The organism is Chryseobacterium indologenes (genome assembly GCF_002025665.1).
Lineage (GTDB): Bacteria > Bacteroidota > Bacteroidia > Flavobacteriales > Weeksellaceae > Chryseobacterium > Chryseobacterium metallicongregator.
Genome location: NZ_CP018786.1, coordinates 3575346 through 4498091 on the forward strand (window position 1 = coordinate 3575346; position 922746 = coordinate 4498091).

850 protein-coding genes, 6 tRNA genes, 1 other RNA gene, 2 pseudogenes and 3 riboswitches (2 of these 862 running past the window's edge) are annotated in these 922746 nt (G+C 35.3%); of the genes and pseudogenes, 392 read left to right on the forward strand and 467 right to left on the reverse strand.

Annotation, left to right across the window (positions count from 1 at the left end; genetic code table 11):
- The 4 genes in view from BUE84_RS16035 to BUE84_RS16045 are tightly spaced (at most 17 nt apart) and all read left to right on the forward strand, a layout consistent with a single transcriptional unit that may run on beyond the window.
- On the forward strand, positions 1 to 835 hold the 3' portion of the coding sequence (locus BUE84_RS16035) for an FAD-binding oxidoreductase (RefSeq protein ID WP_079242543.1). The gene continues 635 nt to the left of window position 1, outside the view; 835 of the gene's 1470 nt are visible here — the last part of the coding sequence; the start codon falls outside the window, past its left edge; its stop codon occupies positions 833 to 835.
- 3 nt (positions 836 to 838) lie between these two features.
- Complete coding sequence (locus BUE84_RS16040) at positions 839 to 1339, forward strand: DUF2199 domain-containing protein (RefSeq protein ID WP_079242544.1); 501 nt, start codon at positions 839 to 841, stop codon at positions 1337 to 1339.
- A gap of 3 nt (positions 1340 to 1342) precedes the next feature.
- Positions 1343 to 1567: a hypothetical protein gene (locus BUE84_RS24225; RefSeq protein ID WP_145953273.1), complete on the forward strand. Its 225-nt coding sequence runs from the start codon at positions 1343 to 1345 to the stop codon at positions 1565 to 1567.
- Between the two features lie 17 nt (positions 1568 to 1584).
- A complete protein-coding gene (locus BUE84_RS16045) occupies positions 1585 to 2037 on the forward strand; it encodes a hypothetical protein (RefSeq protein WP_079242545.1) in 453 nt (150 codons plus the stop codon).
- 45 nt (positions 2038 to 2082) lie between these two features.
- Here BUE84_RS16045 and BUE84_RS16050 read toward each other — a convergent pair whose 3' ends face one another.
- The gene (locus BUE84_RS16050; RefSeq protein ID WP_079242546.1) at positions 2083 to 2613 is read right to left on the reverse strand and encodes an NAD(P)H-dependent oxidoreductase; all 531 of its coding nucleotides are present in this window, start codon (positions 2611 to 2613) and stop codon (positions 2083 to 2085) included.
- A gap of 91 nt (positions 2614 to 2704) precedes the next feature.
- Here BUE84_RS16050 and BUE84_RS16055 point away from each other — a divergent pair, with 91 nt between their 5' ends.
- Positions 2705 to 3082, forward strand: coding sequence for a winged helix-turn-helix transcriptional regulator (locus BUE84_RS16055; protein ID WP_079242547.1), 378 nt, complete (start codon positions 2705 to 2707; stop codon positions 3080 to 3082).
- 75 nt (positions 3083 to 3157) lie between these two features.
- Here BUE84_RS16055 and BUE84_RS16060 read toward each other — a convergent pair whose 3' ends face one another.
- On the reverse strand, positions 3158 to 3718 hold the full coding sequence (locus BUE84_RS16060) for a DNA-3-methyladenine glycosylase I (protein ID WP_079242548.1): 561 nt from the start codon (positions 3716 to 3718) through the stop codon (positions 3158 to 3160).
- A 159-nt stretch (positions 3719 to 3877) separates the two neighbouring features.
- Between BUE84_RS16060 and BUE84_RS16065 the strand changes: the two genes are divergently transcribed.
- Genes BUE84_RS16065 through BUE84_RS16075 form a run of 3 tightly spaced genes read left to right on the forward strand, consistent with a single transcriptional unit; the run spans position 3878 to position 6253 of the window.
- The gene (locus BUE84_RS16065; RefSeq protein WP_079242549.1) at positions 3878 to 4792 is read left to right on the forward strand and encodes an alpha/beta hydrolase; all 915 of its coding nucleotides are present in this window, start codon (positions 3878 to 3880) and stop codon (positions 4790 to 4792) included.
- A 17-nt stretch (positions 4793 to 4809) separates the two neighbouring features.
- Entirely contained in the window at positions 4810 to 5187 is a 378-nt protein-coding gene (locus tag BUE84_RS16070) for a hypothetical protein (protein WP_079242550.1), read from the forward strand.
- A gap of 52 nt (positions 5188 to 5239) precedes the next feature.
- Positions 5240 to 6253 carry a TQO small subunit DoxD gene (locus BUE84_RS16075; protein WP_079242551.1) on the forward strand — a complete coding sequence of 338 codons (1014 nt, stop codon included), beginning with the start codon at positions 5240 to 5242 and terminating at the stop codon, positions 6251 to 6253.
- A gap of 122 nt (positions 6254 to 6375) precedes the next feature.
- On the opposite strand, the gene BUE84_RS16080 is transcribed toward BUE84_RS16075, so the two are convergent.
- From BUE84_RS16080 to BUE84_RS16105, 6 genes are all read right to left on the reverse strand, one after another.
- Entirely contained in the window at positions 6376 to 6972 is a 597-nt protein-coding gene (locus BUE84_RS16080) for a hypothetical protein (RefSeq protein ID WP_079242552.1), read from the reverse strand.
- A 391-nt stretch (positions 6973 to 7363) separates the two neighbouring features.
- Positions 7364 to 8941, reverse strand: a complete 1578-nt coding sequence (locus BUE84_RS16085; protein ID WP_079242553.1) for a DHA2 family efflux MFS transporter permease subunit — start codon at positions 8939 to 8941, stop codon at positions 7364 to 7366.
- 142 nt (positions 8942 to 9083) lie between these two features.
- Positions 9084 to 10187 (reverse strand): HlyD family secretion protein, encoded by a 1104-nt coding sequence (locus BUE84_RS16090; RefSeq protein ID WP_079242554.1) that lies wholly within the window; start codon positions 10185 to 10187, stop codon positions 9084 to 9086.
- Between the two features lie 16 nt (positions 10188 to 10203).
- Positions 10204 to 11520: a TolC family protein gene (locus BUE84_RS16095; protein ID WP_079242555.1), complete on the reverse strand. Its 1317-nt coding sequence runs from the start codon at positions 11518 to 11520 to the stop codon at positions 10204 to 10206.
- Positions 11504 to 12130 (reverse strand): TetR/AcrR family transcriptional regulator, encoded by a 627-nt coding sequence (locus BUE84_RS16100; protein WP_238594272.1) that lies wholly within the window; start codon positions 12128 to 12130, stop codon positions 11504 to 11506. The genes BUE84_RS16095 and BUE84_RS16100 overlap by 17 nt, the downstream gene beginning before the upstream one ends.
- Positions 12131 to 12456: 326 nt before the next feature.
- Positions 12457 to 13575 carry an ATP-binding protein gene (locus BUE84_RS16105; protein ID WP_079242557.1) on the reverse strand — a complete coding sequence of 373 codons (1119 nt, stop codon included), beginning with the start codon at positions 13573 to 13575 and terminating at the stop codon, positions 12457 to 12459.
- 394 nt (positions 13576 to 13969) lie between these two features.
- On the opposite strand from BUE84_RS16105, the gene mdlD reads away from it, so the two are divergent.
- The 4 genes from mdlD (at position 13970) to BUE84_RS16125 (ending at position 18449) form a co-directional block, all read left to right on the forward strand.
- Positions 13970 to 15289 carry an NAD(P)-dependent benzaldehyde dehydrogenase MdlD gene (gene mdlD, locus BUE84_RS16110; protein ID WP_079242558.1) on the forward strand — a complete coding sequence of 440 codons (1320 nt, stop codon included), beginning with the start codon at positions 13970 to 13972 and terminating at the stop codon, positions 15287 to 15289.
- A gap of 196 nt (positions 15290 to 15485) precedes the next feature.
- Positions 15486 to 16802: a hypothetical protein gene (locus BUE84_RS16115; RefSeq protein WP_079242559.1), complete on the forward strand. Its 1317-nt coding sequence runs from the start codon at positions 15486 to 15488 to the stop codon at positions 16800 to 16802.
- 1 nt (position 16803) lies between these two features.
- The gene (gene lptC / locus BUE84_RS16120; RefSeq protein WP_079242560.1) at positions 16804 to 17394 is read left to right on the forward strand and encodes an LPS export ABC transporter periplasmic protein LptC; all 591 of its coding nucleotides are present in this window, start codon (positions 16804 to 16806) and stop codon (positions 17392 to 17394) included.
- A gap of 11 nt (positions 17395 to 17405) precedes the next feature.
- Positions 17406 to 18449 carry an anhydro-N-acetylmuramic acid kinase gene (locus BUE84_RS16125; RefSeq protein WP_079242561.1) on the forward strand — a complete coding sequence of 348 codons (1044 nt, stop codon included), beginning with the start codon at positions 17406 to 17408 and terminating at the stop codon, positions 18447 to 18449.
- A gap of 6 nt (positions 18450 to 18455) precedes the next feature.
- Here BUE84_RS16125 and BUE84_RS25070 read toward each other — a convergent pair whose 3' ends face one another.
- Positions 18456 to 18593, reverse strand: coding sequence for a helix-turn-helix domain-containing protein (locus tag BUE84_RS25070; protein ID WP_079242562.1), 138 nt, complete (start codon positions 18591 to 18593; stop codon positions 18456 to 18458).
- A gap of 462 nt (positions 18594 to 19055) precedes the next feature.
- Here BUE84_RS25070 and BUE84_RS16135 point away from each other — a divergent pair, with 462 nt between their 5' ends.
- From BUE84_RS16135 to BUE84_RS16185, 10 genes are all read left to right on the forward strand, one after another.
- Entirely contained in the window at positions 19056 to 20696 is a 1641-nt protein-coding gene (locus BUE84_RS16135; protein ID WP_079242563.1) for a T9SS type A sorting domain-containing protein, read from the forward strand.
- Positions 20697 to 20703: 7 nt separating this feature from the next.
- Positions 20704 to 24129, forward strand: a complete 3426-nt coding sequence (locus tag BUE84_RS16140) for a hypothetical protein (protein WP_079242564.1) — start codon at positions 20704 to 20706, stop codon at positions 24127 to 24129.
- Positions 24130 to 24135: 6 nt separating this feature from the next.
- Positions 24136 to 27516 (forward strand): DUF6443 domain-containing protein, encoded by a 3381-nt coding sequence (locus BUE84_RS16145; protein WP_145953274.1) that lies wholly within the window; start codon positions 24136 to 24138, stop codon positions 27514 to 27516.
- Complete coding sequence (locus BUE84_RS16150; RefSeq protein ID WP_079242566.1) at positions 27476 to 27901, forward strand: hypothetical protein; 426 nt, start codon at positions 27476 to 27478, stop codon at positions 27899 to 27901. Before BUE84_RS16145 ends, BUE84_RS16150 begins: the two co-directional genes overlap by 41 nt.
- Positions 27902 to 28029: 128 nt before the next feature.
- On the forward strand, positions 28030 to 29205 hold the full coding sequence (locus BUE84_RS16155; RefSeq protein ID WP_079242567.1) for an RHS repeat-associated core domain-containing protein: 1176 nt from the start codon (positions 28030 to 28032) through the stop codon (positions 29203 to 29205).
- Between the two features lie 467 nt (positions 29206 to 29672).
- A complete protein-coding gene (locus tag BUE84_RS16165; protein WP_238594273.1) occupies positions 29673 to 30434 on the forward strand; it encodes an RHS repeat-associated core domain-containing protein in 762 nt (253 codons plus the stop codon).
- A gap of 1 nt (position 30435) precedes the next feature.
- On the forward strand, positions 30436 to 30900 hold the full coding sequence (locus BUE84_RS16170; RefSeq protein WP_079242570.1) for a hypothetical protein: 465 nt from the start codon (positions 30436 to 30438) through the stop codon (positions 30898 to 30900).
- A 592-nt stretch (positions 30901 to 31492) separates the two neighbouring features.
- Positions 31493 to 32341 carry a DUF4329 domain-containing protein gene (locus tag BUE84_RS16175; protein WP_238594429.1) on the forward strand — a complete coding sequence of 283 codons (849 nt, stop codon included), beginning with the start codon at positions 31493 to 31495 and terminating at the stop codon, positions 32339 to 32341.
- Between the two features lie 10 nt (positions 32342 to 32351).
- Complete coding sequence (locus tag BUE84_RS16180) at positions 32352 to 32654, forward strand: NTF2 fold immunity protein (RefSeq protein WP_079242572.1); 303 nt, start codon at positions 32352 to 32354, stop codon at positions 32652 to 32654.
- Between the two features lie 95 nt (positions 32655 to 32749).
- Positions 32750 to 33385, forward strand: a complete 636-nt coding sequence (locus tag BUE84_RS16185) for a hypothetical protein (protein WP_079242573.1) — start codon at positions 32750 to 32752, stop codon at positions 33383 to 33385.
- A 322-nt stretch (positions 33386 to 33707) separates the two neighbouring features.
- Here the strand turns inward: BUE84_RS16185 and BUE84_RS16190 are convergent, their stop codons facing one another.
- Positions 33708 to 34097: an orotate phosphoribosyltransferase gene (locus BUE84_RS16190; RefSeq protein ID WP_079242574.1), complete on the reverse strand. Its 390-nt coding sequence runs from the start codon at positions 34095 to 34097 to the stop codon at positions 33708 to 33710.
- Positions 34098 to 34241: 144 nt separating this feature from the next.
- Between BUE84_RS16190 and BUE84_RS16195 the strand changes: the two genes are divergently transcribed.
- On the forward strand, positions 34242 to 35384 hold the full coding sequence (locus BUE84_RS16195; RefSeq protein WP_079242575.1) for a tyrosine-type recombinase/integrase: 1143 nt from the start codon (positions 34242 to 34244) through the stop codon (positions 35382 to 35384).
- Between the two features lie 31 nt (positions 35385 to 35415).
- Here BUE84_RS16195 and BUE84_RS16200 read toward each other — a convergent pair whose 3' ends face one another.
- The 4 genes from BUE84_RS16200 to BUE84_RS16215 all read right to left on the reverse strand — a co-directional run bounded on the left by BUE84_RS16200 (position 35416) and on the right by BUE84_RS16215 (position 37079).
- The gene (locus BUE84_RS16200; RefSeq protein WP_079242576.1) at positions 35416 to 35739 is read right to left on the reverse strand and encodes a hypothetical protein; all 324 of its coding nucleotides are present in this window, start codon (positions 35737 to 35739) and stop codon (positions 35416 to 35418) included.
- A gap of 191 nt (positions 35740 to 35930) precedes the next feature.
- Entirely contained in the window at positions 35931 to 36233 is a 303-nt protein-coding gene (locus tag BUE84_RS16205) for a hypothetical protein (protein WP_079242577.1), read from the reverse strand.
- A 33-nt stretch (positions 36234 to 36266) separates the two neighbouring features.
- Positions 36267 to 36587, reverse strand: coding sequence for a hypothetical protein (locus tag BUE84_RS16210; RefSeq protein WP_079242578.1), 321 nt, complete (start codon positions 36585 to 36587; stop codon positions 36267 to 36269).
- A gap of 144 nt (positions 36588 to 36731) precedes the next feature.
- Positions 36732 to 37079, reverse strand: a complete 348-nt coding sequence (locus tag BUE84_RS16215) for a hypothetical protein (RefSeq protein ID WP_079242579.1) — start codon at positions 37077 to 37079, stop codon at positions 36732 to 36734.
- Between the two features lie 97 nt (positions 37080 to 37176).
- Between BUE84_RS16215 and BUE84_RS16220 the strand changes: the two genes are divergently transcribed.
- Positions 37177 to 37389, forward strand: coding sequence for a hypothetical protein (locus BUE84_RS16220; RefSeq protein WP_079242580.1), 213 nt, complete (start codon positions 37177 to 37179; stop codon positions 37387 to 37389).
- 69 nt (positions 37390 to 37458) lie between these two features.
- Positions 37459 to 37998 carry a hypothetical protein gene (locus BUE84_RS16225; RefSeq protein ID WP_079242581.1) on the forward strand — a complete coding sequence of 180 codons (540 nt, stop codon included), beginning with the start codon at positions 37459 to 37461 and terminating at the stop codon, positions 37996 to 37998.
- Between the two features lie 149 nt (positions 37999 to 38147).
- Here BUE84_RS16225 and BUE84_RS16230 read toward each other — a convergent pair whose 3' ends face one another.
- From BUE84_RS16230 to BUE84_RS16315, 18 genes are all read right to left on the reverse strand, one after another.
- Positions 38148 to 38588: a lysozyme gene (locus tag BUE84_RS16230; protein ID WP_079242582.1), complete on the reverse strand. Its 441-nt coding sequence runs from the start codon at positions 38586 to 38588 to the stop codon at positions 38148 to 38150.
- Positions 38585 to 39148, reverse strand: a complete 564-nt coding sequence (locus tag BUE84_RS16235) for a hypothetical protein (RefSeq protein WP_079242583.1) — start codon at positions 39146 to 39148, stop codon at positions 38585 to 38587. The genes BUE84_RS16230 and BUE84_RS16235 overlap by 4 nt, the downstream gene beginning before the upstream one ends.
- Positions 39099 to 39605, reverse strand: a complete 507-nt coding sequence (locus tag BUE84_RS16240; RefSeq protein WP_079242584.1) for a phage holin family protein — start codon at positions 39603 to 39605, stop codon at positions 39099 to 39101. Before BUE84_RS16240 ends, BUE84_RS16235 begins: the two co-directional genes overlap by 50 nt.
- 25 nt (positions 39606 to 39630) lie before the next feature.
- A complete protein-coding gene (locus BUE84_RS16245; RefSeq protein WP_145953275.1) occupies positions 39631 to 42393 on the reverse strand; it encodes a hypothetical protein in 2763 nt (920 codons plus the stop codon).
- A 10-nt stretch (positions 42394 to 42403) separates the two neighbouring features.
- A complete protein-coding gene (locus BUE84_RS16250; protein WP_079242586.1) occupies positions 42404 to 45316 on the reverse strand; it encodes a family 16 glycosylhydrolase in 2913 nt (970 codons plus the stop codon).
- 2 nt (positions 45317 to 45318) lie between these two features.
- Positions 45319 to 46335: a hypothetical protein gene (locus tag BUE84_RS16255; protein WP_145953276.1), complete on the reverse strand. Its 1017-nt coding sequence runs from the start codon at positions 46333 to 46335 to the stop codon at positions 45319 to 45321.
- Positions 46326 to 46799, reverse strand: a complete 474-nt coding sequence (locus BUE84_RS16260) for a hypothetical protein (protein ID WP_079242588.1) — start codon at positions 46797 to 46799, stop codon at positions 46326 to 46328. Before BUE84_RS16260 ends, BUE84_RS16255 begins: the two co-directional genes overlap by 10 nt.
- Positions 46799 to 51607, reverse strand: coding sequence for a tape measure protein (locus BUE84_RS16265; protein WP_079242589.1), 4809 nt, complete (start codon positions 51605 to 51607; stop codon positions 46799 to 46801). The genes BUE84_RS16260 and BUE84_RS16265 overlap by 1 nt, the downstream gene beginning before the upstream one ends.
- 6 nt (positions 51608 to 51613) lie before the next feature.
- On the reverse strand, positions 51614 to 51772 hold the full coding sequence (locus BUE84_RS16270; protein ID WP_238594274.1) for a hypothetical protein: 159 nt from the start codon (positions 51770 to 51772) through the stop codon (positions 51614 to 51616).
- Between the two features lie 71 nt (positions 51773 to 51843).
- Positions 51844 to 52335 carry a hypothetical protein gene (locus tag BUE84_RS16275; RefSeq protein WP_079242591.1) on the reverse strand — a complete coding sequence of 164 codons (492 nt, stop codon included), beginning with the start codon at positions 52333 to 52335 and terminating at the stop codon, positions 51844 to 51846.
- A 64-nt stretch (positions 52336 to 52399) separates the two neighbouring features.
- Positions 52400 to 52909 carry a hypothetical protein gene (locus BUE84_RS16280; protein WP_079242592.1) on the reverse strand — a complete coding sequence of 170 codons (510 nt, stop codon included), beginning with the start codon at positions 52907 to 52909 and terminating at the stop codon, positions 52400 to 52402.
- Positions 52910 to 52920: 11 nt separating this feature from the next.
- Positions 52921 to 53328: a hypothetical protein gene (locus BUE84_RS16285; protein ID WP_079242593.1), complete on the reverse strand. Its 408-nt coding sequence runs from the start codon at positions 53326 to 53328 to the stop codon at positions 52921 to 52923.
- The gene (locus BUE84_RS16290; protein WP_079242594.1) at positions 53325 to 53774 is read right to left on the reverse strand and encodes a hypothetical protein; all 450 of its coding nucleotides are present in this window, start codon (positions 53772 to 53774) and stop codon (positions 53325 to 53327) included. The genes BUE84_RS16285 and BUE84_RS16290 overlap by 4 nt, the downstream gene beginning before the upstream one ends.
- Positions 53765 to 54088, reverse strand: a complete 324-nt coding sequence (locus BUE84_RS16295; RefSeq protein WP_079242595.1) for a hypothetical protein — start codon at positions 54086 to 54088, stop codon at positions 53765 to 53767. Before BUE84_RS16295 ends, BUE84_RS16290 begins: the two co-directional genes overlap by 10 nt.
- Positions 54089 to 54412: a DUF6706 family protein gene (locus tag BUE84_RS16300; RefSeq protein WP_145953277.1), complete on the reverse strand. Its 324-nt coding sequence runs from the start codon at positions 54410 to 54412 to the stop codon at positions 54089 to 54091. It abuts the gene before it with no gap.
- Between the two features lie 3 nt (positions 54413 to 54415).
- Complete coding sequence (locus BUE84_RS16305; protein WP_079242597.1) at positions 54416 to 55630, reverse strand: major capsid protein; 1215 nt, start codon at positions 55628 to 55630, stop codon at positions 54416 to 54418.
- A gap of 10 nt (positions 55631 to 55640) precedes the next feature.
- Entirely contained in the window at positions 55641 to 55982 is a 342-nt protein-coding gene (locus tag BUE84_RS16310; RefSeq protein ID WP_079242598.1) for a hypothetical protein, read from the reverse strand.
- A gap of 17 nt (positions 55983 to 55999) precedes the next feature.
- The gene (locus tag BUE84_RS16315; RefSeq protein WP_145953278.1) at positions 56000 to 56656 is read right to left on the reverse strand and encodes a hypothetical protein; all 657 of its coding nucleotides are present in this window, start codon (positions 56654 to 56656) and stop codon (positions 56000 to 56002) included.
- Between the two features lie 59 nt (positions 56657 to 56715).
- On the opposite strand from BUE84_RS16315, the gene BUE84_RS16320 reads away from it, so the two are divergent.
- From BUE84_RS16320 to BUE84_RS16345, 7 genes are all read left to right on the forward strand, one after another.
- Positions 56716 to 56985 carry a hypothetical protein gene (locus BUE84_RS16320; protein WP_002984522.1) on the forward strand — a complete coding sequence of 90 codons (270 nt, stop codon included), beginning with the start codon at positions 56716 to 56718 and terminating at the stop codon, positions 56983 to 56985.
- Positions 56970 to 57257 (forward strand): hypothetical protein, encoded by a 288-nt coding sequence (locus BUE84_RS16325; protein WP_079242600.1) that lies wholly within the window; start codon positions 56970 to 56972, stop codon positions 57255 to 57257. Before BUE84_RS16320 ends, BUE84_RS16325 begins: the two co-directional genes overlap by 16 nt.
- An 84-nt stretch (positions 57258 to 57341) precedes the next feature.
- The gene (locus tag BUE84_RS16330; protein WP_079242601.1) at positions 57342 to 57605 is read left to right on the forward strand and encodes a hypothetical protein; all 264 of its coding nucleotides are present in this window, start codon (positions 57342 to 57344) and stop codon (positions 57603 to 57605) included.
- A 32-nt stretch (positions 57606 to 57637) separates the two neighbouring features.
- A complete protein-coding gene (locus BUE84_RS24455) occupies positions 57638 to 57790 on the forward strand; it encodes a hypothetical protein (protein ID WP_158521375.1) in 153 nt (50 codons plus the stop codon).
- Positions 57790 to 58179 (forward strand): hypothetical protein, encoded by a 390-nt coding sequence (locus tag BUE84_RS16335; RefSeq protein ID WP_079242602.1) that lies wholly within the window; start codon positions 57790 to 57792, stop codon positions 58177 to 58179. Before BUE84_RS24455 ends, BUE84_RS16335 begins: the two co-directional genes overlap by 1 nt.
- Before the next feature lie 63 nt (positions 58180 to 58242).
- Positions 58243 to 58470: a hypothetical protein gene (locus BUE84_RS16340; protein WP_079242603.1), complete on the forward strand. Its 228-nt coding sequence runs from the start codon at positions 58243 to 58245 to the stop codon at positions 58468 to 58470.
- Positions 58471 to 58646: 176 nt separating this feature from the next.
- Positions 58647 to 58838, forward strand: coding sequence for a YopX family protein (locus BUE84_RS16345; RefSeq protein WP_238594275.1), 192 nt, complete (start codon positions 58647 to 58649; stop codon positions 58836 to 58838).
- A 35-nt stretch (positions 58839 to 58873) separates the two neighbouring features.
- Here BUE84_RS16345 and BUE84_RS16350 read toward each other — a convergent pair whose 3' ends face one another.
- From BUE84_RS16350 to BUE84_RS16415, 12 genes are all read right to left on the reverse strand, one after another.
- Positions 58874 to 59068: a flagellar FlbD family protein gene (locus BUE84_RS16350; protein ID WP_079242604.1), complete on the reverse strand. Its 195-nt coding sequence runs from the start codon at positions 59066 to 59068 to the stop codon at positions 58874 to 58876.
- A 74-nt stretch (positions 59069 to 59142) separates the two neighbouring features.
- On the reverse strand, positions 59143 to 59463 hold the full coding sequence (locus BUE84_RS16355) for a hypothetical protein (RefSeq protein WP_079242605.1): 321 nt from the start codon (positions 59461 to 59463) through the stop codon (positions 59143 to 59145).
- Between the two features lie 2 nt (positions 59464 to 59465).
- Entirely contained in the window at positions 59466 to 59864 is a 399-nt protein-coding gene (locus tag BUE84_RS16360) for a hypothetical protein (RefSeq protein WP_079242606.1), read from the reverse strand.
- 116 nt (positions 59865 to 59980) lie between these two features.
- Positions 59981 to 61018 carry a hypothetical protein gene (locus BUE84_RS16365; RefSeq protein WP_079242607.1) on the reverse strand — a complete coding sequence of 346 codons (1038 nt, stop codon included), beginning with the start codon at positions 61016 to 61018 and terminating at the stop codon, positions 59981 to 59983.
- A gap of 277 nt (positions 61019 to 61295) precedes the next feature.
- Positions 61296 to 62531: a phage portal protein gene (locus BUE84_RS16375; protein WP_158521376.1), complete on the reverse strand. Its 1236-nt coding sequence runs from the start codon at positions 62529 to 62531 to the stop codon at positions 61296 to 61298.
- 114 nt (positions 62532 to 62645) lie between these two features.
- Positions 62646 to 64205: a hypothetical protein gene (locus tag BUE84_RS16380; RefSeq protein WP_079242610.1), complete on the reverse strand. Its 1560-nt coding sequence runs from the start codon at positions 64203 to 64205 to the stop codon at positions 62646 to 62648.
- Positions 64195 to 64704, reverse strand: coding sequence for a terminase small subunit (locus BUE84_RS16385; protein ID WP_079242611.1), 510 nt, complete (start codon positions 64702 to 64704; stop codon positions 64195 to 64197). The genes BUE84_RS16380 and BUE84_RS16385 overlap by 11 nt, the downstream gene beginning before the upstream one ends.
- Before the next feature lie 383 nt (positions 64705 to 65087).
- Positions 65088 to 65357, reverse strand: coding sequence for a hypothetical protein (locus BUE84_RS16395; RefSeq protein WP_079242613.1), 270 nt, complete (start codon positions 65355 to 65357; stop codon positions 65088 to 65090).
- Between the two features lie 28 nt (positions 65358 to 65385).
- Entirely contained in the window at positions 65386 to 65667 is a 282-nt protein-coding gene (locus BUE84_RS16400; protein WP_079242614.1) for a hypothetical protein, read from the reverse strand.
- Between the two features lie 171 nt (positions 65668 to 65838).
- Positions 65839 to 66123 (reverse strand): hypothetical protein, encoded by a 285-nt coding sequence (locus BUE84_RS16405; protein WP_079242615.1) that lies wholly within the window; start codon positions 66121 to 66123, stop codon positions 65839 to 65841.
- 13 nt (positions 66124 to 66136) lie between these two features.
- Positions 66137 to 66242, reverse strand: a tRNA-OTHER gene (locus tag BUE84_RS24285).
- A gap of 511 nt (positions 66243 to 66753) precedes the next feature.
- Positions 66754 to 67392, reverse strand: coding sequence for a recombination protein NinG (locus BUE84_RS16415; protein ID WP_238594276.1), 639 nt, complete (start codon positions 67390 to 67392; stop codon positions 66754 to 66756).
- Positions 67393 to 67491: 99 nt separating this feature from the next.
- Between BUE84_RS16415 and BUE84_RS16420 the strand changes: the two genes are divergently transcribed.
- The gene (locus BUE84_RS16420) at positions 67492 to 67743 is read left to right on the forward strand and encodes a hypothetical protein (RefSeq protein WP_079242617.1); all 252 of its coding nucleotides are present in this window, start codon (positions 67492 to 67494) and stop codon (positions 67741 to 67743) included.
- A gap of 28 nt (positions 67744 to 67771) precedes the next feature.
- On the opposite strand, the gene BUE84_RS16425 is transcribed toward BUE84_RS16420, so the two are convergent.
- From BUE84_RS16425 to BUE84_RS24460, 19 genes are all read right to left on the reverse strand, one after another.
- Entirely contained in the window at positions 67772 to 67981 is a 210-nt protein-coding gene (locus BUE84_RS16425) for a hypothetical protein (protein WP_145953279.1), read from the reverse strand.
- A gap of 29 nt (positions 67982 to 68010) precedes the next feature.
- The gene (locus tag BUE84_RS16430; RefSeq protein WP_079242619.1) at positions 68011 to 68244 is read right to left on the reverse strand and encodes a hypothetical protein; all 234 of its coding nucleotides are present in this window, start codon (positions 68242 to 68244) and stop codon (positions 68011 to 68013) included.
- Between the two features lie 191 nt (positions 68245 to 68435).
- Positions 68436 to 68993, reverse strand: coding sequence for a hypothetical protein (locus tag BUE84_RS16435; protein WP_079242620.1), 558 nt, complete (start codon positions 68991 to 68993; stop codon positions 68436 to 68438).
- Positions 68994 to 68995: 2 nt separating this feature from the next.
- Positions 68996 to 69454, reverse strand: coding sequence for a hypothetical protein (locus BUE84_RS16440; protein ID WP_079242621.1), 459 nt, complete (start codon positions 69452 to 69454; stop codon positions 68996 to 68998).
- A gap of 3 nt (positions 69455 to 69457) precedes the next feature.
- Positions 69458 to 69709, reverse strand: a complete 252-nt coding sequence (locus BUE84_RS16445) for a hypothetical protein (protein ID WP_079242622.1) — start codon at positions 69707 to 69709, stop codon at positions 69458 to 69460.
- Position 69710: 1 nt separating this feature from the next.
- A complete protein-coding gene (locus BUE84_RS16450; protein WP_079242623.1) occupies positions 69711 to 70022 on the reverse strand; it encodes a hypothetical protein in 312 nt (103 codons plus the stop codon).
- 38 nt (positions 70023 to 70060) lie between these two features.
- The gene (locus BUE84_RS16455) at positions 70061 to 70300 is read right to left on the reverse strand and encodes a hypothetical protein (protein ID WP_079242624.1); all 240 of its coding nucleotides are present in this window, start codon (positions 70298 to 70300) and stop codon (positions 70061 to 70063) included.
- 7 nt (positions 70301 to 70307) lie between these two features.
- Complete coding sequence (locus BUE84_RS16460; RefSeq protein WP_079242625.1) at positions 70308 to 70523, reverse strand: hypothetical protein; 216 nt, start codon at positions 70521 to 70523, stop codon at positions 70308 to 70310.
- A gap of 4 nt (positions 70524 to 70527) precedes the next feature.
- Positions 70528 to 70833 carry a hypothetical protein gene (locus BUE84_RS16465; RefSeq protein ID WP_079242626.1) on the reverse strand — a complete coding sequence of 102 codons (306 nt, stop codon included), beginning with the start codon at positions 70831 to 70833 and terminating at the stop codon, positions 70528 to 70530.
- An 11-nt stretch (positions 70834 to 70844) separates the two neighbouring features.
- The gene (locus BUE84_RS16470; protein ID WP_079242627.1) at positions 70845 to 71300 is read right to left on the reverse strand and encodes a hypothetical protein; all 456 of its coding nucleotides are present in this window, start codon (positions 71298 to 71300) and stop codon (positions 70845 to 70847) included.
- Positions 71297 to 72277 carry a phosphoadenosine phosphosulfate reductase family protein gene (locus BUE84_RS16475; protein ID WP_079242628.1) on the reverse strand — a complete coding sequence of 327 codons (981 nt, stop codon included), beginning with the start codon at positions 72275 to 72277 and terminating at the stop codon, positions 71297 to 71299. The genes BUE84_RS16470 and BUE84_RS16475 overlap by 4 nt, the downstream gene beginning before the upstream one ends.
- The gene (locus BUE84_RS16480; protein ID WP_079242629.1) at positions 72274 to 72606 is read right to left on the reverse strand and encodes a hypothetical protein; all 333 of its coding nucleotides are present in this window, start codon (positions 72604 to 72606) and stop codon (positions 72274 to 72276) included. The genes BUE84_RS16475 and BUE84_RS16480 overlap by 4 nt, the downstream gene beginning before the upstream one ends.
- A 2-nt stretch (positions 72607 to 72608) precedes the next feature.
- Positions 72609 to 73142, reverse strand: coding sequence for a hypothetical protein (locus BUE84_RS16485; protein WP_079242630.1), 534 nt, complete (start codon positions 73140 to 73142; stop codon positions 72609 to 72611).
- Between the two features lie 65 nt (positions 73143 to 73207).
- Positions 73208 to 73696: a hypothetical protein gene (locus BUE84_RS16490; RefSeq protein WP_079242631.1), complete on the reverse strand. Its 489-nt coding sequence runs from the start codon at positions 73694 to 73696 to the stop codon at positions 73208 to 73210.
- Between the two features lie 49 nt (positions 73697 to 73745).
- Positions 73746 to 74177: a YopX family protein gene (locus tag BUE84_RS16495; protein ID WP_079242632.1), complete on the reverse strand. Its 432-nt coding sequence runs from the start codon at positions 74175 to 74177 to the stop codon at positions 73746 to 73748.
- Positions 74178 to 74281: 104 nt separating this feature from the next.
- Positions 74282 to 74527: a hypothetical protein gene (locus BUE84_RS16500; protein ID WP_079242633.1), complete on the reverse strand. Its 246-nt coding sequence runs from the start codon at positions 74525 to 74527 to the stop codon at positions 74282 to 74284.
- On the reverse strand, positions 74508 to 74729 hold the full coding sequence (locus BUE84_RS16505) for a hypothetical protein (RefSeq protein ID WP_079242634.1): 222 nt from the start codon (positions 74727 to 74729) through the stop codon (positions 74508 to 74510). Before BUE84_RS16505 ends, BUE84_RS16500 begins: the two co-directional genes overlap by 20 nt.
- A 118-nt stretch (positions 74730 to 74847) precedes the next feature.
- Positions 74848 to 75069 (reverse strand): hypothetical protein, encoded by a 222-nt coding sequence (locus BUE84_RS16510; protein ID WP_079242635.1) that lies wholly within the window; start codon positions 75067 to 75069, stop codon positions 74848 to 74850.
- 2 nt (positions 75070 to 75071) lie between these two features.
- On the reverse strand, positions 75072 to 75245 hold the full coding sequence (locus BUE84_RS24460) for a hypothetical protein (RefSeq protein ID WP_158521377.1): 174 nt from the start codon (positions 75243 to 75245) through the stop codon (positions 75072 to 75074).
- Positions 75246 to 75330: 85 nt separating this feature from the next.
- Between BUE84_RS24460 and BUE84_RS16515 the strand changes: the two genes are divergently transcribed.
- Complete coding sequence (locus BUE84_RS16515; protein WP_079242636.1) at positions 75331 to 75543, forward strand: hypothetical protein; 213 nt, start codon at positions 75331 to 75333, stop codon at positions 75541 to 75543.
- Here the strand turns inward: BUE84_RS16515 and BUE84_RS16520 are convergent.
- The 14 genes and pseudogenes from BUE84_RS16520 to BUE84_RS16585 all read right to left on the reverse strand — a co-directional run bounded on the left by BUE84_RS16520 (position 75540) and on the right by BUE84_RS16585 (position 82870).
- Entirely contained in the window at positions 75540 to 76184 is a 645-nt protein-coding gene (locus tag BUE84_RS16520) for a helix-turn-helix domain-containing protein (RefSeq protein WP_079242637.1), read from the reverse strand. The genes BUE84_RS16515 and BUE84_RS16520 overlap by 4 nt on opposite strands.
- Complete coding sequence (locus tag BUE84_RS16525; protein ID WP_079242638.1) at positions 76181 to 77101, reverse strand: hypothetical protein; 921 nt, start codon at positions 77099 to 77101, stop codon at positions 76181 to 76183. Before BUE84_RS16525 ends, BUE84_RS16520 begins: the two co-directional genes overlap by 4 nt.
- Positions 77073 to 77945 (reverse strand): hypothetical protein, encoded by an 873-nt coding sequence (locus BUE84_RS16530; RefSeq protein WP_145953280.1) that lies wholly within the window; start codon positions 77943 to 77945, stop codon positions 77073 to 77075. The genes BUE84_RS16525 and BUE84_RS16530 overlap by 29 nt, the downstream gene beginning before the upstream one ends.
- A gap of 65 nt (positions 77946 to 78010) precedes the next feature.
- Positions 78011 to 78829 carry a DNA-methyltransferase gene (locus tag BUE84_RS16535; protein ID WP_202971501.1) on the reverse strand — a complete coding sequence of 273 codons (819 nt, stop codon included), beginning with the start codon at positions 78827 to 78829 and terminating at the stop codon, positions 78011 to 78013.
- Between the two features lie 9 nt (positions 78830 to 78838).
- Complete coding sequence (locus BUE84_RS16540; protein WP_079242641.1) at positions 78839 to 79261, reverse strand: helix-turn-helix domain-containing protein; 423 nt, start codon at positions 79259 to 79261, stop codon at positions 78839 to 78841.
- Positions 79262 to 79371: 110 nt separating this feature from the next.
- Positions 79372 to 79638 (reverse strand): annotated as a pseudogene (locus BUE84_RS16545) (DUF3127 domain-containing protein); the annotation flags it as partial.
- A 3-nt stretch (positions 79639 to 79641) separates the two neighbouring features.
- Positions 79642 to 80418 carry a hypothetical protein gene (locus BUE84_RS16550; protein ID WP_145953281.1) on the reverse strand — a complete coding sequence of 259 codons (777 nt, stop codon included), beginning with the start codon at positions 80416 to 80418 and terminating at the stop codon, positions 79642 to 79644.
- Between the two features lie 43 nt (positions 80419 to 80461).
- Complete coding sequence (locus BUE84_RS16555) at positions 80462 to 80974, reverse strand: hypothetical protein (RefSeq protein WP_079242644.1); 513 nt, start codon at positions 80972 to 80974, stop codon at positions 80462 to 80464.
- Position 80975: 1 nt separating this feature from the next.
- A complete protein-coding gene (locus BUE84_RS16560) occupies positions 80976 to 81251 on the reverse strand; it encodes a hypothetical protein (RefSeq protein ID WP_145953282.1) in 276 nt (91 codons plus the stop codon).
- Between the two features lie 19 nt (positions 81252 to 81270).
- Entirely contained in the window at positions 81271 to 81573 is a 303-nt protein-coding gene (locus BUE84_RS16565) for a hypothetical protein (RefSeq protein ID WP_079242646.1), read from the reverse strand.
- 65 nt (positions 81574 to 81638) lie between these two features.
- Positions 81639 to 81878, reverse strand: coding sequence for a hypothetical protein (locus BUE84_RS16570; RefSeq protein ID WP_145953283.1), 240 nt, complete (start codon positions 81876 to 81878; stop codon positions 81639 to 81641).
- A 79-nt stretch (positions 81879 to 81957) separates the two neighbouring features.
- A complete protein-coding gene (locus BUE84_RS16575; RefSeq protein ID WP_079242648.1) occupies positions 81958 to 82344 on the reverse strand; it encodes a hypothetical protein in 387 nt (128 codons plus the stop codon).
- 59 nt (positions 82345 to 82403) lie between these two features.
- Positions 82404 to 82601: a hypothetical protein gene (locus BUE84_RS16580; RefSeq protein WP_079242649.1), complete on the reverse strand. Its 198-nt coding sequence runs from the start codon at positions 82599 to 82601 to the stop codon at positions 82404 to 82406.
- Positions 82598 to 82870 carry a hypothetical protein gene (locus tag BUE84_RS16585; protein WP_079242650.1) on the reverse strand — a complete coding sequence of 91 codons (273 nt, stop codon included), beginning with the start codon at positions 82868 to 82870 and terminating at the stop codon, positions 82598 to 82600. Before BUE84_RS16585 ends, BUE84_RS16580 begins: the two co-directional genes overlap by 4 nt.
- Before the next feature lie 182 nt (positions 82871 to 83052).
- Here BUE84_RS16585 and BUE84_RS16590 point away from each other — a divergent pair, with 182 nt between their 5' ends.
- Positions 83053 to 83481, forward strand: coding sequence for a hypothetical protein (locus BUE84_RS16590; RefSeq protein WP_079242651.1), 429 nt, complete (start codon positions 83053 to 83055; stop codon positions 83479 to 83481).
- On the opposite strand, the gene BUE84_RS16595 is transcribed toward BUE84_RS16590, so the two are convergent.
- Both BUE84_RS16595 and BUE84_RS16605 read right to left on the reverse strand, forming a co-directional pair.
- Entirely contained in the window at positions 83474 to 83722 is a 249-nt protein-coding gene (locus BUE84_RS16595) for a hypothetical protein (RefSeq protein WP_079242652.1), read from the reverse strand. The two genes, BUE84_RS16590 and BUE84_RS16595, sit on opposite strands and share 8 nt — an antisense overlap.
- Positions 83723 to 84174: 452 nt before the next feature.
- On the reverse strand, positions 84175 to 84456 hold the full coding sequence (locus tag BUE84_RS16605; RefSeq protein WP_079242654.1) for a hypothetical protein: 282 nt from the start codon (positions 84454 to 84456) through the stop codon (positions 84175 to 84177).
- A 219-nt stretch (positions 84457 to 84675) separates the two neighbouring features.
- Between BUE84_RS16605 and BUE84_RS16610 the strand changes: the two genes are divergently transcribed.
- Positions 84676 to 85110 carry a hypothetical protein gene (locus BUE84_RS16610; protein WP_079242655.1) on the forward strand — a complete coding sequence of 145 codons (435 nt, stop codon included), beginning with the start codon at positions 84676 to 84678 and terminating at the stop codon, positions 85108 to 85110.
- An 8-nt stretch (positions 85111 to 85118) separates the two neighbouring features.
- On the forward strand, positions 85119 to 86033 hold the full coding sequence (locus BUE84_RS16615; RefSeq protein WP_079242656.1) for an energy transducer TonB: 915 nt from the start codon (positions 85119 to 85121) through the stop codon (positions 86031 to 86033).
- A gap of 92 nt (positions 86034 to 86125) precedes the next feature.
- On the opposite strand, the gene BUE84_RS16620 is transcribed toward BUE84_RS16615, so the two are convergent.
- Positions 86126 to 87043 (reverse strand): P63C domain-containing protein, encoded by a 918-nt coding sequence (locus tag BUE84_RS16620; protein ID WP_202971502.1) that lies wholly within the window; start codon positions 87041 to 87043, stop codon positions 86126 to 86128.
- A 391-nt stretch (positions 87044 to 87434) separates the two neighbouring features.
- Between BUE84_RS16620 and BUE84_RS16625 the strand changes: the two genes are divergently transcribed.
- Positions 87435 to 88043 carry an NUDIX hydrolase gene (locus BUE84_RS16625; RefSeq protein WP_079242658.1) on the forward strand — a complete coding sequence of 203 codons (609 nt, stop codon included), beginning with the start codon at positions 87435 to 87437 and terminating at the stop codon, positions 88041 to 88043.
- A 158-nt stretch (positions 88044 to 88201) separates the two neighbouring features.
- On the opposite strand, the gene murF is transcribed toward BUE84_RS16625, so the two are convergent.
- Positions 88202 to 89473 (reverse strand): UDP-N-acetylmuramoyl-tripeptide--D-alanyl-D-alanine ligase, encoded by a 1272-nt coding sequence (murF, locus tag BUE84_RS16630; protein ID WP_079242659.1) that lies wholly within the window; start codon positions 89471 to 89473, stop codon positions 88202 to 88204.
- A 150-nt stretch (positions 89474 to 89623) separates the two neighbouring features.
- Positions 89624 to 91225, reverse strand: coding sequence for a gliding motility lipoprotein GldJ (gene gldJ / locus BUE84_RS16635; protein WP_079242660.1), 1602 nt, complete (start codon positions 91223 to 91225; stop codon positions 89624 to 89626).
- Positions 91226 to 91389: 164 nt separating this feature from the next.
- Between gldJ and porU the strand changes: the two genes are divergently transcribed.
- Positions 91390 to 95292, forward strand: a complete 3903-nt coding sequence (gene porU / locus BUE84_RS16640) for a type IX secretion system sortase PorU (protein WP_079242661.1) — start codon at positions 91390 to 91392, stop codon at positions 95290 to 95292.
- A 60-nt stretch (positions 95293 to 95352) separates the two neighbouring features.
- Entirely contained in the window at positions 95353 to 96516 is a 1164-nt protein-coding gene (porV, locus tag BUE84_RS16645; protein WP_034699905.1) for a type IX secretion system outer membrane channel protein PorV, read from the forward strand.
- A 138-nt stretch (positions 96517 to 96654) separates the two neighbouring features.
- Here porV and blaCHM read toward each other — a convergent pair whose 3' ends face one another.
- Positions 96655 to 97413 carry a CHM family subclass B1 metallo-beta-lactamase gene (blaCHM, locus tag BUE84_RS16650; RefSeq protein ID WP_079242662.1) on the reverse strand — a complete coding sequence of 253 codons (759 nt, stop codon included), beginning with the start codon at positions 97411 to 97413 and terminating at the stop codon, positions 96655 to 96657.
- Positions 97414 to 97639: 226 nt separating this feature from the next.
- Here blaCHM and BUE84_RS16655 point away from each other — a divergent pair, with 226 nt between their 5' ends.
- Positions 97640 to 99904: an FUSC family protein gene (locus BUE84_RS16655; protein WP_079242663.1), complete on the forward strand. Its 2265-nt coding sequence runs from the start codon at positions 97640 to 97642 to the stop codon at positions 99902 to 99904.
- On the opposite strand, the gene BUE84_RS16660 is transcribed toward BUE84_RS16655, so the two are convergent.
- Both BUE84_RS16660 and BUE84_RS16665 read right to left on the reverse strand, forming a co-directional pair.
- Positions 99885 to 100499, reverse strand: a complete 615-nt coding sequence (locus BUE84_RS16660; protein ID WP_079242664.1) for a 4'-phosphopantetheinyl transferase family protein — start codon at positions 100497 to 100499, stop codon at positions 99885 to 99887. The genes BUE84_RS16655 and BUE84_RS16660 overlap by 20 nt on opposite strands.
- Before the next feature lie 258 nt (positions 100500 to 100757).
- Positions 100758 to 101276: a pyridoxamine 5'-phosphate oxidase family protein gene (locus BUE84_RS16665; protein ID WP_079242665.1), complete on the reverse strand. Its 519-nt coding sequence runs from the start codon at positions 101274 to 101276 to the stop codon at positions 100758 to 100760.
- Between the two features lie 167 nt (positions 101277 to 101443).
- On the opposite strand from BUE84_RS16665, the gene ahcY reads away from it, so the two are divergent.
- The 8 genes from ahcY to BUE84_RS16705 all read left to right on the forward strand — a co-directional run bounded on the left by ahcY (position 101444) and on the right by BUE84_RS16705 (position 111556).
- Complete coding sequence (ahcY, locus tag BUE84_RS16670; protein ID WP_079242666.1) at positions 101444 to 102757, forward strand: adenosylhomocysteinase; 1314 nt, start codon at positions 101444 to 101446, stop codon at positions 102755 to 102757.
- A 103-nt stretch (positions 102758 to 102860) separates the two neighbouring features.
- Entirely contained in the window at positions 102861 to 103658 is a 798-nt protein-coding gene (locus BUE84_RS16675; protein WP_079242667.1) for a hypothetical protein, read from the forward strand.
- Positions 103659 to 103777: 119 nt separating this feature from the next.
- A complete protein-coding gene (locus tag BUE84_RS16680; RefSeq protein ID WP_079242668.1) occupies positions 103778 to 104575 on the forward strand; it encodes a hypothetical protein in 798 nt (265 codons plus the stop codon).
- Positions 104576 to 104832: 257 nt separating this feature from the next.
- A complete protein-coding gene (yiaA, locus tag BUE84_RS16685) occupies positions 104833 to 105225 on the forward strand; it encodes an inner membrane protein YiaA (RefSeq protein ID WP_047434004.1) in 393 nt (130 codons plus the stop codon).
- 139 nt (positions 105226 to 105364) lie between these two features.
- Complete coding sequence (locus BUE84_RS16690; RefSeq protein WP_079242669.1) at positions 105365 to 106687, forward strand: BspA family leucine-rich repeat surface protein; 1323 nt, start codon at positions 105365 to 105367, stop codon at positions 106685 to 106687.
- 30 nt (positions 106688 to 106717) lie between these two features.
- The gene (locus BUE84_RS16695) at positions 106718 to 108391 is read left to right on the forward strand and encodes a BspA family leucine-rich repeat surface protein (protein ID WP_158521378.1); all 1674 of its coding nucleotides are present in this window, start codon (positions 106718 to 106720) and stop codon (positions 108389 to 108391) included.
- 30 nt (positions 108392 to 108421) lie between these two features.
- The gene (locus BUE84_RS16700) at positions 108422 to 109981 is read left to right on the forward strand and encodes a BspA family leucine-rich repeat surface protein (protein ID WP_079242671.1); all 1560 of its coding nucleotides are present in this window, start codon (positions 108422 to 108424) and stop codon (positions 109979 to 109981) included.
- Positions 109982 to 109996: 15 nt separating this feature from the next.
- Complete coding sequence (locus BUE84_RS16705) at positions 109997 to 111556, forward strand: BspA family leucine-rich repeat surface protein (protein ID WP_079242672.1); 1560 nt, start codon at positions 109997 to 109999, stop codon at positions 111554 to 111556.
- 53 nt (positions 111557 to 111609) lie between these two features.
- On the opposite strand, the gene purE is transcribed toward BUE84_RS16705, so the two are convergent.
- Positions 111610 to 112113: a 5-(carboxyamino)imidazole ribonucleotide mutase gene (gene purE, locus BUE84_RS16710; RefSeq protein WP_034699885.1), complete on the reverse strand. Its 504-nt coding sequence runs from the start codon at positions 112111 to 112113 to the stop codon at positions 111610 to 111612.
- Between the two features lie 223 nt (positions 112114 to 112336).
- Between purE and BUE84_RS16715 the strand changes: the two genes are divergently transcribed.
- The 5 genes from BUE84_RS16715 (at position 112337) to BUE84_RS16735 (ending at position 117827) form a co-directional block, all read left to right on the forward strand.
- A complete protein-coding gene (locus BUE84_RS16715; RefSeq protein WP_079242673.1) occupies positions 112337 to 113242 on the forward strand; it encodes a DMT family transporter in 906 nt (301 codons plus the stop codon).
- Between the two features lie 123 nt (positions 113243 to 113365).
- Positions 113366 to 114064: a hypothetical protein gene (locus BUE84_RS16720; RefSeq protein ID WP_079242674.1), complete on the forward strand. Its 699-nt coding sequence runs from the start codon at positions 113366 to 113368 to the stop codon at positions 114062 to 114064.
- Positions 114065 to 114134: 70 nt separating this feature from the next.
- Positions 114135 to 114701 (forward strand): hypothetical protein, encoded by a 567-nt coding sequence (locus BUE84_RS16725; RefSeq protein ID WP_079242675.1) that lies wholly within the window; start codon positions 114135 to 114137, stop codon positions 114699 to 114701.
- Positions 114702 to 114707: 6 nt separating this feature from the next.
- Complete coding sequence (locus BUE84_RS16730; protein WP_034699875.1) at positions 114708 to 116831, forward strand: cation:proton antiporter; 2124 nt, start codon at positions 114708 to 114710, stop codon at positions 116829 to 116831.
- A gap of 183 nt (positions 116832 to 117014) precedes the next feature.
- Complete coding sequence (locus BUE84_RS16735; RefSeq protein ID WP_079242676.1) at positions 117015 to 117827, forward strand: hypothetical protein; 813 nt, start codon at positions 117015 to 117017, stop codon at positions 117825 to 117827.
- A 190-nt stretch (positions 117828 to 118017) separates the two neighbouring features.
- Here the strand turns inward: BUE84_RS16735 and BUE84_RS16740 are convergent, their stop codons facing one another.
- Together BUE84_RS16740 and BUE84_RS16745 are read right to left on the reverse strand one after the other, a co-directional pair.
- Positions 118018 to 119130, reverse strand: coding sequence for a 5-(carboxyamino)imidazole ribonucleotide synthase (locus BUE84_RS16740; RefSeq protein ID WP_079242677.1), 1113 nt, complete (start codon positions 119128 to 119130; stop codon positions 118018 to 118020).
- Positions 119131 to 119154: 24 nt separating this feature from the next.
- Entirely contained in the window at positions 119155 to 119718 is a 564-nt protein-coding gene (locus tag BUE84_RS16745; protein ID WP_238594277.1) for a DUF1543 domain-containing protein, read from the reverse strand.
- A gap of 85 nt (positions 119719 to 119803) precedes the next feature.
- Between BUE84_RS16745 and BUE84_RS16750 the strand changes: the two genes are divergently transcribed.
- A complete protein-coding gene (locus tag BUE84_RS16750) occupies positions 119804 to 120634 on the forward strand; it encodes a sulfite exporter TauE/SafE family protein (RefSeq protein ID WP_034699871.1) in 831 nt (276 codons plus the stop codon).
- On the forward strand, positions 120634 to 121017 hold the full coding sequence (locus BUE84_RS16755; RefSeq protein WP_034699869.1) for a DUF1634 domain-containing protein: 384 nt from the start codon (positions 120634 to 120636) through the stop codon (positions 121015 to 121017). The genes BUE84_RS16750 and BUE84_RS16755 overlap by 1 nt, the downstream gene beginning before the upstream one ends.
- A 3-nt stretch (positions 121018 to 121020) precedes the next feature.
- Here BUE84_RS16755 and BUE84_RS16760 read toward each other — a convergent pair whose 3' ends face one another.
- Together BUE84_RS16760 and BUE84_RS16765 are read right to left on the reverse strand one after the other, a co-directional pair.
- Positions 121021 to 121398, reverse strand: coding sequence for a VOC family protein (locus BUE84_RS16760; protein ID WP_079242678.1), 378 nt, complete (start codon positions 121396 to 121398; stop codon positions 121021 to 121023).
- A gap of 31 nt (positions 121399 to 121429) precedes the next feature.
- Complete coding sequence (locus tag BUE84_RS16765; protein WP_079242679.1) at positions 121430 to 121870, reverse strand: nuclear transport factor 2 family protein; 441 nt, start codon at positions 121868 to 121870, stop codon at positions 121430 to 121432.
- Positions 121871 to 122021: 151 nt separating this feature from the next.
- On the opposite strand from BUE84_RS16765, the gene BUE84_RS16770 reads away from it, so the two are divergent.
- Positions 122022 to 123062, forward strand: a complete 1041-nt coding sequence (locus tag BUE84_RS16770; RefSeq protein ID WP_238594278.1) for an endonuclease/exonuclease/phosphatase family protein — start codon at positions 122022 to 122024, stop codon at positions 123060 to 123062.
- Between the two features lie 43 nt (positions 123063 to 123105).
- Here the strand turns inward: BUE84_RS16770 and BUE84_RS16775 are convergent, their stop codons facing one another.
- The 10 genes from BUE84_RS16775 to BUE84_RS16820 all read right to left on the reverse strand — a co-directional run bounded on the left by BUE84_RS16775 (position 123106) and on the right by BUE84_RS16820 (position 133011).
- The gene (locus BUE84_RS16775; protein ID WP_079242681.1) at positions 123106 to 124164 is read right to left on the reverse strand and encodes a diphosphomevalonate/mevalonate 3,5-bisphosphate decarboxylase family protein; all 1059 of its coding nucleotides are present in this window, start codon (positions 124162 to 124164) and stop codon (positions 123106 to 123108) included.
- Between the two features lie 130 nt (positions 124165 to 124294).
- A complete protein-coding gene (locus tag BUE84_RS16780; protein ID WP_079242682.1) occupies positions 124295 to 126064 on the reverse strand; it encodes an AMP-dependent synthetase/ligase in 1770 nt (589 codons plus the stop codon).
- Entirely contained in the window at positions 126061 to 127074 is a 1014-nt protein-coding gene (locus BUE84_RS16785) for an NAD-dependent epimerase/dehydratase family protein (RefSeq protein ID WP_079242683.1), read from the reverse strand. Before BUE84_RS16785 ends, BUE84_RS16780 begins: the two co-directional genes overlap by 4 nt.
- A gap of 258 nt (positions 127075 to 127332) precedes the next feature.
- Positions 127333 to 128337: an MvdD family ATP-grasp ribosomal peptide maturase gene (locus BUE84_RS16790; protein WP_079242684.1), complete on the reverse strand. Its 1005-nt coding sequence runs from the start codon at positions 128335 to 128337 to the stop codon at positions 127333 to 127335.
- Positions 128330 to 129286: an MvdC family ATP-grasp ribosomal peptide maturase gene (locus BUE84_RS16795; protein WP_079242685.1), complete on the reverse strand. Its 957-nt coding sequence runs from the start codon at positions 129284 to 129286 to the stop codon at positions 128330 to 128332. The genes BUE84_RS16790 and BUE84_RS16795 overlap by 8 nt, the downstream gene beginning before the upstream one ends.
- Positions 129287 to 129360: 74 nt before the next feature.
- Positions 129361 to 129585 (reverse strand): microviridin/marinostatin family tricyclic proteinase inhibitor, encoded by a 225-nt coding sequence (locus BUE84_RS16800; protein WP_079242686.1) that lies wholly within the window; start codon positions 129583 to 129585, stop codon positions 129361 to 129363.
- Positions 129586 to 129637: 52 nt separating this feature from the next.
- Positions 129638 to 129874, reverse strand: coding sequence for a microviridin/marinostatin family tricyclic proteinase inhibitor (locus BUE84_RS16805; RefSeq protein ID WP_034699857.1), 237 nt, complete (start codon positions 129872 to 129874; stop codon positions 129638 to 129640).
- Positions 129875 to 129990: 116 nt separating this feature from the next.
- On the reverse strand, positions 129991 to 130770 hold the full coding sequence (locus BUE84_RS16810) for an alpha/beta fold hydrolase (RefSeq protein WP_079242687.1): 780 nt from the start codon (positions 130768 to 130770) through the stop codon (positions 129991 to 129993).
- 102 nt (positions 130771 to 130872) lie between these two features.
- Positions 130873 to 131592 (reverse strand): pyridoxine 5'-phosphate synthase, encoded by a 720-nt coding sequence (locus BUE84_RS16815; protein WP_079242688.1) that lies wholly within the window; start codon positions 131590 to 131592, stop codon positions 130873 to 130875.
- A 150-nt stretch (positions 131593 to 131742) separates the two neighbouring features.
- On the reverse strand, positions 131743 to 133011 hold the full coding sequence (locus BUE84_RS16820; protein WP_079242689.1) for a mechanosensitive ion channel family protein: 1269 nt from the start codon (positions 133009 to 133011) through the stop codon (positions 131743 to 131745).
- A 257-nt stretch (positions 133012 to 133268) separates the two neighbouring features.
- On the opposite strand from BUE84_RS16820, the gene BUE84_RS16825 reads away from it, so the two are divergent.
- The 3 genes from BUE84_RS16825 (at position 133269) to BUE84_RS16835 (ending at position 135551) form a co-directional block, all read left to right on the forward strand.
- Positions 133269 to 134453: a carboxypeptidase-like regulatory domain-containing protein gene (locus BUE84_RS16825; RefSeq protein ID WP_238594279.1), complete on the forward strand. Its 1185-nt coding sequence runs from the start codon at positions 133269 to 133271 to the stop codon at positions 134451 to 134453.
- Between the two features lie 80 nt (positions 134454 to 134533).
- A complete protein-coding gene (locus BUE84_RS16830) occupies positions 134534 to 135025 on the forward strand; it encodes a DUF456 domain-containing protein (RefSeq protein WP_079242690.1) in 492 nt (163 codons plus the stop codon).
- 16 nt (positions 135026 to 135041) lie between these two features.
- Positions 135042 to 135551, forward strand: a complete 510-nt coding sequence (locus tag BUE84_RS16835; RefSeq protein ID WP_079242691.1) for a hypothetical protein — start codon at positions 135042 to 135044, stop codon at positions 135549 to 135551.
- Here BUE84_RS16835 and BUE84_RS16840 read toward each other — a convergent pair.
- From BUE84_RS16840 to BUE84_RS16850, 3 genes are read right to left on the reverse strand one after another with little or no spacing between them, the layout of a single operon-like run.
- Positions 135538 to 136179 carry a uracil-DNA glycosylase gene (locus tag BUE84_RS16840; RefSeq protein WP_079242692.1) on the reverse strand — a complete coding sequence of 214 codons (642 nt, stop codon included), beginning with the start codon at positions 136177 to 136179 and terminating at the stop codon, positions 135538 to 135540. The two genes, BUE84_RS16835 and BUE84_RS16840, sit on opposite strands and share 14 nt — an antisense overlap.
- A gap of 36 nt (positions 136180 to 136215) precedes the next feature.
- Complete coding sequence (locus tag BUE84_RS16845; RefSeq protein WP_079242693.1) at positions 136216 to 137220, reverse strand: acyltransferase family protein; 1005 nt, start codon at positions 137218 to 137220, stop codon at positions 136216 to 136218.
- A 39-nt stretch (positions 137221 to 137259) separates the two neighbouring features.
- Positions 137260 to 137787 (reverse strand): GNAT family N-acetyltransferase, encoded by a 528-nt coding sequence (locus BUE84_RS16850; RefSeq protein WP_079242694.1) that lies wholly within the window; start codon positions 137785 to 137787, stop codon positions 137260 to 137262.
- A 152-nt stretch (positions 137788 to 137939) separates the two neighbouring features.
- Between BUE84_RS16850 and BUE84_RS16855 the strand changes: the two genes are divergently transcribed.
- A complete protein-coding gene (locus BUE84_RS16855; RefSeq protein ID WP_079242695.1) occupies positions 137940 to 140087 on the forward strand; it encodes an endonuclease MutS2 in 2148 nt (715 codons plus the stop codon).
- Positions 140088 to 140156: 69 nt separating this feature from the next.
- Here BUE84_RS16855 and BUE84_RS16860 read toward each other — a convergent pair whose 3' ends face one another.
- Entirely contained in the window at positions 140157 to 141245 is a 1089-nt protein-coding gene (locus BUE84_RS16860; protein ID WP_079242696.1) for a GEVED domain-containing protein, read from the reverse strand.
- Positions 141246 to 141656: 411 nt separating this feature from the next.
- Here BUE84_RS16860 and BUE84_RS16870 point away from each other — a divergent pair, with 411 nt between their 5' ends.
- From BUE84_RS16870 to BUE84_RS16885, 4 genes are all read left to right on the forward strand, one after another.
- Positions 141657 to 142319: an ATP-binding cassette domain-containing protein gene (locus BUE84_RS16870; RefSeq protein ID WP_079242698.1), complete on the forward strand. Its 663-nt coding sequence runs from the start codon at positions 141657 to 141659 to the stop codon at positions 142317 to 142319.
- A gap of 30 nt (positions 142320 to 142349) precedes the next feature.
- Positions 142350 to 143150, forward strand: a complete 801-nt coding sequence (locus BUE84_RS16875; protein ID WP_079242699.1) for a hypothetical protein — start codon at positions 142350 to 142352, stop codon at positions 143148 to 143150.
- Positions 143151 to 143184: 34 nt separating this feature from the next.
- Positions 143185 to 143365, forward strand: a riboswitch (cobalamin riboswitch).
- 115 nt (positions 143366 to 143480) lie between these two features.
- Positions 143481 to 143864 (forward strand): acyl-CoA thioesterase, encoded by a 384-nt coding sequence (locus BUE84_RS16880; protein ID WP_034699813.1) that lies wholly within the window; start codon positions 143481 to 143483, stop codon positions 143862 to 143864.
- A gap of 174 nt (positions 143865 to 144038) precedes the next feature.
- Positions 144039 to 145412 (forward strand): DUF4932 domain-containing protein, encoded by a 1374-nt coding sequence (locus BUE84_RS16885; protein WP_079242700.1) that lies wholly within the window; start codon positions 144039 to 144041, stop codon positions 145410 to 145412.
- 59 nt (positions 145413 to 145471) lie between these two features.
- Here the strand turns inward: BUE84_RS16885 and BUE84_RS16890 are convergent, their stop codons facing one another.
- Both BUE84_RS16890 and BUE84_RS16895 read right to left on the reverse strand, forming a co-directional pair.
- Positions 145472 to 146062 (reverse strand): HD domain-containing protein, encoded by a 591-nt coding sequence (locus BUE84_RS16890; RefSeq protein ID WP_079242701.1) that lies wholly within the window; start codon positions 146060 to 146062, stop codon positions 145472 to 145474.
- Between the two features lies 1 nt (position 146063).
- The gene (locus BUE84_RS16895; protein ID WP_145953284.1) at positions 146064 to 146765 is read right to left on the reverse strand and encodes an XAC2610-related protein; all 702 of its coding nucleotides are present in this window, start codon (positions 146763 to 146765) and stop codon (positions 146064 to 146066) included.
- 517 nt (positions 146766 to 147282) lie between these two features.
- Between BUE84_RS16895 and BUE84_RS16900 the strand changes: the two genes are divergently transcribed.
- The 5 genes from BUE84_RS16900 to BUE84_RS16920 all read left to right on the forward strand — a co-directional run bounded on the left by BUE84_RS16900 (position 147283) and on the right by BUE84_RS16920 (position 151851).
- The gene (locus BUE84_RS16900; RefSeq protein ID WP_002977573.1) at positions 147283 to 147612 is read left to right on the forward strand and encodes a PadR family transcriptional regulator; all 330 of its coding nucleotides are present in this window, start codon (positions 147283 to 147285) and stop codon (positions 147610 to 147612) included.
- 11 nt (positions 147613 to 147623) lie between these two features.
- On the forward strand, positions 147624 to 149345 hold the full coding sequence (locus BUE84_RS16905; RefSeq protein WP_079242703.1) for a PspC domain-containing protein: 1722 nt from the start codon (positions 147624 to 147626) through the stop codon (positions 149343 to 149345).
- Between the two features lie 315 nt (positions 149346 to 149660).
- Positions 149661 to 150269: a 1-acyl-sn-glycerol-3-phosphate acyltransferase gene (locus BUE84_RS16910; protein ID WP_079242704.1), complete on the forward strand. Its 609-nt coding sequence runs from the start codon at positions 149661 to 149663 to the stop codon at positions 150267 to 150269.
- A gap of 26 nt (positions 150270 to 150295) precedes the next feature.
- Entirely contained in the window at positions 150296 to 150724 is a 429-nt protein-coding gene (locus tag BUE84_RS16915) for a PaaI family thioesterase (RefSeq protein WP_079242705.1), read from the forward strand.
- Positions 150725 to 150882: 158 nt separating this feature from the next.
- On the forward strand, positions 150883 to 151851 hold the full coding sequence (locus BUE84_RS16920; RefSeq protein WP_079242706.1) for a chorismate-binding protein: 969 nt from the start codon (positions 150883 to 150885) through the stop codon (positions 151849 to 151851).
- Here the strand turns inward: BUE84_RS16920 and BUE84_RS16925 are convergent.
- Both BUE84_RS16925 and BUE84_RS16930 read right to left on the reverse strand, forming a co-directional pair.
- The gene (locus tag BUE84_RS16925) at positions 151837 to 152721 is read right to left on the reverse strand and encodes a response regulator transcription factor (RefSeq protein WP_079242707.1); all 885 of its coding nucleotides are present in this window, start codon (positions 152719 to 152721) and stop codon (positions 151837 to 151839) included. The genes BUE84_RS16920 and BUE84_RS16925 overlap by 15 nt on opposite strands.
- 3 nt (positions 152722 to 152724) lie before the next feature.
- Positions 152725 to 153300, reverse strand: a complete 576-nt coding sequence (locus BUE84_RS16930; RefSeq protein ID WP_079242708.1) for a GNAT family N-acetyltransferase — start codon at positions 153298 to 153300, stop codon at positions 152725 to 152727.
- Between the two features lie 411 nt (positions 153301 to 153711).
- Here BUE84_RS16930 and BUE84_RS24640 point away from each other — a divergent pair, with 411 nt between their 5' ends.
- From BUE84_RS24640 to BUE84_RS16945, 5 genes are all read left to right on the forward strand, one after another.
- Positions 153712 to 153882, forward strand: coding sequence for a hypothetical protein (locus BUE84_RS24640; RefSeq protein WP_185116996.1), 171 nt, complete (start codon positions 153712 to 153714; stop codon positions 153880 to 153882).
- 12 nt (positions 153883 to 153894) lie between these two features.
- Positions 153895 to 154023 (forward strand): hypothetical protein, encoded by a 129-nt coding sequence (locus tag BUE84_RS24955; protein ID WP_262487962.1) that lies wholly within the window; start codon positions 153895 to 153897, stop codon positions 154021 to 154023.
- Positions 154024 to 154114: 91 nt separating this feature from the next.
- Positions 154115 to 154828 carry a type II CAAX prenyl endopeptidase Rce1 family protein gene (locus BUE84_RS16935; RefSeq protein WP_079242709.1) on the forward strand — a complete coding sequence of 238 codons (714 nt, stop codon included), beginning with the start codon at positions 154115 to 154117 and terminating at the stop codon, positions 154826 to 154828.
- Positions 154829 to 155043: 215 nt separating this feature from the next.
- Complete coding sequence (locus tag BUE84_RS16940) at positions 155044 to 156123, forward strand: HlyD family secretion protein (protein WP_079242710.1); 1080 nt, start codon at positions 155044 to 155046, stop codon at positions 156121 to 156123.
- A 45-nt stretch (positions 156124 to 156168) separates the two neighbouring features.
- Positions 156169 to 158328 carry a peptidase domain-containing ABC transporter gene (locus tag BUE84_RS16945; RefSeq protein ID WP_079242711.1) on the forward strand — a complete coding sequence of 720 codons (2160 nt, stop codon included), beginning with the start codon at positions 156169 to 156171 and terminating at the stop codon, positions 158326 to 158328.
- A gap of 109 nt (positions 158329 to 158437) precedes the next feature.
- Here BUE84_RS16945 and BUE84_RS16950 read toward each other — a convergent pair whose 3' ends face one another.
- From BUE84_RS16950 to BUE84_RS17000, 11 genes are all read right to left on the reverse strand, one after another.
- A complete protein-coding gene (locus tag BUE84_RS16950; RefSeq protein WP_047378522.1) occupies positions 158438 to 158638 on the reverse strand; it encodes a hypothetical protein in 201 nt (66 codons plus the stop codon).
- A gap of 5 nt (positions 158639 to 158643) precedes the next feature.
- A complete protein-coding gene (locus BUE84_RS16955; RefSeq protein ID WP_062674416.1) occupies positions 158644 to 159246 on the reverse strand; it encodes a MarC family protein in 603 nt (200 codons plus the stop codon).
- A gap of 44 nt (positions 159247 to 159290) precedes the next feature.
- Positions 159291 to 161030, reverse strand: a complete 1740-nt coding sequence (locus BUE84_RS16960) for a BatD family protein (RefSeq protein ID WP_079242712.1) — start codon at positions 161028 to 161030, stop codon at positions 159291 to 159293.
- Positions 161030 to 161773 carry a tetratricopeptide repeat protein gene (locus tag BUE84_RS16965; RefSeq protein WP_079242713.1) on the reverse strand — a complete coding sequence of 248 codons (744 nt, stop codon included), beginning with the start codon at positions 161771 to 161773 and terminating at the stop codon, positions 161030 to 161032. Before BUE84_RS16965 ends, BUE84_RS16960 begins: the two co-directional genes overlap by 1 nt.
- Positions 161774 to 161872: 99 nt before the next feature.
- Complete coding sequence (locus tag BUE84_RS16970; protein WP_079242714.1) at positions 161873 to 162880, reverse strand: vWA domain-containing protein; 1008 nt, start codon at positions 162878 to 162880, stop codon at positions 161873 to 161875.
- Positions 162880 to 163872 carry a VWA domain-containing protein gene (locus tag BUE84_RS16975; protein ID WP_079242715.1) on the reverse strand — a complete coding sequence of 331 codons (993 nt, stop codon included), beginning with the start codon at positions 163870 to 163872 and terminating at the stop codon, positions 162880 to 162882. Before BUE84_RS16975 ends, BUE84_RS16970 begins: the two co-directional genes overlap by 1 nt.
- Positions 163865 to 164761, reverse strand: coding sequence for a BatD family protein (locus BUE84_RS16980; protein WP_079242716.1), 897 nt, complete (start codon positions 164759 to 164761; stop codon positions 163865 to 163867). Before BUE84_RS16980 ends, BUE84_RS16975 begins: the two co-directional genes overlap by 8 nt.
- 57 nt (positions 164762 to 164818) lie before the next feature.
- On the reverse strand, positions 164819 to 165682 hold the full coding sequence (locus BUE84_RS16985) for a DUF58 domain-containing protein (RefSeq protein WP_079242717.1): 864 nt from the start codon (positions 165680 to 165682) through the stop codon (positions 164819 to 164821).
- A gap of 53 nt (positions 165683 to 165735) precedes the next feature.
- Complete coding sequence (locus BUE84_RS16990) at positions 165736 to 166194, reverse strand: GNAT family N-acetyltransferase (RefSeq protein ID WP_079242718.1); 459 nt, start codon at positions 166192 to 166194, stop codon at positions 165736 to 165738.
- Positions 166194 to 167198, reverse strand: a complete 1005-nt coding sequence (locus tag BUE84_RS16995; RefSeq protein ID WP_079243966.1) for an AAA family ATPase — start codon at positions 167196 to 167198, stop codon at positions 166194 to 166196. The genes BUE84_RS16990 and BUE84_RS16995 overlap by 1 nt, the downstream gene beginning before the upstream one ends.
- Before the next feature lie 264 nt (positions 167199 to 167462).
- Positions 167463 to 168770, reverse strand: coding sequence for a hypothetical protein (locus BUE84_RS17000; RefSeq protein ID WP_079242719.1), 1308 nt, complete (start codon positions 168768 to 168770; stop codon positions 167463 to 167465).
- A gap of 218 nt (positions 168771 to 168988) precedes the next feature.
- On the opposite strand from BUE84_RS17000, the gene BUE84_RS17005 reads away from it, so the two are divergent.
- The 8 genes from BUE84_RS17005 (at position 168989) to BUE84_RS17040 (ending at position 178345) form a co-directional block, all read left to right on the forward strand.
- On the forward strand, positions 168989 to 170323 hold the full coding sequence (locus BUE84_RS17005; protein ID WP_079242720.1) for a peptide-N-glycosidase F-related protein: 1335 nt from the start codon (positions 168989 to 168991) through the stop codon (positions 170321 to 170323).
- Between the two features lie 250 nt (positions 170324 to 170573).
- Entirely contained in the window at positions 170574 to 171047 is a 474-nt protein-coding gene (locus BUE84_RS17010; protein WP_079242721.1) for a DinB family protein, read from the forward strand.
- A gap of 114 nt (positions 171048 to 171161) precedes the next feature.
- Positions 171162 to 171911 (forward strand): 23S rRNA (guanosine(2251)-2'-O)-methyltransferase RlmB, encoded by a 750-nt coding sequence (gene rlmB / locus BUE84_RS17015; RefSeq protein WP_079242722.1) that lies wholly within the window; start codon positions 171162 to 171164, stop codon positions 171909 to 171911.
- Between the two features lie 3 nt (positions 171912 to 171914).
- Positions 171915 to 173033 carry a serine hydrolase domain-containing protein gene (locus BUE84_RS17020; protein ID WP_079242723.1) on the forward strand — a complete coding sequence of 373 codons (1119 nt, stop codon included), beginning with the start codon at positions 171915 to 171917 and terminating at the stop codon, positions 173031 to 173033.
- A 14-nt stretch (positions 173034 to 173047) separates the two neighbouring features.
- Entirely contained in the window at positions 173048 to 174097 is a 1050-nt protein-coding gene (locus BUE84_RS17025; protein WP_079242724.1) for a DUF6263 family protein, read from the forward strand.
- A 62-nt stretch (positions 174098 to 174159) separates the two neighbouring features.
- The gene (locus BUE84_RS17030) at positions 174160 to 174390 is read left to right on the forward strand and encodes a hypothetical protein (RefSeq protein ID WP_079242725.1); all 231 of its coding nucleotides are present in this window, start codon (positions 174160 to 174162) and stop codon (positions 174388 to 174390) included.
- Positions 174391 to 174421: 31 nt separating this feature from the next.
- Positions 174422 to 176962, forward strand: a complete 2541-nt coding sequence (locus BUE84_RS17035; protein ID WP_079242726.1) for a YfhO family protein — start codon at positions 174422 to 174424, stop codon at positions 176960 to 176962.
- Between the two features lie 90 nt (positions 176963 to 177052).
- Positions 177053 to 178345, forward strand: coding sequence for a glycosyl transferase family 1 (locus tag BUE84_RS17040; protein ID WP_079242727.1), 1293 nt, complete (start codon positions 177053 to 177055; stop codon positions 178343 to 178345).
- 69 nt (positions 178346 to 178414) lie between these two features.
- On the opposite strand, the gene BUE84_RS17045 is transcribed toward BUE84_RS17040, so the two are convergent.
- The gene (locus tag BUE84_RS17045; RefSeq protein WP_079242728.1) at positions 178415 to 179056 is read right to left on the reverse strand and encodes a hypothetical protein; all 642 of its coding nucleotides are present in this window, start codon (positions 179054 to 179056) and stop codon (positions 178415 to 178417) included.
- A gap of 131 nt (positions 179057 to 179187) precedes the next feature.
- On the opposite strand from BUE84_RS17045, the gene BUE84_RS17050 reads away from it, so the two are divergent.
- Positions 179188 to 180153 (forward strand): YpdA family putative bacillithiol disulfide reductase, encoded by a 966-nt coding sequence (locus BUE84_RS17050; protein ID WP_079242729.1) that lies wholly within the window; start codon positions 179188 to 179190, stop codon positions 180151 to 180153.
- A 92-nt stretch (positions 180154 to 180245) separates the two neighbouring features.
- Here the strand turns inward: BUE84_RS17050 and BUE84_RS17055 are convergent, their stop codons facing one another.
- Entirely contained in the window at positions 180246 to 181427 is a 1182-nt protein-coding gene (locus tag BUE84_RS17055; protein ID WP_079242730.1) for an MFS transporter, read from the reverse strand.
- Positions 181428 to 181733: 306 nt separating this feature from the next.
- On the opposite strand from BUE84_RS17055, the gene BUE84_RS17060 reads away from it, so the two are divergent.
- The 3 genes from BUE84_RS17060 (at position 181734) to BUE84_RS17070 (ending at position 185538) form a co-directional block, all read left to right on the forward strand.
- A complete protein-coding gene (locus BUE84_RS17060) occupies positions 181734 to 182612 on the forward strand; it encodes a helix-turn-helix domain-containing protein (protein WP_079242731.1) in 879 nt (292 codons plus the stop codon).
- An 89-nt stretch (positions 182613 to 182701) separates the two neighbouring features.
- Positions 182702 to 184630 (forward strand): oleate hydratase, encoded by a 1929-nt coding sequence (locus BUE84_RS17065; RefSeq protein ID WP_079242732.1) that lies wholly within the window; start codon positions 182702 to 182704, stop codon positions 184628 to 184630.
- An 11-nt stretch (positions 184631 to 184641) separates the two neighbouring features.
- Positions 184642 to 185538: a 3-hydroxyacyl-CoA dehydrogenase gene (locus BUE84_RS17070; RefSeq protein ID WP_079243967.1), complete on the forward strand. Its 897-nt coding sequence runs from the start codon at positions 184642 to 184644 to the stop codon at positions 185536 to 185538.
- 355 nt (positions 185539 to 185893) lie between these two features.
- Here BUE84_RS17070 and BUE84_RS17075 read toward each other — a convergent pair whose 3' ends face one another.
- On the reverse strand, positions 185894 to 187567 hold the full coding sequence (locus tag BUE84_RS17075) for a glutamine--tRNA ligase/YqeY domain fusion protein (protein ID WP_079242733.1): 1674 nt from the start codon (positions 187565 to 187567) through the stop codon (positions 185894 to 185896).
- Between the two features lie 153 nt (positions 187568 to 187720).
- On the opposite strand from BUE84_RS17075, the gene BUE84_RS17080 reads away from it, so the two are divergent.
- Positions 187721 to 188851: an alpha/beta hydrolase gene (locus BUE84_RS17080; RefSeq protein WP_079242734.1), complete on the forward strand. Its 1131-nt coding sequence runs from the start codon at positions 187721 to 187723 to the stop codon at positions 188849 to 188851.
- A gap of 448 nt (positions 188852 to 189299) precedes the next feature.
- Positions 189300 to 189467: a bacteriocin-like protein gene (locus BUE84_RS24465; RefSeq protein ID WP_156106428.1), complete on the forward strand. Its 168-nt coding sequence runs from the start codon at positions 189300 to 189302 to the stop codon at positions 189465 to 189467.
- A gap of 14 nt (positions 189468 to 189481) precedes the next feature.
- Here BUE84_RS24465 and BUE84_RS17085 read toward each other — a convergent pair whose 3' ends face one another.
- Complete coding sequence (locus BUE84_RS17085; protein WP_079242735.1) at positions 189482 to 190486, reverse strand: o-succinylbenzoate synthase; 1005 nt, start codon at positions 190484 to 190486, stop codon at positions 189482 to 189484.
- Positions 190487 to 191503 carry a class 1 fructose-bisphosphatase gene (fbp, locus tag BUE84_RS17090; RefSeq protein ID WP_034695188.1) on the reverse strand — a complete coding sequence of 339 codons (1017 nt, stop codon included), beginning with the start codon at positions 191501 to 191503 and terminating at the stop codon, positions 190487 to 190489. It abuts the gene before it with no gap.
- 324 nt (positions 191504 to 191827) lie between these two features.
- Between fbp and BUE84_RS17095 the strand changes: the two genes are divergently transcribed.
- The 4 genes from BUE84_RS17095 to BUE84_RS17110 all read left to right on the forward strand — a co-directional run bounded on the left by BUE84_RS17095 (position 191828) and on the right by BUE84_RS17110 (position 196673).
- Positions 191828 to 193066: an aspartate kinase gene (locus BUE84_RS17095; RefSeq protein ID WP_079242736.1), complete on the forward strand. Its 1239-nt coding sequence runs from the start codon at positions 191828 to 191830 to the stop codon at positions 193064 to 193066.
- A gap of 22 nt (positions 193067 to 193088) precedes the next feature.
- On the forward strand, positions 193089 to 194930 hold the full coding sequence (locus tag BUE84_RS17100; protein ID WP_079242737.1) for a lysophospholipid acyltransferase family protein: 1842 nt from the start codon (positions 193089 to 193091) through the stop codon (positions 194928 to 194930).
- Between the two features lie 108 nt (positions 194931 to 195038).
- Positions 195039 to 195111 (forward strand) — tRNA-Phe (locus tag BUE84_RS17105).
- A gap of 212 nt (positions 195112 to 195323) precedes the next feature.
- Positions 195324 to 196673 carry a DUF3472 domain-containing protein gene (locus BUE84_RS17110; protein ID WP_079242738.1) on the forward strand — a complete coding sequence of 450 codons (1350 nt, stop codon included), beginning with the start codon at positions 195324 to 195326 and terminating at the stop codon, positions 196671 to 196673.
- Positions 196674 to 196728: 55 nt separating this feature from the next.
- On the opposite strand, the gene BUE84_RS17115 is transcribed toward BUE84_RS17110, so the two are convergent.
- The 10 genes from BUE84_RS17115 to tssD (BUE84_RS17160) form a co-directional block, all read right to left on the reverse strand.
- Positions 196729 to 197898: a hypothetical protein gene (locus BUE84_RS17115; RefSeq protein ID WP_145953285.1), complete on the reverse strand. Its 1170-nt coding sequence runs from the start codon at positions 197896 to 197898 to the stop codon at positions 196729 to 196731.
- Between the two features lie 51 nt (positions 197899 to 197949).
- Complete coding sequence (locus BUE84_RS24865) at positions 197950 to 199170, reverse strand: hypothetical protein (protein WP_238594280.1); 1221 nt, start codon at positions 199168 to 199170, stop codon at positions 197950 to 197952.
- Between the two features lie 11 nt (positions 199171 to 199181).
- Positions 199182 to 200378, reverse strand: coding sequence for a hypothetical protein (locus tag BUE84_RS17125; RefSeq protein WP_145953286.1), 1197 nt, complete (start codon positions 200376 to 200378; stop codon positions 199182 to 199184).
- 51 nt (positions 200379 to 200429) lie between these two features.
- Positions 200430 to 201740: a hypothetical protein gene (locus BUE84_RS24870; protein ID WP_238594281.1), complete on the reverse strand. Its 1311-nt coding sequence runs from the start codon at positions 201738 to 201740 to the stop codon at positions 200430 to 200432.
- A 13-nt stretch (positions 201741 to 201753) separates the two neighbouring features.
- Positions 201754 to 205902 (reverse strand): TIGR02594 family protein, encoded by a 4149-nt coding sequence (locus BUE84_RS17135; RefSeq protein WP_079242741.1) that lies wholly within the window; start codon positions 205900 to 205902, stop codon positions 201754 to 201756.
- An 18-nt stretch (positions 205903 to 205920) separates the two neighbouring features.
- A complete protein-coding gene (locus BUE84_RS17140; protein ID WP_079242742.1) occupies positions 205921 to 206715 on the reverse strand; it encodes a hypothetical protein in 795 nt (264 codons plus the stop codon).
- Positions 206716 to 206747: 32 nt separating this feature from the next.
- Entirely contained in the window at positions 206748 to 207230 is a 483-nt protein-coding gene (locus tag BUE84_RS17145) for a hypothetical protein (RefSeq protein WP_079242743.1), read from the reverse strand.
- 48 nt (positions 207231 to 207278) lie between these two features.
- Positions 207279 to 208637, reverse strand: a complete 1359-nt coding sequence (locus BUE84_RS17150; protein ID WP_099049856.1) for a DUF3289 family protein — start codon at positions 208635 to 208637, stop codon at positions 207279 to 207281.
- Position 208638: 1 nt separating this feature from the next.
- Positions 208639 to 210519 (reverse strand): type VI secretion system Vgr family protein, encoded by a 1881-nt coding sequence (locus BUE84_RS17155; RefSeq protein WP_079242744.1) that lies wholly within the window; start codon positions 210517 to 210519, stop codon positions 208639 to 208641.
- Positions 210520 to 210644: 125 nt separating this feature from the next.
- Entirely contained in the window at positions 210645 to 211049 is a 405-nt protein-coding gene (gene tssD / locus BUE84_RS17160; RefSeq protein WP_079242745.1) for a type VI secretion system tube protein TssD, read from the reverse strand.
- Positions 211050 to 211590: 541 nt separating this feature from the next.
- Between tssD (BUE84_RS17160) and BUE84_RS17165 the strand changes: the two genes are divergently transcribed.
- Positions 211591 to 211663: transfer RNA gene (locus tag BUE84_RS17165), tRNA-Phe, on the forward strand.
- Positions 211664 to 211770: 107 nt separating this feature from the next.
- Here the strand turns inward: BUE84_RS17165 and BUE84_RS17170 are convergent.
- The 5 genes from BUE84_RS17170 to BUE84_RS17190 all read right to left on the reverse strand — a co-directional run bounded on the left by BUE84_RS17170 (position 211771) and on the right by BUE84_RS17190 (position 219025).
- Complete coding sequence (locus BUE84_RS17170; RefSeq protein WP_079242746.1) at positions 211771 to 212823, reverse strand: aldose epimerase family protein; 1053 nt, start codon at positions 212821 to 212823, stop codon at positions 211771 to 211773.
- A gap of 3 nt (positions 212824 to 212826) precedes the next feature.
- On the reverse strand, positions 212827 to 214110 hold the full coding sequence (locus BUE84_RS17175; RefSeq protein ID WP_079242747.1) for a galactokinase: 1284 nt from the start codon (positions 214108 to 214110) through the stop codon (positions 212827 to 212829).
- Between the two features lie 47 nt (positions 214111 to 214157).
- Positions 214158 to 215216 (reverse strand): UDP-glucose--hexose-1-phosphate uridylyltransferase, encoded by a 1059-nt coding sequence (locus BUE84_RS17180; RefSeq protein ID WP_079242748.1) that lies wholly within the window; start codon positions 215214 to 215216, stop codon positions 214158 to 214160.
- A gap of 19 nt (positions 215217 to 215235) precedes the next feature.
- Positions 215236 to 217119, reverse strand: a complete 1884-nt coding sequence (locus BUE84_RS17185; protein ID WP_079242749.1) for a beta-galactosidase — start codon at positions 217117 to 217119, stop codon at positions 215236 to 215238.
- Positions 217120 to 217297: 178 nt separating this feature from the next.
- Positions 217298 to 219025 (reverse strand): sodium:solute symporter family transporter, encoded by a 1728-nt coding sequence (locus tag BUE84_RS17190; RefSeq protein WP_079242750.1) that lies wholly within the window; start codon positions 219023 to 219025, stop codon positions 217298 to 217300.
- Between the two features lie 245 nt (positions 219026 to 219270).
- On the opposite strand from BUE84_RS17190, the gene BUE84_RS17195 reads away from it, so the two are divergent.
- Positions 219271 to 220269, forward strand: coding sequence for a GntR family transcriptional regulator (locus tag BUE84_RS17195; RefSeq protein WP_079242751.1), 999 nt, complete (start codon positions 219271 to 219273; stop codon positions 220267 to 220269).
- A 65-nt stretch (positions 220270 to 220334) separates the two neighbouring features.
- Here BUE84_RS17195 and BUE84_RS17200 read toward each other — a convergent pair whose 3' ends face one another.
- From BUE84_RS17200 to BUE84_RS17250, 11 genes are all read right to left on the reverse strand, one after another.
- Positions 220335 to 224147 (reverse strand): TIM-barrel domain-containing protein, encoded by a 3813-nt coding sequence (locus BUE84_RS17200; RefSeq protein ID WP_079242752.1) that lies wholly within the window; start codon positions 224145 to 224147, stop codon positions 220335 to 220337.
- A gap of 154 nt (positions 224148 to 224301) precedes the next feature.
- Entirely contained in the window at positions 224302 to 225954 is a 1653-nt protein-coding gene (locus BUE84_RS17205) for a RagB/SusD family nutrient uptake outer membrane protein (RefSeq protein ID WP_079242753.1), read from the reverse strand.
- Between the two features lie 21 nt (positions 225955 to 225975).
- Positions 225976 to 228867 (reverse strand): SusC/RagA family TonB-linked outer membrane protein, encoded by a 2892-nt coding sequence (locus BUE84_RS17210; RefSeq protein ID WP_079242754.1) that lies wholly within the window; start codon positions 228865 to 228867, stop codon positions 225976 to 225978.
- An 887-nt stretch (positions 228868 to 229754) separates the two neighbouring features.
- Positions 229755 to 231683 carry a glucosamine-6-phosphate deaminase gene (gene nagB, locus BUE84_RS17215; RefSeq protein ID WP_079242755.1) on the reverse strand — a complete coding sequence of 643 codons (1929 nt, stop codon included), beginning with the start codon at positions 231681 to 231683 and terminating at the stop codon, positions 229755 to 229757.
- A gap of 101 nt (positions 231684 to 231784) precedes the next feature.
- Positions 231785 to 232711: an NAD-dependent epimerase/dehydratase family protein gene (locus BUE84_RS17220; RefSeq protein ID WP_079242756.1), complete on the reverse strand. Its 927-nt coding sequence runs from the start codon at positions 232709 to 232711 to the stop codon at positions 231785 to 231787.
- Between the two features lie 143 nt (positions 232712 to 232854).
- Positions 232855 to 233769 carry an NDP-sugar synthase gene (locus tag BUE84_RS17225; protein WP_079242757.1) on the reverse strand — a complete coding sequence of 305 codons (915 nt, stop codon included), beginning with the start codon at positions 233767 to 233769 and terminating at the stop codon, positions 232855 to 232857.
- 663 nt (positions 233770 to 234432) lie between these two features.
- The gene (locus BUE84_RS17230) at positions 234433 to 235194 is read right to left on the reverse strand and encodes a LytR/AlgR family response regulator transcription factor (protein WP_079242758.1); all 762 of its coding nucleotides are present in this window, start codon (positions 235192 to 235194) and stop codon (positions 234433 to 234435) included.
- Between the two features lie 79 nt (positions 235195 to 235273).
- The gene (locus BUE84_RS17235) at positions 235274 to 236593 is read right to left on the reverse strand and encodes a RagB/SusD family nutrient uptake outer membrane protein (protein WP_079242759.1); all 1320 of its coding nucleotides are present in this window, start codon (positions 236591 to 236593) and stop codon (positions 235274 to 235276) included.
- Positions 236594 to 236605: 12 nt separating this feature from the next.
- Entirely contained in the window at positions 236606 to 239935 is a 3330-nt protein-coding gene (locus BUE84_RS17240) for a SusC/RagA family TonB-linked outer membrane protein (protein WP_079242760.1), read from the reverse strand.
- Between the two features lie 6 nt (positions 239936 to 239941).
- Positions 239942 to 242515: a zinc-dependent metalloprotease gene (locus tag BUE84_RS17245; protein ID WP_238594282.1), complete on the reverse strand. Its 2574-nt coding sequence runs from the start codon at positions 242513 to 242515 to the stop codon at positions 239942 to 239944.
- Positions 242516 to 242644: 129 nt separating this feature from the next.
- Positions 242645 to 244228 (reverse strand): histidine kinase, encoded by a 1584-nt coding sequence (locus BUE84_RS17250; RefSeq protein ID WP_079242762.1) that lies wholly within the window; start codon positions 244226 to 244228, stop codon positions 242645 to 242647.
- 296 nt (positions 244229 to 244524) lie between these two features.
- On the opposite strand from BUE84_RS17250, the gene BUE84_RS17255 reads away from it, so the two are divergent.
- Genes BUE84_RS17255 through BUE84_RS17265 form a run of 3 tightly spaced genes read left to right on the forward strand, consistent with a single transcriptional unit; the run spans position 244525 to position 246557 of the window.
- Positions 244525 to 245700 carry a thioredoxin family protein gene (locus BUE84_RS17255; protein ID WP_079242763.1) on the forward strand — a complete coding sequence of 392 codons (1176 nt, stop codon included), beginning with the start codon at positions 244525 to 244527 and terminating at the stop codon, positions 245698 to 245700.
- A gap of 13 nt (positions 245701 to 245713) precedes the next feature.
- Positions 245714 to 246346 (forward strand): DUF3575 domain-containing protein, encoded by a 633-nt coding sequence (locus BUE84_RS17260; protein WP_079242764.1) that lies wholly within the window; start codon positions 245714 to 245716, stop codon positions 246344 to 246346.
- Positions 246347 to 246350: 4 nt separating this feature from the next.
- Positions 246351 to 246557: a hypothetical protein gene (locus tag BUE84_RS17265; protein WP_079242765.1), complete on the forward strand. Its 207-nt coding sequence runs from the start codon at positions 246351 to 246353 to the stop codon at positions 246555 to 246557.
- Here the strand turns inward: BUE84_RS17265 and BUE84_RS17270 are convergent, their stop codons facing one another.
- On the reverse strand, positions 246558 to 247754 hold the full coding sequence (locus BUE84_RS17270; RefSeq protein WP_079243971.1) for an exo-beta-N-acetylmuramidase NamZ domain-containing protein: 1197 nt from the start codon (positions 247752 to 247754) through the stop codon (positions 246558 to 246560).
- 4 nt (positions 247755 to 247758) lie between these two features.
- Between BUE84_RS17270 and BUE84_RS17275 the strand changes: the two genes are divergently transcribed.
- Together BUE84_RS17275 and BUE84_RS17280 are read left to right on the forward strand one after the other, a co-directional pair.
- Positions 247759 to 248988 carry an ABC transporter permease gene (locus BUE84_RS17275; RefSeq protein ID WP_079242766.1) on the forward strand — a complete coding sequence of 410 codons (1230 nt, stop codon included), beginning with the start codon at positions 247759 to 247761 and terminating at the stop codon, positions 248986 to 248988.
- Between the two features lie 139 nt (positions 248989 to 249127).
- Positions 249128 to 250120, forward strand: a complete 993-nt coding sequence (locus BUE84_RS17280) for a PLP-dependent cysteine synthase family protein (protein WP_079242767.1) — start codon at positions 249128 to 249130, stop codon at positions 250118 to 250120.
- A 58-nt stretch (positions 250121 to 250178) separates the two neighbouring features.
- Here the strand turns inward: BUE84_RS17280 and BUE84_RS17285 are convergent, their stop codons facing one another.
- The 3 genes from BUE84_RS17285 to BUE84_RS17295 are packed head-to-tail and all read right to left on the reverse strand — an operon-like array spanning position 250179 to position 251967.
- A complete protein-coding gene (locus tag BUE84_RS17285; protein WP_079242768.1) occupies positions 250179 to 250709 on the reverse strand; it encodes a YcxB family protein in 531 nt (176 codons plus the stop codon).
- 37 nt (positions 250710 to 250746) lie between these two features.
- Positions 250747 to 251049, reverse strand: a complete 303-nt coding sequence (locus BUE84_RS17290) for a chaperone modulator CbpM (RefSeq protein ID WP_079242769.1) — start codon at positions 251047 to 251049, stop codon at positions 250747 to 250749.
- Between the two features lie 3 nt (positions 251050 to 251052).
- Complete coding sequence (locus tag BUE84_RS17295) at positions 251053 to 251967, reverse strand: DnaJ C-terminal domain-containing protein (protein ID WP_079242770.1); 915 nt, start codon at positions 251965 to 251967, stop codon at positions 251053 to 251055.
- Positions 251968 to 252060: 93 nt separating this feature from the next.
- Here BUE84_RS17295 and BUE84_RS17300 point away from each other — a divergent pair, with 93 nt between their 5' ends.
- Together BUE84_RS17300 and BUE84_RS17305 are read left to right on the forward strand one after the other, a co-directional pair.
- Complete coding sequence (locus BUE84_RS17300; RefSeq protein ID WP_079242771.1) at positions 252061 to 253260, forward strand: dicarboxylate/amino acid:cation symporter; 1200 nt, start codon at positions 252061 to 252063, stop codon at positions 253258 to 253260.
- Positions 253261 to 253288: 28 nt separating this feature from the next.
- Positions 253289 to 253801, forward strand: a complete 513-nt coding sequence (locus tag BUE84_RS17305; RefSeq protein WP_079242772.1) for a hypothetical protein — start codon at positions 253289 to 253291, stop codon at positions 253799 to 253801.
- Between the two features lie 32 nt (positions 253802 to 253833).
- Here the strand turns inward: BUE84_RS17305 and BUE84_RS17310 are convergent, their stop codons facing one another.
- The 3 genes from BUE84_RS17310 to BUE84_RS17320 form a co-directional block, all read right to left on the reverse strand.
- Positions 253834 to 254217, reverse strand: a complete 384-nt coding sequence (locus tag BUE84_RS17310; RefSeq protein ID WP_079242773.1) for a DUF779 domain-containing protein — start codon at positions 254215 to 254217, stop codon at positions 253834 to 253836.
- Positions 254218 to 254374: 157 nt separating this feature from the next.
- Positions 254375 to 255409: an alcohol dehydrogenase AdhP gene (gene adhP, locus BUE84_RS17315; protein WP_079242774.1), complete on the reverse strand. Its 1035-nt coding sequence runs from the start codon at positions 255407 to 255409 to the stop codon at positions 254375 to 254377.
- 208 nt (positions 255410 to 255617) lie between these two features.
- Positions 255618 to 257147 carry an aldehyde dehydrogenase family protein gene (locus tag BUE84_RS17320; protein ID WP_079242775.1) on the reverse strand — a complete coding sequence of 510 codons (1530 nt, stop codon included), beginning with the start codon at positions 257145 to 257147 and terminating at the stop codon, positions 255618 to 255620.
- A gap of 182 nt (positions 257148 to 257329) precedes the next feature.
- Here BUE84_RS17320 and BUE84_RS17325 point away from each other — a divergent pair, with 182 nt between their 5' ends.
- Positions 257330 to 258253, forward strand: coding sequence for an AraC family transcriptional regulator (locus BUE84_RS17325; protein WP_079242776.1), 924 nt, complete (start codon positions 257330 to 257332; stop codon positions 258251 to 258253).
- A 73-nt stretch (positions 258254 to 258326) separates the two neighbouring features.
- Here BUE84_RS17325 and BUE84_RS17330 read toward each other — a convergent pair whose 3' ends face one another.
- The 13 genes from BUE84_RS17330 to BUE84_RS17390 form a co-directional block, all read right to left on the reverse strand.
- Complete coding sequence (locus tag BUE84_RS17330; RefSeq protein ID WP_079242777.1) at positions 258327 to 259787, reverse strand: RagB/SusD family nutrient uptake outer membrane protein; 1461 nt, start codon at positions 259785 to 259787, stop codon at positions 258327 to 258329.
- A gap of 14 nt (positions 259788 to 259801) precedes the next feature.
- Positions 259802 to 262597 carry a SusC/RagA family TonB-linked outer membrane protein gene (locus BUE84_RS17335; protein WP_079242778.1) on the reverse strand — a complete coding sequence of 932 codons (2796 nt, stop codon included), beginning with the start codon at positions 262595 to 262597 and terminating at the stop codon, positions 259802 to 259804.
- Positions 262598 to 263147: 550 nt separating this feature from the next.
- Positions 263148 to 264734 carry a RagB/SusD family nutrient uptake outer membrane protein gene (locus BUE84_RS17340; RefSeq protein ID WP_079242779.1) on the reverse strand — a complete coding sequence of 529 codons (1587 nt, stop codon included), beginning with the start codon at positions 264732 to 264734 and terminating at the stop codon, positions 263148 to 263150.
- An 11-nt stretch (positions 264735 to 264745) separates the two neighbouring features.
- Positions 264746 to 267625, reverse strand: coding sequence for a SusC/RagA family TonB-linked outer membrane protein (locus BUE84_RS17345; RefSeq protein ID WP_238594283.1), 2880 nt, complete (start codon positions 267623 to 267625; stop codon positions 264746 to 264748).
- Positions 267626 to 268031: 406 nt separating this feature from the next.
- On the reverse strand, positions 268032 to 269360 hold the full coding sequence (locus tag BUE84_RS17350) for a hydroxymethylglutaryl-CoA synthase family protein (RefSeq protein ID WP_079242780.1): 1329 nt from the start codon (positions 269358 to 269360) through the stop codon (positions 268032 to 268034).
- Positions 269361 to 269529: 169 nt separating this feature from the next.
- Positions 269530 to 272040: a M1 family metallopeptidase gene (locus tag BUE84_RS17355; RefSeq protein WP_079242781.1), complete on the reverse strand. Its 2511-nt coding sequence runs from the start codon at positions 272038 to 272040 to the stop codon at positions 269530 to 269532.
- A 24-nt stretch (positions 272041 to 272064) separates the two neighbouring features.
- A complete protein-coding gene (locus BUE84_RS17360) occupies positions 272065 to 272283 on the reverse strand; it encodes a hypothetical protein (RefSeq protein ID WP_062674294.1) in 219 nt (72 codons plus the stop codon).
- Between the two features lie 232 nt (positions 272284 to 272515).
- A complete protein-coding gene (locus tag BUE84_RS17365; protein ID WP_079242782.1) occupies positions 272516 to 273310 on the reverse strand; it encodes a thymidylate synthase in 795 nt (264 codons plus the stop codon).
- A gap of 135 nt (positions 273311 to 273445) precedes the next feature.
- Positions 273446 to 273886, reverse strand: coding sequence for a hypothetical protein (locus BUE84_RS17370; protein ID WP_079242783.1), 441 nt, complete (start codon positions 273884 to 273886; stop codon positions 273446 to 273448).
- A 142-nt stretch (positions 273887 to 274028) separates the two neighbouring features.
- A complete protein-coding gene (locus tag BUE84_RS17375) occupies positions 274029 to 275378 on the reverse strand; it encodes an alpha-amylase family glycosyl hydrolase (protein WP_079242784.1) in 1350 nt (449 codons plus the stop codon).
- Between the two features lie 209 nt (positions 275379 to 275587).
- Positions 275588 to 276187 carry an IS1096 element passenger TnpR family protein gene (locus BUE84_RS17380; protein ID WP_034695121.1) on the reverse strand — a complete coding sequence of 200 codons (600 nt, stop codon included), beginning with the start codon at positions 276185 to 276187 and terminating at the stop codon, positions 275588 to 275590.
- A gap of 134 nt (positions 276188 to 276321) precedes the next feature.
- Positions 276322 to 277353 (reverse strand): sensor histidine kinase, encoded by a 1032-nt coding sequence (locus tag BUE84_RS17385; protein WP_079242785.1) that lies wholly within the window; start codon positions 277351 to 277353, stop codon positions 276322 to 276324.
- A 48-nt stretch (positions 277354 to 277401) separates the two neighbouring features.
- On the reverse strand, positions 277402 to 278076 hold the full coding sequence (locus tag BUE84_RS17390) for a response regulator (protein ID WP_002977493.1): 675 nt from the start codon (positions 278074 to 278076) through the stop codon (positions 277402 to 277404).
- Between the two features lie 325 nt (positions 278077 to 278401).
- Here BUE84_RS17390 and BUE84_RS17395 point away from each other — a divergent pair, with 325 nt between their 5' ends.
- Both BUE84_RS17395 and BUE84_RS17400 read left to right on the forward strand, forming a co-directional pair.
- Positions 278402 to 281191 carry a TonB-dependent receptor gene (locus tag BUE84_RS17395; RefSeq protein ID WP_079242786.1) on the forward strand — a complete coding sequence of 930 codons (2790 nt, stop codon included), beginning with the start codon at positions 278402 to 278404 and terminating at the stop codon, positions 281189 to 281191.
- A gap of 44 nt (positions 281192 to 281235) precedes the next feature.
- The gene (locus tag BUE84_RS17400; protein WP_079242787.1) at positions 281236 to 282645 is read left to right on the forward strand and encodes a hypothetical protein; all 1410 of its coding nucleotides are present in this window, start codon (positions 281236 to 281238) and stop codon (positions 282643 to 282645) included.
- A 402-nt stretch (positions 282646 to 283047) separates the two neighbouring features.
- Here the strand turns inward: BUE84_RS17400 and BUE84_RS17405 are convergent, their stop codons facing one another.
- The 7 genes from BUE84_RS17405 to BUE84_RS17435 all read right to left on the reverse strand — a co-directional run bounded on the left by BUE84_RS17405 (position 283048) and on the right by BUE84_RS17435 (position 291118).
- Positions 283048 to 284286 (reverse strand): amidohydrolase, encoded by a 1239-nt coding sequence (locus BUE84_RS17405; RefSeq protein ID WP_079242788.1) that lies wholly within the window; start codon positions 284284 to 284286, stop codon positions 283048 to 283050.
- A 79-nt stretch (positions 284287 to 284365) separates the two neighbouring features.
- Positions 284366 to 285211 (reverse strand): helix-turn-helix domain-containing protein, encoded by an 846-nt coding sequence (locus BUE84_RS17410; RefSeq protein ID WP_079242789.1) that lies wholly within the window; start codon positions 285209 to 285211, stop codon positions 284366 to 284368.
- 239 nt (positions 285212 to 285450) lie between these two features.
- Positions 285451 to 286782: an amidohydrolase gene (locus tag BUE84_RS17415; RefSeq protein ID WP_079242790.1), complete on the reverse strand. Its 1332-nt coding sequence runs from the start codon at positions 286780 to 286782 to the stop codon at positions 285451 to 285453.
- 329 nt (positions 286783 to 287111) lie between these two features.
- Entirely contained in the window at positions 287112 to 288401 is a 1290-nt protein-coding gene (gene hemL, locus BUE84_RS17420) for a glutamate-1-semialdehyde 2,1-aminomutase (RefSeq protein WP_079242791.1), read from the reverse strand.
- A gap of 74 nt (positions 288402 to 288475) precedes the next feature.
- Entirely contained in the window at positions 288476 to 289534 is a 1059-nt protein-coding gene (locus BUE84_RS17425; RefSeq protein WP_079242792.1) for a glucosaminidase domain-containing protein, read from the reverse strand.
- A 15-nt stretch (positions 289535 to 289549) separates the two neighbouring features.
- The gene (locus BUE84_RS17430; protein WP_079242793.1) at positions 289550 to 290458 is read right to left on the reverse strand and encodes a 1-aminocyclopropane-1-carboxylate deaminase/D-cysteine desulfhydrase; all 909 of its coding nucleotides are present in this window, start codon (positions 290456 to 290458) and stop codon (positions 289550 to 289552) included.
- 333 nt (positions 290459 to 290791) lie between these two features.
- Positions 290792 to 291118 (reverse strand): hypothetical protein, encoded by a 327-nt coding sequence (locus tag BUE84_RS17435; RefSeq protein ID WP_079242794.1) that lies wholly within the window; start codon positions 291116 to 291118, stop codon positions 290792 to 290794.
- Between the two features lie 40 nt (positions 291119 to 291158).
- On the opposite strand from BUE84_RS17435, the gene BUE84_RS17440 reads away from it, so the two are divergent.
- The 3 genes from BUE84_RS17440 to BUE84_RS17450 all read left to right on the forward strand — a co-directional run bounded on the left by BUE84_RS17440 (position 291159) and on the right by BUE84_RS17450 (position 294090).
- Positions 291159 to 291341: a DUF5522 domain-containing protein gene (locus tag BUE84_RS17440; protein ID WP_047434227.1), complete on the forward strand. Its 183-nt coding sequence runs from the start codon at positions 291159 to 291161 to the stop codon at positions 291339 to 291341.
- Position 291342: 1 nt separating this feature from the next.
- On the forward strand, positions 291343 to 291870 hold the full coding sequence (locus tag BUE84_RS17445; protein ID WP_034695094.1) for a DUF4136 domain-containing protein: 528 nt from the start codon (positions 291343 to 291345) through the stop codon (positions 291868 to 291870).
- Between the two features lie 429 nt (positions 291871 to 292299).
- Complete coding sequence (locus tag BUE84_RS17450) at positions 292300 to 294090, forward strand: endonuclease (RefSeq protein ID WP_079242795.1); 1791 nt, start codon at positions 292300 to 292302, stop codon at positions 294088 to 294090.
- Positions 294091 to 294276: 186 nt separating this feature from the next.
- Here the strand turns inward: BUE84_RS17450 and BUE84_RS17455 are convergent, their stop codons facing one another.
- The 16 genes from BUE84_RS17455 to namA form a co-directional block, all read right to left on the reverse strand.
- Positions 294277 to 294996: a hypothetical protein gene (locus BUE84_RS17455; RefSeq protein ID WP_145953287.1), complete on the reverse strand. Its 720-nt coding sequence runs from the start codon at positions 294994 to 294996 to the stop codon at positions 294277 to 294279.
- Positions 294997 to 295120: 124 nt separating this feature from the next.
- Positions 295121 to 295273 carry a hypothetical protein gene (locus tag BUE84_RS24470; RefSeq protein WP_158521379.1) on the reverse strand — a complete coding sequence of 51 codons (153 nt, stop codon included), beginning with the start codon at positions 295271 to 295273 and terminating at the stop codon, positions 295121 to 295123.
- Between the two features lie 11 nt (positions 295274 to 295284).
- Entirely contained in the window at positions 295285 to 295884 is a 600-nt protein-coding gene (locus tag BUE84_RS17460) for a hypothetical protein (RefSeq protein ID WP_145953288.1), read from the reverse strand.
- 268 nt (positions 295885 to 296152) lie between these two features.
- Positions 296153 to 296803 (reverse strand): hypothetical protein, encoded by a 651-nt coding sequence (locus BUE84_RS17465; RefSeq protein ID WP_079242798.1) that lies wholly within the window; start codon positions 296801 to 296803, stop codon positions 296153 to 296155.
- 65 nt (positions 296804 to 296868) lie between these two features.
- Positions 296869 to 297522, reverse strand: coding sequence for a hypothetical protein (locus tag BUE84_RS17470; RefSeq protein ID WP_079242799.1), 654 nt, complete (start codon positions 297520 to 297522; stop codon positions 296869 to 296871).
- A 9-nt stretch (positions 297523 to 297531) separates the two neighbouring features.
- Positions 297532 to 298347, reverse strand: coding sequence for a hypothetical protein (locus BUE84_RS17475; protein ID WP_238594284.1), 816 nt, complete (start codon positions 298345 to 298347; stop codon positions 297532 to 297534).
- Positions 298348 to 298355: 8 nt separating this feature from the next.
- Positions 298356 to 301016: an OmpA family protein gene (locus BUE84_RS17480; RefSeq protein WP_079242800.1), complete on the reverse strand. Its 2661-nt coding sequence runs from the start codon at positions 301014 to 301016 to the stop codon at positions 298356 to 298358.
- An 11-nt stretch (positions 301017 to 301027) separates the two neighbouring features.
- Entirely contained in the window at positions 301028 to 301516 is a 489-nt protein-coding gene (locus tag BUE84_RS17485) for a DUF4280 domain-containing protein (RefSeq protein ID WP_079242801.1), read from the reverse strand.
- Positions 301517 to 301545: 29 nt separating this feature from the next.
- Positions 301546 to 302589 (reverse strand): hypothetical protein, encoded by a 1044-nt coding sequence (locus tag BUE84_RS17490; protein WP_079242802.1) that lies wholly within the window; start codon positions 302587 to 302589, stop codon positions 301546 to 301548.
- A gap of 55 nt (positions 302590 to 302644) precedes the next feature.
- A complete protein-coding gene (locus BUE84_RS17495) occupies positions 302645 to 304057 on the reverse strand; it encodes a T6SS phospholipase effector Tle1-like catalytic domain-containing protein (protein ID WP_079242803.1) in 1413 nt (470 codons plus the stop codon).
- Positions 304058 to 304091: 34 nt separating this feature from the next.
- On the reverse strand, positions 304092 to 305066 hold the full coding sequence (locus tag BUE84_RS17500; RefSeq protein ID WP_238594285.1) for a DUF2931 family protein: 975 nt from the start codon (positions 305064 to 305066) through the stop codon (positions 304092 to 304094).
- Positions 305067 to 305127: 61 nt separating this feature from the next.
- Complete coding sequence (locus BUE84_RS24475) at positions 305128 to 305298, reverse strand: hypothetical protein (protein WP_156106421.1); 171 nt, start codon at positions 305296 to 305298, stop codon at positions 305128 to 305130.
- Between the two features lies 1 nt (position 305299).
- Positions 305300 to 307231 carry a type VI secretion system Vgr family protein gene (locus BUE84_RS17505; protein ID WP_079242805.1) on the reverse strand — a complete coding sequence of 644 codons (1932 nt, stop codon included), beginning with the start codon at positions 307229 to 307231 and terminating at the stop codon, positions 305300 to 305302.
- A gap of 148 nt (positions 307232 to 307379) precedes the next feature.
- Positions 307380 to 307784 carry a type VI secretion system tube protein TssD gene (tssD, locus tag BUE84_RS17510; RefSeq protein WP_034695070.1) on the reverse strand — a complete coding sequence of 135 codons (405 nt, stop codon included), beginning with the start codon at positions 307782 to 307784 and terminating at the stop codon, positions 307380 to 307382.
- Between the two features lie 290 nt (positions 307785 to 308074).
- Entirely contained in the window at positions 308075 to 308353 is a 279-nt protein-coding gene (locus BUE84_RS17515; protein ID WP_079242806.1) for a DUF2752 domain-containing protein, read from the reverse strand.
- A gap of 30 nt (positions 308354 to 308383) precedes the next feature.
- Positions 308384 to 309436, reverse strand: a complete 1053-nt coding sequence (gene namA, locus BUE84_RS17520) for an NADPH dehydrogenase NamA (RefSeq protein ID WP_079242807.1) — start codon at positions 309434 to 309436, stop codon at positions 308384 to 308386.
- 100 nt (positions 309437 to 309536) lie between these two features.
- Here namA and BUE84_RS17525 point away from each other — a divergent pair, with 100 nt between their 5' ends.
- Positions 309537 to 310019, forward strand: coding sequence for a cytidine deaminase (locus BUE84_RS17525; protein ID WP_079242808.1), 483 nt, complete (start codon positions 309537 to 309539; stop codon positions 310017 to 310019).
- Positions 310020 to 310234: 215 nt separating this feature from the next.
- On the opposite strand, the gene BUE84_RS17530 is transcribed toward BUE84_RS17525, so the two are convergent.
- From BUE84_RS17530 to BUE84_RS17565, 8 genes are all read right to left on the reverse strand, one after another.
- Positions 310235 to 310549 carry a barstar family protein gene (locus BUE84_RS17530; RefSeq protein WP_079242809.1) on the reverse strand — a complete coding sequence of 105 codons (315 nt, stop codon included), beginning with the start codon at positions 310547 to 310549 and terminating at the stop codon, positions 310235 to 310237.
- A complete protein-coding gene (locus BUE84_RS17535) occupies positions 310546 to 311169 on the reverse strand; it encodes a hypothetical protein (RefSeq protein ID WP_079242810.1) in 624 nt (207 codons plus the stop codon). Before BUE84_RS17535 ends, BUE84_RS17530 begins: the two co-directional genes overlap by 4 nt.
- Before the next feature lie 73 nt (positions 311170 to 311242).
- Positions 311243 to 311548, reverse strand: a complete 306-nt coding sequence (locus BUE84_RS17540; protein WP_099049858.1) for a GIY-YIG nuclease family protein — start codon at positions 311546 to 311548, stop codon at positions 311243 to 311245.
- 63 nt (positions 311549 to 311611) lie between these two features.
- Positions 311612 to 312115: a ribonuclease domain-containing protein gene (locus BUE84_RS17545; protein ID WP_079242812.1), complete on the reverse strand. Its 504-nt coding sequence runs from the start codon at positions 312113 to 312115 to the stop codon at positions 311612 to 311614.
- Positions 312116 to 312140: 25 nt separating this feature from the next.
- Positions 312141 to 312932 carry an NAD(+) synthase gene (gene nadE / locus BUE84_RS17550; RefSeq protein ID WP_079242813.1) on the reverse strand — a complete coding sequence of 264 codons (792 nt, stop codon included), beginning with the start codon at positions 312930 to 312932 and terminating at the stop codon, positions 312141 to 312143.
- Between the two features lie 13 nt (positions 312933 to 312945).
- The gene (locus tag BUE84_RS17555) at positions 312946 to 313479 is read right to left on the reverse strand and encodes a GNAT family N-acetyltransferase (RefSeq protein WP_099049859.1); all 534 of its coding nucleotides are present in this window, start codon (positions 313477 to 313479) and stop codon (positions 312946 to 312948) included.
- A complete protein-coding gene (locus BUE84_RS17560; protein WP_238594286.1) occupies positions 313476 to 314006 on the reverse strand; it encodes a GNAT family N-acetyltransferase in 531 nt (176 codons plus the stop codon). Before BUE84_RS17560 ends, BUE84_RS17555 begins: the two co-directional genes overlap by 4 nt.
- A 12-nt stretch (positions 314007 to 314018) precedes the next feature.
- The gene (locus BUE84_RS17565; RefSeq protein ID WP_079242815.1) at positions 314019 to 314657 is read right to left on the reverse strand and encodes a leucine-rich repeat domain-containing protein; all 639 of its coding nucleotides are present in this window, start codon (positions 314655 to 314657) and stop codon (positions 314019 to 314021) included.
- Positions 314658 to 314709: 52 nt separating this feature from the next.
- Between BUE84_RS17565 and BUE84_RS17570 the strand changes: the two genes are divergently transcribed.
- The 11 genes from BUE84_RS17570 (at position 314710) to BUE84_RS17620 (ending at position 325048) form a co-directional block, all read left to right on the forward strand.
- Positions 314710 to 315696: a gliding motility protein GldB gene (locus BUE84_RS17570; RefSeq protein WP_185116997.1), complete on the forward strand. Its 987-nt coding sequence runs from the start codon at positions 314710 to 314712 to the stop codon at positions 315694 to 315696.
- Between the two features lie 77 nt (positions 315697 to 315773).
- Positions 315774 to 316676 carry an ABC transporter ATP-binding protein gene (locus BUE84_RS17575; RefSeq protein WP_079242817.1) on the forward strand — a complete coding sequence of 301 codons (903 nt, stop codon included), beginning with the start codon at positions 315774 to 315776 and terminating at the stop codon, positions 316674 to 316676.
- Positions 316677 to 316682: 6 nt separating this feature from the next.
- On the forward strand, positions 316683 to 318884 hold the full coding sequence (locus BUE84_RS17580; protein ID WP_079242818.1) for a thioredoxin-like domain-containing protein: 2202 nt from the start codon (positions 316683 to 316685) through the stop codon (positions 318882 to 318884).
- Between the two features lie 31 nt (positions 318885 to 318915).
- Positions 318916 to 319239, forward strand: a complete 324-nt coding sequence (gene gldC, locus BUE84_RS17585; RefSeq protein WP_034695059.1) for a gliding motility protein GldC — start codon at positions 318916 to 318918, stop codon at positions 319237 to 319239.
- Between the two features lie 128 nt (positions 319240 to 319367).
- On the forward strand, positions 319368 to 320507 hold the full coding sequence (locus BUE84_RS17590) for a cystathionine gamma-synthase (protein WP_079242819.1): 1140 nt from the start codon (positions 319368 to 319370) through the stop codon (positions 320505 to 320507).
- Positions 320508 to 320574: 67 nt separating this feature from the next.
- The gene (locus tag BUE84_RS17595; RefSeq protein ID WP_079242820.1) at positions 320575 to 321021 is read left to right on the forward strand and encodes a GNAT family N-acetyltransferase; all 447 of its coding nucleotides are present in this window, start codon (positions 320575 to 320577) and stop codon (positions 321019 to 321021) included.
- 95 nt (positions 321022 to 321116) lie between these two features.
- Positions 321117 to 321629 (forward strand): DinB family protein, encoded by a 513-nt coding sequence (locus BUE84_RS17600; protein WP_079242821.1) that lies wholly within the window; start codon positions 321117 to 321119, stop codon positions 321627 to 321629.
- A gap of 254 nt (positions 321630 to 321883) precedes the next feature.
- Positions 321884 to 322312 carry an IS200/IS605 family transposase gene (tnpA, locus tag BUE84_RS17605; RefSeq protein WP_079242822.1) on the forward strand — a complete coding sequence of 143 codons (429 nt, stop codon included), beginning with the start codon at positions 321884 to 321886 and terminating at the stop codon, positions 322310 to 322312.
- Positions 322313 to 322591: 279 nt separating this feature from the next.
- Positions 322592 to 323140, forward strand: a complete 549-nt coding sequence (locus BUE84_RS17610; protein ID WP_079242823.1) for an L-threonylcarbamoyladenylate synthase — start codon at positions 322592 to 322594, stop codon at positions 323138 to 323140.
- Positions 323141 to 323247: 107 nt separating this feature from the next.
- A complete protein-coding gene (locus BUE84_RS17615; protein WP_079242824.1) occupies positions 323248 to 323592 on the forward strand; it encodes a nuclear transport factor 2 family protein in 345 nt (114 codons plus the stop codon).
- Positions 323593 to 323629: 37 nt separating this feature from the next.
- The gene (locus BUE84_RS17620; protein ID WP_079242825.1) at positions 323630 to 325048 is read left to right on the forward strand and encodes a CCA tRNA nucleotidyltransferase; all 1419 of its coding nucleotides are present in this window, start codon (positions 323630 to 323632) and stop codon (positions 325046 to 325048) included.
- 154 nt (positions 325049 to 325202) lie between these two features.
- Here BUE84_RS17620 and BUE84_RS17625 read toward each other — a convergent pair whose 3' ends face one another.
- The 3 genes from BUE84_RS17625 to BUE84_RS17635 form a co-directional block, all read right to left on the reverse strand.
- On the reverse strand, positions 325203 to 326258 hold the full coding sequence (locus tag BUE84_RS17625; protein WP_079242826.1) for a DUF5074 domain-containing protein: 1056 nt from the start codon (positions 326256 to 326258) through the stop codon (positions 325203 to 325205).
- Between the two features lie 19 nt (positions 326259 to 326277).
- Positions 326278 to 328104 (reverse strand): TonB-dependent receptor plug domain-containing protein, encoded by a 1827-nt coding sequence (locus BUE84_RS17630; protein ID WP_079242827.1) that lies wholly within the window; start codon positions 328102 to 328104, stop codon positions 326278 to 326280.
- 31 nt (positions 328105 to 328135) lie between these two features.
- A riboswitch (cobalamin riboswitch) is annotated at positions 328136 to 328314 on the reverse strand.
- Positions 328315 to 328448: 134 nt separating this feature from the next.
- A complete protein-coding gene (locus BUE84_RS17635; protein WP_079242828.1) occupies positions 328449 to 329762 on the reverse strand; it encodes a T9SS type A sorting domain-containing protein in 1314 nt (437 codons plus the stop codon).
- A 154-nt stretch (positions 329763 to 329916) separates the two neighbouring features.
- Here BUE84_RS17635 and BUE84_RS17640 point away from each other — a divergent pair, with 154 nt between their 5' ends.
- Together BUE84_RS17640 and BUE84_RS17645 are read left to right on the forward strand one after the other, a co-directional pair.
- On the forward strand, positions 329917 to 331533 hold the full coding sequence (locus BUE84_RS17640) for a helix-turn-helix domain-containing protein (RefSeq protein ID WP_079242829.1): 1617 nt from the start codon (positions 329917 to 329919) through the stop codon (positions 331531 to 331533).
- A complete protein-coding gene (locus tag BUE84_RS17645) occupies positions 331530 to 332660 on the forward strand; it encodes a tetratricopeptide repeat protein (RefSeq protein WP_079242830.1) in 1131 nt (376 codons plus the stop codon). Before BUE84_RS17640 ends, BUE84_RS17645 begins: the two co-directional genes overlap by 4 nt.
- 51 nt (positions 332661 to 332711) lie before the next feature.
- Here the strand turns inward: BUE84_RS17645 and pafA are convergent, their stop codons facing one another.
- On the reverse strand, positions 332712 to 334358 hold the full coding sequence (pafA, locus tag BUE84_RS17650) for an alkaline phosphatase PafA (protein WP_079242831.1): 1647 nt from the start codon (positions 334356 to 334358) through the stop codon (positions 332712 to 332714).
- 102 nt (positions 334359 to 334460) lie between these two features.
- Here pafA and BUE84_RS17655 point away from each other — a divergent pair, with 102 nt between their 5' ends.
- The 9 genes from BUE84_RS17655 to BUE84_RS17700 all read left to right on the forward strand — a co-directional run bounded on the left by BUE84_RS17655 (position 334461) and on the right by BUE84_RS17700 (position 339970).
- Positions 334461 to 335246, forward strand: coding sequence for a hypothetical protein (locus BUE84_RS17655; RefSeq protein ID WP_079242832.1), 786 nt, complete (start codon positions 334461 to 334463; stop codon positions 335244 to 335246).
- A 20-nt stretch (positions 335247 to 335266) separates the two neighbouring features.
- Positions 335267 to 335659 (forward strand): VOC family protein, encoded by a 393-nt coding sequence (locus tag BUE84_RS17660; protein ID WP_079242833.1) that lies wholly within the window; start codon positions 335267 to 335269, stop codon positions 335657 to 335659.
- Between the two features lie 17 nt (positions 335660 to 335676).
- Entirely contained in the window at positions 335677 to 336213 is a 537-nt protein-coding gene (locus tag BUE84_RS17665) for a GNAT family N-acetyltransferase (protein WP_079242834.1), read from the forward strand.
- A gap of 80 nt (positions 336214 to 336293) precedes the next feature.
- A complete protein-coding gene (locus BUE84_RS17670) occupies positions 336294 to 336527 on the forward strand; it encodes a hypothetical protein (RefSeq protein ID WP_079243975.1) in 234 nt (77 codons plus the stop codon).
- Positions 336528 to 336640: 113 nt separating this feature from the next.
- A complete protein-coding gene (locus tag BUE84_RS17675; RefSeq protein ID WP_079242835.1) occupies positions 336641 to 337192 on the forward strand; it encodes a putative glycolipid-binding domain-containing protein in 552 nt (183 codons plus the stop codon).
- 104 nt (positions 337193 to 337296) lie between these two features.
- Positions 337297 to 337485, forward strand: a complete 189-nt coding sequence (locus tag BUE84_RS17680) for a hypothetical protein (protein WP_079242836.1) — start codon at positions 337297 to 337299, stop codon at positions 337483 to 337485.
- Between the two features lie 46 nt (positions 337486 to 337531).
- Positions 337532 to 338449: an alpha/beta fold hydrolase gene (locus tag BUE84_RS17685; protein WP_079242837.1), complete on the forward strand. Its 918-nt coding sequence runs from the start codon at positions 337532 to 337534 to the stop codon at positions 338447 to 338449.
- A 664-nt stretch (positions 338450 to 339113) separates the two neighbouring features.
- The gene (locus tag BUE84_RS17695; protein WP_079242839.1) at positions 339114 to 339404 is read left to right on the forward strand and encodes a hypothetical protein; all 291 of its coding nucleotides are present in this window, start codon (positions 339114 to 339116) and stop codon (positions 339402 to 339404) included.
- Positions 339405 to 339418: 14 nt separating this feature from the next.
- Positions 339419 to 339970, forward strand: coding sequence for a hypothetical protein (locus BUE84_RS17700; protein WP_079242840.1), 552 nt, complete (start codon positions 339419 to 339421; stop codon positions 339968 to 339970).
- 141 nt (positions 339971 to 340111) lie between these two features.
- Here the strand turns inward: BUE84_RS17700 and BUE84_RS17705 are convergent, their stop codons facing one another.
- From BUE84_RS17705 to BUE84_RS17715, 3 genes are all read right to left on the reverse strand, one after another.
- Positions 340112 to 341038 (reverse strand): malate dehydrogenase, encoded by a 927-nt coding sequence (locus BUE84_RS17705; RefSeq protein WP_034699354.1) that lies wholly within the window; start codon positions 341036 to 341038, stop codon positions 340112 to 340114.
- A gap of 118 nt (positions 341039 to 341156) precedes the next feature.
- Positions 341157 to 341708, reverse strand: coding sequence for a biliverdin-producing heme oxygenase (locus BUE84_RS17710; protein WP_079242841.1), 552 nt, complete (start codon positions 341706 to 341708; stop codon positions 341157 to 341159).
- A 21-nt stretch (positions 341709 to 341729) separates the two neighbouring features.
- The gene (locus BUE84_RS17715; RefSeq protein WP_079242842.1) at positions 341730 to 343928 is read right to left on the reverse strand and encodes an ATP-binding protein; all 2199 of its coding nucleotides are present in this window, start codon (positions 343926 to 343928) and stop codon (positions 341730 to 341732) included.
- Positions 343929 to 344308: 380 nt separating this feature from the next.
- Between BUE84_RS17715 and BUE84_RS17725 the strand changes: the two genes are divergently transcribed.
- The 6 genes from BUE84_RS17725 (at position 344309) to BUE84_RS17750 (ending at position 351480) form a co-directional block, all read left to right on the forward strand.
- Positions 344309 to 345358 carry a linear amide C-N hydrolase gene (locus tag BUE84_RS17725; protein ID WP_079242844.1) on the forward strand — a complete coding sequence of 350 codons (1050 nt, stop codon included), beginning with the start codon at positions 344309 to 344311 and terminating at the stop codon, positions 345356 to 345358.
- A gap of 139 nt (positions 345359 to 345497) precedes the next feature.
- The gene (locus BUE84_RS17730; protein ID WP_079242845.1) at positions 345498 to 346664 is read left to right on the forward strand and encodes a porin; all 1167 of its coding nucleotides are present in this window, start codon (positions 345498 to 345500) and stop codon (positions 346662 to 346664) included.
- A gap of 18 nt (positions 346665 to 346682) precedes the next feature.
- Entirely contained in the window at positions 346683 to 348113 is a 1431-nt protein-coding gene (locus BUE84_RS17735) for an anion permease (RefSeq protein WP_079242846.1), read from the forward strand.
- A gap of 16 nt (positions 348114 to 348129) precedes the next feature.
- Positions 348130 to 348786 carry a succinate dehydrogenase cytochrome b subunit gene (locus BUE84_RS17740; protein WP_079242847.1) on the forward strand — a complete coding sequence of 219 codons (657 nt, stop codon included), beginning with the start codon at positions 348130 to 348132 and terminating at the stop codon, positions 348784 to 348786.
- 11 nt (positions 348787 to 348797) lie between these two features.
- The gene (locus tag BUE84_RS17745) at positions 348798 to 350714 is read left to right on the forward strand and encodes a fumarate reductase/succinate dehydrogenase flavoprotein subunit (protein ID WP_079242848.1); all 1917 of its coding nucleotides are present in this window, start codon (positions 348798 to 348800) and stop codon (positions 350712 to 350714) included.
- Positions 350715 to 350727: 13 nt separating this feature from the next.
- Positions 350728 to 351480 (forward strand): succinate dehydrogenase/fumarate reductase iron-sulfur subunit, encoded by a 753-nt coding sequence (locus tag BUE84_RS17750; RefSeq protein ID WP_079242849.1) that lies wholly within the window; start codon positions 350728 to 350730, stop codon positions 351478 to 351480.
- A gap of 91 nt (positions 351481 to 351571) precedes the next feature.
- Here BUE84_RS17750 and BUE84_RS17755 read toward each other — a convergent pair whose 3' ends face one another.
- From BUE84_RS17755 to BUE84_RS17770, 5 genes are all read right to left on the reverse strand, one after another.
- Complete coding sequence (locus BUE84_RS17755; protein WP_079242850.1) at positions 351572 to 352345, reverse strand: cyclase family protein; 774 nt, start codon at positions 352343 to 352345, stop codon at positions 351572 to 351574.
- Positions 352346 to 352427: 82 nt separating this feature from the next.
- Positions 352428 to 353279 carry a GLPGLI family protein gene (locus BUE84_RS17760; protein ID WP_079242851.1) on the reverse strand — a complete coding sequence of 284 codons (852 nt, stop codon included), beginning with the start codon at positions 353277 to 353279 and terminating at the stop codon, positions 352428 to 352430.
- A gap of 79 nt (positions 353280 to 353358) precedes the next feature.
- Entirely contained in the window at positions 353359 to 353505 is a 147-nt protein-coding gene (locus BUE84_RS24480; protein ID WP_158521380.1) for a hypothetical protein, read from the reverse strand.
- 331 nt (positions 353506 to 353836) lie between these two features.
- Complete coding sequence (locus tag BUE84_RS17765; RefSeq protein WP_079242852.1) at positions 353837 to 354799, reverse strand: hypothetical protein; 963 nt, start codon at positions 354797 to 354799, stop codon at positions 353837 to 353839.
- Positions 354800 to 354860: 61 nt separating this feature from the next.
- A complete protein-coding gene (locus tag BUE84_RS17770) occupies positions 354861 to 355874 on the reverse strand; it encodes a nucleoid-associated protein (protein ID WP_079242853.1) in 1014 nt (337 codons plus the stop codon).
- A 339-nt stretch (positions 355875 to 356213) separates the two neighbouring features.
- Between BUE84_RS17770 and BUE84_RS17775 the strand changes: the two genes are divergently transcribed.
- The 5 genes from BUE84_RS17775 (at position 356214) to BUE84_RS17795 (ending at position 358901) form a co-directional block, all read left to right on the forward strand.
- The gene (locus BUE84_RS17775; RefSeq protein WP_238594287.1) at positions 356214 to 356378 is read left to right on the forward strand and encodes a hypothetical protein; all 165 of its coding nucleotides are present in this window, start codon (positions 356214 to 356216) and stop codon (positions 356376 to 356378) included.
- A gap of 11 nt (positions 356379 to 356389) precedes the next feature.
- Positions 356390 to 356746 carry a hypothetical protein gene (locus BUE84_RS17780; RefSeq protein ID WP_079242854.1) on the forward strand — a complete coding sequence of 119 codons (357 nt, stop codon included), beginning with the start codon at positions 356390 to 356392 and terminating at the stop codon, positions 356744 to 356746.
- Between the two features lie 265 nt (positions 356747 to 357011).
- Positions 357012 to 357407 (forward strand): hypothetical protein, encoded by a 396-nt coding sequence (locus BUE84_RS17785; RefSeq protein ID WP_079242855.1) that lies wholly within the window; start codon positions 357012 to 357014, stop codon positions 357405 to 357407.
- A gap of 137 nt (positions 357408 to 357544) precedes the next feature.
- Positions 357545 to 358147, forward strand: a complete 603-nt coding sequence (locus BUE84_RS17790) for a hypothetical protein (protein ID WP_079242856.1) — start codon at positions 357545 to 357547, stop codon at positions 358145 to 358147.
- Positions 358148 to 358271: 124 nt separating this feature from the next.
- Positions 358272 to 358901 (forward strand): hypothetical protein, encoded by a 630-nt coding sequence (locus BUE84_RS17795; RefSeq protein WP_145953289.1) that lies wholly within the window; start codon positions 358272 to 358274, stop codon positions 358899 to 358901.
- A 37-nt stretch (positions 358902 to 358938) separates the two neighbouring features.
- Here the strand turns inward: BUE84_RS17795 and BUE84_RS17800 are convergent, their stop codons facing one another.
- On the reverse strand, positions 358939 to 359451 hold the full coding sequence (locus BUE84_RS17800; RefSeq protein WP_079242858.1) for a thioredoxin family protein: 513 nt from the start codon (positions 359449 to 359451) through the stop codon (positions 358939 to 358941).
- 165 nt (positions 359452 to 359616) lie between these two features.
- Here BUE84_RS17800 and BUE84_RS17805 point away from each other — a divergent pair, with 165 nt between their 5' ends.
- The 3 genes from BUE84_RS17805 to BUE84_RS17815 all read left to right on the forward strand — a co-directional run bounded on the left by BUE84_RS17805 (position 359617) and on the right by BUE84_RS17815 (position 361402).
- Positions 359617 to 360408: a helix-turn-helix domain-containing protein gene (locus BUE84_RS17805; protein ID WP_079242859.1), complete on the forward strand. Its 792-nt coding sequence runs from the start codon at positions 359617 to 359619 to the stop codon at positions 360406 to 360408.
- Between the two features lie 201 nt (positions 360409 to 360609).
- Entirely contained in the window at positions 360610 to 361029 is a 420-nt protein-coding gene (locus BUE84_RS17810; protein ID WP_079242860.1) for a DoxX family membrane protein, read from the forward strand.
- 19 nt (positions 361030 to 361048) lie between these two features.
- Positions 361049 to 361402 (forward strand): cupin domain-containing protein, encoded by a 354-nt coding sequence (locus BUE84_RS17815; RefSeq protein WP_079242861.1) that lies wholly within the window; start codon positions 361049 to 361051, stop codon positions 361400 to 361402.
- A 78-nt stretch (positions 361403 to 361480) separates the two neighbouring features.
- Here BUE84_RS17815 and BUE84_RS17820 read toward each other — a convergent pair whose 3' ends face one another.
- The 4 genes from BUE84_RS17820 to dnaK all read right to left on the reverse strand — a co-directional run bounded on the left by BUE84_RS17820 (position 361481) and on the right by dnaK (position 368329).
- Positions 361481 to 362590, reverse strand: coding sequence for a heparan-alpha-glucosaminide N-acetyltransferase domain-containing protein (locus BUE84_RS17820; protein ID WP_079242862.1), 1110 nt, complete (start codon positions 362588 to 362590; stop codon positions 361481 to 361483).
- A 459-nt stretch (positions 362591 to 363049) separates the two neighbouring features.
- Positions 363050 to 364096 carry a hypothetical protein gene (locus BUE84_RS17825; protein ID WP_145953290.1) on the reverse strand — a complete coding sequence of 349 codons (1047 nt, stop codon included), beginning with the start codon at positions 364094 to 364096 and terminating at the stop codon, positions 363050 to 363052.
- Between the two features lie 567 nt (positions 364097 to 364663).
- Positions 364664 to 365950: a helix-turn-helix transcriptional regulator gene (locus tag BUE84_RS17830; protein WP_158521381.1), complete on the reverse strand. Its 1287-nt coding sequence runs from the start codon at positions 365948 to 365950 to the stop codon at positions 364664 to 364666.
- Between the two features lie 483 nt (positions 365951 to 366433).
- On the reverse strand, positions 366434 to 368329 hold the full coding sequence (gene dnaK / locus BUE84_RS17835; RefSeq protein ID WP_079242865.1) for a molecular chaperone DnaK: 1896 nt from the start codon (positions 368327 to 368329) through the stop codon (positions 366434 to 366436).
- Positions 368330 to 368791: 462 nt separating this feature from the next.
- Here dnaK and ppk1 point away from each other — a divergent pair, with 462 nt between their 5' ends.
- From ppk1 to BUE84_RS17890, 12 genes are all read left to right on the forward strand, one after another.
- Positions 368792 to 370864 carry a polyphosphate kinase 1 gene (gene ppk1 / locus BUE84_RS17840; protein ID WP_079242866.1) on the forward strand — a complete coding sequence of 691 codons (2073 nt, stop codon included), beginning with the start codon at positions 368792 to 368794 and terminating at the stop codon, positions 370862 to 370864.
- Positions 370861 to 371745 (forward strand): exopolyphosphatase, encoded by an 885-nt coding sequence (locus tag BUE84_RS17845; RefSeq protein WP_079242867.1) that lies wholly within the window; start codon positions 370861 to 370863, stop codon positions 371743 to 371745. The genes ppk1 and BUE84_RS17845 overlap by 4 nt, the downstream gene beginning before the upstream one ends.
- A 309-nt stretch (positions 371746 to 372054) precedes the next feature.
- Positions 372055 to 372708, forward strand: coding sequence for an NAD-dependent epimerase/dehydratase family protein (locus BUE84_RS17850; protein ID WP_079242868.1), 654 nt, complete (start codon positions 372055 to 372057; stop codon positions 372706 to 372708).
- Positions 372705 to 372854: a hypothetical protein gene (locus tag BUE84_RS24485; protein ID WP_156106575.1), complete on the forward strand. Its 150-nt coding sequence runs from the start codon at positions 372705 to 372707 to the stop codon at positions 372852 to 372854. Before BUE84_RS17850 ends, BUE84_RS24485 begins: the two co-directional genes overlap by 4 nt.
- Before the next feature lie 141 nt (positions 372855 to 372995).
- Positions 372996 to 376034 carry a choice-of-anchor I family protein gene (locus tag BUE84_RS17855; RefSeq protein ID WP_079242869.1) on the forward strand — a complete coding sequence of 1013 codons (3039 nt, stop codon included), beginning with the start codon at positions 372996 to 372998 and terminating at the stop codon, positions 376032 to 376034.
- A gap of 92 nt (positions 376035 to 376126) precedes the next feature.
- Positions 376127 to 376954 carry an SIR2 family NAD-dependent protein deacylase gene (locus BUE84_RS17860; protein ID WP_079242870.1) on the forward strand — a complete coding sequence of 276 codons (828 nt, stop codon included), beginning with the start codon at positions 376127 to 376129 and terminating at the stop codon, positions 376952 to 376954.
- Positions 376955 to 377046: 92 nt separating this feature from the next.
- Positions 377047 to 377439, forward strand: coding sequence for a DUF3060 domain-containing protein (locus tag BUE84_RS17865; RefSeq protein WP_079242871.1), 393 nt, complete (start codon positions 377047 to 377049; stop codon positions 377437 to 377439).
- 143 nt (positions 377440 to 377582) lie between these two features.
- The gene (locus tag BUE84_RS17870; RefSeq protein ID WP_079242872.1) at positions 377583 to 377990 is read left to right on the forward strand and encodes an HYC_CC_PP family protein; all 408 of its coding nucleotides are present in this window, start codon (positions 377583 to 377585) and stop codon (positions 377988 to 377990) included.
- 70 nt (positions 377991 to 378060) lie between these two features.
- Positions 378061 to 379458, forward strand: coding sequence for a TolC family protein (locus tag BUE84_RS17875; protein ID WP_079242873.1), 1398 nt, complete (start codon positions 378061 to 378063; stop codon positions 379456 to 379458).
- Between the two features lie 2 nt (positions 379459 to 379460).
- On the forward strand, positions 379461 to 382613 hold the full coding sequence (locus BUE84_RS17880; protein WP_079242874.1) for an efflux RND transporter permease subunit: 3153 nt from the start codon (positions 379461 to 379463) through the stop codon (positions 382611 to 382613).
- Between the two features lie 12 nt (positions 382614 to 382625).
- On the forward strand, positions 382626 to 383708 hold the full coding sequence (locus BUE84_RS17885; RefSeq protein ID WP_079242875.1) for an efflux RND transporter periplasmic adaptor subunit: 1083 nt from the start codon (positions 382626 to 382628) through the stop codon (positions 383706 to 383708).
- 10 nt (positions 383709 to 383718) lie between these two features.
- Positions 383719 to 384150 carry a hypothetical protein gene (locus BUE84_RS17890; protein WP_079243976.1) on the forward strand — a complete coding sequence of 144 codons (432 nt, stop codon included), beginning with the start codon at positions 383719 to 383721 and terminating at the stop codon, positions 384148 to 384150.
- A 142-nt stretch (positions 384151 to 384292) separates the two neighbouring features.
- Here BUE84_RS17890 and BUE84_RS17895 read toward each other — a convergent pair whose 3' ends face one another.
- Positions 384293 to 384541 (reverse strand): NifU family protein, encoded by a 249-nt coding sequence (locus BUE84_RS17895; RefSeq protein WP_002977212.1) that lies wholly within the window; start codon positions 384539 to 384541, stop codon positions 384293 to 384295.
- Between the two features lie 47 nt (positions 384542 to 384588).
- On the reverse strand, positions 384589 to 385695 hold the full coding sequence (locus BUE84_RS17900) for an Mrp/NBP35 family ATP-binding protein (RefSeq protein ID WP_079242876.1): 1107 nt from the start codon (positions 385693 to 385695) through the stop codon (positions 384589 to 384591).
- Between the two features lie 151 nt (positions 385696 to 385846).
- Here BUE84_RS17900 and BUE84_RS17905 point away from each other — a divergent pair, with 151 nt between their 5' ends.
- Positions 385847 to 386302 (forward strand): hypothetical protein, encoded by a 456-nt coding sequence (locus BUE84_RS17905; protein WP_079242877.1) that lies wholly within the window; start codon positions 385847 to 385849, stop codon positions 386300 to 386302.
- Between the two features lie 135 nt (positions 386303 to 386437).
- On the opposite strand, the gene BUE84_RS17910 is transcribed toward BUE84_RS17905, so the two are convergent.
- Complete coding sequence (locus BUE84_RS17910; RefSeq protein WP_079242878.1) at positions 386438 to 388780, reverse strand: TonB-dependent receptor; 2343 nt, start codon at positions 388778 to 388780, stop codon at positions 386438 to 386440.
- 92 nt (positions 388781 to 388872) lie between these two features.
- Here BUE84_RS17910 and BUE84_RS17915 point away from each other — a divergent pair, with 92 nt between their 5' ends.
- A complete protein-coding gene (locus BUE84_RS17915; protein WP_079242879.1) occupies positions 388873 to 391674 on the forward strand; it encodes a GH92 family glycosyl hydrolase in 2802 nt (933 codons plus the stop codon).
- A 193-nt stretch (positions 391675 to 391867) separates the two neighbouring features.
- Here BUE84_RS17915 and BUE84_RS17920 read toward each other — a convergent pair whose 3' ends face one another.
- Both BUE84_RS17920 and BUE84_RS17925 read right to left on the reverse strand, forming a co-directional pair.
- Complete coding sequence (locus BUE84_RS17920) at positions 391868 to 392590, reverse strand: phytanoyl-CoA dioxygenase family protein (protein WP_079242880.1); 723 nt, start codon at positions 392588 to 392590, stop codon at positions 391868 to 391870.
- Positions 392591 to 392596: 6 nt separating this feature from the next.
- Positions 392597 to 393847, reverse strand: a complete 1251-nt coding sequence (locus BUE84_RS17925) for a dicarboxylate/amino acid:cation symporter (protein WP_047434424.1) — start codon at positions 393845 to 393847, stop codon at positions 392597 to 392599.
- Between the two features lie 220 nt (positions 393848 to 394067).
- Here BUE84_RS17925 and BUE84_RS17930 point away from each other — a divergent pair, with 220 nt between their 5' ends.
- The 4 genes from BUE84_RS17930 (at position 394068) to BUE84_RS17945 (ending at position 399946) form a co-directional block, all read left to right on the forward strand.
- Positions 394068 to 394559, forward strand: a complete 492-nt coding sequence (locus BUE84_RS17930; RefSeq protein WP_079242881.1) for a BON domain-containing protein — start codon at positions 394068 to 394070, stop codon at positions 394557 to 394559.
- A gap of 6 nt (positions 394560 to 394565) precedes the next feature.
- Positions 394566 to 394985, forward strand: coding sequence for an SH3 domain-containing protein (locus tag BUE84_RS17935; RefSeq protein WP_076596553.1), 420 nt, complete (start codon positions 394566 to 394568; stop codon positions 394983 to 394985).
- Between the two features lie 96 nt (positions 394986 to 395081).
- Entirely contained in the window at positions 395082 to 397850 is a 2769-nt protein-coding gene (locus BUE84_RS17940) for a TonB-dependent receptor (protein ID WP_167595397.1), read from the forward strand.
- A gap of 236 nt (positions 397851 to 398086) precedes the next feature.
- On the forward strand, positions 398087 to 399946 hold the full coding sequence (locus BUE84_RS17945; RefSeq protein ID WP_079242883.1) for a CocE/NonD family hydrolase: 1860 nt from the start codon (positions 398087 to 398089) through the stop codon (positions 399944 to 399946).
- 238 nt (positions 399947 to 400184) lie between these two features.
- Here the strand turns inward: BUE84_RS17945 and BUE84_RS17950 are convergent, their stop codons facing one another.
- From BUE84_RS17950 to speB, 3 genes are all read right to left on the reverse strand, one after another.
- Positions 400185 to 400796, reverse strand: a complete 612-nt coding sequence (locus tag BUE84_RS17950; protein WP_202971503.1) for an alpha-ketoglutarate-dependent dioxygenase AlkB family protein — start codon at positions 400794 to 400796, stop codon at positions 400185 to 400187.
- A gap of 184 nt (positions 400797 to 400980) precedes the next feature.
- Positions 400981 to 401823 carry a bifunctional helix-turn-helix domain-containing protein/methylated-DNA--[protein]-cysteine S-methyltransferase gene (locus tag BUE84_RS17955; RefSeq protein WP_079242884.1) on the reverse strand — a complete coding sequence of 281 codons (843 nt, stop codon included), beginning with the start codon at positions 401821 to 401823 and terminating at the stop codon, positions 400981 to 400983.
- A 69-nt stretch (positions 401824 to 401892) separates the two neighbouring features.
- The gene (gene speB / locus BUE84_RS17960; RefSeq protein ID WP_079242885.1) at positions 401893 to 402750 is read right to left on the reverse strand and encodes an agmatinase; all 858 of its coding nucleotides are present in this window, start codon (positions 402748 to 402750) and stop codon (positions 401893 to 401895) included.
- 180 nt (positions 402751 to 402930) lie between these two features.
- Between speB and BUE84_RS17965 the strand changes: the two genes are divergently transcribed.
- Complete coding sequence (locus BUE84_RS17965) at positions 402931 to 403590, forward strand: HAD family hydrolase (protein ID WP_079242886.1); 660 nt, start codon at positions 402931 to 402933, stop codon at positions 403588 to 403590.
- Between the two features lie 178 nt (positions 403591 to 403768).
- On the opposite strand, the gene BUE84_RS17970 is transcribed toward BUE84_RS17965, so the two are convergent.
- The 6 genes from BUE84_RS17970 to BUE84_RS17995 form a co-directional block, all read right to left on the reverse strand.
- Positions 403769 to 405163: an arginine decarboxylase gene (locus BUE84_RS17970; RefSeq protein WP_079242887.1), complete on the reverse strand. Its 1395-nt coding sequence runs from the start codon at positions 405161 to 405163 to the stop codon at positions 403769 to 403771.
- A gap of 122 nt (positions 405164 to 405285) precedes the next feature.
- Positions 405286 to 406161 (reverse strand): tyrosine-protein phosphatase, encoded by an 876-nt coding sequence (locus BUE84_RS17975; RefSeq protein WP_079242888.1) that lies wholly within the window; start codon positions 406159 to 406161, stop codon positions 405286 to 405288.
- A gap of 138 nt (positions 406162 to 406299) precedes the next feature.
- Entirely contained in the window at positions 406300 to 406947 is a 648-nt protein-coding gene (locus BUE84_RS17980) for a thiamine diphosphokinase (protein WP_079242889.1), read from the reverse strand.
- Positions 406937 to 407506 carry a cob(I)yrinic acid a,c-diamide adenosyltransferase gene (locus BUE84_RS17985; protein WP_079242890.1) on the reverse strand — a complete coding sequence of 190 codons (570 nt, stop codon included), beginning with the start codon at positions 407504 to 407506 and terminating at the stop codon, positions 406937 to 406939. The genes BUE84_RS17980 and BUE84_RS17985 overlap by 11 nt, the downstream gene beginning before the upstream one ends.
- Positions 407507 to 407681: 175 nt before the next feature.
- Positions 407682 to 410102 (reverse strand): TonB-dependent receptor plug domain-containing protein, encoded by a 2421-nt coding sequence (locus tag BUE84_RS17990; protein WP_079242891.1) that lies wholly within the window; start codon positions 410100 to 410102, stop codon positions 407682 to 407684.
- Positions 410103 to 410437: 335 nt separating this feature from the next.
- Positions 410438 to 411022 (reverse strand): hypothetical protein, encoded by a 585-nt coding sequence (locus tag BUE84_RS17995; RefSeq protein ID WP_079242892.1) that lies wholly within the window; start codon positions 411020 to 411022, stop codon positions 410438 to 410440.
- Between the two features lie 172 nt (positions 411023 to 411194).
- Between BUE84_RS17995 and BUE84_RS18000 the strand changes: the two genes are divergently transcribed.
- Positions 411195 to 411686: a DinB family protein gene (locus tag BUE84_RS18000; RefSeq protein ID WP_079242893.1), complete on the forward strand. Its 492-nt coding sequence runs from the start codon at positions 411195 to 411197 to the stop codon at positions 411684 to 411686.
- A 161-nt stretch (positions 411687 to 411847) separates the two neighbouring features.
- Here the strand turns inward: BUE84_RS18000 and BUE84_RS18005 are convergent, their stop codons facing one another.
- The gene (locus tag BUE84_RS18005) at positions 411848 to 412801 is read right to left on the reverse strand and encodes a helix-turn-helix transcriptional regulator (RefSeq protein WP_079242894.1); all 954 of its coding nucleotides are present in this window, start codon (positions 412799 to 412801) and stop codon (positions 411848 to 411850) included.
- 84 nt (positions 412802 to 412885) lie between these two features.
- Here BUE84_RS18005 and BUE84_RS18010 point away from each other — a divergent pair, with 84 nt between their 5' ends.
- Both BUE84_RS18010 and BUE84_RS18015 read left to right on the forward strand, forming a co-directional pair.
- Positions 412886 to 413458, forward strand: a complete 573-nt coding sequence (locus tag BUE84_RS18010) for a Crp/Fnr family transcriptional regulator (RefSeq protein WP_079242895.1) — start codon at positions 412886 to 412888, stop codon at positions 413456 to 413458.
- Between the two features lie 189 nt (positions 413459 to 413647).
- Positions 413648 to 414112, forward strand: a complete 465-nt coding sequence (locus BUE84_RS18015) for a carboxymuconolactone decarboxylase family protein (protein ID WP_079242896.1) — start codon at positions 413648 to 413650, stop codon at positions 414110 to 414112.
- 50 nt (positions 414113 to 414162) lie between these two features.
- Here the strand turns inward: BUE84_RS18015 and BUE84_RS18020 are convergent, their stop codons facing one another.
- Complete coding sequence (locus BUE84_RS18020) at positions 414163 to 415890, reverse strand: ABC transporter ATP-binding protein (RefSeq protein ID WP_079243978.1); 1728 nt, start codon at positions 415888 to 415890, stop codon at positions 414163 to 414165.
- Between the two features lie 504 nt (positions 415891 to 416394).
- Positions 416395 to 417120 (reverse strand): annotated as a pseudogene (gene lptB, locus BUE84_RS18025) (LPS export ABC transporter ATP-binding protein); the annotation flags it as partial.
- Positions 417121 to 417274: 154 nt separating this feature from the next.
- Between lptB and BUE84_RS18030 the strand changes: the two are divergent.
- Complete coding sequence (locus tag BUE84_RS18030) at positions 417275 to 417565, forward strand: TM2 domain-containing protein (protein WP_079242898.1); 291 nt, start codon at positions 417275 to 417277, stop codon at positions 417563 to 417565.
- Positions 417566 to 417644: 79 nt separating this feature from the next.
- Here the strand turns inward: BUE84_RS18030 and hemB are convergent, their stop codons facing one another.
- Positions 417645 to 418634 carry a porphobilinogen synthase gene (hemB, locus tag BUE84_RS18035; RefSeq protein WP_079242899.1) on the reverse strand — a complete coding sequence of 330 codons (990 nt, stop codon included), beginning with the start codon at positions 418632 to 418634 and terminating at the stop codon, positions 417645 to 417647.
- Between the two features lie 118 nt (positions 418635 to 418752).
- Here hemB and BUE84_RS18040 point away from each other — a divergent pair, with 118 nt between their 5' ends.
- From BUE84_RS18040 to BUE84_RS18050, 3 genes are all read left to right on the forward strand, one after another.
- Positions 418753 to 419103: a T9SS type A sorting domain-containing protein gene (locus tag BUE84_RS18040; RefSeq protein WP_034699180.1), complete on the forward strand. Its 351-nt coding sequence runs from the start codon at positions 418753 to 418755 to the stop codon at positions 419101 to 419103.
- Positions 419104 to 419211: 108 nt separating this feature from the next.
- Positions 419212 to 420123 (forward strand): ABC transporter ATP-binding protein, encoded by a 912-nt coding sequence (locus BUE84_RS18045; protein ID WP_079242900.1) that lies wholly within the window; start codon positions 419212 to 419214, stop codon positions 420121 to 420123.
- Positions 420124 to 420126: 3 nt separating this feature from the next.
- Positions 420127 to 421437 (forward strand): ABC transporter permease, encoded by a 1311-nt coding sequence (locus BUE84_RS18050; protein WP_079242901.1) that lies wholly within the window; start codon positions 420127 to 420129, stop codon positions 421435 to 421437.
- Between the two features lie 70 nt (positions 421438 to 421507).
- On the opposite strand, the gene BUE84_RS18055 is transcribed toward BUE84_RS18050, so the two are convergent.
- The 8 genes from BUE84_RS18055 to BUE84_RS18090 form a co-directional block, all read right to left on the reverse strand.
- Positions 421508 to 422179, reverse strand: coding sequence for a porin family protein (locus BUE84_RS18055; protein ID WP_079242902.1), 672 nt, complete (start codon positions 422177 to 422179; stop codon positions 421508 to 421510).
- Between the two features lie 15 nt (positions 422180 to 422194).
- Complete coding sequence (sucD, locus tag BUE84_RS18060) at positions 422195 to 423067, reverse strand: succinate--CoA ligase subunit alpha (protein WP_034699171.1); 873 nt, start codon at positions 423065 to 423067, stop codon at positions 422195 to 422197.
- 90 nt (positions 423068 to 423157) lie between these two features.
- Positions 423158 to 424060, reverse strand: a complete 903-nt coding sequence (locus BUE84_RS18065; protein ID WP_062674061.1) for an LpxD N-terminal domain-containing protein — start codon at positions 424058 to 424060, stop codon at positions 423158 to 423160.
- A 70-nt stretch (positions 424061 to 424130) separates the two neighbouring features.
- Positions 424131 to 424694, reverse strand: a complete 564-nt coding sequence (gene efp / locus BUE84_RS18070) for an elongation factor P (protein WP_079242903.1) — start codon at positions 424692 to 424694, stop codon at positions 424131 to 424133.
- An 84-nt stretch (positions 424695 to 424778) separates the two neighbouring features.
- Complete coding sequence (gene lpxA / locus BUE84_RS18075) at positions 424779 to 425573, reverse strand: acyl-ACP--UDP-N-acetylglucosamine O-acyltransferase (RefSeq protein ID WP_062674059.1); 795 nt, start codon at positions 425571 to 425573, stop codon at positions 424779 to 424781.
- On the reverse strand, positions 425574 to 426971 hold the full coding sequence (locus BUE84_RS18080) for a bifunctional UDP-3-O-[3-hydroxymyristoyl] N-acetylglucosamine deacetylase/3-hydroxyacyl-ACP dehydratase (protein WP_079242904.1): 1398 nt from the start codon (positions 426969 to 426971) through the stop codon (positions 425574 to 425576).
- Entirely contained in the window at positions 426964 to 427995 is a 1032-nt protein-coding gene (gene lpxD, locus BUE84_RS18085; protein ID WP_079242905.1) for a UDP-3-O-(3-hydroxymyristoyl)glucosamine N-acyltransferase, read from the reverse strand. The genes BUE84_RS18080 and lpxD overlap by 8 nt, the downstream gene beginning before the upstream one ends.
- Positions 427996 to 428066: 71 nt before the next feature.
- Complete coding sequence (locus tag BUE84_RS18090) at positions 428067 to 429293, reverse strand: HD domain-containing protein (protein ID WP_079242906.1); 1227 nt, start codon at positions 429291 to 429293, stop codon at positions 428067 to 428069.
- 294 nt (positions 429294 to 429587) lie between these two features.
- Between BUE84_RS18090 and BUE84_RS18095 the strand changes: the two genes are divergently transcribed.
- The 5 genes from BUE84_RS18095 (at position 429588) to BUE84_RS18115 (ending at position 434503) form a co-directional block, all read left to right on the forward strand.
- The gene (locus BUE84_RS18095) at positions 429588 to 431171 is read left to right on the forward strand and encodes a S41 family peptidase (protein WP_158521382.1); all 1584 of its coding nucleotides are present in this window, start codon (positions 429588 to 429590) and stop codon (positions 431169 to 431171) included.
- Positions 431172 to 431303: 132 nt separating this feature from the next.
- A complete protein-coding gene (locus tag BUE84_RS18100) occupies positions 431304 to 432848 on the forward strand; it encodes a bifunctional response regulator/alkaline phosphatase family protein (RefSeq protein ID WP_034699150.1) in 1545 nt (514 codons plus the stop codon).
- 121 nt (positions 432849 to 432969) lie between these two features.
- Positions 432970 to 433347, forward strand: a complete 378-nt coding sequence (locus tag BUE84_RS18105; protein ID WP_079242908.1) for an MliC family protein — start codon at positions 432970 to 432972, stop codon at positions 433345 to 433347.
- Positions 433348 to 433448: 101 nt separating this feature from the next.
- Positions 433449 to 433739, forward strand: coding sequence for a YciI family protein (locus BUE84_RS18110; protein ID WP_079242909.1), 291 nt, complete (start codon positions 433449 to 433451; stop codon positions 433737 to 433739).
- Complete coding sequence (locus BUE84_RS18115; RefSeq protein WP_079242910.1) at positions 433739 to 434503, forward strand: exodeoxyribonuclease III; 765 nt, start codon at positions 433739 to 433741, stop codon at positions 434501 to 434503. Before BUE84_RS18110 ends, BUE84_RS18115 begins: the two co-directional genes overlap by 1 nt.
- 70 nt (positions 434504 to 434573) lie before the next feature.
- On the opposite strand, the gene BUE84_RS18120 is transcribed toward BUE84_RS18115, so the two are convergent.
- From BUE84_RS18120 to BUE84_RS18300, 37 genes are all read right to left on the reverse strand, one after another.
- On the reverse strand, positions 434574 to 434945 hold the full coding sequence (locus BUE84_RS18120; RefSeq protein ID WP_047434513.1) for a septal ring lytic transglycosylase RlpA family protein: 372 nt from the start codon (positions 434943 to 434945) through the stop codon (positions 434574 to 434576).
- A 563-nt stretch (positions 434946 to 435508) separates the two neighbouring features.
- Complete coding sequence (locus tag BUE84_RS18125; protein WP_079242911.1) at positions 435509 to 436216, reverse strand: hypothetical protein; 708 nt, start codon at positions 436214 to 436216, stop codon at positions 435509 to 435511.
- A gap of 17 nt (positions 436217 to 436233) precedes the next feature.
- Positions 436234 to 436821, reverse strand: coding sequence for a hypothetical protein (locus tag BUE84_RS18130; protein ID WP_145953291.1), 588 nt, complete (start codon positions 436819 to 436821; stop codon positions 436234 to 436236).
- 394 nt (positions 436822 to 437215) lie between these two features.
- On the reverse strand, positions 437216 to 438517 hold the full coding sequence (gene rimO / locus BUE84_RS18135) for a 30S ribosomal protein S12 methylthiotransferase RimO (RefSeq protein WP_079242913.1): 1302 nt from the start codon (positions 438515 to 438517) through the stop codon (positions 437216 to 437218).
- 95 nt (positions 438518 to 438612) lie between these two features.
- On the reverse strand, positions 438613 to 439158 hold the full coding sequence (gene rfbC / locus BUE84_RS18140) for a dTDP-4-dehydrorhamnose 3,5-epimerase (RefSeq protein WP_034699135.1): 546 nt from the start codon (positions 439156 to 439158) through the stop codon (positions 438613 to 438615).
- Positions 439159 to 439172: 14 nt separating this feature from the next.
- Complete coding sequence (locus BUE84_RS18145) at positions 439173 to 439742, reverse strand: sugar transferase (protein ID WP_079242914.1); 570 nt, start codon at positions 439740 to 439742, stop codon at positions 439173 to 439175.
- A gap of 14 nt (positions 439743 to 439756) precedes the next feature.
- Positions 439757 to 440893 (reverse strand): aminotransferase class I/II-fold pyridoxal phosphate-dependent enzyme, encoded by a 1137-nt coding sequence (locus tag BUE84_RS18150; protein ID WP_079242915.1) that lies wholly within the window; start codon positions 440891 to 440893, stop codon positions 439757 to 439759.
- Positions 440894 to 440913: 20 nt separating this feature from the next.
- On the reverse strand, positions 440914 to 441507 hold the full coding sequence (locus tag BUE84_RS18155) for an acetyltransferase (protein ID WP_079242916.1): 594 nt from the start codon (positions 441505 to 441507) through the stop codon (positions 440914 to 440916).
- Positions 441508 to 441516: 9 nt separating this feature from the next.
- A complete protein-coding gene (locus BUE84_RS18160) occupies positions 441517 to 442119 on the reverse strand; it encodes a sugar transferase (protein ID WP_079242917.1) in 603 nt (200 codons plus the stop codon).
- 42 nt (positions 442120 to 442161) lie between these two features.
- Positions 442162 to 443343: an O-antigen ligase family protein gene (locus BUE84_RS18165; protein ID WP_145953292.1), complete on the reverse strand. Its 1182-nt coding sequence runs from the start codon at positions 443341 to 443343 to the stop codon at positions 442162 to 442164.
- A gap of 37 nt (positions 443344 to 443380) precedes the next feature.
- A complete protein-coding gene (locus BUE84_RS18170) occupies positions 443381 to 444625 on the reverse strand; it encodes a glycosyltransferase family 4 protein (RefSeq protein WP_079242919.1) in 1245 nt (414 codons plus the stop codon).
- Entirely contained in the window at positions 444625 to 446475 is a 1851-nt protein-coding gene (gene asnB, locus BUE84_RS18175) for an asparagine synthase (glutamine-hydrolyzing) (protein ID WP_079242920.1), read from the reverse strand. The genes BUE84_RS18170 and asnB overlap by 1 nt, the downstream gene beginning before the upstream one ends.
- A gap of 1 nt (position 446476) precedes the next feature.
- Positions 446477 to 447526, reverse strand: a complete 1050-nt coding sequence (locus BUE84_RS18180; RefSeq protein WP_158521383.1) for a glycosyltransferase — start codon at positions 447524 to 447526, stop codon at positions 446477 to 446479.
- Positions 447527 to 447726: 200 nt separating this feature from the next.
- Positions 447727 to 448992 carry a hypothetical protein gene (locus BUE84_RS18185; RefSeq protein ID WP_145953293.1) on the reverse strand — a complete coding sequence of 422 codons (1266 nt, stop codon included), beginning with the start codon at positions 448990 to 448992 and terminating at the stop codon, positions 447727 to 447729.
- 19 nt (positions 448993 to 449011) lie between these two features.
- Positions 449012 to 450844, reverse strand: a complete 1833-nt coding sequence (locus BUE84_RS18190; RefSeq protein WP_079242923.1) for a glucosamine 6-phosphate synthetase — start codon at positions 450842 to 450844, stop codon at positions 449012 to 449014.
- 101 nt (positions 450845 to 450945) lie between these two features.
- Positions 450946 to 451818 carry an O-antigen ligase family protein gene (locus BUE84_RS18195; protein ID WP_158521385.1) on the reverse strand — a complete coding sequence of 291 codons (873 nt, stop codon included), beginning with the start codon at positions 451816 to 451818 and terminating at the stop codon, positions 450946 to 450948.
- 393 nt (positions 451819 to 452211) lie between these two features.
- The gene (locus BUE84_RS18200; RefSeq protein WP_079242925.1) at positions 452212 to 453564 is read right to left on the reverse strand and encodes a polysaccharide deacetylase family protein; all 1353 of its coding nucleotides are present in this window, start codon (positions 453562 to 453564) and stop codon (positions 452212 to 452214) included.
- A 13-nt stretch (positions 453565 to 453577) separates the two neighbouring features.
- A complete protein-coding gene (locus BUE84_RS18205; RefSeq protein ID WP_079242926.1) occupies positions 453578 to 454759 on the reverse strand; it encodes a lipopolysaccharide biosynthesis protein in 1182 nt (393 codons plus the stop codon).
- Positions 454756 to 455499 (reverse strand): PHP domain-containing protein, encoded by a 744-nt coding sequence (locus BUE84_RS18210; protein WP_079242927.1) that lies wholly within the window; start codon positions 455497 to 455499, stop codon positions 454756 to 454758. Before BUE84_RS18210 ends, BUE84_RS18205 begins: the two co-directional genes overlap by 4 nt.
- Positions 455469 to 456536 (reverse strand): hypothetical protein, encoded by a 1068-nt coding sequence (locus BUE84_RS18215; RefSeq protein ID WP_079242928.1) that lies wholly within the window; start codon positions 456534 to 456536, stop codon positions 455469 to 455471. The genes BUE84_RS18210 and BUE84_RS18215 overlap by 31 nt, the downstream gene beginning before the upstream one ends.
- A gap of 108 nt (positions 456537 to 456644) precedes the next feature.
- Positions 456645 to 457655, reverse strand: a complete 1011-nt coding sequence (locus BUE84_RS18220) for a Gfo/Idh/MocA family protein (protein ID WP_079242929.1) — start codon at positions 457653 to 457655, stop codon at positions 456645 to 456647.
- A gap of 10 nt (positions 457656 to 457665) precedes the next feature.
- Entirely contained in the window at positions 457666 to 458238 is a 573-nt protein-coding gene (locus BUE84_RS18225) for an acyltransferase (protein ID WP_034699094.1), read from the reverse strand.
- A gap of 12 nt (positions 458239 to 458250) precedes the next feature.
- Positions 458251 to 459375, reverse strand: a complete 1125-nt coding sequence (locus BUE84_RS18230) for a DegT/DnrJ/EryC1/StrS family aminotransferase (protein WP_079242930.1) — start codon at positions 459373 to 459375, stop codon at positions 458251 to 458253.
- Positions 459376 to 459409: 34 nt separating this feature from the next.
- On the reverse strand, positions 459410 to 460600 hold the full coding sequence (gene lhgO / locus BUE84_RS18235; protein WP_079242931.1) for an L-2-hydroxyglutarate oxidase: 1191 nt from the start codon (positions 460598 to 460600) through the stop codon (positions 459410 to 459412).
- 6 nt (positions 460601 to 460606) lie between these two features.
- Positions 460607 to 461902, reverse strand: a complete 1296-nt coding sequence (locus BUE84_RS18240; protein WP_079242932.1) for a nucleotide sugar dehydrogenase — start codon at positions 461900 to 461902, stop codon at positions 460607 to 460609.
- Positions 461902 to 464289: a GumC family protein gene (locus BUE84_RS18245; RefSeq protein ID WP_079242933.1), complete on the reverse strand. Its 2388-nt coding sequence runs from the start codon at positions 464287 to 464289 to the stop codon at positions 461902 to 461904. Before BUE84_RS18245 ends, BUE84_RS18240 begins: the two co-directional genes overlap by 1 nt.
- Positions 464290 to 464295: 6 nt before the next feature.
- Positions 464296 to 465120: a polysaccharide biosynthesis/export family protein gene (locus BUE84_RS18250; protein ID WP_079242934.1), complete on the reverse strand. Its 825-nt coding sequence runs from the start codon at positions 465118 to 465120 to the stop codon at positions 464296 to 464298.
- A 39-nt stretch (positions 465121 to 465159) separates the two neighbouring features.
- The gene (locus BUE84_RS18255; RefSeq protein ID WP_079242935.1) at positions 465160 to 467088 is read right to left on the reverse strand and encodes a polysaccharide biosynthesis protein; all 1929 of its coding nucleotides are present in this window, start codon (positions 467086 to 467088) and stop codon (positions 465160 to 465162) included.
- Between the two features lie 357 nt (positions 467089 to 467445).
- Positions 467446 to 467904 (reverse strand): regulatory protein RecX, encoded by a 459-nt coding sequence (locus BUE84_RS18260; protein ID WP_079242936.1) that lies wholly within the window; start codon positions 467902 to 467904, stop codon positions 467446 to 467448.
- Between the two features lie 57 nt (positions 467905 to 467961).
- Complete coding sequence (gene glyA / locus BUE84_RS18265; protein ID WP_034699074.1) at positions 467962 to 469227, reverse strand: serine hydroxymethyltransferase; 1266 nt, start codon at positions 469225 to 469227, stop codon at positions 467962 to 467964.
- A gap of 150 nt (positions 469228 to 469377) precedes the next feature.
- The gene (locus BUE84_RS18270; protein ID WP_079242937.1) at positions 469378 to 470283 is read right to left on the reverse strand and encodes an NAD(P)/FAD-dependent oxidoreductase; all 906 of its coding nucleotides are present in this window, start codon (positions 470281 to 470283) and stop codon (positions 469378 to 469380) included.
- Positions 470284 to 470469: 186 nt separating this feature from the next.
- The gene (locus tag BUE84_RS18275; protein ID WP_079242938.1) at positions 470470 to 471996 is read right to left on the reverse strand and encodes a glycosyltransferase family 39 protein; all 1527 of its coding nucleotides are present in this window, start codon (positions 471994 to 471996) and stop codon (positions 470470 to 470472) included.
- Between the two features lie 56 nt (positions 471997 to 472052).
- A complete protein-coding gene (locus BUE84_RS18280; RefSeq protein ID WP_145953294.1) occupies positions 472053 to 472538 on the reverse strand; it encodes a hypothetical protein in 486 nt (161 codons plus the stop codon).
- A gap of 205 nt (positions 472539 to 472743) precedes the next feature.
- Positions 472744 to 473955 (reverse strand): efflux RND transporter periplasmic adaptor subunit, encoded by a 1212-nt coding sequence (locus BUE84_RS18285; RefSeq protein WP_034699066.1) that lies wholly within the window; start codon positions 473953 to 473955, stop codon positions 472744 to 472746.
- Positions 473956 to 474067: 112 nt separating this feature from the next.
- Positions 474068 to 475339 carry an ABC transporter permease gene (locus tag BUE84_RS18290; protein ID WP_079242940.1) on the reverse strand — a complete coding sequence of 424 codons (1272 nt, stop codon included), beginning with the start codon at positions 475337 to 475339 and terminating at the stop codon, positions 474068 to 474070.
- A gap of 79 nt (positions 475340 to 475418) precedes the next feature.
- Positions 475419 to 476648, reverse strand: coding sequence for an ABC transporter permease (locus BUE84_RS18295; protein ID WP_079242941.1), 1230 nt, complete (start codon positions 476646 to 476648; stop codon positions 475419 to 475421).
- A 91-nt stretch (positions 476649 to 476739) separates the two neighbouring features.
- Positions 476740 to 477429 (reverse strand): ABC transporter ATP-binding protein, encoded by a 690-nt coding sequence (locus tag BUE84_RS18300; RefSeq protein ID WP_034699055.1) that lies wholly within the window; start codon positions 477427 to 477429, stop codon positions 476740 to 476742.
- A 422-nt stretch (positions 477430 to 477851) separates the two neighbouring features.
- On the opposite strand from BUE84_RS18300, the gene BUE84_RS18305 reads away from it, so the two are divergent.
- The 3 genes from BUE84_RS18305 to BUE84_RS18315 all read left to right on the forward strand — a co-directional run bounded on the left by BUE84_RS18305 (position 477852) and on the right by BUE84_RS18315 (position 480939).
- Complete coding sequence (locus BUE84_RS18305) at positions 477852 to 478826, forward strand: ribonucleotide-diphosphate reductase subunit beta (protein WP_041461620.1); 975 nt, start codon at positions 477852 to 477854, stop codon at positions 478824 to 478826.
- 108 nt (positions 478827 to 478934) lie between these two features.
- Positions 478935 to 479225 (forward strand): hypothetical protein, encoded by a 291-nt coding sequence (locus BUE84_RS18310; protein WP_079242942.1) that lies wholly within the window; start codon positions 478935 to 478937, stop codon positions 479223 to 479225.
- 55 nt (positions 479226 to 479280) lie between these two features.
- A complete protein-coding gene (locus BUE84_RS18315; RefSeq protein ID WP_079242943.1) occupies positions 479281 to 480939 on the forward strand; it encodes a ribonucleoside-diphosphate reductase subunit alpha in 1659 nt (552 codons plus the stop codon).
- Between the two features lie 453 nt (positions 480940 to 481392).
- Here BUE84_RS18315 and BUE84_RS18320 read toward each other — a convergent pair whose 3' ends face one another.
- A complete protein-coding gene (locus tag BUE84_RS18320; protein ID WP_079242944.1) occupies positions 481393 to 484578 on the reverse strand; it encodes a TonB-dependent receptor in 3186 nt (1061 codons plus the stop codon).
- 318 nt (positions 484579 to 484896) lie between these two features.
- Between BUE84_RS18320 and BUE84_RS18325 the strand changes: the two genes are divergently transcribed.
- Together BUE84_RS18325 and BUE84_RS18330 are read left to right on the forward strand one after the other, a co-directional pair.
- Positions 484897 to 485787, forward strand: coding sequence for a DUF72 domain-containing protein (locus BUE84_RS18325; RefSeq protein WP_079242945.1), 891 nt, complete (start codon positions 484897 to 484899; stop codon positions 485785 to 485787).
- 141 nt (positions 485788 to 485928) lie between these two features.
- Positions 485929 to 486159 carry a hypothetical protein gene (locus BUE84_RS18330; protein WP_079242946.1) on the forward strand — a complete coding sequence of 77 codons (231 nt, stop codon included), beginning with the start codon at positions 485929 to 485931 and terminating at the stop codon, positions 486157 to 486159.
- Positions 486160 to 486203: 44 nt separating this feature from the next.
- Here the strand turns inward: BUE84_RS18330 and BUE84_RS18335 are convergent, their stop codons facing one another.
- The 6 genes from BUE84_RS18335 to BUE84_RS18360 form a co-directional block, all read right to left on the reverse strand.
- Complete coding sequence (locus tag BUE84_RS18335) at positions 486204 to 486797, reverse strand: hypothetical protein (RefSeq protein ID WP_079242947.1); 594 nt, start codon at positions 486795 to 486797, stop codon at positions 486204 to 486206.
- 224 nt (positions 486798 to 487021) lie between these two features.
- Positions 487022 to 487666: an HD domain-containing protein gene (locus tag BUE84_RS18340; protein ID WP_079242948.1), complete on the reverse strand. Its 645-nt coding sequence runs from the start codon at positions 487664 to 487666 to the stop codon at positions 487022 to 487024.
- Positions 487663 to 488508 carry a serine aminopeptidase domain-containing protein gene (locus BUE84_RS18345; RefSeq protein WP_079242949.1) on the reverse strand — a complete coding sequence of 282 codons (846 nt, stop codon included), beginning with the start codon at positions 488506 to 488508 and terminating at the stop codon, positions 487663 to 487665. Before BUE84_RS18345 ends, BUE84_RS18340 begins: the two co-directional genes overlap by 4 nt.
- Before the next feature lie 92 nt (positions 488509 to 488600).
- Positions 488601 to 489491, reverse strand: coding sequence for a ribokinase (locus BUE84_RS18350; protein WP_034699029.1), 891 nt, complete (start codon positions 489489 to 489491; stop codon positions 488601 to 488603).
- Positions 489492 to 489558: 67 nt separating this feature from the next.
- Positions 489559 to 490194, reverse strand: coding sequence for a DUF4241 domain-containing protein (locus BUE84_RS18355; RefSeq protein WP_079242950.1), 636 nt, complete (start codon positions 490192 to 490194; stop codon positions 489559 to 489561).
- A gap of 86 nt (positions 490195 to 490280) precedes the next feature.
- On the reverse strand, positions 490281 to 492896 hold the full coding sequence (locus tag BUE84_RS18360) for a valine--tRNA ligase (RefSeq protein ID WP_079242951.1): 2616 nt from the start codon (positions 492894 to 492896) through the stop codon (positions 490281 to 490283).
- Positions 492897 to 493024: 128 nt separating this feature from the next.
- On the opposite strand from BUE84_RS18360, the gene BUE84_RS18365 reads away from it, so the two are divergent.
- Positions 493025 to 493489, forward strand: a complete 465-nt coding sequence (locus BUE84_RS18365; protein WP_034699021.1) for a DUF1573 domain-containing protein — start codon at positions 493025 to 493027, stop codon at positions 493487 to 493489.
- A 321-nt stretch (positions 493490 to 493810) separates the two neighbouring features.
- A complete protein-coding gene (locus BUE84_RS18370) occupies positions 493811 to 494680 on the forward strand; it encodes a polyphosphate kinase 2 family protein (RefSeq protein ID WP_079242952.1) in 870 nt (289 codons plus the stop codon).
- Between the two features lie 97 nt (positions 494681 to 494777).
- Here BUE84_RS18370 and rnpB read toward each other — a convergent pair.
- An RNA gene (rnpB, locus tag BUE84_RS18375) (RNase P RNA component class A) lies at positions 494778 to 495101 on the reverse strand.
- 255 nt (positions 495102 to 495356) lie between these two features.
- On the opposite strand from rnpB, the gene BUE84_RS18380 reads away from it, so the two are divergent.
- From BUE84_RS18380 to BUE84_RS18390, 3 genes are read left to right on the forward strand one after another with little or no spacing between them, the layout of a single operon-like run.
- The gene (locus tag BUE84_RS18380; protein ID WP_062673949.1) at positions 495357 to 495848 is read left to right on the forward strand and encodes an RNA polymerase sigma factor; all 492 of its coding nucleotides are present in this window, start codon (positions 495357 to 495359) and stop codon (positions 495846 to 495848) included.
- A complete protein-coding gene (locus BUE84_RS18385; protein WP_079242953.1) occupies positions 495841 to 496515 on the forward strand; it encodes a beta-carotene 15,15'-monooxygenase in 675 nt (224 codons plus the stop codon). Before BUE84_RS18380 ends, BUE84_RS18385 begins: the two co-directional genes overlap by 8 nt.
- A 58-nt stretch (positions 496516 to 496573) precedes the next feature.
- Positions 496574 to 498196, forward strand: coding sequence for an AMP-binding protein (locus tag BUE84_RS18390; protein ID WP_079242954.1), 1623 nt, complete (start codon positions 496574 to 496576; stop codon positions 498194 to 498196).
- A 147-nt stretch (positions 498197 to 498343) separates the two neighbouring features.
- Here BUE84_RS18390 and BUE84_RS18395 read toward each other — a convergent pair whose 3' ends face one another.
- The 8 genes from BUE84_RS18395 to BUE84_RS18430 all read right to left on the reverse strand — a co-directional run bounded on the left by BUE84_RS18395 (position 498344) and on the right by BUE84_RS18430 (position 509235).
- Positions 498344 to 500491, reverse strand: coding sequence for a hypothetical protein (locus BUE84_RS18395; protein WP_079242955.1), 2148 nt, complete (start codon positions 500489 to 500491; stop codon positions 498344 to 498346).
- 184 nt (positions 500492 to 500675) lie between these two features.
- Positions 500676 to 502139: an RNA polymerase factor sigma-54 gene (rpoN, locus tag BUE84_RS18400; protein ID WP_079242956.1), complete on the reverse strand. Its 1464-nt coding sequence runs from the start codon at positions 502137 to 502139 to the stop codon at positions 500676 to 500678.
- A gap of 159 nt (positions 502140 to 502298) precedes the next feature.
- On the reverse strand, positions 502299 to 503747 hold the full coding sequence (gene asnS, locus BUE84_RS18405; RefSeq protein WP_079242957.1) for an asparagine--tRNA ligase: 1449 nt from the start codon (positions 503745 to 503747) through the stop codon (positions 502299 to 502301).
- A gap of 748 nt (positions 503748 to 504495) precedes the next feature.
- On the reverse strand, positions 504496 to 506238 hold the full coding sequence (locus tag BUE84_RS18410; RefSeq protein WP_079242958.1) for a helix-turn-helix domain-containing protein: 1743 nt from the start codon (positions 506236 to 506238) through the stop codon (positions 504496 to 504498).
- Positions 506239 to 506394: 156 nt separating this feature from the next.
- Entirely contained in the window at positions 506395 to 507036 is a 642-nt protein-coding gene (locus tag BUE84_RS18415) for a hypothetical protein (RefSeq protein WP_079242959.1), read from the reverse strand.
- Positions 507037 to 507043: 7 nt separating this feature from the next.
- On the reverse strand, positions 507044 to 508117 hold the full coding sequence (locus tag BUE84_RS18420; protein WP_158521386.1) for a fatty acid desaturase family protein: 1074 nt from the start codon (positions 508115 to 508117) through the stop codon (positions 507044 to 507046).
- Positions 508118 to 508135: 18 nt separating this feature from the next.
- Positions 508136 to 508600, reverse strand: coding sequence for a hypothetical protein (locus BUE84_RS18425; RefSeq protein WP_079242961.1), 465 nt, complete (start codon positions 508598 to 508600; stop codon positions 508136 to 508138).
- Positions 508597 to 509235, reverse strand: coding sequence for a hypothetical protein (locus BUE84_RS18430; protein ID WP_079242962.1), 639 nt, complete (start codon positions 509233 to 509235; stop codon positions 508597 to 508599). The genes BUE84_RS18425 and BUE84_RS18430 overlap by 4 nt, the downstream gene beginning before the upstream one ends.
- Positions 509236 to 509340: 105 nt before the next feature.
- Here BUE84_RS18430 and BUE84_RS18435 point away from each other — a divergent pair, with 105 nt between their 5' ends.
- The 5 genes from BUE84_RS18435 (at position 509341) to BUE84_RS18455 (ending at position 514861) form a co-directional block, all read left to right on the forward strand.
- Positions 509341 to 510270: a helix-turn-helix domain-containing protein gene (locus BUE84_RS18435; protein ID WP_079242963.1), complete on the forward strand. Its 930-nt coding sequence runs from the start codon at positions 509341 to 509343 to the stop codon at positions 510268 to 510270.
- Positions 510267 to 511073 (forward strand): helix-turn-helix transcriptional regulator, encoded by an 807-nt coding sequence (locus BUE84_RS18440; RefSeq protein ID WP_079242964.1) that lies wholly within the window; start codon positions 510267 to 510269, stop codon positions 511071 to 511073. Before BUE84_RS18435 ends, BUE84_RS18440 begins: the two co-directional genes overlap by 4 nt.
- A 120-nt stretch (positions 511074 to 511193) precedes the next feature.
- Positions 511194 to 512033, forward strand: coding sequence for an SDR family oxidoreductase (locus BUE84_RS18445; RefSeq protein WP_079242965.1), 840 nt, complete (start codon positions 511194 to 511196; stop codon positions 512031 to 512033).
- A 166-nt stretch (positions 512034 to 512199) separates the two neighbouring features.
- Positions 512200 to 513114, forward strand: coding sequence for a helix-turn-helix domain-containing protein (locus BUE84_RS18450; RefSeq protein WP_079242966.1), 915 nt, complete (start codon positions 512200 to 512202; stop codon positions 513112 to 513114).
- Positions 513115 to 513208: 94 nt separating this feature from the next.
- Entirely contained in the window at positions 513209 to 514861 is a 1653-nt protein-coding gene (locus BUE84_RS18455) for a serine hydrolase domain-containing protein (protein ID WP_079242967.1), read from the forward strand.
- A gap of 48 nt (positions 514862 to 514909) precedes the next feature.
- Here BUE84_RS18455 and rimM read toward each other — a convergent pair whose 3' ends face one another.
- The 5 genes from rimM to BUE84_RS18480 form a co-directional block, all read right to left on the reverse strand.
- The gene (rimM, locus tag BUE84_RS18460; RefSeq protein ID WP_079242968.1) at positions 514910 to 515452 is read right to left on the reverse strand and encodes a ribosome maturation factor RimM; all 543 of its coding nucleotides are present in this window, start codon (positions 515450 to 515452) and stop codon (positions 514910 to 514912) included.
- A gap of 14 nt (positions 515453 to 515466) precedes the next feature.
- Entirely contained in the window at positions 515467 to 516033 is a 567-nt protein-coding gene (locus BUE84_RS18465; protein WP_079242969.1) for a 30S ribosomal protein S16, read from the reverse strand.
- A 200-nt stretch (positions 516034 to 516233) separates the two neighbouring features.
- Entirely contained in the window at positions 516234 to 516746 is a 513-nt protein-coding gene (locus BUE84_RS18470; protein ID WP_079242970.1) for a nitroreductase, read from the reverse strand.
- Between the two features lie 105 nt (positions 516747 to 516851).
- On the reverse strand, positions 516852 to 517301 hold the full coding sequence (locus BUE84_RS18475; RefSeq protein WP_034698989.1) for a hypothetical protein: 450 nt from the start codon (positions 517299 to 517301) through the stop codon (positions 516852 to 516854).
- Positions 517302 to 517448: 147 nt separating this feature from the next.
- The gene (locus BUE84_RS18480) at positions 517449 to 517979 is read right to left on the reverse strand and encodes an SRPBCC family protein (protein WP_079242971.1); all 531 of its coding nucleotides are present in this window, start codon (positions 517977 to 517979) and stop codon (positions 517449 to 517451) included.
- Between the two features lie 213 nt (positions 517980 to 518192).
- Here BUE84_RS18480 and BUE84_RS18485 point away from each other — a divergent pair, with 213 nt between their 5' ends.
- The 7 genes from BUE84_RS18485 (at position 518193) to BUE84_RS18515 (ending at position 523575) form a co-directional block, all read left to right on the forward strand.
- Positions 518193 to 520211: a M3 family metallopeptidase gene (locus BUE84_RS18485; protein WP_079242972.1), complete on the forward strand. Its 2019-nt coding sequence runs from the start codon at positions 518193 to 518195 to the stop codon at positions 520209 to 520211.
- 13 nt (positions 520212 to 520224) lie between these two features.
- Positions 520225 to 520641 carry a hypothetical protein gene (locus BUE84_RS18490; RefSeq protein ID WP_079242973.1) on the forward strand — a complete coding sequence of 139 codons (417 nt, stop codon included), beginning with the start codon at positions 520225 to 520227 and terminating at the stop codon, positions 520639 to 520641.
- A 94-nt stretch (positions 520642 to 520735) separates the two neighbouring features.
- Positions 520736 to 521155: a DUF1801 domain-containing protein gene (locus tag BUE84_RS18495; RefSeq protein ID WP_079242974.1), complete on the forward strand. Its 420-nt coding sequence runs from the start codon at positions 520736 to 520738 to the stop codon at positions 521153 to 521155.
- A 51-nt stretch (positions 521156 to 521206) separates the two neighbouring features.
- A complete protein-coding gene (locus BUE84_RS18500; RefSeq protein WP_079242975.1) occupies positions 521207 to 521590 on the forward strand; it encodes a tetratricopeptide repeat protein in 384 nt (127 codons plus the stop codon).
- Between the two features lie 27 nt (positions 521591 to 521617).
- Positions 521618 to 521818 (forward strand): YqaE/Pmp3 family membrane protein, encoded by a 201-nt coding sequence (locus tag BUE84_RS18505; RefSeq protein ID WP_202971504.1) that lies wholly within the window; start codon positions 521618 to 521620, stop codon positions 521816 to 521818.
- A gap of 111 nt (positions 521819 to 521929) precedes the next feature.
- Positions 521930 to 522364: a methyltransferase domain-containing protein gene (locus tag BUE84_RS18510; RefSeq protein ID WP_238594289.1), complete on the forward strand. Its 435-nt coding sequence runs from the start codon at positions 521930 to 521932 to the stop codon at positions 522362 to 522364.
- 107 nt (positions 522365 to 522471) lie between these two features.
- Complete coding sequence (locus tag BUE84_RS18515; protein ID WP_079242977.1) at positions 522472 to 523575, forward strand: serine hydrolase domain-containing protein; 1104 nt, start codon at positions 522472 to 522474, stop codon at positions 523573 to 523575.
- 3 nt (positions 523576 to 523578) lie between these two features.
- On the opposite strand, the gene BUE84_RS18520 is transcribed toward BUE84_RS18515, so the two are convergent.
- The gene (locus BUE84_RS18520; protein ID WP_079242978.1) at positions 523579 to 524985 is read right to left on the reverse strand and encodes an MFS transporter; all 1407 of its coding nucleotides are present in this window, start codon (positions 524983 to 524985) and stop codon (positions 523579 to 523581) included.
- A gap of 39 nt (positions 524986 to 525024) precedes the next feature.
- A complete protein-coding gene (locus BUE84_RS18525; protein WP_079242979.1) occupies positions 525025 to 525588 on the reverse strand; it encodes a TetR/AcrR family transcriptional regulator in 564 nt (187 codons plus the stop codon).
- 204 nt (positions 525589 to 525792) lie between these two features.
- Here BUE84_RS18525 and BUE84_RS18530 point away from each other — a divergent pair, with 204 nt between their 5' ends.
- Both BUE84_RS18530 and BUE84_RS18535 read left to right on the forward strand, forming a co-directional pair.
- Complete coding sequence (locus BUE84_RS18530) at positions 525793 to 526173, forward strand: VOC family protein (RefSeq protein ID WP_079242980.1); 381 nt, start codon at positions 525793 to 525795, stop codon at positions 526171 to 526173.
- 94 nt (positions 526174 to 526267) lie between these two features.
- Positions 526268 to 526891: a hypothetical protein gene (locus BUE84_RS18535; protein ID WP_079242981.1), complete on the forward strand. Its 624-nt coding sequence runs from the start codon at positions 526268 to 526270 to the stop codon at positions 526889 to 526891.
- Positions 526892 to 527057: 166 nt separating this feature from the next.
- Here the strand turns inward: BUE84_RS18535 and BUE84_RS18540 are convergent, their stop codons facing one another.
- Positions 527058 to 527414 (reverse strand): hypothetical protein, encoded by a 357-nt coding sequence (locus BUE84_RS18540; protein WP_079242982.1) that lies wholly within the window; start codon positions 527412 to 527414, stop codon positions 527058 to 527060.
- Positions 527414 to 527548 (reverse strand): hypothetical protein, encoded by a 135-nt coding sequence (locus tag BUE84_RS24960; protein ID WP_262487963.1) that lies wholly within the window; start codon positions 527546 to 527548, stop codon positions 527414 to 527416. Before BUE84_RS24960 ends, BUE84_RS18540 begins: the two co-directional genes overlap by 1 nt.
- Positions 527549 to 527647: 99 nt before the next feature.
- On the opposite strand from BUE84_RS24960, the gene BUE84_RS18545 reads away from it, so the two are divergent.
- The 8 genes from BUE84_RS18545 (at position 527648) to BUE84_RS18580 (ending at position 534168) form a co-directional block, all read left to right on the forward strand.
- Positions 527648 to 528268 (forward strand): TetR/AcrR family transcriptional regulator, encoded by a 621-nt coding sequence (locus BUE84_RS18545; protein ID WP_079242983.1) that lies wholly within the window; start codon positions 527648 to 527650, stop codon positions 528266 to 528268.
- On the forward strand, positions 528246 to 528740 hold the full coding sequence (locus BUE84_RS18550; RefSeq protein WP_079242984.1) for a GNAT family N-acetyltransferase: 495 nt from the start codon (positions 528246 to 528248) through the stop codon (positions 528738 to 528740). The genes BUE84_RS18545 and BUE84_RS18550 overlap by 23 nt, the downstream gene beginning before the upstream one ends.
- 11 nt (positions 528741 to 528751) lie before the next feature.
- A complete protein-coding gene (locus tag BUE84_RS18555) occupies positions 528752 to 529570 on the forward strand; it encodes a helix-turn-helix domain-containing protein (RefSeq protein WP_079242985.1) in 819 nt (272 codons plus the stop codon).
- A 75-nt stretch (positions 529571 to 529645) separates the two neighbouring features.
- Positions 529646 to 530236 (forward strand): NAD(P)H-dependent oxidoreductase, encoded by a 591-nt coding sequence (locus BUE84_RS18560; protein WP_079242986.1) that lies wholly within the window; start codon positions 529646 to 529648, stop codon positions 530234 to 530236.
- A 481-nt stretch (positions 530237 to 530717) separates the two neighbouring features.
- Positions 530718 to 531917: a tyrosine--tRNA ligase gene (gene tyrS / locus BUE84_RS18565; RefSeq protein ID WP_079242987.1), complete on the forward strand. Its 1200-nt coding sequence runs from the start codon at positions 530718 to 530720 to the stop codon at positions 531915 to 531917.
- Between the two features lie 205 nt (positions 531918 to 532122).
- Positions 532123 to 532644, forward strand: coding sequence for a 3'-5' exoribonuclease domain-containing protein (locus tag BUE84_RS18570; protein ID WP_079242988.1), 522 nt, complete (start codon positions 532123 to 532125; stop codon positions 532642 to 532644).
- A gap of 25 nt (positions 532645 to 532669) precedes the next feature.
- Positions 532670 to 533110, forward strand: a complete 441-nt coding sequence (locus BUE84_RS18575; protein WP_079242989.1) for a GNAT family N-acetyltransferase — start codon at positions 532670 to 532672, stop codon at positions 533108 to 533110.
- 416 nt (positions 533111 to 533526) lie between these two features.
- Positions 533527 to 534168 (forward strand): T9SS type A sorting domain-containing protein, encoded by a 642-nt coding sequence (locus BUE84_RS18580; protein WP_079242990.1) that lies wholly within the window; start codon positions 533527 to 533529, stop codon positions 534166 to 534168.
- Between the two features lie 296 nt (positions 534169 to 534464).
- Here BUE84_RS18580 and BUE84_RS18585 read toward each other — a convergent pair whose 3' ends face one another.
- The 8 genes from BUE84_RS18585 to panD all read right to left on the reverse strand — a co-directional run bounded on the left by BUE84_RS18585 (position 534465) and on the right by panD (position 541944).
- Positions 534465 to 535979 (reverse strand): helix-hairpin-helix domain-containing protein, encoded by a 1515-nt coding sequence (locus BUE84_RS18585; protein WP_079242991.1) that lies wholly within the window; start codon positions 535977 to 535979, stop codon positions 534465 to 534467.
- A gap of 4 nt (positions 535980 to 535983) precedes the next feature.
- Positions 535984 to 537261, reverse strand: a complete 1278-nt coding sequence (locus tag BUE84_RS18590; RefSeq protein ID WP_079242992.1) for a PP2C family serine/threonine-protein phosphatase — start codon at positions 537259 to 537261, stop codon at positions 535984 to 535986.
- Positions 537261 to 538304 carry a TerY-C metal binding domain-containing protein gene (locus tag BUE84_RS18595; protein WP_079242993.1) on the reverse strand — a complete coding sequence of 348 codons (1044 nt, stop codon included), beginning with the start codon at positions 538302 to 538304 and terminating at the stop codon, positions 537261 to 537263. The genes BUE84_RS18590 and BUE84_RS18595 overlap by 1 nt, the downstream gene beginning before the upstream one ends.
- 17 nt (positions 538305 to 538321) lie before the next feature.
- On the reverse strand, positions 538322 to 538960 hold the full coding sequence (locus tag BUE84_RS18600) for a vWA domain-containing protein (RefSeq protein WP_034698937.1): 639 nt from the start codon (positions 538958 to 538960) through the stop codon (positions 538322 to 538324).
- Between the two features lie 86 nt (positions 538961 to 539046).
- Complete coding sequence (locus BUE84_RS18605; RefSeq protein WP_034698935.1) at positions 539047 to 539724, reverse strand: TerD family protein; 678 nt, start codon at positions 539722 to 539724, stop codon at positions 539047 to 539049.
- Between the two features lie 27 nt (positions 539725 to 539751).
- On the reverse strand, positions 539752 to 540327 hold the full coding sequence (locus tag BUE84_RS18610) for a TerD family protein (protein ID WP_034698933.1): 576 nt from the start codon (positions 540325 to 540327) through the stop codon (positions 539752 to 539754).
- 180 nt (positions 540328 to 540507) lie between these two features.
- The gene (locus BUE84_RS18615) at positions 540508 to 541590 is read right to left on the reverse strand and encodes a lysylphosphatidylglycerol synthase transmembrane domain-containing protein (protein ID WP_079242994.1); all 1083 of its coding nucleotides are present in this window, start codon (positions 541588 to 541590) and stop codon (positions 540508 to 540510) included.
- Positions 541591 to 541593: 3 nt separating this feature from the next.
- Entirely contained in the window at positions 541594 to 541944 is a 351-nt protein-coding gene (gene panD / locus BUE84_RS18620) for an aspartate 1-decarboxylase (protein ID WP_002976902.1), read from the reverse strand.
- A 399-nt stretch (positions 541945 to 542343) separates the two neighbouring features.
- Here panD and BUE84_RS18625 point away from each other — a divergent pair, with 399 nt between their 5' ends.
- Positions 542344 to 542634: an HU family DNA-binding protein gene (locus BUE84_RS18625; protein WP_002976900.1), complete on the forward strand. Its 291-nt coding sequence runs from the start codon at positions 542344 to 542346 to the stop codon at positions 542632 to 542634.
- 242 nt (positions 542635 to 542876) lie between these two features.
- Here the strand turns inward: BUE84_RS18625 and pdxH are convergent, their stop codons facing one another.
- Positions 542877 to 543518, reverse strand: coding sequence for a pyridoxamine 5'-phosphate oxidase (pdxH, locus tag BUE84_RS18630; protein ID WP_034696874.1), 642 nt, complete (start codon positions 543516 to 543518; stop codon positions 542877 to 542879).
- A gap of 24 nt (positions 543519 to 543542) precedes the next feature.
- Here pdxH and BUE84_RS18635 point away from each other — a divergent pair, with 24 nt between their 5' ends.
- Together BUE84_RS18635 and BUE84_RS18640 are read left to right on the forward strand one after the other, a co-directional pair.
- Positions 543543 to 544091, forward strand: a complete 549-nt coding sequence (locus BUE84_RS18635) for a YqgE/AlgH family protein (protein ID WP_034696873.1) — start codon at positions 543543 to 543545, stop codon at positions 544089 to 544091.
- 103 nt (positions 544092 to 544194) lie between these two features.
- Positions 544195 to 544776 carry an N-acetylmuramoyl-L-alanine amidase gene (locus BUE84_RS18640; protein WP_079242995.1) on the forward strand — a complete coding sequence of 194 codons (582 nt, stop codon included), beginning with the start codon at positions 544195 to 544197 and terminating at the stop codon, positions 544774 to 544776.
- Positions 544777 to 544861: 85 nt separating this feature from the next.
- Here BUE84_RS18640 and BUE84_RS18645 read toward each other — a convergent pair whose 3' ends face one another.
- The 9 genes from BUE84_RS18645 to BUE84_RS18685 all read right to left on the reverse strand — a co-directional run bounded on the left by BUE84_RS18645 (position 544862) and on the right by BUE84_RS18685 (position 555704).
- Positions 544862 to 545677, reverse strand: coding sequence for an aminotransferase class IV (locus tag BUE84_RS18645; protein WP_079242996.1), 816 nt, complete (start codon positions 545675 to 545677; stop codon positions 544862 to 544864).
- Positions 545678 to 545755: 78 nt separating this feature from the next.
- Complete coding sequence (locus tag BUE84_RS18650) at positions 545756 to 546142, reverse strand: START-like domain-containing protein (protein WP_034696870.1); 387 nt, start codon at positions 546140 to 546142, stop codon at positions 545756 to 545758.
- Between the two features lie 188 nt (positions 546143 to 546330).
- Positions 546331 to 547506: an aspartate aminotransferase family protein gene (locus tag BUE84_RS18655; RefSeq protein WP_079243979.1), complete on the reverse strand. Its 1176-nt coding sequence runs from the start codon at positions 547504 to 547506 to the stop codon at positions 546331 to 546333.
- Between the two features lie 96 nt (positions 547507 to 547602).
- A complete protein-coding gene (locus BUE84_RS18660) occupies positions 547603 to 549342 on the reverse strand; it encodes an OstA-like protein (RefSeq protein WP_079242997.1) in 1740 nt (579 codons plus the stop codon).
- 3 nt (positions 549343 to 549345) lie between these two features.
- A complete protein-coding gene (locus tag BUE84_RS18665; protein WP_002976876.1) occupies positions 549346 to 549819 on the reverse strand; it encodes a Fur family transcriptional regulator in 474 nt (157 codons plus the stop codon).
- 65 nt (positions 549820 to 549884) lie between these two features.
- Positions 549885 to 551879, reverse strand: a complete 1995-nt coding sequence (locus BUE84_RS18670; RefSeq protein WP_079242998.1) for a KUP/HAK/KT family potassium transporter — start codon at positions 551877 to 551879, stop codon at positions 549885 to 549887.
- Positions 551880 to 551993: 114 nt separating this feature from the next.
- Positions 551994 to 552974, reverse strand: a complete 981-nt coding sequence (locus BUE84_RS18675; RefSeq protein ID WP_034696867.1) for a pyruvate dehydrogenase complex E1 component subunit beta — start codon at positions 552972 to 552974, stop codon at positions 551994 to 551996.
- Between the two features lie 236 nt (positions 552975 to 553210).
- The gene (locus BUE84_RS18680) at positions 553211 to 553630 is read right to left on the reverse strand and encodes a DUF2147 domain-containing protein (RefSeq protein WP_079242999.1); all 420 of its coding nucleotides are present in this window, start codon (positions 553628 to 553630) and stop codon (positions 553211 to 553213) included.
- A gap of 145 nt (positions 553631 to 553775) precedes the next feature.
- On the reverse strand, positions 553776 to 555704 hold the full coding sequence (locus BUE84_RS18685) for an LTA synthase family protein (RefSeq protein WP_079243000.1): 1929 nt from the start codon (positions 555702 to 555704) through the stop codon (positions 553776 to 553778).
- Between the two features lie 89 nt (positions 555705 to 555793).
- Here BUE84_RS18685 and BUE84_RS18690 point away from each other — a divergent pair, with 89 nt between their 5' ends.
- From BUE84_RS18690 to BUE84_RS18710, 5 genes are all read left to right on the forward strand, one after another.
- On the forward strand, positions 555794 to 556507 hold the full coding sequence (locus tag BUE84_RS18690) for a CDP-alcohol phosphatidyltransferase family protein (protein ID WP_079243001.1): 714 nt from the start codon (positions 555794 to 555796) through the stop codon (positions 556505 to 556507).
- A 42-nt stretch (positions 556508 to 556549) separates the two neighbouring features.
- Positions 556550 to 557314: a 3'-5' exonuclease gene (locus BUE84_RS18695; RefSeq protein ID WP_079243002.1), complete on the forward strand. Its 765-nt coding sequence runs from the start codon at positions 556550 to 556552 to the stop codon at positions 557312 to 557314.
- Between the two features lie 2 nt (positions 557315 to 557316).
- The gene (locus BUE84_RS18700) at positions 557317 to 557715 is read left to right on the forward strand and encodes a DUF2007 domain-containing protein (protein WP_079243003.1); all 399 of its coding nucleotides are present in this window, start codon (positions 557317 to 557319) and stop codon (positions 557713 to 557715) included.
- Positions 557716 to 557802: 87 nt separating this feature from the next.
- Positions 557803 to 558408: a fumarylacetoacetate hydrolase family protein gene (locus BUE84_RS18705; protein WP_047434766.1), complete on the forward strand. Its 606-nt coding sequence runs from the start codon at positions 557803 to 557805 to the stop codon at positions 558406 to 558408.
- Between the two features lie 59 nt (positions 558409 to 558467).
- Entirely contained in the window at positions 558468 to 558905 is a 438-nt protein-coding gene (locus tag BUE84_RS18710) for a universal stress protein (RefSeq protein ID WP_034696860.1), read from the forward strand.
- Between the two features lie 83 nt (positions 558906 to 558988).
- Here BUE84_RS18710 and BUE84_RS18715 read toward each other — a convergent pair whose 3' ends face one another.
- A complete protein-coding gene (locus BUE84_RS18715; protein ID WP_034696859.1) occupies positions 558989 to 559222 on the reverse strand; it encodes a DUF6341 family protein in 234 nt (77 codons plus the stop codon).
- Positions 559223 to 559264: 42 nt separating this feature from the next.
- On the opposite strand from BUE84_RS18715, the gene BUE84_RS18720 reads away from it, so the two are divergent.
- A complete protein-coding gene (locus BUE84_RS18720) occupies positions 559265 to 560170 on the forward strand; it encodes a DUF6427 family protein (RefSeq protein ID WP_034696858.1) in 906 nt (301 codons plus the stop codon).
- A gap of 6 nt (positions 560171 to 560176) precedes the next feature.
- Positions 560177 to 560761, forward strand: a complete 585-nt coding sequence (locus tag BUE84_RS18725; RefSeq protein ID WP_034696856.1) for a DUF3109 family protein — start codon at positions 560177 to 560179, stop codon at positions 560759 to 560761.
- 81 nt (positions 560762 to 560842) lie between these two features.
- Here the strand turns inward: BUE84_RS18725 and BUE84_RS18730 are convergent, their stop codons facing one another.
- From BUE84_RS18730 to BUE84_RS18800, 15 genes are all read right to left on the reverse strand, one after another.
- Complete coding sequence (locus BUE84_RS18730; protein WP_079243004.1) at positions 560843 to 563686, reverse strand: M16 family metallopeptidase; 2844 nt, start codon at positions 563684 to 563686, stop codon at positions 560843 to 560845.
- Between the two features lie 301 nt (positions 563687 to 563987).
- Positions 563988 to 566852, reverse strand: coding sequence for a M16 family metallopeptidase (locus BUE84_RS18735; RefSeq protein ID WP_079243005.1), 2865 nt, complete (start codon positions 566850 to 566852; stop codon positions 563988 to 563990).
- Positions 566853 to 567006: 154 nt separating this feature from the next.
- A complete protein-coding gene (locus tag BUE84_RS18740) occupies positions 567007 to 567693 on the reverse strand; it encodes a hypothetical protein (RefSeq protein WP_079243006.1) in 687 nt (228 codons plus the stop codon).
- A gap of 194 nt (positions 567694 to 567887) precedes the next feature.
- Positions 567888 to 569222 (reverse strand): trigger factor, encoded by a 1335-nt coding sequence (locus BUE84_RS18745; RefSeq protein ID WP_079243007.1) that lies wholly within the window; start codon positions 569220 to 569222, stop codon positions 567888 to 567890.
- A gap of 138 nt (positions 569223 to 569360) precedes the next feature.
- Positions 569361 to 569948, reverse strand: coding sequence for a hypothetical protein (locus tag BUE84_RS18750; protein ID WP_079243008.1), 588 nt, complete (start codon positions 569946 to 569948; stop codon positions 569361 to 569363).
- An 18-nt stretch (positions 569949 to 569966) separates the two neighbouring features.
- Positions 569967 to 572360: a TonB-dependent receptor gene (locus BUE84_RS18755; RefSeq protein ID WP_079243009.1), complete on the reverse strand. Its 2394-nt coding sequence runs from the start codon at positions 572358 to 572360 to the stop codon at positions 569967 to 569969.
- A 249-nt stretch (positions 572361 to 572609) separates the two neighbouring features.
- Positions 572610 to 572966, reverse strand: coding sequence for a hypothetical protein (locus BUE84_RS18760; RefSeq protein WP_034696841.1), 357 nt, complete (start codon positions 572964 to 572966; stop codon positions 572610 to 572612).
- A gap of 149 nt (positions 572967 to 573115) precedes the next feature.
- Positions 573116 to 575044, reverse strand: a complete 1929-nt coding sequence (locus BUE84_RS18765; protein ID WP_079243010.1) for an ABC-F family ATP-binding cassette domain-containing protein — start codon at positions 575042 to 575044, stop codon at positions 573116 to 573118.
- A gap of 142 nt (positions 575045 to 575186) precedes the next feature.
- Positions 575187 to 575924: a hypothetical protein gene (locus BUE84_RS18770; protein WP_145953295.1), complete on the reverse strand. Its 738-nt coding sequence runs from the start codon at positions 575922 to 575924 to the stop codon at positions 575187 to 575189.
- A gap of 252 nt (positions 575925 to 576176) precedes the next feature.
- The gene (locus BUE84_RS18775) at positions 576177 to 577532 is read right to left on the reverse strand and encodes a T6SS phospholipase effector Tle1-like catalytic domain-containing protein (protein WP_079243012.1); all 1356 of its coding nucleotides are present in this window, start codon (positions 577530 to 577532) and stop codon (positions 576177 to 576179) included.
- Positions 577533 to 577683: 151 nt separating this feature from the next.
- Positions 577684 to 578361: a response regulator gene (locus BUE84_RS18780; RefSeq protein WP_079243013.1), complete on the reverse strand. Its 678-nt coding sequence runs from the start codon at positions 578359 to 578361 to the stop codon at positions 577684 to 577686.
- The gene (locus tag BUE84_RS18785; RefSeq protein ID WP_238594290.1) at positions 578330 to 578911 is read right to left on the reverse strand and encodes a sensor histidine kinase; all 582 of its coding nucleotides are present in this window, start codon (positions 578909 to 578911) and stop codon (positions 578330 to 578332) included. Before BUE84_RS18785 ends, BUE84_RS18780 begins: the two co-directional genes overlap by 32 nt.
- Before the next feature lie 200 nt (positions 578912 to 579111).
- On the reverse strand, positions 579112 to 579735 hold the full coding sequence (locus tag BUE84_RS18790; RefSeq protein ID WP_079243015.1) for a hypothetical protein: 624 nt from the start codon (positions 579733 to 579735) through the stop codon (positions 579112 to 579114).
- Positions 579736 to 579751: 16 nt separating this feature from the next.
- Positions 579752 to 580531 carry a hypothetical protein gene (locus BUE84_RS18795; RefSeq protein WP_238594291.1) on the reverse strand — a complete coding sequence of 260 codons (780 nt, stop codon included), beginning with the start codon at positions 580529 to 580531 and terminating at the stop codon, positions 579752 to 579754.
- A gap of 62 nt (positions 580532 to 580593) precedes the next feature.
- The gene (locus tag BUE84_RS18800) at positions 580594 to 581214 is read right to left on the reverse strand and encodes a DUF5715 family protein (protein ID WP_079243017.1); all 621 of its coding nucleotides are present in this window, start codon (positions 581212 to 581214) and stop codon (positions 580594 to 580596) included.
- 218 nt (positions 581215 to 581432) lie between these two features.
- On the opposite strand from BUE84_RS18800, the gene aqpZ reads away from it, so the two are divergent.
- Positions 581433 to 582149 carry an aquaporin Z gene (aqpZ, locus tag BUE84_RS18805; RefSeq protein WP_034696881.1) on the forward strand — a complete coding sequence of 239 codons (717 nt, stop codon included), beginning with the start codon at positions 581433 to 581435 and terminating at the stop codon, positions 582147 to 582149.
- Positions 582150 to 582200: 51 nt separating this feature from the next.
- Here aqpZ and BUE84_RS18810 read toward each other — a convergent pair whose 3' ends face one another.
- The 11 genes from BUE84_RS18810 to aceB form a co-directional block, all read right to left on the reverse strand.
- Positions 582201 to 582746, reverse strand: a complete 546-nt coding sequence (locus BUE84_RS18810; RefSeq protein ID WP_079243018.1) for a hypothetical protein — start codon at positions 582744 to 582746, stop codon at positions 582201 to 582203.
- Positions 582747 to 582919: 173 nt separating this feature from the next.
- On the reverse strand, positions 582920 to 583912 hold the full coding sequence (locus tag BUE84_RS18815; RefSeq protein WP_185116998.1) for an acyl transferase: 993 nt from the start codon (positions 583910 to 583912) through the stop codon (positions 582920 to 582922).
- 197 nt (positions 583913 to 584109) lie between these two features.
- The gene (locus tag BUE84_RS18820) at positions 584110 to 584880 is read right to left on the reverse strand and encodes a UDP-2,3-diacylglucosamine diphosphatase (RefSeq protein WP_079243019.1); all 771 of its coding nucleotides are present in this window, start codon (positions 584878 to 584880) and stop codon (positions 584110 to 584112) included.
- Between the two features lie 20 nt (positions 584881 to 584900).
- Positions 584901 to 585347 carry a 6-pyruvoyl trahydropterin synthase family protein gene (locus BUE84_RS18825; protein ID WP_034696824.1) on the reverse strand — a complete coding sequence of 149 codons (447 nt, stop codon included), beginning with the start codon at positions 585345 to 585347 and terminating at the stop codon, positions 584901 to 584903.
- A gap of 99 nt (positions 585348 to 585446) precedes the next feature.
- On the reverse strand, positions 585447 to 585833 hold the full coding sequence (locus BUE84_RS18830; RefSeq protein ID WP_079243020.1) for a hypothetical protein: 387 nt from the start codon (positions 585831 to 585833) through the stop codon (positions 585447 to 585449).
- A 9-nt stretch (positions 585834 to 585842) separates the two neighbouring features.
- A complete protein-coding gene (locus BUE84_RS18835) occupies positions 585843 to 587009 on the reverse strand; it encodes a hypothetical protein (protein ID WP_079243021.1) in 1167 nt (388 codons plus the stop codon).
- Between the two features lie 88 nt (positions 587010 to 587097).
- Positions 587098 to 587427: a hypothetical protein gene (locus BUE84_RS24235; protein ID WP_145953298.1), complete on the reverse strand. Its 330-nt coding sequence runs from the start codon at positions 587425 to 587427 to the stop codon at positions 587098 to 587100.
- 229 nt (positions 587428 to 587656) lie between these two features.
- The gene (locus tag BUE84_RS18845) at positions 587657 to 588046 is read right to left on the reverse strand and encodes an acyl-CoA thioesterase (protein ID WP_079243023.1); all 390 of its coding nucleotides are present in this window, start codon (positions 588044 to 588046) and stop codon (positions 587657 to 587659) included.
- Positions 588047 to 588175: 129 nt separating this feature from the next.
- Entirely contained in the window at positions 588176 to 588748 is a 573-nt protein-coding gene (locus BUE84_RS18850) for an OmpH family outer membrane protein (RefSeq protein ID WP_079243024.1), read from the reverse strand.
- Positions 588749 to 588927: 179 nt separating this feature from the next.
- The gene (gene aceA, locus BUE84_RS18855; RefSeq protein ID WP_079243025.1) at positions 588928 to 590208 is read right to left on the reverse strand and encodes an isocitrate lyase; all 1281 of its coding nucleotides are present in this window, start codon (positions 590206 to 590208) and stop codon (positions 588928 to 588930) included.
- A gap of 104 nt (positions 590209 to 590312) precedes the next feature.
- On the reverse strand, positions 590313 to 591887 hold the full coding sequence (gene aceB / locus BUE84_RS18860; protein ID WP_079243026.1) for a malate synthase A: 1575 nt from the start codon (positions 591885 to 591887) through the stop codon (positions 590313 to 590315).
- Between the two features lie 126 nt (positions 591888 to 592013).
- Here aceB and BUE84_RS18865 point away from each other — a divergent pair, with 126 nt between their 5' ends.
- The 3 genes from BUE84_RS18865 to BUE84_RS18875 all read left to right on the forward strand — a co-directional run bounded on the left by BUE84_RS18865 (position 592014) and on the right by BUE84_RS18875 (position 595341).
- Positions 592014 to 593495 (forward strand): helix-turn-helix domain-containing protein, encoded by a 1482-nt coding sequence (locus BUE84_RS18865; RefSeq protein ID WP_079243027.1) that lies wholly within the window; start codon positions 592014 to 592016, stop codon positions 593493 to 593495.
- A gap of 309 nt (positions 593496 to 593804) precedes the next feature.
- Positions 593805 to 594458, forward strand: a complete 654-nt coding sequence (locus BUE84_RS18870) for a ComF family protein (RefSeq protein WP_079243028.1) — start codon at positions 593805 to 593807, stop codon at positions 594456 to 594458.
- 196 nt (positions 594459 to 594654) lie between these two features.
- On the forward strand, positions 594655 to 595341 hold the full coding sequence (locus tag BUE84_RS18875; RefSeq protein WP_079243029.1) for an alpha/beta fold hydrolase: 687 nt from the start codon (positions 594655 to 594657) through the stop codon (positions 595339 to 595341).
- Position 595342: 1 nt separating this feature from the next.
- On the opposite strand, the gene upp is transcribed toward BUE84_RS18875, so the two are convergent.
- Positions 595343 to 595993 carry a uracil phosphoribosyltransferase gene (gene upp, locus BUE84_RS18880; RefSeq protein ID WP_062676151.1) on the reverse strand — a complete coding sequence of 217 codons (651 nt, stop codon included), beginning with the start codon at positions 595991 to 595993 and terminating at the stop codon, positions 595343 to 595345.
- Positions 595994 to 596154: 161 nt separating this feature from the next.
- Entirely contained in the window at positions 596155 to 597465 is a 1311-nt protein-coding gene (gene der, locus BUE84_RS18885; RefSeq protein ID WP_034696809.1) for a ribosome biogenesis GTPase Der, read from the reverse strand.
- Between the two features lie 364 nt (positions 597466 to 597829).
- Here der and BUE84_RS18890 point away from each other — a divergent pair.
- Positions 597830 to 597900: transfer RNA gene (locus tag BUE84_RS18890), tRNA-Gln, on the forward strand.
- 147 nt (positions 597901 to 598047) lie between these two features.
- On the opposite strand, the gene BUE84_RS18895 is transcribed toward BUE84_RS18890, so the two are convergent.
- Together BUE84_RS18895 and BUE84_RS18900 are read right to left on the reverse strand one after the other, a co-directional pair.
- The gene (locus BUE84_RS18895; protein WP_079243030.1) at positions 598048 to 598578 is read right to left on the reverse strand and encodes an antirestriction protein ArdA; all 531 of its coding nucleotides are present in this window, start codon (positions 598576 to 598578) and stop codon (positions 598048 to 598050) included.
- A gap of 1313 nt (positions 598579 to 599891) precedes the next feature.
- Positions 599892 to 600269, reverse strand: coding sequence for a helix-turn-helix domain-containing protein (locus tag BUE84_RS18900; RefSeq protein ID WP_079243031.1), 378 nt, complete (start codon positions 600267 to 600269; stop codon positions 599892 to 599894).
- A 100-nt stretch (positions 600270 to 600369) separates the two neighbouring features.
- Between BUE84_RS18900 and BUE84_RS18905 the strand changes: the two genes are divergently transcribed.
- The 13 genes from BUE84_RS18905 to BUE84_RS18965 all read left to right on the forward strand — a co-directional run bounded on the left by BUE84_RS18905 (position 600370) and on the right by BUE84_RS18965 (position 616562).
- The gene (locus BUE84_RS18905) at positions 600370 to 601548 is read left to right on the forward strand and encodes a T9SS type A sorting domain-containing protein (RefSeq protein ID WP_079243032.1); all 1179 of its coding nucleotides are present in this window, start codon (positions 600370 to 600372) and stop codon (positions 601546 to 601548) included.
- A gap of 302 nt (positions 601549 to 601850) precedes the next feature.
- Positions 601851 to 603260 carry a TolC family protein gene (locus BUE84_RS18910; RefSeq protein WP_079243033.1) on the forward strand — a complete coding sequence of 470 codons (1410 nt, stop codon included), beginning with the start codon at positions 601851 to 601853 and terminating at the stop codon, positions 603258 to 603260.
- A 6-nt stretch (positions 603261 to 603266) separates the two neighbouring features.
- Positions 603267 to 603902 carry a DUF6973 domain-containing protein gene (locus BUE84_RS18915; protein ID WP_079243034.1) on the forward strand — a complete coding sequence of 212 codons (636 nt, stop codon included), beginning with the start codon at positions 603267 to 603269 and terminating at the stop codon, positions 603900 to 603902.
- Between the two features lie 12 nt (positions 603903 to 603914).
- On the forward strand, positions 603915 to 604454 hold the full coding sequence (locus BUE84_RS18920) for a hypothetical protein (RefSeq protein ID WP_238594292.1): 540 nt from the start codon (positions 603915 to 603917) through the stop codon (positions 604452 to 604454).
- 16 nt (positions 604455 to 604470) lie between these two features.
- Entirely contained in the window at positions 604471 to 604989 is a 519-nt protein-coding gene (locus BUE84_RS18925) for a hypothetical protein (protein WP_145953300.1), read from the forward strand.
- 108 nt (positions 604990 to 605097) lie between these two features.
- A complete protein-coding gene (locus BUE84_RS18930) occupies positions 605098 to 606534 on the forward strand; it encodes a nucleotidyltransferase domain-containing protein (RefSeq protein WP_079243037.1) in 1437 nt (478 codons plus the stop codon).
- Positions 606518 to 608713: a peptidase domain-containing ABC transporter gene (locus tag BUE84_RS18935; protein ID WP_079243038.1), complete on the forward strand. Its 2196-nt coding sequence runs from the start codon at positions 606518 to 606520 to the stop codon at positions 608711 to 608713. The genes BUE84_RS18930 and BUE84_RS18935 overlap by 17 nt, the downstream gene beginning before the upstream one ends.
- On the forward strand, positions 608706 to 610043 hold the full coding sequence (locus BUE84_RS18940; protein WP_079243039.1) for an HlyD family efflux transporter periplasmic adaptor subunit: 1338 nt from the start codon (positions 608706 to 608708) through the stop codon (positions 610041 to 610043). The genes BUE84_RS18935 and BUE84_RS18940 overlap by 8 nt, the downstream gene beginning before the upstream one ends.
- A gap of 138 nt (positions 610044 to 610181) precedes the next feature.
- The gene (locus BUE84_RS18945; protein ID WP_079243040.1) at positions 610182 to 610877 is read left to right on the forward strand and encodes a hypothetical protein; all 696 of its coding nucleotides are present in this window, start codon (positions 610182 to 610184) and stop codon (positions 610875 to 610877) included.
- A 19-nt stretch (positions 610878 to 610896) separates the two neighbouring features.
- A complete protein-coding gene (locus BUE84_RS18950) occupies positions 610897 to 611166 on the forward strand; it encodes a hypothetical protein (RefSeq protein ID WP_079243041.1) in 270 nt (89 codons plus the stop codon).
- 419 nt (positions 611167 to 611585) lie between these two features.
- Complete coding sequence (gene dndC / locus BUE84_RS18955; RefSeq protein WP_079243042.1) at positions 611586 to 612926, forward strand: DNA phosphorothioation system sulfurtransferase DndC; 1341 nt, start codon at positions 611586 to 611588, stop codon at positions 612924 to 612926.
- Complete coding sequence (gene dndD / locus BUE84_RS18960; RefSeq protein ID WP_079243043.1) at positions 612926 to 615028, forward strand: DNA sulfur modification protein DndD; 2103 nt, start codon at positions 612926 to 612928, stop codon at positions 615026 to 615028. Before dndC ends, dndD begins: the two co-directional genes overlap by 1 nt.
- A complete protein-coding gene (locus BUE84_RS18965) occupies positions 615018 to 616562 on the forward strand; it encodes a DndE family protein (protein WP_079243044.1) in 1545 nt (514 codons plus the stop codon). Before dndD ends, BUE84_RS18965 begins: the two co-directional genes overlap by 11 nt.
- Positions 616563 to 616763: 201 nt before the next feature.
- Here the strand turns inward: BUE84_RS18965 and BUE84_RS18970 are convergent, their stop codons facing one another.
- The 4 genes from BUE84_RS18970 to BUE84_RS18985 all read right to left on the reverse strand — a co-directional run bounded on the left by BUE84_RS18970 (position 616764) and on the right by BUE84_RS18985 (position 620823).
- On the reverse strand, positions 616764 to 618242 hold the full coding sequence (locus BUE84_RS18970) for a hypothetical protein (RefSeq protein ID WP_079243045.1): 1479 nt from the start codon (positions 618240 to 618242) through the stop codon (positions 616764 to 616766).
- Positions 618243 to 618406: 164 nt separating this feature from the next.
- Positions 618407 to 618670 (reverse strand): helix-turn-helix domain-containing protein, encoded by a 264-nt coding sequence (locus BUE84_RS18975; protein WP_079243046.1) that lies wholly within the window; start codon positions 618668 to 618670, stop codon positions 618407 to 618409.
- Between the two features lie 186 nt (positions 618671 to 618856).
- Positions 618857 to 619360, reverse strand: coding sequence for a hypothetical protein (locus BUE84_RS18980; protein WP_079243047.1), 504 nt, complete (start codon positions 619358 to 619360; stop codon positions 618857 to 618859).
- A complete protein-coding gene (locus tag BUE84_RS18985) occupies positions 619360 to 620823 on the reverse strand; it encodes a tyrosine-type recombinase/integrase (RefSeq protein ID WP_079243048.1) in 1464 nt (487 codons plus the stop codon). The genes BUE84_RS18980 and BUE84_RS18985 overlap by 1 nt, the downstream gene beginning before the upstream one ends.
- A gap of 1234 nt (positions 620824 to 622057) precedes the next feature.
- Between BUE84_RS18985 and BUE84_RS18990 the strand changes: the two genes are divergently transcribed.
- Genes BUE84_RS18990 through BUE84_RS19000 form a run of 3 tightly spaced genes read left to right on the forward strand, consistent with a single transcriptional unit; the run spans position 622058 to position 627841 of the window.
- On the forward strand, positions 622058 to 622798 hold the full coding sequence (locus BUE84_RS18990; protein ID WP_079243049.1) for a hypothetical protein: 741 nt from the start codon (positions 622058 to 622060) through the stop codon (positions 622796 to 622798).
- 1 nt (position 622799) lies between these two features.
- Positions 622800 to 627638, forward strand: coding sequence for a CotH kinase family protein (locus tag BUE84_RS18995; RefSeq protein ID WP_079243050.1), 4839 nt, complete (start codon positions 622800 to 622802; stop codon positions 627636 to 627638).
- A 2-nt stretch (positions 627639 to 627640) separates the two neighbouring features.
- Positions 627641 to 627841, forward strand: coding sequence for a hypothetical protein (locus BUE84_RS19000; RefSeq protein ID WP_079243051.1), 201 nt, complete (start codon positions 627641 to 627643; stop codon positions 627839 to 627841).
- A gap of 311 nt (positions 627842 to 628152) precedes the next feature.
- Here BUE84_RS19000 and katG read toward each other — a convergent pair whose 3' ends face one another.
- Positions 628153 to 630432, reverse strand: a complete 2280-nt coding sequence (gene katG, locus BUE84_RS19005) for a catalase/peroxidase HPI (RefSeq protein ID WP_079243052.1) — start codon at positions 630430 to 630432, stop codon at positions 628153 to 628155.
- A gap of 431 nt (positions 630433 to 630863) precedes the next feature.
- Here katG and BUE84_RS19010 point away from each other — a divergent pair, with 431 nt between their 5' ends.
- Together BUE84_RS19010 and BUE84_RS19015 are read left to right on the forward strand one after the other, a co-directional pair.
- Entirely contained in the window at positions 630864 to 631331 is a 468-nt protein-coding gene (locus tag BUE84_RS19010; RefSeq protein ID WP_079243053.1) for a heme-binding domain-containing protein, read from the forward strand.
- A 4-nt stretch (positions 631332 to 631335) separates the two neighbouring features.
- Positions 631336 to 631746: a thiol-disulfide oxidoreductase DCC family protein gene (locus BUE84_RS19015; protein WP_079243054.1), complete on the forward strand. Its 411-nt coding sequence runs from the start codon at positions 631336 to 631338 to the stop codon at positions 631744 to 631746.
- A gap of 370 nt (positions 631747 to 632116) precedes the next feature.
- Here BUE84_RS19015 and BUE84_RS19020 read toward each other — a convergent pair whose 3' ends face one another.
- A complete protein-coding gene (locus tag BUE84_RS19020; protein ID WP_079243055.1) occupies positions 632117 to 633556 on the reverse strand; it encodes an alpha-amylase in 1440 nt (479 codons plus the stop codon).
- 187 nt (positions 633557 to 633743) lie between these two features.
- Here BUE84_RS19020 and BUE84_RS19025 point away from each other — a divergent pair, with 187 nt between their 5' ends.
- The gene (locus BUE84_RS19025) at positions 633744 to 634412 is read left to right on the forward strand and encodes a DUF4290 domain-containing protein (protein ID WP_079243056.1); all 669 of its coding nucleotides are present in this window, start codon (positions 633744 to 633746) and stop codon (positions 634410 to 634412) included.
- Entirely contained in the window at positions 634412 to 635719 is a 1308-nt protein-coding gene (gene murA, locus BUE84_RS19030; protein ID WP_079243057.1) for a UDP-N-acetylglucosamine 1-carboxyvinyltransferase, read from the forward strand. The genes BUE84_RS19025 and murA overlap by 1 nt, the downstream gene beginning before the upstream one ends.
- A gap of 228 nt (positions 635720 to 635947) precedes the next feature.
- On the opposite strand, the gene BUE84_RS19035 is transcribed toward murA, so the two are convergent.
- Together BUE84_RS19035 and BUE84_RS19040 are read right to left on the reverse strand one after the other, a co-directional pair.
- The gene (locus BUE84_RS19035; protein ID WP_079243058.1) at positions 635948 to 636259 is read right to left on the reverse strand and encodes an NIL domain-containing protein; all 312 of its coding nucleotides are present in this window, start codon (positions 636257 to 636259) and stop codon (positions 635948 to 635950) included.
- Between the two features lie 160 nt (positions 636260 to 636419).
- Positions 636420 to 637094, reverse strand: a complete 675-nt coding sequence (locus BUE84_RS19040) for a YiiX/YebB-like N1pC/P60 family cysteine hydrolase (RefSeq protein WP_079243059.1) — start codon at positions 637092 to 637094, stop codon at positions 636420 to 636422.
- Positions 637095 to 637195: 101 nt separating this feature from the next.
- Between BUE84_RS19040 and BUE84_RS19045 the strand changes: the two genes are divergently transcribed.
- Together BUE84_RS19045 and BUE84_RS19050 are read left to right on the forward strand one after the other, a co-directional pair.
- On the forward strand, positions 637196 to 637897 hold the full coding sequence (locus BUE84_RS19045; protein WP_079243060.1) for a response regulator transcription factor: 702 nt from the start codon (positions 637196 to 637198) through the stop codon (positions 637895 to 637897).
- Between the two features lie 31 nt (positions 637898 to 637928).
- Complete coding sequence (locus tag BUE84_RS19050) at positions 637929 to 639290, forward strand: ATP-binding protein (protein ID WP_079243061.1); 1362 nt, start codon at positions 637929 to 637931, stop codon at positions 639288 to 639290.
- Between the two features lie 247 nt (positions 639291 to 639537).
- On the opposite strand, the gene BUE84_RS19055 is transcribed toward BUE84_RS19050, so the two are convergent.
- Entirely contained in the window at positions 639538 to 640383 is an 846-nt protein-coding gene (locus BUE84_RS19055) for an EamA family transporter (RefSeq protein ID WP_079243062.1), read from the reverse strand.
- 405 nt (positions 640384 to 640788) lie between these two features.
- Between BUE84_RS19055 and BUE84_RS19060 the strand changes: the two genes are divergently transcribed.
- From BUE84_RS19060 to BUE84_RS19080, 5 genes are all read left to right on the forward strand, one after another.
- Complete coding sequence (locus tag BUE84_RS19060; protein ID WP_079243063.1) at positions 640789 to 641487, forward strand: MgtC/SapB family protein; 699 nt, start codon at positions 640789 to 640791, stop codon at positions 641485 to 641487.
- Positions 641488 to 641511: 24 nt separating this feature from the next.
- Complete coding sequence (gene mgtA / locus BUE84_RS19065; protein WP_079243064.1) at positions 641512 to 644184, forward strand: magnesium-translocating P-type ATPase; 2673 nt, start codon at positions 641512 to 641514, stop codon at positions 644182 to 644184.
- 61 nt (positions 644185 to 644245) lie between these two features.
- Positions 644246 to 645349, forward strand: a complete 1104-nt coding sequence (locus tag BUE84_RS19070; RefSeq protein ID WP_079243065.1) for an efflux RND transporter periplasmic adaptor subunit — start codon at positions 644246 to 644248, stop codon at positions 645347 to 645349.
- A gap of 26 nt (positions 645350 to 645375) precedes the next feature.
- Complete coding sequence (locus BUE84_RS19075) at positions 645376 to 648471, forward strand: efflux RND transporter permease subunit (RefSeq protein ID WP_079243066.1); 3096 nt, start codon at positions 645376 to 645378, stop codon at positions 648469 to 648471.
- The gene (locus BUE84_RS19080; RefSeq protein WP_079243067.1) at positions 648461 to 649726 is read left to right on the forward strand and encodes a TolC family protein; all 1266 of its coding nucleotides are present in this window, start codon (positions 648461 to 648463) and stop codon (positions 649724 to 649726) included. Before BUE84_RS19075 ends, BUE84_RS19080 begins: the two co-directional genes overlap by 11 nt.
- Before the next feature lie 297 nt (positions 649727 to 650023).
- On the opposite strand, the gene BUE84_RS19085 is transcribed toward BUE84_RS19080, so the two are convergent.
- Positions 650024 to 650479 carry a DUF1801 domain-containing protein gene (locus BUE84_RS19085; RefSeq protein ID WP_079243068.1) on the reverse strand — a complete coding sequence of 152 codons (456 nt, stop codon included), beginning with the start codon at positions 650477 to 650479 and terminating at the stop codon, positions 650024 to 650026.
- A 100-nt stretch (positions 650480 to 650579) separates the two neighbouring features.
- Positions 650580 to 653072 (reverse strand): GEVED domain-containing protein, encoded by a 2493-nt coding sequence (locus tag BUE84_RS19090; RefSeq protein ID WP_079243069.1) that lies wholly within the window; start codon positions 653070 to 653072, stop codon positions 650580 to 650582.
- A 225-nt stretch (positions 653073 to 653297) separates the two neighbouring features.
- On the opposite strand from BUE84_RS19090, the gene BUE84_RS19095 reads away from it, so the two are divergent.
- From BUE84_RS19095 to proC, 4 genes are all read left to right on the forward strand, one after another.
- Positions 653298 to 654503 carry a pyridoxal phosphate-dependent aminotransferase gene (locus BUE84_RS19095; RefSeq protein WP_034694997.1) on the forward strand — a complete coding sequence of 402 codons (1206 nt, stop codon included), beginning with the start codon at positions 653298 to 653300 and terminating at the stop codon, positions 654501 to 654503.
- A gap of 10 nt (positions 654504 to 654513) precedes the next feature.
- Positions 654514 to 654999, forward strand: coding sequence for a hypothetical protein (locus BUE84_RS19100; RefSeq protein WP_079243070.1), 486 nt, complete (start codon positions 654514 to 654516; stop codon positions 654997 to 654999).
- A gap of 3 nt (positions 655000 to 655002) precedes the next feature.
- Entirely contained in the window at positions 655003 to 656016 is a 1014-nt protein-coding gene (murB, locus tag BUE84_RS19105; RefSeq protein WP_079243071.1) for a UDP-N-acetylmuramate dehydrogenase, read from the forward strand.
- 290 nt (positions 656017 to 656306) lie between these two features.
- The gene (gene proC, locus BUE84_RS19110; RefSeq protein WP_079243072.1) at positions 656307 to 657110 is read left to right on the forward strand and encodes a pyrroline-5-carboxylate reductase; all 804 of its coding nucleotides are present in this window, start codon (positions 656307 to 656309) and stop codon (positions 657108 to 657110) included.
- On the opposite strand, the gene BUE84_RS19115 is transcribed toward proC, so the two are convergent.
- The gene (locus BUE84_RS19115; protein WP_079243073.1) at positions 657100 to 657513 is read right to left on the reverse strand and encodes a VanZ family protein; all 414 of its coding nucleotides are present in this window, start codon (positions 657511 to 657513) and stop codon (positions 657100 to 657102) included. The two genes, proC and BUE84_RS19115, sit on opposite strands and share 11 nt — an antisense overlap.
- Before the next feature lie 56 nt (positions 657514 to 657569).
- Between BUE84_RS19115 and lnt the strand changes: the two genes are divergently transcribed.
- Complete coding sequence (gene lnt / locus BUE84_RS19120) at positions 657570 to 659204, forward strand: apolipoprotein N-acyltransferase (protein WP_079243074.1); 1635 nt, start codon at positions 657570 to 657572, stop codon at positions 659202 to 659204.
- 157 nt (positions 659205 to 659361) lie between these two features.
- Here lnt and BUE84_RS19125 read toward each other — a convergent pair whose 3' ends face one another.
- A complete protein-coding gene (locus tag BUE84_RS19125; RefSeq protein WP_238594293.1) occupies positions 659362 to 661071 on the reverse strand; it encodes a T9SS type A sorting domain-containing protein in 1710 nt (569 codons plus the stop codon).
- 243 nt (positions 661072 to 661314) lie between these two features.
- Between BUE84_RS19125 and rpmB the strand changes: the two genes are divergently transcribed.
- The 7 genes from rpmB to BUE84_RS19160 all read left to right on the forward strand — a co-directional run bounded on the left by rpmB (position 661315) and on the right by BUE84_RS19160 (position 664862).
- The gene (rpmB, locus tag BUE84_RS19130) at positions 661315 to 661557 is read left to right on the forward strand and encodes a 50S ribosomal protein L28 (RefSeq protein WP_002976757.1); all 243 of its coding nucleotides are present in this window, start codon (positions 661315 to 661317) and stop codon (positions 661555 to 661557) included.
- A gap of 6 nt (positions 661558 to 661563) precedes the next feature.
- Positions 661564 to 661746 (forward strand): 50S ribosomal protein L33, encoded by a 183-nt coding sequence (rpmG, locus tag BUE84_RS19135; protein WP_027373683.1) that lies wholly within the window; start codon positions 661564 to 661566, stop codon positions 661744 to 661746.
- Positions 661747 to 661766: 20 nt separating this feature from the next.
- Positions 661767 to 661919, forward strand: coding sequence for a DUF4295 domain-containing protein (locus BUE84_RS19140; RefSeq protein WP_002976755.1), 153 nt, complete (start codon positions 661767 to 661769; stop codon positions 661917 to 661919).
- Between the two features lie 83 nt (positions 661920 to 662002).
- Positions 662003 to 662950 (forward strand): MBL fold metallo-hydrolase, encoded by a 948-nt coding sequence (locus tag BUE84_RS19145; protein WP_079243075.1) that lies wholly within the window; start codon positions 662003 to 662005, stop codon positions 662948 to 662950.
- A gap of 142 nt (positions 662951 to 663092) precedes the next feature.
- Positions 663093 to 663560 (forward strand): RidA family protein, encoded by a 468-nt coding sequence (locus tag BUE84_RS19150; protein WP_079243076.1) that lies wholly within the window; start codon positions 663093 to 663095, stop codon positions 663558 to 663560.
- 15 nt (positions 663561 to 663575) lie between these two features.
- Positions 663576 to 664529: a signal recognition particle-docking protein FtsY gene (ftsY, locus tag BUE84_RS19155; RefSeq protein ID WP_034694984.1), complete on the forward strand. Its 954-nt coding sequence runs from the start codon at positions 663576 to 663578 to the stop codon at positions 664527 to 664529.
- A gap of 72 nt (positions 664530 to 664601) precedes the next feature.
- Positions 664602 to 664862 (forward strand): GlsB/YeaQ/YmgE family stress response membrane protein, encoded by a 261-nt coding sequence (locus tag BUE84_RS19160; protein ID WP_034694983.1) that lies wholly within the window; start codon positions 664602 to 664604, stop codon positions 664860 to 664862.
- 77 nt (positions 664863 to 664939) lie between these two features.
- On the opposite strand, the gene sppA is transcribed toward BUE84_RS19160, so the two are convergent.
- On the reverse strand, positions 664940 to 666697 hold the full coding sequence (gene sppA, locus BUE84_RS19165) for a signal peptide peptidase SppA (protein ID WP_079243077.1): 1758 nt from the start codon (positions 666695 to 666697) through the stop codon (positions 664940 to 664942).
- 20 nt (positions 666698 to 666717) lie between these two features.
- On the opposite strand from sppA, the gene folK reads away from it, so the two are divergent.
- The 6 genes from folK (at position 666718) to fmt (ending at position 674555) form a co-directional block, all read left to right on the forward strand.
- Entirely contained in the window at positions 666718 to 667134 is a 417-nt protein-coding gene (gene folK, locus BUE84_RS19170) for a 2-amino-4-hydroxy-6-hydroxymethyldihydropteridine diphosphokinase (RefSeq protein ID WP_079243078.1), read from the forward strand.
- 17 nt (positions 667135 to 667151) lie between these two features.
- A complete protein-coding gene (locus tag BUE84_RS19175; RefSeq protein ID WP_079243079.1) occupies positions 667152 to 668267 on the forward strand; it encodes a flagellar motor protein MotB in 1116 nt (371 codons plus the stop codon).
- A 53-nt stretch (positions 668268 to 668320) separates the two neighbouring features.
- The gene (locus tag BUE84_RS19180; protein ID WP_079243080.1) at positions 668321 to 669847 is read left to right on the forward strand and encodes an OmpA family protein; all 1527 of its coding nucleotides are present in this window, start codon (positions 668321 to 668323) and stop codon (positions 669845 to 669847) included.
- Between the two features lie 212 nt (positions 669848 to 670059).
- Complete coding sequence (locus BUE84_RS19185; RefSeq protein WP_079243081.1) at positions 670060 to 671499, forward strand: OmpA family protein; 1440 nt, start codon at positions 670060 to 670062, stop codon at positions 671497 to 671499.
- A gap of 77 nt (positions 671500 to 671576) precedes the next feature.
- Positions 671577 to 673484, forward strand: coding sequence for an ATP-dependent DNA helicase RecQ (locus BUE84_RS19190; RefSeq protein ID WP_079243082.1), 1908 nt, complete (start codon positions 671577 to 671579; stop codon positions 673482 to 673484).
- Between the two features lie 123 nt (positions 673485 to 673607).
- A complete protein-coding gene (gene fmt, locus BUE84_RS19195) occupies positions 673608 to 674555 on the forward strand; it encodes a methionyl-tRNA formyltransferase (protein WP_079243083.1) in 948 nt (315 codons plus the stop codon).
- Between the two features lie 77 nt (positions 674556 to 674632).
- On the opposite strand, the gene BUE84_RS19200 is transcribed toward fmt, so the two are convergent.
- The 3 genes from BUE84_RS19200 to BUE84_RS19210 all read right to left on the reverse strand — a co-directional run bounded on the left by BUE84_RS19200 (position 674633) and on the right by BUE84_RS19210 (position 677512).
- A complete protein-coding gene (locus BUE84_RS19200; RefSeq protein ID WP_079243084.1) occupies positions 674633 to 675214 on the reverse strand; it encodes a Crp/Fnr family transcriptional regulator in 582 nt (193 codons plus the stop codon).
- A 103-nt stretch (positions 675215 to 675317) separates the two neighbouring features.
- Positions 675318 to 676439: a 3,4-dihydroxy-2-butanone-4-phosphate synthase gene (ribB, locus tag BUE84_RS19205; protein ID WP_034694964.1), complete on the reverse strand. Its 1122-nt coding sequence runs from the start codon at positions 676437 to 676439 to the stop codon at positions 675318 to 675320.
- A gap of 68 nt (positions 676440 to 676507) precedes the next feature.
- Positions 676508 to 677512, reverse strand: coding sequence for an LLM class flavin-dependent oxidoreductase (locus BUE84_RS19210; protein WP_079243085.1), 1005 nt, complete (start codon positions 677510 to 677512; stop codon positions 676508 to 676510).
- A 260-nt stretch (positions 677513 to 677772) separates the two neighbouring features.
- Here BUE84_RS19210 and BUE84_RS19215 point away from each other — a divergent pair, with 260 nt between their 5' ends.
- Entirely contained in the window at positions 677773 to 678621 is an 849-nt protein-coding gene (locus BUE84_RS19215; protein ID WP_158521388.1) for a M12 family metallopeptidase, read from the forward strand.
- A 36-nt stretch (positions 678622 to 678657) separates the two neighbouring features.
- Here BUE84_RS19215 and BUE84_RS19220 read toward each other — a convergent pair whose 3' ends face one another.
- Entirely contained in the window at positions 678658 to 680784 is a 2127-nt protein-coding gene (locus BUE84_RS19220; protein ID WP_079243087.1) for a helix-turn-helix domain-containing protein, read from the reverse strand.
- Between the two features lie 82 nt (positions 680785 to 680866).
- Here BUE84_RS19220 and BUE84_RS19225 point away from each other — a divergent pair, with 82 nt between their 5' ends.
- Positions 680867 to 681319 carry a hypothetical protein gene (locus BUE84_RS19225; RefSeq protein WP_079243088.1) on the forward strand — a complete coding sequence of 151 codons (453 nt, stop codon included), beginning with the start codon at positions 680867 to 680869 and terminating at the stop codon, positions 681317 to 681319.
- A gap of 148 nt (positions 681320 to 681467) precedes the next feature.
- Here BUE84_RS19225 and BUE84_RS19230 read toward each other — a convergent pair whose 3' ends face one another.
- Positions 681468 to 682004: a gamma carbonic anhydrase family protein gene (locus BUE84_RS19230; RefSeq protein WP_079243089.1), complete on the reverse strand. Its 537-nt coding sequence runs from the start codon at positions 682002 to 682004 to the stop codon at positions 681468 to 681470.
- A gap of 163 nt (positions 682005 to 682167) precedes the next feature.
- On the opposite strand from BUE84_RS19230, the gene BUE84_RS19235 reads away from it, so the two are divergent.
- From BUE84_RS19235 to hemH, 3 genes are read left to right on the forward strand one after another with little or no spacing between them, the layout of a single operon-like run.
- Positions 682168 to 683046, forward strand: coding sequence for an iron-sulfur cluster biogenesis protein NfuA (locus BUE84_RS19235; RefSeq protein ID WP_034694953.1), 879 nt, complete (start codon positions 682168 to 682170; stop codon positions 683044 to 683046).
- Positions 683047 to 683056: 10 nt separating this feature from the next.
- Positions 683057 to 683584, forward strand: a complete 528-nt coding sequence (locus tag BUE84_RS19240) for an NADPH-dependent FMN reductase (protein ID WP_079243090.1) — start codon at positions 683057 to 683059, stop codon at positions 683582 to 683584.
- A gap of 15 nt (positions 683585 to 683599) precedes the next feature.
- A complete protein-coding gene (gene hemH / locus BUE84_RS19245; RefSeq protein WP_079243091.1) occupies positions 683600 to 684628 on the forward strand; it encodes a ferrochelatase in 1029 nt (342 codons plus the stop codon).
- A 79-nt stretch (positions 684629 to 684707) separates the two neighbouring features.
- Here hemH and BUE84_RS19250 read toward each other — a convergent pair whose 3' ends face one another.
- Entirely contained in the window at positions 684708 to 686660 is a 1953-nt protein-coding gene (locus BUE84_RS19250) for a M4 family metallopeptidase (protein ID WP_079243092.1), read from the reverse strand.
- Between the two features lie 354 nt (positions 686661 to 687014).
- Positions 687015 to 688232, reverse strand: coding sequence for a DUF5103 domain-containing protein (locus BUE84_RS19255; protein ID WP_079243093.1), 1218 nt, complete (start codon positions 688230 to 688232; stop codon positions 687015 to 687017).
- A 70-nt stretch (positions 688233 to 688302) separates the two neighbouring features.
- Between BUE84_RS19255 and BUE84_RS19260 the strand changes: the two genes are divergently transcribed.
- Positions 688303 to 688941: an MBL fold metallo-hydrolase gene (locus BUE84_RS19260; RefSeq protein ID WP_079243983.1), complete on the forward strand. Its 639-nt coding sequence runs from the start codon at positions 688303 to 688305 to the stop codon at positions 688939 to 688941.
- A 377-nt stretch (positions 688942 to 689318) separates the two neighbouring features.
- Here the strand turns inward: BUE84_RS19260 and BUE84_RS19265 are convergent, their stop codons facing one another.
- From BUE84_RS19265 to BUE84_RS19275, 3 genes are read right to left on the reverse strand one after another with little or no spacing between them, the layout of a single operon-like run.
- The gene (locus BUE84_RS19265) at positions 689319 to 691760 is read right to left on the reverse strand and encodes a TonB-dependent receptor (protein ID WP_079243094.1); all 2442 of its coding nucleotides are present in this window, start codon (positions 691758 to 691760) and stop codon (positions 689319 to 689321) included.
- Positions 691761 to 691783: 23 nt separating this feature from the next.
- Entirely contained in the window at positions 691784 to 693265 is a 1482-nt protein-coding gene (locus tag BUE84_RS19270; protein WP_079243095.1) for a trehalase family glycosidase, read from the reverse strand.
- Between the two features lie 2 nt (positions 693266 to 693267).
- The gene (locus tag BUE84_RS19275; protein ID WP_079243096.1) at positions 693268 to 694497 is read right to left on the reverse strand and encodes an MFS transporter; all 1230 of its coding nucleotides are present in this window, start codon (positions 694495 to 694497) and stop codon (positions 693268 to 693270) included.
- A gap of 123 nt (positions 694498 to 694620) precedes the next feature.
- Between BUE84_RS19275 and BUE84_RS19280 the strand changes: the two genes are divergently transcribed.
- Positions 694621 to 695526, forward strand: a complete 906-nt coding sequence (locus BUE84_RS19280) for an AraC family transcriptional regulator (protein ID WP_079243097.1) — start codon at positions 694621 to 694623, stop codon at positions 695524 to 695526.
- 283 nt (positions 695527 to 695809) lie between these two features.
- Here the strand turns inward: BUE84_RS19280 and BUE84_RS19285 are convergent, their stop codons facing one another.
- Positions 695810 to 696364 (reverse strand): thioredoxin family protein, encoded by a 555-nt coding sequence (locus BUE84_RS19285; protein WP_034694944.1) that lies wholly within the window; start codon positions 696362 to 696364, stop codon positions 695810 to 695812.
- 319 nt (positions 696365 to 696683) lie between these two features.
- Between BUE84_RS19285 and BUE84_RS19290 the strand changes: the two genes are divergently transcribed.
- The 4 genes from BUE84_RS19290 (at position 696684) to BUE84_RS19305 (ending at position 703612) form a co-directional block, all read left to right on the forward strand.
- Positions 696684 to 697280 carry a TetR/AcrR family transcriptional regulator gene (locus tag BUE84_RS19290; RefSeq protein WP_034694942.1) on the forward strand — a complete coding sequence of 199 codons (597 nt, stop codon included), beginning with the start codon at positions 696684 to 696686 and terminating at the stop codon, positions 697278 to 697280.
- Between the two features lie 365 nt (positions 697281 to 697645).
- The gene (locus tag BUE84_RS19295) at positions 697646 to 698806 is read left to right on the forward strand and encodes an efflux RND transporter periplasmic adaptor subunit (protein WP_079243098.1); all 1161 of its coding nucleotides are present in this window, start codon (positions 697646 to 697648) and stop codon (positions 698804 to 698806) included.
- Between the two features lie 40 nt (positions 698807 to 698846).
- Entirely contained in the window at positions 698847 to 702029 is a 3183-nt protein-coding gene (locus BUE84_RS19300; protein ID WP_079243099.1) for an efflux RND transporter permease subunit, read from the forward strand.
- A 170-nt stretch (positions 702030 to 702199) separates the two neighbouring features.
- Positions 702200 to 703612: an efflux transporter outer membrane subunit gene (locus BUE84_RS19305; protein ID WP_079243100.1), complete on the forward strand. Its 1413-nt coding sequence runs from the start codon at positions 702200 to 702202 to the stop codon at positions 703610 to 703612.
- A gap of 275 nt (positions 703613 to 703887) precedes the next feature.
- On the opposite strand, the gene miaA is transcribed toward BUE84_RS19305, so the two are convergent.
- The gene (gene miaA / locus BUE84_RS19310) at positions 703888 to 704808 is read right to left on the reverse strand and encodes a tRNA (adenosine(37)-N6)-dimethylallyltransferase MiaA (RefSeq protein ID WP_079243101.1); all 921 of its coding nucleotides are present in this window, start codon (positions 704806 to 704808) and stop codon (positions 703888 to 703890) included.
- Between the two features lie 185 nt (positions 704809 to 704993).
- Here miaA and BUE84_RS19315 point away from each other — a divergent pair, with 185 nt between their 5' ends.
- From BUE84_RS19315 to nadA, 3 genes are all read left to right on the forward strand, one after another.
- Positions 704994 to 705851, forward strand: coding sequence for a YicC family protein (locus tag BUE84_RS19315; protein ID WP_079243102.1), 858 nt, complete (start codon positions 704994 to 704996; stop codon positions 705849 to 705851).
- 79 nt (positions 705852 to 705930) lie between these two features.
- A complete protein-coding gene (gmk, locus tag BUE84_RS19320; protein WP_079243103.1) occupies positions 705931 to 706497 on the forward strand; it encodes a guanylate kinase in 567 nt (188 codons plus the stop codon).
- 109 nt (positions 706498 to 706606) lie between these two features.
- The gene (gene nadA, locus BUE84_RS19325; protein WP_079243104.1) at positions 706607 to 707626 is read left to right on the forward strand and encodes a quinolinate synthase NadA; all 1020 of its coding nucleotides are present in this window, start codon (positions 706607 to 706609) and stop codon (positions 707624 to 707626) included.
- A 40-nt stretch (positions 707627 to 707666) separates the two neighbouring features.
- Here the strand turns inward: nadA and BUE84_RS24245 are convergent, their stop codons facing one another.
- From BUE84_RS24245 to BUE84_RS19340, 5 genes are read right to left on the reverse strand one after another with little or no spacing between them, the layout of a single operon-like run.
- Positions 707667 to 707876 (reverse strand): hypothetical protein, encoded by a 210-nt coding sequence (locus tag BUE84_RS24245; protein ID WP_145953301.1) that lies wholly within the window; start codon positions 707874 to 707876, stop codon positions 707667 to 707669.
- 12 nt (positions 707877 to 707888) lie between these two features.
- Entirely contained in the window at positions 707889 to 708092 is a 204-nt protein-coding gene (locus tag BUE84_RS19330) for a bacteriocin-like protein (RefSeq protein ID WP_079243105.1), read from the reverse strand.
- 29 nt (positions 708093 to 708121) lie between these two features.
- Positions 708122 to 708319: a hypothetical protein gene (locus tag BUE84_RS19335; RefSeq protein ID WP_145953302.1), complete on the reverse strand. Its 198-nt coding sequence runs from the start codon at positions 708317 to 708319 to the stop codon at positions 708122 to 708124.
- Between the two features lie 49 nt (positions 708320 to 708368).
- On the reverse strand, positions 708369 to 708539 hold the full coding sequence (locus BUE84_RS24490) for a bacteriocin-like protein (RefSeq protein WP_156106417.1): 171 nt from the start codon (positions 708537 to 708539) through the stop codon (positions 708369 to 708371).
- A 49-nt stretch (positions 708540 to 708588) separates the two neighbouring features.
- Positions 708589 to 708783, reverse strand: coding sequence for a bacteriocin-like protein (locus BUE84_RS19340; protein ID WP_079243107.1), 195 nt, complete (start codon positions 708781 to 708783; stop codon positions 708589 to 708591).
- 335 nt (positions 708784 to 709118) lie between these two features.
- Between BUE84_RS19340 and thrA the strand changes: the two genes are divergently transcribed.
- From thrA to BUE84_RS19385, 9 genes are all read left to right on the forward strand, one after another.
- A complete protein-coding gene (gene thrA / locus BUE84_RS19345) occupies positions 709119 to 711566 on the forward strand; it encodes a bifunctional aspartate kinase/homoserine dehydrogenase I (RefSeq protein ID WP_079243108.1) in 2448 nt (815 codons plus the stop codon).
- A 9-nt stretch (positions 711567 to 711575) separates the two neighbouring features.
- Positions 711576 to 712502 (forward strand): homoserine kinase, encoded by a 927-nt coding sequence (locus BUE84_RS19350; protein WP_079243109.1) that lies wholly within the window; start codon positions 711576 to 711578, stop codon positions 712500 to 712502.
- A 15-nt stretch (positions 712503 to 712517) separates the two neighbouring features.
- Positions 712518 to 713822 carry a threonine synthase gene (gene thrC, locus BUE84_RS19355; RefSeq protein ID WP_079243110.1) on the forward strand — a complete coding sequence of 435 codons (1305 nt, stop codon included), beginning with the start codon at positions 712518 to 712520 and terminating at the stop codon, positions 713820 to 713822.
- Between the two features lie 4 nt (positions 713823 to 713826).
- The gene (gene folB, locus BUE84_RS19360; RefSeq protein ID WP_079243111.1) at positions 713827 to 714195 is read left to right on the forward strand and encodes a dihydroneopterin aldolase; all 369 of its coding nucleotides are present in this window, start codon (positions 713827 to 713829) and stop codon (positions 714193 to 714195) included.
- A 36-nt stretch (positions 714196 to 714231) separates the two neighbouring features.
- Positions 714232 to 715596 carry a DUF4403 family protein gene (locus BUE84_RS19365; RefSeq protein WP_079243112.1) on the forward strand — a complete coding sequence of 455 codons (1365 nt, stop codon included), beginning with the start codon at positions 714232 to 714234 and terminating at the stop codon, positions 715594 to 715596.
- Between the two features lie 122 nt (positions 715597 to 715718).
- A complete protein-coding gene (locus tag BUE84_RS19370) occupies positions 715719 to 715886 on the forward strand; it encodes an RDD family protein (protein ID WP_238594294.1) in 168 nt (55 codons plus the stop codon).
- Positions 715887 to 716057: 171 nt separating this feature from the next.
- Positions 716058 to 716128 (forward strand) — tRNA-Cys (locus BUE84_RS19375).
- 94 nt (positions 716129 to 716222) lie between these two features.
- Positions 716223 to 716666, forward strand: coding sequence for a CPBP family intramembrane glutamic endopeptidase (locus BUE84_RS19380; RefSeq protein ID WP_079243114.1), 444 nt, complete (start codon positions 716223 to 716225; stop codon positions 716664 to 716666).
- A 986-nt stretch (positions 716667 to 717652) separates the two neighbouring features.
- A complete protein-coding gene (locus BUE84_RS19385; RefSeq protein WP_079243115.1) occupies positions 717653 to 718486 on the forward strand; it encodes a glycosyltransferase family 2 protein in 834 nt (277 codons plus the stop codon).
- 452 nt (positions 718487 to 718938) lie between these two features.
- On the opposite strand, the gene BUE84_RS19390 is transcribed toward BUE84_RS19385, so the two are convergent.
- Entirely contained in the window at positions 718939 to 719379 is a 441-nt protein-coding gene (locus BUE84_RS19390) for a hypothetical protein (RefSeq protein ID WP_079243116.1), read from the reverse strand.
- Between the two features lie 355 nt (positions 719380 to 719734).
- Here BUE84_RS19390 and BUE84_RS19395 point away from each other — a divergent pair, with 355 nt between their 5' ends.
- The 8 genes from BUE84_RS19395 to BUE84_RS19430 all read left to right on the forward strand — a co-directional run bounded on the left by BUE84_RS19395 (position 719735) and on the right by BUE84_RS19430 (position 729033).
- Positions 719735 to 720286 carry a YMGG-like glycine zipper-containing protein gene (locus tag BUE84_RS19395; protein WP_079243117.1) on the forward strand — a complete coding sequence of 184 codons (552 nt, stop codon included), beginning with the start codon at positions 719735 to 719737 and terminating at the stop codon, positions 720284 to 720286.
- A 56-nt stretch (positions 720287 to 720342) separates the two neighbouring features.
- Complete coding sequence (locus BUE84_RS19400; protein ID WP_079243118.1) at positions 720343 to 721980, forward strand: LIC_10190 family membrane protein; 1638 nt, start codon at positions 720343 to 720345, stop codon at positions 721978 to 721980.
- A gap of 50 nt (positions 721981 to 722030) precedes the next feature.
- Positions 722031 to 723101 (forward strand): chorismate synthase, encoded by a 1071-nt coding sequence (gene aroC, locus BUE84_RS19405; protein ID WP_079243119.1) that lies wholly within the window; start codon positions 722031 to 722033, stop codon positions 723099 to 723101.
- Positions 723102 to 723118: 17 nt separating this feature from the next.
- Positions 723119 to 723682, forward strand: a complete 564-nt coding sequence (locus BUE84_RS19410) for a thioredoxin family protein (RefSeq protein WP_079243120.1) — start codon at positions 723119 to 723121, stop codon at positions 723680 to 723682.
- A 9-nt stretch (positions 723683 to 723691) separates the two neighbouring features.
- Positions 723692 to 724231, forward strand: a complete 540-nt coding sequence (locus BUE84_RS19415; protein ID WP_079243121.1) for a TlpA family protein disulfide reductase — start codon at positions 723692 to 723694, stop codon at positions 724229 to 724231.
- Between the two features lie 83 nt (positions 724232 to 724314).
- The gene (locus BUE84_RS19420) at positions 724315 to 724656 is read left to right on the forward strand and encodes a YkvA family protein (protein WP_034694904.1); all 342 of its coding nucleotides are present in this window, start codon (positions 724315 to 724317) and stop codon (positions 724654 to 724656) included.
- A gap of 121 nt (positions 724657 to 724777) precedes the next feature.
- Positions 724778 to 726157, forward strand: a complete 1380-nt coding sequence (gene pyrF, locus BUE84_RS19425) for an orotidine-5'-phosphate decarboxylase (RefSeq protein WP_079243122.1) — start codon at positions 724778 to 724780, stop codon at positions 726155 to 726157.
- A gap of 53 nt (positions 726158 to 726210) precedes the next feature.
- A complete protein-coding gene (locus BUE84_RS19430) occupies positions 726211 to 729033 on the forward strand; it encodes an aminopeptidase (RefSeq protein WP_238594295.1) in 2823 nt (940 codons plus the stop codon).
- 184 nt (positions 729034 to 729217) lie between these two features.
- Here the strand turns inward: BUE84_RS19430 and BUE84_RS19435 are convergent, their stop codons facing one another.
- Positions 729218 to 730027: a T9SS type A sorting domain-containing protein gene (locus BUE84_RS19435; protein ID WP_079243124.1), complete on the reverse strand. Its 810-nt coding sequence runs from the start codon at positions 730025 to 730027 to the stop codon at positions 729218 to 729220.
- 155 nt (positions 730028 to 730182) lie between these two features.
- Entirely contained in the window at positions 730183 to 731052 is an 870-nt protein-coding gene (locus BUE84_RS19440; RefSeq protein WP_079243125.1) for a T9SS type A sorting domain-containing protein, read from the reverse strand.
- 155 nt (positions 731053 to 731207) lie between these two features.
- Here BUE84_RS19440 and BUE84_RS19445 point away from each other — a divergent pair, with 155 nt between their 5' ends.
- Positions 731208 to 734435, forward strand: coding sequence for a hypothetical protein (locus BUE84_RS19445; RefSeq protein ID WP_079243126.1), 3228 nt, complete (start codon positions 731208 to 731210; stop codon positions 734433 to 734435).
- 76 nt (positions 734436 to 734511) lie between these two features.
- On the opposite strand, the gene BUE84_RS19450 is transcribed toward BUE84_RS19445, so the two are convergent.
- Entirely contained in the window at positions 734512 to 736482 is a 1971-nt protein-coding gene (locus BUE84_RS19450; RefSeq protein WP_079243127.1) for a T9SS type A sorting domain-containing protein, read from the reverse strand.
- A 198-nt stretch (positions 736483 to 736680) separates the two neighbouring features.
- Here BUE84_RS19450 and dusB point away from each other — a divergent pair, with 198 nt between their 5' ends.
- A complete protein-coding gene (gene dusB, locus BUE84_RS19455; protein ID WP_079243128.1) occupies positions 736681 to 737676 on the forward strand; it encodes a tRNA dihydrouridine synthase DusB in 996 nt (331 codons plus the stop codon).
- Between the two features lie 50 nt (positions 737677 to 737726).
- On the opposite strand, the gene deoC is transcribed toward dusB, so the two are convergent.
- The 5 genes from deoC to BUE84_RS19480 all read right to left on the reverse strand — a co-directional run bounded on the left by deoC (position 737727) and on the right by BUE84_RS19480 (position 742220).
- On the reverse strand, positions 737727 to 738470 hold the full coding sequence (gene deoC, locus BUE84_RS19460; protein ID WP_079243129.1) for a deoxyribose-phosphate aldolase: 744 nt from the start codon (positions 738468 to 738470) through the stop codon (positions 737727 to 737729).
- A gap of 4 nt (positions 738471 to 738474) precedes the next feature.
- Positions 738475 to 738945 (reverse strand): Lrp/AsnC ligand binding domain-containing protein, encoded by a 471-nt coding sequence (locus BUE84_RS19465; protein WP_002976659.1) that lies wholly within the window; start codon positions 738943 to 738945, stop codon positions 738475 to 738477.
- Positions 738946 to 738972: 27 nt separating this feature from the next.
- Positions 738973 to 739908: an endonuclease/exonuclease/phosphatase family protein gene (locus tag BUE84_RS19470; protein WP_079243130.1), complete on the reverse strand. Its 936-nt coding sequence runs from the start codon at positions 739906 to 739908 to the stop codon at positions 738973 to 738975.
- A gap of 381 nt (positions 739909 to 740289) precedes the next feature.
- A complete protein-coding gene (gene trmD / locus BUE84_RS19475; protein ID WP_079243131.1) occupies positions 740290 to 740961 on the reverse strand; it encodes a tRNA (guanosine(37)-N1)-methyltransferase TrmD in 672 nt (223 codons plus the stop codon).
- Positions 740958 to 742220 (reverse strand): NAD(P)/FAD-dependent oxidoreductase, encoded by a 1263-nt coding sequence (locus BUE84_RS19480; RefSeq protein ID WP_079243132.1) that lies wholly within the window; start codon positions 742218 to 742220, stop codon positions 740958 to 740960. Before BUE84_RS19480 ends, trmD begins: the two co-directional genes overlap by 4 nt.
- A gap of 66 nt (positions 742221 to 742286) precedes the next feature.
- Between BUE84_RS19480 and BUE84_RS19485 the strand changes: the two genes are divergently transcribed.
- A complete protein-coding gene (locus BUE84_RS19485; RefSeq protein ID WP_079243133.1) occupies positions 742287 to 743150 on the forward strand; it encodes a glycoside hydrolase family 25 protein in 864 nt (287 codons plus the stop codon).
- Positions 743151 to 743266: 116 nt separating this feature from the next.
- On the opposite strand, the gene BUE84_RS19490 is transcribed toward BUE84_RS19485, so the two are convergent.
- Positions 743267 to 744922 carry an alpha/beta fold hydrolase gene (locus BUE84_RS19490; protein ID WP_079243134.1) on the reverse strand — a complete coding sequence of 552 codons (1656 nt, stop codon included), beginning with the start codon at positions 744920 to 744922 and terminating at the stop codon, positions 743267 to 743269.
- 121 nt (positions 744923 to 745043) lie between these two features.
- Positions 745044 to 745556, reverse strand: coding sequence for a 5' nucleotidase, NT5C type (locus BUE84_RS19495; protein ID WP_079243135.1), 513 nt, complete (start codon positions 745554 to 745556; stop codon positions 745044 to 745046).
- 218 nt (positions 745557 to 745774) lie between these two features.
- Between BUE84_RS19495 and BUE84_RS19500 the strand changes: the two genes are divergently transcribed.
- Positions 745775 to 747667: an ABC-F family ATP-binding cassette domain-containing protein gene (locus tag BUE84_RS19500; protein ID WP_079243136.1), complete on the forward strand. Its 1893-nt coding sequence runs from the start codon at positions 745775 to 745777 to the stop codon at positions 747665 to 747667.
- A 151-nt stretch (positions 747668 to 747818) separates the two neighbouring features.
- Here the strand turns inward: BUE84_RS19500 and BUE84_RS19505 are convergent, their stop codons facing one another.
- A complete protein-coding gene (locus tag BUE84_RS19505; RefSeq protein ID WP_079243137.1) occupies positions 747819 to 748874 on the reverse strand; it encodes a Gfo/Idh/MocA family oxidoreductase in 1056 nt (351 codons plus the stop codon).
- A gap of 181 nt (positions 748875 to 749055) precedes the next feature.
- Here BUE84_RS19505 and BUE84_RS19510 point away from each other — a divergent pair, with 181 nt between their 5' ends.
- The 3 genes from BUE84_RS19510 (at position 749056) to BUE84_RS19520 (ending at position 752758) form a co-directional block, all read left to right on the forward strand.
- Complete coding sequence (locus tag BUE84_RS19510) at positions 749056 to 751293, forward strand: TonB-dependent siderophore receptor (RefSeq protein WP_079243138.1); 2238 nt, start codon at positions 749056 to 749058, stop codon at positions 751291 to 751293.
- Positions 751294 to 751387: 94 nt separating this feature from the next.
- Positions 751388 to 751903 carry a membrane protein gene (locus tag BUE84_RS19515; RefSeq protein ID WP_047435058.1) on the forward strand — a complete coding sequence of 172 codons (516 nt, stop codon included), beginning with the start codon at positions 751388 to 751390 and terminating at the stop codon, positions 751901 to 751903.
- Positions 751904 to 752167: 264 nt separating this feature from the next.
- On the forward strand, positions 752168 to 752758 hold the full coding sequence (locus BUE84_RS19520; RefSeq protein ID WP_034694879.1) for a hypothetical protein: 591 nt from the start codon (positions 752168 to 752170) through the stop codon (positions 752756 to 752758).
- A gap of 96 nt (positions 752759 to 752854) precedes the next feature.
- Here BUE84_RS19520 and BUE84_RS19525 read toward each other — a convergent pair whose 3' ends face one another.
- Entirely contained in the window at positions 752855 to 753490 is a 636-nt protein-coding gene (locus BUE84_RS19525) for a peroxiredoxin (RefSeq protein ID WP_079243139.1), read from the reverse strand.
- Positions 753491 to 753584: 94 nt separating this feature from the next.
- Between BUE84_RS19525 and BUE84_RS19530 the strand changes: the two genes are divergently transcribed.
- Positions 753585 to 754469 carry a mechanosensitive ion channel family protein gene (locus tag BUE84_RS19530; protein WP_079243140.1) on the forward strand — a complete coding sequence of 295 codons (885 nt, stop codon included), beginning with the start codon at positions 753585 to 753587 and terminating at the stop codon, positions 754467 to 754469.
- A gap of 99 nt (positions 754470 to 754568) precedes the next feature.
- Here the strand turns inward: BUE84_RS19530 and BUE84_RS24250 are convergent, their stop codons facing one another.
- Positions 754569 to 754763 (reverse strand): hypothetical protein, encoded by a 195-nt coding sequence (locus tag BUE84_RS24250; RefSeq protein WP_145953303.1) that lies wholly within the window; start codon positions 754761 to 754763, stop codon positions 754569 to 754571.
- Between the two features lie 58 nt (positions 754764 to 754821).
- Between BUE84_RS24250 and BUE84_RS19535 the strand changes: the two genes are divergently transcribed.
- Positions 754822 to 755169, forward strand: a complete 348-nt coding sequence (locus BUE84_RS19535) for a hypothetical protein (protein ID WP_145953304.1) — start codon at positions 754822 to 754824, stop codon at positions 755167 to 755169.
- Positions 755170 to 755261: 92 nt separating this feature from the next.
- Here the strand turns inward: BUE84_RS19535 and sucC are convergent, their stop codons facing one another.
- From sucC to BUE84_RS19560, 5 genes are all read right to left on the reverse strand, one after another.
- Positions 755262 to 756452 (reverse strand): ADP-forming succinate--CoA ligase subunit beta, encoded by a 1191-nt coding sequence (gene sucC, locus BUE84_RS19540; protein WP_034694875.1) that lies wholly within the window; start codon positions 756450 to 756452, stop codon positions 755262 to 755264.
- A gap of 130 nt (positions 756453 to 756582) precedes the next feature.
- Positions 756583 to 757860 carry a chloride channel protein gene (locus BUE84_RS19545; RefSeq protein WP_079243142.1) on the reverse strand — a complete coding sequence of 426 codons (1278 nt, stop codon included), beginning with the start codon at positions 757858 to 757860 and terminating at the stop codon, positions 756583 to 756585.
- A 2-nt stretch (positions 757861 to 757862) separates the two neighbouring features.
- Entirely contained in the window at positions 757863 to 758249 is a 387-nt protein-coding gene (locus BUE84_RS19550; protein WP_034694871.1) for a DUF423 domain-containing protein, read from the reverse strand.
- Position 758250: 1 nt separating this feature from the next.
- Positions 758251 to 759321 carry a hypothetical protein gene (locus BUE84_RS19555; protein ID WP_079243143.1) on the reverse strand — a complete coding sequence of 357 codons (1071 nt, stop codon included), beginning with the start codon at positions 759319 to 759321 and terminating at the stop codon, positions 758251 to 758253.
- A gap of 166 nt (positions 759322 to 759487) precedes the next feature.
- Positions 759488 to 760816 (reverse strand): hydroxymethylglutaryl-CoA reductase, degradative, encoded by a 1329-nt coding sequence (locus BUE84_RS19560; protein WP_079243144.1) that lies wholly within the window; start codon positions 760814 to 760816, stop codon positions 759488 to 759490.
- Between the two features lie 156 nt (positions 760817 to 760972).
- On the opposite strand from BUE84_RS19560, the gene BUE84_RS19565 reads away from it, so the two are divergent.
- Both BUE84_RS19565 and BUE84_RS19570 read left to right on the forward strand, forming a co-directional pair.
- Positions 760973 to 762232, forward strand: coding sequence for a putative DNA modification/repair radical SAM protein (locus BUE84_RS19565; RefSeq protein WP_079243145.1), 1260 nt, complete (start codon positions 760973 to 760975; stop codon positions 762230 to 762232).
- Positions 762233 to 762405: 173 nt separating this feature from the next.
- A complete protein-coding gene (locus BUE84_RS19570; RefSeq protein WP_079243146.1) occupies positions 762406 to 763164 on the forward strand; it encodes a TIGR03915 family putative DNA repair protein in 759 nt (252 codons plus the stop codon).
- Between the two features lie 324 nt (positions 763165 to 763488).
- On the opposite strand, the gene BUE84_RS19575 is transcribed toward BUE84_RS19570, so the two are convergent.
- Positions 763489 to 764289: a DNA alkylation repair protein gene (locus tag BUE84_RS19575; RefSeq protein WP_079243147.1), complete on the reverse strand. Its 801-nt coding sequence runs from the start codon at positions 764287 to 764289 to the stop codon at positions 763489 to 763491.
- Positions 764290 to 764383: 94 nt separating this feature from the next.
- Between BUE84_RS19575 and BUE84_RS19580 the strand changes: the two genes are divergently transcribed.
- From BUE84_RS19580 to gap, 4 genes are all read left to right on the forward strand, one after another.
- Positions 764384 to 764725, forward strand: coding sequence for a winged helix-turn-helix transcriptional regulator (locus tag BUE84_RS19580; protein ID WP_079243148.1), 342 nt, complete (start codon positions 764384 to 764386; stop codon positions 764723 to 764725).
- Between the two features lie 82 nt (positions 764726 to 764807).
- Positions 764808 to 765686, forward strand: a complete 879-nt coding sequence (locus tag BUE84_RS19585) for a DUF4846 domain-containing protein (RefSeq protein ID WP_079243149.1) — start codon at positions 764808 to 764810, stop codon at positions 765684 to 765686.
- Between the two features lie 83 nt (positions 765687 to 765769).
- The gene (gene pfkA, locus BUE84_RS19590) at positions 765770 to 766756 is read left to right on the forward strand and encodes a 6-phosphofructokinase (RefSeq protein ID WP_079243150.1); all 987 of its coding nucleotides are present in this window, start codon (positions 765770 to 765772) and stop codon (positions 766754 to 766756) included.
- 32 nt (positions 766757 to 766788) lie between these two features.
- The gene (gene gap, locus BUE84_RS19595) at positions 766789 to 767793 is read left to right on the forward strand and encodes a type I glyceraldehyde-3-phosphate dehydrogenase (protein WP_034694859.1); all 1005 of its coding nucleotides are present in this window, start codon (positions 766789 to 766791) and stop codon (positions 767791 to 767793) included.
- A gap of 78 nt (positions 767794 to 767871) precedes the next feature.
- On the opposite strand, the gene BUE84_RS19600 is transcribed toward gap, so the two are convergent.
- Positions 767872 to 768762: a hypothetical protein gene (locus BUE84_RS19600; protein WP_079243151.1), complete on the reverse strand. Its 891-nt coding sequence runs from the start codon at positions 768760 to 768762 to the stop codon at positions 767872 to 767874.
- A gap of 158 nt (positions 768763 to 768920) precedes the next feature.
- Between BUE84_RS19600 and BUE84_RS19605 the strand changes: the two genes are divergently transcribed.
- Both BUE84_RS19605 and recA read left to right on the forward strand, forming a co-directional pair.
- Entirely contained in the window at positions 768921 to 770105 is a 1185-nt protein-coding gene (locus tag BUE84_RS19605) for an oxygenase MpaB family protein (RefSeq protein ID WP_238594296.1), read from the forward strand.
- Between the two features lie 463 nt (positions 770106 to 770568).
- Entirely contained in the window at positions 770569 to 771570 is a 1002-nt protein-coding gene (recA, locus tag BUE84_RS19610) for a recombinase RecA (RefSeq protein ID WP_034694853.1), read from the forward strand.
- A 260-nt stretch (positions 771571 to 771830) separates the two neighbouring features.
- Here recA and BUE84_RS19615 read toward each other — a convergent pair whose 3' ends face one another.
- Together BUE84_RS19615 and BUE84_RS19620 are read right to left on the reverse strand one after the other, a co-directional pair.
- Positions 771831 to 773264: a hypothetical protein gene (locus tag BUE84_RS19615; protein WP_079243153.1), complete on the reverse strand. Its 1434-nt coding sequence runs from the start codon at positions 773262 to 773264 to the stop codon at positions 771831 to 771833.
- Positions 773265 to 773407: 143 nt separating this feature from the next.
- Positions 773408 to 776302 (reverse strand): alpha/beta hydrolase family protein, encoded by a 2895-nt coding sequence (locus tag BUE84_RS19620; RefSeq protein WP_079243154.1) that lies wholly within the window; start codon positions 776300 to 776302, stop codon positions 773408 to 773410.
- A 152-nt stretch (positions 776303 to 776454) separates the two neighbouring features.
- Here BUE84_RS19620 and htpG point away from each other — a divergent pair, with 152 nt between their 5' ends.
- Positions 776455 to 778347 (forward strand): molecular chaperone HtpG, encoded by a 1893-nt coding sequence (gene htpG / locus BUE84_RS19625; protein ID WP_079243155.1) that lies wholly within the window; start codon positions 776455 to 776457, stop codon positions 778345 to 778347.
- Between the two features lie 476 nt (positions 778348 to 778823).
- Positions 778824 to 779216, forward strand: a complete 393-nt coding sequence (locus BUE84_RS19630) for a helix-turn-helix transcriptional regulator (RefSeq protein WP_079243156.1) — start codon at positions 778824 to 778826, stop codon at positions 779214 to 779216.
- Between the two features lie 89 nt (positions 779217 to 779305).
- Here the strand turns inward: BUE84_RS19630 and BUE84_RS19635 are convergent, their stop codons facing one another.
- Positions 779306 to 779602 (reverse strand): MGMT family protein, encoded by a 297-nt coding sequence (locus BUE84_RS19635; protein WP_079243984.1) that lies wholly within the window; start codon positions 779600 to 779602, stop codon positions 779306 to 779308.
- A gap of 74 nt (positions 779603 to 779676) precedes the next feature.
- On the opposite strand from BUE84_RS19635, the gene BUE84_RS24580 reads away from it, so the two are divergent.
- The gene (locus tag BUE84_RS24580) at positions 779677 to 779823 is read left to right on the forward strand and encodes a hypothetical protein (protein WP_165791608.1); all 147 of its coding nucleotides are present in this window, start codon (positions 779677 to 779679) and stop codon (positions 779821 to 779823) included.
- A gap of 329 nt (positions 779824 to 780152) precedes the next feature.
- Here BUE84_RS24580 and BUE84_RS19645 read toward each other — a convergent pair whose 3' ends face one another.
- From BUE84_RS19645 to BUE84_RS19665, 5 genes are all read right to left on the reverse strand, one after another.
- Positions 780153 to 781127 carry a deoxyhypusine synthase family protein gene (locus tag BUE84_RS19645; protein ID WP_047097747.1) on the reverse strand — a complete coding sequence of 325 codons (975 nt, stop codon included), beginning with the start codon at positions 781125 to 781127 and terminating at the stop codon, positions 780153 to 780155.
- A 442-nt stretch (positions 781128 to 781569) separates the two neighbouring features.
- Positions 781570 to 781950: a GreA/GreB family elongation factor gene (locus BUE84_RS19650; protein WP_079243158.1), complete on the reverse strand. Its 381-nt coding sequence runs from the start codon at positions 781948 to 781950 to the stop codon at positions 781570 to 781572.
- Between the two features lie 296 nt (positions 781951 to 782246).
- Positions 782247 to 782888 carry an outer membrane beta-barrel protein gene (locus tag BUE84_RS19655; protein ID WP_145953305.1) on the reverse strand — a complete coding sequence of 214 codons (642 nt, stop codon included), beginning with the start codon at positions 782886 to 782888 and terminating at the stop codon, positions 782247 to 782249.
- Between the two features lie 49 nt (positions 782889 to 782937).
- Positions 782938 to 783330, reverse strand: coding sequence for an alternative ribosome rescue aminoacyl-tRNA hydrolase ArfB (arfB, locus tag BUE84_RS19660; RefSeq protein ID WP_079243160.1), 393 nt, complete (start codon positions 783328 to 783330; stop codon positions 782938 to 782940).
- Between the two features lie 39 nt (positions 783331 to 783369).
- Positions 783370 to 784392, reverse strand: coding sequence for an AMP-binding protein (locus BUE84_RS19665; protein WP_079243161.1), 1023 nt, complete (start codon positions 784390 to 784392; stop codon positions 783370 to 783372).
- 98 nt (positions 784393 to 784490) lie between these two features.
- Here BUE84_RS19665 and BUE84_RS19670 point away from each other — a divergent pair.
- Positions 784491 to 784561: transfer RNA gene (locus tag BUE84_RS19670), tRNA-Gln, on the forward strand.
- Between the two features lie 90 nt (positions 784562 to 784651).
- Positions 784652 to 786187, forward strand: coding sequence for a T9SS type A sorting domain-containing protein (locus tag BUE84_RS19675; protein WP_079243162.1), 1536 nt, complete (start codon positions 784652 to 784654; stop codon positions 786185 to 786187).
- A gap of 246 nt (positions 786188 to 786433) precedes the next feature.
- On the opposite strand, the gene BUE84_RS19680 is transcribed toward BUE84_RS19675, so the two are convergent.
- From BUE84_RS19680 to BUE84_RS19715, 8 genes are all read right to left on the reverse strand, one after another.
- A complete protein-coding gene (locus BUE84_RS19680; protein ID WP_079243163.1) occupies positions 786434 to 786853 on the reverse strand; it encodes a DUF4279 domain-containing protein in 420 nt (139 codons plus the stop codon).
- A gap of 378 nt (positions 786854 to 787231) precedes the next feature.
- Positions 787232 to 787864, reverse strand: a complete 633-nt coding sequence (locus BUE84_RS19685; protein WP_079243164.1) for an HdeD family acid-resistance protein — start codon at positions 787862 to 787864, stop codon at positions 787232 to 787234.
- Between the two features lie 238 nt (positions 787865 to 788102).
- Positions 788103 to 789209, reverse strand: coding sequence for an agmatine/peptidylarginine deiminase (locus BUE84_RS19690; protein ID WP_079243165.1), 1107 nt, complete (start codon positions 789207 to 789209; stop codon positions 788103 to 788105).
- Positions 789210 to 789550: 341 nt separating this feature from the next.
- Positions 789551 to 790969, reverse strand: coding sequence for an amino acid permease (locus BUE84_RS19695; RefSeq protein WP_079243166.1), 1419 nt, complete (start codon positions 790967 to 790969; stop codon positions 789551 to 789553).
- 189 nt (positions 790970 to 791158) lie between these two features.
- The gene (locus BUE84_RS19700; RefSeq protein WP_079243167.1) at positions 791159 to 791983 is read right to left on the reverse strand and encodes a hypothetical protein; all 825 of its coding nucleotides are present in this window, start codon (positions 791981 to 791983) and stop codon (positions 791159 to 791161) included.
- 190 nt (positions 791984 to 792173) lie between these two features.
- On the reverse strand, positions 792174 to 792788 hold the full coding sequence (locus tag BUE84_RS19705) for a response regulator transcription factor (protein ID WP_079243168.1): 615 nt from the start codon (positions 792786 to 792788) through the stop codon (positions 792174 to 792176).
- On the reverse strand, positions 792785 to 795754 hold the full coding sequence (locus tag BUE84_RS19710) for a sensor histidine kinase (protein WP_079243169.1): 2970 nt from the start codon (positions 795752 to 795754) through the stop codon (positions 792785 to 792787). Before BUE84_RS19710 ends, BUE84_RS19705 begins: the two co-directional genes overlap by 4 nt.
- A 286-nt stretch (positions 795755 to 796040) precedes the next feature.
- On the reverse strand, positions 796041 to 796334 hold the full coding sequence (locus tag BUE84_RS19715; protein ID WP_079243170.1) for a helix-turn-helix domain-containing protein: 294 nt from the start codon (positions 796332 to 796334) through the stop codon (positions 796041 to 796043).
- A 184-nt stretch (positions 796335 to 796518) separates the two neighbouring features.
- On the opposite strand from BUE84_RS19715, the gene ccoN reads away from it, so the two are divergent.
- The 5 genes from ccoN (at position 796519) to BUE84_RS19740 (ending at position 808321) form a co-directional block, all read left to right on the forward strand.
- Positions 796519 to 798798 carry a cytochrome-c oxidase, cbb3-type subunit I gene (ccoN, locus tag BUE84_RS19720; protein ID WP_079243171.1) on the forward strand — a complete coding sequence of 760 codons (2280 nt, stop codon included), beginning with the start codon at positions 796519 to 796521 and terminating at the stop codon, positions 798796 to 798798.
- Between the two features lie 19 nt (positions 798799 to 798817).
- Entirely contained in the window at positions 798818 to 799705 is an 888-nt protein-coding gene (locus tag BUE84_RS19725) for a cbb3-type cytochrome c oxidase N-terminal domain-containing protein (RefSeq protein ID WP_062672552.1), read from the forward strand.
- A 288-nt stretch (positions 799706 to 799993) separates the two neighbouring features.
- The gene (locus BUE84_RS19730) at positions 799994 to 805021 is read left to right on the forward strand and encodes a translocation/assembly module TamB (RefSeq protein WP_079243172.1); all 5028 of its coding nucleotides are present in this window, start codon (positions 799994 to 799996) and stop codon (positions 805019 to 805021) included.
- Positions 805021 to 807348: a BamA/TamA family outer membrane protein gene (locus BUE84_RS19735; protein WP_079243173.1), complete on the forward strand. Its 2328-nt coding sequence runs from the start codon at positions 805021 to 805023 to the stop codon at positions 807346 to 807348. The genes BUE84_RS19730 and BUE84_RS19735 overlap by 1 nt, the downstream gene beginning before the upstream one ends.
- Before the next feature lies 1 nt (position 807349).
- The gene (locus BUE84_RS19740; RefSeq protein WP_079243174.1) at positions 807350 to 808321 is read left to right on the forward strand and encodes a YihY/virulence factor BrkB family protein; all 972 of its coding nucleotides are present in this window, start codon (positions 807350 to 807352) and stop codon (positions 808319 to 808321) included.
- 55 nt (positions 808322 to 808376) lie between these two features.
- On the opposite strand, the gene argS is transcribed toward BUE84_RS19740, so the two are convergent.
- The 6 genes from argS to BUE84_RS19770 form a co-directional block, all read right to left on the reverse strand.
- Positions 808377 to 810134 carry an arginine--tRNA ligase gene (argS, locus tag BUE84_RS19745; protein WP_079243175.1) on the reverse strand — a complete coding sequence of 586 codons (1758 nt, stop codon included), beginning with the start codon at positions 810132 to 810134 and terminating at the stop codon, positions 808377 to 808379.
- Between the two features lie 128 nt (positions 810135 to 810262).
- Entirely contained in the window at positions 810263 to 811627 is a 1365-nt protein-coding gene (locus tag BUE84_RS19750; RefSeq protein ID WP_079243176.1) for a SusD/RagB family nutrient-binding outer membrane lipoprotein, read from the reverse strand.
- Positions 811628 to 811629: 2 nt separating this feature from the next.
- On the reverse strand, positions 811630 to 814548 hold the full coding sequence (locus tag BUE84_RS19755) for a SusC/RagA family TonB-linked outer membrane protein (RefSeq protein WP_079243177.1): 2919 nt from the start codon (positions 814546 to 814548) through the stop codon (positions 811630 to 811632).
- Between the two features lie 332 nt (positions 814549 to 814880).
- Positions 814881 to 815330 (reverse strand): lipocalin family protein, encoded by a 450-nt coding sequence (locus tag BUE84_RS19760; RefSeq protein ID WP_079243178.1) that lies wholly within the window; start codon positions 815328 to 815330, stop codon positions 814881 to 814883.
- 57 nt (positions 815331 to 815387) lie between these two features.
- Complete coding sequence (locus BUE84_RS19765) at positions 815388 to 816848, reverse strand: SusD/RagB family nutrient-binding outer membrane lipoprotein (RefSeq protein WP_079243179.1); 1461 nt, start codon at positions 816846 to 816848, stop codon at positions 815388 to 815390.
- A gap of 3 nt (positions 816849 to 816851) precedes the next feature.
- A complete protein-coding gene (locus BUE84_RS19770) occupies positions 816852 to 819809 on the reverse strand; it encodes a SusC/RagA family TonB-linked outer membrane protein (protein WP_079243180.1) in 2958 nt (985 codons plus the stop codon).
- 696 nt (positions 819810 to 820505) lie between these two features.
- On the opposite strand from BUE84_RS19770, the gene BUE84_RS19775 reads away from it, so the two are divergent.
- Entirely contained in the window at positions 820506 to 821090 is a 585-nt protein-coding gene (locus BUE84_RS19775) for a ribonuclease HII (protein WP_079243181.1), read from the forward strand.
- Between the two features lie 130 nt (positions 821091 to 821220).
- Here BUE84_RS19775 and yidC read toward each other — a convergent pair whose 3' ends face one another.
- From yidC to BUE84_RS19790, 3 genes are all read right to left on the reverse strand, one after another.
- Positions 821221 to 823020, reverse strand: a complete 1800-nt coding sequence (gene yidC, locus BUE84_RS19780; protein WP_034696117.1) for a membrane protein insertase YidC — start codon at positions 823018 to 823020, stop codon at positions 821221 to 821223.
- 178 nt (positions 823021 to 823198) lie between these two features.
- The gene (locus BUE84_RS19785; protein WP_079243182.1) at positions 823199 to 824806 is read right to left on the reverse strand and encodes a CTP synthase; all 1608 of its coding nucleotides are present in this window, start codon (positions 824804 to 824806) and stop codon (positions 823199 to 823201) included.
- 226 nt (positions 824807 to 825032) lie between these two features.
- The gene (locus BUE84_RS19790; RefSeq protein WP_079243183.1) at positions 825033 to 825602 is read right to left on the reverse strand and encodes a YceI family protein; all 570 of its coding nucleotides are present in this window, start codon (positions 825600 to 825602) and stop codon (positions 825033 to 825035) included.
- Between the two features lie 140 nt (positions 825603 to 825742).
- On the opposite strand from BUE84_RS19790, the gene radA reads away from it, so the two are divergent.
- Both radA and BUE84_RS19800 read left to right on the forward strand, forming a co-directional pair.
- On the forward strand, positions 825743 to 827092 hold the full coding sequence (gene radA / locus BUE84_RS19795) for a DNA repair protein RadA (RefSeq protein ID WP_079243184.1): 1350 nt from the start codon (positions 825743 to 825745) through the stop codon (positions 827090 to 827092).
- A 131-nt stretch (positions 827093 to 827223) separates the two neighbouring features.
- Positions 827224 to 827817 (forward strand): ACP phosphodiesterase, encoded by a 594-nt coding sequence (locus BUE84_RS19800; RefSeq protein ID WP_079243185.1) that lies wholly within the window; start codon positions 827224 to 827226, stop codon positions 827815 to 827817.
- A gap of 55 nt (positions 827818 to 827872) precedes the next feature.
- Here BUE84_RS19800 and BUE84_RS19805 read toward each other — a convergent pair whose 3' ends face one another.
- Both BUE84_RS19805 and BUE84_RS19810 read right to left on the reverse strand, forming a co-directional pair.
- The gene (locus BUE84_RS19805) at positions 827873 to 828388 is read right to left on the reverse strand and encodes a DUF6702 family protein (protein ID WP_079243186.1); all 516 of its coding nucleotides are present in this window, start codon (positions 828386 to 828388) and stop codon (positions 827873 to 827875) included.
- Positions 828389 to 828468: 80 nt separating this feature from the next.
- Positions 828469 to 831684, reverse strand: a complete 3216-nt coding sequence (locus BUE84_RS19810) for a S8/S53 family peptidase (protein WP_079243187.1) — start codon at positions 831682 to 831684, stop codon at positions 828469 to 828471.
- 151 nt (positions 831685 to 831835) lie between these two features.
- Here BUE84_RS19810 and BUE84_RS19815 point away from each other — a divergent pair, with 151 nt between their 5' ends.
- The 5 genes from BUE84_RS19815 (at position 831836) to BUE84_RS24965 (ending at position 836310) form a co-directional block, all read left to right on the forward strand.
- Positions 831836 to 832414 carry a HupE/UreJ family protein gene (locus BUE84_RS19815; RefSeq protein ID WP_079243188.1) on the forward strand — a complete coding sequence of 193 codons (579 nt, stop codon included), beginning with the start codon at positions 831836 to 831838 and terminating at the stop codon, positions 832412 to 832414.
- A gap of 67 nt (positions 832415 to 832481) precedes the next feature.
- Positions 832482 to 834869: a M1 family metallopeptidase gene (locus BUE84_RS19820; protein ID WP_079243189.1), complete on the forward strand. Its 2388-nt coding sequence runs from the start codon at positions 832482 to 832484 to the stop codon at positions 834867 to 834869.
- 55 nt (positions 834870 to 834924) lie between these two features.
- Complete coding sequence (locus BUE84_RS19825) at positions 834925 to 835647, forward strand: hypothetical protein (RefSeq protein WP_079243190.1); 723 nt, start codon at positions 834925 to 834927, stop codon at positions 835645 to 835647.
- A gap of 155 nt (positions 835648 to 835802) precedes the next feature.
- Positions 835803 to 835940: a hypothetical protein gene (locus BUE84_RS24585; RefSeq protein WP_167348788.1), complete on the forward strand. Its 138-nt coding sequence runs from the start codon at positions 835803 to 835805 to the stop codon at positions 835938 to 835940.
- A 235-nt stretch (positions 835941 to 836175) separates the two neighbouring features.
- Positions 836176 to 836310: a hypothetical protein gene (locus BUE84_RS24965; protein ID WP_255812661.1), complete on the forward strand. Its 135-nt coding sequence runs from the start codon at positions 836176 to 836178 to the stop codon at positions 836308 to 836310.
- Between the two features lie 54 nt (positions 836311 to 836364).
- On the opposite strand, the gene BUE84_RS19835 is transcribed toward BUE84_RS24965, so the two are convergent.
- Together BUE84_RS19835 and BUE84_RS19840 are read right to left on the reverse strand one after the other, a co-directional pair.
- A complete protein-coding gene (locus BUE84_RS19835; protein ID WP_079243191.1) occupies positions 836365 to 837063 on the reverse strand; it encodes a LytR/AlgR family response regulator transcription factor in 699 nt (232 codons plus the stop codon).
- Complete coding sequence (locus BUE84_RS19840) at positions 837056 to 838024, reverse strand: sensor histidine kinase (RefSeq protein ID WP_238594297.1); 969 nt, start codon at positions 838022 to 838024, stop codon at positions 837056 to 837058. Before BUE84_RS19840 ends, BUE84_RS19835 begins: the two co-directional genes overlap by 8 nt.
- A gap of 295 nt (positions 838025 to 838319) precedes the next feature.
- Between BUE84_RS19840 and BUE84_RS19845 the strand changes: the two genes are divergently transcribed.
- The 42 genes from BUE84_RS19845 (at position 838320) to BUE84_RS20055 (ending at position 873947) form a co-directional block, all read left to right on the forward strand.
- Positions 838320 to 839015 (forward strand): DUF2490 domain-containing protein, encoded by a 696-nt coding sequence (locus BUE84_RS19845; protein WP_238594298.1) that lies wholly within the window; start codon positions 838320 to 838322, stop codon positions 839013 to 839015.
- Positions 839016 to 839038: 23 nt separating this feature from the next.
- Entirely contained in the window at positions 839039 to 840325 is a 1287-nt protein-coding gene (locus BUE84_RS19850) for a CitMHS family transporter (RefSeq protein ID WP_079243192.1), read from the forward strand.
- 52 nt (positions 840326 to 840377) lie between these two features.
- Entirely contained in the window at positions 840378 to 841589 is a 1212-nt protein-coding gene (locus BUE84_RS19855) for a cation:dicarboxylate symporter family transporter (RefSeq protein ID WP_079243193.1), read from the forward strand.
- Positions 841576 to 842367: a TerC family protein gene (locus BUE84_RS19860; protein WP_079243194.1), complete on the forward strand. Its 792-nt coding sequence runs from the start codon at positions 841576 to 841578 to the stop codon at positions 842365 to 842367. Before BUE84_RS19855 ends, BUE84_RS19860 begins: the two co-directional genes overlap by 14 nt.
- Before the next feature lie 115 nt (positions 842368 to 842482).
- The gene (gene groES / locus BUE84_RS19865) at positions 842483 to 842761 is read left to right on the forward strand and encodes a co-chaperone GroES (RefSeq protein ID WP_034696138.1); all 279 of its coding nucleotides are present in this window, start codon (positions 842483 to 842485) and stop codon (positions 842759 to 842761) included.
- Between the two features lie 53 nt (positions 842762 to 842814).
- Entirely contained in the window at positions 842815 to 843171 is a 357-nt protein-coding gene (locus BUE84_RS19870) for a four helix bundle protein (RefSeq protein WP_079243195.1), read from the forward strand.
- Positions 843172 to 843233: 62 nt separating this feature from the next.
- Positions 843234 to 844859: a chaperonin GroEL gene (gene groL, locus BUE84_RS19875; RefSeq protein WP_079243196.1), complete on the forward strand. Its 1626-nt coding sequence runs from the start codon at positions 843234 to 843236 to the stop codon at positions 844857 to 844859.
- 356 nt (positions 844860 to 845215) lie between these two features.
- Positions 845216 to 846580, forward strand: a complete 1365-nt coding sequence (locus tag BUE84_RS19880; RefSeq protein ID WP_079243197.1) for a hypothetical protein — start codon at positions 845216 to 845218, stop codon at positions 846578 to 846580.
- A gap of 196 nt (positions 846581 to 846776) precedes the next feature.
- Positions 846777 to 847718 carry an FRG domain-containing protein gene (locus BUE84_RS19885; protein ID WP_079243198.1) on the forward strand — a complete coding sequence of 314 codons (942 nt, stop codon included), beginning with the start codon at positions 846777 to 846779 and terminating at the stop codon, positions 847716 to 847718.
- 166 nt (positions 847719 to 847884) lie between these two features.
- A complete protein-coding gene (locus tag BUE84_RS19890; protein ID WP_079243199.1) occupies positions 847885 to 848370 on the forward strand; it encodes a hypothetical protein in 486 nt (161 codons plus the stop codon).
- Between the two features lie 234 nt (positions 848371 to 848604).
- The gene (locus BUE84_RS19895; RefSeq protein ID WP_079243200.1) at positions 848605 to 849012 is read left to right on the forward strand and encodes a helix-turn-helix transcriptional regulator; all 408 of its coding nucleotides are present in this window, start codon (positions 848605 to 848607) and stop codon (positions 849010 to 849012) included.
- A 19-nt stretch (positions 849013 to 849031) separates the two neighbouring features.
- The gene (locus BUE84_RS19900; protein ID WP_079243201.1) at positions 849032 to 849598 is read left to right on the forward strand and encodes an ADP-ribosyltransferase; all 567 of its coding nucleotides are present in this window, start codon (positions 849032 to 849034) and stop codon (positions 849596 to 849598) included.
- Complete coding sequence (locus tag BUE84_RS19905) at positions 849589 to 849948, forward strand: hypothetical protein (protein ID WP_079243202.1); 360 nt, start codon at positions 849589 to 849591, stop codon at positions 849946 to 849948. The genes BUE84_RS19900 and BUE84_RS19905 overlap by 10 nt, the downstream gene beginning before the upstream one ends.
- Before the next feature lie 211 nt (positions 849949 to 850159).
- The gene (locus BUE84_RS19910; RefSeq protein WP_079243203.1) at positions 850160 to 850609 is read left to right on the forward strand and encodes a hypothetical protein; all 450 of its coding nucleotides are present in this window, start codon (positions 850160 to 850162) and stop codon (positions 850607 to 850609) included.
- Positions 850610 to 850667: 58 nt separating this feature from the next.
- Entirely contained in the window at positions 850668 to 851237 is a 570-nt protein-coding gene (locus BUE84_RS19915) for a hypothetical protein (RefSeq protein ID WP_079243204.1), read from the forward strand.
- A gap of 45 nt (positions 851238 to 851282) precedes the next feature.
- Positions 851283 to 851915, forward strand: a complete 633-nt coding sequence (locus tag BUE84_RS19920; protein ID WP_079243205.1) for a tetratricopeptide repeat protein — start codon at positions 851283 to 851285, stop codon at positions 851913 to 851915.
- A gap of 233 nt (positions 851916 to 852148) precedes the next feature.
- Positions 852149 to 852736, forward strand: coding sequence for a hypothetical protein (locus BUE84_RS19925; protein ID WP_079243206.1), 588 nt, complete (start codon positions 852149 to 852151; stop codon positions 852734 to 852736).
- A gap of 96 nt (positions 852737 to 852832) precedes the next feature.
- Positions 852833 to 853474, forward strand: a complete 642-nt coding sequence (locus BUE84_RS19930; RefSeq protein WP_079243207.1) for a hypothetical protein — start codon at positions 852833 to 852835, stop codon at positions 853472 to 853474.
- Positions 853475 to 853743: 269 nt separating this feature from the next.
- Positions 853744 to 854127, forward strand: coding sequence for a nuclear transport factor 2 family protein (locus BUE84_RS19935; protein WP_145953306.1), 384 nt, complete (start codon positions 853744 to 853746; stop codon positions 854125 to 854127).
- A gap of 166 nt (positions 854128 to 854293) precedes the next feature.
- Positions 854294 to 854839 (forward strand): SMI1/KNR4 family protein, encoded by a 546-nt coding sequence (locus BUE84_RS19940; RefSeq protein ID WP_079243209.1) that lies wholly within the window; start codon positions 854294 to 854296, stop codon positions 854837 to 854839.
- Between the two features lie 69 nt (positions 854840 to 854908).
- The gene (locus BUE84_RS19945) at positions 854909 to 855841 is read left to right on the forward strand and encodes a Kelch repeat-containing protein (protein ID WP_145953307.1); all 933 of its coding nucleotides are present in this window, start codon (positions 854909 to 854911) and stop codon (positions 855839 to 855841) included.
- 147 nt (positions 855842 to 855988) lie between these two features.
- A complete protein-coding gene (locus BUE84_RS19950; protein WP_145953308.1) occupies positions 855989 to 857164 on the forward strand; it encodes a T9SS C-terminal target domain-containing protein in 1176 nt (391 codons plus the stop codon).
- Between the two features lie 47 nt (positions 857165 to 857211).
- Positions 857212 to 857718, forward strand: a complete 507-nt coding sequence (locus tag BUE84_RS19955; RefSeq protein WP_145953309.1) for a hypothetical protein — start codon at positions 857212 to 857214, stop codon at positions 857716 to 857718.
- Between the two features lie 142 nt (positions 857719 to 857860).
- A complete protein-coding gene (locus tag BUE84_RS19960; RefSeq protein ID WP_145953310.1) occupies positions 857861 to 858556 on the forward strand; it encodes a hypothetical protein in 696 nt (231 codons plus the stop codon).
- On the forward strand, positions 858546 to 859748 hold the full coding sequence (locus tag BUE84_RS19965; RefSeq protein WP_079243214.1) for a hypothetical protein: 1203 nt from the start codon (positions 858546 to 858548) through the stop codon (positions 859746 to 859748). The genes BUE84_RS19960 and BUE84_RS19965 overlap by 11 nt, the downstream gene beginning before the upstream one ends.
- 17 nt (positions 859749 to 859765) lie before the next feature.
- On the forward strand, positions 859766 to 860425 hold the full coding sequence (locus BUE84_RS19970) for a DUF2461 domain-containing protein (RefSeq protein WP_079243987.1): 660 nt from the start codon (positions 859766 to 859768) through the stop codon (positions 860423 to 860425).
- A gap of 6 nt (positions 860426 to 860431) precedes the next feature.
- Complete coding sequence (locus tag BUE84_RS19975) at positions 860432 to 860986, forward strand: hypothetical protein (protein ID WP_079243215.1); 555 nt, start codon at positions 860432 to 860434, stop codon at positions 860984 to 860986.
- A gap of 65 nt (positions 860987 to 861051) precedes the next feature.
- On the forward strand, positions 861052 to 862020 hold the full coding sequence (locus tag BUE84_RS19980) for a hypothetical protein (protein ID WP_079243216.1): 969 nt from the start codon (positions 861052 to 861054) through the stop codon (positions 862018 to 862020).
- Between the two features lie 63 nt (positions 862021 to 862083).
- Positions 862084 to 862725, forward strand: a complete 642-nt coding sequence (locus tag BUE84_RS19985; protein ID WP_079243217.1) for a hypothetical protein — start codon at positions 862084 to 862086, stop codon at positions 862723 to 862725.
- Positions 862697 to 863413 carry a hypothetical protein gene (locus tag BUE84_RS19990; protein ID WP_145953311.1) on the forward strand — a complete coding sequence of 239 codons (717 nt, stop codon included), beginning with the start codon at positions 862697 to 862699 and terminating at the stop codon, positions 863411 to 863413. The genes BUE84_RS19985 and BUE84_RS19990 overlap by 29 nt, the downstream gene beginning before the upstream one ends.
- A 91-nt stretch (positions 863414 to 863504) precedes the next feature.
- Positions 863505 to 864044: a dihydrofolate reductase family protein gene (locus BUE84_RS19995; protein WP_079243219.1), complete on the forward strand. Its 540-nt coding sequence runs from the start codon at positions 863505 to 863507 to the stop codon at positions 864042 to 864044.
- Positions 864045 to 864074: 30 nt separating this feature from the next.
- Positions 864075 to 864866, forward strand: coding sequence for a hypothetical protein (locus BUE84_RS20000; RefSeq protein ID WP_145953312.1), 792 nt, complete (start codon positions 864075 to 864077; stop codon positions 864864 to 864866).
- A gap of 1 nt (position 864867) precedes the next feature.
- Positions 864868 to 865413 (forward strand): hypothetical protein, encoded by a 546-nt coding sequence (locus tag BUE84_RS20005; RefSeq protein ID WP_079243221.1) that lies wholly within the window; start codon positions 864868 to 864870, stop codon positions 865411 to 865413.
- A complete protein-coding gene (locus BUE84_RS20010) occupies positions 865397 to 865900 on the forward strand; it encodes a hypothetical protein (RefSeq protein WP_079243222.1) in 504 nt (167 codons plus the stop codon). Before BUE84_RS20005 ends, BUE84_RS20010 begins: the two co-directional genes overlap by 17 nt.
- Before the next feature lie 530 nt (positions 865901 to 866430).
- Positions 866431 to 868041 (forward strand): serine hydrolase, encoded by a 1611-nt coding sequence (locus BUE84_RS20020; protein WP_079243224.1) that lies wholly within the window; start codon positions 866431 to 866433, stop codon positions 868039 to 868041.
- A 131-nt stretch (positions 868042 to 868172) separates the two neighbouring features.
- A complete protein-coding gene (locus BUE84_RS20025; protein ID WP_079243225.1) occupies positions 868173 to 868556 on the forward strand; it encodes a 5-carboxymethyl-2-hydroxymuconate Delta-isomerase in 384 nt (127 codons plus the stop codon).
- Positions 868557 to 868585: 29 nt separating this feature from the next.
- The gene (locus tag BUE84_RS20030) at positions 868586 to 869089 is read left to right on the forward strand and encodes a DinB family protein (RefSeq protein WP_079243226.1); all 504 of its coding nucleotides are present in this window, start codon (positions 868586 to 868588) and stop codon (positions 869087 to 869089) included.
- Between the two features lie 58 nt (positions 869090 to 869147).
- A complete protein-coding gene (locus BUE84_RS20035; RefSeq protein ID WP_079243227.1) occupies positions 869148 to 869921 on the forward strand; it encodes a hypothetical protein in 774 nt (257 codons plus the stop codon).
- A 747-nt stretch (positions 869922 to 870668) separates the two neighbouring features.
- Entirely contained in the window at positions 870669 to 871445 is a 777-nt protein-coding gene (locus tag BUE84_RS20040; RefSeq protein ID WP_079243228.1) for an alpha/beta fold hydrolase, read from the forward strand.
- Positions 871446 to 871454: 9 nt separating this feature from the next.
- Entirely contained in the window at positions 871455 to 871808 is a 354-nt protein-coding gene (locus BUE84_RS20045) for a DUF2200 domain-containing protein (RefSeq protein ID WP_079243229.1), read from the forward strand.
- 140 nt (positions 871809 to 871948) lie between these two features.
- A riboswitch (FMN riboswitch) is annotated at positions 871949 to 872074 on the forward strand.
- A gap of 92 nt (positions 872075 to 872166) precedes the next feature.
- Positions 872167 to 872814: a 3,4-dihydroxy-2-butanone-4-phosphate synthase gene (gene ribB / locus BUE84_RS20050; protein WP_034696171.1), complete on the forward strand. Its 648-nt coding sequence runs from the start codon at positions 872167 to 872169 to the stop codon at positions 872812 to 872814.
- 134 nt (positions 872815 to 872948) lie between these two features.
- On the forward strand, positions 872949 to 873947 hold the full coding sequence (locus BUE84_RS20055) for a T9SS type A sorting domain-containing protein (RefSeq protein ID WP_079243230.1): 999 nt from the start codon (positions 872949 to 872951) through the stop codon (positions 873945 to 873947).
- 57 nt (positions 873948 to 874004) lie between these two features.
- On the opposite strand, the gene BUE84_RS20060 is transcribed toward BUE84_RS20055, so the two are convergent.
- Entirely contained in the window at positions 874005 to 876089 is a 2085-nt protein-coding gene (locus BUE84_RS20060; protein WP_079243231.1) for an outer membrane beta-barrel protein, read from the reverse strand.
- A gap of 168 nt (positions 876090 to 876257) precedes the next feature.
- Between BUE84_RS20060 and BUE84_RS20065 the strand changes: the two genes are divergently transcribed.
- Together BUE84_RS20065 and BUE84_RS20070 are read left to right on the forward strand one after the other, a co-directional pair.
- Positions 876258 to 877010 carry a DUF3575 domain-containing protein gene (locus BUE84_RS20065; RefSeq protein WP_079243232.1) on the forward strand — a complete coding sequence of 251 codons (753 nt, stop codon included), beginning with the start codon at positions 876258 to 876260 and terminating at the stop codon, positions 877008 to 877010.
- Between the two features lie 108 nt (positions 877011 to 877118).
- On the forward strand, positions 877119 to 878414 hold the full coding sequence (locus BUE84_RS20070) for an MFS transporter (RefSeq protein WP_238594299.1): 1296 nt from the start codon (positions 877119 to 877121) through the stop codon (positions 878412 to 878414).
- 59 nt (positions 878415 to 878473) lie between these two features.
- Here the strand turns inward: BUE84_RS20070 and BUE84_RS20075 are convergent, their stop codons facing one another.
- Positions 878474 to 878689: a hypothetical protein gene (locus BUE84_RS20075; RefSeq protein WP_034696179.1), complete on the reverse strand. Its 216-nt coding sequence runs from the start codon at positions 878687 to 878689 to the stop codon at positions 878474 to 878476.
- Between the two features lie 218 nt (positions 878690 to 878907).
- On the opposite strand from BUE84_RS20075, the gene BUE84_RS20080 reads away from it, so the two are divergent.
- From BUE84_RS20080 to BUE84_RS20100, 5 genes are all read left to right on the forward strand, one after another.
- Entirely contained in the window at positions 878908 to 879582 is a 675-nt protein-coding gene (locus BUE84_RS20080) for a DUF4919 domain-containing protein (protein WP_079243233.1), read from the forward strand.
- Positions 879583 to 879799: 217 nt separating this feature from the next.
- A complete protein-coding gene (locus BUE84_RS20085; RefSeq protein ID WP_079243234.1) occupies positions 879800 to 880651 on the forward strand; it encodes an alpha/beta fold hydrolase in 852 nt (283 codons plus the stop codon).
- Positions 880651 to 881121 (forward strand): RNA polymerase sigma factor, encoded by a 471-nt coding sequence (locus BUE84_RS20090; protein WP_079243235.1) that lies wholly within the window; start codon positions 880651 to 880653, stop codon positions 881119 to 881121. Before BUE84_RS20085 ends, BUE84_RS20090 begins: the two co-directional genes overlap by 1 nt.
- Complete coding sequence (locus tag BUE84_RS20095) at positions 881111 to 881704, forward strand: hypothetical protein (RefSeq protein ID WP_079243236.1); 594 nt, start codon at positions 881111 to 881113, stop codon at positions 881702 to 881704. Before BUE84_RS20090 ends, BUE84_RS20095 begins: the two co-directional genes overlap by 11 nt.
- Entirely contained in the window at positions 881701 to 882315 is a 615-nt protein-coding gene (locus tag BUE84_RS20100) for a class I SAM-dependent methyltransferase (protein ID WP_079243237.1), read from the forward strand. The genes BUE84_RS20095 and BUE84_RS20100 overlap by 4 nt, the downstream gene beginning before the upstream one ends.
- A gap of 90 nt (positions 882316 to 882405) precedes the next feature.
- Here BUE84_RS20100 and BUE84_RS20105 read toward each other — a convergent pair whose 3' ends face one another.
- The 5 genes from BUE84_RS20105 to truA form a co-directional block, all read right to left on the reverse strand.
- Positions 882406 to 884163, reverse strand: a complete 1758-nt coding sequence (locus tag BUE84_RS20105) for an ABC transporter ATP-binding protein (RefSeq protein ID WP_079243238.1) — start codon at positions 884161 to 884163, stop codon at positions 882406 to 882408.
- Positions 884164 to 884294: 131 nt separating this feature from the next.
- Positions 884295 to 885065: an alpha/beta hydrolase gene (locus tag BUE84_RS20110; protein WP_079243239.1), complete on the reverse strand. Its 771-nt coding sequence runs from the start codon at positions 885063 to 885065 to the stop codon at positions 884295 to 884297.
- 86 nt (positions 885066 to 885151) lie between these two features.
- The gene (locus tag BUE84_RS20115; protein WP_034696189.1) at positions 885152 to 885739 is read right to left on the reverse strand and encodes a Crp/Fnr family transcriptional regulator; all 588 of its coding nucleotides are present in this window, start codon (positions 885737 to 885739) and stop codon (positions 885152 to 885154) included.
- 69 nt (positions 885740 to 885808) lie between these two features.
- Positions 885809 to 886150, reverse strand: a complete 342-nt coding sequence (locus BUE84_RS20120; RefSeq protein WP_079243240.1) for a hypothetical protein — start codon at positions 886148 to 886150, stop codon at positions 885809 to 885811.
- A gap of 23 nt (positions 886151 to 886173) precedes the next feature.
- On the reverse strand, positions 886174 to 886908 hold the full coding sequence (gene truA / locus BUE84_RS20125) for a tRNA pseudouridine(38-40) synthase TruA (RefSeq protein ID WP_079243241.1): 735 nt from the start codon (positions 886906 to 886908) through the stop codon (positions 886174 to 886176).
- A 109-nt stretch (positions 886909 to 887017) separates the two neighbouring features.
- Here truA and lpxK point away from each other — a divergent pair, with 109 nt between their 5' ends.
- The 6 genes from lpxK to BUE84_RS20155 all read left to right on the forward strand — a co-directional run bounded on the left by lpxK (position 887018) and on the right by BUE84_RS20155 (position 892908).
- Positions 887018 to 888043: a tetraacyldisaccharide 4'-kinase gene (lpxK, locus tag BUE84_RS20130; protein WP_079243242.1), complete on the forward strand. Its 1026-nt coding sequence runs from the start codon at positions 887018 to 887020 to the stop codon at positions 888041 to 888043.
- A complete protein-coding gene (locus tag BUE84_RS20135; protein ID WP_079243243.1) occupies positions 888027 to 888842 on the forward strand; it encodes a purine-nucleoside phosphorylase in 816 nt (271 codons plus the stop codon). Before lpxK ends, BUE84_RS20135 begins: the two co-directional genes overlap by 17 nt.
- 210 nt (positions 888843 to 889052) lie before the next feature.
- Positions 889053 to 889568, forward strand: a complete 516-nt coding sequence (locus BUE84_RS20140; RefSeq protein ID WP_079243244.1) for a TlpA family protein disulfide reductase — start codon at positions 889053 to 889055, stop codon at positions 889566 to 889568.
- An 89-nt stretch (positions 889569 to 889657) separates the two neighbouring features.
- Entirely contained in the window at positions 889658 to 890110 is a 453-nt protein-coding gene (locus tag BUE84_RS20145; protein WP_079243245.1) for a GNAT family N-acetyltransferase, read from the forward strand.
- 183 nt (positions 890111 to 890293) lie between these two features.
- Positions 890294 to 891391 (forward strand): DNA polymerase IV, encoded by a 1098-nt coding sequence (gene dinB, locus BUE84_RS20150; RefSeq protein ID WP_079243246.1) that lies wholly within the window; start codon positions 890294 to 890296, stop codon positions 891389 to 891391.
- 23 nt (positions 891392 to 891414) lie between these two features.
- Entirely contained in the window at positions 891415 to 892908 is a 1494-nt protein-coding gene (locus BUE84_RS20155) for an alpha-amylase (protein ID WP_238594300.1), read from the forward strand.
- 81 nt (positions 892909 to 892989) lie between these two features.
- Here the strand turns inward: BUE84_RS20155 and BUE84_RS24495 are convergent, their stop codons facing one another.
- The 3 genes from BUE84_RS24495 to BUE84_RS20165 form a co-directional block, all read right to left on the reverse strand.
- Positions 892990 to 893157, reverse strand: a complete 168-nt coding sequence (locus BUE84_RS24495; RefSeq protein ID WP_158521389.1) for a hypothetical protein — start codon at positions 893155 to 893157, stop codon at positions 892990 to 892992.
- A 246-nt stretch (positions 893158 to 893403) separates the two neighbouring features.
- Positions 893404 to 894744: a carboxylesterase family protein gene (locus BUE84_RS20160; RefSeq protein WP_079243247.1), complete on the reverse strand. Its 1341-nt coding sequence runs from the start codon at positions 894742 to 894744 to the stop codon at positions 893404 to 893406.
- 293 nt (positions 894745 to 895037) lie between these two features.
- A complete protein-coding gene (locus BUE84_RS20165) occupies positions 895038 to 895940 on the reverse strand; it encodes a helix-turn-helix domain-containing protein (RefSeq protein ID WP_079243248.1) in 903 nt (300 codons plus the stop codon).
- Between the two features lie 131 nt (positions 895941 to 896071).
- Between BUE84_RS20165 and BUE84_RS20170 the strand changes: the two genes are divergently transcribed.
- Both BUE84_RS20170 and BUE84_RS20175 read left to right on the forward strand, forming a co-directional pair.
- On the forward strand, positions 896072 to 896476 hold the full coding sequence (locus BUE84_RS20170) for a cupin domain-containing protein (RefSeq protein WP_079243249.1): 405 nt from the start codon (positions 896072 to 896074) through the stop codon (positions 896474 to 896476).
- 22 nt (positions 896477 to 896498) lie between these two features.
- Positions 896499 to 897551, forward strand: coding sequence for an NAD(P)-dependent alcohol dehydrogenase (locus tag BUE84_RS20175; RefSeq protein ID WP_079243250.1), 1053 nt, complete (start codon positions 896499 to 896501; stop codon positions 897549 to 897551).
- A gap of 52 nt (positions 897552 to 897603) precedes the next feature.
- Here BUE84_RS20175 and BUE84_RS20180 read toward each other — a convergent pair whose 3' ends face one another.
- Positions 897604 to 898032 carry a winged helix-turn-helix transcriptional regulator gene (locus tag BUE84_RS20180; protein WP_079243251.1) on the reverse strand — a complete coding sequence of 143 codons (429 nt, stop codon included), beginning with the start codon at positions 898030 to 898032 and terminating at the stop codon, positions 897604 to 897606.
- An 82-nt stretch (positions 898033 to 898114) separates the two neighbouring features.
- On the opposite strand from BUE84_RS20180, the gene BUE84_RS20185 reads away from it, so the two are divergent.
- On the forward strand, positions 898115 to 898993 hold the full coding sequence (locus tag BUE84_RS20185; RefSeq protein ID WP_079243252.1) for an NAD(P)H-binding protein: 879 nt from the start codon (positions 898115 to 898117) through the stop codon (positions 898991 to 898993).
- 98 nt (positions 898994 to 899091) lie between these two features.
- On the opposite strand, the gene BUE84_RS20190 is transcribed toward BUE84_RS20185, so the two are convergent.
- The 20 genes from BUE84_RS20190 to BUE84_RS20285 form a co-directional block, all read right to left on the reverse strand.
- Positions 899092 to 900375, reverse strand: a complete 1284-nt coding sequence (locus tag BUE84_RS20190; protein ID WP_079243253.1) for an ectonucleotide pyrophosphatase/phosphodiesterase — start codon at positions 900373 to 900375, stop codon at positions 899092 to 899094.
- 109 nt (positions 900376 to 900484) lie between these two features.
- Entirely contained in the window at positions 900485 to 901330 is an 846-nt protein-coding gene (locus tag BUE84_RS20195; protein WP_079243254.1) for a GNAT family N-acetyltransferase, read from the reverse strand.
- A 176-nt stretch (positions 901331 to 901506) separates the two neighbouring features.
- A complete protein-coding gene (locus BUE84_RS20200) occupies positions 901507 to 902292 on the reverse strand; it encodes a T9SS type A sorting domain-containing protein (RefSeq protein ID WP_079243255.1) in 786 nt (261 codons plus the stop codon).
- A 4-nt stretch (positions 902293 to 902296) separates the two neighbouring features.
- Entirely contained in the window at positions 902297 to 902821 is a 525-nt protein-coding gene (locus tag BUE84_RS20205; RefSeq protein ID WP_079243256.1) for an ankyrin repeat domain-containing protein, read from the reverse strand.
- Positions 902818 to 903363: a YceI family protein gene (locus BUE84_RS20210; protein ID WP_079243990.1), complete on the reverse strand. Its 546-nt coding sequence runs from the start codon at positions 903361 to 903363 to the stop codon at positions 902818 to 902820. Before BUE84_RS20210 ends, BUE84_RS20205 begins: the two co-directional genes overlap by 4 nt.
- Before the next feature lie 10 nt (positions 903364 to 903373).
- A complete protein-coding gene (locus BUE84_RS20215; protein WP_034693212.1) occupies positions 903374 to 903721 on the reverse strand; it encodes a hypothetical protein in 348 nt (115 codons plus the stop codon).
- Between the two features lies 1 nt (position 903722).
- Entirely contained in the window at positions 903723 to 904565 is an 843-nt protein-coding gene (locus BUE84_RS20220) for a DUF5777 family beta-barrel protein (RefSeq protein ID WP_079243257.1), read from the reverse strand.
- A gap of 125 nt (positions 904566 to 904690) precedes the next feature.
- Positions 904691 to 905341 carry a Crp/Fnr family transcriptional regulator gene (locus tag BUE84_RS20225; protein WP_062675830.1) on the reverse strand — a complete coding sequence of 217 codons (651 nt, stop codon included), beginning with the start codon at positions 905339 to 905341 and terminating at the stop codon, positions 904691 to 904693.
- Between the two features lie 179 nt (positions 905342 to 905520).
- The gene (locus tag BUE84_RS20230; RefSeq protein WP_027375539.1) at positions 905521 to 905826 is read right to left on the reverse strand and encodes a DUF3467 domain-containing protein; all 306 of its coding nucleotides are present in this window, start codon (positions 905824 to 905826) and stop codon (positions 905521 to 905523) included.
- 87 nt (positions 905827 to 905913) lie between these two features.
- Positions 905914 to 910179: a DNA-directed RNA polymerase subunit beta' gene (gene rpoC, locus BUE84_RS20235; protein WP_079243258.1), complete on the reverse strand. Its 4266-nt coding sequence runs from the start codon at positions 910177 to 910179 to the stop codon at positions 905914 to 905916.
- A 106-nt stretch (positions 910180 to 910285) separates the two neighbouring features.
- Positions 910286 to 914107 (reverse strand): DNA-directed RNA polymerase subunit beta, encoded by a 3822-nt coding sequence (rpoB, locus tag BUE84_RS20240; RefSeq protein ID WP_079243259.1) that lies wholly within the window; start codon positions 914105 to 914107, stop codon positions 910286 to 910288.
- Positions 914108 to 914548: 441 nt separating this feature from the next.
- The gene (locus BUE84_RS20245; RefSeq protein WP_079243260.1) at positions 914549 to 917143 is read right to left on the reverse strand and encodes a T9SS type A sorting domain-containing protein; all 2595 of its coding nucleotides are present in this window, start codon (positions 917141 to 917143) and stop codon (positions 914549 to 914551) included.
- 34 nt (positions 917144 to 917177) lie between these two features.
- Positions 917178 to 918311, reverse strand: a complete 1134-nt coding sequence (locus BUE84_RS20250) for a hypothetical protein (protein ID WP_079243261.1) — start codon at positions 918309 to 918311, stop codon at positions 917178 to 917180.
- Between the two features lie 129 nt (positions 918312 to 918440).
- The gene (locus BUE84_RS20255; RefSeq protein WP_079243262.1) at positions 918441 to 918911 is read right to left on the reverse strand and encodes a hypothetical protein; all 471 of its coding nucleotides are present in this window, start codon (positions 918909 to 918911) and stop codon (positions 918441 to 918443) included.
- Between the two features lie 271 nt (positions 918912 to 919182).
- Positions 919183 to 919548 carry a 50S ribosomal protein L7/L12 gene (rplL, locus tag BUE84_RS20260; protein ID WP_034693192.1) on the reverse strand — a complete coding sequence of 122 codons (366 nt, stop codon included), beginning with the start codon at positions 919546 to 919548 and terminating at the stop codon, positions 919183 to 919185.
- A 46-nt stretch (positions 919549 to 919594) separates the two neighbouring features.
- Entirely contained in the window at positions 919595 to 920182 is a 588-nt protein-coding gene (gene rplJ, locus BUE84_RS20265) for a 50S ribosomal protein L10 (RefSeq protein ID WP_062675819.1), read from the reverse strand.
- 17 nt (positions 920183 to 920199) lie between these two features.
- The gene (gene rplA, locus BUE84_RS20270) at positions 920200 to 920892 is read right to left on the reverse strand and encodes a 50S ribosomal protein L1 (protein WP_002976422.1); all 693 of its coding nucleotides are present in this window, start codon (positions 920890 to 920892) and stop codon (positions 920200 to 920202) included.
- 11 nt (positions 920893 to 920903) lie between these two features.
- Positions 920904 to 921347 (reverse strand): 50S ribosomal protein L11, encoded by a 444-nt coding sequence (rplK, locus tag BUE84_RS20275; RefSeq protein WP_047435399.1) that lies wholly within the window; start codon positions 921345 to 921347, stop codon positions 920904 to 920906.
- 270 nt (positions 921348 to 921617) lie between these two features.
- Positions 921618 to 922286: a hypothetical protein gene (locus BUE84_RS20280; protein ID WP_079243263.1), complete on the reverse strand. Its 669-nt coding sequence runs from the start codon at positions 922284 to 922286 to the stop codon at positions 921618 to 921620.
- Positions 922287 to 922293: 7 nt separating this feature from the next.
- Positions 922294 to 922746 carry the 3' portion of a hypothetical protein gene (locus tag BUE84_RS20285; RefSeq protein ID WP_079243264.1) on the reverse strand. It continues 195 nt past the right edge of the window, so only the last 453 of its 648 coding nucleotides appear in the window; the start codon falls outside the window, past its right edge; its stop codon occupies positions 922294 to 922296.

Genomic DNA, 922746 nt, shown 5'->3' on the forward strand with positions numbered 1-922746 from the left:
TTTCGGGATTATTCTTGACATTAAATTAAAAGTAGTTGATAATGTAGCACTTCAGTATAAATATATCCGTTTAAGTACTGATAAATATCCCAGTTATTATAAAAAATTCATCTCAGGAAACCCTGATGTCAACCTGGTTTTTGGAAGGTTGAGAATTTCTGATAAGCATTTCCTTGAAGAAGCAACCATTAATTATTTTGAGAAAGCCAATGAGAAACCTTTACCGCTTCCGCTTCAAAATGCTAAAAATGAAGAAACAAAACGCCTTGTATTCAGAAGTACAGTCAACAGTGAATATGGAAAAAGACTTCGCTGGGATCTGGAAACCGGACTGAATAAGATGACAAAAAATGCAGTATATTCCAGAGATGAGCTTCTGAATGACCATGTTTCACTCATTGAAAATAAAGACCCAAATTCTACAGATCTTCTTCAGGAATATTTTATTCCGGAGAGAAACTTCAGTCAGTTTATTAAAGATATAAAACCTGTTTTGAAAAGCTCCGGTTTAGATTTACTTAATATCACCATCCGTGCAGTGAATAAGGATGAAGACAGTTATATGAATTATGCAAAGGAAGAGGTATTTGGATTTGTATTTTTATTCAATCAAAAGAAAACGGAGAAACAGGAACGGGCCATGAAACTTCTGACCAATCATCTGGTAGATATTGCACTGAAAAACGAAGGTACTTTCTATCTTCCCTACCGCCTTCATATTGGCAGAGAGAAAATGAGAAAGGTATATCCGCAGGCAGAATCTTTTTTTGAACTGAAAAGAAAATATGATCCTTCGGAGATATTTGATAATAAATTTTACCAACACTATAAATAAAATATGACTAAATACATCTGCCAATGCTGTGGAGAAGAGAAAGAAGACTGGCCTGCAATAGCCTATTCATATCCTTATTTTTACTCCTGCTTATCTGAAGAAGAACTAAAAAATGTTGAACTCAGTTCAGACCTTTGCGTTATAAAAGAGGAAGAAAATACCCATAGATTTATCCGTACTGTTCTTGTACAGGAAGTCACAGATGATTGCAGAGATCTGGATTATGGAATCTGGGTATCCCTGAGTGAAAAGAGCTTTGATGAATATGTGGAAAATTATGACAATAAAGAATTTGAAGCTGAGTATTTCGGATGGCTTTCTACGTATCTTCCGGATTATGATTTTCAGGAAAGCATTCCTACAACGGTTGTGGTAAATAATGCTATCGGCCGTCCTTTTGTCTATCCTCATCAAAGCTATGATCATCCGTTTGTTGATGATTTTTATAATGGCATTACAAAGGAAGAAGCAGAGAAGAGAATTAATCGGATTTTAAATAAATAAAAAATGAAGTCAGTTTACAAGTATATCTTTTATATCGGATTATCATTGTTTATCCTATCCATTATAATGTTTTTTAGCTCTGTTGGATTATTTACGGCGAGAGGAAACTATCCTGAAATCATCATCAAACTAAGTGAAATTTCTTTTGTCCTATGGCTTCCTTTTCTAATCATGGGAATATTTTTAACCATTATAGGAATAGTTGGTAAACTGAGAAAAGTTCAATAAAAAAACCGGAATTGAATATGAAAAAATTTATCCTAGAAAAATTCCATATTATTCTTTTGGTACTCACTTTAGGATTAATCATATTCTGCATGGTAGACGAGAATTTATGGGTAAAAAAAATGCTCAAATCCCCTAAATATACAATTGGAGAAGCTGTTACGGATTGGCATCCAAAGAACAACAATGGTGTAGGAACAGATTACAAATATCAGGTTAGCAATAAGATATATTTTAAAACAACAAGTTATTCTTACAAAAAAGGAGATAAATTCCTCATCATTTTCGATTCTATAAAACCTAAAAATGCAAAAGTTCTTGGCATTTATTCTATTGAGAACTATCTTATAGATTTAAAAGTTCCTTCAAAAGGCTGGAAATATCAGGATGTGCCTTTTAATATTGATAGTAATACCATAAAGAAATATTTACAAGACTGGAATGTAGAACCTTTTGAATATATTCAGCAATAAAGTTGAACTCCTTTAATTCAAGAGTCCAACTTCATTTTTATATTGTTATAAATTATCCAGGAATTCCAGATACATCGGAACACTTCTGTTGATCCATTCATCGGAAGAATCTCTTTCAATTCCATAATAAACAAAAGGTTCTTTATAATCTGCCTTTATATAATCAAAAGTCAGTTCATAAGGTCGGAAAAGTTCCTTCATGGTATATTTATATTCTCCGGATGTACTGTACCCTTCTTCATCTATGCCTGCTGTAACAGCCAGTGACATTTTCTTTCCGGCAAGCTTGAAACCACTGTTGCTTCCATACGCCCAGCCATATAAAACCACCTCATCCAGCCATTGCTTTAAAAGTGGCGGACTGCTGAACCAGTAGAAAGGAAACTGAAATACAATCTTATCGTAAGATTCCATCAGCTTTTGCTCCTGAGCTATATTGATTTTTCCGTCAGGATAAGCTTCGTATAATTGATGAACAGTATATTTTTCAGGGTATTTTTTTAATTCGTCAATCCATTTTTTATTGATAACAGATTTTTCAATATCAGGATGGGTAACAATTACTAAGGTCTTCATTATGTTTAAATTTCTATTACAAAATTACAACACGTAACTTACATTTCGTACATTAGCAACCTATTGTACGGTACTATAAAAAATGTAAGTAATGACTAAAATAAAGGAAACTTCCACCAATTTTGCCAATAAAAAAGCGCTTGCCGATGAATGTCCGGAGATCTATGCTTCCAATATTATCGGGGGACAATGGGCATTGGCGATCTGCTGTTATCTGGTTAATGGAAAAATGCGTTTTGGAGAATTGAGAAAAAAGCTTCAGAACATTACAGAACGTATGCTTACCCTTCAGCTCCGAAGATTGGAAGAAGATAAAATCATCACCAGAACAGTATATGCTGAAGTTCCTCCACGGGTAGAATATGAACTTACAGAAATAGGCTACAAACTGAAGCCCATTATTCTGGAGTTTGAAAAATGGGGTAATGAGCATAAAGAACTGATGAAAGAGACTTCAAAGAATAATTGAGATTCCTACGGAATAACACAGTCTATGCATAATGTCAAATATTTCTCTTTGTCATTCCGTAGAAATCCAGCCATATTACTTAGCCGTTTTTCCCTTCCACAAAGGTTTCTGTTCTAATACTTTTGAGTGTATCGGACAGGTTTCATGGTGAGCCCCCTTGAGATATCCGGTGCTCATGAGAAACTCGTTTACAATTTCACCCCCTGTAAATTTGAAGGTTTTCTTGAATAATTTCATCCATTCCTGCAATATCATTGGATGATGATGTTCCAGCCATTTCTCGAACGAACCAAATTCCTTCTGTAATTCTATAATCGTTTTTGCATTTTCAATGGCAGCATTTATTTTCAGTTTATTCCTGATAATCCCCGGATCGCTTAACAGTCTTTCACGGTCTTCCTCCGTATAACCGGCTATTTTCTGAATATTAAAATTGTCATAAGCTTTTCTGAAGCTGTCTTCTTTTTTCAGAACGGTTTCCCAGCTTAATCCCGCCTGATTGATTTCAAGAATCAGTCTTCCAAACAACTCATTATCATCATGAATAGGAAATCCATAATAGTTATCATGGTAATTTTTGTGCAGTTCTTTTCGGCTTTCGGGCTGCATTCCTTCTATAGCTAAACAATAACTCATTGAAATATTCTGTTTAAATTCTAAATAATGTGGTAAAGATAAGACAGGTTTGTGACAACTGTACGTCAGTAGTATTTTAATATTAATAATAATTCCATGTGCTTCAGGTATTTCTTCTCAGAGAATATTTAGTAGTTTAGAGAACTTAAAAACAATATCATGAAATCTGTGTTTTCCCTTCTTTTTATTATATGTTCAGTCTTCTTCAAAGCACAGAATTTATATTCAAAAGCGTATGGAAATCCCAAAAAACCTCCCATTATTTTTATCCATGGCGGACCGAGCGGAAATGCCACTTTGTTTGAAGCAACTACCGCTCAGAAGCTTGCTGATAAAGGATTTTATGTAATTGTCTATGACAGACGTGGTGAAGGACGCTCAAAGGATGAGAATGCTACCATGACATTCAAAGAAAGTTTTGAGGATTTAAAAAGTATTTATACCACTTACCATATCAAAAAAGCCAATATTCTTGCCCACAGTTTTGGAGGAATTATCGGAACTTTATTTACACATCATTTTCCTGAGAAGGTAAAAAAGCTGACGTTGGCAGGAGCTTTATTTACCCAACAGGAAACCTATGATCATATTTTAAAACAGGCTAAAGAGCATTTTAAAAATGATCCTGCCCGGCTTAAAGAGATTTCAGAAATAGAAAGTCTGGACAAAAATTCTGCTGCTTATAGAAAAAGATGTTATGATATGGCTGGGAAACTTGGATTCTTTGATATGCTTCATCCTACTCCCGAAAGTGAAATGCTGAGAACAGAATACAAAGCAGGGGAATTTTACAAAAACAATATAAGAAATGCTGATTCTCCAATTAAATTCTATCAAAATGAACCTTTGAATAACCTGGATAACACAATAGTTTTAAAAGATATTCGAAAAAAAGGAACTCCCGTTTTTGCAGTGTATGGTAAGAATGACGGCATATTTTCAGAAAAACAGCTGAATGATCTTAAAAATATTGTCGGGAAGAACCATTTCAGGCTAATTGATAACTGTTCCCATTACTTATTTGTAGATCAGCAGGACAATTTTTTAGAATTTATTAAACTTACATTGAAATAAAATGTAGTTTTGTAATCATGCACAATTCAGGAGTCCATATGAAAACCTATAAAGCTATCATTACGATGCTTATTTTGGTGTTTTCATTATCTCCATGTTCTGTGAAAAGAAATGTTCTTGATATTTTTGACATTCAGTTCATCAGCGGACTGAATAAGATCAAAACTACCTCTTCACTTTCTTTCAGTTGTGATTCTGCATCAGCTACTTCCGGAATTTCAGTTTCAAAAAACAAAACTCAGAGCCAATACAGAAATTCTTTTTCTGAATTTTCTTTAACAACCGGAAATTCTGTTGAAAAAAAGATTTCTTTCAATAACTACTCAGGGTATTCTACAGGAAACAGCCCACCGAAGTATATTTTATTTAAAAGACTGAAGCTTAATCTGGTTTAATTTTTTTTAGCCTAATTAAAAATCAGTTTTTTACAATACAATATTAATTTCAATGAAACATATCTTAAACCGTCAGTCTTCAGAGCTGGCCGGATTATATACTTTATCCCTCCGCATGGTTATCGGATGGACCTACTTTTCAGCGTTCTGGCGCAGATTGATCCTCGAAAACAAGCTTATTCCTGATGAAAAGGGATATATCGGGGAAAAATTCAATCATTTCTTACCAAATGCTCTGGGAATAAAACCCATTATTGAATATCTTGTTACCCATCCGGATGCCTTAGAGCGCTCCATGATCATCTTTACCATTATTGAAGCGGTTGTAGGATTATTCATTATTCTAGGATTATTTACACGGTTAATGAGTATCGGAATTTTCAGTCTTGCCCTCGGAATATTACTGGGTTCCGGCTGGCTGGGAACAACCTGTCTTGATGAATGGCAAATAGGTGTTTTAGGTATTGCAGGCGGATTTGTACTGTTTCTTACAGGAAGCGGATCTTATTCTCTGGATTATTATTTCATAAAGAATAACAAAAAATTCACTCAAAAAAGAGCATTTCAATGGTTGGGATCAGGAACTTTTCCTGTCTCAAACCCAAAAGTTTTTGTGCTGGCAGGCTCCTTTATCATATTTAGTTTAACTCTTTTTACCAATCAGTATTTTCATGGAGGTGTATGGGGAACCCTGCATAATAAATCGGTAAAACCTAAGCTGGAAATTTCAAATATCTCTCATAATCATTCACAGTTAAGGTTTGAAGTCTACAGAACAGAAGGTGCTGATGTGTACGGTTCTTTTCTCATAGGTATTCATATTCTCGACAAAAACGGAAAGATTTTAAAGGAATTTGATCATAAAGAACTCTCCGGAATTCCTAAAGAAAATATACAGAATCATTACGTGGCCAAAGTAAAACCGGGAAAACACAGTCTGGTCATTCCATTGGGAGCAAAGGCTGATGTAACCGTGAGTATTGATGATATTCTTCAGAAAAGCGAAATTCATGCACTTAAACTGATTGATGTCAGCGGGATTGATTGGATAGAGAGGATTGATTAGGGATTCGCGGTGCGGGGCTTCGGTTTTATGCTTTGGCTGAAGCCGATCCTTCCTTATAATAGAGAAAGCGGACTAAAGTCCGCTTCTATTGATATCTGAAATTATTATTTCAATATTCTGCTCTATTTTTCTGCGATAACTACATGGTAACTGCATGAGCTATCCGGATCAAGCTTGAGTACTTTTACTTCAAGTAAAACATCCAGTCCCATAGTGTCGCAAATACCCTGTATAAAAGGTTTTATGACTGGCCATTTCAACAGCCCTGCAATTTGCAGACTATAAGTTATTTTATGGTAACGGTCTATGCCTTTAATGAGCAATTCGCATTTATAGTCATTTAATTCTTTAAATTCAAAATTATATTCGGGACTGGATGTAAAAATTGCTCCTATCAGTATTTTGGCTACAGCCGGAATCCCAGGCTGCAGATTAGGTTTTGCTTCGAGAGTTCTCAGTGTCATTCTGGATGCGAGATCATACATGAATGTACTGGAAAGCTGCTCAATTGCATCGGCTCCGTAAAGTCTGCCAATCTGCTTGAGCATTCCGCCATAAAAAGCTCCTGTAATATCTGACAGACGCTGGGTAAGTTCTGTAAAAGTTCCGGGAAAGAAATCTGCAATAATCTGAGCCTGGTTCATTTCAGGAAGATAGATATCGTTTTTTCTGAAATCGGATAATGCCACGTAGGTTTTCGGAAGTTGAATTTGATTCATAGTTAATAAGTTATTACTGTTATTAGTTCATCTTAAGTACAATAATGAAGAGAAAAGTCCCATCTATCCATCTGGAATTTTGTCATTATAGAATATAAAAACAAAGTAAAAAACTATTGGGTAAATGGATTTTAATAACTGATGTTCAGATAACAATCCGGTACTGCATTTTGGTCAATCCTTTTTGAAAGGATTGTTGAGAGATGAGGGAATCTATTCATATTTTTTCATTTGATATTGTAAAGCTAGAAAAAATAAATAAACTCTCCAATAAGTGATATTATTTTTTATTTAATAAAATGAAAACTAAAAGTTATTGGATTTTACTATTCTACATCAGAAACAGCATAAAAAAACCTTCGAAAATCTCGAAGGTTTTTTTATTTAAAATTTAGTGCATAGCTTCACTCAAATCTATTTTTTCTTTGCTCTTTCGTTCTTTTACGAGTAAGATAAACGGAATACATATCAGGAATATGATTCCAAGGTAAAGAAAGACATCCATATAAGATAAAACAGTTGCCTGTTTCGTTACGGATAGGTCGAGCATTTTATACGCGGCATTCATTGCTGCATCAGGAGTCATTCCTTTCGCTATAAAATTTGCTTTAAGGGCAGCAAGTCTTTGCTGGACATCAAAACTGTTTTCGTCCAGATGGGAAATTAAGTTATTCCTGTATTTCTGGCCTGCATTGGCAATAAAGGTTGTGATAGCTGCAATCCCGAAAGATCCTCCCAGCTGTCTCATCATCCCTGTAAAAGCGGCTCCCTGACCAATCTCCTGCCCTTTCAATGTACTTAATGACAAAGAGGTGATTGGAATAAATAACAATCCTAAACCTGCTCCTCTTACGATCAGCATCCAGAAGAAAGCTTCTTTACTGGTATCCGGTGTCAGAATTTTATATCCCCAGAAACTGTAAACGAAGAAAATAAAAAGTCCTAATGAAACCAGAATCTGTTGTTTTGCTCCTTTTGCCAGCAACCTACCAATGATAGGCATCATGAAAGCCGTCGTTAATGCAGCCGGAATCATCAAGGCTCCTGACTGAAGTGCCGTCCATCCCAAAATACTCTGAGTATAAAGAGGAACAATAAATGTAGAACCATACAATCCGAATCCAAGCACGAAAGACATCATAGTTCCAATTCTTAGGTTACTATTTTTAAGTACCCTCAGCTCAACGATTGGATATTTAAAGGTAAGTTCCCTCCAAAGGAATAAGATAAATCCTAAAACAGCAGCTACTGTAAACGCTACAATCATTCCGCTGGCAAACCAGTCTTCTTCATGACCTCTCTCAAGAATGAACTGTAGTGAACCTACTGTTACTGCCAGTAAAGCAATCCCAATCCAGTCAACATCCGAGACTTTACGTTTTTCTGCATATTTCGGACTTCTTACAAACTGCAGTGTCATCAATGTTGCTGCAATTCCAATCGGAATATTAATATAGAAAATATATGGCCAGCTGAAATTATCAACGATATACCCTCCAAGAGGTGGACCAAGTGTAGGACCGATAATTACTCCCAGACCATAAATAGCCTGAGCCATACTTCTTTTTTCAATCGGATAAGATTCCGTAATGATCGTTTGTGAAGTTACCAATAAGGCACCCCCACCGATTCCCTGCATCAATCTGAAAAACACAAGTTCCCAGATATTGGTCGCATTTCCACATAAAAATGAAAATATGGTAAATATAATGATGGATGCCGCAAAGTAATTTCTACGCCCAAACTGCTGGGAAAGCCAGCTCGTCATTGGTACTATAATTACATTACCAATGGCATAAGCCGTAATTACCCAACCCACTTCAGAAAGTGTAGATCCAAGATTCCCCTTCATTTCATTCAAGGCAACATTGACAATCGTGGAGTCTACAATTTCGAGAAGGGCACAAAGGATAGCCGTAATCGTAATGATTACTCTACGCGCTCCATATTCTACTAATGAATCTTGCATAAGTTTTTTTCGATGTAAAAAATCAATGGTGAATTTTGTTTCGCAAGTGAATGGTGAATTGTAAAGCAGTCTATTTTAAACAGGTAACAAAACTGATTCATTCTTCACTACGAAGTTCATTGACTTTCAACAATTTTAAATGTTATTTCAAAGCAACCTCTGCTTTCACGTTCATTCCTGTTCTCAGTCTTTTGGCAATATCTTTATCAAGATTTACAAAATCAATCTTTACAGGAAGTCTCTGAACTACTTTTACGAAGTTACCACTCGCATTATCCGGAGGAAGAATAGAGAAAGTAGCTCCTGTAGCCGGAGAGAAAGAGCTTACTACACCTTCAAATTCTTTATCAGGGAAGGCATCAATCTCAATTTTCACTTTCTGGCCTTCTACCATTTTATCAACCTGCGTTTCCTTAAAGTTAGCTACCACCCACTTCTGGTCGTTTTTAACCAAAGCAAACAACTGTGCCCCAGCCTGCAGATACTGACCTGCCTGTGTAGGCACTTTTCCTACGTATCCATCTTCAGGAGCAAGGATTACGGTGTATGATAAGTTCAGTTTTGCATTTTCTACATCTACTTCTCTTTGCTTAGCTACAGATCCTGCTACACTGATTTGTTGTGAGCTTGCAGCCGTCTGAGAAGAAGCAATGTGAGTTTGCTGAGCAATTTGATTTCTCTGGTCAACCAAAACCTGTAACTGTCTGTCTGCAGATTGTTTTGCCGCTAAAGCCTGCTCATATTGCTGTTCTGTAATAGAGTGATCTTTTACAAGATTAGCATATCTCTTCAAATCCTGAGAAGTTTTCCAAACGTTTACTTTTGCTGCTTCTATCTGAGCGTTAGCAGTTACTACCGCTGCTTCTGAAGAACCTATATTTTTTGAAGTCGCTGTGGTAGTAGCTTCTGCATTGGAGATATTACTTTTAGCTGTAGATAATGCTGCCTGAGCCTGGTCAAGAGCCATTTTCTGATCTCTGTTATCCAAAATCACCAATGTATCTCCTTTCTTTACAAACTGGTTGTCTTTTACTTTTACCTGAGCTACATAGCCGGAGATTTTAGAAATTACCGGTGCCATATTGGAAGTAATCTGAGCATCGTCTGTCTCTTCATGATACTGTCCATAAGTAAAGGCTCTGTAACCGTAGATTCCTCCTCCGATTACTACTGCTGCTAAAATGATAGGAAAAACTAAACTTTTTTTCTTTTTAGGTTCAGCTGCCTGTGTATTATTATTTTCCATTTTGGTTTCGATCTGATTATTTAATTGTTAAAGTTCCTGTTGTCTGTAATAGTTTTCTGTATGCCAGTGCAGCATCTGCCTTAGCATTGATCACTCCAACGTTGGCAGCAATCTGTGCCGCGTCTGCATCCAGTAATTCAGTCATGGTTGCAAGACCGTTATCGTATTTATTTTTTGTTATTCTGTAATTTTCATTAGCCTGCTCGGCAGATTTTTCGAAAACAGCAATTCTCTTTTTTGAATAGTCTGTGTTTTGGTATTCTCTGTTTACATCAAGCTTAATGTTATCATTCAGTAATTCATCCGTAGCAGCAAGCTGTTTTTCTCTCGCCTGCGATTGTCTCAATGAAGAATTTTCTTTCCACAGGTTAGATAAGTTGTAAGAAACTCCGATTCCTACGTTAATTGCATTGTATACGGTAAGAAACTTAGGAATATCAGCTGCTACATAACCTCCTGTAAAGGCAATAGAAGGAAGATTTTCTGCTTTTGCTGCTTTTGACCCCAATTCTGCCGCTTTTCTCTGTTGAGCCAAAGCCTGTAAATCTTTACGGTTTTCTCTGGCTTCGGTCACATAAAAATCAACAGGTTTTACGTCTGATCCTTCCTCTATATAATTTTCATCTACGGTAAGTTCCGTAGTTTCAGGAAGACCTAATAAAAGATCCATATTGATGTTGGCAATATTGTAGTTATTCTTAGCTTCTAATAGTTGAAGTTCAATATTTGAAGTCTGAAGGTTAGCCTTTAATCTGTCGTTTCTTGCAATCAATCCGTTGTTTTCCATTTTCAGGAAGGTTTCATCTCTTTTTTGAGAAGCGGCAAGATTTTCTTCAAAAACCTTGATAGACTGGTTCGCTTTAAACAGATTGTTATAAGCCTGAGCAACGTTGTAAGCAATGGCAATTTTATCATTCTCAGTGCTTAGTTTAGAAGCTTCTACCAGATATTTAGCGGATTGAATCCCATATTTGATTCTTCCGCCGCTGTAGATTGGAACGCTAAGATTAGCCGAACCGTAAAGTACCTGATGTACTTCAGGACCGCCTGCTCCGCCTGAAAGACCGGGAAGTTTGATATCAACATTCGGTTTTACCGGAAGGTACATATAGCTACCTGACACTTTTAATTCCGGTAGTTGTCTGTTTTTAGCCTCCAAAAGATCAGCTGTAGCCTCTTCGATCTTGGCTGCATCGATCTTGAGATTCTTGCTGTTCTGGATTCCCAGCTGCACGGCTTCGTCAAGAGAAAGTGTTTTTTTCTCCTGAGCATTTACATTTGCTATTCCTACGAATAGTGATAATGCAATCACTGAGTTATTTATTCTCTTCATAACCTAAAAGGTCTTTTAGTAAATATTTAATATGTTTATTAAGTTCTGTGTAGTATTTTTCATCAAAAGCTTCTTCATCTTCTGTTTCATTCAGGAACTCTTTATACATTTCTTTCGCATTGAATGCATAAAATAAGGTTCCGCTTACCGTGGAATGAAGCAGATAAATAGGTGGGTTTTTGGTGAAAATTCCATTTTTAAGACCACTTTCCAATATTTGGGAATACATAGAAAGGAATCCCATTTTGGTTTGCTTCAAAAATTCTACAATCTGAGGATTCTTTGTATGCAGCTGCTCTCTCTGCATAATTCTGTAGAAGCATTTTTGAGTTCTGATCTTGTGAGAAAACTGATCAATGACTTTTTCAATTTTCTGCCACTCGTTGATATCTGTTCTTCCCAAAAGATCTTTTGAAAAAAACTGACCTTCATTCATTCTGTATTCCACTAATTTCTCATAAAGTTTTTCCTTAGAGCCAAAATAATACGAGATCATAGAGATGTTTACATTAGCATCCTTTGCAATTTCTCGGGTGGAAGTCCCTTCGAATCCCTTTTCTGCAAAAAGCTTCTCGGCTGCAAATAATATATTTTCTTCTTTTGAAATCATGTTAGTGTTCATTTTTCAGGGCGCAAATGTACACAAGTTTTCATTCAAATCAAACGATTGATTGATTTTTTTATATAGATTTAATTTATTGCAAAGAAAAGACAGTTTCTATAATAGATACTAAAACCGAAGGAAAGGTGTTTTTAATGAAATAAAGCTCAGGATAAGTTCATATTCATTTAATAATTGAGAAAAAACTCAATGGAAAATTTTTAGTTTTAAGATCTTTTTACATTGAAGTATGTATAAAAAAAGAGGGAAAGTAGAAACGAAATGGCAATCTCTTTATCATAAAAACAAAACTCCGGCATTAACCAGAGTTTTATTTATGTGTTTTTATGTATATATCTTGATAGTTTAATTCCCAGATCCGTCCAGACAATTTTTGGATTTCCGTTTCTGGTCAGATGAAGATCGGCTGTATTAATTTCTTCTAAAATACTCTCTATATTGGCACCATTGATAAATTTTGAAAATCCACCCCAATTGAAGCCGTTCGCATTGATCTTTTTATAAACCAGATTCTCAGACTGATAATTCTGAAGCAATGCCAGCCTGAAAATTTCAGAACAATAATTAAGGAAGTTTTTCTGTTTCTCCCTGTTCCATCCTGCAATTTCTCTTGCCCAGACAATAATGCTTCTAAGATATTCCGGTTTCTTTTTTACCATAAAGGCATCTCTCACCCACTGTACAAAAAGCTTTTCAAACTCATTGCTTTTATCTCCAGAATTCAACAGTTTTATGGCATCATTGAGATCTCCCTGTGCTTCATGAACAATCTCTCTCACTTTTTCTTCAGAAACAGAAAAATTCTTTTTGAGATGATTTTCAATATCTTCATCATTAATTCTCGGGATCTCTACAATCTGTGTTCTGGAAAGAATAGTAGGAAGGATGTCGTTTGTGCTTTCAGCAGTAAGAAGAATGACAGTCTTTGCTGGGGGTTCCTCTAAGAATTTCAAAAACTTATTGGAAGCTGCTACATTCATTTTATCTGCTCTCCAGACGATAAGAATTTTGGTTCCTCCTTCAAAACTTTTTAAAGAAAACTTTTGATTCTGATCATCCACTTCATCTGCAGAAATAAATAACTGTTTATTTTCCGATTCTAAAAAGGCAGTCCAGTCATCATAGTTTGCGTAAGGAGAAGCCAGGATCATTTCTCTGAACTCATCAAATTTGTTTTTGCTTAATGAGTTTTTATTGTCCGTAAAAACCGGAAAACTGAAATGCAGATCCAGGTGATTGAGGTGTTCCACCTTCGCTGCAGCATGTTCATTTTCCTGACTGAAAATTTCCCGTGCATACGCCAATACCATAGGCAGTGTTCCGTATCCCTCTTTTCCTACAAAAAGTTGGGCATGGCTCACTCTGTTTTCAGCAATGCTTTCCCTAAGAAGTTTTTTCAGATTCGTCTGTCCGGCGATGTTCTCCCAATTCATGTTTCAAAGATAAAAAATCTTATTTCATTTCATAAAATTAAGTCTGCTTAAAATGCATAAAAATATAGATTATACATTTGAGTTTCTTTAAATCTATAAAAATACAGGACATAATAAAACCATTAAGAAGGATTGAAGAAATAAAGTATAGTTAAGATGAATCATTCTGATTTTAAGCTTAAAGCGAAGCTTATCTTAACACTCTTGGCACCTTCATAATCTTAATGGTTCAAAAGAAATACCTCATATTATAGGTAATATCAATAATAGGATTAGAATAAAACATGAAATTAAATTTTACACAATGTAATTTTATACAATACATTTGCCACGTGAAATTATTCGTAAATTTATTACCATTTCACACCAATTCAAATATTAAAATTACATACGAATGGATACAAACCTGGAACAAAAAATCAGAGGGATATTTCAGCAACAGAAAGCCTTTTTCAAAACCAATCAGACCAAAGATATTGAATTCAGAAAAGCACAATTAAGAAAATTCCGTGACGTTTTTCTTCACCATACCGATGCTCTTTGTGAAGCTTTGGATATAGATTTGGGGAAAAGCAGAAAAGAAGCGGAATATGTGGAGATTCAAATAGTAATCAGTGAGCTTGATTATTTGCTGGAAAACATTGATGAATGGGCAAAACCTACTTCCGTACCTTCAAAACCACATCCTTCAGGCGCTGAAGTTGAGAGCAAAATAACCTATCAGCCTTATGGAGTTACTTATATTATCGGACCTTTCAACTATCCTGTTCAATTGACATTCAGTCCGCTTATCGGAGCTTTGATCTCTGGAAATACCGCAATCATAAAGCCTTCAGAAAATACTCCCCATGTTGCTCAGGTGCTTGAAGATATTGTGAAAGAATCGTTTAATGAATCCTATGTCGCAGTTATTCAGGGCGCTATTGAAGAGAATACCTTATTATTAAGTCTTCCTTTTGATTATATTTTCTTTACAGGAAGTCCCAATGTTGGAAAAATTGTCATGAAAGCTGCTGCTGAACAATTAATTCCGGTTACTCTGGAACTTGGAGGAAAATCACCTACGATTGTTCATAAGGATGCAGATCTGGATAAAGCTGTAGCCAGAATATCTTACGGAAAATGGATTAATTGCGGACAAACCTGTGTGGCTCCTGACTATATTTATATCCATGAATCTGTAAAAGATTCTTTTATAGAAAAATTCAAAGCGCATTTAAATACAGCGTATGAAGGCAATTCTCTGGGAAAAATCGGAAAGATTGTTAGCCCGAACCAGATTAAACATCTGGCAGGTTATCTGGAGGCAGCTCCTGAAAAAGTAATCTACGGAGGAAATTACGATCTTGAGAGCCGTCACTTTGAAGCCACTTTAATGGATAATGTGAACTGGGATGATCAGGTAATGCAGCAAGAGATTTTCGGTCCTATTCTTCCTGTTATAACCTATAATGATATTGAGGAAGCATTGGAAGAAATCAACAGCCGTCCTAAACCTCTAGCATTATATGTTTTCACAGAAGATCAGGAATTTGCCGATTATGTTTTAAACCATACCACAAGCGGAGATGCTGAGATCAACAGTGCCATTATCCACGTGGGTTCTCATTATTTACCTTTTGGAGGAGTAGGAACTTCGGGAATGGGAAAATATCACGGAAAATTCAGTTTTGAATGTTTCAGCCACAGCCGTTCTGTTCTCCAGGTAAAATAATAGGATAAATACTCATTCTTATAAACTAAGACTGTTCATCATAGGACAGTCTTTTTTACAAAACAGAATTATTATTTTTATTACAGAAAATTTGCATTTTTCTTGTAAAGAAAAGCCCTTAACAAACTTTAACCACATATAATTTTTACAATTCATTAATATTTAAGATATTTGCGCATTGTTTTAAAAATAAAGAATGAAAAAAATCTTTGTAGTATCATTCATATCAGTTGGATATTTTCTGAATGCACAGAGTCTAAGCAACTCTCCTTATGCAACTTATGGAATTGGAGATGTGAAATATGATAATACGATCGAAACTACTTCTATGGGAGGTATATCTACTGCTTTTATTAGTGATTTTACCAGTAGTTTCAATTTTGCCAACCCGGCAAACAACGCCAATTTTGAACTTACGAGTATCAGACTGGAAGCTACCAACGAAAACAATTATTTCAAATCGAACTATAACGATATGAAATCTACAAAGCATTCTACGTATCTTTCCAATATTTCGATTGCATTTCCATTATCTTCAAAAGTGAAAATGGGAATCTCTTATCAGCCATACAGTTCTAAAAGCTACGACATCGTAACAGAACAGCTTGCCAGTGATAACACGACTCCTCTTTACAGAAATAACTTTAAGGGAAGCGGAACTTTGAACACGGCACAGCTTGCTGTTTCTTATAAAATTAATCAGGAATTATCTGTAGGGGCAAAAGCCAATCTTTATTTTGGAGACCTTAATGACCTTAATGAATTCCGTGCTTACAACAACAATCTTGGTACGTATGCCGGTGAATATGTTAATGGTTATGAAACTAAAAACAGAGTCCGAAACTTTAACTTTACACTGGGTACAAGCTACCAGACTTTAAATACGCGTACTGATAAGAAGTTTACAGTAGGTGCTACTGCTACTTTTGGGAATACAAGTAATATGACTACTCAGTACACCAACAGTACGTACAGATATTCTGATGCTCAGGAAACCACTAAACTTTCTGGTTCAGAAACAATCATCGAACAAAAAGAAACAAAATCTAAAAACCTTCTTCCATTACAGGCTTCACTAGGGGTTGGATACGGAAGTGAGAACCATTGGTTTGTATCAGGACAGGTAGACTATAAAAAAGGAGAAGATATCTCTTATTTTGGTAAAGATTTCAGTTACCAGGATACTTACAGAATTTCTGCAGGGGGTTGGTACCTTCCAAATTATAACAACTTTAGAAATTACTTCTCAAGAGTAATCTATAGATATGGAGCATTCTATGAAAGAGGAAATCTAAACCTGGAAGGGAACAGTATTAACAAATTCGGTATTTCTGCCGGAGTAATGTTACCATTTAAGAATAGTAGTATCACCAGAATGAGTGGTCTTGAAATCGGATTAGAAGTTGGTAAGAGAGGAACTCTTCAAAACAACCTGATCAACCAGAATTTCGTCAACCTGAGAATCGGCTTTAATTTTGCTGATAAGTGGTTCAGAAAGACTCTTTATAACTAAAATGAACTTTTCAAAAAAAATATCATATAAAAATATAGCATGCCTTTTTAGTTGTGCTATATTTTTTATATTGACATCCTGTGAGGAAGATCTTACCAAAAGAAATGGCAGCCAAAGCAAAAACTTTCCTTCACAGATCATCAACAATGCCAATATTATACAGCGTGATTCCGGCTTTATTACGTTAAAAGCCAAAGCGCCCATTATTGAAAAATACGAGCTGATTGACAGCCCATACGTGGTAGCCAGAAAAGGAATTGACATTGAGTTTTTTGATAAAAAGAAACCTAAAGTTCCTGGAAGGATTACCGCCAAATATGCCCGTATTTTTGAATATAAAAAATTCTATGAAGCTAAAGGTGATGTAAGGATAAAAACCAATGAAGGACAGAGATTTGCCATGCAGAGTATCTATTGGGATCAGAAAAAAAACAGAATCTATACCAAAGATACAGTTTATGTTACCATGGAAGACGGTTCTACACTGGTAGGTGCCAACGGAATGACCGCCAAGGATGACTTTTCCGAATACACATTCTATAACAACTCCGGAGATTTCAGTTCTAAAAGAATTTCTGAGAATAAAAAATAATTTCAAAAACAATGAAAGCTCTGGCTATTGGATTGATGTCCGGGACAAGTCTGGATGGTTTGGATATCTGTCTTGCTGAATTTGAAAAGCGGGACACATGGACCTTTCAAATCCTGAAAGCCGAGACACTCTCCTATTCTGAGGATTGGGAAACCCAACTTAGAAACTCTATTCATCTTTCTTCCGAAGATTTGCTGGAACTGCATTCAGAGTATGGTTTTTATCTTGGACAACAGGTTAAAAAATTTATTCATCAGCATCAGCTTGAAAACATCGACCTGATTGCCTCTCATGGCCATACAGTTTTTCATCAGCCTAAGAGAAAATTTACCCTACAGATTGGTGATGGTAAGGCTATAAAACTGGAAACCGGACTCCCTGTTATCTATGATTTCAGAAGTCAGGACGTGTTGATGAAAGGAAATGGAGCTCCTCTGGTCCCTATAGGTGATGAATTACTTTTCTCCGGATACAGTGCCTGTCTGAACCTGGGTGGATTTTCCAATATTTCTTTACGTTCGGAAGGAAAAAGAATTGCCTTTGATATCGCTCCGGTGAATATTGTTTTGAACTATTTAGCCCAACAGCTTCATAAAAATTTTGATGAAAACGGAGCATTGGCAGCAAAAGGGAAAATAGATGAAACTTTGCTGAATCAGCTTAACACTCTGGATTTCTATCAAATTTCACATCCAAAATCTTTGGGAATAGAATGGTGCCATCAACATATATTTCCGCTTCTTGAAAATATTGAAACATTGGATGCACTGGCTACTTTTACAGAACATGCTGCCCAGCAGATTGCCAATGTCATTAATGAGTATAGTATAAAAGACATCCTTATCACCGGAGGAGGTGCTTACAACACGTTTTTAATTGAAAAAATAAGAGCGAAAACACAAGCCGAAGTGATCATCCCCGAAAAAGAGATCATCAATTATAAAGAGGCCCTGATTTTTGCCTTTATGGGTGTTTTAAAAATGAATAATGAGATCAATGTCCTGTCTTCTGCAACAGGAAGTATAGCGGATCATTCCTCAGGAGTTATGGCATAGATATTTTCATACTTGTATGTCACCGATCAGCTCAGCCAATGAAATATCTAATGCATATGCTATAACAGATATAGTGAAAATACTGGAAGTAACCTTTCCTTTTTCAATTTTATAGAGATACTGTCTATCCTTCCCTATCATCATAGCAAGTTCCGTTTGTGAAAGTCTTTTCTCTTCACAGTATATCTTGGATGTATTAATTAAATATAATATCACGACAAGTTCTGTCGCCTCAAGAGAATATTTTTGTATTAAATCAAATTAATATCCGCTAAAACATGTTAAAAAACGTTAAATTTATAAGATTTCTATAAACAAGCCCATTAAGGCTAAAAAACAATAACTATGAAATTTTTATTCAGTTACATCCATTCGGTGTATACTCTTCAACTCCTTTGTAAATATTTAAAAACCAATTTCATGTGTACACATTCAGTTCGATGTTTATGCATAAAAAATACACTGTTTTTTGTACCTAAAGAATATTATATTTGAAATATTCTTTACCATATAAAGGGATCTGATTCTCAGAAACGGATAAGGATAAAAAAAACAATCTAACCATGATCTATCATAATAACTATGTCAACTTAAATAAACACGGGAATGAAAAAAATCTCTCTCAGTGCATTCATTCTATGCACAGCCCTAGGTGTATCTGCCCAGGAAGTGATGTGGCAGAAGGACATCCAATCCTCTACCCAGGATTTTCTAAGCCAGGTCACCACAACCATAGATCAACAGTATCTGATCACAGGTAGTTCTATTCAAAGCAATAAGCAGCAGGCTTCAGTCAGTAAGCAAAACAGCGGTTATGATTTTCACTTGATAAAACTCAATCAGCAGGGTCAAGAAGTCTGGGAGAAATATTTTTCAGGACAAAACCATGATTATCTGTCTGCTACTGTTACCACTCAGGATGGAGGTTTTCTACTAGCTGGAACATCTTATTCCGGAAAAGGATTGGACAAAAAAGACGATTCCAAAGGCGGTTCAGATATCTGGCTGATCAGAATCAATGAATTTGGAGATGAACTATGGCAGAAAACCTTAGGAAGCTCTTCGGATGAAGAAGCCAGAGCGGTTATCCAGACTACAGACTTCGGATTTTTTGTTGCCGGAAATATACAAACCCCACCAAAAGGTTATGGTTCTAAAGATATTTTGATCACACAACTCGACAAAGACGGAAAAGAGTTTTCACAATTGATTTTAGGCGGAAAAGGCTTGGATGAAGTGGAAAAGATGATTCCAACGAGAGATGGAGGTGCGCTACTTGGGATTTATTCGAGGAGTTCCGAGATTCGTGATTCGGGATCTGAACAAGGTTCGGGGATGCGAGGTGCGGGTTCTGCATCAAACGTTCAAAACCCGAACCCCGTATCCCGAAACTCGAAACAAACTGAAAACTTCGGTGAGGGTGACTACTGGATCGTAAAGCTCGACAAAAATGGAAAAGTGGAATGGGAAAAGAACTTCGGAGGCAAAGGAGATGATCATTTGAGAACCTTGGCCTTAACTTCAAATGGCTTTATCATTGGTGGAGAATCAAGATCAGAAAGATCAGGAAATAAAACCGTTGGATTGGAAGAAGGAACAGACCTTTGGCTGATTGCTTTAAACGAAAAAGGTGATGAACAGTGGCAGAAATCCTATAATTTCAAAAACAGAGACATTTTGATGGGGATGAGTGTGGTAAACGGGAGGCTGGAAGATGGAAGCGAGAAGTCTAAAGGAATTCTGTTGGGAGGTTACACCCAAGCTGAAGGAAGAATCCAAACAGATGATGAAACCTTCTGGATGTTGTATCTGGATCAGAATGGCAATGAACAATGGAGAAAACACGTAAAAGGTGAATCCAGGCAAAAAGAAGAAAGACTTTCTGATTTAAAGCTGAACAGAGACGGTTCAATTATTCTGGCAGGAACCAGCGCAGAAGAACTGGGTAAAGAAAACTGGAAGATTGTTAAACTGGGAGACAAACAGGTTGACCAGCTCATTGAAAAATATGATATCAAAATCTATCCGAATCCAGTATCAGATTATGCTTATGTAGAAATCGGATTTAACGACTTTAAAGAAGCAGATATTCTGTTGTATGATATGTCTGGAAGACAGCTTCAAAATCTGAAAACCATAAACAAAGTAACTAAGATTAATACCCAGAATTTGGTTCAGGGAGCTTACTTAATTACCATAAAAACAGATACCAATAAAACAGCAAGTGCTAAATTAATTAAGAAATAAAAACACAATGAAAAAAAATATAACCAGTTTGTTTTTTTGCTTATCCCTTGGAACAGCATTAGCACAAACTACAGGAAGCAAATCATCCACCCTTCCGAATATCATCCCACCATCAGCGGAGTCCTATAAACTGGGCTCCTTTGGAAACCTTCCGGTAAGTTTGTTTACAGGAAATGCTAATGTAGATATTCCTGTAACGTCCTTTGCGGCCGGAAATATTACTATTCCCATCGGACTTAATTATTTTTCCAATGGAATCAAAGTAGATGATATGAACGGTTCTACTGGACTCGGTTGGACTATGGTTTCAGGAGGAGTGATTACACGGGTCATCCGCGATCTTCCGGATGAAAACAATCTATCTAATGTTTCTATTCCGACCAATTTTGATGATATAGGGCCTAATAATCCTATTGCCATGCAATTTTTTCAGGATGCTTCCAACGATAATGTAGATACTGAGCAGGATTTATATATGGCTAACTTTGGTGGAATGCAAATCAAATTTGTGTTTGACAAGAAAGGAATTCCTGTTATTTATTCTCAAAAAGATGTCATTATTGAAGGGGTGAGCGGTGGAGATTCATTTACCATAACTGTAGATAATGGAACCAAATACTATTTTACTGATAAAGAGACGACATCTAACCGTACCGTTGGTGCAGGACATTCTCTCATATCCATTTCTACTACAGCCTGGTATCTGACAAAAATTGAGGATATTACCAGCGGAGAAACTTTATTTATTGAGAACGTAGATGGTGGGTATACTGGAACGATGAGCCAGTCACAGACCCTATCTTACACATCACCTAACGCGGGTCCAATGACATCAAGTTGTGGAAATCCTGCATTTATCCGATACCCTCAGGTCAGTGAGCTGATCAGCCATAACCAGACCGTTGCCGGAAAACAGATCAAGAGAATATACAGTAACAATCCTTCTTATGGAGAGATTATATTTGATTACCTACAATCAGGAGGCAGCAGTGATTATAAACGATTACAAAAAGTTACAAAAAAGGTTAATGGCAGTATAATTAATGATGTTACTCTTAATTATACACTTACCGCTAATAATCGCTTGTTTCTCACTTCAGTAGTGGATAGTGTTTTAAATGCCACTTATGGGTTTGAATATAATTTACCGGATGTATTTCCTCAAAGACTCTCCTTCAGTAGAGATAGCTGGGGATATTATAATGGTGTAACCGGCAACACCAATCTTGTCCCTTCCATATATGAGGTAGCTTTGTGGAGCTCATATAACGGAGCGTCGCAGCCAGTCAGCCCGCAACATACACCTATAGGGATACTTCAGAAGGTTATTTACCCTACTAAAGGCTCTACTGAATTTTTTTATGAAAATAATACTGCGATTGAGAAAAATGTGATGTTGAGCCCATCAGAAAGAACGGGGGTTCAGATCAAGGCAACTGCGGATGATAATAATGCTCATGTTGAAAATACAGTGGTTTTTACTCCACTAAAAACAGAAGAAATAAGCTTGGGAGGGAGTGCCCAGTTTAACAATACATGTGATCCGGCTGAACAAATCACCGGAAAGCACAGAGCTATTGTTAGTCTCTTGAAACCCGGTGGACAAGCCATGCCATTGTATTATAAAACTTCAACAGGGGTTGTTACCAATGCAGGTAATTCAGTTACTTTTCCTACCAATAATGGAGGAGGTATTTTTGCCCATGTCCAGAAAGATGAACCTTTAACCCTTAAGCTTTGGACACTATTTGTTTGTACCCGTTCCACAGCATCCGCAAGCTATACCAGTAAAGAGGCAGTTTATGGAGATAGAGAAGTGCCTATTGGAGGTTTAAGAATCGCTAAAATTGTAGATATCTCAGAAAATGGAGTAGCCAATACAAGAAAGTTTATTTATCGTGATTTAAATGAACAAAACACGGAAGCTACTGTATTAAGAACTCCGGCATTTCAGGAGCAGCTTCTTTATACCAGAACTTGTAGTACAAATAATCCCAATCTGCCAAGTGGATCAGTTCCTACAGGAGTAGAAAGGTTTCCCTATACAATGGTAACATCTTCCAATATTAATCAGCTATTTGCTACCCATCCCAATGTATTTTATAAAACCGTGCAGGAAATTGTAGAAGGAAAATCAAATATTATTCATAAATACTCTACCAATGCAGATGATTTCGGAAAAGTAATTCATGGAGATAATATCCGAAACTCTGTATGGACCAATTTTGGTTGGAATAATGGACGAGAAATTCTGACTCAATATCTTGATGCAGGAGGTAGTCCGGTACGCACCGTAGAGATGAATTATGAGGAGGATAACAGCAGAAAATATCAGGTGGATGGTTTTTCGATCAGAAAAAATTATGACAATCCTGTCACTAAGAATGATACCAAACTCTGCACAGCAGAAGATGTGATAAAAACCATTTCGTATAATTACTGTACTGCCAGCCATTCTCATAAATACAATGCTGTAGATGGGTATAAAAACTGTCAGGCAGCAGGGGCTCAAAATGTGACTCAAACGTATAATGATGTTTGTTTTGGTAAACCTGTAGGCCTGATTACCTATGAAGATAAGCTGGATAATCTTGATATTGTACAATACAAAAATATTTCTCATTTCGAGTACCTGAAGTCTCAGAAAACAACTGACTACCTGAACGGGACTGCCATGAAAACGGAAACCCAGTATTTCTACGCCAACCCCAAACATCATCAACTGACCAGTGAGAAAACGATTTTCCCTGATCTGTCTTCTGCGGGCAAAACATATCAGTACGCCTATGAGAAAAACAACCAGCTGATGATTGGTAAAAACATGGTGAGTATTCCATTGGAAACGAAAGCAGAACAAACGGTAAATAATATCACCAAAGTGACTTCCAGGGAAGAAACGAGTTATCCAACGGCTCTGCCTCATGCAATCACCGGAAACTTAGTGCTTCCTCTGTCTGAATATTCGTATGATACTTTAAACCCTACTGTTTCCTCTAAGGATGTCACGTATGAAAAATATGATGAAAAAGGAAATATTCTTCAATACAGGGAGAAAGACGGTACTCCGGTAAGTATTGTCTGGGGCTATAACAAGACCAAACCGATTGCCAAAGTTGTTGGCTCTACCTATAGTCAAATCGAAGGAATGATCAGTACTATTGTAACCAAATCCAATGAAGATGCTGCTGATCCAACGAAAGAGGCAGAACTCTTAGTGGCTCTTGATGCTTTTCAGCCCGTTGGAATGACAACCAAATATACTTATGATCCTTTGGTGGGAGTAACGACCATAACACCCCCATCAGGGAAAAGAGAACTTTATGTTTATGATACTGCTAACCGATTGAAACAGGTTCAGGTTAGAGAAAGAGACAACGCTGGAACGTACAGCTATAAGGTGGTTAAAGAATTCAAGTATAACTATAAGCAGTAAACACAAATGAAAAAAATACAATTATTAGGTCTGCTGTTTACGGCGATGATGACCTATGCACAAAGCACAACCGAAAATTACATACAATCCAAAACCTGCCTGAGTGGTGATTGCAGTAAGAAAACTGAAACCATTACCTATTTTGACGGCTTGGGACGACCCAAGCAGATTGTCAGTGTAAAAGCTACCTCTACCGGAAAGGATCTGGTGACTCCTATTACGTATGATGGGTTTGGAAGACAGGTTAAAGATATTCTTCCTGTTCCTGCTAATACTCTCAATTCTGCCATTCATACCGGGATTGTAAATGAAACTGCGGCAAATTCTTATTACGGGGCTACCAATGCTTATATAGAAAAAGAGATTGAAAATTCTCCCTTAGACAGGGTAAAGCAAGTTGCCCAGCCGGGTGATCCCTGGAAAATGGCAACCGGACATACCCAAAAGCTTAAATATGAAGTAAATCAAGGCTCAGAAGTAAAGAAATTTATCACCAATACAATAACTACAACGGTAGGAACAGATAAAAAAACTGTTTCCTCTGTATCCATAGTTCCAGGCAATGAATTTTATGGTGCTGGAACATTATATAAAAATTCGGTGACCGATGAAGATGGAACTCCGGTTATCCAGTTTCAGAACGGACGTGGTGAAACGGTGCTGGTACGAAGAACAGACGGAACCCAAAACGTTGATACCTATTATGTATACAATGAATACGGACAAAAGGCATTTGTGATTCCTGCACTGGCGGTAAAGAAAATTGAGCAGAATAACAATGTGGTGACCACCGATATTCTGAACAGCCTGTGTTACCAGTACAGATATGACGGTTTAGACCGACAGGTGGAAAAAAGATTACCCGGAAGAGACGATTGGGAATCTGTGGTGTACGATGCTGCCGACCGCCCGGTGCTTACCCAAGATGTGAACCTGAAGAATAAAGGACTGTGGCTGCTGACCAAGTATGATGCCTTTGGTCGCGTTGCCTATACCGGACTTATTACAGGTGGAGAAAGAGCTTCAATGCAAAGTCAACTTGCTTCTCAGGTGGTCAGTGAAAGCCAGACAGCCAATGGGTTTGATAAAAATGGCTTCATTGTATATTACACCAATAATTTTCTGTCAGGCTTTACGACGCTTTTAACGGTTAATTACTATGACTCTTACCCAAGGGATACAAAAGAGTTTCCACCTGCAAAAATCCTTGATCAATATGTAGTGAACGAAGACAGGGCTCTGAACGGAGGTGCCAATACCCAGGGGCTGCCTACAGCATCCTATGTAAAAAACATTGAGGACGATAACTGGACAAAAACCTATTTCTACTACAATACCAAAGGGGAAAAAGTAAGTGAAAAAAGCTGGAATCATTTAGGCGGATATACCAAAAAGGAATTCAAGCTTGATTTTTCCGGCGCGGTAGATGAAAGCTATACCTACCACAAAAAAGGGAATACAGATGTAGAAGTGGTGATCAAAGAGAGATTTGTATACGATGACCAGAAAAGACTGTTGAAGCATTATCATAAGGTAAACAGCCTGACAGAAGAACTTTTGGTAGAAAACACCTACAATGACCTGGGACAGCTTATTAATAAAAAGACAGGAAATACCACAGGTACTCCTTTGCAGTCCATACACCATGCCTACAATATCCGTGGATGGCTTACTAAAGTGAATGATCCTGCCAACCTGAACGGAAAGCTCTTTGCCTATGAAATTAAATATCACAATCCTGTTTATTCCACAGTTTCTACAGGAAAATATAATGGCAATATTGCAGAGATAGATTGGTCAAGTGCTGATAATGGAACGTTTAGAAGGTATAATTACCAGTATGACGGATTAGATCGCCTAAAAAATGGTATTTATTCTGAACCCAATGCCACTGTTCCACAGAACAATTATTATAATGAAGTCCTTACCTATGATCTAAACGGGAATATCCAAACCCTTAGAAGAAACAGGTTGCTACAAAATTTTGGAGCACAGCTGCTGGATGACCTTACTTATACTTACACTGGGAACAGGGTTAATACAGTAAGTGATGCTTCAAGTAATTATGGTGGCTATCCGGCTTCCATATCAACTGTAATTCCGTATGACAGTAATGGCAATATGATCAGCCATGAAGATAGAGGGATGTTGCAGATAGATTATAATTACCTTAATCTTCCCAATTACATAAAGTTTAATAAATTATATAATACTCATGATGGGAACAATACATTTAATGTTAACACAAAATACCTTTATAATGCTCAGGGAACTAAATTAAGAAAGATCTACACCTATGGACTAGGAAGAGGACAGCTTGAAACCATCAGCAAAACCGACTATCTGGATGGATTTCAATATACTGATGATGTATTAAGCTTTGTACCTACCTCAGAAGGGTATTATGACTTTGTTAAAAATATGTATATTTACAATTATACCGATCAGGTAGGAAACATCAGAGTTGCATATTATAAGGATGCTTCCGGAAACCTGAAAATTGACAGGACTACTCATTTTTATCCGTTTGGGTTAGAGTTTGGAGGACAGCTTGAGACCGTCAGCACAATAAACCCATCATATAGATACTCTACCCAGGGGCAGGAAAACCAGATTGATACTAAGTGGAGCTCTTACCGATGGAGAAATTATGATGCTGCAATGGGAAGGTTCTTTAATGTAGATCCTTTAAGTGAAAAATACACTTATCAGTCACATTATAATTTCTCGGAAAATAAAGTTATATCATATAGAGAATTAGAGGGTTTAGAAGCAATAGATGCTAATAAAGTTAGAGAAGCTTTTGATAATGGAAAAAAAGGGAAAAGCTATCAATTAGTTATTCATGTAGACCAACCGGGAAAGGGAGGAGATAGAACTGTATATCAAATTAGTCCAAATAGAGATTCTGGACATGCATTTATAACATTAAATAGGAAAAATACGGATGGTACAACAGATTCTAAAACTTTTGGGTTTTATCCTTATCCATCTAGTGTAAATCCTTTAGCATCAGAGGCATCAGGAAAAATAAAAGATAATTTTGGTCATGAACAAGAAGTAGTACAAACAAGGTCTATTAACGAGAAAAACTTTAATGATATTTTAGATTTTGTAGAATCAGATCAAAATACAAAATATGATCTAAATACCAATAATTGTGCTGACTTTGTTATAAATACTGCAGCAGCAGGAGGTGTCAAATTACCAAAAACTACGAGTTCATATGGTGGATTCAAAGGACATAATCCGGGTGATTTAGGGGAAGATATAAGAGAACAAAATAATAATATTCGCAAGGGAAAAACCCTTGAAGGTAATTCAAAAACACCAAAAAATAAAAATAATGAGAGCGATAACGATAGAGTTAAAGGTATTGGTTTGTAGTTTAGTAGTTGTTTTTTTCTGCTTTTGCTGCTCGAAACCAAAGCAACAGTATAGTAACCCGGTTTTTGCAACTTTTTTTAATGAATTAAGTAACGAGAGTGCAGAAAAATTTTATGACTCTTACTATAAAGATAAACCAAAAAACTATAAGGAGGGATATATTCAAGTATTAAAGCAATTTAAGAAATATAATTGTGAATTTACTATTACAGATTACAACTCTTATAAAAATGAAAAGCCTAATTTAGATGGCATAACTGAAGGTGTTTATATTCTAGAAAACAAAAATTTAAAAGATCCATTTTTTATTAAGATTGAAAATAATAAAGTACAATATTTACTTTCAATAGGCAAAGGTAAAGAAGATATTATCGGTTGGCTTTAAAACTATTTAGTTATTTGAATAATATAAACAAAATTGATAATCTAAAACTAAGGTAATAAAAACACATTTTTTCCAAACATTAGTTTCTATTATTAATGAGATAAATAATCCTAAAACGGGTAAACTACATGATTACCTGTTTTATTTTCTGGGAAAAATCAAAAGTTAACAACTATACAGATCAGGTCGGAAAAATAAGATTAGCGTATTACAAAGATGCTTCCGGTAACGTTAAAGTAGACAGAACCACCAATTACTATCCTTTTGGATTGGAGTTTGGCGGAGAATTAAGTACTGCCAACTCAATATCTCCAAACTACAAGTACTCTACCCACGGAAAAGAGAAACAGCAGGAGACCGGATGGAGTGATTTTGGAACCAGAATGTATATGTCAGATATCGGACGATGGGGAGTACCAGATCCATTAAGTGAAAAATTTGCGGGAGTTTCAACTTATAATTATGTTTTAAATAACCCACTTCGGTATGTTGATCCTGATGGTAATGCACCGGTTGATTGGGTTTTACAAAATATTAATGGTGTTTCAACATGGACATATATGGCAAATGTAAAGACTGTTTCTCAAGCTAAAGCAGCAGGAATTACAGATGCAGCAGCCGTATATTCTTATGCTAATATATCTGGGCAAGGATTTATGGGTACTGGAAAATATAGTTATTCATTAAACCAAGATGGTTCGGTAACAGATAATGTAAGTGGTAACAATTTGGGTGGAAGTTTTTCTACTCCAGCAGGAACAAATATATCTACTGGAGCATATGTAGGTAAATGGGATGGAGGAAGTAAAGGACTCTGGGGAGAATGGGCAGCTTCAAATAACTTTTTTGGAAAAATTTCATATAATGTCGCAAATAGTTTTTACTTAGGTTTTCAAGTTTTGGATACAGGTAATCTTATGGGAGGTAAACATACTTCAGGACTTACAGGTCAACAAGTATATAGTAATTTGGATGGATCAAATCAATATAATGAAGGAGATAGAGCTCTTGCATTTACCTCAACTTTTAATCCCTTATCATCAGAATTGAAAGTTGCTGGATTAGGTCAGCAGGTTCTTCCTAAAACAGCTTTTAAATTAGCTGATAATATTGGACCGTTAAATGCTGCAAAATTTTCCAGTACATTTAAAGGAACTGCAATTGCAAGAGCAGCTCCAGCTACAAGAGGAGCAATAAATAGATATTTAAACAAAGGAATAAATCTGGTTAATAACTTTGGAATGTTTAAGTTAGGTACAACAAGTTTAATAAAACCCTTATCAGAGGACAAACACAAAAACTAAAAATGGGAATTTTTGAATTCATATTTCAACAAATACTTATCAATGTAATTGGTAATGGTGTCTATTTTTTATTCCGTAAACTTATTGGGGATAGAAGAAACTATAAAGAAATACAAGATCAGACAGCAGGGTATATAAATTTTTTTACAGGCGTTGCATTTATTTTTGTAATTATAGTTTTAATGAAGAAGCTTATTAGGTAGAGAGAACGATATGGTATTTGGTTATAAAAATTTGGTCATGTTTCAAAAATATTGGTTTCCACTATTATTGGACTTTGGCAAAGAAAACTATAAATAAAATAATTTAAAAACAGGTAATCTAATGATTACCTGTTTTATAAAATTTACAATTATACCGATCAGGTCGGAAACATCAGACTGGCGTATTATAAAGATGCTTCCGGAAACCTGAAAATAGACAGAACCACCAATTACTATCCTTTTGGGTTAGAATTTGGCGGAGAATTGAATACTGCAAATTCTATTATTCCTAACTATAAATACTCTTCCCAGGGACAGGAGAAGCAAACGGAAACAGGCTGGAGTTCTTACCGATGGAGAAATTATGATGCTGCGATGGGAAGGTTCTTTAATGTTGACCCGTTAAGTGAAAAGTACTCTTACCAGTCTCATTATAATTTTGCTGAAAATAGAGTTGTTGATGCTAGAGAATTGGAAGGCTTAGAAGCAGTATTAATAAATGATACCACAATCGAATGGAGAGTAAAGATTGATAATAAGTTAGGAACTGATTATAATAAAACACTTTTGCAAGATACTTCGGCTATTTTAAGCCAAAATGGAATGACGGTGAATATTATTGAAGATGCTGATGCGAAATTTACGATTGAACTGGCTAAGCCTGTAGCAAAGTTTACTGCAGATGGAATGATTTCTATAACCAATGGATACAATATACCTGATGGAAATATTTATGATGGTCAAGTTACATCACAAGACAGTCCAAGAACATTAGCACACGAACTTGGACACAAATCAAGTTTACCACATATATTCGCTGAAACAAGTAAGGTTGAAAATACTAAAGAGAATCAAAAAAATTTGATGAATTCTGATGATAATAATAAGGTTGAATTACGAGATACATCAGGAACAAATCTAACTCCATCTCAAACAAAAGATATAAAGGATCACATTAGAATTACTAATGAAAATAGAGAAAGAAAAGAAAAAGAGCAACAAAGATTAAATCAAACCCCTAATTAGAATGAAAATTAATAAAAAAATATTTTTCGTTACAAGTTTTTTAATATTGAATCTTGTTTCGTGTCAGACTAAAAAAATAATTACTTATGCTAAATATGAAAATTTAGATACAGAAAAAAAGAAAGAAGTTGACAAAAGCCTCAAAGATATATTAGAGTATTTAGCAAAAAAAGAGAATGAGATTGTCTTATTATTTCAGTATAATTGTTTTTATAATAAAAAATTAGAAATTAATAATAAATATAGTTTGGATTTTCCTAAGGATTCAAATAATGATCATTATGGTCAAAAATTTAAATTGGTTAAAAAAGAAGAAGGAGCTATCAAAATAAAAGTATCTGATGGCAAAGAATTTTTAATCAATCAAAAAAAAGGGTTTGATTATATAGGTGTTTGTTACTATGAAAAAGAAGATAAACTATATGTAGAATACTTTGATTATCCTCGAATTTTAGCTATTGAGTAATTATAATTTTTCTGAAAACAGGGTTGTTAACGGTAAGGGAATTGGAAGGTTTAGAATCTATGAAAATAAATAAAACTACTGAAAATTTAGTTATTGTTAACCAAGGTTGGATAAGAGCATAGCATATGTAGAGAGAAAAATATCTTTACTTGAAATTATTTTTATTTTAATAAATCTAATATTAACTGGTTTAGTCTCATATTTATCATTAGTTTTTATACAATTGGATGTGAGGTAAATGGGAAAGAAAAAATATTAATATTACCAGCTACGCAAAGTCGGTAATGATTAAAACATGTTGGTAATAAATTAGAGTATTGAAAATCAATACTCTAATTTTAAAATATGCATAGAAATTTGAATTTGAAATGATATCATAGATAGCTGGCACAAAAGAAAAGAGAAAATAGGCTGTCTAAAATATTGAAAATCATATCATATGTTTCACATGTGTTGGTAAATAATAACTTAGGTAGGAAACATCAGATTAGCGTATTACAAAGATGCTTCCGGAGTTCTGAAAGTAGACAGGACTACTCATTTTTATCCGTTTGGGTTAGAGTTTGGAGGACAGCTTGAGACCGTCAGCACAATAAACCCATCATATAGATACTCTACCCAGGGGCAGGAAAACCAGATTGATACTAAGTGGAGCTCTTACCGATGGAGAAACTATGATACCGGGATGGCAAGGTTCTTCAATGTAGATCCGTTGGCGGAAAAGTATAATACATGGTCTCCTTATGCTTTTAGTGGAAACAGAGTCGTTGACGCAAGAGAGCTGGAAGGTTTAGAGCCCCACGTATTATTTAATACAAGAGAGAATGCAGCAGCAAATTTTGGACAGCAATATAACGGAAAGTCGATATTAGATAAACGTGAAATAGGAGCATTAATTTATTTTAAATATGTGGATGGCAAAAAATATTATGCTTATAATAATCCTACAACAGGTGAAGCTCATGGTATTCCACAAGGTCTAAATATGAAACTACCAAAAGGTGCAGCAGCTTCCGCTTATATTCATGCTCATGGTAATGAAGATAAAGAATATGATGATGAAAACTTTTCAGGAGATCCAAGTGGTGGCGGAGATAAAGGGGTTGCAAGCAGCCTTGGATTAGATGCGTTTCTTGTAACTCCTGGAGGTCAATTAAAATATTATGATTTAAGTTCTAATACAGAAAAAACATTAAGAACAAATATGCCAAGCGATCCTGCTTCACCAGAAAGAAAGAATAAAATTAATCCTATAGAAAGCCCCAGACCTTCTTTAGGAGATTATAGGGCTAAACCTAAACCTTTTCCTAATTTGGTCCCTGCTTCTGATTATCTTCCCAAGCCTGTTTTAGATGACGGTTTGAAATCAATAGAAGCTATGCGGCAAAATCGAGAACAGACGCCATTGATAGATAGAAAACAATTACCACGTCACCAATAAATAATTTAAAATGAAATATTATACTTTTATATTGCTACTTTCCCTTTGTTCTTGTGAACAGAGAATATCTAACAAAAGTGAAAATAACATTACTGATAAAGAGATTGCAATTTCTGCAGCTGAAGAAAAATGGAAAGAGATTTATGGAACATCAGCAATAAATAAACAAAAACCATTCGTTGCAGAAAGGAAGAACGATAGTATTTGGACTGTGCATGGAAATTTCCCCAGACCACCGGTAATAGGCGGTGTTGCTTATGCAGAAGTTAATATAAAAACAAAAGAAGTGGTTAAATATACCCACGGAGAATAAAATTAATAATCTTTGGGATTTAAAAAGAGACACTTAGAGTAAAAAATAAGTTTGAAATATTGAAGCTTATAGCAGGTCTTTTCGTAAATAAAAATATGATAACATACAAAGGGATTCAAATAAATTTAGCAGATAATCTTTACGTGGAAACAAAAGGATTAGATTCTTATATATCTAAAGAAATCAGAGTGATCATTGGTGAGCATCAACCTGAAGACTATGTAGATATTATTAAATACATGATCAATTATATTGTAGATAGTAAACCAATTATTTCTGAAAACCAAAATATTAGCTATTATTCATGGCTTTTACAATTTAGCCTGGATGAAGATAATTGTTATGATCTATATGAGGCAAACTCTGATGGAAGTGACTTTAATAAAGGCTGTGATACGGCAATTTCGGTTGTTAGAGAACAAAGTGAAGTATGTTGCCAACAAAATCTTATTCCTCTTTTTCCAAACTTCAATCAATCAGTTGTTATTTCAGATGGAGTTTACGAAGGAAAGGATATTGAAGGAATCAGATATGATTCGCCTCAGGACGAAAGTGGTTGGTATTTTATCACAGACGACTATAATGACGATATTAAATCATTGAAAATGGTTCATTTTTATCATGTTGCTTTTGCTCGTCCTGATATTTTAAAATATCTGGCAATACCTTTCGGATACAGATTTATCATGAAAAACGGAAATATTGAAATACATAAGGATGAAGAAGAATAATCCTCGGGCATGTTTCAAAAAAATTGGTTTCCATTACTAATAGGCATTGACAGAGAAAATTATAATAATTGACTTATCCTTTTAATTAATACTCAAGATTAGTAATTAACAAAGGTTTGTTATTGAGAGCCCTTCGAAAGGCTGAGGGTGACAGGTCGCATACCAGCCGAAATTTTTAAGCGTTGTCAGGCTAAGCCTGTCGAAACTGTTATTACTGAAAGAGATAGGCTAACATTAAAAAAACAGTAATTTATGGGTTGTCTGTTTTATTTTCGCCAAATTTCCTATAAATAAAAAAAACCTTCAGAAATGAAGGTCTTTTTTATTTATAAGCTTCGATTTTATCAGTAAGCGTATTGATAAAGTTCTGTAAAGGCTTTTCTACCATCATTTTGATGAATGGATTGAATTTTCCTTCAAATAGCATCTGAACTTCAGTCTGGTTTTCACTGATTGGGTTCAATGTAGCAGTTAATGAGAAGTCTAAGCTTGAACTTGCAGATCTTAAAATAGCTTTCTGATCGTCTACTTCATCAATTTTTAATGCGATTTCAGGCATACCCTGTAATCCAAATTTAAATCCGTTATCTCTTGTTTCAAATTTCTGAAGACCATCCGGCATAAAATCTTTATAATTTTCAGGTGATTTCAGCAACTCGGTAAGTTCTTTGGATGATTTATTGACAATAATCTTTCGTCCTTCTAAATTCATTTTTTATTTTTGTATTTAAATTCTTAACTATTACAAATGTATAAAGTTTTTGCGTACCTTTACTATTAACTGATAATCAATACTTTATTTACTACATAATTTTTTGATAGTAAAAAATAGTAAAAACCCAAAATATACATTTACATGAAAAATTTCGAAGTACGGGTATTTTCATCTAAAAATCTTGATGAAAAATGGTACGTCTACATTTACCACAATAGCAAAATTATAAAAAAAATCTACAAAGGCATCAATTCTGAAAGATCTTTTGAGGAAAGAATGATAAAAGCTGAAACGCTTAAAAGAATTATTGAGAAAGATATTAATGAAGGATGGAATCCGCAGGCTAAAAATAAAGTAAAAAAATTGTCTATTTTTGACGCTTTAGATTTCGCATTAGATAAAAAAAAATCCTCATTGAGTACTGGATCATATGGCGAATACAAAACTGCAGTATCGTTCTTTAAGAAATATGGCGAAAAAGAAGGATTTGGGAAAATTTCAATTGATAATTGTGAGAGGTATCATATAAAATCGGTATTAAATTTGGCGAGACATGATCGAAAATGGTCTGCACGAAACTATAATAAAACATTAGCAAGGTATAGCGCTTTGTTTTCTGAATTGATCGAATGGGATATTATAAACTCAAATCCGGCTAAAGATATAAGGCCAATTAAAGAAAGCGATACAGGAGGCTATGAAATAATGTCAGATGAAGACCATAAGGCTGTATTTGTCTACTTAAAACAATATAACTTTAATTATTATATTTTCTGTTCTGTTGTTTACTATATGGGGATTAGACCAGGAGAATTAATCAGATTAAAGTGCAAAGAGGTTGATATAAATAACGGTATTATAAGAATAACCTCAGAAAATTCAAAAACGAATAAAGTTAGGATAGTTCCAATGATAGGCACTGTTAAAGAACTACTTTCTACTTTTGATTTATCTAATGGGAATAATTTCCTTTTTGGATCTAATTCAGAAAACAAGATATATAAATTATCTGATAAAGTTTTCTGTCCTGGTGCTTATCACCTTAGACGTGCTTACCCTACAAAAATTTGGCAATACGAAGTAATAAATAAGTTAGGGCTAAAAAATAAACTATATTCTTTAAAGCATAAAGGGGCAAATGATAAATTAAGATCTGGACTTGATCTAAAAACCGTAAGCACAATTTTTGGTCATACTTCAACAAAGGTCACTGAAATATATGCCAACCACATTAATTCTATTCGTTTCGAGGAAGCAAGTAAAATCAAACTTGAAGAATATTAAAATTAAGGCGTAGCTAAAAAGTTACGCCTTTTTATTTTGGAATTCTAGAATCTTTACGAATCCATTCCACACCTATTATTGGATGATCTTTGGTTAGTATCAAATTTGGCTTAATGGGCTTTACTAATACTATTTGTGTTTCCTGCTTTTTTCCAACGGAAATACCCCTTAATACAATTTCAAAAGTAACCTGTTCACCTATATTTAAAAATCCGGTTCTGAATGAAAGTTTATTATAGCAATACACATCCAGCTCCTGATCTTTTTCAAATGACTTTATCCGGATGATTCTTTCTATGAAATCATCTTTTTCTGTTTCTTCGAAAATTTTTAAAACAACTCCAGAAATTTGCATAATTAAATTTACAATTTTCCGGCAAAGCAAAACCCTTTATACGACAGAACTTGACGCATTAAAAAGTTATCCACAAAAAAACCTCCCGAAGGAGGCAAACATAAATTAAGTAGAACTGAATGTTCAATTTTGTAAATATAAAAAATCCCCGGGAAACCGAGGATAAAAACTAATAACCATGAAAACTCAAATTAATGAGTTGTATTTTGTAAAACCTTGCAAAGAAAGTCATATTCAACAGCATCCGTGGTCAATAAATTCATCTTTAATCTACTTGACTTCTCAATAACCACCTTCATTCCTTCCAGCAACTCAGTCATAGATTTATTGCTTTCTTTTATTTGCAGGAATGACTTTGTATCAATTATTGTATTTCCGCCTTTAGCAAGTTGCATTTTTTGGACAATACGAATTATTTCATCCAAATCTTGTTCGAGCAAAGTAACATTATGCTCATTGCTCATATAATTAAATAATTCTTGATATTCTTCCATCTTCTTATATTTTGTGGAGACTACTCCGTGGGGTTAATTCATGCCTCTGCCAAAATAGCTGTCATGATTTTTAAAAAGGCGATTCTGAGCTCTAATATAGGTCGTGGATGTAATCTCACGCTTAACCTTAGTTTTCTCTGTTTTTTCAACAGGCGCTTTATTTTCTTTAATCTTATCAAGAAACTTAGATATTTTATGTCTATTAATTTCAAATAGCTTTTTATACTTATAATATTGTTCTTCATGAATTAATCCTAACGCATCTTTCTTCGCAAGCATTAAACCAAATCCAACATGCTTAAACATCATTTCTGATAAGTGCTCTTTTTCTTTATATAATTGTTCCAGATCCATGTTATGTAATTTTAGTTATTATATAAATAATTAAGATTGTAAAATATATCACGAATGCAACTTTTTCAATTGGCCATTTTGACCGTCCATTTGTTCCAAGCATACTCTATTCTTTTAGTCCTATAGCCTCTAAAGCGGAAGGGGTTAATGTTCTGTAAGTTTTATTCCACTGTTAGAATAATAATGTACACCTTTCAATTTTTCATTTATAATATTTGTGATTTCCGAAAAATCAATTTCCATTATTTTATCATAAACAATATTAGTATCATCACCCGTTTCGTCATAATATTGGCCATCTAGTTCATTAGCGATTAAATCCTTAATACTTTCCTCATCATGGCTAGGGCTACTGGATTCTTTAGTTACTAGCATAGGGATTTTTGTAAAATCAATTTCGTCCGTGTGTAAATCGTTCGTGGCTTGAAATCTATCTCCGTTTTCATAGATAAATTTTTCATACCCTTCTTGTAATGCTTGTTCTTTTGTCATGACTATTTGTTTATGTTTCTTTTACAAATGTACATAGTTTTATGTACATATACATATTTATATGTACTTATTTTGAAAAATATTTTACCTTTGCTTTATGACAGTGGAGGAATACCTTAAAACAAACAAAGCGGTTAACATTTCGGAGGTTGCAAAAATCATGTTCCCGAATAATAAAACGGCTGCTTTATATCTGACAAATAAGCTTAACAAAACAGCTGGACGAACGCTTACTAAGAAAGATTCAGTTGAAGCATTGAAAGCTCTTAAACAGCTTTATGGGGGTATAGAAGAATTAACTGTTGAATAAACCTAAATAAAAAACTATCAGGCTATTATGTGCTTTTTTGTATATTCGCAAAAAACTAAAATAGTAATCATGAGCAGTAATCAATTGATTGAAATAGGAATAAATATCCTAATTAATCTAATTTCTTCATTTTTCTTTATATTCATTCTTTTATCTTGTCTTCGTCCAAGGATTAAAATTGTGCCATTTATTGCAGAACAGAACTCTCCATTTGATAGCACCAATCAAACCTGTTACGGATTTAAAATAATTAATTCTTCTTTTTTTCCTGCTTATGATATTGAGGCAGAAGCCTCTCTGTACGAAATAAGACAGGGACAAAACGGAATAATAGATAAAATATACAAACCCATTCCGTTAAAGACATACAAAATAAGCCATTTACCACGTCGCCGCTTACTTGATAAAAAATATGGAGATCATTGCGTTCAGTTTTTCACTTATGAAGATGTGAAAAATGAAATGTGCATTGGCGGAACTATAGACTTTAAAATAACAGCTAAACATGGATTGACAGGGCTTTCAAATATAGTAAGCTTTTGCTACACAAACCCTAACGAAATAAAACAAGGAAAATTTAAGTCGGGAAATTATCAAGAAATAATATAAATTTGTATTTTAGCATAAATATTGCTTAATAATTAATAACCAATAAAATATTAGCGCTATGAAAAACGACATCATTGCAATCTAGGTAAATCAAACTAAATGTATAATCTCAAAACCTCTGTAATAGGAGGTTTTTAAGTGTTGATTTTTTATTTCTTAAAGAACAAATCAGCCTCCGCCTTTCTTCTGCGAATCAGTCCGTTTAATGTTTTTCCGCCAGCAGTAATGTATTTCGTGGTGAACCAATTTCTGATCTCTGTATCTGCAGCTCTTTTGTTGACCAAAGAAAATAGTCCATATGATCCTCCGGTATTGTAAGTGTGCGATACGAGAGCGTCAAACTGATTCTGTGTCAATGGAACTTTTACTTTTGAGTTCACTATTTTTTCATAAGTCGGTAAAACAGTTGAAAATAGCTCTATTCCTTTTTCTTTGCTGATCGCTGGATCCTTCATTGTTACTTTCTTTCCTCCCGGATAGTAAGTGTTGCCGTATCCAATTGTCGGAATTCCGGCAGAATCCAGATAAGGCTTTGCGCTGAAGCCTTCAAATGACACAATCAGATTTATTCCTTTTTGTGATGTTTTCATTTCTTAAAGTATTTATAAATTCCAAATATTACGATTCCAACGACTCCCAAAAGAGCCAATACAATCCACAATCCGGCCTGCAAACCTGTAGATTTTATTTCTTTTGTCTTCTGTTTTACTTCCTGAATCCGTTTTTTTATATTATTTTCTTCGACAATATTTTCTGAGAATTCTTTAACCTTTCCTATGAAGGATTCTGAATTGTATTCTTTCTTTACATGGTCCAAGTGAGATGATTTTGTCCTTATGTGAACATCTGCATTACCATTAACTCTAATGGCCTGTAATGTATCTCCATTTTGAACATTGTAGATTTCAATCGGCTTGCCAGTCTCAGCTTTACCTTTGACCTCCATGTCAGTCTGACTTTCTTTTTTTTGCTCTAAAACATCAGACTTTTTTAATTGCTGCTTATCTTCCGATTTTTCAACTTTACTTTCTACTTTTTTGGTGGAAATCTGTTGAATTTGCTCAACTTCTGTATTTTTTAAAGTGATAACTTTTTTAGTCTTACACCCCGTCAGAAGCATCATTATTACTATCAGTATTACTGCTCTCATTTTGATTTTGCTTTTTATAGTTTGCTAATAAGTCATGAAGAACATCTTCTCGCTTTTCCAGAATTTCAAGAACCTGGAGCATCGAAGCATTCGTTTTTCTTCGTAGCTTATTTTCAGCTTTTTCCTGTACTGATTTCGCCTCAGTGAATACTAGGACAACAGCTGCTAATAGTGAAACAATTGGTATTGCAGATATAGGAAATTCAAAAAAATAAGTGATTGGAACTATCGCGTCAAAAATGAAAGCATAAAGCAGCATCCCGAAATAATGATTAAATTTTCCAACACTTCTTTTATAGCCTTCAGAAGTTCGCATTTCACCTATCTGCTTTGCCTTTCTAATGCCAAAATAAAAATCAATTATCATTGCGATTAAAACAGCACTCCACAAAATACCAACAACGATTAACTTCATAATAATTGCGCTGTAGTCCTCTTTTATAAATTCTAATATCATAGTTATAATGATTGTTTTTGTTTATTTATCCTATCAAAAGCCCATTCTGGAAATAAACCGTCGATCCTCCAATTGTTAATTGCCCTGTATAGCCTTCTGCTAATGCTCCTCCTAAAGCTGGCACATATACTTTAAAACCTTTAAATCCCGATCCGCCTATATTATTTAAGAAAACATACCCATCGTTAACAGTAAGAGCGTTGTTATTACCTTGCGGACCTGTTGCACTTAATTCTAAGGCAGTATTTCCAACATTATTTCCTGATGCTGATATTGAAGCTCCTGTATTTATTACATTCCCGGCATCTTTTGATGAATTAATAATGAAATTACCGATGTACTGACTATTTGGGTGTACATCATTTGAGATCATTAGACCATCAACCAGATCACCATTACTATTGACGGTTCCGAAAAGAATTTTTCCAGTCGTACTGGTTAGCGTCGATGGTGTGATATACCATCCATTTACACCACCAATTGTTCCGGTTTCCGCTTCAATAATGCCTTTTATATTTGCATTTTGGGCTATCAACTTACCATTCTGAAGAACTTGAAACACCGCATCGTTTTTATGTGCATAGTCTGCTCCGGCTCCAAATCTGATACTATCGCCACCGGCATCCGTGACAGACGATATAAAAGCATTTCTTTCCGTTTCATTTCCAACTTCAATTACCTGAGACATCAGTAGACCATTGTCAATGGATGTAAAGCCGTCTGAACCGTCTGTGAACTTAATTTTCCCTTTTATTTCCTGGGTGTCCAGGTTGATTGTCATTTGGCCATCAAGAGAGGAAATTATGCCGGTTCTTATCAGTCCACCGTTTATGGTTGTTGTTCCAACTGTAATAGAAAGTACACGCACATTTTCAACAACTGAATGAAGAATTCCGATCAGGAAGTAATAATCATTCGCATCTGAATCGAATTTGTATTGCTCCTGCGAGAAAATTATTGATCCGGTCTGGTCAGTCTTAGAACATTTCCCGTAAACATATCTGAATTGATCATCTGGAATGGTCTCTACATTTTCCGGTATATTCCATTCTTTGTCGAAAGTTTGAGAATAGATGATTCCCGGATTCACTTTGATTTTGTTCTTATTGTTTTCATACATCACATAGAACACAACACTGCAGCTAATCTGCTGAGACCTTGCTCCAACGGAAAGCATGTTAGTTTCCACAGATCCTGGGCGGATGTTTTCCGGATCGAAAAAACCATCAGGATCAAATGTCAAATTCTTAAGTTCTTCAGTAGTCTTTAAACCTATCTTTGAATAGTTGATCTGTCCCAGATTCGTAATAGACATTACATTCTTGATCTGCTTTATGTCAAGGATAACCTGTGATGCATAGTTTATCTCATAAGAGTCAGCAATAACGATCTTCGTACGATATGGATTATAATCTCCACTTTGGATGAAATCAATAGTAGTTTGATTTACACGAAGAACCTTATCGATTCCCAAAACCGGATCATATACCTGAATGTAATCGCCAATATCAAATTTCCCAACTCCAATTTTTTCCATGTAAGCCGGATCGACGTTTAAGTCATAGGAAACTTTCGCATTCTTGTTTAGCTCAAATTGTTCCAAACCTTTCTGCAGAAGTTCGTTTTCGGCATTATCAATATAGGTTTTCGGCATGTTAATATCAATCAAAACATACTCATCTCCAACAGCGAACTGAAAAGCTTCTGTTTTTTCATCCGGAAAGCTTTGTCCCTGATCGTTTTTGAAAGGAATTATTTCAAAACTTTTCGTAGAATGGCTGTAGCCTCCTTTTTTTATTTCAAATTCATATCCTGCCAGATTGCCAGTATTGAAATGTACTTTGGCAGATGTTCCTGCAACAAGATATTTCGTAGTCACTCCGTCGGCTTCTTTCTCGTTGAGATCAAAATCCATCGTGGAATCCGAGAACTTAAATTTGGTATCTCCTAAGGACGTTATCTTTCCAGTTCTATGAGGAAATATATCATCGAATGTAATTGAACCCTCTTTCAACCCAAACGCTACTATTGATCCGGCATCTTCCAAATAATCTGCCCCTGGTAATTTTAATCGTTTGCTAAAATTCCGGTATTCATTTGGAATGTTGTTTGTGCCTCCAAAAACATATAGGCGGTTTACAATATCATTGTCATCAACATTATTTCGCGAAAGAGAATAAAGCCCCTTCCCTTTTCCGTACTCGAATTTTAAGGGGACTTTCTTACCGTAATCTCCGGTATGAATAACATACTTGCCGTTTTCGTACTTAATCCAAAAATCTGTCTTGAATTCATTACAGATCTTCTGCATTGCTGAAAGACAATTATCATCCCCTAAAGTAATTGTCTTAGTTTCACCGTTGGTAAAATTCCCCAGCTCCCAATTGGCAGCAAAACGCTTCATATTATTTTTCAGTGCCAACAGGAAAACTTCAATAGTTCCAATCAGCGGAAATTCCAGATCTGGACCGAATCCGGTTGCATCTGCATTAAAATACTTGCATCGCTGCATATCAAACATTAAGCCCTGAGCTGTAATATTGTACTCGTATGAGGTATTACTGTTTTTCACCAATGCCGGCAATGTATTGATACGATATACCGAATCGAACAAGACGAAATAATCATTGATCAAAATATCCAGTTTCTCCCGGGAATTCAGTTTGATCGAAACCGAATCATCCGAAAGCATAACCCGGTTAAGTGTTGCCGATTCAACAGAACGTTTCCCTCGCTCAATCAAATTGAACAAAGGAGATCCGTTTCTGTATAATTTTATATTATTCAAAGTACTTTATTTAATCATTGGCCTTGTAATATCTCACATACTCTACTTCCATAAAATCCTCAGGTTTCCCCAAAAGATCTGGTGTCGTGTACGGCAGACAGCTCAAAATAATTTCACAAGGATTTACAGAGAAGCCAATTAGCTCTTTGTAAGTTATAGTATTCACCAGAACACCGTTGAAGTACATTGCTATAAAATCCTTGGTTACCAAACACCCAAATCGGTTAAAATTCTGTGTATAATCATTCATGGTAGTGTTGAAGTAGTCCACTTTTGCTCCATAGCCTAAACTTGCATGACTTGGCGTCCAGCGGTGAATCGCGCTTAGCATGTTGAATCCGGTTGCCACAGTGTTACTTTTCATATCGAACTCAACAATATCAATTTCATTCTTTGTAAGCGATGATTCTCCGGAGTTTAAAAATGATTGCGTGGTCCAGAATGAGCTGTGCATGTAGTATGATGAAGGCATCTTAATTGAGGCTTCAAAATATCCATACTGAATATCATCAACTAAGCTAATTATGCCTCCTCCATTGAATGCCTTGGTTGTTAAGGTTCCGGTATTGTTTCCGTTTTCATCTTGGATGTATGAAGTATTCCCAGGAGTATTCGCCCAAACTCTAATTTTAAGATTTCCCCCAGCAAAAGTGATAGCCTCTTTAACATTGTTTCCATTGGATTTTTCACCCGTTCTATACTTCCATTTTTTGAGATCTAAAGTTGTCCCAGCGAATTCGTCCCCGAAATTATATGAGTACAATTCACTACCAATAAGCATATTATCACCGTTGTTTATTTGCCTTGTTTCCCTTGGTACAGTAGTTCTATTAAATTCGAAAGAATCTAAATCGTAGGAGTTTACATAAATGGTAGCTCTCGTAGAATAACTAAAGAAGAACGAAACTTCTTCACTGGTACTGTCTTCAAATCCCCATGTTTGACCCTGACGCACTATAAATGGATATTCTGGTGGTCTTTTAGTTTTTATATTCAATACATCCATTCCGGGCACGTACAGAAACTTAATAACATTGCATTTAGCATCATCGATTATGCTTCCACCCTTTAAAATTCTTTTTCCTTTAAATAGTTCGTATTCCTGCTTTTTAAGATAGAAATCACCGCTAAATCTGTTTGCAGTATAGAAATTACCGGAAGCATCAGCCGTATATTCCCCAACGTATAAGCCGTTAACCAAAGCCATATCAACTCGTTCTCCTGTGTCTTTCAGGAAAAAAGCATTATGCGAAGATTTATAGAAACACTTCTCCAAAGGTCTTAATCTACAGAATTGAGAAAACCCACCTCTGTACGCCTCGAAAAGCTTCGTGTCAGGATTCATTCTCAAATCCTTTGTTCTCTTTGAATCTACAAGGTTAGTGTCCGGCACCTGCATAACATCCTTCACGTAATCCTCCAATGATGTGAAATCGCCATAAACAATAGTTCTAATATTGAATGAACCGACGCCTAATGTGCTGCACGTAAACCGTACAAATCCATTAGCAGGAGGAATAAAACTGTATGTGCCCGCTGATGACTGGCTAGATCCAGTTCCCTTCACTCCGGAAACATAGGTGCTTTCATTTGCTGCAGTATAAAATGAAATAGCATTCGGTGTCGATGACATATACGCAATGCCGCTTATCAAATCGCCTTTTACTACTGGAATAAAACCCGTATATCTGTTGTTGACAGACTCTGCTTGTGCGACAGCAATTCCCTGGTCATTAATGTAACCACTATTAACATTTGATGCAAAACCAACGGTTACAGTTGTATCAGACACAATTTCTTTCGGCATCCAATCAAAAATTGGTGCTACTGTACTGTTTGCAATAGGACGATCACTGTTAACGTCAAAATCTTTATCTGTTTTTTCTTGTAGTACTTCTTCAAAAGGTTTTATTACTTGCTCATTAGGACCGGTAATTGTCGCTTGCGAATTTCTATTAGCATCCTCAGAAGCTGAAAGCCGAACAAATCCATCAACAGTAGCCGTATAATTTAATGTATGACCTGTATTGTTGTCAGACCCAACGCCTGGCACTCCTTCAACATAAGAACTAATGCTAGCTGCAGAATAAAAAGAAATAGCATTGTAGGTACTTCCAAGATAAAACAAGCCCGTTATGGTTGTTCCAGCTTTAACAAAAATAAATAGCGTTCTCCTTCCTGTACTTACAGATGCGAAATTAGTCCCGTTAGCATAAACTAGACCTGTCTCAGTATCATTTGTGTTAAAATTTACTGTTGTTATATTGATCTCTCCTTCTTTTTCAAACCAATCGTAGATGGGTGTTACTGCACTGTTAGCAATAGGTTTGCTGCTTGTCGCATCAAATTCTTTTTCGGCTTTCTCATTTAAAACAACAGCTTTCCATTTACTTGACAAGCCTGGTGTATCAGAGGGAGTTGTAGCAGAAGTTGATTCATAAATTGATTGATCTGAATAAATGACCTGTTTCCCAGTAGGATAACTTTGAGCAGACCACGTATCAATTTTATTAAGTGGTTCTGGCATTTTTACCTCAGACCTCGTCCATACTGAACCTTTTTTATAGAACATAGTTTCATAACCGGTCTTCGCTCTAAGATTTCCGGCATTAGGATATACTTTACCCCAATCCGCTGTACTGCTAGGATCTGATGGTTTATCGTCAATTGATGCTATTTCAGGTTTATAACTTCCGTCTTCCGTCGGAGCTGTATCGGTCGGCTTAATTGTTCCTTTAAAGTCTGTTTTAACTTCAGCTCTAACATCAGCTATCTTCGTGTTATAATCCTCCGTAAGTGATGCTGTTTTGCTATCTAATTGCTCTTTCGAAACCGCATTTCCTACTAGTCCGTCTTTATCGATCGTAGCTATATTAGAAGGCGGAATCAAGTCCGTTACCGTAATATTAACTTGCTCTATCATTTCTATATTTTTTCCCAAATTATCTCTGCAGGCGTTTGAAGGTTTTTCATATCTTCAATATTTCCTGCGATTATTATTATCTTCTCTTTTCCCAACATGTTTCGCCATTCTCCAATAACCTCAGCGGTTTCAACCCTTGTATTGCTATAAACAAGCCCCGGCACTTCGTTACCATCTGAATCCAAAACTTTCAATATGAATTTTCCGTAGTCCGGCATGTTTACCTCAGTAATTAGATGCAGTGTGTTATGGCCTATTGTGCCTTGAAAAACTAAACTCACTGCAATGGTTTCATATGAATTATCTAGCTTTCTGCCGATTACATATAACTTCAAATCTATACCAGCCTGCAATGTTACATCAACTGAGAACTGGTATGAAGTAGATTTTGTTGGAACAGAGCTTACTTCAAAAAACTGATTGTTTACACCACTCACACTAATAAGTGACAATCCAGAATTCTCATATGATGGCGTTGAATAGTCTTTTGTAAGACTGACGTTTCCCCGTCCTGTCTGCTTGGTGCCGTCTCCGAAGAAAATCTCTGTTTCTGAATCTATTTCGTAGGATAGTTTGAATGTGTCCAGATCGGTTTTTAGAATCTTTTTGATAGGATTAGGCTCAATCATTTTTAGCGTAAAAGAACCATACATTATTCCGTCCCTGAATTCCTTTGTAAGCTCTGCAGGTCCATTAAGTAATACTTCATAAGCATACTCTTTATTCCCAAAAGGTTCAATAGTAAAACGTTTTGTAGATTTAGTGTCAAATAAACTTAAAAATGAATTGAAGTTTTCTGTAATCCGATTAGAGTCAGAAGCTCTTAACCAACACTGAAGTTCCATTTCACGCGCTTCATAGAAAGGTTTAGATAAGTCGAATTGTTTCCCGTGATATTCAGCCCAGGTATAGGAATTTCTCTCACGTGGTTTTAATCCATCAAGAACACCTTTAGAATCTGAAACATTAATTCCAAAGTCCGCAAAATCCCTTCCATTTATTGACCACTTTAATCCCATATTTTTTGTTTTACCACACAATCTCCATTAACCACTCCTCCATATTGGTAAACAAATACCTCAGCATTTCCACTTCTTTCAATATTCAGCTCTGAATCATCTAAAACCGTCACAAATACTTTAGAATATCCGGTAGCTTTTATTATAATTTTAGAGTTTCCACGAATGAAAATCTCCGAAACATCAAATCCCGCGAATTCTATTTCAGATTCACTATCAAAGATAGCCAAATTAACAGCCTTGTTTATAGTGCTTTGACTATAGTAAAGCCCGTATTTTTCATAATAACCACGGTATTTTTCAAGTACTTCTTTTGATGGGAAATTTTGCTGTAACGCCCAATCAGAATTTGCAAAAAATAGTTCGCAAAGGTTCTTTATTGAAGTATCTTTATAAGCTTTCTCAAAGCCCTCTTTACAAGGGCTGAAAGCTTTGATTTCTTTTAAAATATATTCTGTATTCATTAGATTCCGGCTAAGCTGTTTTTAACTTTTGAATTAAGTTCTGATAGATCTTTTCTCATTTGGACAAGATTCCTTGTATTGCTTTCGATTTGAGTTAATTGCATTAACTGATTCTTAAATACATTCTGATTTTCTCTATGGATCTTTAATACTTCAGCGACATTTATTCGCATTGCATTGATTTGTCCTTCCAAAGCGCCGGCCGTCTTCTCGGTAATTCCTTTTATGTCTCCTTTAAGTCCTTGGGCATTATCCGCAGATTGACCGAATAAATCTTGGTATTGTTTAAGGGCTTCCATGTATTTTTTCATGGCATCCTCGCCCATTGCTTTTATTTTATCTCTCTCCTCTTTGGTGAGTCCGTCAAAGCTTCCAGCTACATTAGAACTTGCGATCTGTTGTTGTAGGGCAGCAATGACTTTTTCTAGCTCTTCTTTTTCAAATCTGGCTTTAATAGCGTCAGCACTCAATGGACTTCCGTTATTAATAAGATCATTGAGATATTTAAGTCTATCTTGAGCCTTTTTGAGTTCTTTTTGCAGATCTGCTGTATCTCCATTACCAAAGCCCATTGCGCTGTATAGTTCATCAACCATGTTCTGAGCAGCCTCGTCAAGGAACTTCATTTTTAAAGCGTTCTGTACAGCATTTTTCATTACATCATCAACAACCTTATCAAAGGAATTTGCCGCATCTTCTCCTTTTCCAAAGGCTTCTACTAATGCATCCGCCATTTTCTGTGCTAGATCTTTGAATTCAATGGTCGTAACCTTGTTTTTAAATTCATCAACCAGATCTGAAATTTTACTGTTTATATCTTCAATTTGTTGAGAGTAGGATGCAATTTTATCGGTATCCGAGCTTTTCTTTTCGTTTTCCATTCTACGCATCTTAATCAAAAGATCTTGCTGTTGTTTAAGATTTGCAATGAGATCACGCTGCATTTTTAATTGAGCTTCTCCTGCTGTCTTTTCAATGGCCTTATTAAGTTGTTGGTAAAGAGATTGTAGTTTTTCTACTTCTATTCCCCACTGCCTTATCGTGCTCGCTCTATCAACATCACCATTCATGTATTTAGCAATTGAAGTTACCATCTGTAGAATTCCTCCAGCCATTTTAGCATAGTCTCCGGATATATATCCTGTTACAGCATTAATAATCCCATCAAATAGCTGTTGAGCATCTTTAAGTGCTTGCTGAGATTCTTGAGAAAGCAATCCTAAAGCGGCACCAAGTTCTCCAGCAAACGAAATAGTCGCATCTGCAGCCGCTTGTGAAACTGTAAAAATTTGACCTAATGCAAACTTTGTATTATCTAACTGGTTGTTATATTGTTCACTATTTTTTCCATACTTTTTTTCTGCATCCGCTAACTTTTTCTTTTCATCGGCATATTTTCTTATTGCGTCACCTATTGCAGCAAACGGATTTCGTGACCTAACATTTTCATCCAATTTATTATATGCATCTTGAACAGTTTTAAGATCATCAGGTCTTAATGCTTTAGCGGCATCTGAATCTAAAAACTTCTTAAACTCATCACGCATTTTACGTAAGGTTTTAGGACCTACTCTCTCCAAATCACCAAAAGCCTTGACCCATAAATCTGTTTTCTGGAAAAGCTCAACTGACATTGAAGAAATATCCTTGGCCTGCGCTTTATTAGCTTCTTCTGTTTGTCTAGTCTTTTCTAAGTCCGAATCGTTTGATTTCTGTATCTTAAGACGGATGTCATCGTACTTCTTCGTAATTTCTGCCTTGCGCTGTTCAAAGGTTTGATGCTCATTAATAAACTGAGCATACTGTTCCTTTTGAGATTGTACAGCATTTCTTCTGAGTTCTTCCAGGTATTTTTTTTGATCAAGGAAATTTTGACTATTCCCTCCTTCTTTCTGGAACGCGTTATCTATTGCTTTATCGATAGCATCGATCTGATCAACGTACGACGGCATTAGTTTTAAAGTGTTTTCAAACTCTCTCTTGAAGACCTCTATCGGTTCTTCAATACCAATGAGACTATTTCTTGAACCTATGAGATTAAGCAAGTATTCATTATCGGATTTTCCTAATTTCTCACCTGCAAGCTTTCTCTTTTCAAGTGCTTCAATCTCGGTATCGATGTATTGAAGGAAGCTATTTGAACCTTTGAAAAGACCTTGATACATTTTATCAGCTTCGTCTTTTCCAAAATATTCAATTGATTTGTAGTAGTTTTCCCACTGCTTTTTCGCTAGATCAAATTTTTCTTGTGATGTTTTGTAGGAAATTTCATCATATTTTTCTTGAAGCGCAGCCCTTCTTTTGTTTGCATCTTCCAGGGAAATAATTTCACCTGTCAAAAATGGATTACCTTTTTTATCTTTATCGGCTCCATATTTATCAAGTTTTCTAATCTTTACCATCCCATTTTGCATAACTGCAATAGCATCATCTAACAACTGTATTTGTTGTTGAATTTGCTTCGGTGATCCTAATGGAAATATTTCAACTTGTTGCTTGTCTTCTTTTTGTTTTTTAGGGCTTTTTAAATTATTATATTTTTCAATTAATGCCTTGAGTTCAATCCATTTCTTTGAACCAACAACTGCTTTTTTCTTTAAAGCTTCTAATCTTTCTATTTCCTGATCATACCATTCTTCAGTAAATTTTGCAGGGGAAAAAGGCTTTTCTTCTTGTGCAGAACTACCTCCATTTATATCAAACCCTTCTTTAATCGCTTTTTCAACATCTTTCTTAGCATCTGAAATCGTCTTTTTTAAAGCAGCAATCTTTTCCTTTTTCTGATTCTCCGGGTTTGTAGACCAATAATCATCGTTAAATGGATTAAAGGCTTGTCCAAATGCTTCACCCCATGAAAATGATTTGACATCTTTTTCAAGACTCTTTAATTCTTCTTCCCATCGGGCAATCTCTTGAACCTTAAGCATTGCTTCAGCATTCTTATAAAGTGTCTTAGTATATGCCTGAACTGCTTTATCTGCTTGACCAGTTCTTATTGCTTCAACGGAGAGACCTTTAATTCTATTTTCAGTTACTTTATTAAGCTGATCAACCATTTTTTTTGCATCGTCATAAGATGTTTTTTGGTCTTTTATAGCCTTAATAAGAGTTTCTACTTTCGTTTTCTGTTCATTAACAGATTGATTTGTCCGTTTTAAATTATCATCGAATTCCTCTTGGATTTTTTGTAATTCCGATGTTGCAGAAGCTGCTTTATATATGCTGTAAGTCAAAACACCCAACAATACAATAACTGTTGCATATGGGTTTGACATTAAAGTGGCATTTAAAAATGCTTGCGCCCTTGCTCCCGCCAGGGTTGCTAATGTTTGAATTCTCTGAACAACGGTAAGTCTTGTTGTAGCTATTGTATTTGCATTTTTCGCAGCGATTTGAGCAGTTTCGGCTGCGGTTGCTGCGGTTTTTTCTGCAATTCCAACAGCTTGTGCTGTATTCTCTAATTGTTGTTTTGCTGCATTGAACTCCGTGGCTACTGCTAAGGCTCTTTTTCTAGCTATAGACGCGCTTTCCTGTGTCGCAATTACAGTATTTTGAGCCGTTACAACTCTCTTTTGCGCAATTTCAATTTCCCTCGCTGTTCCATTCGCCTGCACAGCTGTTAATTCCATTCTCGCTAATGACAATTGTACTCTTGCTTCCTGAGCTTTTGCCGCAGCAGTAATACCTGATTGTACAGCTGATTGTTTTTTAATCGCTAATGATGATACTTCAGCTTGTAGTGCTGAGTACTTTGCTCTTGTATTAGCAAGTTCAGCTGCGGCTTCTCTTGCTGTAGCTTCTGCTTGCCTTTGAGTTACAAGTGCTCTACCAAGTTTCATTTTTTCCGAGATCCCAAGAAGTGCAATTTCTGACTGAATTGTCATATTATACATTCTACCCAATGCATCAGTAGTAATAACAGCAGCTTTATACAACCCATATGTTGCAACAAGTTCAAGTATTGATTTACTTACCTGCTGATAATTTTCGACTAAATGTGATAGATAACTAATGCTTCCAGATAAGGCCGCCTCATTATTAGACCCTATTTCATTGAGCATCAATTCGAATTCGTGCTTCAGCCTATTAACGGCACCGGTTAGAGTAGTTGCCTGCTTACCAATCAGATTGTTGAATTTACCTCCTTCGGATGTTAAAGCATTCATCGCCTTTTCAACTTCAGGGAATCCAACTTTCCCGGCTTCAATTAACGCCTTCATCTCAGAAACGTTTACGCCCATTACTTTTGCCAGTTCTCCCATAATTGGAATACCTCGCATAGTGAACTGTAGAATATCTCTGGTATATGCTCTTCCTTGCGTTTTTAAAGTTCCATATACATACGCTATATCTCCAATTGGCGCGGAAACACCCGCAGCAACGTTACCGAGCATTTCAATATCGTGGGTCACTTTATTTACGTCAATACCATATGCTAGTAATTGCTTACCAGCCTGACCAATCTCTGAAAGCCTAAATGGAGATCTTAATGTCAAGTCTTTCCATTCGGCCATTAGTTGATCCATTTTAGATTTAGATCCGGTAATTGTTTCAATAGCGTTTTCCATCATCTGGAATTCCCCACGAACTTTAATTACTTCAAGTGTAAAATCTTTGATCGCATGGAAAGAAAAATAGCTTGAAACACCAACAGCAAGATTCCTAAATGAAGAATCCATCTGTGTTGTTTGCTGTGCTGTGAAATTATTGAGACCTAATAAATCTCTTCTTATCTGATCAAAATTCCTCCTCCATTCGTTCAAATTCAATGTTGCATTGAAATTTAAAGCTCCTCCTACATTATTCATTCTTCATTATTTATATTGCTCCAATTGTGATAAAAAACTTTCCTGAGATAATTCAGAGTAATTGAATGATTTCCCCTTTTTGGTGTCTTTTTTCACATCTTCATCTTTGTCGTAATCATAAGAAGGCGCATCAATAAGCATTCTCTGTAAAAATGCATAGTCCACCTCTTCAAGTAAATAATCGAGTGTCCATCCAAAGTGGTGACATAGTTGACCACATAGGCCATAAATAGTTTTTAGGCCGTTTTCTCTACCTTCATCGGATTCGTCACTCTTACTGCGCTTAGTAATGTGGTAGAGATCGTAAAAGACTGGTAATCGTTCAACGCAAGAACATTCTGCGTAAATTCAAGCAGTTCCCTTGAATTGATGTTATTGAAAATATGTTCAGTTAAAAGCTTTCGGAAAAGCCAGTTGTTCCATTTCGTTCCAAGAATTGTAATTGCAATGATTTCAGCGCATATTTTTGCGTTATCAGCAACTGAATTAAACTGTGAATTCAGTATTTCTTGGAAATCATTTTCCTGTTTCTCCTGGCTCACTTTAAGCTTAAAAAACCGGTAACTTTGAGCAAACATTACTTTCAAAGGAATTTTTTTTACCTTCCAAGCTATCTCTTTACCCCAAAATGATGTCTTTACGGTAAATCCAATCTGGTTTGCAACTTTAAGCTCCTTTTCTTCTGCAATTATCTTTTCTTCTTCGCTTAATATTCTCTCTTCTTCCATAATTGTAAATTTTGTAGTTAAAAAAAGCGCACCCACCTAGGCAAGTGCGCTGAAAAGAAAAATATTAAGGTGTCGGAATCGGGTATTTCACCAATTCAAACGAAGGTGTATTTTCTTTCGTCGGTCTGAGAACCTTTGCATTTACGGAAACACCCAGCAAGTTGTCTTTACCCATATCAGTAGTGAATTTGTAAGTAATAAGTGTTCTTACAACATCAAACCCAAATCCTATTTCTGGCGTAATTTTTAAAGATCTTTCTACGGTAACATTTCCGATCGGTGGAATGTAGTTTCCGTCAGCATCTTTTGTTCCGGCCCCAACCTCAACCAAGGTGTCGGCATCCGGATTCGCAACATCAAAGTCAAATGACATTGCTCCTTTAGTAGTCCTTGTAAAAATTGGATCATCATATTCTTCAACATTGAAATCGGTAGTCGTACCATCTTCCATATTGATTTTTAAAGTCCCAAGCATGGTTTCTCCTAATTTTTTAAAGACGGTGCCCATTCCCCCGTCTGATGCAACTGGTGCTAATTCAATTTTCGCTACACCATTGTTAATCTGTCCTGCCATTTTATTGAATTTTAATTATTATTAAATGCGTTTAATTTTAGTCTGAAATTGATATAGCAATCTTTGTCATCCATAATTGTTTGCTCAAATTCTATATCAACATTGTATTTTTCAGTGAATTTTCTTTCCAGAATTGGTTTTACTTTGTCGGAAACAGCTTTTAATCGTATTTCGTTTGGAACGTTTTGATCTATAGCATTAATCTTTACTTTCAAATAAGGTACATAGCAATTCACATTGAATGCACCGGTTTGAAAGAAAGTACTATTAAGAGTAATAGCATTTACAACAATATCTTCCTTGGTGCTGCCGGCCGGTCTAAAATCTTTATACAGATCTCCTGTAATAATAGAACCAACTTCCCCGTTTTTCAATTCATTATAAATCCACTGTTTGGCTTCTATTACTGAATTTCTCACCGTATACTATTTAGAAATTGATTGAGTTTTAATTTTGCTTTGAGTTCTGCACTGGTAAGGACATTACGCCCTCTACTTTCAACTGTTGACGCGTAGTTCATTCCAGCAACAATAACCAATGCTATTTCCGGAAGAGCTTTAGCAATATCAATCGCTAAATCATAACCTATCTTCTTTCCGTCTTTCGTTGCCGGTTGCGGGCCCTGTACTTTTTCAAAGTCTTGCCCAACTATCCTACCATTCAGAGTGATAACATATCCAATAGATGATCTTAGGTTTCCGGTTACGTCTTGCCAGTCATTCTGTTTAGCATAAGACCTAGCTTCGTTTACCGCATCTTCACCAACCACCCGCATAATTCTAATGATGTTCTGAATTTTTGCATCCAAAGCATCATTGATATACTGGTTTAAACCCGGCATGTTGAAATTTGCTCTTACACCCATATTCTACTGTGAAATTGATCGTATTTGACTCTTAAAACTTCTCCTTCAAGCCTTGTTTCGCCTTTTAATCCTATAACCCTTATACTTGAACCGACATCAATAGGCTTAAGCTTTTTAGGGCATTGAATTAGCCAGGTATACTCGTACTTAATCTGATCATTTGAAATAGTCTTGGTACTTGAAAGGCTATCTTCATCACGACATTTACCGAAGTCCTGCCATTCCTCTGTTCCAGGAATCCAGTTGCCGTTTTCATCTTTAACAGCATCTGATTTTACAAATACTTCTAGCTTATATGGATATTGAATTGCCATTTACCAAAGATTTGAACGATTACGAATTTTGTTTCTTTCCATGTTGTTTGGAAGCCCTAACTGGTCAGCAATCATACGATAAAACGCAAGCATTGCGTCTTTATCATATTCGATTGTAAACTGTCCTTCTGAAACTCTTTTTGGAGATAATAAAAGCTTAGGGATTAAATTGTAAAACAGCGTATTAGTTTTTACTTCTAATTCGGGTTCGTATTCAGAGTCGCCATTCAATCCTACATTTATCAATTCTGCATCAATAAGCGAATCGGACACTTCAACCGACCATAACTCAAGATTTGCTGACAAATAATCCCTAACTTTCATTTATTACTTTTTAGCTGTTTTCGCGGCAGTTTCTACCGTTACTTCTTCAGTCCCCGCTTCTTCTTGTGATTCTCCTTCATCTTCAATATCATTTGATTGTAGATCAAAAGAATTCAAACTCATTCTACCGGCTGATCCACCTGTTAATTTTAAGTGATAAACAGCATCAATTGCAGTAATTGAAGGAATAGCTAATAACTGACCTCTTGTAAACTCGTTAAGGGGTTCTGTTGTAGACCATTTTGCAATTTTAACTTTGTCAACGTTTGCATAAGTGTGTCCGCTAACCTGAGTAAGATCACCCTCTGTTACTAAAGCGTTTTTAACTTTTCCGAGCTCGCCCTGAGGAACGAAAACAATAACATCATCTGCAAAAGCTCTAAATGAACTTGTTACTCCATCCTCTTCAATGTTAAATAGTGAAGTTTGCAATTCAATTACTGGAAGTCCATTAGATTTCAAGTACTCATTTAAATTATCCTGAGTGACAAGAACCGGAACTCTGCCAACTGTATTTTTGAAAACATTCTGGATTTGCGCACTGTTTTTAAGTTTATTAAAAGTCGCACGCGTCATAATCATTTTTTCAAATACATCATTACCTTTTGATTGAGCAGCGTCTATAACGGCTTCAAAATCCTCTAGAGGTGTTGCTGTTGGATCAGTCCAGTCTTCAGATGTGTTAATTACGTTTTCCGTTGGCAATCCTACAGGTATTTCACCATAAGCAACTCCGTCTGGATTTCCGGTTGCTGAAAGATCGATAATACCCGTAGATAACGCTTGTAAGAACATTACATCTAATCTACCTGTACAACCGTTAGCAGCAAATTGAATGTCATTGAAAATTAAATCAATGATTTGTTTTTTCTTAGTATCATCATTGATATTACTCATATTCTGAAGAGATACATATGCTCTGTAATCAGAATTCTTCATAATATACTTGTGGGAAATAGTAGGAATAGAACCTTCAAACTTCGATAGCCCACTTCTGCTTCTAACCGGAGATACAGAGTCTTCTCCAACGACAGATGCGATTGTATCAAGTTTTGTTTTACCGATAACGTCTTTGAATGACAAATCAACCTGGGGAGTATCCCAGCTTAAATATTTGGAAAATTCTCTTGTTTTGAACTTATCCATTCTTTTATCGATGATAAGCTGTAAAGCCTTGCCTGTAGCATATTCACCGAAAATAGATGCTATATTACTCATACTTCGTTAATTATTTAGATTGTGAAAAAATGATTTGAGGCATTTTTGCTTTCAAAGCATCTGTAAGAGCCGGAATTCTTCTAGCATAAACAGTTCCTCTTAAAACAATATCAACAGAAGTATTATCGTCAATAACAACATCTTCGTACAATAACCCTTTAGGGTTTACGGAGTCCGGCTTCGCAAGTCTTGTAGCTTCATCATACGAAAAAGCCGTCCCTGCGACAATTTTATCTCCTTTTGTAAGCCCGGTAACATCTAAAGCAAAACCACCTAACGCGGTTTCCAAAACGTGAGCATAGATTGTCTTATCCCCTGCTACTTCCGTTCTCTTAAATCCTAATTTGCTCATTTTTTGTCTGTTTGTTTTTAAGCTAACCTTTCAATATCTTTCAAAGCTTGGCCTACCTGCTCGTTTCCTCCGGTTCCAATAGGTGGTTTTCCGCCCTGTGCTCCTTCAGTTGCAAAAGCCTGTTTGAAATCCTCAAATTCAGCTTCCATGGACTTCACGGTATCTTCTTCAGAATACCCTTCTCCATAGTCTACGGTTGTCAAAAATTTGTTGTAATACTTCTCTGGAATGTTTTTCGCAGCAAGTGCTTTTACAAGATTTCCTTTTTTGTCGTCGGTAGCTGTTTTGGTTACTAAAGCCTGCACTGATTGAGTAAGGGCCTTAACTTGCTCAGCTAATGTTTGATCCTGATTACCTGGTTTAGGTTCTGGATTTTGGTTAGGCTGTGCAGTTGGCTTTGGCTTTTCAGGATCTGGCTTTTGCCTCGCCTTATCCAAGCTTGATTGAAATGATTTTAATAATCCCCCTACACCGTCGACTACTCCATCAATAGTTTCATCAGTTGGGCTTACGGTTAAAATTAAATCTGCTTGCGACCCTAAAATTTCGTCTCCAAGACCCAAGTTTGCATACTTGTTTCTCAGCTTTTCAATTATAGTTTCTCTTGTCATATTAAAAGGTTTATTATTAATTACCGTAAATTTCGTCTGTAAAACGTTTATTTTCAATAGCATTTGTTGCTTTTACACTTTCATTTTCGTAATTTTACTATTATAACCACGGTATTATTTTTATGAGGGGAGATTTAGGAAGTATGAGAACGTCGGATATGACACTTAACGAACTTTTGGTAGCTTTTAACAGACTATCCATGGTTCAAAAAATCACAATGGATTTATCGGAGTTTTGCGAGGTAACAGGAAAGGGACAAAAAGAAGTCTATGCGCTTCTACGTTGTCAATATTATCCTGATGAACTGATCATAGGAGGCTATGAAGGAAGAAGGAGGAAAAAGAAATTATTGTTTGACACTCAAAAGGTTCTAGAATGGATGAGAAGGTGAGAATTGCAAATTGTATTGCAAAATTGTCTGTAATTAATTATATCAACTCGCTGTCTGCGGGATTTATGGATGTGTTGGCTATTAATGATAAAATTAAGATAGAGAGAAGAAAACTGGAAAAACTTGCAAGCAAGGAAAAAGCTGATCTCTATTACAATTATTTAGTTAAAATAGCCTATGAAAATCTATATGAATCTAATAGTAGTTTTATCTTAAAGAAACTCAGAGAAATAAATACAGCAATTGAATTAGACAACAATGCAGCCGATTAAATGTGGAAACTATTTTATAGTCCAGAATACTAAACTACTGGACAAATTAACTATCCAGTATTATGTTATAAATTTGAATTGATTATGGAAGAAATATTAAAAATACTTGATCTTAAACTGAAAATAGCTTACGGAGCTGGATTCAGTGATGGAGAAGAGATTGGATTGGAACAAGAAGATATATTCTTTTCTCGTTTAAAAGTAGATGATTTACAAAATGCTATTAAAGAATATGCAGAGAATTGTATTAAAGCATCTTTTGATAAACTATCTGAAAATGTAGTTGGTGAACATTGTTTCATTCATGTTTCTGAATTTAAAGACGATGATAATATAGTATTACTCTAATTTGAATTGAAATAAAAAAAGAAATTGAGGACTTGAAAACAGCCCTTAAAAGAAATATTGACGAATTTCTAAAATCGAATCCGGGGTTAGATCTGAATATTGAGATTGAAAAAGAAACGTTCGGATTTATAGGTGGTAATGCAGTATCAACCTACAATCCAAAAATAGAAGTAATTTTGAAATAATGGAAGCAAAATATATTAAAGAATTTAATCTAACCGGCAACAATATGGTTGATGTTGATAAGATTTGTAAAGACTGGAATGATAAATTTATTATTTCAACTTGGAACAATGATGGTGTCATTTCTTACGCCCTTCAAATATTTGGTAAAAAAGTAGGTGTTAGAATTTTAAAATCTCAAATTTCTGAGGAGCAAGCAAAACAAATAATTACCAACCTTGACTTAGTTTATGTTCATGCAGGTATTCCGCAAAGCGCGGGTTCTTACAAGACTAGAGCATTTATAGAGGAAGAAATTGAACGGCTTGAGTCCATTCAATCCGAAAAAGAAAATGAGCTTATTATTATCAACAGATTGATTTACAATCATAGAACAAGCATTGGAGTCTGAAATTAACTCCAAAACCTTTTCTTCGCACTTAAAGGAAAAGAGTTAACAATTAATATGTAAAGTATGGAAAAGAAAATCTACATGATTGTAGTAGGAGAATATGAGGATAGAGACATTGAAGCTGTTTTTGATAACGAAGGTGATCTTCAAGAGTATTTAAACAATTTTGACTGCCCTTGGACTGATAAAGTATATGTAGAAGTTAAATACTTAAACCCAATACCCGGCGGAAAAACTGAGCCGGATTACAACGATGAACGCTATCCGGCTTTTGAAAAGAAAAAGAGTTAAATTTGAAATAAATAATAAATATGAGAGAAATTAAATTTAGAGCGTAAACAAAAAGTCAAAACGAGTGGGTATTTGGCTACTTACACAAAGATAATTCTGGTGACACTTTTATCACTTCACTTAATGGCAGAGAAACTTCATTAGTTTGGGATGGGACAGTCGGTGAATATACTGGTTTGAAAGATAAAAATGGAAATGAAATTTATGAAGGTGATATAATCAAAGACATTCCAAATGACACTTGGAGTAAAGTTGGATATTTAACAGGACAATTTTATCCCTTGTTTGAAAAATCTTTGAAACTAAAAACTGATTTTGAAGTGATTGGAAATATACATGACAATCCTGACCTTTGGAGTGAAAGGTAACGATAAAGATAAAGCCCCATTAAGGGGCTGTTTTTTTATAATTTATTAAAATAAGCATAAGTAGACCTTATCTTTTTAAAAAGCGCATCTTGATCTTCTTTAGCCAACACAATATTGCTACTTGTCAACATTACCCTTGTTCCACCATTGGGTCTAGGTTCAAGCTGGACAATATGATTAACATTTAAAGTAATTTTCGTGTCGTTTTCAGTTTCAATTTGAATAAGCATAGTATTAATTTTTAGTTTTCTACAAATATAACAAAAAGCCCTCTTAAAGAGAAGGCTTTAAACTTTAAACAACATTATTTTTCATTATCTTGAATGTAATTTTGTACCTCATGTATAAATTCAAATTCATTGCATTTTTCAATATCAGCTGATGAATAAAACGGATCATAGACAATACGTAATGAATTTTCATCATTTTTTAAACCACACAATTCTTCAAAATACACCTTTTTCGGAAAGGCTTTTAATTCTTTATGCCACGATACAATACGAACCATTTCTTCGCTTTCAAAAACTTCTTCTATCGTGTAAATATCTCTATTTCCCCTTGAAATATTACCTTCATCTTGTTTAAGTTTTACAATATTTCCAACTCTTAATTCTTCTTTTTTCATAGTTATTTAATGTATTTAAAAAATTCTGATCTAAATCTAATTTCGGGAGTGTTTTCAACAACATCTTTCCAGTATGCAATGTTTTTAGCTTCGTATTCTGGCTGTCCTGAATGCGCTAATGGTTCTCGAAGTACAATAAGAGTGTTCACCACGTTATCCGACAACATTTTATGCTGCTGAACTTGCTTCAACAGTTTTACATGGAATTCACAAAGCATTTCATATTTTCGTTTAGTGTAATAATATGAATGAAAATGATAGCAAATAAACGGGAATTCCGGGTGAATATCTCCGGTAAGATTGCAGTCTTCAACCATTAGTAAAAGCTTGTCCGGAAGTGGCATAAAATTACAACCCTCCGTTAATTCATCATATAGTTTTTGTTCTTGGTGCGAGATCATCCAGTAAAGGTACGTAAATCAATTAAAAAAGTGATCACAACTTAATGCAATCACTTAATTCATTTTTTACTTTAGCAAGTAGTAAACTACCCACAACAGTACTGCAAATTTAGTTATTATTTTAGGTATTTCCTATTATCCACCATAAAAGACGGCTGAGTTTTCCAACTTTCCATTTTAGCCTTGTTTTCGTCCATGTACGTTTTAAACTGTTCAGGGACATCAGAAATATAATTCTCAGATCTTTCCGGTGATAAATTAAGCCCTTTGTTTATTTCATCAATTATTTCCTTGTCTGTTTTCCGGATGGTGAAACGTTGACACATGCAACCGATATGCCAACCACCCCATATAAAGTACTTTGGATAAATGCCTCGCAAATCATCACAAATATCAACAATCTTATGTCTGTTACTCAGTTCGATTCTATAGCCAACAATATCATTGTTCTGCATAATACGTAACTGATCAGATTCTCGATAAGCCAAATTATTTTCTTCTTTGGTTAAACGAATAGCATTTGCCATACTACTACGATATACACCTTGCCCAGGTTTATAAGCTTTAGCGTTCTTGCTTAAAGTCAAATTACCGTGCTTATCTCGCACTCTTCGATAAAGCCTGTCCGGTTCTCGCAGGTACTTTTTAATTTCCCTGGCTAATTGCTGAGCGCTTTTTCCTTCAGACAACCCTAAATCAAGGGCAAATTCCAGTTCTTTTTTTGTGTTCTGAGTAATTGACCATACGCGGTCTGAGATGGTGAATTTGCCTATCTTACGCTCTTGAAACGTTTTTAATGCTTCTGCGTTACGAGGCATGGGAGCTTCTTTAAGTCTATTCAATATTTCAGCCGGAATTTTCCCGGAAATGCTATTGAGTGTAGCCAGTTTTAAAGCATCATTCTTCAAGTCTCCAACATTCCAGGAGTAAGCTGTTGACACCGTTATCAATTCACGTAAATCCGAGTTGAATTGTTTAAAAACATCTTCAATATGCTTGGTGATCTTTGGATATTTCCGGAACTGAAAAAGCCCTTCCTTTAAAGTTGCTGGAAGGGACGAAAATACAATACTTTCAACAAGGTCATTGAAAAGCTTTTCAACGCGTCTTAAGTACTGCTCTACTCTTTTTCTATGTTGTTTGTCGAAGTCCATTACCTTTTTTTGGTTGATTCGGAACCTCCACCCAATATAATAACACATCCAAGCATAAAACCGAAATTGTACCAACCGCCATTATTGTTCGATTCGTAAATGCCTACAGAATCACTAAATAAGCTTATAATAAATGTTATAGGTGAAATAATACCATGCCATAGTCCGTACCAAAATCCTTTTTCATTGATAGATACACATTGCGTTAGGTTGTAAGTTTCAGCAGTGCAGCTAACTAAACAAATTGCAATTATTAAAATAAAAACTATAGACTTTTTCATAATCCAAACGTATTAGAGTTTTCAGTTTCCGCAGCATTATTATTCTCATCACGAATTCTCTTCATTTCTTCTACAGGATCATCAATACCCAGGTTTCGCATTGCCATTTCTACAGACATGATAGCCTGTCCACCCGTAGCATCCATCAGATAAGTAATCTTTTCTTTCATGTCGTTGATCATGTACGGATTGTAGACAATATCAACCTCTAATTCTTCCAGCTTTTTAGCATCTTTAGTACTTAATACGTTCGCAAGGAATGCCTTGATGATATTGATACGTCTCGCCAAATAATCATCCCATATTTCACGCTTCATTTCAACTTTCAAGTGAATATCCATGAAGTAATACTGCGCAGCTACTCCGGATATAGCTCCCATAGATTTAAGTTTGTCAAAGGAAATGTCAGGCGTTTGAGTCAATTTGAAAATAATATTCCAAAGGTTGTCAAATTCGAGCTTATAGGAGTCGGTATTGTTGTTCCAAGTCATATAATCGAGCTCAGCATCCTTATCCATTTCCAGAATGGTTCCCTTCTCGCCTTTTTTAGCAAATCCTTTAATTTCTCCTTTGGCCTTAATCTTCGGTGCCACGTGATAGTCATTAATTTCCGCATGACCGGAAGCAAGTTCTTCCAAACGCTCGATTAGCGGCTGAACAATATCCCATTCGGTTTTCTTTTGAGAACCATAAACAACCGGAATTTTACCAATGATGTTTCGCTCTCTACTTTCCTCAATCCATTGCGATTCCTTTTTAAGTATAATCTTTTCTTCAGCAGTGTAAATCTCCCTGTATTCGACTTCCTTGTCATTTTCGTCCTTTACTGTAATCTCACGAACAAATGCTGTCATATCTCCATTTTCAAATACAGGATAGAACACATCTCCCTCTGTAGGTAGGAGCTGCTTTACTCGCAATCTGTCCGCTTCTGGTGTTAAATACCAAATCTCAGCACCTTTGGTTGCTCCATAGATCTGACGAGCAATATTCCGAGTTAATGAAACGCTTTTATTTTGATCTAAAACTGATTGTACCAAAGGCCAGACTTCAGCATCAGTTGGAATGTAAGAAACAGGCTTACCGAAACCAAAAGCAACGATCTTATCAACAATCATCTGCTGGATAGCAAAACCGATTCTGTTAATAGGCTGCGAAGCCGTGCCTTCTTCTGTTTCCACCAGCTTATCCGGGTATTTAGTTTTATCAGTGAATATCTTGTGTGTTTCCACGTTGTATTGCAGAACAGCCTTCGATAAATAGTCCGTGTTCGGTCTTAGTTTATCCAGCTTCTTTACTATCTCCTCTGCATCTAATCCTTTCCAATCCATATATAGTAATTTTTATTATCCTAACATTCTGCCGAGCTTTTTGAGATCTGTCTTGTTTTTGACTACAATCGGGTAGAAAGTATTCGCAAGTGCATCAAATAAGTCAATAGACCGCCCTAGGCGTTTTTTTATATCTTCTTTTGATTCAATCTGTATTTTCCCATCACTTCGGAAAAACCATTTAATTTCTGTCGCCTCCTCTTTAAACATATCATTAGGAGGAAGCATGGCATTGTGGCCGTTTTTAGGATTCAACCAATCACGAACACACCAGAAAAGATAGGCCCGCATATTCAAGAACTCGTACTGTTCCGTCGCATCCTTTAGAGGCTTGTCGTTGAGTGATGCTTTCTCAGAAAATTTACAACTGATTGCATTTTCAAGTTTCAACTCTAGTAACCTTGAATAAACACCAGCTCCCTCTCCGATAGTATCAATAGAAGCATATGCATTGGGATTTGATTTAAGTACAGAAGCAAGTTTACCAGCAACCTTCATGTGATCTGCGACTCCTGCCGAATTTGTTACATCTATTTTATCGACATAATTGCCATATCTAAACACATCAACACTGTTATCCCTTCCCATGCCAGCTACATCACTGCCGATAACTAACCTACCTGACCTACCAGCTTCTTTATGGTTATATTCAATCCATCTTTTATTCGCTTCATCAATCCACTGCTCTGGTATAAGAGAATCCTCAGAAACCTTCGGAAATTTGCCCAGCACCTTAATCCTAAAAATATCAGTTGGACGGTAATAAATTCCATCATGTACAAAATCATCTTCTTCTAAACTAAATTCATTTGGTTGAATGATGGTGCACCAGTTATCAAGTTTATCCTGAATCCAGTTATGATCTACCTGTCCTGGAATAATTTCTTTTTTAGCAATAACATTAGGTGCATCAAGGCTATTTAATCGGTGTTTTGACCATCGTTCGCCCTTTTGGCTCTTTGCTGCATATCCGATTGTTGTGTTTGGGTTAAAAACAAGTAGAATTCTTGAATTACCTTGTAAGTTACCTTCAATAGCTCCAAAAGTGTCGTCTGAAATACCTGAAGCCTCTGTAATCGCAAACATTGTATTTACTGCGTGGAATCCTGACCACGCCTCATGATTATGTTCGTCGGCTTTAAAGCCTGTCAAAAACCACTCATCCCAATCAGTCCTAATGTCATAAGCATTCAATCTTCCCGGAAGCCCACCAATAAGCTTTTTTGCTTTGTTGAATAGTCGAGATATTTCAGGCATCATGATATTTTTAACCTGTCGATCCGTTGGAGCAGTTAATGCTACTTTAGTGTTTGCAATTAAATCACCTGCATCATTCCAACGAGGTGTCAAGTACATAAAGCATATTGCTGAAACTGCCGTAACGAAATCTTTTCCTCTTGCTGTTCCGGAAGCAACTGAAGTTCGTGGATTATATTGAACGGATTCAAGGATCTTTTGTTGTTCTTTATCGAGGTTTACCCCCAAAGCATCAGAGGCAAACTTATTCCAGTCGCCTCTCCATAGATCCACTTGTTGAATCCCTTTCAGTTCTATTTCTTTTTCACTAAGCCTCACTTCTGCCTGATTTCATTAAAAACGCCCCAAAGGTTAGTGTTTCTCCGTTACTTGTTAAATCTTGTTTATCGGAAATGCCTTGAAGTCTTGCCGTCAGGTTGGCATTAAAAGCTCCAACCATAGCTCCCTCGATCTGCTGATTGTTTATTTTTTCCCTCGCCCATGTTGTGACTGTAACAAACTCCGCTCTTGATTCATAGTCTTTCCATGCATTCAGAGATATTCCTAAGTAATGACATAACGCAATTAAAGTATATGGACGCTGAGTAGGAATTTGTAAAGGCGTTCCCGCAAACTCACCGCCTTTTACTACATCATTCTTTATCCATGGGTTTTTATCAGCCCATTCAAAATATCCATGTAAGAAAGGTTCAAGTTCATCAGGATTAGCAAATTTTAACGGCCGCCCACCTTCATTGCCTACGGAAATAGTATTCCCCTCCGCAAACTTTCCGTCCGGCTTTCTTCCTTCATTCTCTTCACTCTTCTTCTTTGCCATATCTAATTCAATTTAAACTGGTCCCACCAAAATCTGATGAATAATAAATCTAATATCAACGTAAATTTTTTATTTCTATCTGCAATTGCTGGCATTAGATCTATGTGCATCCCTAACCCTACTATGGATTTAGAAAACACTAGTCTGCCACGCCCATTTTTAGTTTTAAAATCTCTATACATTTCTTTTTGTTTATTCATTCACCGCGCTCCCTGTCACTCCCTCTGCCATAGAAAATTAGTTTAAACTTTTTAATTCCTCTTCTAACATTTCCATTCGCTCCATATATCCAATGGACATCAACGGATGGTCCTTAATCATATCAAGCAATATTTTCAATTCAATTATTTGAACTTTTAACCATGTTTTTCTATCCATACTCCCTAAATTAAAGCGTCTAACGCAATGTCTGTTATTACAAATTCCAGCAACATATCTTCATCATTCAATTCTTTTAAAAGAATAGCTTTTCTAACTTCTTGTCGAAAACCTTCATCATCTTTACCAAATACTTTATCACCTACTAATTTGAAATCATTAATCCACTTCATTTTCACGGCAATAATTTGATAGTATCTTTCTTCACCTTCTTTTTCTATAACTAAATTTCGAAAGTCAATTTTTGCTTGTGCTAATTCTTTTTCATTGTCCATTAATCCTCCCTAAATTAAAAACCAACAATTACTGAAAATAAAATACATACTTGTGCTTATCAGGCGCATCACTTTCTTTAACCCGGAATGTTGCCCATTCTTCAGAATCATATATTGTTGATCTAGGTTGGCTCTTTCTTTTAGCATATCCCTTATATCTCGCTCGTCTTATTGCATCAAAATGCGACCTTGCAAATACTCTCACACTTCCTTTCCAGTCCCAATTAAAACGACCAAATAACATGGTAGATTCATCTACATCATAATACCTGCATTCTTGTCTTAACTTTTTAAAATGTTTTGCTTTCATAATAATTAAAAACCCCGCTACCTATTACAGCAGCGGGACACCAAATCACAAAATATTAATATGAAAAATTCCTACTGCATTAAATCAATCTTAAACGATAGCTTACCTATCAGCAACCTTATTGCGAGTAAGGATTTAAAATGAAGAAATAAATATTCTATAAACAATATTTTAACAATCCCATTCCCATAATGCATCATACATTGCTTTTTGAATGCTTTGGTTTGGATTTGATTTTAAACTATTTAAAGCTTCATATAAAACCTCTAAAACCACCCCGCCTTCTTTGCTTCTTTTCAGGGCGTCTTTGATAGCTTCAAAATCCTTTCTTTGTTCTTCGGCCTTCAATTTGTCTTTAAAAACATCACTTTCTAAAAACTCTGCAACTTCCATTTGAGCAGATTGAGATTCCTTCAGCACATCTATGCCTTTTATCTTAAACTCATCAATTTTCATAATTTATTTTTAGTGGAAAAGGACGGATTCGAACCGCCGCCTCGCTTAACTTTCCAATGGATTAGGTTTCCCACCTATTTTAAAAGATTAAACTGCTCTACCTATTGAGCTACTTTCCCGATTTCGCAGAATTGCCGTTCTGCTTGTTCTTATCGTGAACCAACCGCTCGTTAACTGATTATAGCCATGAAGTAATATGACATATTGCAGACTATACGCATCAGTTATGTGTTTTACCCAACCTTCTGAGTTAAAGTTCAAGGGCCTCTACACGCAATATGCTTTTTGCTGATGCTCCGGACTCGAACCGGATTCTGTGTAGTGTTATCACCCGCCACCGCATTACCTATATGCTAGCATCACGTTTTATTCTTCTCTTGCTCTTTGGAAATTTCTACCTGCCTGATAACACAAGAAAAGACCAATTATATAATAAACACCATTAGATATAGTATTTAATTTTATATTGATGAAAACTAACCCCGCTCCGCATAAAAATTGGGTTAAAACTAAAATCCACTTCATAAATTATTTTTTTTAAAAAACACCAAGCACCCTCCTTCATCAACCAACGATCCACCCCTTCTGCACTCATCATCTGTGCTTGGTAATTAAACAACATAAATCATATCAAATACCGTCATATTCCTTCTTCATATCCTTAACTTTATTACGGTAATACTCAATCTTCTCTTTTATCTCTGGAATTGACAGCTTAACCGGATCATGTGGTCCTTCTAACCACTCTACAACTTCGACTCCGTATTTCTTAACAAGACCCTTACGGTATTCAATTAAATTTCCACCCCAATATCCATTGCATTTTCTGCATTGTAGGTTCACATTCTTTTCTTCAAAGCGTAACTCTGGATGAGCTCCTACACTCCGGTAATGTCCAGCATCTGTTGGGGATGGATTTGGACAACTAATACAAGTGTTGCCCTTTTGAGATAACCGGATAAATTCATTGAATACCTTTTGGAGATCTTGCAGCCAATTGCTTTGAGTTTTTAGTTTCTCCTTCCTGATCTTCTTCTCTTTCTGCCAAAGCTTAGCATTTTGCTTTTGAATATTTGATTTGCCGAGAGCAATTGCACAACTCCATCCACATACTTCCTGACCTATCCTAAATGGCTTAAAATCTTTCCCACAAACTGTGCAATTATCCGGCTTCAACCTCTTCATTCCCAACTGCTTTACAGTAAATTTACGAAAAGGAAAAACACGAAACAATAGCAATCTAACTTTTTTTATAGTTTTTACTAACATTTTTAATTCAATAATCTAACATGAATCCATATTGCTGAATTCCGGTATCAAAGAAAGTTTTCCGTTTATTTGCGGAAATTAACTTTAATACATTTTAATATGAAAGAACAAACGATAGAACCAATTTTTGAAATTATAGAGAATAACGAATCTATATTAGCTGCAAGAGCAATAGAGGAAGAAGTAATTATTGCCGTGGTGTACAATAAACAAACCTGTAAAGAAAGCGGTATTGACTCAATGGAGTTTACAGACATTTACTACCCTAAAGATGATCGGTATTTTCTAATAAAGTTAAAAAATAAACTTAACAAATGGCTGAGAGAAAACCATTCTGAAAAATTCATGTAAAAAAAACACCCCTGTTAATGCAGGGGCTTTATTTTGGAAGAGTTACTCTTACATTATTCAAGCTTTGGAAAATATGTATTTTCTTCTTTTTGACCATTATTTGCAGAAATTCGTTTCTTTCCTTGATGGGCAACTTTAAAATATGATCAAATGCTCCAATTGGTACGCCATTAGACCCTCCATCCTTTTTAAATTGTTCAGTAACTATTTCCAGTATTTTAGCTTCTATTTCTTCCATGTTTTCCATGGAGTAAAGATACAGAGAAATTAGATTGATTTTTTAAGTGCTTCAGCAAACTTTAATCTCTCATTTCGTAAATCAATTTCAGTATAATCTACATATTTTTCTGCAGAAGTATACTTTCTTTTTCCAGGTAGGCACTTTTGAACTGATTGTTGCCAATTAAGATAATAATCACTCCTGATGTCGCTCCATACATAGGTTAAGATCTTTATTTTAGTTCCGTCTTCTTTTTTAATAATACTTTCTAATGGTTTCATAAGTCAAATTTAATAATTAAAACAATATCCAGCAAAAGAAAGAGATCAATCCAATTACACTCAACCAGATAAAAAATCCGGCTGCCCTAATCTCCTTATCCTTGTGCTGGAAAAACAAACAGTCTTTAATAAATTCTTTCATACTTATAATTTAGTTTGGTTATTTGGTTTTGTATTGTGGGTTTCCAATTTTACAGAATCATACGATTTTTAATCGCTTCTATATGATCAGTCAAATACTTGTTATGTTCTTCTTTGTTTAAAGGGATTATTTTTAATTCCAGAATTCCTTTAGCATGCGAACAAGCATAATCCTTTGTATATACTCCTGCACCAAGTTTCGACTCAACATATCCACAACTATTGTCACGATAATAAAGCCCCCTTTTCATAATATGACAATGCGTAACCTCTGGATTTTCTAGAATTTCATCCAACAATTTTTGATGTTCTTGTCTTTTAATTTCTTCTCGAACTCTTGATCTAACCACATGGCCATCATTAAACAAAACTAAATCTGCCTCTTTACATCTAATTACCGGAATGTTTAAAAATGTCACTTCATCACCCCATTTGTTTTTCACCCCATCTAACTCAGACATGTTTATAAATTTATATTTAGCCTTTGATCGGTTCTCAGCTCTGCAATTTAAATCATCATAATACCAAGGCTCTTCTAATTGACTTGCACCTAATTTCCAGCCTTTTTCAATTACGGGCAATGATTCTATTAATTCTCCTGTATTCATTTCTAAATTATTTCAAATATTATACATTTTGATGGGTTGAAGGTCCTGGATTGGTATTTCTCCCATTTTTCATGTTCTAAATAGTATTGTGTAAAATCAGTTTCACAATCATCATTTTGATAATCATAATGCGATGGCTCCGGCTTCTCTCCCCAATGGTAGCCGTAAGCATAAATTACAGCATCGAATGCTTCTAGAGCTGTTTTATAGCAATATGTATTTACAGGAATATCTTTTACATAATGAGCAAATAGACCAGTGTGAAGTGACTGATGTAAAAATCCCTTCGCAATATCCTCTGTAAGCTCATCGCCTTTGCAGATAAGCTTTGTTGGCTCATCATCATCGGAACAAAATCTTACCCCTTGTTTATCGCATGATATTACATTTTCTAAATGTTCTTTATCATCAAACTCCACAATAAGGAGTCTTTTGTTTAGTTCTAATTGTAACTGCTTCATGATTTAATTTTCTGAATTTGTAATATTTATTGCCGTGAATTCTATCCATTCACCAAAATATTCTGAACCAAAGTTGCATGTATATCCAAACTTCTCACAGGTATTTTTTAGCAACTCTTTGTTTTCGATTCTAACAGGAAAGCCGTCATTTGTGACAACGGATTCTCTTTTTTCCATTCTACCATACAGCCTGCCATATTCAACACCAGATGTAAAGCTTTGTGACTGATCAGGAAATTTTATAAATAGTTTCATATTATTCTTTTATTGTTAGTTTTTCCCCAGTAAGCAGATTTATTTTTACATCCAATGTCATTAATGCTAAGTTTGCTATATCTGCACAATTTTCTTTAATTCTATCAACATCTTCATTCATAAGTGCAGACTGAAGTTTCCCAACATGGTAATATAATTCTGAAATCCAGAACTTATTGTCTTTTACTTCTAACCATCCTCCAGAGCCATTTCGATCTCCTTTCCGATAATTTGATTCGAGTTCTTTTTTCATGTACTTAACAAATGAAGCAGTTACTTCATTGTACATTTTATAATCTGGTTGTTTTTCCATAATTCTTGTTTTAAGTGCCACCCTAAGATGGCACGGGGTTATTCAGGAATATGAAATGTATATTTATAGTTTAGAATTCTACAGTCAGAATCATTATGCTCATCTTGTATAAAATCCTTAAGAGTTGAAACTTCTTCAAGTAACAATAATGTATCAACAGGAATTATATCTTTTGTTCTTACTATAGAAATATGATAGCCGTATTTTGCGGGTTGAGTCATGGCTTTATATTCCTTTAGTCTACTTAACTTTTTTGAAAATTTCTCGTGATTTTCCATTGCTTTATTATTTATTGGTTAAAGTTGCTTTTCTCCTTTTGTTCGTTTCTTTATAAAACATACTTTTTACAGCTGACAAGGATCTTTCTTTGAATCTTGGCGGTTCTTCTTCTAAATACAATTTGTATCTAGCAAATTCCAATTGTTCATCAAGGGTTTCAGAATCATCTGCAAACGAATAATCTAAGAGAAGGTCTTTTTCTTCTTGTGTCCATTTTTCCATTGTATTATTGTTTTTGAGTTAAAGTTGCTTTGTTGATGTATTCGGATTCCGGAAGTATGACACAATCTTTAAAATTTTCAAGCTCATTTCCGAATATGTGATAAATACTATCATAATCTTTTCTTTTTTCGTCCCAAACTGCTGGACAGAAGTCATCTTGCGTATAAAGTCCATTATCGTGCTCAAATGAACCCATTATTAGCGTTATAACTTCTCCCGGAATCCAACCACATGACTCTTTACAGAAAAGTTCACCTAATTGTATTCTTGATCCAACAATTAATTTTTCTTCTAATTCTTCTTTATTCATTGTTTTGTTTTTTAGTGGTTAATCAATCCGTGAAGGAAGTTTATTAGTTCAGGGGATTGGTCTTTGAGATAGGGATTTGATAAATTCCAGTGATTTATAATTTCTTTTGCCGTATGACTCCATACTAGTTCATGCATCATATTAATCCCGTCTTTCATGTCAGATTCTTTAAACCATAGTAAGACATCGTTAAGCATTGGTTCTTTGCCGATAATTTCAGCCTTTCTCTCGATCACATCAAGGTAGCATTGTTCTTCTATTCCATCATAGTCAGATGATATATCTAAATAGACGTCATCATAATCACCAGTATCAGCAATCTGACCGCCTCCATAGACTTGTAAAACTTTGTATTTAAAGTGAAATCCTGATTCGGTTTCCATAGAAAAATGACACCCTTCCGATAATTCTTTTAACCTCGGCAGCTTCTCCCGTATCTCCCGGGTTAGTTCTTCTAGTTCTTTCATTCGCAAATATTATAAACTGATTTACATCTAAACTGAGGTTCATCTTTAAATAAATCTCCAGTCGCTTTTCTGTCATTTATATACCTTATCACATCTTCAAATGTTGCATAGGTTTTCCCTTCTTTTGTTTTTTTGGAATGGTATCTTTTAGGTATCTTATCAGGCGGAAAAAATGATGAATCTGCTTGCTTTTCAGCATATTTAATTCTTTCAACTGTTGATGGTGAATTTTCAACCATAATAGAAATTTCGTCTATTTTTTCCATCACACATGGATCACAGCCAACTCTAGAATAACCACGGTAATATCTAGGATTTATGTCATAACCTCTGTTTAGAGAATAATATATTACTTCATCTGCTGTAGCGTAAAAGTGAGGTCTTATAACTGAATCATCATACTTTTTACACCATTCAAAAACATCTTTTTTTCTATATGTGAAATATTTAGCGTCTTCTTTTACTGTATCTAGTCTTTTTAAAGCATGTTCATATTTTTTTCTTTGTGACAATGTTGGATTTTCCAGCAATTCATAATCACTTACTATCATTGAATTTGTCAAATATGGCTCAAAGTAATATTTAAAATATCTACAATTAGGTTGCATTTTTGAACGCCTTGCTGATTCATCAGCTCTGATACCATCGATTAAAATTATATGGTCTTCAATTGATAAAACATAATCAATCATCGGCTTCACTTTTAATTCTTCAGTACAGAACCGAGCTTTTGTTGACGGAAATCGCCCTTTCTTAATTGCTAAGTCAATCATTCCATCGTACTTATTTGATGAAAGAATTTTAAAATCTACACCTGATTTTTTAACCAAATAATTAATATGAACATAAGTCTCATCAGCTTCCCATTTAACATCACAGAAACATGCTGTCAGACTTTTTAATCCAAATTTTTCAATAGCCCAAATCAATGCAGCTTGTGAATCTTTCCCTCCAGATGTTGGCACTAAAACTTTCATTTGATTAGATTTTCGGGATTAATGATTGAGGATTTGTCTATCTGTAAATTATCAGCTCCTATCTGATAGTATTTGGTTTGCTTATTTGATTTGTGAAACCCATCATGTAAAAGCATTTTTGCGTTCTCCGCTATTCTCTTCTGCTGTTCCTCCTGGACTAGATCGCAGGCAGCGAAAACTAAATCTCGGATTTGACTTACAGCTGTAAGGTTTGATATTTCGTTATCTCGTACTTCATACAAGGTATTTAGAATAAATTCTTCAAAGTTATCCTTGTACTTTTCTTTTGCGTATCGATCAAAGATCTCTTGTTTCTCTTGGTGACTCATAGCTAGTTTTCTTTAAGTTTAATCCAACCGTATTCTACAAGCTTTTCAACTGGTAATCCCATGTATGGAAACGCAAATCCTTTTGACCTGAAGAAATCCACAATTTGAATATATCCTACAACTCTTGAAGCTGAAAAATGTATTTCTCCAATATTCACTTTATGGTTTGAAGCTTTATCCCCAGACATTTCTTTGAAATGTAAATTGCAATTAATAGTTGCATATTTGAAGTTTAAGCAAACATGATATTCTCCGCTTGTTTCACTATTGACATACCAACAATGAATAATATCTTTTTCTCGTTTTATAGCGCATTTAAATTCTGATGAAATAGATTTTAAATTATGTGCTAATCTTAATACTTCGATTATTTCCTCATCAGTAATTGATGTAAGAGGTTTGAGTTCTAAAAAATCTCCATTATCACTCAATCTAGTTTTCATTGTTGCTGAATAAACTAATCCACTTCCATTTAATACCTCTTGCCCCCAATATTGAGCGAAGAACTTTGCTTTATTTTCTAATGTGTTTTCCATTGTTATTTTTTTTTAAATTTGACATGAGAAGGGTAAAAGGCCCCGGGGGGCCAATAGTCTAATTATTAAAGCCATGAATGAAGGTAAGCCATAGCACATTGTATCGCATAATTATGTGAACCTGGCTGCTGATAAGCATATTGTTCACCATTATCAAATGTATATACAGTAAATAATGTGCAATTTCCACTATTGCAAACATCTACAACAGCTATATTCATATTTCCTTCTTGTACAGAACATTTTACGTTTGCTACTATTCTTGATGTGCTACTGTTTTTTGAATTTACTGCGCTTGTAACCATATTGAATATTTCAGTTTTATTATCCACAGGTATAAATTCTACCCCCATATACACAGTCCTTAGCGTATTCTTCTCGATATGAAGATAACCATCGAGTTCATAGGGGTTTTGTGACGGCTTTTCCCATGATTCTCTTGCCATAGCCTTTTCCATAGTTACAGTGCTATTAGTTGGCACATCAGTTGTTTCATTTTGGCACGCAGCCAGTGTGATCAGTGCTAATGCACCGATGAAAATTGATTTTTTCATAAATTAAAATTTTAAATTATTTTCCCCTTTAGAATACGGAAGAGGCCGTTTATTTTAGTAGCTCCGGATTGGAGTGAATGTTGCCGATGACTTCTATATACTCAGCATTGTCCCAGTAATTGAGGAAAACATCGTTTGCCCATTGTTTTACAGACGGTGTATCATATATCTGTTTGCCAGGAATTTTTAAACTAAATTGCGGCGCAGTCCATTCTATAACTCCAACATGGATTTTATCTAAATTCCATTCCTGATCTAGCGCTGAGTAATCGTGGCATTTTACAATATCACCTTCGTATATCTCTACTCCGTTTTTGTCATTTAATGACGTAAACCATTCTGAATTACTCCAATTAAATTCAGAGCAAATCCTTTCAGAAATACATATTTTACATTCTAAATCTTTGAAATATCTTCCATTTTGGAAATAGAAGAACTTGTTTTCATTTATGTTCCAGCTTCTAACTTTAGTATTTTTCATTTTTTAATGGCTCTTGAAATGGTTCTGTAACTCACATTATATATTTCTACTATCTTTTTATTTTTAAAACTATGTAAGAATTTTTTTTCCATAATATTTTTGATTTAATTGTTTGCTTTTATTGAAATACCTTCATTACCAAATTTTAAAAATTGATAAGATGACTCATTTGTAATTATTTCTGCAGAGTTAACTCTTACGGGCTTAGTATCACCATTGGGGAATTTAAGCCACGCTTTATAATTCTTACCCTCATTGCATTTTAGAACTGCACCATCTATCATCTGATCAACGATTGATTTTTGATACTTGGTGAGTGAATTATAATATTTACTGTTTTTGATGTTCATTTTCAGAGATTTTTATGTTATAGTAATTTTCTAAATGATCAATTAATCTTTTACCATTTAATCTGCACAATTCTTCGATGTCATCAATCAGATGATCAATTAATTTATCACAATCTTCACCTTTTTTTACTGATGTTTCAGTTTCGTTTACTGTAACATAAATAATATCAGAGTAGGCCCCTTTTTTTGTAGTAATTTTCATAATATTTTTGATTTTAATTTTTAATAAAAACCCCGGCACAGTGGAACTTCTAAAACCAGAAGCCGGGGAAAACTAATAACCATGAGGCCGTTAAGGTGGCCAGCCTTGTTAAACACTTCTATATTTCATCGTCTGCAACCTTAATAAGTAGTTCTGCGTTTTCAACTATTTTTTTTAAATCATCTAAGGTTAATGCGCCATGAGCATCTAACCAGAAATATTCTTTAGTTCTCTTAGCGCCCTTTTCTCCTAATCTTTTAAACTCTAATTTTATAGGAATTCTTCTGCTTTTATCGGTTGATAAAAATTCTGTTTCTGATTGTGCAGTTGTTTTTGCCATGCCTAGTGATATTTAATTGTTGATTTTTCCCCAGCTCCGTGCTTTACTCCCACTGCATCAATTCCCACAAAGGTTTTTGATTTAACTTCTGTCTTAGCAGGATTTAAAATTGCTGCAGTTGCCAAGCCTCCGATTAATAATAGAGTGTAAGCGATAATAATGATTGTTGTTTTCATATTGTTTGTTTTTGTTGATACAAATGTACAATTATTTTTGTACAGTGCAAATTATTTTGTACATTTTTTTTTATATCTTTGCTGTATGACAGTTGAAGATTATTTAAAAAATCATTGTAAGGTTGACCTTTCGCACATTGCAAGTAGAATGTGGCCAACAAATAAGAACGCTGCTGCATACTTAAGCAGAAAGCTGAATAATGCTGATGGAAGATCTTTTTCTAAGAAAGATGCGGTTAAGGCTTTGGAAGTATTAAAGGAACTTTCCATTGAACTTAATGCTTTAACTGTTGACTAACCCTTCCTCAAAACTGACTCCTGGAATTTAATAACTCGCTGCTGCTGTTCTTCATTAGAAGTTAAAAACGTGAAAACAAAATCCTCAATACCAATTTCTTTTTGATCAAAGTTTTCATTTCCGGTGAAGTGCTTATTGAGCTGTTTAAATGCTGTGATCAGATCAAATACTCCATCACGGGAATGAATCAAACCTTTATTTTTTAGCATCTTGGTTCCGGTGTCGATTATCGTTGTTCCGATTGCGCAGAAACTTAACCATTTTTCTACAGAGTCCCTGTCTTTTTCATTGTAGTTTTGTGGACCTGTTAAAGGCTTGATCAGTGGCTTTTGTTTTACAGGTGCTGAATTGATAAACGAAACTGATACAGGTACGTTTCCAGTTCTGTTTTTTAAAAGTTTTGAGTAATTCATTTTCTTGATAAAATTCTCTTCGTTGAAATTTTTGATTCTATTTTTAAATTCCTGATTGAACTTTGAAAGTCCGTCATACTTTCGTATGTGATACAATACTGTGGAGTGATCCTTTTTGACAATGTGAGCAATATTCATCAGCGTATAACCTGCAGCACGTAAATTGTAAATGAATATCGAAAGATCATCCAGTAAATCAGTTGGCGTTCGGTTAACTTTTGTTTTCATTTTCGTAATGTTTCTCCTTTAAGTTCGATTATATTGTACATTTCAAACAGGCGGTCATAATTACGCTCTCCATAACGCTTGGCAAAAGCCTCTAAAGTGGAATCAATTGTATCTCCTTCGTAATTTAAACTAATAATAGTCTTTGCCCGGTTAGAATATCTTTTTTCAAAAATTTGTTTGAATAATTCAACCTTTCCAAAATTACTTGCGACCTTCTCCGTCATGACGTCATCGTAATATCTAAAACCTTTAGAGTGCTTTTTCCAGAACTGATCCCAAACGTAATCTTCATCTGAATGCTCATTTCTTTTAATTCCTTCAAATTCACTTACAACGTCGTTAGTTGTACAGAACGAGAAATAAATATCATACCAGCGCAATTGTTCAAATTCCCCAAGCTTATTTTTGATCCTGAAAGTATTATCCCTGGCATATTTAAAAATATTATGAAAGGTTTCAATTATTGAAGTTTTCCCAATTCCATAGGATCCTATAATCATAATTCCTTTATTTAAATTGGGCTGACTTTTGAAATCTCCTTTCTCATTTTTGCATAACAATGGCGATTTGTAAAAGCTTTTATTCCCGATAAAATATGAAACTAATGTTCTAGCTAGCTTCCTTGCTTCAAAATTGTTTAGCGATTCGTCAAATTCTTTAACAGCAACAAATTTGTAGTTTTCAACAAATGCTCCATAGAAATACTCTGGATCAATTGGTTTTAAATCAGGCTTTACAAATTCCTCTTTTGGCTTATTCTCATTCATAAATTCAGTAAATGCTTTGCCGTACTTTTCAAAATCTTCCAGATACTTCTTTGCAATAGGGTGATCAGGATTTATTTTCAACATAGCGTCAATTGCTGCGCTTTTTCTTGGAGGCAAATATTTACCTTCTTCTTGCTTGTGAACTTCCATTATTGTTTGCATTTACGTTATACTCTCTATTTTTGTAATTTCCCTCCATGATTTTGATAAAATTTGTAGGATTAAAAATCCAGTCAAAATCTGCTGTCCAATTTTTATGATTTTCCCCAGAAAGGAATCTTGATTCTCCAGCCATTTCTATTACTCGCAAAACATTATCTTCACCGTGTTCTTTCAAGCGCATTTTAAGGCTCGTTTTCCGCTTATCGCTCAACACCTGCACTCTAGGTAGGTTTTTACATTTTTCGTGGAAATAATCAACTATTTCGCTTTCTTTTTTTTGCGCAACTTTTTTTCTTTCTTTTTCTTCAGCTTTTAGCATTGTAGAAATAACAATTCCTTTATCTTCTCCATATCGATCAAAGAAACCTGTAAACTGATTTTCTTCAAAAAGTTGGGTGGGATCTTTTTTTTCTCCTTCGCTTTCTGTTTCTGTTTCTGTTTCTGTTTCGTTTCGTTTCAGGGAAGCAATTGATTCGCTATTGCTTATCATATGCGTAGCATCTGCTATGCATTCGTCAGGCGATGGATATTTAGTAGTTTTTTGCCTTAAAGTTTGTTTGAAATTTTCAATCTGTAAATAGCATTTCGATGCGACTGTATAGATAGTAATCAATCCGGCTTTCTCACACGCAGTGAGACAACGGGCAATGTCAGTATCTCTTATGTCGGATTTTAGCGGAAACAGTTGTGATTTCAATAATCTTTTATCAGCAGAAAACCTTCCAAAATCATCTACCTTCATGATAAGCCTAACGAAGAATCTTTCAGCGTGAACATCTAATTCGTCCACTATGAAACTGTCTGTCCAGTCTCGTAATATTCTATTAGGCATATCTTCATTTTAATTCTTATAATTCAATTTGGTTTTACCCATGCTAAAACATCACTAATGCATGGTTAAATAATTTCAGTAAATAAATTTGCTCCTTCTTCATCCATTTCGGTTTTAGCAAATCCATACTTGTCAATATCATTCTTTCTTTGGATTGTTTTTTCTATCCAGCTTTTAGCTTTTGGAAAAAATTCTTTATCAATTTCAAAGCCGTAAGCTTTTCTATTTAATTCAATTGCAGCAACTAAACTGCTCCCGCTTCCTGCACATGGATCTATGACTACTTCGCCTACATCTGTAAATAATTCAATAAGGCGCTTAAGCAATCCAACAGGCTTTTGCGTTGGGTGCAACTTTGGATAATTGTTATTATCTTCGTCTTCTACCCATTCAATACAATTCATTACCATTTTGCCTTTATTATTGAATTTTGGAAGCTTATCACGATACAGGAGAAGACCGTATTCACAATTTCCGACTATCTTCATATTTGCCTTTAACACCTGAGCTGAAAACTTTTTCCTGAAAATAAGAGGAATGTAATTATTTAACCCGTGCTTTTTCCCTAATTCAGCAACATCAAACATTTGGTTAAAGGCGCAAAAAATTATCATTGCTGGTGCTGTACCCTTTTCCTTTGGTTCTGGTTTTAGCATCTTTGAGCAGAAGTGCATAAATTCGGCAGGTTTAAAATTTTTATCTGTCATAAAAAATTCCTTTCCTGCTAATTCGCTTTCTCCATTACAATTATCTCCATCATTATACCAAGCCGGATTACTTGCATATGCTTTATTTCCTAAATTATATGGAATGTCAGCGATTATCAATTGCGCTTTTGGAATATGATACTGTTTATAATTTTGATGGTGATCTCTGTAAATCATATTTTGAATTTATAGTTTATCAATAGCTCTTTGTATTCTTAGTCTTTCAACTTCTTCCGGCTTGAAGAAATATCTACCGCCTAATTTTTCAGCTTCTACTTTTCCTGCGATTCTCATAGCGCTAAGGCTTGTTGGATGTACGTTCAAAATTTTAGCAGCTGCCAATGTAGATAGTAATCCGTCCTCTGGTTTTGAAGCTTTGGGCATTCTTTCTTTTTCCAGCTCCATTGTGTACTGGCATTCTCCGGGCCTTGCAAATCTGGCTTTACGATTAAGTGTTTTAGCGTAGATTAATGTTGCGGTTGCGTCAATTTTACCTAGTGCTTTTGAAACAGTGCTGTTTGGAATTTTATCACCCGGTAGATAACCTAATTCTTTACATAGGCTTGATTTAATAGTCTCAATTTCGGGGTTTAGTTTTGGATTTTTCATTAGTTTTCTTTTTGTCGTTGTCTAATCTGATTAAGCATTTTCGTTCCATTTGAATAGGCCGTTGCTGTCACGGCCTGACCAGTATCCGTCTTTTTCTTTCATCAGGAAAGCTTTTGAATTTTCCAGGCAACTATAGAGTTGAAGTATTTAGTTTCGCCCTGTGGAGAAACCCATTCTCTACCTCGGATATTAATTCCAACACTCACATTGTCTCCTTCTTTAACCGGATCCAAAATATCAATCTTGTCTCCCATCACTTCAATGTTTACTGGCTGCGGATACTGCTCTGTAGTAAGTATTACAAATTCTCTTTTTTGAAATCCTGACGCAAAAGTTTCAGTGTTTCCTATTTTTTTAATTGTTCCCTGTAGTTCCATAGTTTAAATCAATTTTAGATGTGTTGCTAATGTTGTGTTAAGTGAGTTTAGATATTCTCTTGCCATGATAATCATGCCTTTCATTTGGGCAATTACCTTTTCGTCTCGGTAAATGATAAATTCTTTTATTCTTGCTTCTTTGGGAATATCAGCATAAGTCATGTTGTTGGTTATTTCCTGATCTAAATCTTCCGGAAGGCCATCAATGAATCCCAACTTCCAACCGGTTTTTCTTTTTTCATCAAGGATTAATTCGTCTGGAGTATCAACAAGGCCATAAACTAATTTTGCTTTTTTTACGTTTGGCCTTAGATCCATGTAAGCCTGTAGCTGATACTCATAATCTTCATTTGGCACGTCATCTTTAAAAAGAGGAAATGTTTCATAATCCCATGAGCTTTTAAAATCTATTATTTCATCATCTTCCTCAATATCCATTTCTCCTGAAAAGAAGTCATTTTCATATCGAACCTCGTTCTTAATTAGAAAAGTCCCTTTTACTTCATTGTACTGATTGATGTTTTCCTCTTCAACAGATATTCCTTTTATTAGGTATTTGCTCTGTACATCTTTTTTCCTATTGAAAACCTTTTCCTTAAAAATTGTATCTAGATATGTTTTTGCCCCATCGGATAATTCAGGTTTCGCATCTCTCTTTTTAATCAAGTCCCCCAGTGTAACTATTTGCTTATCTGTAATTTTTCCAGAATAAATTTTTTCCATTAATCCCACCAACGTTTCTGACTGATTTTGCGTTAAAGGCTTTGGAAGTCCTTTCATTATTTTGCCAATAGCATGAGGACGGAATTTGTAATTTGAAAAATCATGCACTCTTAACATTCTCTAATTCTTTTTTACGTTCAGTTACTAATACTTTGTATCTCTGTTGTTGCTCTTTTGACATTTTTCCGAATAACTTACCAAGCTCAGAAACTTCTTTGCATGCGTTAATTTCGTTTGTCAAATCACTATCAATTATTGGCTGTTTCTTTACGATTCTAACGCCTCCTACAACATCACCTTTCATCTTTACTGTTGAATCAATAAATAATTCGATTAATAATCCTTTCCAGTCTTCTACGAATGACGAACCAGAGAACCCTTTCAATACTGCAGCGTTTGTTGCATTCAATACCAGTGGCTTAATATTTTCTTCAAAATATGCTATATTGAAGTTTCCCTTTTTCCCTGCTACACTTACTCCCAACTCCTGTTTAACTTCCCGTATTTTGAAAACAAGCCTTCTACCCTCTTCCATATAGTCTTCAAGATCCGCCACCCCCAAGTGATCAGATTTGTAAACTTTTCTGAAGTGTGTTTTAGATTGTTTTTCCATTTTAATTAATTGTTTTAGTGTACACGGCATACGAAGTATGTCCGTGTTTTTTTGATGATGTTTGAAATATCTTTTGCTTTGCTTTTAGCTCTGAGAACCTACCTGAAATTTTATGTATCGGAACTCCCAGTATATTTGCTATGTCTAAGGTTGAATTTATTCCATCCACAAGTTCATATACTTGCTGCTGCATTGTGGGAATTGTCACCTTTACTTGTTGAAATGCCAGTTTGGAGTTAGCGTTGTTCCGCCCCCGGCTGTAGTCTTGAATATCCATATCTTCATTTTTGATTTGGTTATAAATCGTAATAAACTCTTCCGTTTTCAGTCCATACATGACTGGCGTTTCGTCTTTGTTTCACAGAGTTTTTGTATATCTCTATTTCTTTTTTCAACTCTTCAATCTCACGTTTAAGTGCATTTGTTTCTTCGTTTCTAGGATAATGTGACGCAACGCTGTAACTTTCCATATCTCGCATCATACTAAGATGTGCTTGAAAATCTTCTGATGCTTTTTCGGCAGTTTCATAATCAATTCTAACATTGTATTCTTCTAAAATATCCATTAATGAATCTGCGTTTACTTGTTTTGTTGACATGATTATTGATTTGATTGTTTAAACAATGCCGGAATGGTTTTCTATTTTAATGATTGCTGAATGTGTCATGATAAAGTGTTTTGAATGGTTTCTAAAAACTGTGAGAACTGAGACTCACTTTCAATCTTAATGTCTTTTTCCCTACCTGTACCAATGCATATCGAAGCAGAATTATTATAGACATATACTATTACTGAAGGTTCTGAACTTGCTATCTGTAATTCGTAATAAACTTCATCAGATACTTTTTTCGTAAAGTCCTTATCAATTAGAAATTCAGGACTTAGTATTTCTGTTAGGTTCATGATCATTGTTTTTTAAGTAAGTATTCAATTAAACAGATGAACTGATATATAAACCAGCATTTGATTAGAAATAAAGCTTTCATGATGCTGTAAAATAATGGTTAAACGATATTCTGCCCCTCTGGATCATCTTTATCCTCAAACTATATTCAGCCTGTTGACACGCTTCTCTCATTGTTGAGATCCTTTCTCTGAAGAATGATTTACCGCCTTTTCTGTAAGTCTGAAACCATCTCGCAATCATTCGCTTTATTTGCTTATATCCGGGATTAGATTTTAAAACCGACCCTGACACCTGTCCTAATTCATTCAACTGTCTAAACTCATTAGGAACTACATGTATTCTATATCCTTCATCCAACCAAATAACTCCATGAACACGCATTCTGTTTACTCTGTGATCAAGCTGCTTATAAAATGCAAAACCTTTGATCTCTTTGTCTAAAATTTTTTTTACTTTTGCCATGATGTAGTGATTTTTTAATTACTATTTCGTTTTTGCCGAGTCACATTTGCCCAGGTGGCTCATTTTTTTAAATACTTTTCTTTAAAATCTTTGAATGACTTTGACTTGCTTAAGAAACTCGTATACTCTTCTTCAAGTTCTTTCTTTGTCTTCTTTCTAGTTTTCAAACCACTCAAAATACTCTTACATAATTCCTCTCTCGATTCTGAAGGAAGTTTTAATAAATAATCTTTTGCTATCTGGTAGTCTAGGTTCATGATTGAAGAATTAAACTAAGTTCTTTTTTACACTTAAGGGCTTCCTTTCTTTTTGCTTCTGCATTGTTGTAAGCCTTTTTAGCCAGAGAAATAATTCCCTTTTTGTTGTCTTCTGTCACATTGCCAACTCTTCTTTTTAAATAGTTCAATGTTGACACGCTAATTCCGGTTTCTGCATTTACATCTGCAATATCTTGGGCAGTTGTAAATTCTTTTAGAAAATGAGAAACCTCCGCTCTAATTGTCTTCCCTACTACTAAACTTTCCATACATTATTTGTTTTAAATAAAAATTAGTTTTATCACTGTTTTTTCACATCCAACAAAAAGATTAACTTTGCGTTGTTGTTTTGTTGAGACAAATATATAACAAGTTATATTACAAACCAAACTTTTTATATAATTTATTACATATATTATATAACTAGTTGATTTTCAATAATATTATTTTTATGGACAAAAGAGATGAATTACTAGAAGAAGCCCTAAAACTGATAAATAAATACTCCATAACCGCTTACGATATTTCGCAAGGGACAGGCATTTCAGCAGTTGGTATACAAAAAATTATAAATGGGGAGTCGAAACGTCCATTAGAAAGAACGCTAGAAACAATAACTAGTTATATAAAACAAAAATATGTTTCTGATGTTAAAAGTCACGATAATAATGAAGGTAGCGAAATAAAAAACAAGCCACATGACGAGCAAATGGCTATTCTTCATAAAGACATATTGGAATTAAAAAAAGAAAATGAGGAATTGAAAGATATGGTGGATGACCTGACTCTTAAAATAGAAATTTCACTTGCTCCAATCTTAAGGCATTTTAAATTAAAAGCAGATACGAAAGAAAAACAAAAAGACCGTTCTTCTAATTAAATCCCAAACGTGCTACCTGAATCCCGAGTCTAAATTTATTCAAGTCTATTTTTAATGCAATTGATTCAGCTAAAATAATTTTTTGCTCTTCGTTAATATTGCAGTACCTAACCTGTCTTAACAGAAGGAAATTATTATCTATGTATTCACTATATTCAATTAGGCCAAGATCATAGTAGTCTTCATTTCTATAATGAAGCTGCCTAATAAATTTGCGTTGCTCTCTATTAATTTTCTGCATCTTTATTTATTTGGCGGTTACGTTCTCTCTCTATAGTATTATATTGAATTTCCAGTTCAAGCTTCAAGTTGTTTACGTGTTCAATTAATCGATATACAACGTAAGCTCCTGGAATCATCATAAGTATCATTCCGATTCTATGGGGCCATTCTGGATCTAATTTAATACCCCATACAAATTGAAATAAGTACAGTGATGAACAATATATCGATGCAAATAAAGGGAAGAAAAAAGTTAACTTGTAAGCTTTCATGAATTGGCCTATAATAACTACAGGCGTAGTATAATAAATAGACAAAAGCCAATAATCATTTCTCAAAATACCGCCAATAGTATTTTGATAATTTGCAAAATCCGGATTATACCAGACTATAATATTGTCTAAGAACGGTAAAAAACCCGATAATATAACTATTATCGAGCCTATAATTTTCCATAGTATTAAACTATTTTTACCTCTTTGGCGGGGTGATTGTAGTCGGGTCTCCTCCATCTTCTGGATCTTCTGGTGGTATACCCAAGCCCGTATCGTTACTGCTCCTAATTCTAATAGTATCACTAGTTAGAGTCGATTCGCCTTCACGACTTTGTGCGCTTGGTTGGTTTAACTTTAAGTTTTGGTTACTAGCTTTGACCTTTTCAATTGCATCCTTTCTTACCTCTTCGTCTCGGTCAGAACATGAATAAATAATTGCTGCAGCTATTGCTGTCAAAATAATTAGTTTCGTTTTCATAGATAACTGTTTTTAAATTCATTGCAAAAATAACAATTCTAAAACGACCCTTATTATCATTTATCACTTTTTCATATCAGCTAATATAATATTTTATTTAACACACCACATAATGTGTTATTATATTTTTCAAATATTATAATTTTAATTGATATAAAATTACGGGTTTCCGTAAAATGTGAATATTTTTTAATTTTTATATTTGCAAAAAATTAAATCATGAAAAAATTTATTATCGCTTCATTTGTATTTACACTATCATTAATTACTTTATCAAGTTGTTCCAGTTCTGATGACACTCCAATTGAACAGAATAAGTTTGAGGATTCTCAATATATAAAATCTCAAATAATTGGCCATTGGGAGTTTTGGGGGCACAAATCTCCAGGCTATTGGGTTTACAACGGCGATGTAGATAAATCTACCTTTGATTTTGATAATGATTCAAATTACCAAAGTAAAAACGCAATGGGACAGATTCAGAAAGGAACATACATAATTATCGGAGCAACTAAAACCGACAATCCAGTATTATATCTTTCATACAAAGAAAGTGATAAAACCAAAATGAGAACCATTTATCTTAAAGAATTAGATGGGAATAAAGCAGTGATTTATGAATCTGGTTTTGATGTTAGGTATGATAAGAAATAGTTCTAACTATGAAAAAATTATTACTGATATTAATATCAAATATCATATTTGCACAGTCAATTCCTGAACCGAAGGAAATTGTATTAGTACCACCTGATTATAATTTAGAAAATGACCGTATAAATGAAGATATAAAAGACGCACTAAAACCATTTATTTTAACAAAAAAGTATGGAATTGGAATTGTCAGCTATCAAGCAACTGATGATAATTATACAACGGGAGCTAATTTCTCAATATTTAATCCATCTTCTAAGACAATAAAATATATATGGTTTACCGTTGCTGGCGAAAACCCTGTTGGTGATCTCGTTAAAACTAAAACAGGTTATTACAAAACTTTAAAAGGAATTGGTCCAATTGCGTCTAATAATATTGGGGAATGGTCGTTTGATTACGTATGGCTTACAGATGTAGTTGAATCTCTAAAAATATCTACAATAAAAATACAATATATGGATGGTTCATTTAAAACCATAAAATATAATGACCAGATGTACATCGGCTATGATGCTTATGAAAAAGCAATTAAAGTGTTAAATAAAGATTTAACAAAAGAAAAAGAACTTAATCGTACTAAAATTTTTCCATCAGTTTCCGAATCTGATCAGACAGTTTTTGCAGAGGTTGAGTTTAGTCCTGAATTTCCTGGAGGCATTGGGGCATTACGCAAAAGTTTCGGTGACCATTTCAACACTTCAGAAATGATAGGTCAAGCCGGTAGATTAGAGTCTGAAATATCGTTTATTATTGAAAAAGACGGAAGTATATCTAATATAACCGCTACTGGTAATAATGAGGCATTTAATAAAGAGTCCATCAAGACAGTTAAGTCAATAAGAAGTAAATGGTCGCCAGCTAAAATAAATTCCGTAAAAGTTAGATCACTTTATAAAACAAAATTTTCGATGAATTTTGAATAAGTTTATGCACTGATAATGCAACAACTGGTAAAAATAAAGCCCCAAACGGGGCCTTTTTTATGCAGATAATTTCTGGTTTAAAAACATACTGATTAAGCAGCAGGATCAACATCAAAGTTAATTTCCATTTGTCCATTATTTCTATCAACCATTTTATTAAACAAGGACTTGAATTCATCCCAATTATTAGAAATGTTCATAATTCCAATAACCTTATATATTTGAGCAGTTAATGATGGATGCCCCATATTAGGAGTTAGGCTTTGAAAGAATCGTGCAGTATAGTTTCCTTCTTCACTTCTTGGTGTAACTTTCTTAAGTTCTTCTAGAACACCTTTTGGAAGCTGTTGGTATATTAATTCATTAGTCCACTTCCCAATAACTCCTGGACGTTTATTTATTCCATTAACAGTATAATCCCACCTATTTAATCTAAATATCTCAAAATAAAAAGTATCTGGAAACATTTTTTGCCATTTTAGTAGCTCCTCATTAACATAAGCCTTTAATATTACTTGTAAGGCATCTTTTTCTCGATCGTATTGGTAACCTGTCGCCTCGTCAATTAAGGCAATTAACCCAACTTTAGCGAAAGACCTAATCAAGATCTCAGCCGTTTTTGCGACAACAAGCTGCGACTTAGTTAAAACACCACCATGATCTCTTGCTTTTAAATACAATTCACAAACAAGAGGAACAATTTCAGCTCTATAGCCATAGATCGTATTGCCATTTTTATTTTTAAATTCAATAGGGTTGATAGCATTACTCAAATCCCCATCAATAAAGGATTCAAGGTTTTTTGCATCCATAAAAGATGGCACTTTGATACCACTGTCTGAAATCCTTCTTACTCCTCTTTTCTTTCGTCCGAAAGCACGCAAAACACCGTTTTGAGAAATTACTCGTGTACCATCGCTAAGAATGTAACATTCAATTTCAGATGTTCCCAAATTAAATTTAGCTTCATGCGTGGCATTGATTTCAAAATTTTTCATTAAATTCGTCATACAAATAGTTTTAAAGTTAAAAGCCACAATAAGGGGTGTCGATACATCATACATTAGCAGTGTAACCCTTAAAGTGGCTTTTTATATTGTTTTAAAAGTAACTTTTTATTAGTGTAAGAAGTATCGACAATAGTAAATTTACGTAAAGAAGTAAAGGGAAACAATGCTTGTAATAAATTTTTATTAACATTTTTGTTAGCATTTTTTCAAAATGATAAATCAATACGCTAACCTTTTTTCAGAAATTCAACCTTTACTTTTAGCATTAATCTTTATATTTGCGATATAATTGTAGTAAAAAAATAGTAAAAAACATAGTAAAAACGACTGTTTTTGATGTTTTGAATTTTCACAAACTACTGATTATCAGCCATATTAAATTTCAAGTAAAATGTATAAAGTTTTTGTCAACGAAAAAAAATTATTACTGTCTAAGCATCCTGAAGAACTTGAAAAAAAGCTTGGATACGAAAATTATACAACTTTAGAGATCGCATTGGATCTTTTGGAGAATACTTCTGTGCAGGAACTGAATGTGTATGGAGAGAATTTGGAAGAAATCTGGCAGGAGTTTCAAAAGCTTTTCAGAATTATAGAGGCTGCAGGAGGTCTTGTTAATAATCCTGAAGGTAAAATTCTTTTCATCAAAAGACTCGGCAAATGGGATCTTCCTAAGGGTAAAATGGAAAAAGGAGAATCCAGAGAAGAGTCTGCTGTAAGGGAAATAGAGGAAGAAACAGGTTTGAGTGATGTTGAACTTGTACAATTTATTAATACTACTTACCATATCTATGTAGAAAGAAATGGTGAAAAAATCTTAAAATGTACGCATTGGTTTGAAATGAACTTTAACGGCGAAGATACTTCCAAACCGCAAATAGAAGAAGGTATTACCGAAGTTGCATGGAAAACGACATCAGACATTGAAAATGAAGTGTTCCCGAGTACTTTTAAAAACATCAAACTGATTGTAAAAGAATTCTGGGATTCGAAGAAATAAATAACAGAGCTAGAAGAGTGAAGCCGGAAGTTTGTATCCGGCTATTTACTTTTTCAGATAATTATTTAACAATGAAATTTTATAAAGTTGAATAAAAAAGAGAACACTCTTCAATTGCCTTCAAAAACTTCCCTCTCCCAGCTTCCAGCTTCCTTATTTTAAATAAAGTCAATCACTTTCTCCAGAGCAATTCCTCTGGATCCTTTCAACAATATATTTTCGGACTGAATTGTATTCTGCTTTAAATAGTCTGTTAATTCTGCTGTATTTTCAAACGCAAGGTCTGAAGAATTAACTGCTTTAAAATGTTTTCCAACAGTAATAATCTCATTGAAATGAAGGTCCTGAGCTAATTTTAAGATGTTCTGATGCTCTTTCTCACTTTCATCACCTAATTCCAGCATATCACCGATAATAATGGTTTTACTGCCTTCAAAACTGATAAAGTTATTCAAAGAAGCAGTCATAGAACTTGGATTGGCATTATACGTATCCAGAACCAAAGTTCTGCCCTCTTTTTTCACCACCTGAGATCTCATATTCGTTGGGGTGTAGAGTTCCAACGCATGTTTTATTTTTTCAAAACTGATTCCAAAATGAAGTCCTAAACTTGCGGCTGCACAAAGATTGGTAAAATTGTACTGTCCTGTCAATTTTGAAACCGCTTTCACTCCCTGATAGGTCAATCCTACAAAATGTTCTTCTGAAAAAGATTCAAAATGATAATCAGAGGTTTCTGCTCCAAAAGTAATTTTATGAGAATAGTTTTCAGTTTTCTCTACCTGGATAGGATCGTTTTCATTAACTACAATAGTTCTGTTATTGTTTTTAAGATAATCATAGAGCTCAGACTTTCCTTTGATGACACCTTCAAAACCTCCGAACCCTTCCAAATGAGCTTTTCCAAAATTGGTAATATATCCGAAATCAGGTTGTGAAATAGTACACAGAAATTCAATTTCTTTCTGATGATTAGCTCCCATTTCAATCACAGCCATTTCATGTTCCGGTTTAATGGAAAGAATAGTCAACGGAACTCCGATATGGTTATTCAGATTTCCTGCAGTATACTGAACATTAAATTTTTCAGAAAGAACTGCGTGAATCAACTCTTTGGTGGTTGTCTTTCCATTACTTCCCGTAAGTCCTATAAAAGGAATAGCAAGCTTGCTTCTGTGATAAATGGCCAGCTGTTGTAAAAACGCAAGAGTAGATGGAACATAGAAAATATTTTTATCTCTGTTTTCAAATTCCGGAAGTTCAACAATCGCTGCCAAAGCTCCGTCATCAATGGCTTTTTCCGCCAGCGTAGCTGCATTGAAATTCTCACCGGAAAAGGCAAAGAAAATATCATTCTCTGCTATTTTTCTGCTGTCAATAGTTACTTTTGCCGCCTGCAGAAATAAAGGATAAAACTGTTCTATATTCATGTGGAAATATATATATTTTTAGAAGTCATAAGAAATCGTTCAATCTATACGAGTGTTTTAGGCTTTTTAGCCCAAGCGATTTCATGGTTCAAAAATAAAAAAACCTTCCGAAAGTTCGGAAGGTTTTTTATAAGTATTTTTTGATAAATATTATCTTCTAGTTCTACTCTTATCGCTGGCTTTAGCATCCTGTGCAACACGGAATCCTACCCAACCATAAGCTCTGTTTTGATTTTTATATCTTCTTTGTCCCGGATCCAGCCAGTAAGCTGTATCCTGCCAAGAACCACCTTTTACTACTCTAACCTCGTTAGAAATTCCGGAAGTTCTGTCTTTAGTATCCTTCTGTAACTTCACTCTACCCGTTCCATCTACAACAAAGCTTTTCTTAGGAGCATTGTACATATCGAATCCTGCAGCAGAATCAGAAGCTCTGTAATATTCTAAAGAAGACTGTCTGTCACCATCTCTGTAATTTCTGTAGTCAGCAATAGTTTGTCTTTCGAACTGTCCAGGAAGACCTTTATATACTAATCTTCCGTCAGCTAAAGTGTCATATTTGATAGTACCTTCGTCGATCATTTTGTAAGTACCGTCACCGTTTCTTACGATCGCCTGAGGCATATTTCCTCTATAGTAGTTGAAATCGTTGTAATCTTCATCGATGATTGGTCTATAAACGTCAGCCGTCCATTCAGAAACGTTTCCGTACATTCCATAGATACCCAAATCATTTGATGGATATTGTCTTACATCAGAAGTCTGAGCAGATCCGTCATTCTTCCATCCAGCGATACCAGAATAGTCACCTTTACCCATTTTGAAGTTTTCAAGGAACATTCCTCTGTCTCTTCCTTTAGTACCTCTTAATCTTTCGATTTCAGGTTTTTTACCCAGATATTGGTTATATTCTCTGGTTTTAGCCATACCAAGAGCTGCATATTCCCATTCTACTTCAGTAGGAAGTCTGAACTTCTGTACCATGGCAGAATTTGGAGCTCTGTTAGCTGCAAGCAATCTCTGGTTGGTTGTTTTCATACCAGTTTTTTGCTGCATTCTTTTCTCATTAATGTATCCTTGCATTTCAGGATCATTCGCTTTGAATTTATCCATGTTGAAAGCAGTACCTCCCTGGTTGTTGGATTCGTTGATATACAAATCTTTAGCAATAATACCAGCCTGCATCAAAGCTTTTTCGTTCGCTCTGTCTGACAGCCATTCACAGTATCTGTTTGCCTGAGTCCAGGAAACTCCTACTACCGGATAGTAATCAAATTCCGGAGAACGTAAGTACGTTTCGTTATAATCGTTTCTTGCTAATTTGTTGTCCCATAATAAGGTATCCGGTAAAGCACCGTTATAGATCTCCTTAAAACTCGGGTCACTTGGTGGGAATACATACTTCAACCATGTAAGGTATTCGCGGTATTCGTAGTTAGTAATTTCAGTTTCACCGATAAAGAATGAACTTACCTGCATTCTGCGAGGTGTATTATTCCAATCGTGCATAACATCATCTTTCACTAATCCCATTGTAAAAGTTCCACCTTCTACATATACCATCCCAGGCCAACCCTTCTGCTTCTGTTGCTTTCCTGCAAAAAACCAACCCTGTTTTTCGTTTGGTTTCCAACCTGTTTTGCTGACAAATTTTTTGGTACCGCCACCTTTGCTGGTTCCTGATCCGCCACAGCTGGTTAATGCAAGTGTAGAACTTAATGCTATTAATGAAAACAACTTTAGTTTTTTCATAGTCGATATAAATATTTTCAAAGTACAAAGAAAAAATAAATTATTCAATAAATCAAGTAAACATTTGATTTTTTTGAAAAACGTTAACAAATTAATTTTATTGTATCACAATTTAATTCTAAAATTTTCATTTATTTTGTAATTTAGCAATTTCAATAGTAAACATGAAACGAAAAATTACGATTTTATCTTTAATCGCTTTTGCATCAACACTTTACGCCCAAAGAAACACCATTGAATGGAATGGTTCTAAAATTCAGGATTTTGGTGACACAAAATTAAATCTTCCCAATTTTAAAAATGAAGGTTTTTCTTTCAGCCAAAATAATGTTTTTATAGTAAGCAAGCAAAAAATCGGAGAAAAGCAATTAAAAATCTCAGACCTTGTTTGGGAAAACGTTTCTAACCAGGAATTGTTTGAGTTGGATAAAGGCAGGCTTCCTGATTATGATGTAGCAGATGTTTCCTATTATACTTTAGAGGGTGAAAGCTATGCCAGCATTAGTATTGCTTTATTTAAAAATGTAAAAGGGCGCGTTCAGAGATTATCTTCATTTAATGTTTCAGAAGCCTCTTCTTTTATCAATACAACAGGAACCGTTAATAAAATAGGTACTACCGGTAATCCTTTATCAAGTGGAAATTTTTATAAGATAAAGGTAGACAAGTCCGGAGTATTCAAAATCACTTCCCAGTTTTTAAAAGATAACGGAATTAATCCGAGTTCTGTAAATCCTAAAAACTTCAGGATTTATGGAAATGGAGGAGTAATGCTTCCTGAATACAACCAGGATCCAAGATACGGAGCTTTACAGGAAAACTCCATTCAGGTAGTAGGTGAAGATGATGGAGTATGGAATGATAACGACTATGCTCTTTTCTATGCGCAAGGGCCTGATGGGTATAACCTTTATGACACGGGCAATGGAAATGGTTTTAAAAGACATGATACCCGATTCAGCGAAAGAAGTAATAATGTCAAAAATATTTATGAAGATTTCTCTTATTATTATATCAATTTTGACAAAGGTGCGGGAAAAAGAGTTCCTACTGTAGACGGAAATCTTCCTGCCCAGCTGATTACAAGATATGACAGTTACCAGGTAATTAACAAAGATCAGAAAAACCTTTTAAAAGTAGGAAGAACATGGGTAGAGGATACTCCTTTCTCCAATGAAAAGACCATAACATTGACTACCAATTCACCTATACAGGCGAATGATGTAGTACGATACAGAACGCAGGTGGTGGCGTATAATTCTCAGCAGAATACGATGGATTTTAAAATCAATAATTTAAATCCACACCCACAGCAGGTAATTCCTATGGATACTCCTTCCTATCAGTATACCTTCTATCCTGTAACATATACCGGAACATTAACCAATCTTACCGGAAACCAGTTTACATTGGTTTATAATCCTGATATTTCCAAAAATCCAAATGGAACTTTCTATTTTGATTATCTGGAAGTTCAGTATAAAGAAAACCTTGCATTCAATGGTTCACAAATGAACTTCAGGGATTATTCAATTCTAAGTGGAAGCAATACAGACTACGGTTTCAGTATCACTAATGCAGCTAATATAGAACAGGTATGGGATGTAACGGATATTACCAACGTTAACAGAAGAGTGAATAAAGCAGGAGGTGGTTCTTTCAACTTTGCCTACACTGCTGCTGATCAGAATTTCAATAATGAATTTGTAGCGTTCCGTGCTGATGCTGCTTTTAGTCCACAATTTGTAGGAAGAATTTCGAATCAGAATCTTTCCGCAATACAAAACGTAGATTATCTTATCCTTACTGTACCTGAAATGATGGGGCAGGCACAAAGAATTGCCAGCTATCATCAGACCACTCATAACTACAAAGTAGAAATTGTTGACATTAACAAAATCTATGAGGAATATGGCAGCGGAAGTAAAGACCTTACCGCGATAAGAGATTTCGTAAGCAAACTCAATACTCCTCTGGGCAGACTTCAGTATGTATTTATTCTTGGGGATGCTTCATACGATTATAAAAACAGGGTTCCGAATAATTCAAACGTTGTTGCCAGCTACCAGAGTGAGCAATCTTCTGATTACGTATCATCATTTGTTACGGATGATTATATTGTCATGACCAAGCCACAGACTACATTATTAATTGAAAACAATTTACCGGATGTGCCCGTGGGTAGAATTCCGGCAGCTAATGTAAGTGAAGCCGGGGATATGATCAATAAAACACTGGCTTATAACAATTCTCTTCAAGGGCAGTCATCTCCTTTCGGAGACTGGCGTATGCGACTTGACTTTGTAGTGGATGATAATGAGGAAGGAGGAGGTCCTTTTCATAATGTAATGAACAATTCACTGGTGAATATTTTTGAACAGCCAGGCCAGCTGGATCTTAAAGAATATAATGTTAAAAAATTATATATGGATGCCTTTACCGCTCAGAGTACATCTGGAGGGCGAAGATATCCACAGGTAAACCAGGCTATTTCCAATGCGATCGGAAACAGTTTATATTTATTCTATTTCGGGCATGGAGGAATCAATGGTTGGGCACAGGAAAGAGTGCTTACCAGCACAGAGGTTCAAAATGCCAACAACTTCTCTAATGTATACAGCAGATTCCCTTTTGTCTCTACCATCACTTGTGAATTCACATTATGGGACGAACCTGCTACCAATTCTGTTGGAGAACAGTTTATAAAAATGAAGCAGGGAGGTGTTTCTACCATGATTACTTCCAGCCGTGCTATTGGGGTAGATTACGGACGTGATTTTACCAATACATTTACTCAGAATATTTTTAAATTAACCAATGACGATTTTAATTCTTTAGGAAATGCCCACTTAATTGCCAAAAAACAAAAAGGACCAAACAGCAACCATTTAAAAGTAAACTTCCTGGGTGATCCTGCTATGAAATTAAGCAGACCTCAAAGACTTTTGGTTATTGATAATATTGAAACTCCGGTTCCAGGATTGATCAGAGGTTTGGATTTTGTAAAAATTAAAGGACACATCAATAATCCGAACGGAACACTGAACAATACCTTCAACGGAAAAGTCAGCATTAATATTTTTGATAAGAGATTAAACAAGAAAACACTTAACAACAGTGGAATTTTAACTCCGGTTTTAGATTATACTGAAGAAGGAAGTGCGATTGTAAAATCTGCCGGAACTGCGGTAAACGGAGTCTTCACTGCTGAATTCTATGTTCCTAAAGATATTAACTATGCTGTAGGACAAGGAAGAATACTAGCCTATGCTGACAACAAATCAACGGATGTTTTTAACAACCAGGCCGTACAGGTGGGAGATATCAATCCTAATGGAATCAATGATAATCAACCTCCAAAAGTAAAACTGTATATGAACAACACCAACTTTGCAGATGGTGGAATCACCAATCAGAATCCTATGCTTCTTGCCTGTCTTACCGACGATACAGGAATCAACTCAACAGGATCCGGCGTAGGACATGATATTACAGTATATCTTGACGGACAGATTATCAATACCGTGGTCTTAAATGATTTTTATGCTCCGGGAGAAGGAAACGGATGCTTAAACCCAAGTCTTGCCGAATATCAGAAAGGGAATGTAACCTACCCTTTCAGAAATCTTTCCATAGGACAACATCAATTATCATTTAAAGTTTGGGATATAAACAATAATTCGACAACTGCTACGTTAAATTTTGAAGTTAAAGATGAGTCTGACCAACACCTGACGATCAACCGTCCGTTGAACTGGCCAAATCCATTCACCAATAAAACCTATATTCAGTTTGAACACAACTGTGATGATATTCTGGATGTAAACGTACAAATTTATACAATAACCGGAAGATTGGTAAGAACTTTATCGCAGCCAGTGGTTGCAGAACCGTTCCTACAGGGCTTTAGAACCCCTCGCCAGGCAATAGAATGGGATGGAAGAGATGATTTTGGATCTACAGTAGCAAAAGGTACGTATATTTTTAAGATATTTGCAAAAAGTCAAAATCAAGAAAAATGCAAAGGAAGTGCTACAGCTGTAGAAAAAATGGTACTTTTGAAATAATAAAACAGAACAATAGATAATAATATTAATAAAAAACTGATAATATATAAAAGACAACATATGAATTTAACTACTAAACTGCTATTAGGATTTGGTTTGAGTGCTGGTTTTTTAGGCTATTCGCAAGATTTAGGTAAAGTAAACCCAGTTCTTACCGGAGCTCCTTTCTTAAGAATTGCACCTGATGCAAGATCGGGAGGTATGGGAGATCAAGGGGTGGTAACCTCTCCGGATGCATTTTCACAATTCTGGAATGCGGCTAAATACCCTTTCAGCAGGACAAGTTCTTCCGTAGGTCTTAACTATACGCCTTACATGGGAAAACTTACCAATGATGTATTCTTATTATATGCTTCGTTCCATAAGTTTTTAGGGCAGGAAGAAAGATCTACAATCTCCGCGAGTATCTATTATTTCAATATGGGACAGGTAGACCTGACTCAATTGGTAGGTACAGAAATCGCTTCTATGGGTACATCAAAACCAAACGAATTCTCCATTGACGTTGCCTACGCTTTGAAACTTTCTGATTCATTCTCAGGAGCTGTTACCGGTAGATTTATCCGTTCAGACTTAGCCGGAGGATTCAACACAGATACAACACTTAAGGCTGCGAACAGTTTTGCAGTAGACGTTTCAGGATACTATACCTCTCCAAGATTCTCCAGTATTGGTGGATATGATGGTAAAGTAAATGCAGGTTTGGCTATTCAGAACTTAGGTCCGAAACTGGATTATACAGGAAATGAAGAATCAAGATCTTATCTTCCTACTATGGCAAGATTAGGGGTTGGATACGATATGTACCTGGATGATATGAACAGAGTGGGAATTTCTGTGGAAGGTTCAAAACTCTTAGTTCCAGGATCTGAGTATGCAGGAATAGACCCAAATACTAGACAGCCTATTTATCAGATCCCAAATGTAGGACCAATGGCTGGTATCGGAAAATCTTTCAAAAATAAAAACAGTATCATGTACAGTGGTGCTTTAGAATACTCTTATGACAATGCATTTTCTGTAAGAGGAGGTTACTTCCATGAAAGTGAAGAGCAGGGAGCAAGACAGTTTGCTACTGCGGGGGTTGGGTTAAGATACCGTTCTTTCGGACTTGATCTTTCTTACCTTATCAATATGTCTAAGATCAACAGTGCTTTGGACAACACTCTACGTTTCGGTCTTACATGGAACATTGGAGAAGAAACATCTAACAACGATCGTTAATAAAAGCAACAGCTACATAAAAAAAGCCTCATACATTGTATTGAGGCTTTTTTTATGTCAATGGTCAATTCGCTTCGTTTGTCAATTTCTTTTACGTACTGCAAACATTCACGATTCACTTTGCGAAGCAAAAATTCACTATTGACCTTTGAATAATGCAATAGTATAATCAAGCAGTTTTCCATCACCATACTCTCCATGTCCGGGAACTACAATTTTCACATCCGGATATTCTTTTTTTACTTTTTCGACAGTATTGGACCAGGCAGAAACATTAGCATCACCTAAATATCCTTTACCCGCCTCCTGCTCTTTTAATAAACAGCCTCCAAATAAAACATTCTCAACCGGGAAATACCCTACAACATTATCTTTTGTATGTCCTTCACCAAAAAATTTTGCGATAACATCTTTGTCTCCTACTTTTAGCTTTACAGCATCATTGAAATTATTTTCAGGGATAACAAAATTATTTTCTTTGGCTAATTCGATGGTTTTAGTATAAGCATAAGAGGGAATATTATGTTTATGAAAAGCCATCAATCCTCCTAAACTGTCATCATGAAAATGGGTTGGAATAATAGCCTTAATTTTTGCATCGAGCTTTTCATTAATCCATTGTATAAGTTCTTCTGAACTTTTGTCATTAGTAGGTGTATCAAAAACAATCGTTTCGTGATGGTCTTTCACAATTAATCCATTACAGGGTACATTCCCGAAATCATTCGTCTGTTTAAAGGAAGTATGAATAAAAGAATTTTCCGAAATCTGAGTAATGATCAGGTTTTTTGATTCATAAATTTTCTTTGCTTTAAAATGATCTTTGCTCTGCGAAGTACAACTTAGAATAATAAAAGAGCACAAAATGACAAGTATATTTTTAATAATGATCTTCATGAAACAATTATTTAAGATTGATAAGCTAAAGTAAGAATTCATGGAACAAGATTTGTTAGCTGTTGTGTTAAAAGTGATTGATTGTGAATTGTGAATCATTCCTATGTTTCCTCTGCCAGTTTATTTTAAATAGCATACAGCTCAATTAAAAAAAATATAACATTTAAGTTGTGAAAAGTCTCTTTTTTATGGCAATTTTCTTAAATTCAATAGCTATTTTTGTAGTATGAACTATTCGGCAGAACTAAAAAAATTTGTAACCAGTCAGTATGTATATTCTGCCATCAGAATTACATTAGCTACTGTTCTGCCTTGTTTAGTCCTCGCCCACTTCGGGATTTTGAAAGAATATTTCCTTTTTCCACTGGGAACCAGCTTTGTAGCCCTTACGGACCAACCCGGACCTTTTATCCGAAGAAGAAATGCCCTTACTTTTGCCATCTGCTGTTTTGTATTTGTAGCGCTCATTGCAAGTCTTGTGATGAATATCAAAGTACTGGTATTGCTGGAAGTCATTGTTTTCGGGATGTTTTTCTCCCTCATTGGCGTTTATGGGCAGAGATTGGCCGCTGTAGGTTCACTATCACTTGTAGTACTCGCGATCTTTATTGACGGCCACCTTACAGGAAGTAATATCTTTAAAAGTTTATTGATTTTCGCTTCCGGCTGTATATGGTTTTTGCTTATATTCCTTATTGTAACCACCATTCGTCCTTATAAACTGGCAAGCCAGATGATTGGAGAAAATTATCTTCAGCTGGCAGAGTTTTTAAAGATCAAAGCTAATTATTATCAGAAAAATCCTGATTTTAATAAGCTGACAACTCAGGTTATTGCCAAACAGATTGAAATAAAAAACCTTCAGGAGGATACCAGGGAAACGGTTTTTAAAACCAGAACCATCGTCAATGAATCTACAACCACCAGCCGTTTATTAATGCTGATGTTTCTGAACTCAATGGACCTTCATGAAAAGCTGATGACTTCTGAAAGTGATTATCAAAAGTTACAGCAGAGTTTTGAAGACAGTATGATCCTGGTAAATATCCATGATTATCTTAACCTTTTGGCAGAAGAGATTACCAATATCGGAATTGCATTACAAAGCGGTACCAGAGCAAAACCTATGTCCAATCTGGAACTGGAATTAAAGAACTTAAACTACAATTATTTCGAACTCAGAAATAAACAACTTTCACCTGACAACCTGGAAAATTTCATGATCCTGCGCCAGATCCTGATGCGTATCTATGAAATCACAAAAGAAATTAACGAGATCTATAAAGTATTTTCGCAGGATATAAAGCTGGCGAAAAGTTTATCTACAGGGTTGGATCTTAAGAAATTTATGCCTAATGAACCTAAACTTAATGCTAAGGTTCTAAGAAATAATATATCATTATCATCATCCCATTTCCGCCATGCCATAAGAATTACAACAGCATTATTGCTGGGATATGTTTTTTCTATGTTCGATTTTCTTGGACTGGGACACACCTATTGGATATTAATTACCATTACAGCAATCTTAAAACCTGCTTATTCCATCACTAAACAGAGAAACCTTCTCCGTCTCTATGGGACAATTGCAGGAGCAAGTATTGCTTATGGCATTCTCTATTTTATACATATTAACGGAGTTTTATTTGCTATTCTGCTCATTAGTATGATCATGTGTTTCAGCTTTTTGAAAGGACGGTATTTCTGGGCAGTATTATTCATGACGATCTATGTTTTCCTCAGCTTTAATTTTTTAAATCCCGGGAAAGTCAATATTATATTTAAAGATAGAATCTTTGATACTGCTATTGCCGGAATCATAGCTTTTGTAGTATCTTATATCGTATTGCCTGTTTGGGAACATACCCAAAATCTGGATCTGATGAAAAAGTCTGCCGCGGACAACCTTATTTATTTCCAGAGTGTGATTTCTAAATTTTTAGAAGGAAAATTCGATCTTGAAGATTATAAGGTAAAGCGAAAAAATGCCATTATTTCACTGGCTAATCTTTCCGATAATTTCCAGAGAATGATTTCCGATCCTAAAAACCAGCAGAAAAAACTGGAAGTTGTGCACCAATTTGTGGCTACATCACATCTGATTACGGCATATACCGCTTCCCTGTCTCAATACTCCAAAAGTAATGAGCAATATCCTGAAATAGATGCTGAAAGCTGGAGTAGAAAGATTGAAGCAGAAATGCAGCAGACCTCTACCCTTCTCAACGGAAATGATGTCAACGAAACATTGAAAATGGAAAGCCGTCTTGAGCCGGAAGATTCCTCCATTGAAGATATGCTTCTGAAAAGAAAGACTGAGATTGAGGAAAACGAAATTGTAGACCGGAGAGATCCTGATAAAATATCACATTTAACAGAGCTTAAAAACATCCACGATATTCTGGAGCTGATCTATGATGTCGCAAAGGAACAGAGAAAAGTGATCGAAAAATATAAAAACGAAACTGAGCCTACTCCTCCACAATCGTAAAGCAGTAATCGTCAAAAAACTCTACCCTCGCTTTGAACTCGTCTGAAAACTCATCATCATATACACGACAGCTTATTTTATGAAGGTGCTTCAGTTCAAAAGGCTTTACTTCATAATTCTTTTTTAAAGACCAGTATTTAGAGTGATGGATTTTGTACATACTTTCCTTTACACTCCATATAATAGTATAGAAAGTATCAGCTTTATCCTCAGGAATAAATCCACGCTCATTTTCATAGGTGAATTTATCAATTACCCTTAAAATTTTAGGATTGAATTTTTCAACATCGATTCCTATTTTATTTTTAGATATAGCAATCGCTGCAAAGGGAAAAGAATGCGTAATGGAAATTTTCGCATCATTGGGAGAAAGAAAAGGTTCTCTTTCTTTGTATAAAATTTTAGAATTCGGCTTCAACCCTTTCAGGAGCTTGCGTACCATAAGGACTTCCAATAATTTTTTAGGATGATAATCTTTTACCTTCTCGGCATTTTCAGGCTCCAGAAGTTGGTTGATATCAAGTTCTTCACTTTCATCGTACTTCCAAACCAGAATTGTGGCGTTATCATCTGAAAAATCTCTGTAGAGGGGCATTCTTTTTTTATTGGACAAAAATACTAAAAAAAAGCTTGAAGATGGGAGCTAGAGGATGGAAGTTACTATTTGTTATAAAAATAACAGATCAATAAAGTTAGAAGAATTCATTGATGAAAAAAAGAATGGAAGATGGATGCGGGAAGGCGGAAGTTACTATTCGTTATAAGAATAAATTAAAGATTAAATAAAAAAATGTTCATGAAAAACGGATTCTTTGTTTCCTTAATCTTTACAAGCTTCCAGCATCCAGCTTAATTATTTAGACTGATGATTCACATCATTTCTATGCTCTATAATTTCCAGATTCGAATCTACAAAATAAGCGCTTCCGAATCCGTTGACATACGACCCTTTTACAGGCTGAAGAGCAATTAAAATAAAATCTCCCATTTCGGAAATTACATCTACCACTTTGCCGTGATTTTCTTTAAGTTTAGCAACTACAGTATTCCATACTTCAGAATCTCTTTCAATCTGAGAAGTAGCTGCTTCAATTGTTAAACGTTCACGGGCATAAATCTGCTTGGTTGCTGATTCATCTTCAATAAACATAATGGATGTTTTTCTTCCGTCCGCAAGGTTTTTAGTATGTTTTGCCATGAAAGATACCAGAATATAAAAAGTCTGATCTACCTGTACAAAAGGAGCATAACTTGAGTTAGGATTTCCTTCTGCATCCACAGTAGCCAGAATGATGCTCTTAGATGCATTGATTAATTCTTTTACTTTAGGAGTAACTGGTTTGGATTTCTTTTCTGTATGAGTTTGATTCATAATATATTTATTTATCAGCTAAAATTAACTATTTATATTAAGACTAAATAATATTAACTCATGTTTAATCTCATAAAACTGATCTTGGTTTGTCGTTTTTATATCTTAATTATAAATCGTAATTTTGCCTTTCGTTATCAATTGAATTTAAAAACTATTCATTACATATGAGTACTACAACACAATACGTTCCTTATAAAGTTAAGGATATCTCCCTTGCAGAATGGGGTAGAAAAGAAATTACCCTTGCAGAAGCAGAAATGCCAGGTTTGATGGCTATCCGTGAAGAATACGGACCATTTCAGCCACTGAAAGGAGCAAGAATCGCTGGATGTCTTCACATGACAATCCAAACGGCTGTGCTTATCGAGACTCTGGTAGCTTTAGGAGCTGAAGTTACTTGGTCATCTTGTAATATTTTCTCTACACAGGACCACGCTGCTGCTGCTATTGCTGCTGCTGGAATTCCGGTGTATGCTTGGAAAGGGTTAAATGAGGAGGAATTTGACTGGTGTATTGAGCAGACTTTATTCTTTGGTGAAGACAGAAAACCATTAAACATGATTTTGGATGATGGTGGAGATTTAACAAACATGGTTTTTGATAAATACCCTGAATTTACAAAAGATATCAAAGGTCTTTCTGAAGAAACAACTACAGGAGTACACAGACTTTACGAAAGAATGAAGAACGGAACTTTAGTAATGCCTGCCATCAACGTAAATGATTCAGTAACTAAGTCTAAATTCGACAACAAATACGGATGTAAGGAATCTGCTGTAGATGCAGTAAGAAGAGCTACAGATGTAATGTTAGCTGGAAAAAGAGTGGTAGTTTGCGGATACGGAGACGTAGGTAAAGGTACTGCAGCTTCATTCAGAGGAGCAGGTTCTATCGTTACGGTTACAGAAATTGATCCAATCTGTGCACTTCAGGCTGCAATGGACGGTTATGAAGTAAAAAGATTAGACACTGTGGTAGACAATGCTGATATCATCATCACTACAACAGGTAACTTCAACATCGTTAGAGGAGAACACTTCCTTAAAATGAAAGATAAAGCTATCGTTTGTAACATTGGTCACTTTGATAATGAAATCGATATGGCTTGGTTAAACAAAAACTACGGTCAGACTAAATCTGAAGTGAAGCCTCAGGTAGATATCTATACAATTGAAGGAAAAGAAGTAATCATCCTTGCAGAAGGTAGATTGGTAAACTTAGGATGTGCTACAGGTCACCCAAGTTTCGTAATGTCTAACTCTTTCTCTAACCAGACATTGGCTCAGATCGAATTATGGAACAATTCTGCTGCTTATGGAAACGAAGTATACATGCTTCCTAAGCACTTAGATGAGAAAGTAGCTGCTTTACACCTTAAGAAATTAAGCGTAGAGCTGGAAACTCTTTCTCCTGAGCAGGCTGAATATATCGGAGTAGACGTAAAAGGACCATTCAAGCCTGAGTACTACAGATACTAAGATCTCAACAAAACATGATATGATCCCACTATTTCTAAGATAGTGGGATTTTTTTATGCTGAGAAATAAAGCATTCCTTATTTTTGTCAACTAAAAAAATAACATGAAAAAATTCTTATTTCTGGGACTCATGAGTTCTGTTGTATTCTTTAACAGCTGCAGCAGTAATGATGATAATGAGGGAAACAATACATCTTCTAAAGTATTATTGAGCAAAGTCACTATAGTTTATTATGACAATCCGGCTCAGCCACAGACAAGCATACAGACTCTGGAATACAATAATCAGGGTGAGCTTATCAAAACATCGACAGCTTTAGGTACTTCTAAGTTTGAATACAGTAACGGAAAACCTGTTAAAACTACTTATTATAAACCAGATGGTACGGTAGATTATTATTCAGCTTATACTTATAATGGTGATCTACTTACAACTGTTAGGGCAATCTATACTACTAATCCGGATTATAACAGAACCATTACTTATAATTATAATACCAACGGACAGGTAATTTCTTCATCCCTTTGCCAGTCACCAACCTGTTCCAATCCTATTGTAGATACTTTTACTTATGATGGAAACAATATTTCAACAGAAATTTCAGAAGGTGGAGGCTCCAGCTACAATACTAAAGTTGTTTACTCTTACGATGATAAACTGAACCCATACGTGAATATTAACAAATACATAAAAATTATGATGGGAAGAGCCTATGCGGTAAGTCAAAACAATTATCTGATAGAAAAGATAAGCTACAAAAGTAACGGAACCTGGATACAAAACCAGACCAGAACCTCTACGATACAATATAACAGCGCCGGTTTACCTACTCAGGTAGTCTCAAAAGAAGCCAACGGAAACCTTTCCGCTCAATATAACTACGAATACATTACTCAATAATACAAAGCTCTCCAATTTGGAGAGTTTTTTATGAACTAAATATTTTTTGTCCCCATTCTTATAGCTATTTTTACCAATGGATATATATTTAGTCCTTATTTAATGAAAACTTTTAATACATGAAAAACCAATTATTTATTGGGTTGATGAGCTCATTTTTATTCCTCAACTGCAGTAGCAATAATGACGAAAATAATGAACCCAATCCTTCGGATCCTCAAATATTATTAAGTAAAGTCACTACAGTTTATTATACAAGCCCATCCGGGCCGCAAACCAGCGTTACAAAATTAGATTATAACAGTCAGAAACAATTACTTAAAATTACATCAGAAAATACCACCTCCGTTCTGGAATATGACGGTGCCGGAAAACCTTCAAAAATTACTTACCATAAAGCAGATGGTACCGTAGCTTATTATAAAACCTTTACATATAATGGTGATCAGCTTACGATGATTAAGAAAATAGGTACAGATACTCACGATAACACAACAATGACTTATACCAATGGTAAAGTTACTGCCACTTCTACTTGTGAGTCTTCCAATTGTCCAATCCCGTCTACCATATCATATACTTATAGTGGTGATAATGTTTCGGAAGAAATCTCGGTCGGTGATGGTATTGGCGGTCCGCATACTAATAAAAAAGAATTTTCATATGATAATAAAGTAAATCCCTATTCTTTGATGGGCAAATATTTTAGAATGATTATGGGAGGAGCAGAGTTTTTAAGTCAAAATAATTATACCACAGTAAAAATAAGTGGCAAAGATGGCACTGGAAACTGGAGCCAAATTATGAATTTTACCTATCAGATAGAATATAATAGTAATCAATTGCCAACTCAGGTCATGGTAAAAGTGGATAATAATGATTATGCAAAATATACTTACGAATACATCACTCAATAAAACAAAGCTCTCCATTTTGGGGAGTTTTTTTATGAGCTGATTCCCGCTATCCGCTCATACTCCTCACGCCAGCCCAATCATTCAATAGGAACGGGCTTTAGCCCGTTTATATAAAATAAAAATAACATCCATCGGCTTTAGCCGAAACATAAACCTGCTTCATCCTTCTATTCAGTATTTTTCCCATATTTTCCCTTTGTCAGAGCTCTATTTATAAAAAATGAATATCTTAGCCCTCTTAAATAAAACATTAAACTATGAAAAAACAAAGAGTATCGAATGCATTCGTCGCTGCGTCGTGGGTAGCATTGGGAGCGGGAATGATTGGCTTTATTGTTGGTCTTGCAAGAGCAGAAATGCTGCTGAATGAGAAGGGATATTATTTCACCATCCTTCTTTATGGTTTATTTGCCGTGGTGTCTTTACAGAAAGCAGTACGTGACAAGTTAGAAAACATTCAGGTAACAGATATTTATTATGGAATCTGCTGGTTTGCCACATTATCATCTATTGTATTACTGGCCATCGGACTTTGGAATGCCACCATCCTTCCAAGCGAAAAAGGTTTTTATGCCTTTGCCTTTCTACTGGCCCTCTTTGGAGCCATCGCAGTTCAGAAAAACACCCGTGATAATATGCTTCAGGAATAAAGTAAACTCTCCAAAACGGAGAGTTTTTTATTTAAATAATTTCATTAAAATTTATAAATTACTACAAACTTTACATTTAAGTTAAAAATATATTAAGTTTTTTGCTATTTTAGTAGTGCTTATTTCACAAACTAATGACATGTACAAAAAACTATTAACTTCTTCTCTATGTATTCTATTATTTCAGCTTTCAAAAGCACAAAACGAATTTATCACCATTTGGAAAACCCAGAATGCACAACTCATTAAATTTCCCGGGAGAGGAACTAATTTCAAAGTCTACTGGGAGGAAGTAGGATATCCTCAGCATAACGGGACAATCAATAATGTAACTTCCACTACTGAATTTACCATCAACGTAGGAACACCTTTCAATCCTACTCCATCTCAAACCAGCTACAGAATTAAAATCAGTGACGGCAACGGAAGTTTTGATCAGGTGAGATTCTTTGACAATACATTAGTTCCAGCTTATAATGCTTCAGACCGTTCAAAAATTACTCAGATTACCCAATGGGGAAATATAAAATGGAAGAGCTTTGACAATGCTTTTGTGTACTGTGATAATATGGACGTAACAGCCACGGATGTCCCGGACCTCAGCATGGCCACCAGTATGCGTCAGATGTTTTATTTATGTACTTCACTCATCGGCAATTCTTCTTTTAATACATGGAACACCTCTACCATTACAGATATGTATTATATGTTTGGTGACGATAATCTCTTTAACCAGCCTCTGGGAGATTGGGATACTTCGAATGTTACAGATATGTCTTACATGTTTGATTATACAGGATTCAACCAATCTTTGAGTAAATGGAACACTGCAAAGGTGACCACCATGGAACACATGTTTCATGATTCAGAAAATTTCAACCAGGATATTCAGAACTGGAATACAGGGAGTGTCACCAATATGAACGAAATGTTCCGTGACACCGCTTTTAACCAAAATATAGGAAGGTGGAATCTAAGTTCATTAACAGCAGCTACCAATATGTTTCTCAATTCTGCTATGAGCTGCCTGAATTATGATAAAACACTTTTTGGATGGAGCCAGAGTTCTTCAACACCTAATAATATTGATTTATCAAGTGCTTCTCCATTAATTTACTCTCATGCTGATGCAGTAACTGCCAGAAATTATTTAATGAATAATAAAGGCTGGACTATATCGGGCGATGTTTACAACGGACTCTGCAACCAGACCCTTTCAACTTCTGAAAAGGATATAAACAACAAAGCCGCCATTTATCCCAATCCGGCAAAGGATATGATTTATCTGAAAAACATTCCACATCCGGTAAGCTTTATCATCACCGATATAAGTGGAAGAACTATTATCAAAGAGAACCTGAAAAACGATAAAATTCCTGTTCATGTTTTAAATCCGGGGAATTATATCTTACAGATTATGACAAAGACTACGGCTCATTCTTTTCCATTCATCAAGAAATAGTCATAAAACTAATAACCATAAACTATGAACATGATTTTAAAAAAAATTCCAATACTCATTTTTCTTTTGCTGATATTCATGGCAAAGGCACAAAATGAATTTATCACGGTATGGAAACCCAGTCTTACCCCACCTTCCTATCCTTATGCAGGAATTCCTGTTAACTCAAACAATAATCAGATCTGGTTTCCCGGAAGAGGAACGAATTATCAGATCTATTGGGAAGAAATTGGCTACCCTTCACACAATGCCACTTTAACGAATATAACTTCTACCTCTCAGCTTCTGATCGATTTCGGAGTTCCACAAAATCCCAATCCAGCAGATGCTACTTACCGGTTGAAAGTAAGCAATGGAAACGGAAATTTTCACCAGATAAGGTTTGCCGACTGGGACATGTACAATGATAACGGAATTGTAGGTGATGTACATAAAATACAATTAATAGAACAATGGGGAAATATTCAGTGGTCTTCTATGGAACAAGCATTTCAGGCATGCAAAATTTTAGATTTTACGGCAACAGATATTCCTGATCTGAAGGAGGTAACAGATTTGTCCTATATGTTTTCAGGATGTTATGGTTTAATAGGAAACCCAACAATCAACAACTGGAATACATCTAACGTAACAACATTGCTTGGAACATTTACAGGATGTTTTGTTTTTAATCAGCCGGTTGGAAACTGGAATACTTCCAATGTGACTATGATGGGAATCACATTCAATGTAGCTAAACTTTTCAATCAGCCATTAGACAATTGGGATACTTCTAAAGTAACTTCTACTACAGCCATGTTTAATGGAGCTGCTGAGTTCAACCGACCTATTGGAAATTGGGATATGTCTAATAATCTTGATGCAGAATTTATGTTTTCCGGGGCTACGAAATTTAATTATCCACTTAAAGACTGGAATACTTCAAAAATCATAGAAATGAATCACATGTTTAATGGAGCAAAGGCCTTCAATCAGGATTTATCTATTTGGGATACAAGCAGTGTCACCATTATGAGTGGTATGTTTTATAATGCTGAGAGTTTTAACAGCAATATTTCCAATTGGGATACAAGAAAAGTAGAATGGATGCAGGATATGTTCAACGGTGCCAAAAGTTTTAATCAGAATATAGCAAAATGGAATGTAGCTTTAGTAAAAAACATGAATAACATGTTCAGTAATGCCATTCTTTTCAACCAAAATTTAGGAAGCTGGAATTTGAGTTCTTTATTGAACGCTTCCAATATGTTTAAAAACTCTGCGCTGAACTGTCAGAATTATGATAGTACTCTTTACGGCTGGAGCCAGAATCCTTTAACCGCAGATAATATCAATCTGTCCTCAGTTTCACCACTTACGTATTCCCATAGTGCAGCAGTAACGGCCAGAAACTATCTGATTAACAACAAAGGCTGGACAATCAGTGGAGATACATATAACGCAGAATGTCAATCTTTCCTTGGAACTTCTGATGTAAAAGTAAAAGGCGAACTAAGCATTTACCCGAATCCTGCCAGTCATATTATTTATGTAAAGAATTCCAAAGCTAAAGACTTCAAAATTATTGATATGAGCGGCAGAATTGTTTTAAGCGGGAATTTGACAGATGCACAGATCAACATCCAGACTTTAACTTCCGGGAATTATATTCTACAGCTTTATTCAAAAGAAGATATCCAAAACCTGAAATTCATCAAAAAATAACTATACAACTAATACCTATAAATAATAGACATGATTTTAAAAAAGATTCCTACACTTATTTTTCTAATGCTGGCCTTCGTTGCGAAAGCTCAGGATGAATTCATTACCATCTGGAAACCCGCATCTACCGTATTACCAGCAGTAAATGTAGACGCTCCCTACCAGGCAACAACTCAGCAGATATGGTTTCCCGGAATTGGTGATAATTATGATATTTACTGGGAGGAAGTAGGCTATCCGCAGCACAATGGTTCCCTTCTCGATGTAACTTCCACAAAACAGGTTCTTATCGACTTCGGGACGTCAATCGCAGAAAAAAATGATGCCAAATACAGGGTAAAAGTTACGAATGGTAACGGAATTTTCAGGCAAATAAAATTTGGAACGCCTCAACTATTTCCTGGCCCTGAGCAAGTTTTTCCTATCTGGCAGATCAATGGAAGTTCAGATAAAATACTGGAAATAGAACAATGGGGTAATATTTCATGGACTACCATGGAGAGTGCCTTCAGCCTATGCAGACTTATGCAACTTACAGCAACAGATACTCCTAATCTTAATAACGTGGAGGATGCTTCTTTCATGTTTTATGGCACAACCAGTTTTATAGGTGCCAGCTCTATGCAAAACTGGGATACTTCGAAAATTAAGAATTTTAGTTTTATGCTCTCTCTTTTATTTGATGTGAATCCTTCTACTGCATTAACAGAGCAGTTCAACTCACCTTATCTGGACAGCTGGAATATGTCTTCAGCAACCAACCTCAGCTATATGTTGGGAAACAGAACCGTTTTTAACCAGACTCTCAATAGCTGGGATGTCTCAAAGGTGACGGATATGAGCTGGATGTTTGGACAATGTTTAAGCTTCAATCAGCGTCTGGATAACTGGGATACTTCAAGCTTAGAAGACATGCATTTTATGTTTCATATGATTCCTGTTTTTAATCAGCCATTAAACTGGAATACTTCCAAAGTGACCAATATGGCCCATGTATTTCATGGCTGTACAACCTTTAATCAGTCTTTAGACAATTGGGATATGACAAAAGTGACCAGAATAGACCAGATCCTTAATTTTGCTTCAGGTTTCAATCAGTCATTAGGAAACTGGAACTTAGTTTCTCTTACCAATGGTAATGCTGCTTTAACAATGTCTGGTCTTAATTGTGAAAATTACAGCAAAACCCTTCTGGGATGGGCAGACAATCCCAATACAGCCAACAATGTTTCATTAGGTTCTGTACAAGGATTAAAATATGCTTCCAATGTATCAGACAAAAGGGATATTCTCATTAATAAAAGCTGGTCAATAGTAGGTGATGCTCCTGGAAGCTGCCTATTATCTTCATCAGATATAAAGCTGAATAAAAAACTTTCGCTATATCCTAATCCCGCTGTGGATGACATTCACGTTGAAGGTTTAAGTGATATAAAAATTTATAAAATTTATGATGCCAGCGGAAGATTGGTAAAAGAAGGAAATCCCAATAATGACATCATCAATGTAAGCTCCCTGCCTAAAGGAAATTATATGATACAACTGATCATGAAAGAAAACACCTTCACTTCAAAATTCATTAAGAAATAACTATAAAATTTGTCTATGGTACTCAAAAGATTTTTGGTCGGCTTTTTTATTTTGCTGGCATTCATTGTGAAAGCCCAGAATGAATTTATCACCATCTGGAAACCTGCTTCTACTGTAGTTCAGCCAATCACTGTAAGTGCTCCTTATCAGGCAAGTACTCAACAAATATGGTTTCCCGGAATTGGTGAAAACTATGATATTTATTGGGAAGAAGTAGATTATCCCCAGCACAATGGTTCGCTTACTAATATAACCTCTACAAAACAGGTTCTTATTGATTTTGGTACATCAATCGCAGAAAAGAATGATGCAAAATATAGGGTAAAAGTAAGTAACGGAAATGGGATTTTTCAACACATAAAATTTGGAGATGTACAGGAGGTTCAGCTTCCGGATCAGATCTTCCCGGTGTGGCAGATCAACGGAAGTGCGGATAAGATACTGGAAATAGAGCAATGGGGAAACATTACCTGGACAACAATGAACAGTGCTTTCAGCCAATGTAAACTTGTTCAGCTTACTGCTCCAGACATTCCGGATCTTAGTAATGTTGAAGATGCTTCTTATATGTTTTATGGTGCAAAAACCTTTACAGGCGCAAGCTCCATGCAAAACTGGGACACTTCCAGAATTAAGAAGTTCAGATTTATGTTTGCTATTATCTTTGATAGTATCAATAACTCACTTCCCGATCAGTTCAATCCTCCATATTTCAACAGCTGGAATATGTCATTAGCAACTGATCTTAGCTTTATGTTTGCAGGGAGAGGGATCTTTAACCAGACATTAAACAACTGGGACGTTTCAAATGTCACTGATATGAAATGGATGTTTGCTCTCTGCCCAAACTATAATCAACCTATGGATAACTGGGATACGTCAAACCTTGAAGACATTCGGTTTATGTTCCATTTTGATTCTGGTTTCAATCAATCTTTAAATAATTGGAATACGTCTAAAATTACCAATATGGCCCATGCTATTCATGGCTGCACAGCTTTTAACCATTCTTTGGAAAATTGGGACATGACCAAGGTTACCAAAATAGACCAGATTCTGAAGGAAACGCCGAACTTTAATCAATCCCTTGCAAGCTGGAATCTTGCCAGCGTTAATAATGGAGCCCAGGCTTTGATGCAGACAGGAATGGATTGTGAAAATTTCAGTAAGACCCTTGCCGGATGGGCAGATAATCCTAATACTGCCAATAATGTTGATTTAGATATTGTAACACCTTTAGCTTATGCTTCCAATGCAGCAGATAAAAGGAATATTCTCATCAGTAAAGGATGGACAATGTCTGGTGATACAGTAGGAAATTGTTTACTCTATTCATCGGATGTAAAACTGAATAAAAAACTTTCACTATATCCCAATCCCGCTGTGGATGATATTCATATTGAAGGACTAAGTGACATTAAAAAGTATAGAATTTTTGATGCAAGCGGAAGACTTGTACTGGAAGGAAACCCCAATAAGGATATGATTAATGTAGGATCTTTACCCAAAGGAAATTACATTTTACAGCTCATTCTGAAAGATACTACCCTCTCTTCAAAATTCATTAAGAAATAAAACAAAGAAGCCTCGCTGAAAAGTGAGGCTTTTATTTTGAGTTTAAAACTCAACTATTTATCAAAATGATTAGGATGCTGGGCTTTGATATCATCTACCGTTCCCAACACTTTATCTTTTAAAGAATCCTGATATTTCTGAAGCTTAGCTGCTACTTCTTCATTACCACTTCCTAAGATTTTTGCTGCTAAAATTCCTGCATTCAAAGCACCGTTCAAAGCTACAGTCGCTACCGGAATTCCACCAGGCATCTGAAGAATAGACAACACAGAATCCCATCCGTCTATGGAATTACTGGACAAAATCGGAACTCCAATCACCGGAAGTGTTGTACAGCTTGCCACCATTCCCGGAAGATGTGCTGCTCCACCTGCTCCAGCTACAATGACCTTAAGCCCTCTTTCCTGAGCAGTCTTTGCATAATCGAACATTCTTTCCGGTGTTCTGTGTGCTGAAACTACAGTTAATTCATAAGGGATATCAAGGCTTTTAAGAAAATTTGCAGCCTGTTCCATGATCGGCAGATCACTCTGACTGCCCATAATAATTCCTACCATCTTCAATTTTATTAGATGTTCAAAGATAAAAAATAAAGATGGAAGTTGGAAGAAGGAGACTGGAAGTTCTTTTTGAACATCATCAAATACTTAAGTCTATACTAACATCAACCATTCAACTAGCAACTTTTCCTTGTTAATCTGTACCAGCAAAAAACAAAACAACTGTACCCATTATAATCATTTTAAAACCTCTACATTTGTTTGTTACACTTTATTTACGTTGAAAGATTATAAACTTATTTTTGCTGTTCTCACTGTTGCCATTGTCTGGGGAACGACTTTTTTGGCCATCCGTGTTGCTGTGGAAACAATTCCTGCATGGTTTGTTGCCGGAATCCGACAGTTTCTGGCTTCTGTTATCATGCTTGTCGTTCTTCTTTCGAGAAAGCAATTCAAGTGGATTGGCTGGAAGAGTTTAGGATACCAGATTATTTTCGCATCCCTGATGCTGGTCGTTGCCAATGGAATGACCACTGTGGCTGAAGAAACGGTTTCAAGCAGCCTTGCCTCGTTAATCAGTGCGTGCTCACCTATTCTCGTGTTCCTGGGAAGTGTGGCGGTAGGACTTCAGAAATTTAGTTTACGGGCGCTTAGCGGTGTTCTGCTTTGCTTCAGCGGAATTCTTTTTATCTTCTGGGACGGACTTAAAGATCTTGCCAATCCTGATTACAGAATGGGAATGATTTTCCTGTTCTGTGCCATTGCAGGTTGGGCTTCGGGAACTATTTTCACCAAAAAACTCAATATTCAGAGTGGAAATATAACATTGAATTTATTCTATCAGTTCCTGTTTGCAGGAGTAGTTCAGGTTATCCTTGCATTTCTGTTTTCTGAAAATTACAACTTCGAAAACTGGACTATTAAAAGTATTTCAGCCATGCTATACCTTTCTGTTTTTGGTTCTGTAGCTGCTTTTTTTGCCTTTCATTATGCCCTGACCAAAATTTCACCGGTTCAGGTTTCCATCCTTGCTTATATCAATACCATTATTGCCATATTTTTAGGCTGGCTGATTATGGATGAAAAAGTGACTTTCAAATTTATTCTTGCAACTGTCATGATCATTTGTGGTGTTTTTATTATCAATTACAAACCGGAAATGTTCAGGAGGCAGAAAGCATCATAATATGTAAAAATTTTCCTCAATTTTTTATTTGCTCTGTTGTATTTCTAACCATTAAAATCGGTTAAAATTTACAGGTAAGTATCAGAATTTCTTTACATTTGCCCAAACACAACGAGTATAACCATGAAGCAAAAACTATCCATCATTACTGTTTTACTTCTTCCTGCATTTTATTTTTCTCAAAAAGCAGAGCCTAGGGAAGATATCAAACTGAAAAGCTTTGATTACAAAATCTATATTCAAAACAAAAAAGACAAAGAAACCCATCAGGAATTATATCTGATTCCTAATAAAGGGGATACCATCAGAGAAAATGCTCTTGTTAAAAAAATATCAGGGGAAGAAACTCACAGAGGTATGTACAGAATGAACAACACAGAAATTCATTTTGTAGATATTGACCTTACCACAGAAAAAATCAACCATAAAATCTATAGCCCTAATAAAAAGGGAGTACTTACCTTAGTCAAAGAAAATTCAAATCTGGCCTCTTATCCAAAGGATCTTCCTCCAAAATTCAAAGACAATAAACCTCCGCATCCCGAATTCGCAGGTGGTGAAGCAGCATTGTATCAATGGATTGAAAAAAATATCTATCCGGTTCTGGAAAAGAAATATAAGAAAAAAGAGAAAGGGAATTCTGTTCTTATTTTAGATATAGACCCAAATGGAGTTCCAACTTTTGTAGAAATAAAAAATTTGAATATTTCTGATACCATCAAAAAACAACTCATCGATATCGTAAAAATATCTCCTGTCTGGAAGACCAATATACAAGGGGTTGACGTGTCTGGAATTGTCTTTATTCCTTTAGAATACTAAGGAGTATTGTCAGGGAGTATTTTTATATTTCCTTCATTTTCCTTATATTGTATACTCCAACCGATACAATATGCTGAAAAACACATTTTTTTTATTTCTGACCGCCTCTTTCCTTTTGATAAGCTGTGACTACAAAGAGAAAGAGAAGAACCTGACAGACAGGGAGAAACAACTTTTAGACAAAGAGAAACTATTCGCTAAGAAAGAATCCGAGTACCAGTCACTTCTGAAAATGAGGGACAGTATTTTTTCCAAAAAAGATTCTGTAGTAATTGCTGCTGTATGGCCTACGGAAATTTCCGGCCCATGGAATGGTAAAGTAATTTGTACAGAATCTAATTGCAGTGAATATGCAGTAGGTGACCAACGTACTGACATCTGGGAATTCGATAATGATTCTACCCAGCCCATTACCAAAATCATCAACAACAATAATCTGGTCAGGCTGTATACGGGCAAGTTTGAAAACAATGAGATCAGACTGTCTTTCAAAACCGATTCTACAGCCAAAAAGAATGTAGAAATGAGCGTTCTTCTTAATGATATTTCGGACAACAAGATCAAAGGAACCAGAACCATAACTTCTGATGGCTGTACCGCCAAGTTCTCTGTTGAATTAGTACGTTCCACAAAATAAACACATATGATTTTACTGAGTATACACAACCTGAGTCTTCCTATAGAAGATCCGGTACTGAAGTTCCTACTGGTACTGGTCATTATCCTTGCAGCACCATTGCTGCTTAATAAAATTAAAGTTCCACACCTTTTGGGGCTTATCATCGCTGGGGCTATCATCGGCCCAAACGGATTCAATGTATTGTCCAGAGACAGCAGTATTGTCGTAACGGGAACTACCGGACTTCTTTACATTATGTTTCTTGCAGGGCTAGAGATTGATATGGGCGACTTTAAAAAGAACAAGTGGAAAAGTCTCACCTTTGGTATCTATACCTTTACCGTTCCTTTTGTATTAGGATATCTGGGTGGATATTACCTTCTTCACTTTTCAATGCTTACTTCTATTCTTTTTGCCAGTCTTTTTTCTTCTCACACCCTTATTGCGTATCCATTGGTGAGCAAGTTGGGAATTGCAAAAAACAAGGCAGTTAATATCACCGTTGGAGGTACAATGATTACAGATATTCTTGCCTTATTGGTACTTGCCGTGATTGTGGGAATGTCTCAGGGAGATGTGGGAACAGAGTTTTGGGTTAAATTATCTGTTTCTTTTGTTGTATTTGCTCTGATTGTACTGATTGTATTCCCTATTATAGGCCGTTGGTTTTTCAAAAGAGTGGATGATAAAATCTCACAGTATATTTTTGTACTGGTTATGATTTACCTGGCGGCAATGCTGGCTGAACTGGCTGGTGTAGAAGCTATCATCGGGGCATTCTTTGCAGGATTAGCTTTAAACAGACTTATTCCTCACACGTCTTCTTTGATGAACAGAGTCGAATTTGTGGGAAATGCTATATTTATCCCGTTTTTCCTGATCAGTGTAGGAATGCTGATTGATTTTAAAGTGTTCTTTAAAAGCTGGGAAACATTGGAAGTAGCAGGAATTATGCTGGTAGCCTCAATCGGAGGAAAATATCTTTCTGCTGTGGCTACTCAAAAGACATTCAGGCTGACCAAAGAAGAAGGAAAACTGATTTTCGGATTAAGTTCTGCTTCAGCAGCAGCAACACTGGCTTCTGTAATGGTAGGTTACAACATTATCCTTTCTGAAACTGAAACCGGAGAACCTGTAAGATTATTGAATGAACATGTACTAAACGGAAGTATTTTACTGATTCTCATCTCTTGTACAATTTCCTCTTTCATTTCCATGGCAAGTGCCCAGAAAATTGCGGAAAGTGACAATGAAGATACAGTTTCCGGAAATACCCACGAAGAAGAAAGCATTCTCTTAGCGATCAATCATGAAGCAACGGTTGAGAGAATGGTAAATCTGGGAATCCTGATCAAAGCACATTCCAATACGGAAGATCTCTTTGCACTGAATGTTATCAATGAAGATAAAAATGAATCTTCCGTAAAGAATGCAGAGAAACTACTCCATCAGGCAGCAGATGCAGCAGCGGCAGCGGATGTTAAACTTCAGGCTTTAAAGAGATATGACAACGATGTGATCAATGGGGTAAATAATGTGATTAAAGAACAGAAAATCACAGATCTTATTATCGGACTGGAAGACGAAAAAGGGTTTTCTCCTTCTTTTGTGTATAATCTTTACAATGGTTATCTGCAGAATGATGATGTGAATGTACTGGTTTACCATGCTGCACAGCCGCTTTCCACTATTAAAAAATATGCTGTGATGATTCCCGAAAATGCTCATCAGGAAGCAGGATTCTTTCATGCATTGCTGAGAGTCTGGAATATTGCCAGAAATTCCGGTGCTACAGTTGTCTTTTATGCCCCGGAAAATATCCTTGATATTCTTCAGAAAATCATTAAAAAAGCCAATATAGAAGCTGAATTTATTATCATGAATACCTGGCAGGATGGTGAAAGAACCGCTGCCCAGCTGAAAGATGATGAAGCTTTAATTATTCTGATGGCAAAGCGCGGCATGAAATCTTACATTCCAAGAATGAGGCTGATTCCGGAACTTCTGAACAGAAATCTGAGCGATAACAATTATCTTCTCATCTTCCCTTTCTCAGAATACGATAAAAACAGCCCGGAAATACGTTCTGTAGGAAATCATGGAGATTTTGTGGAGATTGGAAATGTAATTCAGAAGATTTTTAAATAAGAAATTGGAAGCTGAAAGAGGGATGATGGAGGTTATTGATATATGAATAATCATTTTTATTAAATCATCAAACCATTCAGCCATCAATAGGATCGGGCTAAAGCCATTTAAATAGATAATTATTGATAAACGGGTTAAAGCCCATTCCTATTGAATTTCGTATTTTGGCCAAAAAAATAACCTATGAAACAAACTATCGGATTTTTCTTCTTTTTTATGTCCATGATTATTTCTGCGCAAAGCCTCACTCTTTCTGATAAAGAGCTGAAAAAGAAGCTGGATTCTATCAAAACTGAAGGAAATCTACTCTATTCTTACGAAAATGCATCATGGCATGCAGGAGATCTTGTCGGCAGTAATAAAAGACTTGCTGAAAATACCGGAAGCTATATAACCTATCAAAAAAATGACACTATAAAAACTTCCTTTCTTAATAAAGCCGGTAATATGGTGATCGCAGAACTTTCTTTCAAAAATAACCAAACAAAACCTGTCAAAGAAAATTTTAAGGAAAGGGTAATTAATGAAACTGAAGGCACTTTAAAAAATATCCGTTCAACTGTTATCCCGCAGCTATCCGATCCAAAATATGCGGTAACAGTACCACAAGGATATAGTCTTAATATGATTATTATTCCGTTTAATGAAAACTATAAAGTATATTTAATACCGGGTACCGCACAATCCGGAGTCATTCCTTTCGGAAATGATTATCTTTTTGTTTCTGATAAAAAAGGGAATATTATTTCCCATAAAAAATTTCATTCAAGACTTATTCCAACCTCTACAGTATTGGAAAATGGAGGAACAGTAACAATGTCTACTCACAGTCATTTGGCAACCAATCCTTTTATTTCGGCAACGGACATTTGTACGTTTAAACTCTATGCACCGCTTACAACGCTGGAAGAATTTTCTGTTTTATCAACAGCTTTAGGAAGTTATATTAAATACAATTATAAAAAAGACAATATCGAAGTGGTTAAGAACCCTTAATTATAAAAGCAATTATATCATAATAGGATCGGGCTTAGCCCGATGTAAACCATAACAAAAAATTGCCTTTAGCCAAACCTAAAATTAAGTTTTGGCCAAAGCCCATTCCTATTGAATTGTTTGTAGAACAACATAAAAAGGGAGCTGCTTTTATCTTTAAAACAGCTCCCTTTTTTATTGTAAAATGATATTACTCAGCAATTACTCTTACCATTCCTTTCACCTGTACAAGCTTTTCCATCAGCTCTTCCCTGGAATCTGCAAGGACATTGATGTGCCCCATTTTTCTTCCCGGCTTAGTTTCTGTTTTTCCATATAAGTGGATGTAAGTTTCAGGAAGCTTAAGAACATCATCCATTCCTTCATACACTACTTTTCCAGAATATCCTTCTGCTCCCACCAGATTCAGCATTCCGCTGTAAGTAATGGCATCCGTATCTGCTAAAGGCAAGTTTTTCACCACACGGTACATCTGCTCAAATTGTGAATTGGTATTTCCTTCCTGACTCTGGTGTCCGGAATTGTGTAGTCTTGGTGCAGTTTCATTCACCCATATTATTCCTTCTTTATCAAGGAATAATTCTATGGCAAATAATCCCGGAGAATTTACAGCCGCTAAAAATTTCTCTGTAATAGAATCAATCTGGTTCTGAACATCTTCTGTCAGAAGAACCGGACATACATTGAAATCTAAAAGATTCAGCTTTGGATCGGCAACCATTTCCGTTACAGGAAAAATATTGGTTTCTCCTTTTTCATTTCTTGCAACAATCACAGAAAGTTCTTTTTCAATGTCTACAAGGCTTTCAATAACAGATGCTTCAGTCCACAGATGCTGATAGTCTTCTTCCGTTTTAATCACCTGTACTCCTTTTCCATCGTAACCTCCGGTATTCATTTTCTGAACAAACGGCAATGGCATGATGATTTTTTCATCACTGTTCCATACCACCTGAAATTCCGGGCTTGGAATATCATGAGCTTTATAAAATTCTTTCTGAAGGATCTTTTGCTGAATTGTTTTGATGATATTGGCATTCGGAACCACTTTTATTCCTTGTTTTTCAAGTTCTGCCAATGCATCAGCATTTACGTGCTCAATTTCAATGGTGACAACATCTTTATCTTTTCCGAAGTTCAAAACCGTTTCATAATCATTGAAATTTCCCTGCGTAAAATACGAGATATTATGGCATGGTGCATCAGAAGCCGGATCCAGAGTATAAAACTCATCATCATACTTCAGTGCACTTTGTATCAACATTCTTCCCAGCTGTCCGCCTCCCAGAATTCCTATTTTCATTTTTTATTTTTATTAGATTTACTCTTATTGAATTTTATCAATTTTTAAATAGCCCAGTCCCATTGGGTTCTCCTGATTTTCTTCATCAGACTTTTGAAGAATGATAGTATATTTTTCTTTCATATAGGCCGGAAGGATATCACTTACATTGAAAATATCATCAATATCCACTCCATGCTTATCATCAATATGACTTACTGCACCTTCAAACCCCATGGTCTGATAAAATTCCGTAGCTTTTGCTCTTTTTATAATCTCTCCCATAGACTGTCCTACCATTAAGTGCTGCTCATGAAATTCTTCAAAGAAGCCTGGTTTATAACCTCCTAGATTCAGAAAAAACAATTGGTTTTCTGATGTTTTTTCACCTTTTTCTGCTATTTCCACCTTGTACCCGTCTGCAAATCTCACTTCCTGATAACAATCCAGGTGAATTTTTCCTTCTGCTTCCTTCCAAAATTCTTTCATATCAGGAATCAGATCTTTCAGATTCTCCGCTATTCCGAAGAAAACATCGTGCTGCTCTATATTTCTGCCTTTGGGTGTTGCCCCGAGGATGACATAAAATAATTTCAATTCATTTTTCATGCATACAAAAATACGTTAAATTTATCTTTTTCAAATGTTTGGCAGACTACTACAATAATTTTATATTTGTAGTATTATTTGTAGTATGTCAGAAATCATCATACTCTTCCTTGGCGCAATTTCCGCGGGTCTTTTAGGTTCACTTACGGGTTTAGGAGGAGGAGTTATCATCATTCCTTTATTAACGCTAGGTTTTGGCGTTCCAATGCATTATGCTATCGGTGCTTCGCTCATTTCTGTGATCGGAACCTCTTCCGGTGCGGCTGTAGCTTTCGTAAAAGAAGGTTTTACCAATATGAGAATCGGGATGTTTCTCGAAATAGCCACCACCGCAGGAGCTATTGTGGGCGCTCTGGTTTCAGGAATGCTTAACCCAAATACAATTGGAATTATTTTCGCAAGTATTCTTCTTTTAACGGTTATTTTAAACCTTAAAGGAAAACCAGATCATCAGGAACCTTTGGTGAAAGGAAGTCTTGAAGAGAAACTGAAACTGTATGGAACGTTCCCTGATAAAGGAGTTTTGAAAAGCTATTCTGCAAGAAATACCATTCCCGGATTTTTGATGATGATGTTTGCAGGGGCAATGTCCGGACTTTTAGGAATTGGTTCCGGTGCGTTGAAGGTCTTGGCGATGGACAATATGATGAAGCTTCCTTTCAAAGTATCTACAACTACCAGTAATTTCATGATTGGAGTAACGGCAGTAGCCAGTGCCCTGATCTATTTCCAGAGAGGTGAGATTATTCCGGTAATTGTAGCACCGGTATTGATTGGTGTTGTCATCGGAAGTTTTATCGGTTCAAAAACCCTGATGGTATCAAAGACCAAAAAATTAAAAGTATTTTTTGCCATTGTGATTACCATTCTTTCAATTTATATGATGTATAACGGTATCAACAAAAGCTTCAGATAATGAAAAAGAATTTTACAGATGTAGATCTGAACCGTTCGGTAGGAAACCTTCTGAGATTGGGTGTTATTCTTTCTGTGGCTACATCGCTTATTGGTTTTATCAAGTTATTTTTTGAAGGCTTTAAAATGCCCGAAAAATATACCAGCCTTGTTGTAGGTACTTCTTCTGAAAAGGTATGGGGACATTTTTGGGACTCTCTATGTAAAGGAGAAGGTACAGCTATTATTCAGCTAGGTATTCTTTTGTTGATTTTCACGCCCCTGATGAGAATTGTTTTCGCTTTAATAGGCTATTTAAAAGAAAAAGATTACGTATATGTAGTCATTTCTTCTATTGTTTTAGCAATTATGGCAGTGAGTTTCTTTGCAGGTTACGCACACTAATTTTTACATTTCATAGAACTCTAACGGCAGTTGGTCGGGGTCCTGGGTAAAGAAAAATTCTTTTCCGGTAAATTCATCTATGCGGATTTCTTCACAGATTAATCCTTTTGCTACCAGTTCATTTCGTTTTTCTGTAATATTCTCCACCGAGAAAGCAAGATGCCTTAATCCACATGCTTCGGGGCGTGACGGGCGTTGCGGCGGATCAGGAAAAGAGAATAGTTCTATTACATAATGCTCCCCGATTGCCAGATCAAGTTTATAAGACTGTCTTTCTTCACGGTATACTTCACGGATGATATTCAGCTCTAAAATTTCCGTGTAAAATTTCTTTGAAACAGCATAATCTGAACAGATGATGGCAATATGATGGATCTTCATTTTTTTAATTTTAATCTATTTCTTAATTCTACTATTGTATTTCTTTACAGTTATCTTTTCTTCTTGTGTCAATAATATACTGAATTTTCCATTCATTATTCTGCTTCACCAGTTGAAAACTATTAGCTCCACAATGTGATAATTTTCCTTTTAAATAAAAAGAGTAAGGCGTAAATACACTTGCCAGATTATCATCCGTATGAAGGGCTTCTACTGTAATTCTTTCTTCCAGATCTCCTTTTGAAAATTTGGAAACCGAGGTAATGAAATCCGTAATACTATCACTTTTCACAGAACCGTCTTTTGTGATGGTTTGGAGCACTGCATTCTCCGCAAAAGCTGATTTTACTAATTCCGGATCTGCATTTTTCATACCAAGGAATAAGTTACGGATAGGTTTTTCAATCTCTTTATTCTGCTGCCCGAAACCTGAAATACTGACGAGTAGAAGAATGCCGGCAATTTTTTTCATATGATGAATTTTAAGAAATAAAAATAGATAAAATAAAATTTAAATTGATTAACAAATTTTAAAATTCATTTTCCTTAAATTGTGGTCAAAATTATTTCAGAGCTTTTATATGTGGATTATTTATCTGACTTTGGCCATACTTCTTCTGGTCATGACATTATTACCAAAAATTCAGCATTCTCACTGGATATTCAGGGTTCCGGAATTTGCTAAAATACAGATTACTTATCTTACCTTTTTCACTTTTACATTAGGCTTTTTTACTGATTCTAAAGAATATTTATGGTATTATCAGGGACTTCTTCTGGTCTTATTTGTTCATCACAGTCATACCCTCATCAAATATACCCGTTTTTATCCTGTAAAAAAATACAGACAACGTCATAAGTCTTCTGATAGGCTGCATTTTATTTCTGCCAATGTTTATCAGTTCAATAAAGAGTATGAGAAATTCATCGGGCTTGTTAAAAAGCATAATCCTGATTTTTTCATGACCATGGAAAGCAATGGTGATTGGGAAAAGGCCATGAGATCTTTAGAAAAAGAATATACTTATCAGCATAAGGTAACTCTTGAAAATACCTACGGCATGCATTTTTATTCCAGGATTGAAATCAAAGAAGCAAAGACTCATTATTTTGTGGCTGATGATATTCCGAGTATTGAGATCCATATGAAAACAGCTGATGGCTTTTCTTTTGTTTTCTTCGGAGTTCACCCGCCGCCGCCAAGTCCTACGGAAGAAGAAACTTCAAAGGAAAGAGACGGTGATCTTCTAAGCACAGCCAAATGTGTAAAAGACATCAAAAAACCTGTTATTGTTGTAGGAGACTTTAATAATGTTGCATGGTCGAGATCATCTGTACTTTTCAGAAAAACAAGTCATCTCATAGACCCACGGATCGGGCATTCTTTTGTTTCTACCTTTCATGCGAAATACCGTCTTTTAAGGTTTCCTATCGATCTGATGTTTCACAGTGAAGATGTTTTTATTAAACAGCTGAAAACCTTGGAAAATTTTGGTTCAGACCACCTTCCGGTATATTGCGAGTTTTTCATAGATCATCACAATGATGAACAGGAAAAGCTTATAGAAACAGCAACTGCTGAAGAAAAAACAGAGGCTGAAATCATGATAGAAGAAGGGAAGAAAGAAGATGGAGACCGGGAAACTGTTGTTACTGAAGATTAAAAAAGTGGGCTAAAGCCCACTCCTATTGAATATTTATTCTTATTTAAAATTTCATTATATCCTTCACTACTCCATTCTTTTGAGTGTATTTTAGTAATTCAGTTTCAATGAAAGTTTTGATCTGTTCTTCAGAACCATTACTTGGAAACAGAAGGTGAACATTCGCTCCGGCATCCAATGTAAAGAATAAAGGAAGTCCGGTTTCTCTTCTGAAATCCCAGATTTTATTGATGACTTCCAATGTTCCTGTTTTCATCAGGATAAAAGCCGGATCGCTCATCATCATCATTGCATGTAGCGTAAGTGCTTCATGCTCTACCAGCTTGATAAAGCTTTCCATGTCACCGCTTTTAAGGATTTCTTTCATCGGAACAAAGTTTTCCCTTGCTTCCTGGAATCTTCTTTCTGCATAAGGATTAGTATTCATCAAACCATGTCCGACCGTTGAAGAAACACTTTTCTGGCCTTCATGAATCAATAAAACCCAGTCATTAAAGTTTTTGAAGACTTCATGAATTTCAGTGTCGGGATATTGTACACCGAACAAATCTGAACTTCCTTCTACCACATCCGTTTTTCCCCATACAATAAGACCATTATATAAGCTTCGGCATGCACTTCCACTTCCTAATCTTGCTAAAAATGAGGCTTTTCTCAAAGATTCTTCTTCAGAAGTTTTTTCTGTAAAGGAAGTATCCAACGCCATCAGACATTTTGCAATAGCTCCAAATCCTGAAGCTGAGCTGGCAATACCGGAACTGTGTGGAAATGTATTTTCAGTTCTGATAATATATTTTCCTTTTAAAATCCATGGAAGGTATTGCTCTATATTTCTGAAATATTTTTCAATTTTTTCGGCAAATTTCACTTCTTCGTTTCCAGCCAGGAAAGTCTGTACTGAAAAAGTTTCATTGGCTATAAATTCCATTGAAGTATTGGTTTTACAATGGTTTAAAGTATAGCTGACACTTGGGTTTGCAGGAATCTGATCAGCATATTTTCCCCAGTATTTAATCAGGGCAATATTAGACGGACAGCTTTCTGAAACCGTTTGGGTATGAATGGTGAAATTTTCTTTTCCTATAAAATCTTGTGTCGTCATAGTTTAATTTAAATCATTATTTTGAACCACCCTGTCAAAAATTTTTTTGAATTTTCGCTAGCTCTCCAAGGAAGGGGAATTTTCACATCTTCAGTTGTAATTGATGTGAAAACAGGGGGTCAAAAAAATTTTAGTACATCTTCTCTATAATATCTGCATATTTTTTAATAACCACATTTCTTTTGACTTTCAGTGTAGGAGTTATTTCTCCTGTATTGATATCAAATTCTGCCGGCATTAAAGTAAATTTCTTCACTTTTTCATAGTCTGCCAGATGGTCCTGTAATTCTTTTATTTTTTCTTTGTAAAGATGAACTATCTTTTCATTTTTTACAGCCTCTTCCCAATTGGTAAAAGGAATATTATTCTTTTTGATATAATCCTGTAAAAATTCAAAATTAGGAACAATCAATGCTGAAACAAACTGTCTTCCTTCCGCAATCAGCATGATCTGCTGAATAAAATTATTGTTGGTCAAAAGGTTTTCAATTTGTTGTGGAGCGATATATTTTCCGTTGGAAGTTTTCATCAGGTCTTTGATTCTGTCTGTGATGATCAGGTTTCCTTTATCATCAAACTTTCCTGCATCACCGGTTTTGAACCATCCGTCTTCCGTGAATACTTTCTGGGTTTCTTCAGGTTTGTTATAATATCCTTTCATGATTCCGTTTCCTCTGGCCTGAATCTCATCGCTTTCTCCGATACGCATTTCTACTCCCGGAAGAGGTTTTCCACTCGTCCCATGTTCAAAATGAGTAAGAGGAAAAAGAGTTAATGTAGCAGTAGTTTCCGTTAATCCGTACCCAACCGTCACATGAATTCCTACCGATTCAAAGAAACGAGTCACTTCCGGTGACAATGATGCTCCACCACAAGGTAAGAACCAAAGTCTGCCACCCATTTTTTCTTTTATTTTACTGAAAACCAATCGGTCTGCTATAGCTTCTTTGAATTTTAATCCAAAAGGAACTGGTTGTTCATTTCTTCTTAATTCGGCAGTCTCCCATCCGGTTTTAAGCGCCCAGTCGAAGATTTTCTTCTTTAATGATGAACCTTCTTCTGCTTTTTCCAGAACTCCTGCATATACTTTCTGGAAAAATCTTGGTACCGCACACATCATAGTAGGTTTTACTTCTTCCAGTGCTTTGGCAACATTTTTCGGGTCTTCAAGGAAATACACGCGGGCACCACCATATAAGCATAATAAACTCCAGCTTCTTTCAAAAACATGGCTTAACGGTAAGAATGCCAGTGAGAGCTCTTCTTCAAAGTTTTTAAACTTAAAAAATTCAAAGTGTGAGTCGAATGCTTTGATGAAATTCCCATGGGTAAGCATTACTCCTTTTGGGATTCCGGTAGTTCCGGAGGTATAGATTAATGTAGCGATATCATCATTTTCTTTCTTACAGATTTCCAGCTCCGGTGAAGCTTTCGCAATGAAATCTTCAAGATAAAAACTGTTGAATTCTTTCTTGATCCATACTGCTTTTTTGGAAACAATAATCGTTTCCAGATGATTGTCTTCTTTATGTAAAAACTCAAGACAGGCATCGTACTGCATCTGATTTCCTACTAAAACTGCTTTAGCTCCGGAATCGTTGATGATATGTTCTGCCTGTTCAGCATTATTGGTTGAATAAATTGGTACTGTGACTGCACCGATAGCCATTGATGCCAGATCCATGATCATCCATTCTGATGAATTATCTGAATAAATTGCCACTCTGTCATTCTCCTGAACTCCGGATTCTTGTAAGGCATTGGCTGTTTTAAAAATAATTTCACTGAATTTTTTCCAGCTCAGCTCTTTCCAGGCCGCATCTTTCTTTTTAAATCCGATGGCCGCTTTTATAGGATGTTTTTCTACATTTTTAAGGATAATTGCCTCTGCAAGATTCATTTCTTCAGCTTTTTGTCGTTAATATAATTATTCAGGTGAAAGTCAATACTTTCTTTTACGGGAATAAACTGATAGTTCAGTTTTTCTTTGACTTTGTGATTGGAAATGGTGTTGAATGAAGAGATGGCCTCAATGTTTGATTTAGTGACCATTTTCAGTTTTGGAATCAGCCATCCGAATAGAGTGTTGGCTATTCTTCCGATATTGAGTACAGATTGGGAAAGAATTCTTGCATCTTTAAGCCCCAAGCGGGTTCTTACCTGTTTGGCAAGGTCTGCATATCTGTTATTTTCAGCAACAATAATAAAACGTTCTCCGAAAAGGTTATTTTCCATTAATCCGATAGCTGTATTGGCAACGTCTCTTACGTCAACATAGGCAGAACCTCCTGAAAAGGTAAAACTATTGTCTTCAAAGGTTGAGAAAAGTTCACCGCTGCTTTGACTCCAGTTTCCGCTTCCTACAATCATTCCAGGATTGATGATCACCACATTCAGGCCTTCTGCTGACGCTCTCCATACTTCCATTTCGGATAAATGCTTAGAAATCGCGTATGCAGAATGTTCCAGTTTCGGATTAAAGTCAGAATCCTCATCCAGTTCTCCTTTTTCATTAAAATTATCGAGAACAGCAACAGAACTTACGTGGAGAAATTTTTTAACTTCCGATCCTTCACAGGCAAACAATAGATTTTCTGTACCCTTGATATTGGTATGGTACATTTCTTTTTCATCTTTCGGATGAAAGCTTACTTTTGCAGCACAGTGATACACCTCATCTACGCCTTCCAGAGCCGTTTTCAAGGAATCATGATCGTCAAAATCTACGTTTACCCATTCAATTTTGTTGAAAAAATCGTCAGGATTCTCCGTATAAAAGCTATATGAATGCTTTACTTCGTTTAAATTACTGCCCGGTCGTTTGGAAGCACGTACGTTTTCCCCTCTTTTAAGAAGTTCCAGTACAATTATTCTTCCCAGAATTCCGGTAGCACCTGTTACAAAAATCATTAATTATTTTCTTGATTGCTGACTAAAATATAACAATATTTTCTATCCGGCAATTCTTCAGGTTTCTGTAAAAATTACCCCGAAAAAATGCTTTTGCAAATTTGCGATTTTTAAAGCATAATTCAAGTTAATTTAACCAATATTATCATTCACAGAACAACAAACCGGAAAATTTTAACAACATCAGGGTATTAAATTTAAAAGTCCTGAAAGAATTGACAACTTTCAGGACTTTTATGGTTAAAAAACACTTTGTTTTTAAGCCATTACTTCATTATTTCTTCTTGGAGCTTTATCGCAAAGAACATCTGCAATACTCTTTGAAATAAGGTTTCCTTCTGTAAGATTATCCAGCCAGAAGAATTCTCCTGCAGCATTGATCTCTATGAAGTAATATTCATCTTCAGGAGAAACAATCATGTCTATTGCTCCGTAATCAACATTATAAATATCAAGCAGTTCTAGGAGTTTTGCTTCCACATCTGCCGGAAGTTCTGTTCTGTTCCATTTATCGATAAGATTCACACCATCTTTTCTCCAGTCTACTTTAGCATCTTCAGACTGCTGAGAATCTATTTCGAATGCAAAAACATCTCTTCCCACAATGGTAATACGAAGTTCTTTTTTCTTTTGAATCATCTGCTGAAACTGCATTGGACAGTACAACAATGAATCCAGTTCTTCCAGTTTATCTTCGCCAACAACGTTCGTAAACACTACATTTTCTACTCCTTCTTCATAAATGGCAAAACCGGTCTGCATTTTGGCCACCACATTTTGATGTTTTACAATAAATTTCCTTGCTTCATCCGGATTATTGGTAAGACAGGTTGCAGGAATTGTCAGACCTAATTTATCTGCAATTTTCAATTGTTCTTCTTTACTGTCGAGTCTTCTGTACACACTTGGTTTACCTAAGGAATAGGCATCTACAGATTCGAAGAAACCGAAAAGGGTATTACGGATTTCTCCCATTGCGGCACCGTAAAATTTAGTATCCATTTCTTCTCGCAGACCTTTTCCTATGTTGTATGCTCTTCTGTACCAGATGGCTGAAATATCATCCAGTCTGTGTTTTGCTTCAGGGGTTTCAAGAATACTTACCCATTCTCCATCCTGGAAAATAGTGGATAGTTTGTTTTGTAATGGATAAACGTCTACATCAAAGCGAATGACTTCACAATTATTTTTTTCAATGTATTCTGTTACTTTTTCAATGGAAAAATTATCTGCGGTATGGGTAATTATTAAAATTTTATTCATGGAAATTGATTCTTTTGATAAGATTGTCGGCAATTCTTTCTGCAATGGGAAACCCCAGTTCTTTTTGCAGCATTCCCCATTCTCCCTGAGGATTGACTTCAAGGAAGTAATAAATACTGTCTCTTCCCTTGATCATATCGATCGCTCCTATATAAAGTCCCATTTCTTTCATCATGGAAGTGAGATTGGCTTTAACAGCATCAGGTAATTCATATGCTTCCCAGAAATAGCCATCACGGGCTACTCTCCAGTCTGCATTTTCACTGTTATTGATTTTTCCTGTGAAGAACTCACCATCTACATATACTATTCTTAATTCATATTCTTTGTCAATGTAGGGTTGAAAAATCATCGGACAGTAAGCAATATCTGAAAGGTGTTCTAAAGATTCTTCCTCAATAACTGTAGTGGAAATCATGTTTTCCCCTGACATTGTTTTGGCAGTAACTCCGTGAAGCTTCGCAATGGCTTTTCCCCGGCAGTATTGATAGAAAAATGTCGTTATTTTTTCTTCATCATTGGAAAAAATGGTTTTGGGAATGGTTAAGTTATTTCTTTGTGCTATTTTCAGCTGAAATATCTTATTTCCATCTATTTTTTTTTCATTTTCATAAGGGTTGATCCAGGGAATATGTTCTAAAGCAGTCATCAGATTATACCTCAGGCTTCCATATTCATTGAGAAAGATTTTTTCATAATCCAGATCCAGCTCTTCGGGAGCGCTGATCCTCCAGGCTTTTCTGTGCCATACGCCTTTTATAGTGTCAGAATGGATCGTATTTCCCGATTCATCCGTCAGTTCAAATGAATTTTCATGAATACTAATTTTCTGAAGGTGATTCAGACGATCGGAATTCAATCTGAAATAAGGAATATTTTGGGAGTTCAGATATTCGAAAAAAAGATCAATATTATAAAAATCCTGTGAATGGGTGATGCAGAGAATCATTTGCCGGTTGTATTAAAAAGGGAAACTTACTATTTAAGTTTCCCCTACTATTTTATTTAAAATTCTTTCTGATCTTACAATGGAAGAGTGATTGTATCATCATCACCATCAGAAGGATATTTCAGCGTGTGCATCATATCATCTTTTGGAGAAGTTACCGTATCTATTGTCGGTTTTGTGATCAAATCTCTTTCAGCAAGTGTAATGTCACTTCCTCCTTTTACCGTTTCCGGATCTTTAACCTGTTTTTCTAAGAATGATGCGAAAAACGGCTTCTTCTTTGAGTTGTTGCTTTCCATAATGTTTTAGTTTTGGTTTGATATATAATTTAGCTTAAGCTTTAGTATATTTCTATGCTTCTAAAACATCCTCATCACCGTCAGAAGGATATTTCATCGTTACATTGTCATTGTCAGGTTTTGTAACATTATCCTTAATAGGAGTAGTAATCTGATCCTGAAGAGATGTAGTAATCTGATCTGCCAATACAGAAGTAATACCCCCTCCTTTTACTGTTTCAGGGTCTTTAACCTGTTTTTCTAAGAATGATGCAAAAAATGGCTTCTTTTTTGAATTTTTGTTTTCCATAAGTTAATATTTTTATTGTTTTTTGAAAATCCAAAGTACAAAAAATTCAAATCATGGAGAAATAATATTACGTTTTAATAAAAATTTAACATAATATCGTAATTCAAAGAATAAAATTAATTCAAACCCAGAAACTCCTTAACTACATTTGCAAAATCGACAGGATTTTCCGCCTGTACCCAATGTCCTGCATTTTTTACCGTCACTATTTTAGCTTTAGGGAATTGCTGCTTGATTCCGAATTCGTCCTGTGGCAGGATATAATTGGATTTTGCCCCTGCTATAAACAAGGTTTCACCTTCAAAAACTCCGAATTTAATCGCATTGGAAACAAATTCAGTATATTTTTCAGATAAAGTATTAAGATTGAATCTCCAACCCAGTTTTTTATTGTCATCCCAATACAGGTTTTTCGTTAAAAACTGCACGGTAGATCTTTCCGGAATATATTGGTTCAAAACAGCTTCTACTTCATTTCTTGAAGATACTGTATCAAAGTCTACTGTTTCCAGCGCTTTGATAATTCCCTGATGATGTGGTGGATATGCTTTAGGTGAAATATCTACAACAATCAGTTTTTCAACACGTTCAGGATATTTTACAGCAAACTGCATTACTGCTTTTCCGCCTAAAGAATGCCCTAAAACATGTGCTTTCTGAATGCCATAATAATCCATATAACGGGCTATATCATCTGCCAGATCATCATGAGACATACTCTCTGAATGAAAGCTTCTTCCATGGTTTCTAAGATCGATCAAGTGTACCGGAAGATATTCTCCAAGATCTTTTCCGAAACTTCCCCAGTTGTCAAGCATTCCGAACAATCCGTGAAATACAAGAAGTGGCGTATTCGTTACATTTTCGCCGAATATTTTTGAATTTAAAATTTCCATATTTTTAGAAGTTAGATGTGAGAAATCAGAAGTTAGATAATATAAGAGATAAGAAACAAAGTTGTACTAACTTCTAGTATCTAGCTTCTAATTTCTTATTTATTACCATTTTGCCAGTCTCTTCAGATAAGCCTGAACAGTGTTTTCCAATCCCATGTAAAGTGCTTCTGAAACCAAAGCATGCCCAATAGATACTTCCAAAAGGTTGGGAATGGTATCTGCAAAGTACTTCAGATTTTCTAAACTCAGATCATGTCCGGCATTGATTCCCAATCCTAATTTGCTGGCTTCAACAGCCGTATCGTAATAAGGTTTTATGGCCTGTTCTTTATTGATAAGATAATTTTTTGCGTAAGCTTCGGTATACAGTTCAATTCTGTCTGCTCCTGTTTTAGCTGCATATTCTACAAGCTCAGGTAAAGGATCCAAGAAAACAGAAGTACGGATTCCTGCTTTTTTAAATTCAGCAATGATCTCTGTAAGGTAATCAAGATGTTTTTTGGTATCCCAACCTGCATTGGATGTAATAGCATCATCAGCATCCGGTACCAGAGTCACCTGTTCAGGCTTCACTTCCAATACCATGTCAATAAAATCCTGATGAGGATTTCCTTCAATATTAAACTCAGTCGTAACCAATGGCTTCAGATCATAGACATCTTTTCTTGTGATGTGTCTTTCATCAGGTCTTGGATGGATAGTAATCCCCTGTCCTCCGAATTCCTGAATTTTTACAGCAGCTTCTGTAACACTGGGGGTTTCACCTCCTCTTGCATTTCTTAACGTTGCAATTTTATTAATGTTTACGCTTAGTTTTGTCATTTTTTATTTTAGATGTTAGATATGAGATGTTAGAAGTCAGAAGCTTGGGGTTGGACTAAAATCCAGACTTTACACTTCTTTTGGTCTTCTAATTCGTTATCATTTAAAAGTTTATTATAAATTTATTTAAACGGGCTGAGCCTTCCAGCTTTATACTTTCACGCTTACCTGCATCACCTGAAGTTCAAATTCTTTTGAAGCCACCAATAAATGGTCAAAAATATCGGCCTGAATCTGCTCAAAACGCTCCCATTTGGAATCATTGGCAAAACAGTAAACCTCAAGAGGCAGCCCTTGTGGGGTAATCTCCAGCTGACGAACCATTCTGGTTCCGTTTTTATCTATATCAGGATCATTTTCAATATATTTCTGTGCATAATATCTGAAAACACCGATATTGGTAAGCTGTCTTCCATTCACGATTTTATCTTTATGTTCAAGGCTTTCTTTTTCTTTTTTGATCTCTGAAGCTCTTTCTTCGAGATAATCTGAAATTAAATTAATCTCCTTTAAACGCTCCACATCTTCGTCCGTCAGAAATTTAAAAGAATTGATGTTAAAGTAGATTGATTTTTTTATTCTCCTTGTATTGGATTCAGACATCACCTGCATATTTTTGATCTCAGTGGTCATCAGATCATAAGTGGGAATCGTTGAAACGGTTTTATCAAAATTGGTGATTTTGGTAGTCAGAAGATTGATTTCCGTAATATTTCCTTCGATGCTGTATTTAGGAATGCTTACCCAATCTCCTACTTTTAAATTTTTAGAAGTAGCTACATGCAGACCGGTTACAAACCCCAGAATAGTATCTCTGAAAACTAATACCAGCACCGCTGTAATGGCCCCAAGACTTCCTACAATAGTGGTTCCCTTGATTCCGAAAATCACACAAAGTCCTACTACAGTAAATATAAAAAGTCCTAAGATTTTTACGGTTTCTGAAATGGCATTCAGTGCCATTATTTTATAGAAATCCTGTTTGATGCTGAAATAATTTCTGAAAGCAGTCAATGATCTGTACAGCATTCCTGCTAACATGAGTACCAATCCCAGATTGATACATCGTATAATAAAAATGGTTGTTTTTGGCAATGCATTTTCCGGAAATATGGATCCCTGTATGCCGGCAACAGCAATCAAAGCTGCAAAATGTGCTACGGAGTTGGTGATTTTGGCCTGATAAATAGATTTTAAAATGGGAAACTTCTGTTCATTATGAAATAACCTGAAGACAGAATTAATGATGAATTTAAAAATAAAATCAGTAATAAAAAACAGGACAAGAAGTAAACTTAATTTTACAATAATATGGAAAACCCAGTCCAGCCCGGAAGGTGATATCTGGGTAATATAAATGTAAAGCTGTTCGCTCAGCTCCTGTATAAAGTTTTTAGTTTCTTGTAACTGGTCATTCATTACAGCAAATTTATGAAATTAAGAATCATCATTTTACTATTCATAATCAATTTTCATCCCAAAAAGCAGTAAACGAAAAATATTGTGAATCAATTTTTAAAATATCAAATCTTCGACAACCCTTAATTATAAATGAAAAATCAACTACAAATAATCAATTTAAGTAAAAAATATTAAAATAAATTACAATTTTAATGTTTTAATATTAAAAAATTATTACATTTGATTAAAACTAAACCCATCAAAACCAATTAAATATGAAACAAAATTACTTGTTCATCATGCTGTGTAGCCTTGTTCTGTTAGTAAACTGTAAAGGCGGTGATGACCCAATCAATCCCGAAGATTCCAAAACAATACCCACCGGAACAATAGAAGGTAAAGTATTTGCTAAAAACGGAACAAAACCTATTGGCGGGGCTATTGTATTCACTATTGACAGTAAAAATCAGGTTTACCATACCTATTCCAATGCTGACGGAACATTCAGCCTAACGGCACCTGAAGGAAACTCTACCCTTCACATTCAGACAGGGAATGGTTTAAACTTCAGAACAGAAGTTCCTGTTACCGTTAAAAAAAATGAAACCACCAGTGTGGCCGACAAAGATTCAAAACTGAATCAGATTGCAAAAATAGCTTATGTAGAAGGCAGTTATGACGAAATAGAAAGTATAATTACAAGTCTTGGTTATACAGCAACCGAAATTAGCTATCAGGATTTAAAAAATTTCAACACCATTTCTCAGTACGATATTATTTTTCTGAACTGCGGTTCCCGTAACTTCACTTACTCAGGAACCAACACACCGAGTAACGACCTTTCCATTTTCAGTAATCTCTCTACTTTTATCACGAATGGCGGAAGCATTTATACTTCAGACTGGGCAGCTGCCTATCTGGTAGGTGGAGATAAAAATGCTCCGTACTGTGGTGTTTATGGAGGTTTTCTGGATCTTACAAAGATATGCTTTAATACCAATGGTAATAGTGCAATGTATAACAACTGCAGCGTTTCCAATGCTGCTATGGCTTCAGCAATAGGATTTAGCACATTAGATATTCAGTATGATCAGCCTTTGTGGCAAAAAATCCAGCATTATGATCCTTCGTTCTGGGAAGTATTGGTACAGAAAGGTAATGAACCATTGATGATAAGAACCAATAAGTACGTCAATACAACAGCTCCTAAAACACCTGTGGGGACATCGCTAAACAATAATCAGATGACCATCTGCCATCAAACGGCAAATGGCAACAATATTACCATTACCATTAATCAGAATGCATGGAACGCTCACCAGGCGCATGGTGATTATGTAGGATCATGCTCAGCAACTACCAGCAGCGGAAATATCTACTATACCACATTCCATAACCACGCCAGTGGAAATATTGGTAAATCAGGACCGATTCTGGAATACGTAATCTTAAATTTGTAATAAAATTTTATAACTCAGTTCTCAAAGTGGTCTTTTATAAGGCCACTTTTTTTATATTGCATGTATATTTTTTTAAAAGAATGGATACAACGATTATTAATATTTTCTGCCTTATTCTCTTATTTATCGGGATATTGGGAACATTTCTTCCTGTATTACCCGGGCTTTTGCTGAGTATCTGCGGACTGCTGATCTATAAATTCGGGACGGATGCTGATCTTTCCATGATTTATGTCTGGGCATTCGGAATTCTTACACTTGCTTCTGTAGTGTTAAGTTATGTAATTCCGGCAAAGACCAACAGAAAATATGGAGGCACGCGTTGGGGAAGTATCGGTTCTGTCATTGGAACTATTGTTGGGATATTTATTCCGATCCCGTTGGGATTTCTGATAGGAATGTTTGCAGGGGTATTTATTGGTGAATTACTTCACGACAGTAAGGATATGAATAAAGCCTTACGATCCACTAAAGGAGCGCTGATTGGATTCATTTATGGAACCGGATTCAGTTTTGTGGTAGGAGTGGCAATGTTTTTGGTAGTATTACTTAATATGTTTAACGTCATTTAATTAAATATAAGAAACTATGTTCCATAAAATTGTCATACTCAGTCTGGGAATATTTGCATTAACAGGATGCGATGCCCAAAAGAAATCCAGAATTAATACAAAAGCTACTGAAATGTCCACAGGTACAAAAACAACAAGCTCTGATCATCAGAAAGACGGTGTTATTTATCTGACTGAAGGAGAAAATAAGTTTTTACGAGAATACCAGATGAATGTGACATTCAAAGGAGTTTCTGAAGACAGCCGTTGTCCGGAAGGAGCTCAATGTATATGGGCGGGTGTTGCTCTTGCTCAGGTGGAAGTAATGGGAACATCTACCCGACCGATGACTCTGAACCTAGCCAGTGCAGATTACCCGGCAAGAAATTATCACCAGTCGACAGAATTCAACGGATATACTATCACATTACAGGACATTGCTCCTTATCCAAAATCACAGGATGGAACAAAAGCATTAGCCGGAAAATATAAAATCGGAATTAGGATAAAAAAAGCAGATCAATCTGCTGATTCTACCAGGAAATAGGATTCTTCCCTTTGGAAACAAGATATTCATTAATTTTTGAGAAAGGCTTGCTTCCAAAAAAACCTCTGTAAACAGAAAAAGGAGAAGGGTGTGCCGATTTAATAATAAAATGTTTAGCCGGATCTATAAGTTCGGCTTTTTTTTGTGCAAAAGCACCCCATAAAACAAAAACTACATTCTCTTTTTTATCTGAAATTTCCTTAATAATGAAGTTGGTGAATTTTTCCCAGCCAAGGTCTTTATGAGAATTAGGTGTATGTGCACGAACCGTTAGCGTAGCATTCAGCAATAAAACGCCCTGCTTTCCCCAGTCATCAAGCTCTTTAGAGGTTCTTACCACTCCCAGATCATCTTTTAATTCAATAAAAATATTCTTAAGTGACGGTGGTGCTGCCACCTGCTCAGATACAGAAAAACATAATCCGTTCGCCTGATAGTCATTATGGTAAGGATCCTGGCCAATAATCACAACTTCCACATCATCAAAAGCCGTAAGCTCCAATGCTCTGAAAATCTGATTTTTTGGTGGAAAAACTTTGGTTGTTGCATATTCATTCTTCACTTTCTCCCAAAGGGTGGTAAAGTATTCCGTACTTTTTATCGGGGCTAAAATTTCTGTCCAGGTCATAGTGCAAAAATAATAATATTAAAATAAGAGCTTCAGTTATACCTTAAATATCTTCACTTTTCTTTCTATCAGCATATATGAAAAATAGGACAGCAATAATGAAAGGGAAATTAATAACAGATTATTAAGATGATAGGAATTCACAATAACGAAATTCTGTTTCTTCACCATATAATGGATAATGTATAACGAGTAGGAAATATTTCCTAAAAAATATACGGCCTTTGTTTCTAAAAATGTTTTTAGATAGTTAGGCTTTCCTTCATACAGATATTTGATCATCAATGCTGATAATAAAGGGATAAACAAGATCCCTTTTTCAATAAATAACATGAACATAAACAATATGAGAATGATATAAATAATCAGGTTTTCTTTCTTCATTTTAAATGCTGGTAAAAGGGCAACTCCAATCCCAAGGAAATAGGAAGAAATTGTTCTCAGAAGAGAAACCAGTCCATAAGGAAGATCAAGATATCTTGGTGATTCCCCTACTTGCATTGGATGTTCAGAACCTATATATAAATGATCGGGAATATAAGGTAGCACAAACCTCAAAACCAAACTGGCAATAATTAAAATTTCGCTGCGTATTTTATAATGCAGGACAAGCCATAGCATAAAAGGGAATATTAAGTAACAAACCCATTCTGTACTTAGCGACCAATAGACTACATTCAGCAGATAATCAGGATCAAAAAAACATTGTAATAATGTAGCATTAATCAGAAATCCCGCTATAGAAGTCTTCACCAAAAACAATGCAATAAAAATAACCGATACAATGTATACAGGATAAATTCTATTGATTCTTTTTTTATAAAAAACCTCTATTATTTTATAATTCAGATTCTTAAGCTTCCCGGAATAAGAAACCGTAAGCAAAAAAGCACTTAATACAAAAAAAATATCAACCGCTACATACCCCTTTCCTACTATATCCTGAATGAATTCATTCCTGAAAAAACTAAAATGAAAAAACGCTACCCATAATGCAACAATCCCTCTAAGTCCCGTTAAAGATTTTATTTCATTTTTCATATGTAATTTCAATCGGCGATAAAGATAGAGAAAAACCTATTAGATTTCATAGAAACCGCCAGAGACTCTTTGTAGGCGAAAAATAATATTATCCGGAAAACCTTCATCCTGCTTCCCTTCTTCCAAAATAAAATGATGTTTTAAAAGAAGTCCCTTCGAGTTTTCATTGAACTTATGGGTGATCGCCAGAATTTCCTCTACCTTCAATTCATTAAACCCAAAATCTAAAACAGCTTTCAAAGCTTCAGACATAATGCCCTGCCTGTGATATTCGGGTAAGAGTTCATAACCAACTTCTGCTGTTTTCCGGTCTTCAGAAAAATTCCAAAGGCAGATCGTTCCGATAAGATTCGGCTGATCTTTTAAAGAAATTCCTAAATAAACAGTTTGGTTATTGTGAGTTCTTTCTTTAATGGTTAAAATAAACTGAAGGGCATCATAATTATTTTTGGGCGATTTTCTTAAAACGAACTGATTGATCACTTCATTGCTTCGAATCCGTAAAATATCCTCAACGTGGCTTTCGTTGATATCTCTCAGTAATAATCTTTGGGTTTCCAGTTTCACATTTCAAATGTAATAAAAGAATATCATCTTATTTTTAACATTCCCATCTTTTTCAGAAAAAAGTAACACCATAAAGTTCAAATTCACAGGTAATTTATTCTGTAAATCTCTCAGATATACGTAATAATCAAAATTCTCACTAAATTTGCACTGTGTATATAGATAAAGAAGATTTAGACGAATTAGAGTTTCCGCAATTGCTCGCGGAAATCTCCCCATTTGCGTACTCTCCGAAAACAAGAGAAAAAATTCTTCAACTTCGTCCGATGGAAATTGACGAGGCGGAACTTTCATTAAAAAAAACTTCGGAATATCTGTCGAGTTTTGAAAGTTCAAATGCGATTCCGTTTGATGAATATGAAGATATTGAAAGTGAGCTGAAATTGATGCTGATTGAGAACTACCGTCTGGAAAATGCTGCTTTCATCAAAATAAAAACCATCACGGAACAGATCGGAAGACTTCAGAAATTCTTCCCTACCATGCCGGAAACGTTTCCTAATTTATTAGAAGAAGTTTCTGTACTGGAATTCAGAAAAGAGATCATCGAGAAGGTAGATAAGGTTTTTAACCGTTTTGGTGAGGTAAAAAATGAAGCTTCTCCAGCTTTGAAAGGCATAAGAACTGAAATTCAGCTTGCTAAAAAAGCAATTCAGGAAAATTTCAACCGTGCCCTTACCACGTATGGACAGAGTGACTTTCTGGATGATATTCGGGAAACAATTATTGATGACCAAAGGGTTCTGGCTGTAAAATCAGGATTCAAAAAAAGGGTTGCCGGAAGAACATTAGGAATTTCCAAGACAGGTTCCATTACTTACATTCAGCCGGATAGTGTTGTGAAGCATTATTTCAAACTCCGTGAAAATGAAGAGGAAGAGAAAAAAGAAATTGACAAAGTTCTCCGTAAACTGACTGCAGAACTGGCAGAATTTCAACCTCAGCTGTGGAGATATCAGATTTATATTTTTGACCTTGACCTTGTAAGAGCCAAAGCAAAGTTTGGTGAATTGATCAACGGAGTTCTTCCGAAAATCAACCATCATAAAACACTGAGATTAAAAGATGCTTATCATCCTCTTTTATGGTTAAGAAACAAAGTTGAGAATAAAATCATTCACCCTCAAACCCTAACTTTAACAGATCATAACAGGATTATCTGTATTTCCGGTCCAAATGCCGGTGGAAAATCAATTACCCTGAAAACAGTTGGACTATTGCAGCTGATGATTCAGAGTGGTATTCTGGTTCCGGTTCACCCTAAGTCTGAAATGTTTTTCTTTGAGAAAATTATGACTGATATTGGGGATAATCAATCCATTGAAAACCATTTATCAACCTACTCATCAAGATTGAAGAAAATGTCCGGAATTATCCGTGAGGCTGATGCCAATACTCTTTTATTGATTGATGAATTCGGTACGGGTTCTGATCCTGAGCTTGGAGGTGCGCTGGCAGAAAGTTTCATGGAGTTTTTCTATGACAAAAAGAGTTTTGCCATCATTACCACTCACTATACCAATATTAAACTGGTAATAGAACAGCTTCCCAATGCCCAGAATGCAGCCATGCTCTTCAATGAAGAAACATTGGAACCGATGTATAAACTGGAAGTAGGACAGGCAGGAAGTTCATTTACTTTTGAAGTTGCGGAAAAGAATAAGATTCCAAGGTTCATTATCCATTCTGCCAAGAAAAAAGTAGAACATGATATTGTTAATCTTGACAAAACGATTGTAAAACTGCAGCAGGAAAAATTTGAGGTTGAAAAACTGAAATCTGATCTTGCAGAGAGGAAAGAATCTGTAGAAGATAAACGTGATAATCTTCAGAAACTGAATGAGCAGCTTCAGCAGAAACTGTTCAATTTCCAGAAGTTGTATGAGGAAGAACACCGTAAACTACAGTTCGGGAATAAGATTGAAACATTCATCGACAGCTATACCAAAGGAAAATCCAGAAAGGATGTTGTAAAAGATTTTGTAAAACTTCTTGAACAGGAGAAATTCAGAAAACTGGGTAGTGATAAGGATGAAACTAAACGTCTGCAGGTGGTTAAAAGAAAAATCACTCAACAGCTGAAAAAGGAGGATGTTATTGAAAAAATTGCTGAAACCAATGAAAAACTGGAAGAGAAACGTAAAACCGACCGTGCAGTGTGGATGAAAATCGGGCAACGTGTTCGTATTACAGGAAGCACCAGTGTAGGAACCATTGAAAAAATTTCCAGAAATAAAGTGATTGTCAATTACGGAACTTTCAAGACTACGATTGATGCGGATGAACTTGAAAGAATTTAATGAATAACAAATTAAATTAACGCAAATATAAAGAGAGAGCACCAGAAGGTACTCTCTCTTTTTTTATTTTTACTTCTTAATGAATTTTAATCGGGTTACCTTTTCTTTATCTTTCAGCTGGATAAAATAAATTCCTTTGGACAAACTACTAAGGTTTACTTTATGGTCAGAAGCTTTTCCTTCTCCCGTTTTCTGCCCCACCGCATTATAAATTTCATAATCTGCTGCTTCTGAAATTCCTGAAATGTTTAAAACATCAGATGCAGGGTTAGGATAAATTTCAGGTTTTGCAGACTTCCCTGATTCTTCCACTCCAAGGGTGAGATTGAGTAAATCTACGCCATAATCTTCAACTTCTCCGTAGGTAAACGTACTACAGCCATCTGCAGGCATTGTTTGACTGGAAACAATCCTCATGGTTACACCACACAGTGTCACTGCTGCCAAACTTGGAATTGTAAAAACAGACACTGCCGGAGCAGCCTGGGTGATATTATTCGCCACCATAACTCTTTCGGAGGATTCAAAAATTCCGTTGGCATTAAGATCTATCCACGCTGTTACTGTTGTTGTCCCTGGTGTCCCCATCCACGTATTGGTTACTGAAAGTGTATTTCCTGCACTTCCTATAAAAAATTTGACCTTACGGCTTACATCACTTCTGTAATCTGTATAATTGGAAGGTCCGGAATTGCTGACCATTGGAGTGGTAATTCCGGCAGAATTTACGGTCACATTGGAAATATGCATCAGGCTGGTATCTGTAGATGCACTTGCACAATAATTAAGTGTTGTTGTAAAAAATACGGGATTAGACCATGTTCCCTGTACAGTACACAATTTTACCACCTGCACTTCATAAGTTGTACAAGGCTGCAGATTAGTAATAGTATAAGAATTTTGCCCAGCTACAGGAGTAGCAACCATCCAGATAATGGTTCCAGGTATTCTATATCTGATAAAATTATTCGGAGTATTGGGATCAGCAGTCCAGGTAACAGTTCCTGAGGTAAGAGTTGTAGTAGACACCTGCACGCCGGTGGGAGCATTGGTATCACAGTAAAATAAAGATTGGCGTTCTTCTTCTATTTTGTGAGTTGCCTGAAAGTTGGATATTCCCAAAATAAAAGAGAATACAAAAAGTAGTTTTTTGGTCATGTTTATTAGTTTTAAAATTTTCTTGAAAAATAGGGTATTTTTTCAAATATAGCTTAGACTTTCTTCATATAGCATTGTATTTTTTAATATATTTGATAATAAAGTGTAAAACACACAGAAACTTCATGCTTTTAATATGTTCAAAAGTATTTCTACTCTCTGGATTTTTTATAAAAAAATAATAATTCCCACCTTGATATTTTCTTTATTAGCTTCTTGTTTATCCTCTTTCAGTATTGAGAATTTTGGATTGAGTTTTCTTTTAATATCTCCTGTCCTTCATTACTTTATATATGAACTCCGGTTTAAAAACGAATATTACTTTTATGCCAATTTAGGATTTTCCAGAAGTTTCCTTTGGGGATTCACGGTATTTGTCTGTGTAATGGTCAAAATAATAACAGGAATTTTATGAGTAAGCTTCATATTGACAGCATAACCAAGTCTTTTAAAGATCATAATATCCTGCAAGATATTTATTTAGGATGTGAAACCGGGCAGATTATTGGAATTCTGGGCAGAAATGGTGTTGGAAAATCAACATTATTAAAAATTATTTTTGGAACTGTCAGTAGTGATACTCAGTTTATAAGATACAATGACAAAGTTCTGAAAAGTATTTCCGATAGAAAAAACAGAATTGCTTACCTGCCACAGGACATTTTCTTGCCGAAATACAATACCGTTAAAAGCTTAATTCCTCTTTTTTGTAATAAGAAAAATACAGATCTATTATTCACTTCAGATCTGATCCGTCCTTTTTTGTCAGAGAAACCTAAAAATCTTTCCAGAGGTGAGCAAAGGGTTATTGAAGCTTTAATGATTATTTATTCTGAAGCAGATTTTGTTTTACTGGATGAACCCTTCCATAGCCTTTCTCCGAAAATATCTGCAGCATTGAAAACAGCGATCATTGAACATTCTGCGAATAAGGGATTCATTATTTCTGATCATAATTATCAGGAAGTTCTTGATATTTCAGACCGAATATATCTTCTGCGTGAAGGCTATCTGAAACAAATACAAGATTTAAAAGAACTGCAGCGGTATAATTATCTTCCGAAAAGCATTTAATTTATATATTTGAGGGATCAAAAAATTTTCATGATGACTTTCATAAATAAAGCATTCTATTTATCCGCCTTCAGTATTTTATCCATTGCTTTTGTAAAAGGGCAGACTAAAGTTCCTTTTGGAGTTGTAAAAGCTGAGGAAGGATATGCCAACGTACGTGTACATAAAGACGACTACCGAAAAATTGTAGACAAGATCCGTATGCGTAAAGGAGATGTTTTTGTTTATGTAAAACCTGCTCCGGGAGAAACAGAATGGATCTGGATCAAATATCCGGAGAAACAGGATGACGACAAACCTTTTGTACGTTATGAAACTCTTGATAAAGAAGGAATGGTGAATAAAGGACGTATTGCCTATGTGGACCAGCTTCCTGCCTACACTCCTTCTAAATCTAAAAACGGAAAATCCCTTATTTTCACTGACAATTCTGACCCTAAGATTCCTACTGCCCAAAGAAGCAAAGTAGTGATTGATATTTATCCTTCCAATGCCGGATACCGTAAAAAGGAAAAAGATGCTGAAGGAAAAATTCTTACCATTGATAAAGTAAAACCATGGGGAATTGGGAATGATCTTCCTGAAGGAATGACTGAAATCAAATCCATAAGAGTCCAGCAACCCGGAAGAGGATCTGTTTTTGTACGAGAAGCCATTAAAAATATGTTCCAGCCTACCATGGATTTTGAGAACATTGGAGTTACTTCCCTTGACAACGATAATATTTTCCTTTATATGATAAACGGTTCAGGAGAAAACAGATACACTACACTCTGGACGATCAAGAAAGGAAGAGTAATCAGCCAGATTATTTACCATAATCCGGAATAAATTCATTATTTTTGCACCCGAAAAAGTTTTACACTTATTCATCACAGAAATTGGTTCTGCATCACTGCAGATTAAAAGGGAACCGTGTGAAAATCACGGACTGTCGCGCAACTGTAAGTAGCTGAAATCTTTATCAAAGATCCACTGTGCGAGGCATGGGAAGGAGATAAATGATGCTACAAGTCAGGAGACCTGCCTTTTTCTTAAACATGTAACTTTCGCGATTTGAAGTTGTATTGATCTGATGGATTGTTTCAGGAGTTCTGTAAGTTCCTGTCATTATTCTGTTGTTTTAATATCATTTCTTATCGCTTTAATTAATAATGATATATGACTACAGAAGAAAGAATTGAAGCATCCGAAACCAGAATCTTTAAAGCGGTTTTCCCTAATACAACCAATCATTATGATACTCTTTTTGGAGGTACAGCGATGCAGCTGATGGACGAAGTAGCTTTTATCACAGCAACCCGTTTTGCCAGAAAAAGAGTGGTAACGGTAAGCAGTGATAAGATTGATTTCAAAAAACCTATTCCTGCCGGAACCATCGTTGAGCTGATCGGAAAAGTTTCATACGTTGGAAAAACCAGTATGAAAGTAAACGTTGAAATTTACACAGAGCAGATGTATTCCTATGAAAGAGAAAAAGCAATTATAGGTGATTTTACTTTTGTAGCGATTGACGAATTCAAGAAACCAATTCAGATACTATAAATAATAAAGCTTCGGGCGGCCATTGGCCGCCCGAAATTTTCACCTTCAAAAACAACATATTATTTCTCAGCCAAAAATTGATTGAAATTCATTTGTTTTTTATTTACTTTTAGCATGGCAAAAAAATTATTTTTACATTGCTGTCACTAAAAACTATAGAAGAACCGATATTTCATGAAAAAGATTATTTTAATCATTACTCTTATCCTTTCAATTTCATTAAGAGCACAAAAAGACGTAAAAATTGAACTTTCGGAAAGTTACGAATTGGGAAATATTATTCTGGCCCTCACTGAATATGGCAGAACAGATCCTTATGATGTTCAGAAAATCCCACCGTATTACGATGAAATTATTACATATTTTGAACCTGTAAAAGATCATCCTCTGCTGAAACAAGTCAATTATTCAAGAAAAGACTGGAAAAAATTCTTAGGCTTCCGAACTGATTTCTATGCATTTTCTTTTGATGAAAAAGGTTTACTTAAAAGAGACTTTCCTTTCAATTCCTTTGGTCCTAAAGAAGTAGATGAAAATCTGGAGCTTATCAATGATTTTGTAAAGAAATCGAATTACAGAGCCTTTTATAAAAATCATCAACAGTTTTATAATACTTTAATTGCTAATTACAAAGAGTATTATTACATCAATGATACCTACGCATTCCTGGATAAAATTGCCGGACAACCTAAAAATAAAAATACTAAATCCTATGTTATCGCCATTTCTCCTTTAGTAGGCGGACAAAATTGCCACAGAGAAATCAATAGCTCATTAACCGTTGATTTTCCTGATATCGGAAAAGATCTTATTCTTGGAAATTTAAAAAATAATATTGCCAGGAGAATTCTTGATAATCACACTGTATTTTCAGAAATCGATCATGGATATGTAAATCCTATTTCAGAACACTATTCAAAGGAGATAACGGAAAGCTTCAACCTTACGAATTGGGATAAAAAATCAGGATACGTGGGAATAAATTCATTCAATGAATATATGACATGGGCTGTTTACGATTTATTCATTAAAGAAAATTTTCCAAAGGAAAAAACAGACAGCCTTTCAGCAATCTACCATAAAGTGAATATCCGACGCGGTTTTATTGCTCAGAATTTATTTTCTGAGAAGCTTATAGAACTTTATAAAAAAGAAAAGAACCTGGAAAAATTATATGTTCCATTATTAAAATGGACGAAGAAAATAGAAAACCAAATTTCCCAGCCTTCCGTTCTCAATTCCAATAGCAAAGACTTTGAGAAAGCTGATCTCAATAATATCGTGGTAAAATTCACAGAGCCTATGAAAAAAACAAAGACTCTTCAGCTCAAATTATATGAATACATTGATGGAAAAGAAACCCGCAATACAATCATTATCGTTAAAAATCCGGTCTGGTCTAAAGATGGAAAAGAAGTAAAATTCAAACTGGATACTTCTTATAAGAATTTTGTACTGGGATTTTATGTACCGAACAATATGACGGGGTTTTATTCTAAAAAAGGAATTTTATTAAATCCCGACAATTACTTATTACTATCCTCTTAAAACGTTTCAGATGATCTATAAAAAGACACTGCTCAGTAACCGGGCAGTGTCTTTTTAAATTATTTCAATACTTTTTCTGTTTCCAGGCTTTTACTCAATAAAAGCTCAAAAGCCTCTCCCATTTCATCTGATGCTCTGCTGATCGCATTTTCAAGCATATTTCGGATTTGTCTTTCAGTCACTCCAGCCTCAGTCCAGCTCTTTCCGGAAGTATGAGAATTTAAGATAAACGGCATGATTCTGTCGATCCCACACGCAAAAATAGCATCAGGAGTTTTCTCATCCTCAAATTCAAGCCATAAATTAAAAAATTCTGTGCGCAAAGGTTCATCCAGAATTCCAAAGATTTTCTGAGCAGAAGCTTTCTCTCTTTCAAACTTTCCTACCATTGCTTTTTCATCAAAAATAAAAGTATCTCCGGCTTCAATCTCCACAAGATCATGAATGGAAAGCATTCTTATTACTCTCAACAAATCAATATCCGCACGGTTTTTAGCATAGGGATAAAGAATCTGAGCCAGAATAATAATCTGCCAGGAATGTTCCGCCGTATTCTCTCTTCGGGAATCATCTGCATTATAATTTCTTCGTTGTACATTTTTAAGCGCATCTACTGCCAGGATAAAATCGATCTCTTTCTGAATTTTCATCTTACTTCTTATTTCTGTTATATTGATCTGATGGATATACCTTTGTTTTGGTAATCCATTTATTATTTATCTTTTCTTTAGTGGTCACTTTTACAGAGCCTTCAACACTCATATCCTCTTCTTTTTCAAAAACTTTATCAAGTCCTTTATTCGGAATTACGGCATATTCTGTTGTAAAAATATCACAACAGCCAGACTTTCCATAAGAAATAAGACGTTTACGCTGGGCATCGACATCAAAAATATCAAGACCGTTTGACCCCAGCTCTGTAAGTTCCTCGCTTTTTACAAACCCCATTCTTGTTTTGTTGAAGACATATACATCATAAGATGCCCCGCTATAATTTCCCATATTTCCGTTTCTTATGGCAACATCTTCCGTTCCATCGAAGTTAAAGTCATCTAGGATCACAGCACGTTGATCTTTCAAAAGTGGAATCAATTTCCCCTGGATAGGTTTTTTACCTTGTTCTGTATATAAAACCAGATCATCAGAAATAAAAGTCTGTACCTTGCTATTCTTATGATCAAACAATTCCACCGTTCCCTTTCCTCCACATCTGTCATCATAACAATTTTCTATCTGGATGACGGCATCATAGCTTTTTGATACATTTTTAACCTCAAATTGATATTGCCCGAAACTTAAAGGACCCAATAAAAGAAATACCGATAAATGCTTGTACTTATTCAAAATATTCATGGTAATAGTAAATGATTTAGGTGTTTTTTTATTTCTAACAAAAATACGAATCATAATAGCGATCTCAAAATCCCGGTATCATTATCTGTCAGAATTACCTTTTCAATAAGAGTGTATTCATAAATAAGAAGCTGTCTCCCGCTATCCGCTCATACTCCTCGCTCCTGCCCCAAAGCCATGGCTGCTGTGGGGTAACCGCTGCTATCGGGGCTAGAGCATGAGTGATAAGTGATAAGTGATAAAAGATCTTTTTTTCTGTCCAATTTTCAAAATTCTATTTAAAAATTTAAAAATTTTCAGACATTTTCTTCTAAAATCCGTTTTACTCAAAATTCATAATTAAAATTATTATACTGATTATCAATACTTTGAATAATTTATTTTAAAAATTTCACTACTTTGTATTGCATAATACCATTTTATTTACATATCTTTGTAATGTAAAATCGAAATAGGTACAACTAGCTAGGTTCCGAACTTCGAAAATTATATAACTAATTAACAAAACTTATCAAAGATGAATACCGAAAATACCAAAGCGCAAATGCGAAAAGGAATTCTGGAATTCTGTATTCTAAGTCTCATCAATAACCGTGAAATGTATGTTTCTGATCTTATTGACGAACTGAAAAAAGGAAAACTGGATGTAGTAGAAGGAACCCTCTACCCTCTTCTTACAAGACTTAAAAACGGAGAGTTTCTCTCTTACAGATGGGAAGAATCTACAGGAGGACCACCCAGAAAATATTATCAGATTACAGAAAAAGGAAAACTTTTCCTGGATGAACTTCTCAATACATGGAATGAACTGACAGCCTCAGTAAACCAAATCACCCAACAAAATTAAAAAACAAAGCTATGAACAAGACACTCTCAATAGGACTCGCAGGTTTTTCTTTTACCATAGAAGAACACGCATATATAAAGCTCAGCGATTACCTGAATGCACTGAGAAGCTCTCTGGATGCTTCTGAGGCTGATGAAGTAATGCATGACATAGAAATAAGAATGGTAGAGATCTTCAAAGATTCTTTAGGAAAACGTGAAGTGATTAACGATACCGATGTAGAAAAGGTAATCGCACAAATCGGAAGCCCTGAAAAAATCGAAGAACAGGAAGAAGCTTATTTTTCTGAAAAAACATCTACCAGAAAAGAATATTCAGGATCCAATTATACCGATAAAAAGCAACTGTTCCGTGATCCGGAAAAACAAAAAGTAGCAGGGGTTTGCGCAGGTTTAGCTCAATATGTAGGAATGGATATTACTACCATGAGAGCAATCTGGCTGGGAATCTTCGTATTAGGAATTTTTACCGCAGCCATTTCCTCTTCATTAATAGGTCTTTTATATGTAATCCTTTGGATCGTACTTCCAAAAGCTGAAACAGCAGCAGATTTCCTGAAAATGCAGGGAAAGCCTATGAACTTCGACAATCTTAAGAACGAGTCTAATAAATTGGTACAATTTGCCAATGAATCTACTCAGAGGGTCGGAGAAATCTATAACGAAAACAAACCTTACATCAGCAACGCGAGCAGCGGAGTTTGGAATGTATTCAAGTATATTGTAGGAGGATTCTTTGTATTGATGGCTGTAAGTAGCATTATCGGAGTATTTGTATTATTTGCCCTTTTCGCAATGGATACAGACTTCCCGGGAGCTAATGAAATCAGATTCTACATGGACGATCAGGGACTTGATAAAGTACTGGCTGCCATGATGGTGATCGGAAGTTTAATCCCGGCAATCCTTTTCAGCTTATTAAGCATCAAAATATTCTCACCAAAAACAAAACTGAGAAATATCGGATGGGTTGTAGGTGGTTTATTCCTTCTTTTAATCGGACTGGGAACTTACTTCGGAATCAGCATGGCTAAGAAAGATATGATCTACAGAGGAAGCAAGGAAGATGTAGAAAATGTTGCTATCAACACCACTTCAGATACAGTGTATGTAGATATAAAACAGATCAACATTCCACAGAATTTCAAAGGTTACAACAATGATATTTATTCAGATAAAAGAACAGTGTATGAAGAAGATTATATTTCTGTAGATGTAACCAGAAAACCAGATATTAAAACACCTTATCTGATCATTAAAAAAGAAGGAAAAGGATATAACTTCCCTATCCAGATGACAGTTCCTGTAGAAATTGTGAACAACAAAGTATTACTTCCCAACTACATCAAATATCCGTACGAGCACAGATTCAGAGATTACAGCCTTGATTATGAACTTGTGGTTCCGCAAAAAGCAGTGGTTATCTCTATGAATAAAGACCGCATTCACATGGACGGAGATTTAGACGGAGATGGCATCAATGACGATGATCAGGACAGAGATGAAGACCATAACAATGTCCGAATTGAAAAAAATAAAATAACGGTAAACGGTTCCAGTATCGAATACAACTCTGATGACAAAGACAGCATCATTGTAAACGGTAAAAAAGTTCCGAACAACCAGGCAAAGAAAGTTATTGATTCTGCAGTGTCTACTATCAAAAAATCAAATAAAGATATGGACATCAAAATCAAAGACGGAAAAAACGAAATTTCCATACAAACTAAATAATTAACTTCAGAGAGTGGTAGAAGGTGTGGGTGGATGGCAACCGTTTGAAATTCACACCCTTCTTCTCTCAGAAAAGTGAAAATAAAACTACATTTAGTTTCTTATGTGAAAAAAAAGTTTTAATTTCGTAAAGCTAAAATTTAATAACCAAACAATCAAAAACACAGCCATATCATGATACAATTTGCAATGGAATTCGTAATGAAAATCGTAGATTTAATTAGCGGTTTGTTTTAAGAGCAATAATATTTCAATATATTTGTAAAGTATAACCAAAGTTTGGTTATACTTTTTTGTTTTTAATTCAAGAAATCTATGAAAAAGCTGTTAGGCAAAGCAATGTTAAAAGTATTAGGTTGGAAAGTCGTTCTTCAGGGCGATGTCAACAATCTAAACAGGTGTATCCTGGTGGTAGCCCCACATACCCATAATATGGAATACATTTTAGGAAATTTCGCCTATTGGTCTTTGGAGAAACCTTTAAAAATCATCATTAAAGATGCCCACACCAAAGCCTGGTATGGAAGTATCGTAAAAGGACTTGGTGGTATTGGGATCGACAGAAGCCAGAAAAACGATCTTGTAAATTTCGTAGCCAATCAGTTCTCCAAAGAAGATTTCAGTCTTGTGATTACTCCGGAAGGAACCAGAAGCTGGGTACCGAAATGGAGAAAAGGATTCTATCATATGGCTTTGGCAGCAAAAGTTCCTATCGTTCTGGCAGCAGGTGATTTTAAAAGACAAATTGTGTACCTGGGCTACACCATTCCTTATGAAAGAATAGCATCAGTTCCTTTTTCAGAAATCATGCAGGAAATTCAGGACTATTATGTAAAAAATGATATTGTTCCTAAAGTACCGGAAAACTGGAATCCTAATATTATGGGAACCGGAAATGAAACGGACAGCTTAAAACAAGATTAATCAATCATCATTTATCAATTATTAAAATGAAAGGTCAGACAAAAGAAGAAATATTAGCATTCATCAATAACTGGGGAGATGTAACTCTTGCCAAAACACTTGAAATCAAATTTATCGATATTGATCTCGAAAATGAAACCCTTACCGCAACAATGCCCGTTCTTCCAAGAACTCATCAGCCTTTTGGAATCATGCATGGAGGAGCAAGTTGTGTTTTAGCTGAAACCTTAGGGTCAAGCCTGTCTAATATTTTTATCGATGGCGAAAAATATTATGGTGTAGGAACCAATATTAATTCTAACCATTTAAGAAGCAAAAAAGACGGTATTGTAACTGCTACAGCACGTTTTATCAGAAAAGGTAAAACAATGCACGTTTCTGAAATTGAAATTCGTGACGAAAAAGGAATTTTGATCAACCATACTACGATGACGAATAATATCATCAATAGATAGTAAGTTACAACAACATAAAATAAAGAGCTTAAAATAAATTTAAGCTCTTTTTATTTTGACATCTTTAAGACTAGTAATACCTTTGTAAAAAGGAAAGTTACACTGGAAATTTCCTATAGTATTTCCGGCTGTTGATTTTCAAAATTCCTTCATAGCTCATGATTTATTTCAAACTTCCTTTCGACGAAAGATTATTGTCTGCAGACAAAAAAAATACTAAAAATGCAGTTAACTTTTTTTCTTATAATGGCTTAGATGAGATTAGCTTCAGCGGAGATATTTTTGAAATAAATCCCGCTGAATTTAACCAAACTTTGATTACCAGTGAAGTACTGAATAATGATACCACAAATTCTTCCGCTGAAACAAAAGAAGAATATTGCCGCACTTTACAGCAGGTCATTGAAATCATCAAAGAAAATAATCTGCCAAAGCTTGTTTATTCAAGAAGGAAGATCTTTACAGATTTTAATACAGTTAATTATACAGAGAGTTTTCAAAACTTATGTAATTCTTATCCCAATGCTTTCAGATATCTGTTTAATGATGGGAAAAATGCCTGGATGGGAGCTTTCTCGGAAGTATTAGGGAAGTTTAATAAAACTACTCACGAGTTTGAAACTATGGCCCTTGCCGGAACTCTTCCGGTATCTGAAGAATGGTCTGAAAAAGAAATTGAAGAACAAAAGCCGGTTACCAATTATATTCAGAATATTCTGACAAATTATTCTGACAACATAGACCAGTCAGAAACATATGACCATATTTCCGGTAATATCAAACATTTACGAACAGATTTTAAGACCAATATAAAGCCTGAAGATCTTGACAGAATTATCAAGGATCTGCACCCTACTCCTGCAGTCTGTGGTATTCCCAAAGATTTTTGCAATGAGAATATCCGTAAATATGAAAAATTTCCCCGTGAATTTTATGCCGGCTATATCAAGGTTGAAACGGATGAGAGTATTCTGTACTATGTCAATCTGCGTTGTGCAAGACTTTATAAAGACTCAGTCCATGTTTTTGTAGGAGGCGGAATAACAGCTCAAAGTAATCCGGAAAAGGAATGGAGAGAAACAGAACTGAAGTCTGAGGCGATATTGAAAAATCTATTTTTTACCTAGTCGTATTTTATTGTTTTCAATTTTTGTAATAAGCCCTTTTTTTCCTTTTACATCAACTTTCTTATAAATATTAGAAAGGTGTGTAGAAACTGTTTTTTCAGAAATATTTAATTTACTGCCTATTTCAACATATTTAATATTCTTATTCTCAATTATTAAATTAACTATTTCAGTTTCTCTTTCTGTAAGGTCGGATAGGAAACCCCAGTTTCTTCCTTTTCCCTCATAAAAAAAATATTCTATTCCTATAAAAAAATAACCTATCGTAAATAAACTCTGCTCTATTGATTGATTATCTCCCAATAATAACATCGTAGCCGGAACAGATACAACACTGAAAAGACCTAATAATCCAGCAACAGCATGAAATTTTCTAAACTGATCATAAAATCCTAAACAATCTTCAGTTTTATTCTTATAGATGATATAAATAAGAAATAAAATAAAACAAACAGGAATAATCAGAAAAAACTTACGAGATATTTCAAGATTTCCTGTAATTACATAAGGAATAATAAAACCGACAACTAAATTTACAGAGAGACAAATAATGACATAATTAAAATGCAAATAGTTTTTAAAAGTCAGACTGTAATATTTTGACAAAAAATAAATATAATATCCAATTGTTATAAAACCTATCGTATATGCTATTACATTTTGCGATAAAATATTAATATCAAAGTTTTTATCTGGTAAAAGTCCAGAACTTACATTATTCACAATGACGGCAAATGTTAATAATAAAAAATGAAGATCAAAACTTTTATTGCCCTCTTTAGCAGAAATTCTTATTAGTGCAAATCCTAATATTAAGATCAGTAAACATATGTATATAAAAGTAATAATATGAATTTCAGTGCCAAACATCACCTATAAATATTTTATCAGAAAATAAAATCTGAAGCCAAAATCTTCTTCATGATAAATTTTAAAACCAAATTTTTCATAAAAAGGAAGATTTATAATAGTTGATGTTTCCAAACAAATAGCTTGTTTCTTTCCTGAATAATAATTAATAATTTCACTCATGAAAGCACTACCAATACTATTACCCTGCGAATTAACATCTACCCCGATAAACCAAAGATGGATATAGTCAATATTTTTGGGCAGGTGCATTTGTGTCATTTTTTCTTTATAAATGACTTTTTTAAAATTATGTAATCCTACAACATTTTTGATAAGCAAAATATCTAACCAAAGCGAATAAAGAAAGTCTTTCTTTGTTTGCAGTGGATCTAATAATATACAGCAGGCATTATTTAAATCATTAAGCCAAACTTCCCCGTAGAGTTTTGCTTTTGCAATAGAATAATCCATAAGTTTTGAAATCAACACTTTTTCATTTTTTATTTTAAGAATATAATTCACTGACTTATTATTATAAAAAGCCCCACTTAGTATTGTATTTGCAATAGGCAACTCATTTTCTTGTATTTTTTTCATTTAAAATTAATTAACATGTTTTCAATATTCATCAAAAGCAAAAAAGTAAAGTAAAAAAACTTAAATAAAACACAAATAACTGAAAAACAAAAAATTACACCATTTTATTCAAGTACTAATTTACAAAAAAAGTAAAATTTTGCAGACATATTAAGCCTGAAAATCTATTTTACAAAATGCTAAAAATCAACAAAGTAAAACCCTTAGATTCTCTACACAGTGAAATTAAGGGTAAGTTAAGTAAGAAATTTTATGTTTTTTTTCAGATACTGGGTAAGTTTGAACAAACAAAATATAAATGTTTATTTTTTGTATGTGTACAGTACAAAGTATAAATATGATGCTGATCAGCAAAAACCTAAGCCAAGGATTATATGGCAATGTAAGTATTAATTAAAAAAAACTTAAAAAATGAATTTAAAAAATTTAAATGTAAGTGAGCTTAACGCTCAGGAAATAATGACTACTGAAGGAGGAGCAATGATCCATCCTTTACATGGTGTATTAAATGAAATCAGAGGTTTTTGGAACGACTTTATTGATGGTTTCAATGATGGTTCTGGAGCTAATTGTGGAAAATAAAAATCATAAAATATGAAAAATCTTAGCAACGCTGAATTAACTGAAATAAATGGAGGAGATAATTGTCCCGCCAAAAAAGACCAAGGTGTGGGTTATTATATTGGATATAGCATAGGATGGCTTGTAGAAGTTTTCCATTAACACAAATCTAATTAATCATTATTGGATACTGTAGGCTTTTTGCCTGCAGTATCTCTCTAATAATGGTTTTTGATTAAAACTTATTCCCATCATGATAAACTTTATAAGTGAATTATTTAGTTTTTTGAAAAAACCAACAGTAGCTTTTTCAACTAAACTGAAAACCAACAAAATAATAGTATATACTTTTATCCTTTACTATGTATTAATATTATTATCGGCTTTTTTATTTAAATACCTGGATTCTATCGTAAAGCTTCCTCCACATAAAATAAATACCAACGATTATCCGATTATAGAAACAATTGCTTTTGGGGTATTTATCGCTCCGTTCATGGAAGAGATAGCTTTTAGACTTTATCTGAAATTTTCTGCATTGAATATTTCAGCTTCTATAGCAATTCTATTAAATATTATAATATCAGCAGTAACAAATACAAAGATTTTTCAATTCAATTTATTTTCATTGTATAAAATCATTTTTTGCTTATCTGTATTTTTTATATTAAAATATCTGATCAATAGAAATTGGAATAAGACAGAAATAATATTTATTAAAAATTTCAATTATATATTTTACACATCTGCAATTATTTTTTCTTTATTACATCTTCAAAACCTAGAGTTTAATAATTCTATTCAATATTTTTATATACCCATATTAATTTTCCCTCAATTTTTCTTGGGCTTGATTTTAGGATATTTAAGATTCGAAAAAGGATTTATCTATTCTTTTCTAGCTCATATTTTAATAAATACCCCTATCGTTCTATTAAACATTTTAGCTAAAAATTCATTACCGTGACATAAAAAGCAACAAATATAGATTTATCAATATTAAAATATACTTTCTTTATTTTTCGATGCATTTACCTGCTCGACAGATTTTTCAACTTATCTGTCCACATCCCAAAATCTTATGCTTTTTTTAAGATTTCTCATTACCAGAAATCAGGAACTTCTCAGACAATTCATTAATGCACTTATTTTACTTTTCGCTTATTCAAAACAAAAATACAGATGAAAAATATAATTTATATAGGAATTTTAATTCTTGTAGTTACCTTACTATGCACTTTACCAATAATAAAAGTCCCCATTTCCTCTTCATCAAGAGGAGTAATACGATCTGTGCAGGAGAACACAAAAATTTCTGCTATTGTTTCAGGGAAAATTATTTATAGTAAACTAGAAAAGAATAATCAGGAACTCAAACAAGGTGATACTTTGCTTATTGTAACAGCAGAGCAGCTGGATACTCAAAAGAATTTACAAAACAGCCAAAGCTCAGATTATTCAGCACAATTACAGGACCTAAATAAGCTGACAAGAGGACAAATTTCTGGTTTACAAACCGGGCAATACCAAAGAGAATTATTTGCCATGCAGGAGAAAATTGCTCAGGTACAAACACAATTGTCTTTAGCTCAAAAAGATTTTGACAGGGCAGCAACTCTTTACAATCAAGGGGTAATTCCAAAGGCAGAGTATGATAAATTTTTCTACAATCTTCAAGGACTTAAAAATCAGATTGCCGGAATAAGAGAACAACAAATTGCCCAATGGCAAGCGCAGAAAAGAGAAGTAGAAAGACAAATCCGTTCTTTAGGTTCAGAAGTGCAGCGTATTAATCAGGAACAAAAAAACTATATCATTACAGCTCCCATTTCTGGAAGGCTTGTAAAGTTCTCCGGAATACAGAAAAACAATTTTATGACGCAAGGACAAGAGATAGGAGAAATTTCTCCGGAGGTTTTCCTGGTTGCAGAATGTTTGGTTTCACCAAAAGATATAGGTTTTATTCATAACGGTCAGAATGTAAAATACCAAATCGACACTTATAATTATAACCAATGGGGATTATTGGAAGGCAAAGTTTCTGAAATTGATCAGAATATTAAAATTAATGAACAAACCGGAGAAGCTTTCTTTAGGGTTCTCTGTCAAATGGATAAAAACTATTTACAATTGAAAAACGGCTACAAAGGACAGGTCGATAAAGGAATGACTTTTACAGCACGCTTTCATCTCATTGACCGCACATTATGGCAATTATTATTTGATCGCGTAGACGATTGGTTCAATCCAAAATTGAAATGATAAAATCAAAGATTCCATAAGGCCAATAAAAATAAACATAAGCAGATGAAAAAAAATATATTGATAAAACAGCACGACATCAAAGACTGTGGTGCTGCTTGTCTTGCTTCCGTTGCCATCCATTACGGATTAAAAATGCCCATTGCCAAGATCAGGCAGATCTGTCATACTGATACAAGGGGAACGAATGTTTTAGGTCTAATACAGGGGTTGGAACAAATGGGTTTCAATGCAAAAGGTGTAAAAGGAGGTGTTGATGCTTTGCCGGAACTTCTATTGCCAGCTATTGCCCATGTTATTGTTAACGGACAAATGCATCATTATGTGGTCATTTACAAAGTTGGGAAAGATAAAATAACGGTGATGGACCCCGCAAGAGGAAAATTAGAGGAATACAAAATAGAAGAGTTTTCAAAAATATGGACAGGAGTGCTTATTCTATTGGAACCTAATGAATATTTTGAACAAAAAGATGAAAAAACAAGTCTCTATAAAAGATTCTGGAACTTAGTTCAGCCACACAAAAGTATCTTAATCCAAGCTTTATTAGGCGCATTGATGTATACCATTTTGGGATTATCAACCTCTATTTATATTGAAAAAATAACAGATTATGTGCTTATAGACGGAAACAAACGTCTGCTCAACTTACTTTCTGTGGGAATGATTGTTATATTGTTGTTTCAAATTTTTATTGGGGCCATGAAAAGTGTTTTAGTCTTACAAACCGGGCAAAAAATGGACAAACACCTTATTCTCGGATATTACAAACATTTGCTAAAACTTCCGCAGCGCTTTTTCGATACCATGAAAGTCGGAGAGATCATTTCAAGGGTGAATGATGCCGTGAAAATAAGAACGTTTATCAATGATGTTTCGATACAGCTTTTTGTCAATATTTTCATTATTATTTTTTCATTTGCTTTGATGTTCACCTATTATTGGAAACTGGCATTAATTACAGCATTAGTGATTCCTTTTTATTTTTTAGTGTACTGGATCACCAATAAATTGAATAAAAAAGCAGAAAGACAATTGATGGAGGAAAGTGCAAAGTTAGAATCTCATTTGGTTGAATCTATCACTTCTGTAAAGACTATCAAACAATTTGGAATAGAAACTTTTGCTAATAATAAAACGGATAATGCTTTTTCAAAATTATTAAAAACAATTTATGCTTCGGTAATGAATGCTTTATTTTCCGGCAATTCTTCAGAATTTTCATCCCGAATATTTACAATTGTATTACTTTGGGCAGGTTCAGGGTATGTAATTGACCGAGTGATCACTCCCGGAGAATTATTATCATTTTATGCTTTGATCGGCTATTTTACAAGCCCTGTATCACAATTAATCGGAATGAACAAAACCATTCAGAATGCTTTGATTGCAGCCGATCGTCTTTTTGAAATTATGGATCTGAAACGTGAGGAAAATACAGATAAATTAGATTTAATAAAAGAAAATATTGGAGATATTGAGTTTAAGGAGGTAAGTTTTAGCTATGGGAGTAGAACCGAAGTTTTTACCAACTTCAGCTGTCTCATAAAAAAAGGAGAAACAACGGCTATTGTTGGAGAAAGCGGCAGTGGTAAAACAACTTTAGTTTCTTTAGTTCAAAATTTATATCCTCTTAAAACAGGGAAAATCATGATTGGAGATTATGATATTAACTACATTTCCAACTATTCTTTAAGGAACTTAGTTTCGGTAGTTCCGCAGCAAATCGATTTGTTCTCTGGAAATGTGATTGAAAATATAGCTTTAGGGGAGGATTTTCCAGATATACAAAGGATTTTAAACATCACGAAAAACCTGGGCATATTGAGTTTCGTTGAGAAATTACCCAACGGTTTTCAAACGTATTTAGGGGAAAACGGAGCTTTGCTTTCCGGTGGTCAGAAACAGAGAATTGCCATTGCAAGAGCTTTATATAAAAATCCAGAAATATTAATACTGGATGAAGCTACTTCCTCTCTTGATACAGAATCTGAATTAGTTATTCAAAATACGCTACAGGAATTTAGAAATCAAGGCAAAACTATGATTGTGATCGCACATCGACTGAGTACTATAGCCAATGCTAATACTATTTTAGTGATGAAAGATGGACAGATTATTGAAAAAGGAAATCATAGTGAACTTATTTCTAAAAATTCTATTTACAAATCGATGTGGGAAAAACAAAGTAAAAATCTGAACTAACTTTCACAAATAAACTGCTTTTGCTTATTTTCAAATTTCTATATCAGTAAAAATCATAAAAAAACCTCCTTCAAAAAGAAAGAGGCTATATTTATATTGAAATATTCAATTATTTCTTTAAACCGATTCTACTCCAGGTATCCATTACGAAAAGCAGGATAAGACCTATTGCAGCAGCACCCGCTGAGAATGCAAATCTAACGTTATCTTCATCTCCAAGAATATCTGTCGCTTGCCAGTTGATAGCATAAAGATTGATGGTGATGAATACAATAAACAGTACTAAAAATACTTTATAAAACTTCTTCATGACTCTTAAAAATTAATATAATTCTGCACCAACTGGGCAAAATTTGCGGTGAATAATTTAATTGAAATTGCCAAAAGGATAATTCCGAAAACTTTCTGAAGGATCATCAAAGTAGCATCCCCAATTTTCTTCTCCAGCCATTTCGCTGATTTCAGCACCAAATATACGAAAATTGTATTAAGAATAATTCCGCAAATAATATTAATATCATGAAATTCAGCTCTAAGAGAGAGTGCAGTGGTTAACGTTCCAGCTCCTGCAACCAGCGGAAATGCGATGGGTACAATGGATGCAGCCTTTGCCTCGGTGGTTTTATTAATTTCAATTCCTAAAATCATTTCCAGTGCTATGACAAAAATCACAAAAGCTCCGGCAATCGCGAATGAATTTACATCAACTCCAATAAGCTTAAGAATCTTATTTCCTACGAACAGGAAAACAATCATAATAGCTCCGGCAGTAATGGCAGCCTTTCCGGCTTCAATCTGTCCAAACTTCTGCTGAAGGCTTACGATAATAGGAACTGAGCCTATGATATCGATAACGGCAAAAAGAACCATAAAGCTGGTAACAATCTCTTTAAAAGAAAAACCATCAAAAATTTCCATCTATTTGTAATTAAAAATTTCGCAAAAATATGAAAATAAACTGATTATTTGTTAATTTGTGAATATAAATTAACAATAGTTTTCAAAAGTTCTTCAAGAGCTTCAGCAGATTTCACAGGATTGTATTTTTCCATTTGAACTTTCTGCTGCAGTTTGCTGTATTCTTCTGCTACCAAAGAACCTTTGTGCTTTTCAAGAAATGTCTTAAACTCCGGAGTAGAGCTCTGAAAATACTGTCCTCTTACTTCTTCATCCAATTCTTCCAGAGTTATAAAGAACTTTTCATACTCTCCATTATCTTTAAGATTTTCCAGATATCCGAAATAATCATTGATATCCGTTTTCATCGATTCTCTGATCTCTTTTTCTGTTTCGGCTACTGAACCTAAAGGTTTCGATGGTACAGTTTCCCTAACTAATGTACGTTTTTTTTGCCAATTTTTAAATAGCAGATACCCAACAAATAAGCTGATCAGAATAGCTATATTGGTCAAAAGAATATTCCAGTGGAATTTGCTTTTTTCTTTTACTTTAAATGAAGTGGTTTTTAATACCGGAGTATTTACCGTCTCCAGAAGATTATTGGTGTATTCGTTTACCTTTTCTACGGTAGAACGTGCCTCCAGAATCTGGTCGTGAGAAAATGCATTCAGAGCCAGTGTTTTCTGTCCAAGGTCTACATATTCTTTACTCTCAGGGTCAAAGAAAGCAAATTGTTCTGTTTTAATTGAAATGGCACCTGATTTTTTAGGAATAATCACATAATTAGCCAGGATTTCTCCTTTCATTCCTGAAGTTCCCGGAGCTACTTTAGAGGTAATTTTCGGGGCAAAAACTTCATAATCCGGAGAGGCAGCAATTTTAGGAAGTTCCATATCCGGTAAGTTACCTTCTCCTGAAACTTTTACCACCACATTCAAAGGTTTTTTTGCTTCCGGTTTTTCCTTGGAAGCATTATATACGTTGACATTAAAGTTTCCAACGGCATTTTTAAAACATTCGGGAGCTCCTTCAGGAAGCTTTCTTACGTTGATTTTAACTTTATTGGAAACAATTTTTGTTTTATTTGAATAGGTATTTACTGAAGCTGATACACCAGGAACTTCCACATATCCTGCTTCATTCGGAAACACCATAAACATAGCCAGAACCTGTGAAGGCATATTTCCATATCCGGAAGGATCTATCTCAGACTTATCAAAATTGATAGGATGTACGTTGATATTATCCTGCTGTGGAAGATGGATATTTTTCACCTTTCTTAGGTTATCCATATTTCTTGAATACACTCTCAGAACGGCTATAGTAGGCTGATCCTGATATACATCCCGATCATCAATTTCCATATTCAGATAAACATCATTGGAAGTATTCGCAGCCAAAGATCTTCTGTCTACAATATCACGGATATTGACATCAAAAGGTTCTGTTTTATAGATTCTGTTATTTACGGTAACGAGAACGGAACCGATTTTTATTTTCCCTTTTTTCTTAGGTTCAAGGGCAATTCTGGAAACTTTCTGGGTAATTAAAGTATTGGTAGCCGGATCAATTACAGTATTGGTAACAGATCCGCTTCCTATAATATTAAATTTTGAAAGATCCGGAAGCTGGAAACCTGTTTGCTGTACTAGGTCACTTCCGTTAAGTTCAAGAACAATGGTCAGATTGATGATATCCTTACCCGCATATTCGGTTTTATCTGCATCCATAGATAGATTTACCTGTCCGTAAGTAATTACGGATGCCAAAGTAAGCAATATGTAAATCAATTTGTGCTGCATCACCAATCTTTCTCGTTGCTTTCAGGCATCGAATAAGAATTTTTGTTTAAAATTCTTCTGGCGGTTTCTTTTTCTTTTTCGTTTATTTTATCTAAGATCGCATTTTCAAGATTCTTAGGCATTCTGCCTTCATTATTTTGATCCTGCTTAGGATTGTCGCCCTGGTCACCTTTACCTTGGTTTTGAGGGCCGCTACCCTGATCCTGTTTTTTGTCTTTGTCGCCTTTCTGATCATCTCCCTTGTTCTGATCATTTCCGCCGCCACCTTTTCCTGAGTTATTCTGTTCGTTTTTTTGCTGTTGTTTTTCTTTCTCTTTCAGTTTGGCAATCTCATAATTTTTTCTGGTTACCTCACTGTGGGGATCCTGCTTCAAAGCTTTCTTGTAGTAGTCAGCGGCTTTTTCCGGCTGATTCATCTGCATATAAGCATTCCCTAAATTATGAAGCGCAGCAGTTTTGTCCGGAAGTGTTTGTGAAAGTTTTTCCGCTTTTTCAAACTCTGCTTTTGCCTCTTCATATTTTTTACTTTTATACAACGCATTCCCCATATTGTAGTGAGCGGTAAAATCTTTATCATTGGATTTTATCGCTTCCATGTATTTTGAGGAGGCTCCATCATAATCTTTACCGTCAAATTTCTGATTGCCTTCATACACTAAATTCCTATAGCTTTCCTGCCCAAACATGAAGCCTGAGAATGAAATGGCAACAATAAACGATAAAAATATAATTTTAGTATTCATCACTTGCAAAATTATTCCTTTATATGTTAAGAAACAGAGTTTTATTTGTTAAAATTCGGTTAAAGTACCTGTAGAATTTCTTCTATAAATAAAGGAATTCTACACATTAAAGTCTTTTTTTGGATTAAAAATATAAATTAAAAAGAAAAACAGAAGAGATACCGCAAGAAAATATTGATAATAATGATTGGCATTCTGCGATTTCACCATCGTTTCAGCACCTGCCGATTTTTTATTGACAGCATCTACAATCCTGTCCGGAGCTTCATTGATATTATTTCCATCAATATAAGTTCCGTCTGTAGATTCCGCCATTTTCTTTAATGCTTCCGTCTGTCTTTTTGAAATAACCGTACCTCCGTTGGCATCGGTTTTATATCCCATCAATTGTCCGAACACATATTCCGGAACCGGAGCACCTTCATCTGTTCCTACACCTACAGAAGTAATGCTTATTCCTTCTTTATTAGCTAATCTGATGGCAGCGTTATCATTTCCTTCGTTATCCTCACCATCACTCAGTAGAATCACTTTTCTTGATCCTTTGCTTACATTTTTAAATTTTTCAGCAGCAGCCTGCATTCCTTTCAGAAAATCTGTTCCCTGAATCTGCATAGAACTGGTTTCAATACCGCTGATATAAGTTTCTGCAGAATTATAATCTGTTGTCAGAGGCATAATAGACATTGCATTCCCAGCAAAAATCACAATACCTACCTTATCATTATTCATTTTATTCATGGTAGCCAGCATCAGATTTTTGGCTTCCGTCAAACGGCTTGGTTCTATATCCTCAGCATTCATAGAATTGGATACATCCAGCATAAAGATTACATTATTCAGTTTCTGGGTACTTTTCACTTCTTCTGAACCGTTCAAAAGGTCAATGATAGAAAATATCAGAAATAATGTTCCCAATAAGTATAATGCAGGAAAAAACTTTGTAAATCCTGATCTTTTTTCAAATAAATTCTCATGAAACTGGCTAGCGGCAAAAATTTCTCTTTTTTTATTTCTCCATTGTAAAAAACGGATCAAAAAGATAGCTAACAGCGGCAGAAGCAACAGTAAAAATAAATACCAATAATTTCCTAAAGACCAACTCATCAGCTTAAAATTTTATAAAAAACCCATCTCAGCAATGCATCCAACACCAACATAGCAAGCGCAATCCAAAGGAATATTTTGAAATACTCTTCATAATTGTACAGCTTGGAAACCTTCACATCAGATTTTTCCAGTTGGTTGATTTCATTGTATACTTCTTCCAGACTACTGTTTGAGGTAGCTCTGAAATATTTACCTCCCGTTGTTTGTGCTATTTCTCTCAAGGTATTTTCATCGATGGTAACCTCTGTTTCGGTAAAGATAAGCTCTCCAAAAATGTCTTGCGATGTAGGCATCAGCGCATAACCATTGGTACCGATTCCGATTGAATATACCTTTATATTATTATTTTTTGCCAGTTCAGCAGCAAGCTGTGGAGGAATTGCATTCTGAATATTGCTTACTCCATCCGTCATCAGGATGACCACTTTACTTTTGGCTTTGCTTTTAATCAAATGATTCACTGCTACGGAAAGACCTTCCCCGATAGCTGTTCCGGGTTCAAGACCTGCAGAATTCAGATTTTTAATTTCATCAATAACAACCTGATGATCTGAGGTTACCGGAACTTTAGTAAAAGCTTCTGCAGCATATGCTACCACTCCTATCCTGTCATTCGGGCGTTTCTGAACAAATTTTACGGCAATATCTTTCAAGGCGGTAATTCGGTCCGGGCTCAGATCCTTCGCCAGCATACTTAAAGAAACGTCGATAGACAACATAATATCCACTCCCTTTGTATCATCTCTGTCCTGAGAAATAGTAAACGTTCTCGGCCTTGCCATGGCAATAATCAACGCAGAAAGAATGATATATTTTGATATTTTCAGTAAAAAAAGTATTCCTTGGATACTCCCGCTGTGATCCATGTTTTTTATGGTAGGAACTTTTATACCTTTTCTTTTATTTCTTCCAATATCTTTAATTAAAAGTGGAATAAACAGCAGAAAAAGCAGCAAAAACCATGGGCTGTAAAACTCAAAATTAAACATCCTTTCTTAAGTTTTCGAATTCTAAATCTTTGGATGATCTTTTCACAAAATCCCTGATATTGGCAAAATCTCTTTCCATTGTTTCCTGATCCGGGAATGTTTTGGCAAATTTCACCAGGTCTCCTCTAAGGAAAACATCTTCTATTATTTTTTCGTTGTCCTGCGAGATTGTATTATTTTTTTTCATGACATCTATAAGATCATCAGTAAGAAGTACATCTGCCGGAAGGCGATATTGTTTTGTAATGAAGGTTCTGGAAATATCAATCAGTTCCACATAAAACGAACGGAAGTTTCCTCCTTCAATATATTTTTTCTTTTTAAGAGAATCAAGCTCTTTTAATGTCTGATTGGTAGCCACTACAGGAGAACTCTTTGATTTTCTTCCCCATTTTACAAACATAATAATGGCAATAACCAGTGCAATACCAGCCAATGCTGCAAGAATATAAAACTTGTAAAGCTCCCAATAATCCTTAGGCTCAAGTTTCACCTGCTTATTATTCATAATGTCATTGATCTGATCTGCTTTTTGAGCCGTATTAATGACATCTATTTCATAAGGAATTGTTTTAAGAATTTTATCTCCTACTCTAAACTCCAGTTCAGGAATGGTAAATTTTCCCTCTTCAAAAACAGCAAATTCTATCTTTCTTTCATAGGTATTAGCCGTTTGCCCGATACTATCTTTCGTTTCTTCAAAATGGAAAGGTAAGAGTTCATTCTTAGCTGCTGAAGTAACCTGCTGCTCATTAAGGTTATCAATCTTTATGGTAAGATGATTGATTTCTCCCAGAGCGAGGGTTTTCTTTTCTACGTTAGAGGATAATATCTGTGAAAAAGCATTTGCACAGATCAGAAAAGATAATATTAAAAGTATTTTTCTCAATGTTAAAATAATAAAGGCAAAACGCCTTATGTTTTTAGTTACGAGCTCAGCCCGATGTTATTTTTTCTGAAAGTAATTATACAATAATTTTGAATAATCTGAGCCTGTATTAATATTCATAAAACTGGCAGAGCTATTGGCAAAATCTTCTTCCAGAGCTCTCAGTTTTTGTTTTTGAGCTTCAGCGAAGGTGTAGCGCCACCTTGCACTGGAAGTATTGGCCCATATTTCTTTTCCGGTTTCCACATCCATTAAACGGGCATAGCCTACATCAGGAATCTCATTATCTTTTTCATCATAAATCCTCATTCCCAACAGCTGGTGTTTTTTTGAAGCTACTCTCAGCATTTTGGAATCATATGCATCTTCAAAATCTGAAAACAGAAAAACCAGAGATTTCCTTTTGAAAATCCCCATCATATATTCCATTGCCTTATCTATTTTAGATTCTGCCGGAACATAATCTGCTGTGAGAATATTGCTGATAATAGAAAGAATATGTTTTCTCCCTTTTTGTGGAGGAATGACTTTATACACTTTATCGGCAAACAAGATCAATCCTACTTTATCATTATTGCCAGCGGCTGAAAATCCTAAACTGGCAGCAATTTCGGCTACATATTCTCTTTTCAGCTGAACTTTTGTTCCATAATCCATGGAAGCAGAAATATCTACAAGAATCATCATCGTAAGTTCCCTTTCTTCTTCCATTACTTTTACGAATGGCTCACGGAAACGTGCGGTTTTATTCCAATCGATTCTTCTTATCTCATCTCCAAACTGATAGGGACGAACTTCCGAGAAAGTCATACCCTGCCCTTTAAAGGCGCTGTGATATTGCCCCATTAAAGCAGCCTCCGTCTTTTTTCTGGTACGGATTTCAATCTGCTTTACTTTTTTTACAATATCTTTTATCTGCATAGACGAGTTCAAGGTTTAAAATTCAAAGTTTAATGTTGAGTACGGGTTTCTGGTTAATCTTTAAACTCAATGGATACGTTCGACCACTCATTGTCAAACTTTGTGTTGTATTTTTTATAAAAATTGATGGCAGGCTCATTCCAGTTTAATACCTGGAATACCATTCCACTGTAATTATTGCTTTTACCATATTCCAGTGTTGCATCAAATAATTTCTTTCCAATCTGCTTTCCTCTCAATCTTTCTGTTACAACAAGATCTTCAAGATACAGCCTTCTTCCTTTCCATGTTGAATATCTGTCATAATACAGGGATATTCCAACTATTTCACCTTCATATTCTGCCACGAAAGCTCCCCACACAGGAGAAGTTCCGAAACCATCCTGAATAAAATCATCCAAAGTCACGGTTACTTCGTGCAGCGCCTTTTCATATTCCGCCAGTTCTTTAATTAAATTAAGCATGGAAGAACAGTCTTCCAGAACAGCTTTTCTTATGATTACATCACTCATTATGGTGCCTGGATTTTTGCTAAAATTCTATTGATAATTTCTTCTGTTGAAATCTCTTCTGCTTCAGCTTCAAAGGTTAAGCCCATTCTGTGCCTCAATACATCTTTTGCCAATGCTTTTACATCTTCCGGAATGACAAATGCTCTTCCTTTTAAAAACGCATAGGCTCTTGAAGCAATAGCAAGGTTAATGGATGCTCTTGGAGAAGCTCCGAAACTGATATAATTTTTAAGTTCAGAAAGCCCATAATTTTCCGGATAACGTGTTGCAAACACCATATCCAGGATATATTTTTCAATTTTCTCGTCGAGATAAATCTGATTGATCAGTTCTTTTGCATCTACAATATCCTGAAGAGAGATTACAGGTTTTACCGTTGGCTGATGCGAAGTTGAAACCATTCTCATCACCTGTCTTTCATCCTCAAAAGCAGGATAATCTATAGTACATTTCAACATAAAGCGGTCGCTTTGTGCTTCAGGCAGCAGATAAGTTCCTTCCTGATCAATCGGGTTTTGTGTTGCCAATACCAGGAATGGTTTTGGAAGCTTCATTGTTTCATCACCAATCGTCACCTGTTTTTCCTGCATAACCTCCAGAAGCGCTGACTGTACTTTTGCCGGTGCACGGTTGATCTCATCTGCCAAAACAAAGTTTGCAAATACAGGTCCTTTTTTTATAGAGAAATCATTGTCTTTGATATTAAAGATCATAGTTCCTACTACATCTGCAGGAAGTAAATCCGGTGTAAACTGAATCCTTGAGAAATCTCCATGAACAGCATCAGCCAGTGTTTTTATCGCTAAGGTTTTAGCCAACCCTGGTACCCCTTCAAGAAGAACGTGACCATTCCCCAAAAGCCCTACCAAAAGACGGTCTACCATGTATTCCTGTCCAATAATAACTTTGTTGATTTCCTGTCTCAGAAGAGAAAATAAGTAGTTTTTTTCTTTTACTTTTTCCGTCAATTGGCGGATATCTTCAGCTTGATATATCTCTGACATAGCTTGGTTTAAAATAAGTGGTAAATTTCTGATAAATACTTGCATTAATCAACATAATAAATGCCATTTTTGAGTTAAAGTTTGTTAAAAATCCGGCATTGACAAGATATTTAAAGCTATAACGCTGAATTTCTTATGTATAAACAAATTCAAAAATTCAAATTAAAGCAAGCTATATCTCTATTTTCACTATCATTCACAAAAAATGTCACAAAATTATTTTTGCAACATTTTTATTTTAATCAGAAACTTGATTATTTAATTTTAAAGCTTAGTTATTGTAATGGTGAATATATTTTCAGGAGCATCAGTAGTATCTTCATACGCTCCGACATTTATAAAATATTCTGTTCCAGATACTGTGGTAATGGTAAGCGTTTCCGCAGCACCTCCGCCACCATTGTCTACGGTTCCGGTACATGACAAATTACTACAGCTGCCACTATACACGCCTATCTGCGGATCATAGCTACTACCAGAAGGCATTGTCGCTTTAATGGTATACTGACTTCCATCACCAGTAAACTTAAACCAGGTACCATCATTCATTCCTGTATCTCCATTACTTGTACATACACTTATATTTCCTGTGTTATTGGTTGTAGATACAGCGTCATTCTGAGTGTAACTGTAAGGAAATACGGATACCGTCAACGCTCCCGCACATGCATCGTTTACAGGTATTGGGGGAACAGTTTTAAAAACAAGTTCAGAACATCCTGAAGATTCTGTATTCCCGGAAACTGATGTTACTTTTAAATAATAAGTTGTTCCGGCTGTAAGCGCTGTGGAAGGGGTAAAGCTATTTCCTGAAACGGTCTGCTGATTAATAATATCAGAGCTTCCTGAACTTGTTCCCAACGAAACTTTATAGGATGTAGCCCCTGAAGCCGGAAGCCAGTTGAAATTGGGAGTTAAAGAAATATTCTGAGTATTATTTACCGGATAAACAACAAAAGGACATGCCGGTCCGGCACTTGGTGTAAGGCCTGAAATGGTAACCGACGATTTATAATCCGCCCTGATTCCTCCCGGAGGAGATGCAATATCCACTACTGCACGATCTCCTTTATAATACAGCGTTGAGTAAGGGATATGAGGGTAGACATGAAAAGCTTCATCAAAATTATTGATATCGATATTCGGAGAATTCTCTTTTGCTGCAATAACCAGATTATCAACATTATTATAAGCAAATGGTGTTGTAAAAACAACTTCAACTTTATTATTGTTCTTGGTTACAGCTCCTGTGAACACCTGAGTCAACTGTGCAGCAGGAATCCAGTCTGTACCGGAAGCAAAGGCTGTTTTTGATGTATGTCCGAGATATACGGTCCAGTTTGAAGATTCAGTAATTGTAGAGGAAGGATCCACATAAAATGTAAGGCCAGTAATATTGCCTGCAGCATTGGCATTAACTTCCTGCTTAGGATATATCTGCTGTACATAAGAATAGGAAAAAAAACTGCTTACAGGAGCAACACCAACATTTGGGCTCCCAATATTGATATTGATTTGGGCGTTCATTACCTCCACTACAAAAAACAAAGCTAAAAGTAAAATTCTTTTCATTATTAATAACATTAATCTGGTATACCATGCTAATTTAATAATAAATACTTTGATTCTAGCAATAAAAAAAATATTTCATCATACAATTTAACACAAACATATATTAAAATCAAAAACAATCAACAATCAACAATAAAATAACCACAAAACATAAAAATAAAATAAACTAAAGGTAATTTTGATATACATTTCATATATTTACACTAAACATCCATAACATGTATAAAAGACTACTCTTTTTCAGTTTTTTCATTACCCATCTCGTTTTCGCCCAAACGACAATGACAAATATAATTTCAGATGCTGTCTATTATGACGGTTATGCAGCTACAGTATCCAACCCTGTTCCTGCAGGTTTAACCAGACTGACGAATGCCAGGTATACAAGAAAACTCACTGATGCAGAATTAGATGCTTTTAAAGCCAAAATTGCGATGCGTGTAACCATTGCCCCATTGTGTGATAATTATGACCGTCTTGGGGAAGTCTTTTTGGCTATGGTTCCTAAAAACCAAGCTACTTATACAATCAATGACGCTAATGTCAAAAGAATTGAAATAGGCAGATATATTACTCCTTTCATGAATAAAAACAGAACTCCTTCAGAAGTTCCTTACACTTATGATGTCAGCAATTTATACAGCATATTTCATGATACAGCATTGCGTGCCATGTATGATCTTTATATGGAATTGGATGTTTTCGGGGTTCCTTACGCAGCTCAAACCCAGGTTTCAGGCTGTGCAAACAGAATTGATGTTTTTTCGGGAACTCTTACCTTTTTCTCAACGGATACAGGAGCAACCCCTACAGACACCAACAGCATTGCACCTATATTAAGTTATAACACCCTTAATAACTATAACAGCACCGATATTGCCGGAGAAACCGTTAGAATTGTCACTTTTAATCTTCCAAACCCTGTTACCAATGCCCGCTTCTTTGTAATATCTACTCCTCATGGCGCCAACAGTGGCGGTGAAGAATATATCAGAAGACAAAACTACACCTATATAGATGATGTACAAGTACTCACCTATACTCCCGGAGGTATTTCATGTGAACCGTACCGTGTATACAATACTCAAGGAAACGGAATCTATGGTTCTACTCCTAAAACTTTTGCTGACTGGACCTCATGGAATAACTGGTGTCCCGGAAATTCTGTTCCTATCAGAGAATTTACATTACCCAACTTAACTGCAGGCAATCATACTTTGAAACACACAATTCCAACAGCAGTTTTCAATCAACAGCAGGGATATGTCATGTTATCAGTTTATATGCAGGGGAAAAGCAATACAGCTTTGAATGTAAAAGAGATCAAAACAGTAGATGTGAATATTTACCCCAACCCTACTTCTGACTTTGCCAATGTAAAATCAAAAGTAGAGGTCAGCTCAATAAGTCTTTTCAATATAGAAGGAAGAAAACTTTCCGAAACTTACAAAGAGAACAGAATAGATCTTTCCTCATACAGCACAGGAGTCTATTTTTTACATATTGTTTTAAAAGACGGAACTACCTTTAAACACAAAATCATAAAAAAATAACGGGACATATCTTTTGAAATAAAACAATAAAAACCCTCTCTGAAACTTCACTCAGGAGGGTTTTTCTATTGATCATCATATAAAATTAAATGTAAAAAAACATTCTGATATCAATAAAAACCAATTAAAAAAACAACCTTAATTCACTCTTTTTTCCAATAGTTAAAAAATTTTAACTTTAATCCTCTAGTCAAAAAAATTGTCATTTCCAGTTTATTAAACTATTTTTGGTGATTAAAAATTTTGCAAAATGAATTATCATTTTCAAGCACACAGACAAGTAAGAAAGAACCTTTTAGATATCCTTCAGAATACATCTCATGAAGATTTGATTCTGATTCCGGATGGTTTCAACAACAATATTTACTGGAATATTGCACATACCGTTGCTACACAGCAGCTATTGCATTATTACCTGAGCGGAAATCCGTTCCGTATCGACAAATATTGGATTGAAACTTACAAGAAAGGAACTTTACCCAACTTAGATGTTCAAAAATCTGAAGTGGAAGATTTAGAATTTTTGCTTACAGAAACTTCAAAGATTTTAATGAAGGATTATGACAGTGATTTCTTCTCAGATTACACTCCTTACACCACAAGTTTCGGAATGGATCTGAAAAGCATCCAGGATGCCATTATCTTTAACAATATGCACGAAAGCCTTCACTACGGATATGTGATGGCGCAGAAAAGAGCAATTTTAGGAGAGAAAGGGAGATAGTGAATCTTGCTGTGCAAATCAATGGTCAAATGTGAATATATGCACATCAGAATTGACTTACAGCGTAAAATTCACGATTGACAATTCACTCTATAACTATATAATAAATTTTCAATGAAAGACGATTTTATTTTCGGGCTGCGTCCCGTGATTGAAGCAATTGAAGCGGGAAAAACGATTGACAAGATCTTTGTGCAAAATGCACTTCAGGGTCCTATTTATGCTGAATTAAAAGCCATTTTAGCGAAAAATAAAATCCGTCCCAACTATGTTCCGGTTGAAAAACTGAACCGTTTTACAAGAAAAAACCATCAGGGTGTGGTAGCTTTTATTTCGGATGTACCGTTTCATAAAGTGGAGGATATTGTTCCACAATTATTTGAACAGGGAAAAACACCTTTTCTTTTGATTCTGGACAGACTTACTGATGTAAGAAACTTCGGAGCCATCTGCAGAACGGCAGAATGCGTAGGTGTTGATGCTATAATCATTCCGGAAAAGGGTGCGGCTCCTATTAACTCTGATGCGATAAAAACTTCTGCAGGTGCTATTTACAATATTAAAATATGTAAGGAAAATAACCTGGCTCATGCTGTGGATTTTCTTCAGCAAAGTGGAATTTCCGTATATGCAGCCAGTGAAAAAGCTCAGAAATTAATCTATGATGTTAATATGACTGAGCCATGTGCTATCGTTATGGGAAATGAAGAAACCGGAATTTCTAAAGAAGTATTACATCATGCTGATGAAAAAATAAAACTTCCTATTGAAGGAAAAACTCAATCCCTGAATGTTTCTGTAGCATGTGGAGCGATTTTGTATGAAGCGGTAAGACAGAAAATGTCCGTGGTACCTAATCCATAAACCATGAAAATACAATCACTTTTACCATTATTTTTTGTGCCGTTAGTTTTTAATGCACAGACGAAAAATGTAGCTACAGACAACCGTCTTACGACTGATCTTGATAAGATGGTTCAGAAAGAAGCTCTCGCTTATATGCAGAATCCTGCCCGTGTAGGACTTTCAATAGGTGTTTTTAAAAATGGTAAAAGTTATTTCTATAATTATGGTACAACGGAGATAGGAAAATCAGAACTTCCAACATCCAAAAGCCTGTACGAGATTGCTTCCATTACCAAAACTTTTACCGGAACACTTCTGGCTCAAGCTTTAGTAGACGGAAAAATTAAAATGGATGATGATATCCGGAAATATATAGGAAATTATCCTAATCTTGAATTTGAAAAGCACCCGATAACGATCGGTAATCTAACCAATCATTCATCAGGATTGCCACAGTTTCTGCCGGATCAGTCTGAAACATTCAAAAAAACAATGGACTCTGTTGCTATGGCACTGTCTGATTTTTATAAAAACTATTCAAAGAAAAACTTTTATGAAGATCTTCATCAGGCCAAAGTGGATTTTGTACCCGGAACAGAGTATAAGTATTCCAATGTAGGAACACAGATTGCCGGGGATGTCCTTGAAAAAGTATATCATAAAAGCTATGAAAACCTGCTTTCAGAGTATATTACAAAGCCACTGAAAATGAATCATACCATTATTGGTACGAATTCTGCACAGCTATTGACTCGTTATAACGAAAAAGGAAAGGTAATGCCCAGAAATTTCACTACAATCTTTGCTCCTGCAGGAGGAATTTTGTCCACTACGGAGGATCTGGTGAAATACATACAGTATCATCTGGATGAGAATAATAAATATGTGAAAGCATCCCATACTCCTTTTGTAAAAAGTAAAGGAGATGCTATTGGATTATATTGGAGATTGCACACCTATGAAGATGGTACCCAAACCATTTATCATACTGGAGGTACATTTGGCTTTTCAAGTGTGCTTCAGATTTATCCGTCAAAAAACATGGGAGTGGTAGTACTTTCCAATGAATCTGATGGAGAATCTCAGGGGAAGCTGCACGATATCGCAGATAATTTATTAAGAAATAGTAGTAAAAAATAAAGTTAAAAAATCAAATGAAGAACATTGCAGCGCTTGCGCTTATATCATCAATAGCCCTTGTATCTTGTAAAAAAGAAACAGCAAAAATAACGAAAGTAGATCCTAAAACCGGAAAAACAGTAACTGTAGAAGTTCCTGCTGATTCTGTAGCAAAAGTTTCAGAAAACCCTGCAATCAAAGATTCTGCGGGTGTGATTACACAGACTTTTAAACTTGAAAAAGGAAAAACATATCCTCTTACCACTTACCAGAGAGATGTAAAAACGATGACGGATCCTCAGGGGAAATCTATCACAGCAACAAGTGAGTCTACAGATGAAATGAATTTTGTAGTAGATGATATTAAAGGAAATGTATATGAAATGACCCTTAACCTTGTAGCAAAGAGAAATTCTCAGTCTGCACAGGGAAAAACGGTGGTAGTAGATACCAAGCTTCCTCTTCCTAAAGAAGACGATCTTAAAATGATCTGGAATGTAAACAAAGCACTTACCGGAAACAAACTTCAGATGAAGATGGATACAAAAGGGAATGTAATTTCTATTACAGGATTTGATGCTGTTTACACGAAAGTAGGTAATGCAGTAGGTACGCTTATCAAAGATGCCAATGAAAAAGCAAGCGTAGTAGCAAGTCTTAAACAATCATTCAACGAAAAGGTATTGAAAGATCAGTTCCACAAAAATCTGATGATTATTCCTAAAAAAGGAGTAAAAATGGGAGAAAAGTGGTCAACGTCTGAGAATGCAGACCCAAGCGGAAGCGTAAAAGTAACATCTAATTATGTACTGAAAAGCCTAGGAAACGGAGCTGCAGAAATTGCAGTAACCGGAGGTATTCCTAAGAAAACCGAAAAGAAAGCTCAGGGACCAATCACGCACAGCCTGAGCAGTGAACTGGTTCAGAACGGAACCATTAAGTTTGATGAAAGCACAGGATGGATTACCAACCAGAATATCAACGTAAAAACAACTCAGATAGAAACCATTTCAGATGGAAAACAATCTCAGTCTATGAAAAGCGTTTCCAATTCTTCGGTAATGGTAAACCCATCTGCTAAATAACTGAAGTAAACATTCAGGGTTTACAATATACTTTAAACCCTGAACTTTAAATTTTTTAAATTATGAAGTACATTCTTGAGTTAGTACTCACTGCCATTATTATTTTCTTTGTCTGGAATATTCTGAAAAGAATTTTCTTTAAGACATTTTACAGCTATCGTTTCAATAATGATAACCAGAATAACAGACAGCAGGACCTACACAACTCGAATAAGAATAACCAACAAAACCTTAAGTGGGATGCAGAAACTGTAGACTACGAAGAGGTGAAAGAGAGTAAGGACAAAAGGTAAAAATTCCAAGAAATAAAAGATAATAACCAGCATGGCAAAAAATAAAAACTTAATTTATATTGCAGCTTCATTAGTAATATTTATAGTTTTAGCATTTTTATATTCCACTCCTGTATTTTCAGGAAAACAGCTTTTCCAGCACGATATTGTGCAGTACAGAGGAGGAGCAAAAGAACTGCTCGACTATAGAGCCAATACCGGAAATGAAACCTATTGGAGTGATTCCATGTTTGGAGGAATGCCGACTTATCAGATGGGAAGCCAGTTCAAAGGTGACATCATCAAAAAAATCGACAGCAATCTGAATTTCCTGCCAAGGCCGGTTAATTATCTCTTCCTGCTATTTGCAGGTTTTTTCCTTTTGGGAATGGTAGTGGTCAGAAACTGGAAATATGCTCTTTTAGGGGCCACTTTCTTCGGGCTTTCAACCTATTTTTATATTATTATTGCAGCCGGACATAATGGTAAAGTCAATACCATTGAATATTTTGCCCCGTTACTGGCCGGTATTTTACTGGTGTATATCAGAAAACAATACATCTGGGGGTTTATTGTCACTACCCTTTTTATGGGTCTTCAAATTGCTGCCAACCACCCACAGATGACCTATTATCTGTTCATTGCGTTAGGATTCTTATTCCTTTCTGAACTGATCAGAGCTATCCAGAAAAAAACACCGATGAAGCATTTCCTTATTTCATCAGGAATTATCGCAGCATCATGTATTATTGGAGTTGGAATGAATTCACAAAGAATCATGGCTAATTCTGAATATGTAAAAGAAACCGTTCGTGGAAAACAAATTTTAAATAACGACAGCCATACTTCAGGAAAATCCGGAATGGACAAGGAGAGTATGCTAATGTGGAGCTATGGGCAACTGGAAACTTTAAACCTTTTTATTCCGAGATTAATGGGTGGAGGAAGCCAGGAACCTGAAGGAAAAGAAATCATGAACAGAGTTCAGGAACTGGTTCAGGAAAATGTAGGCTCACAAGCTGAAATGGATAGAATTTCCAAAGGTTTCAGCGGGGTAACCTACTGGGGAGACCAACCGGGAACTTCAGGACCTGCTTATCAGGGAGCTATTGTATGTTTCCTTGCCTTATTAGGATTCTTTTTTGCTTCGAAAAAATATCGTTACTGGATTTTGGGAGCTTCCATCCTGACTATTTTACTGGCTTGGGGAAGTAACTTTATGCCGTTATCCGATTTCTTTATTGATTACGTACCGTTCTATAATAAATTCAGAGCTCCTTCTTCAATCTTAGTTGTAGTAGAATTGTTATTCCCATTAATTGCCATTCTGGGATTATACAGATTCTTTACAGATGAGAAACTGACCGAAGAATACAAACAAAAGACCCTTCTTTATGTAGGAGGTGGAACGTTAGGATTTTTATTGATTCTTTTAATCTTTGGAAAGTCATTATTAGGCTTTGCTACAGAAAGTGAAAAGACCTACTTCCCTCCTTTCTTACTTGATTATCTTGTAGATGAAAGATATAAACTATTCAGAATAGATGCCATAAAAGCATTCATTTATGTAGCCATTACTGCAGCTGCGTTATTCTTAACTTTAAAGAAAAAGCTGAACCAGAATATTGCTTTGGTAGTGATTGGACTTGTAAGTTTATTCGACCTCTGGACGGTAAACAAACGTTATCTGAATGACGAAAACTATGTAGATAAAATCTTCGCAGAAAATCCTTTCCAGACAGAAAGCTCAGACCTGTTGGCTGAAAAAGTGCAGGGAAATCCAAATCTGGAGTCTATTTTATCCAATGTCAACATCAACAAAACATTGGAAACTATCGCTGAAAAAGATAAAACGCACTACAGAATTTACAACCAGACATTGGGAGTAACCAGCGAAACCAATACCTCATACTTTAAGGCTTCCATTGGAGGCTATCACGCTGTAAAATTAAGAAGATACGATGATGTATTGAATGAGTACATCAATAGTATTGACAGTGTAAAAACACCTAATGTATTAAATTTACTGAATGCAAAATACATGGTTTTCGGAGGTCCTGAGCAGCCACAGGTTGTTCCTAATCCTAAAGCCAACGGAAATGCATGGTTTGTAAGTGATTTAAAATTTGTAGATACTCCTAATCAGGAAATTAAAGCTATCGGAAGTATTGACAACAAAAAAACAGCTGTCATTGCTTCATCTGACAAATCATATTTTGATAACAAACCTGTTCAGGCAGATTCTACAGCATTTATCACTCTTACAAAATACCAGCCTAACGAACTTGAATTTAAATCTCAGTCTAAGACTCCTCAATTGGCTGTATTCTCTGAAGTGTATTATCCTCACGGATGGAAAGTATTGGTAGACGAAAAAGAAGTTCCGTACATCAAAGCAGATTACTTACTTCGTGCAGTACATGTTCCGGCAGGAAATCACCATATCAGAATGGTTTTTGAACCTGAAGTGATTGAAAAAGGAAAATGGCTTTCGCTTCTTTCATTCGGATTATTTATCCTGTTGGCTGCATTTGGAATTTTCTGGATGAATAAAAACAAGAAAAAAGAAATTGTAGCAGAACAAAAAGCTTAAATAGTATAATAAGGTTTTTAAATAATATTACGAATGTTATTCTTCACTACGCTTCTGCTTCGTTCAGAATGACATAGGAATCAATTAAAAATGGAACAGAAGAAAATATTGATTATCACCTATTACTGGCCTCCTGCGGGAGGTCCTGGTGTTCAAAGATGGCTGAAGTTTGCAAAATATCTACCTGATTTTGGTTGGAAACCGATCATCTATACTCCGGAAAATCCAAGCTATCCATTGCTGGACGAAACATTGATGAAAGATGTTCCGGAAAACATCGAGATGGTAAGAACCAAAATCTGGGAACCTTATCAGCTTGCTGAAAAACTGAATAAAAGCAATAAAAAATTCAAAGCAGGACAATTTGATGTAGGTAAAAATCAAAGCTGGAAATCCAAACTTTCGATTTGGGTAAGAGGTAATTTTTTCATTCCTGATGCCAGAGTTTTTTGGGTAAAACCATCCGTTACATTTCTGGAAAAATACCTGAAAGAAAATAAAATAGATACAATCGTTACTTCCGGCCCACCTCACTCACTTCATCTGATTGGTTTGGGACTTAAAAGCAAAATGCCAGATCTGAAATGGATTGCCGATTTCCGTGATCCATGGACAGAAATTTCTTATTATAAGCATCTGAAATTAACCAAAAGTTCAGATAAAAAACATCGTCAATTGGAAAGTTCTGTATTTAAGAATGCAAATATCACTTTGGCTACAAGTTATACTGATGCTGAAAATTTCAGAAAAGCAGGAGCTAATGCAGTTTGTATCACAAATGGATTTGATGAAAGTGATTCAGGCAAAAAAGTGGAAAGACAAAAGGGTGAAAACAAATTCACCTTAAGCTATATCGGGGTTTTGGAACAGTTGAGAAATCCTGAAAATCTATGGAAAGTACTCGACGAATTGGTGAAAGAAAATCCTGAATTTGCAGCTGATTTTAAGCTGAAATTTGTAGGAAGAATAGATGATAAAATCCTTCAGACTATAGAAAATTCAAGTCTGAAAGATCATATTCTGAATCTTGGGTATCTGGCTCATGGGAAAGCTGTAGAAGAAATGCAAAACTCAGATATTCTTCTTATCACTAATTTCCCGAATGATTCTTCAAAAGGTATCATCCCTGGAAAAATATTTGAATATCTGGCTTCAGGAAAACAGATTCTGTCTTTCGGTCCGGATAAAGCGGATGCAGCAAAAATTCTGGAAGAAACGCAGGCAGGAAAACATTTTAATTATCAGGATGCAGAAACTATCAAAAAGTTTATTCTTGAAAAATATGAGCTGTGGAAAAATGACAGCCTTCTTGAAAACACCCAGCATATTGAACAATTCTCAAGAAAAAATCTTACTCAGCAACTGACTGAAGTTTTGAAATAAAAAGAGAGAGAAAGTTAGAAGCTGGAAGTTTATTCCATTTCCCTGCTTCTAACTTCTAAATTCTAGCTTTTATATTGTCCATTGGTCATTCACAACAGCAATCAGATAATATTTACCCTGAAATTCTTCAAATACAAAACGAACGGTTTTCCAATCCATTTCGCTATATTTTTCGGTTCCTTTGATATAATTTTCGGTGAAATCAGCTTTAGGATAAATCTCTTTTAAATTATTCAGAGAATTCCCTCCACCTATAAATTTATTCAGTGAATATTGTGATGTTGTAAAATCTTTAGAAAACACCCACTTACCAAGATAATCATTGATTGTTGCTTTATAAGGATCCCCTGAACCGTCATGTGCGCCCCAGGTAAACAAGGTTTTGGTAGGCTGATATTTTTCAAAATCTGCTTTAGAAAAATGTTTATCTTCCTTCAGATTAACAAAAGCATACATTGAAAACCGGATTCCTTTTTCCGGATGAATCAAGGATGCAAAAGTTGCATAATCTTTAGCTTTCAGCGCTTTCAAAACCTCATCATTGGTTTGCTTTAAAACCGCTTCTTTATTAGGATTATTCTGAATGGTGTCTGTAGTGGCTGTTTTATTTTGTGCGATGGAATCTATTTCACTGGGAACAGGTTTCCCTACTTCTTTCTTACAGGCAACAACAATACTCATAGCGAAAACCGCAATCAATAATTTTTTCATATTTTACATTTTGAAATTGGTAAAAAACACCAAAACTGATGCCAAGCAGTAAATGATGTAAAGAGATAAAGACTATGAGACTTGATGGGTTTTGCCTTCTCATTTTAAAAATTACATCGTACATTTGTTAGATGGAAATGTTGGATATTCTGATTATCGGGGCCGGACCCATCGGTTTGAACTGTGCCCTTGAAGCTCAAAAAAACAATCTCAGTCATATAATTATAGAAAAAGGAACTATTGTCAATTCACTATACAATTACCCTTTATATATGCGTTTCTTCTCTACTGCAGAAAAACTGGAAATTGACGAAGTGCCATTTATTTCTACTGCTCCAAAGCCTGGAAGACAGGAAGCTCTGGAATACTATCAGGGCATTACAAGACAAAAAAATCTGAATATCAATCTTTATGAAAGAGTTTTGAATGTCCTGAAAAAGGATGAAATATTTGAGATCAAAACTACCAAAGCAATCTATCAGGCTAAAAATGTAGTTATTGCTACCGGATTCTATGATATTCCCAATCTCATGAATATCCGAGGCGAAAATCTTCCAAAAGTTAAGCATTATTATACAGAACCTTATCCATATGCAAAACAGAAAATTGTTGTTGTAGGATCAAGCAATTCGGCTGTAGATGCAGCATTAGAAACCTACAGAAAAGGAGCTGAAGTAACCATGATTGTCCGTCATGCTGAGATTTCAAAAAGTGTAAAATATTGGGTAAAGCCAGATATAGAAAACAGAATTGCAGAAGGCAGCATTAAGGCTCATTTTAATGCAGAAATGATCGAAATTAAAGAAAATTCTGTGATTTTTAAAGATGAGAAAGGAGAAACACACGAAGTTGAAAATGATTTCGTACTGGCTATGACGGGTTATCTTCCGGATTTTGATTTTCTTAGAAATTCAGGGATTGAACTTCATGGAGATTGTATGAATCCTTTTTACCATCCTGAAACCATGGAAACCAATATTTCTAATCTCTATCTTGCAGGAGTAGTTTGCGGAGGAAAAGACACTCACCTCTGGTTCATTGAAAATTCCAGGGTTCATGCGAATATGATCATCAATTCGATTATTTCAAAATTTTAATCGTAAACGACTAAGATATATTAAAAAGGCTTCGGGCAATTTCTACGAAATTGCCCGAAGCCTTTTATTTTAAAATTCATCAATCAAAACCATTATATCATCTCTTCTTCAGCTTTATTTTTATCTTTAAGCATCCACGGAATGATAAAATAAAAACCAATGGCAATAAATACGGCAAGCAGTCCGGTTCCGATCCATAATACATTGAATCCTAATTTTTCGGCAATGAGTGTTCCTATATAAGGTGTAATGATAAATGCAATGGAAAATGATATCCCGTTCAATCCCATGTAAGCCCCTTTATTGTGCTCTCCCGAGCGTAATGCTGTAATTGTAGACATAAATGGAAGTGTCCATATTTCTCCTACACAAAGTAAGGTCATAGACAGCACAAGGGTAATCATACTGTAATCAAACGCCAGCATTGCATAGGAAATACCACACAGGAAAGTCCCGAACAGCATTGTAAAAGCTAAAGTAAAATATTTCTCAGCGATTTGTACCAGTCCCATTTCAAGCAGTACGATCAGAAAACCGCTATATCCCAAGATATATCCAATGTTTTGCTGACTTAAATGTGCTGTATCCTTATAAAATATCGTCAGAGTACTGAACAACTGGAAGAAACATATGGAAAACAACATACAGAATACACAGTAAATCAAAAATTTACCATCGCGGTAAGGCGAACTTTCTTTTTTAATAATGATAACTTCTTTTACTTTTTTCGCTTTCTCTTTCGCCAGTCTTGCACGGTCTTTGAAGAACCAGATATACATCAATCCCGCCAGCAAAGCAGCTAGTGCATTACTGAAAAACAGAAATTCATAAGAAATAGCTGACAAAATACCACCCAGCGCAGGACCAATTGAAAACCCAAGATTTACAGCCATACGGTTTAGAGAGAAAGCTCGGGTGATATTTTCAGGTTTTGCATATTTGGTAATTGCCACGGAGTTTGCCGGACGGAAAGTTTCACTTACAATACTTTGGGCTAAAATAATTCCTGCCAGGCCAGCTTCTGTTGTAAAAAGCGGAATTAAACAAAATAAAGGAACACTGAGCAATAAACTCAGACTCTGTACCCTATATTCCCCTATTTTATCCGTAATCATTCCTCCCAGCCAGGATCCGATAACGGAACCTATACCGAAAAAGCTCAGTACAATTCCTGAATTTTCAATACTGAAATGTAAATGATTGGTCATATAAACTCCCAAAAACGGAAGCACCATAGAACCGGCTCTGTTGATGAGCATTACCAACGCCAGCATCCAACTCTCTTGCGAGAGTCCTTTAAAAGAACTCGTATATACGTTAATTAGTTTCACAATAATATTTTGGAGGGGAAATTCGAAAGTGCAAAATTAGATAAAAATAACCCAAAAACCCTTGTTTAAACCCTGTTTTTATAAATAAAGTCTATAAAAACAGACCATCATCTGTATCCTTAAAAAACATTTTTTTTTTACTATATAAAACTCTAAGAGCTTTATAAAAATCGTAAATTGCAGTAACAACAGGTATTTTGAGCTAAAAAAGACTCTAAAACATAATAAAAACTTAACCAATACGTAAGAATGATAACCTACGAAAATTTGCATGATACCCTATCTTTTTACAGTATTGACTGCCGCCAATCTTATTATATTTCTTCAGGAAAACCCATTTTTGAATTTCCCAAAGCGCCTTTCAGAATGGATTATTATGCACTCTGCATTTGTACCGCAGGAGAAATCAATATTGAGATAGACCGTCAGAAATATAAAGTGGATGTTCACAGTTTTTTGATGGCAGCTCCTTCCACCATTGTAAAGTTTGGAAAAACCAGTGATGATTTTACGATGAAACTGTTGTTTTTTGACAAGAATTTTCTGATTAAAAATATCTCTAATCCTTTCATCATCGAGAAAATGAATCTTTTTTCCAAAGGTTCGTACAGCATTGTAAAAACGTCTGCAAAAAATTCTTCGCAGCTGCAAAATCTTCTGGATTATCTTGATAAAAAATCGAAGAAACAGGGAAAATTTACAGAAGAAATTATCCGTACCATTATTTTCAATCTGTTGTTGGAGACGGCTGAGATTATGGAACATCAAAACACATCAAATCCGGCAAAAGAAGAAGGAAAAAAAGATCTTTATCTGAAGTTCAGTAAGTTGATCAGAGAAAATATCAACAGGGAACGAACCGTTCAGTTTTATGCAGACCAGCTCCATGTTTCCAATAAATACCTCATAGAAATCATAAAAAAAGCAAGCGGAAAAACACCTCATGAAGTGATTGATGAAGCCTTATTGAAAGAAGCCTTTGTCATGCTCGGAAATCCTGATATAACGATTTCGGAAGTTGCATTTGAACTCCAGTTCAATTCTGCTTCGGCATTCGGCCGTTTCTTTAAAAAACATACTACGCTTTCCCCTTCAGAATACAGGATTAAAGAAAATATTCAGTCATGAGAATTTGGGGATAATAATTCTGAACTTGGGGATATATATTGCTTTGTGAATAGAGCTACCTTTATACTGTTAATTAAAAACAATACAAAATGAGTACGATCAATTCAAAATTCGACAAAGTTTTAAATGCCTCTGAGCAGTTTGGAAAAGTGAACCACGAACCGGATTCAAGTAAAGAAGTTCAGATTAACACTCCTGAAAAAACTATGCCTTTCTCCGACCAGATCGGAAACTATCAACGTAATAAAGGAATTCCTTTACAGTCTTACGAAAACAGTAAAATCTATATTGTAGGAAGCGGAATTGCCGGTATGTCTGCCGCTTATTATTTTATCCGTGACGGCCGTGTACCGGGCAAAAACATTATTTTCCTTGACCAGCTGAATGTTGAAGGCGGATCTCTGGATGGAGCCGGTAATGCAAAAGATGGTTACATCATCCGTGGGGGTAGAGAAATGGATATGACTTATGAAAATTTATGGGATATGTTCCAGGATATTCCTGCTCTGGAGCTACCTGCACCCTACAGTGTCTTGGATGAATACCGCCTTGTTAATGACAACGACCCAAATTATTCTAAAGCAAGACTAATCCACAACCAGGGACAAATTAAAGATTTCAGCAAATTCGGTTTGGAGAAAAAAGATCAGCTGGCAATTGTAAAATTGCTGTTAAAGAAAAAAGAAGAGCTGGACGATCTTACCATTGAAGATTATTTTTCTGAATCATTCCTTAACAGTAATTTCTGGTTCTTCTGGCGTTCTATGTTTGCCTTCGAAAACTGGCACAGCTTACTGGAATTGAAGCTGTACATGCACAGATTCCTTCATGCTATTGACGGAATGAAAGACTTCTCATGCCTGGTTTTCCCAAAATACAACCAATATGATACCTATGTAACACCACTCAAAAACTTCCTGGTAGAAAAAGGGGTACAAATCCAGTTTAATACTTTGGTAAAAGATCTTGACATTCACATCAATACAGAAGGAAAAACAGTAGAAGGTATTATTACAGAACAGAACGGAGAGGAAGTAAGAATTCCAGTGGGTAAAGAAGATTACGTTATCGTAACTACCGGATCGATGACTGAAAGTACTTTCTACGGCGACAACAATACCGTTCCTGAAGTGACAATAGATAACAGCAATGCCGGACAAAGTGCAGGATGGAAGTTATGGAAAAACCTGGCTGCAAAATCTGAAATATTCGGAAAACCTGAAAAATTCTGTAGCCATATTGAAAAATCTTCATGGGAATCTGCTACATTAACCTGTCGTCCTTCTGCTTTTACAGAAAAACTGAAAGAACTGTGTGTAAATGATCCTTATTCAGGAAGAACAGCTACAGGTGGTATTATTACCATTACAGACTCTAATTGGGTGATGAGCTTTACCTGCAACAGACAGCCTCACTTCCCTACTCAGCCGGATGACATCCTTGTAGTATGGGTATACGCTTTACTGATGGATAAAGAAGGGAATTACATTAAAAAAACAATGCCTCAGTGTACCGGAAACGAGATTCTTGCCGAGCTGTGTTATCACCTTGGAATGACTGATCAACTGGATAATGTCATAGAAAACACCATTGTACGTACAGCATTCATGCCTTACATCACTTCTATGTTTATGCCGAGAGCGATGGGAGACCGTCCGAGAGTAGTTCCTGAAGGATGTACCAACTTAGGCCTTGTAGGGCAGTTTGTAGAAACCAATAATGATGTTGTCTTCACTATGGAAAGCTCTGTGAGAACGGCGAGAATAGCTGTTTACAACCTTCTTAATCTCAACAAACAAGTTCCGGATATCAATCCGTTACAATATGACATCCGACATTTATTAAAAGCTACCCAGGCTTTGAATGACTATAAGCCTTTCTTAGGAGAAGGAATTTTAAGAAAAATATTAAAAGGAACTTATTTTGAACACATCCTTGTAAACCGTCCGGAAGAAAAAGAAGAACACGAGTCTTTCTTAACCAGATTTCAGGAATGGGTAAAAGGAGTAAAAGACTAAAAATAAATCTCATGGATTTTAAAAATATAACGATAGCAGGAAGTGGTGTATTGGGATATCAGATCGCCTTCCAGACTGCCTATCACGGTTTCAACGTTACCGTATATGATATCAATGATGAAGTATTGGAAAAAGCCAAAGGTAAATTCACTGCGTTAAGTGAAGCTTACCAGCAAGATTTGGGAGCAACAAAGGAACAACTTGATGCCACATTTAAAAATATCAATTATTCATCAGACCTTGCTGAAGCGGTGAAAGATGCCGATCTTTTGATAGAAGCAGTTCCTGAAGATCCGACTATCAAAACGGAATTCTACCATAAGCTGGCACAGGCAGCCCCTGAAAAAACAGTATTCGCAACGAACTCTTCTACGCTTCTTCCAAGCCAGTTTGCTGAAGATACAGGCAGACCGGAGAAATTTGTAGCCCTTCATTTTGCCAATGAAATCTGGAAGCATAATACCGGAGAAGTGATGCGTCACCCTGGAACTTCGCAGGAAGTATTTAATTCAGTTATCCAATTTGCAAAAGATATTGGAATGGTAGCATTACCTATTCAGAAGGAACAACCTGGATATATTGTCAATTCACTATTGGTTCCTTTGCTTGGTGCAGCTGTCAATCTTTGGGTTGATGAAGTATCAGATATAGAAACAATTGATAAGACATGGATGGTAGCTACAGGAGCACCTGCAGGACCTTTTGGTATTCTGGATGTTGTGGGAATTACAACGGCATATAATATCAATAAAATGGAAGCTGAAGAAACTCAGGACCCATTAAAGATCAAAGCTGTAGAAAAATTAAAAGAAGATTATATTGCCAAAGGAAAACTGGGAGTACTGACCGGGGAAGGATTTTATAAATATCCCAATCCTTCATATCGCGACAAAGATTTTCTGAAATAGAATCTTATACTTCAGATTTTAAACTATTAAGAAAGCAGGCCTTATTATAGGTTCTGCTTTTTGTTTAAGATTGATTCTCTTCTAAAATATCTGTTGGAAAACGCAAAGGCGCAAAATAATTTTTCCGAAACGTTTTAAAGCGCAAGGATTTTATCTCCGATAAAATTGAACACTGTTGATTTCTAAAGTTAAAAATATTGATTGATTAGATTGTATTACACTTGCTGGAAATCTTCGGTTTCCTTGCTCCTTAAATATTCACCCATGTATAAAATTCTTAGCGCCTTTGCGTTTTCCAACAAAAAAAGCAGAACTTCAATGAAGTCCTGCTTTATGTATTATATATTTCCGAAAATTATTCCGGTTTAAAAGAATCTTTTAACGTTACTGTACGGTTAAATACCAAAGTATCTTCTGTAGAATCCTGATCTTTTGTAAAGTATCCGATTCTCTGGAACTGTAATGGCTCTCCAACAGCAACATCTTTCAGGCTTGGCTCAGCAAATCCTTTTACCGTTGCTACAGATTCAGGATTGATGAAGTTTAAGAAGTCTACATCTTTTTCAGCGTCAGGCTGTTCCACTGTAAACAGTTGGTTGTAGATTCTTACTTCTACAGGAATAGCATGCTTCGCAGATACCCAATGTAAAGTTCCTTTTACTTTTCTCAAACTTTCTTCTGTTCCGCTTCCTGACTTACTCTTCTCATCATAAGTAGCATAAATGGTAGTAATCTCACCATTTTCGTCCTTCTCTACTCTTTCAGCTTTTATGATGTAAGCAGATTTCAAACGAACTTCGCCACCTAATTTAAGTCTGAAGAATTTATTGTTAGCTTCTTCTTTGAAGTCTTCACGTTCTATATAGATTTCTCTTGAGAATGGTATTTCTCTTGTTCCTGCATTTTCCTGTTCAGGATTATTCTCAGTTTCTAACCACTCTTCTTTGTCTTCCGGGTAGTTTTCGATCACCAATTTTACAGGATCTACCACTGCCATTACACGCTTGGCAACCTTATTCAGATCTTCACGTACACAGAAGTCAAGCAACTGGATTTCGATAAGATTTTCTCTTTTCGCTACTCCTACTTTCTCAATAAAGTTTCTGATAGAAGTAGGAGTAAATCCTTTTCTTCTCATCCCTGAGATAGTTGGCATTCTAGGATCATCCCATCCCGTCACTACTCCCTCAGCTACCAATCTTTGCAGCTTTCTTTTGGAAGTAATCATATAGGAAACATTCATCCTTGCAAATTCTCTCTGCTTGTTTTTAACATTTCCTTCTTCGTAAACCTGATCTAAATACCAGTTATACAAAGGTCTGTGATTTTCAAACTCCAAAGAACAAAGTGAATGCGAGATTTGTTCGATATAATCAGATTCACCATGAGCCCAGTCGTACATTGGATAAATTTTCCATGCTGTACCGGTTCTGTGGTGAGGCTTATTCAAAATTCTGTACATCACAGGGTCACGCATATTCATGTTGGGTGAAACCATGTCAATTTTTGCACGAAGAGACATTGAACCACTTTCAAATTCTCCGTTTTTCATCCTTTCGAATAAATCTAAAGATTCTTCAACAGGACGGTTTCTGTATGGAGATTCAATTCCCGGTTCTGCAGGATTTTTTCTCTGTTCAGTAATTACTTCAGAAGGCTGCTCGTCTACGTAAGCTTTTTCTTCTTTAATTAACTGAACGGCCCAATCGTAAAGCTGCTGGAAGTAATCGGATGCGTACAAAACTTTATCCCATTTGAAACCTAACCATTCAACGTCTTTCATGATAGAATCTACGAATTCCTGTTCTTCTTTTTCAGGGTTCGTATCATCGAAACGAAGGTTTACGGGAGCATTGTATTTTTCACCCAGACCAAAGTTGATGCAGATCGCTTTTGTATGCCCTACATGCAGATAACCATTAGGTTCAGGTGGAAAACGGAAACGGATCTGATCTCTTTTCAAACCGTTTGCCAAATCATCTTCTATAATTTGCTCAATAAAATTGAGTGATTTTTTTTCTTCTTCCATTAAAGTAGCTTTTATTTTTTTGCAAAAAAAGTTTCACAAAGTTACGGAAAAATAAGCTTTTGTAAAAGTGATAATTTAAAAGCCTTATGTATTGTATTTCAATATTTTTCACTAATTTCGGGATGCTAATACCATTTTAACCAATTAACCGTCATGGCCGTTTATATCTTAAGCAACCGGAAAATTATCCGGCACAAAGGCGAAAGAGTAGACTCTTTTTCCAATGAAGAATACTCGATTCCTAATTTCAGGATCGCCAAGTGCGATTTTGACAATTATAAGGAACCTACCGCACAGGTCAAAAAGAAGAAAGATTATACCAACAGAAATATTCTGAATTACAAGCTCTTTTCCGAACCCGAAAAACAAGGGTATGAAGAAGTCTTAGATGTTCTGTTAAATGAAAAAGGAATCAAAAAATCCTCTCTTACAGCCAATAATCTTGGCGGAACCCAAAGAATGTTTTATGAATTGTACAAAAATATGTCTTCTACCAAAGACAGAAGTGATGTACTGATATTCATCCATGGTTATTTGTATGATTTTGATGATGAATTAAAGGCCATACTTGATCTAAAAAAAATATTCATTGATAATCCGGCATCTCCTGTAGAGCATATCTTATTTGTCAGTTGGCCCGCTTCCGGCAGTATGATCCCTTTGAGTTATTTTGATGATAAGGCTTCCAGCATCAATTCCGGAACTTCTCTGGTAAGATTGTTTTATTTCTATACTCAGTTTTTAAAAGATATTTTTTCTAACCGAGATCTTGCTCCCTGCAATCAAAGAATACATCTTATGGCTCACTCTATGGGAAACAGAGTCCTTCAAAGTATGTTATACAGCCTTAAGAGAGAGAATATACTGCGCGTTATTGACCAGGTTCTCCTGTTGAATGCGGATGTGAGTTACAAAGTGTTTGAAGATTCTGAGGATTCATTCAATAAACTGCCATTATTAGCCAACCGGATTTCTATTTACTTAAACAGACAGGATATTATTCTGGGGGCTTCTCAGTTTACCAAAAATATTCTTACCCCAAGGCTTGGTAAAAATGGACCAAGTGATATTGCTCATTACAAAGATATTGTGTCTATCATTGACTGTACCTTTGTAAAGGATGATCTTCTCAACAGTCTTAAATATGAAGTAGGAAATCATTGGGGATACCTTTCCAGCTCGCAGGTACAGAAAGATATCTTTCAAAATTTAAACGGAATTGACAGAAATCTTATCACCAACAGATCAAAGGATAACGAAAATATTTTCACAATTATTTCTTAACAAATAATTAAAATAATTCTTAAAAAATGAACTCTGTGTTAAAATTAGCCTCAATTTACAGTATGGCACAGAGATTGCTAATTCAAACGTTAGGGAATTACAATTTTTTATTATGGGACAGATTAAAAAAAGGTTTTCTGATATATTAAACTATATCAAGAAAGCCATCTTCGTAAAAGATGTGATTTAACTGAGTAACAACCTCTAAATCAACAAAATATTCGATACACAACTACTACATCCTCATAAAGACCGGATTAAAAATATCCCTCACCTATTCTGCATAGGAAGGGATTGCTAAATTGAAAAACCGGAACCATTACCTTTAGATTTTAAACAATACAAGCTTTTTAGTAAAATTGTTAAATATTACTAAATAATTCCCCATGTGTTGTATAATTAAAAAAAGTTATCGACATTTACTTACCAATCAAATAAAATCAATAACATGAAAAATCTAAAGAAAATCAAAAGAGGAGAATTAAAATCCATCAAAGGAGGAAGACCACCTCTTGGATGCAACAGCTGGAATCCGGTTGCTATGTGCTGCAGATCATGGGCACCTGACTATTGTGGGCAAACTACTTGTCCAGATTCACCTCCACCATTATGCTAATTAATTTTTAACAGTTATATTTTGAACCACAGCAGCTCATTTCTGAGTTCTAAATCGGATTCAAAATTATTGACAAATAAAGCTCCAGTGCCTAAACCTTGAGGCATTGGATTTTTTTTAGTAAAGGTATACTGAGCAATAGCATTTAAGCCGATATTACTTTCCAAAGCTGAAGTAATCCACCAGCCTATATTCTGATTTTCTGCTAGAGAAATCCATTCATCTGAACCAGAAAATCCTCCCACTAAAGCAGGTTTTAGAATAATATACTGAGGATTTATCGTTTCTAAAAGTTGTTTCTTTTTTTCAGGATCAATAATTCCGATCAGTTCTTCATCCAATGCAATGGGAGTAGGTGTTTTTGCACATAGTTCAGCCATATCATTCCAATTTCCGGCTTTAATAGGCTGTTCAATAGAGTGAATATGAAGATCAGCAAGCTGCTGTAACACAATGACCGCTTCCTCTTTACTGAATCCACCATTAGCATCCACACGAAGTTCCAGCTGATCTTTGGAGAACTTTTCTCTTAATTTCTGGAGAATAACATGCTCAGATTTCCAATCGACACCAATTTTTAATTTGATACAATGGAAACCTTTTTCCAGTTTCTCCTGAATCTGTTCTTCCATATATCCAGCATCGCCCATCCATATCAGCCCGTTGATGGTAATAGCAGATTTTCCTTCGGTAAATTCACCAGGAAAATAAAGACTGTCTCCATATTTCAGATTCTGAACTGCCTGCTCGTATCCAAACCAGATGGAAGGAAACTCTTTCAGTTCTTCTTTTAAAAAAGCTGTATCCTGATTGATATTTTCACAAAGCCACTTCAGTTTTTCTTCGTAATCAGGTCGGTCATCAAAACTCAGTCCTCTGAAAATGGCACATTCCCCTACTCCTTTTTTTTCGTTTTCCGAAACTGTAAGAATATAGGTTTCTTTATCAAGCAAAACGCCGCGAGATGTTCCACTCGGGCGTTTAAATTGTAATAAATATTGTAAGTACGTTGCTTCCATTTATTTTACGCTGTCGATACGCATAAATTCTTCTGCTTTCTCCACCATTTCAATGCTTCCGCAGAAGAAAGGAATTCTCTGGTGAAGTTCTGTAGGTTCTATTTCCAGAATTCTTCTGAATCCGTCTGTTGCTTTTGCTCCGGCTTGTTCAGCAAGGAATGCCATTGGATTACATTCGTATAAGAGTCTTAATTTACCATTTGGAGCCTGTGAATAAGAAGGATAAATATAAATCCCTCCTTTCAGCATATTTCTATGGAAATCTGCAACTAATGAACCGATATATCTTGAAGTGTAAGGACGATCACCTTCTTCCATCTGGCAGTACTTAAGGTAGTTTTTTACTCCCTGAGGAAATTTGATATAGTTTCCTTCGTTAATAGAATAGATCTTTCCTGTTTTTGGGAAAGTCATGTTAGGATGAGAAAGATAATAGGTTCCCAAGGATGGATCCAATGTAAATCCGTTTACCCCATTTCCTGTTGTATAAACAATCATGGTAGATGAACCGTAAATAACATATCCCGCTGCAATCTGATTGATTCCTTTCTGTAAAAAGTCTTCCAGCTGCACTGGAGTTCCAGGTTCGGTAACTCTTCTGTAGATAGAGAAAATAGTTCCTACGGAAACATTTACATCAATATTGGAAGATCCGTCTAAAGGATCGATCAGTACAACATATTTACTTAAATGACCATTTTCACCGCATTTGATATCAATAAAATCATCATTTTCCTCAGAAGCAATACCACAAACAACCTCTCTTTGAGACAAAGCCGTAATAAAAATTTCATTAGCGATTACATCCAGTTTTTGCTGCTCTTCTCCCTGAACGTTTTGGTTTCCCGCAGCTCCTGTAATATCTACAATTCCCGCTTTATTTACTTCTCTGTTTACCACTTTCGAAGCCAATCTTATTGCACTTAGAAGACGAGAAAATTCACCTGTAGAATATTGAAAATCGTCCTGTTTATCTATAAGAAATTCTCCTAAAGTCTGTAATGGTTGATTTGACATATTTTTCTTTTTACGTTTTGCCCAAATTTCGGAAAATTTATCGCATTAAGAAAATTTAATTAAAAAAGAGGTTAATCACTGTATTTCAACTAAATACAAACACAACATAACATAATACCAGATCTTTATTGAAAATTAAGTCTCCAAATTTGTTACATCAGACTCGCGAAAAATTAAAATTATTTCATTATTTGTTGATTTTAAGGAAATCTTAATTCTATCTCCTCACTAGGCTATTTCATATCTCGTTGTAAATTTATAATTTTGACGTCCGTAAAAAACTCATGTAATTTTTTATCTAACAATTTTATTTTTAACAATTTAATGAAAATTTTCAAGTTTGGTGGAGCATCGGTAAAAGATGCTGACAGTGTAAAAAACGTGTCCATGGTTCTAAAAAGCCAGGGATTTGCCAAATGTTTGCTGGTAATTTCAGCAATGGGCAAGACGACAAATGAGTTGGAAAAAGTTGTAGAACTTTATTTCAAAAAAGATAACTATCAAACTGAGATTGAAAAGATAAAACGAAAACACATGGAGATTGCGGAAGGACTATTTCCTGAAAATCATGCGGTTTTTGCTGAAATCAATCTCTTTTTTGATGATATTGATTCTTTTTTACGAAGAAATAAATCTCCTAATTACAACTTTGTGTATGATCAGGTGGTAAGCTGCGGAGAAATGATTTCTACTAAAATTGTGAGTGAGTATCTGAATGAGATCCAATTTACGAATCAGTGGCTGGATGCCAGAGATTATGTAAAAACGGATAATTCTTACAGAGAAGGTACGGTAGACTGGACAAGAACAGAAGAATTTATTTCTCATCTTAATCCTGAAATCTGCTATGTAACTCAGGGATTTATCGGTTCTGACGACAATAATTTTACGGTGACGTTAGGAAGAGAAGGATCTGACTATTCAGCTGCTATTTTTGCATATTGCTTAAATGCTGAAGCAATGACGATCTGGAAAGATGTACCTGGAGTAATGACCGGAGATCCGAGAAAGTTCAGTGATGTAACTCTTCTTTCCAATATTTCTTACGAAGAAGCAATTGAGATGGCTTACTATGGAGCAAGTGTTATTCACCCAAAAACATTACAGCCACTTCAACAAAAAAATATTCCTTTTTATGTAAAATCTTTTGTAGATCCTACTAAAGAAGGAACAAAAGTAGGTGCTTCCGAAAAAAACCAACAGGAAGAATCTTATATTCTAAAAGAAAACCAGGATCTTTTGAAAATCTCTACAAGAGACTTCTCTTTCATTGCAGAAGATCATATGAGCCTGATTTTCGGATTTTTATCTAAATATAAGATCAAAGTTTCCCTGATGCAGAATTCTGCGATCTCTCTGGCATTGTGCCTTGAGGATAAATTTAACCATCTTGATGAGCTCAACGAAGAGCTTCAAAAAATTTTTAAAACCGAAGCAATTAAAAATGTATCTTTATTCACAGTAAGAAATGCGAAGAAGGATCACATTGATAAATTTTACCATGAAAAAAATGTATTATTGGAACAAATCTCCAAGAATACTCTTCAAATGGTAACACAATAATATTAATTGCGACTAAACACACATGAGTTTAATTTCGAAAAACGATCTGATCAAAGCTTCCGGCTTAAGTAAACTTGGGTTCCTCAAGAACCCAGTAGCATCTGCTGTGATGAGCATTGCTAAAATAAACGAAGTAAATAAATTATACGATAAATTAAAAGACAAGGAAGGCAAAGACTTTTTCGACTCATTTGTGAGAGAAAGAAACCTAAGCTATGTAGCTTTTGAAGAGGATCTGGCAAAGATTCCGAAAACGGGACCATTTGTTTTGGTTTCCAATCACCCGCTGGGTGCTATTGACGGGATTCTGATGTGCAAGGTCTTATCAGAGGTTCGTCCGGATTTTAAGGTAATGGGAAATTTCCTTTTGGAAAAGATCAAACCTATGGAGCCGTATGTAATCGCTGTAAATCCTTTTGAAAACAGAAAAGAAGCTTACAGCAGCTCTTCAGGAATGCGTGAAACACTCAAGCATTTACAAAACGGAGGCTGCGTAGGTATTTTTCCGGCAGGAGAAGTTTCCAACAAGAACAATCCTTACGGAGAAATTTTAGATAAGGAATGGGAAAAAACGGCACTTAAGCTTATCAGAATGGCTAAAGTGCCGGTAGTTCCTATGTATTTCCACGCTAAGAACAGCCGACTTTTTTATCAGGTGGCTAAACTTCACCCGAATTTGCAGACTCTTATGCTTCCAGCAGAAATGATGAATGACAGGGAAAAACCTATCAGAATCAGAATCGGGCGTCCTATTACCGTAAAGGCAATGGACGAAATGGAAACGATTGAGGAGTTGGGAGAGTTTTTGAAACGCAAGGTTTATATGATGAAATCTTACTATGAAAAGAGAAAATCCCTTGCTCAAAGTATCAATCTCCAGAATTTATCTGTCAAATTTCCTTTATTGAAGGAAGAAAACATTGTTCAGAATATCATAGATGAAACTCCTCTTGAAGACATTATTAAAGATGTTGATAAATTGAGAGGAACGGATAAAATGCTGTTCAGTAACGGAAATTATGAGATCTACTTTACGACTTATGAGGAAATTCCTTCTATTATGAGGGAAATAGGACGTCAGAGAGAGCTTACTTTCCGTGCGGTAGGTGAAGGAAGTAATCTTCCGTTTGACCTGGATGAATATGATAAACATTACCACCATCTTTTCCTTTGGGATAATGGGGAGAAAAAACTGGCTGGAGCTTACAGAATGGCACTGGGTAGAGAGGTAATGAAGAAATACGGTATTAAAGGCTTCTATACAAGCTCTTTATTTGAGTTTGAGCAGGACATTCATCCTTTCTTCAAAAAGGTAATTGAAATGGGTCGTGCTTACATCTGTCAGGAATATCAGCAGAAACCACTTCCGCTTTTCCTTTTATGGAGAGGAATTGTACATGTATGCCTGAGAAATCCTGATCATAAATTCCTTATGGGTGGAGTGAGTATCTCGAATAAATTCTCAGAGTTCTCGAAATCACTGATGATTGAATTTATGCGTTCTAATTATTTTGATTCTGCAGTAGCTCAATATATCACTCCAAGGAATGAATACAAAGTAAAGCTTCGTGACAGGGATAAAAACATTTTCTTTGAGGAAATGGAATCTGACCTTAATAAACTGGACAAGATTATTGATGATCTTGAACCAGAATTGAGACTTCCTGTTCTGATCAAAAAATACATCAAACAAAATGCTAAAGTAATTGCTTTTAATGTTGATCCCAACTTTAATGATGCAATTGATGGATTGATGTATATCCGAATCAGTGATCTTCCGGAAAACACGATCAAACCTGTATTGGAAGAGATGAGTGAACAGATCAGAAAGGAGCAGGAAAATAATCCGGCTGATAATCAGTAAGTTTTAATTTTATTCAAAAAAAGTACGATGAATACTTGCTTTGTATACTAAAACTTACTACTTTTGCATCACTTTAAAACAACGAAGTAAGTCAAACAAAAATATAATGGTTTCTTAGCTCAGTTGGTAGAGCAATGGATTGAAAATCCATGTGTCCCTGGTTCGATTCCTGGAGAAACCACTTTAAAACCTCTAATTCATTTTAGAGGTTTTTTTGTTTTTTTATCTATGCCTATTTTCTTACGTCTACCCTCTTACTGCTCTAGTAAAATATAAACTTCGTTATTTATTTGTTCAAAAAATAAAAAATTAATCAAAATTATGGGAATTATTTCTTTCCTATTTAATGAGTAAAGCTTAATTTAGTAGGAGAAACCTAATACAAATACAATTATGAGAGTAAAATTATTAGCCAATACTTTTCTGGGTATTGCCACTCTGCTTATTTTTCAATCATGTGCAGAAACCCCTATGGCAACAGAGGACACCGTTGCAGCACAAAAAAATACATCAGCTTTAAAAAATACATCATCCTTCAACGTTCCGGTTGCAGGAAATTCTTTTTTAACGGTAAAACCATCGGGAGCCAGTGAAGTGATCACCTCTACTAACTTAGGGAACTGGACTAACTCCAATACTGTTATCAGTACTTATTTCAGAGTGAGTAATACAGGAACATTAAACCTTGGATTAAAAGCTTCTGTCCCATCAGGAACAAGTGTTGTAAAAATAACGGTAGGAAATACATCCAAAAATGTGACTCTAACAGGAGCTTCGAATAAAGAGTATACTGTTGGAGATTTTACCGTTTCTACTCCAGGCTATGTGAAAGTTGACCTTCAGGGAGTTTCAAAAACCGGAGGATATTTTGCAGATGTTACAGATATTACTTTCAGTGGAGCAGCTTCTACAGGAGCCAATATTTACAGCAATGATCCGTCATACTATTATTGGGCACGCAGAGGACCTTCCTGCCATCTGAACTATGTAGTTCCAACAACCAATAATGTTAGCTATTATTACAACGAAGTAACAGTTCCTGCAGGAGAAGACAAAATTGGCTCTTATTTTATGGCTAATGGCTTCAGTGCGGGCTATTTTGGAATGCAGGTGAACTCTGCCACAGAAAGAAGGATTTTATTCTCTGTATGGAGCCCATTTGATACTGACGATCCCAATAATATTCCTCCTGACCACAAAATTATTCTCAACAGAGCAGGTACCGGAGTAACTATTGGAGAATTTGGCAATGAAGGTTCGGGCGGACAAAGCTATTATAAATACAACTGGAGTGCCGGGCAAACCTATAAATTCTTATTAAAAGGGGAACCGGATGGCAGCGGAAAAACAGACTTCACCGCCTGGTTTTTATTTCCGGATACTACCACATGGAAGCTAATCGCCAGCTGGAAGAGACCCCAAACCAGCACTTACCTTAAAAGCTTCTATAGTTTCGTTGAAAATTTCAATCCCGAGAATGGATATCAGGGCAGAAAAGCAGAATTTAAAAATCAATGGGTAAGAACTTCCGCTAGTAACTGGATTGCCATTTCAGGAGCAAAGTTTAGTGTGGATAATACCTACAATGCACAGCAAAGAATAGATGCAATGGGAGGAACAAGCGGTAATGCTTTCTTTTTACAAAATGGAGGATTCTTTAACACAACTGTTGTGCCTGGCTCACAGTTTTCTGTTACCGCACCTACACAAGCTCCTAATATCAATTTTTCAACCCTTCCTTAGCATTTTATCCTAAAAATAATCAGCCAGTTACTTTAAATAAGAGCTGGCTTTTTTATTATTCTGTTTCATGGTCTATACTTGCCTGAACTCGGTGTAAACTTTCTTTTAAATCAGAAAGTCCATAATATTTATTTTTATGAAATACTAAGATGATTTTTTTATCTTTTACAACACTATTATAAAGTAAACTTTCAGCATTCCATATGGCATTCCCAGAATTAACCCCAGCAAAATTCAAATAAAATGGATCAACTGTATTCCCAATATAAGCAAGAATTTTATATTTTTCTTCTGATGTAAACTTGGTATTATCTTTCAATGCATATCCAAAATTCTCTAAAGCATTCAAAAGCCTATTTTCGTCTGATTTTGTGTGCTCTTTTATATACTTTAACAAGTCAACTCTTATTTCTAATTCTCCCTTACAATTTTTAACAAAAATAATATCACCAATATCAGAGGAATTTTGAAAATTACTCAAATAGTCATTCATCGTCAAATCATTGAACTTTGGTTCTTTAGTATATCCAAAAGTTTTTACCATTAATTTAATAAAACTTATATCATTACTTATCAACCAGTCAACATAAGATTTATTATCATTAAACAGGTACATATTTCTAGCAACAATTGTTTTAATATTTTGCTTCCTTATATTTTTTAAATCAGCTATATCTTTCCAGTAATATATTTTCACCTCTGCTGCATGATTATTATTCTCAGCATCTTTTTCATATTGCAATAATTCAGAATCTTTAGTATAATCCAGTATTTCAGGGATGTTGTATAAATCCGAAATGAAAAGTCCATTTTTAAAAACATACGTACTGTATGGATTAACATCAATACTATTTGAGTTTTTAAAAAGATTAAAGTCTTTTGAACATTTATCTTCAAAATTAATATGCAAATACTTTGACTCTGATCTCGGATCAATTATCCTATTGAATACTTTATTGACCATATTAGCAAAGTCTTCTTTATCTGGCTTTTTGTATCCATTGTCTTCTAATTCTTTTGATATGATAGATTCTGTAGCTTCTAAATCTTTTAATGTAAATTGATAGGTTGGATAATCTGTTTCACTTTTTTCTCCACTTACTCCAGCTGACAGCTGTGATTTAAGAACAGGTAGAAAAGCGTTTTTTATGCCCAATAACATATTTTGTGAATAAAATTCACTCGATATTAAGATAGCCAGAGAAATTATAATCTTCTTTATCATTGTTGTGTTTTTAAAATAAAAGCACAGTTAAATTTAACTGTGCTTTATATATTATTTTTTAGGATGTTGTTTTCTCCATTCTGTATAGTCCATAGGTTGGTATCCTGAACCGCAGCTTCCTTCATATTCGCACTCGCCTACATAATAAGCATCATAATCTGTATTATCCCACCACTCTTTAAATTTTGGAAGACTGAAAAAATTATTTTCTTTTATAACCTTGAAATCAGCATCATTCAAAAAATAACGAAGTCTAGCCATCATCTTATTATCATCATTAAATTTTTTATCATAATTATACTGTTCAGCAAAATATGCCAAGTTAGCCATTAGTTTTAATTTTTCATTTCTTGTAAGATCAGTGGATTTATCACGTCCCAAAAATTCTAAATAGCTTTTGATATTATCAATAATAAATCTATTTTCAGATGGGTCATTAGGTATATGAATTTTTTGTAAAAGCTTGAAGGTATCTGCATGCAGTTTGAATTTTCCATTACACACTTTAACCCAAAAAAGCTTACCAAAATCCCGAGGATCCTTTTCATCAAACTTTGTTCTTTCAGTAACCCATTTTAATAAATCAGGATCTTGTGTATACCCGAAAGTTTTTACTAAACTCTCCATGAAATTTTGATCATTTAAAATAAGCCATTTGAATTGTGGCTTACTATCATTAAAAAGGTACATATTACGGGCAATAATATATCGTGGAACTTTAATTTTAAAAGAATTATCACCATTAATATTTATTAGTTCCTTTAATAAAAGCATTGGAAAAATAAATTGTTTATTAGTATTAATGAAAGTATTCTGAGTAGTTGAATAAAGTTCATACTTATTTTGTTCAAGTGTCATAGGATTGCCATCAGGATGATTACCAAATACTGTTATGTACCCATTCGTTTGATCGATACTCACGCATTTATTAGAACTATGACTGATTGAAAAAATAGTTTCAATTTTATTTTTAAAGGATTCAGCTTTTGGTTCAATATAACTGTTACTGATCAAATCATCATAGATAATAGAAGAAGCTAATTTTAGATCTTCTACATTCAAATTATAAGGATCATCATATTCCACTTCATCAGACTCAATTTTTTCTTGTAGTTTAATATGTTTTTTAATGTTTTCAACATCAATTTTGCTATCTAAATTTTCTGATTTTGCATATTGTCTATTTGCAGTGCTCATATTATTGTCTTGTCCCTTATAGTTACAAGCAATCAATAGTAGAATAATTGTGAAAACATTTGAAATTTGTATCATTAATTATGAATTTAATCCGGAGCGCCTACACTATCAAATCCCTCTGCGTAACTAATTACTTCTTTTAAATTTGAAAGATTATAATAATTATTTTTCTGCATTTCTTCTTTTAACTTAGGCCATTTAATCTTACTTCTTGAATCATCTTCAAAATATGCTCCTAAAATATTCCATCTAGGATCCCAGCCATCCTGATTCCTATGATTTTTTTTGAACAGGAAATCATAAGTATTTGCAAGATAAGCTACCATTTTAATTTTTTCATTCTCTGAATAATTATTGTATTCATCTGTTTCTAATAATTTTGAACCAAACTCCATTAATCCATATAAATCTTTAGGATTTGAACTTTTTCGATAAGCATCAGTCAAACTTTGTAATATTCCATCTCGTTCTTCTAATTCTTTATTACAATTTTTAGCAAATACAAGTTCACCTATTTTATATTGATCTTTAGATTGAATATATTCATTAATAAGCATTTCATTAAATTTTGGTTCTTTATCGTATCCAAAAAACTTGATAAGATTTTTAATGAAAACTTGATCATTCTGTACCAGCCATGCCGTGTATGATTTATTATTATTAAACAGGTACATATTTCTAGCAACAATTGTTTTAATACTTTGTTTCCTTATATTTTTTAAATCAGCTATATCTTTCCAATAACATATCTTGACATCTGCTATATGATTATTATTCTCAGCATCTTTTTCATATTGCAATAATTCAGACTCTTTAGTATAGTCCAGTATTTCAGGGATGCTGTATAAATCTGAAATGAAAAGTCCATTTTTAAAAATATACGTACTGTATGGATTAACATCAATACTATTTGAGTTTTTAAAAAGCTTAAAGTCTTTTGAACATTTATCTTCAAAATTAATATGCAAATACTTTGATTCTGATCTCGGATCAATTATTCTATTGAATACTTTATTGACCGTATTATCAAAGTCTTCTTTACCTGGCTTTTTGTATCCATTGTCTTCTAATTCTTTTGATATGATAGATTCAGTGGCTTCTAAATCTTTTAATGTAAATTGATAGGTTGGATAATCTGTTTCACTTTTCTCTCCACTTACTCCGGCTGACAGCTGTGATTTAAGAACAGTTAGAAAAGCGTTTTTTATGCCCAATAACATATTTTGTGAATAAAATTCACTCGATATTAAGATAGCCAGAGAAATTATAACCTTCTTTATCATTGTTGTGTTTTTAAAATAAAAGCACAGTTAAATTTAACTGTGCTTTATATATTATTTTTTAGGATGCTGTTTTCTCCATTCTGTAATATTCATAGGTTGGTTATCTGGACCGCAAGTACCGTTGTACTCACATTCTTCAACAAAATATTCATCATAGTCAGCGTTATCCCACCATTCTTTAAATTTTGGAAGGTTGAAATAATTATTTTTCTGTAAAATATTTACTTCCTCCTGATCTAAAAAGAATCTTAACCTTCCCATCATTTTAGAGTTATCTCCATAGCCTGAAACAAATCTTTTATCATACTTATATTGTTCAGCAAAATAAACAATATTTGCAAGTATTTTCACTTTATCTTCCTTTGAAATGCCAGTTTCTTTGTTATTAAAATCAGCAAAATATTCAAGATATCCTTTAATATGATCAAGTAAAAATCTATTCTGATTTGACATATCGTTTGTTATATCTGGAGTATAAATTTCTTGTAAAGTTTTAAAAGTATTAGCATGGATTTTTACTGTTTCATCACATTGCTTTACCCAAAACAACTTTCCATAGTCTTGTGGATCGTTTTTGTTAAACTTCGTTCTTTCAATAACCCACTTCAACAAATCAATATCCTGAGTATAGCCAAAAGTTTTTACTAAACCATCCATAAAATATGAATCATTAAGGGTAAGCCATTTGTATTGAGACTTATTATCATTAAACAGATAAAGATTACGCGCAATTAATGTTTGTATATTTTTCTTTCTCTGCTCCTTCAGATTGGACGTATCTTTCCATAAATATTTCTTAACTTCATTGCCATTTGCATCTTTATAATTTTTAGAAGCCAAATTTTCTTCCTGAGCTGCTTCACTATATGTTTTTTGATAATCAATAATCGTGGGAAGTGGATAAAGATCAGTAATAAAGTTCTGATTTTTAACTACGAATATCCCATTATTTTCTGCATCATTTGGAAAGAAATTCAGCTCCTTATCACACTTATCAATAAAATTGATATAAAGAAATTTACTTATTGAATTTTTATCAATAGTCCGGTTAAAAATCTGTTTTATTTTATTATTAAACTCTTCATTACTGATAGCTTTATAACCATTATCTAGAAGTAATTGGTTCAGTATTGGAGTTGTTACTTCCAAATCTTTATCGGAATACTTGTATGGATTATCAAAAGAAGGTATTCCGTATTCTAACTGTTTTTTTAGCATAGTATTAACATCTTGATTAAATTGCAGACCTGCTGAACTTTCTGTAATAGTTGTCACATTCTTATTACTTTCAACTTTTTTATCCTGACATGATACAAAAGCGGAAGAAATAAAAAGCAGGCTCATTAAAATTCTATATTTCATTTTCATTTTTTATTTAAAGTTCAGATCCTTTTGCACCAGGATTTCCTTTATATTCCGGTAAATTATAATCTGCATCTGTAATTTCGTAATTTGTTGGCACTACATAGGCATAATAATCAGAAATTTCATAAGCTACACAATACAATTTCTGCGATTGATTACCTCCTAAAATAACGACTTTATTTCCTTTTTTTCCAGCAACAAAACCTACATGCCCTCCGCCGGTTCTTGTTTTCACGGCAATTGCTCCGTAAACAGGTCTTTTCAGGTCTTTTCCTTCTGCCCATGTTGCCCATTTTAATGCTCTCACAGCATCATATCCTTTATCGGTAGTAACTCCTTCGTAACCATAATGTTTCATAATCCAGTTGACAAAAGCCGCACACCATGCAATAGTTGTTTCATTTTCTGTACCATTTTTCATTGCATTTTCATAAGGAGTTCCATCAAAAAACTTCTGGATTTCTTTATTTGTACCGGTTTCAACAAGATTCTTAGCTTCTTCTTTCCAAACCAGTTCCATCCATAGTGCCCTTCCCTCAAGGTTTGGCATGGCCACTACTTCTCCATCGCAGACTTTTTTATCATATTTAAACCATGTTTTAAGATTGGAAAGACCTTGTTTTCTATGTTCCCATCCATTAGGATTTACTTCTAATTTATGAGACAGAGTATAACCGTTTAATACTTTACAAATTAAAAAATAATAACGCTCTTCCTCATCCTCCATTAATAATGCAGTTTCATTTAATGTTTTCCCAAGTGCTTTACTAAAATATTCTCTTTTAAACTTCATCGCATCCTTTTCTGCTTGCGAATAGCTTTTATTAGGATTTTCCTTCCAATTTGGTATTTTTTTATAAACTGACCAAAACCAACCACCACTGTCTACCGCTAAATAAAGCTTAGTAGCCACCAATTCAGGATATGTAACAATATCTTCAGGAACTTTTTCATCATAATCTTTATATGCAACAGGATCAGTCCCATCCCCAGTGAGCTGCTGTATTCCACGACCTTTATATTTGTAACCACTAGAGGCATGAGAACTTGATTCTTCTCCTGCTGTCCTAAAAAAGCTGGTTTCAGAATAAACATTTGCTAAAAATGCTATTTTTTGAATGCATTTATTAATATCATATTTTCTAAACATAGCATTCAATTCCATTGTTAAATCTGCAAAACTTTCACGATCCATGTCTGTAGATTCCCATATTTCTTCTTTACCACGCATATGTTTTACCAAACTTCTAATTTCACTTTCAGTAAAATCACGATTACAATAACATGCTTTCTGCTTTCTCACCTCCGCCATTTCCACCACCACTGGCATCACATCATTTTCAATAGCTTCAGGAGTTTCTTTCTGAGATACTTTAAGGCAGCCACTTTCATAAAAAATAAACTGTTTCCTAAGTTCCAGCATTTCTTCTTTTGTAAAAGGAGTTCCGTCTTTTTTGTAGGCTTTGATTCCCAGCTTTTCCATATCCTCTGTTCGAACCAGATCAGCAGGAAGTGTATTGTTGATGGTAAACTGGCTTTTTTCTATTTTCCAGACTTTCTTTTTGGGATCTGCGGGATCCTGCACCTGACGGGAAACCTGTGCTATATAGTAATCAAAGTTTTTTGGTGGGTTCTTCCATTCTTCTTTTGCTGTGAAGGAAACTTCCAGTAAGCCGTCTTTTCCTGTTTTTTCTTCGTTGTAGCTTTGTTTGCTTTCGTGGGTATAAGTGATATGATCTGTTTCGTTTAAACCTTCTTTAGGGATTTCCTTCAGAACGTCAATCTTCAGAGTTTCTTCAGTCATATTGACGGTGTGTACCCAAATTTTGTGGGTTTTACCATAGAAAGTCTGCATCCGCTGAATATCTTTACCATCTTCAGTAGAGAACATGATGGAAACAATTTTCTGTTCGGAAGTAATGATCAGTTCTTCATTGGAATCTAAAACTTCCAGATAAGTTGTAGTATTGTCTACCACCACAGGTTTCGTTCCCTGAATGGTAATGTTTCCCGGAAGTACAATATCTCCGGATGAGCTTGCCTGCAATTCTACCGTAAATACTATTCGGTATGATGGATTGGGATTTTCCGTTGTTTTGGGGATAGCTGCCAGCAATTTTTTCTTGTAATCATCATTCGTTGTGATAAGGAAAGACGCTTTACCTTCATTATTAAGGGTAACTGTTTTTTCCTCCAGCATATATTTATCTTTCTCTTTATAGAAATCATCGCCTTCTCCTTTTACCCAGATTTTTACTTTTAAGGCTTGATTCTGAAGCCCATCCAGTTCAATAAATCCATAGGTTTCTTCTCCAAATCCTGTTTCAGTGCGCTTCACTCCTGTTCCGTACGCCCAAAGTGCTCTTTTTACCGTAGGTTCTGAAACTTTTACTTTCGCTTCTATTTTCTTCCCATCGGTATAATCTCCTGTTAAATAAGCGGAAATCGTGTATTCTCCAAGATCATTGAATGTAATGGTTCCGTCTCCGTTATTGGTCACTTTATCCGGTACTTCAATTTTTATGGTTTCATTTCCGGACAACGTAGCAATTCTTGCTGTTGCTGTATATTTTATTTTTGTTCCTTTTGGAATATTGGCTGCCGGAAAAGTGAATTTATCTATTACATTTTGAATCACCTCAAAATTAAAACAGTCTGAACCTGAGAATCCGGGCTGCTTTCCTGCTCCTATCGGATTAGCATAGGCTTCAAGTATATATTTCCCGAAATACTGATTACTGGCCAGTTTTGCATCGTTATACAGTAATTCTGCCACTCTTTTATTGATTGCGCCAGTTCTGAACGAAGGAGAGTTTTCAAATAAGGCAACTCTTCCCACTCCTTCTTTTTTAAGATACCAATATACAGATGTCCCGGAAGGCATATAATTAACATTGAACCTGGAAGCCTGTACTTTAATCGTATCACTGAACCTCACCAAACCGGGTTCGCCTTTGACTCCCATTACGCCCAGACTATTCTCGATTTTCACTTCTACAGACTGGGGTTTTGGATCTGTAGGATCTGTAAATGCCTCTATGGTATATTTACCTGCATTTTTAAAGGTAAGAATAACACGATCACCAATCCCTGTAACGGAAACAAGGTGTGAAGAGGAAGCTCCGGATGAACTGTTATACAGCACTGCTGTTCCCTGTTTCACAGTCCATTGAACCGTATTTACAGGCATAAAGAATCCCTTATTAAGTATTTTCGCCTGATCGGTGGTACTGTTAAGTTTACGTTCAATAGATAAGGGTAAAGGAATATTAATCAACGTTGAAGATCCTGGACTGACAATTTTCTTAACAAAATCCTGTATTACTTCCACATTGATAGAGCATTTTGCATCACCTGCTTTTTTACCATAAGCTTCCAGTCTGTACTTTCCTTCTGTAAGTCTGTCGAATATTTTACTCATGGATTGGCTGAAATTGCTTCCCAATCCAATAAATGTTTTTATTTTATCTTTTGTTCCTTCTCCTTTAAACAGTGCCCAGATTATCTTTTTCTCATCGCCTTTGAACAGAGCTTTCAGATCCAGATTATCTCCGCCAAAAGGATTCATAATAGGAAGAAGCGGGCCATTCATTCCTTTGATATAATAGTAAGTACCATTAAGTTTATCCGTTGGTATAGGTCTTATCATTGAAATGGATGTCACTGCTATACTTGCCTCAGAAGCAGAAGATGAAGGCCACTGTGGGGAAGTATTGGCAACAGAAAATTCATCGGCTTCTTTCACATCAATCTGTGAAACATTGTTGGCCTGCCCGGTGGTTGCAAAAGCAATAGTTCCGGGAACGCCATATCCCGGACAATTTCCTGTAGAAGCATCCAACAGTATTTTCATACTCTTGTTGAATTCTACGTTTTCATAATAGTCTTTATATTTTATGTTGCATTTACCTTTACATGGATAAGTTTTCCCGTCTGAGCCTTTACAGTTCCCAAACCCGTTGCCTCCTCCGAAGCTGTCGGCTTTGTCATCAAGATAGGTAGCAACAGGCTTGTTCTGTGCAAAATATTTGTTTTTGCCCAGCTTTTTTTTCTGGCTTTTCACTTCCATCGGAACGGCGGTTCCATTGGAGTTATTGGTTACAGAACTGCTGCAGTACGCAGTAGCTCCTTCTATAATGATGTATCCTTTATCCGCCATGTCATTTGTTCATAAAGTTTAAGTCATTGTGATCGTTTCCCGGTATACTGTTTTTTCTCCGTCTGACAATATAAAGTCAGCTTTCTTTTTGGAATACTGTTTTTTACGGGAGTTGTATTCCATTTCTATATATAATCTTACCTGGTACTGTCCCGGCTGGTACAGATATTTTTTTTCCAATTCTTCTTTTATGATAGCAGGAACTTTAATTTCGGAAATAAAAGAAGATTCAAATCCGTACTCTCTCTGTTCGGCTCTGATAATTCCGTGACATTCAATATCTCCGATTCCTTTAATATTCCATACAACGGATTCATCACTTTTTCCTCCGTTATCTACATAATAAGGAGCAAACAAGAGAAGATTCCAGAAAGGTTCTTTCAGTTTATTTTTATAAAAGCCCGTTTCATCTTCAAGAGCTGACAAATATTGGTTTCTGAAAACATCTACATTCTGATACTTTTCCTGAAGCCCAGCTGTTTTGAGTTTCCAGTTTTCTATATTTTTCTGATGATCTACAGCTCCCAGAAAGCTTCCTTTTTCATCCACTTTTATTTCCAGCGGATAAGAGCTTTGTTCCAGGATATGCAGGATTTCCATAAATTTATTTTCGGAGGGAAAAGAGGAATCTTCTACTTTTTCTATCAACCAGTTTTTGGAATGATCTTCATTTATCTTTTCCTGAACAGTAATTTTAAAGGATGAATAAAATCCTTTTTCTTCCCCGAACTGTATTTCAAGAGCATTTTCCACCTGATAATCATGGATCCCCGATGTATATTTCTGAAATGGTTTTACTCTTGTTTCTACCATACTTTGTTATTATTTATAAAAACAAGACGGTATTATTTACCACAGTTTTTGTTTGCTACAGTCTCTTCCGGCAGGTTGTAGAGATAAATTTTTTCTACAGTCCCTTTTTCACATTTACTTACCAGATAATTGGCTATATAATCCTGCTGATAGTGTGATATTTCTTCACCTAACAGCTCGCCGGCACTTTCTTTATTCGTAATAAAATATGAAGTATTGTCCGTTTTTCTATAAAAAACAAAGTTGAGTGATGCCGTTTCCGGTTTCGCAAGTAACTTGTTGTTTTTCAATTTATTTTCTACATATTTTGTAATTTCTTTTTTCAGATTACTTTCAGTAGGTTCAGGATGATCTATAAGAATATAGTATGAAATTTTCACTGCGTTCTTATCATAAGCATTGGTAAAAGTCATATGATCAAGTGGAATAAAGTCATTCTTTTTCTTATCACAGCTCATAGCTATTAAAAGAAAACATACAATAGTGATAATTTTTACAGATGGTAAATACTTCATTTTTTATAATTATAATAAGGCTCATTAAAATGTAATGGCTATTCATTGTTAATATTCTCCAGGTCTTCTTCTTCCCATATTTCGAAGATGATCCTGTCTTTCTTTTTCTGCTCTTCTTTTACTTTGGCGTTCTGCTTTGCCGATGGTGATACTTTCTTTAAATGTTTTTTCAAACTCAACTTTAGTGATAAAAGGTTTATATCCTCTGATATGCTGCAAAATAAACCAATATCTGAAACCAAGCAGATAGTAGTATTTCTTTTCAATATCCGGCATATCCAACCCAAAATGATCATATAAAACAACTTTATAGGTTGCATCATAAGTACCGTTAGCTGATTTATTGAATTTTGTCAGCTTCACTTCATATGCCCAGGTATCATTCATACAAATGGTGAGCCCTCCCATAAAAGTATCTTTCATCGTTGAAAACTGGGGATGTCCCCATCCTCTTCTTCCGAACTTTCCTACCTCATCATCTGTAAAGTGTATTTCATCATCTTCAATGGATGCAATGCTTCCATGGTTTTTCTTAATTCTGTCCGCAATTTCATCTTCCATACTTAGGCAGAATCGTTGATTTGAAGGATGGTTCAACACATGTTTTGTAAGAATAGAATTGGTATACTCACCTCCTTCACTCCGCTTAAATTTTTCAATCATATCAAAGGCAACCGTTTCCAGTTCTCCGACTGAAAAAAGTGTTCCCACCATACGCTTGAAACCTGCCCATAATTCTTCGTCTGTTTTATCTCTGATCTCTGATTTGATCCAAATTCCCTTGCTTTCCACATCCTGCAAGGTGTACCGTGAAGGATACTGATTGGAAACTCCCAGACCATAGCACAGATCATCCGCCATGTTAACGCCTTTCCTGTCTTTTCCTTTTATTTTAAATCGGTCAATATAAAGAGGTAATGGATTGGTTATTTTGACTTCAACACTGACCTTGTCTATCGGAGTTTTAAAATAGGCATATACACGCATATCATAACAGGGAAGTTTCACCTGAATGGTCTCCGTATTTCCGGTGATTGAAGAGTAATCGAAAAAAAAGGGTATAGAAATTCCATTTATTTTTTCCTGCCATTGAAGTTTTTTATACTCGCTCTTCGTTGCAGATCTGTTAAAAGTCGCTTTGAACCAGTATTTTTCGCCTTCTTTGGGTTTTGCTATTTTCCCTCCATTATCATCTAAAGGGCCTTCTACCTTTGTTACTAATAATGTATTGTCTTTTTTCGCCTGATACTCATCGAATTTCTTGCCTCCTTTTTTCCCGTAAAAGGTGTTTTCCTGAGGAGATTTAAAATCCAAAGTCCCCTTGGAAGCATCTTTCATAATATGTTCTGCTTCCTTGTAAGATTTCCCAAAGACATTCCGTACGATATTTCCTCCTTCACCTGCCATATTACTGCATTTTTACCTGTTTACCGCTGTTAATAAGCACTTCCTTGGCACTCTCTACATTAATCGCTTCTTTGGTACTGATGTAAGAGCCTGCTTCCATATTTTCTGTAATATTTTTCGCCCTGGAGCTTCTTCCGGCTTCAGCCGTTTCAATAATATTACTCGCTGTCAGATTATAATCATCATTAGCAGTTTCAGTAATATCTTCTCCAGCCATAATATTGACATTTCTCTGGGCAGAGGCAATGATATTTTTTCCGGCATTAATCTGCACATTTTCTCCGGCTGTGAAGGTTATATTTTTGGGTGCATTCACCACAATATTTCCTTTTCCGTCCATGAGGTAAGTATTTCCACTAGGATCTTCAATAAAAATACTTCCTTCCTGATCGTTAAAAATCACTTTATTACCACTTCTCGTTTGAATAGACTTAAGGTGGTTATTGATACTTCCTCCCAATGCTACCTGTCCATGGAACATTCCTCCCATAGCAAATGGAAAGTCGGGATGATGATATTCAAAACCAACCATAACCTGATCTCCAACTTCAGGTACCGCAACAAAACCTCTGTTTTGAGTAATCATATCTGTACCTCCGGCATCAGGACTCATCATTCTGATAAAATGGGTGGTATCCGGGTTTTTCTGCCAGTCAAATCTTACCTGTATTCTTCCCTGATTAAGGGGATCTGTATTGGAAATGACGGTAGCAACCTGTGGTTCGGCCTTGGGTTGTATAAAATCCGGTTTTGGCATAAAGCCTGTTCCTTCAGCAATCGCTTCAAAACTACCACTATAATAACCTCTGGCATTGACTTCATGGGTCACTTCGGTAACTGTAATTTTTGTAAAGTAAGAAGTCTGGCTGGTATCCGGTTTCCTCATTTCAATATCAGCAAGGCATCCGGGATACAGAAACGGAACGGTGGTATTTCCCGCAACTGTAAATACTTCCACAGCAGCACTTCCTGCAGCACTTTTCTGAGAATCGCTTACATCAACAAACATATTGGCATTAATGGGTACGGGAGACAAAGAAGGTGTTTTAAAGATATTACTGTTAAGTTCATAAGCTTTCGAAGGGATTTCTCCCAGATGTCTGATATTATTCTCCGAGCCCTCCATTTTAGTGTGGCTGCTGCTGTTATATCCAAAAAACTGAGGATTGGTATGAACGGCATTCAATTCTACCTGAACATCTGTTGCGTTGCTTCCATAGACGAGCTTGATCGGTTTTTCTGAAGGCGGAAGTTTTCCAAAATGAAGTACTTCACCATCATAGTAAAACTGTTCTCCGTAGGCTTCGGCTGTTCTTGCAAGATAGTTATAATGGGTCTCGTTATATTGTGAACTATAATTGATATAGCTTTTATTCTGTGTATCTACTCTGAAATCAAATTTTTCTGTTCCCAGGGCTTCTTTAAGTATTTTGTTTGCAATAATTCCTGTATTCACAGCCTGATCACCTCCAAAACTTTGGGTATGGGGAGCGGCATCCATGAGAATAGTAGGACTTTGACCCCGCAATACTATATTTCCCAGGCTCATTTTTTCCTGGCTGAATGCGGCTTTGGTGATTACCCCTACAAAGGTTCTTTCCGGGCTTTCGCTTTCATAATCTTTATATTTGAAAACAATAGTAATCCTTTTTCCCAAAAACTGGCGGGCTTGTTCCAGGGTGTGGTTTTGAGCTTCCCCAAGAGAATCATGGGCGAGAATAAGTTCAAAATTGTGATGGCGTCTCGCACTTTGCTGTAGGCGAAAATGCTTGAAGTGTTTGATAATCTTGCCTTCAATCACAATATCCAGTTTCACCACACGGTTGATTCCGGGAATATGATTCTCTGAAATCTTATCGGAATTCGAGGCATTTTTATTCATAGTGATTAGGTGTTTTTTTCAGAACTTTATTTGGAATAAACAATCGTTCTATAAGGTTAAAAAAGGCAGAACAGCTTTCCTTGAAGGATGTACTATTCTGCCTGATATTTAAATTCTGAATATGCTTAAGAAGGCCATGCTCCGAAGTAAGAAGAATTCCCCAGATCTATCTGTTCTGCACTTACCACAAAACTGATATACATACTGTTTTCATCCACAGCATCGAAATCTACCTCATGCTGGATTACATAACCATTGTTCCACTTTAATGTTGTTAATGTTCCTTCTTCGTGAGATTTGTTGAAAGTGATCTCTCCTACAGTAGGCTTATATTTTCCGTTCAGTAAACTTTCCAGGATGTCTGATTTATCAGTAGCTTCCACTGTAATTTTGATAAGCGCGTTGGAAGGGTCTGATGCTACACGCCCTGATACGTCTGTAGCTCTTGATACGCTATAGTTAAGTTTTAATAGCTTTTGTCCTTCTCCGTTGTTGAATTTTAAAATTCCTCTTGAATTTCTTTCTGCCATGATTGTAAATTTTAATGGTTAATGTATTGTGATTGTTTGTTTTCTATATCACCAAATATAGATGTATTTATAAAAAACAAATAGCGTTTATTATTAAATTTAAAAAAGTGTAGTAATAGTACGACTAACAATCGTTAGGTTAATTATCCATTATAAATCAAGTGTTTGCTGTTTTTCATGACTAAAAATCGGATTATTTTATTGCCTGTTTAAAATTGTTTAAAGAAGCAATAATATTATTCCCAAAATAGTCTTACAGAAAATCTTCTGCTTCATCCTTTAGAAGTACAACATTTTTTTGAGAAAAATTCTAAATATCAGGACTGAAAACCTTTCAATAACCTCCTGTGGAAATTATATTCAAAAAAAACAGGAAAAAATAAAACATATCAAAACACTGATGAACAAGACATTGAAGATATAACCCAGCTGAAACAACATATTTATTCAAAAAAATTAACTGAAAAACTTGCGCGGTATTATAAAATGTTATACTTTTGCATCACTTTAAAACAACGAAGTAATAAACGAAAACATAAATGGTTTCTTAGCTCAGTTGGTAGAGCAATGGATTGAAAATCCATGTGTCCCTGGTTCGATTCCTGGAGAAACCACTTCAAAACCTCTAATTTATTTTAGAGGTTTTTTTGTTTTTAATACATAACTTATTTTCAGTAATTTCTAAGCCTGGGATTTATAAACTGTTATACCTAATTGGATATTAATAAACTGAGAATTTGTATATAGTTGAATGTTTATATACATCTTTAGGAGTTAGTATTGGTGATGGAAAATGGGATTGGTTAATTGCATCTGGAAAATTCTGTGTTTCCAAACAAAATGCCTCTCTTTCCTGGTACAGGTGATCTTCTTTTCCTTTTATATTTTTTATCCAATTGGCAGTATATAACTGCAAACCCTGCATAGTGGTAAATACTTCCATTTTTCTACCGGACCGTGGCTCTATAACAGTAGCTACTAAATCTAAATGATGCATACGGTGCTTTAAAACAAAATTATGATCATATCCTTTTCCAATCGTAAGTTGATCATGATCCATATCAATTCTGTCTCCAATACCTGTTAAGGAGGTAAAATCAAACGGGGTATTTTTTACAGTTAAAATTTCACCTGTCGGTTCAAGGTTTTTTGTAAGAGGAGTATAAAAATCAGCCTCAATCTGCAATTGATGGTTATTTATTGTTCCACTGCCCTCCCCCGCCAAGTTAAAATAAGAATGGTTTACCAGATTGAGTATAGTTTCCTGGTCTGTTGTCCCTGAATAATCTAACTGTAATTCATTATTTTCACTAATGGAATAAGTTACCGTTACAGATACAGTACCAGGGTAGCCTTCTTCCCCGTCAGGAGAAGTGTATTGAAAACTCACTTTCGAGGCAGAAGACTCTTTAACATCCCATACTTTTTTATCAAAACCCTTCAGTCCACCATGCAAATGATTATCCTCATTATTAACTGTTAATGAGTATTCTTTTCTGTTTAATGTGAATTTTCCTTTCCTGATACGATTAGCACATCTACCACAAATGGCCCCTTGATAAAATTCATTATTGTCTATGTATTCTTGTGCTGTTTCATATCCCTGCACTACATCTGCCAGTTTTCCGTCTTTATCTTTAACATTAATACTCACTATAATTGCCCCATAATTAGTTACTTGTACAATCATCCCATTCTTATTTTTCAACGTGAATAACCGGACTTTTTGATGGTTGTGAACTGTATTAAAAGTCACTTCATTGATAACACCCATTTTTTAAAGGTCTAATTTAACAACTCCTTTTTGTCTTATGAATAAAGGATGACAAGAACCCACTCCAAATAAATGATTTAAAGTTGTGGTATATTTTTCAAGCAAATTTTCAGGGACAAAAGCTTGTATTGTTCCTGCAAATCCTCCACCATGCACACGCCATGCTCCAGCACCTTTCAGTACTAATTCGCTGTAAGCCAACCCTAATGAAACGGCTTGTTCATGTATATTATTTGATACATAAACATTTTGATTGTACATATACGAACTATGTCCTGAATCTATTACCAAGTGTAAAAATTTTTGGAAATCATTATTCTCTAATGCTGTTACTTCATCTACTACGCGTTCATTTTCACATTCAAAATGAATGGCTCTTAAAATAGCCCGATCTCCTACTTTTTTACGGATAGAAGGAGCAATATCCATTACTTTTTCCAGAGTCGTTTCTCTCAGTACACTACATCCTAAATGGGCTGCAACGTCTTTCATCTCTTTAGGTAAAACAGCATATTCATCATTCAAATTGGTATGATCGCCCCGAGTATCTGTAATCACTAAAGAAAAACCAGTAGATTCAAAATCAAAATCTACTTTTTTAACAATAGGATTGGTTACGTCTGCAAAGTCAATGATTACCAAACCTCCTACTGCACAAGCTACCTGATCCATTAACCCGCAAGGTTTTCCAAAGAAAACATTTTCTGCATATTGTCCAATCCGGGCATTTAATATGGGATCTATATTACCATCATTGAATAAATGACTTACAATTGCACCAATTAAAACCTCAAATGATGCTGATGAACTTAATCCGGAACCTTTAGGAACACACCCATCAATTACAGCATCGAATCCTCCTATTTTATAGCCCAATTCTTTTAATCGAGCATTAATTCCACGAACAAGCGCATTTGAGGTTAAAAATTCCTTCTCATTGGGAATAAGGTGGTCCAAATCTATTTCAAATGATTGATAACCTGAAGATTCAATCCTGATTATATTGGAGTTATTTTTAGCAGCAACGGCTATATTATCTAAGTTTATGGCACTCGCTAATACGCGACCATGATTATGATCTGTGTGATTACCTCCAATTTCGGTTCGTCCTGGTGAACTAAAAACAGAAACCTCTTTTTCTCCAAAAATTTCTCTGAAACGAGATAATGCTTTGGTATACCGAACTGCTTGCTGATGTAATAATTCTGAATTTTGTCCGTACAACTCTCTAAATTGAGGAATATCACCTTCATTAATTAAAGAATCAATATATTTATTATTTGACATGTATTGGTACCTAATTTATAAAACAGCCTATTTTATTAAGAGCCATTTTATTTATTTTTATAATGAATTGTTGAACTTTTTTTAAGAATCTCGGCACTTTGTTCCGGAGTAATATCTCTTTGGGCTTCTGCTAACATTTCGTATCCTACCATGAATTTTTTCACACTAGCTGAACGAAGCAAAGGAGGATAAAAATGCATATGAAAATGCCATTCTTCATGAGATTCTGAATCTGTAGGAGCTTGATGTATTCCGGCAGAATAAGGGAAAGAAATTGAGAAAATATTATCGTATTTTGTGGTCAGATCTTTCAACATTTGAGCAAATAAAACCTGATCTTCATCTGAAAAGGCTAATAGACTATTTAGAGGTTTTTTACTAATAATCATTGTTTCATAGGGCCAGGTTGCCCAAAATGGAACCAAAGCCACAAAAGCTTTATTTTCTAAAACAATTCGCTCCTTACTTTCAATTTCTTTCTGAAGATAATCATACAAAAGAGTTGTTCCGTGTTGATAATAATATTTTTTCAAATTTTGCTGTGTTCTGACCACTTGAGAAGGAATGGATGCCTGCGCCCAAATCTGACCATGAGGATGAGGATTACTACAGCCCATAACAGACCCTTTGTTTTCAAAAATCTGAACATGATTAATATAATCTAGTTTCCCAAGACTCTGATATTCATCTTTCCAGACAGACACCACTTTTGTAATCGCTTCTACAGACATTTCAGGAAGAGTCAATGAATGATCGTGTGAAAAACAGATTACCCGGTTAATTCCTCTTTCAGGTTCCATTTTAAATAACTCACCCAGTTCACCTTCCGTTTTATCTGGGGCTATTTCTCCTTTCAATAAAGCTCCAAAATCATTATCGAATACATATACACCTTCATAGCGAGGGTTTTGGGTCTCGTTAGCTCTTGAATTTCCGGGACATAAATAGCATTTCGGATCATATTGATTTTGAGCGCTTATTAATGGTTCTTCCTGTTGCCCTTGCCATGGCCGTTTTGCCCTTTGTGGTGATACCAAAACCCATTCATCCAATAAAGGATTAAATCTTCTATGTGGATGATTTTTGCTGTTAAATGAAGTACTCATGTTGAGCTTATTATTTATATCAGTTTGACCCGTTTTCAGGGTTTAATTTGTCCAAAATAGGTTCAGATAATGTGTTTAATTCTTTTTGAAGTTTATTATTTTTCTGTTCAAAAATAACAATCTCATTATTACCCTTTCTTAAGTAACATCCCGGTAAATACAGAGTTTGTTGTGGTCCTACCGACCAATACCTTCCCAGATTAATTCCATTGACAAATACAATCCCTTTTCCGAAAGGTCGCATATCTAAAAAAGTGTCTCCCACCTGTGATACATTAAAATTTCCTTTATAGATAACTGGTCTGTTCTCTTTTACATCAGATTTTTGTTTTGTATCAATTACCGGAGCCTTTTCAAAAGGAAGCCCATACATTTCCCAATCTCCAGTTATTTTTCGGTCATTAATAAATACAGGAGAAATAATTCCTTTTGTATTCTTATTAATCTCAGAGCCGTAGTTAATTCTCCCCATATTTTCTACTATAATGTCTAATTTTCCATTGAAGGGTATGTTAACATTACATTCATATTTTTTATAATAGCGGTTAAGCTCTCCTACTTTTTCTCCATTTACATACACAATTGCATAATCTCTTAATCCATCAATTTTTAAGATCCCCTTAATTGGCTGATTAAAATTTTTGCTATACCAAACATAGCCATGCCCTTGATTTAACTGCTCAAAAGTCAAAGGATTGTCATTAACTATTGGTTTTACATTCTTTTTTAAATCTTCCAAATCAATTGCCTGAGATAGTTGAATAGCCGGAATCTTAATAACTGGAATTCTTGAAGGAACAGGAGGTGTAGAAGGATTTTTTAATAATTCTCTTAATTTCATATACTTTTCGGTTTCCCAACCTGCCTCAGTAATAGGAGCATCGTAATCATAACTGGTCATACTTGGCTGTATATGGTGATCTTTATCGTAATTAGCTCCAGAGGTAAATCCGAAGTTAGTTCCTCCATGCACCATATAAATATTAAAGGAAATATCATTATTCATAAATTTTTCAATGTGGCCTTTTACTCTTTCCGCAGCTTTACGGGGAAAAGGTTCTGCCCAATGATCTAACCATCCGGGATAGTATTCTGCTACCATAAAAGGACCTTTCCCATTATGGTATTTTTTCACCTCTTTCTTAATATTTTCCGGGTCTTCATCTCCATTTGCAGTTGGCAAAGCACCAGGCAAAGCGCCTCCTTCAAATAACCAGTCTCCATCTGAAGTAAAAAACTCCATTCCTTTGAAACCAACTTCTTTTAATTGATCAAATACTGAAGAACTGTATTTTTTATGATCTTCCAGCTTAATGTCTTCTCGTTGACTAACAAAAGATCCGAATTCATTTTCTCCCTGAACCATAACAATCGGGCCTCCATTAACAATCAGATAAGGTTTTACTACCTTGTAAAGTTCTGTGAAATATGCTTTTGTCGAATTTAAAAAAGGAGTATTATATTCTCTGATTTTCATATCCTTGTCATTTTGTAAAAACCAGGGATAGCCTCCGAACTCCCATTCTGCACATACATAAGGGCCAGGGCGAAGGATTACCATTAAACCTTCTTCTTTTGCTATTTTTAAAAATTCAGGTAAGTTTTTGTTTCCATTTTGAAAATCCCATTTTCCAGGAGCTATTTCATGATAATTCCAAAAAACATAAGTCGCTATCGTATTTAAACCCATAGCTTTAACCATTTTCAACCGATGTCTCCAATAAGCCTGAGGAATTCTGGCGTAATGAATCTCTCCTGAATGCAATTTAATTGGCTGCCCGTTCAATTTAAATTCTCCATTTTCAATTTTGAAAGACTCATATTTAATAGGTTTTTGCTGGGCATTTACCACAGTTGTTCCTACTAAAAAAAAGGCTAAAATTATGTTTTTAATAAACTTCATTGTATATGTTGTATTAGCTATTAAAGTTAATTATGTATTAAAACAAATTTATAAATTTACCTGATGCTGCCATACTGGCTACCACCGGTTTTTTCAACTTTACCACCAGTTGAAAAAATATTTAAATATTATGAAACTTGTTAAAATTTTTCAAATGCAAAACTCAAAATTATTTCTATTACCAAAAACGTACATAAACAGCAGTCAGAAGTAATAAAATAATGACGATCAGGAATAATGTTCTATTGTCCACATTGAACATATTTTTGTCTGTAACAAAAGCTTTTGGATTTACTTTTGGACCAAAGACACTTAAGAGAACCATTACAACTACAGTAATGAAAAATGACCACCCCATATTGATCAGGAAAGGAATCTCTGTAATGGTTTTCACCACACCATTTTCCAATTTTTCATAAGTAAATGCTGTATACATCCATGTTTCTTTTCCAAATAGTTCAACTGCAAAACTGTTAAAAAATATAGATAATAAAAAACCAAGAATAACTCCAACTATAGCAGCGGTTCCGGTAGTTCTTTTCCAAAACATCCCTAAAATAAACATAGCAAATACACCCGGACTAATAAAACCCGTATATTTTTGTATAAATGTGAAACCGCCTTCGCCACCAATTCCCAAAATATCTGTCCATGTAAATACCAAAGCAATAAGCATTGCCACTATAATTGCCCAACGTCCTGTTCTTACCAATTGCGTTTCAGATGTATTCGTTTTTAAATATTTTTTATAAATATCTAAAGTAAAAATGGTTGATATACTGTTTACTTTTCCGGCAAGTGATGCTACTATTGCAGCTGTTAAAGCCGCAACCGCAAGACCTTTAAGTCCAGATGGCAGCAAGCCTAGTATTGCAGAATAAGCACCATCTTTTACTCCATTAAAATTTGACAAATGACCTTTTGTATAGAGTACATAAGCCGCAATCCCAGGAAGCACAACAATTACTGGCATAAAAAGTTTTAAAAATCCTGCAAATAAAATTCCTGTTCTTGCTGTTTTTAAATCTGCCCCTAATGCCCTTTGGGTAATGTATTGGTTACATCCCCAATAATTAAGTTGTACAATCCATTGTCCAGCAAAATACATTGCTAAACCTGGCAAAACTACATATTTCCGTACCGCTAAATTTTCTGACATTGATAAAGTAGTTGTGGTAATTTGTGGTTTATTTAGAATGAGGTTGAAATGTTCCGGAGCTTCTTTCAAAAGGGTATTTAAGCCCGTTAAAGCATTTCCAACAGCAGCACCATTAATTCTTTGATCCACAACCTGTAATGCCATATAAACTGTAGCAAAGCCACCAATAATAAGAACTGCCACTTGAATAACATCCGTGTAGCCAATGACTTTCATTCCACCTAATCCAATAACCAAAGCCGTTAGTAAAAGGGCAACCATAATGATATGCAGATGGCCTCCACCAAGCAGTGAATCAATAGCTACAGCTCCTAAATAAAGAATGGAAGTAAGATTAACAATTACATATAAAAATAGCCAAAAGACTGCCATAATAAGAGAAACAGCCTTATTATATCTTGTTTCCAAAAACTGAGGCATCGTATAAATCTTATTTTTGAGATAAATAGGAATAAACCATACTGCAATAATTATAAGTGCAATTGCAGCCAGCCATTCGTAAGCGGCAACAGCTACTCCTGTGAAAAAACCTTCTCCACTCATCCCAATAAATTGTTCTGCTGAAATATTAGATGCGATCAAACTCGCTCCGATTGCCCACCATGTTAGTGAACCTTCTGCAAGGAAATAATCTTTACTTCCTGTAGTTTTTGATTTTTTCCGATTGTATATCCATAGGCCATATACTGTTACAACAAAAAAATAAATTAGAAATATAACAAAATCAAGTGTCGATAGTTTTCCCACGCTTAAAAATTTTTATAGTAAGTTTATCATAGATTTCTATACTTTTTCAGCACTTACATGTACCATAAAGTATTTAACAGGTTAGTAATCCTGATATATCATTTAGAATGAAATTTGTTTTTTTACACCAAAATCACATAAAAGAAACCCTTATATTATCAAATGTATAAATTTAGAAAACACAACCATACTTGTTCCTACCAGTTTTTGTATATTTACTACTAGTTTAAAAAATTGGCAATGTTATGAAGATTATTAAAATAATCCCTGATTCAGTTATTCCTAAATACCAACAGATTATAAATTCCATTGAACAAGCTCTTGCCCAACAACTATTAAAAAAAAATGACAAGTTACCTTCCATCAATAAAGTGTGTATGGAATTCGGTGTTTCTAGAGATACTGTCTTATATGCCTACGAAATACTGAAAAAGAAAGGGATAGTAAATGCTATTTTGGGCAAAGGATACTATATAAAAAGTACTGATTGGAATTTTGAAGAGCGCATCTTTTTACTGTTTGATGAACTGAATGCTTTCAAAGAAAACCTTTATTATTCCTTTTTGGAGGAGATACAGCAAAGAGCGAATGTTCATGTATTTTTCCACTACTTCAATATTGATGTCTTCAAAAAATTAATAGAAGAAAACAATGGAAATTACACAAAATATATAATTATGCCTGGGAATATGAATGATACAGCTCCCATTATTAAGATGCTTCCAAAGAAGGATGTTTACATATTGGATCAAACCAATATATCTTTAAGAGAATATTCATCAGTACATCAGAATTTCGCAAAGGACATGTACAGCGGATTATTAAAAGCGAAAACTAAGCTTGAAGCCTATCACAGATTAATTCTTATCTTCCCAGGACAAAAAGAGCCTGTAGGTATGGTAGAAGGATTTACCAGTTTTTGTGAACAGTATAAAATGAAGCATGAGATTATCTGTAATTTCACGGATGGGGAAATACTGAATGGAGATGTATTCATCATTCCGGATGACAAGCATTTAGTAAACGTCATTAAGCAATCTAAAAAGCAGAAACTAAAGATCAGAAAGGATTTCGGTATTATCTCCTACAACGAAACACCTCTTAAAGGTATTGTAGAAAATGGCATTACTACAATTTCTACAGATTTTTGGCAAATGGGAAAGATTTTGGCAGAAATGGTTCTTAATACAAAAGAAGGGAGAATTGAAAATGCTTCTAATTTAATCATAAGGAATTCTCTATAATTATTTTTGAACAAAGGCTCAGATTATAAAATCCGAGCCTTTATTTTTAGCTTTAAACTTCGTAATTAGAAATCTATAGAATTCAGTGTTTTATCAACCAGCAAACCGTTAGAAGCTTTTATATTAAATGATCCGTTTCGTTTTGCTTTAAATTTAATGATGAACAAATCCGTTGTACCTTCTAAAGGACGTTTTTGTCCTACATTAACCAGCGTAGGATATAATACCTTCTCTTTGTTGGTATGTAATCTATCATAAGTTAAGTTTTCCATTTGTTCAAAATGTAATGGTGTAATGCCTATATATTCCAGTTCCTGCTGGTTATATGGAATGGCAAAACTCAGTGCATTTACAGATTGCAGATTATTACCTTTTACCACTACTTCTATAATATCATTCTTAGCATATTGCTGTTTGGAAGCAGAGACCGTAATGCTTCCCTGCAGTGGTTTCAATTCTTCATCGTTTACCCCTCCATCTATTTTTGTAGCGACGTTAGAAATATCAAATGCATCAATAAAACCGTTTTTATTAACATCTCCGTTACTAATATATCCTTCAAAATCAGAGTCACCCTTTTTCAGACCTGTATAATTCATATACGAAGTAAAATCATTCCTATCAATTTTCTGATCATTATTGATATCGCCAGGAAGTAAGCTTACAGAACCCGGGACTTTAAAGACGTATAACTCATTTCCAGAAGCAAAGTTTCTAAAGGCATTGCTGACTTCAATTTTAATGAATCTTGTAGTAGGAGGTGTAGTAAAATCTAAAGATTGGGTTTTGTTATTTCTATCCCAGGTAAAAGAGTTAAGTTCTGTCCAATCTTTTTTATTATCACTATACGCAATTTTACCCTTCAGCCATATTCCGCTGTAACCACTGCTTCTAGGGATATATTCTAGTTTGTTTATTGTATTAATAGAGCCCAAATCTAAAATTATTTCAAAAGGGACTTTACTCTTTTCATAATCTGAAAACCAGCTAGTGTTCACATCCTGATCAAAAAGGTTTTCGATGCCTTCTCCTTCCTGGCTTGGAATTGTAGCGGTGGCTTTTATACCTTTAATTGCAAATTCATAAGGATTTTTATTGGTTTGGGAGGAAAAAGAAACCCAATCAGAAGTATTGGTTTTATTTACAGCCCTTAATTTAAAATCATATTTTGTTTCAGGTATAAGTCCTTCAAACAAGAAAGAGTTATCTTTTATATTACTGTATACCATATTATTATATAGTATTTCGTAGTAATCTGCATTAGGTATTTTATTCCACGATGGCACTATTGAATAGGCGGTGTTTGTATTTTCTGAAGTGACTGGTTTTAAAGTTTCTGCAAATGCTCCGGAATTGTTTTTCAATTGATTAGAACTGATAAATTGGTAATCTTTAATGACAAGTTCTACCTTGTTTTTGCTTATATCTGTAATTTCTGTTTTTACCCAAAGTTGCGGGTTTCGGGTAATCGAAACTTTTGAAAATCCAGAATCTTTTGTAGAGTAATTATTGAATTCCGGTTGGGTGTTGTAAAAATATACGTTTGTGGCACTATTGAATTCATCTACCGTATTTACTGTTTTCAGCTTCATATTTTTTCCTCCAATAGAAAGTTTTACACCGGATGGTTTTTTAGTGACATTAATTCTGAATTCTGTCATTTTTTCTTTTTCAAAACCATTAAAATTACCTTGAACAGGAGAAATGCTTATTGTTGCAGTATTTTTTACAACATTACTTTCTATAAGAGTGTTTACAGATTCTTTTTTCTTATAGTTTTCGGTTACGCCATCGTCATCATATTCTATAAAACTGGATTTTTCTGAAGGATACACTTCATAAATTCTTATTTTTTTATTGATTTGATGAACATTATTATTAGCATTTATCATCGGAATAATAGCGCCTGGTTTCACAAATAGAGGAAGCTTCCAAATGGGTGCATCGAAATGATTTAAAATAATTTCTCCTTCATACGTTTGTCCTGTGAAGTAATCAATCCAATTTCCTTTTGGGAGGTAAATATTATTTCTGATATCATTCCCTTCTTTATCCATTTTTGTAGCTTGATATATGGGTGCCACTAAAAAATAGGGACCATACAAATACTGGTACTGAGTAGATTTTCCGAGGGTATAATCATTAGCCTGTTGTAAAAACATTGCTCTGATGATTGGCAATCCATCTACAGCTTCATTAGCCACACTATAAGTATAAGGAAGTAAACTCGACTTTAATTTTAAATAATTCCTATTGATAGAAGTAGCTGGTTCACCTAAAGCCTGAGGATATTTTTCATTGGCTCCCCAGCCATCCATATTGAGCTGCATAGGAGTGAAGGTTTTCCATTGAAAATCTCTGGTATTGATAATTGGCTTTTCTCCACCAAAAATGCCATCCATATCCGAAGTAATGTTAGGCTGGCCAGACAAACCAGAACCTATATAAGTAGGAATATGGAATCTTATGTATTCCCACTCTCCACCTGTTTGGTCGCCTGTCCAAATACCTGCATATCGTTGTGAACCCGCCCATCCGTCCAGTGAAATGATAAAAGGACGACTTCCCTTACCATAGCGTGGCATTATTTGAGCGACATCTGAAACCCCATTCAGCCCGAATGAGTATCCAGGGCCTACCCAGGCAACATCTGTTTTTAGTACTCTTACGCCTGCATCTCCCACTTCTTTTATAATATCTCTCTGCAAAAGAGCAGCTACTCCTTCTTTTGGATGTAAATCTGACTGTGTCCACAATCCTATTTCTACTCCATTTTTTCTGACATAATCTCCAAATGATTTTAAATTGGCGATGTTACCTTCCAAAGTTTCGGTTTGTCCATATCCTGCACCATAACCATCATTGGGCAATATCCATCCTAACGGCATATCTGTATCTTTATACCGGTCTATAACAGCTCTGGCAGAAAACTGATAATTGTTTTTTTCGCCATTTAACGATTCTTTAACCCCTCCATTGTCTTTTTGACTCTCTTTATATCTTTTTCCGTCTTCAAATGGTATTCCTTTATCGTCTTCATTCCAATAATCTCTGTTGTAGGCATTAAGATGTCCTTCATAAAAACCAAACTTGGGCAAAAGTACAGGATTTCCTGTTAGTTGGTAAAAATCATTCAACAAAGATTTAGGGTTATCATCTACCATAAAGAAAACGTCCAGATAATTAGTCTCATGGGCCAATTTTACCTCATCTTTTTTTTGTTTACCAAAATCATAATATCCTTTTTTGAAAGTATGCCACATAAAACCATATCCATTTGTAGACCAATAATAAGGATTTGGAGACGCTACACCACCATCGGTCCAGTTATTTTGATTCACGATAAAAATAGTATTTCCTTTATGAGAGAATCTCCCATTCTGTACACCTCCTCCATAGAAATATTCATTTTTTCCCTGAGATAAAGTGAGTACTACTTCTTTAGAGTTAACCTCAATAGGAGCAATAAAAGAAAAGATCTCTTTATTAAGGTTCAGGTCAAATACTTTAAATAAAGAGGTTGCTTTTTCAATTTCAATTTTAATTTTATGGGTAGAAACAGAAACAGTTTGTGATAAATTATTGATTTCAATTTCTTTTACTTTTTTTCTAGGTTGATCTGCTAAAATCTGAGCAGGAGGTATCGCTTCCGGATTTCTTATTTCTCCGCCTTTGGGATCTAAAAACAATCTGAAAATATTTTCCCCATAAAAATCTATTATTATTTTTTTGTTGCCGGAAAGCAAAACTTCTACAGAAGTTCCTCCTTTCTTAGAAACATTCTCAATATTTTGAGCCTGAGCTTTTCCAATCGGGAGAAAAAGAAAGGAACTCAGGAGTAAAATCTTTTGAATTTTTGAATTTAAAACTGTATTCATTTACGTCGACTTTAATTATTAATTTACATTTTAAGATAAAATAAACTGTAATCTCTTGTAATATTAAGACTTTCAAAAAGTAGTTTTGTGTCAAAAGGGCAGCTTCTTTTAAAAAAATATAAATAACTTATTTCTGTATCTGTTTCTAGGGTTGTTAGTATCCTTTTGCTGCTTGGGCTTCTTTTAATTTTGGATTTAAATCCACCGCAGTTTGAGGGTAAGGGAATCTGTAAAATTTATCATTCCAAACTCTTGTTGCAACCTGTGCATTTGTTATATCATAAACTGTTTTCATTACATTGGGTGCAATTTTCCATCTTCTGATATCATAGAATCTATGTCCCTCATTAGCTAATTCTATTCTTCTTTCATTTCTAATAATATTCCTCAATGTCTCCTTTGTCTGAGTTCTGCTAACTCCGGTCATACCCACTCTATTTCTGATTTTGTCTAATGCATCATAAATAGAGGCATCTGGCCCATAAAATTCATTTTTTGCTTCAGCATAAGTAAGCAATACTTCTGCATAGCGAATCAGCATAAAATTATTACTTGCATATAAGTTTTCATCTAATGAGTTATAGTCTGCCATTTTTTTATAGTTATAGCCAATTTTTGATGTATTGTTTCCTCCCTTGCCCCATGTGAACAGATGGTTCGTTCCAAAGCCTTTTAGATAGGACCAAGGACCATTTGGGTGCATAATACTTGCATATAAACGGGTGTCTCTGTTTTTGAATTCGTCCAGATAGGTACCATTTGGATTTCCATTGTTATAGTTTACCGCTCTTGTATCATTAGAAGGAGGTGTAAATGTTGTTCCATCTTTTTTCCAATATGCATTTACCAAATCAATTGTTGGAGTGATAGAGCTCCATCCACTTTCTTCATTGGGCAATAGAAAAAGGGTCATGTAGTTGCTATATGTTCCTTTTGAATCTGGTACATACTGAGCTTCTAAAATTGATTCTATACTGCCCTCATTTTTAGCCCAGAATAATGCCTGATAATTACTTAAGCCTTTGTAAAAATTATCTTTATCCGTGGTAGAAGTAAAGGTAACAAAGCTATCGTAGTCTGTACTTGTATCTACTGAAGCTGTATTGAAAAGCCCGTAAGTTCCAGAATTCATTATGAGTTGAGCAGCTTCATAAGCTTCTTTATATTTTCCTGTGTATAAATAGACCCTTGCCTTAAATGCTAATACGGCTCCTTTTGTTATTCTACCTTTATCTTGACCGGAGGTATAGATAGCTGGTAAATCATTTTCAATAGCATTTAATTCACTGGTTACAAAATTATCAATTTCAGTTTCAGAAACTGGTGTAAGAGAAGCCCCATCCAGTTCACCTGATTTCTGCACTAATGGAAGAGCTCCGAAACGCTGAGATAAATCAAAATAATTAAAAGCTTTTATAAATCTTGCTTCTGCAATATATCTTTTAGCAAGATCTTTGTCCATTGGAATTTTATCAATATTTTCTAAAAAGGTATTTACTCTTCTAATTGTCGTAAAATCATATCCGAAATCTGTAGAAGGGAGTATGTCTCCTGCAGAAGCATTTACTGCAGTTGTTTCCCAAGGATATTGAGCATATGAATTATCGGTATAACTATCGTTGTACAAACTGCTAAAAGCCGCGGAAGACATGTATGCATAAATACCATTGAGTGCCATGGTAGCATCTTTTTCAGTTTTCCAAAAGGTATCTTGCGATATTTTGTCTTCCGGAAACCTATCTAAATTACAAGAACCAGTAACAATAGATAGAGTAATTGATAGCAATATAATTTTTATTTTTTTCATTTTTAGATATTTCATGTTAAGTTAAAAGGTTGCATTTATACCAAACGATACGGTTTTTAAATTCGGATATGTAGCACGGGCACTAGCCATTTCAGGATCAAAATCTTTCACCCTTTTGTCTCCTCTCAGCGTAAAGTAATTTTCTAAGTTTGTATATATTCTGAATTTTTTCAATCCTATGCGGTTAACTACTTCCTGAGGAAGAGAATATCCTAAAGTAACAGACTTGATTCTGAAGTAACTTGCATTAAAAAGCCAAAAATCTGAAGTAACACCTATATTCTGAGTTCCTCCTCCAGCCGGCAACACTCTATGGTACAAAGCATTAGGGTTTGGGTTTTCAGGAGTCCATCTGTTATCTAAAACATATTGCTTTACCCCTGCACCATTGAAAAATGCCTGAGAGGATTCTTTATCCAGATATACCTGAACATTCGCTACCCCTTGCCCCACTACACTGAGATCAAAATTTTTATATCTACCTCCTATGCTTAAACCATACGTAAAACTGGGAACATCATTTCCTATTACCGTTCTATCGTTTTCATTAACAACTCCATCTCCATTAATATCTACATACTTTATATCGCCAGGCTGAGAGGAACTGTATAATTTGGGATAATTATTATTAATATCTTCCTGGGTCAAGAGACCAGCAGTTTTATATCCGTAGAAATCACCAATTGAACCTCCTACCTGTGCTATCCAATAGTCATTGTATAGAGGTTTGCTATTGACAAGGGAAAGGATATTATTTTGGTTTTTAGCAAAATTAGCATTGATGTAAAAGTCTCCGTTTTCAAAATTTTTATTGTAACCCAAAGTAACTTCTATCCCTTTATTTTGTACGTCACCCGCATTAATTGGTGGTGTTTCGTTTTTGTCTGGATCACTGTCTATGAGTACACCTGTTTCATATGGTAATTGATTTTTCATTAAAGCACCTTTTGTAAGGCGGTTATATAAATCTACTGAGAAAGTGAAAGTATTGCTGAATAAAGATCCGTCCAGACCTATATTTTTGGTAACAATTTTTTCCCAACCTATATCAGAAAAACCAAGTCTGCCTGGTACCACTATCCCTACTATAGCATTTCCCAGAACTGAAGAACCATTATTCATATAGGTCTGACTATCATAATAACCAATAGTATTAATAGATCCGGCACTACCATAAGAACCTCTCAATTTCAGGGTATTAATAAAATTCAGGCTTTTAATAAAATTTTCTTTATCTAACCTCCAGGAAGCCATAACTGCCGGAAAATAGCCCCACCTGTTTTCTTTAGCAAAACGCGAAGATGCATCTGCCCTTATAATACCTTCTAGAAAATATTTTTCCTGATAATTATAATTGATACGGGCGAAAGCAGACTGGAAAGCATATTGCTGAGTATTAGATTTCAGTTCATCTAAGGTTCCGTCAAGAGTACTTAGAGCACTTAAAGAATGCAATCCATCTTTTGGTATATTAGATTTTTTACCTTCTATTGTTCTATTGGTATAGTCCTCATAAGAAGCACCTCCCAAAACTTTAAAATAATGTGATGATATATTTTTTTCATAGCTAATCAGGACCTGAGTATTGAGTAATTCATCAGTTTCCCATTTTTCTTGATAGTTGTTAACTGCTCTCGCAGTTGCACTAATAGGAGCTTTCGTTAAAAAATTGTACACAGGGTTTAGTGTATTTATAAAAGAACCTGAGCGGTAATTCCAGTTGGAATAGCTGATTTGAGCATCTATATTTAATCCTTTTACAGGAACGTAGTTTGCAGATAATGCTCCCATAAATTTTTGATCATTTGATTTAGAATCTCCACCTTCTATGTTATTTCTTACGGGGTTGGTATTTGCAAATGTATTATCTACTTTACCCGCATTCATAGATCCCCACCATCCATTGGATTGTCTTACCGCCATGGTAGGGGATATTCTTGCCAATTCTATCGTATTAATACCACCTCCCTGATCATTGATCATTTGTTTAATAAATGATATATTAGAATTTACTGTAAGTTTATCACTTAATTTAGAGGATGTATTTGTTCTAAAAGAATACCTCTCCATACCTTTTGTAGGGGACAGAGATTCCTGTTTCAAATACCCTAAACTTGCAAAATAACGAGTTTTATCTCCACCAGCTACATTAATCTCATTATTAAGCACATTGGCCATTTTTCTGTAAGTTTCTTTATACCAGTCTGTGTTAGGGTATCTGTCTAAATCTGTACCTGCAGCTGTAAGGTCTATTTGCTCTTGCTTGTACTGAGAAAAATGACCAACATTATTATTAGCATTATAATATGCTTCATTTTTTAGTTTCATATATCCAACAGCATCTACGTATTTAGGTAAATAAGTGGGAGTCTGATAGGCATTATACATATTATAACTTATACTCATCTTACCTCCACCACCTTTTTTGGTCTCGACAAGAACTACTCCGTAGCCAGCTCTTGTACCATAGATAGCTGCTGAAGCATCTTTTAATATGCTTATATTTTCTACATCAGCCGGACTTAGCCTGGAAAAGTCTGCAGCACTTGAGAGAATACCATCTATAATATAAAGTGGTGAATTACCTGCAACACTCCTTCCCCTTACATTTAAGTTTGGAACAGACCCTACATCTCCTAAAGAAGATTTAATTGTAACTCCGGGTAAAGCACCTTGTATACTGGCGGTTAAACTTGTTGTTGGGCGATCCTGTAGTATCCTTTTGTCAACAGAAGCTATAGATCCGGAAACAGTTCCTTTTTTCTGTTTTCCATATCCTACTAAAACAACTTCTTCCACGTTTTTTACTTTCTTCATGATAGTGTCCGAAGGTTTGTTTTTAGTTTCTTGTGCATGTACTAATGATACAGAGGACATTAGGACTGCACTCAAAATAATCTTTTTTTTCTTCATGTTTTTAACTTTTATGGGAATATTATTCTATCTAAGGGGAAATTATTTTCTAACTAGTTGTTTGTTTTATTTTCCTTTGCATGAGGGAAACCATCTGTTACTAAAACATTAACTATTTGTTACCCAAATGTATATTTTTACTTTACACCTCCATACTGGTAACCACCAGTTTTTAACCCTTTACCACCAGTTTGGAAATGATTAGAATATGTCTTGTTAAAAAGACTTCTGTAAATTGATGATGGTTGACAAACTTAATTCCTGCTTTTTACTTAAAAAAAACAAACCCAACACATTGATAACCTAAACAATAACAGTGTTCTTATTTTATTTTCAGTAGATCAACGATCAAATATTAATGCTAATTTTTAAAGGTTAAAAAATGTCCATTAAACAAGTTTTGGAATTAATTTTCAAACTTTTCAGGCAACATTTCTCACGCAAAAAATATGTTTTACTAGCTTCTGTTTTGTGTTTTTAATAATGAATAATACGCCAAAGAACGTTGAAGGATATCTTCAGCATCAGTGGCTTTACAACTTTTTTGGATTGCAAGAAAAAGAATTGTGAATAAGTTTAGAAAGGCCAAGACCATCATTAATTACTTCAATAAGATATACAACAAGGTGTATCTAAATTAGATTTATAGATTTTGTATTGGTGAAGAATTACTTCCTATCAAAGCATGGAATAGAGTGCAAAGAATTTCGATTATAACTACCCAATAACTTTGCAAATTGTCTAAAACTTCTGCAATATATCCTTGAAATATAGACGTAATGACACCTTTCACAAACCTTTAGGAAGTGAAACTTGTTATGCATCATTTACGGTATTTACCAGAACTTGTGTTTTTCTGTTTACCCTGTTTATTGAATTTTAATTTTTTAGAATTTCCACCTTACAAAAGCTTCCATGGCAGCATAAGTAGCAAGCCCCATTTTATGATAGGTCTCTGCTGTTTCTTTGTTTCTTTCTTCAGCTCTTTGCCAGAATTCTCTCATGTCTGTTCCCTGGAATACGACTCCGTCTTTTTGAGATTGATGCTTGAAAATTCCATAGCGTTTCTCCAAAATCTGGTCCGGGCTTAATGGAACTGCCATTTCTATTTCTTCTATAGACCATTCTTTCCATGCTCCTCTATATAGCCATAACCAACAATCTTTCATGTATTCCTTTGATTTTAAATTTTTAACAGATTCAAAAACAGCATCTAAACATACTTTGTGTGTTCCATGAGGATCTGCTAAATCACCAGCTGCATATATTTGATGTGGTTTTACCCGGTCGATTATATCTGTTACAATTTCTATATCTTCTGTACTCAATGGTTTTTTTTCTATTCTGCCTGTCTCATAGAAGGGCATTTCCAAAAAATGAATCTGGCTGTCTGGTATTCCCACGTAATAACAAGTAGATTTTGCTTCTCCTTTTCTTATTAACCCCTTTATATGTCTTACTTCAGGAATGTCTACATCACTATTTTTCTTATTTTGCAAAAACTTGATGGCTTTGTCAAAAATCTTTTGGGCTGCATTATTTTCAATGCCAAACATTTCGTTGTAATCACATACAAAATTTGCAAACCGCAATGCTTCAGAATCTGCTACGGCTATATTTCCGGAGGTTTGATAAGCAACGTGAACCTCGTGCCCTTGTTGATGCAGCCTTATGAAAGTTCCGCCCATACTAATAATATCATCATCCGGATGTGGACTGAATATAAGAACTCTTTTCTTCGCCGGAGCTTTCCTTTCTGGCCTATTGCTATCATCTGCTCCTGGTTTACCTCCTGGCCATCCCGTTATGGTATGTTGTAATTTATTGAAAATTTGAATATTGATATTGTAGGCTGGTCCTTTATCTGCCAACAGATCGCTCATTCCGTTTTCTATATAATCCGAATCGGTAAGCATCAATATTGGTTTTTTTATTTTTTGGGCTAACCCCAAAACTGCTTTTCGGATTAATGTATCAGTCCATTCTATTTTTTCCACCAGCCATGGAGTATTAATTCGGGTAAGTTTATGAGCTGCTGCCTGATCTAATACAAAAGTAGCGTTTTTGTGTTCCTGCAAATAAGAGGCTGGTACCAGATTGGTAACTGGGCCTTCTACAGACTCTTTTATAATATTTGATTTAGATTCACCCCAGGCTAGTAGTATTACTCTTTTCGCTTCCATTATTTTCTTCACCCCCAATGTAATAGCTGTTCTGGGAGTATTTGACAGTCCTAAAAATTCATTGCTTGCTGCTACTCTTGTGATATGGTCTAAAGCTACAAGACGGGTTTTGGAATTTTGTAGGGACCCCGATTCATTAAATCCAATATGACCATTACCACCAATACCCAGAATCTGCAAATCTATCCCTCCCAAGGCTTCTATTTTAAGTTCATATTCTGTACAATAATCTGCTATTTCTTCTTTGGATAATATTCCGTCAGGAATGTGATAATTTTCAGGAAGAATATCTACTTTATCAAACAATAACTCTTTCATAAAACGAACATAACTATGTACAGAATCTGGTTCCATAGGATAATATTCGTCAAGGTTGAAAGTAATTACGTTTTTGAAACTCAGACCTTCTTCTCTGTGCATTCGCACCAGTTCGGCGTATAAGCTCTTGGGTGAGGAACCTGTAGCCAACCCTAAAATACAAGGCTGCTTTTGAGACTGTTTTACACGTATAAGGTCAGAAATTTCTTTTGCTACAGATTTTGAAGCAGAAAGCGAATCTGTGAAGATAACTGTTTCTATCTTTTCAAATCTTTTTTCAAATCCTGTGGAGAAATCTATTGTGCTTTTCAACATATTGATTTGGTTTTGGTAAGTATTAAAATTAAATTTTTATATAGAATTTTTATTTCTAAATTTTCAATTATTTATTTTTTTTAGTTAAAAGACTACTATTCTTACCCTTCACTATTTCTTCTATCATAATATTCTATTGTTTCTAATAATGCCTGGTCTAAAGAATAAAGAGGTTTAAATCCTAATTGTTGAAACTTGGAAGGATCAGCTGTAGAATGCTTAATATCTCCTGCCCGTTCTTCGAAAAAAACAATTGGTGATTTTGAATTAATAATTTCAATAATCTTTATAGCAAGCTCAATAATAGAAGTACTCTGTCCTAAAGCAATATTATAAACGGAAACTCCTTTTTCTGATGCAAAAATATTAGCACGAACTATATCTTTTACATAAATGAAATCTCTGGTTTGATGTCCATCTCCATAAATAATAATCGGTTCATTTTTTAATGCTTTATTTATAAAAATGGGAACGGCAGCTGCATAGGCAGACTCAGGGTTTTGTCTCGAACCAAAAACATTAAAATATCTCAATGAAACAGTGGGTATTTGCCATTGTTTTTGATACATGTCCAGGTAATATTCTCCATCCAATTTAGTAATGGCATAAGGAGTCATAGGTTTTGGAACCATGCTTTCTATTTTAGGAAGAATAGGATCATCTCCATAATTAGCAGCAGAGCTTGATAAAATAACCTTACAGCCATAATTATTTTTAGCAGCTTCCAAAACATTAATTGTTCCATGTGTATTGATATCTATACACTCTGAAATATTGATTAAAGACTCTGGTACGCTTACTAATGCTGCAAGATGAAAAATAGCTGTGGTTTCCTGTGCACATTTAAAAAGAAGGTTTTTATCTCTGATATCTCCATTGATAAATTCAACATCTAATCCTTCCAGATTTTTTTTAATTCCTGTTCTTAAATTATCTAATACGATAACATGATGCCCATTTTTTGATAGTTCCTCAGCAATATGGCTTCCGATGAATCCTGCTCCACCTGTAATGAGATATTTTTTCATAAATCAAATAATCATTTCATTATATTATTGCTCTGAGCTATCTATAGGTTTTAACTAACTGTTTTTGGTATAGGATAGCGTAGGCCATTTCTAATAAGTACTCGTTAAGGAAATAGGATAAAAGGACTGGTTACAATGCCAGATTATTCCCATAAATTCTCCGGATACAGCTTCTTCATTCTTAATTCTGAAATCCTTTTTTGTACAATTTCTTTATCTTCAGGATAGGTAACTCCAAACCACCTGTCATTAGATTTCAATAATTTTACGTTAACTTTTCCGGATGCTATACTGTCGGCAACCAAAGTTGGCAAATAGTATTCTGCTTTTAAACTCTCTTTATTTTTCTCTAAAAAACGCTTAAAAGAATCATTGCCAAATTCAAAACACCTGGGTGTGAACCCCCAAAAATTCATAGATACTGTTACCTCCTCTTCAATTGTTGTAAAACTCTCGTCTTCTTCTTTGTACCTTAGCCCGTTTTCACTTTTCTCTATATATGTTCTTTCAGTTACATTTAATAAGTTTCCATTACAATCTACATCACATACTCCTCGGGAAACATAACCATGATCAGAAACTGTATTCTTCAGTAAATAGCCTATCATACTAAAATTATAAGAGTTAATGTCTGTTTTTTTAAGAAAATCATACATCACCATAAAGGCATCTCTTCCATAAAAATCATCAGCATTAATAATGGCGAAGTTTTCGTGTACCACATCTTTAGTAAGCAGTAAGGCATGCCCTGTTCCCCAGGGTTTGATACGTTCTGCATTTAGATATTTCAGAGGGACACTATCAATCTCCTGATACACATATTCTATCTCAGCTTTTCCTTTTATTTTTTTTTCTATTAATGACTTAAATTCAATTTCAAAACTTTTACGAATAATGAAAACAAACTTCTTAAAACCAGCCTGCAATGCATCATATAAAGAAAAATCTATAATTGTATCTCCCTGTGGAGTAAATATATCTAACTGTTTAAGACCTCCATATCTGCTGCCCATTCCGGCTGCTAAAACGATGAGTGTAGGATGGTGATTTGTATTCATTTCTTTAATAAATTTATTTTTGAGTAAGTATCTTGAAAATTATAATCCCTATTCCGGGATTTTCTTATGCAATCTTAAAGTTTCATACAAAAATCACTACAAATTCATAAAATGAAACCTTATACAAAACTTATATATTTTCAATAAAAAACAAAAATAACAGGTACTACAGAGATACACCACAATATTACACGATTGATTTACAATAATTTACCATTATAAAAACAGATAATTATGATGATAATAATGAATTTGTTCCAATTTTTTATGACCAGAAAATCACAGAATCTTGTAAAAATAATAAGAAGTAATAAGGTTTAATTTAAAGTTATGGGCTGTTCGCAGTGAGTGAAGTTTTAAAAACGAAAGCAAAGACTGCAAATAAAAATTTTGCTGAAAAATTATTATTAATTCATTAATTCGTGTATTGTACCCAAACAATTAATAATTTTCAAAATACTGAATAACAACAAATTAAACTTAAAAATAAATAAAGTAGTACCGGTGTAGTAGATCTTTTTTTATTATTTTGATTAATAATTTTCACATTTGAGATCAATTAATCAGATAAAATCGAATGGTAAGAAATGTTTCGGGTATTTTCTGACTACACAGTAAAATAACTGATTAATGATCATTCATTTCTGTAGCCCAAAAGTAGAATTACTTATTCAGCCAGCTTAAGCATTCAGCGATTTGCATTTTACTGATAAAAATTTCAGTATTCACTTCCGGTTCCGGTGAGAGCCTAAGTTCTACTTTCTGGCTGGAATGTTTGATAATTTCTGAAACTGCGTCTTTATTGATGATAAACTTGCGGTTTATTTTAAAGAAAATTTCAGGATTCAACTTCTGAATAATATCTTTAATGGTATCATCATAAATATAGGTCTGATGATCTTTAGTAGTGAGGAAAAGGTATTTCCCGGATGCAAAAAAATAAGCGGTGTTATGTTCGTCTATTGATTTGAGTTTATTCCCCTCTCTTACCATAAAACGTTTCATGACCTCATCGCCTGCCTGTCGCAGTGATGAAATAGATTTAAGTACAGGTTCAGGGTCGAAATTATTTCTTATGGAAATAAATTTTTGTAAAGCTTTATGCAAATCTTCTTCCTCGAAAGGCTTCAGAAGATAATCAATGGTGAAATGTCTGAAAACCCTCATCGCATATTCGTCAAATGCGGTAATGAAAATAATCGGGGTAAAAAGCTCTATCTGTTCAAAAATTTCCAGGCTCATTCCATCTCCAAGATGAATATCCATAAAAATGAGATCTGCCGAATCTTTCTCAAAGAAATCAATTGCCTGTTTTTTGGAACGAAGAATAACAGTCTCTGTAACAGGGACAATGTTCTGTGTATCTAAAAGATTTTTCAGATAATTCACAGCCAGCAGCTCATCTTCTATAATGGCAATTTTCATAACGATGCAAAAGTACAAAAAAACCGCTGAAACAATTAAGTTCAAGCGGCTTCCTCTGTATTGAATTTGATATGAAGTTCTATAAATTAGGGTTATTCTTCTTCGCACTCATTGGATATTCAATAGTATATCGCGGATCATTCTGCTGAAGAATATACTCATTACCACTAATGGTGTGGCTTATTTTTTTCTGATTTGCTCTTCTTAAGTCGAACCATCTTTGGCCTTCCAAAGCAAATTCTCTGAATCTCTCATCCAGAATAAAGGTCATAAATGCTGCAGAATCCATTGAGTTTACTGCATTTTGTACTGAAGTATATCCATCCGGAGTATATCTGTTTTTTAATACTTTCAGAAGTGTTTCTTTAGCTTCTGCCAGTTTATTCAACTTTAATAATGCTTCAGATTTTATAAAGTATTGTTCAGCTGTTCTGAAAGATACTTTAAATTCTAAACTTCCTCCTTTGGTGACTTTATACTTACTACCATTTTTTTCAAAATACATGCCAAACCTTTTATCTGCCGTAGAATTGTATGAAGAAATCAATTCCGGAGATGCAAAAGATAAATTCTTTATAGAGTTATCCCATGTATTATCCAAAGCCATGATAGACTCCGGAGAAGCATAATGGTTGGGTGGTGTGTTGACAGTATTTAAATTGCTCAAATCTCCTTTTACTGCCAATACCTGATCTGCATAGTTTAAAGCCTTATTCCAGTCTCCTTCATATAGAGCGGCTCTTGCCTCAAATGCCAGCAATGCTGTTTTTGAGAATCTATAATTGACTCCCAGTACCTGTTTCTGCTCCACCATCAGATCCTCAGCCTTTTTAAGGTCTGCATGAACCTGTGTATATACTTCCTGTACAGAAGACGGCTTCAATACCTGCTCAAGATCAATTTCAAGATTGATAGGAACTCCTCTGTCAGTAGAAGCTGTAGCACTATTGTACGGCTTTCCATATAAATTCACCATATCAAAATAAAGGTAAGCACGAAGAGCATACGCTTCTGCTAAAATCTGGTTCTTTTCAGGAGAGTCCTGCATGGTTTTGCTTCCTTCATTGATAATCTGATTCAGATAGAAGTTCACGGAATAAAAGCTTACCCATGGAAATTCTGTAGATGCCTGATCATTGTTAGCGTCTTTCCACATCGCAATTTCACGATAGGAAATAAAATCTGTTGAATTATCATCAATACTCACCTCATCGGTACGAAGTGCCACCAGTGATTTGTGAACAGGATATTTTGAATACGCAGATGTAAGGACTTTTCTATAGTCTTCAGTAGTCGTAGGAATCACTTTCCCTTCAGGCTGAATATCTAAAAACCTGTCGCATCCGATACTGCTAAAGCTGATTGCTGCAAGTGCTATGATTGCTGTAATTTTTCTCATTTTTCTCAAGTTTTAAAAAGAAACATTAAATCCTACGGTCACCGACTTGGTGATAGGCTGTGCATAAATATTACCATACGTTTCCGGATCAAAATATCCGTTATATCCGTTACTGAATACAAACAGGTTACGCCCTTCAACACTCAGTCTCAAACTTGTGATTCCCATCGGATTTGTAAATTCTTTAGGAAGTGTATAACCCAAACGGATACTGCTGATTCTGATATAGCTGATTTCTTTTGCCCATACATCCAGTAAGCTGTAAGCATTTGAACGGTTTCCGGTAAACCATTTATTCGCCATCCATCCGTCCGGGTTAGCTTCCATATCAGGACTTGTAATTCCCGGAAGCGAACCTCCAGCTTCATAAATATCTCTTGTGTAGTTTCTTCCTCGGTCTAACTCCATACCTCGGTAAGAAGGAGTTCTCATTACCGTCTGCTTCAGGTTGAATGTTGCAGAGATAGTAAGGTCAAAATTACTTACTTTAAATGTGTTGATAATACCTCCGGTAAATTTCGGATCTCTGTCTCCCACATAGGTAAACAAGCTTCTTAGCTCCGCATTTGAAAGTTTGGTATCAACAAGCTGCCCTGGTAGGAAATCTGCATATACATCATATAACTTAAAGAATTCTGCTGCTGAAATCTTCTGATCTCCTTTCCAGAATAATGGGTTTCCCTGTTCATCCATTCCTGCAGTTTTCAAAGCAAAAACAGCATTTACAGGAAGTCCTTCTCTTGAGGGAAGCAATGCATTATCACGCGGCTGCTCGCTCAATACTCTACTCTTGTTGTGAGCAAAGTTGATGGTAGTTGTCCATTTGAAATTATCATGATTGATGTTTCTGGTAGATATGGCCAATTCAAAACCTTTATTGGTTAAGCTTCCCCAGTTCATCATCGTATATTCGAAACCAGTTTCCAAAGGAGTTTCTTTCATACTGATCATATCCGTTCCTTTTCTGCTGTAGACATCAGCGGTAAGGCTTACACGGTTATTGAACAATCCTAAATCAAGTCCTAAGTTGGTATTGGTAGTTTTTTCCCATCTCAATTTATCGTTTGGAGGGCTGAGAACATTGATAATGGATTCTTTTCCTCCCGGAAGAATGGTGGCATCGTTATATTCACCGATAAAGAATGGTGAAGTGTTTCTGTCAATATTTCCCTGAAGACCATAAGATGCTCTCAGTCTCAGGTTGGAAACTGCAGAAATATTTTTCATAAAGTCTTCCTTCGTTACCAGCCATGATCCTGAAACGGCCCAGATTGGAAGGTATTTATACTTTTTGTTAACCCCGAAAAGGTTAGTTCCATCATATCTTACACTTCCGAAGAATGTATATTTCTGATCGTACGTATAAGAAGCTGTAGCAAACATAGACGCATAAGCATTCTCTATAGGAGCTGCTTCACGGTAGGTTTCATATCTTTTGTCCGCTGCAAAACTTGAATTCGGGAAAACGATTGCTGTGGCTCTTCTTGTTGCAGGATCGTATCCGAAAGCCCTTGTGATAGTCGTGTTATCTTCTGTTTTACGGATTTCTGTACCTGCCATCAAATCAATTTCATGCTTATTGATCTTTGTGCTGTACGCTGCCTGCAATTTCCAGTTGTACTGGAAGAAATCATTATCCCAGTTTTGCTTTACCGCACCAGCCGGTAGAAAGTAATTGTATTTACCGTCTTTGTAGTAACGGGTATTTTCTCTCATTTTTCTGGTGAAGTAGGTATTCTCTGCTGCAAATTTCTCTGTTTTATTAGCATCATACTGAAGACCCAACTGAGAGGTAAATCTTAAACTTTTTGAAGCTTTGTATTCTAAATCTAAAATCGCTTTCAAAGAGTTATTTTTGAGAGAATAGTTTGTATTCTCTCTTTCTTCAAGGAAATTGAAAGGAATATAACGGTCTTCAAAACCATCCATATCTTTATCATAGTTGTAACTTCCATCTGCATTAAAAGGTCTAAGATATGGATTAGCATTTCTTGAATAGTTAACCGGGTTTATTGAAGCATCAGCATCCGTTACAAAAGATGTACGTTCACTTTGCGTTCCGAAAATAGAGATTCCTGCATTTAACTTATCGCTTAATTTATAATTATTTTTTAAAGTCAGGTTATAACGTTTAAAACCTGTCCCGATAGTTGTTCCTTCTTCATCATAGTATCCCAGAGAGAAATAATAATCTGCACGATCACTTCCTCCGGAGACACTTAATCCGTATTGTTTGTTGATGGCATTTCTGTACAATAGTTTGCCCCAGTCTGTGTTGTTATTTCTTAAACCATTAATCTGCTGGCGTGTGAATGAATTCAACGCATCAAAACCTCCGTTTCTGAAAGCATCAAGCTGGGTGTTCTGAGTCAGAATTCTCATTACTTCTCCTTTATCTGCACGATACGTAAGATCTGCACGCTTGGCAAGCATCAGTTCCAGATCTACTTTTTCAGAGGCATTTAAAAGGTTTAGTTTATCAAAGTCAGGACGTGATGTAACGAAAGTATCTGCTGAGAAATTCAGTTTCAGACTTCCTTTCTTTCCTTTTTTAGTGGTAATGGAGATAACACCGTTTGCTGCTCTTGCTCCATAAATAGCTGTTGCTGCAGCATCTTTAAGGATGGTAATATCTTCAATATCATTCGGGTTTAAGCCCGCGATAGAGAAGTTCTGAAGCTGGTCGATATTGTCTTTATCGGTAAAGTTCGGAACATCATTTCCTTCTAACGGAAGACCGTCAATTACCCATAACGGGTCCTGAGGGCCGGAAAGAGAAGCAGTACCTCTGATTCTGATCTTCGCCGGACTTCCCGGAGCTCCCGTTTCAGGAGTTACAGCCACACCGGCAATCTGCCCTGCCAGCATCTGATCTACACTGGCAACACCAGCCTGACTGATGTTGTCCATTTTCACTGTAGAAACCGCTGAGGTCTGCTTACGCTTTTCAATTTTCTGATATCCGGTAATGATAACTTCCTGGATTTTATTTTTATCTGAAATCTCAGAAGTCAGTCTGATGGTATAGTTGGTTTGTCCTTCATTAAGCTGAATAACTCTGGATTCGTAACCTGGATAACTTACCAAGACTGTTTTTGTATCTTCAGGAATTTCCAGAATGAATTTTCCGTCCTTATCGGTTACTGTACCTACTGATACACTTTCGATAATTCCTGCTAATTCTGTTTTTGTAGAGACCGACTGAGTCTCTATTTTTATAGATGCACCGGTAATAATGTTAGATGTATTTGCATCTTCAATTTTCCCGGTGATGGTTTTCTTTTGCTGGGCCATTGCTATATTAGCAGCCAAAAGAGGTAAAAGTATTAGAGTTTTTTTCATTGCCGTTTATTTGTTTAAAGCCTCTTGTATACGAATGATTAAATCTGTGTAATGAGCCCTGGAAGCATCATCACCTCTGTACCTTGTTCTGTTCAGTAAGTCCAGAACTTTCTGAAGTTCTGCTCTCTTGTAAGTCGTCACTTCAGATACTCTTTTCATGGATGAATAATTGATATTTCTCAAACCGTGATCCTCTTCATGGAAATTACAGATGGTCGGCATATTCAAAGTATCATCTACTTTCAATCCTTTTACCGCTGTTTTTTCAAATAATTTGTTCACAGAAACGATCAGAGCATCCACATAATTTTTCTGGGTCATTTTCTCAAGCATCGTCAGGCTTCCTTTTTTACTGAAAATAGCCGTTCTTACCTGATCAAATAAATTCTCTACCGTGTAGATTTCTTCTTTAGATCCTGAAACCTGGTGTTTCATCTCATTTTCAAGTAACCTCAACAACCTGTCATCCATCAATAAGGAATAGATAGTTCCATATTGCATTCCTCTTGCCAGGGTATACGGCGTCTGCTCGAATGGTCCCATTGGTGAATCTTTAACCGGATACGTCTTTTCTGTAATCGGATTAAAGAATAACCATTCCGGAAGGTTGATCGCATTTTTAACAAGATAATCAACTGCTCTTCTCTGAATTTCTGCGGGTACAGCTTCGTAAGCTTTCTTCTTATTCCCAAAAACAGTATTGTTCAGATAAATTCCTCCTACATTCGCCATTACATGACCTGTATACAGATCCCACTGCCCGATCACTCCCAGATACAGTTTTCCGGTATCTGTATATTCTTTACCGTCTTCATAGGTCCATTTTAAGAGATTATTAATCACCACTTTCAGATTTTTCATTCCGTACTCGCTGGCTTTCATCGCATCATCCCCTAAATCTTCAGATTGCGAACGCGGATCGATGGTCTCCAGGTAGCTCTGCTGCTCACCATAGAAATACATCGGGTCATCCTCGTGCTTTTCAATTAAGTTTTTCAGCGCTTTTTTCTCAACAAATTCATCCGGATACCAACGGTACCCCCATTCGATGGCATATTTATCATAAAGTCCAATTTTAGGAGTGATTGCTGTAACGCCATCTTCCGGCTGAGCTACGTAATTGTAACGTGCATAATCCATAATGGAAGGTGCCGTACCGCCCATTTTATCTGTAAATTCTTTGGAACGAAGCGACTCTACCGGGAATGCAAAGGATGCTCCCATATTGTGCTTCAGTCCGAAAGTGTGTCCTACTTCATGAGATGAAACAAAACGGATGGCTTCCCCCATATGTTCATCACTGAATTTATTTCCTCTTGCTTTTGGATCAATAGGTCCTGTCTGAATTCTCATCCAGTCATGAAGAGAAGTCATTACATTATGCCACCAGATGATATCTGCTTCGATAATTTCCCCACTTCTCGGGTCTACTACTGATGGTCCCATTGCATTTGACTTTGGCGAAGCGGCGTAAGTAATCACAGAATATCTTACATCATCAATATCAAAATCTTCATCTTTCTCATCCGGCATTTTCGCAATCACTGCATTTTTGAATCCTGCCTGCTCAAACGCCGCCTGCCAGTCATGTACTCCGGCAATGATTTTCTCACGCCATTGTTTTGGAGTTGCCGGATCGATATAATAAACGATTGGTTTCTTAGGCTCTACCAGCTCTCCTCTTAAATATTTTTCTTTATCTTCATCTTTGGGTTCAAGATTCCATTTGGTAATGAAAAACTTTTCATCCATTTTTTGCTGATTGTCATTAAACGACCAGTGTTTTTCGGAGAAAAATCCGACTCTTGAATCCGATACTCTTGGCTTCATCGGTATTTTAGAAAGCAGAACCAGATTGGTTGTAACGCCTAAAGTTACCGGAAGATCTACTCCACCTTCATTTACAGAAGTAGATAATTGAGACTTCACCACAAGGTTCTTAGGAAATGTCTTCACTCCTTCTATATAAGAAAGACTTGATTTCACAGATCCTCCCAATCCTACATTGGCAAGAACATCATTAAAGCTCTTCTGATTTCCATCAAAAACTTTGTTGACTTTAATTGCCACAGCTGTAGAATCACTGTTTTGTGCCTCAATATCAAAGACCTCAATTACAGATTCTGAAAAATTGTCTTTCACAGATTTTGTAATGGCATCATTTTTTGGGGATGACACTTTAGGAACCACAGTTTTCACCCATACTTTTTTAGCTACAGGATCACGGTGAAAGGAAATGACTTTATTTTCATAATTCATTCCCTTGTTCAAACCTGCCTCATTGACCTGCATGGGTACCTGAGAAAGTTTGTTAACCACCAAAAACTGACGTCCCATCAAACTGTCAGGAATTTCAAAATAAATATCCGTCTTTACCTGAATGGTATTAAAGAGTCCTTTTTTATAGGTTCCTTTCTTGATCAGGTCTTCAATTTTTTTGGTTTTCTTTGAGGAAGATGTCTCTGTCTTATCCGTTTTTTCTTTGTTGACCTTTACCGTATCTTTATCTTTTTTCTGTGCTATTGCCATTGGTGAAGCCATAGCAAGACCGAGATACAGGGCAAGCCTGTAATTCTTCATTAAAATAGTCCGATTCATTCCAAATAGTAAATATCTTAGTTTCAGCTCGCAAAGCTATAGGTAACGTGAATCATATATATAATATTAGGGAGTGAATGGTGATAATTTGGGAGTGAATGGATTTTATTTTTACTCCATTAAAGGTAAAAAACATACGAAATATTCACCATCTACAGAAATATGAAGAAGATTATTCTTAAAATATCCATAAATTTGGTTCAAATAATCAATTCCGAATTTCTCTCCCTGCACTGTTTCTGCTTTAGGCTGCCATGTGTTCTTTACCGTGATCCCATCCTCATCAACGGTAATGATGATTTCCAGAGGCTGATCTATGGTTGCAATATTGTGTTTGGTCGCATTTTCCGTGACAATCTGAAGGGATAAATAGGGAATTCTTTTTTCCAGACTTTCCGGAGCATTAATAATCAGTTCAAACTTCATCTCTTCATCAAACCTGCTTTTCAGCAGTTCCATATATTGCTGAATAAATTTGATTTCCTGCGAGACCGGAACAATATTATCTTTCGGAGGCACTATAAGATACCGGTAAATCTTAGAGAGGTTCATGGTAAACTTCTGTGCATTTTCTTTATTAATCCCGATCAGCATATAAAGGGAGTTCAATGAATTGAAAAGAAAATGTGGATTGATATTATTTTTAAGCTGCTGAAGCTGATTGATCACTTCTGCTTTGTGCATCTTTTCGTTCTCTATCAATAATAAATTTTTCTCAGACTGTATTTTCTCTTTCTCCTGATAAGCGAGATTGGTTGCTCTCTGGAACAATATAAAAACCGTTACGATGAGAAAAAGCGCTGCCAGGAAAATATAAACGGTATAAGCTTTTATCTTGCTGATATTTTCATCAATAATAAAATTCACATGATTCACTACGGTATATCCTTCAAAATTATCTGTCTTTAAAGGTTTTATGAAACGTGTTACTTCAACTCCCAGATATTCTGAAACTGCTGTTCCTTTGGTATATCCTGCTTCAGTTTTACTGGTTAAGGTATCATTAGGTTTAATGTCTGTAAAATCAAAAATGTTCTTTCCAATATACTTTTTCTCCGGATGGGTAATACAGATTCCTTCTTTAGTAAAAACATAGGCGTAAGTATTGGAACTTTTATCTACGTTAATAAAATATTGATGAAGATCATCCAGGCTCACGGTAGAACCATAGTACAATTTGTTTTTATCAGGCAGTATCAAAGAATCGTAACTAATCCAATACATGCTATCCTTTTTGGTAAGCAAAAGGTCTTTGAAATGTCCAGGACCGTTATTTTTTATCACAATAGAATTCTCTTTATGATCTGTCTTCTTGAAAATATCGGATAAGGGATTATTGCTCTCAGACTTTCCTGAATCACTGTTTTCATAATAATACCAACTATAAGGCAATAGATTCCTTTTTTTGTTTAAATCATTTAAAACCGAAGAATAATCCTTATAGTTCTTCAGACCGTCTTTCTGAATCAGTGCGCGAAGCAGATATTGATAATCTTCAATATTTCTGAACTCATGTTCTATGGATTCATATTTTCGGAAAAAGGTTTTCTTTGCAAAATCATCGGTATTTTTACGGCTGTCTTCAGTGATCAGAAGACTCAGAACAGCAAATGCTGCCACAGCAATCAGGCAGGCAGATAAAGCAGTAATATAAATGGACTTTTTGGATAAAGCGTGTTTAAAATTAATAATCAAATTCTCTAAATTGTAGGTTCCTCAACATATAAATTATTCGTTTGCAAAGATATAACAAAGATTTCAGGACTGAAAAGTGAATTAAATTTAGATTATAATTTTTTAAAACCGAATACAGCATATTGAAAATAAAACCTTTGATAAAAGCGTATTGAATCTTTTATGTTTTAAGTTGAAAAAACAAAAAACTATATAAGCTTAAGTCTTAAAGTTAGTTAATATCGTCATTCAGACCACAGATTCAGCACGCTATATTTTGAAAATTAATTATCTTCGCCTACAAATCTTATTTGAAAATGAAGAAGATCATCTCCGGGATATCTATTTTTTGTGCCATCGCAATCTCTGCTCAGGAAGCCATCCAGTTTCAGGAGCTGCCATTCAAAGATATTATTGCAAAAGCCAAGAAAGAAAAGAAATTGGTTTTTATTGATGCATATGCTTCCTGGTGTGGTCCATGCAAAATGATGGAAAAAAATGTATTCACTCAGAAAGCTGTAAGTGATTACTACAACACGAACTTCATTAATGCAAGATTTGACATGGAGAAAGGAGAAGGAAGAGACATTGCTTCAAAATTCGGAGTACGTTCCTATCCTACTTATCTTTTCCTGAACGGTGAAGGTGAAATTGTTTCCAGAAATACAGGGTATATGGAGGAAAGTCTGTTTGTGGCAATGGCACAGGACATTAATTCACCCGGAAATAAAAAGGGATCTCTTAAAGACCGTTTCGCTAGTGGTGAAAAAGATCCGGAATTCCTGATCAACATTATGAAGCTTAACGCTAATTCAGATTATGAATTCGCAAAAAAAGCTTCCGAAAGATATTTCCAGAATAAAAAGAAAACTGAAGAGCTTACAAAGGATGAAATTGGGTTTCTTCTTTATTTCGTAAAATCATCAGAAGATACCAACTATAATGTTTTTGCATCCAGAAAGGCAGAGATCATTAAATATCTCCCTGAAGAAACTTATACCGAATTTGACGCACAGCTGAAGTTAGGAAAAATAGTAGAACAGTCGATTGATGATAAAAATAAAAAAATCAACGATGACTATTTTATGAAAACTGCCGAACCATTGGTAGGAAAAGAAGCTGCAACTAAAAAACTGAATCAGACGAAACTCAGCTATTATGAACAGAACAGTAATTTTCCTGAATACGAAAAAGCGGCTTTAGACTATTATAAAAATTCTGATGCCTTTGATCCTAACGAGCTTCTAAGAGCAGCATGGATATTCGCAGATCATGTGAAAACACCGGCTTCATTAAAGAAAGCTACCGAATGGGCAGAAAAGTCTGTCATGAGAAGCGAAACTTCTGAAAACACTTATATACTTGCTAAACTCTATCACCTTACGGGAAATAAAGAAATGGCAAAAAACTACGCTGAAATGTCCAGAAATATGGCAGTTCAGGGCAATAAGGATTCTCAACTGGCAGATGAATTATTAAAGCAAATAAAATAAACATTAATACTGGATGAAATATAAATTATTAGCAGCGGGCATACTAGCCTTCCTGTCGGCAACTACGTTGAGCGCTCAGGAACAGGAACAAGGAGGACAGGATAAAAGTTTATACATAAAAGGGAATGCTTTATTTGCTCCGATCGGGATTTTAAACCTTGGAATAGAAAAACAGATAAGTCCAAAATATACAATTCAGGGAGATGTTTTCATTTCCCCATGGAAATCTTTCGGTGGGCATAAACTACAGTTTTATTCTATTTCTGCAGAAGGAAGATATTACTTTACTGAGGCTTTCAAACATTGGTATGTAGGAGCTAACGTATCCGTAGCTGCTTACAATGCAACAAAATGGAGTTATTGGAATGACAGCACTTTTGAAAACTGGAATGGAGAAATCCTTAAAAACTCCAACCTCTACCAGAAAGGATTTTCTGTGATGCTGGGTGTTACAGCAGGATATCAATTTCAATTATCTGAGCGTTGGAATCTGGACATTTATGGAACTATTGGAACATCACAAGGATTTTATAAAGGCTATGACAAGTCTACAGGAAAACGTTATGATTCTGCAGAAAAATTTAATAAAAGTGGTGAAATCATCCCATACAGAGGAGGAGTCATGATTTCTTATAAATTAAAATAATACAATGAAACTATTAGGAAGAAATCATATCATCATTTCAGTGATCACTTTTGTGATTCTTTTTTTAATGAACTATATCGGAAATGATCTGCCTGATAAATTACAAAGGGCATTAATGACGGCTCTTGCAGGAGTTGTCGGATTAACTGTGGGCCTCTTTATATTAAATAAGGGCAGAAATGATAAAAATCCGCCCCAAAATTTTGATTAATTAGTCTTCGTACACCACATATCGGGTCCTGATCTTTTCGAAATTTTCCAGATCTTTTTTCCATGAATCTTTAATTTCCGGAATTGATTTTCCTGCGATGATCTGTTTTCTCAATTCATCAGTTCCGGATAAAGTATCAAACCATAGATTTTTCAGAAAGAAATCCTGTTGAGGGTTTTTATAATTCTGATAGGCTTTGATTACCCACTCCAGATTAAGTGCTCTTAGATCTTTAGGATAATTGGAAAGGTTTTCACCATAGCATAGTTTTCCGTTTAGAAAAGGATCTTTAGCACCATAGCTCGGCTTTGGCGTAAAATGATAAGGCAGATTTTCCGTCCATGGAGAACCATAAATCTGAAAAGGAAGATCTGTTCCTCTTCCTACAGAAACCTGAGTTCCTTCAAAAAAGCAAAGACTTGGATATAAATTGATTGCTTTGTCATTAGGCAAATTAGGAGAAGGTTTATCAAGTATTGGGTAACGCTGTTTTTTATGATAATTCTTCATGGGAACAAGCGTATATTTGGCCTGAACTTCATTTTTCAGCCATTTCTCCCCATTCACCATCTTTCCATACTCTCCTATTGTCAGTCCATATACTACGGGAACTTCGTGAAGTCCAACAAAACTTGTCCATTTTTTTCTCAAGACAGGTCCGTCAGTATATCCGTCATGTGGATTGGGACGGTCCAGTACCATGATCTCCACATTATTTTCAGCTCCGGCTTCCATCAGGTAGGACAAAGTGGAAATATAGGTGTAAAATCTCACTCCGACATCCTGAATATCAAAAACAACGATGTCAATTCCTGAAAGTTGTTCAGGTTTTGGCTTTTTATTATTTCCATATAGAGAAACAATTGGAATTCCTGTTTTCACATCTACTCCATTTTTCACTTTTGCACCTGCATCTGCATCTCCTCTGAAGCCATGTTCAGGAGCGAAAATAGACTTGATTTTAATTCCGTTTTTTACAAGAAAATCAACCAAATGGGTTTTATCACTCATTAAACCTGTCTGATTGGTCACCACTCCTATCGTTTTATTTTTTAACAGTGGTAAGTAGATTTCAGGCTGGTCTGCACCGGTTTTAAAATCCGATTGAACTTGAGTCTGAGAATAATATTGGTTGAATACTCCTAAAAAAATTAGGCAAATCAGAAGTAAATTTTTAATTTTGAAATCTAAATTCATAAGCTTGAAATTTCCTTTATATTTCTCTAGAAAAATAGCATTTTCCAAAGATAACAAAAATAACCTTTCAAGGGTTATCATCTTCATTGGCAGGCTTTCCGTAGCATTGGGAATTATTGTTTCCTTAATTACTGTAGCCACTGGTTTTGGTTCTAAAAAAGCTATCAAGGAGAGGCTGGCTGATTTCAGCGGACATATTACCGTAAGATCTACACGATCGAATTCCTCATACAATACTTCTGTACTGGATAATCAGGGATTGAATATTGCCAAAATAAAAGAGCTTCCTGATGTGGAAAGTACCCAAAAATATGTGACGGTAACCGGAATTATGCGTAATGAGCACAATTTCGCAGGCATTATATTTAAGGGAATAGGAAAAGATTTTGACAGTTTAAGATTTAAAAAATTCCTTATTGCCGGAACAACACCAAAAGTAACAGAGAAAGGATTTAACAATGATGTAGCTATTTCCCAGAAAGTCGCAAAAGATCTTCATCTTAAAGTAAATGACAGCATTGTTACTGTATTTTTAAAAGCAGATCAAAAACCACTTTACCGTAAATTCAGAGTTATCGGAATTTATAGAACTGACATCAAACTGATTGACGAACAATTTGTTATCGGAGGAATCAACCATGCAAGAAAAATTCAGGATATGAAACCTGATGAAATTGGTGGAATAGATATTTTTCTGAAAAATGTAAATGATATCGACAAAGATTTTCCTGAAATTGAAAAACTGATCGGTTATAAAAACTATGCTGAAAAAGCGACAGAAAAATTTCCACAGATTACAGACTGGATCAGTATTTTTGACACCAATATTGCTTTGATCATTATTATCATGCTGATTGTAGTGGTTATCAATATCATCATGGTTCTTCTGATTCTTATTATTGAACGAACCAATTCTATTGGTCTTCTGAAAACATTAGGAGCAAGCAATTCACAGATAAGAGCCACTTTTATCAATTATACCCTGATTATTATGATCCCTGGACTTTTGTATGGAAATGCTATCGGATTAGGACTGATTTTAATCCAGAAATTCTTTGGAATCATCAAACTTAATCCTGAAAATTATTATGTAAGTACAGTTCCTGTAGACCTTAATCCGATTGCAATCATTTCTATCTCAGTAGGAATTCTTATTATCTCAGGGCTGGCTTTGATTATCCCAAGCTACCTGATCAGTAAGATTTCTCCGGTGAAGGCGATTAAATACAACTAACACAATAATTGATAATTGATAATTGAAAGTTATCAGGTGTATTTCAATTGATTTCGGCGTTATCCACAACTTATCCACACGTTATCCACAGCACAGATAATTTTAAAAGCCTTATCTTTGTGCCGCTTATAAAACATTTATGAAATACGCAAAAAATATCCTTGAAACGATAGGTAACACACCGCTGGTAAAGCTTAACAAAGTATTAGGTGAAGATTTTCCGGCATTAGTATTAGCAAAAGTAGAGACCTTCAATCCTGGAAACTCAGTAAAGGACAGAATGGCTCTTAAAATGATAGAAGATGCCGAAAAAGACGGCAGATTAAAACCTGGAGGAACTATTATCGAAGGAACTTCCGGAAATACAGGAATGGGACTGGCACTGGCTGCCATCATCAAAGGGTACAAATGTATCTTTGTAACCAATTCTAAACAGTCAAAAGAAAAATGTGATATTCTTCGTGCTGTAGGTGCTGAAGTAATTGTTTGTCCTACTGATGTAAAGCCTACCGACCCACGTTCTTATTATTCAGTTTCCAAAAGACTGGCAAAAGAAACGGAAAACGGATGGTATGTAAATCAATATGATAACTTGTCCAACAGAGCGGCTCATTATGAATCTACCGCTCCGGAAATCTGGGAACAGACTGAAGGGAAACTAACTCATTTTGTGGTAGGAGCCGGAACAGGAGGTACAATCACAGGATGTGGAACATTCTTTAAAGAAAAAAATTCAGATATTAAAGTAATTGGAGTAGATACTTATGGTTCTATTCTGAAGGAATTCCATGAAACGGGTGAGCTTCATTATGATCATGCTTACACATACATTACAGAAGGAATCGGGGAAGATATTATTCCTGAAAACTATGATATGTCTGTGATTGATCACTTTGAAAAAGTAACAGATAAAGACGGTGCCATCTACGCCAGAAAACTGGCGAAAGAAGAAGGTATTTTCTGTGGATATTCTGCAGGAAGTGCTATTGCATCTTTGATTCAGATGAAAGATCAGTTCACGAAAGATGATGTAATTGTAGTTTTACTTCATGACCATGGTTCAAGATATGTAGGAAAAATCTACAATGACGAGTGGATGAAGGAAATGGGCTGGTTGGAAGAGAACAAATAAGCTAACTTGTACATAATAAAAAAACGGAGCAAAATAATTTTGCTCCGTTTTTTTATTATTAATCGATTTTAACTTTCTCTTTCAATGTATTTTTGAGAAAACTGTATTCTTTCTCATTCATTGATTTTCTGGGAAACATATAGCTGTATTTTCCTTCCAGAGAAATAAATTCATTATTGCTGTCGAAATATTCAAAATCTTTCCATTCGCTGGTTTCTTTTTCACCATCGATATTCACTGTGAAAAAGTTATCATCAAATCTTATCTCGTATACTTTACATCTTTCAAGTGTGCTCAGATAATGATTCACCTGTTTTTTCCATCTTGAAACTTTATTAACGCTTACAGATAAGAAAACAGCACAAAGTAAAAATATAAAACTCAGGAAGTATAAAACGCCTGCATTTTCTTTACTCATAAAATCTTTTAATAGAAAAACGATGAAAACAATCAATGCAGCAGCTATGGTAACGATAGTTTTAATTTTCGTAGTAGGTGAAAAAAGCAGACTTCCCTGATTACCGCTAAAATAAATATCTTCAAAAATCTTCCTGTCCGGTTTTAGTGTAATCACCTTTTCTTCATTCATAATTATAGAGTTTGCTTTAAAAAGCTACAAAACTAAACTAAATATCTTCATATTGATCACTTATGGCAGAAAGTTTATTCATCAGTTCTCTGTTTCTTCGATTCAGAGCATCCAGTTTTTTCAGCATATTATGAATCACTTCCAGACCAGGCAGATTAATCTCAAGATCGTAATGCCAGTTGGCAAATTTTTCCAGATCGGGCAGATCTTCATACATCAGATAATGAATATTGTTTTCAATCTGAATATTCAGCAGCCCATAGTCTACAAGCTCATCAAAAAAAGTGATTTCTATATTATAGATTTTTACGAGTTCTTCCCGCGATATTCTTTCACTCATAGCTTAGGAATTTTTTAGTTGTTCAAAAAGTTCTTTCTGCTTTTCAGTAAGATTTGTAGGCAGTTTCACTTCATAGGTTACAAAAAGATCTCCGTGTTCTCCTTCTTTTTTATAGACAGGAAAACCTTTTCCTTTGAGTCTTACCGTCATTCCGGTTTGGGTTTCCGGTTTCACTTTAAGGTTTACACTTCCATTAAGAGTATGCACTTTTACTTCTCCACCAAGAACCGCTGTATACAAATCTACGGTTACTTTGGTTTTCAGATCATCACCAATTCTTTCAAAATCCGGATCAACCGGGATATTGAAGGTGATATATAAATCTCCGTTTGGTCCTCCATTTACTCCAGGATTCCCGTGTCCTTTTAATTTAATCTGCTGTCCGTCATACACCCCTGCAGGAATGTTGATTCTTACTTTCTTTCCATTGATGTCAAAAGTTTGCGGATGGGTTATTGCAGCCTCTCTTAAATGTAAAGTAAGCTCAGCCTGTATATCCTGCCCTTTGAACTTTCCGGAAGCTCTTCCTCTCGAACTTTTACCAAATCCACCGCCTGCTCCGCCAAACATATCCTGGAAGAAATCTGAGAAATCTTCACCTCCACCAAAGTCTGCCCCGGAATATCCTCCGTTATAACCTTGCTGTTGATACTGTCTTTGCTGTTGCTTCTGGGCTTTTTCGTATTCTTCGCCGTGCTTCCAGTTTTCTCCGTACTTGTCATATTTTGATCTGTTTTCCGGATTACTCAGAACTTCATTCGCTTCATTCAGTTCTTTGAATTTCTTTTCTGCTTCTTTATCTCCGGGATTGAGATCGGGATGATGTTTTCTAGCCAATTTTCGGTAGGCTTTTTTGATATCATCCTGTGTTGCGCTTTTATCTACGCCTAAAATTTTATAGTAATCTATATAAGCCATAGAAATGAGGTTTACCCAAATTTATGAATTTTAGGTCTGAAAATTGTATAACAGAATGTTAAAAATAAACCTATCTTTGATAAAAAGCCATACATGAAAGATGTATTGAAAAACTACTCCGGAATCATATTTTTACTTTTGGGAATCACTATTGGAAGCATCATTGGAATTGTTGCTCCCGGTATTGTGGAATACATTAAACCTTTGGGAGATATTTTCCTTAATCTTCTTTTTGTAAGTGTAGTTCCTTTAGTGTTTTTTGCCGTTTCCAATTCTATTGCTTCTCTGGAACAACAGTCTAAATTTGGAAGGATTATTCTTGTAATGGCACTTACCTTTTTGTTCTTTATTCTTACGGCAGCAGTCTTTACAATCTGTGCAGTATATCTTTTCCCTGTTTCCGGGGTCTCGGGAAGTTCTGAGATGATTGCAGAAGCAGCTAATGAAGACACATGGGGCAACAGGATTGTAAGTTTCTTTACCGTGGGAGAGTTCACAGAGCTTTTCTCAAGAAGAAATATGCTGGCTCTTTTGGTATTTGCATTTCTGACAGGATTTGCAGCCCGAAAAACAGGAGAAAAAGGACAGCCTTTCAGGGTTTTTATTGCTTCCGGATATGAAGTGATGAAAGAGCTTCTTTTGTTGGTTATGAAATTGGCACCTATTGGTCTGGGAGCCTATTTTGCTTATCAGGTAGCAACTTTAGGACCACAGCTTTTTGGATTTTATGCTAAACCTTTAGGGTTATATTATATTGCAGGAGTTATTTATTTCCTTGTGTTCTTTTCTATCTACGCATTCATGGCGAATGGACAGAAAGGAGTTAAAAGTTTCTGGACGAATGCCATTTACCCTACTTTGACCGCAATAAGTACATGCAGCAGTTTTGCAACAATGCCTGCCAACTTACAGGCTGCTTCCAAAATCGGGATTCCGAATTCTATTGCCAATCTGGTGATTCCTATCGGGACTACTTTGCATAAAAACGGATCTTCCATGTCTTCTATTATCAAGATCTATGTGGCATTTTTAATTATTGGAAAAGATTTCTTTGATCCTGCCAATCTGCTTTTAGCTTTAGGAATTACAGTCTTTGTGAGTATTGTGGCTGGTGGTATTCCTAATGGCGGATATATTGGTGAAATGCTGATGATCTCTGTTTATAAACTTCCTCAGGAAGCGATTCCTGCTGTAATGATCATTGGAACTTTAGTAGACCCATTGGCTACTGTTTTGAATGCTGTAGGAGATATCGTTGCCGCTATGTTTGTCAACCGGTTTGTGAAAGTCTGATTGCAGTTTAACTATTTTCTTTTAACCCATGAACTCATTTTTTAAAAGCATTGGTTTATACAATAGCCTCATTATTGATCTCAACATCAATAGTGCAGAACTTGTACAGAGATTAATGAAAGTAACTTATAAAACCAATACCACTTTCATATCATTAGAAAAAGACAGTACAATTCCTACTCGGTTTGAATACCGGGGAATGATCAATTCAAACAGTTTTACAATCAAAAGAAGAGGAAGGCTATTTGATATGAACAGAAGTAATCCTGTGTTTCATGGAACTATTTCTGACAAAAATGGGATATCATCTGTAGTGATAGAATTTTTTCCATCAACATTTCAGATTTTGAATTGGTTTTTTATTCTGTGTTTTTGCTTTTTAATAGGATTCGTAAGTATTACAGGAGGTCAACAAGGTATTATGGTCGGGGCAGTCGCTTTCATAGTAGCAATCACTCAATATTTTATCTTAAAAAGAGGAATTTCGAGAGGGAAATATGAATTTGAAAGAGAGCTTATTTATATTGCACAAAAGCCTTGATTCTTTACCAACATCACTTGATTTCAAAGTTCCTATTCACTACGTTTCACGGGCTCTAAATTTTCATATTCTTCAGGAGTGAAAAGCCTGTAATGAACTCTGAACGTTTTTCCCAAAGGAGTCTCCAACGAGAAACCGCCAGGTCCGAAACCATCACTCACGTCCAAGGTAAAATGTGAATATTTCCAATATTCAAAAAGGTCACGGTCTATCCAGAACTCATGCCCGTTAATAGTACCGATCATGGCATCATTCATTCTGGGGAAAAATCCTCCTTTTTCGAAGCATTGTGGCTGAGTACCTTCACAGCATCCTCCTGCCTGATAAAACATTAGAGGCCCATATTGCTCTTCCAGCTTGTCAATTACTTCAAGCGCTTGTTCCGTTGCGGAAAGTCTTGATATTTTTGTTTCCATTGTTTTTATTTTAGTTTAATGTAAACTTTATACAACCACAACTGTCACAAAAGTTTTCATTTTAAAACACTTTAGCCACTTAAAAGTTTAGAGGGCATCACTGATAAAAGATCCCGGTAAAATAAATTCTAACCGGGATCAGCAACACATCATCAAATTAATTTGAGCCGGCAATATCTAAAACGATTCTGCCGTCAATTTGTCCTTTTTTCATTTTATCAAAAACATCATTGATATCTTCCAGTTTTGCGGAGGTGACTGTAGCTTTCACCAATCCTTCATTGGCAAAATCCAATGCTTCCTGCAAATCTTTTCTTGTTCCAACAATAGAACCTCTTACGGTGATTCTTTTTAAAACTGTTTCAAAAATCGGAAGTTCAAAAGATCCGGGAGGAAGTCCATTGAGAGCAATCGTTCCTTTTCTTCTTAAAACATCTATTCCCTGCTTGAAAGCAATAGGTGAAACAGCAGTAATCAAAGCCCCGTGCATTCCGCCGACTTCTTTATGTAAATATTCTCCAGGGTCTGTATTCTTTGCATTGACTACAAGGTCTGCTCCTAATTTTTTTGCCAGTTCAAGCTTATCGTCTGCTACATCAATTGCTGCTACGTGCATTCCCATTGCTTTTGCATATTGAACTGCTACGTGCCCCAGTCCTCCGATTCCTGAAATGGCTACCCATTCTCCAGGTTTTGTTTCTGTTTCTTTCAATCCTTTATAAACTGTGACTCCGGCACATAAAATAGGCGCTATTTCAAGAAAGTTGACATCAGATTTCAAATGCCCTACATATCTTGAATCTGCAATAACATATTCTGCAAATCCGCCATCTACACTGTAACCTCCATTTTTCTGGGCTTCACAAAGAGTTTCCCATCCTGTAATACAATAATCGCAGCATCCACATGCACTGTACAGCCATGGAACTCCTACAGCATCTCCTTCTTTTACAAAAGCTTCCGGTCCGCAGGCCACTACGATACCTACTCCTTCATGTCCAGGGATAAGAGGCATCTTGGGTTTTGCAGGCCAATCGCCATCTATTGCATGTAAATCTGTATGGCAAACTCCGCAGGCGATGACTTTAACAAGCACTTCATATCTTCCGGGTTCTCTTACAGGTACTTCTTCTATTTTCAAAGGTTGACCGTAGCCCTGAACTACTGCCGCTTTCATTGTTTTTGGGATCATATCTTATTTTTTGGATTGAGTTATTTGGGATTATTTGTTTTTATCTCCACGTTTGAACAAATAATTTCTCTGCGTGAGGGATAGGAAGGGCGGCGAGGAACGAGCCGGTGCAGAATGCAATGGAGCACCGAAACGAAGTGCAGCCCTGGATAGCCCGACCGGTTTGCCCTGGAAGAAGCCAAGGCAATCGGGCACGTCCTAAATAATATTAAAAGAAACCTAACTTATTCTTATTGTAAGAAATCAGCATGTTTTTGGTTTGACGGTAATGATCGAGCATCATTTTATGATTTTCTCTTCCGATTCCTGATTGTTTGTAACCTCCGAAAGGTGCTCCGGCCGGATAAGAGTGATATTGGTTAACCCATACTCTACCTGCTTCAATCTGGCGTGGAATATTGTACAGCTGATGAGCATCTCTGGTCCATACTCCTGCCCCAAGTCCATAGATGGTATCATTGGCAATTTTTACGGCTTCTTCTTCATCTTTGAAAGTGGTAAATGCTAACACGGGACCGAAAATTTCTTCCTGGAAGATTCTCATTCTGTTGTTTCCTTTGAAGATCGTAGGCTGGATATAGTATCCGCCTCCAAGATCTTCTCCCAAGTCATTTACAGCTCCTCCTACAAGCACTTCCGCTCCTTCTTCTATTCCCAACTGAATATAGGAAAGGATTTTATCTTTCTGAATCTGTGAAGCCTGCGCTCCCATCATCACGGTTTTATCCAGTGGATTTCCTACTTTGATGGCTTTTACTCTTTCGATTACTCTTTCGATAAAGGCATCTGCAATACCTTCCTGAACAAGAAGTCTTGAAGGACATGTACAGATTTCTCCCTGATTCAGGGCAAAAAGCACAGCACCTTCTATTGCTTTGTCTAAAAATTCATCATCAGCATCCATTACTGAATTGAAGAATACGTTCGGCGACTTCCCTCCTAATTCTAACGTTACCGGAATAATATTTTCTGTAGCGTATTGCATTACAAGTCTTCCTGTAGCGGTAGAACCGGTAAATGCTGCTTTGGCTACTTTCGGATTGGTAACGAGAGCTCTTCCAAGTTCTGCTCCGAATCCGTTGACAATATTAATAACTCCTGCCGGTAAAAGGTCACCGATCAATTCCATTAAAACCATAATGGAAACAGGAGTACTTTCTGCCGGTTTTAATACGACACAGTTTCCTGCAGCCAATGCGGGAGCCAGTTTCCAAACTGCCATTAATATTGGGAAATTCCATGGGATAATCTGCGCAATGACTCCAAGAGGTTCGTGAACGATTAAGGAAACGGTGTCTTTATCCAATTCGTTATGCGATCCTTCATCAGCACGGATCACAGAAGCAAAGTATCTGAAATGATCAATGGCTAAAGGTAAATCAGCTGCCAATGTTTCTCTTACAGCCTTTCCGTTATCTATTGTTTCTACTGTGGCAAGATATTCTAAATTCTGTTCTATTCTGTCTGCAATTTTATTCAGAATGATACTTCTTTCTGTGGAAGAAGTATTCTTCCATGTCTGAAATGCTTTTTCAGCTGCATCTACCGCTAGCTCCAAATCTTCTTTGGACGAATGTGCTACCTGAGTAAATTTTTTCCCATCAACCGGGGAAACTACGTCAAAATATTGTCCTTTAACAGGTGGAGTGAATTTTCCATCAATATAGTTATCGTATCTGTTTTTGAACTCCGGACGCTGTAAAAGTGTCGTTGATCTTGGTTCTGTAATAGTGCTCATATTAGTATTGTTTTATTTTTTCGATACTACCAAATTACACTGAGAAGCCAAAAAGAGTATAGCACAATCGTATAAAAAAAGTGGAAAATAGTGCAAGGGGCTCAATTTTAGTATTTTATTAACAGCAACATACTCTCAAATTTTCTATATTTGAGTTACCTCCGATTCAAAAAATTTTAGAAATGAATAACAATAGTAAGATTTTATTAAATACTCCTGAATTACGTAAGGAAAACCAACTATTGAGTCTTGTTGAAAACCAGACGAAATTCAATCTAAATAATTGTGAGTTCAGTATTTATGAAACTCATAAGGCTGCTTTTGATGTAAAACTTCATTTTGAGAATATTGCATTTACAGCGATGCTGAGAGGTAAAAAACATATGAAACTGGATAACAAAACCAGTTATTTCGATTACTATCCGGGGGAAAGTATTCTGGTAGCACCGGGAGAAACTATGGTCATTGATTTTCCTGAAGCAGATGAAACGCCTACACAATGTATTTCTTTAAGTCTAAATCCTGATTTCATTGAGGATTCTCTTAATTATCTGAATTATCATCTTCCAAAGGTGGATGAAACTTCACAATGGAATATTCAGCTGGATGAGTATTTTCTGTTTAATAATAAAGCGCTGGCTTCTGCTACCAACAATATCATGAGAATTGCGATGGATGATAACTCTCAAAAGGATATTATGGCAGATTTTGCATTGAAAGAGCTTCTGATCAGATTGATGCAGACCCAGGCAAGAGGCATGGTGGAAAAGAATATTGTTAAAAATAAATCCAGGATAGGTTTTGTGGTAGATTATATTAAAAGAAATCTGCACCAGAAATTGTCCATTGACAGTATTGCCAAACTGGCTTATGTAAGCAAGTCTAATTTCTTTAAAATGTTCAAAGACGAGCTGGGAACTTCCCCAAATGATTTTATTTTGCAGGAAAGAATCAACAGGGCGAAAGAACTTCTTTCCAGCCAGACCAGCATCAAAGAAACTGCTTTTCAGACCGGGTTTTCAGATACCAACTATTTCACAAGGGTATTTAAGCAACTGGAAGGAGTCACTCCGAAAAGTTATCAGGATAGAACCTTCATCAGATAACTTCACAGAAACAAAAAAGAGCCCTATTGAATAGGGCTCTTCATCTATATTATTAAAAATTAAATCTTAATTATTAATACTGATCATTCTGCTTAATGTTCGGGTTTGCCTGAATAGCAGAAATAGGAATTGGCCACTGCCATTTGAAGCTTCCTGCTGCAAGAGTCTGTGCAACAGAAGGTGTTCCAGTACCATCAAAAAGGTCTCCTTTACCTGATCTCTGAACAGGAAGGTTTAATCTCTTCAATGTATACCATCTGTCATTTTCAAATGCAAGCTCCAGTCTTCTTTCTTTCAGGATAGCATCTAAAAGTGCCTGTCCTGTTTCTGTACCAGGAGTAAATGATGAGTATCTTTCAGCTCTTAATTTATTTAATAAAACTAAAGCCTGTGCTCCATTACCCGTTCTGTAATAGGCTTCAGCAACGTTTAGCAACACTTCTGCTCCTCTTAAATATCTTACCGGAACAATATTAGATGGTAAACCAGTAATACCTGCATATTTTGTAACATGATTATACTTTTGTTTACTATATACATCAGTAGTAAAATAAGCAGACTTTCTTACATCATTATCTGTATATGCAGTATATAAATCATAATCTACAACAAATTCTGATCTTAGCGCCGGAACAGATTGATTGTAAGCAACTCCTACTGTGTTTTGCTCAGCTGCAGAATTGGATACCTGGAATAAAACACCATCATTAACATCTCCTTCTTTTTCTTTCCAAATCTTATAGAAATTAGATTTTAGAGTAACGCTGGAAGAAATTCCCAATGCCAGTTCACCATATTTGATGGTGTTAGCATAGTCTCCTCTGTAAAGATTTACTCTTGACAATAATCCATATACAGCAGCTTTGCTTAATCTTCCCTTATCACCATCATTTTGAGTAATATTATCAGCAGCAAATAATAAATCTGCTATCACTTTATCATATACCTGATCAACAGTAAGATTTCTGGATGAAGTATTATTTAGAGGAGAATAGGTCTCTGAATAATAAATTCCAATTGTATTCTTAGCACCTGCAGATTGAGTTGGGATTTGAGAATATGCTCTTACAATATCAAAATGAGCTATTGCTCTTAATGCTCTTGCTTCAGCTTCCAAATTTGTTTTCTGTGTTCCAGATAATACTCCGTTATTGATATATTTCAAAACAAAGTTAGCTCTGCTGATCACAAGATAAGCAGCAGTATACAATCCTGTTGTCTGTGAATTATCTGATGAGAATTCGAAGTTTGATGCTGCAAAATTCGTATTTCTTCCTGTAGTTGTACGAACTAGGTTATCAGTAGTAAGATCTCCCATGATCAATTGGTTTCCTACATCACTGGTATAATATCCAGCTCCTTTAAGAGCTGTATAGGCACCATCCATAGCCTGTCTGAAGGTCTCAGGTCTGGTCATTGCCTGCTCCTGATCTTCATTGATTGACGAGATTTGATCTAGATTTCTGTCGCAAGACGTTAACGAAACAAAGATGGTTAACGCAGCTAAACTTATTTTTATTATATTCTTTTTCATAAAGCTATTCAATATTAAAATTCTAATTGCAGTCCTACCAAGATTGTTCTTACAGCAGGGTAAGTATAAAGGTTATATGCTCCTGGAACGAACAACGCTGTAGATTCACCAGATCCTACTGAAACCTCAGGTTCTCCGTGGAATTTAGTCACTGTAAATAGGTTTTGTCCCTGTACATATGCTCTAAGCTTATTGATTGGAGATCCTTCTCCAAGGAACGCTTTATCAAATGTATATCCTAGTGTAAGTGATCTTAATCTTAGGTAATCTGATTTTTCAATCCACTGATCAGAATCACGCATACCGTTTGAGTCAACTTTCTGGAATACTCCTGTATCTCCAGGGTTTTGCCAAACCTGAGCAGCAGCCTGAGCCATATTTCTACCTGCAACAGCCAATGTTGGATCAACAGCAGCAGCATACATGTTGTTATAAGTATATCCACCTAACTTAAATGCGAAGTCAGCACTGAAATCAAGTCCTTTATACTGAACTGTAGTTCCGAATCCACCAAAACTTTTTGGAAATGGAGATTTATCAGTAAGAGGAACTGCATTAGAAGCGCTGTAAACATCAGTAACATTTCCTGCTTTATCATAATATAATGCTTTTCCGTTACTTGGATCTACACCTGCAAATCTAACATTATAGAATACATATGGAGTCTCTCCTACTTTTAGATAAGTATCTCCTAAGTTTCTTTCTGTCTGACCATCTGCTAATTTATCAAGAACTGATTTCTGGAATGAGATATTAGCATGTAAGTTCCAGTTGAAATCTTTCTTCTTGATTACATCTACGCTAAGCTCTACTTCAAGACCTTTCTGAGACATATCTCCCGCATTGATATACTGGTAGTATCCTCCTTCCTGTTTGTCCAAAGGTACAAGCTGTACGAAATCTTTTCTCTTATTTTGATAAACTTCTACCGATCCACGAACTCTTCTGTTCCACATCGTAAAATCTACCCCTAAGTTGGTAATCGCGTTAGATTCCCATTTAAGATTGCTGTTACCAATAATATAATACCCTTGTGAAGCTGTACCAGGATATGAAGTACCATTAGCACCATATAAACCATAGCTGATATTATTGACATTATAGTAATCTGGTAAAGTACCATCGTTACCTGTTGTACCGTAAGATCCTCTAAGCTTTAAATCATTGATAAACCCACCTTTCATGAAGTCTTCCTTCGCGATATTCCAAGCTGCACTTGCAGACCAGAAAATACCACTTTGATTATTGGCACCAAATCTTGATGAAGCATCTCTTCTCAATGATCCTGTTACCAAATATCTTCCTTCATAATCATAGTTTAGTAAACCTGCTAAACTGAATAATGTATTTCTTACCTTAACTCCAGTAAATGTATTTCTGTCAGAAGGTGTTGTAATAGACGGAACATTGATTACCGGAGATTTCAATCCGTAAGCCCCACCGTTCATTGTTTCGTTGTAGTTATCGTTATATTCGATAAATCCTAAGAAATCAAAGTTGTGGCTGCCGTATGATTTTTTATAGTTAATGGAGTTATTCCAAGTATAGTTAAATGTATAGAATGAGTTTTTGTTCAATGAACCTGTAGGAACTTTGTTCACTGTGATATCCAGGTTTGAACCTTTCTTCAACCATTGAGTTCCCATGTACCAATCGAAAAGTCCGTTAAAGTTTGTTTTAAACTTCAGACCATCGATGATTTTATATTCTGCGAATAACGTTACCGGAATTCTCAGTCTCTGATCATCTAATCTATAGTTACGGATCTGCTCAACAACGTTAGAACCAGCTCTCATTGTCTGATTATAACTTCCATCTGCATTATAAACCGGCTCATATGGAGCATATTTATACATTGCTCCAAATGGGTTCTGCGTATTATTTCTGTCTCTGAAATTCTGAGTTTCCTGATACTGAACACCTAGGTTAATCCCTACGTTTAGTTTTTCACTCAGTTTATTTGTAAACCCAAAGTTACCTGTATATCTCTTAAGCCCGTCGATATCTCTGATAATCCCGTTATCAGAATCATATCCTAAAGAGTAATAGAAAGTACTTTCTCTAGAACCTCCTTGTGCACTGAATAAGTAAGACTGAATGCTTGAAGGCTTTAACAGGTCTTTTTGCCAGTTGTGATCATAGGCAGCAAGTGCATCTATTTCCTGTTGAGATCTTGGTTTAAATCCAAGGTATCCTAATTGATTCTGGAAATCCATCAACTCCCTAGAATTCATCATGGTGTAGTTCTTGTCTCTCATCTTTTCACTGAAACCAAATTTAGTTTCAAATGAATAGTGAGTTTTCCCAGCTTTTCCGGCCTTAGTAGTTACTACAACTACCCCATTTGCTCCTCTTGCACCATATTGTGCTGTAGCAGCAGCATCTTTAAGAATTGAAATAGACTCTACGTCTGCAGGGTTGATTGCACTAAACTGTCTTGCAGTCATATACATTCCATTTACTACATAAGTAGGCTCTGAAGAACCACCAACACCGGCAATACCTCTTACCTGAATGGTAGCAGCAGCACCTGGCTGCCCAGTAGTACTTTGTACAAATACCCCTGAAGCTCTACCCTGTAAAGAGTTACCAATAGATGTTGTAGGAGAGTTTCTTCTGATTTCATCACCACCAACAACAGCCTGAGCCTGGGTAATTTCATCTGCTTTTTTCTTCTGGTATCCAGTAACGATTACCTCATCGATCTTATTCTCCTTCAGAACAGAATCATTCTTAGATTTTTGCGCAAAAGCAGCTTGTCCTAAAAAAAACAAAGCTCCTGCACTTAATACATGTAACTTCACATTCATATTAACAGATTTTAATATATTCAAGGGACAAATATGTCAATAAATATCTGTAACATCAATTCATTAAACTCTGAAAACAGGCTTCCAGAAAGGAGAAATTCACAGTCATACTTGAAAAATGATAGAGAATTATTTTAATTACATTTAAAAAATTAACAAAAAATAAGTCAATTTATATATTAACGGAATTTTAATAAATTTGAAAATTAAAATCAATTTACATCAATAACAATTTAATGATTAAAAAAATAAACTTAAAAATTATTTTTAACTAAAAAAATAAAATAAATTAATTTTAAATTTTGATGAAAACGAAGAAAAAATCAACCTATTTTTTTAAATTTTATGTAAAAAATACATCTTTAAAAGCAGAAGACCCTATTCTAAAGAGGGTCTCGCTTTAATTAACATTAAAAAAAGGTTAACATACTATACCTCTCAATCTGTTGATAGCTTTTAATTTTTCAAGAATATTTATCAACGTTTTCCAACTATTTCATTATTATTCATAAAAAAATATATTTGCTTTATCAGATACCTATATGAAATTCTACCAACCTGGGTTTTGTTGAGAGGCAAGCAATGGATTATTGACTACTTCATCATTCGGAATAGGCCATAAAATTCTGAAATCAGTTTTTGGAATCATAGCTACTCCAAGTGGTCCTGTATAAGGTGTTCCCAATGTAAATGCCGATCCTGCAGGCATACTGTTAGCCATTTTAGCCGGGATACCCGGAGTAGGAACTAAATCATCATAAAGTAATCTCTGAATATCTCCCCATCTCATTCCTTCTCCCAAAAATTCAATTCTTCTCTCAGTAATAATAGCATCTACCAGAGAACTTATATTTGCAAATGATGCCGAAGTATACTGCTGAGCAGCTATATTAGCCAAGGATCTGTTTCTTACTTTATTCAGTTGAGTAATAGCATCGGTAATATTACCTAATCTTGCATTCGCTTCTGCCATAGATAAAAGCACTTCAGGATATCTTATAATAGGACTTCCATCTGATAAATTCGTCACATCTTTATATTTATTGATAAACTTTACCCCTGCAGAAGATGTTCTCACCATTCCGGTTTCCATTCTTCTTTTATCATCAACCATCCATCTTGGGCTTCGCCAAATAATAGGACTGATACAAACCAATGATCTGTTATTATACATTGATGCTAATGCTGCATTACTTCCGGGATTTGTATTAGCAGAATTTTCTATACTAAATATAGATTCCGAATTGTTGTAGTTATTAGCTAATACAAATGGCAGCTCAGGAGAACCCATAAGAGAATATAATCCATTCAATTTTGCACCTTCTACCAGAACCTTGTTCCAGTTCCTCATGTGTAAATAGGCTCTTACTTTTAAAGCGATCACTGCTTCTTTGGTTGCTCTGGTAATTTTGGCATTTCCTGTTCTTGCACTTTTATTAGCGGTCAAAGATTCTGCTTTATCTAAATCTGCAATAATTTTAGCATATGTTTCTGCCACTGTTCCTCTTCCCACCTTTAAACCTTCTTCAATTGCAGCAGGGGTAGAAATTGCTGTTACTCTATAAGGAATACCAGGATGGCTGGCATCAGTTGTAAAATTATATGGCTGTGAAAAATGCTTTAGTAATTCCAAATGTGCTAACGCCCGTAGAAAATACATTTCACCCAGATAATTGTCCCGAACTGCTGTTGAAATGACGCCGGTACTTTCTGCTTTCCCTAAACCTTCTATCGCAATATTTGCTTTATTAATAAGACCATAAGCATTCATCCAATAATGAACATTGTTGGGAGTTCCTCCATCATAGGTTGCAGTATAGGTAAGTTGATAAAATGTAGCTGTATTTACCACATCTTCTCCACGTACATCATTTTGCTCAACATAGGCTGCTCCAAAAACGTATCCCCTGGGAGTATTCGCAGCATCAGGAGTTGTTTTATAAATTCCATTCTGAGCAGCATTATATACTCCCATAATTGCTAGATCAACATTTACGGATGTAGCAAAAGCAGCATCCTCATAAATATTATTATAGGGTTGCAAATCTAAAGTTTCCCTCTCTGAGCAAGAGTTGATAAATCCTGTTAATAATATTAAGAAAACGGATATTCTTTTTTTTATGATATTGTTTTTCATTGTTATTTATTTTATAATGAAATATTTAAGCCCATACTGAATACTCTCTGACGAGGTGTTCCATTAAAATCTACACCTGCAGATTCCATTTCAGGATCTAACCCTTTGTATTTAGTAATAATGAATGCATTCTGAGCCTGAAAATAAATTCTCAGTTTTTTTACTCCAACTGGTTTAAGAATCTTTTCCGGGAAGCTATATCCTAAGCTAATGATATCAAATTTCATGAAGCTTCCGTCTTCTAAAAATCTTGATGAAGCATTACTTGTCTGATTGGTAAATGTATTATCAGCAAAATACAACTTGGGAGTCATTCCGTCACCAGGATTTGAAGGACTTTGCCATCTTCCCAGGATCTCAGCAGAATTATTATTGAAATTCAATGTCATTAAATCTCTTCTGGTCGCATTAAATATTTTATTTCCACCACTATATCTGACTGTTGTTCCCAAATCAAAATCATAGAATCTGAATCTTAAACTCAGTGCTCCAAAATATTTTGGTAATGTACCTCCAAGAATTTTCTTATCTGATAAACTCAAAGAAGCAGACTTACTAACGTCATTAGGATTAGATGGGTCGAAAACAGCATAAACACCCTTTCCAACAAGCCCCTGCACCAAACTTCCATCAGCTTTGTAATAAACAGGGTTTCCATTTACAGCATTTACCCCCCAATACTCAAAACCATAAATGGACTTTAAAGACTCTCCTACGCGAATGATATTATTGGCAGTAGGAAATATATCAGCGTTATTGTTTGCTAAAGCCAGCACTTTATTATTCATTAGTGTCAAGTTAGCATTGATGTCCAAACCAAACTTTTCAGTATTGACAATATTATAATCAGCAGAAAACTCGAATCCACGATTTCGCATATCCCCAATATTTTTAGAGATACTGTTATTAGGAACTCCAAGGGATAATGCAAGAGGAGAATCCAAAATCATATCTGTAATCTTATTCTCAAAGTAATCAAATGTCAGTTTCAGTTTGTTTTTAAATAATGAAAAATCTACTCCATAATCCATTTTATTACTTGTTTCCCACATAAGATTTGGGTTATTTATCTGTGAATAAGCGACACCGTTATAATCTGCATATTTGAAATTGCTATATAATCCCATATATGGATAGTTACCAATATCGGTATTTCCAACTTTCGCATAGGAAGCTCTTAATTTAAGATCTGAAATTACTTTACGAGCTCCTTCCATAAAATCTTCTTTACTTACTGTCCAGCCTACTGATACTCCCGGAAAACTACCCCACTTATTTCTGGAAGGCAATGAAGACAGTCCATCTCTTCTGACAGAAGCCTGTAAAAAATATTTACCATCATAATTATAATTAAACCTTCCAGCGTATGATATAATTCCTTGCTCTGTAATTCCTCCGCCGGATTGTGGTGTACCTACAGATCCGGAAATAATTCCATTATTAAAAAAAGGAGTAGATAAATTTTTTCCTCCTCCATAAAAACTTTGTAACTTCTGTTTCTGATATTCATGCACCATTACTAAAGTAACATGATGTTTTTCTGCCAATGTTTTATTGAATGTCAGAATATTCTGAATATTATTTCTTAAATAATCAGAAAAATCATTTCTAATCTCTCCATTTGTCCCCTGGCCATCTCCATGTACAGGATTATAATAGTAAAATCCTTTGGTCTGGGATTGGTCAACACTTACCTGAAATCTATAATTCAGAAACGGATATAATCTCACTTCTGAATAAACAGATCCGATAAGTCTGTTTACACTGGATTGCAACTTATTATTATCAAGCACATACATAATATTGGTAATATTATCTCCGGCCGGCAATAAGTTCTGCCACCTCCCCACTATTCTGGGATCAGAAAAATCAATATTGTATCCTGTAGGATGATCAGGGTTATAAATCGGAGTATTGGGCAATTGCTTGATGGCATTGTAAATATTTCCAGAAAGTGAAGATGCTCCGGTATTTAATCCAACATAATCAGTTTTTGTAAAGCTAAGGTTAGTTCCAATTTTTAACCAATCAAAAGCCTGATGGTCTATATTAGCTCTGGTAGAAAATCTTTTCATTTCATTAGGAATAGCAACCCCCTCCTGCTTGGTATATCCTATAGAAGTGTAGTAACTTGACTTTCCGAATGCTCCTGAAACAGATAAAAGATTATCTGTCTGAAAAGCCGCAGATCTTAAAACTGCTTTTTGCCAATCTGTATTATACTGTGTACCCACTGCAATGGCTGATTGACCTGCGTTTGCTCTCTTCTCATTTGAAATAGTAATAAAATCCGGGGTCTGCAATAGATTGTATAGACCTATTGGCATTGCATATCCTGCATAATTATTAAAATTCAGGTTTAGCTTCCCGCTTTTCCCTTTTTTGGTGGTAATCAGGATGACTCCGTTTGCCGCTCTGGATCCATAGATAGCCGTTGCTGCACCATCTTTTAAGACTTCAAAAGATTCAATATCATTTGGATTAATATCTCCAAGACCGTTGGTAGAAGTCTGCCCACCAACATCACCCGAGAAAATGGGTATTCCATCAACAATATACAAAGGAGAGATCCCGGAATTAATTGAACCAACCCCTCTTATCCGTACTCTGGGCGCTTCCCCCAAAATACCTGTAGTACTTGTGATCTGAACACCTGCTGCTTTACCTGCCAACTGCTGCTCAAAACTCGGAGCCGCAATAGTAGAAATATCGGAGGCTTTAATCGATGCTACAGATCCTGTAACTTCTTTTTTCTTCTGCGTTCCGTATCCTACTACCACAACATCTTCTAGTTGTGTGGTAATGGTATCCTTTTTTGCTTTTTGTGCCATTAAACCTTGTCCTAAAAAAAACAGAGCACTTGCACTGAGCACATGTAATTTTCCATTCATATTAACATATTTTAAGAATAAAGAAACAAATATGTTAATAATCCTTAACAGATTCAACTCACAAAACACTGTAAAACAACACCTTAAAAATATTTAATTCTTAATAAAGATTAATAAATACCATCCCAGATCGGGAATTATTCTTATTAATTAAAAAAATAAATCAGAATAGACATTTGACTCTATTTTAACAAGTGAAAAAAAAACCACAAGGTTTAACTTTATTAAAAAAAACAGTGCAAAAAATTAACAGAATGTAAAATTTATCTTAAAAAAAATCAAAATAAAACAATACAAATTCGCATAAAAGCATATAAATGATTAAAATATACCATAAAAAATATTCCCAAAAAGAAAAGCATCTCAAAATATGAGATGCTTTTCTACGATTTACTAAAGGATAGTCTTACTTATGATAACTATAATACCTAGCTCCAATTAAAACCGGATTTTCAGTTTCAATAGAAACAAGTTCAAAACCTTTATATTGATTATTTACAGATTCCTTCAATTGTTTTCTGTGAAGTTTCTCATAGGTATCAAAATCAACAGAAGTTCTTTGGTTTAGTTTTTCGAATAAATTCCATTTCTCCACTACTTTTCTCCAGCCATCTGACACTTTACCTGCAAAAACCTTTGATTTTGAACCGCTTCCATAACCTACAAAACCAATTTCTTTTCCTGTAAGTTCTTCATTTTCATTAAAAGAAGTCTGTAATGCGGAAAGCAATGCCATAAAAATAGAAGCAGTGTACATATTCCCGATCTCGGAAGAAGCTCTCTGGGTCTTTTCTATCTTATCATTAATTAACTTCAGATAGTCTTCAGATTTAGCTACTGCTTTTTGTTCATCTGCGGTTTCATAGGAAAGACCATTCTCCAGGCTATAGATTTCTGTAAAAACCCTTTTCCCATGGAAGGCATAAGGAAGATGGAAAATAATGTATTTCCAGTTTTCATACGGCTTTTCCTGCCCTGTTATTTCTTTATAATGATTGTAAGCTTCTCTTATTCTGTCCTGATAGCACTGGTTAGAATATTGCCCGTCAAAAACAGGCTCATCTGTAAAAATTTCAATGGTGTCAGGATATGCTTCCGGAGCTCCATTCAAGTCTTCTTTCTTATATGATCTTCTCGGTTTGAAAAAATCAAAGACACTTTCTGAGGCAACTCCCCAATTATTTTCTATTTCAAGAAGATCCGGTTTTGAGGAAATCAAAAGAGCAACAGCACCGCCTCCTTGTGTATATTCTCCTGATGAAGCCAATTCGTATTTTGCATAGTCACTGGCAATAACGACTGCTTTTTTATCAGGATTTACTCTTACAAAGTCCAGAGCGTTATGCAATGCATCTACTCCTCCTACACAGGCAAAAGTCATATCCAATACGTCACAGTTTCTGAAACATCTTGTTCCAAATTCTTCTTCCAATACTTTTTCTACCATTTGTACAGCATAGGAAGCTGTAGGTTTTGCAGCATCCACCGCGCTTTCTGTTCCAAGGTATACTCTTGCTATTTCTTTAGGATTGATTTGATAGTCTTTTATAAGCTTTAGTAATGCTTCTGCTGCAAAAGTAGCAGCATCTTCATGAACATCAGAAAGTCCCATTTTATGAAGACCTAAGCCTTTTTCCAATTTTGCTGGTTCTATTCCTCTTTTTTCTGCTAAATCCTTAATTTCCAAATATAAACCAGGCACATAATAACCCGCTGCTTCAATTCCAAAACTCATAATTGTCTAAATTTTAAACGAATTTATGAAAGATAATGCAAAAAACAGTCGTAAAAAATGCTAATTTTTGCAACATCGTTAAAAACCAATGTATTTAAAAATAAAATCTAACAATTTAGGTATACGTAACTATAAAAAGAAAGCCAGCAAATCTGCCGGCTTCATTTTTTTACTTATAATTTTCAATGGCTTTATTAATGACATCGATCTGTTTGTTGATACTTGCTGCATTTTGTGGATTCTGTTTCAGCAGTTCCATTTTTTTGCTCAAACCATCTTTCAGCATCTGTAACATCATCATCTTAGCTTGAGGATTATCCGCCATTTGATTTTTGGCATATCCTGCTACTTTTGTAATGCTTTCTGTAGCTTTCAGGTTATCAGAAGTCATGATCCAATTGAAACCGTCTTCTGCAGCTTTTCCCAATTCCGGATTCTGGAATTTAATGAATGGGTAAAAAGTAGCAAGAGGGGCAATATTTTCTATCTGAGAGGTAATTTTGTTTTTAACAATAATTGGAAGCAATTGTGCTCTGAGTTCGTCTGATGCTCCTTTCATGTCAATTTTATCAGCCAGATTATTGGCTCTTGACGGGTCGATAGAAAGAAGCGCACTCATAGAATTTCCTTTTACCGCGTTGGAAACGGCATTTACACCTTTTTCAAATAAAGGAAGGTATTTTTTATCTTTTGTCTTTCCTAAAGCAGCAATAGCTGCAGCTTGAGTCAATGTTTTCGGATCATTGGAAGCCAGTTTTTCAACTTCAGCACCCAAAGCTTTCATTTGTTCAGGATTAGTAAGGTCCATTAAATTCAAAGCTTTTATTCTTACTCTGAAGAAAGGATCATTTAATGCCGCAGCCAGTAATTTTACAGCAGCAGGGCTTTTCCCAGTCTGATCTTTAATTCCGTTTAAAGCCAGATATCTGCTTTTGAATTCTTTGGAATTGGTAAACTGCATCAGGTTCTGTTCCGGGGTTTTAGTATCTGTAATATCAGCCAGTAAAACTCCGTCTGCATTAACATTGATAAGATCCGGAGACTTAGAAACATCAAAATTGAAAGTATTTTTAGCTTCTGCATTTACCCAGACATTGTATCTTTTAGGTTTTCCGTTGTCATATACATCTATAGCCAGAGGAAATTCAAATGGTTTTTCCTGAGTCTGATTAATAGTTACAGTAACCTGTTTTTTCACAGGTTCAAATGTAGACGTATAATTTATCTTCGGGTTTCCGTTTCCAAAATACCATTGATTAAAGAACCAGTTCAAGTCTTTTCCTGACACTTTTTCAAAAGACAGTCTCAGCTGATGTGCTTCTGCGTTCTGATATTCGTTGGTTTTCAGATAATCATTCATTCCGGCAAAGAATGCATCATCTCCAAGATAATTTCTCAGCATATTTAAAATTCCTCCTCCTTTCTGATAGGTTACCAGATCAAAAACATCCTCACGGGATTCATAATTGAACCTTACCAGGTTTTTATTAAAATCAGTTGGATTGTGAAGATAATTATTCACATCAGTCATCAGGTGATAATCTGCCTGATCTTTTCCGTATTTATATTCATTCCAAAGATATTCGGAATAGTTCGCAAAGGACTCATTGACCGTAAGATTACTCCAGCTTTCTGCAGTTACAAGATCTCCAAACCAATGGTGGAACAGTTCGTGAGCAATGGTATCTTCCCATGTATTTTCGTCGATAAGCTGACCAGGTTTCTGAAGGATATCACTTCCATGAAGTGTGGCGGTTGTATTCTCCATAGCACCACTTACATAATCTCTTCCTGAAATCTGAGCATATTTTGCCCAAGGGTAGTCATAATTCAGTTTTTTGGAGAAGAAGTCGATCATTTCCGGAGTATTTCCATAGATCTGCTTGGCATACGGTTCATATTCTTTTTCGATATAATAATCAACCGGAATACTTTTCCATTTGTCTTTTACCACAGCATATTCTCCTACTCCCATAAAGAAAAGATAGGTAGAATGTCTTTTATCCATCACCCAATGATCGGTTCTAAACCCATTGGATTCTTGTTTAGAATCTTTCAGAAGACCATTGGAAAGGGTAACATATTTATCAGGAACTGTCATATAAATTTCCTGTGTTGTCTTTTGATTAGGTTTATCAATCGTTGGAAACCAGGCAGAAGAAGATTCTGTTTCTCCCTGTGTCCAGATTTGCGTAGGCTTATCCGGTTCTGTTCCCTGAGCATTAATAAAATACAATCCTTTTGCATCATTGATTGCCATATTTCCTTCCTGTTTCACTTCATTCGGACGGGATGTATATTTAATGTAAACGGTATAATCCTGATTTCTCTGATAAGTCTTATCCAGAGTAATTTTTAAAGTATCGTCTTTGTATTCATATTTTAAAGGAGACTTTTTGCCATTGTTATCAAGAGCTACTTCATGAATCAACATTCCTTTTGCATCAAGAGTAAGCTCATTTGTTGCATAGAAGTAAGGTGAAGCGGTGAGCCATTCTTCCCCATTCATCTGTTCTTTCTGATAATCAAAATTTACTTTTAGCTTAGTGTGTTTAAGCTCCGTTACTTTAGTGTGGGTAGCTCTGTACACTTTTTCCCTTCCTGAAGTTTCAGTTTGTGCTGATACATTGGCGGAAAATAAGATTCCAAGTATTGCAATTGATAAAATGGCCTTTCTCATCGGTCTGCTTTATTATTTTTAGAATTATTTTTTTATGATGATGTCGAAAATATCATTGACTAATGTTTCATAGTCCCCTGTTTTAAGCTGTTCCTTCGTTTTTGCAAAAGCTTTTTTGAGTTCGCTTTCCGGATTTTCGTCATCCACTATTTCTGCGGATGCTACTCCTTTCAACTGAAGTACTGCATTTTTCAGTGCTTCAATGTCTGCATTTTCTTCTATATTAATTTTTAAATACTTCATAAATTTATCTTTAAGCATTTGAAATATACGATCCGCTACCAGCCTGTTGATCACTTTTCGGAGGAAACAATAAACCGGAAGAAGTTATTCTTCCAAATGTAAGAAACAATTGTCAAAAGAAAGTATGCTGAAGTATTTATATTCTGATTTCCCAACTTATGGGTATAGGTAATGCCACCTACTAATGTTAAAAATAATAGATGTAAATAAAAAGAAAAGTGATCTAAGAATATTAAATCGCTACAGGAGCTTTGATCCCCGGATGTGGATCATAATTTTCCAGAATAAAATCTTCGAAATCGAAATCAAAGATATCCTTAACCTCAGGATTCAGTTTCATTGTCGGAAGTCCTCTTGGCTCTCTTCCAAGTTGTCTGTTTACCTGCTCGAAATGGTTATTATAGATATGAACATCTCCAAAACTGTGAACATAATCTCCTACTTCCAGATCACAAACCTGTGCCACCATCATCAAGAGTAATGCATAACTTGCAATATTGAAAGGTACACCAAGGAAAACATCAGCACTTCTCTGATACAGCTGTAAAGATAATTTACCATCAGCTACGTAAAACTGGAACAAAGCATGACAAGGAGCTAAAGCCATATTAGGAATTTCTGCCACATTCCAGGCTGATACAATGAGTCTTCTGGAATCCGGATTTTTTTTAATCTGATCGATTACTTCGGTAATCTGATCTACCACTTTTCCGTCTGCTCCACTCCAGCTTCTCCACTGTGCTCCATAAACAGGTCCAAGATCTCCATTTTCATTGGCCCATTCATCCCAGATACTTACTCCGTTATCTTTAAGATATTTAATATTGGTATCTCCTTTCAGAAACCAAAGCAACTCATAGATAATGGATTTCAAATGCACTTTTTTGGTGGTTACCAAAGGAAATCCTTTTGACAGATCATATCTCAGCTGATATCCGAAAACACTTCTTGTACCAGTGCCGGTTCTATCGGTTTTATCAGTTCCGTTGTCTAAAATATGCTGTAAAAGATCCAGGTAGTTTTGCATTTTGAATGAGATTTTAAGTTTCAAATTTAGTAAAAACCAACAAAAAAAGCACTCACTTTTATGAATGCTTTTTATAGGGATGATGTTTATTTTCTATTAATCAACTGTATATCTGCAATCTAACAGACAGTAATTTTACCATATATTTTCAATAGTCTGATGAATGGTGTTGACAATGAAATTTTCTCCTGCTTTTTTTCCATACATGATTTTCACCAAAGGAGATTCTGCAGAAACGGTCATGATTTTCTGTTTCTCAAAAACAATTTCTCCCATTGAAACTGAAATATAAAACAATCCTTTATTAGTTTTTACCAATGCTCCGTTCTGAACTTTTTCTGAAGGATCGGATGTTATTTTCTGCAAAACAGCCTGCTGGTTTAATACTTCGTTCAGCTGTCTCTGCAAATTATTGATTTCCTGCTGAAGCATTTCTCTTCCGGTTTCATATTTGTCCCCCATTGAGCTTTTTGTATCATTGTTGGAAGCCCTTGTTTCTGCAATAAGATTTTCAAAATACTGAATTTTGTCTGCTGCTTTTGCTTTAATGATATTGATTATTTCCTGTTTGTTCATTCGATGATTGTTTGTTCATTCGATGATTGTTTTTTTATTGTGAGTGGTAAAAACCACCCCGTCAAAATCACAGATTTTGACACCCCTCCACCGGAGGGGAATTGAGCACCTTTAAAGATGAAGCGTTAAGATTTACTACTCCTTATTTTTCAAATACGGCATAATCAGAAACTTTGAAACTAAAATCTTTTCCGTTGCTGAAATCTCTTTTTGTTTTATCAAAAACATTTCTAAATATTCCTGATAAATGTTCATCTTCAATTGAAAAGTTAACAGCATCTTTAGACATATTGAGAACGACCAATACTTCATCTTTTCCATTTTTCCTTACGTAAGCAAGAATCTTGTCGTTTGCTGTTGTATTGAGAAGATATGTTGTCACATTAGAATCTCCTCCTCTTAGGGCAGGATTAAAAGCCTTTAGCTCCAGTAATGTTTTATAGAAATCAGCAACCTGATAGGTATTGGTCCATTTGATGACATCTTTTTCGAAAAATTCCAACCTTTTCATATTGGGAAGTTCCTGTCCTGAGTATAATAATGGTATCCCATTCCATGTTGCCGAGAATACTGCCATTGGTTTTGTAATCACTCCATATTTCTCATATTCGGTTCCGTTCCACGAGTTTTCATCATGGTTTGTGGTAAACCAGGCTCTCATTGAGGCATCTCCGATATTGGAATACTGTCTCAAAAGATCTTTTAATTCCTGAAGAGGTTCATTATTTTTGTAATAGTCGGCAGATTTATGCATCCATTTCCAGGAATAGCTGGCATCAAAAACTTTTCCATATTCCGGGCTTTCCAATTCATCAAATTCTCCCAGCCAGAAAAGGGGTTTCACTTTTTCCACTTCTGGACGTGCCTGTTCCCAGAAATCAACTTCTACCCATGAAGCAAGGTCACATCGGAAACCATCAATATCGGTTTCCTGCACCCAGAATTTCATGGCATCTATCATAGCCTGGCGCATTTCCTGGTTTTTATAATCCAATTCAATAATATCGTCCATTCCGGAAGCAATATGGAATTTTCCGTCAGGGTCTTTAAGATAAAATTCAGGGTGAGTTTTTGTCCAAACATGATCCCAGCCTGTATGATTAGCAACCCAGTCAATGATTACTTTGAATCCAAGTCTGTGTGCTTCATTCACCATATCCTTAAAATCCTGTAGTGTCCCGAATTCCGGATTGACAGAGGTATAATCTGCCGCGGCATAAGGACTTCCCATACTTCCTTTTTTATTTTGTTGGGCAATTGGTGTAATGGGCATGAACCAAAGGGTTTTTATTCCCATCGATTTCAGGCGGGGCATTTCTTTTGCAAATGCTTTGAAAGTTCCTTCCTGAGTATATTGTCTTATGTTTACTTCATAGATATTTGTAGTATGTTTCCAATCTTTTGGCAGTTCTGTCATCTTCCGGATATTTTTTTGAGTGGTACAGGAAACAATTCCCAGACCAATTACAGCTAACAAAATTAATTTTTTCATTAAACTATTTTTAACAAAAGTAAGGATTGTTTTTGGAGAGAAGAGGTAAAAGAACAAAATTGTAAAGAAGGTAAAAATATAAAAAGGCGAAATTATCAAAGGGTAGATTAGTGAGGAAATATTTATTGAAAAGGTATGGAAGACTGATCAGATTTTTTTCGACATAAAAAACCCTGGGTTGTAACCCAGGGTTCATGTATTTTTATTGACTATCTTTCATCGTCATTGTCATCTTCCTCATCAAAGACATCGTCATTGTAGTCTTCTTCTTCATCATCATCAAAGTTGTCATCATCTTCATCTGAAAAATTTCCTCCTGCTCCGAAATCATCCTCAAAACCAAACTCATCATCTACCAACGGCATTGCTGATTTCTTTTTGCCACCTCCTGCACTTCCGTTTTTGCTAGGAGCCTTTAATGGAACATTTCCAAATCTGTATACTGTGATTGGATAGTTCACACCTTTTGTTTCTTCGATCACTTCAATAAGCTCACAGAAGAATTCCCAAAGATCAAGAAGCCCATACTGGAACTGTGCTTTGTCACCTACATTTTCAAAAGCCTCATCAATGTAAACATCTGACATAATTTCGCCGTCACCATCATCACTCATATCTTCCAATGGGACACTTTTTACGATTGTTCCGTCATCTTCTAACAGATTAAAAGTAGAAAGCTCATCTCCTTGCAGACTGAATGCACTTTTAATTCCTAAATGTAAGTTCCATAACGTTTGTTTTCCCTTAACTTCGATATCACGGAAAATATCCTCTTTCGCATCTAATATTACGCGGATTTTGTAAACCATATCAGTTTCTTAAATTACTTTTTTGCCTTTATAATTATGATAAATCTCTGTTGCAAATATATAATAAATGACATGTGACAAAAAAATATTTCAGGATTTTTTAAAATATTTTTTTTTCTTACATTTTGCCGGAATTATTTACTTTTTTCGAGCATAAAACTGAATTTCGTCCCTTCAAGGTAAACGCTTTCTACAGTAATGTTTTCGTTGTGTGCTTCAAGGATGTGTTTTACAATAGCCAGACCAAGTCCGGAACCGCCTTCTCTTCTGCTTCTGCTGGTTTCCACACGATAGAATCTTTCGAAGATTCTTGGAAGAATTTCAGATTTGATTCCCATCCCGTTGTCTATCACCTCTATCAGCACCTTATTTTTCAGTATACTGGTTTTTACAATCACTTTTGCTTCCTGTCTGTTGGCATAATGAATGGCATTGGAAATCAGATTAATGAAAACCTGAGAAATTTTCTGTTTATCAGCTTCCACAAAAATCTGTGGATGAAGCGTCTGAATCTGTAATGTTGTATTTCTTTTTTCAGCTTCAAGATCAAGAAGGTCGAAGATTTCCTTGATCAGAAGATTAACATCAAATTTTGAAACAGTAAGATTAATTTCGCCAGCTTCCAGCCTGTTAATCATATCAAGATCTGTGACAATAGCAATCAGTCTTTCTACCGATTTATCAATTCTTTCGAGATATTTATCACGGATGGTAAGGTTATCTACTCCACCATCTCTTAAAGTTTCTACATATCCCTGAATAGAAAATAAAGGAGTCTTCAGTTCATGGGAAACATTTCCGATGTATTCTTTACGGTAACTTTCCATCTCTTTCATCATATCAATTTCTGATACCTGTTGTTGATTGAGATCTGAGAATCTTTCACCAAGTTCTTTAATGGTGATATTTTCATCATGATTCTGCACTATTTCCTGAGGAAGAAATCCGGAAAGACCTTTAACCTGTTTTCTGCTGTAGTAATTGAAAAGGAGTTCCAGTACCACACAATTGATTAGGAAGATCAGGACAATACAGATGAAAAGACCCGTTTTGAACAAAGGGGTCTCATAATAGATATCTTTCAGCGAATCGAATACGACACCTAAAAGGAGCATTACCAGTGTCAGCAGACAAGAGGCAACGAGGGTAAGTCTGTAAAATTTCAATTTTACAACATTTTAATGATTGAACGTAAAGTTAAGATTTTTAAATAATTAAACGATCAGTTTATACCCAATCCCTTTTAAAGTCTGAATCGTATTGATTCCCAGTTTTTCTCTCAGTCTTCTGATGTGAACATCAATGGTTCTCTCACCTACAATCACATCATTACCCCAGACCTTTTCCAAAATCTCTTCTCTTTTGAAAACCTTTTCAGTATTGGAAGCCAAAAGGTAAAGCAAATCAAATTCTTTTTTAGGAAGAAGAAATTGCTGTCCGCTTTTGGAAACTCTGAAGTTATCTTTATCAATAACAAGGTCTCCGATTTCAATGAGTTTAGCATTGTCAGACACCTGAGAGGTTAGCTGTAATAATGCATTCACTTTAGAAATAAGGATTTTCGGTTTGATCAGTTTTACGATGTAATCATTGGCTCCCGCCTGAAAACCTGCTAGCTGAGAAAATTCTTCGCTTCTTGCAGAAAGGAACACAATAAGTGTTTTTTGCAGTTCTTTCACTTTACGAAGTTCCTGACAGGTTTCTATACCATCTTTTTCAGGCATCATGACATCTAATAAGATAAGATCCGGAACAATTTCCTTCGCTTTTTCTATACCTTCGTTCCCATTGGTAGCTGTATAGATATCATACCCTTCCTTTTCCAAATTGTAAGACAGAATCTCTAAAATGTCCAGTTCATCGTCTATTAAAAGAATTTTTTTGCTCATCTTCTAGTTTAAGAATTCCCACAAAATTAATTATTTCAATTGATTTCATCTATCTGCCAAATGTTAACTAATTATTAAAAAACAACATTTTAAACATTAATTATAAAATCAATAAAAAAATTAACAAATAATTATACACAAATCAAATATAAGGAATAATAATTAACATTAAAACAAAAATTATAATTATATAAATTAAACATCGATAAGTATAAAACCCCTCCTCCTGTTAATACAAACTTCATAATTAATTAAGATTCTCCTAAAGTTTTCTTAAAAACTTAGCCTTTATTTTGCCCTTGAAAAAGAAGTAAAAGAAGTAATAATGAAAAAACAACTCCACAAGAGCATCATGCTACTTGCCTTGTTTTCTGCTGGCTATGCTTTTGCACAAAGTCAGATTTTGGAAGGTAGGGTATTGGACGAGAAAGACAATACTCCTATAGAAGGGGTAAAAGTAAAAGTAAATGGTCAGGAAGTAACTACTGACATTTCCGGATACTACTCTATCAACCTTTCTCCTGGTGCCAATTACATCGTAACGGTAAGTTCCAACGGATATAACAGAAAAGAGATCAGTGAGGTTATTATAAAGAATGAAGGTAACACTCATCTTGATATCGTTATGGATAAGCCATCTACCAAAGAAAAAGAAATTGAGGGAGTTGTCATAAAATCAAACGCAAGAAAAGAAACCATAGCCTCTACCATCGGTTTACAAAAGAACGCGGGTGTAGTTTCTCAGGTTATTGGTGTTGAAGCTATCAAAAGAAGTCCGGACAGAAACACGGGTGAAGTTCTGAAAAGAGTTTCCGGGGTGAGTTTATTTGACGGAAAATATATTGTAGTAAGAGGATTATCAGACCGTTATAACCAGGCGATGCTGAATGGTATTCAGCTATCCAGTACGGAGCCTGACAGAAAGACTTTCTCTTTTGACCTTTTCCCTGCTAACGTTATCGAAACCCTTGTCATCAACAAAACGTTCATTCCTGAATATACAGGTGAATGGGGAGGTGCGTTGATTCAGGTAAATACTAAAGATATTCCTAATAAAAACTTCTTCAATGTACAGGTAGGTGTAGGTGGAAACACCGCTACTATGGGACAGGAATTCCATATGCAAAAAGGAGGAAAGTGGGACTTTTTAGGAATTGATGACGGTTACAGAAAACTTCCTACCAATATGCCTGCAAAAAATGCTTTCAGTATTCTGACTGAAGCACAAAAAACAGAGATTGGTAAAGGATATACAAAGAATCTTGGATACAACAGTATCGGTTATCCTGAAAACTTAAGTTTACAACTTGACGGAGGTTTCAATACGAAATTATTCGGAAAAGATTTAGGAGTAATTGCTGTTTTAAACTATAGTAACAACAAAAGAAGAACCGAGTCTACCAACCGTTTCTTTACTATCAACAACCAGCTTGCTGATACCAACTTCGATTATTTTACAGAAAAATACAGCAATGATATTATTTTAGGAGGGATGTTAAACCTTTCTTTAAAGCTGAACAACAACAATAAAATTTCCCTAAAGAATATCATCACTAATAATACAGTGAACCACATGTCCTTCAGAACAGGAAAGGATTTTGAATTTGATCCGATTAACGGAACAAATATCATGGCAAGGGAAATTGGATTCAAAGAAACAACTTTTTATAACTCTACCCTTTCCGGTAATCATAAAATTGATGTTCTTGGTGGATTGACCGTAAACTGGTACGGAAGTTTCGGAATCCTTGATCAGTATATTCCTTTGCTACAGCGTTTACAGTACAATCAATATACTAACATGCCGGGAAGTCCTTATTTAGCATTGATTTCTAATGGTCTTTCTCAAAAATCAGGAAGTGTATTCTACTCTACGCTAAGCGACTATCTATATAATGCAGGAGGTGACGTATCCAAGACCTTTACCATGTTTGGACAAAAACAAACGATCAAAGGAGGGTATTTATTTCAGGTAAAAGACAGAATATACAACTCAAGACCATTCTCTGTAAGGCTTGAAAACTTTAATCAGGGATTACTTTCTCAGCCTTTCGAAACCATCTTCAATCCTGGCAATTTCGGAACTAACGGAGGATTTACATTTGATGAAATTGCTGGAAACCAGTACAGATATATTGCCAACACCATCCTTAACGCAGGATATTTACAGTTTGACAATAACTTCACACCATGGTTAAGAGCAGTTTGGGGATTAAGAGTTGAAAACTTTGATCAGTTGGTAGGAAGTACAAAGAAAAGCGATGACCGTTTTGTAAATACACGTGTTACAGACTTCTTACCTGCTGTTAACTTAACATTCAAAGTAAATCCTAAAATGAATATTCGTCTTGCAGGTTCACAAACTGTGGTAAGACCGGAATTCAGAGAGGTTTCTCCTTTGGCATACTATGATTTTGACCTTGGAGCAACTGTAATCGGTAACAAATCTATCGAAAGAACTAAAATCACGAGTGCCGACCTTCGTTGGGAATTCTACCCAAGAAACGGGGAAATTATATCCGTGGCAGGTTTCTATAAAAACTTCAAAAAACCGATCGAATTATACTTCAACCAATCAGGAGTAGGAACGAGTAACACTTTCAACTACCTTAACGTAGATAAAGCTGATGCTTATGGATTGGAAGTTGAAGCAAGAAAAAAACTGGATTTTGTAAGTGCTCTTAAAAACTTTACCCTGGGTGGAAACGTAGCATTAATCAAAAACAGAGTAACAGACGAAGCTACTAATATTGACAGACCAATGCAGGGACAATCTCCATATACTGTAAACCTAAGTCTTCAGTATGATACTGAAAAATCAGGTTGGTCTTCAACGCTATTATTCAACATGATCGGAAGAAGAATCCTTTACGTAGGAAACGATCAGGTTCCACCAATCTGGGAAGCACCTAGACCTCTTCTTGACTTCCAGCTTGCTAAAAAACTATGGAGCAACAAGGGAGAGATCAAGCTGAATGTTTCAGATATCCTGAACCGTCGTGCTAAATTCTACCATGACCTGAATGACAATGGTAAGTATGACAGCAAAGATGCTCTTGCTATTGAAAGACTTACAGGAACCAATATCAGTTTAACACTGGGATACAATTTTTAATTCACTCAACAAATAATCTAATAAATAATTTAATTCTTTATAACATGAAAAAGTTCGTTTTATATTCTTTAATGCTTGGCGCTCTAGTATCAACTACCGCATGTAGAAATATAGAAGAAGATGGACCTACCATTATTCAAAATGGAGGTAATGGAAACGGAGATACTGAAAACCTTATTCTTTCAGGAAAAATCACTTCCAATACTACGCTTAAAGCAAATAAAATCTATAAGCTAAGAGGACTAGTATATGTAACTAACGGAGCTACTTTAACTATCGAGCCAGGTACAAAGATTGTAGGTGAAGCTGATAAAAACGGAGCTTTAATTATTACAAGAGGAAGCAAAATCATGGCAGAAGGAACTGCTGCTAATCCTATTATCTTCACTTCTGAGAAAGCAAGCCCTAAAAGAGGAGACTGGGCAGGTGTAGTAATTTTAGGAAACGCTCCTACTAATGCATCTTTCGGAGGGACAAACGGAGTTGGAGAAATTGAAGGAGGTATTAACAACTCTGAAGGTCTTGGACTTTATGGTGGAAATAATGCTGCTGACAACAGTGGTGTATTAAAATATGTAAGAATAGAATATGCAGGATATGCATTCTTACCAGATAAAGAGATTAACGGACTTACATTCGGTGGTGTAGGTAACGGAACTAAAGTAGACTACGTAGAAGTTGCTTATGCTAACGATGACAGTTTTGAGTGGTTCGGAGGAACAGTAAACTGTTCTCACCTTATTTCTTACAAAGGTCTTGATGACGATTTCGATACTGATAACGGTTTCTCAGGAAATGTACAGTTTGGTATCGCAGTAAGAGATTCTCAGGTAGCCGACGTTTCTGGTTCTAACGCATTTGAATCTGATAATGATGCTAACGGTTCTACTTTAACGCCTCAGACTTCAGCTACGTTCTCTAACATGACGATTATCGGGCCAATCAACTCTGCAGCTCCTGGAACAATCAATGCTTTATTCCAGAATGCTTTACAGATCAGAAGAAACTCTTCTATCTCTGTATTCAACTCTGTATTTACAGGATTCCCGGTTGGTTTATTCATTGATGCTACTAAAGGATCTCCAACGGATAACAACATCGTAGGTAACAAATTATTCTTTGAAAACAATGTTTTAGCAGGAAATACAACTCCTTTAAAATTCGGACCATCTACATCTACACCGACGTCATATACATTAAACGATCTTACAACTTGGTTTAATGCTAAAGGAAATACAATCCTTGCTTCTACAGTTGATGTAAAACTTGCTGGTGCATGGGCTCCTGCAGGAACTACACCAAACTTTACTCCTAATGCAGGTTCTCCATTATTAACAGGTGGAGCATTTACAAACCCTAAATTAGCAACTTGGTTTACACAGGTTACTTACAGAGGTGCTGTAAAAGATGCTACTGATACTTGGTATGCAGGATGGACTAACTTCAACTTATAACATATCATCATATAAGTACCTAGATTTAATTTCAAATAAAAGGCCTTCGGAAATATTTTTCCGAGGGCTTTTTTTATCGTTATTGTGGGATATTACAAATATTAGGGATTTTGAATATGAATAGATGTTCACATTCTAAAACATAAAAAGGGAATATGAACAGTTATTTTTTAAATTGATCATGGGGTTTTATTGGTAGGTTTCGACTAAAGCCGTACGAATGTATTAAGTGTAAACGGGCTAAAGCCCGTTCCTATTGATAAAGAAGAACCCCGAAACCCGGATCCCGAAACTCATAACTCATAACTCATAACTCATAACTCATAATTAAAAAAAAGCCACCAGGAAAACTCCCGATGGCAATTACAAAAAACAAGTGTATAAAAATATATATACTTCACATTAATTTCTCCAAAATAAATTGCCGTTATTCATCAAGGCTTTTATTTCAGACATTCTGGAAACAGCTTCTGCAGAACATGAAGCATCCGTTAAAACAACTGCTGCTTCATCACCAGCCTTAGGCCATTGCTGATTTCCTTTTTCATCCAGAGGAAGAGTACTTTGAGTAGCAAACTGCAAAGCTCTTGATAAGGCATATTCCGTAGCATAACCATATAGCTCTGCAATAAGATTCGCTTTCTGCAGCATATTTCCGGATCCGAAGGTACTCCAGTAATCCTGCACATTATCATTTCCAATCAATACATTAACCCCATATTTTTTCAGCGTTGGAATAGGCATTATTTTTCCTTTAAAAGGTACAGAAGAAGCAATTCCTACTTTTCCAGCAGCCAGTCTTTCTGCAATCTGCTCTGTTTCTTTAGGAGAAAGATGGGCTAAAGCAAATGCATGGCTTACAAACGTTTTTCCCTGCAGCACCGGATTTTCAATCGCTTTATCAATCAGATAATTGATCGTTTTCATTCCAGACTCTCCTACTTCATGCAGGTGAATATCAATTCCTTTATTATGATCCAAAGCCAGCTGAACCGTAAAGTCCATTATTTTCTCTATACTTCCGTCAATACTCAAAGGATCCAATCCACCAATAAATCCTACGCTTTTCAGCTGGGCTGCTTCTTTCATCAGAGGAGCAGATTCCGTATAATACACTCCATGCTGAGGGAAAGCCACGAGTTCCGCTTTGAAGGAATCTTTTTTATTCTCAAGAGCCTGTTCAAGATGTTCCAGAGACTTTAAACCAGATGTAGGATCAATATTAAAATGGGTTCTCGCAAAATGAGTTCCGTAATGCTGCTGCAGGCTGATCAACTGTTCTGCTCTGCTTACAGAAGTCTTCAGCAATTCAGGAATGATTTCCTGTTCATAAGCAATCATATCTTTCACGGTTCTTCTTTTCGGAGAAAGTGCCTGCCATGGAAGTCCGTATAATGTTTTATCCAAATGGATGTGCATATCTCTGAAAGCTGGAAGCATCAGATATCCTTTAACATCTATCGCTTTGGAAGCTGGATCATTGGCTTTTACAGCTTTTATTTCTCCGTCTTCAATTTCAATACTGAAAAGGTCTGTTTTTGTTCCGACAACCTCTTCATTTTCGTATTCAAAGCCTGTTTCCAGGCGGACATTTTTAAGGGAATAGTTTCCTTTTGCAGTTAATTGATAGGGAAATTGCATGATTTAAAATTTAACAATACAAAATTAAGCCGGCTTTAGGGTAAAACCGGTGTATCAATCATGTCTTGTTTTGTATAGATTATTCTTTAAACTGGGAAGGTGTCATTCCCGTTTGGGCTTTAAAGAATTTGGAAAAGCTGGCATGATCATAAAACCCGAGATCATATACAATGTCTTTCACAGACATTTCGGAAACTTTCAACAGCCTTTTTGCTTCCAGTAAAATACGGTCCTGAATAAGGGATGAAGCTGAAGCATTGAGGTTTTTCTTGCAGACAATATTCAGATAATTGGCAGAAATATTCAATTTATCGGCATAAAAGGAAACGGATCTTTCTGTTTTGAAATGCTCATCAATAAGATGCAGGAATTTTGAAATAATAGGATTTGAGTTGTAGATTTCAAAATCTTTGAAAGCACCTTCCACAGATTGACTCACCAGCAAACCAATCAATTCACTTCTTTTTTGGATCAATTCCCAAAATACTTTTTCTCCGCTCAGTTCTTTCTGAATGGCCTGAAATTCATATAAAAAAGTTTCAAAAACTTCTTTGGAAAGATTGATCACGGGATGATTCTGGTAATACGATGCAGAAAATCTTAACGAGGGCAAAAAACTTTCAAACCAATCTCTGCTTATCATCAGCTGATATCCGATGGTTTCCTTTTCAATCACCCATTGGTGTACCTGTTCGGGAAAAACAAGATGAATCTGATGGTCTTTAACCTGATATTCTGTAAAGTCTATGGTATGTGAGCCTACTCCCTGCTCAAAAAGATTAATGATAAAAAAATCATGTTTGTGAGGATCATCAATGGAGCGCGCTCCGGAAAGTTCATTGAACAGCAGATTACAGCCTTTCAGCTGATTATCACTAAATTCCTGAATTCCCAAAATAGGAAAATGATCTGTATGGTAAGCCACTCTGCCTGATTTTCTCCTAAAATTACTAAAATTTATGAGAGAAAAAACTAAAACAACCACAAAAGAAACAAAAGCTTTATCTGCATCACTCTATCATCAGTTTTCCATCTTCATTCAATGACTCTCTCTGAAAATCTTAACAGATTCGCAGGCTTTCTCCATAAAGCTTTCATACCCTTTGTGGTCGAAAAAACACAACTAGATTATATATTAATTTATTTAATCCTTTTTATTTTAAATTAAAAAACAACGTTTCCATCGTGAACTAAAGACTCCACGTCTGAAATTCTCGATACTGCTTCTGCAGAACAGCTTGCATTAATCAATACAAAGTCTGCTTTATCTCCGGATTTCGGCCATTGCTGAGCACCTTTATCATCTAACGGAAGAATATTTCCTGTTGCCAGTTTTAAACTTCTTGACAATAAAAACTCTGTTGAATATCCATATAGTTGTGCCATTAAATTGGCTTTCTGAAGCACACTTCCTGTCCCGAAAGTATTCCAGTGGTCTACAATGCTGTCATTCCCGGTAAGGACAGTTACGTTATGTTTGTAAAGCGTTGGAATAGGCATAATCAGCCTTCCAAAAGGGATTGTAGAGACAATTCCGATCTGTGCATCGCCCAATTTTTCAGCAATTTCTTCCTGTTTCGCCGCTTCTAATTTTCCAAGAACAAAACAGTGGCTTAAATAGGTTTTCCCTTTCAAAGTAGGGTTTTCATTCACTTTTTTAATCAGATATTCTACCGTTTTCAATCCGGAATCTCCGGTTTCGTGTAAGTGAATATCTATTCCTTTTTTATTGTCTAAAGCAAGCTGAACCGTAAAATCTACCACTTTTTCGATATCTCCATCGATGTTGAACGGATCTACTCCACCGATAAAATCAATATCCATCTTTGCTGCTTCTTTCAGATAGGGTACGGAATCCGTATAGAAAACACCATGTTGCGGAAAGGCTACCAGCTCAGCTCCAAAGCCTTTCTTTTTATTTTCTAACGCTTTCTGCAGATTTTTTAATGACTGAAGTTTGGAAGTTGGTTCAATATTCACATGACTTCTTGCATAGGAAGTTCCCTTAGACTGTAATAACTCAATCAGTTTTTCGGCTTTGAAAGTTGAATTCTTCAGCATCTCAGGAAGCATTTTTTGCTCCAGTTTTATCATTCCTTTTACTCCTCCGGTTCTTTTTCTCACGGCCTGCCATTGATCTCCATAGAAGGTTTTATCAAGGTGAATGTGCATATCTTTAAATGCAGGAAGCATCAACAGACCTTTTGCATCTACCGCTCTAGCATTCGGTTGATTGGGTGAAATCTTTATAATTTTTCCGTTTTCAACTTCAACATAAAACAGATCCGTTTTGGTAGAAGACACTTCCCCATCCTGGTATTCAAAACTAGTTTCCAGACGAACATTTTTCAGGCTCATCTTTCCTTTTACTGAAAGATTTTTCTCATCGAAAGGTGATGCAGTCATGATATTGGGTATTAAAGTGAGTCCCGCTACAGCCAACGCTGAGTTTCGGATAAAATCTTTACGGGAGATATTATTGTCTGAGGTCTTCATTTCCAATCTATTTGAGACAAAATTAGAAAGAAGTACTCTGAACGAAGTGTATGGTTTATTACAAAATCTGTATGATTTATGCTTTGTGGTAATTATTTGGGAGAATACTTTATCACTTTCTTAAATTAAAATTATCTTTTCTATACTACAAATAAAGAAAATATCCATAACGCCTGTCATTCCGTAGGAATACAGATTATACCGCTTCTACACTGTCGAGATTTCTACGGAGGACAGAGACTGCGTTGAAATTTTTTCAATCTAAACTCTTCAAATCAAATTTCTTTTGCATAAAAAAACCGGATTTAAAAATCCGGCTTCATTTATTTTTATTTATTTGAATATTCAAATTTTCTTACTGCTTCCAGTGTCATATCAATTTCTTTATCCTTAATCGCATCACTGATGAAGTAAGTTTCATAACCACTTGGCGGAAGATATACTCCATTCTGCAACATTTGATGGAAGAAATTATTGAACAATGAATGGTTAGCTTCCTGCGCTTCATCAAAGTTGGAAACACTACTGATATGGAAGAATACCGACATCATAGAACCTTTTCTGTTAATTCTGTGAGCGATTCCTTTTTCATTAAGAATTTTTCCGATTTCAAAATCCAATGTTTCCGTTGTTTTCTCCAACCTGTTGAAAAATTCAGAATCATTTTTAATAAGTTGAAGGGTCTTTAATCCCGCTCTCATTGCTAAAGGATTTCCACTTAATGTTCCCGCCTGATAAACACCGCCTTTCGGTGCAAGGTGATCCATAATTTCATTTCTACCAGCGAAAGCTCCTACCGGAAGCCCTCCTCCGATTACTTTTCCGTAAGTCACCAGGTCTGCTTTTACATTGAAAAGTTCCTGCGCTCCACCGAAAGCTAATCTGAAACCGGTCATTACCTCATCAAAGATTAATAAAGCTCCGTTTTCATCACAGATTTTTCTCAGGTTTTGTAAGAAATCATTTTCTGGCAACACACAGCCCATATTTCCTGCAACCGGTTCTATAATCACCGCTGCAATTTCTCCCTGATTGTGACGGAATAAATCCTCAACCTGTTCGAAATCATTATAACGTGCTAACAAAGTATCCTTAGCCGTACCCGCTGTTACTCCCGGAGAGTTTGGGTTTCCGAATGTAGCAGCACCACTTCCTGCTTTGATCAGGAATGAATCTGAATGCCCATGATAACAGCCTTCAAATTTTACTATCTTATCTCTTCCTGTGTATCCTCTTGCCAGTCTGATTGCACTCATACATGCTTCTGTTCCTGAAGAAACCATTCTGATCTGGTCAATATTCGGGACATTTTCAATGATGAATTTTGCAATTTCTGTTTCCAGTTCTGTAGGTGCTCCGAAAGAGAATCCTTTCTCTGCCTGTATTTTCAGTTCTTCCAATACTTCAGGATGTGTATGTCCTAAAATGGCTGGCCCCCATGAGTTGATATAATCGATGTAAGTATTGTCATCTGCATCGGTAAGGTAAGCTCCTTTTGCCGATTTCATAAAAACGGGCACTCCTCCTACGGATTTGAATGCTCTTACCGGAGAGTTTACTCCTCCCGGAATGTATTTGTAGGCTTCATCAAATAAAGCCGAACTTCTTTGATATTTCATATATACTTAGTTGCTGTTGACAGTTGCTGGTTGGCATTTAGCTGTCAACGGTAGACTCTCAACAAAAAATTAAATTAGTTTCGTGGTTTTTTGTCTATTAAATAAATCAGCTGTCCTGCAGATGGCTGTTGTCCTTCATCCATTCTGTTTTTAGCATATAATTTATTTAACTTGATTCCGAATTTTTGTGCAATATCATGCATATCTTCTCCATACACCGCTTTGTAGGTTGCTGTATTTCCTGTAGAATTTTTTGATTCAAGGAAAACGATATCATTTTTCTTTAAAGACTCATTTTCCAGTTCATTCCACTTCATCAGTCTGCTTTCGCTTACTTTGAATTTGTTGGCAATGAATTTCACGTCAGTATCTTCAGGAATAATAATATATTTCAGCCCGTCATTTGGGTGACTTTTGATAAGAATAGAATTCAGAATTTCAGCTTTTGTTTTTATTCTCTCTACTCTTTTTTGCTGTTGTGCGTAAGAAGTCTGTTTATAAGGAACTTCTACTGTAACAGGATCTTTGACTTTTCTGATGGCTTTTGAAGGCTCCAGCTGTGCCATGAAAGTTCTGTCGTCTTTCAGATCCGGATACATTTTAAGAACAGCATACAATACTTCATTAGAATTGGTATTGTCGTATTCGTATAGCTTATACTTTTCAATTTTGGTGATAAGAATGGAAGCATAACGTGGATTGGTAGCATAACCCGCCTTTTTTAAACCGGTTGCCCACGCTCTGTAATCTTTCATATCCAGTTTGAAAAGGTTGGCGTAATATTTTCTTGTGGATAAAAATATAGAATGGTCTTCATAAGACTGTCTTGGATCGTCGTACACACGGAAGCATTCATTAGGTGCATCATCGGTATGTTTCATTGTTCTACCGGTCCAGTCTTCTTTACATTTTATACCGAAGTGGTTTTTACCTTCCTGTGCCAATCTGCTTTGCCCGCCCCCGGTCTCCAATAATCCCTGAGCAAGTGTAATAGAAGCCGGAATTTTATATTTTTCCATTTCTTCTACGGCATATTTAGCAAACTTTTGAATATACTGATCTTCGGTTGCCCAATTTTGGGCTGAAAATTTTGATAAAACTAAAAGGCTTATGGATAGAAAAAGTCTTTTCATGTTTTTCAATTTTACTTATATAATTAAATTTCTATTCTTTTTTTCTAACAGTAGGTTGGCACCTTCAATTCCCTGTAATCCACCAGTATGAAAGCACAAAATCTTACTGTTTTCAGGAAAATAATCTTCTTCTATCAATTCAAAAACCTTCTCCATCATTTTCCCTGTATAAATCGGTTCCAAAGGAATACCGTATCTCTCCTTGAAATCATTGATAAAACGGACGTTTCCATCACTTATTTTACCATAACCTCCAAAACATGAATCTATTAGATTAAAATTCTGTCTCAAAGTTAATTCAAAAATTTTATTTTCCAGTGAAGCATCGTCAACGGCTTTAAATCCTATAACTTTCTGATTTTCTTCACAAAATTTTGAAATTCCTGCAATGGTACCTCCGGTTCCAACTGCGGTGCAAAGATAGTCAAAATCTTTTGTTTGTTCGTTGAGCATCATTTTCACCCCTTCCACTGCATCTTCATTGGTTCCACCTTCAGGAACAATCAATGCCTCCGGGAACTCCTGCTGAAGGAATTCCGTGAGTTTTTCTTTGTGGCGGTATTCTTCACGGGTGACAAATTTCAGGTTCATCCCATTTCTTTTGGCAAAGAGTAATGTGGGGTTATCTCGCCATTTATTCGCAAGCTCTTCTCCTCTGATGATTCCCAGCGTTGGAATATCTGCCATATTACCTACTGCAGAAACCGCAGCAATATGATTGGAAAAAGCGCCTCCAAAAGTGATGATATAAGGATTATCAGGATTTCTTTCCAGATAATGATTAACATTGTGAAAGAGTTTCCAGTATTTATTCCCTGAAATTAACGGATGAATCTGATCTTCCCTTTTAATGAAAAGCTTTACATTTTTATGAATTGGAATTTCCTGGATGGAAACAGGTTCTGTGGGAAGTTTTAATAACATTTCAGTTTTACGACTCAGGGTTTATTCTTTGCAAAATTAGGAAAAGATTTATTGTTGTGAGGGTTTTCTTTTTCCACAGATAACGCAGATTTTCACAGATGTTTTTTTTAATTTTTAGGTTTAGGCTAAAGCCAGATGAAAGTTGTTTTTTTATAAACCGGGCTTCCTTCTTGAACTAACGTTCGTAACCTTTCTGGTTATGCTCTGGATTATAGCCCGCTCCTATTGAATATTGTGATCGTTAACCGAAATCCCAGACCCAGATTCCCAAACCCAAACCTCGAATCCCGAAAACACGCATCATTCATAATTTATAATTCATAATTCATAATTTCAAAGGTATTTCCTGAAGTTCCAGAATTTTCTTTCTTTGAGATAATTCATGCTGTTTTCGTTGGCGTAAGCTTCTCTTTCAAAGGAGATTCTTCTATAAGCCAGATAGCCGTCTTTCAGTTTGAAAAACCAATAATAGTATTCAATAACGTAGAAAATATAGAAGAAAATAATCAGCATTTCCAATTGTTGCCGCAAATGGATTTTTTCGTGATTGATCAATACATTATTTTCCTTATCTTCGGGTTTCCTAATGAAGATAAAGGGAAAAAGAGCAATGCCATTAATTTTTAATTTTTTTAAAGGCTTTTGGCATACAATTATCATAGTAACAAATATAAAAAGTTTTTTGACTAGCATTTAACTTATGGCCCATTATGACATCAAAGAAGGTGAAGACTTCTACTATAATGAACAGGGGTACAAGGTTTTTACAGAAAAATTCCATCTGAAAAGAGGATATTGCTGTAAAAGCGGCTGCAGACACTGTCCTTACGGGTACGATAAAAAAACTGATACATTCATTAAAAGTGATAAAAAAAATAAATAAAATGAAAAAATATATTTTTATTTTGTTGGCATCTGCTACTTTAGGCTTAACTTCTTGTAGCCCTTTTCAGGTACGTTCAGATTATGCTGAAACCGCCAATTTCAATTCTTATAAAACATATAAAATAAGAATTGATGATCTGAAACTGAATGATATTGATAAAGACAGAGTGCTGAATGAACTGTCGAGACAGCTTCAGAGCAAAGGACTTCAGTCCGGAGAAAACCCTGATCTGATTATCAACGTAAAAGCAAATCATAAAAAAATCACTGATATCAATTCCTCTTCTCCTTACGGAATGTGGGGATGGGGCGGACCATTCGGATGGGGTGTTGGCATGAACAGAACATGGACAACGAACTATAATGAAGGCGCTCTGATTGTTGACCTTATTGATGCAAGAAGCAACAAATTGGTTTGGCAGGGTATCGGAAGCGGAATTTCTGTAGATTCTCCAAAAGCGAAACAGAGACAGATTCCAGAGATTATGGCTGAGATAATGAAAAACTATCCGCCACAAAGAAAATAAGATTTAAGTCATCCATTATATAAGCCGGTACGTTTTGTATCGGCTTTTTTATGCTTTGTGTTTTTTCACGCAGATAACACAGATTTGCACAGATGAGGCTGACTAAAAAGAGCCATTCCGAATGAAATGAAAAATCTCCTTTATTTGATTATCAATAAGATTCTTCCTACGTCAGAATGACAAAGTCAGATTACTTGACTTTTGAGACAACCACTTCTACTATTTAAGTTTTGGCTAAAGCCAAATGAAAAACGTTTTATTCTAAACCGGGCTAAAGCCTGGCTCTATTGAATTGAATACAGATACAGATATTTATCATTCATCACTCATTATGTATCGCATACAGTGCATTTAAAATTAACAATTTTGTAATTTTTTATTCACAAAAATTGTGGTATTCTTGCTGAAACTTTATACTAAATATTAATTATGAAAAAAATCATTTTATTTTCTGTATTTGCGGGACTTGCCCACGCTCAGGCTCCTGCAGGGTACTACAATTCTGCCAACGGACTGAGTGGTGCAGCACTGAAAACTGAATTAAGCAGCATTATCTCTAACGGACATCTGGATAGAGGTTATAGTGGGCTTTGGACAGCATATAAAACTACTGATATCGATAAGGACTACGAAAATGACGGGACTATCCTTGACATTTATTCTGAAAAACCTTCAGGTGCTGATCCTTATAATTATACTCCGGGATCTGACCAATGTGGTACCTATTCTTCTGAGGGAAATTGTTATAACAGGGAACATATTGTTCCACAAAGTCTTTTCAATCAGGCTTCACCAATGGTTGCGGATATTCACTTTATCAGAGCTACAGACGGAAAGGTAAATGGGATGAGAAGTAATTATCCTTTCGGAAAGGTAGGAAGTACTACTTTTACTTCACTGAATGGCTCCAAGCTTGGAACTTCTGCTTCTTCAGGATATTCAGGAACGGTATTTGAGCCGATTGATGAGTTTAAAGGAGATGTGGCACGTATGATTTTCTATTTTGTAACCCGTTACCAAAGCAAGCTTTCAACGTTTTCATCTGGAAATATGTTAGGAAGTTCTACTTTCCCGGGATTACAGACATGGGAACTTAATGTTCTACTGGCATGGCATAATCAGGATCCTGTTTCTCAGGCTGAGATCAAAAGAAATAATGCTTCATATACTTTCCAGGGGAACAGAAATCCTTTTATTGATAATCCCAATTATGTAAACCTTATCTGGGGTTCTCAGCAACCATCAGGTGACACTCAGGCACCTACTGCAGCAACAGGTCTGAATGTCTCAGGAACAACTTCAAGCAGCATTTCTCTGGCATGGAATGCTTCTACCGATAATGTGGGAGTAACAGCTTATAATGTTTACATGAACGGAAGTCTGCAAACGACTACGAGTTCAACTTCTACAACAATTTCAGGACTTACTCCTTCCACAACTTACAGCTTTTATGTGGTAGCGAAAGATGCGGCTGGAAATTCTTCATCAAACAGCTCAACAGTTTCCGGTACTACTAATTCAGGAGGTACTACTCCGGGTACCAACTGTGCCAATGAAAATTTTGAAACAATCCCTGCAGCCAGCTCTACGTACACAACCAGAACATGGAGCAACGGAGGTATTTCCTGGACAGCAACGGATGCAAGAACAGACCAAACTATTAACAATAAATCAATTACGGTAAGAAACGGTTCTTTAACTTCCGGAAGCTCTGCAAACGGTATTGGCTCTTTAACGGTAACTACACAGCTTAAATTCTCAGGAACTAATGGTACTTTTGATGTAAAAGTAAACGGAAATACCGTAGGAACTATTCCTTACAGTACTTCAGCTGTAACTACAACCATCAATAATATCAACATTTCAGGAAATGTAGTGGTAAGTCTGGTTAATAATTCTGCAAGTAACAGAGTAGCTATTGATGATCTTGCATGGACATGTTATTCCGGATCTAGTGCAAGAATGGCTCAGAATACAGCTGCTGAAACAACTTCTAACAGTTTTAAAATTTCTCCGAATCCTGTTACCAACCAGGAGATTTTTGTAAAAGGAGATCTTCAGAAGGTAAAAAAAGCGGAGATTTATAACCTTCAGGGGAAAACTCTTCAGACGATTGATCAGCCTTTTAGAAATGGAAACTCTATTAAAACAAGAAATCTTGGTCAGGGAGTTTATATTTTGAAGCTGGATCAGGTGACGATGCAGTTCCTTGTAAAATAATTCAAATACTGATTTGATATAAAAATGCCGGTTCTTTTTGGACCGGCATTTATTTTTTTTAAACTTTCGCAGATTTTGCTGATTGAGCAGATCTTTTATTTTTCTAGTGTTTTATTTTAGAGGACAAAGAGGAATCAGCAAGCTAATCTGACTAAACAAATGGTTTAATTTCTTAGCTATATTCTTTTAGTTCAAGGAGATTTTATCCAGGTCCGGATATCCCGACCCTTTCAGAAGGTCTTTCCATTCTTTATTTTTGAATACGAAAAGATTACAACGGTATTCGTCCGGTTTATTATCTATTTTGGTTTCGCAATAGTAATAGAGCATATCTCTGTTTCTCCAGATGGCCACTTCCTGTCTGAATTTATTATGAGTCTGAATGATCTCATTGTCTTTAACTTCAGATTCAAAACCTTCGCGGATGGTATCAAAGCTAGGTTTCTGAAGGGTTTTATTCAGATTATCCAGGAGTGCTGTTTTTTCCTGTTCTGTATAGATATCCAGCTGATACATTCCTAATTCATCTTCTTTTTCATTGGCAAGCGGTCCAATTTCCTGATCTACCTTTCCAAAATGCAGAAGGACTTTGTTGATATTTTTATTATTCTTTCCTTCTAAATCTATCCCATTGAAATGTAATAACTCTTTTGATGAAAAAGCCAGCTTTTCATTTCCGATCAGAGTAACATCAGTGGTACGTACAGCATCCTTTGCCGTTGCTCCGGCAGATTTTAAAATTTCATTGATATTTTGTCCTACAGCAATTTTAGCAAGATTGAAGGGCTCTGTCTGAGTACTTCCTTGTGTTTCAACTAAAGACTCAGTATCTTTATTTTTCTGATGGCCGCATGAAGCAATTGCCAAACAGACCATTGGTATTACTATATATTTCAATCTTTTCATAATGTTAGTGTTAGCATGCAGTTATCAATAATAGAACAGAAAAAAAATGATTCAAGTATCCGGAAAACGTTTTTTATTCATTTTTAACTTCAAATTCCTATTTCTTTGCATGAGTATAAAACGCTTATATTATTTCAAATTCTTCCTTTCCTTCCGGAATATAAAATGAAATATCAAGCATCAGTTCTTGTTCTGATTCCGGGTTTTCCAGATATAAAGCAGATTCTCCGTTTGCCTTTTTTAAAAAAGCGACTTTATTTTCTGCACATACAAACATATAAGAGTCTGCTATGGAGTATAAGTTTTTATAAGATGTGCAGCAGCAGTTTCCTGTCCGTCTGCAGTCTTCACCTGATTGTCTACAATATAGAGAACAGAGGAAATATTGGGTTTATTATTGGTGTATTCATAATATTGTACCAATACCATGGTTTTATCTTTCAGATCCCATAGATAGGCTGCATTTCCCAATATTTCACCTTCATTATTCTTTGCAGGAACTCCGGCAAGAACCTTAGGATTTTTGTATTGTGATTTCATATAAGCCAAAAGATCGTTCCCTGCAGCGGTATCTTCCCATTCTATTTTTATTCCTTTTGTAAGTTTTTCCGCAGGATTGTTTATTAATAATCCTACTGTAGAGCTTTTTACGTTATTTTCTTTATGTTCCGGAAAGGAGATATTCCCGAATTTGTATCCGGCTACATCTTTGGTATACGCAATAGGGAGTGTGGTTACAATTTCCCTTGCCTCTGTCTGATACTTGGTATCTTTCAAAACTTCTTTATACCCTTTAGCAAAATCTACTTTTTCCAGGTCTGTCTTTTGTTGTGACTGGCATGATACACACATGATAAAATACAAAATTATTAAAACGATCTTTTTCATATTATCTAATTTCTTATTAACGGAATATCGGCACTGAATCCGAAAAGTTCTTCGAGACTTTTGATGACATCAAGCACAATTTCGTTAAATTTTCCTTCTGCAATGATACCTTCGTCTTCTGTATACCTACAATACTATATGCAATGTATGATTTACCCTTTTTTATTTCCATCTATTTTATTCTAAAACCAGGGAGAAATATTTGAATATTTCTCCCTGTATTTTTTCTGTCAATGACTTCTCATTTCTTCTTCTATGGAAAAGATTTTTAGTTCATATACTTGTACCATGGAGAAGCAGGAGGTGTAGGATATTTCAATCCAAAAACTGCATTATTACGGTAGGCATCTTTCGTCACAGAAATGTATTTATTTCTTATTTTTCCATCATCTTCAATAGAGATACTTAATATGGAATAATTTTTCCCGTCATCCCAGAAGAAAGAAGTAGGATATGTAAAGGAATTTTTTTCATTTTGATTCCATGACACTTTTTCCGGAGAAAGTTTTTTAAGTTTTTCAAAAATCGGTTTTACCAGTTTGGCATCTACCGTTGCTTTATCTGTAATAGAAGCGGTGGGATTTCCATTCTTTTTTACTATTTTTTCTACAAATTCCAAAGAATATTTTTCGGCAGCATTGGTGTCTAGTGCTCCTACTTTTCCTTTGTATACGGTAATCCTTGTTCCCATGGTATTATCTAATGGTATATTTCCATAGGTTATTCCTTTATTTTCATCAGCATAATATTGAATGATATCGGCTTTTGCGGCATCTTTCAGAAATAAGTCTTTGTTTTCAAAATCATACTTCTTTGCATCCTCCCCTAAGGAAACTGATGACAGGTCAAATGATTTATTTCCACAACAGATATTGATCAATACTACAAAAATCAATACCAACACTCTTGCTTTTTTCATACTACTTTATATTTTGATGATTATTACAACTCGTTATCTTTTTGATAAACTCTCTTTTAAAAAAATTATGATTTCAAATATATGAATACTATACAGGAAATATTAATGAAAAGCAGTAATAGTGCCAACCGGACAGACCAGTTTATTCTTTTTTTCATAGGATATGATGTAGTGTAGGTAGAAATTAAGGCGGCAAAAAATGCAGCAAAACCTGTAAAAAAACAGCCTGCAGCAAACATCAACCAATCCAGTTGAAGAGCATTTGTACTTTCTTCACCTGCTTTATCTGTTATCTTTAGTTTCTGTCCCATAACGGGTGGATTATCACTTGTAATATCCAGCGTTTTTATCACTTTCTTCCCATCATTATCTGTGTATTCTACTTTTGGAAAAAAAATGACTTTATCTCTGTAAGTAGAGTTTGAAAAATTTTTAAACTTCGTAATTTCTTTTTTATATCCCACTACGATTGCTTCATACTGTGGCTCATCAAAACTTCTATATGCTTTTTCCCAGAAAAAGGTATATGACAGGACAAACGCCATTGCATTCACAGAAATCATAATGATTGAAATGATTAAAAGAAGGAATCCTTTTTCCAGAAGACCTCCCTTTTTTTCTGAACTATTTCTGTTCGCCGCAAATTTCAAAAAGATTTTATATCCTTTATACAGAGAGAATATGACAATTATTGCCGTAAAATATCCTAAAAAAGTCATCTTTACTGATTAAATAATACTGAACCCTTTTTCTTTTGTTCTCATATGAAGCTTCACTTCTAGTTCTATATTGCTTTGTTTTTCAATATCGGGACTTTTGAATTGTAATGGTTGTGAGCCGTCTTTTCTCATCAACCTTACTAATTTTCCGTATCCCATTACTTCAAGCTGGAGATCTGATTCATGAAGTTCTTCTACTTCAAGGTTCTGAGAAAATAATTGTCCGGCACTCTCCAGAAATCTTTTTTTTCTTTCTTCCGTATAGTATAAGGCCTGTTCCTGCAATTTCATTTTGTCCTGTGACATGTCAAGGTACTTTCCGACATCGTGGCTTTGCAATACAGTCCTGATCTTTTTATAATATTTTAAAACATCACTGAAAAGATCTTCTTTTTTGATGTCTTTCAAGTCTACTGAATTCTGCCATCCGTCTAATACAAAAGGAAGTTCAACTTCTATTTCACCTGTGATTTCAAAATGAGGATATTTGATATTGCCACTCAGACCATCCCATGGTGATTCAAGTTTAGGGTGAAAAGCAGATCGGGAAGCTTTCCAGTTGTCAAGCTCAGCACAGAAAAAATCAATAGACATCATATCCTCTTCATCCAATATATTTTTTCCTAAACGAGGATACATTTTCCCGGTTACTTTATATTTCCCACTCTGAAGCAATGCCTGATTAATCATGGTATCACCTCCGAATCCTCCTTCTTTTGTCTCATCTCCGTACCAGTCTATCACAGGAACATCATTCACATAAATGGTTCCTGAACAGTACATTCTCGGATATACGGAATATAAGGGCTTTTTTAAATTATGCATAGGTCAATTTAAGTTAAATATTTTTTTTCCAAATAGAAGGTTTCTTCTTTTATTGCTTTTTCTTCTACTTTAAAATTGCTTTTCCACCAGCCTACTTCTCCTTCTATTTCTACTGAAAGTACTACTCCTGAGAATTTCAGGATAGGCTGTATGAATAATCCTTTAGTATCAGAATCCAGTACAATATCTCCTCCAAAGTAGGAATCTGCTTTTGCAGCGGCTTTAAATGTCATAATAGGTTTTGATTTAGTTCCTTTTACTCTTCCAATCTCAACGCTGACACTAAGCTCAATGGTAGCACCCATTTTACCTCCAATGGTGGTCTTCCCCTGCATATTGATCCCGTTGATACTGTCAATTTTCAGAGCATCTACCATGATTTCAAGTTCTCCATAAAATGTTGCTGTAAAGGTTACCGAAGCTCCCAGCTTTTCTAATCCTCCACGGAATTTATTAATGATTCTTGCAGCAGCAGGGTTTCCAGTAGCTCCATAAGAGGCTGCAGCAATAGCAGCTCCTAATATATCAATAACAACTTCAGCTCCGATCAGAGGTTTAAAACCAAAACCTACTTCCCCGATTACGCTGAGCGTATTTCTTTCGTTTACTCTTTCCAGATACCATTTCCCTACGACGGTAAATTTTGGATATCTGACATTGAAACCAACTGGTATTGCAGTTTCTTTCGCTGCACTTTGCGCATAATTGATTGCATTCTGTACAATATTTACAGCGGTGGCAATCATTCTGGCTACCAGTTTGATTTTATCTGCAAATTCATTGGTAAAGCTTCTCTTTTCTCTCCCGGCATCCCATTCAGCCGATAAACCTACTCCTATTGAAATCGGAACTTTTCCGGTTTCATTCATTCTCATCCTGTTGTATCCTGCCTGTCTGGATTTTTCCTGATGTTTTGCATAAACGGACCCAGGGGGCATATTGGCAGCTTTATAATTGGAAACATTCACCAAAAACTCAAGAGCAAGTTCCCATTTAATATCCGGATAAGCTTTAATCAGTACTGTAGTTCTTTTTTCATTACTAAAATATCTGCAGCTATGAACATGTAAATGAAACTGATTCGGATTGGTTGCTGAAGGCCAGATGTATTCTATTGGAAATGCATGAACTCTGGAAAGGTTTGAGTATACACCATACGTAAATGAAGGAGTGGTAAATGTCTTTACTGTATCTCCTTTATCTATCGCCTGTCCTACGTCTACAAGCAGGGTTTGTTTTTTATGTTTTCCTTTGCTGTCTCTGAAACATTCATTGGTTTGAAAACCTGTAATATCAATCACCAGATTTTTCTTTGTAGATACACTAGGCGCTGTTACTTCATAGTTAATAGTCTGGGCATCATGAGCATTGAATACAAATGAGATGTCTACTCTACGGTTATTTTCATAGTCTTTCTCATTTTTGTATCTAATGTTATCTTTTCCCATTTTATCATCGGTAGGATCTACTTCTCCTTTTCCTACAGAGATAATTCTCCTTGGATCTAATCCACCGTCAGCAAAGAATTTTTTGACAACATCTGCTCTTTTTTGGGAAAGTCCCTTATTGTAATTCTGTTTTCCGATTACACAGGCATAGCCACTCAGATTCATGGTGGCATCTTTATGTTCCAAGAGGAATTTGAGTACATTATTCAGTATGGCAACCCCGTCTTTATCAATGACTGTGGAATCAAATTTATAATAGATTGTTCTCTGAATATGTTCCTGCAGGGCAGCGGACTTTAGCAGTTTGACACCGTTTCCGTTGTCAAAGACTTTAACGGTTGTATTGCTGGCCTGGCCGTCCTTTGTTTCATTTTCAGTGATTTTGATGACTTCAAATTTACAGGGTTCTAGTCTGACAGAGTTTACATCCGGCTTATAGACTTTGGTGGGTGTCTGGTTCTGAGCACCGTTTGTATTAGTAGTGACCACTTTATTTTTCACATTCAGATAGATCGCATGAAGATCATCACCCAGTTTATCTTTGATGTATTGTTTCGAAGCAACATCTTTTACTTTAACATAGAATTCCTCTACATTCTGGATATTATCTACATAGGCCATCCAGGCAAAGGTATTTTCCATTTTCAGATTTACTTCACCATCTATTACCTGTACATTATTATAGGTATGGACCAGTTTATCTGCTTTTGCTGTCTGCTGATTCCAAAGTTCGATACTGACTGTATTTCCATTCAGTCCTTCTGTCATAAGGTTCAGATGAACAATGTGTCCGTAGGAAATGTATTCAGACTTTTTGTTGTTTTTGATACTTTTGCTGTTTTTTTGCGTAGACCACTTGCTGCTTACAATTTTGGGGTCACACCAGCCTTTTACAAATATTCCTGTATTACTTTTAGTATCTCTTACTCCTGAAAGACTGGCTTCAATATAAAACTGATAGCTTCCACAGAACTGCTTGCCAATTAAAAATTTATATCCTGTAGCAGAGGTTATCTGATTGATGATAATTTTTTTGCTGCTGTTCTGCCTCATCCAGGTCAGCGGTTTCTTTTTGTCTGCCTCTGTAGTGCCCGGCAACCAATCATCAACGCCGAACTGTACCCACTGATCTGGCTTTATAGTAACCCTCTGTCCTAATACAGACATTTTGGGATAATACAATCCGCTTACAATTTTTATTTTTTTTACGCCTTTTGCCATTTTCTTATCATTTAGATTGCACCATCCTGCCCTCCTCCTGAAGGCTGTTCGTTATACATTTCCTCAGAATCTACCAACGGATTGATCTGCTGCTGAACGTCTTTGTCGGCATTTTTAAAGTTCTGCTGGCTGGCTTCAGCTCTCTGTCCATGGTCTATAATCTCAATACATGGAGTTCCGGCAATAGCACATACGGCTTTGCTGTCTTCTACAATGATATATCCGCCATTGCTGAGCTGTACTTTATCATAAAACTTCTGCCATTCTGTAACCATAATTTTGCATGGAGGTGGTGGCACTCCCATTTTGGTACAGTTCCCGAATGTATTTTTTTCAAATGTGGCAGCTCCTATTTCTTTCGTGGTAACGATCAGTTTTTTAGAAGCACTTTTATCATTGGCATATTCTTTTTGGTGTGTAAGTACTTTCAGCTTGTCCGGAAGCTGTCCGAACTGGCATTTGCACATGGCGCCCTGTACTACAATATGTTTTTCTGCCATATTAATTTTATCTTTAGTGAAATGGTAATTTAGTTTTCATCAATTCCTGAAACTGATACTGAAATCTTTTTTTCTTCCTGCAGCATGATACTGCATTCCAGGTAAAGAGATTCCGGAAGTGAAGTTTCTCCTTTCAGATAACTTATGAGTCTGAAAGTTCCTTCTTCATTCATCACAGGGTTGTCTTCTATAATCAATGAAAAAGGTGATCTTCTTATAAAATCATCAATATTTCTTTCTTCATATAATTTTCCTGATCCTTCTATGGTAATCAGACCTGTTTCTTCTTTCAGCGGATCTGTTTCCAGTGTAAATTTATATCTGGGTTCAATTGCATTGTCCACTACAGGAAAAGTTGTTGTCATCTCTGTTTTAAATTCCTTTCCGAAGCTTTGGTATATTCCAAAGAATAAGGCACGGATGAAGTAATCATTTTTAAGGTAAAGACTGATTGCTTCAGGCTGGCTGATTACTTTTTCAATCTTTCCACAGTATTCGTCTACGGTTTCGCCTTCAAATTCTTTGTATAATTCATCTTTTACAACCGTCCATCTTTTAAGAAATACGTCAGCATTTTCTACGGCTTCAAATTTCCCGTGTTCATCTGTACTGATCTGTAAAGGGTATAAAACCTTAGAAGTTCTGTACGCCAGAAGATCTGCAATTTCATTCACTTCTTCTTCATTAAGATAAAGATTGGATGTTCTGTCTATTTCAAAAAAAAGAATTCCTTTATCTGTTTTTAACCAGCGAACAGATGTTTCATATTTTAGTTCGTTTTTAGTTTCTCCTTTTTCAATGGTAATAACTACGCTATATCTTCGCACTGAATTTTCCGGCTGAAGGGTAAGGCTGTTTCCTCTTCCGAATTTTACCAAAATATTTTTATCTGCAACCGCAGTTCTCGGAACAAAAAGTTCTTTCTGCCCGTTAAGGTTGATCAGAATCATATCCTTAACAGCACAATGGTTATTATGGAAGTGTTTTAATGCATCTTTATCCATCCCGTACAGTGAGGCTATACTTTTTAAGGTTTCATCTTTCTGAACGGTATGTATGTTATATTTCTGCATAAAATGTTCCTGCTTCAATTGCTTTCTTTATAATATGATTTGTTTTATTAAAATTTTAATGGATAACTCTCCTTCTGTCTGACCTCGGATCCATACCGATTCCTTCTCTTCGTGCGGACCAGTGGAGATATTGATTTCTCAGAATCCTCAAATCGTCCTGCTCGTGCATTTCTTTCTGATAAGCAGCATATTGGTTTTCCGGGATTTTTGCTCCTCCATAAGCATCCTGTAATTCTTTATATCTTTTAAAGGTATAAGGTTTGCCATCTGCCATTACATAGGATCTCAAACGGTCTTTTACCCTTATCAGCAACTGATCTGATGAAATAGAGTATGTTTCATTAATCATTTTTTTATCCTTGAGGGGTAAGTCTTTCTGAACGCCATATTCTGCCATGAAATGCAGAGGAATGTAGCTATATGTTTTCACCAACTTGCGGACTCCTTTTAAGGATAAATAAAATCCTGGGGTAATGGTGAGTTGTTTTTCTTTGTACCAGCCATCAGCTACAAGTTGTATTTTCAATTCTTCCAGTTTTCTGCTGGTAGTCCATGAAGTTTCTACTTCTTCCCAGGTCTCTTCACCGTTTTCATATGCTCCTCCAACGTCACAGTGTACGCCCGGGAATGTTTTTTCAGTTCCGATATGTACTCTTGTCAGGTCAAAGTTTTCTCTGTGTTCATTTTCTGCGATGAAGTGAACTACAGTCTGGGCTTTTCCAATATCATTAAGGCTTAATTCTTCTACGTCATTGCTGAAATTGGGTACAGGTGACAGGTATTTTGAATAAGATGAAACGGTATCGTAAATTCCGAGGAATCTTACTTTCAACACATCTATTTTTAATCCCGCTTCTTCAAGTTTAAGACCAAGGTGGCCCCATTTTGGAAGCTCTTCTGAAGCAACACTTTTTCCATCATCATCGGAATACGTTGTCACCGACACCGCTTCATTGGCAACGGTTCGGGAAGTGGCTCTATATTTTGCTTTTCCGATTTCGTATACAAAATTACGGGCAGCTGCAGCTCCACGGCTAAATCCGAATACATCAAAAGTAAGCACAGCAATTTTATCGGCTTTCTTTTCAGCTTTAATGGTTTTCACCTTTTTTACAATTTCTTCACAGCCTTTTCTCACTTTCGATCTGATTCCGGTTTCTCCTGTTCCGAAAGCATATCCCAACGTAGCATCGCCTTCCTTATCCTGTGTACCGATACCTTCTATATAAATGCCGAAGTTTTTATCATAGTTGTCCCACATGCGGGCTACGTTACTCCAGTCATTGTTATAGCTGGTGTTGTCTTCAGCTTTTCCGCCATGTTTTTTATGGGCATCTGTTCCTTTTTTTCTTTCGTCTGTATTGGTTTTATTATTCAGGGTTCCGTCAAAAAAAATCCCAATGGTAATATCCAGTACTTCCTCTTTGGATACAGATGGTGTATAACTTCCAAATTGATTGTTGTGCATAGTTCTTGTTTTTAAATTGACTGATTGAATGCGATTATTCTATCTTTCGGGATACCCTGATTTTTGCTTTGGTAACGGCCAGTTTTTCTTTTTCAGATTCTAAAGACACTAAAACTTTGGTATTATCTTCGTTGACTTTAATAGTCAGATCAATGTTTTTGTCTTTTCCTGATTTCTGAAACAAGTCAAATATTTCTTTATCATCAAAAGCGTCTATCCAAACTGCATATCTGTTGTTGTTTTTATCTTTCCAGTAAAAACCGCAGAATCTTGGAACAGCTCTGCTTTTGTAAGTATTATCTTTTAAGCTCTGGTCAAAAAGATTTTCCTGCTCTCCGTTATAGTTGGTAAAACCGAAATCAATCCATGTGGCTGCTTCAGGAAGAATCACAGCAGGTTTCCAGTTGTATTTTTCTCTGTAGAGGTTGTAAACATCTGCAGCAGGATATCCTTCTTTTTCAATTTTCTCACGAACTTCCGGCTTGAATGTCTTGTAAGAAGGATCTTTAAGCATTCTGTCGGCAAAACCTTCTTTCAGCATATACTGAGCATTATCGTAGGCTTTTTCTTTGGTAATTACGGTATCGTGAGCCTGGAAAGCACCTATTTCTTTCTGGTTTCCGGGACCTTTCATCCATAACACCACTCTTCCTTGTGGGGCTAATCCTACAACAAAGGAATTGTAAGTGGATTTCTTTTTTGTATCCTGATCTACAAATCCTTCATTAAAAAGACTTTTAATCTTTTCTTTATCCAGATTCCATTTTCCGGTGTAGAATTTATTTTCTACCAAAGAATACCATGTGAATTCCAACTCATGCGGAACATCCATTCTTTCGGTATTGACGTTCATGGTACCTCCTTCTTTTCCCCATCCTGTATTCTGTGTTCCCCAGATGGCATCAAAGCCGTAAGTAAAATCATCGGCAACAATAGCTCCTTCATACACTTCCATCGGGTATTCCTGCGGTGCAGAAACGGTTCCCAGCCAACTGTATTTTTCTTCCATTTTTTTATTCTGACAATTCGTTAATGAAAAACACCCTATTAAAAGAATCAGCAGGTTGTATTTACTTATGACCATGGGACATAATCTTCTTATTACTTGCTAAAACCAGATTATCTCTGTGTGCTTCCACATTGATTTTCTTTGCTATTTTTTCAACCTTTTTTCCTACGCTCAGATGGTAAGAATCTTTGACTGTTATGCGCAGATTGGTTGCTGTTTTGATGATCGCCATATCAGAAAAGTTTTGATTTTTCAGCACTGTTGAATTCTACAATCTTTCCGCTCTGCATGGTCATATTTTCCAGTTCGCTGAACATGGAAATTTCCCCTGCAATTTCATTGGATGTTTCAGATTGTCTCTTGAATTCTTTTTCAATCATTTCCGTTCTGGTGTCGGAAGCTTCCGTGATGTCTCCTGAAGCGGTAAGTTTCATATCTTTTCCTGCGATGGAAACAATATTATCATTCGCAGTACTGGTTATGCTTGCTCCTGCTCCTATCGAAATTTCTTTTCCTGCAGTGATGTTGATATTATCGCCAGCATTTAAAGTAAAGTTTTTAGGGGCCTTCATACTGATATTCCCCTGTCCGTCCATGTAATAGGTATTTCCGCTTGGATCAAGAATGGTTACGCTTCCTTCTTCATCATTCATTAGAATCCTGATTCCGCTTCTGGTCTGGATGGATTTCAGGTGATTGTTAACACCACCTCCTAAAGCAATGCCTCCATGGAACATTCCTCCCATTACGAAAGGTCTGTCCGGATGACTATGTACAAAATTAACCATTACCTGATCCCCAACTTCCGGAATGGCTACATAACCACGGTTTTGGGTAATCTGATCCGTTCCTCCTGCATCAGGGCTCATCATACGGATAAAGTGAGTGGTATCATTGGTCTGCCAGTCAAATCTTACCTGTATTCTTCCTTGTCCTTCCGGATCTGTATTGGAAATTACGGTGGCAGTCTGTGGCTCTGCCTTCGGAATGGTATATTCCGGTTTTGGAAGAAACCCTGTATCTGCAGCTATTCCTACAAAACTTCCTTTGTAATGACCAATAGTATCAATTTCATGTTCTGCCTCAGTAATCATAATCCTTGTAAAATACGAGGTTTCATTAGAATCCTGTTTACGCATCTGGACATCTGCTACGCAACCTGGATGCAGGAAAGGAACTGTTGTATTTCCTGAAATAGAAAAAACATTTACGGCTTCACTTCCAGATGCACTTTTCTGAGAGTATTCCACATCTAAGTGGGTAGTGGCTTTGATGGGAGCCATCTGTAAAGCCGGAGTCTTATAAATAGTTTCGTTATGACTGTATGCTGTTTTTGCAAGATCACTTACATGCTTAATGGGTGTAGAACCTGAAGTCAGCCTTTCATTTTTGTTACTGTTGTAACCGTAGAATTGTGGCTTCGTATGTACAGCTTTCAGCTCAACTTTTATTTCATTGGCACTGCTTCCGTAGGTAAGAATAATAGGTTTATTCTGAGCAGGAAGTTTTCCGAAATGCAAAACTTCACCATCATAGTAAAATTGTTCACCATAGGCTTCAGCTATTCTTGCCAGATAATTATAATGCGTTTCATCATACTGACTGCTATAGATAATCTGAGAAAAGTTATTGGCATCTACTCTGACATCAAATCGGCTTTTGTCAATTCCCTGTTTGATTACTTCTTCAGCAATAATTCCTACGTTGACAGATTGATTCCCTCCAAAACTCTGGATATGCGGTGCTCCGTCAAGAAGGATGGTAGGACTGTAACCTGTAAGTACAATATTTCCTAAACTCATATGTTCCTGACTGAATCCCACGCCGGTAATTACTCCTACAAAAGTTCTCTCCGGGCTGTTGTCAATATCTTTGTAAGAAATAACGGCTGTAAGTCGTTTTCCAAGGAATTTATTGGCTTCTTCCAATGAATGGGTCTGTCTGTCTCCCAGAGTATCGTGTGCCAGTGTCAGCGTAAATTCGTGATGCCTTCTGGTACTTTGCTTAAGCTTGAAATGCTTATAGTACTTGATAATTTTCCCTTCTATGACAAGAGAGAGTTTTACCAGACGGTTAATACCTGTGTGATGGTTTTCAGAAATACCATCTGCATTCTGCGTCGGACGAAAAGACGTCGCTTGTGAGTTTCCAGGTGTATTTGACATATTTTTAGTGATTTGATTAGTTTTCTAAACGATTATTCAACAGAAAGAGAGTTTAAAAATAAAAACAAAAGATCCTGCAGAATATAGTCTTAGGTAAAAAAAGACCGTCTTATGAAGGACAGTCTTTTATTTCTTACTCATGAAAGACTTAGCTCATTGGCCAAAGTCCGTCATAAGATGAATTTCCATAGGTAATGCTTTCAGCACTTATTACAAAGCTGATCAGCATATTATTACTATCAATAGCATCAAAGTCTACTTCATGCTGGATTACATATCCGTTTTCCCACTTCAAAGAGATCAATGTTCCTTCTTCGTGAGATTTATTAAAGTTGATTTCTCCGCTGGTAGGTTTATATTTACTGTTTAATAAACTTTCTAAAACATCAGATTTTTCTGTTGCTTCAATTGTTACTTTGATCAATGCATTGGACGGATCAGATGCTACACGTCCTGATACATCTGTAGATCTTGATACGCTATAGTTAAGCTTTAATAACTTCTGACCTTCACCTCCATTGAATTTTAAGATTCCTCTTGAATTTCCTGCCATATTCTTAAATTTTAATCATTAACGACTGTTCCCTGATATAGGATTTATATAACAAAGATAGACTTCATGTTCTAATTTAAAAAGTTTTTAGGGCACTGTTTCATAAATTGTAGTAGTTCTACGACATTTTAAAATTCTACCCAATAAAACAATACAGGAATTTTAATCTAAAAAATTATATTTTATATTAAAATTTTTCTACACAAGCGACCATTAATCAATACAGGGCAGAAGGATAAAATACAAAATAACACTCACAACCAAACACTTAAACCCTTATAATTTTATAGTTAATAATGTTTATATATATACCCAACTACCATAATAATAAGATTAACGATCACTAAAATCATTAAAATATTACCGTATTTTCTTTTTTTATCGATAAAACTCACGCCAAGGATCAAAAAGAATAACAATAAGGTGTATACAGCCGGATACATTTGAAAAGCTTCTGAAAATTTCCCTTCAAATACCAATACGATTGCTCTCTGCGCACCACAGCCCAGACATTCAATTCCTAAAAACTTTTTACTGGGACAGGTAAGCATAAAATCATTGATATCCATTTCTGTTGTTTTTACAGATTATTTGGGTCATTAAGTAGAGATTTTGGCTCTGGTATACTGGTGAGGAAAGAAACAGTCTTGTTTCATTTCAAAAGATCCCTGAACAGCAATATAAGGATTTCTCAGAATCTCTCTTGCTACAAAGATTAGATCAGCATCACCTTTATCAAGGATTTCCTCAGCCTGTTGCACGCTGGTAATCAAACCTACCGCTCCTGTTTTCACTTCAGCTTCATTTCTTATCTGTGATGAAAAAGGAACCTGATAGCCATCGAAAACCGAAATTTTTGCTCCATGAATATTTCCACCACTGGATACATCTACAAGATCTACGGAATGTTCTTTTAAAATTTTTGCCAGTTCTACGCTGCTATGAATATCCCAGCCATTGTCAGCATATTCCGTTCCTGAAATTCTTACAAAAAGGGCTGTATTTTCATCCAGTTCTTCGTTTACAGCATCTACAATTTCGATCAGAAATCTGATTCTGTTTTCAAAACTGCCTCCATATTCATCTGTTCTGATATTGGAAAGTGGCGACAAAAACTGATGGATCAGATATCCGTGAGCGCCGTGAATTTCAATGACATCAAAACCTGCTTTTACGGCTCTTCGGGCTGCTTTTTTAAAATTCTGAACAATTTCCTTTACCTCATCTATACTCAGTACATGCGGAATTCGTTCTGTAGGGTGATAAGGAATAGGGCTTGGAGCAACAGTTTCCCAGCCTTCTTCCACAGAAATCTGTATATTATTCCATGTTGACCCTTTTCTTCCGGCATGAGCCAGCTGAATTCCTATTTTGCTTTCTGAATTTTTATGTACAAATTCAACAATTTTCTGCAATTTCTCTGCCTGTCCATCATTCCAGATTCCCATGCAGTGATTGGTAATTCTTCCTTTGGGCTCTACTCCAGTAGCTTCTACAATCAAAAGACCGGTACCGCCCTGAGATCTGCTTCCGTAGTGCACAAAATGGAAGTCGTTTGCTTCTCCGTTTTCACAGGAATACATGCACATAGGCGACATGACCCATCTGTTTTTCAACTCTATATTCCTGAATTTTATTGGTGTATATAACATTTTTGCTCTTAAAAAAATTGAACTTTTTCTCAGGAGAATAAAATATTGCCCACTTCATTAAAAAGAACTAATTTTACCCCCCTTTTTTAGTTGACAATATATGAAAAAAGACATACAGATCGGTTACGAATATTTTAAAAATAGCAGTAAACTGAGCGATATAGAAAAACAATTATTTGAAAGAGCCAAAGAGGCTCGTGAGAATGCTTATGCACCTTATTCTCAATTTTTGGTAGGATGTTCCGTATTATTGGAAAACGGAGAAATCTATTCTGGAAACAACCAGGAGAATGCAGCCTATCCGTCCGGGCTCTGTGCAGAAAGAACGACTGTTTTTTGGGTCGCTGCCAATTTTCCGGATGTGAAAATAAAAAAGATCTTCGTAGTGGGTGGACCTAAAGAATTTCATGAGAAAAACCCACCGATTCCTCCTTGTGGAGCATGCCGTCAGAGTTTAATAGAGTACGAAACCAAGCAGAATGAAAATATCGACCTTTATTTTTCAAGTATGAATGAAGAGGTTGTAAAAGTGCATGCTGTGAAGGATCTGCTTCCTTTTTATTTTGATTCTACGTTTTTGTAACCAAAGTAAGACTTGATTTTTAAACCCTGCCCAAGTTTGAAACCTTGACAGGTTGTGAAGCAAAAACTTCACATTGACTAGTCCTAAATAAATGCTACAGTTAAATTAAGATAAGAAACCTGTTAGGTTTCTATGTTAAAGAATAAAGATTTGAATGCTATAGAATAAGGATCAGCATAAAAAAAGCTGTTTCATACGTTGAAACAGCTTTTTCATTATTCTTCTTCAGATTCTACATCCTCATCGTCTTCATCTTCATACTGCTCAAGATAGTAGCTAAAGCTGAAGTCTTCAACCTCTTCTTCCGCATCTTCCAGCGTGGTCAGCAAGTCTTCAAAAATCTCAAGCTGATCTACAGTCATGTTAACGAATTCTAAATGGAGTGGCATTTCCAGATCACCGGTAATGGTATCAAAAAGTGCATCAAGATTATCACCAAACTGCTCAGGAAGCTGAATTTTCTCCTTTAGCTGGGCGTAAAAATCTTCATAGTCACCTATGTCTGTAAAATCTATATATACTGTCTTCATATTGAACTAAATTTCCAATTTTTATTAATTAAAAAAGTTTTGCATTTCTTGCAGAAATCCGTTTCTTCATTGGTTGGATTCTTACCTTCTGCATCTCTCATAAAACACATTTTTTCCAGGCAATGTGGCAGCCCTTGTGTATGACCAAGCTCATGAATGGCTATTTTGTAAAACTGCTCATCCCGGTTTTCTTTGCTCAGTCTGAAATTTGAAGCCACGCAAGCTTTTCCTGGCCTATACCCCAACCCCATGATTCCGAAATCTTTTATCTTTCCTCTTGTAGCACTGATATCCTTTGCTGTAAGACCAATGGTAACAAAGCCTTCTTTTGTTTCTTTATTCAAAAATTTAATAATTGAATCGGCTCTATACCGGTTTCTCTCTTTATAATAAGTATTTTCAGGAAAGTCTATCGCTGCCAGAACTTTTACGTTCGGATATACGTTTTTTATTCCTTCAGTCACTTTTGCTACAGTTTCCGGTTTAATATCTTTAAACGGCTGTATGAGGATTGTTACGGCTGGTTTTTCTGCCTTTTCCTTTATTGTATCTTTCTTTTCTGAACATGAGTATGTCAGAATCAAAAGAATGGGAAGGTAAAAAAAGCTATAATTTTTCAAAATTAAGATTTATAATAATTACAATGCAAATTATACTTCCTGTCATTGCGAGGAGCTCCGCGACGAAGCAATCTCAGAAAACATCCATAATATTTTCAACATCGTCTGCAAGATCTTTCCAATCAGAATTCATACTATTGATCAAATCCAGTTTCTTTTGTCTGGAACCTGCTTTTATTTGTTTTTCTCTACATATAGCATCACCTATTTCCTGAAAGGACTCCCACACGAGTAGATATAAATTATATCTTGAGGTAAAACTTTGAGAATAACAGGACTCTTTATGCTGTTGAACACATTTGGGCAGATTTGAGGTAACTCCTGTATAAAGAGTTGTAAGATTTTTATTCGTCATGATATAGACAAAACCTGCTTTCACCTGTGATTATTTTTTTGAGATTGCTTCGTCACTCCATTCCTTGCAATGACTATAATCTACTATTTACTGTTTTTCAAAGCTCTTATAATGGTTTTTGGTAAGATATACGTCTCCATTTTGAGTGTAAATGATACGATCAGCATTTCTTCCACCACAATGATAGTTTACATCTGCTTCAAAGTATCGTTCTCCATCCGGCAAACGTCCTTCCCTGTTTCCGAATTTATCACCACCAATAGCTTTTCCGGGAAGTACATCGCAAAGATTTCCTTTAGAAGGATTCCAGCCCTGTTTTCTTGCTTCATTTTTAGTGATATAATAATCCGGAAGCTTATGATTTTGCTTTACATAGCTGATTACCGTTTTCTCTTCTGTAAGCTCATCTATAGAAATCTGAGCAGATGAATTCCCCTCCGGAGAAGTACTTCCATAACTCACCGTTTCTTTTTTTGCAGAACCTGACTTATCTTTTTTATCTTCAATAAAGTTCCTGTAGACATACATCACAGACATTCCGAAAAGAAGCCCCAGACATATAAAAAAAACAGATCTTATTTTACCGTTCATAGTTATTATTTAATGTAACAATATTTTAAGCTCTCCACTCTTCAGGAATATCACAAACCGGAATAGGATCCATTTTATGTTTCGCTGCCTTATGCATTCTGTCAAAGATCAGGAACACTTCTTTATCTCTACCTTCATAATCATCGGCTGTTTTAGTTCCGTATTCTTTCTGTATTTTTTCCAGTTCCGGATAAGTAGCTCCAATCTGCTGCTCATCTGTTCTGTCTACATCCCAAAGTCCATCCGTAGGAATGGCTTCCTGAATACTTTTGATTAAATTAAGTCCTTTGGCTAGTTCATATACCTCTGTTTTATAAAGGTCTGCAATTGGAGAAACATCTACTCCTCCGTCACCATACTTTGTATAAAAACCAATCCCGAAATCTTCCACTTTATTTCCTGTTCCGCAAACCAGAAGTCCGTTCAGCTGTCCGTAATAATACAGAGTAAGCATTCTCAGACGGGCTCTTGTATTGGCAAAAGCTAATTTTTCATTAGGGTAAAGGTCATCATTTACATCAAAAGTTTTGTAAAGTTCCTCAAAAGCAGGTGTCAAATCTACTGACATGATTTCTACATTAGAGAATCTGGCTTTAAGGTCATTCATATGATCCAGAGCACGACCTACCTGATCTGCTTTCTGACGGATGGGCATTTCTATCAGTAATGTTTTCAGCCCGGTCATTGCTGCCAGTGTAGAAACTACCCCGGAATCTACTCCTCCGGAAACCCCAATTACATATCCATTTACTCTTGCTTTTGCTGCATAATCTTTTAACCAGCTTACAATATGATCTATCACTTTTTGTGTCTGCATCGTTTATCTTTTTTTAGTCTATTCCAAATTCCTGAGAGTATTTCACCACTCCTTTTTTATTTTTTAATCCATCTTTTACCAATTCTACAGCCATTCCGTTTTCTTCCGGAATATCGAATGGAAAAGAAACCCCAAAATTACTTGTTTTTTTGTAACCAAAGCGCGGATAATAACTTTCATGTCCGAGAAGAATTACAGATTCATATCCCAGTTCTTTTGCTATACGATGTCCTTCAAGAATAAGTTTGGCTCCGACTCCCTTATTCTGAAATTCAGGCTTTACGGAAACAGGCGCTAATGCAAGCGATGGAAAAGATTGTCCATCACCTTCAATAGTAATTTTTGTAAACAGAATATGTCCGGCAATTTCTCCGGTTTCAACTTCTGCAACCAACGATAATTCCGGAACAAAGGCTTCAGATTTTCTCAACTTTTCTACCAGAAACTGTTCCTGATGATCACTGTGTTCCATTTCCCTGAAAGCTTCTTCCGTAAGCTGAAAGACCTGTTGATGATCTTTTTTTTCTTCCTGTCGTATTGTTATCATTTTTTACTGTATTTTTCACGCTTCAGCTCATACCAGAAGCAAATTCCGTCCGGTTCTTCAAACTCACCGGTTTTTTCAAATCCTAATTTTCTTAAAATATGATTGGAGGCATCATGTTCAGAATGTGCATAGGCATAAATAGCTTCTGCATTTAAATCATTAAAGCCATAATTCAGAGAAGCTTTTCCTGATTCTACAGCATATCCTTTTCCCCATGATTCCGGAAGGAAACGATACCCCAGTTCCAATACATTTTTGTAACCATTCGTTTCATGAGTCAATAATTTTAATCCGCTCCATCCTATCAAAAGTCCGCTTTCTTTTTCCACTACACCAAGCCTTCCAACTCCATTTTCCTCATACTGCTTCTGAATCATACTGATAACATTTTTTGATTCATTAACATCTGTCAAAACCGGAACGCCAATATATTTCATGACTTCAGGATTGGAGTCCAGCAGAAATATACGTTCAAAATCTTGATCTTCGAGTTTTCTTAAAATCAGTCGTTCTGTTTCTATTTTCATAATCATTAGTTTTTATTCTCCAACTCCAAAAATGGTCGCCTCTGTTTTTGTTCCTTTTTTGATATCCGAGTCTTTTATTGTATTCCCAGCTACATTTAAGGTTTGTAAGAAAGGATTACCGGAAATATCAATTTTTTGAAGTTTATTATGTTCTAAGTTCAGTTTTCTTAATCTTTTAAACTGAGTCAAGTCTATTGTTTTTAATTGATTTAAAGATAATGTTAATTGATCAATTTTTGGAATTCCTGACAGCGAAATACTTTCCAGCAGATTATTATCCAGATATAATGAGGTTAGGTTTTTAAGATTTTCCGTTTTGAATGAAGAGATTTTGCATCCTGTGCACGAAAACAGTTCAAGCTGATCCATATTATTTACCACGATATTGGAAATCACATTATCATCCAGAACAATCATTTTCACATTTTTGAAAAGGTGCAGGTCTTCTGTGGAAGTAATTCCTTTCTGAACAAGGAAGAGATTGGTAACCATTCCGGCTTCCTGGGATTCAAGTATTCCGTTTTTATTCAGATCAAAATTTCCCAATACTACTTTTTCAAAATTTTTGTCTTTAAACTCAAGCTTTTGTCCAAAGAAAAAAGAAAGTCCCAAAATAATAAAGATAACTGTAAATATTTTAATTTTCATCATGAATTGTGTATTTAATCCTTATTTTTGTCAACTTAAATTCTATGTAAAAATAATGAAGATTTTTAGATATATTGCACTTTCTTCTCTTTTAGCTGCCGGACTTATTTCCTGCAAAAAAGAACCTGAAAATCAATGGAAGGTAGAAGTTAAACAAACTGCCGAAAAAGTTGACATCACGGATATTTCCAAAGAATTCTATAATCCGAATATTCCATTGGATCAGTTTAAAGCTCAATTTCCCTGGTTTCAGGGTAGTGTTTCTGATGCCGATTTTGGAAAAAGAAGAGCAGATACTGAAGAAATAAAAATCTATAAGGAAGCGATTGGGAAAATAGATCAGGCAAAGCTTCAAAAGGAACTTCAGAGTTTATTTTCACATATCAAATATTACTTCCCACAGTTTAAAACCCCAAAAGTATATCTGTTTTCATCTGCCTTACAGATGGTTCAGGATCCGATATTCTATGACCAGAAAGGTAATCTGTTATTTATAGATGTCACCGGTTTTATGGGAGATGGAAATCCTAATTATAAAGGCTTGGAACTGTATTTCCAGAAGTCGATGAACCCACAAAATATTGTTCCAAAAGTATCGCAGCTTTTTGCTGAAAACATTGTTACGGAATCTCCTGATCACCAGAAATTTATTGATCAGATTATTCTGAACGGAAAAGTAATGATTCTTCAGGATGCTTTTCTTCCTGATGTTCCTAATTATCTGAAAATGAACTATACTCAAAAGCAATACGATTGGGCAACAAGTAATGAAGCGAATATCTGGAACTATTTTGTAGAAAGTAATCTGATCTTCGGAGATGATCCAAGGTTGGGAGAACGTTTTATTTCTCCTGGACCATTCTCGAAATTTTATACAGAGATCGACAACGAATCTTCACCACAAATCGGAATTTTTACAGGATGGCAGATCTGTAAGGCATATCTTAAAGAAAAGCCTGAAACAAAGTTAACAGAGTTCCTGAAAATGGACGCCACTACCATTTTTAATCAATCTGGTTATAAACCTACTGTAACGAAATAGATAACATCACATACCTATATAAGACCTTTTGTACAAAACAAAGGGTCTTTTTTATTTTCAACACAAATCAAATACATATGGAAAATTTAATTAGTATTCGAAATTTAAATTACGGATTTACCCGTGATAAACTTATCCTGAAGAATATTGATCTTTCGGTTCCGAAAGGAAGTATTTTTGGGTTTCTAGGAGCCAATGGAGCCGGCAAATCTACTACCATGAAAATGCTTATCGGCAGCATTCCTGATGACAACAATGCCATCCGTATTTTTGACAAAGACTTATCCAATCTGTATCCTGAAGGATTCCAGAAAATCGGTAGTCTCATTGATACTGCAGCATTTTATGATCACCTTTCAGGTTGGGATAATCTTATTATTATTTCCAGACTCCGAAATTTACCTGAGTCTGAATGCGAACGGGTTTTACATCTGGTTGGTCTTTGGGACAGCAGAAAAATGAAAATGAAGAAATATTCCCTGGGAATGAAGCAAAGACTCTCAATTGCCATGACTTTGCTGGGAAATCCGGATCTTCTAATTCTTGATGAGCCTGTAAACGGGCTGGATCCTAACGGAATGCTGGAAATGCGGGAATTATTGATCAAACTCAACCAAGAGGATGGAGTCACAATTTTTATTTCAAGTCATTTGCTTCAGGAAGTTGAAAAAATGATTACACATCTGGCTATTATTTCTCATGGTGAGATCCGTTTTACAGGAAGTATACAGGATCTCAATGAACTTTACAGATACAACCATATCAGAATAGGAATCCATAACGCTTCTCAGTTTATAACTGAAATTCCGGAAAGCTATTCTCCTGAAATCATTAATGATCATACCATAGAAATCACTGCAGAATCGAAAGAAAATATTGCAAGCCTTATCAAAAAGCTGGTTCTGAATAATGCTGAGATTTTTGAAATTAAAAATAATGCAGGTCTTGAAGACTGGTTTATGGAAATCACAAAAAATTAAATACGGATGAAAAAATTAATGACAGCCATCGGCACAGAATGGCTAAAAACAAAAGGATTAGGATTAACCTATATTGCCATTATTTTGGGAGCTTTAATCCCACTTGTTAACTTTATTCCGGGATTTTTTAAGAAGAGCCTTGTCATAGAAGGAACACTAAAGTATTCGATATTTGAAGATGCAATTGGTGGAGAAGCCATTAAGTATTTTACCTTTTTTATTTTACTGTTATTCGTAATCATCGCCGCTAACAGAATAGCACAAACTGATCATAAAAATAACGGTTGGCAGCTGATGGAAACACAACCGGTAAGCAGGCTTCAATTATACACATCAAAATACATTATCTTACTATTTTTAAGCTTTTTATGCATCGTTTCTTATTTTGGATTTAATATCATTTTAGCTCTGGCAGACTATTATATACATCCTGATCCTGCCAAGCTCATGACTTTTGACATTGTCTGGATGGTGAAAACCTTTATCAGAATCCTTGTTACCATTTTAGGAATTGCTGCTCTTCAGCTTTGTGTTTCAGTTGCTTTCCAGGGATTTATCTGGTCATTTCTCATAGGATCTCTGGGACTGGCGTCCAATATTACTTCCCTTGTACAGAAGCAGGCTTATTTTTTCAATCCTTATAGCTCGTTGTATACTTTTTGGAATGCGCCCGAAATAAAAAACCTGAACAGTTTTATTTCTCATTCTGAATACATGAGTCTTTTCTGGATGATCATCTTTTTTATTCTTGGGTATTTCTGGTACAGTAAGAAAGGTTTTAAAAATGCATTCCTGAAAAATAAAAAACAGATATTCATTTCATTGGCAGCCTTGATTATTGGCTCCGGACTTCTTTATATTTTCCAAAAACCCAAACCTTATCACAGCGATGGAACGGGAGTCGTTATTAAAGGAAAATTGGAAACGGACCTCAAAATAGATTCTGTAAGAATTTATTCTAAAGATTTCCACAAAAAAATTGGAGCAGCCATCGTTAAAAATAATACATTCAGCTGGTTGACCACACAAGCCCTTCCTTTAGACGAATATATTCTGGAAATCGGAAATAAAAAAATCAATTTCATCATGGCAAATGGTGATTGGTTCAATTTTGATATTAAACTGAATACAACCAACCTACTATCCTATGTGCAGTCTAACAGAAAAGCTGATCAGGTGTATAAGAACAATGAAAATTCTTTTGGATATGAATTCCAGTATGCGCTGGAAAAGCAGAATTATACTAATGATCCGGTTAAATTTTATGATGTGGCTGAATCTGATTGGAAAGAAAACAAAAGAATCCTCAATGTGTTTGCCGATCCCGGAAACAATGCTCTTTCAGAGGACTACAAACAGCACAGAAGACAACTGATGGCAATTCAATATCTTAATGAGATCAATAATTATAGGAAAATGACTTCTTTGACAGACTCCAGGTTTGCTCCACCTGCTTCTTTCCTGAAAGAACTTAATGAAAATATCCAGAAACCGGGTCAGCTTTTAAGTAAGAATGATAATTATCTGCAATATAAACTGGATCAGCTATTATCTGATAAAGAACAGGTTTCCAATCCGGACAGTATTCTTTTTGTAAAAATTGACCAAATGCCAAAAGGAATCTCTAAAGATCAGCTATTGTCAAAACATTTAACAAAATCTATAGAGTTACAAACGGATAGTATCACAAGAAATAAACTTTTTGATAGTGAAATCGGTAAGATATCGAATGGTGATTATAAAAAAGCTCTTTATACAAAGCTTGACGAGATTAACAGATCTCAAAAGGGGTCCGTTTTTCCGGATATTACTCTTCTTAATGACAAAGGGATTACCCAAAAACTTTCAAAATATAAGGGAAAATATGTGGTAATAGATTTTTGGGCTACCTGGTGTGGGCCCTGCAAGCAGATTCGCCCTGTATTTGAGTCAAGAAGTTATCAGTACAGATATTATGATAATATCCAGTTTATTTCTATCAGTTTGGATGAAGAACAGTCTAAATGGACCAATTATTTAAAAACAAAAACATCAAGTATCCCGCAGTTCTGGCTTGTAAATGCTGAGCAGTTCATGAATAGATATAAAATACAATCTATACCAAGATTTATCATTATAGATCCTGAAGGTAAAATATTTAACTTTAATAGTCCATTTCCTGATGAAGATAATTTTGTAGAAGCCTTGGATAAGCTGAAGAAGTATTAACTTTGCACGAAATTAGAAACAAAAGAAAGTTATGAGAAAGACTCAGATTACGATAGATGTAGAGCTTGATGAAAATCACGTACCGGAAAACATTACATGGAACGCTCAGGATGGAGGTATTGACAAACAAGATACCAAAGCTACTATGATTTCTGTTTGGGATGATAAAACAAGAGAAGCGTTAAGAATTGATCTTTGGACCAAAGAAATGCCGGTAGATCAAATGAAGATGTTTATCCACCAGATTTTAATATCTTTAGGAAGCACATACCAGAGAGCGACAGGTGAAGAGGATGTGGCACAGTGGATGGAAGAAATCGCAGAAGAATTTGCGGTAAAATCTGCTATTAAGTAAAAAAATATAATTGCGGTAAGCTGCAGGCAGTAAGCGGTAAGCTTTTTGTACTCAGCTAGAGCAAATTTTAATAAAAAACAATGAACATAAACGAATATGCTTAATGTTCAAGCCTAAAGCAAAAAATTATGAATTTTAATACAAAAGTAATTCACGGAGGGCAGCACCACGAGTCTGCAACAGGTTCTGTAAATGTACCTGTATTTTTGACCTCTACATTTGCACAGAAAAGCCCGGGAGTACATTCCGGATATGAATATTCAAGAGCAGCCAACCCTACAAGACAGGCATTGGAAGATTCTTTGGCAAGTATTGAAAACGGAGCGAGAGGTTTAGCTTTCGGTTCTGGTCTTGCTGCTATCGACTGTGTTTTGAAATTATTAAATCCAGGTGATGAAGTGATTGCTGTAGATGATCTTTACGGAGGTACTTACAGAATGTTTACAAGACTTTTCGAAAAATATCAGCTGAAGTTCACGTTTGTGAATTTTGATGATGTTTCTAAAATTGCTGGTGTTATCACAGATAAAACCAAGCTGATCTGGGTAGAAACACCAACTAACCCATTGATGAAGTTAGTTGATATCAAAGCTGTTGTAGACATTGCTAAAGGGAAAGATATTTTAGTAGCAGTAGACAATACTTTTGCAACTCCTTATATCCAGAGACCTATTGATCTTGGAGCTGACATCGTAATGCACTCTGCAACCAAGTATTTAGGCGGACACTCTGATGTGATTGCCGGAGCGCTTATTGCTAAAGATGCTGAACTGGGAGATAAACTTCACTTCATTCAGTTTGCAAGTGGTGGTATTTTAGGACCTCATGATTCTTACCTTGTATTGAGAGGAATCAAAACACTTGCATTAAGAATGCAGAGACATTCAGACAATGGTCTTGCAGTAGCAAAATATTTGGAGACTCATCCAGCAGTAGATAAAGTAATTTATCCAGGATTGGAATCTCACCCACAGTATGAATTGGCAAAATCTCAGATGAAGGAATCCGGAGGAATGGTTTCTTTCACTTTCAAATCCGGAAAGAAAGAAGATGCAATTAAATTCTTAGAGAAAGTAAGAGTATTCACCCTTGCAGAATCTTTAGGAGGAGTTGAATCTTTGGCTAACCACCCTGCTCTGATGACACACGCTTCAATTCCGGCAGAAAAACGTGCTGAATTAGGAATCACAGATGACCTTGTTCGTTTAAGCGTAGGTATTGAAGATGCTGAAGATCTTATTGCAGATTTAGAGAAAGCTTTTTCTTAATAAACCATACAAAAAATGAGAAGGATTATCTAATCTTTCTCATTTTTTTATAATCGTGAAATTACCTATGAAAAATACAAGAAAAGCAGTTATTTCCGACCTGCCACAACTCGCAGAATTATTTGATCAGTACAGGATATTTTATCATAAAACATCGGATGTTCCTGCAGCAACAAATTTTCTTTCTGAAAGACTAGAAAACAAAGATTCTGAAATTTTTGTTGCGGAAGAAAGTGGTTTATTGACAGGTTTCGTACAATTATATCCTATTTTTTCATCTACAAGAATGCAACGTTACTGGCTGCTGAACGATCTGTATGTTAATGAAAACCATAGAGGAAAAGGTTATTCTAAAGCACTGATCGAACAATCCAAAGAACTCTGCCGTTCATCAAAAGCTTGTGGTATTCTTTTAGAAACAGGAAAAAGCAATGATATCGGAAATCAACTCTATCCAGCCTGTGGCTTTGAGCTGTATGACTCTGTGAATTTCTACGAGTGGACTAATCATTAGCAATGGGTAATAAGTAATTTATACATTCCATTCACCATTCCGAATCTCAAAATCTAGAAACTAGAAAAACCGTACTCCAAAAACAAAAAAATGATATGACCGAATTTCAAAAATACATCCAAAGATATTTAGATCAGATTCCATCTGGAAACTGGATCAACGAACTGCAGATATCAGCAGACAAAACCATCGGAATTTATTCCAACCTTACTGAAGAACAGTCTAATTTCGCTTATGCAGAAGGAAAATGGACTTTGAAAGGTCTTCTCCTCCACTTATCTGATACAGAAAGAGTTTTCCAGTACAGAATATTAGCTTTTGCCAGAGGAGAGAAAAACAATCTTCCGGGCTTCGACGAAGATGAATATGCAAACCGATCTTTTGCAAGTGAAAGAACCATCGAATCCCTTCTGGAAGAATACAAGCTGGTAAGAAAATCTTCTCAGATTCTATTAGAAACCCTTCAACCTTCTGCTTTACAGAATACAGGTACAGCCAATGGCCATGAAATTTCTGTAGAAACCATCGGAAAACTGATCGTGGGACATAATTATCACCACCTGAATATTATTGAGGAAAGGTATTTATCGAAATTGGGATGGATGTAATAATTCAAAAATGAGTTTGAATTATTATAGGTTCTGGCTAAAGCCAAAGGATTTTTTTTTATTTAAATGGCCTAAAGCCCATTTCTATTGAATAGCTTAACAACTCTAGTAATTCATCACATTATCTCATTTAATAATATTGTAAGAATATCAATAGGAACGGGCTTTAGCCCGTTTTCATAATATATACCTTTCTTCCATTGGCTTTAGCCAAAACTTATTAAATAAGTAGTATTTTTGATAAAACAACACAAATGGCTTTTATCAAAATCTACATTCATCTTGTCTTCTCTACAAGAAACAGAGATCCCTTTCTTAATACATTCGACATACGTCTCAAGGTCTGGAAGCATATTAAAGAATATGCAACAGAAAAAGGAATCTTTTTAGATATGATCAATGGACATTCGGATCATTGTCATTGTCTTATTTCTCTGGGATCTGATCAGAATATAGAAAAAATTGTACAATTATTAAAAGGTGAATCTTCTCATTGGATCAATAAGAATCAACTTACCTTAGGAAAATTCTCATGGCAGGATGAATATTTTGCGGTATCAGTTTCTGAGTCTATGATAGATAGCGTAAGAAATTATATTAAAAATCAGGAAAAGCATCATCAGAAAAAAAGCTTTGATAAGGAATATTGGGAATTTATTGAAAGATATAATTTTAAAAACTAAGCAGGTTTTGGCTAAAGCCGAAGGATTTGTTTCTTTTATTTAAATGGGCTAAAGCCCATTTCTATTGAATAGGATAGTGAATCTCTAATAATTTATTGCATTATTCTAACTACATTATAAAAACATCAATAGGAACAGGCTTTAGCACGTTTTCATATTATATACCATTCCATTGGCTCTAGCCAAAACCTATAAACATTCCCACATTTACATATTCATCATTTGCCTAAAATTCTTATATTTTCTACCTTTATCCCCTCTTTGAACTCATATACAATTATGGAACATATTATCGAAATATTAAAGTCTGGCGGAACAATCCTTTATCCTACAGATACCATCTGGGGAATTGGTTGTGATGCTACCAATATAGAAGCAGTCAATAAAATTTTTGACATCAAAAAGCGCGAAAAAAATAAATCCATGATCATCCTTGTGGAGTCTGAGAAAAGACTTCAGGAATTGGTAGATGTTCCTGAAATGGCCTGGGAAATTATTGATCTTAGCGAAAAACCAGTAACAATCGTTTATGAAAACCCAAGAGGTTTGCCTAAAGAACTTCTTGCAGAAGATGGAAGCATCGGAATCCGATTGGTAAAAAATGATTTCTGTAAAAAACTGATTACAAAACTGAACAAACCTTTAGTATCTACTTCTGCCAATTTCAGTGGTGAAAAAAGTCCGCTAAAATTCTCTGATATTTCTGAAGAGATGATCAGCCTTGTAGATTACGCTGTGGAGGAAGACAGAGAAAAGGTTTCAAAATACTCAGGCTCATCCGTAATCAAAATATGGAATGACAACAGAATAAAAATTCTCAGGGAATAAGAATTCTGAACTTTTATGTTTATTTTTTAGAGTCTTGTCAGTTCATATCGGCAGGATTTCTTTTTTTTAATTCTATCTTTGCAAACTCAACTCATAAACTATTTGTTATGAATCATCACGAATTTGCTCAAATATGGATCAATGCGTGGAATTCTCATGATTTAGAGAATATACTTTCCCATTATTCGGATGATATTGAGATTACAACTCCAATGATCGCACTGGCTACTGGCGGTAAAGAAAGCTCTTTAAAAGGAAAAGAGGCCGTTCGTGAATATTGGAGAAAGGCATTGGATAAGTTTCCGGACCTTCATTTTGATCTGGTACGTTCCACAGCAGGAGTAGATTCAGTAGCATTATTTTATAAGTCGATTATGGATAAACATGCTGTTGAAGTCATGTTTTTTAATGAAGACGGAAAAATTAGTAAAATGTATGCTCATTATGACTAATGGGGAACATACGTAGAAATTGTCACTATTATTAACGATGAAAATTAATCTTAATCAAAATAAGAATTTAAAACTATTTAAAATCATTTCTGAAGCAGCAGAAAGGAATAACCAGTCCGTATATATTGTGGGCGGTTATGTACGGGACCTTCTGATGAACAGAAAAGCGTCTACGGATATCGACTTTGTAACGGAGCAAAGTGGTATTGAGCTTGCTCAAAATGTAGCTCAGGATATAGATCCTAAATTAAAAGTTTCCATATTCAAAACGTATGGAACAGCGATGATCAAGTATAAAGAACTTGAGCTTGAATTTGTGGGAGCAAGAAAGGAAAGCTATACAGAAAACAGCCGAAAGCCGGAAGTGGAAGGCGGAAGTCTGGAAGATGACCAGAAAAGAAGAGATTTTACCATCAACGCGATGGCTATATCTTTAAATAAAGATAATTTCGGAGAGCTTATTGATCCGTTCAATGGAATCGAAGATCTTGAAAAAGGAATTTTAAGAACACCGTTAGAACCTGCACAAACTTATTCTGATGATCCATTGAGAATGATGAGAGCGGTGCGTTTTGCTTCAACTTTAAATTTTAAAATTGAGGAAAATTCTTTGAAAGCAATCCAGCAGGAAGCAGAAAGAATTAAGATTGTCTCTATGGAAAGAATCATGGTAGAATTCAATAAAATCATGCTTTCTGAAAAACCGTCTATCGGACTGAGGCTGATGGAGCAAACCGGCCTTATGAAGCTGATTATTCCTGAACTGATAGAACTGAAAGGAGTGGAAGAAGTGGAGGGACAAACTCACAAAGATAATTTTTATCATACTTTAGAAGTTGTAGACAATATTTCTGTGAATACTGACAATCTTTGGCTTCGTTGGTCTGCCCTTCTCCATGATATTGGAAAGGCTCCAACAAAAAAGTTTGTAGAAGGAACAGGATGGACATTTCACGGACATGAATTTTTGGGTTCAAAAATGGTAAAAACACTTTTCCAAAGATTAAAACTGCCTTTGGGAAGTGACATGAAATATGTTCAGAAGATGGTGAAACTTTCATCAAGACCTATCGCGCTGATCACGGATGATGCTTCAGATTCTGCATTGAGAAGACTTTTATTTGATGCCGGAGAAAATCTTGAAGATCTTTTCACTCTTTGCAAGGCAGACATTACCACTAAAAACTCTAAGAAACAGGAGAAATTCAAAAGAAACTTTGAATATGTAGCGGTAAAGATCAAAGAAGTGGAAGAAAAAGATCAGGTAAGAAACTTTCAACCCCCAATTACCGGTGAAGAGATTATGGTAATGTTTAACCTTAAGCCAGGCCGTGAAATCGGAATCCTAAAAGAAAAAGTGAAAGAAGCTATTCTTGAAGGTGAAATTCCTAATGAAAAAGAGGAAGCTACAAAATTTGTGATCGCAGAAGCTGAAAAATTAGGTTTAACCCTATAATTCAATTGATATAAAATAAAAACCGGCGGGATGTTCCATCCCGCCGGTTTTTTGTTTCCTTAGGAAACAAAGCCGGCCGGTTTCTTCGAAACCGGCCGGAAAAAAACACAAATGATGAAAAAATAAAAAATTATTTTTTATATGTTGTAAAGTATTACGGGTTCAGGAATGTTCCATTAGTACCGATACCTCCTGTTTTAAAAGAACTGATCTGAGCACCTGTAACTGCTGAATATACTACCATTTCACTATCCTGTGTGAACTGCTTAACGTCTGATGCAAAAATCCTTCCATCAATAACATTAAATCCGTATAGTGTAAAGTAAGGGCCACCATCTGCAGCTGTTAATAATGGAGTTGCAGGAATTGCAGGTATAGCTAAACTCGTTGTATATACTTTATTTGCAGAGCTGAAGTAGATTTTATCGTTATCTATCTGAAGATTTGTAGCACTAGGAATTCCTGTTAGCGTAATTACTGGTGTAATAACTCCGGTACTTGAAATTTTATAGATATAAGAATCTGTAGCTGTTGAAGAAATTGTATAAACATTAGATTTGTATGATACCGTATTTCCGATCTGACCATTTGGAACTGTAATTTCAGTTTTAGCATCATTAGAAGTATTGATATAAGTAATCTTATTTCCATACCCTGATGAAGCATTCTGTACGAAAACGTTTCCACCTGCCTCTACTGTTTTATCAGAAACTTCAGTCATATTGATTTTACTTACAAATGAATAGTCAGAAGCTTTATATTTTGTAACGCTCTTTGTATTCGCAGTAAAGTTGGTATTTGCAACATAGATGAAGTTGTTAGCAAAAGTAATTCCTCTTGGATTATCTAGCTGAGCCGTAATTACCCCTAATTTCTTAAATGTATAACGGTCTACTACAACAATTTTATTAGAGTTATTCAATACAAGATAAGCTTTGTTTTCGTTAAGACCAATAGTCTGAAGAACATCACCCAGAATCTCTTTGTTGTTGTTATAACCATATACATCGTCTTGCTTCAGGCTTAAATTTCTTGTCACAAATGTTACCTTAGCTCCCTGACTGTTATAGTTTCCTTCATTAGAGATAAAATATCCGTTCTGATAAGTGATCGGAGAAACTTCAATTTCATCAGAACTGCTTGTACATGAAGAAATGTTAAACAATAACACTACTGCAAATAATACAGTTAAAAGTTTAGTTATTTTCATATTTACTCAATTTTAATTTTTAAAAATTTATTGCGGCATACACACTATAGTTTCTTTTGGGCAAAGGATAGAAAGAAACTGTTTTGTAGTATGTATTCGTTAGATTATTCACTTTGAATCCTAAGGTATATTTTTTTGCTAAAGTTGCAGAAACACCCATATTTAAAAGAAAATAAGGATCTATGGCATCTGATCTTTTTTCGTCACTTGTAGTGTAGGTAACACCATTCACCTGTCCTTGGGCAAAAAATTTAAAGAAACCATATTCGTAATCTATATTGGCTGCGCCTCTGTGCATAGGAACGTAAGGTCTCTGCATCTTCGTTTCTTTATCAATAGATTTTGCATAATAATACCCTGCATTCGCACGGATTTTATGGTTCCCCAGCTGTTTACTAAAAGACAGTTGAGATTCCAATCCGTAAGATTCAGATTTATTCACATTGTATGCCTGCCAGTACCCTAAAGCAGTCGGAAGCCAGACAATAAGATCTGTCACATTCATATAGTATGGAGATAAAGTAAGTTTAAAATCTCCCACTTTGAATTCATTCGTCATATCTAACTGAGTAGAAGTTTCCGGTCTTAGATCTTTATTTCCTCCCGGTTCATAATAAACATCATTGAAGGACGGAAATCTGAAATTTTTTGACACATTAAAGCTTACATCATACCATTTTGCAGCATTCCATTTCCCTGAGAATGAGTACATCAACGGAGAATTTATATCTTCCACAAAATCTTTCTTGAATCCACCCTCAAAACGAAGGTTTTTGGTTGCAAAATATCTTAATAATCCTGAAACAGAACCCATATTTCTGCTGACGCTGGATATTCCGTTTTGATATCCCTCTCCTTTATTAACCTGAAACTCTCCGATGATATTAAAATTCCACTTTGAATTCAGGAAATAATTAAAATCATTTTTAAAGATATAATTTTTCCCGGTTCCTCCACTTGATTTAGGTTGATTTAACGAACCGAAAAATTGAAAATTCTCTTCTGTATAAGCTGCTTTAAGGGAATTACTGAACTTTGTTTTGTTCCAGTCCCAGGAAAGAAGGCTTCTTACACTTTGAGTTTTATATTTCGTTTTTGTTCCCGTTTCTTCATACACGGGAAAACGCTGTGAAGAATCAAAAAACTGGCTCTGCCAAGAAACTTTATGATCGTTTGTAATTTTATAGGATGCTCCTACATTAAATGTTGTATTGTAATAACTCCCGTTTCTGTTGATATAGTTCAGGTCACTTACTTTATAATCATTTTCACTTACAGAATAATTTCCGGAGGCTTTGAAACTGAATCTATCATTGCTGTAAGATCCTTTTATAAAATTATTATAAGTATTAAAAGAAGCGACTTCAGAAAATAAAGAACCATGGAAACCTTTATTAAAGTCAAGCGTATTATTCAGGTGAATACTTCCTCCAATAGCACCACTTCCGTATATTACACTTCCTCCTCCAGCCTTTACACCAATCTGATCATATCCGAACAAGGCAATATTATTGATATCTCCCTGTCCCAGAAAATTGGAATTGATATTAATTCCATTCCATACAAAAGCAGTCTGCTGAGCAGTAGTTCCCCTGAAAGAAGGTGAAGAAACAGCACCACGGCCATTTTCTTTGATAAAAACCTGTGACTGAAATCTCAGAAGTTCAGAAAGATTACTGGAGTTTTTCTCAGCATCTTCTGCTGAAATTATTTTTACGGGATGAAAAAGTTTCACCCTATTCATCTGATTGTCGAAGACATAAACAGTATCGATGGCCTTCTCTTGTCCAAAAAGAAAACAGCCATACGATGAAAAAAGCAGTACTAAAGATCTTTTTATATCCATACTTTTTTACTTTTCCTCCGAAAGCAATATGTTTTTTAATTATAATTCCGGCAGGTCTCCTGACTTTCGCATTCTGCTCCTTCCCGTTATTAAACAGTGGCTTTTTGCAGAAACTTGAGTTGCGATTTACAGTTGCGGGGACAGTCCGGGAGTTACACCCGATTCCCTTTTCATTCCAAAATACTGGAAACCAAAATTTTTGCAAAGATAGTTTTTTATATGTATTTGCCAAAAATCAGGCTTTTCCTTAAAAACATTATCTTTTTTGATCTATAACAAAAAAGAACGGCCGCTTTCAATATTGAAAACAGCCATTCATCCCACTACTTTACTATTTATATATGTTATTTTTTTATAAATTTATAAGCCTCCTGTTGTACTCCTTTTACAGAATATTGCAAAATATAACCTCCTTTTGACAGGGATGAAACATCAATCTGCTCTTCTACATGATCAAATGATTTTACCTTTTGTCCAACCATATTATAAATTTCAGCTTTCTCTATTTTTCCTTTTCCTTTAAAATATAGAATATCAGTCACAGGATTAGGATAGATCCCCATATTGTTTTTCTCTTTTACAGCATCATTCACCGATAAGAATTCAGAAGTATCCAGATAAAAAGCAATTATCTGACCTGAAGCATTCGTCCCTGATCCGGCAATTTTCTTTCCGTCCTGTGAAATTGCTAAAGGAAGCCCCATCGTGACTCCATTGGTTGCAATTCCTAAAGATGCTGCATAATCATTCAGATTAATTCTTCCGGTAGCAAAGGTCCAGATAAAGCCTTCCCCTGACATAGGAGGTGCTCCAAATGCTCTGTAATATCCAATTACTTTTTTTCCATCAGCAGAAATTCCTGTTGCTCCTCCTTTGAAGCTGAAAGAAGCATTAGGATGGGTTATATAAGTAAGTCCACTTACCGCATTCCAGACATAAGGATTAGGATTTGCTGAGCCTATGATTGTATTTCCGTCTGCAGAAATTCCTCCTGCTTCCCCTACATTATTCCCATTATTATCTGTAATAAAACTTTCTACTCCATCCTGCCATTTTGCCCCACTTCTTGTTCCGGTTGGCTCATCCTGCCAACCTACAATTACTGTTCCTGCAGCATTGATTGCATTTGCTCTGGAGCTGCGTCCGGGAACCATACTTCCTAAATCTATTATTCCGCTTACCGCATCCCATTTCACAGCGTGTGCGTTCGCAGCAGTAAGAAACCCTAAACCTACGATCGTACTTCCATTGGTAGTCATGCCCCAGGTTGAACTCACACTGCCATCCCATCCAGTAGGAACAAGCCCACCTCTGTTTACCCAAGTGGAAGTAGCTACATCGTAGGTTGATATTTCATTAAATCCTGTTGCTGCATTTGTTATCGAGGACGAAATTTTAGTTCCGTCATTCGAAACAACAGTTCTACCAGCAGCCGGATAACCGTTTGATATAGAACCAATCTGTACAAGACCTCCCGCTGCGTTCCATTTATATATTCCTCCTGCACTTGTATGCATGCTTACGACTCCATTATCCGATACTGCCCCTACGTTATAATTTCCCAAACCTATTACAGTAAGCTGCGCCTCTGCAAAACCAAATTTCAGGAAAAGACAAGCCGTCAATATTTTCATTGACATTCTGTAAAAATTTTTCATATTTTATTATATTTAGCGTTCCGAATTGGTGAAAACAATATTAATACAATATTCAGCCTATCAAAAGAAATTGACTTTCATAATTCGTGAATTTTAAAAGAATTTAATTTTTAAAAACCTAATAAACAAACAGATACAAAACAACATTTTGAATATGGATTTTACCAGAATTATTCAAAAAAACACAAAAAACAAATTTTCAAGACAAAAATTATTTCAAACTTTACTGTTTATTTTCATTTTCTGCTCCCTTACTATCAAAGGACAGTCTGGTCCGGACTTTACTATTCTAGCCGATAAGGCATTTCTGAAGCTTTATCAGAATTCTGACGAATGCATCAGTTATACTCAGGGAATTCTTGTGAGCGATCAAAATGCCGAACACAAAATTGTACTTCAAAACATTATTTCACAAGCTTTTGCCATGAAGGGAGAATATGTACAATCTGTCAATATTTTTGCTCAAAAAGAAGAGCCTGATCAAAAAAACGATCTTTCTTATTTTATGCAGGTTTTCAGTGATTATAATCTTGCAGATCAGTATCAGAATCTGGGTTTGTACAACCAATCAAAAAGAATTATTTCTCATCTCTTGTCTGATCAAAAACTCCTTAAAAGCAGTAATCCGGCATTAAAAATCACCACTGCAAAACTGTATCAGCTCCAGGCATTGAACTCGGGAATCAACAGAAACTATCCTGAGGCTCTAAAAAATCTTGATCAAAGCAATCAATACCTCGGCGATAATAATGAAGAGAATAGAATTTTAAAAATCGAAAACAGAATTTTCAGATCTTCCTATCTGCTGAAACTAAATAAACAAACTGATTATAAAGAACTTATAGACAGTATTATTACAGATCTTGAACATCAGAAAAGCCAACCTTTTCTTTTAGGACTAGCCTATGAAAACCTCTCCCAATATTATTTTCTGAGACAGGATTATGCAATAGCTATTGAAAAACTGGAAGCAGGGCTTCAATTGATTGAAAATCTTTCTTTTAACAATTTAAAAATTAAAATCTACGAATCACTTTCCCGTAATTACTACGCACTACATAATGATGCAAAATACCATCAGTACAATAAACTTTACAATGATTTAAAAACAAAAACAGATTCCAGTTCAAAAGAAGGAATACGATATCTTGTGAAGCTTGTGGAAACAAATCAAAATAAAAATATTGAATTTCAGAAACATCTGCTTCTAAGATCTTCCTGGTCTTTAATCCTGATTATATTTTTGATCATTTTGGGTTTGCTTACTTATTTTTTACTCATGAAAAGTAAAAATAAAGACTTAAAAAAACAGTTTGATTTCTTTGAAAAACAGATCAGCAGAAAATCTCAACCAATCATTTTAAACAAAACAACTGCAGCGACAAAAGATTCCGCCACAACAAAAATATCCAGGGAAAAAGAAGATGAAATTCTCCAAAAGTTGGAAGAATTTGAAAAATCCGACCGGTTTTTGAATAAAAATATGTCTCTGTCTCTGCTTTCCTCTCAAATGGAAATCAATACAAAATATCTTTCTGAAATTATTAATAGTAAAGAAAAAAATTTCAACGGATATATTAACAAGCTTAGAATCAACCATATTGTACAGTTGCTAAGAACTGATTCTACTTTTCTTAATTATAAAGTAAGTTATCTGGCAGAATATTCAGGATTCTCATCACATAGTGCATTTACTACTGTTTTTAAGTCAGTTACGGGAATGTCTCCCAATTCCTATATTCAGGAAATCAGTAAAACAAAAGCCTTATGAAATCAATAGTAAAAATAATCCTGTTGCTGGTTGCCTTTTGTAATTGTATGAAAGCACAAAAGACACCTGACAGCGTCTTAATAAAAAAGGCGAAACTTGAAATTTACGATAACCCTGATCACACCATCAAAATCGGAGAACAATTATTAAAAAAATCTCATGATATCAAAACTTCCATTAATCTTTATATGCTGCTTTCAACGGCCAATATTGCCAAAAGAAATTTTGAAGAGTCTTTAAAATATATATTAAAAGCAAAAGAACTATCTCAGAAAACCAATGATCCCAGAAGTCAGGCGGGGGTTCTCATATCTGTTGCCATCCAATATCAGCAAATGGAGCTTTTCAACAAATGCCTGGAAACACTGAATGAGGCAGAACAGTATATTGCAAAAATTCCTGAAAAAAAACCTGAAAAATACATTGAAACCGCTGCAAGCTATGCAATAAGGGGAATGGTATATAAAAGCCAGTCAAATTCTGAAATTGCTTTGGAAAAATTTCTGATTTCTATACGAAATTACGAAAAGGTTCCCGTGAAAAGAACTACTTATTCCAATATGAGTGTGGTGTATTATAATATTGGATATTGTTATCTCAACCTTAATCAAATTGATAAAGCGCAGGAGGCTTTTCTCCAGTCTATTAATTATGCCCGTAAGAATTCTGCGAAAAGTCTGGAAGCATTCGCATTGAAAGGAATTGCTGAAATACACAAACAAAGACATGAAAATCAAACTGCAATAAACCTTTTACTAAAAGCTGAAGATCTTTCTAAAAATACCGGAGATATCATCCTGAATGAAGGCCTTTATAAAGAAATGGCTGAGAATTATCTTGCTATGGGACGACAGAATCTCTATCAGCAGTTTAATAAAAAACACATGGAAATGCGATTCAAAAGAAAGCAAAATGAACTGAAATCCATTAATCAGGTGATCGACAATCACAACAAGGAAACAGCTTTGAAAAATGAGAAGCTGAAATCTGATTATCTTTATATTAAAATGGCTTCAGTCCTTCTGGGATCTATTTTGATCGTTATTCTTTTATATTTTATTATCAAAATCAGAAACCAGAATAAGAAGTTTCACAAAGAGATTCAACAAATGATAAGGACATCATAAAAAAAACATTCCCCGTTGGGAATGTTTTTTTTATGATGTATAATTTTCAATTTATTTACCAATAACTTCGGTAATTGGATTTCCTACATTTCCACTTGGAAACTGGATTTTCAATAAAGAAGATACCGTAGGAGCAATATCTGTCATGTGATATTCTTTGTTACTTTCTCCCTGTTTCACTCCCCAACCCATAAAGATCAATGGAATATGAGAATCGTAAGAATTCCATACACTGTGCGTAGTTCCTGTTTTAGAATATGGTGGAAGCATAGAATCATGAGAAATTAACTGGATATCTCCACTTCTCTGTCTGTTGATTCCATTAATAATTCTTTGTTTGATTGGCTCCGGAATGCTTGCCTCCTGAACTTTGTCTACAGAAACAGCATATAAAACAGTAGGATCTTTCTCAATTTCTTTTACAGCAAAGTTTCTTACATCATCCAGTTCAAGCTTGTTGTCTGCTAATACTTTTCTGTCGAAATAAACCTGGTAGTTATCAATGGCATTAACCAGTTTATCTGCTCCGAATTTATCTTTCAGTTTCTGGTTCAGATTCTTTTCTGCATCTTCTCCGAAGAAACCAGTCGGAATTTTATGTTCTTTCAGGAATCCTACAGAGTGTGCTCCACCATGGTCAGCAGAAAGGAAAACAGTGTACTCCCCTTTTCCTACCTTTGAATCAAGATATTTGAAGAACTCTGCCAAATCCTGATCTAGTCTGATATAAACATCTTCTACTTCAATAGAATTCGGTCCGAATTTATGTCCTGCATAATCTGTAGATGCAAGGTTGATCGCTAAGAAGTCTGTGATATTATCTCCACCCAGTTTTTCACCTTCTACAGAAGCTTCTGCCAATTTTAATGTCAGAGTATTTCCGAAAGGTGTGTAACGGATATTGTCTTTTTTAGTCTGGTAATCTTTTGCTAAATTACTGTAAGGGAAAGTAGGTGTTTTTGCACTTCCCAGTAAACCTTCCCAAGGAGAATTGTCTGGTGCGCTTTCTGTATATTCGTTGATTGGAAGTAAAGTATTCCATCCGTTGGCTACTAATTTTTCAGGGAGATTCTGAGAGTTGAATGATTTTACCCACTGAGGAAGATCATTCATATACCATGTACTGGTAATGAAATTCCCCGTGCTGTCATCAAACCAGAAAGCTCCGTTTGGAGTATGGCCGGCAGGAAGAATAGAAGCACGGTCTTTCAAAGAAACACCGACAACTTTTCCCTGGAAGTTCGTTGCCAGTCTCAATTCGTCAGTTACTGTGGTAGACCAAAGATTTTTCGGAGAGTGGCTTCCCGTTTTTGTATTGGTAGTTCCTACTGGCTGAACGCTCTCATCCGCGGTACAATAAACTCCTTTACCTGTTTCTTTATCCGTCCAGTCGTTTCCTGCAATTCCATGAATAGCCGGTACAGATCCTGTATAGATACATGTATGTCCTAAAGCCGTAATGGTAGGAACATAAGGAATATGTACATTATTCAAAGAATATCCTGTATTCAAAAGTCTTTTAAAACCATCATTCCCATACTTACCGTAGAAACGGTACAAATAGTCCCAACGCATTTGGTCTACTACCAGACCTACTACTAATTTCGGTCTTTCCAGTTGAGTATTTCTGTTCTTCTGTGCATTGATTGTAACTACGGACAATAAAGTAGCTGCCGCAATTGAAATGTTCCTAAGCATCCAAGTAAATTTTTATTGTTGACAAATTTAAGGGTTTTGAAAGTTTTGGAGTATGAAATTTTATTTAAATTTGATTATTGTACAATTATCAATCAATCTTCTATGATTTTAGGCGTATACTGGTATTTCAAATTTCCGGATCATTTATATGACTTTCAGTTTTTCAAATTTTATCCCGGATATGGAGGACATGCTGATAATCCTGCTGAACTGGCAGCAAGAATTCGGGTTGAAAATACAGATGATTTTATCCATAAACTGGAAGCACTAAAATCAGATTTCAAGAAAGCATATTTACACCTGAATTTCGATGGAAATCAAATCATCATCAATATTGGAGACCATATGCTTTTTGATTTTCATTTTCAGTTTGCTAAAGAGATTGAAGAACTATTGATCCGTGAAAGTGCAATATTATTGGATGCCAGTCTTCCTTTTACCATTCAATCCAGCAAAAGCTATCCTCCGGAAAGATGGGAATTCAAAAATATAGAGCATCGTTTCATTCAGATGGTGGGTTCTGACTTCAAAAAAAGTAATGCAGAAAATTATGCAGCCAGAATCGATTGTAATCTGCCTTTACAGCATAAAAAAGAATTGATTGATGACCTGACCCAGATTTCCAGAGAAGAAAACCTTCATGCATTTTATTATAATGATTTTGATTTTAAAGATCATTGTAACCTGATGCTCTTTTTCACCAATGGGAGACAGAAGAAAGAAGCCATCCAAAAGGTTGACATCAATTCTTTTGGTAATAAAGTAAGACAACTTACCCAGAAATACCCTCTTCATTTCGGTCATTTCGGAAGTTTCAAAGAGTATCCTTTACATGGCCCTCATACTGTGTTGATAGCAGATGAGGAATATATTTTAAACAAAAAATAAAACCATTTTAATCCAATACTATGATTAAATTCAAATATGTCATTCTCTATGTAGAAGATGTAGAACAGTCTATGAACTTTTATAAAAACACCTTTGGTTCTGAAATAAAATTCATCACTCCCGAAAAAGATTATGGTGAACTCCTGACCGGAGAAACAAGTCTTTCATTCGCCTCTGTGAGCCTGGCCAATTCCAATATTAAAAAAGGATTTCTAACAGCAAAAACAGAAGGCCAACCTTTCGGAATGGAACTGGGGTTTACAACAGATAATGTAGAGGCTTTGGTAGAAAAAGCAATAAAAAACGGAGCTGTTCTCTATGAAGATATTGCCATAAAACCATGGGGACAAAAAACAGCTTATATTAAAGATACTAACAATTATCTGGTAGAAATTTGTACCGAAATTCAATAAAGTAAAAATATACAAGGGTGGAAATAAAAAAATTACAAAAACTAACCTCTAATCCGAGCCTGGATTGGGGACATAACGGGTATACAACAGACATAAGATATGTGGTTTCCTCTATTGAATTTGGAGGTTCTTTTGAGTTTATTTTAAAAGAGAAGTCTTTGCCTTATCACAAAATATGGGAAACGACTTCTGAAGATCTTGAAGAATTGAATACCCTTATTGAACAGGGAAATTCTTTCGGTGCTTTTGTTAATGAAAAACTTGCAGGCTGGATTATCTGTGAACAAAGAACATGGAATAACAGTTTTTATATTGAAAATATCCTGATCAACGAAAAATACAGAAGACAGGGAATCGGAATTATGTTGATTAAAAGTGCCATTAAAGAAGCCAGGAAATTGAATTGCAGAGTGATTGAACTGGAAACACAGAACACCAATTATCCTGCAATACAATTTTACAGAAGAATGGGATTCAATATTACCGGACTGAATACAAGATTGTATGAAAATGCAGAGGAAATCGCGCTTTTTATGACTTTAGATGTAGGGTAATTTTACCACATTGATTAAAACACTTGTCGGTGTGTTAATAATTTTATACATTAGTAATCAACAAATTAAAAATGATTACTATGAAAAATTTAAAAAAATTAAAGAGAAATCAGCTTGTGTTGATCAGTGGTGGAGATACTCCCTATGCATTATGTGATATGGATGGCAATTGTCCACCCACTATAGGTTCATACTATTGCAGTGGTGGTACCTGCTACAGAGTTTCAGACGGTGGCGGCGGTGACCCTGGATGCCCTGAACCTATGCGCCTGTGCCAGGAATGGGAAACAGGATGCGGATGTGTTTATATGTAAAAAATATTTGTTAGATAAAATTTTGTTGAGGGCGGTTTTACCGCTCTTTTTTTGTAATCAGCTCTGGCATTCATTAACTTGCATCTCGTAATAATACATCAAAGAATATCATTATGAAAACATTGATCTGGAAAGGAATATTTTATCAGTCTCTTGAATATTTTAATTTACAATCTGATGATAAAAACTATACGGTAGAATCAAAAATCATCGGTTGTCATGAAGATAAAATATATAGCATAGAATATAAAATTCATACTGATAAAGACTGGATTGTTCAGAGTTTTTTAATCGAATCTGAAATCAATAATAATAAAAGAACACTTACAGGAAAAAGAATCCAGGATCAATGGGAAATCAACAATGCTGTACATCCTGAATTCAATAATTTCACATTCATAGATATCTCACTTACGCCATTCACCAATACTTTACCGGTCAACAACTTAAAGCTTTCAGAAAACAGCTCTAAGAAGATTGATGTTATTTATATTGACGTTTTAAACCATCATATCAGACCTGTTCAGCAACAATACACCCGAACAACGGCTAATAAATACCTGTATGAAAATATAGAAAACGATTTTAAAGCAGAAATTTCAGTGGATGAAAAGGGATTAGTTACAAATTATCCAAGACTGTTTGAAAAGATTGCAGAACATTGAGACATAAAAAAATATCACAAGGGATGAGATAAAGCTGCGGTCCTTGTTTTCACAGCAAAAATACGATCCTCTTCCACCCAATATAACAAAACATAAAAATAAATATGGATGTTAATTTTTTAGGATTAATTGGTAATGTAATAAGGTTAATTTTTATTTTCAAACTTAACTATAAAAAACAACAGGAAGCATCTCAAAAAGATTTTGAAAAAGAAGAAAAAAAAGATATTACGGTAGGTTTTGTGGCTATAGTATTCATTATAATTATAGGGTATTACTATTTCAGTAATTAAATAATATTCAGCGTAATAAACAGTCCTTCATAATTGTTATAAGGATATGAAAACAATTACTCTCCTAGTCTTTTTTTTCGTCTCCCTGACTGTCATTTCAGCTCAGAATCATCACTCCGAAGGTTTTTATGAAACTTCAGATCATGTAAAGATCAAGTACAAGGTCTCCGGAAAAGGAGAAGCCTGCATTTATATTCCCGGCGGTCCCGGACAGGGCTATCCATCGTTTGAACTGATGGGTGGAAACCATCTGGAAAAAAACATGCAGATGATTTATATGGATCAGCGGGGTTCCGGAGAATCCGACACTTCTGAAAACTACCATCTTGATAAAATGATTCAGGATATAGAAGAATTGAGACAGCATCTCCAATTGAAAAAAATCTTTCTGCTCGCTCATTCTTTTGGTGGAATTATAGCCGTGAACTATGCAAAAAAATATCCTGAACATACCAAAGGACTTATCCTTTCTAATATCACGCTTCATTTTCTGAATGATGAATCTGTCAAGGAACAGATTGAATACGGAAACAGTCTTTTACAGGCAAAAAACAAAGCCATACCTAAAGACAGTCTTACCTCAGAACTTTCAAAAATAAGCAGTGCATTAAGGAAAAAAAGAATCGGATATAAATTTCTGACTGAAGATATTGAAACCATAAAAGAATCCGATAAGATTGATTCTCTCCATCCCCGCATTATCGACTTCGGAATGGCTGTTATTTCAAAACCTAAAGATTATCCTGAATATTATGCTGATTATACTCCAATTACAAAAGAGATTATTGTTCCTGTGCTTATCATTACGGGAAAAAAGGATAAAGCAGTGGGAACTCAGCATTATAAGACCTTCAGGTTTCCCAGTCAGAAAATAGTTTCCATTAATGGCGGGCATCTTTTGTATTATGAGAAAAATAAAGAATTTGTGAATACTGTCACTCGGTTTGTGAATACAACAAAGTGACATTCTATTGATAAGTCTATAATAATAAGGGTTTCAGCGCGGCCTCCATTATCAAAGTTCCTGTAAACCCTTCATCAGCTGTCTCTACCCACTTCCGAACTCCCTTTAGACAGTTGTATAAATCTCTTTAGCCACTTCATGAACTGGCTATAACCAGTTAAGAACGGCCTCCAGCCCCTTCATCAACGATCTCTACCCACTTATGTAACGGTCTGTATACCCTTCATTAACCCCCTGGAGGCACTTATCCAGGGGGTCTACCCCCTTACAGAACTATCTCTATCCCCATAAACAACCAGGTCTACCCCCTTGGGTAAGGGGGTAGAGGGAGTTATAGAAGGGGATATTGGAAGTTCAAAAAGTAGCTGCAGACCATTTTCAATAATTAGACTTGATTATGGTTTTCCGTAATGATTCAGATAAAGAATCTTTAATTTTGAAATATTAAAACTATAATTATGAAAACATGCTTCAATATACTTCTTATTGCGATAACTTTAATCTTTATTAATTGTACCAATAATAAAAAAGATTCTGACACAATATTGAACTCGGAAAAAGAAAGTAATAATATTACAACTACAGAAAAGTTAAAATATAATAATAGTAAAATAAAAAAATTGATAGTAAAAAAGAATTAAGAAATGATGGTAATTTTAATCAAATGACTCTTTTAGTAGTAAATAACAATATTAGTGTTGAACAGTTAAAAGTTTACTGCTCAAATGTTAAATCTAATTATACAGACGGATATTTCCAAATTTTAGTATTTTTTAAAAAGTCTAACAGTATAGCATTCCCAAACAACCCTCTAACTGGGCTTTACATGGAAGAAAAAGATTTGAAAAATATAAAAGCTATTTATACTATCAACAATATAAACGGATATAGCAAGTTAGATTACTATGAAAAAAATAATTGGGAGAGTATAGCCCAAACTGTTGAAATCAATTAATAAAATTTATTATAATGAAAAAAATATTTTTAATTCTTTCTTTTTGTGTGTTTGTCAGCTGCAATAATAATAAAAAAACTGAAACAAAAGATTCCAAAACTGAGATACAATCAAAAACAACAGGATCAGATCTAGAACAGCTGAAAACTGAATCGTCAAGACTAAGAGCTGGGGGTTCAATCAAAAGTGTTGAATTTGAAAATGGAAAAGCTACCATTTATTATGTAAAAAACTTTGCAGAATATAAGGAATTAAATCCACAGTCTAACTTAACCAAGAATGACTTAAAAGAATATTGGTCAAGTGGAAATGCTATTCAGAAAGCTATGATTGAAGGATCTGTAAGATTAATGAAAACTCTTAGCTTTATCAATGAAGTAGAAATTATACTTCCATTTGAAAACAATGTTTATAAAATTGATGTTAAAAAAGCTGAACTAGAAAAATTTACAGGAAAAGATTTTTCAGAAATCACAAAAAAATGGACTGAAAGTTTCATTGATCCTTATGTCTATGATAGTAAGGGCAGAGAAAAATTTTTCAACAAATTTGGTACTCAAGAATAGTACTTTTATTTAAGTAAATCATACTTTAATTCTTATTTTTCTTAATACTTCAATAGATTTTCAAAAACAACCCCGGCTGTTTCAAATGAAACAGCCGGGGTTTATCTATTTTAATTCCTGCTTAAAAAAAGCGGGCTATTATTAAAATTTAAGATCTCCATTCACCTCTCTAACTGCATTAGCAGCTTCAGCGAATTTCAATTGCTCTTCAGCAGTCAAAGTTACGTTTACAATTGATTCTACTCCGTTGGCTCCGATAATTGCTGGAACACCAAGGCAGATATCATTTTGTCCGTATTCTCCTTCAAGCATTAAAGAACAAGGGATCATTTTCTTCTGGTCACATGCAATAGCCTGAACCATTACAGACACTGCTGCACCTGGAGCATACCAAGCTGAAGTTCCTAATAATTTCGTAAGTGTAGCTCCTCCTACTTTAGTTTCTTCGATGACATATTTTTGTTGTTCATCACTCAAGAACTCAGTTACAGGAACACCATTTCTTGTTGCTTTGCTCAATAATGGAAGCATACCTGTATCACTGTGAGCAGCGATTACCATACCGTCAACATCAGAAATTGGAGCTTCCAATGCTTCAGCCAATCTGTATTTGAATCTTGCAGAGTCTAATGCACCACCCATTCCGATGATTTTGTGCTTAGGAAGACCTGAAGTTTTGTGTACAAGGTAAGCCATAGTATCCATTGGGTTAGAAACTACGATGATGATTACTTCCGGAGAATGTTTTACTAAGTTTTCAGTAACTTCTTTCACGATACCAGCGTTGATACCGATCAATTCTTCTCTCGTCATTCCAGGTTTTCTTGGAATCCCTGAAGTGATTACTGCTACATGAGAACCTGCAGTTTTGCTGTAATCTCCTGTTGTACCCGTAATTTTTGTATCAAATCCGTTAAGAGATGCTGTCTGCATCAAATCCATTGCTTTTCCTTCAGCAAACCCTTCTTTAATGTCTACCAAAACTACTTCTGAACAGAAGTTCTTCATTGCGATGTATTCTGCACAGCTTGCTCCTACAGCGCCTGCACCTACTACAGTTACTTTCATATTGTTACTTTTTAAAAATTATTTTTTGTTAGTTAAGTTTAAATTTGAAACTCCCCAAATTTAACAATTCCTGAAAAATTGAGCAATTTTTCAGGAATTTAATTAGAATTAAAATAAATTAGTTGACGTTCAGTAAAAACGTATATAGTTTTTTTGCACCGGAAAGCACTTCATTATAGTTTTCTTCCGCGACTTCTGTATCCAGAACTTCTTTGAAATTTTTCCACATTGGCCCCGTATTTTCCTGATAGCATCCGAAAAAATTGAAGGTAACCTCATCAAAACCCTCCGTTTTGGAAAGTTGCTTTGCAATTACATTTCCACCAAGGGTAGAACCTTCAATGACATACATTGCTCCAAGGGCTTCATGCTCATTATTGAACTCCAAAGGATGAGAAACTTCCTGATCTTCCAGGGAAAGACTTTTCAGGTCTTTTTCAATAAGGGAAAGTTTCTTTCTTTCTTCAAGCTGAAGTTTTTCTGCATACTTATCAGAAAGGCTGCTGAATATTTTGTCTTCGCTGTGAAGAAGCATCAGGTAATTGGTATGAATGATTTTTTTATAATCTTCTAACGTGAAAGTTTTGTTGAAAATCTTTTCAGAATTAAAAAGTTTTTCTGCTGCATCGTGATAATCTGCTGTATTCTGTTTAAGATATTCTGATACCATAAATAACGTTTTAAAAGTTTCTCAAATATAAGGCTTTTTGAACGTTAAAATAAAGGAAGTCCCTTCACTGTTGCTTTCAAAATCCACATTTCCACCCAATCTCTTCATGATGCGGTGTACAATAGACAACCCCACTCCATTTCCTTTAAACTTTTTAGCATTATCCATCCGGTTAAAGATTTTAAACATCTTATGTTTCTCCTCGGCAGGAATACCAATACCGTTGTCTGAAATTCTGTAAATAATGGTCTGCCCGTCATCTGATCCTTCAATTTCCACTTTCGGAAGATCTTTATGAGAGGAATATTTCACAGCATTGTTGATGATATTCAAAAATACTTGGTGAAGCATGGTTTTATCAGCCAATACATCCGGGCATTCTTTAATGATAACTTCACTGTTCGGACTGCCATAGGTCATCTTAGCGTTTTCGGAAATTTTCTCAATTGTATGAGCTGTTTTCAGGCTTTCAAGCTGGATTTCACTATGCTTGGCTCGACTCAATTGGAGTACATCGTGCATCATTTCCGCCATATTGTCGATTTCCTCAATAATTGAATTGATCTTGGTTTTACTTTTTTCAGCATCAGCTGTAAGATTTCCCAAAAGCATCTGAGCATTCAGCTTCATTACAGTCAGTGGTGTTCCCAGGTCATGGGAGATGGTGTAAGAAAAACTGTCAAGTTCTTCATTTACTTTTTTAAGCTCATCATTAAGCCTTTTGATGGCATTATAATTTTTATGGGAAGTTTCTAAGATCAAATCCCTTACAGCCTGCACTGCACTTATATTTCTGGAATTCCATCTTTTAGAATACCCTTTAATATTTTCTGTAAAAATACGGAATGAAGTTCTCGGTGATATCATGTGTTTTTCCTCTCCATTCTGAGAAAACACCTCTACTTTTTTCTCGGGATTTCCAGCCCAGTTGATATGTTCATCAAACTCTTTTCTGAACCAGATCAGCATTTCATTTTTATCTCTTTCAATAAAATAGATTGCAATTCCTGCCGCATTTTCCGTCAATTCAAGTTCTTTACCGTGATCTTTAAGGAAGCTTCTGCTTACATAGATTCGCTCATCAGTATTCCCAAGAGCCCATCCTGCAATTCTTCCTACTGTTTCAACATCAGGTGTACTGCCGTCTGTAATTATATTTTCATCCGAAACAATGGCAAGTCCGTCTGCTTCCGGTAAATTTCTGATCTCTTTTTTACATTCAATAAGAGAATCAAAGAGATGATTATGTTTTAAAAATTCCGTTTTCAGTTGAGATGTTTTCTCATTCAGTTCCAAACGGTAATTCAGTTCGCTTTTTGATTTAAAAGATGAATAGGCATTGGCAGCAAGTGTTGTAAAAATTCCGGCCTGTACTCTGTCTTCAAGATCAATATGTTTGGGTTCTACATTCTGGCAGGTAACCAATCCCCAAAGATGGTCATCAATAATAATGGAAACGCTGAAACTTGAAGCTGCTCCAGAATTTTTAAGATATTGTCCGTGAACCGGTGACATCCCTCTTGATGCTGAAAAAGTAAGATCAATACTCTCTGCTTTTTTGCTTAAAATAGGAACCGTATCCGCGTATACATTACTGAAAATTCTTTTTCTTTTTTTAAGATAAAGATCCCTTGCCTGCTTTGGAATATCAGACTCCGGGTAATGAAGCCCAAGGAAACTTTCCATGTTTTCATTCTTCTTTTCGGCAATTACTTTTCCGGAACCGTCCATCATGAATTTATAGACCATCATCCTATCATAGTTGATCACCTTTGAAAGCGTTTCCAGAAGATGATTCCAGAGTTCCTTTTCATTATCGATGATGTAAAAATTATCATATTTATTGGAAATTCGTTTACTAGGATTAATGATCACTTCTTCGAACTCCAGAAAGATATAAAGCTCACTTCTGAAAACAGAAAAATGATACTCTTTATCGTTGATAAAAATCTTATCGAAATAGGTTTCATTTTTACGTCTGGTAAACTTGTCCAGTGAAGTATAGATTTCTGAATCAATAATGTTCTGAAAACTTTCAGGAAAGTCGGTAATCTTTCTTCCGAATAGCTCTTCTGAACTTCCGACTTTAAATAAATCCGCAATATTCCTGCTAAAAAAAGTAATGGTATGGGACTCTGCATCAATGCCAATCAAATAACCAAAACTCTGAATAGAACCCGGAATATGGATAGGTTCTTCATGGCACTCTATAAAATTCATATATCTCTTCAGTCTATCTATCAAATATACTGTTTTTTCAAACAGCTTTCTTCTTTGTGGTATCTAATTTTAAAGCCTGCTCCACCAAGTATTTATGGGAGATTTCCAGCAAAAAAAGAATCAAAAACACATTAAAATATTCTTTATTTTTTCCCCTTTTTCATGTCAAATATCTAAAATATACGAAAAAAAATCCAATAATCAAGTTACGCACTCTTTAATCATGATTCATAACATGGATTACACATTATTAACCTTAATAATTGTTTTATTTAAACAAATTTCGCTAAATTTATATCACCAAATAATGAATATGATAAAAATTCATTGAATTATTCTCAATGAATTCTATATAAAATTTAAATTCAAATAATACTATTATGAAAAAGTTCCCATTAATTTTATTTTCTCTGGTCCTCTCTATAGGATTATGGAATCCTTCAGAAGCCTGTACAAGGGTGGTTTACAAAGGTCCCCAGAATACTGTTATTACAGCTCGTTCTATGGACTGGCGTGATGAAATCCCGGCCAATTTATGGGTTTTACCAAAAGGTATAGACCGTAACGGGCAGGTAGGTTCTAAATCAGTAAAATGGACTGCCAAATACGGAAGCCTCGTCAGTACATCATGGGATATTGCATCATCAGACGGAATGAACGAAAAAGGATTGGTTGCTAATCTGCTTTGGCTGGGAGAATCCCAATACCCAAAATTCGATGGAAAAGGAAGTAAAAAAGGGATTGCCATCTCATTATGGGCACAATATTATCTTGATAATTTCGCCACCGTAAAAGAAGCTGTAGAACATTCACAAAAAGAACCGTTCGTGATTGTAAGTGATTATATTCCGGGAACAGAGAGATTTACTACCGTTCACCTTTCCATTTCCGATGCTTCAGGAGACAGCGCTGTCTTTGAATACATCAATGGAAAACTAGTGATCCATCACGATCCTTCTTACACGGTAATGACCAACTCTCCTATTTTTGAGGAACAGCTCGCTCTTAACAATTACTGGAAAGGGATTCCAGGAACAGTTATGCTTCCGGGAACCAACCGTGCTGCAGACCGCTTTGTGAGAGCTTCATACTACATCAATGCAATTCCGCAGACCGCAGATACCCGCACAGCAGTAGCCAGTGTTTTCAGCGTAATCAGAAACTGTTCTGTTCCTTACGGAATCACTTCTGCAACAGAACCTAATATTTCTTCTACAAGATGGCGTTCTGTTTCTGATCAGAAAAACCTCGTGTATTATTTTGAAACGGTTTTTACTCCCAATACTTTTTGGGTAGATCTTAAAGATTTTGATCTGAGTTCTAAAGGAAAAGTGATGAAACTGGATCTTAGCGATAACCGCACTTATAACGGAAAATCCAATGCAGAGTTTAAAGAATCTGCACCGTTCACATTCTTAGGATTAAAATAGATATTTCGCCACAAAAAATGCTCACGCTTAGTAAACAATGCTCTAAGTATGCCCCATTATGATTTTATGAAATACTAAAAACGAGTTGGATAAGCAGTTGTGGTAAAATAGATTTCACAATAAAAAAACAAAAATAGATATGGCCTTTTTTTCGATTAAAAAGAAAAGCCTGATCCTGTGCATGCTTGCCTGTGGGTTATCAGCTTATGCGCAAAATCAGGATTCTCTGAAAACCACAGCTCCTCCAAAGGAAGAAGACAATGTAAAATATCCGCAGCTGCAGATCAAAGGCCTTTTTCAGGCACGTTATCTTGTAGGAATGAGTAAAGATGTTGATGTAAACGGGCTTCATCATACCGATGGCTCCGGAACTGATAATAATTTCATGCTCAAATACATGAGGGTTCAGGTTCGGGCACAGATCAGTAAACGTACGGAAGTTGTTGTCTTGGCTAACCTTGCCGATTTTAAAAATGACCCAAAAAGCAGAGTTCTTGAAAACGCTTATCTGAAGTATACCTTCAATCCTAAATTAGCCATTACTGTAGGACAGTTCAGACCTTGGTTCGGTATTGAAGAGACCTATCCCATTGATATTATCAAATCTCTAGACTGGTCCAATCAATATACGGAATTTGGGAAACTGGGCTGGACAAGTTTCCAGATCGGAATGTCTGCCACAGGACAGCTTCAACTCGGGGAAATTCCCTTCCAATATGCTGTTTCAGTAGTCAACGGAAATGGAAAGAATCAGATTAATGATAATGACAACGGAAAACAATATTCTACCCGTCTGGTTTTCGGATTATCTAAAAAATACCATTTCAATGTAGGACTGAATGGAGGTACCGGAGAAGTTTTCAGCAAAAAAGTATATGCGCTGGGTGTAGATCTGAGTTCATTGATCGAGTTTGATTCAAAATGGAGTCTTGACATGCAGCTGGAAGCCAAACAGGCAACTAACCACGTTCTGTACAACTCCATTGCACCGGAATTACGTCCTGAAAATCCCGATCAGTATTTGGTACGAGGAGCCTACTTCCTGCCGAATCTGAGATACGAGATCAACCACAAAAATCTCAGCGCCTTCGAATTGTCATGCCGTTACGAATATCTTGACACCAATTTCAGAATGGCTTCTAACCCAAGACAAACCATTACCCCAATGTTCGGATTGGAATTCCTGAAAAATTATGGAGCAAGAATTCAGCTGGGAGTGCAATTTGACCGCTACAAATATCAGGTGGAAAACACCTCACAATACAACAACAATCTATTTATAGTGCAAGTTCAGAGTAGATTTTAAGATTAAATAGTTAGTATCATGAAAGAAATTAATATCAAAAACGTAGCGATCACATTTGTTGTTGCGTTAATTATATGGTTCATCCCTGCTCCGGAGGGTGTAGCCGAGAATGCCTGGCATCTGTTTGCCATCTTTGCGGCAACTATTTTAGGGATCATTCTTAAAGCGGCTCCAATGGGTACAATGTGTATGATGGCTATTGGTTTTACAGCCCTTACACAGGTAGTTGCTCCGGGAGATGCCGGAAAATCCATTACCAAAGCTCTTTCCGGTTTTGGAGACAAAGTAATCTGGCTGATCGGGATTTCATTCTTTATTGCCAGAGGATTTATCAAAACAGGACTTGGAAACCGTATCGCCTTTTTATTCATCAGAGTCTTTGGTAAAAGTTCACTGGGACTTGCTTACGGATTAGGACTTGCCGATGTTTGTCTGGCACCTGCTATTCCGAGTAATACAGCAAGAGGTGGTGGGATTATCTACCCGATCATGAAATCTATGGCGATAAGCTTTGATTCCGTTCCTGAAAAACCGGAAACCCATAGAAAACTAGGATCATTCCTGACTTTGAACAGCTATTATATGAACCTCATCGCTTCTTCTATGTTCCTTACCGGGACAGCCAGTAACCCGATGTGTCAGAAGTTTGCAGCCAATCTTGGGATTGATATTACCTGGATGTCATGGGCTGCGGCAGGTTTCATTCCGGGTGCGGTAGCATTCTTTGTCGTTCCTTTGGTATTGTACAAATTATATCCGCCTGAATTGAAAAAAACAGGGGATGCTCCGAAAATGGCAGCTCAGAAATTAAAAGAAATGGGACCTATCTCAAGAAATGAATGGTTGATGCTTCTGGCATTCTTCATTCTGTTAGCACTTTGGATATTTGGAGGAGCACTTTCTATTGATGCCACTACAACAGCATTTATCGGATTAACATTATTGCTGTTAACTTCAGTATTAACCTGGGAAGATGTAAAAGGAGAAAAAGGAGCATGGGATACTATCGTTTGGTTCGCCGTACTGGTGATGATGGCAAGCTCTTTAAATGAATTAGGTTTCATTGGATGGTTCAGTAACCTTATCAAAGTACAAATTGGAGGTTTGAGCTGGCAGGTAGCCTTCCCGGTTATCATCATCGTATATTTCTTCAGTCACTATATTTTTGCAAGTGCTACCGCTCACGTAGCTGCTATGTATGCTGCCTTGCTGGGTGTAGGTGTTTCTTTGGGAATTCCTCCAATGTTACTGGCAATGATGCTTGGTTTCATGGGTTCTATTTATGGAGTACTTACCCATTATGGCCACGGTCCGGCACCGGTATTCTTCGGAAGTGGATATGTAGATCTCAAAGCCTGGTGGGTAAGAGGTCTTGAAATAGGAATCGTCCTATTGATCATTTATATGGTTGTAGGAGGATTGTGGATGAAAGTCTTAGGATATTATTAATCAATAAATCAAAAATATGTTATCAACACTGTCAAGAAAAATGCTGATGTGCCTTACAGGACTCTTTTTGGGATTCTTCCTGTTGATTCATTTCCTTGGAAATCTTCAGCTTTTTCTTCCACAAGAACAGGCACACCTGCAGTTTAATGCTTATTCGCATTTTTTATCAGGAAATATCATTATCAAAATAGTTTCTTATGTTTTGTATGCCAGTATCATTCTGCATGCTGTAGACGGGCTTATTATTACTTTAAAAAATAAAAAGTCAGGAGGAGGTTATCAAACGGACAGACGTGGAAGAGCCAGCAAATGGGCTTCCAGAAATATGGGAATCCTCGGAACATTCATTCTGATTTTCCTGGTGATCCATTTCCAGAACTTCTGGTATATCTATAAATTCGGAAATCCTCCTTTGGATGAAAACGGAAATAAAGATCTCTACATTCTGGTAGTGAATGTCTTTAAAGAATGGTGGTATGTTATCATTTATGTACTGTCAATGATTGCTTTATGCTATCACCTGATCCATGGGATACATAGTGCGGTAAGAACGCTGGGATTATATCATCCTAAGTTTGTACAATGGTTCAAAACTATCGGGATTGCCTATTCAATCATTATCTGTGTAGGTTTTGCATTGATGCCGGTGTATGTATTCTTTACTTATCATTAAAAGGAACGATCATGATTTTAGATTCAAAAATACCACAAGGCCCATTAGAACATAAATGGGAAAATTATAAAAAGAAAGCAAGGCTCGTTAACCCTGCCAACCGTAAAAAGCTGGATGTGATTATTGTAGGAACAGGTCTGGCGGGAAGCTCAATCGCAGCTTCTTTGGGAGAAATGGGATATAATGTCAAATCATTCTGTTTTCAGGACAGCCCGAGAAGAGCGCACTCTGTGGCAGCACAAGGAGGCGTAAATGCAGCAAAAAACTATAAAAACGATGGTGACAGCGTATACAGAATGTTTGTAGACACGCTAAAAGGAGGAGATTTCAGAGCCCGTGAAGCCAATGTATACCGTATGGCAGAATGTTCTCTGAACCTTATTGACCAGGCTGTAGCTCAGGGCGTACCTTTCGGTCGGGAATACGGTGGATATCTGAACAACCGATCCTTCGGAGGAGTTCAGGTAAGCCGTACTTTCTATGCGAGAGGACAAACGGGACAGCAGCTACTTCTTGGTGCCTACCAGGCTTTAATGCGACAGGTCGGAAAAGGTTCTGTACAGTTATTTTCAAGACATGAAATGCTGGATCTGGTTACCGTTGACGGGAAAGCCAGAGGAATTATCGTTAGGAATTTAGATACAGGAGACATTGAAAGACATGCAGCACACGCTGTAATATTGGCAACAGGTGGTTACGGAAAAATCTATTATCTGTCTACTCTTGCGATGGGATGTAACGGTTCTGCAATCTGGCGGGCTCATAAAAAAGGAGCTTTAATGGCTTCCCCAAGCTGGATTCAGGTACACCCTACTTCCCTTCCGCAATCCGGAGATTATCAGTCGAAACTGACCTTAATGTCTGAATCATTACGTAATGACGGAAGAATCTGGGTTCCGTTGAAAGAAGGTGAAAACAGACTACCCAATGATATTCCGGAAACGGAAAGGGATTATTATCTTGAAAGAAGATACCCTGCTTTCGGAAATCTTGCGCCAAGGGATATTTCTTCCCGCGCGGCAAAGGAAAGAATTGATGCAGGTTTCGGAATCGGACCTTTGAAAAATGCAGTATATCTCGATTTTTCAAAAGCAATACAGGAACAGGGAAAAGATAAGATTAAGGAAAAATATGGAAACTTATTTGATATGTATCTTAAAATAACAGGATATGATGCGTATAAAGAACCTATGATGATCTCTCCTTCTGCTCACTTTTCAATGGGTGGACTTTGGGTAGATTATGAACTGATGACCACTGTTCCGGGACTTTTTGCTTTAGGTGAGGCTAATTTTGCCGATCATGGTGCCAACAGATTAGGCGCAAACTCTCTTTTACAGGCTTCAGTAGACGGATATTTCATTGCTCCTTATACAATTGCCAATTATCTGGCCGATGAAATTCATACCGGAAAAATTTCACCGGATACTCCGGAATTTGAACAGGCTGAACAAGCAGTGAAAGAACAGATTCAGGACTTTATGAACATCAAAGGAACCAAAACCGTTGATTATTTCCACAAAACATTAGGAAAACTCCTGTACGATTATTGCGGGCTGGCCAGAAACGAAGAAGGATTGAAATATGCCATTCAGGAGATCAGAAAACTGAAACAGGAATTCTACAAAGACGTAAGAGTTTCCGGACAGGGAGATAAAATGAATACCGAGCTGGAAAAAGCAGGCCGTGTTGCCGATTATTTCGAAATCGGTGAACTGATGTGCTATGATGCATTAACCCGTAACGAATCCTGCGGAGCTCATTTCCGGGAAGAGTTCCAGACACCGGATGGAGAAGCTATGAGAAATGATACCGAATATCAGTTTATCTCTGCCTGGGCATGGACAGGTGAAAATGGCGAGCCAGCATTGATTAAAGAGCCTTTAATCTTTGAAGAGATTCAGCCAACGGTAAGAAGTTACAAATAAAAAACAGAAAATTATGGATTTACATCTTAAGATATGGAGACAGAAAGATAGAAAAAGTGAAGGAAAACTCGTCGGTTATGACCTGAAAGGATTGAATTCCCATATGTCTTTCTTAGAAATGCTGGATACCCTGAATGAAAAACTGATCACTGAGGGAGATGAACCTGTAGAATTTGATCACGACTGCCGTGAAGGAATCTGTGGACAGTGTGGCATGATGATTAACGGTATTGCCCATGGTCCTTTGAAAAATACAACGACCTGCCAGCTTCATTTAAGGTCTTTTAAAGATGGGGAAACGATTTTGATAGAACCATTCCGGGCTGAAGCATTCCCTGTGAAAAAAGATTTAAAAGTAGATCGTTCTGCTTTTGACAGAATTATATCTTCAGGAGGTTTTGTATCTGTAAATACCGGACAGGCTCCTGATGCAACGGCTATTCCGGTGACTCACCAAACGGCTGAAGAAGCTTTTGATTCTGCAGCATGTATCGGATGTGGAGCTTGTGTGGCTACCTGTAAAAATGGTAGTGCCGCCCTATTTACCTCTGCGAAGATTACCCACATGGCACTTCTTCCTCAAGGGAAAGAAGAACGAAGTAAAAGAGTGTTGGATATGATTGCACAAATGGACACAGAATTATTTGGGCACTGCTCCAATACGGAAGCCTGTGAAGTGGAATGTCCTCAGGGAATTTCCGTACTCAATATCGCCAGAATGAATTTTGAGTATAACAGAGCTTTGTTTTTCAGAAAGAAAAATTAAATGAGCCGAAAGTCGAAATGATACTATTTAAAAGGACGAATTTGCTTATTGACAAATTCGTCCTTTTTGTTTTTCTTTAAAATTTACATTCCTATGCATCTATCATCGCTACTACTCTCGCCGGAGCTGCAGATCCTCCAACAATTTTAAGAGGAAATACACAGATCTTAAATCCGGACGGAGGCAATGCTCCAAGATTGGTAAGCTGCTCGATGTGTAAATATTCTTTCTCAATTCCTACGCGGTGGCCTTCCCAGAAGAATTCGGGATCATTCAGTTCTTTGGCTTTTTGAGCCATATATTTTAATGGAAGATCCCAGCCCCACTGATCAATTCCCATTACTTTTACGCCCTGATCAATCAGCCATTCTGTAGCTTCTTTGCTCATTCCTGTTCCCTTTTCTACAAAATCAGGAGTTCCCATCAGCTTATCATGATCAGTTCTGATCAGTACAATATTTCCTTCCTGGATGGTGATTCCGTTTTTATTCAGATCATTTTTAAGATCATCTACAGTGATGGCTACAAAATCTTCTTTATGAGTACAGTCGATCACAATTCCTTCTCCATAACACCACTCCAATGGAATCTGGTCTATTGTTTTAGCAGGTTTCCCTTCTACAACAGGCCCATAATGCCATGGAGCATCAATATGAGTGGTGGCATGAAGTCCCATATTTTTGATGGTATCATCTGCCCAACCCGTCCAGTTTTTAGGAAAAAGTCTTGAAGGAAGTCTCAGTGCCAGACGAATCAGCCAATGTGATTTCCGGTGTGCTTTATGTTTGATTTTCACCCGCATGAACCATGGGTCTCCTGCATTATACTGAATGGGTTTTGTTAAATCGACAAGTGTTGTTTTCATATGATTTAGGTAAGGAGGCAAAGGTAATGAATAAGGTAAAAAGACGAATAGAAATTAACAAACGAAAAAAGTTTAGCCATCACTAATCTTTTTCTAATTCTATCGGGTTTTCATATCTTTTGTTTTCTTCTCTTTCTTTTTGTCTTTGCCGTATCATTTCTTGACCTTGTATAATAGTGGTTTCAGAACTTTGAAGTACACCCATTAAATTGGCATTAGCATCTTTTACCGCTTTTTCAAATTTCGGTCGAGTTGTCTCAAAAGCTTCATGATATCGATTTTCATTTACCTTAATTAATTTGTCTTTTAATTGAGATGCATTGATAGATTTTACAAGCTCAAAATCATACTCTTCTTTATCATCTGTTATTTTAACAATCAGTCCTGGTAATCCACTAAATTTATATGGGCCATAGGGTAAAGGAATTTCGGGAGAATACCAGGCGATCCAATTTCGTCCCTTAAAGGTAACTTCCGCTTTTTTACAATTAATTGTGTTTATTATTTTTGTGTCATTACTCAATTTCCAATTTTTAATGATCGGTTCTTTATAGCTAAGTATTGACATTCCAACTAAGTTAAAATACTGTATATTTTCATTTGATTGTATTATGGTAAAGGAAAATTTTGTTTTTGGAATGGATACTCCTTTTGAGCTTAACAGTTTTGCTCCATTTTCTAAAGTTTTTATTGGAAGTGCTTGGAATACTGAATCTCTTTTCAGTGATTGAATACTTGCAAAAAAAGCACGTTCATTACCTATCAGTAATGAAAAAAATTCTTCATGTTTATAATCAGGAGTTAATGTATTCAATTTAGCTTTTAATAAATAGGTAAACTCACCACGCAGAGTATCTCTTTTATGTAATTGAGAGAAAAATAAGACACTAAAAAATAAGGCTAATAATTGAAATAATTTTTTATAGTAATCCATAGAGTTATTTTTGATTACAAAAAAATACACTTATAACTTTATAAGGTCATAAGTGCAAATAATTAATATGAAACAAATATTAATTACAGTAATTTGCTTCAAGATTTGCAAGCCACTGATTTGCTTGTTCAGCAGTCCAATCTTGTGTTGTAGTAGCAGTCTGACCACAAAATTCTGCAATCCACACCTGTTTAATACCTCCTTTTACAGTTTTTAAGGTCTTCACGAGTCAATTTTTTAATTTTTTTCATAAAATATGTTTTTTTTGGTTAGATCACAAATATATACAACGAACTCTTATCCACAGCATATCTTTTATTATGTTAAGTAGCTATTTATCTGAGTAAAACATATTTTTCACTTAAAGATTTTCCGTATAAAACTGAATGGGTTTTATCATATTAGTTAAACAAAAAAGCATTTATTAAAAATAATGCTTTTGGGTATTTTTTTATATGTTAAATAATTAATTTCAAACAGAGATTTTTAGAGGTAAAGTATAAAGGTTCTTTAATTATTTTGATGAATCATTATCCTTTTGTTTTGTTCCTTTGTTTTTAAATTCCTTTAGGAATCATAATTTTCTTCGGATCGTTCTCATCATACATGATCTCAATGTTACCATATTTAGGGACAGAAGAAAGATTTAAAAGGCTTACAACTTTCTTAAAGACTGCAATATGTTCAGTTCCTCTGAAATCTTTAAAACTCACCTGAAACATGATCTGCGGCTGATCATTTACCATAAGACCAGTCTGGCTTACACTAATGATATTGGCTTCCGCATTTCTTCCTGAGAAGAGGATCCGTTCTTCTTTCTTATTTTTAAAAAGCTTACTGATCAGCAATTGGAAAACCAATATATAAATCAGAGTCATCACTCCACTGAAAATAATCGGGTGCATGAAGGTCAGAAACCTCCAGCCAAAATCGAAGGATTCCCGCATGTAGAAATAATAATATAATCCAGTCACATAAGCAATTAAGAATACAATGAATGCAACTCTTAAAATGATTCCAAAGGAATTAAAACCAACTTTCTGGTCGCTTAAAATAAAATAGGGTTCCTGTGACACTTTAGGATTCAGCAATACTTTCACCTTATTTCCGACAGCAAATCTTTTTTCCTGTGGTTTGGAATCGTGAAACATCATTTGATGTTCAATTAATGTATTTCTAAGATTAGGAAATGAAAGAACGATCTGAATGACATTCATATTGGTTTTCGGAATATATTTCAGAAGTTTATAATCAATGATTTGTCCTTCTCTCGGAATTCCGTTCCTAAGTATAGACTGGATGGTACTTTTCTCCTTAAAGGTTTTGATGAAAAGAATATTAATAAAGAAGGCAATCACATACATCCATATGAGCAAAGAAAAACCGAGATACCCATAGCTCACGGCTAATGAATTTCTCGGTTCTGTTGCAAGTTCCTCCCCCATCATATAAATGAAAATCGGAAAAGGAGCACAGAAAAAAAAGAAAAAAGCTCCCCAGAAAATGATCATAAATTTCATAACTGTTATTTTGTGTGGTCTGATAAAGTTATGATATTATAATGGAATGGCCGAGTTCTTTTTACACCTCTTTTTCAAAATAAAGTCTGTAATATTTTCCTTTATCATCTTCACCCATTTCGATTTTCTGTCGGTCTCCGTGGATGTAGATATGAAAGTTTTTATCTAATTTAATGATACTTTTGAAGTGTCTTTGTGTCTTTTTTACCGCTGCTTCACTAATCGGAAATTCTTCAGCGATATTCACCTGCATATCCTGCTCGTAATCTGTTTTAAAGTTCACGAAACTTTCAATCACATGTTCGTCACCCAATACTTCACTGGCAAATTCATCCAGCTTAAATTCTTCTTTTTCTTTGAAGAAATTGATAGACTTATTCAGGAAATCTGCCTGATCTGCTTTGGAAACTTCAAATTCCTGAGGAAGCTGTTTTGTGATATAATCTTTATACACCATCAAAGCTTCCTGTGTGTGGAAATATTCATCATCACGCTGTTTTACTTTCAGGAAATCTTCGAACCAGTAATACATATCTCCGTTTTTGTTGTTGTCAACCACAGAAAGTACATATCCTGTTTCTTTATTATTGTTGTAAATCAAAGCCGCTTTATCAATTTTAGATAACCCGATTCCCTGATCTTTTTCAATATCAAATGTTTCTTCAGCAGGATTGATTTTCAGGAAAGATTCTCTCTTTTCTGTTTTAAAAATCCCGATTTTATCCACTTTATCCGGACGGTCGCTTTCATCCTCAAAAAGAACAATGAAAAGCTCTCCACTCTGAACTCTTGGATTTTCTGCCGCTTCGAAAAGATGTTTTGCAATATTCTCAGATTCCCAGATGAATTTTGCTTTGTCATCAAAAATTTCTGATACAGCACTATACACCGGATTATTGACCAGGTAAGTATCACTGTAAAAATGGAAGGTTTCTTCCGATTTAAAAGAACCTAAAAAGTAGTCTTCAAGCATTTCTGCCATTCCTTCTTCCAGCTTCAATTCCTCCTGGGAAAGTGTCAGCGAATCTCCGTTGATCTTATTTCCGACTCTGTGTACTATTATTTTTGAAAACATTTTTCTGAATATTTGGACTGCAAAGATATTCATTCTTATCCTTACTGCGAAACTTAAAAAATGTCATTTTATACTACTCTCTTTGACCACCCCGTCAAAAATTCTTTGAATTTTCGCCACCTCTCCAAAGGAAGGGAATTCTCAGTCTCTCATTTGTAATGGCAGGTAACATAAGTTTTTGTCTTTTATTTTCATATTGATAAAAACCTTATCATTTTGACAGGCTTTTTTGTTTTAAAAATTCAAACACAAAATCACAACTAATTATATATCAACATCTTAATTAAATTCCATTTTCAACGGAATATCATTGGCATCATCATTTGAAAACATAGAAAAATGGACTTAAAAACATTAAACAGAATCGACAAGCTCAGAAGATTAAAAAGCAGAGGACCAGCGACTCCAAAGTGGCTTAAGCCTTATCATATGCTTTTTATTGCTTTTTTAACCATTTTCATCTTTGGTGCTATCATCAAAATGCTTGAACACAATCACAATTAAAATATAATACGATGAACTATTTACAAGCCGTAAAGGAAATCACCGATGTGGTTCCCGATTTTGAAAAAGAAATAAAAGAAATTAAAATTCAAAACTCATACAGCATTATCCGGACGTTTACGGAACGTATTAAAAATATGATCCGCCAGAATGACAGAAATCTACTGTTCAGAAGTTTACAGAAAATGGACAAAATATACACTGACGGAGATACAGTATTAAAGAATGCTATTGAAACTACTTTTATCTATTCGCTGGACAATTGTACTGCCTTCTGCACTGAGGAATACAGAAAAGTGATTTTTAGTCACATTTCTGCCAACCTTCAGAAGGTGTATTCGAGACAAATTTACAGTCACGGCATATAAAGGTTTTGTTACATTTTTTATCTGTTTCATTACAAAGTGTTTAAATTAAACAAAAATCAAAATAACTCACAGTCAATAGATTATGAAAAATAAAATCAGAAGGATTTCAGATTGGAAAACCTGGAAAACTACGACTAACAGACACAATGCAGAGATATTACTCACTCACATCGCTGTGATAGTCGGTGTATTCATTTTTGCAGCCTGTCTTTAAATTTTGGTATACATTTAGCTGCAATATAAAGTGTTTGAAAAATTCTTAATTATGATGAAAGTACAAATGCAAACTATTAATCAAAAAATAGCTGTTGAATACTTAAAATTTTTCTATCCGCCACTTCGCAATGAGATCACACAGTTGTCTGTACAGGACAATTTCGCTGGGGTCATGCAGGCTACCGTGAATTATCTGAAGAACCTGTTGCAGGAATCTAAGATCAATATCATTGCCCATCATATCAAGCTGATGGACTGGATCTACAGAAACGGGAATTCTTATGTAAGAACCATGATTGAAAACCTTTTTGTAAGATCTTTCGAAAGTTTTAAAAAACATGCCAAAATCCAACATTGGAAACTTCTTTACCAATATATGCCTGTAAGCTTCCAGATCATTTATAATGAACAAAAGAAGCAGGATCAGATGTATTTTGGGAAATAAATGAAATTAAAAGACGAAAAAGCGAATCTATCAATTTGCTCTTTCGTCTTTTTACTTTTTAGCCCTGTTAAAGGGAAGTTTCACCCTATTCTATTTCACCAATCCGTGTAAAAGGTCTATTTTTGCAAAAAGTACCGATGAAATACCCATTTTATATTGCGATGCTATCATTATCGCTGATCTCATGTGAGAATAATGACAGTACGATTGATGATCCGAGACCTGTTGATAAAAATGTTTACCAGTTTCAATTTAAAAGCTATACTGTAAAAAATACAGTTTTGTATCAGGGGGCAAAAGGAGAAAAATCTACTCCGGATGAATCTTACCTCAACAATTATTGGAGTCTCTATCAGGAACCTGCCTGGGAAAAAATAAGCATTGATCTTAAAAACAAGATCATCAAATTATTATCAGAAAACTCATCTACAGATTTTACTTACAGTTTTACCATTGCGAATGATTCTGTACTAATCAAAGAGAATAACAATAGTAAGCCAAGTTATATTGGTGATTTCAATAAAAACACCTCTTCATTCACGTTAAAAAGAACGTACAGATACGTTAAAAAAGTTCCCCGAGATGACAATGACGCCCTATTAATTACTAAAAGTGCTCATTTTGGAACCACTCAATACGAAAATATTTTTGTCAATATATTTTCCACTCCTTCTGAAATGATCAAAACAGGAGATCAGGTTTTATGGACCAATATTGAATATTCTTATAAAGAATTGTAGTTACATCCTCATTTCTTAATTATTAAACTAAAAAAACTTCCTGCCTCACTACGATCCAGGAAGTTTTCATTATAAACATTCTATAATAATATATGTCAAAGATCGTTTAGTGATAAACCATACCATGAAAATAAAATTTTCACTATTCTTTCTGTTTTCACTATACTTAATGAATGCCCAGATTTCCGGCCAGCTAAAACAACTCATCGACCCTATTGATAAAGAATATTTTGACTTAATAATTAAAGAGGATTATAATACAGAAAGGTATTCCAAATTATCCGAAATGTATAATGAGATTGATAAAACAGCAACCAATGATGAACTGTTTTATTTGGCAGTTACCGGAAGTACTTTTATAAGAATCAATGCAATATCTTCTCTTATAGATAAAAATGACAAAAGGATTGTAGATTTATATCGTTATTATTCCAAGTTTACCTTGATCTATTATCAGAAAATGGGATGCGTGGTTACAGCTCAGGATATGGCATTAAGCAATATACGGGGAAAGATTATGAATAAAATTAAATATTATGAACTGTATAAGCATATGAAAACGCAAAAAAATTGGGAACTCCTTTTTTCCAATGAAGAAATTGAATACTATGAAAAATTCAATGTGAGTGATTTTAAATTGTATGTAAAAGCATTTGATGAAATCGACAAAAAATTTATTCCCGAAAGAATAGAAACCAATGATTCTATCAAAGAAATATGGAAAGATAACAAACTTCAGGTACCTTCATTATAAAAATAAATCCCAGGTAATATTCCCGGGATTTTATTTTTTATTTCTTCACAAACACTTTCTCTATAATCTGTGACTCTTCATTACTTAGTTTTGAGGCTTTCCCCACCTTGGCAATAAAAGTATTTACTTCTTCCGGTGTGGCTGGTGATCCCAAATTTTCTCCTTTAGCATCAAAAGAATCTGCCAATACTTCTCCTTTTGGATTGAGAATCACCCAGAAAGGAAGTCCGGCAGTTCCGCCTTTATATTTATTCATCAGCTCTTGTCCACCTGGATTTTCAAGGCTCCTCTTATCACCTCTTTCCTGAACATCTACATAAGCCGTGACAAATCTTTTATCAAAAATAGGTTTGGTTTCAGGAAGATCCATATTTTTTTCCATCATTTTGCACCATTTGCACCATGAAGCATGGAACACCAGTAAAACATTTTTCTTTCCTGCTTTAGCTTCCGTGAAAGCCTTATTTAATACGACATCTGCTTTTTCCTGCGCCGCTCCCAACTGGAATAGTAAAAGGGTAACAACGATAATAATTTTAGAGTATTTCATTCTGAATTTTTATTTAAAACTTACACGAATTTAGGTATTTTTATCTACAATATAATTCTAGTTTTCAATCATTTTAGTTAAACATTTTGTAATTTCGTCTATAACAAAGGAATTTCTTTCACAGTGTAAAAAATAGAAGTATCAAATCTCTAACAGGTCTGCAAAATGATTGAAATAAAAAAATATTCTCATCAGACAGGACATCCTGAGCCAAGAAGGGTTATCAGATACACCTTATTCTGGTGTCATCATGGAAGTGCTGAGATTCTGATTGACGAAAATATTTTCATCCTGAAAACCGGTCAGGTAGTAACGATTACTTCAGGACAGTTTCATCAGTTAAAATCAGTGGAAGGAAAACTCACCGCGTTGGAATTCACCCTTGATTTCTTCTGCAAAAATGACAGTGATATTGAGCTTATTTTCCACAACGGACTTTTCTGTCATTTTGGAATGAATGAAATGATCACCATACAACATCCTGCATTTTTTAATGAAACATTGAATGCTATTGAAAAAGAAATTCAGGAACAGCCTTATCAGTATCTGATCTCGACCCATTCTCTGGTGGAGCTGCTATTGGTGGAAATCAACCGTAGTAAAATTGCCAATGGCGATGAAATCTGGAAACCGGATGCTTTATTTTTAAAGTTCCTTGAAAGCGTAAGAGATCATTTTCAAAACAATTATCAGGTCTCTCATTTTGCTGATCTTCTCGGGACCACTGAAGCCAAACTGAATGAGGTTTCAAAACTTCACACCAATAAAACCGCTCAAAATGTGATCTACAGCCTCACAATTTCTGAAGCTAAAAGACTTTTACACTATGAAAAGCTCACAGTAAAGGAAATTGCTTATCAGCTGGGCTTCAATGATCCGTTCTATTTTTCAAACTTCTTTAAAAAACATACTTCACATTCCCCAAAAGAGTATCAGAAGACCGTGAAGGAAGTTTAAAAGTACCCTGAAAAATTTTAGTTTAAAGAAAATCAGAGATCTCATATTCACTTCCTTCTTCCTTCTTCCTTCTTCCTTCTTCCTTCTTCCTTCTTCCTTCTTCTCTCTTAAATATTACATTCTTTTTCCAGAATTGTCTATTCTTTAGACAACGGCTTTCGCTGAACTTTGTACTGTAATTAAGACCTAAAAATTATACGTATGAAAACGCAACAGGATATTGCCATTTTCTTATTAAGAATTGCCCTGGCATTTGGATTCTTATCCACAATAGCAAGCCGCTTAAACCTTTGGGGAGCACAATCTTCCGGTTGGAAAAATTTTGTTCATTATACTGCTGAAACAAATTCATTTTTACCACAATCATGGGCAGCTATTATTGCAGTATTATCTACCATTGCTGAACTGTCCTCCGGTATTTTACTTCTTTTGGGGTTTCAGATAAAAAGAACAGCAAGGTACGCCTCTATTCTCACTTTATTTTTTGCAATAGCCATGAGCATTTCTTTTGGAGTTAAAGAGCCTCTGGATTATTCAGTCTTTGCATTCAGTGCCGGAGCTTTTCTTCTGAGTACCTTTTCACGTTACAAATGGAGTTTAGACCAACTTTTACATCAATAACAATTAAAATTCAAATATCATGAACACCAACATCCACAATTACATCGTAAAAACAGAACAGAAAGAATGGCAGCCTTTAATTGAAAAAGGAATTCATTATGAAGGTATTTTTGTAAAATCTTTGAAATTTGATCCTGAAAAAAACCGTTCTACCAGTATTCTTCTAAAGTTTGAAGCGGGAGCCCAATACCCTTATCACAATCATCCTGCTGGTGAGGAATTGTTTATCATGGAAGGTGATGCAACTATTGCAGGAACCAGCCTGGAAAAAGGAGATTATTTGTATACTCCACCGAATTTTAAACATTCTGTGAAGTCAGAACAGGGCTGTATTATTCTTTTTGTTGCACCGGAAGAAGTGGAAATACTTTAAGGCGTCATTAAACAAAACCACAGTAAAAAAGTTTTACTGTGGTTTCTAATAATTCAAAAAAAAATAGGATTGTAATTTTTATTTTAAAGCTGTTTTGTCCTGTGATATCGAACCGAATTCAATTAATGTTTTTTTCTTTCTCACTATATCCACCAAAGTCTGGACTGAAAAGGTGAGAATAATATATAATATGATAAGCACTGCTACGTATCCAATTTCATGTTGTCTGTATCCGAAAATTCCTTTTCCCCATGAGATCAGAATCCATTGGATCATGTACATTGAAGTTAAATTTTTACTGCAATATTTGAGAACACGCATAAAACCATTTTCTTTAACATTGGCAGTAATGGTGTTGATTAACCATAAAAACAGTAAAGTCCAGCCCGCAAAATAAATAACACCTCCAGGCCCCATATGATAAAAACCATTGTAATTATAATCTCCATACAGAAAAACCAGCGGTGCTCCTATGGCAATGAACAACAACCCTACATAGAGCATATTTCTAAATATTTGTTTGGTATCGTAGTTCAGTTCCTGAAACCATTTCCCAAAAAACATTCCGATGATGATAAAAGCCATCCATGGGAAAACAGGAAAATAGACATAGGCAGGATAATCAGTATTGAAAAGAAGATCCAGAACATAATTGATTACAGGATAATCAAGATTAAGTCCGCTTACCTCTCGGGATATCAATGCAACGAATAAACCTATAGCCAGCATGATATATTTATTTTTCACATATTCTCTGATAAACCCGACAAACAATAAAGACATGCCCGCCAGCTGTAAAATATCACCCAGCTGTACCAAATATACATACTGCTGTTCTATAGGGGCATGCCATCCGTATTTCTGAATAAAATTATCGGGAGCAAAATTAAAAATCACAGGGATCATAAACTTCATAAAATTCATAAACAGACCTGCAAACACCAATAAAATACCTCGTTTTAAAGCACTTCTAAGACTTTGATGACTTGAAGTCATAAAGGTAATTCCCATACAGATCAGGAAAATGGAAGTTCCCCTTCCGAGAAAGACAATAAAACTGCCGAGGGCTGTTTCATATTGTGATTTGACATTGGCATACACCAATAAGGTATGGATAATGATCATTCCGATGACACTTATACCTTTTATTAAATCCAGAGTAAGGATTCTTTTGTTTTGTTGTTCCATAGTTTTTAGTGAAAATTGTGGATTAGATGGATAAAACTGTATTCATTAATTATTTTTAAATCAATTTTTATTTATTCTAAATAAAAATCAAATATACAAATTAAAAATACTTCTCATCATCCATTGATCAATTTTCTTAAAACGTTAATAACTAAACATCTAGTCCAGTATTAAAGAACAAAAAAGAAGAAATTTTTCATGTAAATAGTGTTCTAACTATTCACTATTAATAAATAAGCTATACCAAAAAGTACAGCTTATTCTTTTACATCATAAAAATTTTCAAGTTTCAAATATGCTCCTTTGAAATCCTATTCAGTAAATAAGAAATTTTTATCTTTTATATTTTAATAATTTATAGATTTAAGAAGTGTATACTCAGTTTTCTATAAACCTTACTAAACATATGATCTGGTATTTCTATATTATTATATTATTTGAGCAATATATACCACTTTTTTATTTTCCTAAATAAACAAACATATTGACAGATAAACTTTGAGGCTGTACATTAATGGATTGTTGCGCAACACCACCGTTTACACTATTCGTGTTAAATGAATGGGAATGCGGATTCTGGTGCAATACATTAGTATTAACATGATCAAGATTCCTTGTACCTGTACCAATTTTTCCAGCCAAGAAGGTATATGAAAAGGTATCAGTTGCCGGTCTACCATTATTATTGATAATATCATACATTATAGTAGGCTCCGCTGAATTAGTTGTACCTGAAAGTTGAAAGTTTGGCAACTGATTCCTTGATATTATACGGGAATTATTACTATTTATACTTCCCATTCTTTTACCATCTTGTACTAGGTAGGAGTCGGTGGCATTAGGAATATATGATGTAAAGCCTAAAGAATTTGCAGCGGTTCTTTGAGTACTGGTCAGGCCTCCTACTGGTCTTCCATCTAGTTTTACCCATCCACTATGATCGGAAACCGAGAAGCTTGCCTTAATATCTCCAATATTAGATGAGCTTACTCCAATACTACCTCCATCGGTAGATCTCCAGTATGAATTACTGAAAACATATTCCAATGCTTTACCATTAGGAACGGTAACCCCATCCAGTGTTGCTCCAAATCCTCCCGAAGTATTGTTAAACACAATAAGTCTCTGACCAGCATTAGGCGCTGCAAATGCATTAATGGTAATTGTTCCTGTAGCATTACCGGTAAGCTGAACCTGGCTCACATTAGATGGAACTGTAACATTATTACCGGAAACAGCTAATACAGTTTCACGATTGGTAATTGCTCCGTTTACATCTAATGTAGTACCAGGAGTAATTATACCAATCCCAAGATTCCCATTGGGAGACATCACCAAATCATCTTTAGCCTGAGCTGCTGATGGAATTCCTGTGCGTGGGTTATTTTTTAAACCATCGACGCTAAATATTCCCTGAGGATTAGCGGTATTAATCCCCACTTGTGACTTGGCCACTAGGGAAAAGATAACAAACATACTTGTTAGTAATAAATTTTTTTTCATCATTTGTGAATTAATTTTAAAAATTAGTTAGTATTTAAAAAAATCATTTGTGTGTGAATAATGCTATGTGCAATATTAGAATACTTAAAATAAAATTCAAAATATAACCATACATCGTTCATACATCTCAGATACAACGATCATGCACTACAACCAAAATATTTTAAAAATCACATAAGCAAAAATCTATAACGCACACAGAATCAACAAACTTAAATTCTTTCTATTCTCTTTTATAAAAATTTAAATTTGATGCTGGTTTTTTAACAAAACATGCATATAAGATGTATGTACTATGTACTTATGATGTATTTGTAATTCAAAGATTAGATCCAAAGTATACTTCATCCGGAAACAGCTGTAACTGTGTAAAGGAGGCTTTCAGCAGAACTACATCCGCTAAAGAGAATTAATAAAAAAAGATCTCCCGAAGTTTGGCTTCAGGAGACCTTTTATTGTATAGATTTTATGAAAATCTTTGTAGAGTATTGTATATAGTATTTGCTCTTAATTTTTGAATAATAATTTATATCAGATCCCACTTGAAAGGATGAAAGCAAATACAATTTATTAGTTATCTACAAGAGACTTAAGGAATTGATAAAGGTCTACATCTGATCCGAGGTTGAGTTTTTTTCTCAATCTGCTTTTCTTTATTTGTACGGATCTGTGTTGCATAAAAGTAAATTCAGCAATGTCTTTGGAAGAGAACCCTAACCAGATTAAAGCACAGAATACCAAATTATCCTTAGTTAAATCCGGATTGATTGCCAACAGCTTTTGAGAAACATTAGGATAAACTTCTTGAAACTTCTCCAAAAAACTAATATCATTATTTTTAGCCAATTGAATTAAATCTTCATTTACTCCTGAAATTCTTTTCTCCAATACTTTAGTTTCATCTTCTTTTCTGGAAATTATTTCTTTGCTTTCTAATATTACTTTCTTTTTTTTATTATTCTGATAATATAAATAAGCCAGTAATACTAACCCCAGAGAAATAGCAATGCTGCTATAAATGAATATTGTTTTTTTGAGCGCTTTTTTTTCTTCTATTTTTTCTTTTTCTATTGTCTTTATAGATAGCTCTACTCCTTTTGTTTGTGAGTTTTCCAAGCTGTCTTTTAATTTTATATAATATTCCAGATATTCTTTTTCCTTTTCTAAATTACCAGAGTTTTTATAGCATGATATTAAAAGCTTGTATATATTTTTAGAATGCTCGATCGTTTTTAATTTCTTATTGTATTCAAGAGCTTTATTTAAAAATATTATTGCATTTTCATAATTTTTTTCTTTAAAAAAATACTGTGCATAGTAATAATAAAAAACAGATATCTGATAACTATTGGGGTCATGTTTCTTTTTGCTTATTATATCCATTCCCTGATCCAGATAAGTTTTAGCAGAGTTTTGGTTGGGTTGATATTCAATATAATGATTAGCAATTTGAGAGGTAGTACTTAAGCTTTCATATAATAGAGATGATTGTTTTAAATAATACAGCGCCGAATCCAGATCTTTTTTTTCATAAAGAAAGTTTGCTCTTGAAATATAAACGTAAGATAAAAATTTACCCTTTCTACCCTTATCTTCAATTTTATTTCCATAATACCCTCCTTTAGAATTATACTTCAGACCTGTATCGTACAGTTTCATGGTATAATAAGCCTGTGAATATTCCTGATAAAGCTTAGCAATGGTGAAAAAATCAATCTCGTTTTCGTTTTTATGCAATAGGCTCTCTGCTATATTTAGGTTTTTTATACTTTCTTCTCCATTGCCTAAATTCCAGCATTGATTTGCAATATTAATATGAGCCCAAATTATCCCTCTAACATAGTTTTCTTTCTTCATTTTTTCTAACATCTCCTTATTCCAAAGAATAATTTTCTCTCGGGGAATATTCTTTTTCCCCATTTCTTTAGGTGTATTCAAAAGAATTGAATCATACTCTTTAAATTTAAGATTTTGGGAAAACAGCTGTACAGATGAGAAAAATAACCCAACTGTAAGTAAAAATTGAAATAAGTATTTAAAGCATTTCATTATACGCTAAAATAAAAATATTTTTATAAAAAAACATTATATTAATTAAATAGGAAACATATTTTATATATCAAAACATTCTAAATTATATTTCTTTTCATTTATGCCTTTCTAATTCTTCTTCTTGAAATTATCATGCTCGATTCATTGAAAATGAGAAACCTACTGAAAGCTATAAATAATATAAGTATTAGAAAAAGTACCACACTGAATTGAAAAGGCGACCCCATAAAAAACCGCTTTAAACAAATGTTTAAAGCGGTTTTAGATTATTTATTATTAAATCAATAATTATTTTACTTCTTCGAAGTCTGCATCCTGTACATCTTCAGCTCCGGAGTTTCCACCTGCATTCTGAGCACCAGCTGCATCAGCACCTGGCTGTTGGCCAGCTGCATATAATTCTTCAGAAGCGGCCATCCAAGCTGCATCTAACGCTTCAGTTTTAGCTTTTACGTCATCAGCATTTTTAGCTTCGAAAGCTGTTTTTAATTCTGCATGAGCTGCTTCGATTGCTGCTTTTTTGTCAGCAGAAAGTTTTTCACCGAATTCTTTCAATTGCTTTTCAGTCTGGAAGATTAATCCATCAGCTTTGTTAAAGATTTCAACTTCTTCTTTTCTCTTAGCATCCGCTGCAGAGTTTTCCTGAGCTTCTTTCTTCATTCTTTCGATTTCTTCGTCAGAAAGACCTGAAGAAGCCTGGATTTTGATAGACTGCTCTTTACCAGTTCCTTTATCTTTAGCAGATACACTTAGGATACCGTTAGCATCAATATCAAATGTTACTTCAATTTGAGGAACTCCTCTTGGTGCTGGTGGGATATCCTGAAGATCGAATCTACCGATTTCTTTGTTATCGTTGAACATTGATCTTTCACCCTGTCCTACTCTGATGCTTACAGCCGGCTGGTTGTCAGAAGCTGTAGAGAATACTTCAGATTTTTTAGTTGGGATCGTAGTATTCGCTTCAATTAATTTCGTGAATACAGAACCCATTGTTTCAATACCTAAAGAAAGTGGAGTAACGTCAAGTAGTAATACATCTTTTACATCACCAGTTAATACACCTCCCTGGATTGCTGCACCAATAGCTACAACCTCATCAGGGTTTACTCCTTTAGATGGTTTTTTACCGAAGAATTTTTCTACTTCTTCCTGGATAATTGGGATTCTTGTAGAACCACCTACCAAGATTACTTCATCAATATCAGAAGTTGATAAACCAGCATCTTTTAACGCTTTAGCAACAGGTTCCATAGATCTTCTTACAAGATCAGCAGATAATTGCTCGAATTTAGCTTTTGTTAAAGTCTTCACTAAGTGTTTAGGACCTGTAGCAGTAGCTGTGATATAAGGTAAGTTGATTTCAGTCTGAGGAGAAGAAGATAATTCAATTTTAGCTTTTTCAGCAGCTTCTTTCAATCTTTGAAGAGCAATTGCGTCAGCTTTTAAATCTACACCTTCTTCAGCCTTGAACTCGTCAGCCATCCAGTTGATGATCACATCATCAAAGTCATCACCTCCTAAGTGCGTATCACCGTTTGTAGATAATACTTCGAATACACCGTCTCCTAAATCAAGGATAGAGATATCGAAAGTACCACCACCAAGGTCATATACTGCGATTTTCTGATCTTTATGGTTTTTATCAAGACCATAAGCTAACGCTGCAGCAGTAGGCTCGTTGATAATTCTTTCTACTTTAAGACCTGCAATTTCTCCAGCTTCTTTAGTAGCTTGTCTCTGTGCATCGTTGAAGTATGCAGGAACAGTAATTACCGCTCTTGTTACTTCCTGTCCAAGATAATCTTCAGCAGTTTTCTTCATTTTCTGAAGAGTCATTGCAGAAATTTCCTGTGGAGTATATTCTCTATCGTCAATTTTTACTTTTACAGTATCGTTCGGTCCGGCAACTACTTTATAAGGTACTCTTGTGATTTCAGAAGCATCATCTTTAAAGTGAGTTCCGATAAATCTTTTGATAGAGTAAACAGTTTTTGTTGGATTCGTTACAGCCTGTCTTTTTGCAGGATCACCTACTTTTCTCTCTCCGTCTTCTGTAAAAGCTACGATAGAAGGAGTAGTTCTCTTACCTTCTGCGTTAGGAATAACAACAGGGTCTTTACCCTCCATTACAGCAACACAAGAGTTGGTTGTTCCTAAGTCAATTCCAATTATTTTACTCATAATATTTTATATTTTTTCTATTTTTAATTTAATTTACACTCTCAATTTCTCAATATCTGTACCATTTGAAGAATTATGACAAAATGACACAATAAAAATAAAAACCCCGGTAAAATGGGGTTTTGTATGATTTAATGTGGAAATTTTTTCCTACCAAACTTTATCGGAATGCCACCAATAAGCCTTCTAACATTTTCAATAGCTATTTGAGATTTTTTTCTGGTAGGTTTTTATATAGACACAAAAAACTGTCATCGCTTATCAGATGTATTCTTCATTTTTCTTCATAAAAAGAAGATTTGATCAATATCAATACCGTAAAAACACATTGATTATCAATATGATTATTATTAATCCGACAGATTAATTCACCAATCTTTAAAAATTAATCAAAGTTTAACCTAAGAAATAGAGGAAGAGTCTTTACGAATGATTATTTTTGGTAAAATATACACATTTAGAATGTCAATACACTTTAATCCACGAGATATTACATGGCTTGCCTTTAATGAGAGAGTTTTGCAGGAAGCCATGGATGAAAAAGTTCCCTTACATTTAAGAATACGTTTCCTTGGAATTTTCTCCAACAATTTAGATGAATTTTTCAGAGTACGTGTTGCCGGATTAAAGCGTGCCATGGATTTTAAGGAAAAAGTGATTGCTGAATCTTTCTACCAACCTCCTACCAAAATCCTTCAGCGAATCAATGAAGTGGTGATGAGGCAACAGCTGAATTTCGATAAAACCTGGAAAAAAATCCAGACCGAAATGGCTGATCATAAAGTTTTCATTAAAAATTCCAAAAACCTGACTGCAAAACAAAAAGAATTTGTCAGACAATATTTCGATGAAGTGGTAGAATCCAATGTGATTCCAATTCTTCTTCATGAAAATACACCTATGCCTTACCTTAGAGACAAAAGTCTTTATTTGGGAGTGGCCATGAGAAAAAAGGACTGGCAATATTCCAGCAATTATGCTATTATTGAAATTCCTTCCCGTTTTGTAGGAAGATTCGTATTGTTGCCAACTGAAGATCCGGAAGAAAAAAATGTAATGTTACTGGAAGATGTGATTACTTTCAATCTTCCCCACATATTTTCTTATTTCGGGTATGATGAATTTGCAGCCAATGCATTTAAAGTAACAAAAGATGCCGAACTGGATCTTGATAATGATATCAGAACCAATTTTGCAGAAAAAATAGAGAAAGGACTCAAAAACAGAAGAAAGGGAAAACCAACCCGTTTCGTTTTTGATAAAGATATGGATAAAGCTTTGCTGGAACTTCTGATCAGAAAGCTGAACTTAACGAAAAAAGACAGCATCATTCCCGGAGGAAAAATTCATAATTTCAAACATTTCATGGATTTCCCTGATGTTTTTGAAAAGTATGAAAGACCTGTAGAAAGAACTTCTTTTACACATCAGGCATTTGAACATGGAGAAAGAGTAACTGATGTTATTTTAAAAGAAGATGTCCTTCTTACCTTCCCTTACCATAAATACAATCCGGTGATTGATCTTCTTCGTGAAGCCGCTATGGATCCTGATGTAAAATCAATACAGATTACAGCGTATCGTCTGGCAAGCAGTTCAAAAATTATTAATGCCTTGATCTATGCGGCCAGAAATGGTAAAGAAGTAACTGTAATGTTGGAGCTTCAGGCAAGATTTGATGAAGAATCCAATCTTGAATGGAAAGATATGCTGGAGCCTGAAGGAATTACGGTTCTTGTAGGGATTCCTAATAAAAAAGTACATGCCAAACTTTGTGTCATCAAAAAGAGAGCACACAATAAAACCATACAATATGGCTTTGTAAGTACCGGAAATTTCAACGAAAAAACAGCCAGAATATATGGTGATCACCTGCTGCTGACTGCGGACCGTGGCATCATGGCGGATATCAATAAAGTCTTCAATGTTTTGAAAAAACCGAAAGATGACTTTATTCCTATTTTGAAAACTTGTAAAAATTTATTAGTTTGCCCTCAGTTTATGCGTGAAAAGATTGTTCACCATATTGATAAAGAAATCGAAGAAGCCAAAGCAGGAAGAAGAGCAGAAATCATCGTTAAAGTCAACTCAATGAGTGATCGTGCTTTGATTGAAAAAATATATGAAGCTGCCAAAGCCGGAGTGGTGACCAGAATGATCGTAAGAGGGATCTATTGTGCCGTCAATCAAAAGGAGTTCAAAGAAAAAATAAAAGCCATCAGCATTGTAGACGAATACCTGGAACATGCCAGAGTGATGTATTTTTACAACAAAGGGGCTGAAGACATGTACATTTCTTCCGCAGACTGGATGACCAGAAACCTGGATTACAGAATTGAAGCAGCCGCTAAAATCACTGATAAGAACCTTAAGAAGGAATTAAAAGATATTCTGGACATCCAACTTAAAGATAACGTAAAAGCAAGGATTTTAGACAAAAAGCTGAGCAATGAATACGTAAGAAATGATAAACACGAATGCCGATCACAAATAGAAACCTATAAATATTTAAAAGCTAAAACAAACAAAAAATGAAGATAGCAGCGATAGACATAGGGAGTAATGCAGCCCGCCTTCTTATCAATGAAGTAAAGATTAATAACAGAAAGCCTGAATTCATCAAGCTCAACCTTCTCAGAATTCCTCTGAGACTGGGAATGGATGTTTTTACCATCGGAAAAATAGGTCCGGAAAGAGAAAAAATGGTCATTGATTCCATGAAAATCTTCAGTGACCTGATGAAAATATATAAAGTAGATCATTACAGAGCCTGTGCTACCAGTGCTATGCGTGATGCTGCCAACGGTAATGATATCATCAATCTGGTAAAAAATACATCAGGAATCAATATTGAAATTATTTCCGGTGATGAGGAAGCTACCCTGATTTATGAAAATCATGTTGCAGAAGGTCTTGACAAAGAATTTGCCTATCTATATATTGACGTTGGTGGAGGTTCTACAGAGCTTACCTTCTATGAAAATGGTAAAATGGTCTATGAAAAATCTTTCAATATCGGAACAATCCGTCTTCTCAACAATCTTGTGACAATGGACAACTGGAAAGAAATGAAGGATGAGATCAAAAAAAATATCGTCAGCAAAAAACCAATTGTTGCCATTGGTTCCGGAGGAAACATCAACAAAGTATTCTCTATGAGTAAAACCAAAGACGGAAAACCTATGTCTTTGTCTCATCTGAAAAAGGTGTACAAAGAATTCAATGAGCTGTCAGTAGAAGAAAGAATGACCAACTACAACCTGAGAGAAGACCGTGCCGATGTACTTGTACATGCTCTGGGTATCTTCAACAATGTGATGTCGTGGTCTGATATCAACAAAATTTTTGTTCCAAAGATTTCCGTAGCAGACGGATTGATCCATAATATTTACAGTCAGCTGCAACATAAAAAGTAACAACAGACAATAATATTGAAAGCCAGCCATTTTTGAGCTGGCTTTTTATTTTAAAGGCTTTTTGTCATTGCGAACAGGCTGAAGGCCTGCAAACATGGTTCATATGTGACGAAGCACTCCCTGTCATTAGGTTTGGGCTAAAGCCAGTGGCATGTGGTTTATTTTTAAGGCGGGCTAAAGCCCACCCCTATTGAATTATTGAATCCAGACATTTAAGACAGCATCTTTTATCTTTTAATTAAAAAAAAAATCCTAATTTTAAAGTAAAACCTCATCTTCATTCGTCATACCCATATCAATAGCAAAGCAATGAACCCAATCAAAATAATTCTTACAGGAGCTACAGGAATGGTAGGCGAAGGTGTTTTAATGGAATGTCTTGAAAATCCAAATGTCTCTGAAATCCTCAGTATAAGCCGAAAGCCATCTGGAAAAACACATCCTAAGCTGAAAGAATACCTTGTTTCTGACTTCCTTTCAATAGATCTTCATGATGAAAAACTAAAGGGTTATGACGCCTGTTTTTTCTGTGCTGGAATCAGCAGTGTAGGTATGAACGAAGAAGAGTACACCAAAATTACTTATGATACAACGCTTCATTTTACCAAAGCTGTTTTGAACCAAAATCCTGAAATGGTGTTCAACTACGTATCCGGGGCAAGTACAGACAGTACGGAGAGTGGAAAACTAATGTGGGCACGGGTAAAAGGCAGAACAGAAAATGATTTGAAAAGAATGAGTTTCAGGGGAGCTTATAATTTCCGTCCCGGATTCATGAAACCCGTTGAAGGTCAAATCAATGTAAAATGGTTTTTTAAACCTTTTATTTGGATTTTTCCTGTTTTTTTTCAGTCAAAATCATTAACTTTACACGAAGTGGGTAGAGCAATGATCAATGTAACACAAAAAGGATACCCTACATCTACTTTAGAAATTAGAGATATTAAAAATTTAGCGCTATGAGAGACATGTTAAAAAGAATTGTTCTGGTTATTTTTGTACTCTTGCTTGTGACTGCTGTTTCAGGATATTTTTATATGCAGAAACATCCTTTGGAGGGAAATAAATCAGGAACGATTTTAAATTTTTCCGGAAAATCAGGAAAATAATTCCCTTCTAAAGTTTCTCATTCGAATATAATTTTACCTTTTATCGGAGAAAATCCTATTTTTTAAACATTTCTTAAAATTCCATTAAAATAGTTGCGAAACATAAAGTTCATTTTTGTATTTATCTAATTGAAATAAAAAATGATCAACAACTACCTATTAAAAGGGTCTGTGATTGCCGCATTCTTCTTTCAGAGTGGTCTTTTCGGGCAGACACTTATTCATTACTGGAATTTTAACGATAATACTTCTACAGCTACAGTTACTACACCTGCTTCTACGTTGGTGAACGGCTCTCTTACAGCCATAGCCGGAGGTACAAGTGTTATTGATTTTGCCGGAGGTACCGGACAGAATTTCAGTCTGCAAAATTTAAATGCAAGAAACGGTGATAGTTCCGGAGCCCATTTAAGATTCAATAATCCGATTGGAGGAGCTTTACAGTTTAATCTTCCTACAACAGGGTATAATAATGTCATTGTTAAATTCACCACCAGAAGATCCGGTCAGGGAGCAGGAACACAGACATGGTCTTATTCCACAGATGGAACTACTTATGTACAGTTCCAGACTGTGAATCCTCAGGATGCCGATCCACAACTGGTTACATTGGATTTTTCTGCTATACAGGGAGCCAATAACAATCCTAACTTTAAATTAAAAGTAGAATTTTCCGCAACGGGAGGTGGAACAGGAGGAAATAACCGTTTTGACAACTTTACGGTAGATGCCACTCCTGCAGGAAATGTAGATACTACTCCACCAACCGTCACTTATCTGCCTGCCAATAGTACCAATAACGCATCAACGACTGTAAATCCTACATTATCTTTTAATGAAAATGTAAGATTAACAGATAATTCTGCAATCAATAATTCTAATGCCCAGAATCTTATAGATTTCCGTCTGGGGAATTCTTCAGGTACGCAAGTTCCGTTCACTACGACTTTCAGTAACAATACCATCACTGTAATTCCAACTTCCGGACTTGTGCCGGGACAAACCTATTATCTGGCCCTTAAGCCAAATATGGTTGAAGATTTCAGTGATAATGGAGTTACAGCTGTTACTTCCAGTACTTTTACCACCGCAGGAACAACAATTTCTTTAGAGAAGAATTTCATCAAAGTCAATGAAAATGCCGGAAATCTTGCATTTAAAATCAATATCAGTAATCCTTCTGCCTCTTCGGTAAACCTTGTTGTAAAACCAGCGCCATTCAGTACTGCTGATGCCAATGACTTTACTTTAGCCAATCAGACTATTAATATTACTCCATCTACAACGAGTTACACCGTCAATATTCCGATTATTAATGACACAGTGGCAGAACAGCAGGCTGAATATTTTGTGGTAAGCCTTGAAAATCCTGTTGGAGCAACAATATCAGGGGACAATTCTGCAACTGTTTATATTGTAGACAATGATAAACCGGCTCCGGTTCCTTCCAATCAGATCCAACTGAACTATCTCTTAAGTTTTGATCCTTCAGGAAATAATAACAGTTCTACGGAAATTGTAGTTCATGATCCGTCAACACAACGTTTATTTACAATCAGCTCGATTACGGATGTTTTTGATATTATTGATTTTAGTAATCCATCAATACCTTCAGTCATAAAGACAGTGAATATGGCTCCTTATGGTGGTATCACAAGTATCGCTGTGAAAAACGGAATCATCGCAGCTGCATCTCCCAATACTGATCCTCAACAAAATGGATCTGTAGTATTTTTTGATATCAACGGAAATTTCCTGAAACAGGTAACAGTAGGGGCTTTGCCAGACATGGTAACATTCTCTCCTGATGGAACAAAAGTAGTGACTGCCAATGAAGGAGAACCTAATGATGCTTACACTATCGATCCTGAAGGAACCATCAGTATTATAGATATTTCCGGAGGTATTGGAAATCTTATCCAAAGTAATGTAACGACTCTTAATTTCAATAGTTTTGATTCTCAGGTAGCAGCTTTAACGGCTACCGGATTAAGAAAAGTAAGAACGAATAATACGCTTTCTCAGGATCTGGAACCAGAATATGTAACCATCAGTGCAGACAGTCAGAAAGCATGGGTAACCCTTCAGGAAAATAATGCCATCGCAGAGATTAACCTGGCAACCAAAACCATCACAGGAATTTGGGGATTAGGCAAAAAAGACATGAGTATTCCGGGGAACGGATTTGATGCTTCAGACAATAATGGAGAGGTTTTAATTGCCAACTGGCCGGTGAAAGCCTATTATACTCCGGATGCAGTACAGAATTATAAGGTAGGTAGCACGAATTATATTGTAACCGCCAATGAAGGTGATGAAAAAGACCTTTCCGGATATAGTGAGAGAACAACTGTGGGAGCTAATACTTATACTTTAGATCCTGTACTTTTCCCCAATTCAAATATTTTAAAGGCTTCTTATAATCTTGGAAGATTCAGGGTTTCATCTGCTACAGGAAATACGGATAGTGATACAGAATTTGAAGAAATGGCAGCTTTAGGAGCCCGCTCGTTCTCTATCTTCAATGCTGATACGAAACAGATTGTGTACGATAGTGGAGATCAGTTTGAAAGATATATTTCAACTTATCATCCTTTGATTTTCAATGCTGACAATGAATCCAACGGTGCTAAAAACAGAAGCCGAGCTAAAGGTCCTGAACCTGAAGGAGTAGCATTAGGAAAGATCAACGGGCAGACTTATGCTTTCATTACCTTAGAAAGAACTGGTGGTGTCATGGTTTATAATATCACAGATCCTAATAACCCTACGTTTACAGATTACAAACATTCACGTTCTACTTCAGCATACGGAGGTGACAATGGTCCTGAAGGAATCATTTACATCGCTCCTCAAAATTCTACAGCCAATCAAGGCTACGTGATTATCGCCAATGAAATCAGCGGAACTTTATCTATGTATGAAGTAGTCACACCTGATACACTTGGAACTGGTGAAATTAAAACTAAACAGGCAACATTCAACATATTCCCTAATCCAGTAAATAAAGGAAATACTCTTTATTTCAACAGAAAACAGGATTATGAATTGTATGATATGTCTGGAAAATTGATTGGGAAAGAAAAGAATGCTTTAACCATAAGCACTGCTAATCTTTCTACAGGAGTTTATCTTGTAAAAACTTCGGAAGGACAGATCAAAAGAGTCATTGTAAAATAAGATATAATATTTAGTTGATTGAAAAGGCTTCGGATTTTCCGGGGCTTTTTTGTTACCGGAAAATTCATTAGTTTTAAACTTTTAATAACACAATGGAAAATCAATTAGAGAATATTATTCAACAAGTCTGGCATAAAGAAAAACGAAATCTCTTTACTTTTCTAACCGGTGCAGGAATTTCATCAGACAGTGGTATTCCCACTTATCGTGGAATAGATGGAATTTGGGTGAAAGGAACTCAGTTTCACAAACCTGAAGAGTTTGGAACATTACGCTATTTCAGACAGCATCCGGAAGAAGTTCTGCAATATTCTCTTTTCAGAAAAAAAATGTTTGAAAATGCTTCTCCCAACGAAAGTCATTTTGAATTGGTAGATATTGAAACTCAACTTCAGGACAGGTTTCATCTGCTTACCCAAAATATTGACAATCTTCACCGTCGTTCCGGAAGCCAAAGAATCTATGAAATCCATGGGAACAACCGGGAGATCAAATGCTCAAACGGATGCAAAGAAATTATGGATCTGCCTGTGGACATACAAAGCAAAGATCTGGATGAAGATCTTACCACGAAAGATAAAGAACTTTTAACCTGTGCTCATTGTGGTCATTGGATGCGTCCGAATATTTTATGGTTTGATGAATATTATGATGAAAAAACCAATAAGAAATTCAGTGCCCTTAAAATTGCTAAAAATAGTGGAGTTCTCTTTATTGTCGGAACTTCCGGAGCAACAAGTCTTCCGATTGCTATTGCAGAAACAGCACTCAAATATGGAGCCTTCATCGTAGAGATCAATACAGAAGATAATCATTTCACGGATTTGATCAGAAATAAAAAGAATGCTTTAATCATCCGGGAAAAATCTACCGAGGTATTAAAGGTGATAAAAGAAATCATAGCAAAAACAGTCTCCTAAATCAACCTCATTATTTAAGATGATTTAACTTTTAAAATTCTTGAAAAAAGCATTTTATATCTATATTTACCCTGAACAAAACCAAATTCACAATGAAAAATATTAAAGCTGCAGGAATTCTTACGATCCTGTTATTAGGAACAGGTACCGCTTTCTCACAATCCAGAAAAACAGAGTCTACAAAAGGCGTAGAAAAAACAGAGGGAAATAAGATGGTACACGTAGAAGGTGTAGGCCATACTCTCAAATATGCTCTCAATGGAGGAACTGTTGAGGTAGAAGGTGGTGATAACACATTAACGATCAAAGGAAGTGCAAAAAAGATTGAGGTCTCAGGAACAGGTAATAAAGTATACGTCGATAAAGTGGACAAAATCTCTATGGAAGGTGGTGATAATATAGTCTATTACAGAACTTCAGGAACAAAATCCGGAAAACCTGATGTTTCCATTACGGGAGTAGGAAATAAAGTGGTAAAACAATAAAATAAAAAATGGCTTAGAAATGTAATCTAGGCCTTTTTTATTCTAAAATTAATTTCCAGTAAAGTATTTTCCTTTAAAATATAAACTTCCTCCATAATTCTATAACACTGCGGCTGATATTCATTTTAATTTTATCCCGCGAAATGAAAAAAATCTTTCACATACTTTTTATCCTCCTATACATCGTAGTTTCCTCAGGGTTTACGACCAGCAGACATGTATGTAAAGAAAATTCCAGTGAGATCCATGTAGGACTGAAAAAACTCTCTGATCTGGATTGCCCGAAATGCAAGACCAATAAACAGAAAAACCACAACGGATGCTGTAAACTGGAAGTCAAAAAGATCTGTAAAGAAGATAATCTTCCGCATTCTTATAAAAATTCTCCGGTCAAGTTTTTATCAGCTTCCATTCCGTATTACAATTTAGGAACTGTTTTTGAGCAGGCAACCATTCTTGATCCTGAAAAACATACCTTCTATTTTGATCCTTCAAAATACCATCTCAATTACCCTTCCCTTTTCATTCTTCACTGCGTTTATAGAATTTAGAATAGATTGAATCATACGATGATCCCGATCGGGACAATTATTTTTCAATTTTTAATTCTAAATATATTCTATGAATTTATCATTCAGAGCACTCATCTTATGGCTGGGCTGCCCTGCCCTATCTTTTGCCCAGATCACGGGTTTAGAAGAGGTATTGCTAAGGGCCGAAAAAAATTATCAGTCCATTAAAAAAAAGGAAATCAATATAAAAGCTTCACAAGAAAGGCTTCAGCTTCAAAAGACATATTATCTTCCAGAAGTAACGGTGATGGCCCAGCAAAATTTCGGAACCATCAATGCTCAAAATGGTCCGATGTACGGTCAGGGCGGACTTGGAGTAGCCTCCACTTCTATTCCGCTTGCAGAACAAAACTGGAATGCAGCGTTCGGAAGTTTATATCTTGCTAACGTCAACTGGAATGTCTACACTTTCGGAAAACTTAAAACCAAAGAAAATGTAGAATCAGCTGATGTAGAAATTCAAAAGGCAGACCTTAATCAGGAAATTTTTCAGCATCAGATCAAAACAGCGGCAGCTTATTTCAATCTTCTGGTAAGCCAGCGACTTGAAAATGTACAGCATGAAAATCACAAACGTTCCGAAGTCATCTACATCATTGCCAAAGCAAGAGCAGAAAGTGGCTTAATCCCTGAAGTAGATGCTTCCCTGGCAAAAGCAGAAATGTCCAGTGCGCAGACTGCCATCATCAATGCCAATGATCATGTCCTGGAATACAATAAAAATCTATCTGATCTTTTGGTCGAAAACTTTACAGAATATCAGCTGGATCATTATTTCAGTAAAAACCAACCTTCTTTACCTACAGAAACCTCATCTTTTGAAAATCATCCCAATACTCTTTTTATAACGGAGAAAATTAACAAAAGTAAACTGCTGGAAATGTACTTACATACAACAGGACTTCCTTCTCTTTCTCTTTTCGGAGTATTTCAGGGACGCGGATCCGGTTTCGGATGGAATTATGTTCAGGATAACTCTGCGTTTTCCCAATCTTATGCAAAAGGAATCGGGGTTGACAGGATGAATTATATTGTAGGCTTTAATCTCAGCTGGAATCTTACTGATTTTTATAGAAGCCAATCCAAAGTCAATGAACAGAAACTCATGACAAAAGCATTGGATTTCGATTACCAGCAACTGCAGCAGGAACTTTATAATCAACAGAATCTTTCTGAACTGAAGTATAAAAATGCATTGACAAAAGTCACTGAGTCTAAAATCCAGATGGATGCTGCCACCGAAGCTTTTAATCAACAGAAAGCGTTGTATGAAAATGGGTTGACAACGATTGTAGATTTTACTCAGGCTCTCTATCTGCTGAACCGTGCTGAAATCAATTATGAGATTGCACAAAATAATTCCTGGCAGGCAGTAGTATTGATTGCTGCCTCCAAAGGAGATATTGCAATGATTACCAAAGCCATTACCCACTCACCAAAAATTTAAACATGAATCTTATAAAGTTTGCATTACGCAGACCGATATCTGTAATGGTATTGGTATTGGGGTTGTTGTTTTTCGGAATCAAAGCAGCCAAAGATGTCAAAGTAGATATTCTTCCAGAAATGAATCTTCCTGTAGTATATGTGGCCCATTCTTTCAATGGATATACTCCACAGCAGATGGAAGGCTATTTTACAAAAATGTATGTAAATATGCTTTTGTTTACCAATGGTATTAAAAGTATTGAGTCTAAAAATACTCAGGGACTGACCCTGATGAAAGTGAATTTCTATGAAGGAACTAATATGGGTGAAGCTATTGCACAGATCAATGCACTTTCCACCCGCTCACAGGTATTTTTACCTCCCGGAGCACCTCCTCCGTTTATTATCCGGTTTGATTCTTCTTCACAGCCTGTAGGCCAGCTGGTTTTCAGAAGTCATTCAAAAACCAATAATGAGCTTCAGGATATTGCCAATTTCAATGCACGTCCTTTTCTGATTGCTATTCCGGGGCTTACCACTGCTCCTCCGTTTGGAGGAAGTCCGCGTACGATAGAAATCAATGTAGATCCTGTTAAACTCCGTGCCCATAATATGTCTCCGGAACAGGTTGTAGAAGCTATAAGCCGTAATAATATTACCTCACCTTCAGGAAACGTATATATTGGAGATACAAATTATCTTACTCCGACCAACAATACAGTAAAAAAAGTAGAAGAACTCGGAGACATTCCACTCTTCAAAGAAACAGCAGATAATGTCTATATCCGGGATGTAGCAACAGTAAAAGATGGAGCAGACATTGCAACCGGATATGCACTGATAGATGGAAAACGATCTGTTTACATTAATATTGCTAAGGCCAGTAATGCCTCCACTCTGGAAGTGGTGAATAAACTGAAAAAATCATTGCCGAAAATCCAGAGGAATATGCCGGATGATGTACAGATTTCCTATGAATTTGATCAGTCAGTTTATATTTCAAATGCTTTAAAAAGCTTGGCTGTTGAAGGAATTCTCGGGGCTTTACTTACCGGACTTATGGTGATGCTTTTCCTGAATGACCGCCGTGCAGCACTCATTGTCATTATGACGATTCCAATATCTATTATTTCAGGGGTATTATTTCTGAAACTATTTGGACAATCCATTAATATCATGTCTCTTTCAGGACTTGCATTAGCCATTGGTATTCTGGTAGATGAAAGTACAGTGACTATTGAAAATATTCATCAGCATTTTGCTATGGGTAAAACACGTGCACAGGCGATATGGGATGCCTGTCAGGAGATCGCATTTCCTAAACTCCTGATTATGCTTTGTATTCTGGCGGTATTTGCACCAGCCTTTATGATGAGCGGAATTCCGGGATCATTATTTATGCCTCTGGCTATGGCGATCGGATTTTCTATGATTGTTTCTTTTATCCTCTCACAGACTTTTGTTCCGGTAATGGCCAACTGGATGATGAAACATGATCCTAAAACCTGTGAAAACCATAAACCCAATTGGTTTACCAGCTTTCGTGATCGCTTTACAGGATTTTTATCTTCATTGATGAAACGCAAAAAAATAATTGTAAGCCTGAGTCTTGCATTGGTTGTATGTATTGGAGCAGGTCTTTATCAGATCACGGGAAAAGATGTACTGCCTGCTGTTAATTCACGACAGTTTCAGGTTCGTATAAAAGCTGCGGAAGGAACCCGTATTGAAGTTACAGAAATAAAGGTCAAAAAGTTTCTGGAACACCTGAAAGAAAAGGTAGGAAAAGACAATATTGCTATTTCTTCAGTCTTTATCGGACAACATCCTTCCACCTTTGCAGTGAGTCCTATCTATCTGTACAATGCAGGGCCACATGAGGCTTTGATGCAGGTTGCCTTAAAAAAATTCGATGGTAATTCTGATGAACTTAAAGATGAGCTCCGCAAATATTATAAAGAGAAAATACCGGATCTCCAGATCTCTTTTGAGCCTATTGAACTGACGGAGAAAATTCTGAGTCAGGGAACAAATAATCCGGTAGAGATAAGAGTTTCGGGTATGATGAAAAAAATGAACCGTATGTATGCAGAAAAGCTTTTAACCAAGCTGAAAGAAATTGAATATATGCGTGATCAACAGATTCCTCAATCGATGAGCTATCCTGCCCTGCAGATTAATATAGATAGAACAAGAGCAGCTCAATTGGGACTGGATGCCCAGGATATTGCCAAATCACTGGTAACTGCTACTGCTTCTACCCGCTACACCAACAAAAACTTCTGGGTAGGAGGAATGATGGGAATTGCCTACGATGTGCAGGTACAGACTCCTCAAAATATCCTGAACAGCAAAGAGGAACTAGCCAGTCTTCCTTTATCTAAAAATTCTGACAGACCTGTTTTAGGAGATGTAGCCACCATTACTCCAACAAAAGAATTGGGAGAAAGTTATAACCTGGGAACAATGGGCTATACTACCGTAACCGCCAATATCCATAAAACCGATCTGGAACAGGCTTCTCAAGATGTAAAAAAAGCAATTGAGTCATTGGGTGAACTACCAAAAGGAATCAATATTGAAGTTTCCGGAATGTCACCTGTATTGGACGAAGCGATGAACAGTCTTTCTTCAGGACTGCTTATTGCGGCGGCTGTTATTTTTCTCATGCTGGCTGCAACTTTTCAGTCTTTCAGAGTGTCTCTGGTTATTCTTACTACCGTTCCGTTCGTGGTTGTAGGATCTTTAGCCTTATTAAAAATTACGGGCTCAACCTTAAACCTACAATCGTATATGGGACTTATTATGTCTGTCGGAGTGTCTATTGCCAATGCTGTTCTATTAATCAGTAATGCAGAAACCATCAGAAAATCTACAGGTAATGCTGCAGAAGCAGGTATTGAAGCTGCAAAGCTGCGTATCCGTCCTATTATTATGACCACATTGGCCATGGCTGCCGGAATGCTTCCTATGGCAATAGGTTTTGGGGAAGGCGGAGATCAGGTTTCCCCACTCGGCAGGGCAGTTATTGGAGGACTTATTTTCTCTACGTTTTCTGTTCTGGTCATTCTTCCTCTTGTTTTTGGATGGATGCAAAACAATGCCAGCATTATTTCTCCTTCGCTAGATCCTGAAGATGAGGAAAGTATTCATTATTCTAGTCCCAACCCTTAATTTTTACATTCAATGAAAAATATTTTATATACAGCCGTTATCTTAAGTCTTCTTGCTATTCAGGTTTCCTGCAATCAGGAAAAAGAAACTTCTAAACAGGAAATGAAACCTATGATGATGAACAGCATGGAAACCGTAATCATTAAAAAAAGCAATCCTAAAGTGGAGCTGAAACTTCCAGGGGAGCTGATTCCCGATCAGGAGACAGCATTATTTGCCAAAGTACAGAGCTATGTCAAGAAAATCAATGTAGATATAGGTTCTTATGTAATTACCGGACAGGTTCTTATGATTCTTGAAGCTCCGGAAATACAATCGCAGGCTGCCAGTGCAAAAGCAAAATGGCAGGCACAGGAAGCCATATACACTTCAACAAAATCGAGCTATGAAAGAATGTACAGAGCCAACGAAACGAGAGGAGCTATTGCAAAAGACGCTCTGGATCAGATTACCGCAAGGAAATTGTCTGATCAGGCACAGCTCAACGCTGCAAAGTCGGCATACCACGAATTGCAGGATATCAACCGCTATCTGGTTATCCGCGCTCCTTTCAGCGGGGTCATTACGGAAAGAAATGTAGATTTAGGTGCTTATGTAGGACCTATGGGTGGAACTCCGCTTTTGGTAGTGCAGAATACTTCAAAGCTTCGGCTTAGTTTATCCGTTCCTGAAGCCAATGTTCCTTACCTCAGTGTAGGAGATACTGTTTCATTCAGGGTCAATGCTCTTCCTGAAAAGAGTTTTAAAGCCAGAATATCCAGAAAGTCCGGTTCTTTAGATCTAAAGCTGCGTTCGGAGAAAATAGAGGCTGATTTTATCAATCATTCCAAAGAATTAAAGCCTTTCATGATCGCAGAATCTATGATTCCTTTACAGAATAATGAACCTACATTTTTTATTCCAAGATCGGCTTTGGTGGAAAGCAATATGGGCATTTACATCATTAAAAAAGAAAATGGAAAAGCCCGGTTTATTCCGGTAAAAAAAGGAAGAATCTTCAATGAAACGATTGAAGTCTTCGGTGAGCTGTCTGAAGGAGATGCCATTATTAAGAAGGGAAATGAGGAAATTTTAGAAGGAAGTATAATTAAATAATATTACAATGATAACAACATTCATCAGAAACACATTCATTATTATTTTCAGTGCAGCGGCTTTGTCTGCCTGCACTCAGGAAAAGCCTAAGAAAACCGTTACGGAAAAACCAACCATAGCAGAGCAAATGAAACCTGCGGCTTCCGGAAAGTTTGCAAAAGGTGACAGAGTTCCTAACGAAACGGTATGCATGGTCAATAATGCCTATATGGGTAAAAAACAAATAGAAGTTCCTCATGATGGCAAAATCTATTATGGCTGCTGTGAAATGTGTGTAGAAAGGATTCCCAAGGATAAAACGGCCAGAGAAGCCATAGATCCGTTCAGTGGAAAAACAATAGACAAAGCGGACGCCTATATTGTTATGATCAGTGACGAAGGTGAAGTAGCTTATTTTGAAAATGAAGAGAACTATAAGAGATTCTTAGCACAGCATTCATAGTTATATTTTCCTGATTATTGTTTTTAATAATCAGAACCCTCGCAGGCTTACAATCTGCGAGGGTTTGTTATTATCATTTCTTTCAACAAAAAAAGACAGGCCTTAAAAAAGCCTGTCTTTTAAAAATATCTCAGATATAATTTTACTCTACGTTGATTACCTTTTCGATTTCCGGAGCATGTTGTTTGATTGTATTTTCAACCCCTAGTTTTAAGGTTGAAAAATTCAATGAACACCCGGAACAGTTACCTAAAAGTTTCACAAACACCTGATTATCTTTCACATCAATAAGCTCAATATCACCTCCGTCTTTATTCAAAAACGGTCTGATGCTTTCCAGAGCTTCCATTACTCTTGTTACTGTATCTTCGTGCGTTATGTTTGTTTCCATATTTTTTCAGTTCAATTCGGTTTTTTCAAATTTTATTGAAATTATTATTATTTTGCTTTTGGCGAACATCCTGCCATTGTAGAGATCTTCACAGCCTCAGTAGGAGGAAGACTTTTATTTCTTTCCACTAAGCTTTCCACCATTTTTCTGGCAGTTTCTGTATAGATATCTGCAATTTTAGAGCCTTCCTGAAGCGCAGCCGGTCTTCCAACATCTCCTGCCTCTCTGATGCTTTGGATCAAAGGAATTTCTCCCAATACAGGAATTCCAAGATCTTCAGCTAAATATTGTGCTCCCTGGTTTCCAAAGATATAATATTTATTGTCAGGAAGTTCTTCCGGTGTAAAATACGCCATATTTTCAATTAATCCAAGAACCGGGATGTTAATACTTTCCATCTGGAACATCGCAATCCCTTTTCTTACATCTGCCAGTGCAACATGCTGAGGTGTACTTACAATCACCGCACCTGTTACCGGTACTTCCTGGATAATAGATAAGTGAATATCTCCTGTTCCCGGAGGAAGGTCTATTAATAAGAAATCAAGTTCTCCCCATGCCGCATCTCTGATCATCTGGTTCAAAGCTTTTGAAGCCATAGGACCTCTCCATACTACAGCCTGGTTAGCTCCTGAGAAATATCCTATTGAAAGCATTTTCACGCCATAATTCTCAACAGGTTTCATCATACTCTTTCCATTTACTTCTACAGAAATAGGTTTTTCACCTTCTGTATCAAACATGGTAGGAACTGAAGGACCATAGATATCAGCATCTAATAATCCTACTTTAAAGCCCATTTTAGCTAGTGTCACTGCCATATTTGCAGACACTGTAGATTTCCCTACTCCTCCTTTACCGGAAGCAATAGCGATAATATTTTGAATTCCCGGAATTTGTTTTCCTTTGATCTGACTTTGCTGAATTTCACTAGGCTCCGGAGAAACGATTTTAAGTTTTAAATGAATATCTTCTCCAAACTCACTGGCAAAAGCCTGTTTCATAGCAGCCTCCAGTTTTTTCTTTTCGTGCATTGCAGGCGAATGAGCAGTCATGTCAATATAAACATCGTTACCCATAATCTGAAGATTATTCACCAAATCGTCTACTTCTATTTCTTTAAGGAATTCCTGAACCTTTTCTTTCGTCAACATATAAATATAAATTGTTTACAAATTTACGGATTTTTTCGGTAATTTAGAATCAATAAAATCTATAATATCAGGTGATAAATCAGATCGTTAAAAATTTCTTATTTCTGTTTTTTCATTCTGATACCACAACCAATCCCAGAAAGCAATTGATATGAAAGCCACTTCCTATCCTTCCAAATACGCACAACCAAAAGGAATTTTTACCGTTGGAAAAACGAAATTCAAATGGTATGACCTCGCCAGTGATCCTTTGGAAGTTTCCCAACAAGACATTGATAATGCACAATTGTGTATTGAAAATGCTGAAGAAAATTTTAAAAACATCGATGATCTGGGATTTGTCATCATGCATCGCTGTGGAAAAAACTACCTTCTGTTAGCCTGCACATGGCGAAGTGAAAATGAATTGTGGGAAAGCGTGTATTATGATGGCTCAGGAAAATTTGAAGTATGGAACCGAAACAAAACCCATCTTCCGACTTACTGTGTCTGGGAAATGGGCATTGTATATCATGAATCTCAGTCCTGGAAAAAATTTCTTGGTTCCGGACGGGAAGAAAAAGACAAAGAGGAATATCTCAATGATTTCTTTGAGGGAGAAGTGTAGAAATTTTCTGTATTGTCATTGACTATGTCGAATCTTCGATTTCTGATGAAGGAATAATCTCATAAAAAGAAGAGATTCTTCATTCCACTTCGTTTCATTCAGAATGACATGCATCAGATAATTTAAAGTAGATGATCAATTCGCCCTGTTTTTTTCATCAAATTTCACATTACGGTCAGTTCCTTTTACTTTTTTATTTCCAAAAGTATAGGTTGCTGATACAGTAAGTCTTCGGGCATCGTAATAATTATTGAAAGAATGAGTTCCTGTAGTATAATAAATCTGTCCTAAACTTTTTGACTCTTTAAAAATATCAGAAACCAACACATTGATCTGTAAATTTTTCTCCATGAAATTCATCTTCATTCCGGCAGTCAAATTCCCCAGATACTCCCAATGTACCATTCCAAAATTGGAAGGGAGACGAAACCAGTAATTAAGAATAAACTGAATGGTTTTATTTTTATCGAGTGACAGATTGTTCTGAAGATTGAAATCATAGCCCAGCCCCTTTCTGGAAGCAGCATCTGTAGCAAAAACCTGTGTCTTCATATAAGAAAGATCTGCAGAATAATTGGCTTCCCATTTCTTGAAAAATGTATCAGAATAGTTCAGGGTAATTCCCATACTGTTTTGAGTATAAAAATTGGCAAAAGTACTGATCCTGTTTTCTCCATCAAGATTCACAATCTGTCCAAAACCGTCTAATGTTCTCTGAAAGTATGTTGAAGCAGATAATTTTCCTTTATACACATAAGAGAATTCAAAATTATGGTTAAAAGAAGGCTTCAGAAAAGGATTTCCGGTAAAATAAGAGCTGATGTTGATATACCACCGGTATGGATTGATCGCGCGGAATCCGGGTCTTTCTATTCTTTTGGAATAACTCAGGTTGAAAGTATGATTTTCATTGCTTTTATAACTGATATAAGCCGTTGGAAAAAATTTCCCGTAGGAATTTTCTGTCTGCTGTCCGGAAGTTAAAGAATTTCCATTGACCACTGAATATTCGTAACGTAAACCTGCTTTTGCCGACCATTTTTCACTGAATGCTTTTTCAAAACTGATATAAGCGGCATAATTTTTCTCATTATATTCAAATTCATTGCTTTTCAGAGGATCTGTAATATACTCTCCATTTTTCAGGTTCTGATAAAATATACTGGAATTATTATCAAAATTGGTGAATTTCACCCCAGCTTCTGTCTTTGCAAACTGATAAGGTAATATAAGATCCGCCTGCCCGGAATAAATTTTATAATCCACCATAGAGGGTGATTTTACTACAAATTGATCACCCGAACTCTCTGTAGTGGTAAAATCAATAGTTGTTTCCGGAGTATTGGAAAAATAATTTCCTGTGATACTCAGCTTATTATCCTGTTGCCCGAATTTCAAATCATAATAAGCACTGGCTGTATGTTGTCTTCCTGTAGCTCTATGCTCTGCATCGGTGAGAAGTGTATTGGTATAAATTCCATTCTGGAAATAGTTTGAAGTATTCCTGATATCCATATTGGAGTGTCCAAAGCCAACATCATAAATAAACCCGATATTGGATTTCTTACTCACTTGATAATCCAGACTTAAATTAGCTCCAAGTCCGTCACCAAAATCTCTTCTGTTGTCATTACTTTTAAGACCGTCTGCTCCTTCTATCCAATAGTTTTCATAGGAATGTTTTTCATTTTTATTTTGTCTCAGCTTTAACGAAGAGCGCAGTTTTTCATTCTGATAATTGACCGTTACACTATTTGAATTTCCAGTATACGTTTGTTGCTGAAGACTGGAAGTCAGACTTCCACTCCACCCCAGATTCTGATTTTTCTTTAAAACAATATTGATCAGTCCGCTGTTTCCCTGCGCTTCATATTTTGCAGGAGGTGCTGTAATGACTTCAATTTTTTCTATATTTTCGGATCTGAGACTTTTCAGATAGGTAACAAGCTCTGCATCAGATAAATTCAGAATTCTGTCATTGATCATTACTGCTACTCTACTTTTTCCAACAATGGAAACTCCTGTATTATCATCTACTTTTACCAATGGTGTTGTGGCAAGAGCATCCGCTGCATCCATTCCCTGTGAGGCTACAGAATTGGAAACATTAAACACAAGTCTGTCTGCTTTTCTCTCAATTAGTTTTTTTCTGGCAGTAAGCGTTACCCCTTCGATTTGTTTTTCATTCTTTTTTTCAATAAAAAAGTCATGTTTCACTATTCCGTTAACAGCAATATCTTTATTGGATATTTCAATACCATCCTGAATAAGTCTGATATTATAGTTTCCGTTTTCTAAAAGTTTCAGGGAGTAATTTCCTCTTTCATCCGAAATAGCAGTCTGCTGCTTCCGATTTTTTACTGCAATAACCTCAACGTAAGGAACAGCGTTTCCGGTTTGGGTGATCTTCCCTGTTATACTTTGGGCGAATGCAGCTACGGGCAACAGCATGATCACAGCAAATAATGTCTTCTTCATAAATTATATCGTTTTTAATAAGACAATCGTATCCGCCTTTTGTTACATCTCTTTTACTCTTTTTCAATATCTTCGTCCTTTAAAATCCAAACATGAAAAAAGGGCTTATTGCATTTTCCATCTATATTACTCAGATCATTTCTGCACAGAATTACTCTCAATATGTCAATCCAATGATAGGAACCGGAGGCCATGGCCACACTTTTCCGGGGGCGATTGTCCCTTTTGGAATGGTACAGCTTTCTCCCGACACCAGAATTGATGGAAGCTGGGACGGATGCAGCGGATACCATTATTCAGATTCTGTAATCTATGGCTTTTCTCATACGCATTTAAACGGTACAGGAGTTTCTGATTATGGAGATATTATGCTGATGCCCACCATGGGAAATCCAAGCCTGAGCAGCAAAGACTATTCTTCAAAATTTTCGCATAAAAATGAAAAAGCAACAGCCGGTTTCTATGCTGTCAGATTAGATAAAAATAATATTGATGTTCGCCTCACAACGACAAAAAGAGTTGGTTATCATGAATACACTTTCAACAATGCAGGAAATGCCAATATCATTTTAGACCTCAACCACAGAGATAAACTTCTGGAAGGTGAAGTAAAAATTATTGATGATACAACCATTGAGGTTTTCAGAAGAAGTGAAGCGTGGGCTACCAACCAGTATATCTATGCCAGAATTGAGTTTTCAAAACCTATGAAAATTTCAAAAAAGGAGGTCAATGGAAAAGAAGAAAGCAATCTTTTTACCGGAACAAAGCTCGCCCTGGCATTTTCAGCTAACGTTAAAAAAGGAGAAAAGATCAATGTCAAAGTTTCTGTTTCCCCAACAGGCTATGAAGGAGCAGGAAAGAATATGCTGGCAGAAGGACAATCAAAGGATTTTGAAGCAGTAAAAAAACAGGCAGAAACGAATTGGGATAAAGAACTTTCCAAAATTGAGGTAAAATCTGATGATAAAAATAAATTAGCGGTTTTTTATACTGCACTTTACCATGTTTTTACACAACCGAACATCAATATGGATATTGATGGAAAATACAGAGGCAGAGATAACAAGCTTTATACCGCCAATGGTTTTGATTATTACACCGTATTCTCCCTTTGGGATACCTTCAGAGGAGCTCACCCGCTGATGACTTTAATTGACAGAAAAAGAACTGCCGATTTTATCAATACTTTCATTAAACAATATGAACAGGGAGGAAAACTTCCGGTGTGGGAACTCGCATCCAATGAAACGGAATGTATGATTGGTTATCACTCTGTTTCTGTGATTGCAGATGCTATGGCTAAGGGAATTCAGGGGTTTGATTACGAAAAGGCATTTCAGGCTGCAAAAGGTTCTGCCATGCAGGATATTTTCGGACTAAATGCTTATAAGCAGAATAATTACATCAGCATAGACGACGAACATGAAAGTGTTTCCAAAACAGTAGAATATGCCTATGACGACTGGTGTATTGCTCAGATGGCCAAAATTTTAGGCAAAAAAGAAGAGTATCAGGAGTTCATGAAACGTTCTCAGAATTGGAAAAACCTTTACAATCCAAAAACAGGTTTTATGCAGCCCAGAAAAAACGGAAACTGGTATGAACCTTTTGATCCGAGAGAAGTCAATAACAATTATACGGAAGGAAACTCCTGGCATTATTCTTATTCTGTACAGCAGGACATTCCTGGGCTTATTGCCGCTCACGGCGGAAAAGAAAAATTCGAGCAGTTCATTGATGCCATCTTTATCGCTCCTGATAAAACAACAGGTAGAGAACAGGTAGACATTACAGGATTAATGGGACAATACGCCCAAGGAAATGAACCAAGCCATCATATTGCCTATCTGTACAATTTTGTAGATAAGCCAGAAAAAACAGATGCCAAAATCAAATACATCCTTGATAACTTCTATAAAAATACACCTGACGGGCTAATCGGAAATGAAGACTGCGGCCAGATGAGTGCATGGTATGTTTTAAGCTCCATGGGAATTTATTCTGTCACTCCGGGATTACCGGAATGGGAAACCACTACTCCCTATTTTGATGAAATTAAAATTCATCTTGAAGACGGAACTATAAGAACGATTACCAAAACCACCGGCAGAACTGAACTTAAAAAACTGGGGTTCGAAAATGTAAAACCTGTTAAAGATTTTAAATATTCTGAACAAACTGCTTCTCCCGTAATTGCTGCAGACAGAATTTTTGATTTTTCTACCAAAGTAGAAATCACACCACTGCATCCGAATGACAAGGTGTATTACATGACGATGGATGACAGTGACAGCAATAAAAGAAAGACGTTCTCAACTTATAAAGGACCATTCTCCATCACCAAAACCACTCAGGTAATGGCTTATGCTGAAAGAAACGGCGAAAAAAGTTCTGTAACAACCGCTCATTTCAACAGAAGACCCAATTATTGGGATATTAACATTCTGTCAAAAGTAACTCCACAGTACAGCGCTACCGGAAACCTGACTCTTATTGACGGAATCAGAGGAGATGTTAACTGGAGAAAGGGTGAATGGCATGGTTATCAGGGACAAAATTTTGAAGCTATTATTGATTTTAAATCTCCTCGGAATATAAAATCATTATCTTCCACTTACCTTCAGGACAGCAGAGCCTGGATTCTGATGCCTAAAAAAGTAGAATATTATGCATCCATGAACGGAAAAGATTTTGTCCTTCTGAAAACCGTCGACAATACTATTGATCCTAAGGATGAAAAAGTACAGATCAAAGACTTTTCTACAGAAATTCTTCCTACCGAAGCCCGATATATTAAAGTAAAAGCTTACTATTTCGGAAAACTTCCGGAATGGCATCAGGGAGCAGGTGGTGACGCTTATATCTTTATTGATGAGATTGCTGTGAAATAAGGGAGATGGGAGAAGGAGGTTTCTATTTGACAAATTACTTACTGAAGTCCACTTATTAGAGAATTTAATATTCAAAAATTTAATAAAATAAACGGATTGTCATCTTTATAATTTCAGTAACATCCTTCCTCCAGCGCCCAACTTCCAACCATAAAAAATGCGCCCTTCGAAAATTCGAAGGGCGCATTTTTTATCAATTCATTCTTTCCGACCATTGCAGGACTTCCGGAAGTTCAATATCAGAAAATTCGATGTGGATGACTCTTCTTTTCTTTCCGTTGGTGGTTCGGTTAGAGCCGTGAAGCGTTAAAGGTTTCATCAGCATAATTCCACCTTTTTCTACGTTGCAGATTTCTTCGGTTTCCACATTCCAGTTGATGGTTTCTGGTCTATAAATGCCTTTTGCATGAGATTTGGGAATTACTTTCAATGCTCCGTTATTTTCATCAGTATCATCCAGATGGATTCTGATGGTGTAAATATTTTCCAAAACATTAAGTGGAGGCTGTACTGCAAACTGATTTTGTTTGGTGGTCCAAGGTCCGAAATTTTCCAGTTCCAGCTTTTTATCTACAGAAATTGTCAGATCCTGATGATAGGCCACATACCAGTTGGAGGTTTCAGGTTTATCAAAATAGATGCTTTTAACTACAAAATATTTTGCTCCAAAGATCTCTTTCACCACTTTCCTTATATTTTCATTAAACACAAGGTCTTTGATTTCCGGAACTTCTTTTAAAAACTGTCTGATGGCAAAAAGATCTTCAGACTTTCTAAAGTTTTCTTTTGAAGTATCTATATTGTGCAGAACAACATTGATGTCTTCCAGTTCTTTCTGTGAAAACACATCATTGATAACAGCAAAGCCATATTCTTCAATATGGCTTTTATGATTTTCTAAGTTATGTAAACTCATTGATATTTAAATTTTGTCTAATGGTTCAGTTAACTGCCCTTCCCATTTTGAAACTGCTGTCGTTGCCAGCGTATTTCCAAGTACGTTCGTCATACTTCTACCCATATCACAGAAATGGTCAATTGGTAAAATCAAAGCAATACCTTCCGGTGGGATACCGAACATTGAACATGTTGCTACAATAATTACCAGAGAGGCTCTCGGAACTCCGGCAATTCCTTTTGAAGTAAGCATTAATACCAAAAGCATGGTGATCTGCTGCCCCAGAGTCATTTCGATTCCGTAGATCTGAGCAATAAAGATTGAAGCAAATGTCATGTACATCATACTTCCATCCAGATTGAATGAATATCCTAGAGGTAAGATAAAAGATACTACTCTGCTGTTACATCCGAATTTCTCCAGTTCTTCAACTAATTTAGGGAATACTGCTTCTGAACTTGTAGTAGAGAAAGCGATCAGCAAAGGCTCTTTAATTCTTTTTAAAAGATCAAAAAGACGGTTTCCTAAGATGAAATATCCTACCAATAAAAGGACCAGCCAAAGAACTCCTATAGCAAAGAAGAAGTCTCTTAAATAAATAGCATATACTTTAAAGATTTCAAAACCATTGGTGGCCACTACGGCTGCAATAGCTCCCAATACTCCAAGCGGAGCAAACCACATGATATATCCTACCATTTTAAGGATAGCATGAGCAATAATATCAAATAGCTTTACTACAGGTTTAGCGTATTCTTCTCCTAAATTTGCCAAGGCAACACCAAACATCACCGCAAATACAACGATCTGCAATACTTCGTTGGTAGCGAAGGCTTCAAATAAACTTTTAGGAATCATGTGTTTTACAAAGTCTTCCATAGAAAAACTTTTGCTGCTTTTAAGAAGTTCATCAGCAGAAGCAACATCCTGAATTGGCAATTTTGTAACATGCCCAGGTTCAAGCCAGTTAACAAGGATCAACCCAATGAAAAGAGAAATCAGAGAAGCGGAAATAAACCAAAGCATTGCTTTTGTTCCTACTCTTCCGATCATTTTGATATCACTCATTTTGGCAATTCCCACTACTAATGTCGTAAAAACCAATGGAGCAATAATCATCTGTACCAATCTGATAAAAACCGTTCCCAACAGTTTTATATTCTTGGAAAAAGGTTCTGCACTATCGGGATAGCTTACGTGTACAATACCTCCAATTCCTACTCCCAGAAGAAGTGCAATGATAATTGCTATAAAAAGTTTATTCTGTCCTTTCATATATATAGTTCAATTTGCGCAAATATAATGGTTTTTCAATTGACAGTAGATTTTCTTCTATGAGGCAGAATTTTAGATTAAGTTTTTAATCCCTGAAAATTAAATCCCTGGTTTAGAAAATATTGTAAAAAAATTAAGAAACATTTATTGAATTTTTATTCTTTTGGTACAAATTTTATTATTACATTTGAGTGTATAACAACATTAATAAATATACAATATGAAAAAAACTATTGCAATGGCTGCATTAGCTGTAGCTGTATCTTTCGGTGCTATTTCTTGTAAAAAGAAAGTTTCTGATGCCGACCTTCAGACTCAGGCTACAACTATAGTAACTTCTAATCCCAATGCTTCTGTTGAAGTAAAAGAAGGTGTAGCTCACTTAAGCGGTACTTTCGCAGATCAACAGTCTAAAGACGCAATGATTGCAAAATTAAAAGCAATCAGCGGAGTAAAAGACGTAATGGATATGTCTACTATAGCAGCTGCTCCTACCCCTGCAGCACCAGTAGAAACTGCTTCTGCTGTAGATCCTGCTGTTCAGAAAAAAGTTCAGGATGCGGTGAAGGATTTCCCTTCTGTAAAAGTAGAAGTTGTAAACGGACAGCTTACTCTTACAGGAAATGTTTCCGGCTTGCAGGCTAGAAAAATCAAAGAATCTGTAGATGCTTTGAAAATCGGAAAGTATAACAACAACCTAATCGTAAAATAATTTAAGATGAGCGAATTACAAGATAAATATTCAAGTGTAGTTTCAGCAGCTCAGTCTGCAGGGATCTCCAATCTTCAGGTGCAGGAGCAGGACGGAATTCTTTATGTTTCAGGAAATGCTTCCAATACTGCGGCTAAAGATGCGGTATGGAATGCTCTGGGAGCCATTGATTCTACTTATTCTGCTTCAGATATCAATATTGATGTACAGGTTGCAGGTCTTGCTTCAGGTGCTTCTTTAACAGTTGCTACTGAAGAATCTAATCTTAACATCAGACAGGAACCATCTACTGAAGCTGCCGTTGTAGGTAAAGCTGCGAAAGGTTCTTCTGTGACTCTTATTGAGCAAACTTCTGATGACTGGTGGAAAGTGAAAAATGCTGACGGCCAGGAAGGATATGCTTACTCAAGATATTTAAGAGCATAATTTTTATTAAAAAATAATAAATTTTCACAAAAAAAGCATAGAAACATCCCAATTTTGGGATGTTTTTATATTTTTACCGCTCTGAAAAAAAAACTAATGAAGAAAACTCTGTTGCTATTGACTTTGATGTTCACTGTCATTATTCTGCACGCCCAAAAGTTACACATTGACGGAAAAATATCTGATTCTGAAAAGAAAGCGATAGAAAATGCAACCGTCTATCTTTTGAAACAAAAAGATTCATCCATTATCAATTATACAGCAACCAATAGGGAAGGGAGATTCTCGCTGAAGATTGATGATATAAAAGAACCTTCTATTCTAAAAATCGATGCTGATAAATTATCTTCCTATTCAAAAAAATTCGAAAAAATAGATCAGTCGCTATCTCTGGGAGATATTCAGCTTGAGAAACAAGGTATTGTGAATACAATTGATGAAGTAAAAATCACCGTTTCTCCGGTAAAAATTAAAAGAGATACTATTGAATTTAGTGCGGCCGCTATCAAAGTACGACCTGACAGTAAAATTGAAGAGCTTCTGAAGCAGATTCCCGGTGTAGAAATCAGCAATGAAGGAAAGATTACCGTGAATGGCAAAGAAGTAGACCAGATCATGATTAATGGTAAGCCTTTCTTTGATAAAGATGGTAAAATTGCCCTCCAGAATTTACCCGCAGATATCATCAAGAATATTCAGTTTACAACCACTAAAACAAAAGAAGAAGAGCTTAGCGGAAAAACAGCCAAATCTCAGAATACCACCATCAACTTTAATATTGATGAAAAGAAAAATAAAGGTTTATTGACAAGGCTTACTGTCGGCTATGGATCAGATAAACGATATGAAGCAAGCGGACTGGCGAGCTATTTTAAAGGGGATACGAAAATAAGTCTATTGGCATCTTCGAACAACATCAATTCACAAGGATTTTCCAGAGATGAAGTTTTTGATAGTATGGGAAATGGCCGGAATGCCTGGATGATGCAGGGAGGATCTGTCTCAACAGTAGGAAATGTGACTTACTATAACCAGGGAGGTGGCACGAAAGGAATTCAAAGGTCTACAACAATTGGATTAAACTACAGTGACAAGCTGGGAAAAGATGCCGATCTGGATTCCTTCAGTCTTATGCATTCTGATTCCAATATGGAGACAAGGTCTAAAGTTTCAAGATCTACTCTACTCCCTACTTATACTCTTCAGACCAATTCAGAAAGTAATGGGGAAAATGAATCCAAACAATACAGCTTTGATACTTCGGCTAAAATCAAACTGGATTCTATGACAAGTATCTACCTTTCTCCAAGATTTACGAAAAACAGCAGTTTTAATTTTAATAATTCACGTTCATCTACTTTAAATAATGGCAAACTTGTAAATGAAAGTAATGCTTATTCAAGTAATGATTCGGAAAGCAATTCATTTAATCCATACCTCTATTTTTCAAGAAAATTCAAGAAAAAAGGCCGTTCGATTTCCGCCAATATGAACAGTTCCATTTCAGAATCCAGAAGGGATAATCTGAATCAATCTCAAAACACCTTCTATCAATCCAATGGAACATCAACAGACAATAGAGATCAATTAGCCAAAAATAAAAATCAGAACAGCAGTTTCAATTTCAATGCCGGATATACAGAACCTGTTTCCGATTCGTCCAGTGTAAGTTTTGAGGTAAAATATGAAACCCGATCTTCCAGAGATTTGAGAAATGTAAACGATTTTGATAATACAACAGGAGATTATACTAAATTCAATCAGCTTTTATCCAACAATATGAAGCAAAGAATTAATCAGATCTCTCCTGAGCTGACTTACCAGCTTAGCAAAAAGAAACTGAATTTCTGGGCTTCCATGAATCTTGACATTTCGGATATGAAAGTAAATTCAATCTATAACGGTCAGCAATATGATCTACAGAAAAATTTTGTACTACCCCAATATAATGTGAACCTTTACTATCAACTGTCAGAAGGAAAAACTTTAAGCTTTTACAACTATTCCAACTTCACCATTCCGACAGCAGAACAACTGACTCCTTATAAAGATGAATCCAATCCTTTGATTACCTATCAGGGAAACCCTAACTTAAAAAATACCTGGACCAACAATCTTTATTTGTATTTCAATAATTATAATAAAGTGAAAGAGTTCAGCTACTATTTCAATATTGGTTTTACATACAGAAATAATGATATTATCAACTTTTCCACCTATGATAATGCAGGAAAACAGGTGGTCACTTATGACAACGTAAGCGGAAATAAAAGCATCAATGCCGGCGGAGGTTTCAGTAAAGTATTAAAATGGAAGAATAATAAACTTATTATCAATCCAAGATTCACCATGAATTATGCTTACAATAATGGTTTTATTGATGGACAATCTTTCACCAGCAATTCTTATAATCTAAACCCAGGTCTTAATCTTACCTATGAAATCAAGGATAAAATGACGATTAAGCCCTCTTACAGACTTGGATATAGTTTCTCCAATTATACGAATTACAATGTATCCAATGTAAATACAGCGAATCAGTCATTAAAACTTGAACTGACAAATTATATGCTTAAAGGCAGATTTGTATTTGGAAACGATTTTGAATACAATACCAATTCCAATATTGCCCCTGGCTTTAAAAAGGATTTCTACTTCTGGAATACCAGCCTTGGATATTCATTCTATAAAAAACAGTTTACAGCAAAGGTGAAGATCTATGATGTTTTAAATCAAAATCAAAGCGTGAGAAGAACCATCACAGATTCTTACTTCGAAGACCGTGAAGACCTTATCCTGAAACGATACATCATGTTCTCCATCAGCATGAAACTGAATAAGTTTGCAGGTAAAAAAATGCAGTAAAGCAACACCATACTTTTATATATATTTTTGATAATGGCCGGATCTTTCCGGCTATTTTTATGAATAACCTGAGATTCAACACTAAACTCCATTACAACTGAAGGCTTAAAATTCCCCTCCTCAGGAGGGGTGGCAAATTGAAAATTTGACGGGGTGGTTTCTTACAACAAAAACCTTTTAAACAAGATATACAGATAAACCTATTTTTATTTTTAAATTAGCAGCAAATTTTTTTTATGAAAATCCATATTTCAGTATTATGTATTCTTTTTTTCATTCTTGGAAAAGCTCAGAAAACGGAACAGAAAGATACTTTCGTTAAAGACAATTTCACCAAGAAAGAATTTTATATTCCAATGCGTGATGGAGTGAAGCTTTTCACAGCCGTATATATCCCGAAAGATATATCCAACAAAAGCAAATATCCATTTCTGATGCAGAGAACCTGTTACAGCATTGCTCCTTACGGAGAGAATGAATATAAAACTAAAGTAGGTCCCAATACCTATCTTATGAAAGACAAATATATTTTCGTATATCAGGATGTACGCGGAAGATATATGAGTGAAGGCACTTTTACCAACATGACTCCGCAGGTAGAACGCAAAACCAAAAAAGATGTGGATGAAAGTACGGATACTTATGATACCATCGAATGGCTTTTAAAAAACATCAAAGGTAACAATGGTAAAGTAGGTCAATTCGGAACATCATACCCAGGATTCTATACTGCTGTAGGAACTTTGTCACAGCATCCGGCTTTGGTAGCTTCTTCGCCTCAGGCTCCTATTTCCGATTTCTGGAATGACGACTTCCTTCACAACGGAAGATTTATGCTAGGCTATTTCAGAACATTTCCGGTTTTTGGGGTTCAGAAAACACAGCCAGAAAAACAGGCATGGTATATGGATTCTTTCATCAAACAGACTTCCGAAGACGGTCTGAAGTTCTACAGAGATATGGGAACACTGAAAGATGGATATGAAAAATATTACAAGAATAATTTCTTCATGACAGAAATTATGAATCATACCAACTACGATGAATTCTGGCAGAAAAGAGGCCTTCTTCCTCACTTAAAAAATATCAGCCACGCTGTAATGACAGTTGGCGGATGGTTTGATGCAGAAGATCTTTCCGGGCCATTGAACATTTATAAAACTATTGAAAAGACAAGCCCTAAAGCCAAAAACACAATCGTAATGGGACCTTTCTCCCATGGAGGCTGGTCTCAGGAACAGGGAAAACATTTCCACAGTGAAACGTATTTTGGAGACAGTATTGCTACCTATTACCAGAAAAATATTGAAACAAAATTCTTCAACCATTACCTGAAAGGCAATACCAAAGAAGACGCAGGACTTCCTGAGGCACTGATGTATGACACCGGAGCTAAAGAATGGAAAGAATTTGCCTCTTATCCACCTAAAAATGCTCAGAAAGTGAATTTCTATCTGGCTGATAAAACCTTGAAAAAATCATCAGGACAAGGCTATTCTGAATATTATAGCGATCCTAACAATCCTGTTTTAAGCTCAGATCATTTAAAAGATTTCAATGGTTTCACTCCAAAAAATTATATGTCGGAAGACCAGAGGTTTGCTGTAGGAAGACCTGATGTATTAACTTTTACTACAGATGTTCTGACTGAAGATATTACGTTTGCCGGAGAGATCATGGCCAAACTGAATATTGCATCCACCTCCACAGATGCTGATTTTGCCGTAAAATTAATTGATGTTTATCCTGAAGATTTCAAGCCTGCAGAAAAGAAAGACGGGGTTATCTATGGAAACTACCACCAGATGGTAAGAAGTGAGATCATGCCTGCAAGATTCAGAAATACCAAAGAAAAGGGTGAGGCTTTGGTTCCTAACCAGAAAACAGCTGTTAATTTCAGACTTCAGGATGTGGTTCATACTTTCAAAAAAGGGCACAAAATCCAGATTCAGATCAGCAGTACATGGTTTCCGCTTTTTGCGATCAACCCACAGAAATTTATGGATAATCCGAATTTTGCCAATAAAGAGGATTACACCAAAGCATTTATTAAAGTATATGATGACAGCTCTATTGAAGCTGAAGTTTTAAAATAAATTGAAAAAGCTGTTCGTTTGAACAGCTTTTTTTGTTTTTGAGAGCCTAAAGTTTATTTTAGGTTTTGGCCAAAGCCTGATGATTTTATTATTTTTTAAGTGGGCTTTAGCCCACTTTTATTAATGGAGACAGCAAGTTCAATCTTCTAAAATCTACAGAATTAGTGGCGATTGAATGAAATATTATAGAGACTACTGCGGAGTGACAAACGTTGTGGATAAGGTGTCTCAAAAAAGACTATTCTTCAATGGTTCTGAAAGTCAGATTTACTCTTGGTGTCTTCACTTTTGTAGTGGGAGGAAGCCTGTGAAGCCAGTTGTCCTGAGTAGTTCCCTTCATAATTAATAAGCTTCCGTTTTCCAGGAATATTTCTGCCTTTTCTTTGGTTATTTTATGTTTGAATAAAAATTTTCTTTCCGCTCCAAAGGTTAGAGAGGCAATAGCCCCGTGTTTCTTCAGATCTGTTTCGCCATCGCTGTGATAAGCCATTCCTTCACTTCCGTCGTGGTATAAATTGAGGAGACAAGAATTGTAGGTTTCTCCCGAAACTTCTTCACACTTCTTTTTTAATTCTAATAATTCAGGACTCCAGAATTTGGCATATTTTGTTCTTTTCGAATAGGTATATTCAAAAGCTTTTTCTCCAAACCAGGCTACTTTCCTTTTGGTTAAAATTAGCTTTCCAAAGATCAATGCTTCATCATTTTCCCATGGAATCTGATTGAGCAGATAATCATAATAAAAAGCAGATTGTTCTGCTGAAAAAACTTTTCCATAATAATGAACAGTACCATCATGTGGAAGTACATTCAGTGGATAATCGGATATTTCTTCGAAGAGACTCAACATAGTTTTAGAATTAAATGCTTTATGCTGTAAAATGTATTTATGTCTTTTGTATTTAAACACAAATGGCACCAATATTTTTCACAAATGACACGAATTTTATATCAATAGGAACGGACTTTAGTCCGTTTATTAAAATAATTCAAGAATTCATTGGCTTTAGCCAAAACTTATCAATTTATTTTATTCAGGAATAAATCTGTGAGCCTTCCCAACCCACAATCAACTGTTTCCTATCACTTCCCCAACGATAGCCACCGAGATGCCCGGTAGACTGAATCACGCGGTGACATGGAATAAGAAATGCTACAGGATTACTTCCAATAGCCGTCCCAACAGCTCTGGAAGCTTTAGGATTTCCAATTTTTTCTGCCAGGCTGCCATAAGTAGACAGTTTTCCCATCGGAATAGTCAGTAGACTTTCCCATACTTTCAACTGAAAATCGGTACCTTTCAAGTGTAATTTTATTGTGTTGAGTTTTGTCCAGTCTTTATCGAATATGGACAATGCGTTCTTTTGAAGAGCATCCTGTTTTTCAATAAAAGAAGCATTAGGGAACTTTTGTTTCAGTTCCCCGAATGCTTTTTCTTTATCGTCTTCAAAAGCCATATAGCAGATTCCTTTTTCTGTAGAAGCTACTAAGATATTTCCGAAAGGACTTTCAGAAAAACTGTAATAAATACTGAGGCTTTTTCCTCCGTTTTTATATTCTGCCGGAGACATTCCTTCAATCTTTACAAACAGGTCATGAAGCCTGCTGGTACTGGAAAATCCTGTCTCGTAGGCAGTATCAAACAAACTTGCTTTTTCTTCCTTCAATAAGTTTTTAGCATGTTCAAGACTGATGAACTGTAAAAATTTTTTCGGACTTGTTCCTGCCCAATCAGTAAATATCTTCTGAAAATGAGCCGGACTCAGGTGAATATTCTCTGCCACTTCCTCCAAACTTGGCTGAAGCCTGAAATTGCTCTGGATATATTCTATCGCCTTGGCAATTCTGTTATAATCTATCTGACTTTGTGTGGACATTGTATTATTATTTTACCTCACAAATTTCCAAAGAATATACGGCAGAAAAAATCCGATTCTTGCGGAATATTAGTTGTTGTTATAAATATCGTAGTAAGCAAGCATTTTGTAATATAACTTCGCAGATAAGAAAGCCGTTGGCTTAGCCATTGGAGAATCCATTAATTCTACAATATCAAATGCTACTACATTACATTTTTCAAATACTTTTCTTAATAATTCCAGCGTTGGATACCATTGTAGTCCGCCTGGCTCAGGAGTTCCTGTAGATGGAGCAATAGAAGGATCGAAAGCATCTAAATCAATCGTGATATACACATTTCCTGATACTTTTTCCAATACATCATTGATCCAGTTTTCGTTGTTTGCGATTTCGTGAGCGAAAAATACTCTTCCTTCAGGTAAATATTCAACTTCTTCAACATCCATAGAACGGATTCCCACCTGTACTAAGTTATGCTTCTGATTTGCTTCAAAAACTGCACATGCATGGTTGGAAGTAGAACCGTGGAACTCAGGACGTAAGTCTGTGTGAGCATCAAACTGAAGAACAGTAAGGTTTTCGAACTTCTCTCCTACCGCACGGATAGAACCAATAGAAACAGAGTGTTCACCCCCAAAAAGAGTGAATAATTTACCCTCATTGTTCAAAAGTTCTTTTGTTTTCTGATAAACCGCTTCTGTCATTGCTTCCGGAGTAGAATTTTCAGAAACTTCTCCTGCTAAGTAAACTCCCTGTAGGTAAGGTTCTGTTTGAGTTTCAATATCGTAAAGCTCCATGTTTTCAGAAGCGTTTAAGAATAATTCCGGACCTTTATCAGCTCCTTTACCCCATGTTGAAGTTCCATCATAAGGAACAGTTACCAACATTACTTTCGAATTCTCTAACGTTGCGTTTTCTTCGGGAATTCCTGCGTATGTTCTCATGCTTTATTTAAAAATTTTAATGATTGAAAGATTAAAAGATTTCACAAAGATACAAAATAGTCCTTGAGTTATAAGTGATGAACGGTCTGTTATGAATTTTTAACCTTCATTCTAATTTTTAAATTTTTAAATATTTTAATGTTTAAATTTTAAAAGTTATTTTTGTACAAAACTCATTATATGCCTTTAAAAGCTGTACTTTTTGATATGGATGGTGTAATTGTAGATACGGAACCATTGCATAGAAAAGCTTATTTCAAAACGTTTGATGAATTGGAAATCGCCGTTTCCGAAGAGTTATACACCTCTTTTACCGGAGCATCAACGAAAAGAGTCTCTGAAACTTTGATTAATGAATTTAATTTAAATCAAACTTATGAAGACATTGCAGGAATCAAAAGATCTCATTTCAAAGATTATTTTTATAATGATGATGAGTTTGACTTAATTCCGGGAGTAAGAAAACTAATCGAGCATTATCACGAAAATGGAGTCAAGCTGATTCTGGCTTCTTCTGCAACGATGGTAACCATCAATATGGTTTTTGAAAAATTCGGACTCGAGCAATATTTCAGCGGAAAGATCAGCGGTGCCGATTTAAAAGAATCCAAACCTCATCCTGAGGTTTTCTTACTGGCTGCAGAAATGGCAGGAGAACCTGTTGAAAACTGTATGGTGATTGAGGATTCTACGAACGGAATTTTGGCAGCCCACAGAGCAAAAATTTTCTGTACGGCATACAGAAGCCCACATTCTAAAAATCAGGATTACACGTTAGCAGATACGGTAGTAACTGATTACGAGGAACTCGAACTTGATAAAATTTCAAAATATTTTTAAATAAAAAAGCTCTCAGATTCTGAGAGCTTTTGTTTTGTATATACTTTGTCATCTGAACGAAGTGAAGATCCTTAACTTTCCTTAATTCTTAATAAAAAACTTAATGGTTAAATTTAAAAACATTAATAAGATGAGATTGCTTCGTCACCTTCGTTCCTCACAATGACAGATTAAAGTCTTATTTATAACCAAGAATCTTCAATATATCTTCCGGTTCCTGTTTCTCACGGAAAATTTCATATTGCAATTCACCGTTTTCATCTTTCTGAATCAGGACGTGTCTAGGCTGAGGCATCAGACAGTGGTGTACTCCGCCATATCCACCGATTGTTTCCTGATAAGCTCCCGTGTGGAAGAATCCGATATACAAAGGTTTTGTATCACTGAAAACAGGTAAATAAATTGCGTTGGTATGCTGTTCTGAGTTATAATAATCATCCGAATCACAAGTCAGCCCTCCCAGGAATACTCTTTCATAAGTATCTTCCCAACGGTTAAGCGGAAGCATGATGAAGTGTCTTGAAATTGCCCATGTATCAGGAAGGGTGGTCATGAAAGAAGAATCAATCATATTCCATTTTTCTCTGTCATTCTGACGTTTCTGAGAGATGATTTTGTAAAGGTTCGCTCCACTTTCTCCTACGGTAAAGCTACCGAATTCAGTGTAGATGTTAGGTTCTTCCACTCCTTCTTCTTCACAGAATTTTTTGATCTGAGAAACAATCTCTTCTACCATATACTGGTAGTCATAATCAAAGTTCAAAGAAGTTTTGATTGGGAAACCACCTCCAATGTTCAGTGAATCTACTTCAGGAGCAATTTTCTTCAAACGGGCATATACACGAAGACATTTGTACAATTCGTTCCAGTAGTAAGAAGTATCTTTAATCCCGGTATTGATGAAGAAGTGAAGCATTTTCAATCTTGCATTCGGGTGTTCTGCGATCTTCTGGCTGTAGTAAGGGATGATATCTTTATATCCGATTCCTAATCTTGAGGTATAGAACTCGAACTTTGGTTCTTCCTCTGATGCGATTCTGATTCCGATATTAAAGGTAGAATCGATGCTTTCTGTAAGTTTATCCAATTCTCTGTAATTATCAAGAATCGGGGTAATATTTTCAAAACCGCTGTTGATCATATCTGAAATATTTGTCAGATAATCATCAGTTTTAAAACCATTACAGATTACTTCAATGTTTTTATCTACCTTTCCCTTTTCGTAAAGAGATTTTACAATATCCATGTCATAAGCAGAAGATGTTTCTATCGAAATATCATTCTTCAAAGCTTCCTCCAATACGAAATTGAAATGACTGGATTTTGTGCAATAGCAGTAGGTATAATTCTTTTTATATTCGGTTTTTTCAAAAGCTTCTTTAAACCAGCTTTTGGCCTTCTGAATATTTTGAGAAATTCTCGGCAGATAGCTAATCTTTAGCGGAGTGCCAAATTGTTCAACTACATCCATCAATGGAACGTCGTGAAACAACAAATTGTTCTCAGATACATTAAATTCCTCTGTAGGGAAATACAATGTCTGATCAATAAGTTCCGAGTACTTTATTTTCATTTCTAAACAAGTGAATTAAGAAATGCAAAATTGCTAAAAAAGTTTCATTTTTAGGTGTTAAAATTATTATAATTTTAAATAAACACCCAATATTAAATCTTATAGAAATTTATCTCTGATAATCAATACGTAAACTTTTGAATATATTCCCTCCTTCTAGCATCTGAAATCCCTAATGCCTGCTGAATATAGGCATCTGGAGAACCATACTTTTTATTGATCTCCCCAAAAGCAGCGTCAAGATATCTTTTTTCAACCCAGCTCAGTTTTTCCAGTACCTGTAAATCCATTTTCGGATAGAGGAAATGTAAAGTATTGGCAAGGCGAAGTCTCTTCTGAACAAGATCTTTTCTATAATTATTAGAGAGAAGATATTCGTTGTAAATAGTCTCTTTATCAAATTTCAGAATTGTAAGAAGTAATGCTGTGATAATTCCCGTCCTGTCTTTTCCCGCTGTACAATGATAAAGAATCGGATCTTTGGATTCCAGAATTTCTGTAATAATTCTTTTTATAGTTTCTGGATTTTCCGTCACATACTCACGGTAAAAATCTATCATTCTTTTATCGGCATCGGAAGCATTCACTTTACCTTTAAGAACCAGTTTTTTGGCCTGAGCCAACTGATCTCCTTCATCTTCAAACGCTGAATATTTTTTGTATACGGTTTCTGCCGGTAACTGATCCGGTTTCTGAGCAATTTCTTTTGAATTTCTAAGGTCAATAATTTCTTTGATCCCCAGTTTTTCAACATCATCAAAAGATTTCTTTTTAAGCTTATAAAGATGGGCACTTCGGTATAGTTTTCCTTCTTTTAATGTTCTTCCTTCCCTGTTTTTGATATTTCCTACCGTCCGGAAATTGGTAACTTTTTTAAGATGAATCACTTTTTCAGTTTCATTTTTTCCATATTCGGGTGTTTCAAAATGCTGGGTCTTACATGAGACTATGCAGCATAATGAAATGGTGAACACTGATATTTTGATTAATTTATTCAATGGTTTTTAATAAGTTTTGGCTAAAGCCAATGGATGTATTTATTTTTATTAAACGGGCTGAAGCCCGTTTCTATTGATGCAAAAATTAGTGCCATTTGTGGGTAAGGCCCGTTTCTATTGATATATAATTAGATCCTTTTAATAGATGGTAGGATATTCTATCTCCTTAATTCCTACAAAAAATAAAACATCTCCTGATTCATATTCTATGGAAATCTCATCTTCAACAGCGAAATTCCGGGTTCCTATTCTTGAAGTAATGCTTAAGTTTTCTTTAGTCAAAGGCCAGTTGAGACCTTTTGTCGTTATATTATTCACTGATGGAAATGGATAAAGCGAAATCATTCTATTTTTTAATCCTTTCAGCTTAAAATGATTGGGAATAAAATAGTATTCTGAAAACTCATCATAAAATTTTATTTTCATCTGATCTTTGAATGCATACGCAACGGTAAGGTTTCCCAAAAAATGATCCTGCTCACCTCCGCTTCCTCCAAAAACATCAGTTTCTGAAAAGCCTTTTTCCTGAATAATTTCCAGCGCCTTATGAAAATCTGTTTTTTCCTGATCTAAGGTAAGGATAAATTTTCCTTCATACATATCTTCATCTGATCCGGAGTGTGAATCAAAATCACCGGATATAAAATCCAGTTTATCCAAAGGAAATCCCATTTTTTTCAAATAATGGAAAGCACCGTCTGTACAGGCAATCAAACCATAATTTTCCGGATTGGGTAATGATTTTGGAGCATCTCCGTTGATGAAAAGTAATGCTTTATCTCTCATTCGGGTTCCAGTATTCTTCCGGTTCGTTGTTCAGTTTTGAAATATATCTTGCCAACACAAAAAGATAATCTGAAAGCCTGTTTAAATATTTAATCAATTCGGGACGTACTTCTTCTGATTCATTCAGAAATACCAATGAACGTTCTGCTCTTCTGCAGATCGTTCTTGCTGCATGTAAAAAAGTTGCTGATTTTCCTCCACCTGGCAGGATAAAGTACTGAAGAGGTTCCAGCTTTTCATCGAAGGCATCCATCCATTGTTCCAGCTCTTCAATTTCAGTTTCTGAAATAATAATCGGAAGGCGTGATTTTCCGTTGGCAAGCATCAGCTTATCCACCGGTGTTGCAGCTTCTGAACCTACCGTAAACAAATCAAACTGTATTTTCTTCAGCTGTCTCAAAACTTCTTCATCTTCAATATGACTTTTTGAAATTCCAATGAATGAATTCAATTCGTCTATATTTCCGTAGCTGTCTACTCTTGCGCTGGCTTTGGAAACCCTTGTTCCGCCATACAATGCAGTCTGGCCTTTATCTCCTGTCTTTGTATAAATTTTCATAGTACTAAAATACTTTTTTTTGTACAATGTAAAAAGTAAAATGTAGGAATAGCTTCGTATTCTATCTGAAAAAATAAAACTGACATTAGGAATTTAATGTCAGTTTTATTTTTTCAGATAGTGCTTCGTCTTTGTTAAGCACAACAACGTCAATCCAATTCCTTTTATGTATAGATTAAAAAGTATAATTGACATTGAGCTGAAAAATAGTTCCGTTAAATCCAAACTGGTTAACCTCCCAAGGATATTTGAACCTTCCTCCTAGATCTGTTACCACATCTCCTTTGCTGTCTATTACATCCGGGTAAATATTAAACAAATTATTTACAACTCCGGAAACTTTAAGATCATTGGTGATTTTATAGGTTAAAACGATGTCTGTAATTACCTTACCAGAGAATGTCTGATCTTTGGCAGGATCAGTAGCGTGCTGCCATGTAACCGAACCAAAATACGTATTATTAAGGTTAAAATTAAACTTTGAAATGTCATACGAAAGACTAAGAATAGTTTTTGTTTTTGGTCTTGCAGAGATAATTCTGGATTGTTCTTTTCTATCAAAAAAGTTTTCTGAGTAACCATTTTGAGCCAAAATAGGTGGAACAGCAATATTATCTACTATCTTAGTTTCGTTATAATTGAAAGCAGCAATAATTCCCAATCTTCCTTTTCCAATAGCGGAAGTATAATAATTAGCTACAAAATCTACCCCTTCCGTCACTGTATTCACAGCATTGGTGAAAAACTTCAGAGAGGTTATTTTGTTATTGTTTAATATTACTTCTACAGGGTTTGTTAGGTCCGGACTTCCCGGAGCACCGGTTTTGTACCCAATATCTCCTGAGAAAAGTACACGGTCTTTAATTTTTATTCTGTAATAATCTGCTGTAATAGTCAGGTTTTTAAAAGGCTTTACGGCAAATCCTCCCGTAATATTAAAAGCTTTTTCAGCATTTAATTTGGGTACCCCAAGGTCAGATCTTATAATTTGAGAGTCGTTATTAAAAGTACCCTGATTAGCTACCGTATTCCCTGTAATTTTAGTTTGAACATTGGAATAATAAATCTGGTGTAATGAAGGGGCACGGAATCCTGTAGAAACAGATCCACGGAAAACCAATTTATCATCCAGTACTTTATACCTTGCATTTCCTTTCCATGAAACATTATTCCCGAAATCACTGAAATTTTCATACCTCACCGTTCCGCCAAGTAACAGGTTTTTCGTAACGTCCCATTCCGCATTTATGTAAGCTCCGATATTCTGACGATTTTTGTTAATTTCATTTTGAGGCTGCAGTCCCGGAAATGATTCTGCTCCACTTCCTATATAAGACGCTTCCTCTCCTGCCCTTGCCTGATAATTTTCATTGCGCACTTCAGCTCCTGCTCCTAAAACAAGCGCACCAAAATCCCTGCTGATATCTATGTTTCCTATAATATTACTGAACTGATGCCCACCTGCTTTAAAATAGGTTGGGGAATTTGCACCTAAAGACGTATTAATGGTATTTCCTACTGCATAATCTACTGCATTAGAACCAAAGGTTGCACTTCCATCAAAACTCCATTTTCCAAACATACCTTTCCATCCGGAGGTTAAATTATAATCATAAACATCTGTTTTAAATTCCGGTTGAAATCCATTGTAAGCCTGTCCTTTTGGAGTTAATAAACCAAAATCTGAAGTTACCCAATAAGGAGTTCTGTACAAAGCAAAACTGGTCCCACTTCTGTAGGTTGTACCTCCAAAAGCATAAAATTTGCCTGTTTCACCTGTTGGCAACTCAAAATTGACAAACATATTGGCCACTTTGGTCTCCGGCTGTCCTATAATCATTCCTAAACCGGGATTAGCTTGCGTCCAGGCATTATCCACCCCAAAAAGTTCATCTTTTGTAACAGAACCTGCGCGGTTCGTTTTATTTTGAGAGGAAAATCCGAAGGTAAGATTCAGACTTCCGGTTTTTGCTACTCTGATTCCCGTATTAAAATCTGCTCCGATATTAAAACCGTCTCCTTTTGAAGTAATACCTGAAAAAAGGTTAACGGTGCTTTTCCCCACACTGTTCTTAAGAATAATATTAATGACTCCTGCAATAGCATCAGAACCGTACTGTGCAGATGCTCCATCTCTCAATACCTCTACGTTTTGCAAGGCTGCTGAAGGAATACTTTTCAGATCTGTACCTACTTCCCCTTTTCCCGGGGTATCATTTACATAAATTAAAGCACTTTGATTTTTTCTTTTACCATTTACCAAAACCAAAGTTCTGGAAGGCCCTAATCCTCTTAAATCTGCAGGATCAAAGTGAGCTGTTGCATCAGAAACAGTCTGTTGTGATGAGTTGAAAGATGGAACGGCATAGGTTAAAGCTTTATCAAAAGTTACCTGCCCTGTTGATTTTAATTGTACGGCGGAAATATTGTCAATAGGGATTGCTGAGGTAATAATGGTTCTGGGCTTTGTTCTACCCGTGGTAACCACCACTTCATCTATTTTATTTTGTTTTATGCTGTCCTGAGCATATCCCATAGCACCAGCTCCGCTTAATACTAATGCATAGATTTTTCCATTAAATAAATTATTCTTCATGTCAATTGTTAATTATTCAATAAATCTAATAAAAAAATAAACATTAAACACAAAAACAAAACATACAATAACAATTTGACTCCATATTTGCGAAAATCATACCATTTCACAAAAACGACAATTACTTTACAAAACATAAAGTGATTCGTTAATAACATGAAAAAAAATAAATCAATAACATCATATTTGTGTAAAAAAATTAATTAGTTGCCATCAGAAATAAACATGACTTTATTCATTCTGATAAGTAGTTTTTAACAGATTGAGATTGCTTTGCTGATGACTTGCAATGAATGGGAATAAAAAATGGCCGGGAGAAACCGGCCATATCCAAATTATTTATTTACCTCTACGTATTGTATGATGGTCTGATTTTTTGGGTTGTAGATAATAGTACTACTCTTGGGAAATCTTTTCAGTTTATAATACTGAATGTTTTTATCGGATTTAATATCCTCCAGAATACTGGTGTCAATTGTATTGTCAGGAAGAAATTTCGATAGGAAATTTATTTTATCAATGATATTCTGCCCATCAATCTTTCGGGCAGTTTTATCAGATTTACTTTCATCAGAAGTAGGCTGGCTTTCTAAAAACGGAAGCAATACTGCAATATCAGTTTTATACTTAAAAATATATCCTTCAGGTCTTCCGGGAATATTGATTTTCTTTCCTTTTTCTTCTGAAACAATGGAAGCACCGGTACCAGGAAAAACGGAATTGAACTTAACATCTTCAGAATTGGTTAAAGAATTAATAGATTCATTCACAGTTTTCTTTACCGTTTCTTCTACAACCTGTTGTGTTTTTTGCTGTACAGTTTCAGTTGTTTTCTGAACAGTCTGATCTATTTTTTCCTCTATCTTATTGCATGATACTAATAAAAAAGCAGTGATAACTGGCAAAATATACTTCTTCATAATTCTAATAATGGCGATTTTTTTTATTAATACACTTTTCTTTTAACGCAAAAGTAGGGATCAATATTTTAAGAAAGAAAAAATATTTTTTTATTATCAAAAATCCTACTGACAAACTGTTGTCATTACCCTCTCTTACCTTTGTATCAACAACAAACAAAACAAATACATTATGACAACTACAGCAACAGCCACTAAACAATTCATGACTTCTGAACAACTATTAGAAGACTGGCAGGGACACAGAAATCTTACAAGAAGAGTGATTGAATCTTTTCCTGAAAAAGAGCTATTTGAATTTTCTGTAGGCGGAATGAGACCATTTGCAAAACTGGCAGTAGAACTCATCAGCATTGGCGGGCCTGCTTTAAAAGGAATTGTGGAAGGAAATATAGAAGCTTACAGTGAAGAAGCTTTTAATCCAACAACTAAGGAAGAAATTTTGAAAAAATGGGATGAAGAAACAGAAGTGATCAACCATTATTTCAATCAGATTTCTGAAGAGCGTTTCCAGGAGACCTTTAATTTATTCGGACAATATGAATTTCCGGTATATCAGAACATTCTTTATTTTGTAGATAATGAAGTTCATCACCGTGGACAAGGTTATGTTTATCTGAGAGCTTTAGGTATTGAACCTCCTTTCTTCTGGGAGAGATTTTAATAAAAACGAAAAGGTAAAATTGTAGAAAGACTAAACAAAACTTATATCTTTTTTTGCGACACAATCAATTGGCTTTTTGCAATTTTGCCTTCACTCAAACCATTTCATTTATTTGCCTCAATTAAGTCTTTAAACCTCAACAGCTGCCTTGTTGGGGTTTATTATTGATGTCTTTCAACCATTTTTACAAGCAGTTCATTCAAACGGATACGAAGGCTTTCCGGTTCCAGAACTGTGGCATAGTCTGCAAAAGTGATGAGCCAGCGGGGAAATCCGTCACTGATCCATTCTGTTTCAAAAGTAAGCTCCATGCCTTGTTCGGTTTCTACTTCTTCTATCAATCCGTAGTATTTTTTAGAATTTACTAGGTGATTCATTATCTTTTTGTCAACCAGAAGTTTGGCTTTAACCTTATTTCCATTTGACTTTTTACGATAATCATTCACCTGTCCATATTCCTGCAGGAAAGGATTCTGCGTTTTTGAGATTTCGAGAATTCTGTCAATACGAAACTGTCTAAAATCTTTTCTCAAGGTACAATACGCCATGATGTACCAGATATTAAATTCGAAAAACATCCCAACTGTTTCAATTGTTCTGTTATTCACTCTTCCATCTACCGTCTTATATCTGATATTGAGCTGGGTTTTCTCTGCGATACTTTCCAGGATAATAGGAATTACATTTTTAAGAGAATCTCCGGAATCTGTATGAAAGCTGAAAACATCAATTTGTTTTTCAATATTTTTAATCAGATTTTTATCCGAATATTTCAGCACTGAACGCACTTTTTCCATTGCTGCCTGATAATGATTTCCTAAGCTTTGGTGAGAAAATTTCTGCATCAGTTTCTCAGCGGTAATGAAACTTAAAACCTCTTCTTTGGTAAACATAATGGGGGGAAGCTTATAACCATCCATTAAAGAATAACCATTTCCCGCTTCTCCAACAATAGGAATCCCTGCATTTTCCAGGGTTTTTACATCACGATAAATGGTTCTGATGCTTACATCGAATTTTTCAGCCAGATCCTGTGCCCTCACAACAGGTTTCGACTGTAATTGGGTAAGGATAGCCGTTACCCTATCGAGTTTTTTTAGATAGTGATCGTTCATGATGTAACAAAGCTAAAATTCTTTTTTGAGAAATGAGAAGCCTTTTTTTATTAATTTTATTTTTCACCAAACCGTCGCTTTTTTATGCTTCATACTCATTTTGTTCAGTCTATTGAAAAAGTTTTAAAACCGGAACAGGCAGTCATAGATGAACTTGTTTCTCATCTGGAAACCAAAACTTACAGAAAAGGGGATTTTCTCTTAAAAGCTGATGAAACCTGCAGATATTTTTATTTTATCGAAAAAGGATTGGTAAAGCTTTTTTTTGATAATGGAGATAAAGATTTCATCATGACCTTTTTCGCTGAAAATGCTTTTTTCGCAGAACTGAGTGGCTTTCTTACGGGGCAGCCGTCAAAATATATGATCGTTGCTCTGGAACCGACTGAAGTTCTTCGTGTACACAAAGATGTGATTGAAGGATTATGTAAAAAATACCATACTGCAGAAACACTTTTCAGTAAACTCTATTCCAAAGCTCCTGTAAATATGATGGGAAGAATCAGTGAGATGCTTGAAGACGATGGAAAAAAACGCTATCACAATTTCCTGAAACAAAGACCTGATCTTATCCAACGCATCAGTCTTGGAGATATGGCAGATTATATTGGCATCACCCAAGTTTCTCTAAGCAGAATCAGAGCACAGAAATTATGAGAAGAAGGGATGCTGGAGCTGGAAGAGGGAAGTTATTGCAGACTGAATATGTATCATCTACCTAATAGTAACTTCCTACTTCCTGCTTCCTGCTTCTAAAATCTTTCCTTTTAAAATTTATCATTTGTAAAAAAATTCAGGAAAATTCCACTCTACATTTGTCACATAATTAATCAAAAAACAAATATTATGTCACAAAGAATCAACGCATTTGCGATCGGAAACAAGGCTGTAAATGCACTTCACAACATGGGATTTCAGGTACAAAACTCATCACTGGACAATTCATTTCTGGAACTGCTGTATTTCCGTGTTTCACAAATGAACGGATGTGCTTTTTGCCTCGATATGCACTCTAAAGAATTACTAGTAAAAGGAGAAAAGGAACAGAGAATCTTTCTGGTAAGTGCCTGGAGAGAATGCTCATTTTATACAGATAAAGAAAAGGCAGGATTTTTATGGGCAGAGACTTTAACTGCTTTAAACGGGAAAGAAGTGAATGATGAAATTTATTCAAGGGTAAGTCATTACTTCTCCGAAACTGAAATGGTAGATTTGACCATGGCCGTGATTGCTATCAACAGCTACAACAGGATTAATATTGCTTTCGGAGCAGATGTAGGAGCTTATCAGGTTCCTGAAAAAACTCATTAAATAATTATTAAAAAAACGTAAAAACTCAGCCTATCCGTTGAGTTTTTTATTTAATTTTCTTTAAAAGTATTCACCAGTTTATCGAGATTCAGACTTCGGGCTGAGGCATCAAAAATCTCACGATATGTTCCTTCTTTATTGTACAATTCATCATGAGTTCCATTTTCCACCACTCTTCCTTTTTTCATGACATAAATGGTATCTGAATCTAAAATCTGTGACAGGGAATGAGAAATGATGATCACTGTTCTGCCTTCTTTGATCGCATCCAAAGAGTTCTTGATCTGTTCGGTAGCAATTGCATCCAGACTGGCTGTAGGTTCATCCAAAAAGATGATTGGAGGATTTTTAAGAAATAGTCTTGCAATGGCAATCCTTTGTTGTTGTCCCCCTGAAAGTTGAGTAGCATCATGCTGATATTTTTCCGGAAGATCCATAATCTGTTCATGCAGATAAGCTTTTTTTGCAGCTTCTTCGATTTCTTCAAAGCTGGCATTCATATCTCCATACCGGATATTATCTTCTATGCTTCCCTGAAAGATGTGATTTCTCTGAAGCACCAGCCCAAGATCACTTCTCAGAAAAGTATTGTCAAATTCATTCAGATTTACTCCATCCAGAAGAATTTCCCCGGAATCCGGAAGATAGAATTTACACAAAAGATTAATAACCGTTGATTTTCCTGCACCACTCAATCCTACAAGAGCCGTAGTTTTTCCGTTTTCAATTTTCATGGAAACATTATGTAAAGCTTTTGTTCCGTTAGGGTAAGTAAAATCAACATTTTTCAATTCAAAAGTTCCTTTAATTTCTTTTTCTACAAAACTTCCGTTTGATTCTGTTTCATTATCTGCATTCAGAATATCGAAGTATCCTTCAGCATAAATCATGGCATCGTTCATATCATCATAAATCCTGTGAAGCTGTCGGATAGGAGCCGAAACATTGTTGAAAAGCATAATATGAAGCATGATCGCACCAATAGTCATTTGCTGATCAAGCACAAGATAAACAGTTAAAAGGATAATCAAAACAACCCCAAATTGTTCAATGAATGTCTTTAAACCATCATAAATAAAATTGGTTCTTCTTGTGATCATCTGGCTTTCCATCAACTCCATCTGAAGATCATATTGTTTTTTTCCTTCAAATTTTTCACGGACAAAACTTTTAATGACCATAATAGAATTAATCAGGTTCAATAGTCCGGATGTCTTTCTTTCCCTTTGATTTCTGAGCTGGCGGCGGACTCCTCCTAATTTTTTGGCCTGCAGAGAGCTTATGTAGAAATAAATCGGAACAATAATCGTTGAAACAAATCCCACATATACATTCTGCATGTACATAATGATCAGCGCAATAATCGCATTGGAAAAAAGAGGAAGGATATCAATAAAAAAGTTCTGAACCAGTCTTGTCAGACTTTCTATTCCACGGTCTATTCTGATCTGGAGTTTTCCGGACTCATGGTTTTCATCATTAAAATAAGCAACCCTATAGGTTAAAATTTTATCAATGGCTGATTGTGCCAACACTGAGCTCACATTAATCCTGATTTTTTCCCCATAAAATTTTTGTCCGAAGTTGATAAAGATGTTTAACAGTTCTTTCCCCAGTAAAATAATGGAAATGATAATGAGGATATGAATTCCCTCTGACATCGGATGCGGAAGATGGGTAAGTTTAGTCACTTCATCTACAGTATATTTCAAAACAATCGGGTTCACCTGTGCTGCAAGAGCTCCCAGAAAAGTAAGAAACAGTGTTCCGTAAATCATGGGACGGTAAGGTCTGATAAATGGGACGAGTTGTTTATAGATTCCGAATAAGGTAACGGTTCTATTAAAAGGTTTAGCCATAGAAGTCATTTTAAATGAAAAACGTACCGCTTTCCAAAGAAAAAGGTACGTTTTATTATCATGTTCAGCAAATAAATGCTTTATATTTTATCCCTCATACATATAAGTAGTAAGATAGTGCAGTTCTTTTCTGCTTGCTTCTTTAGACTCTGATTCCGCCTGTTCCAGAGAATATTGAGAATTAATTTCCTTTTTCTGGAAAACAAATGAGTTGTTGGCATTCTTATCCACCACATCATTAAAGATATGTTCAATTTCAGAATTCGCTAATGAAGCAAAGCTGATATCTTCAAAACCATACATCAGTCTCAGGTCATCAAACTGTCTGAAATTTTCGTCTACAAATCCTTGTAACTGTGTTTTTGAATCAAAATTACCTGCCCAGATATTGTAAGCATATTTCTTTTTTTTAGGCTTATCCAAAATACTCTGATAAACAAAGTTTTCACCCAGATAGGCTTCTCTTACCTGTGGATCATTGGCAAGGTCTTCCGGAAGTCCTTCTTTCAGGATCTTTCCTTCAAACATGATATAGGTTTTGTTGGTAATTGCTAAAGTCTGCTGTACGTTGTGATCGGTAATTAAAATTCCGATGTTTTTATCAACCAGGCTTCTTACAATTTTCTGAATATCTTCCACGGCAATTGGGTCTACCCCTGCGAAAGGTTCATCCAGAAGGATAAAGTTCGGGCTTGTTGCAAGACAGCGCGCAATTTCGGTTCTACGTCTTTCTCCCCCGGAAAGAAGATCTCCTCTGTTTTTACGAACATGCTGCAAAGAAAATTCTTCAATCAGTTCATCACATTTGATCTGCTGCTCACGCTTAGAAAGCTTGGTCAGCTGCAATACTCCCATAATGTTTTCTTCCACAGACAATTTTCTGAAAACCGAAGCTTCCTGAGCCAGATACCCGATTCCTTTTTGCGCTCTTCGGTACATGGCATCTGTTGTAATCTCCTGCTTGTCTAAGAAAATTTTTCCTGAAGTGGGCTTAACCAACCCTACAATCATATAAAACGATGTGGTTTTCCCTGCTCCATTCGGACCCAGCAAACCAACAATTTCTCCCTGTTGAACCTGTACAGAAACGCCTTTTACAACTTTTTTAGGACCGTATTCCTTGATTAAGTTTTCTCCTCGTAAAATCATAGGGCAAATATATCAAAAATATAAACTTCACTTATAGGTTAATATCAACTTGTTTACGTTAAACGCAAACTTGTTCATTTACAACCCATTGTAACTTTTCATCATTTTAATCTACTCATCGTAAAACATATCAATCAATTATAAATATTAAGAAATGGAAAATTACGGTTCAAAAACAGAAAATGTACAAAACCAGCAAAGCAATGTTCCTTACCGTTCAGAAAAGAAAATCCCTGCAGCTATATTGGGAATTCTTGTGGGGTGGCTGGCTTTAAATAAATTTTATCTTGGATATACAAAAGAGGGAATTATTCAGCTGGTTCTGAATGTCGTTACTTTTGGTGCAGCTTCAATTATTCCTTTTATTGAGGGAATTCTCTATCTTTTTATGAGTGATAAGCAATTTGATGATACTTACGTATACGGAAAAAAAGGTTGGTTATAAGAAATGATCATTAACTCGTTAGAAATAAAAAGAGACTACCAATTGAGTAGTCTCTTTTTTATTGGAATGAATTTAATCATTATTTATTTAAAAGAATAGCCGCTTCTTTTGCAAAATAGGTAAAGATCATATCTGCACCCGCTCTTTTGAAACATGTTAAACTTTCAATGATCGTTTTGTCATTATCCAGCCAGCCGTTTTGAGCAGCAGCTTTTACCATGGCATATTCTCCACTTACATTGTATACTGCAATCGGAAGGTCAATTGCTTCACGTACTTTGGAAACAATATCCAGGTAAGGAAGTCCCGGTTTGATCATGATCACATCTGCACCTTCGTGGATATCTTTAAATACCTCGTTCAATGCTTCACGGGTATTATGAAAATCCATCTGATAGGTTTTTTTATCTTTCGGAATTTCCATATCATCTTTCGGAGCACTGTCTAAGGCACTTCTGAAAGGTCCATAGAAAGAGCTTGCATATTTGGCTGCATAACTTACAATTCCTACATCTGTAAATCCGCTTTCTTCCAATGCTTCACGAATGATCTGTACTCTTCCGTCCATCATATCACTTGGTGCTACAAGATCTGCTCCCGCTTCTGCATGAGAAACTGACATTCTTGCCAGTGCATCATTGGTAGCATCATTTAAAACTTTTCCGTTTTCAATAATTCCGTCGTGTCCGTAGATTGAATAAGGATCTAGGGCTACATCTGGCATCACAACCATTCCCGGAACGGCGTCTTTAATGGCTTTGATGGTGTTCTGCATCAATCCGTCTTTGTTCCAGGCTTCTTTTCCTGTATTGTCTTTCAGGTGTTCTGACACTTTCATGTACAAATTGACAGCTTTTACTCCCAAAGAAAATAATTCCTTACATTCCTTCACTGTTAAATCTATACTGCGCCTAAAAATTCCCGGCATAGACGGGATTGCCTCCTGCTTGTTTTCGCCCTCCATTACGAAGATCGGCATTACAAAATCATCAGTTGTAAGCACATTTTCTCTTACCAAACTTCTGATAGATTCATTAACTCTAAGTCTTCTATTTCTTGAATGTATCATTTTGGAATACTTTTTGAATAAGTTTCTACAAATTTAATATAAGTTCTGCAAAAAACTATTGTACGAAATTGTAGAATTTATTACATTTGTTATATATATTCGAGAAATTATAAATTTGATGAAAAAACTTTTACTTTTATTTCTATTTGTAGGCACTTTTGTTGGATTTTCCAACAATTTCAAAGCTCAGCTTAGAGAGCCGGGTTCCATCACTCAAAAAGCAGATGATGGTGTATTGCTTGCCTATCCAAATCCCGCAAAGGATTTCCTTATCATTAAGGCAAAAGATTCTTCTTTAAGAATCAAAAGTGTGACTTTTTATTCAATTTTGGGTATGCAGGTCGCTAGTTATACCGTAAATATGAATTCCGGAGAGATTAATATTGAAAAATTAAAGCCCGGAAAATATATGATCCGATATATTTTAAGTGACAACACACAGAAAGTTACTCAAATCGTGAAACAATAAATTAAAATCCTGATAATCATCAGGATTTTTTCTTTTTACATTAATTCTGTTTTAATATTTCCGTAACTTTCGGGACTTTTTCATACTAATAGTAAAAAGAACAACTTAATGCTAAAAGCTGAACATATTAAAAAGACCTATAATGCAGGAAAAAAGGTCGCCCTGGATGATTTCAGCATCCATGTTCCAAAAGGCAGTATTTATGGCCTTTTAGGTCCTAACGGAGCCGGAAAAACTTCTTTTATCCGCATCATTAACCAAATTACTCAGGCAGATTCTGGTGAAATCCATATCAATGGTCAAAAACTGAACCCAACTCATATTAAAGACATCGGCTATATGCCTGAAGAAAGAGGACTTTACAAAAACATGACTGTTGGTGATCAAATCTTATACTTCGGGGAACTGAAAGGAATGAAAAAAAGTGATGCTTTAAATGAAGCTAAAAAATGGTTTGAAAAACTAAACATCGACCAATGGTGGAAGAAAAAGCTTTCGGAACTTTCTAAGGGAATGGCACAAAAAATACAATTTGTGGTAACCGTTCTTCACAGACCACACCTTTTAATTCTTGATGAGCCGTTTTCAGGTTTTGATCCGGTGAATGCCAACTTAATTAAAGATCAGATCATTGACCTTAAAAATAACGGAACAACCATCATTCTTTCTACCCACAGAATGGAAAGTGTAGAGGAAATGTGTGATTATGTTGCTTTGATCAACAATTCAAAGAAAATTATTGACGGAAGGGTTTTTGATGTAAGAGAAAAATTTAAGAAAAATATTTTTGGGATTACACTTTCTGAAGTAAGCAATGATCAGTTTGAAAATTTCAGAAACAAATATGAGATCTTCAATCTATCCAATGAAAATAATCTTGTTTCTTTTGACCTGAAAAATGAGGAGAGCCAGAATAATGTTCTTCTGGATCTGGTGCAGGTAGGTAAAGTGAGATCATTCGACGAAAGAATTCCAAGTATGAATGAAGTGTTTATTAATGCTGTAAGTAACCATTCTTAATTTATGAATAATATTTTTTTAATTACCAAGAGAGAATTTCTTACACAGGTTAAGAAAAAATCTTTCATTATATTGACTCTGCTTGCTCCTGTTATGATTATTGCTTTTGGAGCAGTGGTGGGTTTAATGTTTAAAGCAAATGAGTCACATAGCATTATTGAGGTAGTGGATAAGAGCGGTCTGTTTACTAACCATCTTAAATCTAATGATAAATTAAACTACGTTTTTGTTTCCGTAGCTGATGAAAAGTCTAAGATTAACAATTTAAAAGGAAATGAATCTCTGGACGGTATTCTGATCCTTCCTGAATTGAAAAATCAGAATTTCGATGCGCTTGAAAAAGAGGCAAGACTGGTCATCAACAGCAAAATAGGATTTGACACCAAGCAGCAAATTGTATCTGACATCAGCAATGTGGTCAGAAAAGAAAAAATCAAGCAACTGGGTATTCAGGAAACTCAATTAAATGATCTTGACAAAAACTTTACTTTAAAAACCATTAATGTTACGGATAATAATAAAGAGGATTCTGATCTTGCCTTTGGCGTTAAATCCGGATTGAGCATGGTTCTGATGTATGTTACTTTTATGTTCATCATTATTTATGGGGTAAGGGTAATGAGAAGTGTTCTTGAAGAGAAAAATAACCGTGTTGTAGAGATTATTATTTCTTCTGTAAAACCTTTTGAACTGATGATGGGTAAGATCCTGGGAGTAACCATGGTTGCACTGACCCAGTTTCTGATCTGGATTACTATGTCTGTTATTGGTGCATTGGTACTTAATACAGGCTTCTCTCCTCTTCAGAAGAATATTCCTGGAGGAAATGAAGAGATTGCAAGTAAACTGGATATGGGACAGCTTGCTACCCAGATTTCTCACAGCTTACTGGAACTGAACTTCCCACTGATTATTTTTGTATTCATCGTATTTTTCCTTTTAGGATATATCTTCTATAGTTCTATTTACGCAGCCATTGGTTCTGCAGTAGATAACGAAACAGAAACACAGCAGTTTACTTTATTTGCTATTTTACCATTAACATTAGGAATGTATGGGAGTTTCACATTGATGAATAATCCGGAAGGTCCTTTAGGCTTCTGGTTATCCATCATCCCGTTTACTTCACCGGTTGCTATGATTGCCCGAATTCCGTTTGGAGTTCCTGCATGGCAGATTGCATTGTCTATTACATTATTACTGGTAACTACTATTTTTATGATCTTCCTAGCCGGAAAAATCTATCGTGTGGGTATTTTGATGTACGGAAATAAAGCTACGTTAAAAGAGCTTTGGAAATGGATAAGAGGATAAGAAGTAAAAACCTATCAATAAAAAAATCCCGGAAACTGAGTTTCCGGGATTTTTTATATTCTGAAATATTCTATTTGAATATATAGCTTAAAGTAAGTGCGATTACCTGTTCTGACTTTTTCTTATCAGTACCTTTAGTTTCCTTAGCGAGACCAGGATAGGTATCACTTAGACCTAAGTCGTATTTTAATGCTACTTCAAGTTGTCTTTTGTAGCTATATCCTACTCCCAGTCCAAGTCCCCAGTTAAAGCTCTTTGCCTTACCATTTACGCCTGCCGGCTGGTTAGGATCGGTAACATCCGGGTCATAATAAGGTCTGCTTACCGGAGCGTCTTTCACGTTCTGATTCAGCAAGAAATTAAATCTAGGTCCTATTAATCCAAAGAATTCTGATTCTGCTTCAGAAAAATATCCTTTGAAATAAAGAGGCACACTCAGGTAGTTATTAGCATATAATGCGTCATAACCGTTTACTCCTTTAGCATCTTTATCTTTTCCTGTTTCTCCTGCACCATAGTAAAGTACTTCAGGTTGAATAAAGAATTGGTTTGCCTTTCCTACGGGAATCAATGCCAAAGCTCCAGCTTGGAAAGTATATCTTGGGCCTGAAGGGTTGTGGGCGTTAGATACTCTGGAGTAGTTTAAACCTCCTGTTACTCCAAATCTTGTGCTTTTCCATTGCACCTGTGCAAACGATAAAGCGGAAAGAGTTAAAGCTGAGGCTAATAAAAGTTTTTTCATATGTTGGGTTTTATATTATCCTAGAATCTTAGCTACAGTAGCACCAATATCAGCAGGAGAGTCAACAACGTTGATACCGTTTTCTCTCATGATTTCCATTTTTGCCTGAGCTGTATCTTCAGCACCACCTACGATAGCACCTGCGTGTCCCATTGTTCTTCCTTTTGGAGCAGTCTGTCCAGCGATGAAACCTACAACTGGTTTAGTAGACCCGCTAGCTTTGTACCATCTTGCAGCTTCAGCCTCAAGACCTCCACCAATTTCACCGATCATTACAACAGCTTCAGTTTCAGGATCGTTAATAAATAGCTCTAAAGCTTCTCTTGTAGTTGTTCCGATGATTGGGTCACCACCGATACCGATTGCAGTAGAGATACCGTAACCTGCTCTTACTACCTGGTCAGCAGCTTCGTAAGTAAGAGTTCCTGATTTTGAAACGATACCTACTTTTCCTTTTTTGAAAACGAAACCTGGCATAATACCAATTTTAGCTTCTTCAGAAGTAATGATTCCAGGGCAGTTTGGTCCGATTAATCTGCAGTCTCTGTCAGCGATGTAAGATTTTACTTTTACCATATCAGCTACAGGAATACCTTCAGTAATACATACAATTACTTTGATTCCTGCTTCAGCAGCTTCCATGATAGCGTCTGCTGCGAATGCCGGTGGTACGAAAATGATACTTACGTTTGCTCCTGCTTTTGAAACAGCGTCAGCTACAGTATTAAATACAGGCTTTCCTAAGTGCTCGCTACCTCCTTTTCCTGGAGTAACACCACCTACTACGTTTGTTCCGTATTCAATCATCTGACCAGCGTGGAAAGTTCCTTCGTTCCCTGTAAATCCTTGTACAATTACTTTAGAATCTTTGTTTACTAAAATTGACATTTTATTGTTGTTTTAATTTATTTATTATTTTATTAATGCTCACAAATTTACTCAAATTTCTTTGATTTTGGATAAAACCTTTGGAATTGTTTATTTGAGATTTCTCAGTTTTACTTCTTTTTTCAGATAAGTTTTAAAATCTTCTGCAAACATTCCGATATAGGTTCCTTTTTCAAGATCTCTGTTCACACCTGTTTTTCCCAGAAGCACTGATCCTGACTCAATTTTGTTTCCGGAAGCAATTCCTACCTGTCCCCATAATGTCACCTCATCTCCGATGATACAGCATCCTGCAATTCCAACCTGAGAAGCGATCAGACATTTTTTTCCGATAACGGTATCATGTCCGATCTGAATCTGGTTATCTAAAACAGAACCTTCTCCAATGATGGTAGAGTCTGTAACTCCTCTGTCAATAGTACAGCCGTTTCCAATCTCCACATTGTTTTCAATAACAACATTTCCTACAGAAATCAGACGGTCAAAATTTCCGTTTAATTTTCTGTAATAAAATGCATCACCTCCTAAAACTGTATTGGACTGAATGATGACGTTATCTCCGATTTCCGTACGGTCACCAATGACAACATTAGGAAAGATTAAGGTGTTTTTCCCGATTTTCACATTGTTTCCGATCACTGCAGAAGAGTGAATCTTTGTACCCTCTCCTATTTCCACGTCGTGTAGTTCTTCCGTGAAATTATAGATTCTGGTAAAATGGGTATTGATTTTATTAAAGTCTCTGAAAGGATCATCAGAAACTAAAAGTGCTTTACCTTCCGGGCAATCTACTTCTTTATCAATTAAAATAATAGTGGCTGCAGAGTTTAATGCTTTGTCATAATATTTAGGATGATTCACAAAAACGATATCACCTGGCTTTACCATGTGAATTTCATTAGTTCCCAATACTTCAAAATCTTCCGGCCCTACAAATGCTGAGCCTATTAAATCTGCAATCGTTTTAAGCTTTTGCGGAGAATGGAATCTCATAACAATAGATTTTCTTATAAAACAAAATTCGGAGTGCTGATGCAAACCGAATTTATGTAAATTTTATTTATTATTTTACTCTTTCTAAGTAGCTACCGTCTTCAGTGCTTACTTTAATTCTGTCTCCCGGCTCGATGAACAAAGGAACCATTACTCTTGCTCCTGTTTCAACGATTGCGTTTTTAAGGGCATTTGTTGCAGTGTTTCCTTTTACCCCCGGATCAGCTTCAATAACATCAAGATATACTGACTGTGGAAGTTCAGCAGAAAGTGGAGTTTCATCAACTTCTTTCAGGATGATTGTTACTTCTTCACCAGCTTTCATAAACTGAGCATTCTCAATCATTTCTTTATTGATATATAGCTGAGAGAAGTCATCATTGTTCATGAAGTGGAATCCATTCTCATCATCGTACAGATACTGGAATTTTCTAGTGATTACTTTAACTTCATCAATTTTGTGTCCAGCAGAGAAAGTATTATCAATTACTTTACCGTTAGTCACAGATTTTAATTTTGTTCTTACGAAAGCAGGTCCTTTCCCTGGTTTTACGTGAAGAAACTCGATTACTTTAAAAATATCGTTGCTATACTCGATGCAAAGACCTTTTCTGATATCGTTACTTGTTGCCATTAATATATATTATCTTTTTTACTTAAATTTTATTGGCTGGCAAGCAAACAGGCAGATTTGCAAATTTGCTTTTTAGCATTTCTTTTAATTACTCTCTTTACCGGTTCCGTATCCTTTTACGATACCTCTTGGTGAGTTTTGAATAAACTGTAAGATTTCATCTCTTTCAGCCGTTGGAAGCATTTCTTTTTCAATATGGGAAATAGCCTGAGAAACGTTCATCTTCATTTGGAAGATTGCTCTGTAGATTTTCTGGATTTCAAAGATCTTTTCATTCGTAAATCCTCTTCTTCTTAAACCAACAGAATTAATACCAGCATAAGACATAGGTTCTCTTGCTACTTTTACATAAGGTGGAATATCTTTTCTTACCAAAGTACCTCCGGAAATCATTACATGTTTTCCGATTTTACCAAATTGGTGAACCGCTGATAAACCTCCCATTACTGTATAATCTCCAATCTCCACGTGTCCTGCAATACCACAACCGTTTACAATGATAACGTGATCTCCGATAACGCAATCATGTGCAATGTGTGAAGTAGCCATAATAAGACAGTGAGCACCTATTTTAGTATATCCTAAAGCCTTTGTACCTCTGTTTACGGTAACGCACTCTCTGATTGTCGTTTCGTCACCAATAATTACCTGGGTATCTTCACCATCAAATTTCAGATCCTGGGGAATTGCAGAGATTACAGTCCCAGGGAAAATCCTACAGTTCTTCCCTATTCTTGCTCCATCCATAATGGTTACATTAGGACCAATCCATGTTCCTTCTCCGATTTCTACGTCCCCTGCAATGGTAGTGAAAGGTTCTACGATTACATTTTTGCTGATTTTCGCACGTTTATCTACGGCTGCTAATTGATGAATCATTTAATCAACTTTATTTTTTGCAACTTGAGCCATAAGCTCTGCTTCTACTGCTACAGTGTCTCCTACATATCCATATCCCTGCATATGAACAATTCCTCTTCTGATAGGCTCTATCAATTCAATTTTGAATATAAGCGTATCTCCTGGAATTACTTTTCTTTTGAATTTCACCTTATCAATTTTGATGAAATACGTAGAATAGTTTTCAGGATCCGGAACGCTGGCCAATACAAGAATTCCTCCTGTCTGCGCTAATGCTTCTACCTGAAGGACTCCAGGCATTACCGGTTCTTTAGGGAAGTGTCCAACGAAGAAAGGTTCGTTCATTGTTACATTTTTCAACCCTACAACATGAGAGTCTGAAAGTTCAAGAACTTTATCAATTAATAAGAACGGAGGTCTGTGAGGCATAAGCTTCATAATTCCGTTGATATCGAATACCGGTTCTTTTGTTAAGTCAAAATCCGGAACGTTTTTCTTTTTCTGCAATTTCCACTGGCGGTTTAGTTTTTTCGCAAACTGAGTATTCACAAAGTGTCCCGGTTTGTTAGCAATAACTTTACCTTTTATTTTTACACCTGCCAAAGCAAGGTCACCGATTACGTCCAGTAATTTGTGTCTCGCTGCTTCGTTAGGATAGTTTAAATTAAGATTGTCAAGAATACCGTTTGGTCTGATAGATACATTATCTTTTCCAAAGGCTTTCTTTAATTTTTCTGTAGTATCAGGAGTAAGATCTTTATCTACATATACAATGGCATTGGAAATATCTCCACCTTTGATCAAACCATGATCTAAAAGCATTTCCAGTTCATGCAGGAAGCTGAATGTTCTTGCTGATGAGATTTCGTCTTTAAATTCTGAAATATTTTTAAGCGTAGCATTCTGAGTACCTAATACTTTAGTCCCAAAATCTACCATAGTAGTTACTTCGTAAGTATCTGAAGGAATGATGGTGATTTCCGAACCTGTAGCCGGATCACTGTATGTAAGAACTTCTTTTACCACAAGATATTCTCTTGCAACCGTTTGTTCTGCTACTTCTACACTTTCGATAGCTTCCACAAAATATTTTGAGGATCCATCCAAAATAGGAGGTTCAGAGGCATCCATTTCTAAAATTGCGTTATCAATATCACAACCAACAAGGGCTGCTAAAAGGTGTTCGCAAGTGGTAATTTTCACCCCTAATTTTTCTAACGTAGTTCCTCTTTCAGTTGCTACAACATAATTTACATCAGCTTCTACCTGAGGATGTCCCTCCAAGTCTGTTCTTACAAATACAAAACCTGTATTTTCTTTAGCAGGTTTAATGGTAAGTTTTACTTCTTTACCAGTATGAAGGCCAATTCCAGAAAGAGTTACCTCTTGCTGAAGTGTTTTTTGCATATCACTCATTAGTATTATCTTTTGAGTTATTCTCAAGATTATTTATTCTATTTACTATTCCAGGTAAGTTCCTGAAATGAACATAACTCCTTAAATAGTCATTGTAACTGATTGCTGGTGAACCGTACAATGTTTCTCTGTCATTAACACTGGAATTCACGCCACTCTGAGCCTGAATTTTCACCTGGTTCCCTATTTTGATATGCCCTACGACACCTACCTGGCCACCAATCTGATTCCAGTCACCAATAGTTGTAGATCCGGCAATTCCTGCCTGTGCAGCAATTACATTGTTCTGACCAATTTTCACGTTGTGGGCAATCTGAATCAGGTTATCAATCTTAGTTCCTTTTCCTATTATTGTAGAGCCTATTGTAGCTCTGTCGATACTACAGTTTGAACCAATTTCTACATCGTCTTCAATAATCACATTTCCAAGCTGTGGTATTTTTTTGAAGCCATCAGCTGTTGGCTGGAAACCAAAACCATCACCTCCGATTACCGTATTGGAATGAATTACGCAGTTATCCCCAATAATACAGTAGTCATAAATTCTGGCTCCACTGTCTATCTTACAGTTTTTACCAATTTTCACGCCTTTTCCTATATATACATGTGGATAGATTTGTGATCCTTCCCCGATCTTAGCTTTCTCAGAAACATACGTAAATGCTCCGATATAGGCTTTATCTCCTATAATAGCTGTATCATGAATAGACGAACCGTTTTCAATACCTTCTTTTCTTCCCTGCATCTCCTGATATAAATTCATCAGAATCTGAAAAGAAAGATAGGCATCTTTTACAACGATTAAGGTAGGGTTATAATGATTTTTCTCCAGAAGTTGTTCCGAAACGATGATAACAGAGCACTTTGAGCTATCCAAAAAATGAGAAAACCGATCCTGTGCTATAAAAGATAGATGTCCTGATTCCCCATTTTCAATTGGTGAAACTCCCGTAATAAGTGCATTCTCGTCACCTATTATTTTTCCGTCAATAAAACTTGCAATTTGCGAAGCTGTAAATTCCATATTCTGCAAAGATAAGAAATTCTATAATTTGCAAACATGTTTTAGTTTCAGATCGTAAATTTTAATATTCTTTAAGAGTCCAGTCTGGAGATATCTCTTGGAAACATAAGGATATAGCGGGTCGTCTTATTCACGATTAATCCTGATAAAAGCTGATCTTCCGACTCATGCAGCCTTGTTCTTTTTCCATTTTTATGCAATAAATAAATCGGTTGTTTCTCTGCATGATAAGGCAATAATTTTCTTTTAATTTCATGAACCAATTCATTACCATTATTGATTCCGAAAAGTTCATTGCTCTTTTTTATTTTTTCCTCAATTATTTCCTGATCAAATGGATGTGATGAAATAATGGTTTTAGGCAAATTTCTCTGAATTACACATTTACACCAATACGACAAAACAAAATCATCAGAATTCTGCCATTCTTTCATTGCCTGAATCACATCATTGTCATCAAGTTTGGTAAATCGCTCTATATCTTCATCCGTTGCGGCACTCTTTTCACGGTATAAGAAATATTTCAGATTATCCGTTGCGGGAAGTTCTGCGCCTTGGGAAATCAGATACTTTGCTCTTTCAAGGATTTTGACTAAAAGAAACTCTGCCAACGCTGAAGTTTTATGATAATATACCTGCCAGTACATAAACATTCTGGCCGTCAGGAAATTTTCAATGGAATAGATCCCTTTTGCATCAATCACCAGCTCGCCTTCTTCACATACATTCATCATAGAGATAATTCTCTGGGTATTAATATTTCCTTCGGAAACTCCTGTAAAAAAACTGTCTCTTTTAAGATAATCCAAACGGTCAACATCCAATTGGGAAGAGATCAGTTGATTGAAAAATTTTCTGTGATATTTCCCCTGGAACATTTCAATAGCCATTGAAAGCTGACCTTCAAATTCTTCATTTAGTTTATTCATCAATAATAAAGAAAGGTTTTCATGATGCCAGTCATCCATCAGCATACTTTCCAGCGCATGTGAAAACGGACCATGACCAATATCATGCATCAGAATAGCCAGCATCGCTCCTTTTTCTTCTTCCTCAGAAATTTTCACTCCTTTCTGCTTCAATGTTTCCAAAGCAGTGAACATCAAATGCATTGCTCCAAGAGCATGGTGAAATCTTGTATGGGTAGCACCGGGAAATATCAGGTTCAAAAGTCCGGTCTGCCCGATTCTTCTTAATCTCTGAAAGTAGGGATGCTCGATGATATCAAATAAAATTTCGTGTGGAATTTTGATAAACCCGTGAACAGGATCGTTGATGATTTTTAGCTTATTCTGCATTGAAACGTCAGTATTAGTAAACAAAGTTAGGCATTTTAAAATTTAGCCTTTTATTAAATTACTATTAAGATATTGGGATAAGACAATGATCTACCGAATATTTTTCATTAAAAACACCATCGTTTCAATTTCAGAAATTGTTTGGCATCTATTTATTATCAATTCAAGATTTTTTGAAATCCTTTTGTGCCTGTTATATTAAAGGATTATCTTTGAGAGAAAACACGGCAACCTTTAATGAGACGCTTCTCGCTTTTCCTCTTTTTATTTTTAAGTTTAAACTTTTCCGCACAAATGATCACCGAGACCCAAAAATTGGAATCTCTGTGCAGGGTTTGGGGATTTTTAAAATATTACCATCCTCAGGTTGCAAAAGGAAACCTGAACTGGGACAAGCAGCTTTTTCAAAAAATCAAGGAGCTTGAAAATATTCATGATAAAAAATCTCTTAATATTCTTTATTCCGAATGGATTAAAAGCCTCGGAGAAGTTCCACTATGTAAAGAATGTTCAGTACAAGATCAGAAAGTTTATTTTCTCAAAAACTTTGACCTACGCTGGATTGATAATTCGCAAATTTTCTCTGATGATGTATCTCAAAAACTTCGTTACATTGAAAATAACAGGAATCTTAGAGATAATCATTATTTTGGAAAAGGGGGAAGAAAAATATATTTTAGGAATGAAAAATCCTATGGTTCTAAATTTAATTCCCAAACAATTAGCTTACTGGAATTATTCAGATACTGGAATTATGTAGAATATTTCTTTCCTTATAAATATGAAACCGATCAGAACTGGAATGATGTCATTACAGAAATGATCCCAAAATTTCTCATGATTGATAATGACGAAAATTTTCACCTGACATTAGCAGAACTCGTCACTAAAACAGATGACTCACACGCCTATATTTCGTCAAAAGAAATTCAACTTAACCTGTATGGTCAACGAAAAGTTCCGGTAGAATACACTTATGCTGAAGGAAAACTAGTGATTATAAAAGTTAACGACACACGATCCGGACATAAAAGCCCTCTGCATCCTGGAGATGTTATTTATGATATTGAAGGAAAAACCATTCCGCAAGTGATCAACAATTTGGCAAAATATGTACCCGCTTCCAACTCATGGGGTAAGGTCAGCAAAATAAAAGACAAACTGCTATTCAGCAACAATGATTCTATTAGTGTAAAGATTGAAAGAGACGGGCAAAATATGGTAATAAAAACCAGAACACACCTTATTAAAGATATTATTCATGAAAAAATTCCGGTTCCTAAAAAGTGGAAATTTATGGATGATGAAAAGAAAATCGGGTATGTCCATATGGGAATTTTAGAAAAGGAAGATCTTGATGAAATGTACGGCAGTTTAAAATCTGCAAAAGCTATTATTTTTGATCTCAGGCATTATCCAAGACAAACAATCATTCCCTTAAGTTATCTTCTTCTTCCCAACCCCTCAATTTACTATCAGTTTACTTTTCCTGACACCAGCTATCCCGGAAAATTTTACAGCAGAAAAAATGTTACCGGCAGAAAGAATCCTGAATACTATAAAGGAAATGTAATCGTTTTAGTAGATGAGAATACGCAAAGCCAGGCAGAAACCACAACCATGATGTTCAAACAACATCCGAAAGCGAAAATTATCGGAAGTAATAGTTCAGGAGCCAACGGAGATGTCATTATGTTTAAAATTGCCGACCTTGATACACGGTTTACAGGCCTGGGTGCTTATTACCCGGATGGCAGAGAAACCCAAAGAATCGGAATTATTCCTGACATCTTTATAAAACCAAGTATAAAAGGGCTCAAAAACGGAAAAGACGAAGTACTGGAAAAGGCTTTGGAATATATAAAAAACACGGATTAAATGAAACGAAAATGTGAATTATTTTACAGTATTTTCATTTAACTAATATTTAACTTTTAATCTTTCGATTTTGTGAGATTTTAAAAGGATTTGGTCAACATTTTGATACAATAACCATGTAAAAAATAAATTATGTCAGAAAAGATATTATGGATCGATGATGAAATAGATTTACTTAAACCTCATATCGTATTTTTAGAAAAGAAAGGTTATCAGGTAACCCCTGTTAACAATGTAAATGAGGCTTTGGAACTTATGGATTCAGAGAAATTCGCTTTAACACTCATTGATGAAAATATGCCCGGCATTTCCGGATTAGAAGCCATTCCTATGATTAAGGAAAAAGATAATGCCTTAAAAATTGTCATGGTGACCAAAAGCGAAGAGGAACACATTATGGAAGAAGCTATCGGTTCCCAGATTGCCGATTATATATTAAAGCCTGTAAATCCTAACCAGATATTACTTTCCTTAAAGAAAAACCTTCAGCAGGATAATCTTGTTGAACAAAAAACAATTCTCCAATACCAGCAGGAATTCAGAAACCTTTCCATGGAACTTTCTTACCTGAGAACGTATCAGGAATGGGCTGAATATTATAAAAAGATCCTTAGCTGGGAAATCAAATTTGATAAAGTAGCAGACAATGAGTTTGCCGATCTTTTGCAATCTCAGAAAGAAGAAGCTAACATTCAATTTGCTAAGTTTATTGAGAAAAATTATGCAGACTGGCTTATTGATACAGACAAGCCTCTAATGAGCCACACGCTTTTCAAAGAAAAAGTAAAACCTGAGGTGGAAAAAGAGAAAGTTCTTTTACTGATGGTAGACAATCTTCGTTACGATCAGTGGAAAGTGATTGAACCTTTATTTACAAAATATTACAATAAAGTTTCGGAAGATTATTACTACAGTATTCTTCCTACGGCAACACAGTACGCGAGAAACTCTTTCTTTGCAGGATTAATGCCGTCTGAGATTGAGAAACGTTTCCCTGATAAATGGTTCAATGATAATGAAGAGGGAAATAAAAATGAATTTGAGCGTGATTTCCTTGAAGATCAGATGAAAAGAATTGGTCTCGGATCAAAATCTATGAAGTACCTTAAAGTACTGAACGCTGATTTTGAAAGAAAGATCTATGATGATTTCAATCAGCATAAAAATAATGACCTGCTTGTAATTGTCTATAACTTTATTGATATCCTGTCACACGCGAAAACAGACAATCATATTGTAGATCAGTTGATCCGCGATGATAAGACTTTCCGTTCTCTTACTTTCAACTGGTTTGAAAATTCTTCCTTACTGAAGATTATTAAATCGGCCGCAGAAAACGGGTATAAGCTGGTTATCACTACAGATCACGGAACGGTATACGTGAAAAAACCAAGTAAAGTGGTAGGAGACAGAGAAACTTCTACGAATATCAGATATAAAACAGGTAAAAGCTTAACGTATGACGACAGTGATGTATGGGCCATTACCAACCCTGAAAAGCTTTTCCTTCCAAAAGGAAACCTAAGCTCGAAATATATTTTTGCTAAAAACAATATATTCCTGGCCTATCCTAAAAATTACAATCATTTTGTTAATTACTATAAAGAAACTTACCAGCATGGAGGAATTTCACTTGAAGAGTGTATTATTCCTATCAGCGTATTAGAACCCAAGTAGTTTTTTTCATAGTTTATTTAATTTTGGGTTAAAGGCGGAAAAAATCGAATGATTTTTTCCGCCTCTTTTTTAAGGCACTTATTTTGCATACTAGAAGGCAACCTTAAATAAATATAATCTTATGAAAAAGCACATTTTTATTGCAGCTGCATTTGCAGCCTTATTTTTAACTTCATGTAATAAAGAAAAGAAAGCAACAGACTCCACTCCTACTCCTGTAGACAGTGTTGCTTCTAAGCCGTCTGATTCAGCTGCTGTATCAGGAACTCAGGATGAAATTGTAAAAAGTAGTTCGAAAGACAGCAGTGGAAAAACATTGGATATGACTTTCAATAATACCAAAAATACAGCTACGGTAGTTTTCAACAATGAAACAATTGAACTACAGGGGCAAAAGCCTGCATCAGGAATATGGTATAAGAATGATCATTATGAACTGAGAGGTAAAGGCGAGGAAATAGAATTGACAAAAGACGGTAAAACAGTTTTCAAAAAATAAGATCCCTTACTAAAAATATAAAAAGTCGGCTTTGAAATTCAAAACCGGCTTTTTTATTTTTACCTCTTTCTTATAGTTCATATCTTCGTAAAAAATAAATCATGTTTATTATTTCCCTTACCTATAAGAGTTCTATTGAAAATATAGAAAAACTTATTCCCCAGCATAATATTTTCCTCAGCAAACATTATGACTCCGGACAGTTCATTGCCTCAGGAAGAAAAGAACCAAGAACGGGAGGGATCATTATTGCTAAAGCAGTATCTAAAAAAGAGGTTGAGCAGATCATCACTGAAGATCCTTTTTATATTCAGGAGGTTGCAGATTATACTATTACCGAATTTATCCCATCCAAATACAACGAAAACTTTAAACTTTTTATAGAAGACTAATGAAATTAATTACATACAACGTCAATGGAATCAGAGCGGCTTTCACAAAAGATTTTCTGGGCTGGCTGAAAACTGCCGATCCGGATATCATCTGTATTCAGGAGAGCAAAGCAGGAAACGATCAGATAGATATCGAAAGTCTTGAAAAATTAGGATATCACAGTTATTGGCATTCTGCAGTAAGAAAAGGCTATAGTGGGGTCGGAATTGCCTCAAAAATAAAACCCAATCATGTAGAGTATGGTTGTGGTATCGAAAGCTATGATAATGAAGGAAGAATCATCCGTGCTGATTTTGACGGATATTCTGTGATTTCAGTGTACGTTCCTTCCGCTTCTAATATCGAAAGACTGGATTTTAAAATGCAGTTCTGCCATGACTTTCTTGAGTACATCAAGAATTTAAAAAAAGAAATTCCCAACCTTATTATATCCGGAGATTTCAATATCTGCCATGAAGCTATTGATATTCACAATCCTGTTGGTCTAAAGAATGTCTCAGGATTTCTTCCTATGGAAAGAGAATGGATGACCAGTTTCATCAATGAATGTGAACTGATTGACAGTTTCAGATTCTTTAATAATGAACCGGATAATTATACGTGGTGGAGCTACCGACAAAATTCAAGGGAAAGAAATAAAGGCTGGAGGTTAGATTATAACTTCACTTCCTATAGTTTAAAAGATAAGCTTACAAGGGCTGTTATTTTAAAGGAAGCTGTACATTCTGACCATTGTCCTGCATTATTGGAATTGGATGTATAATCAACGCTATATTCATCCATACAAAAAGCCAGCTGAATCAGCTGGCTTTTTTTTAATTTAAATCATAAAATTAATCGACAATTTCATATTCGACCGGAATAGTACCATGGCTGATATCTCCGATCTCATCGAACGCAGCTTTAGACATGTCTAAAGATCTTGATGAATGGTAAGGCCCTCTGTCATTAATTCTTACTATTACCTCTTTACCATTTTTAAGGTTTGTTACCTTAACGTTTGTTCCAAATGGAAGCGTTCTGTTTGCTGCAGTGAACTTTGAGTTATCAAAGATTTCTCCGCTGGCAGTTTTTCTACCGTTAAATCTATCGTGGTAGTACGATGCATAACTTGTTTTTTTCGCATCTAAGGCATTACTTGTAAAAGAGTAAACACCTAAGGTTGAAATCATCATTATGATTACGAGAATGAATCTTTTCATCATTTTGAACTTTTATTGGTTTTGACGGAGCAAATGTATCAGGAATCTTTATAAAACCCTATTCGATATGTTAAAAATAGTTAATAAAACATTAACAAAATGTTAAACAAAGCTGTAACCTCCTATGGATAGGGCTTTTACAACATACTGTTAAAAAGTGTTAAAAAAACACTTAAAAAGTTAACATAATTAACTAATTTATACATAATTTAAAAACTCTAAAAACAAAACAAACTGATAATCAATAATTTAAAAATACATATTGTTAAGATTTTAATCAAAAAAAAATAATTCCAAAATTAAATTTCTTAAATCCAAGATGAGAAAAAATGACCACCAGAATATGCTGAGCCTTATAATATCAAATTTCACAACCAGATTTTAACATCTAAATACAGTGTTAAAATTTCCTGACTATTCTTATTTCAAAAATAATAAGATAAAAATTTTAAAAATGAATGAATATTATTTACTACCATCGAAAAATAAAAGAACATCTCATCTCTTTAAAAGTAAAAAACCAATGACTTCTCATTGGTTTTTATTATGTAATTAAATAAATTTCTTTATTTTAAATATTCTAAAACATAATCATACGTTCCGTTCGGATATACCACAGACATACTTGGAGATCCTGTAACAGCAGCTCCTGTAGATGTATCATATGAATATAATTCTCTGGAATATACTGTATTAGTACCCGCCTTATAAATAGTAATTCCGTACATAGCAGTAATTCCGGCAGGAGCAGGAATTGTTACTGCAGTAGTAGTACCGTTTGCAGCAAAAGTTCCTTTTATACCATAAATTTGTGCACTATTTACTTGTCTGTTTGTAACAGTTTCAGTGGTAAGGATATTTTCTTTACCTCCTCCACCTAATGGCAACCATTGTCCTGAAACCGATGAAAATGCAGGTGTTGGAGTAGGATTACTGAAATAGTAAAAACCTACACTTACAGGTTGATTACCAATACCAGAACCAGTAGCAGGAGTAGTACCCGCAACAGAGTTATATACGATCATACCATCATATGCTGTAGGAAACTTTAATGCATTTGTTACTTGACTAACGAATGTAAAAGTAGTTAAGTTTGTTCTAGGAACAGATAAACCTTTTCCTAAGTTGTTGGATGAAGGGAAACTTGAAGCATCTAAGTAAACTGATTCTCCACCTATGGTTGCATTAATTGTATTATTTGTTTTGATCTGTGCATTAGAAAAGATACCCACAGCTAATAATACAAGAGCAGAAATTTTTTTATTTGTGTTCATTTCACTATTATTTTAAATTATAAACTTGTGCAATACCATGCACCACTGATGAAAGTATACTCTAATGCCGAACCTGATACTGCTGGTGAAGTAGTTGTACTAGAGTGAACACCAGTAACACTAAATCCAGCACCACCTGTAGCATCAACAATTCTGAATTTATCTCCGGCAACTGAAGTTGCTACTGCAGGAGCTGCAATAGTTACATTCGTAGTTACCAACATTGATTCATTCTTGTTAATGGCAGTCGATTGTGAAACGTTAGTATATCCGGTAACTGCAACAGAACCAACTATTGGTCTCCATTCAGGAACTGAATTATCAAAATAATAGAATCCAGGGCCTGTAATTTTAACTTTTCTTGCACCTGTACCTGTTCCGGAAGTAATGTAAACAATAGCTCCATTCTGAGGTGCACCGTATGTACCACTGGTGTCATCCTTAGAAGATAATTCTGCTGCCGTCATACGAGGGACTAGTAAGGCATCAGGTCTAGCATTGTCTGTAGTATTTGCTACTACGTCTAATGTTGCGGCAGGTGTGGTTGTGTTAATCCCCACTCGCCCTTGTTGAGCCTTAGAAACGGCCGAAAGGCCAACAAGCATAATTGCTGTTAATAAAAATTTTTTCATAAGTTTTTAAAGATTTTTAATTACATTTTTTCATCAATATTTCCAAAAAGGAAGATACATCTCAACTTGTGAACACTGAATTAAAATAAAATATTCAATAAGTATTTCAATTGATTTTTAGCTTTATTTCAATAATTAACTTGCTGAAAGCACATGATTTAAAAATATTGCTTCTTGCGCAAATTTAAGACATAATTTTCGATTTTAAATACATTATAATAGAAAATTAAAAAATCTTAATTGCACAAAATATTAATAAATTGATTATCAATTAAATAAAAACCCGCTACCGAGAAAATTCTATGTTAATTTTCGTTAATAAGTCAGTTTTACAAATGTTATTTCTGACTGATTAATAAGCGTTTAGCTAAACCAATTCTCCGTATAAGTCAAATTCTTCTGCAGAGGTAATTTTAACATCTGCAAATTCACCAATAGAAATATAAGTATCTTCTGCTGAGACCAAAACAGTATTATCAACATCCGGAGAATCATACTCTGTTCTTCCGATGAAATAATTTCCTTCTTTACGGTCAAACATACATCTGAATACTTTACCTATTTTTTCCTGATTTTTTTCCCACGAAATCTGAGATTGCAGCTCCATTATTTCTTCTACTCTTGCCTCTTTTACTTCCTGTGGAATATTATCTTCCAAAACATGGGCAGTAGTGTTCTCTTCGTGAGAATAGGTAAAGCATCCTAGTCTGTCAAACTTCTGCTCTCTTACCCAGTCTTTAAGCTCCTGAAATATCTCTTCTGTTTCTCCAGGATATCCAACGATAAGCGTTGTTCTGATCGCCATATCAGGAACTTTCTCTCTGAATTTACCTAAAAGAGCATCTGTTTTCTCATGGGTAGTTCCTCTCTTCATAGATTTCAGTAAATCTGAATTGATATGCTGAAGAGGAATATCTATATAGTTACATACTTTAGGTTCTTCACGGATAATATCAAGAACATCTTCAGGAAAACCGCTCGGGAAAGCATAGTGAAGACGAATCCATTCCACTCCTTCTACTTTTACCAATTCTTTTAAAAGATCACCCAATGCTCTCTTTTTATAAAGATCAAGACCATAGTAAGTAAGATCCTGAGCAATAAGAATTAATTCTTTTGTCCCTTTTTTGGCCAGTTTCTGAGCTTCTAAAACCAGTTTTTCGATTGGAGTTGAAATATGTCCTCCTCTCATCAATGGGATAGCACAGAAAGAACATGGTCTGTCACAACCTTCAGAAATTTTAAGGTATGCGTAATGTTTTGGAGTTGTTGTTAATCTTTCTCCTACCAGTTCATGTTTATAATCTGCTCCAAGATGCTTTAAAAGTATCGGAAGGTCTCTTGTTCCGAAATATTGATCTACATCCGGAATTTCTTTTATCAAATCCGGTTTATATCTTTCAGATAAACATCCTGTAACGAATACTTTCTCGACCTCACCTCTGTTTTTAGCATCAACATAATCAAGGATGGTATTGATAGACTCTTCTTTAGCATTATCGATAAATCCGCAGGTATTGATTACCACAATGTCCCCACGGTCTTCGTGAACCACTTCTTTGCCATTGGCCTTCAGCTGGCTCATTAATACTTCAGAATCATATACATTCTTGGAACATCCAAGAGTGACTACATTGATTTTCTTCTTCCCTACAGATTTTGTACGCATCGTTTTGATTTTGAGTCTGCAAAGATACAAAATATTGGAGAGTTAGGATTAAAAAATAAAAACCACTTTATAAAAGTGGTTTTCAGGGATATACTTTAAAAGTTTTTTTCTTTAAATCCGGGAGCATTCTGATCTTTATCTGAAAGTATGGCATCTTTTTCATCTACCTTCCAATCGATATCAAGATCGGGATCATTGAATTTCACACTGCCTTCTGATTCTTTGTTATAAAAATTATCACATTTATAAGAAAATACAGCATGGGTACTCAATACAGAAAAACCATGTCCGAAACCTCTCGGTACATAAAGCTGTAATTTATTTTCAGCAGTAAGTTCTATTCCGAACCATTTCCCGAATGTAGGAGAATCCTCTCTAAGGTCTACAGCCACATCCCAAACGCTTCCTTCAAGACAGGATACTAATTTTGCCTGGGCATGTTCACCTTTCTGAAGATGCAGTCCTCTCAATACTCCATAGGAAGATTTAGAAATATTATCCTGCACAAAGTGCCCGTTCATTCCGGTAAGTTCCTCAAATTTTTTTTCGTTGAACTTTTCAAAGAAGTAGCCTCTTTCGTCTTCAAAAATAGTAGGCTCTATGATGTAGCAGTCTTTAAGCGGGGTTTCTTTAATTTTCATAATAGTTAAAAACTCTATTTCAATGTGGTTATTAATGTTTTAAACAAGATCTTTATATCGTTTCTGAAAGACATATTTTCAAAATAGTCCAGATTCATTTTTACTTTGTTTGGAAATAATACTTCATCATTGTAAGCTAAAGGATTTTCCTGATTTTTCAGAAGATATTCTTCATCTCTGTATTTAATACTTGCTTCACAGGTAAGCCCCGGCTTGAGTTCCAAAACTTTTCTGTCTGCTCCGGTAAGCTTATCATAATAGCCTTCAATATCAGGTCTGGGACCTACAAAACTCATCTCACCTTTTAAAATATTAAACAATTGTGGAAATTCATCCAGCTTAAATTTTCTAAGAGTCTGCCCTATTTTTGAACATGTTCTCTGCTGTTCATGAATTGTTTTAATCTTAAAAATGGTAAATGGTTTTCCATACTGCCCTATTCGGGTCTGAAAAAAAATCCCATTGGAAGATGTATCCAAACTTGCAATCACAAATAAAATAATCAGTACCGGCATAAGAAAGAGGATCAATATTGCCGCTAAGACAAAATCAAAAATCGTTTTCCAATATTTATACTGATTCATTCAATTCAATGGTATTAAATTCCAAAGTAAGTATGCACTACTTTCGTTATTCTCTCTCTGTCATCATCTGACAGATTAGAACCTGAAGGAAGACATAATCCGTTATCAAAAAGTTTTTCAGAAACATTCCCACCATAGTAAGGAGACGTTTCAAAAACCGGCTGTAAATGCATTGGTTTCCAAAGTGGTCTGGATTCTATATTATCTTCTAAGAACGCAAGTCTTAAACTTTCTCTGTCTTTACCTGTGATTTCCGGATCAATGATTATCGCAGATAACCAGTGATTTGAATAAAAATCATCTCCAGATTCTGAAAATACAGTTACACCTTCAATATTTTTAAAAAGATCAACATAGAAGCTGTGCATGGCTCTACGGGCAGCAATTCTATCGTTAAGAACTTCCATCTGTCCTCTTCCTATTCCTGCTACAATATTACTCATTCTATAGTTGAAGCCAATCTGTGAATGCTGATAATGTGGTGCATTGTCTCTGGCTTGTGTAGAAAGGAAAACGGTTTTATCTTTATCTTCCTGAGTATGACAAACCATCGCTCCACCTCCTGAAGTGGTAATAATTTTATTTCCGTTAAAACTTAAAATCCCAAAACGTCCGAATGTTCCGCATGCCTGTCCTTTATAAGTTGAACCAAGTGCTTCTGCTGCGTCTTCAATCACAGGAATCTGGAATTCTTCAGCAATAGCCATAATTTCGTTCATTTTTGCAGGCATTCCGTAAAGGTGAACTACAATGATTGCCTTAGGCTTTGTTCCTTTCTGGATTCTGTCTTCAATAGCTTCTCTTAATGCTTTCGGGCACATATTCCATGTAACTGGCTCACTATCCACAAAAACAGGTATTGCTCCACAATATGCAATTGGGTTAGCTGAAGCAGAGAAAGTCATTGATTGGCAGATCACCTCATCACCATGTACAATTCCACATTCAATAAGAGCAAGGTGTAATGCTGCAGTACCTGCAGAAAGTGCAGCCACTTTTGCATTTCCACCTAAAAACTGTTCCAGATCACTTTCAAATCCGTTAACATTAGGTCCTAATGGAGCTACCCAGTTTTCTTCAAATGCTTCGTTGATATATTTTTGTTCATTCCCTCCCATATGTGGTGAGGACAACCAGATTTTAGTATTCATATTTTTGATTAGTAACTTGTTTATATAATATTTTTCTTGATAATTCTACCCGGATTTCCTACAACCACTGAATAATCAGGAATATCGTTAATAATTACCGCTCCGGCACCTATTACACACCATTTTCCTATTTTAATTCCCTGGATTACTGAAGCTCCGATTCCCACCTGAGAACCTTCTCCTACTTCTACTCCTCCGGCAAGTGCTGAATTGGGTGAAATATGAACAAAATCTTCAACCACGCAATCATGATCTACAGATGCATTGGTATTGATGATACAGTGTTTACCAATGGTAGTATCAGCATTAATTACAACTCCTCCCATGATTACTGTTCCCTCTTCTATTTTCACAGAACCAGAAATTATTGATTTTGGGTGTACTAAAGTACCCATCTCACTCTTTATCTGTTCTGCAATCTTTTTACGGGTAAGATTATTCCCAATTGAAATAATAAGTTTTTCCTTATCGTCCGGTAAAGTATTCAAGACTGGAAATCCGTAGCATTCCTTTTTAGTGACATCCTGATCTATGAATGCCTTAATTTTTATGTCATTAGCAGCAGCAATATCTGCAATTACCTTTCCATGTCCACTTGCTCCAAATAAATACATAGCTATCAATTAATTTCCTTGAAATGGTTCTATGGTAACGTGTCCATCAGCAGACACTCCTTCTCTGATAAATACTTTCTTCGCGGTAAGAAAAAAGATTTTGAAATCTAAAATAAAAGAGATGTTTTCTACATACCACACGTCATAGTCAAATTTCTGGTTCCATGATATTGCATTTCTTCCATTCACCTGTGCCCATCCTGTAATTCCGGGTCTCACTTCATGTCTTCGTGCCTGGTGCTCGTTATAAAGCGGCAGATATTGTACAAGAAGAGGTCTGGGACCAATAAGAGACATATCTCCTTTCAAAACATTGATCAACTGTGGAATTTCATCCAAGGATGTTTTACGAACGAATGAGCCTATAGCTGTTAGTCTTTCTGCATCTGATAAAAGGTTTCCATTGGAATCCTTTTTATCATTCATGGTTTTAAACTTTATAATTTTAAATACTTTCCCATTTTTCCCAGGTCTTAACTGGAAGAAAAAGGGTTTTCCCTCATTAGCCAGGAATAAACCTATCATCACAACAAGGAAAATCGGAAGCAATAAGGTAATTCCCATCAGAGAAAATACAAAGTCAAAAATTCTCTTTAAATAATTTTTATACATTCTTAAAAGTTAGATCTGTTCGTCATCATACATGGTGAGCTTTTACTCAATTCTTTTGTTTTTTGTGGTATAACTAATACCAATAATTATTGAACTAAAGTACAAAAATTCCGGTATATTAAAAAGATTACAGGATGTCTGTACAAGCGTAAAATATTGCAAAAATAAAGCAAAAATAACTTTATAGTATATATTACTTTTGTTTATGTTCCAGAAAATAGAAGCATTTTGAAATACTGGTAAAAATTTTAGAAAATAAATAATTAACCCTAGAATACCGGTAGCCATTAAAAGTTCTAAAAAGATATTATGGGGATGAACTCCATCTTCAAATAATATTCTTCCTCCTAAGACAGGATTTGAATTAAAAATTTCAAGAGCTCCTTTATATAATGGTTCTCTGCTTGAGGTATCTCCCAGTGCAAGCCATTTATACATTCTGTTAAAGCTTGTTATGAATCCGCCACCATATTGTTCGTGGAGAAAAATAAGACCTATCAATAACAAAATTAATGTAATGGCATATAACAAATATTTTTTATTTCCCTTTAAAAGAACCATATAAAAAGAGCTTACAGCAATAGCAATTAAAGGACTCCTCGCCATAGATTGTATTACATTAAAAAGTCCTAAAAAAAGACAGAAGAATAAAAAATATGATTTGTAATCTTTTTTACAAAATAAAAGCAAAAATAATGAGATGATAAACAACGAGGCTCCTATATGACCATACATAATGTAGTATGTACTAAAAATATGATCTAAGTTGATATAACCATATATATAATTAACAACAAGAAGACCACATAAAATAAAGAGACAGTATTTTGTAATACTTTTGAAATCTACTTTATTGTAATTAATACATAATAACGCCGCACTAGGAAGGAGATTCATAAATAAGATTCTGAAGATATCCTCATTCTCTAATACTATTACATCCTTGTTAAACGAATAATTATTAAATGAATAGGTAAGCTTGATAATATAGAAAATCCAAAATCCAACAAGGCTTATCAATGAAATATTTTTAAAACTAATATTTCTTTTTTCTCTATAAATTATGAATACAGAAAATACAATAATAAAAATCCGATAAGGTATAGAAAAGTTCCTTGGATTCATTTCCAAAGGCTTTGCAAAAGAAATAGCAATGGTATTTCCTACCATAACAGATAACAGGAATAGTTTATAAATGAAATTATTATTAATAGTAATTTTCAAGATAAATCCTAATATTTATATTTCAACTTATGCAAAATTATTTCTTTTGCTTTACAGAATGAAATACAATTGCATCCATATATTTTTTTCCTAACACCGGATACGTTCTGTTTTCAAAAATCCATTTTCTTCCTTTATCACCTATCTCAACCCTTTCTTCCTTGCTCATATTGGCATAATATAAGATGGCATCTTTAATATCCTCTGCAGAAGTACTGTTGATAAACTTACCGCAATCAGCTTCATTAATCATGGAAGGATATCCGGTATACGAAGCAATAATAGGTTTAGCGGCCAGCATATATTCTACCACTTTATTCATAGATTGTCCGTAGTCCCACACTTTTGAATCTTTAGTAGACAAGTACAGAATATCGCAAGCATCAAGAAAATATTTAACTTCACTTTGCTGAATTCTTTGTAAAAATGTCACATTGGAACAATTTTTTAGTTGTTCTTCATAAGACTCTCTGAGATCACCACTTCCAACAAGTAAAAAATGGATATTACTGTTCTCCTTCATCCTTTGTATTGTTTCAATAAAAGGTTCCAATGCATTGGTAACTCCCATACTTCCGGCATAACCAATAATGACTTTGCCTGATGGTACTATCCCTGAAAACGGATTTGTATCTTTTAAAAAGTCTTCAGAATAGTTTTCTGGATCAAATCCTAATGGTGAACAATGAAAAGGTCTTTTATCTCCCAGTAATTGTTCTACATGTAGATCTAATCTTGGCATTGTTCCTGCTACCAGATCCGCTTTTTTATACCCAAATTTTTCTATAAACCCTATCAGTAAGACAAGTGGATGCCATTTGGAAAAACCTGCTTCTTCTGTCATAGTTAAAGGCCATATATCCCGGATTTCAAAGACTAAAAAACTACCAAATTTCTTTTTCAGATAATAACCATAGATAATGGTAAAAATCGAAAGAGACGAAACAATAACCACATCAGGTTTTGTCATATTGGAAAGTTTCATTGAGAAAAGCTTTCTTTCAAAATCAAACCAGGACAATATTCTGTCTATTGATGCTGTTTTGATATATTTCTTCGTTTTAATCCATCTTATGGCAACACCATCCTGCTCTTCATCATTATAAATTTTGTCAGTTTCAGGACAATTGGTAAAATGATTTGAATCTGAGGTTATCATGAGGGTATTATTTCCCTGCCTTTTAAATTCTCTTGCTAAATAAAACAAACGTGAAGGAACTTTTGCATACTGAGGAGGTGAGGCATATTTGGAAATCAGCCAGGTATTTTTATTCATTTTCATCACTGAAGTGTTGGTTTTTTAATAGGATCTATGAGGAAATCAAGCATGATTGCTTCATTCAAAATATTGCTGTTATTAAGATTCTTGATTGTAAGGGCATCTTCAAGTCTACTGATGTCAGAGACAAAATCTTTTACTTTATTTTTATTTTCTAAAATATTAGATTGTATTCTTTCTCCCACACCATCATTTACCCAATTCTGGGTAACGTCAAAACCTCTTTTTAAACGGTTTTTAAGAATATAGCCTGGTACGTCTTTTTTCATCATTTCACGTAGTATCCATTTTCCATATCCATGTTTAATCTTAAGCAGATCCGGCAATGCCAGAGCAAACTCTACCAATCTATAATCCATAAAAGGTAGTCTGCTTTCAATAGAAAAATACATTGAATTTCTATCTTCATATCTTAACAGTGAAGGAATACTGTATTTCTGAATATCTGAAATCTGTCTGTTTGATAAAGACGTATTTTCAAAGAGATTTAAGGAAATATTTGGTAGGCAATCAAGGAATGAAGTATCTTTTCCTGTTGTTTTCAGATACCTGTTTTTCTCATTCCAATATGTTTTTATTTGCTTGGTTTCGAATATCAGCATAAGTGCTAAGGAATGAAAATATTGCAACCCCGGAAGGATTTCCTTTTTTTCGATCGCTTTTTTCAGTGCCACTACGAAAAACTTTCTGTATCCGGCAAAAATTTCATCACCTCCCTGGCCTCCTAATAAAACTTTAATGTTCCTTTCTTTTACCTGCTTGTATACTTCATGCTGTGCTATAATGCTTAATCCAAGAAATGGAGATTCCTGTGCCTCCATTGTCTGATCATAAATATTCCCCATCTCCTGTGCGTTGTAAGAGTGGTGAATATATTCAACATTGATATTTTTATCTTTTGCAAATTTGTTGATAACAGGTCCTTCTGATTTTGGGTGATCCGGAGCTCCATAGCTGAAGGCCATCAGGTGATCTACTTCTTTTGCTGTAATTGCTGCTATAGACGATGAGTCTACCCCACCACTTAAAGAAATTGCCAGAGGAACATCACTTCTCAGACGTATCTTGGTTGAACTTTCCAACAGAGCTTTCCCTTGGGAAATTAGCTCATCTGAGCTTAAAGATTCAAGTTCTTTTCTTTTTTTTGCCACCTGCTCTTCCAGGGAGTACCATGATTTTGTTTCTATTTTCAGTTCTCCATCCAGCGTACATTTCATCAATGATCCTGGCAAAAGATATTTTACATTTTTGAAAGGAGTTCTGTCTTCATATCCTTCAAAAAAACCGAACCTTATTCCACTGGAACAATACTCCAGATCTATCTCCTGATTTATTTGTTTTGCTACAGAGGCTATGGAAGAGGAAAACAATAGCTGGCCATCAAAAAAAGTATATATTAATGGTTTAACTCCAAATCTGTCTCTTACCAGATAGAACTCTCCTTTAATTTTGTCAAATAAACCAAAAACAAACATCCCGTTTAGTTTATCCAAACAGCCTTCACCCCAGCATTCCCATGCTCTTAAAAGAACTTCAGTATCTCCTGTTGTTCTGAATATAAAACCATTTGATATTAATTCTTCACGGATTTCCTGATAGTTATATATTTCACCATTAAAAGTAATAGTATATCTATCATCATGAGAAATCATAGGTTGGTTAGAAGCTCCTGAAAGATCAATAATTGCTAACCTGGAGTGAGCTAAAGTTACTGACCATCCTTCATATTCTGTTTTTTCAACTCCATAGTAATCCGGTCCTCTTCTTCGTATGTAATTATGCAAATCACTTCCTTCTTCAAAATTGAGGTTTTGTGATCTTTTAAACTCTATTGCTCCTGTTATTCCGCACATATTAGTTTGATAAAACTTTTTGATAAAACGTTAATAATTTTTCAGACTGGCTTTCCCATGAAAAATTTTCATAGACTAGCTTTTGTCCCAGTTCGCCCATTTGTTTAGCTCTTTCTTTGTTAAGAATGAAATAATCGATAGCATTGGCTATTTCCTGAGGTTTTTGAGGGTTTACGAAAATACAACAATCACTCCCTTTCAATAAACTTCTCCAGTAAGGAAAATCTGAGGCAATAAACGGAATTCCCGCAACCATGTATTCAAACATTTTTATTGGCAGACTCACTAAAAATGTTGGAATGGGATGCAAAGTAACCACACCTACTAACGAACGGTTATAAATATTATCTACTTCTTCAGAATTTACATATCCAAAGTCATTAACCAGGTGATAGTCTTTATGTTCCTTTATCTCTTTTTCCAGAGCAGGAGAAGAGTACATTCCTGCCAGATTCAGTTTGGCCTTTGATTTTGAAAGCTCCAATGAATTCATCAAATCTTTGATTCCTCTTGTATCATCAATGGATCCCACATAACAAACTTCATTCTTTTTTTCATCCCAGGAAATGCTCTCCTGTTTCTTACCTGATAAGATGGGATAGTTATTGATATTTTCAGTTTGTCTGGCAAATTTTTTAAAATAACTTTCAATATGAGGTGTTGCACCAACTACTCCGTCTATTTTTTTACAGATATAACGTTCGAAATTCTCATATAATAGAGAAATTATATTTGAAAAAGGGGATTTTAAATAAGGTGAAACTAAAATTGTGTTTACTGTATCTTCGTGAGAATCAAAGATTACCTTTTTATTTAGTTTTTTAAGTTTGTTTGCTACTAAAAGAAGTTCGGGATCATGAAGATGAAATACATCTGCATTAAGTTCCTTAGCTTTATTAAAAATTTTGTATGTAGTTTTCGTAATTCTTTTTAATCTGCCATCAGGTGCACCTATATCTATAATTTCCACATTGTCTATCGTTTCATTACCTTTACCATCAGCGACTACCAATGACACCCTGATATCATTGGATGCCAAACTTTTGCACATCTTATGAAATATTCTGGAATCATTCCGTGGATGAACACTCGTCAGGTGACATATGTGAAATTCGTATTTTTTATTCATTAATTGGATTTTGGAAAATTTTCAGGTTTCCTATTAAACATTGGTTATGTTTCATTCTTAATTATTTGATTTTCTAACAGATGGAGAATTACATACTTGAAATACAACCATGCTAAATGAGATTATTTCAGATTTACAATTTCCTGATAAAAACCTTTATCATGTGTGATATAGGCACTCTGCTCAGAATAATAAGGGAATTTTCCTGCTATTCTTTCATACATGATATTGACTTCTCTGGTATTTAACATTTTCCACCAGCCAATAAAAATATGTTCAAAGTTCTGAGATGGCTGGATTCCTTTTTTCCCACCTTTAACATCACTTCGAAAGCTACTGTTATTACCATCTATATAATTATTGAAGGTGTAAAAATCATTTTTTGAATTATAAACAGCAATGTTGGTTATCAACTGATTTGAAAGTAATGTGGTGAGTTTTTCCAAATAACTGTATTTTATTTTGTCGTTTTGAAAATTAAGTTTCAACAGATGCAGATAAGCAGACATTCTCGAAAAATGAGAAGCATCCCAATTGACATTTTGGCTCTTTTGAAGGGCTACATCCTTAAAATCCGGATGATCTTTCCAAATATTTGGCTGCAGATACCATGCTCCATCTTTAATACTTACTTCTTTTTTCAATACCTGATAGAATCTGTCTTTAATAGAGACTAAATCAGGAGTTATGGTTCGTTTGGCATCTTTTTCGATGAGTAAAAGACTTACACCAGTTCCCATAACGTATAGCTCAAAATCAGTAATTGCTCTATAATAACTTAGATTACCATTAAAGTTTCCACTTAAGATATAATCTATTCTTTGTTTTGCACCATAAAATTTCTTTGATTCAGCATCCCAAATGTTTGCGGGATTATTATTCCAATAATATAATACTTCATTTTTTATGAAATCATACATCTTGGTATTTTCGGCATTACCTTTTATACCACTTCTTCTTAAATATTCTGAAACAGTAAAGTAAAAGGTTCTTTTAGCCAAATCATCTGCCTGCGAATTCTTTTTTACAATAAGTAATGTATTATAAGTAAACAGCTTCTGAAATTTATTTATTAACTCATTATTTTGAGTATCATAAGCATATTGCATAGGAACATACAAAAGAGCTGAACTATCATAGACAGAACTGTACCACTTGGACAGTTGAGTCTCTGAGCTAAATACATCAGTATAAAAATCCAACATTTTGGAAATCTCCTTAACGCTTAAGTTTTTGTTCGTAAATGTGGGATTATCTGATGTAAATATTAATTTATTCTGTATTGCTGGTGCTGGTTTAAAAATAGGCATAGCCAAACAGAAAGAACTACTATACATCCAATAAGTAAATAATAAAGTAATCTTAAAAATCAAGGTAGAGCTTTTCATTTACGAACAAAAATTTAAATTATTTTTCAGTATACAATTTCGGAATTTTATTCACGATTTTAATCACTCTTTCAAAATCAAGTCCTAAAGTATCCAGATACCATCTGATATTCTGATAACGTGGAGTATTTTCTATTTCAACAAGTTCTAAAGCTCTTTCTCTTGTTATTTGTCCTTCTCTGATCTGATTACTTCTGAACGTATCATGCTCTGTAAAACCAGCTACAGTATAATATACATAATTATAAAAAGCTGCTGTACCATCACCAATTCTCCAGGTAGTGGTAGTATCAATTGCTTTTTCCCAATTATAATCATTTAAAAGAGTATTATCTACCTGCTCCTCATCCCATCTCCAATAATCAAAAATGTGATAGTAATCCTGTTTTTCTGTGAAGCTGCGATAGTATTCACCGGACAAAGTATCCCAAAGTGAACTATTAAAATATCCAGGACTCTCCATCATCGCTCTGAATCTTTTGGAATGATATCTCAGCTGTTTCATAGCACCATGACTGTATACTCTTTTTTCTTCAAAATCAGGTTCAATATCTAAAAATCCTGTTTTAAAGTGAGTTACTTCCAATGGATTTACTCCCCAAAGATTAAGGTTGATCCCTGTTTGCTTTTTGATATCTTCCACATGTCTGAAGAAATGTTTATCTCCTGCAGTAAGCATTGCCATCATTCCTAAATGAGGTGACTTCAGCCATGCTTCAAGGTTCATTCTGATATTCTTTCTTTTCAATGAAATATCTGCGGCAACAATAATGTTTTCTACCCCAAGATCAGCACACATACGGCTGATATTTCTTCGGCCAAGATCTGTTACCATTCCCCAATCATAGGTATAAGTAACAGGTTTCATCTCCAGTTCTTTTACAATAAGGTGCAATCCATAGCAGCTATCTCGACCTCCTGAAAAAGGAACAATACAATCCAGTTCCTTACCTTTTCTTCTGTAAGGTTCAACCAATTTAAATAATTCTTCTTTCGGTTTTGGATTATTTCTTGGTTTGTAGCTTTTACAGTAGTTACATACGCCTTCTTCATCAAATTTTATGAAAGGCATTGTCTCCGGAAGAATACATTTAGTACATCTTTTGATGTTAAGCTTTTTATATTCAAGTAATCCTTCTTCAATAGTATTAAATTTAAACTCAGGGATTAAGTTTTCTACTCTGCTTTTTTCATCTGTGACGGTAAGATTTTCTTTTGAGACTGGAATATCCAAAATCAAAGACTCTTCTTTTATCTGGGTGATATTTTCACATCCTATGATTCTAAGTCCATAGCTTTCTGATGCAAAATAAGTTTTGTCCTCATTATAACCTACATATAAACTGCCATTATTAGAAAAAAGAAGAAGTTTTCCTTTTTCTGGCAGAGCAAGAGCACAGGCAATAACTCCCTGACATAAAGAAAATATCTCTTTAGGAAGGTTTTCTAATTTGTTTTCGTCGTTATTAAGAAATTCTTCTGCAATAGCCACAATAGCTTCGGAATCAATTTTCAATTGTCTGCTTACCGATAGCTTACTCCAGACTTCTTCTTCGTTTACTATAATTCCATTATGTATTGCACATATATTTCCTCTGATGACTGGCTGATTATCCCCCAGCCCATTAGTAATCAATCTACTATGTCCTAAAACAATATTGTTATTATATGGTTTTACCTTATTCAGTAATTTTTCAATGCTATAATCAGCTCTGTTTACTTTATACTGGTTATTTTGATAATAAATCAAACCACTAGAATCTACTCCCCTTTGTTCGGAATGCTTTACCAGAGTTTGAAACTTTTGTTTATTAATACTGGTGTTCGATACGACACCAAAAATTCCACACATTTGTTTTTTTCTTTTTTTAAATTAAATAATATTTATAGGAACCTATATACGTATAATCTAATTTTATAAAATTAATATTATACATTATTTCAAATGAATTTTTAATTAGTTATTCCAACTTTGTATCTCTTCTCAGATAAAAAAAACATAATCCATATTATACTGCATCTCCAGGAATCAAAAGAGTTACTTTTATTGTCTTCCAGATAAAACAGTAAAACAATAATAAATAATATCAGCATATTTTTATTGCTTTTGGAAATAGAATAATTTCTAAAAAAGAATAATACATATGCCGACAGGTATAATCCTCCTCCCAGTATCCCCAATTCCATCATTGATTCTACAAACAAATTGTGCGGATAATTACTCACATCAGCACCTTCCAGTATAAATCCTGAGCTTCCAATTCCTAATCCAAAAAAAGGATGATCTAGTATTGATTCCAATCCAATCTCAAGAAAATTCCCTCTTATGGATAAACTTGTATCTTCGTTATAAGATTTAAATATGTTAAATCGTTCAAAATCTACATTTTGAAATGCAAAAGTATAAATATTCTCTCCAAAAATAAGAATGGTAAAAAATAATGCCCCTATTGCAAACCCTGTTTTATAATTTATTTTATAATTTTTAAGATTCAAAGTAAAGAAAACAATTAAGGATAGTATCAAATTGATGATAGGTCCTCTTCCCCCAAGTTGAAATAGTAAAAATAATATTGATAATCTGTAAGCCGCAACATACCATGTTAATTTGCTTGCCAGAGAGAAAATAAAACATGCACACAGCATGATTCCAATAACTAAATAGGTAGGAACTTTATCCACTAACAATTCAGAATCATGGAATATAATAAACATATTATTAAAATACAGATAAAACAATCCTACAATCATTAATCCACCAATAAGATACATCAATAATTTCAATTCAGAAAAAATAGATTTTTTAAATACAATAATGGGGTACATTACTGTAAAAATATTCAGAACAACAGCAAGGGATTTAGATTGGGCATAGATAGTAGATACTGAATAAAAATTAGAAATAAGAAAAATAAAACTCAATATAAGCATTAAAATAACGATGAGTCGATCCTTTACTTGTAGCGGAACTAGCGTACGCAATTCCGAGATCATTACCACAAAACAAAGCAAAAGAGACAATAGGGTCAAATCCATTGGAATGGGCAACCACTTTAGAGACCCCGAAAAAACAAAAATAAAATAAATGAATACTTTAAAAAATGTAAACTTGTCTGTAAATAATGACATATTTTTCAATTATATTTCTTTTTATTAAAATTAAGGAAGCTTTTCATTTATTACAATCAATCATGATATGTTGGATGAAATCTTTTTTTGTTATTGTAAGTTTCTATTTTTCATACTATATTGTGAAATAAATCTTAAATACACCTTCTTATACCACTTTTGATCTCTGAAAACTCTATCATTATGCCAAAGTATTACGAAATCACCTTCAACTCTTTTTGTTATTTTGAAAAGATTTTCCAATACCTCAAAAGCTTTATCCATAGAATATTTTTGGTAATACGTCAATGTAGCATCCATAGCAATTAGAGGGATCACAAGAATGTTGTAAGGTTGGTCTTTTTCAAAATTGTATGGGTGAAATTGGTGTGCTGTACCACATTTAAATCCTTCATGGTCTGCAAACCCCATAGTATAATCGACCTTTATACCACATTTCTCAAGATTTTCAAAAGTTACTCTTCGGTCAAATCTAAGATAGTGCTGTCTTGCAAATATAATATCTCTTTCTGATGTATTTCTAAGCCTCTCTATTTCATCGTTCATAACAGCAATATCCCTGAACGTATTGAAGCCTGGATGGATACCCAGCAGCATATCTGAATCTGCAATTTTGGACATTAAATTCAAGACATTTTGGTTTATAACCTGACCTTTGTCAAATTGAGATGGCTTCGCAGTCATAAAGAAAAAAACTGATCTTAAACCGTATTTTTTTGAATCTTTATACAATTGCTCTATTCCTTTAAGGTACTGATCTTCTTTTTTAAAAACAATAGTTTTTAACATGTTCAGTATTGAACTGCATAATTGTAAAGGTCTTCTTTCTCTAATAGCTTCTGCAGCCAAAGTCTTAATCGATGTAAAAAAACCGTCAAACCTATAAAGGTTATCTATATCATGAGTAGGAACAATTACAGTTGGCTTTAATGAGGGAGTAAAACTTTGTACTTCATTTTTAAGAATTTTTCTGATCAGAAATGCGTATTCATCAACAATGGGTATAGTAATCAGATTATATTTACAGACTAAACTATCTTTATATCTGAATCTGTCATATTCATCTCGTGCTTCTGAGGTCAATTCATCATAGCATGATAATAAAACAAAAGATAAAGTAATAATATCATAATTGATTTGAATATGTCCATTATTACATTCATAAAAATCACTTACATTTTCATCAATAACCGGAATGTAATAATAATCATCATATGAAGGTATAGACTTCATATGACCTTTGCCCTCTATCAGATCAAGCAATTTATCGTGTGAACATAACTTAAATTTAATTCTTATTCCCTCAACCTGAATCGTTACACTATCTTCCGATAAAAATTCTAAAGTTGGAGAAACGGTATAGCCAAATGCAATTTTCAGTAAAAACTTAATTGTATATAATATGGCATTTTCTGTTCGCAATTTTTTTAACATTACTTTCATGGCAACAAAAAAATCAAGATTTATTAAATAGTAAAGAGAGTAATAAATATCTAAATAGAATTACTCCTACATAAATCCATATAAAGAAATCTATTGTAGAGCTCTTTCCTAAAAAAAATGAAACAAACAAAACCAAAGTGGTAATTACCTCCCAAACGAGGAAAATTTTATTCTTTCTTTTAACCAATACACCACTTGAATAATGAGAAAAAGACGATGAAATAACCGTAGTGAAAATTATTATTTTACTCATATCAAATGCCTTTCTCCATTTATTAATATCAAAAAATAAAGAGAAAAAATATTCCCCAAAAATTAAATATACAATAGCAAATAGTAGGGAAACCAAAAATAATAATCCAACATAGGTATTCATTTTCTTATTGAGTTTCGCTTTATTGGTTTCTGACAAATCCTTGTATATTAACCCATTTAAACTTTCAGATATTAAACTTAGTGGTTTATTCACAATTTTGGAAGCCATAAAATAATTCCCCAAAATAGCTTCTCCAAAATAATGTTTTATAAAGAAACTAGGTAGCTCTGCATTAAAAGTATTAATAAAATAAGCTGGCATCTGATGCAATGGGAAGGACTTATATTTTATTATAATGTTATAAAATTCTCTGTAAACAAATTTTTTCCTTTGTATTTTGATATAAAATAATATAAATATAGTCGCCAAAAAATTAGGTATCACATAAGATAATATCAAAACCCAATATGATAATTTTATATAATAACCAGAAAGTATAATGATAACTGCAAACACAGAGCTTAGTATCATTGATTTACTGACAATATTCAACAAGCCTTTTTTTATAAGAATATCTTTTGATGCACTATATAAAGATTGACTAAATGCAACCAACGGTACAATTAAAAAATAGGAATCTATATCAAAAAATAACATTGAAATAAGTATAACGAAAAAGGAAATTAATGAGATGGTTATACTTAAAAAAATGGAAACAGCATATAGCATACTATATTCTTCACTCTTTGCTGGTAACATAATTGCTTTGTTGTAGGACAAAGTATAAAAGTACGCTAATGGGGCTGAAATTGATAAAATAAAGGAAAGTACTCCAATTTCGTAATCAGAATAAATTCTTCCTGTTAATGGAACTGCAATCAGTAATATTAATTGAGATAATATATTGCTACCTAAAAAAGATATTATTTTTCTTTTCATAAATTTAAATAATCTTCTTTAGTTCTCTTAAAAAGAGTTTTATATACAATATATATAAACAATTTAAAATTTTTGTTCACGTACGCTTTTTTAAGTTGTGATAAAAAAATATCTGATACTGAACTTTTTTTAAGAAATAATGGGGCAATTTCGCCATTCGTTAATGCTTCATGAAATTTCAAATCTTTTTTTTCATATCCTACCACTACATTTAAAAGAGTTTGAGGAATATGAGAATCAGAGCTCCAGATTACGGGTTTTTTATATTTTAGAGACAACAAATAAGACTTGTAATTATTAATGACTGATGATCTGGCGTTAAATACTTCTATCACATCAACAGCTTGTGCCAGTTCTTCTAATTGGGTGTGCCCGTCATATGGATGAGGCAAAATCAAGATGGCATTTTGTTCTTTTGCACTTTTATAAAACTCCTGCCATCTCATGTCTGTAATTTCATTCTTTACATTTAATGCTATAACATCTCCCCGATCAGTTTTATATTCCGCAGCAGTAGGAACATCTACATTCAGATTTAGTTCTTTTATTTTTCTTTGAAGTTCTAAACTCCCTTTTATGGTCTCATGATCAGTTAAAACAACAAAATCAAGTTTTTTATCTCTTATTGTTTTCACTATTTTTTCAATCGTATTTATTCCATCATAGGAATAGGTACTGTGAAAATGAAAAATTCCCTTTTTCATTTTATTTACTTTGAGAAAATTTTCTTTATGGTCCATATTAATTTGATTGAATCAACGAAAAAGTTTTCAAACAAGTTCGTATAAGAGTCCTTATAAAAATATTCTTTTATTTTATGCAGTTTTCCTGTTTTAAGTAAAACCAAAAGGTCTCCGTCTAAAACCCAAAAGAATTTTTTTCCAACTTCATATTTTTTTTCAGTTTGTTCTTCTATGTTATTTGAATAAGCTTCAATCAAAGTTTTTCCAAAATTGAGTCCTACTGCATAAGATAAATCTAATGAACCCCAAAATTTGGGATTTAACTCTATTAAATAATATTGTTGTTTCGTCTCATCATATTTATACTCAATCATTAATGGGCCGGACCAATTTAAATATTCTATAATTTGTTTAGATATATTAAACATTTTTTCACAAAAAATAGACTTGGCAGCTGTACTAGATCCCCCGGTAATTGGTATTTCTCTAATACGCTGGTGCATGTAATAGCTAATGATTTTACCTTCTTTAGCAATACAAAAGAAGCCTCTGCCTACTCCTGATACCTGCTCCTGCATTAATAGTTTTATTCCCCTTGACAAGTATTTTTCTATTTTTTCAAATTCGGATTCAGAACCTAATTTTACATATAACGGATCAAATTTGGCTAAGCTTTCATTGCTTGATTTAACAACACAATTCTTATCTCTACTGTATAGCCTTAATTCCTCCAGATTTGAAAATAATTTACATTCAGGATAATTTACATCGCTAAGAGAGTTCAAAATTAGCATTTTATCTTTATTTAATGCTATTTCAAGACTCTCTTTTGTAGGTATTAAACATAATTCTCTATATTTTTCAGAGCATATCTTTACAGCTTCGCTCCCTACAGGAATTATAAAATCGGGATTAATCTGTTTGACTGATTCTTCCAAATCCCCAACAATATAATCTTTACAATAACCCAATCTTTTAGCAAAAAAAACAGATTCTTTATCCATAGCAAAAACTTGGTACCTATTTTCTCTATGTAATTCCCGCTGTAGCGCTATAGAGTTTTTATAATTTGCTTCCGTTATCAAAATTCTCATATCTGTTTTTCATTATTCAGGGTTGAACAAAATTCAAGGATTTGACAGTATAGTTCTTTCTTTTTTCATTCTAAAAATTCATCATTATGCCAAAGTAATGAGAATTTCCTACTTTTTATCATATATTCTCTCAATAATATCCACCACTTTCAGCCCTTCCAAAGCATTCGTAGTAATGGTATTTCTTCCTTTTAATACATCTACAACGTTTTCAATGATAAAATGGTGATTGGCCGCAGATCCTTTATAAGCACCATAATCATTTCCAGGGTTTGTGGGAGCTAATTCCGGCATTACATAGTCTTTTATATTACAAACTTCTACTTTGTCCATGTATTGCCCCCCGATTTTCACAGACCCGTTCTCTGCAATGATCGTCATAGAACTTTCAAGGTTCTGATTCCAGACTGAAGTAGAATAATTTAAGGAACCCATTCCTCCATCTACAAAATCAAAGCTAACGAATCCTGAATCTTCAAAATCAGTAAGAGTTGCATGATTAAAATCTGCAAATTTTGCCTGAATATTAGTAATATCGCCGAACAGCCAGTACATGATATCGATAAAGTGAGAAAACTGTGTAAATAAGGTTCCTCCGTCCAGATCTTTTTTCCCGTGCCATGATTCTGTCTTATAATATCTGTCATCACGGTTCCAGTAGCAATTAAGCTGAACCATATATATATTTCCTAGTTTTCCGCTTTCTACCATTTCTTTCACCCATGCAGAAGGTGGAGAATATCTGTTTTGCATAACGGCAAAAACTTGTTTATGCTTGTGCAACGCTTGAAAAATAAGTTTTTCCGCATGCTGTTTTTTCAGAGCCATTGGCTTTTCTACTACAACGTGCTTACCTGCATCTATCACTTTATAAGATTGCTCAAAATGGAATCCGTTGGGAGAAGCAATGTTAATAACATCTACTTCAATCCCGGAAGCTAAAAACTCATCCAGAGATGCAAAAAAGGGAGCATCATAACTTTCGATTCCCAATTGAGATTTATCTTTAACATCAATCAATCCTACCAACTCACATTCATCATTTCTTGTGATCATTTCGGCGTGTCTTTTTCCGATATGTCCGCAGCCAACGACTGCAAATTTTATTTTTTCACTCATTTGTATGTTTTTAAATCTTTGAAACTTTATTATTTTCTAATTTGTATTTTTCTCCACTTTCTTCACAAACAGCTATATTTTCTGCATCAAATTCAAGTCTTTGCCCGAATTCACTCATCCATCCCATTTGTCTTGCAGGGTTTCCTACTACCAATGCATAATCCGGAACTTCTTTTGTAACCACGGCTCCTGCTCCAATAAAGGCATACTGACCTATATTATGTCCGCAAACAATGGTTGCATTAGCGCCTATAGATGCACCTTTTCCTACATGGGTTTTCAGATATTCATTTTTTCTGTTTACTGCACTTCTCGGATTTATTACATTGGTAAAAACCATAGAAGGGCCTAAAAAAACATCATCATCACATGTTACTCCTTCATAGATGGATACATTATTCTGAACTTTCACATTCTGTCCTAAAACTACTTTAGGTGAGATGACAACATTCTGACCTATATTACATTTTTCACCTAAAATGCAACCTGTCATAAGGTGTGAAAAGTGCCAAATTTTGGTTCCTTCACCTATTTGACATCCTTCGTCAATAACGGCTGTTTCGTGTGCAAAAAAATCCGACATATCTGCTTTATATTAATTAAAATAGTTCTTAATTTCTGTAATAATAATATCCAGTACTTCCTGATCAAATTCTGTATGTACAGGAAGGGAAATAACTTCTGTGCAAAGCTGCTCTGTAACCGGAAGACTAAAACCTTCTTCTACATATTGAAGAAAAGCTTCTTGTTTGTAAAGAGGCAAAGGATAATATACCATACTTGGAATATTTTTTTCTGCCAAATATTTCTGTAGCTCATCTCTTTTCCCGTTTTTCACTCTAAGGGTATACTGATGAAATACATGGGTAGAATTCCCAGCTCTTTTAGGAATCTGAATTCCCGCAATATCTGCAAGGTTTTCATCATAATAATCCGCCATTCTGTTTCTGGCTGCTGAATACTCATCCAAATGTTTAAGCTTAACTTTTAATACCGCTGCCTGTATGGTATCCAATCTTGAATTACAGCCTAAAACTTTGTGATAGTATTTCTTTTCCTGACCATGGTTGGCAATCATTCTGATTTTAAAAGCTAATTCATCGTCATTTGTCATCAATGCACCACCATCGCCATAGCATCCGAGATTTTTTGAAGGGAAAAATGAGGTACATCCAATATGTCCGATAGTTCCCGTTTTTTTCACAGTTCCATCAGAAAAAGTATAATCAGAACCTATTGCCTGAGCATTATCTTCAATCACAAAAAGGTTGTGTTTTTCTGCAAATTCAAGAATTTTCTCCATATCAGCACTTTGGCCGTATAGATGAACAGGAACAATTGCTTTGGTTTTTGGGGTCAGATATTTTTCAAGACCATTTAACTCAATATCGAAAGTATCTTTGTTTACATCTACCATTACTGGTTTTAATCCTAAAAGACCAATAACTTCAGCAGTGGCTACATACGTGAAAGCAGGGCAGATTATTTCGTCACCAGGCTTCAGGTCAAGTGCCATCATGGCAATTTGAAGAGCATCTGTTCCATTAGCACATGGAATAACATGTTTTACTCTCAGATATTTTTCAAAATCCTGTTGAAATTCTTTTACTGCAGGACCATTAATAAATGCGGTACTATCGATACATTCCTGAATACTGATATCTACGTCTTCTTTTATTTTCAGGTATTGACCTTTAAGGTCAACCATTTGAATTTTCATATTCTTAGTTTTTTGAGTGCACGGAGTGCATTTTCTAATTCATGATCAGCTCACTTATTTTATTTCCTATAGAAAGGCAGGACGTAGCTGCTGGAGAAGGGGCATTTCTAACGTGAATAATGTTTCCGTTTTTCACGATATCAAAATCATCAATCAAACCTCCATTTCTGTCGCAAGCTTGAGCTCTTACTCCTGAACCTCCTGTAACAAGGTCGTTTTCCTGTATTTCCGGTAAAAGCTTTTGAAGGGCTTTTGTAAATGCAGATTTGGAAAGTGAACGGTGCATTTCACCCATTCCGGTTTTCCCATATTTTGCTACAATTTTTCTAAATCCCGGCCATAGCATTGTTTGCATGGTTTCGTTAAAATTGAAATCAAAAAAGTTATATCCTTCTTTTTTAAAGGCCAAAACAGCATTAGGGCCAGCTTCTATATTACCATCAATCATTCTGGTAAAGTGAACTCCAAGAAACGGAAAGCTAGGATCAGGTACCGGATAAATAAGATGTTTTACCAGATATTTTTTTTCATCCTTAATTTTATAATATTCTCCTCTAAAAGGAATAATGACCACATCGTTTTTTTCGTTGGTCATTCTGGTTATCTTATCGGAATACAATCCTGCGCAGGAAATTAACTTTTTGGTTTTAAATTCGGAAATATTGGTATTGACAATAATTTCAGATCCTTTATCAATGATGTTTTTTACTTCATTATTAAATCTTACTTCTCCTCCTAATTCTTCAAAAAGTTCTTTTATTTTTTTTGCGATTCCCGGATAGTCGATAATTCCGGTTTGTGGCACTTTAATTGCTCTTACTCCTTCACAATGCGGTTCGATTTCACGGAACTCTTCTCTTGAAAGGTATTTTAAGTCTTGTAGTCCGTTTTCTACTCCTCTTTTATAGATATTATCCAGAAGGGGTAATTCTTCCTGCGAAGTAGCTACAATGATCTTTCCGCAAAGGTCATATCGTATACCGTATTTCTCGGCAAAGTTAATGACCGAGTTATAGCCTTCAATACAATTTTTAGCTTTAAGGCTTCCCGGTTTATAATAAATCCCGCTATGGATTACTCCACTGTTATGTCCTGACTGGTGCAATGCTACGTCATTTTCTTTTTCTAAAATGAGAATCTTAGAATCAGGATTTTTAAGTTGAGTCTGGTAGGCTGTAGCCAAACCTACCAAACCTGCACCAATGATTATTATATCATAGTTCATGATCTATTATAATCTTGCATCTACCAGATTTCTGTCTAAACATGCTTTGGTGTCGAAAACCACAGCATTTTCTTTTTTAAGCTGATCCAGATCCATTTCCAGGAACTCATTGTGAGATACTGCAATCACTAAAGAATCATACTTTTTCCCATCCTCAAGAGCGTCCAGAATATCAATTCCATATTCATGTTTTACTTCATCTTTACTCGCCCAAGGATCATAAATATCTACATTGACTCCATAATCTGCAAGTTCTCTATAAATATCTACAACTTTAGTATTTCTGACATCCGGACAGTTTTCTTTGAATGTAACTCCTAAAATCAAGGCATTTGAGTTTTTGATCACTCCCCCTTTGGCAATAAGAAGTTTCACTACTTTAGCAGCAACAAACTTTGCAATAGAGTCGTTTACTCTTCTGCCAGATAAGATAACATCAGGATGATATCCTAGCTGTTCTGCTTTGTGAGCAAGGTAATAAGGATCTACAGAAATACAATGTCCTCCTACCAACCCTGGTTTATATTTAAGGAAGTTATATTTTGTACCCGCCGCTTCTAATACATCATTGGTATCGATACCAACTCTGTCAAAAATTAAAGCCAATTCGTTAACAAAAGAAATATTAACATCCCTTTGTGCATTTTCAATCGCTTTTGAGGCTTCTGCCACTTTAATGCTAGGCGCTTTATGGGTTCCTGCTGTAATAATTTTCTTATATAGACTATCTACTTCCTCAGCAATCTTGTCGGTAGAACCAGATGTTACTTTTTTAACACTTGTAAGAGTATTTACTTTATCACCCGGATTAATTCTTTCCGGAGAGTACCCCACAAAAAAGTCTTCGTTAAAAGTAAGTCCTGAATATTTTTCAAGAACCGGTACGCACTCTTCTTCTGTACATCCAGGAAAAACTGTAGATTCATAAATAACAATATCTCCTTTTTTGATAATTTCTCCTAACATTTTTGAAGCAGAAATCAATGGATTCAAATCCGGAGCATTATATTTATCAATAGGGGTAGGAACTGTTACAATGAAAACATTAGCTTCAGAAATATCAGATAACAGACTTGTTGCTTTATAACCTAAAGAACCATTGGATTCGTTATATTTTTTCAGTCCATTATTTAATTTATCAACATCAGCTTCAAGCGTTATATCCTTTCCGTTATTAAGCTGATCTACACGTTGAGTATTGATATCAAATCCAAAAACAGGATAGTGATCTGCAAATTCAAGAGATAGAGGAAGACCTACATAACCTTGGCCTATAACCGCTATTTTATATGTTGTTATCATTAACTAAGTTTATTTTTTATTTTTTGAAACCATGATTGTTCTGTATGTTGGTTATAACCATAACCATACTTGTTACTGTATCCTAAATTTTCTCGACTTACATCGTTAAGTACAAATCCAACATTTTTGATTTTTTTCTGATCAATATTGTTATTAGCAAATTCTAATAATGCCTTTTCTGTGTATTTAGATCTGGATACATAAATTGTAACATCAGAAAGTTCAGCAATAAGGAAAGTATCTGTTACAAGAAGTAGTGGTGCGGTATCCAGGATAATATATTCATATTTATCTTTCAGTTCGCTGAGAAGAACCTCATAACGACCGTTGGATAATAATTCTGTTGGATTTGGAGGAATCATTCCTGAATAAATTACATCCAGATAAGGATTAAAAGATGATACATGAATAATATCTGCAAGTTTAGTGTCGTCATTGTAAAGATACTCCGTAAGCCCAGCAAGTCCTTTTCTGGCAGGATTATATCTTTGAAGCTGAGGATTTCTGATATCAGATCCGATGATAATTGCTTTTTTCTTAGGATTTGCCAGTGTTAAAGCTAAATTCACAGAGGTAAATGTTTTCCCTTCACCTTTTACGGTTGAAGTAACAAATACTACTTTGCCTTTTTTCTCTTTTGAAAGCATGAAATTCATATTGGTGATAAGAATTCTAAATGCTTCCGCCATAGGCGTAATATCATTCATTTTAACAATTTCAGAATCTCCTTTTTCAAGACTTGGCAATTCTGCAATAATAGGTGCATGCACTAATTTCTCAAGATCATGTTTTGTAACAATTTTATTATTAAACAGTTGAGACATGTAAATAATAATAAAAGGAACTAACAATCCAAGAAATAATGAAACGAATAAAATAGCTTGAGTTTTTGGTGCAACAGGGTTTGCAAAAGCATACGCCATATCAATGACTCTTGCTTTTGGTGCCGTAATAGATTGCGCAATAGCTGTTTCTTCTCTTTTCTGTAATAATAATAAATATAAGTTTTCTTTAATTTTTTGTTGTCTTTCTATTCCCCTGAATATTTTTTCTATGGAAGGAATTTTAGCTATTTTTCCCGTTACCTTATTTTGTTCTCCTACATATTCATTTCTTGCAAGTTCTAATCCTGTCTTATTTCTCTGTAGAGTCTGAACAACTGAAGTACGCATTGAATTTATTTGTTTACTAGTTTCAACAACTATAGGGTTTTCTGTAGTTGCAGATTCTAATAATCTCGCTCTTTGCATTACTAATTGGTTGTAGGATGTAATTGCAGAAACAGCTTCAGGATTATTTAATCCAATATTCATTGGTAAAACCTGATACTGTCCTTGTTTGGACATGAAAGAAATCAAAGAATTTGTTAATTCCAATTGGGCATCAAGATCCAATTGTTTTCCACGAGCTTCTGCAGAACTTTCAAGATCTATTTTAGCTTCTGTTTCAAGGTCAGTAAGATTATTCTTTGATTTAAAACTCTCTTTTTCATTTTCAACCTGACCAAGCTCTACTGAAAGTTTTTTTACTCTATCTTCAATAAAATCTAATGTCTTTTTAGACTCCTGGTTTTTATCCAAGATAGCATCGTTGTTATAAGCAACAACTAATGAATTAAGAATATCTTGTGCCTTTGAAATTACCGGATAATTCATTGAAAGCCTAAGTACAGTAGCTTCTTTGTTTGCTAAATCTACATTAAGAGCACTTGTTAATGCATTAACTTTTGCTTCAACCGATGATATGAGTAATTCTAAATTTTTCTTATCAATATTGGGTGATGCTTTAGGGTTATATTCTTTATTTTTAGTAATGATAATATTAGCAAAAGGAAGATTTATCATTCTTCCATAACCAGAAATAATATCTTTTTTCTGCTCTTCATCATGTATTATAATTTCTTCCCCTTTTAATTCTACATTAATAAGATTATTTGCTTTTTTGGATACCTTCTCATTTATAACTTTTACTTCAATGGGCGAAGATTCTTTGTATAGCTCAACACGACTTACTTTTCCTTTAACAATGATATTAGCCTGAAGGTTTTTATTGATAACCACATCCCTCATCAGCTTTTTTGATTTCAAAACTTCAATCTCATTGGAAATACTATTAGTTTTCATTCCTCCCAGTCCTGATAAATCAGAAAGAACACCCAATTCGTTATTTGAAGATGAATTTTTGGAATCTTTTATAAGTAAGGTGGTTTCTACATAATAAACTGGAGTCATAAATCTTATTGCAAAATAGCCAATCGTTAAAGCTACCATTGCACACAAAATAAACCATGGCCATCTCCTTAAATATGGTTTGATTATTTCACTAAAATTAATTTTATTTGAATTGTTTTCCACTTCTGAAAATTGTGAAGTTTGCTGGTTATCCATCAATTGTTATTTCTTATTAAATAAACTTACTACTACGGCAACTGCTGTAACCGCAATAGAAATGGCGGTCAGGTAAAGTCCAGTATTGGGATTTTGTTTTGCCATCACATCTTTTGTATTGTTTGAAGCAACAATAATAGCATCCCCTTGTTTCAGATTATAATATGGAGAGTTAATTAAATTAGCATCGTGAAGATTGATACGGCCATGAGAAACAACACCATTTTCTGTTCTAACAACCAATATATCTTCTCTCTTTCCATATTGAGTCAAATCCCCGGCCATTCCTAATGCATTTAAAATAGTTGCTTGACCATTAGCAATAGTATAATCTCCTTGTCTGTTTACTTCTCCTAATACGGTAACTTTGAAGTTTGTGAGCCTTACATTAATTGTTGGATTAATAACATATTTTGTCATTCTATCCCTTAATTCATCTTTAAATGCCGTCAAACTTTTATCTGATGTATTCAGTTTTCCCAATATAGGAAAGTCAATATCTCCATTTGCATCTACAATATATGTAGGCCCTGACAGTATTGTTGACCCCTGATTAGGAGTATTTCCTCCTGCTATGGTGTTTGTTTGGATAAGTTCTGATGAGGAATAATTCTGATTAAAAGGTTTTACAACATCCATATCTTTTGCAGTGATCAGAATAATAAGCTGATCTCCAACCTGGATTGTATTTGCTGAATTTTTAGCAGAGGCATTGATTGCAACCTGTTCTATATTCTGCATATAATTTAAATCATTCTTAGCATTGGGATTAACTTTGCAGGAAATCACTAATGAAGATGCCAAAACTACTGCTAATATTTTTCCTTTCATTATTTTGTTAAATTATGCAAATATACATTTATATTTTGTCTATTTATCAAGAGCCTCATAGATTGAATTATTGCTTCGGAATTCCGGCACTATAGTTTTAAGAATCCTTACTACTTCCACTTTATCTCTTCTAAGAGAAGCTTTTGTAATTTCTTTAGTAAGCGTATCTATTTCTGCAAATCCCATAGAAGGATCTTTGGAGATCATGATTTTATCATTATGAGTAGGAAGTGTTTTTGCATCATCACTCAAGAGTTCTTCATATAACTTTTCACCAGGTCTCAATCCTGTATAAATGATCTTAATATCAATATTAGGTTCAAATCCTGATAATTTTATCATTCTTTTGGCAAGATCAATAATTTTAACAGGTTCTCCCATATCAAAAACAAAAATTTCGCCTCCTTCACCCATTGTTCCCGCCTGAAGAACCAGTTCACAAGCTTCAGGAATAGTCATGAAATATCTTACAATTTCCGGATGGGTAATGGTTACCGGTCCTCCAGCTTCAATTTGCTTTTTAAAATGAGGGATTACAGAACCGTTAGATCCTAATACATTTCCAAATCTTGTTGTAATAAACTTGGTAACGTTACCTTCTACATTCTGAAGTGACTGCACAAAAAGCTCAGCAGCACGCTTTGAAGCTCCCATCACGTTGGTTGGATTTACAGCTTTATCTGTAGATACCATTACGAACCGGTTTACTTTATACTTGCTGGATAGCTTTGCAACAATCTTTGAGCCTAATATATTAACAAAGATAGCTTCGTGAGGATTTTCTTCTACTAATGGTACGTGCTTATAAGCTGCTGCATGATATACCATTGAGAAATTATAGGTTTGGAACAGAGATTCCATTCTGTGATGATTGGAAACATCTCCTAAAACAAATTTGAAAGGGATATGAGGAAATTTATCTCTCATTTCAAGTTCAATTTCATAAAGCGGTGTTTCTGCCTGATCTAAAACTACAATCAATGAAGGGTTGAAAAGAGCAACCTGTCTTACAATTTCACTTCCTATGGATCCTGCTCCACCGGTTACTAATACTGTTTTATCAAAATGTCTGCTTTTAACTTTTTCGTTCTGAATTTTGATAGGTTTTCTATTTAACAAATCTTCAATTTGAAGATTTCTGATAGATCCACCCAGATCGCTGTCTCTCAGTTTTTGTACTGATGGTGCTTTAAAGACATTAAGATCTTTCTCTAAAAATAAATTCACCCATGAATTCATCTCATCTCTGGCCATCATTTCTTTAACAATAAGAACGCCATCAATAATAAGATCTTCTTTGGTGTTTTCTTCTATTTTTTGTTTTTCATAAATTGGCTTTCCTAACAGAGATGCCCTTTTAGAATCTGTTCTTTGTGTCAAGAAACCTACTACCTGATAAGGTAAACTCGGGTTATCAAGAATAGCACGTGCAATGGCAATAGATTGTTCATCAATTCCCAACACTAAAATTCTTTTTTTCAGTGCGCTTCTTCTGTATTCCCTTACAATATGGAAAAATTCCTTCACATAGAGTCTGAAAAGAAATAATCCCATAAATGAAATTACAAAATAAAGCATCAGATAAGGAGTAAGGATGAATTTACTTCCTGTAATCCAGAAATAGCAGATATTTACAGTTCCAATAGCCAGCATTGTGCAAAAGCAGGAGATCAGAAGCTTAAATAAATCTATAAAGGTGGAATGGCGTATTATCCCGGCATAGGTCTTGAAGATATACATAAAAGCAGCATTTACCAGAATAATAAAAGCGAAAATTAGGCTTTTATCATCATGATATATGAATTCCTGCTTTGTAATTTTTGCGATAATGTAAGTAGAAAGAAATAAAGATATTACCAGAATAATAATGTCTATTACAAGAATTATCCATCTAGGAAGATATCTTACGTCTGAGAGATTGACAACATTATCCCCTCCAAATATTGTTTTTCTAAGAGAATTGTACATTGTCTATATTGGTGTTCATATTTAATTAAGGTATAATATCTAATTATCCAATCAAAGATAGTTTTGATACAATCATGCAAAAATAAAATAAATTTATTTCAATACGCTGAAATCAAAAATAAATTTGATGTTACATTTATAAAATCTAACAATTTCATTGCGGTACAGCTAAACCCACAGACAAAAATCGTACCATAGAAACTGTTTAAGAGGGCGATATTTATCTATGTAAATTCTTTATTCCAGCTGTTTTTTCTTTAAAAGAAATATTAAATCTTTATATATCAATCTTTTTCAATGAACTGATTGTTTTTTTTCCTAAAAGTCATACGTCAAGTTTTTTTTATTTATTAATATTTAGTCAAAAATATCAATTATTTTCTCATACTCAAAACCTTTACTCATCAAATATTTTATAGTTTTGGTTTTTTTTTGATATTCTTTCAAGCCAGTTTGTTTGGTGTAATAATCATCAAAAATTTTTCTGATGGTTTTCTCATAATCTGAGTCATCAATCTCATCAAAACAAGAGCTTATCAGCCTCTCTGAAATCTGTTTTTGTTTCAGGCTGATCTTAATTTTGGTCTTTCCCCAGTGTTTGATGTAAAATTTCCCCCGGATATAGCTCCTGGTAAATCTTTCTTCGTTCAGAAAATTTTCTTTCAGCAGAAATAAAATAATTTCTTCTTTTGCTTCATCAATAAGCAGAAACTCTCTCATCTTTTGTTCCACTTCCGCATGGCAACGGTCCTGGTAAACACAATAATTAACAAGCTTCTGTTTAATTTCGTCGAAAGTATAAGATTTCTTTTCCATTGTAATAAAAAAAGAATGAGCAGTTTGCTCATTCTTTATATGATATTGGAATATTTGTTAGTAATTGAACAGAGCTTTACCTTCCATTAATTCGTTAACTTTCTTTCTTACAGATCCAAGAACTTCTTCATTCTTGATATTGTCTACCACTTCAGAAATTAATCCCGCAATAGTATCCATATCATTTTCCTTAAGTCCTCTGGTTGTAATAGCAGCAGTTCCTAATCTGATACCAGATGTTGTAAATGGTGATTTATCATCGAAAGGAACCATGTTTTTATTACAAGTAATATCAGCAAGTACTAATGCTTTTTCAGTTTCTTTACCGTTTACTCCTTTATTTCTAAGATCTACTAACATCAGGTGATTATCTGTACCACCGCTTACGATATCAAAACCTCTGTCAATCATTGCTTTTGATAAAGCCTGAGCGTTAGATTTAACCTGTTTTGCATAGGTTTCGAACTGTACGTCCAATGCTTCACCGAAAGCTACCGCTTTACCAGCAATTACGTGCTCAAGAGGACCTCCCTGAATACCTGGGAATACAGCTCCGTCAAGTACCTGGCTCATCATTTTGATTTCTCCTTTTGGAGTTTTGTGACCGTAAGTATTTTCAAAGTCTTTACCCATCATGATCATACCTCCTCTTGGTCCTCTAAGAGTTTTGTGAGTAGTGGTAGTTACTACATGACAGTGCTCGAATGGTGAATTTAATAAACCTTTTGCCACTAAACCAGCCGGGTGAGCGATATCTGCCCAAAGTGTAGCTCCAACTTCGTCTGCTACTTCTCTGAATTTAGCATAGTCTAAATCTCTTGAATACGCTGAGAAACCTGCGATAAGCATTTTTGGTTTTTCTCTCAATGCAACTTCTCTCATTTGGTCATAGTCGATAAGACCTGTTTCCTGCTGAACTCCGTAAGAAACTACGTTATATTGAATCCCTGAGAAATTCACTGCAGAACCGTGAGTAAGGTGTCCTCCCATTGAAAGATCCATCCCCATGATTTTGTCACCTGGTTTCAAAACTGCAAGATAAATGGCTGCATTTGCCTGAGAACCGGAATGCGGCTGAACATTCACATAGTCTACTCCGAAAAGTTCTTTAGCTCTGTTGATCGCTAAAGTTTCAACCTCATCTACTACTTCACATCCTCCGTAATATCTTTTTCCGGGATATCCTTCAGCATATTTATTTGTCAGTACACTTCCCATTGCTTTCATCACGTTTTCAGAAACAAAGTTTTCTGATGCAATAAGTTCTAAACCATGGGTTTGTCTTTGTCTTTCCTTTTCAATCAGGTCGAAAATAATATCCATTTTACTTTTAGTTTTTGAAATTTTCACCCCAAATGTACGGAATTTTCGTCGAGATTTCTCTATTGAAAAAATGATTTTTAAACACTAAAAAATGAAAATACCTATGGACAAATCCAATATTATGATTGTTTTAATTGTAGTAAAAAGCCTCTAAAATTCTTCATCTGATAGTTCCTTATTTACCACAGCACCGGCAAAATTTCCTTGTGCAATTGCATTGGCTACAGAGCGCATCATGGTTACATTATCTCCACAGGCAAAAACTCCTGGAACGGTTGTTTTCTGCATCATATCTACCTTAATAAATCCCTGTTCTGTCAGTTCACACCCCAAATCATCGGATACATTGATATTCTGTTCAAAAGGGATTTTAGCATATAAGGCCTGTAAGGGAACTTCTTTTCCATTTTTGAAAATAATTTTCTGAATGGATCCGTTTTCATGTTTTATTTCTCCAATTTCCTCCTCGTTCAAAGTGATTTTATTCTGCTTCAGTTTTTCAATCTGTTCATCAGTAAGAACAGCCTTTCCATTGGTGAATAAGGTAAGGCTTTTGGTCAGATTAAAAATCAGTTTTGAAAATTCGTAGGCCATATCACCATTAGAAAGAACACCTGTTATTTTGTTTTTTACTTCATATCCATGACAATAGGGGCAATGTAAAACAGAAATCCCCCAACATTCTGCAAATCCCGGAATGTCCGGCATCAGATCCTTCACTCCTGCAGCAAGGATCAGCTTCTTGGTATGAAATTCTTTTCCGGCTGAAGTTCCAATCACAAAACCTTTGGCTGTTTTTGCTGTTTTTATGACTGTTCCGTTATAAAACCTTACAGTGTTATATCTTTCTACATCTTCTTTTGCCAGCTTTGCAATTTCCGCAGGAGTTTTCCCATCGTGAGTCACAAAATTATGAGAATGAGGAGTCTGTCTGTTACAAGGTTTTCCGTTATCAATAATCAGAACATTTCTTAAAGATCTTCCCAAAGACATTCCTGCCGATAATCCTGAATAGCTCCCTCCTATTATAATAACATCAAAGTTTTTGTTTTCCATAGCTCAATTGATAGTTGATAGTTGATAGTTGATAGTTGATAGTTGATAGTTGATAGTTGATAGTTGATAGTTGATAGTTGATAGTGCAAAGATAGTCTAAAATCAATTAACGCAATAAAGTTGCAATAACATTTATCTATTAACTTTATCTTGTATACAAATCATCATTTCCAACTTTATTGAAAACTATTTCCATTCATTTTTAACTTCGATGATTTCGTTCTGAATTCTTTTATTGATGTCTATTTTAGCTCCCTGTAAACTGAAAATAGCCGTTCCTCTTTCTCTTGCATACGGATTGGCAATAGAGTCTTTTAATGTTGAAACTTCAAAAAAAGAGCCGGATTCTTCAAGTTCTTTCCCTGCTTCAGAGGCATCTTTAACTCTGATCACATTTTTGTATTTCTTGCTTAAATCTATCCAATTAATATAGTCTGCATGAAATGACATAGCTATCACTCCAGCTTTTGAATAATAATTAATCGCTCCGGTCTGTCCATAATTATCACAAAGGACCATGGTATTTCCGCTTTTTGATAGTCTGGAATATTCTTTATCTACTTTTTGAGCAAGTTCTTTCCAACCCTGCATATCGGCAAAATCCTGTGGCAGTGGGTGATCTTTTCCATCTTCCCAGCGAAGCAGTCCGAATTTTTTGTATTGATCCTGATGGGACTCAATATATTGAGGACTTTTATTTGGAAAAGCTACATTATATAGAGGAAGGAATAACAGTATTGGGATAAGTATACTGACCGGTTTTAAAAACCTTTTCCATCCTTTTTCAAACACATATCCAAGAAAAACAGCACCAAAAGCAATATAAACAGGATAAAGTCCTATTGCATAATAATCCTTCGCTTTAAAAAATAAAAAAAGAGTAATCGTAATGATATAACTCCAAAAGAAAAACCTGAATTTTTCAAAAGGTTTGTACAACAGTAATGCTCCCCAACCCGCAATCGTTACAAAAATAACTCCAACAAAAAATAAAATCTGTGATTTCATAAAACCCATTCGATCTACATGCACCAATTGTTTTTCAGAAAGTTCTTTCATATGATGAATAACCGGAAACTGGTTCTGATACTGCCAAAGAAGATTAGGGAAAATAATAATTAAAGCTAAAAGAGCAGCCCAATACACATGAGACTGCATAAAAATCCGCCTTTGCTCTGTCAGCAATAATGCAGGAATAAGCCCTAATAATGAAAAAGCAATATTATATTTGTTTAATATTCCTATTCCGACAATGATGGCACCTATATACAACCATTTTACTTTTTCAGAATTGAAATATTTAATCAGACTGTAGTAAATAAACAACCAAAGTAAGATCTCCAGAGATGTGGGCTGGAATAACATATTTACCCGAAGAAGTACAGAAAATAATAGCCCTAAGGAAGCCAATACTTTAGCAAACAGGTTTCCATTGAGTTCTTCAACAACTTTCCATGTCAGCACAATTGTCAAAGCTCCGAACAGTGCTGGAAAGAATTTAACCCAAAAAATAGAATTTCCCAACATTTTAATCATCCAGGCCAACCAGGAATTAACAGGAGGAACAGAGAGATATCCCCAGGCAAGATGATTGGCCTGATCAAGATGCAGATATTCATCTCTGTGAAGTTCATACTCAGGGCTTATCAGTGAGTATTGGAGTGCAAACTTTGCAATGATAAAAAGAAACAGAATCCAATAGTCTTTTTTCATGGAGATATTGTTTGAAGTTTAAAAGTAAGACAGTCTAAATCTCTTTTTTGTTACACTTATATTATTTTAAAGCTATTATTCATAATTTCAGTTTTAATCTTCTGAATATTGCCAGACCAATACTTAATTTCTTCAACCTTTTTAGGACATTCTTCTATAGGAGTCTTCTGACAGGCAGCTAAATATTCCTGATACGTTTTCAAAACATCATTCAGGTATGTTTCGTAGTCTTTAGGATTTTTAGGAATATAGCCTATTCCATCACAGCCACAGCTATGAAAGCATTTTCCAGTTTTAAAAAGACTTTCTATGATTTTCCATTCTTTGGCTGCTGTTTTTTTAGGGGCTTTGAAATCTTTTCCAAGATCAGCCATCACACTCGCGCACTCAGGACATTTTATAGTTCTGTTTTCAATCTCTGAAACAATTTTCTGAAACTCTTTTGTTTCTGCTTTTGTAAAAACGTATCCTATTTTACGAATTGATTTCCCATCGGGTTCATGATATATTTTCTCTTTTTCAATCCGACGTAAGATATCCACACTATCAGGTTGTTTAAATGATTTTCGGCATTTAAAACATACGTAATGTGATTTATAAGTTTTCCCTGCGTATCTGCACATTTTTCATAGATTATCCAATTCAAATATAGGAATTTACGCTTGTAAAAGTTTTGATCTAAAAAAAGAATCCCGGAGAAAAAAATTTCTCCAGGATTCACAGTTTAAAAGTGTATAGTGTAGTTTATTATTTTTTATTTGCTTTTTCTTTAAGCTCTTCTTTGTCTTTATCAGAAGGGTTCCAAACTTTCACTTCAGTATCTTTTGTGATATTTGATCCCGGAAGAATCTGAACGTTGATCCCGTCACTTGCTCCCAGTTTCACATATACTTTTTTGAATTTCCCATCTTTTTGTTTTGCCTCTACGAAAGGTACATCTTTTCCTTGTTTCTTTTCATACTGAACCAAAGATTCATCCAATAATAATGCATTTTTCTGAGAACTCAATACAATTTCACCATTTGCAGAAAAACCTGCTCTAATATACTCATTATTAGGATTAGATACGTTTCCTTCTACCGGAAATTTAATAGTTCCTGCATTATCTTTACCTTTTGGAGCAATCATCGTCAGTTTTCCCGGGAATGTTTTATTTTGAAGTGCACCGATCACAATGTTCATATCCATTCCTTCAGTTAGTTTTCCGGCTTGTGCTTCATCGATTTCACCTTTAAAGATCAAAACATTTAAATCAGCCACAGAGCAGATGGTAGTTCCGGCGTTAAAGTTGTTGGCTTCAATCACCTGACTTCCTGCTTTTACAGGAACTTCAAGTACGGTACCTGAAGCTTTGGAACGAATTTCTGTAGTTGCCAGACCTTGGCCTTTAAGTTCAGGGGTTGCTCCTGTTTTAGCAATCTGTAATCTTTTTTGAGCCGTATTTAATTGTTGCTGAGCATTTTTCAACGTCTGCTGCTGAGAGTACAATTGCTGCTGAGAGTTGAGATACTCCTGTTTAGAAGCTACTCCTTGCTTGTAAAGCTTATCCTGCATTTCAAACTGCTTTTGCATATTTCCTACATTCATCTGAGCATTACTGATCTGGATCTGTGCATTCTGAACTTCTTGCTGAGCAGCGTTTACTTCGGAGATACTTGGAACAATTTTTACAGTAGCAATCAGCTGTCCTACTTCAACTTTATCTCCTTCTTTTACTAGAATCTTATCGATAATCCCTGCAATATTGGGTTTGATTTCAATTTCTTCTTTTGGAACAATTTTCCCTGTAGCCATTACTTTATCATCCATATTCTGGATAGTAGGTTTGCGGGTAAGGAAAGCCTCACTTTCTTTGGAGTTTGATTTGATAAAATAGCCAAGCCCTGAGAACAATGCCACTGCAAATAAAAGCCCCAAGACTATATAAATGGCTTTTTTCCAGGTGAATTTCTTTTTCATATGTATAGTTTATTTTTTATTAAATAGATGGAAAGATTTAAAAATTAAAAGATAAGTTCGTTATTTATGAACTGGGCACTTTCATTTCCAAATTGTATCATTTTCAAATTAATTATTCTGTTCTTAATGCTTCAATAGGTCTGATCTTTACCGCTCTCTGCGCAGGAATCATCCCGATTATCAATCCTAAAACCACCATTACAGCCATCGCTGCAAATATGTTTCCATAGTTAACGGTCGGATTATAAAAAGGAAATGAATCCTGACCCTGGGTAACAGCATTAAGGATCATAAGGACAAAAATTCCAGACATAAAACCTATTAATCCTGAGGAGAGTGTAATCACAACACTTTCCAGCAAAATCTGATTTCTTACTTCAGCAGGCTTTGCTCCCAATGCTCTTCTGATTCCGATTTCTTTGGTTCTCTCTTTTACCGTAATCAAAAGGATATTTGAAATAGCGATTACTCCTGCAAGAATAGTCAGTGTACCAACAATAATGGTCAGCAACTGCATTCCTGTAAGAAAACCGGTCAGTTTTTTAAACTCTTTTCCAAGGTTGAAACTTCCGAAAGCATTGGTATCTTCAGGTGAAACTTTATTCTTGGTTTTTAAAACCTGTTTCACTTCTTCTTCCACAGAATTAACGTTAGCATTAGGCTTGCTTACAATAGCAAACAGGTCGATCTGGTCTCCTGCATTATACATTTTCGTATAAGTGGAAAGTGGAATGAAAGCTGTCTGATCATTTTCAAAGCCGCCTCCTTTTTTAACACGGAAAACTCCGATGACATTAAAGAAGAGACCTTTAATATTAATTGATTTTCCTATTGGATTTTCTTTTTTCTTGGAATCAAAGAAATTTTTATAAATTTCTTCTCCAATAACTACTACATTTTTATTCCCGGAAACATCGGCATCATTGATGTAGCGTCCGTAGATCAGTTTTTTTTCGGAAATTTTATTTCCTACAGAGTAGTCTCCGGTAAGCGAATAGGTTCCGTTTTTCCCGTTTCTTGACATTGCTTCTCCCGGTGTTCCGGTAAAACTTCCTCTGGCATTTTGGGGTGATATATAATCTATGGCAGTTACTTTTCTTTTCAGCATGTCCATATCAGTTAAGTTCAGATGAACTTCTCTTCCTTTAGGAAATCCTTCATATGGAATAGACGTTTTCTGTGCCCACAAGAAGATTGAGTTGGTAGCAAAACCGGAAAATAATTTATCAAAACCATTCTCCATTCCTTTTGCGGCTCCAAGAAGGCTTACATACAAAAACATCCCCCATCCTACGCCAATCATGGTAAGAAATGTTCGGAGTTTATTATTCCTCAATGAATAATAAATTTCCTGCCAAGTATCTTTTTTAAATATGATATTCACCTTTTTGAATTATAAGTTATAAATTATGAGTTATGAATTCCGCCAAACTGATTTATTTGCCTTTGAGCTTATTTATCTGTTATTCTGTTCTCAATGCTTCAATAGGTTTGATTCTTGAAGCTCTGTATGCAGGCACAAATCCAGCAATCAATCCGGAAAAAATCAGTGCAATAAATGCCATAATAATAGATCCCCATCCTACACTTGGGCTTTTAATGAAGAATTCTTCAAGACTATCCCCAATAAGACTTAATGTCAAAACACCTATTCCTACTCCTACAAGTCCGGATACCACTGTAATTACAACGCTTTCCTGAACAATCAGACCTACGATTCCGCTTGGCTTTGCTCCAATAGCTTTTCGGACTCCGATTTCTTTGGTTCTTTCTTTCACGATATACACCATGATATTACTGATCCCGATAATTCCCGCAAGCAATGTCCCAAGACCAATGAATCCAACAATAGCAGTAAGAACTGCCATAAACATAAATGTATCATTCATATTCTTGGCATTATTCCATACACGAACTCCATTTTCATCATCAGGAGAAACATTTTTTCTGGATTTCAATTTATCTTGTAACTCATCACCATATTTTATGGCCTGATCCGGAGTCAACTTATCATTATAAGTAATATATGCTATATTTACAGTATCAGAACCTTTTTTCATCTGCTGTAAAGTAGTAATAGGAACTGTAATATGCCTTTCATCTCTGTCTCCTCCATCATCTGAAAAGACTCCGATTACCTTGTACATCGTTCCATTAATATCCAGCTCTTTTCCAATAGGATTTCCATTTTTGATCAAATCCCGCTGAACCATTCTTCCGATTACGGCAACATTTAACTTCCTTGTTAAATCCATAGATGTCAGATAGCGACCATCAATAATTTTTCTATTTTCAATAACCTGCTCCCCCGGCTCAGCACCATTGATCTGATAAAGACCACTTTCTTTCCCATATTTCACCATTAAATTGGCACTATACCTGGGACTTGAAGGACCCGCTTTTTTCTTGTCTGCATTAATCAAAAAATCATAGTCTGCGTTATTCATTGTAACATTTCTATCAGACTGTAATCCCTTATACGCTAAAGTGGCTTTCCCTGTTGAAATAATAATAAGGTTCTTAGCATCTCCGGCAAACCCTTCAGAGAAAGCATTCTGAAGTCCTTTTCCAATTCCAAAAAGTACAATGAAAATAAACAGTCCCAAGGCTACTGTAAACCCTGAAAGTACCGTCCTAAGTACATTACTTCGGATAGAACTGAATATTTCCTGCCAACGATCTAGGTCAAACATTTTTTATTGGTATTTAAAGATTGAAAAATTTAAAGATTAAAAACTGAATCAGTAAATTTTCACATTATCTTATTTTCAAATTATCAAATTCCTAAAGCACAATCTGCTTAATAAACTCATCACTTTCAATAATCCCGTCCTTCAGTACTACATTCCTTTTGGTTTGTGCAGCAACGTCCGGTTCATGGGTTACAACGATGATTGTTTTTCCTTCATTATTGATATCCTGAAGAAGTTTCATAATATCATGAGTAGTTTTGGAATCCAATGCTCCTGTAGGCTCATCCGCCAGTACTACTTTTGGGTCTGTAATCAAAGCTCTTGCAATAGCGACTCTTTGTTTCTGACCTCCGGAAAGTTCACTCGGAAGATGGTTGGCCCATTGTGCCAATCCTACTTTCTCCAGATATTCCATAGCTTTCTGATTTCGCTCTTTTCTCGGTACATTCTGATAGTACAGAGGAAGTGCTACATTTTCTAAAGCCGTTTTATAATTAATAAGATTAAAAGACTGGAAAATAAATCCTAGAAACCTACTTCTGTATTCCGCAGCTTTTACTTCAGATAAATGCTCGATAGGAACTCCATCCAATTCATAAGTTCCTGAATCTTTTTCATCCAGAATCCCAATAATATTAAGAAGCGTAGATTTTCCGGAACCGGAACTTCCCATAATAGAAACAAACTCCCCCTCAGAAATATTCAGATTAATTCCTTTGAGAACATGAAGTTTACTTTTCCCTGTATCGTATGACTTATTTAAATCCTGAATTACTAACATTAAGTGATGTATGTTTTATACCCAATAAGTAGATGATATTTTCAAATTGTTACAAGAATAAAAATTTATTCAAATATTTTTTTGTTTAACACTGTAATCCTTTATTTATAATACTTTATAAAATATCGTTTAACTGTAACTCAGTATTTGTATCTATTTATCCTCAAGATTGCTGTCTAGCCTATTATTCGAGCCAGTTTCATGTAAATGTGGAAAACTTTTCAGGCTAAAAGTCAGCCTATTAGTATTTACCTCTTTCAAAATCAGTTCTTTTTTTCGAACTTTGCTATTAGTTCTTTACAAGAAATATGGTTTTGTGAAAGTGAATAACTTTATTTTACAACGCACAGACAAACAAAAAGTTAAGTATTTCCGGAACGTTATCCACAGAGATCTAAATTATTTAATTATATAAATTTAATATGGGAATTTTTGATAAAAGAGTAAGTTATAAGCCATTTGAATACCCGGAGGTTCTTCAATTTGTAGAGGCAATCAACAAATCGTTCTGGGTACATTCGGAAGTGGACTTTACTGCAGATGTTCAGGATTTTCATTCGCAGTTGGAACCACATGAAAAGCATGCTGTGAAAAATGCGCTGTTAGCCATTGCACAGATCGAGGTGTCTGTAAAGACATTCTGGGGGAATTTATACAACCACCTACCAAAGCCGGAATTCAATGGATTAGGATCTACTTTTGCAGAATGCGAGTTCCGTCATTCTGAAGCATATTCCCGTTTATTAGAGGTATTAGGATATAACGACGAATTCCTTAACGTGATCGAAATTCCTGCTGTAAAAGGAAGAATCGAGTTCCTTGGAAATGCTTTAAAGCACGCTAATTCTGCTACACCTAAAGAGTATGTTTCTGCTTTACTATTATTCAGTATTTTAGTAGAAAATGTTTCTCTTTTCTCGCAGTTTGCCATCATCCTTTCTTTCACAAGATTCAAAGGTTTCATGAAAAACGTTTCCAATATCATTGCATGGACTTCCGTAGATGAACAAATTCACGCGAATGCAGGAATCTACCTGATCAACAAAATCCGTGAGGAACAGCCTGACTTATTAACAGACAGCGATATCGAAGACATTTACACTTTAGTAGATGAGTCTATCGCAAGAGAAGGAGACATCCTTAGCTGGATCTTTGAATTGGGAGAAATTGACAACGTTTCTAAAGAAGATCTTCTTAACTTCATGAAATACCGTGTAGATGACAGCTTGAAGAAAATCAACATGAAAACAAGATACAACATTACTCCTGAGCAATACAGACCAATGGTATGGTTTGAAGAGGAAGTTTTCGCCAATTCATTAGATGATTTCTTTGCAAAAAGACCTGTAGACTATACGAAGCACGATAAAAGTATTACAGCAAACGATTTGTTTTAATATTGGGGCGCGAGCGAAGCGAGCGTCAAAGCAGTAAGTATCAGGATTACCCTTTTCTGATTAATAAGTGGAATTGCTGTTCATGAATAAAGCACAAATACAAAAGAAATGATCAATGTAATAGTAACCTATACGGTAAGCCCCGAATTTGTTCCAAATAATAAAACGAATATTCAACAATTTCTGGAAGATTTCAAAAATTTAGATCCTTCCACCTTTGAATATAAAGTTTTTGTAAAGGAAGATGGTGTTACTTTTGTACATTATTCAAACTACATCAATGAAGAAGTTCAGCATGAAGTTTTGAATGTTCCGTCTTTTAAAGAATTTCAGAGATTAAGAGATGAAAGCGGACTGAACGGTTCCCACAAAGTAGAAATTTTACAATCAATAATATAAAAAAACAAAATTCCGGAGTGATTCTCTCATTCCGGAATTCGAAAATATAACATCTATGGAAGAGCAAAATTCAAATATATGGTGGCTCAATGAAGAGTCTGAGCAAATGCTGAACAGAGGATATCTGTTGAAAGGTGAAACGGTAGACGGAGCTATCGACAGAATTACCACTGCTGCAGCAAAAAGGTTATACAAACCTGAACTTCAACCAGCATTCAAAGAGATGATCACAAAAGGATGGATCAGCTTCTCTTCTCCTGTATGGGCTAATATGGGAACAGAAAGAGGTCTTCCTATCTCATGTTTCAACGTTCACATTCCGGACAGCATTGAAGGAATTACTCATAAAATGGGTGAAGTCATCATGCAGACTAAAATCGGAGGTGGTACTTCAGGATATTTTGGAGAATTAAGAAACAGAGGAACAGCTGTTACGGATAATGGAAAATCTTCAGGAGCAGTTTCATTCATGAAGCTTTTCGATACGGCTATGGATGTTGTTTCTCAGGGAGGAGTAAGAAGAGGTGCCTTTGCTGCTTACTTAGATATTGACCACGGAGATATTGAAGAATTTTTATCCATTAAAGATATCGGTAGCCCGATTCAAAACCTGTTTACCGGAGTATGTGTACCAGATTACTGGATGCAGGATATGATTGACGGTGATATGGAGAAACGTAAAGTTTGGGCAAGAGTATTGGAAAGCCGCCAGCAAAAAGGTCTTCCTTATATTTTCTTCACAGACAACGTAAACAGAAATAAACCTCAGGTGTATAAAGATTTGGGAATGACGGTAAATGCAAGTAACCTTTGTTCTGAGATCATGCTTCCATCTACAATGGAAGAATCTTTCATCTGCTGTCTGTCTTCCATGAACCTTGAATTGTACGATGAATGGAAAGATACAGATGCTGTAAAATTAGCGGTATACTTCCTTGATGCTGTATTATCTGAGTTTATTGACAAAACTGAAGGTAATTATTATCTGCAGGGAGCAAGAAACTTTGCGATGCGTCACAGAGCTCTTGGATTAGGAGTTTTAGGATACCACTCTTATTTACAGAAAAATATGATTCCGTTTGAAAGCTTTGAAGCGACTCAGTTCAACGCAAGAGCATTCAGACATATCAAAGATCAGGCTGAGCAGGCCTCAAGAGAACTTGCCAACATCTATGGAGAACCAGAAGTATTGAAAGGATACGGATTGAGAAATACCACAACAATGGCTATCGCTCCTACCACTTCAAGTTCTGCAATCTTAGGACAGACTTCTCCTGGAATTGAGCCTTTCTCTTCTAATTATTATAAAGCAGGTCTTGCGAAAGGAAACTTTATGCGTAAGAACAAATACCTTGCACAACTATTGAAAGAAAAAGGACTGGATAACGAAGAAACGTGGAGAACAATCATGTTGAACCACGGATCTGTACAGCACCTGAACGAGCTTACTCCTGAAGAAAAGGCAGTATTCAAAACGTTCAAAGAAATTTCTCCAATGGAGATTATCTCTCAGGCTGCACAAAGACAGCAATACATTGATCAGGCACAGTCACTGAATCTTCAGATTCCTTCTACAATGCCTGTAAAAGATGTCAACTACCTTTATATTGAAGCTTGGAAAAAAGGAGTAAAAACCCTTTACTACCAAAGAAGTTCATCTGTTTCAAAAGAAATGATGGTTAACTTCGTATCATGTTCAAGCTGTGAGGCATAGGACCAAGTAATAAACACGCTATATTTACAAAAGCACGCCGAAAGGTGTGCTTTTGTCGTTTTCATAGGCCTTTAGTTTCCCACAGATTGCACAGATTTTCACAGATGATTGGTAAAAATTGAAAAAATTTCACTTCAGCTCCTGATGTTGATAGGTTTTGCCTAAAGCCGTCGGAATTGGTCTTTATTTTTTAAACAGGCTGAAGCCCGTTCCTATTGAATAATTACAGTTTGTATATAATTACTTTGAGCATTTCCCACAGATTACGCAGATTTTCACAGATGATTGCGTGTATTTAAAATGATTTAGTAAGCATAAAAATGTATGCCTTTTATTGGTAAAATTCATCATTCATCATTCATCATTCATCATTCATCATTTATAAAAAAAGGTCCGGAAAGAAAATCCGAACCTTTGAAAAAGAATTATATGAAGTAAAATGTAAAAGCGTGATTAAAAATTATATCGAACTCCCAACTGAGCCTGAAATCTTGATGCAAACTGATCAATGGTATAAGGTAGCCCCGGAGTTTTAAAATTATAGGTAGGGTCTCCCGAAGAGGGTTGTCCTGTAGCTACATTCCCAACCTTTGTTAATCCTACACTTGCTGTTGAATTGAAAGTATTAGGTACAAAATATACTTTACCCCAATCTTTGTTCAACAGATTGGTAAAATTGATGATACTTAATGAGACCTGTATATTATTCTTGGACTTCTTACTCAATCTTATCTCATCCATGATTCTGATATCTGCCTGAATATTCCATGGGGTAACATCACCGTTTCTTTCTGTGAATTTGCCTCGTCTGGATTTCAGATAGTCATTGCTGTTGACAAAATTTTCGTAGTCTGCAATCTGCTGCTGAGCAGTTACCAATACATTTCCAGCAGCATCTTTTATAGGAACGATATATTTGGAAGCTTCTGTTGCATCTTTAAAGATATAGGCAAGTCCAGCGGCCTGTCCTGTATTGGCAATTGTACTGTTTACAAATCCCCATGAAAAAGGATTTCCGGACTGAGCATTGAAATATACATTGGTGGATAACCTGTTCATATCAGAAATGTTAAAGGCATATCCAAGATTGGCTACCACTCTGTTTTTGATGGCGAAATTGGAAGTGGTCAGTTTCGGATCATTAGGCGTAAGAGACTGGTTCATCTGCCAGTTACTTTCCATAGAGTTTCTGATACCATTGGTGATATCTTTAGCATCTCCGTAAGTATAAGCTACAAAGAAATTAAATCCGAAATCATACGACTTTGAAAGCTGTGCTGTCAGGTTATAACGATATCCTTCTTTGGTATTGGATAAAAGATAAGCGTTAGAGAAGTTACTGTTGATATTTGTGGTATAGACCGGCATTTCATGGTTCGTATCATAGCTGTAATAGGTCACATTATCCGTCTTGTTCACCTGCTGGAATTTCAGATCATAAAGTACTTTTGTATAGATTCCTTCCAAGGTTAATTTATATCCTGCCAAAGTATAATCAAAAGCTAATGAACTTCTCCACACTCTTGGCATTTTAAAATTATTATCAATAAGATCTACCTGTACTTTTGAAGAGTTCTGCCATTTCGGGAAATTGGCACTGTTCAGTGGATCTCCGTTGGCAGCAAGCTGTGCTGGTGTCGGTGCATTATAATCATAACTTCCAAAACCTACTCCATCATTATAATAAGCATATCCTAACCATGCGAAAGGAATTCTTCCTACAAAAATCCCTGATCCTCCTCGTAGTACCATCGATCTGTTTTCTGTAAGGTCAATCGTAAATCCAAGTCTTGGAGAAAATGTTGGCTTATTCAGGTAGTTGTTGGTAAGCTGGCTCAATGGAGTATAATTGTAAGTATTTCCGGCATTTGGATCCTGAGGAGAATTGGTTACCAGTGGACTTAATTGTGGTTTATTTGGTAAATCTGTATAATCTACTCTTACACCTGGTGAAAGTCTCACTCTTCCCCAGTTGATTTCATCCTGAAGATACATAGAAAGCAGATTTACTTTATATTGTGCATAAGGATTATCAAAAAGGGTATCTCTGCTGTCTCCGTTGAAAGGGTAAGTACCTCTTATCCTTGCAGGTGTTCCATTATAAAAATCAGTTAAGTTTTTATAGGAAATTCTTCCGTTCAAAGCATTTACAAAACCATAATCAATATTGTAGAGCTCATTGTGAGTTCCCAGTAAAAAGGTATGATTTCCTTTTTTGTAAGTAAGATTATCTGTGATTTCAAAAGTTTTCTGCTTCATATTGAAAACAGTAGCCTCTCTGTCATTTCCCAGCAAGATTGTTCCTCCGTTGTAAGCAATTTCCACTTGTGGAAACATTGCATTACCAGAAGTAGGATCTCTGTAATCATGAATAGAAGAATATCCAACCACTAAATTGTTGCTCCATTGATCATTAAAACGGCTTTTCAGCTCAAGTGTAGTGGTAGACGCTGTATTTTTCTGAACGAAATCCATGCTGGAAAATCTGAAATTAGCTCCATCTCTTTCCAGGTTGGATGCCTGTGAAAATACTGTATTGTTTTTAATGGATAAAGTATGTTTATCATTAATTTTCCAATCTAACTTATTGAAAAGTTTAGAACTTTCAGAGAAGTTATTGTACTGGTTAAAGCTTCCTACATTGAATCCATATTTATTTCGTACAAAATCTGAAATCTGTTGAGCAACCTGTTCATTCACCAAAGCTCCAGGATCGTTGGCGTTATAGAAAACAGGATCCGTTCTTTTGGTATATTCAAGATTGGTAAACAGAAACACCTTATCTCTAACCACCGGCAATCCTACTCTTCCTCCATAGATAAAATCTTCAAAATCACTCGGCATTTTAGAATTATCTCCTACTCTGTTTCTTCCTGTAATGGCTGCATTTCTTCCATATGCGTAAATAGATCCGGTAACATCATTACTCCCACTACGGGTTACCGCATTAATACTTCCTCCAAGGAAATTCCCCAATTTTACGTCGTAAGGTGCAATATACACCTGTACATCCTGAATAGCATCCAGACTTATTGAATTGGAACGCGTACTGCTTCCCGGCATTCCTGAAGTACCAGTCTGCCCTCCCAATGAAGGACTGAAACCAATAGCATCATTATTGATAGACCCGTCGATCGTTACGTTATTATAACGGAAATTGGTTCCGTTGAAAGAGTTGTTAGCACTCTGAGGAACCAGTTTGGTTACATCCTGAATTCCACGATTGATATTCGGAAGACCGGAAATCTGAGCCTGGCTGATTCCTACTCCGTATTTTGCTGTAGTTTTTTTGGAAGTAATTTTTACCTCATCAATTGTTTTCTCTTTGCTTCCTACTTCTACTACAGGTAGGTCATTATTTCCTAAAGAAAGCTGCAGATTCGGGTTTTCATAGATCACCTGTGATCCGTCAGAAATTTCAATTTTGTAAGGTCCTCCCGGTTGAAGGTTATCTAAACTGAACTGCCCTTTGCTGTTACTTTTTGTTTCAAAGGTACTGTTGGTAGGAATGTGTACTACCTTTACTGTGACTTCGGAAGAGATTCCCTTTAATCTTCCAAAAATTTTAGAGCTGGTTTCCTGTGAAAATGCAAACCCAAATGATAACAGAGCAAAAGCACAGATGATTTTTTTCTTCATATTTTATTCGCTATAAACTTGGTGTAAAATTATATCTAGTAAAAACGAAGTATGGTAACATAGAATTAACATTACGTAACAGAATGTTTAACATTTCCTTAAAAAAAACTTAATAGAAAGAGGGTCAAAATTTTAAAAAATTTTCTAGACAACATTAAAAAAACGTTCTATTTTTCAGGTATCTCAAAAGGTTTCAATTTCTTAAAATTCTACTATGAACAACTATTCTCTGTTGAAGTATTTTCCGTAGAAACCATAGAATGCTCTGATTTTTTTGGTTTATATTTGTGTTTATTGTTTAATACCAAAACTACAGATATGAAATTCGGACAAGTAGAAGATCCTTCAAAAATAGATTTCACATTACCCAAAGATCATCCTAGAACCAAAGAAATGCTGGCTCTTAATAAAAAAGGGCTGGAAAACATTTCTATAGGATGTGCTAAATGGAACAAAACGGACCTTAAAGGATTTTATCCTAAAGGAACTAAAGACGAACTGACCTATTATGCCACTCAGTTTAATTCTATCGAACTGAACGCTACGTTCTACGGAATGCCAACCCCTGACCAGGTAACAACATGGAAAGAAAAAACTCCGCCAGACTTTAAATTTTTCCCAAAGATCACCAATACGGTTTCCCATTTCAGAAGACTGATTGATGTAACAGATCCGGTGACGCAATTCGCATCTTCGGTTATTAATTTTGATGAAAAACTGGGAATGGCTTTCCTGCAGCTTCATGATAATTTTAAACCTAAGGATTATGACAGATTGGAAAAATTTGTAAAGGAATGGCCTAAAGAAGTTCCTTTAGCAATCGAACTCCGAAATACGGAATGGTTTACCGATGAGGAAATTCTGAATACAACCTGTGATCTTTTTGAAGCCCATAATATCACCAATATCATTGTAGATACTGCCGGAAGAAGAGATATGCTTCATATGCGCCTTACTACTCCTAATGCATTTATCCGCTATGTAGGAGCTAATGCTGAAAGTGACTACGAAAGACTGGATGACTGGTTGAAACACCTTACCCAATGGAAAAAAGAAGGTCTTCAGAATCTTTATTTCTTCGTACACCAGAATATTGAAAAAGCTTCTCCTTTATTATCTGCTTATTTTATCAAGAAGATGAATGAAGAATGGAAAACTGATATTCATATTCCGCAAATGGCAACAGAAAGTACCGGAACACTTTTTTAGTACAAAGGATTACTGAGATAAAATTAAATAAGCTACATTCAGTTAATCTCTTACAGTCGATTCATTCCTTTTCGTAACGAAAAAAATCGTATATTAGAGTATAATGTATTTCACTAAACATTATGCTTTAAAACATAAATTATGGAAAAGGAAATTTGTACAATCAGCATTGCTACCAACTGGCTTGGTGATGAATATATTTTTTATGAAAATCATACCATAAAAAGAGTATATGACAGCCACAGTTTAAATTCCAATAAGAGCGAATGGCTTGATCCTAAAGAAATCAGTAAACAAAATAAGGATAAACTTGTCAAAGCCTGTCCTGAAGAATTTAAGGAACAGATTATGCAGATTCTGGATTATCCTTAATAAAAACTAAAAAGGTAATGAGTTTCCAATACTCATTACCTTTTTTATTTATTTTTTCTAAGCAGCAATACAAGATTGAGAAACAGAAGCAGAAAGTCCAGTGTAATCCAGATTCCTAATTTTGTATTCTCATAGTTATAGGCATCTACCTGCTTTTTGGCCGCATCAGACAGCTTCATACTTTGATTGATATAATTCTGTACTTCTACAATCTGATCAATGTTTTTATTGGGTACAGAATGTTGAGAAAAATAGACTAAGTTTTTCTTTCCAAGATAGCCTACAATCCAGTATTCATCAGACTTATCCATTTTCAGATATTCTATTCTGTAATATTCCGGACGTATTTTTCCGATATGTTTAGGCTCAAGGGTTGTATTTTGATCTGTTTTATCTACTTTGATTAAGTAAAAATCCAATGCCTGTGGAAGTTTATTAACCACCTGAAGCCCAACAGAATTATCAACAAATGCCACAGCACTTTTCTTGATAAACCAGTACGTAAAAACAGAAATTGAAAAAACAACTGTTACAATACGAAACAACTTTGCCCACTTGGCCATACTTCCTGATTTAACCTTAAACAGGACCAACGAAAGGACACAAGCCAGAAATATGATAAAAATAATGAGTGTCATATTTTACAAAGATACTTCTTCTCTCTATTTTATCCATATCTGAGGCCAATTTTTAATTTTAACCAGCCCTAAAAATTGGTTTTCTATCTTTATATTCCTTTGAGTTAACCAAGTATATCTGTTCATAAAAATATCCGAACAAATAATGTCGTATACAATATTTGTTCGGATTGTTAATTTTTGACAGGCAGAATCAGATTTAATTCATTCTAATTTTATTTTTTCTATTCTACATTCCATTCTTTATAAAACTGATCAAGGAAATTCAACATATAATTGTGTCTTTCTTCTGCCATTTGTTTTCCCTTTTCAGTGTTCATCATATCTTTTAGCAGCAGCAGCTTTTCATAGAAATGATTGATCGTTGTACCGTTAGATTTTTTATATTCTTCTTTTGACATTCCTAATTTGGGTTTCATATCTGGATGATACATCAGATTATTTTTAAAGCCTCCAAAGTTGAATGTTCTGGCAATTCCTATAGCTCCTATCGCATCAATACGATCGGCATCCTGAACAATCTGAAGTTCAATAGGTGGATTTTCTGGTGCCTGATCTCTGTTTTTGAACGAAATATTTTCAATCACAAATAAAACCTTCTGAATAGTTTCTTCAGACACATTCTGTTCTTCAAGAAAGATTCTTGATATTTTGGGAGCAATGGTTTCATCTCCGTTATGAAATTTAGGATCGGCAATATCGTGAAGAAGTGCAGACAACTCTACTACCTCTTTGTCACAATCTTCTGTTTCTGCTATCTGAGCAGCCAGTTTCCAGACTCTTTCAATATGGAACCAGTCATGACCTGCTTCTGCTCCTTCTAATTTTTCTTTTACAAATGCTACTGTGTTGTCAATCGTACTTTTCATTTATCTATCAGTTCATTTAAAATAATATCCCATAGTTTGCTGTTGTAGCTTCTAAAAAAATTGATATGTCCGATTTCATTTTTATCCGATTCTGAAGCAGCTACGAGCCTGTAAGTAGGTTTAAGATTTGAATAGGTATTATTTAATAAACTTAATACTCCTTTTTCTGTAAGCCATATATCATCTTCAGCCCGGATTACAAATACTTTCTGGGTCAAATTTTTAGAAAAGTCATCAATTTTTTCCAACAGCTTGTTGGTTGATTTCCTGTTTAAAATTAAGGTTCTCCAGTCATATGCGCAATTTTTTGGAAGACTTTCTCCCAATCCAAACCAATGTGCAGGGAAATATCCTAGCAATGAAGTTGTTAATGGCTGGGCAATTCCAAAGCCTAAATATGCTTCAACTTTTGTTCTCCCTTTAAGGTTTCCTACAAAGGCATTTTGTGTTCCTACAAAAACAAATTCTTCAAAGATGTTGGAATCTTCATTCATTCCGAGAATGAGTGCGCCTACTGAATGGCCCAAACAGTACTTTTTATAGTCTTTAAATTCTGATTTGATATATTGAGTGATCGCTTTATAATCTTTCGAACCCCAAAGCCTCATAGAGCCACGAAATCCTCTCATATTTTTCGGTTTGGAAAGTCCTATTCCTCTGTAATCATAGGTAATAACTGTAAATCCCTGTTCACAAAAGTAGCTGGCAAAAGAAAAATAGACCTGCTGCTTTACCCCTGTTGCTGAGTTGATCAGTAATAGTTTCCCATTATCTCTTTCCGGCTTAAATAAATGGGCAACGAGAGTAATATGGTCTTCGGTGGTCAGTATTAGTTTTTCCATAATATAAAAAAAGAAAAAATCCACTATAAAAGTGGACATTTTACTTATATGTTTATGTTAAGTTTCAAACTTTTGATATGTTGCAAATAGCTTTAAGAAAAGAAATCTGAAATTCTCGGAAGCCCTGTCTGAGATCCTTTGCCTCCTGAAACTCTTGAGGAAACTTCATTTCCGAATTTCACACATTCTTCGATAGAATTCCCATGGCACAATGCAATGGCAAATCCTGACGTAAAGGCATCCCCCATCCCCATTTTATATACTTTTTCGTCCTTATCGTTTCTGTAATATTTCATTTCTGTACCATCAAAATAAATGGTGGAGTTGGTATCATCTCTTACAAATACTTTATTGAAGTACTTTTTAAGAACTTCTTCTCTTTTCTCTTCCCCAAAAATAACGTACAGTTCATTACTTTTAGCCACAATAAAGTCAACCATTTCTAAAATTTCTTCGTTGACTCTCATTGCCGGAGACGCATATAACCCTACTTTCTTTCCGTATTTCTTAGCTTTTCTAACGGTATGCTCTACAACATCCATAGAAACTTCAAGCTGTACCAGCACAAGATCTGTAGTATGAAAATATTTATCGGCTTCGTCTATATGCGATTTGCTAAGATGCTTATTGGCTGCCGGTACTACCACAATAGCAGCATTTCCGTGAGAAGTTGTTACATAGGCAGTTCCTGTAGCTTCTTTATCTGTTTCATGAACAAATCCTACATTTACATTTTCGCTTACCAGATTCCTCATGATCTGTTGCCCAAGAGGATCCATCCCAACGCATCCGATAAAGTATACACTGGCTCCCAACCTGGCCGTACCTACTGACTGATTAGCACCTTTACCTCCAAAATAACTATCTGATTTGATGGCTAAGACGGTTTCATTAGGCAAAGGAAGTTTTTCGGTTTCAAGAACCAAATCTATCGATGAGCTGCCCACAACAATAATACGAGGTTGTTCTGATGAGAAATTCATTGTGTTTTGTATTAGCTTTAAAATTTATAACTGACAAAATTGTGTCTCAAAAATAACTAATTTATAATTAACTTATTTCAATAAATTCAGTAATTATTTTCACTGGCTGTTGATCTTTGTTGTAAGCTATATAACTGGCATAAAATCCTTCTCCATATCCGGTTTCAAAAGCAAAGATAGTTCCGGGATGTTCTTTTGCCGGTTTAAGAAAGGCGTATTGATCTATTGCTCCGTTTTCATCAAAGAAATAGTCATGGAAAAATTCTTCATAGATTCCCATAAAATCACCTCCTTTATTTTGATATAATCTTTGTTCCAGTTCATTAAGGCTGTTTTGGGTATCTACATCCATCAGACATCCCATCCCACTTTCTACAGGATATCCAAAAACTTCTCCTTCTTCAAGATCTTTTATTTTCTGCCCTGCTGTAGTAGCCATTTTCCATTCTTTAATTTCAGAATTATTGAATATAATTTCGGCATAGGCTACACAGTTACTTTCTCTTTCTTTGTGAAGCATTACTGTGAAATCTCCTTTCGGAAATTCCGTAGTAAAAGGAAGCATATCGTTGGTGATCAATGGATCACAAGCCACCAGTTTCCCGCTTGAAAGATAAATCTTTCCTACTTCAAAACTTTCAAGCAACGGACTTTCTACAAAGTCTTTCGAGAATAGTTTTTGTATGTTTTCTATATGTGTCATTGTATTTATTCTTTAAACCATCAGGCTGGATACAATTATTCATGTGTATCCAGCCTGAGATTTTGACAAAATTTATTGTCTATACTTTATAAACTTTTCAGTTTCTCTTCAAGGATCGCAATCTTATCCTGAGCGTCTTTTTGCTTCTTACGTTCACCTTCTACAACTTCCGGCTTAGCATTGGCAACAAACTTCTCATTGGAAAGCTTCTTTTCTACTGAAACTAAGAATCCTTTTAAATATTTCACTTCTTCTTCAGTTTTAGCCTTTTCTTCTCCTAAATCTAAGTTTTCACTTAAAGGAATCGAAACTTCAGTTGCTCCTACAAGGAAAGTAAAGCTAGGCTTATCAGTTTTCTGTCCAAAATGAATTTCAGAAACATTAGCTAATTTTCTTACTACCGCTTCGTTGGCAAATTCAGATGCATTGGTAAATACTTCAACTGCTTCTCTTGGTGAAATTCCCTTTGTCTGGCGGTAATTTCTAACTCCTGAAATCAATTCAGCTGTAATTTCAAAGTTTTTAATGACTTCTTCATTAAAGCTATCCGCCTCCTTCTGCTGAGCAATAACAAGCGCTTCATCAATGCCTCTCTCTGAAATCAATTGCCAGATCTCTTCAGATTGGAATGGCATGAACGGATGAAGCAGCTTCATCAGTTCTTCAAAGAAATAGATCGTTTTATGATATACTTCTTTAGAAATTCCTTCTCCATAATTAGGTTTGATCGCCTCAAGATACCAACCACAAAAATCATCCCAAATTAATTTGTAGATCAAATGCAATGCATCAGAAATTCTGAATTTCTCGAATTGATCATTAATTTCGGCAATTGTTTTATTCAATTTATTTTCAAACCATTCAATAACCTGAGTGTCTGTAGCAATAGCAGGCTTATCTTCATGATTCCACATGTTGATCAGACGGAATGCATTCCAGATCTTCGTCATAAAGTTTCTTCCCTGAAGCATTAAATCTTCATCAAAAAGAAGGTCATTTCCTGCTGCAGAGCTCAATAGAATTCCTACACGTACTCCATCTGCTCCATATTTATCCATTAATTCAAGAGGATCCGGAGAGTTTCCAAGAGATTTTGACATCTTTCTTCTCTGCTTATCTCTTACAATTCCTGTAAAATACACATTCTTAAATGGAACTTCTTTTCTGTATTCCAATCCGGCCATAATCATTCTGGCTACCCAGAAGAAAATAATATCCGGACCTGTAACCAGATCAGATGTTGGATAATAATAGTTGATATCTTTATTTTCAGGATCAAGCAATCCGTCAAATACAGACATTGGCCATAACCAAGATGAGAACCATGTATCCAATGCATCATCATCCTGTCTAAGGTTTTCTATCGTCAGAGTTGAATTCCCTGTTTTTTGTTTTGCCAGTTCTAAAGCAGTTTCTTTAGTTTCTGCAACTACAAAATCTTCATCACCTTCTCCATAGTAATAAGCAGGAATCTGCTGTCCCCACCAAAGCTGACGGGAAATATTCCAGTCGCGGATGTTCTCCATCCAGTGTTTGTAGGTATTTTTAAACTTCTCAGGATAGAATTTTACTTCGTCATCCATTACTACATCCAAAGCGGGCTTAGCAATTTCAGACATTTTAAGGAACCACTGTACTGAAACTTTAGGCTCAATAACAGCACCTGTTCTCTCGGAAGTTCCTACTTTATTTACATAATCTTCTGCTTTCAGCAAAAGATCTTTTTCTTCAAGTTCCTTAGCGATCTGCTTTCTTACATCAAATCTGTTCTTTCCGGCATAATGTAAACCATGTTCGTTAAGATTTCCGTCATCATCCAAAGCATCAATCATCTTTAACTGATGTTTCTGTCCTATTTCATAGTCATTGATATCGTGAGCAGGAGTAATTTTCAATGCTCCTGTTCCGAATTCTATATCCACATATTCATCCTCAATAATCGGGATCACTCTGTTTACAATCGGTACGATTACATTTTTACCTTTCAGGTGAGCATATCTTTCATCATTCGGATTGATACATACTGCTGTATCCCCAAAAATGGTTTCAGGACGTGTAGTGGCTACTGAAAGGAACTCTTCTGAACCTTCAATTTTATATTTAAGAAAATATAATTTTCCGTTTTGTTCTTTAAAGATTACTTCTTCGTCAGAAATATTAGTCTTTGCTTCCGGATCCCAGTTGACCATTCTATAGCCTCTGTAGATCAGCCCTTTATTATAAAGGTCTACGAAACTTTTGATAACCTGTTGAGAAAGTTTATCTTCCATGGTGAAACGGGTTCTGTCCCAATCACATGAACATCCCAGTTTTTTCAGCTGTTCTAGGATAGTCCCGCCATACTTATTGGTCCAGTCCCATGCATGAGTTAAAAATTCCTCACGCGTAATATCTGACTTATTGACTCCTTCAGACTTCAGTTTAGCAACAACTTTAGCTTCAGTAGCAATTGAAGCGTGATCTGTTCCCGGAATCCAACAAGCATTAAATCCGCGCATTCTTGCACGACGGACCAGAACATCTTGAATGGTATTGTTCAGCATATGCCCCATGTGTAGTATCCCCGTCACATTTGGTGGAGGAATAACTATGGTATATGGTGGTTTGTCATTAGGTTCTGAGTGGAAAAATTTGTTTTCCAACCAGTAATTGTACCATTTTTGTTCTGTTTCCTGTGGATTGTACTTTTCTGAAATCTGCATAAATTCTATTTCTTTGGCTTGCAATTTGCAAAAATAGTCTAAAGAAAAAAATTTTTAAGCATGAATTAAAATAATTTTTAACTTTGTTTCACAAAATTTATCTAACAAACGTATTAACATTCAAGAATATGAAAAAATTAATTGCAGGAATTGCACTATTCGGGACATTTGCTCTTGCATCTGCACAAACTATTACATTTGATAAAACGACTTTCGATTACGGAACTATTAAGCCTAGTGCTGATGGTACAAGATTCTTTACTGTAACGAACTCAGGTGATAAGCCTTTGATTCTTTCAAATGTAAAACCTTCTTGTGGATGTACGACTCCTGAATTCAGCCAAGATCCTATCATGCCTGGAAAGTCTGCTAAGATCAAAGTTGGATACAACACAGCGATCCCTGGCCCTTTCAACAAAATGATTGAGGTTTTCTCTAATGACCCTGCAAATAGCAGAAGTGTAATCTACATCAAAGGTAACGTAGATGCTAATGCTCCTGAGCCAAAAGTATTGACTCCTGCTGAACAGAAAGAAGCTGCTAAAGCTGAGAAAAAAGCTGCAAAACTTGCAAAAAAGGCTGCTGCGAAGTAATCTCTACTCAAAAAAATAAAAGAACCGTCTCCAATGAGGCGGTTTTTTTATTACATTTATGTTTGATTAGGTGGCAGATGATAGGTAATAGATGGCAGCAAATGTATTGACGTTTATCAAATATATTATTTAGGTTTTGGCGAAGCCTTCGGATTTATTTATCTTTAACATGGCTGGGCTAAAGCCCACCCCTATTGAATTTTAATAACTTAATCTTTTAATCTTTTAATCTTTTAATCTTTTAATCTTTTAATCTTTTAATCTTTTAATCTTTTAATCTTTTAATCTTTTAATCTTTTAATCTTTTAATCTTAAAAATATATGGACACCGATTTCTCAGATAACTTTAAGGTAAGTGAAAAATTTTCGATAAAAAAAACATCAACGTCTTATAAAGGAAAGCTCACGAAAGAAGAAGGAGAGCAAATGCTGATTCAGGAGAAAGAAAAACTTCGTGAGTTACAGGAAAAATTATATGCTGACGGAAGCCAGTCTTTGCTTGTTGTATTACAGGCTATGGATGCGGCAGGAAAAGACAGTATGATAGAGCATGTTTTCGGGGGAGTGAATCCTCAGGGATGTAATGTGACCAGTTTTAAAACACCAAGCTCCAAAGAATATTCTCATGACTTTTTATGGAGACATTATCTGGCACTACCACAGAAAGGAATGATTGGAATTTTCAACCGTTCTCACTATGAAAGTGTTCTCGTTTGTAAGGTGCACCCTGAATATAATTTGAGCGAAAAAACATGGTCCTCCGTAAAAGATTTTGATGCTAAATTCTGGGAAAACAGGTATGAAAGTATCCGTAACTTTGAAAAACACCTTTCACAAAACGGAACTACAGTTGTTAAGATCTTTTTGCATGTTTCTAAGGATGAACAGAAAAAAAGACTTCTGGACAGAATTGACGAACAGGAAAAAAACTGGAAATTCTCTGCAGGTGATCTTCCGGAAAGAGCATTATTCGACCAGTATATGGAAGCCTATGAAACAGCCATCAATGAAACCTCAAAAGATGATGCTCCATGGTATGTACTTCCTGCAGACAGTAAGTGGTTTGCAAGAGTTGCAGCAATCCAGATCATTATTGATACGCTTGAAAAAATGAATCTTAAATATCCTACTCTTTCTGATAAAGACAGACAGGAATTACAGGAATCTAAAAAACAGTTGGAAAGCGAATAAATTGGGTTGAAATTTAGAGGCTTGAAGATGGAGGTTTAAAATTATTACGTTAAAAACTTCACTCTTCCAGCCTCTAACTTCCAGCTTTTTAAAAAAAATCACGAGAAAATCTATAAGCCGGATTTTGTACTTCCGAAGAAGTGCCTGTTATTTATCTACGCATTACATTACTGCAATACTTGAGCTGATTACCCCTCGGTTTTCAGGACGAGCCGCCCCTATTTCCATTGCTGAAAAGAACCGATATACTTACCATTGCACCGCAAAGAGTTTACCTGGTTTCACTACAGCCGAACTGTACTTGCTTTCTGTTGCACTTGTCCTACCCTCACGGGTGACGGATGTTATCCGCTTTGCTGCTCTATGGTGTCCGGACTTTCCTACCCTTGCCGAAACAAGAATCAACAAGCCGATTTTCTCGCGGAGGCAAAGGTACACAAATTTTGTGGTAAAAAGGTAAAGAGTAAAAGGACTCAAGAGTTTTTAGCCCAATGTAAATAATATTGATTGAAAAATATCTTTCCTTTGCTTTTTGATGAAAATATAGAGTATTATTCAAATATAACTCTGGATCTTTAGGTCTTCTTCGATTTTCTTTTTTTTACCGTTTTACGATTTTTAATTATAATTTTCACCAATTACTACTTTATTATTATCTTCGTGCCATTATATATCTATGGATTCCAGAGAAAAAGAATTTGCGCAGCTTATCAAAGATAATCAGGGACTGATTATTAAAGTATCGCGTTTGTATACCAATTCTCTGGAAGATGAAGAGGATCTTTTCCAGGAAATCGTGTTACAGCTCTGGAGAAGTTATGATTCTTTCAAAGGAAACTCCAAAATTTCCACATGGATGTACCGTGTAGCGCTCAATACAGCCATTACCCTCTTTAGAAAAAAAAGCAAAAGCCTTCCTACGAATGAATTGGACATCAACCACAAGGATTTTGTGGAAGATGACGATGAAAAACAGCAGCAGGTATCACTTTTGTATACTGTAATCAAGACTCTTCCTAATGTAGAAAGAGCCATTGTCATGATGTATCTTGACGATCTGCCTTACAAGGACATCGCAGAAAACCTCGGAATCACTGAAGTCAATGCACGCGTGAAAATGAACAGATTAAAGAAAACCCTTAAAGAACAGATGGAAAAATATGCCTGAATTTGATTTAGATAGCTTTAAGAAAACATGGCAGGAACAACCTGTACAGCATAAATATGACAACACTGAGATTCTTCAGATGTTGAACAGAAAGTCGCGTAACTATGTGAAATATATTTTCTGGATCAGTGTCGTAGAATTTCTTTTCTTTTCAGTATTAGGACTATTTTACTTTTTCCCGGAAGAGGAATCAGACAGCTTCCGTAAAATGTTGGAAAGATTAGGTGCTCAGGAAGCTCCTGAAGTAGAAAACAACTTCGGGCATGCTTATTTAGCGATAAAGGTCTTAAGTTTATTGATAACAGCATATTTTGTACTGAAATTCTACCAGAATTACCGAAGAATCAAGATTGAGGAAAATCTGAAGGGTCTTATCACCAGAATCATTAAATTCAAAACAACAGTCAATGCTTTCATTCTCATCAGCATTGTATTATTACTGATATTCACTTTTGTATTGGTTGCTTTTATCTTTTATATATTAGATTCTCAGAATATACAGCCAAGTGGTTCCAATCTTACCATTATTATCGTAGGGATTGTCGTAAGTACATTGCTTGCGGTTTCTATGATCTGGTTGTATTACAGACTAGTATATGGTACTATTATTAAAAAACTTGATAAAAATCTAAAACAACTTAAAGAAATAGATTCTCAGGAAAATTAATCTACATAGGCATAGTTCGGGATATAATTGTTAATTTTATTCCACCAAATCTTAAACTATGCCCTTATCTTATGTGTATGGAACTTCTGAGGTGCCATTATTAGGCCAGACCATCGGAGCCAATCTTAAAAGTACTGTCGAAAAATATCCCCATCAAGAAGCATTAGTCTGTGTTCATCAGAATTACAGAGCTACTTATCAGGAATTTTACAATCAGACAACAGCTGTCTCAAAAGCTTTACTATTTTTAGGAGCAAAAGCAGGCGACAGAATCGGAATCTGGTCTTCCAACCGCTATGAATGGGTACTTTTGCAATATGCGACTGCAAGAATAGGAACTATTTTAGTGAATATCAATCCGGCCTATAGAACTCACGAACTGACCTATGTACTCAATCAATCGGAAGTTCGCTTTATTTTTTCTTCTTTAAGCTTTAAGACCAGTAATTATAAAGAAATGGTTGAATATGCAAAAGAAGTATGTCCAACCCTTGATCACGAAATATTCTTTGATGAAAACTGGGAAGAATTTGTGAATAACGGACAGGAAATTTCAGATGAAGTGCTTCATAGTTTTGAAGAACATGTACAGTTTGACGATCCGGTTAATATTCAATATACTTCCGGAACGACCGGTTTTCCGAAAGGAGTTACCCTTTCCCATCATAATATTCTCAATAATGGTTATTTTATTGGTATCAGACTAAAATATACTGAGAAAGACCGCGTCTGCATTCCTGTACCTTTTTACCACTGCTTTGGGATGGTTATCGGAAACATGTGCTGTACAGCTCACGGAGCCTGTATGGTAATCCCGAATGACAGTTTTGATCCGGAGATTACTTTAAAAGCTGTTTCAGACGAAAAATGTACTTCATTGTATGGAGTACCTACTATGTTTATTGCTGAACTGGCAGTAAAAGATTTTGACACCTATGATTTTTCAAGCTTAAGAACCGGTGTTATGGCGGGCTCTGTATGCCCTCCTGAAATCATGAAAAAAGTAGAAAGCCTGATGAATATTAAAGAAATGAGTATCTGCTATGGGATGACAGAAACTTCACCTGTATCTACTCAGACTTTAATAGGTACACTGCTGGAAAAGCAGGTCAGCACAGTAGGAACGGTTCAGGACCATCTTGAGATAAAAATCATTGATGAAAGTGGCAGAACTTTAAAACGTGGTGAGCATGGCGAACTTTGCACAAGAGGGTATTCTGTCATGTTGAAATACTGGAATGATCCTGAAAACACCAAGAAAGTACTGGATGATGCCCGCTGGATGCATACCGGAGATATGGCAGTAATGGACAAAGATGGCTATATTACCATTTCAGGAAGAATAAAAGATCTGATCATTCGTGGTGGAGAAAATATTTCACCTAAGGAAATTGAAGATTTTTTATATACGTATACCAACATTCTTGATGTCCAGATTATTGGGGTTCCCAGTGAAAAATTCGGGGAAGAAGTAATGGCGTGGGTAAAAGTGAGAAAAGGATTTACTATTACTGCTGAAGAGCTACAAGAATACTGCAAAGGAAGAATTGCCCATTATAAAGTTCCGAAATACTGGAAATTTGTAGATGAATTTCCAATGACCATTTCCGGAAAAATAAGAAAGGTGGAAATGCGGGAGATTTCAATGAAAGAACTTGAATTAGGTAGCTTTAAAGATTAACTCAACACAAATAAAACGATAAATAGATTAACATCCATTATAAAAAACCTGTTTAAGCTTTAAACAGGTTTTTTGATATGAATTTACTTTTGAATAATCGATTATCTTTAATTATCAGAAAATCTTGAACATTTAATTCAGACATACTTATTCAGGTTCTGCAATTCCGAGGAAAATTACAACTCCATCACCACCGGGATTATCAAAAACATCTACCAGAGCTGACGGTTTCCAGTTGTTCATACACCAAAGATTTCCTGCGCCGTCAATATTCGTTGAAGTAAGTCTCATAATAGGCTGATAACATTGCATTCGTAACTCTTCGTGTTTTGACTCGTGCAATTTTGGTTGATGCTGAGTACCATATAAAGGATATCCGTTCGCTAAAGTAACCTCAGAACCTCCTGTAGGAAGAGTAAGCAGCATTGCTGTTTCCGGCTTTGAGGGATCACGAAGCATCGTTACTCCAAAAGGTCCCTGCATATCCAGCCCAGAATTATTCTTAAAATCCGTTTCATGACCAAAATTGGCTAGAAAAACTGTCTGATTTTTATCTATTTTAACTCCCCATGGAGCATAAGTATTGACATCATAATATCCCATAATGGTTAAAAGATCTTGACTAAGAACTGTAGCACGGCTGCTGCTTACTCCTACCACAACAACATTTCCATCTCCATTTATTGCAATCTGACGAAGTGATTCATACCCTTCCTGTTTATTGGCACTTTCAGAATAATTGCTAAACCAGCTATGGGTAACCACCAATTGATCTTCCTCAATTGTAACTTTATAAACCGCTGAAAAGGCACAGTTTTCAGGAAAATCTTTATCATAATTTCCAATACAGGAAACATAAGCACTTCCTTTGTGATCAGGAGTTACATCAAATATTTTCAAATAAGGGGTTAGGGTTGGCAACGGAGGTAAGCCTGGAGATTTTTTTACAGGAAATTCATTACAGATAAGGGTGAGGGCTGCAGTGGGACCTTTCTCAAAGTCGTTATCCTCTGGTTTTAAATAAACCACTACTGCACTTGGTTCGTTTTCAAAAGGATAAACTCCTGGCTTGGCAGGCGCAAAAGGTTCCTGACAACCTACTGAAGCCATCCAAAGGTTCCCCTGATTATCATATTCCATTCCCTGGACACGGGAAAGTCCTAATGTAAAGCCATTGGAAGGACTTACGGGCTTTCCGTCTTTATAATAAAAACGAGAAATACTTCCCTCTTGTGGATTATTATATTCTGAGCCCCATCCGAAGTTTCCGAAAGAAATATATTTTTTATCGGGGCTAACGGCAGCTCCAAAAGCTACTCCAAGTAATCCGCCACCCTGAACCGGAGAAAAATCGGCAGGCGTAGCATCATATTTGTAAACAGGGCAATGAGTTCCGGAATCCGGAGAACCCGCCCGAAAGTTATTAGCAATCCATGCGTTATCATCTGCATCAAAAACAACAAAGGCTGCTCCACTCGGAATAAAGTTCTTAGCTCCTGATGAATTACTTTTTAATGTAAGAGTCCAGTTATTAGGAATCTTTTGATCCTCGGTCATATTTTTCATTGAGACTAATGAATCAGAGTAGATTTCTTCCAATCCAAAAAGCATCTGATAAATATTACCTGCATTATTACAGGGATCATGCAGTAGATTTCTTATTGCCTGAAGGAAATTTTTGTTTGATTCAGAAGGTTCATGCCACGCATAATCCAAAAATTGTCTATAAAAAGGCTTTCCTGTACTGATGATTGGATTTGTTATAGAATAATAGTATAAATTACATAAAGAGTTGAACATTGGATAACTGTTCGTTTCAAAACCGTTTGGCGAAGTACTGATCATATCTCCGATGGCTCCTTCTGTTTTATACAGATTCTTCTTCATTCCATAAGAGATTTTCACATTTCTCTCAGTTCCTGAAATGTGTACTGCTCCATCGTCATCTACTTTTGTCATACGTGCAAATGTATAGATTGAAGCAATAGAGGATTCAGGATTCACAATGACTGGAAAAAGGATATCAGGAAGATAAAATGTTGCTAATAAACTTAAAGGTTCACCGTCAATTTTGTATACAGTATTATCAATTATATATTCATGTATCCAAACGGTTACAGCATAATATTCAGATTCTGCATTCTTAATTTCAACACTGAAAGTGTTGTCTTCAAATGACGTTTTGTTATTAACAGCGCCAATGAAATTTTCAGCAATTCCAAAAACTTGGAAACTCCCTGAAGTGATGGTTATATTCTTCACCTCAACACTAAATTGAACGGTTTTTGTGGACATAAGCAAATGATTAATTGTTCAGTTAGAAATTAATCAAATGTCGGAATAAACAATTGGATTTTATTCAGTAGAAATACGGTACTGAAATAAGTTACAGAAGATCTTTATGTTACAATATGGATGAAAATCTAAACATGTTCAATAATAAAAAAAGCATTCCAAATTGAAATGCTTTTTTATATTGTTAAAGTTCTTTTCTTAACCTCGCGACAGGAATATTGAGCTGTTCACGATATTTTGCAATTGTTCTTCTGGCAATATTATAACCCTGCTCTTTCAGGATGACTACTAATGCATCATCTGTAAGTGGTTTTCTCTTATTTTCTTTACTGATAACTTCCTGAAGATGGGTTTTGATCTCCTTGGTAGAAACTTCTTCTCCATCATCATTTGTTAAACTGTCTGAGAACAGATCTTTAAGGTAAACAATCCCATTAGGAGTATCTGCATACTTACTTTTTACCACTCTTGAAATGGTAGAAATGTCAAAACCTGTAATATCTGCAACATCCTTCAGAATCATTGGTTTCAGAGACTTTTCGTCACCGGTGATAAAATAATCCTTCTGGAATTTTACAATGGCTGTAATTGTCTGTAATAAGGTATTCTGACGCTGATTAATAGCATCAATATACCATTTTGCTGCATCCAGTTTTTGTTTGATAAATAAGGCAGCCTGCTTGTGTTCCGATGAGTTTTTATCATGGGAATAGGTAGTCAGAATATCTTTATATTCTTCTGAAACTCTTAGTGTAGGTGCATTCTTGCTGTTCAGCATAGGAATTACCTGCCCGTCTTTCACCTGAATAACAAAGTCCGGAATAATCTCCTGATTAATCGTAATTGTCTGCGTATCAAAGTTTCCTCCTACTTTAGGAGAAAGTTTTGATATTTCATCCAGAGCATCTTTCAGATCGTCTTCTTCAATATCATATTTCTGAATGATCTTGTTATAATGCTTATTGGTTAAAGCTTCAAACTGATGTCTTAAGATATTGGCAGCCAAAGAAACAGCTTTATCTGAGCTTACTTTCTTTTCAATCTGTAATAAAAGGCATTCCTGCAGACCTCTTGCTCCTACTCCGGGCGGATCCAGTTTCTGAACATAATTTTCAAGGATATCCTCCACTCTTTCTTTAGTAGTATAAATTCCCTGTGAGAAAGCGAGATCATCAACAATAGATTTGATCTCTCTTCTCAGATATCCGTCTGTATCTAAATTCCCGATCAGGTATTCTGCAATCTTCAGATCTTCATCACCAATATTCACCAGGTGAATCTGTTCTGTAAGATAATCATATAAGGACTGGCCTTCCGTTAAAAGACTCTCGTTATCAAATTCTTCATCATCCGGAGAGTAGTTGCTGGATGCGGTTTTATAGCTTGGTTCATCGTCATAAATATATTCATTGACGTCGAAATCTGTTTCAATGCTTTCTGTACCCTCATCCTGATAAGCATCTTCAAGGGAAGAATATTCGTCTTCCTTAGAATCCTCTTTTGCAATTTCCAAAGCCGGGTTTTCTTCTAACTCTCTCTCCAGTTCCTCTTCAAATTCAAGAGTATGAAGTTGAATAAGCTTCATCAACTGGATCTGCTGAGGGGCCAGCTTCTGTCCTAATTTGAGTTGTAAGTGTTGTTTAAGCATATTCTTATTTGCGTTTTAACATAACATATTCTACGAATTTAATAAATTTATTTGATAAAAAACACATTTAGCATGATTTTTGCATTACTTACCCTAATATAATAAACTATTAAATAATAAAAAAAGCCTTAACTTGTGATTAAGGCTTTTTTTATTGTTCTAGAATTCAGCGCTTTTCGGTGTTCTAGGGAAAGGAATTACATCTCTGATATTCGTCATTCCTGTTACGAAAAGAACTAGTCTTTCAAGTCCTAAACCAAAGCCTGCATGCGGCACGGAACCGAATTTTCTGGTATCAAGATACCACCAAAGTTCGTGCTCATCTACGTGCATATCTTCCATTTTCTGTTTTAAAACATCTAATCTTGCTTCTCTCTCTGATCCACCGATGATCTCACCGATACCAGGGAAAAGAACATCCATAGCTGCTACGGTTTTGTTGTCATCGTTCAGTTTCATATAGAAAGCTTTGATTTCTTTCGGGTAGTCAAATAATACTACCGGGCTTTCAAAATGTTTTTCAACAAGGTATCTTTCGTGCTCAGACTGAAGGTCAGTTCCCCATTTTTCAACCGGGTAAGCAAATTTCCCTTTTTTATTTTCTTTAGAGTTCAGTAAGATTTCGATAGCTTCTGTATAGCTTACACGCTTAAAACGCTTAGCGATAACATTCTGAAGTTTTTCGATAAGACCTTCTTTTGCTCTTTCTTTTTCTGGTTTTGTCTTTTGTTCTTCCGCAAAACGGTTGTCTAAGAACTCAAGATCATCTTTACAATTATCCAATACGTACTGGATCACATACTTTAAGAAATCTTCCGCCAGGTCGATATTATCTTCAAGGTTGTTGAATGCCACTTCCGGTTCAATCATCCAGAACTCGGCAAGGTGTCTTGTCGTGTTAGAATTTTCAGCACGGAAAGTAGGTCCGAATGTATAAATTCTTCCCAATCCCATCGCTGCAGTTTCTCCTTCCAGCTGTCCTGAAACGGTAAGGTTTGTTTTTTTACCGAAGAAATCCTGTGTAAAATCAATTTCACCGTCTTCCGTTTTCGGCATATTGTTCAGATCAAAGTTTGTTACGCCAAACATTTCACCTGCTCCTTCCGCATCTGCCCCTGTAATAACCGGAGTGTTGATATAGAAAAACTGATTCTGGTTGAAGAATGAATGAACGGCAAAACTTACTGCGTGACGTACTCTGAACACCGCTCCGAAAAGGTTCGTTCTGAATCTTAAGTGAGCCTGCTCACGAAGTTTCTCAAGACTATGTTTTTTAGGCTGAAGAATTGTACTCTGAAGTTCTTCTGTAAAGTTATCTCCTAAAATAATGATCTTTTTAGCGATAATTTCCACAGATTGTCCTGCTCCCTGGCTTTCCACCACTTCTCCTACTACTTTCAGGGAAGAAGCTGTACTGATATTCTTAAGAATAGCTTCATCAAAATTTTCGAAATCAACAACTATCTGCAAATTATTAATCGTAGAACCATCATTAAGCGCAATAAAGCGATTAGCACGGAAGGATCTTACCCATCCGTAAACTGTAATGTCATGATGTAATACTTTCTTGTAATCCTTTAGGATTTCTTTGATCGTTTGCTTTTTCATTTGTTGATGATAAATTTTTTATATAAAAATTAATGTCTGCAAAGTTACAAAAAAACAGCGCAACTTGATGATTGCGCTGTCTTTAAAAATCATTTAACAGGTATTTAAACTTTCAGTTCAGGAAATTCACCTTTTTTCTTCTGCCAACTCTTCTGCATTTTAAGGTTACATTTCCACTCAATATTGTCCTGAACTTCAATAATATCCGGAATATCCCCGGAATGAACACTTACACTATCACTTTTAAAAAGAATAAAATATTATTTTACTCTGAGTTTTCATGGAATTAGTTTTATTGAAATGGTTATTAGTTTTTAAGTGATAAGTTCGTGGTAAATTACCGGGTTATACATCCATTTTTAGACTATACTATACTTTTAAACTGTGTGGCGGATTAACCGGATTTACTGTTTAATGATTTTTAAATGATCACTACACTTTACATCTCTAAATTCTGAACAATTACTTCATGATTTACATTTTAGTTTTCTTGGTTATTAGTTTTTATCCTCTTCTTCATTATTAGTTTTTATGATACAATTCCTGACTTGATTTTTTTAATGATCAACAGTTTGGAACTGATATCTTGTATTGTGCACATACAAAATAAATGGTTGTGTTTTTACCTGAAGCAAAGATGCAGGAAGTGGAAGAATGATACAAGGGAATGCTTTATAGATTCATAAATTTATATACCTAAAAACATGAATCTATAAACAATAAACAAATGAAAACCAATGAATTAAACTTAATCTAAAGACATGTTTTCAATTTCTTTCAAGTAGATAGAAAGTGGTGTTCCGGTTCGTTTTTTAAAGGCTAAAGTGAAGGCCTGCTCATTATTATATCCTAATTCTTCGGCGATAAAAGTGATTTTATAAGACCTGAATTTTTTGTCATTGGCCAATCTGCTGATGGCATAATCAATACGAAGATCATTAAGATAGGTTGCAAAGTTTTTCCCTTTATAAGTATTGATAATTTCTGACAGATATTTTGAGTTTGTTTTTATTTTTTTGGCAAGACTTCCCAATGTAATTCCTTTATTCAAAAACTGATCATTGTTTTCAAATATTTCTAGTTCTTTTAAAATATTCTGGGCAATATCTTCAGAAATAGTTCTGGATGTTTTGTCCTCAACATTTTCTGTACTGATTGTTTGAACAGGTGCTGCTAAAATTTCATTTTTAATTTCCTGATCTCTGTTTTTTTCTCCTTTATTTTCATTAACAGATTGAATAAGATCCTGAGCAATCTTCTTATAGTTCTTTTCAGATTTCTTATATTTAAAGTAAACGTTGATAAACAGCAGATGTGATATCAATAAAAGACTTAAGACAATATAGAAAAGACTTTTTCTTTTGGTAAGCTCATTGGTAATACTTTCTTTTTCCTGTTGAAGTTCCGGAGTATCATATCTTCTCGGAAGCTCTCTGGAAATATATCTGAACTGCATATCCAAAACCTGATCTACTTTTAAAAAACGGTCTACATAATACAGTTGTTTTTCCTTATCACCGTTTTCTTTATAATAATCAATAAGATAGGTATATACATCTCTCAGCTCAGGATAGATATAGTTGGTTTTAAGAACCAGAGAATCTATCTTCCTGAAAAAGCCTACTGCTTTTTCTTTTTCCTGAATTCCGGCATAGGATTTTCCTAAATACAAAAGCGTATAATTATGATTTCTTTTACTGCCATTATTTTTTGTAAAGAAATATTTTTCGCATTCCAATAAGCCATCGATCGCTTTCTGATAATTTCTGGAATGCAGATTATAATATCCAAGCAGCCCAAGATTCTGATGATATCGGTAAACATCTTTATTTTTTTTAGAATCCAGCAACCCGTCCTTTATCAATACATAAGCAGAATCCATTTTATTGATCTCTATGTAAGCATCCGCCAGATTCAGTTTGAGAGAATTTTTCTCATCTTCATTCATATAATCTGCATCATAAGCATAGTGTCTCAGTACTTTTGCTGTCTCTGCATGTTTTCCGATATAATTGTTCAGGTAGGCAATACTGATATGGGCCATAGCAATCTGCCTCTTATTTCCTTTTTCTTTTGCAAATTTCAGTCCCAGGATATAATTATTAAATGCAGATTGAAGATTATCATTCTTAGAATATAAATTTCCTCTTAGCAAATAAATTCTCGCCGGATAGGTGTTTTCTTTGGAATTTTTTGTGATATACTGTAAGCTGTCTAAGTATTTTAATGCGTTGGGTAAGTCTTCATCAAAATGAAGCATAACATATCCTTCAGCAATATGAGTGGTGTTTTTTTCAGCTTTTGCCTTTTTAAGATAATAACTGGCTATACTTTTACTGTTTTCCTCATCCGTATGATTGCCATAGAATTCCTTTTCCAATTCCTCATAGGTACGTTGTTCCAGAGTTTTTTTTTCAACATTCAGAGTTTGTGCATGATAAAACACAACCCCTATAATTAAAAACAGTAGTAAAGATTTTATTTTCATCATTCATCCTAGCTATATTACAAAAATATTATTTTTCTTCAGTAGATTCACCACTCCTTTTGCTTTTTTTCCATGTATTCATCCATATTTTCATTAAAATTTATAATAATAATTCAACAAAAAGTGAATACATACTAAAGATTATACTCTTTTCGAATATCATTTCCACTCTACTTTACCTTCCAGATAGTATACTCTTCCATTGCTCTCATAAAGAAGATCATATCCTTGAGAGGTCAGATAAAAATGACATACCTTCATTTCACCGTTTCTGTCTTTAAACTGAAGAACTGCAGGACACATTTTAGCCTGATCCATTTTCTTTACAATAAGATTAAAATCCTTCTGAATATTTTTTTTATTGTACAGAGACAACATCCGATCATTAATAAAACGAATATATTTTAAAGATGACAGAGGATAAGTAATCAACTTAAAAGGCTTTCCTGCAAGCTTCGCAGCATTCTCATTGAAAAAATTCGTGATCGAAATACTATCCTGTGTAATAGTTTTCACCACACTTGATTCATATCTCTGACCATCTGCAAATTCCATACTGTATATAGCTTCCATCTTAATGGCAAAACCTTTCCCAGATTTTCTTAAATCTGTAAGATCTGTAAATTCTTTTCCTTTCTTAATAACGATCAAAACATTTCCTTCTCCGAAATCACAGGTATAAAATTTTTTATAATCAAAAGGTTCTTCTGTTTGGATATTCACAGTACCATTCGTGGTAATTTGTGAAAAAACACGTACTGAAAACAGGAATAAAAATACTATTAATTTATAATTTTTCATGGTTTGATTATTTACTTAATTGTTTCAGGTATTGATAGTGTGAAGCTACAGCATCCACAATACCTTTCTCATGGTATGGAAAATTATTTCTTGCAGCTGCTCTTTTGATTGCAGGAGTAATAATAGTATAAACTGTGTGTGGCAGACCTGGAAAAAGATGATGTGCCGCATGGGAATTGAACCCTCCGAAAATCCAGTTGGCGAAACTGTTGGTTGGATGATAATCCAATGAAACTGCTAGCTGATGTTCATAATAATCATAAGGTAGATATCCATTTTCATCTGCTTGGGGGAAATCGGTTTCAAGACTCAGGTGAGAAATAATCAGAGTCAAAACAAAAAATAATGAAATCGTCACATGCATGATAATAAAAGAGATGAAAATTGTCATGACCGAAAAATCTGTAAAAAGCGCTGGCAGTATCAACATATAACCGAAGTAAGCTAATTTTAGCAGGATAACTTCTGTTACAGATAGGATAGAATGTTTCTGATTTCTGAGATTAGCCAGGTCTTTTTTCCTTACATAAATAAAATCTTTGATCATAATCCAATGCAAGGTGTAAAAACAATACAGCACAGTAGCATATAAATGTTGATAGGCATGAATTCTTCTTTTGGGATGATGTACAGACAGACGCAAAAAAATATTATCATCGATATCAGCATCACAGCCATCCACATTAGGAAACACATGATGAGAGGCAATGTGTCTTTTCCTCCACAATCTTGCATTTACGCCCTGCAGGTTAAATGTGATATAATAAATAATCCGGTTGAGTTTTTTATACTTTGAGAATGTGTTGTGCACACAATCATGAGCACAATTAAAAGCCAACAATATTCCGGTAAGCCCTAAAGCAATATAATTCAAAGTTACCAGCCAGTTCTTATCTGATATATAAGGATTGAAAAGATTGACATACAAAAGCAAAAAGGTAAGAGAATAAAACAGGAATTTTATGATCATCAGTCTTCCTGCCTTTTTAGTCACTTCATCTGTAAGCAATATATTCACCTCTTCACGCAATTCCGAATAGAAAGGAGAGGTTGCTTTTTTAAATCTGATTTTTGGTTTCATAATCATTATGTTAGTCATTTAAAAAACAAGGTTAATTCCTATACCGTAGCGAAATCCTTTAATCGGGAACGGCTTATACGTGTTATATTCAAAGTTGTACCCGAATTCTGCACAAAAGAAATGGTAGAAATTGATTCCTGCTTTGGGTGAAACCGCATAAGGTGAAACTCCTGCGCCCGCATATAAAGAGGATACTCCGGCACCATCCTGAAACGAAACAACTTTTCTGAAATAATCAAACTCAGGAATAACCAACAATCTTCTTTCGTCCCACCAGTTAAAGTGACCTCTTAAGCTGTAGTAATTTTTATCCCCATCAGTCAGTTTTGTTCCTATTGACCAAAATGCTTTGTTATCCATTGAAGTTCCTTCAATTCTGGTACTGACAAGAATAGCCAGCCATTTTTTTTCTTTGATTTCTTCAAACTGGGCTTTCAGAAAGCCACAAAGAAATACTGCGGTGATTGCAACAAATTTTTTCATAACTCCTTATTTACTTTTTGTTTTTTAAAATTCCAGTTGATCAAAGGAAGTTTCCTTCTTCCATTCTCATTCCATCCACCAATCTGGATTCCTCTGAAATCTTTACATTGATTGTACAAACCGATCTGTATTCCTCTGCATTTCTGCCCGATATTGGCTAATGGTGCTACAGAAATACCTTTCATCTCATGATGCAGGTAAAAAAATGGAGAAACAGACATTCCGTTGGTCACTGCATAAGTGCTGACATTGCTTGAAATATTGATTTCCAAACCATTGGTAACTGTGGGTTCCATGTTGATGATTGACAACTGCAAACCATTAATGGTATTCATTTTTTCACGGGGAACAATGGCATAATCATGGTTTCCGGGTGGCTGTAAAGTGAAAAGCATCAATGGCGGAAGAAAAATCCCAACAAAATTGAATCCCATACCTAAGCCATTTACTTTTTTAGGCTTAAAATGTTCTTCTTCGTCAAAATATTTAAATAAAATTCCGTTGACATTTTTGGCAGTCTTTGAAGGTGAAGCTGCAATCAGTCTTGGTTTCAAAGAATCTGCTTTTAGCCTGTCTGATGCATAAACCAGACAGTTGGTTAAAAGAACTGCTATTAATAAAATTCGTGTTTTCATAATTCGTTATTTTAAAATTACAGTTCAAAATTATCAGCGAAAGGCTTAGTTCCGAATGTGAAAAAAAATTAAAAAAAATACTACATTTGTGAAAATCACAAAACTATGCACCAGGAAGCTCTCCTCAAGGAAATCCGAAGAAAAATCGGTGAAAAATCTTTAAATGATGAGATCGCCAACATTCTTAATATCAGCTATGATGCGGCTCACAGAAGAACTTCTATGAAAGCTAAGTTCAGTTTTGAGGAAGCTCTGGAGCTTGCCAAATACTATCAGATCTCACTGGATCAGTTTTTGGGAACAGAAAATCAATTGGTAGTCAAGAGAACACAGCCTGTAAAAACTACCGAAGATCTTCTCAACTACTTCGAGAACTCTTTAAAGATTTTGAATGTTTTTCAGAATATTACCAATTCTAAAGTATTTTATTCAGCAAAAGACATCCCGTTTTTTTATACGATTTCAGATTCAGTGCTCTCCCGTTTCAAGTTTTATGTCTGGATGAATCTACTGAATCAGGATAAATTTTTAAGCCCTTTTCACGAATTTAATATGGAGTACCATTCTGTAAAAAATGAAATGCTGAAAGATCTTTATGATAAACAAAATGTAACGGAAATATGGAATGACACCACCATTATGAGTGCATTGAGACAAATTTCATTTTACTATGAAATGGGATTGTTAAAAAAGAATGATGTGGATCTTATTCTGGAGGATCTGAGAAAATTGCTGGAAGGACTTGAAATCAAAACACTGGAAAAAAGTAATTTCCAAATCTATGTGAATGATTTAGTCATTTTAAACAACGCTATTCTATTCAAAAACGAAGAACAATGTTCCTTTTTTGTACCTTTCAGCATGTTCGGATATATGATGACCAACGATAAAATAACATGTGAAGATTCTTTGAGCTATTTTGAGCATCAGATCAAAAACTCCAGATCACTGAATGAATCCGGGAACAGAGAAAGGAAAATGTTTTTTAATAAAATGTATGAACAGATTGACCGATTAAAACAGAATTTATTATGAATACGCTTCGTAACGGCGAATATTTTGGAGATACCAATCAAAGAGTCAATTTAGATGGATTGACCATCACCGATACGGAGTATACTCATCCTTATGTAGACTGGCATTATCATGAAAATGCTTATTTCACTTTTCTTCTTCAGGGGAATATGACGGAAGGAAACAGAAAGGAAGTCTATGGCTGCTCTGCCGGAACATTATTGTATCATCATTGGGAAGATCCGCATTATAATATTAAACCGGATATTTTCACAAGAGGCTTTCATATTGAGCTTTCGCAAAGCTGGTTTAACCGGTTTGATATTCAGAAAAATAAAGTGGAAGGCAGTTTTAACATAAAAAATCCGGCTTTAAAACTATTGGTTTATCAGATGTTCAAAGAAACCAAAGGTGATGATATTTCATTTGAACTGGCTTTTAATCAACTATTACTAAATCTTTTCGGTCAGTTGACCCATCAAAAAGAAAGCACAGAAAGAAAACCTTTATGGGTAGGCCAGATTAATGAAATTCTGCATGAAAGCTTTACAGAAAGCCTTAATCTAACAGAACTTTCCAAAATCCTGAACATCCATCCTATTCATCTCAGCAGGGATTTTCACAAATATTTCCATTGTAACCTGGGTGAATATCTCAGAAAATTAAAACTCAATAAATCTCTTGAGCTTCTTACCTTACCCCATTCTTTAACGGACATTGCATTAGAATGCGGTTTTTCAGATCAAAGTCATTTTATCAGATGTTTTAAAGAAAATATGGGCATCACTCCTTTGAAATACAGGAATCTTTTGAAAACTCATTGAAATCATTCCGAATAAAATCACCATTCACGATTTGGATACATCATTCCCCGATTCGGCTACATTTACCTTTTCGTAAGTTTCCATCTTTGTACCATCATTTAAACAAAAAAATATTTAAAAATGGAAACAAAAAAAGTATGGTTCGTGACAGGAGCTTCAAAAGGCTTAGGATTCGAGTTGGTAAAAAAATTACTATCCGAAGGATTTCAGGTTGCTGCTACAAGCCGTACCGTTGAATCCCTGATCTCCTCCATCGGAGAAACTTCAGAAAACTTCCTCCCGCTCAGTGTCAACATCACAGACAATGATGACATCAAATCTTCTATTGAAAAAACAGTTAAGCATTTCGGACGAATTGATGTAGTGGTCAACAATGCAGGATATGGACAAATCGGAACACTGGAAGAACTGACAGATGAAGAAGCAAGAGAAAATTATGCTGTGAATGTTTTCGGAACATTGAATGTGATCAGAAATGCAATGCCTTACCTTCGTGAACAAAGATCAGGAAACATCTTCAATATTTCTTCTGTTGGTGGATATTCTGCTAATTTTCCGGGTTGGGGAATCTATTGCTCTACAAAATTTGCTGTTGCCGGATTTACGGAAGCTCTGGCTGAGGAAGTAAAAGACTTCGGAGTTCATGCTACGGTTGTTTATCCCGGATATTTCCGTACAGATTTCTTAACCAAAGATTCGGTGAAAACACCTGCAAATCCTATTCAGGCTTATGAAGCTGCAAGAAATTCGGAACAGGCTCACCTTAACGAAATCAATGGAAACCAACCCAATGATCCTGAAAAAGCAGCGGATGTTCTGATCCAGATCAGTAAAGAAAAAAATCCTCCGGTACATTTATTATTAGGGGTAGGAACAGTGGAATTCCTGAATAACAAAATTGATATTTTAAAGAAAGACGCTGAGAAATGGGAAAGCCTTACTGTTTCTACAGCAATTTAATCTGCTAATATCCTTCGACTCCGCTCTGACTGACATTCTTCATACTTGATATTTCAATTTATACAGATGAATTAAATATAAAGTTTCACAAAAGTTAGTCAGAGCGGAGCCGAAGACTTATAAAACCAGGCTTTATACTTTTTACAAAAACAACTAACTTCGTTCTATGAAACAGCCCGTTCGTTTTAATTCTATTTCAGATTTTCATGCTTTCTGTAGCCTCCCCAATCCTGAGCATCCACTGATCAGTTTGGTAGATTACAGTAAAGTCCGCTATATTGTAGACCACGAAGAACTGAAATGGATTCAGAATTTTTATTCCATTGGTCTGAAAAAGAATGTAAGCCCAAAGTTCAATTATGGACAGCAACAATACGATTTCGATTCTGGAGTACTGTGTTTTGTTTCGCCGCAACAATATTTAAACCTTGAAATCAATCCGGATGTAGAAGTAGAACCTACCGGATTTTTATTGTTGATTCATCCTGATTTTCTGTGGAATACTTCATTAACCAGAAAAATAAAATCATATGATTTCTTTAGTTATCAGGTGAAAGAAGCCCTTTTTCTTTCTGATAAGGAAGAGAAAATTCTTATTGATATTTTTAAAAATATTGAACGGGAATATCAGGCCAATACTGATAGATTCACGCAGGAATTGATCATTGCACAGATTGAATTATTACTGGTTTACTCTGACCGTTTTTATGAAAGACAGTTTTTCACCAGAAAAAAATCAAGTCACGAATTATTGTACAAATTCGAAGACATTCTTTCTCAATATTTCGAAAGTGGAAATCTCCTTGAAAACGGGATTCCATCAGTGAAGTGTATTGCCGAACAGATGAATATTTCACCTAATTATCTGGGAACACTTTTACGTCTTCACACCCAGCAAAATACACAACAGCACATTCAGAATAAATTAATTGAATCTGCCAAAGAACGTTTAAGCACCACAAGTTTATCTGTAAGTGAAATTGCTTATGAATTAGGATTCGAGCATCCACAGTCTTTCAGTAAACTCTTCAAACAGAAGACCAATCAGTCTCCGGGTGAATTCCGAAAGTTATTCAATTAGATTTCGTAGAAGATCAATACTACAATAGAAATGTTAATTTCATTCTATTTTGTGATGAGGAAGTTCTGTATTTTTGTTTAAATACTTCTTTAAAATGAAACCTATTCTATTATTGATCTTTATTTTTACAGTTTATTTCTATCAGGGACAAAGTAAAGATATAATCAATGCTGAAAAAACAGAGCATCCCAATCAAAAAAAGTATACCGGGAAAATTGTTTTTCTTACCCAAAACATTGCCACGGAAAACCTGAAAGATTCCGATATTGTTCCCTCTACAGTATTGCAGGAGAATGAAGATCTCAGAATTCATGCTTTCTTTGATAACTCTCTGGTCAATTATCTTCATCAGCTAGAACCCAGCTGGTCTGTGGATGAATTGCTAAAAAAAGGAAATTATCAATTCTCATTTTACGTAGATGGAAAGCTTATCTATAAAGAAAATCTTAATACTGGTGCAGGAACTCCGGACCATAAAAAAGTAAAAACCACATTACAAATTCCTCTTATCAGCAGTAAAAATGAAGATTCCTGGGGAAGGTATTTATGGATGCGTTTTTATATGGCTCATAACGGAATTGATTCACTGACAGCAGGAAATCATATTTTAAAAATTGAAATCAGACCTTATCTCAATACTGCTACAATCAAAACGGAATCAGTCATTGCAGAAGGACAAATCAATCTTACGGTTCCTGCTCAAAATATTACGGAGCAGCAAATCGCCATCCAACCTATTCAGCCCAATAGCGGATGGAAGGTGTCACAGGAAAAAATCAATACTGAAACCATCAGAACCCTGAATAAGAAAATTGCAGAAAACAGGTTTAAAAATATCACCGGAATTGTCGTTATAAAGGGGGGAAAATTACTTCTTGAAGAGTATTTCAACGGGTCTGGAAGAGACTCGTTGCAGGACACACGATCGGTAGGAAAATCTTTTTCTTCGGCTTTAACGGGGATGGCCATCAAAGAAGGATATCTAAAAAATGAAAACCAGAAACTGAGTGAGTTTTATGACCTGAAGCTTTTTAAAAATTATTCTTCTCAAAAAGATAATGTTACCATCGAAAGTTTACTGACAATGAGTTCAGGATTTAACGGGAATGATGAGGATTATGAATCTCCCGGAAATGAAGAAAATATGTACCCCACTGAAAACTGGGTGAAGTTTACCCTGAATCTACCGATGGCAGAGAATCCCATTGCCAAAAACTGGAATTATTTCACCGCAGGAGTAGTATTATCCGGAGATATTCTGGATAAAAGTGTTCCACACGGATTAAAGAATTATGCAGATAAAAAGTTGTTTCAACCTCTTGGAATTACAAACTACAAATGGCAGTTTACACCCCAGCAAAAGCCTTCACTGGCGGGAGGTCTTCGTATGAAAGCACTTGATTTTGCAAAATTCGGGCAATTGTATCAAAATAACGGGATCTGGAATGGAAAAACCTTATTGAGTAAGGAATGGATTAAGAAATCTTTCACCAATTATTTTACAGACAATCCTGATTTTGAAGGATATGGATATTTATTCTGGAGAAAGGTTTACACTGTTGGAAACAAAAATTATGAAGCATTCCAATCCAGTGGAAATGGGGGAAATAAAATTATTATTTTTACGGAAATACCTGTTGTGATCGTGATTACCGCACAAGCTTACAACAAACCTTATGCCCACCAGCAATCTGAAAAAATAGTACAGGACTATCTTTTACCAGCCTTGAATATGAGTAATGAATAATCAGTAATGAGTAATGTGGAAAAGTGAAAAGAATTGCTTATTGCAAAACTATTCGTCTTTTTTCGAAGGAATCAGAAAAACATCAATAAGACCTTCAGGAAGTTCCATTTTGATTGTTCTTTCTTCCCTGTCAACTGCAAGAATCCAGTCTTTGATCATAGGAATAACCACTTCTTTTCCATCCAGATTGGTAATGAAATATACCTGTGCAGTCTGATCATTTACGGATCTGATTACTCCACAGTTGTTATCATTCTGGTCAAAAATTTCAAATCCGATGATTTCGTGGTAATAGAATTGTTTTCCTGAAAGCTTAGGCAGTGAAGCAAGTGGAAGGTAAACACTTTTACCCAACACCTGATCTACCATAGCCTCAGAAGAGTTTTTGAATGCAAGATTCAGAGCATCCAGTTTGCTCCATGATGATTTTTCAATAAAAAATGGAACCAATAATCCGTTGATTTCAACGAATATTGATTCCAATTTATTGTAAAGCTCGGGTTGATCGGTATCCAATTTAAGGATCACGTTACCCGCAAGTCCATGTCTGCGTGTGATTTTTCCTAAAAAATAGCAATCTTCTTTACGCATAACAGGGTTTGTTCTTAAGCTTCAGTGTTTTCTTCAGTTTCAGCAGCAGGAGCTTCTCCTTCTGTAGCTTCAGCAACAACTTCTTCAGCAGGTGCGTTTGCAGCTTCTTCAGCAGCTTTAGCATCAGCTTCAGCTTGTGCAGCAGCAGCAACTCTAGCTTCGTTTACTTTTACTTCAGCCTCTAAAGCAGCTTTCTTAGCATCAGCTTTAGCAGTTGCTAAACCATCTACTTTACCTTGTACTTTAGAATCTTTAGCTTCTACCCAAGCATTGAATCTTTTTTCAGCTTCAGCTTCGTCAAAAGCACCTTTAGCTACACCACCTTGTAAGTGTTTTTTGTAAAGAGCACCTTTGTAAGATAGAATAGCTCTAGCAGTATCAGTAGGCTGAGCACCGTTGTTTAACCACTGTACAGCAGAATCAACGTTCAATTCGATAGTTGCCGGGTTAGTAATTGGGTTGTAAGTTCCTAGTTTTTCGATGAATCTACCATCTCTTCTAGATCTAGAATCTGCAACCACGATGTGGAAAAAAGGTTTTCCTTTTTTACCGTGTCTTTGTAATCTGATTTTTACTGACATAATGTTTGAATTTTACGGGAACTCGTCCCAGTTAAATATTTAAGAGTGCAAAGATAGTAAAAAAGTTTGAAGTAAAAAGCTCCAAGTAGAAAGTTTTATAAAATTCATTTTTTTTTCAGAAGCCGGGAACCTGCTCTCGCTACTCGCTTTTTTCTTCTACAAAGAAAAAGAGCTCAAACAAACCGCTCCATCAGGGCTATTTATTCCAAATTTCCCATATAGAAAAGTCCCAGACATTTCTGGTTTTCCTCAATGATCAGAGAGTCTTTCAGCTCGTCCACAATTTTGGGAGAACTCCAGTAACATCCTATATTATTTGCGGTACAGGTAAGATACATATTCTGAACCGCCATTGAAGTCGCCGCTATTTCTTCCCACTCAGGAACCATTCCGCTGAAATTGACTACAATAGAAACTACAACATCTGCTTTATTGATTTTAAAACCAATATCGTTGTATTTTTTTTCCAAGAAAAGCTGTTCTGGAGTAACCGTTTTATAGATAGCCTGCATTTCTGATGCAAGCTGTGCTTTTTCTTCTCCTTTGAATATTTTGAAACGCCAAGGTTTAGTCCGTTTATGATTGGGAGCAAACGTGGCAGAGTTTACAATCTCCTCCAAAACTTCCTGAGATATTTCTGCTTCTGTATAATCTTTTGGGAAAATACTTCTTCTTTGCTCTATAATTTCTTTTAAAATGGATGCATTATTCATGTAACAAAATTACGAAAAAGATGGAAGCAGGAAGCAGAATGAAGGAAGTTTAATCTGTAACGAGTGATAAAGATCCCGAAAGTTTATCAACATTACTTTTTACTTTTACAAAACCTCAATAACCTTCTGATGGATTTTGTTTAAGGTAAATTCATCTCCGGATTTCATACCCATCATCTTTTTAGCCATGGGACTTTCCGGAGAGATGGCGTAGAACCTGTCTCCCTCAAAAAAGAACTCTCCCAGTGACACAGAAATATAAAACCTTGCCTTATTGGTAATGACCAGTGAACCAAGCTGTACTCTTTCTGTAGCCGTATTCAGGACTTTTGCCATATTTCTTTTAAGATCATTCAGAGCACCAAGCTGTCGCTGCATCTGATAAATTTCCTCCTGCATTTCTTCTCTCATACTGTCATATTTAGGAGTTTTTTTGATGTCACGGCTGGCTTCCAGGGTAAATTCAATAAAGTTTTTAAGCTTTTCAATTTTCTCTGTTATGGTAGTTTTCACAAAGTCTCTGATATCACTTTTTTCAAATACAATCTTCTCCATACAATCTATTCTTTATATAAAGATAATATTTTAGAATAATATTTCTCTGACTTTATACAAAAACGTTAACAAAATAAAGGGAAATATGATTTATTCGAATAATAGGTTCTCATAAAAAAGCCCTGTAAAATTTACAAGGCTTTTTTATTATTTTTCAGCAAGCTTTTTCAGATCGCCCAGCCCCTGACTGAACATCTTATCCATATTGCTATTCATCATCGGCTTCATAATCTTCATCATAGGAGTAAGCTCATTATCGATCATCCATGTCACTTTCGTTCCGCTTCCTTCAGGAATCATAATAAAATTAGCTTTCATATCTCCTTCAAAAGGTTCTATAAAGTGGAGTTTCGTAGCCATTTTCTGGTTTGCAACCAGTTCAGTAATGGATTGTTCACCTTCTCCTACATTTTTATCACCCTTCCAGTGATAAGAATCTCCTACTTTATCGCCGTTCCCTGAATAAGTAATGACAATGTTTTTATCAGCTTTGGAAAAAGGATCCCATTGGTTATACCCTTTTAGATTACCTGTATAGGCCCATACTTTTTCCTGTGGTGCATTGATAACGATTGATTTTTCATAGTGATAATCTTTACTGAAAGCCAGTACGGCAATAACAGCATAGATAAGAATCAGTACAATGATGATACCGATAATTTTTAAGAGTGTTTTCATAGTCTATATATTTAAGGTTATTTATTTTAATGATGACTTTTAAATCTGTTCTCAAAATTAAATATTCCCACATCACTCCTTCTTTCCATATGACAAGATTAATTAAAGATAAGGTATTTTTGTCATAACTTGCCAGTAAGGCATTATTTTTGAGGATTTCAGCTGTGATTCCCTATGAATCATTAAATTTACCTTATATAAAAAGATCAAAAAATGAATATTTTAACAGAAAAATTTAATACACCATATCATTCGGCTCCGTTCAACAGTATTAAAAATGAAGATTATCTTCCTGCATTTAAAGAATTGATACAAAAATCTGAAGCAGAAATTGATGCGATTGTCAACAATACTGAAGCTCCTACTTTCGAAAATGTAATTGAAGCATTGGCGTATTCCGGAGAGCAACTGGATGTGGTTTCCAATATTTTTTTCAATTTAAATTCTGCAGAAACCAGCGACGAAATTCAGCAAATCGCTCAGGAAGTTTCCCCGATCTTAACAGAATATTCTTCAAAAATTTCTCAAAACGAAGCCCTTTTTAACAAAATCAAAAAAGTATATGATGAAAAGGAAAAATATAATCTCAACGAAGAGCAGGAAATGCTTTTGAATGAAACCTACAAAGGTTTTGTAAGAAGTGGTGCTTTATTGAATGATGAAGACAAAGAAAAATTAAAGAAAATCAGCATGGATCTTTCTTTAAAGTCTTTAAAGTTCGGACAAAATGTACTGGCATCTACCAATGCTTATTTTAAACATATCACCCATAAAGAAGATCTTGCAGGAATTCCTGAAGCAATCATTGATCAATATGCGGAAGAAGCAAAAGAAAGAAACCTTGAAGGCTGGGTAGTGACGTTACAGTATCCAAGCTATATTCCGTTTATGACCTATGCCGAAAACCGTGAACTGAGAAAGGAACTCGCTTTAGCCAATGGTAAAAAATCTTTTGACGGCGGAGAATATGACAACCAGAATCTGATTAAAGAATTGCTTACTCTTAAACAACAGAAAGCTGAACTCATCGGATATAAAAACTATGCAGATTTTGTTCTGGAAGAGAGAATGGCTAAGTCTCCAGTAAAAGTTCTAGATTTTTTAAATGAACTTCTGACAAAAGCAAAACCTTACGCAGATAAAGAGATTGAAGAATTAAAAGCTTTAGCTAAAGCTGACGGAATTGAAGACATGCAAGGTTATGACCACGCATTCTATGCTGAAAAACTACGTAAGGCGAAATTCGATCTTAATGATGAAGAATTAAAACCTTATTTTCCATTACACCAGGTACAGGATGCTGTATTCGGGCTGGCTGGAGAACTTTTCGGGCTGAAGTTTGAAGAAAGAAATGACATTCCGAAATACCACGAGGATGTAAAAGTATATGAAGTAAAAGAGAACGGGACTTACAAATCTCTTTTATACGTTGATTATTTTCCAAGAAAAGGAAAAAGAGCCGGTGCATGGATGACCAGCTACAAAAATCAGTACAAACAAAACGGTGAGAATTCCCGTCCGCATATTTCCATTGTCTGCAATTTCAGCAAACCTACCAAAGATACACCTAGCTTATTGACTTTCCAGGAAGTGACTACTTTATTCCACGAGTTCGGACATGCGCTTCACGGAATGATGGCAGATACTCAATACCCTACTCTTTCCGGAACTTCTGTGAAATGGGACTTTGTGGAACTTCCGTCACAGTTTCTGGAAAACTTCTGCTATGAACCTGAATTTTTAAAAACGTTTGCAAAACATTATAAAACCGGAGAAGTACTTCCTGACGAAAAAATTGAAAAGATTGAGCAGTCTAAAAACTTTATGGAAGGATATCAGACTTTAAGACAGCTAGGCTTCGGGCTTCTGGATATGAACTATCATACGAAAGTTGAAGAATTAGAGAAAGAAAGTGTAAAAGAGTTTGAAGATAAATATACCAAAGCAACGACTCTTTACCCTTCCAACGCTGAAACGGCAATGAGTCCAAGTTTCTCACATATTTTCCAGGGAGGATATTCTGCAGGATATTATTCTTACAAATGGGCCGAGGTTCTGGATGCCGATGCATTCCAGTATTTCAAAGAAAACGGAATCTTCAATCCTGAGATTGCAGCCAAATATAAAGTACTGCTTTCTTCAGGGGGAACAAAAGATCCGATGGAGCTTTACAAAAATTTCAGAGGCAGTGAACCGAAAGTGGAAAGTTTACTGAAAAGAGCATTTGGATAGAATACAGGTTGAGATGACGACAGAAAAAATTAACATACTGGAAGCAGTTTTTAATCAATCTTTAAAAGCAGCTCTTGGCAATATTACTTTGGAAAAGATTGATGAAATTCTTGACAACAGAGATTCTGCAGAGTTTTCAGATGAATTGATGAAAGCTTATCAGCTGATTGAAGAAAAACCTTTTGATGAGGAAACGGAAGACCAGATAAGTGGTATCCGAAAGGAGATTTTTGTTTCCACGTTCAGAAGTACCGGTTCTTCAGATCTTCCGGCTTATATTTCCGATGATTTTGGTTTGATATGTTCTTACTACATTCATCAGATTGAAAACAGCTGGGTCACCAATTTGCTTTTTACTTATCTTCATCATCAGATTCCACAAGGAGACCTGATGAAAACAGAGAAAACAATAAAAGAACTGATTCAATAAAATCAGGAAAATACAATATAAAAGAACAGTGATTGCTGTTCTTTTTTGTTTTAAATTAGTCGCTTGTTAACCTCAAAAACCCATTAACTGATCCATGACCATCCAAGAACAAATCCAGGACTATATCAACAGCCAGCCGGAACTGAAGCGTAATGATATGCAGGAACTTCACAACATTATTCTCGAACTCATGCCGGAATGCCAGCTGTGGTTTCTGAATGGTAAAAACGGTGAAAATAAAACCGTTTCCAATCCCAATATCGGATATGGACTGTATACATTACAATATGCCGATGGAAAAACCAGGGATTTTTATCAGATTGGGATGAGCGCCAATACAGCAGGCATTTCCATCTATATTATGAATATCAGTGATAAAACTTACCTTTCAGAAACTTACGGTGAGAAGATGGGTAAAGCCAGTGTAACGGGATATTGTATTAAGTTCAAAACATTGAAAGATATCAACATTGAAATCCTGAAAGCGGCCATACTGGATGGACTTAAAGAGTAAAAAGCTAAATTTGCACCTTATAAGTAAACATCCATTCTGTAATTCTAAATAATGAGTACAATAACAACAAGATTAGAAAACGTAAAAAAACTTCAGGCTAAAAGATGGGAAAATGAAGACCATTGGGATACTTTAAACGATCTGTTAGTGAAAGAATTAGATGAGATTTTATTGATTGAGCCAACAAATACAGCAGCTTTAATCAATATTGGTGCTATTTACTCGGATATGGGAGAAAATGAAACAGCACTGGAGTATTTAAAAACGGCATTAAATTTGGGTTCTAAAGACAAAAATCTTTTTGTAAACCTCGCCATTGTGCTGGTTTATATGGAGAAACATCAGGAAGAGTATCTTGAATATCTTGAAGAAGCGGATGATAAAACGGAAGACCCTCTCACTTTTAAAGCGTATTTCGATCCTCAATCCCGTTAAAATCAAATTAATTAAAAACGAAAAATCATGTTATTAGCCATCTTACTTCCCTTCTTATCTTTCATGGTCCGTGGAAAAGTCTTCACCGGAATTATTTGTCTTATTTTACAGATCACTCTGATCGGATGGCTTCCTGCTGCTATCTGGGCTGTACTTTCTTTAAATAATGAAAGAGCTGAAAAACGAAATGATAAACTCATTAAAGCAATGCGGGAAAATAAACGCTAGAAACATGATCTGCACTTGAAAGTTCCATAAGTTAAGAACCTTATTTGAATACTCTAGTTCCTTTTAAGTAACCAAAAAATTGCAAGCTAAGAAAGAAAAGCTCTGGAAGAAGTGGATTATCCTGCCGAAAAATTTGATCTAATACTCAGTTCACTCACGTTACATTATGTAGAATCATTCGATACCATTGCGCAGCATATTTATAAATGGCTTATTCCTGGCGGATCATTTGTATTTTCAATAGAGCATCCTGTTTTCACTGCGGAAGGTAGCCAGGATTGGGTATATGATAAAAATGGTGAAAAAATCAACTGGCCGGTAGACCGCTATTTTATTGAAGGAAAAAGAAATACTACTTTCCTCGGGGAAAATGTCATTAAATATCACCGTACTTTAACTTCCTATTTGAATATTTTATTACAACACGGCTTCACCCTCAAAGAAATTATCGAGCCGGAGCCAAGTCAGGAAATGTTGAAAGAAATTCCGGAAATGAAAGAAGAACTCCGCAGACCTATGATGTTATTAATCTCTGTATTGAAATAATTTTTAGAAAATCAATTTTAATATTTTAAAAATAAAACATATCCTACTATATTGTATAGCATAGTAATTAAAATAAATCATATCTTTGTATAACACAATACATAAATATGATTATTAAAAAACTGATAACCCCACTTGTTCTGCTTTCATTTGTAACCCACACAATTAATGCGCAGACATTATCAAAAGGATATGAAAAGAAAATTGACAGCATTATCCAGACTGAATTCGGGAATAAAAATGAGCCCGGCGGAGTTTTCCTGATTACCCGAAACGGAAAAAATCTGTATCGAAAAGCATTTGGGAAAGCCAATCTTGAACTCAACGTTGATATGATGCCAGACAATGTATTCCAAATTGGTTCAATGACCAAACAGTTTACTGCCGTGGCTATTCTGCTGCTTGAGCAACAAGGAAAACTTAGTGTCACTGATCCTGTTTCCAAATACATCAAAGATTATCCTAACGGAGATAAGATCACCCTTCATCATCTTCTGACCCATACTTCAGGAATAAAGGACTTTACGAAAATGAAGTCAATCTCTTCCATTGCCCAAAAAGAAATGAAACCGGAAGAATTGGTGAATTTTTTCAAAAACGAACCTTTAGATTTCGCACCTGGAGAAAAATTTGATTACAACAATTCCGGATATGTCGTTTTGGGATATATTATCGAGCTCGTTTCAGGAAGTTCTTATGAAGAATTTATTAAGAAAAATATCTTTGATAAAGCAGGAATGATCCATTCTTATTATGCTTCCGACAGAAAAGTAATTCCTCAAAGAGCTTACGGCTATCACAAAAAAGAACAAGGGTTTGTGAATAAAACCGTCATCAGTTTCAGTGTTCCATTTTCTTCCGGATCACTGATGTCTACAGCAGGTGATATGCTGAAATGGCAGCAGGCTTTAAATCAAAATTTAATATTGGATTTAAAAGAAACTCAAAAAGCCTTTCAGAAATATAAACTGAATAATGGTGAAGAATTTACTTATGGCTACGGATGGCATTTGAAAGATATCAATGGAATTCCTGACCGTGAGCATGGAGGAAGCGTCTTCGGATTTAAAAGTATGGGAGTTTACATTCCTGCTGAAGATATTTATGTGGTTGGGCTCAGCAACTGTGACTGCCACTCTCCTACTGAGGTAACCAAAAATATGGCAAAAGCTACTTTACAAGAAGTCAAAAACTCATCAAAAAAAACCTGATTTTCATTTTCGATGTCTCATTTCAGGAAGAACTTCATCAGGAACTTTGAAAACACAGATCATCACAAAAATCAGACAAAAAATATTAATCAGTAATGCAACGGAAAAAGCTTCTTGATAATACTCTATAGAAGGCTTTACTCCCAAAACATAATAGAAAACACTTCCTACAGCAACAATTCCGACTATAGCAGCAATCTGCTGAAAAGTATTATAAACACCGGAGGCATTTCCACTCAGTTTTTCAGACATTCCAGACATCGCTATGTTAGCCAGCGAAGGAATGACGAATCCTATTCCCAATCCATGTAGAAACAACAGCAGACAGAAAACCATAAAATTCGTTTGTATCCTGAATAAAAACAACTGAACAATAAGAATGATCATGATAAAACTAAGTCCTGCTATCAGGGCTTTTTTACCATATTTTAAAATCAGTCTTACTGAAATGAATGACGCAAGGATAAAACCCAATCCCTGAAAACCGATAATCTCTCCCGCTGCTAACGGGCTGATTTTTAATCCGTCTTGAAAAAAGAGTGACAAAATATAAAAGTAGGAATCAAGCATGATAAAAAAGAATGACACCGCTATAATCCCGAGATTGAAATTTTTATAACGGAACAACTCAAAATCAATCAGATAAGCATGTTCCTTTTGGATTTTTTTCTTCTGATTTTTAATAAAGATGAATAAAATTCCGGCCGAAACCATCATTAATGAAACACTTTTGAAATGCAGTCCATCATACTCAGACATGGTTAAAGCATAAGTAGCACAGAACAATCCTGCAGAAAGAATTAAAACGCCGCCTATATCAAAGGGTTGTTTCACAGAAATTTTAGATTCGTCCAATAGCTTCAGGGTAAGGAAAATTGCTGGTAAACCTATGGGAATATTCATCAGAAAAATAAGTCTCCATGACTCTTCCATAACTGTAAGGGACGAAAAATAGCCGCCAAGAAACTGTCCCAAAACAGTTCCTATACCTATAGTAATTCCGTACCAGCCCATTGCTTTGGTGCGCTCCCTATGGTCAGAAAACAGGATCTGTATCATTGAAAGTACCTGAGGAGCCATCATTGCTGCACTTATTCCCTGCACAAATCTTGAAATAACCAACTGACCTGCTCCTACAGAAATCCCACAGGCAACAGAGCTTATCATAAAAGCTAATAATCCAATCACATACATTTTTTTTCTTCCGTAAAGATCTCCAAGTCTTCCTCCGGTAATCAGTAAAGATGCAAATCCAATAAGATAAGCCGCAATCATAAACTGCATTTCTCCGTGGAAAGCATGAAGATCACGCTGTATGGATGGTATGGATACATTAATGATAAAAATATCCATAATCGTCAATAACTGACCAAACAATACAACTATTAATTTCAAATACTTACGTTTCATTTTTATATAGATATATCTATTTTTAAATATTAAAAAAAATTAGGGAAGTAAACCCTGAATTATTTTTTTTATCTGATCAAAAGAATCATTTTGTCTGTTGATGGTAGAGGTGACAACGGCCCCTTCTATTAAAAGGAAAATATTTTCTGCTATTAAATCGGGATCAGCTATTTGACCTTTTGTAGCATATTCATTAACAAGAGTTTTGATCAAATCTTTTTGTTTTTCTTTATGCAGTTTGGCAAAACCTGAAACAGAAGGATTACCTTCTCCTATTTCAGAAACAATTTTAATGAAATGACATCCTGCAAACTTTGAAGTCTGCTGCAGCTTTTTTCTGTAATCAATAAGCGCAAGAATCTTTTCTTTTGGATCTGAAATTCTGGATGTGCTGTTTTCAAATCCTTCAAACCACTCAATTTCTTCTTTGATAAGATAAGCCTGAAGAAGATCATTCTTAGATGAAAAGTGATTGTACAAAGAACCAATAGCAATATCAGCCTCTGCAATAATCTGATTGATTCCTGTAGAATTGTATCCTTGCTTATAAAACAAATCTGAGGCAACTCTGATAATTCTTTCGCGTACTTTTTCCTTTTTCATCGTGAAAATTTTTACAAATGTAAATAAAAAAATAGATAAGTCTATCTATTTTTAAGTTAAGATAAAAAACTATATTTTAGATTCAAGAAATCATTCTCTCGTTTAAACTCTGAAATCATGAAACCGCTATCCTATTTTTTGACCTTTTTATTGCTAATAGGCGTATCTTGCACTCAGTCACAGAAAACCAATCCTGTAAAAAATATGAAATCTACTAATCCTGTTGTCTATTTTGAAATTCCCGTGAATGATCTTGAACGTGCTGAAAAGTTTTATACGGCTGTTTTCAACTTTAGTTTTGATAAAGAGATTATAGATGGCTATGAGATGGCTTTGTTTCCTTTTGAGGAGAAAAACAGTGGCATCACGGGATCCTTGGCTAAAGGAGAAGTTTACAAACCTTCTAAAAACGGAGTGATCATTTATTTTAAAACAGAGAATATTGATCAGACATTAGAAAAAGCTGTTCAGCATGGAGGTTCTGTTCTTTACCCTAAAAGGATAGACGAAAAATATGGATTTGCCGTAGCAGAATTTGAAGACTCAGAAGGAAACAGAATTGCATTGCATGAAACGGTAAAATAGCCATGCCATTCACTGCATATTATTTTTTTTAATACAGTTGACGCATATTTTGTATATTTAAACAACCATTTGAAATCTAATTGGGTAAATACTTATGGCGGAAGAACTTTATTTCATCAAGACCAATCCAACTATTGCCAAAATTAATTTGTACAATAAGCTGAGTCGTGAAGAAGAAAATATTTTAAAATTTCTTCAGCCTGAAGCGAAAAATACTCTTGAAACAATTAAAGAAAAAATAAAAGATTCCGTTGAAGAACTTACTCAGGAAGAACTTCTGCTTATTTTTCAATGGTTTCATAAAGTATACTCTTCAGATCACGAAGAAACCAAAACACAGCTTTTCATCAATGGTATTGATCTTTTTTATGAAATTCCTACAAACGTTCATGCCGAAAATTTTCTTCAGATTCTTTCAGATTATGAAAAACTGCTGAAACAGGATATGAATTATATTGTTGATTCTAAAAACTTCAATCAGTTTTTGATCTACGGAATATTTCTGACAGAAATGATCAACAGAAAACAGCATCCTGATAATATCCTTTGTGAATATCTGAAACCGGATAACCAGTCTTTGTACCTCCTGGCAGAAGACCAATGTGGTTTGAAAGATTTTGATCCCAACATCATTCCGAATCTACAGCATTATTTTGCAGACCTGTATGATCTTACCAAGTTTTACAAGGGATCTATCATCAAGCTTGAGCAGGAATAGAAAAATATTTGCAACTCATGTAACATCTTGCATTCAATAATTGTCTTTTATACATAACCAAATAACTGCAGCTCAAAATACAGTAAAAATAATTATTGAACCAGGATAAAAACTATAACACAGCCGGCAGTCTCCTTTTACGATGTGAAGCTGCTGGCTTTTTTTATTATTTTACCAACGAATGTCTGTGACTAAGAAAATAATACATCATTCCTCCTGCAAAATAAGCCAGCACATCAAAAAAATCTGCAGTAAAATGGTTAGAAAGTTTCGGACAGATCACTTCAAATAAAAAAGAGATATACAGCACTGAGGTCAATACAAACTTCAAATCAGGTTTCCATTGATATCCAAGAATCCCATTCATTATATATTCTATCAGATAACAATACATGGGAATTGTAATACAATCTGTGAAATGATTATTGATAATGGGAATAATAATTTCGTTTCTTCTCAGCAGAATAATGAGTCCCCATACTATCATTCCCAGCAGGAACCAAAATGAAATTCTTTTTTTCATCACATATGCAAAGCAGCCATTATCACCCCAAGAATCACCTGCAATATTTTTGATATAACTTCCTGAGGATCTGTTTTGCTTTCTTGATCAGTATTTTCTGTTGATTCATAATTGAATTTCTGTTTACCTTCCATTGTCCTAAGATTTGATACTGCAAAGATATTAAATTAGAACAATTGTTCTAATTTTAAAAATATGATTTATATACACTCTGATATTCTTATCTTTGGGTTATGAAGACCAAGGATAAAATTCTGTCTAAAGCACTGGAATTATTTAATGATAAAGGGTACAACAATATTACCACAAGACATATTGCGGCTGAAATTCATATCAGTGCAGGAAATCTACATTATCATTTCAAGCACTCGGAAGACATCATTACAATCCTTTTCTCAGAGCTTACCCTGAAAATGGATGAGCTGCTGAACCAGATGAAAAAAAAGGAAAATAAAAGTCTGGAAGATCTTTACCAGTTTACCTATTCTACCTGTGAAATTTTTTATTCTTACCGTTTTATATTTATCAATTTTATAGATATTCTGAATCGGAATCCTGACATCAAAACCAATTATGAAGGGATTAATTTCAGCAGAAAAGAGGAATTTCAAATGATCTTTTCAGATCTTCAGAAGAACAATATATTTCTGAAAGATGTACCTCATTTTATTATAGATGGCCTTGTTGAGCAGATTTTCATCATTGCCGACAACTGGCTTACCCATAACAGGCTTATTTTGAAACTCAATCCAAAAGAAGCCATTCAGCATTATACGCTGTTACAAATGAATCTTTTCTATCCGCTTCTCAATAAAAAACAGCAAAAGCTTTATGAACAGCAATACATCAGATAATCATATCATCATCAGAAAAGGAATTTACGATGATCTTCCGGTAATGCTGCAGCTGTTTACTGCAACAATAGATGAAGTGTGTAAAAAAGACTATGATCTTCAACAACTTGAAGCCTGGAAATCCGGTACCGAAAATAGAGAAAGATGGGTGAAAGTCATTACAGAGCAATATGTTTTGGTTGCTGTCACGGAGAATAAAATAGCAGGTTTCTGTACGCTCGATCAGGGAAATTATATTGATCTGCTTTTTGTACACAAAGATTTTCAGCACAGAGGAATTGCAACCCTTCTTTATCAACAAATTGAAAAAGAAGCTTTATTGAAAAAGAAGAAAGAACTTACTGCAGATGTAAGCAAAACAGCCAAATCATTTTTTGAAAAATCAGGTTTTAAGGTTATCCAGGAGCAGGCTGTCTACGTAAAAGGAGTTGCCATAACCAATTATAAAATGGTAAAAAACCTCATCTATTAACTTTCAGGATTATGGAATTACGTTCAGAATATAACGAGTACAGAATTTCAGTTCCACAGGAATTTGAAAATGTATTTACTCATTTCTATTTTGCTGAAAATACTTCTGAATCCTCAATGACTAAAACCCTTCTGCCTACTTATCAGACCATTCTCTTATTTTGTTTTGGGGAAAATGCTACCATGTCTACCCGGGAAAAGACCATCATAAATGTAGATAAATGTATGGTGTTCGGACCAGTGAGACAAGCCTTTGAATATACACTTCCCGCTGGCTGCTCTATCCTGGTTGCTAATTTTAAAGATGATGCGTTTTTCCGATTTTTTGGAAAAATATCCATTCAACAGTCGGTAAGGCATCCTGATGAATTATTGAAAGATAATTGTTTTACTGACCTTTGGCATCAGCTTACCCGATTAGATCCAGTCACAAAACAGGTAGATCACATTCTTGAATTCTGCAAACCTTATTTGCAGGATAGGGATATTACCAGCCAGCTTTTGAGCAGTTTTGAGAACGATCTTTTAAATCCCGTTAAAGTCATTGCAGAGCAGGCTCAACAGACGGAAAGAAACATACAGCGAAAGCAGAAAGAACAGTTTGGCTATTCTTTAAAAGAACTTAACCGTTACAACCGCTTTTTAAAAGCAATACAACTCATCGAAAAAGAAACTGAAAAACAAAATCAGGTCAAATGGTTTACCATCATTGATGAGTGTGGTTATTACGATCAAAGCCAGCTTATCCATGATTTTAAGCATTTTATCAACATTTCACCGTCTCAGTATTTAAAGTTCCAGCAGGAGATCTGCAACCCAAAATCGAAATAATCTGTTTCGTTTTCTTACAATTTTTGAGAAGTACGTCGTACTACTTTTGTCTCATTAATCTTAACAATCAAAACAATGAGACATTTAATCATTTACGCGCACCCCAATGAAAACAGTTTAAATCATCATCTTTTAAACACTGTTGTGGAAACCCTTCAATCTCACAACGAGGAAATTATCGTGAGAGATCTTTACAAAATCGGTTTCGATCCTGCTCTTTCTTTGAATGATATGCAGGGACAACGGATGGGAAAAGTATCAGATGATATAAAAACCGAACAGGATCATATTTCATGGGCAGAACAGATTACTTTTATTTATCCTATCTGGTGGACAGGCCTTCCCGCTATGATGAAAGGATATATAGACCGTGTTTTTAGTTATGGTTTTGCTTACCGCTATGATCAGGGTATACAGAAAGGGCTTCTGAAAGATAAAAAAGCTGTTATCATCAACACCCATGGAAAATCTCATGAGGAATATGAAAAAATGGGAATGGATAAAGCGCTTACCCTAACTTCCGACCATGGCATTTTCATTTATTCCGGACTGGAAATTATCAGACATTTATTTTTTGATAAAGCAGATAAAGCTTCTCCCGAAGATCTGGAAATCTGGAAAGATCAGATTAAAAATTTATACACTGAACATGTATTTAATTATTAATTTTTTTCTATGAAAACACTTATTGAAAAATAGAGAAACAACGCTATTTTACGGACTTCCTATCAAGTAACAAAGAAAATAATAAAATACAGTTTTTACATCTTTATCCTGTATTTTATTATTAAAGGATTTATGGCATGAAATTAGCTTCAAAAACCGCAAGTAAAATTGTTTTGAACCATTATTTTAAGCCATTAAGATTGATGGATGGTTAAGTTTTTCTTTTAAAACAAATCTTGTTATAACCCTACAATGCATCTTAATGGTTTAAATATTGGATCTCCAGGAAACTCCTGTATTTTTTGCATCACAATGAAACATCTGAACAGTATATTACGTCTTCCATTCTTCAGTGAATATTATACTCCGGGCTATCGTTCGGGAAGACTTTCTATATTTGTAATCCAATAAAATAATCTAACGTATATATAGAGCCCGGACAGTACCTGTCCGGGCTTTTTCATTTTAAAACTATTCAAACATGATTCATCCATTACAAGAAAATGTGGCTATCATCCTGCCTGAAAACGGTTTGGAAGAAAAATTGGCTCAAGCCGAAAGAGAAAACAGAAAACTTTCCATCAAACTGGGATTTGATCCTACCGCTCCGGATCTGCATCTGGGACATGCGGTAGTCTTAAAAAAACTGAAACAGTTTCAGGATCTGGGCCATCAGATCATTATTGTCGTGGGAAGCTTTACGGCAAGAATTGGCGATCCCACCGGAAAAAATAAAGCCAGAAAACCTTTAAGCACTGAAGATGTTCAGCATAATGCCCAGACTTATATCAATCAGCTTTCAAAGGTAATTGATGTACAGAAGACAAAGATTGTTTTCAATTCTGACTGGCTGGACACCTTGAACTTTTCTGAGGTAATTCAGCTGCTTTCAAAAGTGACTGTTGCCCAATTGATGCACCGCAATGATTTCAATAAAAGATTCACAGAAAATATACCTATTGCCATGCATGAACTGGTTTACCCGATTCTTCAAGGCTTTGATTCTGTAAAAATAGAGTGTGATATTGAAATGGGTGGTACAGATCAGCTCTTCAACTGTACCATGGGAAGGCAGCTTCAGGAAGTACATCAAATGCCTGCTCAGATTGTGATATGTATGCCTTTACTAAGAGGGCTTGACGGAAAGGAAAAAATGAGCAAATCCCTGAACAATATTATCGGATTGACTGACGAACCTAATGAAATGTTTGGAAAAACCATGTCTATTCCGGATGCTTTGATTGAAGAATTTATCAACCTGACTACCGATTTTTCTATTGAAGAAAAAACAACGCTTCTTTCCAGAATACAAGAAGGTGAAAATCCAATGAATATTAAGAAGCTGATTGCAAAGAATATTATCAGTCAATACCACGATACTGCTTGGGCTGAAAGTGCGGAACAGTTCTTTATCAATCAGTTTCAGAATAAAAATTTTGAAGAGAAAGTATACGAACCTGTTGCGATCAGTTCATTGAAAAGGACTGAAAATAGCATATCACTTATTGAGCTTTGCCATCAGCTTAAAAAAGACCTTAGCAAATCGGCAATCAGGAGATTAATTGAGGATGGAGGAGTTCAGATCAATACAGTCAAAATAACGGACTCAAATGAAGAAATGGAGGTGATCCCTCAAACGAAAATAAAAATCGGGAAAAGGGGCTTTTTTGAATTAGTATAAGGATGGAGGATGGGAGCTGGAGGATGGAAGTTTTGTCACACGATAAACTTATTAAGTTTTTTGATTGAGATATTTTTTAAAAGAACTTTTTAAATTAAAAGACAAAAGTGTTCTTGACAACACAAAAATAACTTCCAGCTTCCCTCCTCCATCTTCCATCTCTCAGCTTATTTCAATATCTTCGTTCCACTAAAAACTATTTCCAATGAGCTACATCATGGTTGACATAGAGTCGGACGGTCCTATTCCCGGAGATTTTTCAATGATCTGCTTCGGAGCAGTACTCGTAAATGAGGAACTGGACACTACTTTTTATGGAAAATTAAAGCCTGTTTCTGAAAAGTTCAACCCTGATGCTTTAGCCGTTTCGGGCTTCAGCAGAGAAGAAACAATGAGTTTTGATGATCCCGAGAAAGTAATGTTTTCTTTTGAAGAGTGGATTAAAACCCATTCCAAAGGAAGGCCCATATTTATCAGTGATAATAACGGTTTCGACTGGATGTTTATCTGCTGGTATTTTCATCATTTTATCGGAAGGAATCCTTTTGGCTTTTCTTCCCGAAGACTTTCTGACCTGTATTGTGGTTTGGAAAAAGATACTTTTGCCCAATGGAAGCATCTCCGCAAGACGGAACACACGCACAATCCGGTTGACGATGCCAGAGGAAATGCCGAAGTTTTATTGTACATGAAAGAAGAAATGGGACTAAAAATTGCATTAAAGTAAGAACTCTAATTTTTTATTTTCAAATATGAATCCTGATCTGCATTACAAACAAGCTGATGAAACAGATATTGATTTTCTTCTTAATCTCAGAATGAAAACCATGAATCCTCATTATGAAACTTCGGGGCTTTCTACTGACAGAGAAACAACTCTTCAAAGAGTTCTGTATCAGTTTGAAAAAGCTAATATTATTTTTTTAGATAACCAACCCATCGGACTGTTAAAAGTAAACCGAACATTTACCAATATTGAGGTACTGCAGCTTCAGATAGATCCCAGCCAGCAAGGTAAAGGACTTGGGAAAAGGATTTTGTCTGATATCCTGGAGGAAGCTTCATTAGCAGGAAAAACAGTTTCATTAAGTGTCTTAAAAACCAATAAGGCCCAGCATCTTTATAAAAGTCTTGGTTTCAGAACCGTAGATGAAGATCAGTATTCTTACTTTATGGAAACGGAAAGACAGTAAATTGAATTTATTCAGGTTTCGGCTAAGGCCGTTGAATTCTTCCTTTGATTAAAATGGGCTAAAGTCCGTTTCTGTTGAATCATAATATGAATTAACTTTATAACAATCTGAAGCAAAAATCAATCAGTCTTTTGTTCTATATTTTGTGACAGGCTGACCATAATTCAGGTACTTATTATATACTATTTCGGGTGTATCGGATATAAAAAATTCCTGATCATAGTGAAAAAACGCACATTCTCTGTTACTTATATCTATTGTTAATACTCAATAGATACAGCATTTTATTTCCATCACCTTTTCCGCATTCTAAACCTGTATATCTTTGAACCGTTTCAAAAGACCGGTCATTGTGAACTTAATCATTATAAATGATTTAAACCTTTAAAGAATACTAACAATCAAATTAAAAAAGAATGCAGACAAATTTACTTTTTCAAAGGATTTTAATAATTTCCTGTATCATTTTCTGTTTAAAAAGTTTTGGTAAAACAATTGTATTGAATATCAACAATGGCAATCCTGACGGTTCTCTGTATCAGATGAATGAAAATGTAGTTATTGGAGATAAAATACGATTCACCAACAATTTAAATTACACGATTAGTCAACAAAACAGCAGCTTTATAAGTGGTCCCGAAGGCAATATTGCAATCAATATCCAGCCCGGAGCATATTATGAGCTGGAACTGACCTCAGAGACCCAGACCATGTTTACTTTTGTCCATATGAATATGCCTCAGAATAAATATTATAACAGCAGAATAAATTTAACATTTGCTGCTTTAGGGGTAAATGAGCGATCAGCAAAAGACCATGGAATGAAGGCATTTCCTAATCCATCCCGTGATATAATGCATATAACATCGGAAGAGAATATAGAAGAGATTACTCTTTTTGATGCCAGTGGAAAATTACTGTTCACTAAAAAAATAATCAATACAAAAAATAATTTCAAAGAAAATATCAATATGTCTTTTTATGTAAAAGGCAGGTACTTTCTGAAGGTAAAAAATTCTGACGACACTTACTCTACCATTCATGTGATCAAAGAATAAAAATCTGATTAAGAAATTCTCATAATTAGTTTTAATTTTTTTCTTCCGGCAATTGTTTTCAGACTTCATTCAAAAGCCGGAAGAATTTCCCATAGTTGCAAAAAATACAATATGTTTTTCATCCTTTTTCCTGACATAGAGGAAGTACTGATATGGCTTATTAAGAAAAGTATTCCTCTTCACCATCATATCCAATCATTACTTTCACAATTTAAGCTATATTTTGCACTCTTAAAAATAGGCGTCCTTATTGTGGATAAAACTTATATCCACAGGACAATTTGATTGATAACAACTTATAACTGATTGGCCATTGTTACATACATGAGCCTTCCCCCTTCTTCCGCAGACAACAGTATTTTTTTTCCATCAGTGAGCTCTACCATAGAACCTGGCGGAATCTCTTTCTGTTCTGTGACATCTTTCATTCCGGATAACCCCTGATTCACAAGAACCCATTTCCCTTGATGGAAGGTAAAATATCCTACCGGCATTTTATCCTGCATCGTCAGATTTTCATTTCTTATCACTTTTCGGGAAACATGCCATTTGAACAGATACTGATTATGATATACCATTAATCTGTGATTTTCCGGCTTCCATACCTCATCATCAAATCTGAAATACAGATCTAATACCGGAAGTGTTCCCTGATGTGGTGTTCCACAGAACGGGCATTTTGGATTGCTGGTATTATCAAAGACATACCATTTTTCTGTACAGCCGGAATTCTGGCAAGGCTGTATCAGATCTACAGTTTTCAGTAATGCGGTTTCCCATTCATTGGCCGTGGGACGTCTGATGGGATCATGTAATCCGTCTATGAATGTTTTTCTGAACAATTCCGAAATATAAGGACCTGTAATGGTGTACGGAATCTTTTGAGGATCTCCCCAGAATGCATCCCATTTTCTGAGATGATCTGATTTTACATGGTTGGAATTATTTTCCGGATGTTCTACAAACATGGCTTTTTCTCCCATGGATAAAATTTCATCCTGTTCAGAATCTAAATCCCAGATTTTTCCTCCACGCAGCGGATGTCTTCTCAGCAGATACATATAAATCAGAACAGCAAGGGCATGTAGATCTGTTTTTTGATTGGGTAAATGTCTTTCCGGATCCTGAAGCTTCAAATGTTGGGTTTTCAACACTTCGGGTGCAATGAAATCTGCAGTTCCTATAACTTCCGGTGGAAAGAGTTTGGGAACCACAAGACCGTCAATATCGATGATACAGGCAGATTTTGTCACAGGATCTACCAGAATATTGTTATAAGACAAATCGGAGTGAGCCAACCCCATCTGATGGAGCTTTTTCACGCCTCTGCTGATATTAACTGCAATCTGGAAATAGCTCAGCCAATCTCCCAATTCTGACTGATCCAATCTCAACGGATATTGCTGATTTCTGAACATGGGAGCGGTAAACCATTTACCCACTTTATCCTGTCCCTGGATGTTATCTGAACCAATATAGCCTTTCGCAAAATAAAATTTATTGTGATAAACAGGAACTACAATTCCTGTGAGTTTATTTCTTTCAACGATATCATAAGGCCATCTGAATATTTCGTTCAGAAAATATTCAGAAGTATTGCCACTCTGTATACTTTGCAGATAAGTAGAAACAATCCTCATGATTCTTTCCTTCTGTCCTTCATCCAGCGGATTTCGGTAGAAAGCGACTACATAGTTTTTATCGGGTGAAAAATAAACATCTTTCATTCCGCCTCTGATAGGGTTTTCATCTACATATTCATACGATTTGGCTGTATCCAGAACAGAAACAACTTTAATGGTCTTTTTCATGGTATTAATAGATTATGGCCAATGTACGATCATCATGATTTCCTCTGCTCCAGAAATCGCTCCAGATTAAAAGTTCTTCATCAATTTTTTCATCGTTGATAAAATCGGCTTTCGTCCGGTCATCATTATTTCCGGCAAGATCTTCAAAAAGTGCTTTCCAGCTTTCTGTATCTTCCAGTTTATTTTCTGTGGTAAATTTAGGATCATAAATACCGTCTGTCATCAGCACGAGATAGGAAAAATCTTCTACACAGGTGATCTGAAAACGGGAAACCATTCTATCATTAAAAATTTCTTTCATAGTGATAAATCGTGTACCACCACCAAACTCTCCCACATCCATTCGGTTTAAAAGTTTTACTTCAGAAAAGTCTGTATTAATCAGATTGATCGGACAGTCACCCACTCCAAAGCTCAGAATAACATATCCGAAACTGAACTTTTTAAGCAAAATAAAAATAAGTGTAGCGTGCAGATCATTCACTGAAAGGGCATTTTCTGCTGCTGTTTTTTCTAATATGTGATGAACATGTGAAACACTTTCCGATAAAATATTGATAATACTCTGTTTCGCTTCAAGCTGTTCCTGATCAGAAGGCTGAATGGTGTACAGAGTGTTGATCTTATTTTCAATCTGTTTTAAAATTTCCTGTGAGTTGAAAAACTGGTTGATCGTTGTGGTTGCCAGTCTTGAACCTTCTCTGGCAGCTTTTGCTGAACCTGCTCCATCTGAAACAGAAATAATATTCCAGCCGTCGGGAATCGTATTTACGGCGAAATCATCTTCACGAAATTTACCTTCATGAGCGTGGGAACGTCCTCTTTTGGAGGCTACAACAATTTTTTTGTCTGAAAAAGAGCCTTTGTATGAATCTTCTTCCGATTTATAAAAAGCAGCGTTCATATCACTTGGAATATTCTTCCATAAATCTTTGGGATCTGCGTTGACAAGCAGCTGTATTTTCTTAGTTTCAAGCTGATCCTGATCATAAATGTGATAAAACTGAACATGCAGATGGTACATATTATTTGTTACCGGAGTTCCTGAAATTGTATTGTTTTCAAAAGTAAGTCCTGTTTCTTCCAGGTTTCCGATATTCTGAATCTTGATGTTGGGAAACTCTTCCATATCGAAACTGAATTCATAGAACTGTTTGACACTAGCATTTTTCAACACCCAATGAACGTCTTTGAATTCTTCTTTTTCTTTATAGATAAGAGACTGCGTCATACTTTTTGGTTTGGATTCGTCAGCTGACTTCCTGAAAAACTTACCCATCATTAGCCCAGAGTTCTGTTAATATCAAACCCTCCACCGGAAAATCCGTAATAATCGGAAGTTCCACACCATGGACATTTACTGTATCCTTCTCCCCTCAGGCAGTGAATACCTCCGCACGAGCAGGTAGCTAATGCAATGGGATTGGCACAGTGAGGGCATGAAGTTCCGCCATCCAGTTCTTCGATATTGATTTTAAGATGAGTTTTCTGATTGGAAGAAAGTCTGTAGTAAGCCTTTTCATCAATTTTATAAGCCCCGTCCAATCTGTAATATCTTGTAGCCATTCCCGGTATGCTGGATTCTGCAAATGCTTTTTTAAATTTCATCAGATAAAGCTTTTCCGTTTCCTGACATTTTCCGTTCAGTACAACAAAGTTATTATCCGGAAATCTCTGTTCCATCTCTGGATCTACTTTCTCCAGAATAAGAGAATCAATTTTGGATAGATTAATTCCTTCTTTTTTTGCTTCTGTTACGCTCTGACTGGTAGTTTTAATAGAATCCGTTACCCATTTGAAAAACTCTTTGTAAGAATTCTCATCAGAATTATTGAACAGTAAAACATTGTCTGCCAAAGAACCGAGAAGTTTATAATTGGTATTTTCTCCGATAGAAACGGCAATAGTGTTAGATTTTCCGTTGTATTTGGTAGTCCATCTTTCAATGGCTTTGGTGGCATCATCCGTGGGAACTCCGTCTGTAAAAAGGAAGACGATAGGTTTCCAGTCGCCTTTTCTTTCATACGTTGTTTTTACAATATCCCTGTCGATACAATCCATCACTTTAATTAATCCCTGAGAAAGTGATGTCCCGCTTCCAATAGGAATTTTAGGTGGATAAAAACTGATAATATCCTGCATCGGAGTAATCACTTCAGCTTCTCCTGCAAAACCTATCACAGAAATGTAAACGGTTTCAAGTGAATAAGGATCTTTTTTTAATTCCCTGATGATATTGGCGATACCTTCCTGTACCTGCTCAATAGGCTCTCCTACCATAGATTCGGAGATATCTACTAAAAAATAAATAGGCAGTCTTCTCATGGTGTAAAGACAATTTTTTAAATAATAATATTAAGCTCTGATGGTGGCGGAGGTAATGTGATATTTTCTCCCGTATTCTGTGATTGTCCTCCCTGAGTAATGGAAGAACTCACCCATTTGAAAAAAGAAGAAAGGGTAATGGCATCTGTAGTATCCAGTTTTACTACATGATCGGTCAGTTCTTTCAAAAACTGTTCATCCGCTTTCGGTCCTGCCGCACATCCTACGATGGCACCAAATTCCAGTCCTCTGATTACAGGGATCATCTGCCTGTACTTCTGAATATCTGACGGTTTTCCATCTGTAAATATAAACAGTAACGGCTGCCAGTCTCCTTTTGCATCTGCCGATTCTTTCACAATTTCCCTCTGAACCAGTTCAGAAACCATTTCCAAAGCAGCTCCTGTATGCGTTGGGCCACTATCCGGACAAGTAATCTCCATTGGATAAAAACTTGCCAGATCTGTTAAGGGTATAATATTCTTAACATCTCTATCAAAGGTAATGACACTTAAATGCAAGCTGTCCATCGCCTGCGGATCCGCACGAAGCATACTGATGAGGCCATTGAAACCATTGTTCAGTGCCTGAATAGGTTCTCCGTTCATAGACCCCGAAGTATCTAATAAAAAATAAGCTAATAATCTCCTGCTCATTATAGACAAGTATTAATTCTGAAGCCGGTGAAGGGAGTCGGAGACTTCCTAGCCGGCTTTTATGTGAGTTGAAAAAAATTGAAAATCTAGTTGGAATAAGCGTATTGCTGTCTCAGAATATCAATAAAATTATCTGTATTATGCGGTTCTCCCACAGCACGGAATTTCCAATCACCATTATGACGGTATGCTTCTGCAAAAACCATTGCACATTTACCATTCATACTTGAGTCACCGGAAAGGCTGTATTTTGTTATTTCTTTTCCTGAAGCATCTACTGCACGGATAAATGCATTTTCGATCATTCCGAAGTGCTGATTATTAGTTCTTCCCTGATAAATGGTAACAATGAACACAATCTTCTGATAGCTTTGATCCAGCTGATCCAGTCTTACAATAATCTGCTCATCATCTCCATCACCTGCTCCGGTTCTATTATCTCCTGTAAGCCATACATTTCCGCTTGGATGCTGCATAGAATTGAAGAAAACCACATCTCCCTGGTAAAGCCCCATCTGTCTTCCGTCATTGGTCTGTACCGTTCTTCCAAGATTAGCTACTTTTCCGTTGCCATCTAAAAGAAATGCTACTGCATCAAGATCATATTCTGCTTCCTTGCTGAACAGTTTACCGAAGAATCCGCTGCTTTGTTTTCTTACATCCCATCCTAAACCGATGGTTACTTTTGAAAGATCATAAACGCTTTCTCCGCGGTCATTCTTTCTTAAATCTATCGTTTGTCCTTTCTGTAAATTAATTGCCATAGTTATAGTTTTTGTGTATTTGATGATTTATTTGATGATTTGTCCTTTGTAGTATTTTTCGAGGAAGAAGCCTAAATCTGCTCTGTATCCTATTCCTGAAGCTTCAAATTTCCAGCTTCCGTTTCTTTTGTACAGTCTTCCGAATTCTACTCCGGTTTCAATAGAGAAATCTTCATCCAGTTCATATTTTGCAATCTCCTGGTTGGAATGATTGTCTACCACTCTGATATAAGAGTTTCGTACCTGTCCGAAATTCTGTCTTCTTCTTTCAAAATCTTCAATCGTTACCACGAAAAGAATCTCTTCCACTCTTGAGTCTACTTTATCAAGATCTATAATAATAGCTTCATCATCGTCACCATCACTGTTTTTACCACTCGGGTCATCTCCTGTGTGGGTAAGAGCTCCATCCGGAGAATTCAGGTTATTGTAAAAAACAAAGTATTCTTCACTTACTAATTTTCTGTCAGAATCAATCATGATTGCAGAAGCATCCAGGTCAAAGTCGTAGCCGGTTCCTTCATTCGGATCCCAACCTAATCCAATCGTCATTTTCGTCAATCCTATCTCGATCTTTTGTCCTTTCTGTAGATTAATTGCCATAGTGTTTTATATTATGATTATTTTTTGCATTAAGATAGAAGTGATTTACGAATTGACCAAATTTATTGATGAAAAAATGTTCTATACCGCTTAATTTTAAACTCTTTAAGTCACAAAATAGTCATAAAAAAAGGTCCAATTAAAAAATTGAACCTTGTATAGTATACCATGTATATTGAATTAATTTTCAAATTCTTTATCTGAAACAGCATTGTTTCTTGCTTTTGCGAGCATAGGAATGGAAATTAATCCCATCACCAGCATAATGACAATCTGCAGCGGTAAAGAAATAAAAGAATAAGTAAGCCCCATTTCCCCTCCGAAATCTGCACTTTTTCCTACTGAGATGAAAAGAGCCATGAAACCATACTTCATAGCCAGGTTATACGCTCCGATTCCTCCACTGGCAGGAATAATCATTCCCAGTGTTCCCACTACAATAATGAAGAAACCGTCTGCAAAAGTAAATGCTGAGGTTTCAGGAAGGGCAAAGCAAACAAGATACGCGGCTAAATAATAGCAAATCCAGATTCCTAATGTATACAGAATGAATTTTCCTTTTTCTTTTAATTTAAAGATGGAAGTTAACCCCTGAAGAATTCCTTTTCCAAAATTGATAAGTTTCTCTTTTTTATATTTATAAAGAAGGCCTAAACCAATTAAAACCAATATTACAAGACCAATTTTAACGCATAAATAAAATGAATCAAAATCACTTATCCCCAATTTCATCATTTGCCTCTCAAAAAAATTAGGAACAAACTCTTCTTTTTCATCCTTCTTATCCATTACAAAATGATAGAAAGCAAGAATTGCATTAAATTTAAAAATCGCTGTTAGAAGTAAAAATCCCATCATACATATAAGATCTACTACTCTTTCCAAAATAATAGTCCCAATAGATTTATCCACTGGTACTTTTTCTACTCCATATAAAGCTGTAGCTCTTGCTACTTCACCACTTCTCGGAATGGTAAGGTTCATCAGATATCCAAATGATATGGACCAAAGGGCATTGGAGTTTGAAATATGGTGTCCCATAGGTTCCAGCATCAGATTCCAGCGGATAGCCCTAAACCAGTAAGCAAGAAGCCCAAACACGGATGCAAACAATACCCAAAGATAATTGGCCTTCGCCAGTGACTTCTGAATTACTTTAAAATCCAGCCCCCTTAGGGCAAGCCATAAAAAAAAGCCTGCAAAAGCAAGCGATATTACTATTGTAAGTATTGATTTTACAGGACTTTTTGATGTGTTTTCCATGTACTACGTAAGAAGGTTTGTTTTTTCATCCGGAAAAACGATCTTTGGCTGGAAGTCTTTAGCCTCCTCTGGAGTCATCTGAGCATAAGCAATAATAATGATAATATCATCTTTCTGTACTTTTCTTGCTGCAGGCCCGTTCAGACATACTTCTCCGGATTTTCTTTTCCCTTTGATCACGTAAGTATCAAAACGTTCTCCATTGTTCACATTGACAATATAGACCCTTTCTCCCACTACCAGACCGGCAGCTTCTATAAGATCTTCATCGATCGTTATACTCCCTATATAATTAAGGTCAGAGGCAGTTACTCTCACCCTATGAATCTTAGACTTGAAAACTTCTATTAACATGCTGCAAATTTATTAATAAAAATTAATAAAACAGGTCTTTATTATCATTTTAAAACTCCCACAAACACAGGGGTTTAATTTCACAAAACATAAGAAATTTAAAAATTACTTATAGATTTAACAATCATATGGTCAAAAAAATTAATTGTTTGTACACAATTTAGGATTTAATAAATACGAAAAATAATATTAACTTTTTGCTAAAGTCAATACACATAAGCATTTGGCATGATTTTAGTAACCTGTAACGTAGATTTTCTGTGAAAAGTGGAATTATCATATTTTAACTGATTTCAGTGAAAAGCAAAAAAATTTTACAAGTTTTAATAAAAAAATTGCACAATTAGAAAATAGTATTATATTTGCTATAATTACGAACTAACTTTAATATTAAAAATTATGAACAAGTCTGAATTAATCGACGCAATCGCAAAAGATGCAGGTATCACTAAAGTTGCAGCAAAAGCTGCTTTAGAATCTTTCATTGGTAACGTTACAACTACTTTAAAGAAAAAAGACGGAAAAGTTTCTTTAGTAGGTTTCGGTACTTTCTCAGTAGCTGAGAGAGCGGCTAGACAAGGTATTAACCCTGCAACTAAAAAACCAATCAAAATTGCTGCTAAAAAAGTTGCTAAATTCAAAGCTGGAGCTGATTTATCAAATGCAGTTTCAGGTGCTAAGAAAAAATAATCATTCAGATTACAAAAATTCAGGGCTGTTTCTTAGAAACAGCCTTTTTTATTTTAAATGATGATATAGAATTAAACCATTAAGAAGATTTAAGGGGGTAAGAATTATTAAGTTTTGGCTGAAGCCCCTATCATTAGGCATAATAAAAATAAGCAGGCTAAAGCCCGCTTCTATTGATATTATAAATTTTATATTTTCAAGTGGTTTGTCTCATATTAAAACCGCCACTTCTAACTTTCCCATTACGGAGCCAGTCTTGAAATTTTCCAGTCCAGATCTTCAAGCTGATAAATAATCCTGTCATGAAGACGATTGGGTCTTCCCTGCCAGAATTCAATTTCATAAGGTCTTGCCAGGTATCCGCCCCAATTGGCAGGTCTTGGCACTTCCGTATTTTCATACTCTTTTTCCAGTTCTTTTAATTTTTCTTCCAAAAACTCTTTGTTGGGGATCACCTGGCTTTGCGGAGAGACTACAGCTCCCAGCTGACTTCCTTTGGGTCTTGAATGAAAATAGCCATCACTCAGATTTTCTGCTACCTTTTCAAGATCCGCTTTGATAATAATCTGTCTTTCAAGATTAGGCCAGAAAAAATGCAGACAAGCTTTATGATTACTTTCTATTGCTTTTCCTTTTCTGCTGTTATAATTGGTATAAAAAATAAACCCTTCATGGGTATAGGCTTTAAGAAGTACCATTCTTGTTCTTGGACACCCATCTTCTTCTACTGTAGAAACCGCCATAGCATTAGCTTCTGAGATCATTGGACTCTCATTTGCTTCCAAAAACCAGTCTCTAAACTGCTCAATTGGATTTTGTTTTATCTCACTTTCAATAAGTTGGGATTTCTCGTACACTTTTCTTTTGTCGTGCAGGTTTTCCATAAATATTTTTTATTAAATTTGAGTATGAATCACTCATACAAAGGTAAAATATTAATCTCGACACCTGACATTTCCGGCGATATTTTTTCAAGATCGGTAGTATTGGTTATTGAACATAATGAAAGTGGTGCATTTGGTTTGATATTAAATAAAAAGAACAGCCAGATGAGTAGCAAGTTCAAAGATTTTTTTGACTTTAAGATTGAGGTATACGATGGAGGACCTGTAGAGAACGACAAGGTATTTTTCATTGTAAAAGGCAAAAGAGTTACAGAGATCTATACAGACATTACTGATGAATACTATCTTACAGAAGATATTGAACGTATTATTAATGGGGTTTTAAGCAGTGAACTGGATATTAACCATATCAAAATCTTTTCAGGATATTCCGGGTGGTCTCCTAATCAGCTGGATACAGAGGTTCAGAGGAAAATGTGGACGGTAGTGGATGTTTATAACCTTGATTATACGCTTCCAAACGATCAGACGCTTTGGAAGTCTATCATGCAGAATCTTGGAGGAGAATTTCTTCTCTGGGCCAACTCTCCTGAAGATATTTCACTAAACTAAAAGTATATTTTTCGTATCATACTGATAATTAACAAACTTTAAGATTCTTTTAACCAATTTTAAAGAAAGTTTTTCCGTTCTTTGGAAAACTAAAATCACTGATATGAAAGGTATTACATTACTTGCTTTATCAATATTTTCTACAGCTTTTTTATCATTTACTCCTATCAACAAAAAATACATTGTCATCGATGCCGGACATGGCGGAAATGATTTTGGGGCTATTCATGGTGAAATTCTGGAAAAAAATATTTCATTAAGTGTTGCTAAGGAAATACAGAAGATCAATGAAAGCCAGGATAAATATGAAGTTATTTTAACCAGGGATTCAGATAGTGCTCCTACTCTTGCCGAAAGAACAGATCTGATCAACAAGCTGAACCCTGAAATGGTGATTTCCCTTCACGTGAACAGTTCTCCTGAAAAAGAAAAATCCGACAACGGATTTGAAGTTTACGTTCAGAATTCTGATGTTTCAAAGGAATTGGCCGGAAAAATCTATAAGAAATTCAATGCCCGTAAAATATCGGAGAGTAATCTTCACATGCTAAGAGAAACCAAAGCACCAGCTGTATTGGTAGAACTTGGCTTCATTAATAATTCTGACAACAGGAATTATATTACCAGTGAAAAGGGGCAAAAAGAAATCGCACAAAAATTTGTTGAGATTATCAACGAATATTAAATAAAAAAAACAATTTCTGATTTACTCAGAATAAAACCCGGTAAAGGACTTCTGGAACTTTGTTGTTTACCGGGTTTGTCAATTTTTATGCATTAAAACTTTTCTTCCAGCTTTCTACCAGTTCTGAGAAACGGGAAGTTTCAAAAGTCTTGTTTCTTATCTTACCTACAGAAAACATACCTTTCTCGTCAGAAATCATTAAAATTTCTTCAGCTTTCTGAGATTCAAATGCGATAATCTCGTGTTCCTGGATATCAGCAAGGTTATTTTTATGTAAAAAAGTTACAAAGTTTTCCATCAAAGGAGAAATGTAAGCTCCTTCAGTCTGTTTTGGTACTTTAATCACGTCACCTTCTAAAAAAAGAAGATTTCCGGTAGTGGTACGTGCTATTCTTTTGTTTGGATTAAGAAGAATCACGTCGTCAAGGTCATTTTCCTGGGCATAGATCACTCCATAAATATTTTCCGGACAATGAACTCTGATATTGCTCAAAAGGTTGTTATTAACGTTAATTTCTTTAATCAAATCCAATTCCAAAGGTCTTTGATGAACCGCAAGCACATCCTCCATTTCTATTACTTCGTAAAAATAGGAAACGGAAGATTTTGCCAATGTCACTCCATCATTATTTCTGAACACCTGGAAATTGATAATCCCGTTCTTTACTCCTTTACCTTCAATGATTTCTTTTTGAAAAAGAGTCTGGAAAAACTCCAGGGTGTAAGTTAAAGGAATATTGAGTCTCATCTTTCTCATGGAAGCCATCAGGAAAAAGTAGCATTCTTCGTCCATGATCAATCCACCATTTCTTACAAAGAAAGAAACCTTCACTGAGTCTCCCCAAAGAAAAGCTCTGTTCTTTACATTTAACTCGTCTGATGTAAAATATTGATTTTCCAATTTTTGATGTGATTTATTTACAAAAAAATAATGAACGATAAATCGTTCATCAGTTTTATCATTTCATATAGCCCGGTATTATGCCGCACCTAGTTTTATTCTCAGGTTTTCGATAAGATTTTCCCAATACATTGCATTTTCCTCTTCATCACCTTCTTCACAGAAATCTGTAATATTTAAAGCAAGATCTTCTGTAATATCATCAATTGTGATAGTCATTTCAAAGAAATTTTTTGTTCCTTCATCTTCTTCCCATCTGAAACGCACGAAACCTTCAGGCTTATATCTGATCAAAGTGGCCTTCTCAGCAGGTCCTCCACCCCAGCTAAAAAAGAAATCATCGCCTTTCTCTGTTACCTCATCCGCAAACCATTCAGACAATCCCTCTGCAGTCGCCAGATATTCATATAAAATCTCTGATAAACAGTGCATTGGAAATTCGTAATGGACTTTATGTTTCGCCATATAATCTTTGTTTTATCGTCCCGCAATATATAAATTAATTTTTTTATTACGCAAAAAAACAATTACTTTTTTATAGAATCTGTATGATATTTATCACTGGATTCAAATCCCTGTGATGTCAGGTTTTAAAGCTAAAAATTACCATGCAAAACATAAAAAAACCCCTCATTTACAGAGAGATTTTATCTTTAATTTTCATTCAGTATATCAAGAATAATCTGGCATCCTTCCCTGATTTCGTCCAAGGATAATGTAAGAGGCGGAGAGATCCTCAGGTATTCATTTCTGTACAACTGCCAGAAAACAATCAGCCCTCTTTCCATACATTTTTTAGCTACTTCCAGCGTGTATTCGGGAGTTCCTAAGTTCACGGCAAGCATCAACCCTTTACCGTTTATATTTTTGATTTTAGGATGAACCAAAAGTTCTCTGAACAACTTTTCTTTTTCCTCTACTTCATTCATCAAACCGCTTTCCAGAACTTCTTTTAATGTGGCATAACTTGCTGCTGCAATTAAAGGGTTACCTCCAAAAGTGGTAATATGACCAAGTTTTGGTGAATGTGAAAGGGTTTCCATGATTTCTCTGGAACTCATAAAAGCTCCCACAGGAACTCCTCCTCCCATTCCTTTTCCCATTACCAGAATATCAGGAACGATTCCAAAGTGCTCAAAAGAGAATAACTTTCCAGTTCTTCCGAATCCCGGTTGTATTTCATCTAAAATCAAAAGTGCTCCTACTTCTTCACATCTTCTTTTTAATTTGATCAGATAGTCGTTATTTGGAACCAGAAACCCTGCCGCTCCTTGAATGGTTTCAAGGATAACACAAGCCGTCTTCTCTGTAATCTTATCAAAGTGTTCTTCATTGTTAAATTCAATAAAAGAAACCATTGGTAATAAGGGACGGAATTCTCTCTTGTGAGTTTCATTTCCTGAAACACTCAAAGCCCCATGAGTATTTCCATGGTAAGAGTTTTTAAAGGAAACTATTTCTTCTCTTCCGGTATATCTTTTAGCCAGTTTTAAGCTTCCATCAATAGCTTCTGCACCACTATTCACAAGGTAAGTAACTTCCAGTGGATCCGGAGTAGCTTCTGCAAGCAGTCTGCATAATGCGATAGGTTTTTCCTGTGCATATTCTCCGTAAACCATTACGTGAAGATATTTATCGGTCTGCTCTTTAATAGCATTCACTATTTTAGGGTGCGAATGCCCCAAAGTATTGGCAGAAACTCCTGCTACAAAGTCAAGATATCTTTTTCCGTCTGTACCATAAATATAGCTTCCTACTGCTTTCTCTACTTCAAAACCAGCAGCAAACTTGGTGGTTTGAGCCTGATATATAAAAAAATCTTTATGCATTTCCATTGTCTCCAAAAATTTCAGCAAAGCTATAAAAGATTCATTAAACGCTGAAATTAATCCACAAAAAAGACCAGCGTTTACTGGTCTTTTATATTACTTTCTGGTTCGTTTAGGTTTTTTAGCTTCTTCTTTGGCTTTTTCGTCGTCAATTGCTTTCTGTGCTTTATCGAATAGCTCACTATCAGCTGTATATTGTATTTCTTCGTTATTCGGGCTATCTACAAGGATATCCTGCCATTTCCGGATTCTGTCTTTTGTATTCCAGTTGAAATCCGGGAATTTTCTTTTCGAAGGTTCTATCATACTCATCGGATAAGTATCTGAAGCAGCTCCAATACTACACGAAATAATCTGGAGTGCTCTTTCTTCAAACAATGCTCCGATAATTCCACAGGTAGAAAGCGTAATTCCTATTCTTTCCGGTTTCTTGGTTTCCTGATCAGTATCATCAACATAAACTATGGACTGGGCGTTTCCAACTACTCTTGCTTCTTTAATCGCATTGTTTTCATAATATACCGTCATGAATTTTCCTTTCACCTGATTGAATTCGTCTTTCAGCGTAAGTGAGTCTACTTTACTGATGGCAAAGGCATTCCCGATTACTTTTAGAGAGTCAATATCTTCTGTTTTGGTATTAAAGTAAGCTTCCACTTTATCTCCCGTAACCTGTTTTTCGCCGCTCCAAAGAATCGGGTTGGTATACATATGCATAATTCCGTCTGTTTCATTGAAGGCAATGGAATCTGCTCTTCCTTGTGCATTGGATTTAAAAATACGGGCTTTTTTGAAAGCTCTCAGATAGCTTTTTTTGACTTTGATATCTAATGTGTCCGGTCTTTGATAAGAGATAATTTTTTCTGCGGCAAAATAAATGGAATCCTTTTCCATTACTTTTACTGCGTAAGGATTTTTCGTCATCATTGCGGAGTCTTTTTTCTCAAAAATTTCTCCGTAACCTCCTTTTATATATCTTCTTTCGATAGGATCATCAAGGGTTACATTTCCTGTTGCTTTACCAAATCCTGAAATCTGATTATAGTACATATCATCACCGGTAAGGATTTTTTCATTATAATAGATCCTGGAGTTTTTGGTTAGAAAAGCCTCTTTGGAATCCATTCTATAAGTTCCTTTTTCCGTATAGATTCTGTTTCTTGGATTGGTTTTGCTGGTAATGGTTGTAGGACCAAGAAAATCAGCAATTTTTGTATTTTGATTCTGCTTGATGTTAGGTCCTTCTATGATATACTGAGGGGTTTCAATTTTTACATTTCCTGTAAGATCCACCACTCTTGTATTGAGAAAATAGGTTCCTACTTTGGCATAGGTTACATTCTGACCGTCAGAAATTGTCCCTCCCGTATTAAAATAAGCCTGATTAGCCAGCCTGTCATAATACAGAATATCTGTTTTTATGGTTTGTTTTGGATCAGTCAGAACCACATTTTTTCTGGCAACACCTTTCTGGGTATTGGCATCATATTCCATTTCTCCTGCCGTGATTACGGAACCATCGGTATTTTGAAGCCTTGTATTTCCGATCGCTTTTACAAAGTTCTCTTCATTATACAAAACGACTTCATCTGCTGTAAGAATAGAGCCTTGGTGTTCTATCTGAACATTTCCGGTAAAGTACTGATTCCCGTCGTATTTTTCAGGGCTTTTCTTGATCTCGTCCGCATGGATGATCTTTACTTTATCTTCAGGTCTCACCTGTTTAGGCTGAGCTGGTGAAGGAGCCTGCAAATAAGGGTCTCTCTTCACAGGTGTTTTATCCTGCGCAAAGTTGAGCGTAGAAATAAAGATTAACAGAAAAAGGGCTATTCTCATTAATTAGTCATTCTTAGTGCCATAGAAATATAGCGAATGAGAATCAATTTTTACGCCAAATGCTTCTTCAATGGCTTCTTTGATTCCTTGGATTCTTGGGTCACAGAATTCAATAATTTCTTCAATTTCTTTATCAGAGTCTTTTTTGTAGATCACCAGGTGGTCATGCTGTTTGTCAAAATAAGACTTTTCATAAGATGAAGAGGTCAATGTCTTTTCTCCGAACTGATGCTTACGGATTAAGCCTGCATCAAGGAAAATTTCAATCGTGTTGTAAATAGTTGCTTTGGAAACATGATATTTTTTCTGCATCATCAGAAGATACAGATCATCAACGTTAAAGTGATGATCCATATTATAAATCTCTTCCAATATCGTATATCTTTCAGGTGTGTTTCTGAACCCTTTTTCTAATAAGTAGTTTCTCAAAACATCCTTGATCAAAGCTATATTTTTTTCTTTTTGTATTGTATCCATTAAAAAAATTATCTACAAATTTATTGAATTTTATTTAAATAGATAGTATGGTTAAATACGAGTGGCTAGGAGTTGTGACGGAAATACCCGGACTGCTCGATCTTATTATCATAAACTGTTAATTCTGTAATCGGTGCAGATTCTACCTCTACATTATGTGAAGATACTCCCCAAGCCTTAAAGTCATCACTTCCGATATACTTCACAAAGTTGTAAATGTTAAGAGTAATCTTCTGTTTAACAGTTAAAAGAATATCGTTGATATAGGTGTTATCTATGATCACATATTTAAGATCCGGCGGTATATCATGAGCTCTTAAAGATGGGTGGCTGCTTCTTGAAGGAATGGTTCCGTCTGCCATTAAATCTTTAAGAACCATATTGAAATAATCGTTGATTCTTCGGTCTACTTTAAATCCTAAAAGGAAGTTGATTTTATATACGGTTCCCGGAAGAATCTCGTCTACGGTATATCTGAAAGTATATGGATCTTCCTGGTTTACGATGCTCAGGATGAAATAATGATCTGCTCTTTTCGGTTGTTTTTTGATGATGGAATAGATAATTTTGGATTCCACTTCATCATTTCTCTTGGCTCTGCTCAGATAAGCCAGATTGGTAGCATATTTCGGAATGGTTTCGTCCAGTTTCATGTCTTTAAGAATAGACACATATTTTTCTATTTTCACAAACTGGATAAATCTTGTTTTGATCAGTCTTCCGTTATACCATGCATACATAGAAACTCCGATAGAACCTGCCAATACAACAGTGATCCATCCACCTTCCATGAATTTGATGATGTTGGCACTGAAGAAACCTAATTCGATAGCCATATAAACCATTGCGAACACCAGAATCAAGACCTTGCTTACTCTGTGTTTCAGGAGCCAGAATACCAATAGAACTGTGGTCATCAACATCGTTACGGTAATGGAAAGTCCGTAAGCCGCTTCCATTTTTCCTGATTCTCTGAAATGCAGCACAACAATAATACAAAGGATAAGAAGTCCCCAGTTAATTCTTGGGATATACATCTGTCCTTTAACTCCGGAAGGATAATCAATTTTCTGATTAGGCCAAAGGTTAAGAGACATTGCTTCTGAGAATATGGTGAAAGAACCTGTAATTAATGCCTGGCTGGCAATAATTGCAGCAGCTGTTGCCAGAATTACTCCCGGAATGATCATCCACTCTTCCATAATTCCAAAGAAAGGATTCACTACAGAAAACCCAGGTTTGTTATAATTGGTTAAAAGCCACGCTCCTTGTCCAAGATAGTTAAGAATAAGCATAATCTTAACGAATGCCCAGCTTATTCTGATATTTTTAGCACCACAGTGTCCTAAATCAGAATACAGTGCTTCTGCTCCGGTTGTACAAAGGAAAACAGCTCCTAAGATCACAATAGCACTCGGAGAGTTCACAATAAGCTTGTAAGCATAATAAGGGTTGAAAGATCTTAAAATCTCAAAGTTTTCACTTAAATGCATTACACCTAAACCTCCTAATACCAGAAACCAAACTACCATTACAGGACCAAAAAATTTCCCGATAAAGCTGGTTCCAAACTGCTGCACCACAAAAATGGCAATCAGGATTCCAATGGTGATAGGTACAACAGGAGTGTGCGGGTTATAAATTTCAAGTCCTTCAATAGCTGACATTACCGTCAGTGATGGTGTAATGACTCCGTCTGCAATAAGGGCTGCAGCACCAATGATTGCAATGAGGTACAACCATCCTTTCTTAAGGTTTCTTACCAGTGAAAACAAAGCAAGAATACCACCTTCCCCTTTGTTATCTGCTCTCAAAGCAATGATCACATATTTTATTGTGGTCTGCAGGGTAAGGGTCCAAATAATACAGGAAAGAGCTCCTTCTATGTATTCATTGAAAGGCATATTGCTCCCTTGGGATCTTGCATTCACAATTGCTTTCATTACGTAAAGCGGAGAGGTACCAATATCTCCAAAAACAATTCCTAGAGACACTAAAACTCCTATGAAGGAAAGTTTCTTTATGTCGAAGTGGTAGCCATCTTCTGTAACTTCTGCCATATCAGCTTAATTTATTTTAAAGGCGCAAATTTATACTAATTTTATGACGTCAAGAATTTTTCTTCATGAATATAATAAATGAAAAAACTTCCTTTCGGAAGTTTTTCTCTATAACTATTTTACGTACATCGCTTTTTTGATTTCCTCTTTTACTTTTTCAAGTTTAGGGAACCATTCTGCAAATAATGCAGCAGAGTAAGGTGCAGGTGCATCAGGAGTAGTAATTCTCTTGATAGGAGCATCTAAATAATCAAATGCTTTTTGCTGTACCATATAAGTAATTTCAGAAGAAATAGAAGCAAATGGCCAAGCTTCTTCTAAAATAACCAATCTGTTTGTTTTCTTAACGGAAGCTAAAACAGTATCAAAATCCAGAGGACGAACTGTTCTAAGATCGATAACTTCTACAGAGATTCCTTCTTTCGCCATATCTTCAGCAGCCTGTAAAGCCAGCTTCATGATCTTACCGAAAGAAACTAAAGTAACGTCTGTACCTTCTCTCTTGATATCTGCTTTTCCTAATGGTAAGTAGTATTCTTCTTCAGGAATTTCCATTTTATCTCCATACATCTGCTCAGATTCCATGAAAATAACCGGATCATTATCCTGAATTGCAGTTTTCAACAACCCTTTCGCATCGTAAGGATTTGAAGGTACTACTACTTTAAGGCCGGGAATGTTTGCAAACCAGTTTTCAAAAGCCTGAGAATGGGTAGCACCTAATTGACCTGCAGAAGCTGTAGGACCACGGAAAACAATTGGGCAATTCCATTGTCCACCACTCATCTGACGGATTTTAGCCGCATTATTGATAATCTGATCAATTCCTACTAATGAGAAATTGAATGTCATATACTCTACAATTGGTCTGTTACCATTCATCGCAGCACCCACAGCAATTCCTGTAAAACCAAGTTCTGCAATTGGGGTATCGATTACTCTTTTAGGGCCAAACTCATCCAGCATTCCTTTTGAAGCCTTATAAGCACCATTGTATTCTGCCACTTCCTCCCCCATTAAAAAGATGGATTCGTCTTTACGCATTTCCTCGCTCATTGCCTGTGCAATTACCTCACGAAAAGTATATTCTGCCATATTTATTCGAAAAATTTAGACTACAAAAATAGTGTTTTTTTATTATACACATCATAAAAACGCTCTTCATTTCCATGAGAAGTCATAATATTAACTGTATTTAAAATTAATTTTCCTTCTTAAATGCTTCCTTTTTGTGGCTTTTTTATGTTCCGAAGAATTTTCACATAATTTTTATCCACAAAAAATGACATCCCATTTCTGAAATGTCATCTAAAATTCTATTTAAACTTATATTAATTAGCTTTCTCCCAAACCTGGGTTCTTCCTAATAAAGATAATCCTAAGTATCCTCTTACGTTTAGTTTATCACCGCTTCTTGTAATGGTACATTTATAAGTTTTTCCGGTTTTAGGATCAGTAATTGTTCCTCCGGTGAACTCATCGCCGTCTTTTTTCAATCCTCTGATGATCTCCAATCCTAAAATTGGTTTTCCCTTTCTGTCATCTTTACAAGCTGTACAGTTTGGATCAGCTGGTTTTATCAATAACTGAGAAACTTTTCCATAGTATTTCCCGTCTGATTTTTTGAATACCTCAACAATAGATTTTGCCTGTTTTGTCTCATCATCTATCGTTTTCCACTTACCTTCTATCTGTGCAAATGTAAGTACACCACATAAAGAAAGAGCGAACGTTAACAATATTTTTTTCATATTTCTTATAGTTTTAATTTTATACAATATTCTTATCTACGTATTGATAAAAATATAAATTAATTTTCAACGAACAAAAACTTTTATTATACAAAGCATAAAGAGCTAAAGAAAAACAGAAATGCTAATTCTCAGTTAAGCGTTTTTAATACAGTTTCCTGTTAATAACTCTATCCATATAATCCTGATACCAGGCCTTTGCAGTGTTCTTTCCTTGTTCTATTTCTGGATTTTTAACCTCATTCATAATATTTTTTTCAAGGCTAAGATCAGATTGAGCATAGACTCCGATGATTTCTTTTCCATCAAAGCGGTAAATATAATTTCCAATCATGAACTGATCCGTACTTCCATCTGAGTTGACGACAATGAAAGGATATTTTTTATCACTCACCAAACTTCTTCCCCAGCTTCGGATAGGTTTGTTATACCCGATAAGATCTGCCAGTGTAGGATAAATATCCGCCTGTTGTGCAATTTCCTGGCTAACACCTTTTAACTGATAGGCAGGATTCGGAGAATAGAAAACCAACGGAACGGCATAACGGTTCATGGCTCTTTCATATTCAGGATAATAGACCTGATTGGTATGATCTCCCGTGAAAACAAAGATGGTATTGTTGTACCAAGGTTGCTTTTTAGCCGTTTCAAAATATTTTTTGATCGCATAGTCTGTATACTGCATCGGCTCATGGATTTCAATTTTTCCTTTTTTAAATTTCCCATTATATTTTTCAGGGATCTTAAAAGGGTGATGAGATGATGCCGTAAATACAGTCGTCATAAAAGGTTGTTTCTTTCCTACATTCTTAGCGAAATACTGAAGAAAAGGTTCGTCCCAGATCGCCCACATTCCGTCAAAATCTTCATCATGATTGTATTCTGTTTTCCCGAAATAATGTTTAAATCCTAAGATATTTCCGAAACCAAGGAATCCCATAGAACCATTTGGGGCACCATGATAAAAAGATGTATCATAGCCAAGGTCATTACATACGGAAACAATAGACTGAATTTTCTGATTGGAATACGGAGATCCTGTAAATGCATCGGTAAGACTCGGAATTCCGGCCAACACACTGCTCATCCCATGAATAGACTGTCTTCCGTTTGCAAAAGTATTCGGAAAAATAAGACTTTGCCCAGCCAGACTATCCATAAACGGAGTGTAAGAAACGTAGTCTTTGATATTTTTATCTTTATTGAAAGCTCCCGAATATTCTCTTCCGAAAGATTCTACAATGAAAATAACAATATTGGGACGGTTCTCCACTTTTCTGTCGTATACTTTATAAGGCTGTACATAATCTTCAATATATTTTTCATCTACAAAATGAACTTCTTTAAAGTTATTGGTATTTAACGTCCTGAAAAAAGAGAATGTACTGTTGAGTACCATATTTCCCTGAAGTGGATTTGTCACAAAACGGGTTGCATCCACCATATTAATAGGTCTTGTACTATGTTTAAAATCGCCTCTGATTCCTCCTACAACCAACACCGCTGTAATACACAGTGTAAGAATGGAAGTGATAAAGTAAGGAAGCAGTTTCACAGGTTTTGTATCTTCTACTTTCACCCTTTTGTAAAGGAAAACCCATAAGATCATCAACACAACGTACCAAATTAGTACAAAAGGATGTTCTCCCACAGAGATCGTCAATGTTTTCGAAACATTGGATTCATGTTCTGCCACTTGAAATACTGCAGAAGTAAGCCTTGCCTGAGAAAATTTATAGTAAATAAAATCTCCGAAATTCATGGCATAAGCAATCCCGTTGGTAATGAAATACAGCCAGAAAAGAATCTTCTGAAAAACTTTCTTTGTATTGATGACCAATGGCAATAAACTCAAGAGGATAAATAACGCATTCACATATAAAATAGCCGTTGTATCGAAAGCTGTACCATGGAAAGCCAGCTTTATATATTCTGAAACAGAGTCAACTTTAATCAGATCTTTATTAAAATACCAGAATAAAAGCCTGGCTATCTGATAAAAAACATAGGCTAAAAAAATCCTGTAAACCAATGCCAGAACTTCCTGTTTTCTAAATCCTTTTAAAAATTTCATGGAGCAAATTTACATCAAAATCACTTTAATGCATTTTTTAGTTCAGATTATTTTGAGTTAGAATTTTTAAAAACTGTAATTTTGTGCTTATGGATTTTATAAAGAATAATCTGGCCAATGCCTTAACCCTGGCTAACTTATTTGCAGGTTGTGTAGGTGCAATACATTTAATTTTAGGAGATTATCAGACAACGGCAATCTGTCTTATCCTCTCTTCAATTTTTGATTTCTTTGACGGCTTTGTAGCCAGAGCTGTAAAATCAAACTCCAATCTGGGTCTTCAGCTGGATTCTCTTGCGGATATGGTGAGTTTTGGGGTAATTCCTGGACTTACGATGTATAAAGCACTCGAACCTTTTGGTACAGAACTGCTTGGAATGCATTTTCCGTTTGAGATCAAGTATCTGGGATTAATCGTTACCGTATTTTCCTGTCTGAGACTTGCCATTTTTAACCTGGATGAAGAGCAGCGTTATTATTTCAAAGGATTGAATACGCCTACCAACACCGTTTTACTGTTCGGTCTTTATTATGCCTTTAAAGAAACCGGAACTTTCAGCTTTCTGTTTGATAACGAATTGCTATTGGTTCTGCTGACTCTTCTTACGTCATGGCTTCTGATCAGCCCGATCAAGATGATGGCGATGAAATTTAAATCCAAACAATTAAAAGATAATTACCCTAAAGTTGTATTATTGGTGGGAGGAATTGCTATTCTTGCCTTATTCCAGATTGTTGGAATTCCAATGCTTGTTATTTATTATATATTGGTGTCTCTTATTTTTCAGGCACAATTAAAATAAACTCATTTAAATAAAACACGTTTCATATTATTAATAGTCAACATGAATTTAAAACTCCATAAACCACTTTGTATTTTTGATCTGGAAACCACAGGAACCAACATAGGAAAAGACAGAATTGTTGAAATCTGTATTTTAAAAGTAAATCCGGATGCTTCCAGAGAAAGCAAAACATGGCGTGTAAACCCGGAAATGCTTATTCCTAAGGAAAGCAGTGAGATCCACGGGATTTATGATGAAGATGTAAAAGATTCTCCTACCTTCAGAGACATTGCTTCTAAAGTAATGGAAATGATTACCGGCAGTGATTTGGGAGGATTTAATTCCAACCGATTTGATGTTCCGCTTTTGGCTGAAGAACTTTTAAGAGTAGGAATGGATTTTGATCTGAGTAAATTCAGACTGGTAGATGCACAGACTATTTTCCATAAAAAAGAGCCTAGAAACTTAGGTGCTGCTTACCAGTTCTACTGTGGAAAAACATTGGAAAATGCACACTCTGCAGAAGCTGATGTAATGGCAACATTTGAAGTTCTGGATGCTCAGGTTGGAAAATATGATGATATTCCGAATGAAATAGCACCGTTAAGTGAATTCACATTCCATAACAAGAATGCAGATCTTGCCGGATTCATTGGATATAATGAAAAAATGGAAGAAGTTTTCAACTTTGGAAAATATAAAGGTCAAGGGGTGAAAGCCGTATTCCAAAAAGATTTAGGATATTTCGGATGGCTTCAGAATGCTGATTTTCCGTTGTATACCAAAAAGGTTTTCACTAAGATTCAACTTTCAAGTAGATTTTAACTATGTCTGAACTGGTTCGTTTTAAATTTTATGAAACTGCCCTGGAAGCCAACAGGGACAAGCAGATACTGGCCGAAAATGGCATCAACAGTTTCATTGCAAATGAGCAACTGATCCAGTCGGATTGGCTTCTGTCACAGGCAGTAGGAGGTATACAGCTTCAGGTATTTGAAGAAGATGTGGAAAAAGCGAAGCAAATCCTGCAGGACTATAAAGACAATGAGCAATATTCATTGGAAGTGGAACACACTCTTGAAGAACCTGAGTTTGATTTTGTCTGTCCAAAATGTGGTTCCAACCATATTTACAGAGATGACAGTGCAACCAGCTTCTTTGGAATTTCATTTCTGACGAGTCACAAATTCAAATGTTATTATTGCGGAAATGAGTTTACGCATTAATATATTAGCAATTAATAGTATTTAAATGATCTACAAGATTACGTCGTTCCTTGCAATGACGAGATTAAAAAATATAATAAAAGAGTTATGAAAATAATCTGCATAGGAAGAAACTACAGTGAACACGCGAAAGAATTGGGAAATGAAATTCCTGAGAATCCTGTTATCTTTATGAAACCGGATACCGCTGTTTTAAAAGGAAATGATTTTTATATTCCTGAATTTTCCAATGATATTCACTACGAGCTTGAAGTGGTAATAAAAATTTCAAAAGGCGGAAAATACATTCAGAAAGAAACAGCACACAAACATTACGAAGAAATCGGTCTGGGAATAGATTTTACAGCCAGAGATCTTCAGAGCGAACTGAAATCAAAAGGGCTTCCATGGGAGCTTGCCAAAGGTTTCGATGGTTCGGCTGTGGTAAGCAGTTTCTTTAAAAAAGAGAACTTCAGCCTTGAGAACCTTCAGTTTTCATTATTAAAAAATAAAGAGAAGGTACAGGATGGCAATACGAAAGATATGATGTTCAACTTTGATGATATTGTAGCTTTTGCCTCTCAGTATTTTACTTTAAGAGTAGGTGACCTTATTTTCACAGGAACTCCAAAAGGGGTTGGAAAGGTAGAAGAAAATGATATTCTGGAAGCTTACCTTGAAGAGGAAAAAATCCTTGATATCCGAATATTATAAGTATTTAACATCAAAGTCTGACAAATTTTTCCTATCTTTAGGTAACAAAATTAGAGGTTATGATAAATATTGTATTACCCGTAGATTTTGGGGACAAGACAGACCAATTGGTAGACGGTGCCATAAAATTTGCAAAACAGCTTAACGGCAGAATTTACCTGATCCACGTAGCACCATCAGATATTGGCTTTGCCATTGGTGATATGGGATTTCAATATTTTCCTGAAGTGGAAGCCAACGAAATCAGAGAAGAGCTGGTGCAGCTTAATAAAATTGAGCAAAGAATCATCGGCCATGATATCGATTGTGAGCACCTTTTAAAACAGGGACTTGCCAAAGATATTATTCTGGAACATGCAAAGGCAAAAAATGCAGATTATATTGTGATGGGATCACATGGCAGAAGCGGAATTTATGATGTATTCGTGGGAAGCTTAACGAAAGGAATTACGAAAAGTTCAAGTATTCCTGTGCTGGTACTTCCAATTCACGACTAAGCAAAAGAAATTTTAATCGTTAGTAATAAAAAAACCGATCAAAGCATAATGTTTGATCGGTTTTTTACTATATAACCAATTAATTAACCTTCTTTTTTGTAGATATTCGGATCGTAGTAAGGATTCTTACCTTCCGTTGGAGAATAATAGTCTTTGTCTTTGTCACCACCTAGTGTAACCACCAGTACGTAGCACCAATAAGTAAATAGTACACAGCAAACTATAAATAGAATCCAGTTTAAAACATTTCCAAACGCATCAAAGAAACCGAAAGTCCATTTGAAAACTTTGCTTAAGAATAGAAAGAAAGACGTCATTATTTTCCTTTTTTAAATTAACTTTGTACAAATTTATAAAAAATGTTTAAATTACTTTCAAAAGAAAGCAATATTTTTTCAATTCCTGTTTATATTGGTTTTCTTCTTTTAGTAGTCGTAATATTTAACATACTGAATTTCAACACTTACGAAGCTATAGTTGCCGGAATAACTTTTCTGGGAATTGCTTTGGGATATTTTTGTTTTCACAGTATTGCTCTTAATTATCAGACCCATCTGCCCTTATTTTTATATACCTTTTTTATTTTCGGGTTATATCCCGGAAATCTGGATATAGGAATTGCAGTTTCTCTGCTTACCAACTCTTTTCTTATTCTGCTTCTGACCAGTGCAGATGAAGATATCAGGAAGAAATCCTATGTATTGGTAGGATCTATTGTAGCCCTGAACTTTATTTTTCTTCCTACAACATGGCCGATGGCTGTTTTTGTTATCATCCACGTGATTGCAACTTCTGCCAAAATTACCCTGAACCTTTTCAGGTTTCTATTGGGAATTGTTTTGATTACATTCAGTTATTTTTCTGTCATGTATTTTGTTCAGTTCACGTCATGGAATATTGATTATTTTCCGTTTGGAAGGATGAAACCGGTAACAGATTACACGGAACTTCTGCCGTTGATCCCTGTAGTTCTGATGCTTATTTATGCTGTATATGACCATTTTAAAAATTACAACAAGAAAAGTCCGATAAGTAGGTATAAATATACTTTCCTGCTGGTCTTTTCTGTAGCGCAGCTTGTTTCCATCATTTTATACATGAATAAAAGCTATGAATATCTGCTTCTTCTGGCATTTCCTTCTAGTATTATTCTGAGCAGAATGATGAGATTTTTACCTAAATACTGGATGCGTGAAGCCAGTGTATGGGTTATTATTATTAGTTTACTGACCTTTAAAGCAGGTACAGTTTTTGATTTATTTTAGAAAATTATGATTCAGATAGACGATAAATTGATTTCAGAGGAAATTTTTTCCGAAGAATTTGTTTGCAACCTTACAAAATGTAAAGGTGCATGTTGTGTGGAAGGAGATGTGGGAGCTCCGTTGGATAAAAACGAGCTTGAGATATTGGACAGTATTTTTGATAAAATAAAACCTTACCTTACTCAGGAAGGAATAAAAGCTCTTGAAGAACAAGGGACATGGACTACTGATCCACACGACGGAATGTATGTTACTCCAATGGTGGAGAACCGCGAATGTGCTTATGTAACCTTTGATGAAAAAGGAATTACGAAATGTGGTATTGAAAAAGCGTATGAAGATGGTGCCGTGGACTGGCAAAAACCAATCTCCTGCCACCTTTACCCAATCCGTGTTACGGAATATTCTGCATTTACGGCATTGAATTATCATGAGTGGAATGTATGCAGTGATGCCTGTACCCTTGGAAAAGAGCTTCAGGTACCTGTCTATAAATTTTTAAAAACTCCACTGACAAGAAAGTATGGTGAAGAATTTTATACTGTTCTGAGCGAAGCTGCTGAAGAATGGAAAAAAGAATATGGTTCTTAACCGATACGTATTTGAATAAAATAATAAAAACCGCAGAGAGATCTGCGGTTTTCTTATTTACTAAAACTTATAAAAATTTGATTAATTGGATGTTGCTGCTTTTTTAGTTTCATCTTTTTTAGCCTTTTCCCATCCGTCTTCCGGCATTAACGTTGCTATATTTTTTTCTTTTGTAAGGTATTTTTTGGCAACATCCTGAAGATCTTTTACCGTAAGTGCTTTTACTTTATCCTGATAATTTAAGATATCATATTTGTCACTTCCATCTAACTGATTTTGGGCAATACCCTGCAGCCAGAATCCATTGTCTTTAAGGCTTGTTTTATATTCGTTGTATTCACCTTCTTTGTATTTATCAAGATCCTTTTGCTCTGGTCCTTTATCTATCAATTTTTGTAATTCTGCCATGGCACTTTTGGTAAGCTTCTCTGCATTTTCAGGACCACAAGGGAAATTAACACTAAAATCATAAACACTGTATGGGATTTTACTGAAGCTTCCACTTGCACCTCCACCGTAGATACCACTTTCATCTTCTCTTAGCTTTTCGAGAACTTTAATGGTAGCAACTTCTCCAAGTGCAGATAATGCCATTGCTTCCTTCTCATTATAAGGAGCTTCTCCGCTGTAAGAAATTGTTACAAGACTCTTCGGTTCTTTTCCTTTTTTATAAACCTTTGTATATCCTCCTTTCACCGGTCTGTAACCTGTATCTTTAAATGTAGATGATTTTCCTGTTGCAGGAAGTGAAGCGATATACTGCAAGACTTCATTTTTAAGTTGTCCTTCATCTATATTCCCTACAAAATAGAAATGGAAGTTTCCTGCATTAGCAAATTTTTGTTTGTAGATATCATAAGCTGTCTTATAATCTGTATTCGCCCAATCTTTTTCGGTAGGTTCAAGGCTAGTGAATCTAGGGTTTTTCTGATTGATAAATTTGGAATATTCATTAGAGAAATAGTATTCCGGATCTGAATCTACATTCGCCAGCATTGCAGATTTCTTTGTTTTGTAGGCGTTGAATGATTCAGTATTGTAATTTAAGTCTGTAAAACAGGCATAGATCAGTTCCATGGCGGTCTTCAGATCTTTTTTTGAACTTGTTCCGGAAACACCTTCTGTAAGTCCACCCACGTAAGCGCTTGCACTTACCTGTTTTCCTGCAAGATAGTGTACAAGATCTGTTTTGGAAAGCCCTGCTAGTCCAGCTTCCAGCAAAGCATCAAATGCAAATTTTGTTTTATTGTAATCAGCATCCGGAATGACAGACACTCCTCCCGGGCTTATTGCTGCAAAAACAATTTCATCATCTTTAAAATCTGTTTTCTTGAAAGTAACTTTAGCACCGTTGTTCAAAGTCCATGTGGTAGTTCCTAATTTGGCGTCTGCTTCTGTTTTAGTAATTTTTCCTTCAGATTTAAAAGGCTTTATTAAACTTTCGGTTTTCGTTTTTTCTGCATAAGGTTTAAGATCAGCCATTTTTATGGCATCGAATATCTTCAGAACCATCGCTTCCGTTGGCATCGTAATATGATCCTTTTTTGGACCAGTAATAACAATGACCCTGCTGTCATCTTTTACCAGCTTTTTGATAATTCCATTGGTCTGTTCCAGTGCTATGGCCGGAAGGATTTCTTTAATATGTTCATATCCCCAGGTAATTCCAGGTATTGGCTCCTGTCTCAGGAAATTATTCACATAACCATCGATGAGCTCCCCGCTTTGGTTTTTATCTTTGTTGTTGTAAGCCCATTCATAAGATGAAAGCATCTGATCTTTTGCTCTGTCCAATTCAGATTGGGTAAATCCGAATCTTTTGGCTCTTTCCACTTCTTCCAAAAGGACCTTCAGTGCATTGAGCTGGTCTCCGTCTTTTGTTGCTGCTGATCCCTGAAATGCTTCTTTGCTTCTTGCAAAAGTTCCCCCGTGATAAACTGAACCATAAGTAAAAGGTGGATTTGTAGAGTTAACCAGTTCTGCCAATCTGCTGTTGAGCATAATATTCACAAGACTTTCTACAATACTTTGATCATACTGCTGAACCGTTACGTCCGGGTGGTACGCCTCAGAATCTTTGATAATGAATTGCACTCCGGAACCTGTTGCATCAGGATCTGTCTCAATAGCTACCAGTGATTCTTTATGGTTCGGAAGATCAAAAGATTTTCTTTCTCTGGGTTTTGGAGGATTTTTATATTGACTGAAGTTATTCTTAATCTTTTTCTCCATATCATCAACATTGATATCTCCTACGACTACAATTGCCATCAGATCCGGCCTGTACCAATCCTGGTGGAATTTTCGGATAAGATCAGGTTTGAAGTTTTCCAGTACTTCTTTTTTACCGATTGGCAATCTTTCTGCATACTGAGATTGGTATAAAAGTTTTGGAAGGTATTTATCCATCATTCTTTTATCGGGTCCAAGACCTAATCTCAGTTCTTCCAGTACCACTCCTCTTTCTTTATTGATTTGTTCGTCAGAAAGTGTTGCATTAAATGCCCAGTCTTCCATTACTTTCAGTCCCACATCCAGATTTCCCGGTTTATCTAATGGTACAGGAAGCATATAAACCGTTTCGTCAAAACCGGTATACGCATTAAGATGCTGTCCGAATTTTACTCCGATAGATTGCAAAAAATCTACTAATTTATTATCCGGAAAGTTTTTGGTTCCGTTGAAATTCATGTGCTCCATAAAGTGAGCCAACCCTCTTTGATTTTCGTCTTCAAGAATAGATCCTGCGTTAATCGCCAGACGGAATTCTACTTTTTTCTCAGGTAAAACATTTTTTTTGATGTAATACTTCATTCCGTTGGAAAGAGTACCGATTCTTAAGGACGGATCCACCGGAATGTTTTGTCCATAGACATTTAGAGACATCAGGAAGATGACTGAAAACGAAGATAATATTTTTTTCATCTACATTATTTTTTGACCCCTCAAAAATATCGATTCTCTCTGCAATTAGCCTTTTACCACAGGGTTAAATTGAAGTTAAAAAATTTAAATATTATAAAATGAAAGCAAATTGTTTGTTTTATATTACTTAAAATGATTTTTAATTAAAAACATTCATGAATTAATTAAAATAGACTAATTAAAAATAAGGTTATTTTCTTCATTTTTCAAAAGATTATGGTTAATCTACTATTATGTTATCCATTTTCAAACAAAAAAACCGTTGTATAGTACAACGGTTTTCTTATTTTAATTAAAAAAATTAATTAGTAGCACCTGCTTTTACAGTCACTGTTTCTGCTTTTTTAGGTTCCTCTTTTTTAGCTTTTTCCCAGCCATCTTCAGGCATAAGGGTTGCTACAATTCTTCCTTTTGTAAGATATTTTTTCGCAACATTCTGAAGATCTTTTACCGTAAGTGCTTTTACTTTATCCTGATAATTTAAGATATCATACTTGTCACTTCCGTCTAATTGGTTCTTAGCAATGGCGTTCATCCAGAACATATTATCTTTAAGTTCTGTTTTGTTGTCATTGTATTCTCCTTCTTTATATTTATCCAGGTCTTTTTGTTCAGGACCATTATCGATAAGCTTCTGAAGCTCTGTAATAGCACTTTTAGTCAGCTTCTCTGCATTTTCCGGACCACAAGGGAAATTAATACCGAAACTATACGTTCCGTAAGGTATTTTATTCATTCCTCCTCTGGCACCACCTCCATAGATACCACTTTCATCTTCTCTCAGCTTTTCGATAACTTTAATAGTAGCCACTTCTCCAAGCGCTGATAATGCTAAAGCTTCTTTTTCATTGTAAGGAGCTTCTCCGCTGTAAGAGATAGATACCATACTCTTAGGATCTTTTCCTTTTTTATACACTTTACTGTAATCTCCGGTCATCGTTCTGTACCCTGTATCTTTATACATTGCTGCTTTTCCTGAGGACGGCAGACTTGCAATATATTGCAGAACTTCGTCTTTAAATTTGGCTTCGTCTATGTTTCCTACAAAATAGAACTGGAAGTTTCCTGCATTGGCAAATTTATCTTTATAGATATCGTAAGCTTTTTTATAGTCTGTATTGGCCCAGTCTTTCTCCATTGGGAAAACGCCTATAAATCTAGGATTCTTCTGATTCATGAATTTTGCATGTTCATTAGAGAAATAAGCTTGAGGATTAGACAACAGGTTATTCAACATTGCAGATTGCTTTTCTTTATAAGCATTAAAGGAAGCAGGATTATAATTTAAGCTTGTAAAATAAGCATACATCAGCTCCATAGCAGTTCCTAAATCCTTTTGTGTAGTTCTTCCGGAAACCCCTTCAAAAAGAGAAGTTACCATAGGATTTACATTCACTTGTTTACCGGCAAGATAGTTGGTAAGATCTGCTTTTGAGAATCCTCCTACTCCAGCTTCTGTTAATGCTGAGAAAGCAAACTGAGTTTTATTATATTCTGCATCAGGGATAAGAGAACTTCCTCCTAAACTTCTTGCTGTAAATACGATTTCATCGTCTTTAAAATCTGTTTTCTTGAAAGTAACTTTCGCTCCGTTGCTTAAAGTCCAGGTTGTTGTTCCCAACTTGGCATCTGTTTCAGTTTTAGCAATTTTTCCTTCAGATTTGAAAGGTTTCACCAGGTTTTTGATGGCCGCTTTTTCTTCGTAAGGTTTAAGATCAGCCATTTTTACAGCATCAAATGTATTCAGTACCATGGCTTCCGTAGGCATGGTTACATTATCTTTTTTAGGTCCTGTAATTACAATTACCCTGCTGTCATCTTTCACCATTTTCTTGATGATTTCGTTGGTTTGTGCAAGGGTAACAGATGGTAAGAAAGATTTGGTATCTTCATATTCCCATGCTATTCCAGGAATTGGTTCCTGCTCCAGGAAGTTTCTCACATACTCATCTATCAGAATCTCACTTTCTGTTTTATCTTTATTGTTGTAAGATCTTTCAAGGTTGGATAGTACCTGAGATTTAGCTCTATCTAGTTCAGACTGGGTGAATCCGAATCTTTTTGCTCTTTCAACCTCTTCCAATAAGACTTTCAATGCGCTCAACTGGTTTCCTTCTTTCACCATGGCAAATCCCTGGAACGCCTCTTTGCTTCTTGCATATGTTCCTCCGTGGTATACTGACCCGAAGGTAAATGGTGGGTTTGTAGAGTTGATCAGTTCTCTCAATCTGTTATTTAACATGGTCGTTGAAAGATTTTCAACAAGGCTTTGATTGTACTGTTCTACTGTTACATCAGGTTTATAGGCATCAGCATCTTTCATGATAAACTGTACCATGGAATTGGTAGCATCAGGATCTGTTTCAATCGCTACTAAAGTTTCTTTATGATTCGGAAGATCAAAAGATTTTCTTTCTCTTGGTTTTGAAGGGTTTTTATATTTGCTGAAGTTATCCTTGATTTTTTTTTCAATTTCGTCCACATTGATGTCTCCTACCACGATGATTGCCATCAGATCCGGTCTGTACCAATCCTGGTGGAATTTTCGGATAACCTCTGGTTTGAAGTTTTCCAACACTTCTTTTTTACCGATTGGCAGTCTGTCTGCATACTGAGATTTATATAAAAGTTTTGGAAGGTATTTATCCATCATCCTTTTATCAGCTCCAAGACCCAGTCTCAACTCTTCCAATACCACTCCTCTCTCTTTATTGATCTGCTCATCGGAAAGCGTTGCATTAAATGCCCAATCTTCCATTACTTTCAGTCCGGCATCCAGATTTCCTGGTTTATCTAATGGTACAGGAAGCATGTAAACGGTTTCGTCAAAGCTTGTATACGCATTAAGATGCTGACCAAACTTTACTCCGATCGATTGTAAAAAGTCTACTAATTTATTATCCGGAAAATTTTTGGTCCCGTTGAAGTTCATGTGCTCCATAAAATGGGCCAATCCTCTTTGATTCTCATCTTCAAGAATGGATCCGGCATTGATTGCCAGACGGAAATCTACTTTTTTCTCAGGTAACGTGTTTTTTTTGATGTAGTACTTCATTCCGTTGGAAAGAGTACCAATTCGCACAGATGAATCCACTGGAATATTCTGTCCAAAGGCATTAGCAGACATCAGGAAAATGACTGCAAATGAAGATAATACTTTTTTCATGGTTATTTGATTTTATTTACGGTTTAAAACTAACATTTATTCACAAGGTGAAGAAATCATACAATCTTTTTTATAGTTAAATTTGAGTTAAAATTATTTATATACTAAAAAAACCGGAAAATTCCCGGTTTTTATCTCTTAAAAAAGTATCTTATTATTTAAAATCAGCATCCGAAACTCCGGAGTTAATAACCACTTTTGTGGTTTTAATTGTCATTTTCTGGCCTCCACCTTCAGCATCTACTTCAGCAGGGAACTGTATTCCGTCTACTGCCATATAGCTTTTAATGGTTGCTTTACCTTCTCCGGCATCTGTCTTATACAAAAGACCTGTTCCGGCATCGAAATAGAATTTTCCTTTGTCTGAAGACAGTACATTATAATCTTTTCCGTCAAGTTTTTCTGTAGATACAGTCTGGAAATTAGAAGCATCGAATGCTAAAGCATCCATTGGTTTTCCTTTTTTAAGGTCAGCAATTTTGTCAGCAGGAATATCTGTTTTAGTTCCCATCTGATCAAAATATCCTTTCTCACCGTCAAAAAGCTGCACCATTTCTTTCCCCATGAAAGATTGTACAGATTTGAATTTATTCCCTAATTTCTTGGTTGTCATTTGGATTTCCATTCCCTGCACAGCAACGGTGTTATCAGTAATGGTAGATTTTACAGCGTCCAGTTTATCTTTTCCACCTAGTGCTTTGAAATAATTATCAACAACTTCTTTAGGTGTAAGTTTTGATTTTACGGCTTCTGTTTTAGCAGATGCAGCCCCTTTTTTCTGAGCTGCTGCAGGCACTGAGAAAAGTACAGCGCAGAAAAACGGAATGATGATCTTTTTCATATTTATAATAAAGTTTAAAAAGTAAATATAGGAATATTGGCGGACATACAAATAAATAATGAGTAATGAGCAATTAGTAATGAATGATAATTGAGTGATGATGAGTGATAAATAATGAATTTTTAGGTGTGGATGGATAATAAAAAAAACCGTCAAAAAATTGACGGTTTTAAAATATTTATATCTGAATATAATTATTTCTTAAGTTCTTCTAAAAATTCGTCGTGAGAAATTTTAGTTTCTTTTTTGCTAGCTTTTTCAAGAATTACATCTTTCAATTTAGCCATTGCTACTTCAGAAGAAATTTGTCTTACCTGCTCTTGGTCTTTCAACATTTCAACAGCATATTTTTGGATTTCTTCATCCCCTAAGTGGTGGATTCCGTAGATAGCCAATTGGTTTTTCACCAACTGCTCAGCCTGAGCTAATACATCAGCATAGTCAAGGTTAATTTCATTTTCAGTCATCAATTTACCTTCGATGATCTGATATTTCAATTGGTTTTTCTCAGCTTCAAGAATTTCTTTAGCCTGATCTTCAGACTGGATATTCTGGTTAGAGAATAATAACCACTTCACAAGGAAAGATTCAGGAAGTTTTACTTCTTCTTTCTCTGTTACTTGCTCTAATACTTTATTCACGAAGTGAACATCAGCATTCTGTTGGAAATACTCGTCTAATTCAGTTTTCACTTTATCTTTAAGCTCATCTTCAGACTTAATGTTTCCTTCTCCGTATACTTTGTCGAATAGATCCTGATTAAGTTCAGCTAAATCTAATGAATAGAAATCTTTTACTTTAACTTCTAATTCATTGTGGTGTAGGTGCTCAACTTCTTCTTTGCTGAATCCTAATTCTTTAGCTAATTCTTCGTCACCTGCAAGAGTTTCTTTCGTTACTTTTACAGAACCTTCCATTTTCAAACCTTTTACCAATTTGAAAGCTTCTTTGTTTTCAGCAGTAATAGTAAGGTTTTTTGGGTGGTGATTGTGCTCTCCTTCAGCATCTTCTTCCACAACCTGAGAAACTTCTAAAGCAATGTAAGAATCTTTAGTGATTTTATCTTGAGGAACCTGCTCAGCGAAACGCTTCTGCATGTTTTCAATGCTCTTACCGATTTCTTTATCAGAAGCTTCTACTTTGTAATGAGGAGCTTCATATTTAGCTAAATCTATAGTGAATTCAGGCTCAAATCCTACTTCGAAAGCAACTTCTAATTGATCAGCATTGTAATCGAATTCGTTTACTGGCTGAGGAACAGGCTGACCAACTAATCTTAGTTTGTTGTCATTAACATAGTTGTTTAAAGCATCAGAAACTTGTCTGTTGATTTCTTCAAATGCAATACCTGCTTCATATTGTTTTTTAACCATACTCAAAGGCACTTTCCCTTTTCTGAATCCAGGAACTTGCGCATTTTTAGCATAATTAATCAACTGCTTCTCTACTTTTTCTTTGTAGTCAGATTTTTCCAATGTTACTGTAAGCAATGCACTTACATCATCATGGTTTTGTGCGGTAACCTTCATTATTGATTAAAATTTTAGGTTGCAAAAATAGGAATTTTTTATGAAAAATACCCATTTAAAATCAACTTATAAAGCCAAATATTGTTAAATAAAAAACCACCGGAGAATTCCGGTGGTCCAAACAAGATTAAAGGTATATTAATTAATAATATTATAGTTAGCCTGTGCATCCGTTTCTCCTCCTGTATGAGTACCGTAAGTCACTCCATTTCCGCTCACAGCAGAAGCTTCAGAAACCGTTACCGGCTCATGGAACAATGTAAGAACCAACTGACTAGGGGCAGAAGCATTTTTCACAGCAGTATTTACTACCCATTTTGTTTTCAACCCTACACGGTTTCCGTCTCCTCTTGTTGACTTTTCATCATCTGTACGGGTTAAAGTAATATCTGAGTTTGGAAAATTATATACTAAGAAATGTTCATCTTTTGCATCTTTGATTTCCTGAGTGGCATCTTCGTCACCGTTCTTGAAAATAACCTCTACATTATAAGTATGGCCATTGATCAGCTTCACATTAGGATTCGTAGTGCTGTTTACCTGATAATCATATACTACCGGAGCTCCACCGGCAGCATCTGTTACTCTTAAGAGAACATCTGAAAGTTCTTCCTGAGGAAGATCATCTGCTTCATCATCGCTTCTGTTACACGATGTTAAGCTTAAAGAAACAGCTAAGAATAAAAGTCCTAAAATAAGTGTTGTATTTTTAAAAATATTTTTCATTTTTTTGATTTTAAGTAATTAAAATTGATATTTAAGAGTTAAAATAAAGTTTCTTCCCATTTCGTTGGAAAAGAAACGAAGTCTGTTCAGATAATCTCTGTACGACGTGTTGAATACATTTCGGATTGAAAAATCAATGCCGAAATTTTTAGACAGATTTACCCCTGTCTGAAGGTTCCAAAGGGAATATCCGTTTGGAGGTGTAGAAATATCCACTTCTTCATTGTAAGCATTTCCGTCTGAATCAAATAATCTGATCGGAACGTTATACACTGGAAATCTTGTCTGTTTCAGGAAAGTATTATTACTTATAGTGAAATAGAAATTTTTCCATTCTTTTTTATTGAATTCCAATGAATTGTTAAAATTCGGAGGCATCATAAGAATAAGCGGTACATCATGAGTCTGATCCTGCCCATAAACGTAAGATCCGCTTCCTTTGTAAGTCAGATTATCTGTGATCTTAAGCTGAGCATCAATATCCAATCCGTACATTTTTGCATTGATCTGTTGATAATTGTATACCACAAAAGCTCCTCCCCACTGAGTATTCTGATATCCTGTAGGAATCTGGTTGATAAAATTCTGAGTATAAAAGAAATAGGGGTTTACTGAAATATTCAATCCTTTTAGAACATTCGCTTTTACATCTGCCACCAAGTTAAACTGATTTCCGGTTTCGCTTTTCATTCTCATATCTCCTCTTTCAATAATGGCTGCAGAATGGTGAAGTCCGTCAGCAAAAAGCTCTGCAATATTCGGAGACCTTGAAACTCTGGCATAATTAAATTTCAGATTGAAATATTCGGAAGGGTGATAAACAATTCCACCGTTTACTGAAATATTATTATACGTTAATGACGGCTTGGTAAGAATTCTGTTTTGGTTGATTCTTACTACAAAATCTGAATAATCTGCAGCATAAAGTTTATTCCAGTCGCTCAGATCATACCATTTTGTGACATCATAATGATCATAATCATATCTGCCTCCCAGTTCCAGATCCAATTCGGATGCAATTTTATATTTTAATACGGAATAAATCCCTGCATAATATCTGTCATAATTCGGAACAAGACGTCTTGCTTCGGTCTGCGTATTGGAATAATTATTCTGGTATCCTGCATTAATTCCTGTTTCAAGATTCCAGTTCCCTCTTTCTATCAGATGGTTTACATTCAGATCATTAGTGATCAGTTCAAGATCTAATGCCGGTTTTTTGCTCAAAGCTTCTGTACGTCTGATATCATATTCTTTTCTATGATTGTACTGAAAGCTATACGTAGCCGTGATTTTTCCAAAATTTTCAAATCTTTTGTAAGCAGAAACTTTAGCAATATGATGCTCAATTTCCTGTTTAGGATTGTCAATATCATAGCTAAAATCTCTCTGATAAATTGGTTGTGGTGATGTAAGAGCATTTCGCAGATCTTCAGAGTTCCCTACGTGAGAACTTCTAAGAATCCCGACTGTGCTTTTCGTCAGATAATAATCAAATGAAAATCCTTTTTCAAATGTCATTTTCTGTACACCAAAATTAAATCCTGAACTCTCAAGACCAGTATTCATCAAGCCATACTCCGGAGCTTCAAGATCTCCCAGTTTTTTATAGCTTCCATTGGTTTTTATAGCCCAACCATTCTCCCAGGTTTTTGCCAATTTTACATTAAGATCAGCTCCTCTTCCGTTGGAAATCCCGGAAAGAGAAACATTTCCCATAATGGTATCTTTCTTAGGTAAAACCTGAGGCTGCAAAACAACTACTCCACCTACGGCTCCGGCACCATATTTCAAAGCAGATGCTCCTTTGATGACATCAATATGTTCAAAATTATTGACATCAACATTGGGTGCATGCTCTACTCCCCATTCCTGCTCTGCAAGTTTCACCCCATCATTAAGAATAGAAACCCTGCTTCCATAAAGCCCATGGATAATAGGTTTAGCAATATTATTTCCTGTTTTAAGAACGTTTACACCGGAAATATTGGTTAATAAATTCCCTAAGTTTTCGGTGACATTTCTTGAAAGCGTTGATTTATCAAGTGTTTTCACCACCATACTTCCATTGTTCTTATGACTACCATGAATAGTCACAGTTTCAATATCTTTAACATGGTGTTCCAGCGTAATAACCAGCTGAACATCCTGATTAACTCCTATATTTTCAGTATAATCATCACAATCAGGATGTTGTGCAATGAGTGTATACTTTCCTGCAGGAATTTTGTCAAAAGAAAATTTACCTTTGTTGTTTGTTTTGGCTGTAAAGTTCCCGATTTTAATCACTGCATTTTCCAGCAATGTTTTATCATGGAAATCATGAACGGTTCCCTCTACAGTATAAGTTTTTTGTGCACTTGTAAATACTGATCCGCAAAAGATCAGCAGCAGGCAATATATCAATTTCATTGTAAATAGATTGATTGCGCACCCTTTTCAACAGGGTACATTTTTCGTTAAAATTTGTGGGAAGGGTCAGTTTTGATGGTACAATGTATTCCTGGTAAGAAGTTAGGAGCCGGAAAATAGTAATTGAACATTATTAAATATCAATTACAGATTATCAGGTATTTTTCCCAACAACTTTAAACATTGAATTTGAAGTAGTAAACATTGAACTTTAAAGTACAAAACTTTAAACCCTATAGAATCTGTGAATTATGCAAGTGCGGGCGGTCCCCGAAGCTGAAAAGTGAATTTGGTCTGTGACCAGATTTTCTCCTGGATGGCAATGATTTGTTTTACTTCATGGCTGTAATGCTCAAAAGTAAAGTTAAATTCTTCAGGAGCTAATGTATGTCCGGTAACCAAAAAGTGGCAGGCCAGACAGTCGCCAGCTTTCTCTTTAGTAACGGCTTTCGTCATCGTATTCTCAACTTTTTTAAGATGAAATGCCTTAAAATAATCTACAGAATCGTGATGGTGAAAGCTTTGAGAAAGCAGCGCAAGGAAATATACTCCAAACAATAGCTTGGAGATAAAACTCTTTAGGTTTCTGCTTTCTTTAAAAATCATGGTTCAAAATTATGAAAATAATTTAATTGTTTCCTTAAACTTTTATTAAATTACTTTATGATTGTTGACAATAGGTAGAAATGAATACGTTTTTGTTACAAAAAAAATGCTTCATCCTATTGATTTGATGAAGCATTTATATTTTAAGTTTAATCTAGTTGGGTTCCAAGATATTCCCACTCCTGCAATGCTGTTTCCAGCTCTTCCTTAGCTTTATTGTATTGCTCTAAGGTTTCATCGGAAGGATTTTCTTTGGTAAAAGAAGTTTCCATTTGCTCTATTTTTGTTTCAAGCTCGGAAATTTTCTCTTCTACTTTTTTGATTTTATTCTGAATATTTTTCTGTTCTTTACTTACAATATTTGAAGATTGACTGCTGGTTACTGCAGGTTTTTCTTCTACTTTCTTAGGTTCTACCTTTACTTCGCTGTGAAGTTTTGCCTTTTCTGCCGAAATTTCTCTGATGGTTTCCTTTTGTCTGTACTCAAGGTATTCATTAATATCTCCAAGGAATTCTTTCATTTTCCCATCACGGAATTCGTAGATCTTATCACAAAGTCCCTGAAGGAATTCCCTGTCGTGCGAGATTACGATTAAAGTTCCTTCAAAATTCTGCAGAGCCAGCTTGATAATTTCTTTAGACTGGATATCCAGGTGGTTGGTAGGTTCGTCCATGATCAGCGTGTTGAAAGGACGAAGTAGCAGTTTACAAAGTGCCAGACGGTTTCTTTCTCCTCCGGAAAGTACTTTTGTCTTTTTAGTAACAGCATCTCCCTGGAAAAGGAAAGATCCCAGTAAATCTCTTACTCTTGGTCTTGTTTCTTCTGTTGCAGCATCTTCGGCTTCTTCCAGAACCGTTTTATTAGGGGTCAACACCTCTTCCTGATTCTGAGCGAAATATCCAATGTTGACATTATGTCCAAGATTCCAGGCACCGGAATAATCTTTAATATCTCCGGCTAAAATTTTAGCCAATGTTGTTTTTCCTTGTCCGTTCTGTCCTAAAAGAGCAATTCTGTCTCCTCTCTGAACGATAAAGTCTACATCATCAAAAATCTGCTTCTGCCCGTAAGCTTTTCCAAGATTGATGGCTTCGAAGATCACTTTCCCCGGAACCATAGACTGTACGAAACGGATATTGAATTTCGAAACGTCCTCGTTATCAACTTCAATACGTTCAATTTTATCTAATTTCTTAATAAGGGACTGCGCGAAAGATGCTTTAGTAGCACTTGCACGGAACTTATTAATGTTGTCTTCCATTTGCTTGATCTCCGCATCCTGATTCTTTTTAGCCTGAATCAGTTTTTCACGGCGATCTTCTCTCATTACAAGATATTTCGAGTAATTAGCTTTATAATCATCAACTTTTCTATTGTTGATATCGAAAGTACGGTTACACACCGCTGTCATAAACTGTTTATCGTGACTTACAAGAACAATGGCTCCCGGATAGTCTTTCAGGAAGTTCTCCAGCCAGATGATGGATTCCATATCCAGGTGGTTGGTAGGCTCATCGAGAAGCATAATATCATTCTTCTGAAGAAGTAATTTTGCCAATTCGATTCTCATTCTCCATCCTCCGGAAAATTCATCAGTGATTTTTTGGAAATCATCTGCTTTAAATCCTAAACCAAATAATACTTTTTCCATGTCACCTTCAAGATTGTAGGCATCATGGTTCATCAAAAGGTCATTCAGTTCGGTCATTTTATTAATCAGATCTGTATAGGAATCACTTTCGTAGTCTGTTCTCACAGTCATTTGGTGATTCACCTCTTCAAGCTCATTTTTCCAGGCATTGATCTGTTCGAAAGCCTGCATGGTTTCTGCCCACACCGTTCTTCCTTTTACGAAATCAAGATCCTGTTTAAGGAAACCAATGGTAACACTTCCTTCAGTCACTACTTCTCCTTCGTAGAAATTAATTTCTCCGGAAAGCATTTTCAATAAAGTGGATTTTCCCGCTCCATTTTTACCAACGAGACCTACTTTATCATCCTTTTTAATGGTGAAATTGACATTTTGAAATAAATAATTTCCTGAATGGTGTAATCCTAAACTTTGAACCGAAAGCATCTTAATTAATAATTAGTAATGAATAATGAATTTTCGGGTGCAAAAATACGGAAAAAGAAATGAATAGCCCAGAAATAAAAAAAGCTGCTCCAAACGAACAGCTTTTTATTTTTACGAAAACGGATTTCAGAAAAGGATTTATTTAATGAATATTGATAAGCTGTAATATTGACTGTCCTTCTGATACAGGAGCTACCGGAGCTGCTCCGGGTGCGTTTGTAATACCATAAGTTCCGGGAATCATCTCTAAATCATATTTTACATTTTTATCATTGAATATGAGTTTACATCCCGGTGCCATTGTACGGTTGGTAACAGATCCTGAATTCATATTGGTCTGAGCAGCGAATAAAACTATATTTTCATTAGGCTGCATAGTCACCTGTCCCTGTGACATACAACTAAATGCACAGAATGGCTGAAACTCTCCGTTTACTTTTGCTGCAAGTCCAATGGTTATATTAGGTATACCCAGGAATCTGTCATTTCTTACTGTGATCATTCCTGCAGGAGCTGGTCCGTTTATCGAAAATGAACCATCCGGATGGAAAGTTACAGCTGTACCCAAGGGAATTTCCTCTGATAAAGCCTGCATCTGAATGGTTGAGTTCGGCTCAATAATTCCTTTATTATAAACATATACTTTATATTGGGGTTCACAATCAATTTCTATTGTATCAAAAACATCCAAAAAGTTGATGGCAAACCAAGCCGGCACTCCTGTATTAAGCTGATCAAAACCTGTGGCTCCTTTATATCCCATAAGCTGGTAACCATTTTCCTGAAGATACTGTAAAATGGCTTTTTGTTCTTGTGATGTAAAATCAAAATTAATTGTGTATAATGTAGTTCCTGATTTTTGCATGAGTGTCTTTTCCATTGTTTTAATCTTTGGTGCTCTTACTCTTTTTGATATTAGGCTTTTCAGAATACGCCTTTGTTCATATTTTTATTTTGAAGCTTCATGGAATGAACAATTCAAAGTAACGAGAATTACCGTTCAAAATCTACAGTATAATGTACTAAATGTATCACTCCGTAATTATACTCAACTGATCGTTAATAATTTATAAAAAAAGGAGACACCCTCAGATGTCCCCTAACCTAAATTTAAAACTGAGAAGTATTTTCATTAATTCTTCCATTCATTTAATATGGTAGTTGCCGGTATTTTTACAATAGAACGAACCCATATATCATTATTGGGAACGTTTGTTCCATAAAGAAAATCTGCAACAAAGCTGTCTTCCGGCAGATGAAGCTCAACGGAAAGCCTTTTTGTGTGGCTTGTTTCATCTACAGAGGTACGGCTTGAGACGTTTAATCCATTATTGATCAGTTCAATATTAATTTCACGCTGGGTTCTGTACTGAAAACTATCACTATACAATCCGAAGTTTGATGAAATATGAGTATAATCTGAAAATCTTCCGAAATCATATATGGGCTTTTTGCTTGTAGAAAGATCTTTTAAATACTCTTTCATTTTGATATAAAACCGATTGAGAAAAATATGTTTATTATAATCTGTTCCAAAATAGGCTTCATTCTCGGTACTAAATACTGATAATATGGTATTGGTCTCATCCATCATCAGTTTTCCATATACTTTTGACAGATCATTGTATACTTTATCCCTGCAAACATAGGCCTGTGAAAGGCCATCCACTGTTTCTACTTTATATTCCGAGAGTAAAGCATCCCATATTTTATTTCCATCAGCATTGGTTTTTGCATTTCTGATATCGGAAACATAGTTATGCAGATCATCAACATTAATGAAATCTGTAGAAATATAAACAGATTGTGGACCTTCCAGATATCCGCCTCCAATGTCTGCATGATCTCCAGGAACAAATACTTCTTTCCAAACTGATAACTGATTTTCTGATTTCTGATCCTGCATTGTTTTCGAATTCTCAAACAAACCTGTCAAGGGAAAGAAAAACCTGCCCTCATTGACTGCACAGAAGTGTAAAACATTCTCTACCTGTGCAGAAATCTTCATATTATAAGTATTAAAAGGCTTGGACTCAACCGTATCAAAAAGGCCCAAAAATTTTATTCTGCAATTTCCTACTGCATAAAAAGTCAGAAGCTGATTACAGAAAGTTCTTGCTAACATACCTCCTCTCCCGAATCCGTAGATGTAGAAATGGTATTCCTTGGTCTCATCATGGGTTATTTTTTGTACAAAATCTCCGGCTTTCTGAAGTTTATCATCAGATGAATACCCGCTTCCATAGGGTGGATTTGCACATGTTGCCATGGCAAAATTATTATCTTCACTGCCTGTTGCGGTGCCAATTCCTTCAATATATATTTTTTCATCTCCAACGAATAAACTGTATAATTTATAGATATTGCTGAAAGTACCATAATAGCTTTCATTATTGTTCAGCGGTTTATCCGGTGAAAGAATATTTACCCCATTATTTCCTGTACCGTCAAAGAAAATCCCGACGGAAATCACTCTGCTACCATTCATGTTTTTACTTTAATTTTTTATTACAGATCTTGTTTGTGTTTTTTTTCAACTAACATCCCTAAAAGAGACATTCCAAAATAACAGAAGAAAAATAAGGTTCGCTAGAGTGAAAAGTACCAAATAAAAAAATCCGTATTTCTACGGAATCAAATTACATTTTTTCAAGGGAGTAAATATTGTTTACAATGGCATAGATCACTATTCCCACAGTATTTTTAGCTCCGATTTTCTCCAGGATGCGTTGTCTGTGACTTTCTACAGTTCTTGGGCTGATAAAGAGTTTTTCTCCTATTTCATTGTTGGTCAATTCCTGGCAGATCAGTTTTACTACATCTTTTTCTCTTTCGGATAATTCGTCTTCTGTTTCAAAAAGTGAATTTTTCTTGGCAGAACTGTTCATATAAGTAAACAGCATCTGATGATCTTCAGCCGTGAAAAAGACTCCGTTTTTATCTACCATTGTAATGGCATCAATAAAGGTTTTCTTATTCGAATTTTTGGGAAGAAATGCTGATACTCCCAGCTTAACCATGTATCCAAGAATAGAGGTTTTATAGTGTGATGAGAGGATAATAATTTTAAGATCGGGATATTTTTCCTTCAGGATTTCTACCAGTTCAAAACCGTTCATAGGTTTCATCTGAACATCTACGAGGGCAATATCAGGAAATTCATCTTTTGAAAGTTTTCCGAGGTCTTCTATAAAATCGGGGCCATTATCTGCGGTAAGGCAAACCGATATATTTTTTTCATTGGACAGCAACATTTTTACCCCTTCGAGGATCAGCTGTTCATCATCAATCAGTGCTAGTTTGATTTGGGAACTCATGATATTTTGGAATTTTTATGATTAAACGACTTCCTTTATTCGAAAATGTTTTTTTCCATTTGTGTGTGGCATTCATTGATTTGATGCGGGATTCAATATTTTTAATTCCCATCCCTTTTTTAACATCTTCATATTCAAATCCCTGCCCGTTATCAGAAATTACTACTGCCATATTTTCGGGATAATCCTTAATATAAATCCAAAGATCTGTTGCATCTGAATGCTTGATCACATTGGTAGTAAACTCCTGAATAATCCTGTACAACTGCACTTCCACAAAAAGATCTTTCTTTTCATATCCCTGCATCACCTGCATAGAAATATTAATTTTATGGGAAAGGTTGGCGATTAATTCCTCTACATATAAAACCAGCCCCACTGATTCCAGATTTACAGGGTATAATGAATGGGAAATACTTCTGGCAGCATCAATCAAAGAAGACATCTGACCGTAGATATTTTTTTTGATCAGTTCATCACCCTGAGTATCGAGGTTATTCAGCCATAAAGAAAGAATATTGAGGCGGTTTCCGATATCATCATGAATCATCACTGCAATTCTTTTCCTTTCTTCTTCCTGAGCCTTAATATTTTCCAGAACTAATTTTTTCTGATGAAGAACTTCCGCTTCATGTTGTACACTTTTCTCCTTAATAATTCTGGTAATAAAAGCCCTGTAAGCTAGGAGAATAAAGGATACGATAACTGTTATGGTAACAATTATCAGGATCAGCAGATTGATATTTAAGGTTACTTCTTTAATCTGAAAAAAGTATATAAAAATGAACAGTACAAAATACTCGAAAGAATATTATTGGCACTGAGAATAGTATAATAATCGTTTTCGGACAGATTGGCGATCTGGTGCTGAATGATAAAAATAAATACTGAGACAGAGTAATAGAAAAAAATACTGGCATCTACAAGAAGAAAACGGTTCTGTGTAGAGGTATTCTTAATCTCCCGAATCAGGGTAAATCCGGAAAGGCAAATAATGATAATATTGGAAACCACTTTCGCTATATCAGCATTAGCAGGATAATCAAATCCGTATTTCGAGATCATAAAACCTGTCGCCAATGTACCTACAATCCACAAAACATATCTTGGCCAGTCCAGCTTTCTGATAAATAAACCTGTAAGCAGGAAAAACTCTCCCGCTATATAGAGAGGATAGAGAAATGATGTATCATTCAATCTGAAGATATAAGGTAGGGCCAGATTCAGCATTTCAATAAAAAAAAGAAAAGCAATACAATGAAAATATTGCTTTTCTTTATGATTTAATATGCGGTATTTTGCTGCTCCCAATAGTATAACGGACAGGAGCAGTGCATAGTTCAGGAATAAAATTGCCTTATAAAGTTCAGCCATTCCTCAGTATATCGTTTTAAAATTCACTTCCTACATCTACATCCGGGATACGGCAGATAGGAGGACATGGTTTTGCCCAGTCGTAAGTATTGGAAATTGATTCTGCTCCCAGTTCTGCATTCCTAAGGTTTTCACGGAAAGAGATAAAGATAAGCGTTACCAACATTTTCCCGTAAATATCATTGTATCTGATCCCAAAAGAACAGGTAATACCTGCTAAACCATCATCTGAAAGGCAAAGATCTGCTGTAGGAACATAAAATTTTCTAAAAATTCCACTTCCCTGATTTTCTCTGGTCTCTTTATAAAACCAGTCCATACCTTGATTTCTCCAACGTTCAATAGCATCTACAGCTTTGTCCTGTTCAAGAATTGGTGTATTGGAAACCGGCAATCCCATATTGGCATTTTTCTCCATGCTTTCAAGATCTTTAGAAAGAACGGCGTTTCTAATAAGCGTATACTCCTGAATTTCCTGCAATCTCAGATCTTTTTCAAGCTCGGTAAGAAAGCTGTATGGATATTCTTTTACATCTATTTTTACCCCATCATTGTTCATAGGATAAAAGATAAGAATCAATCGGTCTCTGTAAATTCCTACTGCAGCACAGAAGTCTTTATAATCCTTAAACCCCTTCATCCATTCAAGGTGTTCTCTGGAAATATTAAAAACATAGTTGGTAGGGATAAGCTTTTGAATTTTGGAAAAGTCAGAAAGACATGCTTTCCACTGGTTTGACGCTGCTCTACATTCTTCTACAGGCAGCATATAGTCTACAATGTTTAATGTTGACATAAGCATAGTTTTTAGTCGTATAAAAATATACAAACTAAATATGCTACGCAAGAGGATTTTAATTAATAATTTTTCACAGTAATATGATAACAGCTCTGCTGCTTCTCTTTAATGTAATATATTCTACCAGCCTTCTCATAATGCTTTAAAACTTTCTCCAGAGCTATTTCCATTTTCGGATTGTATTTTAAAACATTGTTGAATCTTATGTAAGAAATATCAAAAGAGTTGCCATAATTGTGAGAACTAATCCCTAGAGAGGCGTTTGAATTCACTCTTCTTAGTCTGCACTGGTCTTCAAGGGTTCTGGTAATAGATGAAACAGTAAATGTGCCGCCTTTAGTATCCTTACTGAACTTTGACCCTATCTTTTCCAGAGTGGTTTTTGCCTTGGATACCATATAAGCTCTGCTATAATCAAGCCTTTGGACCTGATATCCTTTGCCGGATTTCTTTATTTTGTGGAATTTTCCGTTGCTGATATATTTTTGTACGGTTTTGGAATCTTTCAATAACTGTACTCCAAAACCCTTGGAAGCATCAAGATGAGATTTATAAAGCGGCGTAGGTTCTACCTTCAATACAGTGGTAAGATCATAGCAGGGAAATGCTTTTTTGGCTGCCTGCGAATAATGTAAACTATAAATAAAAGGTACAAAGACCACACAAAAAAACTTTCTCATTCACCTTCCTTTTAAATTACAAATGAAAGATAAAACATTTATGTTAGATCTTTCAAGACTGACGATAATACTCTCTCAATAAATCCCAAACAAACATTACACCAAATTACAGATTTTGCAATTTTTGTTCCCTCTTTTTTGAAATATTTTTTCAGTTTTAACTTTTTACTTTAAGATTTAAATTTTACATTTGAGATACATAAACAATAAACAACATGATAAAAAAACTTTTCGCTGAATTTTTCGGCACATTTTGGCTTGTTTTCGGAGGGTGTGGAAGCGCTGTTTTCGCAGCGGGTGTTCCAGACATCGGCATCGGACTTTTAGGCGTTGCTTTAGCCTTCGGTCTTACTGTTCTTACCATGGCTTACGCTGTAGGGCATATCTCAGGAGGGCATTTTAATCCGGCAGTTTCTTTTGGGCTTTTAGCAGGCGGAAGATTTCCTGCAAAAGACCTTATTCCTTACATTGTAGCCCAGTGTTTGGGAGCGATTGTAGCAGCAGGATGTCTATACACAATCCTTAACGGTGCCGGAGCGGTAGAATTCTCAAAACCCGGAGATTTTGCCACTAACTTTTACGGTGAGGCCGTTTACAATGGAAAAGCTTTCAGTATGGGAGCGGCATTTCTTGCTGAGTTTCTATTAACCGCATTTTTCCTGATTGTAATCATGGGAGCTACAGATAAGTGGGCTAACGGTAAGTTTGCCGGTCTTGCCATCGGTCTTGCGCTTACTTTAATCCACCTGATCTCTATCCCGATTACCAACACTTCTGTAAACCCTGCGAGATCACTTTCTCAGGCAGTCTTTATGGGAGGAATTGCGATGTCACAACTTTGGTTGTTCTGGGTTGCCCCAATTTTGGGAGGAGTTGTAGGCGGATTGATCTACAAGTTCTTACTTCAGAGAGATACTGCTGAAATTGCAGATTAATTTTTAAAATAATATTCAATGATAAAATCCTGTCAGGCGGCAGGATTTTTTTTATTTCAGTTTTTTGATTTCAAAAGGATTTTTAAAGATCAGCTCTTCATGTTTTCCTTTGATTTCCATTTTGCGCTGAAGAAGATTAAGTGCCATTTTTCTGATAAAAAGATCTTTGTCATTTAGTTTCCAATAAGAATCTTCATGAAGTTTTTTCGGCTGACGGATCAGATAGAATTCGGTTTCCCAGGTATCTGCATTATGATAGAATTCGATGATTCCACAATGTTCAGGGATAAGAGCTGCGTCTACCATTCCCATCGGGAGCAAAAAACTAAAGGAATTGCATACATAATCTCCGCAGGAAATTTTATCATGTTTCAGAAATTTTTCTCCGGTATCTTTGTTCAGGTAAGATTTTTTGAAATCATTTTTAAAATCACTTTTTGAAAACTTGATCTCAATTTCATGACTTCCGCCTTCTGAGTCTATGATTAATATATCCGCTTCCCAATCTGCCTGAAAATAGTTAGTCAGTACAATTTCTTTTTCAAAATCGCAGTGTGAATGGATGTAGGCATGTATAAGTTCTTCTATTTTGATCATGGGTAATATTGTAAACGCAAAGTTCACAAAGTTTTTATTTACTTGCTGTTTACTGTTCGCAAAGGCGTTTCACTCAGCTAAAGTCTCAACCTATTTTATTTATTGTGATTATACAAAAATTGACAAGCGAAGCGAATTGACTATTCACAATTGTACTCTTATGTCCAAAATCATCAACTCACCAGCAGGCTGCATCCTCGGATATCTGAATGATCTATTCTTCCCAATACCTGAAATTTATCACCTACCTTTTTCCCTAAGTCCTGGGTTGCAATAAATGAGCAGGAATGTGTATTGGCAAGGTCAATAATATTAATAGCCCCTGTTCGGCCTTCTTTTTCATAGGCCAAAGGATCTTCTGCATTCCGAACCATAATTCTCATCCAGTTTGGACATTCATATTCATTATTTCCAAGAGAATAAGCCTGTGAAAGCAGTTCTGTCATGGAATATTCTGAATATATTTTGTTTGTCTTAAGACCTTCCTGCAATATTTTCAACAATTCATCCTTGGTCATTTCTTCCTTTCGTCCTTTCATTCCACCGGTTTCAATTACGATTAAGTTTTCAGGGAAGTTCAGGGATTCTTCGCTTTGTTTAGCATGACAGTAATCAAGAAAGTCTAATAAGGCAAAGGAAACTCCGAAAAGAATAACTTTTTTGCCCTGCAGTGTATTTAATAACTCAAAAAGCTCAGCATGATTATAAAGAAAATATCCGTTTTCCTGTTTGGCAGACTTCTTCATCAGATAGTCCACCATATAGATCAGTGATGAGTTTTGCCTCTCAAGATAGCTTGGAAGTAGTCCAAGAAAAATAAAGTCTTCCGGTTTTCCGATAAATTGTTCAAAACTTTTATAAATACTTTCTTCATAAAGTTCCGGATCTGCGATGAAATGTTTGGAAAGATTCATCTGGGTTGTTCCTGAACTTTGAAAGAAAAGATCAGTAGCCACATTTTTATCCAGGATCTGATGATTTTTAAACATTTCAATAGGAAGAAACGGAATTTTCGCCAGACTGTCGACATCATCGGGATTAACTTTAAGAAAATCAACAAATTTCCGGTATATTTCAACACTTTCATATTGATAACGAAATGTTTTCAATGATGCATTCAGAAAATCCTGTTCAGTCTGTATGTTGAATATATTTTTCAATTCCATAATTTTTGAATTTCTTAATCCCTTACTACAAAGCAATTACAGAGATAAAATATTGTTATTTAATAATTTTTTAATGTATAAAACCTATTTTGGTAGACTTATTGCAATGAGTTACTTGGAATATGGATTAAAAACAAGAGTGGGTTTTTCCACCCGTTCGAAAGTTACCTCTTTTTAGGGGTAATTTTTTTTTTGCTTTATTTCTCAAAAGTCTTGAGTTCAAAATCTTTTTCAAAAACCCCGTAAGTGAAATAGGAAATCCAGTCTCCAAGGTTGATATATTTTGCGTTTTGTTCCAAATCCAGTACCATTGGCAGGTGTCTGTGCCCATAGATGAAATAATCAATCTTCTGAGTTTTCAGTTTTTCTTTGGAATAAATAATAAGAAACTCTTTATCTTCTCCCAGAAACGCTTTGTCTTCTTCACCGGAGATCATTTTATTTTTTTGGGAAAGGTATAATGCAATTTTCATCGCAATATCTGGATGAAGCCATTTGAAGAACCACTGTGCTATCGGATTGGTGAATAGTTTCTTCATTCTTTTGTATCCTTTGTCTCCAGGTCCCAAACCATCTCCATGGGCCAGCAGAAATTGCTTCCCTCCCATTTCAAAATATTGTTTCTGATAGAATACAGTACATCCGATTTCTTCTTCCAGATAATCTTTCATCCAGAGATCATGATTTCCGACAAAGAAATAAATATGAATTCCTCTGTCTTTAAGTTCTGCAATTTTCCCCAGCACACGAACATATCCTTTGGGAATAACATGCTTCCATTCATGCCAGAAATCAAAAAGATCGCCCATTAAAAATAAAACCTGAGCATCTTCTTTGATCTCATCCATCCAGCGTATAAATCTCTCTTCACGCACCTTGCTCTCCTTGGGTGTAGGAGCACCAAAATGCTGATCTGAAGCGAAGTATACTTTTTTTCCAGGTTCTAAATTAATTGTCGTTTTTAACACCTTCTGATTTTTGTGAAAAATTATTGATTATCTTCTGCAAACCATTCTCCATAAGAGTTTTCTGTCTCGTGAAGTTTAAGATAAGCTAAAGAAATTCCTTCGGGAAGTCTTGATTTTACTTTAGCAGCAATAGCATACAACATGTTTTCACAAGTCGGCTGGAAACTGCAATAGATTACTTTATGTCCTTTCTGCTCAAGGTCATCTCCCAGTTCTTTGTGTGGAGACAGCGCATTGACAAGAACCGCATGGTCCCATACATCAACGATCTCAGATTTTACGATACTTTTGATATCTCCGAAATCGACCACCATTCCATTTTTAGGATTTTCAATATCATTAATCGGTTTTCCTTTCACTGTTACAAACAGCTTATAGGAATGTCCATGCATATTTTTACACTTCCCATCGTAGTTGTAAAGCACGTGAGCCGTTTCGAATGTAAAAATTTTTGTAATACGTATCATAGTACAAAGATAAGATAAAACAGCTTAATAGAGAAAAGACTGTTTCTATTACAGCGATTTTAAAATATTCTTTTCACAGGTTTTCAAAAGTGACATCTATTACTTCCTGAAAATTAATTGATCTGTTTCAAAACCTAATTGATTCAAATAGTCTAGTCCATCTTGAACCGCTATTGAATTAACTCCCGACCATCCATTTTTTAATCCAAGTAAAATAAATTGTCTGATATACTTCGGCTCATTCATATTAACCTCATCTTCAGAATTTGTTATTTTATTTATCAACTTAACACCTGATTTTAAAGGCTGACCTATAATATAATGATCAACTGTTACAAACTCAATAATCAAAGGAGTCTGTTTCTGCCCGCTTAGAAAAACTTTCAATTGTAGAGTATTAGTTTCAGTTCCAGCGTTCAACTGATCCGTAACCAAATACAGATATTCATTATTATCGATGACTATCTTTCTTAATTTGTTTTTCATTACCTCTCTTTATCTGATCATTTTTTCAAATCTACTAATGACTTTATACTCCTTATTTTTAATAACAATCTCATATTCTCCTTTATCCAGGATTAAAAAACGGCTGTCTTGGGAAGTTTTGAGCTCAATGATATCAGCAGGAATTCCTTTCTGCTCAAACTCTCCTTTTCTGTAGGCTAAAACCATGGCCGGATATATTGAAACTTTAGAAGCTGGAACCTTATAAAGCTTTCTGTTTTTGTTCAACATCCAATTGGGTCTGCCTTCAATGTATTTTGTAACGGGATGAATGATTTTAATATCAGTATACAAATCTTTGTCTTCACCATTATATATTCCCTCATTTTCATCTTTTAAAACAACAGGAACAGTATTATTTGTAAATCTTAAAAGCGGTTCATTATACTTCAGGTTACTTTTTTCTGAAAATTGAGTCTGATCAATAGTAAAAGGATTCACACCTGTTAAGTCTGAAAGCCTTCCCGCCATTGTTTTCTCCCAGGATTTATGAATACCTTCATAAGCGTGCTGATAACCGCAGTAGATGAGATATTTTCCCGCCTTATTTTTCTGCATAAAATCGAAGATATTTTTTGCTTCTCCAATTTCCCTTTCTTTGTTATTTCCTTCAGCTTCGTAGGGGAAAAGTTTAAATCCAATTCTCAAAGCATTGTAGATAAAATTTCCGAATTCCGTTTCTTTGGAGTAATATCCACTGTTAAGAGCAGCAAATTTTGTAGCGTTTAAAGAGTCACTCGCTAATGTTTCGAGCCCCAAATATCTGTAGCCTTTATCATATAATCCCTGAAGTAAGGAAGAGGCAAAATTTCTATGACTGGCATTATGATGAGCTTCGTTCATGATTATAATCTTTTCATTGACAGCTCTTTCCAAGATATAATCTTTTGCATTGACAGGCTGTAATTTTATGAATTTCAAACTATCTGCAGTACTCAACTTTTTTACACGTCCAAAAGTCTCATCCCAACTTTCCAATGCCAGTTTATATTGTCCGCTTATTGAGTAGTATGTTGCCGCCATCTGGCTTCTCCAGGATTGACTTTGAGTAGAATCCGCTACCTTTTTTTTGATATCGTCTGTAAACCAGTAAGGGTTTTCCTGGCCATAACCTGCCATGCTTACCAACAGTAAAGCCAGTGAATAAGAGAATTTCATGTGTATTTAGTTTTTGATTGATAATTACCATCCAGTAAACTACAAATTTAGAGCCAACAACCTAAGAGATCTGGCTCAAATCATTTCTTTATAAGTTATTTGCAAATTTTGATTTATTTACAGTTACTTTATTCTTAAAAGCTTTATAAATGTAGTATTGGTTAATATTATTCTGAGTAATCAAAATAGGTTCAGCATTATCCTCAATTACAATTTTAGAATATCCCAGATCTGATGAAAAGGCATTTGAGTTCCATGAATAATACAATTCAACGGCTTTAATTTTATCAAAATCTATTTTTCTCTCTTTTTGGCTCTGTTTATCCAATACTATGATTTGCTTTTCTAAATGATCAATTTTAGCTTCTTCCCTTAAATTTCGCAAATAATATTTTTTTCTGATTAATGCTGTTCCCAAAAAAAGATAAGTAAGAAAAGAAAACAGTAAAACCGGAACAGCAGAGGAAATTATCTTTGATAATGAAAGTTCATTCCAGTCCAGAATCATTTTACGTACAATGACACCAGAAATAAAAACGGTAAAACACAGATAAAAATACCCCAATATCAAATTGCCTAAAATTTTATTCTTTTTATATTCAATTTCCATTTTAACAAATTACAATTGTTTTACTCCACACCTTGTTCTAATTAAAAAACTTCTCCAGCCAGTCGTTTTCCAGACGTTTTATTTTTTTGGTTTCAGGATCAAACAAAATCCAGAGCGTGCTTGAATTTACCACAAGTTCATCATTGCAATAGAATTCAACTTTTCTTGGCTGTTTGGCTCCTTCGGGAGTCAGAGGATAAGTTCTTACTGTAATGATATCCCCTAGATAAACCTGTTTTTTATATCGGATATGGTGATCCAGAAGCATCCAGGCATCGTTTGCATATTCTGTTTGCTGTTTCAGAAGATCCCAGTGTTCCGCTGCTATTTCTTCCACCCAGTGCACATACTGTACATTATTTACATGATTGTTCTGATCAATATGTTCTGCTGTTACCTTTATTTGTTTTTCGTGCATTAAATTCATTCTGCTGAAAGTTTACTCAAATGTATCATTTTAAAACAAAACTTTCTTCATTCAACCCCACACTTTTATGCACAAAAAAACGGAATCATAAGTTCTGATTCCGTTATAATATTCAGTATATTGAATTTCTTATTTAGATTTTCCAGCAGGTTTTGCAGGCGTTGCTGTAGCTCCTAATTTAGTTTTTACAAGTGCTGTGATATCTTCACTTCCATCCGTGTAAACCAAATTGTTAGATTCATGAAATGATGTATCGAAGATAAAATTCAATCCTCTTTCTTTAGCGACAGCAGAAATAACGCTCTTTACCTTTTGCTGTAAAGGTGTGTATAATTCACTTTGTTTAGCTGAAATATCTTTAGCCGCCTGTGCTCTTGAATCTTCTATTTTTTTACCTAAAGTCTGCAATTCTGTTTGTGCTGCCATCAGTTCTTTAGTTACAGCTTCTTTGTTGGCTTCACTAAGAGTCTTTTCTTTAGCCTGTGCTGCTTTCAATTTAGTCTGATAATCACCAATCATTTTTTCAATTTCAGCCTGCTTAGCTTTAGTCAGGTTATCAATAGTAGTTCCTATAGTGGTTACTTCAGATAAGCTTGCAAAAATATCCTCTGTGTTTACACTTCCAACCTTCTGTTGAGCATTCGCAGCATTTGCAGTAAGCGTTAATCCTAATGTAATAAAAAGTACTTTAATTAAATTCATTTTTAATAATATTTTTTCAGCCCCAAATATAATTCAAATTTCAATTACTTATCATGTAGTATTTATTTCTTTATTATTTTGAAATATTCATATTGTAAAAACAGGTTTAAATACTTTTAAATCAAAGAAAAACCTTCTCCGAATGAGAAGGTTTAACATCAAAAAAATATGGAAAATGATTAATGGAATTGTGCAGTTTCCGTAGAATCTTTCATTGCTACCGTAGCTGAGGAGCCGTTGGTCACAATATTCTGTACTTCATCAAAATATCCTGTTCCTACAAAAGACTGGTGTTTCACTGCTCTGAATCCTTTCTGCTGTAATGCAAACTCACGCTCCTGAAGTTCTGAATATCCTGCCATTCCTCTTTCTTTATAAGCTAGAGCCAATTCAAACATAGCTGTGTTCAAAGCATGGAATCCTGCAAGGGTAATAAACTGGAATTTGTATCCCATTTTAGCCAACTCTTCACGGAAAGTAGACATTTCTTCTACACTCAGTCTCGCTGCCCAATTGAATGAAGGTGAACAGTTGTAAGCAAGCATTTTCCCTGGAAATTTTGCATGAATTCCTTCTGCAAACCTTTTGGCTTGTTCCAGGTCGGGATTTGAAGTTTCCATCCAGATAAGATCTGCATAGGGAGCATAAGACAGACCTCTGTCTATTCCCTGTTCTACCCCATTTTTTACTACATAAAACCCTTCAGAAGTCCTTTCTCCCGTAACGAATTTTTTATCTCTGTCATCAATATCAGAAGTCAGTAAATCTGCTGCATCTGCATCCGTTCTTGCAATAATAAGACTCGGAACTCCAAGTACATCAGCGGCCAGACGTGCAGCAATAAGTTTATTGATTGCTTCCTGAGTAGGCACCAATACTTTTCCTCCTAAGTGTCCACATTTTTTGGCAGAAGAAAGCTGATCTTCAAAATGGACACCAGCTGCTCCTGCTTCAATCATCTGTTTCATCAGTTCAAAAGCATTCAGGTTACCTCCAAAACCCGCTTCTGCGTCGGCAATGATAGGCACTAGATATTCTTTATTTCCTGTTCCGCTTACAGACTGTACCTGATCTGCTCTCAATAAAGCATTATTAATTTTCTTTACCACAGAAGGCACTGAATTGGCCGGATACAATGACTGATCAGGATACATTTCCCCTGATAGATTAGCATCTGCAGCCACCTGCCACCCTGAAAGATATATTGCTTCCAGACCGGCATCTACTTCCTGCACTGCCTGATTACCGGTCAACGCACCAAGTCCTGCTACATAATCCTGAGTATTTAATTTATCCCAGAATTTTTTGGACATTTCCGTAGCAATGGTGTAATCTATGGTATAAGAACCACGAAGTTTTAAAACTTCTTCTGCTGTATAAGGTCTTTTTACACCGTTCCAACGTGGATTTGTCAGCCAATCTTGCTCCAGAACCTGGATTTGTTCTTGTCTTGTTTTCATAATATTTGGATTTTGTTTGATTAGATTTTGGATTTCGGGATACGAGGTGAGAGGTTCGGGGTGAGAGTATGATTCTCAAACTTTCGAACATTTACACTCTCAAACTAGATAAAAGGATATGCTTTAAGGGTCAGAAATTCTTCAAATTTTTCAGAGAAAATCAATTCATTGAAAAGTTCTTTGGCGAGGTTAAATTTTCCGTTTTGGAAACGGGTTTCTCCTACATACTTTTCAATATTGTCCATTTCTTCTTTTTCCCACTGCAATACCATGCTTCGGGTTAATGTTCTGTCGTCACTCAGAACCGCTTCGTTTTTCAGCCATTGCCAAATTTGTGTTCTTGAAATCTCAGCAGTAGCGGCATCTTCCATCAGATTATAAATGGCGGCAGCACCGGTTCCCATCAGCCAGCTTTCCAGATAAAGAATTCCTACATTGATATTTTTTCGGACTCCTTTTTCAGTAATATCTCCTTTAGGGATTTCCAGCAGCTGGCTTTCTGTTATATGATATTCAAATTTTTTATCGATCTGGTTTTTGGTTGGCATATACTCATCAAAAATTTCTTTTGCCACCGCTACTAATGCCGGATGTGCCACCCAAGTTCCGTCATGACCATTTTTCACTTCCCTTTCTTTATCATTTCTTACTTTTTCAAAAGCCTTTCTGTTGGCTTCGTCATCGTCTTTTACAGGAATTTGGGCTGCCATTCCACCAATAGCATGTACATTTCTTTTATGACAGATTTCGATCACTCTTTTTGAATAAGCACTCATAAAGGGAGAAGTCATGGTTACCTGATCTCTGTCCGGCACAATAAATTCGGGAAGGTTTCTGAATTTTTTAATGTAAGAGAAAATATAATCCCATCTTCCACAATTCAGTCCTGCGCTGTGTTCTTTTAATTCAAATAAAATTTCATCAATCTGAAATGAAGCAGTAATGGTTTCTATTAAAACAGTTGCTTTAATGGTTCCCTCCGGTATTACAAGATAGTTCTGGGCAAAAACAAAAACTTCATTCCACCATCGTGCTTCTTTATAATGTTCCAATTTCGGAAGGTAAAAATAAGGGCCACTTCCATTTTCCAAAAGCTGTTTTGCATTTCTGAAAAAATAGATTCCAAAATCTGTCAGCGATCCGGAAGCTTTTTCTCCATTGATTTCAATATGTTTCTCCGGAAGATGAAGTCCCCTTGGACGAACCTGTAAAACGGCTGTTTTTTTATTAAGAGTATACGCTTTTCCTTTTTCGTTAACAAAATCAATATTCCGGTTAATGGCATCAGAAAGATTAATCTGACCCTGGATACAGTTTTCCCAAACCGGCGAACTGCTGTCTTCAAAATCAGCCATAAACGTAGATGCTCCGGAATTAAGGGCATTGATAATCATCTTGCGGTCAACAGGTCCGGTAATTTCTACTCTTCTATCCAACATATCTTCAGGAAGAGGAGCACATATCCAATTGCCCTTTCGGATCTCAGCTGTTTCTTTTAAGAACTCAGGAAGATTTCCTCTGTCAAAATTATGCTGTGTATTTTTTCTTTCTTCTAAAAGTTCAAGTCTTTTATGATTAAAGTTCTGATGAAGCGAAATCAGAAAATCTGCCAAATCAGGAGTAAATATTTCCTCAAACTGCTTCTCTGACTTTATTTCTAACTGAGTCTTGGTTTCCATAACGTATTGATTTTGTGATTTGATGTTACAAACATAAATAAAAATTTTCACAAACAGCGAACGTTCGCTAAATTTATTTAAAATTTATTATGCGAATAATCGCATCTAATTATTTATATTTGAGTAATGAATTCAGAAAGCGACTTTATCAAAACAGTTTTCGGACTAAAACTGAAGCAGCAGAGACAAAAGAAAAACTGGTCTCTACAGGACCTTGCTGTAAAGACAGGATTATCAAAATCTTACCTCAACGAAATTGAGAATGGAAAAAAATATCCCAAGCACGATAAAATCATTCAGCTTTCTGAAGCACTTAGCTGTACTTTCGATGATCTGGTTTCTACCAAGCTGGATAAAAGTCTGGCTCCTTTCAACGAAATTCTTCAGTCTGATTTTTTCAAAGAAGTTCCTTTGGAATTGTTTGGGATCAATAAGAACAACCTTATCAGTATTATCAGCGATGCTCCCAAAAAAGTAACGGCTTTCATCAATGCTCTCATCGAAATTTCCCAGAATTATAATCTTGGAAAAGAAAGATTTTATTTTGCGGTGTTAAGATCTTTTCAGGAATTGTATGATAATTATTTCCCGGAAATTGAAGAAAAAGTAGATCAGTTTACCCAGGAAAATCAGTTAAAAATTGGTAAAAGCTTAAAGTCTGACATTCTGGAGAAAATTCTTGCAGAAAAATTCAGCTATACCATTCAGTCTGAAGATTTTGAAAAATATGGAACGCTGGATAATCTCCGTTCTCTTTTTATTCCTGAAAAAAAGCTTTTACTTCTGAATCAAAAACTGGAAAAAGACCAGAAAACGTTCATCCTTGCAAAGGAAATCGGCTTCAATGTATTGGAATTAAAAAATCGCCCCAATACGTATTCATGGCTGGATTTCGGAAGTTTTGAAGAAATACTGAATAACTTTTACGCCTCTTATTTCGCAGGAGCTTTGCTCATTTCAAAAGAACCTGTGATTGACAAGACTTCAGAATTTTTCCAGCAAAATAAATGGGAACCTAAAAATTTCGAAAGTCTGATTAATAGCTTTACCCGATCACCGGAAACATTCTATTATCGCCTTACGAATATTCTTTCAGCTGAGATGGGAATCAAGGATCTTTTTTATTTATGTCTGGTAAAAAAGAAAAATTCGGATAAGATTCAGATTTTAAAAGAGCTTCACCTGAATCATCAGCAGGCGCCTCATGCCAATGCAACCAACGAGCATTATTGCAGAAGATGGATTGCTGTGAAAAATCTTGGTGATTTAAAAGAAAATGAAACCCTGACGGATGCTCAGATTTCTCATTATAAAGACCAGGGAATAAGCTATCTGGTTATTTCTACTTCACAAAAAAATCCTTTTTCGGATGGAAGTAACAGAAGTTATTGTCTGGGAATATTACTGAATTCTCAAACGATAAAAAAAATAGGGTTTATCAAATCTCCTTCTTTAAAAACCATCAATGTAGGAGTTACCTGCGAATCCTGTAGTATTGCAGATTGTGAAGTGAGGCAGGCACCTCCTGTGAGACTGGAAAAGGAGCATTTTAATATGAGTATGAAGAATGCTGTAGAGAAGATTAGGAAGACGTTTGAAGATGTTTAAAAGTGATGAGGTTCGGGATGCGAGATTCGGGTTTGTGAATAATAGATTTGTTGTTAAAATTTACAGGTAAGTTATTTATCTAAACGCAGAGTTCGCAAAATTTTTCTATACTATTTATAACTTTTCCGGTCGCTATGGCGTTTCACTCAGCAACGGAAAAGGTCTTCCCTCTTCTTAACGAAATATTCTTATGAACGATATATGAGATTAGCTGACAAACCTTTTTGAACTTCATCGTTAATAATAATTCACTATTGACTTTGCAACGCAAAAATTGACGATTATTTTATATCTTAGTAAAAACACACTATGATATTAGACTTATTGTTTCCAAACCGTTGCATTCATTGTAACAGAATCATTGATTCTGAACTTTTGGTTTGTGACCTTTGTTTTCATCAGATTCATTTTACACACTATGATTATTTTGAAAATAATCCGGTCAAGGAAAAATGCAGTTTATTTTTTCCGGTTGAAAACGCTTATTCTTTAATACAATTTGAAGAGGAAAGTTTAAGCCGGCAGATTATCCACGAACTGAAATACAGAAGCAGGGAAAAAACAGGAAAGATTCTGGCAGACTGGACTACAGAACGTCTTAATTTCAATAATAAAAAACCTGATTTACTAATAAATGTTCCTCTTCATCCAAGGAAACTCAAAGAGCGCGGATATAATCAACTTCATTTATTCACAGAAACTTTGTCTTCATTTTATAACATTCCTTTCAATCATCAATTAATTAAACGAAATTACTATTCAAAAGCTCAGGCTTTAAAAGACAAAAAACATAGGCTGGAAACCATTAATACATTTTCAGTCACCCAACCTGTTTCCGGAAAGCATATCCTCCTGATCGATGATGTTTTTACTACAGGAAATACTGTGTCATCGGTTGCATGGGAGATTTTGAACGCCGGAGACAATAAAGTAAGTGTATTGGTGATGGCTGTGGATATTTGATATGGGGTGCGAGGTACGAGTTTCGGGATGGTGAGATACGGGATACGAGTTTTGAGATACGAGGTGTGGAATTTTGGGCATGGATGATATTCAAAAATATTTCCAAACCTAAATGCATCTAAACTCTCTCAAACACCCACTTAATCTATTTTCATGATTCAATTCTTTTTCCTAATTTTCCGGAAACTAAACCACTATGCCAAATCTGCTTTTACTGCACGGAGCCTTAGGTCACAGCGACATTTTCAAACCTTATTTAAATACTTTATCCCAATATTTTACGGTACATACTCCTTTATTTTCAGGGCATGGAGATCAGGAACTTCCGGCAGATGGTATCACTATTGAAAAATATACTCAGGAATTATCTGAGTATTGTAAGGTGAACAATTTGACTGAAGTATCAATTTTCGGACATAGTATGGGTGGTTATGTTGCGCTTTGTTATGCAATGAGAAATCCTGACCGTGTAAATTCTATTATAACATTAGGAACAAAGTTCGACTGGACTGAGGAGCAGGCTTTAAAAGAAAGTAAGATGCTTAATCCTGATGTTATTCTTGAAAAAATTCCGCAGTATGCCCAACTTTTAGAATCACAGCACGGAACAAAATGGAAAGAACTTCTTCCGGCTATTGCTGATTTAATGATCGATCTGGGTAAAAATCCTCCTTTGGAAAATAATTTTGCCACGATTACTACCCCAACTCAAATTATGGTGGGAGATAAAGATAATATGGTCACTATTGAAGAGAGTATGAGAGTTTACAGAAGCCTTCCAAACGCAAAATTGGCCGTACTCCCTGATACAAAGCATCCTATGGATAAAGTACGACCTGATTTATTATTGAATTTAATAAAAGATTTCTGGAATCTTTCTTAAATTATCTCTGAAGTTTTTCTCCGTAGCTTAAATCTCCGGCATCTCCTAATCCTGGAGTGATATATCCTTTTGAAGTTAAATGTTCATCAATAGCTCCGACCCAGATGTGCGCTTCAGGATAAGCATTCTGAACCGTTTCAACTCCTTGTTTTGATGCAATGGCTGCTACAATATGAAGCTGGGTTGGATTTCCATTGGTTAGCAAATCTTTGATCGCTTCAATTAAAGAAGCACCTGTTGCCAACATGGGATCCGCTACGATCAAAGGTCTTCCTTCAATGCTTGGGCAGGTAAGATAATCCTGTTTGATTGAGAAATAATCATTGGCATCGTGTTTTCTGTAAGCTGCTACAAAACCGCAGTCCGCTCGGTCTAAATAGTTCAGAATTCCTTCAAACAAAGGAACACCGGCTCTTAAAATAGTTGTAATAACCGGCTGTACAGCAATTTCTCTGCTTTTTATTGTATCTAAAGGAGTTTGAATTTCAACTTCTCTGTACTCCAGTCCTTTACTGATTTCAAAAGCGGCAATCTCCCCGATTCTTTCCATATTCCTTCTGAATCTCATTCGGTCATGCTGGATAGTAACATTTCTAAGTTCGTTAATCCACTCGTTGACCAGAGAAAAGTGTTGCGATAAAATAGTAAGCATGAAAATTTTATTTTTAATTTCAGTTAATTGATATTAATTGCTGCAAAATTACAACTAAAAAACGAATTGAAAGATTGGGCTTAAAGAGAAAGTCTGCTCTGAAGATATAAAAAACTCCGGCAAGCTTTGCTTGCCGGAGTTTTTGTGAACAAAAGTTCTTATTATTTTTGTCTGAAATAAACTTCAATTGGAACTCCGGTAAACCCGAATTGTTTTCTCAACTGATTTTCAGTAAATCTCTTATATGGTTCTTTCACATATTGTGGAAGGTTACAGAAGAATACAAACTGTGGTGAAGGCGTAGGAAGCTGTACACAATATTTGATTTTAATGTATTTCCCTTTCAATGCCGGTGGTGGTGTCTGTTCGAAGATCGGAAGCATTACTTCATTCAGTTTTGAAGTTTTAATTTTCTTCTTACGGTCTTCATAAACCTCCATGGCTACTTCTACAGCTTTTAAGATTCTTTGCTTAGTTAAAGCTGAAACAAATAAGATTGGAATATCTTGGAACTGACCAATTTTATCTTTGATTGATTTTTCGAAATCACGCATCGTATTGGTCTCCTTATCCTCAATCAAATCCCACTTATTCACAAGGATTACAATTCCTTTTCTATTTTTCTGAGCCAATCCGAAGATATTCATATCCTGAGATTCCCATCCTTGTGTAGCATCAACCATGATGATAACGACGTCAGAATACTCAATAGAACGGATAGACCTCATTACCGAGTAAAATTCAAGATCTTCGTTTACCTTAGACTTTCTTCTCATCCCTGCCGTATCTACCAATACAAACTCATGTCCGAATTTGTTATATAAAGTCTGGATACTGTCTCTGGTAGTTCCTGCAATATCGGTTACAATATTTCTTTCAACATCCAATAAAGCATTGGTCATTGTAGACTTTCCTACGTTTGGACGACCTGCAATGGTAATTTTTGGAAGCCCTTCAAAAGGATCTTTATATTCTGTAGTAGGGAAATCTTTAACGATATCATCTAACAAGTCTCCTGTTCCTGAACCTGTAGCAGAAGAAAGTGTGTAATATTTATCAATTCCTAACTGATAGAATTCTGTTGCAGGAAGTTCTTCCTTTGCAGAATCTACTTTATTGATAACGATATAAATTGGTTTGTTGGATCTTCTAAGAAGTCTGTAGATTTCGTAGTCTGTGTCAGTAAGTCCTTCTTCTACATTCATCATAAAGATAATAGAAGTGGCTTCATCAACCGCTAATTGTACCTGTTTACGGATTTCCTCTTCGAAAATATCATCTGTACCTACATCATAACCTCCGGTATCAATTACCGTAAAGTCTACTCCATTCCAGTCTGATTTCCCATAGTGACGGTCTCTGGTAACACCAGCTGTAGAATCTACAATAGCTTCTCTTCTTTCTAATAAACGATTAAAAAGCGTGGATTTTCCTACGTTGGGACGTCCAACGATTGCGACAATATTTGACATAAAAAATGTTTAATAATCCTTTTACTTTGCTCAAGGATATGTTATTAATGGGTTACTCCAACTTTTGGAGCCCAATTTTTTGCAAAGATAGGGTTTTATTATTTAACAGATGGAGGCCGGGAGAAGGAGGCTGGATTTTATTATCCATGGGAGAATTCATAATAATCACTCTCATTAAAATTAAACAGATAGTATCTATAATTCTCCTATTTTCCAGTAGAAGCAGATTATTTTAAAATTTTTATTGAAAAATAATTATTTGGATATCAATACATAAAGCGATCCACTCACCTATTATGTTAATTAATCTTTAATTTCGATTTTCATATTTAAAATAATTTCTATAATTTCGCGGCATAGAAACAGACCCATGGTGTAGCGGTAACACTACTGATTTTGGTTCAGTCATCTGGGGTTCGAATCCCTGTGGGTCTACTATCTAAAAAATGCAACTAGCTAAATTACAGCAAGTTGCATTTTATTTTTGGTCAATTTTTCACGTTTGGTCACCTTTTTAGTCATACTTTTGATAAAAAACGCTCGGAGTGAACTTAATTGAATCTATTTGAATCTGATTGTATTTTAGCTACGGAAATAATGTCCGTTACTCTCAAAATAATCATACATAATGTTTCTTGCAGTGGCTTCCCAATCAATAACGACAAAACTCGGGAGATTGAACGGTATATCATTTTCATACAGATATTCCACGAACTCAATATCATTTGCAAACTCACCGTAATAAAAATTGTTTACGTATTCATAGGCACTTTGAAAATCCATATCTAAAAAGTTATCTAAAATCACTTCAAAAACTTCTGAATCATACTCCGAATCATTTATTTGCTCGGCTATCTCGTAAATCTCGGGAGATAAAAAACTTTCTCCTATCAATCCCAATTTCTCAAATAGTTCGCAGTTTTCGTAATCCTGAAACATAAATTCAGGATCTTGTTCATCTTCGTGTAGTTCATGCATTGCTTCCAGTAGGTCGTCATAGCTTCCGTATTCGCTAAGGTTAAACCATTTGCCATAAATACTTGAATTGTTGTACTTCGCATAAGTGCCACAGTAAATAGCACAATTTTGCAGACAATTTTGTAAATTTGTCATGTTGATAAGTTTTAGATACGTTAAAATTTATTGATTCGCCTTGTCGCATTGCAGTGCTTCAAGGCTTTTTTATGTAATATTGAGATATTTTAGTAAGTAAGTTGCTCACAAAAGCAGTATAAATATACAACAAAAAGCCCACAAATACAAGCACTTACAGCAGTTTTTAACTAAAATATCAACCCTTGTTAAAATCTTTTTAACCACTCCCAGCGCAGGAAAAGTAAAACAACTGTCAAAAAACCTAAATACGTTTGATAGGGGGCAGGCAAAAAAAGCTCTTGCACCATACAGGGTAAACTTAATAGTAGGTACTGTCCCGATACCTATACAAAATTTTAAGATACGGCATAGGGGGCACATTTTTAAAGTAAAATTTGGCGGGTGGTGTAAATAGGAGACCAAGTATTATACATTTTCCCGAAACTCCGCAGACAAAACCACCACTCCACACAGAACACCACAAACCGTTTACCACAGTTTCCCTAAATATTGATTTAGGATTATAAAAGTGTGATTAATTAAGAGATAAATATTATTATATATTGGTAATATCTTGCAGAAACCCTGAAAATACCTGTTTACAGTAGTTTACAGAGGTTGTCTGGAAGATTGTGTAGTTTGGCTTTGGGGTAAATAGGTAGATATATATTAACAAAAATGAGCCTGTTTCAAATCTGATTTTTAAATGCCCCGACAAAACCACAGAGACAACCTACACCACCTGTTACAGTGTAATTATCTTTAACACAAAGTTTTTCAGCGGCCGCCTATCATAAAAAGATTATGCAAACTGTTCACCCCTACCCACAAACTAAAAACAAGCCCTTTTAAGCCGCATTTAAAACAAGGAAACTAAATACACCAGAGCAATAAGAAAATCGAAATTTAACCCCTTTATGAGGTCATACAGAGATGTTACAAACAGTTCTATGCTCACCAAGCTCAATACAAGTAGTTATACACTGTTTTTAAACTAAATAAAGGAGAATACTTCAATATTAAAAGATAATCAAAGTTTAAGACATGTATGACGGTAAAGGATATCTCATCTCAGCACTAACTAGACATCCCAACTTTGGTGCAAAATTTACACAAATTCCTCTTAAAAGGAATCATTTTGTTTTTAGGATTTCAGGACACGGTACAATAATACACACCTACATTTACCATTGCATCTCTAACTGTTATTTGATATTTCAATATATATAACGGAGATAAAAAATCAAACTGTCACATAATTACAAAAATTCATATCCCAAGACAAAACCATAAAAACTATTTACAGACCTTTAAAAATAAAAAAAGAGCCATTAAAGCTCTCCATATTTTGTTTTATAATTTTTCAATTCTTTTTCGGTATTACTTAATAATTTTTCGAGTAACGAAATCTTATCTTCATACAATTTCTTTATCAATTCAGTCTCATCTGCTCCAATGATAATGCTTCCGTTATTACTTCCTTTAACATTATTGAAGCTGTTAAAATATTTTTGACTGTCAAAAGATGTTATATCTTCTGGATTAACATCCAATATTTTAGCAATTTGAGAAAGCTTATCAGATGAAACCTTTATATCTCCTTTTTCTAACTTACTATAGGCAGCCTGAGAAATATCTAATTTTTCAGCCATATATTCCTGAGTAAAATTCTTTAACTCCCGTATATTTTTTATCTTGTTTCCTATCATGACGGTTATGAATTATAACCATTTTGGTTATATTATACAATGATACAAATATAATAAATAAGATATAAGTCCGCATTTTTGTTTTCAAAAATTTAAAAAAATGAGAACAAAATTATCTCTTGTATTTACTGTCGCCCTTACTGCGAATATCTTTTCCCAAGCTATTGTAAATTTTACAGACAATACATTCAAATCTAAACTTGTATTTTCAACTCCTTCAACACATATCGCAAAAAATTCTGCGGGAAATTGGATTAAAGTTGACACTAATAATGACATGGAAATACAAGTCAGTGAAGCGCAACAAGTAGCCGAATTATGGCTATTAGGTTCTAATATCTCATCCCTGAATGGTATTCAACATTTTTCAAATTTGAAAGTATTAGAGGTTGGTAGTAATAATCTATCAAACCTTGATTTAAGCCAAAATAGTCAATTAAAAACAGTATTTTGTGACAATAACAGTCTTACAAGTCTTATTGTAAATCAAAATTCACTTTTAGAATATTTGTCTTGCTCATGGAATAATTTATCAACTATTAATCTACCAAATTCAAATTCTTTTCAGAAATTATATTGCACTAACAATCAAATTTCAACATTGAACACGTCTAATAATAGCGGTTTAAAAGTATTGAGAGTAGAAAACAACCCTATAACAAGTCTTTCTTTAGGTTCTAATATTAATTTAGAGGAACTCAATTTTTCTGTAACCCCGATTTCAAGTATTAATCTTAATTCTAATACTAATCTTAAAAAACTTACTACTAGTTCTAATCTAACAACTTTAAATGTAGCTCAAAATACAAGCTTACAGGAATTATATACACAAGGGAGTAATTTAACTAGTGTTGATGTTCGCAACGGTAATAATAGTAATATGTTAAGTGTATTATTTGGAAATGTAACACAATCACCTTTGCTAAGATGTATTTTTGTAGATTGGAAAGACAGTTCTACTTTGACAAATTTTTGGATAAAACCTTACACTGCTACTTATGTTGAAAATACTGCTGAATGTAATTCAGTACTAGCAACCGCAGAAACAACAACTAAAAAACAGTTTAGTGTTTATCCTAATCCTGTCAAAAATTCACTCAATATAGTTTCCGATTCAGTTTTTACAAAGTATGAAATTATCAATTCAGAGGGCAGAATTATTCAATCAGGCAATTTACAGCAATCTAAAATTGATACTTCATTATTGATTAACGGTATTTATTTTTTGAAATTATTTAGCGGAACAGATTATGTTGTAAAGAAGATTTTTAAAAACTGATTATCAAAATTTCAGCCTTGACCTTATGAGTTGAGGCTTATGTTTTAATCTCTGAAAACACTGATGGATAGACAAATTAACAAAGAATCTGCTACATAATACCAATACACACACTACATATTTATATCAAATATTATCATATTACTCTCAAACCTATTTAACCAACCCAATAGGAAAAAAAGTGCTTTTTCGTTCTATCAATATTGCAAGTGATTATCCTATGCAATATATATAATATATTTTTTATTTTTTTAATGCTAAAATTTTAAATTTGCAAGGCTTTTTGAAAAGCTCAAACAAAAATGATGAAATTTAGAAAAATAATAATGTTTATTTTAATAGTAAACACCTTAAATTTATATTGTCAAAACACAGTTGATATAGATTTTTTCCTTAATAATATTGGTAACTCTTATTCATATAAGATTAATGCAAATGATTATAAAATAAAAAAAATACAAAATGGTCTTTTTCGTAAATCCTTATTACCTAAAGTAACATTAACATCCTCCATACCCTATCAAAGAGCTATTTCTGATGTGACACAACCTGATGGAACAATAAAATTTATTGAGCGTAATTATTTGAATCCAAACATAGGACTTAATACAACTCAGTTTCTACCCTTTACAGGAGGTACAATTAGTTTATCAAACTCAATAAATTATTCAAGAGATTTTAATAACAATTACACTAACTTTTCTAGTAATTGGGTAAATCTTTCATATCAGCAATCTATTAATGGGTACAATGATTATAAATGGGAAAAGAAAATAAATACTCTCACAAAAAAGAAAGATTCAATTGAGTATTATAAGAATGTAATTCGATTGAAATATGATATAGCCAAATCTTATATTGATGCTGAAACATCGCAATTGAAATCTCATTTATTACAAGAAAATATGAATAAGGTAAAGTTTATGCTAAATGAAATAAATGAAAAGTATAAACATGGTCGAGCCATTAAAACAGATGTAGAACAAACAGAATTGACATTAGAACAGTTAAAAGGCTATTTGGAAGCTAATAAAATAGAACGTCAAAATTCGTTAAGCCAATTAAAAAGAACAGCCAACATTGAAATTCAAGATTCCATACTATTAGAAGGTGTCGAAGAAATAGAATTTACAATTAATAAGGAAGAACTAATTAAAATTATGGAAGAGAACGGATATAATATAGAATGGAAAATAAAGGAGTTGGAAGCAGAAGCAAACCTAGATAGAATAAAAAAAGAAGGTAGTATGTCATTAAATCTTCAGCTTGGATTGGGACTTAATTCTTCTGCAAATGAAATTTCACAATTATTTAATACTCCTCGCCAGACTCAATTCGTTACTTTAGGGGTTAAAGTCCCAATATTAGATTGGGGAGCTTCAAAAGATAAGACTAATATAGCATTTGTAGAGAAGGAGAATTTAAAATATAAAATTGAAGAAGAAAGAAATAGAAAGATACAGGCAATAGAAGAATTAATAAATTATTATTGGACTTTAAAATCTCAAATACAATCATTAAAACAACAAATAATATTATCTAATAAACTCACAGACAACTACAAAGAGCTGTTATCACTAGGAAGAAAAACAGTATCTGAGTATAGGAATCAAATTTATGAAAATATTAATTTATCAATTGAATGTGAAAAATTAAAAAATAATTTATATTTGCTAAAATTAAAAATAGATGAACTTAATTTAAAATATTAAACACTAATGAAAACAAGAACACAATTAGGTGATTTGGATTTAGAAGTATTAAATCCTATTGAAACAAAAAAAATTATTGGAGGAGATTGGTATGATTACACTAATATCGGAGAGGTAGTAATTCCTTGGGATGGCGGCGGCGGTGGAGGTGACCCTTGGGGTGATTACTACGACCCAACTCATGGTGGTGGTGACTATGGTGATACTGGCGGCGGTGGAAGTGGTAGCGGAAGTAGTGTTAGTGCCGACGCCTTTGGACCTGGATTAGAATTAACTCTTGCCGAAAGGTCATTTCTTGCATGGCAGGTTCCTGCATTAGCACTTCCAAAAATGTATCACAATTACAGTCTTGCTGCCGAAAATAAGGGCATTAACAATGAATCTGATGCTCTGAGACATGCTCTATGGTCTGCATTAGATGCGGCAGATATTGGTGTTGATTTAGCGAGACAATTCCATACCTTACATGAAACAGAGCACCCTGACACTAATAATCCTGCTGCGGATGCTATGGATTTGCATAATAATGAATGGGGCTATGAATGGTTCCAGCAACATGGTGACCCAGAAAATAATATGGGACAATTCGAAGTTGATTTTAATAACGCAGTTATGAGTGGTGCAATACAAACTCATCCATAAAAGATGACCAGGTTGATTAAGTATATCCTATTATTACCTTTTTTCATTATTTTCTCCTGCAAAGGACAGACAAATCCCGATTGTTTAGTAAAATTGGAAGAGAAGTTGTCTCCAAAAGTAAATGAAGAAAATAAGATAGGAGAAGTTATTAATATAAAAGATGAAGTAAATTGTTTTGATTGGGATACCTTAATAGTTCAGCTGGCTATGGTAAATAAAGAAACAACTGAAAAAGATTTGGGTATTAAAATCCCTTTTTATTATTATGATGATTTTTTAAACGATGAAAGAGTTGCCAGACTATTATTTGTAAAAAATAATACTGTCGTTCATTATATTATCCAAAATTCAGGTGTTGATAGAAAAACTTTTGAAACAGCTAAATCTATAAAGTCCTATAGTTTTGTTAACCTAATAAATAACGATAATGGTTCAATAAAAATACCTCGAGAAGAAGCGGTATTTGAAATGTATTCTAAAATTCTTAGAGATAAGAACAAAGAAATAAGTAAAGCCTTTAGGTCAGGAATGAGTATAAAAGTAAAAGAATAATATTTAAGATATGATTATGATGAAAAATATGATGTTATTATTTTTGTTTTTATCTTTTCTTTCATTTGGGCAGACAAATCCCGATTGCTTGGTTAAGTTGGAAAACAAGTTATCTCCAAAATCCAATAAGGAAAATAAGATAGGTGAAATTATTAACCTAAAAGATGATGTTAATTGTTTTGATTGGGATACTCTGGTTGTGATGCCAACGTTTTTTAATAAGAATGATTTAAAAAGAGACTTGGGAATTGAATCTCCTTTTGAGTTCAAAACAGGAGGGTATCGTATTGAAACAGCTCGATTATTATTTGTTAAAAACAATGTCGTGGTACATTATATTATTCAAGAGTCTTTACCCGAAAGAAAAATGATTGATACTTCTAGAACGATAAAAGCTTATAAGTTTATTGATTTAACAGAGAATGATAAATATAAACGTGCTTTGTTTTATGCTGTCATTCCAAAGCAAAAAACTGTATTTGAAACACAACCTAGACAACCTACTACTTCCTTGGAGTTGAGGATTAAAAAGTAGTTAGTTCAACTTATAAATCTTGAGTGTAAAGCTACAACAGTTATAAATAAAAAATTATAAAAGAGCTACTTGTAAAATATTATAAGTAGCTCTTTAATATTAGCACAAATGTATAAAGAATTAAACGAATTTTTAGATTACTATTTTCCCAAAATAGAAGGATGCATCTTATTTGGAAGTTATGCGGAAAAGAAAGAGAAGGCAAATGATATTGATTTATTGTTGATTAGTAATAAATTCTCTTTTTCATCAACAGAGAGCTTTATTCATAATGATTTTACTTTTAATACTATAAAAATAAACTCTTTAGAAGTATTAAATATCATAGCAAAACAATTTAAACAGGGCAATTTTCTTGCCCACGCATTTAAAACAGGAGTTATAATAAGAGATAAAACCAAAGAGCTTTTACAAATAAGAGATTATATAATTGGAAATGTACCTAATGCTTCAGCAGATGTAATTAGTTTTGATTTAAGCGAAGTTAAGTTTAAAATCAAAGATTATTTAGAACCAATTAAACAGGCTTCTGCTTTTACAACAGAAAATTTTTTACAGGCCTCCAGAATCATTTCCTTATTTGTTGATTTTTTTCTTTTAGACAGAGGAGTATATCTAAAAACAGAAAAAAGCAAGAATAAATATTTCTTCCAAAACTTTCCCAATGAAGTGCCAAATGTTTCAAAACTTATTGAATATTTACAAAAAGGGGATAAAATAAATTTTGAAAAAATTATTGCAGAATTAATTTCTGAATATTCAATTTCAGCAAATGAAAAATATTCAAACAATTTTATTTTGGATGATTACACTCAAAAATCATTAGTATGCTATATTGAGAATACATTTAAGTTTAATGAAATATCAGATATTATTGAAAAAATTAAAACGCAAAATATAGATTTGAAATTTTTTATTTATCAAATTGATGAAGAAAATCAGGAAAAAGAAGGATGTTACATAGTAATTGATAATACAAATCTAAGCATAGAGAGAGAAAAGAAAGAATGGATAATATTTTTTCAAAACATTTTCAAAGATTATAATTTTACATTTCCCTATAATAATATTTTTTGTTATCCTGAAATAAAATTTATGGGTGTTGATAATGAATTAATTGTAAATGAGCTTATGTTTTCTTTAATTAATAAGATACAATCACATAAAGAATTAGGCAAAGAAAAAATAATTTTCAGAATGGTAAAAGATTTCTTTGGTTATTCGACAATTACCATTGATGATTTATATAATTTCTATTTGATAAGGTTAGACGCAAAAGCTAAAATGTCAAACTTTTTAAATAACAATAATCAAAAAGTCGAGAACAAGTTTATAAAATTCAATAAAAATATTGAAAATACTTTGATTCAAAGATTTGAATTGATTTCAGAAAGAATACTTGATTTTGAACCAATACAAAAAATTCCTCAATTAGTACATTTGCAGATTTTAGACAGAATATTAAGTATCTTTTTAAGTAAAGATTATGAAAAATTCTACTACATATATGTTTTAAAACACAAATTTAATGAAAAAGTTTCCTAATTACAGACAATTAGACAGCAAAGATTGCGGGATTTCATGTCTTCAGATTATTTCTAAATACTATGGTAAATTCTTTTCTATTCAGGACATTAGAGATTTATCATCAGTATCAAAAGAAGGGCTTTCATTATATGAGTTAGGACTTACTTCTGAAAGATTAGGGCTAAAGTCCCTACCTGTAAAAGTTGAATTTGAAAAACTAACAGAAAACATCCCTCTACCGTGTGTTGCACATTGGAGAAATAATCATTATGTTGTTATATATAAAATTACAAATAAGGATGTTTACATCTCAGACCCTAAAGTCGGTCTTGTAAAATATTCTCATAAAGAATTTTTGGAAGGATGGCTTAATTATGAAAAGGACGAGACAAAAAAAGGGATTTTATTATTATTAGAGCCTACGGATAAGTTTAATGAAATAAAGCCTTCGTTAAATCCTACCAATGTCTATGCATTTAACTATTTCATAAGCCACCTATCCCCTTATAAGATACAGGTTTATCAATTATTGGCTACGATGGTTATTCTGACATTAGTTCAGTCTGCAATACCTTTTATCACTCAATCAATAGTCGATACAGGAATATCCTCTAAAGATTATGGCTTTATTTCAATGCTTTTGATAGCAAATATTGTCTTAGTTATAAGTGTCAGTATTGGTAGTTGGATTAGGCAATCTATTAATATTCATATCTCATCAAGAATAAAAATTTCTATTTTATCCAACTTTATCATTAAGTTGTTAAAACTTCCTGTTAATTATTTTGAAAATAAATCATCAGGGGATATTTTTCAAAGAGCATTGGATTATGACAGAATGGAGAATTTCATTATGAACTCTGCTTTTAGCATCATATTAGCAATCTTAAATATTCTTGTCTTTGGGACAATACTTTTTATATACCAACCAATCATACTTTTTATTTTCTTTTTTGGAGGGTTACTATATGTGTGCTGGAATCTATTTTTTTGGAATGTCCGCAAAAAATTAGATATGAATTATTTTGCATTAAAAGCAAAGAATAATACACACTGGATGGAACTTTTAACTCATATCCAGGAAATTAAGAATAACAATTATGAGCAGGGAAAAAGGTGGTCATGGGAAAAAGTTCAGGTAAAGTTATACTATTTAGGAATAAAAGTATTAAGAATTAACCAAATAGACACTCTCGGTGCAAACCTTATCAATACAATATCTGATGTTGTTTTAACATTTGTCTCTGTTTATTATGTAATAGAAGGAGAAATTACCATTGGTATGCTAATAGCAATTCAATACATATTAGGGCAGTTGAGAAGCCCTCTATTAGAAATAACAAAATTTATTTCATCCTATCAAATGGCATACATAAGTTTTACCAGAATGAATGACTCCAGTAATACCCCTGAGGAGCAGGTTGAAGAGGATGTTACAGCAAGAGAATTGCCCACAAATAAAACAATCTTTTTAAAAAATATTTATTTCAAATATAACAATGCTGCAAATTATATACTGAATAACATTTCTTTGGTTATTCCTGAGGGAAAAGTTACAGCTATTGTTGGGGCAAGTGGAAGTGGCAAAACAACATTATTAAAAATTTTAACACGATTGTATACCCCTACTCAAGGAGATTATTTTATTGGAAATATCAATATGAACTCTATTGATATTAACGAATGGAGGAAGAATATTGGAGTAGTAAATCAGGGAGCAGAAGCATTCAAAGAATCAATAAAGGATAATATTGTTTTGGGAAGTGATTATAATCAGAATAAACTGAACGAAGTACTACAACAAGTAAATCTATTAAATGAAATAAATACATTGCCTTCTGGACTAAATACAATGATGGGAGAAAATGGACGAGGTTTAAGTGAAGGACAAAAACAAAGACTAATGATTGCGAGGGCATTATACAAAAACCCTGAATTTTTATTTTTAGATGAAGCAACCAATTCTTTAGATTCCATTAATGAAAATATTTTAGTGGATAATCTTAATAAATCCTTCGAAGGAAAAACAGTAATACTTATTGCCCATAGACTTGCAACTATTAAAAAAGCAGATAGTATAATTGTTATGAATAACGGGAGCATTGTAGAGATGGGAAATGAGGAACAATTGCTCAATAAAAAAGGGTATTATTATAAGCTATTTAAAAACCAAATGATTTTAGAAAACCATGAATAAGAAAACTATTTATTCAGAAGAATTTGATGATGCCATTTCTAAATTCCCAAAATTCAATTCAATTTTATTTTACTCATTAGTTGCAATTATAGCTACAGCAATAATCTTATTACAACTAATAAAATCTCCCGAAATTGTAATAGGAGAAGCACGAGTAACAGCAGAAAAGCCACCAATAGAAATATTGTCGCAAAATTCAGGTAAAATTATATTCAAAAAGTTTTATCCACATAAATTTTTGAAGAAAGGAGATTATCTTGCTATTATGGAAAACCCATCCAATGAAGATGATATTTTGGAATTAAAAAAAGTATTGTTAAAATATGCTGATAATTTATATTCTCTGAAATCCTCTGCTTTATCTTTTGCTTCAAATTATGATTTAGGAGAATTGGAAGAACCTTTTTTTAGTTTACTGAATACTTTATACAGCATTGAAAGAGAAAAGGGGTACAATGAGAATGATGCAAGAAAGGAAGTGTTAAATAAACAAAATTTCAAGTATCTTGAAATGATTTCTAAAAGAAATGAAATCAAAAATGTTAAAAGGAATGAGATTGCTTTATTAAAAAGCAGATATAGAGATGATTCTTTATTAATGGCAAAAGGATTAATTACCAAGATTGAATATGAAAACTCTAAAAGAAATTATCTAAAAGAAAATGAAAATCTTAAAAATTATGAGGCTAGAGATGTAGAGAATAGTCTTAATATTTCTGATAATAAAGGAAATATTAATGTGCTTAATACTCAAAAAAACATCAATGTATCTGATTTAGAATTTAAACTTATAAATACATATAATCAACTACTTCAAAATATTAATCTTTGGGAATCCAGACATGTTGTAAAAATGCCTATTGATGGAACTGTTGATATGATGCAATTTATTTCGTCTAATCAGTTTATTAAGCAAGGTGAACCTATATTTAGTGTTCTTCCTGACAATAATAAATATGTTGCACAATTATTTGTTCCTCCAATGGGAGCAGGAAAAATTAAAACAGGTCAAACTGTTTCAATAAAACTTGCCTCATTTCCATACCAAGAATATGGTAAATTAGAAGGTAAAATACAATCCATTTCCTTAATCCCTACACAAAATTATTATTTAATCCTTGTTGAATTGCCCAGTGGATTGAAAAGTGACACAGGAAATGCTCTTATTTTATCAAAAAATATGGTAGGACAGGCAGAAATTATCACAAATAAAAGAAGTTTATTATCCAAGTTGTTCTCTAAAATCACTAACCTATTTGAAAAGGACGATAATTATTTTAATAAAGAAAAGGAAAAGGTTAAATCTGAAAAGACACAATCAGCTAAATAATACTTAATTAAATTCAAATTCTTGCAATTTGTGACTGATGTACCAGAAAAATTATAAATTCATTTTCAAATAAATAGCCTTGACAATTTAGTCAATGTTATTTTTTATATTGCATATTCAAACATCAAAGACACAATTATGGTAATAGCAAATGTAAATGGAAAAAGATTACGAGCAGAAGAAGCAGGTTCAGGGACTATCGGATTATGTCCGTGGACAGGGCGAGAAGTTAAAGCCAAAGTAGGTGAAATAAGGCAGTATTGGGCATATATTGGTGGTGCACCACAACTACCAGAAGGATATGAGAATGAATCCGAATGGCATTACAATTGGAAATTTCCTGTATTGGATAATTATTGTGAGGTAATTTGTGGAGAAAATAATGAACACCGAGCAGATTTAATAGGAAATAAAGATACCGTAATTGAAATTCAGAAAAGTCCTATTGATATTAGAATTGCAAGAGACCGTACATTTTTCTATCGAAAATTTTCAAATAAGCGAGTAATTTGGTTAGTTCATGCCCACGATTTTTGGAACAGCAGATTAAAAGTTGATTTTGACAAAAGAGATGGCAGAAATTATCCAATTACATGGACGAATCCCCGACGTTGGGTAGTAGAATTAGCAGGTCTGACAATTTCTAATTTATTTTTAGACTTCAATACAAAATCGGATAAGCTATTACAGATGTGGATACATTATAAAACTTTGAAAGGTTCGTTTATAACCAAAGAAGATTTTTTCAAAAGATACTTACATGAAAATTTAAAAGATGAGTTTAGAGAAAATCCTGAAAAAATTTTAGAAATCTGGAAAAACTATAGAGCATAATGACAGAAGAAAAGAAAACATGCTAAAAGATAGCGATTTAGAAGTAACTGAATCTACTAAAAATGATTTAGCAGAGGTTTTAAAACTTGTATTAACCGAAGATACTAAATCAAACGGATTCCCCTATTTTAATAATATTGAAAGAAGTTTTTCACTTATCATCGAAAAAGGAAATCAGAAATTAATTGAGGAAACTATTATCTTTGAGAATGATACAACAAAACGCAATAAATTTTGGATTGGACAATCAAAAAGTGAAGATTGGAAAGTTCTAAATCTTGTAGAGTAAATTGTATAAAAAGTTAATCTCAGGGAAAACTTCAAAATCGGAAATTGGCTAATCACAGATAAAGGTAAAGCCAATCATTTTTATTTTAGTTAATTCCCAACCCTATCTTTCCATTTTGATATATCTTCACAAACAATTCGAATAGCACTCTATCTGTTGAACTTAGAAGTTAATCTTGAAGAGAGAAATCCCTATGGCACTTTTGAGCATTAATTACGGTTTTCCACATACTTGAAAAATAGATTATAGATAAATTGTACTCAAGGAAAATCTATTATACAGAATTTTTTGTATAGTAACTAGATTTAACGGAAAAGTATTTTAATAAAAATCCTTATATTTGGAAGTTAAGGGCATTTTTAGATATGCCATCATAACTATTTAATAATCATATCAATTTGTATTGAGGTGTTATAAAAATGAGTAAGAGAATAAATTATATAATAGAAGAAATAGCTGACCAATACTCTATTGATGATAGCAATAGACCTTGGATAATAGGCTTTAGTGGTGGAAAAGATTCAACAGTATTATTGACACTCACATGGTTGGCTTTATTGAAGATAAAGAATGAAAAAAGTAGTTCTTTTTTAAGTAGGGAGGTTCACGTAGTTTGTAATGATACTTTAGTAGAAAATCCAATAATTACAAATTATGTAAATAAAGTTTTAGAGAAGATTAAAGAAGCGTCCTTAAAACATTCTTTACCAATATTTGTTCAGAAAACAATACCTAGACTTGAAGATTCTTTTTTTGTAAACCTCATAGGAAAAGGGTATCCAGCACCTAATAATAGCTTTAGATGGTGCACTGAAAGATTAAAAATAAAACCTACAGCAAAATTTGTCACTGACATAGTTAAAAGTGAAGATAATGACCATCACGAGGCAATTATCCTTGTAGGGACACGAAAAAGTGAAAGTTCTTCAAGAGCTAAGTCAATTAAAAAACACGAAATAAAAGGAAAACGTTTAACAAAGCATCCTCTTCAAAATAATGTGTTTGTCTATTCTCCTATAAAGGAATTACAATTAGAGGAAATTTGGTATATTATTAATACATTTCAATCACCTTGGGGTGCAAATAACAAAGAGTTATTTGACATTTATATGGATGCAAGTGCAGATGATTATGAGTGTCCTACAATGGTTTCAGATAAAGAACATAAATCTTGTGGGCAAAGTCGTTTTGGTTGTTGGACTTGTACTGTTGTGAAACAAGATAAGTCTATTTCGGCTCAAATAGAAAATGGGCAAGAGTGGTTAATTCCTTTACGAGATTTGCGTAATTGGATTCAAGAAGAAAGAAATAAGCCAGAAAATCGCTCCCATTTAAGAAGAAATGGAGTTGAAGCAACAATCCCACATGGTGGAGTTGTTGAGCTAAAACATAGAGCTGAAATTCTTGAAAAAATTTTTGAAGCACAAAAAAAAATTAATGATTTGGGATATGAGGTTGAATTGATAAACAAACAGGAATTGATTGCAATTCAGGTTATATGGTATCGTGATTTGTATTTCCAATATACAGTTTCGGATATTTACAATAAAGTATTTAATAAACATCTTGATATGAAACAGCACAATGAACTTGTAAAAAAGGAAGAAGAATTATTATTGTCTGCTTGCGAGAAAGATAAAAAACAATTCACTTTGATTCAAGACTTACTAAAATTAGAAAAGTCTAAAACAATTATGATGAAACGAAGAGGATTGATTGAAGATATTGAAAAACGTTATAAACAGTATATTACGACATAATGACAATTAAACAAATTGAACTTAATAACTTTAGAATATACAAAGGTTATAACAAAATAAATCTATCCGTTAAAGATGATGAAAATATTGTCATTGTTAGTGGTAAAAATGGTTATGGAAAGACCACTTTCCTAATGTCTCTTGTTTGGTGTATGTATGGACGACAAATGAGTGATGTCGACGAAATTTACAAACGAGAAATTGAAAGTAATGGAAATTACAAAAAATATATCAAGAATAGTTTGAATAGGCAAGCAGAATATGAGGGGAAGACCACATTTTCTGTTTCTGTAACATTTGCAAATGTTACTACTATACCTGATATTACTTGTGATGAATTAAAAATTACAAGAACTTATCATACGGAAGGCTCAAAAGAAGAAGAATTGGAAATTCTAATAGATGGAATGGAAAGTGAGCTAGCTGAAGAAGTAGGTAAAGAAATATTTATTCGTGATTTCATTATGCCAAAAGAAATTGCAAAATTTTTCTTTTTTGATGCCGAAAAAATTGTTTCTCTTGCTGAAATCCACACGGCAGAACAGAGAAAAGATTTAAGTCAAGCGTATATAGAAGTTTTAGGTATCAAACATTATCAAGATTTAAAGGAAGATTTAGAAAAATATCTGAATGATTTAAAGGAAAAAACAGCAAGTACAAAAGATAAATCAAATTTAGAGCGAATAAAAAGAGAGTCTTTGGATATAGAAGAAGAAAATATTGAGTTTCAAAGCCAAATTGACAATCTTAATGAAGATGCTTCCGCATTAAAATTTGACATTTCTAAATTACAAGAAAAATTAATAAAAAATGGTAGTGTAATTACTGTTGATGAATTAAATGAACTCCGTGATAGAAAGGAAGATTTAGACAAACACGTTGGTCAAATTCAAACAGAATTAAAATCTTATTTTGAGATAATTCCTTTTGCAATTGCAGGGAAATTATTGACACAAGTATTTGAACAAATTGTTGATGAAAGAAACTTTATCAATAGAAGCTTTGATAAAAATAAAGTAGATGATATTTCAACAAAAATCATCAATGATTTAATCAATTTGCCACGCCCTAAAGACATTCAAATTACTCACGAAGTACAAGAATATTATATTCAAAACTTTAAAGAATTAGTAAAGAAACATCTTGGAGAAGAAGAGACTCAAAATTCCGAAGATGTTGAATTATTGCATAATTATTCAGAGTCAGAAAAAGCGGAATTAGAGCAATTTATAAATAATATTAGATTATCATTCAAAGAAAAATTCAGTAGAATTAATACTGATTTCATACGTTCAAAAAATGAGCTGAATGATATTAATAAGAAAATTAAACTTGCAGAAGAAAAATCAGAGGATGCTTTAGTTGTTGCTGACAGGAAAAAGAAAAGTGAACTTGAACAACAATACGAAGGAATTCAACAAAGAATAGGTGTACTAAAACAGAAAATAGAGGAAAATGAGAATACACTTATTCAGCATAGAAAGGAAATTAATAGAATTACCGAAAGACTTGATTTAGGAAAAGAAAATATAGAAATCGGAAAAGAAGTTGAAAATACAATTAAGACTTTGAAACGATTTATTATAGATTTCAAAAACGAAAAATCAAAATCACTTTCTGAACGAATTAAGGACGGACTTAATACATTGCTTCATAAAAAATCGTTCATTAATGATGTAAATGTTGAAATTATTGGGGAAGATATTGATATTCATTTAATTGATTCAAGAGGTAATATTATCAATAAAGATTCTCTTTCCAAAGGAGAACAACAGATGTATGCAACAGCCTTACTCAAAGGTTTGGTTGATGAATCAAATATCAGTTTCCCTGTATTTATAGACTCTCCAATGCAGAAATTTGATGTAGACCATTCTAATAGTATTGTTAAACATTTCTATCCAAAAGTTTCAGACCAAGTAATTATTTTCCCATTACTTAAAAAAGAAATGAGCGAAGATGAGTTCACTATTTTATTACCAAATATCAGTAAGACTTATTTGATTAAGAATGTTGATAATGAACAATCTTCATTTGAAGAAGTAGAAAATAAAAAAGATTTGTTTAGAATATTTGAAAAGGATTATCAAGATGCAATTTAATATAAAAACCTCATCAGAGCTTGTAAAAAAGCTAACCAATAAAATGGGTTTGGGAGAAGAGAATCATATCGCCCGAATTTCATTGGCGTATTCATTGGCTAAAGGTGCTATCTACAATTCTGAAAGCCTTTATAGTTCAGCGGATAAACAAAAAGAATACAAAGACAATACTTTATTTGGAAGTTATAAGGATTATTATGTTTCACTTATTTGTCAAAAATATCAAATCCATAAAGATGATATAGATGTAAGAAAATATCTGAAATGGCATATTGACAATGGTTTAGAAATGATAAATCTGTATTTTGAAGAAAACAAAAATGTATCAGGTATAGAGTTTTTATTAGACCATATAGAAATCGGAATTGATGCCATTAACGAAAACGAAACCAATTTTGATTTTGTCAAAAACAAAAATAATTCTTTAAAAGAAAAAGAAAGTTATTTAGCACCGATTAAAGTTTTAATTGGAGAATACAAAGGAAAAGATATCTACTTTACCCCAAACAATACATCAATGTATGGGAACTGCCATATTGCCATTGCGGGACAATCAGGAGCAGGTAAATCTTATTTTGCGAGAAAATTTTTAGAAAGAATTATAACAGAGTCAAAAGGTCAGGTCAATTATCTTTATTTAGATTTTAAAGGAATGACTGAAAGTGATAAGTCAAATAAAGATTTCAAAGAATTTTTTGCTAATACAAATGCGAAATTAATTGACACTCCTACTGACTCATTTCCAGTTAATCCATTATCATTTATTAATAATGTGAATGAAAGGGATAAAATTGTTGGAATAGGTCGCTTTGTTGATATAATTGTGAAATATGCTAATTTAGGAAATGTTCAAAAACAACATTTAAAAGATGCCACAAGAAAAGCGTTTGAAGATAAAAAAGACGGTAGTTATCCAACATTATCAGATGTTTTAGAGAATGTTTATGAGATTGCTGGAGACAAACCTACTTCATTAACTCAAATATTAATTGGCTTAACTGAAATTGAATTGTTTGATAATAAAAAATTAGGAGATTTTATTAATGACAATTACTATTTAAGTCTTTCAGGAGATTTAAGCAAAGAAGTACGTTTTACAGCTACATTTTTAGTTATTTATTATCTGTATAACACATTTATGAATATGGATAAAGTGCCTATTGAGGACAATTACAGTGGTCTTAGATATGTGTTACTTATTGATGAAGCTCATAATGTATTTAAAGAAAAGAAATCACAAGAAATTTTAGAAAAATTACTGCGTGAAGTTCGTTCACAGGGAGTAGCAGTAATGCTTGTTTCACAAGGTATTGAAGAATTTAACCAGCCAACATTTGATTTTTCTGAAATGTGCCAATCTGCATTTTTAATGCAAATAAAAGACGGCAACAATTGGAAATCCGTTAGCAAATTCTTAGGAGCAGGAGAAAAGCAAAGAGGAAAAATAAATCGTTCAATGGAAGCTATTAATCCAAGACAAGCAATTTCAAATATTAAGGAATTTGAGTTTGGAGAAATATTTAATACAAAATAAGTTTGTTTATATATTTTTGAATTATTAGTCAATACTCAAATATGACATTATAACAGAAAGGTAGGAAATCGAGGAAACAAAAAGGTATTTCAACATTTACCTTGATAGTTTGACAATGCTTAAATTTTAATTAGTGTCAAATAAAAATGATTGGTTCTACCGCAGATAGGTAAAGCCAATCATTTTGATTTTAAGCCACTTTCAGACGCTCATCAGTATACACCATAACTCAGGTTTAAAACTTGGTAAAACACCCTGAGAATAGCTTGAAAACAACTCCTGTAGCATAGATTCCAGAATAGGAAACCAACTCTGTGTAGTACAGAAAGAATCATGTATAGTCCAAAGTGGCATATCAGGATTTATCTCTGCAATATGTTTTGTAATAGTGTCAATAACGCAATCAGATTCAACCTGCTGTAGGAGTTTGGGAAACAGTTTGAAAGAATCTTTTTCATTAGAAGTAGTTTTAAAAACTTCGATACACTCACATAACAAAGGAAAATGCTGTTTAAATATCAGATATTCTTTTGACGGTCTTTTGAGCGGAGTATAAAGTATTTGTAATGTGAGTTTTTTCATCAAATCCCGTTTAGTCGGGAACTCTTTTACTTCTGCTTTACCAGTGTCTGAATTGTAAAATTTCTTTCTAAATACACCGTCATAATCAGGATGAATATCTGTAAAAAGAGGCATTAAAAATTCATAAAATTTACCTGTCAACACAGCCTTTTTCAACGGAGCAAATTCTTGTTGAAATGCTTTACTAGAAGTAGTTTCTTGTAATTTCTGCAACATAGTACCTACATTACTACTTCCAAACACACTATTCATCATCTCAATAATCTTAGTATTACTCAAACTTTCCAGTACCAAAACCATAAAATAGGGTTGTGAGTTCTTAATATCGAGACTTTTTATGTTTTCACCATAATATGTTAGGTAGGGGCGGAATTTAGACGGCATATTGGTTAGATTCGTATGCAGTCTGTTATCTGAATCAGGTTGTCGGGAAATACGATAACATCTTTCTTTTAACATTAATGCAGTGTACCAATAGCCGTATGCTTTTGCCATTATTGGATTCAGTCTGGTGTAGCTCAAACTGTACTTATTGTAACAGAATTCAGACTGCAAATCATATTTCAGGCGGTCAAAATCAAGAAATAATCCATCATCAAACCATTTAGAAAGATGCGGACAGTCATTAGGCACTTCCTCTTTTAAAAGATTCTTAACCAATTGTTTACCTGTCATTTCAAATATCGAAAAATCCAGACATTCTACACCTTCAAGATTGATACTTTCCCAGTTGTATCGGTAACGTGTGCAGGTACGACCTCTGGAATGATTTTTTTTATCCAGAATTTCAATTTGCACAAAATATTCAAAATACTTACTGTAATTAGAATCTTTTTTTCTTAAACGTGTGGAATCCATTGGAATGAATCCCCATAAATAGGTTTTGTCTTTCTGATACGCAGGAATACTGATGACTAAACTCAAGAAGTACAGGGCATTATCCATTTTGAACTCTTTGAACGGTGGTTGCTCACGTACTTTTTCCTGAAGATAGCTAACTATGATTGTAGGTAACACTACTTTCCATTGATACGCCTCGTGATAAAAGGCTGATGCGTTGATTTTACGGTTTGATTTTTTGCTTTTATATTGTTGCATATTTGTTTGTTTTTTGTTAAAAAAAAGGCATAGCAATAGCTCTCCATAGTTCCTTACTATGGCTAGACCTCGAATCGTTAAAATTTTTGGAGATAAAAAAGGATGTTTGTGTACAGTGGTTTTTATGCGCAATCAAACCGCAACTGCACAACAGGAAAAGATTGTTAAGAAGCCAATCTTAATTTTGCTTGAATTTCATCACGGGTATAATACACCCTACCACCGAAGTCGATAGGAACTAAAATCCCGCTTTTTGCCCAATTGTTTAATGTTCCGAGCGAAACTCCGAAGTACTCTGCTGTTTCTACTCTCGTCATTATTTCTTTACCCTCTGGCTTATACATTTCTGCCAGTTTACACTCAAATTGATTTAATTTATCATCAATTAAACCCTCGATTTTTTTGAAAAATTCTTTGAAATAATCCATATTGTTTGTTTTTATATATCATTTAACACTACAAAATTATGAACTATACAAAAGAAACACAAAAGCATTAAAATCGTTTTAATCCTTTCTTAGCCTTATTTTTAATGAAAAATCGAATTTGAATCTATCAGGGAGTTTTAGAGAAAAGTTAAAATTTGTTAAAATCGAAAAATATCGGAACAACACCTAAAAATCAATCAGCCAATTCCAAATACCGTTTTGAACCTCCGAAGGCTCTCTAACAATGAAAGCCTGATGAAAGCCAAGCCACCATAAATGCATCAAATGGTCAGGAATAACATTCGTGTTATCATTTTCTGCCTTGTATTTATCCCTAAGTTCGGATATCCCAACATCCAGTGTCTTGATTTTTTCTAATAGTTCCCACATTGAGCTGTATGTATCATGACCTAATTTTTCCTGCATTTCGGTAGCAGTTACGTTTTGGTCAATCACATACAGATATATAGCACCCAACCAAATACGAAAAGGGAGTTTACTCCCTCTCATTTTGGTTAATCCTTTCAGGTATAAAGTTGCTTTACAACCTCTGTTTTTACACTCAAAACAGGCTTTTTTTCGCAACCAATAGAAACCTCTCGTGTCATTGCATTCGCACCTCAATCCACGCTCTAAAACAAGCTCTTTAAGGCGTTCAGCGCACTCGCTTTCAGTAGGTAGATTCAGCATTAAGAAACATTTCTGTTAATATTGATAATTTCTGCCAACTGTTCCGTGTTTCCACTCTCAATGAGTTCTTTTATTTTCTGCATTCTTTCGTGTAATTCTTGAATCTGTTTAGCCTGTAAATCAACTCTTTGTAATTTTTCGTTTCTTGCTTTGATACTTTCCTGTCTTATTTGTTCGTGTTCAAAGGTCGGTTTGAAATAGGTTTTGAAAACGGATTCATCCGTATGTCCTGTATACTGCCAGATTTCCAATAAGTCCCAGCCTTCCATATAACGGTTTGTACAAAAACTCCTACGTGAATCGTGAAATGCTATTTTGTCTGCAAAGTTTATCGTTTCAAACTCCACTCCGTCATTCGTAGGGCGTTCACGAGTAATTATTTTTTCTTTGAAATACGGTATTGCTTTAAAAAGTTCTTTCAAATACTCATTGGTATTTTGGTTGGATATGGCAATGCTTTTTATATCATCATTGTATTTACTCAGGATGTCACCTGCATAGCCAAAAAATGAAAAACGAACTGTCTTATAGTTATCTACTCCCGAACCTTTTTTTAACAGGATGTTGACCATTTTACTGTTATGGTCGATATGTCCACCCTCAATACGTGTAATATCTCCGAATCTAAGTGAGGTATGACAGGCTAAAACAAACATATCTCGAACTCTCTCTAATCTCGGTGCATCGGAAAAATCATGTTCGTACAATATTTTGATTTCGGGTTCGGTTAACACAGTATGGAACGTTGGCGGAACTTTTACTTTATACTCATCCTGCATATAACTTCTGTTATCCGTATAACCTCTTTCAAATGCACGTTTCTGTACCTGTGACAATCTTTTGATTCGAGTTTTGAGCGTATTTAATGACTTGACCCTTTCTGTATCAAGTAGCCAGTTTTGAAACTCTAGACATTGCAATTCGTCAAATTTATCAATATCCAGAAAGATACTGTTTTCATTGGCAAAGTCATTTAAATCCTGATACATTACACCGAAAGATGAAACATAGCTTCTATGCAGGGGCTTTTGACCCGAAGCAATGGCACGTTGGATTTTAAGTTCTGTTACCTTCATGAACTCTTGGAAAACATCATCAAAAGATTTTTTGCTTTTCTGTACAGTTGTAAGCTCCTTACCTGCCATTGCATTATCTACAATGGTTTTTAGCTCGTCCTTTGTGGGCATACGGTTGTAATGCTCATTAAAGTTTTTATGGGCATCAACAATAGATGTTTTGAATTTAGCAAGTTTCTGATTGATTTCTCTTTTATCACTGCCAGAAGTAACAGTTTTAGTATCTGTATCCCAACTGCTAGAAGCAACTTTCAGACCTGTTGAAAAATCTACTTTCAAATCTTTGAACGAGTATCTGCCCATGATTCGGGAGATTTCCTTTGTGGGTTCTTTCAATCTAAAATTAACGCTCCCTATTTCGTTGTTATATCTTTTTACTTTTGCCATATACAAATATACTTAAAATTTTAAAATTAGTCACCTTTTTGGTCACCCTAATTTTTGAACACATTTAAATTCATTTGAATTCAACAAAACACAATTGTTTATTTATCAGTGTTTTTAAATAACAACAAAATACAATAAAGTATAAATAAGTACAACATGTTATATCCTGTGGGTCTACAAACCATCCTTTTTTAAGGATGGTTTTTGTTTTTTGTTCCCTTTTGAAAAATAAAAAAGGTAGATACTGAATTGGTCATAAAAGGGGATCAAACAAAAAAGTTGTGGGCTAAGCAAAAGTTTGATTAAACTAAAGAGGAAAAATGTTCTATCCTTTACCCCTCTATGCTGTATTCTGAAGTTTTTGATTTTAGCATTAAAAGTTTTAGCAAAAGCATTAGTGATTCTTTTATCAAAAAAGACCAAGATCTCTCTATCTCTCTATCTCTCTATCTCTCTATTAATGATTCATTATTGTTTTTCTTAAGATAGATTCTCCAGTGGTTTTATCAATCCATTTCCTCCTTTTGATATGAAGCAGAACCCGTTTTCTCTCCAAAGGAAAATCTTCAACAAGAACCGAAGAGTGGAAACCATTAGAATAATACGGACGATGGGTGAATTCTTGGGGAATGATATTCTTGTCCTCAAAATCGATATAAAGTACTCTATCTACTTCTTCTGCTTGTATGATATCAAAGTACTCTACTAAAAATCCGGAAGTAAGAGTTTTACTAGTTCATCAGGAACATACATATTCCAAATTTAAAAACTTAACACTACATTCACAACTTTTGAGACTGATCCCATTTATCGTACTCATATAAAATATTATTTTGATGAATTGATTATTAATTCACACCGTCTTATTTCAGTTAAAAATACTTCTTACTGCAACTACAGAATAGCAAGGTCAAAAAACTTTTATAAGGACCAAAAAACAATGAAATTTGCACTCTAAAGAATGTAAATGATCATTGGAGGCAAAAAAAATACACCAAGAAAACAGCATAGAAAAAGTGTAGTTAATTTAAAATAAAATTACAAAAAACATTGCAAAAATATAAGTTTTCTAAGTTGCAACCATATTAATAATTCACTAATTGACAGTACGATAAAAGAGGGCGGAAATCAATAATTATTCAAAAAAAATAGAATTCTATTTAACTACAATAATCTATCTAGAATAGACTTTCCCTCAAACTATCAATTTTATAAAAACTAATTTCCAATAATAATGAAAGTACCATTAAAAACAATATTTAGCTGGTTTGAAAAGGGCGATATACCCACAGAACAGCAGTTTCAGCAAACCTTTTCTTCATTCCGTCATTTAGATGAAAATATCAGGATGGATGAAGTAACGGGTTTAAATGAAACTTTTCAAAAAACGGTATCCAGCACAACTTTTACAGATCATCTGCAAGATGAAGGCGCACACAATTTGGTGCTCGCAAGACTTAATGCATCCAATCTTACTACTAGCAATATAGAAGAATGGAAAGAAAAATTAAAGATCAAACTAGCAGCCACTATAGACGATGGTGAAGAGACCGGAAATGTCTATACAAAGGAACAAATCGAGGAAATTGTAAATATACTTCAGGCAAAAGATAATGAAATGCTTGAGCTGACTGCAAAAATCAGCGAAATACTAACCTCGAATGATGATAATCTTGATAAACTTCAGAAAATCGTAGACTATATCAAAGAAAACAGGGAGCAGATAGAATTGCTTAAAGGTTCAGGAGCAAATTCTTCCTTTGGAGGAATTTTAAGGCCTACTGATCATATTATTGTTAAGCCGGGATCAGCAAAATGGTTTTGGGCAGGGAGTGGAGTTTACGAAAATGCTTCAGGAGTTAAGATTGAAAATTTCGGAATAATTTCCTTTGATGGTTTTGTTTGGTCTGTTCTGGAGGTTAATATGCCTGGAGGTGGAACAGATGGTTTTATTGATTTAACACAAGAAGATTAAAATGAGATATACAGGAAGAATTTATTTTACAAATTATGAAAGATCAGATAAAGAAGTTGCAGATAACTTCATTTATCCCGTGATGTTCTTCATTAAAAATGAAGATGGAAAAATCATTAAACAGATTGCATATTCAGCTTTAGGAGAAAAGTCAGAAAGTGAGTACGGAACTGGCGGTGGAACCGGAGGAGCCAATGGAATTGTTTTTCGCGCAAAATCTGAAATACCGGCATCGTTCGTAAAAGCATTTGGAAGTGAAGTTAGAATAGTTTTTTCGTGGTCATCCATCGACAGCGTTGATGGTAGTGAGACTGGCGGAGGAACTGCGAGTATTTTAAAAGGAAACACGATCCTATTTAATAAAAACATTAATCAGGGAGCCAATGAGATAGATATCACACCATATATTTTGGCAGGGGATAATACAATAACGCTTAGTATCACCGATAGTTATGGTAATAATAGGAAATTAAAATATGATATTCAAACAATAGCACTTGCTTTAAGCACCACATACGACAAGACTACTATTAATTCGGGACCAATCATTTTTCGATATATTCCAACCGGGAATGTCGAGAAGACGATTCATTTCAAATTAAATGGATCAGATCTTCCGCCAGTAGTTACTTCCATAAATAACAAAGAGCTTCTTTATGAAATTCCTGCACAGTCTCACGGAGTTCATATTTTAGAGGTGTATATGACCGCTGATTTGTCAGGAGAGATCATTGAAAGCAATCACTTATTTACAGATATTATCAGTGTTGTTGCTGGTAATTTAACACCTCTGGTTTCTTCAGCAAATAATGTTGTTGCTAATCAATATGCTCCAGCTTCGATTGAATATCTGGTGTATTCACCATCATCAAATTATAGCGATGTTGAGATTTTGGTCGACGGACTGAAGGTTTCAGAATTACTTGTAAATAGAAGTTTGCAGAAGTTCACCTATACATTTACGGACTCAGGTGCGCACACTGTAACTTTTAAATGTGGCAATGTCACGAAAAATACTTCAGTAGTTGTAGCAGCATTTGATATTCAAGTTGAAGCCGAAACGTTAGGCCTGGAATTATTTTTAAGCAGTCGAAACAGAAGCAATTCAGAGATTAACAAAAACGAGTGGAAATACAAAAACCTGTCATGTACTCTTACTGATTTTGATTTCAGCACCAATGGATGGATTCAGGATTCAAAGGGTTCTGTGGCACTTAAAGTGAGCGGAAATGCAAGGGTTGAGATTCCTTTCAAGATTTTTGAAAATGATTTTAAAACAGGTGGTAAAACATTAGAATTTGAATTTTCAACTTCGGATATAAAAAACAGTGACAGTACTATTTTTTCTTGTAAAAATGGAAATGTTGGATTTGTTGCTACCTCAAATTCGTTTTCGTTCAGTTCTGAGCAGGACGGTACGTCCATATTTTTTAAAGAAGAGGAAAGGATTCGTGTAAGTGTAGTCGTTACAAAGGTTGCAGATCAAAGATTGGTATTTGTGTATATCAATGGAATTATATCTTCATTATATCAGTATAATTCATTAGACAGCTTTTTACAACAAGCTCCTCAAAACATTACCATTGGAAGCAGTGATTGTACTATTAATCTATATAATATTCGGGTTTATAATAATAATCTAAACGCCGATCAGATGTTGTCGAATTTTATTGCTGATATGGATAACCTTGTTGAAAAAGTCAACATTTATGAGAGAAATAAATTGTACGATGCATTCGGAAACTTGTCCTACGATAAATGTTTACAATCAATTCCATGCTTAACCATTGTTGGAGATCTGCCAACTTATAAAGGCGATAAAAAAACAATTGTTGGAGAGTATGAAAATGCTCAAGATTCTACAAAATCGTTTTCTTATGTAAATGCGAGTATTGATGTTCAGGGTACATCATCACAATATTATCCCCGAAAAAACTTTAAAATCAAATTTAATGGAGGTTTTAAAAATGGTGAAATAAATTCTTCAAAATACAAGCTTCGTGATAATTCACTGGCGGAAAAGACATTTACTTTTAAAGCCGATTTTATGGAGTCTTCCGGTTCTCACAACATTGGTTTGGCGAGGCTTGCACAAGATTCTTTAAATCAATTGGGTTATTTAGCTCCGCCACAATTAATTGATCCTAATATCCGTACTACGATGGACGGGTTTCCAATGCTTATATTTCACAGAGCGACACCAGACTCGGAGCGTATTTTCTTAGGGAAATATAATTTTAATAATGATAAGTCAAATGAAGCAACAACGGGTTTTACAGGTGGTCAGGAATGCTGGGAATTTTTAAACAATACGTCAGATAATACATTATTTATTGCTACAGATTTTCAAAGTGTAGACGGAAATGGTAAGCATTTATGGAAGAATGATTTTGAGGGAAGATATCCGGAAGATAATGAAGATACATCGAATCTTGAAGCTTTACATACATGGATCGTGAGTTGCAAAAATAATCCTGCAAAATTCAAAGCCGAGGCTCCAGATCATTTTAATATTCAGTTTTTACTCTTCTACTATGTCTTCACTGAGTTTTTTGCAATGGTTGATCAGCGCGCTAAAAATCAAATGTTTGCGATGTATCCGGATGCGCAAGGAAACAACCGTTGGTATCTTATTTTTTATGATAATGATACAGTTTTAGGTCTTAATAACGAGGGCCACAATGTGTATGATTATTGGGTGGAAGCTCACGACGAAGTAGGAAGTGGTTTTGTCTGGAATGGTGCGCTTTCAGAGCTTTGGAAATTGGTTGAAGTTGCTTTTGATACTGAAATTACCGCTTTGTATCAGCAAATGAGAACTTCAGGAATTCTGACTTATGATAAGTGCAATACTTATTTTAACACATTAGAATCTGACAAATGGGCGGAAAGTATTTTTAATGAAGATGCGAAATATAAATATATAGATCCTTTGGTGGTAGCCGGGAACGGGAGTTACTTATACCCCGCACAAGGCTCAAGAAAATCGCACAGGAATTATTGGCTATTAAATAGATTCAGATATATGGACGGAAAGTATGACACGTCTACTTTCTCATCTGATTATATCACGATGCGACTTTATACACCTTCGGGCACGCCTGCAATTCCTCCAAATGCTAATTTTTTATTAACGGCTCAAAAAGACGGATACACTAAGATTAAATTTGGTTCCTATATCAACCGTGCGAGGCTTAGAAAAAATGTTTCATCTTTAGTTCAAGCTCCGGCTATTACTTTTAACGATACAGAAACCATTATTTATGGTGCATCTGCAATTAAAGATCTTGGAGATTTGTCAGGAAAGTATCTAGGTACTTTAGATGTTTCAAAAGCGATGAATTTGTCGAGGCTTCGAATTGGAAGTCAAGTGGTGGGGTATTCTAATCAAAATTTGAGAAACCTTTTTGTGGGAAATAATACGTTGCTGGAAGAGTTGGATATTTCGAATTGTCCTAATCTCAAGCAGGCTGTTGATTTATCAGGCTGTACAGCGATAAAGAAGGTGTATGCATCAGGAACAGGTGTTTCAGCTGTTTTACTGCCGAAAGGTGGTTTACTAAATTTATTAGTACTTCCTGCAGTGGCAAATACGCTTATTTTAGACAATCAAAATTTTATTTCCAATCAAAATTTATTTTTTACACCCACCAGTATTACAACGCTTTATATTAAAAACTGTTCAAAAATAAATGTAACTACTATTGTCAATAATTTAACAAAAATAAGTAGAATTAGTGTCAATAATTTTGTAGGAAGCAGTGATAATAGTGATTCTTTTTATAAGCTTATCGCTGCGAAAGGAATAGATGATAGCGGAAATACGCTCCCTCATTCAGTGGTAGAAGGTACATGGAATTTCAAAACGATTTATGCTGATGATAAAGTTTTTATGGAGAACAATTGGCCTGATTTTCATTTTACATTCCAAAATATTACTGAATTTATCCAATTTTCTAGTGCAACAAGAAAAACTTTAATTTTAGAGAAGTATGATAAAAATGGTGATAATGAACTCAGCTTTTCCGAAGCTCGACTTGTGACTAAGATTGATGATAATGCTTTTAATGCTTCCGTTAATCCAAGTTATAATACTGCTTTTTCTAATGCTTTTCCTGAGTTTAGATTTTTTACCAACTTGGAAGAAATAGGCTTTAGAGCATTTTATGGCATTAACTTTGGGCCGAATGTTATTTTCCCGCCTAACATAAAAAAAATAGGAGCTAATGCCTTTCCATTATATTTTGTAGCACCAAGTATTGCTAATACAACCAATCCATTTGAAAATCTTGAAGAAATTGGAGATGGAGGCTTGGGGAATATTAAAGTGGATATTAGTTGGTTCAAAAATGTTAAAATATTAGGTGTTTATGTTCTTACAAAATGTTATGTAAAATCAGGAGATGATAATAAGATCTCTTTTAAATATTTAAAAGAGATAAAAGCTAATTTGTTGTTTGAATCTGCTTATAGTCCGATGAAGGATGAAAATGATGTACAATTGACTTCTTATGATCTTTCAGAATGGACTGCACTTACAATAATAAGAGCTGATTCTATTCCTCCTCCTGCCAATATCGTTACACCATTTTTTGAAGTAAAACTCCCTGCATCAGTTGAATATATTGAAACAAGACCATTTGTTATGGGTGTTTTAAATGGGAAGTATTTGAAATTAACAATTTTGGCCGTAATTCCGCCAACCCTTATTTCTAAAACATTGTGTAATGATCCGAGTAATGATTTAATAAAAATATATGTACCGGCAGGTAGTGTAAATGCTTACAAGACAGCAACCAGCTGGAGCTATCATGCCGCACGAATTTTCCCAATCGAATAAAAATGAATATAGAAAGTAACATAATTACCGCTGAAGCAGGTAAAATATTTAGAAGAAAAATAGATGGAATGCTCTTTAGTGAAGAGATATATCTTGGTTTAACCTATTATTTAAATGGCGTTAAGCTCGAAACTCCAATTCAGGAAACTCCTGATGATTTTGAAGAAATTGATATTGAGGTGAAAACAGAAGAAATTGATTAAAAGATGATAAATTTTATGACCAATTTCCCAAACGGAAATTTATAACGAGTACTAATAATATGCTCAAAATACGACCGAATATAATGACGAATCAGTTAGAATAATACTATAATTACGAATATGTTTTTATGATGTTAGCTTTGATAGAACTATAAGGTCTTCAACTATTTGGTTCGACATTTGTTCGCTTTTGACTACAAACCATCCTTTTTAAGGATGGTTTTCTTTTTTTAATCTAAAATGAAATATGAACGTGATATATAAAAAAGGCAGCCATAAAAGCTGCCTTTCTCTATTTTCATTTTTATTTATTAAACCAGATCAAACCTGTCCAGATTCATCACCTTCGTCCATGCTGCGACAAAGTCTTTCACAAACTTACCTTGTGCATCAGCACTTCCGTATACTTCTGCTATGGCTCTCAATTCAGAATTAGATCCGAAAACAAGATCCGCACGTGTTGCTGTCCATTTCGGTTGACCTGTTGAGCGGTCAGTTCCCATGTACAATTCTCTATCGTCTGACATTGCTTTCCACTGCGTTCCCATATCCAGAAGATTCACAAAGAAATCATTGGTAAGAACTCCAGGACGGCTGGTGAATACGCCATGTTTTGAACCGTCAAAGTTCGTATCTAAAGCACGCATTCCTCCTATCAACACAGTCAATTCTGGGGCAGTAAGAGTTAAAAGCTGTGCTTTATCAATCAATAAAGATTCGGTAGACACCGTGTATTTTCTTTTCAGATAATTACGGAATCCATCCGCTGCAGGCTCAAGGTATCCCATAGATTCTACATCCGTCTGTTCCTGAGAAGCATCCATTCTTCCCGGAGCAAAAGGAACTTTTACCTCCTGACCAGCATTTCCTGCGGCAGATTCTACAGCAGCATTTCCTGCTAGTACAATTAAGTCTGCCAATGATATTTTTTTATCTCCGTTTTGAGAATCGTTGAATTCTTTTTGGATGCCTTCCAGTACGTTTAATACTTTATTAAGTTGTGAAGGATTGTTTACCTCCCAATTTCTTTGAGGCTCCAGTCTGATTCTGGCTCCGTTGGCGCCACCACGTTTATCACTTCCTCTGAAAGTAGAAGCAGAAGCCCAGGCTGCAGAAATCAGTTCAGCATTGCTTAATCCTGAGTTTAATACTTTTGATTTCAATGTTTCTACATCATTGCCATCAACCAATTCATGATTCACTTCCGGAATAGGATCCTGCCAGATCAGTTCTTCCTGCGGAACATCCGGACCTAAATAACGGGCACGTGGTCCCATATCTCTGTGCGTTAATTTAAACCATGCTCTTGAAAAAGCATCGGCAAACGCATCAGGGTTTTCATAAAAATGTCTTGAAATTTTTTCGTAAACAGGATCCTGTCTCAACGAAAGGTCTGTGGTAAGCATGGTGGGTTTATGCTTTTTGGAAGAATCAAATGCGTCAGGAATAATATCTGCTCCATCCTTAGCTACCCATTGGTGAGCTCCGGCAGGACTTTTCGTCAATTCCCATTCATTTTCAAAAAGATTTTTAAAGAAATAATTACTCCATTGCGTTGGTGTTTCTGTCCAGGTTACTTCAAGACCGCTGGAAATAGCATCTCTTCCGCTTCCTGATTTATAAGTGCTTGCCCAGCCAAGTCCTTGCTGCTCAATTCCAGCTCCTTCAGGTTCTTTTCCTACGTGATCTGCAGGACCTGCTCCATGGGTTTTACCAAAAGTATGTCCTCCTGCAATCAAAGCTACGGTTTCTTCATCATTCATCGCCATACGGCCGAAAGTATCACGGATATCTTTAGCGGCAGCAATAGGATCCGGATTTCCGTCCGGCCCTTCAGGATTTACATAAATAAGTCCCATCTGTACGGCAGCCAATGGATTTTCAAGATTTCTTGAATGAATATCACCATCCGCATTATCATCGGTAGGAAGCACGGCTGATTGTCCTTCTACAACTCCTTCTGAGCCGTGAGCATAACGCAGGTCACCTCCCAGCCATGTTTTTTCTGATCCCCAATAGATATCAGCATCCGGCTCCCAGACATCTGCACGCCCTCCGGCAAATCCGAATGTTTTAAAGCCCATTGACTCAAGAGCAATATTTCCGGTAAGAATTAAAAGGTCCGCCCATGAAATGTTTCTTCCATATTTTTGTTTGATAGGCCATAGTAACCTTCTTGCTTTATCAAGACTTACGTTATCTGGCCAGCTGTTTAATGGTGCGAAACGCTGTTGTCCCGCTCCTGCTCCACCTCTTCCGTCACCTACACGGTATGTTCCGGCACTATGCCAGGCCATACGGATAAACAGAGGACCATAATGACCAAAGTCTGCCGGCCACCAAGCCTGGGAATCTGTCATTAATGCATGAAGGTCTTTTTTTACACCTTCCAGGTCAAGGCTTGCAAATGCTTGGGCATAATCGAAATCCTTGTCCATAGGATCTGAAAGGGAAGAATGCTGGCGCAGAAGATCTACTCTAAGCTGATCAGGCCACCAGTCAGAATTCTGGGTTCCTCCGCCTGCTACGCTCTTCTTCATTGTTCCGTTATGAAACGGGCATTTACTGATGTCATTCAAATCTTTTTCCATTGTCGTTTATTTTATTTTTTATATTGATTAATACAGTTTCAATTTTCTGTTGTAAGAACATGACAAACGTACAACGTTTGATTGATAAATACAATCTATTAATTTTTATTTCAACGATAGTTAAAAACTATAAATAAATATTTTTAACAGCTTTAAAGCTAAGACATAATTAAGGTATTAAGTTAGTCATTTTTCAGATTAACTTAAATAAAAGCAGCAGTATACTGCGCAATTTAGAATTACTCAACGTAAGAATTTTAAAGGAGAAAAGAAGCTAGAGGCTGAAGGAAGGAAGTTTAATAACCTCATGAAAAAACATGCTATTTCAACAATTTCTAAAAGTACTTCCAGCTTCCATCACCCGACTTCCAGCTTTATCTCACTAAAAATAAATTAACTACCTTTATATTATCCAAACATGAACATCTGCTATGAAAAAAATAATTGTTGTAGTTCTCGTTGCCTTTATCATCATCCAGTTTTTCCCCATTGATAAAACTAATCCTCCGCTTACTCCGGGAATGGACTTTCTAAAAATTAAAAATACTCCGGAAAAAATTGCCCGTACCCTCAGAACGTCTTGTTATGACTGCCATTCTAATGAAACCAGGTATCCATGGTATAGCAGTATTTCCCCAACTTCATGGTGGGTAAAAAATCATATTGATGAAGGAAGAAAACATCTTAATTTTTCTACCTTTGCAGTATATGAACCTAAAAGACAGCTTCATAAACTTGAAGAATGTATAGAAATGGTTGAGAAAAAAGAAATGCCTCTTGAATCTTATTATTTGGGACATCAGGATGCCAAACTGTCTGATGAGCAGCGTGCAGATCTTGTTCAATATTTCAAAAAAGTAAAAGAAGATACGGAAAGAGGAATCATGTTTAATAAATAAAGTCATGGAAAGCTGGGAAAATAAACATATTGTATTTTTTGACGGAGATTGCGGTGTATGCAATTTCTGGGTGCAGTGGATTTTGGAGAGAGATAAAAAAGACCAATTCATGTTTGCTTCTCTTCAATCTGATTTCGGACAGCAGTTTTTATCCGAAAGAGGACTGGAAACGAATGTATTCAACACCATGTATTTATGGAAACCCGGACGGTATTATCAGATCAAATCAAGAGCCGTACTGGAAATCGCTAATTTATTGGGAGGAGTTTATAAACTTTCCTTTGTTGGGAAAATCCTGCCGGTATCTTTAAGTGATAAAGTGTATGATGTCATTTCCAGAAACAGAATGAAACTGGCCAATCAGAAATGTTACTTACCGGATCAGCATCAGAAGAAAAAATTTATTCAGGTGTAATCTTCCTTCAGTATTACATTTAACCTTGTATAAACAATCTGCTTAAACTTTTTATTTTTGAAATAGTAAGATAAGATGAGCTTCGCTTGAAGAATGATTCATCTTAATTATACTTTATTTCTTAAGCCTTTCATAATGGTTTTGATTATATTCAAAAATGTCATTCCGTAAGAGTTTTCTGCAATATTAATGCATTATAGAGATTCCTACGGAATGACAAATAAGACGTATAGTTGTTTTAGGTTAATGGTTAATGGTTAATGGTTAATGGTTAATGGTTAATGGTTAATAGTAATTAAAATGAATAACAACCTCTTACCAACTTCATCATTCATCATTTATTATTACTCATTACCAATTGCTTCATTACTTATAAATTCGGCGACCATACAGAATAAGAATTTGGCGGACACTGGATTTTCACCCATTTATCTCCCTGAGTTGTTGGATACCAACTTGAGTTTCCTGTGAAATCTTTGATTTGCTGGCTGCTCCAGTTCGTTTCTATCCATCTTTCCTGCCAGTTTGAAGAGGTGTTGATGTACACAACAAGCCCTGGATTACCGTTATAACCGTTACGCCTTGCTATATATTCGTCATTATCTGTATATAAGATAGAGGTAGTGCCGGTAGCTTTATTATTATGAATCCAGATCAGGTTATTCAGCCTTTCTTTGTTTAGCCATTCTTCATAATCTCTGTAGAAAATGGTGGGATAACCTTCATGAGTTAAGATATAGGCATATGCCGGCATTTTATTGTAAATAATATCAGTATCATGATTCGCAACAAAAGTTACTGCTTTGTATGGATTTCTTTTCCACATCATATCATCATTCAGAACGTTTAAGTTTCCGTTATCAAATGCTTCATCCATTTTATAATAGGCAGCGAAATCAAACACAGAACTGTTCGCATTATTTGCCCACCACTCTAACGTATTGACGTTGGAATCCCATAATTCTCCAACTGAAAATCCTCCTACGTTTGAATTCCAGGTATTGACAACCCATGGACCGAACCCTTTTACGTAATCGAACCTCCAGCCATCAAATTTCATCACGTTTTTATAATATTTCGCCACGGAATCATCTCTCCCCCAAAGCCAGTCCTGCACATGAGGATTAGCGTGACACAAATCCGGGAAGCCACCAAAAGCTCCTTCATCATTATTCCCGTAAGAGTTTTTATAAAAGTCATTGTAGTTTCTCTGGAATTTTCCGGATGCCACTCCTGAAAAATTGGTCCAGGTATTGGTTCCTGTAAAAGGATTGGCTTCAGACTGTCCGCCACTGTTGTGATTAATTACAATGTCTGCATACACCTGCATGTTTTCAGCATGCGCTTTGGTAATCAATGCTTCCAGTTCAACTCTGGATCCGAAACGGGTTTCTGTACTTCCATTTTGATTAAAATCTCCAAAATCATAATAATCGGTAGGGTCATATCCCATAGAATAAGCCCCGTTCTGAGCTTTTGATGCTGGCGGTAACCATACAGCTCCAATTCCGGCAGTAGACCATGCGGTTAATTTGTCTTTAACGGTATTCCACCAGTTCCCCCCTTCCGGAACATCCCAGTAAAACCCCTGCATCAGAACTCCACCACCAGGTCCGGCTGTGAATTTACTTTGTGCAGAACCTGAACCGCTTCCTGTACTAAACGGACGGCCATCATGATGGGTAACATTCACTGTTTTGTTGTGAACCTCTTCTTGCCTGGAAGATTCAGTTGTCAATTCATCACTGGTTCTACATGAGCTTACTAATGCTAAAGCCAGCAGTGAAAGGAAAAAGTTTGTTTTTTTCATCGCTTTAATTAATTATCAATCTATTAAACAAGATACAATTTTATTAAAAACAAATTCAAACGAATGGGAAATATTTTCATTTTCCACAATAAATCAATAAGAAAGGCATCTAAATTTTTCATTAAAAAATCATAAATTTTTCAGAATCCCGAGACAATTTTTCTTTTAATCCATATATTTGCATACTATGGAATACAATACCCAAAAAACTCAGCTTCATATGCCAGAATATGGCAGAATTATACAACAGTTGGTTGAGCGCTGCAAAGAACTTCCTTCCAAAGAAGAAAGGAATGAAATGGCTATGGCAATCATCGATTTTATGGGTCAGAGAAACCCACAACTTCGCGACGAGGAAAATTATAAACATAAACTTTGGGACCATCTTTATATTCTTGCTAATCATGATCTGGATGTAGATTCTCCTTATCCCTTCCCTACGATGGAAGAACTGGCAGAAAAACCAAAAAGAATGGAATATCCAAAACTTCAAGGTGACTTTAAGTTCTACGGAAAAAGTATTCTTCAATTGATAGAAAAAGCAATTGAACTGGAAACGGGTGATGAAAAAGAAGCCCTTATCGAGGTGATTGCCAACAATATGAAGAAGTCTTACAATGTCTATAATAAAGAACATGTGACGGATGATGTGATTTTCCGCCACCTGAAAGAACTGTCTGAAAATAGGTTGGATCTTACCGGAATAGACTCTCTTGAAAAGAGTAAAATCTATTACACCAGCAATAACAACAACCGAAATAATAACAATAACAACAGGAATAACAACAATAATAAAAACAATAATAACCAGCCTAACAAGAGAAGGCATAATAACAATCATAAAAACAGAAAATAATGAGTGGAACATTTCAAATAAGAGGAGGAAAAAGACTGCAGGGTGAAATAACTCCACAAGGAGCCAAGAATGAGGCTCTACAAATTTTATGTGCGGTTCTTCTGACGGACGAAGAAGTAAGAATCAAAAATATTCCGGATATTCATGATGTGAACAGACTGATTGAAATTCTTGGAGATTTTGGTGTAAAAATTACTAAAAACGGACAGGGAGATTATACTTTCAAGGCTGATCAGGTTAATTTTGATTATATTAAATCTAACGAGTTCAAAAAGGACGGAGCAAAATTACGCGGATCCATTATGCTGATGGGCCCAATGCTTGCTCGTTATGGAGAAGCTTATATGCCGACTCCGGGAGGTGACAAAATCGGAAGAAGAAGATTAGACACTCACTTCCAGGGACTTGTTGAATTAGGTGCTGAATTCAATTATGATGAAGAGGAATATTTCTATTCTTTAAAAGCTGAAGAATTAAGAGGAAAATTCATCCTGTTGGAGGAAGCTTCTGTTACCGGAACCGCTAATATTGTAATGGCAGCAGCTTTAGCAAAAGGAAAAACAAGAATCTACAACGCTGCCTGCGAACCTTATCTTCAGCAATTATGCAAAATGCTGAACAGAATGGGTGCTAACATCTCTGGTATTGGATCCAACCTTCTTACGATTGAAGGGGTTGACTACCTTAGAGGAACAGAGCACACTATGCTTCCGGATATGGTGGAAATCGGATCCTGGATTGGTCTTGCGGCCATGACAAAATCTGAAATCACCATCAAAAATGTTAACTGGAACCAGCTTGGTGTGATCCCGAATACCTTCAGAAAATTAGGAATAGAACTTGAGCAAAGTGGTGATGATATCTACATCCCAGCTCAGGAACATTATAAAATTCAAAAATTTATTGATGGTTCTATCCTTACTATTTCTGATGCGCCTTGGCCAGGATTTACACCGGATTTATTATCGATTATTCTAGTGGTAGCGACACAGGCAAAAGGAAGTATTCTGGTTCATCAGAAAATGTTTGAATCCAGATTATTCTTTGTAGATAAGTTAATTGACATGGGTGCTCAGATCATTTTATGTGATCCGCACAGAGCCACAGTAATCGGATTAAACCAGGAAGCCCCGTTAAGAGGAACAACCATGGTTTCCCCGGATATCAGAGCCGGAAATGCACTTCTTATTGCCGCACTTTCTGCTGAAGGAAAATCTATTATCCACAATATCGAGCAAATCGACAGAGGATATGAAAATATTGATGGAAGACTGAGAGCAATTGGTGCTGACATCGAAAGAATCTAACATTATTTTATTTAATAATAGGAAAGCGTTCAGGATATCTGAGCGCTTTTTTTGTTTTACCACCCCGTCAAAAATTATTTGAATTTTTGCCACCTCTGCGGAGGAAGGGAATTTTGTTCCGGTTAACGATTGATCTTTTTAATGTGTTTATAATCTGCTTTTATAAAAAATAAAAAGTGCCCGGTACGAAACCGGACACTTTGGTAATTAAAACTATATGAATCTCACTTAAAAATAGGTTCTGCAGGTATATTCTACCGTCGTATTGATAAGTTTATTTTTATTCAGATAGAATTCAAGCTGCTGAAAATCATCTGAATTAACATTAATATATAACTGTACCGAACCGAAACTATATCCGTTCACGTACTCAACATTAGCAGATAACACTCTATGGCAAATTCCAAACTGATTATAGATGGTATTCATTAAATGTTCAAATTTCATTTTGCCATTCAACTCTATTTCCAGTAATAATTCTTTTTTAGGCAGGCTTATTTTATTTTGTAAAACCTGCAGGCCGGGATTAGGTGTAATCATTGCTAAACATTTTTGGGTTAAACATTGTCAGATCATATTGCATTCTGCATTTAAATCTGTGACAAAAATATAAAAAAATATTAGTCCACCAAATTAGTAGACTAATATTTTTTAAAATTTAACATAAAAAAAAGAAGCCTGTTCAGCTTCTTTGTATATTTTAAAAATTTCCTACTCTTTCCAGTTTGTCAGAATCGGCCAGTCCATTAGGGTTGCAACCTGGTTCTCCTTCAGGGACTTTCAGATTTTTTTTCAAGTAAAATTCTTCCCAGAATGCATTCGTTTTTCCAGTTTTCGGATCAATAAATGTCATGGGTTCCAGTTTGAAAATATTTTCTGCACGGAAAGCTCTTTCCACAAAATCTGAACAGTAATATGACTGTTCATCCAAAATATAATTGAAATTGTAAGGTTTTCCCAACATGGAATTTGCCTTTCTGATAGCTTCGGAAATTGCTTTCTGATATTCCGGCTTTAAACGGTAAATGACAACTTCCTGCCCTTCTTCCTTCTGATCTTTTATAAAATCCTTCAAATCCTGTCTCTGAGAACCACCTTTAGGAGCAGCGTGCAGAACAAACATCCGGTCGTCTTCTTTTTCCAGAATTCCTATGTGATCAAATGAAGCTGCCTTTTGTTTTTGAGTAACATTATTGATCGCCCCGGAAAGACCCGATTCTTTTGCTGTTACAAAAAGAAGATCTCCATTTTTGAGTTGTACAGTGCTTGGAAAGCTGTGATTACACTGAATCAACAAAACCATTAAACAGGACAAGAGTCCAGTCACCATCATTTCTTTGATTCTTTTGCTAAAAAATGTTTTAAATTCAGACATTCTATTATACTTTTCGGTATCAAAATTACAAAATAGAATTCATTACATTTGTGAGAATATTGATCTATTCCTCACACCAACCCAAACATTCCAAGAATCTTATGCCCCATATTTTATTAGTTGAAGACGACGACAGGCTTTCAAAATTGATTGCAAAGGGATTTCAGGAAGCTGAATTTGAGGTCACTGTGGCATATGACGGAGTCACAGCTCTGAAACTGGCTTTACAGACAAATTTTGATCTGGTAGTGACCGATATTATTCTTCCCAAAAAAGATGGTCTTGAATTTTGCCATGAGATCAAAACTTTAAAACCCAATCTTCCTGTCATTATGCTTACTGCACTGGGAACTACTGATGACAAGCTGGAAGGATTTGATGCCGGAGCAGATGACTATCTCACCAAGCCTTTTGAAATGCGGGAACTGGTAGCAAGGATTAAGGTGCTTCTGAAACGTTTTTCACAACAGCTTCAGCAAAAAGTTTTTGTTCTTAAATATAAAGGTATTGAAATGAATCTTGAGCAGAAAACAGTGAGCCGTGATCATACACCGATAAAATTGACTCCGAAAGAGTTTAATCTTTTAAAATTCATGATGGAAAATTCCGAAAGGGTTCTCTCCAGAAGTGAAATTGCGGAAAAAGTGTGGGAAACCCATTTTGATACGGGTACTAACTTTATTGATGTTTATATCAATTATCTCAGAAAGAAAATAGATAAAGATTTTGAAACCAAACTAATCCATACCAAAGCCGGTATGGGATTTATTCTGAAAAAAGACTACGAATCAGGTACTGTATAGTAAATCAATGAGATAAACTAAAAATATCAGGATGAAAATAAGAACCAGACTTACCCTGCTTTTTACATTAATCACTGCAATGCTTTTAAGTATTTACAGTATTTCGATCTATTATTCATCCAAAGATGCCAGAGAAAAATCTTTTTACAGCGAACTTCAGAACGAAGCGATTGCCAAAGCTGATTTATTTTTCCGAAGCTCACTTCCCGAACAGGAAATGCATAAGCTTTATAAAAACAATACCAGAACATTGAATGAAGTTCAGGTTGCCATTTATAATTCCAATAAGCAATTGATTTATCATGATGATGCCAAAGTAGATTACGTAAAGGAGACTCCGGAAATGCTTGCTCAGATATTCCAAAAGAAGAAAATCAATTTCTTTTTAAATGATTTGCAGGTGATCGGGATGACCTACCATTATGAAGGAAAAACGTATGCAGTAACTGCGGCAGCTTATGATCAATACGGATATGAATATTTAACTCATCTTCTTACTATCAGTATTATTTCATTCTTCAGTATTTTAATTCTGATTTATCTGGCAGGAATATTTCTTTCAAAAAAAGCATTGAGTCCACTCAGTGAAATGGTTATTCAGATTAAAAAAATTACTGCCGGAAAACTCCAATTACGTTTGAAAACAACAAAAGAAAAAGACGAACTGAATGAACTTGCTCAAAATTTCAATGGAATGCTGGAACGGCTTGAAAATTCTTTTGATTCACAAAAACATTTCGTCTCCAATATTTCACATGAACTGAGAACTCCTTTATCCGCCATCATTACCGAATTGGAACTCGCTTCAGAAAAGGATAAAACCAAAGAAGAATACCAAGAAACCATTCAATATGCACTGGATGATGCCCAAAATATGGTAAAATTATCGAATAGTTTAATGGATCTTGCAAAAGCCAGCTATGATCCCAATGAAATCAGTTTTTCGGAAGTACGCCTTGATGAAGTTCTTCTGGAATCTTATACCAAAATTACAAAAGAAAATCCGGAATATAAAGTTTCTCTGAACATAGAGGATTCCGTAGAAGAGCATCAGCTTATCATTCAAGGAAATGAGTATCTTCTTCAGGTGGCCCTCAACAATCTTATTGACAATGCCTGCAAATATTCACCGGAACATACTTGTATGATTGATGTAAATACCAATTCAAAAATTCTTACAATACGTTTTACTAATACCGGAAATAGTATTAATAAAGAAGATTTACAACATATTTTCGAACCTTTTTACAGAAGCGAAACGTCCAGACAGGAAAAAGGTCATGGAATAGGATTATTTCTTACTCAGAAAATTATTCTGCTCCACCATGCAAAAATTACGGTGCTATCAGAACGTAACGAAACTATTTTTGCGGTGATATTTGATATTGTATAGACACTTAAAGAAATTAAACCTCAGGATCAACGTTTTTATTCTTTTTTTCGTTGGTAATAAATGTTTATGATAAAAACCATACTGCTGATTATAAAAGGGATTATGTGAAAAAAGTGTCTGAGTAAAAGACTACCATATTTTTTTTTATTTACAATACTTTCTATACCCAACCCAACAAAAAAGAGGGATATCAGAAGTAAGATTAATTGTATTTTCCAATGCATCCTTATCATATTGTAAAGTCTTCTTAATGATTAGAAACTCTGCTAAAAATAGTTGTTCCAATACTCGCTGTAATTACACAGGCAATAGAAATCCATTGTAAAAAAGATAATTCTTCAGCAAGAAAAACCAATCCGGAAAGTGCTGCAAATGCAGGTTCCAGACTCATCAGAATGCTGAATGTCTTTGCAGGAAGTTTTTTCAAGGCCATCATTTCCAATGAAAAAGGTAAAGCACTCGAAAGAATAGCTACACCAAGCCCTTTCATAAAAATAGTCGGGGTAATATTGAAAACAGCACCATCCCATATCGTAAAAGGAATAATCACCAGACTTGCAAAGATCATTCCTGTGGTAACCGCATCTTTTCCATCCATTATTTTAGAAACTTTTCCACCCATAACGATATAAAGAGCCCAGAAAATTCCTGCCAGAAAGGCAAGTCCAAGTCCTAATAAATCTACATGATCACTTTTCCATGGGACAATCAGCAGAATTCCCACACAAGCCAGTAATGCCCATATGACATCCAACAGTTTACGGGACAAAGCTAAGGCAAGAAATAACGGTCCGGCAAATTCCACAGTAACAGCAAGCCCCAGAGGAATCCTTTGAATCGCCATATAGAAAATAAGATTCATTGCGGCTAATCCAACTCCATAGATTGCACAATATTTCCATTTCTGACTGTCAAATTGTAAAAATTTCGGACGGTTAATCAAAGTAAGCAAAATCGCAGAAAGCACAATTCTTAAAGTAACTGTACCAATAGCTCCGATAGCAGGGAAAAGCTGCTTTGCAATGGAAGCTCCTCCCTGCACACAGATAATCGCTAAAAGCGTAGCTGGTATTGCTAAGTTTGATTTTTTCATTTCTAAAATATATAATTAAAAAGATGTTGGAAGGAAGTATCCGGGATTAAACAAGCCGTTATTTTATATGACAAATTGCAAAATTCATTATACAAAAAACCAGCCTCCAAATGTATTGAAATTTTATCTCTTACCATGGGTACAGTTTACATATATTAATAGGATATAATAAATAAATATTTCTTACAGAATCTTCAAAAAAACAGGAAGGAGTTTTCTCTAATGATTTTCTAATAACATTCTAAAGCTTTTCTAACGGTAAAAAAAAGCTCTCAGTTTTACTTTTGCACAGTAAAAAATAAAGCATATGGACTCTGATCCTTACAGTAATTATCAATCTTAAAAGCTTTAGTTGTACTCACTTTTCCCGTACAGCTGAAAAGCTTTATAACAACAGGAAAAGTTATGAATACATTAGAATTTACTCTTCGTCTCCTTACCGCATTTGCTCTGGGTGCCAGCATTGGCTTTGAAAGACAATGGCGTCAGAAAAGTGCCGGTCTCCGTACCAACACTTTGGTATGTCTTGGCTCCGCAGCATTCGTTCTTCTTTCTATCAGGATTGGAGGCGATGCTACAGGCAGAATAGCTTCTTATATCGTAAGCGGAATTGGTTTTTTAGGTGGAGGCGTTATCATGAAAGATGGTCTTACCGTGAGAGGACTCAATACCGCTGCTACCATCTGGTGTTCCGCATCTGTAGGAGCTCTCAGTGCTATGGGATTTCCCGTAGAAGCAGCTATTACCAGCGGATTTATTATTCTCACACATATGATCCTTCGTCCTCTAGGTGTCAAGCTGGGCAACAATATCAACAGCAGAAACCATTATACAGAATACCTTCTCAGCATCAAATGCAAAAGTGAAGTAGAAAATCACGTCCGTGTACAACTGATGCAGTCTCTGAGCGGAAATGATAAAGTATTACTGAAATCTCTTACCAGCGATGACAATGGTCTGCCTGAAAACGCCATCATTACAGCGGAAGTTCATGCTTCTACACCACAGGACAGTTTCATGGAAAAAACAGCCAGCAGACTTACGATTGAAGATAAAGTCATCAAAGTAAGCTGGGAAATTATAGGTACCGAAAACGATTTGTAACATGTAAAAACAACCTTTGAAGCGATGTTAAGAAAATCTTCAAACAAAAATCTCAATTCTGCCTCTCTTGTAAAATTAAAAGAAGCTGCAGCCGAGAATGAAAAAATGGTGTATGCCCTACTGGAAACCTCAGAAGAAGGACTCAGCGAAAACACCGTAAAAGACCGTCTGAAAATGTATGGTAAAAATGAAATAGCTACCCAAAAAGCGCCCTCATGGGTAAAACAGTTTGCTCATTCTTTTTTTAATCCATTTAATTATATCTTGGCATGTATTGCCATCATTTCCTTATTTATTGATGCTATTCTTGTACCTGCCGGTGAAAAAGATTTCAGTACCAGTATTATTATTTCGCTGATGCTGCTCTTTAGTACAGTTTTAAGATTTATTCAGGAATTCCGAAGTAACAAAGCGGCAGAAGCATTAAAGAAGATGGTAAAGACAAGCTGTCTCACCAAAAGAAAATTTAATGAAAGTGAAGAAATAGAAATCACCGAAATTGTCCCCGGAGATATTGTCATGCTGTCTGCAGGTGATATGGTTCCGGCCGACTGCAGGATTCTTAAAAGCAAAGATCTTTTCATCAGCGAATCCATCCTGACGGGAGAAGCACTTCCGGTTGAGAAAAATGCATTTCCTATCAAAGATGCCAAAGACCGCAATCCTCTCAGCTTTCTGAATATATGCTTTATGGGTACCAATGTGGTAAGCGGATCAGCAACGGTTGTTGTAGCCAATACAGGTATTTTCACCTACTTAGGAAGCATCAGCAGAAGCCTGATTTCTAAAAGACCTGAAACTGCTTTTGATATAGGAGTGAATAAAGTAAGCTATCTGCTGATCAGATTTATGCTGATCATGACTCCTGTTATTTTCCTGATCAACGGATTGATAAAAGGAGACTGGATGCAGGCACTGTTATTCGCCATTGCTGTAGCGGTAGGATTGACACCTGAAATGCTTCCTATGATTGTTACCGCTAATCTCGCTAAAGGTGCAGTCAATATGAGTAAAAAGAAAGTGATTGTTAAAAGACTCAATGCCATTCAGAATATCGGAGCTATGGATATTTTGTGTACGGATAAAACAGGAACCCTTACGCTGGACAAAATTGTATTGGAAACCCACCTCAACGTTCGTGGTATTGAAGATGATGAAGTACTGAAGTGGGGTTATCTCAACAGTTTCCACCAAACCGGTCTTAAAAATTTATTAGATCAGGCTGTTCTCGATCATGCTGAAGTTCACAATCTGATGAAAGCAGATGAATTGTATCAAAAAGTGGATGAAATTCCCTTTGATTTTGAAAGAAGAAGAATGTCTGTCATTCTGAATACCTCCAAAGGAAAACATCTTATGATCTGCAAAGGAGCAGTAGAAGAAATGCTTCCTTTATGTCAATATGCCTTAGATCCTGGAGACGATCGCAGTCTGCATGTCGAGAATGACAATAATGTTCCGTTGGATGATCTTATGAAACAGCAGATTATCAGAATGTCCGAAAAGCTGAATGCTGAAGGACTTCGTGTATTACTAATTGCCATCCGTGAATTTGAAGGGGATCACCCATTGAATTATTCTGTTGCTGATGAGAATAGGCTTACCCTTACAGGATTTATGGGATTTCTTGATCCGGCAAAACCCTCTGCAGAGCCAAGCATCAAAGCTTTACACAAACTTGGCGTAGAAGTGAAAGTAGTAACAGGAGATAACGATATTGTGGCTAAAAAAATATGCCATGATGTAGGAATTCCTATCAATACCATTATGCTTGGTGATGAAATGGAACATCTTAGTGATGATGAACTTCGAAAGGATATGGATCTCTATTCTGTTTTTGCTAAGGTAAGTCCGTTACAAAAACAACGCATTGTAAAAATATTAAGATCGAAAGGTCACACCGTTGGTTTTATGGGTGACGGAATTAATGATGCAGCAGCCATCAAGGAAGCAGATGTCGGAATTTCTGTTGATACAGGAGCAGACATTGCCAAAGAAAGTGCGGATATCATCCTGTTGGAAAAAGATCTGATGGTCCTTCGAAGCGGAGTGATCTATGGAAGAAGAACTTTCGGGAATATTGTCAAGTATATAAAAATGACGGCCAGCAGCAACTTCGGAAATATGTTCAGTATGATCGGGGCCAGTGCATTGCTTCCGTTTCTGCCTATGCTTCCACTGCAGATTCTGACACAGAATTTACTGTATGATGTATCGCAATCCTCCATTCCATGGGATACAATGGATAAAGACTTTCTGGAAAAACCGAAAAAATGGGAAGCAGCAAGCATCAAAAAATTCATGCTGTATATAGGTCCTTTGAGTTCCATTTTTGATTATGTGACTTTTGCTGTGATGTTTTTCATTTTCAAAGCCAATACACCGGAGCAACAAGGTTTATTTCAGACAGGCTGGTTTGTGGAAGGTTTATTATCCCAAACCTTGATTGTTCACATTATCAGAACAAAAAAAATACCATTTATCCAAAGTTGGGCTGCCACACCGGTAGTTGCTTTAACAAGTTTAATCATGCTGATCGGAATTCTGATTCCCTTCACTCCAATGGCCGTGTATCTGAAAATGCAGCCTTTACCTCTGAGCTATTTCCCTTATTTATTAGGAATTCTTACAGGATACTGTGTTTTAACCCAGTTTGTGAAACAATGGTTTATCAGAAAATTCGGGCAGTGGCTTTAGTACAAAATCCTAGTCATGGATCTATAAAGAAAATTTAAAATAATGGTTATAAATAACTTATATGAGAAAAACAGTCTTAACAATGGTCTTTTTGGCATTGATAACCTCTTGTAAAAATTCCAAAAGTGAAACTCTGCAGGATCAGGATCTCCTTATAAAAAATGATCAGGTCACTGTTCCGGAAACACATCCTGTTTTCAAAAAAATTAAAACACAAGTCGTTACTGAACAGGAACACAGTGATGGTGTAGTCTCAGCCGGAACCATCCAGGCAATCCCCAATCATTACGCGGAAATAGCCAGCCCTTTTTCCGGAAGAATTATAAAATCTTTTATTCAGCTTGGACAAAATGTTTCTGCCGGAAGCCCGCTCTTTGAAATTCTTTCTTCCGACTATTTTTCGGTTCAAAAGGATTATACAGATGCATTGAATGATGTACAGCTTGCAGAAAAAAATTACAGACGCCAGCAGGATCTTGTCAAACACGGTGTAGGTATTCAGAAAGAACTGGATGAAGCAGACACGGATTTTAAAAATAAAAAAACATCTCTTTCCAATGCCTCTTCTGCTTTGAAGGTCTACAACAGCAAAGGCGGAGGAATAGGAAGCCCTCTTATTGTAAGAGCGCCCATCAAAGGAGAAATCATTTCTAATAAAATTGTAAACGGCCAGTATCTGAAAGGAGACGCAGATCCTGTAATGATTATCGCAGAATTATCAAAAGTCTGGATTTCCGGTGACGTAAAGGAAAAAGACATCCGTTTTGTGAATACCGGAGATCAGGTTTCTGTAAAAGTAAGTGCCTATCCCGACAGAAATATTACAGGAAAAGTATATCACGTCAATGAAATTGTAGATGAAGATACCCGAAGTATAAAAGTTCTTATTGAATGTGATAATCCGGACAGAAAACTAAAACCGGGAATGTACGCTACCGTTAATTTTTCCACAACGCCTGAAAAAGCTGTGATGATTCCCGTAACCGCTTTAATGCAACAGGACAATTCCCAATATGTATGGGTAAAAACAGGAAAGCATCAATATGCAAAACGCTCAGTGACAACAGGGGAAACCGACCAGAAAACAGTAAGAATCATTTCAGGATTAAAACCCGGAGAAACCATCATGACGGAAGGAGGAATTTATATGCTTGATGCGAAATAATGTAAAATGATGCGAAATCAGAAACTATGAAAAAATTACTTACAATCTCTATACAGAAGAGATGGCTCATGCTTGCTCTCTTCCTTTTACTGGGGTTCTTTGGATATTATTCCTGGACCAGATTATCCATAGAAGCTTATCCTGATATTGCCGACGTAACTTCCCAGGTGGTAACACAGGTTCCGGGTCTGGCCGCTGAAGAAGTAGAGCAGCAAATCACCATTCCCTTAGAAAGATCACTGAACGGTCTTCCGGGAATGCATGTAATGCGAAGCAAAAGTACCTTCGGACTTTCCATTATTACTATGGTTTTTGATGATGGTATAGATGATTACTGGGCACGCCAGCGTATTCAGGAAAGACTGACAGATGTGGATCTTCCTTATGGTGCACAGCCCGGATTAGATCCTCTCACCTCTCCTATTGGCGAAGTGTACCGCTATATTATCGAAAGTAACAACCACAGCCTTCGGGAATTGACGGATTTGCAAAAATTTGTCATCATTCCCAGGATCAAACAGGTTTCAGGAATTGCTGATGTCACCAATTTCGGGGGAATCACTACCCAGTTTCAGATCGAACTGGATCCACATAAACTTGAACAATATAGCCTTTCCCTGTCAGAAGTAACAGAAACCATTTCCAAAAACAATGTAAGTGCCGGAGGAAGTATGCTTCCCCGTGGAAATCTTGCGTATGTAATCCGTGGAATAGGTATGGTAAAAGACTTGGATGATCTTGGAAAAATTGTGGTAAAAACACAAAATGGCGTCCCTGTTTTTCTGAATGATGTAGGAACACTGAAATACGGAAACCTGGAAAGAAAAGGAATTCTTGGCTACACAGACCGAAAACGTAATTATTCTGAAAGCGTGGAAGGAATTGTTCTTTTACTGAGAGGTCAAAACCCTTCACAAGTACTGGAAGGAGTGCATGAAGCGATCGAAGAACTGAATAACGAAACACTGCCTCCCGGTGTAAAGATCCATCCTTTCCTGGATAGAACAGACCTTGTTAAAACAACGCTTACGACAGTTTCCCATACCCTTACCGAAGGAATTGTATTGGTTATTATTGTACTGATTGTATTTCTTGGAAGCTGGCGTGGAGCATTACTGGTAGCGATTACCATTCCGCTTTCTTTGTTATTTGCTTTTATATTAATGCATTTTACCAATATTCCGGCTAACCTTCTTTCACTGGGAGCTATTGATTTTGGAATCATTGTAGACGGAGCCATCGTCATGCTGGAAACCATTCTGAAGAAAAGAGAAGAAGATTCTGAGGAGACACTGGAAGAAAAAACCATTACTCAAAGAGTGATTGAAGTGGCCAAGCCTATTTTCTTTTCAACCATCATTATCATTACTGCCTATCTGCCCTTGTTTGCTTTTGAAAGAGTAGAAAAAAAATTATTTACCCCAATGGCGTTTACTGTAGGATATGCACTATTGGGAGCACTTGCTGTAGCACTGCTTCTGATCCCAGGATTGGCCTATGTAATCTATCGTAAACCACAGAAAATCTATCACAATAAATGGCTGGAAAAACTAAGCATAGCCTACGGAAAAAGCATTGAAAAAATAATGCAGACCCCAAAAAGAGTGATCATTCCTATTATGATTATCTTAGTTTCTGCCGGAATTCTCTCCTATCATGTGGGAAAAGACTTCCTTCCCGAGCTGGATGAAGGTTCTATATGGCTGCAGGTACAACTGCCACCCGGGATTTCTTTAGCCAAATCAAAAGAAATGAGTGATACATTACGTGCCAGAACCTTGAAGCATCCCGAAATCACTTATATGATGGTTCAGGCAGGACGTAACGATGACGGTACCGACCCGTGGACAGCTTCCCACTTTGAAGTTTCTGTCGGAATAAAACCTTACAGCGAATGGCCAGCCGGAAAAACAAAAGCAGACCTCATCAAAGAACTGGCAGCTGATTATAAAGATATGCCAGGATTCACCGTAGGTTTCTCACAACCTATGATTGACGGAGTGATGGATAAAATCTCCGGAGCTCATAGCGAACTGGTAGTAAAAGTATATGGTGAAGATTTTAAAGAAACCAGACGAATTGCAGATAATGTATTGTCTACTTTAAATAAAATCCCGGGTTCGGCAGACCTTGCCATAGATCAGGAACCGCCATTGCCTCAATTGCAGATTATTGCCAACAGAGATAAGATTGCTCAGTACGGTTTGAATGTCGCCGATGTCGCCGATCTCATTGAGGTTGCACTAGGTGGAAAAGCCATTTCCCAGATCTTTATCGGCAATAAGGTCTATGATATTTCATGCCGTTATACAGAAGACAGCCGTGATACTCCGGATAAAATCGGAAACCTGATGCTTACCTCAGCTTCCGGAGCTAAAATTCCTTTATCTCAGGTAGCAGAAGTGAAACTGAGTACCGGTGAAAGCACTATTACCAGAGAAATGAATAAACGACATCTTACGGTGAAGCTGAATCTTAGAGGAACGGATCTTTCTTCCTTTTTGAAAAGTGCACAGGATAAAATTGAAAAAGACATCCAATATGACCATGAAAAATACCAGATCAAATGGGGTGGGCAGTTTGAAAATCAAAACAGAGCCTATTCAAGATTGGCATTTATTGTTCCTTTGGCATTAGCCATCATGTTCCTGTTATTATATGGTGCATTTGGAGATTTCAGACAGGCTTTGGTACTGATGTCTATTGTTCCGCTGGCATTATTTGGCGGAATGCTGGCACTCAACATACGGGGAATGTCCTTGAATGTATCTTCGGCAGTAGGATTTATCGCATTGTTCGGGGTTGCCATTCAGAATGGTGTTATTATGATTTCTCATATCAACGATCTGCGTAAGAAAGGATATGAACTGAAACAGGCTGCCATTAAAGGAGCAAAAGACCGTTTCAGACCTGTATTGATGACTGCAACGGTGGCTGTAATTGGATTATTCCCAGCTTCACTGGCTACAGGCATCGGTTCGGATGTACAGCGTCCACTGGCAACGGTAATTGTCTATGGATTGATGTTCTCTACTATTTTAACACTTTTCGTATTGCCGGCTATTTATTTTATGGCTGAACGCCGCCACGAAAAACAAAATTTGAAATCAGATGAAAATTAAAGTTCATATTATCATATTATCTGTAGTATTGTTTAGTATTACAGGAATAAAGGCACAGGAAAAACAGCTTTTGCCATTCGAAGAATACCTGAGCCTTGTCGGAAACAAAAATCTGGGTTATGCTTCTCAGAAGTATAATGTAAGTATGGCTGAAGCTGCTATTCAGACGGCTAATATGTTTCCTGACCCTCAACTGGAAATGGAAACCACCAATAACGGAGTGAATAAAGATATGGGATATGTGTATGGAGCATCAATTGGCTGGACGCTTGAATTGGGTGGTAAAAGAAAAGCCCGGGTAAATCTGGCCAGAAACCAATCTGAACTGAGCAAAATACAATTGCAGGATTTCTTCAGAAACCTGCGTGCTGATGCCGGCTTAGGATATATTGATGCTTTAAAATCCAAGGCTTTGCTTGAGGTACAGCAGGATTCTTATAAAAATATGCAGCAACTGGCAAAGTCCGACAGTATCCGGTATCGACTGGGAACCATATCATTAGTGACTTCCAAACAAAGTAAACTGGAAGCGGCTTCTTTACTCAATGAAGTCTATCAGGCTGAGAGTGCAAAACAACAGACTATCACCAGTTTGTCAGTCTTTCTTGGCGACAGCAAGATAACAGACAGAGAGGTGGCCGGAGATTTTAATGCCTTCAACAGAGATTTCAGTATTGACGATCTAACCTTACAGGCTTTGAATGAAAGAGCCGATTTATTGGCAGCAAGACAAAATACAGAAGTAGCTAAAAGCCAGATCAATCTTGAAAAAGCCAACCGCGCTATCGACTTAGGCATCAGTGCAGGAGCGGAACGTCATACAGAAGCAACCAACGAAATTGCACCTTCCCCTACCGTAAATGCTGTAAAAATGGGTATCAGTATTCCTTTGAAATTTTCCAACAGAAGAAATGCAGGATTGAAGATTGCAGAAATGGCACATTCTCAGGCAGAAGTTGAATACAAACAAATCGAACAAAGCATAAGAGCTGAAGTGATGCAGGCCTATCAGCAATATACAGCAACTCAGAAACAGCTCAGGCAGTTCCAAAACGGAATGCTTTCAGAAGCACAAAGCATCTTGGAAGGAATCACCTACAGCTATAAAAGAGGAGAAAGCTCTATTCTGGAAGTGCTGAATGCCCAAAGAACTTACAATAATGTCCGAAAAGATTATTATCAGGCTCTTGCAGATAATGCCGCTGCTTTGATTGAACTTGAACGAAAAGCAGGAATCTGGGATATTCATTTTTAGAAAGGAAGTGGGAAACTGGAGGATGGAAGTTTCTGCAATCCGATGGATATATGAAAATCATTTTATTAATTTGGTGACTATATACAATTTTACACCATTGTCATTCTGACGAAGGAAGAATCCTATGTAAAGTCATTTCACTACGTTACATTCAGAATGACATAGGGTTAACAGGATTAATGTAAAATTGTATATAAATATCAATAATTCTAAAAACACAAATATTACTTCCAGCTTCAAACTTCCAGCGTCCAACATAAAAAAAGCTCTGAAATCAGTTAGACTTCAGAGCTTTTTTTATCTCTTATACTGAGATTCATAAATTTTGATCCAATCATCAGCAGTCATTTTTTTACTGAGTTCAGCGATCAGCTCAAAAGGAATATCTTCTACTTTTTTGAAGCGGACACAAGATTTACCCATGTCCAGTTTCTTCTTAGAATGTTTTGGATACTCTGTTACGAACCAATCGAGAAGTTCTGGTGTGGAATACAGTCCCATATGATACAATGCTATAAAATTCTTCTGGGAAGCAAGATTGATGAATGGCAGCGGGGTCCCGGGCGCACAGTGATATCCGGCAGGAAATGTTGCCAAAGGAACGACCCAACCAATCATCCCGTAATTGGTGGCCTCTTCAAAACCTTTTGGAAGGTTGTCATTCACCGTATCATAAAGCTTTTTAAAGGCTTCCTGTCTTTCTTCAGGAATTTTTAAGATATAATCTTCTATAGAAACTGACTGAATCTGCATATTGTAATTTTTTCTAAAATACGACTATTTTATAAAATTATCACAAAAAAGGCAGCTACACGAATGCAACTGCCTACAGAAATTATTAACTCAAAAAATTTTATTTCTTAATGGCTTTTACTGTTGATTTTGAGCCATCTTTAAAGTTCATTGTCACTAAGTATAAACCAGCGTTCAATTCAGCTAACTGAAGTTCTGTAGTTGGGTTATCAATAGTTTTCACTACTCTTCCCGCTACATCTGTAACAGTTACAGATTTAACATCTTTGATATCTGCAATATGAAGAACATCTTTGAAAGGATTAGGATATACATTCACTTCTTTTTTCTTCAGATTGGTTTCTGAAGTTGATAATGAAGTAGCTACTTCAAAGGTAAAATCAATGAATTCTCCTCTTGAGATAGCTGAACAAGGGTTTGATGGTGCTGTACTGTTATAATCAGTTACTACTCTCATTCTATAACTTCCAAGAGGTGTTCCCGCAGGTACAGTAATAGTTCCGGAAGCATTTGTTATATAAGTATTAGTAACAAACATTCTTTCTGAAGCTTCAAAAGTTAAATTATTATTCCAGTCTACCCAAACTGCAATTCCACATGTAGGGCCTCCCGCAGTGAAAGACACTGAAGTGTCAGATCCCGGAGCATTGATGATCTTGTTATTGCTTGTTATTAAATTTTGATATCCACCTGCAACACTTGAACCGGATGAATACGTCATATTTACCAATCCTCCGGTAGAACTGAAGTCAGAGAGCCATGAGTTCTGTGAAGTAGATGAAGGCAGACAGTAACCTGTTCTGAATGCTGTAACATCACTCCAGATACTTTTGTCACTAGCACTACATACAGATCTTACCCATGCATAGTAATTCGTATCAGTAGATAGAGTGCTCAGCGGTGCAGAAGTCGTAGCAGAAGTTACAGAGTTGGAAGCGTTCAAAACAGTAGATGCATCAGGTGCAGTATTCGTTGTACTGTAATATACTTCATATCCGTTGGCAGGAGCAGAAGCTGGTGCCGTCCAACCGATTGTTGCTGTATTCATTGTCACGTTTGATGAGGTAACAGCAGTTGGCTCAAGACAAGAAGGAATATTCTGAACAGTAATATTATCAATATAAATAGAACGTGAAGAACCTCCCAATCCATGTTTAAATGCCAATTGCAAATCAGAACCTGCAGGAATATTAACGGTATATTGTGTATGAGTAGTAGTTAAGGTAATAGGAGCTCCAATCTGTGTAAAAGAAGCAGGATCTGTAGGATTCGAAAGTGTTCCCACTAATAATGTATAATTACTTCCTCCCGCTTTTGCATAAAATCTTACACGCTTCGTACCATCTGAAAGGTTTATAGTAGGAGGAGCCACTAACATTTGGCTGCCTGTAGTCCCACTTGAATTATTCATATAATAAGAATTGGGTGCTGAATAGCTATTGGATGCCGCTACATATCCATACCCTGCAAATGAGGCACTCTCAAGATATGCCCAACAGCTTGGAGCATTCGTATTTGAAGTGGAACCTGTACTTGTTGTATCAAAGTTTTCTGTATACGGAACAGTGAAAGTAGAACAAGCCGTTTTAAATGTTCCTGCAAAAGACCATACACTTTGGCTGGTGGCAGTATTACAATTGGATCTCACCCAATAATAATAGGTGGTATTTGAATTAAGACTTCCAATAGTTGTACTTGTACCTGTTACCCCCGGATAAGTAGGCGTTACTGAACCCGATGGTATTGTGTTTGAAGGACTGTGGTATACATCATAACTGGCAGCACTGCCTGTCCATGAAACTAAAGCTGAGTTTGCTGTGATTCCGGAAACGGCCTGCAATACAGGAGGTACACAATCCGAATAAGCATCTGCTGAAAAAGCAAAAATATTCGGTATACCTGAACCACTAACTTTAGTTACTGTTACACTTTGTATTGGCTTTGCCTGGTTTGTGGCATCTATTGCCAGTTCAGCTTGATATAATCTCGGATTGGTTCCACCTTCAGGAGAAGGCACATCATCACCACTGGCTGGAGTAGCCCCCGGCTTTTTAATTCTTCCTATTCCCTGTATCGCAAAATTAGATCCATTATACCAGTCTGCAAGACTTATACTTGAAAACGTCTGCGAACTGCCGTCGGTAAAATTAACCACTACACTTACCGTAGAAGTACCACTTCCACTTACAGCAAGCATATAGAGTTTGGTCGCTGCCTTTGGTGTTGTAAATGCCAAAGTTCCGTTATCACTGGTTGCAGCCAATCTTAGAGAATTATTTGCATTTAAACTTGCCAGTTGAAAGCTTAATCCGGGAGTTGTTCCCACTACAGAATTAATGAGTCCATCTACAGGAATACCATACGTAATCGCTGCACTTGTAGAAGTCAGCTGAAAATCTTTCGCTACAAAAGCGTATGAAACTCCATCTACATCATTATTTGTAGAAATTGTTGAAGAACCAATACCGTTTGCAATTACATCAGCGGTTAAGCCTGAAGCAATCGGCATGGTCTGATAATTTTGAGCCATAAGTACACTGGCTGAAAACAGAGCGACAGCAGGCACCACTCTAGAAAATAAATTTATTGCCATTTTAATCACATTTGTGGCGAAATTTAGTAAAAATAACAATACAAAAAAGTTTTTTTTGATTAAAAAATAAAATAATTTCAAAAAAGGTCAAATATTAATATTTCACATACACAAAAATTAGCAGAAGTAAAAAAAATTAAAGAACATTCTCCCATTTCTTAATTGGCTCTTAATTTTATTATTGAGAAATTAAATCCTATTTTTGTCATACAAATTTTTTGAACAATGCCGAATATTTCAAACAGAGCACTGCATATGCCGCCATCGCCGGTAAGAAAACTGGTTCCCTTTGCGTTACAAGCAAAACAGAAAGGAATAAAAGTATATCACCTTAATATCGGACAGCCTGATATTGAAACTCCGGAAACAGCGTTAAATGCTTTAAAAAACATCGATTTAAAAGTATTGGAATATGCGCTTTCTGAAGGGAATATTGAATACAGAAAAGCTCTTACAGAATACTATCATTCATTAGGTTTCTCAGATCTTACACCTGATAACTTTATTGTTACCAACGGAGGTTCTGAAGCCCTGAACTTTGCCATCTCTACTTTATGTGACGAAGGGGATGAAGTGATTATTCCTGAACCTTATTATGCCAACTACAATGGGTTCACCAGCACATTTGATGTGAATGTAGTTGCAGTACCTTCTACAATTGACACTGGTTTTGCTTTGCCACCTGTTGAAGAATTCGAGAAAAAAATTACAGAAAAAACAAGAGCAATCATTATCTGTAACCCTGGAAACCCTACCGGATATCTTTATACCCGTGAGGAACTTCAGAAACTGGCAGAAATTGCTTTGAAATATGATATCGTTATCATCTCGGATGAAGTTTACAGAGAGTACGTATATGATGGAAAGCAGCAGATCTCAATGCTTGACTTCCCTGAATTAGCTGAAAACTGTATCATCATTGACTCAGAATCCAAGCGTTACTCTATGTGTGGAGTAAGAATCGGATGTATGGTAACACGTTCCAACAAGATTCGTAATGCAGCCATGCTTTTTGCACAGGCAAGATTAAGCCCGGTTCTTTTAGGACAGATTGCAGCAACAGCAGCACACCAGAATGACGGCCCTTACATCAGAGCCGTAAGAGAAGAATATACCCACAGAAGAAATGTATTGGTAGATCTTTTAAACGCTATTCCTGGGGTAATCTGCCCTAAACCAAGAGGAGCTTTCTACTGTGTGGCAGAACTTCCGGTAGATGATACTGAAAAATTTGCTCAGTGGTTGCTTGAAAAATATTCTCTTAATAACGAAACCATCATGGTGGCTCCTGCAGGAGGATTCTACAGCAATCCTGAATTAGGTAAAAAGCAGGTAAGAATTGCTTACGTACTGAAAGAAGAAGATTTAAAAAGAAGTGCTGAGATTCTTAAAGAAGCTTTAAAGAAGTACAGAGAAGAATTCAGTCTGTAAAATATATCCTATGCCGACAACAAAAAAATTCCATCTGAAAATCCTGTTTTCGATTCTTTTGCTGTCGGCATTTTTTTCATGTGATTCTAAAAAAACGGAACAATCTGTTCCCCATAAAAATCCATACGAGATTACTTTCATCAGTGTATCTGATGTTGAAGGAAACCTCGGAAACTACAGGATTATTAAAGCTACAAAAGATTCTGTTTTTGCAGAAAAAGGAATGACAGCCAATCAAACCCATACAGCATGGTCATCTGCCATCAATTCTGAAACCTGGAAAAAGCTTGTATCATCCATCCATATTGTAGATCTTGATCATATCAAAAGTTCTCACAGTCAACAGCCTGTGGACGGAATAGATGAAACCTTCCAGATCCGGACTCCAAAAAAATCTCATATCTATGTGAATGCCTATGCAGACACTTTACATTACAAACAGTTACAGCAAGTTAAAGAACAACTATACAAGATTCTTCCCAAAGAATACCAATAAAACATGCAAGAAAACTTTTCATTAAAACCTTATAACACATTTGGTGTTGAAGCCAAGGCCCGATATTTTACTGAAGTCAATTCTATTGATGAATTGAAAGAAGCTCTCACTTTCTCGAAGTCTCAATCTCTTCAGCTTCTTTTTTTAGGAGGCGGAAGTAACATTCTTCTTACCAAAGATTTTGACGGTCTTGCCATTCAACTTAATTTAAGAGGAATTTCTGAAGAGCATATCAATGAAAATGAAGTATGGGTAACTGCAAAAGCAGGGGAAAACTGGCATGAATTCGTGGTGTACTGCCTGCAAAAAAATTATGGTGGACTTGAAAATCTCTCTTTAATTCCTGGAAACGTAGGAACTTCTCCCATGCAGAATATCGGGGCTTACGGAACAGAGATCAAAGATATTTTTGTAAGCTGTGAGGTATTGGATTTAGAAAATCTTAAACTGAAAACTTTCAATCTTGAACAATGCAGATTCGGATACAGGGATTCTATTTTCAAACAGGAAGGAAAAGGCAGATATGTTATTCTGGAAGTCACTTTTAAACTGACTCAAAAAAATCACCTTATCAAGACGGAATATGGAGCTATCAAATCTGAACTGGAAAATCTTGGCATTGAAAACCCAGCCATTCAGGATGTTTCCAGAGCAGTGATCAATATCCGACAAAGCAAATTACCAAATCCTAAAGAAATCGGAAATGCCGGAAGTTTTTTCAAGAACCCTACTATTCCTTTAACTCAGTTTGAAGCATTAAAACAACAGTTTGAAAATATTCAGGGTTACCCGATTGGAGAGATGGTAAAAGTTCCTGCAGGATGGCTGATTGAGCAATGCGGATGGAAAGGAAAGCAGATCGGAAATGTAGCTTCACACAAACTACAGTCTCTGGTCATCGTCAATGCTACAGGAAATGCTACAGGAAAAGAAATTTTTGATTTTTCTACAGAGATCATCAATTCTGTGAAAGAAAAGTTCGGGATAGAACTTGAACGGGAAGTGAATATTATTTAAAAGATACAAAAAGGCTGATTCATATGAATTCAGCCTTTTTGTATAAAATTTGTCGGATTAAGAGAAGGTTTTTAATAATAATTTCTCACAGATTTCACAGATGACGCAGATGTTTGGGAAAACAACTTTTATCCAAATTTTGCTGAAAATCCCCGATTTTCTCGCGCCTTAAAACGGCATATTATTCAAAACCTTTGCGCCTTGTGTTTTCCAATAAAAAATTAATTCAGAATCAATTCATGTCCAGTCTCCGGAAAATCATTATTTTAGCTTAAAAATTACAATTTGCGATGAAAATAGCTATTCTTGGAGCCGGAAATATGGGGCTTTCTTTTTCAAAATCATTCCTGAAATACGAACTGATTAAACCTGAAAATCTTCATCTTATTATCAGAAATAAGGAAAAAACTGCCAAAATAGCTGAGGAATTTCCCAAATCTAAAATTTCCACTTTTGAAGAAGTAAAAGATATCGATGCCGATCTGATCATTATCGCTGTAAAACCTCAGGATTTTCATGCAGTAGCCCAAAATATTCAATTTACGCTCAAAGAAAACCAGATGGTTTTATCCATCATGGCGGGAATAAATATTGAAAAAATCCAGAAATTACTGAATCACCCACTTGTTGTAAGAGCAATGCCCAACTCTCCTACCCTTCTGGGAATGGGAATAACAGGCTATACTGCAGCCAATGGAATTTCTTTCAGCCAGTTAATCAATATTGAAAGACTATTGAACAGTACAGGAAGATCGGTTTATCTGGAGGATGAGGAACTCCTGGATGGGGTCACTGCCCTTTCAGGAAGTGGACCTGCTTATTTCTATTATATCATCGATGCTATGATTAAAGCAGGTATTGAAATGGGAATTGAAGAAAATCTTTCCAAACTTTTTGTAAAACAGACTATGCTGGGTGCTTATCATCTGATCAATAATTCAGAAAAGAATCTTGAAGAACTGATCAAAGATGTTGCATCCAAAGGTGGAACTACTGAAGCTGCTTTAAAAACGTTTGAAGAAAACAGTTTTAAAGAAATTCTAAAACAAGGAATTCTGAACGCCGAAAAGCGTGCAAAAGAACTTAATAGTTAAATCTTTTTTCAATCAATCCGCAAATCTTCCATCCCAGATATACCCCAAAAGTATTCAGGATGATATCGTCTACCTCAAATATTCCCATCCTCGTAAAATATTGAAGTGCTTCTACAATAACGATGCATGAGATAAAACCAAATAATAATGGCTTCAGTTTTCTCAGTTCGGGAATAATCCAACCCAAAAAGCCAAAAGGAATAAACATCATGATATTACCCAAAACAATCATCACAATATCTATCTTCTTATTAGGCCCCTGAATAAATTTTATAGTAGAAAAAAAAGGTTCTACCGTAATGAGATTTTCCTCATATTGAAATCTGCCCATTCCTAAAAACATCAGATAGAGCAAAAACAGAGTATACGGAACAATAATGATTTTATAAATTTTCTTTAACATCGAACTGCTAATATATTCATTTCAAAAACATTAAATTTGTGTATTAAAATAATTTAATGAAATACGTTCTACTTACACTTATTTCAGCAATGCTGCTGTCGGTTTCATGGCCAACTTATGGGGTTCCGTTTTTTATATTTTTCGCTCTTGTTCCTCTTCTGATGATGGAGCATGGAATTTCAAAATTTTCAGATTATAAAAGGAAAAGCTGGATGGTCTTCGGATTGTCTTACCTATGTTTTATCATTTGGAATGTTGTGACTACAGGATGGCTGTATGGTTCCAAGAACCCTGACGGAAGCCACTCTCTCATGGCTGTTTTATTTCCGGTACTTGTCAATTCTCTTTTATATTCTTTGGTATTCCAATGTTATCACTGGTACAAAAATGCTCAGGGAACCTATTGGGGATTAGGATTTTTAATTGCTATCTGGATGAGTTTTGAAAAATTTCATTTGGGATGGGAACTTACCTGGCCTTGGCTGAACCTGGGGAATGTATTCTCAGACTACCCAAAACTAATCCAATGGTATGACACTTTAGGAGCTACCGGAGGAAGCTTCTGGATTCTCCTGATTAATGTTCTGATCTTTTACACAGTAAGAACATGGGAAGCCGGAAGAAAGAGAAAGGATTTGATTAAAAACTCGGCTATTATTGGAGCATTAATTGCCTTGCCAATGATTATTTCAGTAATCAAATACAATAATTTTGATGAAAAACCAATCGGACAGGTTAATGTTCTGATGCTGCAGCCGGATCTTGACCCTTATGCTGAAAAATATTCGAAAGACAGCCTGACCATAGAACAGGATTTATTAGCACTTGCTGAAAAAAACTCAACCGGTAAAATTGATTATTATATTGCTCCTGAAACAGCTCTGCCGGGAAGAGGATCTATTTCCGAAACAGCTTTTGAAAAGAGTTTACTTCTTAATAATATCAAAGGATTTTTATCAAATCATCCCGGATCTGTTTTTGCAACAGGAATTTCTTCACATCGATTTTTTTATAATCCTGCCGCTTTGCCTAAGGAAGCTTACCAGATCAACAGTGGTGTTTGGGTAAGCAGTTATAATACAGCCATTCAATTGGTTCCTAATCAAAAAGTTCAGGCTTACCACAAAGGAAAATTAGTACCAGGTGTTGAAATATTTCCTTATATGAATGTTTTAAAACCATTGCTTGGAGACGCTATGCTGAATCTGGGAGGAACAGTAGCTTCTTTAGGAACAGATAAAGAAAGAGTTGCCTTTTCAAACCTTTACAACAAAGGAAAGCTAGCCCCTATCATTTGCTATGAAAGTATTTATGGTGAATTTGTAACAGACTATGTAAAAAAAGGAGCTAACTTCTTAGGTATTATGACCAACGACTCCTGGTGGGGCGTTACGGAAGGACACAAACAACTTTTATCTTACGCTAAACTAAGAGCTATTGAAACCAGAAGAGAAATTGCACGTGCTGCCAACAGTGGGATTTCAGCGCATATCAATGCTAAAGGAGAGATCACCGCTGATACTTTCTATGGTGACCAAACCGCTTTATTTGCGAAAGTAAATCTATATGATAGCATGACCTTTTATACAAGAGCAGGTGACCTTCTTTCAAGGTTTTCCATATTTGCACTAGGGTTTTTATTATTTTATTACCTGATTGAATGGTTCAAAAAGAAAACAAAGAAAGCGTAGTCTTTAAACACGAATTGCGCAAATCTTTCCACAAATAACACAAGATCTGCACGATCAGCGAGAAAATAGAATACTCGAAGATCCTTGTTCGATAAAAAAGAGAAAAGCCAGCTGGACGTCTGGCTTTTCTCATTGATAGAAGATAGAATTGATTCAATTACTTAATCGTAAGCTTCTTTGTGGTTATTTCGTTTTTTATCTTCAGTTTTAATAAATATATTCCTTTAGGTAAATGAGAAACATCAATTGACTGGTCCCCATTTACCTTAATATTCAGTTTTCTTCCATCCATCGAATACATTTCAGCTTCTGAAACTTTTTCGCCTTTGATATACACTTTATCTGATACCGGATTAGGATAGATAACAAACTGCTTTTCAGATTTGATGTCCGCTGTTCCCAGCACACTTTGAGTAGAAGCATCAGAATACACTTTTGAAGCATCAATAGATTTTACGCTCCAGTATACATTCTGAATGGACGGATCAAGCTCAAGAAACCATGATGGTGTTGTTACTACATATTTTGCAATATCATGAGCTCCCTGTGTAGATCCTACGGTAATTTCATAACGTAAGGCATTCACCGGAGTTTTATCATCCGATGCCCCACTCCATGTAAAATTAAAACGATTTCCGTTTTTAGTCAGATTCAATTGAGTAGGTGCTGCAGGTTTTGCATTGGCTGCTGTGGAATTATTTTTAAATACTTTAGTCAGTGAAGGAAGATCAGAAGCAGCCCAATCGAATCCACCCAATAAGATATCCAGATGATGATCATTATTAAAATCAAAAAGCTGTACCAGTCCCGGACCTCCAAGAGCAGTAATACCAGTTACAGTTCCTTCATTGAATTTATGATTAGAAACATCATAGATATAGGTTTTCACAACAGCGTTGTAATCTTCATTTCCTGAAATAATAAAGTCGTAATAGCCGTCGTTATTTAAATCCCCTATACTCAATGCTACATCTGAAATATCGTTTACGGCAATCGCCTGAGGAGTCAATGTCCCCGTACCATCATTCATGAGAACAGCAAAATAGGGATCATCATTGCCATCTCTTCCAATCACCACAATATCCTGAAAACCATCTGCATTAAAATCTGCATAATCTATTTTCCCCACCGCTACAGGCGCAAGATCCTGTGTAGGAGTCAGAACTCCAGCCTGGTTCATGTATACTTTGGATACTGCATCTCCATTGATATCTGATCCGATAATCACAAGATCCAGCAGGTTATCATTATTAAGGTCTACTACTTTAAAACTTCCGCTCTGAGTTCCATCTACCCAATTTCCCGTAAGATCAAAACCAGTACCCGTATTTTTATAATAATCCAAACTATTTCCAAAACCTCCTCCGTGAGCATACTGAGTTCCATTAATTGCATAATCAGATTTCCCATCATGGTTAAAGTCAAAAACTTCCAGAGATCCGTAAATTTTACCTGGCAATTCTGCTTCTTTTACAAATCCTGAACCTGTATTTTTAAACCTGTATTGTTTATAATTAACAACATCCCAATAGCTGAGTCCTGTAGAAACAATATCCACCAGACCATCATTATTATAATCAATGAATTTAATATCTCCAAGATGGGTCACATCTGCTCCCAATCCAACAAACGGCAATAAAGTTGTCCCATTATTCTGATATACTTCATTATAGGTACTGTCTACATTTCCGTCACCATCAGAATCAATCGCTCCGTTAAGCACAATATCAAGGGTACCATTGTTATCTATATCTGCAATATCAGCTGCAGAATAATAAAAATTATTCATGCTGGTCTGCACCTCAGTAAAGTTCTGAGCCATCAGACTGACAGGTATCATAGACAATAAAATATAAATCCTCTTCATAGTTGTTTTTATTTAGATTAATTAAAAACAAAGATAGAATATTAAATTCTGAGAGTAAAAAAAAGCATGTATGAAATATATCAGCACCCTTTATCTGCTGTATCCCAAGGATTCTACTATTTTAAAAATTCAATATTATTAATCAGTTACTTATTTGCAAATATTTTCCAAAAGATTTGTCTATCTAAAAAATTCTTCGTTATTTTGCACTCTCAAATATTATACAAATAAGAACATCGAGATATGTCAAGAATTTGCCAAATAACAGGAAAGCGTGCAATGGTTGGTAACAACGTTTCTCACGCTAATAACAAAACGAAGCGTCGTTTTGAAATTAACTTATTAGAGAAGAAGTTTTACCTTCCGGAGCAAGATAAGCACGTTACACTGAAAGTATCAGCTCATGGATTGAGAGTGATTAACAAGATTGGAATCGAGGAAGCTATTGAAAGAGCTACTAGAAACGGATTGATTAAAAAGAATTAATAAATCATGGCAAAAAAAGGAAATAGAGTTCAAGTAATCCTTGAATGTACAGAGCACAAAGAAAGTGGTATGCCAGGAATGTCTAGATACATTTCTACAAAAAATAAAAAGAACACTACAGAGAGATTAGAGCTTAAAAAGTATAATCCAGTTCTTAAAAGATCTACCCTTCACAAAGAAATTAAGTAATTTATAAATAATAACTTACCATGGCAAAGAAAGTAGTAGCAACCCTACAAAGCGGTCAGTCTAAGAAGATGACTAAAGTGGTGAAAATGGTTAAGTCTTCTAAATCAGGAGCTTACGTTTTCGAAGAAAAAGTAATGAATGCTGACGAAGTAGATGGTTATTTAAAGAAATAATCAGTATTTTGTTTACAATATAAAAAACTACTCATATTTTGTGAGTAGTTTTTTTGTTATTTTTATGCTTAAAAAACATACAAATGAAATCGTTGTTTACGCTGCTTTTAGGCACCCTTATTTTCTGTCTTATTTCGGCTCAAAGTCTTAAAACAAATACGAATACAGGGGTCGTCTTAACAGTCCTTGGAAATGTACAGGATGCAGGTTCACCACAGGCAGGCTGTAAGAAAAGCTGTTGTGCTGATCTTTGGAAACATCCCAGACAAGATCGGAAAATTATATCAATGGGAATCATTGATTACGATCTGCAAAAAAATTATATTTTCGATAGCAGCCCTGATTTCACTTCACAACTTCAATTGTTACAGGAAAAATCCGGCACATTAGAAAAAACAGCTCCGGATGGAATTTTTATTACACATGCCCACATCGGTCATTATACAGGTTTGATGTTTTTGGGAAGAGAAGGTATGAATTCTAAAAATGTTCCAGTGTATACTATGCCGATACTTAAGAAATATTTTGAGAATAACGGACCCTGGTCACAATTGGTTCATTTAAAAAATATTGAGATCCGGGAAATGAAGAATGAAGTGTCGTTACAAATAAATCCTCACCTTCAAGTCACTCCCATTTTAGTGCCCCATCGTGATGAATACTCCGAAACAGTAGGATACTTAATTCAAGGTCCTCATAAGAAGGCTTTATTTATACCCGATATTGATAAATGGAATACCTGGAAGCACAGCATTACAGATTTCATCAAAAAGGTTGATTATGCATTTTTAGACGCAACGTTTTATGACGCTGAGGAAGTAGGTTTCAGAGATATCTCAGAAATTCCCCATCCATTTGTAACGGAAAGTATGGAGCTTTTTAAAAACCTCCCGGTTCAGGAAAAAAAGAAAATCTACTTTATTCACTTCAATCACACCAACAAACTTTTAATTCCGGATAGCCAACAGAGTAAAACGGTTCTGGCCAATGGATTTAATATTGCAAGGCTTGGAGATACCGTAGAACTATAATTTTAAATAAGAAAAAGATACGCAATACAACGGGCTTAACGTGGTGAGATAGTCTATATTTTATAGATAATGTAAAAAAAACACTCATTTTTTGGGTAGTTTTTTTGCTATCTTTGCTCACCAGATTATTAATCAGCAAAATATGAAAAAGATTCTTGTTCTGTTATGTACAGCAACTTTTCTATTTTCATTCAGTCAAAAAACAATGAATCCTGTAGAATATAAAAGTTCGCCAAAAGTTTTCAACATTAAAGGATTATCACAATCAGTAAGTATTGATTGTGGAAATTCTAAAATGATTTTGTTATCCGGACAGGTTTCTCTGGACTCTGAAGGTAATCTTGTGGGAAATACCATTGAAGAGCAAACGCAGCAGGTTTTCAAGAATATTGATAATATCCTGAAAGAATATGGAGGTACAGGAAAAGATATTATTAAACTGGTAATTTATACCACAGACATCAAAAAAACACCTGATTTCAGAAAAGTAAGGGATTTGTATGTCAGTCTTCAAAATCCTCCCGTAAGCAGCCTCGTAGAAGTGAGCAAGCTTTTCAGAGATGATGTGCTTATAGAAGTAGAAGCCACAGCAGTGATTAAAAATAAATAAGAATAAACTAAAACTATGAGTTGGTTTAAAAATATTTTCAAAAAAGAAGAAAAAGAAACTTTAGACAAAGGATTGGAAAAATCCAGTCAGGGATTCTTTGAAAAAATGACGAAAGCCGTAGTCGGCAAAAGTAAAGTAGATGATGAGGTACTTGATGATCTTGAAGAAGTACTGATTGCTTCCGATGTAGGAGCCTCTACCACTATCAAAATCATTGAAAGAATTGAAGAACGTGTTGCCAGAGATAAATATGTAGGAGTAAATGAACTTGACAAAATTCTTCGTGATGAGATTTCAGGATTATTGCTTGAAAATCCTCATGCCGGTACAGGAAATATCGATACTTCTAAAAAACCATACGTCATCATGGTCGTAGGAGTGAATGGAGTGGGCAAAACAACAACCATCGGAAAACTGGCTCACCAGTTCAAATCGGAAGGTAAAAAAGTAGTTCTTGGAGCTGCAGATACCTTTAGAGCTGCTGCTGTTGACCAGCTTGTTATCTGGAGCGAAAGAGTGGGCGTTCCTATTGTAAAACAGGAAATGGGCTCTGATCCTGCTTCCGTAGCATTTGACACTGTACAAAGCGCGGTTGCACAGAATGCGGATGTTGTCATCATTGATACCGCAGGGAGACTTCACAATAAGATCAACCTGATGAATGAATTGTCCAAGATCAAAAGAGTGATGCAGAAAGTAATTCCTGATGCACCTCATGAGATTCTATTGGTACTTGACGGTTCTACAGGACAGAATGCTTTCGAACAGGCAAAACAGTTTACAGCAGCAACAGAAGTAAATGCTTTAGCAGTAACAAAACTGGACGGAACAGCCAAAGGAGGTGTTGTTATTGGTATCTCCGATCAGTTCCAAATTCCGGTGAAGTATATTGGTGTAGGCGAAAAAATGCAGGATTTACAACTTTTTAATGGTACGGAATTTGTAGACTCATTCTTCAAGAAAAGATGATTTATATCATGTTTTCCCTTATATTAGCAAACAAATCATTTTTAAATATTAACAATAAAAAAATTTGCAACTATGGGAATTATAACATGGATCCTATTTGGTCTTATCGCAGGTGCTATCGCTAAAATGATCATGCCGGGAACTCAGGGAGGAGGATGGCTTATCACTATTATCCTTGGAATTCTTGGAGCATTTGTAGGAGGAGCTATAGGAGTTTACGTTTTACACTGGGGAGATGTCACTTCATTCTGGAATCCTAGAAGCTGGATTCTCTCAATTGGAGGCGCTTTAATCATTCTCTGGATTTACGGAATGGCAACAAAGAAAAGCTGATATTAAAGCTGATAAAAAATAAAATCCCGGATCTGAAATTTCAGGTCCGGGATTTTTGTATACAATATAAAATTTAGTTAGTCATTAATTCTAATCTGATAAGGCATTTCCATTTTCACCTCAGACTGTAGTTTCTTGTCTGTAATCTGCTGCAAAATCTCATAGTTGGATTTACCAATCTTGTTTTTGATAATTCTGGCAGAAACGTCCTCTTCATTCAGGTCTTTAAAGATTTGCTCAAACGGAGTCATTCTCTTAGGGAAAGCTTCTACATGATAAGACTTTAATCCAGCTTTCTGAGCGGCAAACTTCACAGCATCTGTTAAAGTACCCAATTCGTCTACCAATCCTATTTCTTTTGCACGAACTCCGCTCCATACTCTACCACCTCCTACATTGTCAATCTGCTCAAAAGTTTTCTTTCTGTTCTGAGTCACAAAATGAACAAATCTCTTATAAGTACCTTCTACACTTCTCGTCATCATATTCACTCCATAAGGGGTTACTCCGTTTAATCCGGAATAATACATAGAGTTGGCATTGGTAGAAACAATATCTGCACGAATTCCGTTTTTAGCTGCAATATCTTTGTAGTAAGGCATCACCCCGAATACTCCGATAGAACCGGTAAGTGTGTTAGGCTCTGAATAAATTTTATCTGCAGCCATTGCTACATAATATCCTCCTGATGCCGCATAGTCTCCAAAAGAAACTATCAGTGGTTTTTTCTTTTTCAGCTGCTGTAGTTCAAATAAGATTTCATCTGAAGCATTAGCACTTCCTCCCGGAGAGTTGATTCTGAAAACAACCGCTTTCACTTTATCATCCTCCTGAAGTTTTTTAATATACTTCACATATTTCTCAGAATGAATATCATTATATTCATCTCCATTATTAATAGATCCTGAAGCATAAAGTACTGCGATCTTTTCACCAGATTTATCTTCATCTGCATAAGAGTTGATATAACTTGTCAAAGAAATCTTATTCAGTTTATCTTCATTTTTCACACTTAACTTCGCCTTAAGAAGATCTTCGTATTCTGATTTCTGGATCAACTTATCGGCTAGTTTATATTTTAGGCTTTGCTCAGGAATCATTCCATACAAACTGTCTGTGATCATTCTGAACTGAGCAGTATCAATTTTTCTTGAAGCTGCCATTTTATTGGAAGTATTTTTCCAAAGGTCATTCAAAAGCGTACTTAACTGTTCTTTATTTTCAGGAGAAATATCATTTCTTAAAAAAGGTTCTACTGCAGACTTGAATTTACCGTGACGGATTACTTCAATTCCAATCCCGTACTTATCTGCAAAATCCTTGAAGAAAGTAACTTCTGTAGAAAGACCTTTTAACTCTACCATTCCTGCAGGATGCAGATAATATTTATCAGCAACAGATCCTAAATAATAAGCAGACTGGGATACTCCATTTCCGTATGCATACACAAACTTTCCACTTTTCTTGAAATCTTCAATAGCGTTTCTAAGATCATCAATCTGAGTAAGTCCTGCAGATAAATAATCAGTTTCTATACTGATCCCTTTAATATTATCATCCGTTTTTGCTTTATTGATAGCTTCCAATGCATCATATATAAGGATACTTTTATTTTGAGCTCCTAAACCAAATAATCCCATCTCTTCTTCAGTAGGACTATCGATTATATTTGTCTTTAAATTAATCGTAAGAACGGAGTTCTTTTTTACCGCCACCGACTTATCATTCCCCATCGCACTGAACACAAGCATCATAATGAAAAAGATGAAAAATAGAGCGCAAAGTATGATAATTGCTACTATATTTGCCAAAACATTTTTAAAGAAACTTCTCATAAATCAATCAATTTTCTAATATGTCGCAGCATAAGGTCGTTTTGTTACTAGGAAGTAACTTAGGAGAGCAAAAAAAAAATGTAGAGCTTGCATTAAAAATGATAAATGAAGCTGGAAATCACATTTCACAAACCAGCGAATTTTTAATGTCTGACCCTGTAGAGTTTGTCAGTTCCAATATTTTTTGTAATATTGCAGCAATAATATTCACTCATCTTTCACCAATCCAACTGCTTGATTGTATTAAGAATATAGAAGTTGAGATGGGAAGAATTAATGATTCAAAAGTATCCGGAGGTTATACTGATAGGATTATAGACATTGATATCATTAAGTATAATGAGTTAAATTTTAAATCAGAAAGGTTAGAAGTCCCTCATAAAAAACATCTTTTTGAAAGGGATTTTTCCAGAATATTATTGAAAGATTTTATTTAAAACATAAAACATATTGTATGAAATTAGGTTTATTATTATTGGCTACGTCATTGCCAATTGCAGCTTTCGCACAGAACAGCGGCACTACAGTAAACTCTTCCACAGAGTACCCTAATACATTCTCCTCAGGTTCCGCTAATGTACAAACTTTCGACAACAAATCCAGACGTTTCAGAGACTGGTCTATTTCTGTTGGAGGAGGTCCTGCATTTATGGTACACTCCGATTTAAAATCTATCCGCAAGGATAAGACCAATTGGGGGTATAATGCTTACGTAAGCGTAGACAAACAAATCACACATGCATTCGGGCTAAGCCTAATGTATATGAGAGGGGAAACGAAACAGACAGCCCAGCTTCCCGGTGCTGCAGGTGTAAAATCAGGAATAGCGACTGCTACAACACAATTTGACAACATCTCTTTATTAGGAGATATCAACTTCTCGAACTTATTCAGAAGAGTAGACAACCACTCTCCATACAGATGGGCTTTCCATGGATATATGGGAATTGGAGTTCAGGGATTCAGAACATCACTACATGATAACGATGAATTCAGATGGAGTAATACTCCAAGAAGAACGCCTTTGTTCATAAAACAAGACATTGATATCAACTCTATCTTCTATCAGGGAGGTTTAGGAATAAAATATAATGTTTCTAAACTTATTGATGTTGAGGCAAGAACCATGTATATCATCAGTGGTGATGATGAATTTGATGGTGGCGGATGGGCAGATCCTAATGATTATGATCCTTCCACTCCAGGTTCAAAATATAATATGCTAAACGCTAGAAGATCAGATAATGCATGGACGGTAAGTTTAGGTGTATCCTTCAAATTAGGAAAACACGAATCTCACCTGGCATGGCATGATCCTCTTCAGGAAGCTTACTACAGAACCAGCATTCTTGAAAATGCAAGTACTGACCTTGTTGTTTGCGAAAAAGGAGATGCAGATAATGACGGAGTATGTGATGACTGGGACAGACAGCTTGATACTCCTGCAGGTGCAAGAGTAGATGGTGCCGGAGTTGCTTTGGATATGGATCTGGATGGTGTTATTGACCTTTACGACAAGTGCGTAACTGTACCAGGACCTGTTGAAAATAACGGTTGTCCAATTAAATAATTAAACAAACTTAAACTTCTTTTTCAATAAAAGAAATCAAATAATAATACACGATGAAATTAAGTTTAGCAATTGTTGCATTAGCTTTGGCAATTCCCTCTGCTACTTATGCACAAGACTCAACTGCAGATTCAAATGGAAAATATCCTAATCCATTTTCTTCAGGATCTGCCAATGTTACCCCATTTACCAACCAGTCTAAAAGATTTAATGATTGGTCTATTTCTGTAGGAGCAGGTGTTCCACTTCTTCAGTCAGCAGATTTGACCTCGATTAAAAATGGTAACGGTAAAAACCTTTTTGGATATTCGGCGTATGTAAGTATTGATAAAGCGATTACCCATGCTTTTGGGATCAATTTACAATATGACAGAGGTGAAACCAGACAAGGATGGTTCAATACTAAAAATGCAGCACCAGATGCATCTGCAGTAGGAGCAAGAACTCAGTATGACGCAATCTCCATCTTAGGAGATATTAATTTTTCTAACTTATTAAGAAGAGTTGACAACCATTCCCCTTACAGATGGGCACTTCATGGATATGCAGGTATTGGTACTATTGCCTACAGAGCATACCAGAAAGACGGAAGTAACAAACAGACATTAATGACTGAAATCAAACCTTTCCAATTAGGTTCTCTGTTCTTCCAGGCTGGTACAGGTGTGAAGTTCAAAGTAAACAGAAGAATCGATATTGAAGGTAGATTAATGTATGTGGTAACAGGTGATGATGAATTTGACGGAGGCGGTGATGCTTACAGCGCAATAAACAAGCGCTCTGAGCAGGTTTCTGACAACTTCTTCAATGCCACTTTAGGTCTTTCTTTCAAATTAGGAAAACACGAATCTCACTTAATGTGGCATGACCCACTTCAGGAAATCTATTACAAACTGGATGTACTGGCTAATAAAAACCAGGATATCGAAGTATGTAAAAAAGGAGATGCTGATAACGACGGGGTATGTGACGATTGGGACAGACAGCTTGATACTCCTGCGGGAGCAAGAGTGGACGGTGCCGGAGTTGCACTTGATACAGACCTAGACGGGGTAATTGACCTTTACGATAAGTGTGTTACAGTTCCTGGACCTGTTGAAAACAACGGATGTCCTATCGTTAAAGATCATAAAGAAACCGCTGTAGAAGTAGAAAAAACCCTTAAGGATATTTATTTCAACTTTAATAAAGCTACCATCAGACCTGAATCTAACGAAAAATTGGATCTGGCAGCTTCAATTATTAAAGAAAACGGAGGTAATTATTTGTTAACCGGGCATACAGATATCAAAGGAAATGCAGCCTACAACCTTAGATTGTCTAAAGAAAGAGCAGCTGCTGTAGTAGGAGCTCTTGAAAACAGAGGCATTAATGAAAATGTACTAAAATCAAGAGGAGTTGGTTCTGCTGAAGCAACAATCCCTGCATCAGCTTCAGATGCTGAAAGAATGGCAGACAGAAAAGTTACTGTAAGATTTATAGAAAGTTCAGAATGGGATTCTATCAAAAAGAAAGACTATGAAGATGCTCCTGTAAAAAAAGCAGTAAAAAAAGTTCCTGCTAAGAAAAAGAAGAAATAAATTTCAAATACTTCTTAAACCGAAAAGAATTACTCTTTTCGGTTTATTTTTTTTCTACTACGAATTTTTTTACATACCTTTATCATTATTTTCAGGACAACTGTGTGAAACACGTTAGTAATCAGCAAGTTTGTTTTGAAAAAAATTAACACATAATCACTTTTTAGCGTAAAAAAATCATTTAAAATAACTTAACTTAAAAAAATAACACTATGAAATTAAGTTTAGCAATTGTTGCATTAGCTTTGGCAATTCCTTCTGCCACTTATGCACAAGACTCAACGGCAGTTTCAAAAGGAGAGTATCCTAATACATTTTCTTCGGGATCTGCTAATGTTTCCCCATTCACCAATCAGTCTAAAAGATTTAACGATTGGTCTATTTCTGCTGGTGTAGGTGTTCCACTTCTTCAGTCAGCAGATTTAACTTCAATCAAAAATGGTAACGGTAAAAACCTTTTTGGGTATTCAGCCTATGTAAGTATTGATAAAGCGATTACCCATGCTTTTGGGATCAATTTACAATATGACAGAGGTGAAACCAGACAAGGATGGTTCAACACTAAAAATGCAGCACCAGATGCATCTGCAGTAGGAGCAAGAACTCAGTATGACGCAATCTCTATCTTAGGAGATATTAATTTTTCTAACTTATTAAGAAGAGTTGACAACCATTCCCCTTACAGATGGGCACTTCATGGATATGCAGGTATTGGTACTATTGCCTACAGAGCATACCAGAAAGACGGAAGTAACAAACAGACATTAATGACTGAAATCAAACCTTTCCAATTAGGTTCTCTGTTCTTCCAGGCTGGTACAGGTCTTAAATTCAAAGTAAACAGAAGAATCGATATTGAAGGTAGATTAATGTATGTGGTAACAGGTGATGATGAATTTGACGGAGGCGGTGATGCTTACAGCGCGATTAATAAGCGTTCTGAGCAGGTTTCTGACAACTTCTTCAATGCTACCCTAGGTCTTTCTGTAAAACTTGGAAAACACGAATCTCACTTAATGTGGCATGACCCACTTCAGGAAATCTATTACAAACTGGATGTACTGGCTAATAAAAACCAGGATATCGAAGTATGTAAAAAAGGAGATGCTGATAACGACGGGGTATGTGACGATTGGGACAGACAGCTTGATACTCCTGCGGGAGCAAGAGTGGACGGTGCCGGAGTTGCGCTTGATACTGACTTAGACGGGGTAATTGACCTTTACGATAAGTGTGTTACAGTTCCAGGACCTGTTGAAAACAACGGATGTCCTGTAGCTACAACAGGTCCTGTGGTAGAAACAGAAACTAAGTTGGAGGGAATTGAGTTTGATTTAAATTCCGACAGAATTTTACCATCAAATACGCCAATCTTAAATAATGCTGTAAACTACATCAATTCTTCAACTGGTTCTTATAATGTAATCGGAGCTACTGATACAAGAGGTACTGATGCTTACAACCAAAAACTATCAGAAAGAAGAGCAAACAACGTTAAGAACTATCTGATCAAAAACGGTGTTCAAACAGGCAAACTACAGGCAGTAGGAAAAGGTGAAAAAGACCTTAAATACCCTGAATGTGAACCAGCAACGAAGTGCCCTGAATGGAAAAACAGAGCCAATAGAAGAGTATACTTCGAAGCTAAATAATAAATATATTGATATATCATATGAAAGTCACGCCCTGCGTGACTTTTTTTGTCTAATTCTTTCCTTATTTTTACAACATGATTTCTCCGCAGGATTTTCAAAAGCTAAAATACGATACTCTTAAGTATTTCTGGGGTTATACTGACTTCAGAGATTCTCAGGAAGAAATTATCAATGCTGTCATCAACGAAAAAGACACCCTGGTTCTGCTACCCACAGGAGCAGGAAAATCTTTATGCTATCAACTCCCCGCCTTATTGAAAGAAGGAACATGCCTTGTTGTGTCTCCTTTGCTGGCACTGATGAAAGATCAGGTTAATCAGCTTAAATCGCGTGGGATAGAAGCAGAATATCTGTCCTCCGAGCTGGATGAATATGATGCAGAAGCAGTTTATGACCGTTGTAAAGAAGGACTTACTAAACTACTCTATGTTTCTCCTGAAAGACTTACCAATAGTCAGTTTATTCAAAACATGGAGGAAATTCAACTATCCTTCATTGCTGTGGATGAAGCTCACTGTATTTCAGAATGGGGTCAGGATTTCAGACCCAGTTATCAGAATATAAAAGGATTCAGAAGTAATAATCCTGAAATCCCTTGTCTTGCTTTGACTGCAACAGCGACTCCAAAAGTGCTTGAAGAAATCAAAAATAAGCTTGAGCTGAAAAATCCTTTTGTTTTTCAAAAGAGTTTTAAAAGAGAGAATATCAAAATTTTCACCGATGAAGTATCTGATAAATTCCAACGTGTTTTTGATATTTTAAAATACAGCAATGACTCCGGAATTGTATATGTAAGAACAAGAAAAGAAGCAGAATTGCTGGCAGAATTCCTGAAAAAGAATCAACTGAAAAATGTAGATTATTTTCATGCCGGCCTGACAACCAAAGAAAAAAATGCAAGACAGCATCTTTGGAACAATAGCGACAACCATGTTCTTATTTCTACCAATGCCTTTGGAATGGGTATCGATAAAGACAATGTCCGTTTTGTGATTCACTATTCCCCGGCTGCCTCTCTGGAAAACTATTATCAGGAGATCGGAAGAGCGGGAAGAGATGGAAAAGACAGTTTTGCCTTCATGCTTTGGAACAAACAGGAACTTTTGAATTTTGATCAGGTTCTAAAAAATCAGACTCCCAATAAAGCCGAGTTTTTGAAGATCATTAGCTACCTCTACTCTATTTTTCAGGTAGCAGAATTTGAACTTCCGGAAAAAACTTTTCAACTGAATAGTCTGAGTATACAGAATTTCACAAAACTGTCGAAAGCAAAAATCAACAATGTACTCAATTTTCTGCACAATCAGGAAATTGTCTACTACAACGATTACAAAAGTCTGTCTTCACTTGAACTTTTTATCAAAGCTGATGAGATGGACCAGCTGCCCCAAAAAGATGCCTATTTTATAGAGCTTCTTTTCCGTAATATTTCAGGAATTACCACCCACAAAGTAATGTTCAGTGAACAACAGGTAAGCAACAAAATCAATATCAGTGTTCCTTTGATCAAAGAACGGTTGAAAGAACTTCAACAAAAAAATTATCTTGAATACATCGATGGAGCACTAGCCAGCATTAAATTCCTGAAACCCCGTGATGAAAGAGCCGTGAATAGCGCTTACTGGAAATTATTCGAACATATTCAGAGAAACAAAATTCAGAAATGGGAAGAGATGAAGTTTTACGCAGAAAATAATGACTACTGTAAAATGAAACTAATTCTTGCCTATTTTGGTGAAAAAAATACAAAAAACTGTGGCCAGTGTTCTGTCTGTGAAAAAAATAAGCAGTCTATCTTTGGTAAGAATATTTCTCAGCAAATCATTAGTTTATTGGCAAAAAAATCGGCTACCATTGAAGAACTGTCTATCCAGCTCAGCTATCATTCAAAAGAAAATATCCTGGAAAATCTGATCTTCCTTTTGGATTCAGGAAAAGTAAGAATGCTGAACTTCAGAACATATGCGCTTAATCATGAGTAATAAGTAATGAGTAATCATTAATGATAAACATTATGATCTCAACCTGCCTAAATCAGCTAAAACTCTCCTACCCTCGAACTTCAATATCTTCCGACTCTCAGATCAAAAACTTATCTTTGCAGTATGAAATCATTGAAAGTCGTTTTTTTAGGGACTCCTGAGTTTGCAAAAACTTCTTTGGAGGCAATCCATCAATCTCACCATCAGGTGGTAGGTGTAGTAACTGTGGCCGATAAAGCAAGCGGGCGAGGACAGAAAATTCACCAGTCACCGGTAAAAATCTACGCAGAAGAAAACAACATTCCTGTTTTCCAGCCGGAAAAGTTGAGAAACCCTGAATTTCTGGAAGAACTTAGAAAACTGGATGCGGATGTTTTTGTAGTGGTAGCATTCAGAATGATGCCTAAAGTGCTTTTTGAAATGCCTAAAATGGGAACCTTCAATCTTCACGCTTCATTACTTCCTGATTACAGAGGTGCTGCACCTATCAATTATGCTGTAATCAATGGAGAAGAAAAATCCGGAGCAACCACTTTCTTTATTAATGAAAAAATTGATGAAGGTAATATTCTTCTTCAGCAGGAAATTGAAATTTTACCTGATGAAAATGCAGGAAGCCTTCACGACAGACTGATGGAGATGGGTTCAGGACTTGTTGTAAAAACGTTAGACGGCCTTGCTGAAAATGCAATTGAAGAAAAACCTCAACCCCACGTAGAACATCCTAAAAATGCTTACAAAATTTTCAAGGAAGATACGAAAATCAATTGGGAGCAGCCTTCAAAAAACATTCATCAGTTTATTCTGGGAATGTCACCTTATCCTGCAGCTTTCACCACTTTAAAGATTGACAACGAGGAAAAAGGATTAAAAATATTCGGGGGCAAATTTGAACTTTCTGATCACGGAAAACCAGCGGGAAGTCTTGATATTTCTAAAAATGAATTTAAAATCTATACCCAGGACGGAATTTACTATCCTTTGGAACTTCAATTGGAAGGTAAAAAAAGAATGATGGTAAAAGATTTTCTGAATGGCTTCCGAAATTTTGATGGAATCACATTAATCTAAAGATTTATATCTTATCAAATATAAAGTCCCAAAAGTTGGTCTGTAGATACTTTTGGGACTTTTTCAATTTTTAACCATCAGCTTTTACTGACAATTTTCTTCCGTATTCTGCTTATAAACTCCGGGGTTACTCCCAGATAAGCTGCAATCTGAATATTGGTAAGACGATGCGCTGTTTTTGGGTAATCCCTTAAAAATTCTACGTACCTTTCATCTGAAGGTTTGCTTAAATTATCAATAATTCTACGCTGTAATGCAATAATTGACTGCTGAAATTTAAGCCTCATCAATCTTTCAATTTCCGGCATTTCAGCATACAGTTTTTCTTTATCTTTTTTCGGAATAAGAAGAATCTCACTATCCTCCAGCGCCTGAATATTGAGCTTTGAAGGAATATGGTTGATAAAGCTATCAATATCGGAGATCCACCAGTTTTCAATTCCAAAATACAATATCTGTTCGGCTGCATTATGATGGGTATGAAAAACTTTAAAGCAGCCACTCACCACAAATCCTTCAAATTCACAAATCTCTCCTTCATTTAAAAGGAATTCTTTTTTCTTTATTTTCTGAAGATTAAAGGCATTGCAGTATTTTTCCAGCTTTTCGTCTGAAATATCAATATATCCCCGAATATGTTTTTTTAAGGACTCAGTCATGGTTTAAAAATAAAAAAAGGTTTAGAAAAATCCTAAACCTTATAATTTTGTATTGCAAACAGTCATTTATTGTGAAAACAATTCACTATTGACCATTCATTTTTTATAGTTGTACCATCTCTGTCACCTCTACATCATATCCTCCAACCTGAGGTTTGATATTAGGGTTTTGAGTGATTACTTTGAACTTGTTGATTCCTAAATTCTTTAAGATCTGCGTTCCAATTCCATAATCTCTGTAATTGTACGCTAATGTAGGATGCTGCTCCTGCCCGTCCTGATAGTTCAGAAACTGCTGAAGTTTTCTTAATGTATTTTCAGAGTTAGAAACGTTGTTGATGAAAATGATGGCTCCTTTACCAGCTTCATTCACCATACCGGTTACTTTTTCCAACAATGGTTTTTCGCCGTTATTCAGTCTTGTCAATACATCGAAATAAGAATCTGAAGACTGTACTCTTACCAAAACAGGCTCATCTACTGTCCAAGCTCCCTTTGTCAATGCAAAGTGGATCTGGTCGTTAGAAGTTTCTCTGAAAGCATAAAAATCAAAATCACCATAGTGCGTTTTCACTTTTTTCTCTTCAAGTCTTTCTACCAGATTTCCTTTTTTAAGCTGATAGTGAATCAGATCTTCGATAGAAACGATCTTCATATCATGCTTTTGAGCAAAAGCATGAAGTTCAGGAAGACGAGACATTGTTCCGTCTTCATTCATGATCTCACAGATTACTCCTCCTTCTTTCAATCCTGCTAAATGCGTAAGATCAATTGCAGCTTCAGTATGTCCGGCTCTTTTCAATACACCACCTTTTCTTGCACGAAGCGGGAAAATGTGACCAGGTCTCATAAAGTCTGTAGGCTTGGATTTCTCATCCATCAGGGCTAAAATAGTTTTTGCTCTGTCACCCGCAGAAATTCCGGTAGATGTTCCGTTACCCAAAAGGTCAACTGATACGGTGAAAGCAGTTTCTTTAGGATCGCTGCTTCTGCTTACCATTACCTCAAGGCCAAGCTCATCACATCTTTTTTCAGGAAGCGGCATACAGATCAGTCCTCTTCCGTGAAGCGCCATAAAATTGATAATTTCCGGCGTTGTCAGTTCTGCTGCACAAAGAAAATCACCTTCATTCTCTCTGTCTTCATCATCTACTACTATGATTATTTTACCATTTTTAAGGTCTTCAATAGCCTCTGGAATAGTATTTAATTTAATATCGGACATGTTTACTTTTTATTTGTGCAAAGATACTCATAAAAATAAGCATCTGCCAATTAATTATGTATGGTTTATTACGCTTTGGATAAAGAGTCTGCAGCCTCTCTGAAAATCTCGTAAGATCTCAATCTTTTCTGATGATCGTAGATATGTGAATTAATCATCAGTTCATCTACCTGAAATCTTTCCTGAAAATTTGTGAGCTTTTCCTGAACTTCGGCCTGATCTCCGATAAACGTATATCTCAGTTTCTGCAACACCATAGATTTTTCCATGGGCGACCAGATTTCATCCATATCATCCACGGGTGGAGCAAAAGGTTTTCTGTCGTTTCTTACAATATTGATGAATGCCTGAAATAAAGTCGTCGAGATTTTATGAGCTTCTTCGGATGTTTCAGCCGCTACCCCATTTACACAGGCAATGATATAAGGTTTGTCCGAATATTTTGACGGTTCAAAATGCTCTCTGTATATCTTAAAAGCCATTTCCATCTGTTCTGGTGCAAAATGTCCTGCAAATGCATATGGCAAACCGAGTTCTGCAGCCAGCCATGCACTATCTGTACTTGATCCCAGAATATAAAGCGGAATATCCAACCCTTCTCCCGGAATGGCACGAACCATCGCCTCTGAATTTTCTTTTGAGAAATATCTTTGAAGTTCGAGAATCTGTCTTGGAAACTGTTCATTGATGATGGCTGGATTCCTTCCCAACGCTTGTGCTGTCAAGCCATCTGTTCCCGGAGCTCTTCCTAATCCAAGGTCTATTCTTCCCGGAAATAAAGACTCCAGAGTACCAAATTGTTCTGCAATAATCAGAGAACTGTGATTAGGAAGCATAATTCCTCCTGAACCTACTCTTATAGTTTTCGTTCCATTGGCGATGAAACCTATTAAAACAGAAGTTGCAGAGCTTGCAATACTTTCCATATTGTGGTGTTCTGCCAGCCAGAATCTTTTATAATTTAAATTTTCAGCGTGATTAGCTAGTGATAAGCTGTCCTGAAAAGTATCATGAATGCTTTTACCTTGCTTTACCGGTGCAAGATCTAAAACAGAAATTTCAAAATTTTTCATGTTATGATGTTAATTTTTCTTTAATCTGAAAAACAAGGCAAATTTAAAACATAAAAACTGCATTAGTTACTTTTTGTAATTAATAAAAACAATTGATCAGTTCAGGGAAAAACTATTGGAATAAAAATTTTGTTTACATCGTTTTGTCTATATGATTTTAAAATTAAATAATCATATTAAAAATGTATTTTAACAAAAATAATTCAATAAAAAGAGACATATTCATTATATTCGTATACCAAATTTTTAAAAACTTTAATATGAACAAAAAAACAAACAGCCTGTTTTATAAGCAGATGCTGACAGGAAAAACTGTCTTTATGAGTTTTCTTATTGCTGCTACATTTTCCTCTTGCAGTAAAAACAATGAAGAAATTACTTCTGAAGCTCAAACCAATGCCTTCAACGCAGACAATGTAAAAAAAGGACAATTGAACGGCCAGGAAATTACCTACGAAAGAAAAAACGGAATGAATTTTTTCCAGGGAGATATTGTTCTTACCGACAAACAACTGTCAGAAGGTAATGAAGTTAATAAAGGCGGCGCCAGCTATTCCAGATGGCCCAATGGTAAAATTTACTACACCATTGCCAGCAATATGGGTTCCATCAACGTCAATAAAATCAATTCTGCCATCAGCGAGTATAATAATAAAACCAATACTCAGTGGATCTATCGCACCAATCAGTCTAATTATGTGGAATTTATTTTCGGAAGCTCGTCAGGATCTGATGGCTGGGCTCATATCGGATATCAGGGTGGAAAACAAACCGTTTCTTTGGATCAGTATATTTCTGTAGGATCCGTTATTCATGAAATGGGACATACAGTAGGACTTTACCATGAACATACGCGTAAAGACAGAGATCAATATGTAAAAATTCTGTGGAACAATATTCAAAACGGACAATCTTATAATTTCAATATTTATAATTCCGGAACAGATATAGGCCCGTTTAATATTAATTCGGTGATGATGTATTGGCCAACCTCTTATTCTAAAAATGGGTTACCAACGATTACCAGAGCTGATAACAGCAATTTTACTTATAACAGAACAGGATTTACTACCGGAGATATCAATACCATCAATGCAATGTATCCTTAGATTTTTAAGAATTGTCTCTCCATAAAAAAAGAACTCTTATGAGTTCTTTTCTTTTTTATAATTATAATGATTAATTAAAATCCTGATTTCGTTAAATTCAAAATGATTGGGCAGTGCATTCTTCCACTCGGTTAAAGTTTCATGTGGATTTTTATAGAATTCATCTTCAAAAGCTTTGATTTTATCTGAAGTAATGACTCTGGCGATATCCAGCAATCCCTGTTCTGCAAATTTGGCAAGATGCCCGATAACAGTTTCTTTTACCAAACCTCTTTCTAAGGCAATTTCCCCTATAGTTTTCCCCTGTTCAAACAGCTGGAAGGTTAAAACCTGGGACGGAACTTTAGCAATTTTGAGATTGATTTCTTTATCATTCTTTTCATCTAAAAGTTTCGTTTCAAGAAGGTGTATCTCTCTCAGACTGTTTAGATATTCTTCAATGTCTTCCAGCCAGCTTTTAAATTCTTCGTTATATTGTTTTAAACCTTTCGCACCTTTTATTTCGGCATAAAATTCTTTTAAAGGATCAAAAATTTTATTTCTGGTTTCTGTAAAAAAGAAATTAACAGCACCTTTTGATTTACTCTCAATTTCGGACCACTCTTCTTTCTGTTCAATAAAATTATTGACTTTCTGAAAAATGATACGTTCCAGTTTTTCAAATATCTTTCCAAGATTTACTGCTTCATGCTTCAGCTGAAGATAAAGCTGTTTGGTTTTAACATGGTCAATATTCTTAGTAACAATGGAAAGGTTATTCCATTCCTCCACTTCCTTTAAAAACCATGTACAGTCTAATGTACGCAACACTTTTCTGATGCTGTAATCATATTTTTCCTGATTCAGAATCGTTTCCACATGGTCATTGGCAATCGTATCTGTATGGAAATGTAAAATCCTGTTATCTTTAAAAATAACTTCGGGAGTAATTTTTGATTTTAAAACAATTCCTTCCAATGTTCTGCAACGGGATAAAGCTACATACACCTGACCGGCAGTAAAACTCTTTCCGGCATCAATAATCACTTTATCAAACGTTAATCCCTGACTTTTATGAATCGTAACCGCCCATGCTAATTTGATAGGAAACTGCTCGAAACTTCCCAACACTTCTTCCTGAATATTTTTCTCAGTATCAAGAAAATATTTTTTCTGTTCCCAGGTTTCTCTTTTTACAACAATTTCATTTTCACTTTCGTCCAATACAACACGAATTTCATTTTCATCCAATCCGATGATCTCTCCTAGCTTTCCATTAAAATATTTCTTCTCACCGGAAATATCATTTCGGATAAACATGACCTGAGCTCCAATTTTCAGTTCTAAAAACTGTTCGTTCGGAAATTGGTTTTCTTTGAAATCGCCTACCAGTTTAGCTTCATACACCTGAGGATCAACTTTTATTTCTGTCAGTTTTTCCTGATTGATCTCATCTGCCATTTTGTTGTGAGAACACAGATATACATATGATTCTTTTCCCATATCAAAGTCAGGATCATACCTTTCATTGAGATGATTAAAGTCTATATTATCCACATCGCCGTCACGGATTGCATTCAGAATTTCCAGAAACTCTTCATCAGACTGTCTGTATACTTTTGTGAGTTCAATGGTAACGATAGGAATTTCTTTAATGGCATGGCTGTCAAAAAAGAAAGGTGAGTTGTAATACATTTTCAGGATATGCTCATCCCTCACTACCGGAGGAAGCTGAAACAAATCCCCGATAAAAAGCATTTGTACACCTCCAAATCTCTGATTATTCCTTCTGATGAATCTCAAAGAAAAATCCATCATATCCAGAACATCAGCCCTCAACATTGAAACCTCATCAATGATAATGATTTCAACTTCTCTCAGAAGCTTCAGTTTATCTTTACGGTATTTGAAATGGGGCATCAGATCGGCAATATTATTAGCCAAACTGGTATCTATCCTTTCTGTAGTAGGAAGAAAGGTTCTTAATGGCAGTCCAAACATAGAATGGATGGTTACTCCTCCTGCATTAATGGCAGCAATTCCTGTGGGAGCTACTACAATATGCTTTTTCTTGGTACGCCTTACAAAATCATTAAGAAATGTCGTCTTTCCTGTTCCGGCTTTCCCGGTTAAAAAAACGCTTCTGTTCGTATATTCTATTAAGTCAAAAAAATGATTATTCATCTTCGTCAAAAATACGGAAATGAATTTGAATTTCTTACCTTGGCATAAGTTTTGAAAATTCTTAAAAAGAAAAAAGTTTATTGTGAAAAAATTATTCTTTCATATCCCGGCAATAGTATTGTGTACTACATTAACTTTAGTTTCGTGTAATACATCAAAGAGTGCCAATACCAATCTTCCTATTGATATTGCTGACAGACCTGCTGACGAAGACAGTCAGAAATATGAACAGGCACAGCTGGATAGATTAAAAGCTTCTATTGAATCTGAAGTATCAGGAGAAAAATGTACCGATGCCAGCCAATGGGCATTTGCTCCTATGGGATCAAAAGCCTGCGGCGGTCCTCAGCAATACATTGCCTATCCTAAAAAAATAGAAACAACTTTCTTACCAAGGGTGAATGAGTATACGGATAAAGTGAAAGCTTTTAATGAAAAGTATAATATTACGTCTGACTGTATGATGATCGAGCCACCTACATCACTCAAATGTATCAATGGCAAGATCAGGCTTATTACACCGGATAATAATTAACAATAAAGCAAAGGTTCTATATCAAATCGAAAAAGCTCTGTTTTTGGACAGAGCTTTTATATTTACTTTAAATAGATCAATAGTGAATTTGCTTCGCAAAAAAAATTGACAAGCGCAACGAATTGACGATTCACTATTCACTTGACATCTAAAATTGATGATCCTTCACATTCTCCTTATACCATGATGAATATTTCACATAGTTATCTGCAATTCTGTTCACTTCTCCTTCCAGTAACTGAGCATTGATATCTTTGATTTTTCTTGCAGGAACTCCTCCCCAAACTTCTCCGGATTTAATGTGAGTTCCCTGAGTCACTACAGAACCTGCTCCTACGATAGAATTTTCTTCTACCAGACAATCATCCATCACAATAGCTCCCATTCCAATCAGTACATTATCTTTAATAGTACATCCATGAACAATGGCATTGTGCCCTATAGAAACATTGTTCCCGATATTCAAAGGATATTTCTGATACGTACAGTGCAGCATTGCATTATCCTGAACATTCACCTTGTCACCCATTTTGATATAGTGAACATCACCTCTGATCACTGCATTATACCAGACACTGCAGTCTTTTCCCATTGTAACATCGCCAATAATAGTTGCAGTTTCTGCTAAAAAAGTATTCTCTCCGATCTGTGGTGCTTTTCCTAAAAGTTCTTTTATAAGTGCCATAATATTAATTTGAAAATTTGAAAATGAGCCAATTTGAGAATTTATGATGTGTTATCTTTTCTTGTATCTAAGTTCTAAATTACAGTGATAGCAAAAATCTAACTCTCAATTTTCAGCTTCTAACTTCTAATGCGTATTTTTGTATCTCAAATTTAACGAAAAAATGCGTACCGTACTTATAGAACCAACTGAAAACCCAAAAGTGATGAAATTTGTAGCAGATTACAACCTCATCCCAGGGTCTTTAGAACTGGACAGAAATTCAGATATTTCGGAAATTCCTTTGGCACAGGAACTTTTCAATTATCCTTTTGTGGAAAGAGTTTTCATTACCGCTAATTTTGTAGCAGTGGCAAAACAAGATACCATAGAATGGGAACATGTTGCTGAAAGTCTGAAAAATGTAATTGAGGATGAATTATTGGCCAACCCAAGAATTTATCTTCAGAAGAAAAAAGAAATGTATCAGATTTATGCGGAAATGACTCCAAATCCGAATGTAATGAAGTTTGTATCAAGCAAACTGCTGATGGATGGTTTTGTGGAAGTAAAATCGAAAGAAGCTGCTGAAGAAGTTCCTTTGGCGCTGGCTATTTTTAAAGAATTTGATTTTGCAACGGAAGTTTTCATTTCGGACAACTTTGTAGCGGTTACAAGAAATAATTCTGTAGAATGGCACCAGGTAATGATGACTGTTCGTGCGCTTATCGCTGAATATCTTCAGAACGGAGGTGAAATTTCAAAAATAGAACCTCAGAAACACGAAAACCCTGTTGAGAAAATTATCAACAGAGATTATACTGAAGATGAGCAGAAAATTTCTGACATTTTAAATGAATATGTAGCTCCTGCTGTAGAAAATGATGGTGGAAAAATTTCTCTGATGGAATATGATCAGGAAAGTAAAACAGCTAAAATGCTTTTACAGGGTGCATGCTCAGGATGTCCAAGTTCTACTGCTACTTTGAAAAACGGAATTGAAAATATTTTAAAACAATTCGTTCCGGACCTGGTAGAAAGAGTGGAAGCCGTAAACGGATAAAACAGTTAAAATGCCTCCCGGAAAGAAAATTTTGGTGATTATTGGAAGTGCTTCTGAAAATTCCAGCAATCAGAAACTGATGGAACAGGTGCTGGAAAAGATAAACAATACAGACTTTCAGATGTATACTGATCTTGCTGTCCTTCCACATTTTGATACGGCATTAACAGATGATCTTGCTCCGGAAGAAGTTCTGAAAATCAGAAAAGATATTAAAAACGCTTCAGGGGTTATATTTTCCACACCGGAATATATTTTCAGTATCCCGGGAAGAGTAAAAAATCTGTTGGAATGGTGTGTTTCCACGACAGTTTTTTCTGAAAAACCTGTTGCTGTGATTACCGCTTCTGCCAGTGGAGAAAGAGGTCATGAAGAGTTATTATTAATTTTAAAGACTCTTGGAGCGGTAGCAGATGATAAACATCAGGCATTAATAAAAGGGATAAAAGGCAAATTTGACGGCAATGGCTTACTGGAAAGTAATACCTTTGCCAAAGTATTAAAATTAGTAACAGATTTTACAAGTTCTGTTTCATAATTAAAATTTAGAATATTGAATAAGAAAGGAATTTTACTAGTCAACCTCGGATCACCGAGATCAACTTCTGTAAACGACGTAAAGGAATATCTTGATGAGTTTCTGATGGACGAAAGAGTGATTGATTACCGTTGGATCTTTCGTGCACTTCTTGTACAGGGAATCATTCTGAAAACAAGACCTGCAAAATCTGCTGAAGCCTATAAAACGGTTTGGACGGATGAAGGTTCTCCGCTGATTGTGATTACTGAACAAATTCAGAAAAAACTTCAGAAAGTGGTAGATGTTCCTGTGGAAATCGGAATGAGATATGCGCAACCAAGCATTGAAGCTGGTATCCAGAAACTGGTTGATCAGGGAGTCACTGAAATTGTTCTTTTTCCACTATATCCTCAATATGCAATGAGTACCACGGAAACCGTGATTGAAAAAGCGGAAGAAGTGAGAAAAAAGAATTTTCCAACTATAAAGATCAATTATATTCAGCCTTTCTACAACAGAGATATTTATATCAATTGCCTTGCAGAAAGTATAAAAGAGAAGCTTCCTGAAAATTTTGATGCATTACAGTTTTCTTATCATGGAGTTCCGGAAAGACATATTTATAAGACAGATCCTACGAAGACCTGTAACCTTAATGACTGTTGTTCCAGAGAGGATAATCCAAGTCATCAGTTCTGCTATCGTCATCAATGTTATAAAACAACACAGCTTGTCATTGATAAATTGAATTTACCTAAAGAGAAAACGATTGTTTCTTTCCAGTCAAGATTAGGAAAAGACAAGTGGATTGAGCCGTATACAGACGAAACTCTGGAGACCATTGGTAAAAAGGGAATAAAAAACCTGGCTGTTGTATGTCCGGCATTCGTTTCCGACTGTCTGGAGACCCTGGAAGAGATTTCTGTAGAAGGAAAAGAGCAGTTTATGCATGGTGGAGGTGAAAACTTCCATTACATTCCATGTCTGAATGATGAAGACCGATGGATTGAAGTTGTAAAAACACTTTGTGAAGAAAAACTGAATGATTTCTATTTGGTATAAACTTCTTTGTTTAAAATATACAAAAGGCCGCAAGAATTAACTTGCGGCCTTTTCGTTGAATATATTAAAAAGTTTGGTGCTATTTTTTAATAAGGTTTCCTGCTTTCTCTCCGTTTACCAATACAATATATACTCCTGGAAGAATATTGGAAGGTAACTGAATGTTCAGTTTATTTGCCCCATCAGTCATTTCTACTTTCTCAGAAATTTCTTTCTTACCTGTAAGGCTTACCAATTCTACAATTCCTTTTCCTGATTTTCCTTCAAAGTTGATGGTAAATCGGTCTGTTGCAGGGTTTGGACTTATGGTGTACAGAGCTGTATCTGTGGCCGCCACTTTTCCTGCCGGAGAAGTTCCTCCTCCTACGCCTACAGCATTCCATGCATTTTTAACCTGAGTTACTTCATTGCTGGTTGCTCCGTATAAATCGGTAGCAGCCTGAATAGAATAGGTTCTTGCATTCGCATAGGTAGAAGAAGAAGTAAGATAAGTCGTTAATGTTCTGTAAGCAATTGCTCCGGCTTTATCCAGTCCGATGGCTGAAACATTGTATGCAAAGCCTTTGTCATTCGTACCGGAACCACCTGTAACTAACAGATAGTACCAGAAGTTAAGTACTCCTGAATTGGTATGAACTCCACAATAATCATTGGACTGGCTTGGTGTAACACAGCCTGAAGTTGTAGTAGTTTTCCAGTAGGTTCCCATATACGTATCTGGCTGGCTGTACGCATTTGGATTCGCCATATTTCTGATCACGTAGTTGAAATCTTCCCCTAGTGTCCAGCTTGCCTGAGTAGGTCTTGCCCAACGCTCAATGGTATTTCCGAAGATATCTGAGAAACCTTCATTCAATGCTCCGGATTCTCTCTGATAAGCAAGATTAGCTGTTTTAGAAGTCAATCCGTGTGTAATCTCATGACCACATACATCTATTGCTGTCAAAGGTTTTCCACCGTTCGTTGTAGAGCTTCCATCCCCATAAGTCATTCTGGAACCATCCCAAAATGCATTGAAGTAGTTGGTAGAATAGTGAACATAAGATTTAATAGCAAAATTATTATTATCAATACTCTTGCGTCCGTATTTTGTATAGAAATAATCCACTGTCATTTCTGCTCCCCAATGCGCATCGGTAGCATATTGATCTTTATTGGTATTGACATTGTTCCAGTTATTGTCAGTATCTGTGAAGTCTACCGCAGAAGCATAACTCGTTCCTTTTTTCAGATTGTAAGTTTCCACAGAAGTTCCACCATTTCTACCTGTTTCTCTTAAACGGTAGCTTCCGTTATAAGAATCTGTAGTGATGTTACGGGTTCCGCTATATCCTGTAACTGCTGTTCCAGGGCTATTCACTTCATGAATAATAGCATCTACTCCCAGTACTTTTCCATTTTTAGCATCTACAAAAACATATTGTCTGCTTAATGGTTTTTCAGCATAGATATCGAATTTATAAGCTAATTTTAAATCAGTCAGTCTGTCGTCATCAGGATCTGAATAATAAACTAATTCACCTTTAGGAGCATAGCTTGCATTGGGATCGCCTGTTTCTTTTTTAAGAAAATCTTCCTCTTCTTTATTTTTCCATTTATAGGAGTCTGCCCCTACGAATGACAAAGCACTCTGTAATGCTGCATTTTCAGCAAGGCTTGCATTTTTGTCAAGTCCTTTCGGAACTTTAACAACCCATTTTCCGGATTGTCCTACAATTTTACCGTTTTTTGTCTGTACAGCGATCATTCCATATTCTACAGGAATATCATTAACGGTCTGTTGAAATCTTTGAGTTTCAAAACCTAATGCATCTTTTTCCAGCCCTAGTTTACGAGCTTGTCCCGGAGAAAGTCTCTGAGAAGCTTCGTCAAATAAAACAGGAGTTCCCTGATACGCAGGTGCATTTTTTTCAAATCTCATAAATTCAGCATGGAGTCCGCTTTTACCCGGAACTAATTTCGATGGAGTGTTTTGTCCAAACACAAAAGAGCAGGCGGCAACACTTGCCACTAAGATAAATTTCGTTTTCATATTAATATTGGTTGATTGTGGTGACGAATTTATAAACTTTTCACAATAAAACAACAGAAACAATGAATAAAATTCAATTGATATTATAAATCAATAAATAAAACACAATGATGATTTTAAAAAAAAGAAAATTATTTAAATATAATTTTTCAGCAATGTAAATTTTATGTTAAAAAAATTAATTAAAATCAAAATTTTGTGAATTATTTTTTTTCACTATGTAGTGCATTATAATATGAAAAAATTAGCCATAATATAAGATTTGAGAGATTAATTCTTTTCAATACGGACAAAAAAATAGGACTATCTTAAGAGACAGCCCTATTTTTTATGCATATTTTAAATTATAATTACTTACCGTTTGTTGGCAATCGGTGTTCTGAATTCTCCATATCCCATTAATCCATCATAATTTCTTCCAAACGGTGCATAATAAAGAAATGCCTGATAAAGATTTTCTGTCTGCCAGAAATTACCATTCACTTCCCCAAAATTCAAACCGTTTCCATCTTTTGTTACCAACACATAGTTATAAAACCCTTGTTTCAGGAATATTTTTGCCACATATTGTTTAGTAGATGCATCATACTGCATCTGATTTTCTTTGCCGGGTTTAAAATTATTAAATCCTCCCAGCACATAAATTTCTTTATCCACAGGATCGGAATCTAAATAGAAATGCACCCATGAATAATCCGCTTCTCTTTCTGCATCTCTTTCTCTACCCAAATCGTTTCTTCTATAATACCATGCTCCATTGACATCGGGCTGATACTGATAATTCAAAGGAAATGCCCATACCGGATGAAGATACGTCTGGTTCACATCATCTTTTATTTCGGTAGCACGCACCATATCCGCTGCCATATTCATATTTTTATTATCGAAATAATAAAACTCATTATCTCCCGGGAACGTAAGGTTCATCTGTTGGAAAAGAACCTGATTTCCTAAAACACTGCTTGGCTTAAGATTAGAAATCACCATATTCGGGTTGTTATTCTGCATCACATTCATCGTGATTGAATTGACATTGGAAGAAATATCACCTCCCTTCGGAGAAACATTCACTTCTACCCTTTGATTAAGATTTGGATTTTTTGCATCCGCAAATCTCGTAATATTTAACCCCACAGATGTTACATCTTCTACCAGATAAAACCTTTTTTTGAAAAGAGGCTGGTCTGCAGAATCTTTATAAACAATCAGTTCATAATTCCCGGAAACTTTCAGCTGGATTTTATCATTCGGAAAAACCAGTTTATAGTGGGTATATGCCTGCAATGTATTGAAAGAATATTGAAACTGATCCAGAAGTGCATTCATACTTCCGGTAGCAAATTCTGTAAAAAACAGATTATCTTCATTCCAGTTTCTGTCGTAATGTTTGAATGTATACCTATAGATCTGACTGCCGTTGGTAAGATCATCAAAGCCCAGAACCAGCTGCTCGCCTATCTTAATTACAGGGGTTTCATCATTGGTCTGAGGATTGAACAGCTGAACACTTTGGATATTTTGTCCAAAAACCAGTCCGCCCAAAGAAAGTAAGAGTATTCGCAAAGTTTTCATTATGACGAAGATAACGAAAAATAGCCATTTTCTTAATAATATCGTATTTTTGAATAAAAAATATTCAGATATGCTTCAGATTCAAGGTTTCGTATTCAACTTTGCTAGTGAAAATACTTATATCCTTTATAACGAAAATAAAAATGCCTGGTTAATCGATCCGGGAAATATGAATGCTCAGGAAACTCAGGCTATTGATAACTTCATTACTGAAAAAGGACTGAAGATTCAGAAAATTCTGTTGACCCATGCTCATATTGATCATGTATTGGGACTTCAGTGGGCTTTTGATACATTCAACGTACCTGTTAATATGCATCAGAAAGATCAGGAAGTACTGGATATGCTTCAGGCAAGCGGCATGAGATTCGGAATGCAGCTCAACCCTGTAAAAGTGGATGTAGAATATATAAATGAAGGAGATGAACTTGATCTGGATGGAGAAAAATTTAAAATTTATCATGTTCCGGGACATTCTCCTGGAAGTGTTGTTTATCATAATGAAAATCAGAAATTCATGATTTCAGGAGATGTTCTTTTTGAAGGCAGTATCGGAAGAACAGATTTGTATAAAGGAAATTATGATCAGCTGATTGAAGGAATTAAATCAAAACTTTTCATTCTGGATAATGAAACACAGGTTTTCTCAGGACATGGAAATCCTACATCCATTGGCTTTGAAAAACAGTATAATCCGTTTTTGAAGTAAAAGAGTCGGAGGGTTTGAGAGTTTGAGAGTCATATAAATGTCTTGAATCAACCTTAGATCTGACACTTTATATAAAAAATCATGTTCGATAAAATTTAAACATAATGAACAGATCGCTCCTCCGGAGCTATAATTTTAAGAAAAATACGTTCTATTAACAGTTAGCTCCCATTGGAGCTGGATTTGATCCCATCGGGATCTACTGTTAGTAGAAAAAAATGAAGTCTCCATAAAATAAAGCTCCGGAGGAGCGACCTGTTAATTCATGCCGTAAATATTGATATTTTTAATCTATTTATTCTTTTTATCGGGCAGTAATAAAAAAAAACAAAACCGTCAGAAATTCTGACGGTTTTGTTTTTATAAAGAAATAGAATTTAGAAATCCAGTGTGATTGATGCTCTGGCAGCTGCTCCCATAATAGGTCTTGCCATAATGATTCCGTCTCCATTAGGTGATCCGGCTCTTGGATCTCCTTCTGTAATACCAATAGTGTTAAAGATATTGGTACCATCTACTGCAAAACGTATTCTTCCTAACTGATAAGACATTCCCGCTCCAAATTCTGTAAAAGAAGGTAAGGTCTGTACATTTTTCTCATCCTGGAAACGTTTTCCATAATAATTCATACTTACATAGGCTCTCCATGACTTGGTAATGTTCACCGCCGGTGAGATATTAAAATAAAACTTTGGCATTCTTCTTACCACATTTCCTTCAAGTACACTTCCGGCCTCAAGGTTTTTATATTTTGGGCTTTGAACGGTTCCGTTGAATGCAACTTCTAAAATATTATTGAATAAACGGGCATACCCTTCAAATTCAACTCCATAGTTTTGGGTATTGGCAAAAGTATTTTCAGATTTTCCATCAGAGAAGATATCTGTAAACGAAAGATTATTCAAGGTAGAATAGAATGGAATCACCGCTATGTCAAAAGTACGCGAGTAATATTTATATCCTACTTCCAGCTGATTGGTGGTTACTGATTTTAAAGGTTTATCAGGGTTTGGAGTGGAGAAATAATTGTAATAAGCTTCTTCATTCGGAGATCTGAAACCATTGGAAAAACGTGCATACACCGCATTTTCTCTATTAATTTTATAATTTGCAGCTAATGTAAAAGATACTTTATCCACATTAAAGTTCCAATAGGTGTATTTATTTCCCAATACACTCATATTATCATCAGCTGTAGTCGTGTTGAAACCGTGAGTTCCATCAGTAGTTAACCCAGAATTATTTAAATTGGAAGTGGTGGTATTGGCAAAATTTCCTTTATAATAATCATGACTGTAACGAAGTCCTCCATTTACACTTAAGGCGTCAGTGATGTTATAATCTAAGTTTACATAAAGATCATTCAAACTTCCCTGAGTCTGTGTTCTTCTTTGTAAAAATGTCATATCTATTACTCCGTTGTAGGTTTTAGAATATCCATCATCTGTAGGGCTCATAGAAGGGTTTACCAGATTCAAAAGTTCAGGTCTGTCTGTAGCAGTCGCCAGAACATTGCTCCAGTTCCAGTATTGTTGAGATTTCCAATTGGATTTATAAAAACCAGCCGTAACATTTCCTTTATCAAATTTATAATTGAACTGTAAATCATTCACAAAGTTATTCATCTGCTTGTCTATCGCCCAGAACCCTAATTTTTGTACATACTCAGGATTGACAATGGCTCCGTTGCTTACCAGAGAATACTGATAATTGCTCATTCCAAGACCGCCGTCTTTCACAGCATCAGTAGCGAATTTAGAAGCCTGTTTTGGACCTCCAGCCGGGAAAATCCCTGTATAATTCATATTGATATCTGTATATCTGGTTTTGTTTAAAACACTGAAATTATTTCCAAGATCATATTTAAACTCTGCTCCTAAAACATCTACTTTCGGATGAATTCCATCTTCAAGATTTCTGTTGAAAAATCCGCCTCCGGCCTGTGGAATATTCAGCTGACTGATGGCTCTGTAGCTGTATGTTCCATAATTAGGATCAAATCCCTGAAATCCTTTCAGTTTATTTCCGTTCTGGATCAAAGGAATTGGAAGGAAGAATGTATTTCTGTCATCCAGTTTTTTGTAATACACTTTTACATAGCCTTTATCAAAGACATATTTAAGATTCATTCTGATTTGTCCTCCATTATTGGCTTTGAAACCTGTTTTTCTGATTCCGTCATCTGTTCTGTAAAAACCTCCGACATTGAAAAACAATTTATCCTGAACCAATGCTCCACCTACGTTAACATCGGTACGCATTAATCCATAGGTACTTGTTTCCAGTTTTGCCGTACCTCTGAAATCATTGGTTCCTTCTCTCGTAATAAAATTGATCAGTCCTCCGGGAGAATTGGTTGCAAAAATAGATCCGGATCCTCCTCTCAAAGCTTCCATGCGGTTGACAGAATTATCTACACGGAAAAAATTGTCTGCATTGGCAAACTGAAGCGCTCCGTCTTCAAAAACCGGAAGACCGTCTTCCTGTACCTGTACAAATTCATAGGCTCCTGCAGAAGGAATTCCTCTTGCAAAAAGATTATTTCCTACTTCTCCTCCTGAAGTTTCCACCGCAAATCCGGGAACTCTCTGCAATAAAGCAGCTGCACTGATTGGATTCTGTTTTTGGATTTCCTTGGAACTAAATGTGGAAATTGCTGTACTGGATTCTATTTTTTTCTTTGGACTTGAGTTTCCTGTAATGACAATTTGATCGATGGAGGAAACTTTTGCAGAATCCTGCGGTGTTTCCTGAGCATAAGCATTATTAAAATATAACGTAGCTGTTGCGGCGATTAAAAAGATCGATTTTTTTTTCATAGCCTTATTTTTTATTGTTAGTTTCAGTTTTGTTGTAATTGTAAATACACTCCATTGGTCCAACCGAATCCGTCCTGATTAGGGTATTCCCCGCCGCCTGCTATTGTTTCTGTGTCTAATGCATTGTATTTTTCCATCAGTTTTCCGGTATTTTTGTAGACCCTTTCTACATTGGAACACCAGTTATTTTTAATTTTTTCTGCCAGCTCATCAAAGCCGTAATTTTTCATTGCTTTAAAGCCCAGCCATTGATAAGGAGCCCATGCATTGGGAAGATCCCATTGCTGTCCTGAGTTTTTGGTTGTGGTGACAAGCCCGCCTTTATAAAGAAATTTTTCAGCAACCGCTTTAGCAACCGCTTCAGCTTGTGTATGGTCTGCAATTCCCAGGAATAAAGGGTAAAGAGCAGCAATATGTTCAGACGGTGTTTTTGTGTTTTTTTTAGTGTGATAATCTTTATAATTGTTAGTATTTCCATCCCAGAAATATTTATTGATCATCTGTCTTCGGCTTGCTGCTCTTTCTGAAAAATAATTTTCTTTTTCACTCAGATTGTGAAGCGCTGATGATTTCGCCAACGTCGTTTCCAAATGCCATAAAAGACAGTTCAGATCAACCTGTGCAAGGTTCAGCGTTTCTATCGTCTGTATATTTTCTCCGTCTGCAAACCATCTGCTGGAAAAATCCCAACCCGATTCACAAGCACTTCTTATATTTCTGTAAAATTCATCGCATGAAGTTTTCTCATGATCTTCAATATCGATCAGGTAACTTTCAGGGCGAGGTGCATTTTCTGCATCGTAATAACGGTTCAGAATATCTCCGTCTGCAGTTCTCACTACTCTTTTTACACTGGAATTGTTTTCAAGCCATTCTTCACCATTCATCCAGAAAGCATATTCTTTTTCCAAAGTGTCATGGTATTCTGTATAAATTCCTTCGTCATTCGTGGTTTCAAAAAGAAGATCCAGCATTAATGAAAAATAGGGAGGCTGCGATCTGCTCAGGAAATGAGTTCTGCTGGCATTCGGAACAAATCCTACGTTTTGAATCAGATAAGAACAGTTCTCAATAATGTTCTTCATCATTTCTACTCTGCCGGAAGCTTTTAACCCAAGCATAATAAAATAGCTGTCCCAATAGAAAAACTCATTAAAACGCCCTCCAGGAACGATGTAAGGTTTTGGTAATTTTAAAAGTGTTCCTTTTTCTTCATAGGCTGTGCGGGTCAATTCGTCCCATAGTTTTTCAATATGTTCCCCAATGGGAAGCTGTTTTTGTCTGTGTACAGAAACTCTTGCTCCTAAAAAGTCAAAATGAGTCATCACAAAATCTTTCAGGTTAAAACCTTCTGTATTTTTTGATTTTTCATAATCCTCATTAATCTTTGAAATGGGAAACAGAGGAACTGCATCCGTCATCATTTTCTGATCTTCAAAAATTTCAGATTTCTGTACCTCATCAAACAGACTTAGAATTTCGTTTATGTAAAGCTGATTACTCATTGTTATTTTTTAGGATTAATTTTTAATTTATTCATGAAAACCGCGGAAGTGATCAATAATGAAAGCGGAATCAGGGAAAGGTAAAATGCCTGCTGTCCGCTAAACTCCTGAAACACAAAACCGGTAATGATAGAACCTATAGTTCCTCCGATTGCTGAGAAAACGACAATCAACCCTGACATCGCGCTGTGTAGATATTTAGGAATTGATGCCAGAATTACAGAATTAATACTTGGATAAATCGGCGCCAGCAAACCGCCCATCAAAGGAAATAAATACACGACCAATGGGGCATTCATCCAATTTGTATTCGTATCAATATGAATATTATGGGTTAATGGTAAAACCAGCAGTAAACTAATGGCAAAGCCCACCACACAAAAAGAAACCACATAGATCCAGCTGAATTTTTTTGAGAAGAATCCCGATAAAAATCTTCCTAAAGCAAAAGCTCCTGCTAACACCGCTCCTGCCTGAATACTCATAGAGGTAGGTACTTTTAAAATCTCTTTATAAAAAGTAGGAGTCCATGTCTGAAAACTCTGCTCTACCAATACAAAAAGGAAAGCACATAATAAAAAGCACAACACTTTTTTATAACTGAATAAGCTTACACTGTTTTTTAAATCTCCCAAAAGATCTGTTTTCTCACTTTTAGCTTCCTGCTCATTGAGTTTTGAAAAGAACAGGAATAAAAAAGATAAACTTGAAAGTCCTCCCAGCACCCAATATACATTCAGCCATTCGGTAGATTTCGGATTGTGATCATCAATATATAAACTGAATAATACATTTCCCGCCAATACGCCAATCATAAAAAAACCTTCCAGAAATCCCATGAAACTGGAATGTTCTTTATCTGTTTCCGTTACTAATCCAATAGAAGTAAAAACTGATATTTTGATCAGTGCAAAGGAAACTCCTACCGTAGCAAATAATAATTTAAATACCCAGAAATCATTGGTAAATGGCATTACAAAACACATACAGCTTACCAGGAGTAAGGCAGTCAGCATTGATTTTTTGATTCCTATTTTAGGAAGGAAGGAAGCCAGAATGAAAGAACATATGGCGATGGGAAGATCTTTGAAACCTTCCAAAACACTGGCCGAAGATTTTGAAATCCCAAAATTCTGCTGTACCTGTAGAATAACTGTTCCTACAGAATTCAGAAGAATGGCGAAGACAAAATAGTTTAAAAATAAAACGGCCTTGATGTTAATATTTTTCATTCAGGTTATTTCTTGTCGGCTAAGATAGAAGCATTTCTGTTAACGATAATTTAACACAGTAAATCAATATTTGAACTATATTAATATATTTAGTATTTTTAATGAATAAATATGATTAATTAGATGAAAGTTACTTTTGAAAGGGTCATCCCTAATGAGAAGAGCTCATTCCGTACCATTCATAATAATTCCCCTATTTCAGAATTTAAATGGGAGTATCATTATCATCCCGAAATTGAGCTGGTATGTGTCATTTCCGGGAACGGAACCCGCCATGTAGGCTACCATAAAAGTAATTATACGAATGGGGATCTGGTCTTAATCGGATCCAATATTCCCCACTCCGGATTTGGACTGAATTCTATTGATCCACATGAGGAAATTGTACTTCAGTTCAAGGAAGAAATTCTTCAGTTTCCCCAGCAGGAAGTAGAAGCCAGATCCATCAAAAACCTGTTGGAGCTTTCAAAATATGGAATCCATTTTCATCATAAAGTAAAAAAAATAATGCTTCCAAAGCTGAAAATGATGCTTGAATCTGAAGGTTATAAAAGATATTTACTTTTACTTGAGATTCTTTTTGAACTTTCGAAATGTGAGGATTATGATCTTTTAAACAAGGAAATTATGCCCTATACCATTATTTCTAAAAATAAAACCCGTCTTGAGAATATTTTCACCTATGTAGAACATCATTACGACAAGGAAATTGATATTGAAGAAGTAGCAAAACTAGCTAACCTGACTTTACCAGCTTTCTGTAATTTCTTTAAAAAAGCCACCCAGATTACGTTTACAGAATTTGTGAACCGATACAGAATCAATAAAGCATGCTTGCTGATGGCTCAGGACAGATCTATTTCAGAATGCAGCTATCAATGTGGTTTTAATAATGTGACGTATTTTAACAGGATGTTTAAAAAATATACCGGGAAAACGCCTTCGGAATTTATAAAGAATTATTCTCACAATAAAGTCAATGTAGATTTGAAGGTTGAAAATGAGACTAAAGCTAAGGTAAGTTTTTAATAAAAAAATATACTGAGACTCCTACGGAGTGACAAGGCTTTGGATAGACTATATCTCGTATTTGTCATTCCATAGGAATCCAGACTCTCTTCAAATTTTACAATGGTTTACAATAAAACAAAATAAGCTGTGCAGAGACTCCTACAGAGTGACAAAGGGTGTGGATAAGCTGCAAGTATATGTTGCAATCAACAAAAAAGCCACTCCAAAAAGAGCAGCTTGTATTATAATGAGTAAAAACCAGTAACTAAACAACCAGCAACCAGCAACCAGCAACCAGTAATTATTTCCATTTAATATTGCATCCCATACTAGGTCTTTGAATTTCTTCCTGAGCTTCCCCAGCCAAAAGATTTTCAAAAGCAATAATCAGGTCCTCACCTGTTACATCTTTATTATTTCCAGGTCTTGAATCATCCATCTGACCTCTGTATACAAGATCAAGCTTATCATCAAAGAAATAAAAATCCGGTGTACAAGCGGCATCATAAGCTTTTGCTACTGCCTGGCTTTCGTCAAACAGATAAGGGAAATCAAATCTTCTTTCAATCTGGAATTCAATCATTTTTTCGGGAGAATCTGCCGGATATTTTTCGATATCATTCGCATTGATGGCGATGAATTCAATTCCACGCTCGTTGTAATCTTCGTATAATTCATTGATCTTGTCAATCACATGAAGAACAAACGGACAGTGGTTACACATAAAGATCACCAAAGTACCTTTTTCTCCTTTCAGTTCATCCAAAGACTGAAGTTCATTCGTTTTTGACGGGTTAGGAAGTTCAAAAAACGGAGCTTTTGTTCCTAATGCCAGCATATTTGAGGGAGTATTCATATCCTTATTTCTTTAGTGGCAAAGATAATTATTTCTTTTATTAATTGAACTGAGTTCTTAAACAGACATTTTATTTTTGTAGGGTACCGAAGCAGGAAGTTGAAGAAAAGAAGATTTTCGGGTCTCAAAAATAGTTATAGTCAAATTCTATTATTTAATTTATTTACTACTGAAATAACTTCCAGCCCCCATTCTTCCAGCTTCCAACCTTTGATATAATATTTTTAAATAGTCCGCAAATCTATAAAACTCATAATATCCTTTGGAACTTATATCAAAAAGTTTGTAGTTTTGCTAACGCTGTTAGTAAATAAATATCATGGGTCTACATGAACGCCGTCAACGAGAAAAAGAATCCATCCGTGCAAATATATTGCAGGCTGCTTTTACGTTGGCTAAAACTGAAGGCTGGGGTTCGCTTTCTATGCGTAAGATAGCTGATGCTATTGAGTATAGTGCACCTGTTGTATATGATTATTTTGAAAATAAAGAAGCTATCCTATTTGAAATTTCTTTAGATGGCTTCCACAAGTTACATATAGAATTATTAAAAGCTCAGCAGAAACACGATACTCCGGAAGAGCAGCTTGTTGCCATTGTGGATGCATACTGGAACTTTGCTTTTAAAAACAAGGAATATTACCAGCTTATGTTTGGTCTTGGAATGCAGTGTTGCGGAAAAGGTCAGATGAAAAAGGAATTCTCATCATTTCAGGAGCTTATCTATGAATGTACTTATGAGATTATCAAGAAAAACGGATCTAATCCGGACAATGCCTGCCATATGTCTCATGCTCTGTTTTCTGCCGTACACGGTATGATCTCTATTATGATGATGCGAACAGCTGATATCCCTTCAACAATGAATAAGACTACATTGGACGAAACTGTTTCGGCTTTTATTAAGTCTTTGTAATTTTTTTTTGAATTAAAAATTAACACCGTTAGGAAACTTAACACTGAATTAATATAAATGATTCTGTTATTCCTGATTAAAAACTCAAACATTTTATGAAACCATTCATAGTTTTCAGTTGTTAAAATTAGTCATTTTTTGCTTATAAATTAACACTGTTAGTAAAATTAACACACCTTACACCAACATTATACACTTAAATACATTAAAAAAAATTTTCAATTATGGAAACAATCGACTTTATCGGACATTAAAAATTCTGTAATTTTTTTTGAACTAATTATTAACACTGTTAGGAAAAAATACAGCATTTATAAAAACACTTTACTTATCTCTAACACTTCATTAAAAAAATTAAACCAACAATGAAATTACCTGGAAAAACAAGGTTTATTGTACTTATTGCAAGTATAATTCTTTTACAGAGCTGCACAAAAGCCGCAGAAGGAACCAATGCCGCACCTCCAGCTCCAGAACTTCCGGTTTATACCGTTATCACCTCACCCGCTACTACATATCAGGAATTCCCAACTGCTTTGGAAGGGAAAAACAACGTAGAAATCAGATCTCAGGTAGATGGTTACCTGGATAGAATCTATGTGGAAGAAGGCGCTTATGTAAGAGCAGGACAACCATTATTTAAAATAGATTCAAGAAGTTACGGCGAACAAATGAATATGGCTCAGGCTAATCTTCAGGCTGCCAATGCCAATATCCAAAAAGCAAGAGTGGAAGTAGACAGACTTCAGCCACTGGTTGCTGCCAAAGTAGTTTCTGATGTACAGCTTAAAACTGCAAAAGCCAATTATGAAGCGGCTGTAGCAGCTGCTGCACAAGCGAGAGCCTCTGTAGGAAGCGCCAGAATCAACGTAGGATTTACAACCATTACTGCTCCTGTAAGCGGTTATATCGGAAGAATTCCTTATAAAAAAGGAAGTCTGATTTCAAGAACAGATGTAAATCCATTGACTTTATTATCTGATATCAGCGAAATCTACGCCTATTTCTCTTTAAGTGAACTTGACTTCATTGCTTTCCAGAATAAGTATCCTGGAGCAAGTCTTGAAGAAAAACTGAAAAATATGCCGATGGTAGATCTTGTGATTGCCGACAACAGTACTTACCCTGAAAAAGGAAGATTAAGTATTGTAGACGGACAGTTTGATAAAACTACCGGAGCGATCAGTGTACGTGCCGTTTTCCCTAATGCCAACGGAACTTTAAGAACAGGAAATACAGGAAGAGTACGTATGCCTCAGCTGATTTCTAATGCGGTGGTTATTCCACAGGAATCAACCTTCGAAATTCAGGATAAAACCTATGTTTATGTAATGGGTAAAGACCAGAAGGTAACCGGAAGACCGATCAAAATATCAGGAAAAACGGATAGCTATTATTTTATTTCTGAAGGGCTTTCGCCTGGAGAAAAAATTGTATTCACAGGAATTGGAAACCTGAAAGACGGCGCTTCTGTTAAGCCGAAAAACATTTCTTCGGACAGCTTATTAAAAGCAAAACCATTATAGTCCTTTCCGAATACAGAAGACTTAAAAAAATAAACTTCTTATGTTAAAACAATTTATAGAAAGACCGGTCCTTTCAACGGTCATCTCCATAATACTCTTATTATTGGGAGCTTTGTCTCTCTTTAATTTACCGATTGCCCTCTTCCCGGATATCGCTCCACCAAGCGTTCAGGTAACGGCCTTCTATCCTGGAGCTAATGCTGAGGTGGTAGCACGTTCAGTGGCTACTCCTATTGAGGAAGCAGTGAACGGGGTTGAGAATATGACCTATATGACTTCCAACTCCAGTAACGACGGTACTATGACCCTGAGTGTTTTCTTCAAACAGGGTGCTGATGCTGATAATGCAGCAGTAAACGTACAGAACCGTGTATCGAAAGCGATGAGCCAGCTGCCTCAGGAAGTAGTACAGGCCGGGATTTCAACCCAGAAGGTTCAGAATAGTATGATCATGTTCATGGGATTAACCAGTGAAGATGAAAAACAATATGATGAATTATTCCTTCAGAATTACCTGAAAATTAATGTTATTCCACAGATACAGCGTATTCCGGGTGTAGCACAGGCTCAGGTATTCGGTACAAGGGATTATTCCATGAGAATCTGGCTAAAACCGGATCGTCTGGCAGCTAATAATCTTTCTCCGCAGGAAGTGTTAGGAGCCATTAAAGATCACAACCTTGAAGCGGCTCCAGGTCGTTTGGGACAGGGAAGTAAGGAAACTTACGAATATATCCTTAAATATAAAGGAAAGCTGAACAAAGATGAAGATTATGAAAATATCGCCATCAAAGCAAATAGTGATGGATCTTTCCTAAGATTGAAAGATGTTGCACGAGTAGAGTTTGGTTCTTATACATATACTGCGACCAACAGAGTAGACGGAAAACCGGTTGCCGGATTTGCCATCTTACAAACCGCAGGTTCCAATGCCAATGAGATCCTAACCGAAATTGAACAGCAGGTGAAAGTAATGGAAACTACCCTTCCAAAAGGAGTGAAACCCATTATCATGTATAATTCCAAAGACTTTTTGGATGCTTCGATTCATCAGGTTGTAGAAACGCTTGTTATTGCTTTCGTCTTGGTATTTATTGTAGTATTTATCTTCCTTCAGGATTTCAGATCTACATTAATTCCGGCTATTGCCGTACCGGTAGCGATTATCGGAACCTTCTTCTTTCTGCAGTTATTTGGTTTCAGTATCAACATGCTTACCTTATTTGCATTGGTACTCGCCATTGGTATTGTAGTAGATGACGCCATTGTAGTGGTAGAAGCCGTCCATTCCAAAATGGAACAAACCGGAATGCCTGTAGAGCATGCTACGATGCATTCGATGAGTGAAATTTCAGGTGCCATTATTTCCATTACATTGGTAATGTGTGCCGTGTTTATTCCGGTTGGTTTCATGCAGGGACCTGCAGGAGTTTTCTACAGACAGTTTGCTTTCACATTAGCGATTGCCATCTTAATCTCAGCAGTGAATGCATTAACATTGAGTCCTGCATTATGTGCGATGTTCTTAAATGATCCTCAGGGAGAACACGGTGAACATGGTCATAAAAAAGGTTTTGGAGCAAGATTCTTCAATGCTTTTAATGCCAGCTTCAACAGCATGACCAGAAAATATATCTACAGCCTTAAATTTTTAATTAAAAATAAATGGGTTGCGATAGGAGGTCTTGTTGTCATTACAGCAGCAAGTGTATTTTTGATCAAAAAAGCACCATCAGGATTTATTCCTACTGAAGACCAGGGATTCGTATTGTATGCCGTGAATACTCCTCCAGGAAGTTCATTAGAAAGAACACACAGAGCGACAGCACAAATTGATAAAATCATCAACGGGGAAAAAGCAACCAACCACCTTTGGGTAGCAGATGGGATGAACTTCATCAGTAACGCCAACGCTTCTCCATATTCTGCAGGTTTCATTAAACTTAAAGATTATGACAAGCGTGGTGAAATGAAAGATCCTGATCAGATTGCAGCAACATTGACAGGTAAGGTAAGCCAGGTAAAAGATGCCAATGCATTTTTCTTCAACTTCCCTACTGTACAAGGTTTCGGTAACGTTTCCGGATTTGAATTCATGCTTCAGGATAAAACGAACGGTTCTTTCGAACAATTGGGAACAACTACTCAACAGTTCATTGGTGAATTGATGAAAAGACCTGAAATTGCTTTTGCCTTTACAACCTATGCGGCAGGAAACCCTCAGTATACTATTGATGTGGATACGGATAAAGCCAACCAGCTGGGTGTTTCTGTAACAGAACTGATGCAGACCATGCAGATTTATTTCGGAAGTAGCTTTGTATCGGATTTCAACAGATTTGGAAAATATTACAGAGTAATGGCTCAGGCCGATATTCCTTACCGTACAGATGTTAATTCATTAGAAGGAATTTATGTAAAAAATAAATCCGGAGAAATGGTGCCGGCAAAAACACTGGTTACGTTAAAAAGATCTTTCGGTCCTGAAACGGTAACAAGAAATAACCTTTTCAATGCCGTAACAATCAACGGAACTCCAAAACCTGGTTACAGTACCGGAGATGCCATTAAAGCGGTAGAAGAAGTGGCTCAGCAATCACTTCCAAGAGGATATGGATATGAATGGACAGGAATTACCCGTGAGGAAATTAAAACAAGCGGACAGACTGCCTTTATTTTCTTCTTAAGTATTCTGTTTGTTTACTTCTTACTGGCAGCACAATATGAAAGTTATATTCTTCCGTTTGCTATTATTCTTACGATTCCTACAGGGATTTTCGGAGTATTTGCTTTCACAGGATTAGCTGGAATTGATAACAATATTTACGTTCAGGTAGGATTGATCATGCTGGTAGGACTATTGGCAAAAAATGCCATCCTGATTGTGGAATTTGCTGTACAGAGAAGAAAAGCAGGGAAAACATTAATTGAATCTGCACTTCAGGCATCAAGATTACGTCTAAGACCGATCTTAATGACCTCTTTCGCCTTCATCGTGGGAATGCTTCCGCTGGTATGGACGCAAGGTGCTTCTTCAAAAGGAAATCACTCTATCGGTTATAGTACTGTAGGAGGAATGCTTACAGGAGTAATTTTCGGGATCTTTATCATTCCGGTAATGTATGTAGTGTTCCAGTACCTTCATGAAAAAATGCCAAGCAGAAAAAAGAAAAGACTTCTGAAAAAACAAATGGAAGAAGAACTTTTAGCTGCTACACACTAATAAAAAATGAATTACAAAAACTTAGAGAAAATTTTAAGATCATAGGTTTACCTATTTACCTGCCTGATCTTAATGGTTTAAAAAAGCTAATTATTTTCTCCTACTAAAGACAATTTTTGCCTCAACAGAAACCTCTCTAAGTTTTGTATTCAATTAAAAGTTTAAAAACTATGAAACGAGTAAAAAATATTATTCTAACATTTGTGCTGGCCATCGGCTCTGTTTCGTGTGTGTCTAAACTGGCATACACGGAGCCTGAGCTTCCTCTTCCGGAAAAATTTCAGTACACCGCCACTGCAGACACTGCCAGTATAGCCAACCTGGAGTGGAAACAGTTTTTCAGCGATCCTATTTTACAGGAACTGATTGAAAAAGGAATTAAAAATAATTATGACCTTCAGATTGCCCTGAAACAGGTAGCTGCTTCACAGGAAAAACTGAAACAGGCAAAATATATGCAATATCCGGATGTTGGTTTCGGAGTAAGCGGGCAGATTTCAAGACCTTCTAAAAACAGCATGAACGGACAAAGCTTAAATTTATTTTTAGGTTCAAGCCATGTTGAAGATTATAATGCAGCCTTCAACCTTTCATGGGAAGCAGATATCTGGGGAAAAATCAAAAACCAGCAGGAAGTTTCAAGAATGCAATATCTTCAGACCTATGAAGGTTCAAAAGCAGTTCAGACTCAGGTAGTGGCAGCTATTGCACAGGGATATTATAACCTGTTAATGCTTGACAGACAATTGGCTATTGCAAAATCCAATCTGGAACTGAGCAGCAATACCCTAATGATTACACAAAAAATGTGGGAAAGTGGTGATAATACTTCTTTAGGAGTACAGCAGGCTGCAGCACAGAAACAGGCAACAGAACTTCTGATTGCTCAGCTGGAACAGAATATCGCTATTCAGGAAAATGCACTGAGTATTCTGACAGGTGAACTGCCTAATAAAGTAAACAGAACCATTGAAATGTCTGATACTTCTTTACCTCAGAATATTTCCGCGGGACTTCCGGCAGCTATGGTGAGCCGCAGACCGGATGTACGTCAGCAGGAATTGGTTTTACTAGAATCCAATGCGATGGTAGGAATTGCTCAGGCCAATATGTATCCGGCATTGAAAATTACAGCCAACGGAGGAGTAAATTCATTCAAATTTGATAACTGGTTCCAGATTCCGGCATCGTTATTCGGATCAGTTTTAGGAGGAATTACCCAGCCTATTTTCCAGAAAAGACAATTGAAAACAGATCTGGAAGTAGCAAAAATTCAAAGGGAGAAAAATGTTCTGGCATTCCGCCAATCGGTACTGAATGCAGTAGGTGAAATTTCAGATGCTTTGGTTTCCAATGAAAACTTAAAAGTTCAGGAACAGAAAGCTACCGAGCAGTCTACCACATTGAAAGACGGAATTAAAAGTGCACAACTTCTTTACAAAGGAGGTTCAGCCAATTACCTGGAAGTGATTACAGCACAGGGAAATTCCCTACAGGCAGAGTTGAATCTGGCTTCCATTAAAAGACAGAGATTAAGCAGCATTGTAGATCTATACAGAGCGCTAGGCGGCGGTTGGAAGTAGTAAATTAAATTATATTTGTTAAGGTGCGGTTCTTTTTGGACCGCATTTTTTATTTACATATTAAAAGACAATTATTAATTTTTATCTGCACTGTCATTCTGAAAGGAACGCAGTGGAGTGAAGAATCTATTAGTCGTAATGAGATTCTTCCTTCGTCAGAAATCCAAGATTCGACGCAGTCAATGACAAACTGTATTAGCTTATTCATACGCCATGTCATTCCGTAGGAATCTCTATTTTTAAAACTTTTAAAGCTTCTTAATGGTGTAAACGTATTATTTCTGAAACTGCTCAGCAATCCATTTTAGCAGCTCTTTATAATCATTTTGAGAATACCCGAGCGGTAAATAATGAATATCATCCGCCTTTCTGTACCACGTCAGCTGACGTTTTGCATATCTGCGGCTGTTCTTTTTAATTTCTGAAACCGCAAAATCAAGATCCCACTCTCCATCAAAATATTTGAAAAGTTCAGCATATCCTACCGTATTTAAAGCCGTCAGTTCTTTGAATTTTTCAAGACCTTTTACCTCATCCAGTAAACCTTTTTCCATCATAATATCCACCCTACGGTTGATTCTGTCATACAGTTCTTCCCTTGGAGCTTCTATTCCGATTCTGATTACATTAAAATCCCTTCCATTTTGGGAAACCGAAATATGGTCAGAATATTTTTTATCCGTTTGCCAGATAATATCGATTGCTCTCAACAGCCTGCGGTGATTGTGAATATCTACCACATTGAAATATTCCGGATCCAGTTCTTTTAAAATATCCTGAAGCTTTTCTATCCCCTCCTGCTCCATAATAGTCTGAAGTTTCTCCTGGTTTTCAGCGTTCGCTTCCGGAAGATCATGTAAGCCTTCTATTACTGCTTTTTCATACATCATACTTCCACCGACAAGGATAACGGTGTCATGAGTGGTAAAAAGTTCATTAAGTTTTTGAAGCGCATCTTCTTCGTACTGCCCGATAGAATAATATTCTTCCACCGAAAGATTTCCGATAAAATGATGAGGTGCACCCGCCAGTTCTTCTTCAGAAGGTGCCGCTGTTCCTATTTTCATTTCTTTAAAAAACTGGCGGGAATCACATGAAATAATCTCCGTATTGAAATACTGAGCCAAATCAATTGCCAATCTCGTTTTCCCAATTCCGGTGGGTCCTACAACAGAAATTAAATTTTTCTTTTTCACAGCGCTAATTTACGAAAATGAGCTCATTTAATTTGCTGGAAGATGGAAGCCTGAGACTGGAAGTTAAAATTAGATCTCATTTATATTTGCAACAACCTTCCCGCTTCCTACCTCCATCTTCCAGCCATTCAACATTAGCCCAACTATAGACTTAAATGTTTATCTTTGTAGAACAATAAAAAACTATGATTTTATCAATGACCGGATTCGGTAGAGCCGAAGATGTTTTTGAAGGAAAAAAGATTACAATAGATATTAAATCTCTGAACAGCAAGAGCTTTGATTTGAATATCAAAATTCCTTTACGTTATAAAGAAAAAGAATTTGAGATCAGAAAAATTCTTAATGATAGAATTATCCGTGGAAAAGTAGACTGCTACGTTAATATTGAGAATCTTGAAGAGTCCAATGATGTAAAAATTAATAAAAACTTAATTGACTCTTATATCAATGAACTTAAAAACATAGCTTCTGACGGTCCCAATTTCGAATACCTTAAAATGGCGGTAAGACTTCCTGATGCCATCACATCCAGACCTGACGAATTGACGGAAGGTGAATGGGAAGCTTTGGCTAAGATTGTCAATAATGCTGTAGACAGATTCGAAGAATTCAGAAGAACTGAAGGTAGTATTTTACACGAAGAATTAAACAGAAATATTCAGAATATTGACAAATATCTTGGTGAAGTAATTCCTTTTGAAGAAGAAAGAATTGTCAGCGTGAAAGAGCGTTATCAGAAATCTTTGAAAGAATTTGAAAACGTTGATGAAACACGTTTCTATCAGGAAATGGCTTATTTTACTGAAAAACTTGATATTTCTGAAGAAAAAGTAAGACTTGGCCAGCACTTGAAATACTATAAAGAAGTAATGGACAATGAATCTTTTAATGGAAAAAAACTGGGCTTCATTTCTCAGGAAATCGGAAGAGAAATCAATACATTAGGGTCTAAAGCCAATCACGCAGATATCCAGAAACTAGTTGTGATGATGAAAGATGACCTTGAAAAAATAAAAGAGCAAACGTTAAACGTATTGTAATGGCAGGTACGAGATGCGTGGTTATAATTTTTAAGAAAGAAATCCGTAGCTCGAAACCCATAGTCCGAAATTAAAAAAAATGGATAAAGTAATTATATTTTCAGCACCATCAGGGAGCGGAAAAACTACATTGGTAAAGCATTCACTGGAAACATTTCCTGAGCTGGAATTTTCAATCTCATGTACAACGAGACAACCGAGAGGAAGTGAAATTCATGCGGTAGATTATCATTTTCTGACACCGGATGAGTTCAGACAGAAAATTTCTGAAGATGCTTTTGTAGAGTATGAAGAAGTATATACTGACAAATATTACGGTACTTTAAAATCTGAAGTAGAAAAAATCTGGAATCAGGGAAAAGTAGTTATTTTTGATGTAGATGTAAAAGGAGGAATTTCGTTAAAAAAATATTTTGGTGAAAAGGCACTGTCTATTTTTATAGAACCGCCTTCCATTGAAGAATTGGAACGAAGATTGATCTCCAGAAATACAGATGATGCAGAAACCATAAAAACCCGTGTAGCAAAGGCAGAAGAAGAAATGACCTACGCTAGCGAGTTTGACAAGATCGTAATTAATGAAGATCTTGATGCAGCTAAAAAAGAAATAGAAAGTTTAATAAAAAGTTTTATAGAAAGAAACTAGAAGTTAGAAATTAGAAGTTAGTTTTTTAATCCAGGAAAATCATCCTCATTGTATACTGACTTCTAATGTCTAATCTCTAACTTCTATAAAGAAAAAAATTGAGGTTGATATGAGTACCGAAACATTAGAAAAAGCTAAATCTGCAATTCCTGTCAGAGGATTTCTGGATATAAAAGATATTGCTATTCCTCAGGGAGAAGAACTGGTGAAAGCCATTCTTAAGCTTAAAGAGGAAAAAAACGCTGTTATTCTTGCCCATTATTACCAGCCTGGAGAAATTCAGGATATTGCTGATTTCCTGGGGGATTCTTTACAGCTTGCAAGACAAGCAAAAGATACGAATGCTGATATGATCGTATTCTGCGGAGTACATTTCATGGCAGAAGCCGCTAAAATCCTGAACCCAACTAAAAAAGTAGTTCTTCCTGATACCATGGCCGGATGCTCTCTGGCAGACGGTTGTTCCGGAGAGGGATTAAGAAAAATGCGTGAACAGTACCCTAATGCTTTAATTGCCACTTACATCAACTGTAACGCAGAAACGAAAGCAGAAAGTGATATCATCGTTACAAGCTCCAATGCTGAAACAGTAATTGAAGCACTTCCGAAAGACAGACCAATTATTTTTGCACCGGATAAAAACCTTGGAAGATATTTATCAAAAAAAACAGGTCGTGATATGATCCTTTGGGATGGAAGCTGTGTAGTACACGAAGCATTTTCAATGGAAAGAATTGCCCAGCAATTGGCAGATAATCCGGATGCAAAACTGATTGCACACCCTGAAAGTGAAGAAGCAGTATTAAAACTGGCTCATTTCATCGGTTCCACTTCTGCCCTGTTGAACTATGTAGAAAAAGATGACTGTCAAAAATTCATCATCGCTACAGAAGAAGGAATTCTTCACGAAATGAGAAAACGTGCTCCTCATAAGGAACTGATTCCGGCATTGGTTTTTGATGAAAGCTGTAACTGTTCAGAATGTTTCTATATGAAACGTAATACAATGGAAAAGCTGTATTTATGTATGAAATATGAGCTTCCTGAAATTCTTATCGACGAAGAATTAAGATTAAAAGCATTGAAACCTATTGAAGCCATGCTTGATCTTTCTAAAAGTATAAAATAAATAAAAGCACTGTTTTCACAGTGCTTTTTTATTTTTATTTTTAGTCAGCAGTGATTGCAACAAAACAATCTGCGCTCACAACAACGCACATTCTGCAATTCTCGGACAATGTCCAATATACCTCGCACGAAGGATCACTGGAAGAGCCTGGTCCAAAAACCAGATGGGTAGGACAACCGTCGCATCTGGAAATAGCTGATCCATTCACCTGCTCCAAATCTCTTCTGCTCAATCTTTTAATTGTTTTCATACTTTTAAAATTTTAAGACACTCCTCCATCTACACATGACATATCAACAATCACGCACATTTTACAACGATCGGGAAGCATATGAAAAGCCTCACAAGGAGCATCACCAGGATTATTTCCATAAGTAGTATTTTTAGGACATCCTGTACATGTGGCTGGACCTGCTCCCTGTACTGTCTGAAGTTCTTTTCTATTTAATTTCTTTAAATTTTTCATAGTTATTTTAATTAATTTTTGATTTTTTACTAAGCTTCTAGAATTGGGCAGCTTCCCGGAACTGATGGATCATAAGGGAAAAAGTAAAGACAAACTTTACGTCCTTTGAGATCTGTACATATCGCACAACCTTTCGGTCCACAGTCAAGATCTACGGCACAGCTGTCTCCTGTTCCACCAATGATAGCCCTTAAGCTTTCTCTGTTTAGTTTTTTTGAATTTCTCATGGTCATTGAGTTTGATTAAGGTTTATTGAAATAATTACATCTTATCTTATTATAACATAGGCGCATAACAAGTACCACCCGGTTTTAGCCAGCAGCCCCATTTTCCACCTCCGCGGAAACAGACAAATTGCTCACCTCCACATGCTTCAATCTGAATATCAGTGAAACCACCCTTGATATTTTTCTGATCTTCTCTTGATAATTTCTTGATTGTTTTCATATTGTAATAATTTTAGTATTCTGTAATAACAATAAATTGATCATGTAAATCAGTAAGGGCCGAAGCATTCAAAGCTTACTAATACTCTTCCTTTACAGCACTCTGGTAATGCATAATAATCAGCACATGATCTTGGTTCACCAGGTCCGTAGGGTCCGGCAGGACAATTTTCAAAACAGTTATTCACATCTCCTCCATTCATTGATTTCAGATGTTGGCGGTTTAATTTCTTTAAATTTTTCATAATTCTTTCGTTATTAGTTAATATTATAAATGTAACATTTTTAATCAATTACACCAAATATATCTCATGAAAAGGAAATATATTTTATTCTGTTAAAAACTTGGTGGTTTCAAAATAATTTGTACATTTGTTCCGTTACAATGAATTTATTAAGAAACATATCTGATATTTCTTCCCTGAAATCACTTATTTCAGGCATATCTTCTGTTTCTACATTCGGAATTACAACAATTACCCCATAACGGGGTAGATTTTCACATATTATTCCCGGTATCCGTACTCTTTTTTTTAAAAGAGTATATCATTCTATTTATCCAACTTCAAAAAAATACTTGATGAAAGTTTTAAAATTCGGCGGAACATCAGTCGCCCATTCTCAGAATATCTTACTGGTGGAAAAAATAATAAAAAGAGAATCTTTAAAAAGCAAAGTTGTTGTTATTGTATCAGCACTTCACGGTGTTACTGACCAACTGATCAAAGCCGCAGAACACGCTTCTGTAAAAGATGAAAATTATATTCAGATTGTCAAGAACCTTGAGGAAAAACATATCAATCTGGTAAAAGAACTTTTTCCAATTGCAGAACAAAGTTCATGGTTAAGTTTTGTAAAAAAACATTTCAATGATATCGAAGAGCTCTGCAGCGGGATTGCTGTACTTGGTGAGCTTACTGAAAGAATAAAAGATAAAATTGCTTCTTACGGAGAATTTCTGTCTTCAAATATTATTGCAGCAAGACTTCAACAAGAAAAATCAGACTGCGTATGGATGAATTCTGCAGAGCTGATCAGAACAGACAGTAATTTCACTCATGCAAAAGTAGATTTTAAATGTACTGATAGTAATATTGCCAATTTCCTGAATAAAACCCCAAACCGTATTCTTTTAGGTCCTGGGTTTATTGCTCATGATGAAAAAAACAATACAACCACATTAGGAAGAGGTGGTTCCGATTATACGGCTTCTATTATTGCGGCTTCTATTGATGCAGAAGAACTTCAGATCTGGACAGATGTAAGCGGGATGATGACCGCTGATCCGCGTCTGGTCTCCAATGCTAAACCTATTTCAGAAATTTCTTATCATGAAGCGATGGAACTATCACATTTTGGGGCAAAAGTGCTTTATCCACCTTCCATTCAGCCTGTGATGGTAAAAAATACAAACCTGATCATCAAGAATACTTTTGATCCGGATGCACCAGGAACTTTAATTTCTCATCAACCGAGATGTTCCGAAGATGAAAAGCAGATTGTAGTAGGAATTTCAAATATGAACAATATTGCCCTGCTTACTCTTGAAGGCAGTGGAATGGTAGGAATACCCGGAATTTCAGCAAAATTATTTCAATGCCTAAGCCATGAAAAAATAAATGTAATCCTAATTACACAAGGATCTTCAGAACATTCTATCACCATTGCTATTGAAGAAAAAGAAGTTTTGCGTGCCGAATATGCCATCAATACTTCTTTTGCAGATGATATTAACCTGAAAAGAGTGTATCCTGTAAAAATTGAAACAGGACATTCCATCGTGGCTTTGGTAGGAGAAAATATGAAAAGTAGAAGTGGAGTGAGTGCAAAAATGTTTGGATGTCTCGGAAATAATGGGATTAATATAAGAGCAATTGCACAGGGATCTTCAGAAAGAAATATCAGCATTGTGATTTCAGAAAAGGATAGTAAAAAAGCGGTTAACGTACTTCATGAAGAATTTTTTGAATCTGAAATAAAGCAAATCCATCTGTACATCTGTGGAACAGGAAATGTAGGTTCAAAACTAATACAGCAGATTTATAACCAAAATGATTATTTAAAAGAAAACTTTTTGATCAACCTGAGAATTGCAGGGATTTCCAATAGCCGTTATATGCTGTTTTCAGATCAGGGAATCTCAATGGACAGCTATGCTAACTGGGAACAACATGGTGAAAAAGCCTCTGCCAGAGAATTTGCTGATGAAATTATCCGCAGAAACCTTAGAAATTCGGTTTTCGTTGATGTAACGGCAAGCGCTAACATTCCTGAAGTGTATGAAAGCTTATTAAAAAGAAGTGTGAACATCGTGGCCTGTAACAAAATTGCGGCTTCTTCAGATTTCAAAAAGTATAAAACTTTAAAAAATACCGCAAGAAATCACAGCTGTAATTTCTATTTTGAAACCAATGTAGGAGCAGGGCTTCCGGTAATAGGAACCATTAATGATCTTATCAAAAGCGGAGACAGAATTCAATCTATTAAGGCTGTATTGAGTGGAACATTGAATTTTGTATTTAATGAGTATGATGGCAGCAGAACGTTCTCTGAAGTAGTAGCTCAGGCTCAGAAGGAAGGATATACAGAGCCGGATCCAAGACTTGATCTGTCCGGAACAGATGTAGCCAGAAAAATTTTAATTCTGGCAAGAGAGGCAGGATATCCGCTTCAGTTTGAGGAAATTGAAAACATAAGTTTTCTGCCTGAAGAATGCATGCAGGGAAGTGTTGAAAACTTCTACGAAAAGCTTACAGTATATGAAGATCATTTTAAAAACTTATTGATTAAAGCTAAAAACGAAGGCAAAATATTAAAATATGTTGCAGAATTTGAAAACGGAAAAGCTAAAGTAGGGCTACAGCATATTGCTCCGGATAGCGATCTGTTTCACTTATATGGAAAAGACAATATTGTCATTTTTAAAACTTTAAGATATTCAGAACAGCCATTGGTTGTAAAAGGAGCCGGTGCCGGCGCAGATGTAACGGCAAGTGGAGTTTTTGCAGATATTATCCGTTCTATTTAAAATATAATTATGAAAAAAGTAAAATTAAAAGTACCAGCCACTGTTGCCAATCTGGTTTGCGGATTTGATATTTTAGGAATGGCTATGCACGATCCTTATGATGAGATGGAATTCAGATTATTGGAAACCCCAGAAATTATTATAAAACATACAGACTCTTTCGGACTTCCTGAAAAGCCTTCCAGTAATGTTGCCGGGATTGTTCTCTTAAAAATTCAGGAATACTTTAATCTGAAAAACGGCTTTGAAGTCATTATTCATAAACATATAAAGCCCGGAAGCGGGCTCGGCTCCAGTGCGGCAAGTGCCGCCGGAGCCGCCTTTGGTGCCAATGTGTTATTAGGAAACAAACTTTCCAAAGAGGAAATGGTTCATTTTGCCATGTTTGGAGAAGAGCTGGCTTCAGGAGTACGGCATGCAGACAATATCGCTCCTTGCATTTATGGTGGAATTACGCTGGTGAAATCTACCAAGCCGGTGGATATCATCCCTCTGAATAGTCCTGATTTATTTGTAACTGCCGTTCATCCACAGGTGGAAGTTAAAACCTCAGATGCCAGACAGATTTTAAAGAAAAATATCACTTTAAAAAGCGCTGTTGAACAATGGGGAAATATAGCCGGGCTCGTAGCTGGGATTCAGAAGAATGATTTCCCGTTGATTGGCAGAAGCCTCAACGATGTCATTATAGAACCTATCCGCAGTATTTTGATCCCGAAATTTAACGAAATCAAAGAAAAAAGTCTGCAATTAGGAGCTTTAGGTGGTGGAATTTCAGGATCTGGGCCTTCTATTTTTATGCTTTCTGAACAAAAAGAAACTGCAGATAAAATTGCCCAAATGATGAAATCAGTATATGAGGAAATTGAAATAGAAAGTTTTGTATACGTTTCAAAAATAAATCCGGCTGGTATTCAAATCATTGAAGAAGCTTAATCATAAAAAACAGAAATGAAATATTATAATTTAAAAGACCATCTGGAAAAAATTAATTTCGGAGAAGCAACAATAAAAGGTCAGGGAAAAGAAAAAGGGTTGTTCTTTCCTGAAAACATTCCCCAGTTGAATGAAGAATTTATTCAAAATCTTCATCAGTATTCCAATGAAGAAATTGCTTATCAATGCATGAGAGATTTTGTGGGCGATGAAATTCCTTCACAAGTATTAAAAGAGATTGTTGCAGAAACCGTCAGCTTTGAAATTCCTTTGGTAAAAATCAATGAACAGATATCTATACTGGAATTGTTTCATGGCCCTACTCTAGCTTTTAAAGATATTGGTGCGAGATTTATGAGCCGCTGCCTGTCTTATTTTCTGAAAGATCAGCAGAAAAAAGTAACTGTTCTTGTTGCCACTTCCGGAGATACCGGAGGCGCTGTTGCCCATGGATTTTATAAAATTCCGCAGATTAATGTAGTTATTTTGTATCCTAAAAACAGGGTAAGTCCGGTGCAGGAGAAACAGTTGACGGCATTAGGCGAAAATATTTCGGCACTAGAAGTCAATGGCAGTTTTGATGATTGTCAGAATCTTGTCAAGCAGGCTTTTTCAGATGAAGAAATCAACAATCAGTTATTTTTGACTTCTGCTAATTCTATCAACGTTGCAAGATGGCTTCCCCAGCAGATTTATTATTTAATTGCATTAAAACAATGGATTCAGCAGCATAAAGAACATCCTGTAATCTGTGTACCAAGTGGTAATTTCGGAAATATCTGTGCCGGACTTCTGGCTCATTTCAGAGGATTACCTGCCAGTCATTTTATTGCAGCCTGTAATGCCAATCATGTAGTTCCGGATTATTTTACAACTCAGAACTACCAACCACAAAAAGCGATTGCTACTCTATCCAATGCAATGGATGTAGGAGATCCTAGTAATTTTGTACGAGTTCTGGAGCTTTTTGGGCATCAGTTTGAAGCTTTAAAATATAAAATATCGGCATATTCCATTAATGATGACCAAACCATGAGTACCATCACAGAAGTTTATGAAAAATACGGATATATTCTGGAACCTCACAGTGCCGTAGCCTTTGCTTCAATGGAAAAATATCTGCAAGAAAATCCCAATCAAAAAGGATTTATCCTGGGTACTGCTCATCCGGTAAAATTCCCTGATGCTGTGGAAAAAGCGATTCATACCCAAATTGAAATTCCGGAATCATTGAAGGAACTTATGGAAAAGGAGAAAAAAACTGTAGAAATAAATTCAGATTTTGAAGAATTAAGACGATTTTTGCTTCATAAAATCTGATGCAATGAGCAAAATATATCTTGAAGATGTAAGAATATATGCGTACCATGGTGTACTTCCTGAAGAAAATACCATCGGTACCTATTATATTCTGAATGCAGAACTTCATACCGATCTGTGGAAAGCAGCCACATCCGACGATTTGCATGACACTATAAGTTATGCAGATATCAACAATATCCTTCACTGTGAAATGAAAATAAAATCCAAATTACTGGAACATGTAGCGGGAAGAATCATCACAAAAATTCATGACAGCTTTCCACAGGTCGATTATATTAAATTAAAAATCACCAAAACAGCTCCACCTATGCAGGGAGAAATGAAAGGAGCGAGTATTGAGTTGGAAAAGAGTTTTAAACCGGAAAATTAAAATTCTTATTTTCGTTTCATTAAAAAAACATACAAATTGAAATTCGTTAAAATATTATTTTTAGTAGCAGGAATCAGCGTTTTTGGCCAGGCCGGCGTTGATAATCAGTTGGCGGCTTATAATTTTCCGAAGATAAAGTCCAGTATTACAATGCCTGTGACCATTCCCCTTTCGGAACTGAGCAATATGATCAATGCTTCCGTGAAAGATCTTGTGTATCAGGATGATTCTTATACAGACAATAATAATGATCAGTTTAAGGTAAAAGTATGGAAAACAAGACCCATTCGCCTTGTAGGAGGAACCAGTCAGAATTTACTGATTGAAGTTCCTTTAAAAATATGGGCTGAAAAAGGAATTGGTACATTAGGAGTATATACCTATCAAAATACCACTTTCGAAACGGTAATGTCTTTCAATACCACCGTTACTTTTAAAAATAACTGGACCATTACCACCAATACCCGGCCCAATGGTTTCAGATGGGTAACAAAACCTGTTCTGGACTATGGAAGAATACAGATTCCTATTACCTCCATTGTTGAAAAAAGTTTAAAAGAGCAACAGGAAAAATTCTGTAAAACTATTGATCAGCAAATGGCTACACAGCTGAATTTCCAGCAATATGCGTTAATGGCGTGGAATACTTTCCTTCAGCCCTTCAATATTTCTGAGGAGTATAATACATGGCTGAAAGTAAGCCCTGTGGGAGTCAATATCACTCCTTTAAAATTTTATGGAAACCAGATCAATGCTACCCTTGGTGTAGATATTTTTTCTGAAACTTTTACAGGAAATAAACCTGCCGCTTCTTCACCAGTAACCAGTGTTGTCAATTTTAATACAACACCTACCGTTGCTGACAAGTTTATTCTGCAGACGACAGCCAATATTCCTTTTACAGAAGCTAGTAATATGGCAAGAAAAACGTTTCTAAACAAAGAGTTTGATGTGCGTGATTCTAAAGTAAAAGTAACAGATATCAGAGTATACGGTGTTGATGACAGAGTAGTTATTGAGGCTCAAACTGATGGTTATATCAAAGGAACTTCTATTATTTCAGGAATTCCGGTGTATGACGAAACAAAAAGAAAAATTGTATTGTCAGAAACCAAATTCAAACTAAAAACTACCAATATTCTGCAGAAAACAGCTTCTCTCCTGTTTCAGGGGAAAATCGTAAAAATGATTGAAGAAGAATATGGTATCCCAACTCAGGAACTGGAAGAAACTTCAAGAAAAAGTATTGAAGAAGCCTTCAACAAAGAATATTATAAAGGATTAAAGATGAATGGAAAAGTTTTCAATCTTAAACCTAGTAAAATTCTACTCAGTAATACAGGTATTACAGCGGTTATTGATACGAACGCCTCCTTAAAGCTACTTGTGAACGGATTTTAAAACTCCAATAAAAAACTAAACTAAAAAACTATCTTTATGAAGCAACCTCAATTGAGTTTTTCTACTTCTATAGTAATGGAAATATAATATGGCAGCTCTTTATTGGAAATTTCAATTATTGTGTGTATTACTTTTTGATGGAAAACTTTTTAGATGGAAGAACCGTTGCAAAGTATATTACCGGAACCAAAGTAATCAGTACAGACGGTACAAAGCCAACTACCCAGCAATTTTTTTACAGAAGTCTTTCCAGAATTGTTCCTTTGATGGGATATCTTTTCTTGGTGTAAACGGATGGCATGACAGCTGGAGTGATACAAGAGTAATTAACATCAAAAATTATCAGGCTGAGATTCAAGCAAAAAGAGAAATTGAAGATCTTGGGAGGAAAGAATTTGCTTAAAAACTTTTGTTCATAAAGAAATTTTACTATATTTGCACACCTCAAAAATGGTAAAAATGGTACTTTGGCCGAGCGGCTAGGCAGTGGTCTGCAACACCATCTACAGCGGTTCGAATCCGCTAGGTACCTCAAAAAAAACCTCTAAGTTATTTAGAGGTTTTTTTGTTTTGATACTTTTAGCTTTTTTAGTATTCCATTCTTTTTTTATCATCAATATTTACGTATGAAAAAATTACTATCCTTCTTCATCATTTCATTTTCTCTTGCTCTTTTGAATGGATATTTCTTTAATTTCATTAATGATACCTATTTTCATTTTGATGTCAATCAAAATAGACACAACAATATTTCGAAAGAAGAACTAAACTTCATTGCAATATTCATCGCACCTTTTCTGGAGACTTTTCTATTTCAATATCTCCCTTACCTGGTTTTAAGCAAATGGATGAAAATAAATAATAGAATGCTCTGCATAATCATTATGAGCAGTATTTTTGCCTCTATGCATTATTATAATGGGCTGTATATCGCTATGACATTCTTTGGCGGTATTATTTTAAATAATCTTTACATCTATTACAACAAGCACGCTCATCAATACAGTTTTATTCTAACAGCACTTTTCCACGGACTATTCAATCTTTATGGTTTTTTATTTATAATGTAATATACTATTCACAAAAAAAAAGCTCTTCCAGATCAAAGAAGAGCTTGATAAATAATGTAAAAAGTAATGATGGATAGAAAATTATCTCGTTCAAAAATAGAAGTTTGATCCAACATACTTTTATGAGTAGCGTCATATTAGGGTAAAAAAAATCCCCGGAAATTCCGAGGATAAAAACTAATAACCATGAAAACTCAAATTAAACATGAGTTACATTTCTATATTGAAAAATCGTGCCAAGAATAACGATTTCGAGAAAAAAAGTTATTTTCTTGTTATGACACCATTTTCACCAATTCAACATTTAAAACAGATTTTACTGATACCTTAAAAACCTCTTCATAATTACCTTTAATAATTTCAGATAAATCTAATGCTCCGGCAAAAGTATTAAAAAAAAAATAATTTACATTTTAATAAAATAAAATTTACATTCAGGACATAAAAAAAAATTAAAAGAGCTGATCTGCCATAAAAAGGATTTTCGATAACAAATTGGCACATTCCCTACATCCTCCATAAAAAGATTAATCATCATGATACAAAAAAGTTATGAAAAATTCCATGAAGATCAACATAAAATATCATATAAATCCTTTATATAAAAAGCCCCCAGAAATGGAGGCCTCAAAAAACACAAATGATGAAAAAAAATTTTATATCAGAGATAAAAATTATTTTATCTATTAATTCTTAGCCAAAGATATACCAGTCTTTTTTTTTATTTTATGAGTATAATCATAAAATTATTATTTCTTTTAAATACAGAATTTTCAGGCTATCCACTTTATTTCTCAAAAAAAGACAATAATCAAAATTTATATGATTATAGTTCTTGTGCTTGGTAAAATATTCTATTCTTAAAAAAGTACAACACACTTCGTAGTGTGCAAAATATAAGAAAAAAATACTAGATATATAATGATTGAGATTATGTTTTCCGTATATATTATTTTATAATTTTACACTATTAATTCAAAAAAACCGTGACAAATTTTTCTATACTTATAGCAAACTATAATAATGGAAAGTATTTCAAGGAGTGCTATCTTTCATTAATCAATCAAACCTATGAAAACTGGGAAGTGATTATTATTGATGATGCCTCTACAGACGATTCGGTAGAGATCATAGAGTCTCTGATTAAAAATGACTCCCGTTTTAAACTTTATCATAATGCCCTTAATGAAGGCTGTGGATCTACGAAAGCCAAATGCATGAAATATGCTCAGGGAGATTTATGTGCATATCTTGACCCTGATGATGCTCTTCATCCTGAGGCGCTGGAAAAAGTAGCGCTGGAATTTGTGAACAGAGATGATCTTGCTGCCATATATTCTCAAATGATACTTTGCAACGAGAACCTTGTTCCTGAAAAAATTTATACGGGTACTAAACAAATTTATAACAATCGTTATTTCTTCAACTACCCCATTCAGTTTGCCCACTTTTTCACCTTTAGAAGAGAGGTTTATTTAAGAACTACAGGAATTAATCCGAATCTGAAAAATGCGGTAGACCAGGATCTTTATCTGAAAATACTGGAGCAGGGAGAAGTAAAATACCTCAAAGAACCTTTGTATCTCTACAGACTCCATTCCAATGGAATTTCTCAGGATAAAGCAAAACAAAGTGCAAAAGAATCTTTTGCAAGAATAATCCATGAAACGATGCAAAGACGGGGAATAAAAACCATTAACCACAAAACCGTTCCTGAGGTTTTTACCAGTTCAAATGAAATTTTTAATCTTCTGAATTACCAGACCAACAGAATGCACCGCATCATTAGCAAAATAAAAGTTACTTTAGATAATATATAAATAAAAGGCTGTTCTATTTGAGCAGCCTTTTATTATAAAATATGGAATGAAAATGTTTGTAATAAAAGTATCAGTTTTTGAACAATTATTATATGCGTAAAATCATAAAAGCATTAAAAAGAAAAGGCCTCCTGACGGAGGCCTAAAAAACACAAATGATGAAAAAAATCTATTTAGAAAAATCCAAACAGAATATGGTAGAATCATTCAGCATGACTAATATATTTTACATTTTCTAAGAAGAAAATATAACCCAATATCACAACAGAAGAATGAATACTTTCTATAAGAATCAAGATGCCCCGCTGAAGACTAATCAAAAATAATTTGCATTACGAAATGCTTTATAGGTTATATTTAATCTAAAAACCATATATAATTATTGAATGATTGAAAACATCTTCATCTCTGGAATGGGTAAATTTAGCTAAATATTTGTTTGCTCACAAGGCTTATTCTTCCCAAATGATCGGAATATATACGGTGATATATCCATCAGAATCTACCTGTGCATCAGAAACTGTTGCAACTACTGTTCCATAGCCAACCCATCCTCCCTGTCCCTGCATTGCAGAAAAAATATAGGTTCCTGCAGGAAGCGCATCATAATATTGTGGAACAGATTGAAATCCACCACCATAATAAGTATCATACACTTCTCCAGTTGTCATATTTTCAGCAAGGAAACTTCCTACATCATAATTTCCTGAAAGAATTTTTGTTCCGTTTTTTGAAAGAAGACCATAACGAATCTTATAGGTCTGAGTTTCGGGTGTTTTATCAGCTATTTCTGAATTGACTTTATGTAGTTCTGCTATTTCCCTGGAGGAAAAGGAGGTAGCAACAGTCAGCAATCCTATCAATGCTGATACTGTAAAAATTGATTTTTTCATATTAAAAAGTAATTTGGTATTCAAAAATACTCAACTTATATAAATTTAATAAAAACTATCAATGAAATAAAATTTACAAATACTTTTAAAAATAAACAGAGAAAAGGAACTATTCTGATAGCATATAGTTCAATTTATTTTATTTTCACCTATGAAAATATACCATCAAAAAAAATCAATCTTTATTCTTAGACCTCCGGAATCTACCATTAACAGTATAAAACTGATCATTATATAAAATTAACTCTCTTTTTAATTATCACTTTTAACACTTATTAACTAAAATTTGGCTTCATAATTGAAAATAGAATTAAAATCAAAGTCATTTTGGCTTTATCGTATTAAAATTTGAATTATGAGAAAGATAGTATTAGCAGGTTTTTTATCCGTCTTTTTAATGACGGCCTGCAAGAAAGATGACAGTGTTGCTGAAAAGTCATTGGAAGCACAGAAACTTGAATTTCAGGCCAGACAACTTGAAATAGAAAAACAAAAGCTGGCTATAGAAAAGGAAAAAATGGTATATGAAGCTCAAAAAAAAGCAGACAGTGTATCAGAAAGCAAAAAAGCGAGAGCTGCTGCTGAAAATAATTCAAAACCACAGGTGATCAGAGAAACACGAACAATATATAGAGACAGAAGCTCAAATTCTGGCTCAGGAAGCAACAACGGAAGTTATGCCAATAACGGAAATGGTACTTCACAGGGAACTACTCAGAAAAAAGGATGGAGTAAAGCTGCCAAAGGAACCGTCATTGGTACTGTAGGCGGAGCCGCTGCCGGAGCCCTTATCGCTAAGAAAAACAGAGGATTAGGAGCTGTAATTGGTGGTGTTGTAGGTGGTGCAACCGGATATACTATTGGGAGATCACAGGATAGAAAAGACGGAAGGGTACAACCCCGTTAATAAATATTTTTAATGATAGAATATAAAGATTGCTTACTTTTAAGCAATCTTTTTTTATGATATTGATTCTGCTTTCTTCTATTTTCATCATTCCTGTCCTGATGGGCTGGGGAAAGATCATGGAAAATATGTGGGGAATTTTATTTCAGGGAATCTCTGGAAAAATTTTATCCGGAATCCTTGGAATTTGCCTGATATGGGCAATTATTTCTTTTTTCATTCCCTTAAATATCAATGTGGAAGCACCTTCAATACTATTGGGATTATTTTCTTTCTTTAAAAATAAACTTTACCAGGAGTTCCATCAATTTTCAAAAAAGGATTTTATAGTATTAAGTATAAGTTCTCTGACCGTTATATTCGCAGGTTCTTTCCATCCTTATATATTGGATCACTTCGGATATTATATCCCTACATTGAAATGGCTTACAGAATATGGGCTGGTAAAGGGCATCTCGAATGTAGACCTCACCTTAGGACAAATGTCTGTCTGGCACATTTTTCAGGCAGGATTTTCGAATTTTTCCGACCCGTTTTTAAGAATCAACTCTATACTGCTTATCATCTACAGCATGTATAGTATTGAACGAAAAAACTGGATCCATCTTTGTTTTCTGCCGATACTCCTACTGTTTTCCCAGTCTCCAAGCCCGGACCTTCCTGTTATTATCTTTTCCTTGATTATTTTAAATGAAATTGTAGCCGGAAACAGAAATACCATGCTCCTTTTTGCATTTTCAGTTTTTGTCTTTACGATAAAACCTACGATGATATGGCTGCCCATACTGGTTTTCTTAAGTTCTGTTTTTATTTTTAAAAGTCACTTTAAACAACTTATTTTAGGGAGTTCAATACTATTTTTATTTTTCATTAAAAATATCTGGACATTTGGATATCCGGTTTTTCCGATAGCAATAGGTGATATAGGAGTATCCTTCTGGAAGCCTGATCCTGAGATTTTAAAAATTTCTTCACAATTTGCCATCATGAAAACCTATGATATGCAGTACACCTATGAGGAAATTCAAAAATTCTCGACCGCAGATTATATCAAAAACTGGTTTTCTCTGGAAGGGATCAAGTCCAAAATTAATATTCTCTTTGTTCTGAGCTTAATTATTTTCATAGTATTCGCCTGGATAAAAAAGAAAAAACTTATCACCCTGATCTGCATTTCATTGTTGATAAAAAGTATATTAGTTCTTGCATTTTCAGCCCAATACAGATTTTTTATAGATGTCTTTTTTGTGATATTCTTTATTTTATTTTACGAATATTTTGATCAAAAGAAATCCATTATTGTCTTTTCAGCACTCAGTTTATTATTTATTTCTACCTTATCCTTTCCGGAATTTATCCAGAGATATATTCCAAGTTTCCGGGTGGGAAGTTTTATGACCGGATTTGAAAAAGAGCAGATGTACAAGCCTTCAACCTATGAATATCAGCAATTTGACACATTTAAGGTGGGAAATTTAAAGTTTAATGTTTCTCACCATTATCCCTATAGTTTTGACACTCCACTTCCGGCAATTACTCCGGCTTATCTTTTTGATGATTTGAATGCAGGTATTTTTCCACAGCTTTCAGACAAAAATGATATCAAAAAAGGGTTTATCCCGAAAAAAATGACTTCAGAAGAAAAAGAGGAAGCCCAAAAGGTTATCAATAATATCAAAAACATTGATAAATAGAACAAATCCAGAAACTTTATTATCTGAAGAAAAAAAGGTAATTTTGTATCATGTTCAACACATTAGGTAATCTTCTTAGTCTTACAACATTTGGAGAAAGTCACGGAGTGGCTTATGGCGGTATCATCAATAATTTTCCGGCAGGTTTAGCGGTAGATCTCGATAAAGTTCAGTATGAATTGAACCGAAGAAAACCCGGACAGTCAGCAATCGTTACACAAAGAAAAGAAAGTGACACAGTAAAGTTTCTTTCCGGAATCTTTGATGGGAAAACAACAGGTACGCCAATTGGTTTTATCATTGAAAACGAAAATCAGAAATCAAAAGATTATGACCATATCGCAGGTGCATATCGTCCAAGTCATGCTGATTTCACCTATGACCAGAAATTTGGTTTCAGAGATCATCGTGGAGGAGGAAAATCTTCTGCCAGAGAAACAATGAACTGGGTAGTAGCCGGGGCACTTGCCAAGCAACTTTTACCCAACATTGAGATCAATGCTTATGTATCTTCCGTAGGTGATATTTTCTGCGAAAAACCTTATCAGGCTTTAGATTTTTCTCAAACAGAAAGCAATGATGTTCGTTGTCCTGATGCTGAAACTGCTGAAAAGATGATTTCAAGAATCAAAGAAATCAAAAAAGAGGGTAACACTATCGGAGGAACCATCACCTGTGTGATTAAAAATGTTCCTGTAGGAATTGGTGAACCTATATTTTCCAAACTTCAGGCTGAGCTTGCAAAAGCAATGCTGAATATCAATGCCTGCAAAGGTTTTGAATACGGAAGCGGTTTCTGTGGAGCTAAAATGACGGGAAAAGAGCACAATGATGCTTTCAATACAGATTTCACGACAAAATCTAACCTTTCCGGAGGTATCCAGGGGGGAATTTCTAATGGAATGGATATTTATTTCCGTGTAGCATTCAAGCCTGTAGCTACTATTCTGAGACCTCAGGACAGTATCGATAAAGACGGAAACCCAGTAATCGTAGAAGGAAAAGGGCGTCACGATCCTTGTGTAGTTCCAAGAGCCGTTCCGGTAGTGGAAGGCCTTGCTGCATTTGTATTGGCAGACCTGTTTTTGATCAATAAAACAAGAAACATCAATAATTTTTAACATAAATATTTTTAGTAATGAAAAATTACTGGGATAAAGGAATTTCTTTTGAAGAATATCTTCAGATTGCAAAAGAAAGATTAGAAAATCCGGCCAACCAACAGGAACTTGACTATAAACAATATTACGAATTAGGTCTTCAAAGAATGGACAGAACGGTAAAAAAATACGTTCCGGATGAAGATCAACTGAAAGAACTTGCTGCCAAAAATTTTGACGGAAAGATTTTAATCATTTCCGAAGCATGGTGTGGAGACGCAAGCGCAACAGTACCCGCTCTTTTCAGATTTTTTGAAGGGCATAATGAGGTAAGAGTCTTCCTGAGAGACAGTGATAAAAGTTTAATCAATCAGTTTTTGACCAATGGTACAGAGTCTATTCCTAAAGTAATTATCCTTGATAAAGACCTGAATGTAAAAAATTCATGGGGGCCACGTCCCAAATATGGATATGAGCTCCTGATGAAATATAAAGCTGATCCTGAAGCCTATCCAAAAGATACTTTCTATAATGATCTGCAGATATATTATGCCAAAAACAGAGGAAAAGATGCTGTTCAGGAAATTTTGGATCTTCTATAAACAATAGATATGAAAAAAAATGTCATTTATCTTGTAATTATTGTCATTATCGCTGGTGTTGCTTTTATACCAGGGGTAAGAAACTTTCTAAAGGATACGTTCTTTCCTGTAGCCACTATAGAAAATGCAGTTCATATCAGTGAAGAGGATTATGATATAGAACTTAAAGGAATTAATGCTCCGAGCACTAATCTTAAAAACTTTAAGGATAAAGGTGTTTTCCTTAACTTCTGGGGAACATGGTGCCCGCCTTGTAGAAAAGAATGGCCTTCTATTCAGAAATTGTATGATACCAGAAAAGATCATGTAGATTTTGTGCTGATTGCTATGAATGATAAGGAAGAGGATGTAAGAAAGTTTTTGAAAGAAAATAACTATACTGTTCCTGTATATATTGCTCAAAGTCCAATTTCTGAGAAAATTCTTCCAAAGGTATTTCCTACCACTTTCCTACTGGATAAACACGGAAGAATTCTTATTAAAGAGGATGCTACAAAAGACTGGAACACAGAGACTGTGCATCAGTTCATTGACAATATTATCAAATAAGATTTTAACTAAATTTTATAATTTGTTGGTACAGGATTTGCGAAATTTATACCGTTGAAAAATTTATTAAATCCAAACACAAAATGAAATATTCAAAATTAAATCTTGCAAAAGAAGCCATCAATCATAAGGGCTTTATCAAAAAGATCCCTGATATTTTCAGAATGGTCAAAATGTGGAGAAAAGGAATTTATCCAATGAAATCCATAGACATTATTCTTCCTTTACTGGGAATTTTATATGTCCTCTCTCCTATTGACCTCCTTCCTGAATTTGTGATACCGGTACTTGGAGTCATGGATGACCTGGCAGTATTGTCACTTACCATTCCTAAGCTCATTAAAGAGGTTGACAAGTTTTTATTATGGGAAGCTCAGCAAAAATACAGTGGTGCCCAAGTCATTGATGCTGAAATCGTAAAATAATAGTTTATTATATTTTTCACACCATCCTGGTTACTCCGGGATGGTTTTTTGTTTACAAATGAGTGATAAATTTTTAAGCCTTATTTCAATTCCTTAAATTTGCAATATCTAATAAAAAATAATGGAAAGTAAAAAAGAATTCTTCTTAGAGTGCTACAAACTAGGAATCATTAAATTCGGAAGGTTTACCCTGAAAAGTGGTATTGAAAGTCCTTTTTATGTAGACTTGAGACCTTTGGCTTCAGATCCTAAAATTTTAAAAAATCTTGCTAATTATTTACTGGAAATGCTTCCGTTGGATAATTTTGATTTAATCTGTGGAGTTCCTTATGCTGCGCTTCCTATGGCTACTGCAATGTCTCTGGAAAGTTATATTCCATTAATTATTAAAAGAAAAGAAGCGAAAAGCTACGGTACAAAGAAACTGATTGAAGGAATTTACCAGAAAGGACAAAACTGTCTTTTGGTAGAGGATGTGATCACTTCAGGAAAATCTTTGCTGGAAACCATTCCTGAAATAGAACAGGAAGATCTTAAAGTTTCGGATATCGTTGTGGTACTTGACAGAGAGCAGGGAGGAAAACAGTTATTGGAAGGTAAAGGATACAGAGTACATACTCTTTTCAATATTTCGGAAGTATGCAATATTCTTCAGGAAACAGGTGAATTATCTGATGAAGAAGTAAAAAGAATCCAGGATTTCCTTCAAGGGAACCACATTCAGTTTGAAGAAGAAACAAGATCTTCTTATGAGCAGAAACTTCAATCAACACAACATTCCGTTTCGAAAAAATTACTGGAAACTGCTTTAGCAAAAAAATCAAACCTTATTGCTTCTGCTGATGTTACTACAACTCAGGAGCTATTGGAACTTGCTGAAAAAGTAGGACCCCATATTATTGCTTTAAAAACGCATATTGATATTATCTCTGATTTCGAATATGAAAAAACAATTACTCCTTTAAAAGCGATTGCAGCAAAACACCAGTTCTTACTGATGGAAGACAGAAAATTTGCTGATATCGGAAATACACAGGAACTTCAGTTCACAAGCGGAGTTTTCAAAATTACAGATTGGGCAGATTTCGTAACTTCTCAGGTAATCGGAGGTTTTGAATCATTGGACTGTTTCAAAAATGTAGGAGTGGTAGCCATCGTTGGAATGTCTTCAAAAGGAGCTTTAACAACAGCCAGCTATCGTGAAGAAGCTTTAAAAGTAGCTTTATCTCATCCTAATGTAATTGGTGGTGTATCTCAGAATAAAATTCCTGAGGATCTTTTATTATTCACTCCGGGAGTAAATCTTGCAGATTCAGGAGATGGCAAAGGACAGCAGTACAACACACCTGAGCATGTTTTCAAAACGCTGCATACAGATTTCATTATCGTAGGAAGAGGAATCTACAAATCCAATGATCCTGAAGCATCAGCAATCACTTATAAAACAGAGGGATGGAATGCTTATATTAATTCTTTGGAAAAAAAAGCAATTCAGGGTTAAAATCCTATAAAGTATATACAAAATAAGTTATATTTGGGCTTTATCACGAATATTTGAAAAAGATCAGCCTTTGCCTTATTTTGTTATGTGGAGTTGTACAGGTTTCTGCACAGACAGACAGTATATACATTGAAACAAAACTGTCTCCTGACAAAAAGAATCTTGATGTCCGCCAGGAAATTGTTTATTACAATCACTCCGGAAAAGACCTTCAATCCGTAAAACTCCTGAATTGGGTTTCCGCGTACAATAAACGGGGAACCTCTTTAGTCTACAGAAAACTGGAAGACCGAAATAATGATTTGCATTTTGCAAAAAATGATCAATTGGGAAAACTCCTTGAACTGAATATTAAAAATTCTGACAATGAAGTCCTTCCTGTTAATACACTCTCAGATGAAAATCTTTTTATTCCTCTGAAAAATGTATTAAAACCTGGCGAAAGCGTCACTTTACAGTTGCAATACAGGATGCAGCTTCCCGATAAAAATTTTACGGGATACGGAACATCCGCTCAAAATACTGTATTAAAATATTTCTTTATTGTTCCGGATCATTTTGATCCGGACAATATTTCCAAAAGAAACTACCACGATATTGAGGAACAGGTAAGTTTTAATACTTTCTGGACCATCAATTTTGACATCCCTGTAAATAGTTTTGTTGAAGGTAATCTTCCGCAAGTTCAGATGAATTCATTTAAGGGATATCTTGACTCAGATCCTGAATTTTTGATTTCTCCAACAGAATTTCAATCCATCAAAACGAATGTTGACGGAGATGAAGTTGAAATCAAATTTGGATATAATCTGAAGCCGGAAGAAAAACAAAACCTCGAGTTTTATCTTCCTTTACAATTAAAATTCATTAAAGAACGCATCGGATTTCTTCCGAAAAGTATTTTTATTTCAGATAAATTCCGAGCTAAAGAAGACTTTTTCGGAAATAATGATATTACTTTCTGGAAGTTCAAATTCCGTCTGTTTACCGATACGGAAAAGACTGATCTGGATTATTTTGGAATCATTGCCAAGAAAATTCTTGATGAAGGCGTGATTGCGGATAAAGAAAAAGATCACTGGTTTAAAAATGGTTTAAAAGCTTATCTTGAAATTCAGTATCTCAAAAAATTCTATGGTGACACAAAACTTTTAGGTACACTTCCTGAGACCAGAATATTTGGACTTAAACCTTTAAAGTTATTCCATGCATCCAAAGTAAAACTTCTGGACCGCTATGGACTTTCCTATCAGTATATCATGCTGCAAAACCTTGATCAGAAGATTGATGAACATTTCCCTGTTTTGAGTAATTTCAATGATATGGCTATCAGTAGTTTTGAAACGGGAAGTCTTTTCAACTACTCGGCAGACAAAATGGGATACGATCAATTCAATGGAATTGTAAAAAATTATATTTCTCAGAATTCCGGAAAAAAAATTAATCCTGATGAGTTTCTGGCTTCTCTTTCTGAAAATAATAAATCAACTGCCTACCTCTCGAACTTTTTCAAACAGAAGAACAGGGTTGATTTTAAATTAAAAAACATTAGAAAAGATAACGATTCTCTACAAATAAAAATTGTAAGGAATACAGATGTTTCTATTCCTGTAAAACTGGAAACAGAAACCAAAGAAGGAGAAAAAAAGGCCTACTGGATAGATACCGAAGAAAATGAACGTACTACCAGTCTATCTCTCCCTGCATCAGAAAATATTTACAAAGTCACCTTAAATAGTGGCTATACTTTCCCTGAATCCAATTACAGAGATAACTTCTTATATGCAAAAGGATTGTTTTCCAATGCAAAAAAAATTAAACTTAAACTAATAAAAGATATTCCCAATCCGGAATACAACGAAATTTACATCAGCCCAAGAGTGCGTTTCAACAATACGTATGATAAATTTCTTTTGGGAGCCAATTTTAAAAATCAGTCTTTCTTTGATCAGAAATTCCTGTATTCAGTAACTCCAACTTATAGTACAGGAACAGGCAAACTGACCGGTTCAGGAGCTGTTTCCTATTCTATTCTGCCTGCAGAAAGTATTATCCGAAGTCTGACATTTGGACTTTCAGGCTCTTATTTCCATTATGATTATGATCTTGCCTACAGAAAAACCTCAATATCATCTTCCATTAACTTCAGAAAGAACCCAAGAAGTACAGTAAGCAGAAGTCTGGGAATTTCCTATAATTATTTTGAAAGGGATCTGAGTGCTAAAATGATCGCCAATAATGATTACAGTAAATATAACCTCTGGAGTATCGGATATGGTTATAGCGATAGCCAGATGATTCATGAAAAAAGCTTCAGCTTAAGCACCCAGGGAATGGAAGATTTCAATAAAATAACAGCTGAAGGCTTCTACAGATGGGAATTTGCACCTAAACAAAAGTTGAGCTTGCGTTTATTTGCCGGATACTTCTTAAGAAACAATACCCGAAATAATCTTTTTGATTATGGGATCTCAAGGGTTTCCAATTATTCATTCTCCTACACCCTTTTGGGAGAAAGTGCTAGCAGTGGTCTTCTTTCTCAACAATTTATATTAGCTGATGGTGGTTTTAAATCTTTTCTTCCGGGAACAGTGAACCAATGGATTACTTCTGCCAATGTAGATTCAAGTGTCTGGAAAATATTCCACGTATATGCAGATGCCGGAGTTTATAAAAACAAAGATCTTCCTGCCAAATTCATCTGGGACACCGGAGTTAAAGTAAGAATCATTCCAGATTTTCTGGAAGTTTATTTCCCGATACAGTCTTCTTTAGGATTTGAACCTTCATTCAAAGATTATGGAAAGCGTATCAGATACACTTTAATTCTTAATCTCGGATCAATTATTAATGCGGCAAGAAGAGGCTGGTATTAAGATTCGTGATAACAAAAAAGATGGTCTCAAAAGTCAAATAAATTGGCTTTTGTCATTGACTGCGTCGAATCTTCGATTTCTGACGAAGGAAGAATCTTATTTGCAGCCAAGCTCATAAGATTCTTCACTACATTCCATTACGTTCAGAATGACACTTTTCAAAGAAGCTATTTCTTATTTAAAACTAATCTTTTATAATTTTCTGCGAGATAGGAATATTGTTAATTGTTCCTGTGACAATATAAGTTCCTTTTGGAAGCTCTGCAATATCAAGAGTTGAGGCCAGTTTAGTCGGTGATTTTTTAACAACTTGTCTAAATGTATCATACACTTTCACATCTTTCACCTCAGTTCCGAACACTACTTTACTATCTTTTATGAATGGATTCTGTACAAAACCTGATTTCACACTTCCTTCAAGAGAAAAGTCTGTCATATTATCATTACTACCTACCAAAGTTCTTTTGATAGCTGTGGTTGTAGTGGGAGAAGGAGCTGGTCCGTCTCCTTTAAACTGATCTGCATTGGATCCGTATCCTACAAAATCCAGTACATTGGATGCAGAAGGTCCTTCCACCTGCACTATATTTCCAGCTAAAGCTACTTTTCCTGATACACTGGAAATTTTCAGTCCGGAAGATTGATTAGGCGTTCCGTCAAAATTAGTTATCGTAGTGGCAATAAAATCTGGTGTTGGTAGATTTTCAACACCTCCTTCAATTGCTGACTCCTGAATTAAATAGGTTTCTTCCGGTCCTAAAGTAAAGTCCGGAAGCGTATGATATTCCGTAAAGGCACCTATTGCCGGTGCATACTGAATACTTGCTCCCGTTAAAGAAACCAAATTAGTTCCGATATTTTTAAGGACGATATAATTATTCTTCAATACAGCCCCTGAATTGGCGTTACCACCATAGATTTCATTGATCACAATCTGGGCATTGGAAAAGGAGGTTAATACTGTAAGTCCAACAAGAGTAAAGATTTTTTTCATCGTAATAATTTTTAAGAAATGGATTGATCATAAAACATCAAAAACAATACCACCAAATTAAGAAATATATAGGATACAAAAACTTAAAAACCAGGAAACAATCACAAAAAAGCCACTTCAGTGAAGTGGCTTTTTTATTTTTATCTAAAAAGAAATTAGTCTTTAAGAACTTTCTGAGAAACCGGCTGATTGTTTACTGTACCTGTAACGATGTAGTTTCCTTTTGCCAGTTCAGCTACACTTACAGATTCGTTTTGTTTTACTGAAGTTTCTTTTACAAGTTGTCCGAACATATTGAAAACTTTTACATCTTTTACATCAGCTCCGAAAATGATCTCGTTATTTTTAACGAAAGAGTTTTTTATGAAGTTTCCTGACTTTGCGTTTTTAGCATCAATAACCGCTAAAGTAGCACTAGATGAAGTAACCGTTAAAGAAATATCATCTATTCTCCAGTTAGCAGTACCAAGAGACGGAGTTCCTGTTCCAGGACTATCACTTCCATAAATTCTTAAGGTAACCGGAGCTGATTCTGCCCCTACTAAATTAGATCCTGAAAAAGCGATATTATTCAATGTCCATGTACTATTATTGTTAACAATTACAGTACCTATCGCTGTTGCATAGTTATCAATACTGGAATATACAGTAATTTTTCCAGGTCCTGTAGAGGTTCCTCTGGATCCTAAGTTTAAAGAATTTAAAGTTACTTTATTACCAGCAACAGGAGTAACAGTTACACTAAAATAAGTACTTGTCGCAGTTGAAAGAACCTCTTTAAAAGCTGCAGCACCAAAATTGCTGGATCCACTTGCTCCTGTATATCCTGAAGACACAGATGAAGTAGTAATTAAATTAGTAGTACCATTATTATTTCCCTGAGTTGCTGCAAATACTACACTTGAAATATTGGCATTTGTACCAGAAATAGGATTTACAGAACTCCCATCCCAAAGGTAAGTTGTTTGTGCAAAAGCAACTGCGCTCATCACAACTGTTGCAAAAAGAGAATAAAGTTTTTTCATGATTTAATTTTTTTGTTGTTAATAATTTTCTTTCCGTAACAAAACTACATTCTAATTTTTTTTGGGGGACAATAAAGAGGTTAAGTTTTTGTTAATTATAGTTGACCTCTTAATGTTAACATTTTTTAATTATTTTTACGAATTATTTTTAAAAGTTGCGGAATTTTGTCATTCTATTCGTTTTGTTCTTCTTAGGCATATTTTCAGGAAATGCTCAGGTCTTTTCGTGGAAAAATCCCAACGTCCCGGAAGACAGCATCAAAAGAGACAGTATTCTCGCAGCAAAACTGGAACAAGACATCTTTGCAAAAGACACTCTTGATTTCATAAGAACGCATAATAAGATCATTATTGATGAAGCTGTACTGGCAAAAAATGATAAAAAGAGGTTTTTAGGAGAACTTAATTCAAAAGGTTCTATTATCCGTGGGATTACTTTTGGTAATAATCAGGGGCAATCTGTGCAAAGTTCTATGGATCTTCAGATTTCTGGACGGTTATCAAAAGATGTCACTATTTTAGCGAGTATTTCAGATCATAACCTTCCTATTCAGGCTGATGGTTATACTCAGACTTTAGAGGAGTTTGACAAAATTTATATGCAGCTTAATATTAAAGATAAGTCTATCCTCAGGGCGGGACATCTTGATCTTGTAGAAGCTAAGAATTATTTTGCCAAATACCAGAGAAGAAGTATGGGACTTCAGTTCCAGACAGAATTCGGTAAAGAGAATAAGACATTCGTAGATATCTCTGCAGGTGTTGCCCGAAGTGAATTCCATAGAATACGTTTTCAGGGGGTTGAAGGTAACCAGGGACCTTATCGTTTGACTGGTAAAAACGGGGAGCAATTTATTACACTTATCTCCGGTTCTGAACAGGTTTTTATTGATGGAATTTTAATGAAGCGTGGTGAAAACCAGGATTATATTATCAATTACAATACAGGTGAAGTTACCTTTACCAGTTTCCGCCCTATTTTCCAGCAGAATTTCATCACGATTTCTTATAACTATGCCAACAGGAATTATTCAAGGTATTTGTTTACAGGAAAGCTTGAGCATCAGAGAGAGAAATTCAAAGTAGGATTCAACTGGTTTATGGAAAATGACAACAAAAATGCACCTCTTTCTCTAAACCTTTCTAAAGAAGATGAGCAAATTCTTGCCGAAGCCGGAAATAATCCTGACCTGATGTATGCTCCTTCAGGAGTGATAACGGAATATGATGTCAATAAAATTTTATACAAATTAAGTCCCGCAGGTAACTTCTATGAATATTCTACGGATTCAAGTTTAACGCTTTATCAGGTTTCTTTTACCTATTTCGGAGTTAATCAGGGAGACTATAAAATAGCACAGACCACTAACAACGGACGTGTTTTTGAATATGTGGGTCCTAATGCCGGAGATTACAGAGCCGTAAGAAAACTACCTTCGCCACAGAAATCGCAGGTATACTCTCTGAACTCTGAATATCTGCTGAACGAAGGGAAAATAGGTGCTGATATCTCGTTGAGTAACTATGATGTCAATTTATTTTCATCAAAAGATTCTGATCAGAATATGGGGTATGCATGGCGTATTTTTGGAAATAAAAGCTTTACAAAGAACACATGGAGAGGAACTCCAAGCTTTGAATATCAATATATAGACAGACAGTTTCATATCCTTGACCGTATCAACGATGTAGAATTCTCCAGAGACTTCAACCTTACACAGGAATTCAATAAAAAGACCCAGAACAGATTTACTTTCAGCTTCCTTAATAAATGGAATAATAAATCTACGCTGAATTACCGCATCAATTACCTGAATGAACAGGATTCTTACAAAGGGATTAAAAATGACCTTGACTTCGGCTGGCTGACAGGAAAATTCTTTACTAAAGGAAATCTGTCTTATCTGAGCACCAATGCTACTCTTCAGGACACGAAGTTCATCCGTGGTGGAGTTTCAACAGAATTTACCGGTAAAAAAGGAAGCTGGGCCATTGGTGGAAGTATGGAACATAACGAGAAAAAGTACAATGATACTCAGCTTTTGGATGTCACAAGTTTCAGCTGGAAAGAAATCTTTTTGCAAAAGAAAATCGGTGACAGTACAAGAACCAAATTATTGGCGAAAGTATATATGAGAGATAATGACTCAGTACGTGATAACAGACTTCAGAATATGAACAATATTTTGGGGATCATGGCTGAAAGTCAGATTATCAAGACCGAAAGAACCAGTTTAAATGCTCTAATTCACTACCGAAAATTCTTCTATGCAGGTGCAGAAGGTGAAGTAACCCGTAATAATGATTTTGTTGTTGGAAACATCTTATACAACCAACAGCTGTTCAGAAATGGTATGCGTCTTCAGGCTTTCTATGAACTGGGGAACGGACAGGAAGCCCAGAGGGAATTTCAGTACATTAAAGTAACAGACGGACAAGGTGTCTATAAATGGACGGATTATAACGGAGACGGCGTTCAGCAGCTGGACGAATTTGAAATCGCTGAGTATTCAGATCTTGCCCAATATATCCGTGTGTATACTAATTCTGTAAGATACATTCCTTCCAATAAAAATAAATTGCAGTTGGCCTTATTTGTCAATCCGGCCATTGTTTTCAATTCTGAAAACGGATTTTTAAAACGTTGGAATTTCAATATTTCATTAAACTCTCAAAACTCATTCTACAAAAAGGAAAAAGTACTTGTTCTGAATCCTTTTGAAAAGAACAGTGATCAGATCCTTAAAAATCAGAACATTCTTGCTTCCGTGCAATTTAACCCAACCGATAAATCAGGCTGGAACGGAAATTACAGATTCATCACCAATGATAATCTCATCAATGCCAATTTCAGCAATGAAGAACGTGAGCAAACTTCCCATTTCCTGAATATAGGATATTGGTTCAATAAAGAATTCAGAGTAGATTGGGAAAACTCGGTTCACGATATCCAGAACTCCTCCCAATTATTTAAAACAAGAGATTATCGTCTCAATAATTTTGAAACCAAGCCTAAAGCAACTTATAAATTTACAGATGCCATTCAGGCTGAATTATCTTCTGCTTTCCGCCAGAAACAAAGATTGGATGGTGAAGAACTTCTTAAAGCGTTTGATGTTACGGGAACCATCCAGTGGGAGCGAAGAAAAACGTCTATCCGTGGAAACTTCTCATTCATCAGTAACAATTTTACAGGAAACAATTTCAGTATTGTAGGAAACCAGATGCTGGATGGACTTAAACCTGGAAAAAACCAGGTATGGAGTGTGTTTATCCAGCAGGCTATCAACTCGTTTATCCAGCTGAATCTTAATTACGAAGGAAGAAATTCCGGTGACAGAACTATCCATATCGGAAGTATGCAGGTAAAAGCAAGTTTCTAATAATGACCGTTATTTTTTACAATAAAAAATCCCCAATATCGCTATTGGGGATTTGTTTTAGTTATTAGTTTAACAGTTATTTTTTAATAATTTTCAAGGACTGTGATCCTTTTTCTGTATTTACTTTTACAATATAAACACCTGAAGCGGCACTTCTCATGTCTACAGAACCTTTTTCAGCATTCATTGTTTCGCTAAGAATTCTCTGGCCTGAAACATTATACACTTCAACATCTTTAATCCTTGTATCATTATTGATATAAAGGAAATCTGTAACAGGGTTTGGATAAGCACTCACCGTATTTTTTTTCGCAGCTTCATTCACAGCTAATACAGCTGCTGTAAATTCAAAGCTTCCAAGATCCGGTGTTAAAGCATTTCTTATATTACCATCTGCATCCAGAGTTACTTCAACGACAGGAGTTCCTTTGTTATCAAGAACCGCATTTCCTGTGGCAGATAAATGGAAATCAGTAGCTGATACAAATACTGGCAGAACATTCAGAGAGTTTACATTTCCTCCGAATCCCGCCTGGATATCTGCAAGTGTAGCTTTTGCAAGACCTCCAATATAGCCAAGATTAGTTCCTGAAGAATAGAAATTATTAAAATTAATAGTAGAGAAAACCCCGCTGGCGGCTCCTGCATAAATAGTATATCTTTCTCCTGCCTGGGTCTGGGTATTCACAAAAAGATTATTTCTTACATCAATTCCTCCCAAACCGGTTACTCCACTTGTGATATTTAAAGCAGACGGTCTTCCTGCAACAGTCTGGCTTACATCCATCACAACAGTATTATAATAAAGTTTATATCCTCCTCCTGCAGCAATCACAATTCCGTTTCCATTGTCATTCACACCTCCGGTGGTTGCATATCCATAACCGGCTACACCGCTCACGATATTATTGGCAACTAAGGTATTCGAAGTAAGGCTAGTTGTTGAAAGATATATTCCCTGTGCTCCATATCCGGATGTATTTGTATTTTTGATCCCGGTTATTTTATTATTGGTAATAGTCATTCCGGTTGTTAACGTACCTCCCGCATATATACCAGCAAAAAGAGTCCCTGTTCCACTGGAATTAAAATTGGAGATTGTATTTCCTCTTACAATAATATTGGCTGCAGCAGAGGCACCTGTACTCCCTGAGGTAATCGTTATTCCAGAAGCTCCTCCCGCACCAGTTCCGGTATACCCAAGATTGGTAATGGTATTTGAAATAATTGAAGAATTGACTGTTGCTGTGGCAAACCAGATTCCTCTTTTAATTTCAGCATTGGTCGTTTCAAAGTTACCTAACGTGTTATTACTTACTGTTACTCCATCTGCACCCTGAACATAAATTCCTCCAAGACGGTTGGCATCTGCTCCCGAAGCACTTATATCATTACCCGTAACCAATGTATTAGCTCCGTTACCAGCAGCTGTAGCAGCAAATAAATAGATTCCCATATAAGCTTTCTTCACAGCATTATTCTGAATAGTAACATTGTTAAAGAAGCCTCCCGTAGGTGTTGCTGCTCCGTCATACATTACCAAAGCTGACGAATTATTCATTCCGTTGATAATATTAAGGTTTTTAACCATAATATTCGTATTAGCGGCAGCTGCAGAAGCTGCAATAAAGGTAAGTACCTGCGGTGCTATAATAGAAGTATTGGTAAGAGTAAGATCTCTTGTCGTTCCTGAAGCTGCATTGCTTCCATCCAGGGTAATATTACTCCCCAGTATTCTTACTAAGGGAGCACTGGCAATATCACCGGAAATAGCAGCCGTAACTCCTATAGCGGGTTTTATGACAACAGAAGTATAGCTTGCCGCTCCACCACTGGCATTCAGACTTGCGGTGGCTGTCTCTGTTGTGTTCGCTGTGATACTGATTGTAATGGCTCCCTGGTGTGTTCCCGCATTAATAGCATCGAATGCTCCTTTTAATGTGGTATAGGTTCCTGTAGCTGTTCCTGCCGTGGCAGAAATATTCACTTGTGAATAAAAATTTGATGAAACCAAAATTGCCATCAAACAAAATAGAATTTTTCTCATGACATTAATTTTTATTATACTAAATATAAAAAATAATTATCAATAAAATTCAATAAACATTGATAATAAAATAAATATATTAATAAAAATTTAAACATAATATCATAAAATACTTCAAATAACCTAACACAGACAAAACACGATACCACATGTTAATTTATAAAATATTGTTTTTTCAGAATTTCGTAAATTTGCACCATGATAAAAATAGGCAACATAGAACTGCCGGAATTTCCACTTTTGCTGGCTCCGATGGAAGACGTAAGTGATCCTCCGTTCAGACGTTTGTGTAAAATGCATGGTGCAGATTTAATGTATTCGGAATTTATTTCTTCCGAAGGATTGATTCGTGACGCTATCAAGAGTCGTAAAAAGCTGGATATTTTCGATTATGAAAGACCCGTTGGGATACAGATTTTTGGTGGTGACGAAGAAGCTATGGCTATGTCTGCAAGAATTGTTGAAACGGTAAATCCGGATCTGGTAGATATTAATTTTGGATGTCCTGTAAAAAAAGTTGTCTGCAAAGGAGCAGGAGCTGGTGTCCTGAAAGATATCGACCTTATGGTACGTCTTACAAAAGCTGTTGTAAGTTCTACTCATCTTCCTGTTACGGTAAAGACCCGTTTAGGATGGGACAGCACCAGTATTAATATTGATGAAGTAGCAGAGCGTCTGCAGGAAACAGGAATTAAAGCTCTTACGATACACGCAAGAACCCGTGCTCAGATGTATAAGGGTGAAGCAGACTGGGAACATATTTCAAGAATTAAACAAAATCCTAATATTGAAATTCCAATTTTTGGAAATGGTGATATAGATTCTGCTGAAAAAGCATTAGAGTATAAACAAAAGTATGCATGTGACGGTATTATGATCGGACGTGCTGCCATTGGATATCCATGGATCTTTAATGAAATCAAACATTTCTTTGCAACAGGAGAGCATTTACCTGAACCGACCATTTCAGACCGATTACTGGCTGTTCGTCAGCATGCAGAATGGAGTGCAGAATGGAAAGGAGAAAGATTAGGTTTAGTTGAAATGAGACAACATTACAGCAACTATTTCCGAGGAATTCCTCATTTCAAGGAGTTCAGAAAAAAATTCCTGGAAGTGTTCACTATGGAAGAAATGAATAGCTTGATTAAAGAAACCCAACAGTTCTACGAAGAATATCAGGCACAACTATAAAAATAAAAACCATCAGCAAAACTGATGGTTTTTTATATTGAGAATCTAATTTAATATCCTTCTGATGAAGATTCGTTTTTAATTAATCCCAAAGCTGAAGAGGTTCCAATTCTTTTAACTCCCATTTTGATCATTTTTTCAGCATCTTCGGGAGTTCTCACTCCACCTGCTGCTTTTACAGGAAGTTTCCCAGCATTGCTGAGCATAATTGTTATTCCTTCAAAGGTTGCTCCATTAGCTTTTCCTTCAGCAGTCTGATAAAATCCTGTAGATGATTTGACAAAAATTTTCGACAACTCATTTTCAGAGAAATTCTCTTCTGCCCAGGTAGAAATCTTTTTAGTAAGATCTGCAATTTGTTCATCCGTTAATGCTGCAATTTCAATAATCCATTTTGCAACTCTATGATGCTCAAGAGATAATTCGGTACATTTTACAAATTCTTCTCTTACCAGTTCTATATTCCCCTGTAGATAAGCAGTATAATTAATCACAAAATCTAATTCATCTGCTCCGTCTTCTATTGCTTTTGAAGCTTCTGCAAGTTTTTCATCAATAGAGTACGTTCCTTCGTGGAAACCTATCACAGTTCCTACTACAACATTCGAATTTCTTTCCTGAATAAATTTTTTGATCTCAGATACATAATCCGGTCGAATCATCACGGCAAAAATACCATTGTCTATTGCTTCCTGAGCAAGTTCTTTATCTTTTTGAAGTGTTTCTTCGTGGGAAATACCTGACTGTTCCGGAGTTTTCAGGTAAGTTGAATCCAAATATTGGGCTATGTTCATATTGTTATACTTTCAATTGTCTGTAAATACCTTGTTCTAAAGATATAAAAGTTTCTGTTCTTGTTACTCCCTTCAGCTTTTGAAGCTTACTAAGAATCTGCATTAAATGATCATTGTCTTTACAAAGAACTTTCAGGAAAATAGTATAATTTCCTGTAGTATAGTGGGCCTCCACTACTTCATTGATATCATGCAAAGACTTTACCACTTCCGGATAATGGCTTGGCTGATCCAGAAATACCCCGATGTAGGAAATCACTTTATATCCAATTTTCTTAGGGTTAAGAAATGATATTGAATTTTCAATAACTCCTGCATGTTCGAGTTTTTTGATTCTTTGATGCACCGCCGTTGTGGAAATTCCAACATTTTTTGAAATGTGGGCTAAAGAAGTTTTAGCATTGTCCATCAACATGTAGATGATTTCTTTGTCAATAGAATCTAAATGGTAGCTTGTGTTGCTCGAATTTTTCATTTTCTACTTTTTTATTATTTATGTTTTTTAATGTAAATTTTTAAATTTTACAAAAACCGGAAAGTGATCGCTATATCCTCCTAAATACCGTGTACCAGCATATGTTCGGAAAGGCCGTCCTTCAAAATTTCTGGTTCTGCTGCGGATTTTTTCAGAATTAAATATATGGGCATCCTGAAAAGCCAGCGTCTTATTATCAAGCAAAGATCTTGACATAATGATCTGATCATACAGCAATCCAGATTTATAATGAAAAGTAGAATAATTTCTTGTAGAAAACAATTGTTGAAAAGGGTTCATTAAAACCTTCTCATGGTCATTGTCATAGAGAATCTGTACTAAATTTTCATCATCCGGGTTTTCGTTAAAATCACCACACAATATAACATGCTCTTTATCAGCATTTATAATTTTCATAATCCGTTGCCGTACTTCATTCAATATAAAGGCTCTTTTAGGTTTATTGATATCTTTTTCGCGCTTAGAGGGAAGATGGGCGATAAAGACATTAATAATTTCCCCTTTATATTTAATTTTTGAAAAAAGTACGTCTCGGGTTGTGTCGTAATTTTCTGTGTTTTTATTTACTATTTCAAAAAAGAAAGTAATGGTTTCCGAATCTATTACCTCTACTTTATTTTTATCATATAACATGGCTACATCCACTTTTCTTTCGTCCATAGAATTGTAATGTACAATTCCGTATTCCGAATTAAAGGGCTCCATTTCTACTAGATCTTCCAAAACTTTCCTTCCGGAAACTTCAGATAATCCTATTACAAATGGTAATACTTCATTATCCTCCTTCATCAACTGAAATACATGAGAGATTTTGAAAAGTTTATTTCTATATCTCTTTTCATCCCAATTCCTTAATCCTGACCGGGTAGGATCTAATTTGTGGACAGGTTTCGGATCGGGTAAAAATAAATTTTCAACATTATAAAAAGAGAACAGCTCCATCTACACTAATTTCTATACTTTTAATTTATTATGTCCTTTTTACTTTAAGATGTAAATTTATTATTTTTTTTCAAATTTTCGTGATTTACCTATAAAACAGTAAATCAATTTCCAATAAAAAACAATTCAAATATAGTAAAAAATACTAATGAAATAAGTCATTGTGAATTAATTTTTCAACCATCCCGCAGTTTCGATATATTAATCAAAATTGAGACAATATACAAAATATGGAATAATAGAAATAAATTTTCAATTTAAAATCAGAAACATTAATATTTTTCACACTTATTAAAATTACAACAAATATTATTCCATTTATCTATAATAAATGGAATTAAATATTGAAGCAAAAATTAGATCATTTCTGACAATTTTCGTTTACAGTAAATCGGGGCGTTTTTCTTTTGTAATTCTTACAGCTTCATCATGACGCCATTCTTCAATTTTTCCGAAATTTCCACTCAATAGGATTTTAGGGACATCCAGACCTTTATAACTTTCAGGTCTAGTATAAATGGGTGGTGAAAGAAGATCATCCTGAAAACTGTCTGTTAAGGCGCTTTGTTCATCATTCAAAACTCCGGGAAGCAATCTGATAATTGAGTCTGCCAAAACACAGGCAGCCAATTCTCCTCCTGTAAGAACGTAATCTCCAATTGAAATTTCTTTGGTGATATGAAGATCTCTTACCCTTTGGTCTATTCCTTTGTAATGCCCGCAAAGAAAAATTAAATTATCTTTGATAGACAATGAATTGGCTATTTTTTGGTTTAAAGTTATCCCATCCGGAGTCAGATAGATCACTTCATCATAATTTCTTTGAGATTTAAGCTCCGATATACATTTATCCAATGGCTCAACCATCATTACCATTCCTGCTCCGCCTCCGTAAGGCTCATCATCAATTTGTCTGTGCTTATTGATTGCCCAGTCTCTCAGATGATGAAAATGTACTTCTACCAGCCCTTTATCCATTGCTCTTTTCAAAATAGAAGTCTGGAACGGACTCTCCATCAATTCCGGAAGTACGCTTATTATGTCAATTCTCATTGTAATGTTCCGTTTTTCTTAGTAGGTATAATAATTAATCTTAAAGAAGAATCTTTGTTGATATAGCTCCACATCCAGTTGAAGAATATGGCCAGCTTATTTCGAACGCTCAAAATTAGCATTAAATGGAGAAACATCCAGAAATACCATGCCAGAAATCCCTGAAATTTTATAAACGGCAGATCTACAACCGCTCTGTGCTTCCCAATAGTCGCTAATGAGCCTTTATCATCATATTCATATTCTTTCCATTCTTCATGGCTTTTCTTTAATAGATTTTTACCTAAATTTTTTGCCTGATTAATGGCTACATTGGCTACCTGAGGATGTCCCTGTGGATATTTAGGGGTTTCCATATAGGCAATATCCCCGATAGCATAAATATTATCGTAACCTTTTATTTTATTATATCGATCTACAATATATCTGTTTCTTACTAATTTTTCTTCCGGAAAACCTCCTACAACATTTCCTGTAACTCCGGCTGCCCAGATCACATTATTGGATGGAATTTCTTTTCCACTTTTCAAATGAACTTTATCTCCGTCATAATCCGTTACCACTTCCCCACTCATAAAAGTGACTCCTAAGTCTTTAAGATATTTCTCAGATTTATCCTGTGCTTCGCTACTCATTACAGCCAATGGCTTCTCGGTAGAACTTACCAGAATAATCTTCAGATGATCAAAGTTCATATAAGGATAATCTCTTGGAAGGATGTCTTTTTTCATTTCAGCAAAAGCTCCTGCCAGTTCTACTCCTGTAGGACCGCTTCCAACGATAACAATATTCCAGTTTCCGTCATCGCTTCGGCTTTTTTCAATAATCAGTTTTTCAAAGGTCATCAAAACATGATTTCTGATACTGATGGCTTCCTGGGTATTTTTCATTCCGAAAGCTTTTCCTTCCAATTCTTTGTTTCCGAAAAAATTAGTTTTACAGCCCGTTGCAATGATGAGTTTATCATAGGTAAATTCTGCTTCGTCTGTAATAACTTTATGATTGGCAGGATCTATTTCTTTGACTTCCGTCATACGGAACTGTGTGTTTCTGGACTGCTGAAAAATCTTTCTGAAGGGAAAGGAAATGTTGGAAGGTTCTATCCTCCCTGAGGCTACCTGATAAAAAAGCGGCTGAAACATATGGTGGTTCATCCGATCCAGAACAATGACCTTTTTGTTCTTGTTATTCAATGTTTTTGCAAGCTGCAGCCCCGCAAATCCTCCTCCAATAATGATGATTTTTTCGCGTGTTTCCATAATACACAAATTTACTGATTTTATTTTAGCATTTAGCAGTGAAAAAAGTTAGTTTTGCAAAACTTTATGACACCAAAAAAGTACACCAAAAAAACTGCCAAACAGGTCCATAAATCGAGACGGAAGAAGTATTTTTTCCGAAGATGGGTGATATTGGCTATTTTAACGATCGCATTGGTAGGAACAGGGCTTTATTTAAGACAGTCTATCAGTTATTACTATGCCTTGTACTTTAATAAATTTAAGCATAAAAAGCTTCATAACAGTGAAAAAGAAGCAGCAAGAATTCAGAGAATATTAGCCAGCAACCTTGATAAAACCTATGGCTTTGATGTTTCTCATTATCAAAACCGGGAAGATATCAAATGGGACAGTCTCAGCATCGGAAATAAAACGATTCCGCTAGAATTTGTTGTCATGCGTGCAACAATGGGAAACCGAAGTGCCGATAAACATTTTGACGAATTCTGGGAAAGTGCTAAAAAACATGATCTTATCCGTGGTGCCTACCATTTTTACAGAGCCGATGAAGATCCTGTAATCCAGGCTAATAATTTTTTAGAGAATGTAAAACTTGAAAGCGGAGATCTTCCCCCGATTCTCGATATTGAAAAAATCCCAAAGCGCAAAACCAATAAAAAGCTCATTGAAGATCTGAAAGTATGGTGTAAAATTGTAGAAGATGCTTATGGTGAAAAGCCGATTATCTACACCTACTATCATTATTATAAAGATTTTCTGAAAGGCGAGTTTGAAGGTTATCCTTTATGGCTGGCCAATTACAATGATGTTCCGTCTCCTTCGCCGGATGATGAGTGGGATTTCTGGCAGTTTACAGAAAACGGAATTGTTCATGGTATCAACGCTAAAGTGGATCTTGATATTTACAATGGTAATTCGTGGTCTTTGAAAAGACTGACACTGGATTAAAAAATGAAAGGAAGCTAGAAGCAGGAAGCTGGGAGTTGATAAAATTTCATTGATCCCGCTTTCAACATTACCTGACTGATATAACTTCCATTTCCCTACTTCCATCCAGCCTTTATTTAATTACTTTTTCCTAAAAAATTCAGAATATCTGTATTGAGTTGATCTGCATTTTCAAAAGGAATCATATGGGTGGCATTGCTGTAGATTTTAAGTTCGGCATTAGGTATCTCTTTAGCAATAAGTTCGGTATGCTCCTTTTTAATAACATCTTTATCACCAGCAATAACCAATACTTTACTTCCAATTTTATTTAAATCTTTCTTCGCAATGCGCGGCTGTGTCAGCATAATTTTCAAAAGCCTTTGTTCATTAAACTTTTCAGGGTTTTTCAGTTCTTTCATCACCAGCATTTTATTTTCAAAATGATCAGTAAGTCTGTCATCCACTCCATCAGGAAATGCATTGGCTCCAATTACAATGAGTTTATTCAGTTTTTCAGGATATTTCAGGGCAAATTCCAGTCCGGTATTTCCACCATCACTCCAGCCTGCGATATTTACTTTATTGAGCTTTAATTGATCTGTAACTGCTTTTACATCATCAGCAAACATTTTATAAGTAAAATCCTTTTTAGAAGAATCTATACTTTTTCCTTGGCCTCTTGTATCTATAGCAATTACTTTATACTGCTTAGATAAAACAGGAATCTGCTGATAAAAATCTTTAATACTTCCGGAATTGCCATGAAGCAGAATCAATGGTTCTCCTTCACCATAGACCTCATAATAAAGGTTCGTATCCTGAAGTTTCAGATAGTTTCCCACCGCTTTATTCTGACCATACACAGTTTGCTCAGATTCCTGTATATATTTTGATACATCAGGCATCATTGCTTCTGCGCTATCATCTGCAAAACCGTTTTCATCATCCGTATTTTTGTCTCCGTTTTTATCCATTTTCACATCGATATTAATGGCAGGTGCGGCAAGAGTCATTTTTGTCCACTCTCCGTAAAATTTCCTTATAAATCCTGTTTTGAACAATGCTGCACTTATATTGACTCTCCCTTCAAATTCTTTTAAAAACTGAATTCCTATAAAAAATTTTCCATGAACCCAGATATTACGATCATTAACATCCAATGTATAAGTTCCATCTTTAATCATATCGCTGGTAAGTTCAACAGTAATTTCCTCATCAAGAATATTCTTATCCGGAAAACCATCTTTTTCACTATAAATAGTATACCGCATAACGACAGGCTTATCTGAGGTATAGCTGGCAATATTCAGGTTAATATTCTTAATCTTTGATTTCTTTTTAGCATTAAAAGCCAATGCAGTTTCACCAAGAAAATCTTCTTTTCTGAGGTGTGGATTTACAGAGTACATAACACTTTTTGTCTTGGTATTGACTCCCCAGTTTTTATCAACAAGTTTCTTAGGCTTAATGGTAATCTCTTTAATATTTTTAGTTTTCTCTGTTAAAAATATTTTTTGCTGATCATTTTTTTTAAAATTCTGTATCGTTTCCTGGTAAGGGTCAAATCCTGGTACTTCTATTTTTATTTTCTGCTGAGGATCCATATTGGAAAGATCAATTGAAAAATTTCCTTTTTCATCAGAGATCGTTCCAATTGATTTTTTTTCAATTCCAATTTTTACATAAGGAATTGGATGGTTTTCATTTTTAGAAATGATGGTTCCGGAAATAGTCTGCCCATGAAAGGCTGAAGCTGTCAAAAGGAAAAATAAAGTATGAGATATTTTCATGTTAAAAGTTTGACGCAAACTTATTTATTTTAAACAGTCCGCTATCCCAATACTTTATTAAAATTATTCTCCCTTTAGTTAAAGTTGTTTTAAATATTTCCTAATTATAAATTTTTCCTACTTAAAGGATATTCATAATTTCTTCCCATGAATGAACTCTTTCGTAAGTTTCATTTTCTATCAGTTCATTATGAGGTTGGGTAAATATCAATCTCTGCCCTGAAAAATGATCTAAATTTTTTGGATAATCATCTATCATAACATCTCCGGCAACCACTTTTTTACTTCCGCAAAGAACAATCTGTTCCCAGGTAATGAATGGGAAATGCTCTGCCAGCCAATCATATTTTTCTCTTAAGCTGTTCGGAAACTCCATTCCGGCCGAGACAATATAGAGTTCATATTTATTATTCAGATACTCCATTGCCTCACGGCTTCCTTTCATTAAAGGTAAGGTTCTGAAAAAACCTACTTCATTTACATGTTTTTTTCCGTTAGGGAAAGATTCTATTTCAGGTTTACCAGCCAAATCACTGATTTCAATTTCTCTTCCTGTATCTCTTTTTTCAAATTGTACCAGCTGATGATATACATCCGCCATTACCCCGTCCATGTCGACAATTACTTTTTTCATTGATTCAATCAGGTTTTTGTATTATTTATTACTATTTTAAACTGTATATTGTATTGTTTCTGATCAAATTTACTGATTAGTTTTTGCAGACATGGGACACAGTCTATTAAAAAATCATAAATATTCATTTTTATAAGAGGCGTTCCGGAAAGTTTTATGGCTACATTTTCGTATTTTTGCGGCTTAGTTCAAAATTAAAATCAAACTATTAATTCCCAATGAATTACGTTTCTGCAGAAAATCTTACCAAATCTTACGGCATCAAAGTTTTGTTTAAAGACATTTCTTTTCATATTAATGAAGGAGATAAAATAGCTATTGTTGCCAAAAACGGAAGTGGAAAATCTACCCTTCTGAAAATATTAATGGGTAAGGAAATTGCAGACAGCGGAACTGTGATTATCAACAAAGATATCCAGGTAGTATTATTTGACCAGGAAATTGATTATAATCCTAAGCTGAGCATTGAGGAATTTATGATGACCCTTGATTCTGAGCCTATCCTGGCCCTTAAAAACTATCATAAATCGCTTCATTCTACAGACAATGATTTTATTGAGAAAGCATTGGCTGATATGGAAGTTCATAAAGCCTGGGATCTGGAAAATGAAATGAAACAGATTCTTTCCCAGCTTAAAATCACTGATCTGGATGCTAAAATGGGCACTCTTTCCGGAGGGCAGATCAAGCGTGTAGCGTTGGCTAAACTTTTAACAGAAACAAGAGCCGAGCACAGACATACACTTCTTATCATGGACGAACCTACCAACCACCTTGATGTGGATATGGTAGAATGGCTTGAAAATTATCTGAACAAAGCAAAAATTACTTTATTGCTTGTCACCCACGACCGATATTTTCTTGACAGTGTTTGTGACATTATCTGGGAAATGGAGGATCAGAATCTGTATGTTCATAACGGTTCTTATGCTACTTACCTTGAGAACAAAATGATTCGTGAGGAAAATCTTAATGCTACAATTGACAAGGCCAATAACCTTTACAGAAAGGAACTGGAATGGATGCGAAGACAGCCAAAAGCCAGAACAACAAAATCAAAAAGCAGAATTGATGCTTTCTATGAAACTGAAAAGGTAGCCAAAATCGATACCAGAAAAGACGGGCTTGAGCTGGATTTTGAAATGAAACGTTTGGGAAATAAAATTCTTGAACTTAAACATATTGATAAGAGTTTTGGACCTAAAGTTTTATTAAAAGATTTCAGCTACCAGTTTCAACGTGGAGAAAAAGTGGGAATCATTGGAAAGAACGGTGCAGGAAAATCTACCCTGCTTAATATTATTCAAGGTTTTGAAAAAGCTGATAAAGGAGAAATCGAAACTGGAGAAACTATTTCTTTCGGTTATTTCTCACAAAAAGGTCTTACTTATAAAGAAGATGAGCGTGTCATCGATTTTATCAAGGAAATTGCAGAATTTTATCCTTTGGCAAATGGAAAAAGTTTATCTGCATCACAGTTCTTAAGATTGTTCTTATTTGACGATCAGACGCAGTATTCTCCTATCTCTAAACTTTCAGGTGGTGAAAAAAGAAGACTTCACCTGATGTATATCTTGTATCAGAATCCTAACTTCCTGATTTTTGATGAGCCTACCAATGACCTGGATCTTCCTACATTGACGGTTTTAGAAAATTTCCTTCAGCAATTTCAGGGATCTTTGATTATCGTTTCCCACGACAGGTATTTCATGGACAGAATTGTAGATCATGTACTGGCTTTTGAAGGAAACGGAAAAATCAGAGACTTTGTAGGGAACTTCTCAGAATACAGAGAAGCCAGGAGCCGTGAAGAAGCATTAGAAAAAAATGCAGCGGTAAAACCTGAGCCTGTAAAAGAAATTGTTTCTTCAACCGAGAATATTCAGTCTTCGAATTCTAAAAGAAAACTCACTTTTAAAGAGCAAAGAGAACTGGAAACGATTGAAAAAGAAATTCCTGAACTGGAAGAACAGCGTACTAAAATTCTGGATAAGCTCAATAACGAAGCTGACTACGAAAAGATAGCCACACTTTCTTCAGAACTGGAAAGCGTTTCAGAAAAACTGGAGAACCATGAAATGAGATGGCTGGAACTTCAGGAAATTCTTTAATAATGATGAATTAAAAATTATGAATTATGAATGAATTCAAGGTTCAAAGTTTAAAGTTCAAGGTTGATAGCAGTCGTGATCAGCAGTTTCCAACTCGTTTACACTCAAACTCTAAAACGCTCTGACTCATTCATAATTCATCATTCATAATTTATAATTCAATTATTCTTTCTTCTTTTGCACTTTCAAGAGAAGCATCTATGATTTTCATATTCTGAATAACTTCTTTTCCGGGAGATGGTAAAGCATATCCAAAAACGATGTGTTCATAAATCTGCTGATAATAATTCATATAGTTTCCGGCCTCACTGGAGATAAGAATTCTTTCTGTTTCGGAATCATCATTCAGAAAGTTTAAAATTCCGTCCGGCTCTTTTAAAGGCTGCGTCCATTCTTTACCATATTCAGGAATAGCGCCTGCTACCAGTTCATTTTCCTGATTATCGGTTCTTTCCTGCAAGAAAGTTCCTCTGTTTCCATGAATTGTATAAGCATAGTGACCTTCTTTACTGAAAACAGACGATTTCAGTCTCACTCTCAGATTATCTTTATAGAATAAGAGAATTTCAAAATAATCGTTAGCAAACTCAGTTCCTTTCATGGAAAACACATCTGCAAACAATTTTTCTGGGTATCCAAAATACTGCACTGCCTGATCTACAAGATGTGCTCCCAGATCGTGAAGTGATCCTGATCCCACCTGATCAGGACTTTCTTTATGCTGCTTTCCACTAGCTGTGGTACGGAATCTGTCAAAGCGGATTTCTGCTTCTTTAATATTGCCTAATTTCCCTTCAGTTAAAACTTTTTGAACTTGCAAAAAATCACGGTCGAATCTTCTGTTTTGATATACGCTTAAAAACAATCCTTTTTCTTCTGCCAACTGTACCAGCTCTTCTGCTTCAGAAACATTTACTGTAAAGGGTTTTTCCACAACAATATTTTTTCCTGCTTCCAGTGCTTTTTTGGCATATTCATAATGGGTCTGAACCGGAGTATTGATAATCACCAGCTCTACATCAGCATGCTGAAGCATTTCTTCCACGGAGCGGTAGATTGTTGCTTCCGGATACTTTTCCTTCGATTCTTCCTTGCTTCTTTCCACCACAGCAGACATAAAAAATCCCGGATGTTCTTTTAAGAAGGGAGCATGGAATACTTTTCCACTCATTCCAAAGGCACAAAGCCCTGCTTTTACCAATTGCATATTATAATTTTTAACAAATATATTCATAAAAATTTCTCTATCCTTTGGTCTAAAGGAGCTATAGAAATAATCCATCTCATCAACTCTAAGAATATGATTTAAATCATAAAATTATTTTTATCTATTCTAAACAAATACTTACATTTGCGCCTTATTTAAAACTGTTCTACATAAAAATAAAATGAAAAGACAACTACTTTCTTTAGGTCTTCTATTGATCGCTGTTTCAGCAAGTTCTCAGATGAAAAATGCGGAAGCAGACACCATCAGAACTCAGACGATTGAGGATATTAATCTTCACAAAACAGGAAATCCTAACCAGGCGAGGCCATTATCAACAAAATCAAATCTGACGGTAATGGAAAACCCTCAGCCCATTGCTATTGTTACTCACGAAATCATTGAGCAGCAACAGGCAAAGCAACTGAGTGATGTTCTTCAGAATGTAAACGGAATGTATGTTACTTCATCCAGAGGAAATTCTCAGGACAGCTTCGGGGGACGTGGTTTCATTTTAGGAAATGATAATATCTTCAAAAACGGAACAAGAGTAAACAGTGGAGTTTTTCCTGAAGTAAGTGGTCTGGAAAGAGTTGAAGTTTTAAAAGGGGCAAATGCCATGTTATTTGGTAATGCAGCAGCAGGTGGTATCATCAACATGATTACAAAGAAACCTAAATTCAATTTTGGTGGAAGTATCGGATTAAATGGCGGAAGCTGGAATTCTTACAAACCAACTGTTGATATTTACGGCCCTTTATCAAAGAATATTGCTTTCAGAGTAAATGGAGCTTACGAATATGCAGAAAGTTTCAGAGATGTGGTAGAATCAGAAAAATACTATTTCAATCCTTCATTCCTTTTCAATTTAAGTCCAAAATCGCAATTGATTGTGGAAGCAGATTATCTTAAGAATAATTTCACTCCTGATTTCGGTCTTGGATCCATCACCAATCCTGATGGAAGTTATAAAATCAATGATCTTCTACCTAAAAATGCTTTCTTAGGAGCGGACTGGCAATATCAAAATGTAGAACAAGTTTCTACCAATGTAACTTTTAATCACCAATTTACTGATAAGTGGTCATTAAATGCTGTAGCTTCTTATCAGAACTATACTAAAGACTATTACTCTACTGAAAGAGTGCAATGGGGATATGAAAAGAACACAAACCGTCTTTTCTGGCAAAGACCTTTAAATAAAACATTTAACGAGCAAAATTACACTTCATTACAAGTTAATATTAATGGAGAGTTCAATACCGGAAAAATCAATCATAAGGTTTTAATTGGTACTGATGGAGACTATGGTGTTCAAAATAACTATACTTACACCAATCCAACAGTTTATGGGACTAACGGCAATACAGCTACCATTAATAATAACCTTTACTTAGATGATTCATCAACTTGGGCTAGTGGAAAAATGCCTGACGCATCCTTAAAAGATAGAACAAGAATCCCTACACAAAGATTGGGTATATATATTCAGGATTTCATAAGCCTTACCAAGCAACTTAAAGTAATTGCTGGTTTAAGATGGTCTTATTTGGAAACAATGACCAATACTAAAAATACATTTTCAAATGACCTTGGAGATGTTGATCAAAAAAATACAGCAATATCTGACAGAGCATTTTCACCAAAAGCTGGTTTAGTATATATGCCAAACGATAACCTTTCCGTATTTGCAACCTATACCAACTCTTTTGCTCAGAATACAGGAAAAGATATTTATGAACAAGCGTTAAAACCTACTACAATTGATCAATATGAAGCAGGAGTAAAAAAGAATTTCTGGAATAATGCTTTAGCTGTAAACCTGACAGCCTATCAAATTGTTTACAATAATTATTATCAAACCGCGCCTCAATTAGCAAATGGGCAGGCGAATTCAGATTCATTCTATAAAGAATTCGCAGGAAAAATGAGAAGCCGTGGTGTTGAGTTGGATATTACAGGAAATCCAACAGAAAATTTATCAATTATCGGTGGATTCTCTTATAACAACTCTGTATATCTCGATACACCAGACGGTTTTGGATATGTTGAGAAACAAAGATTAGTTAGAACACCAGCTACAACAGCAAACGCTTCTGTATTTTATAAATTTACGCGTTATGCAAAAGGACTTAAAATAGGTGCAGGTGCATATTTCATCGGTGACAGATTAGCAGGATGGAATGATACAAAAAATGGTTCTACAGGATTGGGTGCAAGAAACGGGATCAGCAGATCATTTGCTTTAAAAGATTACACCACCGTAATGGTTTCTGTAGGATATGAGTGGAAAAAATTCTCTATCCAAGGAAAAGTGGGTAACCTGTTTAATGTCGAAAACTACAATGTTCACGAGAATTATTCAGTGAATCCTATTACTCCTAGAAATTACTATTTCACATTGACATATAGACTCTAGAATTCTTTATATAATAATTCTTTCATTAAAAGTGGAAATTGCATTTTTGCAGTTTCCACTTTTGAAATTTTAAACAAAAACAAAACAATAAGATATGGATAAGATTAAAGACACAAGAAGTTTCATGAGAATTACTCACCGTTATCTGGGATATTTTCTTGCCGGAATTATGGCTGTATATTCCCTAAGTGGAATTCTTCTGGTGTACAGAGACACAGACTTTCTGAAAAGCGAAAAGAAATATGAAAAAAACATTGCAGCCAATCTTTCAGAGAAAGAATTAAAAAAAGAACTGAAGATGAAAGGCCTGGAAGTGGAAAAAACGGAAGGAAGTGTTCTTTATTTTAAACAGGGAACTTATGACAGTGCCACAGGAAAAGCTAAATACACTAAAAAGGAACTGCCTTTCGTATTGGATAAAATGGTTTCTCTACACAAATCGCAATCCAAAGACGCCATCTCTCCGCTAAGTGTATTCTTTGGAGTTTCCCTTTTCTTTTTTGTTATCTCAAGTTTCTGGATGTTTAATCCAAAGACCAAAGCATTCAAACGCGGAATCAAGTTTACTATTGCTGGACTAATCATTTCCGTGATTCTTTTATTTATTTAAAAAATCAGAACCGGAAGAAAAAAATAAACATTTTATATAATTAATGATATACCAGCTGATTTTATCATTTTATTCTTAAATCACTCATTTTATTTTCTTTATCATGATAATATATAGAGTGAATAGGTTAAAAAAATAAATTATATCTACCTGAAAATCTTAACGTTTCTTTAGAGAAATTACCTAAAATTAAGAGTCTGGCACATTTATTGTTTTTTCTATAATTCGTGAATAATAAACATTTAATTATTAAAATAATAAATTATGAAAAAACTTATTTTAACAGGAATATTAGCCGTAGCAGGCTTAACAGCAACTGCCAACGCTCAGATTCAAAAAGGTAATTGGATGGTAGGAAGTAGCATCGTAGCCAGTAATTTTGGTTTAAATACAGGCGGTGGATATAATATTTCACTACAGCCAAAAGCAGCTTATTTTATTCAAGACAATGTAGCAGTAGGAGGATATGTAGATTTAGGATTTAATAAAGTAACAAATGGATCCCCTACCAATTTTGTATATAAAGTTGGAGCTTTAGGAAGATATTATGTTTCTCCAGGGGAAAAAGGAGTAGATAACTTACTACACCATGGAAGATGGTTCTTCGAAGGTAATGTAGGTGTTGGAGGTACTTCTACTGAAGGATCTAACTCTACTACAGGTTTAGATTTTGGAGCAGGTCCTGGTTATTCATACTTCATTACACCAAATATCGGTGTTGAAGGTTTAGTAAAATATAATGGTGTTGCAGGATTTGGTAGCGAAGGATTAACTTCTACTTTAACTTTCAATGTAGGATTTAGCATTTATTTACCAACTTCTAAAGGTAAACAAATCATCAACGACGTTAAGTAATCACTGAAATACTTATAAAAAATGAAATCGCCCCGAAATTAAATTTCGGGGCGATTTTCGTACAAATTAAAACTAAACTATAAAAAATCAAATAAATCATGTATTCGGTTGTGGGGTATATCTTAAATACGGTTTTATTTCCGTTACCCCTTTTGGAAAAATTTCTCTGGCTTCTTCCGTAGAAATGGTAGGAGGTATAATAACATCTTCTCCATTTTCCCAGTTAACAGGAGTAGCCACCCTATAATTATCTACCAGCTGTAAAGAATCCAGCACTCTAAGGATCTCATCAAAATTTCTTCCTGTAGAGGCCGGATAGGTAATAATCAGTCTTACTTTTTTGGAAGGATCAATAATCAACAGAGAACGTACAGTAGCCGTAGCGGAAGCATTGGGATGAATAAAATCATACAGCTCAGAAACTTTTCTGTCTTTATCAGCAATAATGGGAAACTTCACAGTGGTATTCTGAGTTTCATTAATATCTTTCACCCAGTTTTGATGATCCTCTACTCCATCTACACTCAGAGCAATCACTTTTGTATTTCTGGCATCAAACTCAGATTGTAGTTTTGCCGTATATCCCAGTTCTGTAGTGCATACCGGCGTATAATCTGCAGGATGCGAAAACAGAATTCCCCAGGAATCTCCCAGATAATTATAAAAATTAATATCCCCTACGGATGACTCTGCCTGAAAGTTGGGTACTGTATCTCCTAATTTGATTGACATAATGTTTACTCTTTGTAGTCTACAAATTTAGTAGACTTTTTGGAACTGGCAAATTTTTTGATGAAAATTTATATATTTAACTAAAATTTTATCCATGGAGAAAACCGGATTAAGGTATGTAGATGTTGTTTATAAGGTATTGGAAAGTTGGTATGTAACTTTTGCAGCACTTACCCCAAAGCTGATTGTCGGAATTTTAGTATTTACATTCTTTCTTATCAGCAGTAAATATTTAAGCAAAGGAGCTGTAAAATTATTTCACAAATTTTTCCCGAAAAGTCAAAAAGAAAGTTCATTAGTAACTTTAATTAGCATATTCAGATTTCTGATCATGCTGATGGGTACATTTATTTCTCTTGAAATAATGGGGTTCAGTAACTTTCTTTGGAAATTTATCGGAAGTTTAGGAGTTGCAGGAGTTATTGCAGGGGTAGCACTGAAAGACCTTGTTTCGAGTATTTTTTCAGGAATGCTGATCGGAATCGATAAAGCATTTAAAGTAGGTGATTATATTACCATCGGTGCCCACTCCGGAACGGTACAGGAAATAGGTTTTTTAACTACAAAACTTCTTACGGATGACGGTAAGAAAGCCTACATTCCCAATCAGGTTGTCTTCAATGCTCCGTTTTATAATATTACCGCTTCCCCACAACGCAGGATTATTTTAAATTTTGAAATTCCCGCTGATGAAGATATCAGCAAAGCACAGAAAGGAATTCTTGATGTGATTAAAAACCTTGATAATGTGGATAAGTTAGATACTATAGAGGTAATCTTTACAGACCTTAAACAAGGGGCATTTAACCTGCAGGTGAAATTCTGGATAAAAGTAGGAGCCAACCTTGCTCAAATAAGAAGTAAGGCCTATTTAGGAATTAAAGAACGTTTTGATGTGGATAAAGTTCAGTTGGTAACGCCAACCAGTATCAGCATTACCAATGGGGAATCCCTTCCTCCAGAAAATCATGATAAATAAATGTTTTTATATTCTGGCTTACTGATCGAATTAGATCATGTATCATTTTATATTCAGCCCATTACCCTATAATTCTTATTTTTATGTAAAGATCTTAATCTATAAAACAATGCCATCACAATCCAATTCATTCCACCCTATTGAATCAAAAACTTCAAAAAGGCTTTCTTTATTGATAAAGGTGGTTGGCATAGCGTTTTTAATTATAACTCCTTTATCCATTATCATAATGGCTATATTGGCATTTAATGCAAAAGAAATCTCAGGAGAAATAAAAATTATTCTCATTGCCATTTTTATAGCAATCCTATGTTTTTGTGTCTGGATACTCTTTCAGAAAAACAAAAAAAATATGACCACTCATATTATTGTTGATGAAAAAGGAATTCACCATTACTGCAAGCGGAACATTGTATACTCCATAATCTATGCTGAGCTTCATCCCAATCCGGAAACTGATAAATATGATGTATTATTGACAGAGTATGATGAATCTGCTCCTGGTTTATGTATCTATTTCTTTGAGCCTGAAATAAAAAAAGTTGCCCGAAAGACTGTCAATTTAAATATTGACACCGTTATTACCAATGGAAATTTGTTACTCAAAAATTTTGTGAAAGGAATATTGATTTTCAGGCCGGATTTAAAAATTGCACCCAATGTTCTGGATCTTTACCGGCTGGAAGAATTCAGGAAATAAATCCCGTTAATTCAATGATTACCACTCAAAATAATAACAAAAAAACCGTTCCAAAAATGAAACGGTTTTCTTATTTATCTGAAAATTTTAGATTAAGCTAAAACTTCTTTTACTTTGTTTGCAGCTTCTTCTAAAGTAATTGCAGAGTGTACCGGAAGACCAGACTCGTCAATTAATTTTTTAGCTTCTACAGCGTTAGTTCCCTGTAATCTTACGATCAATGGAACCGGAAGGCTACCCATAGCTTTGTAAGCATCTACAACACCCTGAGCAACTCTGTCACATCTTACGATACCTCCGAAGATGTTGATCAAGATTGCTTTTACGTTTGGATCTCTTAAGATGATTCCGAAAGCAGTCTGTACTCTCTGAGCATCTGCAGTACCCCCTACGTCAAGGAAGTTTGCTGGGTTACCACCTGATAATTTGATGATATCCATAGTTGCCATTGCAAGACCAGCTCCGTTTACCATACAAGCAACGTTACCATCTAGTTTTACGAAGTTAAGCCCCGCTTCACCAGCTTCTACATCCATTGGATCTTCTTCTCTTGTATCTCTAAGCTCAGCTAAGTCTTTGTGACGGAACAATGAGTTGTCATCTAAAGTTACTTTAGCATCTACAGCGATAATCTTGTTATCAGAAGTTTTTAATACAGGGTTGATTTCGAAAAGAGAAGCATCAATTCCTGTATATGCATTGTAAAGAGATGAAATAAATTTCACAAATTCTTTGAATGCATTACCTTCAAGACCTAGGTTGAAAGCAATTTTTCTAGCCTGGAATCCTTGAAGACCGATTGCCGGGTCAATCAATTCGTTGTGGATCAAATGAGGAGTTACTTCTGCAACGTGCTCAATATCCATACCACCTTCAGTAGAATATACGATTGTATTTTTTCCTTCAGCTCTATCTAAAAGAATAGAAACATAAAATTCTTTAGTTTCAGATTCTCCAGGATAATAAACATCTTCTGCAACCAAAACAGAGTGTACTTTTTTACCTTCAGCAGAAGTTTGTGGAGTTACCAACTGCATTCCGATGATATTCTGAGCGTTTTCTTTAAGTTTATCCATGTTTGGAGAAAACTTAACACCCCCACCTTTACCACGACCACCTGCGTGAATCTGTGCTTTTACAACCCAAGCCTGTGCTCCGGTTTCAGCAGTCAATTTTTCAGCAGCTGCTACAGCTTCATCTACGTTGTTTGCAACGAAACCACGTTGGATAGCTACTCCATACTTTGATAAAATCTCTTTTGATTGATACTCGTGAAGATTCATATTATTTTTATTATTTTATTTTAATATTTAAAGGTTGACAAATTTACTAAAAAGACACGGAAGTTCAAGTTTATTGACTTAAAATTTAAAGTCTGATCGACTTGATTTTTAACATATCATTCTATTTCCCCTATTCTTCCGACAATTTCTCAGACTGAGATCCGATAAACGGAATTTTTGGAGCCAAAAAATATCCGGTAAGGCTGGCAAATAAAATAGGTACAAAATAGGTAAATCCTGTAAGTGTTCCCAAAATAATTGTTGTACTCATCGGTGTCCTTGTCACACAGGCATTGATTGCAGCCATACAGCTTACGATAGCTAAAGTAGTATCAACATTTGGAAACAAATTATGGATAATCAGTCCTAATGTTGTTCCTACAAAAAACAAGGGAATGATAAATCCTCCTCTCCATCCGGAAGTCACCGTAATGGCAATGGCCAATATTTTAAAAATAAGAATCAGAATTAAAAAATTCAGTCCGAAGTTTCCTCCGATCAGCTGATTGATCTCGTTGTGCCCAAAGTATCTTGTAATGGGAAAATTATAGGCAATGATTCCTAAAATAATCCCACCTACTAATGTTTTAATGTAAATCGGAAATTTTCTGTACTCAAAAACCTTTTTGAAAAATTTGACTACAAAAATAAAGATCCATCCGAAAAGAGTTCCTACAATTCCGAACAATGTAGCATAAAGAAAATCATACACTCCGGTATAATGATATGCTTTCAGATCCCAGGTTGCTCCAATTCCCAAATGGATAATCAAAGCAAACATCAGGTAACTGAAACAACTTGCTACCAGTGCCGGAATAATAGCTTTGTAATATTCTACCGCATGTTTATGATGCAAAATTTCCAAAGAAAAAAGACTTCCTCCAAGCGGAGCACCGAATAACGCTGTAAAACCGGAAGCCATACCGGCAATGCTCAAAGACCGCAACTCTTCCCCTTTCAGTCTGAAAATTTTTCCAAGCCAGGTTCCTGTAGATCCGGTGACCTGTACCAAAGGAGCTTCAGGACCTAAACTTCCTCCTGATGCTACACAGAAAAGAGAAGAAAGGATCATCGAAGGATTATTCTTCGGTTCCAGTTTTCCTTTATTGAATCTGATATTATTAACAATCAGATGAATTTCTCCCGGATCTCCGATAAAATGAATTACCAGTCCGGCCAGCAGTCCGCAAACTGCCATGGTTGGAATGACCTGCCAACCCTGAAATTTGGCTAAGAACTCTGTGAAATGTTCCAGTACAATCCAATATCCTCCGGCAATGATGCCGCCTACAAGGCCTGTAACAGCCCACATAAAAAAAGTGCGGCTGAACACAAACGGGTTGAATCTGATAGGTTGATCTAAGAGATTGAATGTTCGTATTAACCGTCTCCTTCTATTGATTTTCATTCTTAAATTCTGTTTTTAGCAAAATATAAGATCAACATTCCCCAGCTTAAGATCATCATCAGACCTCCAAGCGGAGTGATAGGGCCTAAGAATTTAAGATTCATCCCAAGATAATCCTGCATGCTCAGAAAGTAGATGCTTACTGAGAATAAAAGAGTTCCTGCAATCATTAAAATGGAAGTCCATTTCTCAGCAGATGTTTCGAATTTTAAAATATATCCGATGATCAGCAGGAAAAAAGCTGCATACATCTGATATCTTACGCCTGTTTCAAAACTTTCCAGCCTTTCCACAGCTAATATTTTCTTTAAAGCGTGCGCTCCGAATGCACCTAAGATTACAGAAACCATTCCGTAAACTGCTCCAAAAACTAAAGTAATTGTTTTCATTTTATAACTCGTCTAATTCTAGGGTTAAATATTTTTTTGTTTTATAATCCTGCCAGGTTCCCATAATTTTCCTGCCTTGCAGATCCGCTTCCACCAAGGCTTTGAAAATCCACTGGTTGGTTTCTTCGCTGTAATAATCGTTTTCTATAATGGAGATATGATTACCTTTTATCTTTCCGTTCCACTCAATCAGCTTTTTATTTTTATCATACCAGTATTTTGCAGAAAAAGAACCATCGTCATATACTTCACTGATCAAAACAGTAATGGAATACTTTCCATCGATCTTTCCCTTATACAATTTATTAGTAAGACTGGTTATCTCTGTTTTTTCAGATCCGGAAATTAAATTTTTCGCGTAAGGACTCCAATGTTTTTCCAGCTCTTTGTAGGAAAATTCTATTTCATGACTTCCAAGCTCATCCAAAGCTCTCATGGCATGATTAGAACATCTTCCGGCAACAAAAGTCAGTTTATCTTTTCCAAAGAAATACCTGATCCCTTCTAAAGTATGTTCCGTAAAACAGTCTTCATACATAGCAATCTGATCCTGAGTCTCCTCTTCAGGATTTTTCTCAGATTTCAGTGTAACAAGAAAATCAGAAATCCTTTTCTTTACTCTTTTCTGAATAATCCCCTCAACAGTCTTCACTGAGCTGGGTTGAAATAAATCTTTGGCATTGATAAAGTTTCCTGTTCTCAAATCAAAATTCTTCCAGATCAAAAAACCTTCCGGATAAGCACCTGAAGCTTCACCATCTATGGCAATACTCAGAATATTCTTGGGAGTTTCAATCTTATCCCAACTATAAAAATAAAGATAGTTGGAATAGGAATTGGTTGCTGTAGAAGCCAGTTTAAAAGGATTACCACCAGATCCGGGGACATATTCCAGCTGATCCACCTGCAAAAATGTATTGATTTTATTTTCTACCCGAGGATTTTCATAATAAGAAACAACCGGAAAAACGGTATCTTCAGTTTTCGGCTGCAGATTACTTATTTTCACTTTTTGCTGTTGTGAAAAACTTAATCCGGAAATCAGTAAGAAAAATACAATACCCTTTTTCACTATTTTGATTTTAAGTACATTAAAATGAACTTGGCCACCAATGTAGAAATCCCCAGTATGATAAACATATTGGCAAATCTCTTGGAGCTTCTAAAACCTTCATGGTTTGTTTTCTTCAGAAAAAATCCAAAAATAAGGAATATAATGGGCAAAATGATCTGTAACATTAGTTTCCTCTCATTCTGTTAAACTCGTTGATCACCTCATGGTGGCTCACCGTCTTATCTTTAAAATACGTTACAAAGTGCTGCTTTTCTTCTTCGGTAGCTCCCAATTGGTTCAGAATATTCAATAAGTGCATTTTCATATGTCCTTTCTGAATTCCTGTGGTTACCAGAGAACGTAAAGCACCAAAGTTTTGTGCAAGGCCAGAAACGGCAAGAATACTCATCAACTCCTGAGCAGAAGGTTTTCCAAGAAGTGCCAGAGAGAATTTTACCAGAGGGTGAAGGTTCGTAAGCCCTCCTACGACTCCTACAGAAATAGGAAGATCAATCCAGAATCTGAAAACACCGTTATCTGTTGTACAGTGAGTCAAAGATCTGTATTGTCCGTCCCTTGCAGCATATGCATGTGCACAGGCTTCTGTAGCTCGGAAATCATTTCCGGTAGCGATTACAACAGCATCTACTCCGTTCATTACTCCTTTATTATGAGTGGTTGCGCGGTAAGGTTCAATTTCTGCAATGGTAACAGCCTGTTTGAATTTAGCGGCAAATTCTTCAGGAGAAATTCCACTGTCGTCTTTTAAATCTTCCATTTTACATGAAACCTCAGCTCTTACGATACAGTCAGGGGTAAAGTTGGAAAGAATATTCATTACAATTTGTAGTGAATTCTTTTCTTCCTGAGTAAAATCTTCGCTGGTAGCAACTTCCTGCCTCAATGTTTTTCCAAACTGCTCAAGACAAGAATTGATAAAGTTCGCTCCCATTGAATCCACAGTATCAAAGCTTGCTTTAAGCTGGTAATAATTCGGCATTTCTGCTGTTTTATCCACCAGGCTGATATTTAAAATACCTCCACCACGTTTTCTCATGTTGGATGTAATATCTTCCGTTGTTTCGAATAATTTTTTCTTTAAACTGAAATTAAAGAAATGTAATAATTTGTGAGGTTCTACATTAAAAATAAAGTGGGTATGTCCCAACTTTTCTGTATTGATAATGGTTGTTTTAAATCCCCCTTTGTCGATCCAGAATTTGGCAGCTTTGGAAGCAGCAGCTACTACTGAACTTTCTTCAACAGCCATTGGAAGAGCCAATAGTTTTCCATCGATTAAAAAGTTCGGAGCAATTCCGTACGGCATATAAAAATTGGAGATGGTATTTTCAGAAAACTCTTCATGAAGTTTCTGAAGATCTGCATCATCGTTCCAATACTGTTTTAATATATTTTGATATTCCTGGTTTCCTTCAAGATATTCGTTTACGAGCCATTCGATTTTCCCCTGCTTTGGAAGCTTGGAAAAACCTTCGATTGGTTTATGATTCATGATATAAACTTTAATGAGCCGTAAATATAATGATTTTGAGACTCTTTTTTGTTGATAACTTCTATGAAAAAAGATTGACTTTTATCAATTTTGGAACTAAATTTGAACAAAATTAAAATACTTTTTTGATACAAAACAGATCAATTGTTTTAAAATATGAATTTTGACCGACTTAAAGAAAAGCTTGAAATCCTTGCTGATGCAGCGAAATATGATGTTTCCTGTTCATCAAGCGGAGGCACGAGAAAAAATAAAAAAGGAGCTTTAGGAGACAGTTCCGCAAGCGGGATTTGTCATACCTATACAGAAGACGGCAGATGTGTTTCTTTGCTTAAAATTTTATTGACTAATCATTGTATTTATGATTGTGCTTACTGTGTTTCCAGAAGTTCCAATGATATCAAAAGAGCAGCATTTACGGTAGAAGAAGTGGTAGATCTTACCATCAATTTTTATCGAAGGAATTATATTGAAGGGTTATTTCTGAGTTCAGGAATTTTCAAAAACGCCGATACTACGATGGAAAGGCTTGTAAGAGTTGCCAAAAAGTTACGTCTGGAAGAAAACTTTAACGGGTATATTCATTTGAAATCTATTCCCGGGGCAAGTGATGATCTGATGCAGGAAGCTGCGTTGTATGCAGACCGGTTATCCGTAAATATCGAAATTCCTACAGAAAGCGGATTAAAATTGCTGGCCCCTGAAAAAAACAGACAGGATATGATCAGTCCGATGCGGTATATCCAAAAAGGAATTATTCAATATAAGGATGAAAAGAAAGTTCTGAAAAAAGTTCCCAAGTTTGCTCCGGCAGGACAATCTACACAGATGATTGTGGGAGCAACCAATGAAAACGACCTGCAGATCATTAAAGTTGCTGATCATTTTTATAAAAACTTTAATTTGAAAAGAGTCTACTACTCCGGATATGTTCCGGTGTTGGAAGATCAGAGACTGCCTTCTTTAACGACGGAAGTTCCTATGCTTCGGGAAAACCGTTTGTATCAGTCGGATTGGCTGATGAGATTTTACGGTTTTAAAGCAGAAGAAATTTTAGATCCTCGTGTTCCTTTCCTCGATCTGGAAGTAGATCCGAAATTAAGCTGGGCGTTGCGAAATCTCGATCAGTTTCCCATTAATCTTCAAACTGCAGAATATCAGTTGATTTTAAGAATTCCGGGAATTGGAGTAAAAACGGCTCAGAAAATTGTCAGTGCCAGACGTTTTCAGATTTTAACCATGGATCATTTGAAAAAACTGGGTGCGGCTGTGAATCGGGCAAAATACTTCATTGATTTTAATGCAGGAAATGCTTACCTAAGATATTTAACAGATAAAAACTTCAGAAAGCTGCTGATAGGGGGAAGTTCATCCAAATTCCATAACCAGTTTTCACAACAGCTGACTTTATTTTGATTTTTAAACACAAGTCACACGAATATGTTCACAAATGGCCACTAATTTATTACTTCGATCTAACAGCACATTTGTCATTCTGACGAAGGAAGAATCTCTTCAATTAACCAGATTCTTCATTTCACTTTATTTCATTCAGAATGACAAACACAAATAAATTTTAAATTAAATACATGACAACCCTACTCTACGATGGCAGCTTCGAAGGACTTTTCACTGCGATATTTGAAGTTTTCGAATACCGTTATAAAGATGTAGAGATCACAAGTAGAGAAAGATTTCACCAGGAAAATATTTTTGCGGAGATCCATGAAGTTATTACCCAGACAGAAAAATCTGAAAGAGTACTGAATAAACTGGAACAGAATATCGGAAAACAGGGTGTTTACAAACTTTTAAAAGTTTTTTTATCTGAAGAACCGGAGCTGGAAAACCTCATCTTATCTGCTGTAAAACAGTCTATAAAACATCCGGAAGCTAATATTCTTGAAAATTTTGCTGATTCTGATATTTTGAAAATCTCTAAAATCGGGAAATCCGTAGACAGGGAAAGACATAGAATGACCGCATTTGTCCGCTTTGAAAAAATGCAGGATGGTGTTTTCTTCTCCAAAACAGATCCCGATTTCAATGTTCTTCCTTTAATCAGAAAACATTTTCATGACCGCTATCAGGATCAGAAATGGATGATCTATGATCTTCGAAGAAACTATGGAATTCTGTATGATCTGAACGATTGTGAGTTTTTCTATCCTGATGAAAAAATTGATCTCAATAATTACCAGCAAAAATTCCATGATGATGAAAAAAGCTATCAGGTTCTCTGGCAGAGGTATTTCACAAAAACAAATATTGTGGAAAGAAAAAATATGAAACTCCATATTCAGCATGTTCCGAAAAGATATTGGAAGTATCTGACTGAAAAATGGTAGCCTGAAATTCCATATTGTGGATAACTTTTTATTTCAGCGAAAAAAGAGATAATTTCAAACTCTTTTTTGAAGAAGATCATTTAACCTATTAATTTTGTGACAGATATAATTCACATTATTTGAAAACTCATATTGTGGATAACTTTTTTCAGTTAACATACCGTTAACATTGAAAATATTTCAAAACAGTTTTTTCCTTAAAAACTAAGCAGATTAAGGCATTTCTAAAAGAATAAGGAATATGAAAATCTTATATAAATAGATGAAAACCTGTTATTTATACAACAAGAATTGAAATCAACATTTCAAATTTGTGGATAACTTTTACTTTTTAATCGTTCGCAATGCTTTTTTGACGATATACTGCGTTTCTTTTGTGGGACTTTCCCGAAGCCATTCGTCACAGATTTCCACTACAAATTCGGGTTGTGATTTGCTGGCATCATTCAGCCAGTTGCCAACGCTGTCTTGTACATATCTGGAGGAATCAGATCGTAAAGATTCCAGTATTTCCAGTCCAAGCCCCGGATTTTGTTTTAAAGTATCAATATGTTCGCACCAAACACCTCTTGGTCTTGTGGATTCACTGGCAAAGCGTCTTACGTTCTCATTGTCATGTGTTGTCCACTTTGATAATATAGATAAACTTTCGTCCAGGTTTCTGGAAATATCCGGGCGTACCGCCATCCAGCAGATTTCTCTCACTCCAAAATGAGAGTCAGAAGCAAAAGATTGAATTTTATCTAACTTTTCTTTCAATTTTAAATCATGGTTTCGTCCAATGGTATAAGCTGCCCAGCAACGTACCAAATCTGCCGGATGAACAGATAATTTTAATAGAAATTGATCATCTTTATTTTTCACAGCAAGATTAAGAAGCCCAACACCAATTGTTTCATTAATAGTATTGACAGTTTGTTTCTTCAGCTGGTTTACATTTTCTAAAACAGGGATTAGATATTCTTTACGATCATTTTGTAAAAGCAGATTTTCCAGCAACAACCTTTGATCTACGGCCAGCCATTCTGTAAGATTAGCGGTTTCAATTTCTCCTCTGTTCAGCTGTTCCAATATATCTGGTGGAATATCTTTGATGGAGCGGGCTCCTTTTCGTTTTTCTGTCATACTATTTAATGATTATCTTTACAAAAGTCTGAAAGTGGGCGGAGAAAAACAATACCGCATATTTTTCCCCCATAGGGATAAAAAAGTCAATTTTATGGAAACAAAGGAAAGAGCTGAAGAAAATAAAATTTGTCCATTGGAAGTTGCAGTCAATACCATCAGTGGAAAATGGAAAATTCCTATTGTCTGGCAGATTAATGAAGGGAAAAAGCGTCCCAGTGAATTTTTGCGTGGTATTGCAAAAGTGGACCGAAGAGTTCTTAATCAGCAACTGAGTGAAATGGTGGAAGATGGTATTTTAACAAAGCAATCTTTTAATGAACTTCCTCCAAGGGTTGAATACACACTTACGGAACTGGGAGAAAAATTAGTAAAAATACTCTGGCAGCTGAATGATTGGGGAAAACTTTTAATTCCGGAAAAAGAAAAGGTGTAAAGGAGGTTTCAAATCTTCATATTTTCAGAATCCTTAATTGCCAGATATCTAAAAAAATGATCTTTGTATCAACTAAAAACGCATGAAAAAAATTATCACAGGAATTACAGCATTTCTCTTTCTCACAGGCTGTACAAAAGAAAAACTGTCAGACCGTTTACTGGCTGAACCAGATCATAACGAACATTTAATTGCTGAAAATTCTCTAAAGATTCATAAGGATAAAAATACCATCCGGGAAAGATTTTCTCCACCGGAAGGATATGAGTGGATTGACGAAAAACCAGATTCTTACGGATATTTTATTGAAAATTTTAAACTGAAACCTTATGACAGTCCAATTTTAAAATATGACGGTACTCCTATTTCTACCCAGCATCTTCATGAGGCTGTTTTTGATATTGATACCGGAAATAAAGATCTCCAGCAATGTGCTGATGCGGCAATCCGTATGAGAGCTGAATATCTTTATAAGGCAAAAAAATTTGACGAAATCAAGTTTCATTTTACCAGTGGTGATCTTCTTAGCTGGAACGATTATAAGAACGGAACAAGGGCTTTTGTCAGCGGAAATTCGGTCAGCTTTAGAAAAACAGCAGCTTTTGATGATTCTTATGGGAGTTTCAGAAATTACCTGGATCTTATTTTCAATTACTCAGGAACAATTTCATTAAACAAAGAAACAAAGCCTGTTACACAAAATTCTGATCTGAAAACGGGAGATATTCTGATCACACCAGGCAGTCCCGGACATATTGTTTTCGTTACCGGAGTTTGCAAAAATCAAAAAGGGGAAAGATTGTATTTATTAGGTGAAGGATTTACCCCAGCTCAGTCGGTTCATGTGCTTTCTAATCCGTTTAATCCCTATTTTACGCCCTGGTATGACCTGGATATCGATGCTCAGGAAACAAAAACTGCACGATATTTTTTTAAACCTACAAACTTCAGAAGCTTTTAATAATTTATATTCAAAACTATTGGAAAGTTACTACGATAATCTGAACTTGTTTTTGTAAATTTGTGTTCGAAATTTTTTACTTGATGAAAGAGAGTGCTGTAAAAAAGATTGCAGTTCTTACTTCAGGGGGTGACTCTCCGGGTATGAATGCGGCATTAAGAGCGGTAGTAAGAACCGCCAATTACTATAATATCGAATGCTACGGAGTGAGAGAAGGCTACAACGGCCTTATCAACAATGATTTCCTGAAAATGGGAGCCCGTTCCGTAAAAAATATAATCAACCAGGGTGGAACGATTCTAAAATCTGCCAGATCCGCTGAGTTCAGAACGAAAGAAGGCCGTCAGAAAGCTTATGACAATTGCATAAAGCTTGGAATAGACGGATTGGTTTGTATTGGTGGAGACGGAACTTTCACCGGTGCAAAAATCTTTAATGAAGAATTTGGAATCAGAGTAATCGGTATCCCGGGAACTATTGACAACGATATTTTCGGTACAGATAATACCATCGGTTACGACACTGCCTTGAATACTGCCATGGATGCCATTGATAAAATCCGTGACACGGCCACTTCCCACAACAGAGTTTTCTTTGTAGAAGTGATGGGGCGTGATGCTGGTTTTATTGCTTTAAACAGTGGATTGGCTGCCGGTGCTTTGGACATTTTGATTCCTGAGAAAAAAGACAGTATTGATGAACTTTTCATAAAATTCAGAAATGCTGAAAAAACAGGGAAATCATCCAGTATTGTAGTGGTAGCAGAAGGTGAAAAATTAGCCAACGTTTACGAACTTGCTGAAAAAACCAAGCAGACATTCCCTGATTATGATATTCGTGTAGCGATTTTGGGACATATGCAGAGAGGAGGTTCTCCAAGCTGTGCAGACAGAGTGTTGGCCAGCAGACTGGGATACGGTGCTGTAACAGGACTCATGGAAGGACAAACCAATGTAATGGCAGGAATGCGTTCCAATGATTTGACGTATACACCGATAGAAGAAGCCATTAAAAAACATAACGAAATCAATAAAGATCTTTTACTGATTTCAGAAATTTTAGCAATCTAATTATTTTTATAATCTAATAAAAACAAACTATTATGTCAACAATTAAAGTAGGTATCAACGGTTTTGGTAGAATTGGACGTCTTGTTTTCAGAGCAATGACTGAAAGAGACAACATTGAAGTTGTAGGAATCAATGACCTAATCAATGCAGAATACATGGCTTACATGTTAAAATATGACTCTGTACACGGTATTTTCCCAGGTGAAGTTTCTGTAGAAGGAAATGATCTTGTAGTAAACGGGAAAAGAATCAGAGTAACTGCTGAAAAAGATCCAAGCAACCTAAAGTGGAATGAAATTGGTGCAGATTACGTAGTAGAATCTACTGGTTTATTCTTAGATAAAGAAAGCGCTGCAAAACATATTACTGCAGGTGCTAAGAAAGTAATCCTTTCTGCTCCTTCTAAAGATGATACTCCAATGTTCGTAATGGGTGTAAACCACAAGGAACTTACTGATGATATCAAAATTTTATCAAACGCTTCTTGTACTACAAACTGTTTAGCTCCTTTAGCTAAAGTAATCCACGATAACTTCGGAATCGTAGAAGGTTTAATGACAACTGTACACGCTACAACAGCTACTCAGAAAACTGTTGACGGTCCTTCAATGAAAGACTGGAGAGGTGGTAGAGCTGCTCTAAACAACATCATCCCTTCTTCTACAGGTGCTGCTAAAGCGGTAGGAAAAGTAATCCCTTCACTAAACGGAAAATTAACAGGTATGTCTTTCAGAGTACCAACTGTTGACGTTTCTGTAGTAGATTTAACTGTGAGAATTGAAAAGGCTGCTTCTTATGAAGAAATCTGTTCAGTAATCAAAGCTGCTTCTGAAGGTGAATTGAAAGGTATCCTAGGATATACTGAAGAGGCTGTAGTATCTCAAGACTTCGTAGGAGATAAGAGAACATCTATCTTCGACAAAGATGCTGGTATCATGCTTTCTCCTAACTTCGTGAAACTTGTTTCTTGGTATGACAACGAAATGGGTTACTCAAACAAGTTAGTAGATATGCTTGTACACGCTGCTTCTTTATAATAAACGATAAGCAATTAGTAATATAAAACCTTCCCGATGGGAAGGTTTCTTTTTATTAGGTATTAACTTTTATAAAATTTAAAATATTTTATACCCAAAGCCAGCACCTAGCCAAGGTTTTTTATTATGGTTCCACATGGAAGCATCCTTTCCGATAGCATAATCAACGCCTAAAAATACTCCGATGTTGATACTATTATACATAAAAGTAATTCCCAAAGCAACGGATCCTAGTCCCTTAGTAATTTCAGTATCATCTGTAATCGGTCGATCCGCAAGGTTTGTATTTGATTTATTAAGCTTAACAGAAGATGCTCCTACCAACAATCCTCCGGTAATCCGCCATGTATTCTCTTTGGTTTCAATTTCGTCCTTGTAGAAAAATGTTGTTCCTCCATATGAATATATACCCCAGAATAGATTACCATTAATTCCTGTCGAAAACTCTTCATCAAGTCCATTCTTACCTCTAAATCGATATTTAATAGGTATTGTTAAAGCATTCAAGGTCATAGAAGTAAAGTATAAAACAGGGCTCTTCCTGTTTTGCAATTCATAAAAATAGACTGGGCTACTCTTTCCATCTTTCAACAGCAGATTAACAAGCAATTTATTCTTCTCAACTTTCACATTTCCACATTCCATACTTCCCATATTTGCATCGACAACCTCATCAACCTGATACTCCCGAAAGAATTTTTCATCAATAGTAATCTCTCTTATCACTTTTATTTCTTTTCCGTCAATAATAACTTTATCTTCAACAGATATTTTATCTCCGAACTTATATTTTTCCTTTATTTTGCGTTTTTCTTCCTCAGATAAACTTTCAAAACTCGTTTTTATATTCTTTTTTAGAGTATAATCACCTAATTTATCATAGATGCGATATCTTACATTAAAATTTTCTTGTCCAAAAACCATTCCCACATACCCAAGCAGAAATAGTAGTAATAAATAAGTTTTCATGGTTATTAGTTTTGTTTTACACAAAGTTTCAAATTATATAAACACAAGTAAATTACCCGTTTGTGGTATTTTTCCAGAAAGTTTTTCCTGGATAGCTGATAAATCTCACCGGAAAACTTCAGCATAAAACTTGTACTTTTATAGGTAAAGGAATGAACATGATACAACCTCGATTTAAAGATGCTCCTCACTTCAGAAACTTTTGGGAAAGTGGGAACGGAAAACTCCTTATTGAATTTTCCGGAGCAGAGGTGAATTTTGAAAAATTTGAAAAATTTGCTCCCTATTTTCATCATGTAGATGAAATCGGTGATGAAGTGGTAAAAGAGGTTTATTTCACTAAAAAATTTCATGAGGCTTTCAGGGAAATTGAACAGTATATCAGAAATGGGGTTTCGGAAACAGACACAGTTCCTGAAAGTGTAAAAAAGCTTTTCACCCAAACTCAAAAAGTTCCCGTATGGCTGGATTATAATTTACTGAAAAGTGGCGCTGAACTGTGTATGAGAAGCAACCTTGATTCTTTGATCTCCCTGAGGGATTATTGTCTGATTGGCGGTTACGACTACGCCTATCTCAACAAGCCACTGATTGTCACAGAAGCATTGAAAAAAGGTGCTGTAAAGCGTCTTTCGGAAACGTTGGATTTCTGGGTGAATGCTACCCGCTACAATGCCCTTGAAATTCATGCAAAAGGCTATGAGTTTGCGATAAAAACCCGTCTGATCCATTCCTACGCCAGACTTTCCATAAAAAAACATTATAAAGACTGGGATACTGAAAACTGGGGAGAGCCTATCAATTCGTGGGATATGATGGCAACCTATATCGGATTCAGTCTGGTATTCCTTCATAGTCTTAAAAAATTAGGAAATAGCTTTTCTGTTGAAGAGGAACAGGGAATTTTTCATCTCTGGAAATATGTAGGTTATCTTTTGGGAATTCCGGAGCAGCTTCTTCCTGATGATAAAAAACAGGCAACAGAATATTTCTATTTATGGACTTCTGTTCAGCCCCCTTCGGATAAAGATTCTGTTCTTCTTGCTCATTCTCTGCTGGATGAATCATTGGAAAACCCTATTTTAAAATTTGAATTTCAAAGAAAAAATTTGAAATATCTACATGTCTGCTGTACCTGGTTTTTGTTGGATGACGAAGTGTGTAAAAGATTACAAATTCCGGAAGTTCCTTACAGAAATCTGTTTCCAAAATCTAAGATACTCTTCAACAAAATTTATGATCAGCTTGTCAGCCGGAAATCGAGAATACAAAGAGGAAACAAGGATCAGATGAAAGTATTGGAAGATTATCTTGCCATCACTAAAAACTCAAATTTTCATTAAAAGTAATTGTTGGAAATCGCCAAGGCGCAAAGATTTCAAGACATTGCAAAAGTTTTTTAGGACGCAAGAAAATCGAAGATTTTCAGCAGGGGAATTATATAATTTCAGGTAAAATTCTTGCAATCAACCAGACGATACAGGTTTTAATAGCATATGCGTTATCTGCAAAATCAGCGTGAGGTAAAAAATACATACACTACTTAATTTTATAGGAGATAAAATCTTTACGCCTTAAAGCATAATCTATATTAAAAGAATTGCGACTTTGCGATTTCAAAAAAAAAACTCATTTTACTAAAACATTAAAAAAACTTTAGATAACACATCCTCCATCTGCTTCGTAATGAATAAGATCAGCCATAAAACTTTATCATTTTTTAACTCTAAAAACAGCTTTAGGAAATAAAATATATTAGCTTTTAATATTTAAATTATGTATTTTTGAGAAATTATATTAATAGAGATGAGTAACATTGATGATAAGAAAAAAGCACTCGCTTTAGTGCTTGACAAGCTAGATAAAACATATGGAAAGGGAACAGTAATGACTTTAGGTGATGAATCTATCGACAATACCATAGAAGTAATTCCTTCCGGTTCTTTAGGATTAGATATTGCACTAGGTATAGGTGGATATCCAAAAGGAAGAATCATTGAAATATATGGTCCTGAATCTTCAGGTAAAACAACATTAACCCTTCATGCTATTGCTGAAGCTCAAAAAGCTGGTGGTATTGCTGCATTCATTGATGCAGAGCATGCTTTCGACAGAACTTATGCTGCGAAATTAGGAATTGATCTTGAAAACCTGATCATTTCTCAGCCTGACAATGGAGAACAAGCTTTAGAAATTGCAGATAACCTGATCCGTTCAGGAGCTATTGATATCGTTGTAATTGACTCTGTTGCCGCTCTTACACCAAAAGCAGAGATTGAAGGTGAAATGGGAGATTCCAAAATGGGTCTTCATGCGAGATTAATGTCTCAGGCATTAAGAAAGCTTACAGCTACTATTTCAAGAACAAAATGTACCGTGATTTTCATCAACCAGTTGAGAGAAAAAATTGGTGTAATGTTTGGAAACCCTGAAACTACTACCGGAGGTAACGCTCTTAAGTTCTACGCTTCTGTAAGAATTGATATCAGAAAAGCAAGCGCACCTATCAAGCAAGGTGACGAAGCTATTGGTAGCCGTGTGAAAGTGAAAATTGTGAAAAATAAAGTAGCACCTCCTTTCAAGCAGGCAGAATTCGATATCATGTATGGAGAAGGAGTTTCTAAAGTAGGAGAAATTCTTGATACTGCTGTAGATATGGGAATCGTGAAGAAAAGTGGATCTTGGTTCAGCTACGAAGAGACTAAATTGGGTCAGGGACGTGATGCTGTAAAAGATGTTTTAAGAGATAACCCGGATCTTGCTGAAGAATTGGAAGGTAAGATCAAAGAAGAAATGAAAAACAAATAGTTTTTCAGAACAATATAGAAAAGGCAGTCTTAGGATTGCCTTTTTTTGTTTTTAAAATACAAATATTTTTTAACGCAAAGGTTTCATCTATATACTGTAATATCTTTAAGGAAGCAAAGAGCGAAATCAATTTTCATTGATTCTTACTAAGCAAATGCATCATTTACCACAAAACTCCATCAGCGAAGCGTTTAAATCAGAAAATAAAAAAGAGGTCATTCCGTAGAACAACCTCTTTGAGATTTTATATTTTAAAAAAATTATTCAGCAATTTTACCTTGCAATTGAAGTGCTCCGGTCACTTTCATTCCTTTTGTTGGAGTTTCAAATCTCATATTCTCTTTATTCACAAAAGCATCAATGGTGAAGAAATCTTCATTCTCTTCATTGGTGATCAGCTTCAGCTTCAGAATATATCCTTTAACACTTCCATCTTCAAGCAATTCTGTTTCCTTAAAATCTACAACCTGCCCAATAAAGTCAAAACATGCATAGTTAGGAAGATCCTGGCTTGGTGCATACGTTGTGAAATCCTCACTCATTTTAGTACCATCTGGTAAATCAATATTGGTGTGAACATCAAGAATAAACACAATTCCGCTGACATTTACTTTCAGATGTGGTTGTGTCATGTATGTATTTTTATTTTCAGCATAATCTGTTGCAAAGAACCAAACTGCAAAAGTTTCTCTGGCAGGTCCTGCTACAATCGCCTGTAAATTCAGTGCATTTTCCCATTCCCTGATAGATCTCGTTTCAAAATCCAACGTATAATCCGTTGTTACTTCCGGAATGATAATGCTTAATTCCTCCGTTAAAGTAGTTTTAAATGTTACCCCTTCAAATTCTGTTTTGCTCTTAATATCCACTGATGGATCAGAAGATTCAGACTGTGTCAGAATAGCATTAAGATACTGACCGTAATCTTTAGTCTGGAAATTCTGATGACCAAAAATCCCACTCCATGTATTCATCATGTTATGAACATTCGATTTTCTGATGATGATTCCTGCTTCATTCGTCATTTCAGGAGCTGTAATTCCTTCTGTATTCTGGAAATAATTTTGCCCCTCAATCAACTGATGATTCATGATTGCATTATTTTCTTCATGAGAAAACTCTGCAAAACCTTTATAAGTAATATTTTGGTTTTCGAAAATATAAGGCAACCCTGTTTTCTTCTTTTCATCACCAGCAAAGTGATAAGCAAGTGAAATCCCCTTGAATTCTCCTTCCTGAATTGCCGGAGTGTGGTTACCGTTATGATCAAACTGAGAATGATACAGGATCACATAAGATTTAATCTTACCTTCCTGAAGTTCACTTTCGAACTTTTCTTCCATTTTTGCAATCGCCTGTTGTGGAGAAAGTGCATAAGCATCTTCAGTTACCATATACGCAAAGCCTTCTACCTTGCCATTCTCTTTTTCAAAAGCAGAAAGAGGCGTATACTCACCTCTTAACTGAAGAGCTATAGAATACACGATATAATCATTATAAATCCTGATTTTTTCATATTCTTCATTTACTTTCGGCTCTTCTACCGGCTGCGAAGGGATTTCCGGTATTGTTTCCACAACTTCTTCCATCACTTCCTCTACTACTTTTTCTTCCGGCATTTCCATTTCCTGAACCGGAATAATTACATTTTCCTGACTGTTATTTTTCTTCTTAAAAAAATCAAAGATTCCCATACTGTTATTTATAATTGGCGGTAAATATAATAAAAGTGCTCAACAGACCCAACATAAAAAAAATGCCATTGTGTCAGTTTCTTCTTCATTGCTTTTATAATAAAAAATTCCGGCGGAGCCAAAGGCTCCGCCGGAATTTTTTATTAATTAGGTTTATCATCTGTCAACTCAAATCCCCAATCTTTTCCTTTTTGGGTAGCTGGGATACCTTTTGTCATCCAGACCGGAGCTTTTGCCCCTTTAAGGTAATAATCAAAAAACTGCTGTTCGCGGATTTGAATATCTTTCCTGTTCTGACGTTTAATAAGGTTATGATCATCACCATTATAATTCAGTAGCCATACTGGTTTCCCGAGACGGCGCAATGCGGTAAACATTTCGATTCCCTGATACCAAGGCACTGCTCCATCTTTATCATTACTCATAATAACTACCGGAGTTTTCACCTGATTAATTGCAAAGAGCGGTGAGTTTTTAATATAAAGATCCGGAGCTTCCCATAAATTCTTTCCTAGTCTGCTCTGCGATTTTTCATACTGGAATTGTCTGTTCATTCCGGAAGTCCATCGGATTCCCCCATAGGCAGAAGTCATGTTGACAACAGGAGCACCACTCCATGCTGCTGCATACATATTAGTATGGGCAATAAGATACGCTACCTGATAACCTCCCCAGCTTTGTCCCTGTATTCCTATTTTAGCACCATCTACCCAGGAATTTTGCTTTAGCTTTTCAACTCCTGAATTAATGTATTCCATAGCAGATTCTCCAGGAAAACCATCTGTATATGAAATATCAGGCGTGAAAACTAGATATCCGTTGCTCACAAAATAAGAAATATTCAATCTTGAAGGTGTTGGAGCTGGTGCAACATAGCGGTTCAGATTGTCCGAAAGTTTTTCATAGAAGTAAACAATCATCGGATATTTTTTATTCGGGTCGAAATTTTCCGGTTTGTATAAAACTCCTGTGGAAGTATTCCCTTTTGGGGTTGTCCAGTTTACCAGTTCATCCGTTCCCCAGTTATATTGATTTTGCTGAGGATTGGTGTTGCTCAGTTTTTGCTGATGTGAGAAATCTGATGTTGCAAAAATATTGGGAGAATCTGTGTACGATTCTTTTACCAAAATATATTCCTCAGCATTTTTTGCTTTTTGAAGATTTCTGTAACCCCAGACATTTTCCATCTGAATTTTTACAGGATCAGAATTCTTCTGAATGGATGTTTTAAAAATCCCGTTTGCCTTGGTTGTATTATCAAACGCTGATAAATAAATAGTTGATTTACGGTTTAAGCTTTTAATATCTTTATCTAAATCGTAAGTATCGAATGTTATTTTATTCTTACGTCCAAATCCATTGGTAATGTTTCTTGGCTTTTTTGAACCGTCAAGGAAAAACTCCCAAAGATCATAACGGTCTCTGATAATTACAGATTCATCATTATCTGTCCAGGATGCAATACCATAAGAATTTGGAAAATCCGGCATATCAAATTCCTCATCAACGAAGGAAACAGGTAAGCTGGTATTTAATGGAAGGGATTGTTTTGTTTTTACATTATAACTCAGCCACTTTCCTTTTTCTCTGTCAAAGATTACGACAAATTTACCAAGCGGAGATACAGCTGCTGCTCCATTCAGATTTTGAATAATTTCAGTTCTGTCTCCTGTTTTATTATCAATCAGGAAATACGTTTTCTTTGTTGCACCTTCCCATTGTGAAGAAATACGGTTGCTGATACTGGTAATTCCCAATGCGAATTCTGCATTTCCTTCATTCACCAATCGTAAAGTATCTAAATCTTCTCCATCAATATTTCTGAAGAAATCCGGTTTTTCTGTTTGCATTACTGCAGCATATGATTTCTTCAGATCATTTTTCAATTCTTTTAGCTGTACCGTTTGCAGATAGTCATCTCTATAATTCCAGACATCTACTACAGCATGGTCATTCGCAATCATTGCCGTATCTTTTGCAACAGGTTTTGGAGCAACACCAAAGTACAGCTGTTTTCCATTTTTACTGAACAGAGGTAATCGGTTTTCAGAAATCACCCAATTCTTTTTCATCTGAGCATTCTCATTGGTAACAATTTCTTTTTTGTTTCCTTTAAAATTAAAGTAATACAGCTGATATAATTTCACCAGATCATTCTGTGCAGAAGATGTTCCCACATAAGCCAGTTGATTTCCTTCTTCATCAAAAGATAACTGGGAAAAATCACCTTCCATTTCAGAAATTTTATTTACACTTCCTTTTTGCAGATCTACCACCTGAACAGTTTGCAATGCATATTTCTTCGGCTTTGACTTGTCCGTATCTTTTTTATCTGCGGATTTTTCATCTGTTGATTCTTTTCCTTCTTTTTTATCCTTTTTTTCGTCTGGCTTTTTTGTCACAAAAACAAGCTGTTTCCCATTTTTACTGAACTCGTAGCGTACTACATTATCATATGTTGTACTTTTTCCATCCAATAGATTTCGCACTACCAACTGTAATGGTTTTACATTTTTATCTTCGTCTTTATTTTCATCTCCATCTTCTTTATCTGGAGCATCATCTGAAGATTTATCTTTTGTATTTTCCAGAAGATAAGCAACGTAAGAACCTGCCTTTTCAGGAATTTTAAAAGATTTTACATTAGGAATTTTCTCCGTTTTATCATTGAAAAAATCAACAATGGTAAGGCTGTCTTTTGTTAATTTATTTTTCTTCAGTTTTTTATCTTTTACCGCTTTTATATCTTTATACTGGGGACGGATTTGAAAAACAGCAAACCTGGAATCATTTGTAAAATCCACTTTTGTGGCTCTTGCAAACTTCTTTGAGGTTTTATTTTTAACGGAATATAAAGAAAGGTTAGAATTTCCTTCCTGAGCATCCACAGAGTAAGCAACCCATTTTCCATCATTTGAGATTTTTCTCGAGCCAATATTTTGCCAGCTGTCATAAACAGAATGGTCTAAAGGCTTTTTCTGCGCATACATCCAGGAGGTTATGATGAGCAGAATAAAAACTGTACATTTCAACTTCATATTTAAAATATTTTAAGAATTAAAAATAAGATATTTCTTCGACAAATTCACATGATGAACCTGTTTCAACTTAAAAAAATGTCAATCTGTCACATTCCTCATGGTGGTATTTTTTTTGAGAAGTATGTGGAATAATTAAAATATAAAATATGATGACTAAAGGAAATATTAATGTATCTGTGGAAAACATTTTCCCACTTATTAAAAAGTTTCTTTACAGTGACCACGAAATATTCTTGAGAGAATTAATCTCTAATGCTACTGATGCTACTTTAAAATTAAAACATTTAACAAGCATTGGGGAAGCAAAAGTGGAATATGGAAATCCAAAACTTGAAGTTAAAATTGATAAAGAGCAGAAAACATTACGCATTATCGATCAAGGTATTGGGATGACCAGTGAGGAAGTTGAAAAATACATCAACCAGGTTGCGTTCTCAGGAGCTGAAGAGTTTCTGGAAAAATATAAAGATTCTGCTAAAGATTCAGGAATTATCGGACATTTTGGTCTCGGATTCTACTCTGCATTTATGGTGGCAGAAAAGGTAGAAATTCTTACAAAGTCATACAAAGATGAACCGGCAGTACGTTGGATATGTGATGGAAGCCCGGAATTTACACTTGAAGAAACTACTGACAAAACAGACAGAGGAACAGAAATCATCCTTCATATCGCTGAAGATTCCGTAGAGTTTTTAGAAGAAGGAAAGATCCGAGAACTGTTATTAAAGTATAATAAATTTATGCCTGTTCCGATTAAATTTGGAACAAAAACACATACACTTCCTTTACCAGAAGGTTCTCCGGAAGATGCTGTAGCTGAAACAGAAGAGGTAGACAATATCATCAACAATCCGGTACCAGCATGGACAATTGCTCCAAGCGAATTGACCAATGAGGATTATATGAAGTTCTACCACGAATTGTATCCAATGCAGTTTGAAGAACCATTATTCAACATCCACCTGAATGTTGATTATCCTTTCAACCTTACAGGAGTTCTGTTCTTCCCGAAACTGAGCAACAATTTGAATATCGACAAAGATAAAATTCAATTATACCAAAACCAGGTATTCGTAACGGACGAAGTAAAAGGAATTGTTCCAGACTTCCTGATGCTCCTGAGAGGAGTAATTGATTCTCCGGATATTCCATTGAATGTATCCCGTTCTTATCTACAGGCAGATGGTGCCGTAAAGAAAATTTCATCTTATATTACGAAAAAGGTTGCCGACAAAATGGCTTCTTTAATCAATGAAAACCGTGAAGACTACGAGCAAAAATGGAATGATATTAAAGTGGTTATCGAGTACGGAATTGTTACGGAAGAGAAATTTGCTGAAAAAGCAGACAAATTCACATTATACCCTACCACAGACGGTAAATACTTCCTTTGGGATGAATTGGTAGAGAAAATCAAACCAAGCCAAACCGATAAGGATAACAAACTGGTTGTACTGTATGCTACCAATGCGGATGAGCAACACAGCTACATCCAGTCTGCAAGAGATAAAGGATATGAAGTTCTGTTATTAGACTCTCCTATTATTTCGCATGTGATTCAGAAACTGGAAACGTCAAAAGAAAATATTTCGTTTGCAAGAGTAGATGCTGATCATGTTAATAATTTGATCAAAAAAGACGAGCCGGTAATTTCAAAACTGAATGAAACGGAAAAAGAATCATTGAAAAAGAACGTAGAAGAAGCTATTCAGGATTCCAAATTTACGGTTCAGCTTGAAGATCTTGACAGCAATGATGCTCCATTTACTATTACCCAACCAGAATTTATGAGAAGAATGAAAGAAATGCAGGCGACAGGCGGAGGTGGTATGTTTGGAATGGGAGGTTTCCCGGAGATGTACAATCTTGTGGTGAACTCCAACAGTGAACTTTCCAATCAGATCTTAAAGACAGAAAATGCTGAAGAGAAAGAGAGCTTGATCAAATATGCCCTTGATCTTGCCAAGCTTTCACAAAACTTACTGAAAGGAAAAGACCTGACAGATTTTATACAGAGAAGCTATAAGCAACTTGAAAAATAATACTCAAGAGACTGTTTCATTTTGAAGCAGTCTTTTTTTATCTTTTTAAACCACAAAAGTCACAAAAGATCTTGGGCACTTAAGGTTTTTGAAAATCTTAAATTTCCACAGATGTTTGTGGAGAGTTTTTTGGGAAAACGCAAAGGCGCTAATTTTTTTATATACTATATGCTTTAAGACGTAAGGATTTTATCTCCGATAAAATTGTATCCCGCTAAGTAATGATCCATTATTCTTGCTGAAAATCTTTGATTTTCTTGCGCCTTACAACAGTATAAAGATAGAAATCCTTGCGCCTTCACGTTTTTCCAACAATTCCAAACAATATAAAAATCGTACACAATTAATCCAAATAAGATTTATATTATACAGCTTTTCCGCTTTTTCTATTCGCTTTCATTGCCTTGCTCTACATTTTTTCTGTTTTCTATTGTATAGATTCTGCTTTTTTGCCATTTTTGTATAAAATGTAGGTCATGCAAAAAGAAAAATTACGCGTCATCAGAAAGCAAAAAGGCTACACTCAACAGCAAGTAGCAGACTTTATCGCAACAGATGTATCTAATTACAGCAGAAAAGAAAGCGGTGATGTAAGAATTGTAAAAGATGAGTGGGACAAACTTGCCCGTTTTCTGGATGTACCGTTTGAGGACATTTATGAAGAGGATGAACCTGCAATAGTTATCAATAATGATCATCCCGTATTTAATGACAGATCTTCTTCTGCAGGGGTAATTACTAACCAGAATAATTATGATAATATTCCGGGAGCTATCATTGAAAATCTACAGAACTATATTGCTCTGTTAAAAGAGGAAAACGAAAGACTGAAAGAAGAACTGAAAGTTATCCCAAGAGGAAGAAAATAATACGGTTTGAAACTGTAGAAAATATTGATGTCATTTCATATTAATGTATGGAGTGACATTTTTTATAATGAGATTAAACTTCACTCAAATTACAATTCCTCCAACGGATCCCAAAACAGTTTTTTGAAATTTTTTATTCTAAGGTTTTCCACAATGATTCCTTCAGCTTCCAGCTTAGGCTGAAATTCAGGAACAGACAAAACTCCTGAACTTGAAATCACACGGTGAGCGGGGACATCCTTTGGACATCCACCCATTGCTTTTCCTACATGTCTAGAATGATTTGGATAGCCAACAGCCTTTGCTATGGCTCCATAAGTAGACACTCTTCCCTTCGGAATAAGTCTTGCCACTTCGTAAACCTGTTGTTTGAAAATTTCTTCCATATCTGAGTATTCTCTTTTTTGCATCATTTTTGAACTCTATCAAATTCAATGATGTTTCATTAAAAGATAAAGATATGAAAAAATCATTTTTCAGGCTGCTGAATGCCGTTAATAAAAAAGTTCTTCCGAAGCTGAGCAAGAAAGATCCTAATCATCTGACTAAGATCGAAAAGGGAATTCTGGCGTATCGTTATTTTGTGCTGGTGAATTCTTTGGATTGATTTTTCTGGATTTGTGTGAATGTTTTTCCCGCAGATGACACAGATTTTGATGTTGAATTTTGGGAAACGCAAAGACGCTATTTTTTTTATATACTATGGGCTTTAAGATGCAAGGATTTTATCTTCGATAAAATTTTGGATTGTTAAATCTATATAGAATCCTTGCTGAAAATCTTTGATTTTTTTTGTGCCTTAAAAATATCCACATACTTAGGAACTCTTTGCGCCTTTGCATTTTCCAACAAAATTACACTTACTTATGGTAATAAAAAAAGCGCTCCAAATAAATTGAAGCGCTGATATTGTAATCTCTGATGAGATGTTTATTTTTAAGCGTTTTCTAAGATATAAGAGAACATCAATGGTGCACAGATTGTTGCATCACTTTCAACGATAAATTTCGGTGTAGTGATATCAAGTTTACCCCAAGTGATTTTTTCATTTGGAACAGCTCCTGAATATGAACCATAAGATGTTGTAGAGTCAGAAATCTGGCAGAAATAAGACCAGAAAGGAATGTCATGCATTTCCATATCCTGATATAACATTGGTACTACACAGATAGGGAAATCTCCTGCAATACCTCCACCAATCTGGAAGAAACCAACTCCTTTTCCTCCTGAGTTTTTAGTATACCAGTCAGCAAGGTAAGTCATATATTCGATTCCTGATTTCATTGTAGTAGCTTTAAGCTCACCTTTGATACAGTAAGAAGCGAAGATGTTACCCATTGTAGAATCTTCCCATCCCGGAACTACGATTGGTAAGTTGGCTTCTGCAGCAGCAATCATCCATGAGTTTTCTCTAGGAATTTCATAATACTGCTCCAATACTCCTGAAAGGATCATTTTGTACATGAATTCGTGAGGGAAATATCTTTCTCCTTTAGCTTCTGCATCTTTCCAGATCTCTACGATATGTTTTTGTAATCTTCTGAAAGCTTCTTCTTCAGGGATACAAGTATCTGTAACTCTGTTCAGACCTCTTTCCAAAAGATCCCACTCATCCTGAGCTGTTAAATCTCTATAATGAGGAACTCTTTCATAGTGAGAGTGTGCTACAAGGTTCATTAAATCTTCTTCAAGGTTAGCACCTGTACAAGAGATAAAATCTACTTTTCCCTGACGGATCATTTCAGCAAGAATCTTCCCTAATTCAGCAGTAGACATTGCTCCAGCCAAAGTAATCATCATTTTTCCGCCATCTTTAAGATGTGCAACATATCCTTTAGAAGCATCCACCAATGCAGCTGCGTTGAAGTGCAGGTAATACTTTTCTATGAATTCAGTTATCGGTTTGCTCATTTTTTAAATTTTTGCAAAGATAAAACTTAAAAACGGAATGTAATCAAAGCACTTGAAGAAAGTGTGATAGAGAAGTATTTTTTATCATTTGTTAAATTGGGAAGGTATAAGTTGGAAAACGCAAGGGCGCAAAGGGTTTTAAAACTTTGTGAATATTTAAGGTGCAAAAAAAATCCAAGATTTTTAGCAAGGGACATTTTATCTTAGATTATTTTTTTCACAAATCACACCAATCACACATTTTTTGTACTATCTGTAAATCAGTGTGATATAACATATACAATATGAAATTTTATCAAAAAAAAATCTTTGCGTCTTAAAGCACATAGTATATAAAAAAAATAGCGCCTTTGCATTTTCCAACATTAGCTCCTATAAAAAAGCGCAGCCCAAATTGAGCCACGCTTTCATTATCATTGAACTTAATAATATTCACAAAGATTTATCCTTCCCAGCTTTCCACTTTCAGGATTTCGATTTTTCTTTCTCCGTCTTTGAAAGGCCAGTTGATAATATCTCCTACTTTATACCCTACTACTGCAAGCGCAATATCCGACAGGATGGAATGTTTATTTTTTTTAAGCTTTTCTTTACTAGACGCCACAAAAATATATTCGTGCTCAAAATCTAATGTATGGTCTTTTAAGGTTACTTTTCTTTCAACCGTTACAATATCGTTAGGAAGATCTCTTCTCAGCACTTGCTTTGCCTTTCTAAGCTCTTCAGCTAATCTCTTTTCTTCTCCGATACTCACTTTTTTTCTTCTGAGTGTATCTTTTATAGCATCATAAATTCCGGTAGTTACAATAATATGATTGGACATGTTCTTCATTTTTTTTGAATTAAAATGCAGTTATTCTCTGACGATCCAATGTAGAATACAGACGTATGACAGCCTTCTTCCCTAGAAAACTGCAAAAAAGCAATATATAAAATTCGGAATGATTCCCTGTCTTGGATCCTGACAGGGCTTAAATAATGAAGTCCTTAGAACTTTTCAGAAAAGAATCTGTATGAAGATAAAGTAAAGACAGCAGCAATCCTGACCGGCGGTGTTCTGCAGATAAAAAGATTGTTGCTGTCATTATCAATTATTATTAATTCAAACAAAGATACACCTTAAAAACGGAATGTAGCGGCTGCACTTAAAGAAACTCTATGTAAACCTTCTTTTTGATCATCATCAAATTTATAGGTTACTCCATTAAACTTCATTTTATTCAGGGTACCTCCACTTAAACCAACTTTTGGCCCTATAAGAAAGTTTTTACTGACCTGATATCGGTAACCAAAATCAATTTCTGCTCCGAAAGTACTTCCTGTACCTTTTACATCTCCTGTTTTGGTAGTATAAGATAGTACTCCCAATGCAATATCTGCAAATACTTTATGTCTGGTAGGCGAATTATCATTTGAAATAAGCCCGGAAACTCCAAAAAACGTAATATTATCCTTTGTAGTCACAGGAACAGATACTGGCATTCCATTTACATAGCCAAGCAAAAACCCGTCACTGGATGCACTGTAATGAGAATATTTTAAACCAAGCCCAAACCCGTTATTTACTTCATAATGGGCTGCGATATCAAAGTTCACTCCGTTTTTAAGATCTTTTACATAGTCTTTTTCTTCCTTACTAAGTCCGGAAATTGTTTTTGCTGTTCTCCATGCATACCCTACGGAAGGTCTGATAGAAAATTTCTGAGCGAAAGACATGGTAGAGATTGAGAATACTCCAACTAAGATTAATTTTTTTATCATGGTTTTAAAAGTTTCCGGCAAAAATAAAGTTTTCTACCGGACAAACAAATTAAAACCTGAAACGTCTGTTTTCTTTTTTGTCTGAAAGCTTTTTCTTATTATCCAGTCTTTTTTGTTTCTGCCCTTTTGAAGGTTTAGTTGCAGTTCTCTTTTTGGGGACAATAAGTGCTTTGTTTACAATTTCAATTATTTTTTCAATGGCTTTATTCTTATTCATCAGCTGGGTTCTGCTCTCGGAAACCGTGAGGAATAAAAAGCCATCTGCATTGATTCTGTTTTTCAGTTTATGCTGAATCAATACTTTTTCATCTTCATTAAAAAATTCTGAAGCTTCTACTTTCCAAAGTACGGTAACGGCAGTCTCCACTTTATTCACATTTTGTCCGCCAGCACCACTGCTGCGGGAAGTTTTGAAGCTGAGTTCTTTTGAAAAGTTTTTCATTTTTTAAAGATTTTGAGATATTAGAATCAAGAGCCAAGACTAGAGATTTAAATTTTTATAGAGTTCCATTCTGCTTACTTTTCCATTAGGTGTTCTTGGAATTTCATCCATAAAAATAATGTCTTTTGGCTTGTGGTAACTCTTTTCAAAGGGCGTTTCCGTAATTTTCTTTATTACCTCATCAGATTTATTTCCTTCAATAATGAGTACCAGTTTCTGTCCCAAAGTTTCATCCGGCAAACCCACAAATACAGCTTCGTTCGGGATTTCTTTTTTCACTAATGCTTCAAGTGTTTCCGGGAAAATTTTTGCGCCTCCGGAATTAATCACATTGTCAATTCTTCCGAGAAATTTAAACTGTTTTTCATCCTTAATATTAACTAAATCATTAGTTTGCAATTCTTCAGCATTTACATTCGGAGCAAAGATCTTCAGACAACCTCTCTCATCCAAAGAAATGGACACATTTTCAAAAACGGTGAAATAATCTTCCTGCTCAGGCATCAATTGCTTTAAACCAATATGAGAAAGGGTTTCAGACATTCCATAGGTTTCAAAAATACGGTTTGAAGCACTAAGATTCATCTGCAGAATTTTATTTTTCAGGCTTTCTGAAACAGCGGCACCTCCAATGATCAGGTTTTTAATCAGATGGAGTTTTTCCAGTGAGTTTTCTACCTGAAGCGGTGTCATCGCACAAAAGTCTATTTCTTTATCCAGATCTTCAACAGGTTTTAAAGAAGGATCAGCAATTTTTAATTTTAATTTCCTTTCTATAGAACGTACAATCATCATTTTCCCAGAGATATATTCTACAGGCAGGCAGAGTAATGTGGTATCGCCTTCTTTTAATCCTAAAAAATTACAGGTCATGACTGCAGAGTTGACCATTTTCTTTTTCTCAATTTCAAAAATTTTTGGTACTCCGGTAGAACCTGAAGTCTGGACATCTACTCCTGTTTTTTCTGAAAACCATTCCTCCAGAAAAATTTTCACTTTCTTTTCAAATTCGGTATCGAATGATAATTGATTAATATTGAGATTATTGAAGTCTATCAGCATATTTTCCGTAAATAAATTCTACAGTAAATTTAAAAAAAAAATCAAAAAGTTCTTGTATATAAAGAAAAAAGCTGTAAATTTGCACCACTAAAACAAACAGACTCATGGTGTAGCGGTAACACTACTGATTTTGGTTCAGTCATCTGGGGTTCGAATCCCTGTGAGTCTACAAACCACTCTTTTTTAAGGGTGGTTTTTGTTTTTATAACTATCGTTTATTTCTGAGTGAATTCAGAATAAACAATTTAAAACTATAACTATGAAGAAACACTATTTCTTATTCTTTTCAATCATCAGTATTTTTCTGAATGCCCAAAGCTTTAGCCTGGATCCCACCTTCGGAAATGGCGGTTATTGTATGTTTGACAATTTTGATTTAATGTCTGATGCTGTATTGCTTCCGGATGGTCAATTCATTACTGCAACATCAACGGGTTCTATCACCATCAGAAAAGTAAACCAAAGCGGAATTCTTGACAGCACTTTCGGAGAAAAGGATTATGATATGGGCAGCAATTCACTGGATAAAAGTGAATCTATCAAAAGGATGATTTTAAATAATAATAAAATATTGATCTATGGAAGAGTAAACGCCACGCCAACTCACAGCTTATATGATTGGTTTTTAACCAGAATTAATCTGGATGGATCTCTGGACACCAGCTTTGGCAACAATGGTTTTACCACTCAATCTGTGGGTCAAAATGGTACAGTGAATGATTTTACGGTAGATCAGAATGGAAACAGTTACCTTCTTATTTCCAACATGGGTTCTTATATGGTAAAAGTAAACCAGAATGGTGTAATTGATAATAATTTCGGCACCAATGGAAAGTTATCGCTTAATACGTTTTATCCTAATAAATTTTATATCCAGAACGACGGAAAATTGGTTATGGCAGGGACTAAAACCAATCCATTAACTAACACTCAGGATTCTTATATAGAACGAAGATTAGCTGATGGAACCTATGATTCTACATTTGGCAACAATGGAGCTATTTTTATTCCCAATACTGAGGCTTCTTCAGTCCGAGATTTTGAATATGATTATACAAATAATTCCATTTTACTGTTACATCAGAAAAATTCACCATCTCGAGGTACATTCTTCTTAACTAAAATCCAAATTTTAAATGGATCTTTTGTTTCGGGATTCGCTAATAATGGAAAAACTCCAGACTATTCATTTCTCACTGCTAAGCAATTAGCATTGGGACAAATTACCGTATTACCCAATTCAAAAATAATAGTAACAGGAGGTATAACAAATATGTATAATGGCACCCCGAATCTTGTTGCACAATTATTTGTAACAAGACTGAATGCTAATGGAACTGTAGATTATACCACTTCAAGTGCGGGCTTTCAATATTTTATGGCTGCGCCTCCTACTACTTCGCTAAGGGCCGATTATATTCATAAATTGTTTAATCTGAATGATGGTTCACTTGTGCTTTGCTATTCCGGAGGCAGTGTAACACATGGCGATAAATCTTTTTTGACAAAGTTTAACAGCGGTTTTCTAGGAATTGATAATATTTCTGTGAAAGATTATAATACTTTTACCCTTTATCCTAATCCGGCCGGGGATCATATTACCATACAAAATAAAAAACAGGGTAATGAAAGTTTTGAGTACAGTATTTTTGATATGTCCGGGAAAATAGTTCAAAATGGTTCATCAAGATTCAATGAATCAATAAATGTTCAAAGGTTAGAAAAAGGGAATTATATGATCTGGTTTGAAACTAAAAAAAGAGGCAGACAATCTTTAAAATTAATAAAGAAATAAAAGCAAAAACCATCCTAAAAAGGATGGTTTTTGCTTTTATTTCTATTTTTCAGACTTCTATTTTAATAATTACAATTCGAAATTATAATTATAGTAATCACTCACATAATCTTTCAAGCACGAACTTTAAAAGTTGATCCCGAATATTACTCTATTTTTATTTTCTTTAAAAAGCTATGGTATTCTATTTTTTACTTCATGTTATTTTCAATAATAAAAACGTCTATCTTTTGACAGGAGTTTTTTCTATTCTTCTAAAGAAGGACAATAGATATTGAAATCAAACTCTGCATCTACTTCTCTTACAAAAGCATTATATCTTTTATCAAGCTGTACATAAGGAGCACTTTCTTCTCTATTATTTAGAAACAGTGCACAAGAAAATTCACAATAATATTTTTTTGCATATTCTCTTAGAACAGGAATTTTAGGTTCAAGAACATCTAAAATTTTATCCATTTGCTCCTTAAAATCATCTCCATTCCCGTATGATGCACTATATACCCACCCATTTCTCTTTGATATTCTTGGAGATTTTGGATTTATTTGCTTTCCTTTAATATAAACCTTATAGGGTACCAAGCTTAAAGATTCTGTTATTTCTGAATCATTTATATCTTCATAATCCCAAATATTAAAGCGTAGATTCAAATCATTTTTTATCATAATTATTAAGTTTGTTTTATATCAAACATTGGTTGTGTGTAGTAGTTTTGAGAGTTGTGATATTAGCAGGAAGAACTCTTAAAGATATACCCTATTGCAATAGCCTTTTAGATATTAAAAATTTCTGCATTGGTAAGACAGAGTTATCTTTTATATTATGATGAGACTTGTGAAATTAGTTTTCTATTCAAAATTTGAGTTTTCAGACACAAATTTAACATTATTAAATATATTATTGATATTTAACACGAGCATCAGACTACATAACAGTATCTTTAATAACAAGTTCCAATATCAATAATCATTGAAGATTTTTGCTTAGTATACAAAAAAAAGACCCTTTACAAGGCCTTTTATATTGAGAAATAATAGTATTATTTATTTTTTAAGATCATCAATTTCCTCCTGAATAGATTGGATTCTGTCTCTTAGTTCCTTGCTTATTTTTCCAGGAATCTTTTTAACTTTTCTTAAATCTAAGGCCAACATAATTGAAGCAATTCCCATGAAGATAAATGCAACACCGGTAAGGGTAACCAATGAAAACCCCGTAAACACCGGATTAAATATGAGCAGTAGAGAAAAGATAATTCCTCCGACACTGGCAAGGGCTACATTTCCCCAACTCATTATCCTCATACTTTTCAAGTCAAATGCAAAACCTAATAATTGAAAAGAACGGAACAGCAAAGTAAATCCGATCACAAATGGAAGCACTGTCATTGAAATCTGAGGATTCGCGATAAGATAAACTCCTATGGCGGTTGTTAGTAATCCGCTTACAAGAAACCAGCCCCAACCCTGCAGAGATTTACTGTTTTGTAAGGAAAAAAATATCTCTGTAATTCCTGAAAACAGGAATGAAACACTGAAAAAAATAGAAAGTGTAACATACGTTGCCAGAGGTACGCTGAATACATAAAAACCACAGATAAGGAAAAGAATTCCGAAGATTAATGGAATATACCAATGTTTCACTGTATTGGTAAGGGTTTGAAATAAATTGGCCATAGGTGTCTTTTTTGGTCCTGCCTACTTTTTGTAACGGTTTTCGGCTTCTCCGCAGGTATTTCAAACAGATTATAATATTCACCTGAATTTGAAATATAACCTCTTACTAATATACGAAAAATAACCGAAAAACCCTTCAGATTCTGTGATTTGTTATGATAAAAAAATCAGGTGGAATTAATTTATTCAATTGATTCCACCTGACTGATGTACAAAAAAATTACTTTGTTATTTGAATTTATTTTGATGAACTTCCAGCAGGTTGCTGTTGGGTTACACAGTGAACCATTCCTCCGTTTTCATACAGATTTCTTACATCTATTCCTATTACTTTTCTATTTGGATACTGATCCTGAATAATTTTATTGGCAATGGTATCATTAGGATCTCCATAGTTGGGAACCAATACCACTGTATTAGCTACGTAATAGTTTACATAAGACCCGCTTTCGTCAAGTTGTTTTCCGTAGGCTGTTTTCACTTTGTTTTTGGTAGCCGGCACGTAGACCTTCTTATATTCTTTTCCATTGACATTCGTTGCTGTATAAAGCGTATTGACATCTTTCTCAGAAAGTCCAAGCTCAAGAAGATCGTTGTCTTTCATGGTAATCATGGTATTATGGTTGATAAATTTCATAAAACCATCAATGTGCATATCGGTAACATCTAACCCTGTTACTCCATCCAGCCAGATCACTTTTGAAACTCCGTAGTAAGTTTCAAACATTTCTTCGGCTTCTTCCTGCGTGATATCTTTATTTCTGGTAGCACCTTTTTTCTGACTGATAACTGAACTTTTACAAGCCATTAAAACTCCGTTTCCATCAGTTTCCACAGATCCTCCTTCATTCACCATTTCATCATTCAGATTGATCACTTTTATACCTAGATCTGATCCAATCTTTTGTGGAATTTCATCACAGTTTCCAAAATCAAATTTTTCACCCCAGCCATTGAATCCCCAATCTTCAATGAGAACATTTCCTTTCTTATCTTTTACGAAAATAGGTCCATTATCTCTGATCCATACATCATCGGTAGGATACACTTTGAAATCAACATTTTTCATTGGAACTTTGTTCTCTTCCAAAAGACGGGTAATTCTGTTTTTCTCTTCATTATTATAGGCAATTATGTGAACTTTCTCGCCGGACTGAAGGGCCTTTGTCATGTCTACCCATGTCTGTTCTACCCTTTTACGGTAAGTCATTCCGTGTTGATAATGATGCGGCCATTGTAGCCATGTTCCTTCATGTTTTGAAGATTCTTCGGGAAAATAATAGTCTGTCTGTGCCATATTGAATATAAAGCTCAATACTAAAGTGAGTGTGAATAATTTTTTCATATCATTAAAATTTCTTTTCAATTAATACCTCCAAATTAGTAATGGCTGTGTAGAAATCCGTGACCAGGAAAAAAGAGTAATAAGATGAGGAGAAATATATTTTTCATTCTATTTGTTTTTTTTAGTTTTACACTACAACTTCATCATTGTGTTGATTTACAGGTGCAAAATTACATCTCTCAAAAAAACAGATCTTGTCCTAAATTGACATTCTTTTCATACAGCGAAATAAATACGGGGATCCTATTTCCTATTCTAATTTACTGAAAATAAAAACAAAAGAGGTGAAAACCGTATGATTTTCACCTCTTCGAAACCCCTCAGAATGAGTTGTTATATTCTTATTTTGGTTTGTACAATTTATACATTACGAACAAAAAGCCAATCCATATTGGAATTAGGATCACCTGAATTTCCATTCCTGTAATGCTCATCAATCCTAAGATCAGGATTAAGAATGCAATACAGATATAGTTGGATATCGGGTAAAATATAGACGGGAATTTGGATTGAACACCTTCTGCATTGATTGATTTTTTAAACTTCAAATGGGTGTAGCAAATCATCAGCCAGTTAATGATCAGTGTGGATACAACCAAAGCCATTAGGTATTCAAAAGCTTTTTCCGGCACTAATTTATTGATGATAATACAGATCCCGGCAAAGCAAGAAGAAATAATAATTGCATTGGTAGGAACGGAGTTTTTGTTCAGTTTTTTCAGGAATTTCGGAGCATTTCCCTGTTGAGCTAATCCGAAAAGCATTCTGCTGTTACTGTAAACACTACTGTTGTATACAGACAAAGCAGCTGTTAAAACAATCAGGTTAAGAACATTTGCGATCAATGTATTGAACTGAATTACTTTACCAAAAAGACTGAATTCAAGGCCATTCAGATTTTGAAATACCATTACAAACGGACTGGATCCTTCTGTAATATCTCTCCAGGGACTTAATGAAAATAAGATCACCAAAGCTCCTACATAGAAAATAAGGATTCTATAGATCACCTGGTTGGTTGCCTGTGGAATGGTTTTTTCCGGATTTTTTGCTTCTGCAGCTGTAATTCCGATAAGTTCAAGTCCCCCAAATGAGAACATGATCATCGCCATTGCCGCAAATAATCCTGAATATCCGTTTTCTGTTTTATTAAATAATCCTTTCGGGAAAAATCCACCGTCATTCCATAAATTCGTGATTGTTGCTTTTTCTCCTCCTGTACCACTTATTAAAAGGTATACTCCGAAAATAATCATGGCAATAATAGCGACTACCTTGATAATGGAAAACCAGAATTCTGTTTCTCCGTAAACCTTTACAGAAGCAAGGTTAAGTGCATTAATGACTATAAAGAAGAATAAACTGGAAACCCAGAGTGGTATTTCCGGCCACCAAAAATGAATATAATGTCCGATAGCGGTAAGCTCCGCCATACTTACCAGAATATAAAGAATCCAGTAGTTCCATCCGGAGGCAAATCCAGGGAAATTTCCCCAATATTTGTAGGCAAAGTAGCTAAAACTTCCCGAAACAGGTTCCTGAACTACCATTTCACCCAGCTGACGCATAATAAAAAAGGCGATAATTCCTGCCAAAGCATAGCCTAAGATTACAGAGGGTCCTGCCAGTACCGCAGCAGGTCCGATTCCCAGAAATAACCCTGTTCCTATGGCACCTCCAAGGGCAATTAATTGTATATGTCGGTTTGTTAATCCTCTAACTAAAGTCTCGTTTTGTCCTGTTTTATTTTCGTTGCTCATTGAATGAATTATTCGGTCGCTAAATATATAAAAACTTTTCAGAGAAATTCACATTCCATGGGGCAAATTGACAATTTGTAATTCACAGGACAAGAAAAAACCTTAACAATTTGTCAAGGCTTTTTCCGCACATAAATAATAAAATCATTGATCTTCTGTTGAAAGAGCTTTTAAAGCATTATTGAGAAATTAGTTTGTAGGTACAGCATAAATAATATTCTCGGAATAGTTACCTCCGAATCCCTGAAATAAACTTCCTGCTGATGGCGCACCTCCAATCACGTTATTTCCGGCAATATATTTATACCTTTTTACTGCACCAGATGAGTTATTAACAATTAAACTTCCCTGAATGATAGAAAATCTTGTGAGTGAAGAAGATGTAGGCCCCTGAATAAGGCCGCTTACTAAAACAGGTGCTTCAAAAATATCTCCTGAAATATTCGCGGTATCTCCCGGATTAATATTAGGCTGATCTGAAAAGCTTGTCCTTATCCACATCCATTGATCACTGATTAATGCAGTTCCTGTAGGGATAATAAGTTGTTGTATTGTAACCAGCCATTTTCCCTGAGGCAGATCAATATAAGAGCCCGTATACTGAAATGTTCCCGTGGAAGTGAAAGGGATATCAATACCCGTTCCATTTGTTCCTCTTACCACTGTAAGCCTTACAGGTTTCCATAGACCATTCCCGTTGACATCAGAAGTCAGCACATAATTTTCGTTTTGGGCTCCGTCTACAATCTTTATTCCCGACACCGGAACCGCTAATGTTCCTGCAGTTTTAATATCCAAACTCGTTGCCGGGTTATTATTCCCGATTCCTAAACGACCATCAGCAGTCATCACTACATCATCCGTCTGATTGGTAATACTAACAGGGCCGGAGGTTTCATTATTTTTTTTTCCGTCTAAATGAAACATTGCCTGGGGATTTGGAGTATTTAACCCAACTTGTGCAAACGCCACGTTTGCAAAAATCCCTAAAGTCATAACATACATCTTTTTCATTGAAATTGGTTTTAATTATTATTCGTAAAAAAGCAAAACAATTTTGTGAAATATTTTTCTGTTAACTTCATCTGGCAGACCGAAGTTAATGAGAGACTAACCTACCGCTAAAAACGGGTATTTAACGAACAGAAACTGTACGTATTTTTCCACAAAAGTGTAATGATATTATGACTTTAAAGAAGTTGTATTAATGAATTTCGCTATAGATTTCCAGCAATTCAACAAGATTGGTGATCTTTAATTTTTGATAAACCCTTCTTTTATAAGTTCCTACGGTAGATTCTTCGATATCAAGAGCATTAGCGATTTCAAGATTCCCATTTCCTTTTGCCAGAAGATTAAAAACCTGCAGTTCTCTCTCTGATAAATTCTCAATGGCTTTTCGTTTTTTATTTCCTTTCAGCAATTCATTCAATATCTCCGGAGTGTAATACTGTCCATCTTTAAAGAGCGCCTCAACAGCTTTGACAAAATTTTCGGGATCACTTTGCTTATTCAAAAAGCCATTTGCGCCCTCTTCAATGTATTGCAATGCAATATTTTCTTTGTAGGATGTAAATATTAAGATAAGTATATCTTCAGCAATTGCTTTGATCTCTTTCACCATTGATTTGAGAATACTTCCCGGAAGTTCAATATCAAGAATAACCAGATCATATTTTTCCGATTGTATTTTCTGTTTTACCTCATCATAGGTTTCTGCAAAATCGACCTCAAAATGGTTAAAATTTTTCTCCAGAACCATCGCGGTTCCAATTCTTACCACATGATGATCATCTGCAATGAGTATTTTTTTCGTCATATTTTAATAAAGATTTTAATGGTGGTTCCTTTCGGAGTATTTTTATGAAAAGTCATTTCGGAATTAATCTTCATGAGCAGCTGAACAACCATATGAAGACCTAACCCATAGTTTTTGAAAATCATATGTTCATCATTTTCTTTTTTCTTAAAGAGCCCCGAATAGTAAATTCTCTGTTCCTCAGACATTCCGTTCCCTGTATCTGAAATATTAATTTCCATATGGGACGCTGTGGAAACTGATGTGATGGTAATTTCTCCGTCTGAAGTATTTTTCACTGCATTATCTATAATATTGTGGAAAACTGCAAGGAGAATGTTTTTATTGAGCCGTGTTGTCAACTGGTGATCACAAAAGTTGTAGATAAATGTATTTTTCTGCGCTGCAATTTCTTCAAACAGCAATCTTTTGGTTTCAATCAGATCATATACGGAATATTCTTCTTCCGCACTATTTTGTTGTTTGTATAATTCTGTATATTCTTTAAGGCCTAACGTAAATTTATAGAGCTGTTCTGAGGTTTTATAAATGCTGTCAAAATATTTTTTCTGAGTCTTTGGATCATCAGATTGGTTGAGTTCCTGCGAAAGAAGAGCAATAAACTTTACGGGTGTAGTAATGTCATGACTGATACTTTCTACCAGTTTTTTCTGATAATCGGACTCATTTTTAAGTTTGTTATTCGTTTCGAGAAGTTCTTTGTCTTTATGAACAAGGGTATTTTTCAGAACTTTATTTTTCAGTCTTAAAAAATTGGTCCTGATCTGTACAATCACCAAAACAATGAAAATAATAATCCCAGCGATCAGTATTTTAAAGATAAGTGTCTGATAAAAATAGGGTTCTACTTCTACAGGAATGGTTTTATAAATAAACTTCCCTGTTTCAGAAGATAAAAACCGAACGAGAAGATTGTAGGTTCCCGGATCTATATTGGCCAGCCGGAATGTTTTATCATTTTTAATATTTATCCATGAGCTGTCTTCATTGTCAAGCTTAGCCTGTAAATAAATATTTTCAAAATCGGAATAGTAAGGAACATCTATATAGATTTCTGCATTTTTATACCCTCGTTCCAGAAAGAGTTTATCTTTCACCTGAATCATCTTTCCTTTTATCTTTGCTCTTTCCAGATGTATGTCTTCAAGCTGGGGATAATACGTTTTTACATTTTCAGGATTAAAAAATACGAATCCCTCCATGGAAGGAAATACAAACTGTCCATCTTTCAGAATGTGGGCACAGGGATTTGCACTTCCGTTGAATTCATTATTTAACAGTCCCTGTTTTTTGGTGTATCGGTAATAAGTGAGGTCTCCTTTCGGATCTTTTATATATTGTAAAAGTATATTTTTATTGATTTTAAACAATCCGTTATTGGATGAGATCCACAGGTTGGAATTCTTATCTTCCAACAGATAATGAGCATTCGCCAGGAAATCATTTTTATCAGACGGAACCCTGATTGCCTTTTGATCTTTTATTAAGTAAAGCCCTCTATTGTATGTGGTAAACCAGATACTTCCATCTTTTGTCCTTATAATTTGTTTTACCGGAAGACCTTTTCCGATAAGCTTCACCACTTTATTCGCGATAAGTGAATACACATATATTCCACCACTGCTTCCCAGATAGAGAAAGTTTTTATCATATCGGAGAACAGCATCTATATTATCTTTACAGGGAATAATTCTTTCAATTTCTTTAAAATTATCTTTCTTAAACAGATAAAGGTAAGACCCTTTTCCGCTCACAAGCGATGCCATATAAAGCGCTCCACTTTTATACAGACCATCAAGTTCCTTATTTTTAAAAGAAATGGAATCATATTTTGTAAATCCACTGTTCTTATATCTGATGTAAATGGAATTATTTTCCCTGTAAACCAGATTTCCGGCATTATCTTCCAAAATATACCGTTTATCATAAGATTGGGGAGCAGGATATAGTCTTTCTGATCTATTCTGATAGTATTTAATACCTTCTGATGTCAGAACAGAATTATCACCATAGGGTAATGCAGCATAGCAAACCTCATCCTGATAAGATAAGTCCTTTCTGGAAACCGAAAAATCGGATAAGCTTAGGATTTTAAGCCCATGAATAGAACTCCCGATGTATAACTTCCGGGCCGCTTCATCGTAAAACATAGCACCGGAAATATCTTTATCAATATCTTTATATTCCAGCAAATAAGTAAGCTTCAATTTTCCATCTGAAAATTCACTTCTGTATATTTTACCATGACTGATGATGAACACCTGTCCGGTAATCTGCTGCCAGTAAATTTTGGTTTCCGGATCAGTATAAACAGATGGTGCATTGATATAAGAATATTTTCCCTGATAGAGCTGAAGAATTTTTTTATTCTCAGCATCAGCAACAAAAACGTAATCCCCATGAACAAACAATCGGTTTAATCTGCTTTGTGAAAATGTCAGATCAATTTCCGTACGCTTCTTATTCTTCTTTTCAATATAGATAATTCCATTCTTTTCAAAATAATAAGAACCCGTATTTAAATGGATGAAAAACGAATCTACAATCGAAACATACCGTACCGTGAAATTATTTTTAAAAATTTGTTTGTATATTTTATTATCTGCCCTGTTTCCGGAACTCGATATCAGTCTGGAAGATATAATATGGGGACTTCTATGGGAAATCATCAGAGCATCTTTCTCAGAAGCATTAAAAACAGCAATACTGTCTTTTTGGATGTTTCCGAAGAAATCACCAAAACTTAAGTTTTTAAGTTTAAAATTTTTGTACTCAACGAAATTACTTCCATCATACCGTACAATTCTGCCTTCCATAGAGAGCCATATAAAACCATACTTATCTTTTACAATGTCCTTGATGCTGTTTTGAGGCAAACCATTGTCCATGTTGTACCACTGGGTAGTATAGCTTTGCCCGTTGACACTTAGAAAAAACAGAAATGAAATAAAGTAAAGAAGCTTCATTCAGTAGGACAGCCTTATATTTAAGACAAATATATTATAGAAAATTAAATTTATTGTAAACATTTATCCACAATTATGTGAATTTTTTTCTACATAATTAGATATGTATAATATATTCATTATAATAAATTTGAAAAACCAAACATTTGTTCCCTCATCAATGTCATGGTCATCAGGCATACTGAAAACACAGTCTTTTTTGTTCGCAAAAAAATGATCTCCTTCTGTCCAAGGAGATCATTCTTCTATGATAATTAAATGTAAGTAAAAGTGAAATTTTTATAGGCTATAAAAATTCTTTCGGAACAGAAATATTATTCTTTTTCATGTATTCCAAAAGGTTTTGATATTTATCTTCATATTCATTGTTTCCACACTTATGCGAAATACTACAGATGTCTGATGGTTTGATGTCTAAAATATCGGATATTTTAGTCAGTATCTCCAGATTGATCTTCACCTTGGAATTCTCAATATCGGAATACGCCTTTTGGGAAATCCCCATTTCAAAAGCCATATATTCCTGCGTAAGATCTCTGCTCCTACGTATTTTCCTGATATTTTGTCCACATACTTTCATCGTTTTTGTTTTAGTAGTTTTCGGTATATTTTAGAAGATTAGCTATTAGTCTCCAACAAAGTTAATAAATACCTTTGGCAAAACATTATACACGTTACATGATATTTATTTTCGACATAGAAAAGACTTAAAAATAGAACTTTTTTCAGAGAAAATATCACTTCGGTAAACACTATTGGAATTTATGGAGACGCAAAAATTTAATTATGACAATAATATTGTCAGAGCATTCCTCTATGCGACTGTCGCATTCGGACTTGTAGGATTTCTGCTGGGGCTTACAGCTGCATTGATGCTTTTTTATCCTGAATTGCCTGAATTTTTATTCGGTACGGATGATACAACGATTAAAAGCTTAGCTTCGGGGAATATTCAGGGACTGATTAATACTCAGGGAGCGATGGGCTTCGGGAGAATCAGAATGCTTCATACCAGTGCGGTAATTTTTGCTTTCGTATGTAACTCCTTTTTCTGTGGTGCTTATTACAGTATGCAAAGGCTTCTTAAAACCAGAATGTACAGTGACACGCTTTCATGGCTTCACTTCTGGTCTTGGCAGTTTATGATTGTAAGTGTGGTTATTACTTTCCTTATGGGAATCAATACTTCTAAAGAATATGCTGAACATGAATGGCCAATTGATATCTTAATTGCTTTCTCCTGGATCATTTTCGGAATCAATATGTTCGGAACTATTGCTAAGAGAAGAGTAAGACATTTATATGTAGCAATCTGGTTCTATCTGGCAACCTGGATTGCAGTAGCAATGCTTCACATCTTCAATAATCTTGAAGTTCCGTTATCTTTCACAAGCTGGAAATCTTATTCTGTATATGCAGGTGTAAAAGATGCATTAGTACAATGGTGGTATGGACACAATGCGGTTGCATTCGTATTAACCACCCCTGTATTAGGTCTGATGTATTACTTTATGCCAAAAGCAGCTCAGCGACCGGTCTTCTCATACAAATTATCCATCATTCACTTCTGGTCGCTGATCTTCGTATATCTTTGGGCCGGGCCTCACCACCTGCAATATACAGCTTTACCGGCATGGGCTCAGGCGGTAGGAACAGGATTCTCTATTATGTTGATTGCACCGTCATGGGGAGGAATGCTGAATGGTCTTCTTACCTTAAGAGGAGCATGGGATAAAGTAAGAGAAAATCCTATTCTAAAATTCTTTGTTGTAGCAGTTACATGTTATGGTATGGCTACTTTCGAAGGGCCTTTATTGGCAACAAAATCATTAAATAAAATTGGTCACTATACCGACTGGGTTATCGGCCACGTACACCTGGGAGCTCTTGGATGGAATGGTTTTATGGCATTCGGAGTGGTATATTATCTGGTTCCGATCATGTGGAGAACATCTCTTTGGTCTAAAAAATTAGCCAACTGGCACTTCTGGTTAGGAACTTTAGGAATCATCTTCTATGCAGTACCTATGTATATTTCAGGATTTACACAGGGATTAATGTGGAAGCAATTCAATCCGGACGGAACTTTATTGTGGAAAAACTGGCTGGATACGGTAACGGCAATTATTCCATACTTTAAAATGAGATTCTTAGGTGGAATACTATATTTATCCGGAGCAATTTTAATGGTAATCAATGTTATCAAAACGATTAAAGCCGGTTCATTCCAGAAAAACGTTCCTGCGGAGGCTCCTGCATTAGCCAATATCGGAAGCACAAGAAAAGAAGGCGAAGGTGTACACCTCTGGTTGGAAAGAACACCTACTCTCCTTTCTGTATTAGCTTTCATCACTATAGCAATCGGTGGATTGGTGGAAATTGTTCCTACATTGTCACTGAAGCAAAGTGTTCCGACAATTACCGCAGTAAAGCCCTATACTCCACTGGAACTGGAAGGTAGAGATTTATATATCCGTGAGGGATGTAACTCATGCCACTCACAAATGATCAGACCGTTCCGTGACGAAGTTGTAAGATTTGAAGGAAAAAACGGACAGTATTCCAAAGCGGGAGAATTCGTATACGACAGACCATTTTTATGGGGATCTAAAAGAACAGGACCGGATCTTCACAGAGAAGGAGGAAGAAACCCGGATTCATGGCACTTCAAACATATGTATAACCCAAGAATTACTTCTGCCGGTTCTATCATGCCACGTTTCCCATGGTTAATTACCAATAAACTGGACAAAACTCAAATGGTGGACAAAATGAAACTGATGAAAAATGCCTTCGATGTTCCTTATACAAAAGCTCAGATTGATTCTGCCAACCAATGGGCAGACAACCAGTCTAAAGCAATTGTACAGAGAATTTACGCTGAAGCAACAGATGTAAAAGATCAGATGGTAAAAGAAAAAACAGCAAAAGGATCTGCCTATGTACCGCTTGAACAAAGAGAAATTGTGGCAATGATTGCTTACCTGCAAAGATTAGGTACAGACATTAAAACAACACAGGTACAAACCGCAAGCGTAGAGTAACATTTAAAATTAAACTGCAATGAAAACGAGAACCCCCATTTCAATATATATCGCAACTACGATAGGTTTAACGATCATGGCCTTTGAAATGTTCGCCGGAGATTCAGGATATTTTTCTTCTCCTTTTTTCTGGGCGCTGATATTAATCGCCACTATCCTGTTACTGATTATGAACTCTATTGGAGATCTGGTGGAAAATGAAAGTTTCAACAGATTATCCGAGGAAGAGAAAAAACAATACCTGGAAGAAAAGAAAGTTCCGTACTACCAGAAATTATGGAACTCTGCCTTCAAAAAACAAACTGCTACGGAAGAAAAAGATATTCTTATCGACCATGGTTTTGACGGCATTACAGAGCTTGACAACTCTCTTCCGAAATGGTGGATCGGCTTGTTCTGGTTCGGATGTATTTTCTGTGCAGTTTATCTGTTTGCTTTTTCTTTCACAGACTATGCTCATCCGGAAGCAGAATATACCAAAGAAACAAAAACGATGTTAGCTTCCATTGCTGAGTATGAGAAAACAGCTCCTCAGATCAATCTGGAATCAGCAAAATACAGTGCAGATAATATTGCAGAAGGACAGGAATTGTTTAAAACGAATTGTGTCACCTGCCACGGTGACGGAGGAAAAGGTGGTATAGGTCCTAACCTTACCGATACCCACTGGATCAATATTAAAGAAAAAAGCTTATTTAAAAATGTATTCTGGATGCTTGAAAACGGTTCTCCAAACAATCCTACCATGAGACCTTTCATTAAGGAAGGAACCATTACCGGAAGAGATGCTGAAAAGATTGCCGCTTATATTTATCACATCAACCAGGAAACTGCTCCTATCACTACAGCACAAGGAGGTGCTGCTCCTCAGGGAGAAGAAGTGAAATGGGAAAACGGAAACAACTAAATTATTATCTATCATATAAACCATGCCACGCCCCCTTCAACACTACTAACATTTGAATTTCATTTTTGCTAACTAACCTTTTCAACATTAAAAAAATGATAAAAGGGGGCGTTTTTTACCAATAACAATCCTTACTTTGGCTGTCTTACTCAACTATTCACTTGACAACTACAAACTAGAAATTCCATAAAAAGACAGCCAAGGCAGGATTTTTGCATTCGCAAAAGGGTACCACAACAAGGACCAAATAAAATAGTATTATTATCTTTGTTAGAAACCACTTCGCATTTGAAACTGAAAATCAACACTACAAAACTTTTAAGGCGTATTGCAATAACCTTTATTTCAATATTGGTTCTTCTTACCCTGTTGATCCTAAGCTTAAGGCTTCCTGCCGTCCAAAATTTTATCAAAGACAAGCTCATTGTTTATCTGGAGAAAAAAATCAAAACTCCGGTAAAACTTGAAAGAGTTTACATCGGATTTCCCAACAGCCTTGTCATGGAAAATCTCTACCTCAAAGGGCAAGATGTAGATACCCTTCTGGCAGTAAAGAAACTGGATGTAGGGTTACACATGCTGAAACTCCTTAATTCTACGGCAGATATTACTTCAGTCAACATGGAAGGTGCCCGTGCTAATGTGGTACGGAAACCGGATGGCAAATTCAATTTTGATTATATTATTGATGCATTTGCGTCCAGTGATAAAGAAGAAAGCCCTTCCAAGCCCTTTATTATTTCTCTTGATAAAATCAATTTAAAAGATATTGGAGTAACCTTCAACGACCAGCAGTCGAAGAATGACATCAAACTCTATTTTAAGTCGTTCGATACCAGAGTCAAAACTTTTGATCTCAGCAAAAACAAATATGCAGTCAATGACATCAATCTTGACGGATTAAAATTAAAGTTAAAGCAGGGACTCGTAGAAGAAGTTGCTCAAAAAGTAGAGAAAAAAGTAGATTCTCTCAATGAAAAGAAACCGATGAATATTGGATTGAGAGGCATTAAACTCACTCATTTCGATATTGATTACGGTGATGAAAATACCAAAACATTCGCAAAAGTTATATTTAAAGAACTGAGCACAAAGGTTAATAAACTTGATCTGGAGAATAATGCCTACCATGTAGCCAATGTATTTCTTTCCGGAGCAGACATCAATGCCAATCTCTACCTTCCCGCTCAGAATGCCAATCCGAAAAAAACACAGGAACCTGAGGTTTCCAAAGCTTCCGATCAGGATAAAGCCATGAAACTTCTCTTAGGAAAACTTGTTTTGAATGATGTAAAGGCAACTTATAACAATACCGCTATTGCTCCAACCAAACAAGGTATAGACTTCAATCATCTTAATTTTTCAAAAATGAATGTTGAGGTAAGAAGCTTCAAAATGGAGAACAATACTTTTGCAGGAACAGTAAATTCTGCAGAAATCAAAGAAAACAGAGGCTTGGATATCCAAAAATTCAATACGGATTTTGTATATGCTGAAAAGGAAGCTTATCTCAAAGACCTTTATCTTCAAACCCCGAAAACGATATTACGTGATGAGGTTATTTTAAACTATAACTCCATTGATCAGCTTAGCTCAAACTTAGGCGCTGTAAAGATTTCAGCCAATATCAAAGATTCAAAAATAGGATTCTCCGACATTCTGAATCTGGTTCCTACTTTAAAAAATACCGTTCCGTTCAACAAATATCCGAACGCAATCCTTAACGTAAATGCGAATGTAAAAGGAAGCGTCAATGATCTTTTAATTCAGGATCTTAAAGTTTCCGGGCTGGATCAATTGAGAGTAATGGCTTCCGGAAAGATCAAAAATGCGATGAATCCTGATCAGCTGTATTACGATCTGAGAATCGGAGAGTTTTCTTCCAGTGCCAAAACGATATTCAATCTTGTTCCTAAAAATACGATTCCTTCCAATATTTCGCTTCCTTCCCATTTCAGCATTAAAGGAAATGCAAAAGGTACAACTAAGGTTGTGAATACTGATCTGAACCTCTACTCTACTTTAGGAAATGCAGCCATCATCGCGCAGGTAGACATGCGTAGAAAGAATCACGAACTGTATGATGTAAAAGCCAATCTTCAGGGAATACAGGTAGGAAAAATTATTCAGAACAAAGATGTTGGTCCCATCACCGCACAAATTGCCGCAAAAGGAGAAAGTTTTGATTTTAAAAATGCCAAAGCGGATTTAAAAGGGCATGTTGCTTCTGCCGTCTACAAAGGATATCGTTATCAAAATATGAACCTTACCGGAAAGATCAACAAAGGAGCATATCATGTGATTTTAGATTCAAAAGACCCGAATGCCAGTCTACAGCTGGCTGCTTCCGGTGTGTATGATGAAAAAAATCCTACCGTAAAAATCAATGGAGAAGTCATCAAGCTGGATGTCAACAAACTTGGCTTCTATGAAAAGCCAATGATCATTGCCGGAAAAATTGATGGAGATTTCACCAGCTTAGATCCAAATAATCTGAATGGCTATCTAAACCTTAAAGATTTTGCATTCTCTGATACGAAAGAGGTTTATCCGGTACAGGAAGTTAACCTGAAAGCATCATCCACAATAGATTCTACTCAGATTATTTTCAATTCTCAGATTGCAGATGTGGAACTGAAAGGAAAATATAAACTTACCCAGATCTTTGGTGCTTTAACCCAAACGATCAATCAATATTATCAATTCCAGAAACCGGATAAAACCCAGAAAATTGATCCGGGACAACATTTTACCTTTACCGCCAAAGTAAAAAATGATGATCTGATCAGAAAATTTGTGCCGGATCTGAAAGATTTTGAAACGATCAATCTTGTCGGGAATTATGATGCAGATTCTCAAAAAATAGAGATTGACGGACAGATCCCAAGGTTACTGTATGGTGAAAATACCATTGAAAAAGGAGCCTTGAAAGTCACCAATGAAAATCAGGCATTGCAGTACAGTCTGAATGTGGCAGCATTGAAAAGCTCAAGTTTTTCTTTAAACAAAATCAATATTGATGGAGATGTTGCTGACAACACCATTCGCTACAATGTTACGACAAAAGATGAGAAAGATGCTACCCAATTCCTGATTGCAGGAAATGCAAAATCACTGAATGATATTACAGAAATTTCTCTTAACCCGAACGGATTAAAACTCAATTACACAGACTGGAACGTTGCAGAAAATAATAGAATACAAATCAGCAGTAAAGGAATTCTGGCGGATAATTTTATTCTCTCCAATGGAAACAGTGAAATCGCTGTTCAGTCGGAAAGCAGCAGCCCAAGCAGTCCTTTGAACATTTCGTTGAAAGATTTCAAGATTGAAACCATTACGGAACTTATTAAAAAAGATACGGTTCTGGCAAGAGGAACCATCAACGGAACAGCACAGCTTCGTGATGTAACTAAAAATATGACTTTTACTTCGGATCTGAATATTTCTGATTTAATCGTCTACGGAAGCCCTGTTGGAAATCTTGCGGTAAAAGTGAACAATGCTTCACCGAAGATTTTAAATGCAGATATTGCCCTTTCCGGAAATAATAATGACGTAAAAATCCTGGGTGATTACAATACTTCTTCCAGTACTTTTGATCTGAATATGGCAATCAATCAGCTTCAGATGAAGAGTATTCAAGGGTTTTCTATGAATGCGATTACCAATACGGAAGGTTATCTCTCAGGAAATTTAAAGATCACCGGAACGACTGATAAACCCAATATTTTAGGAAAAGTAAAATTCAATGATGCCGGACTGGAAATTGCCAAAACAGGAAGTGATTTCAGACACCTGAGTGATGAAATAGATTTTACCAGCCAGGGAATCGAGTTTGATAAATTTAAAATAAAAGATAAAGACGGAAATGCTCTTGTTGTAGACGGACAGGTCCTGACTCAGACCTACAGAGATTTCGCCTTTAACCTGAATGTGAATGCTAAAGATTTTAAAGTTGTCAATTCAGAAAAATCCAATGACGCAATGATGTATGGTGTTCTTGCTATTGATGCCGGACTTCATATCCGCGGAAACCTTGATCTTCCAAAAGTAGATGGAAGACTGAGCGTGGCAGACAATACGGATTTCACTTTTGTTCTTCCTCAATCCAGCCCTACTTTACAGGAAAGAGATGGTATTGTAGAATTTGTGGATCAGGATCAGGTGGTTTTAAACAAAACAATCAAAGCAGATTCTCTTAATGCGCAAAGCCGTATCAAAGGGATGGATGTGAGTGTTAATATTGAAGTCAGCAAAGAAGCAAAACTGTCGCTGATCATTGATAAAGCCAATGGTGATTTTGTACAGCTCCAGGGTGAGGCAGAGTTAACCGGAGGAATAGATCCGTCAGGAAAAACCACATTGGTAGGAGTATATGAAGTGGAAAAAGGAAGTTATGATCTTTCTGTGAGTTTCCTGAAACGTAAATTTGACATCCAGAAAGGCAGTACTATCACATGGACCGGTGAACCTACAACGGCCCAAATGGATATTACCGCCGTTTATAAAACAGAAGCTGCGCCTATTGACCTTGTAGAACAGCAGATCAGTGGAGAAAGTGCTTCAACATTGAATCAGTTTAAGCAGAGAGTTCCTTTCAATGCTTTATTAAAAATGAAAGGGGAATTATTGAAGCCTCAGCTTACTTTTGATATCACTACAGATGAAAAAAATAATTCTGTATCGACGAATGTGAAAGATGTTGTAGATCAAAAGCTTGCCCAGATCAGAACTCAGGAATCCGAGCTGAATAAGCAGGTGTTTGCCTTACTTCTTCTGAACCGTTTTATCGGAGAAAATCCATTTGAAAGTGGAGCTGGAATGTCTGCAGAGACTATGGCAAGACAGAGTGTGAGTAAAATTCTTTCTCAGCAGCTGAACAATCTTGCCGCAGGACTAATTAAAGGAGTAGATCTTAATTTTGGTCTTGATTCTTCAGAAGATTATTCCACCGGAGAAAAAAATACGCGAACTGACCTGAATGTAGATATCAGTAAAAAATTATTGAATGACCGACTGAAAGTAACGGTAGGAAGTAATTTCGGACTGGAAGGTCAGGCCCGTCAAAATGAAAATATGACCAATATTGCGGGTAATGTTTCAGTAGATTACAGCCTTTCTAAAGATGGAAGGTATATGTTACGAGCTTACCGTAAAGATGAGTATCAGGTGGCTCTTCAGGGGCAGATCATAGAGACCGGAGTTGGATTCATCATTACATTGGATTATGACAAATTCCGCGAGATTTTCCAGAAATCTAAAGAGAAGAAGCCGAAAAAAAATCAAAATAACCAAGTGGTAGAATTTAAATAATGAGTAATAAGTTCCATATATATTGTAAGTATCTGTTGGTTTCCGGAATGGCATCCACGGTAATTTCGTGCAGCAATACCAGGTTTTTGAAAGAAGGCCAGATGCTGTATACAGGAGCCAAAGTGAAGATTGAGAATGATACAATTTCCAAAAAAGAAAAAAAAGATCTTCAGGCTGCCTTAGAAGCCAATCTTACTCCAAAACCCAATTCTACGTTTTTAGGACTGCGCCCAAAGCTGTATTTCTATAATATAGCCAAGGAACCTAAAAAGGATAAGGGTTTTAATTACTGGCTAAAATATAAAGTGGGTGAAAAGCCTGTATTATTGGGTGATGTAGACCGTGAGTTCAATAAAGATATCATCGTCAATTATTCTGAAAACAAAGGATATTTCAATGCTAAAGCTTCTTATGATACGGTTTCAAAGAACAAAAAAGCTCAGGTTATTTACACCTTAAGGCCGGGTTCAAGATATCTGATTGACGGCGTAAAATTCCAGAAAGATTCTACACTGGTTAATCAGGAAATTCAAAACCTTACGGATAGAACCCTTCTTAAAAACGGAAGACCATTTGATCTGGATGTTATCAAAGCTGAAAGAGACAGAATTGACAATAGGTTAAAAGAAAGAGGTTTTTATTATTTCCATCCCGATAATATTATTGTTCAGGCTGACAGTACGGTGAGCAAAAATCATAAGGTGGAACTTAATGTAAAACTGAAAGACAATACCCCTGATTTAGCAACGCAGCAGTTTAGCATTGATAATGTTATTGTATTTCCCAATTACAACATTCAGGACGTAAAAGATGGTAAATACAGTATCCCGATGGATAAAGATTCTCTTGCCAAATATCGTTTTGACGACATTTATGTCATTGATCCGCAACATAAATTCAAACCAAAAATTTTTGACAGAGCATTATATTTCAAAAAAGGAGATCTTTATAACCGCTCTAATCATAATCTTACCCTGAACCGATTGATCAGTCTGGGTGTATTCAAATTTGTAAAGAATGAGTTCATTGTGTCTGATTCTTTAAGCCATAAATTTGATGCGTATTATCTATTGACCCCTAGACAAGTCCAGTCGCTTCGCCTGGAAGCATTGGGAAGAACGAACTCTGCCAATTATGCAGGTAGTGAGCTGAACCTTAACTGGACTCACAGAAACTTTTTCCGTGGTGCCGAGCAATTCAAAGCCGCCATCTACGGAGCATTTGATTTTCAGATGGGAGGCGCTCAGAATGCCAATAATATTTTCCGTGCAGGAACAAACGTACAACTTTCTATTCCGAGAATTGTAGCACCATTCCGTTTTCATTCTTCCAGTGAATTTGTTCCCAGAACAAATATTACATTGGGATATGAATTCCAAAACAGAACCCAATATTATACGCTTAATAATTTCACCGGATCATTCGGATATCTATGGAAAGAAAATGCAAGGAAAGAACATGATCTGAAAGTGATTGATATTACATTGGTTTCTCCTGCAAATGTCACTGCAGAATATGAATCTATCTCTGCAAAAAATCCTGCCTTGAAAAGAGTTGTAGCCAAACAGCTTATTTTCGGTCCTACCTATTCTTATACCTACACTAATACGATGCTGCCAAGAACCAATACCTTTTACTACAAAGGAACACTTGATCTGGCAGGAAATATTACAGGTCTGGTTACCGGAGCTGATGTAAAAAAGGACAAAGAGAAGAAAATATTTGGAATTCCTTTCAGCCAGTATGTAAAGATTGAAAACGACATAAGATTCTATCATAAGTTTACTGAAAAATCTTCACTGGCAACGAGATTTATCGGAGGAATCGCTTATCCTTACGGAAATTCAGAATTTATTCCTTTCTCTAAACAGTTTTTCTCAGGAGGGAGTAACAGTATCAGAGCATTCCGTGCAAGAACATTAGGACCGGGAAGTTTTGATCCGAGAACGATAGATCCGAGCATTTACTTTGACCAGTCTGGAGATATCAAACTGGAATTAAATGCTGAGTACAGAGCCAATCTTTATAAATTTTTAAATGCTGCTGTTTTTGTAGATGCCGGAAATATCTGGCTGCTTCACGACGATAAAGACAGACCGGGCGCTAAATTTTCAAAAGACTTTTTAAATGAAATTGCGGTGGGAGCCGGAGTAGGTCTGAGACTGGATTTTTCTATCCTGATTTTAAGACTGGATCTGGCCATGCCACTGAGAGTTCCTTACTATCAGAAAGGAGACAGATGGACCTTCGATAAAATTAATTTCGGAGATCCAAGCTGGAGAAAAGATAATCTTGTTTTTAATATTGCCATCGGATATCCTTTTTAATATGATCAATACTGTTAAATTTTTCTGGGAAGTTCTTAAAGATACATTTACTGAATGGAACAATTCTACTGCATCAAAAGATTCAGCAAGTCTTGCGTATTATGCCATCTTTTCTATTCCGGGATTATTGATCATTATTATCTGGGTACTTGGAAATTTCTTTGGTGAAGAAGCTATCCGTGGGCAGATCAGCACACAAATCAGCGGTATTATGGGGCCAGATGTGGCAAAAAGTATCGAAGGAATGCTGGCCGGAGCTCTTATTGATAAAAAAAATATTTTTATGAAGGCAGTGGGAGTCGGGTCATTAGTTTTCGGTTCTACAACCCTCTTCTTTCAGCTTCAGCATTCATTAAATACACTTTGGGAAGTGGAAGCAGCTCCCAAAAAAGCACTGGTTAAATTTCTGCTGGACAGAGCGAATTCTTTAGGGATGATTCTTATTCTGGGATTTCTTCTGATGATCACCATGATTTTATCTTCTCTGATCAGTCTGTTTAATACGATTATCACCCAATATTTTGGTTTTGAAACGTATATGCTGGTAGAAACCGTGAATTTCGCTGTAGGCTTTGGACTTGTCATGCTCTTATTTGCTTTAATGTTTAAAGTTTTGCCTGATGTTTTGGTCAGCTGGAAACCGGTATGGAAAGGAGCTTTTCTCACTACTGTTTTATTTACGCTGGGAAAATTTTTATTAAGCCTCTATTTTAACCAGGTAAAACCTACTTCAGCCTTTGGCGCTGCCGGAACCGTCATTCTGATTATGATGTGGATCAATTATTCCTGTATGCTGATATTCTTCGGCGCAGAATTTACCAAAGTTTATACTTACAAAAAAGGATATAAAGTTATTCTTTCCAAACATGCACGGTGGACTCCAGCCAAACTGTACGCTGATAGTTTGAAACAGATGAAAGATAATCAAGAGGAAGATAAAAGTCCAGAAACTTCGGAACCAAAACAATCTTAGTATTAAATAGATTTATAATAAAAAAGCCTCCTGAAATTCAGGAGGCTTTCTATTTTTACATTCTGTTTACCGTTCCGATTCCCAGCAACTCTAACGATTTTTTGATCGTCTTTGCTGTGATATCTGAAATATTTAAACGGAATTGTTTTACGTTTTCATCTTCCTGATTCAGAATTGGATTATTCTGATAGAAAGAGTTATAGGCTTTAACAAGATCATAAACATAGTTGGCAACCAAAGCCGGGCTTAACGTTTCCGCTGATTTAGCAACTACAGTTTTAAAGTTGGTCAATTGCATAATCAATTCTTTTTCGGATTGATTCAATTCAATATCTGCAGTCTCTGTTTGTAAAGCACCTGCTTTAGACAATAACGACTGAATACGTGCATAGGTATATTGAATAAACGGACCTGTATTTCCATTAAAATCAATACTTTCTGCAGGATTGAAAAGCATTTTTTTCTTAGGATCTACTTTAAGCATGAAATATTTCAATGCCCCCAATCCTACTGTTTCATAAGATGCTTCTTTATCTTCTTCTGAAAGAGTTTCCAGTTTTCCTAACTCCTGAGCCTTAGATTTTGCCGTTTCGTACATCTCCTGCATCAGATCATCTGCGTCTACTACAGTTCCTTCACGGGATTTCATTTTACCTTCAGGAAGTTCTACCATTCCGTAAGAAAGGTGGAACAACTGATCTGCCCATTCATACCCTAATTTTTTCAGGATTTTAAATAAAACCTGGAAGTGGTAATCCTGTTCGTTTCCTACTGTATAGATCAGCTTTTGGATATTATTTTGCTTGAAACGCTCTACTGCTGTTCCAAGATCCTGCGTCATGTAGACTGATGTACCGTCTGAACGAAGCAATAGCTTTTGATCAAGTCCCTCATCGGTAAGATCACACCAAACAGAACCATCTTCTTTCTGATACAAAACACCTTTATCTAATCCCGCCTGAATAAGATCTTTTCCTAAAATATACGTGTTGCTTTCATATTGAACCTGGTCAAAATCAACCCCTAATCTTTTATACGTTTCATTGAAACCTTTGTAAACCCATGAGTTCATTTCTGCCCAAAGTGCTCTTACAGTTTCTTCACCATTTTCCCAATCCAAAAGCATTTTCTGAGCTTCTTTCATCACTGGAGCTTCTTTTTTCGCCTGCTCCTCTCCTACACCTTGGTTTACAAGATCTGCAATTTCTTTTTTGTAGTTTTTATCAAATTCTACATAGTAGTTTCCTACAAATTTGTCTCCTTTGGTATTCGTTGTTTCAGGCGTTGCTCCGTTTCCGAATTTCTCCCAGGCCAGCATAGATTTACAGATATGAATACCTCTGTCATTAATAATCTGAGTTTTGATTACATCATATCCGGCTTCTTTTAAAATCTGAGCTACTGAAAATCCTAATAAATTATTTCTGATATGCCCTAAGTGCAATGGTTTATTGGTATTCGGTGAAGAATATTCTACCATTACCGTAGCATTTTTCTTTTCTATAGTGGAAAAATTCTTAGTTACAGATCTGAAGTTATCCACAAACAATTGATTTTTCACCTTCACATTAAGGAAACCTTTTACCACATTAAAGCTTTCAAAAAGATCCGTTTCTGTTAAAGCTTCTCCTAATTCAACCCCGATGCTCTCAGGATTTTTCTTCAATTGTTTTACCAACGGAAAAGTAACAATGGTAAAATCACCCTCAAATTCCGTTTTATTTTCCTGAACTTCCAGTTTGATGTCTTTTAACTGATATACATTTAAAATGACCTCCGAAAGTTTTTGTTCTATAATATATTTAATATTCATGTTTCTAAATTCTCTTTTTAATGCTTATCGCTGAAACATTTTTAAAGTGTATCTCAGCTCAAAATCTGAGTTACAAATATACGGAAATAAAAAAACCGCCCGAAGGCGGTTTAAAAATTTAAATGGTCCTAGTTATCCCACCAAACGGGTATACTCACATCACTCACGACTGCTGCATTATTATTTAATGTTCTTTCAGCTTTAGGAGTTATTAATCTCAAAGGTATTTTTTTAGATTGGCTTTTTTGATTAGCGGTTAATACAGGGAAGCCTGTACGTCTCCAATCATTATAAGGCTCCATTGTAGTAAACAGGGAAGAATATTTTTGAGTAATAATATTCTGTAATGTTACTGCGGCTGAAGCTGTAGTAGCAAAGACAGGATTATCAGCACCAGTAACATCTATCAAAGATGCACTTACAGCAGCTTTCAGGGCAGCTTGAGCACCTACCGTATTTCCCAGTCTGAATTGTGCTTCTGCTTCTATGAATTTAATTTCACTATAGCTAAATATTATATTCGATGTACTTGCACTTCCTGCAAAGTAACTCCCAAAAGGAGAAGCATCTGTGTTGCTTTCTTCCGGAGCTGATCCAGAATATCCCCCGGATGCATCTAATCCAGCATAATGAGGTAACCTTGGATCACTACTATTCTTTAAAAGATCTATAAAATATTTTCCCATAGACATATAACCTGATCTTTGATTATCAAATGCAAACCAAAGATTTTGATTATTTCCTCCATCAAACCGAGCCACCAAGTTATCCGAACTGGATGTAAACGAGTTTTGCAAGTAGTTTAAAGCCTTCTGAGCTGCTACAGTACTTCCTTCTCTTTGAGTTAATCTTAATGCATATCGTGCTTTAATGGCATAGGCTAATTTTTTCCATTTATCTATATTTCCTGCATAAAAAATATCATCACCTGCCGGTAGCCCTAAATTAGCATTTCCAGGTTTTGATAAATCTATTATTGCACTATCTAAATAACTTTGAATCTGGGCAATAACATTTTGCTGAGAATCATATTTCGGAGAGAAATTATTAACCCCCTGAAATGCTTCTGAGAAAGGGATATCTCCCCAAGCATCAGTAGCATATCCCATATTCATAGCTAATAAAATCTTAGCCATACCTGAATAATAAGGATATTTATCCCCAAACTGAGTGATAATCTGATGAAGATTTACTCCAGTCTTATAAATATTAGACCAATCTGTTTCATTATCCAATTCTGTTAAAAAATAATTGGTATAATTTAATGACTGAAACTGATTTCCATTAGTATGCTGAGCCAACAAACTTATTTGTCTTGTCAAGTTACCTGTTGAATTATTAATTGTTCCTACTGCTGCACCGGTAAATAAAGTTTTAGGAGATGTAACTTGTGTAGGACTATTGGGATTTTCATTAAATGTATCTAGCTCATGCTGACAAGAATTGAGAAATATTCCGGCAATAATTATAGGTATGTATATTATTTTTTTCATAATTAAAAAGTAAATTTAAATGATAGGGTATAACTTCTTGTCCCTGGATTATTGAAGTAATCAAATCCATTAGTATTTGAACTTGCACCAGCAATAGATGTTTCAGGGTCTACACCTTTGTAGTTAGTAATTAAAAATAAGTTTCTAGCAGAAAAAGTAACCTGAGCATCTCTTATAAAAGATAGAGTTTGAGTACTAGATAACATTTTACCAAAATTGTATGATAAACTTATATCTCTTAACCTAAGCCAATTTATATCTCTTTCCATCTGTTGTTCATTTGCACTACCAGATCCATCTCCTAAAAAGCTTGAATAATAAGTTTTGTTATTAATTGCTACTGTATTAGGAGCTCCTGTTTCAGTAACACCAGATATTACATACATAGCAGATCTGTCTTCAGCAGAAGCCTGACTCATTCCTAATCTATGTAATCTCGCTAATGTTCCATTCCAAATATCTCCACCTTTACGAATATCTAATAAAAAGCTTAAAGACAAGTTCTTATAACTGAAATTATTTCTGATTCCTCCTAACCAGTCTGGATTAGGATTTCCTATAATTTGAGATTGTGCAGAAACCAGCGGTAAGCCATCAGAACCTATAATTACATTTCCTGATGAATCTCTTTCCCACGCGGTTCCATAAAAAACACCAAGCGGTTGCCCCTTAATAATTGCGGGAACAACATTTCCCGAAAAGAAATCACCGCCTTCACTGGAGAAATTTAAATTGTCTTGTATTTCAACGACCTTATTTACGTTTTTAGCCCAGTTAAGGTTTACACTCCAGTTAAAGTTTTGATTTTTAAGAATATCATACCCTAATTCTACTTCTATACCTTTATTTTCAACTGTAGGACCGTTGGTGAAATAATTCTGAAATCCAGAAGATGGTGCAACTGGAGCCTGGATAAGCAGATCATAGTTGGTTGATTTATAAGCACTCGCATTTAAGCGTAACCTTTTAAATAATTCTAATTCTAAACCGACTTCAAATTCGTCATTTCGCTCAGGCTTTAAATTTGGATTTTTCGCAATGGTAGTTAGCCCATAGGCTCCAACTCCCAAATATGGAGAAGTTAATTGTGGACCAAATGTATCAAAATAGTTTGGAGTTCCATAAGTGTTAACAATATTGTATGGATTAGCAGATGCAAAAGTTTTCGCATAAGCTACTCTTACTTTTCCTAAGTTAACCCAGTTTGGTAAATTTAATGTCTTATTAAACAGCCAAGATCCTGAAACAGAAGGATAGAAATAGGAACTATTCTGTTTAGGCAATGTACTGCTCCAATCATTTCTACCTGTTAATGTTAAATAAAACTGGTCGTAAAATCCGAATTCTGCCGAAGCTAATATCCCTCTTTTAATTTGTTTGAAATCTGTATTATTGGAAACAAAAGTCGTAAAGTTAGAAAGGTTGAATTGATTAGGTTCCAACATTGTAGATCCTTGAGTATATTGATCATTTCCAAATTTAGAAATTATCTGCCCCCCAAAACTATAATTCAAATTAATGTTATCAGTAAAGTTAACCAACCCACTAAAGATTAAATCTAAATTATATTGACTTTGTGTATAAGTGTCTACAACGACCTGCCCTGTTCGGTCAGCTGTTGAATTACCATTACTTGAGAATGAATAATTCTGCTGAGCATGAGTTGTATAGGTATCAACCCCCGCTCTCAACAGTATATTCAAGGCTTTATTATAATTATAAGTTAAATAACCACTAATAATGGATCTGTTTGTCTCGTCTTTATATGGATTATTGTATACTGTATAATATGGATTGTCATATGCTGCAAAATAATTTTTATTATATCCTTGTACAGTCTGATAATCTCTAAGGTCATAGGTTGTTGGTGTTCTCAGTAAAGACAACATTACTCCTGCAGTATTACTCCCTTTCTGAGCTCTTAACCCATTTGTATTTGAAAACTTTACATCAGCTCCAGCTTTTAGCTTATCAGTTAACTTAAATTCAGAATTCACCCCAAAACTTGTCTTTTTAAGCGATGTATTTGGAATAATCCCCGTTTGATCAATATGTCCAAATGAAGCTCTGAAATTACCATAATCTCCACCTCCTGAAAAAGCCAGATTATAATTTTGTGTAACACCTGTTTCAAAGAAGTTTTTAGTATTATCATAGGCCTTCAAACCAGTTACGCTTGAAATTAATGGTCCCCAACTTTGATTGGTTCCCGATGTGGTAGCAAAACCATCAGAACCATATTGAGCAGGTGCAATATAGGTAGCTCCGTTAGTTCCAGCGGCATAGGTTTTTTGAAGTTTCGGTAAACGAGTAATCATATCAAAAGATACAGCTGTAGAAAAATCAATTCCAATTCCTTTTCTTTTTCTCCCTTTCTTACTTGTATAAATAATTACACCATTTCTAGCATTTTCTCCATATAACGCTGCTGCTGCACCACCTTTCAAAATTGATACACTTTCAATATCATCAGGATTTATATCAATAGCTCTGTTCGAGTCATCTACTCCAGCCAAATTACTGCCCTGCCCCGCATTATTATTAACAGAGTTATCAATAATCTGCCCATCTAAAACTATAATAGGTTGGCTTGATAGATTAATTGACTTTTGGCCTCTAATCAGAATTTTGCTTGAAGCTCCTGGCGTACCAGAAGAGCCTGTAACTTGAATTCCCGCAGCTTTTCCCGCTAAACCTTGAATAATATTTGCTTCCCCTGACTTTTTTAAATCATCTCCATTGACTTGTGAAGTAGCATATCCTATTGTTTTTTTCTCTTTTTTAATCCCAAGTGCAGTTACTACCACACCTTCAATCTCTTTTGTCTGTGTAATGGTATCTTTTTTCTTCTGTTGAGCGTTTACAATAGCCATAGAAGAGGATAATACCACAACAAGCAGACTCATTGTTAGTTTCTTCATATCAAAATTAATTTTTACTCAGCAAAATTGTGTTTTTGTTAACAATTCAACAAGTAAAACTTAAAAAAAACAACAAAAGAGCAACAAATAGAAGTAAAAACAAACAAAACAATTAATAAAATACATTAAAAATAAAATATTTAATAAAAAAAATAACATCAATTTTCTAATTGATATCATTTAAAATCACTTTTCAATATAACATATAAAGTACTGATTATAAGATTAATATAAACAAAAAAGTCAGTTTTAATTCACAAAATCCTTTATAAAAATGATTACAAATAAAAAAAACCGCCATTTGGCGGTTTTTTTAGATAAATAAGAAATATTTATTCTTTTCTGAAAACAAGGATAGCTTCGTCATTTCCAGGCGTACTATCCAGGTTTTTACTATTGTCATTAATTCTGAGTTCTGTATTGGAATAGGAATCAATTTCTTTTTTCATTGTTTTAGAAACTCCAGCTTCTGTATAGGTAAGGGTTAATGTTTGATACATTTTATCAAAGGTCCATTTTCCTCCAAAAGAATCAAAAAGATTACAGTTTCCGGAAGAAGAAGACAAATCATATCTTTCATAAGATCCCGAGAAATCAGGATTTATAAATATAACTCCTTTCTTTTCACAGTCACTCAACATGACATCTTTACCTCTAAACTCATACTTATATGGTTTCCAAGTCCCATTAATACTTACACTTTCATTTTCAACTGCACGGTCGTCATCATTGGAACATGATGCAACACTTATTAAAAGAACAATTCCTATAAAAAATCTCATATAAATGTTTTTATATTCCTCAAACCTACTCGTAGATTTGAGGAATTATTATTTAATTTAAAATTTATCCCAAAATATTTTTGTGGATACTTTGTCACCTCCAATCTTTGAAGCTGCAGCATTCACATTCTTAGCGTTAAGAAGATATTCCTGATCAGAATATTTCATTCTTACTGGTACAGATTCTACTACAGATCCCCCAGGATTTACAAATACAGGGAAGTCCAGTCTTCTTGCAAAATTCCATGCCTGGAACCCTTTATTGAACATTGCTATCCAAGCTTGCTCACCAACAGATTTTTTCCAGTTGGCAGCATTATATGGATTGGCAGCTATAAAAGTATTTGCAGTAGCTTCAGTAATACCATACTCAGTCATTGATGCTTTAATTGCAGATTCATATAGATTAGCGGCGGTATCACCAACACTAAATCCTCTAGCAGCGGCTTCAGTTCTTAAAAACTGAATTTCAGAATAATCTAATAAAAAGCCTTGTGCATTTTCTCCAGAAATTACGTTTGTAAAGTGAGAATAATCTTTGAAAATATTCTGATCTCCGTACACACCCCCTACATAAGCACCAGCAACCTGTGTAAACCACGTGGCTCTTCTTGGATCTGAAGTAGTATTCATAAAATCAACCAGAACATCTGACGGAATAAAGTCATTTCTACCAGACTGAATAACATCCTGATACACAGGATTTGACAACAATCCCGATGGAAAAGTCTGCAGTCCGAAATTATCCATTTTGTCAGTAAATAATCCCGCAGTGTAAGCTGCTTCTGCATACGTTTTAGCCAATGCGGGGTCGCTATCTGCTAAGGTTACAGCCATTCTGAATTTCAATGAATTACCCATTTTCTTCCATTTAGTCATATCTCCTTTGTAGATCAAATCCTTGTCATATCCACTACCAGAAGTATTAATCATAGCAACAGCGGCATCAATTCTTTTGATAAGATCCAGATACACTGTTTTTGCATCATCATAAGGAATTTCCGCACTTCCTGGATTTTCAGCGGTAGCTTTCAATGCTCCGAAATAAGGGATATCACCATATGTGTCAACCAAATTAGCCCATGCATAAACATTTACTAATTCAATCATAGCAATATTGTTATTTTTAGTAACGGGATCTACTCCTTCGCTCTCAAGAAACCTTCTGGCATCTCTTAATGCAGATAATACTCCCGGAGAATTAATTGTAGCTGACGCAGATGCCATCATACGGTTATAATGATTCCTTGGAATTGGTCTCGTCACCATATCATAGTTCGTCTCATCAGTATAAGTAGTTTCTGACCACTGCTGTGTAAAAAACCTGGTAATGTTACGGTTTACATTGGCAGACAATAGCTGGTCAAGAAGTGCATGTTCAGCGCTGGCAAAAAGGACTCCTGACGGAACTTCCGTTGGGTGTTTAGGGTCTTCATTTAGTGACGTGATGTCTCTTTCACAAGATGTAAAAGTTAACGATAATGAAGCTAAACCTATAATTAAAAATATTTTTTTCATTTTCTAGAATTTTAAAGTTATATCAATCCCAATATCACGGGTAGTAGGTAGTACTCCGATAGAATTACCTTTAGCTCCTAAACCATTCCCAGTACCCGCTTCCGGATCTGCATAAGGTAAGTTTTTGTGGATAATCCAAAGGTTTCTACCTACAATTGAAATTTTTGCATCACGAATAGCAGTATTAGCCAAAACAGATTTAGGAAGGTTATATCCTATACTTGCTTCTCTAAGTTTTACATAAGATGCATCATAAACGAATCTTTTATTCGGCATTCTTCTATATCCGTCTACGTTACCAAAAGATCCCGGATTAATCGCAGGTGTCGTATTTACATTTCCATTCGGGTTAACACCTGGATGTACGAATCCACCCTCTCTATAATCAGCTGTTTCTGCATAAAGACCAGTTGCTAATCCGTAATACATATCGGTAGAGAATACATCACCTCCTTTTTTCACATCAATAAGGAAACTTACTGAGAAATCTTTATAACGGAAGCTGTTTCTGATACCACCTACCCAGTCTGGTGTGATATTCCCTATAACCTGATTATTATTTCTTAAATAACGACCTGTAGCTGGATCAATTACTCTATCGCCATTCGCATTATATACATAATCTGATCCTACCAAAGCTCCAAAAGATTCTCCTACACGTGCATTAAGAGAAACCCCACCCTGATAACTTGCTATTAAGTAATTCTGAGAATCACCATTTAATGCAATAACTTTATTCTCATTTTTAGACCAGTTCACGTTTACATCCCATGTAAAATTATTTGTTTTAAATGGTGTCCCATTTAACTGTACTTCTATACCTTTGTTATCAATCTGCCCAGCATTTACAAGGAATGTTCTATATCCTGTTGCGGAAGAAACCGGTAAATTGATAATCTGATCAAATGTTCTGGTTTTATAAATTGCAATATCAAAACCTAATCTGTTTTTGAAGAATTGTGCCTCCATACCAAATTCTGTTTCCTTAGATCTTTGAGGTTTCAGGTTTGGATTCGCAAGGAAAAAAGGTTGATCAAACAGACCTTCACCTCTAGCTTTGAAAGTATTTACCAATCTGTAATTGTTGGTAGATGAACCTACTTCAGCGTAGTTTGCTCTCAATTTCCAGAAACTTAACCATGGTTGTTTTACAAATTCGGATAGAATAACAGCACCTGTAACCGAAGGATATCCATAGCTATTATTTCCTTTTGGTAAGTTAGACGATTGGTCTACACGGTAAGTACCATCCACAAATAAGAAGTTCTTATATCCAAAAGATGCTGTTGCATATAAACTGGAAGTAACCCATTTTGCATAATTCTCATCAGGTGGGAGTATCGTTCTTACAGAGTTGGATATAGCAAAAAGCCCAGGTTTAGATAGACCTCCTTCTGTACTCATAAAAATATTATCCACAAGGTTTCTTCTAACGTTCCCCCCTGCAATACCGCTAACACTTAGGTCTGAAGTAATATCAACCTTGTAATTAGCAAATAAATCAAAGTTGATCTCAGTATTTTTCACATTGGTTCTTGCGTATCCCGAACTTACATTAAGTCCGGATGCACCGAATGCCTGAGGAAGCGATCCATTCATTAATCTCTCTTCTACAACCATCTGTAAATCATCATAAGATAGTTTCCCTGTGATTCCAAAATTTTTGGAAACATCATATTTTAATTGTGCATAACTGAATATCCTGGTCCTGTCATCAGACTGATAATTCTGATATCTCTGGAAATATGGATTGTTCCAATATTGAGGAGTTCCATCAGCCGCTGTAGATCTGTTCCAGGAAAAGTTACTATTTCCATTGTTAGCATAAGCATCTCTTAATGCCAACACATCTACGTTGGTCTGCCACCACTGTCTGAAACCAGAAACAATATTATCCGAATAGCCAGTTTCATTACGTCCTCTTGTATCTTGTAAAGTTAAAGTTGTGAAAACAGAGGCATGTAATTTATCTGTAAAATCGTGATTAAATTTTGCAGAAATTGTATTTTTTTTAAGCTCAGAGTTAGGCATCAAACCATTAGAAAGCATATTGGAATATGACAAGGAAAGATTCGAAGTTTTATTTCCTTTTTCAATGGTAATTGTATTAATGTATGTGACTGGTGTTTCAAAGAATTTAATAGGTCCGTTTTTCGCAGCAACCCAAGGTGTAGCTTTTCCATAGTTTGGAGAAGAAGGATCAAATGAATCCCATTGGTAAACCAATTGGTTGGGATTAAATGCAGGTCCGTAAGATGCGTCATCTACAAAGTTAGCATAATTGTAACCTCCAGGTCCCGGATCTTCGTTCCATGACTGGCCACCGTATCCTGCTCCATACTTTGTCTGATAGGTAGGAAAAGTAGATTTATCAATAAATCCTGCTGTAATTCCTGAGTTAAGAGTAACACCCCAGCTTCCGTCATTGTTTCCTCGTCCGCTTTTAGTTACAATTAAAATTACACCATCACTTCCTCTTTCACCATATAAAGCTGATGCAGCGGCACCCTTCAGTACGTTTACAGATTCTATGTCTTCCTGGTTAATATCTGAAAGAAAGTTACCGTAATCGAATACAGATCCGGTTACCGTATTATTGTTAACTGGTGAACCATCAATTACAATAAGTGGAGAACCTCCTGACAAAGATTTATATCCTCTGATCAAAAGGTTTGCAGATCCGCCAAAGTTGTTATTAGTATTTACCTGTAGTCCGGCTACCTTACCTGAAAGAAGAGATGCTACGTTTCCGGTATTAGTCGTTCCACCAGTTAATTCCGCAGCTTTAACTTCTTCAGAAGCATAACCAAGAGATTTTTTCTCTCTTTTAATTCCGAGTGCGGTTACAACCACTCCCTCAATTTCTTTTGTTTTAATAGTGTCATTCTTTTGCTGGGCGTTAGCGACAGCTATCGAAGAAGACATTACTAGAACAAGAAGACTTGCTGTTAGTTTCTTCATATCAAATTAATTTTTGTGACCTTACAAATTTGTAAAACTTTCTTAATACCACAAAGCAAAATGTGAAAAAATTACAACTTATTCAATAATTTCAAAAAAAACAAGTCAATAAATTATTAAAATAAGTTAAAAACAAAATATTTAACAAAAACACAACATTTAAAACTTAGTTTTTTTTAAGAAATAATAACAATCACTTAAATTGATATAATCTATATTACAAATTTAATTATGAATGTAAATAAATTGAATATCAATAAATTAAAAATTCAAAATACAGAAATGAAAGAAAACCAATAAACGATACTATGCAAAGCATATTTCTACAATTGAAGAAATATTTCATTTTTTAAACAAAAAAAATGCATAAAAGCGATAAAATGTATTAAAGTTTCCTTACCAGAGCAAGATAAATTTTTATGTTTCAAAATGAGATTGAGTTCCAAATTGAGAGAATAAACCTAAGCCCAATTTAACCAATATCACTTCGAATCCACTTTTCGCCTCATTCTATAATTAAACCATCCTAAACTCTTAAAATCATCCTATATATCGGTTATTTAAAAACAGATTACAGTCTTCTCCCTGCATTCGATATAATCACAATATTATCTTTTGTTGAAGTAAGAATAAAATAAAAAACATCCAAAATCTCTTCCTTCAAAATTTTATATTTTTGCAGTATAGAAACAATTCATGGAGCTAATAAAAAACTGGTCAAATCTTTATATTGAGGCCGGATGTGATGAAGTAGGAAGAGGATGTTTAAGTGGTCCGGTGGTAGCTGCAGCGGTAATTTTAGATGATGATTTCAAACAAAACCTGGTGAATGATTCCAAAAAATTAACGTTTAAAACGCGTATGGAACTGGATAGTTACATCAAAGACAATGTGAAAAACTATGCTATCGCAGAATTACCACCTTCCTTTATAGATGAACATAATATTCTCAATGCGAGTATTCATGCGATGCACCGTGCGCTGGATCAACTGACCATAACTCCTGAACTTATTCTGGTGGACGGAAATAAATTCCATCCTTATAACTACATTCCGCATCAATGCATTATTAAGGGAGATTCTAAAGTGTTATCTATTGCTGCAGCCTCTATTCTTGCCAAAAATTATAGGGACAAGTTAATGATTCAGCTTCATGAAGAACATCCTGAATATGGTTGGGACACCAATTTTGGCTATGCCACAAAAAAACATCAGGAAGCCCTTATAAAATATGGACCAACACCTCATCACAGACAATCTTTCAGACTTAAATATGATTGAAAAATACTCATTTTCAATTATTAAATCGGGCATGTCAATTAAAGACTGAAAATCCCTGTAAATAAAACTCCCAAATAAAAAAAGAGAAGCAATTATCAAATTGCTTCTCTTTTTAATTTATGTTTAAGAATTACTTCTTCTTATTTCTTTGTTGCTCCTGAGTTTTTTGCTGCTCCTGAGCCTTCTCCATCATTTCTCTCATTCTCTTCTGGAATTTACCTTCTGCTTTCGGTTTTTCCTTGTTAGACTGAATCTGAGCATGGATTTTTTTCTCATCCAGAATCACATACTTAATAACAAGAATGATAAGGATGTTAATCGCATTCGATACAAAATAATACCATGAAAGACCTGAAGCTGAAGTGTTAAGGAAGAATAGGAATGTGATCGGGAAGATATACATTAATACCTTCATATTTGGCATTCCTTCCTGCTGAGGCTGTTGCATATTTCCTGAAGTCATCACAGTATAAATCAAGATAACAACCGTACAAGCTAAAGCGAAAATACTTAAATGATCTCCAAGGAAAGGAACTTTAAATGGAAGCTTGATCAAATCATCATAAGCTGTTAAATCCTTTGCAAACCAAAACCCTTGTCCTCTAAGATCAATAAAGTTCGGGAAGAAACGGAATAAGGCATAGAAAATTGGAATCTGAACTAATGCCGGTAAACATCCCGCCATCTGATTTACTCCTGCCTTTCTATAAACTTCCATTGTAGCCTGCTGTTTCTTCATCGGATCTGCATCCTTGAACTTCGCATTCACCTCATCAATTTCCGGACGGATCACCTTCATCATTGCACTTAGCTTGTGCTGCTTATACATAATAGGTGAAAGGATCAGTTTCACAATGATCGTCATTACAAAAATAACCCAACCTGCTGATAATCCCCACGCAGCGATAATGCTATATAACCACATGAAGAAATAACGGTTCATTGCTCCAATAAATGACCAACCTAAAGGAAGAATCTCATCAAAGTTTTTATCATAAGATTTAAGCAATGGTAAATCCAATGGCATAAAATACCATGTGAAATCCTGGTTCAGCTCACTTCCAGTCATTTGAACGAAACCTTCATAGTTGAATTTCTTCAAATATTCTCCTTCTTCAACATTTTCCTGGTTTCCTTTATTTTGAGTAAATCCGTTTTTAGCTTCGATTACTGAAGAGAAAAACTGCTGCTTTACACCAATCCAGTTAAGGGTTTCTTTTTCCTCTTCCATTGTGGTTCTTCCATCATAATCATAGTCTTTATAATTATTGAAAGCATAAGAAAACTCTGAGTGAGACTGCTCCTGAGCTCTACCCTTCTCCAGATTTCTTACATTATAATCCCAAATGAAATCTGCTTTGTTATCAGAAGTAATTTTGGAAAGTCCCTGAGTTCTTACTTTAAAATCAAGGGTATATTTTGGAAGCAATGTGTAAATGAATTGAATTACAGCACCATTATAATCTGCAGTTAAGGTCACCGCATTTCCATTAACAGTAGGTGAGAAAACTAAATCTTTAGTATTAACAATCTTCCCTGTTTTATCTTTAAACTGAAAACCGTAGTTTGAGTTATTTTTAGTGATCAGATAAAGTGGCTGATCTGCATTGTCTGTTTTGTGATTGTAGGCTTTATATTTTAAAAGCTCTACTTTGGAAACCTGTCCTCCTAAGCTTGAAAATTCAAGTTTCAGTTCATTATTTCCAAGACTTGCTGTCTGGATTGCATTAGGAGTTACATTTGGATTGATATTGTTTGCCTGAGTTTGCTTTACGGCATTTTTAGCCTGTTCCGTTTTTTGCTCCTGAGCTTTCAACTCCGCTTCTTTCGTTTGTTTGTTCTGGAAGTAGAACATAAAACCGAAGAGAACAAGGCATAAAACCGCGAAACTAATCATTTGCTTCTTATCGATTCCGTTGTTTTGTTGCATTTTATTTTATATTAAAATTTTAAATTTAAAATGTACGTACTGGTGTACGTAATTTGAGCTGACAAAAATACTGTTTTTTTATCAAAACTCTATGCTTTACGTTGTTACTATATAATAAACTCAGGCTGATTATTCTCAGCCTGAGTTTATATGTAGACGTTTATGATAAAATTTTACCTTATTTCTTTTCGCAAGCCTTAATGAAAGCTCTGAATAGTGGATGCGGTGTCGCTACCGTACTTTTATATTCAGGGTGATACTGAACTCCCACATAGAATGGGTGATCAGGAAGTTCCAACGCTTCTACCAAACCTGTTTCAGGGTTGGTACCTGTAGCAAGGAAACCATTTTTTTCAAATTCCTGAAGATAATCACTGTTGAATTCATAACGGTGACGGTGTCTTTCAGAAATATTTTTGGTTCCGTAGATATCATTTAATTTAGATCCGTTTTTCAACGTACATTTCCATGCTCCAAGACGCATTGTTCCTCCTTTATCTACTACATTTTTCTGTTCTTCCATCAAAGAAATTACAGGATCAGGAGTAGCTGTATCAAATTCCATCGAGTTTGCTTTGGTATGTCCTAAAACATTTCTTGCAAATTCAATCGTCATAATCTGCATTCCTAAACAGATTCCCAACATTGGAATTTTATTTTCTCTTGCATATTTTGCGGTAAGAACTTTTCCTTCAATTCCTCTGTCTCCGAAACCTGGAGCTACAAGGATACCATTCACTCCTTTCAGCGTATCTTTAATATTTTCTTCCGTAATATCTCCACTGTAAACCCATCTTACTTTTACTTCAGTTTCAAGATCAGCTCCTGCATGTTTGAATGCTTCAGCAATAGAAATATAAGAATCCTGAAGGGAAACATATTTTCCTACCAATGCAATTTCAACGGTTTTTTTAGGGTTCTGGAATTTTTTAAGGAAACTCTTCCAGTCTTTAAGATCTGCGTCTTTATCGCTTTTAAGATCAAGTTCTTTCAGTACTACATCATCAAAGTTCTGCTTCTGAAGGTACATTGGAACTTCATAGATCGTTTCAAGATCTTTACATTCGATAACGTTATCCAAAGGAACATTACAGAACTGAGCTAATTTTGCTCTCTGATCTTTAGGAATTTTATGTTCTGTTCTACAAACTAAAACATCTGCCATAATTCCGCTTTCCATTAACTGACGAACGGAATGCTGGGATGGTTTTGTTTTTAGTTCTCCACTTGAAGCCAGATATGGCAATAAAGTAAGATGAATCACCATAGAATTACTCTCTCCCAACTCCCACTTCAACTGACGTACGGTTTCAATGTATGGTAAAGATTCGATATCCCCTACTGTCCCTCCGATCTCAGTAATGATGATATCGTAGTTCTGTTTTGAAAGGATTTTAATTCTACGTTTGATTTCGTTAGTAATATGAGGAATTACCTGAACTGTTTTTCCAAGGAAATCTCCTTTTCTTTCTTTTTCAATTACAGTCTGGTAGATTTTTCCTGTAGTAACGTTGTTGTTTTGGGATGTAGGAGCATCAAGATAACGCTCGTAGTGGCCTAAATCCAGATCCGTCTCTGCACCATCTTCAGTCACATAGCACTCTCCGTGCTCATAAGGATTCAAAGTTCCTGGGTCGATATTGATATAAGGATCTAATTTTTGGATCGTTACATTAAAGCCGCGTGATTTTAGTAGAAGTCCCAGAGAAGCAGAAACGATTCCCTTTCCCAAAGATGAAGTTACACCTCCTGTCACAAAGATGTACTTTGTATTCTTTTTACTCATTAGATTAGGTTTGTGCAAAGTTATGGGAAAAAGAGATACAAAGCAATCTTTTACATTTTGAAAATGATAAAACCCGCTTCAAACAATTATAAAACCTGATAAAATTTTTTATCTATATTTGATATAAGCAAATGAAACAAAGCTATAACCAACAGGATTTCGTCTATCAACGAAAAAGGTTTTCCATTGGAGCGGAAAACCTTTTTATAGTTTATATTCTGAAATATTATTGCTTAGTCAGTTCAAAGTAAGCCGTTATTTCAACATCTTTCGCGATACCAGCTCCTGACGGATCATATTTGATTCCATAATCCAGACGGTTTACTGTAAATTTTGTCTGAATCCCCATAATCTCTTTTCCGTCTTTACTTTTTGTAATTCCTCCAAATGTAACCGGAGCAGTGATTTCTTTCTCTACTCCTTTCATGGTTAGTTTTCCTTTAACAATATAGTTGTTGTTTTTATCTTTTGTAACGGATGAGCTCTTAAATTCAATAGTAGGATATTTGGCAACATCGAAAAACTCTTCACTGATAAGATGTCTGTCTCTCATGTCCACTCCGGTATTAACAGTAGGAACACTGATAGAAAAGTTTAAATCGGCATTATCCAGATTAGCACCACTGGTAGCTGCTTTTCCGTCAAATTTATCAAACCTTCCCTGTACAAAACTAATCCCCATGTGCTTGATATTAAAGTTGACCGATGAATGCATCTGGTCTACCTGCCAGGTTCCCTGTCCAAAAGCAACAATACTTAAAAGCGTAAATACGAAAGATAAAAATACTTTTTTCATTGTAATGATATTTTACATTAATATATTTTAATTGAATGAAGCTAAGATATGAAAGATATTTCTACCATGCATAGATTAGTTTTTAATATTAAATCCATTTAGATTCTGAAAGAAAAATGCTTTTTTTATAACTTCGCAGTATGGCAAAACTGAAAACAGCATATTTCTGTCAAAACTGCGGAACCCAGTATCCTCAATGGCTGGGACAATGTAAAAACTGTGGAGAATGGAACACTTTAGTAGAAGAGGTTGTAGAGAAACCATCTCATAAAACTCCTCCTTTTTCAAAAACCAAACAACATGTCATCAATATTGTTGAAGTGGAAACCAGCGAAGAGCCGAGAATAAAAACACCTTCCGAAGAACTTAATCGTGTTTTAGGAGGAGGAATTGTTTTGGGTTCTGTAACTCTGATTGGCGGCGAACCGGGAATCGGAAAATCTACCCTTCTGCTTCAGCTTGCTTTGAAAATGAAGAAAAAAATTTTCTATGTTTCTGGTGAAGAAAGTGCTTCTCAGATTAAAATGAGAGCGGACAGACTTACAGATATTCAAAATCCGAACTGTTTTCTTTTCACTGAAACATCATTGGAAAAAATTCTTCATGAGGCCAAAAAACTGGAACCTGATTTCGTCATCATTGATTCCATTCAGACCCTACAGTCTCAGCTGATAGAAAGTTCTCCGGGAACTGTTTCTCAAATCAGAGAATGTTCCAATGAGATTATCAAATATGCCAAAGAAAATAATACTCCTGTTTTCCTTGTAGGCCATATCACCAAAGACGGCCAAATTGCCGGCCCAAAAGTCCTGGAACATATGGTAGACGTGGTTCTGAATTTCGATGGAGACCGAAATCACCTATTCAGATTGTTGAGAGCCAATAAAAACCGTTTTGGTTCTACCGCCGAAATTGGTATTTATGAAATGGTGTCCCAGGGATTGAAAGAGATTAAAAACCCTTCTGAAATTCTGATCACCAAGAAATTTGAAGAACTGTCCGGAAACTCCGTTGCCGTAACGCTGGAGGGAAACAGACCTATGCTTCTTGAGATTCAGGCATTGGTAAGCACAGCTGTTTATGGTACTCCTCAAAGAAGCTGTACCGGTTTTGACTCAAAAAGACTCAATATGCTTTTGGCTGTACTGGAAAAAAGAGCAGGTTTCCAATTGGGAGCGAAAGACGTTTTCCTGAATATTACCGGAGGAATAAAGACAGATGATCCGGCACTGGATTTGGCGGTCATCGCTTCTGTTCTTTCCTCTAATGAAGATATTGCGATTTCTGAACATTACTGTTTTGCCGGAGAAATCGGATTAAGTGGCGAAATTCGTCCGGTAGCACAGATTGAGCAGCGAATTACTGAGGCTGAAAAATTAGGCTATGAGAAAATATTTGTTTCCAATCTTAATAAAATCCCGAAAAGAAAATTTGGAATCAAGATTGAAGAAGTGAGTAAGATTGAGGATTTTCACGAGAGGCTTTTTTAATGTGAATGGTGAATTTTGCTTCGCAAGTCAATTGTCAATCAGAATGTGGGTAAAAATTCACAAACAAAGCGAATTGACTATTCACTATTCACTATTATCAAACATTCACATTTAATTCATACCTTTAATTTATGAATTATCTGGCGCATTCTTTTCTTTCTTTTACCGACGGTCAGATCGTGGGGCAGTTTCTCGAAGACTTTATCCGTAACAGAGATCGTTTTACTTTCCCGAAAGATATTCAGGACGGAATTACCCTGCACAGAGCTATTGATACTTACACCGATTCTCATCCTGCCATTCATGAAGCCAAAAAGGTATTTGCTCCTTTGGTAAGACTGTATGCAGGTGCGTTTGTAGATGTCTCGATGGATCATTTTGTAGCTAAGGATCTTTCTCTGAATTCTCTTCCGGAATGGAAAGCGCATTCCCTTAAAGTTTATCGTGTTTTAAATGCCTATGAACAATGGCTTCCAGAAAATTTCAAAAAAATGCTTGTGAAAATGGAGCATGATGACTGGCTTTATAATTACCGTGAAGACTGGGGAATTAAATTCAGTATTCAGAATGTTTTGAATAAAGCGAAGTACCTTGATAAGGATATTCCTGTTTTTGAAGCTTTTTTGAAGAACAAAGATCATCTTCAGCAGTGTTATGATGATTTTTTTCCTGATCTGCTGGCCCATGCAAAAGGAATCAATACATTGTTGCAGCTGGAAAATTAATATTTTCTAATAGAATTGGAAAGTTGCCCGGCTTTCGTAGCTGCACCATAATATTTTAAAACTGCTTATAAAGATAGCGGTTAGGATAGGTAAGTTTTTCACTGTTTCTTTGTCCGTTTACAATAATATGGACAATGTTGATCTGATCATCAAAAAGATTATACAGAAAACTTACAGCAGCTTCCACTTTTTTCGGGATAGCTACAGGTTCAGATTCCATAAAGATATTTACAGATTCCTGGTCTTCTTCATAACCGATATAATTTACCTTCAAAAACCTGTTATCAGCTTTTAGTTTAAAATATTCTGAACAATATTTTTGCAGAGCATCGTTCAATTTTGCTTTGTATTTTTCATCATTAAAATGAAAAGAGCCTCCGTATTTTTTTCCTAAACCATTTTCCGTATCATCCAGGAAAAATCTTCCTGTCACTTCAAATGTTCTGGATTTTGAATTATAATTAATTTCTACAGAGCCTACGTGATAAGGGTGAAAAGCTTCACTCTTTGTAAAACTCTGAAAAGTCATTGTTAATAATAAAAGAACACTCCAAAAAAATTTACCTGACATGAATCTTATTTTACAGCAAATATAAAAAAAGCAGCAGTTTCTATAACTGCTGCTTTTTAAGATAATTGATCGGTGATGATTTATTGTTTAATTACTTTTTTCGTAATTTTTGTATTATCCTCGAGCATTATGGTGAACAGATACGTTCCTTTTATCAGTTCGGAAACATCAATTTTACCTGAATTAGCATTCACATTTACGGTTTTAATCAATTTTCCTGAAACATCATAAATGGTTACCGTTCCTTTAGAATGTCTTCCCAATACTACAGTAACAAAATCTTTGGCAGGATTAGGAGTGATATTCACTTCTGAATTCATCTTTACATCAGCTGTTCCTAACGTTGTTCCTGTTTTAATAAAATAACCACCAAAACCTGTTGCTTGGAAACTGACTTCCCAATATTGGTAGGTGTCATTCCAGATAATATCTGCAACATCTGGTGTAATAACCGTGGCAGCTCCTCCAAAAGAAGCAACTGTACCCGTAGTGCTTGTTCCTGTATATTTTTCAATAAGAAGATTCGCTTTATTGGCTACATCGCTAGGTGAAGTAGGTAATTTCACTCCATTGGTCAGATTATAAGCATCGAAATCACTCTGCTTGAAATATAAAGTTACTTTTCCGGTAGCCGTAGTAGTATTTGCATCGGAATTGATTTCGTATCTTCTTGCAACATAATTTGGCTGTGCATTATCTATCCATACCTTTGAGGTAACATTTCCTGTTACTGTACTGCCCGCTTCTTTTTCTACTCTTGAGATAAGCTGGCATGCATTTGTAAAATAGTTATAACCATTGGCCACTGTACTGGCTTTTGTTTGGTTGGAAGTTGCTAAATTCTTTACTTCAGCAACGTTTTCATAGATTACGGCTCTCATTTTAAGATCAAATGTTCTGGAAGTCCATGTAGTACCGTCAGTAGAAGTTTTAGATCTGCTATTCAGTACAGCATTCTCTGCTTTCATGGCAATTCTTCCTCCTAATCCATTAACAACAATATAAAATTCTTTTCCGGTTACCATCTGTACATTCAAATCTGAAAGATTGATGTAGTTCCAGGTATATCTCTGAATATTATTAAGCCATGAAGTAATGGTTTTAGTAGCAATAATATCTCCGGGATTTCCGTTAGCATCCACCTTTCTGATCTGAATATCCACCGGGATATCTGAAGGAATTGAAGACCCTGATACAAAAGAGAACCCTCCCAGTTTCCCTGTTAATGTAGGGGTATATCTTACCGCAAGAGCCATATTATCAAAATAATAATTAAATTCTGTATTGGCTACAATGTATGGCTCATCGTAACTTACCGTTTCAAAATTGGATTTCACGCATCCTAATTCATCAGTAACAGCTTTATAGATATCCAATTTACCATATCCCCATCTCATATTCGGAACGACACCGGTTGCACCGTCCATTCTTGCATTAGTTGTAAGACGGGCTTTCACCTGTGCTGCCGTCAATGAAGGATTAGCCTGCAGTAATAATCCTACTGCTCCAGCTACACCTGGTGAAGACATACTTGTCCCCTGATTTTTCACGTAATAATTGGTGCCTGAAATAATGTCTGTTGCTGCGGGAGCAGAATTGCTGGATCTTGATGATATAACATTCTGACCTGAACCTGCGATATCCGGCTTTTGAACCCCATCCACTCTTGGTCCCTGTGAACTGAATGAAGAAATAGACTCCTGTGGGGTTGTGGTAGAATAAGCACCCGTACTATACCAGCTTGGCCTTCCCATATATGATGCTACTGTAATAGCATTAGAAGCATTCCCCGGGCTTCCTACAATATATTCATTATCCCCGTTTTGCAACGTGGTTTGTACTCCCTGGCTATACAGCCAGCCATGGGTTGAGATTTGCTGTGTTCCGTTATTGGTAATTTCCAATGTATAATTTCCCTGAACATTGGTAGTTCCTGAAGTTCTGGCAATTACCAGCTGAACATACCTTTTATTGTTATCATTGCTCCAATAGTTATACATTGTTGCTGTAAGCCCACCTCCCAAGATATTATGAGCTGTAGTTGTACTTATATTCTGAATATACTGCTGCCCATCGGGAGTAGTTAGCTTTGCAGTAACAGGAGTATTATCGTTGGCATACATTATAAATGAAAATACTGTAGCTGCAGAAGTATTGCTTACTACCGTAAAATTATAAGTCTGGGAAGCATTAGCAGCAATATCTACTTTTCTATGAAGATTAGCTCCGTAGTCGTTACCTGCCGAAATAACAACTACTCTTCCCGTTCCTGAGGTGGTAAAATTATTAACCGCTACTTCATGGCTGGAAGTTCCATCATGAGCAGTGCTCTGCCCACCGATACTCATATTGACAACAATAGGTTTATTAAGTGCTGTTGCCACATTTTTAAAATAGGTTAAAGCATTAATGGTATTGGTTGTAGGAAAAGATCCGTTTCCTCCCTTCACAAAAACAATATCTGCATCGGATGAGAATCCTTTATGTCTTTTATCTGTAAAAGCAGAGCCATTTCCAGCGGCAGTACCTGAAACATGGGTTCCATGGCCATTGGTATCATTTTCACGAACAAAACCTGTGGGTGTGCCATCCAGTTCATCATCGATCTGTGCTTTTGTATATTCCACTCCAGTAGAAAACCCTGTCGGGGCAACTTCTCCCGCCTGGGCAGTTAATGTCTGGTCCCAAATAGAAACAATTCTGCTTTTGGTCTGATCATCAGCTTTTCTGAAATCAGGGTGTTTCCAGTCTATTCCAGTGTCATAAATTCCTACTAAAACTCCTGTTCCATTATAAGCTGTGTTATTGAAAACACCATCCTGCAAAAGACTTGCTCCTGACTGAGCGCGGCTCACATCGTTATGAAGCTCATCAAACTGCGGTCCCATTACAGAAATTACATACGGAAGCTGAGTCAGTCTTTCAATATCTTCAATAGAAACTAAAGCTGTGGAAAAAGCGGGAAACTGGCTTTGTACAATAAATCCGTCTGCTTTTAGTTTTTCAGGCTCCTTCGTGTAAACAATACATGAATACATGGTTTGTGCTCCTTTTGAAGTTACTACCAGGTGCTGGTCAAGTTTCATATCAGGACGTTCCAGTTCTTTTACAGCTCTTCCCTTGGCAATATTTTCTTTATTTTTCAATAAAAGATCAAACCGGGAATCCAGTTTCTGTACCTGCCCGTAAAAAGCGTAGGAATACAATCCCAAAAAGGCTGCTGTAGCATTTCTAAGAAGCTTCGCTCCTCCATGTGAAATGTTTACATTTGTAAAAAATAATTTTTTGATATCCATATTTCATTTTTAAGCAATACAATTATACAATTTTTATTCAAAACATAAATAATGTAAAATATTAATAATGATTAAGCATAAAAATTAAATCAAATAATAAAATTAATATTATTTTAACAATATATTCAAAATATAAAATTTTTTAATCAAAATGCAGGATTTTCTTTTTTATTTAAACCTTGGATGGGAACATATTATTTCTCTGGATGCCTTGGATCATCAGCTTTTTGTTTTGGCTTTGATTGCTGTTTACTCTTACAGTGACTGGAAAAAAATACTGATTCTTGTTACTGCATTTACAATCGGGCATTCTATTACATTAGCTTTAAGCATTCTGGATGTTTTCAGAGTTCCTTCTGACTGGGTGGAGTTTTTAATTCCTTTAACCATTGTTCTGACCTCACTGGATAATATTATCATGAAAAATCAGAAACAGACTTTGATGCGGGCCAACTATTATCTTGCACTGATTTTCGGTCTTGTTCATGGAATGGGATTTGCCAATACAGCAAGAGTAATGATTGCTAAAAGCCAAAGTATTGCTTTACCTCTCCTTGGGTTTAATATGGGTTTGGAACTTGGTCAGATTGTCATTGTTGCAGCAATTTTAATCATCCTGTTTCTTTCACTCAATCTTTTCAAAGTGAATAAAAAAGACTGGATACTCTTTGTTTCTTCCGGAGTATTTGCTTTATCCTTAAAAATGACTTTGGAAAGAATTCCTTTTTAAAAGTTAAATATTCTCATTAATTCAACAGGTAATTACTATCTTTGATCATTAAAAAATCATTTCGGTTATGAAACTAAAAGTTGTTATACTTTCACTTTCTGTATTTGCATATACAGGTTTCACCGCACAAAATATTCAGAATAACCCAGGCAGCAATCACGGCAATAAGTTTGAGCAGCTGGGAACTATTCTACCAACACCCAACATTTACAGAACGGCTTCAGGAGCTCCCGGTCACGGATACTGGCAGAACAGAGCCGATTATAACATCACCGCTTATCTGGATGAAGATAAAAGAAATCTGAAAGGTTCAGAAACGGTGACTTACTACAATAATTCGCCTGATGAACTGGACTATATCTGGCTGCAGCTTGATGAAAACGAACACTCAAGCATCAGAAATGCAGGATATGACACTTCGTCTGTACTTCGTCCTTCCACTACGGACCAGCAGCTTAAAGTTTCTGAACTTCCTGTAAAAGATAATGGTTATGGCGTAAGTCTTGAAAAAGTAACAGATGCGTCAGGTACTCCATTGAAGTATACGGTCAACAAAACGATGATGCGTATCGATCTTCCCAAAGTTTTGAAAAAGGGTGAGAAATTCGTTTTCAAAGTAGACTGGAACTATAATATCTCTGACAGAATTAAAATGGGAGGCCGAGGAGGTTTTGAAAACTTCCCTGAAGATGGCAATGATCTGTATACAATGGCCCAATGGTATCCAAGAATGTGCGTCTATAGTGACTTCCAGGGTTGGCAGAATCATCAGTTTACCGGAAGAGGTGAATTTGCTTTGGTTTTCGGAGACTTTAAGGTTTCCATGAATGTACCTGCAGATCATATTGTTGGCGGAACAGGAGAATGTAAAAATTACGATCAGGTGTTGACATCTGATCAGCTATCAAGATACAGAAAAGCTGAAAACGCAGCAGAGCCTATCGAAATTGTAACCTTGGATGAAGCTAAAAAAGCAGAGAAAAATCATTCAAAACAAAGAAAAACATGGGTTTTCGAAGCGAAAGATGTTCGTGATTTTGCATGGACTTCTTCCAGAAAGTTTGTCTGGGACGGAATGCGTGTAACGATTCCTGAAAACAATAATAAAGTAATGGCAATGAGTTTCTATCCAAAAGAATCTTACGGTCTTTACAGAAAATTTTCTACAAAAGCGGTAGCCCATACCATCAAAACCTATTCGGAATTTACCATTCCTTATCCATATCCTGTGGCTCAGTCTGTAGAAGCTGCCAATGGAATGGAGTACCCTATGATCTGTTTCAATTTCGGGAGAACCGAAAAAGACGGAACTTATTCTGAAGGAACAAAAAATGGAATGATCGGAGTAATCATCCACGAGGTTGGTCACAACTTTTTCCCAATGATCATCAATTCTGATGAAAGACAGTGGGCATGGATGGACGAAGGTTTGAATACATTTACTGAATATCTTACAGAAGAGAAATGGGATAACAAATTCCCGTCTAAAAGAGGACCAGCATGGACAATCGTTGACTACATGAAACTCCCGAAAGATCAGCTGGAGCCTATCATGAGTAACTCAGAAAATATTGTTCAGTATGGTCCGAATGCTTATTCAAAACCTGCTACAGGACTGAATATTCTTCGTGAAACGATCATGGGAAGGGAGCTTTTCGACAAAGCATTTAAAACGTATGCAAAGAGATGGGCATTCAAGCATCCTGAACCTGCAGATTTATTCCGTACGATGGAAGATGCCAGCGGAGAAGACCTTGACTGGTTCTGGAGAGGATGGTTCTACGGTACAGATCCTGTAGATATTGCGATTGATAAAGTAACGGTTGCTGTTCCTAATCTTGAGAGTGATCCAAGAGCTGCTGCTGAAGTGAAATATCAGGTTGAAAAACCACTGGTAAACAGTTTTGAAGATCTTTCAAAAATCAGAAACAGAGAAGATAAGAATATCAAATTCTATGTAGATAGTGATAAAGATGTTCAGGATTTCTATTACAGATATGACAGAGGCCAGGAAAAGGTTGATAACAATAAGCAATACACCATCAAAACAGAGGCAGGTCTTACTTTAGATGCCAAGGATAAAGAGAAATTCAAAAATATAACAGGATATCAGATCGATTTTGTGAACAAAGGCGGTCTGGTAATGCCAATCATTCTTGAGTTCACTTTTGAAGACGGATCAAAAGTATATGACAAATCTGCAGCGCAGATCTGGAGACTGAACGAACAAAAAGTTTCCAAGACGTATTATTTTGATAAGAAAGTAAAATCTATTCAGCTGGATCCAATGAGAGAGACTGCTGATATTGATACAAGCAATAATTTCTGGAGCAATGCCGGAGTGGGAAGTGAAACTTCAAAATTCCAACTTTTCAAACAAAAACAAGGAGGAGGTTCTGTAAGAGGAGGCTCAACCGGAAAAGTCAACCCAATGCAGGCCGCAGGAAAGAGTTAAAAATCAAAAGGTTGTAACTTTTATAAATACAGCACTACTTATTATTAAAAAGATCATGAAAACTTTTCTTTTCCTTTTAATACTAAGTAGTGCTAATTTTTTTTCCCAGAAGCTACTTACTCCTGAAAATTCCGGGATCAACTCAAAACTTATCCACGATGAAACTTCTGAAGCCGTATGGTTTGCTGAAAATGCAGGTACAAAAATAGAAATAGGAAGCATTGTTACTGAAATCAAAAAACTGAACAAAGCAGATCTTTTGATCAGAACAACGGTAAAAATGAAACAGGCTCCGGATGCAAAATGGACGGATTCTACTCTTGTCAAAACAGCCAATTTCACCCCAGTCTACCACTCTTCTTACAATTCAATGAGAGATATGGTTCTCAAGTCTGAAAAAGATAAGGTCACCGGATATTATCTTGATAAGAAATCTCAGAAAAAAGATATCATCGAAATTCCTGCAGATCATTATTTCGACAGTAGCAGCTATGCCCAGCTGATCAGATATCTTCCGTTGAAAGAACACTATACTGCCGAGATTTCTATTTTCGATTATAACCCCAAATCTGAGAAAAAAGGGATGATGAAAGCCTACATTCTGGATACTCAAAAGACAGAATATAAAGGAAAACCGGTTTGGGCAGTAAAAACCAATGATGACATCAGCAACAAAGCAACCACAGTAACCTATTATATTGATGCAGCCACAAGGAAAATTGTAAAGCAGGATATAGAAATGGCAGGAAGAAAAATGTATTTAGAAACAGCTCCTTAAATTACTTAAATCCAGATACCAATATCTCATTTTCGTCTACAAAAAACATAACAACCTGACTTAAAAAGCTTTATATTTGAATCACATAACACCAAATGTCAAAAACCTGATTGACTTTAAATGTTCAGGACGTACCCATCAAAATATTTTTAACTATGAAAAATGCAAAACTACTAAGCAGAGATGCTCAGAAAACAATTAATGGCGGACTTGCTGCCAGACTCGTTTGCTGCGAACGCGACGACAACGGAAAATGTACTTTATGGATCGGACCAGGACAAAACTGTCCTTAGTTCTGTCATCTGATAACAATTTTGATAAAGCCGGAAATTTCCGGCTTTTTCTATTCACACCCTCAACTCATTATCATTATTGTCTGATAATCAAAATTTTATTTCAAAAAACATAATAAAATTATATCACGAAATAAGGAAAAATAGTATCTTTGATTTACTTCTTTTACACCAAATGTCAAAATCCTGATTGACTTTAAATGCTCAGGAACGTACAAACAAAATATTATTAACTATGAAAAACGCTAAATTATTAAGCAGAGATGCTCAGAAATCTATCAATGGCGGAGCAGCAGGACGTATTTGCTGTGAGTACAATTACAAAGGACAGTGTATCCTGTGGATTGGACCTGGACAATATTGCCCATAGTTCAGTCACTTGATAACAGTTTTTAATAAGCCGGAAATATTCCGGCTTTATTTTTTACCCTAAATGTTCTTTTAGATTCTTTTTATAGGTTCTCCCCAAAGGAAGCTCATCGCCGTTTTTCAAAAAAACATGACCAGAGTTATAAGAATTGATATGTTCTGATAATACAATATAAGACTTGTGAATTCTGATAAACCCAAAATGCTGAAACTTCTCTTCAAAATTGGACATTCTTTCCAGAATCATATACTTTTTCAACGGCGTCATCAGCACAATATATTCCCCGAATCCCTGTATCCAGAGAATATCTTTTAGAAAAACTTTATTCATCACATAATTGGATTTGAACATGATAAAGTCTTCTTGTTGCTGACTGCTTGCTGAGCTTTTAAACTGGACAAAATCCCTTGCTTTATTGACTGCTTTTTTAAATGTATCAAAATCCACAGGTTTGATAAGATAATGAACAACATCTAGTTCAAAGGCTTTTACTGCATATTTTGTTTCCAGCGTAAGAAAGATACACAGCGGCGGATCAGGAATTTGCTGCAAAAGCTCTACTCCATTGATGCCAGGCATATTGATATCGAAAACAACAAGATCTACTTTATTGGCTTTCAGAAACGCCAGTGCTTCTTCCGGTTTCTGAAATGAAGCCAGCAGTTCAACCTCTTCAAGCTGATCACAATATTGTTTTACAAGCTGTAATGCAGGATATTCATCATCTACATTAACGATAGTCAGGTTAGCCATTGACAGTAATTGTTAAAGCAATTTTATATTGATCATTTTCTTTCGGTCCGGAATAAAACTCATACTGATCAGGATAAAATTTTTCCAATATATGAATAATTGCTTCATTACCCAATCCGTGATAATCAGATTCAGCTACAAGAGTTCTATCTTTCCCGACAGAGTTTATAATTTCAAAATACAGTTCAGAGCGCTCAATATGACAGAATAATTTTATAAAAGCATAAGCATCTTCTCCAATTGCTGAATGTTTTAAAGCATTTTCAAATAAAGTAAGAAGTATAGCAGACGGAATTTCAGCAATGTCAAATTCTTCCTGATCTTCAATATCCATTACAATATCAAGCTGGTTATTATATTTAAGCTGATACAATGCAGCAAGCGCTTTCAGGGAAGAAAACTCCTGAGAAACCGTTACTTTTTCTTTTCCACTATCATAAATAATATATTTCAGAAGTCTGCTCAGCTGCAAGATAGAATCCGATGTCTTCTCCGAATGGGTAAAACTATTGGCATATATATTATTAAGGGTATTCAACAAAAAATGAGGATTTAGCTTAGACTTCAGCAAATCAAGATAAAGCTGATCCTTCTCTTCTCCAAGACTGATCACATCCTGTTCTATTAAAAATTTGTCTTTGGTAATTCCCAGAAAAGAGCCTACCAGAATGATGATTCCTTGCGAGATATACACATTATACAGAAACCCGACATGATAACCTTCTCCACTGAAATCCATCTGAAAAACGGCAGGTTCCCAAAGAATTCTGAAAAGACTGGACCCTAAAAAAAGGATTAATGCATAGAGAATAAACTCCGGATACTTATTCGATAAATAGAATCGTGGAACAAGATAGTAATACACCAGATAATAAATTCCAACATTGAAAATTGTATTCAAAATAATGCTTATCACCAATTGATTTGAATCCAGGAAGTAGTTTTCGGTGAAATAAGTCATTAAAATGAAGATAAAAAGGAAAAAAATGTGCTGAAACCTCAACAAAAACTTCCAGCGATACTTCATAAGGCTTTCCAGAATTTTACCACTAAATAAAATCCTGATAATCAATAATATAATGATAAAATTAATGATTAAAAACATAGTCCATACCTTATTTTGAAACGCATCAAATATAATATCTTTTTGTCTCAAAATGCAGTTCGTTGAGAAAAACTGTCATTGATTGAAAAAATCCAGTCCCGCTCTTCCTAATAAATATATTTGAGAAACCGCAATATTAATCAAATATTACATGAAACTTAACATAAAATCAACGCTTATCTTATCATTTTGTCTACTGAATGGTCTTTTATATAGTCAGAGCAAAGACAATTATAATATGTGGTTTCAGTACCTGATGTCTGCAAAGCTGACTGATAAAAGTACTTTAACTGCACTTACCCAATACCGTTCCTTTGACCTGGCTTACGACACTAGACTTTTCCTTGTGAATGCCTATGTAGATTATGAAGTGGCAGAAAACATAAGACCTGCTGCAGGAGCTATGTTTCTGATCCTAGAATCTTATAATGCCGACGATTCTAAAAAGATAAGATATGAAAAAAGACCTTTCCAACAGGTAACTGCTGAGTATTTCATCGGAAGAACATCGATCTCCAACCGTCTTAGAGTGGAAGAACGTTTCCTCAGCAATCCTGATGAATTTGAAGTAAGAATCCGATATCTCATCTCTGTCAGAATTCCCTTCAACAAAAAAGGAGAAAAAGAAAAGCTCTACGGTATTCTTAAAAATGAAATAAGAATGAATGTGGATAAAGTAGAGCCTTTCGACAGCAATCGTATTACAGCAGGACTTGGAATAAAAATAGGCAAAAACTCTGCACTGGAACTGGCTTTCATCAATCAGCTGGAAACCGGAAAAACAAGTAACTACGGTTTCATAGGTTTCAGAAACAGCTTTGACTGGAGAAAAAAGAAACAACAATAACCTCATTAACATTATACTATATTATGCTTACATTTCTTGGTTTTTTAATGATTTTCATCTTCATGATTCTCATCATGAACAAAAAGATGACTCCTCTCACCGCTTTAGTCCTTGTACCAGTCCTTATAGCTGTAGTAGCAGGATTCGGGCCTGATCTGGGGAAAATGATGAAAGATGGAGTAAAAGAAATAGCACTTACGGGGGTTATGCTGATTTTTGCCATTCTGTATTTCAGTCTGATGATTGACACCGGGCTTTTCGAGCCGCTTGTCAATACCATATTAAAAGCTGTAGGAGATAATCCTGTAAAAACAACCATCGGAACGGCCCTTCTCACCACTTTAGTTTCTTTAGATGGTGATGGCTCTTCCACTTACATTATTGTGGTGGCAGCATTACTTCCGCTTTATAAAAAACAGGGAATGAATCCTCTGGTTTTAACCTGCATTATCATGCTTGCAGGCGGTATTATGAATATTCTACCATGGGGTGGTCCTACCGCAAGAGTGATGAGCTCCCTTAAACTGGGACATACTGAAATATTTGTTCCTATGATTCCGGTTATGCTGATCGGGCTGGTATGGGTATTTTTTGTAGCCTATATTCTGGGAGTTCGGGAGAAAAGAAGAATAAACAAACATGGAAAATATACCAAATACAGCGGACAGGATATTGCTGGCGAAAATGATCCCGCATTAAGACGTCCGAAACTTATTATTGTCAATTTAATCCTGACCATTATTTTGCTTTGTGTGATGATTCTTGATATTATTCCTTTGGGAATTGCATTCATGATTGCCTTCTGTATCGCTTCCATGATTAATTACCCGAAACTGAAAGACCAGCAGAAAATCATTTCAAAACATGCAGGGAATGCGTTATCTGTAGCAGGAATGATCTTTGGAGCAGGAATTTTCACTGGAATCCTGAATGGAACCGGAATTATGAATGCTATGGGAAACAGCATTATCAGTATTGTTCCTAAAACCTGGGGTGGATATCTGAATGTCATCACCGCAATATTCAGTGTACCGCTTACCTTTTTCCTTACCAATGATGCTTATTATTTTGGAATATTACCTGTGATTACAGCTACAGGCAGCCAGCTGAATATTCCTCCTGATATTTTGGGACGTGCCAGTCTTGTAGGGCAGGCTTCTCATTTATTAAGTCCGTTGGTGCCTTCTACTTATCTGTTGGTTTCACTGGCCGGTGTAGAATTCTCTGACCACCTGAAATTCACCTTAAAATGGGCTATCGGATCATCAATTGTAATGTTACTGAGCGCATTGATTCTTGGTATTATATAAGGTTATATCTTTGAATTTTGAATATTGTAATCTTACCATCAATAAAAAGTGAATGATGAAAACTGCCAAGCAAAAAACATTTACCGACTCTTATTTAAGAAACCTTACGCTTTATGTATTCACAGCGATTATTTGTGGAGCATTGACCGGTTATTATTTTCCGGAAGTCAGCAAACATCTGGAAACGGTAAGCAGTTATTTCTTCACACTTCTTGAAGTTTTGATTATTCCTGTTATTTTCATTGCAGTAACGTATGGGGTAAGCTATATTTTCAGTACCAAAAATGCTTTTAAAATTGTGAGCCAGATGGTTCTGTATTTCTTACTCATTACCTCCGTCAGTATTTTATTGGGAATCGGGTCTGGTCTTCTTTTAAAACCGGGTGCCAATACAGGAATTATTCTTTCTTCTCATAAAGAACTCCCAGAAAGATTTTTAATCAAGACTTCAAATCCCTTGCATATCAGCAACTATGTTCTTTTTCTTTTAATATCCATCTCTGCAGGAGTCGTAATCGGTCTTTCAAAGAAGAGGAATAACATTTTTAAAGCTTTAGATGCGGGAAGAAATTTGTTTTTCAGGCTTATCAAGTATGTTTATTTATTTCTTCCGATCGTCATTTTCTCAAATATCGCCTACGGAATTTCAGTCTATGGCATTAATACTTTACTACCGTTAAGTAAAATTGTTGCCACGGTATATCTTACCAGTGTATTTTTTATTTTCGGAATATTGGGTGTTATAACGGCTTACTTTAAAATTAATCTTTGGGATTTTCTGATCAGCATCAAAGAAGAAATCATTCTTGTAGTGGCCACCTCTTCTTCAAAGACTGCTTTCCCAATGATCTTTGACAAAATGGAATCACAGGGATATGACCGGAAAATTCTTCGTCTTATTATTCCTCTCGGATACAATTTTAATCTGGCAGGAGCCTGCATTTATCTTTCCATTTCATGTATTTTCCTCGTTCAGCTTTACAATATTTCCCTTACGCCAATGGATTATTTCTGGCTTTTTATAACGATTTCCATTGCTTCCAAAACCGCTTCCGGAGTTCCCGGATCAGGCTTCCTTGCCCTGATGTTTACCCTAAGCAGGTTTGGAAAGATTCCCACCACGGATCTTGCGCTTTTATACAGCATAGACCGCTTTATGAACGAAGCGAGATCGGTTACCAATTTCATCGGCATTTCAGTTTCTGCTGCCATTATTTCAAAACTTAATCAACATTCTATTCCCTTAAAAAATGATATTTCCTGATTTTACCCTCCTTTTCAATGACATCTTAGAAAATCCTGCAAAATCTTTAGCCATTATCGGCAATCTCATTCTGATTGAAAGTCTCCTTTCTGTGGACAACGCCGCAGTATTGGCCACCATCGTCATGGATCTGCCCGAACATCAAAGAAAAAAAGCCCTGAAATATGGAATCCTTGGAGCTTATGTATTTCGCGGACTCGCTCTTATTTTTGCTTCCGTACTGATTTCCGTATGGTGGTTGAAACCACTGGGAGGATTATACCTGATCTATATTTCTTTTGACTGGTTCATCAAAAAAATTAAAAACACAAATGATGAAGAAAATCCGGAGGAAAACCCGGACAAAGAATCCAGCTGGCTGTACAAAAATTCAATTGGATTATTGGGACAATTCTGGGCAACCGTTGCTATTGTAGAAGTAATGGACCTTGCTTTTTCCATAGATAATGTTTTTGCAGCAGTGGCTTTTTCAGACAATTTACTTCTGATTACTCTCGGAGTATTTATAGGAATTTTAGCGATGAGATTTATAGCACAGTGGTTTGTCCGCCTTATGCAGGTATTTCCTTTTCTTGAAACGGCAGCTTTTATTGTCATTGCTATTTTAGGAATTAAACTAAGTTTATCTTTATATGAGCACTTCTACCCTGCTACGGCATTTGCTCAATTTTTAGCCAGCCATACCATGGAAATATTAGTTTCCGCCATCACTGTTCTTTTGTTTGTAGTTCCTGTAATGACCAGTTATCTTATTGGATTTCCCGCACGTAAAAAATAATTTTTCTGCCAAATTTTCACATTCGGAAACAAAAGTCTGCCATTTCAGCCACGAGTGTCTCATGGCATACATTTAGAGAAATACAATGCAGAAATAATTAAAAAATAAATATATTATGTCAGTAAACTTTAAACCATTGGCAGACAGAGTTCTGGTAGAGCCAATCGCAGCAGAAACTAAAACAGCTTCAGGTATTATCATCCCGGACACTGCAAAGGAAAAGCCGCAAGAAGGTACTGTAGTGGCAGTAGGTCCTGGTAAAAAAGATGAGCCTACAACAGTTCAGGTAGGTGACAAAGTTCTTTATGGAAAATATTCAGGTGCTGAATTGAAGTTGGAAGGTAAAGATTACTTGATCGTAAGAGAAGCTGATTTATTAGGAATCATCGGGTAAGCTTCTGGCTATTGGCTTCTTGCAAATGGCTTTTTCTGCTTAGAAATTAATTCATGAGAGATTTTAAAAAATTTGAAGTGTGGCAATTAAGTCATCAATTGACTTTAAAAATATATACTTCAACCAGAAGTTTTCCAAAAGAAGAAATTTTTGGACTCACCTCTCAAATCAGAAGATCATTTGCATCAATAGGATATAATATTTCAGAAGGAAGCGGCAGAAATTCAGATAAAGAATTTGCCAACTTCATCAATATTGCATTAGGATCCTCTAATGAAGCCGAGAACCAATTAATTCTTGCTAAAGATTTAGGATACATTCATGAAAATGAATATCAAAATATTTTAGAAGAATTAACAATACTAAAAAAGAAGCTTGTCACTCTATGGAACAGGCTCAATGGAAATTAAAAATTAAAGTTAAACACGCGAATTGCAAAAGCAAAAAGCAAGTCGCCAAAAGCTAAACAAACATGGCAAAAGAAATAAAATTCGATATTGAATCAAGAGACGCTCTAAAGAGAGGAGTAGATGCATTAGCTAATGCAGTAAAGGTAACTTTAGGTCCTAAAGGGAGAAATGTAGTGATCGAAAAATCTTTCGGTGCTCCACACGTAACTAAGGATGGTGTGTCTGTTGCAAAAGAAATCGAACTTGAAGACAGAGTAGAAAATATGGGAGCTCAGATGGTAAAAGAAGTAGCTTCCAAAACTAATGATATCGCAGGAGACGGTACTACTACCGCTACTGTATTGGCACAGGCTATCGTAAGAGAAGGTCTTAAGAATGTAGCTGCAGGTGCTAACCCAATGGATCTTAAAAGAGGGATAGACAAAGCTGTAACTGCAGTTGTTGAAAACCTTAAAGCGCAGTCTCAGGCTGTGGGAGATTCTACAGATAAAGTAAAGCAAGTTGCTTCTGTATCTGCTAACAACGACGAAACAATCGGTGCTTTAATCGCTGAAGCTTTCGGAAAAGTTGGAAAAGAAGGAGTAATCACTGTAGAAGAAGCTAAAGGTATCGATACAACGGTAGATGTTGTAGAAGGTATGCAGTTCGACAGAGGATACCAGTCACCATACTTCGTGACTAACCCTGAGAAAATGTTAGCTGAACTAGAAAACCCATATATTCTTTTAGTAGAGAAGAAAATCTCTTCGATGAAAGAATTGTTACCAGTTCTTGAGCCGATTGCACAAGGTGGTAAGTCTCTATTAATTATCTCTGAAGAAGTGGAAGGTGAAGCTTTAGCTACTTTGGTAGTTAACAAACTAAGAGGTTCTCTTAAAATTGCTGCTGTAAAAGCTCCGGGATTCGGAGACAGAAGAAAAGCAATGTTAGAAGATATCGCGATCCTTACAGGTGGACAGGTGATCTCTGAAGAGCAAGGTTTCACTATGGAAAACATCTCTTTAGATATGCTTGGAACTGCTGAGAAAGTAACGATCGACAAAGACAACACTACGGTTGTAAACGGTGGTGGTGACGAAGCAAAAATCAAAGGAAGAGTTGCTCAGATCAAAGCTCAGATGGAAACTACAACTTCTGACTACGACAGAGAGAAACTTCAGGAAAGATTAGCTAAGTTAGCTGGTGGTGTTGCTGTACTTTATGTAGGTGCTGCTTCTGAAGTAGAAATGAAAGAGAAAAAAGACAGAGTAGATGATGCTCTGCACGCTACAAGAGCAGCTGTAGAAGAAGGTATCGTTGCAGGTGGTGGTGTTGCTTTAGTAAGAGCAATCTCTGCTTTAGACAGCCTTACAGGAATCAATTCTGACGAAAACACGGGTATCAAAATCGTGAAAAGAGCGATCGAAGAGCCATTAAGACAAATCGTTGCTAACGCAGGTGGAGAAGGTTCTGTAATTGTTGCTAAAGTAGCAGAAGGAACAGGAGACTTCGGATACAACGCGAAAACTGACGAGTATGTTCACATGCTTGAAGCAGGAATCATTGACCCAACTAAAGTAACAAGAGTTGCCCTTGAAAATGCAGCTTCTGTATCTGGAATGCTTCTTACCACTGAATGTGTAATCACTGAAGTGAAGAGCGCTGAACCAGCTATGCCAATGGGTGGTGGAATGCCAGGAATGATGTAGTAGCGTAAGCTAAGACAAATTAATATACTAACCGCTCTACGTTGTAGGGCGGTTTTTTGTTCTAATACTTAAAATCCGGTTTCCCGTAAGGAGATAATATTCTAATATTTTAATTTAGCACAATCTTCATATAGAAAAAACAAACAATTTACAAAAAAACATTACGATAATTAAATATAATATTAATGTAATATGTAGATTGGGATTTTATTAAAATACTATATAACCAACGAAATTTATGATACCAAGATTATTTGTAAGTTCTACCTACCATGATTTGAAACATCCAAGAGAAAAAATTGATAGATTTATTAATAATTATAACTTAGAATTATTGAAAAACCAATCATACTTCCATGAATATTAGTTCTAAAGATTTTAAACAAATTCTAAATGGTTCATCTATACAAGATAAACTATTCTCATATATTGTACAATCAGAAAGTGATAAAATCATAGTAAATGGAGATTTCAAATTAAGTGATGATATTATTTTTGAAGAAAATGAAATTTATGACAAAGAAATTATTTTTGATGGAGGTACGTATAAAAACATAATCTTCCTTGGAGCAAAGTTCAATAAGATTTTATTTCGTAGAGGTGATTTTAATGGTTTTGTAAGTATTAGAGGAGGAACTATCAAGAACTTAATTTTACTAGGCGGTAATTTCAAACATTGGCTTGGCACGCTTGATGGAATTCTTAATAATGAAAATGAAGTTTTAAAAACTAACCAAAGCCTTAAAATAAATAGATTTGAAATTGAAGGTGGAAGTTATATGAATAATATTTGGATTTCAGGTGGTGATATTAGTAGTCTAGAAATCAAATGTGTTACCCCTGTTAAAATTCATTGCTTACCCAATGATGATAAAATTTTTGATATCAAAACAAATACTTATACTAAAAAGTATTCTTCAAAACCAAGAATAAAGAATTTTCTAATTTCTCGCTATTCAAATAGAGATACCTTTTATCATTTAAGCGAATTAGACTTAGACACTATAAAATTTGAGAACTTTACAAATATTGGAAATATAACAATTTCGAAAATTTCAATTTCGAAATCCTTATCCTTTGAAAATTCAGATTTGGGTAAAACAACATTTATTGACTGTAATTTTTTTGATCAAAAAATGATATTCGATTCATCAAAAATCACAGAAATAGCTCTTGCAGGGACATCTCTACCAAATCCTGTAAATATTGATAGCACAAATATTGATAAAACATCTCAAAGAAAACTCGCTCTTAGCCAAATAAAGAAAGTTTATCAAAATATGGGAGATAATCTAACCGCGAGCAAATACCATACTGAAGAACTAGATACCTATTTAAGTACATTAAGCTGTGGGACCGAAAAAATTAATTTAAGTCTCAATAAATTTACAAATAATCATGGTCAAAGCTGGGGAAGGGCATTATTACTTTTAGGTGTATCAACAATTCTATTATATTCATTATATTGTAATAGTTTAGGTTTTAAAATTAATTGTAAAAGTAACGGTGATAATTATTTTTGGAAAAATACATGTTATTTATTAGAATTTCTAAACCCCATTAGGAAAAGTGACTTTTTACCAAAAATTTTATTAAATAAACCTGAATCAGAAATTTCTGCTACAAGTATTCTTATTGATAATATATCAAAAATAATAAACTCCTATTTAATATATCAATTTGTTGCTGCATTTAGAAAATTTGGAAAAAAGAGCGAATAATAATTAATAGTATTTTAAAAATTTAATGGAATAATCCATACTATCTCTATACATTACAAAATGTAGTCATATGATTTTAAACCAATTACTAATAGATCACATTCTATAGCGTTAACTTTTTTAGATTATATTATTAGAATGTTTAATTTATAATACTAAAACAACACGAAAAGATTCGGATCAAAAGCAAAATAATATGAAATTAGAAGAATATAAAACATTTGAAGATAAAAAATATTTTTTCAAGGATGGTGATTTGAAACTGGATAAAGATGTTCAGAAAATATTTGATACAATTAAAGCTTTTCAAGAGATAGGAGATGGATTTATATACAGAGGCTGTGGAGAAGCCAAATATAAATTATATAATTCTGCTCAACGAATGTATATAAATCAAGAACTTCACAAACAGGTACAGGATGATATTATTAGTGAACATTACAAAGACTTTATATCAAACTTAATTACCGCAACAAAGAAATGGAACAATGAGGTAGTTAAAAAACTTTTGATAAATTCTGGAATTGATGAGAACAATGATTTGGCATATCTAAGCTACATGCAACATTTTGGTGTACCAACACCATTTTTAGATTATACTAGTAACCCATATGTTGCTTTATTTTTTGCTATAGATGGTATAAATTTCACTCCTAGTGACAACGAAATTGATAATTATTTTTCTCTGTATTATACTTATAAAATGAATACAGCGTTTATAACCTGGCAAATGGTTTTTGATAAAAATATCAAAGAAAAGGATATTTCATATGAATCAATTGATTTAAATTGTATGAGTATAATACTACCTGAAACCGAATTTTATAAAATTTTTAATAGTGCAAATATCATTAATCAAGAGGGATTATTTTTATTTAATAATCATCCTTGGTATCCTTTAGAAAGAACTTATAAAGAAGATGTAGAGCATACTAAAAGTTCTCTTGGGGAAGATAAATTTAAAGAATTAATGATTCTAGATACTGTGTCAGGCTGTATCAATATACATAAATCATTAATTCCTGCAATAAGACTTAAATTAAATGAGATGGGAATTACAGCGAATTACATATATCCAGATATGGTTAATTTTAAACATACAATTATCAACGATGGAATATTGAAAAGTTTAAGTTAACAATTTATATTAAATTATTATAGATAGCAAATATTAAGTAATATTAGAAAAATACAACCAATCTATTAAAAAAATTATCTCCCCGCTACCGCACGATTGTATCGTGCGACTTCGGTTTTTAGATTATATTATTAAAATGTTTAATTTATAAAATTATTAAAAAAATATGATTGATAATTTACCTTATAAAGAAATTTTATTATTAGTTCTTGGAACTCTTTCAACTTATTTAATTTGGCGAGTTCAGTATCAAAAAGAAAAAATAAAGAATATTGAGAATCAATTATCTGAAAGTAAATTTAAAGTTTACTCTGAATTAGTTCACATAATCTTTGACGTAATTGCTGGAGATAAAGCTGGTAAAAAAATTTCAAACCAAGATTTAGTCAAACGAATTCTAGAAATTAAGAAAAATATGTTTTTATATGCGTCCGATGAAATGTTTTTAGCATTTACTTCTTGGTCATTAGAACTCCAAAAGCCTGGAAATAATGGTGTTGATCACTTCAAAAAATATTTTGAACTTATTAAATTAGTAAGAAAAGATATGGGTAATAGAAACACCCAAATAAATTTAGATGATTTCATGATTTACTTGATGCAAAATAAAGAAGAATACTTATCGTTTAAGCAGCAACATAATTGGATATAATAAACTTAAAATATCCCTGCTCCGCAAAGTCTCCCGACTTTGCCCCCCGCTACCGCACGATTGTATCGTGTGGCATAAACTTTTAGATTATACTATTAGAATATTTAAATAAAACAAAATCCGAAGCCTCCGACTTCGGATTCTTTATATCCTCACCTCATCTAAAATACCCCCACTCCCCCATTTCCTATCCCCCAACTTTTACTTATATTTGTTTCTATAACGTACACAAATATGCAAAACAAAAAAATACATCAGGGGAGAAATATCAAGCGTTTTCGGGAGATGTTGGGCATCAAGCAGGAGGCTTTGGCTTTTGATCTTGGGGAAGACTGGAACCAGAAGAAGATTTCGCTTTTGGAGCAGAAAGAAACTATTGAAGATCCTTTATTGAAAAGGATTTCTGAAGTATTAAAAATTCCAGTGGAAGCATTTCAGAATTTTGATGAAGAGCAGGCAATCAATATTATTTCTAACACTTTCGATAACTGCCAGCAACCAGCTTCTATTTTCTATAATTCTACAATTAATCCTGTAGATCAATTAATCAAGGTACACGAAGAAAAAATTGCGCTGTACGAAAGAATGCTGAAGGAAAAAGATGAAATGATGGCCAGACTGGAGCAGTTGATTCAGAAGTAAAAACGCACCCTATTAGGATATGGACAGTGCCCTCATTAAATATGTCAACGAAAGTTTATCCGCAGAATTGAGAGAAATCTCAACATCAAAACGTGCAGGATATGAGAATGGGTTAACTATTCATGAAAAAGCCATTATTTATCACTATACAGATTCAGGATATGACTCTTTAAATGAACGATTAAGAAATGGACAAGATATCAATGATTTTGGACTTTTTTTAAATTATAGCTTAGATAAATTACCAGATTACCAAGCTCTATGTTATCGTACCATTCGGTGTCCAAAAAGAGATCTTGAAAAATATTATTCAGCGCTCAGTAACAATGGCATTATTATTGAAAAATCATTTTTATCTTGCAGTAAATCAAGACTATTAGCACTTTATTTCAGTGACAGCCCCTTATTCATAATTTTATCAAAAAGAGGAAAAGATATTGAAAAAATCGCTAAATTTGGAGTAGATAGTGGACAAAACGAAAGAGAAATTGTATTTAAATCGGGTTCAAGATTTAAAGTATTAGACATTAAGGAAGCAGAAAACAAAATTACGATAACATTAGAAGAGATAAAAAAATGGATTTAATAAAAGAATATTATAAAAATACAAATTTCAAAAATGACTCTGATTTTTTGGAGAATTTGGAAGACATTTTTATGTTCGGAAATATTAAATCTGAATATAAAAATAATGATTTTATCAACCATAAAGAGTTAATCAATTTACAACTAATAGATTTTCTTAAAAGTTTATTATCACAAGATTTATTAACCAACAAAAGAGGAAAGATTGCAGCTATTAATTTGATTTCAGAAATGGATCTTAGAAATGAATTTTTGGAATTAATTAAAGAGAAAAACAACAATAATAAAGCTAAAATTTCCGAGAGATTAGGAGCTAAGTTTATGTCATCAGTAGATAAGAGTAAACATTAATCTGTACTGAAAGACTATTCTAATGTAAAGCCTTACTATACCATCTGAAATTTTACACTAATAATAACCGCTTTATCTTTGGAGCGGTTTTATCTTTCAAATTCTATTGCTTTTGGATAATAAGTTTTCAGTTCATTCATTATCCCTTTACTTTTAGTTATATTTGTTTCTATAACGTACATAAATAAACACAACTAATAACCAACCCTTCATGAAACTTTATACTTTAATAGTAGGCATACTCTTACTATTTTCCGGTTGCACAAAAAAAGACCAATACAGTGTTGGCCAGGAATGGAACTATAAAACCCGCCCCACCGAAAAAAACTCAACACTTACAATTTTAAAGATCGAAGAATATCCTGAAACCGGAAAGGTGATTCATATTTCTGTCAGCGGTTTGAAGATGAAAAACCCTGCCAGCCCTACCGGGTATGCAGAAAGCCTCAGCCATCTTCCCATATCAGAAGAAGCTTTGAATAAAAGCGTCACCAGCCTGAAAAAGGAGACCTACAAAAAACCGGACTCCCTTGAAATGGATGGATATTCTTACTGGAAAAAAGAGTTTGATAAAGGAAATGCCGGGATATTTACCATTCCCGTTTCTGAGATCGTAAGTACAATGGAAAAATCTATTGTTGCAGGAGATTATACCAAATAAAATTCAACACTTCCCCGACGCTTTCTTCAGTTATACGATCATAACAATATAAATTCTCATGAAATCAAGAATTCTCTTTCTTCTTATTATTTTAATTTCTTATAGTTGCTCATTAAATAAATATGGCAACGTTCTTGTTCAAAGTGAAATTGATCTTTCGTTTAAGAGCTTCAGTGAAATTAAAAAAGAAGAAATTGATAAAAAATCAAGAGACATCACCCTTGGCTATTTTTGGGGAATTGGAGAAGATATTTATCCCGCTTTTCAAAAATATAAGTTTGAGATTCCCAGATCATATCAACGAAACGAAAATAACTTCATCCTTAAAGTAGATTATTTTTTCACCAAAGATGAGCAAATCAAATTCAAGTCTTATGAATGGAATGAAAATGAAAAAATTGAAACTTCGGATGAAATGTTTAACGAAAAATTCAACGAAATAAAAAAATATATAACTGAAAATCTCGGAAAACCATCCCTTGAAGTATATGAAGATTTAGAAAAATCTAAAGAAGAAATGGTAAGGGATGATATAAAATGGCAAAGTAAAAATTTGAACGCCTACTTATTTCGTTTCAGAGGAAAAGGTGGATTTGATCAAATACGTTTGGCAATTTATTGTGATTAAGAATATTGTTATGAACAGAAGAACATTAATAAAATAAAGCTATACATGAAAAAAAAATTACTATTAGGAATATTGTTCTCTGTTTCAATTTCTTTTCACATCAAAGCTCAGGATTTTCCACAAAAATTTGAAAAAGAATTTTGCACTTGTTTATCTGGTAAAACAAATTATACTGATGAAACATTTAAAACTTGTTCCTATGAAGTAATGTCAAAACTTCAGAAAGATTTTGAAAACTTCCATAACAGCACAGCGAACAAAAACAGAAGTGATTTCATGAAAGACCTTATGATCAGATTAATAAATAATTGTGATCCTTTCTATATTCATATGGCTGATGTAAAGAAAACAGAAATGGACAAGTTGAGAAATGATTACAAAGAAATAAGTATCGATTCTCTAAAAAATAAATTTACTGAAACAAAGCTCTTAGCTGATTATTGGGAAATAGCCAACTGGTATTTTGCTCATAATGAAAATGAACAGGCTGAAAAGATGTATAAAGAAATTTTAAAAAATGAACCCGATCAAATAGAAGCTGCTTATATGTTAGGAGCACTTTATGATGAATTGGGAAAGTACAAAGAGGCAAAGGTATTATATGACAAAGTGTATGAAAGTACAGGAAATATACAGTATAGATTATATTCGGAAATGGATTTGAAAAGGATAAAATGATCATTTCATTACAAACCCTATTGCGGGAAACAAAACAGGATGCTGTTTTGTTTCCCGCAACTTGTATAAGACTTCCGGAGGCCTCGGGAGATTACAAACAAAGTTGTTTTTAACTTCCGGAGAATTCGTTTGATGACAAACATATACGTTTGTGACTTCCAGAGAACTCACTTAATGAAAAACAGAATTGTACATATTCTCATTTTAAAATCATCTATGTATAATTGAATACCATGAAAAATTTTACACCGTTATTATTTTGTCTTATAATTTTATTCTCCTGTAATAAGAAAAATAATGATCACAAAATTGAAAAAGCGAAACCTGTTCTGATCAAAATAGGTTACTACCCTACGTTTCATCTTCCTGCTGAAACCATCTTAAATTTTAACGAAAAATATTTGATTTTTTACAGCCCTGTTTCTTATAACCCACCACCACCTCCGCCTCCATCAAAGGAAAATGGAGAAAAATGGAGTACCGAAGAAAAGAAAGAACATCTGGAATACCTCAATGAAAGGCCGGAACTGCAACCTTTTAAAATTACACTCTCTCAAAATGATATCGATCGAATTCAACGAATATCAGGTTCCTTCACTTCAGAAGATTTTAATGATAAAGATTTAAAACCCGCAATGGATGGGATGTCAACAAACATTATTATTGTATACTCCAATGGAAAATTAGTTCAAATCAACCCGATGAACGCTCCCAATGAAAATCAAAGGGCATTATATGGAGAGATTTTAAACGTCCTCATAGAAAAGAATACAAATAAGAATAATGCTGTTATTTTACAGAAAATAAAAGGATACCACTGATTGATAGCTATTTTTCCAGTTCTATCTCTACAGATACTCTCTGATGTTAATTTAATATCTAAATTTGGATGTTGGTAACAAAAAAACAAATTAAGAATGAAAATGAATTGCAACAAATGTAAAAATGAAGTGATTACTCTAAACTTTTCTGAAGAACAAAAACTTGATCTTTATATTTTGATGCAAAACGATTTAAAAGTATTTGCTGAAAAAAAAATAATTGATGAATTCAATGTAGACAAAAATGAAGCAAAAATTATTATTCAACATGTAAACAATAGAAATAGCAGATGTGCAGAATGTGAGTTTGAAAAATTGAATGGAGAATATATTGAATGTCCCAATTGTGGTGCTTTTAATTATAATCTTAATGAACCAGTGTTTAATATAGAATTTTGCAGTCATTTAGAGTGGTCTCTGGATTTTAAAAACATTGAAAATGAAAAGATAAAATTTTATGCTAAGTCTTTTTGGTGTGATGGTATAAGCCATTTACCAGAAGACTCAAACTCTTTACTTTATCATAATATTGAAAATAACAGGCAAATAATAACAAAAGCCTGGATTGGATATAATGGCAATGAAATTTATGAAATGAAAATCAAGTTTGGGAAAAAAGCTATAGCAAATTATAAGATTAATAAAAGTTTAATCGAATGCATTCCAGAAAATAATGAAAATCCGAATTGGATAAAGTTATTTATGGAAGATAAAAAGATTGAAATTCAATTAAAATAATAACTGTTGCTAACATAAGCTTTGGTGTATACAAATGGTATAAAAAACATCCCGAAAAAATAAAATAGATGAAACCATACCTGTTACTCTTTTCCTGCCTTATCATACTACTCAACTGTTCCGTTCAAAATCTGGAAAACCAATACGAGGACAATGATCTTATTATTGAAACAATTATTGATTTCAATCATTTTAAAGCGAAGAAAACGGACTCTACAAAGAATAAAATTGTAAACATTTTAATAAAAACTGAAGCAAATTTTCAGACTATGAATAAAAACGATTTTGAAAAATATTTTTTACCCATAGGCGCAGATGGAAACCATGATTCCGGTTTTGAAAAATTCCTCTGCAGAGAAGACTATAAAGATTTCGCATCTCAATATAAGGAAAACAAGATTACCGAAATTAGCAGTACACTAAAGGAAAAATACAGAAACGTAAAATTATCTGAAACTGAAAAGGAGCAAACAGGATATACTACTAATGAGTATTTAGAATTCTCAAAAATATTATTCTCCCATGATAGACAAACAGCTTATATTGAAGTAAATTATTATGCAGGAATTTACGGTGATGGAACGGGTTATATACTTCGGAAAAATAATGGCGTTTGGAAAATTGTCCAAAGAATAAATAAATGGATAACGTAAAACGATAAAAAATACAAACTTTATAAACCCACCTCTGCAAAGTCTGAAAACTTTGCACAAATAAAACAAAATCCACCAACACACTAATTTTTATCCCCAAACTTTCTCTTATCTTTGTTTCAATAACGATCTGATCAATGCTGACGACGTAACACCAAAACAAAATATGGCAACAAAAGAAGAATTCTGGGACAGGAAAAGGAAATTAAATGATGATTTTTTCGTGATGGGCTCCGTGGCCAATCCTGCAACTGAAGAACAAATCAGAAAATATGAAGAAAGCACAGGATTTACCTTCAGCGAAGATTTTAAAGATTTCCTGACCTCATTCGGATCCTTACTTTTTGAAGTCAAAGAAGAGATCTGGAAACGTCCCCAGGAGTTTGATGTTCTTCCAGGCTGGAAATTCGGGTATGGCTTTTTTGTGTACGGGCTTTCGCAGGATGAAGAGATGCCTTCATGGATGGGATTTGAAGAAAAGCATCAGGGAGCCCTTGAATATAAAGAAAAACCACTGGGACAACTATTTTTCAAGCGCAGCGGAAATCTCTACAGAGCCTATACCGACAACGGAGTGATAAAAATTGAGTATGACAAATACGACGAAGAAGATCATGAAGTATTTGAAGGAAATATTTATGATTTTTTAATTGAAGAAATTAATAATTTAGAACAGGATTATCTGGAATATATCAACGAAGGAAAATCCTGATGTATTTTACAAAATCTTATAATCTCTGATTTTTAAGCCTATACAACAAAACACTAAAACTTACTACCATTGAAAACAAAATTATTATTCCTGTCATTTTTGGGCTCATTGCTGGCCCATGCACAAACGCTTCATTTTCAAAAGCTCGCCGGTATGTCTGCAGGCAGAGGGGCCATAACAAGTGTAATAGTAAATGATAATATTTATGTGTCCAATGGCTATACAGCAGATAAAGAAGTCAATTATATTGAGAAATATAATATTACCGATGATAGTTGGAGTATTTTCAATGCTACTCTAAGTCCCAAAAGATTTGCTAATTCGGAGGCTTACAATAATAAGATCTATATTTTTAACGGTTTGGGGAACTGTCATCTTGAAATTTTAGATCTTGCAACCAATACCGTAACTGAAGGAGCAATTAATCCTTATTATGCCGGTGGTTCCGGTTCTGTCATACATAATGGGAAAATATATGTGTTTGGAGGCAGCGGATTAAACGGGGCCCCTATATATTCTGATAAATTTCAGTATTATGATATTGCTTCAGATACATGGCATCCATTACCGGATATGCCTATCGCCAAAGAAACAAAAGGTAAAGTTGTTAATAATAAACTGTATGTCATTGGTGGTTTTAACGAAAATTCTTCTAATCTGATAGATGTTTACGACCTTAATACGAATCGTTGGACCAATCAGTATAAAATGCCTGTTGGGGTATCCGGGCACTCATTGGCAGTAGCCGATAATAAGATTTTCATTGTGGGTGATTATAGTAATCAGGATTTTCTGGCCTATTTTGATACTTCCACCAATAAATTCTACCAGTTATCATCCGATATGATTCCCCGAAGACACGCAACTGCAGAAGTATATAATAATAGATTATACATCATTGGTGGAAATACAAGCACCCTCCCCTCTTCCTCTATTAAAAGTACACAATTTGCAGAGATTAATGAAATAATGTTCAATCTGAATATCCCATTATCTCCATAGACAAAAAACCATCAGTACTCAGTTCCGCAAAGTCGGGAGACCTGGCGCCATCAAAAAAATAAAATCCGAAGTCTCCCACTTCAGATTCAGCTTTTACATATATTTGTTTCTATCAATATGTAAAATAAACACGAAATCTTACTACCATTGAAGACAAAATTATTATTCCTTTTATTTTTGGGCTCACTGCTAACCTATGCACAAACGCTTCAGTTTAAAACTCTCGCTAATATGTCTGCAGGAAGAGGAGCGACAACCAGTGTCATCGTGGATGATAATATATATGTGAGCAATGGATATCAGCAAAGCGGAGGTAACGCCAATTTTATTGAAAAATATAATATTACCGATAATAAATGGAGTGTGCTCAATGCGACTCTAAGTCCCAAAAAATTTGCCAATTCGGAGACTTACGATCATAAGATTTATATTTTTAACGGTTGGGGAAACAGTCATCTTGAGATTGTAGACCTTGAAACCCAGAAAGTAACGAAGGGAGCTGTTAACCGTTCTTATACCGGAAATGCAGGCTCTGCCATCCATAATGGCAAAATATATGTGTTTGGAGGCAGCGGACTCAACGGAGCTTCTACCACTGCATTTTCTAACAGATTCCAATATTATGATATTGCGTCCAATACATGGCATCCGTTACCGGATATGCCCACAGCCAGAGAAGCAAAAGGCAAAATTGTGAATGATAAATTGTATGTTATTGGCGGTTTTAACGGTACTTCATCCCGCCTGATCAATGTTTACGACCTTAACACCAATCGCTGGACCGATCAATATACGATGCCTGCAGGGATATCCGGACATTCATTAGCGGTATCCGGTACTAAGATTTATATGGCAGGAGGTTATAATAATCAGGCTTTTCTAGCTTATTTTGATACGACAACCAATAAATTCCATCAGTTATCCTCTAATATGATTCCCAGAAGACACGCTGCTGCAGAGGTATATAACAATAAATTATACATCATCGGCGGAAGTACATCGTCTTCCACCAAATCAGCTATTAAAAGCTTACAAGCAGCTGATATTACCGAAAGTGCCCTCTCTTCAAACACAGCCAATGAAGACCGTGAGACCAAAACAAGAGTGTATACCAATGCACAGAAGGACGGTTTTATCATCAGTAATAAAAATAACAGCAATCAATTTGAATTTACCGTTTACTCCTTAGATGGAAAAGAAATAAGCAAAAGTTTTGCTTACTATAATAAAACGATAGATTTATCCAGAGTAAAGCCCGGAAACTATATTTTCAGTTTTAAAGATGAGAAAGGAGTTTTACAGCAGATTAAAATTTTCAGATAATCCTACCATATAATCATCTATTAAAAAATAGTAGTAAACACAACAAAATGATAAAATCAAAAATAAATTTTGAGTCCTTTATAATTATTTATTTTCTCACTTTTATGTTATCTATCATTATACCAGCTATTGTTTATGATAACTATAAAAGCATTGAACATGGCTTGAAAATTATTATGGTAGTAAAGAGTGGATTTTTATTAGTCTGTCTGGCTTTTATTCGGTTATTTTTCGTAAATATCCATACTAAAATTATAATTACTGAAAAAGATATTACATTCCAAAAACTATTTAAATCTAAAACATTCAATTTTGCAGACCTCAATTATTTTGAAAAAAAAGAATTTGCAAAATATAAAAGTTATGATGCATTGCTTATCATTAAAGAAAATAAAATTGTTGAACGAATTTCAAGTTTTGATTATTCAAACTACGAAGAGCTAAAAAAGAAGTTTGCAATACATGAATATAAAAATGCAGAGATTTCCTTTTTTGATTCATTGAAACTAATTACCGGACTTAATGTAAAAATTAATATAAAAAATCACAGATAATATTCAAGACCTTGGGAGTATAAAGATAGTCGCTTATTGTAAAAACATTTCTGAAGCAATCTTTCTTATCAATTCAGATGCAGATATTCTGTATTGATATCAATCTTTGGCTTAGACAGTTTTTTTATCCACAAATATTTTCTTGTTATTCGTAGATTTGGGAACTAATAATCATGATATGAACGCTCAGGAACTTCAAACATTACTCACTGAAAGAGCTGAAAAATTTCATCTCAAAAATGAAGCATTTCACACGCTCCACGAAATACTCTCAGAAGATCCTGAAGAACTGATAGGAGGCTTTGCCCGCCACGAAATTACTTTTGTATTTGAGGGATACCAATATCTGATTGAACAGCGATATCGGGAACCTATTATCCGGGCAAAAATAAGTCTTTGTGTGGAAAAGGAAACGTATGTTGAAAATCTAGAACCCATCGGGTATTATGAACTTGACATGGGTTTTGATGGCGAAATAGTGGACGACTGGTTTGTCATTGAGAAGGAAAAATACCTGAAAGATATCGGAATCATATCCTATTTTCAGGAGATGAACAAAAAGATGCCTCCTCAATATTTACGTAGAAACCACAGTGAATATAAATTTGTTTCTTACATCTCCCTGATTGGAACACTCTTCATCAGCAAAGAATTTGAAGGAGCCGGAGTATTTATCAACAGAGCCAACACTTATTTAAATGACACCGATAATGTTTTACCAGATAAAGATTATTTAAAAAAATGCCGGTATTTCCTGAAAATAATGACCCGCTACTTACTAGAAAACAATTTGTTATCGGAAAGTTTGAAACAAAGATTGATGAACTATGGAAATTAAAGCTGCCCTCGAAAAATATAAAATCATTGGCAAATACTTTGCCCCTGATTATGAGCGGGAGAACGAAGCCTTGGCTGAATTCAAAGCAAACAATCAAAATTTATCGGATCAACAAACAGCTGAATTACTAAATCTTCTTCAAAGTGATTCTGAAATGCCCGACAAATATTTTGTTGCTGACTTACTTTATTTATACAACAGCTTCAGTAGAGATCTATTTGAGTCTCTATTAAAAACAGCAATACATTATAAAGATCCTAGTTTCAACAGAATATTTTTGATACCTTGTCTCAATGCATTTGGAACTAAAGCTGTTGCCAATTACCTTGCCTACCAATTCAGCAAAGGAGACATCATCGAGCGTATAGGGATTTCTAATTTGATATATTGGCTAAAGCCACAAGGAAATGGCGAAGCAGATCAATTGCATCATACTATTTTAGAAAAAGCCAATAACACCTCCAATTTAATTGAGCTTTTTCATTATAAGTTACAATATGGAAACAAGCTCGATCATATCACTAATATCCCGGACAATGCTGAAAATCTTATTAAAGTGATTAAAGGGAATAAAGAATATGAAGAACTATTATTTGACAAGCTTGGCTGGATAAAAAACACCCAAATACTCATCGAAAACAAAGGAATACAAACAGATCTGTTTTACGTTCCTCCATTTACACTCAATGAAGGGGAAATTATTATTATAAATCTTTTCCACGGACCACGCTTTCATGAAACGAAAATGTTTCTTAAAGATCTATTTTGTGGTAAAACAAACCATGAAAGTGTTATCATCCACAAAAATATGACTTTTGCTGAACATTTCAGAGAATCAAATTTCAGAAACATTTTTTATCCTATGACTGTGGGTGAATATTTAAGAAAGAACGCTAACCCTGCCAGCCGCTATACCGAAAAAATTTATGAAACGAAGTGGATCAATAAAAAAACAAAGGTTAATACCCTTGCTGGTAACTCAAGACGCTTATTAACTTTATACACAGCTCTTTCAAAAACGAAAAATATTATTTTTGATTTAGTAGGTCAAGGTCCTGAAGGAGCGAAAGAAACTTATAAAATAGTACAGGAAGTAGTAAAAAAAGGAGGTTCTGCCATTTTACTTGACGGATATGATGATATGAAAAACGACTGTACAAAATATATTGAACTGCAATGGAAACAAGCATAACGTCACTTAATAAAAACATGAAAAAAGCATTTGAATTCCTTACCCATTTAAAAGAAAACAATAATCGTGAATGGTTTGCTCAACACAAATCCGAATACGACACCATTGTAAAAGAAAACAAAGTTTTTTTTACTCAGATTTATAATACCCTTCAGGAGCACGATCAGCTCAAGGGAATCCATATTTTCAGGATTTATAATGACGTTCGTTTTTCCAAAGACAAGACGCCGTATAAACCCTATTTCGGAGTGGGATACTCCCGTTCAAAACCTATGCTGAGAGGCGGCTATTATATTCAGCTGGAACCGGGTAACAGTTTTGTAGGCGGCGGTTTTTGGGGTCCGGAATCCAAAGATTTACTTCGTATCCGTAAAGAATTTGAAATCAGCAGTACAGAAATTGAAAAAATTATCTCTGACAAAACTTTTATACAATATTTTGGAGAACTTAAAGGTGACGCTGTAAAAACAGCCCCACGAGGTTTTGATAAAAATCATCCGGCTATAGATTTGATCAGAAAAAAGCAGTTTCTGGTGATGCGGAAGTTTACCGATAAGGAAGTTTTATCAGACAATTTTCAAAAAGAAGCCCTGCAAACCTTACTTGCCATGCGTCCTTTTTTTGATTATATGAGTGAAGTGCTGACCACAGATTTGAACGGGGAACCTTTGTTTTAAAAAGCCATGAAAAAAACGTTCTTATTCATTTTTACATCTTTTATAGTGTTAGGTTGTTCTGAGAATTCTCAGAAAACAAAATTCATGGATTTTCGAAGTTTTGCATTTCAGGCTCCTAAAGACTGGAACAAACTGAAAATGGATGCTTACGACAGCAATGCAGGAATTATCGTCACAAAAAATAATGATTCGATTTTCTACGATTACGGACCTTATTCCTATTCATTAGAAGAAAATATCACGATTATTAGCAGAAGAGATGTCAACGAACTTCTAACGGTGAATCCAAAGGCTGATACAACAGAATTTATTATCATTGATAAAAATTCAAAGAGAGAAGATTTTGTAAAAAGTAAAATAACCTATAAAAAAATTGATGGGTACAAGGCTAAAATAGTAGAGCCCAAACAAGTGGGAAAAGGCATGACAGGAATTTATATCGACAGCCTCAAGACTGAATCAATAGGAAAAATCAGATTCAATCTATATGGTACAAATCTGAAAAAAGAAAGTCAGATAGAACTTTTACAGGCAATTCAAACATTACAATTCCGAAAATAATATTTGAAGTACAGAAAAAATAAGCGTCTCTTTTTTTGTATTTTACCCCAATTAAAAAGCAACCCATGAAAATAAAAATCCTTCTACTCCTTTTATTTATCGTCAACGCTGTCAAGGCACAAATCACAGAGAAAATCACCATACCTTCCGGTGTTGTTTATCACTATGCTGATGATAAAACAAATGAGAAAGCAAAAAAAATGCTTACCGAGAGCCTTACCAATACAGCCAATAATGATCTGTTGGGGAAAAATTTAATTATAGGCCCAACTCTTTGGAAAAGGTTTAAAAATATTGAAAGCTTAAAAACGATACCTGACAGTTTGATTTTCCACATAGATGATATGGAAATTGAAGGGAAAATGGCAAAAAAACTGGATGACTCAAAAAAGATCTGGAATGAATTTAAAAAAGAAGTTTCCGGAAATTATCAGATCAGAAAAGCCAATGAAGATGAATTAAAATATTATTGGTCCACCATTTCGTTTGACATCCAGGAGCCTTTATTCATTCTGCACACCGAAAATCATGATTACATCGTAAATTTCCTGAAAGAAAAGCTGAAATTATTCTGGCTTGATGAGTTTCCCAATAAAAATGCTTACAACAATCCCATTGATAACGGAACCTATACAACAGAGGGAACTTTCAAAAAGTATAGAAATGGTAATGAAGTTTACATGACCGATAAGGGAAACAAAGAAACAAAACTTGAAAAAGTACTCTTCTTAAGCAGTGAGCCTGAAATACAGGCCAATTCTTCCGTTGAGGATATTCAGTCTGTTATAGAAAAGACCAACAAGATCTTTGAAAATCTGTTCAAAAACTCTACGAAAGCAGGAAAAATAATGGTTCAATTCGAATTAGGAAAAAAGAAGAATGACATCCAATATGCGGTTAGAGATGATCTGGATCTGGAAATTATGAAAGAATTCGAAAAACAGGTCAATGAAGAAAAATATCCCAATTCCAAAAAAAATACGGTGAAATTTCAGCTGATTTATAAGGTCAATTCTTATAATGATACAGAATAAACGATCTTTATTCTATTTTCCTATTCACTTATTTGTAATTTAGGCACTTAAAAAAACAAACCCATGAAACTGTATATTTTATTTTCTCTTTTTTTTATTTCCGGCATCGTAACCGGACAAGAGAAAGAATATCCATCCATCAAAAAAGGAGATTTCCCGGAAGGCGTTTATATGACACTGGAAGATGTTTTAAATAAAAAACCTTCTTCCACCGAAGAAGTATACTTCAAAGTCTGTGAAAAATGTGATACTCTTGCTCTGCCGGAAAAGGCTCTTTTTTACTTTAAGCAAAAGAATAAAAGAGTGAAATTTCCGCTAGCCGTTTCGCATAAAGGGGAAATGTATTTTCAGACCTATAGAAAATATACCAACAGGGACGATAAAGGATATGATCCGGACCAATATTCAAGATTTTGTAAAGTTCTGAACTATGGAAGATTCATTTATTTTGAAGAAAACATGAAAGGCTTATGGTCCAAGGCATTTTTAGGAGCATTAAGCCCTCTTACCTACTCTATCAATGGAAAAACGAAAGGAATTGTTTTAGATTTAGACAATAAAGAATTTAATATTCTGCAAAATTGTGATGATTTAAATGATTTCCTATCCAAACACGATATTCCTGAATTTCAATGTAATTCAGAAACCTTCACCATTGGAGATTTGAGAACAAAAATTGAAGAAATTAATCTGCCTTACCGCTAAGCAGATGAACAAGCTTAAGTTTATAATTCTTGTAAAATCCAGGATTTTTTTACTTTTTCTAGTACTATTTTCTGTGAAAATAGCTGCCTGCAAATGCAATGGCACTCCTACTTTAAAATCTTCATTTGAAAGTGCTGATTTTGTTTTTATTGGGGAAATATATGATATTACAGAAGTTCCGTCCGGATTTAAAACGGTCCAGAATATTCTAAGTAAAGTAAAAATCAATAAGACCTACAAATCGGATTCCTATGATGGATTTTATACACACAATGCTAGCCTTTTCGGATCTCCGCTGCATTCCTGCGATGTTCTTTTTACCCAAAAAGGGAAATATCTGATTTTCGCCTATGATGAAAAAGATACCGGACTTCTCTACTCTGACCAGTGTTTTATTCAAAAAAAACTGGATGAGCTGTCACCGGAAGAATTAAAAGAACTGGAGTCATTAAGTTTTGAGTATAAAAAAATATCTGAAAATTCCGATACATCCGATCATGCTGAACTTACAGATTTAATTGTGGACGACTCCAATCAATCCGACAGAGAAATTAGGGAACAAAAAAGAGAAATATCAACACTTCATCAGCAGAATAACAGGTACAAAATCGTCATTTATATTTCCATTTTTGTAATTATTATGCTTCTGATAGCTTTAATCATTTTACGCAGGAAATACAGAAACTGAAACATTCTACATCTGAACTATTGAATGATTAGAAAGCAATATATTTGTTCTGAAATCTCATGTCTTAAAATAAAATAATACCCAATCCAAAATGAAAAAAATAATACTAGACCTTGCCATTACATTAGACGGATTTATTGAAGGACCCAACGGAGAAACCGACTGGTGTATCATGGATGATGATATGGATTTTGATGGATTTCTTTCCGGCATAGACACTATTTTCTATGGAAGAGTAAGTTATGATGCATGGGGAAATTATCAGCCGGAAGAAAATTCAGGTTTAGAAGAACAAAAACTTTGGGAAGCAGTCCATTCAAAGAATAAATTTGTCTTTTCCAGTCAGAACAGAGAAGATGAGAATGCTGTTTTTATCAGTTCGGATATTGTGGAAAAAGTTTCGGAAATAAAAAGTCAGGGAGGAAAAGACATCTGGTTGTATGGAGGAGCAAGTCTTATTAAAACATTTATTCAGCATAATCTTATTGATACCTACAGAATATCTGTCCACCCAATTGCTCTTGGAAAAGGAAAACCTCTTTTTGAAGATTTAAAAGAAAGACTGCATCTAAAATTGGTGAAAACCAATGTTTTCAAATCCGGTGTAGTACAGCTTATTTATGAAGTTTAAGCCAAAATAAAAAACGAATTAACCACAATCATGAAAAAAATAGTAGGAATCTTTTTTTGTATGGTGGCTTCCTGTATGATGTCCGGACAAAATATTTCTGTCATTGAAAAAAAACTTAACCGTTCTTTTCAAAGAATTCAATACTGGTACGATACAAGCCGCAAGAATATCCTCACCGAGGACTCTCTTTACGCTGCCAATAGAAAGTTCGAAAAATTATTACATCACTATACATCATCCAATCCTCAAACCCTAAGGCATGATTTTAAATCACTTACAAAAAGTGGTTTAGTTATCAGTTCGTCAGAAGATGGGAAATTTAGAATCTATTCTTGGAATACGTTAACCGGAGGAACAATGCGTTTTTACAGAAGTGTTTTCCAGTACGAATCCGGTAAAAAAGTACAGAGTGAAACGTTGAAAAGCGATATGGAGCAGGATGCAGAATCCAATTATTATCAGATTAATGATATTGTATCACAGAATAAAAAGTATTATCTGGCCCAGAACATTTCTGTATACAGCACTGCACTTTATTACTATAGAGTAAAAGTTTTTTCTATTGACAATGGAAAATTGAACAGCAATGCTAAACTTATAAAAACCGCTTCCGGAATCCAAAATGAGTTAAGCTATGAATTGGATTTTATAGCATCTCCTAACACCAATAATTCAATCAAAACCAAAACATTTGAAAACCTGGATATTCAATATGATCCTAAAAAGAAAATCATCAGTATTCCGTTAATTCTTGATGATTCTAAGATTACAGAAAAGAAAATCCGTTACCAGTTCAAAGGGAAGTACTTTGAAAAAATATAGGATGAAAAAAATCATTGCTGCTACAGGTCTGGTATTAGTTCTGACCCTTTATAACTACCCTGTTTATGACGACAAAAAAATAACATTTGCTATTATTTTTCTTTGTTTTGTGGTTCTTGTATTTTCCATTACTAAACTCTATTCTCCTGAAGAAAAAGATTATGATTCATTTGAAAAGGAAATGGATAGCCTGCATACACTTGATGGAATCTTTCAATACACAAAAGATGGATTTTTTTTCAGGCAGAATAGCGGAACAGAATTTATAAAATGGGATGAAATAATATCTGTTTACTCATTGACTATTCCTTCTCCATTTGATAAAAAGCAATCCGGACTGGAAATCATTACCAATGAAAAAAATTATGAATTTGATCAAAAGGTAACCCCGGGAATCGTAAAATTAGAAGATCAGCTTTCGATTAATCTTCCAACTTGGGAGCTGAATTCACCAACGATGAAGATGAACAATTTCGGACTTAAGAAAAAGAAATTATATGAAAAAAAACTTGCTCTAAAGATAGATGATTATGCCGGTCACCATTGAAATAAAAAACAGAACCAATTGGGCTGTGACCATTATATTGGGTTTAGGCTTGTTGATCCTTTCTCTTATTATCCTGATTATTATTCCTCTTTTAAGCATCCAGGCAGAAGGTTTCTTTTTTATTGTAAACTACATTTCATTTGCTACTCCTTTTGCGGCATTTTTTATACTATTTCTATATATCTGGTTATGGAATACTTTCGGAAAAACAATCCTCATCATTGAACCCGAAAAAATCACAGTCCGACATAAAAAGAAATTGTTTACCAGTCCCCAAATCTATTTAAAAAAAGAAATTGATCAGATTCAGGTAAAAGATTTTCAGGTAGAAAAATATAAATTCGGAGTTCGTTACCATCTTTCTATGGGTGGTTCAACCTATTCTGTTATTTTCATACAAAATGACAACGAAATAAGAGTTGTAGACTGGATCACCGAAACCAAAGCCTGTGAAATAACAGATGAAATTAAAAAAATGTGGTATTAAAATGAAGAAAACCGATCAATTAAAACACCGCATCTGTATTTCAAAAATAAAAAGAACTACCTTTAAACCCTACCATGCTTTTCAATGGACAAAATTTTACGAAGACAATCATTCTTTTTATAATGCATATCCTGACATCCCAATTCAATTAAATGAAAATTAAATGAAGAAGAACTTCTGATCTGTTCTACTATTATCGACTTAGATAATTACAGTATTCTGACGACTCAGAAATTGATCACCTTAGAAAACGGGATTTTAGAATCCGGACTCATTAAAAATACAGAAAATGGATAATATGGAAATTTTAAGGGGTACGAAAATGAGAAGTTTACTTTCGGAAAAATTATTCTGGAACATGGAAAAACCATAAAATATTTTATTGAAACAGGAAAAGCTTCTATGATCATGGTGTATGGTGTTAAAACGTTAATTCAAATTAAATAATCTTCTACTCTTCTTCAATAAAACATTTTTAAAACCCCATGTAATATCATCACACTTAAAAGTGTCTTATTTAAAAAAATTACATGAAATCTATTCTCATCTGTATCGTTTTAATGCTTGCAGTACATCCTCTTTTTTCGCAGAAATCTAAAAAACTGGAACAATTATTTTCAACGTATGAAAAAGCAGGATTGTTTAATGGTTCTGTTTTGATTGCCGAAAAAGGAAAAATTATTTTTGAAAATAGCTATGGTTACAGAAATGCTCCTAAAAAAGAGAAAAATACCAACAACAGTCTTTACAGAGTTTTCTCTACCACCAAAATGTTCACTGCAACTGTTATTTTTCAGTTGGAAGAACAGGGAAAATTATCTTTGAATGACAAACTCTCCAAATATTATCCTGATTTTCCGAAAGGCGACAGCATTACCATTGCCCAGTTGCTTTCCCACACTTCAGGAATTCCCAATGATACGAACTCTGAATACACGATAGATGAGGAAACATTTTTAAAATATATTTCTGCGAAACCTTTGAATTTTTCCCCTGGTAAGGATTGGGATTACTCCAATTCCGGATATTATATTCTCGGTTATATCATTAAGAAAGTTACAGGTCTGAATTATGATCAGGTCATAGAAAATAATATCCTGAAGCCTCTGAAAATGAATCATAGCGGATTCAACTTCAATAATGTCACGGATGAAAACAAGGCATTTGGATATGAGTTTTTATCTGATAAAAGGTCTAACGAAGCATTACGTTTCAAAACCGATCATCCTTTTGCTGCAGGGGCAATGTATTCTACGGTGGAAGATCTTTTTAAATTTAATGAAGCGTTAAAAAACTATACCCTTCTTAAAAAAGAGACCACAGATAAAGCTTTTACCCCTTATCTTAAAGATCATTATGGCTTAGGTTTCCAGATCTCGACGGGTTTTGATAAAAAACGGGTTGGTCATGATGGTGGTGGACCTGGTTATAGAAGCCGATATTACAGAGTTCTGGATGATGATATCTGTGTGATTGTAATTTCCAATTCAGAACTTTCGCACTCTGATTTTATTATTCCTCAAGTAGAAAAAATACTGTACAATAAATCTTATAGCATTCCAACTATTGCAAAAGTGAATGTGGAAGATTTAAAAAAGCTGGAAGGTGTTTACTCCACAGAAAATTCAAATTTTTATATAACCAGTAACGATGGGCAACTTGTTTTCAAAGAAGGCAGCTATCGAAGAAATTCCTTGTTGCCAAAAAGCAAAACATCATTTCAGCTGGATGAAAAATTCACCTGTACGTTCCAACCGGATCAAAACGGAAAAATAAATACCGTTGTCATCCATTTCTGGGATGGAACTGTAAAAACAGCAAAAAGAAATACCAATACTCTTACGTGGGGAATTATTGGAAATGCCACTCCGAACGGTTGGGATGGAAAAGATATTCCGTTACAAACAGATCCTAAAAATCCGAATATTTATTTTCTGAAAAACTATGCATTGAAAAAAGGTAATTTAAAATTCAGATTTAATAATGACTGGGGATACAGCCTCGGTCTGAATAATGATAATAAAAGTATTGCCTTTGATGCCTATGATTTCCCAATCCATGAAGATGGAATTTATGATATTGTTCTTGACATGACCAATGCTGTACAGCCACAATACAGCATAAAAAATTCAAATCCATAAAACCAGCATTCACAAAGTAAAAAATACACATTTTCAAGCCGTTTTGTTTTCAAAGCGGTTTTTATTTTGAATATCCATTACTATTTTTTATTATTTTTATATCACACAAAATCAAATACAAAATAGAATCTATGCCCCATTTTATAATAGATTGTTCGCAGGATATTCTTCAGCAGATAACACCCGATGAATTGATGGATGCCGTTTATGAAGTGGCAAACGGAACAGGACTATTTGCTCCCAATGACATCAAAGTAAGACTTCAGCCCTATCAGTATTACAAATTAGGCAGTGGCAAAAAAAACTTTCTGCATGTGTTTGGATATATCATGCAGGGACGCAGTACAGAACAAAAAGCTAATCTCTCAAAACAAATCTGTACCCGACTTTCAGAATTACTGCCTGATATTTCTTTTCTTTCTGTAAATATCAGTGATTTTGAAGCAGCGACCTACAGTAACAAAGCACTCATTAATCCTGAAAACATGGATAAAAACAGGCATTTCGGTTTATAACATCTTTACACCAACTAAACATTAATCATATGAGCTTAAAAACATTAGTCAGCAAAAGTGCACAGTACAACAATTGGGTAGTCAATAAATATATCGACTGGTTATCCACAAAGTCTGATGAACAACTTAACCAGGAAACCATTTCCAGTTTTCCGACAATTTTAAAAACGTTACACCACATCTGGCAAACACAGGAATACTGGTGGAGTCATATTTCTGAAAAGGATGATTTTGATTTTGTAAAAACAACAGAGACTACCAGCAAAGAAGATATTTTCAATGCTATAAAAAACAACTCGCAGAAACTGGTAGATTATGTGGAAAGTTTATCTGAAGAAGATCTTTCAAAAAATGTAAAAATAGAATCTCAATGGTTTCAGTGTGATTTTTCCAAATACGAGTATATCCAGCATGCTATTCTTCACGGAACGTATCACAGAGGACAAATCGTAACAATGGGAAGAAATATAGGAATCACGGATGCTCCCATGACCGATTTTAATTTCTGGAATATTTATAAAGATCAGCAATAAAAAACATATCTTTTCTATCACTTAAAAAGATGATAATTTATAGTTTGATCCTATCATTATGACCACTACAACCATAGAACTCGATTTATTTCAGGAGAATATCAAATACCTTTCAACGAATGAGCTTGGAAATTTTATTGCCATAACTTCCAGGAAAAGAGTTATAATCTCTGGCACAGAAAAACCATTAGAGTTAGGAATTGATATCTTAATGGCTAGAATCATTAATGAAGAAAAAATTTTAATTGTACTTAATCGTCCAACTTCTATAGAAAATGCTTTAATCATTGACTATACAGGGAAGCCTTTTGTAAAATTTAATATTGGAACTTCAATTAATGACATTAAAATAAATGGAAAAAAAATAATAGTCTCGTATTTTGATGAAGGTATTTTACGAGGTGATAAACCTGACTCTGATGCATTGGCTGTATTCAATCTTAACGGGGAGCAAGTTTTTGGTTTTAATTCAAGCAATTTACAAGACCAGCTTATCGATTGCTATTGTGTTGCCAATTTGGGAAATGGAAAAATAGTTTTTAATGGTTATGGAAATTTTATGTTGCAGGAACTGGATATAAGTAACTTTAATCTTGTCAGCTATGAAATTCCCCCTGTTTGCATAGGCGCTCAATCTGTATCTGCAAAGGCAGGTAATGTTATATTTCATTCAACCTATAAAGACAAAACAAGTTTTCTTGTCTGGAATCTACATTCGCGGGAGCTCCGTCCAATAGATTCTGATTTTAAAAATGTTCAGTCTACTGAAAATGGGTGCTTTTACCAAGTCAATAAAAAATCATTTACGATCATTAATCCATTAAAATTATAAATTTTGTGGATAAGTATAATAGAGTATTTCGGAATAGTAAGAAAAAAATCACATCTATCTGGTTTTAAAATGATTAAATTGAAAACAAACAGTTATCCGCATCTTTATACAGTTGTGGATAACTTTTCACAATTCAATTTATTGTTGTGGATAAAGTATGGGTAAGTTTTTAAGTTATTAAAAATAAGCCTGTAATCATCTATATTTCTTTAATTTACAATACTTATTAATTTTTTCGAAATTTCCACAACAGCAAATAGTGTGGATAAGTTCTGTGGATAAATTATCCACATTTTCAGGTCTTTCTTTTTCATTAATTCCATCTCGATAATTTTAAACAACAAACATTTATTCATCAATTATGATGAATATTTTTTATGAATCGCATTAAAAACAAAATAGACAACTACATTATATTCAATATATTAAAAACACATTCAAAATATAAAACGTTAATATTATGATCTATTTAATTTACCTTTTCCGGATGCTCAATTAAAAATCAACGGACACAAACATGCAGGTATCTGCAACTAGTATTATACCTTATGATGAAAAGTTATCCACAATGAAAACAAATGTAACAATCCAATATCCTCATTCAAATGACAACAACAGACATCATGGAAAGCATCATTCCTTATCCCGGCAAGCAGTACTATAAATTTTAATTCCTGAAAATTGTATTTATATGTCTTTTCGTAAATTAGACTTTAAAATAAACCAGACCCATACACTCAATTTCATATGGAAAAATACACAATATCATCAGACGGTCAGAAAATTCATTATAAAGAATTCGGAAAAGGGAACACAACATTGATCTTCATCCACGGATGGCTTGGCAATACCGAATGGTGGGAAAACCAGCAGAAATATTTTAGCAGCCGGTATCATATTGTACAAATGGATCTTGCAGGACATGGAAAATCTGATTCTTCCAGACAGGAATGGACAAGCACAAGATATGCGGATGACATTAAAGCTGTTGCTGATGCTGTTCATTCAAATGAAATTATACTTGTAGGGCATTCTATGTCCGGAGCTTATGTGCTTGAGGCTTCACTGAAAATCCCGCAGGTGAAAGCGTTAATTCTGATTGATACCCTGAAAAATTTAGATGAATCTTATACGGAAGAACAGACTGAAGAAGTTTTATCACAGTACAGAACCGATTTTAAGTATACTGTGGAAAACATTCTTCCGCAATATCTGTTTGTCGAACAAACTCCTTCTGACGTAAAGGAAAGACTCCAGCACGAATTTCTTCAGAATGACCCTGAACTGGCAATCAATGTCCTCAGACCGCTTTACAAAGCTGATATCAATACAATTGCAAAGCAGGTTCAGGTGCCAGTGATCGCCATCAATTCGGATGCTTCTCCTACCGATGCGGAAACCAATCGAAAATATATGAAAAACTATGACTACGTGACCATTGAAGGAGTTGGACATTATCCTATGTTGGAAAAGCCAACTGAATTCAATACTATTCTTGATAACGTTATCAAAAAACTAATCTAATACTTAACCATGCAAAATACCAGAATTTTCGCAACAGCATTCTCCAGCGTTTACCCACATTATATTCAAAAAGCCGAAAAAAAGGGGCGCACCAAAGAAGAGGTACATGAAATCATATTCTGGCTGACAGGATATGACGAAAAAAAACTGCAGGAAATACTGGACCATAAAACTAACTTCAAAACATTTTTTGAACAGGCTCCACAGATGAATCCCAATGTTTCATTAATTAAAGGAGTCATTTGTGGATATCGTGTGGAAGAAATTGAAGATGTACTGATGAGAAATATCCGGTATCTGGACAAACTGATTGATGAATTGGCGAAAGGAAAGAAGATGGAAAAAATATTAAGAGCAGTTTAAAAATAAATATCCTTACAAACTTATAAATCTGAAAAATCTCTTCTCCAATTCAAAAAACTTCCCGAAATTAGCGGTCTGTGCGTTAAAACTATTCAATGAAATAAAAATTTAAATTACAACATACAGCAAAACTTAGTATAAGTTTTCTTCGGGGCAGGGTGAAATTCCCTACCGGCGGTTACAGTCCGCGACTCCTTTCTTCGGAAAGGACTGATCTGGTGAAATTCCGGAACCGACAGTTAAAGTCTGGATGGGAGAAGAAAATGAGATGACCAATAAGATTCCTTATGGATTCTTGTTGCGTTGTATTTCATTTCCATGTACCGAAGAGTATTTTAACTTTTAAAAGTAAAATAACATGGAAAAATTATTAGAACAATTTGGAGCTACCTCCAGAGAACGTGTAGAAAAAGCACTTCAGACATTACAAAAGGGAAAAGGTATTCTTTTAGTAGATGACGAAAATCGTGAAAACGAAGGCGACATCATCTTTCCCGCTTCCACTATTACAGAGCAGGACATGGCACTTCTAATCCGCGAATGCAGCGGTATTGTATGCTTGTGTATTTCTGAGGAAAAAAGCCGACACCTCAACCTTCGTCCAATGGTGGAAAACAACAATTCAAAAAATCAAACTGCATTCACCATTTCCATTGAAGCCAGAGAAGGTGTGGAATCAGGTGTTTCCGCAAAAGACCGTGTAACAACCATCAGAACAGCCGTAGCATCAAATGCACAGGCAGAGCACATTGCAAGCCCAGGTCATGTATTCCCCTTAATTGCAAGAGAAGGTGGAGTATTTGAAAGACGTGGCCATACTGAAGGCAGTGTTGACCTTGTAAAAATGGCTAACTTGGGTAACGATGCTGTACTTTGTGAACTGACGAATGAAGACGGTTCTATGGCAAGACTTCCGGAGATTGTTGATTTTGCCATCAAAAAAGGGATGAGTGTCGTGACCATCGAGGATATTTACGCTTACCGTAAAATGGTAATAAGCAACTAAACATAAACATTTTTAACGCACAGACCGCCTGTTGATCCGATCAGCAGGCGTTTTTATTAAAAATTTAACTAAAAACTAATTAATTTGATAATTGAATACCATTTTTTATTTATTTTTAACAAAAAATTTTGACTATGAAAAAATCTTTACTCCTTTTATTAGGAGCATCTGCGATGTTTTCCGCGCAGATCACACTTACTAAAGTGGCAAATGACCCTATTTCTGGAAACGTTGTTAATTACAATCTTGCAAGCGGAGGAGTAAACAACTCTGCAACCGGACCTAACGCTACATTCTCAAACTCAGGACTTACGATGGGAGCAGCATCACAAACAACCTATTCAACTCCTACTTCTACTGAAATAGCGACTTTTCCAGGTTCCACAATTAAAATGATAGACGGTGCAACCACCGTTTATTACAAAGCTTCATCTGCTAAACTGGAGATTACAGGAATGGTAAATTCACAGGCAACGTTAAACTTTAATGTAGATAACGGTACTCATATTAATTATCCAACAACTTATGGACCGGCACAAAACGATACAGCTAAAGGAACTTTCTCTTCATCTTCCGCTAATGGATTATTCAGCGGTACAATGACTTCCATTGCTGATGCATACGGAACATTAATTATCGGTAATCAAACATACAGTAATGTCCTTAGAGTAAAATTTACACAAAACCTGAACCTATATTCATCTTTTGATATTACTTATTCTAACCCTATTGGTGCCATTACCAATACGGCCTATTCTTATTACGATGCTTCTCACAGATATGCATTGCTAAATTCTACCAACGGAAATATCAGCATTCCGTTGTTGAGTATCAACCAGAATGTAATCACTTCATTTGCATTAAATGAGACATTCCTGGCTGTAAACAATGCTGTGAAAAAAGAAAGCCTAGTAGTTTATCCAAACCCTGCTCAGGATTTTATCGGTTTCAAAGGAAATACAGATAATTATTCTAAAGCCAACATTTACAGTTTGGATGGTAAACTGGTTAAGACTTCCGATGTAAAATCTGGAAACATTCAAATCTCAGATCTTCCACCAGCATCTTATTTCATTGAGATCAGTGGAAAAAATGCTGCAGAAACAAAGAATACAAAATTCATCAAGAAATAATAAAAATCCCCGCTCCAATGAGCGGGGATTTTTTGTTAACATTCAACCTTACATCTACTAAAAGGTAGCTGCAGGAGCTGTTTCATTATTAAGCTTTCGCTGAATTTCGGTTTTCTTCCCTTTCGAGAAATCATAGCTTAGCCCTAATACAAACATGGACTTATTGTTCATAATCTGTGTATGAATTTTATAATCTACCAGGCTTTCCGGTAAACTTTTCGTTTTATATTCTGAAGGCATTCCTATCCAGTACATTCCTGTGGAAAATGTCCAGTTTTTATGCTTATAGCTCACAAAAATATTATTTTGATTTTCATTCGTATTCAGGAATGCTCCATTGAGACTATACACAGGAATATTGAACTGATACTGAACGGAAAAAGATTTATATTCTGAAGAAAGCGAAAAATAATTTCCTAAATAATTATTTTTTATCAAAGCTCCTTTGCTTGTTCTTACTGTTTCAGAAGTGGGTGTAATCACAGCTTTGATAACAAGGAGACTATTCCCAAAAGGTTTATAAGATCCCGTTAACTGAGCTCCATATCTCTGAGCATTTTTTCCATTTTCATAAGTCAGTGCATATCCATTCAATACCTCATCATGAACGTAATACTGATTGATTACCCTATTCGTATATCGGTAAAATAAACCTGCATTGAAATCAAAATACTTATTATTAAAAGAATAAGTCAGATTATTAGAAAAAACCTGTTGGGATTGTAAAAAAGGATTTCCTCTCTGAACGATATTAGGAGCCAATTGTACTACATTATTACTTAATGCATTACTCCATGGACTCACTGGATTGTAGCTTGCGGTAAAACGAAGATTCTGATTACCTTTAACCTGATAGGCTAAAATCACCTTCGGAGTAAAAGTCCATTCATCAAAAACATTCTCTGCACTTTTGTTGTGAATATTGGTAAGACCCGCTCCAATACGATAGCTTAATTTGTCTACTTTCCCGGCAAATTCAGTATAAAAATACTGTTCCAGATAAGTGACACTGTATTGAGAATATCCGGCAAGGTTATTCAGATCATTAGAAATAGAGGATCTTGAAATGCGGTATCCGGATGAAAGTTTTCCTGCTGTAAAATCATGGACATGCGCCAGTTCTCCCACCAGACTCGTCTGCTTTGCTTTCAATACCATATCATTATCATATACCGATAATCCTGAACCTACAATCCATTCTTTGGCTGTTTCTGTAGTATTGGTAGTATAATGAGAACCTACAACATTAATACTCAACTCATCTTTTTCCCCAATCTTTTTAGAATAATAAAGATCCAGCTTAGGGATCACATAATCTGAGCCATTATTTTTGAACATATTGTGCTCTTCATTCAGATTATCCTCAGTAAAAACACTCTGCCCTACTCCTTTTGAAAACCTGCTGAAAATATCCATATTCAGTTTAGCCTGAAAAGCGTAATCATCAGGAACAAGTCTGGTATAGCGTAACGCAATATTCTGGAAAGTATATCCGAAATGATCTTTTCTATTTTCATCAGAACGGTAATGCTTTCCATTCAGTTGATAATCATAGATACTATTAACTCTTCTGTCATTATAATCTCTAAGATTCAGGGAATATTCCAGTCCGAAATTATTTTTTCCCTTCGTATAATCAGCATAGGCAGAACCATTCACAAATCCTGTATTCAAAGCTGCAGAAACATCAGCTCCGAAAACATATCCTGTTTCTGTAGATTTTGTCAGAATATTAACAACGGTATCCGCCCTGGCTGCCCATCTTGCCGGTGGAATATCATAATACTCTACCTTTACAACCTCACTGGGTGCAATACTTCGGATCTGCATATCGGTAGCTTCAATCCCGTTGATAAGAAATAGTGTCGTTCCTCCTTTCGTACTGGTAATGGTATTGGCTACCGGATCCAGTTGTAATTCAGGAAGAGTACGAAGCAGATCTTTTGCATATCTTGCTTTCTCCAGCGCCTCCTTATCAAAAGTATAAACAGCTTTGTCTGCAAACTGTTTTTTACGCTGAGATTTTAAAATAACCTCCTGAATTTCTTGGGCAGCCACTGCATCCACTGTATCATTTTTCTTCTCCTGTGAAAACATAAAGACGCCACAAAGAAAGAAAATGGTATATATAGTTTTTTTCATGTCTGAAGATGAATTATACCATTAAAACAATCAATCCTTCATGTTTGTTACATTTATAATAGCAGATCAATTAAAAAGCAATAAATAAGTTTTCTTCAAAATTTCAGTTATTATGTTAAATCCAGCCCGTTTTTTGCTGGTATTTTTTACATCACAAAATATAGAGTCATGAAAAAAGTATTCATATTAATTCCGTGCTTCCTGTTTTCTTTTCTCAGAGCTCAGGAAATTCAGAACAGTTCAGCAGAGAAGATGAATATCATCAAGACCAATGTCACGGCTTATGCATTCAGAAATATCAATCTGTCTTATGAACGGGCGATCAACCAATGGTTTTCCGTGAATATCGGTTTCGGAACAATGCCTGAAGGAAAAGTACCCTGTATCAATGCTTTTCTGAAAGATGAAGATGAGAAAAGATTCCAGAATCTTAGGGTAAAAGCGACCAATTTCACTATTGAGCCGAGGTTTTATATCGGGAAAGGTTATGGAAAAGGATTTTATTTTGCTCCCTATTACCGCTATTCAAGTGTAACATCCAATGCTTTTGATTTTTATTATGATTATAACGGTCCGAATGGAATCACTTATCAGGTACCACTTAAAGGACAGGGAGATACAAAAGGGAACAGTGGCGGATTAATGGTCGGCGTACAATTCTTTTTGACCAGAAGCCAGAATCTTGTATTGGATTTCTGGATTGCAGGAGCTCATTATGGAAGCGGAAAAGGTGATTTTACCATGACTTCAGATTATGTACTGACTCCTGATATGCAGGCTCAGCTAAAAAAAGAAATTGAAAATCTGGATATTCCGTTTGTAAAATATACGGTAGAAACGAATGCCAATGGCGCCAGAATAAAAGTGGATGGCCCCTGGGCGGGTTTCCGAAGCGGACTTTCCATTGGGTATAGATTTTAAAAAAAATAATCCTTTATTTATACAAACCGTTCTTTTCCAGAGCGGTTTATTTTTTTCTGAAATTTGTATCTTGGACGCTATAATTAACAAAACTTTCTGGAAAATATCATGATGAATTCGTCCACTATTACTACCGCTCAAAGAATTAAAGCCATCATAGGTGGATCTATCGGAAACCTTGTGGAATGGTATGACTGGTATGCGTATGCAGCCTTTGCCATTTATTTTTCCCATTCATTTTTCCCGGATTCTGATCTGAATGCCCAACTGATGAATACCGCAGGAATATTTGCTGTAGGCTTTCTTATGCGTCCTATCGGTGGATGGCTGTTCGGTAGCATTGCGGATAAGATCGGAAGAAAAAAAGCAATGACACTTTCTGTTTTGTTGATGTCTTTTGGATCTTTACTAATTGCCCTTACTCCTACTTATCAATCTATAGGTATTCTTGCTCCTTTATTGCTTTTACTGGCAAGATTACTTCAGGGATTAAGTGTGGGCGGTGAGTATGGCGTTTCCGCAACTTACCTCAGCGAAATGGCTACACAGGACAGAAGAGGATTTTATTCAAGTTTTCAATATGTCACTTTGATTGGCGGGCAGCTTATAGCACTGGGAATTCAGCTTATTTTACAAAAATTATTACTCACAGAAGCTCAGCTGGAAGAATGGGGATGGAGAATTCCTTTTGTAATCGGGGCTATGCTTTCTATCATTGCATTATACCTCAGAGCCAACCTTCATGAAACGGAAGCTTTTGAAAATAAAAAAGAAATCAGCGAAAAGAAAAAGGGAACCGTAAAAGAGCTTCTGAAACATCCTAGAGCCCTGCTTACTGTTGTAGGCCTTACTTTAGGAGGAACATTGGCATTTTATACCTACACCACTTATATGCAGAAATTCCTGGTGAATACAGTACATCTTACCAAGGAAGAATCTACACTGGTTTCTTTTATTTCACTATTTATTTTCGCATGCCTTCAGCCTGTCTTTGGAGGGTTATCTGATAAAATCGGAAGAAGACCGCTTCTTTTAGGTTTTGGTATTCTGGGAACTTTGTGTACGGTTCCGCTTCTTACAGCATTAAGTACAACTACATCCATTTGGACTGCATTTTTCCTGATTATGGCAGCGTTAATTATTGTCAGCGGATACACTTCCATTAATGCAGTGGTAAAGGCAGAACTTTTCCCTTCCGAAATCAGAGCACTTGGTGTAGGTTTGCCTTATGCTATTACTGTAGCTGTATTTGGAGGAACAGCGGAATATATTGCACTTTGGTTTAAAAAGATAGGATCTGAAGAATATTTTTATTGGTACATTACCGGTTGTATTCTTTTTTCTCTGGTTGTTTATGTTGGAATGAAAGACACCAAGAAAACGTCTGCACTGGATAAAGATTAATATCAGAAATAATATAAAAATTGAACGCCGCAGAAAATCTGCGGCGCTCGTTCTATTTTTTAATGATAGGCCTGTTTAAATTTTTCAATCATACTATCCAGATTATGACGCTGGACGTATATACTTTTTACCTCTTCATACCTCGGTGATTTGTAGAAAACCTCGTGGAAATCCATACTACCGTTTCCTACTTTTACAACTTTCTGTACTTCGATATTCAACTTTCTTAATTCGTCTTTGAAGACTTTAAATTCATCTTGGATACTACTGCTCATTAATATTTATAGTTTTTTAGTTAAAAATTCCATTCACCCCTTCAAATGTGAGGGGTAACATCTCAAATTCCGAATAAAGTTAGTAAATTTATTGACACAAAGTAACACTTTGACAATATTTTATTATTTTTTTTACAAATAGTAGGTCGATATTATTCGATTGATGCATATTTCATATTTTTAACCTCAAAAAAAATTGTAACAACCTTATACAAACCATGAATAATAAAGCATTTTTCTCTTTATTCTTTTTACTACTGCTTACTTTCCTGCATGGTCAAAAAATGCAATTTAAAGCACCAGATTATGTGGAAATTCAAAAAAATATTGAGGATAAAAATTCAGAATTCTATTATCCGAAACTTTTAAAGAGGTTAAAACAGAACGATACGCTTCTTACAAGTAATCAATACCGTCATCTTTATTTCGGATATACCTTTCAAAAAGACTATCAACCTTATAAAATTGGAAAGAAGTCAGAAGAAGTTGCCAAATATTATCGTGGAGAAGGTATTTCACAAAAAGATCTTTCGAAGGGAATTCAGTTATTTTTGGGTGCATTGGATGAAAATCCTCTGGATCTTAGGGCTATGAATTATCTCGCCTATTTGTATCATTTGGATAATGATGACACCACTGCTGAAAAAATCGCAGGAAATTTCCACGGGTTATTAAATGCCATTCTTACCTCAGGTGATGGATTGACCTGTGAAACAGGCTTTCACGTTATTTCTGTAACAGATGAATATGTTCTTTTAAACAGGTTTCAAATGGAAACAAAATCACAAAGTATGAAAGGAAAATGTGATTATCAGGAATTTGAAAAGGATAAATACAAAGTTCCGGGTTTTTATTTTGACATCAGCAGATTCTATGGAAGGATATTAGATTAATAATTTTCTGATATTTTATTCATTATTTCATCACGTTTTTACTATTCAGAAATGACTGTTATCAATTTTTATAAAAATAAATTTCATATGAATTTACCCTAAACAAAAGGGCTTGGAAGGAGGAAAGATATTTTTTTCAAAAAAAAATTAAATCTTGTGTAACATTTTTTAAAGTTTCGTCTCTAAAAGACAAATAAACTTTAAAACTTTAGAAATCATGAAAAAATTCACATTCCTTTTGATCATCATGTTATTTTTTTTAGCAGTATGCAATATATTCGGGCAACAAATAACTTATCCGTTTGAAGTAAAGAAAACAGGAAAAGGAAATCAATCTTTACTATTCATTCCGGGGTTTGCTTCTTCAGGAGATGTTTGGAACGAAACCACTGCAAAGTTTGAAAAAGATTTCACCTGTTATACTTTAACGATGGCAGGATTTGCCGGAACAAAACCACAGGCAGATGCCAGCTTTAAAGACTGGGAAAAAGAAATAGCTGCTTACATCAAAAATAATAAAATTGACAAACCTATTCTTATCGGACATAGTATGGGAGGCGGTCTTGCCCTAGCTATTGCAGCAGACTATCCCGAACTTGTAGGCAAAATTATTATTGTAGATACGCTGCCCTGCCTGGCAGCCTTATCTGATCCTAATTTTACTTCTGAAGAAAACAATGACTGTTCGGCTACCATTACTCAGTTAACAGCGATGAATGATGAACAGTTCCGAAAAATGCAGGCTCAGGCTATACCACGTCTCTTAGCAGATACTTCTATGCAGGAAACCGTGATCAGCTGGAGCATGAAATCAGACCGAAAAACATTTGCTAAAATGTACTGCGATTTTTATAATACCGATCTCAGAGAAAAAATAAAAAACATCCAGTGTCCTTCCCTTATTCTTTTGGAATCCTTTTTTGTTAACCTTAAACCCGCTATTGAAGGGCAATACAAAAATGTAAAGAATGCCAATATGCAGTATGCTTCAAAAGGATTACATTTCATTATGTACGATGATAAGGATTGGTATTTTAGCCAACTTAACAACTTTTTATCTGCGAAATAATGGCTTTTGAAGAGATATACGAACTCTACTGGCAAAGGATATTCCGCTTATGCATGGGATATGTGAATGATACCGAGATTGCTCAGGATCTTGCTCAGGAAACATTTATCATTGTCTGGCAGCAGCTCCCGAAATTCAGGAATGAATCCAGCGTAGGAACATGGATTTTCAGAATAGCTTCTAACAACTGTCTCCGACAGATTGAAAAAGAAAAGAAGTTTACCAAAACTGATCTGCCCATTAATTTGGAAGAGAAAAAGCAGGAATCTATGGAACCTCAGATTCAAATGCTCTATCAGTTTATTTCAGAGCTGCCTGAAACAGACAGAATTATTATTTCATTGGAACTGGAAGAGATAAAACAGGCTGAAATAGCTCATATCGTAGGACTTTCAGAATCCAACATCAGGGTAAAGATTCACAGGATAAAAGAAAAATTAACGCAAAAGTTTAAAGAAAATGGCTACTAATATTGATTTCAAAAATATATGGAAGCAGCAGACTTCCAACAAACCTAATCTGGAGGAGCTTCTTGGAAAGCTAAAAAAATTCAGAAACCAGAATCTGCGCAGACTCATCTTTGCTAATATTGGATTAATCGCTACTTCATTAGTAATTCTTTTCATCTGGCACCGTTATCAGCCGGAAATGATCACAACAAAAATAGGAATCGTGCTTGTAGTTCTGGGTATGGTTATCTTTCTATTGGCCTATAACAAAATGTTTATGGTTTTTTACAAAATTGATCAAACCCAATCTAACCATGAATATCTACAAAGTTTATATCTGGTAAAAAGCAAGCAAAAATTCATGCAGACTACCATACTCAACTTGTATTTTATCATGCTGTTTCTGGGAATATGTTTTTATATGTATGAATATACTTCAAAAATGACCCTTAGTTCTGCTGTTTTGACCTATTCAGTAACCTCTTTATGGGTAGCCTTTAACTGGTTTTATTTAAGACCCAGAACCATCAGGAAACAACAAGGGAAACTTGACGAATTAATTAATAAATTTGAAGAGATCAATAATCAATTAAAAGAATCATGATATCTTCTGACAACAAAAACCACTGGGAAAATGTATATGAAACCAAAAATCCTGATCAGGTAAGCTGGACCCAGAAAAAACCTCAAACCTCTCTTGATTTTATAAAATCTTCCGGATTGGGAAAAGATGCCAGCATCATTGATATTGGTGGTGGAGACAGTAACCTTGTTGATTTTCTTCTTGAAGAAGGATATGAAAATATTACAGTGCTTGATATTTCTGCCAAATCTCTGGAAAAGGCACAGGAAAGACTCGGAGATGCTGCCGGTAAAGTAAAATGGATTGTCACAGATATTACAGCCTTCGAACCTACAGAAAGCTATGATATCTGGCATGACAGAGCTGCTTTTCACTTTCTGACAACTCCGGACCAGGTCTCAAAATACACCAATATTGCGGAGAAAAATGTAAACCATTTTATGATCATTGGAACTTTTTCGAAAAATGGCCCTACCAAATGCAGCGGATTAGATATTCAGCAATATGATGAGGAATCATTAACAGAAAAATTTGAAAAAAGTTTTAAAAAGCTACAATGTATTACCGAAGATCACACAACCCCTTTTGAGACCGTTCAGAATTTTGTGTTCTGCTGTTTTAAAAAGCATTAATGAATTGTATATATTTTTATTTAAATATAAAAAAAGAGAGCCGGTAATGACTCTCTTTTTTGTTTATCTAAACTTTGAAACAGTTCTTTATTATGATTCTTTTTCTTCTTCCAATTCCACTTCATGACGAAGCTGAGCTTTGTAAAGCGTAGCATAGTATCCATTTTTATCCAGAAGTTCAAGGTGTTTTCCTTCTTCTACAATTTTACCATGTTCCATCACAATGATCTTATCCGCTTTTTCAATGGTGGAAAGTCTGTGAGCAATAATAATGGATGTTCTGTTTTTGGTAATTTTTTCTGTGGCTCTCTGAATCAGCTTTTCACTTTCGTGATCAATGGAAGAGGTTGCTTCATCCAGAATTAAAATTTTCGGATCTGATAAATAAGCTCTCAGGAAAGACAACAGCTGTCTCTGCCCTAAAGAAATGGACGAACCTCTTTCACTCACTACATAATCATATCCGCCAGGAAGCTGCTGAATAAACTGATCTACTTCAATTTCTCTGGCACCTGCTTTTATTTTCTCCAATGTGATGCTGTCATCTCCAAAAGCAAGATTTTCGAAAATACTTCCGTGGAAAAGGAAAACATCCTGCAATACTACCCCGATGTGACTTCTCAGGTTATACAATTCATAATCTTTTAAATCCACATCATCAATCAGAATATTTCCGGAGTTGATATCATATAATCTTGTAATCAAACTGATAATAGTAGATTTCCCGGCACCTGTTGCTCCTACAATCGCTACTGTTTCTCCCGGATTTACTTTAAAATCAATTCCTTTCAGTACTTCCTGCTTTTCATCATACGCAAAATGTACTTTCTGGAATTCAATTTTTCCTGCAAAATGATCTTTCTTCACCGTTCCGTTATTAAGCATTGAGTTTTCCTCATCCATCAATCCCAATACTCTTTCTGCTCCTACAATTCCTCGCTGGATATTATTAAAACGGTCTGCAATCTGTCTTAATGGACGGATCAGCATTGAAATATACTGGATAAAAGCAATCACCACTCCGGCACTGATCGTAATATATCCTCCATAGAAAAGAATAAAACCAATGAATAATGAAGAAATAAGTTCCACTACAGGAAAAAACAGTGAGAAAATAAATACAGTTCTCAGCAATGCTCCCTTCAGCGTAATATTGATATCATCAAATTTTTTGAACTCAGATTCCTGTCTGTTGAAGACCTGAATGATTGACATTCCTGCCAGTCTTTCCTGAACAAATGAGTTTTGATTGGCTGTCCAGTTTCTTTCATCTCCGAAAGCTTTTTTCAGTCTTTTCTGAAAGAATCTTGTAATCAATACCATTAAAGGTAAAATAGCCAGTGTAATATAACTCAGGTGAACATTGGTGCTAAACATCATCACCAGTACAAACAGAATTCTCAGAATATCTCCGAATACCATCAGGAATCCATCTGTATATACTGTAGCAATGGTTTCCACATCTCCTACAGCACGCGTTACCAACTGACCAATTGGCGTTTTATCAAAAAATGAAGTTTTGAAATAAATCAGTTTAGCATATAAACGCTCTCTGATATCCCTGATCACATTCTGCGAGATGAAATTTGAAAAATAAACCAGGAAAAAGTTTAATATAGTTTCTGCAAATACCAATCCTACAAGGATATAGATATGCTTCATCATCAAAGCCTTATCATGGAGCTTTGTAATGTCATTATCCACCACCTGCATTGTAAGATAAGGCCTATAAGTAGAAACGATGGAAAGGAATATGGAAATAATAAGAGTAAGGATGAACCAAGAACGAAACTTCATTCCGATAAAGAACAGCCTTTTTATAATTCCCCAGGTATCTTGTTTTTTCATTGTACGAATCGAAAGAAAGAATTAAAATAAAATTCTATGCAAAAATAAGACTTTATAACCGGACTGCCTTTACAACTTTTGCAAATCGTCATAGAAAATATAAGATACCTACCATTTACAATATGAATATATTAAGCATTTTTTTGTATCCAGCCCAGAACATATTCTGCTACTTCTTCCCAATTTTTTTCTCCACAGATGAAATGACTTCTCCCTGCAAATTCTTTAAAATCTACAATACTGTTCGAATCTTTATAAGCTCCCGCAATTTTTTTTGAAAATTCAGCAGGAAAAATTTTATCATTAGAGCCAGCAATAAACAACAGTGGCTGATGGGGTTTCTTTAGATCTAATTTCGCAGAAGCTTTGAGTAAAGGATCTCTTGCCAGTTTTCGACTTTCGGGAGCAGCTACCTTTTCATACAATTTATCACTTTCTTCTTTAGAATAATTATTAAAAAAAGCTTTGTGATACCAATCTTTCGTTCCTAAAAACGGGCTGTTTCCTTTGAAAAAGTTAACCACCGGCCAAACAATTTTTACTGTAGAAAAAGGAGCCATTACATTTTTTGGAGGTGCTCCATCAATACTTACTCCGGCTGCAGCTTTTCCCATATCAATCAGCTTCTGAACCATAAGTCCTCCAAAAGAATGGCCGATAACAATAGGTTTTTCAGGAAGGCTGTCAATCAGTTTTACAAGATTATTTACGGTATCATCAAAGCCTACATGTCGCAATTCCTGAGGGATATTGTTTTTTAAATTCACAGGATCTCCTTCATGTCCCGGATTGGAAGGCGTATGCACGGTATACCCCTGAGCTTCAAAATAGGTTTTCCATTCTTTCCAGCTTGTATTATTCACAAATAATCCATGAATTAATACGATAGTTTTTGTTTTCATATTTTTTACTTTTTTGTATTGTTAAAATGATGAAACAAATTTCCGCAGATAAAACGACGAAAACTTTAACTCAGGTTAAAATCGTACTATTTCCCTGAAATTCTTTTCCTTATCCTACTCAGAGAAGGTCCCTGAATGCCCAGATAAGAAGAAATATGATACAGCGGAACATTGCTGAAAATATCCGGATGCTCTTTCATAAGATCCAGATAGCGTTCTTCCGGAGACTTTAATAAAAACCCCTCTACCCTTGTCATGGTAATATTAAATGCTGCCTGTGCCATAAGCCGTCCGAATTTTTCCCATTGATGCGACTGCTGATAAAGCGAAAGTAAATCAGTATGTCGGATAAAAATAATGGAGGCATCCGTAAGAGCCTGTGTAAAATAATCACATGGAATCTGATTCAGAAAACTTTTAAAAGGAACAACAAAGCCATTGGCAGAATACAGAAAAACATTCTTCTCTTCTCCGGTATCTCCATTAATAACGTAAGAACGGAAAACTCCATCAACGATAAACCCCAAATAAGAGCAGACATTTCCCTGAAGATTATAAAAATCTCCTTTTTTATATTCCTTAGGAAGCCAGAATTGTTCAGACAATCTGAAATCTTCTTCTGAAAGTCCGGCAAAATGATGTAATGCGAAGGCTAGTTTTTCAATTTCAGTCATGATTATTTTTTTAGTATCCCTTACATTATTTAAAAATAATCTTATTTTCTGATACTAAAAAGAGAAATGTTACTGATCAATAGCCTTCCCTATTTCTTCAATTTCGATGGTTTTTGCCGGTCTTTCTTTTATAAACTTATTTTCAAGGAGTTTATAAACACCCCAAACGGCAACAATAGAGATTAGCCAACCTACGATATTCACTCCGGAAAATCCTGTATAATTTACATTATCTACGGATTCAGGATCTGTTATTCCCAAATACACACCGTAACTCATCCCTAACACAATCTGGGTTCCCAGATAAATTCCAATAGCCAAAACACCGTATTGCCATTTTGTTTTTCCAAATCTTTCGGCTAATTGTGCATAATATCGGTAAGCACCGATAAGAATAAAAATTGATAACATGATTATTATTTTGTTTTTAGTTTTTATTTAAAATCGTATCCCACATCCACCAGATACAGCCCGTGTCCCGGAGCTGAAGTACCTGCAGCATTGCGGTTTTTATCTTCAATTACTTTACGGAGATCTTCCGGTTTCAGCTTTCCTGTACCAATTTCTACCATCGTTCCTACAATAGCACGAACCATATTTCTGAGAAAACGATTGGCTGAAACGGTAAATTTCAGTTCTGTTCCGTTCTGCTCCCATTCTGCTTTGTACATTTTGCAGATATTGGTTTTGTTGTCGGTTTTTAATTTTGCAAAACTGGTAAAATCTTCATATTCAAAAAGAATCTTACAGGCTTCGTTCATTGCAACAATATCCAAAGATCTTTTCCAGTGCTGCCATGCAGATTCCTGGGTAAACGGATTTTTTTCCAGTGAGATATAATATTCGTAGGTTCTGTAAGTTGCATCAAAACGGGCGTGAAAATCATCTTTTACCGGAAAAATTCTTTTAATGGAAATATCAGGTGGAAGAAAACTGTTCAGCCTGCGTGTAAGCTGGTCGTCCAGTTCTTTTTCAGTATCAAAATGGGCAAATATCTTTTTGGCATGAACCCCGGTATCAGTTCTTCCCGCTCCTGTTGTTTTAATCTCTTTGCGCAAAATTGTAGACAGCGCTTTTTCCAGTTCTTCCTGCACAGAAATGGCATCCGGCTGTATCTGATAGCCGAAATAATTCTTTCCGTTGTAAGAAAATTCAATAAAGTATCTCAATGTATTGTAATAACTCCACAAAAATACTTTAATTTAACGAAATATTTGTTGAAAAGTCTTTGAGAATATTACACCAAATGCCTATGAAAATTCCTATTTTTGCAATCGTATGAAAAGATGGTACCTTTATCCTTTTTCCCTTGGTTATCATTTGGTAACGGGTATCCGGAACACAATGTATGATCTGGGAATTTTTAAGTCGACAAAATTCAAAACACCGATAATCAATGTCGGAAACCTTTCTGTGGGCGGAAGCGGAAAGTCACCTATGGTGATGTATCTTGCTCAGTTCCTATCCAAACATTACAGAACCGGTGTGCTTTCACGAGGCTATGGAAGGCTGACCAAAGGTTATGAAGTAACCAATTACGAAAGCAACTACAAAATGGTGGGTGATGAAGCCATGCAGCTTTTTGAGCGTTTTAAAAACCGTTTTGTTATTGCCGTTTCGGAAGAACGTGTTCCCGGAGCTAAAAAAGTAATTGATGATATGGATCTTCAGGTTCTTGTATTGGATGATGCCATGCAGCACAGAGCTATTAAGGCTGGATTCAATATTCTGATGACTGATTTTAACGATCCTTTTTTTAAAGATTATGTGCTTCCTGCCGGAGACCTCAGAGAATCGAGAGCTGGATATAAAAGAGCCAATATCATCATGGTCAGTAAATGTCCTGATGAACTGACAGAGGAAACAAAAAGGTATTATATTTCAAGAATAAGACCTTCCTATGGGCAGAAAGTCTTCTTTTCATCCATCGGCTATGACGAAAATGTGTACGGAAAAGATAAAATGCTTCCGGATAACAACCTGAATTATTATGATATTTTACTGATCACCGGAATTGCGAATCCTAAACCACTTCTGGAACATCTGGCCAAATTCTCAAAAAGGGTGAAACATTTAAAATTCAGGGATCATCATAATTTCACCGATGATGATATTAAAAAAATCCTTGCCGAATACAAAAAACTGGGAGAATATAAACTGATATTAACCACAGAGAAAGATTATGTACGTCTGAAAACTTTTGACTATCTTAGAGAAATTGTTTACTACTGGCCTATCAATGTACTTATTGATAAGAAAGAAGAATTCAATCAAATCATCTTGGATTATGTTAGAAAAAATTAAAGAGACCGCGGATTTTATTAAAAATATTATTCAGGAAACTCCTGATTTTGCGGTTGTTTTAGGATCCGGACTGGGAAAATTACAAAATGAAGTAGAACCCATCCATATTTTAGAGTACAAAGACATTCCTCATTTTCCACAAACTACAGTGGCCGGACACACCGGAAAACTGATTTATGGAATATTGGAAGGAAAAAAAGTACTGATGATGAGCGGCCGTTTCCATTATTATGAAGGACATTCAATGGAAACCGTTACTTTCCCGATAAGAGTTTTTCATCTGCTGGGAATTCAAAATCTTATTCTTTCCAATGCCTGTGGCGGAGTAAATCCGGCTTACAGCGTTGCTGATATTGTTATCCTGAAAGATCACATCAATATGATGCCTGAACATCCTCTTCGTGGAAAAAATATAGATGAACTTGGACCACGTTTTGTGGACATGAGTGAGCCTTACAACAAAAAAATGATTGCTGTGGCTGAACAGGCAGCAGCAGAACATAACATTAAAATTCATCAGGGAGTTTACGTTGCCCTGCAGGGACCCACTTTTGAAACTCCGGCTGAATACGGAATGATTAAAGCTATTGGTGGGGATATGGTAGGAATGAGCACGGTACCCGAAGTCATCGTTGCCAGACATATGGAAATGGATGTTTTCTGTATTTCCGTAATTACAGATCTTGGCGGTCCCGATGTAGCGTTTGCCGTTTCTCACGAAGAAGTTTTGAATGCCGCCAACAAAGCAATGCCTAACGTAATTTCTGTTGTTAAAGGTTTGATTAAAAACTATCAGTAAAATCGTCCAGCATTACAACTGGAAGTCTCAATATTCCTCTCTACTGGAGAGGTGGCGAAAATTCAATAGAATTTTTGACGGGGTGGTTTTTACATTCCCACTCTCCTACCTCATAGAATACATCAATATTATAAATTTTTACTAATTCCAAAGAAATCAATCCCAGATTGCCATTCATTGTTTAGATTTGTACAAATGAAATTGTTCAAGATGAGAAAGTTGATATTAATTTTTATGATGGGTATTTTTGGGATAAGTTATTCGCAAAAAGTCCCAGCAGTCCTGAAAACAGGATTTTCAAAAGAAGCTTTACAACAGAAACTGGAAGATGAAAATGGGAAAACCATTACCATCCAGCAGATTCTGAATCAACATAAAGGAAAAGTTTTAGTCATTGATTTTTGGGCAGGATGGTGCAGAGATTGTTTAAATGCCCTTCCAAAAGCTAAGGAATTAGAAGAAAATAACAAGAATATTGATTTTGTATTTCTATCATTAGACCGTTCAAAAGAAGGGTTTGAAAAAAGTCTTGAAAGATTTGATATGAAAAACAAAGAAAACTATTGGTTTTCTACAGGCTGGAAAAATGATTTTAACAATTATGTGGATCTTAACTGGATTCCCAGATATATGGTTATTGATCAGAAATCTTCTATTGCAAAATATTATGCAATTTCCCCCGAAGACCCAGAACTTCAGCAAACTATTGACAAGCTTTTAAAATAATTGTCATTTATTTTAATCTGAAAAAACATAAAAACTCATTGAAAATCATCAGATTTCAATGAGTTTTAAAATTTTATTTATTTAACACCATGATCACAAGAGAAGCTACAGAAAAGGATTTAGAAATTCTTTTAGAATTTGAACAGGGAGTGATTACTGCTGAAAGACCTTTCAACAGTACACTTATTGAAGGAGAGATCCATTATTATGATTTAAAATTTCTGATCCAATCTTCTGACGCAAATGTAATTGTTGCTGAAGAGAATAATGAAATCATTGCATCCGGGTATGCTCTGATTAAAAAGTCGGAAAAATATTACAACCAATTTGAAAAGTATTCTTATCTGGGTTTTATGTATGTAAAGCCGGAACATAGAGGAAAAGGAATCAATAAAGTGATTACCGATGAACTCATTTCCTGGTCAAAATCAAGGGGAATCAGTGAGGTAAGACTTGATGTATATGCTCAAAATGAATCTGCTATCAAAGCTTATGAAAAGGCAGGTTTTGAACCTCATCTTCTCACCATGAGACTGAAATAGTAAAAGGCTGGAAGATCGAAGCTGGAAGTAATTTCAGTGCAATTAATAATTACTTGTTCTTTAAATTAATTTTCAATAAATGACATTCAATTTTTATATTGTCCTCATTAACTTCCTTTCCCAAATTCAGACTTACCTTCTTAAAATAATTTACCATAAATAAAGGAATCCATATCTTTGTATATGGATTTTTCTTTGCCTCTTCGTAAAATTATTCATGTGGATATGGATGCATTCTATGCTTCTGTGGAGCAGCATGATAATCCTACATTGAAAGGCAAGCCGATTGCTGTAGGAGGCCAGCATCGCGGGGTCGTTGCAGCTGCAAGTTATGAAGCCAGAAAATATGGTGTTCGCTCTGCAATGCCTAGTAAAACAGCCAAAGAAAAATGTCCTCAGCTTATTTTTGTTCCTCCCCGATTTGCCCGATATAAAGAAATTTCAAAAAAAATCCGGGAAATTTTCTATGAATATACAGATCTGGTAGAACCCTTATCTCTGGACGAGGCCTATCTGGATGTCACTGAAAATAAAAAAGGAATGGAATCTGCCAATCTGATTGCCAAAGAAATTCGTCAGAAAATCTTTGAACAGACTGGACTTACGGCTTCTGCAGGAATTTCCGTCAACAAATTTTTAGCTAAAGTAGCTTCCGATATTAATAAACCGAACGGCCAGAAAACCATCCATCCTGATAAAATGGAGCACTTTCTGGAAGAATTGCCTGTGGAAAAATTTTATGGTGTAGGAAAAGTGACGGCTAATAAAATGTTTAGTTTAGGAATTTATAAAGGAAAAGATTTAAAGAAAAGATCACTTGAAGATCTGATCAAAATTTTCGGAAAGTCTGGCAATCATTATTATAATGTGGTACGCGGGATCCATACTTCTGAAGTAAAACCTCATCGGATTCAGAAAAGTGTGGCCGTGGAAAGAACATTTTTTGAGGACCTTTTAGATGAGCAGCAAATCAATGAAAAGCTGGAAAGCCTTGCAGAGGAAATTCATCAAAGATTACAGAAACATAATATTCTTGGTAGAACTTTAACGTTAAAAATAAAATATAAAGACTTCTCTCTTTTTACAAGAAGCATCACAAGGGAAAATTATTATTCATCACCAGAACAGTATTATAACACAGGGAAAAAACTTTGGGAACTTCGTCCTTTTGATAAAGCTGTGCGTCTGCTTGGATTATCTCTCTCCCAACTGAATACGGAAGAAAAAAAGCAGGTTTCCGTTCAACTAAAAATCCCGTTTGAGGAATTTGAAAATGAATAGGTGATATTTTTTTGCTAACTTGTATGAACCAAATCAGCAAATCTATGAACCCAACCATGATCCAATTTTTCCACTGGTATTCTGAAGGAGACGGAAAATTGTGGAAAGAAGCCGAAAAGCAGGCCAGATATTTAGCAAAACTTGGAATTACCTCTGTATGGTTTCCTCCTGCCTACAAAGGGACAAATGGTGGTTATTCTATTGGCTATGACGCCTACGACCTCTATGATCTTGGAGAATTTGATCAAAAAGGAACCATTCCTACCAGATACGGTACAAAAAATGATTATACTAAAGCCATTAAAGCTTTAAAGAAACAGGGTATACAGGTTATTGTAGACATTGTTCTGGGACATAAAGCCGGAGGTGATGAACTGGAAAAATTCAACGTTGTAAAAGTAGATGAGGAAAACAGGGAAAAAGTAATTTCTGATGTTATCGAAATAGAATCTTACACAAAATTCACGTTTCCCGGAAGAGGAAAAAAATATTCTGATTTTGAATGGAACTTTACCTGCTTCAGTGGTGTGGATTATGCTGAAGGGATGGATTCTCATATCTATAAAATACAGTCAGAATATGGAAATGACTGGGAGGAAATGATTGATGATGAGAAAGGAAATTACGATTATCTGATGTATAACGATATTGAACACCGGAATCCTTTTGTACGGGAAGAGCTCAACAATTGGGCAAAATGGTATTTTGACCAGACAGATTTCGATGGGGTAAGACTGGATGCTTTAAAACATATTTCTTTTGATTTTTATAAAGAGTGGCTTTCTCTGCTTCGTTCCAATTCCGGAAAAAATATTTTCGCTGTAGGAGAATACTGGGCTCCGGGGTATCTTCATCTGCTTCAAAAATATATTGAAGTAACGGAAGGCTGTATGAGTCTTTTTGACAGCTCCCTGCAGAACAATTTCCACAACGCCTCAAAAGAAGGCGGTTCTTATGATCTCCGAAGAATTTTTGATGAAACCCTCACTCAGGCAGATCCTATGCATGCTGTAAGTTTAGTTGCAAATCATGACACACAACCTCTTCAGGATCTTGAAGCTCCTGTAGAACCATGGTTCAAACCTATTGCTTACGCCCTTATTTTGTTGAGAAAAGACGGCTATCCATGTGTATTTTATCCCGATCTCTATGGAGCTCATTATGTGGATAAAGACAGAGAAGGTAATGATCAGGAAATTTTCATGCCTAAAGTAGATGGCATTGAAGCGCTATTAAAAGCAAGAAAAGATCATGCTTATGGTGAGCAACATGATTATTTTGAGGATGCCAACTGCCTTGGCTGGATACGTACGGGAGATGATGAACATAGCGGATGTGCTGTTGTTCTAAGCAATAAAGAGTCTTACCATAAGCCTATGGAAATGGGAACATTGTATGCCGGGAAAAAATTTAAAGACCTTTTGAAAAGATGTAAAGATAAAGTGATCATTGACGACAACGGCTGGGGAAATTTCCCTGTTCCGGCAGGAAATGTAAGCGTCTGGATTCCTGAATAAGAATATATTCTCATAAAATAAAAAGGCACATTGACCAGATAATCAATATGCCTTGTATCTATCAGTATATCAAGCTGTATTTTAGCAATAGATATATCGGCAATTCCAGATATCTATGGCCCACTCGCAACATTGCCCGTCTTCGTTGGAAGTACAGCATACTTTGCCCCAGTTTAAATCTCCGGCTTTTAAAGTCTTCAACTCTTCACGGTTAAGTTTTCTTACTTTGAACTCTTTTTTCGTTTTCATAATGATTATTTTTTATGGTTTAGTTATTAAATATACATTAAAATTTACAATTATGAATAAATAACACACACCAATCACACGAATAAGTATACATAATTCATATAAAAACAAACAGATATTAAAAGAATGATAACCACCCCGTCAAAAATTCTTTGAATTTTTGCCACCTCTCCAAAGGATGGGAATGTTTATGCCTCCAGTTGGGATAATTGTTAAGATTAGAGATGTTATAAGCTTGCTGTATAACTACATTTTTCTGAGTTCCAGAATTTCGGGTCTTTCGGAGGTGTCAGCTATTTTTCCGGTACGGGCAAATTCCGCCCAGAGAGCTCTTAATTTTTCACCATGCTCATGAATACGGCTCCATGGAATATCTTTCAGCAGTTCGGATGATTTCCAGGCTGATTCATTTCCAAAAATCAAAGGAAGATCAATACAATGTGGTGCTCCGATAGGGTTGTCTTTCAATTTTGAATGAATTCTGAAGAGATAGACATTTCCTCCTGCATCTGCCAGATTATGAGCAAATTGCTTTGCGGGATTTCCATAGATCAATGCTGTTGTTTTTTCCACCGTTTTATCCATAATTTTTAAACCGAATCCTTTTCCGAAATATTTATTTAAAGCTTCAGAGGTTTTAAGATAAAATGCCGTTTCATCATTATTTAAACCAATCAGAACATCAAATTTTTGAGCATTTTTTTTCCACATATCTACAGACTCTTCTTCTGTACACAAAGGGAAATATCCGTATTGAGTTCCAAAAGGCATTGCTGCTTTTAAGCCATATCTTATCACAGAGGGTACAAATTTCCCGTATTCATCCATCATTTTTAAAACATCAGTTTCATCCTTCAACAACTCTGTTTTTTTAAGAAATTCCGCAGACATTTTCTGTCTTTTATGACGAAGCCCCAACGGAGCACTCTGTATAATCACCCGCTGAAATAAATCTTCTATTCCTTCTGAGATCATAAGATGGGCAATAGCATCACCTCCTGAAGACTGGCCGAGAAGGGTAATATTATTTTCATCACCTCCTACCTCTGCGATATATTTTTTAATCCATCTCAATGCTTCAATCATATCCAGCAGTCCAAGATTCGCAGGTCTTTTTTCATCTCCTCCCAGGAAGCCAAAAAGTCCCAAACGATAGGAAACCGTAACTACGATGATATGTTGTTCTTTCACCCATTCGGCAGGATCGGCAGTGGCAAGATCACCACAGCCTATTTCATGAGAGCCTCCATGAATCCAGACTACAACAGGTAATTTTTCATTTTCAGATATGATTTCCGGACGGGTTATGGAAAGGTATTGCGTAGCTTCATCAGCCTCGAAACTTTCAACAGGAGTTGCCCCTATCATTTTTTCCACAAGCGGACTTAAAGACTGTGGACAGACCGGAGTTTTTTCAGGAGAAGTAATAAGTGATGAAGAAGAATACTCTATAGAAACAGGTTTTTGAAACCTCTCAGAATAGGCATAGCGAATACTTTTAATTCTGATTACTCCATCATCTTTTAATGCGATAATTCTCCCGAAACGAGTCTCGAAAATAGTGGTGTTCTGCTGATTTGGTGTCATCTTTAGAATGGTGAAAACTTTTCTCTCTAAATTTAGTTATTTAAACACAAATTTCACAATTATTATGGTGTTATTCATGTTAAGAATCTAAAAATAGTTTAAACACAAATTGCACAAATGAAAACACAGATTTCCACGAATTATCATGGTGTTATTTGTGAAATAATTTAGTGTTATTCGTGTTTAAAAATCCAAAAATAATCTAAACACAAATTGCACAAATGAAAACACTAATGTCCACAAATCATTATGGTGTTTTTTTGAAACAATGAGTATTATTCGTGTTAAAAAACTTAGTTCAGGATTTTATACTCACTCGGAGAAATTCCCACTTTGGTTTTAAAAAGTCTTGTAAAATGTTGTGGATATTTAAAGCCTAAATCATAAGAAATTTCGCTGATTGTTTTTGCCTGATCCAGAATCTGTTCTTTGGCGATATCAATAAGTTTGTTGTGAATAAATTCCTGAGCGGAAATTCCCAGTTCTTTTTTGATCAGATCTCCGAAATAATTGGCAGACAGATTCAGTTTTTCTGCAAAATAATTGACCATTGGGAAACCTATATTTTTTGGATTTTCAGATTTTAAATAGTCATCTACCAGATTTTCAAATTTCCCGATGACTCCCTGATTGATATGATCTCTTGTAATAAACTGGCGGTCATAAAAACGCATGCAGTAATTCAGGAACAGTTCAATATTATTAACAATTAAAGATTTGCTGTGTTTATCAATAGCCTGCTCCAGTTCCAGTTTAATATTTTTAAAACAATCCAGGACAACTTCTCGTTCTTTTTCAGAGAGGTGGAGCGCTTCATGTACATCATAAGAGAAAAATGAATAGTCTTTCATATTCTTCCCTAAGTTGGTTCCTTTTATTAAATCCGGATGAAAAATTAATGCAAATCCTGCAGGCTGAACATGTCTGCCTTTATTATAAATTCCATAGGTCTGCCCCGGAGCAATAAAAACCAATGTCCCTTCCTGGTAGTCATAGCTGTGTTTTCCATACTGCATGTCTCCGCACATAACATCTTTCAGGAAAACGGTATAAAACCCAAATTTTCTTTTATACTGACAGATAGGATCGGATTTGGAAAAATCAATCACACTCACCAAAGGGTGCAGCGTTTCATGATTGGCCATTTTATTATATTCCGAGACAGTATTATAGATTTCAACCTCCTGATTTTCCATGAAGTATATTTTTATTACTATTCAAAATTACCACTTTCATTTGTAATTAAAATGAGGTCTGTAAAATTGGTAAGTAATTCGGTAATCTGTATAAGTCTGGTTTAAGTGAAAGTTTCGACTTTTGTACCGTTATGGAAACTTTTAATACCAACATTTTTCCAAAAGGAGAAAAGGCTTCCCCAGATTATTTTTCCGGCGGAACAGCGTGGGTTCATATCCTTAAACCCAACGAAGACAATTTGAACTGTCAGATCGGAAATGTGATTTTCGAAGCAGGATGCAGAAATAACTGGCATTCTCATGGAGGCGGGCAGATTTTAATCGTGACCTCAGGAACAGGATTTTATCAGGAAAAAGGGAAACCAGCACAGGTTTTAAACCCTGGAGATGTTGTTAATATCCCTCCGGATGTTATCCACTGGCATGGAGCAGCTCCTGATAGTGCGTTTACCCATATTGCCATCAATCCTAATACCCAAAACGGAATCGTAGAATGGATGCAGCGTGTAACGGATGAAGAATATAATAATGTATAACCCTAAATAAACTAAATATAAAATGAGTACAATCACAGTAAAAGCTTATGGTGCAGCGTCTACCACAGCAGATCTGAAAGAAATGAATATTGAAAGAAGAGAAGTAACCTCAAAGGATGTAGAGATTGAAATTCTATACTGCGGGGTATGCCACTCTGATCTTCATACAGCAAGAAACGACTGGGGCGGATCTTTGTATCCTGTAGTTCCGGGACATGAAATCGTGGGAAGAATCACAAAAGTAGGAAGCGAGGTTTCCAAATTTAAAGTGGGTGATCTTGCAGGAGTAGGATGTATTGTAGATTCCTGCGGGCATTGTGACAGCTGTCAGCATGATCTTGAACAATATTGTCTGAATGGTTTCACAGGAACATACAATGGGAAGGACAAGCATTTGGGAGGTCATACTTTTGGAGGATATTCTCAAAAAGTAGTAGTAGATTCTCACCACGTTTTAAAAGTACCTGAAAATCTTGATCTGGCAGCAGTAGCTCCACTTCTTTGTGCAGGTATTACCACATGGTCACCTTTAAAACACTGGAATGTAGGTCCTGGTTCTAAAGTGGCTGTTGTAGGATTAGGTGGCCTTGGTCACATGGCGATTAAACTGGCTAAAGGGCTGGGAGCTGAAGTTACCTTATTCTCCAGAACTCCGGGAAAAACTGAGGACGCTAAACAATTGGGTGCTGATCATGTTGTGATATCTACTGATGACGCACAAATGGATTCTGTAAAAGGGAAATTCGATGTGATCATTGATACGGTTCCTTATGTACATGATGTAAATCCGTATGTAACTACTTTAAATATCAACGGAACGCATGTTCTTGTGGGATATCTTGGAGGTTTAGAACCTATCCTGAATACGGTTCCTATGATTATGGGAAGAAAATCTGTAGCAGGTTCAGTAATCGGTGGTATTGCAGAAACTCAGGAATTACTGGATTTCTGTGGAGAGCACAATATCGTTTCGGAAATCGAAATAATCAAAATGCAGGACATCAACGAGGCATATGAAAGAATGCTGAAAAGCGATGTAAGATACCGTTTCGTTATTGATATGCAGTCTTTATAATTCTTTTACAGAATAGTAACAGAAACAGGCTCTTCAGATCGAAGAGCCTGTTTTATTTTTTCAGATTTTGGCTAAAAGCATTCTGATCCTGATTCGTTATATATCTGTTTCCTTCAGCACATTGGTTATCATTTCTTTCCATATCCTGAAAAGCCCATGCTGCCATAGCATCAATAACGGGAGCCAGTTCATTACCGGCTTCACTCAGTTTATAAGTCACATGAGGCGGTACTACAGGTTTTGCCGTCCTGATAATTAATCCATCAGCTTCAAGCTGTTTTAGATGCTGGATAAGCATTTTTTCCGTTACGGCAGGAATTGCTTTTTTCAATTCGCTGTATCTTTTTTCTCCTGTGGAAAGATTAAACAGGATGATTGGTTTCCAAAACCCGCCAATTCTTTCCATAACATACATTACAGGACAATCCTGCACTGTTTTTTTATTCTCCTGAATGGTTGAACTTTCTTTGATCGCTGTCATATCTACATACTTTAGGGTAAGTACTTGTATAAAAGTAAGTACAAATATAACTTTGTTCTCAGAAATAAAAAAATATTTACATATGAAAATTATAATCACAGGATCACTGGGAAACGTAGCTAAACCATTAGCACAACAATTAATTGCCGAAGGGCATAATATTACGGTAGTAAGCAGCAGCGATGCCAGAAAACAGGATATTGAATCTCTGGGAGCAACGCCAGCTATAGGATCTATTACAGACGTCAATTTTTTAACGCAAACATTTGATGGAGCCGATGCTGTTTTTGTCATGACTCCTCCGGCTATCAGCCCGGATAAGATTGTAGAAAACACGACCAATGCAGGAAAAAACTATGCTGAAGCTTTAAAAAATGCCAATGTAAAAAAAGCAGTAATGCTCAGCAGTGTAGGAGCAGAATCTCCGGTAGAAAATGGCCCTATTGCAGGTCTTCACAATATTGAAAAATTATATAATGAAGTGGAAAATACCTCTTTTACTTTTTTAAGAGCCGGATATTTTTATAATAATTTTTTCAATGATATTCCTTTAATTCAAAATGCAGGAATTATTGGAGGTAATTATCCTGCAGGTATTGAAGTGCCTGTGGTACATCCCAATGATATTGCCAAAGCAGCCGCTGAGGAACTGGTAAAAAACGGAAATACCAATACAATCAGATATATTGTAAGTGATGTAAGAAAAGCTTCTGATTTTGCAAAGGTTCTGGGAACTTCTGTTAATAAGCCTGAACTTCCATGGATAGAATTCTCTGATGAAGAGTCTTTAAACGGAATGCTTCAGGCAGGTTTACCGGAAGATATGGCCAAACTGTATGTTGAAATGGGAAGAGGAATGAGAACCGGTGTTGTACAAAAGGGTTTTATTGATAATGGTTCTCCCGTAACAGGAAACATTAAGCTAGAAGATTTTGCGAAGGAGTTTTCTTCTAAATTCTAATTTTCTTTTTGTCTTTTCAAGATTGATAAAAATGAGTTTCGGCGCACCAAAGGTGCGCCGAAACTCATTTTTTACTATTATATTTTAAGCCTTAAGAATTATTTCTTCTCTTTCAGGGCTTCTTTTAAAACTTTCAGTTTTCCGTCAATGGGCTGATCTATTTTTAATCCTAAAACCTCAGCAACCAAAGGATAAACATTGATGTTCGCAAATTCATCGATCACCAGATTATTTTTAAATTCCGGTCCCCATGCAAAGAAAGTAGCTTTCATTTCCGGAACTACTTTAGGATTGTAGCCGTGCTTTCCAACAGATGTTTTCTTTCCTTTTTCCAGAAAAATCTTTGGTGCTTTCGGGATCAGAAGAATCTGCCCTATTCTGTTGTACTGGTCATCTCTTGTAGCGAAATGCAGATATCTGGGAAGTTTTTTATCAAGATATACTTCGTAGTCGTCTGTTTTATTAGCTCTCAGTTCTTTGTAAACTGCTTTTACCTCATCGGGATTTTTAACGTAAACTCTCAGCAAGGTCTGGGAATTGTAAAAATCAAATCTGTTTTTATCAAAAAGAACAGCAGGAATCTCCAACGGTGTACCTCCGTCTACTTTGATCATTCCGTGATCGGAAACAAAAATAAAGTTGACATTTTTTAATCCTAAATCATTTACTTTCTGAACAAGATCACCAATGGCCTGATCTATCAGATGAACAGCATTCTCCGTTTCTTTGGTATCCGGACCATAATGATGTCCGCTTCCATCCACTTCCGGGAAATATAATGAAATAAAGTGAGGCCTTTTATCTTCCGGTAATTTCAGCCAGTTGACTACTTTTTCTACTTTTTCGGAAGGGGTAAATTTTTCGTGATACGGATAATAATAAGTAGGTCTTATCCCTCCTGCATCGCTGGCAGATCCTACCCACATTAAAGAAGCTGAGATCATTCCCTGCTTTTCAGCAAGTCCCCAAAGCGGAGTTCCTCCATACCAGCTTCCATCCTCAGCATTTTTTTTACTACTCATTGCATAGCCTTCTTTTCTCTTGTAATCGTAGAAAAAGTTATCAATCAGGCCATGGTGAGAAGGATAAAGTCCGGTGATTAAACTCCAGTGGTTCGGGAAAGTAATACTTGGATAACTTGGAATCATTGCTTCAGCCTTTACTCCACCATTAGCTAGTTTCAAAAGGTTTTCAGCATTGTATTTCTGAGCATAATCATAACGGAAACCATCCGTTGATATCATGATCACATAAGGTTTTGACTGTGCTTCAGTGCTATTTTGCCTTCCCGAGATAACTACCTGGGCAGTATCAATATTCGCTTGTTGTGCAAAAGCCGTAAAGGAAATTAGCAGGAGTAAAAAATGGATTCCTCGCTTCATTATTTTAAAATTTTCTGCAAAGTTACATCCTATACTTCTGCCTGAAAAGTTTAGGAGATTAAAAGTATATTAAAACCTCTTATTTTGTTTGAGTCAAAATTAATCCCTGCTAAATAGGTCTTTTCATTTCAAACTGTGACAGCCAATTATTCAGTCCTACTCTTTCGCTAAGAAACTTACCTGTATTTTCTGAGGAATCATCCACATTGTTCAAGGCTACAGGCTGTCCGTTATTTTTTTCTCTAATTGCATTAAACAACTTTGTACCTATTCCCTGATTTCTGTAATTCTTGTCTACAGCAAACTGATATATTTTTCTTGAAACAGGACCATAAACAATATATCCAACCAGATTTTCACCTTTATAAGCACCTAAAGTCACATAGTTTTCCGGCATAGGTTCCAATACGAAAACAGATCCTTGCCATGAAGGTTCAATATCCCAGAATGAGCATAATACATTCCATTGAAAGTCTTTCAAGTCTCGTATGGATACTTCAATATTTCCTTTTTCATGTTTAATATTTCCATTAAAGCAAAGCAGTCTTCTGACAATTGTAAATCCTAAATTTTCATAAGCTCTGATAGCAGGCTGATTTCCTTCGATAACTTCAAGCAATAATGTATTGGCATTTCTTTCTTTTAAAACAGGAATGATAAAATCGTACATTTTTCTTACCAGGCCTTTACCTCTGTTTTCCGGAACTACTCCTGTTCCGCCATTGTAAATAATTTTCTCACCATTTTCAATTTTTTCAGACTGAAGAATAAAGCCTACCAGTTTTCCATCTTCAAATGCTCCGGCAGACAAACTAAGATCTAATTTTTCTGCAGCAATTTTTGAAACAAGTACTTCTTTCGTTAAGTGAAAAGGAACAACATAATCAGAAAATGAATGATTGAACACGGATAAGAGTTCATCTATTGTGATATTAGCTAACGTTTTAAATTCCATTGGTCGTAAAAATTGTAAGGTCAGGAGACTTCCTTTTGTTAAGAATCAGGATATACACAAATATATGAATTTTAAAGCAAACTCCCTGAAATTGGGACTTTAAGAAAAAAAAGATACCTCTGAAAAGTCAGAGGTATCCGTTTTAAAAAATATTTAGGTGTGTTTTTTCTGAAAAATTATTCTTTAATCAATTTTTCGTAAGATGTAGTTCCATCTTTCAATATGATTTCAAAATAATAAATACCAGATTTTAAATCTCTGATACTAATACTTTCTCCCTCAAGTTTTACAGATCTTACTTTTCTTCCGGCAGATTCATAAATATCTACAGATTTTATTTTATCAGCATTTTTTAAGCTTACGGTTTCTTTAGCAGGGTTTGGATAAAGAACTATTTTCTTGCTCTCTAAAGCTGTTTCGCTAGTTCCTAGAGTCGCAGCAAAATTAAGAGCTGTAGTACCACAGCTGTTAGAACCGTGATAACCAATCGTAAAATTTGATAATCTGCGTCCATAAGTAATATCGAGAGGACTTGTAGGAGGAACAGTAAAGGCATAATCATTCACATCACCTGTGTTTAAAGCTCTTGTAGCAACTACAGTACGGACACTTCCTACAACCGTATTGGATGTTACAGTCCAGTTTTGAGTTCCATCCAACGGCGGAACCACACCCTGTCCATTAAATGTTCTGTCACTTAAATTCGTCCCGTCAAAGATTACGACATCCTTTCCGATATCATCCATATTTGTGGTATTAAAAGCCATTCCAAGCCATCCTGTAGAAGGCCCTACAAGGGTAAGGGTAACTAAAGAAGGGCTAAGGTCTATCTTAACTGAATAAGCCAAATCTGTTCCTCCTGGTGTAGAAAAAAGAGGCACAGTTCCTGTCGAATATTGACTTTTTACATTTAAAAAAGCAAAAAATCCGATCAATAATACGAGTGTAGTTTTTAATTTCATATGATCAATTTTTTAATAGGTTAATAATATCTTGGTTTTTAGAAAATAAAGCATATTCAAAAACAGTTTTTCCCTGTTTATCTGATAATGTTTTATTGGCTTTATTTTTTAGTAACAGTTCAACCATTTCTTTGTTTTGAGACTGAACAGCATATATCAATGGAGTTACTCCACTGCTGTTCGCTACATTTGGATCAGCATTGTTCTGTAATAATTTCTGAGTAAGATTTCTATCTCCTTTAAATACAGTAGCCGTTAAAGCAGTTCCTTCCCCACTTGCATAATTCATATTTTTAACGTGTGTAATTAAAAATTCAGCAACGGGAATATTTCCTCTGTAACATGCTAAAATAAGGGGTGAAAATCCGTTCTCGTTAGTTTGGTTAATGATATCAGGATTTTGTTTCATCAGTTGCTGTACATCAGCCACTGTTCCGCTTCTGGCAATATCAAATATTGATTTAGCCTTCTCCTGAGCAGACAACCATGAACTCAGGAATAGTCCTAATATTAAGATTATATTTCTCATTGTTTTACCATTATGTAGTTGTATTCGATATTGACGTTTTCAGCCACTTTTTTGGTTACCATTTTAGGAATGGTTACTTTATAATCTACAGGTCTTGCTATAAAGCCTCCTTGCATATAGATTTTTCCATCTTTTGCATATAAAATAGCAGCAGAGGTAACAGCTTTATCTACTCCATGAAAGTTTAGTGTTCCCTGAACTGTGTATTTCTGAGGGCTTGCAGTAAGCTTTGTTTTATCAAAGTTGACAATCTTTCCTTTGAAAGTGGTTTTCGGATATTTTGCAGATTCAGCATAGCTTTCATTGAAATGTTCTTCCATTAATTTTGTTTTAAAATGAAAGTTTTTGACATTTGAGACTGATGCCATTTCACCATTATCTGCATTGAGAATAACAACATTGTTGTCATCCTGAGCAAAAATATCATCAAACAGAGGAACCGAAGCTTCAAAAGTCACTTTCCCTGTTTTGGAGCTATATTTTTGTGCTGAAGCGTAGCCTGCAGAAAGAAGTAATACGCTTAATAATGCTAATTTTTTCATATCATTTTTTTTAATTTTCATTTAATCCGTCAGCCTTCCATTTGATAAACATATTGATCTGAGCTGCAGATAGAGATCCTCCCTTTGGCATTTTCTCCGGATCACCATTAGGCCTTTGGATACGATCCAGAATTCCGTCAATATTATTTTTTACCTGATCATAGGTAACCAGAGGTTTAAAACTTCCTGCAGAATGACAGCCTGCGCAGCTGTTATCCATAATGGGTTTTACATCAGCTGTATATTTTACAGGTGCCGTGATAGGTGTATTATCAGAAATCTCTTCATAAGTTCTGCTGTCACAAGCCATCAGTATGATTGCTGATGACAATACTAATAAGGATGTTAGCTTTTTCATATTAAAAAACTCTATAAAGATTAAACCCAAAGAAAATATGTCCCTTTCCCCATGCGCCTGTAGCATTGGTAAGATATCCGATATCTGAATTTATCTGGGAGTTTGTGAGTAAAAGCTGGAACACGTGTCCTCCTGTTTCTATATCTACTCCCAATGATAAAGGGTTTTTATAAAAACTGTGATCGTCAAAATTCACAAAGTATTCTGCATTTAAAGAAACTCTTTTTGAGATTTTGTAGCGCCCTCCCAAGCCTGCCAGAAACTGATTTTTGTTTTCAATGGTAGGTTCATAAAGATTTTTATGAACAAAGGAAGGAGTAAGCTGTAAAGAAAGCTTATCATTGAATCTTCTTGAGATCAATGCCTGTGTAAGGTAAGAAAGCCTGTCACTGAATTTTAAGTGTGGATAAGTATCTTTATCCAGTTCAGTATTAGCACCCATTACATTGTACCCCACAATATCCACCGGAAAGTTTTCACTTTGTTTTACCAGTCTGTATTTCACTGCTCCTTCAAAGGTTTTCATATTTGTTTCTCTGGACAGGCTTACAGATACCGCATCTGAAATACCATAGATAGCGCCTAATTTGGTTGAGGCATTATCCAGTCCGAAAAAATCTTTAAATCCTGCACTTATATCCCCAAATCTATGGGCAACAATCATGTACCATTCTTTTTTGGCGGCAAGTTTTGTAGATTGCCCTGTTACAATCTGAAGGGCTTTGAAGGCGGGTTGTGAGGTTTCTGTATTGGTTTTAACAGTGTCAATATCTTTCAGCAGATCTTCCTGTGCAAAGGCAAGACCTGAAGAAAACATTGACAAAAATAAGAGAGTTTTTGTCATATACAATTTGAATTAAATTATGATATAACAAACTTATTGAGTTCTCAATTCAAAAATAGGTGATAAAAGTCACCAGTCAAATTGTTTTTATCAATGATAGAAATAAAGTTTTCAAACAATTGAGATTAGACGATTCTAACATTTTCATTTACAGGAACTTTTATTCCTTCTTTAGTCTGAACAATTTCACCTTCGCTTTCAATTTTTTTCAAAACCCGGCTCACAACTTCTCTGGAAGTTCCCAAACTATTGGCAATTTCACGATGGGTAATCTTAATAGGATTGTTTCCTGTGGATGAAATCTGTTGTTTGATATAGTTCAGAACCCTCTTATCCAGTCTGTGAAAAACAGCATCATTCACCATGTTCATCACTTCTGAAAATCTTCGGTCATATTCATGGTAAAAGAGTTTATTAATCTCCGGAAATCTGGTAAGCCATTCGTGCATGATTGAAACGGGAATCAGAATGGCTTCTGAATCTTCTTCTGCAACAGCATATACCCTACTGATATAATCTGTCAGAATAGATGAAAAGGTCATCAGACAACTATCTTTCGGTTTGATATAATAGTAGATCAGCTCTCTACCATCATTGAGGGTAAAAACCTTGATAGAACCTTTTATTAAGAAAGGGACAAACTTATTTTTCTGTCCTTCTCTTATAATTTCAGTCTTTGCTTTTATATCAATAGCAACAGCATGTTTTTCAAGCTCAGATAAAAATTCGGCACCTAAAAAGCCAAATTTACTTACAGCGAACGAGTTATCAATCATATTTTATATTTTCTGCTTTTTCTCAAACAAAGATATAAAATTGATATATCCTTACTACACATTTTTATCTTATTAAACAAAATTAACAATTTGACAAATTTTAATTATCTTTCCTTAAAGTGCAAAAAAAATGTCCTGGTAAAAACCAGGACATTCTTTATTTTATTGTAAAAGAAATCTTACGCTTGAACGTTGTTTCCTCCTAATACGAAAGGCTCAACTTCTTTGATTTCTCCGAACTGCTGCTCGTAGTTAGCGATGTTCTGTTGAAGAGCACTTAATACTCTTTTAGCGTGAAGTGGAGCAAGAATTACTCTTGATCTTACTTTAGCTTGCTGAACACCTGGCATCAACTGAATAAAGTCTACTACAAATTCAGATGGAGAGTGGTTTACTAAAGCTAGGTTAGCATAGATACCAGCAGCTACCATTTCGTTTAATTCGATGTTGATGTTTCCGTCTTGTGGATTTTGATTGTTGTCCATTGTTATAAATTATGTTTTTAAAATTCGAAATTTGAGATTGTGAAAATATAAAAATAATTTCAAATCCCAAATTTCAAATCATTAATTTTAGTTAAGGTCTTCGAATTCTTTCTTAGAACCAACAATAACGTTCTGATACTCTTTAAGACCTGTACCTGCAGGAATTCTGTGACCTACAATTACATTTTCTTTAAGACCGTTAAGATCGTCTACTTTACCAGCAACTGCTGCTTCGTTAAGAACTTTCGTTGTTTCCTGGAACGATGCTGCAGACATGAATGACTTAGTCTGAAGGGCCGCTCTTGTAATACCTTGTAGTACAGGAGTTGCAGTAGCAGGAAGAGCTTCTCTTACTTCTACTAGACCTAAATCTTCACGCTTCAACTTAGAGTTTTCGTCTCTTAATTCTCTTGCTGTAATCATCTGACCTGGTTGGAATTCTTTAGAATCACCAGCATCTACTACAACTTTAAGACCGAATACTCTGTTGTTTTCTTCTAAGAAATCAAACTTGTGTTCAAGAGCTCCTTCAAGGAATTGAGTATCACCTCCATCTACGATAGATACTTTCGTCATCATCTGTCTTACGATAATTTCGAAGTGCTTGTCGTCGATTTTTACCCCCTGTAGACGGTAAACTTCCTGAATTTCGTTTACTAAGTATTCCTGAACGGCAGTTGGACCTTTAATTCTTAAGATATCTTCCGGTGTGATAGAACCGTCAGAAAGTGGAGAACCTGCTCTTACGAAGTCATTTTCCTGAACAAGAATCTGGTTAGAAAGTTTTACTAAATAAATTTTTCTTTCTCCAGTTTTAGCCTCAACAATAAGTTCACGGTTACCTCTCTTGATTTTTCCGTAAGAAACTACCCCGTCGATTTCAGTAACAACCGCTGGGTTTGAAGGGTTTCTTGCTTCGAATAATTCGGTAACTCTCGGAAGACCTCCGGTGATATCCCCTGCTTTTGCAGATTTTCTTGGGATTTTGATTAAGACTTTACCAGCCTTAATTTTTTCACCATCGTTAACCATTAAGTGGGCTCCTACCGGTAAGTTGTAAGCTTTTTGCTCAACCCCTTTAGAGTCTACCACTTTCAAGGTAGGTACGGCTTTCTTATTTCTAGATTCGGAGATTACTTTCTCTTCAAATCCTGTTTGTTCGTCAATTTCAAGTTGGAATGAAATACCCTGGATGATATCCTCGTATTCTACCTTACCTGAAGTTTCAGCAATGATAACCGCGTTATACGGATCCCATCTACAGATTGTATCTCCTTTCTTCACTTTATCACCTGGTTTTACAGATAATATAGATCCGTAAGGTACGTTAGCTACCATTAATGGAGTTCTGGACTCATTATCAGCAACTAATCTGAATTCTGTTGAACGAGACACTACAACCTCAGCTGTATTACCGTTTTCATCTTCAGAAGTAATTGTTCTTACCTCGTCCATTTCTACGATACCATCTCTTCTTGCAACGATAGATGGGTTTTCTGATACGTTACCTGCAGTACCCCCTTGGTGGAAGGTTCTCAACGTAAGCTGAGTACCTGGTTCCCCAATTGACTGTGCTGCAATTACACCTACCGCTTCACCCATATGGATCACTTTACCTGTTGCTAAGTTTCTACCGTAACATTTCGCACAGATACCTTTCTTAGCTTCACAAGTTAATGGTGAACGAACCTCCACAGCTTCTAATCCTGCTTCTTCGATTCTCTTCGCCAAAGATTCAATGATCACCTGATCTGCACTTGCAATAAGCTCGTCAGTTTCAGGATCGTAAATATTATGAAGGGATACTCTACCTAAGATTCTTTCAGAGATTCTTTCAACGATCTCATCATTTTTCTTAAGTGCAGTAACTTCTGTACCTCTTAGTGTTCCACAGTCGTCTTCTGTAACGATAACGTCCTGTGCAACGTCTACCAATCTTCTCGTTAAGTAACCAGCATCAGCTGTCTTAAGAGCGGTATCCGCAAGACCCTTACGAGCACCGTGGGTAGAGATAAAGTACTCTAGAATCGAAAGACCTTCCTTAAAGTTTGCAAGGATCGGGTTTTCGATGATCTCCGCTCCGGTAGAACCGGCTTTCTGCGGTTTTGCCATCAAACCTCTCATCCCTGATAACTGACGGATCTGTTCTTTAGAACCCCTCGCTCCAGAGTCAAGCATCATGTATACAGAGTTGAAACCACCTTGGTCAGTTTTCATTCTGCTCATGATCATTTCAGTTAATCCTGCGTTGGTATTTGTCCAAACGTCGATTACCTGGTTATAACGTTCTGTATCGGTAATTAGACCCATGTTATAGTTAGCTCTAATTTCGTCTACAGTTTCAATTGAACTAGCAATCATCTGTTTTTTCTCAACAGGAACTACAATATCCCCTAGTGAGAAAGAAAGACCTCCTTTGAATGCGTTTGAATACCCTAGGTCTTTCATTGCATCAAGGAACTTCACAGTTGTAGGGAAATCTGTATCAGCAAGGATCTTACCGATAACGTTTCTCAATGATTTCTTAGTCAAAAGTTCATTGATATATCCTACCTGCTTAGGTACAATCTGGTTGAATAGGATTCTACCTACAGAAGTTTCGATCAATCTTGTAACGATTTCTCCATCTTCTTTGATAGGTAGTCTACATCTTACTTTAGCATTTAAAGATACTCTACCTTCAGCGTAAGCAATTTCTGCTTCTTCAGGAGAATAGAATGCAAGACCTTCTCCTTTTACTTTCATCGTCTCAGTAGAGCTTAATTCTTTAGTCATGAAATAAAGACCAAGAACCATGTCCTGAGATGGTACTGTAATTGGAGAACCGTTTGCAGGGTTCAAGATGTTTTGAGAACCTAACATCAATAACTGAGCTTCAAGGATTGCTTCTGGTCCTAGTGGCAAGTGTACCGCCATCTGGTCACCATCGAAATCCGCGTTGAAGGCCGTTGTTACTAATGGGTGTAGCTGGATTGCCTTACCTTCGATCATCTTAGGTTGGAAAGCCTGAATACCCAGTCTGTGAAGCGTAGGTGCTCTGTTCAATAGAACAGGGTGACCTTTCATCACGTTTTCAAGGATATCATAAACTACCGGTTCTTTTCTGTCGATAATTCTCTTTGCAGATTTTACTGTTTTTACAATACCTCTTTCAATTAGTTTTCTAATGATGAATGGTTTGTAAAGTTCAGCTGCCATATCTTTAGGAATACCACATTCGTGAAGCTGTAAGTTTGGACCTACAACAATTACCGAACGCGCAGAGTAGTCAACCCTTTTTCCTAGTAGGTTCTGACGGAAACGACCTTGCTTACCTTTCAATGAATCAGAAAGTGATTTCAATGGTCTGTTTGATTCAGATTTTACTGCAGAAGATTTTCTTGTGTTATCGAATAATGAATCTACTGATTCCTGAAGCATACGCTTCTCGTTTCTCAAGATTACTTCAGGAGCTTTGATCTCCAATAATCTCTTCAAACGGTTATTTCTGATAATAACTCTTCTATAAAGGTCATTCAAGTCAGAAGTAGCGAAACGTCCTCCATCCAATGGAACCAATGGTCTTAGTTCTGGTGGGATAACAGGAAGTACACGCATGATCATCCACTCTGGTCTGTTGATCATTCTTGTATTAGCACCTCTTAATGCTTCTACAACGTTCAATCTCTTAAGAGCTTCTGTTCTTCTTTGTTTTGAACCTTCGTTGTGAGCTTTGTGTCTCAAGTCGAAAGACAATGCATCAAGATCGATTCTTTTTAATAGATCTTCTACAGCTTCAGCACCCATTCTGGCGATGAATTTGTTTGGATCAGAATCATCAAGATATTGGTTTTCTACAGGAAGAGTTTCCATGATGTCAAGGTACTCTTCTTCTGTAAGGAATTCCATATTTTCAAAATCAGAACCGTCCAATTTTTTAGCAATACCCTGCTGAATCACTACATATCTTTCGTAGTAGATGATCATGTCTAATTTCTTAGAAGGAATTCCTAAAAGGTATCCGATTTTGTTTGGTAATGAACGGAAATACCAGATGTGTGCAATTGGAACTACAAGGTTGATGTGCCCGATTCTCTCTCTTCTTACTTTTTTCTCAGTAACTTCTACTCCACAACGGTCACAAACGATTCCTTTGTAACGAATTCTCTTGTATTTACCACAAGCACATTCGTAATCCTTTACAGGACCAAAGATTTTCTCACAGAATAGCCCGTCTCTTTCAGGCTTGTGAGTTCTGTAGTTAATAGTTTCCGGCTTTAAAACCTCCCCTCTTGAGTCTTGTAAAATAGACTCCGGTGAAGCTAGACCGATGGTTATTTTATTAAATCTACTTGATTTATTTTTATTTGACATAATTTTATTTTTGATTATAAAGATTAAAGATTGAAAGCGTTACACTTTCGCTCTTATCATCTCGGAGTTGATTAATTCTTTAATTTTTAGTAATTAAATCTTTAATTTACTCCTCCAATCTTACGTCTAATCCAAGACCTTGTAACTCGTGAAGTAATACGTTGAATGATTCTGGAATACCTGGTTCAGGCATAGATTCACCTTTCGCAATTGCTTCATAAGTTTTTGCTCTACCAATCACGTCATCCGACTTCACAGTCAAGATCTCTCTCAAGATGTTAGATGCACCGAATGCTTCAAGTGCCCAAACCTCCATCTCTCCGAATCTCTGACCTCCGAACTGAGCTTTACCTCCTAACGGCTGCTGAGTAATCAATGAGTAAGGACCAATAGAACGTGCGTGCATCTTATCATCTACCATGTGTCCTAGTTTCAACATGTAAATGATACCTACTGTCGCAGCCTGAGTAAATCTTTCTCCGGTACCACCATCATAAAGGTGAGTGTGACCGAATTTAGGAAGACCTGCTTTCTCAGTATATTCAGTAATCTGATCAAGACTTGCTCCATCGAAGATTGGCGTAGCGAACTTCAATCCTAATTTTCTACCAGCCCATCCAAGAACGGTTTCGTAGATCTGACCGATGTTCATACGCGAAGGTACCCCTAGTGGATTCAATACGATATCTACTGGTGTTCCGTCTTCAAGGAATGGCATATCTTCTTCACGAACGATTCTTGAAACGATACCTTTGTTACCGTGACGTCCTGCCATTTTATCTCCTACATTCAGTTTACGTTTCTTAGCGATGTAAACTTTAGCCAACTTCATGATCCCTGCCGGAAGCTCATCTCCGATTGAAATTGCAAATTTCTCACGGTTTTTAACTCCCTGGATGTCGTTATATTTGATTTTGTAATTGTGAATCAATTGTTTGATCAACTCATTCTTGTCAGCGTCAACTGTCCAGTCTGAACCGCTAACGTTTACATAATCTTCAACTGAAGTTAATAACTTGTGAGTGAACTTCACACCTTTACCGATGATTTCTTCGTCCAGGTCATTTTGTACCCCTTGAGAAGTTTTACCGCTTACCAGTGTGTTTAATTTTTCAATTAAAGTATTTCTCAACTCATCAAACTTAGCCTTGTAAGTGTTTTCAATTTCTTCAAGTTTAAGTTTTTCTTCAGTTCTTTTCTTTTTGTCTTTAATGTTTCTGGAGAACAATTTTTTGTTGATAACAACTCCTCTTAATGAAGAGTCAGCTTTCAATGAAGCATCCTTCACATCACCAGCTTTATCACCGAAGATTGCTCTAAGAAGTTTTTCTTCAGGAGTCGGGTCAGATTCACCTTTTGGAGTAATTTTACCAATCATGATATCTCCAGGCTTCACTTCAGCACCGATTCTGATCATACCGTTCTCGTCAAGATCTTTAGTAGCTTCTTCAGATACGTTTGGAATATCTGCTGTAAGTTCTTCCATACCTAATTTGGTATCACGAACTTCAAGAGAATACTCATCCACGTGGATTGAAGTAAACCAGTCTTCACGTACAACTTTTTCGTTGATTACGATCGCATCCTCGAAGTTGTATCCTTTCCAAGGCATGAACGCTACCACTAAGTTTCTACCAAGAGCTAATTCTCCTTTTTCAGTAGCATAACCGTCGCAAAGTACCTGTCCTTTTTCCACTACATCACCTACTCTTACGTTTGGTCTTAGGGTAATGGTTGTACTCTGGTTAGTTTTTCTAAACTTAGTAAGGTTATATGTTTTAGTAGCAGACTCGAATTGTACTAAATCTTCGTCTTCGCTTCTTTCATATTTAATAACGATTCTGTCAGCATCTACGTACTGTACTGTACCTGTACCTTCAGCGTTAATTAAGATTCTTGAATCTCTTGCAACTTGTTGCTCAAGCCCTGTACCCACGATTGGAGCCTGTGGCTTCAATAGAGGAACGGCCTGACGCATCATGTTAGATCCCATCAATGCACGGTTCGCATCATCATGCTCAAGGAACGGAATTAATGAAGCCGAAATACCAGAGATCTGGTTTGGTGCAACATCAATAAGGTTAACCTGAGATGGCTCCACTACAGGGTAGTCACCATCTAATCTTGCAATAATTCTATCTGTTAAGAAATCACCGTTATCGCTCAATTCAACGTTTGCCTGAGCAATTACTTTGTCTTCTTCGTCTTCTGCATTAAGGTAAATAGGATCAGCATTAAGATTAATCTTGCTGTCTTCTACTTTTCTATATGGAGTTTCGATGAAACCTAGTCTGTTGATTTTAGCATAAATACCTAGGGATGAAATCAAACCGATGTTTGGTCCTTCCGGAGTTTCAATCGGGCAAATTCTTCCGTAGTGAGTATGGTGAACGTCTCGAACCTCGAAACCTGCTCTTTCTCTTGATAAACCACCAGGCCCTAGTGCAGATAATCTTCTCTTGTGAGTAATTTCTGATAGAGGGTTGGTTTGGTCCATGAACTGAGAAAGCTGGTTGGTACCAAAGAATGAGTTAATTACAGATGTTAATGTCTTAGCATTTACAAGGTCAAGTGGAGTAAAGATTTCGTTATCTCTAACGTTCATTCTTTCCTTGATTGTTCTTGCAATTCTTGAAAGACCTACTCCGAACTGTCCAGCTAATTGCTCACCAACAGTTTTAATTCTTCTGTTTGATAAGTGGTCAATATCATCAACCTCAGCTTTAGAGTTTACAAGCTCGATTAAGTGTCTTACGATAGCAATGATATCTTCTTTTGTAAGAACTTCAGTTGTAGTTGGAATATTAAGACCTAACTTTTTGTTCAATCTGTAACGTCCTACTTCACCTAATGAATATCTTTGCTCAGAGAAGAATAATTTTTCAATGATTCCTCTTGCAGTTTCCTCATCTGGTGGATCTGCATTTCTTAACTGACGATAAATATACTCTACCGCTTCTTTTTCAGAGTTAGTAGGGTCTTTTTGTAATGTATTCTGGATGATAGAGAATTCGTTGCTGTTTTCTTTGTGAATCAGGATTGATTTCACACCAGCATCAAGAATAAGATCTAAGTGTTCTTTTTCAAGAATAGTTTCTCTATCCAAGATGATTTCGTTTCTTTCGATAGAAACTACTTCACCTGTATCTTCGTCTACGAAATCTTCAAACCAAGTGTTCAATACTCTCGCAGCCAATGTTCTCCCTTCTACTTTTTTAAGGGCAGCTTTAGAAACTTTCACTTCTTCAGCAAGGTCGAAGATCTGAAGGATATCCTTGTCAGATTCATAACCAATCGCTCTTAATAGAGTTGTTAATGGTAATTTTTTCTTACGGTCGATATACGCGTACATTACGCTGTTGATATCTGTTGTAAATTCCATCCAAGATCCTTTGAAAGGAATAATTCTTGAATAGTAAAGTTTGGTTCCGTTTGCGTGGTAAGTTTGTCCGAAGAATACACCAGGTGAACGGTGAAGCTGCGTAACGATAACTCTTTCAGCACCATTGATGATAAAAGAACCACTTGGCGTCATATAAGGAACCGGACCTAAGTATACGTCCTGAACCACTGTTTGGAAATCTTCGTGTTCCGGGTCAGTACAATACAATTTAAGTCTAGCTTTTAGAGGAACTGAATAAGTAAGTCCTCTTTCCACACACTCATCGATTGAATAACGTGGAGAATCTACCAGATAGTCTAAGAATTCTAATACGAATTGGTTTCTTGAATCCGTAATTGGGAAATTCTCTTGGAAAGTCTTGTAAAGAGCTTCTGTCTTTCTGGCTTCAGGAAGTGTATCAAGCTGGAAAAATTCTCTGAAAGACTCTATTTGGATATCCAAAAAGTCTGGAGTGATGATTTTTCCTTTCGCTGATGAGAAATTAATTCTCGGATTTCCTTGAGTTGTTGATTTTGTTTTACTCATAAAACTTTTAAGAAAGGGTTAAAAAATATTTTGATTCATTAAAAAATATCAGAAAAGAACAAGAAACAAGATAAAAGTAAAAGGTAAAAGTGTTTTTGGCGCTCACAAAGGACCTTAAGCTCTTTTAAACTTTGTATAGAGTTCTTTCTAACTGCAACGCTGGTATATCTTTTCACAGCGTAATGCAAAATATTTTTATTACTTTTGAGGCAGTATTACCGCAGTATTTATATACACGAAATCCCTTCCATGTTTTACACAATGAAAGAGTTGATTTTCAGTATTTTATAAATTTACAAACAATTTTTCGCGCCAAAAGAGGGGCAAAGATACAAAAACTTATCCACAATAACAAATAAAACCTCTCATTTTGAGACTCTTAAAACAAGAGAGGCTGCCCAAATATGAGCAACCCCTCCACAACACAAGCTAATCCTATGATTATTTCACAATAACCCTATAAGATTTTATTTTTGATTTAGTTTCTATTTTAATAATATACACTCCTGCAGGAAGTGAAGAAGTATCAATACCTGTATGGGCATTAAAATGATCTGCTTTAACAACCTGTCCCTGTGCAGAGAACAAAGTATACACTCCTTCTTCCTCTGAGACAATTCTAAGATTTTCTCCTGCTTTTACCGGATTCGGGTATACTTTTACATCATTTGCTGCTTCAATAATTTCTGCGGAAGTAATTTTTGCCGTATTGGATGCATTTTTCAATAATGAAGCATAAGGTGAAAGCGGGGAATCCGGAGAACCTCTTTTTACAAGATCTGTATCTACTACAGCCTGAATTCCGTCTTTATCTTTATCATTAATGGTAGAGATGAATCCTCCTCCTAATGTATCCAGGTTTGCTTTTCCGATCTTATAAAGGTCAGGTTCTGAACCATCGGAAGTAATATCCAGAAAGTCCGGTTTATCATCTCCGTCTGTATTTTTGATTGGATATTTCAATACACCTGAATCAGGTGAAGTTTCAAGAATATCAGCAATTCCGTTTTTACCTACCGGAACATTGGCATCAATGATACCGTTATGATCTGTATCAATCTGGTTGATTACTGAGTTTGGAATTCCAGATTCAAATAAATCTAAGATACCATCATTATCAGAATCAAGGTCAAGATAATTAGGAACAGAATCTCCCAATACCGGCGTCAGCAGAATATCTCCTTCATTATCATCATCCTGGAACTTTCCGTTTTTATCAAAGTCTTCTATTGCATCCGGAATTCCGTCATTATCAGAATCCAGATCACAGGCATCTACAATGCCGTCACCATCTGTATCGAGTGCAGGAGATTTGTCATTTACGACTGTACATCCTTCCGCACAGTCAGGGATTCCGTTTCCGTTATTATCTATACTGTCATCTCCTCCCTGGCACTGATCAAAGCAGTTCGGTACACCGTCACTATCATCATCTCTGCTCGCAAAGGCATTGTAGATATAATAGTTTTGAGGAATACGAATAGCCGTTCCGCTGTTGAAAGTGATTTTAATACGGTTAAAAGGTTTTGTTGATTTTCCTCCAACATAGAATTTATTGGAATTCGTTGTAAAGAAATTTCCACTGATAAGACTTCCTGAACTCGTAAAAGTATCTGTCAAAGTATTTCCGTTGTACAAGGTCACAGTGATATTTTCCAAAACACTTACTCCAAGAAGGTTTCCTGCTTTTTCTACCGTAAATCCTGCCATTGTATTGGCGGGAAGTACTGCATTAGTTCCTACCGTAGCAAATGCTGAGAAAAGGCTAAAAATAGAAGCAGCCGGAACAGTAGCCGTGGCATAATTGGAAGGATTATTATCTACAATCGCTTCAGGATTGGTCATTTTAGCTAAAATAAGACCAAGGAATCCTGGGCCCGATGTCCATGGAGTACCTGTAACCAAATTTCCAGGTACAGAAGAGCCACTGGTCTGAATTTTATCATCACAATCACAAGAAACTGGTTCTTCGAAAGCATAATAGACTTTCAATGCTCCTAAATTAAATCCTAGGGTTTGAGTAACTTTTAATCTTACTTCATTGAAAGGTTTAGTAGTCGTTAAGGTAACTTTTTGTTTTCCTGAGCCATAACCTAATACTTTTATATTAATTAAACCTCCTCCGTCGGACAACTGTTTTGAGTCCTGAAGCTGGCCAAAAAGATAAGTTTCTATGGTAATATTTTTTAAAAACTCTGCACTTAACAATTTACCCTGATCATCCGGTTCTATTACAAAACCTGTTCTGTTTCCTGCAGGGTATGTCTGGTTTTTGTCTAAAACGCCTACCGAATAAGAGCCCAATAATCCTACTGGCAGAACAATTGATCCATAAGAATTTTTGTTCCCGTCGCCTATTTTTTCTTTATTCTGAACATAAGAAAGTGGAGCCAGAAAACTGCTGCTTCCGGATACATTTCCATCCACACCGCTTCCAGCAATAATATCGTCACAAATACCATTGTTATCTGTAGGTACTTTTGTTGGATCAAATGCAAATGCATAATATACATTCATTGCACTGAATATGGAAAGAACATTGGTCTGATACAGCCTTACTTCATCAAATTCTTTTGAAGTTTTGAAATGAAGAAATATTCTGTTTTTACTTCCCCCGAATGCAGGTACTGACAAAAGCGTACTGCTGGTAGTCGTTTCCTGAAGAACTCCATTTTTATAAGTACTGATTCTCAAAGAGCTTAAAAGATCAACAGTAATAAAACTTGTCCCAAGATCTACATTGAAACCGGTAGTATATCCCGCAGGATAAGTTGTATTTTTATTTTTTACAGAGATTCCGTTTCCGCTTAAAAGAGAAGCGAAATTTCCCATGCTTACACTATTATCAAGACTTGCATCCACTACGGGATTCATACTTCCGTTATAACATGCGAGACATATTCCTGAATTATTGACAGGTTTTGCCTCCACACCCATTCCACGGATTGGTTCATAGCCCTGCTGTGCCAATACTCCTGCAAACATCGTCAGCGTCATGAGCAGCACAGCTAACTTTTCGAATAATTTTCTGGTCATTTTTTATTTTTTTAAGGTTTGTGTTTTTATTGAATTAGTAAAGTGCCTTCCAGTTGGAACCGTTACAGCCCTCATGAACTTTAGCAGTTGTATTATATCGGATTGCGCCTTCTTCAGCTGCTGTACATGCTGCATTGGCACCGGAAGCAATTCCTTTCATCTGAAGAGCTGCTCCTGTAGAAGTAGCCGCTGTAGGAGCCATATTAATTCCCAGTATGGTATCTGTTCCGTTTCCTTTATTAAAGAAAACATGTTCCTTATTAGCATACACCATTTGTCCTGCAGCAGCCTGACCTGAAAATCCTATAGCAAAAGCTTCCGTACCTGTCGCTGTATTTGCCGAACCAACAGCTATATTGTTTAATGAAGTAGTATTTCCGCTCCCAATGGCAATACCGCCATTGTTATTGTGATTATTTCCGATTGTCAGCCCTGTGAGTCCTGTTACCGTATTCAGATTTCCAAAAACAAGGTTATTAGCACCTGTTGCTGTATTGTTATTTCCTATTACTTTAGCTCCATTATTTGCTGCATTGTTTAATCCAATAGCTACAGCCGGAAAATTTCCCTGTGCAGAAACGGTATTATCTTTTCCAAGGGCAATATTTGAGGAAGTACTGTTTGTAAGGGTATTGTTTGATCCCCATGTCAATGAAGCATAAGAACCTGATGAAGAATTAGCATTTCCACCCTGCAGGGTTCCGTTAATATCCAGGATTCCTTTTACGTTTTTCTGAGTTGCCAAAACCAAGTTCTGACTGTCATTAGTTCCCAGGTAATTTCCAGTTCCAATGTCTGTTCCTAAGGTTGCAGTACTTGCTACTGTTCCTGTGTTCCCTACTAGTCGCCAGTTTCCGCTTAAGTTGCTCCATTTCGAGCCGTCAAAATAATAGTAGCCTGGTGAAACAACATCTACAGTTTGTCCTGTAGGAGCAGTCTCAGCTGCTGTAACATATACTATTGCTCCGGTTTGAGCTGCAGTGTAGTTTTTAGCTTTTAATTGTATTCCTGTAAGCCTTGGGGCAATCACACCGTCGAGTTTGCCTGGATTGGAAGGTGATCCTACTATATCAAAAGTTGCCTGTGGCTGATTAATATTAATCCCTACCTGAGCGATTATTGGAAAACTTACTGATAACAGAGTGATGGTTAATAATTTGTTTTTCATTTCTAATGATGTTTGCTGTTTTTATGTAAATGTGTTTTTTTGAAAAGGCAATTCTCAGGCATTCTCATCTAAATCATAAATGAAATAACAGTTTATGCTGTAAGAAGGCGATTAAAATTGTAAGGAATGTTATAGAATAAGGGAAAGAATTGGTTTATCAGGAATTTTGATAATAAATTTAAAACCGTCAACCAGTTTAATGGAATTGCTGTAGAACTTTTTAACGTCTTTAAATATCGGGCAAACGTTCTCCCTATATTGCTGGCACGAATAGCTCCATTTATTTGAAATGCCTATAAGTTTTATAGTATTAAAGAAAGGGAATTTATGTTGGGAATCTTTGTTGTAAAATATATGAGTTCCATTTTGATGAGCAGAAAGACATTCGGAAACAGACCCATCATTTTTGGTTTCAGAACACAGATGAACAGAAACATCAGCTAAGTAACCCTGCAGATGATTTTTAATATCTGTACGATATGATAACTCAGGTTTTGTTCTCATTACAGATATCAACTTAGTGTTTAATTTTCCTACAGCTGCCAGAAGCAACAAAAGTGTAATCTTACGGCCGTAGGAAAGAAAATAATTTCTATCCAATTATATTGTGTTTTTTCGATACAAATATAATATATTTTCAATCAAAACAACACTTTATTAATAAAAATTCACACAAAATGATCGAAAATAAAAATAAAAATAAAATATTATGTTAATTATTAAATAATATTCAATCGTAAAAAGATATGTTAAAATTGGAAATAATAATATTAAAATACTGTTACAAAATAAGAATCACATTTACAAAGACTTACATACAAAAAAAGCCCGGGCATTTGCCCGGGCTTCTATATTTATAATAAAATTGAAATTATTTCAATTCTACTTCAGCACCAGCTTCTTCTAATTGCTTCTTAAGAGCTTCAGCTTCGTCTTTAGAAACACCTTGCTTAATTGCAGCAGGAGCTCCGTCTACGATATCTTTAGCTTCTTTAAGACCAGCACCAGTTAAATCTTTTACTAATTTAACGATAGCTAATTTAGAAGCACCTGCAGACTTAAGAATTACGTCGAATTCAGTCTTTTCTTCAGCAGCTTCACCAGCAGGACCAGCCATTACTACTGCAGCAGCAGCAGGCTCAATTCCGTACTCATCCTTAAGGATAGCAGCTAATTCGTTTACGTCTTTTACAGTTAGGTTTACTAGCGTTTCAGCTAAATTTTTTAAATCTGACATTGTTGTAATGTTTTTGTTGATTATTTATTTAATTTTTTGAGTGTAATTATTCAGCACTTGTTTCTTCAGTGCTTTCTGCAGCAGCTTCTGGAGCTTCAGCAGCAGGAGTTTCTTCTACTACAGGAGCAGCTTCTTCAGCTTGAGCTTCTACAGTTTCAGATTTGTTTTGAAGAGCAGAAACAACTCTCTGGATTGGAGACTGAAGTAATCCGATGATTTCACCGATCATTTCTTCTCTAGACTTGATGTTAGCCAACATATCTAGGTTATTGTCACCAACATAGAAAGTTTCTTGAACAAAAGCAGACTTTAAAGCTGGCTTTTCTTCTTTCTTTCTGAATCCTTGGATCAATTTCGCAGGAGCGTTTGCTGTTTCAGCAATCATTAACGCTGAGTTTCCTTTGAAAGATGGGAACATTTCAGAGTAATCTACTCCTTCAATTTGCTCCATTGCTTTTTGTAAAAGTGTATTTTTCACCACTTTCACTTTGATATTTTGCTTGAAAGCTTGTCTTCTGAAATCTGAAGATTTACCAGCGTTCAAACCTTCTAAATCTGCTACGTATACTACTTTTGCATCCTGAAGCAAATCTTTGATCTCTTGTATTGCTACAACTTTTTGGTCTTTTGTCATTGTCTTAAGGATTATTATTAGTTAACAGATTTAGTATCAATTGCAATACCTGGGCTCATTGTAGAAGATAAATAGATGCTCTTCACATAAGTTCCTTTAGCAGCAGTTGGTTTCATTTTGATCAATGTCTGGATTAATTCCTGAGCATTTTCTTTGATCTTAGCAGCATCGAAAGATACTTTACCAATACCTGCATGGATAATACCATACTTGTCTACTTTGAAATCAATTTTACCTGCTTTAACTTCAGTTACTGCTTTACCAATTTCCATTGTTACAGTTCCTGATTTAGGGTTTGGCATTAAACCTCTTGGACCTAATACTCTACCTAATGGACCTAATTTACCCATTACAGCTGGCATAGTAACGATAACGTCAACATCTGTCCAACCTTCTTTGATTTTTTGTAAATATTCGTCAAGACCTACATAGTCAGCACCAGCAGCTTTAGCTTCTGCTTCTTTATCTGGAGTTACAAGAGCTAATACTTTAACATCTTTACCAGTACCGTGAGGAAGAGATACAACACCTCTTACCATTTGGTTTGCTTTTCTTGGGTCTACACCTAATCTTACAGCGATATCTACTGAAGCATCAAACTTTGTAGTGTTCACTTCTTTTACAAGAGCTGAACCTTCTTCAAGGTTATAGATTCTTCCTTTTTCTACTTTGCTTAAAGCTTCCTTTTGCTTTTTAGTTAATTTTGCCATTTCTTTAAGTTTTAAGCGTTAGTTGGTTTAGTTCCTGTTACTCTTAATCCCATAGATCTAGCAGTACCTGCAACCATAGAAAGAGCAGAGTCCATTGTAAAACAGTTAAGATCCGCCATTTTATCTTCAGCGATTTTCTTTACTTGTTCCCAAGTTACAGAACCTACTTTGTTTCTGTTTGGTTCACCAGAACCTCCCTTGATCTTAGCTGCATCCATTAACTGAATCGCTGCAGGTGGAGTTTTAATAACGAATTCAAAAGATTTGTCTTCGTATACTGTAATTACTACAGGTAAAACTTGCCCTGGCTTATCTTGGGTTCTTCCGTTAAATTGCTTACAAAACTCCATGATGTTCACACCTGCAGAACCCAATGCTGGACCTACTGGTGGAGAAGGGTTAGCTGCGCCACCTTTCACCTGAAGCTTTACCATTTTAAAGACTTTCTTAGCCATTGTTTGTTTTTTAAATTTGAATAATTAATGAGTTTGGAAGCATTTATTATTCAGTAGGTTATGCACTCACATAACAATAAACCTACTTTTTGGACTGCAAAAGTATAAAATATTTTTGAAATAGCAAACGGAAATTGCTGATTTTTAAAAAGTTTTAGAAAAAAAATAAATCTTGCTCATTATGGTATAATTTAAAATACAGCCAGAAAAATAAAAACGGTTATTTGCATTAAATAACCGTTTTAAAATATTTTTAAAATGAAAGGCTGATTAAAAACCGGAAGGTTTATTAATTGTTTTTGTAGAACCGTCATTTCCTCCAAGATCATCATTGATGTCGCTTATATTTTGCTTTTCAATCAATCTTCTGTAGGCCATCAGATAAAGGTCAACCGTAAAGTTGTTATAAGTTCTTGATGGTGTAGAGGTATTGGTAGCAATCATTCTGCTATCTGTAAATCTTGCTCTTACGTGCCATGTTCCATTACTTTTGAAGGCTACTACATCCGGAGATCCCTGTTTATTGTCATTCACACCATTATCTCCGTAATCAAGCATTACGCTGGTATTTCCATCATTCAGCTTAAATGAATAGTTGTGAAGTATAACCAAAAAGTTGTTGGCATCAATTTTAGTATCATAATCCGTAATTCCTGTCCCAGGTACGCCGGTAAGGGTAAGTTTAAGATAATTGAACAATCCGCTGCTTTCCAGAGCCGGATCATACAACTGTAAAGCATTCTGTGAAGTTGCTAAAAAGCTACCTCCTGTCATGGTAGGTTCTCCCGGATTTCTCAAGTACAAAGAATTCGTATATGTTTTTCCATTAACATCAAGTGTTTCTGTAGGATTAGCTGTATTCACCCCTACTTTTCCTTTCTGGGCATTCAAAAATATCCCAAGGCACATGATTATTGTGATATAAATTTTTCTTTTCATAGTTTTTTTATTGAAGCCCTAAAGGCGTATTGGTTGATACTCCCGAATATCCCGGTGAAGCAGATGCTGAAACAGAACCGTTAAAAGTTCCCCAGTCTTTCACTAATGATTTTTCAAATACATTTAGAGTAAGTGTCCAGGTTCCATTGATGGAGGAAACAGTTCCAGCTCCTTTAAAAGCCAAATTAATAGCATGGTATTTTTTACCTCCACTGGTTACCTGTGTAATTTCAGTTGCATAGGAACCATACGATTTTGGGCTGGTGGTGGTATTCGCTGCTGAAACCGCTCCTGTAAAAACAGCACCTGTAATAGCCACCACATATTTACTCGCATCTAATCCTGTATTGAGATTCACCACTTCATCCTGTCTCACATTTTTCAATACAACATTATACATATTTACAGGTGCTACATTACGGAGCGATATATCCAGCAGCTTTACCTTACCTACCGGCGA

Excerpts from the sequence above, each read along its gene's own strand:
- BUE84_RS16040 (WP_079242544.1), top strand. The coding sequence starts at position 839 with ATGACTAAATACATCTGCCAATGCTGTGGAGAAGAGAAAGAAGACTGG.
- BUE84_RS24225 (WP_145953273.1), top strand. The coding sequence starts at position 1,343 with ATGAAGTCAGTTTACAAGTATATCTTTTATATCGGATTATCATTGTTT.
- BUE84_RS16045 (WP_079242545.1), top strand. The coding sequence starts at position 1,585 with ATGAAAAAATTTATCCTAGAAAAATTCCATATTATTCTTTTGGTACTC.
- BUE84_RS16050 (WP_079242546.1), bottom strand. The coding sequence starts at position 2,613 with ATGAAGACCTTAGTAATTGTTACCCATCCTGATATTGAAAAATCTGTT.
- BUE84_RS16055 (WP_079242547.1), top strand. The coding sequence starts at position 2,705 with ATGACTAAAATAAAGGAAACTTCCACCAATTTTGCCAATAAAAAAGCG.
- BUE84_RS16060 (WP_079242548.1), bottom strand. The coding sequence starts at position 3,718 with ATGAGTTATTGTTTAGCTATAGAAGGAATGCAGCCCGAAAGCCGAAAA.
- BUE84_RS16065 (WP_079242549.1), top strand. The coding sequence starts at position 3,878 with ATGAAATCTGTGTTTTCCCTTCTTTTTATTATATGTTCAGTCTTCTTC.
- BUE84_RS16070 (WP_079242550.1), top strand. The coding sequence starts at position 4,810 with ATGCACAATTCAGGAGTCCATATGAAAACCTATAAAGCTATCATTACG.
- BUE84_RS16075 (WP_079242551.1), top strand. The coding sequence starts at position 5,240 with ATGAAACATATCTTAAACCGTCAGTCTTCAGAGCTGGCCGGATTATAT.
- BUE84_RS16080 (WP_079242552.1), bottom strand. The coding sequence starts at position 6,972 with ATGAATCAAATTCAACTTCCGAAAACCTACGTGGCATTATCCGATTTC.
- BUE84_RS16085 (WP_079242553.1), bottom strand. The coding sequence starts at position 8,941 with ATGCAAGATTCATTAGTAGAATATGGAGCGCGTAGAGTAATCATTACG.
- BUE84_RS16090 (WP_079242554.1), bottom strand. The coding sequence starts at position 10,187 with ATGGAAAATAATAATACACAGGCAGCTGAACCTAAAAAGAAAAAAAGT.
- BUE84_RS16095 (WP_079242555.1), bottom strand. The coding sequence starts at position 11,520 with ATGAAGAGAATAAATAACTCAGTGATTGCATTATCACTATTCGTAGGA.
- BUE84_RS16100 (WP_238594272.1), bottom strand. The coding sequence starts at position 12,130 with ATGATTTCAAAAGAAGAAAATATATTATTTGCAGCCGAGAAGCTTTTT.
- BUE84_RS16105 (WP_079242557.1), bottom strand. The coding sequence starts at position 13,575 with ATGAATTGGGAGAACATCGCCGGACAGACGAATCTGAAAAAACTTCTT.
- mdlD (WP_079242558.1), top strand. The coding sequence starts at position 13,970 with ATGGATACAAACCTGGAACAAAAAATCAGAGGGATATTTCAGCAACAG.
- BUE84_RS16115 (WP_079242559.1), top strand. The coding sequence starts at position 15,486 with ATGAAAAAAATCTTTGTAGTATCATTCATATCAGTTGGATATTTTCTG.
- lptC (WP_079242560.1), top strand. The coding sequence starts at position 16,804 with ATGAACTTTTCAAAAAAAATATCATATAAAAATATAGCATGCCTTTTT.
- BUE84_RS16125 (WP_079242561.1), top strand. The coding sequence starts at position 17,406 with ATGAAAGCTCTGGCTATTGGATTGATGTCCGGGACAAGTCTGGATGGT.
- BUE84_RS25070 (WP_079242562.1), bottom strand. The coding sequence starts at position 18,593 with ATGATGATAGGGAAGGATAGACAGTATCTCTATAAAATTGAAAAAGGA.
- BUE84_RS16135 (WP_079242563.1), top strand. The coding sequence starts at position 19,056 with ATGAAAAAAATCTCTCTCAGTGCATTCATTCTATGCACAGCCCTAGGT.
- BUE84_RS16140 (WP_079242564.1), top strand. The coding sequence starts at position 20,704 with ATGAAAAAAAATATAACCAGTTTGTTTTTTTGCTTATCCCTTGGAACA.
- BUE84_RS16145 (WP_145953274.1), top strand. The coding sequence starts at position 24,136 with ATGAAAAAAATACAATTATTAGGTCTGCTGTTTACGGCGATGATGACC.
- BUE84_RS16150 (WP_079242566.1), top strand. The coding sequence starts at position 27,476 with ATGAGAGCGATAACGATAGAGTTAAAGGTATTGGTTTGTAGTTTAGTA.
- BUE84_RS16155 (WP_079242567.1), top strand. The coding sequence starts at position 28,030 with ATGATTACCTGTTTTATTTTCTGGGAAAAATCAAAAGTTAACAACTAT.
- BUE84_RS16170 (WP_079242570.1), top strand. The coding sequence starts at position 30,436 with ATGAAAATTAATAAAAAAATATTTTTCGTTACAAGTTTTTTAATATTG.
- BUE84_RS16180 (WP_079242572.1), top strand. The coding sequence starts at position 32,352 with ATGAAATATTATACTTTTATATTGCTACTTTCCCTTTGTTCTTGTGAA.
- BUE84_RS16185 (WP_079242573.1), top strand. The coding sequence starts at position 32,750 with ATGATAACATACAAAGGGATTCAAATAAATTTAGCAGATAATCTTTAC.
- BUE84_RS16190 (WP_079242574.1), bottom strand. The coding sequence starts at position 34,097 with ATGAATTTAGAAGGACGAAAGATTATTGTCAATAAATCATCCAAAGAA.
- BUE84_RS16195 (WP_079242575.1), top strand. The coding sequence starts at position 34,242 with ATGAAAAATTTCGAAGTACGGGTATTTTCATCTAAAAATCTTGATGAA.
- BUE84_RS16200 (WP_079242576.1), bottom strand. The coding sequence starts at position 35,739 with ATGCAAATTTCTGGAGTTGTTTTAAAAATTTTCGAAGAAACAGAAAAA.
- BUE84_RS16205 (WP_079242577.1), bottom strand. The coding sequence starts at position 36,233 with ATGGAAGAATATCAAGAATTATTTAATTATATGAGCAATGAGCATAAT.
- BUE84_RS16210 (WP_079242578.1), bottom strand. The coding sequence starts at position 36,587 with ATGGATCTGGAACAATTATATAAAGAAAAAGAGCACTTATCAGAAATG.
- BUE84_RS16215 (WP_079242579.1), bottom strand. The coding sequence starts at position 37,079 with ATGACAAAAGAACAAGCATTACAAGAAGGGTATGAAAAATTTATCTAT.
- BUE84_RS16220 (WP_079242580.1), top strand. The coding sequence starts at position 37,177 with ATGACAGTGGAGGAATACCTTAAAACAAACAAAGCGGTTAACATTTCG.
- BUE84_RS16225 (WP_079242581.1), top strand. The coding sequence starts at position 37,459 with ATGAGCAGTAATCAATTGATTGAAATAGGAATAAATATCCTAATTAAT.
- BUE84_RS16230 (WP_079242582.1), bottom strand. The coding sequence starts at position 38,588 with ATGAAAACATCACAAAAAGGAATAAATCTGATTGTGTCATTTGAAGGC.
- BUE84_RS16235 (WP_079242583.1), bottom strand. The coding sequence starts at position 39,148 with ATGAGAGCAGTAATACTGATAGTAATAATGATGCTTCTGACGGGGTGT.
- BUE84_RS16240 (WP_079242584.1), bottom strand. The coding sequence starts at position 39,605 with ATGATATTAGAATTTATAAAAGAGGACTACAGCGCAATTATTATGAAG.
- BUE84_RS16250 (WP_079242586.1), bottom strand. The coding sequence starts at position 45,316 with ATGATAGAGCAAGTTAATATTACGGTAACGGACTTGATTCCGCCTTCT.
- BUE84_RS16255 (WP_145953276.1), bottom strand. The coding sequence starts at position 46,335 with ATGGGATTAAAGTGGTCAATAAATGGAAGGGATTTTGCGGACTTTGGA.
- BUE84_RS16260 (WP_079242588.1), bottom strand. The coding sequence starts at position 46,799 with ATGAATACAGAATATATTTTAAAAGAAATCAAAGCTTTCAGCCCTTGT.
- BUE84_RS16265 (WP_079242589.1), bottom strand. The coding sequence starts at position 51,607 with ATGAATAATGTAGGAGGAGCTTTAAATTTCAATGCAACATTGAATTTG.
- BUE84_RS16275 (WP_079242591.1), bottom strand. The coding sequence starts at position 52,335 with ATGGAAGAAGAGAGAATATTAAGCGAAGAAGAAAAGATAATTGCAGAA.
- BUE84_RS16280 (WP_079242592.1), bottom strand. The coding sequence starts at position 52,909 with ATGGCAGGACAGATTAACAATGGTGTAGCGAAAATTGAATTAGCACCA.
- BUE84_RS16290 (WP_079242594.1), bottom strand. The coding sequence starts at position 53,774 with ATGGGTGTAAGAGCAAATTTCAACATGCCGGGTTTAAACCAGTATATC.
- BUE84_RS16295 (WP_079242595.1), bottom strand. The coding sequence starts at position 54,088 with ATGGCAATTCAATATCCATATAAGCTAGAAGTATTTGTAAAATCAGAT.
- BUE84_RS16300 (WP_145953277.1), bottom strand. The coding sequence starts at position 54,412 with ATGAAAGTTAGGGATTATTTGTCAGCAAATCTTGAGTTATGGTCGGTT.
- BUE84_RS16305 (WP_079242597.1), bottom strand. The coding sequence starts at position 55,630 with ATGAGTAATATAGCATCTATTTTCGGTGAATATGCTACAGGCAAGGCT.
- BUE84_RS16310 (WP_079242598.1), bottom strand. The coding sequence starts at position 55,982 with ATGAGCAAATTAGGATTTAAGAGAACGGAAGTAGCAGGGGATAAGACA.
- BUE84_RS16315 (WP_145953278.1), bottom strand. The coding sequence starts at position 56,656 with ATGCTATTGAAAATAAACGTTTTACAGACGAAATTTACGGTAATTAAT.
- BUE84_RS16320 (WP_002984522.1), top strand. The coding sequence starts at position 56,716 with ATGAGGGGAGATTTAGGAAGTATGAGAACGTCGGATATGACACTTAAC.
- BUE84_RS16325 (WP_079242600.1), top strand. The coding sequence starts at position 56,970 with ATGGATGAGAAGGTGAGAATTGCAAATTGTATTGCAAAATTGTCTGTA.
- BUE84_RS16330 (WP_079242601.1), top strand. The coding sequence starts at position 57,342 with ATGGAAGAAATATTAAAAATACTTGATCTTAAACTGAAAATAGCTTAC.
- BUE84_RS16335 (WP_079242602.1), top strand. The coding sequence starts at position 57,790 with ATGGAAGCAAAATATATTAAAGAATTTAATCTAACCGGCAACAATATG.
- BUE84_RS16340 (WP_079242603.1), top strand. The coding sequence starts at position 58,243 with ATGGAAAAGAAAATCTACATGATTGTAGTAGGAGAATATGAGGATAGA.
- BUE84_RS16350 (WP_079242604.1), bottom strand. The coding sequence starts at position 59,068 with ATGCTTATTCAAATTGAAACTGAAAACGACACGAAAATTACTTTAAAT.
- BUE84_RS16355 (WP_079242605.1), bottom strand. The coding sequence starts at position 59,463 with ATGAAAAAAGAAGAATTAAGAGTTGGAAATATTGTAAAACTTAAACAA.
- BUE84_RS16360 (WP_079242606.1), bottom strand. The coding sequence starts at position 59,864 with ATGATCTCGCACCAAGAACAAAAACTATATGATGAATTAACGGAGGGT.
- BUE84_RS16365 (WP_079242607.1), bottom strand. The coding sequence starts at position 61,018 with ATGGACTTCGACAAACAACATAGAAAAAGAGTAGAGCAGTACTTAAGA.
- BUE84_RS16385 (WP_079242611.1), bottom strand. The coding sequence starts at position 64,704 with ATGGCAAAGAAGAAGAGTGAAGAGAATGAAGGAAGAAAGCCGGACGGA.
- BUE84_RS16395 (WP_079242613.1), bottom strand. The coding sequence starts at position 65,357 with ATGGACAATGAAAAAGAATTAGCACAAGCAAAAATTGACTTTCGAAAT.
- BUE84_RS16400 (WP_079242614.1), bottom strand. The coding sequence starts at position 65,667 with ATGAAAGCAAAACATTTTAAAAAGTTAAGACAAGAATGCAGGTATTAT.
- BUE84_RS16405 (WP_079242615.1), bottom strand. The coding sequence starts at position 66,123 with ATGAAAATTGATGAGTTTAAGATAAAAGGCATAGATGTGCTGAAGGAA.
- BUE84_RS16415 (WP_238594276.1), bottom strand. The coding sequence starts at position 67,392 with ATGTTAGTAAAAACTATAAAAAAAGTTAGATTGCTATTGTTTCGTGTT.
- BUE84_RS16420 (WP_079242617.1), top strand. The coding sequence starts at position 67,492 with ATGAAAGAACAAACGATAGAACCAATTTTTGAAATTATAGAGAATAAC.
- BUE84_RS16425 (WP_145953279.1), bottom strand. The coding sequence starts at position 67,981 with ATGGAAGAAATAGAAGCTAAAATACTGGAAATAGTTACTGAACAATTT.
- BUE84_RS16430 (WP_079242619.1), bottom strand. The coding sequence starts at position 68,244 with ATGAAACCATTAGAAAGTATTATTAAAAAAGAAGACGGAACTAAAATA.
- BUE84_RS16435 (WP_079242620.1), bottom strand. The coding sequence starts at position 68,993 with ATGAATACAGGAGAATTAATAGAATCATTGCCCGTAATTGAAAAAGGC.
- BUE84_RS16440 (WP_079242621.1), bottom strand. The coding sequence starts at position 69,454 with ATGAAGCAGTTACAATTAGAACTAAACAAAAGACTCCTTATTGTGGAG.
- BUE84_RS16445 (WP_079242622.1), bottom strand. The coding sequence starts at position 69,709 with ATGAAACTATTTATAAAATTTCCTGATCAGTCACAAAGCTTTACATCT.
- BUE84_RS16450 (WP_079242623.1), bottom strand. The coding sequence starts at position 70,022 with ATGGAAAAACAACCAGATTATAAAATGTACAATGAAGTAACTGCTTCA.
- BUE84_RS16455 (WP_079242624.1), bottom strand. The coding sequence starts at position 70,300 with ATGGAAAATCACGAGAAATTTTCAAAAAAGTTAAGTAGACTAAAGGAA.
- BUE84_RS16460 (WP_079242625.1), bottom strand. The coding sequence starts at position 70,523 with ATGGAAAAATGGACACAAGAAGAAAAAGACCTTCTCTTAGATTATTCG.
- BUE84_RS16465 (WP_079242626.1), bottom strand. The coding sequence starts at position 70,833 with ATGAATAAAGAAGAATTAGAAGAAAAATTAATTGTTGGATCAAGAATA.
- BUE84_RS16470 (WP_079242627.1), bottom strand. The coding sequence starts at position 71,300 with ATGAAAGAACTAGAAGAACTAACCCGGGAGATACGGGAGAAGCTGCCG.
- BUE84_RS16475 (WP_079242628.1), bottom strand. The coding sequence starts at position 72,277 with ATGAAAGTTTTAGTGCCAACATCTGGAGGGAAAGATTCACAAGCTGCA.
- BUE84_RS16480 (WP_079242629.1), bottom strand. The coding sequence starts at position 72,606 with ATGAGTCACCAAGAGAAACAAGAGATCTTTGATCGATACGCAAAAGAA.
- BUE84_RS16485 (WP_079242630.1), bottom strand. The coding sequence starts at position 73,142 with ATGGAAAACACATTAGAAAATAAAGCAAAGTTCTTCGCTCAATATTGG.
- BUE84_RS16490 (WP_079242631.1), bottom strand. The coding sequence starts at position 73,696 with ATGAAAAAATCAATTTTCATCGGTGCATTAGCACTGATCACACTGGCT.
- BUE84_RS16495 (WP_079242632.1), bottom strand. The coding sequence starts at position 74,177 with ATGAAAAATACTAAAGTTAGAAGCTGGAACATAAATGAAAACAAGTTC.
- BUE84_RS16500 (WP_079242633.1), bottom strand. The coding sequence starts at position 74,527 with ATGAACATCAAAAACAGTAAATATTATAATTCACTCACCAAGTATCAA.
- BUE84_RS16505 (WP_079242634.1), bottom strand. The coding sequence starts at position 74,729 with ATGAAAATTACTACAAAAAAAGGGGCCTACTCTGATATTATTTATGTT.
- BUE84_RS16510 (WP_079242635.1), bottom strand. The coding sequence starts at position 75,069 with ATGGCAAAAACAACTGCACAATCAGAAACAGAATTTTTATCAACCGAT.
- BUE84_RS24460 (WP_158521377.1), bottom strand. The coding sequence starts at position 75,245 with ATGAAAACAACAATCATTATTATCGCTTACACTCTATTATTAATCGGA.
- BUE84_RS16515 (WP_079242636.1), top strand. The coding sequence starts at position 75,331 with ATGACAGTTGAAGATTATTTAAAAAATCATTGTAAGGTTGACCTTTCG.
- BUE84_RS16520 (WP_079242637.1), bottom strand. The coding sequence starts at position 76,184 with ATGAAAACAAAAGTTAACCGAACGCCAACTGATTTACTGGATGATCTT.
- BUE84_RS16525 (WP_079242638.1), bottom strand. The coding sequence starts at position 77,101 with ATGGAAGTTCACAAGCAAGAAGAAGGTAAATATTTGCCTCCAAGAAAA.
- BUE84_RS16530 (WP_145953280.1), bottom strand. The coding sequence starts at position 77,945 with ATGCCTAATAGAATATTACGAGACTGGACAGACAGTTTCATAGTGGAC.
- BUE84_RS16535 (WP_202971501.1), bottom strand. The coding sequence starts at position 78,829 with ATGATTTACAGAGATCACCATCAAAATTATAAACAGTATCATATTCCA.
- BUE84_RS16540 (WP_079242641.1), bottom strand. The coding sequence starts at position 79,261 with ATGAAAAATCCAAAACTAAACCCCGAAATTGAGACTATTAAATCAAGC.
- BUE84_RS16550 (WP_145953281.1), bottom strand. The coding sequence starts at position 80,418 with ATGAAAGGACTTCCAAAGCCTTTAACGCAAAATCAGTCAGAAACGTTG.
- BUE84_RS16555 (WP_079242644.1), bottom strand. The coding sequence starts at position 80,974 with ATGGAAAAACAATCTAAAACACACTTCAGAAAAGTTTACAAATCTGAT.
- BUE84_RS16560 (WP_145953282.1), bottom strand. The coding sequence starts at position 81,251 with ATGGATATTCAAGACTACAGCCGGGGGCGGAACAACGCTAACTCCAAA.
- BUE84_RS16565 (WP_079242646.1), bottom strand. The coding sequence starts at position 81,573 with ATGTCAACAAAACAAGTAAACGCAGATTCATTAATGGATATTTTAGAA.
- BUE84_RS16570 (WP_145953283.1), bottom strand. The coding sequence starts at position 81,878 with ATGAACCTAACAGAAATACTAAGTCCTGAATTTCTAATTGATAAGGAC.
- BUE84_RS16575 (WP_079242648.1), bottom strand. The coding sequence starts at position 82,344 with ATGGCAAAAGTAAAAAAAATTTTAGACAAAGAGATCAAAGGTTTTGCA.
- BUE84_RS16580 (WP_079242649.1), bottom strand. The coding sequence starts at position 82,601 with ATGAACCTAGACTACCAGATAGCAAAAGATTATTTATTAAAACTTCCT.
- BUE84_RS16585 (WP_079242650.1), bottom strand. The coding sequence starts at position 82,870 with ATGGAAAGTTTAGTAGTAGGGAAGACAATTAGAGCGGAGGTTTCTCAT.
- BUE84_RS16590 (WP_079242651.1), top strand. The coding sequence starts at position 83,053 with ATGGACAAAAGAGATGAATTACTAGAAGAAGCCCTAAAACTGATAAAT.
- BUE84_RS16595 (WP_079242652.1), bottom strand. The coding sequence starts at position 83,722 with ATGCAGAAAATTAATAGAGAGCAACGCAAATTTATTAGGCAGCTTCAT.
- BUE84_RS16605 (WP_079242654.1), bottom strand. The coding sequence starts at position 84,456 with ATGAAAACGAAACTAATTATTTTGACAGCAATAGCTGCAGCAATTATT.
- BUE84_RS16610 (WP_079242655.1), top strand. The coding sequence starts at position 84,676 with ATGAAAAAATTTATTATCGCTTCATTTGTATTTACACTATCATTAATT.
- BUE84_RS16615 (WP_079242656.1), top strand. The coding sequence starts at position 85,119 with ATGAAAAAATTATTACTGATATTAATATCAAATATCATATTTGCACAG.
- BUE84_RS16620 (WP_202971502.1), bottom strand. The coding sequence starts at position 87,043 with ATGACGAATTTAATGAAAAATTTTGAAATCAATGCCACGCATGAAGCT.
- BUE84_RS16625 (WP_079242658.1), top strand. The coding sequence starts at position 87,435 with ATGTATAAAGTTTTTGTCAACGAAAAAAAATTATTACTGTCTAAGCAT.
- murF (WP_079242659.1), bottom strand. The coding sequence starts at position 89,473 with ATGAATATAGAACAGTTTTATCCTTTATTTCTGCAGGCGGCAAAAGTA.
- gldJ (WP_079242660.1), bottom strand. The coding sequence starts at position 91,225 with ATGAAAAAACTAAAGTTGTTTTCATTAATAGCATTAAGTTCTACACTT.
- porU (WP_079242661.1), top strand. The coding sequence starts at position 91,390 with ATGAAACGAAAAATTACGATTTTATCTTTAATCGCTTTTGCATCAACA.
- porV (WP_034699905.1), top strand. The coding sequence starts at position 95,353 with ATGAATTTAACTACTAAACTGCTATTAGGATTTGGTTTGAGTGCTGGT.
- blaCHM (WP_079242662.1), bottom strand. The coding sequence starts at position 97,413 with ATGAAGATCATTATTAAAAATATACTTGTCATTTTGTGCTCTTTTATT.
- BUE84_RS16655 (WP_079242663.1), top strand. The coding sequence starts at position 97,640 with ATGAACTATTCGGCAGAACTAAAAAAATTTGTAACCAGTCAGTATGTA.
- BUE84_RS16660 (WP_079242664.1), bottom strand. The coding sequence starts at position 100,499 with ATGCCCCTCTACAGAGATTTTTCAGATGATAACGCCACAATTCTGGTT.
- BUE84_RS16665 (WP_079242665.1), bottom strand. The coding sequence starts at position 101,276 with ATGAATCAAACTCATACAGAAAAGAAATCCAAACCAGTTACTCCTAAA.
- ahcY (WP_079242666.1), top strand. The coding sequence starts at position 101,444 with ATGAGTACTACAACACAATACGTTCCTTATAAAGTTAAGGATATCTCC.
- BUE84_RS16675 (WP_079242667.1), top strand. The coding sequence starts at position 102,861 with ATGAAAAAATTCTTATTTCTGGGACTCATGAGTTCTGTTGTATTCTTT.
- BUE84_RS16680 (WP_079242668.1), top strand. The coding sequence starts at position 103,778 with ATGAAAAACCAATTATTTATTGGGTTGATGAGCTCATTTTTATTCCTC.
- yiaA (WP_047434004.1), top strand. The coding sequence starts at position 104,833 with ATGAAAAAACAAAGAGTATCGAATGCATTCGTCGCTGCGTCGTGGGTA.
- BUE84_RS16690 (WP_079242669.1), top strand. The coding sequence starts at position 105,365 with ATGTACAAAAAACTATTAACTTCTTCTCTATGTATTCTATTATTTCAG.
- BUE84_RS16695 (WP_158521378.1), top strand. The coding sequence starts at position 106,718 with ATGATTTTAAAAAAAATTCCAATACTCATTTTTCTTTTGCTGATATTC.
- BUE84_RS16700 (WP_079242671.1), top strand. The coding sequence starts at position 108,422 with ATGATTTTAAAAAAGATTCCTACACTTATTTTTCTAATGCTGGCCTTC.
- BUE84_RS16705 (WP_079242672.1), top strand. The coding sequence starts at position 109,997 with ATGGTACTCAAAAGATTTTTGGTCGGCTTTTTTATTTTGCTGGCATTC.
- purE (WP_034699885.1), bottom strand. The coding sequence starts at position 112,113 with ATGGTAGGAATTATTATGGGCAGTCAGAGTGATCTGCCGATCATGGAA.
- BUE84_RS16720 (WP_079242674.1), top strand. The coding sequence starts at position 113,366 with ATGAAGCAAAAACTATCCATCATTACTGTTTTACTTCTTCCTGCATTT.
- BUE84_RS16725 (WP_079242675.1), top strand. The coding sequence starts at position 114,135 with ATGCTGAAAAACACATTTTTTTTATTTCTGACCGCCTCTTTCCTTTTG.
- BUE84_RS16730 (WP_034699875.1), top strand. The coding sequence starts at position 114,708 with ATGATTTTACTGAGTATACACAACCTGAGTCTTCCTATAGAAGATCCG.
- BUE84_RS16735 (WP_079242676.1), top strand. The coding sequence starts at position 117,015 with ATGAAACAAACTATCGGATTTTTCTTCTTTTTTATGTCCATGATTATT.
- BUE84_RS16740 (WP_079242677.1), bottom strand. The coding sequence starts at position 119,130 with ATGAAAATAGGAATTCTGGGAGGCGGACAGCTGGGAAGAATGTTGATA.
- BUE84_RS16745 (WP_238594277.1), bottom strand. The coding sequence starts at position 119,718 with ATGAAAAATGAATTGAAATTATTTTATGTCATCCTCGGGGCAACACCC.
- BUE84_RS16750 (WP_034699871.1), top strand. The coding sequence starts at position 119,804 with ATGTCAGAAATCATCATACTCTTCCTTGGCGCAATTTCCGCGGGTCTT.
- BUE84_RS16755 (WP_034699869.1), top strand. The coding sequence starts at position 120,634 with ATGAAAAAGAATTTTACAGATGTAGATCTGAACCGTTCGGTAGGAAAC.
- BUE84_RS16760 (WP_079242678.1), bottom strand. The coding sequence starts at position 121,398 with ATGAAGATCCATCATATTGCCATCATCTGTTCAGATTATGCTGTTTCA.
- BUE84_RS16765 (WP_079242679.1), bottom strand. The coding sequence starts at position 121,870 with ATGAAAAAAATTGCCGGCATTCTTCTACTCGTCAGTATTTCAGGTTTC.
- BUE84_RS16770 (WP_238594278.1), top strand. The coding sequence starts at position 122,022 with ATGACATTATTACCAAAAATTCAGCATTCTCACTGGATATTCAGGGTT.
- BUE84_RS16775 (WP_079242681.1), bottom strand. The coding sequence starts at position 124,164 with ATGACGACACAAGATTTTATAGGAAAAGAAAATTTCACCATTCATACC.
- BUE84_RS16780 (WP_079242682.1), bottom strand. The coding sequence starts at position 126,064 with ATGAATCTTGCAGAGGCAATTATCCTTAAAAATGTAGAAAAACATCCT.
- BUE84_RS16785 (WP_079242683.1), bottom strand. The coding sequence starts at position 127,074 with ATGATTTTTGTAACAGGTGCTACCGGAATTCTGGGAAGAATAATTGTA.
- BUE84_RS16790 (WP_079242684.1), bottom strand. The coding sequence starts at position 128,337 with ATGAATAAAATTTTAATAATTACCCATACCGCAGATAATTTTTCCATT.
- BUE84_RS16795 (WP_079242685.1), bottom strand. The coding sequence starts at position 129,286 with ATGATTCTCTGCATCACCCATTCACAGGATTTTTATAATATTGATCTT.
- BUE84_RS16800 (WP_079242686.1), bottom strand. The coding sequence starts at position 129,585 with ATGGAAAGCAACAACTCAAAGAAGAAGCCGTTTTTCGCATCATTCTTA.
- BUE84_RS16805 (WP_034699857.1), bottom strand. The coding sequence starts at position 129,874 with ATGGAAAACAAAAATTCAAAAAAGAAGCCATTTTTTGCATCATTCTTA.
- BUE84_RS16810 (WP_079242687.1), bottom strand. The coding sequence starts at position 130,770 with ATGGAAATTTTAAATTCAAAAATATTCGGCGAAAATGTAACGAATACG.
- BUE84_RS16815 (WP_079242688.1), bottom strand. The coding sequence starts at position 131,592 with ATGACAAAACTAAGCGTAAACATTAATAAAATTGCAACGTTAAGAAAT.
- BUE84_RS16820 (WP_079242689.1), bottom strand. The coding sequence starts at position 133,011 with ATGAATGACCAGTTACAAGAAACTAAAAACTTTATACAGGAGCTGAGC.
- BUE84_RS16825 (WP_238594279.1), top strand. The coding sequence starts at position 133,269 with ATGAAACAAAATTACTTGTTCATCATGCTGTGTAGCCTTGTTCTGTTA.
- BUE84_RS16830 (WP_079242690.1), top strand. The coding sequence starts at position 134,534 with ATGGATACAACGATTATTAATATTTTCTGCCTTATTCTCTTATTTATC.
- BUE84_RS16835 (WP_079242691.1), top strand. The coding sequence starts at position 135,042 with ATGTTCCATAAAATTGTCATACTCAGTCTGGGAATATTTGCATTAACA.
- BUE84_RS16840 (WP_079242692.1), bottom strand. The coding sequence starts at position 136,179 with ATGACCTGGACAGAAATTTTAGCCCCGATAAAAAGTACGGAATACTTT.
- BUE84_RS16845 (WP_079242693.1), bottom strand. The coding sequence starts at position 137,220 with ATGAAAAATGAAATAAAATCTTTAACGGGACTTAGAGGGATTGTTGCA.
- BUE84_RS16860 (WP_079242696.1), bottom strand. The coding sequence starts at position 141,245 with ATGACCAAAAAACTACTTTTTGTATTCTCTTTTATTTTGGGAATATCC.
- BUE84_RS16870 (WP_079242698.1), top strand. The coding sequence starts at position 141,657 with ATGAGTAAGCTTCATATTGACAGCATAACCAAGTCTTTTAAAGATCAT.
- BUE84_RS16875 (WP_079242699.1), top strand. The coding sequence starts at position 142,350 with ATGATGACTTTCATAAATAAAGCATTCTATTTATCCGCCTTCAGTATT.
- BUE84_RS16880 (WP_034699813.1), top strand. The coding sequence starts at position 143,481 with ATGACTACAGAAGAAAGAATTGAAGCATCCGAAACCAGAATCTTTAAA.
- BUE84_RS16885 (WP_079242700.1), top strand. The coding sequence starts at position 144,039 with ATGAAAAAGATTATTTTAATCATTACTCTTATCCTTTCAATTTCATTA.
- BUE84_RS16890 (WP_079242701.1), bottom strand. The coding sequence starts at position 146,062 with ATGAAAATTCAGAAAGAGATCGATTTTATCCTGGCAGTAGATGCGCTT.
- BUE84_RS16895 (WP_145953284.1), bottom strand. The coding sequence starts at position 146,765 with ATGAATATTTTGAATAAGTACAAGCATTTATCGGTATTTCTTTTATTG.
- BUE84_RS16900 (WP_002977573.1), top strand. The coding sequence starts at position 147,283 with ATGAATACCGAAAATACCAAAGCGCAAATGCGAAAAGGAATTCTGGAA.
- BUE84_RS16905 (WP_079242703.1), top strand. The coding sequence starts at position 147,624 with ATGAACAAGACACTCTCAATAGGACTCGCAGGTTTTTCTTTTACCATA.
- BUE84_RS16910 (WP_079242704.1), top strand. The coding sequence starts at position 149,661 with ATGAAAAAGCTGTTAGGCAAAGCAATGTTAAAAGTATTAGGTTGGAAA.
- BUE84_RS16915 (WP_079242705.1), top strand. The coding sequence starts at position 150,296 with ATGAAAGGTCAGACAAAAGAAGAAATATTAGCATTCATCAATAACTGG.
- BUE84_RS16920 (WP_079242706.1), top strand. The coding sequence starts at position 150,883 with ATGATTTATTTCAAACTTCCTTTCGACGAAAGATTATTGTCTGCAGAC.
- BUE84_RS16925 (WP_079242707.1), bottom strand. The coding sequence starts at position 152,721 with ATGTTTGGCACTGAAATTCATATTATTACTTTTATATACATATGTTTA.
- BUE84_RS16930 (WP_079242708.1), bottom strand. The coding sequence starts at position 153,300 with ATGAAAAAAATACAAGAAAATGAGTTGCCTATTGCAAATACAATACTA.
- BUE84_RS24640 (WP_185116996.1), top strand. The coding sequence starts at position 153,712 with ATGAATTTAAAAAATTTAAATGTAAGTGAGCTTAACGCTCAGGAAATA.
- BUE84_RS24955 (WP_262487962.1), top strand. The coding sequence starts at position 153,895 with ATGAAAAATCTTAGCAACGCTGAATTAACTGAAATAAATGGAGGAGAT.
- BUE84_RS16935 (WP_079242709.1), top strand. The coding sequence starts at position 154,115 with ATGATAAACTTTATAAGTGAATTATTTAGTTTTTTGAAAAAACCAACA.
- BUE84_RS16940 (WP_079242710.1), top strand. The coding sequence starts at position 155,044 with ATGAAAAATATAATTTATATAGGAATTTTAATTCTTGTAGTTACCTTA.
- BUE84_RS16945 (WP_079242711.1), top strand. The coding sequence starts at position 156,169 with ATGAAAAAAAATATATTGATAAAACAGCACGACATCAAAGACTGTGGT.
- BUE84_RS16950 (WP_047378522.1), bottom strand. The coding sequence starts at position 158,638 with ATGAAGAAGTTTTATAAAGTATTTTTAGTACTGTTTATTGTATTCATC.
- BUE84_RS16955 (WP_062674416.1), bottom strand. The coding sequence starts at position 159,246 with ATGGAAATTTTTGATGGTTTTTCTTTTAAAGAGATTGTTACCAGCTTT.
- BUE84_RS16960 (WP_079242712.1), bottom strand. The coding sequence starts at position 161,030 with ATGCAGCACAAATTGATTTACATATTGCTTACTTTGGCATCCGTAATT.
- BUE84_RS16965 (WP_079242713.1), bottom strand. The coding sequence starts at position 161,773 with ATGAATACTAAAATTATATTTTTATCGTTTATTGTTGCCATTTCATTC.
- BUE84_RS16970 (WP_079242714.1), bottom strand. The coding sequence starts at position 162,880 with ATGAGTTGGTCTTTAGGAAATTATTGGTATTTATTTTTACTGTTGCTT.
- BUE84_RS16975 (WP_079242715.1), bottom strand. The coding sequence starts at position 163,872 with ATGTTTAATTTTGAGTTTTACAGCCCATGGTTTTTGCTGCTTTTTCTG.
- BUE84_RS16985 (WP_079242717.1), bottom strand. The coding sequence starts at position 165,682 with ATGCAGATAAAAGATATTGTAAAAAAAGTAAAGCAGATTGAAATCCGT.
- BUE84_RS16990 (WP_079242718.1), bottom strand. The coding sequence starts at position 166,194 with ATGAGTGATGTAATCATAAGAAAAGCTGTTCTGGAAGACTGTTCTTCC.
- BUE84_RS16995 (WP_079243966.1), bottom strand. The coding sequence starts at position 167,198 with ATGTCAGAGATATATCAAGCTGAAGATATCCGCCAATTGACGGAAAAA.
- BUE84_RS17000 (WP_079242719.1), bottom strand. The coding sequence starts at position 168,770 with ATGAAAAGAATTTTACTTTTAGCTTTGTTTTTTGTAGTGGAGGTAATG.
- BUE84_RS17005 (WP_079242720.1), top strand. The coding sequence starts at position 168,989 with ATGTATAAAAGACTACTCTTTTTCAGTTTTTTCATTACCCATCTCGTT.
- BUE84_RS17010 (WP_079242721.1), top strand. The coding sequence starts at position 170,574 with ATGAATTATCATTTTCAAGCACACAGACAAGTAAGAAAGAACCTTTTA.
- rlmB (WP_079242722.1), top strand. The coding sequence starts at position 171,162 with ATGAAAGACGATTTTATTTTCGGGCTGCGTCCCGTGATTGAAGCAATT.
- BUE84_RS17020 (WP_079242723.1), top strand. The coding sequence starts at position 171,915 with ATGAAAATACAATCACTTTTACCATTATTTTTTGTGCCGTTAGTTTTT.
- BUE84_RS17025 (WP_079242724.1), top strand. The coding sequence starts at position 173,048 with ATGAAGAACATTGCAGCGCTTGCGCTTATATCATCAATAGCCCTTGTA.
- BUE84_RS17030 (WP_079242725.1), top strand. The coding sequence starts at position 174,160 with ATGAAGTACATTCTTGAGTTAGTACTCACTGCCATTATTATTTTCTTT.
- BUE84_RS17035 (WP_079242726.1), top strand. The coding sequence starts at position 174,422 with ATGGCAAAAAATAAAAACTTAATTTATATTGCAGCTTCATTAGTAATA.
- BUE84_RS17040 (WP_079242727.1), top strand. The coding sequence starts at position 177,053 with ATGGAACAGAAGAAAATATTGATTATCACCTATTACTGGCCTCCTGCG.
- BUE84_RS17045 (WP_079242728.1), bottom strand. The coding sequence starts at position 179,056 with ATGAAAAAATTATTGATTGCGGTTTTCGCTATGAGTATTGTTGTTGCC.
- BUE84_RS17050 (WP_079242729.1), top strand. The coding sequence starts at position 179,188 with ATGGAAATGTTGGATATTCTGATTATCGGGGCCGGACCCATCGGTTTG.
- BUE84_RS17055 (WP_079242730.1), bottom strand. The coding sequence starts at position 181,427 with ATGCTGGCGTTGGTAATGCTCATCAACAGAGCCGGTTCTATGGTGCTT.
- BUE84_RS17060 (WP_079242731.1), top strand. The coding sequence starts at position 181,734 with ATGATAACCTACGAAAATTTGCATGATACCCTATCTTTTTACAGTATT.
- BUE84_RS17065 (WP_079242732.1), top strand. The coding sequence starts at position 182,702 with ATGAGTACGATCAATTCAAAATTCGACAAAGTTTTAAATGCCTCTGAG.
- BUE84_RS17070 (WP_079243967.1), top strand. The coding sequence starts at position 184,642 with ATGGATTTTAAAAATATAACGATAGCAGGAAGTGGTGTATTGGGATAT.
- BUE84_RS17075 (WP_079242733.1), bottom strand. The coding sequence starts at position 187,567 with ATGGAAGAAGAAAAAAAATCACTCAATTTTATTGAGCAAATTATAGAA.
- BUE84_RS17080 (WP_079242734.1), top strand. The coding sequence starts at position 187,721 with ATGGCCGTTTATATCTTAAGCAACCGGAAAATTATCCGGCACAAAGGC.
- BUE84_RS24465 (WP_156106428.1), top strand. The coding sequence starts at position 189,300 with ATGAAAAATCTAAAGAAAATCAAAAGAGGAGAATTAAAATCCATCAAA.
- BUE84_RS17085 (WP_079242735.1), bottom strand. The coding sequence starts at position 190,486 with ATGGAAGCAACGTACTTACAATATTTATTACAATTTAAACGCCCGAGT.
- fbp (WP_034695188.1), bottom strand. The coding sequence starts at position 191,503 with ATGTCAAATCAACCATTACAGACTTTAGGAGAATTTCTTATAGATAAA.
- BUE84_RS17095 (WP_079242736.1), top strand. The coding sequence starts at position 191,828 with ATGAAAATTTTCAAGTTTGGTGGAGCATCGGTAAAAGATGCTGACAGT.
- BUE84_RS17100 (WP_079242737.1), top strand. The coding sequence starts at position 193,089 with ATGAGTTTAATTTCGAAAAACGATCTGATCAAAGCTTCCGGCTTAAGT.
- BUE84_RS17110 (WP_079242738.1), top strand. The coding sequence starts at position 195,324 with ATGAGAGTAAAATTATTAGCCAATACTTTTCTGGGTATTGCCACTCTG.
- BUE84_RS17115 (WP_145953285.1), bottom strand. The coding sequence starts at position 197,898 with ATGATAAAGAAGATTATAATTTCTCTGGCTATCTTAATATCGAGTGAA.
- BUE84_RS24865 (WP_238594280.1), bottom strand. The coding sequence starts at position 199,170 with ATGATACAAATTTCAAATGTTTTCACAATTATTCTACTATTGATTGCT.
- BUE84_RS17125 (WP_145953286.1), bottom strand. The coding sequence starts at position 200,378 with ATGATAAAGAAGGTTATAATTTCTCTGGCTATCTTAATATCGAGTGAA.
- BUE84_RS24870 (WP_238594281.1), bottom strand. The coding sequence starts at position 201,740 with ATGAAATATAGAATTTTAATGAGCCTGCTTTTTATTTCTTCCGCTTTT.
- BUE84_RS17135 (WP_079242741.1), bottom strand. The coding sequence starts at position 205,902 with ATGGCGGATAAAGGATACATCATTATAGAAGGAGCTACTGCGTACTGC.
- BUE84_RS17140 (WP_079242742.1), bottom strand. The coding sequence starts at position 206,715 with ATGGTAGAAACAAGAGTAAAACCATTTCAGAAATATACATCGGGGATC.
- BUE84_RS17145 (WP_079242743.1), bottom strand. The coding sequence starts at position 207,230 with ATGAAGTATTTACCATCTGTAAAAATTATCACTATTGTATGTTTTCTT.
- BUE84_RS17150 (WP_099049856.1), bottom strand. The coding sequence starts at position 208,637 with ATGGCAGGTGAAGGAGGAAATATCGTACGGAATGTCTTTGGGAAATCT.
- BUE84_RS17155 (WP_079242744.1), bottom strand. The coding sequence starts at position 210,519 with ATGAATAAAAATGCCTCGAATTCCGATAAGATTTCAGAGAATCATATT.
- tssD (WP_079242745.1), bottom strand. The coding sequence starts at position 211,049 with ATGGCAGAAAGAAATTCAAGAGGAATTTTAAAATTCAACAACGGAGAA.
- BUE84_RS17170 (WP_079242746.1), bottom strand. The coding sequence starts at position 212,823 with ATGGGTGTTATCAATGAAGTGACTTTTAATACAGTTCACAACCATCAA.
- BUE84_RS17175 (WP_079242747.1), bottom strand. The coding sequence starts at position 214,110 with ATGTCAAATAATAAATATATTGATTCTTTAATTAATGAAGGTGATATT.
- BUE84_RS17180 (WP_079242748.1), bottom strand. The coding sequence starts at position 215,216 with ATGAGTACTTCATTTAACAGCAAAAATCATCCACATAGAAGATTTAAT.
- BUE84_RS17185 (WP_079242749.1), bottom strand. The coding sequence starts at position 217,119 with ATGAAGTTTATTAAAAACATAATTTTAGCCTTTTTTTTAGTAGGAACA.
- BUE84_RS17195 (WP_079242751.1), top strand. The coding sequence starts at position 219,271 with ATGAAGATTATTAAAATAATCCCTGATTCAGTTATTCCTAAATACCAA.
- BUE84_RS17200 (WP_079242752.1), bottom strand. The coding sequence starts at position 224,147 with ATGAATACAGTTTTAAATTCAAAAATTCAAAAGATTTTACTCCTGAGT.
- BUE84_RS17205 (WP_079242753.1), bottom strand. The coding sequence starts at position 225,954 with ATGAAAAAAATAAAAATTATATTGCTATCAATTACTCTATCTATTGTT.
- BUE84_RS17210 (WP_079242754.1), bottom strand. The coding sequence starts at position 228,867 with ATGAAGAAAAAAAAGATTATTTTGAGTGCAGTCCTAATGTCCTCTGTA.
- nagB (WP_079242755.1), bottom strand. The coding sequence starts at position 231,683 with ATGTTGAAAAGCACAATAGATTTCTCCACAGGATTTGAAAAAAGATTT.
- BUE84_RS17220 (WP_079242756.1), bottom strand. The coding sequence starts at position 232,711 with ATGAAAAAATATCTCATTACAGGTGGAGCAGGATTCATCGGAAGCCAT.
- BUE84_RS17225 (WP_079242757.1), bottom strand. The coding sequence starts at position 233,769 with ATGAATACAAATCACCATCCTACACTCATCGTTTTAGCAGCCGGAATG.
- BUE84_RS17230 (WP_079242758.1), bottom strand. The coding sequence starts at position 235,194 with ATGAAAATTGCCATTATAGAAGATGAGCTGCTGGCTGTGAATTATCTG.
- BUE84_RS17235 (WP_079242759.1), bottom strand. The coding sequence starts at position 236,593 with ATGAGAAAAATTACAGCAATCATAGCACTTGCAGCAATCAGCTTTAGC.
- BUE84_RS17240 (WP_079242760.1), bottom strand. The coding sequence starts at position 239,935 with ATGAAAAAAACTCTAATACTTTTACCTCTTTTGGCTGCTAATATAGCA.
- BUE84_RS17245 (WP_238594282.1), bottom strand. The coding sequence starts at position 242,515 with ATGAAGAATTACAGGCTTGCCCTGTATCTCGGTCTTGCTATGGCTTCA.
- BUE84_RS17255 (WP_079242763.1), top strand. The coding sequence starts at position 244,525 with ATGAAGAAGATCATCTCCGGGATATCTATTTTTTGTGCCATCGCAATC.
- BUE84_RS17260 (WP_079242764.1), top strand. The coding sequence starts at position 245,714 with ATGAAATATAAATTATTAGCAGCGGGCATACTAGCCTTCCTGTCGGCA.
- BUE84_RS17265 (WP_079242765.1), top strand. The coding sequence starts at position 246,351 with ATGAAACTATTAGGAAGAAATCATATCATCATTTCAGTGATCACTTTT.
- BUE84_RS17270 (WP_079243971.1), bottom strand. The coding sequence starts at position 247,754 with ATGAATTTAGATTTCAAAATTAAAAATTTACTTCTGATTTGCCTAATT.
- BUE84_RS17280 (WP_079242767.1), top strand. The coding sequence starts at position 249,128 with ATGAAATACGCAAAAAATATCCTTGAAACGATAGGTAACACACCGCTG.
- BUE84_RS17285 (WP_079242768.1), bottom strand. The coding sequence starts at position 250,709 with ATGAATGAAGAAAAGGTGATTACACTAAAACCGGACAGGAAGATTTTT.
- BUE84_RS17290 (WP_079242769.1), bottom strand. The coding sequence starts at position 251,049 with ATGAGTGAAAGAATATCGCGGGAAGAACTCGTAAAAATCTATAATATA.
- BUE84_RS17295 (WP_079242770.1), bottom strand. The coding sequence starts at position 251,967 with ATGGCTTATATAGATTACTATAAAATTTTAGGCGTAGATAAAAGCGCA.
- BUE84_RS17300 (WP_079242771.1), top strand. The coding sequence starts at position 252,061 with ATGAAAGATGTATTGAAAAACTACTCCGGAATCATATTTTTACTTTTG.
- BUE84_RS17305 (WP_079242772.1), top strand. The coding sequence starts at position 253,289 with ATGAACTCATTTTTTAAAAGCATTGGTTTATACAATAGCCTCATTATT.
- BUE84_RS17310 (WP_079242773.1), bottom strand. The coding sequence starts at position 254,217 with ATGGAAACAAAAATATCAAGACTTTCCGCAACGGAACAAGCGCTTGAA.
- adhP (WP_079242774.1), bottom strand. The coding sequence starts at position 255,409 with ATGATCCCAAAAACAATGAAAGCGGCAGTAGTTCAGGGCTACGGTCAA.
- BUE84_RS17320 (WP_079242775.1), bottom strand. The coding sequence starts at position 257,147 with ATGAGCACTATTACAGAACCAAGATCAACGACACTTTTACAGCGTCCG.
- BUE84_RS17325 (WP_079242776.1), top strand. The coding sequence starts at position 257,330 with ATGAATAACAATAGTAAGATTTTATTAAATACTCCTGAATTACGTAAG.
- BUE84_RS17330 (WP_079242777.1), bottom strand. The coding sequence starts at position 259,787 with ATGAAAAAGAATATAATAAAAATAAGTTTAGCTGCGTTAACCATCTTT.
- BUE84_RS17335 (WP_079242778.1), bottom strand. The coding sequence starts at position 262,597 with ATGAATGTGAAGTTACATGTATTAAGTGCAGGAGCTTTGTTTTTTTTA.
- BUE84_RS17340 (WP_079242779.1), bottom strand. The coding sequence starts at position 264,734 with ATGAAAAACAATATCATAAAAAAAAGAATATCCGTTTTCTTAATATTA.
- BUE84_RS17345 (WP_238594283.1), bottom strand. The coding sequence starts at position 267,625 with ATGAATGGAAAATTACATGTGCTCAGTGCAAGTGCTCTGTTTTTTTTA.
- BUE84_RS17350 (WP_079242780.1), bottom strand. The coding sequence starts at position 269,360 with ATGAGTTTTGGAATTGAAGCAGCGGGTTATTATGTGCCTGGTTTATAT.
- BUE84_RS17355 (WP_079242781.1), bottom strand. The coding sequence starts at position 272,040 with ATGAGAAAGGCCATTTTATCAATTGCAATACTTGGAATCTTATTTTCC.
- BUE84_RS17360 (WP_062674294.1), bottom strand. The coding sequence starts at position 272,283 with ATGAAGTATTTAAAAATTAATATAGAAGAAAATGCAGACATTGAAGCA.
- BUE84_RS17365 (WP_079242782.1), bottom strand. The coding sequence starts at position 273,310 with ATGCAAAACTACCTGGATCTTTTACAGCATATTTTAGACAACGGAACT.
- BUE84_RS17370 (WP_079242783.1), bottom strand. The coding sequence starts at position 273,886 with ATGAACAAACAGGAAATAATCAATATCATTAAAGCAAAAGCAGCAGAC.
- BUE84_RS17375 (WP_079242784.1), bottom strand. The coding sequence starts at position 275,378 with ATGAAAAAATTAATTTTGTTAGCTGTAATTGGTCTGGGAATTGTTTCC.
- BUE84_RS17380 (WP_034695121.1), bottom strand. The coding sequence starts at position 276,187 with ATGGTTTACAAAATCCGCGTAATATTAGATGCGAAAGAGGATATTTTC.
- BUE84_RS17390 (WP_002977493.1), bottom strand. The coding sequence starts at position 278,076 with ATGAGCAAAAAAATTCTTTTAATAGACGATGAACTGGACATTTTAGAG.
- BUE84_RS17395 (WP_079242786.1), top strand. The coding sequence starts at position 278,402 with ATGAAAAAACAACTCCACAAGAGCATCATGCTACTTGCCTTGTTTTCT.
- BUE84_RS17400 (WP_079242787.1), top strand. The coding sequence starts at position 281,236 with ATGAAAAAGTTCGTTTTATATTCTTTAATGCTTGGCGCTCTAGTATCA.
- BUE84_RS17405 (WP_079242788.1), bottom strand. The coding sequence starts at position 284,286 with ATGCAATTTCCCTATCAATTAACTGCAAAAGGAAACTATTCCCTTAAA.
- BUE84_RS17415 (WP_079242790.1), bottom strand. The coding sequence starts at position 286,782 with ATGAAGACCTCAGACAATAATATCTCCCGTAAAGATTTTATCCGAAAC.
- hemL (WP_079242791.1), bottom strand. The coding sequence starts at position 288,401 with ATGAAATATCAAAGAAGTTCGGCTTTATTTGATGAAGCCTACAAATAC.
- BUE84_RS17425 (WP_079242792.1), bottom strand. The coding sequence starts at position 289,534 with ATGAAAAGACTTTTTCTATCCATAAGCCTTTTAGTTTTATCAAAATTT.
- BUE84_RS17430 (WP_079242793.1), bottom strand. The coding sequence starts at position 290,458 with ATGTTATTAAAACTTCCCACAGAACCTGTTTCCATCCAGGAAATTCCA.
- BUE84_RS17435 (WP_079242794.1), bottom strand. The coding sequence starts at position 291,118 with ATGATAATTGTATGCCAAAAGCCTTTAAAAAAATTAAAAATTAATGGC.
- BUE84_RS17440 (WP_047434227.1), top strand. The coding sequence starts at position 291,159 with ATGGCCCATTATGACATCAAAGAAGGTGAAGACTTCTACTATAATGAA.
- BUE84_RS17445 (WP_034695094.1), top strand. The coding sequence starts at position 291,343 with ATGAAAAAATATATTTTTATTTTGTTGGCATCTGCTACTTTAGGCTTA.
- BUE84_RS17450 (WP_079242795.1), top strand. The coding sequence starts at position 292,300 with ATGAAAAAAATCATTTTATTTTCTGTATTTGCGGGACTTGCCCACGCT.
- BUE84_RS17455 (WP_145953287.1), bottom strand. The coding sequence starts at position 294,996 with ATGAAAAGATTGAAATATATAGTAATACCAATGGTCTGTTTGGCAATT.
- BUE84_RS24470 (WP_158521379.1), bottom strand. The coding sequence starts at position 295,273 with ATGTTTGTATGTGCAGAAAATAAAGTCGCTTTTTTAAAAAAGGCAAAC.
- BUE84_RS17460 (WP_145953288.1), bottom strand. The coding sequence starts at position 295,884 with ATGAAAAAGATCGTTTTAATAATTTTGTATTTTATCATGTGTGTATCA.
- BUE84_RS17465 (WP_079242798.1), bottom strand. The coding sequence starts at position 296,803 with ATGAAAAAAGCAAGAGTGTTGGTATTGATTTTTGTAGTATTGATCAAT.
- BUE84_RS17470 (WP_079242799.1), bottom strand. The coding sequence starts at position 297,522 with ATGACTTTTTTAGGATATTTTACGGCAATAATTGTCATATTCTCTCTG.
- BUE84_RS17475 (WP_238594284.1), bottom strand. The coding sequence starts at position 298,347 with ATGCATAATTTAAAAAAGCCCTTATATTCCGTATATCCGAGAATGTAC.
- BUE84_RS17480 (WP_079242800.1), bottom strand. The coding sequence starts at position 301,016 with ATGGCAAAAGGCGTAAAAAAAATAAAAATTGTAAGCGGATTGTATTAT.
- BUE84_RS17485 (WP_079242801.1), bottom strand. The coding sequence starts at position 301,516 with ATGGCAGAAAAACATATTGTAGTACAGGGCGCCATGTGCAAATGCCAG.
- BUE84_RS17490 (WP_079242802.1), bottom strand. The coding sequence starts at position 302,589 with ATGCAGAAATATAACATACATACCGTTCAGAAAGATGAAACCTTAAAA.
- BUE84_RS17495 (WP_079242803.1), bottom strand. The coding sequence starts at position 304,057 with ATGCACAACAATCAATTTGGAAGTTATACACCATCTGTATCCAAAGAG.
- BUE84_RS17500 (WP_238594285.1), bottom strand. The coding sequence starts at position 305,066 with ATGGAAGAAAAATACAGTTGGCTGGGAACCGTTTCTGCACCGCAGGAA.
- BUE84_RS24475 (WP_156106421.1), bottom strand. The coding sequence starts at position 305,298 with ATGGCGATCATCAAAACAGCAACCAATCTGCGCATAACAGTCAAAGAT.
- BUE84_RS17505 (WP_079242805.1), bottom strand. The coding sequence starts at position 307,231 with ATGTCAAATACACCTGGAAACTCACAAGCGACGTCTTTTCGTCCGACG.
- tssD (WP_034695070.1), bottom strand. The coding sequence starts at position 307,784 with ATGGCAGGAAATTCAAGAGGAATCTTAAAATTCAATGGAGGTGAAGGT.
- BUE84_RS17515 (WP_079242806.1), bottom strand. The coding sequence starts at position 308,353 with ATGGATATCAATGATTTTATGCTTACCTGTCCCAGTAAAAAGTTTTTA.
- namA (WP_079242807.1), bottom strand. The coding sequence starts at position 309,436 with ATGTTATATACACCAATAAAATTCAGGAATATAGAGTTGAAAAACAGA.
- BUE84_RS17525 (WP_079242808.1), top strand. The coding sequence starts at position 309,537 with ATGAAAAAAGACATACAGATCGGTTACGAATATTTTAAAAATAGCAGT.
- BUE84_RS17530 (WP_079242809.1), bottom strand. The coding sequence starts at position 310,549 with ATGAAGACAGTATATATAGATTTTACAGACATAGGTGACTATGAAGAT.
- BUE84_RS17545 (WP_079242812.1), bottom strand. The coding sequence starts at position 312,115 with ATGAACGGTAAAATAAGATCTGTTTTTTTTATATGTCTGGGGCTTCTT.
- nadE (WP_079242813.1), bottom strand. The coding sequence starts at position 312,932 with ATGCAGACACAAAAAGTGATAGATCATATTGTAAGCTGGTTAAAAGAT.
- BUE84_RS17555 (WP_099049859.1), bottom strand. The coding sequence starts at position 313,479 with ATGATAACAATACGACAGGAAGAAAAAAAAGATCATCAACAGGTCTTT.
- BUE84_RS17560 (WP_238594286.1), bottom strand. The coding sequence starts at position 314,006 with ATGAAAATAGAAACAGAACGACTGATTTTAAGAAAACTCGAAGATCAA.
- BUE84_RS17565 (WP_079242815.1), bottom strand. The coding sequence starts at position 314,657 with ATGATGAAAATTAAAATATTTACAGTTATCTTTATTATTTTGGGACTT.
- BUE84_RS17570 (WP_185116997.1), top strand. The coding sequence starts at position 314,710 with ATGAAGATTTTTAGATATATTGCACTTTCTTCTCTTTTAGCTGCCGGA.
- BUE84_RS17575 (WP_079242817.1), top strand. The coding sequence starts at position 315,774 with ATGGAAAATTTAATTAGTATTCGAAATTTAAATTACGGATTTACCCGT.
- BUE84_RS17580 (WP_079242818.1), top strand. The coding sequence starts at position 316,683 with ATGAAAAAATTAATGACAGCCATCGGCACAGAATGGCTAAAAACAAAA.
- gldC (WP_034695059.1), top strand. The coding sequence starts at position 318,916 with ATGAGAAAGACTCAGATTACGATAGATGTAGAGCTTGATGAAAATCAC.
- BUE84_RS17590 (WP_079242819.1), top strand. The coding sequence starts at position 319,368 with ATGAATTTTAATACAAAAGTAATTCACGGAGGGCAGCACCACGAGTCT.
- BUE84_RS17595 (WP_079242820.1), top strand. The coding sequence starts at position 320,575 with ATGAAAAATACAAGAAAAGCAGTTATTTCCGACCTGCCACAACTCGCA.
- BUE84_RS17600 (WP_079242821.1), top strand. The coding sequence starts at position 321,117 with ATGACCGAATTTCAAAAATACATCCAAAGATATTTAGATCAGATTCCA.
- tnpA (WP_079242822.1), top strand. The coding sequence starts at position 321,884 with ATGGCTTTTATCAAAATCTACATTCATCTTGTCTTCTCTACAAGAAAC.
- BUE84_RS17610 (WP_079242823.1), top strand. The coding sequence starts at position 322,592 with ATGGAACATATTATCGAAATATTAAAGTCTGGCGGAACAATCCTTTAT.
- BUE84_RS17615 (WP_079242824.1), top strand. The coding sequence starts at position 323,248 with ATGAATCATCACGAATTTGCTCAAATATGGATCAATGCGTGGAATTCT.
- BUE84_RS17620 (WP_079242825.1), top strand. The coding sequence starts at position 323,630 with ATGAAAATTAATCTTAATCAAAATAAGAATTTAAAACTATTTAAAATC.
- BUE84_RS17625 (WP_079242826.1), bottom strand. The coding sequence starts at position 326,258 with ATGAAAATAACTAAACTTTTAACTGTATTATTTGCAGTAGTGTTATTG.
- BUE84_RS17630 (WP_079242827.1), bottom strand. The coding sequence starts at position 328,104 with ATGGATATAAAAAGATCTTTAGTACTGCTTTTTTCATCGTATGGCTGT.
- BUE84_RS17635 (WP_079242828.1), bottom strand. The coding sequence starts at position 329,762 with ATGAAAAATTTTTACAGAATGTCAATGAAAATATTGACGGCTTGTCTT.
- BUE84_RS17640 (WP_079242829.1), top strand. The coding sequence starts at position 329,917 with ATGGATTTTACCAGAATTATTCAAAAAAACACAAAAAACAAATTTTCA.
- BUE84_RS17645 (WP_079242830.1), top strand. The coding sequence starts at position 331,530 with ATGAAATCAATAGTAAAAATAATCCTGTTGCTGGTTGCCTTTTGTAAT.
- pafA (WP_079242831.1), bottom strand. The coding sequence starts at position 334,358 with ATGCTTAGGAACATTTCAATTGCGGCAGCTACTTTATTGTCCGTAGTT.
- BUE84_RS17655 (WP_079242832.1), top strand. The coding sequence starts at position 334,461 with ATGATTTTAGGCGTATACTGGTATTTCAAATTTCCGGATCATTTATAT.
- BUE84_RS17660 (WP_079242833.1), top strand. The coding sequence starts at position 335,267 with ATGATTAAATTCAAATATGTCATTCTCTATGTAGAAGATGTAGAACAG.
- BUE84_RS17670 (WP_079243975.1), top strand. The coding sequence starts at position 336,294 with ATGAAAAATTTAAAAAAATTAAAGAGAAATCAGCTTGTGTTGATCAGT.
- BUE84_RS17675 (WP_079242835.1), top strand. The coding sequence starts at position 336,641 with ATGAAAACATTGATCTGGAAAGGAATATTTTATCAGTCTCTTGAATAT.
- BUE84_RS17680 (WP_079242836.1), top strand. The coding sequence starts at position 337,297 with ATGGATGTTAATTTTTTAGGATTAATTGGTAATGTAATAAGGTTAATT.
- BUE84_RS17685 (WP_079242837.1), top strand. The coding sequence starts at position 337,532 with ATGAAAACAATTACTCTCCTAGTCTTTTTTTTCGTCTCCCTGACTGTC.
- BUE84_RS17695 (WP_079242839.1), top strand. The coding sequence starts at position 339,114 with ATGACTCTTTTAGTAGTAAATAACAATATTAGTGTTGAACAGTTAAAA.
- BUE84_RS17700 (WP_079242840.1), top strand. The coding sequence starts at position 339,419 with ATGAAAAAAATATTTTTAATTCTTTCTTTTTGTGTGTTTGTCAGCTGC.
- BUE84_RS17705 (WP_034699354.1), bottom strand. The coding sequence starts at position 341,038 with ATGAAAGTAACTGTAGTAGGTGCAGGCGCTGTAGGAGCAAGCTGTGCA.
- BUE84_RS17710 (WP_079242841.1), bottom strand. The coding sequence starts at position 341,708 with ATGGTATCAGAATATCTTAAACAGAATACAGCAGATTATCACGATGCA.
- BUE84_RS17715 (WP_079242842.1), bottom strand. The coding sequence starts at position 343,928 with ATGAATTTTATAGAGTGCCATGAAGAACCTATCCATATTCCGGGTTCT.
- BUE84_RS17725 (WP_079242844.1), top strand. The coding sequence starts at position 344,309 with ATGAAAAAGTTCCCATTAATTTTATTTTCTCTGGTCCTCTCTATAGGA.
- BUE84_RS17730 (WP_079242845.1), top strand. The coding sequence starts at position 345,498 with ATGGCCTTTTTTTCGATTAAAAAGAAAAGCCTGATCCTGTGCATGCTT.
- BUE84_RS17735 (WP_079242846.1), top strand. The coding sequence starts at position 346,683 with ATGAAAGAAATTAATATCAAAAACGTAGCGATCACATTTGTTGTTGCG.
- BUE84_RS17740 (WP_079242847.1), top strand. The coding sequence starts at position 348,130 with ATGTTATCAACACTGTCAAGAAAAATGCTGATGTGCCTTACAGGACTC.
- BUE84_RS17745 (WP_079242848.1), top strand. The coding sequence starts at position 348,798 with ATGATTTTAGATTCAAAAATACCACAAGGCCCATTAGAACATAAATGG.
- BUE84_RS17750 (WP_079242849.1), top strand. The coding sequence starts at position 350,728 with ATGGATTTACATCTTAAGATATGGAGACAGAAAGATAGAAAAAGTGAA.
- BUE84_RS17755 (WP_079242850.1), bottom strand. The coding sequence starts at position 352,345 with ATGAAAACAACACTTGTCGATTTAACAAAACCCATTCAGTATAATGCA.
- BUE84_RS17760 (WP_079242851.1), bottom strand. The coding sequence starts at position 353,279 with ATGGATTACTATAAAAAATTATTTCAATTATTAGCCTTATTTTTTAGT.
- BUE84_RS17765 (WP_079242852.1), bottom strand. The coding sequence starts at position 354,799 with ATGAAATTTATGATCATTTTCTGGGGAGCTTTTTTCTTTTTTTTCTGT.
- BUE84_RS17770 (WP_079242853.1), bottom strand. The coding sequence starts at position 355,874 with ATGTTTTCAAAAATAATAGTACACAGAGTCGGAAATAAGATCAACGGA.
- BUE84_RS17775 (WP_238594287.1), top strand. The coding sequence starts at position 356,214 with ATGGACTTAAAAACATTAAACAGAATCGACAAGCTCAGAAGATTAAAA.
- BUE84_RS17780 (WP_079242854.1), top strand. The coding sequence starts at position 356,390 with ATGAACTATTTACAAGCCGTAAAGGAAATCACCGATGTGGTTCCCGAT.
- BUE84_RS17785 (WP_079242855.1), top strand. The coding sequence starts at position 357,012 with ATGATGAAAGTACAAATGCAAACTATTAATCAAAAAATAGCTGTTGAA.
- BUE84_RS17790 (WP_079242856.1), top strand. The coding sequence starts at position 357,545 with ATGAAATACCCATTTTATATTGCGATGCTATCATTATCGCTGATCTCA.
- BUE84_RS17795 (WP_145953289.1), top strand. The coding sequence starts at position 358,272 with ATGAAAATAAAATTTTCACTATTCTTTCTGTTTTCACTATACTTAATG.
- BUE84_RS17800 (WP_079242858.1), bottom strand. The coding sequence starts at position 359,451 with ATGAAATACTCTAAAATTATTATCGTTGTTACCCTTTTACTATTCCAG.
- BUE84_RS17805 (WP_079242859.1), top strand. The coding sequence starts at position 359,617 with ATGATTGAAATAAAAAAATATTCTCATCAGACAGGACATCCTGAGCCA.
- BUE84_RS17810 (WP_079242860.1), top strand. The coding sequence starts at position 360,610 with ATGAAAACGCAACAGGATATTGCCATTTTCTTATTAAGAATTGCCCTG.
- BUE84_RS17815 (WP_079242861.1), top strand. The coding sequence starts at position 361,049 with ATGAACACCAACATCCACAATTACATCGTAAAAACAGAACAGAAAGAA.
- BUE84_RS17820 (WP_079242862.1), bottom strand. The coding sequence starts at position 362,590 with ATGGAACAACAAAACAAAAGAATCCTTACTCTGGATTTAATAAAAGGT.
- BUE84_RS17825 (WP_145953290.1), bottom strand. The coding sequence starts at position 364,096 with ATGATGAAAAAAAATTTATTACTAACAAGTATGTTTGTTATCTTTTCC.
- BUE84_RS17830 (WP_158521381.1), bottom strand. The coding sequence starts at position 365,950 with ATGAAGAAAGAAAACTATGTTAGAGGGATAATTTGGGCTCATATTAAT.
- dnaK (WP_079242865.1), bottom strand. The coding sequence starts at position 368,329 with ATGAGTAAAATAATTGGAATTGACTTAGGAACAACCAACTCTTGTGTT.
- ppk1 (WP_079242866.1), top strand. The coding sequence starts at position 368,792 with ATGTCAATACACTTTAATCCACGAGATATTACATGGCTTGCCTTTAAT.
- BUE84_RS17845 (WP_079242867.1), top strand. The coding sequence starts at position 370,861 with ATGAAGATAGCAGCGATAGACATAGGGAGTAATGCAGCCCGCCTTCTT.
- BUE84_RS17850 (WP_079242868.1), top strand. The coding sequence starts at position 372,055 with ATGAACCCAATCAAAATAATTCTTACAGGAGCTACAGGAATGGTAGGC.
- BUE84_RS24485 (WP_156106575.1), top strand. The coding sequence starts at position 372,705 with ATGAGAGACATGTTAAAAAGAATTGTTCTGGTTATTTTTGTACTCTTG.
- BUE84_RS17855 (WP_079242869.1), top strand. The coding sequence starts at position 372,996 with ATGATCAACAACTACCTATTAAAAGGGTCTGTGATTGCCGCATTCTTC.
- BUE84_RS17860 (WP_079242870.1), top strand. The coding sequence starts at position 376,127 with ATGGAAAATCAATTAGAGAATATTATTCAACAAGTCTGGCATAAAGAA.
- BUE84_RS17865 (WP_079242871.1), top strand. The coding sequence starts at position 377,047 with ATGAAAAATATTAAAGCTGCAGGAATTCTTACGATCCTGTTATTAGGA.
- BUE84_RS17870 (WP_079242872.1), top strand. The coding sequence starts at position 377,583 with ATGAAAAAAATCTTTCACATACTTTTTATCCTCCTATACATCGTAGTT.
- BUE84_RS17875 (WP_079242873.1), top strand. The coding sequence starts at position 378,061 with ATGAATTTATCATTCAGAGCACTCATCTTATGGCTGGGCTGCCCTGCC.
- BUE84_RS17880 (WP_079242874.1), top strand. The coding sequence starts at position 379,461 with ATGAATCTTATAAAGTTTGCATTACGCAGACCGATATCTGTAATGGTA.
- BUE84_RS17885 (WP_079242875.1), top strand. The coding sequence starts at position 382,626 with ATGAAAAATATTTTATATACAGCCGTTATCTTAAGTCTTCTTGCTATT.
- BUE84_RS17895 (WP_002977212.1), bottom strand. The coding sequence starts at position 384,541 with ATGGAAACAAACATAACGCACGAAGATACAGTAACAAGAGTAATGGAA.
- BUE84_RS17900 (WP_079242876.1), bottom strand. The coding sequence starts at position 385,695 with ATGTTGACGAAAGAAAAGGTTCAGGAATTCCTTAAAGAAATAGAAGTA.
- BUE84_RS17905 (WP_079242877.1), top strand. The coding sequence starts at position 385,847 with ATGAAAGCCACTTCCTATCCTTCCAAATACGCACAACCAAAAGGAATT.
- BUE84_RS17910 (WP_079242878.1), bottom strand. The coding sequence starts at position 388,780 with ATGAAGAAGACATTATTTGCTGTGATCATGCTGTTGCCCGTAGCTGCA.
- BUE84_RS17915 (WP_079242879.1), top strand. The coding sequence starts at position 388,873 with ATGAAAAAAGGGCTTATTGCATTTTCCATCTATATTACTCAGATCATT.
- BUE84_RS17920 (WP_079242880.1), bottom strand. The coding sequence starts at position 392,590 with ATGAGTTTACATAACTTAGAAAATCATAAAAGCCATATTGAAGAATAT.
- BUE84_RS17925 (WP_047434424.1), bottom strand. The coding sequence starts at position 393,847 with ATGAAAGGACAGAATAAACTTTTTATAGCAATTATCATTGCACTTCTT.
- BUE84_RS17930 (WP_079242881.1), top strand. The coding sequence starts at position 394,068 with ATGAAAAAAACTATTGCAATGGCTGCATTAGCTGTAGCTGTATCTTTC.
- BUE84_RS17935 (WP_076596553.1), top strand. The coding sequence starts at position 394,566 with ATGAGCGAATTACAAGATAAATATTCAAGTGTAGTTTCAGCAGCTCAG.
- BUE84_RS17940 (WP_167595397.1), top strand. The coding sequence starts at position 395,082 with ATGAAGAAAACTCTGTTGCTATTGACTTTGATGTTCACTGTCATTATT.
- BUE84_RS17945 (WP_079242883.1), top strand. The coding sequence starts at position 398,087 with ATGAAAATCCATATTTCAGTATTATGTATTCTTTTTTTCATTCTTGGA.
- BUE84_RS17950 (WP_202971503.1), bottom strand. The coding sequence starts at position 400,796 with ATGTTGAGTCTCTTCGAAGAAATATCCGATTATCCACTGAATGTACTT.
- BUE84_RS17955 (WP_079242884.1), bottom strand. The coding sequence starts at position 401,823 with ATGTCCACACAAAGTCAGATAGATTATAACAGAATTGCCAAGGCGATA.
- speB (WP_079242885.1), bottom strand. The coding sequence starts at position 402,750 with ATGAGAACATACGCAGGAATTCCCGAAGAAAACGCAACGTTAGAGAAT.
- BUE84_RS17965 (WP_079242886.1), top strand. The coding sequence starts at position 402,931 with ATGCCTTTAAAAGCTGTACTTTTTGATATGGATGGTGTAATTGTAGAT.
- BUE84_RS17970 (WP_079242887.1), bottom strand. The coding sequence starts at position 405,163 with ATGAAAATAAAGTACTCGGAACTTATTGATCAGACATTGTATTTCCCT.
- BUE84_RS17980 (WP_079242889.1), bottom strand. The coding sequence starts at position 406,947 with ATGAGAGATAAAGCATTACTTTTCATCAACGGAGATGCTCCAAAATCA.
- BUE84_RS17985 (WP_079242890.1), bottom strand. The coding sequence starts at position 407,506 with ATGAAAATTTATACAAAGACAGGAGATAAAGGCCAGACTGCATTGTAT.
- BUE84_RS17990 (WP_079242891.1), bottom strand. The coding sequence starts at position 410,102 with ATGAAGAATAATTTATTTAATGGAAAAATCTATGCATTAGTATTAAGC.
- BUE84_RS17995 (WP_079242892.1), bottom strand. The coding sequence starts at position 411,022 with ATGAAGAAGTATATTTTGCCAGTTATCACTGCTTTTTTATTAGTATCA.
- BUE84_RS18000 (WP_079242893.1), top strand. The coding sequence starts at position 411,195 with ATGACAACTACAGCAACAGCCACTAAACAATTCATGACTTCTGAACAA.
- BUE84_RS18005 (WP_079242894.1), bottom strand. The coding sequence starts at position 412,801 with ATGAACGATCACTATCTAAAAAAACTCGATAGGGTAACGGCTATCCTT.
- BUE84_RS18010 (WP_079242895.1), top strand. The coding sequence starts at position 412,886 with ATGCTTCATACTCATTTTGTTCAGTCTATTGAAAAAGTTTTAAAACCG.
- BUE84_RS18015 (WP_079242896.1), top strand. The coding sequence starts at position 413,648 with ATGTCACAAAGAATCAACGCATTTGCGATCGGAAACAAGGCTGTAAAT.
- BUE84_RS18020 (WP_079243978.1), bottom strand. The coding sequence starts at position 415,890 with ATGATTTACGGAACACTGTTTCTTACTTTTCTGGGAGCTCTTGCAGCA.
- BUE84_RS18030 (WP_079242898.1), top strand. The coding sequence starts at position 417,275 with ATGGAAAATTACGGTTCAAAAACAGAAAATGTACAAAACCAGCAAAGC.
- hemB (WP_079242899.1), bottom strand. The coding sequence starts at position 418,634 with ATGATACATTCAAGAAATAGAAGACTTAGAGTTAATGAATCTATCAGA.
- BUE84_RS18040 (WP_034699180.1), top strand. The coding sequence starts at position 418,753 with ATGAAAAAACTTTTACTTTTATTTCTATTTGTAGGCACTTTTGTTGGA.
- BUE84_RS18045 (WP_079242900.1), top strand. The coding sequence starts at position 419,212 with ATGCTAAAAGCTGAACATATTAAAAAGACCTATAATGCAGGAAAAAAG.
- BUE84_RS18050 (WP_079242901.1), top strand. The coding sequence starts at position 420,127 with ATGAATAATATTTTTTTAATTACCAAGAGAGAATTTCTTACACAGGTT.
- BUE84_RS18055 (WP_079242902.1), bottom strand. The coding sequence starts at position 422,179 with ATGAAAAAACTTTTATTAGCCTCAGCTTTAACTCTTTCCGCTTTATCG.
- sucD (WP_034699171.1), bottom strand. The coding sequence starts at position 423,067 with ATGTCAATTTTAGTAAACAAAGATTCTAAAGTAATTGTACAAGGATTT.
- BUE84_RS18065 (WP_062674061.1), bottom strand. The coding sequence starts at position 424,060 with ATGAGATTCCATTCTCCGCAAAAGCTTAAAACGATTGCAGATTTAATA.
- efp (WP_079242903.1), bottom strand. The coding sequence starts at position 424,694 with ATGGCAACAAGTAACGATATCAGAAAAGGTCTTTGCATCGAGTATAGC.
- lpxA (WP_062674059.1), bottom strand. The coding sequence starts at position 425,573 with ATGATTCATCAATTAGCAGCCGTAGATAAACGTGCGAAAATCAGCAAA.
- BUE84_RS18080 (WP_079242904.1), bottom strand. The coding sequence starts at position 426,971 with ATGAGTGATATGCAAAAAACACTTCAGCAAGAGGTAACTCTTTCTGGA.
- lpxD (WP_079242905.1), bottom strand. The coding sequence starts at position 427,995 with ATGGAATTTACAGCTTCGCAAATTGCAAGTTTTATTGACGGAAAAATA.
- BUE84_RS18090 (WP_079242906.1), bottom strand. The coding sequence starts at position 429,293 with ATGCAGAATAAGCTAAAAATCATCAACGATCCTGTTCACGGGTTTATC.
- BUE84_RS18095 (WP_158521382.1), top strand. The coding sequence starts at position 429,588 with ATGATCACCGAGACCCAAAAATTGGAATCTCTGTGCAGGGTTTGGGGA.
- BUE84_RS18100 (WP_034699150.1), top strand. The coding sequence starts at position 431,304 with ATGTCAGAAAAGATATTATGGATCGATGATGAAATAGATTTACTTAAA.
- BUE84_RS18105 (WP_079242908.1), top strand. The coding sequence starts at position 432,970 with ATGAAAAAGCACATTTTTATTGCAGCTGCATTTGCAGCCTTATTTTTA.
- BUE84_RS18110 (WP_079242909.1), top strand. The coding sequence starts at position 433,449 with ATGTTTATTATTTCCCTTACCTATAAGAGTTCTATTGAAAATATAGAA.
- BUE84_RS18115 (WP_079242910.1), top strand. The coding sequence starts at position 433,739 with ATGAAATTAATTACATACAACGTCAATGGAATCAGAGCGGCTTTCACA.
- BUE84_RS18120 (WP_047434513.1), bottom strand. The coding sequence starts at position 434,945 with ATGATGAAAAGATTCATTCTCGTAATCATAATGATGATTTCAACCTTA.
- BUE84_RS18125 (WP_079242911.1), bottom strand. The coding sequence starts at position 436,216 with ATGAACACAAATAAAAAAATTTCTGCTCTTGTATTATTAGCTGTGGGT.
- BUE84_RS18130 (WP_145953291.1), bottom strand. The coding sequence starts at position 436,821 with ATGCTTGTTGGCCTTTCGGCCGTTTCTAAGGCTCAACAAGGGCGAGTG.
- rimO (WP_079242913.1), bottom strand. The coding sequence starts at position 438,517 with ATGCGTACAAAATCTGTAGGGAAGAAGAAAATCAATGTAGTCACTCTT.
- rfbC (WP_034699135.1), bottom strand. The coding sequence starts at position 439,158 with ATGAAAATTAAAGAAACCCCGCTTAAAGACTGCTACATCATAGAGCCT.
- BUE84_RS18145 (WP_079242914.1), bottom strand. The coding sequence starts at position 439,742 with ATGAATCAGTATAAATATTGGAAAACGATTTTTGATTTTGTCTTAGCG.
- BUE84_RS18150 (WP_079242915.1), bottom strand. The coding sequence starts at position 440,893 with ATGAATACTAAAATCTGGTTGTCCTCACCACATATGGGAGGGAATGAA.
- BUE84_RS18155 (WP_079242916.1), bottom strand. The coding sequence starts at position 441,507 with ATGTATTTATTTGGAGCAAGTGGACATGGAAAGGTAATTGCAGATATT.
- BUE84_RS18160 (WP_079242917.1), bottom strand. The coding sequence starts at position 442,119 with ATGTATAAAAATTATTTAAAGAGAATTTTTGACTTTGTATTTTCTCTG.
- BUE84_RS18170 (WP_079242919.1), bottom strand. The coding sequence starts at position 444,625 with ATGAAAATGAATAAAAATACCTGGCTGATTTCCAAATATGCCTCACCT.
- asnB (WP_079242920.1), bottom strand. The coding sequence starts at position 446,475 with ATGTGCGGAATAACAGGAGCAATAGAGTTTAAAAGATCACAAAACCTC.
- BUE84_RS18180 (WP_158521383.1), bottom strand. The coding sequence starts at position 447,526 with ATGTGCAAAAGTTTGGCATCCAATGATATCAGGGTGTCATTGGTAGTC.
- BUE84_RS18185 (WP_145953293.1), bottom strand. The coding sequence starts at position 448,992 with ATGAAAAGCTCTACCTTGATTTTTAAGATTACTTTATTATTTACTTAT.
- BUE84_RS18190 (WP_079242923.1), bottom strand. The coding sequence starts at position 450,844 with ATGTGTGGAATTTTTGGTGTCGTATCGAACACCAGTATTAATAAACAA.
- BUE84_RS18195 (WP_158521385.1), bottom strand. The coding sequence starts at position 451,818 with ATGTACCCCATTATTGTATTTAAAAAATCTATTTTTTCTGAATTGAAA.
- BUE84_RS18200 (WP_079242925.1), bottom strand. The coding sequence starts at position 453,564 with ATGAAAGTAATGTTAAAAAAATTGCGAACAGAAAATGCCATATTATAT.
- BUE84_RS18205 (WP_079242926.1), bottom strand. The coding sequence starts at position 454,759 with ATGAAAAGAAAAATAATATCTTTTTTAGGTAGCAATATATTATCTCAA.
- BUE84_RS18210 (WP_079242927.1), bottom strand. The coding sequence starts at position 455,499 with ATGGACCATAAAGAAAATTTTCTCAAAGTAAATAAAATGAAAAAGGGA.
- BUE84_RS18215 (WP_079242928.1), bottom strand. The coding sequence starts at position 456,536 with ATGAGAATTTTGATAACGGAAGCAAATTATAAAAACTCTATAGCGCTA.
- BUE84_RS18220 (WP_079242929.1), bottom strand. The coding sequence starts at position 457,655 with ATGAGTGAAAAAATAAAATTTGCAGTCGTTGGCTGCGGACATATCGGA.
- BUE84_RS18225 (WP_034699094.1), bottom strand. The coding sequence starts at position 458,238 with ATGTCGGATTTTTTTGCACACGAAACAGCCGTTATTGACGAAGGATGT.
- BUE84_RS18230 (WP_079242930.1), bottom strand. The coding sequence starts at position 459,375 with ATGAAAATTCAAATGGTTGACCTTAAAGGTCAATACCTGAAAATAAAA.
- lhgO (WP_079242931.1), bottom strand. The coding sequence starts at position 460,600 with ATGAACTATGATATAATAATCATTGGTGCAGGTTTGGTAGGTTTGGCT.
- BUE84_RS18240 (WP_079242932.1), bottom strand. The coding sequence starts at position 461,902 with ATGATAACAACATATAAAATAGCGGTTATAGGCCAAGGTTATGTAGGT.
- BUE84_RS18245 (WP_079242933.1), bottom strand. The coding sequence starts at position 464,289 with ATGGATAACCAGCAAACTTCACAATTTTCAGAAGTGGAAAACAATTCA.
- BUE84_RS18250 (WP_079242934.1), bottom strand. The coding sequence starts at position 465,120 with ATGAAAGGAAAAATATTAGCAGTAGTTTTGGCATCTTCATTAGTGATT.
- BUE84_RS18255 (WP_079242935.1), bottom strand. The coding sequence starts at position 467,088 with ATGTACAATTCTCTTAGAAAAACAATATTTGGAGGGGATAATGTTGTC.
- BUE84_RS18260 (WP_079242936.1), bottom strand. The coding sequence starts at position 467,904 with ATGGAAAAGAAATCTTATACTTTCGACGAAATTAAACAGAAGCTTGTT.
- glyA (WP_034699074.1), bottom strand. The coding sequence starts at position 469,227 with ATGGATATTATTTTCGACCTGATTGAAAAGGAAAGACAAAGACAAACC.
- BUE84_RS18270 (WP_079242937.1), bottom strand. The coding sequence starts at position 470,283 with ATGGAAAACAAAAACTTTGATGTTATTATAATAGGAGGGAGCTATTCA.
- BUE84_RS18275 (WP_079242938.1), bottom strand. The coding sequence starts at position 471,996 with ATGAAAAAAGACTATTGGATTCTGTTTCTTTTTATCATTGCAAAGTTT.
- BUE84_RS18285 (WP_034699066.1), bottom strand. The coding sequence starts at position 473,955 with ATGAAAAAGAAATTCACCTGGAAAAAAGCCATTTATATAGTCTTGGGG.
- BUE84_RS18295 (WP_079242941.1), bottom strand. The coding sequence starts at position 476,648 with ATGTTTGACCTAGATCGTTGGCAGGAAATATTCAGTTCTATCCGAAGT.
- BUE84_RS18300 (WP_034699055.1), bottom strand. The coding sequence starts at position 477,429 with ATGTTAGTAATTCAGGATTTAAATAAGTCATACGATACAGGGAAAAGT.
- BUE84_RS18305 (WP_041461620.1), top strand. The coding sequence starts at position 477,852 with ATGGGAATTTTTGATAAAAGAGTAAGTTATAAGCCATTTGAATACCCG.
- BUE84_RS18310 (WP_079242942.1), top strand. The coding sequence starts at position 478,935 with ATGATCAATGTAATAGTAACCTATACGGTAAGCCCCGAATTTGTTCCA.
- BUE84_RS18315 (WP_079242943.1), top strand. The coding sequence starts at position 479,281 with ATGGAAGAGCAAAATTCAAATATATGGTGGCTCAATGAAGAGTCTGAG.
- BUE84_RS18320 (WP_079242944.1), bottom strand. The coding sequence starts at position 484,578 with ATGAAGAAAAAAATCATCTGTGCTTTTGCTCTGTTATCATTTGGGTTT.
- BUE84_RS18325 (WP_079242945.1), top strand. The coding sequence starts at position 484,897 with ATGAAATTCGGACAAGTAGAAGATCCTTCAAAAATAGATTTCACATTA.
- BUE84_RS18330 (WP_079242946.1), top strand. The coding sequence starts at position 485,929 with ATGGAAAAGGAAATTTGTACAATCAGCATTGCTACCAACTGGCTTGGT.
- BUE84_RS18335 (WP_079242947.1), bottom strand. The coding sequence starts at position 486,797 with ATGACACTCATTATTTTTATCATATTTCTGGCTTGTGTCCTTTCGTTG.
- BUE84_RS18340 (WP_079242948.1), bottom strand. The coding sequence starts at position 487,666 with ATGAAAAGTACGATTGACAACACAGTAGCATTTGTAAAAGAAAAATTA.
- BUE84_RS18345 (WP_079242949.1), bottom strand. The coding sequence starts at position 488,508 with ATGGAAAAACTAATACTGACCACCGAAGACCATATTACTCTCGTTGCC.
- BUE84_RS18350 (WP_034699029.1), bottom strand. The coding sequence starts at position 489,491 with ATGAATTTCTCATCAGAACAACCTCGTATTATTGTTGTGGGCAGCTCA.
- BUE84_RS18355 (WP_079242950.1), bottom strand. The coding sequence starts at position 490,194 with ATGACACATATAGAAAACATACAAAAACTATTCTCGAAAGACTTTGTA.
- BUE84_RS18360 (WP_079242951.1), bottom strand. The coding sequence starts at position 492,896 with ATGCAGATTTCAGAAAAGTACAATCCACAGGAAACAGAACAAAAATGG.
- BUE84_RS18365 (WP_034699021.1), top strand. The coding sequence starts at position 493,025 with ATGAAAAAATTAATTGCAGGAATTGCACTATTCGGGACATTTGCTCTT.
- BUE84_RS18370 (WP_079242952.1), top strand. The coding sequence starts at position 493,811 with ATGGACACCGATTTCTCAGATAACTTTAAGGTAAGTGAAAAATTTTCG.
- BUE84_RS18380 (WP_062673949.1), top strand. The coding sequence starts at position 495,357 with ATGGATTCCAGAGAAAAAGAATTTGCGCAGCTTATCAAAGATAATCAG.
- BUE84_RS18385 (WP_079242953.1), top strand. The coding sequence starts at position 495,841 with ATGCCTGAATTTGATTTAGATAGCTTTAAGAAAACATGGCAGGAACAA.
- BUE84_RS18390 (WP_079242954.1), top strand. The coding sequence starts at position 496,574 with ATGCCCTTATCTTATGTGTATGGAACTTCTGAGGTGCCATTATTAGGC.
- BUE84_RS18395 (WP_079242955.1), bottom strand. The coding sequence starts at position 500,491 with ATGTCCACAAAAACCGTTCAATTTAGTGTTGAGGTGAAGAATATAACC.
- rpoN (WP_079242956.1), bottom strand. The coding sequence starts at position 502,139 with ATGCTTAAACAACACTTACAACTCAAATTAGGACAGAAGCTGGCCCCT.
- asnS (WP_079242957.1), bottom strand. The coding sequence starts at position 503,747 with ATGAAAAAGCAAACGATCAAAGAAATCCTAAAGGATTACAAGAAAGTA.
- BUE84_RS18410 (WP_079242958.1), bottom strand. The coding sequence starts at position 506,238 with ATGATGAAAATAAAATCTTTACTACTGTTTTTAATTATAGGGGTTGTG.
- BUE84_RS18415 (WP_079242959.1), bottom strand. The coding sequence starts at position 507,036 with ATGAAAAATTATAAATTAATAGTATTTTTATTCCTGTTTTCAGTACGT.
- BUE84_RS18420 (WP_158521386.1), bottom strand. The coding sequence starts at position 508,117 with ATGAAACCAAAAATCAGATTTAAAAAAGCAACCTCTCCTTTCTATTCG.
- BUE84_RS18425 (WP_079242961.1), bottom strand. The coding sequence starts at position 508,600 with ATGAAAAAATTTGTTGCAATCACCGCAGTATTTCTTTGTGGCTTTCTG.
- BUE84_RS18430 (WP_079242962.1), bottom strand. The coding sequence starts at position 509,235 with ATGAAAACACGAATTTTATTAATAGCAGTTCTTTTAACCAACTGTCTG.
- BUE84_RS18435 (WP_079242963.1), top strand. The coding sequence starts at position 509,341 with ATGCACCAGGAAGCTCTCCTCAAGGAAATCCGAAGAAAAATCGGTGAA.
- BUE84_RS18440 (WP_079242964.1), top strand. The coding sequence starts at position 510,267 with ATGAATACGCTTCGTAACGGCGAATATTTTGGAGATACCAATCAAAGA.
- BUE84_RS18445 (WP_079242965.1), top strand. The coding sequence starts at position 511,194 with ATGGAAACAAAAAAAGTATGGTTCGTGACAGGAGCTTCAAAAGGCTTA.
- BUE84_RS18450 (WP_079242966.1), top strand. The coding sequence starts at position 512,200 with ATGAAACAGCCCGTTCGTTTTAATTCTATTTCAGATTTTCATGCTTTC.
- BUE84_RS18455 (WP_079242967.1), top strand. The coding sequence starts at position 513,209 with ATGAAACCTATTCTATTATTGATCTTTATTTTTACAGTTTATTTCTAT.
- rimM (WP_079242968.1), bottom strand. The coding sequence starts at position 515,452 with ATGCGTAAAGAAGATTGCTATTTTTTAGGAAAAATCACACGCAGACAT.
- BUE84_RS18465 (WP_079242969.1), bottom strand. The coding sequence starts at position 516,033 with ATGTCAGTAAAAATCAGATTACAAAGACACGGTAAAAAAGGAAAACCT.
- BUE84_RS18470 (WP_079242970.1), bottom strand. The coding sequence starts at position 516,746 with ATGAATAATGCATCCATTTTAAAAGAAATTATAGAGCAAAGAAGAAGT.
- BUE84_RS18475 (WP_034698989.1), bottom strand. The coding sequence starts at position 517,301 with ATGGAGAAGATTGTATTTGAAAAAAGTGATATCAGAGACTTTGTGAAA.
- BUE84_RS18480 (WP_079242971.1), bottom strand. The coding sequence starts at position 517,979 with ATGAAAACACTCTTAAAAATTATCGGTATCATCATTGTACTGATTCTT.
- BUE84_RS18485 (WP_079242972.1), top strand. The coding sequence starts at position 518,193 with ATGAATATTTTAACAGAAAAATTTAATACACCATATCATTCGGCTCCG.
- BUE84_RS18490 (WP_079242973.1), top strand. The coding sequence starts at position 520,225 with ATGACGACAGAAAAAATTAACATACTGGAAGCAGTTTTTAATCAATCT.
- BUE84_RS18495 (WP_079242974.1), top strand. The coding sequence starts at position 520,736 with ATGACCATCCAAGAACAAATCCAGGACTATATCAACAGCCAGCCGGAA.
- BUE84_RS18500 (WP_079242975.1), top strand. The coding sequence starts at position 521,207 with ATGAGTACAATAACAACAAGATTAGAAAACGTAAAAAAACTTCAGGCT.
- BUE84_RS18505 (WP_202971504.1), top strand. The coding sequence starts at position 521,618 with ATGTTATTAGCCATCTTACTTCCCTTCTTATCTTTCATGGTCCGTGGA.
- BUE84_RS18515 (WP_079242977.1), top strand. The coding sequence starts at position 522,472 with ATGATTATTAAAAAACTGATAACCCCACTTGTTCTGCTTTCATTTGTA.
- BUE84_RS18520 (WP_079242978.1), bottom strand. The coding sequence starts at position 524,985 with ATGAAACGTAAGTATTTGAAATTAATAGTTGTATTGTTTGGTCAGTTA.
- BUE84_RS18525 (WP_079242979.1), bottom strand. The coding sequence starts at position 525,588 with ATGAAAAAGGAAAAAGTACGCGAAAGAATTATCAGAGTTGCCTCAGAT.
- BUE84_RS18530 (WP_079242980.1), top strand. The coding sequence starts at position 525,793 with ATGAAATCTACTAATCCTGTTGTCTATTTTGAAATTCCCGTGAATGAT.
- BUE84_RS18535 (WP_079242981.1), top strand. The coding sequence starts at position 526,268 with ATGGCGGAAGAACTTTATTTCATCAAGACCAATCCAACTATTGCCAAA.
- BUE84_RS18540 (WP_079242982.1), bottom strand. The coding sequence starts at position 527,414 with ATGAAAAAAAGAATTTCATTTTGGTTCCTGCTGGGAATGATAGTATGG.
- BUE84_RS24960 (WP_262487963.1), bottom strand. The coding sequence starts at position 527,548 with ATGGAAGGTAAACAGAAATTCAATTATGAATCAACAGAAAATACTGAT.
- BUE84_RS18545 (WP_079242983.1), top strand. The coding sequence starts at position 527,648 with ATGAAGACCAAGGATAAAATTCTGTCTAAAGCACTGGAATTATTTAAT.
- BUE84_RS18550 (WP_079242984.1), top strand. The coding sequence starts at position 528,246 with ATGAACAGCAATACATCAGATAATCATATCATCATCAGAAAAGGAATT.
- BUE84_RS18555 (WP_079242985.1), top strand. The coding sequence starts at position 528,752 with ATGGAATTACGTTCAGAATATAACGAGTACAGAATTTCAGTTCCACAG.
- BUE84_RS18560 (WP_079242986.1), top strand. The coding sequence starts at position 529,646 with ATGAGACATTTAATCATTTACGCGCACCCCAATGAAAACAGTTTAAAT.
- tyrS (WP_079242987.1), top strand. The coding sequence starts at position 530,718 with ATGATTCATCCATTACAAGAAAATGTGGCTATCATCCTGCCTGAAAAC.
- BUE84_RS18570 (WP_079242988.1), top strand. The coding sequence starts at position 532,123 with ATGAGCTACATCATGGTTGACATAGAGTCGGACGGTCCTATTCCCGGA.
- BUE84_RS18575 (WP_079242989.1), top strand. The coding sequence starts at position 532,670 with ATGAATCCTGATCTGCATTACAAACAAGCTGATGAAACAGATATTGAT.
- BUE84_RS18580 (WP_079242990.1), top strand. The coding sequence starts at position 533,527 with ATGCAGACAAATTTACTTTTTCAAAGGATTTTAATAATTTCCTGTATC.
- BUE84_RS18585 (WP_079242991.1), bottom strand. The coding sequence starts at position 535,979 with ATGAAAAAGACCATTAAAGTTGTTTCTGTTCTGGATACAGCCAAATCG.
- BUE84_RS18590 (WP_079242992.1), bottom strand. The coding sequence starts at position 537,261 with ATGATGGGTAAGTTTTTCAGGAAGTCAGCTGACGAATCCAAACCAAAA.
- BUE84_RS18595 (WP_079242993.1), bottom strand. The coding sequence starts at position 538,304 with ATGAGAAGACTGCCTATTTATTTTTTAGTAGATATCTCCGAATCTATG.
- BUE84_RS18600 (WP_034698937.1), bottom strand. The coding sequence starts at position 538,960 with ATGAGCAGGAGATTATTAGCTTATTTTTTATTAGATACTTCGGGGTCT.
- BUE84_RS18605 (WP_034698935.1), bottom strand. The coding sequence starts at position 539,724 with ATGGCAATTAATTTACAGAAAGGACAAACGATAGATTTAAGAAAGAAT.
- BUE84_RS18610 (WP_034698933.1), bottom strand. The coding sequence starts at position 540,327 with ATGGCAATTAATCTACAGAAAGGACAAAAGATCGAGATAGGATTGACG.
- BUE84_RS18615 (WP_079242994.1), bottom strand. The coding sequence starts at position 541,590 with ATGGAAAACACATCAAAAAGTCCTGTAAAATCAATACTTACAATAGTA.
- panD (WP_002976902.1), bottom strand. The coding sequence starts at position 541,944 with ATGTTAATAGAAGTTTTCAAGTCTAAGATTCATAGGGTGAGAGTAACT.
- BUE84_RS18625 (WP_002976900.1), top strand. The coding sequence starts at position 542,344 with ATGAACAAGTCTGAATTAATCGACGCAATCGCAAAAGATGCAGGTATC.
- pdxH (WP_034696874.1), bottom strand. The coding sequence starts at position 543,518 with ATGGAAAACCTGCACGACAAAAGAAAAGTGTACGAGAAATCCCAACTT.
- BUE84_RS18635 (WP_034696873.1), top strand. The coding sequence starts at position 543,543 with ATGAATCACTCATACAAAGGTAAAATATTAATCTCGACACCTGACATT.
- BUE84_RS18640 (WP_079242995.1), top strand. The coding sequence starts at position 544,195 with ATGAAAGGTATTACATTACTTGCTTTATCAATATTTTCTACAGCTTTT.
- BUE84_RS18650 (WP_034696870.1), bottom strand. The coding sequence starts at position 546,142 with ATGGCGAAACATAAAGTCCATTACGAATTTCCAATGCACTGTTTATCA.
- BUE84_RS18655 (WP_079243979.1), bottom strand. The coding sequence starts at position 547,506 with ATGCATAAAGATTTTTTTATATATCAGGCTCAAACCACCAAGTTTGCT.
- BUE84_RS18660 (WP_079242997.1), bottom strand. The coding sequence starts at position 549,342 with ATGAGAATAGCCCTTTTTCTGTTAATCTTTATTTCTACGCTCAACTTT.
- BUE84_RS18665 (WP_002976876.1), bottom strand. The coding sequence starts at position 549,819 with ATGGATACAATACAAAAAGAAAAAAATATAGCTTTGATCAAGGATGTT.
- BUE84_RS18670 (WP_079242998.1), bottom strand. The coding sequence starts at position 551,879 with ATGGCAGAAGTTACAGAAGATGGCTACCACTTCGACATAAAGAAACTT.
- BUE84_RS18675 (WP_034696867.1), bottom strand. The coding sequence starts at position 552,974 with ATGGCAGAATATACTTTTCGTGAGGTAATTGCACAGGCAATGAGCGAG.
- BUE84_RS18680 (WP_079242999.1), bottom strand. The coding sequence starts at position 553,630 with ATGAAAAAAATATTGTTAACGTTCGCTCTTTCTTTATGTGGTGTACTT.
- BUE84_RS18685 (WP_079243000.1), bottom strand. The coding sequence starts at position 555,704 with ATGAAATTTTTAAAAGGATTTAGAAAACAGGAAGTTCTGGCATTGGTT.
- BUE84_RS18690 (WP_079243001.1), top strand. The coding sequence starts at position 555,794 with ATGGATTTTATAAAGAATAATCTGGCCAATGCCTTAACCCTGGCTAAC.
- BUE84_RS18695 (WP_079243002.1), top strand. The coding sequence starts at position 556,550 with ATGAATTTAAAACTCCATAAACCACTTTGTATTTTTGATCTGGAAACC.
- BUE84_RS18700 (WP_079243003.1), top strand. The coding sequence starts at position 557,317 with ATGTCTGAACTGGTTCGTTTTAAATTTTATGAAACTGCCCTGGAAGCC.
- BUE84_RS18705 (WP_047434766.1), top strand. The coding sequence starts at position 557,803 with ATGAAAATAATCTGCATAGGAAGAAACTACAGTGAACACGCGAAAGAA.
- BUE84_RS18710 (WP_034696860.1), top strand. The coding sequence starts at position 558,468 with ATGATAAATATTGTATTACCCGTAGATTTTGGGGACAAGACAGACCAA.
- BUE84_RS18715 (WP_034696859.1), bottom strand. The coding sequence starts at position 559,222 with ATGACGTCTTTCTTTCTATTCTTAAGCAAAGTTTTCAAATGGACTTTC.
- BUE84_RS18720 (WP_034696858.1), top strand. The coding sequence starts at position 559,265 with ATGTTTAAATTACTTTCAAAAGAAAGCAATATTTTTTCAATTCCTGTT.
- BUE84_RS18725 (WP_034696856.1), top strand. The coding sequence starts at position 560,177 with ATGATTCAGATAGACGATAAATTGATTTCAGAGGAAATTTTTTCCGAA.
- BUE84_RS18730 (WP_079243004.1), bottom strand. The coding sequence starts at position 563,686 with ATGAAAAAAATATTATCTTCGTTTTCAGTCATCTTCCTGATGTCTCTA.
- BUE84_RS18735 (WP_079243005.1), bottom strand. The coding sequence starts at position 566,852 with ATGAAAAAAGTATTATCTTCATTTGCAGTCATTTTCCTGATGTCTGCT.
- BUE84_RS18740 (WP_079243006.1), bottom strand. The coding sequence starts at position 567,693 with ATGAAAAAGATCATCATTCCGTTTTTCTGCGCTGTACTTTTCTCAGTG.
- BUE84_RS18745 (WP_079243007.1), bottom strand. The coding sequence starts at position 569,222 with ATGAAGGTTACCGCACAAAACCATGATGATGTAAGTGCATTGCTTACA.
- BUE84_RS18750 (WP_079243008.1), bottom strand. The coding sequence starts at position 569,948 with ATGAAAAATATTTTTAAAAATACAACACTTATTTTAGGACTTTTATTC.
- BUE84_RS18755 (WP_079243009.1), bottom strand. The coding sequence starts at position 572,360 with ATGAAATTGATATATTGCCTGCTGCTGATCTTTTGCGGATCAGTATTT.
- BUE84_RS18760 (WP_034696841.1), bottom strand. The coding sequence starts at position 572,966 with ATGATTTTTAAAGAAAGCAGAAACCTAAAGAGTTTTATCTCCAAGCTA.
- BUE84_RS18765 (WP_079243010.1), bottom strand. The coding sequence starts at position 575,044 with ATGCTTTCGGTTCAAAGTTTAGGATTACACCATTCAGGAAATTATTTA.
- BUE84_RS18770 (WP_145953295.1), bottom strand. The coding sequence starts at position 575,924 with ATGGAAAAGACACTCATGCAAAAATCAGGAACTACATTATACACAATT.
- BUE84_RS18775 (WP_079243012.1), bottom strand. The coding sequence starts at position 577,532 with ATGAATGGTAGCAGAGTGATTTCCGTCGGGATTTTCTTTGACGGTACA.
- BUE84_RS18780 (WP_079243013.1), bottom strand. The coding sequence starts at position 578,361 with ATGAGTTCCCAAATCAAACTAGCACTGATTGATGATGAACAGCTGATC.
- BUE84_RS18785 (WP_238594290.1), bottom strand. The coding sequence starts at position 578,911 with ATGATTCATGATGATATCGGAAACCGCCTCAATATTCTTTCTTTATGG.
- BUE84_RS18790 (WP_079243015.1), bottom strand. The coding sequence starts at position 579,735 with ATGGCTGAACTTTATAAGGCAATTTTATTCCTGAACTATGCACTGCTC.
- BUE84_RS18795 (WP_238594291.1), bottom strand. The coding sequence starts at position 580,531 with ATGTCAACATTAAACATTGTAGACTATATGCTGCCTGTAGAAGAATGT.
- BUE84_RS18800 (WP_079243017.1), bottom strand. The coding sequence starts at position 581,214 with ATGAGAAAGTTTTTTTGTGTGGTCTTTGTACCTTTTATTTATAGTTTA.
- BUE84_RS18810 (WP_079243018.1), bottom strand. The coding sequence starts at position 582,746 with ATGATCAAAATAGAAGAACTTATACATGCCTACATCCATTCACACTGC.
- BUE84_RS18815 (WP_185116998.1), bottom strand. The coding sequence starts at position 583,912 with ATGGAATTGAAAAATATATTCAACATACAGACTGAACAGGATTTTCTG.
- BUE84_RS18825 (WP_034696824.1), bottom strand. The coding sequence starts at position 585,347 with ATGATACGTATTACAAAAATTTTTACATTCGAAACGGCTCACGTGCTT.
- BUE84_RS18830 (WP_079243020.1), bottom strand. The coding sequence starts at position 585,833 with ATGAAAAACAAATTAAGAAAGATAGTCATCGATAATAATGAATATCTG.
- BUE84_RS18835 (WP_079243021.1), bottom strand. The coding sequence starts at position 587,009 with ATGAAATTCTCTTATTCACTGGCTTTACTGTTGGTAAGCATGGCAGGT.
- BUE84_RS18845 (WP_079243023.1), bottom strand. The coding sequence starts at position 588,046 with ATGAATTTAATGCACGAAAAACAAATAAAGGTAACAGCAGAACATATT.
- BUE84_RS18850 (WP_079243024.1), bottom strand. The coding sequence starts at position 588,748 with ATGAATTTAATTAAAGTACTTTTTATTACATTAGGATTAACGCTTACT.
- aceA (WP_079243025.1), bottom strand. The coding sequence starts at position 590,208 with ATGAAAACAAGACAAGAACAAATCCAGGTTCTGGAGCAAGATTGGCTG.
- aceB (WP_079243026.1), bottom strand. The coding sequence starts at position 591,887 with ATGGAAACCAAGACTCAGTTAGAAATAAAGTCAGAGAAGCAGTTTGAG.
- BUE84_RS18865 (WP_079243027.1), top strand. The coding sequence starts at position 592,014 with ATGAATTCAGAAAGCGACTTTATCAAAACAGTTTTCGGACTAAAACTG.
- BUE84_RS18870 (WP_079243028.1), top strand. The coding sequence starts at position 593,805 with ATGATATTAGACTTATTGTTTCCAAACCGTTGCATTCATTGTAACAGA.
- BUE84_RS18875 (WP_079243029.1), top strand. The coding sequence starts at position 594,655 with ATGCCAAATCTGCTTTTACTGCACGGAGCCTTAGGTCACAGCGACATT.
- upp (WP_062676151.1), bottom strand. The coding sequence starts at position 595,993 with ATGCTTACTATTTTATCGCAACACTTTTCTCTGGTCAACGAGTGGATT.
- der (WP_034696809.1), bottom strand. The coding sequence starts at position 597,465 with ATGTCAAATATTGTCGCAATCGTTGGACGTCCCAACGTAGGAAAATCC.
- BUE84_RS18895 (WP_079243030.1), bottom strand. The coding sequence starts at position 598,578 with ATGACAAATTTACAAAATTGTCTGCAAAATTGTGCTATTTACTGTGGC.
- BUE84_RS18900 (WP_079243031.1), bottom strand. The coding sequence starts at position 600,269 with ATGATAGGAAACAAGATAAAAAATATACGGGAGTTAAAGAATTTTACT.
- BUE84_RS18905 (WP_079243032.1), top strand. The coding sequence starts at position 600,370 with ATGAGAACAAAATTATCTCTTGTATTTACTGTCGCCCTTACTGCGAAT.
- BUE84_RS18910 (WP_079243033.1), top strand. The coding sequence starts at position 601,851 with ATGATGAAATTTAGAAAAATAATAATGTTTATTTTAATAGTAAACACC.
- BUE84_RS18915 (WP_079243034.1), top strand. The coding sequence starts at position 603,267 with ATGAAAACAAGAACACAATTAGGTGATTTGGATTTAGAAGTATTAAAT.
- BUE84_RS18925 (WP_145953300.1), top strand. The coding sequence starts at position 604,471 with ATGATGAAAAATATGATGTTATTATTTTTGTTTTTATCTTTTCTTTCA.
- BUE84_RS18930 (WP_079243037.1), top strand. The coding sequence starts at position 605,098 with ATGTATAAAGAATTAAACGAATTTTTAGATTACTATTTTCCCAAAATA.
- BUE84_RS18935 (WP_079243038.1), top strand. The coding sequence starts at position 606,518 with ATGAAAAAGTTTCCTAATTACAGACAATTAGACAGCAAAGATTGCGGG.
- BUE84_RS18940 (WP_079243039.1), top strand. The coding sequence starts at position 608,706 with ATGAATAAGAAAACTATTTATTCAGAAGAATTTGATGATGCCATTTCT.
- BUE84_RS18945 (WP_079243040.1), top strand. The coding sequence starts at position 610,182 with ATGGTAATAGCAAATGTAAATGGAAAAAGATTACGAGCAGAAGAAGCA.
- BUE84_RS18950 (WP_079243041.1), top strand. The coding sequence starts at position 610,897 with ATGCTAAAAGATAGCGATTTAGAAGTAACTGAATCTACTAAAAATGAT.
- dndC (WP_079243042.1), top strand. The coding sequence starts at position 611,586 with ATGAGTAAGAGAATAAATTATATAATAGAAGAAATAGCTGACCAATAC.
- dndD (WP_079243043.1), top strand. The coding sequence starts at position 612,926 with ATGACAATTAAACAAATTGAACTTAATAACTTTAGAATATACAAAGGT.
- BUE84_RS18965 (WP_079243044.1), top strand. The coding sequence starts at position 615,018 with ATGCAATTTAATATAAAAACCTCATCAGAGCTTGTAAAAAAGCTAACC.
- BUE84_RS18970 (WP_079243045.1), bottom strand. The coding sequence starts at position 618,242 with ATGCAACAATATAAAAGCAAAAAATCAAACCGTAAAATCAACGCATCA.
- BUE84_RS18975 (WP_079243046.1), bottom strand. The coding sequence starts at position 618,670 with ATGGATTATTTCAAAGAATTTTTCAAAAAAATCGAGGGTTTAATTGAT.
- BUE84_RS18980 (WP_079243047.1), bottom strand. The coding sequence starts at position 619,360 with ATGCTGAATCTACCTACTGAAAGCGAGTGCGCTGAACGCCTTAAAGAG.
- BUE84_RS18985 (WP_079243048.1), bottom strand. The coding sequence starts at position 620,823 with ATGGCAAAAGTAAAAAGATATAACAACGAAATAGGGAGCGTTAATTTT.
- BUE84_RS18990 (WP_079243049.1), top strand. The coding sequence starts at position 622,058 with ATGAAAGTACCATTAAAAACAATATTTAGCTGGTTTGAAAAGGGCGAT.
- BUE84_RS18995 (WP_079243050.1), top strand. The coding sequence starts at position 622,800 with ATGAGATATACAGGAAGAATTTATTTTACAAATTATGAAAGATCAGAT.
- BUE84_RS19000 (WP_079243051.1), top strand. The coding sequence starts at position 627,641 with ATGAATATAGAAAGTAACATAATTACCGCTGAAGCAGGTAAAATATTT.
- katG (WP_079243052.1), bottom strand. The coding sequence starts at position 630,432 with ATGGAAAAAGATTTGAATGACATCAGTAAATGCCCGTTTCATAACGGA.
- BUE84_RS19010 (WP_079243053.1), top strand. The coding sequence starts at position 630,864 with ATGAAAAAAATAATTGTTGTAGTTCTCGTTGCCTTTATCATCATCCAG.
- BUE84_RS19015 (WP_079243054.1), top strand. The coding sequence starts at position 631,336 with ATGGAAAGCTGGGAAAATAAACATATTGTATTTTTTGACGGAGATTGC.
- BUE84_RS19020 (WP_079243055.1), bottom strand. The coding sequence starts at position 633,556 with ATGAAAAAAACAAACTTTTTCCTTTCACTGCTGGCTTTAGCATTAGTA.
- BUE84_RS19025 (WP_079243056.1), top strand. The coding sequence starts at position 633,744 with ATGGAATACAATACCCAAAAAACTCAGCTTCATATGCCAGAATATGGC.
- murA (WP_079243057.1), top strand. The coding sequence starts at position 634,412 with ATGAGTGGAACATTTCAAATAAGAGGAGGAAAAAGACTGCAGGGTGAA.
- BUE84_RS19035 (WP_079243058.1), bottom strand. The coding sequence starts at position 636,259 with ATGATTACACCTAATCCCGGCCTGCAGGTTTTACAAAATAAAATAAGC.
- BUE84_RS19040 (WP_079243059.1), bottom strand. The coding sequence starts at position 637,094 with ATGTCTGAATTTAAAACATTTTTTAGCAAAAGAATCAAAGAAATGATG.
- BUE84_RS19045 (WP_079243060.1), top strand. The coding sequence starts at position 637,196 with ATGCCCCATATTTTATTAGTTGAAGACGACGACAGGCTTTCAAAATTG.
- BUE84_RS19050 (WP_079243061.1), top strand. The coding sequence starts at position 637,929 with ATGAAAATAAGAACCAGACTTACCCTGCTTTTTACATTAATCACTGCA.
- BUE84_RS19055 (WP_079243062.1), bottom strand. The coding sequence starts at position 640,383 with ATGAAAAAATCAAACTTAGCAATACCAGCTACGCTTTTAGCGATTATC.
- BUE84_RS19060 (WP_079243063.1), top strand. The coding sequence starts at position 640,789 with ATGAATACATTAGAATTTACTCTTCGTCTCCTTACCGCATTTGCTCTG.
- mgtA (WP_079243064.1), top strand. The coding sequence starts at position 641,512 with ATGTTAAGAAAATCTTCAAACAAAAATCTCAATTCTGCCTCTCTTGTA.
- BUE84_RS19070 (WP_079243065.1), top strand. The coding sequence starts at position 644,246 with ATGAGAAAAACAGTCTTAACAATGGTCTTTTTGGCATTGATAACCTCT.
- BUE84_RS19075 (WP_079243066.1), top strand. The coding sequence starts at position 645,376 with ATGAAAAAATTACTTACAATCTCTATACAGAAGAGATGGCTCATGCTT.
- BUE84_RS19080 (WP_079243067.1), top strand. The coding sequence starts at position 648,461 with ATGAAAATTAAAGTTCATATTATCATATTATCTGTAGTATTGTTTAGT.
- BUE84_RS19085 (WP_079243068.1), bottom strand. The coding sequence starts at position 650,479 with ATGCAGATTCAGTCAGTTTCTATAGAAGATTATATCTTAAAAATTCCT.
- BUE84_RS19090 (WP_079243069.1), bottom strand. The coding sequence starts at position 653,072 with ATGGCAATAAATTTATTTTCTAGAGTGGTGCCTGCTGTCGCTCTGTTT.
- BUE84_RS19095 (WP_034694997.1), top strand. The coding sequence starts at position 653,298 with ATGCCGAATATTTCAAACAGAGCACTGCATATGCCGCCATCGCCGGTA.
- BUE84_RS19100 (WP_079243070.1), top strand. The coding sequence starts at position 654,514 with ATGCCGACAACAAAAAAATTCCATCTGAAAATCCTGTTTTCGATTCTT.
- murB (WP_079243071.1), top strand. The coding sequence starts at position 655,003 with ATGCAAGAAAACTTTTCATTAAAACCTTATAACACATTTGGTGTTGAA.
- proC (WP_079243072.1), top strand. The coding sequence starts at position 656,307 with ATGAAAATAGCTATTCTTGGAGCCGGAAATATGGGGCTTTCTTTTTCA.
- BUE84_RS19115 (WP_079243073.1), bottom strand. The coding sequence starts at position 657,513 with ATGTTAAAGAAAATTTATAAAATCATTATTGTTCCGTATACTCTGTTT.
- lnt (WP_079243074.1), top strand. The coding sequence starts at position 657,570 with ATGAAATACGTTCTACTTACACTTATTTCAGCAATGCTGCTGTCGGTT.
- BUE84_RS19125 (WP_238594293.1), bottom strand. The coding sequence starts at position 661,071 with ATGAAGAGGATTTATATTTTATTGTCTATGATACCTGTCAGTCTGATG.
- rpmB (WP_002976757.1), top strand. The coding sequence starts at position 661,315 with ATGTCAAGAATTTGCCAAATAACAGGAAAGCGTGCAATGGTTGGTAAC.
- rpmG (WP_027373683.1), top strand. The coding sequence starts at position 661,564 with ATGGCAAAAAAAGGAAATAGAGTTCAAGTAATCCTTGAATGTACAGAG.
- BUE84_RS19140 (WP_002976755.1), top strand. The coding sequence starts at position 661,767 with ATGGCAAAGAAAGTAGTAGCAACCCTACAAAGCGGTCAGTCTAAGAAG.
- BUE84_RS19145 (WP_079243075.1), top strand. The coding sequence starts at position 662,003 with ATGAAATCGTTGTTTACGCTGCTTTTAGGCACCCTTATTTTCTGTCTT.
- BUE84_RS19150 (WP_079243076.1), top strand. The coding sequence starts at position 663,093 with ATGAAAAAGATTCTTGTTCTGTTATGTACAGCAACTTTTCTATTTTCA.
- ftsY (WP_034694984.1), top strand. The coding sequence starts at position 663,576 with ATGAGTTGGTTTAAAAATATTTTCAAAAAAGAAGAAAAAGAAACTTTA.
- BUE84_RS19160 (WP_034694983.1), top strand. The coding sequence starts at position 664,602 with ATGGGAATTATAACATGGATCCTATTTGGTCTTATCGCAGGTGCTATC.
- sppA (WP_079243077.1), bottom strand. The coding sequence starts at position 666,697 with ATGAGAAGTTTCTTTAAAAATGTTTTGGCAAATATAGTAGCAATTATC.
- folK (WP_079243078.1), top strand. The coding sequence starts at position 666,718 with ATGTCGCAGCATAAGGTCGTTTTGTTACTAGGAAGTAACTTAGGAGAG.
- BUE84_RS19175 (WP_079243079.1), top strand. The coding sequence starts at position 667,152 with ATGAAATTAGGTTTATTATTATTGGCTACGTCATTGCCAATTGCAGCT.
- BUE84_RS19180 (WP_079243080.1), top strand. The coding sequence starts at position 668,321 with ATGAAATTAAGTTTAGCAATTGTTGCATTAGCTTTGGCAATTCCCTCT.
- BUE84_RS19185 (WP_079243081.1), top strand. The coding sequence starts at position 670,060 with ATGAAATTAAGTTTAGCAATTGTTGCATTAGCTTTGGCAATTCCTTCT.
- BUE84_RS19190 (WP_079243082.1), top strand. The coding sequence starts at position 671,577 with ATGATTTCTCCGCAGGATTTTCAAAAGCTAAAATACGATACTCTTAAG.
- fmt (WP_079243083.1), top strand. The coding sequence starts at position 673,608 with ATGAAATCATTGAAAGTCGTTTTTTTAGGGACTCCTGAGTTTGCAAAA.
- BUE84_RS19200 (WP_079243084.1), bottom strand. The coding sequence starts at position 675,214 with ATGACTGAGTCCTTAAAAAAACATATTCGGGGATATATTGATATTTCA.
- ribB (WP_034694964.1), bottom strand. The coding sequence starts at position 676,439 with ATGTCCGATATTAAATTAAATACTATTCCAGAGGCTATTGAAGACCTT.
- BUE84_RS19210 (WP_079243085.1), bottom strand. The coding sequence starts at position 677,512 with ATGAAAAATTTTGAAATTTCTGTTTTAGATCTTGCACCGGTAAAGCAA.
- BUE84_RS19215 (WP_158521388.1), top strand. The coding sequence starts at position 677,773 with ATGAACAAAAAAACAAACAGCCTGTTTTATAAGCAGATGCTGACAGGA.
- BUE84_RS19220 (WP_079243087.1), bottom strand. The coding sequence starts at position 680,784 with ATGAATAATCATTTTTTTGACTTAATAGAATATACGAACAGAAGCGTT.
- BUE84_RS19230 (WP_079243089.1), bottom strand. The coding sequence starts at position 682,004 with ATGGCACTTATAAAAGAACTTTTAGGAAAAGCACCACAGATCGGAGAG.
- BUE84_RS19235 (WP_034694953.1), top strand. The coding sequence starts at position 682,168 with ATGCGTACCGTACTTATAGAACCAACTGAAAACCCAAAAGTGATGAAA.
- BUE84_RS19240 (WP_079243090.1), top strand. The coding sequence starts at position 683,057 with ATGCCTCCCGGAAAGAAAATTTTGGTGATTATTGGAAGTGCTTCTGAA.
- BUE84_RS19250 (WP_079243092.1), bottom strand. The coding sequence starts at position 686,660 with ATGAAAACGAAATTTATCTTAGTGGCAAGTGTTGCCGCCTGCTCTTTT.
- BUE84_RS19255 (WP_079243093.1), bottom strand. The coding sequence starts at position 688,232 with ATGAAAACTTTGCGAATACTCTTACTTTCTTTGGGCGGACTGGTTTTT.
- BUE84_RS19260 (WP_079243983.1), top strand. The coding sequence starts at position 688,303 with ATGCTTCAGATTCAAGGTTTCGTATTCAACTTTGCTAGTGAAAATACT.
- BUE84_RS19265 (WP_079243094.1), bottom strand. The coding sequence starts at position 691,760 with ATGAAAAAAAAATCGATCTTTTTAATCGCCGCAACAGCTACGTTATAT.
- BUE84_RS19270 (WP_079243095.1), bottom strand. The coding sequence starts at position 693,265 with ATGAGTAATCAGCTTTACATAAACGAAATTCTAAGTCTGTTTGATGAG.
- BUE84_RS19275 (WP_079243096.1), bottom strand. The coding sequence starts at position 694,497 with ATGAAAAATATTAACATCAAGGCCGTTTTATTTTTAAACTATTTTGTC.
- BUE84_RS19280 (WP_079243097.1), top strand. The coding sequence starts at position 694,621 with ATGAAAGTTACTTTTGAAAGGGTCATCCCTAATGAGAAGAGCTCATTC.
- BUE84_RS19285 (WP_034694944.1), bottom strand. The coding sequence starts at position 696,364 with ATGAATACTCCCTCAAATATGCTGGCATTAGGAACAAAAGCTCCGTTT.
- BUE84_RS19290 (WP_034694942.1), top strand. The coding sequence starts at position 696,684 with ATGGGTCTACATGAACGCCGTCAACGAGAAAAAGAATCCATCCGTGCA.
- BUE84_RS19295 (WP_079243098.1), top strand. The coding sequence starts at position 697,646 with ATGAAATTACCTGGAAAAACAAGGTTTATTGTACTTATTGCAAGTATA.
- BUE84_RS19300 (WP_079243099.1), top strand. The coding sequence starts at position 698,847 with ATGTTAAAACAATTTATAGAAAGACCGGTCCTTTCAACGGTCATCTCC.
- BUE84_RS19305 (WP_079243100.1), top strand. The coding sequence starts at position 702,200 with ATGAAACGAGTAAAAAATATTATTCTAACATTTGTGCTGGCCATCGGC.
- BUE84_RS19315 (WP_079243102.1), top strand. The coding sequence starts at position 704,994 with ATGATTTTATCAATGACCGGATTCGGTAGAGCCGAAGATGTTTTTGAA.
- gmk (WP_079243103.1), top strand. The coding sequence starts at position 705,931 with ATGGATAAAGTAATTATATTTTCAGCACCATCAGGGAGCGGAAAAACT.
- nadA (WP_079243104.1), top strand. The coding sequence starts at position 706,607 with ATGAGTACCGAAACATTAGAAAAAGCTAAATCTGCAATTCCTGTCAGA.
- BUE84_RS24245 (WP_145953301.1), bottom strand. The coding sequence starts at position 707,876 with ATGAAAACAATTAAAAGATTGAGCAGAAGAGATTTGGAGCAGGTGAAT.
- BUE84_RS19330 (WP_079243105.1), bottom strand. The coding sequence starts at position 708,092 with ATGAAAAATTTAAAGAAATTAAATAGAAAAGAACTTCAGACAGTACAG.
- BUE84_RS19335 (WP_145953302.1), bottom strand. The coding sequence starts at position 708,319 with ATGAGAAATTCAAAAAAACTAAACAGAGAAAGCTTAAGGGCTATCATT.
- BUE84_RS24490 (WP_156106417.1), bottom strand. The coding sequence starts at position 708,539 with ATGAAAACAATCAAGAAATTATCAAGAGAAGATCAGAAAAATATCAAG.
- BUE84_RS19340 (WP_079243107.1), bottom strand. The coding sequence starts at position 708,783 with ATGAAAAATTTAAAGAAATTAAACCGCCAACATCTGAAATCAATGAAT.
- thrA (WP_079243108.1), top strand. The coding sequence starts at position 709,119 with ATGAAAGTTTTAAAATTCGGCGGAACATCAGTCGCCCATTCTCAGAAT.
- BUE84_RS19350 (WP_079243109.1), top strand. The coding sequence starts at position 711,576 with ATGAAAAAAGTAAAATTAAAAGTACCAGCCACTGTTGCCAATCTGGTT.
- thrC (WP_079243110.1), top strand. The coding sequence starts at position 712,518 with ATGAAATATTATAATTTAAAAGACCATCTGGAAAAAATTAATTTCGGA.
- folB (WP_079243111.1), top strand. The coding sequence starts at position 713,827 with ATGAGCAAAATATATCTTGAAGATGTAAGAATATATGCGTACCATGGT.
- BUE84_RS19380 (WP_079243114.1), top strand. The coding sequence starts at position 716,223 with ATGAAAAAATTACTATCCTTCTTCATCATTTCATTTTCTCTTGCTCTT.
- BUE84_RS19390 (WP_079243116.1), bottom strand. The coding sequence starts at position 719,379 with ATGAAAAAATCAATTTTTACAGTATCAGCATTGATAGGATTGCTGACT.
- BUE84_RS19395 (WP_079243117.1), top strand. The coding sequence starts at position 719,735 with ATGAGAAAGATAGTATTAGCAGGTTTTTTATCCGTCTTTTTAATGACG.
- BUE84_RS19400 (WP_079243118.1), top strand. The coding sequence starts at position 720,343 with ATGATATTGATTCTGCTTTCTTCTATTTTCATCATTCCTGTCCTGATG.
- aroC (WP_079243119.1), top strand. The coding sequence starts at position 722,031 with ATGTTCAACACATTAGGTAATCTTCTTAGTCTTACAACATTTGGAGAA.
- BUE84_RS19410 (WP_079243120.1), top strand. The coding sequence starts at position 723,119 with ATGAAAAATTACTGGGATAAAGGAATTTCTTTTGAAGAATATCTTCAG.
- BUE84_RS19415 (WP_079243121.1), top strand. The coding sequence starts at position 723,692 with ATGAAAAAAAATGTCATTTATCTTGTAATTATTGTCATTATCGCTGGT.
- BUE84_RS19420 (WP_034694904.1), top strand. The coding sequence starts at position 724,315 with ATGAAATATTCAAAATTAAATCTTGCAAAAGAAGCCATCAATCATAAG.
- pyrF (WP_079243122.1), top strand. The coding sequence starts at position 724,778 with ATGGAAAGTAAAAAAGAATTCTTCTTAGAGTGCTACAAACTAGGAATC.
- BUE84_RS19435 (WP_079243124.1), bottom strand. The coding sequence starts at position 730,027 with ATGAAAAAAATCTTTACTCTTGTTGGACTTACAGTATTAACCTCCTTT.
- BUE84_RS19440 (WP_079243125.1), bottom strand. The coding sequence starts at position 731,052 with ATGAAAAAACTTTATTCTCTTTTTGCAACAGTTGTGATGAGCGCAGTT.
- BUE84_RS19450 (WP_079243127.1), bottom strand. The coding sequence starts at position 736,482 with ATGAGAAAAATTCTATTTTGTTTGATGGCAATTTTGGTTTCATCAAAT.
- dusB (WP_079243128.1), top strand. The coding sequence starts at position 736,681 with ATGATAAAAATAGGCAACATAGAACTGCCGGAATTTCCACTTTTGCTG.
- deoC (WP_079243129.1), bottom strand. The coding sequence starts at position 738,470 with ATGAACATAGCCCAATATTTGGATTCAACTTACCTGAAAACTCCGGAA.
- BUE84_RS19465 (WP_002976659.1), bottom strand. The coding sequence starts at position 738,945 with ATGAAAAATTCGAGCAACACAAGCTACCATTTAGATTCTATTGACAAA.
- BUE84_RS19470 (WP_079243130.1), bottom strand. The coding sequence starts at position 739,908 with ATGGAGCTGTTCTCTTTTTATAATGTTGAAAATTTATTTTTACCCGAT.
- trmD (WP_079243131.1), bottom strand. The coding sequence starts at position 740,961 with ATGAGAATTGACATAATAAGCGTACTTCCGGAATTGATGGAGAGTCCG.
- BUE84_RS19480 (WP_079243132.1), bottom strand. The coding sequence starts at position 742,220 with ATGGAAACACGCGAAAAAATCATCATTATTGGAGGAGGATTTGCGGGG.
- BUE84_RS19485 (WP_079243133.1), top strand. The coding sequence starts at position 742,287 with ATGACACCAAAAAAGTACACCAAAAAAACTGCCAAACAGGTCCATAAA.
- BUE84_RS19490 (WP_079243134.1), bottom strand. The coding sequence starts at position 744,922 with ATGAAAATATCTCATACTTTATTTTTCCTTTTGACAGCTTCAGCCTTT.
- BUE84_RS19495 (WP_079243135.1), bottom strand. The coding sequence starts at position 745,556 with ATGAAAAAAGTAATTGTCGACATGGACGGGGTAATGGCGGATGTATAT.
- BUE84_RS19500 (WP_079243136.1), top strand. The coding sequence starts at position 745,775 with ATGAATTACGTTTCTGCAGAAAATCTTACCAAATCTTACGGCATCAAA.
- BUE84_RS19505 (WP_079243137.1), bottom strand. The coding sequence starts at position 748,874 with ATGCAATTGGTAAAAGCAGGGCTTTGTGCCTTTGGAATGAGTGGAAAA.
- BUE84_RS19510 (WP_079243138.1), top strand. The coding sequence starts at position 749,056 with ATGAAAAGACAACTACTTTCTTTAGGTCTTCTATTGATCGCTGTTTCA.
- BUE84_RS19515 (WP_047435058.1), top strand. The coding sequence starts at position 751,388 with ATGGATAAGATTAAAGACACAAGAAGTTTCATGAGAATTACTCACCGT.
- BUE84_RS19520 (WP_034694879.1), top strand. The coding sequence starts at position 752,168 with ATGAAAAAACTTATTTTAACAGGAATATTAGCCGTAGCAGGCTTAACA.
- BUE84_RS19525 (WP_079243139.1), bottom strand. The coding sequence starts at position 753,490 with ATGTCAATCAAATTAGGAGATACAGTACCCAACTTTCAGGCAGAGTCA.
- BUE84_RS19530 (WP_079243140.1), top strand. The coding sequence starts at position 753,585 with ATGGAGAAAACCGGATTAAGGTATGTAGATGTTGTTTATAAGGTATTG.
- BUE84_RS24250 (WP_145953303.1), bottom strand. The coding sequence starts at position 754,763 with ATGGCAATGAGAATAATTTTTATTTCTCCTGAGATTTCTTTTGCATTA.
- BUE84_RS19535 (WP_145953304.1), top strand. The coding sequence starts at position 754,822 with ATGACCACTCATATTATTGTTGATGAAAAAGGAATTCACCATTACTGC.
- sucC (WP_034694875.1), bottom strand. The coding sequence starts at position 756,452 with ATGAATCTTCACGAGTATCAATCAAAAGAGATTTTATCAAAGTATGGA.
- BUE84_RS19545 (WP_079243142.1), bottom strand. The coding sequence starts at position 757,860 with ATGAAAATCAATAGAAGGAGACGGTTAATACGAACATTCAATCTCTTA.
- BUE84_RS19550 (WP_034694871.1), bottom strand. The coding sequence starts at position 758,249 with ATGAAAACAATTACTTTAGTTTTTGGAGCAGTTTACGGAATGGTTTCT.
- BUE84_RS19560 (WP_079243144.1), bottom strand. The coding sequence starts at position 760,816 with ATGAATCATAAACCAATCGAAGGTTTTTCCAAGCTTCCAAAGCAGGGG.
- BUE84_RS19565 (WP_079243145.1), top strand. The coding sequence starts at position 760,973 with ATGAATTTTGACCGACTTAAAGAAAAGCTTGAAATCCTTGCTGATGCA.
- BUE84_RS19570 (WP_079243146.1), top strand. The coding sequence starts at position 762,406 with ATGACAACCCTACTCTACGATGGCAGCTTCGAAGGACTTTTCACTGCG.
- BUE84_RS19575 (WP_079243147.1), bottom strand. The coding sequence starts at position 764,289 with ATGACAGAAAAACGAAAAGGAGCCCGCTCCATCAAAGATATTCCACCA.
- BUE84_RS19580 (WP_079243148.1), top strand. The coding sequence starts at position 764,384 with ATGGAAACAAAGGAAAGAGCTGAAGAAAATAAAATTTGTCCATTGGAA.
- BUE84_RS19585 (WP_079243149.1), top strand. The coding sequence starts at position 764,808 with ATGAAAAAAATTATCACAGGAATTACAGCATTTCTCTTTCTCACAGGC.
- pfkA (WP_079243150.1), top strand. The coding sequence starts at position 765,770 with ATGAAAGAGAGTGCTGTAAAAAAGATTGCAGTTCTTACTTCAGGGGGT.
- gap (WP_034694859.1), top strand. The coding sequence starts at position 766,789 with ATGTCAACAATTAAAGTAGGTATCAACGGTTTTGGTAGAATTGGACGT.
- BUE84_RS19600 (WP_079243151.1), bottom strand. The coding sequence starts at position 768,762 with ATGAAAACTTATTTATTACTACTATTTCTGCTTGGGTATGTGGGAATG.
- BUE84_RS19605 (WP_238594296.1), top strand. The coding sequence starts at position 768,921 with ATGATACAACCTCGATTTAAAGATGCTCCTCACTTCAGAAACTTTTGG.
- recA (WP_034694853.1), top strand. The coding sequence starts at position 770,569 with ATGAGTAACATTGATGATAAGAAAAAAGCACTCGCTTTAGTGCTTGAC.
- BUE84_RS19615 (WP_079243153.1), bottom strand. The coding sequence starts at position 773,264 with ATGGGAATCTTTGATTTTTTTAAGAAGAAAAATAACAGTCAGGAAAAT.
- BUE84_RS19620 (WP_079243154.1), bottom strand. The coding sequence starts at position 776,302 with ATGAAGTTGAAATGTACAGTTTTTATTCTGCTCATCATAACCTCCTGG.
- htpG (WP_079243155.1), top strand. The coding sequence starts at position 776,455 with ATGACTAAAGGAAATATTAATGTATCTGTGGAAAACATTTTCCCACTT.
- BUE84_RS19630 (WP_079243156.1), top strand. The coding sequence starts at position 778,824 with ATGCAAAAAGAAAAATTACGCGTCATCAGAAAGCAAAAAGGCTACACT.
- BUE84_RS19635 (WP_079243984.1), bottom strand. The coding sequence starts at position 779,602 with ATGGAAGAAATTTTCAAACAACAGGTTTACGAAGTGGCAAGACTTATT.
- BUE84_RS24580 (WP_165791608.1), top strand. The coding sequence starts at position 779,677 with ATGAAAAAATCATTTTTCAGGCTGCTGAATGCCGTTAATAAAAAAGTT.
- BUE84_RS19645 (WP_047097747.1), bottom strand. The coding sequence starts at position 781,127 with ATGAGCAAACCGATAACTGAATTCATAGAAAAGTATTACCTGCACTTC.
- BUE84_RS19650 (WP_079243158.1), bottom strand. The coding sequence starts at position 781,950 with ATGTCCAATCATATTATTGTAACTACCGGAATTTATGATGCTATAAAA.
- BUE84_RS19655 (WP_145953305.1), bottom strand. The coding sequence starts at position 782,888 with ATGATAAAAAAATTAATCTTAGTTGGAGTATTCTCAATCTCTACCATG.
- arfB (WP_079243160.1), bottom strand. The coding sequence starts at position 783,330 with ATGAAAAACTTTTCAAAAGAACTCAGCTTCAAAACTTCCCGCAGCAGT.
- BUE84_RS19665 (WP_079243161.1), bottom strand. The coding sequence starts at position 784,392 with ATGCTGATAGACTTCAATAATCTCAATATTAATCAATTATCATTCGAT.
- BUE84_RS19675 (WP_079243162.1), top strand. The coding sequence starts at position 784,652 with ATGAAGAAACACTATTTCTTATTCTTTTCAATCATCAGTATTTTTCTG.
- BUE84_RS19680 (WP_079243163.1), bottom strand. The coding sequence starts at position 786,853 with ATGATAAAAAATGATTTGAATCTACGCTTTAATATTTGGGATTATGAA.
- BUE84_RS19685 (WP_079243164.1), bottom strand. The coding sequence starts at position 787,864 with ATGGCCAATTTATTTCAAACCCTTACCAATACAGTGAAACATTGGTAT.
- BUE84_RS19690 (WP_079243165.1), bottom strand. The coding sequence starts at position 789,209 with ATGAAAAAATTATTCACACTCACTTTAGTATTGAGCTTTATATTCAAT.
- BUE84_RS19695 (WP_079243166.1), bottom strand. The coding sequence starts at position 790,969 with ATGAGCAACGAAAATAAAACAGGACAAAACGAGACTTTAGTTAGAGGA.
- BUE84_RS19700 (WP_079243167.1), bottom strand. The coding sequence starts at position 791,983 with ATGAAAAAGATGTATGTTATGACTTTAGGGATTTTTGCAAACGTGGCG.
- BUE84_RS19705 (WP_079243168.1), bottom strand. The coding sequence starts at position 792,788 with ATGACGAAAAAAATACTCATTGCAGATGATCATCATGTGGTAAGAATT.
- BUE84_RS19710 (WP_079243169.1), bottom strand. The coding sequence starts at position 795,754 with ATGAAGCTTCTTTACTTTATTTCATTTCTGTTTTTTCTAAGTGTCAAC.
- BUE84_RS19715 (WP_079243170.1), bottom strand. The coding sequence starts at position 796,334 with ATGAAAGTATGTGGACAAAATATCAGGAAAATACGTAGGAGCAGAGAT.
- ccoN (WP_079243171.1), top strand. The coding sequence starts at position 796,519 with ATGGAGACGCAAAAATTTAATTATGACAATAATATTGTCAGAGCATTC.
- BUE84_RS19725 (WP_062672552.1), top strand. The coding sequence starts at position 798,818 with ATGAAAACGAGAACCCCCATTTCAATATATATCGCAACTACGATAGGT.
- BUE84_RS19735 (WP_079243173.1), top strand. The coding sequence starts at position 805,021 with ATGAGTAATAAGTTCCATATATATTGTAAGTATCTGTTGGTTTCCGGA.
- BUE84_RS19740 (WP_079243174.1), top strand. The coding sequence starts at position 807,350 with ATGATCAATACTGTTAAATTTTTCTGGGAAGTTCTTAAAGATACATTT.
- argS (WP_079243175.1), bottom strand. The coding sequence starts at position 810,134 with ATGAATATTAAATATATTATAGAACAAAAACTTTCGGAGGTCATTTTA.
- BUE84_RS19750 (WP_079243176.1), bottom strand. The coding sequence starts at position 811,627 with ATGAAAAAAATAATATACATACCTATAATTATTGCCGGAATATTTCTC.
- BUE84_RS19755 (WP_079243177.1), bottom strand. The coding sequence starts at position 814,548 with ATGAAGAAACTAACAATGAGTCTGCTTGTTGTGGTATTATCCTCTTCT.
- BUE84_RS19760 (WP_079243178.1), bottom strand. The coding sequence starts at position 815,330 with ATGAGATTTTTTATAGGAATTGTTCTTTTAATAAGTGTTGCATCATGT.
- BUE84_RS19765 (WP_079243179.1), bottom strand. The coding sequence starts at position 816,848 with ATGAAAAAAATATTTTTAATTATAGGTTTAGCTTCATTATCGTTAACT.
- BUE84_RS19770 (WP_079243180.1), bottom strand. The coding sequence starts at position 819,809 with ATGAAGAAACTAACAGCAAGTCTTCTTGTTCTAGTAATGTCTTCTTCG.
- BUE84_RS19775 (WP_079243181.1), top strand. The coding sequence starts at position 820,506 with ATGGAGCTAATAAAAAACTGGTCAAATCTTTATATTGAGGCCGGATGT.
- yidC (WP_034696117.1), bottom strand. The coding sequence starts at position 823,020 with ATGCAACAAAACAACGGAATCGATAAGAAGCAAATGATTAGTTTCGCG.
- BUE84_RS19785 (WP_079243182.1), bottom strand. The coding sequence starts at position 824,806 with ATGAGTAAAAAGAATACAAAGTACATCTTTGTGACAGGAGGTGTAACT.
- BUE84_RS19790 (WP_079243183.1), bottom strand. The coding sequence starts at position 825,602 with ATGAAAAAAGTATTTTTATCTTTCGTATTTACGCTTTTAAGTATTGTT.
- radA (WP_079243184.1), top strand. The coding sequence starts at position 825,743 with ATGGCAAAACTGAAAACAGCATATTTCTGTCAAAACTGCGGAACCCAG.
- BUE84_RS19800 (WP_079243185.1), top strand. The coding sequence starts at position 827,224 with ATGAATTATCTGGCGCATTCTTTTCTTTCTTTTACCGACGGTCAGATC.
- BUE84_RS19805 (WP_079243186.1), bottom strand. The coding sequence starts at position 828,388 with ATGTCAGGTAAATTTTTTTGGAGTGTTCTTTTATTATTAACAATGACT.
- BUE84_RS19810 (WP_079243187.1), bottom strand. The coding sequence starts at position 831,684 with ATGGATATCAAAAAATTATTTTTTACAAATGTAAACATTTCACATGGA.
- BUE84_RS19815 (WP_079243188.1), top strand. The coding sequence starts at position 831,836 with ATGCAGGATTTTCTTTTTTATTTAAACCTTGGATGGGAACATATTATT.
- BUE84_RS19820 (WP_079243189.1), top strand. The coding sequence starts at position 832,482 with ATGAAACTAAAAGTTGTTATACTTTCACTTTCTGTATTTGCATATACA.
- BUE84_RS19825 (WP_079243190.1), top strand. The coding sequence starts at position 834,925 with ATGAAAACTTTTCTTTTCCTTTTAATACTAAGTAGTGCTAATTTTTTT.
- BUE84_RS24585 (WP_167348788.1), top strand. The coding sequence starts at position 835,803 with ATGAAAAATGCAAAACTACTAAGCAGAGATGCTCAGAAAACAATTAAT.
- BUE84_RS24965 (WP_255812661.1), top strand. The coding sequence starts at position 836,176 with ATGAAAAACGCTAAATTATTAAGCAGAGATGCTCAGAAATCTATCAAT.
- BUE84_RS19835 (WP_079243191.1), bottom strand. The coding sequence starts at position 837,063 with ATGGCTAACCTGACTATCGTTAATGTAGATGATGAATATCCTGCATTA.
- BUE84_RS19840 (WP_238594297.1), bottom strand. The coding sequence starts at position 838,024 with ATGACTTATTTCACCGAAAACTACTTCCTGGATTCAAATCAATTGGTG.
- BUE84_RS19845 (WP_238594298.1), top strand. The coding sequence starts at position 838,320 with ATGAAACTTAACATAAAATCAACGCTTATCTTATCATTTTGTCTACTG.
- BUE84_RS19850 (WP_079243192.1), top strand. The coding sequence starts at position 839,039 with ATGCTTACATTTCTTGGTTTTTTAATGATTTTCATCTTCATGATTCTC.
- BUE84_RS19855 (WP_079243193.1), top strand. The coding sequence starts at position 840,378 with ATGATGAAAACTGCCAAGCAAAAAACATTTACCGACTCTTATTTAAGA.
- BUE84_RS19860 (WP_079243194.1), top strand. The coding sequence starts at position 841,576 with ATGATATTTCCTGATTTTACCCTCCTTTTCAATGACATCTTAGAAAAT.
- groES (WP_034696138.1), top strand. The coding sequence starts at position 842,483 with ATGTCAGTAAACTTTAAACCATTGGCAGACAGAGTTCTGGTAGAGCCA.
- BUE84_RS19870 (WP_079243195.1), top strand. The coding sequence starts at position 842,815 with ATGAGAGATTTTAAAAAATTTGAAGTGTGGCAATTAAGTCATCAATTG.
- groL (WP_079243196.1), top strand. The coding sequence starts at position 843,234 with ATGGCAAAAGAAATAAAATTCGATATTGAATCAAGAGACGCTCTAAAG.
- BUE84_RS19880 (WP_079243197.1), top strand. The coding sequence starts at position 845,216 with ATGAATATTAGTTCTAAAGATTTTAAACAAATTCTAAATGGTTCATCT.
- BUE84_RS19885 (WP_079243198.1), top strand. The coding sequence starts at position 846,777 with ATGAAATTAGAAGAATATAAAACATTTGAAGATAAAAAATATTTTTTC.
- BUE84_RS19890 (WP_079243199.1), top strand. The coding sequence starts at position 847,885 with ATGATTGATAATTTACCTTATAAAGAAATTTTATTATTAGTTCTTGGA.
- BUE84_RS19895 (WP_079243200.1), top strand. The coding sequence starts at position 848,605 with ATGCAAAACAAAAAAATACATCAGGGGAGAAATATCAAGCGTTTTCGG.
- BUE84_RS19900 (WP_079243201.1), top strand. The coding sequence starts at position 849,032 with ATGGACAGTGCCCTCATTAAATATGTCAACGAAAGTTTATCCGCAGAA.
- BUE84_RS19905 (WP_079243202.1), top strand. The coding sequence starts at position 849,589 with ATGGATTTAATAAAAGAATATTATAAAAATACAAATTTCAAAAATGAC.
- BUE84_RS19910 (WP_079243203.1), top strand. The coding sequence starts at position 850,160 with ATGAAACTTTATACTTTAATAGTAGGCATACTCTTACTATTTTCCGGT.
- BUE84_RS19915 (WP_079243204.1), top strand. The coding sequence starts at position 850,668 with ATGAAATCAAGAATTCTCTTTCTTCTTATTATTTTAATTTCTTATAGT.
- BUE84_RS19920 (WP_079243205.1), top strand. The coding sequence starts at position 851,283 with ATGAAAAAAAAATTACTATTAGGAATATTGTTCTCTGTTTCAATTTCT.
- BUE84_RS19925 (WP_079243206.1), top strand. The coding sequence starts at position 852,149 with ATGAAAAATTTTACACCGTTATTATTTTGTCTTATAATTTTATTCTCC.
- BUE84_RS19930 (WP_079243207.1), top strand. The coding sequence starts at position 852,833 with ATGAAAATGAATTGCAACAAATGTAAAAATGAAGTGATTACTCTAAAC.
- BUE84_RS19935 (WP_145953306.1), top strand. The coding sequence starts at position 853,744 with ATGAATAAAAACGATTTTGAAAAATATTTTTTACCCATAGGCGCAGAT.
- BUE84_RS19940 (WP_079243209.1), top strand. The coding sequence starts at position 854,294 with ATGGCAACAAAAGAAGAATTCTGGGACAGGAAAAGGAAATTAAATGAT.
- BUE84_RS19955 (WP_145953309.1), top strand. The coding sequence starts at position 857,212 with ATGATAAAATCAAAAATAAATTTTGAGTCCTTTATAATTATTTATTTT.
- BUE84_RS19965 (WP_079243214.1), top strand. The coding sequence starts at position 858,546 with ATGGAAATTAAAGCTGCCCTCGAAAAATATAAAATCATTGGCAAATAC.
- BUE84_RS19970 (WP_079243987.1), top strand. The coding sequence starts at position 859,766 with ATGAAAAAAGCATTTGAATTCCTTACCCATTTAAAAGAAAACAATAAT.
- BUE84_RS19975 (WP_079243215.1), top strand. The coding sequence starts at position 860,432 with ATGAAAAAAACGTTCTTATTCATTTTTACATCTTTTATAGTGTTAGGT.
- BUE84_RS19980 (WP_079243216.1), top strand. The coding sequence starts at position 861,052 with ATGAAAATAAAAATCCTTCTACTCCTTTTATTTATCGTCAACGCTGTC.
- BUE84_RS19985 (WP_079243217.1), top strand. The coding sequence starts at position 862,084 with ATGAAACTGTATATTTTATTTTCTCTTTTTTTTATTTCCGGCATCGTA.
- BUE84_RS19995 (WP_079243219.1), top strand. The coding sequence starts at position 863,505 with ATGAAAAAAATAATACTAGACCTTGCCATTACATTAGACGGATTTATT.
- BUE84_RS20000 (WP_145953312.1), top strand. The coding sequence starts at position 864,075 with ATGAAAAAAATAGTAGGAATCTTTTTTTGTATGGTGGCTTCCTGTATG.
- BUE84_RS20005 (WP_079243221.1), top strand. The coding sequence starts at position 864,868 with ATGAAAAAAATCATTGCTGCTACAGGTCTGGTATTAGTTCTGACCCTT.
- BUE84_RS20010 (WP_079243222.1), top strand. The coding sequence starts at position 865,397 with ATGCCGGTCACCATTGAAATAAAAAACAGAACCAATTGGGCTGTGACC.
- BUE84_RS20020 (WP_079243224.1), top strand. The coding sequence starts at position 866,431 with ATGAAATCTATTCTCATCTGTATCGTTTTAATGCTTGCAGTACATCCT.
- BUE84_RS20025 (WP_079243225.1), top strand. The coding sequence starts at position 868,173 with ATGCCCCATTTTATAATAGATTGTTCGCAGGATATTCTTCAGCAGATA.
- BUE84_RS20030 (WP_079243226.1), top strand. The coding sequence starts at position 868,586 with ATGAGCTTAAAAACATTAGTCAGCAAAAGTGCACAGTACAACAATTGG.
- BUE84_RS20035 (WP_079243227.1), top strand. The coding sequence starts at position 869,148 with ATGACCACTACAACCATAGAACTCGATTTATTTCAGGAGAATATCAAA.
- BUE84_RS20040 (WP_079243228.1), top strand. The coding sequence starts at position 870,669 with ATGGAAAAATACACAATATCATCAGACGGTCAGAAAATTCATTATAAA.
- BUE84_RS20045 (WP_079243229.1), top strand. The coding sequence starts at position 871,455 with ATGCAAAATACCAGAATTTTCGCAACAGCATTCTCCAGCGTTTACCCA.
- ribB (WP_034696171.1), top strand. The coding sequence starts at position 872,167 with ATGGAAAAATTATTAGAACAATTTGGAGCTACCTCCAGAGAACGTGTA.
- BUE84_RS20055 (WP_079243230.1), top strand. The coding sequence starts at position 872,949 with ATGAAAAAATCTTTACTCCTTTTATTAGGAGCATCTGCGATGTTTTCC.
- BUE84_RS20060 (WP_079243231.1), bottom strand. The coding sequence starts at position 876,089 with ATGAAAAAAACTATATATACCATTTTCTTTCTTTGTGGCGTCTTTATG.
- BUE84_RS20065 (WP_079243232.1), top strand. The coding sequence starts at position 876,258 with ATGAAAAAAGTATTCATATTAATTCCGTGCTTCCTGTTTTCTTTTCTC.
- BUE84_RS20070 (WP_238594299.1), top strand. The coding sequence starts at position 877,119 with ATGATGAATTCGTCCACTATTACTACCGCTCAAAGAATTAAAGCCATC.
- BUE84_RS20075 (WP_034696179.1), bottom strand. The coding sequence starts at position 878,689 with ATGAGCAGTAGTATCCAAGATGAATTTAAAGTCTTCAAAGACGAATTA.
- BUE84_RS20080 (WP_079243233.1), top strand. The coding sequence starts at position 878,908 with ATGAATAATAAAGCATTTTTCTCTTTATTCTTTTTACTACTGCTTACT.
- BUE84_RS20085 (WP_079243234.1), top strand. The coding sequence starts at position 879,800 with ATGAAAAAATTCACATTCCTTTTGATCATCATGTTATTTTTTTTAGCA.
- BUE84_RS20090 (WP_079243235.1), top strand. The coding sequence starts at position 880,651 with ATGGCTTTTGAAGAGATATACGAACTCTACTGGCAAAGGATATTCCGC.
- BUE84_RS20095 (WP_079243236.1), top strand. The coding sequence starts at position 881,111 with ATGGCTACTAATATTGATTTCAAAAATATATGGAAGCAGCAGACTTCC.
- BUE84_RS20100 (WP_079243237.1), top strand. The coding sequence starts at position 881,701 with ATGATATCTTCTGACAACAAAAACCACTGGGAAAATGTATATGAAACC.
- BUE84_RS20105 (WP_079243238.1), bottom strand. The coding sequence starts at position 884,163 with ATGAAAAAACAAGATACCTGGGGAATTATAAAAAGGCTGTTCTTTATC.
- BUE84_RS20110 (WP_079243239.1), bottom strand. The coding sequence starts at position 885,065 with ATGAAAACAAAAACTATCGTATTAATTCATGGATTATTTGTGAATAAT.
- BUE84_RS20115 (WP_034696189.1), bottom strand. The coding sequence starts at position 885,739 with ATGACTGAAATTGAAAAACTAGCCTTCGCATTACATCATTTTGCCGGA.
- BUE84_RS20120 (WP_079243240.1), bottom strand. The coding sequence starts at position 886,150 with ATGTTATCAATTTTTATTCTTATCGGTGCTTACCGATATTATGCACAA.
- lpxK (WP_079243242.1), top strand. The coding sequence starts at position 887,018 with ATGAAAAGATGGTACCTTTATCCTTTTTCCCTTGGTTATCATTTGGTA.
- BUE84_RS20135 (WP_079243243.1), top strand. The coding sequence starts at position 888,027 with ATGTTAGAAAAAATTAAAGAGACCGCGGATTTTATTAAAAATATTATT.
- BUE84_RS20140 (WP_079243244.1), top strand. The coding sequence starts at position 889,053 with ATGAGAAAGTTGATATTAATTTTTATGATGGGTATTTTTGGGATAAGT.
- BUE84_RS20145 (WP_079243245.1), top strand. The coding sequence starts at position 889,658 with ATGATCACAAGAGAAGCTACAGAAAAGGATTTAGAAATTCTTTTAGAA.
- dinB (WP_079243246.1), top strand. The coding sequence starts at position 890,294 with ATGGATTTTTCTTTGCCTCTTCGTAAAATTATTCATGTGGATATGGAT.
- BUE84_RS20155 (WP_238594300.1), top strand. The coding sequence starts at position 891,415 with ATGAACCAAATCAGCAAATCTATGAACCCAACCATGATCCAATTTTTC.
- BUE84_RS24495 (WP_158521389.1), bottom strand. The coding sequence starts at position 893,157 with ATGAAAACGAAAAAAGAGTTCAAAGTAAGAAAACTTAACCGTGAAGAG.
- BUE84_RS20160 (WP_079243247.1), bottom strand. The coding sequence starts at position 894,744 with ATGACACCAAATCAGCAGAACACCACTATTTTCGAGACTCGTTTCGGG.
- BUE84_RS20165 (WP_079243248.1), bottom strand. The coding sequence starts at position 895,940 with ATGGAAAATCAGGAGGTTGAAATCTATAATACTGTCTCGGAATATAAT.
- BUE84_RS20170 (WP_079243249.1), top strand. The coding sequence starts at position 896,072 with ATGGAAACTTTTAATACCAACATTTTTCCAAAAGGAGAAAAGGCTTCC.
- BUE84_RS20175 (WP_079243250.1), top strand. The coding sequence starts at position 896,499 with ATGAGTACAATCACAGTAAAAGCTTATGGTGCAGCGTCTACCACAGCA.
- BUE84_RS20180 (WP_079243251.1), bottom strand. The coding sequence starts at position 898,032 with ATGACAGCGATCAAAGAAAGTTCAACCATTCAGGAGAATAAAAAAACA.
- BUE84_RS20185 (WP_079243252.1), top strand. The coding sequence starts at position 898,115 with ATGAAAATTATAATCACAGGATCACTGGGAAACGTAGCTAAACCATTA.
- BUE84_RS20190 (WP_079243253.1), bottom strand. The coding sequence starts at position 900,375 with ATGAAGCGAGGAATCCATTTTTTACTCCTGCTAATTTCCTTTACGGCT.
- BUE84_RS20195 (WP_079243254.1), bottom strand. The coding sequence starts at position 901,330 with ATGGAATTTAAAACGTTAGCTAATATCACAATAGATGAACTCTTATCC.
- BUE84_RS20200 (WP_079243255.1), bottom strand. The coding sequence starts at position 902,292 with ATGAAATTAAAAACTACACTCGTATTATTGATCGGATTTTTTGCTTTT.
- BUE84_RS20205 (WP_079243256.1), bottom strand. The coding sequence starts at position 902,821 with ATGAGAAATATAATCTTAATATTAGGACTATTCCTGAGTTCATGGTTG.
- BUE84_RS20210 (WP_079243990.1), bottom strand. The coding sequence starts at position 903,363 with ATGAAAAAATTAGCATTATTAAGCGTATTACTTCTTTCTGCAGGCTAC.
- BUE84_RS20215 (WP_034693212.1), bottom strand. The coding sequence starts at position 903,721 with ATGAAAAAGCTAACATCCTTATTAGTATTGTCATCAGCAATCATACTG.
- BUE84_RS20220 (WP_079243257.1), bottom strand. The coding sequence starts at position 904,565 with ATGACAAAAACTCTCTTATTTTTGTCAATGTTTTCTTCAGGTCTTGCC.
- BUE84_RS20225 (WP_062675830.1), bottom strand. The coding sequence starts at position 905,341 with ATGATTGATAACTCGTTCGCTGTAAGTAAATTTGGCTTTTTAGGTGCC.
- BUE84_RS20230 (WP_027375539.1), bottom strand. The coding sequence starts at position 905,826 with ATGGACAACAATCAAAATCCACAAGACGGAAACATCAACATCGAATTA.
- rpoC (WP_079243258.1), bottom strand. The coding sequence starts at position 910,179 with ATGTCAAATAAAAATAAATCAAGTAGATTTAATAAAATAACCATCGGT.
- rpoB (WP_079243259.1), bottom strand. The coding sequence starts at position 914,107 with ATGAGTAAAACAAAATCAACAACTCAAGGAAATCCGAGAATTAATTTC.
- BUE84_RS20245 (WP_079243260.1), bottom strand. The coding sequence starts at position 917,143 with ATGACCAGAAAATTATTCGAAAAGTTAGCTGTGCTGCTCATGACGCTG.
- BUE84_RS20250 (WP_079243261.1), bottom strand. The coding sequence starts at position 918,311 with ATGAAAAACAAATTATTAACCATCACTCTGTTATCAGTAAGTTTTCCA.
- rplL (WP_034693192.1), bottom strand. The coding sequence starts at position 919,548 with ATGTCAGATTTAAAAAATTTAGCTGAAACGCTAGTAAACCTAACTGTA.
- rplJ (WP_062675819.1), bottom strand. The coding sequence starts at position 920,182 with ATGACAAAAGACCAAAAAGTTGTAGCAATACAAGAGATCAAAGATTTG.
- rplA (WP_002976422.1), bottom strand. The coding sequence starts at position 920,892 with ATGGCAAAATTAACTAAAAAGCAAAAGGAAGCTTTAAGCAAAGTAGAA.
- rplK (WP_047435399.1), bottom strand. The coding sequence starts at position 921,347 with ATGGCTAAGAAAGTCTTTAAAATGGTAAAGCTTCAGGTGAAAGGTGGC.
- BUE84_RS20280 (WP_079243263.1), bottom strand. The coding sequence starts at position 922,286 with ATGAAAAGAAAAATTTATATCACAATAATCATGTGCCTTGGGATATTT.